General features: G+C 56.5%; 904 protein-coding genes, 19 tRNA genes, 3 rRNA genes, 1 other RNA gene, 8 pseudogenes and 1 riboswitch (2 of these 936 only partly in view). Of the genes and pseudogenes, 455 read left to right on the top strand and 480 right to left on the bottom strand.

The features are described from left to right. Nucleotides 1-1,454, bottom strand: the 5' portion of a protein-coding gene (gene argS, locus SIB83_RS08565) for an arginine--tRNA ligase (protein ID WP_413405040.1). It extends 319 nt beyond the left edge of the window; the window shows 1,454 of its 1,773 coding nt (coding positions 1-1,454); it begins with the start codon at nt 1,452-1,454; the stop codon falls past the left edge of the window. Between the two features lie 352 nt (nt 1,455-1,806). Between argS (SIB83_RS08565) and SIB83_RS08560 the strand changes: the two genes are divergently transcribed. Beyond that, complete coding sequence (locus SIB83_RS08560; RefSeq protein ID WP_413745569.1) at nt 1,807-2,457, top strand: hypothetical protein; 651 nt, start codon at nt 1,807-1,809, stop codon at nt 2,455-2,457. Between the two features lie 29 nt (nt 2,458-2,486). Here the strand turns inward: SIB83_RS08560 and SIB83_RS08555 are convergent, their stop codons facing one another. Further along, nucleotides 2,487-4,103, bottom strand: coding sequence for a hypothetical protein (locus SIB83_RS08555; protein ID WP_413745568.1), 1,617 nt, complete (start codon nt 4,101-4,103; stop codon nt 2,487-2,489). A gap of 180 nt (nt 4,104-4,283) precedes the next feature. On the opposite strand from SIB83_RS08555, the gene SIB83_RS08550 reads away from it, so the two are divergent. The 4 genes from SIB83_RS08550 (at nt 4,284) to SIB83_RS08535 (ending at nt 7,456) form a co-directional block, all read left to right on the top strand. Next, a complete protein-coding gene (locus SIB83_RS08550; RefSeq protein WP_413745567.1) occupies nt 4,284-5,168 on the top strand; it encodes an isocitrate lyase/PEP mutase family protein in 885 nt (294 codons plus the stop codon). Nucleotides 5,169-5,235: 67 nt separating this feature from the next. After that, on the top strand, nt 5,236-5,397 hold the full coding sequence (locus SIB83_RS08545; RefSeq protein ID WP_413745566.1) for a hypothetical protein: 162 nt from the start codon (nt 5,236-5,238) through the stop codon (nt 5,395-5,397). Further along, on the top strand, nt 5,384-5,935 hold the full coding sequence (locus SIB83_RS08540; RefSeq protein WP_413745565.1) for an integron integrase: 552 nt from the start codon (nt 5,384-5,386) through the stop codon (nt 5,933-5,935). The genes SIB83_RS08545 and SIB83_RS08540 overlap by 14 nt, the downstream gene beginning before the upstream one ends. A gap of 435 nt (nt 5,936-6,370) precedes the next feature. Beyond that, a complete protein-coding gene (locus SIB83_RS08535) occupies nt 6,371-7,456 on the top strand; it encodes a DUF3644 domain-containing protein (protein WP_413745564.1) in 1,086 nt (361 codons plus the stop codon). A 144-nt stretch (nt 7,457-7,600) separates the two neighbouring features. Here the strand turns inward: SIB83_RS08535 and SIB83_RS08530 are convergent, their stop codons facing one another. Further along, a complete protein-coding gene (locus tag SIB83_RS08530; protein WP_413745563.1) occupies nt 7,601-8,341 on the bottom strand; it encodes a lysozyme inhibitor LprI family protein in 741 nt (246 codons plus the stop codon). A gap of 248 nt (nt 8,342-8,589) precedes the next feature. On the opposite strand from SIB83_RS08530, the gene SIB83_RS08525 reads away from it, so the two are divergent. From SIB83_RS08525 to SIB83_RS08515, 3 genes are all read left to right on the top strand, one after another. Then, the gene (locus tag SIB83_RS08525) at nt 8,590-9,321 is read left to right on the top strand and encodes a hypothetical protein (RefSeq protein WP_413745562.1); all 732 of its coding nucleotides are present in this window, start codon (nt 8,590-8,592) and stop codon (nt 9,319-9,321) included. A gap of 266 nt (nt 9,322-9,587) precedes the next feature. Continuing rightward, complete coding sequence (locus tag SIB83_RS08520; protein WP_413745561.1) at nt 9,588-9,923, top strand: hypothetical protein; 336 nt, start codon at nt 9,588-9,590, stop codon at nt 9,921-9,923. 183 nt (nt 9,924-10,106) lie between these two features. After that, a complete protein-coding gene (locus SIB83_RS08515; RefSeq protein ID WP_413745560.1) occupies nt 10,107-10,835 on the top strand; it encodes a hypothetical protein in 729 nt (242 codons plus the stop codon). Nucleotides 10,836-11,445: 610 nt separating this feature from the next. On the opposite strand, the pseudogene argS (SIB83_RS08510) reads toward SIB83_RS08515, so the two are convergent. Next, nucleotides 11,446-11,871 (bottom strand): annotated as a pseudogene (gene argS, locus SIB83_RS08510) (arginine--tRNA ligase); the annotation flags it as partial. Between the two features lie 15 nt (nt 11,872-11,886). Between argS (SIB83_RS08510) and SIB83_RS08505 the strand changes: the two are divergent. Together SIB83_RS08505 and SIB83_RS08500 are read left to right on the top strand one after the other, a co-directional pair. Continuing rightward, entirely contained in the window at nt 11,887-12,477 is a 591-nt protein-coding gene (locus tag SIB83_RS08505) for a hypothetical protein (protein ID WP_413745559.1), read from the top strand. Beyond that, nucleotides 12,431-12,703, top strand: coding sequence for a hypothetical protein (locus tag SIB83_RS08500; RefSeq protein WP_413405017.1), 273 nt, complete (start codon nt 12,431-12,433; stop codon nt 12,701-12,703). Before SIB83_RS08505 ends, SIB83_RS08500 begins: the two co-directional genes overlap by 47 nt. Here SIB83_RS08500 and SIB83_RS08495 read toward each other — a convergent pair whose 3' ends face one another. From SIB83_RS08495 to SIB83_RS08485, 3 genes are all read right to left on the bottom strand, one after another. Then, nucleotides 12,704-13,888 carry an iron-containing alcohol dehydrogenase gene (locus SIB83_RS08495; protein WP_413745558.1) on the bottom strand — a complete coding sequence of 395 codons (1,185 nt, stop codon included), beginning with the start codon at nt 13,886-13,888 and terminating at the stop codon, nt 12,704-12,706. A gap of 12 nt (nt 13,889-13,900) precedes the next feature. After that, nucleotides 13,901-14,191: an antibiotic biosynthesis monooxygenase gene (locus tag SIB83_RS08490; protein ID WP_413405013.1), complete on the bottom strand. Its 291-nt coding sequence runs from the start codon at nt 14,189-14,191 to the stop codon at nt 13,901-13,903. Between the two features lie 303 nt (nt 14,192-14,494). Beyond that, entirely contained in the window at nt 14,495-14,635 is a 141-nt protein-coding gene (locus SIB83_RS08485; protein ID WP_413745557.1) for a hypothetical protein, read from the bottom strand. A 6-nt stretch (nt 14,636-14,641) separates the two neighbouring features. On the opposite strand from SIB83_RS08485, the gene SIB83_RS08480 reads away from it, so the two are divergent. Beyond that, nucleotides 14,642-14,782: a hypothetical protein gene (locus SIB83_RS08480; RefSeq protein ID WP_413405009.1), complete on the top strand. Its 141-nt coding sequence runs from the start codon at nt 14,642-14,644 to the stop codon at nt 14,780-14,782. 97 nt (nt 14,783-14,879) lie between these two features. On the opposite strand, the gene SIB83_RS08475 is transcribed toward SIB83_RS08480, so the two are convergent. Together SIB83_RS08475 and SIB83_RS08470 are read right to left on the bottom strand one after the other, a co-directional pair. Further along, complete coding sequence (locus SIB83_RS08475; protein WP_413745556.1) at nt 14,880-15,053, bottom strand: hypothetical protein; 174 nt, start codon at nt 15,051-15,053, stop codon at nt 14,880-14,882. A 9-nt stretch (nt 15,054-15,062) separates the two neighbouring features. After that, nucleotides 15,063-15,245, bottom strand: coding sequence for a hypothetical protein (locus SIB83_RS08470; protein WP_413405006.1), 183 nt, complete (start codon nt 15,243-15,245; stop codon nt 15,063-15,065). 154 nt (nt 15,246-15,399) lie between these two features. Between SIB83_RS08470 and SIB83_RS08465 the strand changes: the two genes are divergently transcribed. The 5 genes from SIB83_RS08465 (at nt 15,400) to SIB83_RS08445 (ending at nt 20,199) form a co-directional block, all read left to right on the top strand. Further along, entirely contained in the window at nt 15,400-15,522 is a 123-nt protein-coding gene (locus SIB83_RS08465) for a hypothetical protein (protein WP_413745555.1), read from the top strand. 361 nt (nt 15,523-15,883) lie between these two features. Then, entirely contained in the window at nt 15,884-17,635 is a 1,752-nt protein-coding gene (locus tag SIB83_RS08460; RefSeq protein WP_413745554.1) for a hypothetical protein, read from the top strand. 115 nt (nt 17,636-17,750) lie between these two features. Continuing rightward, nucleotides 17,751-18,290: a DUF4334 domain-containing protein gene (locus SIB83_RS08455; RefSeq protein WP_413745553.1), complete on the top strand. Its 540-nt coding sequence runs from the start codon at nt 17,751-17,753 to the stop codon at nt 18,288-18,290. A 219-nt stretch (nt 18,291-18,509) separates the two neighbouring features. After that, the gene (locus SIB83_RS08450; RefSeq protein WP_413745552.1) at nt 18,510-19,646 is read left to right on the top strand and encodes an FAD-dependent oxidoreductase; all 1,137 of its coding nucleotides are present in this window, start codon (nt 18,510-18,512) and stop codon (nt 19,644-19,646) included. A 421-nt stretch (nt 19,647-20,067) separates the two neighbouring features. Further along, a complete protein-coding gene (locus SIB83_RS08445; RefSeq protein ID WP_413405000.1) occupies nt 20,068-20,199 on the top strand; it encodes a hypothetical protein in 132 nt (43 codons plus the stop codon). A gap of 72 nt (nt 20,200-20,271) precedes the next feature. Here the strand turns inward: SIB83_RS08445 and nadC are convergent, their stop codons facing one another. Beyond that, entirely contained in the window at nt 20,272-21,138 is an 867-nt protein-coding gene (gene nadC / locus SIB83_RS08440; RefSeq protein WP_413745551.1) for a carboxylating nicotinate-nucleotide diphosphorylase, read from the bottom strand. Between the two features lie 87 nt (nt 21,139-21,225). Further along, nucleotides 21,226-22,587 (bottom strand): tRNA uridine-5-carboxymethylaminomethyl(34) synthesis GTPase MnmE, encoded by a 1,362-nt coding sequence (gene mnmE / locus SIB83_RS08435; RefSeq protein ID WP_413745550.1) that lies wholly within the window; start codon nt 22,585-22,587, stop codon nt 21,226-21,228. 76 nt (nt 22,588-22,663) lie between these two features. Between mnmE and SIB83_RS08430 the strand changes: the two genes are divergently transcribed. Then, nucleotides 22,664-23,119 (top strand): DUF2062 domain-containing protein, encoded by a 456-nt coding sequence (locus tag SIB83_RS08430; protein WP_413404996.1) that lies wholly within the window; start codon nt 22,664-22,666, stop codon nt 23,117-23,119. Nucleotides 23,120-23,137: 18 nt separating this feature from the next. Here SIB83_RS08430 and SIB83_RS08425 read toward each other — a convergent pair whose 3' ends face one another. Beyond that, nucleotides 23,138-25,471 (bottom strand): RelA/SpoT family protein, encoded by a 2,334-nt coding sequence (locus SIB83_RS08425; protein WP_413745549.1) that lies wholly within the window; start codon nt 25,469-25,471, stop codon nt 23,138-23,140. A 57-nt stretch (nt 25,472-25,528) separates the two neighbouring features. On the opposite strand from SIB83_RS08425, the gene SIB83_RS08420 reads away from it, so the two are divergent. The 3 genes from SIB83_RS08420 (at nt 25,529) to SIB83_RS08410 (ending at nt 30,474) form a co-directional block, all read left to right on the top strand. Beyond that, nucleotides 25,529-27,133, top strand: coding sequence for an ABC transporter ATP-binding protein (locus SIB83_RS08420; protein WP_413747337.1), 1,605 nt, complete (start codon nt 25,529-25,531; stop codon nt 27,131-27,133). A gap of 389 nt (nt 27,134-27,522) precedes the next feature. Then, nucleotides 27,523-29,220, top strand: coding sequence for a cellulose binding domain-containing protein (locus tag SIB83_RS08415; RefSeq protein WP_413745548.1), 1,698 nt, complete (start codon nt 27,523-27,525; stop codon nt 29,218-29,220). 267 nt (nt 29,221-29,487) lie between these two features. Beyond that, complete coding sequence (locus tag SIB83_RS08410) at nt 29,488-30,474, top strand: transporter substrate-binding domain-containing protein (protein WP_413745547.1); 987 nt, start codon at nt 29,488-29,490, stop codon at nt 30,472-30,474. A 169-nt stretch (nt 30,475-30,643) separates the two neighbouring features. Here SIB83_RS08410 and SIB83_RS08405 read toward each other — a convergent pair whose 3' ends face one another. The 3 genes from SIB83_RS08405 to SIB83_RS08395 are packed head-to-tail and all read right to left on the bottom strand — an operon-like array spanning nt 30,644 to nt 32,879. After that, nucleotides 30,644-31,636 carry an RluA family pseudouridine synthase gene (locus tag SIB83_RS08405; RefSeq protein WP_413745546.1) on the bottom strand — a complete coding sequence of 331 codons (993 nt, stop codon included), beginning with the start codon at nt 31,634-31,636 and terminating at the stop codon, nt 30,644-30,646. After that, the gene (gene ylqF / locus SIB83_RS08400; protein WP_413745545.1) at nt 31,633-32,499 is read right to left on the bottom strand and encodes a ribosome biogenesis GTPase YlqF; all 867 of its coding nucleotides are present in this window, start codon (nt 32,497-32,499) and stop codon (nt 31,633-31,635) included. Before ylqF ends, SIB83_RS08405 begins: the two co-directional genes overlap by 4 nt. Further along, on the bottom strand, nt 32,496-32,879 hold the full coding sequence (locus tag SIB83_RS08395) for a universal stress protein (protein WP_413406241.1): 384 nt from the start codon (nt 32,877-32,879) through the stop codon (nt 32,496-32,498). The genes ylqF and SIB83_RS08395 overlap by 4 nt, the downstream gene beginning before the upstream one ends. 101 nt (nt 32,880-32,980) lie before the next feature. Between SIB83_RS08395 and SIB83_RS08390 the strand changes: the two genes are divergently transcribed. Further along, entirely contained in the window at nt 32,981-34,186 is a 1,206-nt protein-coding gene (locus tag SIB83_RS08390) for a phosphoglycerate kinase (protein WP_413745544.1), read from the top strand. A 31-nt stretch (nt 34,187-34,217) separates the two neighbouring features. Here SIB83_RS08390 and SIB83_RS08385 read toward each other — a convergent pair whose 3' ends face one another. Further along, a complete protein-coding gene (locus SIB83_RS08385; protein ID WP_413745543.1) occupies nt 34,218-34,649 on the bottom strand; it encodes a hypothetical protein in 432 nt (143 codons plus the stop codon). A 51-nt stretch (nt 34,650-34,700) separates the two neighbouring features. Between SIB83_RS08385 and SIB83_RS08380 the strand changes: the two genes are divergently transcribed. After that, nucleotides 34,701-35,618: an NAD(P)-dependent oxidoreductase gene (locus SIB83_RS08380; RefSeq protein ID WP_413745542.1), complete on the top strand. Its 918-nt coding sequence runs from the start codon at nt 34,701-34,703 to the stop codon at nt 35,616-35,618. Here the strand turns inward: SIB83_RS08380 and SIB83_RS08375 are convergent. Then, complete coding sequence (locus SIB83_RS08375) at nt 35,608-36,357, bottom strand: hypothetical protein (protein WP_413404976.1); 750 nt, start codon at nt 36,355-36,357, stop codon at nt 35,608-35,610. The genes SIB83_RS08380 and SIB83_RS08375 overlap by 11 nt on opposite strands. Nucleotides 36,358-36,411: 54 nt before the next feature. Here SIB83_RS08375 and SIB83_RS08370 point away from each other — a divergent pair, with 54 nt between their 5' ends. Then, nucleotides 36,412-37,488 (top strand): UDP-N-acetylglucosamine--N-acetylmuramyl-(pentapeptide) pyrophosphoryl-undecaprenol N-acetylglucosamine transferase, encoded by a 1,077-nt coding sequence (locus SIB83_RS08370; protein WP_413745541.1) that lies wholly within the window; start codon nt 36,412-36,414, stop codon nt 37,486-37,488. A 9-nt stretch (nt 37,489-37,497) separates the two neighbouring features. Here SIB83_RS08370 and SIB83_RS08365 read toward each other — a convergent pair whose 3' ends face one another. After that, entirely contained in the window at nt 37,498-38,592 is a 1,095-nt protein-coding gene (locus tag SIB83_RS08365) for a pyridoxal phosphate-dependent aminotransferase (protein ID WP_413745540.1), read from the bottom strand. A gap of 95 nt (nt 38,593-38,687) precedes the next feature. Here SIB83_RS08365 and SIB83_RS08360 point away from each other — a divergent pair, with 95 nt between their 5' ends. Next, on the top strand, nt 38,688-39,524 hold the full coding sequence (locus SIB83_RS08360) for a pentapeptide repeat-containing protein (RefSeq protein WP_413745539.1): 837 nt from the start codon (nt 38,688-38,690) through the stop codon (nt 39,522-39,524). Nucleotides 39,525-39,536: 12 nt separating this feature from the next. On the opposite strand, the pseudogene SIB83_RS08355 reads toward SIB83_RS08360, so the two are convergent. From SIB83_RS08355 to SIB83_RS08330, 6 genes and pseudogenes are all read right to left on the bottom strand, one after another. After that, nucleotides 39,537-41,873, bottom strand: a pseudogene (locus SIB83_RS08355) (type II secretion system protein GspD). Nucleotides 41,874-41,975: 102 nt separating this feature from the next. Beyond that, nucleotides 41,976-42,737 carry a hypothetical protein gene (locus SIB83_RS08350; RefSeq protein ID WP_413404968.1) on the bottom strand — a complete coding sequence of 254 codons (762 nt, stop codon included), beginning with the start codon at nt 42,735-42,737 and terminating at the stop codon, nt 41,976-41,978. Beyond that, nucleotides 42,734-43,438: a PilN domain-containing protein gene (locus tag SIB83_RS08345; RefSeq protein ID WP_413745538.1), complete on the bottom strand. Its 705-nt coding sequence runs from the start codon at nt 43,436-43,438 to the stop codon at nt 42,734-42,736. The genes SIB83_RS08350 and SIB83_RS08345 overlap by 4 nt, the downstream gene beginning before the upstream one ends. Next, nucleotides 43,431-44,318: a hypothetical protein gene (locus SIB83_RS08340; protein ID WP_413745537.1), complete on the bottom strand. Its 888-nt coding sequence runs from the start codon at nt 44,316-44,318 to the stop codon at nt 43,431-43,433. Before SIB83_RS08340 ends, SIB83_RS08345 begins: the two co-directional genes overlap by 8 nt. A gap of 50 nt (nt 44,319-44,368) precedes the next feature. Beyond that, nucleotides 44,369-45,547, bottom strand: a complete 1,179-nt coding sequence (locus SIB83_RS08335; protein WP_413404962.1) for a quinone-dependent dihydroorotate dehydrogenase — start codon at nt 45,545-45,547, stop codon at nt 44,369-44,371. Between the two features lie 14 nt (nt 45,548-45,561). Next, complete coding sequence (locus SIB83_RS08330) at nt 45,562-46,329, bottom strand: ribonuclease H family protein (RefSeq protein WP_413745536.1); 768 nt, start codon at nt 46,327-46,329, stop codon at nt 45,562-45,564. A gap of 60 nt (nt 46,330-46,389) precedes the next feature. Between SIB83_RS08330 and SIB83_RS08325 the strand changes: the two genes are divergently transcribed. Then, on the top strand, nt 46,390-47,094 hold the full coding sequence (locus tag SIB83_RS08325; RefSeq protein ID WP_413747336.1) for a DUF3747 domain-containing protein: 705 nt from the start codon (nt 46,390-46,392) through the stop codon (nt 47,092-47,094). 301 nt (nt 47,095-47,395) lie between these two features. On the opposite strand, the gene rplL is transcribed toward SIB83_RS08325, so the two are convergent. The 8 genes from rplL to gloA all read right to left on the bottom strand — a co-directional run bounded on the left by rplL (nt 47,396) and on the right by gloA (nt 54,223). After that, nucleotides 47,396-47,788 (bottom strand): 50S ribosomal protein L7/L12, encoded by a 393-nt coding sequence (gene rplL / locus SIB83_RS08320; RefSeq protein ID WP_413404958.1) that lies wholly within the window; start codon nt 47,786-47,788, stop codon nt 47,396-47,398. A 47-nt stretch (nt 47,789-47,835) separates the two neighbouring features. After that, on the bottom strand, nt 47,836-48,363 hold the full coding sequence (rplJ, locus tag SIB83_RS08315; RefSeq protein WP_413404956.1) for a 50S ribosomal protein L10: 528 nt from the start codon (nt 48,361-48,363) through the stop codon (nt 47,836-47,838). A 283-nt stretch (nt 48,364-48,646) separates the two neighbouring features. Continuing rightward, on the bottom strand, nt 48,647-49,354 hold the full coding sequence (rplA, locus tag SIB83_RS08310) for a 50S ribosomal protein L1 (protein WP_413745535.1): 708 nt from the start codon (nt 49,352-49,354) through the stop codon (nt 48,647-48,649). A gap of 77 nt (nt 49,355-49,431) precedes the next feature. Beyond that, on the bottom strand, nt 49,432-49,857 hold the full coding sequence (gene rplK / locus SIB83_RS08305; RefSeq protein WP_067096075.1) for a 50S ribosomal protein L11: 426 nt from the start codon (nt 49,855-49,857) through the stop codon (nt 49,432-49,434). A gap of 110 nt (nt 49,858-49,967) precedes the next feature. Further along, the gene (gene nusG, locus SIB83_RS08300; RefSeq protein WP_413404954.1) at nt 49,968-50,636 is read right to left on the bottom strand and encodes a transcription termination/antitermination protein NusG; all 669 of its coding nucleotides are present in this window, start codon (nt 50,634-50,636) and stop codon (nt 49,968-49,970) included. A gap of 61 nt (nt 50,637-50,697) precedes the next feature. Continuing rightward, nucleotides 50,698-50,946, bottom strand: a complete 249-nt coding sequence (gene secE, locus SIB83_RS08295; RefSeq protein WP_413406235.1) for a preprotein translocase subunit SecE — start codon at nt 50,944-50,946, stop codon at nt 50,698-50,700. A gap of 97 nt (nt 50,947-51,043) precedes the next feature. Further along, nucleotides 51,044-53,806 carry an ATP-dependent Clp protease ATP-binding subunit gene (locus SIB83_RS08290; RefSeq protein WP_413745534.1) on the bottom strand — a complete coding sequence of 921 codons (2,763 nt, stop codon included), beginning with the start codon at nt 53,804-53,806 and terminating at the stop codon, nt 51,044-51,046. A 15-nt stretch (nt 53,807-53,821) separates the two neighbouring features. Further along, complete coding sequence (gene gloA / locus SIB83_RS08285; RefSeq protein WP_413745533.1) at nt 53,822-54,223, bottom strand: lactoylglutathione lyase; 402 nt, start codon at nt 54,221-54,223, stop codon at nt 53,822-53,824. 145 nt (nt 54,224-54,368) lie between these two features. Here gloA and eno point away from each other — a divergent pair, with 145 nt between their 5' ends. Continuing rightward, complete coding sequence (gene eno, locus SIB83_RS08280) at nt 54,369-55,661, top strand: phosphopyruvate hydratase (protein WP_413745532.1); 1,293 nt, start codon at nt 54,369-54,371, stop codon at nt 55,659-55,661. Between the two features lie 257 nt (nt 55,662-55,918). On the opposite strand, the gene SIB83_RS08275 is transcribed toward eno, so the two are convergent. The 4 genes from SIB83_RS08275 to argJ form a co-directional block, all read right to left on the bottom strand. Next, nucleotides 55,919-57,601 carry an ABC1 kinase family protein gene (locus SIB83_RS08275; RefSeq protein WP_413404948.1) on the bottom strand — a complete coding sequence of 561 codons (1,683 nt, stop codon included), beginning with the start codon at nt 57,599-57,601 and terminating at the stop codon, nt 55,919-55,921. After that, complete coding sequence (locus tag SIB83_RS08270) at nt 57,598-57,909, bottom strand: hypothetical protein (RefSeq protein WP_413404946.1); 312 nt, start codon at nt 57,907-57,909, stop codon at nt 57,598-57,600. The genes SIB83_RS08275 and SIB83_RS08270 overlap by 4 nt, the downstream gene beginning before the upstream one ends. 57 nt (nt 57,910-57,966) lie before the next feature. Then, complete coding sequence (locus SIB83_RS08265) at nt 57,967-58,617, bottom strand: hypothetical protein (protein WP_413745531.1); 651 nt, start codon at nt 58,615-58,617, stop codon at nt 57,967-57,969. Between the two features lie 84 nt (nt 58,618-58,701). Beyond that, nucleotides 58,702-59,952: a bifunctional glutamate N-acetyltransferase/amino-acid acetyltransferase ArgJ gene (argJ, locus tag SIB83_RS08260; RefSeq protein WP_413745530.1), complete on the bottom strand. Its 1,251-nt coding sequence runs from the start codon at nt 59,950-59,952 to the stop codon at nt 58,702-58,704. Nucleotides 59,953-59,991: 39 nt separating this feature from the next. Between argJ and coaE the strand changes: the two genes are divergently transcribed. Beyond that, nucleotides 59,992-60,597, top strand: coding sequence for a dephospho-CoA kinase (gene coaE / locus SIB83_RS08255; protein WP_413745529.1), 606 nt, complete (start codon nt 59,992-59,994; stop codon nt 60,595-60,597). Nucleotides 60,598-60,645: 48 nt separating this feature from the next. Here coaE and gatB read toward each other — a convergent pair whose 3' ends face one another. Then, entirely contained in the window at nt 60,646-62,118 is a 1,473-nt protein-coding gene (gatB, locus tag SIB83_RS08250; protein WP_413747335.1) for an Asp-tRNA(Asn)/Glu-tRNA(Gln) amidotransferase subunit GatB, read from the bottom strand. Between the two features lie 67 nt (nt 62,119-62,185). Between gatB and SIB83_RS08245 the strand changes: the two genes are divergently transcribed. Together SIB83_RS08245 and SIB83_RS08240 are read left to right on the top strand one after the other, a co-directional pair. Next, nucleotides 62,186-63,916, top strand: coding sequence for an ABC transporter substrate-binding protein (locus SIB83_RS08245; RefSeq protein ID WP_413745528.1), 1,731 nt, complete (start codon nt 62,186-62,188; stop codon nt 63,914-63,916). A gap of 68 nt (nt 63,917-63,984) precedes the next feature. Then, entirely contained in the window at nt 63,985-65,049 is a 1,065-nt protein-coding gene (locus tag SIB83_RS08240) for an FAD-dependent oxidoreductase (RefSeq protein ID WP_413745527.1), read from the top strand. A 175-nt stretch (nt 65,050-65,224) separates the two neighbouring features. Here the strand turns inward: SIB83_RS08240 and ndk are convergent, their stop codons facing one another. Beyond that, on the bottom strand, nt 65,225-65,683 hold the full coding sequence (gene ndk / locus SIB83_RS08235; RefSeq protein WP_413404933.1) for a nucleoside-diphosphate kinase: 459 nt from the start codon (nt 65,681-65,683) through the stop codon (nt 65,225-65,227). A gap of 132 nt (nt 65,684-65,815) precedes the next feature. Between ndk and speA the strand changes: the two genes are divergently transcribed. The 3 genes from speA to SIB83_RS08220 all read left to right on the top strand — a co-directional run bounded on the left by speA (nt 65,816) and on the right by SIB83_RS08220 (nt 69,173). Beyond that, on the top strand, nt 65,816-67,795 hold the full coding sequence (gene speA, locus SIB83_RS08230) for a biosynthetic arginine decarboxylase (RefSeq protein ID WP_413745526.1): 1,980 nt from the start codon (nt 65,816-65,818) through the stop codon (nt 67,793-67,795). An 83-nt stretch (nt 67,796-67,878) separates the two neighbouring features. After that, nucleotides 67,879-68,541 carry a Coq4 family protein gene (locus SIB83_RS08225; protein ID WP_413745525.1) on the top strand — a complete coding sequence of 221 codons (663 nt, stop codon included), beginning with the start codon at nt 67,879-67,881 and terminating at the stop codon, nt 68,539-68,541. Nucleotides 68,542-68,606: 65 nt separating this feature from the next. Then, nucleotides 68,607-69,173 (top strand): cyclic nucleotide-binding domain-containing protein, encoded by a 567-nt coding sequence (locus SIB83_RS08220; RefSeq protein WP_413745524.1) that lies wholly within the window; start codon nt 68,607-68,609, stop codon nt 69,171-69,173. 5 nt (nt 69,174-69,178) lie between these two features. Here SIB83_RS08220 and alaS read toward each other — a convergent pair whose 3' ends face one another. Continuing rightward, nucleotides 69,179-71,857, bottom strand: a complete 2,679-nt coding sequence (gene alaS, locus SIB83_RS08215) for an alanine--tRNA ligase (protein ID WP_413745523.1) — start codon at nt 71,855-71,857, stop codon at nt 69,179-69,181. Nucleotides 71,858-71,892: 35 nt separating this feature from the next. On the opposite strand from alaS, the gene SIB83_RS08210 reads away from it, so the two are divergent. The 11 genes from SIB83_RS08210 to SIB83_RS08160 all read left to right on the top strand — a co-directional run bounded on the left by SIB83_RS08210 (nt 71,893) and on the right by SIB83_RS08160 (nt 84,952). After that, nucleotides 71,893-72,306 carry a hypothetical protein gene (locus SIB83_RS08210; RefSeq protein ID WP_413404925.1) on the top strand — a complete coding sequence of 138 codons (414 nt, stop codon included), beginning with the start codon at nt 71,893-71,895 and terminating at the stop codon, nt 72,304-72,306. After that, nucleotides 72,303-75,503, top strand: a complete 3,201-nt coding sequence (locus tag SIB83_RS08205; protein WP_413404923.1) for a DEAD/DEAH box helicase — start codon at nt 72,303-72,305, stop codon at nt 75,501-75,503. The genes SIB83_RS08210 and SIB83_RS08205 overlap by 4 nt, the downstream gene beginning before the upstream one ends. Nucleotides 75,504-75,507: 4 nt before the next feature. Next, complete coding sequence (locus SIB83_RS08200) at nt 75,508-76,416, top strand: SWIM zinc finger family protein (protein WP_413404921.1); 909 nt, start codon at nt 75,508-75,510, stop codon at nt 76,414-76,416. Next, on the top strand, nt 76,409-76,867 hold the full coding sequence (locus SIB83_RS08195) for an MEKHLA domain-containing protein (protein WP_413404919.1): 459 nt from the start codon (nt 76,409-76,411) through the stop codon (nt 76,865-76,867). The genes SIB83_RS08200 and SIB83_RS08195 overlap by 8 nt, the downstream gene beginning before the upstream one ends. 175 nt (nt 76,868-77,042) lie before the next feature. Then, on the top strand, nt 77,043-77,456 hold the full coding sequence (locus SIB83_RS08190) for an Hsp20/alpha crystallin family protein (protein WP_413404917.1): 414 nt from the start codon (nt 77,043-77,045) through the stop codon (nt 77,454-77,456). Nucleotides 77,457-77,611: 155 nt separating this feature from the next. After that, the gene (locus SIB83_RS08185; protein WP_413406231.1) at nt 77,612-78,736 is read left to right on the top strand and encodes a TRAP transporter substrate-binding protein; all 1,125 of its coding nucleotides are present in this window, start codon (nt 77,612-77,614) and stop codon (nt 78,734-78,736) included. Then, nucleotides 78,733-79,305, top strand: a complete 573-nt coding sequence (locus tag SIB83_RS08180; RefSeq protein WP_413404916.1) for a TRAP transporter small permease subunit — start codon at nt 78,733-78,735, stop codon at nt 79,303-79,305. The genes SIB83_RS08185 and SIB83_RS08180 overlap by 4 nt, the downstream gene beginning before the upstream one ends. Further along, entirely contained in the window at nt 79,302-80,693 is a 1,392-nt protein-coding gene (locus SIB83_RS08175) for a TRAP transporter large permease (RefSeq protein WP_413745522.1), read from the top strand. The genes SIB83_RS08180 and SIB83_RS08175 overlap by 4 nt, the downstream gene beginning before the upstream one ends. 37 nt (nt 80,694-80,730) lie before the next feature. Further along, complete coding sequence (locus SIB83_RS08170) at nt 80,731-82,503, top strand: diflavin flavoprotein (RefSeq protein ID WP_413745521.1); 1,773 nt, start codon at nt 80,731-80,733, stop codon at nt 82,501-82,503. After that, nucleotides 82,503-84,332, top strand: a complete 1,830-nt coding sequence (locus tag SIB83_RS08165; protein ID WP_413745520.1) for a flavin reductase — start codon at nt 82,503-82,505, stop codon at nt 84,330-84,332. Before SIB83_RS08170 ends, SIB83_RS08165 begins: the two co-directional genes overlap by 1 nt. A 92-nt stretch (nt 84,333-84,424) precedes the next feature. Then, nucleotides 84,425-84,952 carry an NAD(P)H-dependent oxidoreductase gene (locus SIB83_RS08160; protein WP_413745519.1) on the top strand — a complete coding sequence of 176 codons (528 nt, stop codon included), beginning with the start codon at nt 84,425-84,427 and terminating at the stop codon, nt 84,950-84,952. Nucleotides 84,953-85,319: 367 nt separating this feature from the next. Here the strand turns inward: SIB83_RS08160 and SIB83_RS08155 are convergent, their stop codons facing one another. From SIB83_RS08155 to SIB83_RS08140, 4 genes are all read right to left on the bottom strand, one after another. Continuing rightward, nucleotides 85,320-85,580, bottom strand: a complete 261-nt coding sequence (locus SIB83_RS08155; protein ID WP_413745518.1) for a hypothetical protein — start codon at nt 85,578-85,580, stop codon at nt 85,320-85,322. Nucleotides 85,581-85,688: 108 nt separating this feature from the next. Next, nucleotides 85,689-88,619 carry an aminomethyl-transferring glycine dehydrogenase gene (gene gcvP, locus SIB83_RS08150; RefSeq protein ID WP_413745517.1) on the bottom strand — a complete coding sequence of 977 codons (2,931 nt, stop codon included), beginning with the start codon at nt 88,617-88,619 and terminating at the stop codon, nt 85,689-85,691. 59 nt (nt 88,620-88,678) lie between these two features. After that, on the bottom strand, nt 88,679-89,068 hold the full coding sequence (gene gcvH, locus SIB83_RS08145) for a glycine cleavage system protein GcvH (protein WP_413404903.1): 390 nt from the start codon (nt 89,066-89,068) through the stop codon (nt 88,679-88,681). Between the two features lie 19 nt (nt 89,069-89,087). After that, entirely contained in the window at nt 89,088-90,365 is a 1,278-nt protein-coding gene (locus tag SIB83_RS08140) for an aminotransferase class I/II-fold pyridoxal phosphate-dependent enzyme (RefSeq protein ID WP_413406227.1), read from the bottom strand. Between the two features lie 225 nt (nt 90,366-90,590). Here SIB83_RS08140 and SIB83_RS08135 point away from each other — a divergent pair, with 225 nt between their 5' ends. Continuing rightward, nucleotides 90,591-91,439 carry an acyl-CoA desaturase gene (locus tag SIB83_RS08135; RefSeq protein WP_413747334.1) on the top strand — a complete coding sequence of 283 codons (849 nt, stop codon included), beginning with the start codon at nt 90,591-90,593 and terminating at the stop codon, nt 91,437-91,439. Here SIB83_RS08135 and SIB83_RS08130 read toward each other — a convergent pair. Further along, complete coding sequence (locus tag SIB83_RS08130; RefSeq protein WP_413745516.1) at nt 91,427-92,152, bottom strand: hypothetical protein; 726 nt, start codon at nt 92,150-92,152, stop codon at nt 91,427-91,429. The two genes, SIB83_RS08135 and SIB83_RS08130, sit on opposite strands and share 13 nt — an antisense overlap. Before the next feature lie 56 nt (nt 92,153-92,208). Here SIB83_RS08130 and SIB83_RS08125 point away from each other — a divergent pair, with 56 nt between their 5' ends. The 7 genes from SIB83_RS08125 (at nt 92,209) to SIB83_RS08095 (ending at nt 99,087) form a co-directional block, all read left to right on the top strand. Further along, complete coding sequence (locus SIB83_RS08125; RefSeq protein ID WP_413745515.1) at nt 92,209-93,141, top strand: acyl-CoA desaturase; 933 nt, start codon at nt 92,209-92,211, stop codon at nt 93,139-93,141. Between the two features lie 42 nt (nt 93,142-93,183). Next, the gene (gene rplI / locus SIB83_RS08120; protein WP_413404898.1) at nt 93,184-93,642 is read left to right on the top strand and encodes a 50S ribosomal protein L9; all 459 of its coding nucleotides are present in this window, start codon (nt 93,184-93,186) and stop codon (nt 93,640-93,642) included. 75 nt (nt 93,643-93,717) lie between these two features. Continuing rightward, a complete protein-coding gene (gene dnaB, locus SIB83_RS08115) occupies nt 93,718-95,136 on the top strand; it encodes a replicative DNA helicase (RefSeq protein ID WP_413745514.1) in 1,419 nt (472 codons plus the stop codon). Between the two features lie 91 nt (nt 95,137-95,227). Continuing rightward, entirely contained in the window at nt 95,228-97,204 is a 1,977-nt protein-coding gene (gene mnmG, locus SIB83_RS08110) for a tRNA uridine-5-carboxymethylaminomethyl(34) synthesis enzyme MnmG (RefSeq protein WP_413745513.1), read from the top strand. Nucleotides 97,205-97,228: 24 nt separating this feature from the next. Beyond that, complete coding sequence (locus SIB83_RS08105; RefSeq protein WP_413745512.1) at nt 97,229-97,960, top strand: hypothetical protein; 732 nt, start codon at nt 97,229-97,231, stop codon at nt 97,958-97,960. A 5-nt stretch (nt 97,961-97,965) separates the two neighbouring features. Then, on the top strand, nt 97,966-98,568 hold the full coding sequence (locus tag SIB83_RS08100) for a chorismate lyase (protein WP_413404890.1): 603 nt from the start codon (nt 97,966-97,968) through the stop codon (nt 98,566-98,568). 87 nt (nt 98,569-98,655) lie between these two features. Beyond that, a complete protein-coding gene (locus tag SIB83_RS08095; protein ID WP_413404889.1) occupies nt 98,656-99,087 on the top strand; it encodes a hypothetical protein in 432 nt (143 codons plus the stop codon). A gap of 10 nt (nt 99,088-99,097) precedes the next feature. Here SIB83_RS08095 and SIB83_RS08090 read toward each other — a convergent pair whose 3' ends face one another. The 3 genes from SIB83_RS08090 to SIB83_RS08080 form a co-directional block, all read right to left on the bottom strand. Further along, a complete protein-coding gene (locus SIB83_RS08090) occupies nt 99,098-99,619 on the bottom strand; it encodes a DUF1269 domain-containing protein (protein WP_413745511.1) in 522 nt (173 codons plus the stop codon). Between the two features lie 44 nt (nt 99,620-99,663). Then, the gene (locus SIB83_RS08085) at nt 99,664-100,215 is read right to left on the bottom strand and encodes an RNA helicase (protein ID WP_413745510.1); all 552 of its coding nucleotides are present in this window, start codon (nt 100,213-100,215) and stop codon (nt 99,664-99,666) included. A 110-nt stretch (nt 100,216-100,325) separates the two neighbouring features. Then, complete coding sequence (locus SIB83_RS08080; protein WP_413404884.1) at nt 100,326-100,874, bottom strand: SprT family zinc-dependent metalloprotease; 549 nt, start codon at nt 100,872-100,874, stop codon at nt 100,326-100,328. A 92-nt stretch (nt 100,875-100,966) separates the two neighbouring features. Here SIB83_RS08080 and SIB83_RS08075 point away from each other — a divergent pair, with 92 nt between their 5' ends. From SIB83_RS08075 to SIB83_RS08060, 4 genes are all read left to right on the top strand, one after another. Beyond that, nucleotides 100,967-101,386, top strand: coding sequence for a hypothetical protein (locus tag SIB83_RS08075; RefSeq protein WP_413404882.1), 420 nt, complete (start codon nt 100,967-100,969; stop codon nt 101,384-101,386). Between the two features lie 12 nt (nt 101,387-101,398). Beyond that, nucleotides 101,399-103,498, top strand: a complete 2,100-nt coding sequence (ligA, locus tag SIB83_RS08070; protein ID WP_413745509.1) for an NAD-dependent DNA ligase LigA — start codon at nt 101,399-101,401, stop codon at nt 103,496-103,498. A gap of 84 nt (nt 103,499-103,582) precedes the next feature. After that, nucleotides 103,583-104,710 carry a TIGR00341 family protein gene (locus tag SIB83_RS08065; protein ID WP_413745508.1) on the top strand — a complete coding sequence of 376 codons (1,128 nt, stop codon included), beginning with the start codon at nt 103,583-103,585 and terminating at the stop codon, nt 104,708-104,710. Nucleotides 104,711-104,717: 7 nt separating this feature from the next. After that, on the top strand, nt 104,718-104,906 hold the full coding sequence (locus SIB83_RS08060; protein ID WP_413745507.1) for a hypothetical protein: 189 nt from the start codon (nt 104,718-104,720) through the stop codon (nt 104,904-104,906). Here SIB83_RS08060 and SIB83_RS08055 read toward each other — a convergent pair. Further along, complete coding sequence (locus SIB83_RS08055; RefSeq protein ID WP_413745506.1) at nt 104,888-105,529, bottom strand: TVP38/TMEM64 family protein; 642 nt, start codon at nt 105,527-105,529, stop codon at nt 104,888-104,890. The two genes, SIB83_RS08060 and SIB83_RS08055, sit on opposite strands and share 19 nt — an antisense overlap. A 222-nt stretch (nt 105,530-105,751) precedes the next feature. Between SIB83_RS08055 and SIB83_RS08050 the strand changes: the two genes are divergently transcribed. From SIB83_RS08050 to SIB83_RS08030, 5 genes are all read left to right on the top strand, one after another. Next, nucleotides 105,752-107,017 (top strand): extracellular solute-binding protein, encoded by a 1,266-nt coding sequence (locus SIB83_RS08050; RefSeq protein ID WP_413745505.1) that lies wholly within the window; start codon nt 105,752-105,754, stop codon nt 107,015-107,017. Beyond that, nucleotides 107,017-108,402 (top strand): mechanosensitive ion channel family protein, encoded by a 1,386-nt coding sequence (locus SIB83_RS08045; protein WP_413745504.1) that lies wholly within the window; start codon nt 107,017-107,019, stop codon nt 108,400-108,402. Before SIB83_RS08050 ends, SIB83_RS08045 begins: the two co-directional genes overlap by 1 nt. Before the next feature lie 46 nt (nt 108,403-108,448). Next, nucleotides 108,449-109,501 (top strand): mechanosensitive ion channel family protein, encoded by a 1,053-nt coding sequence (locus SIB83_RS08040; protein ID WP_413745503.1) that lies wholly within the window; start codon nt 108,449-108,451, stop codon nt 109,499-109,501. 196 nt (nt 109,502-109,697) lie between these two features. Further along, on the top strand, nt 109,698-110,939 hold the full coding sequence (locus SIB83_RS08035) for an extracellular solute-binding protein (RefSeq protein ID WP_413745502.1): 1,242 nt from the start codon (nt 109,698-109,700) through the stop codon (nt 110,937-110,939). A 5-nt stretch (nt 110,940-110,944) separates the two neighbouring features. Continuing rightward, complete coding sequence (locus tag SIB83_RS08030) at nt 110,945-112,297, top strand: mechanosensitive ion channel family protein (protein ID WP_413745501.1); 1,353 nt, start codon at nt 110,945-110,947, stop codon at nt 112,295-112,297. On the opposite strand, the gene SIB83_RS08025 is transcribed toward SIB83_RS08030, so the two are convergent. The 3 genes from SIB83_RS08025 to SIB83_RS08015 are packed head-to-tail and all read right to left on the bottom strand — an operon-like array spanning nt 112,190 to nt 114,751. After that, nucleotides 112,190-112,978 carry an ABC transporter permease gene (locus tag SIB83_RS08025; RefSeq protein WP_413745500.1) on the bottom strand — a complete coding sequence of 263 codons (789 nt, stop codon included), beginning with the start codon at nt 112,976-112,978 and terminating at the stop codon, nt 112,190-112,192. The two genes, SIB83_RS08030 and SIB83_RS08025, sit on opposite strands and share 108 nt — an antisense overlap. A gap of 1 nt (nt 112,979) precedes the next feature. After that, nucleotides 112,980-113,777 carry an ABC transporter permease gene (locus tag SIB83_RS08020; protein ID WP_413745499.1) on the bottom strand — a complete coding sequence of 266 codons (798 nt, stop codon included), beginning with the start codon at nt 113,775-113,777 and terminating at the stop codon, nt 112,980-112,982. Further along, on the bottom strand, nt 113,777-114,751 hold the full coding sequence (locus SIB83_RS08015; RefSeq protein ID WP_413747333.1) for an ATP-binding cassette domain-containing protein: 975 nt from the start codon (nt 114,749-114,751) through the stop codon (nt 113,777-113,779). The genes SIB83_RS08020 and SIB83_RS08015 overlap by 1 nt, the downstream gene beginning before the upstream one ends. Nucleotides 114,752-115,015: 264 nt before the next feature. On the opposite strand from SIB83_RS08015, the gene SIB83_RS08010 reads away from it, so the two are divergent. Next, the gene (locus tag SIB83_RS08010) at nt 115,016-115,942 is read left to right on the top strand and encodes a phosphate/phosphite/phosphonate ABC transporter substrate-binding protein (protein ID WP_413404861.1); all 927 of its coding nucleotides are present in this window, start codon (nt 115,016-115,018) and stop codon (nt 115,940-115,942) included. Continuing rightward, nucleotides 115,939-118,317 (top strand): putative bifunctional diguanylate cyclase/phosphodiesterase, encoded by a 2,379-nt coding sequence (locus SIB83_RS08005; RefSeq protein ID WP_413745498.1) that lies wholly within the window; start codon nt 115,939-115,941, stop codon nt 118,315-118,317. The genes SIB83_RS08010 and SIB83_RS08005 overlap by 4 nt, the downstream gene beginning before the upstream one ends. Nucleotides 118,318-118,461: 144 nt before the next feature. Here SIB83_RS08005 and SIB83_RS08000 read toward each other — a convergent pair whose 3' ends face one another. The 8 genes and pseudogenes from SIB83_RS08000 to SIB83_RS07965 form a co-directional block, all read right to left on the bottom strand. Continuing rightward, nucleotides 118,462-118,602, bottom strand: a complete 141-nt coding sequence (locus tag SIB83_RS08000; RefSeq protein WP_413745497.1) for a hypothetical protein — start codon at nt 118,600-118,602, stop codon at nt 118,462-118,464. 678 nt (nt 118,603-119,280) lie between these two features. Next, the gene (locus SIB83_RS07995) at nt 119,281-120,162 is read right to left on the bottom strand and encodes a DUF4434 domain-containing protein (RefSeq protein WP_413745496.1); all 882 of its coding nucleotides are present in this window, start codon (nt 120,160-120,162) and stop codon (nt 119,281-119,283) included. Beyond that, on the bottom strand, nt 120,159-122,705 hold the full coding sequence (locus tag SIB83_RS07990; protein ID WP_413745495.1) for an NfrA family protein: 2,547 nt from the start codon (nt 122,703-122,705) through the stop codon (nt 120,159-120,161). Before SIB83_RS07990 ends, SIB83_RS07995 begins: the two co-directional genes overlap by 4 nt. Beyond that, on the bottom strand, nt 122,705-124,879 hold the full coding sequence (locus SIB83_RS07985; RefSeq protein WP_413745494.1) for a glycosyl transferase family protein: 2,175 nt from the start codon (nt 124,877-124,879) through the stop codon (nt 122,705-122,707). The genes SIB83_RS07990 and SIB83_RS07985 overlap by 1 nt, the downstream gene beginning before the upstream one ends. Nucleotides 124,880-125,586: 707 nt before the next feature. Next, complete coding sequence (locus SIB83_RS07980; RefSeq protein ID WP_413747332.1) at nt 125,587-125,667, bottom strand: hypothetical protein; 81 nt, start codon at nt 125,665-125,667, stop codon at nt 125,587-125,589. Continuing rightward, a complete protein-coding gene (locus SIB83_RS07975) occupies nt 125,661-125,939 on the bottom strand; it encodes a hypothetical protein (RefSeq protein ID WP_413745493.1) in 279 nt (92 codons plus the stop codon). Before SIB83_RS07975 ends, SIB83_RS07980 begins: the two co-directional genes overlap by 7 nt. An 836-nt stretch (nt 125,940-126,775) precedes the next feature. Continuing rightward, nucleotides 126,776-126,991: pseudogene (locus SIB83_RS07970) on the bottom strand (ATP-binding cassette domain-containing protein); the annotation flags it as partial. A gap of 64 nt (nt 126,992-127,055) precedes the next feature. After that, nucleotides 127,056-129,800 carry a valine--tRNA ligase gene (locus SIB83_RS07965; RefSeq protein WP_413745492.1) on the bottom strand — a complete coding sequence of 915 codons (2,745 nt, stop codon included), beginning with the start codon at nt 129,798-129,800 and terminating at the stop codon, nt 127,056-127,058. A 171-nt stretch (nt 129,801-129,971) separates the two neighbouring features. Between SIB83_RS07965 and SIB83_RS07960 the strand changes: the two genes are divergently transcribed. Then, entirely contained in the window at nt 129,972-131,207 is a 1,236-nt protein-coding gene (locus SIB83_RS07960) for an extracellular solute-binding protein (RefSeq protein ID WP_413747331.1), read from the top strand. Further along, nucleotides 131,204-132,475, top strand: coding sequence for a mechanosensitive ion channel family protein (locus SIB83_RS07955; protein ID WP_413404848.1), 1,272 nt, complete (start codon nt 131,204-131,206; stop codon nt 132,473-132,475). The genes SIB83_RS07960 and SIB83_RS07955 overlap by 4 nt, the downstream gene beginning before the upstream one ends. Here the strand turns inward: SIB83_RS07955 and SIB83_RS07950 are convergent. After that, entirely contained in the window at nt 132,429-133,052 is a 624-nt protein-coding gene (locus tag SIB83_RS07950) for a 2OG-Fe(II) oxygenase (RefSeq protein WP_413747330.1), read from the bottom strand. The genes SIB83_RS07955 and SIB83_RS07950 overlap by 47 nt on opposite strands. A 17-nt stretch (nt 133,053-133,069) precedes the next feature. Beyond that, nucleotides 133,070-133,519 (bottom strand): protein phosphatase, encoded by a 450-nt coding sequence (locus tag SIB83_RS07945; RefSeq protein ID WP_413404846.1) that lies wholly within the window; start codon nt 133,517-133,519, stop codon nt 133,070-133,072. Nucleotides 133,520-133,587: 68 nt separating this feature from the next. On the opposite strand from SIB83_RS07945, the gene SIB83_RS07940 reads away from it, so the two are divergent. Genes SIB83_RS07940 through SIB83_RS07925 form a run of 4 tightly spaced genes read left to right on the top strand, consistent with a single transcriptional unit; the run spans nt 133,588 to nt 135,545 of the window. Then, the gene (locus SIB83_RS07940; protein WP_413404844.1) at nt 133,588-133,845 is read left to right on the top strand and encodes a hypothetical protein; all 258 of its coding nucleotides are present in this window, start codon (nt 133,588-133,590) and stop codon (nt 133,843-133,845) included. A 38-nt stretch (nt 133,846-133,883) separates the two neighbouring features. Continuing rightward, nucleotides 133,884-134,804 carry an oxidoreductase gene (locus SIB83_RS07935; RefSeq protein WP_413745491.1) on the top strand — a complete coding sequence of 307 codons (921 nt, stop codon included), beginning with the start codon at nt 133,884-133,886 and terminating at the stop codon, nt 134,802-134,804. Nucleotides 134,805-134,818: 14 nt separating this feature from the next. After that, nucleotides 134,819-135,214, top strand: a complete 396-nt coding sequence (locus tag SIB83_RS07930; RefSeq protein ID WP_413404840.1) for a Fur family transcriptional regulator — start codon at nt 134,819-134,821, stop codon at nt 135,212-135,214. 58 nt (nt 135,215-135,272) lie between these two features. Further along, nucleotides 135,273-135,545, top strand: a complete 273-nt coding sequence (locus tag SIB83_RS07925) for a DUF1651 domain-containing protein (RefSeq protein WP_413745490.1) — start codon at nt 135,273-135,275, stop codon at nt 135,543-135,545. 72 nt (nt 135,546-135,617) lie between these two features. Here the strand turns inward: SIB83_RS07925 and SIB83_RS07920 are convergent, their stop codons facing one another. After that, nucleotides 135,618-135,815 carry a hypothetical protein gene (locus tag SIB83_RS07920; protein ID WP_413404836.1) on the bottom strand — a complete coding sequence of 66 codons (198 nt, stop codon included), beginning with the start codon at nt 135,813-135,815 and terminating at the stop codon, nt 135,618-135,620. 137 nt (nt 135,816-135,952) lie between these two features. Between SIB83_RS07920 and SIB83_RS07915 the strand changes: the two genes are divergently transcribed. From SIB83_RS07915 to SIB83_RS07905, 3 genes are all read left to right on the top strand, one after another. Next, nucleotides 135,953-136,117 (top strand): hypothetical protein, encoded by a 165-nt coding sequence (locus SIB83_RS07915; RefSeq protein WP_413404834.1) that lies wholly within the window; start codon nt 135,953-135,955, stop codon nt 136,115-136,117. Nucleotides 136,118-136,284: 167 nt separating this feature from the next. Further along, entirely contained in the window at nt 136,285-136,470 is a 186-nt protein-coding gene (locus tag SIB83_RS07910; RefSeq protein ID WP_413404832.1) for a chlorophyll a/b-binding protein, read from the top strand. Nucleotides 136,471-136,741: 271 nt separating this feature from the next. After that, complete coding sequence (locus SIB83_RS07905; RefSeq protein WP_413404830.1) at nt 136,742-137,008, top strand: hypothetical protein; 267 nt, start codon at nt 136,742-136,744, stop codon at nt 137,006-137,008. A gap of 363 nt (nt 137,009-137,371) precedes the next feature. Here the strand turns inward: SIB83_RS07905 and SIB83_RS07900 are convergent, their stop codons facing one another. The 4 genes from SIB83_RS07900 to SIB83_RS07885 all read right to left on the bottom strand — a co-directional run bounded on the left by SIB83_RS07900 (nt 137,372) and on the right by SIB83_RS07885 (nt 140,917). Beyond that, nucleotides 137,372-138,598 (bottom strand): glycosyltransferase, encoded by a 1,227-nt coding sequence (locus SIB83_RS07900; RefSeq protein WP_413404447.1) that lies wholly within the window; start codon nt 138,596-138,598, stop codon nt 137,372-137,374. 287 nt (nt 138,599-138,885) lie between these two features. After that, entirely contained in the window at nt 138,886-139,503 is a 618-nt protein-coding gene (locus SIB83_RS07895) for a GIY-YIG nuclease family protein (protein WP_413745489.1), read from the bottom strand. 17 nt (nt 139,504-139,520) lie between these two features. Continuing rightward, on the bottom strand, nt 139,521-139,706 hold the full coding sequence (locus SIB83_RS07890; protein WP_413745488.1) for a hypothetical protein: 186 nt from the start codon (nt 139,704-139,706) through the stop codon (nt 139,521-139,523). Between the two features lie 1,025 nt (nt 139,707-140,731). Beyond that, nucleotides 140,732-140,917, bottom strand: a complete 186-nt coding sequence (locus tag SIB83_RS07885) for a hypothetical protein (RefSeq protein WP_413745487.1) — start codon at nt 140,915-140,917, stop codon at nt 140,732-140,734. A 180-nt stretch (nt 140,918-141,097) separates the two neighbouring features. Here SIB83_RS07885 and SIB83_RS07880 point away from each other — a divergent pair, with 180 nt between their 5' ends. Together SIB83_RS07880 and SIB83_RS07875 are read left to right on the top strand one after the other, a co-directional pair. Then, nucleotides 141,098-141,343, top strand: coding sequence for a hypothetical protein (locus SIB83_RS07880; RefSeq protein WP_413745486.1), 246 nt, complete (start codon nt 141,098-141,100; stop codon nt 141,341-141,343). Continuing rightward, nucleotides 141,343-141,672, top strand: a complete 330-nt coding sequence (locus tag SIB83_RS07875; RefSeq protein WP_413745485.1) for a hypothetical protein — start codon at nt 141,343-141,345, stop codon at nt 141,670-141,672. The genes SIB83_RS07880 and SIB83_RS07875 overlap by 1 nt, the downstream gene beginning before the upstream one ends. On the opposite strand, the gene SIB83_RS07870 is transcribed toward SIB83_RS07875, so the two are convergent. The 3 genes from SIB83_RS07870 to SIB83_RS07860 all read right to left on the bottom strand — a co-directional run bounded on the left by SIB83_RS07870 (nt 141,669) and on the right by SIB83_RS07860 (nt 144,180). Next, a complete protein-coding gene (locus SIB83_RS07870; protein WP_413745484.1) occupies nt 141,669-141,971 on the bottom strand; it encodes a hypothetical protein in 303 nt (100 codons plus the stop codon). The genes SIB83_RS07875 and SIB83_RS07870 overlap by 4 nt on opposite strands. 1,443 nt (nt 141,972-143,414) lie before the next feature. Then, nucleotides 143,415-143,552: a hypothetical protein gene (locus SIB83_RS07865; protein ID WP_413745483.1), complete on the bottom strand. Its 138-nt coding sequence runs from the start codon at nt 143,550-143,552 to the stop codon at nt 143,415-143,417. Between the two features lie 349 nt (nt 143,553-143,901). Further along, complete coding sequence (locus SIB83_RS07860) at nt 143,902-144,180, bottom strand: hypothetical protein (protein ID WP_413745482.1); 279 nt, start codon at nt 144,178-144,180, stop codon at nt 143,902-143,904. A gap of 47 nt (nt 144,181-144,227) precedes the next feature. On the opposite strand from SIB83_RS07860, the gene SIB83_RS07855 reads away from it, so the two are divergent. Further along, complete coding sequence (locus SIB83_RS07855) at nt 144,228-145,049, top strand: hypothetical protein (protein ID WP_413745481.1); 822 nt, start codon at nt 144,228-144,230, stop codon at nt 145,047-145,049. 242 nt (nt 145,050-145,291) lie between these two features. Here the strand turns inward: SIB83_RS07855 and SIB83_RS07850 are convergent, their stop codons facing one another. Next, the gene (locus SIB83_RS07850) at nt 145,292-145,558 is read right to left on the bottom strand and encodes a hypothetical protein (protein WP_413745480.1); all 267 of its coding nucleotides are present in this window, start codon (nt 145,556-145,558) and stop codon (nt 145,292-145,294) included. Nucleotides 145,559-145,874: 316 nt separating this feature from the next. On the opposite strand from SIB83_RS07850, the gene SIB83_RS07845 reads away from it, so the two are divergent. The 3 genes from SIB83_RS07845 (at nt 145,875) to SIB83_RS07835 (ending at nt 148,126) form a co-directional block, all read left to right on the top strand. After that, nucleotides 145,875-146,147, top strand: a complete 273-nt coding sequence (locus tag SIB83_RS07845) for a hypothetical protein (RefSeq protein WP_413745479.1) — start codon at nt 145,875-145,877, stop codon at nt 146,145-146,147. 257 nt (nt 146,148-146,404) lie between these two features. Beyond that, nucleotides 146,405-146,986, top strand: coding sequence for a ferritin (locus SIB83_RS07840; protein WP_413745478.1), 582 nt, complete (start codon nt 146,405-146,407; stop codon nt 146,984-146,986). A gap of 240 nt (nt 146,987-147,226) precedes the next feature. Continuing rightward, a complete protein-coding gene (locus SIB83_RS07835) occupies nt 147,227-148,126 on the top strand; it encodes a DUF3598 family protein (protein ID WP_413745477.1) in 900 nt (299 codons plus the stop codon). A 244-nt stretch (nt 148,127-148,370) separates the two neighbouring features. Here SIB83_RS07835 and SIB83_RS07830 read toward each other — a convergent pair whose 3' ends face one another. Further along, a complete protein-coding gene (locus tag SIB83_RS07830; RefSeq protein ID WP_413745476.1) occupies nt 148,371-148,493 on the bottom strand; it encodes a hypothetical protein in 123 nt (40 codons plus the stop codon). A 60-nt stretch (nt 148,494-148,553) separates the two neighbouring features. Continuing rightward, nucleotides 148,554-148,703, bottom strand: a complete 150-nt coding sequence (locus tag SIB83_RS07825; RefSeq protein ID WP_413745475.1) for a hypothetical protein — start codon at nt 148,701-148,703, stop codon at nt 148,554-148,556. A gap of 121 nt (nt 148,704-148,824) precedes the next feature. On the opposite strand from SIB83_RS07825, the gene SIB83_RS07820 reads away from it, so the two are divergent. From SIB83_RS07820 to SIB83_RS07810, 3 genes are read left to right on the top strand one after another with little or no spacing between them, the layout of a single operon-like run. After that, nucleotides 148,825-149,100: a hypothetical protein gene (locus SIB83_RS07820; protein WP_413745474.1), complete on the top strand. Its 276-nt coding sequence runs from the start codon at nt 148,825-148,827 to the stop codon at nt 149,098-149,100. Nucleotides 149,101-149,119: 19 nt separating this feature from the next. After that, nucleotides 149,120-149,680, top strand: a complete 561-nt coding sequence (locus tag SIB83_RS07815) for a J domain-containing protein (RefSeq protein ID WP_413745473.1) — start codon at nt 149,120-149,122, stop codon at nt 149,678-149,680. Between the two features lie 14 nt (nt 149,681-149,694). Beyond that, the gene (locus SIB83_RS07810; RefSeq protein WP_413745472.1) at nt 149,695-150,735 is read left to right on the top strand and encodes a hypothetical protein; all 1,041 of its coding nucleotides are present in this window, start codon (nt 149,695-149,697) and stop codon (nt 150,733-150,735) included. A gap of 44 nt (nt 150,736-150,779) precedes the next feature. Here the strand turns inward: SIB83_RS07810 and SIB83_RS07805 are convergent, their stop codons facing one another. The 8 genes from SIB83_RS07805 to SIB83_RS07770 form a co-directional block, all read right to left on the bottom strand. Next, nucleotides 150,780-155,174 (bottom strand): phage/plasmid primase, P4 family, encoded by a 4,395-nt coding sequence (locus tag SIB83_RS07805; protein WP_413745471.1) that lies wholly within the window; start codon nt 155,172-155,174, stop codon nt 150,780-150,782. A 96-nt stretch (nt 155,175-155,270) separates the two neighbouring features. After that, nucleotides 155,271-155,435, bottom strand: a complete 165-nt coding sequence (locus SIB83_RS07800) for a hypothetical protein (RefSeq protein ID WP_413745470.1) — start codon at nt 155,433-155,435, stop codon at nt 155,271-155,273. A gap of 249 nt (nt 155,436-155,684) precedes the next feature. Continuing rightward, a complete protein-coding gene (locus SIB83_RS07795; protein ID WP_413745469.1) occupies nt 155,685-156,026 on the bottom strand; it encodes a hypothetical protein in 342 nt (113 codons plus the stop codon). Next, nucleotides 156,023-156,178, bottom strand: a complete 156-nt coding sequence (locus tag SIB83_RS07790; RefSeq protein ID WP_413745468.1) for a hypothetical protein — start codon at nt 156,176-156,178, stop codon at nt 156,023-156,025. The genes SIB83_RS07795 and SIB83_RS07790 overlap by 4 nt, the downstream gene beginning before the upstream one ends. 3 nt (nt 156,179-156,181) lie before the next feature. Continuing rightward, nucleotides 156,182-156,553 carry a hypothetical protein gene (locus SIB83_RS07785; RefSeq protein WP_413745467.1) on the bottom strand — a complete coding sequence of 124 codons (372 nt, stop codon included), beginning with the start codon at nt 156,551-156,553 and terminating at the stop codon, nt 156,182-156,184. Continuing rightward, entirely contained in the window at nt 156,550-156,822 is a 273-nt protein-coding gene (locus SIB83_RS07780; protein WP_413745466.1) for a hypothetical protein, read from the bottom strand. The genes SIB83_RS07785 and SIB83_RS07780 overlap by 4 nt, the downstream gene beginning before the upstream one ends. A gap of 861 nt (nt 156,823-157,683) precedes the next feature. Continuing rightward, nucleotides 157,684-158,967, bottom strand: a complete 1,284-nt coding sequence (locus tag SIB83_RS07775; RefSeq protein ID WP_413745465.1) for a hypothetical protein — start codon at nt 158,965-158,967, stop codon at nt 157,684-157,686. A 156-nt stretch (nt 158,968-159,123) separates the two neighbouring features. Beyond that, nucleotides 159,124-159,195 (bottom strand) — tRNA-Val (locus SIB83_RS07770). A 55-nt stretch (nt 159,196-159,250) separates the two neighbouring features. On the opposite strand from SIB83_RS07770, the gene SIB83_RS07765 reads away from it, so the two are divergent. Then, entirely contained in the window at nt 159,251-159,763 is a 513-nt protein-coding gene (locus tag SIB83_RS07765) for a metal-binding protein (protein ID WP_413745464.1), read from the top strand. Between the two features lie 29 nt (nt 159,764-159,792). Continuing rightward, complete coding sequence (gene mazG, locus SIB83_RS07760; RefSeq protein WP_413745463.1) at nt 159,793-160,638, top strand: nucleoside triphosphate pyrophosphohydrolase; 846 nt, start codon at nt 159,793-159,795, stop codon at nt 160,636-160,638. Between the two features lie 2 nt (nt 160,639-160,640). Here mazG and SIB83_RS07755 read toward each other — a convergent pair whose 3' ends face one another. Beyond that, nucleotides 160,641-160,817: a hypothetical protein gene (locus tag SIB83_RS07755; protein WP_413404817.1), complete on the bottom strand. Its 177-nt coding sequence runs from the start codon at nt 160,815-160,817 to the stop codon at nt 160,641-160,643. 60 nt (nt 160,818-160,877) lie between these two features. Continuing rightward, on the bottom strand, nt 160,878-161,312 hold the full coding sequence (gene arfB, locus SIB83_RS07750) for an alternative ribosome rescue aminoacyl-tRNA hydrolase ArfB (RefSeq protein WP_413747329.1): 435 nt from the start codon (nt 161,310-161,312) through the stop codon (nt 160,878-160,880). A 110-nt stretch (nt 161,313-161,422) separates the two neighbouring features. Between arfB and speE the strand changes: the two genes are divergently transcribed. Together speE and speB are read left to right on the top strand one after the other, a co-directional pair. After that, nucleotides 161,423-162,286: a polyamine aminopropyltransferase gene (speE, locus tag SIB83_RS07745; RefSeq protein WP_413404815.1), complete on the top strand. Its 864-nt coding sequence runs from the start codon at nt 161,423-161,425 to the stop codon at nt 162,284-162,286. Continuing rightward, on the top strand, nt 162,283-163,149 hold the full coding sequence (gene speB / locus SIB83_RS07740; protein ID WP_413404813.1) for an agmatinase: 867 nt from the start codon (nt 162,283-162,285) through the stop codon (nt 163,147-163,149). Before speE ends, speB begins: the two co-directional genes overlap by 4 nt. Here speB and SIB83_RS07735 read toward each other — a convergent pair. Both SIB83_RS07735 and SIB83_RS07730 read right to left on the bottom strand, forming a co-directional pair. Further along, nucleotides 163,143-163,523 (bottom strand): cyclic nucleotide-binding domain-containing protein, encoded by a 381-nt coding sequence (locus SIB83_RS07735; RefSeq protein ID WP_413404811.1) that lies wholly within the window; start codon nt 163,521-163,523, stop codon nt 163,143-163,145. The genes speB and SIB83_RS07735 overlap by 7 nt on opposite strands. A 108-nt stretch (nt 163,524-163,631) precedes the next feature. Then, nucleotides 163,632-163,805 (bottom strand): hypothetical protein, encoded by a 174-nt coding sequence (locus tag SIB83_RS07730; RefSeq protein ID WP_413404809.1) that lies wholly within the window; start codon nt 163,803-163,805, stop codon nt 163,632-163,634. A gap of 234 nt (nt 163,806-164,039) precedes the next feature. Between SIB83_RS07730 and gcvT the strand changes: the two genes are divergently transcribed. The 7 genes from gcvT (at nt 164,040) to SIB83_RS07695 (ending at nt 171,758) form a co-directional block, all read left to right on the top strand. Beyond that, nucleotides 164,040-165,143, top strand: coding sequence for a glycine cleavage system aminomethyltransferase GcvT (gcvT, locus tag SIB83_RS07725; protein WP_413745462.1), 1,104 nt, complete (start codon nt 164,040-164,042; stop codon nt 165,141-165,143). 49 nt (nt 165,144-165,192) lie between these two features. Further along, nucleotides 165,193-167,028 (top strand): aspartate--tRNA ligase, encoded by a 1,836-nt coding sequence (gene aspS / locus SIB83_RS07720; protein ID WP_413404805.1) that lies wholly within the window; start codon nt 165,193-165,195, stop codon nt 167,026-167,028. 82 nt (nt 167,029-167,110) lie between these two features. Next, a complete protein-coding gene (locus tag SIB83_RS07715; RefSeq protein ID WP_413745461.1) occupies nt 167,111-168,241 on the top strand; it encodes an RNA polymerase sigma factor, RpoD/SigA family in 1,131 nt (376 codons plus the stop codon). Between the two features lie 29 nt (nt 168,242-168,270). Next, nucleotides 168,271-168,753 carry a Dps family protein gene (locus tag SIB83_RS07710; RefSeq protein ID WP_413404801.1) on the top strand — a complete coding sequence of 161 codons (483 nt, stop codon included), beginning with the start codon at nt 168,271-168,273 and terminating at the stop codon, nt 168,751-168,753. A gap of 60 nt (nt 168,754-168,813) precedes the next feature. Next, nucleotides 168,814-170,493, top strand: a complete 1,680-nt coding sequence (locus SIB83_RS07705; RefSeq protein WP_413745460.1) for a CTP synthase — start codon at nt 168,814-168,816, stop codon at nt 170,491-170,493. A 2-nt stretch (nt 170,494-170,495) separates the two neighbouring features. Further along, nucleotides 170,496-171,113: a 7-carboxy-7-deazaguanine synthase QueE gene (locus tag SIB83_RS07700; RefSeq protein ID WP_413747328.1), complete on the top strand. Its 618-nt coding sequence runs from the start codon at nt 170,496-170,498 to the stop codon at nt 171,111-171,113. A 33-nt stretch (nt 171,114-171,146) separates the two neighbouring features. Continuing rightward, nucleotides 171,147-171,758, top strand: a complete 612-nt coding sequence (locus tag SIB83_RS07695; protein WP_413745459.1) for a M23 family metallopeptidase — start codon at nt 171,147-171,149, stop codon at nt 171,756-171,758. A gap of 7 nt (nt 171,759-171,765) precedes the next feature. On the opposite strand, the gene SIB83_RS07690 is transcribed toward SIB83_RS07695, so the two are convergent. Continuing rightward, nucleotides 171,766-172,314: an ecotin family protein gene (locus tag SIB83_RS07690; protein ID WP_413745458.1), complete on the bottom strand. Its 549-nt coding sequence runs from the start codon at nt 172,312-172,314 to the stop codon at nt 171,766-171,768. A gap of 27 nt (nt 172,315-172,341) precedes the next feature. On the opposite strand from SIB83_RS07690, the gene queC reads away from it, so the two are divergent. From queC to SIB83_RS07675, 3 genes are read left to right on the top strand one after another with little or no spacing between them, the layout of a single operon-like run. Further along, nucleotides 172,342-173,022, top strand: coding sequence for a 7-cyano-7-deazaguanine synthase QueC (gene queC / locus SIB83_RS07685; RefSeq protein WP_413406211.1), 681 nt, complete (start codon nt 172,342-172,344; stop codon nt 173,020-173,022). Continuing rightward, on the top strand, nt 173,019-174,326 hold the full coding sequence (locus SIB83_RS07680) for an anthranilate synthase component I family protein (protein WP_413404793.1): 1,308 nt from the start codon (nt 173,019-173,021) through the stop codon (nt 174,324-174,326). The genes queC and SIB83_RS07680 overlap by 4 nt, the downstream gene beginning before the upstream one ends. Further along, nucleotides 174,323-175,159: an aminotransferase class IV gene (locus SIB83_RS07675; protein WP_413745457.1), complete on the top strand. Its 837-nt coding sequence runs from the start codon at nt 174,323-174,325 to the stop codon at nt 175,157-175,159. Before SIB83_RS07680 ends, SIB83_RS07675 begins: the two co-directional genes overlap by 4 nt. A 14-nt stretch (nt 175,160-175,173) precedes the next feature. Here SIB83_RS07675 and SIB83_RS07670 read toward each other — a convergent pair whose 3' ends face one another. Continuing rightward, on the bottom strand, nt 175,174-175,995 hold the full coding sequence (locus SIB83_RS07670) for an HAD-IIB family hydrolase (protein ID WP_413745456.1): 822 nt from the start codon (nt 175,993-175,995) through the stop codon (nt 175,174-175,176). Then, nucleotides 175,992-177,722: an alpha-amylase family glycosyl hydrolase gene (locus SIB83_RS07665; RefSeq protein ID WP_413745455.1), complete on the bottom strand. Its 1,731-nt coding sequence runs from the start codon at nt 177,720-177,722 to the stop codon at nt 175,992-175,994. Before SIB83_RS07665 ends, SIB83_RS07670 begins: the two co-directional genes overlap by 4 nt. 69 nt (nt 177,723-177,791) lie before the next feature. Here SIB83_RS07665 and SIB83_RS07660 point away from each other — a divergent pair, with 69 nt between their 5' ends. The 4 genes from SIB83_RS07660 (at nt 177,792) to SIB83_RS07645 (ending at nt 182,156) form a co-directional block, all read left to right on the top strand. Next, entirely contained in the window at nt 177,792-179,087 is a 1,296-nt protein-coding gene (locus SIB83_RS07660; RefSeq protein WP_413745454.1) for a glycosyl transferase, read from the top strand. A 242-nt stretch (nt 179,088-179,329) separates the two neighbouring features. Continuing rightward, nucleotides 179,330-179,539, top strand: a complete 210-nt coding sequence (locus SIB83_RS07655; RefSeq protein ID WP_413745453.1) for a DUF1830 domain-containing protein — start codon at nt 179,330-179,332, stop codon at nt 179,537-179,539. 727 nt (nt 179,540-180,266) lie between these two features. Next, nucleotides 180,267-180,839, top strand: a complete 573-nt coding sequence (locus tag SIB83_RS07650; protein WP_413745452.1) for a hypothetical protein — start codon at nt 180,267-180,269, stop codon at nt 180,837-180,839. A 243-nt stretch (nt 180,840-181,082) separates the two neighbouring features. Next, a complete protein-coding gene (locus SIB83_RS07645; protein ID WP_413745451.1) occupies nt 181,083-182,156 on the top strand; it encodes a formamidase in 1,074 nt (357 codons plus the stop codon). 197 nt (nt 182,157-182,353) lie between these two features. On the opposite strand, the gene urtE is transcribed toward SIB83_RS07645, so the two are convergent. The 8 genes from urtE to ureE form a co-directional block, all read right to left on the bottom strand. Beyond that, on the bottom strand, nt 182,354-183,085 hold the full coding sequence (gene urtE, locus SIB83_RS07640) for an urea ABC transporter ATP-binding subunit UrtE (RefSeq protein ID WP_413745450.1): 732 nt from the start codon (nt 183,083-183,085) through the stop codon (nt 182,354-182,356). 59 nt (nt 183,086-183,144) lie between these two features. Then, on the bottom strand, nt 183,145-183,894 hold the full coding sequence (urtD, locus tag SIB83_RS07635) for an urea ABC transporter ATP-binding protein UrtD (protein ID WP_413745449.1): 750 nt from the start codon (nt 183,892-183,894) through the stop codon (nt 183,145-183,147). Nucleotides 183,895-183,932: 38 nt separating this feature from the next. Beyond that, a complete protein-coding gene (gene urtC / locus SIB83_RS07630) occupies nt 183,933-185,069 on the bottom strand; it encodes an urea ABC transporter permease subunit UrtC (protein WP_413404775.1) in 1,137 nt (378 codons plus the stop codon). A gap of 23 nt (nt 185,070-185,092) precedes the next feature. Then, on the bottom strand, nt 185,093-186,250 hold the full coding sequence (gene urtB / locus SIB83_RS07625; RefSeq protein ID WP_413745448.1) for an urea ABC transporter permease subunit UrtB: 1,158 nt from the start codon (nt 186,248-186,250) through the stop codon (nt 185,093-185,095). Nucleotides 186,251-186,322: 72 nt separating this feature from the next. Next, nucleotides 186,323-187,627 (bottom strand): urea ABC transporter substrate-binding protein, encoded by a 1,305-nt coding sequence (urtA, locus tag SIB83_RS07620; protein ID WP_413404771.1) that lies wholly within the window; start codon nt 187,625-187,627, stop codon nt 186,323-186,325. A gap of 137 nt (nt 187,628-187,764) precedes the next feature. Then, complete coding sequence (gene ureG, locus SIB83_RS07615; protein WP_413745447.1) at nt 187,765-188,367, bottom strand: urease accessory protein UreG; 603 nt, start codon at nt 188,365-188,367, stop codon at nt 187,765-187,767. After that, nucleotides 188,367-189,038, bottom strand: a complete 672-nt coding sequence (locus tag SIB83_RS07610) for an urease accessory protein UreF (RefSeq protein WP_413745446.1) — start codon at nt 189,036-189,038, stop codon at nt 188,367-188,369. Before SIB83_RS07610 ends, ureG begins: the two co-directional genes overlap by 1 nt. After that, on the bottom strand, nt 189,035-189,529 hold the full coding sequence (gene ureE / locus SIB83_RS07605; protein WP_413745445.1) for an urease accessory protein UreE: 495 nt from the start codon (nt 189,527-189,529) through the stop codon (nt 189,035-189,037). Before ureE ends, SIB83_RS07610 begins: the two co-directional genes overlap by 4 nt. Before the next feature lie 93 nt (nt 189,530-189,622). Between ureE and SIB83_RS07600 the strand changes: the two genes are divergently transcribed. From SIB83_RS07600 to SIB83_RS07575, 6 genes are all read left to right on the top strand, one after another. Next, nucleotides 189,623-190,549 (top strand): urease accessory protein UreD, encoded by a 927-nt coding sequence (locus SIB83_RS07600; RefSeq protein ID WP_413747327.1) that lies wholly within the window; start codon nt 189,623-189,625, stop codon nt 190,547-190,549. A 36-nt stretch (nt 190,550-190,585) separates the two neighbouring features. Beyond that, nucleotides 190,586-190,888: an urease subunit gamma gene (locus tag SIB83_RS07595; RefSeq protein WP_413404763.1), complete on the top strand. Its 303-nt coding sequence runs from the start codon at nt 190,586-190,588 to the stop codon at nt 190,886-190,888. A 10-nt stretch (nt 190,889-190,898) separates the two neighbouring features. Beyond that, nucleotides 190,899-191,219, top strand: coding sequence for an urease subunit beta (locus tag SIB83_RS07590; RefSeq protein ID WP_413745444.1), 321 nt, complete (start codon nt 190,899-190,901; stop codon nt 191,217-191,219). Between the two features lie 3 nt (nt 191,220-191,222). Next, nucleotides 191,223-192,932: an urease subunit alpha gene (gene ureC / locus SIB83_RS07585; RefSeq protein WP_413745443.1), complete on the top strand. Its 1,710-nt coding sequence runs from the start codon at nt 191,223-191,225 to the stop codon at nt 192,930-192,932. Further along, nucleotides 192,929-193,684 carry a type 1 glutamine amidotransferase gene (locus SIB83_RS07580; RefSeq protein WP_413745442.1) on the top strand — a complete coding sequence of 252 codons (756 nt, stop codon included), beginning with the start codon at nt 192,929-192,931 and terminating at the stop codon, nt 193,682-193,684. Before ureC ends, SIB83_RS07580 begins: the two co-directional genes overlap by 4 nt. A gap of 168 nt (nt 193,685-193,852) precedes the next feature. Beyond that, nucleotides 193,853-194,020, top strand: coding sequence for a DUF4278 domain-containing protein (locus SIB83_RS07575; protein WP_413745441.1), 168 nt, complete (start codon nt 193,853-193,855; stop codon nt 194,018-194,020). A 52-nt stretch (nt 194,021-194,072) separates the two neighbouring features. Here SIB83_RS07575 and SIB83_RS07570 read toward each other — a convergent pair whose 3' ends face one another. From SIB83_RS07570 to SIB83_RS07560, 3 genes are all read right to left on the bottom strand, one after another. Continuing rightward, complete coding sequence (locus SIB83_RS07570; protein ID WP_413747326.1) at nt 194,073-194,561, bottom strand: redox protein; 489 nt, start codon at nt 194,559-194,561, stop codon at nt 194,073-194,075. 82 nt (nt 194,562-194,643) lie between these two features. Beyond that, nucleotides 194,644-195,024, bottom strand: a complete 381-nt coding sequence (locus tag SIB83_RS07565) for a hypothetical protein (RefSeq protein WP_413745440.1) — start codon at nt 195,022-195,024, stop codon at nt 194,644-194,646. Nucleotides 195,025-195,118: 94 nt separating this feature from the next. Continuing rightward, complete coding sequence (locus SIB83_RS07560) at nt 195,119-196,816, bottom strand: glycosyltransferase family 4 protein (protein WP_413745439.1); 1,698 nt, start codon at nt 196,814-196,816, stop codon at nt 195,119-195,121. Nucleotides 196,817-197,011: 195 nt separating this feature from the next. Between SIB83_RS07560 and SIB83_RS07555 the strand changes: the two genes are divergently transcribed. Next, on the top strand, nt 197,012-197,941 hold the full coding sequence (locus tag SIB83_RS07555) for a DUF5672 family protein (protein ID WP_413745438.1): 930 nt from the start codon (nt 197,012-197,014) through the stop codon (nt 197,939-197,941). A gap of 317 nt (nt 197,942-198,258) precedes the next feature. Here SIB83_RS07555 and SIB83_RS07550 read toward each other — a convergent pair. The 3 genes and pseudogenes from SIB83_RS07550 to SIB83_RS07540 form a co-directional block, all read right to left on the bottom strand. Next, nucleotides 198,259-198,348, bottom strand: a pseudogene (locus tag SIB83_RS07550) (redox protein); the annotation flags it as partial. A gap of 82 nt (nt 198,349-198,430) precedes the next feature. Next, complete coding sequence (locus SIB83_RS07545; protein ID WP_413404739.1) at nt 198,431-199,474, bottom strand: GTP 3',8-cyclase MoaA; 1,044 nt, start codon at nt 199,472-199,474, stop codon at nt 198,431-198,433. Continuing rightward, a complete protein-coding gene (locus SIB83_RS07540; RefSeq protein ID WP_413745437.1) occupies nt 199,471-200,055 on the bottom strand; it encodes a molybdenum cofactor guanylyltransferase in 585 nt (194 codons plus the stop codon). Before SIB83_RS07540 ends, SIB83_RS07545 begins: the two co-directional genes overlap by 4 nt. Before the next feature lie 256 nt (nt 200,056-200,311). On the opposite strand from SIB83_RS07540, the gene SIB83_RS07535 reads away from it, so the two are divergent. Together SIB83_RS07535 and SIB83_RS07530 are read left to right on the top strand one after the other, a co-directional pair. Further along, nucleotides 200,312-201,880: a NarK family nitrate/nitrite MFS transporter gene (locus tag SIB83_RS07535; protein WP_413404735.1), complete on the top strand. Its 1,569-nt coding sequence runs from the start codon at nt 200,312-200,314 to the stop codon at nt 201,878-201,880. Between the two features lie 79 nt (nt 201,881-201,959). Beyond that, on the top strand, nt 201,960-204,188 hold the full coding sequence (locus SIB83_RS07530; protein ID WP_413745436.1) for a molybdopterin oxidoreductase family protein: 2,229 nt from the start codon (nt 201,960-201,962) through the stop codon (nt 204,186-204,188). Here SIB83_RS07530 and SIB83_RS07525 read toward each other — a convergent pair. After that, entirely contained in the window at nt 204,169-204,636 is a 468-nt protein-coding gene (locus SIB83_RS07525) for a nitrate reductase associated protein (protein ID WP_413404731.1), read from the bottom strand. The two genes, SIB83_RS07530 and SIB83_RS07525, sit on opposite strands and share 20 nt — an antisense overlap. Before the next feature lie 295 nt (nt 204,637-204,931). Here SIB83_RS07525 and SIB83_RS07520 point away from each other — a divergent pair, with 295 nt between their 5' ends. Genes SIB83_RS07520 through SIB83_RS07510 form a run of 3 tightly spaced genes read left to right on the top strand, consistent with a single transcriptional unit; the run spans nt 204,932 to nt 206,913 of the window. Then, nucleotides 204,932-205,147 carry a hypothetical protein gene (locus SIB83_RS07520; RefSeq protein WP_413745435.1) on the top strand — a complete coding sequence of 72 codons (216 nt, stop codon included), beginning with the start codon at nt 204,932-204,934 and terminating at the stop codon, nt 205,145-205,147. Between the two features lie 37 nt (nt 205,148-205,184). Next, entirely contained in the window at nt 205,185-205,661 is a 477-nt protein-coding gene (gene moaC / locus SIB83_RS07515; RefSeq protein WP_413404725.1) for a cyclic pyranopterin monophosphate synthase MoaC, read from the top strand. After that, nucleotides 205,630-206,913 carry a molybdopterin molybdotransferase MoeA gene (locus tag SIB83_RS07510; protein WP_413745434.1) on the top strand — a complete coding sequence of 428 codons (1,284 nt, stop codon included), beginning with the start codon at nt 205,630-205,632 and terminating at the stop codon, nt 206,911-206,913. Before moaC ends, SIB83_RS07510 begins: the two co-directional genes overlap by 32 nt. Nucleotides 206,914-206,926: 13 nt before the next feature. On the opposite strand, the gene SIB83_RS07505 is transcribed toward SIB83_RS07510, so the two are convergent. Both SIB83_RS07505 and SIB83_RS07500 read right to left on the bottom strand, forming a co-directional pair. Beyond that, the gene (locus tag SIB83_RS07505; protein WP_413745422.1) at nt 206,927-207,283 is read right to left on the bottom strand and encodes a molybdopterin synthase catalytic subunit; all 357 of its coding nucleotides are present in this window, start codon (nt 207,281-207,283) and stop codon (nt 206,927-206,929) included. Between the two features lie 92 nt (nt 207,284-207,375). Continuing rightward, nucleotides 207,376-207,639 (bottom strand): MoaD/ThiS family protein, encoded by a 264-nt coding sequence (locus SIB83_RS07500; RefSeq protein ID WP_413745433.1) that lies wholly within the window; start codon nt 207,637-207,639, stop codon nt 207,376-207,378. A 61-nt stretch (nt 207,640-207,700) separates the two neighbouring features. Here SIB83_RS07500 and moaB point away from each other — a divergent pair, with 61 nt between their 5' ends. After that, on the top strand, nt 207,701-208,216 hold the full coding sequence (gene moaB, locus SIB83_RS07495; protein WP_413404719.1) for a molybdenum cofactor biosynthesis protein B: 516 nt from the start codon (nt 207,701-207,703) through the stop codon (nt 208,214-208,216). Between the two features lie 3 nt (nt 208,217-208,219). Here moaB and cobA read toward each other — a convergent pair whose 3' ends face one another. Both cobA and SIB83_RS07485 read right to left on the bottom strand, forming a co-directional pair. Beyond that, on the bottom strand, nt 208,220-209,008 hold the full coding sequence (gene cobA, locus SIB83_RS07490) for a uroporphyrinogen-III C-methyltransferase (RefSeq protein WP_413404717.1): 789 nt from the start codon (nt 209,006-209,008) through the stop codon (nt 208,220-208,222). After that, entirely contained in the window at nt 209,005-209,664 is a 660-nt protein-coding gene (locus SIB83_RS07485) for a DNA mismatch repair protein MutS (protein ID WP_413745432.1), read from the bottom strand. The genes cobA and SIB83_RS07485 overlap by 4 nt, the downstream gene beginning before the upstream one ends. A gap of 27 nt (nt 209,665-209,691) precedes the next feature. Here SIB83_RS07485 and SIB83_RS07480 point away from each other — a divergent pair, with 27 nt between their 5' ends. From SIB83_RS07480 to SIB83_RS07465, 4 genes are all read left to right on the top strand, one after another. Continuing rightward, nucleotides 209,692-209,940 carry a hypothetical protein gene (locus tag SIB83_RS07480; protein ID WP_413404713.1) on the top strand — a complete coding sequence of 83 codons (249 nt, stop codon included), beginning with the start codon at nt 209,692-209,694 and terminating at the stop codon, nt 209,938-209,940. 250 nt (nt 209,941-210,190) lie between these two features. Continuing rightward, entirely contained in the window at nt 210,191-211,738 is a 1,548-nt protein-coding gene (locus tag SIB83_RS07475; protein ID WP_413745431.1) for a ferredoxin--nitrite reductase, read from the top strand. Between the two features lie 310 nt (nt 211,739-212,048). Next, complete coding sequence (locus tag SIB83_RS07470; RefSeq protein ID WP_413747325.1) at nt 212,049-212,939, top strand: formate/nitrite transporter family protein; 891 nt, start codon at nt 212,049-212,051, stop codon at nt 212,937-212,939. A 9-nt stretch (nt 212,940-212,948) separates the two neighbouring features. Further along, nucleotides 212,949-213,680, top strand: a complete 732-nt coding sequence (locus tag SIB83_RS07465) for a HEAT repeat domain-containing protein (protein WP_413747243.1) — start codon at nt 212,949-212,951, stop codon at nt 213,678-213,680. A 73-nt stretch (nt 213,681-213,753) separates the two neighbouring features. Here SIB83_RS07465 and cynS read toward each other — a convergent pair whose 3' ends face one another. Next, nucleotides 213,754-214,206 (bottom strand): cyanase, encoded by a 453-nt coding sequence (gene cynS, locus SIB83_RS07460; RefSeq protein WP_413406199.1) that lies wholly within the window; start codon nt 214,204-214,206, stop codon nt 213,754-213,756. A 416-nt stretch (nt 214,207-214,622) separates the two neighbouring features. Between cynS and SIB83_RS07455 the strand changes: the two genes are divergently transcribed. Next, nucleotides 214,623-215,693, top strand: a complete 1,071-nt coding sequence (locus tag SIB83_RS07455; protein ID WP_413747242.1) for an anthranilate phosphoribosyltransferase family protein — start codon at nt 214,623-214,625, stop codon at nt 215,691-215,693. On the opposite strand, the gene SIB83_RS07450 is transcribed toward SIB83_RS07455, so the two are convergent. Further along, nucleotides 215,654-216,121, bottom strand: coding sequence for an N-acetyltransferase family protein (locus SIB83_RS07450; RefSeq protein WP_413747241.1), 468 nt, complete (start codon nt 216,119-216,121; stop codon nt 215,654-215,656). The genes SIB83_RS07455 and SIB83_RS07450 overlap by 40 nt on opposite strands. Between SIB83_RS07450 and SIB83_RS07445 the strand changes: the two genes are divergently transcribed. The 4 genes from SIB83_RS07445 to SIB83_RS07430 all read left to right on the top strand — a co-directional run bounded on the left by SIB83_RS07445 (nt 216,120) and on the right by SIB83_RS07430 (nt 221,478). Further along, entirely contained in the window at nt 216,120-217,418 is a 1,299-nt protein-coding gene (locus SIB83_RS07445) for an MFS transporter (protein WP_413747240.1), read from the top strand. The genes SIB83_RS07450 and SIB83_RS07445 overlap by 2 nt on opposite strands. A gap of 77 nt (nt 217,419-217,495) precedes the next feature. After that, nucleotides 217,496-219,631, top strand: coding sequence for a polyphosphate kinase 1 (ppk1, locus tag SIB83_RS07440; RefSeq protein ID WP_413404699.1), 2,136 nt, complete (start codon nt 217,496-217,498; stop codon nt 219,629-219,631). 178 nt (nt 219,632-219,809) lie between these two features. Beyond that, nucleotides 219,810-220,829 carry an RpoD/SigA family RNA polymerase sigma factor gene (locus tag SIB83_RS07435; RefSeq protein WP_413404697.1) on the top strand — a complete coding sequence of 340 codons (1,020 nt, stop codon included), beginning with the start codon at nt 219,810-219,812 and terminating at the stop codon, nt 220,827-220,829. Nucleotides 220,830-220,833: 4 nt separating this feature from the next. Further along, nucleotides 220,834-221,478 (top strand): diacylglycerol/polyprenol kinase family protein, encoded by a 645-nt coding sequence (locus SIB83_RS07430; RefSeq protein ID WP_413747239.1) that lies wholly within the window; start codon nt 220,834-220,836, stop codon nt 221,476-221,478. Nucleotides 221,479-221,501: 23 nt separating this feature from the next. Here the strand turns inward: SIB83_RS07430 and SIB83_RS07425 are convergent, their stop codons facing one another. Further along, complete coding sequence (locus SIB83_RS07425) at nt 221,502-222,581, bottom strand: 3-deoxy-7-phosphoheptulonate synthase (RefSeq protein WP_413404693.1); 1,080 nt, start codon at nt 222,579-222,581, stop codon at nt 221,502-221,504. Between the two features lie 114 nt (nt 222,582-222,695). Between SIB83_RS07425 and acnB the strand changes: the two genes are divergently transcribed. From acnB to SIB83_RS07405, 4 genes are read left to right on the top strand one after another with little or no spacing between them, the layout of a single operon-like run. After that, nucleotides 222,696-225,278, top strand: coding sequence for a bifunctional aconitate hydratase 2/2-methylisocitrate dehydratase (acnB, locus tag SIB83_RS07420; protein ID WP_413404691.1), 2,583 nt, complete (start codon nt 222,696-222,698; stop codon nt 225,276-225,278). Between the two features lie 18 nt (nt 225,279-225,296). Further along, nucleotides 225,297-226,790 (top strand): ClC family H(+)/Cl(-) exchange transporter, encoded by a 1,494-nt coding sequence (locus tag SIB83_RS07415; RefSeq protein ID WP_413404689.1) that lies wholly within the window; start codon nt 225,297-225,299, stop codon nt 226,788-226,790. 16 nt (nt 226,791-226,806) lie between these two features. Further along, nucleotides 226,807-226,959: a hypothetical protein gene (locus tag SIB83_RS07410; RefSeq protein ID WP_413747238.1), complete on the top strand. Its 153-nt coding sequence runs from the start codon at nt 226,807-226,809 to the stop codon at nt 226,957-226,959. 59 nt (nt 226,960-227,018) lie between these two features. Continuing rightward, nucleotides 227,019-228,608 carry a B12-binding domain-containing radical SAM protein gene (locus SIB83_RS07405; RefSeq protein WP_413747324.1) on the top strand — a complete coding sequence of 530 codons (1,590 nt, stop codon included), beginning with the start codon at nt 227,019-227,021 and terminating at the stop codon, nt 228,606-228,608. Here SIB83_RS07405 and SIB83_RS07400 read toward each other — a convergent pair. The 3 genes from SIB83_RS07400 to SIB83_RS07390 are packed head-to-tail and all read right to left on the bottom strand — an operon-like array spanning nt 228,556 to nt 231,002. Further along, nucleotides 228,556-229,836, bottom strand: a complete 1,281-nt coding sequence (locus tag SIB83_RS07400) for an O-antigen ligase family protein (protein WP_413406195.1) — start codon at nt 229,834-229,836, stop codon at nt 228,556-228,558. The two genes, SIB83_RS07405 and SIB83_RS07400, sit on opposite strands and share 53 nt — an antisense overlap. Beyond that, on the bottom strand, nt 229,836-230,690 hold the full coding sequence (purU, locus tag SIB83_RS07395) for a formyltetrahydrofolate deformylase (protein WP_413747237.1): 855 nt from the start codon (nt 230,688-230,690) through the stop codon (nt 229,836-229,838). Before purU ends, SIB83_RS07400 begins: the two co-directional genes overlap by 1 nt. 51 nt (nt 230,691-230,741) lie before the next feature. Beyond that, a complete protein-coding gene (locus SIB83_RS07390) occupies nt 230,742-231,002 on the bottom strand; it encodes a sulfiredoxin (protein WP_413404683.1) in 261 nt (86 codons plus the stop codon). A gap of 77 nt (nt 231,003-231,079) precedes the next feature. On the opposite strand from SIB83_RS07390, the gene psbQ reads away from it, so the two are divergent. From psbQ to pstS, 3 genes are all read left to right on the top strand, one after another. Beyond that, nucleotides 231,080-231,538, top strand: a complete 459-nt coding sequence (gene psbQ / locus SIB83_RS07385; RefSeq protein ID WP_413404681.1) for a photosystem II protein PsbQ — start codon at nt 231,080-231,082, stop codon at nt 231,536-231,538. Continuing rightward, nucleotides 231,535-232,641 (top strand): NAD(P)/FAD-dependent oxidoreductase, encoded by a 1,107-nt coding sequence (locus tag SIB83_RS07380; protein WP_413747323.1) that lies wholly within the window; start codon nt 231,535-231,537, stop codon nt 232,639-232,641. The genes psbQ and SIB83_RS07380 overlap by 4 nt, the downstream gene beginning before the upstream one ends. A 73-nt stretch (nt 232,642-232,714) precedes the next feature. Then, nucleotides 232,715-233,716 (top strand): phosphate ABC transporter substrate-binding protein PstS, encoded by a 1,002-nt coding sequence (gene pstS, locus SIB83_RS07375; protein WP_413747236.1) that lies wholly within the window; start codon nt 232,715-232,717, stop codon nt 233,714-233,716. 154 nt (nt 233,717-233,870) lie between these two features. On the opposite strand, the gene dnaK is transcribed toward pstS, so the two are convergent. Continuing rightward, the gene (dnaK, locus tag SIB83_RS07370) at nt 233,871-235,787 is read right to left on the bottom strand and encodes a molecular chaperone DnaK (protein ID WP_114990650.1); all 1,917 of its coding nucleotides are present in this window, start codon (nt 235,785-235,787) and stop codon (nt 233,871-233,873) included. Nucleotides 235,788-235,922: 135 nt separating this feature from the next. On the opposite strand from dnaK, the gene SIB83_RS07365 reads away from it, so the two are divergent. The 4 genes from SIB83_RS07365 (at nt 235,923) to SIB83_RS07350 (ending at nt 238,222) form a co-directional block, all read left to right on the top strand. Further along, on the top strand, nt 235,923-236,837 hold the full coding sequence (locus SIB83_RS07365; protein ID WP_413747322.1) for a shikimate dehydrogenase: 915 nt from the start codon (nt 235,923-235,925) through the stop codon (nt 236,835-236,837). Between the two features lie 43 nt (nt 236,838-236,880). Beyond that, nucleotides 236,881-237,345, top strand: a complete 465-nt coding sequence (locus SIB83_RS07360) for a Tic20 family protein (RefSeq protein ID WP_413404675.1) — start codon at nt 236,881-236,883, stop codon at nt 237,343-237,345. Nucleotides 237,346-237,424: 79 nt separating this feature from the next. Further along, the gene (gene rpsF, locus SIB83_RS07355; RefSeq protein ID WP_413404673.1) at nt 237,425-237,793 is read left to right on the top strand and encodes a 30S ribosomal protein S6; all 369 of its coding nucleotides are present in this window, start codon (nt 237,425-237,427) and stop codon (nt 237,791-237,793) included. Nucleotides 237,794-237,838: 45 nt separating this feature from the next. Next, nucleotides 237,839-238,222 (top strand): hypothetical protein, encoded by a 384-nt coding sequence (locus tag SIB83_RS07350; RefSeq protein WP_413747235.1) that lies wholly within the window; start codon nt 237,839-237,841, stop codon nt 238,220-238,222. Between the two features lie 23 nt (nt 238,223-238,245). Here SIB83_RS07350 and SIB83_RS07345 read toward each other — a convergent pair whose 3' ends face one another. Further along, nucleotides 238,246-239,451 (bottom strand): argininosuccinate synthase, encoded by a 1,206-nt coding sequence (locus SIB83_RS07345; protein ID WP_413404670.1) that lies wholly within the window; start codon nt 239,449-239,451, stop codon nt 238,246-238,248. A 27-nt stretch (nt 239,452-239,478) separates the two neighbouring features. Then, nucleotides 239,479-239,676, bottom strand: coding sequence for a hypothetical protein (locus SIB83_RS07340; protein ID WP_413747234.1), 198 nt, complete (start codon nt 239,674-239,676; stop codon nt 239,479-239,481). Between the two features lie 70 nt (nt 239,677-239,746). Here SIB83_RS07340 and SIB83_RS07335 point away from each other — a divergent pair, with 70 nt between their 5' ends. The 3 genes from SIB83_RS07335 (at nt 239,747) to SIB83_RS07325 (ending at nt 241,383) form a co-directional block, all read left to right on the top strand. Next, complete coding sequence (locus SIB83_RS07335; RefSeq protein ID WP_413404666.1) at nt 239,747-239,995, top strand: DUF3134 domain-containing protein; 249 nt, start codon at nt 239,747-239,749, stop codon at nt 239,993-239,995. A gap of 84 nt (nt 239,996-240,079) precedes the next feature. Beyond that, nucleotides 240,080-241,123, top strand: coding sequence for a phospho-N-acetylmuramoyl-pentapeptide-transferase (mraY, locus tag SIB83_RS07330; RefSeq protein WP_413747321.1), 1,044 nt, complete (start codon nt 240,080-240,082; stop codon nt 241,121-241,123). 11 nt (nt 241,124-241,134) lie between these two features. Beyond that, complete coding sequence (locus SIB83_RS07325; RefSeq protein WP_413404664.1) at nt 241,135-241,383, top strand: hypothetical protein; 249 nt, start codon at nt 241,135-241,137, stop codon at nt 241,381-241,383. Between the two features lie 12 nt (nt 241,384-241,395). Here SIB83_RS07325 and SIB83_RS07320 read toward each other — a convergent pair whose 3' ends face one another. Continuing rightward, nucleotides 241,396-241,620, bottom strand: coding sequence for a cytochrome B6 (locus SIB83_RS07320; protein ID WP_413404662.1), 225 nt, complete (start codon nt 241,618-241,620; stop codon nt 241,396-241,398). On the opposite strand from SIB83_RS07320, the gene purT reads away from it, so the two are divergent. Then, the gene (gene purT / locus SIB83_RS07315) at nt 241,619-242,788 is read left to right on the top strand and encodes a formate-dependent phosphoribosylglycinamide formyltransferase (RefSeq protein WP_413747233.1); all 1,170 of its coding nucleotides are present in this window, start codon (nt 241,619-241,621) and stop codon (nt 242,786-242,788) included. The two genes, SIB83_RS07320 and purT, sit on opposite strands and share 2 nt — an antisense overlap. Here purT and SIB83_RS07310 read toward each other — a convergent pair. The 5 genes from SIB83_RS07310 to recN all read right to left on the bottom strand — a co-directional run bounded on the left by SIB83_RS07310 (nt 242,785) and on the right by recN (nt 253,024). Further along, entirely contained in the window at nt 242,785-244,941 is a 2,157-nt protein-coding gene (locus tag SIB83_RS07310) for an HAD family hydrolase (protein WP_413747232.1), read from the bottom strand. The two genes, purT and SIB83_RS07310, sit on opposite strands and share 4 nt — an antisense overlap. Before the next feature lie 238 nt (nt 244,942-245,179). Beyond that, a complete protein-coding gene (locus SIB83_RS07305; protein WP_413404656.1) occupies nt 245,180-246,682 on the bottom strand; it encodes an alpha/beta fold hydrolase in 1,503 nt (500 codons plus the stop codon). After that, nucleotides 246,679-249,657 carry an excinuclease ABC subunit UvrA gene (gene uvrA, locus SIB83_RS07300; RefSeq protein ID WP_413404654.1) on the bottom strand — a complete coding sequence of 993 codons (2,979 nt, stop codon included), beginning with the start codon at nt 249,655-249,657 and terminating at the stop codon, nt 246,679-246,681. Before uvrA ends, SIB83_RS07305 begins: the two co-directional genes overlap by 4 nt. Before the next feature lie 478 nt (nt 249,658-250,135). Continuing rightward, a complete protein-coding gene (locus SIB83_RS07295; protein WP_413747231.1) occupies nt 250,136-250,963 on the bottom strand; it encodes a hypothetical protein in 828 nt (275 codons plus the stop codon). Nucleotides 250,964-251,335: 372 nt separating this feature from the next. Beyond that, nucleotides 251,336-253,024 carry a DNA repair protein RecN gene (gene recN / locus SIB83_RS07290; RefSeq protein WP_413747230.1) on the bottom strand — a complete coding sequence of 563 codons (1,689 nt, stop codon included), beginning with the start codon at nt 253,022-253,024 and terminating at the stop codon, nt 251,336-251,338. Nucleotides 253,025-253,085: 61 nt separating this feature from the next. On the opposite strand from recN, the gene SIB83_RS07285 reads away from it, so the two are divergent. The 7 genes from SIB83_RS07285 to purF all read left to right on the top strand — a co-directional run bounded on the left by SIB83_RS07285 (nt 253,086) and on the right by purF (nt 263,125). After that, nucleotides 253,086-254,966, top strand: a complete 1,881-nt coding sequence (locus SIB83_RS07285) for an ABC1 kinase family protein (RefSeq protein ID WP_413406188.1) — start codon at nt 253,086-253,088, stop codon at nt 254,964-254,966. Between the two features lie 23 nt (nt 254,967-254,989). Continuing rightward, nucleotides 254,990-255,574, top strand: coding sequence for an alpha/beta hydrolase (locus SIB83_RS07280; protein ID WP_413747229.1), 585 nt, complete (start codon nt 254,990-254,992; stop codon nt 255,572-255,574). 101 nt (nt 255,575-255,675) lie between these two features. Then, a complete protein-coding gene (gene thrC / locus SIB83_RS07275; RefSeq protein WP_413406186.1) occupies nt 255,676-256,734 on the top strand; it encodes a threonine synthase in 1,059 nt (352 codons plus the stop codon). Nucleotides 256,735-257,194: 460 nt separating this feature from the next. Beyond that, nucleotides 257,195-258,361, top strand: a complete 1,167-nt coding sequence (dnaN, locus tag SIB83_RS07270; protein ID WP_413747320.1) for a DNA polymerase III subunit beta — start codon at nt 257,195-257,197, stop codon at nt 258,359-258,361. A gap of 2 nt (nt 258,362-258,363) precedes the next feature. Next, the gene (locus SIB83_RS07265; RefSeq protein ID WP_413747228.1) at nt 258,364-259,134 is read left to right on the top strand and encodes an RNA methyltransferase; all 771 of its coding nucleotides are present in this window, start codon (nt 258,364-258,366) and stop codon (nt 259,132-259,134) included. Nucleotides 259,135-259,185: 51 nt separating this feature from the next. Next, the gene (gene purL / locus SIB83_RS07260; protein WP_413747319.1) at nt 259,186-261,528 is read left to right on the top strand and encodes a phosphoribosylformylglycinamidine synthase subunit PurL; all 2,343 of its coding nucleotides are present in this window, start codon (nt 259,186-259,188) and stop codon (nt 261,526-261,528) included. A gap of 139 nt (nt 261,529-261,667) precedes the next feature. Then, nucleotides 261,668-263,125: an amidophosphoribosyltransferase gene (purF, locus tag SIB83_RS07255; RefSeq protein ID WP_413404642.1), complete on the top strand. Its 1,458-nt coding sequence runs from the start codon at nt 261,668-261,670 to the stop codon at nt 263,123-263,125. Nucleotides 263,126-263,155: 30 nt separating this feature from the next. Here purF and SIB83_RS07250 read toward each other — a convergent pair whose 3' ends face one another. The 3 genes from SIB83_RS07250 to queG form a co-directional block, all read right to left on the bottom strand. Continuing rightward, entirely contained in the window at nt 263,156-265,672 is a 2,517-nt protein-coding gene (locus SIB83_RS07250) for a DNA gyrase/topoisomerase IV subunit A (RefSeq protein ID WP_413747227.1), read from the bottom strand. Between the two features lie 55 nt (nt 265,673-265,727). Continuing rightward, complete coding sequence (locus SIB83_RS07245; protein ID WP_413747226.1) at nt 265,728-266,573, bottom strand: tetratricopeptide repeat protein; 846 nt, start codon at nt 266,571-266,573, stop codon at nt 265,728-265,730. A 68-nt stretch (nt 266,574-266,641) separates the two neighbouring features. Further along, entirely contained in the window at nt 266,642-267,604 is a 963-nt protein-coding gene (gene queG / locus SIB83_RS07240) for a tRNA epoxyqueuosine(34) reductase QueG (RefSeq protein WP_413404636.1), read from the bottom strand. Nucleotides 267,605-267,645: 41 nt separating this feature from the next. Here queG and SIB83_RS07235 point away from each other — a divergent pair, with 41 nt between their 5' ends. The 7 genes from SIB83_RS07235 to SIB83_RS07205 all read left to right on the top strand — a co-directional run bounded on the left by SIB83_RS07235 (nt 267,646) and on the right by SIB83_RS07205 (nt 275,044). Further along, nucleotides 267,646-268,305 (top strand): HpsJ family protein, encoded by a 660-nt coding sequence (locus tag SIB83_RS07235; protein ID WP_413747225.1) that lies wholly within the window; start codon nt 267,646-267,648, stop codon nt 268,303-268,305. A 49-nt stretch (nt 268,306-268,354) separates the two neighbouring features. Then, entirely contained in the window at nt 268,355-269,092 is a 738-nt protein-coding gene (locus SIB83_RS07230) for a DUF502 domain-containing protein (protein ID WP_413404632.1), read from the top strand. 28 nt (nt 269,093-269,120) lie between these two features. Then, nucleotides 269,121-269,747, top strand: a complete 627-nt coding sequence (gene nusB / locus SIB83_RS07225; RefSeq protein WP_413404630.1) for a transcription antitermination factor NusB — start codon at nt 269,121-269,123, stop codon at nt 269,745-269,747. A 17-nt stretch (nt 269,748-269,764) separates the two neighbouring features. Continuing rightward, nucleotides 269,765-271,411: a signal recognition particle-docking protein FtsY gene (gene ftsY / locus SIB83_RS07220; RefSeq protein ID WP_413747224.1), complete on the top strand. Its 1,647-nt coding sequence runs from the start codon at nt 269,765-269,767 to the stop codon at nt 271,409-271,411. A gap of 80 nt (nt 271,412-271,491) precedes the next feature. Continuing rightward, entirely contained in the window at nt 271,492-272,901 is a 1,410-nt protein-coding gene (locus tag SIB83_RS07215) for a PP2C family protein-serine/threonine phosphatase (RefSeq protein ID WP_413404626.1), read from the top strand. A gap of 32 nt (nt 272,902-272,933) precedes the next feature. Further along, complete coding sequence (gene argH, locus SIB83_RS07210; RefSeq protein ID WP_413747223.1) at nt 272,934-274,346, top strand: argininosuccinate lyase; 1,413 nt, start codon at nt 272,934-272,936, stop codon at nt 274,344-274,346. A gap of 119 nt (nt 274,347-274,465) precedes the next feature. Next, nucleotides 274,466-275,044: an RNA recognition motif domain-containing protein gene (locus SIB83_RS07205; RefSeq protein ID WP_413747222.1), complete on the top strand. Its 579-nt coding sequence runs from the start codon at nt 274,466-274,468 to the stop codon at nt 275,042-275,044. Between the two features lie 24 nt (nt 275,045-275,068). Here the strand turns inward: SIB83_RS07205 and dusA are convergent, their stop codons facing one another. Next, nucleotides 275,069-276,073, bottom strand: coding sequence for a tRNA dihydrouridine(20/20a) synthase DusA (gene dusA, locus SIB83_RS07200; protein WP_413747221.1), 1,005 nt, complete (start codon nt 276,071-276,073; stop codon nt 275,069-275,071). Nucleotides 276,074-276,142: 69 nt separating this feature from the next. Between dusA and msrB the strand changes: the two genes are divergently transcribed. Continuing rightward, a complete protein-coding gene (msrB, locus tag SIB83_RS07195; protein WP_413404618.1) occupies nt 276,143-276,652 on the top strand; it encodes a peptide-methionine (R)-S-oxide reductase MsrB in 510 nt (169 codons plus the stop codon). Beyond that, entirely contained in the window at nt 276,582-277,871 is a 1,290-nt protein-coding gene (locus SIB83_RS07190) for an NAD(P)/FAD-dependent oxidoreductase (protein ID WP_413747220.1), read from the top strand. The genes msrB and SIB83_RS07190 overlap by 71 nt, the downstream gene beginning before the upstream one ends. Before the next feature lie 13 nt (nt 277,872-277,884). On the opposite strand, the gene SIB83_RS07185 is transcribed toward SIB83_RS07190, so the two are convergent. Genes SIB83_RS07185 through SIB83_RS07175 form a run of 3 tightly spaced genes read right to left on the bottom strand, consistent with a single transcriptional unit; the run spans nt 277,885 to nt 282,127 of the window. Further along, nucleotides 277,885-279,309: a type II secretion system F family protein gene (locus SIB83_RS07185; protein ID WP_413747219.1), complete on the bottom strand. Its 1,425-nt coding sequence runs from the start codon at nt 279,307-279,309 to the stop codon at nt 277,885-277,887. 3 nt (nt 279,310-279,312) lie between these two features. After that, nucleotides 279,313-280,389 (bottom strand): type IV pilus twitching motility protein PilT, encoded by a 1,077-nt coding sequence (locus SIB83_RS07180; protein WP_413747218.1) that lies wholly within the window; start codon nt 280,387-280,389, stop codon nt 279,313-279,315. A 10-nt stretch (nt 280,390-280,399) separates the two neighbouring features. Then, entirely contained in the window at nt 280,400-282,127 is a 1,728-nt protein-coding gene (locus SIB83_RS07175; protein WP_413747217.1) for a GspE/PulE family protein, read from the bottom strand. A 95-nt stretch (nt 282,128-282,222) separates the two neighbouring features. Here SIB83_RS07175 and grpE point away from each other — a divergent pair, with 95 nt between their 5' ends. The 4 genes from grpE to rsgA are packed head-to-tail and all read left to right on the top strand — an operon-like array spanning nt 282,223 to nt 285,279. Continuing rightward, nucleotides 282,223-282,960, top strand: a complete 738-nt coding sequence (gene grpE / locus SIB83_RS07170) for a nucleotide exchange factor GrpE (RefSeq protein WP_413747318.1) — start codon at nt 282,223-282,225, stop codon at nt 282,958-282,960. Nucleotides 282,961-283,002: 42 nt separating this feature from the next. After that, a complete protein-coding gene (gene dnaJ / locus SIB83_RS07165) occupies nt 283,003-284,133 on the top strand; it encodes a molecular chaperone DnaJ (RefSeq protein WP_413747216.1) in 1,131 nt (376 codons plus the stop codon). A 2-nt stretch (nt 284,134-284,135) separates the two neighbouring features. Further along, on the top strand, nt 284,136-284,378 hold the full coding sequence (locus tag SIB83_RS07160) for a sulfurtransferase TusA family protein (protein ID WP_413404605.1): 243 nt from the start codon (nt 284,136-284,138) through the stop codon (nt 284,376-284,378). Nucleotides 284,379-284,397: 19 nt separating this feature from the next. Continuing rightward, nucleotides 284,398-285,279 (top strand): ribosome small subunit-dependent GTPase A, encoded by an 882-nt coding sequence (gene rsgA, locus SIB83_RS07155; RefSeq protein ID WP_413404603.1) that lies wholly within the window; start codon nt 284,398-284,400, stop codon nt 285,277-285,279. Here rsgA and SIB83_RS07150 read toward each other — a convergent pair. The 3 genes from SIB83_RS07150 to murC are packed head-to-tail and all read right to left on the bottom strand — an operon-like array spanning nt 285,254 to nt 287,979. After that, nucleotides 285,254-285,595: a YbaB/EbfC family nucleoid-associated protein gene (locus SIB83_RS07150; protein ID WP_413404601.1), complete on the bottom strand. Its 342-nt coding sequence runs from the start codon at nt 285,593-285,595 to the stop codon at nt 285,254-285,256. The genes rsgA and SIB83_RS07150 overlap by 26 nt on opposite strands. A 24-nt stretch (nt 285,596-285,619) precedes the next feature. After that, nucleotides 285,620-286,552, bottom strand: a complete 933-nt coding sequence (gene murB / locus SIB83_RS07145) for a UDP-N-acetylmuramate dehydrogenase (protein WP_413747215.1) — start codon at nt 286,550-286,552, stop codon at nt 285,620-285,622. Continuing rightward, nucleotides 286,528-287,979 (bottom strand): UDP-N-acetylmuramate--L-alanine ligase, encoded by a 1,452-nt coding sequence (gene murC, locus SIB83_RS07140; protein ID WP_413747214.1) that lies wholly within the window; start codon nt 287,977-287,979, stop codon nt 286,528-286,530. Before murC ends, murB begins: the two co-directional genes overlap by 25 nt. A 169-nt stretch (nt 287,980-288,148) precedes the next feature. On the opposite strand from murC, the gene gap reads away from it, so the two are divergent. Further along, the gene (gene gap, locus SIB83_RS07135; RefSeq protein WP_413404595.1) at nt 288,149-289,174 is read left to right on the top strand and encodes a type I glyceraldehyde-3-phosphate dehydrogenase; all 1,026 of its coding nucleotides are present in this window, start codon (nt 288,149-288,151) and stop codon (nt 289,172-289,174) included. A gap of 51 nt (nt 289,175-289,225) precedes the next feature. Here gap and thiL read toward each other — a convergent pair whose 3' ends face one another. Together thiL and SIB83_RS07125 are read right to left on the bottom strand one after the other, a co-directional pair. Continuing rightward, nucleotides 289,226-290,227, bottom strand: a complete 1,002-nt coding sequence (thiL, locus tag SIB83_RS07130; RefSeq protein WP_413747213.1) for a thiamine-phosphate kinase — start codon at nt 290,225-290,227, stop codon at nt 289,226-289,228. Nucleotides 290,228-290,232: 5 nt separating this feature from the next. Further along, a complete protein-coding gene (locus tag SIB83_RS07125; RefSeq protein ID WP_413747212.1) occupies nt 290,233-291,351 on the bottom strand; it encodes a peptidylprolyl isomerase in 1,119 nt (372 codons plus the stop codon). 32 nt (nt 291,352-291,383) lie between these two features. On the opposite strand from SIB83_RS07125, the gene efp reads away from it, so the two are divergent. Continuing rightward, nucleotides 291,384-291,947: an elongation factor P gene (gene efp / locus SIB83_RS07120; RefSeq protein ID WP_413404589.1), complete on the top strand. Its 564-nt coding sequence runs from the start codon at nt 291,384-291,386 to the stop codon at nt 291,945-291,947. Between the two features lie 3 nt (nt 291,948-291,950). Continuing rightward, nucleotides 291,951-292,436: an acetyl-CoA carboxylase biotin carboxyl carrier protein gene (accB, locus tag SIB83_RS07115; RefSeq protein ID WP_413404587.1), complete on the top strand. Its 486-nt coding sequence runs from the start codon at nt 291,951-291,953 to the stop codon at nt 292,434-292,436. Here accB and pdxA read toward each other — a convergent pair. After that, nucleotides 292,423-293,457, bottom strand: a complete 1,035-nt coding sequence (gene pdxA, locus SIB83_RS07110; protein WP_413747211.1) for a 4-hydroxythreonine-4-phosphate dehydrogenase PdxA — start codon at nt 293,455-293,457, stop codon at nt 292,423-292,425. The two genes, accB and pdxA, sit on opposite strands and share 14 nt — an antisense overlap. Between pdxA and SIB83_RS07105 the strand changes: the two genes are divergently transcribed. Further along, nucleotides 293,456-293,647 carry a 4-hydroxythreonine-4-phosphate dehydrogenase gene (locus SIB83_RS07105; RefSeq protein ID WP_413404583.1) on the top strand — a complete coding sequence of 64 codons (192 nt, stop codon included), beginning with the start codon at nt 293,456-293,458 and terminating at the stop codon, nt 293,645-293,647. The genes pdxA and SIB83_RS07105 overlap by 2 nt on opposite strands. Here SIB83_RS07105 and SIB83_RS07100 read toward each other — a convergent pair. After that, on the bottom strand, nt 293,613-294,539 hold the full coding sequence (locus SIB83_RS07100; protein WP_413404581.1) for an SDR family oxidoreductase: 927 nt from the start codon (nt 294,537-294,539) through the stop codon (nt 293,613-293,615). The genes SIB83_RS07105 and SIB83_RS07100 overlap by 35 nt on opposite strands. A 30-nt stretch (nt 294,540-294,569) precedes the next feature. Here SIB83_RS07100 and SIB83_RS07095 point away from each other — a divergent pair, with 30 nt between their 5' ends. Next, nucleotides 294,570-294,806: a serine protease inhibitor gene (locus SIB83_RS07095; protein ID WP_413747210.1), complete on the top strand. Its 237-nt coding sequence runs from the start codon at nt 294,570-294,572 to the stop codon at nt 294,804-294,806. A gap of 22 nt (nt 294,807-294,828) precedes the next feature. On the opposite strand, the gene SIB83_RS07090 is transcribed toward SIB83_RS07095, so the two are convergent. Then, nucleotides 294,829-295,260 (bottom strand): HNH endonuclease, encoded by a 432-nt coding sequence (locus tag SIB83_RS07090; RefSeq protein ID WP_413404577.1) that lies wholly within the window; start codon nt 295,258-295,260, stop codon nt 294,829-294,831. 250 nt (nt 295,261-295,510) lie between these two features. On the opposite strand from SIB83_RS07090, the gene SIB83_RS07085 reads away from it, so the two are divergent. Then, a complete protein-coding gene (locus SIB83_RS07085) occupies nt 295,511-297,019 on the top strand; it encodes an SNF2-related protein (protein ID WP_413404575.1) in 1,509 nt (502 codons plus the stop codon). Here the strand turns inward: SIB83_RS07085 and SIB83_RS07080 are convergent. The 3 genes from SIB83_RS07080 to SIB83_RS07070 form a co-directional block, all read right to left on the bottom strand. After that, entirely contained in the window at nt 296,974-297,327 is a 354-nt protein-coding gene (locus tag SIB83_RS07080; RefSeq protein WP_413404573.1) for a hypothetical protein, read from the bottom strand. The genes SIB83_RS07085 and SIB83_RS07080 overlap by 46 nt on opposite strands. Nucleotides 297,328-297,404: 77 nt before the next feature. Then, entirely contained in the window at nt 297,405-297,821 is a 417-nt protein-coding gene (locus SIB83_RS07075; RefSeq protein WP_413404571.1) for a DUF6554 family protein, read from the bottom strand. A gap of 63 nt (nt 297,822-297,884) precedes the next feature. Further along, the gene (locus SIB83_RS07070) at nt 297,885-298,400 is read right to left on the bottom strand and encodes an AbrB family transcriptional regulator (protein WP_413747209.1); all 516 of its coding nucleotides are present in this window, start codon (nt 298,398-298,400) and stop codon (nt 297,885-297,887) included. 117 nt (nt 298,401-298,517) lie between these two features. On the opposite strand from SIB83_RS07070, the gene SIB83_RS07065 reads away from it, so the two are divergent. Together SIB83_RS07065 and SIB83_RS07060 are read left to right on the top strand one after the other, a co-directional pair. Then, nucleotides 298,518-298,835, top strand: coding sequence for a chemotaxis protein (locus SIB83_RS07065; RefSeq protein ID WP_413404567.1), 318 nt, complete (start codon nt 298,518-298,520; stop codon nt 298,833-298,835). A gap of 20 nt (nt 298,836-298,855) precedes the next feature. Further along, nucleotides 298,856-299,119 (top strand): hypothetical protein, encoded by a 264-nt coding sequence (locus SIB83_RS07060; RefSeq protein WP_413747208.1) that lies wholly within the window; start codon nt 298,856-298,858, stop codon nt 299,117-299,119. Nucleotides 299,120-299,531: 412 nt separating this feature from the next. Here SIB83_RS07060 and SIB83_RS07055 read toward each other — a convergent pair. Together SIB83_RS07055 and SIB83_RS07050 are read right to left on the bottom strand one after the other, a co-directional pair. Beyond that, nucleotides 299,532-299,603: transfer RNA gene (locus SIB83_RS07055), tRNA-Gly, on the bottom strand. 52 nt (nt 299,604-299,655) lie between these two features. Continuing rightward, a complete protein-coding gene (locus tag SIB83_RS07050) occupies nt 299,656-300,807 on the bottom strand; it encodes a pyridoxal-phosphate-dependent aminotransferase family protein (RefSeq protein WP_413747317.1) in 1,152 nt (383 codons plus the stop codon). A gap of 53 nt (nt 300,808-300,860) precedes the next feature. Between SIB83_RS07050 and cbiD the strand changes: the two genes are divergently transcribed. The 6 genes from cbiD to mrdA all read left to right on the top strand — a co-directional run bounded on the left by cbiD (nt 300,861) and on the right by mrdA (nt 307,714). Next, nucleotides 300,861-302,033: a cobalt-precorrin-5B (C(1))-methyltransferase CbiD gene (gene cbiD, locus SIB83_RS07045; protein ID WP_413747316.1), complete on the top strand. Its 1,173-nt coding sequence runs from the start codon at nt 300,861-300,863 to the stop codon at nt 302,031-302,033. 51 nt (nt 302,034-302,084) lie between these two features. Further along, the gene (gene guaA, locus SIB83_RS07040) at nt 302,085-303,671 is read left to right on the top strand and encodes a glutamine-hydrolyzing GMP synthase (protein ID WP_413747207.1); all 1,587 of its coding nucleotides are present in this window, start codon (nt 302,085-302,087) and stop codon (nt 303,669-303,671) included. A gap of 310 nt (nt 303,672-303,981) precedes the next feature. Then, nucleotides 303,982-304,728, top strand: a complete 747-nt coding sequence (locus SIB83_RS07035) for a histidine phosphatase family protein (protein WP_413404559.1) — start codon at nt 303,982-303,984, stop codon at nt 304,726-304,728. A 164-nt stretch (nt 304,729-304,892) separates the two neighbouring features. After that, nucleotides 304,893-305,504 carry a hypothetical protein gene (locus SIB83_RS07030; protein WP_413406178.1) on the top strand — a complete coding sequence of 204 codons (612 nt, stop codon included), beginning with the start codon at nt 304,893-304,895 and terminating at the stop codon, nt 305,502-305,504. A gap of 18 nt (nt 305,505-305,522) precedes the next feature. Continuing rightward, the gene (locus SIB83_RS07025) at nt 305,523-305,903 is read left to right on the top strand and encodes a hypothetical protein (protein ID WP_413404557.1); all 381 of its coding nucleotides are present in this window, start codon (nt 305,523-305,525) and stop codon (nt 305,901-305,903) included. A gap of 5 nt (nt 305,904-305,908) precedes the next feature. Then, nucleotides 305,909-307,714: a penicillin-binding protein 2 gene (gene mrdA / locus SIB83_RS07020; protein WP_413747206.1), complete on the top strand. Its 1,806-nt coding sequence runs from the start codon at nt 305,909-305,911 to the stop codon at nt 307,712-307,714. A gap of 1 nt (nt 307,715) precedes the next feature. On the opposite strand, the gene SIB83_RS07015 is transcribed toward mrdA, so the two are convergent. The 4 genes from SIB83_RS07015 to SIB83_RS07000 all read right to left on the bottom strand — a co-directional run bounded on the left by SIB83_RS07015 (nt 307,716) and on the right by SIB83_RS07000 (nt 311,198). After that, nucleotides 307,716-308,864 (bottom strand): glycosyltransferase family 4 protein, encoded by a 1,149-nt coding sequence (locus SIB83_RS07015; protein WP_413747205.1) that lies wholly within the window; start codon nt 308,862-308,864, stop codon nt 307,716-307,718. Nucleotides 308,865-308,878: 14 nt separating this feature from the next. Continuing rightward, nucleotides 308,879-310,075, bottom strand: a complete 1,197-nt coding sequence (locus SIB83_RS07010; RefSeq protein ID WP_413406176.1) for an NAD-dependent epimerase/dehydratase family protein — start codon at nt 310,073-310,075, stop codon at nt 308,879-308,881. Between the two features lie 58 nt (nt 310,076-310,133). Further along, complete coding sequence (gene psb34, locus SIB83_RS07005) at nt 310,134-310,301, bottom strand: photosystem II assembly protein Psb34 (RefSeq protein ID WP_114990452.1); 168 nt, start codon at nt 310,299-310,301, stop codon at nt 310,134-310,136. Nucleotides 310,302-310,388: 87 nt separating this feature from the next. Beyond that, the gene (locus SIB83_RS07000; RefSeq protein ID WP_413747204.1) at nt 310,389-311,198 is read right to left on the bottom strand and encodes a thiazole synthase; all 810 of its coding nucleotides are present in this window, start codon (nt 311,196-311,198) and stop codon (nt 310,389-310,391) included. Between SIB83_RS07000 and SIB83_RS06995 the strand changes: the two genes are divergently transcribed. After that, nucleotides 311,176-311,811 (top strand): hypothetical protein, encoded by a 636-nt coding sequence (locus tag SIB83_RS06995; RefSeq protein ID WP_413747203.1) that lies wholly within the window; start codon nt 311,176-311,178, stop codon nt 311,809-311,811. The genes SIB83_RS07000 and SIB83_RS06995 overlap by 23 nt on opposite strands. Here the strand turns inward: SIB83_RS06995 and SIB83_RS06990 are convergent. From SIB83_RS06990 to rpmI, 3 genes are all read right to left on the bottom strand, one after another. After that, entirely contained in the window at nt 311,779-312,372 is a 594-nt protein-coding gene (locus SIB83_RS06990; protein WP_413747202.1) for a tetratricopeptide repeat protein, read from the bottom strand. The genes SIB83_RS06995 and SIB83_RS06990 overlap by 33 nt on opposite strands. Before the next feature lie 34 nt (nt 312,373-312,406). Continuing rightward, nucleotides 312,407-312,754, bottom strand: coding sequence for a 50S ribosomal protein L20 (gene rplT, locus SIB83_RS06985; protein WP_413404545.1), 348 nt, complete (start codon nt 312,752-312,754; stop codon nt 312,407-312,409). Between the two features lie 68 nt (nt 312,755-312,822). Then, entirely contained in the window at nt 312,823-313,020 is a 198-nt protein-coding gene (gene rpmI, locus SIB83_RS06980) for a 50S ribosomal protein L35 (protein ID WP_066908876.1), read from the bottom strand. 106 nt (nt 313,021-313,126) lie between these two features. On the opposite strand from rpmI, the gene SIB83_RS06975 reads away from it, so the two are divergent. Further along, nucleotides 313,127-314,719: a SpoIID/LytB domain-containing protein gene (locus tag SIB83_RS06975; protein ID WP_413747201.1), complete on the top strand. Its 1,593-nt coding sequence runs from the start codon at nt 313,127-313,129 to the stop codon at nt 314,717-314,719. A 31-nt stretch (nt 314,720-314,750) separates the two neighbouring features. After that, nucleotides 314,751-316,100 carry a glycosyltransferase gene (locus SIB83_RS06970; RefSeq protein ID WP_413747200.1) on the top strand — a complete coding sequence of 450 codons (1,350 nt, stop codon included), beginning with the start codon at nt 314,751-314,753 and terminating at the stop codon, nt 316,098-316,100. Here the strand turns inward: SIB83_RS06970 and SIB83_RS06965 are convergent. The 5 genes from SIB83_RS06965 to tig all read right to left on the bottom strand — a co-directional run bounded on the left by SIB83_RS06965 (nt 316,097) and on the right by tig (nt 322,484). Continuing rightward, complete coding sequence (locus tag SIB83_RS06965; RefSeq protein WP_413747199.1) at nt 316,097-318,049, bottom strand: DNA polymerase III subunit gamma/tau; 1,953 nt, start codon at nt 318,047-318,049, stop codon at nt 316,097-316,099. The two genes, SIB83_RS06970 and SIB83_RS06965, sit on opposite strands and share 4 nt — an antisense overlap. 23 nt (nt 318,050-318,072) lie before the next feature. After that, a complete protein-coding gene (locus tag SIB83_RS06960; RefSeq protein WP_413404539.1) occupies nt 318,073-318,777 on the bottom strand; it encodes a lecithin retinol acyltransferase family protein in 705 nt (234 codons plus the stop codon). 86 nt (nt 318,778-318,863) lie between these two features. Next, nucleotides 318,864-320,219: an ATP-dependent protease ATP-binding subunit ClpX gene (clpX, locus tag SIB83_RS06955; RefSeq protein ID WP_413747198.1), complete on the bottom strand. Its 1,356-nt coding sequence runs from the start codon at nt 320,217-320,219 to the stop codon at nt 318,864-318,866. A gap of 88 nt (nt 320,220-320,307) precedes the next feature. Next, nucleotides 320,308-320,997: an ATP-dependent Clp endopeptidase proteolytic subunit ClpP gene (gene clpP / locus SIB83_RS06950; RefSeq protein WP_413747197.1), complete on the bottom strand. Its 690-nt coding sequence runs from the start codon at nt 320,995-320,997 to the stop codon at nt 320,308-320,310. 41 nt (nt 320,998-321,038) lie between these two features. Next, nucleotides 321,039-322,484 carry a trigger factor gene (gene tig / locus SIB83_RS06945; protein WP_413747315.1) on the bottom strand — a complete coding sequence of 482 codons (1,446 nt, stop codon included), beginning with the start codon at nt 322,482-322,484 and terminating at the stop codon, nt 321,039-321,041. Between the two features lie 165 nt (nt 322,485-322,649). Here tig and SIB83_RS06940 point away from each other — a divergent pair, with 165 nt between their 5' ends. From SIB83_RS06940 to SIB83_RS06930, 3 genes are all read left to right on the top strand, one after another. Next, nucleotides 322,650-323,681 carry an aspartate-semialdehyde dehydrogenase gene (locus SIB83_RS06940; RefSeq protein WP_413747196.1) on the top strand — a complete coding sequence of 344 codons (1,032 nt, stop codon included), beginning with the start codon at nt 322,650-322,652 and terminating at the stop codon, nt 323,679-323,681. A 5-nt stretch (nt 323,682-323,686) separates the two neighbouring features. Then, a complete protein-coding gene (gene dapA, locus SIB83_RS06935; protein ID WP_413747195.1) occupies nt 323,687-324,595 on the top strand; it encodes a 4-hydroxy-tetrahydrodipicolinate synthase in 909 nt (302 codons plus the stop codon). 67 nt (nt 324,596-324,662) lie between these two features. Then, complete coding sequence (locus SIB83_RS06930; protein ID WP_413747194.1) at nt 324,663-326,711, top strand: ribonuclease J; 2,049 nt, start codon at nt 324,663-324,665, stop codon at nt 326,709-326,711. Here SIB83_RS06930 and SIB83_RS06925 read toward each other — a convergent pair. Continuing rightward, nucleotides 326,697-327,620, bottom strand: coding sequence for a hypothetical protein (locus SIB83_RS06925; RefSeq protein WP_413747193.1), 924 nt, complete (start codon nt 327,618-327,620; stop codon nt 326,697-326,699). The two genes, SIB83_RS06930 and SIB83_RS06925, sit on opposite strands and share 15 nt — an antisense overlap. Before the next feature lie 6 nt (nt 327,621-327,626). Further along, entirely contained in the window at nt 327,627-328,646 is a 1,020-nt protein-coding gene (gene tilS, locus SIB83_RS06920; RefSeq protein WP_413747192.1) for a tRNA lysidine(34) synthetase TilS, read from the bottom strand. Nucleotides 328,647-328,719: 73 nt separating this feature from the next. On the opposite strand from tilS, the gene SIB83_RS06915 reads away from it, so the two are divergent. Further along, nucleotides 328,720-329,493, top strand: coding sequence for a DUF561 domain-containing protein (locus tag SIB83_RS06915; RefSeq protein ID WP_413747191.1), 774 nt, complete (start codon nt 328,720-328,722; stop codon nt 329,491-329,493). Nucleotides 329,494-329,566: 73 nt separating this feature from the next. Next, nucleotides 329,567-331,603: an excinuclease ABC subunit UvrB gene (gene uvrB, locus SIB83_RS06910; RefSeq protein ID WP_413747190.1), complete on the top strand. Its 2,037-nt coding sequence runs from the start codon at nt 329,567-329,569 to the stop codon at nt 331,601-331,603. 15 nt (nt 331,604-331,618) lie between these two features. Here uvrB and SIB83_RS06905 read toward each other — a convergent pair whose 3' ends face one another. Together SIB83_RS06905 and holA are read right to left on the bottom strand one after the other, a co-directional pair. After that, a complete protein-coding gene (locus tag SIB83_RS06905; RefSeq protein ID WP_413747189.1) occupies nt 331,619-333,421 on the bottom strand; it encodes an aspartate kinase in 1,803 nt (600 codons plus the stop codon). A 30-nt stretch (nt 333,422-333,451) separates the two neighbouring features. Continuing rightward, nucleotides 333,452-334,441 (bottom strand): DNA polymerase III subunit delta, encoded by a 990-nt coding sequence (gene holA / locus SIB83_RS06900; RefSeq protein WP_413747188.1) that lies wholly within the window; start codon nt 334,439-334,441, stop codon nt 333,452-333,454. Nucleotides 334,442-334,510: 69 nt separating this feature from the next. Here holA and SIB83_RS06895 point away from each other — a divergent pair, with 69 nt between their 5' ends. Continuing rightward, nucleotides 334,511-335,146 carry a precorrin-8X methylmutase gene (locus tag SIB83_RS06895; protein ID WP_413404518.1) on the top strand — a complete coding sequence of 212 codons (636 nt, stop codon included), beginning with the start codon at nt 334,511-334,513 and terminating at the stop codon, nt 335,144-335,146. Here the strand turns inward: SIB83_RS06895 and mutS are convergent. Then, nucleotides 335,131-337,869 (bottom strand): DNA mismatch repair protein MutS, encoded by a 2,739-nt coding sequence (mutS, locus tag SIB83_RS06890; protein ID WP_413747187.1) that lies wholly within the window; start codon nt 337,867-337,869, stop codon nt 335,131-335,133. The two genes, SIB83_RS06895 and mutS, sit on opposite strands and share 16 nt — an antisense overlap. A 135-nt stretch (nt 337,870-338,004) precedes the next feature. Between mutS and psbZ the strand changes: the two genes are divergently transcribed. The 3 genes from psbZ (at nt 338,005) to SIB83_RS06875 (ending at nt 338,899) form a co-directional block, all read left to right on the top strand. After that, nucleotides 338,005-338,193, top strand: a complete 189-nt coding sequence (gene psbZ, locus SIB83_RS06885; protein ID WP_115071274.1) for a photosystem II reaction center protein PsbZ — start codon at nt 338,005-338,007, stop codon at nt 338,191-338,193. 78 nt (nt 338,194-338,271) lie between these two features. Then, the gene (ribH, locus tag SIB83_RS06880) at nt 338,272-338,754 is read left to right on the top strand and encodes a 6,7-dimethyl-8-ribityllumazine synthase (RefSeq protein ID WP_413404514.1); all 483 of its coding nucleotides are present in this window, start codon (nt 338,272-338,274) and stop codon (nt 338,752-338,754) included. A gap of 73 nt (nt 338,755-338,827) precedes the next feature. Then, nucleotides 338,828-338,899: transfer RNA gene (locus SIB83_RS06875), tRNA-Gly, on the top strand. A gap of 8 nt (nt 338,900-338,907) precedes the next feature. On the opposite strand, the gene SIB83_RS06870 is transcribed toward SIB83_RS06875, so the two are convergent. Beyond that, nucleotides 338,908-339,363: a GNAT family N-acetyltransferase gene (locus SIB83_RS06870; protein WP_413747314.1), complete on the bottom strand. Its 456-nt coding sequence runs from the start codon at nt 339,361-339,363 to the stop codon at nt 338,908-338,910. Nucleotides 339,364-339,511: 148 nt separating this feature from the next. Between SIB83_RS06870 and rfbA the strand changes: the two genes are divergently transcribed. The 10 genes from rfbA to SIB83_RS06820 all read left to right on the top strand — a co-directional run bounded on the left by rfbA (nt 339,512) and on the right by SIB83_RS06820 (nt 351,312). Continuing rightward, a complete protein-coding gene (rfbA, locus tag SIB83_RS06865; protein ID WP_413404510.1) occupies nt 339,512-340,453 on the top strand; it encodes a glucose-1-phosphate thymidylyltransferase RfbA in 942 nt (313 codons plus the stop codon). Continuing rightward, entirely contained in the window at nt 340,443-341,060 is a 618-nt protein-coding gene (gene rfbC, locus SIB83_RS06860; RefSeq protein ID WP_413404508.1) for a dTDP-4-dehydrorhamnose 3,5-epimerase, read from the top strand. The genes rfbA and rfbC overlap by 11 nt, the downstream gene beginning before the upstream one ends. Then, nucleotides 341,057-341,944 (top strand): dTDP-4-dehydrorhamnose reductase, encoded by an 888-nt coding sequence (gene rfbD / locus SIB83_RS06855; protein ID WP_413747186.1) that lies wholly within the window; start codon nt 341,057-341,059, stop codon nt 341,942-341,944. The genes rfbC and rfbD overlap by 4 nt, the downstream gene beginning before the upstream one ends. Nucleotides 341,945-341,951: 7 nt before the next feature. Continuing rightward, nucleotides 341,952-343,286: a sugar transferase gene (locus tag SIB83_RS06850; protein ID WP_413747185.1), complete on the top strand. Its 1,335-nt coding sequence runs from the start codon at nt 341,952-341,954 to the stop codon at nt 343,284-343,286. Between the two features lie 403 nt (nt 343,287-343,689). Next, nucleotides 343,690-344,769, top strand: coding sequence for a dTDP-glucose 4,6-dehydratase (gene rfbB, locus SIB83_RS06845; protein WP_413747184.1), 1,080 nt, complete (start codon nt 343,690-343,692; stop codon nt 344,767-344,769). A gap of 155 nt (nt 344,770-344,924) precedes the next feature. Beyond that, nucleotides 344,925-347,471: a glycosyltransferase gene (locus SIB83_RS06840; protein ID WP_413747183.1), complete on the top strand. Its 2,547-nt coding sequence runs from the start codon at nt 344,925-344,927 to the stop codon at nt 347,469-347,471. After that, a complete protein-coding gene (locus SIB83_RS06835; RefSeq protein ID WP_413747182.1) occupies nt 347,464-348,588 on the top strand; it encodes a glycosyltransferase in 1,125 nt (374 codons plus the stop codon). Before SIB83_RS06840 ends, SIB83_RS06835 begins: the two co-directional genes overlap by 8 nt. A 10-nt stretch (nt 348,589-348,598) precedes the next feature. After that, the gene (locus tag SIB83_RS06830; protein WP_413747181.1) at nt 348,599-349,378 is read left to right on the top strand and encodes an ABC transporter ATP-binding protein; all 780 of its coding nucleotides are present in this window, start codon (nt 348,599-348,601) and stop codon (nt 349,376-349,378) included. Between the two features lie 47 nt (nt 349,379-349,425). Continuing rightward, the gene (locus tag SIB83_RS06825; protein ID WP_413747180.1) at nt 349,426-350,202 is read left to right on the top strand and encodes an ABC transporter permease; all 777 of its coding nucleotides are present in this window, start codon (nt 349,426-349,428) and stop codon (nt 350,200-350,202) included. Nucleotides 350,203-350,211: 9 nt separating this feature from the next. Beyond that, a complete protein-coding gene (locus tag SIB83_RS06820; protein ID WP_413747179.1) occupies nt 350,212-351,312 on the top strand; it encodes a glycosyltransferase in 1,101 nt (366 codons plus the stop codon). On the opposite strand, the gene SIB83_RS06815 is transcribed toward SIB83_RS06820, so the two are convergent. The 3 genes from SIB83_RS06815 to SIB83_RS06805 form a co-directional block, all read right to left on the bottom strand. Further along, nucleotides 351,302-352,243 carry a glycosyltransferase gene (locus SIB83_RS06815; RefSeq protein WP_413747178.1) on the bottom strand — a complete coding sequence of 314 codons (942 nt, stop codon included), beginning with the start codon at nt 352,241-352,243 and terminating at the stop codon, nt 351,302-351,304. The two genes, SIB83_RS06820 and SIB83_RS06815, sit on opposite strands and share 11 nt — an antisense overlap. A gap of 569 nt (nt 352,244-352,812) precedes the next feature. Further along, on the bottom strand, nt 352,813-353,766 hold the full coding sequence (locus SIB83_RS06810; RefSeq protein ID WP_413747177.1) for a hypothetical protein: 954 nt from the start codon (nt 353,764-353,766) through the stop codon (nt 352,813-352,815). A gap of 73 nt (nt 353,767-353,839) precedes the next feature. After that, nucleotides 353,840-354,337: a hypothetical protein gene (locus tag SIB83_RS06805; RefSeq protein ID WP_413747176.1), complete on the bottom strand. Its 498-nt coding sequence runs from the start codon at nt 354,335-354,337 to the stop codon at nt 353,840-353,842. 37 nt (nt 354,338-354,374) lie between these two features. On the opposite strand from SIB83_RS06805, the gene SIB83_RS06800 reads away from it, so the two are divergent. Both SIB83_RS06800 and SIB83_RS06795 read left to right on the top strand, forming a co-directional pair. After that, complete coding sequence (locus SIB83_RS06800; RefSeq protein ID WP_413747175.1) at nt 354,375-355,307, top strand: hypothetical protein; 933 nt, start codon at nt 354,375-354,377, stop codon at nt 355,305-355,307. 2 nt (nt 355,308-355,309) lie between these two features. Continuing rightward, entirely contained in the window at nt 355,310-356,077 is a 768-nt protein-coding gene (locus SIB83_RS06795; RefSeq protein WP_413747174.1) for a sulfotransferase family protein, read from the top strand. A gap of 88 nt (nt 356,078-356,165) precedes the next feature. Here SIB83_RS06795 and SIB83_RS06790 read toward each other — a convergent pair whose 3' ends face one another. The 5 genes from SIB83_RS06790 to SIB83_RS06770 all read right to left on the bottom strand — a co-directional run bounded on the left by SIB83_RS06790 (nt 356,166) and on the right by SIB83_RS06770 (nt 363,796). Further along, nucleotides 356,166-357,413, bottom strand: coding sequence for a glycosyltransferase family 4 protein (locus SIB83_RS06790; RefSeq protein WP_413747173.1), 1,248 nt, complete (start codon nt 357,411-357,413; stop codon nt 356,166-356,168). A 66-nt stretch (nt 357,414-357,479) separates the two neighbouring features. Next, nucleotides 357,480-358,733 carry a calcium-binding protein gene (locus SIB83_RS06785; RefSeq protein WP_413747172.1) on the bottom strand — a complete coding sequence of 418 codons (1,254 nt, stop codon included), beginning with the start codon at nt 358,731-358,733 and terminating at the stop codon, nt 357,480-357,482. A gap of 161 nt (nt 358,734-358,894) precedes the next feature. Continuing rightward, on the bottom strand, nt 358,895-360,046 hold the full coding sequence (locus SIB83_RS06780) for an HlyD family secretion protein (protein ID WP_413747171.1): 1,152 nt from the start codon (nt 360,044-360,046) through the stop codon (nt 358,895-358,897). Then, complete coding sequence (locus tag SIB83_RS06775; protein WP_413747170.1) at nt 360,046-363,000, bottom strand: ABC transporter transmembrane domain-containing protein; 2,955 nt, start codon at nt 362,998-363,000, stop codon at nt 360,046-360,048. The genes SIB83_RS06780 and SIB83_RS06775 overlap by 1 nt, the downstream gene beginning before the upstream one ends. Nucleotides 363,001-363,073: 73 nt before the next feature. Continuing rightward, the gene (locus tag SIB83_RS06770) at nt 363,074-363,796 is read right to left on the bottom strand and encodes a peptidylprolyl isomerase (protein WP_413747169.1); all 723 of its coding nucleotides are present in this window, start codon (nt 363,794-363,796) and stop codon (nt 363,074-363,076) included. Nucleotides 363,797-363,885: 89 nt separating this feature from the next. On the opposite strand from SIB83_RS06770, the gene secA reads away from it, so the two are divergent. Then, a complete protein-coding gene (secA, locus tag SIB83_RS06765) occupies nt 363,886-366,744 on the top strand; it encodes a preprotein translocase subunit SecA (RefSeq protein WP_413747168.1) in 2,859 nt (952 codons plus the stop codon). A 37-nt stretch (nt 366,745-366,781) separates the two neighbouring features. Here secA and cysE read toward each other — a convergent pair whose 3' ends face one another. The 4 genes from cysE to miaA form a co-directional block, all read right to left on the bottom strand. Continuing rightward, complete coding sequence (gene cysE, locus SIB83_RS06760; protein ID WP_413747313.1) at nt 366,782-367,570, bottom strand: serine O-acetyltransferase; 789 nt, start codon at nt 367,568-367,570, stop codon at nt 366,782-366,784. Between the two features lie 10 nt (nt 367,571-367,580). Beyond that, on the bottom strand, nt 367,581-368,570 hold the full coding sequence (locus tag SIB83_RS06755; protein WP_413747167.1) for a GntR family transcriptional regulator: 990 nt from the start codon (nt 368,568-368,570) through the stop codon (nt 367,581-367,583). A gap of 334 nt (nt 368,571-368,904) precedes the next feature. Next, on the bottom strand, nt 368,905-369,567 hold the full coding sequence (gene infC / locus SIB83_RS06750) for a translation initiation factor IF-3 (protein ID WP_413747166.1): 663 nt from the start codon (nt 369,565-369,567) through the stop codon (nt 368,905-368,907). A 54-nt stretch (nt 369,568-369,621) separates the two neighbouring features. Further along, nucleotides 369,622-370,554: a tRNA (adenosine(37)-N6)-dimethylallyltransferase MiaA gene (miaA, locus tag SIB83_RS06745; protein ID WP_413747165.1), complete on the bottom strand. Its 933-nt coding sequence runs from the start codon at nt 370,552-370,554 to the stop codon at nt 369,622-369,624. A 118-nt stretch (nt 370,555-370,672) separates the two neighbouring features. On the opposite strand from miaA, the gene gyrB reads away from it, so the two are divergent. From gyrB to SIB83_RS06725, 4 genes are read left to right on the top strand one after another with little or no spacing between them, the layout of a single operon-like run. Next, entirely contained in the window at nt 370,673-372,640 is a 1,968-nt protein-coding gene (gene gyrB / locus SIB83_RS06740; protein ID WP_413747164.1) for a DNA topoisomerase (ATP-hydrolyzing) subunit B, read from the top strand. Next, complete coding sequence (locus SIB83_RS06735) at nt 372,641-372,979, top strand: SH3 domain-containing protein (protein WP_413404463.1); 339 nt, start codon at nt 372,641-372,643, stop codon at nt 372,977-372,979. Between the two features lie 22 nt (nt 372,980-373,001). Continuing rightward, nucleotides 373,002-373,373, top strand: a complete 372-nt coding sequence (locus tag SIB83_RS06730) for a fluoride efflux transporter FluC (protein WP_413747312.1) — start codon at nt 373,002-373,004, stop codon at nt 373,371-373,373. Continuing rightward, nucleotides 373,366-373,770, top strand: coding sequence for a fluoride efflux transporter FluC (locus SIB83_RS06725; protein ID WP_413747163.1), 405 nt, complete (start codon nt 373,366-373,368; stop codon nt 373,768-373,770). The genes SIB83_RS06730 and SIB83_RS06725 overlap by 8 nt, the downstream gene beginning before the upstream one ends. On the opposite strand, the gene SIB83_RS06720 is transcribed toward SIB83_RS06725, so the two are convergent. Next, nucleotides 373,745-374,224, bottom strand: coding sequence for a glutathione peroxidase (locus SIB83_RS06720; RefSeq protein ID WP_413404459.1), 480 nt, complete (start codon nt 374,222-374,224; stop codon nt 373,745-373,747). The two genes, SIB83_RS06725 and SIB83_RS06720, sit on opposite strands and share 26 nt — an antisense overlap. A 74-nt stretch (nt 374,225-374,298) precedes the next feature. Here SIB83_RS06720 and mgtE point away from each other — a divergent pair, with 74 nt between their 5' ends. Then, entirely contained in the window at nt 374,299-375,768 is a 1,470-nt protein-coding gene (gene mgtE, locus SIB83_RS06715) for a magnesium transporter (protein ID WP_413747162.1), read from the top strand. A gap of 52 nt (nt 375,769-375,820) precedes the next feature. After that, nucleotides 375,821-376,879, top strand: a complete 1,059-nt coding sequence (locus tag SIB83_RS06710) for an RpoD/SigA family RNA polymerase sigma factor (RefSeq protein ID WP_413747161.1) — start codon at nt 375,821-375,823, stop codon at nt 376,877-376,879. A gap of 66 nt (nt 376,880-376,945) precedes the next feature. Here SIB83_RS06710 and SIB83_RS06705 read toward each other — a convergent pair whose 3' ends face one another. From SIB83_RS06705 to SIB83_RS06695, 3 genes are read right to left on the bottom strand one after another with little or no spacing between them, the layout of a single operon-like run. Continuing rightward, entirely contained in the window at nt 376,946-377,899 is a 954-nt protein-coding gene (locus SIB83_RS06705) for an alpha/beta fold hydrolase (protein WP_413747311.1), read from the bottom strand. Beyond that, on the bottom strand, nt 377,886-381,176 hold the full coding sequence (locus tag SIB83_RS06700) for an efflux RND transporter permease subunit (protein WP_413747160.1): 3,291 nt from the start codon (nt 381,174-381,176) through the stop codon (nt 377,886-377,888). Before SIB83_RS06700 ends, SIB83_RS06705 begins: the two co-directional genes overlap by 14 nt. A gap of 6 nt (nt 381,177-381,182) precedes the next feature. Then, nucleotides 381,183-382,244, bottom strand: coding sequence for an efflux RND transporter periplasmic adaptor subunit (locus tag SIB83_RS06695; protein WP_413404451.1), 1,062 nt, complete (start codon nt 382,242-382,244; stop codon nt 381,183-381,185). Between the two features lie 544 nt (nt 382,245-382,788). Here SIB83_RS06695 and SIB83_RS06690 point away from each other — a divergent pair. The 4 genes from SIB83_RS06690 (at nt 382,789) to SIB83_RS06675 (ending at nt 386,946) form a co-directional block, all read left to right on the top strand. Beyond that, the gene (locus tag SIB83_RS06690; protein ID WP_413404449.1) at nt 382,789-382,998 is read left to right on the top strand and encodes a DUF2811 domain-containing protein; all 210 of its coding nucleotides are present in this window, start codon (nt 382,789-382,791) and stop codon (nt 382,996-382,998) included. Nucleotides 382,999-383,405: 407 nt separating this feature from the next. Beyond that, the gene (locus SIB83_RS06685; protein ID WP_413404447.1) at nt 383,406-384,632 is read left to right on the top strand and encodes a glycosyltransferase; all 1,227 of its coding nucleotides are present in this window, start codon (nt 383,406-383,408) and stop codon (nt 384,630-384,632) included. 131 nt (nt 384,633-384,763) lie between these two features. After that, entirely contained in the window at nt 384,764-385,837 is a 1,074-nt protein-coding gene (mutT, locus tag SIB83_RS06680) for an 8-oxo-dGTP diphosphatase MutT (protein WP_413747310.1), read from the top strand. Nucleotides 385,838-385,911: 74 nt separating this feature from the next. Next, entirely contained in the window at nt 385,912-386,946 is a 1,035-nt protein-coding gene (locus SIB83_RS06675; protein ID WP_413747159.1) for a carbohydrate kinase family protein, read from the top strand. Nucleotides 386,947-387,000: 54 nt separating this feature from the next. On the opposite strand, the gene tsaE is transcribed toward SIB83_RS06675, so the two are convergent. Beyond that, on the bottom strand, nt 387,001-387,531 hold the full coding sequence (tsaE, locus tag SIB83_RS06670) for a tRNA (adenosine(37)-N6)-threonylcarbamoyltransferase complex ATPase subunit type 1 TsaE (protein WP_413747309.1): 531 nt from the start codon (nt 387,529-387,531) through the stop codon (nt 387,001-387,003). On the opposite strand from tsaE, the gene ahcY reads away from it, so the two are divergent. The 4 genes from ahcY to SIB83_RS06650 all read left to right on the top strand — a co-directional run bounded on the left by ahcY (nt 387,530) and on the right by SIB83_RS06650 (nt 391,770). Then, nucleotides 387,530-388,960 (top strand): adenosylhomocysteinase, encoded by a 1,431-nt coding sequence (gene ahcY / locus SIB83_RS06665; RefSeq protein WP_413747158.1) that lies wholly within the window; start codon nt 387,530-387,532, stop codon nt 388,958-388,960. The two genes, tsaE and ahcY, sit on opposite strands and share 2 nt — an antisense overlap. 393 nt (nt 388,961-389,353) lie before the next feature. Continuing rightward, nucleotides 389,354-389,947, top strand: a complete 594-nt coding sequence (locus SIB83_RS06660; protein ID WP_413747157.1) for a glucosyltransferase domain-containing protein — start codon at nt 389,354-389,356, stop codon at nt 389,945-389,947. Continuing rightward, on the top strand, nt 389,934-390,944 hold the full coding sequence (locus tag SIB83_RS06655) for a hypothetical protein (RefSeq protein ID WP_413747156.1): 1,011 nt from the start codon (nt 389,934-389,936) through the stop codon (nt 390,942-390,944). Before SIB83_RS06660 ends, SIB83_RS06655 begins: the two co-directional genes overlap by 14 nt. Before the next feature lie 166 nt (nt 390,945-391,110). Beyond that, a complete protein-coding gene (locus SIB83_RS06650; protein ID WP_413747155.1) occupies nt 391,111-391,770 on the top strand; it encodes a DedA family protein in 660 nt (219 codons plus the stop codon). A 27-nt stretch (nt 391,771-391,797) separates the two neighbouring features. Here the strand turns inward: SIB83_RS06650 and SIB83_RS06645 are convergent, their stop codons facing one another. Further along, nucleotides 391,798-392,178 (bottom strand): single-stranded DNA-binding protein, encoded by a 381-nt coding sequence (locus SIB83_RS06645; RefSeq protein ID WP_413404433.1) that lies wholly within the window; start codon nt 392,176-392,178, stop codon nt 391,798-391,800. Between the two features lie 152 nt (nt 392,179-392,330). Here SIB83_RS06645 and SIB83_RS06640 point away from each other — a divergent pair, with 152 nt between their 5' ends. The 7 genes from SIB83_RS06640 to SIB83_RS06610 all read left to right on the top strand — a co-directional run bounded on the left by SIB83_RS06640 (nt 392,331) and on the right by SIB83_RS06610 (nt 398,758). Further along, nucleotides 392,331-393,383 (top strand): rod shape-determining protein, encoded by a 1,053-nt coding sequence (locus tag SIB83_RS06640; RefSeq protein ID WP_413747308.1) that lies wholly within the window; start codon nt 392,331-392,333, stop codon nt 393,381-393,383. Between the two features lie 5 nt (nt 393,384-393,388). Then, a complete protein-coding gene (gene mreC, locus SIB83_RS06635; RefSeq protein WP_413747154.1) occupies nt 393,389-394,132 on the top strand; it encodes a rod shape-determining protein MreC in 744 nt (247 codons plus the stop codon). Between the two features lie 3 nt (nt 394,133-394,135). Then, entirely contained in the window at nt 394,136-394,639 is a 504-nt protein-coding gene (locus tag SIB83_RS06630) for a rod shape-determining protein MreD (protein ID WP_413747153.1), read from the top strand. Further along, nucleotides 394,636-395,943, top strand: a complete 1,308-nt coding sequence (locus SIB83_RS06625; protein WP_413747152.1) for an extracellular solute-binding protein — start codon at nt 394,636-394,638, stop codon at nt 395,941-395,943. The genes SIB83_RS06630 and SIB83_RS06625 overlap by 4 nt, the downstream gene beginning before the upstream one ends. A 122-nt stretch (nt 395,944-396,065) precedes the next feature. Beyond that, on the top strand, nt 396,066-396,875 hold the full coding sequence (gene rpaB / locus SIB83_RS06620; protein WP_413404426.1) for a response regulator transcription factor RpaB: 810 nt from the start codon (nt 396,066-396,068) through the stop codon (nt 396,873-396,875). A gap of 82 nt (nt 396,876-396,957) precedes the next feature. Then, nucleotides 396,958-398,427 carry a lysine--tRNA ligase gene (gene lysS, locus SIB83_RS06615; RefSeq protein WP_413747151.1) on the top strand — a complete coding sequence of 490 codons (1,470 nt, stop codon included), beginning with the start codon at nt 396,958-396,960 and terminating at the stop codon, nt 398,425-398,427. Nucleotides 398,428-398,494: 67 nt separating this feature from the next. Next, nucleotides 398,495-398,758 carry a hypothetical protein gene (locus SIB83_RS06610; protein WP_147011917.1) on the top strand — a complete coding sequence of 88 codons (264 nt, stop codon included), beginning with the start codon at nt 398,495-398,497 and terminating at the stop codon, nt 398,756-398,758. A 12-nt stretch (nt 398,759-398,770) separates the two neighbouring features. Here SIB83_RS06610 and SIB83_RS06605 read toward each other — a convergent pair whose 3' ends face one another. Genes SIB83_RS06605 through egtB form a run of 3 tightly spaced genes read right to left on the bottom strand, consistent with a single transcriptional unit; the run spans nt 398,771 to nt 401,470 of the window. After that, nucleotides 398,771-399,256 carry a hercynine metabolism protein gene (locus tag SIB83_RS06605; protein ID WP_413747307.1) on the bottom strand — a complete coding sequence of 162 codons (486 nt, stop codon included), beginning with the start codon at nt 399,254-399,256 and terminating at the stop codon, nt 398,771-398,773. A gap of 25 nt (nt 399,257-399,281) precedes the next feature. Next, nucleotides 399,282-400,253: an L-histidine N(alpha)-methyltransferase gene (gene egtD / locus SIB83_RS06600; protein ID WP_413747150.1), complete on the bottom strand. Its 972-nt coding sequence runs from the start codon at nt 400,251-400,253 to the stop codon at nt 399,282-399,284. Next, nucleotides 400,250-401,470, bottom strand: a complete 1,221-nt coding sequence (egtB, locus tag SIB83_RS06595) for an ergothioneine biosynthesis protein EgtB (protein WP_413404418.1) — start codon at nt 401,468-401,470, stop codon at nt 400,250-400,252. Before egtB ends, egtD begins: the two co-directional genes overlap by 4 nt. A 94-nt stretch (nt 401,471-401,564) precedes the next feature. Between egtB and SIB83_RS06590 the strand changes: the two genes are divergently transcribed. After that, nucleotides 401,565-403,640 carry a protein kinase domain-containing protein gene (locus tag SIB83_RS06590; protein WP_413747149.1) on the top strand — a complete coding sequence of 692 codons (2,076 nt, stop codon included), beginning with the start codon at nt 401,565-401,567 and terminating at the stop codon, nt 403,638-403,640. A 27-nt stretch (nt 403,641-403,667) separates the two neighbouring features. Here SIB83_RS06590 and smpB read toward each other — a convergent pair whose 3' ends face one another. Continuing rightward, nucleotides 403,668-404,162, bottom strand: coding sequence for an SsrA-binding protein (gene smpB / locus SIB83_RS06585; RefSeq protein WP_413406155.1), 495 nt, complete (start codon nt 404,160-404,162; stop codon nt 403,668-403,670). 64 nt (nt 404,163-404,226) lie between these two features. On the opposite strand from smpB, the gene ruvB reads away from it, so the two are divergent. The 6 genes from ruvB to thiC all read left to right on the top strand — a co-directional run bounded on the left by ruvB (nt 404,227) and on the right by thiC (nt 409,898). Next, nucleotides 404,227-405,291, top strand: a complete 1,065-nt coding sequence (gene ruvB / locus SIB83_RS06580; protein WP_413747148.1) for a Holliday junction branch migration DNA helicase RuvB — start codon at nt 404,227-404,229, stop codon at nt 405,289-405,291. Between the two features lie 211 nt (nt 405,292-405,502). Then, nucleotides 405,503-406,285 carry a tetratricopeptide repeat protein gene (locus tag SIB83_RS06575; RefSeq protein WP_413747306.1) on the top strand — a complete coding sequence of 261 codons (783 nt, stop codon included), beginning with the start codon at nt 405,503-405,505 and terminating at the stop codon, nt 406,283-406,285. Beyond that, nucleotides 406,282-407,454 (top strand): amidohydrolase, encoded by a 1,173-nt coding sequence (locus SIB83_RS06570; protein ID WP_413404412.1) that lies wholly within the window; start codon nt 406,282-406,284, stop codon nt 407,452-407,454. Before SIB83_RS06575 ends, SIB83_RS06570 begins: the two co-directional genes overlap by 4 nt. Next, the gene (locus SIB83_RS06565) at nt 407,451-407,681 is read left to right on the top strand and encodes a DUF3188 domain-containing protein (RefSeq protein WP_413747147.1); all 231 of its coding nucleotides are present in this window, start codon (nt 407,451-407,453) and stop codon (nt 407,679-407,681) included. Before SIB83_RS06570 ends, SIB83_RS06565 begins: the two co-directional genes overlap by 4 nt. Before the next feature lie 4 nt (nt 407,682-407,685). After that, nucleotides 407,686-408,312, top strand: a complete 627-nt coding sequence (locus tag SIB83_RS06560) for a HEAT repeat domain-containing protein (RefSeq protein ID WP_413747146.1) — start codon at nt 407,686-407,688, stop codon at nt 408,310-408,312. Between the two features lie 31 nt (nt 408,313-408,343). Next, nucleotides 408,344-408,452: riboswitch (TPP riboswitch) on the top strand. A gap of 45 nt (nt 408,453-408,497) precedes the next feature. After that, the gene (gene thiC / locus SIB83_RS06555; RefSeq protein WP_413404406.1) at nt 408,498-409,898 is read left to right on the top strand and encodes a phosphomethylpyrimidine synthase ThiC; all 1,401 of its coding nucleotides are present in this window, start codon (nt 408,498-408,500) and stop codon (nt 409,896-409,898) included. A 66-nt stretch (nt 409,899-409,964) separates the two neighbouring features. Here thiC and SIB83_RS06550 read toward each other — a convergent pair whose 3' ends face one another. From SIB83_RS06550 to acpP, 4 genes are all read right to left on the bottom strand, one after another. After that, nucleotides 409,965-410,903: a UDP-glucuronic acid decarboxylase family protein gene (locus SIB83_RS06550; RefSeq protein ID WP_413747145.1), complete on the bottom strand. Its 939-nt coding sequence runs from the start codon at nt 410,901-410,903 to the stop codon at nt 409,965-409,967. An 80-nt stretch (nt 410,904-410,983) separates the two neighbouring features. After that, entirely contained in the window at nt 410,984-412,993 is a 2,010-nt protein-coding gene (gene tkt, locus SIB83_RS06545; RefSeq protein WP_413747144.1) for a transketolase, read from the bottom strand. A gap of 86 nt (nt 412,994-413,079) precedes the next feature. Then, complete coding sequence (gene fabF, locus SIB83_RS06540) at nt 413,080-414,327, bottom strand: beta-ketoacyl-ACP synthase II (protein WP_413747143.1); 1,248 nt, start codon at nt 414,325-414,327, stop codon at nt 413,080-413,082. A gap of 11 nt (nt 414,328-414,338) precedes the next feature. After that, nucleotides 414,339-414,581 (bottom strand): acyl carrier protein, encoded by a 243-nt coding sequence (acpP, locus tag SIB83_RS06535; RefSeq protein ID WP_066910276.1) that lies wholly within the window; start codon nt 414,579-414,581, stop codon nt 414,339-414,341. Between the two features lie 169 nt (nt 414,582-414,750). Between acpP and psaC the strand changes: the two genes are divergently transcribed. After that, complete coding sequence (gene psaC, locus SIB83_RS06530) at nt 414,751-414,996, top strand: photosystem I iron-sulfur center protein PsaC (RefSeq protein WP_006850103.1); 246 nt, start codon at nt 414,751-414,753, stop codon at nt 414,994-414,996. Between the two features lie 77 nt (nt 414,997-415,073). Further along, nucleotides 415,074-416,978 (top strand): glutamine--fructose-6-phosphate transaminase (isomerizing), encoded by a 1,905-nt coding sequence (gene glmS / locus SIB83_RS06525; RefSeq protein ID WP_413747142.1) that lies wholly within the window; start codon nt 415,074-415,076, stop codon nt 416,976-416,978. On the opposite strand, the gene SIB83_RS06520 is transcribed toward glmS, so the two are convergent. Next, on the bottom strand, nt 416,965-418,437 hold the full coding sequence (locus SIB83_RS06520; protein WP_413747141.1) for a mannose-1-phosphate guanylyltransferase/mannose-6-phosphate isomerase: 1,473 nt from the start codon (nt 418,435-418,437) through the stop codon (nt 416,965-416,967). The two genes, glmS and SIB83_RS06520, sit on opposite strands and share 14 nt — an antisense overlap. A gap of 63 nt (nt 418,438-418,500) precedes the next feature. After that, on the bottom strand, nt 418,501-419,079 hold the full coding sequence (rimM, locus tag SIB83_RS06515; protein ID WP_413747140.1) for a ribosome maturation factor RimM: 579 nt from the start codon (nt 419,077-419,079) through the stop codon (nt 418,501-418,503). A 35-nt stretch (nt 419,080-419,114) separates the two neighbouring features. Here rimM and SIB83_RS06510 point away from each other — a divergent pair, with 35 nt between their 5' ends. Further along, complete coding sequence (locus SIB83_RS06510; protein WP_066910270.1) at nt 419,115-419,297, top strand: NAD(P)H dehydrogenase subunit NdhS; 183 nt, start codon at nt 419,115-419,117, stop codon at nt 419,295-419,297. A gap of 5 nt (nt 419,298-419,302) precedes the next feature. Beyond that, entirely contained in the window at nt 419,303-420,130 is an 828-nt protein-coding gene (locus SIB83_RS06505; RefSeq protein ID WP_413747139.1) for an ion transporter, read from the top strand. On the opposite strand, the gene rnc is transcribed toward SIB83_RS06505, so the two are convergent. The 4 genes from rnc to rnpB form a co-directional block, all read right to left on the bottom strand. Beyond that, complete coding sequence (rnc, locus tag SIB83_RS06500) at nt 420,112-420,813, bottom strand: ribonuclease III (protein ID WP_413747138.1); 702 nt, start codon at nt 420,811-420,813, stop codon at nt 420,112-420,114. The genes SIB83_RS06505 and rnc overlap by 19 nt on opposite strands. Before the next feature lie 154 nt (nt 420,814-420,967). Continuing rightward, entirely contained in the window at nt 420,968-421,348 is a 381-nt protein-coding gene (locus SIB83_RS06495) for a hypothetical protein (RefSeq protein WP_413747137.1), read from the bottom strand. 48 nt (nt 421,349-421,396) lie between these two features. After that, nucleotides 421,397-421,621 carry a hypothetical protein gene (locus SIB83_RS06490; RefSeq protein WP_413747136.1) on the bottom strand — a complete coding sequence of 75 codons (225 nt, stop codon included), beginning with the start codon at nt 421,619-421,621 and terminating at the stop codon, nt 421,397-421,399. 436 nt (nt 421,622-422,057) lie between these two features. Then, nucleotides 422,058-422,442: RNase P RNA component class A (rnpB, locus tag SIB83_RS06485), an RNA gene on the bottom strand. Between the two features lie 22 nt (nt 422,443-422,464). Between rnpB and SIB83_RS06480 the strand changes: the two genes are divergently transcribed. Then, a tRNA-Arg gene (locus SIB83_RS06480) sits at nt 422,465-422,538 on the top strand. Nucleotides 422,539-422,542: 4 nt separating this feature from the next. Here SIB83_RS06480 and SIB83_RS06475 read toward each other — a convergent pair. Further along, nucleotides 422,543-422,779: a hypothetical protein gene (locus tag SIB83_RS06475; RefSeq protein WP_413747135.1), complete on the bottom strand. Its 237-nt coding sequence runs from the start codon at nt 422,777-422,779 to the stop codon at nt 422,543-422,545. Nucleotides 422,780-422,939: 160 nt separating this feature from the next. Between SIB83_RS06475 and SIB83_RS06470 the strand changes: the two genes are divergently transcribed. Together SIB83_RS06470 and SIB83_RS06465 are read left to right on the top strand one after the other, a co-directional pair. Beyond that, nucleotides 422,940-423,290 (top strand): hypothetical protein, encoded by a 351-nt coding sequence (locus tag SIB83_RS06470; protein WP_413747134.1) that lies wholly within the window; start codon nt 422,940-422,942, stop codon nt 423,288-423,290. A 37-nt stretch (nt 423,291-423,327) separates the two neighbouring features. Then, on the top strand, nt 423,328-423,783 hold the full coding sequence (locus SIB83_RS06465) for a hypothetical protein (RefSeq protein ID WP_413747133.1): 456 nt from the start codon (nt 423,328-423,330) through the stop codon (nt 423,781-423,783). Here the strand turns inward: SIB83_RS06465 and SIB83_RS06460 are convergent. From SIB83_RS06460 to SIB83_RS06450, 3 genes are read right to left on the bottom strand one after another with little or no spacing between them, the layout of a single operon-like run. Next, complete coding sequence (locus SIB83_RS06460; RefSeq protein ID WP_413747132.1) at nt 423,753-424,844, bottom strand: acetate/propionate family kinase; 1,092 nt, start codon at nt 424,842-424,844, stop codon at nt 423,753-423,755. The two genes, SIB83_RS06465 and SIB83_RS06460, sit on opposite strands and share 31 nt — an antisense overlap. Nucleotides 424,845-424,854: 10 nt before the next feature. Next, nucleotides 424,855-427,377, bottom strand: coding sequence for a glycogen/starch/alpha-glucan phosphorylase (locus SIB83_RS06455; RefSeq protein WP_413747131.1), 2,523 nt, complete (start codon nt 427,375-427,377; stop codon nt 424,855-424,857). Between the two features lie 56 nt (nt 427,378-427,433). Then, the gene (locus SIB83_RS06450) at nt 427,434-429,881 is read right to left on the bottom strand and encodes a phosphoketolase (RefSeq protein ID WP_413747130.1); all 2,448 of its coding nucleotides are present in this window, start codon (nt 429,879-429,881) and stop codon (nt 427,434-427,436) included. A gap of 186 nt (nt 429,882-430,067) precedes the next feature. Between SIB83_RS06450 and SIB83_RS06445 the strand changes: the two genes are divergently transcribed. Further along, on the top strand, nt 430,068-431,462 hold the full coding sequence (locus SIB83_RS06445; RefSeq protein ID WP_413747129.1) for a cation:proton antiporter: 1,395 nt from the start codon (nt 430,068-430,070) through the stop codon (nt 431,460-431,462). An 18-nt stretch (nt 431,463-431,480) separates the two neighbouring features. Here the strand turns inward: SIB83_RS06445 and SIB83_RS06440 are convergent, their stop codons facing one another. After that, a complete protein-coding gene (locus SIB83_RS06440) occupies nt 431,481-431,798 on the bottom strand; it encodes a hypothetical protein (RefSeq protein ID WP_413747128.1) in 318 nt (105 codons plus the stop codon). 73 nt (nt 431,799-431,871) lie between these two features. Here SIB83_RS06440 and SIB83_RS06435 point away from each other — a divergent pair, with 73 nt between their 5' ends. From SIB83_RS06435 to SIB83_RS06425, 3 genes are all read left to right on the top strand, one after another. Next, nucleotides 431,872-432,795 carry an alpha/beta fold hydrolase gene (locus tag SIB83_RS06435; protein WP_413747305.1) on the top strand — a complete coding sequence of 308 codons (924 nt, stop codon included), beginning with the start codon at nt 431,872-431,874 and terminating at the stop codon, nt 432,793-432,795. Between the two features lie 36 nt (nt 432,796-432,831). After that, nucleotides 432,832-433,689 (top strand): galactose mutarotase, encoded by an 858-nt coding sequence (locus SIB83_RS06430; protein WP_413747127.1) that lies wholly within the window; start codon nt 432,832-432,834, stop codon nt 433,687-433,689. A gap of 104 nt (nt 433,690-433,793) precedes the next feature. Next, a complete protein-coding gene (locus tag SIB83_RS06425) occupies nt 433,794-435,233 on the top strand; it encodes a four-carbon acid sugar kinase family protein (RefSeq protein ID WP_413747304.1) in 1,440 nt (479 codons plus the stop codon). A 44-nt stretch (nt 435,234-435,277) separates the two neighbouring features. On the opposite strand, the gene dld is transcribed toward SIB83_RS06425, so the two are convergent. Both dld and SIB83_RS06415 read right to left on the bottom strand, forming a co-directional pair. Continuing rightward, nucleotides 435,278-436,984, bottom strand: a complete 1,707-nt coding sequence (gene dld / locus SIB83_RS06420; RefSeq protein ID WP_413747126.1) for a D-lactate dehydrogenase — start codon at nt 436,982-436,984, stop codon at nt 435,278-435,280. Between the two features lie 342 nt (nt 436,985-437,326). Next, nucleotides 437,327-438,751 carry an NADP-dependent isocitrate dehydrogenase gene (locus SIB83_RS06415; protein WP_413747125.1) on the bottom strand — a complete coding sequence of 475 codons (1,425 nt, stop codon included), beginning with the start codon at nt 438,749-438,751 and terminating at the stop codon, nt 437,327-437,329. A gap of 88 nt (nt 438,752-438,839) precedes the next feature. Here SIB83_RS06415 and SIB83_RS06410 point away from each other — a divergent pair. Further along, a pseudogene (locus tag SIB83_RS06410) lies at nt 438,840-439,778 on the top strand (glycosyltransferase family 2 protein). Here the strand turns inward: SIB83_RS06410 and SIB83_RS06405 are convergent. Next, nucleotides 439,766-441,040: a ChbG/HpnK family deacetylase gene (locus tag SIB83_RS06405; protein WP_413747124.1), complete on the bottom strand. Its 1,275-nt coding sequence runs from the start codon at nt 441,038-441,040 to the stop codon at nt 439,766-439,768. The pseudogene SIB83_RS06410 and the gene SIB83_RS06405 sit on opposite strands and share 13 nt — an antisense overlap. Before the next feature lie 71 nt (nt 441,041-441,111). Between SIB83_RS06405 and SIB83_RS06400 the strand changes: the two genes are divergently transcribed. From SIB83_RS06400 to SIB83_RS06385, 4 genes are all read left to right on the top strand, one after another. Next, complete coding sequence (locus tag SIB83_RS06400) at nt 441,112-441,567, top strand: hypothetical protein (RefSeq protein ID WP_413747303.1); 456 nt, start codon at nt 441,112-441,114, stop codon at nt 441,565-441,567. Between the two features lie 73 nt (nt 441,568-441,640). Next, the gene (locus tag SIB83_RS06395) at nt 441,641-442,354 is read left to right on the top strand and encodes a heme oxygenase (biliverdin-producing) (protein ID WP_413404304.1); all 714 of its coding nucleotides are present in this window, start codon (nt 441,641-441,643) and stop codon (nt 442,352-442,354) included. Beyond that, on the top strand, nt 442,354-443,460 hold the full coding sequence (locus SIB83_RS06390; protein ID WP_413747123.1) for a glycosyltransferase family 1 protein: 1,107 nt from the start codon (nt 442,354-442,356) through the stop codon (nt 443,458-443,460). Before SIB83_RS06395 ends, SIB83_RS06390 begins: the two co-directional genes overlap by 1 nt. Nucleotides 443,461-443,534: 74 nt before the next feature. Beyond that, nucleotides 443,535-445,358, top strand: a complete 1,824-nt coding sequence (locus SIB83_RS06385; RefSeq protein ID WP_413747122.1) for an ABC transporter ATP-binding protein — start codon at nt 443,535-443,537, stop codon at nt 445,356-445,358. Between the two features lie 44 nt (nt 445,359-445,402). On the opposite strand, the gene SIB83_RS06380 is transcribed toward SIB83_RS06385, so the two are convergent. Further along, nucleotides 445,403-445,585: a hypothetical protein gene (locus tag SIB83_RS06380; protein WP_413747121.1), complete on the bottom strand. Its 183-nt coding sequence runs from the start codon at nt 445,583-445,585 to the stop codon at nt 445,403-445,405. Nucleotides 445,586-445,791: 206 nt separating this feature from the next. On the opposite strand from SIB83_RS06380, the gene SIB83_RS06375 reads away from it, so the two are divergent. From SIB83_RS06375 to SIB83_RS06355, 5 genes are read left to right on the top strand one after another with little or no spacing between them, the layout of a single operon-like run. Beyond that, nucleotides 445,792-447,576 (top strand): glycosyltransferase, encoded by a 1,785-nt coding sequence (locus tag SIB83_RS06375; protein ID WP_413747120.1) that lies wholly within the window; start codon nt 445,792-445,794, stop codon nt 447,574-447,576. Then, the gene (locus tag SIB83_RS06370; RefSeq protein WP_413747119.1) at nt 447,576-448,724 is read left to right on the top strand and encodes a glycosyltransferase; all 1,149 of its coding nucleotides are present in this window, start codon (nt 447,576-447,578) and stop codon (nt 448,722-448,724) included. The genes SIB83_RS06375 and SIB83_RS06370 overlap by 1 nt, the downstream gene beginning before the upstream one ends. Further along, nucleotides 448,717-450,000: a glycosyltransferase gene (locus tag SIB83_RS06365; RefSeq protein ID WP_413747118.1), complete on the top strand. Its 1,284-nt coding sequence runs from the start codon at nt 448,717-448,719 to the stop codon at nt 449,998-450,000. Before SIB83_RS06370 ends, SIB83_RS06365 begins: the two co-directional genes overlap by 8 nt. Then, the gene (locus tag SIB83_RS06360; RefSeq protein ID WP_413747117.1) at nt 449,997-451,169 is read left to right on the top strand and encodes a glycosyltransferase; all 1,173 of its coding nucleotides are present in this window, start codon (nt 449,997-449,999) and stop codon (nt 451,167-451,169) included. The genes SIB83_RS06365 and SIB83_RS06360 overlap by 4 nt, the downstream gene beginning before the upstream one ends. Further along, entirely contained in the window at nt 451,166-452,047 is an 882-nt protein-coding gene (locus SIB83_RS06355) for a sulfotransferase (RefSeq protein WP_413747116.1), read from the top strand. The genes SIB83_RS06360 and SIB83_RS06355 overlap by 4 nt, the downstream gene beginning before the upstream one ends. Before the next feature lie 28 nt (nt 452,048-452,075). Here SIB83_RS06355 and SIB83_RS06350 read toward each other — a convergent pair whose 3' ends face one another. Together SIB83_RS06350 and kdsA are read right to left on the bottom strand one after the other, a co-directional pair. After that, the gene (locus SIB83_RS06350) at nt 452,076-453,884 is read right to left on the bottom strand and encodes a hypothetical protein (RefSeq protein WP_413747115.1); all 1,809 of its coding nucleotides are present in this window, start codon (nt 453,882-453,884) and stop codon (nt 452,076-452,078) included. A 4-nt stretch (nt 453,885-453,888) separates the two neighbouring features. After that, nucleotides 453,889-454,740 (bottom strand): 3-deoxy-8-phosphooctulonate synthase, encoded by an 852-nt coding sequence (kdsA, locus tag SIB83_RS06345; RefSeq protein WP_413747114.1) that lies wholly within the window; start codon nt 454,738-454,740, stop codon nt 453,889-453,891. A gap of 76 nt (nt 454,741-454,816) precedes the next feature. On the opposite strand from kdsA, the gene SIB83_RS06340 reads away from it, so the two are divergent. The 3 genes from SIB83_RS06340 to SIB83_RS06330 are packed head-to-tail and all read left to right on the top strand — an operon-like array spanning nt 454,817 to nt 457,835. Then, nucleotides 454,817-455,533, top strand: coding sequence for a hypothetical protein (locus SIB83_RS06340; RefSeq protein ID WP_413404283.1), 717 nt, complete (start codon nt 454,817-454,819; stop codon nt 455,531-455,533). Between the two features lie 7 nt (nt 455,534-455,540). Further along, complete coding sequence (kdsB, locus tag SIB83_RS06335; RefSeq protein ID WP_413404281.1) at nt 455,541-456,368, top strand: 3-deoxy-manno-octulosonate cytidylyltransferase; 828 nt, start codon at nt 455,541-455,543, stop codon at nt 456,366-456,368. 6 nt (nt 456,369-456,374) lie between these two features. Continuing rightward, a complete protein-coding gene (locus SIB83_RS06330; RefSeq protein WP_413747113.1) occupies nt 456,375-457,835 on the top strand; it encodes a hypothetical protein in 1,461 nt (486 codons plus the stop codon). A 24-nt stretch (nt 457,836-457,859) separates the two neighbouring features. Here the strand turns inward: SIB83_RS06330 and SIB83_RS06325 are convergent, their stop codons facing one another. After that, nucleotides 457,860-458,741 carry a glycosyltransferase family 2 protein gene (locus SIB83_RS06325; protein ID WP_413747112.1) on the bottom strand — a complete coding sequence of 294 codons (882 nt, stop codon included), beginning with the start codon at nt 458,739-458,741 and terminating at the stop codon, nt 457,860-457,862. 191 nt (nt 458,742-458,932) lie between these two features. On the opposite strand from SIB83_RS06325, the gene SIB83_RS06320 reads away from it, so the two are divergent. Continuing rightward, nucleotides 458,933-460,180: a CCA tRNA nucleotidyltransferase gene (locus tag SIB83_RS06320; RefSeq protein WP_413747111.1), complete on the top strand. Its 1,248-nt coding sequence runs from the start codon at nt 458,933-458,935 to the stop codon at nt 460,178-460,180. A gap of 13 nt (nt 460,181-460,193) precedes the next feature. Here the strand turns inward: SIB83_RS06320 and SIB83_RS06315 are convergent, their stop codons facing one another. Both SIB83_RS06315 and SIB83_RS06310 read right to left on the bottom strand, forming a co-directional pair. Further along, nucleotides 460,194-460,757: a KdsC family phosphatase gene (locus SIB83_RS06315; protein WP_413747110.1), complete on the bottom strand. Its 564-nt coding sequence runs from the start codon at nt 460,755-460,757 to the stop codon at nt 460,194-460,196. A gap of 32 nt (nt 460,758-460,789) precedes the next feature. Beyond that, a complete protein-coding gene (locus SIB83_RS06310) occupies nt 460,790-461,812 on the bottom strand; it encodes a KpsF/GutQ family sugar-phosphate isomerase (RefSeq protein WP_413747109.1) in 1,023 nt (340 codons plus the stop codon). Between the two features lie 57 nt (nt 461,813-461,869). Here SIB83_RS06310 and SIB83_RS06305 point away from each other — a divergent pair, with 57 nt between their 5' ends. From SIB83_RS06305 to SIB83_RS06295, 3 genes are all read left to right on the top strand, one after another. Further along, a complete protein-coding gene (locus tag SIB83_RS06305) occupies nt 461,870-463,093 on the top strand; it encodes an O-antigen ligase family protein (RefSeq protein ID WP_413747108.1) in 1,224 nt (407 codons plus the stop codon). Beyond that, nucleotides 463,090-465,477: a UvrD-helicase domain-containing protein gene (locus SIB83_RS06300; RefSeq protein ID WP_413747107.1), complete on the top strand. Its 2,388-nt coding sequence runs from the start codon at nt 463,090-463,092 to the stop codon at nt 465,475-465,477. The genes SIB83_RS06305 and SIB83_RS06300 overlap by 4 nt, the downstream gene beginning before the upstream one ends. A gap of 304 nt (nt 465,478-465,781) precedes the next feature. Then, nucleotides 465,782-466,621: a sulfotransferase gene (locus tag SIB83_RS06295; RefSeq protein WP_413747106.1), complete on the top strand. Its 840-nt coding sequence runs from the start codon at nt 465,782-465,784 to the stop codon at nt 466,619-466,621. A 107-nt stretch (nt 466,622-466,728) separates the two neighbouring features. Here SIB83_RS06295 and selD read toward each other — a convergent pair whose 3' ends face one another. Together selD and galE (SIB83_RS06285) are read right to left on the bottom strand one after the other, a co-directional pair. Continuing rightward, nucleotides 466,729-468,867, bottom strand: a complete 2,139-nt coding sequence (selD, locus tag SIB83_RS06290) for a selenide, water dikinase SelD (RefSeq protein WP_413747105.1) — start codon at nt 468,865-468,867, stop codon at nt 466,729-466,731. Beyond that, nucleotides 468,867-469,934, bottom strand: coding sequence for a UDP-glucose 4-epimerase GalE (gene galE / locus SIB83_RS06285; protein WP_413747104.1), 1,068 nt, complete (start codon nt 469,932-469,934; stop codon nt 468,867-468,869). Before galE (SIB83_RS06285) ends, selD begins: the two co-directional genes overlap by 1 nt. Nucleotides 469,935-470,009: 75 nt before the next feature. Here galE (SIB83_RS06285) and hisS point away from each other — a divergent pair, with 75 nt between their 5' ends. Beyond that, complete coding sequence (gene hisS / locus SIB83_RS06280) at nt 470,010-471,341, top strand: histidine--tRNA ligase (protein ID WP_413747302.1); 1,332 nt, start codon at nt 470,010-470,012, stop codon at nt 471,339-471,341. Between the two features lie 115 nt (nt 471,342-471,456). On the opposite strand, the gene SIB83_RS06275 is transcribed toward hisS, so the two are convergent. The 5 genes from SIB83_RS06275 to SIB83_RS06255 are packed head-to-tail and all read right to left on the bottom strand — an operon-like array spanning nt 471,457 to nt 477,885. Further along, nucleotides 471,457-472,338: a glycosyltransferase family 2 protein gene (locus tag SIB83_RS06275; RefSeq protein WP_413747103.1), complete on the bottom strand. Its 882-nt coding sequence runs from the start codon at nt 472,336-472,338 to the stop codon at nt 471,457-471,459. Next, nucleotides 472,317-473,147, bottom strand: coding sequence for a glycosyltransferase family 2 protein (locus SIB83_RS06270; RefSeq protein WP_413747102.1), 831 nt, complete (start codon nt 473,145-473,147; stop codon nt 472,317-472,319). Before SIB83_RS06270 ends, SIB83_RS06275 begins: the two co-directional genes overlap by 22 nt. Next, a complete protein-coding gene (locus SIB83_RS06265; protein WP_413747101.1) occupies nt 473,125-474,246 on the bottom strand; it encodes an HlyD family secretion protein in 1,122 nt (373 codons plus the stop codon). The genes SIB83_RS06270 and SIB83_RS06265 overlap by 23 nt, the downstream gene beginning before the upstream one ends. 34 nt (nt 474,247-474,280) lie before the next feature. Then, the gene (locus SIB83_RS06260; RefSeq protein ID WP_413747100.1) at nt 474,281-477,259 is read right to left on the bottom strand and encodes a peptidase domain-containing ABC transporter; all 2,979 of its coding nucleotides are present in this window, start codon (nt 477,257-477,259) and stop codon (nt 474,281-474,283) included. Next, entirely contained in the window at nt 477,256-477,885 is a 630-nt protein-coding gene (locus SIB83_RS06255) for a peptidylprolyl isomerase (protein WP_413747099.1), read from the bottom strand. The genes SIB83_RS06260 and SIB83_RS06255 overlap by 4 nt, the downstream gene beginning before the upstream one ends. Here SIB83_RS06255 and SIB83_RS06250 point away from each other — a divergent pair. Then, nucleotides 477,884-478,606, top strand: a complete 723-nt coding sequence (locus SIB83_RS06250) for a hypothetical protein (protein WP_413747098.1) — start codon at nt 477,884-477,886, stop codon at nt 478,604-478,606. The two genes, SIB83_RS06255 and SIB83_RS06250, sit on opposite strands and share 2 nt — an antisense overlap. Here the strand turns inward: SIB83_RS06250 and SIB83_RS06245 are convergent. Further along, complete coding sequence (locus tag SIB83_RS06245; protein ID WP_413747097.1) at nt 478,512-479,681, bottom strand: glycosyltransferase family 4 protein; 1,170 nt, start codon at nt 479,679-479,681, stop codon at nt 478,512-478,514. The genes SIB83_RS06250 and SIB83_RS06245 overlap by 95 nt on opposite strands. A gap of 32 nt (nt 479,682-479,713) precedes the next feature. Here SIB83_RS06245 and SIB83_RS06240 point away from each other — a divergent pair, with 32 nt between their 5' ends. Both SIB83_RS06240 and SIB83_RS06235 read left to right on the top strand, forming a co-directional pair. Continuing rightward, on the top strand, nt 479,714-480,460 hold the full coding sequence (locus SIB83_RS06240) for a hypothetical protein (RefSeq protein ID WP_413747096.1): 747 nt from the start codon (nt 479,714-479,716) through the stop codon (nt 480,458-480,460). Beyond that, the gene (locus SIB83_RS06235) at nt 480,460-481,518 is read left to right on the top strand and encodes a hypothetical protein (protein ID WP_413747095.1); all 1,059 of its coding nucleotides are present in this window, start codon (nt 480,460-480,462) and stop codon (nt 481,516-481,518) included. The genes SIB83_RS06240 and SIB83_RS06235 overlap by 1 nt, the downstream gene beginning before the upstream one ends. On the opposite strand, the gene SIB83_RS06230 is transcribed toward SIB83_RS06235, so the two are convergent. The 6 genes from SIB83_RS06230 to SIB83_RS06205 all read right to left on the bottom strand — a co-directional run bounded on the left by SIB83_RS06230 (nt 481,499) and on the right by SIB83_RS06205 (nt 488,503). Further along, complete coding sequence (locus tag SIB83_RS06230) at nt 481,499-482,422, bottom strand: hypothetical protein (RefSeq protein ID WP_413747094.1); 924 nt, start codon at nt 482,420-482,422, stop codon at nt 481,499-481,501. The genes SIB83_RS06235 and SIB83_RS06230 overlap by 20 nt on opposite strands. A 53-nt stretch (nt 482,423-482,475) precedes the next feature. Then, nucleotides 482,476-483,312: a calcium-binding protein gene (locus SIB83_RS06225; protein WP_413747093.1), complete on the bottom strand. Its 837-nt coding sequence runs from the start codon at nt 483,310-483,312 to the stop codon at nt 482,476-482,478. A 142-nt stretch (nt 483,313-483,454) separates the two neighbouring features. Further along, entirely contained in the window at nt 483,455-484,900 is a 1,446-nt protein-coding gene (locus tag SIB83_RS06220) for a sulfotransferase domain-containing protein (protein ID WP_413747092.1), read from the bottom strand. Next, nucleotides 484,900-486,027: a tetratricopeptide repeat protein gene (locus tag SIB83_RS06215; protein WP_413747091.1), complete on the bottom strand. Its 1,128-nt coding sequence runs from the start codon at nt 486,025-486,027 to the stop codon at nt 484,900-484,902. Before SIB83_RS06215 ends, SIB83_RS06220 begins: the two co-directional genes overlap by 1 nt. Then, nucleotides 486,024-487,499 carry a glycosyltransferase family 61 protein gene (locus SIB83_RS06210; protein WP_413747090.1) on the bottom strand — a complete coding sequence of 492 codons (1,476 nt, stop codon included), beginning with the start codon at nt 487,497-487,499 and terminating at the stop codon, nt 486,024-486,026. Before SIB83_RS06210 ends, SIB83_RS06215 begins: the two co-directional genes overlap by 4 nt. Next, nucleotides 487,496-488,503, bottom strand: a complete 1,008-nt coding sequence (locus SIB83_RS06205; protein WP_413747089.1) for a glycosyltransferase family 2 protein — start codon at nt 488,501-488,503, stop codon at nt 487,496-487,498. The genes SIB83_RS06210 and SIB83_RS06205 overlap by 4 nt, the downstream gene beginning before the upstream one ends. 60 nt (nt 488,504-488,563) lie before the next feature. Between SIB83_RS06205 and SIB83_RS06200 the strand changes: the two genes are divergently transcribed. Next, nucleotides 488,564-489,586 (top strand): hypothetical protein, encoded by a 1,023-nt coding sequence (locus tag SIB83_RS06200; protein WP_413747088.1) that lies wholly within the window; start codon nt 488,564-488,566, stop codon nt 489,584-489,586. A 162-nt stretch (nt 489,587-489,748) separates the two neighbouring features. On the opposite strand, the gene SIB83_RS06195 is transcribed toward SIB83_RS06200, so the two are convergent. The 4 genes from SIB83_RS06195 to SIB83_RS06180 are packed head-to-tail and all read right to left on the bottom strand — an operon-like array spanning nt 489,749 to nt 495,441. Beyond that, complete coding sequence (locus tag SIB83_RS06195; protein ID WP_413747087.1) at nt 489,749-491,098, bottom strand: glycosyltransferase; 1,350 nt, start codon at nt 491,096-491,098, stop codon at nt 489,749-489,751. A gap of 28 nt (nt 491,099-491,126) precedes the next feature. Next, nucleotides 491,127-492,482 (bottom strand): hypothetical protein, encoded by a 1,356-nt coding sequence (locus tag SIB83_RS06190; protein WP_413747086.1) that lies wholly within the window; start codon nt 492,480-492,482, stop codon nt 491,127-491,129. Beyond that, nucleotides 492,479-492,976 (bottom strand): dual specificity protein phosphatase family protein, encoded by a 498-nt coding sequence (locus SIB83_RS06185; RefSeq protein ID WP_413747085.1) that lies wholly within the window; start codon nt 492,974-492,976, stop codon nt 492,479-492,481. Before SIB83_RS06185 ends, SIB83_RS06190 begins: the two co-directional genes overlap by 4 nt. Next, complete coding sequence (locus SIB83_RS06180; protein ID WP_413747084.1) at nt 492,976-495,441, bottom strand: GumC family protein; 2,466 nt, start codon at nt 495,439-495,441, stop codon at nt 492,976-492,978. Before SIB83_RS06180 ends, SIB83_RS06185 begins: the two co-directional genes overlap by 1 nt. Before the next feature lie 283 nt (nt 495,442-495,724). Between SIB83_RS06180 and SIB83_RS06175 the strand changes: the two genes are divergently transcribed. Beyond that, on the top strand, nt 495,725-496,657 hold the full coding sequence (locus SIB83_RS06175; protein WP_413747083.1) for a polysaccharide biosynthesis/export family protein: 933 nt from the start codon (nt 495,725-495,727) through the stop codon (nt 496,655-496,657). Between the two features lie 691 nt (nt 496,658-497,348). After that, a complete protein-coding gene (locus SIB83_RS06170; RefSeq protein ID WP_413747082.1) occupies nt 497,349-497,492 on the top strand; it encodes a nucleotidyltransferase domain-containing protein in 144 nt (47 codons plus the stop codon). A 490-nt stretch (nt 497,493-497,982) separates the two neighbouring features. Here SIB83_RS06170 and SIB83_RS06165 read toward each other — a convergent pair whose 3' ends face one another. Next, nucleotides 497,983-498,150: a nucleotidyltransferase substrate binding protein gene (locus SIB83_RS06165; RefSeq protein ID WP_413747081.1), complete on the bottom strand. Its 168-nt coding sequence runs from the start codon at nt 498,148-498,150 to the stop codon at nt 497,983-497,985. A 582-nt stretch (nt 498,151-498,732) separates the two neighbouring features. On the opposite strand from SIB83_RS06165, the gene gmd reads away from it, so the two are divergent. Both gmd and SIB83_RS06155 read left to right on the top strand, forming a co-directional pair. Beyond that, nucleotides 498,733-499,890, top strand: a complete 1,158-nt coding sequence (gmd, locus tag SIB83_RS06160) for a GDP-mannose 4,6-dehydratase (RefSeq protein ID WP_413747080.1) — start codon at nt 498,733-498,735, stop codon at nt 499,888-499,890. Then, nucleotides 499,887-500,903, top strand: coding sequence for a GDP-L-fucose synthase family protein (locus SIB83_RS06155; RefSeq protein ID WP_413747079.1), 1,017 nt, complete (start codon nt 499,887-499,889; stop codon nt 500,901-500,903). Before gmd ends, SIB83_RS06155 begins: the two co-directional genes overlap by 4 nt. A gap of 2 nt (nt 500,904-500,905) precedes the next feature. Here SIB83_RS06155 and SIB83_RS06150 read toward each other — a convergent pair. Continuing rightward, a pseudogene (locus tag SIB83_RS06150) lies at nt 500,906-501,424 on the bottom strand (dTDP-glucose 4,6-dehydratase); the annotation flags it as partial. A 257-nt stretch (nt 501,425-501,681) separates the two neighbouring features. On the opposite strand from SIB83_RS06150, the gene SIB83_RS06145 reads away from it, so the two are divergent. The 23 genes from SIB83_RS06145 (at nt 501,682) to SIB83_RS06035 (ending at nt 529,365) form a co-directional block, all read left to right on the top strand. Then, nucleotides 501,682-502,398 (top strand): sulfotransferase family 2 domain-containing protein, encoded by a 717-nt coding sequence (locus tag SIB83_RS06145; RefSeq protein ID WP_413747078.1) that lies wholly within the window; start codon nt 501,682-501,684, stop codon nt 502,396-502,398. An 84-nt stretch (nt 502,399-502,482) separates the two neighbouring features. Further along, on the top strand, nt 502,483-503,106 hold the full coding sequence (locus SIB83_RS06140; protein WP_413747077.1) for a sulfotransferase: 624 nt from the start codon (nt 502,483-502,485) through the stop codon (nt 503,104-503,106). A 62-nt stretch (nt 503,107-503,168) separates the two neighbouring features. Then, a complete protein-coding gene (locus SIB83_RS06135; protein WP_413747076.1) occupies nt 503,169-503,882 on the top strand; it encodes a sulfotransferase family 2 domain-containing protein in 714 nt (237 codons plus the stop codon). Between the two features lie 3 nt (nt 503,883-503,885). Then, a complete protein-coding gene (locus SIB83_RS06130; RefSeq protein ID WP_413747075.1) occupies nt 503,886-505,685 on the top strand; it encodes an ABC transporter ATP-binding protein in 1,800 nt (599 codons plus the stop codon). Nucleotides 505,686-506,121: 436 nt separating this feature from the next. Further along, nucleotides 506,122-507,393 (top strand): glycosyltransferase family 4 protein, encoded by a 1,272-nt coding sequence (locus tag SIB83_RS06125; RefSeq protein ID WP_413747074.1) that lies wholly within the window; start codon nt 506,122-506,124, stop codon nt 507,391-507,393. 132 nt (nt 507,394-507,525) lie between these two features. Then, entirely contained in the window at nt 507,526-509,073 is a 1,548-nt protein-coding gene (locus SIB83_RS06120) for a hypothetical protein (protein WP_413747073.1), read from the top strand. 58 nt (nt 509,074-509,131) lie between these two features. Beyond that, the gene (locus SIB83_RS06115) at nt 509,132-510,598 is read left to right on the top strand and encodes a hypothetical protein (RefSeq protein WP_413747072.1); all 1,467 of its coding nucleotides are present in this window, start codon (nt 509,132-509,134) and stop codon (nt 510,596-510,598) included. 40 nt (nt 510,599-510,638) lie between these two features. Beyond that, on the top strand, nt 510,639-511,400 hold the full coding sequence (locus SIB83_RS06110) for a sulfotransferase family 2 domain-containing protein (protein WP_413747071.1): 762 nt from the start codon (nt 510,639-510,641) through the stop codon (nt 511,398-511,400). Nucleotides 511,401-511,415: 15 nt separating this feature from the next. Beyond that, nucleotides 511,416-512,471 carry a glycosyltransferase gene (locus tag SIB83_RS06105; RefSeq protein WP_413747070.1) on the top strand — a complete coding sequence of 352 codons (1,056 nt, stop codon included), beginning with the start codon at nt 511,416-511,418 and terminating at the stop codon, nt 512,469-512,471. Nucleotides 512,472-512,603: 132 nt separating this feature from the next. Then, entirely contained in the window at nt 512,604-513,296 is a 693-nt protein-coding gene (locus SIB83_RS06100; protein ID WP_413747069.1) for a sulfotransferase family 2 domain-containing protein, read from the top strand. Between the two features lie 273 nt (nt 513,297-513,569). Further along, a complete protein-coding gene (locus tag SIB83_RS06095) occupies nt 513,570-514,742 on the top strand; it encodes a glycosyltransferase (protein WP_413747068.1) in 1,173 nt (390 codons plus the stop codon). After that, on the top strand, nt 514,742-516,535 hold the full coding sequence (locus SIB83_RS06090; protein ID WP_413747067.1) for an asparagine synthase-related protein: 1,794 nt from the start codon (nt 514,742-514,744) through the stop codon (nt 516,533-516,535). Before SIB83_RS06095 ends, SIB83_RS06090 begins: the two co-directional genes overlap by 1 nt. Before the next feature lie 256 nt (nt 516,536-516,791). Beyond that, nucleotides 516,792-517,679: a hypothetical protein gene (locus SIB83_RS06085; protein ID WP_413747066.1), complete on the top strand. Its 888-nt coding sequence runs from the start codon at nt 516,792-516,794 to the stop codon at nt 517,677-517,679. Between the two features lie 220 nt (nt 517,680-517,899). Beyond that, complete coding sequence (locus SIB83_RS06080; protein WP_413747065.1) at nt 517,900-518,655, top strand: hypothetical protein; 756 nt, start codon at nt 517,900-517,902, stop codon at nt 518,653-518,655. 257 nt (nt 518,656-518,912) lie between these two features. Beyond that, entirely contained in the window at nt 518,913-520,088 is a 1,176-nt protein-coding gene (locus SIB83_RS06075) for a glycosyltransferase (RefSeq protein WP_413747064.1), read from the top strand. Beyond that, entirely contained in the window at nt 520,085-520,648 is a 564-nt protein-coding gene (locus SIB83_RS06070) for a putative colanic acid biosynthesis acetyltransferase (protein ID WP_413747063.1), read from the top strand. Before SIB83_RS06075 ends, SIB83_RS06070 begins: the two co-directional genes overlap by 4 nt. 499 nt (nt 520,649-521,147) lie before the next feature. After that, on the top strand, nt 521,148-522,101 hold the full coding sequence (locus SIB83_RS06065; RefSeq protein ID WP_413747062.1) for a UDP-glucuronic acid decarboxylase family protein: 954 nt from the start codon (nt 521,148-521,150) through the stop codon (nt 522,099-522,101). 226 nt (nt 522,102-522,327) lie between these two features. Next, complete coding sequence (gene galE, locus SIB83_RS06060) at nt 522,328-523,374, top strand: UDP-glucose 4-epimerase GalE (protein ID WP_413747061.1); 1,047 nt, start codon at nt 522,328-522,330, stop codon at nt 523,372-523,374. 23 nt (nt 523,375-523,397) lie between these two features. Further along, nucleotides 523,398-524,204, top strand: coding sequence for a glycosyltransferase family 2 protein (locus tag SIB83_RS06055; protein WP_413747060.1), 807 nt, complete (start codon nt 523,398-523,400; stop codon nt 524,202-524,204). Nucleotides 524,205-525,432: 1,228 nt separating this feature from the next. Then, nucleotides 525,433-525,624 (top strand): sugar transferase, encoded by a 192-nt coding sequence (locus tag SIB83_RS06050; protein ID WP_413747059.1) that lies wholly within the window; start codon nt 525,433-525,435, stop codon nt 525,622-525,624. A 350-nt stretch (nt 525,625-525,974) separates the two neighbouring features. After that, nucleotides 525,975-527,210 (top strand): WcaI family glycosyltransferase, encoded by a 1,236-nt coding sequence (locus tag SIB83_RS06045; protein ID WP_413747058.1) that lies wholly within the window; start codon nt 525,975-525,977, stop codon nt 527,208-527,210. 111 nt (nt 527,211-527,321) lie between these two features. After that, nucleotides 527,322-528,653 (top strand): undecaprenyl-phosphate glucose phosphotransferase, encoded by a 1,332-nt coding sequence (locus tag SIB83_RS06040; protein ID WP_413747057.1) that lies wholly within the window; start codon nt 527,322-527,324, stop codon nt 528,651-528,653. Further along, nucleotides 528,643-529,365 (top strand): YdcF family protein, encoded by a 723-nt coding sequence (locus tag SIB83_RS06035; RefSeq protein ID WP_413747056.1) that lies wholly within the window; start codon nt 528,643-528,645, stop codon nt 529,363-529,365. Before SIB83_RS06040 ends, SIB83_RS06035 begins: the two co-directional genes overlap by 11 nt. On the opposite strand, the gene SIB83_RS06030 is transcribed toward SIB83_RS06035, so the two are convergent. The 4 genes from SIB83_RS06030 to SIB83_RS06015 form a co-directional block, all read right to left on the bottom strand. After that, complete coding sequence (locus SIB83_RS06030) at nt 529,366-529,896, bottom strand: NUDIX hydrolase (RefSeq protein ID WP_413747055.1); 531 nt, start codon at nt 529,894-529,896, stop codon at nt 529,366-529,368. Nucleotides 529,897-530,020: 124 nt separating this feature from the next. Beyond that, nucleotides 530,021-530,242 (bottom strand): hypothetical protein, encoded by a 222-nt coding sequence (locus tag SIB83_RS06025; protein ID WP_413747054.1) that lies wholly within the window; start codon nt 530,240-530,242, stop codon nt 530,021-530,023. 24 nt (nt 530,243-530,266) lie between these two features. Then, nucleotides 530,267-530,749, bottom strand: a complete 483-nt coding sequence (locus SIB83_RS06020; RefSeq protein WP_413747301.1) for a nucleotidyltransferase substrate binding protein — start codon at nt 530,747-530,749, stop codon at nt 530,267-530,269. A 57-nt stretch (nt 530,750-530,806) separates the two neighbouring features. After that, nucleotides 530,807-530,956, bottom strand: a complete 150-nt coding sequence (locus tag SIB83_RS06015) for a hypothetical protein (protein ID WP_413404193.1) — start codon at nt 530,954-530,956, stop codon at nt 530,807-530,809. Between the two features lie 52 nt (nt 530,957-531,008). Here SIB83_RS06015 and SIB83_RS06010 point away from each other — a divergent pair, with 52 nt between their 5' ends. The 6 genes and pseudogenes from SIB83_RS06010 (at nt 531,009) to SIB83_RS05985 (ending at nt 536,314) form a co-directional block, all read left to right on the top strand. Beyond that, nucleotides 531,009-532,793, top strand: a complete 1,785-nt coding sequence (locus SIB83_RS06010; RefSeq protein ID WP_413747053.1) for an SLC13 family permease — start codon at nt 531,009-531,011, stop codon at nt 532,791-532,793. Between the two features lie 43 nt (nt 532,794-532,836). Continuing rightward, nucleotides 532,837-533,279, top strand: a pseudogene (locus SIB83_RS06005) (His/Gly/Thr/Pro-type tRNA ligase C-terminal domain-containing protein); the annotation flags it as partial. Between the two features lie 65 nt (nt 533,280-533,344). Next, complete coding sequence (locus tag SIB83_RS06000; protein WP_413747052.1) at nt 533,345-534,787, top strand: nucleotide sugar dehydrogenase; 1,443 nt, start codon at nt 533,345-533,347, stop codon at nt 534,785-534,787. Beyond that, a complete protein-coding gene (locus SIB83_RS05995; RefSeq protein WP_413747051.1) occupies nt 534,784-535,806 on the top strand; it encodes an NAD-dependent epimerase in 1,023 nt (340 codons plus the stop codon). The genes SIB83_RS06000 and SIB83_RS05995 overlap by 4 nt, the downstream gene beginning before the upstream one ends. A gap of 30 nt (nt 535,807-535,836) precedes the next feature. After that, a complete protein-coding gene (locus tag SIB83_RS05990; RefSeq protein WP_413404184.1) occupies nt 535,837-535,992 on the top strand; it encodes a hypothetical protein in 156 nt (51 codons plus the stop codon). Between the two features lie 73 nt (nt 535,993-536,065). After that, nucleotides 536,066-536,314, top strand: coding sequence for a hypothetical protein (locus SIB83_RS05985; RefSeq protein WP_413747050.1), 249 nt, complete (start codon nt 536,066-536,068; stop codon nt 536,312-536,314). A 34-nt stretch (nt 536,315-536,348) separates the two neighbouring features. Here the strand turns inward: SIB83_RS05985 and SIB83_RS05980 are convergent, their stop codons facing one another. Next, on the bottom strand, nt 536,349-536,510 hold the full coding sequence (locus SIB83_RS05980; RefSeq protein ID WP_413404179.1) for a hypothetical protein: 162 nt from the start codon (nt 536,508-536,510) through the stop codon (nt 536,349-536,351). Between the two features lie 18 nt (nt 536,511-536,528). Between SIB83_RS05980 and SIB83_RS05975 the strand changes: the two genes are divergently transcribed. Further along, a complete protein-coding gene (locus tag SIB83_RS05975; protein ID WP_413439640.1) occupies nt 536,529-536,774 on the top strand; it encodes a hypothetical protein in 246 nt (81 codons plus the stop codon). Nucleotides 536,775-537,003: 229 nt separating this feature from the next. Here SIB83_RS05975 and SIB83_RS05970 read toward each other — a convergent pair whose 3' ends face one another. The 6 genes from SIB83_RS05970 to SIB83_RS05945 form a co-directional block, all read right to left on the bottom strand. Beyond that, the gene (locus tag SIB83_RS05970; protein ID WP_413404175.1) at nt 537,004-537,204 is read right to left on the bottom strand and encodes a photosystem II reaction center protein J; all 201 of its coding nucleotides are present in this window, start codon (nt 537,202-537,204) and stop codon (nt 537,004-537,006) included. 11 nt (nt 537,205-537,215) lie between these two features. After that, nucleotides 537,216-537,335 (bottom strand): photosystem II reaction center protein L, encoded by a 120-nt coding sequence (locus SIB83_RS05965; RefSeq protein ID WP_066904825.1) that lies wholly within the window; start codon nt 537,333-537,335, stop codon nt 537,216-537,218. A 23-nt stretch (nt 537,336-537,358) separates the two neighbouring features. Continuing rightward, nucleotides 537,359-537,496: a cytochrome b559 subunit beta gene (gene psbF, locus SIB83_RS05960; protein WP_074160697.1), complete on the bottom strand. Its 138-nt coding sequence runs from the start codon at nt 537,494-537,496 to the stop codon at nt 537,359-537,361. A 9-nt stretch (nt 537,497-537,505) separates the two neighbouring features. Next, nucleotides 537,506-537,754 carry a cytochrome b559 subunit alpha gene (psbE, locus tag SIB83_RS05955; protein WP_413404174.1) on the bottom strand — a complete coding sequence of 83 codons (249 nt, stop codon included), beginning with the start codon at nt 537,752-537,754 and terminating at the stop codon, nt 537,506-537,508. A gap of 109 nt (nt 537,755-537,863) precedes the next feature. Further along, nucleotides 537,864-538,874 carry a photosynthesis system II assembly factor Ycf48 gene (locus SIB83_RS05950; RefSeq protein WP_413404172.1) on the bottom strand — a complete coding sequence of 337 codons (1,011 nt, stop codon included), beginning with the start codon at nt 538,872-538,874 and terminating at the stop codon, nt 537,864-537,866. Nucleotides 538,875-538,932: 58 nt separating this feature from the next. Next, a complete protein-coding gene (locus tag SIB83_RS05945) occupies nt 538,933-539,403 on the bottom strand; it encodes a rubredoxin (RefSeq protein ID WP_413404170.1) in 471 nt (156 codons plus the stop codon). 99 nt (nt 539,404-539,502) lie between these two features. Between SIB83_RS05945 and SIB83_RS05940 the strand changes: the two genes are divergently transcribed. From SIB83_RS05940 to SIB83_RS05930, 3 genes are read left to right on the top strand one after another with little or no spacing between them, the layout of a single operon-like run. Next, entirely contained in the window at nt 539,503-539,865 is a 363-nt protein-coding gene (locus tag SIB83_RS05940) for an NAD(P)H-quinone oxidoreductase subunit 3 (protein WP_413404168.1), read from the top strand. 4 nt (nt 539,866-539,869) lie between these two features. Next, nucleotides 539,870-540,643 carry an NADH-quinone oxidoreductase subunit NuoB gene (gene nuoB / locus SIB83_RS05935; RefSeq protein WP_413404166.1) on the top strand — a complete coding sequence of 258 codons (774 nt, stop codon included), beginning with the start codon at nt 539,870-539,872 and terminating at the stop codon, nt 540,641-540,643. Next, nucleotides 540,640-541,188 (top strand): NAD(P)H-quinone oxidoreductase subunit J, encoded by a 549-nt coding sequence (locus SIB83_RS05930; RefSeq protein ID WP_413747049.1) that lies wholly within the window; start codon nt 540,640-540,642, stop codon nt 541,186-541,188. Before nuoB ends, SIB83_RS05930 begins: the two co-directional genes overlap by 4 nt. A gap of 1 nt (nt 541,189) precedes the next feature. Here the strand turns inward: SIB83_RS05930 and SIB83_RS05925 are convergent, their stop codons facing one another. Then, on the bottom strand, nt 541,190-542,524 hold the full coding sequence (locus SIB83_RS05925; protein ID WP_413406134.1) for a gluconeogenesis factor YvcK family protein: 1,335 nt from the start codon (nt 542,522-542,524) through the stop codon (nt 541,190-541,192). 263 nt (nt 542,525-542,787) lie between these two features. Between SIB83_RS05925 and SIB83_RS05920 the strand changes: the two genes are divergently transcribed. Further along, nucleotides 542,788-543,531, top strand: a complete 744-nt coding sequence (locus SIB83_RS05920; RefSeq protein ID WP_413747300.1) for an ABC transporter ATP-binding protein — start codon at nt 542,788-542,790, stop codon at nt 543,529-543,531. Between the two features lie 3 nt (nt 543,532-543,534). Further along, nucleotides 543,535-544,464 carry an MlaD family protein gene (locus SIB83_RS05915; RefSeq protein WP_413747048.1) on the top strand — a complete coding sequence of 310 codons (930 nt, stop codon included), beginning with the start codon at nt 543,535-543,537 and terminating at the stop codon, nt 544,462-544,464. Between the two features lie 10 nt (nt 544,465-544,474). Here the strand turns inward: SIB83_RS05915 and SIB83_RS05910 are convergent, their stop codons facing one another. Next, nucleotides 544,475-546,640 (bottom strand): magnesium chelatase subunit D family protein, encoded by a 2,166-nt coding sequence (locus SIB83_RS05910; RefSeq protein ID WP_413747047.1) that lies wholly within the window; start codon nt 546,638-546,640, stop codon nt 544,475-544,477. A 21-nt stretch (nt 546,641-546,661) separates the two neighbouring features. On the opposite strand from SIB83_RS05910, the gene folK reads away from it, so the two are divergent. From folK to SIB83_RS05895, 3 genes are all read left to right on the top strand, one after another. Next, a complete protein-coding gene (gene folK, locus SIB83_RS05905; protein WP_413747046.1) occupies nt 546,662-547,171 on the top strand; it encodes a 2-amino-4-hydroxy-6-hydroxymethyldihydropteridine diphosphokinase in 510 nt (169 codons plus the stop codon). A gap of 98 nt (nt 547,172-547,269) precedes the next feature. Next, nucleotides 547,270-547,830, top strand: a complete 561-nt coding sequence (locus tag SIB83_RS05900) for an NUDIX hydrolase (protein ID WP_413747045.1) — start codon at nt 547,270-547,272, stop codon at nt 547,828-547,830. A 14-nt stretch (nt 547,831-547,844) separates the two neighbouring features. After that, entirely contained in the window at nt 547,845-549,323 is a 1,479-nt protein-coding gene (locus SIB83_RS05895; RefSeq protein WP_413747044.1) for an FAD-binding domain-containing protein, read from the top strand. A 2-nt stretch (nt 549,324-549,325) separates the two neighbouring features. Here the strand turns inward: SIB83_RS05895 and SIB83_RS05890 are convergent, their stop codons facing one another. Both SIB83_RS05890 and SIB83_RS05885 read right to left on the bottom strand, forming a co-directional pair. Then, nucleotides 549,326-550,537: a DegT/DnrJ/EryC1/StrS family aminotransferase gene (locus SIB83_RS05890; protein WP_413747043.1), complete on the bottom strand. Its 1,212-nt coding sequence runs from the start codon at nt 550,535-550,537 to the stop codon at nt 549,326-549,328. Nucleotides 550,538-550,547: 10 nt separating this feature from the next. Then, nucleotides 550,548-551,165: a thioredoxin family protein gene (locus SIB83_RS05885; protein ID WP_413747042.1), complete on the bottom strand. Its 618-nt coding sequence runs from the start codon at nt 551,163-551,165 to the stop codon at nt 550,548-550,550. Here SIB83_RS05885 and SIB83_RS05880 point away from each other — a divergent pair. Continuing rightward, entirely contained in the window at nt 551,164-551,796 is a 633-nt protein-coding gene (locus tag SIB83_RS05880) for a hypothetical protein (protein ID WP_413404146.1), read from the top strand. The two genes, SIB83_RS05885 and SIB83_RS05880, sit on opposite strands and share 2 nt — an antisense overlap. Here SIB83_RS05880 and SIB83_RS05875 read toward each other — a convergent pair. Together SIB83_RS05875 and SIB83_RS05870 are read right to left on the bottom strand one after the other, a co-directional pair. After that, complete coding sequence (locus SIB83_RS05875; RefSeq protein ID WP_413747041.1) at nt 551,754-552,182, bottom strand: hypothetical protein; 429 nt, start codon at nt 552,180-552,182, stop codon at nt 551,754-551,756. The genes SIB83_RS05880 and SIB83_RS05875 overlap by 43 nt on opposite strands. A gap of 3 nt (nt 552,183-552,185) precedes the next feature. Then, entirely contained in the window at nt 552,186-553,127 is a 942-nt protein-coding gene (locus tag SIB83_RS05870) for an FAD-binding domain-containing protein (protein WP_413747040.1), read from the bottom strand. Between the two features lie 118 nt (nt 553,128-553,245). Between SIB83_RS05870 and fabI the strand changes: the two genes are divergently transcribed. From fabI to SIB83_RS05845, 5 genes are all read left to right on the top strand, one after another. Beyond that, the gene (gene fabI, locus SIB83_RS05865) at nt 553,246-554,028 is read left to right on the top strand and encodes an enoyl-ACP reductase FabI (protein ID WP_413747039.1); all 783 of its coding nucleotides are present in this window, start codon (nt 553,246-553,248) and stop codon (nt 554,026-554,028) included. An 81-nt stretch (nt 554,029-554,109) separates the two neighbouring features. Beyond that, nucleotides 554,110-554,715: an imidazoleglycerol-phosphate dehydratase HisB gene (gene hisB, locus SIB83_RS05860; protein ID WP_413747038.1), complete on the top strand. Its 606-nt coding sequence runs from the start codon at nt 554,110-554,112 to the stop codon at nt 554,713-554,715. A gap of 68 nt (nt 554,716-554,783) precedes the next feature. Then, nucleotides 554,784-556,271: a carotenoid oxygenase family protein gene (locus SIB83_RS05855; RefSeq protein ID WP_413747037.1), complete on the top strand. Its 1,488-nt coding sequence runs from the start codon at nt 554,784-554,786 to the stop codon at nt 556,269-556,271. A gap of 138 nt (nt 556,272-556,409) precedes the next feature. Beyond that, nucleotides 556,410-557,093, top strand: a complete 684-nt coding sequence (locus tag SIB83_RS05850; protein ID WP_413747036.1) for an SIMPL domain-containing protein — start codon at nt 556,410-556,412, stop codon at nt 557,091-557,093. Between the two features lie 40 nt (nt 557,094-557,133). After that, nucleotides 557,134-558,387 carry an MFS transporter gene (locus SIB83_RS05845; protein WP_413747035.1) on the top strand — a complete coding sequence of 418 codons (1,254 nt, stop codon included), beginning with the start codon at nt 557,134-557,136 and terminating at the stop codon, nt 558,385-558,387. On the opposite strand, the gene SIB83_RS05840 is transcribed toward SIB83_RS05845, so the two are convergent. The 6 genes from SIB83_RS05840 to SIB83_RS05815 form a co-directional block, all read right to left on the bottom strand. Then, nucleotides 558,296-559,804: a BCCT family transporter gene (locus SIB83_RS05840; RefSeq protein WP_413747299.1), complete on the bottom strand. Its 1,509-nt coding sequence runs from the start codon at nt 559,802-559,804 to the stop codon at nt 558,296-558,298. The genes SIB83_RS05845 and SIB83_RS05840 overlap by 92 nt on opposite strands. A 95-nt stretch (nt 559,805-559,899) precedes the next feature. Then, entirely contained in the window at nt 559,900-561,087 is a 1,188-nt protein-coding gene (locus SIB83_RS05835; RefSeq protein ID WP_413747034.1) for an FAD-dependent oxidoreductase, read from the bottom strand. Then, nucleotides 561,084-562,139 carry a Glu/Leu/Phe/Val dehydrogenase dimerization domain-containing protein gene (locus tag SIB83_RS05830; protein WP_413747033.1) on the bottom strand — a complete coding sequence of 352 codons (1,056 nt, stop codon included), beginning with the start codon at nt 562,137-562,139 and terminating at the stop codon, nt 561,084-561,086. Before SIB83_RS05830 ends, SIB83_RS05835 begins: the two co-directional genes overlap by 4 nt. Beyond that, complete coding sequence (locus SIB83_RS05825) at nt 562,139-563,176, bottom strand: SAM-dependent methyltransferase (RefSeq protein ID WP_413747032.1); 1,038 nt, start codon at nt 563,174-563,176, stop codon at nt 562,139-562,141. The genes SIB83_RS05830 and SIB83_RS05825 overlap by 1 nt, the downstream gene beginning before the upstream one ends. A gap of 77 nt (nt 563,177-563,253) precedes the next feature. Continuing rightward, a complete protein-coding gene (gene rdgB, locus SIB83_RS05820; RefSeq protein WP_413747031.1) occupies nt 563,254-563,841 on the bottom strand; it encodes an RdgB/HAM1 family non-canonical purine NTP pyrophosphatase in 588 nt (195 codons plus the stop codon). Between the two features lie 2 nt (nt 563,842-563,843). Beyond that, the gene (locus tag SIB83_RS05815; RefSeq protein WP_413747030.1) at nt 563,844-565,307 is read right to left on the bottom strand and encodes a phosphoglucomutase/phosphomannomutase family protein; all 1,464 of its coding nucleotides are present in this window, start codon (nt 565,305-565,307) and stop codon (nt 563,844-563,846) included. A 53-nt stretch (nt 565,308-565,360) separates the two neighbouring features. On the opposite strand from SIB83_RS05815, the gene SIB83_RS05810 reads away from it, so the two are divergent. Further along, on the top strand, nt 565,361-566,926 hold the full coding sequence (locus tag SIB83_RS05810) for a TM0106 family RecB-like putative nuclease (RefSeq protein WP_413747029.1): 1,566 nt from the start codon (nt 565,361-565,363) through the stop codon (nt 566,924-566,926). Here SIB83_RS05810 and SIB83_RS05805 read toward each other — a convergent pair. Further along, the gene (locus SIB83_RS05805; protein WP_413747028.1) at nt 566,827-567,681 is read right to left on the bottom strand and encodes a YgfZ/GcvT domain-containing protein; all 855 of its coding nucleotides are present in this window, start codon (nt 567,679-567,681) and stop codon (nt 566,827-566,829) included. The two genes, SIB83_RS05810 and SIB83_RS05805, sit on opposite strands and share 100 nt — an antisense overlap. Further along, entirely contained in the window at nt 567,681-568,262 is a 582-nt protein-coding gene (gene pyrE, locus SIB83_RS05800) for an orotate phosphoribosyltransferase (RefSeq protein WP_413404117.1), read from the bottom strand. Before pyrE ends, SIB83_RS05805 begins: the two co-directional genes overlap by 1 nt. Between pyrE and SIB83_RS05795 the strand changes: the two genes are divergently transcribed. The 4 genes from SIB83_RS05795 (at nt 568,251) to SIB83_RS05780 (ending at nt 571,317) form a co-directional block, all read left to right on the top strand. Next, the gene (locus SIB83_RS05795; protein WP_413747027.1) at nt 568,251-568,844 is read left to right on the top strand and encodes an occludin/ELL family protein; all 594 of its coding nucleotides are present in this window, start codon (nt 568,251-568,253) and stop codon (nt 568,842-568,844) included. The genes pyrE and SIB83_RS05795 overlap by 12 nt on opposite strands. A gap of 13 nt (nt 568,845-568,857) precedes the next feature. Next, a tRNA-Ile gene (locus SIB83_RS05790) sits at nt 568,858-568,930 on the top strand. Nucleotides 568,931-568,943: 13 nt separating this feature from the next. Then, complete coding sequence (locus SIB83_RS05785) at nt 568,944-570,257, top strand: hemolysin family protein (protein ID WP_413747026.1); 1,314 nt, start codon at nt 568,944-568,946, stop codon at nt 570,255-570,257. 55 nt (nt 570,258-570,312) lie between these two features. Beyond that, on the top strand, nt 570,313-571,317 hold the full coding sequence (locus SIB83_RS05780; protein WP_413404111.1) for a Gfo/Idh/MocA family oxidoreductase: 1,005 nt from the start codon (nt 570,313-570,315) through the stop codon (nt 571,315-571,317). Between the two features lie 6 nt (nt 571,318-571,323). On the opposite strand, the gene SIB83_RS05775 is transcribed toward SIB83_RS05780, so the two are convergent. Further along, nucleotides 571,324-574,512 carry a glycoside hydrolase family 15 protein gene (locus SIB83_RS05775; RefSeq protein ID WP_413747025.1) on the bottom strand — a complete coding sequence of 1,063 codons (3,189 nt, stop codon included), beginning with the start codon at nt 574,510-574,512 and terminating at the stop codon, nt 571,324-571,326. 49 nt (nt 574,513-574,561) lie between these two features. On the opposite strand from SIB83_RS05775, the gene SIB83_RS05770 reads away from it, so the two are divergent. Beyond that, complete coding sequence (locus SIB83_RS05770) at nt 574,562-575,308, top strand: WecB/TagA/CpsF family glycosyltransferase (RefSeq protein WP_413747024.1); 747 nt, start codon at nt 574,562-574,564, stop codon at nt 575,306-575,308. A 5-nt stretch (nt 575,309-575,313) separates the two neighbouring features. Here SIB83_RS05770 and SIB83_RS05765 read toward each other — a convergent pair whose 3' ends face one another. Both SIB83_RS05765 and tgt read right to left on the bottom strand, forming a co-directional pair. Next, nucleotides 575,314-575,457 carry a photosystem II reaction center protein K gene (locus SIB83_RS05765; protein ID WP_066904771.1) on the bottom strand — a complete coding sequence of 48 codons (144 nt, stop codon included), beginning with the start codon at nt 575,455-575,457 and terminating at the stop codon, nt 575,314-575,316. A gap of 29 nt (nt 575,458-575,486) precedes the next feature. Continuing rightward, a complete protein-coding gene (gene tgt, locus SIB83_RS05760; protein WP_413404107.1) occupies nt 575,487-576,605 on the bottom strand; it encodes a tRNA guanosine(34) transglycosylase Tgt in 1,119 nt (372 codons plus the stop codon). Between the two features lie 34 nt (nt 576,606-576,639). Here tgt and SIB83_RS05755 point away from each other — a divergent pair, with 34 nt between their 5' ends. Further along, complete coding sequence (locus tag SIB83_RS05755; RefSeq protein ID WP_413747023.1) at nt 576,640-577,455, top strand: adenosylcobinamide-GDP ribazoletransferase; 816 nt, start codon at nt 576,640-576,642, stop codon at nt 577,453-577,455. On the opposite strand, the gene SIB83_RS05750 is transcribed toward SIB83_RS05755, so the two are convergent. Next, entirely contained in the window at nt 577,403-578,548 is a 1,146-nt protein-coding gene (locus tag SIB83_RS05750; RefSeq protein WP_413747022.1) for a sensor histidine kinase, read from the bottom strand. The genes SIB83_RS05755 and SIB83_RS05750 overlap by 53 nt on opposite strands. A gap of 391 nt (nt 578,549-578,939) precedes the next feature. Here SIB83_RS05750 and SIB83_RS05745 point away from each other — a divergent pair, with 391 nt between their 5' ends. Then, entirely contained in the window at nt 578,940-579,308 is a 369-nt protein-coding gene (locus tag SIB83_RS05745) for a DUF3155 domain-containing protein (protein ID WP_413404101.1), read from the top strand. 27 nt (nt 579,309-579,335) lie between these two features. On the opposite strand, the gene SIB83_RS05740 is transcribed toward SIB83_RS05745, so the two are convergent. After that, entirely contained in the window at nt 579,336-579,941 is a 606-nt protein-coding gene (locus tag SIB83_RS05740) for an alpha/beta hydrolase (protein ID WP_413747021.1), read from the bottom strand. Nucleotides 579,942-580,000: 59 nt separating this feature from the next. Between SIB83_RS05740 and purH the strand changes: the two genes are divergently transcribed. Both purH and SIB83_RS05730 read left to right on the top strand, forming a co-directional pair. Next, nucleotides 580,001-581,587, top strand: coding sequence for a bifunctional phosphoribosylaminoimidazolecarboxamide formyltransferase/IMP cyclohydrolase (gene purH / locus SIB83_RS05735; protein WP_413747020.1), 1,587 nt, complete (start codon nt 580,001-580,003; stop codon nt 581,585-581,587). 81 nt (nt 581,588-581,668) lie between these two features. Continuing rightward, nucleotides 581,669-582,127: a DUF4079 domain-containing protein gene (locus SIB83_RS05730; protein WP_413747019.1), complete on the top strand. Its 459-nt coding sequence runs from the start codon at nt 581,669-581,671 to the stop codon at nt 582,125-582,127. A 1,134-nt stretch (nt 582,128-583,261) separates the two neighbouring features. On the opposite strand, the gene fldA is transcribed toward SIB83_RS05730, so the two are convergent. From fldA to sfsA, 9 genes are all read right to left on the bottom strand, one after another. Further along, nucleotides 583,262-583,825 (bottom strand): flavodoxin FldA, encoded by a 564-nt coding sequence (fldA, locus tag SIB83_RS05725; RefSeq protein ID WP_413404094.1) that lies wholly within the window; start codon nt 583,823-583,825, stop codon nt 583,262-583,264. Between the two features lie 60 nt (nt 583,826-583,885). Beyond that, nucleotides 583,886-584,302 (bottom strand): hypothetical protein, encoded by a 417-nt coding sequence (locus SIB83_RS05720; protein ID WP_413747018.1) that lies wholly within the window; start codon nt 584,300-584,302, stop codon nt 583,886-583,888. Between the two features lie 135 nt (nt 584,303-584,437). Further along, a complete protein-coding gene (locus SIB83_RS05715) occupies nt 584,438-584,761 on the bottom strand; it encodes a hypothetical protein (protein WP_413747017.1) in 324 nt (107 codons plus the stop codon). A 262-nt stretch (nt 584,762-585,023) separates the two neighbouring features. Continuing rightward, a complete protein-coding gene (locus tag SIB83_RS05710) occupies nt 585,024-585,485 on the bottom strand; it encodes a hypothetical protein (protein WP_413747016.1) in 462 nt (153 codons plus the stop codon). Beyond that, complete coding sequence (locus SIB83_RS05705; RefSeq protein WP_413747015.1) at nt 585,446-585,769, bottom strand: hypothetical protein; 324 nt, start codon at nt 585,767-585,769, stop codon at nt 585,446-585,448. Before SIB83_RS05705 ends, SIB83_RS05710 begins: the two co-directional genes overlap by 40 nt. A 73-nt stretch (nt 585,770-585,842) precedes the next feature. Further along, nucleotides 585,843-586,514 (bottom strand): DUF1997 domain-containing protein, encoded by a 672-nt coding sequence (locus SIB83_RS05700; RefSeq protein ID WP_413747014.1) that lies wholly within the window; start codon nt 586,512-586,514, stop codon nt 585,843-585,845. 18 nt (nt 586,515-586,532) lie between these two features. Beyond that, nucleotides 586,533-587,732 (bottom strand): 4-hydroxy-3-methylbut-2-enyl diphosphate reductase, encoded by a 1,200-nt coding sequence (locus tag SIB83_RS05695; protein ID WP_413404084.1) that lies wholly within the window; start codon nt 587,730-587,732, stop codon nt 586,533-586,535. A 129-nt stretch (nt 587,733-587,861) separates the two neighbouring features. Further along, nucleotides 587,862-589,334 (bottom strand): ammonium transporter, encoded by a 1,473-nt coding sequence (locus tag SIB83_RS05690; RefSeq protein ID WP_413747013.1) that lies wholly within the window; start codon nt 589,332-589,334, stop codon nt 587,862-587,864. Nucleotides 589,335-589,429: 95 nt separating this feature from the next. Further along, nucleotides 589,430-590,194 carry a DNA/RNA nuclease SfsA gene (gene sfsA, locus SIB83_RS05685; RefSeq protein WP_413404081.1) on the bottom strand — a complete coding sequence of 255 codons (765 nt, stop codon included), beginning with the start codon at nt 590,192-590,194 and terminating at the stop codon, nt 589,430-589,432. Between the two features lie 81 nt (nt 590,195-590,275). On the opposite strand from sfsA, the gene murJ reads away from it, so the two are divergent. Continuing rightward, the gene (gene murJ / locus SIB83_RS05680; RefSeq protein WP_413747298.1) at nt 590,276-591,883 is read left to right on the top strand and encodes a murein biosynthesis integral membrane protein MurJ; all 1,608 of its coding nucleotides are present in this window, start codon (nt 590,276-590,278) and stop codon (nt 591,881-591,883) included. Here the strand turns inward: murJ and SIB83_RS05675 are convergent. The 3 genes from SIB83_RS05675 to SIB83_RS05665 are packed head-to-tail and all read right to left on the bottom strand — an operon-like array spanning nt 591,870 to nt 592,734. Further along, entirely contained in the window at nt 591,870-592,133 is a 264-nt protein-coding gene (locus SIB83_RS05675; RefSeq protein ID WP_413747297.1) for a cytochrome-c oxidase, read from the bottom strand. The two genes, murJ and SIB83_RS05675, sit on opposite strands and share 14 nt — an antisense overlap. Nucleotides 592,134-592,158: 25 nt before the next feature. Then, nucleotides 592,159-592,449 (bottom strand): DUF3181 family protein, encoded by a 291-nt coding sequence (locus SIB83_RS05670; RefSeq protein ID WP_413747012.1) that lies wholly within the window; start codon nt 592,447-592,449, stop codon nt 592,159-592,161. A 30-nt stretch (nt 592,450-592,479) separates the two neighbouring features. Beyond that, the gene (locus SIB83_RS05665; RefSeq protein WP_413404078.1) at nt 592,480-592,734 is read right to left on the bottom strand and encodes a hypothetical protein; all 255 of its coding nucleotides are present in this window, start codon (nt 592,732-592,734) and stop codon (nt 592,480-592,482) included. A 92-nt stretch (nt 592,735-592,826) separates the two neighbouring features. Here SIB83_RS05665 and SIB83_RS05660 point away from each other — a divergent pair. From SIB83_RS05660 to SIB83_RS05630, 7 genes are all read left to right on the top strand, one after another. Continuing rightward, nucleotides 592,827-592,900: transfer RNA gene (locus SIB83_RS05660), tRNA-Arg, on the top strand. A gap of 89 nt (nt 592,901-592,989) precedes the next feature. Then, complete coding sequence (glyA, locus tag SIB83_RS05655; RefSeq protein ID WP_413747011.1) at nt 592,990-594,279, top strand: serine hydroxymethyltransferase; 1,290 nt, start codon at nt 592,990-592,992, stop codon at nt 594,277-594,279. Between the two features lie 90 nt (nt 594,280-594,369). Continuing rightward, nucleotides 594,370-595,530, top strand: coding sequence for an MraY family glycosyltransferase (locus SIB83_RS05650; protein ID WP_413747010.1), 1,161 nt, complete (start codon nt 594,370-594,372; stop codon nt 595,528-595,530). Continuing rightward, nucleotides 595,523-596,794 carry a competence/damage-inducible protein A gene (locus SIB83_RS05645; RefSeq protein WP_413747009.1) on the top strand — a complete coding sequence of 424 codons (1,272 nt, stop codon included), beginning with the start codon at nt 595,523-595,525 and terminating at the stop codon, nt 596,792-596,794. The genes SIB83_RS05650 and SIB83_RS05645 overlap by 8 nt, the downstream gene beginning before the upstream one ends. A gap of 43 nt (nt 596,795-596,837) precedes the next feature. Next, entirely contained in the window at nt 596,838-598,241 is a 1,404-nt protein-coding gene (gene leuC, locus SIB83_RS05640; RefSeq protein WP_413747008.1) for a 3-isopropylmalate dehydratase large subunit, read from the top strand. Nucleotides 598,242-598,298: 57 nt separating this feature from the next. Continuing rightward, complete coding sequence (locus SIB83_RS05635; protein ID WP_413404069.1) at nt 598,299-598,916, top strand: 3-isopropylmalate dehydratase small subunit; 618 nt, start codon at nt 598,299-598,301, stop codon at nt 598,914-598,916. Between the two features lie 80 nt (nt 598,917-598,996). Beyond that, entirely contained in the window at nt 598,997-599,467 is a 471-nt protein-coding gene (locus tag SIB83_RS05630) for a pentapeptide repeat-containing protein (RefSeq protein ID WP_413404068.1), read from the top strand. Nucleotides 599,468-599,479: 12 nt separating this feature from the next. Here the strand turns inward: SIB83_RS05630 and SIB83_RS05625 are convergent, their stop codons facing one another. Both SIB83_RS05625 and SIB83_RS05620 read right to left on the bottom strand, forming a co-directional pair. Continuing rightward, entirely contained in the window at nt 599,480-602,761 is a 3,282-nt protein-coding gene (locus SIB83_RS05625) for a DUF3769 domain-containing protein (protein ID WP_413747007.1), read from the bottom strand. A gap of 112 nt (nt 602,762-602,873) precedes the next feature. Further along, on the bottom strand, nt 602,874-602,993 hold the full coding sequence (locus SIB83_RS05620; RefSeq protein WP_006172424.1) for a photosystem II reaction center protein I: 120 nt from the start codon (nt 602,991-602,993) through the stop codon (nt 602,874-602,876). Between the two features lie 61 nt (nt 602,994-603,054). On the opposite strand from SIB83_RS05620, the gene SIB83_RS05615 reads away from it, so the two are divergent. Further along, nucleotides 603,055-606,033: an alpha-mannosidase gene (locus tag SIB83_RS05615; RefSeq protein WP_413747006.1), complete on the top strand. Its 2,979-nt coding sequence runs from the start codon at nt 603,055-603,057 to the stop codon at nt 606,031-606,033. Here the strand turns inward: SIB83_RS05615 and psbN are convergent. Further along, nucleotides 606,021-606,161 carry a photosystem II protein N gene (gene psbN, locus SIB83_RS05610; protein WP_413404062.1) on the bottom strand — a complete coding sequence of 47 codons (141 nt, stop codon included), beginning with the start codon at nt 606,159-606,161 and terminating at the stop codon, nt 606,021-606,023. The two genes, SIB83_RS05615 and psbN, sit on opposite strands and share 13 nt — an antisense overlap. Nucleotides 606,162-606,247: 86 nt before the next feature. Here psbN and psbH point away from each other — a divergent pair, with 86 nt between their 5' ends. From psbH to SIB83_RS05590, 4 genes are all read left to right on the top strand, one after another. Next, entirely contained in the window at nt 606,248-606,403 is a 156-nt protein-coding gene (gene psbH, locus SIB83_RS05605; RefSeq protein WP_413747005.1) for a photosystem II reaction center phosphoprotein PsbH, read from the top strand. A gap of 66 nt (nt 606,404-606,469) precedes the next feature. Then, nucleotides 606,470-606,709: a TatA/E family twin arginine-targeting protein translocase gene (locus SIB83_RS05600; RefSeq protein WP_413747004.1), complete on the top strand. Its 240-nt coding sequence runs from the start codon at nt 606,470-606,472 to the stop codon at nt 606,707-606,709. 6 nt (nt 606,710-606,715) lie between these two features. After that, nucleotides 606,716-607,345 carry an aminoacyl-tRNA hydrolase gene (gene pth / locus SIB83_RS05595; RefSeq protein ID WP_413747296.1) on the top strand — a complete coding sequence of 210 codons (630 nt, stop codon included), beginning with the start codon at nt 606,716-606,718 and terminating at the stop codon, nt 607,343-607,345. Continuing rightward, nucleotides 607,345-607,602, top strand: coding sequence for a DUF3146 family protein (locus SIB83_RS05590; RefSeq protein ID WP_413404059.1), 258 nt, complete (start codon nt 607,345-607,347; stop codon nt 607,600-607,602). Before pth ends, SIB83_RS05590 begins: the two co-directional genes overlap by 1 nt. On the opposite strand, the gene SIB83_RS05585 is transcribed toward SIB83_RS05590, so the two are convergent. The 4 genes from SIB83_RS05585 to rph all read right to left on the bottom strand — a co-directional run bounded on the left by SIB83_RS05585 (nt 607,580) and on the right by rph (nt 610,819). Beyond that, nucleotides 607,580-608,017, bottom strand: coding sequence for a resolvase (locus SIB83_RS05585; protein WP_413404057.1), 438 nt, complete (start codon nt 608,015-608,017; stop codon nt 607,580-607,582). The two genes, SIB83_RS05590 and SIB83_RS05585, sit on opposite strands and share 23 nt — an antisense overlap. Continuing rightward, nucleotides 608,014-609,225 carry a DUF3084 domain-containing protein gene (locus tag SIB83_RS05580; RefSeq protein WP_413747003.1) on the bottom strand — a complete coding sequence of 404 codons (1,212 nt, stop codon included), beginning with the start codon at nt 609,223-609,225 and terminating at the stop codon, nt 608,014-608,016. Before SIB83_RS05580 ends, SIB83_RS05585 begins: the two co-directional genes overlap by 4 nt. A 58-nt stretch (nt 609,226-609,283) precedes the next feature. Next, on the bottom strand, nt 609,284-610,018 hold the full coding sequence (gene ntcA, locus SIB83_RS05575) for a global nitrogen regulator NtcA (RefSeq protein WP_413406118.1): 735 nt from the start codon (nt 610,016-610,018) through the stop codon (nt 609,284-609,286). 75 nt (nt 610,019-610,093) lie between these two features. Next, complete coding sequence (rph, locus tag SIB83_RS05570) at nt 610,094-610,819, bottom strand: ribonuclease PH (protein ID WP_413747002.1); 726 nt, start codon at nt 610,817-610,819, stop codon at nt 610,094-610,096. Nucleotides 610,820-610,963: 144 nt separating this feature from the next. Here rph and SIB83_RS05565 point away from each other — a divergent pair, with 144 nt between their 5' ends. After that, on the top strand, nt 610,964-611,572 hold the full coding sequence (locus SIB83_RS05565; protein WP_413404052.1) for a cob(I)yrinic acid a,c-diamide adenosyltransferase: 609 nt from the start codon (nt 610,964-610,966) through the stop codon (nt 611,570-611,572). Next, complete coding sequence (gene dcd, locus SIB83_RS05560) at nt 611,572-612,165, top strand: dCTP deaminase (protein WP_413747001.1); 594 nt, start codon at nt 611,572-611,574, stop codon at nt 612,163-612,165. The genes SIB83_RS05565 and dcd overlap by 1 nt, the downstream gene beginning before the upstream one ends. 29 nt (nt 612,166-612,194) lie before the next feature. Here the strand turns inward: dcd and thyX are convergent, their stop codons facing one another. After that, nucleotides 612,195-612,920 (bottom strand): FAD-dependent thymidylate synthase, encoded by a 726-nt coding sequence (thyX, locus tag SIB83_RS05555; protein WP_413404048.1) that lies wholly within the window; start codon nt 612,918-612,920, stop codon nt 612,195-612,197. 67 nt (nt 612,921-612,987) lie between these two features. Continuing rightward, the gene (locus SIB83_RS05550; protein ID WP_413747000.1) at nt 612,988-613,533 is read right to left on the bottom strand and encodes a thioredoxin domain-containing protein; all 546 of its coding nucleotides are present in this window, start codon (nt 613,531-613,533) and stop codon (nt 612,988-612,990) included. Between the two features lie 121 nt (nt 613,534-613,654). On the opposite strand from SIB83_RS05550, the gene SIB83_RS05545 reads away from it, so the two are divergent. Then, nucleotides 613,655-614,152, top strand: a complete 498-nt coding sequence (locus SIB83_RS05545) for a hypothetical protein (protein WP_413746999.1) — start codon at nt 613,655-613,657, stop codon at nt 614,150-614,152. On the opposite strand, the gene SIB83_RS05540 is transcribed toward SIB83_RS05545, so the two are convergent. Then, entirely contained in the window at nt 614,126-616,195 is a 2,070-nt protein-coding gene (locus SIB83_RS05540) for a transglycosylase SLT domain-containing protein (RefSeq protein WP_413746998.1), read from the bottom strand. The genes SIB83_RS05545 and SIB83_RS05540 overlap by 27 nt on opposite strands. Before the next feature lie 25 nt (nt 616,196-616,220). Between SIB83_RS05540 and SIB83_RS05535 the strand changes: the two genes are divergently transcribed. Continuing rightward, a complete protein-coding gene (locus SIB83_RS05535; protein WP_413404044.1) occupies nt 616,221-616,424 on the top strand; it encodes a hypothetical protein in 204 nt (67 codons plus the stop codon). Between the two features lie 86 nt (nt 616,425-616,510). Continuing rightward, nucleotides 616,511-617,899, top strand: a complete 1,389-nt coding sequence (gene glmM, locus SIB83_RS05530) for a phosphoglucosamine mutase (protein ID WP_413746997.1) — start codon at nt 616,511-616,513, stop codon at nt 617,897-617,899. On the opposite strand, the gene SIB83_RS05525 is transcribed toward glmM, so the two are convergent. The 4 genes from SIB83_RS05525 to SIB83_RS05510 are packed head-to-tail and all read right to left on the bottom strand — an operon-like array spanning nt 617,886 to nt 622,169. Then, nucleotides 617,886-618,911: a BadF/BadG/BcrA/BcrD ATPase family protein gene (locus tag SIB83_RS05525; RefSeq protein WP_413404040.1), complete on the bottom strand. Its 1,026-nt coding sequence runs from the start codon at nt 618,909-618,911 to the stop codon at nt 617,886-617,888. The two genes, glmM and SIB83_RS05525, sit on opposite strands and share 14 nt — an antisense overlap. After that, the gene (locus tag SIB83_RS05520) at nt 618,866-620,158 is read right to left on the bottom strand and encodes an IctB family putative bicarbonate transporter (protein ID WP_413746996.1); all 1,293 of its coding nucleotides are present in this window, start codon (nt 620,156-620,158) and stop codon (nt 618,866-618,868) included. The genes SIB83_RS05525 and SIB83_RS05520 overlap by 46 nt, the downstream gene beginning before the upstream one ends. Then, nucleotides 620,158-620,865 carry a tRNA (guanosine(46)-N7)-methyltransferase TrmB gene (trmB, locus tag SIB83_RS05515; RefSeq protein ID WP_413404037.1) on the bottom strand — a complete coding sequence of 236 codons (708 nt, stop codon included), beginning with the start codon at nt 620,863-620,865 and terminating at the stop codon, nt 620,158-620,160. The genes SIB83_RS05520 and trmB overlap by 1 nt, the downstream gene beginning before the upstream one ends. Continuing rightward, the gene (locus SIB83_RS05510) at nt 620,865-622,169 is read right to left on the bottom strand and encodes an FIST N-terminal domain-containing protein (RefSeq protein WP_413404035.1); all 1,305 of its coding nucleotides are present in this window, start codon (nt 622,167-622,169) and stop codon (nt 620,865-620,867) included. The genes trmB and SIB83_RS05510 overlap by 1 nt, the downstream gene beginning before the upstream one ends. Nucleotides 622,170-622,239: 70 nt before the next feature. On the opposite strand from SIB83_RS05510, the gene SIB83_RS05505 reads away from it, so the two are divergent. Together SIB83_RS05505 and SIB83_RS05500 are read left to right on the top strand one after the other, a co-directional pair. Continuing rightward, nucleotides 622,240-622,851, top strand: a complete 612-nt coding sequence (locus SIB83_RS05505) for a DUF3177 family protein (RefSeq protein ID WP_413746995.1) — start codon at nt 622,240-622,242, stop codon at nt 622,849-622,851. A gap of 2 nt (nt 622,852-622,853) precedes the next feature. After that, complete coding sequence (locus SIB83_RS05500; RefSeq protein WP_413746994.1) at nt 622,854-623,144, top strand: hypothetical protein; 291 nt, start codon at nt 622,854-622,856, stop codon at nt 623,142-623,144. Here SIB83_RS05500 and ileS read toward each other — a convergent pair. Then, nucleotides 623,132-626,056, bottom strand: coding sequence for an isoleucine--tRNA ligase (ileS, locus tag SIB83_RS05495; protein WP_413746993.1), 2,925 nt, complete (start codon nt 626,054-626,056; stop codon nt 623,132-623,134). The genes SIB83_RS05500 and ileS overlap by 13 nt on opposite strands. A 22-nt stretch (nt 626,057-626,078) precedes the next feature. Next, nucleotides 626,079-626,615 carry a Ycf66 family protein gene (locus SIB83_RS05490; RefSeq protein WP_413746992.1) on the bottom strand — a complete coding sequence of 179 codons (537 nt, stop codon included), beginning with the start codon at nt 626,613-626,615 and terminating at the stop codon, nt 626,079-626,081. 54 nt (nt 626,616-626,669) lie between these two features. On the opposite strand from SIB83_RS05490, the gene SIB83_RS05485 reads away from it, so the two are divergent. Beyond that, a tRNA-Leu gene (locus SIB83_RS05485) sits at nt 626,670-626,751 on the top strand. Between the two features lie 54 nt (nt 626,752-626,805). Continuing rightward, complete coding sequence (gene crtR, locus SIB83_RS05480) at nt 626,806-627,831, top strand: beta-carotene hydroxylase (RefSeq protein WP_413746991.1); 1,026 nt, start codon at nt 626,806-626,808, stop codon at nt 627,829-627,831. Here crtR and gatC read toward each other — a convergent pair whose 3' ends face one another. From gatC to SIB83_RS05460, 4 genes are read right to left on the bottom strand one after another with little or no spacing between them, the layout of a single operon-like run. Beyond that, on the bottom strand, nt 627,832-628,125 hold the full coding sequence (gene gatC, locus SIB83_RS05475) for an Asp-tRNA(Asn)/Glu-tRNA(Gln) amidotransferase subunit GatC (RefSeq protein ID WP_413404024.1): 294 nt from the start codon (nt 628,123-628,125) through the stop codon (nt 627,832-627,834). It abuts the gene before it with no gap. Next, the gene (locus tag SIB83_RS05470; protein WP_413404022.1) at nt 628,122-628,910 is read right to left on the bottom strand and encodes a creatininase family protein; all 789 of its coding nucleotides are present in this window, start codon (nt 628,908-628,910) and stop codon (nt 628,122-628,124) included. Before SIB83_RS05470 ends, gatC begins: the two co-directional genes overlap by 4 nt. Nucleotides 628,911-628,954: 44 nt before the next feature. Continuing rightward, complete coding sequence (locus SIB83_RS05465; protein ID WP_186539427.1) at nt 628,955-629,098, bottom strand: hypothetical protein; 144 nt, start codon at nt 629,096-629,098, stop codon at nt 628,955-628,957. 4 nt (nt 629,099-629,102) lie between these two features. Continuing rightward, nucleotides 629,103-629,879, bottom strand: a complete 777-nt coding sequence (locus SIB83_RS05460) for a queuosine precursor transporter (protein WP_413746990.1) — start codon at nt 629,877-629,879, stop codon at nt 629,103-629,105. 262 nt (nt 629,880-630,141) lie between these two features. On the opposite strand from SIB83_RS05460, the gene SIB83_RS05455 reads away from it, so the two are divergent. Next, nucleotides 630,142-630,705, top strand: a complete 564-nt coding sequence (locus tag SIB83_RS05455; protein WP_413745407.1) for a DNA-3-methyladenine glycosylase — start codon at nt 630,142-630,144, stop codon at nt 630,703-630,705. 42 nt (nt 630,706-630,747) lie between these two features. Then, nucleotides 630,748-631,788 (top strand): aspartate carbamoyltransferase catalytic subunit, encoded by a 1,041-nt coding sequence (locus SIB83_RS05450; RefSeq protein WP_413746989.1) that lies wholly within the window; start codon nt 630,748-630,750, stop codon nt 631,786-631,788. Here the strand turns inward: SIB83_RS05450 and SIB83_RS05445 are convergent. The 6 genes from SIB83_RS05445 to SIB83_RS05420 form a co-directional block, all read right to left on the bottom strand. Next, the gene (locus SIB83_RS05445) at nt 631,737-633,242 is read right to left on the bottom strand and encodes an NAD(P)/FAD-dependent oxidoreductase (RefSeq protein WP_413746988.1); all 1,506 of its coding nucleotides are present in this window, start codon (nt 633,240-633,242) and stop codon (nt 631,737-631,739) included. The genes SIB83_RS05450 and SIB83_RS05445 overlap by 52 nt on opposite strands. A gap of 78 nt (nt 633,243-633,320) precedes the next feature. Next, nucleotides 633,321-633,662 (bottom strand): DUF565 domain-containing protein, encoded by a 342-nt coding sequence (locus SIB83_RS05440; protein ID WP_413746987.1) that lies wholly within the window; start codon nt 633,660-633,662, stop codon nt 633,321-633,323. A gap of 225 nt (nt 633,663-633,887) precedes the next feature. Beyond that, nucleotides 633,888-634,088, bottom strand: coding sequence for a hypothetical protein (locus SIB83_RS05435; protein WP_006042295.1), 201 nt, complete (start codon nt 634,086-634,088; stop codon nt 633,888-633,890). A 66-nt stretch (nt 634,089-634,154) separates the two neighbouring features. Further along, the gene (locus tag SIB83_RS05430; protein WP_413746986.1) at nt 634,155-634,307 is read right to left on the bottom strand and encodes a hypothetical protein; all 153 of its coding nucleotides are present in this window, start codon (nt 634,305-634,307) and stop codon (nt 634,155-634,157) included. A 3-nt stretch (nt 634,308-634,310) separates the two neighbouring features. Next, the gene (locus SIB83_RS05425) at nt 634,311-634,421 is read right to left on the bottom strand and encodes a hypothetical protein (RefSeq protein ID WP_413745421.1); all 111 of its coding nucleotides are present in this window, start codon (nt 634,419-634,421) and stop codon (nt 634,311-634,313) included. 72 nt (nt 634,422-634,493) lie between these two features. After that, a tRNA-Ala gene (locus SIB83_RS05420) sits at nt 634,494-634,566 on the bottom strand. 71 nt (nt 634,567-634,637) lie between these two features. On the opposite strand from SIB83_RS05420, the gene SIB83_RS05415 reads away from it, so the two are divergent. Both SIB83_RS05415 and coaBC read left to right on the top strand, forming a co-directional pair. After that, nucleotides 634,638-634,841 carry a DUF2555 domain-containing protein gene (locus SIB83_RS05415; RefSeq protein WP_186492778.1) on the top strand — a complete coding sequence of 68 codons (204 nt, stop codon included), beginning with the start codon at nt 634,638-634,640 and terminating at the stop codon, nt 634,839-634,841. A gap of 4 nt (nt 634,842-634,845) precedes the next feature. After that, complete coding sequence (gene coaBC / locus SIB83_RS05410) at nt 634,846-636,135, top strand: bifunctional phosphopantothenoylcysteine decarboxylase/phosphopantothenate--cysteine ligase CoaBC (RefSeq protein WP_413746985.1); 1,290 nt, start codon at nt 634,846-634,848, stop codon at nt 636,133-636,135. Between the two features lie 75 nt (nt 636,136-636,210). On the opposite strand, the gene SIB83_RS05405 is transcribed toward coaBC, so the two are convergent. Further along, nucleotides 636,211-636,510, bottom strand: a complete 300-nt coding sequence (locus tag SIB83_RS05405; protein ID WP_413404010.1) for a hypothetical protein — start codon at nt 636,508-636,510, stop codon at nt 636,211-636,213. Nucleotides 636,511-636,541: 31 nt separating this feature from the next. On the opposite strand from SIB83_RS05405, the gene psbO reads away from it, so the two are divergent. From psbO to SIB83_RS05380, 5 genes are all read left to right on the top strand, one after another. Further along, nucleotides 636,542-637,363: a photosystem II manganese-stabilizing polypeptide gene (gene psbO / locus SIB83_RS05400; RefSeq protein WP_413406110.1), complete on the top strand. Its 822-nt coding sequence runs from the start codon at nt 636,542-636,544 to the stop codon at nt 637,361-637,363. Nucleotides 637,364-637,483: 120 nt separating this feature from the next. Continuing rightward, a complete protein-coding gene (sat, locus tag SIB83_RS05395) occupies nt 637,484-638,650 on the top strand; it encodes a sulfate adenylyltransferase (protein WP_413746984.1) in 1,167 nt (388 codons plus the stop codon). 46 nt (nt 638,651-638,696) lie between these two features. After that, the gene (gene ftsH3 / locus SIB83_RS05390; protein WP_413404006.1) at nt 638,697-640,550 is read left to right on the top strand and encodes an ATP-dependent metallopeptidase FtsH/Yme1/Tma family protein; all 1,854 of its coding nucleotides are present in this window, start codon (nt 638,697-638,699) and stop codon (nt 640,548-640,550) included. A 13-nt stretch (nt 640,551-640,563) separates the two neighbouring features. Then, entirely contained in the window at nt 640,564-641,178 is a 615-nt protein-coding gene (locus SIB83_RS05385) for a bifunctional 4-hydroxy-2-oxoglutarate aldolase/2-dehydro-3-deoxy-phosphogluconate aldolase (protein WP_413746983.1), read from the top strand. 52 nt (nt 641,179-641,230) lie between these two features. Further along, nucleotides 641,231-641,857, top strand: a complete 627-nt coding sequence (locus tag SIB83_RS05380) for a hypothetical protein (RefSeq protein WP_413746982.1) — start codon at nt 641,231-641,233, stop codon at nt 641,855-641,857. A gap of 16 nt (nt 641,858-641,873) precedes the next feature. On the opposite strand, the gene aroC is transcribed toward SIB83_RS05380, so the two are convergent. Genes aroC through SIB83_RS05360 form a run of 4 tightly spaced genes read right to left on the bottom strand, consistent with a single transcriptional unit; the run spans nt 641,874 to nt 645,203 of the window. Then, nucleotides 641,874-642,962, bottom strand: a complete 1,089-nt coding sequence (aroC, locus tag SIB83_RS05375; protein WP_413404000.1) for a chorismate synthase — start codon at nt 642,960-642,962, stop codon at nt 641,874-641,876. Nucleotides 642,963-642,996: 34 nt separating this feature from the next. Further along, nucleotides 642,997-643,500, bottom strand: a complete 504-nt coding sequence (locus SIB83_RS05370) for a cupin domain-containing protein (protein ID WP_413746981.1) — start codon at nt 643,498-643,500, stop codon at nt 642,997-642,999. Beyond that, nucleotides 643,500-644,357: an SAM-dependent methyltransferase gene (locus SIB83_RS05365; RefSeq protein ID WP_413403996.1), complete on the bottom strand. Its 858-nt coding sequence runs from the start codon at nt 644,355-644,357 to the stop codon at nt 643,500-643,502. The genes SIB83_RS05370 and SIB83_RS05365 overlap by 1 nt, the downstream gene beginning before the upstream one ends. A gap of 3 nt (nt 644,358-644,360) precedes the next feature. Beyond that, on the bottom strand, nt 644,361-645,203 hold the full coding sequence (locus SIB83_RS05360; protein ID WP_413403994.1) for a class I SAM-dependent methyltransferase: 843 nt from the start codon (nt 645,201-645,203) through the stop codon (nt 644,361-644,363). Nucleotides 645,204-645,444: 241 nt separating this feature from the next. On the opposite strand from SIB83_RS05360, the gene SIB83_RS05355 reads away from it, so the two are divergent. From SIB83_RS05355 to SIB83_RS05345, 3 genes are read left to right on the top strand one after another with little or no spacing between them, the layout of a single operon-like run. Further along, the gene (locus SIB83_RS05355) at nt 645,445-646,602 is read left to right on the top strand and encodes a quaternary amine ABC transporter ATP-binding protein (RefSeq protein WP_413746980.1); all 1,158 of its coding nucleotides are present in this window, start codon (nt 645,445-645,447) and stop codon (nt 646,600-646,602) included. Next, nucleotides 646,596-647,492 (top strand): ABC transporter permease, encoded by an 897-nt coding sequence (locus SIB83_RS05350; RefSeq protein ID WP_413746979.1) that lies wholly within the window; start codon nt 646,596-646,598, stop codon nt 647,490-647,492. Before SIB83_RS05355 ends, SIB83_RS05350 begins: the two co-directional genes overlap by 7 nt. Further along, entirely contained in the window at nt 647,489-648,469 is a 981-nt protein-coding gene (locus SIB83_RS05345; RefSeq protein ID WP_413746978.1) for a glycine betaine ABC transporter substrate-binding protein, read from the top strand. Before SIB83_RS05350 ends, SIB83_RS05345 begins: the two co-directional genes overlap by 4 nt. Nucleotides 648,470-648,660: 191 nt before the next feature. Here SIB83_RS05345 and SIB83_RS05340 read toward each other — a convergent pair whose 3' ends face one another. The 3 genes from SIB83_RS05340 to psbA all read right to left on the bottom strand — a co-directional run bounded on the left by SIB83_RS05340 (nt 648,661) and on the right by psbA (nt 651,297). Continuing rightward, on the bottom strand, nt 648,661-649,116 hold the full coding sequence (locus SIB83_RS05340; RefSeq protein ID WP_413746977.1) for a YHS domain-containing protein: 456 nt from the start codon (nt 649,114-649,116) through the stop codon (nt 648,661-648,663). Beyond that, nucleotides 649,116-650,039 carry a permease gene (locus tag SIB83_RS05335; protein WP_413746976.1) on the bottom strand — a complete coding sequence of 308 codons (924 nt, stop codon included), beginning with the start codon at nt 650,037-650,039 and terminating at the stop codon, nt 649,116-649,118. Before SIB83_RS05335 ends, SIB83_RS05340 begins: the two co-directional genes overlap by 1 nt. A 178-nt stretch (nt 650,040-650,217) precedes the next feature. Then, nucleotides 650,218-651,297, bottom strand: a complete 1,080-nt coding sequence (psbA, locus tag SIB83_RS05330) for a photosystem II q(b) protein (RefSeq protein WP_007100687.1) — start codon at nt 651,295-651,297, stop codon at nt 650,218-650,220. Between the two features lie 174 nt (nt 651,298-651,471). Between psbA and SIB83_RS05325 the strand changes: the two genes are divergently transcribed. Next, nucleotides 651,472-653,088, top strand: a complete 1,617-nt coding sequence (locus SIB83_RS05325; RefSeq protein ID WP_413746975.1) for a photosystem II high light acclimation radical SAM protein — start codon at nt 651,472-651,474, stop codon at nt 653,086-653,088. Here the strand turns inward: SIB83_RS05325 and SIB83_RS05320 are convergent. From SIB83_RS05320 to SIB83_RS05310, 3 genes are all read right to left on the bottom strand, one after another. Beyond that, entirely contained in the window at nt 653,052-653,807 is a 756-nt protein-coding gene (locus SIB83_RS05320) for a type II CAAX prenyl endopeptidase Rce1 family protein (RefSeq protein ID WP_413746974.1), read from the bottom strand. The genes SIB83_RS05325 and SIB83_RS05320 overlap by 37 nt on opposite strands. Before the next feature lie 104 nt (nt 653,808-653,911). After that, on the bottom strand, nt 653,912-654,232 hold the full coding sequence (clpS, locus tag SIB83_RS05315) for an ATP-dependent Clp protease adapter ClpS (RefSeq protein ID WP_413403978.1): 321 nt from the start codon (nt 654,230-654,232) through the stop codon (nt 653,912-653,914). Nucleotides 654,233-654,282: 50 nt separating this feature from the next. After that, entirely contained in the window at nt 654,283-655,509 is a 1,227-nt protein-coding gene (locus SIB83_RS05310; protein ID WP_413747295.1) for an LL-diaminopimelate aminotransferase, read from the bottom strand. 146 nt (nt 655,510-655,655) lie between these two features. On the opposite strand from SIB83_RS05310, the gene SIB83_RS05305 reads away from it, so the two are divergent. The 3 genes from SIB83_RS05305 (at nt 655,656) to SIB83_RS05295 (ending at nt 660,993) form a co-directional block, all read left to right on the top strand. Continuing rightward, entirely contained in the window at nt 655,656-658,235 is a 2,580-nt protein-coding gene (locus SIB83_RS05305; RefSeq protein ID WP_413747294.1) for a TIGR03960 family B12-binding radical SAM protein, read from the top strand. A 263-nt stretch (nt 658,236-658,498) separates the two neighbouring features. Further along, entirely contained in the window at nt 658,499-660,424 is a 1,926-nt protein-coding gene (locus SIB83_RS05300; protein ID WP_413746973.1) for an Rne/Rng family ribonuclease, read from the top strand. Further along, complete coding sequence (locus tag SIB83_RS05295; protein WP_413403976.1) at nt 660,421-660,993, top strand: ribonuclease HII; 573 nt, start codon at nt 660,421-660,423, stop codon at nt 660,991-660,993. Before SIB83_RS05300 ends, SIB83_RS05295 begins: the two co-directional genes overlap by 4 nt. Here SIB83_RS05295 and SIB83_RS05290 read toward each other — a convergent pair. Next, nucleotides 660,934-661,536 (bottom strand): DUF1997 domain-containing protein, encoded by a 603-nt coding sequence (locus tag SIB83_RS05290; RefSeq protein WP_413746972.1) that lies wholly within the window; start codon nt 661,534-661,536, stop codon nt 660,934-660,936. The genes SIB83_RS05295 and SIB83_RS05290 overlap by 60 nt on opposite strands. 50 nt (nt 661,537-661,586) lie before the next feature. Here SIB83_RS05290 and pheA point away from each other — a divergent pair, with 50 nt between their 5' ends. Then, entirely contained in the window at nt 661,587-662,426 is an 840-nt protein-coding gene (pheA, locus tag SIB83_RS05285) for a prephenate dehydratase (RefSeq protein ID WP_413403972.1), read from the top strand. Here the strand turns inward: pheA and SIB83_RS05280 are convergent. The 9 genes from SIB83_RS05280 to SIB83_RS05240 all read right to left on the bottom strand — a co-directional run bounded on the left by SIB83_RS05280 (nt 662,402) and on the right by SIB83_RS05240 (nt 671,007). Continuing rightward, nucleotides 662,402-663,367 carry a methyltransferase domain-containing protein gene (locus SIB83_RS05280; RefSeq protein ID WP_413746971.1) on the bottom strand — a complete coding sequence of 322 codons (966 nt, stop codon included), beginning with the start codon at nt 663,365-663,367 and terminating at the stop codon, nt 662,402-662,404. The two genes, pheA and SIB83_RS05280, sit on opposite strands and share 25 nt — an antisense overlap. Further along, nucleotides 663,367-664,029, bottom strand: a complete 663-nt coding sequence (locus SIB83_RS05275) for an LON peptidase substrate-binding domain-containing protein (protein ID WP_413403969.1) — start codon at nt 664,027-664,029, stop codon at nt 663,367-663,369. Before SIB83_RS05275 ends, SIB83_RS05280 begins: the two co-directional genes overlap by 1 nt. Nucleotides 664,030-664,086: 57 nt before the next feature. Beyond that, nucleotides 664,087-664,407, bottom strand: a complete 321-nt coding sequence (gene rpsJ / locus SIB83_RS05270) for a 30S ribosomal protein S10 (RefSeq protein WP_413403967.1) — start codon at nt 664,405-664,407, stop codon at nt 664,087-664,089. 148 nt (nt 664,408-664,555) lie between these two features. Further along, nucleotides 664,556-665,755, bottom strand: coding sequence for an elongation factor Tu (gene tuf / locus SIB83_RS05265; protein WP_413403966.1), 1,200 nt, complete (start codon nt 665,753-665,755; stop codon nt 664,556-664,558). Between the two features lie 41 nt (nt 665,756-665,796). After that, complete coding sequence (gene fusA / locus SIB83_RS05260) at nt 665,797-667,872, bottom strand: elongation factor G (RefSeq protein WP_413403964.1); 2,076 nt, start codon at nt 667,870-667,872, stop codon at nt 665,797-665,799. Nucleotides 667,873-667,958: 86 nt separating this feature from the next. After that, entirely contained in the window at nt 667,959-668,429 is a 471-nt protein-coding gene (rpsG, locus tag SIB83_RS05255; protein WP_066904590.1) for a 30S ribosomal protein S7, read from the bottom strand. Between the two features lie 76 nt (nt 668,430-668,505). After that, the gene (gene rpsL, locus SIB83_RS05250; RefSeq protein ID WP_066904579.1) at nt 668,506-668,880 is read right to left on the bottom strand and encodes a 30S ribosomal protein S12; all 375 of its coding nucleotides are present in this window, start codon (nt 668,878-668,880) and stop codon (nt 668,506-668,508) included. Nucleotides 668,881-668,955: 75 nt separating this feature from the next. Continuing rightward, on the bottom strand, nt 668,956-669,282 hold the full coding sequence (locus tag SIB83_RS05245; protein ID WP_413403962.1) for an AIR synthase: 327 nt from the start codon (nt 669,280-669,282) through the stop codon (nt 668,956-668,958). Between the two features lie 39 nt (nt 669,283-669,321). Continuing rightward, a complete protein-coding gene (locus tag SIB83_RS05240; RefSeq protein ID WP_413439649.1) occupies nt 669,322-671,007 on the bottom strand; it encodes a phosphodiester glycosidase family protein in 1,686 nt (561 codons plus the stop codon). Nucleotides 671,008-671,111: 104 nt separating this feature from the next. On the opposite strand from SIB83_RS05240, the gene gltB reads away from it, so the two are divergent. Together gltB and SIB83_RS05230 are read left to right on the top strand one after the other, a co-directional pair. After that, the gene (gene gltB / locus SIB83_RS05235; RefSeq protein ID WP_413746970.1) at nt 671,112-675,710 is read left to right on the top strand and encodes a glutamate synthase large subunit; all 4,599 of its coding nucleotides are present in this window, start codon (nt 671,112-671,114) and stop codon (nt 675,708-675,710) included. Nucleotides 675,711-675,725: 15 nt separating this feature from the next. Next, entirely contained in the window at nt 675,726-676,031 is a 306-nt protein-coding gene (locus tag SIB83_RS05230; RefSeq protein WP_413403957.1) for a YciI family protein, read from the top strand. Nucleotides 676,032-676,034: 3 nt separating this feature from the next. Here the strand turns inward: SIB83_RS05230 and lipA are convergent, their stop codons facing one another. Continuing rightward, complete coding sequence (gene lipA, locus SIB83_RS05225; RefSeq protein ID WP_413746969.1) at nt 676,035-676,913, bottom strand: lipoyl synthase; 879 nt, start codon at nt 676,911-676,913, stop codon at nt 676,035-676,037. Nucleotides 676,914-676,931: 18 nt separating this feature from the next. Between lipA and SIB83_RS05220 the strand changes: the two genes are divergently transcribed. Beyond that, a tRNA-Pro gene (locus SIB83_RS05220) sits at nt 676,932-677,005 on the top strand. A gap of 16 nt (nt 677,006-677,021) precedes the next feature. Here the strand turns inward: SIB83_RS05220 and cobJ are convergent. Both cobJ and SIB83_RS05210 read right to left on the bottom strand, forming a co-directional pair. Then, entirely contained in the window at nt 677,022-678,911 is a 1,890-nt protein-coding gene (gene cobJ, locus SIB83_RS05215; protein ID WP_413746968.1) for a precorrin-3B C(17)-methyltransferase, read from the bottom strand. Beyond that, on the bottom strand, nt 678,895-680,286 hold the full coding sequence (locus tag SIB83_RS05210) for a hypothetical protein (protein ID WP_413746967.1): 1,392 nt from the start codon (nt 680,284-680,286) through the stop codon (nt 678,895-678,897). The genes cobJ and SIB83_RS05210 overlap by 17 nt, the downstream gene beginning before the upstream one ends. A 110-nt stretch (nt 680,287-680,396) precedes the next feature. Between SIB83_RS05210 and SIB83_RS05205 the strand changes: the two genes are divergently transcribed. The 3 genes from SIB83_RS05205 (at nt 680,397) to psaB (ending at nt 685,213) form a co-directional block, all read left to right on the top strand. Then, a complete protein-coding gene (locus tag SIB83_RS05205; RefSeq protein WP_413746966.1) occupies nt 680,397-680,615 on the top strand; it encodes a hypothetical protein in 219 nt (72 codons plus the stop codon). Nucleotides 680,616-680,676: 61 nt separating this feature from the next. Continuing rightward, on the top strand, nt 680,677-682,983 hold the full coding sequence (gene psaA, locus SIB83_RS05200) for a photosystem I core protein PsaA (protein WP_413403948.1): 2,307 nt from the start codon (nt 680,677-680,679) through the stop codon (nt 682,981-682,983). 22 nt (nt 682,984-683,005) lie between these two features. Then, nucleotides 683,006-685,213: a photosystem I P700 chlorophyll a apoprotein A2 gene (psaB, locus tag SIB83_RS05195; protein WP_413403946.1), complete on the top strand. Its 2,208-nt coding sequence runs from the start codon at nt 683,006-683,008 to the stop codon at nt 685,211-685,213. Nucleotides 685,214-685,344: 131 nt separating this feature from the next. Here the strand turns inward: psaB and SIB83_RS05190 are convergent, their stop codons facing one another. Beyond that, nucleotides 685,345-686,271: a cupin gene (locus tag SIB83_RS05190; RefSeq protein WP_413403944.1), complete on the bottom strand. Its 927-nt coding sequence runs from the start codon at nt 686,269-686,271 to the stop codon at nt 685,345-685,347. A gap of 154 nt (nt 686,272-686,425) precedes the next feature. On the opposite strand from SIB83_RS05190, the gene SIB83_RS05185 reads away from it, so the two are divergent. Continuing rightward, nucleotides 686,426-686,761, top strand: a complete 336-nt coding sequence (locus SIB83_RS05185; protein WP_413403942.1) for a hypothetical protein — start codon at nt 686,426-686,428, stop codon at nt 686,759-686,761. Between the two features lie 3 nt (nt 686,762-686,764). Here SIB83_RS05185 and SIB83_RS05180 read toward each other — a convergent pair whose 3' ends face one another. The 3 genes from SIB83_RS05180 to SIB83_RS05170 form a co-directional block, all read right to left on the bottom strand. Then, nucleotides 686,765-689,902 carry an efflux RND transporter permease subunit gene (locus SIB83_RS05180; protein ID WP_413746965.1) on the bottom strand — a complete coding sequence of 1,046 codons (3,138 nt, stop codon included), beginning with the start codon at nt 689,900-689,902 and terminating at the stop codon, nt 686,765-686,767. Nucleotides 689,903-690,031: 129 nt separating this feature from the next. Continuing rightward, nucleotides 690,032-690,523, bottom strand: coding sequence for a photosystem I reaction center subunit XI (locus tag SIB83_RS05175; protein ID WP_413403938.1), 492 nt, complete (start codon nt 690,521-690,523; stop codon nt 690,032-690,034). Nucleotides 690,524-690,578: 55 nt separating this feature from the next. Then, on the bottom strand, nt 690,579-690,698 hold the full coding sequence (locus SIB83_RS05170; RefSeq protein WP_413403936.1) for a photosystem I reaction center subunit VIII: 120 nt from the start codon (nt 690,696-690,698) through the stop codon (nt 690,579-690,581). Nucleotides 690,699-690,812: 114 nt separating this feature from the next. On the opposite strand from SIB83_RS05170, the gene SIB83_RS05165 reads away from it, so the two are divergent. Continuing rightward, on the top strand, nt 690,813-691,307 hold the full coding sequence (locus tag SIB83_RS05165; RefSeq protein WP_413746964.1) for a HEAT repeat domain-containing protein: 495 nt from the start codon (nt 690,813-690,815) through the stop codon (nt 691,305-691,307). Here the strand turns inward: SIB83_RS05165 and SIB83_RS05160 are convergent. The 4 genes from SIB83_RS05160 to SIB83_RS05145 form a co-directional block, all read right to left on the bottom strand. Continuing rightward, a complete protein-coding gene (locus SIB83_RS05160; protein WP_413746963.1) occupies nt 691,265-692,227 on the bottom strand; it encodes a glycosyltransferase family 2 protein in 963 nt (320 codons plus the stop codon). The two genes, SIB83_RS05165 and SIB83_RS05160, sit on opposite strands and share 43 nt — an antisense overlap. 352 nt (nt 692,228-692,579) lie before the next feature. Next, nucleotides 692,580-692,885, bottom strand: coding sequence for a hypothetical protein (locus tag SIB83_RS05155; RefSeq protein WP_413746962.1), 306 nt, complete (start codon nt 692,883-692,885; stop codon nt 692,580-692,582). Nucleotides 692,886-692,900: 15 nt separating this feature from the next. Beyond that, nucleotides 692,901-693,164, bottom strand: a complete 264-nt coding sequence (locus SIB83_RS05150) for a hypothetical protein (RefSeq protein WP_413746961.1) — start codon at nt 693,162-693,164, stop codon at nt 692,901-692,903. Between the two features lie 586 nt (nt 693,165-693,750). After that, nucleotides 693,751-693,990 (bottom strand): hypothetical protein, encoded by a 240-nt coding sequence (locus tag SIB83_RS05145; RefSeq protein ID WP_413746960.1) that lies wholly within the window; start codon nt 693,988-693,990, stop codon nt 693,751-693,753. Nucleotides 693,991-694,450: 460 nt separating this feature from the next. Between SIB83_RS05145 and SIB83_RS05140 the strand changes: the two genes are divergently transcribed. After that, nucleotides 694,451-695,242: a hypothetical protein gene (locus SIB83_RS05140; protein WP_413746959.1), complete on the top strand. Its 792-nt coding sequence runs from the start codon at nt 694,451-694,453 to the stop codon at nt 695,240-695,242. Between the two features lie 50 nt (nt 695,243-695,292). Here the strand turns inward: SIB83_RS05140 and SIB83_RS05135 are convergent, their stop codons facing one another. Both SIB83_RS05135 and SIB83_RS05130 read right to left on the bottom strand, forming a co-directional pair. After that, a complete protein-coding gene (locus tag SIB83_RS05135) occupies nt 695,293-695,463 on the bottom strand; it encodes a DUF3104 domain-containing protein (protein ID WP_413746958.1) in 171 nt (56 codons plus the stop codon). Nucleotides 695,464-696,272: 809 nt separating this feature from the next. Next, entirely contained in the window at nt 696,273-696,512 is a 240-nt protein-coding gene (locus tag SIB83_RS05130) for a hypothetical protein (RefSeq protein ID WP_413746957.1), read from the bottom strand. 175 nt (nt 696,513-696,687) lie between these two features. On the opposite strand from SIB83_RS05130, the gene SIB83_RS05125 reads away from it, so the two are divergent. Beyond that, complete coding sequence (locus tag SIB83_RS05125) at nt 696,688-696,906, top strand: hypothetical protein (RefSeq protein WP_413747413.1); 219 nt, start codon at nt 696,688-696,690, stop codon at nt 696,904-696,906. Between the two features lie 21 nt (nt 696,907-696,927). Further along, on the top strand, nt 696,928-697,311 hold the full coding sequence (locus SIB83_RS05120) for a hypothetical protein (protein ID WP_413746956.1): 384 nt from the start codon (nt 696,928-696,930) through the stop codon (nt 697,309-697,311). A 630-nt stretch (nt 697,312-697,941) separates the two neighbouring features. On the opposite strand, the gene SIB83_RS05115 is transcribed toward SIB83_RS05120, so the two are convergent. Next, nucleotides 697,942-698,682, bottom strand: coding sequence for an NlpC/P60 family protein (locus SIB83_RS05115; RefSeq protein WP_413746955.1), 741 nt, complete (start codon nt 698,680-698,682; stop codon nt 697,942-697,944). 17 nt (nt 698,683-698,699) lie between these two features. Here SIB83_RS05115 and SIB83_RS05110 point away from each other — a divergent pair, with 17 nt between their 5' ends. Further along, nucleotides 698,700-699,596 (top strand): serine hydrolase, encoded by an 897-nt coding sequence (locus tag SIB83_RS05110; protein WP_413746954.1) that lies wholly within the window; start codon nt 698,700-698,702, stop codon nt 699,594-699,596. A 146-nt stretch (nt 699,597-699,742) separates the two neighbouring features. On the opposite strand, the gene SIB83_RS05105 is transcribed toward SIB83_RS05110, so the two are convergent. The 3 genes from SIB83_RS05105 to alr form a co-directional block, all read right to left on the bottom strand. Further along, nucleotides 699,743-700,654: a sulfotransferase gene (locus SIB83_RS05105; RefSeq protein ID WP_413746953.1), complete on the bottom strand. Its 912-nt coding sequence runs from the start codon at nt 700,652-700,654 to the stop codon at nt 699,743-699,745. 898 nt (nt 700,655-701,552) lie between these two features. Beyond that, a tRNA-Ser gene (locus SIB83_RS05100) sits at nt 701,553-701,641 on the bottom strand. A 33-nt stretch (nt 701,642-701,674) separates the two neighbouring features. Then, nucleotides 701,675-702,856 (bottom strand): alanine racemase, encoded by a 1,182-nt coding sequence (gene alr, locus SIB83_RS05095; RefSeq protein WP_413746952.1) that lies wholly within the window; start codon nt 702,854-702,856, stop codon nt 701,675-701,677. 73 nt (nt 702,857-702,929) lie between these two features. Here alr and SIB83_RS05090 point away from each other — a divergent pair, with 73 nt between their 5' ends. Continuing rightward, complete coding sequence (locus tag SIB83_RS05090) at nt 702,930-703,427, top strand: HNH endonuclease (protein ID WP_413403919.1); 498 nt, start codon at nt 702,930-702,932, stop codon at nt 703,425-703,427. An 11-nt stretch (nt 703,428-703,438) separates the two neighbouring features. Here SIB83_RS05090 and prfA read toward each other — a convergent pair whose 3' ends face one another. The 30 genes from prfA to rplC all read right to left on the bottom strand — a co-directional run bounded on the left by prfA (nt 703,439) and on the right by rplC (nt 720,081). Further along, nucleotides 703,439-704,536 (bottom strand): peptide chain release factor 1, encoded by a 1,098-nt coding sequence (prfA, locus tag SIB83_RS05085; RefSeq protein WP_413746951.1) that lies wholly within the window; start codon nt 704,534-704,536, stop codon nt 703,439-703,441. 147 nt (nt 704,537-704,683) lie between these two features. Next, nucleotides 704,684-704,941 (bottom strand): 50S ribosomal protein L31, encoded by a 258-nt coding sequence (gene rpmE, locus SIB83_RS05080; protein ID WP_413746950.1) that lies wholly within the window; start codon nt 704,939-704,941, stop codon nt 704,684-704,686. A gap of 8 nt (nt 704,942-704,949) precedes the next feature. Beyond that, the gene (gene rpsI, locus SIB83_RS05075; protein ID WP_413403913.1) at nt 704,950-705,354 is read right to left on the bottom strand and encodes a 30S ribosomal protein S9; all 405 of its coding nucleotides are present in this window, start codon (nt 705,352-705,354) and stop codon (nt 704,950-704,952) included. After that, complete coding sequence (gene rplM / locus SIB83_RS05070) at nt 705,351-705,803, bottom strand: large ribosomal subunit protein uL13 (RefSeq protein WP_413403911.1); 453 nt, start codon at nt 705,801-705,803, stop codon at nt 705,351-705,353. Before rplM ends, rpsI begins: the two co-directional genes overlap by 4 nt. Before the next feature lie 157 nt (nt 705,804-705,960). Further along, nucleotides 705,961-706,848, bottom strand: coding sequence for a tRNA pseudouridine(38-40) synthase TruA (gene truA, locus SIB83_RS05065; RefSeq protein WP_413747293.1), 888 nt, complete (start codon nt 706,846-706,848; stop codon nt 705,961-705,963). Between the two features lie 23 nt (nt 706,849-706,871). Further along, complete coding sequence (gene rplQ / locus SIB83_RS05060) at nt 706,872-707,222, bottom strand: 50S ribosomal protein L17 (protein WP_413746949.1); 351 nt, start codon at nt 707,220-707,222, stop codon at nt 706,872-706,874. A gap of 36 nt (nt 707,223-707,258) precedes the next feature. Then, nucleotides 707,259-708,197 (bottom strand): DNA-directed RNA polymerase subunit alpha, encoded by a 939-nt coding sequence (locus SIB83_RS05055; protein ID WP_413403907.1) that lies wholly within the window; start codon nt 708,195-708,197, stop codon nt 707,259-707,261. Between the two features lie 45 nt (nt 708,198-708,242). Next, the gene (gene rpsK, locus SIB83_RS05050; protein WP_413403906.1) at nt 708,243-708,635 is read right to left on the bottom strand and encodes a 30S ribosomal protein S11; all 393 of its coding nucleotides are present in this window, start codon (nt 708,633-708,635) and stop codon (nt 708,243-708,245) included. Nucleotides 708,636-708,691: 56 nt separating this feature from the next. Next, nucleotides 708,692-709,057: a 30S ribosomal protein S13 gene (rpsM, locus tag SIB83_RS05045; RefSeq protein ID WP_413406101.1), complete on the bottom strand. Its 366-nt coding sequence runs from the start codon at nt 709,055-709,057 to the stop codon at nt 708,692-708,694. 101 nt (nt 709,058-709,158) lie between these two features. Further along, complete coding sequence (gene rpmJ / locus SIB83_RS05040) at nt 709,159-709,275, bottom strand: 50S ribosomal protein L36 (RefSeq protein ID WP_066904998.1); 117 nt, start codon at nt 709,273-709,275, stop codon at nt 709,159-709,161. Nucleotides 709,276-709,322: 47 nt separating this feature from the next. Next, a complete protein-coding gene (locus SIB83_RS05035) occupies nt 709,323-709,874 on the bottom strand; it encodes an adenylate kinase (RefSeq protein WP_413403904.1) in 552 nt (183 codons plus the stop codon). Nucleotides 709,875-709,969: 95 nt separating this feature from the next. Then, nucleotides 709,970-711,289, bottom strand: coding sequence for a preprotein translocase subunit SecY (gene secY, locus SIB83_RS05030; RefSeq protein WP_413403902.1), 1,320 nt, complete (start codon nt 711,287-711,289; stop codon nt 709,970-709,972). 105 nt (nt 711,290-711,394) lie between these two features. Continuing rightward, a complete protein-coding gene (rplO, locus tag SIB83_RS05025; protein ID WP_413403900.1) occupies nt 711,395-711,847 on the bottom strand; it encodes a 50S ribosomal protein L15 in 453 nt (150 codons plus the stop codon). Nucleotides 711,848-711,853: 6 nt separating this feature from the next. After that, the gene (gene rpsE / locus SIB83_RS05020) at nt 711,854-712,498 is read right to left on the bottom strand and encodes a 30S ribosomal protein S5 (protein ID WP_413403898.1); all 645 of its coding nucleotides are present in this window, start codon (nt 712,496-712,498) and stop codon (nt 711,854-711,856) included. A 13-nt stretch (nt 712,499-712,511) separates the two neighbouring features. Then, nucleotides 712,512-712,880: a 50S ribosomal protein L18 gene (gene rplR / locus SIB83_RS05015; protein WP_413746948.1), complete on the bottom strand. Its 369-nt coding sequence runs from the start codon at nt 712,878-712,880 to the stop codon at nt 712,512-712,514. A 33-nt stretch (nt 712,881-712,913) separates the two neighbouring features. Continuing rightward, nucleotides 712,914-713,453, bottom strand: coding sequence for a 50S ribosomal protein L6 (gene rplF, locus SIB83_RS05010; RefSeq protein WP_413746947.1), 540 nt, complete (start codon nt 713,451-713,453; stop codon nt 712,914-712,916). Between the two features lie 14 nt (nt 713,454-713,467). Next, nucleotides 713,468-713,869 (bottom strand): 30S ribosomal protein S8, encoded by a 402-nt coding sequence (rpsH, locus tag SIB83_RS05005; protein WP_413403892.1) that lies wholly within the window; start codon nt 713,867-713,869, stop codon nt 713,468-713,470. 19 nt (nt 713,870-713,888) lie between these two features. Continuing rightward, on the bottom strand, nt 713,889-714,428 hold the full coding sequence (gene rplE / locus SIB83_RS05000; protein ID WP_066904473.1) for a 50S ribosomal protein L5: 540 nt from the start codon (nt 714,426-714,428) through the stop codon (nt 713,889-713,891). Between the two features lie 49 nt (nt 714,429-714,477). Further along, on the bottom strand, nt 714,478-714,834 hold the full coding sequence (gene rplX, locus SIB83_RS04995) for a 50S ribosomal protein L24 (protein WP_413403890.1): 357 nt from the start codon (nt 714,832-714,834) through the stop codon (nt 714,478-714,480). A 1-nt stretch (nt 714,835) separates the two neighbouring features. Continuing rightward, the gene (gene rplN, locus SIB83_RS04990; RefSeq protein ID WP_186491755.1) at nt 714,836-715,201 is read right to left on the bottom strand and encodes a 50S ribosomal protein L14; all 366 of its coding nucleotides are present in this window, start codon (nt 715,199-715,201) and stop codon (nt 714,836-714,838) included. Continuing rightward, a complete protein-coding gene (gene rpsQ, locus SIB83_RS04985) occupies nt 715,198-715,464 on the bottom strand; it encodes a 30S ribosomal protein S17 (RefSeq protein ID WP_413403888.1) in 267 nt (88 codons plus the stop codon). The genes rplN and rpsQ overlap by 4 nt, the downstream gene beginning before the upstream one ends. 17 nt (nt 715,465-715,481) lie before the next feature. Next, entirely contained in the window at nt 715,482-715,691 is a 210-nt protein-coding gene (gene rpmC, locus SIB83_RS04980) for a 50S ribosomal protein L29 (RefSeq protein WP_413403886.1), read from the bottom strand. Nucleotides 715,692-715,693: 2 nt separating this feature from the next. Then, nucleotides 715,694-716,167 carry a 50S ribosomal protein L16 gene (gene rplP / locus SIB83_RS04975; protein WP_413746946.1) on the bottom strand — a complete coding sequence of 158 codons (474 nt, stop codon included), beginning with the start codon at nt 716,165-716,167 and terminating at the stop codon, nt 715,694-715,696. 16 nt (nt 716,168-716,183) lie between these two features. Beyond that, complete coding sequence (rpsC, locus tag SIB83_RS04970) at nt 716,184-716,915, bottom strand: 30S ribosomal protein S3 (protein WP_066904453.1); 732 nt, start codon at nt 716,913-716,915, stop codon at nt 716,184-716,186. A gap of 19 nt (nt 716,916-716,934) precedes the next feature. After that, nucleotides 716,935-717,300 carry a 50S ribosomal protein L22 gene (rplV, locus tag SIB83_RS04965; RefSeq protein ID WP_066904449.1) on the bottom strand — a complete coding sequence of 122 codons (366 nt, stop codon included), beginning with the start codon at nt 717,298-717,300 and terminating at the stop codon, nt 716,935-716,937. A gap of 4 nt (nt 717,301-717,304) precedes the next feature. Continuing rightward, entirely contained in the window at nt 717,305-717,580 is a 276-nt protein-coding gene (gene rpsS, locus SIB83_RS04960; RefSeq protein ID WP_413403882.1) for a 30S ribosomal protein S19, read from the bottom strand. Nucleotides 717,581-717,615: 35 nt separating this feature from the next. Then, entirely contained in the window at nt 717,616-718,479 is an 864-nt protein-coding gene (gene rplB / locus SIB83_RS04955) for a 50S ribosomal protein L2 (protein ID WP_413746945.1), read from the bottom strand. Nucleotides 718,480-718,494: 15 nt separating this feature from the next. Further along, nucleotides 718,495-718,797, bottom strand: coding sequence for a 50S ribosomal protein L23 (locus SIB83_RS04950; RefSeq protein ID WP_413403880.1), 303 nt, complete (start codon nt 718,795-718,797; stop codon nt 718,495-718,497). Then, nucleotides 718,790-719,425 carry a 50S ribosomal protein L4 gene (gene rplD / locus SIB83_RS04945; protein WP_413403879.1) on the bottom strand — a complete coding sequence of 212 codons (636 nt, stop codon included), beginning with the start codon at nt 719,423-719,425 and terminating at the stop codon, nt 718,790-718,792. Before rplD ends, SIB83_RS04950 begins: the two co-directional genes overlap by 8 nt. Then, nucleotides 719,425-720,081, bottom strand: coding sequence for a 50S ribosomal protein L3 (rplC, locus tag SIB83_RS04940; protein ID WP_413403877.1), 657 nt, complete (start codon nt 720,079-720,081; stop codon nt 719,425-719,427). The genes rplD and rplC overlap by 1 nt, the downstream gene beginning before the upstream one ends. A gap of 396 nt (nt 720,082-720,477) precedes the next feature. Here rplC and SIB83_RS04935 point away from each other — a divergent pair, with 396 nt between their 5' ends. The 6 genes from SIB83_RS04935 to recA all read left to right on the top strand — a co-directional run bounded on the left by SIB83_RS04935 (nt 720,478) and on the right by recA (nt 725,944). Further along, entirely contained in the window at nt 720,478-720,939 is a 462-nt protein-coding gene (locus tag SIB83_RS04935; protein ID WP_413403875.1) for an NAD(P)H-quinone oxidoreductase subunit N, read from the top strand. 74 nt (nt 720,940-721,013) lie between these two features. Further along, nucleotides 721,014-721,985 carry an LdpA C-terminal domain-containing domain gene (locus SIB83_RS04930; protein ID WP_413746944.1) on the top strand — a complete coding sequence of 324 codons (972 nt, stop codon included), beginning with the start codon at nt 721,014-721,016 and terminating at the stop codon, nt 721,983-721,985. Between the two features lie 70 nt (nt 721,986-722,055). Beyond that, nucleotides 722,056-723,690 carry an AAA family ATPase gene (locus tag SIB83_RS04925; RefSeq protein ID WP_413746943.1) on the top strand — a complete coding sequence of 545 codons (1,635 nt, stop codon included), beginning with the start codon at nt 722,056-722,058 and terminating at the stop codon, nt 723,688-723,690. 106 nt (nt 723,691-723,796) lie between these two features. Further along, a tRNA-Gln gene (locus SIB83_RS04920) sits at nt 723,797-723,868 on the top strand. Nucleotides 723,869-723,884: 16 nt separating this feature from the next. Continuing rightward, a complete protein-coding gene (locus SIB83_RS04915) occupies nt 723,885-724,649 on the top strand; it encodes an HAD family hydrolase (protein ID WP_413746942.1) in 765 nt (254 codons plus the stop codon). Nucleotides 724,650-724,801: 152 nt separating this feature from the next. Continuing rightward, nucleotides 724,802-725,944: a recombinase RecA gene (gene recA / locus SIB83_RS04910; protein ID WP_413403870.1), complete on the top strand. Its 1,143-nt coding sequence runs from the start codon at nt 724,802-724,804 to the stop codon at nt 725,942-725,944. Here the strand turns inward: recA and SIB83_RS04905 are convergent, their stop codons facing one another. The 3 genes from SIB83_RS04905 to SIB83_RS04895 form a co-directional block, all read right to left on the bottom strand. After that, nucleotides 725,945-726,289: a DUF1815 family protein gene (locus SIB83_RS04905; RefSeq protein ID WP_413406099.1), complete on the bottom strand. Its 345-nt coding sequence runs from the start codon at nt 726,287-726,289 to the stop codon at nt 725,945-725,947. Nucleotides 726,290-726,365: 76 nt separating this feature from the next. Beyond that, complete coding sequence (locus tag SIB83_RS04900) at nt 726,366-726,605, bottom strand: DUF2839 domain-containing protein (protein ID WP_066904418.1); 240 nt, start codon at nt 726,603-726,605, stop codon at nt 726,366-726,368. 41 nt (nt 726,606-726,646) lie between these two features. Continuing rightward, nucleotides 726,647-728,089: a helicase gene (locus SIB83_RS04895; RefSeq protein WP_413403869.1), complete on the bottom strand. Its 1,443-nt coding sequence runs from the start codon at nt 728,087-728,089 to the stop codon at nt 726,647-726,649. A 100-nt stretch (nt 728,090-728,189) separates the two neighbouring features. On the opposite strand from SIB83_RS04895, the gene SIB83_RS04890 reads away from it, so the two are divergent. Beyond that, nucleotides 728,190-729,095 carry a prephenate/arogenate dehydrogenase gene (locus SIB83_RS04890; protein WP_413403868.1) on the top strand — a complete coding sequence of 302 codons (906 nt, stop codon included), beginning with the start codon at nt 728,190-728,192 and terminating at the stop codon, nt 729,093-729,095. Here SIB83_RS04890 and crtD read toward each other — a convergent pair. Further along, nucleotides 729,079-730,593, bottom strand: coding sequence for a C-3',4' desaturase CrtD (crtD, locus tag SIB83_RS04885; RefSeq protein ID WP_413747292.1), 1,515 nt, complete (start codon nt 730,591-730,593; stop codon nt 729,079-729,081). The genes SIB83_RS04890 and crtD overlap by 17 nt on opposite strands. 35 nt (nt 730,594-730,628) lie before the next feature. On the opposite strand from crtD, the gene SIB83_RS04880 reads away from it, so the two are divergent. Further along, a complete protein-coding gene (locus SIB83_RS04880; protein WP_413746941.1) occupies nt 730,629-731,510 on the top strand; it encodes a fructosamine kinase family protein in 882 nt (293 codons plus the stop codon). Between the two features lie 34 nt (nt 731,511-731,544). Here the strand turns inward: SIB83_RS04880 and SIB83_RS04875 are convergent, their stop codons facing one another. Then, nucleotides 731,545-731,901, bottom strand: coding sequence for a CAAD domain-containing protein (locus SIB83_RS04875; RefSeq protein ID WP_413746940.1), 357 nt, complete (start codon nt 731,899-731,901; stop codon nt 731,545-731,547). Nucleotides 731,902-731,954: 53 nt separating this feature from the next. Between SIB83_RS04875 and SIB83_RS04870 the strand changes: the two genes are divergently transcribed. Further along, on the top strand, nt 731,955-732,521 hold the full coding sequence (locus tag SIB83_RS04870; RefSeq protein WP_413746939.1) for a M67 family metallopeptidase: 567 nt from the start codon (nt 731,955-731,957) through the stop codon (nt 732,519-732,521). Then, on the top strand, nt 732,518-733,681 hold the full coding sequence (moeB, locus tag SIB83_RS04865) for a molybdopterin-synthase adenylyltransferase MoeB (RefSeq protein ID WP_413746938.1): 1,164 nt from the start codon (nt 732,518-732,520) through the stop codon (nt 733,679-733,681). The genes SIB83_RS04870 and moeB overlap by 4 nt, the downstream gene beginning before the upstream one ends. A 15-nt stretch (nt 733,682-733,696) precedes the next feature. Here moeB and SIB83_RS04860 read toward each other — a convergent pair whose 3' ends face one another. After that, nucleotides 733,697-734,893: a cob(I)yrinic acid a,c-diamide adenosyltransferase gene (locus SIB83_RS04860; RefSeq protein ID WP_413403863.1), complete on the bottom strand. Its 1,197-nt coding sequence runs from the start codon at nt 734,891-734,893 to the stop codon at nt 733,697-733,699. Nucleotides 734,894-734,953: 60 nt separating this feature from the next. Here SIB83_RS04860 and larE point away from each other — a divergent pair, with 60 nt between their 5' ends. Next, the gene (gene larE / locus SIB83_RS04855; RefSeq protein ID WP_413403862.1) at nt 734,954-735,802 is read left to right on the top strand and encodes an ATP-dependent sacrificial sulfur transferase LarE; all 849 of its coding nucleotides are present in this window, start codon (nt 734,954-734,956) and stop codon (nt 735,800-735,802) included. Between the two features lie 8 nt (nt 735,803-735,810). Here the strand turns inward: larE and speD are convergent, their stop codons facing one another. Both speD and recF read right to left on the bottom strand, forming a co-directional pair. Beyond that, nucleotides 735,811-736,293, bottom strand: a complete 483-nt coding sequence (gene speD / locus SIB83_RS04850) for an adenosylmethionine decarboxylase (RefSeq protein WP_413403861.1) — start codon at nt 736,291-736,293, stop codon at nt 735,811-735,813. A 29-nt stretch (nt 736,294-736,322) separates the two neighbouring features. Next, on the bottom strand, nt 736,323-737,420 hold the full coding sequence (gene recF, locus SIB83_RS04845; RefSeq protein ID WP_413406097.1) for a DNA replication/repair protein RecF: 1,098 nt from the start codon (nt 737,418-737,420) through the stop codon (nt 736,323-736,325). A gap of 83 nt (nt 737,421-737,503) precedes the next feature. Between recF and SIB83_RS04840 the strand changes: the two genes are divergently transcribed. Then, nucleotides 737,504-737,577: transfer RNA gene (locus SIB83_RS04840), tRNA-Arg, on the top strand. A gap of 20 nt (nt 737,578-737,597) precedes the next feature. Here the strand turns inward: SIB83_RS04840 and SIB83_RS04835 are convergent. From SIB83_RS04835 to SIB83_RS04800, 8 genes are all read right to left on the bottom strand, one after another. Then, nucleotides 737,598-738,059, bottom strand: coding sequence for an N-acetyltransferase (locus SIB83_RS04835; RefSeq protein ID WP_413403860.1), 462 nt, complete (start codon nt 738,057-738,059; stop codon nt 737,598-737,600). Further along, nucleotides 738,060-741,071 (bottom strand): phosphoenolpyruvate carboxylase, encoded by a 3,012-nt coding sequence (gene ppc / locus SIB83_RS04830; RefSeq protein WP_413746937.1) that lies wholly within the window; start codon nt 741,069-741,071, stop codon nt 738,060-738,062. It abuts the gene before it with no gap. After that, a complete protein-coding gene (gene gshA, locus SIB83_RS04825; RefSeq protein WP_413746936.1) occupies nt 741,068-742,216 on the bottom strand; it encodes a glutamate--cysteine ligase in 1,149 nt (382 codons plus the stop codon). Before gshA ends, ppc begins: the two co-directional genes overlap by 4 nt. Continuing rightward, a complete protein-coding gene (locus SIB83_RS04820; protein ID WP_413403857.1) occupies nt 742,213-743,745 on the bottom strand; it encodes an anthranilate synthase component I family protein in 1,533 nt (510 codons plus the stop codon). The genes gshA and SIB83_RS04820 overlap by 4 nt, the downstream gene beginning before the upstream one ends. A gap of 74 nt (nt 743,746-743,819) precedes the next feature. Then, nucleotides 743,820-744,251, bottom strand: a complete 432-nt coding sequence (locus SIB83_RS04815; RefSeq protein ID WP_413403856.1) for a photosystem I reaction center subunit II PsaD — start codon at nt 744,249-744,251, stop codon at nt 743,820-743,822. A 93-nt stretch (nt 744,252-744,344) separates the two neighbouring features. Beyond that, nucleotides 744,345-745,715 carry a sensor histidine kinase gene (locus tag SIB83_RS04810; RefSeq protein WP_413406095.1) on the bottom strand — a complete coding sequence of 457 codons (1,371 nt, stop codon included), beginning with the start codon at nt 745,713-745,715 and terminating at the stop codon, nt 744,345-744,347. A 38-nt stretch (nt 745,716-745,753) separates the two neighbouring features. Further along, nucleotides 745,754-747,028 (bottom strand): rod shape-determining protein RodA, encoded by a 1,275-nt coding sequence (rodA, locus tag SIB83_RS04805; protein WP_413403855.1) that lies wholly within the window; start codon nt 747,026-747,028, stop codon nt 745,754-745,756. Nucleotides 747,029-747,030: 2 nt separating this feature from the next. Then, entirely contained in the window at nt 747,031-748,107 is a 1,077-nt protein-coding gene (locus tag SIB83_RS04800) for an Mrp/NBP35 family ATP-binding protein (protein ID WP_413403854.1), read from the bottom strand. A gap of 115 nt (nt 748,108-748,222) precedes the next feature. On the opposite strand from SIB83_RS04800, the gene hemF reads away from it, so the two are divergent. Beyond that, nucleotides 748,223-749,323, top strand: coding sequence for an oxygen-dependent coproporphyrinogen oxidase (hemF, locus tag SIB83_RS04795; protein WP_413403853.1), 1,101 nt, complete (start codon nt 748,223-748,225; stop codon nt 749,321-749,323). Here the strand turns inward: hemF and SIB83_RS04790 are convergent. Genes SIB83_RS04790 through SIB83_RS04780 form a run of 3 tightly spaced genes read right to left on the bottom strand, consistent with a single transcriptional unit; the run spans nt 749,250 to nt 751,084 of the window. Then, a complete protein-coding gene (locus tag SIB83_RS04790) occupies nt 749,250-750,071 on the bottom strand; it encodes an N-acetylmuramoyl-L-alanine amidase (protein WP_413746935.1) in 822 nt (273 codons plus the stop codon). The genes hemF and SIB83_RS04790 overlap by 74 nt on opposite strands. Before the next feature lie 28 nt (nt 750,072-750,099). Further along, a complete protein-coding gene (locus SIB83_RS04785) occupies nt 750,100-750,654 on the bottom strand; it encodes a cofactor assembly of complex C subunit B (RefSeq protein ID WP_413403851.1) in 555 nt (184 codons plus the stop codon). A 31-nt stretch (nt 750,655-750,685) separates the two neighbouring features. Next, entirely contained in the window at nt 750,686-751,084 is a 399-nt protein-coding gene (locus SIB83_RS04780; protein ID WP_413403850.1) for a Pex protein, read from the bottom strand. Nucleotides 751,085-751,210: 126 nt separating this feature from the next. Between SIB83_RS04780 and SIB83_RS04775 the strand changes: the two genes are divergently transcribed. Continuing rightward, nucleotides 751,211-751,855 (top strand): ribonuclease D, encoded by a 645-nt coding sequence (locus SIB83_RS04775; protein ID WP_413403849.1) that lies wholly within the window; start codon nt 751,211-751,213, stop codon nt 751,853-751,855. 2 nt (nt 751,856-751,857) lie between these two features. Here SIB83_RS04775 and SIB83_RS04770 read toward each other — a convergent pair whose 3' ends face one another. Together SIB83_RS04770 and SIB83_RS04765 are read right to left on the bottom strand one after the other, a co-directional pair. Further along, on the bottom strand, nt 751,858-752,121 hold the full coding sequence (locus tag SIB83_RS04770) for a hypothetical protein (RefSeq protein WP_413403848.1): 264 nt from the start codon (nt 752,119-752,121) through the stop codon (nt 751,858-751,860). Between the two features lie 43 nt (nt 752,122-752,164). Then, entirely contained in the window at nt 752,165-753,388 is a 1,224-nt protein-coding gene (locus SIB83_RS04765; protein ID WP_413747291.1) for a lipid-A-disaccharide synthase-related protein, read from the bottom strand. On the opposite strand from SIB83_RS04765, the gene SIB83_RS04760 reads away from it, so the two are divergent. Together SIB83_RS04760 and SIB83_RS04755 are read left to right on the top strand one after the other, a co-directional pair. Then, nucleotides 753,323-753,463, top strand: a complete 141-nt coding sequence (locus tag SIB83_RS04760; protein ID WP_413403847.1) for a hypothetical protein — start codon at nt 753,323-753,325, stop codon at nt 753,461-753,463. The genes SIB83_RS04765 and SIB83_RS04760 overlap by 66 nt on opposite strands. After that, nucleotides 753,443-753,513, top strand: a tRNA-Cys gene (locus SIB83_RS04755). Before SIB83_RS04760 ends, SIB83_RS04755 begins: the two co-directional genes overlap by 21 nt. A 26-nt stretch (nt 753,514-753,539) precedes the next feature. On the opposite strand, the gene SIB83_RS04750 is transcribed toward SIB83_RS04755, so the two are convergent. Continuing rightward, nucleotides 753,540-754,052, bottom strand: coding sequence for a hypothetical protein (locus SIB83_RS04750; protein WP_413403846.1), 513 nt, complete (start codon nt 754,050-754,052; stop codon nt 753,540-753,542). A 4-nt stretch (nt 754,053-754,056) separates the two neighbouring features. Continuing rightward, a complete protein-coding gene (locus SIB83_RS04745; RefSeq protein ID WP_413403845.1) occupies nt 754,057-754,224 on the bottom strand; it encodes a hypothetical protein in 168 nt (55 codons plus the stop codon). Between the two features lie 49 nt (nt 754,225-754,273). On the opposite strand from SIB83_RS04745, the gene SIB83_RS04740 reads away from it, so the two are divergent. Further along, nucleotides 754,274-755,233: an aldo/keto reductase gene (locus tag SIB83_RS04740; protein ID WP_413403844.1), complete on the top strand. Its 960-nt coding sequence runs from the start codon at nt 754,274-754,276 to the stop codon at nt 755,231-755,233. Here the strand turns inward: SIB83_RS04740 and SIB83_RS04735 are convergent. Together SIB83_RS04735 and purM are read right to left on the bottom strand one after the other, a co-directional pair. Beyond that, the gene (locus tag SIB83_RS04735; protein ID WP_413403843.1) at nt 755,221-755,838 is read right to left on the bottom strand and encodes a histidine phosphotransferase; all 618 of its coding nucleotides are present in this window, start codon (nt 755,836-755,838) and stop codon (nt 755,221-755,223) included. The two genes, SIB83_RS04740 and SIB83_RS04735, sit on opposite strands and share 13 nt — an antisense overlap. Nucleotides 755,839-755,971: 133 nt before the next feature. Further along, complete coding sequence (gene purM / locus SIB83_RS04730; RefSeq protein ID WP_413746934.1) at nt 755,972-757,009, bottom strand: phosphoribosylformylglycinamidine cyclo-ligase; 1,038 nt, start codon at nt 757,007-757,009, stop codon at nt 755,972-755,974. A 347-nt stretch (nt 757,010-757,356) separates the two neighbouring features. Between purM and SIB83_RS04725 the strand changes: the two genes are divergently transcribed. Together SIB83_RS04725 and SIB83_RS04720 are read left to right on the top strand one after the other, a co-directional pair. Next, on the top strand, nt 757,357-757,914 hold the full coding sequence (locus tag SIB83_RS04725; RefSeq protein ID WP_413403841.1) for a septal ring lytic transglycosylase RlpA family protein: 558 nt from the start codon (nt 757,357-757,359) through the stop codon (nt 757,912-757,914). 62 nt (nt 757,915-757,976) lie between these two features. After that, nucleotides 757,977-759,467, top strand: a complete 1,491-nt coding sequence (locus tag SIB83_RS04720) for a bifunctional pantoate--beta-alanine ligase/(d)CMP kinase (protein ID WP_413406092.1) — start codon at nt 757,977-757,979, stop codon at nt 759,465-759,467. A gap of 8 nt (nt 759,468-759,475) precedes the next feature. Here SIB83_RS04720 and SIB83_RS04715 read toward each other — a convergent pair whose 3' ends face one another. From SIB83_RS04715 to SIB83_RS04675, 9 genes are all read right to left on the bottom strand, one after another. Then, a complete protein-coding gene (locus tag SIB83_RS04715; RefSeq protein WP_413746933.1) occupies nt 759,476-759,970 on the bottom strand; it encodes a low molecular weight protein-tyrosine-phosphatase in 495 nt (164 codons plus the stop codon). Nucleotides 759,971-760,054: 84 nt separating this feature from the next. Beyond that, the gene (locus tag SIB83_RS04710; RefSeq protein WP_413403839.1) at nt 760,055-761,431 is read right to left on the bottom strand and encodes a HEAT repeat domain-containing protein; all 1,377 of its coding nucleotides are present in this window, start codon (nt 761,429-761,431) and stop codon (nt 760,055-760,057) included. A 95-nt stretch (nt 761,432-761,526) separates the two neighbouring features. Further along, nucleotides 761,527-762,117, bottom strand: coding sequence for a chromophore lyase CpcT/CpeT (locus SIB83_RS04705; RefSeq protein WP_413403838.1), 591 nt, complete (start codon nt 762,115-762,117; stop codon nt 761,527-761,529). 68 nt (nt 762,118-762,185) lie between these two features. After that, complete coding sequence (cpcA, locus tag SIB83_RS04700; RefSeq protein WP_066904334.1) at nt 762,186-762,674, bottom strand: phycocyanin subunit alpha; 489 nt, start codon at nt 762,672-762,674, stop codon at nt 762,186-762,188. Between the two features lie 39 nt (nt 762,675-762,713). Then, nucleotides 762,714-763,232, bottom strand: a complete 519-nt coding sequence (locus SIB83_RS04695) for a phycocyanin subunit beta (protein ID WP_413403837.1) — start codon at nt 763,230-763,232, stop codon at nt 762,714-762,716. Nucleotides 763,233-763,414: 182 nt separating this feature from the next. Next, the gene (locus SIB83_RS04690; RefSeq protein ID WP_413403836.1) at nt 763,415-764,188 is read right to left on the bottom strand and encodes a phycoerythrobilin:ferredoxin oxidoreductase; all 774 of its coding nucleotides are present in this window, start codon (nt 764,186-764,188) and stop codon (nt 763,415-763,417) included. Next, on the bottom strand, nt 764,185-764,892 hold the full coding sequence (locus SIB83_RS04685) for a 15,16-dihydrobiliverdin:ferredoxin oxidoreductase (protein ID WP_413403835.1): 708 nt from the start codon (nt 764,890-764,892) through the stop codon (nt 764,185-764,187). The genes SIB83_RS04690 and SIB83_RS04685 overlap by 4 nt, the downstream gene beginning before the upstream one ends. A gap of 2 nt (nt 764,893-764,894) precedes the next feature. Further along, a complete protein-coding gene (locus SIB83_RS04680; protein WP_413747290.1) occupies nt 764,895-765,479 on the bottom strand; it encodes a phycobiliprotein lyase in 585 nt (194 codons plus the stop codon). Between the two features lie 29 nt (nt 765,480-765,508). Next, entirely contained in the window at nt 765,509-765,742 is a 234-nt protein-coding gene (locus SIB83_RS04675; RefSeq protein ID WP_413403834.1) for a hypothetical protein, read from the bottom strand. A 371-nt stretch (nt 765,743-766,113) separates the two neighbouring features. Here SIB83_RS04675 and cpeB point away from each other — a divergent pair, with 371 nt between their 5' ends. Both cpeB and cpeA read left to right on the top strand, forming a co-directional pair. Further along, nucleotides 766,114-766,668, top strand: a complete 555-nt coding sequence (cpeB, locus tag SIB83_RS04670) for a class 1 C-phycoerythrin subunit beta (RefSeq protein ID WP_067095448.1) — start codon at nt 766,114-766,116, stop codon at nt 766,666-766,668. Between the two features lie 51 nt (nt 766,669-766,719). Next, on the top strand, nt 766,720-767,214 hold the full coding sequence (cpeA, locus tag SIB83_RS04665) for a class 1 C-phycoerythrin subunit alpha (RefSeq protein WP_066904317.1): 495 nt from the start codon (nt 766,720-766,722) through the stop codon (nt 767,212-767,214). Nucleotides 767,215-767,268: 54 nt separating this feature from the next. Here cpeA and SIB83_RS04660 read toward each other — a convergent pair whose 3' ends face one another. Then, complete coding sequence (locus tag SIB83_RS04660) at nt 767,269-768,156, bottom strand: HEAT repeat domain-containing protein (protein WP_413403833.1); 888 nt, start codon at nt 768,154-768,156, stop codon at nt 767,269-767,271. A gap of 42 nt (nt 768,157-768,198) precedes the next feature. On the opposite strand from SIB83_RS04660, the gene SIB83_RS04655 reads away from it, so the two are divergent. Continuing rightward, a complete protein-coding gene (locus SIB83_RS04655) occupies nt 768,199-768,624 on the top strand; it encodes a DUF2656 family protein (RefSeq protein WP_413403832.1) in 426 nt (141 codons plus the stop codon). 20 nt (nt 768,625-768,644) lie between these two features. On the opposite strand, the gene SIB83_RS04650 is transcribed toward SIB83_RS04655, so the two are convergent. Then, entirely contained in the window at nt 768,645-768,938 is a 294-nt protein-coding gene (locus tag SIB83_RS04650; RefSeq protein WP_413403831.1) for a hypothetical protein, read from the bottom strand. Between the two features lie 183 nt (nt 768,939-769,121). On the opposite strand from SIB83_RS04650, the gene SIB83_RS04645 reads away from it, so the two are divergent. Both SIB83_RS04645 and SIB83_RS04640 read left to right on the top strand, forming a co-directional pair. Further along, a complete protein-coding gene (locus tag SIB83_RS04645) occupies nt 769,122-770,438 on the top strand; it encodes a HEAT repeat domain-containing protein (RefSeq protein ID WP_413746932.1) in 1,317 nt (438 codons plus the stop codon). 85 nt (nt 770,439-770,523) lie between these two features. After that, complete coding sequence (locus SIB83_RS04640) at nt 770,524-771,153, top strand: HEAT repeat domain-containing protein (RefSeq protein ID WP_413746931.1); 630 nt, start codon at nt 770,524-770,526, stop codon at nt 771,151-771,153. Between the two features lie 7 nt (nt 771,154-771,160). Here SIB83_RS04640 and SIB83_RS04635 read toward each other — a convergent pair whose 3' ends face one another. The 4 genes from SIB83_RS04635 to SIB83_RS04620 all read right to left on the bottom strand — a co-directional run bounded on the left by SIB83_RS04635 (nt 771,161) and on the right by SIB83_RS04620 (nt 774,446). Continuing rightward, a complete protein-coding gene (locus SIB83_RS04635; RefSeq protein WP_413403828.1) occupies nt 771,161-772,054 on the bottom strand; it encodes a HEAT repeat domain-containing protein in 894 nt (297 codons plus the stop codon). A gap of 120 nt (nt 772,055-772,174) precedes the next feature. Further along, nucleotides 772,175-773,056: a phycobilisome rod-core linker polypeptide gene (locus SIB83_RS04630; protein ID WP_413403827.1), complete on the bottom strand. Its 882-nt coding sequence runs from the start codon at nt 773,054-773,056 to the stop codon at nt 772,175-772,177. A gap of 312 nt (nt 773,057-773,368) precedes the next feature. Next, the gene (gene mpeA / locus SIB83_RS04625) at nt 773,369-773,866 is read right to left on the bottom strand and encodes a class 2 C-phycoerythrin subunit alpha (RefSeq protein WP_066904288.1); all 498 of its coding nucleotides are present in this window, start codon (nt 773,864-773,866) and stop codon (nt 773,369-773,371) included. A gap of 43 nt (nt 773,867-773,909) precedes the next feature. Next, nucleotides 773,910-774,446 carry a bleomycin hydrolase gene (locus tag SIB83_RS04620; RefSeq protein ID WP_413403826.1) on the bottom strand — a complete coding sequence of 179 codons (537 nt, stop codon included), beginning with the start codon at nt 774,444-774,446 and terminating at the stop codon, nt 773,910-773,912. Nucleotides 774,447-775,761: 1,315 nt separating this feature from the next. On the opposite strand from SIB83_RS04620, the gene SIB83_RS04615 reads away from it, so the two are divergent. The 3 genes from SIB83_RS04615 to SIB83_RS04605 are packed head-to-tail and all read left to right on the top strand — an operon-like array spanning nt 775,762 to nt 776,636. Next, nucleotides 775,762-776,082: a Nif11-like leader peptide family natural product precursor gene (locus tag SIB83_RS04615; protein ID WP_413403825.1), complete on the top strand. Its 321-nt coding sequence runs from the start codon at nt 775,762-775,764 to the stop codon at nt 776,080-776,082. Continuing rightward, entirely contained in the window at nt 776,082-776,378 is a 297-nt protein-coding gene (locus tag SIB83_RS04610) for a Nif11-like leader peptide family natural product precursor (RefSeq protein ID WP_413746930.1), read from the top strand. The genes SIB83_RS04615 and SIB83_RS04610 overlap by 1 nt, the downstream gene beginning before the upstream one ends. A gap of 36 nt (nt 776,379-776,414) precedes the next feature. Beyond that, nucleotides 776,415-776,636 (top strand): Nif11-like leader peptide family natural product precursor, encoded by a 222-nt coding sequence (locus SIB83_RS04605; RefSeq protein WP_413403823.1) that lies wholly within the window; start codon nt 776,415-776,417, stop codon nt 776,634-776,636. A 2-nt stretch (nt 776,637-776,638) separates the two neighbouring features. On the opposite strand, the gene SIB83_RS04600 is transcribed toward SIB83_RS04605, so the two are convergent. From SIB83_RS04600 to SIB83_RS04550, 11 genes are all read right to left on the bottom strand, one after another. Next, nucleotides 776,639-776,944, bottom strand: coding sequence for a CpeR family transcriptional regulator (locus SIB83_RS04600; protein WP_413403822.1), 306 nt, complete (start codon nt 776,942-776,944; stop codon nt 776,639-776,641). Next, entirely contained in the window at nt 776,945-777,559 is a 615-nt protein-coding gene (locus tag SIB83_RS04595) for a chromophore lyase CpcT/CpeT (RefSeq protein ID WP_413746929.1), read from the bottom strand. 20 nt (nt 777,560-777,579) lie between these two features. Then, nucleotides 777,580-778,119, bottom strand: coding sequence for a phycobiliprotein lyase (locus SIB83_RS04590; RefSeq protein WP_413747289.1), 540 nt, complete (start codon nt 778,117-778,119; stop codon nt 777,580-777,582). Nucleotides 778,120-778,418: 299 nt separating this feature from the next. Continuing rightward, nucleotides 778,419-779,153, bottom strand: a complete 735-nt coding sequence (locus SIB83_RS04585) for a phycobilisome rod-core linker polypeptide (protein ID WP_413746928.1) — start codon at nt 779,151-779,153, stop codon at nt 778,419-778,421. Between the two features lie 82 nt (nt 779,154-779,235). Further along, nucleotides 779,236-780,882 carry a phycobilisome rod-core linker polypeptide gene (locus SIB83_RS04580; protein WP_413746927.1) on the bottom strand — a complete coding sequence of 549 codons (1,647 nt, stop codon included), beginning with the start codon at nt 780,880-780,882 and terminating at the stop codon, nt 779,236-779,238. 55 nt (nt 780,883-780,937) lie between these two features. Beyond that, the gene (locus tag SIB83_RS04575) at nt 780,938-781,822 is read right to left on the bottom strand and encodes a phycobilisome linker polypeptide (RefSeq protein ID WP_413746926.1); all 885 of its coding nucleotides are present in this window, start codon (nt 781,820-781,822) and stop codon (nt 780,938-780,940) included. Between the two features lie 142 nt (nt 781,823-781,964). Next, complete coding sequence (locus SIB83_RS04570; protein ID WP_413747288.1) at nt 781,965-782,666, bottom strand: pentapeptide repeat-containing protein; 702 nt, start codon at nt 782,664-782,666, stop codon at nt 781,965-781,967. A gap of 292 nt (nt 782,667-782,958) precedes the next feature. Continuing rightward, nucleotides 782,959-783,861 carry a phycobilisome rod-core linker polypeptide gene (locus SIB83_RS04565; protein ID WP_413746925.1) on the bottom strand — a complete coding sequence of 301 codons (903 nt, stop codon included), beginning with the start codon at nt 783,859-783,861 and terminating at the stop codon, nt 782,959-782,961. Nucleotides 783,862-784,171: 310 nt separating this feature from the next. Beyond that, nucleotides 784,172-784,894 (bottom strand): phycobilisome rod-core linker polypeptide, encoded by a 723-nt coding sequence (locus SIB83_RS04560; protein WP_413746924.1) that lies wholly within the window; start codon nt 784,892-784,894, stop codon nt 784,172-784,174. A 26-nt stretch (nt 784,895-784,920) separates the two neighbouring features. Continuing rightward, a complete protein-coding gene (locus tag SIB83_RS04555; RefSeq protein ID WP_413403815.1) occupies nt 784,921-785,547 on the bottom strand; it encodes a phycobilisome polypeptide in 627 nt (208 codons plus the stop codon). After that, the gene (locus SIB83_RS04550) at nt 785,544-785,990 is read right to left on the bottom strand and encodes a hypothetical protein (protein ID WP_413746923.1); all 447 of its coding nucleotides are present in this window, start codon (nt 785,988-785,990) and stop codon (nt 785,544-785,546) included. The genes SIB83_RS04555 and SIB83_RS04550 overlap by 4 nt, the downstream gene beginning before the upstream one ends. Before the next feature lie 171 nt (nt 785,991-786,161). Here SIB83_RS04550 and SIB83_RS04545 point away from each other — a divergent pair, with 171 nt between their 5' ends. Continuing rightward, nucleotides 786,162-786,620, top strand: coding sequence for a hypothetical protein (locus SIB83_RS04545; RefSeq protein ID WP_413746922.1), 459 nt, complete (start codon nt 786,162-786,164; stop codon nt 786,618-786,620). 28 nt (nt 786,621-786,648) lie between these two features. Here SIB83_RS04545 and SIB83_RS04540 read toward each other — a convergent pair whose 3' ends face one another. Both SIB83_RS04540 and SIB83_RS04535 read right to left on the bottom strand, forming a co-directional pair. Further along, nucleotides 786,649-787,017, bottom strand: coding sequence for a hypothetical protein (locus tag SIB83_RS04540; protein ID WP_413746921.1), 369 nt, complete (start codon nt 787,015-787,017; stop codon nt 786,649-786,651). A gap of 560 nt (nt 787,018-787,577) precedes the next feature. Next, nucleotides 787,578-787,650: transfer RNA gene (locus SIB83_RS04535), tRNA-Phe, on the bottom strand. A gap of 194 nt (nt 787,651-787,844) precedes the next feature. Between SIB83_RS04535 and SIB83_RS04530 the strand changes: the two genes are divergently transcribed. Further along, entirely contained in the window at nt 787,845-789,452 is a 1,608-nt protein-coding gene (locus SIB83_RS04530) for a recombinase family protein (protein ID WP_413746920.1), read from the top strand. Here SIB83_RS04530 and SIB83_RS04525 read toward each other — a convergent pair. The 4 genes from SIB83_RS04525 to SIB83_RS04510 form a co-directional block, all read right to left on the bottom strand. Next, nucleotides 789,439-789,618: a hypothetical protein gene (locus SIB83_RS04525; protein WP_413746919.1), complete on the bottom strand. Its 180-nt coding sequence runs from the start codon at nt 789,616-789,618 to the stop codon at nt 789,439-789,441. The genes SIB83_RS04530 and SIB83_RS04525 overlap by 14 nt on opposite strands. 1 nt (nt 789,619) lies before the next feature. Further along, nucleotides 789,620-789,985: a hypothetical protein gene (locus SIB83_RS04520; protein ID WP_413746918.1), complete on the bottom strand. Its 366-nt coding sequence runs from the start codon at nt 789,983-789,985 to the stop codon at nt 789,620-789,622. Further along, nucleotides 789,985-791,415, bottom strand: a complete 1,431-nt coding sequence (locus SIB83_RS04515; protein WP_413746917.1) for a hypothetical protein — start codon at nt 791,413-791,415, stop codon at nt 789,985-789,987. The genes SIB83_RS04520 and SIB83_RS04515 overlap by 1 nt, the downstream gene beginning before the upstream one ends. A 182-nt stretch (nt 791,416-791,597) precedes the next feature. Then, nucleotides 791,598-792,191, bottom strand: coding sequence for a hypothetical protein (locus SIB83_RS04510; protein ID WP_413746916.1), 594 nt, complete (start codon nt 792,189-792,191; stop codon nt 791,598-791,600). An 87-nt stretch (nt 792,192-792,278) separates the two neighbouring features. On the opposite strand from SIB83_RS04510, the gene SIB83_RS04505 reads away from it, so the two are divergent. After that, the gene (locus SIB83_RS04505; protein WP_413746915.1) at nt 792,279-792,626 is read left to right on the top strand and encodes a hypothetical protein; all 348 of its coding nucleotides are present in this window, start codon (nt 792,279-792,281) and stop codon (nt 792,624-792,626) included. Between the two features lie 157 nt (nt 792,627-792,783). Here the strand turns inward: SIB83_RS04505 and SIB83_RS04500 are convergent, their stop codons facing one another. Further along, nucleotides 792,784-793,758 (bottom strand): hypothetical protein, encoded by a 975-nt coding sequence (locus SIB83_RS04500; protein WP_413746914.1) that lies wholly within the window; start codon nt 793,756-793,758, stop codon nt 792,784-792,786. Nucleotides 793,759-793,856: 98 nt separating this feature from the next. Beyond that, complete coding sequence (locus SIB83_RS04495) at nt 793,857-794,354, bottom strand: hypothetical protein (RefSeq protein ID WP_413746913.1); 498 nt, start codon at nt 794,352-794,354, stop codon at nt 793,857-793,859. A 150-nt stretch (nt 794,355-794,504) separates the two neighbouring features. Between SIB83_RS04495 and SIB83_RS04490 the strand changes: the two genes are divergently transcribed. Both SIB83_RS04490 and SIB83_RS04485 read left to right on the top strand, forming a co-directional pair. Further along, nucleotides 794,505-794,771 (top strand): hypothetical protein, encoded by a 267-nt coding sequence (locus SIB83_RS04490; RefSeq protein ID WP_413746912.1) that lies wholly within the window; start codon nt 794,505-794,507, stop codon nt 794,769-794,771. Nucleotides 794,772-794,972: 201 nt separating this feature from the next. Then, nucleotides 794,973-795,620, top strand: a complete 648-nt coding sequence (locus SIB83_RS04485; protein WP_413746911.1) for a hypothetical protein — start codon at nt 794,973-794,975, stop codon at nt 795,618-795,620. A gap of 384 nt (nt 795,621-796,004) precedes the next feature. Here the strand turns inward: SIB83_RS04485 and SIB83_RS04480 are convergent, their stop codons facing one another. The 3 genes from SIB83_RS04480 to SIB83_RS04470 all read right to left on the bottom strand — a co-directional run bounded on the left by SIB83_RS04480 (nt 796,005) and on the right by SIB83_RS04470 (nt 798,259). Continuing rightward, nucleotides 796,005-796,823, bottom strand: a complete 819-nt coding sequence (locus SIB83_RS04480) for a hypothetical protein (RefSeq protein ID WP_413746910.1) — start codon at nt 796,821-796,823, stop codon at nt 796,005-796,007. A gap of 206 nt (nt 796,824-797,029) precedes the next feature. Further along, nucleotides 797,030-797,602 (bottom strand): recombinase family protein, encoded by a 573-nt coding sequence (locus SIB83_RS04475; protein ID WP_413746909.1) that lies wholly within the window; start codon nt 797,600-797,602, stop codon nt 797,030-797,032. Between the two features lie 183 nt (nt 797,603-797,785). Beyond that, on the bottom strand, nt 797,786-798,259 hold the full coding sequence (locus SIB83_RS04470) for a hypothetical protein (RefSeq protein ID WP_413746908.1): 474 nt from the start codon (nt 798,257-798,259) through the stop codon (nt 797,786-797,788). A 282-nt stretch (nt 798,260-798,541) separates the two neighbouring features. Here SIB83_RS04470 and SIB83_RS04465 point away from each other — a divergent pair, with 282 nt between their 5' ends. Then, the gene (locus SIB83_RS04465) at nt 798,542-800,248 is read left to right on the top strand and encodes an ATP-dependent nuclease (RefSeq protein WP_413746907.1); all 1,707 of its coding nucleotides are present in this window, start codon (nt 798,542-798,544) and stop codon (nt 800,246-800,248) included. A gap of 211 nt (nt 800,249-800,459) precedes the next feature. On the opposite strand, the gene SIB83_RS04460 is transcribed toward SIB83_RS04465, so the two are convergent. From SIB83_RS04460 to psbB, 11 genes are all read right to left on the bottom strand, one after another. Further along, a complete protein-coding gene (locus tag SIB83_RS04460; protein WP_413746906.1) occupies nt 800,460-802,685 on the bottom strand; it encodes a DUF3987 domain-containing protein in 2,226 nt (741 codons plus the stop codon). Between the two features lie 696 nt (nt 802,686-803,381). Next, a complete protein-coding gene (locus SIB83_RS04455) occupies nt 803,382-804,479 on the bottom strand; it encodes a hypothetical protein (RefSeq protein ID WP_413746905.1) in 1,098 nt (365 codons plus the stop codon). Nucleotides 804,480-804,608: 129 nt separating this feature from the next. Then, nucleotides 804,609-805,253, bottom strand: a complete 645-nt coding sequence (locus tag SIB83_RS04450; RefSeq protein WP_413746904.1) for a ComF family protein — start codon at nt 805,251-805,253, stop codon at nt 804,609-804,611. Nucleotides 805,254-805,274: 21 nt separating this feature from the next. Further along, on the bottom strand, nt 805,275-805,562 hold the full coding sequence (locus SIB83_RS04445) for a DUF2470 domain-containing protein (protein WP_413746903.1): 288 nt from the start codon (nt 805,560-805,562) through the stop codon (nt 805,275-805,277). 148 nt (nt 805,563-805,710) lie between these two features. Continuing rightward, complete coding sequence (locus SIB83_RS04440) at nt 805,711-807,000, bottom strand: FGGY-family carbohydrate kinase (protein WP_413746902.1); 1,290 nt, start codon at nt 806,998-807,000, stop codon at nt 805,711-805,713. A gap of 4 nt (nt 807,001-807,004) precedes the next feature. Beyond that, nucleotides 807,005-808,231: a methionine adenosyltransferase gene (gene metK, locus SIB83_RS04435; protein WP_413406085.1), complete on the bottom strand. Its 1,227-nt coding sequence runs from the start codon at nt 808,229-808,231 to the stop codon at nt 807,005-807,007. Nucleotides 808,232-808,271: 40 nt separating this feature from the next. Continuing rightward, a complete protein-coding gene (locus SIB83_RS04430; RefSeq protein WP_413746901.1) occupies nt 808,272-809,069 on the bottom strand; it encodes an HAD family hydrolase in 798 nt (265 codons plus the stop codon). Nucleotides 809,070-809,082: 13 nt separating this feature from the next. After that, nucleotides 809,083-810,189 (bottom strand): 30S ribosomal protein S1, encoded by a 1,107-nt coding sequence (locus SIB83_RS04425; protein WP_413746900.1) that lies wholly within the window; start codon nt 810,187-810,189, stop codon nt 809,083-809,085. Nucleotides 810,190-810,290: 101 nt separating this feature from the next. Continuing rightward, nucleotides 810,291-810,767, bottom strand: coding sequence for a transcriptional regulator NrdR (gene nrdR / locus SIB83_RS04420; RefSeq protein WP_413746899.1), 477 nt, complete (start codon nt 810,765-810,767; stop codon nt 810,291-810,293). A 116-nt stretch (nt 810,768-810,883) separates the two neighbouring features. After that, nucleotides 810,884-810,979 carry a photosystem II reaction center protein T gene (locus SIB83_RS04415; protein WP_006042122.1) on the bottom strand — a complete coding sequence of 32 codons (96 nt, stop codon included), beginning with the start codon at nt 810,977-810,979 and terminating at the stop codon, nt 810,884-810,886. Between the two features lie 20 nt (nt 810,980-810,999). Continuing rightward, nucleotides 811,000-812,559: a photosystem II chlorophyll-binding protein CP47 gene (gene psbB, locus SIB83_RS04410; protein WP_413403806.1), complete on the bottom strand. Its 1,560-nt coding sequence runs from the start codon at nt 812,557-812,559 to the stop codon at nt 811,000-811,002. Between psbB and SIB83_RS04405 the strand changes: the two genes are divergently transcribed. Together SIB83_RS04405 and psbM are read left to right on the top strand one after the other, a co-directional pair. Continuing rightward, the gene (locus SIB83_RS04405) at nt 812,558-813,316 is read left to right on the top strand and encodes a 2Fe-2S iron-sulfur cluster-binding protein (RefSeq protein ID WP_413746898.1); all 759 of its coding nucleotides are present in this window, start codon (nt 812,558-812,560) and stop codon (nt 813,314-813,316) included. The genes psbB and SIB83_RS04405 overlap by 2 nt on opposite strands. A 58-nt stretch (nt 813,317-813,374) precedes the next feature. Beyond that, a complete protein-coding gene (psbM, locus tag SIB83_RS04400; RefSeq protein ID WP_006042119.1) occupies nt 813,375-813,479 on the top strand; it encodes a photosystem II reaction center protein PsbM in 105 nt (34 codons plus the stop codon). Between the two features lie 32 nt (nt 813,480-813,511). On the opposite strand, the gene SIB83_RS04395 is transcribed toward psbM, so the two are convergent. Beyond that, the gene (locus SIB83_RS04395) at nt 813,512-814,360 is read right to left on the bottom strand and encodes a universal stress protein (protein ID WP_413746897.1); all 849 of its coding nucleotides are present in this window, start codon (nt 814,358-814,360) and stop codon (nt 813,512-813,514) included. Nucleotides 814,361-814,414: 54 nt separating this feature from the next. On the opposite strand from SIB83_RS04395, the gene SIB83_RS04390 reads away from it, so the two are divergent. The 5 genes from SIB83_RS04390 to SIB83_RS04370 all read left to right on the top strand — a co-directional run bounded on the left by SIB83_RS04390 (nt 814,415) and on the right by SIB83_RS04370 (nt 817,707). Beyond that, nucleotides 814,415-814,864 carry an acyl-CoA thioesterase gene (locus SIB83_RS04390; RefSeq protein WP_413406083.1) on the top strand — a complete coding sequence of 150 codons (450 nt, stop codon included), beginning with the start codon at nt 814,415-814,417 and terminating at the stop codon, nt 814,862-814,864. A gap of 88 nt (nt 814,865-814,952) precedes the next feature. After that, entirely contained in the window at nt 814,953-815,999 is a 1,047-nt protein-coding gene (locus SIB83_RS04385; protein WP_413746896.1) for a DNA-processing protein DprA, read from the top strand. Between the two features lie 9 nt (nt 816,000-816,008). Further along, nucleotides 816,009-816,932 (top strand): peptide chain release factor N(5)-glutamine methyltransferase, encoded by a 924-nt coding sequence (prmC, locus tag SIB83_RS04380; RefSeq protein ID WP_413746895.1) that lies wholly within the window; start codon nt 816,009-816,011, stop codon nt 816,930-816,932. Next, on the top strand, nt 816,929-817,546 hold the full coding sequence (locus tag SIB83_RS04375) for an L-threonylcarbamoyladenylate synthase (RefSeq protein ID WP_413403801.1): 618 nt from the start codon (nt 816,929-816,931) through the stop codon (nt 817,544-817,546). The genes prmC and SIB83_RS04375 overlap by 4 nt, the downstream gene beginning before the upstream one ends. Beyond that, nucleotides 817,534-817,707 carry a hypothetical protein gene (locus SIB83_RS04370; RefSeq protein ID WP_413403800.1) on the top strand — a complete coding sequence of 58 codons (174 nt, stop codon included), beginning with the start codon at nt 817,534-817,536 and terminating at the stop codon, nt 817,705-817,707. Before SIB83_RS04375 ends, SIB83_RS04370 begins: the two co-directional genes overlap by 13 nt. A 29-nt stretch (nt 817,708-817,736) precedes the next feature. Here the strand turns inward: SIB83_RS04370 and SIB83_RS04365 are convergent. The 7 genes from SIB83_RS04365 to ctpZ form a co-directional block, all read right to left on the bottom strand. Beyond that, a tRNA-Thr gene (locus tag SIB83_RS04365) sits at nt 817,737-817,808 on the bottom strand. Beyond that, on the bottom strand, nt 817,799-818,041 hold the full coding sequence (locus SIB83_RS04360) for a response regulator transcription factor (RefSeq protein ID WP_413746894.1): 243 nt from the start codon (nt 818,039-818,041) through the stop codon (nt 817,799-817,801). The genes SIB83_RS04365 and SIB83_RS04360 overlap by 10 nt, the downstream gene beginning before the upstream one ends. Before the next feature lie 50 nt (nt 818,042-818,091). Beyond that, nucleotides 818,092-818,370, bottom strand: coding sequence for a cell division topological specificity factor MinE (gene minE / locus SIB83_RS04355; RefSeq protein ID WP_413403798.1), 279 nt, complete (start codon nt 818,368-818,370; stop codon nt 818,092-818,094). Nucleotides 818,371-818,375: 5 nt separating this feature from the next. Next, entirely contained in the window at nt 818,376-819,191 is an 816-nt protein-coding gene (gene minD / locus SIB83_RS04350) for a septum site-determining protein MinD (RefSeq protein WP_413403797.1), read from the bottom strand. A 62-nt stretch (nt 819,192-819,253) separates the two neighbouring features. After that, nucleotides 819,254-819,934, bottom strand: coding sequence for a septum site-determining protein MinC (gene minC / locus SIB83_RS04345; protein ID WP_413403796.1), 681 nt, complete (start codon nt 819,932-819,934; stop codon nt 819,254-819,256). A gap of 26 nt (nt 819,935-819,960) precedes the next feature. Then, nucleotides 819,961-821,208, bottom strand: a complete 1,248-nt coding sequence (locus SIB83_RS04340; RefSeq protein ID WP_413746893.1) for an HD domain-containing protein — start codon at nt 821,206-821,208, stop codon at nt 819,961-819,963. After that, nucleotides 821,209-822,510: a carboxyl-terminal processing protease CtpZ gene (gene ctpZ / locus SIB83_RS04335; protein ID WP_413403794.1), complete on the bottom strand. Its 1,302-nt coding sequence runs from the start codon at nt 822,508-822,510 to the stop codon at nt 821,209-821,211. It abuts the gene before it with no gap. Nucleotides 822,511-822,576: 66 nt separating this feature from the next. Here ctpZ and petB point away from each other — a divergent pair, with 66 nt between their 5' ends. Continuing rightward, on the top strand, nt 822,577-823,233 hold the full coding sequence (gene petB, locus SIB83_RS04330) for a cytochrome b6 (RefSeq protein ID WP_006042106.1): 657 nt from the start codon (nt 822,577-822,579) through the stop codon (nt 823,231-823,233). Nucleotides 823,234-823,308: 75 nt separating this feature from the next. Then, a complete protein-coding gene (gene petD / locus SIB83_RS04325; RefSeq protein ID WP_186491904.1) occupies nt 823,309-823,791 on the top strand; it encodes a cytochrome b6-f complex subunit IV in 483 nt (160 codons plus the stop codon). 63 nt (nt 823,792-823,854) lie between these two features. On the opposite strand, the gene SIB83_RS04320 is transcribed toward petD, so the two are convergent. Further along, complete coding sequence (locus tag SIB83_RS04320) at nt 823,855-825,363, bottom strand: glycoside hydrolase 100 family protein (protein ID WP_413403793.1); 1,509 nt, start codon at nt 825,361-825,363, stop codon at nt 823,855-823,857. 664 nt (nt 825,364-826,027) lie between these two features. On the opposite strand from SIB83_RS04320, the gene SIB83_RS04315 reads away from it, so the two are divergent. The 5 genes from SIB83_RS04315 (at nt 826,028) to rrf (ending at nt 831,342) form a co-directional block, all read left to right on the top strand. After that, nucleotides 826,028-827,512: ribosomal RNA gene (locus SIB83_RS04315) — 16S ribosomal RNA — on the top strand. Nucleotides 827,513-827,695: 183 nt separating this feature from the next. Further along, nucleotides 827,696-827,769, top strand: a tRNA-Ile gene (locus tag SIB83_RS04310). Nucleotides 827,770-827,778: 9 nt separating this feature from the next. Then, nucleotides 827,779-827,851 (top strand) — tRNA-Ala (locus SIB83_RS04305). A 392-nt stretch (nt 827,852-828,243) separates the two neighbouring features. Next, nucleotides 828,244-831,109, top strand: a 23S ribosomal RNA gene (locus SIB83_RS04300). Nucleotides 831,110-831,225: 116 nt separating this feature from the next. Beyond that, nucleotides 831,226-831,342: ribosomal RNA gene (gene rrf / locus SIB83_RS04295) — 5S ribosomal RNA — on the top strand. The 16S, 23S and 5S rRNA genes sit together here with 2 tRNA genes alongside, the layout of an rRNA operon. A gap of 97 nt (nt 831,343-831,439) precedes the next feature. Here the strand turns inward: rrf and mtnC are convergent. The 4 genes from mtnC to SIB83_RS04275 are packed head-to-tail and all read right to left on the bottom strand — an operon-like array spanning nt 831,440 to nt 833,925. Beyond that, nucleotides 831,440-832,183, bottom strand: coding sequence for an acireductone synthase (gene mtnC, locus SIB83_RS04290; protein ID WP_413747287.1), 744 nt, complete (start codon nt 832,181-832,183; stop codon nt 831,440-831,442). A gap of 11 nt (nt 832,184-832,194) precedes the next feature. Further along, nucleotides 832,195-832,806, bottom strand: a complete 612-nt coding sequence (gene mtnB, locus SIB83_RS04285; RefSeq protein ID WP_413746892.1) for a methylthioribulose 1-phosphate dehydratase — start codon at nt 832,804-832,806, stop codon at nt 832,195-832,197. A 52-nt stretch (nt 832,807-832,858) separates the two neighbouring features. Next, nucleotides 832,859-833,710 carry a DNA-formamidopyrimidine glycosylase gene (locus SIB83_RS04280; protein WP_413403791.1) on the bottom strand — a complete coding sequence of 284 codons (852 nt, stop codon included), beginning with the start codon at nt 833,708-833,710 and terminating at the stop codon, nt 832,859-832,861. 5 nt (nt 833,711-833,715) lie between these two features. Continuing rightward, nucleotides 833,716-833,925 (bottom strand): photosystem I reaction center subunit IV, encoded by a 210-nt coding sequence (locus tag SIB83_RS04275; protein WP_413403790.1) that lies wholly within the window; start codon nt 833,923-833,925, stop codon nt 833,716-833,718. Nucleotides 833,926-834,081: 156 nt separating this feature from the next. On the opposite strand from SIB83_RS04275, the gene SIB83_RS04270 reads away from it, so the two are divergent. Both SIB83_RS04270 and SIB83_RS04265 read left to right on the top strand, forming a co-directional pair. Next, the gene (locus tag SIB83_RS04270; RefSeq protein ID WP_413746891.1) at nt 834,082-835,104 is read left to right on the top strand and encodes a hypothetical protein; all 1,023 of its coding nucleotides are present in this window, start codon (nt 834,082-834,084) and stop codon (nt 835,102-835,104) included. Between the two features lie 42 nt (nt 835,105-835,146). Next, on the top strand, nt 835,147-836,634 hold the full coding sequence (locus SIB83_RS04265; RefSeq protein ID WP_413746890.1) for a RecQ family ATP-dependent DNA helicase: 1,488 nt from the start codon (nt 835,147-835,149) through the stop codon (nt 836,632-836,634). A gap of 6 nt (nt 836,635-836,640) precedes the next feature. Here the strand turns inward: SIB83_RS04265 and SIB83_RS04260 are convergent, their stop codons facing one another. Together SIB83_RS04260 and SIB83_RS04255 are read right to left on the bottom strand one after the other, a co-directional pair. After that, the gene (locus SIB83_RS04260; RefSeq protein ID WP_413746889.1) at nt 836,641-837,756 is read right to left on the bottom strand and encodes a LysM peptidoglycan-binding domain-containing protein; all 1,116 of its coding nucleotides are present in this window, start codon (nt 837,754-837,756) and stop codon (nt 836,641-836,643) included. 78 nt (nt 837,757-837,834) lie between these two features. Then, nucleotides 837,835-839,235: an aldehyde dehydrogenase family protein gene (locus SIB83_RS04255; RefSeq protein WP_413747286.1), complete on the bottom strand. Its 1,401-nt coding sequence runs from the start codon at nt 839,233-839,235 to the stop codon at nt 837,835-837,837. A 119-nt stretch (nt 839,236-839,354) separates the two neighbouring features. On the opposite strand from SIB83_RS04255, the gene SIB83_RS04250 reads away from it, so the two are divergent. Continuing rightward, nucleotides 839,355-841,028, top strand: a complete 1,674-nt coding sequence (locus SIB83_RS04250; RefSeq protein WP_413746888.1) for an alpha-amylase family protein — start codon at nt 839,355-839,357, stop codon at nt 841,026-841,028. A gap of 38 nt (nt 841,029-841,066) precedes the next feature. Here the strand turns inward: SIB83_RS04250 and SIB83_RS04245 are convergent, their stop codons facing one another. The 4 genes from SIB83_RS04245 to SIB83_RS04230 form a co-directional block, all read right to left on the bottom strand. Continuing rightward, nucleotides 841,067-842,635, bottom strand: a complete 1,569-nt coding sequence (locus SIB83_RS04245; protein ID WP_413746887.1) for an FAD-dependent oxidoreductase — start codon at nt 842,633-842,635, stop codon at nt 841,067-841,069. After that, complete coding sequence (gene glpK, locus SIB83_RS04240) at nt 842,628-844,133, bottom strand: glycerol kinase GlpK (protein ID WP_413746886.1); 1,506 nt, start codon at nt 844,131-844,133, stop codon at nt 842,628-842,630. Before glpK ends, SIB83_RS04245 begins: the two co-directional genes overlap by 8 nt. A 152-nt stretch (nt 844,134-844,285) precedes the next feature. Continuing rightward, nucleotides 844,286-844,357, bottom strand: a tRNA-Thr gene (locus SIB83_RS04235). Between the two features lie 10 nt (nt 844,358-844,367). Beyond that, a tRNA-Tyr gene (locus SIB83_RS04230) sits at nt 844,368-844,449 on the bottom strand. A 104-nt stretch (nt 844,450-844,553) separates the two neighbouring features. Between SIB83_RS04230 and aroQ the strand changes: the two genes are divergently transcribed. The 3 genes from aroQ to SIB83_RS04215 all read left to right on the top strand — a co-directional run bounded on the left by aroQ (nt 844,554) and on the right by SIB83_RS04215 (nt 846,034). Beyond that, nucleotides 844,554-844,997 (top strand): type II 3-dehydroquinate dehydratase, encoded by a 444-nt coding sequence (gene aroQ, locus SIB83_RS04225; RefSeq protein WP_413746885.1) that lies wholly within the window; start codon nt 844,554-844,556, stop codon nt 844,995-844,997. Then, entirely contained in the window at nt 844,994-845,620 is a 627-nt protein-coding gene (locus SIB83_RS04220; protein ID WP_413746884.1) for a tRNA-(ms[2]io[6]A)-hydroxylase, read from the top strand. The genes aroQ and SIB83_RS04220 overlap by 4 nt, the downstream gene beginning before the upstream one ends. Nucleotides 845,621-845,791: 171 nt before the next feature. Continuing rightward, nucleotides 845,792-846,034 (top strand): hypothetical protein, encoded by a 243-nt coding sequence (locus SIB83_RS04215; RefSeq protein ID WP_413403782.1) that lies wholly within the window; start codon nt 845,792-845,794, stop codon nt 846,032-846,034. Here the strand turns inward: SIB83_RS04215 and SIB83_RS04210 are convergent. Then, nucleotides 845,999-846,583 carry a 1,2-dihydroxy-3-keto-5-methylthiopentene dioxygenase gene (locus SIB83_RS04210; protein ID WP_413746883.1) on the bottom strand — a complete coding sequence of 195 codons (585 nt, stop codon included), beginning with the start codon at nt 846,581-846,583 and terminating at the stop codon, nt 845,999-846,001. The genes SIB83_RS04215 and SIB83_RS04210 overlap by 36 nt on opposite strands. A 61-nt stretch (nt 846,584-846,644) precedes the next feature. Between SIB83_RS04210 and cobI the strand changes: the two genes are divergently transcribed. After that, on the top strand, nt 846,645-847,436 hold the full coding sequence (gene cobI / locus SIB83_RS04205; RefSeq protein WP_413746882.1) for a precorrin-2 C(20)-methyltransferase: 792 nt from the start codon (nt 846,645-846,647) through the stop codon (nt 847,434-847,436). After that, entirely contained in the window at nt 847,433-848,059 is a 627-nt protein-coding gene (locus SIB83_RS04200) for a DUF4079 domain-containing protein (protein ID WP_413746881.1), read from the top strand. Before cobI ends, SIB83_RS04200 begins: the two co-directional genes overlap by 4 nt. Here the strand turns inward: SIB83_RS04200 and SIB83_RS04195 are convergent. From SIB83_RS04195 to SIB83_RS04185, 3 genes are read right to left on the bottom strand one after another with little or no spacing between them, the layout of a single operon-like run. Next, on the bottom strand, nt 847,952-850,054 hold the full coding sequence (locus SIB83_RS04195) for a glycosyltransferase family 2 protein (RefSeq protein ID WP_413746880.1): 2,103 nt from the start codon (nt 850,052-850,054) through the stop codon (nt 847,952-847,954). The genes SIB83_RS04200 and SIB83_RS04195 overlap by 108 nt on opposite strands. Beyond that, entirely contained in the window at nt 850,051-851,079 is a 1,029-nt protein-coding gene (gene dusB / locus SIB83_RS04190; RefSeq protein WP_413747285.1) for a tRNA dihydrouridine synthase DusB, read from the bottom strand. Before dusB ends, SIB83_RS04195 begins: the two co-directional genes overlap by 4 nt. A 28-nt stretch (nt 851,080-851,107) precedes the next feature. Beyond that, nucleotides 851,108-851,689, bottom strand: coding sequence for a hypothetical protein (locus SIB83_RS04185; protein WP_413746879.1), 582 nt, complete (start codon nt 851,687-851,689; stop codon nt 851,108-851,110). Nucleotides 851,690-851,742: 53 nt separating this feature from the next. Between SIB83_RS04185 and SIB83_RS04180 the strand changes: the two genes are divergently transcribed. Next, nucleotides 851,743-852,207 carry a DUF1823 family protein gene (locus tag SIB83_RS04180; RefSeq protein ID WP_413403776.1) on the top strand — a complete coding sequence of 155 codons (465 nt, stop codon included), beginning with the start codon at nt 851,743-851,745 and terminating at the stop codon, nt 852,205-852,207. 3 nt (nt 852,208-852,210) lie between these two features. Here SIB83_RS04180 and SIB83_RS04175 read toward each other — a convergent pair whose 3' ends face one another. Continuing rightward, nucleotides 852,211-852,594 (bottom strand): L,D-transpeptidase, encoded by a 384-nt coding sequence (locus tag SIB83_RS04175; RefSeq protein ID WP_413746878.1) that lies wholly within the window; start codon nt 852,592-852,594, stop codon nt 852,211-852,213. A gap of 195 nt (nt 852,595-852,789) precedes the next feature. Between SIB83_RS04175 and der the strand changes: the two genes are divergently transcribed. The 6 genes from der (at nt 852,790) to proC (ending at nt 857,554) form a co-directional block, all read left to right on the top strand. After that, nucleotides 852,790-854,157, top strand: a complete 1,368-nt coding sequence (gene der, locus SIB83_RS04170) for a ribosome biogenesis GTPase Der (RefSeq protein ID WP_413747284.1) — start codon at nt 852,790-852,792, stop codon at nt 854,155-854,157. 5 nt (nt 854,158-854,162) lie between these two features. Continuing rightward, nucleotides 854,163-855,080 (top strand): energy-coupling factor transporter transmembrane component T family protein, encoded by a 918-nt coding sequence (locus tag SIB83_RS04165; protein WP_413403774.1) that lies wholly within the window; start codon nt 854,163-854,165, stop codon nt 855,078-855,080. A gap of 17 nt (nt 855,081-855,097) precedes the next feature. Further along, complete coding sequence (locus tag SIB83_RS04160) at nt 855,098-855,364, top strand: PipX family protein (protein WP_067093917.1); 267 nt, start codon at nt 855,098-855,100, stop codon at nt 855,362-855,364. Nucleotides 855,365-855,387: 23 nt separating this feature from the next. After that, a complete protein-coding gene (locus SIB83_RS04155; RefSeq protein ID WP_413746877.1) occupies nt 855,388-856,041 on the top strand; it encodes a YggS family pyridoxal phosphate-dependent enzyme in 654 nt (217 codons plus the stop codon). A gap of 106 nt (nt 856,042-856,147) precedes the next feature. Continuing rightward, nucleotides 856,148-856,723: a cell division protein SepF gene (locus tag SIB83_RS04150; protein ID WP_413746876.1), complete on the top strand. Its 576-nt coding sequence runs from the start codon at nt 856,148-856,150 to the stop codon at nt 856,721-856,723. Nucleotides 856,724-856,771: 48 nt separating this feature from the next. Further along, nucleotides 856,772-857,554: a pyrroline-5-carboxylate reductase gene (proC, locus tag SIB83_RS04145; RefSeq protein ID WP_413747283.1), complete on the top strand. Its 783-nt coding sequence runs from the start codon at nt 856,772-856,774 to the stop codon at nt 857,552-857,554. Nucleotides 857,555-857,581: 27 nt separating this feature from the next. On the opposite strand, the gene SIB83_RS04140 is transcribed toward proC, so the two are convergent. Genes SIB83_RS04140 through hpf form a run of 5 tightly spaced genes read right to left on the bottom strand, consistent with a single transcriptional unit; the run spans nt 857,582 to nt 862,294 of the window. After that, nucleotides 857,582-858,766: a glycosyltransferase family 4 protein gene (locus SIB83_RS04140; RefSeq protein WP_413747282.1), complete on the bottom strand. Its 1,185-nt coding sequence runs from the start codon at nt 858,764-858,766 to the stop codon at nt 857,582-857,584. A gap of 28 nt (nt 858,767-858,794) precedes the next feature. After that, the gene (locus SIB83_RS04135) at nt 858,795-860,174 is read right to left on the bottom strand and encodes an MFS transporter (RefSeq protein ID WP_413747281.1); all 1,380 of its coding nucleotides are present in this window, start codon (nt 860,172-860,174) and stop codon (nt 858,795-858,797) included. A 29-nt stretch (nt 860,175-860,203) separates the two neighbouring features. Beyond that, nucleotides 860,204-860,992, bottom strand: coding sequence for a DNA repair protein RecO (gene recO, locus SIB83_RS04130; RefSeq protein ID WP_413746875.1), 789 nt, complete (start codon nt 860,990-860,992; stop codon nt 860,204-860,206). Next, a complete protein-coding gene (locus SIB83_RS04125) occupies nt 860,989-861,669 on the bottom strand; it encodes a 2-deoxyribose-5-phosphate aldolase (RefSeq protein ID WP_413746874.1) in 681 nt (226 codons plus the stop codon). The genes recO and SIB83_RS04125 overlap by 4 nt, the downstream gene beginning before the upstream one ends. Nucleotides 861,670-861,706: 37 nt before the next feature. After that, nucleotides 861,707-862,294 carry an HPF/RaiA family ribosome-associated protein gene (gene hpf / locus SIB83_RS04120; RefSeq protein WP_413403768.1) on the bottom strand — a complete coding sequence of 196 codons (588 nt, stop codon included), beginning with the start codon at nt 862,292-862,294 and terminating at the stop codon, nt 861,707-861,709. A gap of 11 nt (nt 862,295-862,305) precedes the next feature. On the opposite strand from hpf, the gene lipB reads away from it, so the two are divergent. From lipB to queA, 6 genes and pseudogenes are all read left to right on the top strand, one after another. Then, on the top strand, nt 862,306-863,055 hold the full coding sequence (lipB, locus tag SIB83_RS04115; protein ID WP_413746873.1) for a lipoyl(octanoyl) transferase LipB: 750 nt from the start codon (nt 862,306-862,308) through the stop codon (nt 863,053-863,055). Nucleotides 863,056-863,088: 33 nt separating this feature from the next. Next, on the top strand, nt 863,089-865,032 hold the full coding sequence (locus tag SIB83_RS04110) for an AMP-binding protein (RefSeq protein ID WP_413746872.1): 1,944 nt from the start codon (nt 863,089-863,091) through the stop codon (nt 865,030-865,032). A 72-nt stretch (nt 865,033-865,104) separates the two neighbouring features. Further along, on the top strand, nt 865,105-865,548 hold the full coding sequence (locus tag SIB83_RS04105) for a YlqD family protein (RefSeq protein ID WP_413746871.1): 444 nt from the start codon (nt 865,105-865,107) through the stop codon (nt 865,546-865,548). Between the two features lie 64 nt (nt 865,549-865,612). Continuing rightward, nucleotides 865,613-866,968 carry a dihydrolipoamide acetyltransferase family protein gene (locus tag SIB83_RS04100; RefSeq protein WP_413403764.1) on the top strand — a complete coding sequence of 452 codons (1,356 nt, stop codon included), beginning with the start codon at nt 865,613-865,615 and terminating at the stop codon, nt 866,966-866,968. 74 nt (nt 866,969-867,042) lie between these two features. Continuing rightward, nucleotides 867,043-868,938, top strand: a pseudogene (locus SIB83_RS04095) (APC family permease). Nucleotides 868,939-868,953: 15 nt separating this feature from the next. Next, complete coding sequence (gene queA / locus SIB83_RS04090) at nt 868,954-870,063, top strand: tRNA preQ1(34) S-adenosylmethionine ribosyltransferase-isomerase QueA (protein WP_413403762.1); 1,110 nt, start codon at nt 868,954-868,956, stop codon at nt 870,061-870,063. Nucleotides 870,064-870,133: 70 nt separating this feature from the next. Here queA and cysK read toward each other — a convergent pair whose 3' ends face one another. From cysK to SIB83_RS04075, 3 genes are all read right to left on the bottom strand, one after another. Further along, the gene (gene cysK, locus SIB83_RS04085) at nt 870,134-871,120 is read right to left on the bottom strand and encodes a cysteine synthase A (protein ID WP_413746870.1); all 987 of its coding nucleotides are present in this window, start codon (nt 871,118-871,120) and stop codon (nt 870,134-870,136) included. Nucleotides 871,121-871,281: 161 nt separating this feature from the next. Then, entirely contained in the window at nt 871,282-872,769 is a 1,488-nt protein-coding gene (locus SIB83_RS04080; RefSeq protein WP_413746869.1) for a PLP-dependent transferase, read from the bottom strand. Further along, nucleotides 872,766-873,947 (bottom strand): trans-sulfuration enzyme family protein, encoded by a 1,182-nt coding sequence (locus SIB83_RS04075; protein ID WP_413746868.1) that lies wholly within the window; start codon nt 873,945-873,947, stop codon nt 872,766-872,768. The genes SIB83_RS04080 and SIB83_RS04075 overlap by 4 nt, the downstream gene beginning before the upstream one ends. A gap of 59 nt (nt 873,948-874,006) precedes the next feature. On the opposite strand from SIB83_RS04075, the gene SIB83_RS04070 reads away from it, so the two are divergent. Next, nucleotides 874,007-874,264, top strand: a complete 258-nt coding sequence (locus SIB83_RS04070) for a hypothetical protein (RefSeq protein ID WP_413746867.1) — start codon at nt 874,007-874,009, stop codon at nt 874,262-874,264. Between the two features lie 302 nt (nt 874,265-874,566). Here SIB83_RS04070 and SIB83_RS04065 read toward each other — a convergent pair whose 3' ends face one another. Beyond that, on the bottom strand, nt 874,567-874,767 hold the full coding sequence (locus tag SIB83_RS04065) for a hypothetical protein (RefSeq protein ID WP_413746866.1): 201 nt from the start codon (nt 874,765-874,767) through the stop codon (nt 874,567-874,569). 39 nt (nt 874,768-874,806) lie between these two features. Next, nucleotides 874,807-875,022 (bottom strand): hypothetical protein, encoded by a 216-nt coding sequence (locus tag SIB83_RS04060; RefSeq protein WP_413403756.1) that lies wholly within the window; start codon nt 875,020-875,022, stop codon nt 874,807-874,809. Between the two features lie 379 nt (nt 875,023-875,401). Between SIB83_RS04060 and SIB83_RS04055 the strand changes: the two genes are divergently transcribed. Both SIB83_RS04055 and SIB83_RS04050 read left to right on the top strand, forming a co-directional pair. Beyond that, nucleotides 875,402-876,358, top strand: a complete 957-nt coding sequence (locus tag SIB83_RS04055) for an SMP-30/gluconolactonase/LRE family protein (RefSeq protein ID WP_413403755.1) — start codon at nt 875,402-875,404, stop codon at nt 876,356-876,358. A gap of 25 nt (nt 876,359-876,383) precedes the next feature. After that, entirely contained in the window at nt 876,384-877,112 is a 729-nt protein-coding gene (locus tag SIB83_RS04050; RefSeq protein ID WP_413746865.1) for an alpha/beta fold hydrolase, read from the top strand. A gap of 308 nt (nt 877,113-877,420) precedes the next feature. Here SIB83_RS04050 and SIB83_RS04045 read toward each other — a convergent pair whose 3' ends face one another. Continuing rightward, nucleotides 877,421-878,002: a ferritin gene (locus tag SIB83_RS04045; protein WP_413746864.1), complete on the bottom strand. Its 582-nt coding sequence runs from the start codon at nt 878,000-878,002 to the stop codon at nt 877,421-877,423. A 30-nt stretch (nt 878,003-878,032) separates the two neighbouring features. Further along, on the bottom strand, nt 878,033-878,377 hold the full coding sequence (locus tag SIB83_RS04040) for a hypothetical protein (RefSeq protein WP_413747412.1): 345 nt from the start codon (nt 878,375-878,377) through the stop codon (nt 878,033-878,035). Between SIB83_RS04040 and SIB83_RS04035 the strand changes: the two genes are divergently transcribed. Further along, nucleotides 878,334-878,471, top strand: coding sequence for a hypothetical protein (locus SIB83_RS04035; RefSeq protein WP_413747280.1), 138 nt, complete (start codon nt 878,334-878,336; stop codon nt 878,469-878,471). The genes SIB83_RS04040 and SIB83_RS04035 overlap by 44 nt on opposite strands. A 745-nt stretch (nt 878,472-879,216) precedes the next feature. Here the strand turns inward: SIB83_RS04035 and SIB83_RS04030 are convergent. Further along, nucleotides 879,217-880,134, bottom strand: a complete 918-nt coding sequence (locus SIB83_RS04030) for a DMT family transporter (protein WP_413403752.1) — start codon at nt 880,132-880,134, stop codon at nt 879,217-879,219. A 521-nt stretch (nt 880,135-880,655) separates the two neighbouring features. Here SIB83_RS04030 and SIB83_RS04025 point away from each other — a divergent pair. From SIB83_RS04025 to SIB83_RS04015, 3 genes are all read left to right on the top strand, one after another. Further along, nucleotides 880,656-880,859 (top strand): hypothetical protein, encoded by a 204-nt coding sequence (locus SIB83_RS04025; protein ID WP_413403751.1) that lies wholly within the window; start codon nt 880,656-880,658, stop codon nt 880,857-880,859. A 1,515-nt stretch (nt 880,860-882,374) separates the two neighbouring features. Next, complete coding sequence (locus SIB83_RS04020) at nt 882,375-882,611, top strand: hypothetical protein (protein WP_413403750.1); 237 nt, start codon at nt 882,375-882,377, stop codon at nt 882,609-882,611. Between the two features lie 260 nt (nt 882,612-882,871). Beyond that, complete coding sequence (locus tag SIB83_RS04015) at nt 882,872-883,318, top strand: superoxide dismutase [Ni] (RefSeq protein WP_413746083.1); 447 nt, start codon at nt 882,872-882,874, stop codon at nt 883,316-883,318. A 2,281-nt stretch (nt 883,319-885,599) separates the two neighbouring features. On the opposite strand, the gene SIB83_RS04010 is transcribed toward SIB83_RS04015, so the two are convergent. Both SIB83_RS04010 and SIB83_RS04005 read right to left on the bottom strand, forming a co-directional pair. Further along, the gene (locus tag SIB83_RS04010; protein ID WP_413403540.1) at nt 885,600-886,181 is read right to left on the bottom strand and encodes a ferritin; all 582 of its coding nucleotides are present in this window, start codon (nt 886,179-886,181) and stop codon (nt 885,600-885,602) included. A 255-nt stretch (nt 886,182-886,436) separates the two neighbouring features. Further along, on the bottom strand, nt 886,437-886,925 hold the full coding sequence (locus tag SIB83_RS04005) for a hypothetical protein (protein WP_413746863.1): 489 nt from the start codon (nt 886,923-886,925) through the stop codon (nt 886,437-886,439). A 116-nt stretch (nt 886,926-887,041) separates the two neighbouring features. Here SIB83_RS04005 and SIB83_RS04000 point away from each other — a divergent pair, with 116 nt between their 5' ends. Then, nucleotides 887,042-887,179, top strand: a complete 138-nt coding sequence (locus SIB83_RS04000) for a metallothionein (protein ID WP_413746862.1) — start codon at nt 887,042-887,044, stop codon at nt 887,177-887,179. Between the two features lie 841 nt (nt 887,180-888,020). Here the strand turns inward: SIB83_RS04000 and SIB83_RS03995 are convergent. Continuing rightward, the gene (locus SIB83_RS03995; protein ID WP_413746861.1) at nt 888,021-888,254 is read right to left on the bottom strand and encodes a chlorophyll a/b-binding protein; all 234 of its coding nucleotides are present in this window, start codon (nt 888,252-888,254) and stop codon (nt 888,021-888,023) included. 389 nt (nt 888,255-888,643) lie between these two features. Between SIB83_RS03995 and SIB83_RS03990 the strand changes: the two genes are divergently transcribed. From SIB83_RS03990 to SIB83_RS03945, 10 genes are all read left to right on the top strand, one after another. After that, the gene (locus SIB83_RS03990) at nt 888,644-889,060 is read left to right on the top strand and encodes a hypothetical protein (protein WP_413746860.1); all 417 of its coding nucleotides are present in this window, start codon (nt 888,644-888,646) and stop codon (nt 889,058-889,060) included. Nucleotides 889,061-889,502: 442 nt separating this feature from the next. Further along, nucleotides 889,503-889,646, top strand: coding sequence for a hypothetical protein (locus tag SIB83_RS03985; protein WP_413403745.1), 144 nt, complete (start codon nt 889,503-889,505; stop codon nt 889,644-889,646). Between the two features lie 11 nt (nt 889,647-889,657). Further along, the gene (locus tag SIB83_RS03980; RefSeq protein ID WP_413746859.1) at nt 889,658-889,978 is read left to right on the top strand and encodes a hypothetical protein; all 321 of its coding nucleotides are present in this window, start codon (nt 889,658-889,660) and stop codon (nt 889,976-889,978) included. 68 nt (nt 889,979-890,046) lie between these two features. Beyond that, nucleotides 890,047-890,259: a hypothetical protein gene (locus tag SIB83_RS03975; RefSeq protein ID WP_413746858.1), complete on the top strand. Its 213-nt coding sequence runs from the start codon at nt 890,047-890,049 to the stop codon at nt 890,257-890,259. A gap of 55 nt (nt 890,260-890,314) precedes the next feature. Next, entirely contained in the window at nt 890,315-890,665 is a 351-nt protein-coding gene (locus SIB83_RS03970) for a hypothetical protein (RefSeq protein WP_413746857.1), read from the top strand. Between the two features lie 185 nt (nt 890,666-890,850). After that, nucleotides 890,851-891,033 carry a hypothetical protein gene (locus SIB83_RS03965; RefSeq protein ID WP_413746856.1) on the top strand — a complete coding sequence of 61 codons (183 nt, stop codon included), beginning with the start codon at nt 890,851-890,853 and terminating at the stop codon, nt 891,031-891,033. 190 nt (nt 891,034-891,223) lie between these two features. Continuing rightward, the gene (locus tag SIB83_RS03960) at nt 891,224-891,706 is read left to right on the top strand and encodes a TerB family tellurite resistance protein (protein ID WP_413746855.1); all 483 of its coding nucleotides are present in this window, start codon (nt 891,224-891,226) and stop codon (nt 891,704-891,706) included. Between the two features lie 141 nt (nt 891,707-891,847). Continuing rightward, nucleotides 891,848-892,339: a hypothetical protein gene (locus tag SIB83_RS03955; protein WP_413746854.1), complete on the top strand. Its 492-nt coding sequence runs from the start codon at nt 891,848-891,850 to the stop codon at nt 892,337-892,339. 465 nt (nt 892,340-892,804) lie between these two features. Continuing rightward, nucleotides 892,805-893,107 carry a hypothetical protein gene (locus SIB83_RS03950; protein ID WP_413439660.1) on the top strand — a complete coding sequence of 101 codons (303 nt, stop codon included), beginning with the start codon at nt 892,805-892,807 and terminating at the stop codon, nt 893,105-893,107. A gap of 729 nt (nt 893,108-893,836) precedes the next feature. After that, entirely contained in the window at nt 893,837-893,977 is a 141-nt protein-coding gene (locus SIB83_RS03945) for a hypothetical protein (RefSeq protein ID WP_413746853.1), read from the top strand. Nucleotides 893,978-894,508: 531 nt separating this feature from the next. On the opposite strand, the gene SIB83_RS03940 is transcribed toward SIB83_RS03945, so the two are convergent. The 3 genes from SIB83_RS03940 to rpsD all read right to left on the bottom strand — a co-directional run bounded on the left by SIB83_RS03940 (nt 894,509) and on the right by rpsD (nt 898,162). Next, entirely contained in the window at nt 894,509-895,720 is a 1,212-nt protein-coding gene (locus SIB83_RS03940; RefSeq protein WP_413746852.1) for an agmatine deiminase family protein, read from the bottom strand. A 902-nt stretch (nt 895,721-896,622) separates the two neighbouring features. After that, entirely contained in the window at nt 896,623-897,105 is a 483-nt protein-coding gene (locus tag SIB83_RS03935; RefSeq protein ID WP_413746851.1) for an N-acetyltransferase family protein, read from the bottom strand. Between the two features lie 448 nt (nt 897,106-897,553). Beyond that, nucleotides 897,554-898,162: a 30S ribosomal protein S4 gene (rpsD, locus tag SIB83_RS03930; protein WP_413403735.1), complete on the bottom strand. Its 609-nt coding sequence runs from the start codon at nt 898,160-898,162 to the stop codon at nt 897,554-897,556. Nucleotides 898,163-898,235: 73 nt separating this feature from the next. Between rpsD and yidD the strand changes: the two genes are divergently transcribed. From yidD to SIB83_RS03915, 3 genes are read left to right on the top strand one after another with little or no spacing between them, the layout of a single operon-like run. After that, nucleotides 898,236-898,514 (top strand): membrane protein insertion efficiency factor YidD, encoded by a 279-nt coding sequence (gene yidD, locus SIB83_RS03925; RefSeq protein WP_413746850.1) that lies wholly within the window; start codon nt 898,236-898,238, stop codon nt 898,512-898,514. A 4-nt stretch (nt 898,515-898,518) separates the two neighbouring features. Continuing rightward, the gene (locus tag SIB83_RS03920; RefSeq protein WP_413406556.1) at nt 898,519-898,803 is read left to right on the top strand and encodes a glutaredoxin family protein; all 285 of its coding nucleotides are present in this window, start codon (nt 898,519-898,521) and stop codon (nt 898,801-898,803) included. A gap of 27 nt (nt 898,804-898,830) precedes the next feature. Further along, entirely contained in the window at nt 898,831-900,330 is a 1,500-nt protein-coding gene (locus tag SIB83_RS03915) for a UDP-N-acetylmuramoyl-L-alanyl-D-glutamate--2,6-diaminopimelate ligase (protein WP_413403733.1), read from the top strand. Here the strand turns inward: SIB83_RS03915 and SIB83_RS03910 are convergent. Further along, nucleotides 900,327-901,529, bottom strand: a complete 1,203-nt coding sequence (locus tag SIB83_RS03910; protein WP_413746849.1) for an aminotransferase class V-fold PLP-dependent enzyme — start codon at nt 901,527-901,529, stop codon at nt 900,327-900,329. The genes SIB83_RS03915 and SIB83_RS03910 overlap by 4 nt on opposite strands. Nucleotides 901,530-901,730: 201 nt before the next feature. Between SIB83_RS03910 and SIB83_RS03905 the strand changes: the two genes are divergently transcribed. Then, complete coding sequence (locus SIB83_RS03905) at nt 901,731-902,450, top strand: DUF4079 domain-containing protein (protein ID WP_413747279.1); 720 nt, start codon at nt 901,731-901,733, stop codon at nt 902,448-902,450. On the opposite strand, the gene SIB83_RS03900 is transcribed toward SIB83_RS03905, so the two are convergent. Both SIB83_RS03900 and SIB83_RS03895 read right to left on the bottom strand, forming a co-directional pair. After that, entirely contained in the window at nt 902,447-903,697 is a 1,251-nt protein-coding gene (locus tag SIB83_RS03900) for an urea ABC transporter substrate-binding protein (protein WP_413746848.1), read from the bottom strand. The genes SIB83_RS03905 and SIB83_RS03900 overlap by 4 nt on opposite strands. Continuing rightward, nucleotides 903,694-904,780 carry the 3' portion of a hypothetical protein gene (locus SIB83_RS03895; protein WP_413403729.1) on the bottom strand. 53 nt of this gene lie beyond the right edge of the window, so the window shows 1,087 of its 1,140 coding nt (coding positions 54-1,140); its start codon lies beyond the right edge, outside the window; the stop codon is at nt 903,694-903,696. The genes SIB83_RS03900 and SIB83_RS03895 overlap by 4 nt, the downstream gene beginning before the upstream one ends.

The raw sequence follows: 904,780 nt of genomic DNA, 5'->3' as shown, positions 1-904,780 counted from the left end.
CCCGCAATGCGCACCACCGCATACAGCAGATAGGGCGCGGTGTTGCCCTGCAACGCCAGCATGCGATCGAAGGAGAACTGGTAGTTGGTGATCCGGTTCTGGCTGAGATCGGCGTATTTCACCGCCGCCAGGCCAACGGTTCCGGCCACATGGTTGATGAAATCTTCCGGTTCACTGCGCCCTTCGTCCTTGAGGCGTGAGCGCAGGTCGACCTCAGCGCGCTCCACCGCCTCATCCAGCAGATCACGCAGACGCACGGTGTCGCCGGCACGGGTCTTGAGCTTCTTGCCGTCTTCCCCTTGCACCAATCCGAAGGGGACATGCTCCAGGCGAGCATCCCCTGGAATCCAGCCGGCCCGCTGCGCCACCTGGAACACCCCCGCAAAGTGACTGGCCTGACCGGAATCAGTCACATAGATCACCCGGCGGGCCGCATCACCCTCGGGAGCTTCAGCAAAGCGGTAGCGAATCGCCGCCAGGTCGGTGGTGGCGTAATTGAAGCCGCCATCACTTTTCTGAACGATCACCGGCAGCGGTTTGCCGTCCTTGCCGCTGACCCCCTTCAGAAAGACGCACTCCGCGCCCTCATCGGTGACCAGCAGCTCGGCCTGCTTCAGCCCATCGATCACCGCAGGCAGAAAGGGGTTGTAAAACGATTCGCCCCGTTCGCTCAGGCGGATGTCGAGCCGGTCGTAGATCTTCTGGAACTCTCGCCGCGACTGGTCACACAGAAGGCCCCAGGCCTTCAGCGACAGAGGATCGCCGCTCTGCAGCTTCACCACCTCCTCGCGGGATGTGGCCTGAAAAACCTCATCATCATCAAAGCGCTTTTTGGCCTCCCGGTAGAAGGCAACAAGATCACCGAGATCGATGGCATCGGCGGTGTCGAGCGCCTCGGGTGCGACCTGCTTGAGATGGGTGATCAGCATCCCGAACTGGGTGCCCCAGTCGCCCACATGGTTCAGCCGCAACACCGGATGGCCGCGGAACTCCAGCACCCGCGCCAGAGAGTCGCCGATGATCGTGGAGCGCAGATGGCCCACGTGCATCTCCTTGGCGATGTTGGGACTGGAGAAATCCACAATGACCGGCGCCGCGTTCTCCACGGCCGGCACCCCGAGCCGTTCATCTCCCAGCCGGGAGGCCACCTCGGCTGCCAAGCGCTCCGGACGGATCGTGAGGTTGATGAAGCCTGGGCCCGCGATCTGAGGCTCTAGGCACAGGGCTTTGAACTCGGCATCAGCCTGCAACTGCTCCACGATCGCCGCAGCGATCTGACGCGGCGCCTGCTTCAGGGGCTTCGCCAGGGGGAGGGCTCCATTGGCCTGGAAATCACCAAATTCCGGCTTGCTCGCTGCTGCCAGCTGGGGCTCCAGCAGAGCATCCACCTCCGGAAAGGCACGCTGCATCGCACCACGCAACTGGGTGTCTAGGGCCTGGGCGATGCGCAGCATGGAAAGCAGCGGTCAATGAAGTCAGCTCCTGATCATCCCCCGGCGCGGGGGTCCCCCTCGGGCTTCGATCATTCAGCGGCCACTGAACACGAGCTCGAACCTGCCCAGGCATCTGAACCCTCCGAAACAACGCAAGCGCAGCTAATGGCCTAGGCATTTATCAGTGGCAACGCACCAGTGACGACGCACCAGTGACGACGCACCAATATCAACTCAGCAGTGCCAACGCATGCATTGATGTTCCCGAAACTCAATCTCAGCCTCAGTGATTGATCCACAGAGAATCAAATAAGGAGATGCCAGCAACAAACTGTCCGACTAATGTGCAGTCTTGCACAAGGGAAGACGATTATTGAACCGCAAGATCTTCTACAACTGCATTCGAGATGATTTATTCAACGGGGTACTGAGGCAGCAGAACGTAAATGGCATGGAGGCCATCCTGAACTTCTGGGACTCTCCACCCAACCCGCCAACAGGCGCCTTCAAAACCAACTGGGACATCCGCTCCATTGGCTGGCTGGCTTACATGCTCGCGACCACGAAGCATGAGACGGCCTCCACGATGCAACCGATTGATGAATACGGAGATACCGCCTATTTCACGCGAATGTATGAAAATCGCTCTGACCTTGGCAACAACGAGCCTGGTGATGGAGCCAGATTTCATGGGCGGGGATTTGTCCAGCTCACAGGCCGAACCAACTACACGAAAATGACCGGGGTAGTGCGATCAATCTTCCCCGATGCACCCGATTTCACGGAACACCCAGATGCCGTCAAAGATGATCGCTATGCGGCAGTGATCATGTTTGACGGCATGTTCTGTGGAATTTTTACAGGATGGGCACTCAAAAACTTCATCGGAGATCCACACAAAGGGCAAATCGTGGATTACTTTCACGCCCGCAAAATCATCAACGGCCTGGACAAAGCTGATCTGATTGAACGTTATGCCAAAAAATTCTCCTCCGCACTTGATAAGGCTGGTGCGACGGCATAAATCGTTTCAAGAATGCCGAACTGCCCCTCTCAACCAGGTCCGCTTGGACGACTGGGAACCGCGATCCAGCTGATCTGGTGCTGACGCAACTTTGCTTCTGTTGCGCTCAACTCCTTTTCTTCATTGCCATCACCATAAAGAGCCAGTTCATAGAGAAGATTCATGCAGAACTTGCCTTGAAAATATCCGCCGTGGCAATCAATCTTGCTGATCTTTAAAGGGCTGGCAAGCATCAAGAGCAACGTGGCGGCGTAATTGAAAAATCTCTGCGCGGCATTGCGAGCCGTAAACGCACTCAGATAACGCCCACCATCGTCGTAGTCGGTGCAGTCGATCACATTGAGCGGGTAGCCAATCCATGGCTTGCAGCAAAAGGTTTTGTCATCGCAAAGGGTTTCCGTACGCAGCGCACCATGGAGCTCGAGATGACTCAGATCTGACACACACTTGCCGTAACCCTGGGCTCGCGTGCGCCCTTTGATGCTCAGGTTGCCGAGCCGATAGCCACCGATGCGCGTCCCCGAGGGAAACACGAAGTAATTGGCCAGAGTTGAGGCGAGCCGAAGCACCATATCGGCATCATTGACGAACAAAAAAGTCTGCTGGAAACGACGCAGGCAACTGCGCAGATAATTGGAACGCCCTGTGGTGATCGTCCAGACCGGGATGTCGGCAGCAACGAGGATTAAACGATCAAGGGTGAACAGATCACCGATCTGCGCCAACTGTTCTCGCTGTCGTTCGTTCGCTTGCTCATCGAAGGACGCTGGGCAGCTTGGACCACCAAATGGACCCGACTGGGCATTAGTCGACCAGAGGTGAGTATCCGCTTCGGGATCGAAGACATTGGTGAGCACACGGATGAGCATGGTTGTCACGAACGTGCCCATGCTGTGACCCAGGAAACTGAGGCTGATCCGCGGCTGCTTACCGCTCTGGAGATCAGCCAGATAGCTGCGATCGGGGATGACCTCCTTGACCAGGTGGTGGAGAGCTCTGACCATCTCAACGGCATCGAACACACCAAAGGTGCTGGCGCGTTCACGGTCGCGGAAGTACGTGACCATGCGCAGCAGCATCAGTGTGATTCCAATCCCCAGACACAATTGACCGATGGCAGCGAGCCAACCGCCGGCAAAGAAAGCGAGCAAGCTGCCGAGCGCGAAGAGCAACCACAGGCCCATCGGCATGGCACGGAACCAGCACAAAGGTCCTCCGGCACCAATCCGCTCGGACGGCCAGGCGTAGTGCACAAACAACACATAATCATCAGGTGGTGATTCCGTAAGCCGGCAGGCGTCGTCTCTGAACTTGCGTTCCGCCTGCTTGTATTCCTCCCTCACACTCTGCAAGGGAACGTTGTAGCCGTGGATGCGAACCACCACCCGCACACGCTGAGACTTGCCATTGCTCTGCTGCCGTTGGAAGAACTCGGAGAGATGGGTGCGCAGCTTCGCGAAGTTCTGGGCGTTGTTGTCAAAATCCGCACGAAAATCAGATTGCGTGAGAGCCAAGCGAAAGGGCCTCTCGGCCTCCAGGGGTGCGGTGCTGCAAACCAGCATGTGGCTGAAGCAGGGGTTCTGCTCTGAGGGGAAGGGCTGGTATTTGAGAAGGGCGAGTTCAGGATGCCGCGTGGTGGTTGTCATGGTGAATGGCTCTGCACGCTGATCCCCCCTGAGGTAGCCATCTCCCACGAATCAGCCGCGGAATCGAACCGCTGCCTTCCAATTCAGCAGCAGCGTTGTTGGCATCAAGGATCGCTCAAACGATTGCTCAGGCACCGATCGTTGAAGATGGTGAACCAGGACCACTGTTGATCACACACCGTGCCCCAAAGCGCAGAACCAGCAGAGCAACTCCGCAGCTTGCTGGAGCAGGACACCTGCCATCTGATGCCCTGCTGCTTTGATGCTTTATCAGCCCGGCTGGTGGAACAAGCCGGCTGCGCACTCAGCTTCATGAGTGGGTTTTCTGTGGCAGCAGCCCGAGCTGGTTTGCCTGACACGGGCTTGCTCACGGTGACGGAAATGCTCGATCAGGGCCGCTCGATCTGCGATGCCGTGTCGATCCCCGTGATCGCTGATGGTGACACCGGCCACGGCAATGCCGCCAATGTGCAGCGCACGATGCACCAGTTCGCGAAAGCGGGCTTTGCCGGAATCATGCTGGAAGATCAGGTGGCCCCCAAACGCTGCGGCCACACCGGCGTAAAAGACGTTGTCGATCGTGATTCGGCGATCGCCAGGATTCAGGCAGCTATTGATGCCCGCAACCAGGGCGCCGATCTGGTGATCGTGGCGCGTACCGATGCGCGATCGGCGTTTGCAGCAAGCCACGGTGATCAGGCCGCCCTGGAGGAAGCGCTGTGGCGCCTGAAGGCCTTTGCTGATATGGGCGCTGATGTGTTGTTTCTGGAGGCACCGCGCAGCGAGCAGGAAATGCTGAGATTCTGCGAGGAGGTGCCGGGCAGGCGCATGGCGAACATGCTGGAAGGAGGCATCACACCGTTGTTGTCGACCGAACGCCTGGGGGCAATGGGCTTTGCTTTGGCGGCCTACCCACTCACCCTGCTCTCAACGGCCGCCTTCGCGATGCGGCAGGCACTGGTTGATCTCCAAGCAGGCAAAACTCCCGAGCAGATGCTCAGCTTTGAGGAGATGAAAACACTCGTGGGGTTTGACTGCTACATGGAGAGAGCTGATCCAACCTGAATCGGCTCCCAACACAACACGGTGGACGAAGGAGAAACGGAAGGGTTGGGCTCTGTTTAGGCAACCATTGCTGCTGGATTCCGTCGTCCGAGCTCAAACGCGTCATCGACTGCCTGTGGTGTTGAGCACGGCTGAAGTGCGCGCCGTGCGGGAGCAACTGCAAGGGCCCTCAGCTCTGGTGGTGGGGGTTCCTATACGGCAGTGGGTTGCGCCTGATGGAAGCTCTTAGGCTGCGAGTGAAAGACCTTGATACCCAACGGCGGGAACTCAGCGTTCGCGATGGCAAAGGGGGGAAAGACCGCCTGACACTGTTGCCAAAAAGCCAGATTCCGGACCTTGAGCGTCATCTCACGGATGTACGTCAACTGCACCAGCGTGATCTTGAGGCCGGCTGGGGGCGGGTGCTGATGCCCTACGCCCTGGGTCGCAAATACCCCAACGCTGAACGCGAATGGGGCTGGCAGTGGGTGTTCCCGCAACAGAAGCGTTGGACTGACAAAAGCAGCGGCGAGCAGGGGAGGCATCACCTTGATCCCAGCGTGGTGCAGAAAGCGGTGAAACGCGCTATGGCTTCAGCTGGCATTACCAAGGCAGCCAGCTGCCATACCTTCCGTCATTCATTTGCAACACACCTGCTGGAACAGGGACAGGACATCCGCACGATTCAGGAACTGCTCGGCCACAAGGATGTGAGCACCACCATGATCTACACCCACGTTCTGAATTCAGGGCCCCTCGGTGTACGCAGCCCAGCCGACCTTGACTAGCAGCATTCAAACAAGCTGCGTGGATTTTTTGATCATCACTGCACCCAATTCGATAAACGCCAATTGGAGGATGCGGCGCATCACCAAATACATTTCCACTCTTAATTATTTCCTGAAAGCAAAAGTTTTAAAACATCGACACAAACATGCCAGCAGAGCCCACTGAATTCGCTTCACATATCACTCCATCAAACAGCATAGAAACCAAATGCAAAGCAATGAGCTACAGCGAAATCAGCACAGTCGAATTGAAATGATTAACGGACCCATGAACGATCGCTACAATCAGAGGAGTGTTTTTGCAGAAACTATGCAATCAAAGCGTTCTGAGCAGCGCAAGACCGATAGAGCTTCGTGGTTCACGGAAAGCGAGGCCTGCTCAGAGGTGGTTATCGGAACCGCCCAATAAATAGTTACATGCACTAGAAAGTAAAATTGAAGTTACGCAAAGGAAAGACTAAATCCATTCTTGACGCTTCTATAGATTCGGCACTTTTAGCAGTCGAAATATACAACAAGCCGAGAACAACCTTTCGCAGTGAAGGCTTCATCACCATGATGATTATGGCGTGGACAAGGCTATTTCATGCATATTTCAATTCTACAATAGGCGATCGTTACTATTACAAAAAGAAGAACGGCCGCTACAATACAGTTGATGGAGAAAAGAAAGCTTGGGAGCTTGTAACGTGTATCAAGAAATACGGCGAGTTACCGCCTGCTGTTGAGTCAAACCTTAATTTCTTTATCAAGCTTAGAAACAAAATTGAGCATCGCCACATTGAAAAAAGAGAGGTCGATACTCTTATTTTTGGAGAATGCCAATCCTTACTATTTAACTATGAAAGCCAGCTAATAGATTTCTTTGGGAGCGCATATTCAATCAATGAGGCGTTAGTCTATAGCCTTCAGTTCTCCCAAATACGGTCTCAGCAACAAGTGCAGGCAAATCGCTCTGCATTATCAAAGGATCTGTCTGAAATCGTGGCATTCATTGAAAAATATAGAAATACTCTAGACGACGATACATATAATTCTCAAGAGTACAGCATCAAGCTAATACAAATTCCCAAAATTTCTAATACTAATAGAGCTGATGCCGCTGTCGAATTTGTAAAGTGGGATTCGCTCAGTGACGAAGATAAAGACGCTTACGAAAAGCTTAATGTAATTATTAAAGATAAGACCGTAAAAATAGAGGCGGCAAACGTTGGCAGGCTAAAACCCTCAGAGGTCGTTAAAAAAGTGAATGAAGGGCTAAACGGTAAGTCTATTACTCAGAATCTGCATACAATCTTATACAAGCTATTCGAGATTAGACCTGCTAAAGGTTCAGATGAACCCTTTAATACTCAGGAAGAGTTTTGTCATTATGATGAACCTCATAACGACTATGTTTACCAAGATGCATGGGTAACGTTCCTTATCCATTTTATGCAAACTACAGAGCTAGAGCCTTCTGAATTAAGGAAAAAACAACTAAATGGAGAGAAACTGGATGTCGATCAGCACCGCATGTAACAAGCGCGTGCACCAAGGACTAAATTTCAGTTGCACCTTTTGGCATGGCTACACCACTTTATGCCAAAAGCCACAACAAAAATTTAGCCTGTGGCGCGGGCGTTAGAAGCACGAGAAGAAGCTCAGCTAAAGCGATTACGGCCATTAGGCCCCCCCACACGAGTGCTGGGTTGCTGGCATGATCCAAGACCTTTGATTTCGGAGATTTGTTGCTGAGTAGATCTTGCCGCGATCATCACCAGGCGGGCAATTTTGTGGAATAGATACCAGGCAAAAAATAACTTGATCACCAATTCGTGAGGCCGCCACATCGGGATTAAATTCATATGAAACTTGAAAGCCTTCATTGTCATATTGAATGGTTGTTCCTTCGTTTTCCGTATAGTTCTTAGGTGGAACGATCATCTGTCGGTCATGAAGCCTTGTACCGATGGCTTTGATCTTGGTTCGAGAGCAAGTCCCAACTCTCTCAGGTACGCCACTCACGATGGGTGTATTCCCATTTTTGATAAGAGAAAGCCTGAACGCACCAATCCATGGCGGATTCGAAACGTGTGTTCCAAACTCACTCAGTCCGTCAATGACCTGAGCCTGAGTGTCAAGAATGCAGAGCTTATTACTCCCGCAAGCATGGCGAGCATGCAAGGACGATAAAAGAAAGTCTTGCGCGATGGATCGACTTTCACCCTTAACTTGGCTATAACCTCGAGAAGCTATTTGATCAAGTTCAGATAACTTCTGGTCATTGCATATTGTGAATTCATCTTGATAACGTGCACGATTACAATCAAAGCTTGGGCTAAAGCTGTTAGCGCTAGCTTCTGGTGCGCCAAAAAGTTCAAATAGGCTTAGCAAGACATTCATCCAAAGTGCGATTTGAATCATGGATTTTCAGAGAAGATAATTATCATCATCTATCAATAAGGCTTTACGGCACTGGTCAAGCAACGATTGATATCAGGCTTCTGGCCCTAGAGCCGATGGATTACAGGCTGAGTTTTGGGAGCCATCGGCCCTGTGAGCGAGATCAGAATCTCCGCTGATTCAGATCATCGAGTGATCATTTGAATCCGGCAATGGTGAGTGAGTCGGAGCATGAACTCCGCTGAATTCATTCATTTGCACTTTTGAAAATGACAGACCAACGCAAGCTGACTGCACAACGGGTACGCCAGGACGCGATCGATCTCGCTGCCCGTCGTGATCACCCGCACCATCAAGCCAACGGTGACGAACAGCGCTACGAATCCGCGAACTACCCGATGAGCTTCACCAAGGGGCTTGATCACAACACAACCACTGGCTTGGTTGAGCAATCAGGAGACTTCAAGGCATTCCGTTACGCCATTGACAACGGCTTGGCCGAGGACTTCACCCGGCACATAGCGGTTCCGCGCGCTGAGCCGCGCCGTAAGTGGGAGGCCCCGACTGCTGGCACGTTCTACGAACTGCAAGGTCCTGACCCTCAAGCCGTCACCATTCCGCCCGCTCCTGATCTTTGCAGTGAAGAACTGACCTTTGAGATGGCGGAGGTTTACGAACTGGCGCTATCAGGTGATCTGCCCTTCAACGCCTTCGATGCAGGCGGTGGCTCAGCAGCACTGGCTGATTCGGCCGATCGACTCAACAGTCTTGCCTATGCCCAGGGCGGCTTCAACAGCCGTCCGCGCACCACCAACAGCAGCAATCAACTCGACCCGCAAACGATCTTTCGAGGTTCCAGTCCGGGAGTTGTTCAAGGTCCTTACCTCTCGCAATTCATGCTCATCGGCAATGCCAGTGCGAGTGAGGGCATCACGCCAGATCAAGGCTTCATCAACTTCGGTGCCCAGAGGTTCGACCAGCGTGTGCTGGAGGTGAAGTAGCAAGACGACTACATGATCAAGTGGGATGACTGGCACCGGGTTCAGCAGGGCTATGAAGTCCGAGCCGAATGTTTCGATCCCTGCAAGTCCTCGAGGCCAGGCAGGCCTTCACCGGCCAGCGGCGTTTTATCCATACACCCCGTGATCTGGCGACTTACGCCCACTTCCTTCAAATTCATCAGCAACCTCTCAGCAACCTCTCAGCAATGCTTAAGCGATTTATCAGCTTTTTATTGTCATAAATTAAGTTTTATTCAATTTTAAGCATGTCAATCAAAAAAGATGACATTGTGAACTCTATACATAGCGATGGAAGTGACGACAATTACTACGCAAGTAGTACTGGATCAGGATGTGTATTCAGGTTTCAGCAAGATCTAAGTTATTTTAAACCTAGCGATACGGATTACAAAGTCCTTCCTGGAACTTTTTTACATCAAGATCTAATTGCGCCCAATCCTTGCTACAACCTTATAGATCTTACAGATCCATCTTTATCTGATGATGACAAAAAGCTATACAAAAAGGTTCAAGAACAAGGTGTTCCGGCTGTAGGAACGCTTGCGTATAAATCAGAAAAAGTAAAGTATTTATTTAGCTGAGACAAACACATTGACCTTCATGATCTAAGTAATACTTTTGTACTTTACTCCCACGATTCAAACTCTTGTGATTCGAGGGCGATTTATCTTGAGGATGGAAATGGATGGCAAGGTCCCTGCCTCTGGTACCAGGGAAACCCACCAACTATAGATTCCAACTTAATCGGGTCTGGCGCTTGGCCAATGGGGGACCCCCGCACAAACCCACCTTCTTCAATCCATAAGACGGGCAATGGAGGAGGAACTGGATTCCATACTAGATATAGTTATGATGAAGCAAATACTAATAATAACAATTGGAAATGCGCAGTTGAATACATTGATTATAACGGACAAAGTCAACAATATGTAGACGCAAATGAACTTGTCAAGTATAAAGAATACAATCCAAAATGGAATAATAGGTACAATCTTGATGACTGGTGGGTATTTTTGCAAGCCTGGCATGAAGCAGCAAAAGCGCACCAAGACTTACAATATTGGCCTGATCAAAAGAAATTAGACTCTTTTGGTTGGGTTGACAATATTGCCGCAATGATAAGTCTCCAAAATGGCTTCTATTGGAATAGAGACAAGCTTGGATTTAAACGTGAAGACCAAACAGCTTATGAGTGGTGGGGCTGGAATGAAATTCCTTTTCAAAAAGAACGTGCCACAGACGCAGACTCCTGGGATTGCTTAGCTGTTGTATTGCCTTTAAATATTGAGCATTGGGACTATCCATATACCAATTTAAAGGATGAGCAGAGGCAGTATATCAAAAAGCAAGTACAGGCTCATCAGCATGCAGGCTTTAAATATGGAAATGGTCAGACCCCTTCTATTGCCATCTTTAAGCAGGAATGGATTGCAGATAAGTATCACTGCATCAACCTAATCTGTGAAGATGTCATCTCATATCACGATCTTTAAAAAATAAAATATCGAATTGCGGAAATCTGCTTAGCGCTAGAGGTTAGATCGTCTATGCGTTAATACCCTGGCACGCTTACACATTCTTATTGTGTAAGCTATTTTTTTTATTTGCCCTAAAAATTTTTCTCTTATCGACTAAAGCCACATATGATTGATTTTAGTAATCAATCAAGGATGCTCATCCAGTCAAATGATGAATGCCCTGAGCCAGCAAAATATTACAGTTAAATCATATACTTTAGATAATCAATTCATTGCAATCAAAGAAGCAGCGAAATGACATATTGCCAGCGTAAAAACCATTGAGCAAGAAAGTACCCAGGGCAACTAATAAGGCGATCGTTCGAACGCAAACTACACGCATTTCGTGGGCGCCTCACAGCTCAGGCCTTAGGCGAACTGACAACAGAACATCCTAAAGTACACGCTGGAAGCTTGTCGCTACCACTCGCTTTTATGTAATCAACGCTTCTTTTCTGGCATTGTTTTTTATTAAATGACCAGAGCCCAAGACTGAAACTTCGTTGCTGACCGGAACGATCGATCAGGCGCTGATCGTTGAATATGGTGAGCCAGAAGCACGATTGATCGCACACCGTGCCCCACAGCGCAGATGGCCCACGTGCATCTCCTTGGCGATGTTGGGACTGGAGAAGTCGACCACCACCGGAGCTGCATCATTCACCGATGGAACGCCCAACCGCGCATCACCCAGCCGGGAGGCCACCTCGGCTGCCAAGCGCTCCGGACGGATCGTGAGGTTGATGAAGCCTGGGCCCGCGATCTGAGGCTCTAGGCACAGGGCTTTGAACTCGGCATCAGCCTGCAACTGCTCCACGATCGCCGCAGCGATCTGACGCGGCGCCTGCTTCAGGGGCTTCGCCAGGGGGAGGGCTCCATTGGCCTGGAAATCACCAAATTCCGGCTTGCTCGCTGCTGCCAGCTGGGGCTCCAGCAGAGCATCCACCTCCGGAAAGGCACGCTGCATCGCACCACGCAACTGGGTGTCTAGGGCCTGGGCGATGCGCAGCATGGAAAGCAGCGGTCAATGAAGTCAGCTCCTGATCATCCCCCGGCGCGGGGGTCCCCCTCGGGCTGGATCAGGCCAACTGCAGACCCAAGGGAGCACCGTGCCGACACTCAAGAATGCCCACTACCCTCCGACCTCATCCAAGGGAGGGAGGGAGGAGAGGTAGGAGCGAATGGAGACCGCAAGATATTCAACGACTGCCTTCGAGACGATTTGTTCAACGGCGTGCTCAGGCAGCAACATGTGAATGGAATGGAAGCCATCCTGGACTTCTGGGACGCACCACCCAAGCCACCACAAGGAGAATTTCAAGCCAACTGGGACATCCGCTCCATTGGCTGGCTGGATTACATGCTCGCCACCACAAAGCATGAAACGGCCTCAACCCTGCAACCCATTGATGAATACGGAGATGCCGCTTATTTCACACAGATGAATGAGAACAGATCGGACGTCAATAACACAGCACCCGGGGATGGAGCCAGTTTTCACGGGCGGAGATTTGTGCAGCTCACAGGCAGGGCGAACTACACCGCCGTGACAGGTGTTGGGCAATCCATCGTTGCTGACGCTCTCATATCCGGAACAACCCGATGCGGTAAACAATGATCGCCATGCGGCTGTGATCCTGTGGGATGGCGTGGTTTGCGGTGTGTTCACAGGATCGGAGCGGAAGAACTTCATCGGCAATCCACTTCTCAGGCAGATCGTGGACGACGTTCACGCCCACACAATCATCGATGGCATGGATCAAGCCGGTCTGATTGAAGGTTGCGGCGAACCATTCGCCACCGCACTCAACAAGGCAGGGGTGACCACTGGATTCAAGCCTTGATCACAGCCTTGTTTGCAGCAAGGCTTTGATCTCTGAGGGCGAGAGTGCGATGGGATTGTTGCGGTTGCTGGCGGCCTCAACGATGCGATCCAGATCTGCCGCGGTGATGCCGTAGTCGCTCAAACGAGGCAGCTGGAGTTCCTCCACCCAACGGAGCAAGCAGTCCGTGAAATGGTCCACTGCCGCAGCGTTCTCACTGAGGTTGCTGCCCCCCGGCATCAGACGACCAACACGGGCCATCCGTTCGATGGCAGGGTGATGGGGATCGCGCTGTTTCAGGGCACTCCAGTTCTGCTGTTGCACTGCAGCCATCAACGTTCCGCAGATCACGCCATGGGGCATCGGAAACCAACCTCCGATCGGCCCGGCCAGCCCGTGAACAAGTCCCAGCCCGGCATTGGCCAATCCGATGCCTGAGCAGAGCGCGCCATAGGCCATGTTCAGACGCACCTGAGGATCGGCTGATCCCTCTCCGCAGGCTGATCTCAGATTCGGCACCAGATGCTGGAGACCACTCCAGACGATCGCATCACTCAACGGTGATGCCGTCGGGGAGAGAAACGGCTCCAGCAGCTGCGTGAAGGCATCCATGCCGCACGCTGCTGTGATATCAGCAGCGGCACCGGTGAGCAGGGAACCATCCAGAATCACGGCACTGGGAACGAAGTTCTCGTGACGCAACGACTTCTTGTATCCCTCCGGGCCCACATGACTCAGCACTGCGTTTTTCGACACTTCTCCACCCGTTCCTGAAGTGGTGGGAATTGCCAGAAAAGGCAGGGTGATTCCGCTGTGGGCCAGACCACGGCCCACACCCTCGAGATGATCGAGCACGGAGTTCCCATGGGGAATCATCGCGGCAATCGCCTTGCCGCAATCGATCACACTGCCGCCACCGATGCCGATCACAGCGTCCAGGCCCTGACCAAACCACTGCCGGGTGGTGCGATCCACCAGCTCTGCGCTGGGTTCACCAGCACAGATCAGATGGGAATGTCTGGCTCCAGCAGCATCAATCAAACGCTCCACCACGCACAGCTGGCCCATCGCCTGCAACGAAGCTCGGCCGGTCACCAGCAGGACCGATTCAGCGTTGCTTGAGCGCAGCCAGGGGGTGATCTGCTGGAGAGTTCCCATGCCGCAGTGAATCGGCGGGACCCGGGCAAAAGGGAACGACATCGTCATGAACCCATCGCGTCATGGTGCAACCGATTGGTAGGGAACACCCTTCCGTGGTTCGGCCATCCAATCAGCGACGGTTTCCCTCCACTGGAGGTAGTGGGACGTGTTCTTATGGGCTGCAGCGGCGGCCTCGGACTCATACGCCTCGTAGAGAAGAAACAGAGTCGGGTCGTCCTTGCTCTGCAGGATGTCAAAGCGTTGATTGCCCGGTTCCTGGATGGATTCCTTGTGATTCAAGATGGAGGCCTGACGAAACGCCTCGATCTGATCAGGTTTCACGTGGACGTGAACACAGGTGACGTGCATCGATCAGCCAAGCAAGGCAGTCTTCAATCCAACCATCCGGCGAGCCAAGGTCCAGAGGCAGTCCCCTTAACCGGAGCATGACGGAGGACTGGGAATCGCGATCCAGCTGATCTGATGGTGCCGCAACTTGCCTTCGGTTTCGATGTGCGGCTTTCCTGAATGACCATCTCCATCAAGAGCCACTCATGAAGGGGATTCATGCAATATCTACCTTGAAAATAACCACCATGGCCATCGATCCTGCTGAGTTGGAATACACCAACGAGCATCGCCACGCTCGTGGCGGTGTAATTGAAAAAACCTCTACGCGACATTGCGCGCCGTGAACGCACTGAGATAACGCAACCCATCGTCGTCATCGGTGCAGTCGATCACATTGAGCGGGTAGCCGATCCAGCGCTGACAACGGAATGTTCTGTGATCACAAAGGCTTTGCGTCCGCAACGCCCCATGCAGCTCAAGGTCACTCAGGTCACCCACACGCTTGCCATAACCATTCTGTGTCGTGCGGCCCTTGCTGCTCAGATTGCCAAGCCGATCGCCGCCAATGCGCGACCGCTAGGGAAACACGAGGTGGTTGGTCAGGGCTGAGGCCAATCGCAACACCATGTCGGCATCATTGACGAAAAGGCTATCGGCAATGATCTCCATCACCAGTAGGTGAAGCGCTCTCACTATCTCCACGGCATCAAACACACCTAACGATCAGGCGCGACCACGATCGCGAATTAGGTGACCGCGCGAGCAGGGTGAGCGTGATGCCAATCCCCAGACACAACTGACCGATGGTTGCCAGCCAACCAACGACAAAGAAACCGAGACAACTGCCGAGAGCGAACAGCTGCCACAGCTCCATCGGCATGGCACGAATTCAACGCAAGGGACCTCCGGCACCGATCCGTTCGGACTGCCAGGCGTAGTGCACGAACAGCACATAATTATCCGGTGGTGAGTCCGTGAGCTGGCAGGCGTTATTTCTGAACTTGCGCACCGCCTGGTGGTATTCCCGCTTCACACTGCTCAGGGGAACGTTGTAACCGTGGATGCGAACCACCAGCCGCACACACAGACTCCTGGCGCTGTTCTGCTGCCGTTGGAAGAACTCGGAACGATGGGTTTGAGCTCCGCAAAATGCTGAGCGGTGTGGTCGAAATCAGCCTTAGTGAGATCCAGCCGACAGGTCCGCTCCGCCTCAAGGGGTGTCGCGCTTGCACACCAACAGGAGGCAGAAGCAATGGGTCCGCTCTGAGGGGAAAGGCTTGTATTCGAGAAGCGCCAACGCCCCAGGCTGCTATGTGGTGGGTGACATGGTGAGTGGCTCCACACACTGATCACCCCTTTTGTAGCCATCACCTATGCGTCAATACAACAAGCGAATGATTTGCTCCAACGACCGGCAGGGCCAAAAGAAAGATAACAATACTCAAGGCAAAAAGCAAAGAAACACCGAGAGAATCATCGCGGAAGACAAAAACTGAATATCAATTTTCAAAGCTTAACGTCGCGGTACTAACAAAAAAAATCTAAATACAACACAAAAATACCGACCAATGAAGTGATCGGCAGACATAGTTCAAGAGGTCTCTATTCTTTACGCAATCAATGTCAAATTTTACACCTGATTTTCAAGTCACAGTGTCGGGCCTTAAGCCCAATACGAATGCAGCATCAGCCACAGGAGATTCGGGTTACATGAATTATAAGGGTTGGGCAAAAACCCAATGGACAAACGGCAATGGCCAAGAATTTTATTATGCAGAGGCACACAGTTTTATCAACCCCGCATCAAACAGTCTGGCGAAAAGACAAATTACGGTAACCCATAATGGGGGAGTAAAACCCATCCAAATGTGGCTCTCCTGCGGAAATCAGTCAGTAATGATGACCGAGACACCTCAAGGAGGCGTTTGGACTTGGACACTCGATCAGAAATGCAGCCAAAGCCAAGGGGGGGGACAAATATCCAAATACCTGGAATACCTCCAAAATTACAATAGCGAATATCAAGGTGTAGTACAGATGACATTGCAACCTTATGACCACCAATCTAAATCTAACGGTAATTGCGACCAAGGCTTTCGATCAGTGCTTCTCTGCTTTGGCCCGCAAGACTATGGCCACAGCTCTACAAACATAATCAAAGCCTCCGAACTAAAGCCTGCAAACTATCAGCTTGGTGATCAAAACTTTTGGGTTGGAGGATTGGCACAGTATTTCATTGAAAGCAATAAAGACTACCAAGGTAATTACGTCTTAATAATAGATCAGGAGATTGACGAAATGGGGGCCCTTAGTTGCGCAGTAGCCTATTCAAAGGGAAATGACACTTACCGGGGAGCGATAGACTTAGCAGGCAAGTGGACCGTCACTGGCACACATCGAATAAATGGGTATAAAGCATATGAAAAGTATAATAAGGATTGGAGCAATGAAGCTCAGAGATTCGTTTGCACTGGCCTTCTTGATATATCTACTTGCAGCCAACAAAATCCCTGCATCGATGTCTGTGGCGTAACATTCGCCTACCCGGGCCACAGAAATGAATCTTCCATTAAGTTAAACTGCCTAAGCAGAGTTGATTGGTACGGCGATACCACTAAAGAACGCTATAAGACAATTAAAGACAATTTATTGAATGGCAGGTACAAAACACCTAATGAAAACTTCCAGCCAATCCACGTTTTTGACACCAAGATGATCGGTGGCTGGGTTGATGCATCAGATGGTATTGAGACTTTCGCGCCAAATAGTTATTTTGATAGAAACTTTATGCATATTAACGACGACAGCATCAAAATATTCACAAATCATATTAGATTCAATAATACAACCCTTTGGCAAGGAAACGCGGGGGCCGCGATAGCTCCAGCAGCATACGGATATGTCAATGGACCCATTACCGATTCGCAGGTCAATGGAGTATTCGTACATCGTGTTACACATAAATTTGATAATAATCGTGCACAGGACGATGACATGGGTGGACTAATTTCCAATAGAGTTTGCTTCAACGACGACTACTTCCACGAAAAAAACGACATATACATGGGAAGCCTTACAATAAATAACCTATATGTTCCCAGCCTTGAAAACATTCACAAGAGTGATGTCAATTCCATTTCTCGAGTAATTGTATTATCGGCGATCAATCCAGGCTCAGATACGACGAAAGGAAATCCAACAGATCGACTCCACTTTTACAAAAGACCTACAAGTAAAAACGTATTGAAAAACGCTTACATCCAGGGCATCAAGCTTGAAAATGTAAATGTAAATCTCCCTTATTCATATGACCACGACAAGGGCTATTCCCAGGGAATGTATTGCGTCGGAGACTATGTATACGGACCATTAAACAAAGACTTTTCGGGAAATATTCCGTACGCAGATAAGGACGGAAACAACTTTACAGTGCATTTGTATATAGACAAAGTTCTCTATTAAACCAACGCGAAGTAGCACTGATAGGGATGGCTTGGCCTCTCAGAACCTCTCGTCGCGAGAGGACAAGCCAACCTTGAATGAGTCAATTCAGCATCAGCAATAAAGACACCTTGAGATGAACATTCGCGAACGGTTAAAAACAGGCCAGGCCAAAACGAATGAGGCTTTGGAGCTGTTCGATTCACTTGAGCCCGTCGATGTTGATTTTATGATTGGCACCTGGAAGGGCGAAGGCTTCCATACCAACCACCCCATGGATGGTCTTCTCGAGACCTATCACTGGTATGGGAAACAGTTTGAAAGCCTTGAAGATGTTCATCCATTGATCTTTTCAACACTTCGCGGTGGCTTCGCCCGTGTCAACCCCGGCTTGCTGGGACCGGCATTAACTGTGCCCATGCCAAGGTCAGCAATGGTGGGTCGTCTCTTCCAGACACTGTTGCCCTGCCTCGCAACATCCCGCTCCTCAGCGCGATTGCGCATGACAACGTATCGAGGCCTATCAAGCGCAACCATGATTTACGACCAGCTACCGATTCACGACGTGTTTCGTCAAATCAATCAGGATGCCGTTTTAGGCGTGATGGATAGGAAAGGAATGAATTTACCGTTCTTCTTCGTCCTTCGGCGCGAAACAGAATCCAAAAATGTCTAGAAGGCTTTCAGATTGATTGAGCTGCTCTAGTGCTTGTGAGTGTTTCGTCTTCATGACGGTTAGATTCATAACAAACAACGGGCCAAGTCGAATCTGCGCTTCAAACCCAAAGCCAACAGCTGTTGCCTCGAGGAAAGTTAATTCACGCAAATCTTAATTCAACATTATATTTCTTCTCAAACCAGCATCATGACCCAGTCATCAGGCAACTCTGCTCCCTTGGACATCGCGATTATCGGTGCAGGGCCTGGCGGACTCAGTGCTGCACACGCCTTGGCAAACCGTGGGTTTTCTGTCGGTATTTTTGACCGAGCCCAGATTCTGCAACCGATTGGCGCGGCTCTTGGACTTGCCGAACAGGGATACGAGGCACTCAACAACATCAGTTTGAGTTTGTCCAAGCAGGTTCGTTCCAAAGCCGTCAATCCCAGACAACAACTGCTCATGCGACCAAGTGGAGAAGTCTTGTTCGCAGATGAATCGCCGATGGCAGGCACGAGCTTCACCTGGCTGGGATGGTTCAACTTGCAATCCTGTCTTTACGACGCTCTTCCCAGCTCCGTTCAATGCAACCTGAACCACAGCCTCACTGCATTCATGACTGATCGGCCGGATACACCGATTTGCCTCAAGTTTCGGGATCAGGCTGACCAATGGGCTCGGATTCTGGTGGGAGCCGATGGCTATCGCTCCATCGTCAGAGACAAAACAGTTGGAGATGGCCCACCTCTTTACACAGGCACGATGACCTGGCGAGGCATCGTGCACCGAGAACATCTAGGTCCCCTTGCAGAACCTTTCACTGATGGCGCTGGTTTTCAGCTGGTTGTGGGAGACCAAAAGAATTTCTGGATGATGGATGCTGGGGCCGATCAGATCGCCTGGGGTGGCACAGCGCCGCAAGACAGCTCAGAGACAAGTGAATCTGCTTTCAAGACTGCACTCCTTGTTTTCAAGGATTGGCCTGCCATTGTGCAAACGATGATTCAGACAACTGATCCCTTGAGCATCATTGAGACGGGTGTCTTCGATCGGAAACCGGTGTCTCAATGGGGAGATGGTCAACGCGTCACCCTCTTGGGTGATGCCGCCCATCCGATTCGGCCATCCCTGGGTCTTGGAACCACTCTCGCTCTCCAAGATGCAGTGACGCTTGCCGAAATGCTTGACGGCGTACAACTGACAGACCTTGCATCGGTTTCAGCTGCACTCACGCGATATGAACAGAAGAGGATTGAGATCACGACACCCCTGCAACAAAAAGCCTCTGAACAGGGCTTGGCGTCCCACGCTGATGATCAAGCGGATCGACTCAAAATGGGGTTTGAGGCCGCATTAGCGAGCCGAAGAAAATAATTGTCTCCTCTTGCATTGCCATTCCAGTGATCTAGGGCTGAACCACCGATTCAACTCACATGTCATGTTCCGAGCGCAGGCCCCATCAATCATTCGGATTGACCACAACATTCTCAACCAGGATGGTGCCAAACTGCTGTGCAGGACACTCAGACCATCACAACGTCAGTCCGCCAGACTGCCCTTGACCAAGGGATCATGAGGGCGTTTCTTCGGGATCAAAGACGATTCATGCAAGCGTTCAGGATTGCGATCCAAACGTCCGCTGTCTGGCTCTCTGCTGACGAACCGAACACTTGAAAGCGCACAACAACGTGTCAGCGACGAACACATTCATGGCGCGTTCCGAATCTGAACCAACTGCCTGGGAACAGGGAGAAAAGCCATTGGATCAGTCGTCCTGGAGCGATGCCTTGATCTGGTGGGATTGCTCCTCCCATGGGACATGAACCGGGCACTGGAACTGGCCCTGCTCAAAACCTTCTGCCTGCCGTCGATCTCAGGCTTGCTACACAAGACCAGTGAGTTCGAGCAACGCCCTTGCAGTCTGTAGAAACTGATAGAGCTCAAGCAACGCGCCACTCGATGGCAAAGCATCAGCACCGAAGCGCCCCCCGCACAGGCCTCAGCTGAAGCGCATGCTCAGATCAAGCCAGGCACTGCGCGTAACAGGAGCACTGGTGGAGATCAGATCGATGCCGGTAGCCGCATAGGCCCGCAACTGTGAGGGCTGCAGGCCAGACGCTTCCAGCACCACCGATCCAGCTCCCGGTCGCGCCTGCGCCAGCTGCCGCAACCGTGGCACCAGCTGCGTGAGCTGCTCGGGGGTGAACTCATCCAGGAGCACACCATCGGCTCCGGCCGTGACCGCATCCACTGCTTCCTGATCGGTTTCGGCCTCCACGATCAGCCTGGCCGGCCATGGCGCTGAAGCCCGCACAGCAGTGATCGCCGCTTCAATGCCACCCGCCCAGGCCAGGTGGTTCTCCTTGAGCATGGCGGCGTCATCCAGGCCCAGACGGTGATTGACGCCCCCACCCATGCGCACGGCGTACTTTTCCAGTTCGCGCAGGCCCGGTGTGGTCTTGCGCGTGTCGGCCAGTCGTACACCGCTTCCCTGCAGCTCTCTCACCAGAGCCGCTGTGGCCGTCGCGATGCCGGAAAGTCGCATCGCCAGATTCAGCGCCGTCCGTTCAGCCCCCACCAGTGCAGTGGCCTGACCGTCGAGTCGGAGCAGTGTGTCGCCGGACTGCACCGCAGCACCTTCAGGCACAAGACACTCTGCCTCCAGCTCGGGATCCAGCAGGCGAAACAACCGCAGAGCAAGGCTGCCACCGCAGAACACACCCTGCTGCTTGGCGATCCAGCTCGCCTGAGCCCGCCGTCCGCCAAGGGCCGACGCGGTGAGATCGCCGCGGCCAAGATCCTCTGCCAGCCAGTCCTGAAGTTGCGCCTGAAGCCTGGGGGTCAGTGGAGGCCGCTCAATATTCATCACTCCGTAACCGCCCGCTCATAGGCCTGGGTCCATCATGCGGGCAAACGGATCAAACGCTGGCTTCGGTTTTCAGCTCAGAACCCTTCACTTCCCAATGCAGAACCGCGAAAAAATGCGATCCAGCACCGATTCAGTGAGCTCCTCCCCCGTGATCTCGCCAAGGCTGTGAATGGCCTCCCGCAGGTCAATCGTCCAGAAATCCCAGGGCAGCCCATCAGCAGCGACCTGCTCACTGCGATCAAGAGCCGCGGCCGCCACCCTGGCCAGGTCAGCCTGACGTTGGTTGAGCGACAGCAGCAGGGAGCCGTCTGTCACTGCACCGCATCGCTCAAGAAGAGCCTCCACCAACTGCTCTTCCCCCGCCCCTGTGACGGCAGACAGATGCACATCGGCCGGAGCCACAGCATCACTGAGATCAGCCTTGTTTCCCACCAGCAGATAGGGAACATCAGCGGGGATCCGCTCACGCAGAGCCTGATCCTCTGCGGTCCAGCCCTCTGAAAGATCAAAGAGAAGCACGACCAGATCGGCACTGGCCAGGGCGTCATGACTGCGAGCGATGCCCAGCTGTTCAACCGCATCATCGGTGCTGCGGATGCCGGCGGTGTCGAGCAGTGTGATCGGAACGCCCTCCAGCACGATCTCGCTTTCAAGCAGGTCTCTGGTTGTTCCTGGACGATCCGTCACGATGGCCCGCTCCCTGCGACTCAGCCGATTCAGCAGTGAGCTTTTGCCGACGTTGGGCCTGCCGACGAGCGCCACCCGCAGGCCCTGACGCAGAACGGCTCCACGCTCCCCATCGGCGACCAGTTGCAGCAGCTCATCACGCACCGACTGCAGAGCTCTGAGCAGAGCCTGGCCATCAAGAGCCGGCAGGTCATCCTCGAAATCCACCCTGGCCTCAAGCTCACTGAGCTGATCCAGCAGGCATTCGCGCAATGCCTTGATCCGACGCTGGATCCCGCCATCCACCCCTGCCATCGCCAGCTGCGCAGCACGCTGACTGCGAGCGGACACCAGATCACCGATCGCCTCAGCCCGGGTGAGGTCGAGTCTCCCGTTCAGGACGGCTCTCTGACTGAATTCACCGGGCAATGCCCGGCGAATCCCTGGCTGTTCGAGCACACGCGCCATCACTCGCTGCACGGCCATCACGCCGCCATGGCAATGGATTTCCGTCACATCTTCAGCGGTGTAACTGCGCGGCGCCTGCATCAACAGCACCAGCACCTCATCGAGACGCTCCAGGCCATCGGCTGCCATCACATGGCCGTAAAGCACACGATGGCTCTCCCATACCTGCTCACCCGGGAAAGAGGTGATCGCACGCACAGCTCTCTGGGAATCAGGGCCCGACAGTCGGATCACCGCAATGCCGCCCTGCCCGGGTGCCACCGCCGTGGCCACTGCCGCAATTGTTCGCCTCTCCCGGTTGATCTCCTGCATCGCAGTGCTGCAACAGTCCCGACCCCAGTCCCTACGATCACATCCTCAGAGGTTTGCAGGATCCACCGACACTCCCATGGGCCGGATGCTGAGGAAGGCAAATCGACGCCTGCAGAGAAGCCTGCAATGGATCTGGCAACAGGAAGGCACTCCACGACAGCGCGCCCGTGGGCTTGCAGCCGGCATCTTCTGCGGCTGCTTTCCAATCTTCGGTTTGCAGACACTGGTGGGGATCGCGCTGGCCAGTGTGGTTCGCGGCAACCACCTGCTGGCGGCCGCCGGCACCTGGATCAGCAATCCCTTCACCTATCTGCCGCTTTACTGGTTCAACTATCGGATCGGGGCTCTGCTGCTCGGTCCAGGCCGCGAGTGGACAGGCTTCGATGCTCTTCAGCAGGAGGGCTTCAGTCAGCTGGGCTGGAGTGTGCTGAGCCGCTTGCTGCTGGGCTCCAGCATCACTGGTGCTGTTTGCGCAGCACTTGGCTGGTGGCTGAGCCTGAACTGGCTTTTGCAGCAGGAACGCAAACGCTGAAGGCACTGGCGATCGAACTCAGGCGCCGCTGCTGCGGGCGATATCGATCACATCCGCCATGGAACGGATCTGGTGCATCGTGCGCTGCAACTGCTCGGCACTGGCCAGCTCCAGGCGCAGATCGATACGCGCAGGCTTGCCGTGGCTGGTCTTCACGCGGGCATCACTGACGTTGATTCGTCCATCGGAGAGCCGCATCAGGATGTCTTTGAGAATGCCGACGCGATCGATCACTTCGATGCGCAGCTGCGCCGGGAAGCGCTGCTCCCGAGTCGTCAGGGCTGGATTCCAGCGAACGGGCAGTCGCCGTTCACTTGGAATCGCCTCCACATTGGAGCAGTCCTGACGATGCACGGTGATGCCATGGTTGCCGAGTGCAACGGTGCCGAGAATCAGCTCACCGGGCAGGGGACTGCAACACCCACCAAGGCGGTAGTCGAGCCCCTCCACACCAAGAATTGGATCCTGCTGATCAGCACTGATGCGCGGAGTGCCTGTTTCCGCCTGCTGCACCAGCTGGCGGGCAACGTCTTCGTTGCTGAGTGGTGGCTCCTCGATGGTGGCCTGCAGACGAATCTCCTCTCTGAGGCGGTTGAGCACCTGATGGAGGGTGACGGCTCCGAAGCCGAGGGCAGCGAGCAGATCCTCAGTGCTGATCAGGTTGCAACGTTCCGCCACACGGGTCATCGCATCACTGCTCAGCAGCGCATCAAAGCCGCTGCGGCCCAGCTCACGTTCGAGCAAGTCCTTGCCGCGCTCGATCGTTTCATCCCGATGGCTGCGCTTGTACCACTGGCGGATGCGATTGCGGGCTGTTGGCGTCGCCACGAAGTTGAGCCAGTCCAGGCTGGGATGGGCCGTCTTGCTCGTGAGCACGGTCACGAAATCACCGTTCTGCAGGGGGGTCGACAGGGGCGAGAGCCGGTCGTTGATGCGCACGCCGTGGCAGTGATTGCCCACTTCCGAGTGGATGCGATAGGCAAAATCCACAGCCGTTGAACCCTTGCGCAGGCCCAGAACATCGCCTTTGGGCGTGAACACGAACACCTCTTCGTCGAAAAGGTCTTCCTTGATCGAAGCGAGATAGTCGTTGTGGTCGTCAGCGCCTCCCTCCTGCTGCCAGTCCACAAGCTGGCGCAACCAGTTGAAACGTTCGGTGTCTCCACCGGCCGCAGGCGAACCACCCTCCTTGTATTTCCAGTGCGCGGCAATTCCGAACTCGGCTACCCGGTGCATGTCGAGGGTGCGGATCTGCACTTCAATCGGCCGATGACGCCCGATCACCGCCGTGTGCAATGACTGATAGCCATTGGGCTTGGGCAGACCGATGTAATCCTTGAAGCGGCCGGGAATGGGACGAAAGGTGTCGTGGACAACCGCAAGGGCCCGGTAACAGGCCTCAACACTGGGGGTAAGGATCCTCAGAGCCGCCACGTCATAGATCTCGTGGAAGGCTTTCTGCTGACGCTGCATCTTGGTCCAGATGCCGAAGAGATGTTTCGGCCGGCCGCTCACCTCACAGTTCTGCAGCCCGACAGCCGAAAGTCGATCACTGAGCAGCTGAACGGTGACACCCAAGCGTTCCTCACGTTCGCTGCGCTTGGTTGCCACCTCCTGCTGAATCTCTCTGAAGGCATCCGGCTCGAGCAATTTGAACGACAGATCCTCCAGCTCCCACTTGAAACGGCCGATTCCGAGCCGGTTGGCCAGAGGCGCATAAATCTCGCGCGTTTCCCGGGCGATGCGCTGACGCTTTTCCTCCCGAAGCGCTCCCAGCGTGCGCATGTTGTGCAGCCGATCCGCAAGCTTCACCAGCACGACACGAATGTCGCTGGCCATCGCCAGAAACATCTTGCGCAGGTTTTCGGCCTGGGCCTCGGTGCGATTGGTGAAGTGAAGCCCCCCGAGTTTGGTGACCCCCTCCACCAGCTCCCTGACCTCCGGTCCGAAATGACTCTCCAGCTGCTCTGGAGTGACGTCCGTGTCCTCCACGACGTCATGGAGAAAACCTGCGGCAATCACACTGGCGCTGGCACCGATGTCCCTCAGGAGATCGGCCACCGCCACCGGATGGACGATGTAGGGGTCTCCGCTGGCACGAAACTGGCCCTCGTGCAGTTGAAATGCGAAATCAAATGCCGCCGCGAGCAAAGCCTCTGAATCGGTGGGGCAGCTGTGACCAATCCCCGGAGGCACGTGATCAATGCACTCACGCAACCAGGGAGGAAGATCAATGCCGTAATCGTCGGCTGAGCGGATCGGCCGGTCTCTCAGAGCCACCAGACCGCAGGCCGGCGCAGCGGATCCGTTCCGGATCTGCACTGCAACCGTCTCGGAGGTGGCGTTGAGCATCCAACCCGGCAGGTGAATCCATGGTATGTAGCCATGAGCACCTGCGCTCCTCTTGTGATGATAAACGCGCCGGGGACCGTCCTGAAGCTTGACCAGTTCAGGCTTCGTTACCCGGGAAGCCAGGCATGGACCCTTGATGGGCTTGACCTGCGGCTGCATGCCGGCGAACGCCTGGCCCTGGTGGGCCCCTCGGGCTGTGGGAAGAGCACGGTGGCCAGAGCCGCACTGCAACTATTGCCCCATGGCAGCAGTTGCGAAGGAGGTCTGTCCCTGAACGGTCAGGATCCCCGCAATCTCAGCCTGGCCGATCTGAGGTCATTGCGCGGCAGGTCGGTGGGACTGGTTTTTCAGGATCCGATGACACGCCTGAACCCCCTGATGACCGTGGGTGCTCATCTGCTGGACACACTGCGCGCCCACAGGCCGGACATGGGTGACGCAGAACGCCTCAAGCGAGCCGAGGAGCTGCTGGAGCAGGTGGGCATCGGTGCCAACCGCTTCCGCGCCTATCCGCATGAGTTCAGCGGCGGCATGCGCCAGCGCCTGGCCATTGCCCTGGCCATCGCCCTGAGCCCTCCGCTGGTGATCGCGGACGAGCCAACCACCAGCCTTGATGTGGCCGTTGCTGGCCAGGTGATGGCTGCTCTGAGAGAGCTGTGCGAGCAACTTGGCAGCGCGCTGTTGCTGATCACCCACGATCTGGCCATGGCCCATCGCTGGTGCGAGCGCATGGCGGTCTTGGATGGTGGCCGCGTCGTGGAGATCAACCGCAGCGACGTGGTGTTGACCTACCCCAGCTCCAGAGTTGGACAACGACTGCTTGCGGCGGCCCGGGCAAGGGAGGGAGGCAGGACCCCTGAAGCACCAAACGGCGACACGGTGCTGGCTGTGCAGGAACTGCGCTGTTGGCACAACCTGGGTGGTCCACCCTGGAATCCCACCTGGCTGAAAGCGGTGGATGGCATCAACTTCCAGTTGAAGGCAGGCGAAACCCTTGGTGTGGTGGGAGGTTCTGGTTGTGGCAAGAGCACCCTTTGCCGTGCACTGATGGGTCTCACCCCGATTCGAGGTGGCAGTGTGCAGTTGCTCGGTGAGGATCTGCTGAAGCTGCGTGGACATGCAGCGCGTCAGGCGAGGCGAACCATCCAGATGGTGTTCCAGGACCCCCTGGCTTGCCTCAATCCAGCCATGTCAGTGGTGGACGCCATCGCGGATCCTCTGCGCATCCATGATCTGGCCTCACCAGCGGCGGCTCGTGAGCAGGGTCGTCAGCTGCTTGAACGCGTTGGTCTTGGACCTGCGGAGCGCTACCAGAATCGTCTCCCCCGCCAGCTTTCAGGGGGCCAACAACAGCGGGTCGCCATCGCCCGAGCCTTGGCGTTGAAGCCAAAAGTGCTGATCTGTGATGAAAGCGTGAGCATGCTCGATGCAGAAATCCAGGCAGAGGTGTTGACACTGCTTCGGCAGCTGCAGCATGAGCTGGGGCTGGCCATGATTTTCATCACCCATGACCTTTCAGTGGCCAGCGGCTTCTGCCATGGCTTGATCGTGCTTCATCAAGGACATGTGGTGGAGGAAGGTCCGGGTGACCGATTGCTGCGTGAACCGCATGCCGACATCACGCGAACACTCGTTGAGGCCTGCCCACGCCTGCCCGACTGAAATCACTTGAGGGAGACAGCCATGAGAGCAAGACAGCCAGGAGATGAATTGTTGATTGCAAATTTTCAGCAGACAACAAAAAACCGCATTCCCTGAAGTCAAAGAATCAATAAAAGGACAAAATCCTGATCACTATCAAGCCGCATCAGATCGGCGAAGGCTGACTCAAGTCTGGTGAAAACAGAAAACCACTCAACAGGCTGATCATCAGACACTGAAGATCCTTCCTTTGAAGGATGGAACACATCACTTCGAGCAAGCCTGAATAGGAAAGCGACAAACAATCAAGACTCTGAAGAAAGTCAGATTCAGACACACTTCTGACCCGAACGAGTTCCATCTGAATCACATCCCGTCGCTGCACTTGGTCTGTACTTCTCATTCATGCCATGACGCCATCTGAGTCACTGCAGGTCTCAATCGGTGGGGACATCTGGTGGGGCGGCTTCACTGCCGAGCTGTCCCTCACCAATACAGGTGATCAAGCTCTGGAAGGCTGGTCACTCAGCTTCACCAGTCCCCATCAACTTGACCCCAATGCCTGGGGAGTCGCTCTCGAAAGCGAAGGTTTAGGGAACGGACTGACGCTTTACACCCTCACAGGAACGGATTGGGGCAGTCGCATCGCAGCCGGCGCCACCATCAAGGTCGGCTTCAACGGGACCCAGGGCATTGAGCTTGGACGCGATGGCGCTCTGACAGAGGAGATGTTGTTCTCAGAGTCAGGCCTTGCCGTCGGCGACACCTCCAAGACTGATTCCGGCTCCACGATGAGCATGGATGAGGCATCAACTGGTGACATTGCCACAAGTGAGCCTTCCATGGGCATTGGGTCCATGAACGAAACATCCATGGGCGAAACATCCATGAGCGAAACATCCATGGATGGGGCAGACATGAACGGTCATGCCGGCCATAACCACGCAACACATCAGCACACCACCGCGGCCGGGCCTTACACGGACATCAACAGCTGGGGAAGCTTCCACGGCTCCAACCACAATTCCGAGCACAACGAACTGGTCGGAGGCCGCACAGCCATCACCACTGAAGCTTTGGAGGCCTACAACGGCCTGCGAGCATTCGCCGGGCTTGAAGCTGTGGGGATTGAGACCGTCGGCGAATGGGCTTTTGCCAATGGCCTTACAAACAATGCTCAGGCCTGGGGCGATGACACCAAAGGGGTCGGCCTCTGGTATGCCATGCAGGGAGCCAAGGTGGGATGGATTGCCGATCAGACCTACAACCCGCAGATCCTTGCCGACATCCAGCGATCAGCGCGACTGGAATCCGAAGACAATGTGATGAAAATGGTCCGAGAGTTCGGCCATGAGGGGTTCGCCGACTTCCTCGAACAATCCGGACTGCAGGGAACCTTCATCAACACGTTGAAGATGGAACCTCATTACGGAGGCTGGATGCATGGCCGCACCCATGGATTTTTAGACATTGAAGGCGTTGCGATTGCCCATGACATCAATCACCTCACGGTTCTGGGCTGGGATCAGGACCAGCCCTTCATGAATGACACCTTTGACTGGCCGCAATGGCCGGCGCTGGATGTATCCGACTCGACGGTGATCAACTACTACCAGGGAATTGTGTCCCTGGGTGATCCACTGGCGAAGAATCTGGAAGCACTGCCCAGTCCTGCAGCCATCAATCCGGAACCACAACCTGTTGCTGTGCCTCAGCCGATTCCTGCTGATGCAAGACCTGAAGAAACTGACCCGGTAACAGGACAAACCTTCGATGTTGAGGTCAGTGGAGATCTTTGGTGGGGCGGATTCACAGCTTCCCTGACTCTGACGAATCAGGGCGAAGAGCAACTGGATGACTGGTCGCTGAGTTTCATCAGCAATCACAGGTTCTATGGCGAATCCTGGGGAGTCGACGTGGTCACGCAGCCGTTGGATGGGGAGCTCTATCGCTATGAACTGTCCGGCGCCGATTGGGGCTCATCGATTGGCGCTGGCCAGTCGCTGACGGTGGGATTCAATGCCCTCGCAGGAACGAACCTGGAACGAACCGGAGAGCTGAACGAAACCATGCTGGTGGCACCTGGAAGCTCAATCACTCAGATCTGAGCAGGACTGGCGACCGCATAAGGATTGAGATCTGAATCATCCTGGGCCATGCCGATGGATGATTCAGATCCCGGGTCAGCGCGTTACCGGCAGATGGCTCGTTGTCGTTTTGACTGGAAAGTCGCTGCAGGGTGACCTGTGAGAGCCAAACAGCTCGGGTTGATGCTGCTGCTGAGTATCAGCACACTCTGTGGCTGCGCTGCGGGCATCATCCTTCCCCAGCCATAGGCCAATGCCGAGATCACGGATGAGCAGGACCCTGTCGACGTGATCTGGTTTCCCAATCCTCCCTATGCCGTGAACCGCAAAGGAGTACCAGCAGGGTTTGAAATCGACCTGTGGCGCATGATCGCCGAAACACGCCAGATTCCCTATCGCATCCGCAAGGCGGAAAGCTTCGAAGCACTCTTGCAAGCCATCCGGAACAATCAGGCTGACCTGGCCATTTCCGGTGTGCTGATCAATGAAAACCGCAGCAAACAATTCCATTTCACTTTTCCAACAGCCAGCAGCGACCTGAAGATCTACAAACTGGACAGCCAGGAGCCGACGGCCATAAAAATGCTGCGCATTCTGTTGTCAAGACAGGTGCTGCTGATCTTCCTGGGACTAGGCCTGATCGCCTGCATCTTCGCCCTGCCGGTGTGGTTTGTGGAACGGAAAAGACCTGATCTTGCCGACAAGCGAAAACGACACCAACTGGTCTTCATCCTTCAGAAAACTCTGCTGCTGTCCACCGACCACACGCGACAATCACGAACCCGGCTGATCTCCATCGGCTCACTGTTCGCGAGAGTATTGCTCACAGCCTATTTCACGTCCTTCATTCTGAAAGTCGCCACCAGCCAGACGAACTTGAGCACCGATTACCAGATGGCGGATCTGAACTTCGAGCTCCTGAAGATCAACACCTTCGCGGCCACCCCGGGCTACATCCAGACGTCGATCCTGAAAAGCAACGGCGCAAAAACGGTGGATTGCGACGTTGCAGAAACCTGCATCGGCATGCTGCAGGCAGGGGAGGCCAGCGCCATTCTCGACGACATGCTGACAATGCGTTCAGCCCTGAACAGCATGCCTCCAAAACCGAAGGTGACTCCAGCTTCAGGGAAACTCATGACCCTATTCATGGCCTTGGCCATCTCAGACCAATTCAGCCGCGATCCCCGCTCCCGCGCAATCAATGACGGCATCGCAAGAAGCTATTACGACGGCAGCCATACCAAATTGAGTCGTATTTGGATAAATCCTTGAACCTATTTTCGGATCCATAAGAAAGTGTCAAGACCAGCAGCGCATCCAGCGAGACCAGACAAAAACAACCTAAAAAAATTTAATTTCAGGCATAAATAATCCACGAGCCGAATCAATTATTGTCATTATTTGAGCGGCATAGCTGTTGATCAACAAATGCAATTCGACGTCAGGAACGGCGCCGAAGCACCGTCAGCAATTTCTCCAAGACGGCCGGAATCGGAGCTTCAAACAGCATCCTTTCCCGTGTAACGGGATGGTCCAATCCAAGTTGGAAGGCATGAAGAGCCTGACCGGGAAGTTCAATCGGCAATTTGCGGCAGCGGCTGTACGTGGGATCACCCAGCACCGGATGATTCATGTGCGCGCAATGCACCCGGATCTGATGGGTGCGGCCGGTATCAAGCTTGAAGCGCAGCAACGAATAATCACCAAGGCGCTCCTCCAGGCTCCAGTGCGTGCAGGCATGGCGTCCGTTATCTCCGCTCACGACCGCATATCTCTTGCGATCGACCGGATGACGGCCGATCGCCCCCACAATCGTGCCGCTGTCTCCTGAAGGCACCCCATGCACCACCGCCAGATACTCGCGTGAAGCGACGCGTTTCTGGATCTGAAGCTGCAGTCGCACCAGAGCCTCCTGACTCTTGGCGATTACGATGCAGCCGGTGGTGTCCTTGTCCAGTCGGTGCACAATTCCAGGCCGCAGCTTGCCGCTGATACCTGGCAGATCAGGACAGTGATGCAGCAATCCGTTCACCAGCGTGCCGTCTTTGTTGCCTGGCGCCGGATGCACCGTGAGACCGGCCGGTTTGTTGATCACGATCAGATGCTCATCCTCAAAGAGAACATCCAGATCCATCGGCTCGGGCTTCAGGTACGGCAGCGGCTCCGGCGGTGGCATCCACAGCTGCACTTCATCGCCCTGACGCAGCGGCATCTTGGCCTTGCCGGTCTTGCCGTTCACCCGCACGTAGCCGGCATCGATGAACTTCTGAATCCGGGCGCGGCTCTGCTCGGTGCGCTGACTGACCAGCCAGCGGTCCAGCCGCATCGGCAGCGGCTTGGGGTAGCTGAGCGAGAGCAACTCCCCCTCTCCCTCGCCGAACCCATCGGTGAAGGTCTCCTCCGGCAGCGGTGGGCGGCTCCAGGCAGGGCTCATCCCGGCAGCTCCAGGGCGATGCTTCCCAGCGCCGACTTGCGGAAATCGTCGAGCAGACGCTGAGCCATGCGCGCCGTGTCTGCAGAAGTATGGCGCTGGGCCACCGCCTGCAGCCAGAGGGCCGGGTCTTCGGTCTCACCCGAGAGGGCAGTGCCGTAGCGCCCTTCCAACACAGCCAGCGCCACGCCGGAAGCCTGCTGCTGATGCAGACCCATCAGCAAGCGCAGGAACGCCTGGGCGACCAGTTCACCGTCGTAGGCGGCCTGACCGATGTCGTCACAGAGAGCCAGGTGCAACGCCGCCTGCTGGTCATCAAGCCTGGGAGGCAACACCCCAGGCGCATCCAAAAGGTCGATGTCCTGACCAAGGCGCACCCAGCGCAGGGTGCGGGTGACACCGGCCCGGCGGGCACTGGCGACCACCTTCTGCCTCACCAGCCGGTTGATCAGCGCCGATTTCCCCACATTGGGAAAGCCCAGGGTGAGCGCCCGCACAGGCCTGGGTCGCATGCCCCTGTTGCGCCGCCGCTCGTTGAGCTGATCGCCGGCACGAATTGCCGCCTGCTGCACCTGCTTCACACCTGTGCCGGCCTTGGCATCACACCAGACCGTGCGCTGGCCCTGGGCCTTGAACCACGCTTCCCAGGCGGATCGCGCTTCTGCTGTGATCATGTCGCGTCGATTGATCACCAGCAGGTGCTGCTTGCCTTTGATCCAGCGGCTGAGGTGGGGATGGCCGGTGGCAAGGGGGATGCGTGCATCACGCACCTCGATCACCAGATCCACCTTGTCGAGATTGCGACGGAGTTGCTGTTCCGCCTTGGCGATGTGGCCTGGATACCACTGAATCGGCGGGGAACTCACGGCACCACCAACACAGGGCAGGGAGCCAGCTGGATCACCCGTGCAGCTGTGCTGCCGCTTTCGGCCTCCAAATTCACACCCCTGGTTCCCATCACGATCACATCCACATTCAACTCATCCGCCACATCACAGATCACAAACGCAGGTTTGCCCTCGCGCTCGATCAGCTCGCAGGCCACACCCGACTGTTCAAAACGATCACGGGTCCGGCTCAGCAAGGTGGCAACCGCGTCATGGTCATGCATCTCCGGCCGCTCAGGCTGCACCACCGACAGCAGCAGCACACGGCTGCCGTGAGTGCGGGCGAGCTCCAGGGCCTTGCCGGCGGTCTCAAGAGCCTCACGGCTCTGATCGATCGGAAAGAGCACGGTCTCGAACATGCTCACGCCCTCCCATCTCTGCCCTTAAGCCAGTCCTAGCGCCGGGCCTGCAGAACTCGGGTTAATCTCTCACCGTCTTATTACCGCACCACACAACCCCCATGGCGAAGCGTTCCCTGGCCAGCCTCTCCGGCGCCGACCTCAGCGGAAAACGTGTTCTCGTGCGGGTCGATTTCAACGTCCCCCTGAACGATGCCGGTGCGATCACCGACGACACCCGCATCCGTGCGGCGCTGCCCACGGTCAAGGATCTGATCGATAAAGGCGCCAAGGTGATCCTGTCCGCCCACTTCGGACGGCCCAAGGGTCAGGTGAATGACGCCATGCGTCTCACCCCCGTTGCCGCCCGTCTGAGCGAACTGCTCGGCAAGCCTGTCTCCAAGACCGACAGCTGCATCGGACCTGACGCTGAAACCAAGGTCAACGCGATGGCGGATGGTGACGTGGTGCTGCTGGAGAACGTGCGCTTCTTTGCGGAAGAGGAGAAGAACGAAGCAGATTTCGCCGAAAAGCTGGCCGGGCTGGCTGAGGTGTACGTGAACGATGCCTTCGGTGCTGCCCACCGCGCTCACGCTTCCACCGAAGGCGTGACCAAGTTCCTGAAGCCCTCCGTGGCCGGCTTCCTGATGGAGAAGGAGCTGCAGTACCTGCAGGGTGCCGTCGACAATCCCAAGCGCCCTCTGGCTGCAATTGTGGGCGGCTCGAAGGTGAGCTCCAAGATCGGCGTGCTCGAAGCCCTGATCGACAAGTGCGACAAGGTGCTGATCGGAGGCGGCATGATCTTCACCTTTTACAAGGCACGCGGGTTGTCAGTGGGCAAGAGCCTTGTGGAGGAAGACAAGCTGGAGCTGGCCAAGGAGCTGGAGGCCAAGGCCAAGGCCAAGGGTGTGCAGCTGCTGCTGCCCACCGACGTGGTGCTGGCCGACAACTTCGCTCCCGACGCCAACAGCCAGATCGCTGACATCAATGCGATTCCCGATGGCTGGATGGGTCTGGACATCGGTCCTGACTCCATCAAGGTGTTCCAGGACGCACTGGCGGACTGCAAGACCGTGATCTGGAACGGCCCCATGGGCGTGTTCGAATTCGACAAATTCGCCGCCGGCACCAACGCCATCGCCACCACCCTGGCCGAACTGAGCGGCAAGGGCTGCTGCACGATCATCGGCGGCGGCGACTCGGTTGCGGCCGTGGAGAAAGCTGGTCTGGCCGAGAAGATGTCGCACATCTCCACAGGCGGTGGGGCCAGCCTGGAGCTGCTGGAAGGCAAGGTGCTGCCTGGCGTTTCCGCCCTCGACGCCGCCTGAAGACAACAAGACCCAATCCAAGGGAGGAGCTTCAACTCCTCCCTTGCCCTTGCCCTTGCCCTTGCCACCGAAAATCGCGTCGAGGCGTGAGTCCTAACCGGCGGCGTTCGGCATTCATGACCTCTCGCCCCTGCTTCATCAAGAGCCGGCGAGCCTGCCGCTGTTGCTTCATGCAGGCCTTACCGTCATCAGGGGTCTGAGCACGCTCAAGACAGCTCCTGCCGGACTTGAGCAACGCAAAACGCTTGTCATAGCTGCGTAGTGCATAGTCACGGCGAGCCTCGAACAAGCGCTGCTTCTGGCTGTCGGTGAGATTCGACTTAGGCATCCTTCGGCCCGGAGCCGCTTCAGCGAATCCGCCGCTTTGCTGCAAGGCAGCAGCTGTGAAGGCGACGCAGGGAATCAGCAGTACCCGTCGCCAGCGGTTGTTGAGCGCCATGAAGACCGTCAACAGTGAACGCACTCAGAGTGCTACCGCTGCCGGGCCAGGATCTGACTCAGATGGCCTCAAACCATGACCAGATGTGAGCTCACGCCAGAGAGCCAACTGGCCTTCATCGGCCTCGGAGCCCTGGGGTTACCGATGGCGCTGAACCTGCGGGCAGCGGGCTACCGACTTCGGGTTCACACCCGCAGCCGATCAGCGGAATCCGATCCTGGCCTGGCCGGCAGCTCACCCGCAGACAACCCAGCAGCGGCGGTGCGCGACTGCGATGCACTGCTGCTCTGCGTCAGCGACGATGCCGCCGTGGAAGCTGTTCTCTGGGGTGAGCAGGGCGCTGGACCCGCTCTGCAGCAGGGCAGCCTGGTGATCGACTGCTCCACCATCAGCCCGTCCACCGCCACGGCGATGGCTGAACGTCTCTCTGAACGAGACATCTCCTACATCGATGCTCCCGTGACCGGTGGCACGGAAGGAGCCAAGGCCGGAACTCTCACCGTGCTCTGCGGCGGAGGAACTGCGGCAGTGGAGACAGCACGACCAGTGCTGGAGGTGATCGGCGGCTCAATTCACCATTTTGGTGCTGTAGGCAGTGGCCAGAAAGTCAAAGCGATCAATCAGGTGCTGGTGGCCGGCAGCTATGCCGCGGTGGCAGAAGCCGTTGCCCTCGGACAGCACCTGCAACTGCCGATGGAGCAGGTTGTGGATGCACTGCGTCAGGGGGCTGCCGGTTCCTGGGCACTGGAGCACCGCTCAGAGGCCATGCTCAACGACGCCTATCCGCTTGGCTTCAAGCTGGCTCTGCATCACAAGGATCTGGGCATTGCACTCAACGCCGCTTCACGGACAGGCCTGAAGCTGCCGATCACTGAAGCCGTGTACGCCCAGGAGCAGTCATTGATGGAGGCCGGACTGGGGGATGCGGATGTCTCCGCTCTGCGGCGCAGTCTTCCTGCGAACCCCAACCCTGTTCAGCAGTTCAAGGATTGAGCTTGCTCTTGTCGTCGACCACCTGCACCCGCTTGCTGACCGTGATCACTCCATCGGGATGCACCAGCAGGGCCGCCCAGGTCTGAACACCGGGCTGAAAGGGAGCCTGCACCGACTTGAACAACCCGCCACCACCAAGCGGTTCCAGCGGGACATCCGGGCTCTCCTGAACCAGCACCTGCTGGGCCGTCACAGGGGTGAGGCCTCCAGCCAGCAAAGCTTTACCAAGGGGCTGATCCAACACCACATCCACGTCGTAACGGCTGCCGGTGAGCACCCTGTCGGGGATCATCAGCGAGATCGGCAAAGGCTTTCGAGCACTGGTGAGCACCGACTGATCACTGAGCACCTCCTGATCCGTGATCAACCCTCCTTCAACGGACAAGGCCACACGCTGCCTGGCTTTGAAGGAATAACTGAGACCATCCTGCTGACGGGTTCCGCTGACGGCCAGATTCACTGTGGAACGCCCATCAGCCAGGGGTTGTCCTGTCCTGACAGCCCAGCGGGTCTCGGGAAAACGCTTGCCGAAACGACGAAAGCGATCGATCAGGGTCGTGGCCTGATCCGGTGCCATCAAGGCCGACAGAGCCTGAACACGATCGTCTGCATTGAGAGCCTGTTGCAGCCTGGTGCTGAGAGCTGAGTCATCACCTCTGGCCGCCGGTACCGGCAGGGTGCTGATCACCGCCGCGCCCGAGAGCAAAGAGATCAAAGAGGCTCGCAGGAGCGGAACCATGAATCAGCCTCAACAGTCGAACTAAGTTAGGCCGCGCTTTCGTGGTCTGCTCCCATGCCCCGGCTTCTCATCGCCGCCAGCGGCACCGGCGGCCATCTGTTTCCAGCGCTGTCGGTGGCGGAAGCGCTTCCAACCGACTGGAGCGTGCGCTGGCTGGGTGTTCCAGATCGTCTGGAAACGACTTTGGTGCCTGAAAAGTACGGCCTGGTGACCGTTAAAGCAGGAGGTCTGCAGGGCCGAGGCCTGCGCAAGCTCATCCAGTTGATGCGGCTTCTGGGTGCCAGTCGCGACGTGCGCAGGCTGATCAGGAGAGAAAAGATCGATGCGGTGTTCACCACGGGGGGTTACATCGCCGCGCCGGCCATTCTTGGAGCCCGGTGGTGCGGTGTTCCAGTTGTGCTCCACGAATCCAACGCCATTCCCGGTCGGGTCACCAGGCTGCTGGGCCGCTTCTGCACTCGCGTGGCCGTGGGCCTGGATGCGGCTGCAGGTCGCATACCCGGCTGCACGGCGGTGGTCACCGGCACTCCTGTACGAGAAGCCTTTCTTCAGCCCCAGCCTCTGCCGCACTGGGCACCGAAGGGCGAAGGACCGCTACTGCTGGTGATGGGCGGCAGCCAGGGAGCTCTCGGTCTCAACCGCATGGTGCGCGTTCTGCTGCCGGAACTGCTGAGCAAGGGCTGCAGGGTGGTGCATCTGACCGGCAACAACGACCCGGATGTGAACAGCATCGAGCACACCGCCCTTGTGGAACGGCCCTTCAGCGACGACATCCCAGGCTTGCTGCAACACGCCGATCTGGCGGTCAGCAGGGCAGGAGCCGGCAGCCTGAGCGAACTCGCCGTAAGCGGCACTCCTTCAGTGCTGGTGCCTTTTCCGCAGGCCGCAGACCGTCACCAGGATGCCAATGCCGCCTGTGCCGCAGCTCTGGGTGCTGCTGTGATCGTGCACCAGCATGACCCTAACCATCCCACTCTCCGCGACACGCTCTGGCGACTGCTTGGTCCCAGGCTTGGCGGCAAGTCCTCTGCAGACAATCCACTGCCGGCGATGAAGCAGGCCATGCACCAGCTGGCAGTTCACGACGCTGACCAGCTGCTGGCCTCACTGCTGCAATCACTGGTGCGCTGATGCTTCGAATCAGCGCACCTCCTGCTTCAGGGCTCTGAGGATGCGTCGATTGCCGCGGCGATCCTGCAGACCGATGCGCAGCCAGGTCTCCCCCAGCCCTTTAAATGAGCGACAGTCGCGCAGAAGCACCCGACGGCGGGCCACACGCTCACGCAGATCCAGCAGTGAGCCATGACCCCGTAACAGCAGATAGTTGGCGCTTGACGGCATGGGAGTCAGTTCAGGCAATGAGAGCAGCTGCTGATGCAACCAGGTCCCCTCCTGATCGACCCAGGCCTGCACCCGCTGCAACCAACGGTTCATTGCGGTCTGATCACCGAACACCGATCGACCGGCAGCCAGCGCCAGGCCATTCACAGGCCAGGGATCACGCCATCGCTGCCAGCGCTTCAGACGCTCCGGTGAGGCCACGGCATAGCCCAGACGCAGTCCTGCGATCGCCAGCAGCTTGGTGAGACTGCGGATCACCACAAGATTGGGGCAGGTCGTCACCAGCGGCAGCAGCGACTGCGCTTCTCCACCCGGTACGAGTGGCAGGAAGGCTTCATCGCAAATCACCAGTGAGTAGTGATCCAGCAACGGCGCAAGGGAGGAGCGGCTCCAGAGCTGTCCGGTGGGATTGTGGGGATTGGTGATCCAGAGCACCTGAAAACATGGATCCAGCTCTCGCTGAAAGGGCCAGGGCTGCGGCCAGGTTGCGCTCCAGCTCAGGTTGAGAGGCAGGCTGCAGAAAGCACCATCCCAACAACCGAGAGCACGGCGATAGTCCGCAAAGCCCGGATCAGGCAGGCCACTGACACCACATACAGACGCATCCCGTGCCGCCCAGGTGAACAGTTCCGCCGCACCGTTGCCAGGCAGCACCGCCTCCGGCTGGAGACCATGCCAACGCGCAATCACCTGGCGCAGTTCTCGCTGGTCACGGTCGGGGTAGTCGCGCAAAGCACTCCCCGCGATCGCCTGCTTCAACGCACGCCGGAGCACCCGTGGGGGTCGAAAAGGCACCAGCGAAGCGCTGGCATCCAGGAGCTGCGACGGGCTGAGGCCTAGGCGTGAGGCCTCCTGGATGAGATTGCCTCCATGCGGTGGAAGGCCGCTGCTCAAGATCAACGCAGGCGACACACCACACCATCCTGCCCAGTCGCTCTCGACGACGGCAGCGGAGACCGATACAACCAGGCAGCGCAGAGCTGCGGCCCATGAACAACACCCAATGCGCCCTGGCCAGCATCGGCAAGCTCTCTCAGGTTGTGATGCTGAGCGCTGTGCTGGGTATGGCCAGCAGCCAAGCCAGGGCCAGTGATGCGCTGATTCAGGTGCTGCAGGAGCGAAGCTGCAGCGGCTGCCGACTGGCGGATGCCGATTTAGTTCACGCTGACCTGCGTGATGCTGACCTCAGCGACGCGAAGCTGATGCGGGCCAATCTGGGACAGGCTCAGCTGGATGGCGCTGACCTCAGCGGTGCCGATCTCAGCTTCACCAGCCTGCGCGGCGCCTCGCTGCGAGGGGCCAACCTCACGGGGACTCGGCTGTACGGAACAGATCTGCGCGATGCGGATCTGACCGGTGCGCAGCTGACTCCCAATGCCCTGGATGAAGCCCACTGGCAGGGGGCCAGTGGAATCAGTATTGGCATCCGTAGCCATGCAGCCCTGCATAACGCAGGCGTGGAGGCGTTCCAGGCCGGCCGCTGGTCAGCCGCTGAGCAGCTGTTCAGCAATGCGATCCGCAGTGATCCGGCCGAACCCCTCAGCTGGGTGGCCCGGGGCATCAGCCGCAGCGAACAGGCCAAAGACGACCTGGCCGCCTCCGATTTCCGCTACGCGGCGTCGTTATATCAAGCCCAAGGATCCGAAGACTGGGCGAACCAGCTGACAGCTACTGCCAAGTCGGTGAACAAGCGACGCTTCGAGAGCAACGCATCAAACGAAGGGAAAGGGATGGGCGGCCAACTCTTGCAGGGCGCCATGGCCGGACTGCGGATGCTGGCGCCGATTGCAGCCAAAGCCCTGGTTCCAATGGGGCTGGGTTTCTAGGCCGCCCCCCGCTCAGGAGCCGCTCATGATCTGCCGAGCAGCCGGGAGGCTGGGGCGGTAGCCATAGCCATAACTTCCTCCCTGAGTGTCATCGATGATGCGCGGCGTCACCAGAATGACGAGTTCATTTTTTGAACGATCGCCATTGGAGCTCCGAAAAAACTGTCCAATGAACGGGATGTCTCCAAGGATGGGCCATTTCGTGACCGCCTGAACATCATTATCAGAAATTACGCCTGTGAGAATAAGTGTCTGCCCGTCCCGGACCCGTATATTCCCAGTATCAAGTGTTCGACTATTAATAATATTGATATTCCCGCAATTAGCAACCGCCTGAGGGTTGCCAACTTCAGCCGAAATTTCAGGAGATAAAGAAAAAGTGACAAATCCATTGTCGTCAATTTTCTCCACCCTGGCACCAAACGTCAGACCAGCATTACTGAAGACAGGCTGGCAGAAATTATTGCCATTGACGTCCTGTTTCACCTCAAAAGAAGTCACAAGCTTCCTACCCACAGAAACCAGGGCTTCGTTAGAGCGCTCCCGCCCAACCTTGCCATCAGCAGAAATCTTCGAATCGTCGGAGCCTTGCGTGACTTCAGACCCTTCCTGGATAATCAACGTAGGACTCGCCAAAATTTTGGTTGACGTCGACTGAATTTGAGCCGCCAGGAAATCAAAAAACTGATTGACCGGATACTGAAATCGCGTAGGAGGCTCATAAGTGATCCGGCCTTCCTCACCAACTTCACTGACTCCAGGCTGCAAGGGATTATCGAATGTTCCAAAATCAGGGCGGTAAGGTCCCACCAGGGGAGCCCCATCAGGACCGACACGCGTGGTTGAACTAGGCAACGGATATGAAGAAGTCGGTCTGTCGATAAATCCAGCACCTCCCGACAAGGCTCCCGTGCCAGGAATCGGGGTTGTGCCTTCCTGAGCGTTATATCGCCCTGGCAAGCCACCTTGCTCACTGCCAGGCGGCTTATAGGCCCCAAAATTAGCCAGCAATTGGCCGTTTTCGCTAACAATGAACGCGTTGCCGGAGCGGAAGGCGAAGCTGTTGTTGATTTGAGAATCGTTTGTCAGTGTTATATCCAATATCTTGACGTTCAATGCAACCTGCCTCTGGCGCAAATCAATCTGTTTCAGATAGCCTTCAGCAATCGCAACCAACTGAGAGTCGCCGACCAACGTCACTGTCGAAAGGCGTGAATCAGTCGTGACAATGAGGCCCCTCAGAGGTCCAGTGGAGGCACCGAAACTTTCACTCTCCAAGAGTGTGGAATTGGTCTGTGATGTCTGATTGCTAAGCTGCGCTGTCCCCGAAGATGCAGGCTCACCCGTTGTGGTTGTGATCGTATTCGTCAGATTGAATGTGGCTCCGAGATTTCCCAGATACTCCGCGGCGGAGCGGGCACTCACCTGATTCAGCCGAATCACCTTCGACATCTGCGGTCCAAAGGTTTTGGTCGCAGCTGCCTTGCCCACTAGCAAAGTGCGGCCATCCAATTTGCCCTGCAACCCAGAGGCCATTAGCACTCCATTCAGAGCACGCGCATAACTTTCGTTCTGGAAAACCATCGAAACAGTGCCTCCCTGAGGACCCTCTTGAACGCCGGAGGCACCCATACCGCTAACGGCAGCGGGATCAGAAACGAACACAAAGCCATAGCCCCCTAATCGAGCCAGTGCCATCAGCGCATCCTTGGCAGGTGCATTGTTCAAGGTGAGGGTCACCGGCGGACCAGTGACATTCACAAAGCTTCGGTTCTGAAGCACCATCGTTCCCACGGCCATATCGCCGAGCGGTGGAGCCACAGCCCTTGGACGCAGGGATGGGGCATAGCGAGCCTGAGGAACCACTCCCGGCATATTCAGATCCAATCGTCCGGTCTGCAGGGTCGGGCCCGCCACAAGACCAGGAAACTGCAGGACCAAATTGCGGCCATCGGCACTCACCACAGGCTCCTGCAACCTCATTCCCGGTTGGGGAACCACCTCAAGTTGATAGGCATTACCCTACCCCTTGATGGTCACCCGCTTCAAACCCGAAGCAGGATCAGACAACTGATTGCGTCCACCGCTCAATTCGGGAGTGTCCTGCGTCTGCAACCTGCCTTCCCACACCTGGCCATTGAGGCGTTGCTGCAACACCGGTCGTGCACCAACCCCCTTGATCACCACCTCCACTACGCCATCACCTCGTCTCATGCCCAGGGAAATAGTCCCCTGAGCCAGTGCCGTCCTGGAACCTGATCGAACAGCTACATCAAGCAGGCCAACCTCAGCTGCTGCAACACCAGCGACAAGCAAAAGCGCTGTGAGTCGGGAAGGGGTGAACGGCATACCCGGGCCTGGACCCCATCAACACGGGCGGATGGTATCGATCAGATTCTTCATGGGCCAGCCCTTGAGCAACTGCTGAAGACAGCTGTTGAGAACTGCTGCTTACGAAGGAGGTTGAGCCCCATCCCTCATTCCAGCAGTGCCTTCATCGCGACCGGATGCGTTGTCAACTTTCGGCGCCTGATCAAAGAAGGTCAGCCTCAGCTTCAAACGTGTTCGGGGCGGCCCGATGTTCACCGGCTGATCCTCAGCCTCGTCAGGAGCTTCAACAGCGGTGAGCTCAAGATCACTGGGCTGCACCTGAAGCTCAAGCAGCTCCATCCGCCTCAGGAACTGCAATAGCCCCTGATAAGGCCCAACCACCTGCAGTAATACCGAGCTTTTCTCGTATCCCAGAGTCTTGAGCGGATCACCGCTTGCTGAAGGCCTCTCATCACCCTTGGTCTGCTGATCCTGGTTGCTGCCGGAGTCCGAGGCCTCCGGTGCACTGTCTGTGTCAGGTTCATACGAACTAATCACCACTCCGCTGGCGGAAGAGATGCGACTCAGCTGCGCCAGAAACGTCTGAATCTGTCCACGGCCAGCCACAAGGTCCACCAGCAGAGCCTGCTGCTGCATCACCTCAGCCAGAGCTTGTTCGCTCTTGACGAACTGGGCCTCCAGAAGAGGGATCGTGTCGCGCTTGCCTTCCAGCTCCACCAGACGCTGGCGCTGCCGGTCAATCCGTTCCAAGACCGGCAATCCAAATGCGACGAACACACCCGCTGCAAGCGCCAGACCCAGCAGCCCAGGGGCAGCCACCAACAGGCGCTCTCTGGTGATTTGCTGCCGCCAGGCCGGACGATCAGGGCTGAGATTGGTCAAGGAGCAACCCCCTGTTGCGCCAGCAGGCGATAACGCTTGACAAGGCCTGACGCACCGAGCTGCTGCAACTGCTGAATGGAGGGTCTGGCCATAGGATCGAGCGACCAGTCGAGGCTGAAGTTCACCGAAGGAGTCTCGCCGTCATCACCCTCATCACGGCTGAGCTTCAGCACCTTGACACCATTGCGGCGGGAGATCGACAACCTCTCCAATGCAAGTGCAAAAGCGTTAACCCTCTCCAACGGTCCTGGCGTGCCGCCAAGACCGACCTTCCCGGAAATTGTGATCTGGTCGTTCTGAACGGCCAAGTCCTGGAGCTGCATGCCTGCTGGAACGACCCGACTCAACTGCTCAAGCAGGGGCGAGCCGGCCTGACCATTCACCAACTGCTCAGTGATCAAGAGATTGTCCTGACGCACCTTGGCCAGCCGTTGCTTGGCAGTGCGCAAACGCCCTTCAATCGATCGGACCCGCTGCTCGAATGGCAACAGTGTCTGCAACTGCTGCTGCTGCATCTCGATCCCACCCATCACAACGATCGAGCCAACCGACAAAAGCAACGCCGCCCCAGCGATCAAAGACCCGCGCAACAACAGCGGACCTGCGGGTTTGCATGGGCCTGAATCATCCGGCAACCCAAGCTCGCTCCGGCGCTCTCGCAGCAGATCCGGCAGCCCCTGCCCATCCAGTCGATCAGGCATCGCCAGTCCCCCGAGGTGCGATCAGAGCCAGATCGAGCAACGACATTTCGGCGTCGGAGCGCAGAGGCCCGAGCCGAGGATCATGCTCTGCAGCCCAGCCACCCTGCCACTGGCTTGAAGCGGTGACCCACCATCCCAAAGAATCCGCAGGGTCCCAGGCTTCAACCAGCCCCAGCACCTCTTCCCTGAGTGCCGGGTACTCCAAGGCCTGCAGGCTGAGATCAACCTCAGGGAAACCGTTGCGCAGCAATAACAAACGCCATCGCCCCTGCTGCTCCACCAACCAGACCAGTCGCTGATCCGCTCCAGCGTGGCCGTCGAACAAGCCACGCCAAGCCGCTGACAACAGCCATTCAGCACGGCGCAATGGCAGATCGGCCTCTTGCAATGTGTCGACCCAGGCCTGCAGAAGCTGCCGTTCGGTTCCCACCACCAGAGCCGAATCGCTTTGCGGCAGGGTGAGGATATCCAGGTAACAGTCCTGCAAACTCAATGACCAGACGAGTTCAGGCTGCAGCACCCGCAGGTCATCGCCACAGCTCAGCGCAGTCGCTGCGGCTCCCTCAAGCAAACGCCACTCGCAGCTGGAAAGCGGCAGCAACAGCTCAATGTCCACCTGGGGAAGGCTGAATCCTTTCTCAAGCAGCAGGTCAGCGATCGTCTCTCCAAGCACCTGGTGATTGAGGGGCTGGCCGGAGCGACACAGATCCGGCGGCAAATCGATGGTGGCCATCTCCAAACGATCCTGCGTCCGCCAGGCCAGATGGAGTGCCTGATCCTCCGGCGCAAGCAACACCCGGCGTGGATCCAGCAGAGCCTGAACCTGCACCAGACAGGTATCCAGGACGGGGAAACGGTCACGCAGTTCAGCCAGCCCCACGATGCAACTCCAGACCAGTGGGTACTGCGACTCTCAAAGAAGGGTATCGACTAGTGCCAGGGGGCGCCGCTACCAACCGCTTCACTGATGTGACGGATCCCATGACGATCCAGCTGGTTCATCAGCCCTTCCAGCACACGGGGCACCAGATCAGGCCCCTCAAAAATCCAACCGGTGTAGAGCTGAACCAGAGATGCTCCAGCGGCGATTCGCTCCCAGGCGGCCTCTGGCGTACTGATGCCACCAACCCCCACGAGCGGCAGAGCAGGGCCGGCGGTGGCGCGCAAGCGCCGGAGCACCTCCAAAGCCCGTTTTCTCAACGGATCACCGCTGAGGCCGCCCGCCTCCTCAGCAAGGCTGCGGCCGGTCTGACTCAGCACCCTCTGCCCGAGCCCAAGGCGATCGAGGCTGGTGTTGACAGCGATGACACCGGCAAGCCCCTCCTGATAGGCCAGGCGGGCGATGCCATCGATGGCGTCATCTTCAAGATCAGGTGCGATCTTCACCAGCAGGGGCGGGCAGCCCGGCAGCCTGCGCAAGCGTTCCACCAGTCGACGCAGCTGAGTGGCATCCTGCAGATCGCGCAGACCAGGCGTGTTCGGCGAACTGACATTGATCACCGCATAGTCGGCCAGTGGCGCCAGCAGTTCCAACGAGGAGGCATAGTCATCGGAGGCCAGCTCCAATGGCGTCACCTTCGATTTACCAAGATTGATCCCCAGCACGGCTGGCCGCTGACCGCGAGGCGGCAGGGCCTGTCTCTCGAGAGTGCGGCGCAGCTCCTCAGCACCTTTGTTGTTGAAACCCATGCGGTTGAGCGCCGCACGTTCCTGGGCCAGGCGAAACAGCCGCGGCCGTGGGTTGCCGGGCTGGCCATGCCAGGTGACGGTGCCGACTTCGGCAAACCCGAAACCAAAACGATCCCAGACCCCGGCGGCAACTCCGTTTTTGTCGAAACCGGCTGCAAGGCCAAGGGGATTGCTGAAACGACATCCAAACAACACCTGCTCCAGGCGCAGATCCCGGCGCGTCAGCTCAGCGGCCACACCATTCAGCACACCGGACAGACCCGGCCACTGCCGGCGAAGACTGAGCTGTCCAAGCGCCTGCAGGGCCGTACGGCTGAGCTGTTCAGCATCCACTCCTTCATCCTTGGCGAGCACTGGTCCAAGCCAGCGCCGATAGAAACCTGCGGTGGACATCACCCCGGACGATGACGGCTGGGTCATCTGGGTTCCTCGATCTATCTCGATCCTGCCTCGGCGCGGCGCAGCCTCCAGCAGTCGCCTTCCGCCGGTTCAACCATCCAGTCGCGCCAGCACCATGCCTGTTGACGCTCAGCCAGACGGGTCAGTGGTTGCTCCACCAGCTGAGCCAGTTCGACCAACGACAGGGCATATCCACCAGCAGCAAGACGATCAGCCAGCTCCAGCCGGGTGAGCAGCTGCTGCAACGATTCCGGGGCGACATCGTCTGCCTGCTCCAGAGAACCATCTGCGAAGTTCCCGGCCTTTGAAGGAGCAGATTGAGAGGCTCGACCCAGCTGTGGCGAGGTCCCCTTCGAGAAAGCCACGGCGATTTGATCCACCCGATCGTTATCTGGGTCTCCGCTGTGTCCTTTCACATAGGTGAGCGGCACATCGGACAAGCGCGCAGCGTCGAGGGCCTGCCAGAGGTCCTGATTGAGCACTGGTTTACCCGCAGCGGTTTTCCAACCCTTGCGTTTCCATCCCGCCATCCAGGACCCCAGACCATCGATCAGGTATTTGCTGTCGGTCCGCAGGGTGAGATCGGGATGACGAGGCAGCTCGGCCAGCCTTTCAAGCATCGCAAGCGCCGCCTGAAGCTCCATGCGGTTGTTGGTGGTGGCGGGGTCAGCGCCTCCGAACTCCTCCACACTGCCGTCCTCAAAACGGATCAGGGCTCCCCAGCCCCCTGGACCGGGATTACCGCTGCAGGCTCCATCGGTGGCAGCCGCCACAACCCGGCCTCTCTGATCAGACTCAGCCATTGGTCACCCCACGCCTTCTTCGGTACAACACGGTTCTTGAATACCCAGGAGGGCTGGGCCATGGGCCGAACCTACTTCCGCAAAGCTGCGCTGAGTGCTGCTGCAGTAGGGCTGGCGGCCATCGCCGGAAGCATGCCTGGATGGACCCGGGCACTCTTTGACAGCAGTCCTCTGCAGGAAGAACGTTTCGCGATCCTGGCCCAGGCCGTGGGCCGGGATCGCTGGAAGCTTCTGCTGCTGGAACAGATCAAAGCCAGACCACTCTGCTGGGAGGAACGTCAGGACGGCCTGATGAACCCTTCACTGAACAGCTTCGATTTCACGGGAATCTGCAGCCGCTACCTCGACAGCAACGGATACTCGCTGCGCACCTCCGGAAAGGATGCCGACAAGCGCTATCGCCTGGGCCTGAAACAGAGCAGAAACGGGCTGGCCTTGCAGGCGATGGACTCAGTCCAGGGCGACAGCACCACGGTGGCTCGCGCGAACAATGTGCGCAGGGACAAGAACGCCTTTGTGAAATTGACGCTTGAGCCGGGTTGGTCGCTCGAACGCCGCAGCTACAAAGGACGCACCTTGAGCCATGTGTATTTCGCTAACACAACGCCGATCAATACTCTGATGAAGGCCAGCAAAGCCAAGCCTTTCAAGAAGAATCTGATCTTCACCGCAAGCCTGCCTAAGCCTCCTTCAGCCCCGCGCAGAGGTCGCCTGAATCGGCAACGCGGTCCGATCCGCCTCACGGTGATTCCCTTCAGGCCCTAAGCGGTACCTGATTGAAGGACAGTTGACAGAGCGCCCTAATCGATCGGCAAGGCAGGCAGCATTTTTTTATTTTTGGTCTGTGTGAGGAGTGCAAAGCGCCTCTTCCGGGTCGAAACAAGGACAGACTCCGGTAACGCGTTCCACTTCACTGCTCTGCCTTCGGCAGAGCTTTTTTTTGACCACTCGGCTCAGCCTGTCCGGCATCGAGCGGACAAGAAAAAACCGACCCGTGGGTCGGCGGTCGGCAATCAATCAGAGATGGGGAAAGGATCGGCAACCACTGGCAGCCGATCCAACTGGATCACTTGAGAGTGACCTTGCCACCCACCTCTTCGATGGCCTTCTTGAGGGCCTCGGCGTCATCCTTGGAGACACCTTCTTTGATGGTTTTCGGCGCAGCCTCGACCATGGCCTTGGCATCGCCCAGGCCAAGGCCTGTGGCTTCGCGCACAGCCTTGAGGACCTTGATCTTGGCGGAAGCATCGAAGCTTTCCAGCACAACATCAAACTCGGTCTTTTCTTCAGCGGCCTCGCCACCACCGCCAGCGGCAGCGCCGGGGGCAGCCATCACCACACCCGCGGATGCGGCAGCGGAGACACCGAAGGCTTCTTCAATCTGCTTGACAAGCTCGGAAGCTTCAAGCAGTGAAAGAGTCTTCAGCGATTCGAGGATTTCGTCGGTTTTTGCAGACATGGTTGGGATTCAGCAACAGATCAAAAAAACAGTCGGGTCGAAGACGTTCAGCTTTCGCCTGAATCGGCGTGCTGCTTGAGCGCCCGAGCAAGACCGGAGGGAACCTCGTTGATGCCCACAGCCACCTTGGTGGCAACGGCATTGATCGAACCAGCGATCTGAGCCATGAGCACTTCCTTGGTGGGAAGGTCACCGATGGCCTTGATCTCGTCCTGAGACAGAAGCTTGCCTTCGAAGAGGCCGCCCTTGGTTTCGGACTTCTTGGTGTCCTTCTGAAAAGCCTGAAGGGCCTTGACTGCACCGCCGACGTCGCCCTTGACCAGGACGAAAGCGTTGGTGCCGCTCAGAAGGGAATCGAGGTTGGACCAGGCACTATCACCATCAATGGCACGACGCATCAAGGTGTTTTTGGTCACCTTGCAAACGCCGTTGCTGGCCTGAAGACGAGTCCTCAGATCAGACATTTCCTTGATGGAGAGACCCTGATAATCCAGGACCAGTGCCATTTCGGCCTCACCGAGGAGCTGCTTGAGCTCTTCGACGATCTGTTGCTTGCTCTCCAGAGTGCGGCCCATAGGATTTGGATCGGATCGGGGGAACAAGCTGGACACACGGCCGTTCAGTTCTCACGAATGAGACGAGGCCGCGTGTCGATCCAATCCCATGGGAGGGAAAAAAATCGTCGCGTCTGCCTCGGCAGGGCTTATGCGTCAGGAACGGTTGATGACAACCGCTAGAAGCAACCTGCTGTCTTTGGCCGGGCGCGTGCCCGTTGTCTGGCTTTCGCCAGCATTCGAACTTACAACAAAGCCCCCACCGCAGTGGAGGCTGGTTGGCATCTGCCTGTGATGAACTGATTCAGCCCTCTTTGTTCATGTCCTGAAGAGCTGAGATATCCACTTCCACTGAAGGCCCCATGGTGGAGGTCACATACAGACTCTTCCAGTAACGACCTTTTGCACCACTGGGCTTGTTGCGGTCGATGGTCTCCTGAAGCATCTTGAGGTTGTCGAGAAGGTTGGCAGCGTCAAAGCTGGCCTTGCCGAAACGCACGTGCACAATTCCGGTGCGGTCAGCACGGAATTCGAGCTTGCCGGCCTTGAACTCCTTGATGGCAGCGGCCAGATCAGTGGTGACAGTGCCGGCTTTGGGGTTGGGCATCAGACCGCGGGGACCAAGCACACGACCCAGCTTGGCCACTTTGGGCATCATGTCGGGTGTGGCGATCAGCAGGTCGAAATCCATCTCCCCTTTGCTGATGGTGTTGACCAGGTCTTCATCCCCGGCAAGTTCAGCGCCTGCCGCTTTGGCCGCGGCAACTTTTTCGCCACTGGTGACCACGGCAATGCGCACGGTCTGTCCGGTGCCGTGAGGCAGTGCAACTGTGGTGCGGAGCTGCTGGTCGGTGTACTTGGGATCAATTCCGAGACGAACATGCGCCTCCATGGTCTCGTCGAACTTGGCGTTGGCGTTGTCCTTGACCAGCTGGATGGCTTCAAGCGGCTCATAAGCGCGCTCTTCAACCTTGGTGACGAGGCTGGCCAGGCGTTTTGAAAGTTTTGGCATGGCTTGGATGGGGTTCAGGCGACCGCGAGGTCTCCCCCTCAAAAAATGGAAAGTGAACAATGACCGGCGCAAAAGCGTCAGTCGCTGATGGCGACACCCATGTTGCGGGCAGTGCCTTCGATGATGCGCATGGCCGACTCAACGCTGGTGCAGTTGAGGTCGGGCAGCTTGGTCTTGGCGATCTCCTCAAGCTGGGATCGCTTGATGGAGCCAACGCTTCCCTTTGCGGATTCTCCGGAACCTTTGGCGATTCCTGCAGCCTTGGTGATGAGCACGGACGCTGGAGGCGTCTTGGTGATGAAGGTGAAACTACGGTCTTCGAAGACCGAGATCTCCACAGGGATCACGAACCCGGCTTTGTCCTGGGTGCGGGCGTTGTACTCCTTGCAAAACGCCATGATGTTGACCCCGTGCTGACCGAGGGCAGGACCCACGGGCGGTGCAGGGTTGGCTTTGCCGGCCTGAAGGGCCAGCTTGATCACAGCTACGACTTTCTTGGCCATCGGCGGACGGAGTTGAACATCTGCGGATCACCTGGCCCTCGGGGCAGGTGCGGCGGGGTGGGGAACCACCCCTGAGGCCGCCCTCCGCAGGGAGACGGCCGCCGTCGATATCAGTTCTGCTTACTCACCTGGGAAAACTCGAGCTCGACCGGTGTCTCACGGCCGAAGATGGAGAGGAGAGCCTTGAGCTTGCTGCGCTCACCTGACACCTCGATGACCTCACCCTGGAAATCCTTGAACGGACCAGCAGTGACGAGAATCTGATCACCCTCGCTGAGATCGACCTTCACAACAGTCTTCTTCTCAGCAGCCCGCTTGAAGATGCGGTCCACTTCCTGGCGGCTCAACGGACGTGGCTTGATGTGACCCCGGGCTTTGCCCGTGGCACGACGATCCTCCGCACCGACAAAGTTGATGACATTGGGAGTGCTGCGCACCGCCATCATCGTGTCTTCATCCAGAACCATGCGCACCAGCACATAACCAGGAAAAACCTTCTCCTCAGTGGACTGGCGACTGCCGTCCTTCTTGATTTTCACTGCAGGAGTCTCGGGAATTTCAATCTCGAGAATGCGATTGCTCACACCCAGAGTCACAGCTCGTTGCTCCAGCGTGGCCTTCACCTTTTTCTCGCAACTGGAGGCCACCTGCACCGCATACCAGCGGGCGACGCCCGTGCGGATTGCGGGGGTTTCGAGAGTGCCCTCTTCTCCGTCATTCGGCGCCGGGAGGTCAAGCACCTCTGTGGACTCCGACTGGTTTGGATCGAGATCAGACACGAGGCAGGGCAGGAGTGAAGGATGAAGTAGGAAATTGCACCGGATCAGACCGGGAAAAGGATCAGCGGAACACCTGAGACGCAGCCCAGCCGTAGAAGCGACTTAAGGCGGCAATGGCCGCAGCCGAAAGACTCACCATCAGGATCACCGCGATGGATTCGCTGAACAGCTGTTGCCTGCTCGGCCAGACCACGAGCTTCAACTCTTCGAAGGTGGCCTGCAAAAACCCACCCTTTTTCTCAGGCTGTTCAGGGCCTGATGACGTTGGCGTCGTCGCTGCGGTTGTGTCCTCTGATGTGGGGCTGGTCACGGATGACGGATCAAAAAAGTCGTCTGGGCCGGTGCTGACGCCGGCTCTGAGGGCACGTGACAGCAATTGAATATCCTACCGGACGCCTTCCTAGGCTTCATTCAGGTTCGAAGCGGAAGGATTCTGCTGGTGCCTCTCCAGCAAGTACACGCACTGCCTGAGCCCCGTTGAAACGGTCCTCCAGCAGTTCTGTTGCAAGAGGATTCTCCAGTCGACGACGCAGCACCCTGCGCAACGGTCTCGCCCCGTACTCCGGCTCATGGCCAAGGCTCACGATCGCTTCAATCACAGCCTCCTCAACGCGCAGCTCCAGCCCCTGTTCTTTCAGAAGCGAAGCCAGATCAGCCAGCTGCAGGCGCACGATCTTGCTCAGATCATCCCGTCCGAGCGGCTTAAAGCGGATCACCTCATCGATGCGATTGAGAAATTCAGGCCGGAAATGCCTGCCCAGAGCCTCATCCACAGCCCCATCCAGGACAGATGAATCAATCGATGCACCCGCTTCCCTGTCATTTCGGGCTGAATCCAGAATGGCGCGGCTGGCCAGATTGCTGGTCATCACGACCACGGTATGTCGGAAATCGACCGTGCGCCCCTGTGAATCGCTGAGACGCCCGTCATCCAGGACCTGCAACAGCACATTGAACACATCAGGGTGAGCCTTCTCCACCTCATCCAGGAGCAGCAGGGCGTAAGGACGTCGACGCACCGCTTCGGTCAGCTGACCCCCCTCCTCGTAACCGACATAACCAGGGGGAGCACCAAGCAAGCGCGCCACAGCGTTGCGCTCCATGAACTCACTCATATCAAGACGCACCATCGACTCCTCCTCATCGAACAGCTGTCCAGCGAGAGCCTTGGCCAGTTCAGTCTTGCCGACGCCTGTCGGTCCGAGAAACAGGAATGAACCCACGGGGCGCCGGGGATCCTTCATTCCTGCTCGGGCCCTGCGGATCGCCGCCGCCACGGCCTCCACGGCATCGGGCTGGCCGATCACCCGCTCAGCAAGGCGCTGGTCAAGCTCCAGCAGCTTCTGGCGCTCGCCCGCCAGCAGGCGCTGGATGGGAATGCCTGTCCAGCGCGCCACCACATCGGCAATGTCCTCGGCTTCCACCTGCTCTCGCAGCATTGCCGTGCCGTCTCGCTGCGCCTTGTTGAGCGCCTCCTCCAGGTCACTGCGGCGCTGCTGCAGGCGATGCAGCTGGTCGTACTGAAGCCGTGCAGCTTCTTCCAGATCACCCTGTCGCTCAGCTTCAGCGACGGCATGACGGAGATCCTCATCTTCCTGCAGCAGCTGGCGCAGTTCCTGCAGCTGTTCTCGCTCCGCCTGCCAGCGCTCACGCAGTTGAGTGAGCTGGGACGAGGCCTCCAATCGCTGGCGCTGGAGCTGCACTCGCTCCGATTCAGGAGCCTGCTCCGCCGCGAGCACCGCCAGTTCCACCCGACGCAGATCCATCTCGGCGTCCTCCACCACCTGGGGCTTGGAGGTCACATCCATCTTGAGTTGTGCCGCCGCTTCATCGATCAGATCGATGGCCTTGTCAGGCAGGCAACGATCACTGATGTAGCGATCAGCAAGGCGTGCTGCAGCTGTGACCGCGGTGTCAGTGATCGTCACGCCGTGATGCAGCTCGTAGCGCTCCTTCACCCCACGCAGAATCTCGACGCTGTGGTCGATTGAAGGCTCCGAGATCTGCACCTGCTGAAAGCGGCGGTTCAAAGCTGGATCCTTCTCCACTGTGCGTCGGTAATCCTCTGGCGTGGTGGCGGCAATACAACGGAGATCCCCTCTCGCCAAAGCAGGCTTGAGCAGGCTGCCGGCGTCAGCGCTGGACCGATCGCTGTTCACCACGGTGTGCAGTTCGTCGATGAAGAGCACCACGCCTGCCTCTGGATCACTCACCTCCTGCAGCACCTCTCGCAGGCGCTCCTCGAACTGCCCGCGGAACTTGGCACCAGCGATCAATGCACCCACATCCAGGGCCACAAGCCTCAATCCCTGAAGTGATTCCGGAACTTCACCGGCAACGATGCGCTGGGCCAACAGCTCGGCGATGGCCGTCTTGCCCACGCCCGGTGCTCCGATCAGAACAGGATTATTCTTGCCTCGACGCGAGAGCACCTTGATCAAACTGCGGATCTCACCATCGCGGCCGACCACGGGATCCAGCAGCCCTTGAGACGCAGCCGCAGTGAGGTCACGGGCATAACGGTCCAGGGCCGTTGGCTCTGGATCACTTGCAGGATCAAATTCCGGGTCATCAACAGGCTCCGACGGCCTCAGCCCAGCCTGAACAGGCTCGGGCAATGGCTGAACGGATGGCCCGGAAGACGTCGGTGCTGAACGATTAACGGGTGCAGGAGGACTGGGCGGAGAAGGCGCAGCAGATGGGTTCGGCCTCCGCAGCGCGGCCTCCAGGCGATCGGCCGGCAACCCAAATCTGGACAGCAAATCAGCACCGATGCGTGGGTCACGACCGATGGCGATCAGCAAGTGCGAAACGTCGATCAGCCTTGACCCCCAGAGGCCGCGCACCCTGTCGGCCGCCTCGAGCAAGGTTTCAAGGTCTTCACCGACAAACAGCTCATCACCTCGAGCCATGGGCTGCTCCTCCAGGAAGCCCTCGAGCTGATCAAGCAACTGTCCTTGAGGAAGGGGCAATGCGGCCACATCCGCCTCAAAGCGCGGATCACTGAACAAAGCCTGAAGCAGATGCTCCACGTCCAGATCGCCGTGACGCCAACGACGGGCTGAATCCTGGGCGGACAGCAACAACTCCCAGGCATCGTCGCTGAAACGGTCCGGCTCCACCGTGAGGCTGGCAGGAGGTTGAGGCGTCACACCGAAATCAGATGTCATCGCAGGCGAATCCCCTCAAGCGGCCGTGGAGCGGGAAGCAAGCTCAATCAACTCGACCTTGTAGCCATCGGGATCCTCCAGGAAAGCGATCACCGTGCTGCCGTGCTTCATCGGACCCGGTGCACGCACGAGTCTGCCTCCTCGCTCAGCAATCCCTTCACAGGCGGCATGGATGTCCTGCACCCCAAGAGCGATGTGGCCATATCCATCACCCAGGTCGTAATGCTCGGTGTCCCAGTTGTGAGTGAGCTCCAGCACGGTGTGATCCTTTTCATCGCCATAACCCAGAAAGGCCAGCGTGAAACGACCGGAGGCGTAGTCCTTGCGACGAAGCAGCTTCATACCGAGAACGTCGGTATAAAAAGCGAGTGATCTCTCCAGATCACCAACCCGAAGCATGGTGTGCAACATGCGCATGATCGGGTTCAATCGCTGCCACCAGCATGGTGCATCCCCAAGATCAGCGGTAGAGCAGTTGCAGGCGTCGTGGCCTGTTGGCGGAGATGGGGAATCAGCGTTGCAGGGGGACCCATAGGATCGCCAGGTCTTTGATCCGCATCACGTGTTCGATTCCCTCGACCTCGTCATCGACACCATCGTGGCCCGTGAGGTGCTCGACTCCCGCGGAAACCCAACGGTGGAAGCCGAGGTCTTGCTGGAGGGTGGAGCCAGTGGTCGAGCCATCGTGCCCAGCGGAGCCAGCACCGGAGCCCACGAAGCCCACGAGTTGCGCGACGGCGGCGATCGCTACATGGGCAAGGGTGTCATCCAGGCTGTGAATCACATCGAGGAGCGCATTGCCCCAGCCCTCTGTGGACTCTCTGCCCTCGACCAGGCCGCCGTGGACGCAGCGATGCTGGAACTCGATGGCAGCGACAACAAGTCGAGCCTGGGAGCCAACGCAATTCTGGCGGTGAGCATGGCCAGTGCCCGCGCGGCCGCGAATGGCCTTGGAATCCCGCTCTATCGCTATCTGGGGGGACCGATGGCCACGCTGTTGCCGGTACCGCTGATGAACGTGATCAACGGTGGCGCGCATGCAGCCAACAGCCTGGATTTCCAGGAATTCATGCTGGTTCCCCACGGCGCCCCCAGCTTCCGCGAGGCGCTGCGCATGGGCACTGAAGTGTTCCACACACTGAAGTCCCTGCTCAAGGACAGAGGCCTGAGCACATCTGTAGGCGATGAAGGAGGCTTCGCGCCGGATCTGGGCAATGTCGAGGCCGGCGAAATTCTGGTCCAAGCGATTGAGAAGGCCGGCTACAGGCCCGGTGATCAGATCTCCCTCGCCCTTGATGTTGCCAGTACCGAATTCTTCGACAATGGTCGCTACGCCTTCGATGGGGGCAGCTACGACAGCGCTCAGATGGTCGGCCAGCTTGAGCAGCTGGTGGAGAAGTTCCCGATCGTTTCGATCGAGGACGGCCTTGCCGAGGACGACTGGGAAGGCTGGAAACTGCTCACAGAACGCCTCGGAGCCAAGGTGCAACTGGTGGGGGACGACCTGTTCGTGACCAACACCAAGCGCCTGCAACAGGGGATCGACAGCGGCACAGCCAACTCGATTCTGATCAAGGTGAATCAGATCGGTTCTCTCACCGAAACGCTTCAGGCCATCGATCTGGCTGGACGGTCGGGCTACACCAGCGTGATCAGCCACCGCAGCGGCGAAACCGAAGACACCACCATCGCCGATCTCTCAGTCGCAACCCGCGCCGGTCAGATCAAAACTGGTTCTATGAGCCGCAGCGAACGCGTTGCCAAATACAACCAATTGCTGCGCATCGAGGACGAGCTCGGCAGCCAGGCTGTTTACGCCGGCGCCGTAGGCCAGGGACCGCGAGGAAAAGCCTGATTCAATAGTCAGAACTCAGCAAAGTAGCCATTCACAGCGAAATTTCCGAAGTGAGTGGCATTTGATTGTTTCAAGCGAATGTTCAGACCAGCAGCAAACAATGCAAAATAAATATTTCTCGAAGAAGGCAAACACTGTTTGTTCGAGACTGAATTGCTGACAACAAATATCCGGGAATGTCAAAGAATCTGCTGCATCAAAGCAAGTTGTTTCATTGTTCTCTTCCAAAACGCTGAAAGAACTTGAAAACGAAATAATCAGCTTTTCGATGAAGACAAGGATTCCATACGTGCGTCCTTGCGAAGTTTCACCTGAAGCTTCAGCCAACCCATCCCAACCGGCACTGCAGCTCCAAGGGGGAGGAGAGCCCAAAGGGGTCGGGCACTGGAGCCCAGGATCGCAGCCGCCAGAGCCAGCCCCCCAAGCAGCACCGACTGTCCGATGGAATGCTGTGCCGTGACCATGCGTCGGAACTGACGATCCGATTCGCCCGTTCGGATCTGCAGCTGCAGATCTCCTTGTTCGAGGCGCTCAAGGCTCTCATCCAGGCGGCGCGGAATCCCCACAGCCCGAGAACTCAGCGCCCCCACCTGACGGCCGAGTTCGTTGAACAGATCATTGGAGCCGGATCCACTGGAAGTCATGAGGGGCAGCAGATAGGGCTTGGCGATCCCCACCAGGCTAAAGCCGGGATCAAGACTGCGACCGACACCCTCAAAGGTCGACAATGCACGCATCACGAAGATCAGCTCAACCGGCAGCCTGAACGGCTGGCCGTAGACAAGGTCGTAGAGATCGCCGGACAATTTGTCGATCACCGAGGCACTGAACGGTGGAGTGAGTGCGTCGCGCAGCATCAGACGAACCAGACGCCGTACCGGACCCAGATCCACGTCTGAAGCAATCACTCCAGCCACCTGCATTTCCTCCACCAGGGCGGCGGCATCCCGGGATGCCGCCGCCCGAACCATCGAACCCAACCGGCGGCGCAGACGTTCCGAAAGCTGCCCCATCATTCCAAAGTCGTAGTAGATGAGTGCCCCGTCGCTTGCGACCGCAAGATTGCCGGGGTGTGGGTCTGCATGAAAGAAGCCGTACCGAACCAGTTGCTGCAGATAGCTGGCCGCACCAATCTCCGCGACATCCGCAGGATCAATACCCGCAGCAATCAGCTCCGGCCGATTGTTGATCTTGATACCAGGCAGGTAATCGAGACAGAGCACCTGACGGGTGCTCAGCTCCCAGATCACACCGGGAACCATGATGCGGGGATCGTCAAGAAACTGCTGACGGAAGCGGGCGGCATGCTGGGCCTCAAGGCGAAAGTCGAGTTCACGCAACAGCACACGTCGACATTCCTGGGCGATCGCCACCCAGTCGCGGCCACGACCCCACTGGGGATGGCGCTGCAGTACAGAAGCCACCTGCTGCATCACCTCCAGATCAAGCCGGAACACCGACTCCAGACCTGGACGTTGAATTTTCAGAACCACCTGGCGACCGCTGCGCAAGCTGGCGCGATGCACCTGAGCCAGAGAGGCTGCGGCCAGAGGGGTCTCATCAAGATCAATGATCTCGGCACAACGTGCACCAAGCTCCGACTCGAGAAGCGCTTGGGCCTGATCGAATGGAAAAGCAGGAACCTTGTCCTGCAGATCGGCCAGTTCAGCCACCCACCCCGCCGGCAGAACGTCGGGACGAGCCGACAGCAGTTGGCCAAGTTTGATGAATGCCGAACCAAGGTGGAGCAATTCCCTTGTCAGCCAGCGTGCTCGCCGTTGCTGACGGGTCTGACGACGCTCCTCGGTGAAACCGCCGGGATAGCTCCAGCTGCAGCTGTCCCACCACAGGAAAAACAGCAGCGCCAGAACACTCCGCCAGATGCGCAATGCGCGCAACCCCCTGCGCCAGGGAAGAAGAGGCGAACCCCAACGGCTCAAGACCGTTCCTCCAGACGCGTGCTCAGATCGGCCACCTGCGCACGCAGTCGATCGATGCGCCGCTGCAATGGTTCATGCTCTGGGCCAGGACGATCAGCAGCGGATGATGCTTCGGGCTGATTCTCCCGCTGCAATCGCTCGGCTTCCGCCTTCACCTCCTCCTGAAACAGATCCCATTCCTGGCGTATGCGCTCGGGGGCATCCTGAACAGCAACAGCCATTCCTGCAGCTGCATCGGCCACGCCTTCACCCACCCGGGCCATCAGGCGATTCATTGCCGCTCGGAACAGGGCATCCGGAGGAGTCATGGCCTGATGAGAGATGCTGAAACTGTGGCAGATGCACCGACGGGGATGCGACCGCAATCAGGGAGCCGGTGGTGCGTCCGGCGGTGCCTGGAAAATCAGAGATTCATCGATGGCTGGTTGTGGTTGAGGAGCCACAGGTTCAGGCATGGCAACAGCCGCAGGGGCTTCCGTGAAAGCCTCCGGTTCAGGCAGCGCGGTCTCTGGCAGTGAATCCGAGCCTGGAGTCAGAACAGCCGCAGGCTGTGCAGGCTCCGGCGCCACTTCACCAACAAAATCTCGAGTTGATGCGGGAAACGGTGCAGCAGAGAACGCCGGCTCGTTGGTGGGCGTCCATGGCTGCGGAGCAGCCGCCCTCTGAGATTGTTCCCTTCGCTCCGCCTCCTTGGCCATGGCCTCAGCCTGCTCCTTGGCCATGGCCTCAGCCTGCTCCTTGGCCTTGCGTTGCTGAGCGTCAATGACCTCTTTGGCTGCAACGTCACCCATCAGAGGCTGATCAGCTCCATACCGACGTCTCAATCCATCAAGAGATTCTCCAGGAAAGCTGCTCTGACGGAACGAGGCCTTCTGAGGTTTTTCGCTCGCCTGCTGCATCAGAACGACTCGCTGGGTGATGCCGTACCCGAGCGCGAAACAGGCACCGGCCACCAGAGGACCAATCCAGAAACGAGGTCGCCTGAGCCGCTGCTGATCAGTGCTGGTTGCTGTCATCGCTGTGGCCGAGATGGACAACACCGAAAATTCGGTGCAGCCCATCTTCGCGCCTCATCGATGCGGTTGCACCGCTCCGATGCATCAGGTCGTGTAATCGGCGTTGATGCGCACGTATTGATCAGAAAGGTCGCAACCCCAGGCACGACCTTCTTCAGGGCCAGAACCAATGCGGAGTCTGATCAGCACGGTGTCATTGTCCAGATAACGGCCCTCGGATCGCTGCTGGAGATAGATCGACGCTGCAGGTCGATCAAAGTCCAGTGGCTGACCGCTCTCCATCAAGTGATGATCACCGATCCAGAGCGAAACCTCCTCTGGATCAAACTCCACTCCTGACCGCCCGGCCGCTGCCACAATCCGGCCCCAGTTGGGGTCACGTCCATGGACGGCCGTTTTCACCAGCGACGATCCACACACCGTGCGTGCCATCCGCAGAGCGTCTGCTTCTGATGCGGCTCCCTCCACCCGCACTTCAATCAGGCAGGTCGCACCCTCTCCATCACGAGCGATCGAGCGAGCCAGGTGTTGAGCAACAAGAGTCACCCCCTGCTCGAGCTGCTCATACTGATCCGAGAGGAGAGGATCCCCGGCGGCAAAGGCCAGAAAGGTGTCGTTGGTGCTGGTGTCGCCATCCACGGTGATGGCATTGAACGATCGCTGAACAGCGCGTTGAACGATGACTTGCCAGGCCTCTGAGGGCACTCCGGCATCACAGGTGAGAAAGCCGAGCATGGTGGCCATATCGGGGTGAATCATTCCCGAGCCTTTGGCCATCCCGCCAATACGCACAGTGCGGCCATCAATCTCCGACTCAACTGCGATCTGCTTGGGCACAAGATCTGTTGTGAGGATGGCGGCCGCAGCAGCAGCCCCTCCATCTTCGGCCAGAGCCTCGACCAGCGGATCCAGTCCAGCGAGCAAGACTTTCATGGGGATGGGCACGCCGATCACGCCAGTGGAACAGATCAGCATCTGATCAGACGTCAAACCAAGGTGATCGGCCAGGGCCTGGGTGGCGCGCTGGCTGTCGATCAGGCCACTGTCACCAGTACAGGCATTGGCCTGGCCGGAATTGATCAACACGCCTCTGCACTGTCCATTGCTGGCTTGGAGACGTTGGGCGCAGAGATCAACGCAAGCCGCACGCACCACCGAAGTCGTGAAAGTGCCGGCACAGACTGCCGCCTCAGGCGCCAGCACCAAAGCGAGATCCGGTTTACCGGAATCCTTCAGACCGGCCGCAATCCCTGCGGCCTGAAAGCCGACTGGAGCGGTCACTCCTCCAGCGACTGGAGTCCAAACAGAGGAAAGCCAGCTGGCTGCGGAAACCACGGATCAACGCGAGAGACTGAATGCATCCTGCTCCGCGCCATGCCACGCCAACGCCGGATCGGCCTCACCGGTGGTATCGCCTCCGGGAAGAGCAGCGTTGGCCGTTGGCTGACGGATCAAGGAATTCCGCTGTTGGACGCAGACCTTTTTGCACATCAAGCCCTCGCAAGCGGTCAGGCAGCCAGCCATGCAGTGGTGCAGCGTTACGGGGATGCGGTCGTCAGAGCTGGGTCTGACCCGGAGTCTGCCGAACTCGACCGTACGGCTCTGGGAGCCATCGTTTTCTCTGATTCCCTTCAGAGGAAATGGTTGGAGGAGCTTGTTCACCCTCTGGTGCACCAGCAATTGGAAACCGAACTGAAACGTCTGAAATCAGAACCAACCGTGGCGCTGATGATTCCTCTGCTGTTCGAAGCCGGTCTCAACTCTCTCTGCACGGAAGTGTGGGTGGTGCACTGCTCACCTGAACAACAACTTGAAAGGCTGATGGATCGCAATGGTCTCAATGCTGCCGAGGCTCAGCAGCGGATCCAGTCTCAGTGGCCGCTGGCAAAGAAACTCGGACTAGCTGATCGGGTGCTCGATAACAGCGGAGAGCCCAAAGCCTGGGAAACCCAGGCGGCTCAGCTTCTGGCAGCAGGCTGAAAGCGACCTGAACCGACCACCCCACGGGCCCTCAGCAGTCATTGGTCATCAGCCTTTGAGTTTCTGACTGAGAATCTGATTGGCGAGCTTGGGATCGGCCTTGCCGCCGGTCTTTTTCATCAGCTGCCCAACGAAGAATCCCTGCAGCTTGGTCTTGCCGCCTCGGAAAGCCTCCACCTCATCTGGATGAGCAGCCAGCAACTCCTCAACGATGGCGGTGATGGCAGCGGGATCACTGATCATTCCCAGCCCTCGCTGATCGACGATCGACTTCGGTGAACCACCCTTTTCGAGCAGTTCAGGGAGTATTTCCTTGGCAATCTTGCCGCTGATCTTGCCGCCATCAATTAACTGAACCATTTCCGACAGCTGCTCAGGGCGAAACGGCAACTGCGCGTAACTCAACCGATTGCTGTTCACGTAAGCAGCGATATCTCCAGTGATCCAGTTGGCCGCCAGCTTGGCGTCAGCTCCGGCGTCCACCACGGCCTCGAAGTAATCGGCCATCGGACGTTCGTCGGTGAGCACACGCGCGTCGTACTGCGACAGGCCGAGCTGTTCGGCGTAGCGATGACGCTTGGCCGCAGGCAGCTCGGGCAGTTCTGAACGCCAGCTTTCCCTTTGATCCTCGCTCACCTCGATCGGACCCAGATCAGGATCAGGGAAATAGCGGTAATCACTGGCACCCTCCTTGCTGCGCATGCTTTTAGTGAGCTGCTTGCCCTCATCCCACAAGCGGGTTTCCTGGACGATGGACTCACCGCTTTCGTAGGCCTTGATCTGGCGCTGGATCTCGTACTCGCAGGCTTTCTGGATGGCCGAGAACGAATTCATGTTCTTGATCTCCACCTTCGTGCCGAAGGGGGCATCCGGACCGCGACGGACTGAGATGTTCACGTCGCAGCGCAGCGATCCCTCCTGCATGTTTCCGTCACTGACTCCGAGATATCGCATGATCCGACGAATCTCAGAGGCATACTCAGCCGCCTCACGGCCGGTGCGCAGATCAGGCTTGCTGACGATTTCAGCGAGAGCAACACCTGCACGGTTGTAATCCACCAGGGAATGTGTGGAACCAGCGAGGCGATCACTGCCTGCATGCACCAGTTTCCCCGCGTCTTCTTCCATATGAAGACGTTCGATTCCAATCTTTTTCAGATAGGTGTCCTTGCCCTTTTCAGCAACTTCAACCTCGATCCAGCCCTCTTCCGCAATCGGTTCGTCGTACTGGGAGATCTGGTAGTTCTTCGGTAGATCGGGATAGAAATACTGTTTGCGGTCGAACTTGCTGTGCTCAGCAATATTGAGATTCAGAGCCATCGCAGCCTTCACCGCATACTCGAGCACCTTCTGATTCAGCACCGGCAGGGTGCCTGGCAGCCCGCAAACCACCGGATCAATGTGCGTGTTGGGGTCGTCTCCAAAGCTGGTGGAAGCAGCCGTGAAGATCTTGCTCTCAGTGCCCAGCTGCACATGGGTCTCCAGGCCGATCACAGCTTCCCAAGCGCCTTCTCCAGCCATTTTGTTCTCCTTGCCTGCGCTGATCCTATGGAAGCGAATCACAATGCAGATGCACTGACCCTCAGCCGTGGATAGCCATCGCTGGCATCGAAGGCTTGGGGCCTTCCTGGCAGTTCTTTTGGTGACTCTGCTGGCGATCAGTATCCCTTCTGTCTCGACGCATGTGCAGCAGAAGCCCCTGCGCGTGCAGTTGCGCTGGCTGCCACAAGCCCAGTTCGCAGGGTTCTATGTGGCCAAAGACCACGAGTTTTTCCGTCGAGAAGGCCTCAGTGTCACCCTGGAACAGGGAGGCCCATCGGTGAATGGATTGCAGCGTCTTCGTGATGGTGAAGTCGACGTCACCATCGCCTGGACATCGGATGCCCTGGACATGCGCCGTGAGGCGGCGGACCTCGTGAATGTGGCGCAGCTTCTGCAACGACCTGGAACGATGTTGGTCTGCAGCGCAGCATCAGGTGTCAGTAAGGCTGGCGACCTGAAAGGGAAACGTGTTGGCACCTGGTTCCTCGGGGATGAATTCGATGTCGGGTACTGGCTGCAACGGTATGGACTCGGGCTGGATTCAGTTCAGCTGATTGAACAAAAACCCGCAGCTCGGGACTTGCTGGATGGCGAGGTCGATTGCGCCACTGCCATGAGTTACAACGAATTTCAGACGATCCTCCAGGAAGGAGCCCTTCAGTCCGATCTGTTCACGGTGCGTTTCGCCCGGGAGAACACGGGATTTCTCGAAGATGGGTTGTACGTGCGAGCGACGGACCTCCAGGATCCGGCCAAACGCGATCGTCTGACGAGATTTCTAAAGGGTCTTGCTGCCGGATGGCAGTACACGGCGCGACATCCCGATGAAGCGGTGGCGATCACCGAGCGCTTCATGAACAGCAGCGACACAGTGCACCAGAAAGCCATGCTGGAGGAGATCCTGCAGCTGATGAACCTGAACAAGGGCTACGGCTTGCTGGATCCCGCCAGCTTCCGTCGCACTGTGGAGATCGTGGGTCGCGGTAGTGGCGATCCTGCGGGAATCTCGAGAGCTGCACGCGGTGCATGGAGTCTGAAAGTCTGGCGTGCTGCCGAATTGGACGGACCCCAGCGCGGCCCCCTCGGCCCTGCTGGACGTGAGGCCTTCGCAACCCTGGTCACATCCTCCTGGTTCTATGGGCTCGATCTCATCGGAACGACAGCTTTTGCTCTCTCCGGCTTCATCCGGGCCCTACAGCGTCGCTACGACCTCTGGGGTTGCTTCATTCTCACTCTGCTGCCTGCCGTGGGTGGAGGCATCCTCCGCGATCTGCTTGTGGGTGGAATGCGATCACCACCTTTCGTCTTTCACGACGGCACCTACCTGTTGGTGGTGCTGATTGTGGTTGCTACAGGGTCTATTTTGGCGAGCCTGCTGTGCGAGGGAGCCGCCGACAGCGCCAACTTCCTGAGGGTTCTGGGACTGTGCGACAGCATCGGTCTGGCCACATTCACCATCATTGGTGCACAGGTTGCACTGGAAGCAGACTTGAACTGGTGGTGGATGGTCATCTGTGCCGCACTCACCTGTGCTGGCGGAGGAATGGTGCTTGATGTGGTGACCGGTCGAGAACCGCGCACCTTTCAGGGTGAACCCTATGAGGAAATTGCCGTGCTGGGAGCCCTTGTGCTCATCGGCGGCTTGATGATCGCTGATCGGTTCGAAACCCTGCAATGGCCGGTACTCGCCGCCATGGTTCTGAGCTGGATGACGGTCTTCATCGGTCGGCAGCTGGTGATCCACCACAATCTGCGCTCCTGGCGACCGGGCCTATGACGCGGTGGCTCCGGGGCGAGGCAAGATCAAATTCGCCCGGACGAATTCTGATCCTGGGAGGTGGCTTGATGGGTCTCGCCATCGCCCATCAACTGGCTCGTCGTGATCAGCGCGTGACCGTGCTGAGCAGGCGCCGCAGCGAGGCTGCAGGCTTCGTTGCAGCAGGGATGCTGGCCCCCCATGCCGAAGGCCTCGAAAACGCTCTGCTTCACCTCGGCCAACTCAGCCTGAGCCGCATTGCCAGCTGGGTGGCCCAGATCGAAGCTGACAGCGGTCTTCCCTGTGGGCTTCGTTCCTCCGGGATCGTGGTGCCGTTCCACAGCGCCGATGAACGGGACGCCTACGCGACTGCGGCTTTCGGAGATCGACTGGATCGCGAACAGCTTCTCCAGGAGGTGCCAGGTCTGGACTCACAATGGAAAGCCGGTCTGCTGTTCGTCCAGGACGGGCAGATTGACAACAGACGTCAGCTAATGCGAGCGCTGGAGAGCGCCTGCGTTGATCGCGGTGCCCAGTTTCAGGAAGGCGTGGAAGTTCTTGAGCTGTTCACCGCCGATGGACGTCTCAGCGGCGTACGCACGAGGAATTCGGAGGGGAGTGAAGCAACGCTTGGCTGTGAGCGGGCCGTGCTCTGCAGCGGTGCCTGGAGCGGACAACTTCTGCCCCAGCTGCCGGTGTTCCCCGTGAAAGGTCAGATGCTGTCGCTGCAGAGTCCGCGCGGCGCCCTCAGGCGCGTGATCTTTGGCCCAGGGATTTATCTGGTGCCACGCGAGGATGGACTGGTGGTGGTGGGCGCGACCAGCGAGCGCAATGCCGGCTTCAGCGAAGGTCTGACACCTCAAGGACAAACCACCCTCAAACAAGGCATTGCCACCCTGCTGCCTGAGGCAGAGAGCTGGCCTCCCATGGAGCGCTGGTGGGGATTCCGTCCCTGCACACCTGATGAGGGACCACTGCTGGGCAAAAGTCCGATTCCCGGACTTCTGCTGGCCTGCGGCCACCACCGCAATGGCGTTCTCATGGCTGGTGCCACATCAGAACTGATTGCCGATCTCGCCTGCGGCACTGAGCCGAAACAGGATCTTGCAGCACTGCTCTCGAGCTTTCGCTGGGATCGCTTTCAATCCCGCTGACGAGTCGCAATCGAGAACAGTTTTCCGCGAAGAGTAAGCCCGCAGATATGCACATCGGCCAACGCCTGATCAACAACTGCTTCAAGGGCCTGAAGCTGCAACAACGACTTGGCATTCAAAAAGACCCCGAGACATCGCCCCGAGGGTCTGCAGTTTGCGATCGGTCACCAGAGAATCAGTCTTCGACCCGCCAGGCCTGATCAGATGGACTCCAGTCGTTGAGTTCGGATGGCTGAAACCAGAGGCCGATCTCGAATGCAGCGGTCTCCGCAGCGTCTGAACCATGGATCACGTTGCGGCCGATGTTGACAGCCAGATCACCACGGATGGTGCCGGGTTCAGCCTCGAGTGGTTTGGTGGCACCGATCAACTTGCGGGCACTGGCGATTACCCCATCGCCTTCCCACACCATGGCCACCACCGGTCCCGAAGTGATGAAGTCCACAAGACCGGAGAAGAATGGCCGCTCCTTGTGGACGCCGTAGTGCTGCTCAGCCAGTTCACGACTGGCGATGAGCTGCTTGAGGCCCACAAGCTTGAAACCTTTGCGCTCGAAGCGGCCGAGAATCTCGCCCACGAGACCACGCTGAACCCCATCCGGCTTGATGGCGATGAACGTGCGTTCGGCGGACATAAAGGCATACATAAAGAGAACGGCATCTTCTGTGCTCCCCCACCCTCTTGGCAAGCAATCGAGAACGGTTTGTTTCTGCCCCTGTGATCCAGGCTCCTTAGATTCCCCAGAAAGGAAAACTTTTTCTCACTCATGGTGCTCGCAAACGCCAACGAACCCGAAGGTGAGGAAACCAACGGTCAATCAACGCCAGTTCCCTCATGGAACATTCAAGACAGCTCTGAGCTGTATGGGCTTGAGCGCTGGGGAGATCCCTACTTCTCCATCAACCTTCGAGGTCATGTGAGCGTGCAGCCCCGCGGCGAACGAGGGGGAAGTCTTGATCTTGTTGAGCTCGTGAAAGGCCTGCAGGGTCGCAATCTCAACCTGCCGCTGCTGATCCGGTTCGATGACATTCTCGAAGACCGACTTGAGAGCCTCCATGCGGCCTTCGAGCGAGCCATCACCCAATACGACTACAACGGTCGTTATCAGGGCGTTTTCCCTGTGAAATGCAATCAGCAATGCCACGTCGTGGAGGAGCTGGTGAGCTGCGGCAAGCGTTGGCACTTCGGCCTGGAAGCCGGCAGCAAAGCCGAACTGTTGATCGCTCTCTCACTGATCGATGATCCGGAAGCCTTGCTGATCTGTAATGGTTACAAGGACCAGCGCTACATCGAAACAGCAATTCTGGCGAGACGACTGGGACGGCGGCCAGTGGTCGTGATCGAACAAGCCGATGAAGTGCAAAGAATCATCGATGCCAGCCAGGAACTCGGCGCCGCACCCCTGATCGGCATCCGCGCCAGACTCTCCAGCAGGAGCACAGGCCGCTGGGGAAATTCTGTCGGAGAGAAAGCGAAATTCGGACTGCCTGTCCCGGAGATTCTCGCGACTGTTGAAGCGCTACGCGGGGCAGGTTTGCTACAGGAACTGCGCCTTCTCCACTTCCACGTCGGCAGCCAAATCAACGACATTGGTGTGGTGAAAGATGCGCTGCAGGAGGCCTCGCGCATTTATGTCGAGCTGCACAAACTTGGAGCCCCAATGGGTTTTCTGGATGTTGGAGGAGGACTCGGTATTGATTACGACGGAAGCCGGACCGCAACAGCCGCGTCCACGAATTATTCACTGCAGAATTACGCCAATGATGTCGTCGCAACTGTCAAGGAAGGTTGTGAGCCTCATGGCGTAGCAGTTCCGACTCTGGTCAGCGAGAGCGGCAGAGCGATCGCCAGCCATTTCTCAGTCCTGGTTTTCAACGTGCTTGGCACAGGCGGGCTTCCACAGACAACGACTTCGCCAAGTGACGACGAGGCGTTGATTGTTCGCAACCTTCATGAAACCCTCGAAGGCATCAATGCCCTCGCTGATGACGGGAGCGCGGACGTTTCACGACTTCAGGAAGCCTGGAATGACGCCCTCAAATTCAAGGACGATGCATTGGCAGCCTTCCGACTGGGCTATCTGAGCCTGAAAGAACGAAGCCAGGCAGAGCAACTCACTTGGGCCTGTGCTCGTTCTTTGGTGCAGAGGCTTCCTGAGAACTCCGTTCTCCCGGAGGAATTACAAACCCTGCCTGCGGTTCTGGCACTCACTTACTACGCCAACCTGTCAATCTTTCGCTCTGCGCCCGACACTTGGGCCATACAACAGCTCTTCCCCTTAATGCCAATACACAGGCTGGGAGAAAAACCAACCGAGCTCGGACATTTCGCAGATCTCACATGCGATTCTGATGGTCGTCTCAACCGCTTCATTGCCGATGGGCGCAGCAAGCAACTTCTTGAGCTGCATTCCCTGCGTTCAGAAGAGCCGTATCTGATCGGGATGTTTCTTGGAGGGGCCTATCAAGAGGTGATGGGCAACCTGCACAACTTGTTCGGCACCACCGATGCAGTACATATTCGTTTGGCACCCGGAGGGGAATACCAAGTGGATCACGTCGTGCGTGGCGACACCAACGCCGAGGTGCTGATGGCGATGGAACACAACCCGGAATCCCTGTTGGAACGACTACGCATCGCTAGCGAACGCTCCATCCGAGGCAATCAGCTCAAAATCGCTGAAGCGCGCCGGCTGATGGATCATCTGGAGATCAGCCTGCGTCAGAGCACGTATCTGCAGAACTGAGCGCCACAACAAGTGATTCAGCTACTACAAGGCTGTCTAACTACCTGAAGTCGGCTGAAGATATCAACATCGGCACTCCTTCCATGCAAATCAAACTCGGAGAACGATTACAGAGCCTGAAGCTGCTGACCAGCCTGGCAGCCTTCCTCAAAAATCCGGACTCTCTGAACAGCGTTCTCGCCATCGGCGCCAGCGTGAAAGACAGTCCAATCGCCGAACAGATGATCCGTCATCTGCTGAGCAATCCCCAGTTCGCACAATTGGTGAACGATGGCTGGCGTCCGCAGCCGATCGATTTATCCGCACTGCAAACCCTTCCAGAGGGCACCCTTGGGCGCCATTATGCCGATCAGCTAATCAGCCAGGGCATCACTCCAGACACGCTGATTGACTCTTCCCCCGTCAAAGATGAGCGCGATTACATCACACATCGACTCAAGGAGACCCATGACATCACACATGTTCTGACCGGATTTGGAATTGATGGCATCAGCGAACTGGGCCTGCAGGGGTTCAATCTCGCGCAGAACCGGTCCCCACTTGCGGTGATGCTGATCTTTGGAGGCATGCTGACGGCACTGCAGAACGATGAGCCACTCGCTCCGATGCTGCGCGCACTGGCAAAGGGCTTCCAGATGGGCCTGGATGCCGAACTTGTGATCGCACGCAAATTGGAAGAGGGCTGGGATCGCCCCCTGCACGAGTGGCGAAGCGAACTGAAGCTGCCTGACGAGATACCTGGTTGAACCTTCACAGCATGCGGGCACTGCAGAACGATTGGATGTATCAATAGAAGAGAAGTCGCGATGCCATGTGGGGAGATGAGCCGCAGCTTCAAGCCTTCAGGGAACGACTGAAACTCCTGCTGGTCGCGCACCAGCAGGAGCTGAATCCAAAGAAAGTGATCGCTGCCGAAGGAGACGTGCTTTTTCACCAGGGCGACTCCGTCGAGACATTGATGTTGCTGACCGAGGGGCGAGTCGCGGTAGATATCCACCAGGGCAACGAGCTCCACACCCTGGCCGAAGTGGAATCTGTCGAATTACTCGGTGAGGTTGGTTTTTTCGCCAATGGCAAGCACTACGCCGACTTTCGCGTTGTGAAAGGGCATGCAGAACTGCTGGCCATTCAAGGAGAGGCACTGCTCCAGGCCATGTTGTTTGACACCGATCTCGTCGTGGAGATGCTGTCGCTCGTTAGTGAGCGTTGCCGGCGCGGCAATCAGGTCATCGCCATGCTGCTGAGCGGAATCAATGCAGTACACGACGATTGCCCGGAGCGAATCGAACAATCCATGACTGAACTTGGCGGGGTTCACTTCTGCATTGCCAAAGCCAGCAGGCAATTGCAGAAGATGCATCAACTGCGCCAAAGCTGAGCCGATCAGACCAGAGAGTCGCTGAGTTCCACCCGTGCCGTTTCCAGCGCTCCATCCAGAGCTGCTCCATCCCGACCTCCGGCCTGAGCCAGATTCGGGCGGCCACCGCCGCCGCCGCCGCAGTGTTTGGCGATCCGGCCGATGAACTTGCCAGCCTGCTGCCCTTTGGCGATGACCGCCTTGCCGAAACAGGCCACGAGAATGACCTTGCCCTGATCGGCGGGGTCAGGCAGACCACCAATCACCACCGCACCGGCCTCGCCAAGCTGATCACCCAGATTCTGAGCAGCACCCTGAAGACCGCTGCCATCCACACCGTCAAGGCGCTCAACCAGCAGCTGAAACTCACCGACAGTAACCGCTTTGGAGGCAAGTGCCGCTGATTTGGCAACCGCCAATTCCGCCTGAACAGCCTGCAGTGCCTTACTCGTTGTCTTTAGCTCTTCCTGAAGAGCGCTCACCCTCTCCACGATTTCACCGGGCTGGGCTTTGAAGCGGTCTCCCAGCTGTCTCACCACGGAATCGCGTTCATTCAGGTACGCAAGCACAGCAGGGCCTGCCACAGCTTCAATACGGCGGATGCCAGCCGCCACGCCACTTTCACTGACGATCTTGAACAAACCGATCTCGGCAGTGTTGGCAACGTGGGTGCCACCGCAGAGTTCCATCGACACACCGGGCACATCGACAACACGCACCACATCGGCGTATTTCTCACCGAACATGGCTACAGCGCCAGCGGCCTTGGCCTTGTCGATCGCCATCTCCTGCACCTGGAGCTCGTAGGCGTCAGCAATCCAGCTGTTGATCAATGTCTCAATACGCTCCAGCTCCTCGCCGCTCACAGCCCGCGGGCAATGGAAGTCGAACCGCAAGCGATCGAAATTCACCAGAGATCCGGCCTGACCAATGCCTGGATCCACCACCTGCTTCAGGGCTGATTGCAACAGATGCGTGGCGGTGTGATTCGCCTGGGCACGGCGGCGGCAGCTGCGGTCCACACGACCCTGCACAACATCGCCGACTGCCAGCGTTCCACGCTCCACACGACCGCTGTGCACGAACACACTGCGGTTTCGGCTTACGGATTCCACACTGACAATGAGGCCGTCTCCGTCATGGCCTTCACCGGCCAGAGTGCCGCGATCACCCACCTGACCGCCTCCCTCGCCATAGAAGGGAGTGGTATCCAGCACCACCTGCACGGAATCACCGGCAACGGCTTGTTGTGCGGGGTCTCCATTCACCACAAGTGCCTGCACACTGCTGCTCTGTTCCAGCTGCTCGTAACCACGAAAATCGGTTCCATCAATCCCTGAGGCCACCTGGTCAATGGCGTCCTGCAATGTGAGGTCAATGCTCACGGCAGCAGCTTTGGCGCGCTGGCGTTGACGCTCCATCGCGACTTCAAATCCAGCCAGATCAACGGCCAGGCCATGCTCTTCAGCAATTTCCTGCGTGAGCTCGAGCGGAAATCCGTAGGTGTCATACAGCTCGAAAGCCTGAGCACCGCTGATCTGCTTCGGCTGGGCCTCCAGCACATCCGCCAACAGTTTCTCCCCTCGTTCCAGGGTCTCCAGGAACCGGGATTCCTCGCGTTGGAGTTCCCCCAGGATGACGTCCTTGCGCTCAACCAACTGAGGATGCACCGCCTGCATCAGCGCGATAGCAGCCTCGCCCATGGTGTTGAGAAACGGCTTGTCGATGCCCAGGAGACGTCCATGCCGCACCACGCGGCGCAGCAGCCGGCGCAGGATGTAGCCGCGACCCAGATTACTGGCGGTGACGCCATCGCTGATCAACTGCGTGACGGCGCGACTGTGGTCGCCGATCACCTTGAGCGAGGTTTTGCCCTTGTCGTCGAGCTGGTGGTAGTCGACACCAGCCAGATCAGCTGCCGCTGCAATCAAGGGAAAAATCAGATCGGTTTCGTAGTTATTGGGAACCTTCTGCAGGATCTGAGCCATGCGCTCAAGGCCCATGCCGGTATCGATGTTGCGGTTCGCCAGTGGTGTGAGTGTGCCCTCCGCATCGCGATTCGACTGCATGAACACCAGGTTGTAGAACTCGATGAAGCGGTCGTCGTCTTCCAGATCGATCCCCTCATCACCCAGTTCAGGTTTGAAGTCGTAATAAATCTCCGAGCAGGGACCACAGGGCCCTGTTGGACCTGAGGCCCAGAAGTTGTCGGCTTCATCCATGCGGATGATGCGCTTCGGATTGACGCCGACAACATCACGCCAGATCTGCTCAGCTTCATCGTCTTCCCGGAAGACGCTCACCACCAGATTCTTGGGATCCAAGCCGTAGACGACCGTGCTCAGCTCCCAGGCCCACTCAATTGCCTGCTGCTTGAAGTAATCACCGAAGGAGAAGTTGCCCAGCATCTCGAAGAAGGTGTGGTGCCGGGCCGTTCGACCCACGTTCTCGATGTCGTTGGTGCGAATGCACTTCTGGCTGCTGGTCGCACAGGGGGCAGGCCGTTGCTGCTGACCGAGAAAGATCGGCTTGAACGGCAACATTCCAGCGATCGTGAGCAGAACCGTGGGGTCCTCAGGCACGAGTGAGGCACTGGGCATCCGCCTGTGACCACGCTGCTCGTAGAAAGCGAGGAACGCTTCCCGGATCTCCGCACCGGTGCGGGGACCAGCTGCCTCGTTTCGCGACGATTGTGCAACAGCCATGGTGGGTTCGGGCTTGAACAGCAGGTCCTCCAGCCATGATCGCCTTTGAGCTGCCACCGACGTTGGCCGACAGCACCGACGAGCAGAGTCGCGCAGTGTTGAGACTGCGCTCCCTGAGCTGGGCCCTGGTTGCCGGATTGGCGGCGGGGATGCTCAGCCTGCCCTTCGGGATTGATCAGGCGGTGCGATCCACAGGATGCGGCCTGTTTTACGGACTACTGGCGTTCCACCTTGAGCGTGTGGATCCGGAGGACTCCCATCTGCGGGCTGGACTGGTGGGAGCCGTCTGCGGAATACGGACTTTGGGAATGTGCCTGCCATCCCCTTGGGCAGATGCTGATTCCCTGGCATCATTGGTGAAGGATCTCGTTATGGGGTGGTTGCCGTTGATCGGCAGCTCACTTCTGCTTCACGGAACCCAACGCATGTTGTCTGCGTCGCGGCCATGAGCCTGCTGCACGCCACCTGGCTTCCGGCCATTCGTACACCCAGCAGCTCCGGTCGAGCTGCACTGCTCGTATGGGCTGACACCTGGCGTGTGGCCGAACCGATGGGACCGGGGGCCACTCCAGCAATTCATCCCTTCACCCTCAGCACCGAGGAGCTTCGGGCCTTGCTGACGGAGCGTGACCTGCTGCCGGACGGAATCATTGACGCAACGGCCTGCCTCACGCTGCCCAGTCGCAGTGTCAAACCGAAACGCAAACGCTCGGCAACAGCAGAGACACCCCCCGAAGACGATCCACCCTGGTGCGGTCTGCCGCTGCAGGCCGGTGAGCCGATTCCAAAGACCACCGAATGGTGGCCCTGGCAGGTGCAGGGCCTGGCCATCGAACCGATGGCAGCCACCGAATGGCTGGCCAAGCTGCCGCTTTCAGGTCGTCATCCGGATCTGGCTGATGAGCTGCGCTGGTGGAGCCATATGCAGCGCTGGGCCCTGAGCCTGGTGGCACGAGGCCGCTGGTTGCCCCAGGTGGAGTTGAGCAAGGGCGAGGGTTACCCCCACCGAGCCCGCTGGGTGCCGCTGCTCAATCGGGAGGAAGACCGCCGCAGGCTGGAGGATCTGGCGGCGGGACTCCCCCTGGTTGCCACCTGTGCCCTGCCCTGGCGCGAACCGACCGGCAGACGCAGCAACCGCATGACCCGACTGCGACCGGAGGCGATGCGAGCCGCCAATCCCGTGGCCTGCTGTCGACCCCGCAGTGGCCGGCTGCGCGTGGCCACCCTGCTGGAAGACCTGCTGGATGCGCAGCTGCGCAAAGGCTTCAGCCCTGATCAGGAAGGCCTGGACCCACTCCTCACCGCCTGGGAAGAGGCTCTCAGCTCTGAAAGCGGCGTGATCAACCTCAAGGATGAGGATGCCGAGCGCCTAGCCACCGCCAGCCACCACTGGAGAGAGGGCGTGGCCGGCAATGTTGCTCCGGCACGGGCCTGCCTCGAGCTGGCCACACCGTCTGAGGGTGAGGAACTCTGGCCCCTGCGCTTCTTCCTGCAGGCGGAATCGGACCCAACACTGAAGCTGCCGGCCAGTGCCGCATGGGCTGCAGGCCCCAAAGGTCTTCAGCTGGGAGAGATTCCCGTGGAGCATCCCAGCGAAGTGCTGCTGGAAGGAATGGGCAGAGCCTTGACGGTGTTCGCACCGATCGAGAGGGGCCTCGAGAGCGCCACACCGGAAGCCATGCAGCTCACCCCAGCTGAAGCCTTCGTGCTGGTGCGCACGGCCGCACGCCAGCTTCGCGATGTGGGTGTGGGCGTCGATTTGCCGCCGAGCCTTTCCGGCGGACTGGCCAGCCGCCTGGGACTGGCGATCAAAGCGGAACTGCCCGAGCGGTCCAGGGGCTTCACCCTGGGCGAGAGCCTCGACTGGAGCTGGGAACTGATGATCGGCGGCGTCACGCTCACCCTGCGCGAACTGGAACGCCTGAGTGGAAAACGCAGCCCACTGGTGCGTCACAAGGGTGCCTGGATCGAACTGCGACCCAATGACCTCAAGAACGCTGAACGCTTCTGCGGCGCCAATCCTGAGCTCAGCCTGGACGATGCCCTGCGACTGACAGCCACCGAGGGCGACACGCTGATGCGTCTGCCCGTGCACGCCTTCGATGCAGGCCCCCGGCTGCAAGGGGTCCTTGAGCAGTACCACCAGCAGAAATCACCGGATCCACTGCCCGCACCTGAAGGATTCTGTGGACAACTGCGGCCGTATCAGGAGCGTGGGCTGGGCTGGCTCGCCTTCCTGCACCGTTTCGACCAGGGCGCCTGCCTGGCCGATGACATGGGCCTGGGCAAAACGATCCAGCTTCTGGCCTTCCTGCAACACCTCAAGGTGGAACAGGAACTGAAGAAGCCCGTGCTGCTGGTGGCCCCCACATCGGTGCTGACCAACTGGAAACGGGAAGCCGCAGCCTTCACACCTGAGCTCAACGTGCATGAGCACTACGGCCCCAAACGGCCCACAACTCTGGCTGCTCTCAAAAAAGCTCTCAAGGATGTCGACCTGGTTCTCACCAGTTACGGACTGGTGCAGCGGGACATCGAGCTGCTGGAAAGCTTCGACTGGCAGGGAACGGTGATCGATGAGGCTCAGGCCATCAAGAACCCTTCGGCCAAACAGAGCCAGGCCACGCGCGATCTGGCCCGCACCCGCAAGGGCACGCGCTTTCGCATCGCACTCACCGGCACGCCGGTGGAGAACAGGGTGAGTGAGTTGTGGGCCCTGATGGATTTCCTCAACCCCAGAGTTCTGGGTGAGGAGGAATTTTTCCGCCAGCGCTATCGAATGCCGATCGAGCGCTACGGCGACATGTCGTCACTGCGTGATCTCAAGTCGCGGGTTGGACCCTTCATCCTCAGGCGCTTGAAGACCGATAAGGCGATCATCTCTGATCTGCCGGAGAAGGTGGAGCTGAGCGAATGGGTCGGGCTGAGCAAGGAACAGAAATCGCTCTACGCCAAAACCGTCGAAGACACCCTCGATGCCATTGCCCGTGCTCCGAGGGGCAAACGTCACGGACAGGTGCTGGGACTGCTGACCCGCCTCAAACAGATCTGCAACCATCCCGCCCTTGCACTGAAGGAACAGGATGCGAGCGAAGACTTTCTCCAGCGTTCCGTGAAGCTGCAACGGCTCGAGGAGATTCTCGAAGAAGTGATCGAAGCCGGCGACCGGGCCCTGCTCTTCACCCAGTTCGCGGAATGGGGCACGTTGCTGAGGGAATATCTGCAACGCCGCTGGCGCAGCGAAGTGCCCTTCCTGAGCGGCAGCACCAGCAAGACGGAGCGACAGGCGATGGTTGATCGCTTCCAGGAAGACCCACGCGGACCACAACTGTTCCTGCTCTCACTGAAGGCCGGCGGTGTGGGACTCAATCTCACCCGTGCCAGCCACGTGTTCCACATCGACCGCTGGTGGAACCCGGCGGTGGAGAACCAGGCCACAGACAGGGCTTATCGCATCGGGCAGACCAACCGGGTGATGGTGCACAAGTTCATCACCAGCGGTTCGGTGGAAGAAAAGATCGATCGGATGATCCGCGAGAAGTCCAGACTGGCGGAAGACATTGTGGGCTCAGGCGAGGAATGGCTCGGAGGTCTCGAAATGGGACAGCTGAAGGAGCTGGTGAGCCTGGAAGACAACCCGTCCTGACGCGATGACCATCACCCCCAACAGCAGCGGCATCAACACCTCCCTCAGTGATGAGGGACTTGGGCAACAACCCTGGTGGGTTGAGCAGTGGATGGAGCTGATCAACTCCTACCGCTTCAAGAAACGCCTCGAACGGGCCTGGACCTATGCCCGAGAAGGACATGTGACATCGATTCGGTTCGAAGGTCGACGGGTGCATGCCCGTGTTCAGGGAACCGATGAAGACCCTTACAAGGTCAAGCTCTGGCTGGATGTGCTCAGCGATGAAGACTGGGGTTTCGTGCTGGAAGCCCTCACACAGAAGGCCCGCTGGTCGGCGCAGCTGCTGGCCGGAATCATGCCGGCAGACATCGAACGGGCCTTTGCTGCCAGTGGTCGCCGGCTCTTCCCCTTCAAGCTGCAGGAAGTGCGCAGTGAATGCAGCTGTCCGGACAAGGCCAATCCCTGCAAGCACATCAGCGCGGTGTACTTCCTGATGGGAGAGCGCTTCAGTGAAGATCCTTTCGTGCTGTTTCAGCTGAGGGGGCGCACGCGAACAAAGCTCCTGGAAAATCTCGCGGAGCATCGGCTCAAGGCCCTGCAGGCGAGGGCCGAGCTGGCAAAAACCGAAAACACATCAACAGAAGCAGCAGATGATGGAGGATCGAGTCCTGACGACACCATCACGCAGCCGCATCCAGCTGTGCTGGACCCCACGCTCTGGTGGCGTTACGAGGCCAGCCTCGACGCTGATCTGGTGGTGATCACCCCCGCGATGGAAGGCGATACGGGGCTTGATGCCGCAGGCGATCTTCCTCTGGCTGAAGAGCCACGCTTTCCCGAATCCAGACCTCGCTTTCTGCAACACCTGCGTGATCAGGGTCAGGCTCTGGCTCAGCGGGCCATGCTGGAAGCCATGGCGGCCGGTGGCTGAATCAGCACCCTGGCAGACGCCGGAATCCCAGTGCCTGATCTCCAGGCTGATGCTGTCTCACCAACGGGCCTTCAAGAGACCACTGCTGGATTGTGGAAACCCAGCCAAGGATCTGTTCAGCAGCACAATGGCCGTTCTCGCGCATGACAACAGCCATGACCCGCTGCTGATCTTTGCCAATGCCACCGCTCTGCGTCTGTGGGAGCGGTCATGGCACGAGATGATCGGCATGCCCTCCCGCTACACGGCGGAGGAAGGAGCACGTAAGCAGCGCGCTTCCGCCCTGAAACGCGCGCAGAACCAGGACGCGTTCGAGGGCTACAGCGGTGTACGGGTGTCACGAACCGGTCAGCGATTCATGATCAACAACGCAAGAATCTGGACCCTCTGGGACGACAAGGGCCAGAACTGCGGGCAAGCGGCAGCGTTCTCCAGCTGGTGCTGGCTCTGAATCACATGTGCTGATGTTCGGTTGTTGCGAAAGTCCTGTCGTGACAACCGAAACCGGTGGTCCAGACCGAACAGAACCGGTCGGTTGTCCCCCTCCTCAGAGTCAATCAACCTGTACATATTGGCGTTGTGGGTGATGCCAACACCCCATCAACATCACTCTTCAGGAGTTATCCATGATCACCCTTCGTCAATCACCTTTTGATCTTTTCGAGCGTCTCGACCAGCAGCTTTCACAGGTTGAGCGTGTACCAGCTGCCGAAATTCACGAAACCGACGATCATTACTCGATTCGCCTGGAACTCCCCGGCGTGGCTCACGACAGCATCGATGTGAAAGCCAGCGACCGCAGTCTCAGCGTCAGCGCTGAACGTCGGAATCCTCAGGCCGTTGCTGATGCTGAGGCCGGAGCATCGGCTGACAACACCCTGCTCAGCGAGTTTCGCTATGGCAATTGGAGCCGCAGCTTTCGCTTCGCCCATTCCCTCGACCGCGATGCGCTGCGGGCCACCTACCGCGACGGCATCCTGACGATCGAGGCTCCCAAGACCGACAACCGCACCACCGTGTCGGTGAAGGTGGACAGCTGATCACAGCGCATTGAGGCCCAGCCCTCAGGGAACGGTCCAGCCCTCTGCGAGCGCAGGGGGCTTTGTTTGATTGCGAAACCGGGGCCAAGCCTGGAGCGATCGATAATCTTGCCCAGACAGCGTCGTCTCTAGGGCGACCAACCCAGGAGCACGTGATGCAACGTCGGCAGCTGCTCCGGACCAGTGGGCAAGCGCTCGCCGCTGCAGCCGGAACCGGAGCACTGAGCGCCTGCACGATTCGTCGTGCTGAAAACGGTCGCAGCAGCGGTCTTCCCCAGGTGCGCTGGAGGATGGCAACAAGCTGGCCGGTCTCGCTTGACACCATTTACGGAGGTGCCGAAACCATCTGCGAACAGGTGAAGGCGATGAGTGGCGGAGGATTCACAATCGAACCGTTTGCCGCCGGTGAGATCGTTCCCGGGCTTGAGGTGCTGGATGCCGTGCAAGCCGGCTCCGTGGAATGCGGCCACACAGCCAGCTACTACTACGTGGGCAAGAACCCCGCGTTCGCCTTCGGCACTGCCGTGCCATTCGGGCTCACGGCACAGCAACAGAATGCCTGGCTCTATCAGGGAGGCGGCAATGAGGCGATGGACGCCTTATTCGCTGATTTCGGCGCCAAAAGCTTCCCTGCCGGCAATACGGGAGGTCAACTGGGCGGCTGGTTCAAGCGGCCTGTCGACAATCTGGCGTCACTCAAAGGTCTGAAAATGCGCATCCCAGGGCTGGGAGGCAAGGTGATGGCCAGCCTGGGTGTGAACGTTCAGGTCTTGCCGGGCGGCGAGATCTATCTGGCACTGGAACGGGGAGCCATTGACGCCGCGGAGTTCACCGGCCCCTATGACGACGAGAAACTCGGCCTCCCCAAAGCAGCGAAGTACTACTACTACCCAGGCTGGTGGGAACCCGGGCCAAGCCTTACAGCGCTGGTCAACCGCGGTGCCTGGGACAAACTGCCGGCCGAATATCAGGCCATGTTCAGCACGGCCTGCTACCAGGCCAATCTGGGCATGCTCAGCAAGTACGAACAACGCAACAGCGAGGCGCTGCTGAGACTCAGACGGCAGGGAATCAAACTTGAGGCCTACAGCAACGACATCCTCGAGGCCGCCGAGGAAGCCACGGGCGTGTTGTTTGCGGATCTGGCAGCTGACGATGCCGGCTTCCGAGACCTTCTGGAACGCTGGCGTCTGTTCCAGAGGGAAACGCTGAACTGGAACCGCATCAACGAGCTGCCGCTGACGACGTTCAACACAGCCTCCTTGGGAGGAGAACAATGAGCGAGCCTCTCTCCGGTGTCATACGCCTGTTCGATCGGCTCAACGCCGCGGCCGCCTGGCTGGCGCGCTGGTCCGTGCTGCTGATGCTGGCTATCGGAATCTGGAACGTTGTTGGCCGCTATCTGGGCTCCGCAATCGGAATCAATCTCAGCTCCAACGGTCTGATTGAGGCCCAGTGGTACCTCTTCGATCTGATCTTTCTGCTCGGCCTCGGCTGGACCCTGCAGAAACAGGGCCATGTGCGTGTGGATGTGCTGCAGAGCCGCTGGTCACCACGCCGTCGCAACCGTCAGGAACTGAACAGCATCCTGCTGCTGCTGCTGCCCTTCGCCTTCGGGGTGATGGCGATCTCCATCGCACCGGCGCTGCGCTCCTGGAGCATCGCCGAAATGTCTCCAGATCCAGGCGGATTGCCGCGCACCTGGGTGAAATCACTCATCCCCCTGGGCTTTCTGCTGTTGGGGCTGCAGGGGATTGCCGAAGCACTGCGACTGCGGCTGGCGCTCAGCAACCCTGAAACCAGCCAAGCTGCCGATGAGCAGCGCCAGGAGGGGGGCACCACGCTGTGATCGAAATTGAAGCCCTGGGCTGGGTGATCAGCTTCGACCCCTCCGCGGTGCTGGCTCCCGGAATGTTTCTGGCGCTGATCGTTGCGCTGCTGAGCGGATTTCCCGTTGCGTTCTGTCTTGGCGGGATCGGGGTGATCTTCGCCCTCTTAGGGATGCTGAGCGGTGAAATCGACCCACAGTTCGTCACCGCTCTTCCTCAGCGAATCCTGGGGATCATGGCCAACTTCACCCTGTTGGCCATCCCCGCTTTTGTCTTCATGGGTTCGATGCTGGAGAGCTCCGGCATCGCCGAACGGCTGCTGGAAACCATGGGCCGGCTGCTGGGGCGCCTGCGCGGCGGCCTGGCCCTGGCCGTTGTTCTTGTCGGTTCGCTTCTGGCGGCGACAACCGGAGTGGTGGCAGCAACAGTCACCACCATGGGGCTGATCTCACTGCCGGCCATGCTGCGGGCGGGATACGACAAAAGCCTTGCCACTGGGGTGATTGTGGCGTCTGGCACGCTCGGGCAGATCATCCCCCCGAGCATTGTTCTGGTGGTGCTGGGTGATCAGCTCGGAATCTCAGTCGGTGATCTCTTTATCGGCGCACTGCTGCCGGGCCTGCTGATGTCGGCCGTGTTCGCCATCTACGTGCTGGTGATCAGTGCTCTCAAACCGGAACTGGCCCCCGAACTCAAGCCTGAGCTCACCGACTCAGGACGTCCTCTGCAATTGGTGCGTTCGGTGTTGCCGCCGATCGCTTTGATCGTGGCGGTGCTCGGGAGCATCTTCTTCGGCATTGCAACACCTACGGAAGCGGGCGTGATCAGAGCGGTTGGCGCCATGGTTCTCGCAGCCTTCAACGGCGGTTTCAGCCGTCAACAACTCTCGAATGTCTGCGAGAGCACCATGCGCACCACCGCCATGGTGATGGCCATCCTGATCGGATCCACAGCGTTCAGCCTGGTGTTCCGAGGTGTGGGCGGAGATCAGCTGATTTCCGATCTGTTGCTCAACCTCCCCGGAGGACGTGTGGGTTTCCTGGTGTTCAGCATGCTGATCATCTTCCTGCTGGGCTTCTTCATTGATTTCTTCGAAATCGCCTTCATCGCAGTCCCGCTGCTGCTGCCAGCTGCCCGCCAGTTGCTTGGGCCCGAAGCACTGGTGTGGTTCGGCGTGATGATCGGCGCCAATCTGCAGACCTCCTTCCTCACACCACCCTTCGGCTTCGCGCTGTTCTATCTGCGCGGCGTGGCTCCCGGTGAAGTGAGCACTCGCGATATTTATCGCGGTGCCCTGCCGTTTGTCGGACTGCAGGTTGCGGTCCTGGCCCTGATCATTGCCGTACCGGGAATGGTGGACTGGTTACCCCGCCTGGCTGCAGCCCTCAGCCCGGGTCCGATGACCTGAAGATCTTCGTAAAGTTGGTTACAACGCGCGATTAGCCATGGTCACGGCAAGCCTGAACAGCACGAACTCCGCTGCTGTGACCCCACGCCTCTCACTCCAGTGCGAGCCGATCGCAGCAGACAGCACCACCATCCGCTCCCTGGACTGGGAACGCAGCCGTTTTGACATTGAATTCGGCCTGCGCAACGGCACCACCTACAACGCATTTCTGGTGCGGGGCGAACGTACCGCCCTGATTGACACCAGCCACGCCAAGTTCCGCGACACCTGGGTGCCGCTGCTTCAGGAGCAGATCGATCCCAAAGCGATCGACCATCTGATCGTGAGTCACACCGAGCCGGACCACTCAGGACTGATCGGCGATCTGATCGATCTCAATCCCGAGATCGAGATCGTGGGTTCAAAGGTGGCGATCCAGTTCCTCAAAGACCAGGTGCATCGACCCTTCAAGTCGAGGGCTGTGAAAACCGGCGACGAACTTGATCTGGGCACGAGCGCCGACAGCGGCGTGCAGCACCGCTTTGAATTCATCAGCGCACCGAACCTGCACTGGCCTGACACAATCTTTTCCTTTGATCACGGCAGCGGCATCCTCTACACCTGTGATGCCTTCGGACTGCACTACTGCTCCGACGAGTTATTCGACACGGACCCCGGTGCGATCGCACCGGACTTCCGCTTCTACTACGACTGCCTGATGGGCCCCAATGCCAGGAGTGTGCTGCAGGCTCTGAAGCGCATGGATGCGCTGCCGGAGATCAACACCGTCGCCGTGGGACACGGCCCCCTGCTGCGCCAACACCTCAGCCACTGGTTGAACGACTACAGAGAATGGAGCAGCCAACGCAGCAAGGGCGACAGCTACGCCGCCGTCTGCTATCTCAGCCAGTACGGCTTCTCGGACCGACTCAGCCAGGCCATCGCCCACGGCATCGGCAAAGCCGATGCGCAGGTTCAGTTGGTGGATCTGCGGGCCACCGACCCGCAGGAACTGACCGCACTGGTCGGCGAAGCCAAGGCAGTGGTGGTTCCCACCTGGCCCACGGAACCGGATGGTGAACTCCAGGCCTCAATCGGCACCCTGCTGGCGGCACTGCAGCCCAAGCAACTGGTGGGGGTCTACGACGCGTTCGGTGGCAACGACGAGCCGATCGATGCCGTGGCCGAGCAGCTGCGCAATCAGGGGCTGAAACCGGCCTTTGAACCGCTGCGGATCCGCCAGCTGCCCCAGGGCGGCGACTACCAACGCTGCGAGGAATCAGGAACTGACCTCGGCCAGATTCTGACCAGGAAGAAATCCATCGAGGCGCTGCGCAGCATCGACGCCAACCTCGACAAGGCGCTGGGTCGTCTCACCGGTGGTTTGTACATCGTGACGGCCAGCCAGGGCGAAGGTGATGCCCGTCGCAGTGGTGCCATGGTGGCCAGCTGGGTGGCCCAGGCGAGTTTCCGCCCGCCCGGCCTGAGTGTTGCCGTGGCGAAGGATCGGGCGATTGAAGCACTGATGCAGGTCGGCGACAGCTTCGTGATCAACGTGCTGAGGCAGGACCGCTACAAGCCCTTGATGCAGCATTTCCTCAAGCGGTTTCCCCCCGGCGCCGATCGATTCGAAGGGGTGAACGTGCTGCATGGAGCCGCTGAGGGCGGCCCGGTGCTCACGGATGCACTGGCCTACCTGAGTTGCCGGGTGGAACAGCGCATGGAAGGGCCGGATCACTGGATCATCTACGCGCTGGTGGAACAGGGCAACGTGGCAGACATCGATGGGCGAACAGCGGTTCACCATCGAAAGACAGGCAACCACTACTGATGGTGACCACCGTCGCAGCGAGCTCCTCATCGGCTGACCGGCAGGTGATCAGCCTGGCGATCGACCGGGGCCTGGTCTGCCTGCGGGGACTCAGCCCACAGCGGCTGCGGTTCGAGCTGGAATATGCACTGGAGCGCGGCAGCACGGCCAACAGTTTTCTGTTCGAAGCCGGGCTTGATGCAACCGGAGTTCAGCAACCCTCTGTACTGGTGCATCCCCCTGGGATGGCCTACAGCAGCGTTTTCCTGCCTGCTCTGCAGGACGCTCTACCGGCTACTGATGAGCCCCTGCTGATTGTGATTGGGCACGTGAATCCCAACCGTGTGGCGTTGCTGCAGGAACTGGCCGGAACGTATCCAGGCCTTGAGCTGATCGCGTCCAATCCTGGCGCCAAGCTGCTGCAAGAGCTCTGGAACCGACGCAAGCCCTCTCCCTCAGGTGTTGAAGATGAGGCACAAGCACTGCCAGATTTTCCCCCGTTGAGAGTGATCCGCCGGGAGCAGACACTCGAATTGAGCCACGGGCGCAGCCTGCTGCTGATACCCGCACCAACTCCCCGTTGGCCAGGCGGACTGATGGCTTTCGAAGAGCGCTTCGGGCTGTTGATGAGCGACAAGTTCTTCAGCGCCCACCTCTGCACCAACACCTGGGCGGAAGCCAACCGAAGCAGCACCGAAGAAGAGCGTCGCCATTTCTACGACTGCCTGATGGCACCGATGGCCCGCAAGGTGGACCTGCTGGTTGAGCGTCTGGAGGAACTGAGCATCCGCACGATTGCTCCGGCCCATGGTCCCGCCATCGATGCCAGTTGGCGCAGTCTGCTGAATGACTACCGTCGCTGGGGGGAAAGTCACCAGCAATCCAGCCTGAATGTGGTTCTGCTGTTTGCCAGTGCTTACGGCAACACCTCAGCGATTGCCGATGCCCTGGCCCGGGGCGTCAGTCGTACCGACATTCGGGTCACCAGCCTCAACTGCGAGTTCACTCCATCGGAGGAGCTGGTTGCCGCCATCCAGTCTGCGGATGGGATCCTGATCGGCTCACCCACCCTCGGTGGTCACGCACCCACCCCGGTGGTCTCCGCGCTGGGAACCCTGCTGGCGGAGGGTGATCGCAGCAAACCGGTGGGCGTGTTCGGCAGTTTTGGCTGGAGCGGTGAAGCCGTGGACCTGCTGGAAACGAAACTGCGTGACGGTGGCTTCAGTTTCGGCTTCGACCCGATCCGGGTCAAATTCAGCCCTGATCGCTCGAAGGTGAAGGAGCTGGAGGAAATCGGGACCCGTTTCGCGCGCAAACTTCTCCAGGCGGAAAAACGGGCACAGCGGCGCAACGCCGGAAGCATGAGTGAAAGTCGCAGCGATCCAGCTGTGTTGGCCCTCGGACGTGTGGTTGGCTCCCTTTGCATCCTCACCACACGCAAGGGCGAACTTAGCGGAGCCATGGTGGCGAGCTGGGTCAGCCAGGCCAGTTTCACGCCCCCTGGACTCACGGTTGCTGTCGCCAAGGACCGCGCAGTCGAAGCTCTTCTACACAAGGGGGATCGCTTCGCGCTGAATGTGCTGGCCGAAGGTCGCGAGAGCGGACCGATGAAACAGTTTCTGCAGCCCTTCAAACCAGGAGCCGACCGATTCAGTGGACTGGAACTGGAGACGAGTCCGAATGAACAACCGCTTCTCCCCGAAGCGCTCGCCTGGCTGGAAGGTCGTGTCAGTCAGCGGATGGAGTGCGGAGACCACTGGCTGATCTATGCCCAACTGGACCACGGCGGAGTGTTGGATCAGGAAGCCTCGACGGCCGTCCATCACAGGCGCAGCGGCGCTAATTATTGAAGAGTCGTCGCGCCCGATCTGGGGCCGACAACTGATTCAGGTAGCGGCGTGAAAACGTCGTTTCCATGCAACGTCTGCAGTCAGAGCTGATCATGAGCACGACGAACGGTTCCGATGTGCTGGTGATTGCAGCCAGCAACGGCGAGAACCTCAAACTGGCCCAACGCTTCGTGGAGCAGGTGCAGAAACAAGGCAACAGCGCTGATCTGCTCGACCTCACAACACTCGAACTTCCCCTGTTCACACCGCGCGAGCAGGACCACGGCATGCCGGTTGAGGTGCCTGCATTACACAAACAACTGATGACGGCACAGCGATGGGTCATCTGCGCCCCTGAATACAACGGTTCAATCCCCCCGGTCCTGACGAACGCCATCGCCTGGCTGTCCGTTCAGGGAGATGACTTCCGGGCCCTTTTCAACGGACGGCCGATCGCCATGGCCAGCTTCTCAGGCGGCGGCGGCATGGAGCTGCTGGTGTCGCTGCGCATCCAGCTCACCCATCTGGGCGCCCAGGTCGTGGGGCGTCAGCTGCTGAGCAACTACTCCAAAGCAGCGAAAGACGAAAGCATTGCCGACCTCATCCAGCGCCTGATGCAGATGTCACCACTGCAGCTGTGACTGCGTTTATCGGCCAATGAATCAGAAACAACCGATGAATCAAGGTTGGTCGCTGAAATTAAAAAGCAATCTATTCAAAAGAGAATCGGAATTTCATACGCGCACCACATCCAACCCACTGAAATAGCCAAGTCATTAACAATTTCCATTCCACGAATGGGCATGACCCTGGATCCTCAGTACGCGATTCGCTAGCGCGGATTTGTTCTGTTGGAACAACAAAACAGCGGTTGGCTGGTCAGACCGGAACGAAGCCCCATGACGCTTTTGCCATTTCGCACTCACGCCTGCTCGCTGGCGGATGTGAAAGCAGCGTTGGACCGGCGACTGAAACAGAAGTCAAGCCTGATCTCAGTCGCCTGAAACCTCAGGCCGCCTGAGGCGGGGGCGTGGGCGATCCCTGGGACTGGATGGGGATCACCAGAGTGGCCCAGCGCTCGGGACGGTCGGGACGCTGACGCCTTGCCTGACGAATTCCAAAAGGAACTCTCAGCACATTGGTCCCTTCGATCGGCAATGTATGACCCCGACCGAGTGCAGCCTGCAGGCAGTCAGTAATGTCGGGAAGCTGCAGTGAGTCTGGAGTCTGTCCCGTCGATTCAAGTTGTTGTTTGGTGTCGCGACTCATTGATTCCCCATTTGCGACGGTGAATGCTGTGCAGTGTGATCAAAGTTCTCATTGCACAACTAAAAATCGAAGATTAATTTCCGATTTCGGTAAAATTTAACCCATTATCTAACTCGCTGCTGCAGCCATCTCTTCAACGCTGGGGCAGGTGCAGATCAGATTGCGATCGCCGTAGGCATTATCAATCCGTGCCACAGCTGGCCAGAACTTGTTGTTGCGCTGATCCGACAACGGAAACGCAGCCTGTTCTCGGGTGTAAGGGCGATCCCAGTGATCAGCAGTCACTGCGCTCAACGTGTGGGGAGCGCGGCGCAGAGGATTGTTCTCACGGTCGCTGTCGCCATTTTCAATCGCTGATACTTCTGCGCGGATCGCGATCATCGCGTCACAGAAACGATCCAGCTCTTCCAGGCTCTCGCTTTCGGTGGGCTCCACCATCACAGTGCCCGCCACCGGCCAGCTGACCGTCGGAGCGTGGAAGCCGTAATCCATCAGACGCTTGGCCAGGTCATCAACCTCCAAGCCGGCGCTGCGCTTCAGGTCCCGCAGATCAAGAATGCATTCATGGGCCACGAGTCCTCCCTCTCCCCGAAACAGCACCGGGTAGTGAGAATCCAGCCGATGCGCCAGATAATTGGCTGACAGCAGAGCCACGGCGGTGGCCTGCCGCAGGCCAGCAGGGCCCATCAAACGCAGATACATCCAGCTGATCGGCAGGATGCCTGCACTGCCCAGGGGAGCAGCAGACACCGCTGAAATGGACCGGTCACCGCCGCAGGACGTCAAGGGATGACCGGGGAGAAATGGCAGCAGATGCTCGCCCACACCGATGGGGCCAACCCCTGGGCCACCGCCGCCATGGGGAATACAGAACGTCTTGTGAAGGTTGAGATGGCAGACATCCGCCCCGAAGGCCCCTGGTCTGCAGACACCGACCTGAGCGTTGAGATTGGCGCCATCGAGATACACCTGTCCTCCATGGTCATGAACGAGGCTGCAGATCTCACGGATTCGGGTCTCAAACACCCCGTGGGTGGAGGGATAGGTGACCATCAGCCCCGCCAGGACATCGGCATGCTCAGAAAGCTTGTCGCGCAGGTCATCGACATCGACATTGCCCTGGTCATCGCAGGCCACAGGCACGACACGCATGCCAGCCATCACCGCACTGGCAGGGTTGGTGCCATGGGCACTTGTGGGAATCAGGCACACATCGCGATGGCCCTCGCCCCGGGCCTGATGCCAGGCGCGAATCACCAGCAGACCCGCGAATTCCCCCTGGGAGCCGGCATTCGGCTGCAATGAAACCCCGGCAAAACCGGTGAGCTCAGCCAACCAGCTCTCAAGGTCCCGCGCCATGCGCTGATTGCCCTTCAGCTGATCGGAGGGGGCGAAGGGATGAATACTCCCAAACTCCCTCCAGCTCACCGGTGCCAGCTCCGCTGCCGCATTGAGCTTCATGGTGCAGCTGCCCAGAGGAATCATCCCATGCACCAGCGAAAGGTCTTTGCTGACCAGACGCTGGATGTAGCGAAGCAGCTCGGTCTCACTGCGATAGCGGTGAAACACCGGCTGCTGCAGCCAGGGGGTTGAGCGCAACGGCAAGCCCGCCAGAGACTCATCGTGATGCGCAGTCTCAGATCGTTCAGAAAGATTGCTCCCAGTGGCTTCTGCCACCAGTGAAAGCAGCTGTGACACCTCCCGGTTGTCGCTGAGCTCATCGAGGCTGACACCGAATCCTTCCGCCTGTTCGATCGGCGCGCCATCGGGAAGAACCCGGAGATTGAAACCGGCTCGGGCTGCCAGCTGATGCACCTGAGGCGCCTGTGCGCAGAGCACATCAACGCTGTCGAAGCGACATCCCTGCGGTAGGGAGAGACCGAGTGAACGCAGTCCCTGTTCAAGCTGACAGCGGAGATGCAGCACGCGTCGAGCGATCAGCTCCAGGCCTTCCGGCCCGTGGTGGACGGCATAAAACGAGGCCATCACCGCCAGCAGCACCTGGGCTGTGCAGATGTTGCTGGTGGCTTTGTCTCGGCGGATGTGCTGCTCGCGGGTCTGCAATGCCAGACGCAGGGCGACATTGCCTTCAGCATCTTTTGACTGCCCGACGATCCGTCCGGGCACCTGCCGGCGATAGGCATCGCGCGTGGCGAAGAAGGCTGCATGGGGACCACCACCACCCATTGGAACACCGAAACGCTGGGCACTGCCCACGGCAATGTCGGCACCGAGAGCACCAACAGGTTCGAGCAGCACCTGCGCCAATGGATCGATGGCCACAGTGACCAATGCGACATGCTCATGGGCCCTGGAGATACAGGAACGAGGGTCCCAGAGCCGACCGCAACGTCCAGGCAGTTGCAGCAGCACACCGAACACATCGTCACCCCAGGCGAACTGATCCGGCTCAGCCACCTCGAGCTGAATTCCGATCGGCTGAGCCCTGGTGCGCAGAACCGCGAGGGTCTGTGGCAACACGGCGGCATCCACCAGAAAACGGCGGGCTTCTGCTCGCTTGCAGACCCCGAAGCTCATCGACATTGCCTCCGCTGCCGCTGTGGCCTCATCCAGAAGCGAGGCATTGGCGATCGGCAGACCGGTCAGCTCAGTGATCAAAGTCTGAAAATTGAGCAGTGCCTCCAGGCGACCCTGAGCTATTTCGGCCTGATAAGGGGTGTAGGCCGTGTACCAGGACGGGTTTTCCAGCACCTGCCGCTGGATTAACGCCGGCGTGACGGTGCCGTGGTAGCCGAGGCCGATCAATGACCGGTTAACGCGGTTGAGACCGGCCAGCTGACGCAGCTCAGAGAGAGCTTGGGCCTCTCCAACGCCCCCCGGGAGCTGTGCCTGGGGCGGACTTGCGTCAAGGATGTCCTGCGGCACGACGGCCTGCAGAAAGCTCTCAAGATCACTGAAGCCAAGCTGATCGAGCATCAGCTGGTTGGCTGCGGATCCAGGTCCGATATGACGCTGAGCAAACGGTGGCAGACACGGAACTTCAGTTGTTCTCACCACACGCTTGTCCAGCAGGGTCATGGTGCAGCGGAGTGGAGGTCGCTGACTTTAGGCAACTTGACCTGGTGGACGATGTGATATTAGGTCGCGGCAACCTTGGCGGCATAGGTCGCGGCGTCCATCAACTGCTCCAACTGGGTCAGATCGCTCGGACGGATCACGAGCAACCAGCCCTCTCCATGGGGATCCTTCTGCAGTTCTTCGGGATTGGCCAGCAAAGCTTCATTGCGCTGCAGAACCTTGCCACTGAGGGGGGCATACATCTCCTCAACAGCCTTGACCGACTCAACGGTCCCGAAGCTGGATCCACGGCCGAGATCAGCACCCACCTCTGGGAGATCCACAAACACAATGTCGCCGAGTTGATCCACGGCATAGGCACTCAGACCGACACGGATCGAATCAGCGTCCTGCCAGGCGTACTCATGGCTGTCCGCATAGCGGTAGGAGGCAGGGAAGTCGAAGGCCATCAGGCCGCATCAGCGTCTCTCAATCAGTGTGCGCCAGATTCAGGTGTCCTGCCGCAGCCAGGGCTTCCAGCGCCTTGATCAACGCCAGCTCGACATGGGCGTGATGGGTCCCGCCCTGAACGTACAGATTGAAGGGCTCGCGCAAGGGCGCATCAGCGGAGAACTCACTGGTGCTGCCGTCAACGAAGGTGCCTCCGGCCATCACCAGGTCACTGGCATAACCCGGCATCGCTGCCGGAACAGGGTCCAGATAAGAGCCGACGGGGGAAGAGGCCTGGAAGGCACGGCAGACCAGCTTGACTGCCTCAGGCTCTCCCAGCTGCACGGCCTGGATCAGGTCGCTGCGGGATGCGCCGGCCACTGGCTGCACCGGAAATCCGAGATCGGCGAATACACCGGCCACCAGATCAGCACCGATCAAGGCTTCAGCCACCATCTGCGGAGCCAGAAACAATCCCTGCAGCAACAGGCGGTGCAGATCAAAACCAGTTCCACCTTCGCTGCCGATCCCCGGTGCCGTGAGACGACAGCAGGCCTGTTCCACCAGATCGGCGCGACCAGCGACGTAGCCACCGGCAGGCGCAATCGTTCCACCCAGATTTTTGATCAAGGAACCAGCGACCAGATCCGCTCCCACCTCGGGGGGCTCCCTGGCCTCAACCAGTTCCCCGTAGCAGTTGTCGATGAAGCAGACGCAGTCGGGCTGTCGTTCATGAATGCGGGCGCAGAGGCGTCCGATGGTCTGCACGCTGAGCGATGGACGCCAGCTGTAGCCGCAGCTGCGCTGAATCAGAATCAGTCGACACGATTGGGCCAGAGCCAGCTCAAGGGCCTGATCGTCCACAGCTCCGGCTTCGGTGAGCTGCAGCTCGTCGTAGTCGATGCCGAAGTCCTTGAGGGATCCCTGGCCCTCTCCACGCAGGCCAATCACCTCTTCGAGCGTGTCGTAGGGGCGTCCGGTGATGGAAAGCATGCGATCGCCTGGCCGGAGCACCCCGAACAGAGCGGCAGCAATGGCGTGGGTGCCGCTGACGAACTGGAGTCGCACAGCCGCCGCCTCAGCGCCGAGAACGCGTGCGAACACCCGGTCAATCACCTCTCGGCCCTGATCGCCGTGTCCGTAACCACTCACGGAAGCGAAATGCTGAGTGCCAACCCGCTCCGCCTCAAACGCAGCGAGAACCTTCTGAAGCCGATCGGCCACAGCAGCGGTCCGCCCACGAGCAAGGGACTGCTGACGCTGTCGAACAGCTTCAACCTTTTGACGGGCAAATGCTCTGGCCTCACTGAGATTCATGGCCGGTGAACCAGTGCTGTCGCGATAGCGATCTGAAGACCCAGCCATGAGAAAACCGCGGAAAGCCTCCTGTTTTCTTTTACATTCACGTTTCCAACCAACTGTTTTTGTCCCGGCTGTAGCCGTTTCGACCGCAACAGAACTGGTTCAAGGAGAAACTTCTTGGTCACCACCACACCGGCAGTCACACGCTCCAACCGCGAATTGCGCACGCGCGCAGCGGTGATGGCGCCCCGCCAGCGACTGCCCCGCAAGCAACGCAAGTTGAAGGGTGGAACCACATCCTTCATGGTGGCGATGCATGTGCTGGCCACCATTGCCCTGCTGCCGAGGTTCTGGAGCTTTCAGGGAATTGTCGCCTTCGCAGTTCTTTACTGGGCCACGGTGCTTGGCGTGACACTCGGCCTGCACCGGCTTGTGGCTCACCGCAGTTTCGAGGTGCCCCGCTGGCTCGAGCGATTGCTGGTGATCATGGGCACCCTGGCCGCCCAGAGCGGACCCATCGACTGGGTCGCCCTGCACCGTCACCATCACAAATTCTCTGATCAACCCAACGATCATCACGACGCTGGCCGAGGCCTGTGGTGGAGCCACAGCGAATGGATGCTGCATGAGATCCCCGCCCTTGAACACAAGGAACGATTCGGCGGCGACCTGCTCAAAGACCCCTTTTATGTCTGGCTGGATCGCTGGTTCCTGGTGCTGCAGATCCCCATCGGTTTGGCGCTCTATTGGTACGGGAATGCAGCCCAGATCCATGGAGGCGGGGTTGGTCTGGTGTTATGGGCGATCCCCCTGCGTCTGGTGGCCGTCTATCACGTCACCTGGCTGGTGAATTCGGCAACACACGCCTTCGGTTACCGCAATTTCGACTGTCCGGATCTGTCAAGGAACTGCTGGTGGGTGGCCGTTCTGTCCTTCGGTGAGGGTTGGCACAACAATCACCATGCCCACCCAGGCAGCGCCCGCCATGGATTGCGCTGGTTCGAGTTTGATATCACCTGGATGCACATCCGCCTGCTTCAGAAGCTCGGATTGACCCGTCGGGTCAGACAGGCCCGTTACCCCGGCTGAGCAGCTGATCGCAGTTCGGCCAGAAACGCTTCGGCGCTCTGGCCCTTGCTGCCTTCTAGAGCCATGTGTGTGGCATGAAGATCGAGAAATTCACCGTCGAGTTCCTCAGCGCTGTACTCCCTTAAACCGGCCATGACCTCGGCGAAGCGGTCACGGCGCTGATTCTTGGTGACCGGATAAGCCTCCATCACCTGATCACGACACTGACGCCAGGCCTGTCCTCTACAGAGACTGTCAGCGATTGCCGCACTCAGTGCAGCGGCTTCAGCGGAATCAATCCGCCAGTCAAAGCCCGGTGGCAAAGGGCCAAGACCCACGAAGATTTCCAGCAACTCACCGGCTCCCAGCGGCTCTCCATGGGCGGCGAGCAATGGAACGGCACTGTCGTTCAACACCCGCAGCAGATCGGGATGCACTTCAGTCAACTGATCTCGGATCGGTTCAAGGCCCTGATGCAGCACTGCATTCGCCTGGCCGAGTGCGAGAAAAACCTCCGGCCCCGGAGACGAGAGCTTGCCGTTGCGGAGATTGGAGATCTGGGAGTTGTGCACACGACCGAGGTCCAGAGCATCGGCTAGGGCGGGCAACACCTTGTGGGACCAGCCGTTGCGCTCATGCCACACATGAATGAGGTGAGCCATCGCCTGGCGCCCTTCCTCGAGACGCTGGCGGTAACCCTTGTTCACATGATCAGAACCACTTGCCTTATCCATTGGTTGATACGTATCCGTATCGCGTGTAGTGTGCAGAGATCAACCGGGATCAAGTCATGGCACCAAGCGCGATTAGAACGCCTTCGCCACCCAGTCGAAAACCAGTTTCGCATCGTGGTCCCAGGCTGGCAATCAAGCCCTACCGGCGCCCCAAGAGCAAGACGCGCATCGCTCGCAAGAGCGAAAAAAGCTGGGTGACGATCGGATTCATGATCGTGATCCATGTCCTGGGACTGCTGGCACTCGCTCCTGCCTTCTGGAGCTGGGAAGCCGTCACCAGCCTGCTGGTGCTGTACTGGGTCACCGCCTGCCTGGGTGTGACCATCGGCTATCACCGATTGCTCTCACATCGCTCGTTCCGAGTGCCGCTCTGGCTTGAGCATTTCTTTGCCACCTGCGGCGCCCTGAGCTGCCAGCATGGCCCGATCGACTGGGTGGGGCTGCACCGGCATCATCACAAGTATTCCGATACGGATGCGGATCACCACAACAGCAACAAGGGCTTCTGGTGGAGCCACATGGGCTGGATGTTCAATGCGATTCCAGCGATGCAGGAGGTGCCCCGCATGGCCGGCGATCTGAGCAAGGACCCCTACTACCGCTGGCTGAACAACTGGTTCCTGGTTCTGCAGCTTCCGCTGGCCGGCCTGCTGTTCTGGATCGGCACCGCCACCGGTGCCGGCGGCTGGGCCCTGGTGCTCTGGGGGATTCCTCTGCGCCTGGTGCTCGTCTACCACGTCACCTGGCTGGTGAATTCCGCCACCCACTGCTGGGGCACCGTGGCCTTTGAAAGCGGCGACGATTCGCGCAACAACAAATGGGTGGCCGCCGTCACCTTCGGCGAGGGCTGGCACAACAATCACCACGCCTTCCCGCATTCGGCGCGTCATGGCCTGCAGCCCGGACAAATCGATCTCACCTGGGAGCACATCCGTCTGATGCGTGCTCTGGGCCTGGCCACCAAAGTGCGACTGCCCATGAAGTCGTAAAGTTATCGATCGCTAATCCGTCGTCGTCAGGATCCTTCTCCCATGGCCAAGCGCGTACAAGTCGTTCTGAATGAGGACGTCCTCAGCCTCGGCCGGGACGGAGATCTGGTGGAAGTTGCCCCTGGCTATGCCCGCAACTTCCTGCTGCCCTTCGGCAAAGCTGTGCCTGTGACCCCTGCCGTGATGAAGCAGGTGGAGCATCGTCGCGCCAAGGAAGCCGAGCGCCAGGCCGCTCTCAAGGAGGAAGCCGTCGCCTTCCGCACCGCACTCGACACCATCGGTCGCTTCACGGTGAAGAAGCAAACGGGAGAGGACGACGTGCTGTTCGGCACCGTCACCAATGGTGATGTGGCCGAGGTGATCGAAGAGGCCACCAAGAAAGAAGTGGATCGCCGTGACATCACCGTGCCCGACATCCATCGGACAGGAAACTACAAGGTTCAGGTCAAGCTGCACAGTGAAGTGATCGCTGAAATCAACCTGGAAGTGGTCAGCTACTGAATACGGATCAAAAATGACTCTGATGTCACCGACAAGGTGCGTCAGAGTGAGTCTTCCTTCTGAGCTGCTGCCGCCATGGTGAGCGTTCCCGTGTCAGATCCGGGTGGTGAGGCCACCGGAGGGCAACGCCGCGGGTTCGGCAAAGGCCGCCAGCGTGAGGAACCCAGCTTCGAAGCCCTGCCCGATTCGGTCCCACCCCAGAACCTGGAGGCCGAGGAAGCCGTGTTGGGCGGCATCCTGCTCGATCCGGACGCCATCGGTCGCGTGGCCGACGTGCTGCAGCCGGAAGCTTTTTATCTCAATGCCCATCGGGAGATCTTCCGCACAGCGGTGATGCTCCACAGCCAGGGCAAACCAACCGATCTCACAGCGATGACCGCCTGGCTTGCCGACACCGGCTCGCTCGAGAAAGTGGGTGGCAGCAACAGACTTGTGGAGCTCGTGGAGCGCGTGGCCTCCACCGCCTCGATCGAGCAGGTGGCTCGCCTGGTGATGGATAAATACCTGCGCCGCCAGCTGATCCGCTCGGGCAACGAAGTCATCCAGCTGGGCTTCGATCAGGGCCTGCCGATGGATCAGGTGCTCGACAAGGCCGAGCAGACCATCTTCGCCATCAGCCAGGAAAAGCCCTCGCAGGGTCTGACTCCCACGGCGGAGATTCTCACCAGCACCTTCAATGAGATCGAGAGCCGTTCACTGGGCACATCCGTGGCCGGCATCCCGGTGAACTTCTACGACCTGGATGCCATGACCCAGGGGCTGCAACGCAGTGATCTGATCATCGTGGCCGGACGCCCGGCCATGGGCAAAACCTCAATCGTGCTCAACCTGGCCAAGAACGTGGCTCAGTTGCATGACCTGCCGGTGTGCGTGTTCTCCCTGGAAATGAGCAAGGAGCAGCTCACCTACAGGCTGCTCTCGATGGAGGTGGGCATCGAAGCAGGTCGGCTGAGGACAGGCCGCCTCCAGCAGGAGGAATGGCCGCTGCTTGGCCAGGGCATCAACACCCTTGGCCAGCTGCCGATCTACATCGATGACAAACCCAACTCCGGCGTTCTGGAGATGCGTTCCCTCTGCAGGCGACTGATGGCTGAACAGGGCAAGGAACTGGGGCTGATCGTGATCGACTACCTGCAGTTGATGGAAGGTTCCAGTCCCGACAACCGCGTGCAGGAAATTTCACGGATCACAAGAGCTCTCAAGGGCATGGCAAGGGAACTGAACGTGCCGGTGATCGCCCTCTCGCAGCTCAGCCGTGGCGTGGAATCGCGCACCAACAAACGTCCGATGCTCAGCGACCTGCGGGAATCGGGATCGATTGAACAGGACGCCGATCTGGTGCTGATGATCTACCGCGATGAGTACTACAACCCGGAAACTCCCGACCGTGGCATCACCGAAGTGATCGTGACCAAACACCGCAACGGACCAGTGGGCACCGTCAAGCTGCTGTTCGAGCCCCAGTTCACTCGCTTCCGCAACCTGGCGGCCTGATCAGGCAAAACGGGAACTGGGGCTCATCGGAAAACATTCTTTGAATGATCGCCGGCAAGCAAACAACACTGCGGCATCGGAGAATGGAGCAATGACCGCCGGCACACCCCCAACCGAAGTCTTCGACCTGATCGTCGTGGGAGGGGGCCATGCAGGCTGCGAAGCCGCCATGACTGCTGCTCGCCTGGGGCTGAACACGGCGTTGTTCACCCTCAACCTCGACCGCATCGCCTGGCAGCCCTGTAACCCAGCCGTGGGTGGACCCGCCAAAAGCCAGCTTGTGCATGAAGTGGATGCTCTCGGCGGAGTGATTGGGCGCCTCGCCGATGCCACAGCCATTCAGAAGCGAATCCTCAACGCCAGCCGCGGCCCTGCCGTCTGGGCCCTGCGTGCCCAGACCGATAAACGGCAGTACTCGCGCCAGATGCTGCAACTGCTGCAGCACACCCCCAACCTGGCTCTGCGCGAAGCCATGGTCACCGGCTTGGAGATTGAAGGTGATCCGAGCGGCGGCGGCGAATCCTGGGATCCAAGCCATGGAGCAGCGGCCCGGATCACCGGCGTACGCACCTATTTCGGCAGCATTTATGGCGCCAAAGCCGTGGTGCTCACCGCCGGAACCTTTCTCGGGGGACGGATCTGGGTCGGGCATCAGTCGATGGCCGCTGGCCGTGCCGGAGAGCAGGCTGCCGAGGGGCTCACCGAGGCACTCCAACAGCTTGGGTTCCACACCGACCGGCTTAAAACCGGCACCCCGGCGCGTGTCGACCGACGCAGCATCGCCCTCGATCAGCTGGAGGAGCAGCCCAGCGACGCCGCAGACCGCTTCTTTTCTTTTGACCCTGGGTCCTGGAGCAGCGGCGAGCAGATGAGCTGTCACATCACACGCACCACAGCTGCAACCCATCAGCTGATCCAGGACAACCTGCACCTCACCGCGATCTACGGCGGTGTGATCGACAGCAAGGGACCCCGCTACTGCCCCTCAATCGAAGACAAGATCGTTCGCTTTGCCGACAAGGACAGCCATCAGATCTTTCTGGAACCCGAAGGTCGTGACACTCCGGAGATCTACGTGCAGGGGTTCTCCACCGGGCTCCCCGAGCCCATCCAGCTTCAGTTGCTGCGCAGCCTCCCAGGACTCGAACACTGCGTGATGCTGAGACCGGCTTATTCAGTCGATTACGACTACCTGCCAGCCACTCAACTGCTGCCATCGCTGGAAACCAAACGCGTGGAGGGGCTTTTCAGCGCAGGCCAGCTCAACGGCACCACCGGCTATGAAGAGGCCGCTGCTCAGGGCCTGGTCGCCGGACTCAATGCCGCTCGGCGCGTCCGCAGTCAGGAAGCAGTGCACTTCTCCCGAGAGAGCAGCTACATCGGCACAATGATTGATGATCTGGTGAGTAAGGACCTGCGTGAGCCCTACAGGGTCCTGACCAGCCGCAGTGAATACCGTCTCGTGCTTCGCGGTGACAACGCCGACCGACGCCTGACACCACTGGGGCGGGAACTCGGCCTGATCGATGAGCGCCGGTGGCAGCTGTTTGAGCAGAAGCTTGATGGCATCGAAAACGAAAAACAGCGGCTGCGCAGCCAACGGCTCAAGGCGAGTGACCCGGTGGCACCAGCGGTGGAAGCGGAGACCGGCGCACCGATCAAAGGATCCATCACCCTGGCTGATCTGCTGCGCCGGCCAGGCATGCACGCTGCAGATCTTGTGCGTCACGGCCTGGCCGATGCGGATCTGCCACTGCCGGTGCGGGAAGGAGCTGAGATCGACATCAAATACAGCGGCTATCTGCAGAGACAGCAGCAGCAGATCGACCAGGTGAGACGCCAGGGCAAACGCAAAATGCCCGCTGGTATCGACTACGCCACGATCAGCACCTTGTCGCGTGAAGCACGCGAAAAACTGACCGACGTGCGGCCGCTCACACTGGGACAGGCCAGCCAGATCCCCGGCGTCAGCCAGGCTGATCTGACCGCTCTGCTGGTCTGGCTGGAGCTGCAACAACGCCGCGACCAGAAGCGCACCCCGCTCGCCTCAAGCGTGAACGCTCGATAGCGTTGACGCAATCACTGGTCTGCATTGCCTCCTCGCATCCCCACGTCCAGTGCCTACTGGAGCCTCCGCGCCGAACAGATTCTCGACCGTGTGTTCAACGACGATGACAACATCCTGAAAACCGTTCAGGTGCAGGTCAATCCACAGACAAGACAACAAGAAGCCAACAAACAATTTCAACCAGGCCTGTCCTGGCCGCAGGTCAGCCTTGCCGCCAGTGGCCTGATTGCTGTTCTGGGCAGCAGCGGACTGCTGCTCCACTGGAGGCTCACCCAGCAGGCGCTGCAGAGAGAAGCAAACCTTGCGTTGATCGACCGACTGCGCAGAAACCCACCAGCTGCCGGCAAGAACGAACAAGGCCGGCCCGATCGGCAAACTCCAACGAAGACAGCCGCGCAGCCACTGACCGCAGAGACCGCAACAGCAGATGAACTGAAGATCACCGCACTTCCGAACGCTTCGGCGACACAACTTGAACCGATCACGGTTCCACTGCCTTCAGAGGAGGTCACCGGCACCACCTCCAAGACCGATCAAGCATCAGCACCAACACCGCAACCTCTGTTGGTCGGTGTGGTTCACGCCGGTAACAGTGAGGGCTCGGCCATCTTTCAACTCGGCGAACTCTCCCTCTCCACTGTTCCCGGCGAATCGATCGGTAACAGTGGCTGGACTCTGCAAAGCGTCAGCTCCAACGGTGCAGTGATTGAGCGCAACGGAATGACACAACTCCTCAGTGTCGGAGGGGCCTTCTGACCACGATGAGCGCCCTGATCCCCTCCCCGTCCGTGCTGTGGGAAGCCCCCACTTCTTCAGTTCTGGCGGGAGAGGAACCTGGCTGGCTGCCTGGTCCATGGCGATTGATGCTGCTGGGAGACGGGAGCCCCACCAGACACCTGCGTTTACTGACAGGCCACAGCGTGCAGGTGAACCTGATCGCGATGGACGCGGACACCAACCTCAGCGATGCAAGCGGTGGACCACGGCCAGCCGAGGTTCAGGAACTGGCACCCCCCCTGCTGCGCCGCCAGGTCTGGTTGAACTGCGGTGACATCACGTTGGCCTGGGCCGAAAGCTGGTGGAACCAGGATGAAGCTGAGCGCAATCTCAGCAACCGTGAACAGCCGATCTGGCTCAGTCTCACGCAGGGGCGTTCGGAACTCTTCCGTGAAGTGGATGGACTGGCACTGGTGACGGATCCCTGGCTGGAAAAAGGGTTCAGCGAACGAGGACCTTTCTGGAGCCGTCACTATCGCTTTTTCAGGCAGGGCAGGGAACTCACCGTGATCCGTGAGGTGTTCAGCCCCGCTCTCGAACGCTGGCTGGGTGAAGCACCGAGACGGCCGCTTCATGCAACGTCATGAAGAAAATCAGCGTTTGATGCGGATTTTCACTTGACAACTTGCCGGCTCCTGTGCTGGAGCAATCATGGCCACATCGGCAATGGCTCCATGGAGACCTCCACCTGGATAACCCTCAACGATCTCGGCCGCAGTTTCGGCATTTCCTCGATCCACTGCGCTCGAGCCCTCGAACATCAGGGATGGCGGGACAGGCAGGGACACCCCACTGACGCTGCGGTTGAAGCGGGAGCAGTTGATCAACACATGCCGAAGAAGCACGGACGCTCAGCGCTGTGGAACGCCGATGTCTGTGCGGATCTGCTGAAGAAAAAGGGGTACCGGCCAGTGACCCGCTCCGAGCACATCGGCCAGTGGACAGACCTTCTCGAAGCAATGACTGCAGGATCACCATCAATCACCACTACGGCAGATCAGATGGCCGAAGAGCTTCCCACCGATCTGGTGGAAGACGTGAACCGCCAGCTGAGCCAGCGCGGCTGTCGTTATCAGGTGTGCCGGCCGCTCAGCAACCGGCACTGAAACCGCAAGATCAGGCCATCCGCAGGGCTTCTGCTTTCTTGCGAGCCTGCTCCAGCTGTTCCTTGAGCGTCTCCTCATCCGTATGGCTGAGGCTGGTGTGTATCAAGCGGGCATTGGGCAGATGACGACGCAAGCGCTCAATCACACGATCAGGCGTTGAATCCTTGACGAGAAGAGCCAGTGCTGCACTTCCCTGAGGCAGGGTTTCGGTCAGCTCCTTGAGGAACTTGTCGTTGATGCCAATGTCGCTGAGGGCTCCCGAAGCCGCACCGGCACTGGCACCCGCTGCCACGCCAAGCAGCGGGTTGGCGAAGATCAGTCCGATCAGCAGTCCCCAGAAGCTTCCGCCCATGGCACCTGCGGCTGTCATGTTGATGGCCTGGCGAAGGTGCACGTGACCGTCACTGCCGTGTTCGAGAACCACAGCGTCCTCGAGGGTGATCAGATGCTCTTCCTGGATCGCCACCAGCTCAAGACGAACCTGCTCAGCTTCCTCAACCTTGGGGAAACCAATCACCACAAGATTGCTCATGTTGTTGATGCAACGACGCTAATCATAGGTAGAAATGCTGTCGCTCAATCCCGACGGCGACTGGAACGCGGCAAAGGTCGACGGGACGACGCCCGAGAGGTTGACGAAGAGCCGGAATCCGCCTCGACATCACGACTGGCGGAACGCTTCCAGCGCTCCACCCGGAAACTATCGTCTTCCGGCCAGACATCGTCTTCTTCTGGCGACTGCGCAGATGGTTTCGAGACCACCGGCGGTGGCAACACCGGCTGTCGGCGGGAGAGCGCCTGAAGTGGACGTTTGCGTCGTGCGGGAACGGATTGCTCAACTGATGACGAGACGCCTTCAGGCGCCGAACGAGCCGAACTCAAACCCTGAGGCTGCTCAGCCACCTCACGCCAGTCATCCTCTTCGTCCAGCAACCAGTCGATTCGGTCACCGACCCAACGACCCATCGCATCCAGCCGGGAAGAGCCGTCCTGACGGTCCGTGTTGCGACGGCCCGGCCTGGCTCCGGAGACACCATCAACAAGCTGACGTCCGGTATCCAGCCATCGGTCAAGCCGCCGATCCAGGGCATCAGGACTGCGCTGCGCACGTTGTCGACGTGAATCCATAACCAGACGTTACCGACGTCTGTGCTGTAACCAGCGTTCCCGTTGCAGACCAATCAGAACGATCGAAACGCCACCGGCTTCCAGCACCCAGAGAAAAACCTCCATCCCGCTCAGCTGACCTCCGCTGCTGGTTCGTAGCGAAGCAGACAACTGGCATTCCAGCGACCCCCATGATGCCGATCGCAGCACAATCGACAGGCCGCTTGACGCATCCTGCGGCGATAAGGGGTCTGGTGTCCGCACCGGGGACAGATCGCAATCCAGCGCGGGGAACTCTGCGGCACGGGAAAGCGATGGCGAACACTGACCTCAAAACGCGACTGCGCAGCATTGATCAGATGCATGCGATGCCGAAAGCAGGGTCCGTGCCCCTCCTCTCGCTTCAGCACAAGGTCCACCCAGGCATGGATCATCTCGTGACAGAGCGTGCTTTCAGTGGCCTCTCTGGGCAGGGGATCCAGCAACGGTCTTGACAGAACAATTTCACGCCCGAACGGTGGAGCCACTGCAGGCCCTCGTCTGTAAAGACCAGCCGTGCGCCGCAAGCGACCATCACTCCATCGCAATGCCATCAGAGGCTGATGTCCTTGGCAGAGGGCTCCCTCGAAATGCTCCCTATTCAGGCGATGAAACAGAGGGAGCAGAGGCTCAAGCGGCATGAACGGCGAAGGTCTCAAGCAATGATGTCGGCCCAGTCTGCCTCCATCCAGCGGTTCGTCAGTCAGACTCTGCACTCACTTGGAAACAGCTGATGGATCTGGGTCTGGTGCGGGAGATCGGAAGCAAGGCCCTGCTGGCCGGCGGAGGAGCCCTGCTTCTCTATTGGACGGTCACCGCGGTCAAGCTGGTGCTGAGCGCCCGCGGCATCAACCCGCTGATCAAGCAATTTTTCACCCAGGTGGCAGCGGGGCGCGTTGACGCGGCTTATCTGCTCACCACCAAGTCGTACCGGCAGCACGTCAACCGCCAGCAGTTCATTCGTTTCCTGGCTGGGTTGAAGCTCAACCGCTACAGAAACCTCAAATCAGGCCGACCTCGCCTGCAGGAGGGGAACATGATTCTCACCGTGAAGCTGATCGCTGAAAGCAAGGAGGAAATGCCTCTCGACTTCACCTTCACCAAGGTGGAGGACAGCTGGAAAATCGAGCGGATCGCCACTGTCCAGAGCTGAGTCGTTCCGACCGTGACTGCGCCGGCCTCGAAAACCGCATCGAATCAGGACAGCGAACGCGCCGCAGAACTGAGGCAGCTGCTCACCCGAGCGGCCCATGCCTATTACGTGCTGGATGCCCCGGAGCTTGAGGATTCGGTCTACGACAGGCTCTACCGCGAACTGCTTGATCTGGAGACTGCTCATCCTGAGCTGGTGATGGCAGACAGCCCGACTCAGCGGGTGGGAGGAACGCCCTCCGAAGGATTCACCAGCGTGGCTCACCGCATCCCGCTGTTCAGTCTCGACAATGCCTTCAGCCCTGAAGAGCTGCGCAGCTGGTACGCCCGCCTGCTGAAGGTGCTCGACAAAGAACCACGTGCTGAAGCTCCCCTGCCGGCGCTGCCCATGGTTGGGGAACTCAAGATCGATGGCAATGCCCTCGCCCTCAGTTACGAGAACGGGCTGCTGACCAGGGGCACCACCCGCGGGGACGGCGAAAAGGGTGAGGAGATCACTGCGAATGTGCGCACCATCGCTTCGATTCCTCTGCGACTGCACCTCGATCACCCACCGGCATGGGTTGAAGTGCGTGGCGAGGCCCTGATTCCTGATCGCACCTTTGCTGCCATCAATGCCGACCGGGCAGCGCGGGATGAACCGCTGTTCGCAAACCCCCGCAACGCCTGTGCAGGCACCCTGCGTCAGCTCGATCCGAAAGTGGTGGCATCACGTCGACTGGATTTCTTCGCGTACACAGTGCACCTGCCCGATGACTGGGTCGGTCTGCGACCAACCAGCCAGTGGGAAAGCCTCAGCTGGCTCCGCAACGCAGGTTTCCGGGTGAATCCCAACGCAGCACTGCTGCCGGATCTCGCGGCGGTGGAGACCTTCTTCAACGTCTGGGACAGCCGGCGTCACGACCTTGATTACGCCACTGACGGGGTGGTGGTGAAACTCGACGACCTGCGTCTTCAGGAGAGTGCGGGCTTCACGCAGAAAGCGCCGCGGTGGGCCATTGCACTGAAATACCCGGCCGAGGAAGCGCCGAGCCGGCTACTGCGCCTGACCTGTCAGGTGGGCCGCACCGGGGTGATTACTCCCGTGGCGGAATTCGAACCCGTTGCCCTGGCCGGCACGAATGTCAGTCGCGCCACCCTGCACAACGCCGACCGACTGGCGGAACTGGATCTCCACAGCGGCGACACCATCGTTGTGCGCAAGGCCGGCGAGATCATCCCTGAGGTGCTGCGAGTGCTTCCCGAGCTCAGACCTGAAGGAGCTTTACCGCTTGATCTGCCCTATCAGTGCCCCAGTTGCAACTCCGACCTGGTCAGGGAAAACGGTGAAGCCGCAACCCGCTGCGTGAACATCAGCTGCCCGGCGATCCTGCAAGGCGCTCTGCGCCACTGGGTCGGCAAAGGTGCCCTCGATGTGGAGGGATTGGGCGGGAAGTTGATCGAGCAACTGGTGGAGCGAGGTCTGGTGCGCTCAGTCTCCGATCTGTACCGCCTGGATGTGGCACTGCTCAGCAGCCTGGAACGGATGGGTGAGAAAAGCGCCGAAAACCTCGTGACTGCCATCGACGCATCCCGCTCCAAGCCATGGGCTCGCCAGCTTTACGCACTCGGCGTCCACCACGTGGGCGAAGTCAACGCCAAAGCCCTGGCAGCCGCATTTCCAGATGTCAGCACGCTCGCCCAGACAGCCGTTGATCACCCTGAGGTGATCACTGAGCTGCATGGCATTGGTCAGGAGATCACCCAGAGCCTGCAGCAATGGTTCAGCACCAGAGCCAATCAGGCGCTGGTTCAGCAGCTGAGGGAGGTCGGGCTCTCACTGGCCGCCACAGAGCAGGAGCGCAAGGACCTTGCAAGCCGCAGCGATGAGGACGGGACGCTGTCCGGTCAGACCGTGGTCATCACCGGCACACTTCCATCGATGAGCCGAGCTCAGGCGAAGGAGCTGATTGAAGCGGCAGGAGGCAAGGTCAGTGGCTCCGTCAGCAAAAAGACGTCCTTCGTACTCGCGGGCGAAGAGGCTGGCAGCAAGCTGGAAAAGGCCAACAAGCTGGGCATCAGGGTGATCGATGAAGCCGGACTGATCGCTTTGCTCGAACCGATCGAAAGCTGAAAACGTTTGTCGGTGATCAAAACATCCCCTCGATGATTGCGATGGCGGAGACTGAAGCAGTCATCATGCCCAGCATCTAGGCCTGTGGACTCGTCAACTCCCCTTCACAGCGTTCTGGACAATCTGTCCGGCGAATGGCAGATCAACCTCGAGAACCGCATTCCACGCAAGGAGCTCTACCAGGCCCGAATTGAATCCTCCAAGCCGTCACTCGGCTTCTTCGTGCTGCTGCTGTGCGCGGCGGTGATCGCCACGCTTGGACTGATCTCCAACAGCACAGCAGTGGTGATCGGAGCCATGATCGTGGCGCCACTGATGGATCCGATCCTCAGCCTCGCTTTCGCCCTCTCGATCAGCAACAACAAGCTGGCGAAGCGCTCATTGATGACTGTGGTGATCGGTGTGATCGCCGTGATCGCCACCGCAGCTTTGTTGTCGTTACTGCTGGATGTGAGTGAGGTGAATCGGGAGATGACCTCCCGAACGGCGCCCAACCTGATTGACCTGGGCGTTGCCGTGGCGGCCGCCGTGGCTGGTTCCTTCAGCATGACCCGCGAAAGGCTGTCCAATTCACTGGCCGGAGTCGCCATCGCCGTGGCACTGGTTCCACCACTGTGCGTCTGCGGCATCGGCCTGAGCATGGGCAATGAGGTGGTGGCGGTGTTTGGTCGCGGCACTGTGGCCGGCCTCACCAATCAGATCTCCGAAGGTTCCTTCCTGCTGTTCGTGGTCAACCTGATCGGAATCACGGTGGCGAGCTTGTTCATCTTCCTTGTGCAGCGCTACGGCAGCGTTGTTCAGTGCTGGCGCAATCTGCTTGTGTGGCTGGCTCTGCTTGGTTTGTTGTGCATCCCTCTCTCTTCCGCCCTGCACGACTTCAGCGTCAGGCAGGAAATTGTCAGCAGATTCGACACCTTCAAGGCCGGTCAGGTCAATCAACTGAAAATCACCAGCAAGAACCCCTATCTGTGGCAAAGGGTGCGGCTGCTGTTCAGCAATGTGCGGGTGATCAACAACAAGGCCAGCGTGGACCTGGTTCTGAGCGCACCGAAGGGCGTTCTGAACGAAGGCCTGGCCAATGAACTCTCCGAAACCATCGTGCGCAGCTCCAAGGAAGAGTTCAACCTTGATGACACCAAGGTCACGATCAGCGTGATTCCCAATCAGATCAATAAATTCAGCGACAGCTCAGCGCTGCCATCGACTCAATGATCAAGTCATGACCAATGCGGAGAGAGATCGTCCCCCCATCTTCAGGTGGATCAAAACGGAGTGCGGTCGGGCCAAATACACCGAGCTCAGCAGCCGCAGAGGCTTCACAGCCAAAGCCAGGCTTTATTGGTTTGTCGGGATCGCCGCTCTGCGTGACTGGCAACTGCCTGATCCGGATCAGATCTCAGGATCCTGAGCATCAGCACCTGCGTCCTGAAGGGCTTTGCGAGCGGAACGTCCCACCAGCCACACAACTCCAACCGTGGCCAGCACGCCCACAACCCGAAGAACCCAGGCTTGCGCTGAAGTCTCTCCGGCCAGCACTTCGCCGAACCTTGCGGCACTGCCGGCCAGATCTCCTAGAGCACAGAACAGGATCGTGCCAGGAATGATCCCGATCAAGCCAAGGTTGTAATCCAGCAGACTCACCTCACTGAGTCCGTAAGCCAGGTTCAGCAAAGAAAATGGGAACGCTGGTGACAAACGCGTGAGTAATACCAAACGGAACCCCTCCCGGCTGACGGCCTTCTCGATCGCCAGCAGCTTCGGGAAACGGCCCAGTCGCTGTTGCGCCCAGCCCCTGAGCCAGTGCCTACCCAGCAGAAACGCAGCCTCGGCACCCAGGCTCGCCCCGGCAAACACAAGCAGGCTTCCCAACCAGGGGCCATACAAGGCTCCGGCCAGCATCGAAGCCCAGATCCCTGGCAGCAGCAGAGTCACCCAGATGGCATAAAGAGGAATAAACAACAGGGCTCCCGTGGTTGACTCCAGCCATGCCAGAAGAGCCTCGGTGTCGATCAGCTGAGCGATTGCTTCCATCCTTCAACCATCGGTGCCATCACCGTTCCATGGGACGCAGCGACAACGCAACCACACCGAAGTGGCTCAAACAACACCTGACACCAGCTCAATGAACAAACCCACGCAAGGCCTTAGCGTGGTTGTGTTGAGCAGCACACCTATCCACGATCGATGAGACTTGGCGGGCTCAAGCAATGCCCCTCCACTTAATCAATCACCGAACACTGAGATGAACGGCTGATGACCCCTCCTCTCTCGGGACAACCTGTGTGTCGGCAGCTGCTGTTCATAGGACTTTTCTGCGCAACTGGGCTGCTGAGCTCCTGCGGCGGCGGAGGACGAACCCCGATACGACTACTTCGGGTCGCAAGCGTTCTGCCGACCAACGAAAGTGTGACTCCTGTTAACAGTGGCAGGAGCCGTGAGCGTCTTCGCAGCTTTCAAAACAACTTACGGGATGTGGTTCCAGGACTGCGCATTCAACCCTCTCTTTATTCGGAAGCTGCCGTCGAATCTGAACTGGAACGACAGACCATCAGCGGACTTGGACCGGATCTGGTCACGGGCGATGCCCGTGTAATCCAGGAACTATCCCAAGCGAAGCTGCTCGATCCGGTACCCGTCACGCCAGAGCAACGCAACGCCATCGCACCAGGCTTGCTGCAGCGAGTCATCAACTCCCGTGGCGAGGTCACAGGTCTTCCGGTCTCCCAGTCCATCCAACTCGCCTGTTTCGACAAACGCAAACTCAAGGAGCCGCCATCATCGCTGGCACTCATGTCGAAACAAAGCAGTGCTGGTCAGGTGTTTGGCATCACCCAGAATTTTGAAGACCTCTACTGGAGCATGAGCGGATTCAAGGCCGGCAGTGCATTGGTGAGCTCCCTGCGCGGCAAGCAACCCACTGAACAACAAACCCAGCGATTGGTCAGCTGGCTGAGCTGGCTCCGAGACGCCAGCTATCAGCAGAACGTGATGTTCCTTAGGGATCAAGCCACACTTCGCAAGCAGCTGATCAGTGGCCAACTCCACTGGATCAGCTGCTGGACCTCGCAGTTGCCAGAACTGAGGGAAGCCATGAAAGGCAATCTTGGAATTACCTCTTTGCCCGCTGGACCCGCAGCCTCGGCCTCACCCATCAGCAAACTTCAGGTGTGGGGTCTGGGCCGCAATTCCAGTCCGCGCCAGCGTCAAACCGCTGAAGAGCTAATGCAATTCATCGTTCAACCATGGGCCCAGAAGACCTGGGCTCTGCGTTATCGAACCAATTACCCAGTGAATCCTGCAGCTGCAACGATCATCAACCGCCAAATTCCTGGAATCGAAAACCTCTACTTATTCAAAGCCAAAGAGGAAATCCAAATTGGCGACGAAATTGTCGCTGCCATAGATGCAAATCCAAAACTCGCCAAAACCATCCAGAACATCCTCAATGAAGTGATCTTCCAGGCGATAACTCCTGCCAGGGCCTCTGAAAAAATTCAAGCGATCATGAGCCCATCCTGATGACTTCCTCAGCCTTCTCCGATCTCCTGATCACAGTGGCTCCAGGAGAAATTCTGGTCGAAATGGTCAGCTGGGTTGCGTTTGTACAGCGCTGGCCAGTCCTCATCCAACTGCTCCTGGTGCTCGTTGTTCTCCTGATCGCGCGCACACGCAGCATCCTGCTGAACCGCAATCAACGTTTCCAGCGCATGCTCAACCGAGCAGGGCTGCATCAGCGCTTTCCCGATTCCATCCGCGTGCTGGTTGGCCCCGGCGTTGTTCTGCTGATGGCCGGAGTCTTCGCATTACTGCGGGTTCCTTTTGGATTACTGCGTTATTTCGGACTGCTCTGGCTGGGATGGAATCTGTTCACTCCCTTGAAAATGTTGGTGGAGAAAACCAATCCCCGCTTCCCCATCGCAGAGGTGGAGACCAGCCTTTTCAAACCGATTTACGTGTTTTCGGCAACTTTGTCGATGCTGAGCCTTCTGGGCAGCCGGGAAAACCTCTCAAGAATTGGCGTGGCCAACCTCTTTGGAGTGGAAATAACACTCGGCAAGGTTTACACCGCCATCGTTGCGATCTACCTGATCGTGACGATCGCCTCCAGACCTGCAGCACTGATGGCCTGGCTGAGCGGTGCGATTTTCGGTGTCCAGAAACGCAATCAGCGCGGCCTTGAGCTGCTGTTCCGGTACAGCGTGATCGGCATCGGCATTATCGGCGTTGCTTACTACATCGGCATCAACGGCAATGCATTCGTAGCCATCGCCGGTGGTCTGTCTGTGGGTATTGGCTTCGGAACGAAGGAAATCATCTCCAACTTCATCAGCAGCATCTGGCTGTTATTTGAAGGATCAGTGCGGCCGGGAGAGATCCTGATGATCAACGGTGACCCCTGCACGGTTCGGAAATTAAGTCTTCGTGCCACTTACCTTAGGCGGGGTCGTGATGGCGCCGAGCTGCTGATACCCAATCAGAGCTTCTTCACCCAGGAGGCAACTTCTTACACAGCCAATGAAACCTCAAGACGCGACAGCGTGATCGTTGGCGTTGCCTATCAGCATGATCCTGACAAAATCATCGACATTCTGCTTGAGCTCGCAGCTGATCATCCCAAGGTGAAAAAATACCCACCTTCTGCGGCATTCGTCACCGAATTTGCCGAGTCATCGATCAACTACAAGATGTTGTTCTGGGTGGCAGACCCTCTCGATGCTTTCAATGTGGCAAGTGATCTTCGTCGCGCGATCTGGAAGCGCTTCGAGAAAGACAACATCACCATTCCCTTCCCTCAGCGCCAGATCTACCCGATGGAGTGGCCGCCCAACACACAGAAAAGCCTCAGGCCCCAGCTGCAAGCTGAGCAGGTGATTGATCAAGATGCTGCCGAGAGCATGAGCTAGGTTCTCTTCTGCGACGCACGAGTCTCATGCCTGAGCCTCAGCTCCCATGAGCTATCACCTTCAATTCCTTCAAACCAATACAGGGTTGCTGGTGGGCACACTGGCGCTTATTGGCGCATGGCTACTGCTTCAGTTCCTGGGACGCCATGGCCGCAACATGGGCAGTCGCCTTGCCGCGACAGTGCGGAGGCCCGTGCTGTTTGGGCTGGGAATTTCATTCTATGCCAGCTGGATCATCCATCAGCTGAACGAGAGGCTTGAGCTGGGATTTCTGGCTCAGCCTGAGGTGAATAAGATCTCCAAAACTCTGGTAATCGCCAGCATCACCTGGGCTGTATTGAACATCGGCCAGACCGTACTGAAGTCTGCATCGATGAGGCGATGGATCCAGATCGAGGATCAACAGGATGAATCCATGCTGATCAATGTGATGAGCAGGCTGTTCACCATTGCCGTGCTGATGATTGCCACTGCAACACTAATGGTGACCTTCGGTGTTCCATCGGGAGCCATCGCCACCATGCTCGGCGGCGCAGGCATCGGTATCTCATTCGCAACCCAACAGATCAGCCAGAACTTTCTCTCGGGCTTCATGCTGTTCTTCAATCGCCCATTCAGAGAAGGTGATTGGATCAACGCCGACAGCCTCGAAGGAACTGTTGAATCCATCGGCTGGTATTACACCCGAATTCGCACCTTCGACCGCAGGCCGCTTTATATCCCGAATTCCGTATTCGCGACGAACCCGATTGAAAACCCAGGAGAGATGTATAACCGCAGAATTCGTGCCAATATCAGCCTGCGCTATGAAGATTTAGGCAAAATTGACGGCATCACTAAAGAAGTTCGCACGCATCTTCAGCAGCATCCAGACATCGACCAAAGCCAGACTATCCTGGTCAACTTCAACGAATGGGATTCATCATCGATCAACATGATGGTTTACTGCTTCACAAAAACAACTGTATGGAAAGACTGGCTTGATATTCAACAATCCATTTTTCTTGAAATCGCAGGAATTGTTCAACGCAGTGGCGCTGATTTTGCCTTTGACTGCATGACGCTTTATCAGTCACCAGACAAAGATGCAAAAGCCTGAATCCGGCGACTAACCGGCTGAAGGAGCAAAAGATTTAAGAATCCAGACTGGAAATGCATAAAGAAACCTCTGCCGCATTGGGCAAAACCTATCAAGCTGAGCAGATCATTCCTTGCCAAAGCACAACTCTCATAAAAGACTTGGATGAAATGCAGAAAGAACAGGGCTAAAATAATGGAGTTTGATGGACCAATCCATGCCTTCGGCTCGCCGGCTAAAGATACTTGGCAGGGCTGCCGCAGGTTTACTGACGATCTCACTTTTTGGCTGCAGCAGCATAAAAGCACCAAAAACACTATTCATTACGTACGGAGCACCCAAAAATTCATTTAAAAAATCTCAGACTCGTGTGGAGGGTCTCCTCGACAAATACGCCATAGCATTTGAACGCTCAAATCCTGAAACGCGTATTGTTTATATCACCTATCCATCAAGTGAGATTTTTGACCAAATTTCAAAAGACAGTGATCTGAACCTTGGACCAGACATAATAGTCGTGGGTAATTTCGACCCTTTTGAATACATGAGTCGCAATCTCACAGTGACGCTTCCAGACACAAAGTATTTTCAAGCCATTTATGGCACTCGATATGAATGGGCCAAAAATGCAGATGGAGAATATATTTTTGCTCCATGGATAAGAGATCCTCAGGTGGCCTGTTATAACAACACAAGAATAAAAAAACCACCTAGCACCATTCAAGAGCTCGAAGAACTCAGCGCCAGCGGTTACAAAATCGGACTGTCATCCGACCCATTTGAATTAATATGGACGGCTGGAGCCAATAATGCATTTGAAGAGCTCAACGCTGTTGGCAAGCAAATGAAAACTGATCAATCCTATCCAGCTATTAAAAAATGGCTGGAATGGTTGCGCAAAGCTGCTTTGTATCAAAATATCCTTTTCTTTGAGAACATAGAATCACTACGGGAACATCTGCAAAGCAACAAATTGGATTGGATCTCGTGCCGTGGCAGTCAACTTGAGGAACTTAAAAATAAAATGGGAAAGACTCTCAGCGTCGCCCCATTACCGAACGGACCTGAATCAAAAGCGGCTCCTATTGTACCAACTTATGGATTCGCATTAGGCAAGAATTCTAGTCAATCACAAAGAGAATTAGCCTTAAAATATATCAAAACACTCGTTAATACTATAGCCCAAAGAAAATTAGAGTTCGATGACGAAGAAGGATTTGTAGCTGTTAATCAAAATGTGTCAATCCCACCCGAAAGCTCTAAGACAATAAATGCTTTAATTACCGCTGGTAAGCAAACCGATTCTTACGATAAAGAGTGGGCCGGAGTAATTAGCTTATTAGTTCAACCAACGCGGAACCGATACGAACAATTGAGTACCACATTCATAGAATTCACGAGTGGCTATCTCAGCCTCAATGAAGTCTTCAAAACAATAACCAATGCAAAGAACAACTGATCACCATGAGAGCTTTACAACTTGAGATTGCAGGCTGGCTTGGATACCTAGACCGATGGGCTGTGAGCTGGCAATTCACTTTTATTCTTTGCATTGTAATTGCAACTGTTTGCATACGTAGCAATACTCATTTCTCTAACAGCAAACAATCATTTGCCATTCTTTTCGGTCCAGTAGCCCTTCTAGGACCAGGACTGTTGCTTGGGCTTATAAACATTCCATCTAGAATCATCTTTCAAGTTGGCCTTTTCTGGGCGCTTATAAGCTTCGTTAACTGGCTTGAATCAAGACTAAAAATCCATAACCCCAAAAATCAAGCAGCGTCCTGGCTTGGCTTAATTGTAAGACCAGCAATATTGATGGGGGCCATTATTTATTTTGTTGATCGACTCAGCAGCCTTTCAACTGTTGGCTTAATCACCATTGGGAGTTTCTTGAATACAGATTTAGTCATTGAAGGTGTTTTCCTTTTTGCCGTCGGTCTATACCTGATCTTAGTCACCAGCCGAGTACTCGCTGCACTAGCAGTATATTTGATGCAATTTATTCTTAAGACGAGTGATCGGAACCGTAAAATACTTGAGCCGCTTTTTCAATATCTAATTGTTGCAGTTGGATTCATATCGCTCGCATTGTCTGCGGGCGTACGAGGCAATACTTTCCTGGTCATCTCCGGTTCCATCGGCGTGGGCTTGGGGCTTGGCCTCAAAGATACAATTGCCAACCTCTTCACAGGAATCTGGCTGCTTCTCGAAGGCCTTATCAAGCCGGGCGAAATTCTCATGGTTGAAAAAGAACCTTGTCGAGTTAAAAGTATGGGCCTTAGAGCAACCGTTTTAAGAAGAAATCGTGATGAAGCTGAGCTGTTGATTCCCAATCAAATCTTGTTCGCAACTCAGGCAGAATCATTCACGGCAGGAGAGAATTACAGAAGAGAGTCAGTTGTGGTTGGTGCTGCTTATCACCACGACCCCCAGCAAGTCATTGCATTACTGGAACAGGTTGCGCAGTCTCACAAACGCGTCTTGACCAAGCCGGCTGCTAAGGCGTTTGCAATTGATTTTGCCGACTCATCCATCACCTACAAGTTGAAATTCTCTGTACGTAACCCCCTCGAAGCCTTAGACGTAGGCAGCGAACTTCGTCAGCGGATCTGGAGCGCTTTTGAGGAAAACGACATCACCATTCCCTTCCCTCAGCGCCAGGTGTATCCAATGCAGTGGCCACCCAAGGATGAGAACGATTTCCAGTTAACTGGAAGCCGAGGTGTAATGCCGCAGCGCGAACAACCAGAAGCCACGGGCCGCCGCGAAAAATCCAGCGGCCAGGATGAGTCCCAACGCCAACAACGGCAGTGATGCTCTGCCCAACAACACTTCAGCAGGCACTGTGGTAAGAAACGCAACGGGAATCACCAAGGTGAACAGCAACCGCAAGGAGGCGGGATAGGCCTCAAGCGGGTAGCGCCCCGATGCCAGCACTGCCCTCAACACTTCCGTGGCATTCCAGGTCTTCACAAACCAGATGCTGGTGGCAGCAATCAGAAACCACAACGAATAAAGGATCAGCGCTGCAACCATCAGCATCAGCACCACCGTCAAAAGCACCGCCGGGGTCAATACGACACCGGATTGATGCCCTCCCCAGGCGGCCAGACCAAGGCCCAGAACAACTTCAGACAGACCTGCTGGAGCAAACGTGCGCAGTGACACCCAGAACTGACTGTCGATCGGCTTGAGCAGCACGAAATCAAGCGTGCCTTCACGCACATAGGTGACGATCGCACCCAGGTTGGGCCGTAGCCAGGCAGTCGTCATGCCATCAAACACCGTGTAGAAACCCTGCACGATCAGAGCCTGGTTCCAGGTCCATCCCCCCAGCTCCCGACCAGGGCCGAAGAACAGAGACAACAACAAGAGGCTGCCGCCCAGGCTGAGAGCCACCGCCAGCAGCTCCACCACCACATTCAGCTGATACTCCAGCTGGGTGGCCAGAGCGGTGCCCCAGAAACGGCGCAAGGTTCGCCAGTAGCTCCCCATCTCAGGCCCCCATGGCGCTGTAGCGCCGCACACCGGCTCGCCAGAGCACGAGCACCAACGGCAGCAGCAACGCCACCCAGGCCAGCTGTGCGGCGAAACCTGCTGCCAGATTCACGGGATCACCGGACAGGACCCGGGCCGGAAAATCAATCAGATAGGGGAAGGGAGTCCAGCGCACCCACTCCTGCACAGCGGGCGGAAAGGCCGTCAACGGAGCCAGCAATCCAGAGAGGAACAGGAAAGGCAGAAACAGCAACCGCTCCAGCGCGGTGGCCTTCTCGCTCCAGAAACACAATGAAGCAATCAGGCTCTGCAGCAGAAAGGTGATGGCAAAGGCCATCCAGGTGGCGAGCCAGGCCAGCAGAAAGCCACCCAGGGATGGAATCCAGAAGGCCTGCGGCTGAATCAGAAAGAAAATCCCAGCGATCCCTGCCGCAAAAGGCAGCCGCGTGAGCTGCTCACCCAGATGCGAGGCCACGTAGCGCCAGAGGGGATGCAACGGTTGCAGCAGATAGGGCGACAGCCTGCCCAGTAGGGCATCTTCCTCGAAGGCGTAGACCATCCAGACCACCGAAAACTGGCGCACCAGAAAGGCGCTGAGGAAGTAGCGATCGAGAGCCACCCCGTCCAGACCTAACTGCGAGCGGGCATCACTGCCGCTCCAGAGGCTGAGCATGATGAACGGAAGCACTCCCGACAAGGCCCAGAGCGCGATCTCAGCGCGGTACTCGAGCATGTGCGCGTACTGACTGCCCAGCAGAGCGCGCACGATTCGACGATTGAGCCCGAAGATGCGCATCAGAGGCTTCCCTGGCGAAACAACTCGCCGATCAGCTGATCGATGGGTGGATCATTCACCTCCAGATCACGCACCTCAAAACGCTCGAGGATCTGTGCCAGCACCCTGGTGAGTGAGGCCGGATCCACCCGCAGGTTGACCTCACAGTTCTCAAGGCTGTCGAGATGACCCAGCCCGGCGAAGGCTTCGGCAGGAGCTGGCTGTTCCAGTTCGAGGCGCACGTGGCGCTCCGGCGCCAGACGACTGGCGAGGCGATCAAGGGGGCCGTCGTGGAACAACTGCCCCTGATGAATCAGCAGCACCCTGGGGCAGAGGGCTGTGATATCAGCCATGTAGTGACTGGTCAGCAAAACAGTGGCACCGGTGCGGCGGTTGTACTCGGCCAGAAACTGACGCACCCGCAACTGGGCATTGACATCCAGCCCCAGGGTCGGTTCATCCAGGAACAGCACCTCCGGCTCGTGCAGCAAGGCAGCCAGCAGCTCAGCCTTCATGCGCTGACCCAGCGACAATTTGCGCACCGGACGGGTGAGTTCTTCACCCAGTTCAAGCAGATCCGACAGCTCTGCGATTCGCCTGCTGGCAACGCGGTCCGGTATGCCGTAAACCGCTGCATTGACGCGCAGCGAATCCATGGGCGGAAGGTCCCAGATGAGCTGCTGCTTCTGCCCCATCACCAGGGTGATGCGCCGCAGGAAATCAGGATGGCGACGCTGTGGTTGATGACCAGCCACCAGCACCTGACCGGAACTGGGATAGATGAGACCACACAGCATTTTGAGCGTGGTGGTCTTGCCGGCTCCATTGGCACCGAGAAAGCCCACCATCTCACCGGGAGCAATCGCGAAGGAGACATCCCGTACCGCGGACACCTCACGCTGCTTACGGCGCAGAAAGTGCCGCATGGTGCCAGCAAGGCCAGGCTGTTTATCAGCAACGCGGTAGGTCTTGCTGAGCCTTTCAACCGTGATCAACTTAGGCGCCAGCACAAAAGTCCAAGACTCATATCAGAATAAGAAATCTAACCAAGGCAACATCCAAGCGAAATCTGAAACAAACGACTACCCAATAGTGCTCATTGACATCCCCACGGAATTGCTGTGCCTGAAAAGCAAATCAAGGAAGCGGATGTTTGCAAAAACCCATGGCACTGGCAGGCTTGAAAAAAATTACAAGTCATGCATTAGACTAAGACCTAAAAAAAAATACTAAAACATTGAACCAATCAATCGTCTGATATGTTGAACACAGGAGAAAATTCACTCAAAAAGGTGATGAAAGAGAAAATCATTCTTTCCTTGATTACTTTAACAGTTGGCTGCGGCCAGCAGATTACGACACAACAAGAAACTAAAATCAACCCTAAGAAGAATCAAAGCACTGCCATAGCAAACTGCGCAGGGAGCAAGTCAGCAGAAGCAAAACAACGCACGGTATCAATCGTGCCTCAATTCTCTGCTTCGAGAATCCATAGCGATTACTGGCCTCTCCTTACAGAAATCGGGAAGCGAGCAAATATCTGCTTCAAACTCGATCAACAACAATCAATACCGTTGTTTGAAAAAGCTTTAAAAGAAGGATCAATAGACTATGCCTTCATGAATCCATATCATCAAGTAATGGTCAACAACATCTATCAGCCTATTATAAGAGATAAGAAACGCTTGCTGACGGGAATAATTGTCACGAACAAGCAAAGCGACATCTCCTCGCTAGAGCAACTTAACGGAAAAACATTATTACTTCCAGCGCCGAACGCGTTTGCGGCGTCACTACTTACTCGCGCGTATCTTGACAAAAAAAATATTTATTTTAAGCCAAAATACGTTAAAACGCATCAAAATGTTTATCGTGGAGTAGCAAGGGACTCGGAATTAATGGGTGGAGGCGTAAACAATACCTTCAATCGTGAGAACAACGAACTACGCTCAAATCTTGATATTTTATTCGAAACACAAGGATACCCAGCGCATCCCTTTTCAGCACGCAAAAAACTTCCGCTTAAAGAAATTGAAAATGTTCAAACCATATGGCTTGACATAGCAAAGGAGCCTGAAATGAGCAGTCTTTTCGACCAAGTTCAGATTAAAATCCCAATTAAAGCAAGCTATTCCAAGGATTATGCGCAACTCAAAGATCTTGGGTTAGAAAAATTTGTGCAATGATTGAAAATCCAAAAAACAAAGTTAACTTTAAAAGGGTTCTTCGAATAGTTCGTCATAGCAGCATTCCACTTGCGGTTGTTGCTTCCTGTGGCCTCATCACTTTATTCGGCGCAGACCGGTGGATCCTTCGCAACCTAGAAGAACAAAGAGACCTTAATTTTAGACAAGTAGTGAGCAGAATTTCACTGCAATTAAGTGAAAATGTCCTACTTTCAAGCTACAACAATATTGACACTCTTCTCTTGAGAATTCTTGACGAAGACCTTCACATAACTTGCCTGGCAGTTGCAGGCAATAATGGCAAATTTCTATCAATAGCGAGCCGAGAAAAGCCAGGCTCTAAAGCCTCAATCAAGTATGGTTTGCCACCAGAAAACTGCAGAGACAATTCGGACAACAGATCAATACAAACTGTTTCTAATGGCAATTTTTACGCGAGCAGTAAAATCAAAAACAACAATTTAATCTTAGGAAGCATTTCAGGACATGCTGTTAATGATGAGAATGATCTAGCACTAATTCGATCCATTGAACTTATCCTTTTTGGGGCCTTTGGAGTTGCTTTTCTACCAGCCTTTGGAGTTCTCAGTTGGTCCAGCAACCGCCAGCTTGAACTAGAACAAGAAAAGACAGGACGTGTTTCTGCATTAATCGGTCAGCTGAAAGAAGCACAGGGTCGTACACGCGCAGCGTTCGAAGGAACCAATGACGGCTGGCTTGAATGGAATGTACAAACAGATGAATGCATTCCGTCACAAAAATTTCGACAGCTGGTAGGTTTTCACGCGAACCCTAAAAAAACGAAAAAACGAACCTTTAAGCTTGAGAAAGTTTGGAAACGCTGGGTCATCAAAGAGGACCAAGAGAAATTAAAATTATTTCTAGATAATTTCAAGCAAGTAAATTACAATACTAAATCAATTAAAGTTTCGGGAATTGAGTTGCGCATTATTCCGATTGACTCCAAAAAAATACTCACTCTAAAAATTGAAGCTGTAGTCACAGAATCAATTGATAATCAGAGTTCAGTAGTAGCAATTGTCGCCAACAACGTCACACATGACAAAGAACAACAAGAACGAATTAATCATCTAGCCTTTTATGACACGCTGACTGGACTACGCAATAGGTTCTCCTTTTCAGAAGAGCTCAAAAATGCTGAGAATGGTTTAAACAGAAATGAGTACAGACTTGCTATTTTTGCGATTGATGTAGACAATTTTAAATTTCTAAATGATTCTCACGGACACGCTTCAGGAGATCAATTCTTAATTCAAGCTGCCAATCGAATTCAATCCTGTACTCGCCAAAACGACTTTGTTGCACGCCTTGGAGGAGATGAGTTTGTAATCATTTACAGACTCCCATTTAGAAGCAACAGCGAAACCGAGGCTTTGGCAAAAAAAATAGCAGGAAAACTTCTAATCGAATTATCCAAGGGATACAATCTAAAGAATTGCACCACTCATAACACCTGCAGCATTGGAATTTGCATTGACAGCATCGACTTAAAATCAACGGCAACACTTTTAGACAAGGCAGATATAGCACTCTACAAAGCCAAAGAAATAGGTCGTAATTGCTTTTTTATTTATCAAAAGGGAATGGCATCCGAAGTAATCTCTAAAGCAACCACTGCAGAAGACCTGAAAAGATCAATTAAAGCAGGCGAAAGCTCTGTCTACCTGCAGCCAATTGTCAGGCTAGAGAACTCTCAAAAATTTAAAAGTAATATTCAAAAAATCGTTGGATACGAGGCACTTTTTCGATGCAAAAACCTAAATAAAAGCGTGCAATACTTGATATCTTGTGCAGAAGAAGCAGGAATGATCAACTTGATCACAGAATCAATACTAGATGGCATAGAGGCGGAATTCAAAAAACACAGTTACAACAAAAATACCTATATATCAATCAACATAAGTCCTGTTCAATTCTTAGAATTTGACTTCCCCAAAAAACTTTTGCATCAACTTCGTGAAAGACAAATTGATGCACAAAGAATCTATATTGAAATCACAGAAACAGCCGTCCTGGATAATACAGCAGGTGCTTTAGAACGCATGAATTTACTGCAGATGGAAGGAATTCATTTTTCTCTTGATGATTTTGGAACTGGATATGCATCCATTGAGTTACTGAGGAAACTGCCGTTCACATCAATCAAAATTGACCGATCTTACATCCAAAATGTTCATCAAGACTCAGGAATCAAGCTGGTTAAATCCATCATAAGCATGGCCAAAGCTTTCAACATGACACTCATCGGCGAAGGCGTGGAAACTATTGAACAAAAAAATACTCTTAACGCTCTTGGATGTGAATATGCACAGGGTTTTCTATTTGATCAAAATGGCAATAACCGCAAAACCTGATAATCACAAGTTTTTAGATCGACAGTTCATCAATACTGGTTCATATTCAAATGAATCGTAGATTTTCGCCTAACCAGAACTGCTTGTGCCTGGTTCACAACCAAGTTGGACTTGCATTCGGCTACCACCTCGAGCGGCCCCTTATCAGAAAAGTTGGTCAGAATGAACCTTAATCTCCTTCTCGGACTGGAACATGGCCTTCTCCAAACGTGCCTTCAAGGCATCGAAGACCACCAAACCATCAATTGGAGGTAGCACCCAAAGCTCACTGCTGGCGTTGGCCAAGGATATAGTCACCGATGCTGCATTCGCCTAAGACGATGTCATCAATTGAACCATTTTAGCTTTGGTGAGCACCATGATCTCGGCCTTCCCCTGCTTCAGCACCTGCACCAAATTGCCACGGTTACTCAAAACACGAACAAGAGCGATCTGGGACGGTTACAGGCCAGCGACCGTCCGCGGATTACGCACCAAATGGATTCCAGCGATCAACTCCGCCGACATGATTCAAGAATGCCATCGAGGGCTGCTTGATCACGAACAGGCCAAACCTAGTGTGCCTGAAACGTCGTCCCAAGCTCAACTGCGAGGCTCCGCCAAGCTCAGCCAAAACTCCTCAGCAAAATGCGAGATAAGCGTTTTTACCTTAGGTTCATCTGGCTGATCACCTTGGCCAGCACAAATCGTTCAGTTTATTGATCAGAGAGTGCTTCAACGGTTGCATTCTCGCCTGGATTCAGCCTGTGCTTGCTGAGCTTCAAATACCAATCGACAACATCTTCCAAGGGAGCACACAGAGCCCCAAATAGAGATCGAATTAACAATGACGAAGCCCTGAGCAACTTAAACACTACTTAAAAAGATGAACCCAAGACAAATGGAGACAAAAAGATTGGTGAGAAACATGTGCCTTTAATGGTCGCCCAAAAACCAAGCAACAAGATGGTTTAACCTAAACAACTAATCAGACTGAAGCTTCAAGATTGACTGAGCCCAGGGCAAGTAGCGAAGTGAAAAAGTAGAAGCTGGATGACAAGAATCGTATTCCGTTGGTGGAGCATACTTAGCCCCAAAAGAACCATCCTCATCTGAGGTTTTAACAAATGCCTCGCCAACTACACCTACCGCGCAAGGAAGAGCTTTATAATAAGTCTGAAGAATTGGAGGCGAAAGATCTTTAACTCCAGTACCATACTGCCACCAAACATTTAAACCTGACTTTTCAAGACTAGAAAGCCAAGTCGCATTGGCCTGAGGCGAAAGATATCCAAGATTATAAGCACTAATATGCAATGGGCGGTTTAGATTTTCAGCCATCAAAATTAATTGATTGCGAACAAATTGCCGACGGTTAGAATTAGTAAAAGGAATGTCAGATAGTTCTGAGGGGAAATACCAGCCTTTAACAGGAATATCACGAGCAGAGAGTAGGGGCAATAACCGCTCTTGCTGGACCAGCGACTGCCGCTGAAGACTATTCCAATATTCTTCGAATCGACTTTCCCAACCAGCCTGCAGAAGAGTTTGAGAAAAATTTGGATCTGCATGCAATCCAATGATCAATTGCAATCCCTCTTGACTAGCAATTTCAAGACTATTTAATAACCAGTTCTCCGGATCAATTAGCTGATCGCCAAAGGCTGTCCACTGAACAACAATTTGCCTAAAATCTTTACTATAAGCTTTACGCCATAACTGAGCCCATTCGCCTGGATCAACATTACGGTCACGATTGAGAGGCTGGTAAAAAAGCGTACTTGACTTCGATATAGAAGGTAAAAAAAGAACAATGAGAATCGCCAGAAAAAGCCGAACGTGAAATTGGAACGAGTAAGTTTTCATAGGTTAATCTGAAAGCTCAATCTCACGCCAGGAGTCTGCTGATATAGGTCACCAGACAATGGTTGCTGATACTCCAATCGAGTCGTTAGTTTGTGACGATACGCACGAAATTCGTCTTCGTTTAGCCAGATCTGCCATCGCACGCCAATTCCTATACGAACGTCATACTCATAGTCTTGATGAGCCATCTGGGAGAAAAAGTATGGACTTAATGTTTGAGCAACGACCCCGGGTAGTTTCCAAGTTCTGCCTTGGGAATAACGATACAAGCCAATTAGCTGAGATTGCTCAACAAAATAAGCTGAATCAAAATAGAAAAATCTCTCGTTCCATACATCACGATCTGCCTTCCATTCGGCACTCCAATCACCCTGATCTAAAACAGAACCATTAATACGGAGCAAAGCATCATCAGAACTCGTATCAGCCAAACGCGACTGAAAATATTCGGCAAATAAGTTAATGTTCAAATCGTAGAATGGTTTATATCTAAAACCAAAACCACCAGATGTCTGGAAATCTGGCTGAGACAAATCAGAAGATGAGATGAATCTTGTGTAGCTAAAGATATCTTGATCAGACAAACGACGCTCGTAAATCAAAGAACCGACAATGCCTTGCTGATACTCAAGGAGAACATCGTCAATAAACAAATTATTAATGCTTTGAGCAGAGCCATAAGGGGACACAGTAAAATCGATGTGTAAATTATCAATTCTAGAAAGAAATTCATAATTTCTTTTGAGCTCATACAGACGTTGATGTTGCGAAGGCAATGTCAAAGCTTCGGTGGAACTCAATGCGTCCTGCTCAAGCCAAATAGCACGTTTATAGTGTTTCAATGATGATTGATAATCACGACGTTCTTTAAAGAGCTTCGCAATCTCAGCCTCGATCTCAGGGTTTTCATCGCTAATTTGGCTTGCGCTCAATAAGACGGGGAGTGCCTGATCTTGAATTTTCCGGCGAGTGTCTTGACTCAAAGTAAATCCATAATCACTAAGATAACGAAAATTATTTGGATCTAATTTATTGGCTTTCTCAAGCCATTCCAGCGCTTTATCAGAATTACCAATATCTCTAGCAATTAACGCTCCTTGATAAAAGTCTGAGGCATTTTGGCTTTCACCAAGAACAATTTCATAGCGCTCATATGCAGAAAATAACTCACCACGCTTGGCAGCAATTAAAGCTCCCAATCGCCAATGGTCGATACTTTTTTCGGTAAGATTTTGCCAATGTTTATTTGCACTCTCCAGTTGATTAAGTTGCAAAGAAACTTGTGACATTCCTGCCTGTATTGAAGATTGGTTCTTCTCAGTAGAAGGTAAGCCTTCCCAAAGTTCATAAGCACGCTCTGGTTCACCACTAGCGGCAAGAGCAAATGCCAACAGGCTGCGAGAGTCCTCGCGTCCTAATAAAAACGCTTGATCCAAGTAAACAGAAGCTTCACCTGGTGTTTGCTGAATTGCACACTGGCCATACGCTAACCATTCTCCTGCAGATGCCGATTCAGAAGAAAGTATGGTCATCTCAGGCAAAATGGCACAATCGCCGGAAAAAGCAAGTTGTTCAAACAATACGCCACGTTCATAGACAGGAAGGCGGATAGATAGGCGTTTCAGAAAGGAAGCTTTTGGTGCACCAAGTTGAGCATAAAGATTAATTAGACGATTAGCTAAACCTTCAGGAATTAAACTCTCAGGCGAATAATCCTCAACGAGACGTCTTTCTAAGAGGTCCAATGCTTGTCGAAGCTTACCTGAGGCAACTAGATTGAAGCTCAGCTCATCAAGTGTAGGTGGAAGGGGAAGCGCAGACAAAGTATTCATTGTCAACTCTCTTCTCTTAGTAGAATTTAAACGTTGTTGATTTAAAGTTGCTCTCGCGAAATTCAAACGTTGTTGAAGTAATGGTGACAATTCTGAGTCGTTTTGTGCTAAAGGCGATAGTTCTTTGACAATAGCTACCCAATCATCAGCTAATTCAGCAAGACCACTACGATAAACAACATCGCCTCCACGTTTACGAAGCCAATTCCATGCTTTTTTCGCACCGTACAATCGCTTTAATTGCTCAGATCGCCCCTTTATCAAAGACTCGCGATGCAGACCCTGCGCATGTTGTTGAAGCCATTGCTCAACCCTGCTTTCAGGTACAGGAGTTGATTGATTCAACCAAATCAATTGAATCTGTCGATAAAGAGGCTCTTCGATGGACATTTGTAAGGCATCGAGAGCATGTCCATACTGACGTTGCGCAAGAAGTGCCTCAGCGAGTATTAATCTGGCTTGATGGGAATTAGTGTCAATTTGGTTGAGAACAAATCGAGCTTCACGTTCTGCATCAGAATATCGACCCTCGGATAAGGCTCTAGATGCTCTTGCCAAAGAAGGGTAACTACTGAACTCTTTCCAATCACGAATCAAGTTAGTGAAAACATTTGCTTGAGCAGTTTTATTTGAATCAGTGCAAATAAAAAGAAAAAACACCAAAACAAGCGAATTCCGCCAAATCTTAGACTTGCTAATTGCCTTACCCATCAAGAAACTCCTCCAATAATTGAAAAGCCTAATAAACGCTGACGTTTTTGCTCTTCAAGCAAGCCCTGGAGACTTTCTACACTCAGAAGGTCTAATTCAACTAAATGATCACCCAATTTTTGATATAAAGGATCGAAACTTATCAACGCTTGACTAAGAACAGACTGACTAATCAAGCCCATTTCCACAGCTAAATCACCAAGAAGCATCAGGTGACTACAAAAATTATCAAATACAACAATATCATGTTCAAATAATGACTTTAAACGGGGTAGATTTGAATTCAACAAATTTGATTCATCAGATCTATATGAATTAATAAGGCCAATTTGTACACGGCCAAGTGGCGCAATGACCTGTCGAGTAGGCAATTTGAGTTTACGACTAATTGCGCCTAGAGCGACTTTGCTCATAGCACTCTCACGTGCGAAAACCAAAACACCGGAGTCAACACACAGAGGTAAAATTGAATATTTAAAAGCCAATCCTTCACCCAAGAGCTTGAGTAAGGAAAAATCTCTTTGAAAAGGATTAAGATTGTAGAACTCCAAGTTTTGCTGCTCGGCAAGAGCAACGCCGAGTTGCACTGTCGTCAACATGTCAAAATCAAGTAGGGTTCTACCAATTCGGCGGCGTCCACTACTTTCAAGACACTTCTGTAATTGTGGAGGTGTAATGACCCCCTGTTCTAATAATATTTGACCCAACGGTCGACGTCTTTTGGAAGATGCAATACTTGGAAAAACATGAGTTGTTTTATCCCAGGCAACTTTACGAATACTGCCGATTGCCAGAATTAAACGAATAGCCTGAAAATTAGCAAGAAAATTTATCAAGTTTGCCCAAAACATTCTGGGGATCGCCATCAAGCCAGAGCAGAAACCATAGAAAACCGTAGTAAAATAAAATCTCTGAATTATTCGGTTGCATAGGAGAAACCCAGTCAAAAGAAGAAGGGTGGATAAGATTTGACTATTTCCCAACACAGAAGGAAAATCCCAATCTCCAAAGTTGTAATAACTAATTATCCAAACAATCGAAAGCTGTAATGTAATTATTATCGCTAAAAGGCCTATCATATTACTAATTCCACCCCTTCTATCACGCCAAAGAAAATAATTTATGAGCCAATCATCAGACCAAGGCAAAGATAAAGATCCTTGAAAAACGATGCCTGTTATCCAACGAGCTTTTTGACGGACAGAAGTTGATATTGTGTGTGGAAAATTTTCACGAACGCATATGACTTGACTCGCTCGCCTCTGAACACCAAATCGACGCTCCCTCAAAGGCGCAAGAGACGGGTCTCGCGGACTGTAGCGAACAAATATTTCGCGCATACCAGCCTGACGCAACCGAATTCCAATGTCATAATCCTCAGTCAGGCTTTGTGTTGAAAAAGCTATTCCATCACCTTCATCAAGAAGCAAAGTCAAAGCTCTTCGGCTAAAGCAAGTTCCAACTCCAGCACTTGGAACCAAGCCAGCAAGTGCTTCACGGATCACAACCTCTTTTCCATGCCATTCAGCAAATTCATCAGCATAATGATTGGCTGTAAAACTCCACCAATTACGACGAAGGTATGGATAAACAGGTATTTGCACTAAATCATTTCGTTCGGTCATAAGATTAAACAAACGAAGCTCTAATGGTGAAATCACATCTTCTGCGTCATGCAAAATAAAGCCAGAAAATTTGACTGCAGCAGCCTTTTCAAAGGCTAAAACAGCTGCAAGAATATTATTGAGACAGTCAGCTTTGTTGGTCGGCCCCGGCAATGCACAAATTACCTGGTGAACATTTTCGAAATGACTACAGGCTTCCTTTACATCTGACTGTGTCTCTGGATCGTTGGGATATGTTCCGATAAAAAATTGATAATTTTCATAGTCGAGCTCAGTGGCAGCGGTATTAACCATTTGAGCTATGACACCAACTTCTTTCCATGCAGGAACCATAATCGCCAGAGGCTTTTCTTTTTTAGAAAAGAGAAGTTGTTCGTCAGCGTAGTGATGTCGAGTATAAATAAAACACCTTCGCCAAACCCATCGAATCCAATAAATAAGGTCTATAATCAGATCTTCTATGCCCAAGAAAAGCAATGTGAAAGCTATCAAAAACGTAAATATACGCAAGCCATAAAGATAAATTATAAAAAAATCGATACCCGCCATTTAATCAAAAGCCATAATAGAAAAACAGTCCAAAATAATTTATTTAATAATTACAACAAACATGGCTTTTGAAGGTCTCACATCAAAGGCAGCTGATGCTTCTAGCTCGCGTAATGACAACATTTTGAAAATAACGCTTAAAAGTTGGATATTATACCGGCCGACTAAACGTTCCGCGAGTCTTTTGGTAGACATGAATTCAAAATGTAGCTTTTTTTACACATACAAAGCGAGTCGATAAACACAGCATCCATCAGCTCATTAGCCGCTAATGCCAGCCTAATACAAATTACTGTATACACATCTACTTAAATATCAGCCTATAATGAGAAAAAGATGTATTACAACCCCAATCAAAATAGAATGCACTGCTTTTAAACAACGAGAATCGATACAAACAAAAAATGAGAATAATGCAACATATTAGGGCTACCATGATAGAATTATTGGAAAAATCACGGATTTTGTGATTAATGTCAAGATAATGTGATGATTATGCCAAGAAATCAGATAAAAAATCAATACTTAATTCTTGATAAGTAATTTTTCTAAGACATCAGATGCAATCGGTTCTGCAAAAAATAACCCTGGAAGTAGTCGCACCCAAGTTGGTTTAGAAGCCTAAATTATTGTTCATTCTCAACACCTTCCGCGATCACATTGATTCCTAACTCCGAAGATGGATTAATAGTAGCTTTAACTATTGCTCAATTAGGCACTGAGTCAGGCAACCCCACTAAAAAAGATCGATCAATTTTGATGGTCGAAACAGGAAAAAATCTCAACATAGAGAGTGACGAAAAGCCTGCTCCAAAATCATCAAGACATAATATACACCTATCGATTTTAGATGCTCAAATAAATCTATAGCCGCAGCAAAATCTTTCAAAAAGGAGGTTTCATTTAGCTCAATCAGGAAGTATCGACTGGAAAAATTATAAGCTTTGCACCAATTTGTAATTTGTTCTGCATGAGAGAATTGAGTATTTTTAGAAAAATCTGCCTGTGACGGTGAGAAATTAAAAAAAAGCTCGGCAATTGATAGGAATCCGTACGCCACTCAAGCAATTGAGCAAGAGCAGTTTCAAAGCTCCAAGAATAGATATCGTTTATCTTATTACTAGTTTCAGCGAGTGGTATGAAAATCTCGGGTGGAACATACTTTCCATCCTTCTTTCTCTGTCATCGCACAAAAACCTTACATCATTTCATGCAATGAATTATAAATCGACTGATATACAAGAGAAAATTCTTGTTTTTGAATTGCAAAATCTAAATCAGCGACTAAGTCAATTTCACGTCAAATTTAGATATTTTAGTAAGTAATGGTCGCGAAAAGTTGTGTGAGCCAGCAAAAACACGATCATTGATTGCATGGCTCTTGTTTGAAAGCAGTAAAAGCTCTTCTTGATAAAAAATATCGTACAAAAGTTCAGATTGACTCTTCCACGAAAAAACAGTCGAAGCATTTATTCCTGTCGCAGAAAATTTAGCGCTAATTCGAGTTTTTAATTTTTCTAATATATCAGGACAAGCAGGACTTAGTCCAACAAACAATTCATCACTAGCCTTGTATACTTTGTCAGTTTTCCTTGCAGCTGAAAACAGTACATAAACAGCTACTCCAATAAGTCTTCCCCCTTTTCTTGGCCCAATCGATTACTAAGCAATTTAAGATTATTCAAATCAATTACTGCTACGCAATATTCTGAACAACTCGTGAATGAGCTGGTGCCCCCCGCTCCTAATAACAACTTATTCCACATATTGAAATTTTAAATTATGTGGTTCATTGTAGGAAATTCACGCAAACATTAAACATCTATATGAACAAAATAAACTTAATTGTCTATCGACGTATTTGAAATATGATTTTTATCGTTAGTTTTTACAACCAATAAGACGACACAAGCACGAAAGCGTGGTCGTCTTTCCGGAGCCGTTGGCTCCGAGAAAACCCACCATCTCTACGGGAGCAATCGCGAAGGAGACATCCCGTACCGCGGACACCTCACGCTGCTTACGGCGCAGAAAGTGGCGCAGGGTGCCGGCCAGGCCTGGCTGCTTATCAGCGACGCGGTACGTCTTGCTCAGCCTTTCGACCGTGATCAGTGGAGAGTCCAGCGGTCAACAGCAGAGCTCTTGAAAGGCTAGGGATCTGAACAGCGCAGACGACTCAGCTGAGATCCCCCAGACGCCTGCGTGCCAGATCAGCCTGTGCCTCAGCCTCGGCCAGGTTGGCTCTGCACTCCGCCACCACTGCTGCCGGTGCCTTGTCAGCGAAATTGGGATTGGCCAACCGACCGGCCAGCCCCTTGATCTCCTTCTCGGCCTTGGCGATGTCTTTCTCGAGCCTTGATCTGAGCGCATCGAGATCCACCAGGCCTTCGATCGGAAGCAGCACCTGAAGCTCACCGCTGACGCCGGCCAGCGCCTTGGCCACCGGTTGTGCATCCGCCTCAGACGGCGTCATCACCTGAACCGTTTCGGCTTTGGTGAGTGCCGTGATGTCGCCCATCCCCTGCTGCAGCACATCCACAAGATCGCCGCGGCCACTCACAAAACGGACCGGAACGGTCTGGGATGGTTTCAGACCGGCCACCGCACGCAGATTGCGCACCACACGAATCGCAGCGATCAACTCGGCAAACGAAGCCTCGAGATCGTCATCAAGGGCTGCCTCATCAACGGCCGGCCAGGTCTGCAGGGCCAAGAACGTTGTCTCAGGCTCAGCGGTGATGCTGTGCCAGAGCTCCTCGGTGAGATGGGGCATCAGCGGATTCAACATCAGATGCATCTGACTGATCACCTTGGCCAGCACCTGCTTGGCCACCCGCTGATCAGCAAGGACCTCCGCTGAGGGATTTTCACCGGGATTCAGCCGGCGCTTGCTCAGTTCCAGATACCAGTCACAGACGTCGTTCCAGGCGAACTCATACAACCCTTTGGCCGCTTCACCCAAGGCATAGCTGCCGTAACGCGCGGCGGTTTCCCGGTTCACCCGGGCCAGACGCGAGAAGATCCAGCGATCCGCCAGCTGCAACGACGCTGGATCGGGATCGCCCAGTTGGGCAGGAGTCTCGCCATCGAGATTCATCAGCGCGAAACGGGTGGCGTTCCAGAGCTTGTTGGCGAAGTTGCGCGAAGCTTCAACAGTTGCGGAGGTGTCCTTCTTGCGGTCGTAATCCAGGCGGATGTCCTGACCCGCCCCAGCCACTTCCCGCACCAGAGCGAAACGCAGGGCGTCGGTGCCGTAACGGTCGATCAGCAGCAGCGGATCGATGCCGTTGCCGGCGCTCTTGCTCATCTTGCGGTTTTGCTCATCCCGCACCAGGCCGTGGATATAGACGTCCTTGAACGGCATCTCGCCGGTGAAGGCGCCGGCCATCATCGTCATCCGGGCCACCCAGAAAAAGATGATGTCGAAGCCCGTCACCAGGGTGCTGGTGGGGTACCAGCGCTGCAGATCCGCACTGTTGGCATCGGGCCAGTCCAGAGTGGAGAACGGCCAGAGACCGCTTGAGAACCAGGTGTCGAGCACGTCTTCGTCCTGCTCGATCTCCGCCGCCGCGCCGTAGTGAGCCTTGGCCTTTTCCAGGGCTTCGGCTTCGTTGCGTGCCACCACATAAGGCGTGGTGTCGGTGTACTTGCCGCCGGTTTCACTGATCACGAACCAGGCGGGGATCCGATGGCCCCACCACAACTGGCGGCTGATGCACCAGTCGCGGATGTCCGTGAGCCAGTCGCGATACACCTTTTCCCAGCGCTCGGGAATGAAGCGTGGATCCTGCTTCTCCAGCGCTTCACGACAACGAGCTGCCAACGGCTCGGTCTTCACGAACCACTGGGTGGAGAGCAGAGGTTCCACGGGCACCTTGCCGCGATCCGAATAGGGAACGCTGTGGCGATAGTCCTCCACCTTCACCAGCAGACCGAGGTCTTCAAGACCCGCCACCACCTTTTTGCGCGCCTCGAAGCGATCCAGCCCCTCAAACTCACCGGCCTGCTTGTTCATCGTGCCGTTCTTGCGCATCACCGTGATCTGGGGCAGACCGTGACGCTGGCCGATGGCGAAATCATTGGGATCGTGGGCCGGCGTCACCTTGACGCAGCCGGTGCCGAAGTCTTTCTCCACGTGGTCATCGGCCACGATCGGAATCTCCCGCCCCACAAAGGGCAGCGTCAGGGTCTGGCCCACCAGGTGGGCATAGCGCTCGTCGGTGGGATTCACCGCCACGGCCGTGTCGCCCAGCATCGTTTCGGGCCGGGTTGTTGCCACTTCCAGATGGCCCTCTCCACTACTGAGCGGATAACGGAAATGCCAGAGGTGACCATCCACCTCCTTCATCTCCACCTCCAGATCACTCACCGCCGAACCGGAGGCAGGGCACCAGTTCACCAGGTATTCGCCCCGGTAGATCAGCCCCTGTTCGTGCAGGCGCACGAAGGCTTCCTTTACTGCTTCACTGAGGCCTTCATCCAGGGTGAAGCGCTGACGACGCCAATCCACCGAGTAGCCGAGTCTGCGCAGCTGATCAACGATGCGCCCGCCGCTTTCGGCCTTCCACTGCCAGGCCCGCTCCAGAAACGCCTCACGGCCGAGATCGTGGCGGGTCTTGCCCTCCTGCTTGAGTTGCTTCTCCAGGATGGTCTGCACCGCGATCGAGGCGTGGTCGGTGCCAGGAAGGCAGAGAACGTTTTTTCCCGCCAGGCGCTGGTAACGCACGATCGTGTCGATCAGGGCCGTGTTGAAGGCGTGACCCATGTGCAGGCTGCCGGTCACATTCGGAGGGGGGATCACTACCGAAAACGGTTCTCCAGGCGCCTTGGGGTCGGGATGAAAAGCACCCTGATCCTCCCAGGCCTGCTGCCAGCGGGCCTCGGTGCCCACCGGGTCATAGGTCTTGGGGAGCTCCGGCACGGGACGCGCTCAACGACAGCGATCCATGCTCGCAAAACAGCTGCCCGAACAACACTGAGTCTGCGACATCAACCATTCGGTCCAAGGGGAATCCTGATGGCAGTTGAAAAATCATGGCAAGACAGGCACGAATTTGAAGATCAGAATGGACCCAACATTTCTCTCTTGATCGTGCTTGCTCGGCTGGCAGCCAGCGTTTTGCTCCCCGTCCTGCTGCTGAGCGTCAGCGGGTGCAGTCGCCTCGGCAATGAGCTGCCGGTGATGCTCTATTTGGCGATGGTGATCGACCAGGACAGCACGATCGACACCGCAACCCATAGCGACTTCCGCCAGCGGATTGAGTTCATCATCAGCGATTTCCGCAAGATCAAACCCAATGTGGAAGTGCAGGTCGCGCTTTACAACCGCGCCAATCTCAACCAGGAACTCCAGCGCCGCAATGAGTCTGATCTTGGGCCCGATCTGGTAGTCACGGACGCACCTCAGGCTAATCAGTTACTCAGCGAAGGACTCACAGCTGAGCTTCCTGTCAAGTCATTTAATCGTTATCAAACTGATCGAGCCCTGTGGGAAAGGGTGAAGCTTAAAGATGGGCGCATCACGGCCCAGCCGATGGTCATCTACCCGCAGATCGCATGCTTCAACCGCGAAATCGTTCAGAACCCTCCCAACACATTGCAGGAACTCCTCCAACAGGGCGCATCCGGAACACGGGTGGGGTTGGCTGCGAATTTTTCTGAACTGCTTTGGAGCGCAGGCAGCCTAGGAGCCATTCAAAGTCTTTCCAACGCCAACAATGGCCGGAAACCGACGACAGAAAACACCGAAGCGATCGTTGGATGGCTTGCCTGGTTGCAACAGGCCAGTGCCCAGCAGAACATCACCTTTTTCCAGGACCAGGGGCAACTTGAAAACCTGCTCAAAGATGGGGAACTCGACTGGGTGAGCTGCAACTCCAACAGCCTGATGAGACTCAGAAAAAAGATGGGTGACAACCTCGGGGTTTCGCCGCTTCCCGGAGGTCCTGCTGGAACTGCAAGCCCCATGAATGCCGTGAGAGTGTTGGCACTCGGAGCGAATTCAAGTCCGAGGCAGCGGGCGATGGCCGTGAGCCTGGCCCAGTTCATTACCAACCCGATGGTCCAAAGGAATCTTTCGCTGCGCTCCCTCGCATTCCTGCCTGTCAATCCCGCCGTTGCCGTGCCGGTGCGCAGTTCACGCACGCTGGCAACCCTTGTGCAGTCCAGAGCGGATTCGATGCTGCATGACTCAGCTCTGGCCGGGCTGGCTCATCAGCGCAACATCGATCGCGATGGGTCGCAAGTTCTGGTTCAACTGGTATTTGGAGCATCAAACCCGCGTTCCAGCCAGGAATCCCTGGTCAAAGCCCTCGAGGGGGGAGCATGAGCCTGCTGCTCTGGGAAATCCTCGGCTGGCTGGGTTATCTGCAGCGAAGCGCTGTGGTCGCCCAAGTGCTGCTGATACTCGGATTGAGCGTGGGGTGGCCTCTGATCAGCTCACAACAGTTGATTCGCGGCCTCCACCCAGCGCTGCGATTACTGGTGGCGCCCGTCGCCATGTTGTTGATTGCCTGGCTGATCGAACTGGCAGGCGGAAAGACTGGACTTGTTAGCTATTCAGGCCTCTGCTGGCTGGGCTGGAATCTGATCAACCTCCTGAACCGGCTGCTGCTGCTGTTCATACCTGCCCCCGTCATTCATGAACTTGAAAGTCGTCTGCTCAGACCGTTGTTTCTGGTTCTGGTGGGCCTGAACCTGATCAGCAAGTTTGATAACCCCGCTGATCTCGGTGTGATCAAGCTGGGCAACCTCTTCGGCGAAACCCTCACAGTCAACAATCTGTTCATAGCCATGATGGTGAGCTATCTGCTGCTGGTGGGCACCAAACTTCCAGCAGCAGGAGTGGCCTGGTTCCTGCAGAAATTGCTGAGATGCAGTGACAGCAGCCGCAAGGCTTTAGAGCTGATCATCCGTTATGTAGTAATTGGCATCGGCATCACGGCCGTGGGATTCCACATCGGCTTGAACTCCACGGCTCTGGTGGCCATCGCGGGTGGACTGTCCGTAGGCCTCGGCTTCGGAATCAAGGAGGTGTTCTCCAACTTCATCAGCGGGATCTGGCTGCTGTTTGAAGGGTCAGTGCGTCCGGGGGAGATCCTGATGGTGGATGGAGATCCTTGTGAAGTACGCAAGCTGGGCCTGCGCGCCACCCTGCTCTGGCGAGATCGTGACAACGCGGAACTTCTGATTCCCAACCAGATGTTTTTCACCGCGCAGGCCACCAGTTACACAGCCACAGACAGAATGCGACGCAGTGAGGTCCGGGTTGGCGCTGCTTATCGCCATGATCCCCAGGTCGTATTGAAGCTGCTTGAGCAGACTGCACTGAGCGTTCCAAGAGTGCTGAAGAATCCGGCGCCAAAGGCGCTTCAGGTGCAATACGGAGACTCTGCAATCGAGTACGCGGTGCGCTATTGGATCTCTGACCCAATGAGCAACATCGGCATTGTGAGCGAGGTGAATCAGGCGATCTGGACAGCATTCAAACGCGAAGGAATCGAAATTCCTTTCCCCCAACAGGTCAACACCGTGCGTGAGATCCCGCCGCTCAGGAGCGCAGGCGTCGGAGATAACCCTCCTGTGTCCCTGCATTGATCCAGCCGGTGGCGATGGTTTTGCTGTGGTGCTGCGTCACCCTCCCGCGGTGAATGTGACTGGGACCAGCGGGAAAAATCACCAGTTTTCCCCGCACCGCCTCCTCGTGATGCTGTTGCCAGTGAAACTCGGTGCCGGCCTCAGCCACCGTGTCGCAGTAAAGGATCCAGGCCAGGACGCGATGAACAGGTTCCGTAGCCTCATCGCCTATGGTCCAGTCGCAGTGCCACCGGCGAAACCCCTCACCGGGCGCGTAGCGCTGCAGATTGAAGATCGGTAACACGAAGAGCGCCTGGTCCGGGCACACCTCGCGGAACAGAGGGCGTTCCTGCAGGTAGCGATCCAAACCCGCGGTCACGCCACGGACAATCACCTCCGAGAGGGCACAGGACTCAGGATCCTCCCGATCGATGGCCACCAGACTGATATCAGTGCTTACTTTCGCTGGTTGCCGATCTTCGGCAGGACCAAAGGCGATGCCAGGCCGGTGAAGGTCGGTGCGACGATCAAAGAACGCCATCACACCATCAGCGACGGCTTCATAGCCGGCATTGGCGAAGCGACCGATCAGGCTCATGTCGTTCTTCTCAGGCATCAGCCCTCCCAGGGAATCGCCACCACAGCCTCCAGCTGTTGCCAGCGACTCCTGTCGGCGACAACCCGACCATTCAGTCCCACCCGGTCCAGGGCTGCCGAGACCCGATCCCGGTTGAGCACGGCGGGGTCCTGAGGAGCCTGCGACAACAGCAGGACCTGCTGTTCTGCCGGATCCGCCAGAACCTGAAGTTCCAGATCCGCCAGTTCCCGTTCAAAGAATGTTCGCCGCAGCCGTGAGGTGAATCGTTCCCCCAGGGCAGCCGCGAAATGCTCAAGGCTGTCCCGGTCTCCGGACAGGCCGCAATTAAGCGAAAGCCAGATCATCAGCTTCGCCCAGCTGTCAACAGTCCAGAGCGGCTGAAAACTCTCACGGTTCTGACGAATCAGCTCTTGCAGCGCGAAGTCCACAAGCGTGCCCTGGAGCTGTTCTGGATCCGGACGACTCATGCTGACCCTCACTTGAAGACATCCTCTCTCCCGGAGGTCAGACTGGTGTTGCGCGTCTACGCCTGACCATGACCCTGGATCTCAATGATCCCGAACTCGAATTCTCGGATCTGGTTTATGCCTATCAGAGCTGGGTGATGGCCATCATCAACGACGAAAAGCTTGAGTCCGAGGACGTCCTCCTCACTGACGAGATCGCTGAAGACGCTCTCAATGCCATGCGCTTCCTGCCCGGAGAAGTGACAAGCGCCATTGAAACGTCGTTGGCACGCGTTTATGACGTAGATGCCGACGAACTCGCTGGCCTGCTCTTCCCCGAAGACTGAGCGAACCCGCGAAACTGATCGAGAGCTGCAATCGCCGCATGGGCTGGACCATCGACGACATCCCTGACCTGCATGGACGGATCGCTCTCGTGACAGGAGCCAACAGCGGCCTGGGTTTCGAGACCACGCGTGCCTTGCTCCGGTCGGGAGCAACTGTGCTGATGGCATGTCGCAGCCGTCGCAAGGGAGAGGCGGCCCGCTCGGAACTGCTCAAGGTGGGGGCTTCAGGCGTCGATCTGCTCGAGCTGGATCTGGCTGACCTCGACAATGTCGAGAGCTGCTGCAAAGACATTCAGTCGCGCTACGAGCGATTGGATCTGCTGATCAACAACGCGGGGCTGATGGCGCCTCCACGGCTGCTGAGCCAACAGGGACACGAAATGCAGTTCGCGGTGAATCATCTCGGCCACTTCGCATTGACCCAGGCCCTGCTGCCTCTGATGGAGGGCCGGGAACAGGCTCGGATTGTCACCGTCACCTCAGGAGCGCAATATTTTGGCGCGATCGCCTGGGATGATCTCAGTGGTGAGAAGCGCTACGACCGCTGGAAGGCCTACAGCCAGAGCAAGTTGGCCAATGTGATGTTTGCGCTTGAGTTGAATCATCGCCTCGAGCGGTCAGGAAGCACCGTGCGATCGCTGGCGGCCCATCCAGGCCTGGCGCGAACCAATCTTCAACCACTCTCGGTGGCGTCCAGTGGCGCCTGGCAGGAAGCCCTTGCCTACCGATTGATGGATCCCATGTTCCAGAGCGCAGCCCAGGGAGCACTGCCACAGCTGCTGGCGGCGACCTCCCCATCTGCCAAAGGCGGGGAGCACTACGGCCCCAGTAAATTCGGAGGTATGCGTGGTGCTCCCAAACGACAGCCCGTGGCTCGCGCGGCTCGCAGCCAGGAACAGAGGTCCCGTCTTTGGGCGATCAGTTCAGAACTGATCCAAGCCAGGCGCGCAGCAGTCTGAGGTCAGATTTCACCATGGAGCAGCAGGGAATCACAGGGACGCAACGGCAGCAACTGCTGCTGGATGAGCTGAAGAAAAGCGAGTCTGAAATGACCGGCCAGCAGCTGCATCGCTGCCTTGAGGGGCAACCTGGGGCCATGGGGCTTGCGACGGTGTATCGCAATCTGCGCAAACTGCATCAACGTGGCAAGGTGCGCTGCAGACATCTGCCGTCAGGTGAAGCTCTTTATGCACCGGTGGATCGTGATCAGCACCATCTCACCTGTGTGAGTTGCGGCACCACGCAGACCTTGCAGCATTGCCCCATTGATGAATTGAAAGTGACGGCTCCGGAAACAGACAACTTCAAGCTGATCTTCCACACGCTGGAATTTTTCGGACTCTGCAACATCTGCCGCACCAAGCGCTGAAATTCAAGGTCACTCAACCTGCAACGTCTTCATCAGGCGGTGACTCAGACTGCCGATCATGCCAAACCGCAATCGGATCACCAAAGAGCCTCCGGTCAAATCAGGAGGGGGAGGGTGGTTGGTCAACGGTGCACAACACTTGCTGGTGCAGTTCAAACCCGACACGCCATCAGCTCAGGAGCAGTGGGTCTCAGTGAGAACCTACGGGTGGAGACCACCACATCCCCCCGAGCCTCAGTCACGGCGTCGAATGCTCAGGGACAGCGCTGTCGAAGCTTGGGAAATGATGCTCAGGTCAGGCTGGCGGCGCTGCTCACCGCCGGTGCACTGAAGATTCGAAACGATGACTCTCCACAGAAACCGTGACTCTCCAGTGACTTTCCACAGCCGAAGGTCTTAGGGCCTAGCGAGGCGTTGGCCCAGGGGAAGACTCAACGCGAAGAAGCTCAGTATGCATTGGCTGTATGGATGTGGCGGCTTGGGAATCAGTCAGAAGCCAGACCACCACAGCCAGCACGCTGACCCCCACAAGAGCCCCAAAAGCTCGAAGCAGATGGTGTGTGATGTCGTCGGGATGCCGCCGGGAAGAGTTCGCTGCCATCAAGACTCCACGCATGATTCAGTTCTGGCCAACCCAGATCTCCTGGGAACGCAAAGACGCAATTGTTTCCTGAATTGCTGAAGGATTTGCAGGCCTGTCTGAACCAGGGCTAGAGCGAATGGAATCCATCCCGTCCTATGACAAGCAGCACTGAACATTCCGAATCCCTGCTTGAGGATGTCGTCGCAGAGGAAATTGGCCTGCAGATTGATCACATCGCTGAGTCACTGCAACGCGAAGGCTGGCCAATGCCGCTGGTGAAACGTTTCATGCACCGAGCGGTCGAAAACTTGCCCGGATAGATATCGCGGCTGTTCCTCGCACCTGAAAGCGCCTCAGCGATCGGTGAACTTGCCCGCAAGGAACCTGTCTGCAAAGGTCCTGAAACCGAACCTCGATGGTCGGCCGTCCCATCTTCCTGGTGCCATCGAGTGGGCATAGACCGTTCTGGTCCCACTCGGAGACACCCATGACAACTGCAACCCTCCTGGCTGATGAGCGTTACTGGCAGGATCTTGCCGCCGCACAGATGCGCCGTGAACGCCTGGCCAAAGCCGAACGCCTGAACGGACGTCTGGCCATGCTGGGCTTCGTTGCTCTGCTCGGCACAGAAGCCTTGCTGCACCAGGGACTGCTGATGGCGCTGGGTCTTTGATCCGATCGATCAGATGGCTGGCCAGATGCTTGCGAATGCCGACTTGCGATGGCTGGCCGAGACCCCATTCCCAGGGTTGAGTCATGAATGGTCATCACTCGCCAGCTGGACAGCAGTGAAATCTTCAGTTGAATACCGATGACACGGATCCTCACCACGCGCCCCCTTGAGAAAGGGGCGTTTTTTGTTGGACCCGATCAGGCCTTGCTTGAGATGGGCAGCATGCTGAGTGCACCCACCAGTAAGGTCGGCTTCCTCAATAGAAATGGTCATGCTGCAGAGCCTGTTTTCAGTCGTTCTTGCAGCTGTCATGTGGGTGCAGGTTCCTCAGTGGGAGGCCGATTGGTCGCAATGCTCTGTGGAAGTTCCAGACGTTGACTGCCACTGGTATGTCACCGCTCCAGACAACACCTTCGGCGAAGGATTCAGTTGGGGAAACGCTCCATGGTTCAGCCCTGAAGGGCTGCTTGATGTTGCCGGGCTTAAAAACACCATGAACACGATTCAGCAGCCAGAACATGGCTTGGCTCCTGCCTAGGCCTCTCAAGATGAAAGCTGTCTTAGCGCTTCAGAACCGCGTTATTGGGTGGTAGCTCGGGATGGGCGATACAGGGATCGAACCTGTGACAATCTCCTTGTTAGGCAACACATCGCTTTAGTCAGTCAATGCGTTCTCAGTGATTTGCAGGGGGTGCGTGCGCAGATTTGTGCGCAAATGTGACCCATGACCACCTCTTTGCTTGCGCACAGACCAGGAATCGATCAGCAGGTCCCTCTGGAGGAGATGAAGCGCGCCGGCCATGGAACTGCCACCATCTCAGAAGCTGGCGACAGAGGACAGCTGACTGAAACTTCCCATCGTTCAGCTCCAGATCGAACGTGGCATCCTGCCTTGGAACAATCACCTCTGCAGGACAGCCTCGATCGCATCCGCCGCACCCAAAGCCCCTCCTGCGTCTGCAGCCTCCCGTGCAAGTGCGTTAGCGGCAGCTCGAAAGTCAGGTTCGTCCAAAACACGTCTAACGGCAGCACGGATCGCCGCCGGTGCGGGGTGAGCTGTCCCTAGATCAATCGATGCACCTGTCCGCTGCAGACGTGCACAAACCTCCGGTTTGTCTTCACTCTCACCTGCGGTGACCATCGGGATCCCATGAGACAGCACGGCTTGAACTCCCTGAAACCCTCCGTTGGTCACCACCAGCGACGTTTTTGGCAGCAAAGCGCCATAGGGGACGTAGCTGGCCACCCTGGCGTTCGCAGGTAATGGGCTTAGCGCCTCGAGCCCCTCATCGATCCGACCGGTGCAAGCCACCACCAGAACAGGCTCATCAGCAAGTGCTTCGAGAGTGGGGCGCAGCAGTTGGGCGGAGTCATTACTAATGGTGCCTTGCGTGACATGCACAACCGTGGCGTGGTCCAGATCACCCCACCACGCTGGAGGCGTAAACGCTTCATCATTGTTTTCGAGCAAGGGGCCTGTAAAGACCACCTGCGGAGGGCAATCAGGCCGTGGATACTCGAAACTCCTCACCGTGCCGCTCAGCACCAGATGCGGTGAGACAACATCAAACAACCAAGGACGACAAGGCGACAACGCCAGCGACTGCCGTGCTTGATCGGCATGACGCCGAAGAGACCGGAACAAGACGGAGCGCGTCAGCCCCCGTAGTAGTTGATTCCGGATCCTGCCCCGCCAAGAATCATCGGGTTGAAGCGCCAGACCAAAGGGTGCCAACGCCCTACTGGGCAAAGTGAGAACAGTGCAACACAACTGAGCCCAGGGCCGACCAGTACGTTCCGCCCACCAGGAACCGGCCATCAGAAAGCTGTCGCAGACCAACAGATCAGCTGGGGTCTGTTCGTGGAGCCGGAGCAAATCCCTACAAAACCCCTCAGAGGGTCCGATAAAAAACGTGGCGAGATCGAAGCGCAACTTGGCCAAGCCACGCAGGCGATCGCGCTCAGCCTGCAGGTGATCAGGCACCAGATCTGGGCGGGAGTAGTCAAACCCGTCCTCAAAGGCACAGAACGACGCGCCGCTTCCCTCAACACGCTCCCGAAAGGCTGCACCCGCCAGCCAGCGCACCCGATGACCGCGGCGAACCAGCTCGCGAGAAATCGCGAGCATGGGCTTGACGTGACCGAAGACGGGAACAGACAACAACAGAATTTCAGCCACATCCAACCCAAATCACCGCTGTGGATTCTGGCTAAGAGGTCGTGCCACGGATTTCTGAACAGGGCTGCAACCACACCATCGATGGCCAAAGAGAGAGCACAACTCATAAAAAGTTGGCCTTGAATGAGATGCTGCAGGGAGGTGATGCACCTCTCAGACTTTGGATTCACTGGCCATTCAGGTAAATCGCTAAGGATTTCCTGTTTCCGTAAGTCAACTTGCGACGGTCATTGAGGTCAATTACTGAGGCTGTCCAGTAGGGCTTTGACCCATTCCTGGCAGCGCGAAAGCTCCATGTTTTGACGTTTTCCCTCAGGCGATCTCAGCCAGTCGTACCACCTGCCGATTCCTTGGAAGTAGCTCCGTAACTGCTTGTGTTCTTTCAGCTGCTCTTGCATTGCTTCCAAAGCCCTTCGGCGTTCACCGGAATCTCTATTCAGCCATTCATCGATGCTGTCTTGAATCCTCGGCGGCTTGAAAGTTGGCGTCGGCAGAGCTTCGGCTTCGGGCTCACCCAGCTGGACACCTTCAGGGGTGTGTGGCTCGATAGTCAGCTCTGCAACTTCCGCGCTCCATTTGCTGCATGACTGGAGAACAGAGTCGAGCTGCTGTTTGTCCAGACGGAAATACTCCGACTGCGGAAGTTGCTGAGACTTGAAACGGCGATGGAGCAGCTGCTCTTTGTCGTATGCGCTCATCACCGGAACGCGAGCAAGGATCGTTGGGTTGTCGAGTTCCCGCATCCGTTCAATCGGTCGATCTGTTTCGCCGATCTTCACTAGGTCGGGCGCATTGTCATGGCAGACGACATAGAGCCATCCCAAACGTGGTTTCTGTTTTCCAGGCCGCTTCATTCAGGCAATCCCTCCCATCACAACCTCACACGGATTGATCCAGAACACATCACCCATCCGAGTGAAACCGCCATCGTGTCGTCATGCCGAATAAGGACAGGCCGCTTGTTGATCGCCATGCACCGAAGAACGGTGTCGGCTGGCTGGTAAACACCCAGGAAGGCAAGGTCTGCAGCTTCACCAATGCCAATCCGACTTCTCATGCCCAGTGGGTCATCGTCGAGACCAGGCCACTACGGGGTAGTACTCAGCTAGTAGCCAGGAGAGCGCACATATCTCGCTATGAAAGCTTGCAAAATTTAGACGTTGATTGCAATCACTGCTAAGAAATGGGTGACACATGAGAAGCAATCTATGAGACTATTCACCAAACTTGTATTCGCAGCTGTTCTGTTGGTGGTCACTGGATGTTCATCCAAGCTTGATAAACAGCTGCTTACATGTGCAGACTTTGAGTCCTCCCAGATCACGAAAGATACAGCCATGAAGCGCCTGGGGTTGACTTCAGCGCATACGAATTTTATGAGCGAAATAGAAATTTTAGATGAATACTGTGATGTATTGGACTAATTTTCTTGTCAAATTTTTTCATGAAAGTGTTTTGCTTAATGGTTTATTTTTTGCCTGAGTAAATTGATAGATATTGCGCTACAACGCCATCAAAGCCTGGGAAACGATGCAGAAGTCAGGCGGGTGGAAACGCTGTCAGCCGAGGTGGTGAGAGTTATTAGTTGGCGTATTGCACTACAAACTCACCACCACTGAGATCTACTTTCAATGGGCCGCTTAATAGGCCGCCGCAAACATCGTTCTCATCTCCACCTCTCTTGACTCTGCCGCCGCTCTGAATCTCTCAGCTGTTGCTCCTGGCGGTGCAAGCGCTGTCTCGTCTTTTTCGTCTTTTGCTGTTGAAAATACCTATTTTGTTCCATTTGCCTCATTCTGTTCTGTTGGTAAATGTCCAATGCCATTGCTGGCGTGATGCTTGCCGCCACAACAGCAGAACCGATAACAACACGCCTGAGAATTTTCATTTGATGCGGACTTGGCTAACAAATATTACGAATAGGTGAGTGTATCGGCGGACACATTTGCGCTGAAGACTGAATAGCAGCAGAACCGACTGCAGACCCGTTTTTCAATGCATGATTGCGAACCCAAGCACCGTCGCGGAAAGGATGGTGAAGGCGCATCACCCAAACGAGTGAATGTCCCATCTGCGGGCCGTTCACCAGACCGAGACGGTCTCGCTGCTTCCGACTGTCCAGGGTGTGAGGCCCTTGCTGATCGCGTTCGCCATGTAGGCCGTGGATTCGGCCATGTGGCTGTTGTCGTCATCCATCGGCTCGGCCTTGCCGGGTTTGAAAGTCAGTTTCCGCAGTGAGCGGATCACCCGTTTGCAGGTCGGGTCCACCTGGAGTCGGCGCTGGCCATCGGCCGACAGGACCCATATCCCAACTTCGATGACATCAATCGCCCCTGTCAGAATTGATGAATGGGAAAGAAATGCACAAAGGCTGAGAAGACAGCGCGCGTTGAAGAGCTGGCCAATCTGATCGTCAAAGGTTTATCCCAACGACAGCTCATGCATCATGTGACGAATTCATGGGGGCTGTCTTCAGAACAAGCTTCTCGATACGTCCGCGAAGCAAGGGATGTCGTGAAGGCTGACCTGAGCGACATCGATCGCGTAGATATGCTCGCCAGCAAGGTGCAGATGCTGGAGCAGATCGCTACTGATGCAGTTGCAGCAGGCCGGGAGAGCAATGCGATTGGTGCAATTCGGTTGCTGAATGAACTTGTCGGCTTCGGGGCAGGCCAGAAGCCTGGATCACCTTGATGAATCGATCACAGGTACTGCAGAACATCGAGCAGCTATGGGGAAAGGGAGAGCTGGAAGAAGCAACTCATTGCTACGCACTGATCGTCGTCGACCAGATCAGCGATGCTGCCTCCGAAGAGCTACTGAGCTGCCACACACCAAGCGAACTGGCGAACTGGATACGGAGTGATGCACTCGCTTGGCAAGCCAAGCTGAGCGAGGAGGCATTCGCAGAGCAGTTTGAGATTGGGCACGGCAATGCCTATGGATGCATCGAACAGATGCTGAGCTGTGTCGACTACGCGTTTGTGTTCGACCTATTGGATTCAACGCGGGATACGGACTAGTCACCAACCCTTGGTGGCCTAGAGCATTCCAAAGCTTTCGCTGCCACTGACTCCAGAACCTTCAGCGCCTCAAGGTTCTCTAGACGTATCTGCGCTTGGGTCAGCATGGCTCTGCCGTGAGGTGCGCAGGCATCAATCAGGGCAGCGCCCTCTGAGGCTTCTGCGTTCACTCGTTCAATACAAAGGTCGATCTGGGCGCTGACCCCTGTCGCTTGGGCATCAGTAGTCGAGCTAGGACCTGCCAACTCTGAAAGCAGCTTCAACAGTGCCTGGCGAGTGTCTTCTGAGGATGGCTGCACGGCCAAGGATTGAAGGACCAGAAGTTTGGCAAGACCTCGTGCGAAGCGAAGGCTGCTACATCACCCGTTTGGGTGATGCACAAAGCAAAGGACACGGACATAGTCAGGCTAAAGAATCAAACATTGCAAGCTTTATAAATAAATGCAGCACGTCAAACTAAAACAATTTCAGCTGAAGAACCACATTTCACTAAATGAAATACGTGCCCCGCGAAGCCACGGCTGGATCTCCTCCAAGCGCGAGAAACATTTGTTTCATGTGTCAACGACCACTTCTCTATAGACTTACAGAATTGGACAGATATTTAAACATGGCTGCGTCTCTTGTTTCCGCTGCATCTAGCTTTATGCAGCTCAAAGATCATCTCAACTATCCAGAATCTGGCGTACTAAAAAAAGTAATTTGGAAAAGTGAAGCATGCGAGTTCAATCTGGTCTGCTTGGCTAGAAGCACTGAGGTTCCCAAACACTCCTCTACAAGCAATGTCACAGTGCAGATTATCGAAGGCACTGGAACTTTTACCCTGAGAGAGGAGTCAATTGACCTAATGCCTGGTGTACTTATTTTTGTTGAAGCTAATTCGCCTCACTCATTATGCGCAACAACTGAGTTAGCTTTCATTCTAACAAAGTCCAGTTAAATTTAATTTTAGACCATTTCTGAACCACTTTCATTAGCGTTAATTGTCCTTACTGTTGGACCCTTGATCAGACTTCCCGAGCTTGATCAAGGCGAGCATCCGCGATTCAGTGGCCTGTCGCCGAGCCACTGGAGGTGATTTCGAAGGTAGCCGTCGACCCTAAACAGAAGATCAGACCTTATTGGTTCGAGCCTTGCCTGAAGAGGGTCTGACCAGTCGGAAGATCCAGTAACAGACGTGTCTGACCCAGGATGCCGACAACCGCATTCTGATGACCAAGAGCATCGAAGAGGCCCTGCCTGATGAAGGGGCAGGATGATTTCGCTCAGAGAATCACTGGCAAAAAAACCGATGACCTTGCTCCCGTAGAACCGTAAAAAGGTTCTGAAACCGAACCTCAGTCTCTTCTCCAAAGCGTCATCGAGAGGGGATAGGCCGAAAAGGTCCCAACTGGAGCCACACATGAGGACTGAAACCCTGCCAATGCACACGGTGAATCTGGCCCAGAAAAAGGGGCATAAGTTCACGGAGGAAACCATGATGAAAATGCCGGCTGACAGAAACCAGCGTCTGCATGCAGGCCCCGCCCACATATGTTTCGACTCAGAGCAGGCTCGATTGACTTGCTTTGGGAATAAAACCGGAGCCGGCCGCAAAAGACTGACCTAAGAAACTGGACCAAACCGGGGCGAGATCCTGCCTCGGAGAATTCAGCTCATCCCAGAGCTGTTGCATCACAAAGCCCCGCTCAAGAGAGCGGGGCTTTGAGGCATGAGGGTCAGGTCACCAGCGGCAACCACAACTACCGGCAATCACAACCGAGACCATCGGCGCATGACACACAGCAGAAGGCCTTGCCGTCGCGCATCACGGCTTTTGCAGGCTCGACTCTGCACTGACAGCCGGTGTTGCATTGGCACTGGATGAGATCTGTCGTCATGGTGAATACCGGGTTGGAACACTTCTGTTCTATGCCTCGCGAAAGCTTCCAAACAGGGGGACGACCGACCCTCGAGGTACGGTTTAGCGTGCGCTTATGCGTAGCCGAAAGGCGCCTCAGAGGAGGTCTTTCTTGAGGGGTTCCTCTGACGAAAGAGAAACGGTGGCAAACGCGACGAGCGCAGCAATCAGGTCGGCAGCAACACCAAAGAACTTCCGCCGAGAGCCCAACCTCTCAATGCGACACCTTTTGAACCACAGGTGATCGCGTGACGACTAGCCCGGATCCCTGATCACTCCCGGGCAAGTCGTCGTGCTTATTGCGGCACGACGCAGGGCTGCCCAGTTGATCAATGGCGGCCACGGTTCAGTCGAATGGGACAACGCCCAGCTGTGCCTGCTCTGGGAGCAAGACAGAACACAGCCGTATGGTTGTACTGCAATGCCGCCAGCAGCTGTGCAGGGTCCGTTGCGTCACAAAGCAACAGCTGATCGGCGAGTTCGGTCAGAGCTGTGTGCCGGTCGGTCACGGTGGTGGTCAACGTCAGAGGGAGAACTGGTCTGCGCGATTGCCGTTGACGTGCCACGGCCTCGCCGAGGTGTCCGCAACCAACGATTGTCAGCCCCATGGCTCCGTTGAGGGAAGAGATATACCTAAAGAGTCTGGGGACCTGCGATGGTGATCGACATGGTGGATCAATGGGCGCTGAATCGGCTCAACTTTCAGGGGTGCTGGCAGGGGCGTGGTACCTGGTTCGGGCGTGATTCCGAGGATCGGCTTGATCTCGAGTCACCTGTCAGGGTGATGGATCCAACGACCTACGACATCTCTTTCAGTGATCCCGAAACCGGTGTCTGGGATGGATCCGGATTGTTCTTCGCCCCGGGCGGCCACGCCAGGTATGACATCAGCCGCAGCAGTTACAACACCGGCGGCGGATGCTGGCAATTCCAGGGGGCTGGAGGTCAGTCCAGTCTTGTGCCGGATTCTGATCGCCGTCGCTTCGGCCACGAGATCAATCTGTTTCACGACCGGTCCCGATCCATGCTGGTGCTGATCTGGGAACCTGTGGGGACACGTTGGCGTCTGCAGCTGGTGGGCGCCGTTGGTTTCCGTTGCCGCAAGACTTCAGCACCCGAGCCGAAACGTCCTGTATCGATGCCTCCGAAGGCGATGCTCACATCCGTGGAAGGTTGGACAAGTGAGGCGGAAACGTTTCGGCCACAGCCTGGTTGCATCGGTCAGGTGTGTGCAGCGCAGCCGTCGGTTTTTGTGCCAGAGCAGTTCATGCGGCATGAACAAACTGCCGTCATGCCGGCTGGGCTCATTTTTTCAGTGCCTGAGTATCTGCCGGATGGTCCCTATCAGCTGGAGGTCGGCTGTCTGCATACTGCCGGGTTGTTTCAGCAGCTCAGCATTGTGTTTGATGCCAATGGACATCTCACAAGCTGGGAACGCCGACGGTTCCTGGCTGATACCCAAGAAGTCGACCCCTAAAAGCAGCCGCCTATTAAAACAGTCGACGTTTGGAAGTAATCATTTTTTCCTCTCAGAGCAACAAGGGCTCCGGTTCTAACCACCGGACTTCTGTCTGGTCTCCAATGCCTTATTGGCGTTGTGTGAATCGGTAGGAACTGCCAAGGATCAATTGACCACTGCTATCAGGATTGGCCAAGGACAAGGAAGTTCGTCAATCACCAAACATCCGGGCAACGAGAATGATTTGAAGACCATCAGGCTCACCTCGGGTCGACGGGCACCAACCGGCCCCACTGTGCATCAGCAGGCATCTCTGGGCCTGCCTTCATGTCTGCCGGCTCTTTGAAGGTGACCCGCCAATCCGCGACACGACAGGGCACGTAATCAGCTTTTTCGATTCGGATCCCACCGAGCACTGATGGTGCGCCGTACCAGCCAGCACGCCAGTGAGCACCTTCATCGAGACCACCTTTGAACCACACCCAGCAACGCGCATTGGCATGAGTGGTGGACTGCTGAGCAGGCATTGGGTGTCACCCCATGGGCACGGACCCTAGATGCGTTTCAGCTGTCGGGCCTCAATGATTTGAAGTCCATCGGGATCACTTCGGACGGAAGTTAATCGCTGAGATTGGTCCTGACATCAGGCCCGAAATCCTACTTACTTAAGTACGCAGAATCAAGTGATACCAAGCGATCTCAGCGATTCGCTGCTCTGTTTTCCGTGTCAACCAAACCCCGTGCGACATGGAGGCCGGGGGCTGGTTCTCCTCTTGAACCCGTCCTATTCACCCCGGTTTTGCCGGGCTGCTTTTCATGTCCAAAATTTGCGGACCCGACTGGATGCCACAAGACATCGAGAGCGCTTTGTGTTCAGACCTTGGCTCTGCCATTCGCGAAAACTTTGAGTTTGCGGAAGTCACCAGACCACTCGATGAGCTTCATCCGTGGGAGGCGTGGCGATTCGTCATCGACCTGACCAAAGAGTTCGGTCGCGTCATCGACCCATGCTGTTGCTGCGCCAGCACCACGATGCAGGGGGCCTTTGAAGTGATGGAGGCCAATGACCGATGGACTGAAGCCGTTAAGGCTTCGGTTCGCCTCTATCCCAGCTGAGCCTGATCTTGCTGCTCAACCCCTCATCCGCTCATGAGGGGCTGAGCACTGCTGGGGTTCATTCAATAACTCATGCACAATCGAAAGTGATTCTCAGCAGCAGATTTGCACTCCTGATTGTGATTCTCAAAAACATATCTGCAGTTCTTGAATGTGATTCTCAAAAGCATATTTTGATCCGCTAATGTTCGGTTTTTACGCATATCTTTTGCTGTTTTGTGATGTAGAACTGGTTCATCCCTCCCAGAGGAAGAGACATGACAGCTTCACAAATCCAAGCCCCCATCGAAGTCCCCACCGGTCCCGCAGGCCGTGCCATGGCCGAGCCCATGTCGGCCGAAATGCTCGACCTGATGGAAGCCCATCTCAACCTTGAGCGTCAGTCAGCTGCTGATTACTTCGCTGCTGCCGTCTGGTTTGCTGAGCGTGAGCTGACCGGCTTTGCCGAACACCTGCGTGATGAGGCCAAGCAAGAGGAGCAGCATGCTGCCAAGTTTGCTGACTATCTGATCAGCAGAGGTCAGCGGCCTGTGCTCGACACCATCGAGCCACCCCGTCAGCAGTGGACTGGCGTGGAGCAGGTGATTGCCAACGTCTTCCGCATGGAAGCCGATGTCACCGCTTCAGTTCTGCAGCTTTATAAAACTGCTGAAGAGGGCATTGATCGCCGTACAACCGTCTTCCTTGATCCCATCGTTGACGGCCAGCGTCTCTCTGAGCACGAGGCCGCTTACCTGCTGGGTCGCGTCAAGTTCGCTGCAGGCAACCCTGCTGCGGTGATGATCATCGACGCTGAACTGAGAGAAGGCGAGGCCGAGCCCGCCAAGCTTGAAGGCTGATCCACCCTCCGTTCATTCAGCTCAAAGCCCAACCTGCCAATCGAACCCAACAGCCCCGCACAGTGCGGGGTTTTTTTATTGCCCTGGAGTTATGGCATCACCAGACTCCAGATGAGCTGATCACACTCGAGCCAGCGCCCTGATGGCATTCGCCATCAACTCCGATTCCGTGTCAAGAACCTTGCTGGCTCCCCTGAAGCAGGAGGTTTAGATGCATATTTGAAGTGGTGCGAGGACGACATGGTGCGTTGGCCAATGGTTCTGGGGCCATGTGCTCTCTTGCTTGGCGTCACCATGGTCGAGCCAGGCTGGAACCAGGAAAAGAGGCCAGTGCTGGAACAAGTTGTCCCTGCCGAAACACGTTCTGACCGAAATTGGCAAGCTTTCTGGCGGCATCATCTGGGGGACTGGAGAGGTCGCTGGACCCGCTACACCCCCTCCGGGGAGGTCAAGGAGACCTTCGCCAGCTCACGCCTTTTTACGGCAAATGCAACCCAAACAGAAGTTGTTCAGACAAACCACTACCGCTATGCAGACGGGCGTTCCATCCGAAAAGAGTGGAAAGCCAACATTGAAGAGCACAATCAAGCGGACGGATTTGCCCATCCTGCAAGCGAAACCATGCGTGGTTTTGCTTTAGATAACGGCTCAGCAGCTTGGTTGATACCCACCCTTCAAGCCAACCAGTTCGCACCATTTGAACTCATTCTCAAGCGCGGCGAGATTCGCCACAGCGTCGGAGTTCTTTATGGAAAAGACGGTGAGTTGATGCGCACCGCAAGCATCCGCGAGGAGCGTGGAAGCCAGCAGGGGAAAAGCTGGAGCGACACCGTGATACAGGTGGAACCCTGGAATCCCGTTGGTCGTTGGAAAGGAGAGAAGCGTCAGATCCAACCCGATTTATCCCGCGTTGTCCAGCAGCACTCCGTTTGGCAGTGGGGAGACAAGAACCATTCCAACCACTTCTTTCCAGATGGAATCATCTTGCGCTGTCCTGAACGACTCGTTCCAGGTCGGTCCTTCTCTATTCGCGTGATCTGGCTGCTGGATGAAGATGAACTCCAGACGATCACAGCTAACTACGACAGCAAGGCTCAATTAATTGCCGTGACGCACCAAGCGCTTACGCCAGAAGGTTGATCACGGTAATTGTTGAACACAAACCTGACTTTTCAACAACGCCTGATGGATTGATTTCGAGGCGCAGGCGGAGACCACTACCGCCAAAGGCCAGAGCAGAAGCGAAAAACGAATTTCTGGAAAAAGGCCGATAGACTCAGTTGCGCGCTTACGAATCACTGCACGCGCAGGCGGAAAACATCACCACTTAGACGGGCAACAGCTCCCAGGCTTCAATGTTGATTACATCTAGTGAGCAGCTTGTTCACATCGATGTCCGCACAGCAAAACGTCCGCCCACTGAAAATCCTTCTTGATCGTTCATCAGCCAGCCGACACCGTTCTTCGGTGGATGGCGGTCTACAAGTGGTCTGTCCTTGTTTGGCATGACGCCAGGTTGGCGAAAAAGGCAACCCGACATGACTGTGAATGACCACTTGAAACCGAATTAAAACGGCTTGCCGCATTCGATCCGATCCACAGCCCCGTAACCACCCTGAATCGGTTGCTTGGCCCGGTCATGAGCACGTTTCAAGTCATCAGGGTCAGTCGTTGACCACCACTCAGTAAACCTGCCGCAACGCCTGTCATCAGGCATGGCATCAAGGTCTTCTGCTGATGGCGTGGCCTGATGCTTCTCACATAGATAAACCCAACTTTCGGGTAAATCCCATCAATCACAATCCCCCAAATGGGGGATGAACGAATAACCGACTTATATGAAGATGTCCAGACCACTAACTTGGCCTTCACTGGAACTACTTGAGTTTTTGTTTGCAGCTTTTATTGTCGCAACGCTCCCTCAAGAAGAAACAGTAAAAGCAGAAGAAGACACTGCGGCAGCGATTGTCACACCAGCGATACCATTGCAATACATCGAGGAATCGTCGCATCATCGAGAGACCCAAGAGACCATTCAGGAAAGCCACTTAATTGATGAGTCTCCCTACGTCAAAAGAGCGGGCATGTGGATCAAAGAAGCGTTTACATTTTGATCTGTGATTGATTTAAAAAATGACAAAAAGAGCCAAAAAACTTACTAGCCAACAAGTTGAAGAACTAATTCAAGAACTTTTAAAACATGAGCGCAATGTCAACAAAGAGATTCTGCTCGCTTTTGCAGAAAGAATCAATGGAGGCCCTTTCAAAGCAGCCAAGATTCCCAAGCAAAAGCCTCTTTCAATGGCGGCTATGAAAAAAGCTGTACTCGAAAAGTTTGATTGTAAGACTGTCACTGAACTGCGAAAAAACAAAACTTTTGCAATGGCATTTGCAAACCAAAAGGCACCTCTTAAAAGTAGTAAAGACTGGAGGAAGCAATACAGAATTTGGGTTGCTGTTCCAGAAGACGAAAGGAATCAAACTGGGTCTACATGCATCAATGGGATCGATGTACTTGAAAACTTCAGGCCTTGGCATGTATTTGAACTAAATGCACAAACGGCAAAACCCGAAGACATAAAAGAATCATTCCGTCGGTTAGCAAAGAATCATCACCCCGATATGGGCGGTGATGCACGTGTATTTGAGCGCTTGCAAAAAATGCGTGATTCGCTCTTGGCGCTCATGAATTAAGGAGGATTGAAGAAATGCGAGACTTATTGACAGACAAAGAGACAGCCAAAATTCTTGGGGTCAAAATCAATCAGCTTTATGACACTGTTGACTATTTTGATAGATATGACGATGATCCATGGGAGCTAATCGAAGGAGAACATTTTGAATTCGTTCAGAGTTCGGGTGATTATCAAGAAAGACGATTTACCGAAGAGGGTGTAGAAGCGATTGCAAAATATCTTGAAGGCGAGACCGAGGGAATCCTTTCGCAGGTACTTGAGCTATTGACTCATCGAAAAAGAAAAAGGAAAAGAATGCTTGTTTCAAGGCGAATTACTCAAGAACTTCTTGAAACAAATGGCATAGTCAAAGTCTCTGGCGACCTAGTCTTTTTAAATCGAAGGACATCAATTAAAATACTTCAAACGAATGGCAGGGGAATTAATAATTCCATCAGAAGGCTGGCTGCTTCTGACTCATTGGATGGCCAGGAAAATTTAGAAATAGAAAAACATTTCACACTCGACGACTCGGGTCTGAAAGGCTGGAGCCAAGAGGGCTTGGCACGAATTGCAATTGATATGAAAGATAATTCATCTATTGGCAAAGCAAGAAAAGCCTGGATGGCAGCTGTAGGAGAGGTTGTTGAGGATTGCTTTAAAAAAGAACTTAAGCGAATTTCTAGTGCAGATTTAAGAATCAACAATGCAATCAAGCGAGCCAAAAGGGCAGCAAGAGACACATGTCAAGTCACAGGTTCAAAAAAAGCTAGAGGTCGTCAATTAACACTTGACGGCCATCATCTTTTTAATAAATCATGCAGGCCAGATTTGGCTGATCTGCATGAAAATATTCTTGTTATAGAAAGCGGTATTCATAATGACTTTCATTGCTGGCAAAGCAAAAGAAGCAATCGATGCGAGCCAAAGGATTTTCTGAAATATTTGGAAAGCGCACGTTTTGATTTGATCGATCCTAGCAATAGCGCAGCGGCAGCTAGGCATTACTCGTTAACGGAAAAGCTCATAAAATTACAGAGAAATTATGAAGGAAATAGGCTAAGATATGGCTAGGATTGGATTGTTTTCTTGACGACGTTAGGTTTTTAAATTGAATGTCACTTTCGTTGAGTAAGCACTACTGGTGTCCCTTCATAACAATCAGCCCAATTCCGTCCTGGACGTGACAGATCCCCAGTCACCCTGATTGATAAAGAAGCACCAGGAGGAGCCCACTCAAAGGTCATGGCCCTCAGGATCTCCTTGCCAGCCGTGATCCATCGATTCCTGGGAACCGAGAACACCAACTCGTCATGCACCAGGAAGCGCAACTGAGGCACAAGCCAAAGCGGCAGCCTGAGTACTGCTTCCATCATCAAGTCCCTGGCAGTGCCCTGACCCATGAGCGCTGGAGCCTGCGTGTAGGCCCGCTGTGGATTGGCCTTCATCAGCCGACCGAAACCGTTGTCGAGCTTGTGGCCATGTTCGGCTCGATCACGAACACGATCCCTCCAGCGGCAAAGGGTGGGGAACGATCGACGCATCCCGCGATCGAACTGAACTGCTTTGGCCTCCTCAATGCCGTGGCGAATCATCCCCTTCACCGACATGCCGTAGTTCCAGCCGTGGCCAATGGCCTTTGCATCCGATCGAGTCAGACCAACAGCAGCAGCGACCTCACTGTGAGCATCACGGCCAGGAGCAAACAGCTCCAGGTAGGCCGGATCCTGAGCATGGGCAGCGATCGCCCTCATATCGATTTGGCTGAGGTCAGCAGCGATCAGCACGTGATCGTCGGCATCGGGCAGAAAGATCGCTCGCTCGACGACTTTCCCGCCGCGTTTGCCGAACACCGTGATCCCAGGCTGGGTGATTGAGAAGCGGCCAGAGGTCTGCAGCGGCGCAATGGTCGGGTGGATCATTCCATCGCTTTGCAGGTGATCCAAAGCGGTGCCATAGACCGATCGCGCACCGGTGAGGCCCAGGATCGTCTCCAGGAATGCAGCCTGCCGATCGTTGCCATCCTGTTTGGCCTGCTCCAGCAATGGCCCCAGGTTGTCCTTGCTGGTGGATGGCTTTCCAGTCTTGGTTGTAGTGGGCAGCTCGAGCCCTAAGGCCTTGGCCGCGGCAGTGATCGCTTCCGATGCACCGGTGCAATTCAGTGGGTTTTTGGCTGGTCGGCCGGTGGCCGTCGTAGTCGGCAGCCCAAACTTCTCAACCAGGATTTGCCAGCATGCAGCTTTGGCCTGCTCGATCTGATCGAACCGCTTGCGAGTGAGCTCAACATCCAGCCTGGTGCCGGCCAGGGTGATGCCAGCGGCCAGGCGGCCCATCACACGCATCTCCCGGCGGCTGTAGTCATCCAGCTCACCGGTGGGCACCAGTGCATCGAACACGCCGCGGCCAGCAGCAATGTCTCCCCGCAGATAGGCGTTGTAATCCGGATCGGCCTGGGGGATCAGCCCATAACCCAAGGCCTGGAGCTCTGATGGCTTGCCTTTGTAGCCAGCATCCTTGGCTGCCGATCGGGCCAATTTGCCTAAGTCATCGGTCTTGCCTTCGATGCCGGCACGCGTGGCGCAATTGTCGAGGCTGTAATAGCGCCTGAGCTGTCCACCGCTCATTCCTCCATCGGCAGGGGGATCAAGGACCAGAGCCAGCACCATGGTGTCCATCAATCGGCCGGACTCCGAGAGCTCCAGCAGGGGCAGATCGTGATGGCGGGCCAAGCTCAGAAAATCAAACCCGAAGCCGTTATGCGCCACCAGTGGGCCGGTGTGATCGAGCAGCTGGGAGGGGTCGGTGTTGTTGCCGTGATCGGTGCCGACCAGGCGAATAAATGGACCGCTGCCATTGGGTGTGGCCCAGAGCTCAGATGCCGATCGAGTCTCCAGATCGACAACCAGTGGATCAGCCGAACCAGGCCTGATCAGGTCATCGGAGGGCAAAACGCTGTCGGGGGTTTCGGTGGTTTCTACCCATTGCGGGCTTTTTGGAACTTTTTTCTGTTTCTTCTCAGAAGGGGAGAAATAAGGGTGAACCACCGACTTCGCCGAACCGGGGGCCTTCGAATCCTCCAGAACGGCCTCCCCATCAGCGGTTTGGGTGTCGGTGGTTTTGGTCGGCGTTTTTGGCTCCGAAACCGCCGATTCCGTTACCGATATGCCGCGGCCGTTAGCAGCGTTTAATTCGTTAACAGCCGTCTGACCCCCGGTCGGAGGTTTTGAAGGCTCCGTGTCGGTGTTTTCTCCGCCTCCCGGCAACAGGTTCCAGGTCTCCGATCCGCCCTTCGGTGTGAACAGCTCCACGCCGGACAGCCGCACCCGTTCGTTGAACTTGTGTTTGCCGAGAGGGATCGCCTTGTCGCCCAGGTTGTCTGCCACCCAAAGGCGGTAGTCCTGAAACAAGGCAGATTTCAAGATGCATTGGCGGCTTCGATCGCCAGGCCTGGTGGACTCGGCCAAGAACATCCGCACCCGGTCTGTCTTCTCCGCAAACGCCCGCTGACGGTCCTTGTCCAACGGCAGGAACCGCCCGCGTTGGCGTCTTTTGTGCAATGCCTGCACCAGCAGACGCAACACCCCTGGGAGCTCGTTCTCCAGGATGTGTTTCTCGATGGATGGGTCTTCGGCCCCGGCGAAGCTGTACGGGAATTCGAAATGGGCCACGCGTGTCAGCAACGCATTGCTCTGTTCACTGGCAGCGGGCACTGAGTTGGCGCTGAACACCAACATCGCCTGATTCCGCATGGTGAAGCGGTGGTTGTTCTTCCGCTGCGCCTCGAACTCATCGCCACCGGTCAGCACCTTGATCAGAGAAAGGTCCTGCAGATCGTTGCTGGAGAGATCGGCGAAGGTATTCAGAACCTTGCCGAACAGGCTCGAGCTGGCGAACAGGTCCTTGCCTGAAGACAGGTCGTGAAGGGAGACGTTGCTGCGCAGGGCAGGTCCAACCAAAGCGCACAAGATCCGGATCCAGGTGGATTTCCCACTGCGGGTGGGACCGGTCAGAAACACCATCAACCCTGGCCATTGGCTCAGGTCGAGCATCTGGCTGCACACATCCAGCAGGGACTCCAGCTGGCCAGGGGCCACCGCTTCGATCCATTCCAGAAAGACAGGACACTCGGCTTTGGGGTCCCAGTTCCAGGGCCACTGCACCAACGACAAGTGCTCATGGGTGTGTTCCCTCAGTTCCAGGATCTGCGCATCCAGCAGGCCGTTTTGGAAGTTGATCACCGGCTCCTGTTGTTGGAAGGGGATCGATCTTTTTTCGGTCTTCAGCCAAGCCAAGGCCATCTTGGTGACGCTGGCTTCGAATTCGGGCTTGTAGTCGTTCTGGAGGGTGTCGGTGATCAGCCGGGTCCACCAAAGGCTGAGCCCGTTCCAATAAACGCCCTGGTGATAGACGGCGACTGATTGATCGCCGCTCATGGCCAGATGGTGTTCGCTGCGCAGGTAAGCCAGGCAGCTGGCCGGCATGAAGTTGGACCCATCGAAGAACCCTGTTTTCCGACTGGGTTTTTTCGGAGCCGGCTTGATTGCCTTGTGCTCAATCGCCGTGTCCAGTAGATGGCGCAACGCCCTGATGCGTCGTTCTGAACCCTGTTGTCTTCCCAGCAGGTCGTCCAATCCATCTTTGGCTCCACCCACACCGGGGTTGATGACGAACCGGACGGAACGCGCCAGCAATTCACGGGTCAGATAGCGCTCGAGCCGGCGGGCGGCCTCCCACACCATCCAGTTGGTTGTGATGTCGGCGTCAAAGGCGACGAACACATCTCGCCCCTCCACCGGCATGGACCTGAGATCCACCGACGGTTGAAAGTCCTGGGACCACCCCCAGCAGCCGGCGATGCCGAAAGGAACAGCAAAGGGCGCCAATGGCGGGATGGTGCTGGCCGCGGCCTGGAATTGCTTGGTCCCCTCCACCAGAAGGGCGGGGGTGTTCGGATCCTTCCAGCGGTCTTCAAAAGCCGCATCGACACCGACAATCCCTCCGGCATCAACCTCGAAGAGATACCGATGAGGACGGCCTGTGCGATCAGGGATGGGGTTGTCGAGTCGGATCTGAGCAACCTTCCGGCCGCCGACGGTAAGCCACTCGGTAGCCATGCAGGGGACAGCTTTTTCTCCCCATCGCTCCAAGGCATCCGGCAAGTCCTCGACCCGTTCGACACTGCGCCAGAGGGTCATGCGCTCAGTAGTGATGGCGCTGGCCTCGAGGATCTCGCGATGGCGATCAGCCAGTGGGAGCTTTTGGGTTGCCTCCTTTGGAGTGACTGGTTCGGGTGGATCTGGATCGGGCACCTCTTCCAGGTGTGGGCCATCGGTGGGCCAGGTGCGCGCCAGCCGCGATCGTGTCGAACCGATGGCGTTCAGGGTTCCGCCGGTGCGGTCAGCAACTGCCTGTTTCCAGCCCTTTGGCCAGCCCTTCACATCGGCGCCGAGAGCCTGGAAGTATTCCCGCAGCACGGGAGTAATGCGGACCTTATGTGTGGGCGTAACTGCCATGATTGCCTTGGTTGATCTAGTGCGGTCGGCCGCTGGTTGTCATTGGGTGGCGACCTGAATTTCTGGGCGGTTGAGGGGTCTTCCGCCTGGGTTCACTTACTTGCAGCCGAGCGGCTGCAGCGGATTGATTCCGCGTCTTTCGAGGTATTCAGCCAACGCGTGGCGGTAAACCTTGCTCACCTCACATCCCTGCTCGCGGGCATATTCAGTGGCCTGGTCCCACATCGAAGGAGGCAAGCGGAAATAAGCATCGAACCTCATCTGGCCGCGGCCTTTCAACGTGCTGTGTTTTCGAATGTGGGTGTCGTATTCGTTCGGCGTCACAGTGGATTTGACCGTCGGACACCTGGACTATGCCGAGCTTTTCTGTAGTCCCAAGGGGTCACATTTTCACTACCGTGACGCTTGAGTTCGATTGAGTTGATATGGGATAACAACCCATAATCACTCTTAATAAAAAACCCCGGATTGACCGGGGCAAGGTGATCACTTCAGCTGATCAGTCGCTCCTCAAAACGGTGCTGATCCGTCCTTTCCGTCATCGTCGCCGTCGCCGTCCTTTTTCAAGGGTGCCTCGACATACAGAATATGAGTCGGATCACTGTCCTTCTCTTTGTAGTTGTTTGGCCAGATTGTGTATCTGGGGTTTTTGCTTCCGGACAGATATCTGACACCATCTTTTGTCTCATTGGCCCAGAGGCCGCTGATCTTCACGCGTGGAGTCTTTTCAGTCATTGGAATAAAGAAATGAATGTTTTTTGTAATTAGTCGCCCATCGGCAACCATCACGGCGGCAGCGCGACACCCGTCCAAGCGGCTCATCGCCACGGTGATCACATCGGAGGTTTTCATGAGTTCACCTCCGAATCGCGATGCGTCCGAGTGGCCAACTTGACCAGCTCATCTAGTTCGCTCGTGGTGGTGTATTGCAGCCCGTCCACGATGAAGTCGGACAGGGGAATGTTGCTGTTGCGTTCTGCCTCCAGCAGCAACCTGCAGACCATTCGCTAAGCCAGCGTTTCCCGTGCCAGGTCATCAATCTCCTGACACTCCTCTGTGGTGAGGGTGTTCTGGAGCTCACCCATTTCAAGGTGACTGCTGCCGTACACCGACCACGCGAAGGAATCGTGGACAGGGTGCAATCCCTGGCCAGCCATTTGGTCAACAACTGCAGCAGCTGCCAACTGAACGTGAGTCGGGTGCCATTGATAGGGGCGGTCGAGATCATGACCTGCCTCCGCATAGAAGATGTCGGAAGCGCGGTTCATCACCGTGGCGGCATGTTCCATCCGTTTCCGCCAAGCCTCATTTGCGTCGGGGTTGCTGGAGTTGATCCCCCAGGCCATGCGCCCATATGGAGCTTCGTTTGTGGTGGTCATGAGTCAGCCCCCGCAGTGAGTGCAGCAGCGGCAAGTTGACTCAGCCCCGGATAAGTGGCCGCGGCGATCGTCCGTGTGTTCAGGTCGCCTTCCAGCAAGACGGCCAGCTCGTTGATTTCCTTGGCCATGTGGACGACGGCACTGTGAAACTCGATTGGCCCCTTTGCCTCCTTGCAGGCTTGAGCCAGTGGTTGCTTGTGCAGCGGTGTGGTCATTCGATGGCCTCCTGCCAATGCAGCGGCCTCGGTTGTCAATTGGGTGGTCTTCATTTCTCTCCTGGGTTCTGTGTTTTGATTTTCTTGAGCAAGGAATCAAGTTCCTTTTGCTCCTCGGATTGCGATGGCACGGGCATGCGAGCCAGCTCGGCAAACCGTTGCTGACATGCACCGATATCCCATGTGATCGGTGAGTTTCGGAAGGGTCCTCGGAAGAAATGAACCCCGGGCGTCAGACACCCTGAATCGATCAATCGCATGAGTTGCGATTTCAATCGACCAAGCGCCTGCGCCGCAGCTGGGGTCTTAAGAACCCCATCTCTGATTGGCATTTGCGGATTAGATAAGCGGCTAAGCCGCTGCAGATGTGAAGGCTTCAAGCAGGCGCCGAGTCACCTTGCGGAATTGAATCCACTCAGGTTGAGCATCGGGGCCCCAAGAGTTTGCGAGTTTTTCTTTGTAAGGGCTCAGCACTTCCCGGATGGGTGAAGTGCTGAATCTGATGGTTCCATTCGGATGAATGGTTCGCGCGCGCTTAAAAGCACGAACAAGCTTCTCCGCTGGGATTGTTCCTTTTGGGGTGAAAATCCTAAGAGATTCCCCTGTTCGGGGATGCTTAACGCGGACTACTGAAGAGGTTCGAACAGGCTTACTCACTTGAGCCAACGCAACGACAACGTGGTCAGGTGCCTGCTCACTGCATCCTCTCGAATGCTCGCAATCATCCACTTCGGATGTGACGGGAGCTAATCCGTCGGCGTGCTTCTTTGAATATAACGCGCAACGCTACGAATGGTGTAGCAAATGACATCAACCACCCAGATGCAGTGTCAGCGAGATCAAAAAATCACATGCGCTGATTGATAACAGCTGAAAAAACCTCGCTTCCGTTTTCCTGGGAATATCAGCTCACGTTTACACCATCGCCTCAAGTTTTCTTCGAGCCACCACAGCCTGGGCTTGCTCAAGTGCGGTGTCGAGAATCTCCTGATCGATCTGGCTGCCGTAGTGACGGCTGTGGGTCAGCAGGCTGTGGCCCATCAGGCCAGCGGTCTTCCTGGGGCTGAAGCCGTAATCCTCATGAGCTCTAGCGGCATAGGCATGCCGCATGGAATACGGCACCAGATCATTGCCTGCGTTCCCGGTGGGAGGGAGCTCAGCGGTCTCCGCTTTCAACTGCTGCCAGACACTGTTGCGGGCCAGGTACTGAGACAGGGCATGGCCAGCGGCCAGCATCTCCCCCTCCTCATTGACCCGGAAGCAGGCAGACGGCAGACATGCATTCCCCTGCTCCTCGAGCATCGCCAGCAGGTTGGCCGAGTGCCCCTCAAGACCAGCTGGATCCAGGCCAACAATGTCGCGGGGATCAGTGCCCTCCTCCTTCCTGGCCGTCCGCTTCCGATAGCTGCAATGCAGGAACCCACCCTTCGGTGAGAGGTAGGCGAGTTCCACTCCGCGGAGGCCGAAGCAGGCCACAAAGCCAACGGCATTCCGCCACTGCGGATTGTCGACACCCTCCAGCAGCCGAACGATCTGGTCGTCCTTGGCAAATGTTGTGAGTGTGGTGCCCTTCGGCTTGCTGCCGACAAACGGCTTGAGGTTCGAAGGTGGCTCCCAGCGGGGATCGGCCGCACATTCATTGACCGCATGCCGGAGCAGCTGCGCGGCGTACTGGATTCGGTGCTTGCGGCCATCAGAGCCAGGCTCACCACCGACACCCACCAGGCGCTGGAGCAGCGTCTTGCTGTTCACCGGCTTGGGCTTGGTGGCCAGGGCCGTCAGCAGATGATTCATCTCTGGCTGATACATCCGCCGCCAGGTGGTGGGCTTGATGCCTCCTGACTCGACCTTGGCCTTGCGGAAGTCTTCGACGATCGCCGTCCAGTCGGTGTCGCCTGCGATGGTGGTGCTGACGGTGGACTTGGCCAGCAGCTGGTGAGCTTCCTTCAGGCCTCGGCCTTGGCTCATCAGAGCCTTGAGTTTCTCGGCAGTGGTTAGCAGCGCAGCCTGGCTGGTTCCCGCCCAGGGGAGCTCGAGCACCACACTGCTGCGCTGGCCATCGTCGAAACGAACGGTCAGCTGGATCCGGCCGCGGATGTCTCGCACCATCCACCCCTCACCGGCCAGGCCCGTGAGCGCCTGCCGCATGCCCTTCACCCATGCCGGGGCTTTCGCTGGCTTCCGAGGCGTCGCAGCCATGAGCATCTCCCTTAATCCGTCTCGCCATTGTGCGCACAGGCGTGCGCACAGGTCAATCGAAACGCTGCATCAAGCCAGTTCAAGCGTCACGGACGCTTGATGACATGAACTCCCAAAAGCCAGTTCAGAACTGCTTTTTTGAGTGGTGGTCCGGGATGGGCGATACGGGGATCGAACCTGTGACAATCTCCTTGTAAGGGAGGTGCTCTACCGCTGAGCTAATCGCCCGAGATGCTGATTCTGCCTGATCGAGGCAGGCTGGAGCAGCTCATCACGAATTGCCGTGGCCTCAGGCCGAGACCATGACCGGGCCACACTCGCCTGCAGCCTTCCCATGGGTCTGCTGACGTCGTTATGGCTGGGTTGGTTCAATGCTGCCCTGACAACCCTGGCATTCGTAGTTGGGGGGCTCTGGCTGTCCCCTGATCTTGATGTGCGCTCGAACGCTCTCAGGCGCTGGGGGGCGCTGCGCTGGATCTGGTGGCCCTATCGACGACTGCTACCGCATCGCTCCCTCTTCTCCCACGGCCCCTTGATCGGCATGGCATTGCGGTTGGTGTGGCTGTCGGCCCTGACGCTGCTGATCTGGAAAGCCGCTGCATCGCTGCTTGCACCTGCCTTCCCAACCCCTTCACAGGCATGGCCAGACCTGGTCTCGGCACTGAGGCATCATCCCCGGACCTTGATCGGCATCCTGGTTGGTCTGGAGGGCAGCGTATGGCTGCATCTGATCCTGGATGGGGATCCACTGCCAGCAGAGTGCCGGAAACCATGGCGCAGAAACCGACGCCGGTGAGAGGGTGGCCACAACCGTATGCGGTTTCCATGGCCCCAGGCTCAGAAGCGTCGCAACAGGGCCCACTTGGCCGGCTGGAGGACCTGGTGGCGCAGTTGCGCGATCCTGCAGAAGGCTGCCCCTGGGACCTTGAACAGACCCACCAGTCGCTAATTCCCTATGTGCTTGAGGAAGCTCATGAAGTGGCCGACGCCATCCGTCATGGCGATGACAGGCACTTGAAGGAGGAGCTCGGTGACCTGCTGCTGCAGGTGGTACTGCATGCACGAATCGCCCAGGAAGACAACCGCTTCGATCTCAATTCCGTGGCATCCGGCATCAGCGAGAAACTGATCCGGCGCCATCCCCATGTCTTCGCTGACGTCGAAGCCCGCGACAGCGCAGCTGTTCGCATCACCTGGGAGGCCATCAAGGCGCAGGAACGAGCAGAGGACGCAGATGCCATAGCCTCGGCATCCCCCCTCAGTGATCAACTCGCCTGCAAAGTACGTGGACAGGCGGCGCTCGCCGGTGCGATGACCATCTCGAAAAAAGCTGCCCAGGCCGGCTTCGAATGGGAGGACATGGCCGGGGTCTGGGCCAAGGTGAAGGAGGAACTCGAAGAGCTCGAGGAAGCCATCGCATCAGGCGACCGAGCCCATGCACAGGAAGAGCTTGGAGATGTCTTATTCACCCTGGTGAATGTGGCCCGCTGGTGTGACATCAGCCCGGAGGAAGGGCTCGCAGGCACCAATCAACGCTTCCTGAACCGTTTTTCTCGGGTCGAAGCGGCACTGGGTGGTGATCTCAGGGGCCAGAGCATCGATGCGCTTGAGAGGCAGTGGCAGCAGGCCAAGCAGGCCATCCGATCAACTGAATCCAGATCGGAGGGCTGAATTCAGTCGTGAGCGGCGATCGTTCCTTCGGTTGTGCCCCAGAGATGACGCTTGACCTGGTCAGCCTCGCGAATCAACGCTCTGGCCTGCTCACGCGTAGTGCAGCTCCGTGCCCCTTCCTCAAGGCGCAACAGAGTGACAAGTTCGGCTGAAGGATGGCGGGCTTTTCCCTGATTCATCAGTCCCCCTCCAAGTTGTCTTAATTGCACCTTAACCAGGACATTGCCCTGGGCAAACACCTAGTCATCCAGTGAAGGCCTGCCTTGTCGGCGGCGCTTGAGTTCACTGCGCCTGCCTTTGGCCTCAAGCCTCCGTTTGACGGCAGCACGGCCCGGACGTGTGGGTCTTCGCCTGGGCGGAGGAGGCTTGAGACCCTCTCTCAGCAAATCCGCCAGTCGAGCCAGCGCCCTCTGACGGTTTTGCCACTGGGAACGCTCCTCAGCCGCAACAATCCGCAGACAGTTCCCCTCGATGCGCGACGCCAACTGGTTACGCAAGCGAGCCTTGCGGAAAGGACCAAGGACCCTGGAATTCTCCAAGTCGAATCTCAACTCCACCCTGGAATCAGTGGTATTCACACCCTGCCCCCCCGGACCAGAGGACCTGGAGAAACGCCACTGCAGCTCCGCGGCTGGAATCACCAGACGGTCATTGATCGGCAGATCCTGAATCACGCTCCGCTTCCGAAGAGGACTGGGAGTGGTGCCAGCAGTCTGCGTCAGGCCCAGGCAAACCATGGGTCAACGCTGTTCTTAGCTGGAAGGAAGAATCTTTCTCAACCTTCATGACCAAGGCATCCCCGGCCACCGGCGGCTGGATCGATGAACACCATGAAGGGGTTCGTTATGGACTCGCCGGACAGGTGCTGCTGGATGAGCAAAGCAGCTTCCAACGCATCACCGTGATTGACAGCGAGCGCTACGGCAGAGGACTGCTGCTGGATGGGTGCTGGATGACCGCAGAACACCAGGAACGGCACTACCACGAAGCATTGGTGCATCCCGCTCTTTGCAGTGCCGCGACCATTGAACGCATTCTGGTGATTGGCGGGGGCGACGGCGGCACTGCCCGCGAATGCCTGCGCCATCCAGGCGTCCGTCATCTCGACATGGTGGAGATCGATGGCCGGGTGGTGGAGCTCAGCCAGCAGCATCTGGCCACGATTGGTGGAAGCTGCTGGCAGGACCCTCGCTTTCACCTCACGGTGGGTGATGGCATCGCCTGGACAGCGAACTGCACCGACGCCAGCTACGACGTCGTGATCGTGGACGGTTCCGATCCGGCAGGGCCGGCCGAAGGTCTGTTCAACCGCAGCTTCTTTGAGCACTGCCGCCGCATTCTCAAGCCGGGCGGCGTCTTTGCCACCCAGAGCGAGTCGCCCGAAGCGTTTCGTCAGGTCCACATCGACACCGTTCGGGTGCTGCGGGCTGTGTTCGGTCATGCCGATCCCCTTTACGGCTGGGTGCCGATGTACCCCAGCGGCTGGTGGAGCTGGACTTTCGCTGCGATGGACGAACCCCGTTACCGCAACGTCCTCCCGGAGCGGGCAGCCAGCATCGCCGCAGGCTGCGAGATCTGGAGCCCTCGATGGCAGTCCGGTGCCTTTGCAGCGATGCCTGCCTTCATGGAACGAGAGTTGTCGGCATGACCCTTCCCGACCATTCACTGTTTGATCGTGAGGGGGCGATCTATATGGGCGCCAGCCGGGATCCGAACGGCTGCAAAGTGGGTCTGTTCGGCGTGCCCTACGACGGCACGACATCCTTCAGACCTGGAACGCGGTTCGGACCGTCAGCGGTGCGGGAAGTGAGCACAGGCCTTGAGACCTACTGTCCCCAGCTCGACCAAGACCTTGAGGCCATGGCCTACGTCGACCTCGGAGCGGTCGAGATCCCATTCGGAGCCCCCGAACCAGTGATGGAGGCTGTACATCACGCCACGACCCAGGTCCTTGACCTTCAGCTCAAGCCGCTGATGCTGGGCGGCGAACATTCCATCAGCTCCGGAGCTGTCGCCGCTGTGGCCGAACGACATCCGGATCTGGCTCTCGTGCAGCTGGATGCCCATGCCGATCTCCGGGATGAATGGCTGGGATCGCGGCACAGCCACGCCTGCGCCATGCGGCGCTGCCTGGAGGTGCTTCCGAGTCGGGAGCTGCTGCAGATCGCCATTCGCAGCGGGACCAAGGAAGAGTTTTTGGAATTGCGCAGCAGCGAAAGACTGGTCCCCTTCGATCAGATGGTCTCCCGTCTACAGGGTCTGCGCGGCGAACCTCTTTATCTAACCGTTGACCTGGACTGGTTTGACCCAGCGGTGATGCCCGGCACAGGAACCCCGGAACCAGGCGGCTTTCTCTGGCAACACTTCGCTGAACTGGTGAACGAATTACGCCATCACCACCTGGTCGGAGCGGATGTTGTTGAACTCGCTCCTCAACTGGATCCGAGTGGCATCAGCAGCGTTCTGGCAGCCAAGGTGACCCGCAGCCTGCTGTTGCTGATGGCTCAATAAAAGTGTGCGGCGTCCAGACGCTGCTCCCGCAGTCGTCTGTGCTGACCACTGAGCAGGCTGAGCACGAGTGTGGGGTGCCCGTGAATCAGCTCCAGAAAACTGTTGCGATCGAGCCGGAGCACGTGAACTGGCGTGATCGCACGCGCTGTTCGGCTGTGATGGGCGTCATCCGCCGCAAGGTCTTCATAGAAGAAGACCTCTCCATCGCCGTAGCGGAGGCGGTCACGACCACCGGTCGTGAGCTCCACCAGTCCTCGCTCAATTGCGTAAAGAGCTGTCGCCGATTCACCCCGCTCAAACAGGATGCTGCCCGTAGGCAGCAGCAACTGATCAACATTGCGATGCTCAGCAATCAGCTGAACAGCGGTCGGCATTGATATTGATGTAGAGACCGACAACGGGAACGCAAACAACCGTAAGTCTCTTCATTCTTGCGACCGATTCAGAGGTTGTTGTAACTGAAACGACACACCCTGAATGGGTCACAGCACCTGGGCTGGTTCTTCAGATTGCCCTAAACCATCAACGGAAGATCCGAGGTCCAGCTGCCGGTCGCCTCCGACGAGAGGCTGCTCAGACGACACCAGGCCAGGGAGAACAGGAGCGCGCGCTGTCCAGTGATGGCACCAGATCACCCTTGCGAGCTCAACGTGCACCGTCAGATTCCGCAGCCTGCACCAGCCCCCACCCCCGCCGCCCTGAGCAGGAATGCAGTGTTGACAAGACTGGCTGGAGGACTTGGACAGTTGGCGTTCTGAACTATGGAGTTCAAGCTAAGGACGCTTTCCATTGCGGTCGATGCCGGAGCTGCAATCTGCGGCTTTGCTTCCACTTCCAACGCAAACCGGAACTGCATCCATAGGATCCGCTGTAACCGCCTGGTCTCCGTCATGGATCTGCAACGCACGCCGCTCCATGACCTTTGCCACGAGGCCAAGGGCCGCATGGTTCCCTTTGCCGGCTGGGAGATGGCAGTGCAGTTCTCGGGGCTGATCGCCGAACACAAAGCCGTGCGCGAAGCCGCGGGGATGTTCGACATCTCCCACATGGGCGTCCTTCGGATCGAAGGCAGCAATCCCAAGGATGCTCTGCAGACCCTGGTCCCAACAGACCTGCACCGGATCGGCCCAGGACAGGCCTGTTACACGGTGCTGCTCAACAACAACGGCGGCATCCGTGACGACCTGATTGTTTACGACCAGGGGGAGACTGCTTCCGGCGACGGCACTCTGCTGGTGGTGATCAATGCCGCCTGCGCCGACAGCGATACGGCCTGGCTGAAACAGCAGCTGGAACCGCGAGGTCTGCGTGTTGAGGACGAAAAGAAGGATGGCGTGCTGCTGGCTCTGCAGGGTCCGAAGGCCATTGCCATTCTCGAGAAGCTGAGCGGAGAACCTCTGCATGAGCTACCTCGCTTTGGCCATCGCCAATTGCGACTTCAAGGGCTGGGCGAAGAGGTGTTCTGCGCCCGGACCGGCTACACGGGAGAAGACGGTGCTGAACTCCTTCTGAACCAGACAGATGGACGCAAACTCTGGTCACGACTGCTGGAACTGGATGTGATGCCATGCGGCCTAGGAGCACGCGACACCCTGCGTCTGGAGGCCGCCATGCACCTTTACGGCCAGGACATGACCGCCAGCACCAACCCATTCGAAACAGGCCTGGGTTGGCTGGTCCACCTCGAGATGCCGCAGGACTTCATTGGACGCAAGGCTCTGGAGCAGGTCGCTGCCGACGGGCCCTCACAGCGGTTGGTGGGATTGAAGCTGAAGGGCCGAGCCATTGCCAGGCATGACTATCCAGTGCTGCACAACGGTGAAAAGGTGGGGGTGGTCACCAGTGGCAGCTGGTCACCCACCCTGGAGGAGGCCATCGCCCTTGCCGTTGTGCCCAAGGAACTGGCCAAGATCGGCAGCGAACTTGGTGTGGAGATCCGCGGGCAGGTGCAACCGGCCACGGTGGTGAAGCGGCCCTTCTACAGGCGTGGATAAAGGGGCACGGGCTATGGGAAACTCGCCTGTCACCAGCTGAATTGATCCCATGCGCAGCAACGGTTGCGGCGACCTGCGCAAGCAGCACATTGATAAGCAGGTGCAGCTGTGCGGCTGGGTGGATCGACGCCGGGACCATGGCGGTGTGATTTTCATTGACCTGCGCGATCGCAGCGGCACAGTGCAGATCACCGTGGACCCCGATCTCGGTGCAGAGGCATTTGCTGTGGCCGAACATCTGCGCAGCGAAACCGTGCTGCAGGTTGAGGGGAAAGTGCGAGGTCGCCCAGCTGAATCCCTCAACGAGAAGCTGGCAACCGGCGCTGTGGAAGTGCTGGCCAGCAGCATCACCGTGCTTAACAGCGTGAAGGGGAACCTTCCCTTCCCCGTTTCCGTGCACGACGAGGAGAACACCCGCGAAGAGCTCCGACTGCGCCATCGCTATCTGGATCTGCGCCGCAAGCGCATGAACGACAACCTGCGGCTGCGGGCTCAGACCATCCAGGCCGCCCGTCGCTTCCTGGAGGACGAAGGCTTCATCGAGGTGGAAACCCCGGTGCTGACCCGCTCCACCCCGGAAGGAGCCCGCGATTATGTATTGCCCAGCCGGGTCTGCGGCGGCGACTGGTTCGCCCTGCCCCAGTCCCCCCAGCTGTTCAAGCAACTGCTGATGGTGGGGGGTATTGAGCGCTACTACCAGGTGGCCCGCTGTTTCCGCGACGAAGACCTGCGCGCCGACCGCCAACCGGAGTTCACCCAGCTGGACATCGAAATGAGCTTCATGGATCAGGAGCAGATCCTGGAGCTGAATGAATCGCTGATCTGCGCCATCTGGAAGGCGGTGAAAGGAATCGAGCTGCCCCGCCCCTTCCCGCGCATGACCTGGCATGACGCCATGGAGCGCTACGGCACCGACCGACCCGACACCCGTTACGGCATGGAGCTGGTGACCGTTTCGGACATCGTCAAGGAGATGGGGTTCAAGGTGTTCAGCGGTGCGGTGAAGTCCGGCGGCGCGGTGAAGGTGATTGCGGTGCCGGGCGGCAACGACGCTCTCTCCAATGTGCGGATCAAGCCCGGTGGCGATGTGTTCGGCGAGGCCCAGGCCGCTGGAGCGGGAGGTCTGGCCTTCATCCGCGTGCGCGAAGGGGGAGAGATCGACACGATCGGTGCGATCAAGGACAACCTCAGCGATGAGCAGAAGCAGGAGCTGCTCAGTCGCACCGGAGCCCAGCCAGGCACGCTGCTGCTGTTCGGTGCCGGTGACACCGCCACAGTCAACAAAGCCCTCGACCGGGTGCGTCAGTATCTGGCCAGGGAGCTGGACATGGTCCAAGCCGACCGAGACAACGACCAATGGAACTTCCTCTGGGTCGTGGACTTTCCGATGTTCGAGTTCAACAGCGATGAGAATCGTTTTGAGGCTCTGCATCACCCCTTCTGCGCTCCAAACGCAGAAGATCTGGGCAACGACCCATCGGAATGGGCCAAAACACTGCCGCAAGCCCGCGCTCAGGCTTATGACCTCGTGCTCAACGGACTTGAACTCGGTGGGGGCTCGCTGCGCATCCATGACTCGGCACTGCAGCGACAGGTGCTCCAGACCGTGGGTCTGCCCCTGGAGGAAGCCCAGGAACAGTTCGGCTTCCTGATGGACGCCCTTGATGTGGGGGCTCCTCCACACGGAGGCCTGGCCTTCGGCGTCGACCGGATGGTGATGTTGCTGGCCGGCGAGGAATCGATCCGTGACACAATCGCCTTCCCCAAGACCCAGCAGGCGCGTTGTCTGATGACCAACGCTCCAGGCGCTGTCGCCGGCAAGCAGCTTGAAGAGCTGCATGTGGCCAGCACCTGGGTGGAAGAGAGCGACGCGGCCGCGAACTAGAACCCGAACAGAAACCGGCGTTTCGGAGCACCGGACTCTCAGATGATCAACCCTGGAGAAACAGTGAGCCATCCAGGGTTTCTTGGCCAAACACGCCCGATCGACGGGGCAAGCCCCGATCCGCTGGAGCGGTGGCAACGACCTGCTGCGCCTGTATCTGCAGGACATCGGTCGAGTCGACCTGCTCACCAGCGAGGAAGAAGTCACCCTCTCTCGTCAGGTCCAGGCGCGGGAGAAACTGCTGGTTCAGGAGCGGGACCTCAGCACACGCCATGCAGCAATCCGGATCCTGCTGGATCTGGAGGAGCTGCAGCTGCGCGAAGCCAATCAGGTGAGCCACTGGCCCACGCGTCAGGAATGGGCACGCGCGGCAGAGTTGCCCCTCGAGGAACTCAATCGTCAGCTGAATGAGGGGTACAGCCTCTGGGCCGAGGAAGTGGGTCTGGAAGCCAAGGAATTGCAGCGACGACTTCGGGAGGGACGCAGGGCCAGGGACAGGATGATCCAGGCCAACCTGCGCCTGGTGGTAGCGGTGGCCAAGAAGTATCAGCAGCGAGGCATGGAGCTGCTGGATCTCGTCCAGGAGGGCACGCTTGGCCTTGAACGGGCCGTGGAAAAATTTGACCCCACCAGAGGCTTCCGCTTCAGCACCTACGCCTACTGGTGGATCTGTCAGGGGATCACCAGGGCCATCGCCACTCAGAGCCGAACGATTCGTCTGCCGGTGCATGTCACCGAAAAACTGAATCGCATCAAACGCGCCCAGCAGGAGATCGCCACCGAAAAGGGACGCCTCGCATCGGTGAGTGACCTGGCCAGGGAACTGGGACTGAGTGAAGAAACAGTGCGCATGACGCTGATGCGGGTTCCTCGCTCGGTCTCACTGGAGACCAGGGTCGGCAAGGACCAGGACACCCAGCTGGGAGACCTGCTGGAAGACGGAAGTGCCACACCTGAACAGACCCTCACCCGTGATTCCCTCCACGACGACCTGGAACATCTGCTGGATGAACTCACGCCGCGCGAAGCGGAAGTGATCCGCAGCCGTTTCGGACTTGAGGATGATCACCCTCGCACTCTTGCGGAAATCGGAGAAGCGATGGCGCTGTCGCGAGAGAGAGTTCGTCAGATCGAGACGCGAGCTCTGCTCAAGCTGCGTCAACCGCAGCGGCGATCCAAGGTGAAGGATTACATCCTGGGCCTGGATTCCTGATTCGAACGACCGTTACCCCACCCTCTTCCATGGCCAGCGCGCCCCAGATCGACATCGGTATCCCTCAGGAACAGCGCGAGGAAATCGCAGCTGGGCTGAGTCGATTACTTGCCGATACCTATGTGCTTTACGGAAAAACCCACGGGTTTCACTGGAATGTGACCGGTCCGATGTTCAACACACTGCATCTGATGTTCATGAACCAGTACACCGAGCTGTGGAACTCGCTGGACGAGATTGCTGAAAGAATCAGAGCTCTCGGTGTGGTTGCCCCCTATGGCGGCGCGACTCTGGCCGGACTGGCTTCCATCAAGGAAGTCACTCAGCAACCTGCAGCCCTCGACATGGTGAGGGAGCTGGTTGCAGGCCATGAAGCCGTGGCCAGAACTGCCCGCAGCATCTTTCCTCTGGCGGAGACAGCGAGCGATGAACCCACCGCTGATCTGCTGACCCAGCGCCTGCAGATTCACGAAAAGACGGCCTGGATGCTCAGGAGCCTGCTGGAGGGCTGAAGACCTCCGGTCCTTGTCCTCTTGGTGCGATGGGTACATTGAAGAATCGACCAGGGGTTCATGGCCAAGTTCGTCTTCGTTACCGGTGGTGTCGTCTCCAGCATCGGCAAAGGCATCGTGGCCGCAAGCCTGGGACGTCTGCTCAAATCGCGTGGCTACAGCGTTTCGATTCTGAAGCTGGATCCTTACCTCAACGTGGACCCAGGCACGATGAGCCCCTTTCAACATGGCGAGGTCTTCGTCACCGAGGACGGGGCTGAGACCGACCTCGACCTGGGTCATTACGAGCGCTTCACCGACACGGCGATGTCACGCCTCAACAGCGTGACCACCGGCTCGATTTACCAGTCGGTGATCAATAAGGAGCGCCGCGGTGATTACAACGGTGGCACGGTGCAGGTGATTCCGCACATCACCGGTGAGATCCGCGAACGGATCCATCGCGTGGCCGCCAACAGTGGCGCCGATGTGGTGATCACAGAAATCGGCGGCACCGTGGGTGACATCGAATCTTTGCCATTTCTCGAAGCGATCCGTGAATTCCGCGGGGATGTGGGTCGCCATGACCTGGCCTATATCCACGTGACCCTGCTGCCCTTCATCGGCACCTCCGGAGAGCTGAAAACCAAACCCACTCAACATTCAGTGAAGGAGCTGCGGTCGATCGGCATCCAACCCGATGTGCTGGTCTGCCGAAGCGACCGGGACATCAATCCCGAACTCAAACGCAAGATCGGCGGTTTCTGTGGGGTCCCTGAACGGGCCGTCATTCCTTCCCTCGATGCCGACAGCATTTATGCCGTGCCGTTGACCCTTGAGGACGAGGGTCTCTGCCGCGAAGTGCTCGATGTGCTGCAACTCGAGGACCATGAGAGCGACATGGCCGGCTGGGCACAGCTCGTGCATCAGATGCGCAACCCAGGGCCGACCGTCAAGGTGGCACTGGTGGGCAAATACGTGCAGCTCAACGACGCTTACCTCTCTGTGGTGGAAGCCCTGCGTCACGCTTGTCTGGCACAGAATGCCTCACTGGATTTGCACTGGGTCTGCGCTGAGCAGATCGAAGACGAAGGCGCCGAAAGCCTGCTGAAAGGAATGGACGCCGTTGTGGTGCCGGGTGGCTTCGGCAACCGCGGTGTTGACGGCAAAGTGGCCGCCATCCGCTGGGCAAGGGAACAGCGGGTGCCCTTCCTGGGTCTGTGTCTCGGCATGCAAACGGCAGTGATCGAGTGGGCCCGCAATCAGGCCGGTCTCACCGACGCATCCAGTGCCGAACTCGACCCGGAAACCCAGCATGCAGTGATTCACCTTCTTCCAGAGCAGCAGGACGTCATCGATCTCGGCGGCACCATGCGCCTTGGCGTTTATCCCTGCCGAATCGCGGAAGGCTCGATGGCAGCACGCCTCTACGGCGATCAGGTGGTCTACGAACGGCACCGGCACCGCTATGAGTTCAACAACGCCTACCGAAGCCTCTTCCTCGAGTCGGGTTATCGCATCAGCGGCAGCTCACCGGATGGCCGGCTGGTGGAGCTGATCGAGCTGCCGGGTCATCCCTTCTTCACAGCCTGCCAGTACCACCCGGAGTTCCTGTCGCGACCCGGCAGGCCTCATCCACTGTTCCGCGGTTTGATCGAGGCAGCCCAGCAGCGCCTGCCCTCCAGTCCAAGCGAGGCTCTGCGGCAACAAGGTTCAACCATCGGCAGCCGTGATTTCCCTGAAGCCAGCCGCAAACCTTGAGCATTGCCAAGTCCATCGACGGCCTGCCATTGGTGGAAACCTTCCACTCCTTGCAAGGGGAAGGTCTGCATGCGGGTCGCAGTGCTTTTTTCATCCGCCTCGGTGGCTGCAAGGTGGGCTGCAGCTGGTGTGACACCAAGCATTCCTGGTCTGAACACGTGCACCCGCAACGAAGAGTCGAAGAGCTTGCACAGGATGTATTAAAGGCCGCCAGAGCTGGAGCGGCGTTCGTGGTGATCACTGGCGGAGAACCTCTTCACCACCCGCTCGAACCGCTGACAAGCGCCATCCGCAGCAGTTGCTCACTACCCATCCACCTTGAAACAAGCGGGGTCGATCCCCTCAGTGGCAGCCCCGACTGGATCACACTCTCGCCGAAACGACACAAACCACCCAGGCAGGATCTGCTAGCCAGTTGCCATGAGCTGAAAGTGGTGGTGCATGAAGCTGACGATCTGCTGTTCGCCGATGTGGTGGCCGCCCAGGCTCCTCAGGCTCACTGGCTCGTGCAACCGGGGTGGGACAGCCAGGAAGGCCAGGAGCTGGCGGTGGCCAAAGCACAGAGAGACGGACGCTGGCGGCTGAGCCTGCAGAACCACAAGTGGCTCGGCGTGCGCTGAATCGATACAACAGCGGAATCAGATCCGCTTGCCATGCAGCGCAACAATCTGCTGCCGATCACAGCGCAAGGGACGCTGATCGCGATGGCCTTGGTCGGTCTGGGTCCAAACATCTGTGCTGAGCCCGTCCGACCCGAACGGGTGCCTCAACGCACCGGTGTCTCAAATCTCGCCTTGCTGAGCCATGCCCGCCCACAACGACTACCAAAGTCGCACCGTCCTTTTCGCAAAGGCGAAACGCTTCGTCTGGTGTATCCGCTGCCGCAACCTGCGCAGGAAATGAAGCCCTATGGCTGGCGCTACTCCAACGATCACCAACGCTGGCGCATGCACGTGGGCCATGACCTGATCGCTCCTGCGGCAACCCCGGTTCAGGCCATGCTTTCTGGACGGGTACAACTGGTGCAGTCGATCAGCGGCTATGGGCTCACGGTGTTGCTGGATCATGGCCGGGGCTGGCAGACCGTGTACGCCCACCTTCAGAGCTCTGACGTTCACCTAGGTCAGCTGGTGCGAGCCGGAGACCGCATCGGTCGCGTCGGTCGCAGCGGCTCGGCCAGCACCGACCATCTGCACGTGGAGCTCAGACGGCTGGAGGGGCGCCAGGCCTTCGCTCTGAACCTTGGTCCGCTCCTGCCCCACTGAGCCCGATCTAGAGCCGGACGGCTTCCTGCTGGCGTGTCTCGGCTTTCCAGACCCGCCAACGCAATTCAATGTTCTCGGGCAGATCCACAACAATCGGCCAGGAGGCGTTGTACGGAACCAGATAGGGCTGTTTACCCATCGACAGGAAAGACGTTCGGGTGGGCTGATCATCGGGGCAGGCCATCTTGGTGCTGATCACAGCGACGGGACCTTTCACTTCGAACAGTGCCTTCCCGGATGCCTTGGGCAGCATGCGCATGGTCATCCCAGAACCTGAAAGCCGCTGAGTGTTGCAATCGAGTGTGACCGTCTGGCCCACGATCAGCTGAATCCGCCAGTCGAGCGGTTGCGAAGAGATAAGGGGGTCTGCACTCTTGGGCAGCAGACCCGAGGGCTGAATCACCCAACGCTTCAGGCCGGGGGCAGGCTGCGGATAACCGGTCAGATTCAGGCGAGGAATTGCAACACCGGGCAGCGAAGCCACAGCGCAGAGCGAGAGAAGAGCTCCAAAGCTGGCGATCGGCTTCAACAACAACTGATGCGGAGGCTTCGTCATCACCCCAAGGGCAACAGAATGCTCAGCATGACCGATTTCACGGCGATTGCCCTCCTATCAGGCGGACTGGATTCCGCCACAGCTGCAGCTCTGGCGGTGGAAGCGGGCGGGCGAGTGATCGGGCTCTCCTTCGATTACGGCCAGCGCCATCGACGTGAACTGCAGGCAGCCACCTCCATCGCCGCAGCTCTCAACCTGGCCGAGCACCACACCATCAGCGTGAACCTGGCCAGTTGGGGGGGGTCGTCGCTAACGGATCAGCAACAGGCATTACCGACCCATGGGGTGCAGGAGGGAGTCATCCCCAACACCTATGTGCCTGGAAGGAACACGGTATTCATCAGTATCGGCCTCAGCCTGGCTGAGGCCCGCAACGCAGACCGGGTCGTTCTTGGGGTCAATGCCGTGGACTACTCGGGGTATCCCGATTGCCGGCCCGACTATCTGGAGGCTTTCCAGACCCTTGCGAACCTCAGCAGCAAAGTGGGACGGGAAGGACATGGCCCCCTGCTCTGGGCGCCCCTGGTGGAATGGAGCAAGCAGCGGATCGTGGAGGAAGCCCTGCGCCTGGGGGTACCGATTGAGTCCACCTGGAGCTGCTACAGCGGAGGGAACAGACCCTGCAGCGTCTGCGACAGCTGTCGCATCCGTGATGCGGCTCTGCGCGATGCCGGTCGCCCCGATCTATGCAGTAGCGAAGACCAATGACCCTGCTGCGCAGGCGTCTTCCCTGGCTCGAGCCGGCATTGGTCGCTGAAAACCTGGCTCAACTTCACGGTGAGAGCGGACTGATCTGGCTCGATGGAGATGGCAGCGAACTTGGGCGGCACATCACCCTGGCCGTTGACCCTCTGGAGCAGTACTGCTGCCGAGGGCTGCCGGGAGAGCCGGGAGCCACCAACCCCTTCACCACTCTTCGGCAACTCAGGGACGGCCACTGGACTGGATGGCTCAGCTACGATGCAGCCGCCTGGACGGAACCCGGCAACCCCTGGCGTGGCGATGTGATGGCGACCCTCTGGATCGCACGCCATGATCCGGTGCTGCGATTTGATCTTCAAGCCGGAGAGATCCATCTGGAGGGCGTCGACCCAATTCGCCATGCCGCAATGGCATGCACTCTCGAGAGCCTTGACACCTCCCGGAACCCGTCAAGAACTCCGCAGAAGCTTGGATGCAGCTGGCATCGGCACAACGATCGCGCCTCCTACAAAGCAGGCGTCAACAGAATCCGTGAGCTGATCGCCAGCGGCGATCTGTTCCAGGCCAACCTCACCAGCTGCGCAAGCAGCACCCTCAGCAGCAATGTCGGCAATCTTGAGCTGTACGGACGGTTACGCGATCAATGCCCTGCCCCCTTCAGCGGTCTTCTGATTGGCAGTGGTGCTGCAGCAGGTGAAGCGGTTCTCTCCACCTCCCCCGAGCGCTTTCTGCAGGTGGAGGCCAGCGGAGCAGTCCAGACAAGACCGATCAAAGGAACCCGCCCACGCCATGCTGATCCCTGCATCGACGACGATCTGGCAGCGGACTTGGTCTGCAGCACCAAGGATCGCGCCGAAAACGTGATGATCGTGGATCTGCTGCGCAATGACCTGGGTCGAGTCTGCCGACCTGGATCGGTGCAAGTGCCAGACCTGGTGCGGCTCGAGAGCTATGCCCGGGTGCACCATCTCACCTCCGTTATCACCGGTCAGCTGCGTTCGGATGCCACCTGGGTGGATCTGCTGGAAGCCAGCTGGCCAGGCGGTTCAATCACTGGAGCACCCAAGCTGAGAGCCTGCCAACGGCTGCATGAGCTGGAAGCTCAGGGCCGTGGCCCCTATTGCGGCTCGCTGATCCACCTCGACTGGAACGGCCGCTTCGACAGCAACATCCTGATCCGCACCCTGCTGCGAAAAGATGCACAGCTAAGGCTCCATGCCGGTTGCGGGATTGTGGCTGACTCCGATCCAGAGGCGGAAGCAGACGAGCTCGACTGGAAGCTGCTGCCCTTGCTGGAGGCACTGACATGACACCGACAACTCTTGGCTGGCATCACGGCGAGTGGGGCAGTGCCGACACCCTCGGCATGCCTCTCAGCGATCGCGGTCTGCAGCTTGCGGATGGAGTGTTTGAGACGGTCCTGATCCAGGACGGAACGTCACAGCTGCTGAGTGAACATCTGCAGCGGTGGCAGCACAGCGCAACACTGCTCGGGATGGCAGCACCTCCAGCTCGCCCCTGGCTGGAGCAACTGGTTGATGAAGCCATCACCCGAGCAAGCCTGAACACTGTCGGTACAACAGGAGCAATGCGTCTCAACTGGAGCAGGGGCAGCATTGCCGGCCGTGGAATCGGCTTACCATCAGCTGAACCGGATCCAACCCAGCACCGCTTCTGGCTCACCCTTCAACCCCATCAGCCCGATTTTGAACCCGCGCAGGCCTGGATCAGTGTTCAGGAACAACGCAACACCAACAGTGTTCTCAGCCACTGCAAGACCTTCGCCTACGGCCAGGCGATTCAGGCCAGACGAGAAGCCAAGGCACAGGGGTCAGAACTGGCTCTGCTGCGCAACACCAACGGTGATCTCTGCTGCGGCGACAGCGCCAACCTGCTGGTGAAACGACAGGACTCCTGGATCACACCACCGCTGAGCAGCGGTTGCGTGCCAGGCGTGATGCGAGCCAAAGCACTGCAACAGGGAGTTGTCACAGAAACGCACATTGGTCCGTCGCTGCGAGCCGACGACCAGGCGCTGCTGATCAACAGCCTGGGCTGCAGATCCCTCAAGCAGGTCGACGGAATGGAGCTGCATCCCTCTGCCGAAGCGAAGCAGCTGTGGCAGCGGCTGCTTCTTGGCTGAGACTGAACAGACTTTCAGGCGAGAAGCGTGTTGTTGTCCTGCAGCCCTGGAATCCACTTCAACACTGCTGCTGACCAACCCTCACCATGGGGTGCTGAAGCCAGTTGATAACGACCCTCCGCCACACCGGCCAGCAGCCTGGGGTGCGGTCCGGCTGCTCCTGGAACCACCACCGCACAGTCGCTGACATCCAGCAACGGCAGGTCATTGGGCGAATCCCCCAGAGCCAGCACCTTCACGTCCGGAACTCCCTGACGTTGTTTGAGGGTCTTCAGTGCCTGGCCCTTGCTCACACCGGCACCCAGCAGATGACCGAGACGATTGCCCTGCACCACGCCCAGCTGGCGCATCTCAGCCAGCACCTGAAGACGATGCCGAGATTCAGAGAGCTTCGGTGGGACGAAGGGAACGCTGCACTGACGGCGCTGTGCCATCTGCAGAGCCTCACCGCTGAGGCCTAAGAGCCGATCAGCATCCATCTCACTGAGATCATCGAGGGCCTGGAGCGGCTCCCCGAGCTCACGCTCAAGATCAGCAAGCTGCGGTCTGAGCTGTCTCCAGGATGGGCCAAGATCTTGGCGCCATAACTCGCCGGTTGCAGATTCTCCATAGATGGCTCCACCGTTTTCGACGATGAACGGATCGTGCAGATCGGCCGACTCACGGAAGCTGAGCACCTCCTCTACCGTCTTGCTCGTACAGGGGATCACAGGAATGCCGTGACGCTGCAGGCAGCGGATCGCGTCCATCGCAACTGACCAGTCGTAGTGATGATCCATCAGCGTGCCGTCGAGATCAGTCACAACCCACCAGTTGAAATGTGGAGTCATCGTCATGGCTGCACCAGCCAGAGCACGGCGTACGGCTCCAGTGCATGTCGCTTTAGCGGCGCAAACTGCTGATCAGTGAGACGATCAACCCAGACCCGATCATCTCGGCCGCCCAGAACGGTGGGATCAAACGTCAGACGTGATGCCGTGAAGTTGTGCACAGCCACCAAACTGTGACCCTGATGGGAGCAACGCAGAACGACACGATCAACGCGATCCGGGCTGAGCACGTCCAAGACGCTGTCCGGATGCAGTGCAGGCAGCTCGGCCCGCAGCGTGAGTGCCTGGCGCAGAGCCGTCAACACAGCGGTCGTGTCGCTATCGGGATCATCAAGGCGTCGCTCCAACGCAGCTGCGTTGAATTGAGGACGATTGAGGTCCCTGCGATGACCACTTTGACGAAAGCGGGCCAGATCGTTCGGACTGGCAAGCAAAGCCGGTAGATAAAAGGCAGGAATGCCTGGCAGCACCAGCTTCAGCATTTCGGTGAGCAGAAACCGCTCGCGCTGAAGATGAGCTGGATCGAGACCTCCATCAGCCATGGCGCTCCACCAGCTGATGTTGATCTCATAAGGAACGTCATCCCCACCAGCGAGACGACGGTGACTCACCAAGCCACCTCGCTGCTCACAGCCAATCAAAAAATTCAATAAACGCCGCTGGGGCATCAGACCCTCCAGTGGCCTCAACCCCACCCCGTCATGACAGGCCGTGAAGTTGAGCAATGCGGTGGAGTTTGGCAGCTGGGGCCAGCGCGTAAGCCAACGGTTCAGCAGATCTGCAGACCCACTCATGGTGGCCTCCATCAACAGGGGAGGAAGCGGGAAGTTGTAGGCGAGATGGGCTTCATGCCCACTGCGCAGATAGGAAAGGTTCTCCTGCTCCGGAACATTGGTCTCCGTCACCACCACGCCACCACCAGCGCAGGCGTACGTGAGCAGATGTCGCATCACCTCAACCAGTCGATGGACTTGAGGGCGATGAATGCACGAGGTGTTGGGCTCCTTCCAGACGAAACCAACGGCATCGAGTCGAATCCAACGCACACCATGGGCGAGCTTCTGCTTCAACAAACGCGTGAAGCCAAGCAGAACTTCAGGACAACGCCAATCCAGATCAACCTGATCCGGTCCGAATGTGGTCCACACCTGACGCTGACCCACGGAGCTCTGCAGTTGGGTGAACAGCGCTGAACTGCGCGGACGGACCACATCGTCCCAGCAGGGATCAGGGGCAGCTTCCAGCACACACAAACGACCAGGCTCCTCATCTCTCAGAAACTGACGCACCCATGGATGAGACGCAGAAACATGGTTGAGCACCAGATCGGCCATCAATCGACGCCCCTCGGCCAACGCAGCGAGATCACTCCAGTCGCCATGCCGCGACTCCAACTGCTCATGACTTGAAACGGCAAACCCGCCGTCGCTGGTGGACTCAAGAAACGGCAGCACATGAATCACAGTTGCAAACACCTGCAGATGGCGGTTGACAAAGCTACGCAGGGCCTGCAATCCAGGTTTTGCATCATCAACGACAGAATCCGCGTAGGTGATCAACACCACATCGTCTCGATACCAGCAGTGATTCGCATCTGCCGAATCGGCATGCTCTGAAGCCGGTCCGAGAATTTGCAGCAATTGCGACGACAACGCTTGGAGATCGCCGGAAGAATTGTGCGGGTAGAGATCACTTAGCAGGGTTCGCAGCGTTGGATCGCGCGGAGGCTGCATCAGGTTCCACCAGAACGTTGTTCAGGTATGGAACAGGTTTCTCTCCTCTGTTGTCGCATCGAACACCGCATGGATTTTCAGCAAAGCCTGATCACCACGGTTCATGATTACAGCCTTGGCAATCTCGACGCCATCGACTTCAACAAAGAGCTTCAGCAAAGACCGACCGCCTTGCTGATTCCTTGTCTGATGGAGGAATTCAATCGGCCAGCACTAGCCCTGATCCGCGACACGCTGTCCAAGCTCACAGGACTTTCCAGCCTGGTGATCGCCCTTTCCGCCAAGAGCATCGAAGACGTCAACACAGCCAAAGCCTTCTTTGCCGATATGCCGTTCCCGGTGCAGGTGCACTGGACAAACAGCCCTGCAGTGATGGAAGTGCTCTCCTCCATGGGCAGCTTGGGCCTGGATTTAACAGGCCCTCCCGGCAAAGGCTGGGCTGTATGGCAAGGGTTGGGAGTTGCGTGTCAGCAAGCTGAAGTCATCGGATTATTTGATGCAGACATCCGCACCTTTGGCTCTGGCTATCCGGAACGGATGCTGCGTCCATTACTCAACCCGTCTCACGGAATGGCCTACGTGAAGGCGTTCTATAGCCGTCTTTCATTAGAAACCCAGGCTCTACAAGGGCGGGCCACACGACTATTTGTAGGCCCGTTACTGGCAAGCCTGGAGCAAATTTTTGGGACACTGCCTTACCTGCGCTACCTCCAAACCTTTCGTTATCCACTGGCCGGTGAGTTCGCTTTCACACGCGATCTGGCGATGAATTTGCGAATCCCATCAGACTGGGGCCTCGAAATGGGGCTGCTCTCCGAGGTCTATCGACACGTTGCACCCAGCAGGATCACACAAGTGGATCTTGGGTTGTTTGATCACAAACACAAAAGCCTGGGAAACAAGCCCGACGAAGGGCTGCAACGCATGGCCAGCGAAATCTTTTGCACTGTCCTGCGCAGCCTGATGGAGCACGAAGGCTGCGTGATGTCGATGGATCAACTACCGACACTGGAGGTGCTTTACAGACGTGTGGGCGAAGACCGCGTCCGTCAATTCGGACTTGATTCTGCCATCAACCGTCTTCCCTACGACCGCCATGGCGAAGAGTTGGCATTGCACCGCTTTGCTGACCTGCTGCGCCCAAGCTTGAACGGACTACTTGCATCACCCATTGCGCATCAGCTGCCAAGTTGGTCTCGACTAAATAGCTGCAATCCTTCCTTTGCATCTGACCTTGCCCAAGCAGGACACGTTGAACCACCACTACAGCTATACGAGTCTGCACTGAAGCAACCTCGTCGTCCAAATCATTATCCAACACATCAGACAGTGACGCAGGAAGCCTCAACTACAGCAGTCGCCTGAGCTCACAAAAGTTAAAGCCACCAAAACAAAGACAAGAGGAGTTATTTGTATTGCCACGAACAAAAGATCAGTCACAACAACTACCAAATCAGATCATTCGGTATCAAGCCAAAAAATCAAAACCAGCTTTGTATGAATTCGGTGACGAATTAGACATTTATGCCGGCGCATCCTGAGGAAATTAGAAGCATCAGCTCAGAATTCAGATGATGGAATGCGTTTACCGGAATGACACGAACAAAATGGTGGTGGTGAAGTGCGTCGGCAAACATCATTTTTATCTTGAAAAGGTGGTAATGCCAAAAGAACTTTTCTGGTTTGAAGCACCGAGGGAGGCACGGCTGGAACTCTGGAAAATGTCACCGCAAGGCCAAATGCTGGACATTCGCGCAAACGTCTCTGACTACTCGATCGAAAATGATCCGATTACTGAATCAGCCTACGCAAGCTAGGCAAGACACAAACACTCCCAAATTCAATCTTTATTTCGAGCATCAACACCAAAAATCTCACCTTGCAACAGTCAAACAATTGAAGTTAAGATTGAGTTCAATTTAAAGAGCTCAAACGACAAGCCTGCTCCCACACTAAACAGGCGCTTCAAGGCAAAAACAGTTGAATTGACAGAGAATAATATGTAAACAGAACTCAAACAACAACGATTAATCGATAAGACAAGAACTAATACCGAGTCAGGAGTGCTTGGCAACTAAGTTATTCAAAGCAATCCTCATTTTAAAGTTCAAACCAGCCTCATTTAACGTAATGGATACCCCGATAGACAAGCAGCTTTCTAGAACACGGCACCAAAGGAAGTCCTATCAATTCAGCAGTACGCTTAGATCGGATGAAACCCTCAGGAACACATAGGTCTCGATTAACGATGGCTTCCTCTCTGCGAGCAAGGTAAGTGGCTCTGCGGTAGGTGAGAGATTGACAGGGCTTACTCGCAATGCCAACGCGTGGCTCATAGCGATGACCACGGAAAGTAAGAATTGCCATTTTGGAATTCCGTATCATCCCAGGCCCCCGTTCCATGGCCTGATTGAATGCGCCTCAACCGATTCAAGGAAAAGGTGAACGACTTTGTAGCTGAAACTACAAAGTCAAAATGGATAGAAGAGCAATATAAAATCAGCTTCTTGGGGCAAATTGATACAATTTGTAGCATTGACAATTTTGGATAGCCTCAAAACCCGCCGGATCAATAAAAACAAAAGCAATCAGCTCATTAAGAGCGTGGTGATTTTGACAACATGCGGCATCGCTCACGGTTGCAGTTCAACCCAAGTGGGTGACGCACAAAGCTCTGTCAAAGAAGTACCCGTCAGCGAGGCAAAAGTTGGAGATGTACTTGTGAAAACAAATGAAGTTCAAGTGATATTAACTGCACCATTTAAACCTGGACAGCCCAATGGACTCTATGACGGTGGCGTAAAGAATCAATCAACCACAGGCGACATTTCGCATTATGAGGTCAATGCCATCTGCAGCATGCCCGACCTTCAGGGCTGGCCAGAATACGACAACATATACGGAAAAATAATCAGCGATCCCAGCGAGGCTGGAAAAGAGGGTGGGAATACGCAATGGCAGTTGTTATTAATGTTTGACGGAGAGCAACTATCGAAGGGTGAAGAATCAGCACCGTCATGGGCTAAAAGATTAGCCCAAAACCTATGCCGCAAAGGTGCTTTTGACGACAGCAATATCGAAGTACAGACAACGCCTAACAAAACAAAAGAAAAGTAGTAAGGAGCGATACAAAATGCACCCTATCCAGCAATAACAGCAAACAAAAGCTTGACACCGTATCTCAAGACACAGAAGACCTAGATGAAGTCGATTAATAACTAACTGGTTAATATTGCTTGGGCCAATAAAAAAATTGATACCTTCGAGAAAACGAAATTGGGCAAATCGAGAAATGGTGAAATCGACTACTCAGCCAATCTTCTGTAGCTGAAACAATATTAAAGGCTACTATTTTTTTCAATGGCTAGTACCGGAAGCGTCAGCGCATGGGATGAAGCATTGCTTACTGCAATGGTTCAATATCCAGTTCCTGTAATTACAGGACCGGAAGATATCCAAATACAAGTCGATAAAATTTGCACCTGCCTAGCCAACACCAAGGCTGGCTATCCAGATCTTGACCTGATTGTTTTTCCGGAATACTCAACACAGGGTCTGAACACCAAGATCTGGACATATGACGAAATGCTGTTGAGGATCGATTCTCCGGAAATCGATAGGTTCCGTCAGGCCTGCAAAGAAAACGATGTCTGGGGCGTCTTTTCCTTGATGGAACAAAACGATGATCCAAGTCTGCCACCATTCAACACAGCAATCATCATCAACTCAGATGGAGAAATTGCTCTCCACTACAGAAAGCTGCAACCCTGGGTACCCATTGAACCTTGGTCACCAGGCAACTATGGAATGCCTGTCTGCGACGGTCCTAAGGGATCAAAACTGGCAGTTTGCATTTGCCATGACGGAATGTTCCCTGAGCTGGCGAGAGAGGCCGCCTACAAAGGCGCCAATGTTTATATCAGAATCTCAGGCTATTCAACACAGGTAAATGATCAGTGGATTCTGACAAACCAAACCAATGCCTGGCAGAATCTGATGTACACAATTTCTGTAAATCTCGCTGGATATGACAATGTATTTTACTACTTTGGAGAAGGAACTGTCTGCAATTACGATGGCAACGTAATTCAACAAGGACAAAGAAATCCTTGGGAGATCGTGACAGCTGAATTGTTCCCTCGCCTTGTTGACAAGGCAAGAGAAAATTGGGCCCTTGAAAACAACATCTTCAACCTAGGCTGCAGAGCTTATGTAGGCAAGCCTGGCGGTGAAAAAGAAAATTATTTGACCTGGGTGAAGGACTTGGCAAATGGCGAGTACAAACTGCCCTGGGACGACAACATTAAGGTAAGAGATGGTTGGAAGTATTATCCAAATGGAGTTCAGCTAGGCCCTCTGCCAGCTAAAGGCAATGGACACAGTTCACAAGCCCCTTCAATAACCGAAGAGACACCTGTAATGGCACAAACATAACGGCAACAAGCAATTAAATTGGAAAGCCTCAGGTTAAACCTGAGGCTTTTTTGTATCAGGATTGAGAGAATGGAATCAAAGAAAGGTGCGAGTTGAAAACACCAGACCTATCAAAAAATGATCATGCCTTCTCAGAAAAATAAACGCTGGTAGCAGATGAGTCGTCTGATTTTTATCATCAGTTAATAGATCCGAAATCAAACAGTTAGAAATTCATCAATCACTGCATCAGACAATGATCCTGTTGGGCCACTGGAAACAATGCCTCCCCGCTGCATCGCATAATAAAAACTTGATTTTTTTACAAAGTGAAGATGTTGCTCAACAAGCAGCACACTAATACCAGTCTCGCGAACAATTCTCTCGACAGCATTTTCAATATCAAGGATAATTGATGGCTGAATACCCTCTGTAGGCTCATCTAACAGTAGTAACTTGGGCTTGCCGAGCAAAGCACGCGCAATTGCAAGTTGCTGCTGTTGTCCACCACTGAGATCTCCTCCGCGCCTGTTCAGAAATTGTTCGAGAATTGGAAATAGCTCAAAAACAATTGGGTCAATATGCCGATTTTTCGCTAAACCTCCGGGAAGCGACTCCATTCCTAAAAGTAGATTTTCTTTGACAGTAATACGAGGAATAATATCGCGACCTTGAGAGACATAACCAATACCATGCCTGGCACGTTGATAAGGCGGTTGCGACATAAGAGATGTGCCACTGTAGTCAATACTTCCACTGGACTGATTTAGCAGTCCGATAATTGTCTTCAAAAAAGTAGTTTTCCCAACACCATTTCGCCCAATCAGGCAGACCATTTCTCCAACTGGGATATGAAGATCCACATTTCTCAGAATATGACTTTCACCATAATAAACATTTAAATCCGAGACATTCAGAATAGACTGTGGTGACGCAGTAGTGGAATTCATGGGAATCAAAAAGAATGGTTGAGCAAATCTATATAACTAAAGTTGCCAGCTAAGTAATATTAGTGGTCATCAGCCTGGCCAAGATAAACCTCGATAACTCTAGGATCCTGCTTTACATCTTCAATCATTCCTTGGGTCAATAATTGACCTTGATGTAGCACAGTAACTGGTGCCCCGAGGTCTCGAATAAACTCCATATCATGCTCAATAACTACAACCGTATGGTCTCCCGCCAGTGATTTGATGAGTTCCGCTGTTCTGGATGTTTCTTCATCAGTAAGACCAGCGACAGGTTCGTCCAAGAGAATCACATCCGGAGATTGTGCTACAAGCATCGAAATAGCAAGCCATTGCTTTTGACCATGGGAAAGAGATCCAGCCTCAGCTTTTGCATAAGGTGCAAGACCCACATAATCCATAATGCGATGAACTTCATCCTTCACTGTTGAAGTCAAGGTTTCGAACATTAACTTGAAAGGAGATTTGTTTGGAGAAGCAGCAAACTCAAGGTTTCGGATCACAGAAAGGTTCTCAAAAACACGAGGCGTTTGAAACTTGCGTCCAACACCAAGTCGAGAAATTTTCTGCTCAGACAAACCGAGAATACTCTGACCACGCAAAGAAACGGAGCCCTTTGTTGGCTTGACCTTACCGGTGATAACATCCAAAAAAGTTGTTTTTCCTGCACCATTGGGACCAATAATCGACCGGAGTTCTCCAGGATGTAATGCAAGAGAAAGATCGGTTAGAGCAAAAAAGCCATCAAAATCAACACTTACGTCATTCAACTCAAGGATTGGCGTTGGCATAGTAAAAAGGGAAAAGAGAAAACAATGAATGAATACGTTTATTTCTGGGTAATAGTTTTAGGCTCTAAGTTAATCTGCTCGTCAACATCGATACGGGGGTAAGTTTTGGACCTTTTTGTGATTCCAAAAGCAGCCAACATGGAAGACAAGCCACCCTTGGTAATCCACCCATAGATGCCATCAGGCATCAACACAACAACAAAGATGAAAAGGCCACCCTGAACAAAAAGCCAAGCCTCAGGCAAAGCCTCACTCACAAGACTACGCAGATAGTTAACCAGAACAGCACCAATAACTGGGCCTATTAGTGTTCCTCGCCCGCCCACAGCAACCCAAATCACCATTTCAATTGACATGGAAATAGCCATATACTGGGGTGAAACAATGCCAGATTGAACGGTGTATAAGGCACCTGATATTCCAGCTAATCCGCCAGCCACAAGAAAAACAATTACTTTAAATGGAACAGGATTGAATCCTGAAAATCTCACGCGTGCTTCATCATCACGAATACCGATCAGTGCATCCCCAAAACGTCCCGTTGTAAGAAACCTGCACAAAAGAAAGGCAAAAGGAAGCAGGATTAAAGTAATGCGGTAAAACAACAATTGCGCGTCATCAGAGCCTACGATCATGCCGAAAATTTCTGTTGTAGAGGTTTTAAGACCATTAGTTCCATTAACGAGCTTCTGTTGCCCATTGAAAAAATGGTAAAAAACCATCAATGTGGCTTGGGTAATAATTGAAAAATAAACACCTTTAATTCTGTTTCTAAAGATGAGATAGCCCACCAAACCAGCGATAACCGCTGGCACGACCCATATCGCGATTAAAGTAATTGGGAAAGACCAGAATGGCTCCCAGAAAAAAGGGAGATTATCAACACCATAGTTCTCAAAAAACTTTGGAAGTCCATTGGCGCCAGTTGTAAAGTCATTATTAGTTACAAGCAATAAGTGCATCGCGATGGCATAGCCACCAAGTGCAAAAAAGATACCTTGTCCGAGGCTTAAGAGACCAGTATATCCCCAAATAAGGTCGATACCAAGAGCTACAATTGCAAGTGAAAAATAACGACCGAAAAGATTCAGTCGAAACTGAGACAGAATGGCTGGCAGTACAAAGAAAGCAAATGCAAGAAGAATCCAGGGGATTAGCTGACGGAAGAGTTTCATGAGTAAGGGGTGAAAAAAATAAATTAGACCTCAACAGAGCGTCCCTTTTGAGGGAACATCCCTGTTGGCTTGAACTGCAAAAAGGCAATAATAAATATAAAAATCAAAACGTAAGACATACTTGTTGTGGCAAAGAATTCAACAACTGCTGCTGCAGCTGCTGGCATATCTGGGAAAGCAATTAATAGGGAGCCGGATCCAATTATGGATTGAATAATACCCAGCATTAATGAAGCAATCACTGTTCCAACAAGATTTCCCACTCCTCCCAAAACAATAACCATAAAACAAGACACAATATATGCTGCACCGAGATTTGGACCAACAGATCCAAGCAAAGTGATGGCTGAACCGGCAACGCCAGCCAAGCCAGATCCAATTCCAAATGTAATACTGTCGACACTATCTGTTGGAATACCGAGGCAATTACTCATCTGGCGATTCTGAGTAACAGCTCGAATTCGAAGACCCCAAACACTTTTGGTTAGGAACCAAGCAACAAAAGCTAGCAACAAAGCAGCTAAGACAATGATGAAAATACGAATGCCAGGAAGCTCAATTCCAGCAATTGATCCCCAACTTCCTTGTAACCACTTCGGTGCAGTGACATCAATATTTCTAGGCCCAAACCAAGGCTTTGCTAAAGCCTTTGACTCAGACATGAGTGAAATCGCAATAAAGCCAACAATGGCAGATATCACCCATGAAACACCAGATAGATAGGGATAAAACGATGCTTTACGGAGGCTAAAAGGTGTGTATTTTTTGGCCGCAAAGCCGAGAACCAGCGCAAGTACAATACCTATCGCCATACTGGTGGAGACACTTCGAATAAATTGGATTAAAACAAGACTGACGCCCCATGTAGCTAACAATGTTTCCAGAGGACGTCCGTATAGCTGTCGAATCAAAGTCCTCTCTAGAAGAACTCCAACTAATGCCGTAATGATAAAAGCAAAAAATAAGGCAACGATGTAATAGAGCTGAAAAATGCCATCCCCAAGAGGCTTGAATAAATTCTGAACGACAAAGGTGACGTACGCGCCAACCATCATCAGTTCACCATGCGCGAGGTTAATGACACCCATCAATCCAAACACAATTGCCAAACCAGTAGCAGCTAGCAACAGAACAGCTCCAATACTGATGCCATCCAAAAGCTGTGAAAAAATTAGTTCCATGAGTGCATATATAAAAAAAGATGGGCCTCAAATAATTGTTGCCCATCTAAGAAATCATTTCAGACGTAATAGTTACATCTTGAACTTGCCAGCGTCAGCACGATCAAGAGTCCAGTCACACTTGTAACCCTTTGTCTCCGGAACATATTGATTCCAGGTAATTGGAGCGACTGGTGTCTTGCTATCCCAAAGAATCTTGAATTGACCATCGTCTTGAGCTTCACCAATTCGGACTGTTTGGGAAATGTGGTGATTTGGATACATCTCAATCGGTCCTTGGGGAGCATCAAGTTTGATGCCAATCAATGCAGTCCTGACAGCGTCAAGATCCTCATAAGTTCCTGCTTTTTCAACTGCAGCCTTCCATAGATAAACCATGTTATAGGCAGACTCCATGGGATCATTAGTGACTCGATCGTCACCATATTCCGCCAGGAAAGCTTCGTTGAAATTGTTAGCAGCCTCAGTCCCAAGGGACATAAAATAGTTCCAGGCGGCATAAGTTCCACCAACATACTCAGGTCCAATCTGGCGTATTTCTTCCTCAGCAATAGAGAAAGACATGATTGGATATTTGTCAGGCGTGATTCCCGCGGCCTTGAATTGCTTAAACAAGGCAACGTTAGAATCTCCATTTAGAGTATTAATGATGATTCCCCCGTCCGGAAACTCCTTTTTGATCTTGGCAATAATAGGAGCAACCTCAGTATTACCAAGGGGTATGTAATCCTCACCAACAGTTTCGCCACCGAGACTCTTGACCTGTTCTTTAATAATGGTGTTAGCTGTTCTTGGATAAACGTAATCAGAACCTACCAAGTAGACCTTCTTGCCATATTTGTCGCCAAAAGTCTCAAAAAGCCAGTCAACTGCTGGTTCGGCTTGTTGATTTGGTACTGCTCCGGTATAGAAAATATTTTTGGAGCATTCCTGACCTTCGTATTGGATTGGATAGAAGAGGAAATGATCTTTTGCTTCATAGACAGGAAGCATGGCTTTACGACTTGCGGAAGTCCATCCACCAAAGACAACAGCTACACCGTCAGCATCAATCAGTTTCTGAGACTTCTCGGCAAATGTTGGCCAATCAGAAGCACCATCTTCAGAGGTACTCACAATTCGGTAACTTTTGCCATCGATTTTCACACCTCCAGCTTCATTAATCTCTTTGATGGCCATCTCCTCAGTTTCTTTCAATGTGGTTTCAGAGATGGCCATAGTCCCACTCAAGGAGTGGAGAATACCTACTTTGATGTCTCCATCAAAATTACCAGCTGTATTACTTCCGCCTCCACCGCCACCGCAAGCTGTGACTGATACACCCACAGCAGAGGCAGCAAGGCCGGCGAAGATGCGCTTTGAAAGCGAGAAATTCATTGCACGTTTACTAAATGATTAGCGCCGACCATGTCAGCTTTCTAACCATGAACGCTTGCCTAAATAGTATTTGTGACTGCTGCTACATTTTCTTTTCCACAGACTGAGTAAAAATTAGCAAGGTAGCTGTTGTAACATCAAATTGGTATTTGTCGCAACAAAAACTGTTCGATTGTGTTTAGGCCGTCACCCGAACGCAGATTGGTAAAACACCATGGACGACCATTACGCATCGTAATTGTGTCGCGTGCCATCACTTCAAGGCTCGCACCCACGTGAGGAGCAAGATCAGTCTTGTTAATCACCAAAAAATCCGATCTTGTGATTCCCGGACCTCCTTTGCGAGGGATCTTATCGCCAGCTGCAACATCAATCACATAAATGCAGAGGTCAACCAGCTCAGGACTGAAACTGGCGGCAAGATTGTCACCACCACTTTCAACAAAAACCAAATCCAAGCCGCTGAACTGGTTCTCCAGTTCATTCACAGCCGCCCGATTGATCGAACAATCTTCACGGATGGCCGTGTGAGGGCAACCACCGGTCTCCACACCGCGTATACGCTCTGGTGCCAAAGCACCTACCCGAGTCAAAAACTGAGCATCCTCCTGGGTAAAAATGTCGTTGGTGACCACAGCCAACTCAAGTTGCTCTCGCAATCGCAAGCAGAGAGCTTCAACCAATGCCGTCTTACCAGAGCCAACAGGACCAGCGATACCAACGCGTAACTTGCTAGTCATCAACTTCGAAATAAGCGGGAATAAAGCTCTCGATGCGCAAGTTGTGCCATAGAAGCGCCCACACCACTGGACCACAACTCCGACTCAGTCATGCCTGACAAACATTCAGCCGCAGTAATAATCCTGGGTTTCATACGCTGTTGAAGAACTTGAGCGCGAGTTGGGCCCAAAGGCACTAGGCGTACTGCTGCACTGAGTTGATTGGCAACCCAAGCGTAGAGGTACCCCACAACCATGTCTCTCTCTGGAACCTGCAATGACGTTGAGGCCCAAGCCCAGGCCGCTGGCCAACTCAGTGATATCTGCTCTGGCAAGGGATGATTCATTTCGACAAGAAGCTGAAGCAGCGCACCCCCCATCTGACACTGCTGTTCCCGCACCTCGGCAGCTTCACGGTTTGCCAGCAGCCAGCTATCAAGCTCGATCAACCGACACCTTGCCATAGAGTCTTTGTTGACCTTCCAACGCCTCAAATCAGCAACTAGTTGTGGAAGTGCTGCCGCCTCAAAACGCAAATTTCCCTGCTGGAGTTCAGCAATCAACCACTGCTCGATTCCCTCCTCGTCAGTCAGCTCACAGCTCTGAATCAAAGCCTCCAAACCCTCTGAGTAACTAAACGCCCCAACTGGCAAAGCAGGACTGACCAGTTGGAGTAAATCAAGCGATGTCATACCGAAGGGCTTCCATGACCATGCGCATGACCAGCCTCATAGGCACCGCACTCAGGGAGAAAAGGCTTTTCACAGGAAGTCACCGTAAGCCCACGGCTCCTCAACATTGAGGCCAGAACAGCATCTTCAGGCAGAAAAAACTCCCGTTCATGCAGCTCAAGCGCCACATGTCGATTTCCCAAGTGATAAGCGGCCTGCATCAGCTGGAGCGGGGTGTCAGCACGAACAGACAACAGAGGTTCAAATGCCGCCATCACATCAATTTGAAAGGTGAACTCCCGATCGAAAAGATGATCACCAGGCTGCAAAGCTCCATCACGAGGTAGATGAAGCAACACCGCATGTCCACAACGCGTACGGCGAAGAACACGGAACACCTTGCGTTCCGCCGCTGTTAGGGGCAATTGCATCCGATTCACAGGTCTCACACCACAACAACCTTCAACGCTGTTGCGGTGCTCCAGAAGGATCACATGTTCAACCACCACCATGCCCAAACTGATCCAGAGCCTGCCCAAGACCGAAGCCTTCTTTTCGTGTGTTTTGCTACAGAGTGATCGGTGGCCGCCATCGACTTTGGTGTGATGCAACGCCTCGATCCTTGGCAAGGTCACTGCAGACTGCAGTTTTTGCAGCAAGGTGATCGCACCATCCACCAAGGCGGCTGTAGTGCTCCCTTCAAATTGCTGCGTGCCGAAAACGGTGATAACGGACGCCGTGAGATTCCGCTTCTGCACACTGCTGGCGGACTGGTGGGCGGAGACAGACTCAACATCGAACTTGATCTCGGAACCAACTGCCGCAGCCTGATCACCAGCGTTGCGGCCCAAAAGGTCTATGGCTCCATCGGCCGCAGCCGTCTTAGTCCGAAAGGCTCCTGGGTAGAGCAACACGTGAACTGCCAACTCAGCAGCAACAGCGATTTGGAATGGCTGCCACAGGAACTCGTGGTCTATGCCGACGCGCTCTATGAACAAGAACTCACAGTGCGCTTACCAGAAAACGCCTCATTCCTTGGGGCCGAAATTGTTCGTCTTGGCCGAACGGCAGCTGGCGAAACACTGCAACAAGGCCGCTGGCGTTCTGCTTTGAGCATCCAACGGCTAAGCGAAAACAGGTCAGCTCCAAAGCGCTGGGAACTGGTGGACAGAATCGAGCTGGCAGATGCCAGCCTTGACGCTCTGCATGGCCTGCACCACCAACCAGTCTTCGGATCTTTGGTTTGGGCCGCACCAATGCCGATGCAAGGCGACACCATCAAGGCGTTAGTCGATGGCGCGCATGATGATCGCAAGGGACTCGAAGGAAAGATGCGCTGTGGTGCACTCCAACAGGGATTCGTCGCCCGCTATGTGGGTCCATCAAGCAGAGACGCCCGTTACTGGTTCAGCCGCATTTGGAGACACACCCGTCTTTTGAGAAACCTAAAAGCACCAAGAATTCCAAGAGTCTGGCCTCTACAGGAACAGCCGTTGCAGGGATCACTGTTCACTACGAACCTTGCGTCCTGACCAACAGCGACACACTGAATTGGACCAAAGCTTCCAATGCAACTCAGTCCCCAGGAAAAAGACAAACTCCTGATCGTGACCGCAGCACTGCTGGCCGAGCGACGCCTCAAGCGTGGCCTCCATCTCAATCATCCTGAAGCGGTGGCCTGGCTCAGTTTTCTGATCCTCGAAGGGGCACGCGATGGACAAACCGTGGCCGAGCTCATGCAAGCAGGCACCACATGGTTGCGACGCGATCAGGTCATGGAAGGGGTCGCCGAATTAGTGCAGGAAGTGCAAATCGAAGCTGTGTTCCCCGATGGCACCAAGCTCGTCACGCTTCACGACCCGATCCGCTGAAAACTGACCTATGACACCTTTGATTCCTGGCGAACTGCTCTCAGAACCAGGCGAAATCGAACTCAACGCAGGCCGCCCCACCACGACCATCAGCGTGGCTAACGGTGGCGATCGGCCTGTTCAGGTGGGATCTCATTTCCACTTTGCAGAAGCCAATGCAGCCCTCCAGTTCGACCGAGACATTGCCCGTGGCCAGCGACTCGACATCCCTGCCGGAACGGCAATCCGTTTTGAGCCGGGAGACAGTCGCGACGTCAACCTGATTCCGTTGGCCGGTGCCCGTCGGGTGATTGGTTTCAACGGTCTCATCAATGGCCCCCTTGACGCCTGATCCATGCCCTACCGCATTTCCCGACAGGCCTACGCCGAAACCTACGGCCCCACAACCGGAGACCGCCTGCGTCTTGCAGACACGGATCTGATCCTGGAGGTGGAAAAGGATTACACCGTCTATGGCGATGAGGTGAAGTTCGGCGGCGGCAAGGTCATCCGAGACGGGATGGGTCAATCACAAACATCGCGGGCCAAAGGAGCCGTTGACACGGTGATCACCAACGCCGTGATCCTCGACTGGTGGGGAATCATCAAGGCCGATGTGGGTCTCAGAGACGGCCGCATTGTTGGTATCGGCAAAGCCGGTAATCCCGACACACAGGAGGGAGTAACAATCGTGGTGGGTCCCGGCACCGAAGCGATTGCAGGCGAGGGCCACATCCTCACAGCAGGCGGGATCGACACCCATATCCATTTCATCTGCCCCCAGCAGATTGAGACGGCATTAGCCAGCGGCGTTACCACCCTGATGGGTGGAGGTACGGGTCCGGCAACCGGCACCAACGCCACCACATGCACCCCAGGGGCGTTCCACATCGGCAGGATGCTTCAGGCCGCCGAAGGGCTTCCCGTGAACTTGGGATTCTTCGGCAAGGGCAATGCCAGCACTCCCGAAGCACTGGAAGAGCAGGTGCGCGCGGGAGCCTGCGGTCTCAAGCTGCATGAAGACTGGGGCACCACACCGGCCTCGATCGATGCCTGCCTTTCAGTGGCCGACCGGATGGATGTGCAGGTCTGCATCCACACCGACACGCTGAACGAGGCCGGTTTCGTTGAAGACACGATTGCCGCCATCAAGGGCCGAACGATTCATACCTTCCATACCGAGGGCGCAGGTGGCGGTCACGCCCCTGACATCATCAAAATCTGCGGGGAAACCAATGTGCTGCCCAGTAGCACCAACCCCACCCGGCCGTACACCACCAACACGCTCGAGGAACACCTCGACATGCTGATGGTCTGCCACCATCTGGACCCGAGGATTCCCGAAGACGTGGCCTTTGCCGAGTCACGGATCCGACGCGAAACCATTGCGGCAGAGGACATTCTTCACGACCTTGGTGCCTTCTCCATCATTGCCAGTGATTCCCAGGCCATGGGTCGTGTCGGCGAGGTGATCACCCGAACCTTCCAGACAGCTCACAAGATGAAGGTGCAGCGCGGCCCGCTGCCAGAAGACACCGACCGCAACGACAACCATCGACTGAAGCGATACATCGCCAAGGTGACCATCAATCCTGCACTCGCCCATGGCATCAGCAGCGAAGTGGGATCCATTGAAACCGGCAAGCATGCTGATCTGGTGCTTTGGAAGCCAGGCTTCTTCGGCATCCGACCTGAGCTGGTGATCAAGGGCGGTTCGATTGTCTGGGCTCAGATGGGTGATGCCAACGCTTCAATTCCCACCCCGGGGCCAGTGCACGGCCGCCCGATGTTCGGCGCTTTTGGTAAGGCGCTTGCACCCAGCTGCCTCACCTTCATGAGCGCTGCTGCGATGGATGCCGATCTACAACGACAGTTAGGGCTTGAACGAACCTGTATGGCGGTGACGGACACCCGCGAAGTCAACAAAAGCTCCCTGAAGCTCAACTCCGCCCTGCCGAAGATGAGCGTCGACCCTCAGACCTACGAGGTGTTCGCTGATGACAAGCTGCTCAGCTGTGAGCCAGCCGACGTGCTGCCACTCTCCCAGCGCTACCTCCTGCTGTGAATCACTCCCTGCTGGTGATTCAACACGTTGATCACGAGGGTCCTGATCTGATCGGTGAACTCGCGATGCAACGGGAAATGAGCATCCAGACGATCCGTCCAGATCTCGGAGAGCAACTACCCGACCCGGCCAGCACTCCAGACACCATTGCTGTGGTGCTTGGAGGACCGATGGGGGTGAACCAGCGCAACGAGCCGCGGATGGATTGGCTTCAGCATGAACTGGAGTGGCTGTCGAGCTGGCATCAACAGAAAAAACCAGTGTTGGGAATCTGCCTGGGGGCCCAGCTGCTGGCCGTGGCGGCAGGAGGATCGGTGGAGCCGCTCAGCGTGGGAGAACCATCTGCACCACTGAAGGAACTGGGCATTGGAGCCATCCACTGGCAGGTCAACCACAGCGAAGAACCGCTACTCGATGGCCTTGATCCCACTGCACTGGTCCTGCACTGGCATGGCGACCGCATCCGACTCCCCAATGACGCAACGTTGCTTGGCTCGTCACTGCACTGCCCAGAGCAGGTGTTCAAAATCGACCGACATGCCGTCGGCCTTCAGTGCCACCTCGAGATTTCAGAACCAAACCTGGAGCGATGGATTCAAGCCGACGCCGCTTACATCGTTAGCGCAATGGGAAGGAACGGAGCCGACAAGCTACGCCACGATTGGAAGCGACTCGGCGGCAATCTGCAAAAGAGTGGAACCCAGTTGTTCACGAATGTGTTCAAACAGCTACAAAACATCAACAGTCACTAAGTCAAAAACTTTTCGAAACTGGCATGAGCTTGAACACCAAAACAACAATCGACTCGATCACAATCGATATGTAGTCGTTACGACACAACGTTCACTTCATCCTCGGGTGAAGCGCAGTACGACTCAGGCCATGGAACGGGGACCTGAGCTTGCTTCGGAGAACTGATCATGAGCACACTTCTCTATCGCAGCCACAGCTACGACCAGCACAAAGAGTGTGCAAAAAAAACAGCTGTCAAACTCACGTATCGCCGGCAGGTCTATCAAACACGTCGGGCAGAAGCCCAACGGGCAACAGTTGAGTTGAAATACCGGGGTATTGCTTACATCCTCTGAATTGGCGCTGATACCAGTCGTACTCGCTGAAAATGACTTGTAAAAATCTGACTTAAGCCGCTTGAGGCAGTGGGCTGACCCCATACAGCTGGGTTTGGGGAGCCGATGTCGTTGCCGCCATCAGCGATGGAATCCTCGCACTGTTGTAGACGCGAAATTCCTGCGCAAGGGATACTCCAGGCTTTCGAACAGCCTGGTTCAACACCACAGAGCCATCCGTATCAGAGATGGATCGGTGAAACGTCCGCGGAGGAATACGCAGGATGTCGCCACCACTTTCAAGCCGAACAATGTGAAACGGCTGCTTCCAGACCAGATTCACGAGATAAAACGTTCGTCCTCCACTGGCGGCCAGAAGATTATCTTCCTGATTGGGGTGCATATAAAACTGCCAGGCGCATGTCTCCGGGTCATCCGTCGGACTCACGGCAGGACCGGAGTGAATCACCAGGTCACGGGCATTCGACGTCTCGACCGTGACGTCGAAAAAACGCACGGAAGGGGTGTCGCGAAACCGCTCATAAGACAACAGTTCAAACATCACCGATGGGCTCATTCATGGCCCGAATACTGAACTGCTCTTACCAAGACTTCTCGGCTCAAACAGTGGCGTCGATCACGGTTCATCCACCTAAGTAAGCCATTTCCGCGCGAGGTGCCGCCCCTGAAGCAGCTCGGCCTTCTTCGCTGTAATGATCCTGCCTCCGCTGATTGAGAGTACAGATCGCTCGCTCCAGGTCATGATCACTGGTCATGGCCGGTTTCAGATCCGTTCCTTGCCCTGCAAACAGACACGTGAAGGCTTGTCCGTTAGCAGTAATGCGCAGCCTGTTGCAGCCTGCGCAGAACGGCTCACTGATGGAGGCGACCACACCAATGGCAGCGACGCCATCGCGGTAACGCCAGCGCAGGGCAGTACCACCAGGTGATCGACAGAGTGACAACAACGGCCATTGGCGACTGATGCGATCAACCATCACAGCTGCAGGCAGGACCTGCTCCATGGCTCAGCAGCGTGGTCAAATCCACCCAAACGAGCGGTCTCAAGACCAACCAGCACCTTCAGTATCAGATTGATGAATGACATTCACAATTACACTATGAGACAATTGACAAAAGCCCATACTTACAAAGCCAACTGAGCGTAAGCAAGACGTGTTCCCCTCGAGACGGTAAAAACAAATCTTTTATTTCACGGACAGAACAACATTGCTTGCTTTGTAGATGTGACCTCAAAAGATCTAACTCTTTCTTGTTTAAACGAAAATTGCTGTAAGCACTGTTTAGCTTCACGCTCTGAAGCTGTTGCCAATTGAAATCCCACTGGTCTGGCTTTACGCCACATTGAACAAAATCATCATCACCAAGGCTTGCCGTGGCGAATCTCAGGAAGTCTACAAACGGATTCCCGCGGGAAGGATGAATTCTGACAGACGTGGGCTCTGCGTCATCATGTTCAGCCTGATAATGCTGACGACATGATTCAAGCTCGGAGAATAATTCTTTGTACTGACTGACAACCACAGGCCAGGAAAAAGTAGACTTGACCCTGGCACGGCCAGCTTCACCCATCCTTTTGCGCAATGATGGTGAATCAATTAGAGAAAGAAGCGCTTGAGAAGCAGAACGCACATCCACAGATATGTGTTGAGCCAAAGAGCCAACATAATTTTGATATGTGGTTAGTTCTAGGGCATGACTGTTAGCCAGCACAATGCCAAGATCCTGCAACTCTGGAAACAAAGTGGGAATAAGAAAGCCATCGATTTCATCACGAATTGTCAGCCGGTAGCCGTCCCAATCGCTAGCAACAACAGGCAACCCGGAAGCCATGGCCTCGAGGGGAGTCAAGCCGAAAGTCTCTTGAATATTGTCAACGAGAGACAAAAAGATGTCTGCGATATTCCAGGCAGCAGAAACCACCTCTGGCTTATTACCATCGAGAAACGAAACTTTTACGCTGGGTGATAATTTTTGAGCAGCTTCTAAATAAAGCTTGTAATCATCTTCACCTCGAGGAAACCAGCCTACCATTAAAAAATGCACAGACTTCGATGTCTGCGATGCTGCTTGTTCAACAGCAAGAAACATACTCTGAGGAAACGCCTTTTCAAAAAAGGAAAGTCTTCCTACCCATAACACAACAATATCATCAGAATCGATCTGTAATTTTGATCTGAGTCTTGATGCAAACTCTACCGACACATCGGGAGATGCTTCAGGGAGATCAACAGCCAAGGGAATCAATGGCAATTGAGGACGTTGAATACATTGACCTCCAAAACGTTCAAAAACATATTCTTCATACATGTCAAAAAGATTCCGAACATTGTCCTGAACTGCAGGTGATGTGCAGATCAAAGCATCCCACGGCTGAACAGGCGCAAACAGCGTCTCACCGATACGCTCACGTATCCGAGCTGGCGCAACCGTGTGAATCAATCCGGTAAGACTAAATTTAGAATCTGAGCATTGAGATCTTCTCCACCAGGCAAGCTCGCTGAGATAGGGTTGACCTCGGAGCAGGGTCCCCGACGATTTCACCGATTCAATCTCACTGGTAGGTACTGAACAAATATCAGTAGCCTGGAGATCAAGAGCATACAAATCCTTGCGAAGTTCATTTGAAGAAACTTTGGCCTGATTAAGAATATCAACTCTGGCAAAATCTCCCCAACGAACCAATGCTCGATATAGTGCCGCGTTGGCGACATCCTTCCCAAAAGGATTATTGACATCAACCAATCTCCCTGGAGGGTGAAAAATTGCTAAATGATTTAAAGACAAAAGACCCATTGGCAACCTTAATGTAATTATGAGTGATCAATGCAAGATCGTCCACAATTTGCAGTTTGCAATATTTTTATATCAACGAAATAGGTCAGCACCTTGGCCCTGAGATCAATTTAATCTGAGAATTAGCATGAAAGAAGGATTGATATGACATAAGCTAAACTGAAGTAAAATTCAGCATCAGCTGAAAAATTCACCATGCCCTCACGCTTAAGAAGTCTGGAACGATATCGCGTGAATGCTTTCAACGCGCACTGCCAAATCATTCAGATGCAGTTTCTCGAACCATGGGTTCAATCGATACGGAATAAATCAGCCGAGGATATAAATGTGCTTTCAGAATCCTGGTCAAAAGAAAATATTGGCGCAATCATCATTGATGAACGGGCGACACCTCAGTTAAGAGCCGCAGTTCTCAATACTTTGTTAATGGGAATACGACGATGGAAAGTCTCTCTTTACACGACTCCCAAGGCATTGGATGGCATGAAGACCTTATTCAAGGATCTGGGAAACTTAGTTGAAATCAACTGCCTGGAGCAAACAGGTTCTGAGTTTGGCTGGAACGGATACAACCAACTTTTGAAAAGTGCTGACTTCTGGCAACGCCTGGGATACTCAAAAGCTCTTATATTTCAAACTGATACCCTTCTGATTAAACCTATCGATATTGATTACTTCAAATATGATTACGTAGGTTCTCCCTGGGCGAAGAACCGCTACGACTCCCATTCATTTCCAAGATACTCAGAAACACTCAATCGCATCGAAGCTACCACAGAATCTCGCATTTATTGCAGCTCCGTGCCTGATGGCTTGATCAACGGAAATGGCGGACTAAGTATTAGGAGTCCAGAGCTTATGGCTGATATATGTATCAACCATTCCAAAGAATCTCCGCAAGATGAAGCAGAGGACATCTTTTTTGCAAAACACATCAGCTCAAGTGGTCGTGCTATAGCACCTCCAGAAATTGTAGAAAATTTTTGTTGCGAGACGGAGTACCGGAACACATACGGCGCTCACGCAGCATGGCGATACATCGATGCAAGGGACTGTGCTGCTCTTTATGAGGAGCACTGCAAACATGTTATGGCAATGGTCGAAGCATCCACACCCAAGACATAAAGTCAAAAGGCAAATTAACAGCTTCAAAGTTAAGGCAAACTAGCTGAATATATCGATACAACCTCCAACTCAATGATCAAATGGAGTCGACAGCAAGTTATGCTAGTTTGTTTCGACTAATACAGCAAATAGAGTACTTCTTAAACAACAAAAAATGATTTCAAAACTGGGCAATATAGCGACCTAAGCGGGGAAAGAAAGCCAGTCGTGCTGAGCAATATAATAATTTTCACTCAGCACGGCTCTCCTCTGGGAAAGAGCAACTATTGGACTAAAATAAATAAACTATATTTGAAAAAATAGTGGCAATTTTAATAGTCATGATCATTCGACGCTTCGACCGTAACGTCGAAAAAACGCACGGAAGGGGTGTCGCGAAATCGCTCATAAGACAACAGTTTAAACATCACCGATGAGCCAATTCATGGCCCGAATACTGAACTGCTTTTACCAAGACTTTTCCGCTCAAACAGTGGCGCCGATCACAGTTCATCCACCTAAGTAAGCCATTTCCGCGCGAGGTGCCGCCCCTGAAGCAGCTCGGCCTTCTTCGCTGTAGTGATCCTGCCTCCGCTGCCAGAGAGTACAGATCGCTCGCTCCAGGTCATGATCACTGGTCATGGCCGGTTTCAGATCCGTTCCTTGCCCTGCAAACAGACACGTGAAGGCTTGTCCGTCAGCGGTGATGCGCAGCCTGTTGCAGTCTCCGCAGAACGGCTCACTGATAGAGGCGATCACACCAATGGCAGCGACGCCATCGCGGTAACGCCAGCGCAAGGCAGTACCACCAGGTGATCGACCGAGTGACAACAACGGCCATTGGCGACTGATGCGATCAACCATCACAGCTGCAGGCAGCACCTGCTCCATGGCCCAGCCGTTGCGATTACCCACATCCATGTATTCAATCAAACGCAGCTCCAGCAATTGCTGACGCGCCAACCTCGCTAATGGAATCAACTGATCGTCGTTCACGCCGCGCTGGATCACCGCATTGAGCTTCAAAGCCCCGACAGCGGGGTCAAATCCGGCCGAACGAGCTGCTTCAAGACCCCCCAGCACCTGCTGAATCAGACGATTTCCAGCGGATTCGCCACCGCGCAAACCAGCCATGCGCGCGACCACCGCACCCTCGACCGCATCAAGACTGATGGTGATCCGTTCGAGGCCTGCAGAGCGAAGAGCACGGGCCCGCTCCTGCGTCAGCAAGACTCCGTTGCTGGTGAGAGCCACCTGCCTCAGACCCTGCAGAGGATCTCCGGGAGTGGCACGTCCCAAAGCCACCTGCTCAAGCAGCGGAAGCAACCGATCGCTCAGTAACGGTTCGCCTCCAGTGAGCCGCAGGGTGTGGACCCCCAACCGGGAAGCAGCCCGAATCAGGCGCACTTGTTGCTCGAGGCTGAGCAGGCCTGGGGGATCCACAGCGTCGGGGCAGCAATAAGGACAAGCCAGATTGCAGCGTGCCGTGAGCGACATCCGCAGAACCCCGAGCGCTCGAGCCCGCTGGTCGGTGGGGGCAGATCCGGCAATCATCCAGTTAACGCTGCCAGATCAATGGGCCGATTGACATTGACCAACTGATCAGAAGGAAGGTTCACCGTTTCATGGGGTATGCGTGCAAGCCAGCCGCGCCAACGGGCCTTCCCCTCCGTTAGCTCATCATCAAGCGCCTGGCGATAGAGCGCACCGCATGGATAGATGCCAAAGAGGTGTTGGAGCCTGGAGCCGTCATCGGCAACAAGCGCCGTGGATGGCTGCGGCCTCCAGCAACGGATGAGCTGCTGCAATGCCTCAGAACGCAAGCCCGGCATATCCACAGGCAACGTGAGCAGCGCTTCATCATCACGATCGTGCAGCACACAGCTCAAGGCCCAGAGGGGACCTGCCGGGTGCCAGGGCTCAGCTTGAACAGTCACACCTTCGCAGGAACTGAGCAGCGCATGATGACGGCCATGACCCGTCAGCACGCAAACCTCAAGACCCACTGAGCGCAACAGTTGGACCTGAGCCTCAAGCCAACTCGATCCGTCCGGATGGGTGAGCAGAGCCTTGTCTGCACCCATGCGTCGACTGGCACCACCGGCAAGAACAACGCCCAGAAGACGACGAGACATAGAGCCAAAGATCTTGTGCCTTGGTAACACCTCAGACCAACGACATTGCAGTTACAACAACTACCAAAAAGATCCGAATCAAAAAAACACATAATTGACACAGGCCTGTCATGGCTGAAATTTTGTAACCGATGCAACGATTCATGGAACCGGCAAATGGTGCAATTATCCGGCGGTCTGCATGAGCGCCGCATTTTGAAATCCTGAGTGCCTTCTTTTCGACACCGGGGTTTGAATCTCCACACCAACAAACCCCATGCTTGGCGAACTCTGGTCATTCCAGGGGAGATACCGAACACTTCATCTCACCTGGTTTGCATTCTTTTTAACTTTTGTCGTTTGGTTCAATTTGGCGCCACTGGCCACAACAGTGAAGGCGGATCTCGGACTGACGGTTGGTCAGATCCGCACGGTTGCAATCTGCAATGTTGCGCTCACCATCCCAGCTCGTGTGCTGATTGGCATGTTGCTGGATAAATTCGGCCCTCGACTCACCTATTCCACCCTGCTGGTGTTCTCGGTGATTCCCTGCCTGTTGTTTGCCTCCGCACAGGATTTCAATCAACTGGTGGTGGCTCGTCTGCTGCTTTCCATCGTGGGCGCCGGCTTCGTGATCGGGATTCGCATGGTGGCCGAATGGTTCCCACCCAAAGAGATCGGCCTGGCAGAGGGCATCTATGGCGGCTGGGGCAACTTCGGCTCCGCTTTTTCGGCGCTGAGCCTGGTTGCAGTGGCTGGCTATCTCTCCTTCTCCGGTGGATTCGATCTGCCAACTGGCGCCACCCTGAACTGGAGAGGAGCGATTGCATTAACGGGAATCATCTCGGCCGTGTATGGCGTGATTTACTTCTTCAACGTCACCGACACCCCTCCCGGAAAGGACTATCAACGCCCTGAAAAGACTGCAGGTCTTGAAGTCACGTCGATGAGAGATTTCTGGGGATTGCTGGGCATGAATGTTCCCTTCGCAGCAATCCTCTGTGTTCTCTGCTGGAGACTCCAGAAAGTTGGATTCCTGAACGCTGGAACTTATCCACTGGCCCTGCTGGCTGTACTCGTCTGGTTCATCTTCCAGACCTGGGGAATCATCCGCACCAACCGTGATCTGATCATGGGAATCAAGGTATATCCCAAGGAAGATCGTTATGAGTTCCGCCAGGTGGCCATCCTCGAACTCACCTACATCGTGAACTTCGGTTCCGAACTGGCTGTGGTTTCGATGCTGCCAACGTTCTTTGAAACCACATTCGACCTGCCGAAAGCAACAGCAGGAATCCTGGCCTCCTGTTTCGCCTTCGTGAACCTGATCGCTCGTCCAGCCGGTGGTCTGATCTCCGACAAACTCGGCAGTAGAAAAAACACCATGGGCTTTCTCACAGCCGGCCTCGGCATCGGCTATCTGGTGATGAGCTTGATCAAACCGGGCACATTCAGCGGTTCCACAGGCATCTTCATTGCTGTTGTGATCACCATGCTTGCTTCCTTCTTCGTTCAATCAGGGGAAGGCGCAACATTCGCCCTCGTGCCGCTGGTGAAGCGACGCGTCACCGGTCAGGTGGCAGGTCTGGTTGGGGCCTACGGCAACGTTGGCGCCGTGACGTACCTCACCATTTTCAGCCTGCTGCCGCTCTGGATGGGTGGAGGGAAGGATCCTTCCCCTGAGGTGATCGCAGCCTCCAACAGTGCGTTTTTCCAGATTCTGGGAATCGCAGGCCTGATCGTGGCTTTCTTCTGCTTCTTCTTCCTCAAGGAACCCAAGGGATCCTTCGATGAGTTGCATGAAGGCGAAAGTCCCGCGTCATCAGCTCCTGCCCTGGCTCGCTGAGCCATCAGCACACTCGACTGAGATCACTGATCCCTTGTGCTGAAAGCACCGGGGATCTTGCATTCCATCAGATTCTTTGATGACCAGTCCCTGCAAGAGCATTCAGAGTCAGTGCCCTTACTGCGGCGTGGGCTGCGGTCTGGAACTGATGCCACCGGGAGAAGCGGGAAAATCTGTGAAACGGGATGCCGAGGGCAACCCGATGTGGACTGCGCGTGGCAACAAACAGCATCCTTCCAACCTGGGACAGGTCTGCATCAAAGGGGCCACGGTGGGAGAAACCTTGGCCAAGGGAAGGCTCACTCAGCCCCTCTACCGACCGACTTTCAATGATGATTTCCAGCCGATCAGCTGGGAAAGTGCCTTTGACCTGCTGACAGGGCGGATTCGCAGCACCCTCAGCGGCAAAGGTGCAGATGCCATTGCCATGTATGGCTCGGGCCAGTTCCACACCGAGGACTACTACATGGCTCAGAAGCTTTTGAAAGGAGCTCTGGGCACCAACAACTTTGATGCCAATTCCCGCCTTTGCATGAGTTCAGCGGTGGCCGGCTATACCCGCAGCCTTGGCTCGGACGGTCCTCCCTGTTGCTACGAGGATCTGGATCACTGTTCCGTGGCATTCCTGATCGGAACAAACACGGCCGAATGCCACCCCGTGCTGTTCCAGCGCCTGCTCAAACGCAAAAAACGTGATCCCAAGGGCCTCACCATCGTTGTCGTGGACCCTCGTTGCACAGACACAGCCAAGATTGCAGACCATCATCTAGCCATCGCTCCGGGCACTGATCTCGCCCTGCTCCACGGTCTGGCTCGACTCGTGATTGAAGACAACGGCTTCGACAGCGATTTCATCGATGCCGCGACCGAAGGGTTCTCTGACTACGCCAAGACCATCAATACCTGGACAGCGGAAGAAACCGCCAGGCTCTGCGGGATCACAGAACAGGAACTGCGTGACGTTGGCAGGCTCTGGAGCCGCAGAGCAGGCATCCTCAGCCTCTGGTCCATGGGCGTGAACCAACGCAGGGAGGGCACAGCTGTGGTGAGTGGGCTGATCAATCTGCATCTGCTCACCGGTGAAATCGGTAAGCCCGGTGCAGGGCCGTTTTCACTGACAGGCCAGCCCAATGCCATGGGCGGCCGTGAAGCCGGAGGACTGGCCCACCTGCTGCCGGGCTACAGGCTGGTCACCAACCCGGACCATCGCTCCGAAGTGGAGCAGGCCTGGGGATTGGCCTCAGGATCCATCGCTGCAGAACCAGGACTGAGTGCCTGGCAACAGGTGGAAGCCATGGAGCGGGGTGAACTGGATCTCTGGTGGGTCGCTGCCACAAACCCCCTGGTCAGCATGCCTGATCTGGAGCGAGTCAAGGCAGCCATGGAACGCTGCCCGCTCGTGGTGGTGAGCGAGGCCTATGCCGACACGGAAACATCTCACTACGCCCACCTGCTGCTGCCTGCATCGCAGTGGAGCGAAAAGTCTGGAGCCATGACCAATTCGGAGCGCCGCGTGACGCTCTGCCCGGCGTTCAGACCACAGCATGGCGACAGCCGACCCGATTGGGAGGTCTTCGCAGAGCTCGGACGCCGACTGGGATTCGTCGATCAGTTCACTTACGCCTCAGCAGCAGAGGTCTACAGCGAATTTGCCGCTCTGTCCGCAAGCCGGATCTGTGATGTTTCAGGGCTTAGCCACCAGCTGCTGAACGAGCATGGTCCCCAGCAATGGCCTTTCCCCCTCGGCCATGAGCCGACGCAAGCAGCCAAGCGTCTGTACGTCGGCAAGCGATTCCCGACAGCCAACGGGCGTGCCCGGTTCCAGTCGGATGCTCCGCTGGGCCTGGCGGAACCACCCTGTGAGATTTATCCACTGGTGCTCACCGTTGGTCGCTATCTCGGTCAGTGGCACACGATGACACGCACTGGAAAAGTAAAACGCCTGAACAGCATGCACCCGGAACCCCGCCTGGAGATTCATCCCAGTGATGCGGAACAATTCGCCATCGAAGACGGGGGCCTGGCAGCGATCACCTCCAGGCGAGGCACTCTCACAGCACGCGTCAGCGTGACCGATCGAATCCGCAAAGGCTCAGTCTTTCTGCCGATGCACTGGGGATTCACGCACTCCGAAGCCTGCGAGGCCAACACCCTGATGCATGATCAGGCCTGCCCGATCTCCAAACAACCTGAGCTCAAGGCAACAGCAGTGGTGGTTGCCCCTGCCGTCTCGGTGATGCAACCGGTCGAACAACAGAGCGGCCGACTGGAGAGGCTGCGCAGGATGCTCACCCCAGCACTTCGCTGAACGCGGCATCAAGATTGTGATGATCATGGCCAGGACGCGCCAGCTTGCAGAGGGCGAAGCGATCCAGCTCCCGCAGCTTCATCCAGGTCTGAGACGTCAGAACGATGCCACGAAGTCGAGCCGCATCCAGAAGCTGAGCCGGAAGCTGAGCCGGTTGCTGCCATGGCTCCTCCACTGCAGGTGGCAGATCTTTGACCATGCCATCAGCCATCGCAGCGGTGCAGGCGCGCAGATGTTCACGCATCTGCGCCAAGTGCTCGGGGGAATCGCCCCAGTCGACCAGGCCCTGGCGCTGCTCATGACTCATCGCCAACCAGTGACTGAGCTTGAGCTTGATGCCTGCCAAATCAAGTTTGCGGCGAACACATAAAGGAATACATCGCCAGGAGCCGATGAAGTCCTGTTCAAATGCAAAACAGTGCCGCGACTGATCCAGTTGCGGATGCATTGGTAGTAACAACAACAGTTTGCATATCTCTAGCTGGAAACAGTGGCAACAACGACCAACGACGCAGCGCGAAGCAGAGATGCTCAACACAACGTTGATCACTTCAATGCGTTTCGCCCTCTGTCTGGGAATGATTTTTGGCTCGGCCCATGGCTGGTTGGCCTCCGAGGGACTTGCTTCCGGCCTCCTGCTGATTCACTCCCAGCAAGATGGGTCGTCACTGCAAAGTTTCAGTGAGCTCAGTAGCGATTCCTACAGTTTTTATCCATAGTGAAAGGAGATTGTCCATTTCCGAATGGTTCGCTCCTACTCGACAACCAGCGCAAGCCGCAGCCCGATCACCGTTGCAGCAGGTTTCATCGGCGCATTCATTGTGGCCTCTCTGGCCGTACAGATGGTCCGGAGCCAACGAGCCGCAGTCGCTCCCGTCGAGACATCACCGTCTTCAACCCAGGTCGAGCCCGTGATCACCTCCCAGGCTGCAATGTGGTCGGTGCTGGGTGAGCGCTGATCAACACTGACGAACTCAGTCAGCACCCGATTCATCGATGTCTGAACAGCTTTCGCACCTCACCAATCAGGGTGAGGTGCACATGGTTGAAGTCGGTGATCGTGCCATCACCAAACGCGAGGCGACCGCGATGGGTTCGCTGGTGATGCGCAGATCCACATTGGATCTGGTGCTGAACGGCGGAACATCCAAAGGAGACTTGATGGCCGTGGCACGCGTTGCTGCCATTCAAGCCGCCAAGCGCACATCCGAGCTCATTCCTCTTTGCCACCCTTTGCCCCTGAGCGGCATCGACGTAGAGATTGAACCGGACTCTTCGTTGCCTGGTCTGACGGTGCAGGTCAGCTGTCGCACGACCGGTCAGACCGGCGTTGAGATGGAGGCGATGACCAGCGTCTCCATCGGGCTGGTGACTCTCTACGACATGTTGAAGTCGGTTGAGCCTGGCATGACGATCAACCGAATTCAGCTGCTGCACAAAGATGGGGGTCGCCATGGCAGCTGGAGCTGCTGACCCCTATGGCCGCGAGGGCCTGCAGCTTGCGGAGGCTCGAACGCGTGTGCTGAACGCGATCCAAGGGGGAACGACACAACGTGCTGAAGCGTCCATCGAGACGGTTTCACTGGCAGACGCTCTGGAACGCGTGAACGCAGCGGCCGTGCTGGCCAGGGCCGATGTTCCCGGCTTCAGGGCATCGATCATGGACGGCTATGCCCTGGGCCAAAGTCAGCAACCAGCCGTTGATGACACCTGGACATTGGTGGGGCGATCCGCGCCGGCCGCCCCTTACCCCACTGTGCTTGCCCATGGTGAAGCCATTCGAATTCTCACCGGTGCACCCTTGCCTGAAGGGGCTGACTGGGTTCTTCCTCAGGAACTGGTTCAGAGGGTGAACGACAGTCTTTGCTTGACACACGAGGCCTCGGCCAACCCATGGATCCGGCCGGCCAACGAGGAATGCAGTCAAGGATCCACCTTGCTGAAGCCGGGACAGCGCCTCGGACTTGCAGATCTTGCCCAAGCTGCCAGCTGTGGCGTCCGGCAACTGAATGTTTATCGCCAACCACGCATCGGGCTGCTGATCAGCGGCGATGAACTGGTCTCTCCGGGTGAACAACGACCTGAGGGAGCCATCTGGGAAAGCAACAGCACCCTGCTGAAAGGGCTGCTGAAACGTCTGGGCTATCAAGCATGGGATTGCCGTGTGGTGGCGGATCAACCGCAGATCCTGCGCAAAACGATCGTTGAGTTGAGCTCCAGTTGTGATGTATTAGTGAGTACCGGAGGTGTCTCCGCCGGTGACAGCGACTGGATCCGACCGTTGATGACGGAGCTTGGCGAGGTGGACTTCTGGAAACTGTTCCTCAAACCGGGTCGGCCTTTCGCCTTTGGCTGCGTGGGCAATAACGTTCCGTTCTTTGGGCTGCCAGGCAATCCCGTTGCAGCAGCCGTCACGGCATTGCAGCTGCTCTGGCCAGCGCTGCAGCTGCTGGAGGGCCAGCAGGAACCGGAGCTGTTACCGCGACTGCGGGTAAGCCTTGAGACGCCTTACCGGCGCAGGCCGGGACGGCCGGAACTGGCTCGAGCTTCATTGGTCTGTTCTGCTGACGGAGAACTGCGTGCCCGGGTCGATGGATCCCAGGCCTCCTCACGTATCGGCTCTCTCCAGAATGTTGATCTGCTGTTGGAGATCCCTGCGGAGTCAGGCGAACTGGGACGCGGAGATCAACTCTGGGCGCAACTGCTGCGTCGGCGATTGCTCTGAAACACCGTTTGGGTCACAGCGGTGTGTTCTCCGACAGCCAGGTCCCAACGCCATGACTCCATTCCCGCTTCCAAAAGGGAGCGTCATGCTTGAGAGCCTCAAGCAAGGCGGTACAGCAGCGTTGTGCAGGTCCACGCCGATCAGCGCTGATCGCCACCAAAACGATCAACTCGCCAGGCAGCAACCGGCCAACACGGTGCAGCACAAGCGCGGAACGGCAACCATGGTGCTGCAACAGCTGGTGAGCTGAGCCCTCAATCAAACGTTCGCACAATCCCGGATAGTGACTGAGCTCCAGGGCCTCCAGCGGCTGTCCATCCATGGCGACATCACGCACGCGGCCCATGAAGATCGCGGTGGCGGCATCCATCCGGCACCGCAACCAGGCGTCGAACTGCAAGACGCCCGAGATGGGTTGGTCATGAATGACAATCTGGACCTCGTCAGGCTTCTGCAGCACGGTCAACCTCCTGTGAATGGCGGCAGGAAAGCCAGTTCATCTCCCGCTTGCACTGGGTGGTCGGCGCTGACGATGTGCTGGTTGATGGCAACAAGCACCACCTGGGGTAAGTCACCCAGTTCAAGCTGATCCCAGATCTCTCTGGCTGTCTGCACAGCCTGCGCATTCAGTGCAATACAACGATCAGACCAACCCGCCTGGTCCCGCAGTGAGGCAAACAACAACACCTTCACCGAAGGTGGCGCATCGGATTGCCCCTGATTCATCCCTGCCATACGAAACCTTCACGGTTCTAGCGTTTGTCGATCACACCTCCATCAACGCTGCGTGCTGTCCATTGCCCTGCTGACGATTTCAGACAGTCGGACCCTGGAGAACGACCCGAGCGGAGATCTGCTTCAGCAACGACTGATCGATGCCGGTCATCACTTGCAGACTCGTGCAATCTGTCCCGACGATCGCTATCGGATTCGAGCGATCGTCAGCCAATGGATCGTCGATTCAGACGTTGACGTGGTGATCACCACAGGCGGCACAGGCCTGACTGGGCGCGACGGCAGCCCTGAAGCGATCGGCCCCTTGCTGGACAAGACCATCGATGGGTTCGGCGAACTGTTCCGGATGCTCTCGTTCCAGACCATCGGCACAAGCAGCCTGCAGAGTCGCTGCCTCGCCGGAGTGGCCAACGGCACGTTCATCTTCGTTCTGCCTGGATCACAGGATGCCGTCACCACAGCCTGGGAGAAACTGATCTCAGCCCAGCTGAACAGCGAAACCCGCCCCTGCAATCTGGCGCAGCTCAAATCAAGGCTTAAGGAATCCGCAGATCAGCCACCAAGCTGACCATCAGAACGGGATCGGCATGGTGACATCGGCCGGCCGCGGGGCACAGGATTTCACCTGCTCATTCACCACATCTCCAACCACAATCACGGAGGGCGAGGCAAAGCCTTCACTGCGGGTGCGCGCAGCAACGTCTGAAAGAGTCGCCTTGAGACAACGTTGCCCGGCCACAGTCCCCTGCTGAATCACAGCCACAGGGGTCTCAGCACTGAGACCACCTGCCTCCAGCTCAGCGGCGATCTTCGGAAGGTTGTGCAGACCCATGTAGATGACCAGACCATCACTGGCTGTAGCCAGTGAGCGCCAATTCACACTGGGGCGTCGCTTGTCGATCTCCTCATGACCGGTCACAAAGGTGACGGATGAGCCGGCACGACGATGGGTCACAGGAATCCCTGCGTACGCGGGTGCAGCGATTCCAGCGGTCACCCCAGGCACAACCTGAACGGAAACACCATGTTTCACCAGATGCGCAGCTTCCTCGCCACCGCGTCCGAACAGAAAGGGATCTCCGCCCTTGAGGCGCACAATGCAGCGGTGGCGAGCTGCAAGCTTCACCAGCACCGCATTCGTACTGGGCTGCGGAACTGAGTGATGCCCACGCCGCTTGCCCACGAAATGGCGCTCACAGTGCTCGGGCACCAGATCAAGAACCTCGCGAGGAACAAGAGAGTCGTAAACCAGTGCATCACAGCATCCCAGCAGGCGATGGGCCCTCACAGTGAGTAAATCCGGATCTCCAGGGCCTGCACCGACGAGATAGACGGTCCCGATGGGTTCAGCAGTCGTCACGGCAGAGCGGCAAGCAAGTCGATCAGGCCCTGACGAATCAGAGCCAGATCAAGCAGCGGTGGAAGACCTCCAGCCTCGCTCAGTGCCTCCGTCATGCGATTGGGGGCAAGCGCAAGCATCAGTGGGTCAGCCTCGGGATGGCTTTTCTGATAGTCAGACCAATCGTCGAAGGACAGCAGCGGCAGCCCCATGCGCTCAGACAACTCGAGCAGGAAACTGTCAGCTTCTTCGGAACTCAATGGGTGATGAACCAGCACTGAGCTCTGGGAAGCAAAGGGCTGAAGCGCTTCAGCCACGAGAGCCCACCAACATTGCCAAGACCCAAGGAAAGGAAGCAAATCGACATCCGCACCTTCTCGCTGCATGCGCTGTCTGATCTCAAGCACATCCGCACGCGCATGCGATCCCGGCCATAACAACAAAGGCACCAACCAACTGGCCTGTTCTGGACTCACAGGTGGAGTATCGGCAGTCAGCACTTCCAGCTGCACAGGAGCCTGACGACGCTGCTGGAGGGACTTCTGCAGCTCAATCAATGATTCGGGAACGACGCCGCCTGAGCGTCCATGCACAACCAACCTGATCGCTCGCTGACAACGAAGATCATCGTTCCGTAGCAATGGCCACGGATCAAAGGTCGAACTGACTGTTGTCATCGATGGATCGTCATTGCTCCTGCTGCCATGTCTCGCCGTCGATCCATTGATCGCACTGTCTCTGAAGGTCGGTTCCGACGAGACTCCACCGATCAAAGCTATCGCTCGGAAAGGGCTCACCGTCATTGGCATACCGATGACAGACGCAGCAGCAGCAGCAGAGACGCCCGGTTCCAAAGTGAGCTCGACCGGGATTTCGCCGCCATGAAACGCGTCTGGCAGATGCTTCGCTACGGGGCGATCCGAATGATTGGCGAAGTTGGACGTCAATACTGAGTCCGCGAAAGGCAGCCTTCTAGGGCTCCGCCGGGCGGATGAGATGTAGCCACAGTCACCAATTCGTCCATCCCATTTGAAATAAACAGTCAGCTGGGGAAATTGTTCAATCCACTACCGACAGACCCCTGACAAGCCTCTTAACTGCTGTAAAAGCGCTCACCTTCTTTTTGAAGCGCAGGTCATCTTGACCCTTTGATTGATCTACAGCAATTCATGATCAATCATTTGCCCCTCGCTGAACAAGATCATGACGATTAGCTCTCCTTCCAGGCCTTATCTGGATGGCAAGAAGCTTAATAAGATTGAACAGAACAAGTCGGCCAAAGATGGCCTGCTGGTTGGTAGTGAAATTGAGAAGTTTGCTGAAATGGGCTGGGAGCAGGTTGATGAAACCGATCTTCAACTGCGCTTGAAATGGTATGGAATGTTTTGGCGTCCAAAAACGCCAGGCAAATTCATGCTGCGCCTGCGGGTTCCCAACGGTGTACTCTCTGCCCAACAGTTACGCGTCATCGGCTCCATTGTTGAACGCTATGGCGAAAACGGCAGCTGTGACATCACCACCAGGCAGAACTTGCAACTGAGAGGAGTGCTTCTTGGCGACCTGCCGGAAATCCTCAAGCGGCTTGAAGAAGCTGATCTGAGTACGATCCAGTCGGGTTTTGATAATCCCCGCAATGTCACCGGAAACCCAATTGCTGGAATTGATCCACAGGAAATCCTCGATACCAGACCTTACACAGATGAACTAGAAAACTTTTTAACCAATCACCGCAAAGGCAATCCTGAATACTCCAATCTCCCCAGAAAGTGGAATACGGCAGTTGCCGGTGCAAAAGACAATTTCCTTCTTCACAACGACATTGCCTTCCATCCGGTCGAAAAAGATGGCGTAATGGGTTTCGGTGTGTGGATTGGTGGCATTCTTTCATCACAGATGAATGCCTACGCCATCCCCCTGAATGCCTGGGTCAAGCCAGATGAAATTTGCCGGCTGACCGATACGGTAATTCGGCTCTGGAGAGATAACGGAGAGCGCAACAAGCGCCCGAAAGGACGATTCAGAATGTATCTCGATGAAGTTGGCCACGACAACTTCCGCAAACAGGTTGAAGAACAGTTCGGACCGTTAACACCCGATCCCGGGTCTGTCTTTGACACCACACCCCGATCGCACTACGGCATTCACCCGCAGAAACAGGAAGGGTTGGTCTTTGCTGGGCTCCACGTTCCTGTTGGTCGCCTGACAGCGCAGGATCTTCATGATCTGGCAACGGCGAGCATCACCTACGGAAGTGGAGAAGTGCGGCTCACTGAAGATCAGAACGTGATCATTGTTGGACTACCGCAAGCACAGGTCGAAGCGTTTGAAAACGATCCCCTGCTCGAACGATTTCCGCTCAAGCCTGGTGCGATTTCGGCTGGCACCGTGTCATGCACAGGAAGCACCTATTGCGGATTCGCACTGACCAACACCAAAGATCAAGCCTTGGCCGCTGCCAAAGAGCTCGATCAGGAGCTTGATCTGCCAGAAGAACTGAAAATTCACTGGACAGGTTGCCCCAACAGCTGCGGGCAGGCCTACATGGGTGCAATCGGCCTGACAGGCGCCAAAGCCAAGAACAGTGAGGGCAAAACAGATGATGGCTACACGATGACCCTTGGTGGATCACAGGGACCCAATCCAACGGTGGGTGAATTGCATCAGAAGGCCATTCCGGCCGAAAACATTAAAGAGGTTCTGCGCGACGTGCTGATTGAACGGTTCGGTGCCAAACCACGAACCAAAGGTTGAAACAGGTGCAGAGATCAGTCGTTTTGCCGTGTTGGTGCTGACTTTTTGAGGCCATCACAGCCAAACCAATCATTCAACAAATTTACATCGTTATTTGTATGTCTAGCAACAGCGATTTTTTCTCAAGACTGGTCAACTGGTTTTCGAAAGCTGGTCAAGACAAACAACCGATTTCACGGGCTGAGCATCAGCAGGATGCGTTTTCCAGATTCATGAACAAGATCAGCGGCTAACTGTTGATCTCAGGACTCGATCAACTGCTTCATTTCTTCTTAACCGCATTGAACTCATGAGTGTGACTGCTTCACAGATGGACTACGTCCTACCCAATGAACTTGTCGACGGCATGATCGGCGCCGGCGGCAAAAAATCCACCGTCAGCGTCAAAAACCTCTTGCTCAGGGGATTTTATTCGGGAGCGATCCTTGGCCTGGCCGTGATCCTTGCACTCACAGTAGGGCTCAAAAGTGGACAACCATGGTTGGGCTCGCTGCTCTTCCCATTCGGTTTCGCCAGCATTGTCTTGTTTGGCATGGAGTTGGTCACAGGTAACTTTGCTCTTCTGCCAATGGCCACCTGGGCAGGGAAAAGCACCTGGAGTGCAACCTTTCGAAACTGGGGTTGGGTGTGGCTCGGCAACTGGATCGGAACTGCAGTTGTGGCAGTTCTGATGGCAATCAGCCTGACCAGCGGAGGAACTGTCGATCCTGCATCAGCTGCTGAAGGTGGAGGAATGTGGCAACAGGTGGCAGCAAAAATCATCGCGTTGAATAAAACCAACGTTGTTGTCAAATATGAGAATCTTCAGTCAATGGGATTCTTCCTGGCCATTATTCGAGGTTTGATCGCAAACTGGCTGGTGTGCCTCGGTGTGACCATGGCCCTGGTCAGTAAAAGTGTGCCTGGAAAGATTCTGGCTTGCTGGCTACCCATTACAGCGTTCCAATCAATGGGGATGGAGCACATTGTGGTCAACCAGTTTCTGCACACCGCCGGGCCAATCCTCGGATCTGGAGTTCCCTTCTGGAAATGCATTTTCTGGAACTTCCTGCCCGTCACCATTGGCAACATCATTGGCGGCATGGTGTTCATCGGCATGCTCTTTTACAGCACCTACCGCACCAACATCGAAAACGTGCTGCCAAGTGAACATGATGACAAACTGGAACGTGAACTGGCCGCTGAGCTTGGCGCCCGTTGATTGACATCTGTGTCTTTACCCGAGAATGAAGCCGTTCTCTGGGAACGGCTTTCAAAATCACGACGTGCTCCATTGGAGCCCGAGTGGCTGGGGGAGGTTTACTCTCCCAGCTTTTCAGTTGAGCTTCGCCGTGCACTCTGCGAAAAACTTGGAATGCTGGCTGAACAAGGCTGGCCAATCATTGAACGATTGATTAAGCAGCATGGAGCATTCCCTGATCTTGTTCTGGCCGCCGGACTGTGCCACCAGCAAGGAGCGAGGGACTGGCTGCTTGATCAACTGAAAAACAGCTCCGAATTCGCTGAAGTCAACCTCTGCATCCTTGAGGCATTGTCTTGCTGGGGTGCAGATGTTCCAGAACATGTGGTGAAGGAGTGTTTGCATCACCCCGGACAACATCATCGCTTGGCGGGCTTGCAGTTAGTTGGCTTCCGCGCCCACAGCCTGAGCGACGAGGAATTACTCGTGTTGTGTAATGAACCCCTCAACGATTTCAGGGATCCAGTGGTGATCGCCGCGATTCGGGTGTTGCAACGCAGGGATGGGGCAGCGATCAGTGAACGCCTATCGAATCTGTGCAAAACCGGATCCGACCATGTCGCTGCCGCTGCGTTCCGGGCCCTGGGCTGCATCGCAACTCCGATCAGTCAACGTTGCCTGAAAGAGCTCAGTCAAACCCTCAGTAGTGAATCACGCAAACAATTGGCCTGCCAACAGCTGCAACAGCAATTTCGAAGCTGAACAAACAAAAGCCCGACTGATGTCGGGCTTGAAAGGTTGATGACACTTCTTCGATAAAAACCAGAAAGTGGAATCACCACTTTTTGTATGGAAGGAACTTTCCGCACATCGTAATCTGTACACGTTCACCCTTCGGATCTTCAATTTTGTCCACATCCAGGGTGAAATCGATAGCACTCATAATTCCATCTCCAAACTTTTCCTGAATCACATCCTTCAGCGGCATGCCATACACCTGCATGATCTCGTAAAAGCGATAGATCAGGGGATCGGTTGGGATCACGGGCTCCAGACTGCCTTTGGTCGGAAACTCCTGAATCGCAGCTGTGATTGCAGGGTCCAACGACAACAGGGACGCCAGCTTCTCCGCCTCATCAGCAGAGGCTGTGGCCTGTCCATAGAACAGAGAAGCAATCCAGACCTCATCGAGCCCAAGAGCTGCCTCAAGATCCGCGAAACTCATCCCTTTCGCTTTTTTGGCAGCCATCAACGAAGCGGTCAATGTGCTCGGCGATGGGGCCGCCAGTGATGGCGTGGACACAGACGAAACAGTCATAAAAAATACTGAAATCCAGACGACACTGTCGCGTCTTGCACCAGGAAACAGCTACAAAGACAACCAAAACAGAAACCCATTTTGGATGCATTAACTACATCTCGATGGATCCAGAACTGCTGTATTGGATCCACTGAACGTGTGATTGATGAACACTTTTTTTCGCACACTCGCCACACTGCTGAATCGCCAAAACCACAACTCAGACGTCAAAACAAGTATGGTGCTAGAGCGGCTCTATTACGCCGATGGTCGCCATAACCCCAGCCACCCTAAACATGGACGCTTCGAAGGGCTTTCGATGCTCGCGTGAAGCGATCGGTAGCAATCGCTACCCCTAAAAGTGACCTCTCTGCAGAACACTGCATGAAGCGTTGGTATGGCCCTTGACAAGCACTGTCTGCAACGGCCGCGAACGCTTCAAACAGCATCTCCGCAAAATCGGGAGCGGCGAACACACCAGCAAAGGCTTGAGCCGAGAGGAAGCCGCAGATGCTTTGGCACTCATGCTCAGGGAGGAGGCCACGCCAGCACAGATTGGTGCTTTCCTGATTGCTCATCGCATTCGCCGGCCGGAGCCCCAGGAGCTCACCGGCATGCTCGACACCTATCGATCGTTGGGGCCCGTTGTTCACAGTCCTCCGGCTCAGAGAAGACCGCTCTGCTTCGGCATGCCATTTGACGGTCGGACCAGAACGGCGCCCATTTACCCACTCACCAGCCTGGCACTGGTGGCTTGCGGTCAACCGGTCGTCCTGCAGGGGGGTGACCGCATGCCGATCAAATACGGCATCACAGCCCTCGATCTGTTCCGCCTTCTGGATCTGAATCTGGGTGGACTGCCCCTGAGCGCTGTTCAGGAAGGGTTCAACACACATGGCTTCGCACTCATCCATCAACCGGATCATTTCGCCATCGCCGAAACGCTGATTGATTACCGCGAGCAGCTGGGTAAACGGCCTCCTGTGGCCAGCCTCGAGCTTCTGTGGACAGCCCACCAGGGAGATCACCTTCTTGTGAGTGGGTTTGTGCACCCACCAACCGAGAGCCGGGCCTGGGAAGCACTCAGGCTCGCCGGCGAAACCGACCTGCTCACTGTGAAAGGCCTGGAAGGAGGAACAGATCTTCCCATCGGTCGGGCCTGCATCACAGCCCGAGTCCGCGATGGACGGGCTGAACGTCTGATCCTTCACCCCCGCGATCATGGATGCCACAACGCAGACCTGGAATGGTCGTCGGAAAGCACCTGGAAGAGACAAGCCATCGAAGCGCTCAGAAACCGTGGTCCCCTGAGCGAAGCCCTGCGCTGGAACGCAGGTGCCTATCTCTGGAACGCTGGCCTGAGCGACAATCTCGATTCGGGCATTGCGATGGCCACCACCGCGCTCGAGCAAGGTCGAGCACTGGATCAGCTTGATCAGCTGCGCAGCTTGCCCAGTGCTTTGTGCATCCGGTAGCGCTCAAAGGGCACTCCAGCAATCGTGATCGTTTCCGGAGCAACGAGGCTCCAGCCATAGCGCTCAAACAACGGACGACTGAACTGACTGGCTTCGGTGCGCAGAGATCTGACGCCGTCAACGATCGCATCAGCTTCAAGTCTCTCGAGGAGCGCTTTGCCATGGCCCTGACGTGCAGCACGGCCCCGGCAATAGAGAAGGGCAAGTCGATCCATCGGATAACGCATCGCAAAAGCGGCATCCTCACCACTGATCCAGCCCGAGCCCTGCTTCAGGGTTTGATCCAGCACACCCGGCAACCAGGCGAGTGCTGCCCACGACTTCACCTGCTGATCCGAATACAGCTGTGGGGCCTGACTCTCGATGGCATCGGCATAGATCTCCCTGAGAAGGATCTCGTCCGCTGGAAGGATCAAACGCAGGGCCATGGCCGATGCCTATGGGAATGTGAGTCTCACCTGCCCAGCGGCTGCCTTGCAGCGACCACGCATTCCAACCCTGCTCAGCGCCTTTCTGACGCTGCTCAATGACCGACTCAGCGAAAGCATTTTTCTGCCATTACTGCCTTTTCTGCTCGAAGACTTCAGCAGCGATGGCAGCACGGTGGGACTTCTCTCAGGCACCTACGCAATCTCACAGTTCGCCGTTGCTCCCTTGATCGGCGCCCTCAGTGACCGCTTCGGGCGTAAACCGGTCATCAGTCTCTGCGTGTTTGGCTCGGTCATCGGCATGGGCCTGTTCGCCACCACCCTGACCCTGCCCTGGCAGGAATTCTTACCAGGGGCCGCTGCTGCAGGCCTGCCTCTCGCGATGTTGTTTCTGGCGCGAATCATTGATGGAGCCAGCGGGGGCACAGCCGCCACAGCCACGGCTGTCTTGGCAGACATCACCACACCGGAAAACCGTGCCAAAGCCTTCGGCCTCATTGGCGTGGCTTTCGGTCTCGGGTTTGTCCTGGGTCCTGGTCTTGGTGGAGTGCTTGGAGATATCAACCGCATCCTTCCCGCCTGGGCTGCAACAGCCTTTGCAGTCACGAACTTGATCGTTGTGCTGGGACTCCTTCCCGAAACCCATCCGATGCAGGCCCGCAAACAACTGCCCCGCAGACGCGAGCTCAACCCAATCACCCTGCTTGCACGTGTCTTTGCCAAGCCAGAGGTGCGTCGCCTCTCGATCGCTTTCTTTGGCTTCTTTATGGCCTTCAACGGTTTCACAACGGTTCTGGTGCTGTATCTGCGCAAGAGTTTCAACTGGACTGAGGGCATGGCAGGAGCCGCATTCGCCCTGGTCGGAGTCATCGCAATGGTGGTTCAGGGAGGATTGATAGGCCCACTGGTGAAACGCTTCGGAGAGCTCCGCCTGACCCTTGTCGGTCTTGGACTTCTGACGTCCGGATGCCTGTTGGTGCCCTTAGCAACTCCTAACAACTCAGTTCCAGTGGTTTACACCGCAGTGTCGTTGCTCGCACTGGGCACCGGACTTGTGAGCCCCTGCTTGCGAGCCCTGGTCTCACGTCGACTCGGCAGCGATGGCCAGGGATCAGCCCTGGGCGGTCTACAAGGTCTGCAAAGCCTTGGAACATTTCTGGGCGCCTCCGCCGCTGGCTTCAGTTACGACCGCGTTGGGGTCACCAGTCCCTTCTGGTTCGGCAGTGTGATGTTGCTCGGAGTTGCCTTGCTTGTTGCTGGCAGTCTTCGTGGTGGACCTCAGGCAAAGCTGATCTGAAAATCCGGAGCGTCCTGCAGTTGCAAGGTGATTGCTACCTTGCGGCCAACAGCTTTCGCACCCACCTCTCTTCTGTGATGGCAGAGCGTTCCCTGGATCCTGATCACTACATCAACCGGGAACTCAGTTGGATCGCCTTCAACGAACGCGTGCTGATTCAGGCCCTGGATGAGCGCACCCCTCTTTTGGAGCAGGCGAAATTCAGCGCCATTTTCAGCAACAACCTCGATGAATTTTTCATGGTGAGGGTGGCCTCCCTCAAGGCTCAGGTGGAAGCGGGCATTGAGAAGCGCAGCGAGGATGGCCGCACGCCGCTGGAACAGCTACAGGCCATACGAAACCACCTCACACCTCTTCTGGAACGCCAGCAGGAGCATTACCGCAGTCAACTCAGGCGTGAACTGCTTCACCATGGCGCCCATCTACTCGACTACAAACAGCTCAACGAACGCCAACGACTCTGGGTAGACAACTACTTCCAAACAGCAATCTTTCCAGTGCTGACACCTCTGGCAGTGGATCCCGCTCACCCCTTCCCTTTCGTGAGCAACCTCAGCCTGAATGTCGCAGCTCTTATTGATGACCCGGACACCGGACAGCGTCTGCTCGCCCGGGTGAAGGTACCTCAGACAATCCTGCCCCGATTCGTCGCCATCCCGGTCGATCTCGCAGACGAGGAATCAGAGACTGTGCACACGGCCGTTCCTCTCGAGCAGGTGGTGGCCTTCAACCTCGGCCTTCTCTTCCCAGGCATGAGCATCGAGGGGCACTATTTCTTCCGCGTCACCAGGGATGCGGATCTGGAACTGCGCGACCTCGAAGCTGATGATCTGATGATCGCCATTGAGCAAGGGCTGCGCAAGCGACGCATGGGTGGCGAAGTGGTGCGACTCGAGGTTGCTGATGGAATGCCGCAGGACGTCATCGAGATGCTGATGGATGGCATGTCCGTTGAGGAAGCGGATCTCTACAGAGTTGATGGACCTCTGGGCCTCGACGATCTGTTCGGGCTGATGGGAATTCCATTGCCCCGACTCAAGAACGAGTCCCACTCAGGTCAGACACCTCCGGTTCTGCGTCGGGCCCAGCGCAACATGCTCGAAGACGGCTCCATCAAAGAAGAGGAATTCGAAAGCATTTTCTCGGTGGTCCGACGCCGCGATGTGCTTCTGCATCACCCCTATGACCTCTTCTCAACGTCTGTGGAGGAATTCATCAACCAGGCCGCCGATGACCCGCTGGTGATGGGGATCAAGATGACTCTTTATCGCACCTCCAAGGATTCACCAATCATCGCCGCGTTGATCCGTGCAGCGGAAAACGGCAAGCAGGTGATGGCGCTGGTGGAACTCAAGGCACGCTTCGATGAAGACAACAACATCCAGTGGGCCAAACACCTTGAGAGCTCAGGAGTGCATGTCGTCTATGGGGTTCTGGGCCTGAAAACCCACACCAAGATCGTGCTGGTGGTGCGCAAGGAAAAGGAACGTCTGCGCAGTTATGTCCATATCGGCACTGGTAACTACAACTCGAAGACATCACGTCTCTACACCGATCTTGGCCTGCTTTCGGCACGACCGGAACTCGGCCAGGATCTCGTTGAATTGTTCAATTACCTCACAGGATTCTCCAAACAGCAGGAATTCCGAAAGCTGCTGGTGGCGCCCGTTTCACTTCGTAAAGGCATGGAACACCTGATTCGCCGTGAGATCGAGCATGCGCAGAACGGACGTGGCGGCCATATCCGGGCCAAGATGAACTCACTGGTGGATCCAGGCATCATCACGCTGCTGTACGAAGCCTCACAGGCAGGCGTGCAAATCGAACTGGTCGTCCGGGGCATGTGCTGTCTGTACCCGGGGCGTGAAGGCGTGAGCGACAACATCAGCGTGGTGAGCATCATCGGACGCTTTCTCGAACACTCACGCCTGTTCTGGTTCGCCAATCACGACAAACCCGAGGTTTACATCGGCAGCGCTGATTGGATGCCCAGAAATCTGGACAGGCGCGTGGAAGCTGTGACACCAGTTGAAGAACCTGCACTTCGGGAGCAACTGGAACGGTTGATGCAGATCTATCTCGATGACAACCGTGGATTATTCGATATGCAATCCGATGGATCCTTCATTCAGCGCCATCCAGAAGGAGAGGAACGTAATTCTCAGCTGAACCTGATTCAAACCTGGAGAAAAGGACTGTCAACGAAAAACTGAACCGCTTGGACCCGTGTTCATCGATACAGTCAAATTGTGCTTTTTGTCTTTATTTCACATTCGATCCACGAGACTTAACACTGCATCATTGATTCGTAAAAACTTTCGATTTAGATAGCTCACTCTTTGGCTCAGGTGCTAAATTTTTCTCAAATCTAATTTTCAGGAGGCCAGGGTGATGGGGATCCCTCTGGAATCTGAAGAAGTAACTCAAAAAGTTGCTTCATCAGAGCCTGTCTTGCCGACCACAGGTCGTCGTGACAGCAGTGCACGTTCACGCTCAACTTCAAGTCGCTCAACACGTCAAAACAGTCGCCTGACGACCGATTCAATCGGTTACTACCTGAGCAGCATCGGACGTGTTCCATTGCTTACTGCGGCCGAAGAAATCGAGCTCGCACACCACGTGCAAGCCATGAAGGAGTTGCTTGAGACTGCTGAAGAGGAACGCACTCCCAGGCAACGCCACCGCATCCGCATGGGCAAACGGGCCCGGGATCGCATGATGGCAGCCAATCTTCGCCTGGTTGTGAGTGTTGCCAAGAAATATCAGAACCAGGGCCTTGAATTGCTCGATCTCGTGCAGGAAGGAGCCATCGGCCTGGAGCGGGCCGTTGACAAGTTCGATCCGGCGATGGGCTACAAGTTTTCGACTTATGCCTACTGGTGGATTCGCCAGGGGATGACTCGCGCGATTGACAACAGCGCGCGGACCATTCGCCTGCCGATTCACATCAGCGAAAAGCTCTCCAAGATGCGCCGCATCACGCGTGAACTGTCCCACCGCTTCGGTCGTCAGCCGAATCGACTGGAACTGGCCAGTGCGATGGGCATCGAACCACGCGATCTCGAAGACCTGATCGCCCAGAGCGCTCCATGCGCATCTCTGGATGCCCACGCCCGTGGTGAAGAAGATCGCAGCACGCTCGGTGAACTGATCCCAGACCCCAATGGCGCTGAGCCAATGGAGGGAATGGATCGCAGCATTCAGAAGGAGCACCTGAGCGGATGGCTCTCTCAGCTGAATGAACGTGAGCAAAAAATTCTCAAATTGCGCTTCGGACTTGATGGGGCCGAGCCACTGACACTGGCTGAAATCGGTCGTCAGATCAATGTGTCGAGGGAGCGGGTGAGGCAGCTGGAAGCCAAGGCCATTCTGAAATTACGTGTCATGACCAACCATCAGCAGGCGGCCTGAGTTTTTGCTCTCATCTCTGTTGATCATCGGCACCTGGATGCTGCTGGTGATCTCAGCAGCTTTGATCTGTCGAAAACGTTGGCCTGAGCAACAGGAACTCAGTCGCAAGATCGTCCACATCGGCACCGGTCCGATTGTGGTTCTGGCCTGGTGGCTTGCAATCCCAGCATTTGTTGCTGTGCCGGTGGCCATCGCCGTGACAGTGATCACGGCGGTCAATCACCGCTTGCAACTTCTGCCAGCTGTTGAGGATGTGGATCGCAACAGCTACGGAACCGTGGCGTATGGACTCGCCATCAGCCTGTTGCTGCTCCTGTTCTGGCCTGAGCAGGCTATTGCGGTCTGCGCCGGGGTGCTGGTGATGGCCTTCGCCGATGGGTTGGCGGGGCTTGTTGGCCGTGGTATGGCATCGCCCAGCTGGACCATTTGGCAACAGCGGAAATCAGTAGCGGGCACCATCACCATGGCCTTGGTCACCGCATTGGTGTTGCTTTTGCTGGTGCTGCTCAGTCAGAGTCCCTTGCATCCGCTGCGTCTGATCGCGGTCTGTGCTCTGGCCGTCGGCCTGGAGCAATTCGGCCGCTGGGGAATCGACAACCTCACTGTGCCGATTGCCGTTGGGTTGTGCTGGGCGTGGATGACCGTCTAACAAACCACGGCCGACCTCAAGGCTCAAGCCACGGGAATCTCAGATGCAGGAGTGCCAGCCAATTTCACGGATTCGGCCAGTTCAGCCAGCAACTCAGCCGTTGCTTCAATACTGATGCAGGCATCTGTGACGCTCTGTCCATAAGTGAGTGAAGAGCGATCAGCACTGATCTTCTGATTGCCTTCGACCAAGTGGCTTTCCAACATCACACCCATCACATGGGTTGATCCCTTCTGCACTTGCGCGGCCACCGCCCTGAGCACCTCGCCCTGACGGCGATAGTCCTTATTGGAATTGGCATGACTGCAATCGACCATCAGTCGGTCCGGAAGGCCCGCTCTAGCCAGTTCAGCGGATGCTTCCTGAATCGCCTCCAAGTGGTAGTTGCTGCCGCTGTTGCCGCCCCTCAACACCAGATGGCCATAGGGATTGCCAGTTGTGCTCACGATGGAGGCATGCCCCTCACAGTTGATCCCCAGAAAATGATGGGGGCTGGAGGCTGACTGCATCGCATTGATGGCGATAGTGGCACTGCCGTCGGTCCCGTTCTTGTAGCCGACAGGCATGGACAGGCCCGAGGCCATCTCGCGGTGGGTCTGACTTTCGGTGGTGCGGGCACCGATGGCTGTCCAGCTGATCAGGTCGGCGATGTATTGCGGAACCACTGGATCGAGGAGTTCCGTTGCCGTGGGCATGCCCTCCCTGGCGAGATCAAGGAGCAATGAACGCGCCAGACGCAATCCGGTGTTGATGTCGTACGAACCATCGAGGTGGGGATCATTGATCAAACCTTTCCAGCCCACGGTCGTTCGAGGCTTCTCGAAGTAAACCCGCATCACCACCTCCAGTTCCCTCGCGTGTCGGGATCTCAAAGGAGCGAGTTGACGGGCGTAATCAAGGGCTGCATCCACATCGTGAACCGAACAGGGCCCGACGATCACCAGCAAGCGATGGTCCTTGCCCCGAAGAATGGACTGGATGCGGTTTCTGGCGGTGGCCACGGTGTCAGTGGCCCTGGCATCGGTGGGCAGATCCCTGTGCAGCAAGGCCGGGGGAACCAGTGGCCGGGTGTCCACCACATGCAGATCGTGAGTGGTGGTCATGCCTCGTGCCATGAATGATCTCAGGTTACGCAAGCTTCTTCATGGCGCATGACGCCGGCAGGGAACGGTGACGCAGGAGAATGAAGTGCGTTTGACGTTCCTGCGCCGATTCCGATGCTGAGCACCTACCGCGAGAACGCCGCAGAACGCCTGGCCCAGGGGATCCCAGCGCTGCCACTCGATGCCGGCCAGACCAAAGCGCTCACGGAACTGCTGCAGGACCCGCCTGCCGGAGAAGAAGAGGAACTGCTGTATCTGCTGAGTGAACGCATCCCACCTGGGGTGGATGAAGCGGCCTATGTCAAGGCAACCTGGCTGAGTGCGGTTGCTCAGGGCGAGGCAAGCAGCCCACTGGTCTCCCCCCTGGAAGCGATCCGCCTGCTGGGAACGATGGTGGGTGGATACAACGTGGCTGCCCTGATTGAGCTGCTCAAACACAGCGATGAAGAACTTGCCGCCTGTGCCGCGGAGGGCCTGAGCCGCACCCTGCTCGTTTATGACGCCTTCAACGAACTGATGGAGCTGGCTGGAGACAACCGCTTTGCCAAACAGGTCGTGGACAGCTGGGCCGCAGCGGAGTGGTTCACAACCAAACCTGAGCTGGCTGAATCCATCACCGTGACCGTTTTCAAGGTTGAAGGTGAAACCAACACAGATGATCTGTCTCCGGCAACTCATGCCACGACCCGTCCGGACATTCCCATGCATGCCCTGGCGATGCTGGAAACCCGAGACCCCGATGGTCTTCAGACCATCACAACGCTGAAACAAGGTGAGCATCCCGTTGTCTATGTGGGAGATGTTGTCGGCACAGGAAGCTCCCGCAAAAGCGCGATCAACTCGGTGCTCTGGCACACGGGGGAAGACATTCCGCATGTACCCAACAAACGGGCCGGAGGAGTGATCCTGGGGGGAAAGATCGCCCCAATCTTTTTCAACACCGCGGAAGACTCTGGCGCGCTGCCCATCGAATGTGATGTCACCGGGTTGAACACCGGGGATGTGATCACCATCCGGCCTTACGAAGGCACAATTGAACGGGATGGCGACGTGGTGAGTCGTTTCGAACTCAAACCCTCAACAATCAGTGATGAGGTGCGCGCCGGTGGTCGCATCCCTCTGATGATCGGTCGGGCTCTCACCGACAAGGTGCGCGCCAAGCTTGGTTTGCCGCCCTCCGAACTGTTCATCCGCCCCAGTGCTCCGGAAGACACCGGCAAGGGATTCACCTTGGCTCAGAAAATGGTGGGCAAGGCCTGCGGCCTCAGGGGGGTGAGACCCGGCACCAGTTGCGAACCACTGATGACCACAGTCGGATCTCAGGACACGACCGGGCCGATGACCCGCGATGAAATGAAGGAGTTGGCCTGCCTGGGCTTCTCCTCCGATCTGGTGATGCAGAGCTTCTGCCACACCGCTGCCTATCCCAAACCTGTGGATCTTCAGACCCAGAAGGACCTGCCCGATTTCTTTGCCCAGCGCGGCGGCGTCGCGCTGCGACCCGGCGATGGCATCATCCATAGCTGGCTGAACCGGATGCTGCTGCCCGACACTGTTGGCACCGGCGGTGACAGTCACACCCGCTTTCCGCTAGGCATCTCCTTCCCGGCCGGGTCAGGCCTGGTGGCCTTCGCCGCGGCCATCGGTGCCATGCCCCTGGACATGCCCGAGTCGGTCCTGGTCCGATTCAGCGGATCTCTGCAACCGGGCGTGACCCTGCGCGATGTGGTGAACGCCATCCCCTGGGTTGCCATTCAGCGAGGCCTGCTGACCGTTGAGAAAGCCAACAAGAAGAATCTGTTCAATGGCCGGATCATGGAGATCGAGGGTCTTCCTGATCTGAAGCTCGAACAGGCCTTTGAACTCACCGACGCCAGCGCCGAGCGTTCCTGCGCCGGCTGCACGATCAAGCTCTCCGAGGCAACGGTGGGTGAATACCTGCGCAGCAACGTGGCCCTGCTCAAGAACATGATCGCCCGCGGATACAGCGATGCCCGGACCCTGGCCCGCCGCATCAAGGAGATGGAGGTCTGGCTGTCCAACCCCCAGCTGCTCAGCGCTGATGCCGATGCCGAGTACGCCGAGGTGCTGGAGATCAACCTTGACGAACTCACGGAACCCGTATTGGCCTGCCCGAACGATCCCGACAATGTGAAACTGCTCAGCGAGGTCGCTGGGGCTCCGGTGCAGGAAGTGTTCATCGGCTCCTGCATGACCAACATCGGCCATTACCGGGCCGCGGCCAAGGTGCTTGAGGGAGCCGGTGAGAACAAAGCCCGCCTCTGGGTCTGCCCTCCCACCCGCATGGACGAAGAGACCCTCAAGGCGGAGGGCTATTACGCCACCTTCGAAGCGGCAGGCTCTCGCATGGAGATGCCGGGCTGCTCCCTTTGCATGGGCAACCAGGCCAGAGTGGAAGACGACACCACCGTGTTCTCCACCAGCACCCGAAACTTCAACAATCGCCTGGGCAAAGGCGCCCAGGTGTACCTCGGCAGCGCCGAACTGGCAGCAGTCTGTGCACAGCTGGGTCGGATCCCCACAGCTGACGAATACCGCAGCATCGCCTCAGAAAAAATCGATCCCCTCTCCGACGAGCTCTACAGGTATCTGAATTTCGACCAGATCAGCGGCTTCGAGGATCAGGGCAGGGTGGTCAGTGCAGATGAGGAGGCCCAGGTGCTCGCCGGGGCGTGATCCCACGCCGGCAATGCAATGGTTGTTCTGAGTGAACTGAAACAACGCCGCCACCAGCTTGGCTCCAGCCGCAGCATCAGACGACTGCTGGAACGGCGCTGGTGGGTTGTGGTACTGGCCCTGATGCTCACCGGCCTGGGCGCTGCCCTAACCGGTGTGCTGTTCAAGGCGGGCATCAAAGTCTTGAGTGGCTGGCGACTGGAACTGCTGGCGGATCTACCGGCCTGGGCTGTTCTGCCTGGACTGGGAGCCCTGGGCGGCCTGATCTCAGGTCTGATGGTGGCCTATCTGGCCCCAGCCGCTGGCGGCTCAGGAATCACACACATCATGGGGTTTCTGAAACACCGGGCGGTGCCTATGGGGCTTCAGGTGGGCCTGGTGAAGCTGGTGGCTGGGATCGTGGCCATCGGCAGCGGCTTCCCTCTGGGTCCGGAAGGACCCGCAGTTCAGATGGGAGGCTCGGTGGCATGGCAGATGGCGCGCTGGCTGAAAGCACCTGTGGCCTTTCGCCGCATGATTGTGGCCGCTGGCGGCGGAGCCGGAATCGCAGCAGTGTTCAGTGCTCCCATTGGAGGCTTCGTCTACGCCGTCGAAGAATTGCTGCACTCCGCCAGACCGGTGGTGTTGCTGCTGGTGATTGTCACCACCTTCTGGGCCGATGCCTGGGCAGACGTTCTGGGTCTGGCAGGCCTCAATTCCAGTGGAGGAGGCCTCGATGCCACGCAGGGATTCCAGCTGGAACGGGAATACACACCACTGGTGAACTTCCTGCCGATCGATCTTGGCTATCTGATCGGGCTCGGCGTCGTGGTTGGAGTGCTGGCGGAGCTCTACTGCCGCTACGTGCTCGCCATGCAACGCAAGGGCAATGCCTGGTTCGGCGATCACCTGGTACTGCGCATGGTGATCAGTGGTGGTGTGCTGGGCGGCGTCTATGCCTTTCTGCCTGAGGATTTTCACAACCTTGAAGGGCTGCAGCACCTGATCGCTGATGGCAAGGCCGATATCCCAATGGCGCTTGGCACCTTCATCGTGCTTTTCTTCAGCACCGGTCTGGCTGCTGCGTCGGGAGCTCCAGGCGGGCTCTTCTATCCGATGCTCACCCTTGGAGGTGCCATCGGCCTGGCCTGCGGAATCTGGGTGGAAGCGCTCACCGGACACGTGCCCAGCACCTATGTCTTCGCCGGCATGGGTGCCTTCGTGGCCAGCTGTTCCCGCACACCGATCACAGCCATGTTCCTGGCCTTTGCACTCACCAAGGATCTGTTGATCCTCAAGCCGATCCTGGTGGCCTGCCTGGCCAGCTTCCTCGTGGCACGCCTGTTTGATGACCGCTCGATTTATGAGCGCCAGCTGGGCATGGAGCTTTTGGAGGAGGATCACCTGGAAGCCCGCAGAGAACGACGGGGTGGCATTCACCACGCCTGGGAGGGATCGATTCGGCGCAGAAAGTTCGATCCTCCTAAACCACCACCACCTCCCAAGGACAAAACCAAAAAACCTGATTCCTAGCAGCTCCCTTCATTCCATGGCCACGACGGTCAACCGATGTCTGCGAATTGTCCACTGCCTGAGGGTGGGCAGTTCTTCACTGGGCGGAGCGACACCATTGATGGCATCGGCTGGAGCCTCTGAATCCTTGATCCTTCAGGATGAACATCTGAAGCTAAGGCTCTCCTGAACCAGGAAACGCTGCTGTTTGATCCGGCTGTGCCGGAAACCGGAGCCCTGCGTGCGGTGATGGCCTTTCCCAGCACCTACACGGTGGGGATCACCAGCCTTGGCTATCAGATCGTTTGGGCCACCCTGGCCATGCGGTCTGACCTGGATGTGCGGCGCCTGTTCACCGATCAGAGCGATCCACCGCATCGGCAGTGCGATCTGTTCGGACTCTCCCTCAGCTGGGAACTGGACGGACCGGTGCTGCTGGATCTGCTGGAGCAGCAACGGATTCCGATCTGGAGCGAGCAGCGCTCGGATCAGGATCCGATCGTGTTTGGTGGCGGTCCTGTATTGACTGCAAACCCCGAACCTCTGGCTCCCTTTTTCGATGTGATCCTGCTGGGCGACGGCGAAGAACTGCTGCCCAGCTTCATCGACACTCTCCAGGAAGTCCGAACTGAATCACGATCCGTACGACTGCGGCGGTTGGCTCAGGTTCCTGGGATTTACGTGCCATCGCTGTACGCACCCAGCTACGGCAATGACGGTTGTCTGCAAAGCATCGACCCGATCGAAGCAGATCTGCCAGCAACGATCAGCAAGCAAACCTGGCGTGGCAACAGCCTCAGCCATTCAACGGTGATCACACCCGAATCGGCCTGGCCTGATATCCACATGGTGGAGGTGGTGCGCAGCTGCCCGGAACTGTGCCGTTTCTGCCTGGCCAGTTATCTCACGCTTCCCTTCCGCACTCCGTCTCTGGACGACGGTCTGATCCCTGCTGTCGAGAAAGGTCTGGTGGCAACGCGCAGGTTGGGACTCCTGGGTGCCTCAGTCACTCAGCATCCACAGTTCGCAGACCTGCTCAGCTGGCTTGGTCACGACCGCTTTGAGGACGTTCGCGTCAGTGTGAGTTCGGTGCGGGCAGCCACCGTGACGACTGAGCTTGCAAGCGGATTGGCCAGACGGGGCAGCAAATCACTCACGATCGCCATCGAAAGCGGCAGCGAACGCATGCGCAAGGTGGTGAACAAAAAGCTGAGCAACGAGGAGATCAGTGCCGCTGCGCGCCATTCCAAAGAAGGTGGGCTGCATGCCCTCAAGCTCTACGGGATGGTGGGGCTTCCCAGTGAGCAGGAAGCGGATGTGGAATCAACTGCGGATCTGCTGCTCCAACTCAAGAAGACCACCCCTGGCCTGCGTTTCACACTGGGCGTGAGCACCTTTGTTCCCAAAGCTCAGACACCCTTCCAATGGCAGGGCGTGAGGCCTGAAGCCGACAAACGCCTCAAACGCCTGGCCAAACGCCTGAAACCGAAGGGAATTGATCTGAGACCGGAAAGTTATGGCTGGAGTGTGATCCAGGCTCTGCTCTCTCGCAGTGACCGCCGTCTGGCTCCGGTCATCGCCGCAGTCCGAGGATCACAGGAAAGCCTCGGAGGCTGGAAGAAGGCCTACCGCAGCAGCAGAGCTGGCGAACTGCCGGGGGCCAGAAGCGGTGGGGTGGATCTGCCTTTACCCCCGCCATGGGAGCAGGTGGTGCACGACAACTGGGATGAAGCCGTCGTGCTCCCCTGGGACCATCTCAACGGCCCCCTGGGACGAAAAACATTGCTCAAGCACCAGAGCCTTTCTCTGGCTGGAGCCGCGCCGACAGTTCAGGACTAAAGGACGCTCTCACACCCGCCAGCAGAATCCAGCCGGCAATGTTCAGACGGCTGTCAAAAAAGGGCAGATCAGTGCCATGCAGAATGATCAGCACCAACAGTGCCGTCCACCAGGCCCGGTCGAACAGACCGGACAGTCCCCGGCGCAGGCTCACCACCAAGAGGGCCAAGACAAAACCCACCAAGAGCACTGCCACAGGTAGACCATGACCAATCGCCAGCTCCAGCGGCAGATTGTGAGCATGGCCATGCCACTGACCGGTGCGCAGTGGATAGATCACTGAAAACGCCGCGGCTCCCCAACCAAGCCATGGCCTTTCACCAATCAATTGCAACGCAACGTTCCATTGACTGAGGCGCGTGGAAGCGAGGACCCTTTCTCCCCCGTACTGACTGTCGTTGAGTCGAGCCCAGAGACTTTCAGGCACCAGAGTCCGGGCAGGATCCTGGAGCATGGGCGACACCCCGGGAAGCACGGACAGCAGCACCGGCAGAAGCGCGAGTACCAACAGAGGAATCAACCAGGGCCAGCTGGGCGGACCCAGAACGAGTGGGACCACCAGCACCAGTGAACCCCAACCATTGCGGGATTCCGTGAGCACCAGCGCAACCACCAGCAGCACAGCCAGGACCACCACCACGACACGGCGCCAGCGATTCAACCCCTGCTGCACAAGAGCCGCCAGGGTCAGTGGCCAAACCATGGACAACCAGGCGGAGGCGATGTTGGCGTAATCAAACAGACCGGAAAGACGCCCATCAGGGCGGCCACCGGCTGCCATGAACCACACGATCAATCCACCCAGCAGCTGCCAGGGTCCCTGCCATCCCCACCAGATCTGACCCAGACCGGTCACCACCACAGGCACACTGCCTGCCACCAACCAAAGGGCGGAGCGGCGCCGGGCCTCGCCACTCATCACGTAGGGCTGAAAACCCCAGAAGCCCCAGAAAAAAGGCAGCCAGTTGGCCAGACCCACCCAGGCGAGTCCCTGGTCATAGGCCCCAAAGCAACCCAGAATCATCAGGCCAGAAGCCAGCAGCAGCGGGGCATTCCAGGGGTCACGCCAACAAGAGCGTTCACGCCCGGCGCAACCGAACAACAGTGCTGGGAACAGCAGCAGACTGCCCAGCAGAGCTGACGACGGCAGCAGAAACAGGCCGAGCTGAAAGCAGCGCCAACCACGCGCAGACGCAAGGGAGGGTCGACCCTGATCCAGCCAGACCATCACGCGAACACTGCCGTACGGCCTCGATAGACAATCACCTGTCGGCACAGATGAAGGCGCAGCGCCCTGGCCAGAGCGAGTCGCTCTGTGTCACGACCCTTTCGGATCAGGTCTTGTACCTCATCACGATGGCTCACATGGGCGATCGTCTGCTCGATGATCGGGCCGTCATCCAGTTCTTCAGTGACGTAATGGGACGTCGCGCCGATCAGTTTCACACCCCGTTCCCAGGCACGGTGATATGGCTGTGCGCCCTTGAAGGCGGGCAGAAATGAGTGATGGATATTGATCACGTTGGGAAATTGCCGGAGGAAGGTCCCGCTGAGTACCTGCATGTACTTGGCGAGCACTGCAAGCTCCACCCGATGTTCGATCAGCAGCTCAAGAATGGTTTGCTCAGCTTCAGCCTTGGTCTCGCGGGTCACGGGCACATGAATAAAAGGAACCCCGAACTCCTTGCAGCTGCTTTCCAGATCAGGGTGATTGGCAATCACGATGGGAACCTGCATCGGCAGTTCCCCGCTGCGGGCACGCCAGAGCAAATCAAGCAGGCAATGACTCTGTTTACTCACCAGAATCGCCACACGGGGATGATCGTCGGAGAAGTGCAGCTGAGCCTCACCCCCTAGCCGTTGTGCCAGAGAATCCGCTGCTGATGGAATCGCCTGACGCGGCAGACCGAAGCCCTGCAGATCCCACTCAATCCTGCTGAGAAACAGACCGGCACCGGAATCGGTGTGGTGATCGGCATGACGGATATTCCCGCCGTTCGCAGCCACCCAGCCGGCGAGTTCACTCACGAGTGCCGGACGATCCGGACAGATCAGCTGAAGGATGACCGAAGCGGAAGACAAGGATGTCAGAGAGATGACAACGTTGATTCTGCGCCGGGGCGTGCCGTCGTCTCAGCGAAGATGCAGATTCAAATCCCTGGATGTGGCCTGTCGGATCCGAGCACGGATGGTTGGTAGTCCAAGACGTTCATGGGCTGCAACCCTGTGACAGCCGTTGAACCCCCAGAGCTGACCATCCACCTCCAGCAGATCAATCGGTTCACGCAATCCCTCCTGGCGAATGGAGGCCATCAGGGCTTGCACCTTGTCTTCGTCGAGGAATCGCTGCAGAGGTCTGCGGACGGAAGCCAGCGGCACCTTGTCCACCCTCATGAGCGCACACTTGTAACGACAAAAGACCAGTTGAATTTAGGTGGCGGTTAAAGTCGCCACCACTCTTGTGAACTCCGATGCTGAGCGCCCTGCGCCGCGTGGCTGCCTTCTGCCTCTGCCTCGCCCTCTGTTTCGGCCTCGCAGCTTGTGATGGCAGCGCCAATGCCAAGCCTGCCACCATCAGCCCAGAGGATATGGCAGTGATCCGCCGCCAGGTGGAAGGGTTCACGGCTGCCAGGGAACGGCTGCCTGAACTGGCCAAGCTCGTCGACGAACGCGACTGGACCTTCACTCGCAACCTGATCCACGGCCCCATGCAGGAAGTGGGCAGAGAAATGCTGTACATCAATCAACGGCTGCTTCCTCAGGACCGAGCAGAAGCCAACAAATTGGCAACGTCCCTGAAGGACGCCATGGCTGATCTCGATGAAGCCGCTCGTCTGCAGGACGGCGCCAAACTTCAGAAGTCCTACGACGATCTTGAAGCTGACTTCGCCAGTTACGCCGCCGTCATTCCCGAGCAGGCCCTGAGCTGATCGCATCCATCGCCGTCATTGGTGCCGGGGTCACCGGCACTGGCACCGCCTGGCAACTTGCCAAGCGAGGGCACAGTGTTTTGCTGGCGGACCCATCACTGGCGAAGCCGATTCCAGAAAGGCCAGCAGACCGTGATCTGAATGGCAGCACCGCATCATTAGGCGTGCTGATGGGCCACGCCTTCCGACGTTCGAGCGGCAGGGCCAGGAGGCTGCGCCAACGCAGCATGGCGCTGTGGCCAGCATGGATTGAACAACTGAATCATCCAGAGTCACCTCTGCAGCTGGAAACACCGCTGATCCAGCTCGCTGGCAGTGCCGAAGAAGCCCAGCGGATGCAACAGCTTGTGGATGCCAGACCCGTTTCAGGTCTGCAGTTCATCGCCAGCAACATGCTTGATAAGGCTGATCCGGTTTGGCCCCAGGCGGGTCACGGGGCAATGCTCTCCGAACGTGATGGGCGTGTCGATCCTCTGCAGCTGTTGAAGGCCCTGAAGCGGAGCCTGATTGAACACAACGTGGAGCGACGAGCAACAGATGTCGTGGAACTGCAACGCCCTGACAGCAAACCTCGGTGCAAGTGGCGCCTCATCACCGCAGAAGGACGGAACGAAGAGGTGGATCTGGTGGTGATCTGTTGTGCTTTGGGCAGCGCCAAATTGCTGCAGAACCTTGGGCATCAACGTCCCATGGATGCCGTGCTCGGACAGGTGCTTGAGCTGCAGCTCAACAAGTCAGCCAAACAATGGACAGGGTGGCCAGCAGTGCTCACCTGCGGCGGCATCAATCTGATTCCGCAGGGACAAGATCGCCTGTGGATCGGAGCCACGCTGGAACCTGGCACGAAAGCGGATCCCGCAGCCATCGAGACCATGAAACGGTTAAATGACCTAGCCCCGGCATGGCTGGAAGACTCCCAACTGCTCGGCCAATGGCATGGCTTGCGTGCACGGCCACGAGACAGACCTGCCCCTCTACTGGAAGAGCTCGAACCTGGACTGCTGCTGGCGTCAGGGCACTACCGCAACGGCGTCTTGCTGGCACCCGCAACCGCTGAATGGGTTGGACAACACGTTGATAAAGAAACGATAACCAGCCCTTAAATCCTGTCTCCTCGCATTGCAATAAGTTCAATTCGAGTGTTCTTCACTCTCCATCGATTGTTTAGAAGAGTTCATGCAACGCTCTTTTCTCACGAGAACGCTGACTGTCATCTCGGGTGTGGCCGCAGGACTCAGCCTGGCTGCTTGCTCCACAAGTGGTGGTAGTGATGAAACAGATCAGGGCCAGCTCTCCGCAGCAGGCGCTTCCTTCCCTGCAGCCATTTACCAGCGATGGTTTCAGGGATTGTCGCCCCAAGGTGTGAATGTCAACTATCAGTCCGTGGGGTCGGGTGCTGGTGTGCGTCAATTCACGGCGGAAACCGTCGATTTCGGCGCATCCGACAAGCCGATGAAACCTGAAGCCATTGCCAAGGTGAGTCGCGGTGTGGTGCAAATCCCCATGACGGCGGGTGCGATCGCCGTGGCTTACAACAACCCCGGCTGCGAACTGTCACTCACCCAGAAACAACTGGCAGGCATTTTTCTGGGGCAGATCACGAACTACAGCGAACTCGGATGTGCCGACAAGGCGATCAATGTAGTTCACCGTTCCGATGGCTCCGGCACCACCTACAACTTCACGAAACATCTGGAAGCCATTAGCCCTGAATGGAAAAAGGATGTTGGGGCAGACAAGTCGGTCAAATGGCCAACCGGTGTGGGCGCCAAAGGCAATGAAGGTGTCTCCGCCCAGCTGAACCAAATCGCTGGAGGCATCGGTTATGTGGAATTGGCCTATGTGAAGGGTGATCTCCAGGCCGCTGCAGTGCAGAACGCTTCGGGTGAACAGGTGAAGCCCACCAATGCCACGGCCAGCGAAGCTTTGGGTTCCATTGACCTCGGCCCCGACCTGATCGGAAGCAACTCCAATCCCAAAGGGGGCTATCCGATCGTCACCTTTACCTGGGTGCTGGCCTACAAAACTGGCAACGACGACAAAACGGCACTATTGAAGAAGACCTTCAACTACATGCTTTCCGAGGAAGCACAGTCGCAGGCTCCAGAGCTGGGCTACGTTTCGCTACCACCTGAAGTTGTGAGCCAAGCCAAAGCCGCAGCCGATTCCATCAACTGAGCGTTCGCAACCTCTGGATCAACTGCGTCTGGACCAACTTGCAAATCAAAAGGGAGCGAATGCTCCCTTTTTTGCGCAACAAAAAACCCCGTCTGATCACAGACGGGGAAGAAAATACGAGGATGTCAGACCACGTGTGATTGGCCTTAAAGAATCACTTGGATTCCGTGAATTCAGCGTCGATCACATCATCGCCGGACTCACCAGATCCAGAACCCCCTCCGGGAGTCGCGCCTGAGTCGCCACCAGGAGCAGCACCGGCTTCAGCACCAGCCTGCTGATACACAGAGGCTCCCACGGTGTAAAGCTCCTGCTGCAGTTCCTCAAGCAGGGGCTTCATCGCGTCGTAATCCTCCTTCTCAGTGGCTTCCTTGAGCTTGGTGCGCTTCTCCTCCACCTTGGTCTTGGCGTCTGCATCGACCTTGTCGCCAAGCTCCTCCATCTGCTTTTCAGCTTGATAAACGAGGGTTTCAGCCTGGTTCTTGAGATCGATGCGCTCGCGCTTCTCCTTGTCAGCACTGGCGTTGGCTTCAGCATCCTTGACCATGGTTTCCACCTCGGAGTCGCTGAGGGTGGAGGCTCCGGTGATGGAGATGGATTGCTCCTTGCCGCTGCCCTTGTCCTTGGCGGTGACGCTGAGAATGCCGTTGGCATCAATGTCGAAGGTCACTTCGATCTGAGGCACACCGCGGGGAGCAGCGGGAATGCCATCCAGACGGAAGGTTCCAAGGCTCTTGTTGTCGGACGCCATCTCGCGCTCACCCTGGAGCACGTGAATCTCAACGTTGGTCTGACCGTCGACAGCAGTGGAGTAGGTCTCAGACTTCTTGGTGGGCACCGTGGTGTTACGGGTGATCATCTTGGTCATCACACCGCCGAGGGTCTCCACACCCAGAGAAAGAGGGGTGACGTCCAGCAACAGGATGTCCTTCACTTCACCGGCGAGCACACCGCCTTGGATGGCAGCGCCCACGGCCACCACCTCATCAGGGTTCACGGTCTGGTTGGGATCCTTGCCGGTCACCCGCTTGACCAGCTCGAGCACAGCCGGAATCCGGGTGGACCCGCCCACCATCACGATCTCGTCCAGCTCACCGGAGGAGAGCTTGGCGTCCTTGAGTGACTGCTCTACAGGAACGCGACAGCGATCGATCAACTTGGAGGCCAGCTCTTCGAACTTGCCGCGAGTGAGGGTGAGGTCGAGATGCTTGGGCCCTTCAGGAGTGGCGGTGATGAAGGGCAGATTGATCTCACTCTGAGTGGCACTGGAGAGTTCAATCTTGGCTTTTTCAGCAGCTTCGGTGAGGCGCTGAAGCGCCTGCTTGTCCTGACGCAGATCGATGCCTTCGTTCGACTTGAAGGTGTCGGCAAGGTGATCAACAATCACCTTGTCGAAGTCATCACCGCCGAGGTGGGTGTCACCGGAAGTCGACAACACTTCAAAGACACCATCCCCAACCTCAAGAACCGACACGTCAAAGGTTCCACCACCGAGGTCGAACACCAGAATCCGCTCATTGCTCTTTTTATCGAGCCCGTAAGCCAGAGCCGCTGCGGTGGGCTCGTTGATGATGCGCAGCACTTCAAGGCCGGCAATCTTGCCCGCGTCCTTGGTGGCCTGACGCTGGGAATCGTTGAAGTAGGCGGGAACGGTGATCACGGCCTGGGTCACCGATTCGCCGAGGTATTTGCCGGCATCCTCTGCCAGCTTGCGCAGCACCTGAGCGGACACTTCCTCAGGAGCGAACTGCTTCTCGAGAACCGGGCACTTCACCTTCACATTGGAGCCGGCCTTCTCAACCGAGTAACTGACTTCCTTCGACTCTTCATTCACTTCATCAACCCGACGGCCGATGAAACGCTTCACGGAATAGAAGGTGTTGTCGGGATTCATGACCGCCTGGCGCTTGGCGATCTGACCCACCAGTTGATCCTGGTTCTTGGTGTAAGCCACCACCGACGGCGTGGTGCGGAAGCCCTCGGCATTGGCGATCACGGTGGGCTTGCCGCCCTCCATCACCGACACACAACTGTTGGTGGTTCCGAGATCGATGCCGACAACCTTGCCCATCCGTGCCTCCTTGCTCCGCGTAATGACTGATTAGATCTTTCGCATCTTCGGCAGAGGCAATGCCTCCAGGCGAGGTGTGGTTCCCGAACAGACCGATGACGCAGCAGGCTGGTGGAGAGGATTGCGCTTCTCCGAATGATCAGCGGAACCACAGGACTGATCGGCTTGCTGGGACAACCCGTGAGCCACTCCCTGTCACCGGTGATGCACAACGCCGCTCTGAAAGCCATGGCGCTCGATTGGCGCTACATGGCATTTCCTTGTGATGCTGACGATCTGAAGACGGTGCTCAATGGATTGCAAGCCTTGGGGTGCCGCGGCCTGAACGTGACCATTCCGCACAAGCAGCAGGTGGTGGGTCTCTGCAGAGAGCTGAGCCCCCTCGCTGAACGGCTGGGTGCCGTGAACACGCTCACACCCCTCAAAGAAGGCGGCTGGCATGGGCATAACACTGATATGGAAGGTTTTCTGGCACCACTGCAGAAACCAGCAGGGCAGTGGCAGGGTGCCGAAGCAGTCGTGCTGGGCTGCGGTGGCAGCGCCCGAGCTGTGGTGGCGGGGCTGCAGCAACTACCCCTCACCGCAATCCATGTCTCCGGCAGACGCCCTGATGCGCTGGCTGACTTTCTGAGCGACCTGCGTGCAGGCCAGGGCAGCGACAGCGCACCGCTGATCGCCATGAGCTTCGATCCGGAACCGCTCAGCAGGGTCTTGCAGCGATCGAAACTTGTGGTGAACACCACTCCTGTGGGAATGCAGGGCCATGGAGATGACAACGCCATGCCGCTCGGCCGAGATCTCTGGGCAGGTGTTGATGCATCCGTGACCCTCTACGACCTGATCTACACACCCCGACCAACGCCTTGGCTTGCATTGGGTCAACAGCGTGGCTGCCGCACCATCGATGGCCTGGAGATGCTGGTTCAGCAGGGAGCTGCGGCCCTGCGTCGATGGTCGGGGCGAGCGGATGTGCCGGTTGATCAGATGCGGGAAGGCGCTCTTCGCAGCCTGGGGGCGCATCGGGATCAGCACTCACGATCACTGAACTGAATCGAGTCACACGCTCTACGCTCGGGCCAATGTCGAGGCTGCGATGGCCATTCCCGTATGGCAACGGTTCCTGGGTCTGCTGGTGTACGTGCTGCCATGGAGCGATGCGATTCCCTTCGGCAGCCATCTGATGGGTCAGTTCCCCTGGATGCAGTGGCTCACGCTGCCTGCATTACCTCTGGTGCTGCTCGAACGGGGCATCCCTTTCGGAAATCTGCTGGTGTTCTTCCTGCTGTTCCTGGCTGTGGTGCGCAATCCCAACGTGCCTTACTTCCTTCGCTTCAACACGCTCCAGGCCCTGCTGGTGGACATCATCGTGGTGCTGCTCGGCTACGCATTCGCCATCCTGCTGCAACCTCTCAGCAGCGGTCTGATGCTGCGAACTTTTTCGAGCACGGTGGTGGTGGCGGTGCTGGCCGTGGTGATCTTCGCTTCGATCGAATGCATCCGCGGCAGAGAACCTGATCTGCCCGGATTGAGCCAGGCAGTCCGCATGCAGCTCTACTGAGACTGTCAACCCCAAGGGGATAGGCTGTTGGATCCGTCGCTCACGCTGTGAGCCTTCAGTCCCTGTCGGATCTGTCTCCATGACCCAGCAGCCTTACTACGAGACCATGTACATCCTTCGTCCGGACATTCCGGAAGAAGAGGTCGAGTCTCATCTCACCAAATACCGAGACATCCTGGTTGAAACCGGTGCTGATGTCCTGGACAACCAGATGCGCGGCAAGCGTCGTCTGGCCTATCCGATCGCAAAGCACAAGGAAGGCATTTATGTCCAGCTGAGTCACAACGGTGATGGGCAGCAGGTTGCTGTGCTTGAGAAAGCGATGCGCCTTAGCGAGGATGTCATTCGCTACCTCACCGTCAAGCAGGACGGCCCTTTGCCGGCTCCCCGCGTGGCTCCAGGCACTGAACCCGCAGCGCAGCCTGAAACAGCCGAAGCGACCGCCTGAGGCATAGGCATTGTTGAACTGCTGACCGGGCGATACCGTTCGGTCATGCAGTCTCAAAAGGCCGAGCATCAGGCACCGTTGCCTCTCTGGAACCCATCACCTGAGGTGATGGAAGCTGATCGAGAACACGAACAGCAAACCGATGCTCTGCGAGCGCGCATCGCTGAACTTGAGCAGATGATCGAGGGCTATGAGACCTTGCTGAGTGAGCTTCCAGAGCTGTTCGAGCGCAAATTTCAGCAACGCCTCGAACCACTGATGGAGCGTTACCGGCTGCTGGCCAGAGCACAGCAAATGCTGGGTGAACCTGCTCTGCCCCTGATTGAAGAGCCTTCACAACCGCTGAGCGACATCCCCATTCCGTTCCTGGAAGGTTGGCGCAACAGAAAAAACAGCCATGAACGGCAATCCGAACGGAACGCCGCCTGAGTTGATCCTCGGCTTCAGAGTGCTCAGCGACGTCGAGCTGCAGACCAGAGCCGGATCGGCAACCCCCAGATGTAGATAAAACCCTCTGCTGCGCGGTGATCGAATTGATCTTCGCTGCCATAGGAGGCCATCTCAGGAACGTAGAGGCTGCTGTCGCTGGATCTGCGTCCCGTAACGATGGCATTGCCCTTGTGCAGCCGAAGGCGGACCGTGCCATTCACGTGGGTCTGAGTGCGATCCATGAATCCATCCAGAGCTTCCTTGAGCGGTCCGAACCAGAGGCCCTGATACACCAGATCCGCCCACTGCATCTCCAGTTGTCGCTTGGTGCGAAGCACATCAGCAGCCAGTGTGAGGCTCTCGAGTTCCTGATGGCCCTGGATCAGCAGGAGCAAACCAGGAGTTTCATAGATCTCTCGGCTCTTGATGCCGACCACCCGGTTTTCGATCATGTCGAGCCTGCCGATGCCGTGCATTCCGGCCAGACGGTTGGCTTCACGGATCAGCTCAACCGGAGGCAGCCGAACGCCGTCAATGCTCACAGGGTTACCTGCCTCAAAGCCGATTTCAATCTCCTGAGGCTGAGAAGGCGCCGCATCCACGGACACGCTCATCGCAAACACCTCCTCCGGAGGCGCCACCATCGGATCCTCAAGCGGACCCGCCTCCACGCTGCGGCCCAACAGGTTGAGGTCGATTGAATAAGGAGATTTCTTGCTCACTGGAGCGGGGATCCCACAACGCTCGCCATAGGCGATGGTCTGCTCACGACTCATCCCCCATTCACGGGCAGGAGTGAGCACCTTCAGATCAGGAGCCAGAGCAGCAATCGCCACATCAAAGCGCACCTGATCGTTTCCCTTGCCGGTGCACCCATGAGCCACGGCATCGGCGCCAACCTCCCGCGCCACCTCCACCAAACGTCTGGCGATCAGCGGACGCGCCAGTGCTGTGGACAGCGGATACCGGCCCTCGTACAAAGCATTGGCTCGGATCGCTGGAAAAGCGAACTCCTCGATGAAGGGTTGAATCAGGTCACCAACCAGGGACTGACTGGCACCGGCGTCCAGGGCCTTGAGGCGAATCGGCTCCAGCTCATCGCCCTGACCGAGGTCTGCAGCGAAGGTGATCACCTCGTCGACACCCCACTCCTGCTTGAGATAGGGAATGCAGACACTGGTGTCCACACCTCCGGAATACGCGAGCACAACCTTCTTGGCGCGTCCCATCAAGCGGACTCCTGTTCTGTAACGGAACTATTCCGATTCTCCACTCCCGCGGGACGACCACAGCAACCATCCGGCCATCAGCCCTGAGGGCACAAACAGCAGAGCCAGAACAGGGAGGACACTGGGCTGCAGAGGTTGTGGGTGCTGCTGTCCCCAGAAGCGCAGCAGAGCACTGATCAGCAGTGAGATCCCCCAGACGGCAGCGAAGATCGACGCTTTCCTCAAAAGCTGGAGATGCGCAGTCTTCTATGATGGAGGATTGGCTCTGAAGATCTTGTCCTCAGATCTCACGGACTTGAGCGCCCTTGACAACGTCAATCCGGCCCTGACCCGCTACGGACGCAAAGAGCCTGCCCCGGTGCTGCCTCTTCGCGAAGAGCCTGATCTGCTGAGCTGGCTTGAAACCAGCGGCCGCCTGGTGGAGGACGAAGAGTCCAGTTCACCCGAAGTGAGCACGGTGGAAGAGGAGGAGCTCTCCGCTCTGATGGGAGAAAAAGAGGACTACAAGGCTGACGAAGAGAACGAAGAAAACTGGGAAGACTGATCTAAGGTCCCTGCGATTCGTCTTCGGGACTTGAGCGCTTCTGCGGACCGATCCAACCGTCACGACGGCCGTGCTCCAGCTGCTGTGTTGATCACGGTGGTGGTGATTGCGGCCTACACGTCAGACCGCTGGATTCCCAACAGCCTGATGAGCCTGCCACTGCTCGCAGCCACTCTTGTCTCTGCGGTTGTGACTTGGTGGGGAACACCACAACTGCGGGCTTTGAAAATGGGCCAGGTGATCCGGACCGAGGGGCCTCAGGCACATCAACGCAAATCCGGAACACCAACGATGGGTGGCCTTCTTGTGGTCCCGGTTGGAGTGATTGTGGGATGCCTGATCAGCTGGGAAGGACGCAGCGCGGATCAGTTGCTGGCTGTTGGTCTGGTCACACTGGCCTACATGGTGATTGGTGGCATCGATGATTGGAGCAGCCTGACCAAACGCACCAATACCGGCCTGAAACCCAGAGGAAAAATCCTGTTGCAAAGTGCAGCAGCCATGGTGTTTCTGGGCTGGTCGGCCTGGCAGGGATGGATCCCTGACGCGGTAAGTCTGCCCCTGGGGATGGTGATTCCTTTGGGCTGGCTGATCTGGCCACTGGGTCTGTTTGTCTTCCTCGCGGAAAGCAACGCCACCAATCTCACCGACGGGCTGGACGGCCTCGCCTCAGGCTGCGGGGCCCTCGTGTTCACAGGTCTGGGATTGCAGTTGATGTTGCGCGGCAACGAGGGTGACCCTGCACTGGCAGCGTTCTGCATGGCAATGGCCGGTTGCTGGCTCGGCTTTCTGATTCACAACCGCAACCCGGCACGGGTGTTTATGGGAGATACTGGGTCGCTGGCCATGGGGGCTTCACTGAGTGCCGTGGCGTTGCTGTCCAACAGCCTCTGGCCGCTGCTGGTGATGGGGGGCGTCTTTCTGGCTGAATCGCTGTCGGTGATCATCCAGGTGTGGGTGTTCAAAGCGACCAAAGGAGAGGATGGTGTGGGGCGCCGGGTGTTGCGAATGGCCCCGCTCCACCACCATTTCGAACTGGGTGGATCGCCAGAGCAGATCGTGGTGCCGATGTTCTGGCTTGCGACAGCTGGACTGGTCATTCTGGGTATTGTGCTTCGCCCCACCTGAGCCAGCCGACAATGAGTTACTTCACGTGGAAAGAGGCAGGTCTGACCGCCGACTGCGCCAGCCTTGAGTCGATGGCCTCCCGTTTCGAGGAAGCCGCCAGCCTGATGCGCCGCATGGCCGACAAGGGGTTCGTGCTGGAACAGCGCAATGGCGCGCAACACATCACCCACAAGGATGCTGAGATCTTCCAGTCGTGGGGGTTTGTGAACGAGGAACCAGCGGAGCGCCAACTAACCCTGATGCACGACCTCGAACCCTGAGGCTGATGGATCTCAGATTCTTGTGCGAAAGGCTCCAACCAACCAGACGATGACAAAGGCCAGCAGCGATGCACCCAGGTAGATCAGAGCCCATTTCTGCACTGTGGCGATCTCCCAGCCGAAGATCAGCCCATCAGCGGCATCTCCCGCCGTCGAGAATCCGACGGGAGTGAAGCTCAGTGATGGAAGCATCAGGCGTGGAGCGAGGATCAGTCCATGCTGCCCTGAAAAGGTCATGACGACGTTTCCCGCCACCGTGATGCTGCTGGGCAGTGGTGAACTGGGTAAAGAGGTGGCCATTGCAGCCCAGCGCCTGGGCTGCAGGGTGATCGCCTGCGATCGCTATGCGGGGGCACCGGCCATGCAGGTGGCAGATCAGGCGGAAGTGCTGCCGATGACCGAGCCTGAGGCACTGCTGGAGGTGGTGCGGCGCCACAGTCCCAGCGTGGTGATTCCAGAGATTGAAGCTCTAGCGGTGAATGCACTGGCCGAACTGGAGGAAGAGGGCATCACCGTGATCCCCACGGCCCGCGCCACTGCCGTCACGATGAACCGTGATCGAATCCGCAACCTGGCAGCAGCGGAGCTTGGGCTGCGCACCGCTCGCTTCGCCTATGCGGCCAGTGCCGAAGACCTGCACAACGCTGCAGCACCGTTGGGGTGGCCGGTGGTTGTGAAACCGGTGATGAGCTCGTCCGGGAAGGGGCAGAGCGTGGTGAACGACGCCGAAGGGCTTGATCAGGCCTGGGAGGCGGCCATGGTTAACGCGCGTGGCACCTCCAACCAGGTGATCGTGGAAGAGTTTCTGCGTTTTGATCAGGAGATCACACTGCTCACCATCCGCCAGCGAGACGGATCCACCCTGTTCTGTCCGCCGATCGGACATGAACAGGCCAATGGTGACTATCAATGCAGCTGGCAGCCCGCTCAACTGAGCGAAGAGCAGTTGCAACAGGCGCAGACGATGGCCCGCACGGTGACAGACAACCTGGGAGGGGCCGGTCTTTTCGGAGTGGAGTTCTTTCTCTGCGGGGGCGAGGTGATTTTTTCAGAGCTGTCCCCTCGTCCCCATGACACGGGTCTGGTCACTCTGATCAGCCAGAACCTGAGTGAGTTTGAACTGCATCTGAGGGCTGTGCTTGGTTTGCCGATCCCCACGATCCGTTGTGCCACAGCGGCTGCCAGCAGAGTGATCCTTGCGGACCGCCATGGCAGCCAGGTCAGCTTCAGCGGCCTGGAGTCAGCCCTGAGCGAATCAGACACCAAAGTGTTGTTGTTCGGAAAAGCGGAGGCCCGCCCAGGCCGGAGGATGGGTGTGGCTCTGGCTTGCGGAGACCACCGAGCTGATGCTCAGGCCAAGGCCGATCGCAGCGCTGGTGCTGTGACGCTTCAGATCGAGGGCTAATCCAGACGGGACTTTGCACTGAGGAAGCGGTAGTGCTGAAGACCTTCCAAGACGCCCATCAGACACGACCGATTGGCGAAATAAACCCGTTGTTGATGGCGACAGCCATCGAGACATGGGTCATGGTCGGCAGTCACCACAGCAGCGGGCAGACCTTGGACCAGCTCCACATCCCCCTGCTGACTGGCCACCACCAGAATGTGTTCCAGAGGCAATCCCCAGCGCAGTGAAAGGAAGCGAATCGCCTCGCTCAGAGAAGCCCGCATCGGAAGCACATCAAGGAACCAGTGACAGCGCAATTGGGGCCTTGCAGGCAGGCTGCTCTGACGCAAACGTTGGCGGATCAGAGGCAACACGGAAGGGCCCGGTTGCTCGAGCAGATAACTGATCTTGAACGGGCCCTGGTGCTCGGGTTTCTGCAGTTTGATGTGATCTCCAAGATCGGACAGGGTCCGCTCCACTAAGTCGCGTTGCCAATCAACGCTGATCTGAGCCTGCCAGAAGCGATCCGTCTGCTCCTCCTGGCCGTAGTGAATCTGAGTGCCCGCCTGGGTGATCCAGACCTGCGGATCAGGAAGATGAAGCTCTGCAAAACGCTGCCGGGCCGCACTGAGAGGCCGTCCAGTGGTGATGCCGAAGCCTCTACTGGCAGCTTGAGCGGACGGCGCCATCAGCTGTTGACGCAGAGTCTGCAGTGCCTTGTCCTCCGGCTGCTCAAGACTGCTGTCGAGATCCAGCAGCAGCAGACGGGAGCCGAATGGACTGAGGCCGGAGGGCGTGGCGAGCAGCTGTGAAGAAACCGTCCGCGTGCTCGAACGCTTGAGGCGCTCCTGCATCTGAGCCAGATAACCGCAGACATGGGCATCCCAGCTGTAGTAGCGACTGACAGCTTCCACGCCGTTATCACTCCAGCGACGCCAGCGCTCGCCATCAGCGCCAGCTCGCTCCAAGCCATCCTGGAGCGATTCCCGGTCGGTCACATCCACGAGCAGGCCATTGTCACAACGGCTGAGGATTTCCCGGGGGCCGCCATCATCCGTGGCGACCATTGGCAGGCCCGACGACGCAGCCTCCAGCAGCGTGAGGCCGAACGGTTCGGTGAGTGCGGGATTCACGAACAAACCGCGCTGGGCCGCGGCCCAGCGGTATACGGCCGGGACCTGATCGCGACGATGGTGCTTGGGATAGGCCACGGAGCCGTAGAGGTCGTAGCGGTCCACCTGATCAAAGATCTGCTGAAACACCTCCCGCTGCTGACGCTCCATCTGGCGGGAATCGTCGCGATTGCCGAGCACGAGAACCAGATTGTGGCGTTGACGAAGCACAGCGGATCGACCGAAAGCTTCAACGAGCGCAGGAATGTTTTTGCGCCGATCTGCACGACAGATGGCCAGCAGAGGTGGACGCTCAGGCTCCCTCAGAAAAGAGCTCAGCAGACCGGACACCTCGCTGAGCTCCTCCGCGTTGCGGTGTGGATGAAAACGTTGGCTGTCGACGCCTGGCGGCACAACCTGGGCGCGATCCGGATTGAAACATCCGTAACGGGCGTATTGCTCATCGCGCTCCTGCCGCGTGCTGGTGATCACTAGATCGGCATGGGCAAGAGCCAGTTCCTCTGCATCAATGCGCCGACTGATCGAATAATTCTGCTCGATCTGTTCATGGTCTCCTCCTGCCGCAAGCAGGCGTCGCAATTTCTCACGCCCCAGGGAGTGACCCGTGAAAGCGAGTGGAATTCCCAGACGGCGACTGACCAGAGCCCCCACATAGCCGGCATCTGCGTAATGGGCATGGATCCAGTCGGGCCTGTTGTGCTCCACCCGGTAATGACGAACCAGTTGATCAGCCAGCTCATCAAGATGGGGCCAGAGTTGCTCCTTGCGCAGATACCTGCGTGGCCCGAAGCTGAAACGGCGGATCGATGCAGCAGGTGCAATCGGTTCGTGCGCTCTTGAATAGTCGAGAGAAACCCGGCGGTCCTGAATCAGACGCGTGACAACCTCGACCTGGGCCACCTCGGCACGGTTGGCAAGGCTTCGTGCCAGCTCCAAAACGTAGAGGGTCTGGCCTCCGGTATCTGCATCACGGCCAAGCTCCAGATCCTGCGAACGGAACAAGCCATGGAGATGAAGTTGCAGCAGCTTCAGTCCCACTAGACCTCCAACACATTCAGGAACAGGTCCTGGTGTCCGATTAAGGATTAGGTGATGTGGAGATTCAAAAAGATAAAAACAATCTGACAAATGAATCTGCAGAGATTGAAAGCACGTGCAAATCCCCTGGCTTTAAAAGGATTTAAAAGAGACGAGCGCTACAAATTGAGATTGATTTTGATATAGATATGCAAACAAAAAAAATTGGATCAGAACATTTCCATAGCGTAAAGAATTTTCATAATTGACCGGTGACATCCATCAGCGGCACGCGTCGATTGCCCCATCCACCGGCACTGAAGCTGAGGGAATCGGTGATGCCCAGGTGATCATTGATCCAGGCAAGGATCAGAGGTCCCAGCACAGATGGTTCTTTGGCATCCACCGGAGCCCAGAGGTTGAAGTGATCACCACCTGATGCCAGAACAATGCGATGGCCATTGGCCAGAGGTTGACCGTTGCGCAACGGAACAACCGCTTCAGGATCCGAGGGGACAACCCAATCGCGGGTTCCACTCACAAGCAAAACCTTGGCATGCATTGAAGGACCACTGGATTCATCAAACAGCAGGCGCAGTGGAGGACTGACCACAACCGCGGTTCGAACTCTCATGTCACCCAGAGATCCCTGATCAGCACCTTTCAACCAGCTGCACTGAAGAACCCAGCTCAGGTTGCGGTCTGGATCACGAGGATTGCGGCAGCGTGAACTCAGCTTCCGGCTCGTGGTCTTCAGACCGCCCAGCTGCAGAGCTGCAGTGGCACCCCAGGAATGACCGACAACAGCCACTGAATCGGTTTGAACAGAAGAACCAGAGAGCAGGATGCCAGCTTCGACCGCATCGATCACGGCGGTGACATCCATGGGACGCAAACGAAGTTCGTCCGATGCCGGTGGGGGCTTTTTGCCCTTGAGCATTGAATTTTGCTGCTTTGCATTACTGCCTGGGTGGTCAGGCAGCAGCACGAAGTATCCATGGGCAGCAAGCAGATGGGCCCAGCCCTCGTAACTGGAGGGTTCATCCCAGAGCCCGTGGGAGATCACCACCAGTCGACCGTTAGGCCTTGCGGTGGGAGAAATAACAGTGACCTCCAGAGGCTGCGGACGATGCTGAATCGCAACGGAACGTTGTTGGCGCGTCCAACCTGATGCAGCGGCATCAACGATGGTTGATGCAACAGGCTTGGCTGCAGTGCCCCTCTGCACCAGCGCCTTTGCATCGTCTTGGTTGTCGCTGAGCCTTTTGGCATAGGCAGCGAGCACCTGGAGATTGATCGAGATCTCATCACCAGGGACATGACGCAGAAATCCCAGCAGATGGGGCTCATCATCCCGATAGGCCGCGATCAGAGCCTCCGACACCATGCGCCCGCTGGTGTCGACAGGGAGACCCTTGACCTGAATCAGTTCTGAGGCTGCCAGAAGCAGCTGCTCAAACAGAGGGTGCCCAAGGGACTGGAGAACGATGCTGCTGGTCTCTTCAGGAAGAGGAGCAGTCAACAGTGATTCGATCAGCTTCTGCACCGATCCTTCCCCTGCCCAATCCAGCTCCCGAAGATCCGGATTGGAATCGATCAACTCCCGTGCGTTGGTGGCCTGAGTCAAATCCAGGCTGATGCTCTCATCGAGCAAGGGCAAAGTGAAGGTGAGACGCTCAACTGCTGCCACTGGTTGAGCGACCAGCAGCGAAGCCGCAGCTGCAACAAGCCCATGAAAGCGGAAACACGGGTAGGACGTCATGCCGCCAGAGGAACCGTCTGAGGGGGATGCTGCTCCAGAACCCGGGCGAGATAGCGACCGGTGTGACTGGTTGGATGCTGGGCCACCTCTTCCGGCGTTCCGCAGGCCACCAACTGTCCGCCGCGATCACCACCTTCTGGACCAAGATCAATCAACCAGTCGGAACAACGAATCACATCAAGGTTGTGCTCGATACAGATGATGGAATTGCCCTTGTCGACAAGACGCTGCATCACATCCATCAGTTTGTGCACGTCATAGAAACTCAGGCCGGTGGTGGGCTCATCAATCAAATAAAGCGTCTTACCGGTGGCCCTGCGAGAAAGCTCCGTCGCCAGCTTCACCCGTTGCGCCTCACCCCCGGAAAGCGTGGGTGCAGGCTGACCCAGCTTCACGTAACCAAGACCCACATCCACGAGGGTCCGCAGTCGGTCAGCCGCCTGCGGAATGGCTGAAAACACCTCGGCGGCCTGCTCAACGGTCATCTCCAGAACGTCAGCAATGGTGTGGCCCCTGTAGGTGACCTGAAGGGTTTCACGATTGAATCGTGCGCCCTTGCATACATCGCACTGCACGTAGACATCCGGCAGGAAGTTCATTTCGATCACATTGACTCCCTGACCACGGCAAGCTTCACAGCGTCCGCCCTTGACGTTGAAACTGAACTGACCCACCTGATAGCCACGAGCCTTGGCTTCAACGGTGGCTGCAAACACCTGACGAATCGGATCAAACGCACCGGTATAGGTGGCGGGATTGGAGCGGGGGGTCCTGCCGATCGGTGACTGGTCAATCACGATCACCTTGTCGATCGACTTGAGACCACGCATCTCCCCGAGACCGTGGGGGAAGGGCACTTTGTGACCAAGTCCATGCTCGAGCGCAGGGTGAAGCAACTCATTCACAAGAGTGCTCTTGCCACTGCCGCTCACCCCGGTGATGGAAACCAGACGACCAAGCGGAAACTCAACGCTCAGGTCCTTGAGATTGTTGCGATTGCAATTGAGCAGCTTGAGGCTGCGAGTCCCCGCCGAACGGCGTTCAGCAGGGGTGGGAATGCTTCGCTCACCACTGAGATAAGCACCGGTAACCGAGTCCGCTGCATTCAGGAGGTCGTCAAGAGATCCCTCCGCCACGATGTGGCCTCCGTGCACTCCGGCTCCAGGACCGATATCCACCACGTGATCGGCGGCGCGAATGGTGTCCTCATCGTGTTCCACAACCACCAGGGTGTTTCCAAGATCACGGAGGCGCTCGAGAGTGGCCAGCAGACGATCATTGTCCCGTTGGTGTAAACCGATGCTCGGTTCATCGAGCACGTAGAGCACTCCGGTAAGACCGGCTCCGATCTGAGTCGCCAGACGGATGCGCTGCGCTTCTCCACCTGAAAGAGTCATCGCCGGCCGATCAAGGCTCAGATAGTCCAAACCCACATCCAGCAGAAAACGCAAGCGCATGCGGATCTCCCGCAACACGAGGTCTCCGATCTGCATCTGACGGTTCGTCAGCAGTGGCGCACTGCTCTCGAATGCGCCGACACCCATCAACTGCTCAATCCGATCAAGGGTCTGGCCCACGCTCACGGCAGTCAGATCGGTGATCCGAAAACAGCCCATTCGCACAGCCAGTGCCTCGGGGCGAAGTCGTTTGCCGGCACAGCTGGAGCAGGGAACCAGCTCCAGAAATTTCTCAAGCTTTTGACGCTGGGCCTCGCCGCTGGCATCACGCAACTGCCGCTCAAGAATCGGCAGGATTCCTTCGAAAGGGCGCTGATATCCAGCACTGCCCTTGCGGTAGCGGCTATCGGCCTGAATCAGGATCGGTTCGCGACTGCCGTTGAGCAACACGTCCTGCTGCTCTTCAGTGAGTTCCTTCCAGGGAGTCTTGATTTCGAAGCCGAAGGCCTCCCCAACGGAATAGAGCAGGGAGAAGTAATAGGAATTGTCTTTCTCGGCCCAGGGAGCAACTGCGGCGTAAACGGGCAGTGAGGGATCCGGAACAACCCGCTCTGCAGTGAACTTGCGCAGGTGACCGATTCCATGGCACGCCTCACAGGCCCCGTAAGGACTGTTGAACGAAAACAATCTCGGAGACAGCTCCTCCATGATCGCCCCATGCTCGGGGCAGGCGAAATTCTCGGAAAACAAGCGCTCGCGGTCGACACCCTCTGGAAGTTGCTCATCCTTTTTGGGCACGACCTCAACAATGGCCAACCCATCTCCGCGTTTCAGAGCCGTACGCAGAGAATCGGTGAGTCTTTCCTGGATTCCCTCGCGAGCAACAAGCCTGTCGACAACGACCTCGATGTTGTGGCTCTGGTTCTTGTCGAGTTCAATGTTGTCCGCCAGTTCGCGCACTTCTCCGTCAATCCGCACACGGGCAAAACCCTCAGCGGCCAGACCGCTGATCAATTTGGTGTGGGTGCCCTTCTTGCCACGCACAACCGGAGCAAGCAGTTGATAGCGGGTTGATTCAGGCAGGGTGAGGATCTGATCAACCATTTCATCAATGGTCTGCGGGCGAATCGGACGATCACACCTCGGACAGTGCGGATCGCCCGCCCGCCCAAACAACAAGCGCAGATAATCCTGGATCTCCGTGACGGTTCCGACTGTGGAACGAGGGTTGTGACTGGTGGATTTCTGATCAATCGAGATCGCCGGGGAAAGCCCTTCAATGGCATCAACATCGGGCTTGTCGACCTGACCTAAGAACTGACGGGCGTAGGCGGAAAGACTTTCGACATAGCGACGTTGCCCTTCAGCGAAGATCGTGTCAAAAGCCAGAGAGCTTTTACCGCTGCCGCTCACACCGGTGAACACCACCATCTTGTTGCGGGGGATGGTGAGATCGACGTTCTTGAGGTTGTGCTGCCGAGCTCCTCGAACGCGGATCACGTTCTCGTCGGATTCAGCAGTCAGCTTCACTGGCTCCGCCAGAGACGGGGCCTTGGATTTGGGAGCTGCGCGCCCCATACGGCTGAATCTCAGGGATCGCAGATTCTACTGAGATCGGATGATGGTCATGACGCTTTCTGATCCGACGGGCTGGCTACGTAGACGCCCGCTTCACAAAAGTCCAGACCCGACAACACTCACTGTCGCTGCTGAGTGTCCCGCAGATGGGACACTCTTGACGGTGCTCAGATCGACAACACTTGGCTGACCTTGAAACGCTGATCCACAGCCATGACATCAAAACCACTCAAGGCGGCCCTATTGTTAACTGACTTCACAAAAACTCCCCCTAAAAATCGCCGTGTATATCAATTTGCGTATGCTTTTTAGCATTAAAACCTTCATGCAACCGCAGAAGGAATCACCAATTCTGCAGCGTTAAAAGCATTACAACCGAATTTGCAGAAGCAAAAACGGAAAACTTCACTGATCAGCAGATAGACATAATAACTTAAATTCATATAAATACTTTTCGTGATGCAACCTTTAATAGCAGTCAGAGACGTTTAAGTACAAGCCATGTTGAATAATAATCCAACATGCATGGGTGACCACTCTTCTCCAAAAAAGACAGAGCTTTGAGGATAAGCTTGACTTCCCTGAAGCTATATCGTCGAAACGAAGGCGTTGATCCAATACTTGAAAAATGCCTTAAATAATCGGATGGCTGCTTAATCACAACTGAATCATTATCCTGGCCACAGGAAACAACCTGATAACAGGTCGACAACCTTGCAATTGCATTAGCCCCAATCAATTCTTCGGAATCAAACAATTTCAAAGATTTATCTTTTAAACCAACCAACATATGCGACCTTCTCAACCATTCAAAACTTCTTGAATCTGGAAAGCTAATCACCAAAAGATCACCTTTGTTTAATAAATTGATCCAGATTTTGATCAAAACATCAAGTGGATTTTTACTCCACTGAAGAAGATAACTGCTGATTACAACTCTTCTGCCAAGTGACTGCCCATGCTTCTGGTAAAAACCTGTCCATTTGGAGTCAAATGCATCCGTCAATACACATTTTGGTTCAACATTAAAGATTTCTCGAATGCTTTTTGATGCGACATCAAGCATCAAGGTTTCTTGATCGACCAATACACACTCAGCCGGGAATACAATATTTTTATCTCTAAATTTATTGAGTAATTGCTTTACCGCGAGGGCTGTACCGCAGCCAATATCGATGATTGAACTGATTGATTTTAAGTCATCCGTCTCCATGATTTGTCCAACCAAACGACTTGCAGCTCGTCCCTGGGGCAAGGCGTGGCTCTCATAGTCTTTTGCCGCCTTAGCAAATGTTGGTTGATACATTTACCAAACAACAGTTATTGAAATCATAAGACAACAGCACAGTCCAGCATTATCAATGCTGGATTAAAATAATGCCATGTGTTCATCGATTTTTTATCAGCTATCTGAAAATATGACAATAAAACTCCAGATCAAATCAGCTTAAAAAGACTTTCGAGATTAATTTCTTTCAACAAATCATTTCCTAGTGCGAGGGAGGTTGGGATCAACCTCCTAAGACTGGCGCCAAGCATCTGGAACTTGAATCACACCTGCTGACATCAAGTCATGAGTTGCATCGACTCTGTCACAAACGGGATCATGATCTGGGGAACGGTTGAACCTGCAGGGCTGGATCTGAAAAGTTGTCACTGCCGATCGGATAGCTGGTGCTCATGCTGCTTTCTGATCCAGAAGGCTGGCTGCATAAGCCTCAGCTTCATGCAGGTCTCCGCCTGCCAGTTCGGCCAGCTCACGCTGTCGCTGCTGGGTGTCCCGCAGCTGGGACACTCGTGAATAAGTCACTCCAGCGACAACGTCTTTACTGACGCGGAAATGCTGATCTGCAGCTGCGGCGACAAGGGGCTGATGGGTGACACAGAACACCTGGCGATGTTTTGACAACAGCCGAAGCAGATCAGCCATGGCACCACTGACACGACCGCTCACTCCTGTGTCGATTTCATCGAAGAGCAAGGTGCTGGATCCATCAACCTCGGCAAGGCAGGTCTTCAGGGCCAGCAGAAAACGCGACATCTCACCTCCGGAAGCCACTTCAGCGAGCGGTGCCATGGGCTGTCCTGGATTGGCCGAAAACAGGAAACAGATCGCATCCGCACCGGTCTCGCCAGGCTCGGATGGTTCAACAGCGACCTCAAAACGCACATTGGCCAATCCCATGGGCCTGAGATGATCCATCAACCGTTTTTGCAGCTTCGCCGCAACAATCAGTCGCATTGAATGCAGAGAAGCATTGCTGCGATCACGAATCACACAAGCCGCCTGCTCCTTGCTGCGCAACTGCTCAATCAGTGCATCAACACCACCTGACTGCTGACGGTCACGCAGCTCATCGCGTCGCTTGATCAGATCACTCAGATTCTGACCATGCCTGCGTTCCAGGCGCTTGAGCTCGGCCAGACGATCCTGAAGAAGAGAGAGACGATGGGGGTCACTATCCAGTGAGGCTCCGTAACTCTCCAGTTCCCGGGTCAGATCCTGAGCAGCGGTTTCAAGATCCAGGCATCGATCCTTGATGGAATTCAGCGATGGATCAAGGCCCTGCATCTGCTGCAACTCATGGCTGCAGGCATGCAAATGCTCGATGGCTGAAGGTGCCTGATCAGCCCCATCCATCAGACGCCCGATCAGAAGACCGAGGCCCTGCTGCAGGCGCACACCGTGAACAAGACGATCCTGCTCCCGCTCGAGCAGCTCAATCTCCGCAGGGTCATCAAGCTCGGCCCGGTCGAGTTCCACCAGCAACAGATCAAGCTCCTCCCGCTGCTCCTGAAGACGCAGCTGATCGGTTTCAGCGCGCTCAAGCTCATTTCGACAGCGGACCCAGTCACTCCAGTGGCTGCGAACCTGGTCAAGCTGAACCTCAAGAGAAACACCCCCAAGACGATCAAGCCAGCGTTTCTGCAGACCGGGACGCGCCAGCTGCTGGGTCTGACCCTGCACGGTGAGATCGATCAGCAGTGGACGCAGCAGCTGCAGCTGCTGACGATTGACCATCACACCATTCAACCTCGAGCGACTGCTGAAACGTTCGTCCTGGCGCCGCCATTCCCGGCTCACCACCAGCTCCTCATCTCCATCAGGGATCTCCTGCTCAAACAACCAGCGTCTGGCAGCTGCGCCAGGTCGAAAACTGGCCTCGATTACAGCCCGCTCACATCCGGAACGCACAAGGCGCAGACCGGCGCCCGCCTGCAGGCCTCCAAGCACGGCATCAAGAGCATCAAGAAGGATCGACTTACCTGCTCCCGTCTCACCTGTCAGCACGGAGAAGCCTTGATCAAAAGCAAGATCGAGGCTGTCGATTAAGGCGATGTTCTCGAGTCGCAGACCGGATAACACGGCAGACCCCGGTGTTGGTGCTGACCGTAGCGGCGGCTCAGCTCGATTAGAAGGGGTGCACATGGCATTGCGGCCGGTGGCCCCACAAGAACTCGGCGATTTCATCGAAGCGGCCGGTCTACTGACCTATGACCCGGCTGCCATCACCCGCATCTACGCGGGGCATCCGCAGAGATTGCTGAGGCGTCTCTGGCAGACCCTGGTGCCGATTGGAATGCTCTTGATCGGAATCGGCTTTGACTGGATCTTCCAACTGCTCAAGGATCCGAAACGGGCACGAAGCCGAGCCAAGGAATGCGCCGAGCTGCTTGTGGAACTCGGCCCGGCCTTCATCAAGGCAGGTCAGGCTCTGTCAACGCGACCAGACATCGTTCCTCCGGTGCTCCTTGAGGAACTGGCCCAGCTGCAGGACCAGCTTCCAGGATTCGACAGCGCTCTGGCCATGGCTTGCATCGAAGAAGATCTGGGCGCTCCCGTCGACAGCATTTATGCAGAACTGGAACGCGAACCCATTTCCGCTGCCTCTCTCGGCCAGGTGCATCGAGGAACCTTGCACGACGGCCAACGTGTTGCCGTGAAAGTGCAGAGGCCCGGACTGCGTGAACAGATCACGCTTGACCTCTACATCGTGCGCAACATCGCTGCCTGGCTCAACAGCAACATCGGCCTGATCCGCAGCGATCTGGTTGCACTGATCGATGAACTGGGCAGTCGGGTGTTCGAAGAGATGGACTATCTCAATGAAGCGTCAAATGCGGAGAAATTCAGCGAGCTTCATCAACAAAATCCCCGCATCGCCGTTCCACACATTTATCGAGAAGCGACCAGCCGAAGAGTGCTGACGATGGAATGGATCGACGGCGTCAAACTCACCAATCTTGAAGCGGTGAGAGATCTGGGGATTGATCCAGACGACATGGTCTCTGTGGGCGTGAACTGCAGCCTGCAGCAACTGCTTGAACACGGCTTTTTTCATGCCGATCCACACCCAGGCAATCTGCTGGCCCTTGCTGATGGGCGGCTTTGCTATCTGGATTTCGGAATGATGAGCGAGGTTTCCCGTGAATCACGGACCGGTCTGATCCAGGCCGTTGTTCACCTGGTGAACCGCAATTTCGGCAAATTGTCAAAAGATTTCGTCAGCCTCGGATTCCTTGCGGAAGACGTGAACCTGGAGCCGATTGTTCCGGCTTTTGAAACCGTATTCAGTCAGGCACTGGAAGCGGGTGTCAGCCGCATGGACTTCAAAGCGGTCACCGATGACCTGTCCGGGGTCATGTACAAATTCCCGTTCAGAGTTCCGCCTTACTACGCACTGATCATCCGATCGCTGGTGACCCTTGAGGGAATTGCTCTGAGTGTGGATTCTGACTTCAAGATTCTCGGAGCCGCCTATCCCTACTTCGCTCGCCGACTGATGGAGGATCCGGATCCACAGCTCAGGCAAAGCCTGAAGGAGATGTTGTTCGACGGCGATATCTTCAGCTGGACCCGTCTGGAAAATCTCGTAGCCAGTGCAGCCAGTCAGGACCAGCTGGATCTGGAAGCCTTGCTGGATCAGGTTCTTGATTTCCTGGTGTCAACCCATGGGGGCATGTTGCGCCATCAGATTGTTGAAACTGCAGCCGACCGCATCGACTCACTCGGATGGATGACCCTGCAACGCATTGGCAGGCGCCTCCCCCGTCAGTTGCAACCAACCCGCCTCATGACGTCAGGAGCCGAACTGGATCAGGACTTCTACATGGACCTTGAACCGATCCGCCAACTCATCCAGGTTCTCCAGCAGCTGCCTGGATTCAGCCCGGATCTGCTGTTCAGCCGCTTGCCGAGATTGATGCGTGAACCAGACGCCCGACGCATGGGAGTTGAACTCGCACAGGGTCTGGCCGAACGAGGAGTTGTCCGACTGGTCAAAGCGGCGGCAGGAGTCTCCCCCTAGATTCCGATCACTTCGTTCTGCTCATGTCTGCACGATCACGCCTTCGCAGGCACGCTCTGGCAACAGGCTCAGCGATGGCTCTGAGCCTGCTGGGTGGTCTCCTGCCCGTTCACGCCGCCAAGGACGTTGCTCTTGTCAGTGGAGCTTTCATCCGTTCAATCAGTGTTGCGGACCTGGCCTACCTGGCTGAAACAGGCGAAGCGCGTGGGTTGTTGGTCGACCTCCTGAAACTGAGCAGACAGGATCCTGAGGATGTGGCGAAACTGCTCAATCAGGAACTGAATCTGCCACTGGTGCTGACCAGCAGGCTGATGTCCACAAGAATCGGAGATGTGATTCTGACCAGAGTGGCTCGGATCATCTATCCATTGAAAGTGCCCGCCCCCTCGGTGAGTGTTCCTGCCATCCGCGCCGGTGTGATCAATGGACTTCAGATCGGTGAAGGCGGATTGACAGCAATCAAATTTCTAGAGGCCTATCCATCAGACGTGATGGAAGTGAATATTCCTGCACTGATGGCTGTGATCGAAAAAGCGGAATCGATCGCAGGCCTGGTTCAGTTCTTCTCAGATTCCCCTTTGGACGGTCTGAAGGACGGCAGCAACTGAATCAGGTTGCTGTGCCTGCCACATAGATTCCTGAGGAACATTGCCCTCCGCAGGTGTCACTGCTCAACAGCTTCCGTCGCCGCTTTTCCCCTGCTCCTGTCATGCAGGACTGGCCAGGGCTGATTGAGGCTTACAGAACCTGGTTACCCGTGAGCAACTCCACTCCGGTGGTGACCTTGAGGGAAGGAGCAACACCGCTGATACCAGTGCCTTCGATCGCTGAAAGGATCGGAAAGGGAGTGAAGGTTTATGTGAAATACGACGGGTTGAATCCGACTGGTTCGTTCAAGGACCGGGGTATGACCATGGCGATCAGCAAGGCCAAGGAAGCTGGATGTGAAGCCGTGATCTGTGCCAGTACCGGCAACACATCAGCGGCAGCCGCGGCCTATGCAAGACGTGCGGGGATGAGGGCCTTCGTGCTGATCCCCGATGGATATGTCGCCCAGGGAAAGCTGGCTCAGGCGCTGGTCTACGGAGCCGAGGTGCTCGCGATTCGGGGCAACTTCGACAAAGCTCTCGACATTGTGCGTGAGGTATCGGATCAGTACCCGGTCACCTTGGTGAATTCGGTGAACCCCTATCGCCTTCAGGGTCAGAAAACAGCCGCATTCGAACTGATCGACGCCTTAGGAGAAGCCCCTGACTGGTTGTGCATTCCCATGGGCAACGCCGGCAACATCACCGCCTACTGGATGGGCTTCCAGGAGTATCACCAGGCGGGCCGCAGCCGCACTCTGCCCAGAATGATGGGTTTCCAGGCCAGTGGATCAGCTCCGTTGGTCAACGAAACCACCGTGACCGATCCAGAAACGATCGCCACGGCCATCCGCATCGGCAATCCTGTGAACAGGGAAAAAGCCATTGCCGCAAGGGCAGCGAGCAACGGCGCATTCCTGGATGTGACAGATGAGGAAATCATTCAGGCCTACAAGCTGCTGGGAGGGCATGAAGGTGTGTTCTGTGAACCAGCCAGCGCTGCTTCAGTGGCGGGTCTGCTCAAACGCAAAGACGAAGTGCCTGCGGGAGCCACGGTGGTCTGTGTTCTCACAGGCAACGGACTGAAAGACCCTGATTGCGCCATTAACAACAACGACGCCGCCTTCCATACCGATCTGGAACCGGATCTCGGCACTGTGGCCAGGGTGATGGGTTTCTGAATCAACACCACAGCCGGACATCGTCATGAATGTCAAAAGGCCCCTTTTAAGGGGTTTTTTGATGTCGAAAGCCTGGATAAGAACAGCAACCAGATGATGAACTGCCTGCGGAAGCCTGCAGAAAACCCCGCCTCAAATCTGTGGAGACCCTGCTCCAAATGGCCCTGAACAGAACCCTCCGCCTTTCCCCAGGCTGTTGATTCTGTGAGAAACCGCTGTTTCTCCTCATCGGCGAAAAAAGATTCCCCAGGCCTGTGCGATCAGGAAACCATTGGCCTGAATGAGGCTTGGTGGTTTTCCACGATTTCCACAGGCCCTACTACGGCTGTTTTAGTTGTTTGATTTAAAAGACTCAACAGCCAGTAAGAAGCATGAACGGCATGTTCGTTTGGACCATTGCGCTTCGTGCGTGCCTGTGAAACCGTGGGTGACCTCAGGCCTTGCAGCGGACAACGTCGCCATGAAACTGGTTTGTTCCCAAACGGAACTCAACGCTGCGCTGCAATTGGTCAGCAGAGCGGTTGCACCAAGACCGACCCATCCGGTGCTAGCCAACGTGTTGCTGACCGCTGATGCCGGCACCGATCGACTCAGTCTCACAGGCTTTGACCTCAACCTGGGCATTCAGACGTCTTTGTCAGCCACCGTTGAAACCAGCGGTGCGGTGACCCTGCCGGCGCGGCTCTTCGGTGAGATCGTCTCGCGTCTTTCCAGTGATTCACCAATCACTCTTGTCACCGACGAAGCCGGGGAACAGGTTGAACTCACCAGCCTGAGCGGTAGCTATCAGATGCGAGGCATGCCTGCTGATGACTTTCCTGAGCTGCCTCTCGTTGAGAACGGCACAGCGCTCAAACTCGATCCGGCAGCCCTTGTCAAAGCACTGCGCAGCACCCTGTTCGCCAGCAGTTCCGACGAAGCCAAGCAGCTGCTCACCGGAGTGCATCTCCGTTTTGATCAGACCAGCCTCGAGGCGGCTTCCACGGATGGTCATCGTCTGGCCGTGCTCAGCATCAACGACGCACTCCAGGCCCCCCTAGCCCTCTCCGATCTTCAAGCTTCAGAGGAGGCTGGTCTCGCGGTCACCCTGCCGGCTCGCTCCCTTCGTGAGGTTGAACGCCTGATGGCGGGATGGAAAGGGACGGATGCCGTGAGTCTGTTCTGTGAGAGCGGTCAGGTGGTGGTCCTGGCTGCAGATCAGATGGTGACCAGTCGCACGCTTGAGGGTACATACCCCAATTACCGCCAGCTCATTCCTGATTCCTTCAACCGCATTCTTGATCTAGACCGTCGGGCTTTCGTCGCCTCACTTGAACGCATCGCCGTCTTAGCTGATCAGCACAACAATGTGGTGCGTATCGGCAGTGATCCTGAAAAGGGTCTGGTTCAGATCAGTGCTGATGCCCAGGATGTGGGCAGTGGTTCGGAGTCCCTGTCCGCAGAGATTGAAGGCGACCCCGTTCAGATCGCATTCAATGTGCGCTATGTGCTGGATGGTCTGAAAGCAATGGATTCAGAGCGTGTTCGGCTGCAGTGCAATGCCCCGACAACTCCGGCCATCCTTTCACCGTCAGACGATGCTTCAGGTCTCACCTATCTGGTGATGCCCGTTCAGATTCGTTCCTGATTTTGACGCTGCCTGACCCACTCCTGCTCAGCGATCTTCTGAGACATCGCGTCCGCTGTGACCAGGGACTTGATCACGGCATTGGAGTGATGGCCTGGATGCATCCTCCGGTGCATCGCCTCCTGGGCTGGGTCAGCCGTCCTTCCGCTTTGCGTGGCACCCGCGCCGTCTGGCGACTGAATCAGTGTCGTGGTCTTGAGGATCAACAGGTGTTTGTGAAGGGGACACCGTCGGAGATTGATCAGCTCACCCTTGAGAGGCTTCCCACCCTGCTTGATGCCGATTTGCTCGATTTCGCAGGAGAGCGGCTTGGCCAGATTGCAGACCTTGCGTTTGTCCCCTCCACCGGTGAGATCCTTCATTACCTGGTATCCCGCAGCGATCCTCGTCTGCCAGGAACCAGCCGCTGGAGACTGACACCTGATCGCATTGTTGATCAGCAGCCAGGACTGGTCTCCACCGGTCTTCGTGATCTGGATGACCTGCCCGAGGCTCGTGCCAGTGTTCGTCAGGATTTCGTTCGCAGGTCCCGTCACTGGCGAGAGCAGTTGCAACAGTTCGGCGATCGTGCCGGAGAAAGGCTTGAAGGTTGGTTGGAGGAACCTCCCTGGGATGAACACCTCTCTCGAAGTGATTTGAATGAGCCAGATGGTTCTCCTCAGGCCATGGATTCAGATCCACTGGAGGATTGGACTGACGACGACTGGATTGATCGCGAGCCGGTCATGCAGAACCGCAGGTCTGTGGAACGGGATGGTGATCCCTGGATCTGATTGGTCACGGACTGGCCGTCGGCAACACTGGGAGTAGATGACCTGTTGACTGTGGTCCAGTCTTCTTCTGCGGCTGAGACATTTGATGTCGATGCCGCCCTCCGCCAGGAAGGGCTCACCCAGCAGGATTACGTCGAGATTCAGCGGAGGCTGGGCCGTGACCCCAACCGGGCTGAACTCGGCATGTTCGGAGTGATGTGGTCCGAGCACTGTTGTTATCGCAATTCCAGACCGTTGCTCAGTGGCTTTCCGACTGAGGGGCCTCGCATCCTGGTGGGTCCCGGAGAAAACGCCGGTGTGGTGGATCTTGGAGCTGGCCATCGCCTTGCCTTCAAGATTGAGAGCCACAACCATCCTTCGGCGGTGGAACCCTTTCAGGGAGCAGCCACAGGTGTTGGTGGAATCCTTCGCGACATCTTCACCATGGGTGCTCGTCCGATCGCTCTGCTGAATGCTTTGCGCTTCGGCCCTCTGGAGGATTCCGCCAACGTTGGACTGATGCAGGGCGTGGTGGCTGGCATTGCCCATTACGGCAATTGCGTGGGTGTTCCCACCGTGGGTGGTGAAGTGGCTTTTGATCCCTCCTACAGCGGAAATCCCTTGGTCAATGCGATGGCCCTCGGTCTGATGGAGACCGACGACATTGTGAAATCAGGAGCCTCCGGGGTTGGCAACCCCGTGATTTACGTAGGCAGCACCACGGGGCGTGATGGCATGGGAGGAGCCAGTTTTGCCAGCGCTGAGCTGAGTTCCGCTTCGCTGGATGATCGTCCAGCTGTTCAGGTGGGAGATCCTTTTCTGGAAAAGGGATTGATTGAAGCCTGTCTGGAAGCATTCCAGAGCGGTGATGTGGTGGCCGCTCAGGACATGGGCGCTGCCGGTCTCACCTGCAGCTGTTCGGAGATGGCAGCCAAAGGCGATCTTGGAATTGAGCTTGATCTCGACAAGGTTCCTGCTCGAGAGCAGGGGATGACGGCTTACGAATACCTGTTGTCTGAATCGCAGGAGCGCATGCTGTTTGTGGTGCGTGCCGGTCGTGAAGAGCCTTTGATGGAGCGTTTCCGGCGCTGGGGTTTGCAAGCTGCAGTGGTGGGTCGTGTTTTGGCGGAGCCTGTGGTTCGGGTGCTTCAGGCAGGCGCTGTGGCCGCTGAGGTTCCCTCAAGGGCATTGGCGGAAGATACGCCTATCAATCACCATGAGCTGCTCAGTGAGCCTCCTGCTGAGATTCAGGAGCTGTGGCGCTGGTCGGAAGCGGACCTTCCCCTGCAAGAGCATGGCCATGACTGGGGCCAGAGTCTGCTGCGCTTGTTGGATGATCCCACGATTGCGAGCAAACTTTGGGTGCATCGTCAGTACGACCAGCAGGTGCTGGCCAACACTGTGGTGTCTTCGGGATCCGCAGACGCAGCTGTGGTCAGACTCCGGCCGCAGCAGGGTGAAGGGTCACTGGGCCGCTCAATCAAGGGAGTGGCTGCCACGGTGGATTGTCCCAATCGTTGGGTTGCACTGGATCCTGAGCGGGGAGCTCAGGCAGCTGTTGCCGAAGCGGCACGCAATCTGAGTTGTGTTGGCGCTGAACCTCTCGCAGTCACCGACAATCTCAATTTTCCTTCGCCTGAAACCCCGAAGGGCTATTGGCAGCTTGCGAAGGCATGCCGAGGTATTTCGGATGCCTGCAGAGCACTCAACACCCCGGTGACCGGTGGCAATGTCTCGCTCTACAACGAGATCAAAAACGATGACGGCACTCTGCAGCCGATCCACCCCACTCCTGTGATCGGCATGGTGGGTGGTGTCGATGACATCACCACCGTGATCGGTCTGGGATGGCGACAGGCCCATGATTCCATCTATCTGATTGGTGTCGGCCCTGAAGACGCCAAGGCTCCCTCTCTGGGTTTGGCAGGCAGTGCCTATCAACAGCTGATGACAGGGTCTCTGGCTGGTCGACCACCTCTGCCGGATCTTCTGATGGAGGCCAAGGTTGGCTGCCTTGTGCGTGAGGCGATTACTCGAGGTCTGCTTGGCTCAGCTCATGACTGCAGCGATGGCGGTCTATGCGTGACTTTGGCGGAATCTTCGATTGCTTCGGGGTTGGGAATTGAGATCGATCTCAATGTTCAGGGTGTGCGTTTGGATCGAGTTCTCTTTGCGGAAGGTGGGAGTCGGATCGTGGTGTCGGTGAAGGCGGATTGCATTGGGCAATGGGAGGCTCTGCTGGTTGAGAAGGATGCATTGCCAATCACTCGGATTGGTGTTGTGAGCGACCACCCTTATTTGCAAGTACGTGCTGATCAGGATCTTTGTCTGAATCTGGAGATTGATCAGTGTCGTGATGTCTTTAACAGTTCACTACCGCGGCGAATGGATCGAATCCAGGAGGTTTCTGAATGACCATGAGCTGCTTTGCTAAAGTTAAAGGACTTTTTTTAGTCCCCTTGTTTGTCTTCTTTGATAAACAAAACAGGAATTCCTTTATGAATTCTCAGGGCGTATTCAATTTGTTTGATAATCTCATTGGCGGAGTGTAGTCATGTGTGGAATTATCGGTGTTTTTTCTGTTGATTCTGTTAATCAGCAGATTTATGACAACCTCCTTCTGCTTCAGCATCGTGGTCAGGACTCTGCAGGAATCGTCACGATGGATAAGTACACATTCCATGTTCACAAACAACGTGGGAGGGTGCGTGAAGCATTCCGAACGCGTGATATGCGCAAACTGCTCGGGAATGTTGGTATAGGTCATGTTCGCTATGCCACGAGAGGTGCAGCGGCAGCTGAAGATGAGGTTCAACCTTTTTATGTCAATGCTCCCTATGGGATCACTTTTGTTCACAATGGCAATCTGACCAATACAAGTCAGTTGGAACAGGATCTTTTCAAGATTGATCGACGCCATACCAACTCTTCCAGTGATACAGAGATGTTGGTGAATGTTCTCGCAACAGAGATCCAGTCTCACCTCACTGGCCCAGATCTTTCTCCCGATCAATTGTTTGACGCAGTGTCATCGCTGCATCGCAGAGTCAAGGGTTCCTATGCAGCAATCGCTCTGATCTCAGGTCGCGGCCTTCTGGCTTTCCGTGATCCCTTTGGTATCAGACCGTTGATTCTTGGCCGCAGAACTTCAAAAAAGGGACGAGATGAATGGATCGTGGCGAGTGAATCGCTCGTTATTGAAAACAGTGGTTATGAAATTGTTCGTGATGTTGAACCTGGAGAAGCAATCTTTATCGATTTTGATTTTAATCTCCATCAACGTCAGTGTGCGCAGTCTTACCAGCTTGTTCCCTGTGCTTTTGAATACGTTTATCTTGCACGGCCCGATTCCGTCATGAATGGGATTTCTGTTTACGAAACAAGGTTGCGGATGGGTGATCTGCTTGCACAAACAATTTCTGAATCATTACCAGCCGGTGATATTGATGTTGTGATGCCAATACCGGATTCGGCTAGGCCTTCTGCGATGCAAGTGGCAAAGCAACTTGGCATTGAATATCGGGAGGGATTTTATAAGAACCGTTATGTCGGACGTACGTTCATCATGCCTGGTCAGGCGGAAAGAAAGAAATCTGTGCGCCAGAAACTCAACGCGTTAGGTACTGAATTTTCTGGAAAAAATGTTTTGATTGTCGATGATTCCATTGTCCGTGGTACGACTTCTAGGGAGATTGTTCAGATGGCACGTGATGCTGGAGCGAATCAGGTCACGTTCACATCAGCTGCGCCCCCTGTGCGTTTTCCCAATGTCTATGGAATCAACATGCCTACGAGGGGCGAGCTTCTAGCTCATGGTCGATCGACCGATCAAATCGCAGATGTGCTGGCTGCGGATCATGTTGTTTATCAGAGCGTTGATAATCTAAAAAAAAGTATTGTTCAGGGAACCGATATTCAAGACCTTGAAATGTCCTGTTTTGATGGTCGCTATGTGACTGGAGATATTGATGAAAACTACTTCGAGTGGTTGGAGGGAAATTGCACTTCTTGAACAGAATTTTGAATTGATTGATGAATCAACTCAGCTCAGGAGTGGAACGAGCTGAACCAGTGTTTCTTCTGCTTTGAATTTCAGCTGCGTGGGTTGATTACTTTCCATGCTGATTGTTGAGTTTTTGATGCGGGCATGGCGCCCTTTGTTGGTGACAACACCCACCAGACCTGCGCTTTCACAGACTGAGACCAGGCGATCAGTTTTTTTGTCATCGCTGTTCACTTTCACAGCGATTTCCCCTAGATCTCCACGTTTGCAACGACGCAGTTCATTCAAAGAGAGGCGAATCAAACCACCGTTGTTGGTTCCAATCAGGATCTCCCCAATGCTGTTTGCGTCGGAATTGTTGGCTTCGGAGGTGCTGTTGTTAGCGGGTTGGCTGACAGCTCCAACAAGGTTCTCTCCGGGCAGCATGCGCATGGTCATTGGTCCCTGGGCCAGTTTGCCCATCAACGGCAGGCACTGCTCTTCAATCGGCAAGCAGAGAATTCGACCGATGTCGCTGACCAGAGCCACGGTCCCCCCCTGTTCGCAAATCACTGCTGAAAGCAGTGAGACGCCCTCCTTCAGTTTGAGAATGGTGGCGGCGCGGCCCGATAGCTCCTGAATGTCGTCCAGTGGAAGTCGTTTGAAGCGTCCGTCTGTGGTCAGCAGACCAAGAGACATGCGGCTGTTGGTGTCTTTGTCATCAGCAGCGGGAAGTCGAAGCAGGTTGATCACTGTTTCGCCTTCCAAAGCGGTTGGCAGGAAACGCTCCAGCCCACCGGGTTGCTGACCTGCATACTCCCAGCGCAGCAGGGCGATGCGACCACTGGCGGTGAGTGCCAGCAGTCGTGGTGCGGGGTTGATCGGCAGGATCAGTCGTGCTGGCGACGGTTCATCGCCCAGACCAACTGGTTCATTGAGATGCAATCGGCCGAGCAGCTGGGGGCTCACCACCTTCACCTGCCCATCGGTCTGGATCAGGATCCGTGATTCAGGTGGCAGAGCATCGAGGGCCTGACGGCGTTGCAGTTCGGCATTGGGGCGCTGGCTTGCAGCTCGTTCAGCCAGCAGGTGATCACCTCCCTCCACCAGACGTGTGCGGCGGGGGCTAGCAAAACGTTTTTTCAGGTGGCGGAGTTCCTGAACCAGGGCATCCAGCAGCTGTTGTCGATCGTCCAGTAGCAATTTCAGTCTCTGCCGCTCAGCTCGCAGTTCATCGGCCTCCTGGCGAAGGCTCTCTTGCTCCAGCCCCGTGAGCCGACGCAAGGGCATGGCCAGAACAGCATCAGCCTGTCGCTCGCTCAGATCCAGCTGCACCATCAGGCTCGCCCGGGCCGTTGATGCATCGCGCGCCTCCTGAATCATGGCGATCACTTTCTGCAGGGATGCCAGCGCTGTGATCAGACCTTCCACCACCTCGAGCCGGTCTTCCGTTTTGCGCAGGGCATGGCTGGTCCGGCGTATCAGCGTCAGCTCCCGATATTCCAGGAAGGTCTGCAGCAGTTGCCGCAACGACAGTTGGCGAGGTTGACCATCCACAAGTGCCAGCAGGATGGCTCCGAAGTTGCTTTGCAGAGATGTGCGGCGCTGCAAGTCCTTCAGAACCACATCCGTCTCGGCGTCTCGCCTCAGTTCCACCACAATCCGCATGCCTTCGCGGTCGCTTTCATCGCGTATGTCGGCAATGCCACCGATCTTTCCGTCGTTGACCTGTTCAGCAAGCTTTTCGATCCAGCCAGCCTTGCTCAGCTGATAAGGCAGCTCAGTGACAATCACCGCATTGCGTTTGTGTTTGCCCTTTCCAGGTTGCACTTCCTCCACGTGGGCGACGCCCCGCATGGGAATGCTGCCGCGACCGCGGAGATAGGTGTCGCGGATTCCACTGCCCAGCAGCACTTCACCGCCTGTGGGGAAATCAGGCCCTGGAATCAGAGCCAGCAACTTCTCATCGCTCAGATCCGGTTTTCGCACCAGCGCCACCAGTCCATCCACCACTTCGCCCAGGTTGTGGGGGGGGATGCTCGTGGCCATGCCCACCGCGATTCCGGCACAGCCATTCAGAAGCAGAAACGGCAGCTGGGCCGGCAGCACAGTGGGTTCCTGCTGGGAACCATCGAAGTTGGCAGCGAAATCGACCGTGTCGTCGCCGATTTCATCCAGCAGCGCCTCGTGGGCAATGGGAGCCAGCCTCGTTTCGGTGTATCGCATTGCGGCTGGAGGATCGTCGTCCACGGAGCCGAAGTTGCCGTGGCCGTCCAGAAGGGGATGGCGACTTGAAAAAGTCTGGACCTGCCTGACAAGGGCGTCGTAGACAGCCTGATCACCGTGAGGGTGGTATTTGCCGAGAACGTCGCCGACAACGCGGGCGCATTTGCGGTAAGGGCGGTCCGGGGTCAGCCCTAGTTCATGCATCGCGTAAAGGATGCGTCGCTGAACGGGTTTGAGACCGTCGCGAACATCCGGCAGTGCTCGACCCACGATCACGCTCATCGCGTACTCGAGATAGGAGCGCTGCATCTCCTGATGCAGGGCGATCGGTTGAACGCGCTCCTCGGCCATCCGCTCCGGAATCAAGAAGGCAGAAGGCGCTTAGCCTACAGATCTTCCTTCTGAATCACTCAGCCGATTTGGGATCGGCGTTTGCTTCAGCACGTTCAACGGCACCTCTGAGGCTGGGCGTCGTCAGCAGAACTTCAGTTGCCTGGCGAAGTTTCGAGCCCCAGAGTTGATTCTCCTGATGCCCTGGAAGCACGTAATTGGGATCTTCAGCGAGCGCTTTGCGAGCCAGTTCAAGCGATTCAGCATCACCCGGAGACTGTTGATTGAGTGCAGCCGCCAAAGCCAGCATCGGTTCAGGATTGCGTTTGATCGACAGGACGGAACGCCAGCGTTTGATGGCTTCGGGTGTTTTGCCCATTTCGAACAGAACCAGTGCCTGATTGTTCAGCGCTTCCCAGAAGCTGGGTTTGATGGTTGTGGCCTGTTCGAATGCCTTCAGAGCTTGTCTCAGGTCAGACTGCATCACGCGGGCATTGCCGAGATCGAAGTAGGCACCGGCATTTTTGGGATCCAGTCGCAGACCTTCATCGAGAAGGGAGATGGCGTCGTCCGGTCGCTCGTCCCGCAGTGCGATGGATGCCTCAGCGAACCAGAGTCCGGCTTTCCCCGGTTTCAGTGCCTTGGCTTTGGCCAGTGAACCAGCGGCCGCTTTGAGCTGATTGCTGCGCAGTTGCGCTTCGGCCAGCACCGACCACAGTCGTTCGTCATTGGGTTGAAGGCTTACAGCCAGTGCAGCGAGACTTGCCGCTTCCTCCGGCTGTCCCAGACGCAGCAATTGTGCAGCGGTCCGGCCGATGCCGACGCCGGCACCTTCAAGTTCCTGAGCGCTGGGTGTGTAGACGTATGGGGTCAGAGCCCTGACCGGTGCGGCGCCGAAGGCAGCAAGGGCTCCCGTCAGCATTGATATCACCAGAGCCCGATGCCTGCCCCGTTGTCTACGAGCACGAACTCCCATCGCTGATCCAGCACTCAACCCACACTAGGGGGGTTGTCAGGTCTGGCAGCTGCCGCATTGCGCCTCCACATCCAGGGTTTGATCCTGCGCAGAGCTGATCCGCGCAGCCGTTCATCCCAGTCTTCATCGGTCCAGTTCTGGACATGCTCCGCTTTGAGATCCAGCAACCAGGGCCTTGGCTGCACATCCGGGTCGTCGCTGGAAGGAATGGAGCCGTGATTGAACGGACAGACGTCCTGGCAGATGTCACATCCAGCGACCCAGGGTCCCATGGCTTCGGCCATCGCTTCAGGCAGTTCAGGATTGCGGTTTTCAATCGTGTGAAAAGCGATGCAGCGCCTTGCATCCACCACGAAGGGTTCGGTGATCGCAGAGGTGGGACAGGCCTCAATGCAGGCTCGACACTGCCCGCATCGCGCTTTGGCTGGTTGATCGGCCTGAAGAGGTTCGGTCGTGATCAGGTGACCGATCACCATCCATGAACCCCTCCTGTTGTGAATCACGTTGCTGTGTTTGCCGATCCAGCCCAGCCCAGCCTCCTCAGCCCAGGCTTTGTCGAGCAGCGGTTCTGCGTCGACGCAGACCCGCCAGTTGCATTGCGGCCGCACCGTTTGCAGCCAGCGGCCAACCCTTCTCAAGCGTTGATTCACCACCCTGTGGTAGTCCCTCCCCCACGCATAGCGGGCCACTGCAAGACGACCCGGATGCCGGTCTGCGGAAACGTGGTAATTCAATCCCACCGCCAGGATGCTTTCAGCACCCTCCAGCAGGCGTGCCGCTGACAGTCGACGCGGTGCCGCCATCCAGTTCATGTCGGCCTGATGGCCTGCCTCCAGCCAGCGCTGCAGCGCGGCGGTCCGCATCTGCAATCTTTCACTGCCTGGCAGGGAGGCGATGCCGACGGGGTCAAAACCCTCGTTCCTGGCCTGTTGCTTGAGGGCCAGGCTCAGCTCTGCAACGTTGGCTGGAACATTCAAAAAGCTGACCTTAAAGTTGGGCACCCTTCTGGCATCGTGCCTTGTCATCTCCCTCCCAAGACTCTTCTTTGCGTGCAGCACCTTTGTTGCGCTGGTTGGGAATCACGTTGGTGCTCCTGCTCTCGATTCAGATTGGAGTGGTTCTCAGTGCCGCCGATTGGAGCGATGGGGTTTTTCAGCAGCTTCTGATTGAACGTCTTGTGAGCCAGGCTCCGATGGGTTTCGTCGGTTTGCTGCTCATGCTGATTGGGTCCCGCCTGGATCACCCGCAGCAGCACCGCACACCGATTCGCTGGGTCGTCTGTGTCATCTCAGCGATTCTCGCTGTGGCCATGATCGCTGTGATTCCTCTTGGAATCTCAGGAAATCAATCCTTGACGGGTGAGGCTGATCAGACCCTTGAGCAAAGGCGCAACCAACTGGAAATGGCCCGTCAGCAGTCGGCGAATCCTGAAAATGTGAAGGTTCTCGGTGAACAGTTGGCTCAGGCAGGTCAGCTTCCTGCTGATGCCACCGAGGAGGACAAGATTCAGGCTGCTCAGACGTTCATCGACAAGCAGTTGTCACAGATGACCGAGCAGATTCAGCAGGCCGAACGCCAACGCGATCTGACCATCAATCAGCGTTTCTTCGGAGGCACCGTCAGTGCGGTCGTGTTGGCGGTGGCGCTGGTATTGCTCGCTCTCAGCGCTGTCCTCTGACCGCTGGTTAAGTTGGTCTAATTCGTAGGCTCCAGGCCCCGGGCGTTCCTTGGTTCAGTCCAATCCAAGACCTGACCTGCCGCTTAGCGCCAGGCTTCAGAATGACCTCAAGAACGACCTGATTGCAGGTCTTCTTGTGGTCATTCCGCTCGCCACCACAATCTGGCTCTCCACGATCGTCAGCAGGTTTGTGCTGGCGTTCGTCACATCGATACCGAAACAGTTCAATCCATTCATCAATCTCAATCCTCTTCTTCAGGATCTGATCAACCTGGCCCTCGGTTTGACGGTTCCTCTGATGGGAATCCTGTTGATCGGTTTGATGGCAAGAAACATTGTCGGGCGCTGGTTGCTGGAATTCGGTGAGGGAACGCTGCAGCGCATTCCTCTTGCCGGTTCCGTTTACAAAACTCTCAAGCAGCTTCTTGAGACTTTTCTCCGCGACAATTCTCGACGATTCCGACGGGTTGTGCTGGTGGAATATCCGCGGGAAGGTCTTTACAGCGTCGGTTTCGTCACGGGGCAGGTGGGACCTTCACTTCAGTCCGACCTCGGTCAGGATCTGCTGAGCGTGTTCATTCCAACGGCACCCAATCCCACAACTGGTTGGTACACCCTGGTTCCCGAGGCGTCTGTCAGAGAGCTCGATATTTCTGTCGAAGATGCGTTCAGAACCATCATTTCCGCGGGGATTGTTAACCCTGACGAACGCGAAGCGCCAGTGAATCGCAGTTTTTCCAGTCTGATCGCCCAGCTCAGAGCTTCTGTGGCACCCTCATCGTCCTGAGTCGTTCGTTCGATACATCCCGCCGCTTATGCAGACCCGAACCCTCTCCCGTGAGCTTGCGCTGTTTGTGCTCGGTCAGTGCGCTGAACGGGAGCGTTCCTCAGCGGCGCAGGACAATCTCGAGACACTGCTTCAGAAAGCTCTCGACAGCCTGATGCAGCACTGGCGCGAGGTGCTTGATCATTGCGCCGGTGATCTGGACAAAGCTCAGCAGTCTCTGCTCGACAGCGAGTTGCAGGAGGGCAGTGCCTCCACTGATATGGCTTCTGTACGCACCCATCTGCGCGACACGCTCACAGGGGCGGAACAGGTGCTCAACGGCCTTTCGGCCAGTCTTGAGTTGCCTCGTCTTCTGGCGCTTGCTGATCAGGAACAGGTGCGTCAGGAAGCCATGCGTCGGATTCAGCTGGTCCTGAAGTCTCGTCAGGACATTGACGACGAACTCGACGGCGTCATGGAGGGTTGGAGGCTCAGTCGGCTGCCTCGCATTGATCGCGACATCCTGCGACTGGCAGTGGTTGATCTACGTTCGATGAACACGCCGGCTTCCGTCGCCTGCAGTGAAGCCGTGGAGCTGGCCAATCGCTACAGCGATGCACAGGGCCGTCGCATGATCAATGGGGTTCTGCGGCGTCTTCAGAACGCCACCGCCTAGGCGCTGCTTTTATCCGCATGGTTTACGACTGGTTCAATCGAAGTTCCGAGGCACCCCAACCCCCTGAGCAGCCATCGAAGTCTGAGCAGCCTCTCGATCCTGCAACCGCTCAGGACGGTTCCGAAGAAAGCGCATCGGTCCAGGAATCTGCGCAGTCCGAATCCGAGCCTTCTGCTGCTCAATCCCTGCAGGAGTCAACGGATCAGTCCTCCGATGCTTCTGCTGAGGATGACCCGCTTGAGTGGGCACGGCAGGCCTATGCCCGCCTGAAAGCCCAGAAGGAGCTTGGGAAGACCACGCAGTCAGTGGCGCTGGAAGCGTCCGTGACGGCTGAACCTTTGACTCCCGAACCGATTGCGTTGACTCCCGAGCCATCTGCGCCTGACTCTGTGGTCCCAGCATCAGAGCCAGACTCAGCACAGCCATCTGCAGAGCAACAGCCGTCTTTATCCCAGCAGCCGACTGCACCTGTTGATGTTCCTGGTAATGCTCCGGCACCAGGACTGTCTCTGCTTGAACAGGCAGCGGCCCAGCGGCAGCAACGACAGCAGCAGTTGGAACAGGCTCCGACCCCTGTCGCTGCTGAGCAGGTCAAGCCTGCGCCTGTTGAGCCCCAGCAGACCGCTGATCAGTCCGATGAGCCCAGTCTCGGCGAGTTCGACGAAACGTTCACCTGGTCAGCGGAGGTTCTTGCCGCCCAGGGTGTTCGGGCTGATCAGATCACCCTTGAAGAGATCGATTGGCTTGGCCGTCTCCGTCAGGGCCTTGAAAAGACCCGTCAGGGTTTTGTCACAGGTCTGCTGGAAAACCTCGGCGATGACCCGCTCACTCCGGAGGTGCTTGACGATCTCGAGTCGTTGCTTCTGCGAGCAGACGCTGGAGTGCAGGCCACAGATCAGGTGCTCGATGCTTTGAGAAGGCGCATGAATGAACAGGTGGTGGATCCCACTGAAGGCATCCGCTTCCTCAAGGAACAGCTTTGTGAGCTGCTCGACCAGCCTATGCGTGACAGCGGCGTGAAGTTGCTTGCTCCGCAGCGTGATCATCTCAACGTGTGGCTGATGGTCGGTGTGAACGGTGTTGGCAAGACCACCACCCTTGGCAAACTTGCCAACCTCGCCGTTCGTAGTGGTTATTCGGCGATGATCGCAGCAGCCGATACCTTCAGGGCTGCTGCGGTTCAGCAGGTGCAGGTCTGGGGAGACCGCAGTGATGTGCAGGTCATTGCCAACCCTTCCTCCAATGCTGACCCAGCGGCGGTGGTGTTTGATGCGATTGGAGCAGCCCGAGCCAAGGGCACGGATCTTGTGTTGGTCGACACGGCCGGTCGCCTTCAGACAAAACACAACCTGATGGAGGAACTGGAGAAGATTCGTCGCGTTGTGGATCGTCTGGCTCCTGAAGCTCATGTGGAATCCTTGCTCGTGCTTGATGCCAGCCAGGGACAGAACGGTCTCAAGCAGGCGATGGCCTTTGCCAAAACCGTTGGACTCACCGGTGTGGTGATCACCAAGCTCGACGGAACGGCACGAGGTGGAGTGGCTCTGGCTGTGGCTTCTGAGGCAGGTTTACCAATCCGTTTTATTGGTGCAGGCGAGGGAATCAGGGATCTGCGGCCCTTCAATAGTTTCGAGTTTGTGGAAGCACTGCTCGCGGGTCGCTGACGGTTGTCTGCTGTGCGGATCTGAAGCAGTCAGCTTTCTCCGTGCGGAGTTGCTACCTTGCGGAAACTGCCAGGGTTGCCATGAGCAGCAATCCATCCCGGCGCCTTCCGGCCTCTTCGCTTCGCTCGGGGCCTCAGTCACTGACCGCGACAACGTCGCTGCGTCAGTTGCTTGACAGTCTTTCCAAGGAACAGCGTGCCAATCAGGAGCTGCTGGTTTCGATCGGCTTCGCTCTGCGCAGTTTCACCAACCTCAAGCGGTTTCTTGAGCTTGTGCCAGTGGTGGCAGCTCGTCTGGTGGGGGTTGATGGTGCATTGCTCATCCCTTATCACCCTGACGGGCGTCTGTGGACTGACCAGTTGCAGATGCTCTCCGTCTTGCGATCGGAGACGTTGCTGCAGGCGGTGATCAACCATGAGCCTGGACGTTCCACCGGGTTCGGTTCCGATGATGCTCTGGTGCTCGGCCTTGATCGACTGGTGCAAAGTCATCTCGGATCTGCTGGTGTGTTCGCAACGTCACTGGTGGCCAGAGGTCGCCAGCGTGGACGTCTCTATGTGTTCAACACGTCTGGCTCGCTGGTCTGGAGTGATTCTCACCGTCGCAATGTGCAGCTCGTGGCGGATCTCACCGGTGTTGCGATCGAAAACGATCAGATGCTCCAGGAGGCCCGTCTGCATGAGCGAATGGATCGCCAGCTCAGCATCGGTGCCGAGATTCAGGCCCAGTTGTTGCCGGATCATTGTCCGGTGATTGAGGGTGTCGAACTCGCGGCCCGTTGCCGTCCTGCCTTTCAGGTGGGTGGCGATTACTACGACTTCATCCCCACGCGTCCGGAGTTGATCGGTCGACGGCGAGAGCGAGGTCGCTGGTCGCTGGTGATGGGCGATGTGATGGGTAAGGGCGTTCCAGCCGGCCTGCTGATGACGATGCTGCGCGGCATGTTGCGTGCGGAAGTGCTGAGCGGATTACCGCCGGACCGCATTCTTCATGATCTCAACCAGCTCGCGCTTGAGGATCTGTCCCAGTCCCATCGCTTTGTGACTCTCTTTTATTCGGACTTTGATCCGCGAACGCGACGGCTTCGCTTTGCCAATGCAGCTCACAATCCCCCTTTGATCTGGCGGGCACAGCAGCGCTGCATCAGTCGGCTGGATGCACCGGGTCTGTTGATCGGTCTGCAGCCTGAGGCTGAATACGGAAGTGGTTCCACGGTGCTCGAGCCCGGCGATGTGCTGCTGTATTACACCGATGGCGTGACCGAGGCTCCGGGCCTGACCGGAGATCGCTTTGATGAAGCGCGCCTGATCCGCAACCTCGAGACTGCCTGTCGTTCGGGCACGGGCTCGCAGGGAATTCTTGATCAGTTGTTCAGTCGTCTCGATCGTTTTGTGGGGGCGGACAGACAACTCGAGGATGATGCCTCGATGGTGGTTCTCAAGGTTCGGGAAGAGGTGATGTTGCCATCGGTTCCACGGTCTCCGGCCTGACAAGCTGAATGGGTCTGTGTTGAGGGTGGACGATGGCCGGTGGAGTGACGGGCGGAGGCTCCGCCACCTGGAGTGATCGGTTCGAACAGGGACTGCATCCGGCGATCGAACGGTTCAATGCCTCGATCGGCTTTGACATCACCCTTCTGCAGGAGGATCTTGATGGTTCAGTGGCCCATGCCCGCATGTTGGCCGACTGCGGCGTTATCGACCAGGCGGAAGCGGATCAGCTCTGCAGCGGTCTGGAACAGATCCGCGCGGAAGCGGCTGCCGGCAGCTTCAATCCCGGCATCGACGATGAGGATGTGCACTTTGCAGTAGAGCGTCGTTTGATTGCCCTGCGCGGGCCTGTGGGAAAAAAGTTGCATACAGGACGCAGCCGCAATGATCAGGTGGGCACGGATCTGCGTCTGTGGCTTCGCCGTCGCATCGATGAGCTGGACCCGCTGGTGCGGCTGTTTCAGACCGCTTTGCTGCGTCAGGCGCTTGATCACCGCAACACGCTGATTCCCGGTTACACCCACCTACAGAGGGCGCAGCCCGTGTGTCTGGCGCACCATCTGCTTGCTTATGTGGAGATGCTCGAGCGCGATCGTCAACGGTTTGAGGATGTGCGCAAGCGCGTCAACTGCTCGCCGTTGGGTGCCGCAGCCCTGGCTGGAACGCCTGTGCCGATCAATCGGCACAGCACCGCCGCAGCCTTGGACTTCGAAGGGATTTATGCCAACAGCCTGGATGCTGTCAGTGACCGTGATTTCGCTGTGGAGTTTTCAGCTGCCGCTTCGTTGTTGATGGTGCATCTCAGTCGTCTGGCCGAGGAGGTGATCTTCTGGGCTTCCGAGGAATGCGGATTTGTGCGTCTGAGTGATCGATGCGCCACCGGCAGCAGCCTCATGCCGCAGAAGAAAAATCCTGATGTTCCTGAACTGGTTCGCGGCAAGTGCGGCCGGGTGTTCGGACATCTGCAGGGATTGCTGACCATGATCAAGGGGCTGCCGCTGGCTTACAACAAGGATTTTCAGGAAGACAAGGAAGCTCTTTTTGATGTGGTGAACACCAGCTTCCAGTGCCTCGAGGCGATGACGATTCTGATCGAGGAGGGTCTGAGCTTTCGTCCTGATCGGCTGGAAGCCGCTGTCGGTTCTGATTTCTCCAATGCCACCGATGTGGCCGATTATCTGGTGGCTCGACAGGTTCCTTTCCGCGAGGCTTATCAGATTGTTGGATCGGTGGTGAAACAGTGCCTGAGCGATGGGCTTTTGCTGCGTGATCTGAGCCTTGAACGCTGGCGACAGTTTCATCCCTCCATTGACGCCGACCTGTTTGATGCTCTCGCACCTCGGCAGGTTGTTGCCGCTCGCCTCAGTGAGGGTGGCACTGGGTTTGCTCGGGTCGAAGAGCAGCTTGCACTCTGGAGCGATCGGCTTGGATTAGCGAATCACTGATCATTTCGCGAGACCGGGTCTAACCTGTGAATGCCAGAGGCTATTGATCCCTCAGTGGACCCTGAACCGATGGCTTGTCTGATCCGATTGGGTCCTTTCTCTTCAGGTCCAGCAGTCAAGTGAGCATTTTTGTCGGCAATCTGCCCTTCCGCGCTGAGCAGGAAGACGTGATCGAACTGTTTGCCGCTCATGGAGAGGTCACGAACTGTGCCCTTCCTCTTGAGCGTGACACCGGTCGCAAACGTGGTTTCGCTTTCGTGGAGATGGTCGATGAAGCGGCGGAGGCCGCGGCGATCGAAGCTCTGCAGGGCGCTGAGTTAATGGGGCGTCCCCTACGCATCAACAAGGCTGAGCCCCGGGGTAGTGCACCTCGTCGTGGCGGCGGTGGCTACGGCGGCGGTGGTGGCTACGGCGGCGGCGGTGGCTACGGCGGCGGCGGTGGCGATCGACGCTCCGGTGCCCGTGGTTGGGAAGATCGCAGTTATGGAGGCGGCTCGTCCGGTGGCGGTTACAGCGGTGGCGGAGCTGCTGGCGGTGGAGACCAGTCTGGATCTCCTTATGGTGGTGGTCTTGAAGACGGTCGCCGTAGTCGCCGTAGGGGTGGTGCTTCCCAGAATCATGGTGGAAGCAGCGGTTATGGCGGCAGCGGTGATGGTGGTGGAGATGATTACGGCGGTTACGGCGGCGCCGAAGGCTGAGCAACCGATCTGTTCAGTTCACCGTTAGAGCCCGGCATCTGTGAGCTGCCGGGTTGAATGTTCCAGCACTCTTAGGTCAGCACCTGAGCTCTGGGCTTGCTGACCGAGCTCGCGACGCCAGTGACGGGCACCCGGAACCCCTTCCACCAGCTGCACAAGGTGGCGGCAGAGATCCCACAGTCGGCCCCCCCGTTTCAGGTGGCGTTCGGCATGGGGCATCAGGCCTGTGATCACGTCCGAAGCTTTCACAGTCTTTGGTGCCTCGCCATAAATCAGTGCATCCACCGTTGCCCAGCGCAGAGGATGGGCATAGGCGGCTCTGCCAACCATCGCGCCGTCGCATTGATTCAGAGCAGAGAGGCATTGTTCCGGGGTGTCGAGTCCGCCGTTCAGCTCGATCTTGAGCTCAGGTCTTCGTTGTTTGAGCGCGATCACCCGCTCGTGCTGCAACGGAGGAATCGTGCGGTTCTGTTTTGGATCGAGGCCATCCAGCCAGGCTTTGCGCGCATGCACGCTGAAGCGGGAGGCGCCGGCCGCGGCCACCTGATCCACAAAAGCAGTGAGCAGGGTGTCGCTATCGAGATGATCAATACCAACACGGTGTTTCACCGTCACCGGCAGGGCAGTGGCGGACACCATCGCTTCCACGCAGCGGGCCACGCGTTCGGGTTCCGCCATCAGGCAGGCTCCGAAATTGCCGGCCTGAACCCGAGGGCTTGGGCAGCCCACATTGAGGTTGATCTCGTCATAACCCCAGTCCGCTGCCATGCGAGCAGCCTCGGCGAGCAATTGAGGCTGATCACCGCCGATTTGCAGGGCGATCGGATGCTCCTCCACATCGAAGTCGAGCAGGCGCTCCCGTCGCTTGGTGTAGTGAAGCGCCTGGGCCACCACCATTTCGCTGTACAGCAGTGCTTGACAGCTGATCTGGCGCATCAGCTGTCGATAATGCCGGTCTGTGCAGTCCAGCATCGGAGCGATGCTGAAGCGCCAGCAAGGTTCCCGATCGGTTCTGGTGAGGGAATCCATCCCTCCATGCTGCCTGGTTCCTGGTTCCGAGTTGTCTAGAACGGTTTCAGCAAAGATGTGACATCCGTGATGCCCTCCACCTTCGAAAAGTGGCTGCTGAGCAGACGTTCCATGCTGGTCGCCACGGTTTCGGGGCTGGTCGGTGTTTTTCGTGCTCCGAAGCAGGTTTCCGCCGCTTCCGATGCGTCGGATTCCAAGTGGGATCTTTCCGATCAGGAATGGAGGAAACGTTTGTCGCCTGATTCGTATCAGGTGCTTCGCAGGGAAGGCACCGAGCCCCCTTTCAGCAGTGAGCTCAACAGCGAGAAGAGATCCGGTACCTATTGCTGCGCTGGATGCGAACTTTCGCTGTTTTCGTCGCAGGCCAAGTTCGACAGTGGCACAGGTTGGCCAAGCTTCTGGCAGCCCTTGCCGGGTGCCATCGCCACGAAAGTAGATTTCAAGTTGATTGTTCCTCGCACGGAATACCACTGCAGCCGCTGTGGCGGCCACCAGGGTCATGTGTTCAATGACGGTCCCAGGCCCACCGGCAAGCGCTACTGCAACAACGGCGTCGCCCTGCGCTTCCAGCCCGCTTGATCTGATTGTGATCGGTGGTGGTCCTGCCGGTTACATGGCAGCGATCACCGCTGCAGAACAGGGTCTGCGTCGGGTTGCGGTTCTTGAGGCCACCCCGGAGCCGCTGCATAAGGTGCGCATCAGCGGTGGTGGTCGCTGCAATGTCACGCATGCCTGCTGGGATCCCGTTGAACTCTCCAGCCATTACCCGCGTGGTAGTCGACCGTTGCGGGGCCCATTCAGTCGTTTCGCTTGTGGTGATGCGATCGCCTGGTTCGATGACCATGGCCTCACGCTTGTTGAGGAACCAGACGGACGCATGTTTCCGCAGCAGAACCGTTCGGAGGCGGTGATTCAATGCTTGCAGAACGCCGCGACTGAGGTGGGCGTGCAGCTTCGGACCAAGGTGATGGTGCAACGGGTTGCGCTGCAGACGGATGGTGTTTTCTTGGTCGATGGGCGCGGGCTTGATCAGCCATTGAAGGCTTGCAAGGTGATGCTGGCCACCGGTGGTCATCCCAGTGGTCGAAAGCTCGCGGAGTCCCTCGGTCATCAAGTGGTGCCGCCGGTTCCTTCTCTGTTCAGCCTTTCGCTGCACACCAAAGCACTTGCCTCTTGCAGCGGCATTGCCCTTGATGACGTGAGCCTTGATCTGAAGCTCGGTGATCAGCGCTTCAGACAAACCGGTCGGGTGCTGATCACCCACCGAGGTCTCAGTGGTCCCGCAACGCTGCGACTCTCCGCTTTTGCTGCCCGGGCTCTTTATCAATGCCACTACAAGGGCGAACTGAAGGTTGACTGGAGTGGCGGTCTGGGCCGTAAGGGTGTGGAGCAGGGACTGCGGCAGTGGCGGTTGGAGAAAGCCAGACGCACCGTGGTTTCAGCCAAACCGTTTGAGCATCTGCCGCGACGCTTGTGGCAGGCCTTCTTGCATGAGGTTGCTGTCGAGGATGAGCGCCGCTGGGCGGATCTGCCGTTGAAGGCAGAGCGTCAGCTCGTCGACATTCTCTGCGCTCAGCGTCTGCTGATTCAGGGCCGGGGTCCATTTGGTGAGGAGTTCGTCACAGCTGGTGGCGTGGCCCTGGGGGAGGTGAATCTGGCCACGATGGAAAGCCGTCGCTGTTCAGGGCTGTATGTGGCGGGTGAACTGCTCGATGTGGATGGTGTCACCGGAGGGTTCAACTTCCAGGCCTGCTGGAGTGGAGGCTGGCTTGCCGGCCAGGCCATTGCCGCCACCTAGTCCCCGCATTGCGTCACTGAATCTGATCAAACACGGTGAACATCGGCAGATACATCGCCAGAAGGATCGAGCCAACAATGCCACCCACCACAACGATCATCGCTGGTTCCAACATTGAGGTGAGTGCCTTCACAGACGCAGAAACCTCATCTTCATAGAAGTCAGCCACTTTGCTGAGCATCTGGTCCATCTCCCCGGTTTCCTCACCGATCGAGAGCATGCTCAGGGCCATTTCGGGCAACACTTTCTGTCGTGTCAGCGCCGTGCTCAGCAGCACTCCTTCCTGAACCAGCGCTCTCGAGTCGAGGATCGCGTCGGAAATGATCGAATTGCCTGCCGTTTCACTGGAGATCTCCAGTGACATCAGGATCGGTACCCCTGCTCGGCTCAGCGAGCTGAAGATCCTGCAGAACTGAGCGGTTGCGGTCTTCATGATCAGTTCTCCGAACAGCGGCAGCTTCAGCATCAACCGGTCGACCACGCGTCTGCCGTTATGGGTCGCGTAGTAGCGGCTGAACAGCCACACAGCCACCAGGAGACCACCGGCAAACACCAGAGCTGCTGATGAGCGCAGCAGTTTGCTCAGGTCCACCATCAGCTGGGTGAACAGCGGCAGTTCAGCGCCGAGATCCTCGAAGATTCCAGCAAATGTGGGGATCAGGAAGATGGTCATTCCCAGAAACACCAGGATGGCGATCACCAGCACCGCCACTGGATAGCCCAGGGCACCTTTGATCTGGTTCTGCAGCCGGGCATTGTCTTCAAGCAGCTTGGCGAGCCTTTTCAGCGATTCATCCAACACCCCGCCAGCTTCACCGGCTTCCACCATGGCCACAGTGAGCTGGTCGAACACCTTGGGCCACTGACGCATCGCACTGCCCATCGCAGTGCCCTGGTTCACTTCCCTGCCCACTGCAGTGAGTGCTTTTTTGAACATCGGCAGCTTCTGCTGGCTGGTCATCAGATCGAGGCTGCGCACGATGGGGACCCCTGCATTCACAAGCGCCGCAAGTTTGCTGGCCCAAACGGCCTTCTGCTTCACTCCGGGAGGTTTTTGGAAAGCCTCTTCAAGCGATTGCAAGAGACCCCGGGCGTTGTTCTGATCGTTTTCCTCAGCCTGTTTAGCGACAGTTGTTGTTGACAGGCTGATGTCCTGAACACGCAACCCGCTGCGCCGCAATTGCCTGCGTGCGTCGTCTGCGGAGGTGGAATCGATGGTCACATGGCGTTCATTGCCACGCAGGGTCAGGCATCGAGCCTGAAATCGTCGTGTGCTGGTTTTCCCCTGCTGGGCAGTCTCATCACAGGGTTCAATTTGAATCGGTTTGCATCCACGGCGCCTGAGTTGTCGTTTCGCGATCTGGATGTCATCTGCTTTCAAGGTGATGCTGACTCTCTGTCCAGTGCGATTGAGATAGACCGCGCGATAGTCGCCCATGACTCAAGGAGAGCTGATCAGCCGATCCAGTTCGCCTTCTTTGGAGGCTTTGGATAGGGCTTCCGTTTTGGTGATTGTGTTGTTTTTCACCAGATTCGCCAGTGCTTTTTCCAGGGTCTGCATCCCCAGCTCGCCGCCGGTCTGAATCTGTGAATACAGCTGAGCGGTCTTGCCCTCGCGGATCAGGTTGGCAATGGCAGGGGTGTTGATCATGATTTCCTGAGCCATCACTCGGCCGAACTGACCTGGAGCGGGGTTGTTGCGTTGGCAAAGCGTCTGGGAAAACACCGCCAACAGGCTTCCGGAGAGTTGCACACGGATCTGGGTCTGCTGGCCGGGAGGAAACACATCCACCATGCGGTCCACCGTCTGGGCAGCGGAACTGGTGTGCAGAGTGCCGAAGACGAGGTGACCGGTCTCCGCGGCGGTGATGGCCAGCTGAATGGTTTCCAGGTCGCGCATCTCTCCGACCAGGATCACGTCGGGGTCTTCCCGCAGGGCTGCTCTGAGTGCATTTCCAAAGCTGCGAGTGTCCTCATTGAGCTGACGCTGGTGCACCAGGCTGCGATCGCTTTTGTAAACAAACTCGATCGGATCTTCGATGGTGAGAATGTGTTCGGCCCGGCTGTGGTTGATGTGATCCAGCAATGCGGCCAGGGTGGTTGTCTTGCCTGAGCCTGTGGGTCCAGTCACCAAAACGAGCCCCCGCGGTCGTTGACTGGTTTCCACCACCACCGGAGGCATATTCAGCATTTCGATGCTTGGGATTGTGCTTCCCAGTGCTCGCAGGCAGGCCGCATAGCTTCCTTTCTGGCGATACACATTCACCCGGAAGCGGGCAACGCCCTTGAGTCCGTAGGCGCAGTCAAGTTCCCATGTCTGTTCAAGCGTCTTGCGTTGGCTGTTGTTGAGCATCGAGAAGATCAGCCGGTTACAGCTCTCCTCCGGCAGAGCTGCATCACGCATCGGCCGCAGCTTGCCGCTGAAACGTCCGTAGGGGGGCTGGCCGCTGGCGATATGCAGGTCACTGCCTCCGTTTTTCACCAGTTCCTGCATCAGGTCCTCGATCATCAGCTCCATCGCTTCGTCCTCAGTGACGTGGTGTCAGGCAGTAGGGACATTCCAGCCAACCTTCCTGGAGTCCGCCACCACAGCCATGGCAGGTGAGGGTGCTGAGAGCGCGTGCGCGTCGTTCCGATTCCAGCCCCGCGTCTGTGAGAACCATCCTGCCCACTTCCTCCAGGGTCGTATGTCCCTCCCTCACCAGGTCAAGGCTGTAACCCAGCAAGGTTTTCATCCCTCCCTCCAGAGCGAGCTGTCTCACCATGTCTGTGGTGGCGCCCTTGGCCACGGCGGCCGCGAGAGCTTCATTCATGCGCAGCACTTCGTAGACCCCCACGCGTCCCTTGTAACCACTGCCCTGGCAATGGGGGCATGGGTTGGACTGGCCTTCATGGTGGTTGGCTCTGAAAAAGCTCACGTTCGCTTCATTGCTCGCCATCAGGCCGAAACGAGCCAGTTCTTGGGGATCAGGCCGGTAGGCGATCCTGCAAGTCGAGCAGACCCGTCGAAGCAGACGCTGGGACACGATCCCGATCAGTGAGGCGCTCACCATGAAAGGCTCCACACCCATCTCATCGAGACGGGCGATGGCGCTGGGAGCATCGTTGCAGTGAAGGGTGGTCAGCACCAGGTGACCGGTGAGTGCGGCTTCGATGGCTGTTTTCGCGGTTTCCAGATCGCGCGTTTCGCCCACCAGCAGCACGTCCGGGTCCTGGCGCATGAAGGCCCTCAGTGCCTGGCTGAAGTCAAATCCCTTCTCCCTGTTCACCTGACACTGGGTGATGCCTGGCAGCGTGTATTCGATGGGGTCCTCAACGGTGGAGATGTTGATTCCTGGTTCGTTGCGCTCCGCCAGCAGGGAATACAGCGTTGTCGACTTACCGGATCCAGTCGGTCCTGTGACCAGGATCATCCCGAAGGGCTTGGATCCCAAGGTGCGCACCAGATTCAGGGCGTCAGCATTGGAAATGAGTTTGTCGAGACCCAGCTGGGTGGCCGAGCTGTCCAGAAGCCGCAGAACGATTTTTTCCCCATAGCGGCTCGGCAGACTGTTGACCCTGAAATCCACTGTCCTGTTCTGGAAGCGGCGGCGGATGCGGCCGTCCTGGGGAAGCCGGCGTTCGGCGATGTCCAGTTCCGCCATGATCTTGAATCTGGAGGTCACCGCAGGCACCATCCGACTGGGCAGAGGTTCGATCTGGCTCTGCAGCACCCCGTCCTGACGAAAGCGCAGCTGGAGTCCGGCCTGCTGAGGCTCCACATGGATATCGCTGGCACCCAGTTCGAGGGCCTGCATCAGGATGCGATCCACCAGATCGATCACCGGTGAGCGTTCCGCATCGTTGAGCCCCGATTCAAGATCCGCGGGTTTCGAGGAGTCGGCATCCTTCTCGTCGGGATCAGCTTCCAGCACCCCATTGACGTTGAAATCCCTCAGATAGGAGGTAGCCGTCTCGGCAACGGTTTCGGCCTCTGCAGCGTTTGAAACTGAGGTTATGGGTTCCGGCAAGACCTCGATATGTCTTGGCGGTGTTTCCGTGATGGGTGGTTTGAGGGGGAGTGCTTCATCGCTCACCGGGAGGTTGTTGTCGAGCAGCTTCCTCAGGCTTTCGGCGAGCGCAGCGTGACGAGCAGGATCAAATCCCATCGTCGCCAGTTCCTCGAGCAGAACAGGTTGATCAGAGATGCCGAAATCGCCTGGAATGGCCCGCTGCAGCAGAAGTTCCAGTTCCAGATGCCGACGGTCGTCGCTCACGGCTTCAATTCACAGAAAGGTGCGGGCTTCCCCCGCTTGTGGGAGGACTGCCTCACCTATCAACATGTCTAGACGTGAATTCGCAACCGGTCAGCATGAGTGGCGATGCTTCCACCCCAGCGCAGGATCCGTCATCGGCTGGTTCCGACGGCCAGCAACCTGCCGTGACAACAAACGAAACTCTGGAAACGACACCAGTCGTTGAGGAGGCAGCGTCAGCCGCAGATGCTGTCGAATCGGAGTCAGGTACCCAGTCCGTCGACAACGAGACCCGTCTTGAGCAGCTCGAGAAGGAGCATTCCGCGCTCAGAGAAGAGCATGAAGTCTTGCGCGGTCAATACGTGCGTATCGCAGCGGACTTCGACAACTTTCGCAAGCGTCAGAGTCGCGATCAGGATGACCTCAAACTGCAGCTCATCTGCAGCACCCTCAGCGAAATCCTTCCGGTTGTGGACAACTTCGAGCGTGCCCGTCAGCAGCTCGATCCTCAGACTGAAGAAGCCCAGGCGCTTCACCGCAGCTATCAGGGGCTTTACAAGCAGCTGGTTGAGGTCCTCAAACAGCTGGGTGTGGCTCCGATGCGAGTGGTCGGCCAGGAGTTTGATCCAACCCTGCATGAGGCTGTGTTGCGTGAGCCCAGTGAGGAGCATCCTGAGGATGTGGTGATTGAGGAGCTTCAGCGCGGCTATCACCTCGACGGCCGTGTCCTGCGTCACGCCATGGTCAAGGTTTCGATGGGGCCAGGTCCGCAACAGGATGCCAGCGGAGAGACGTCTACCCCTGATGCCGAGGCAGCGTCTGATGGGGAGGCTTCAGGTGATGACAACGGTTGATCAGCCCCCTGCTTCTACTGTGATCTCCGGGATGTCAAGCTGATGGCCGATTATTACGAGCTGCTCGGTGTCAGCAGGGATGCGGATGCCGACACCCTCAAAAGGGCCTATCGGCGACTGGCTCGCCAGTATCACCCTGACATCAACAAGGAACCTGGCGCCGAGGATCGCTTCAAGGAGATAGGCCGCGCCTACGAGGTACTCAGCGATCCCCAGACCCGTGGTCGCTACGACCAATTCGGCGAGGCGGGGCTTGGTGGTGCCGCCGGAATGCCCGATATGGGCGACATGGGTGGTTTCGCCGATATTTTTGAAACCTTCTTCAGCGGGTTCGGTGGAGCCGCAGGCGGTGGCCGTCAACAACGTCGCCGTGGTCCTCAGCAGGGGGATGACCTGCGCTACGACCTCACGATCGATTTTGATCAGGGAGTGTTCGGACAGGAGCGTGAGATTCGTGTACCTCACCTGGAAACCTGCACCACCTGCTCCGGAAGCGGTGCCAAAAGCGGCAGTGGTCCCACCACCTGTTCCACCTGTGGAGGTGTTGGTCAGGTGCGCCGGGCAACCAGGACTCCTTTCGGCAGTTTCACCCAGGTGGCGGAATGTCCCACCTGCACCGGCAGTGGCCAGGTGATTGCTGATCCCTGCAATGCCTGTGGCGGTCAGGGAGTGAATCAGGTCCGCAAAAAGCTGCGCATCAACATCCCAGCCGGTGTTGACACCGGTACCCGCTTAAGAGTGGCTGGTGAGGGTAATGCCGGCTTACGCGGAGGTCCCTCAGGCGACTTGTATGTGTTCCTGACCGTTAAGGCCCACCCTTCTTTGCAGAGGGACGGTTTGACGGTTCATTCCGAAGTGAAGGTGAGCTACCTGCAGGCGATTCTCGGTGACACCATCGAAGTGGACACGGTGGACGGCCCTACAAGCCTTGAGATTCCTGCAGGAACTCAACCCAATGCCGTTCTCACTCTGGAGAACAAGGGCATTCCCAAGCTGGGAAATCCTGTGGCTCGGGGTAATCAACGCATCACGGTCAACGTGAAGCTTCCCACCCGGCTCAATCAAGAGGAGAGGGGACTGCTTGAGGAGCTCGCTGGACATCATTCCGCCAGGGGAGAACAGCACCATCACCACAAGAGTGGACTGTTTGCGCGTCTGTTCGGACAGCGCTGACCATGACGGAACGTCACCCCGATCACCAGCTCGATCTCTGTGGGACGCCCTGTCCGCTCAATTTCATTCGCTGTCGGCTCACTCTTGAGAGCATGACCACCGGACAGTGTCTGCAGGTGGATCTTGACCCAGGCGAGCCTGAAGAGATGGTGGTTCCTGGACTGCGTCGTGATGGTCATCAGGTCTTCGTGGAGCGTCTTTCTGATGTTCAGGTGCGTCTGAAGATCATCTGTGCCGGTGCTTAGCCATGAGCTGCATCCGGGCATGGTCGTTGCACTGCAGGCCAACTACCTCGATGTGGAACTTGAGGCTCCGCCCGTTGATGTTCCTCCCCGTCTTCTCTGCACACGTCGCACCCGACTGAACCATCGTGGAGCCGCGGTCCACGTCGGTGATCGCGTTGGAGTCGAAGCCATTGACCGTGATCACGCCAGGGCAGTGGTTGCGGAAGTGGATCCTCGCAGCAGTTTTCTGGTTCGACCTCCCGTGGCCAATGCCTCCTGCATCCTCGTCGCGGTTGCGGTTGAGCAACCTGCTTTTGATGCCGATCAGGTCAGCAGGTTCCTGCTTACTGCTGAGAAGACCGGATTGCAGGTTTTGCTTGTGTTGACCAAGTGCGATCTGCTGGATTCCGCCGCTTTGTCGCAGCTGCAGCAACGCCTGCACGGATGGGGCTATGACCCGATTCTTGTTTCGGCTCGCTCTGGAATGGGGTTCGACGAACTGCGAGCGCAGTTGGCGACCGTTCCGATCTCGGTGCTGTGCGGTCCCTCGGGGGTGGGCAAAAGTTCGCTGCTGAATGGCCTCCTGCCCGGATTGGCATTACGGGTGGGTGAAGTGTCGGGTCGCCTGCAGAGGGGGCGTCACACCACACGTCATGTGGAATTGCATGCGATTACCTCTGGCTCCAGGGTTGCTGACACTCCGGGATTCAACCGCCCGGAGCTACCGGATGATGTCTCCAATCTGGAAGTGCTGTTTCCGGAGCTCCGAGTGCAGCTCGACAGGCATCCCTGCCGTTTCCGTGATTGCTTGCACAGGGATGAGCCAGGTTGTGGTGTGACACGCGACTGGGAGCGCTATCCGATGTATCGCAAAGCGGTGGAGGAACTTCTCGAGATCAACCGCCCATTCCGGGCAGGTTGAGATCGAGCCCGCCCGTGAGCTCCTGCATCCGTTCCTTCATGGTGCCAGTGGAGTTTTCATAAGCGGACTGAAGGGCGGCAAGTGTGGCGGCTTCAGCTGCCTCCTGTCCTTCGCTCAGCAGGCTGGGATCCAATGTCACACGCAGCGGCTGCTGGTTGCCAGAGAGCCAGATGCGGGCGCGTCCGTCTTCACTGCTGCCTTCGATCTCCATGGCATCGAGCTCCTCCTGCAGCTTCTGGGCATCCTGTTGGATTTGCTGTGCCTTACGGAAGGCTTCGGTGAGCTGTCCAAAATTGGGAAGTCCGAACCCGGCCATGACATCGCTGAAGGAACCGAAAGGTTAGGCCGCCGTTTCAAATCCCAGTCGTTTCACTTCAGGTTGCAGCTCGATGCCGTGGGCATCGGCCACTTCCTTTTGCACCAGGCCGATCAGATTGCGGATGTCTGCAGCGCAGGCTCCTCCGGTGTTCACGATGAAATTGGCGTGAATTTCGGAGATCTGAGCTCCACCGACGCGACGGCCTTTCAGGCCAAGACCCTCAATCAGACGACCGGCCTTCGCCGGTTCCGGGTTGCGGAAGACGCTGCCGCAACTCGGTTGCTTGTAGGGCTGGGTACTGGTGCGATGGTTGAGGTTTCCGGTGGTGCGTTCCTGCAGTTCAGCCGGATCATGACCTGCTTCAAGTTGAAACTCTGCGGCCACCACCAGCACTGGTTTGGTCTGCAGAGCACTGTGGCGGTACGCGAAATCCAGGGATTCCCGCGCAAGCCTCCTGATCTGGAAATCATCGCCTTGCAGAGGAACGACATCCACGCTGAGCAACCGTTCAGCCGTGCAGCCACCCTGAGCACCCGCGTTCATGACAGCGGCTCCGCCAACGGTGCCAGGGATGCCCACGGCCCACTCCAGCCCCTGCAATCCCTTTCTCGCGGCACGTCTTGCCAGGGTGGGGATCGGTTCACCTGAACTTGCCCGCACCCTGCCTGTCCGGGAATTCAGGTCAAGTCCCTGCAACCGCCGCAAGCAGAGAGTCAATCCTGGAAGCCCTGCATCAGCAATCAGCAGATTGGAGCCTGCACCGATCACACGCACGGGTAAACCTTCATTTGCCGCCCAGTTCAACAAAGTGGGAATCTGCTGGGCTGCGTTCGGTTCGGCCAGCCATTGAGCCGGTCCGCCCACTCTCCAGGTTGTGTAGTGAGCGAGGGAAACCTGCGCCTGCAGGATTCCCTTTTCTTTCAGAACACTCAAGCAGTCAGTGTCGACTGACATGACGTCTGCTCCTGCAATGAGTTTGGTGACAGCCGCGACCAGAGGCTGTTCACATCACCGGCCCCCATCGCCAGCACGAGGTCATCAGCATGGCTGTGCGTCTTGACCAGATCCGTCAGCTCGTCCATGGTTTCTGCCACAAGAACGGTCTGGTCGAGATTGTGTTGCTGAATGCAGGATGCGAGGGATTCACTGCTGACACCGGCAATTGGAGTTTCACCGGCTGAGAACACGGGAGCCAGTACAACAATGTCCACGCCGGAGAGTGCCTTCGCGAATTCGTTCTGAAACTCCTGAGTCCTGCTGTATCGATGGGGTTGAAACACAGCCATCAGCCTCTTTGGGCTGCGTGGTAGGGGGCTTCGCCCACTGGTCACCATCAGAGCTGCCATGGCCAGAGTGGCTGCCACCTCACTGGGGTGATGGGCGTAGTCATCCACAACCAGCCGACCTTGCCAGTCGCCGCGATAGTCGAAGCGGCGACCTGGAGTTTTCAAGCTGTCGAGGTGGGTGATCAGACGTTCGAGAGGGATTCCTTCCAATCGGCAGGCTGCAAGAGCTCCCAGAGCATTGCTCAGGTTGTGAAGGCCTGGCAGCGGCAAGGTGATCCGGCCGACGCACTCACCTTGTTCGTAGAGATCCGCAACTGTGTGGTCACCCTCAAGCGCGATTGGCAAGGCTGCGTACTCGACGTTGTCACTGCGTTGCACTGACCACCAGGCATCGGCTTGAAAGTGTTCGCTCAGGATCGGGTCATCCTGGTTGGCTAGCAGTCGACCGCAACCTGAAGCGAAGCGCCGCATCGTGGTGATCAGATCATCCAGATCCCTGTAATGATCCGTGTGATCCAGTTCCAGATTGGTGATCACGCCCAGGGTTGCGTTGAATTTCACCAGGGAGCCGTCGGATTCATCGGCTTCTGCGACAAGCAGACGTCCTGCGCCCGCATGACCGTTGCTTGCGTAACAGGGAACGATGCCACCGATCACAGCGGTGGGATCTTCTCCTGCACTGTGGAGGAGCGAAGTGACCACTGTGCTCGTGGTGGTTTTGCCGTGGGTGCCCGCTACTGCGATGGAGGGCTGTTGATCAATCAGGGCAGCGAGCAGATCGGAGCGGTGCCAGACAGTCAGTTCCAACCGTCGAGCTGCGGCCAGTTCCGGATTGCTGTCCGGGATGGCACTGCTGATGACGACCAGGGGAGAAGCGAAACCAAGTTTCTCCAGCTGATCGAGATTGTCCGCCGTTTGCGAGCCGAAAGTCACCATCCCCAGCGACTGCAGGGATTCCATTGCTGGCGACATCCTGCGGTCTGAACCACTCACCTTGTGACCACGACTGAGCAGAATTCTTGCGAGGGCAGACATGCCGATTCCGCCTGCACCGATGAAGTGCACTGAGGAAGGGCTGTCAAGCGATCTGCTCAATGACCAATGCCATGGACGCGCACCTTAAATCAGCATTTCCTGTTGACCACTAATCGCCGCAAACTGTCGTTTTAAATCCTTCCAAGATTTGCTGAGTAAGCACGTTGAATGGAAATTGGCGATTTCTGTATGATCAGCGGCCATTCCCCGCGGATTAACCGCTTCTGATATGACCCTGCGCGTTGCGATCAATGGATTCGGCCGAATCGGTCGCAATGTGATGCGGGGATGGATCAGCCGTGGCGCTGACACCGATATCGAGATCGTGGGCGTGAATGCCACCTCGGACCCCAAAACCAGTGCTCACCTGCTCACCTATGACTCCATTCTGGGCAAGCTCGACCCCGGCGTGAAAATTGAAACCACTGACGACTCGATGATCGTCAATGGCAAGCAGGTGAAATTCTTCTCCGACCGCAATCCCCTCAACTGCCCCTGGAAGGATTGGGGTGTGGATCTGGTCCTCGAGTCGACCGGTGTCTTCAACACAGACGAGAAAGCCAGCATGCACATTCAGGCTGGCGCCAAGAAGGTGATTCTCACAGCTCCCGGTAAGGGTCCCAAGGTCGGCACCTTCGTGGTCGGTGTGAACGAGGATCAATACCGTCACGAGGATTTCGACATCCTCAGCAACGCCAGTTGCACCACCAACTGCCTTGCCCCTCTGGTGAAGGTCATTGATCAGTCGATCGGCATTAATCGTGGTCTGATGACCACGATTCACAGCTACACAGGCGACCAGCGGATTCTCGACAACAACCATCGCGATCTGCGTCGTGCCCGTGCCGCTGCTGTGAACATGGTTCCCACTTCCACCGGTGCAGCCCAGGCAGTGGCTCTTGTCTATCCAGCTGTGAAGGGAAAGTTCACCGGCATCGCGATGCGCGTTCCCACCCCGAACGTCTCAGCCGTCGATCTGGTGTTTGAGTCCAACCGTGCCTCTTCCGTCGATGAGATCAAGTCGATTCTCAAGGCAGCTGCTGATGGCCCCATGAACAAGATCATCAAGTACGGAGACCTGCCGCTGGTGTCCAGCGACTACGCAGGCACCAATCAGTCGACCATCTTTGATGCGGATCTGACCCTGGCCATGGGTGACAACTTCTTCAAGATCGTTGCCTGGTACGACAACGAGTGGGGCTACAGCCAGCGGGTTGTCGACCTTGCCGAGGTCGTCGCCAGGAACTGGAAATGATCAGGTTTTGATCTGATGTCTCAATCCCTCCCGCTGGGAGGGATTTTTTGTTCAGGCGTCATTCAGTGCAACGCCGAAGTGATCAAATCCCGCAGCGGTTACAGCGAGCCTGGTGTCACTCCAAACGATTTCATCGCTCTCGGCTGTGATGCAGCCGATCCGCCTGCTGCCCGGTTGATGTTCGAGCCAGTGCTCGGCCCAGTCGGAAGGCAGACTCAGCACCAGTTCAAAATCCTCACCACCGTTGAGGCACCATTGATCCCACAGATCGCCTGAAGGCCACCCTTCGGGCCGTGGAAGCCAGTCATGGGTCAGTTGCGCTCCGCATCGGCTGCTGTCGCAAAGAGCCTTCACCGCAGCCAGAAGGCCATCGCTGCTGTCCGTGCCGGCTGCTCTCCATGGCAGGTCCTCAGGTTTGTTCTCGAGCAGTGTTTTCAGGGCATCCAACCGCGGTCTCGGGCGCTGATGTTGGCTGATGGCCCGTTGTTGAAGCTTGTCCGCCAGCCCACTATTTTCATTCAGAGCCGGATCACCCTGCAGCAGTGCCAGACCTAAACGGCTCAGGCCATGGGCCCCGCTGGTGACGAGCCAGTCACCAGGGCAGGCATCAGCACGGTGCAGGCGCAGGGGTCCCAGTCGACCGAGTGCGGTGATTGAGATCAGTCTTTGTTTGCCTGCGGAGCAATCCCCTCCCAGCAGGATGCCGCCATAGCAGCTGAGAGCTTCACTGATACCGCGATACAGGTCCTCAACCCAGTGCCAAGAGGTGTATCCCGGTGCCACCAGAGCCACCGTGATTCCAACCACTTCCACAGCACCGCTGGCTGCGAGATCGGAAATATTGGTCGCTACGGCGCGCCAGCCCACGTCGGCTGGACTTGTTGTGCCATCACTGAAGTGAATGCCATCCACCAGGACATCAGTGTTCACCAGCAGCTGCCGGGGGTCGGCGGCAAGGCCGGAGGTGTCATCAGCCAGCTGGCCCGGTGGAGCAAAACAGGCAATCCGCCTGAGCAGCTCCGCTTCACCCAGTTCCGCCAGTGTGACCTTCAAGGAACTCAGGCGTGCTGCTGGAGTCGATTTGCACCATCAACCACTTTGATCCGCTTGATTTCATCGTTGACCCCCAGTTCCTCGAGCACATCAAAGCCGTCAACGACGTAACCGAAGGCTGCATTGCGACCATCCACCAGATTCAGCCCTGCTGGTGTCAGCTCCGCCTCATAGAGGAACAGGAAAAACTGGGATGAGCCATCGTCAAGCGCCTGATCGGAGTGTGCCCAACCCAGCGTTCCGAGTGTGGAGAAGGGAAGCACCGGAGTGGCTTTGAACAGACCAACGTCTTCGAAGGTCTGGTTGTAAAGGGTTTCGGGTTCATCGGGAACGCGGATTTCCAGTGGCACATGGCGTTCCTGCTTGGTTTTTGGATCCACGTAGCCGATGTCAGGTCCTTTGGGATCACCGCTCTGCAGGATGTAGAAATCTTCCGCACGGTTGAAGGGCAGGCCGTCGTAGAAGCCCTTCAGGCTGAGATCGATGAATGCACCAGCGGTCAGCGGTGCGTTGTAACCATCCACCACAGCGGTGAGATCACCTTCAGTGGTTTCGATCACCACGGTGGCTCGGCCCGCCAGTCGCGGCAGCTCGTCGAATTCCGCAGGGATGTCGGGTAACCGATCGTCAATCAGCAGTGCCTCCAGATCACCGATCTGGCTGAGGGTCTGGCGACGAGACTGGATGAAACCCGCTTTGTCCTTGCCTTCAATGCTTTCCTCGAGAACGTTCAGGTCATCGGCAACAGAATCAAGGATCTTTTCGGCCTTTGCCTGATCGTCGCTGGGCATCGCGGCGATGATTGCACTCCTCCTGTCGCTCAGGAGGGATTGCGTGCGCTTGAGACCTCGTCCGAGAGCACTCCAGCGTTTGGCACGCAAGTCATCACTGGTGCCTTCAAGCAGATGCTGCAAATCGCGAAGATCCTGCTGATTCATGGGCAAAGAATCACGCAGGATCGCTGCCGGATCCTGAACGGCGTTTCCCTGGGGGAGTCCCGCCCAGGCCGGAGGGGTCCAGGCCAGGCCAATCACGATCAGCAGGCTGATCAGCCATGCGCTCAAGCGTTGAAATTCCAACCGAATCGCCAAGGAGAACCCCAGGTGCTGAAAGGACTTTGGCACAGCCGTATGATCCCCTGAACCGTTCGGCGGGAATGATCTCCAGCAACGATTTTCGCACCGGCACCACGATTGAGCTCGACGGTGCCGTTTGGCGCGTGGTCGAGTTCCTGCATGTGAAGCCTGGCAAAGGCTCGGCTTTTGTTCGCACGAAACTCAAGTCAGTCCAGACCGGGAGCGTTGTTGACAAAACCTTCCGCGCCGGAGAAATGGTTCCTCAGGCCTTGCTGGAGAAAGCCACACTTCAGCACACCTACATGGAAGGTGAGGACTATGTCTTTATGGACATGTCGAGCTATGAGGAAACCCGTCTCACCGCTCAGCAGATCGGTGACAGCCGCAAGTACCTCAAGGAGGGGATGGAAGTGAGTGTGGTCTCCTGGAACGAGAAGCCCCTCGAAGTTGAATTGCCCAACTCCGTTGTGCTGGAGATCACCCAGACCGACCCTGGCGTGAAAGGTGATACTGCCACCGGTGGAACCAAGCCTGCGATCCTTGAAACCGGCGCTCAGGTGATGGTTCCTTTGTTCCTCTCGATCGGCGAGAAGATCAAGGTGGATACGCGCAACGATTCCTACCTGGGTCGGGAGAGCAGCTGAGTCATGCAACTCGATCACGATCAGCTGCACAAGCTCTTGGACGCCTTGGCTGAGAGCGACATTCAGGAGTTCCGCCTTGAAGGCGATGACTTCCGTCTGGAAGTTCGTCGCAACCTGCCGGTTACAGCCGTGGCTGCACCCCCGGTCACTGTCGCTCAGACTGTTTCACCTGCACCTGTTGTTGATGTCCCTGTCCAGGGGGACACAGCCCCAGCGGCTCCACCGCCCGCGGCGGGCTCCCGATCTGATCTGGTGGATGTCACGGCACCGATGGTCGGCACCTTCTACACGGCCCCTGCTCCAGGGGAAGCACCCTTCGTGGAGATCGGCAGTCGCATCAATGCCGGTCAGACGATCTGCATCCTTGAAGCGATGAAGCTCATGAACGAGCTGGAAGCCGAGGTTGCAGGCGAAGTGGTGGAAATCCTTGTCGACAACGGCACCCCTGTGGAATTCGGGCAGGTGCTGATGCGCGTCAAGCCTGGCTGAGTTCCCAGGCCGCCTGAATTGCCGCCAGCATGCTGGCTCCCCGTGCGACACCTTCTCCGGCAATGTCGAAGCCGGTGCCATGGTCGGGAGAGGTTCGCAGAAAAGACAGGCCCAGGGTTGTGTTGACCGCCTGATCGAAAGCCAGCAACTTCACCGGAATCAGGCCCTGATCGTGATACAGCGCCAGGATTCCGTCGGGTCCGATCCGACGGTCAATGTTTCGCCAGGCCTTGGCCGCACTCAGCCAGCAGGTGTCAGGGGGAATGGGGCCTTTCAGTTGCACGTCACGACGTTCTCTGGCCCAACGCTCCAGCAGAGGGTTCAGCCACTGCTGCTCTTCACCTCCCAGTTGTCCCTGCTCGCCGGAATGCGGATTGAGGCCGGCCACCAGCAATTGAGGCGTGGGATTGAAGCGCAGGCAGAATTCCGCCAGTTCATCGAGTTTTCGCCCAACCAGATCCGCGCTGAGAACCTCCGCGACCCGCCCTAGAGGAATGTGTGTGGTGGCAAGCAGAGTATTGAGTCTCCATCCGCTGAAAGGGGAGACAGCCGTGAACAGCATGGAAGCGGCTTTTTGCCCATCCAGTTCAGCCAGCCGTTCGGTCTGGCCTGGATAGCGATGTCCGGCGTCATGCCAGGCATGTTTAGCGATCGGTGCGGTCACCAGTGCCCGCCCTTGCTGTTGTTGCACCAACTCCACAGCCCGGGTCAGCCAGCGGAAACCGGCTTCTCCGCTTCTGGCTCCCGCCTCGCCGGGTTCAAGAGGACCTCCGGGCACCGGGAGATCCTCAATGTTCAGTGCATCAGGATCTGCGATGGGATCCTGTGAGTGCTGTCTGAGATTGGCGGCGGCTTTCTGCAGGCTGGCCCTGCAGCCGACCAGCAGAGGAGTCGGCATGTTCGCTGGTTGCCTGGGATCAGCGAGCGCTTTCAGCGTGACTTCCATGCCAATCCCGGCAGGATCTCCGAGTGCGATCACGAGGCGCTGATTAGCGTCATGGCATTCGATGGATGAGGTCATGCTGCGTTGGCTGGTGATCGGCCTTTTGCTCTATGGCCTGGGGACGGCGCTTCGGGAAGGCTGGCTTGAGGTTCAGTGGGGTCGCTTGCTGCATGATGCAGGTCTGACGTTCATCGATCCTGATCAGCCCTTGAAGCTGGATCAGATTCCTCAGCTCAGTCCGGAGCGCTCCGCGCCAGGCTCTCCATGAGTCTCTCCTCCTCCAGGCAGTGCTGGAGACCGCTGCGGAAGTTCGGATGAATCATGGAGTATCCAAGTGTTTTGCAGAGAAGGTCGTTGCTGACCCGGCGGTTTTCGGCCCAGAAGCTGCGGGCCATCGCGCTCATGTCTGTCTCAGCGTCCGCGTAATCGCGAATTTCCGGAAGGTTGCAGTTCAAAAGGTCTGCGGCGTGACGCTGCATCACATGGCTTGGAGCCGGCTCATGGTCACAGATATTGACGATGGCAGGGTGTTGGCCAGCGGCAGAGCAGTGCATCAGGTGCAGACAGCCAGCGGCGATGTCATCGACGTGCACCCGGCAGAACACCTGGCCCGGCTTGTGTATGGGCTTCAGGGTGCCGGCCCGCACAGCAGCAAGAGGTGAACGACCCGGTCCATAGATACCGGGCAACCTGAGAATCTGCACCGGCAGACCGCTGTGCAGCCACTCTTGCTCGCAGATCAGGCGTCTGCGGCTGCGATCCTGGCCGGGCTTTGGTGTATCCGATTCACTCACCCAGGCTCCATCTGTGTCGCCGTAGACACCAGTTGTGGAGAGATACCCAACCCAACGCAGGGGCAGCTGACAGAGCTGAGCTCCCAGTGTCCGCAGCACAGGGTCGTTCTGATCACGCCCAGGGGGGATGGTGCTGAGCAAATGGGTCACGCCATGCAGTTCTGCCTCGGTCGGTATCACGTTCCTGGTCGTGTCAAAGCGCAGGGATCTGCTGTTGGACTCTGGGTTTCTGCGAGTGGTGAGAACACTGATGTTCAGGGCTTCAGCCAAGGCAGCGACCCGACGTCCACTGAAGCCGGCTCCAAGGATGCACAGCCTGGATTCAGCGGGCAGCGATCGGCAACGGTTGACAAGTGATTCCGGCATGAGTACAAACGTATCAGTGAATATGCGGCCGTGACCAGTTCCTGTCTTCCCCTGGTGTCTTCTCAGTCGTCCATGCTGCCTCGCAGGTCCTTCAATCGCGGCATTGCACTGTCCGCTGGTGAGAGCACCGCTCTGCGTCGCCTGGCGGCAACCCTGTTCGCTTCGGTGTTGGTGAGCGGGGCTTTTGTGCTTGCACCAGAGCAGCCTGAGCAACAGGCCTCAATCTGTCAGCAGCATCATTCCGCAGAGGCCTGCAGAGTCTGGTGATCACGGTTCCAGTGGAGTGGCTTCAGGCGGCCTCAAGCCCCCAGCTCTGATGATCCTGGTTGTCGAGTGAGGAATCCGGCGTGTGCGATGCGCTGGTGGTTTGATTCAGCTCAGGTTGTGCCCATTGAAGGAGTCTCAGGGCAAGGCGCAGATCACCATCCATCCATGCTCGGATCGCCATGGCTCGGCGGGGATCGTAAAAACGTTGGCGTCGATACCAATCAAAAACATCGGAATCAGATTTGTGCCCGTTGCATGAAAGACAAGCTGGAACGCAGTTTTCAGTGGTGCTTAAACCGCCTTTGGCTCTAGGGAGAATGTGGTCAATCGATTCTGATCTTTTTCCGCAGTAAATACAGCTTTTACCGGTGTAAGTATGTAGTGATTGACGCCATCTTCGAACACGCAGTTTAGGGCAAAGATCTTCAAGGAAAACCGCGTCCCTGTTATGCATCCGAATGGCTCGGTTGAAAGAATTCTGGCGCTTTCGCAGAGTTCGTCAATGTGTTCTTTGCTGCATTTTCGGTACTTTTTCAAGTGTGATATTTGAGCTTTAAGTCCCTTGTGGTGCCCTGGAGAACTAATACAATTGCTTTCATTGAATTGTCCTACCGGCATTGTCAACGTCCTGCTGCAGCCTTGGGCTGACCCCATCAGGACTTGTGAGGGTCACTTACCCCTTTGATGCGGTAACGCATGCGCAGATGGGCCGGATCCGGCCTCGTGGACTCTGGAAAGGCTCGCAGCATGGCTGGGAATTCCCACTTGCCGCAGCTGAGTGCCTGCTCGACCGTCTGGGCTCACGTTTTCGGGTTGAAGAAGAACTGGTGCGTTGGCTGGACTGGCACCGTCATCCACTGCCACCGCTTCCTCGTCACCGGGAGTTGATGGCGTGTACCGACCTGAATCAGCCCTTGGCTGATGGTCGAATACCGCTTCCTCATCAACGTTCCGGTGCTCGTTGGTTGTTGTCACGTCGCGGAGCGTTGCTTGCTGATGAGATGGGTCTGGGGAAGACGCTTACCTCTCTCCTTGCCGCTCGCGCTCTGATGCGTGCTGTACCTCTGCAGCTCATGGTGATCGCTCCTGTGGGACTTCACCCGCACTGGCAGCGCGAAGTGGAGTCATTGGATCTTCAGTGCACATTGCACAGCTGGGCTCGTTTGCCTGATGACCTTCCGGAAGCGGGAACTCTTCTGTTGGTGGATGAAGCGCATTTCGCCCAGTCGCTTCATGCTCAGCGAACCCAGGCTCTGTTGCGTCTGGCACGCCATCCCCGGTTGCGGGCGGTCTGGATGCTTACGGGTACACCCATCCGCAATGGTCGACCGATTCAGTTTTTTCCCTTGCTTGCAGCGATGGATCATCCGCTTGCACGCGATCAGCGTTCCTTTGAGGAGATCTTCTGCCAGGGACATTGGAGTGAGCAGGGTGGTCGGCGCCGTTGGCGTGCAGATGGTGCAAGTCGTCTTGAGGAGTTGCGGCGTCTCACCCGACCGCTGGTTTTGCATCGGCGTAAGCAGCAGGTGCTGGGTCTGCCCGCCAAGCAGCGTCGCTGCCACACCGTTTCACTGGCTGAGGAGCAGGCGCTTGGATTCGATCATCGCCTCCGTCTCGTGGTGGAGGACTACCGCCGACGCGTGCAACTCGGTGAAGTGCGTTCCGATGCTGAATCTCTTGCCGTGCTGACGTCCCTGCGCATGATTGCGTCGGAATTCAAGCTTCCGTCTGTTCAGGCGCTGGTCGAGCAGTTGCGTGTTGATGGCGAGGCGATCGTGTTGTTCAGTTCCTTTGTGACGCCGTTACAGCTCCTGCAGCAGCAGCTGGGTGGTGAGCTGTTGACCGGTCGGCAAAAACCGGAACAGCGACAGACTGCTGTGGACCGCTTCCAATCTGGTGGAACCGATCTGCTTCTAGCCACCTATGGCTGTGGGGGGTTGGGATTCACGCTTCACAGAGCTCGTCATGTTGTGCTGCTTGAGAGGCCCTGGACCCCGGGAGATGTTGACCAGGCGGAGGACCGATGTCACCGAATCGGTATGGATGGCGGGCTCACCAGCCATTGGCTCCAGCTTGGTCTGGCCGATCAGCTCGTTGATGGCCTTGTGGCCAGCAAGGCGGAAAAAATCGAGTTGCTGTTGGGTCCACGTCGTATCAGCTTGGATCGTCAGCCGTTGCCTGCCATGGTCGCCCGTTGTTTGCAGGATTGCTGACGGACGGCCAGCTCATGCCTGAGCAGAGGATCTTTGGATGTCTTTTTGCCTGTGAGAAGGGAGGTGGCTTTGCTCACATCAGCGCAAGCCTCGTCATCACTGCCCATCAAGGTGTGGATTAGTGAGCGGTCGGTGAGCGGAACAGGATTGTCAGGGTGACTCACCACAACCGCATTGCAATGTTTCAAAGCCTTGTCCAGTCGCTGCAGATCGAGATCTTCAAGGCAGCTGGATGGTTTTACCTTTGGATCAGGCGAAGCAGCTTGGGGACTTTCAGCATTTCCGCAGGCTTGGATCAGCAGCAGCAAGCAACCGATCAAAACCAGTTTTGGACCCCATCTGGAACAGCAACGGGCTTGCGCAGGCCTCAGCGATGACAAAAGTTTCAGTAGCTGTATCGATCATCAGCATCCCAGTCCGTTGAAGCCTCTGCGTTGGTGCTGCTGTCGGTGGTCACACTCGCTTTAGTGGCGCTTGACGATCTCTTGGAGGCTTTCCCGCCAAAAAGATCCCCCAGATAGCGACCGCAATCTGGGTAGGTCTCCGGTTCCGCCACCACCGTTTCAGTGATCATCACTGCTGCATGCTCAGGGGATGTTTTGAACACCCCACTGCTCTGACGCTTGATCAGGGCGTAGGAGGCTTTGAAGCTCACCTCGTGATCATTGCCATTGGTGCGCATGTAGCAATAGATCTGAGCACCCTTTTTGGTGTTGGCGCTGGCCGCCTCAACAGGTGCAGCTGCGAGCAGCATCCCCGCCAGAGGCAGCAGGACGGCGAGGCGGGTGCGGAGACTGGCCATTGATGGTCAGAAAGGGTTATCCAAATAAACTTATCGGCTTGTTTTTGGCTGTCCAGAGGGGAATCAGGTATTGCCCAGTCCCAGAGGGGTGAGCAGTTTCACAACCAACGGGAGGACCAGAAGCACAGTGATCAGTCGTACAGCGTGCAGTGCCGCAACAGCTGCGCCAACGCCGTAGTCCTCTCCCACCAGGCTCATACCGCTGATTCCACCGGGCGCTGCTCCCAGCAGGGTGATCAGTGGATCGACGCCCAGCAGACGACTGGCCCAGAGACCGACCACCAGACCTGTCATCACCAGCGTGAGAGTGATGAGTACAGCAGGCTTCCAGAGATGTTGCAGCTGTTCAAGAGATGTTCGCGTCAGACCGGTGCCGATCACAGTCCCGATTCCGATTTGAAGAGCGGTGCGTGTGCCGGGTGGCCATTCGGCAATCTCCAGGCGCCCGCTCATGCTCACAACAGCAGCACCGATCAGTGCGCCCGCAAGCGGTGCGGCTGGAATTCCGGTTTTCAGTGCGAGCAGTCCCATGCCTGTTCCGACCAGGGCATACACCAGCAGGTTCATCAGCGAAGACATGGCACCCGCAGGCAGCAGATCACTCAGTTTGAAGCCAGAGCGGGATGGCCTCGATATCAAGCCCTTGAGACTTGGTCACCCATGTGTTGTCATCAGGCCAGCTTCGCCAGTCTTCGGATGACTCAGTCCGTGTCCTTCCGCATCACTCGTACGGCGGAGGATGTTGCCCAGATGCTCAATGCTCTGTCGCAGCGTCTGGTCAAGCTTGAGCAACGCATGGAGAGCCTGGAGCTGCAGGTGCGTCAGCAGCGCAGTGAGGCTGAATCCATGCCAGCTGAAGAACGGCAGCGACTGGATGAGGTGGACCAGCTGCTGCTCGATTGCCAGGAGTTGCTTAACAGCAGCGAACTGGCTTCGGATGTGGTTTCCGAATCAGCAGCCGTGTTGTCTCACTCTTCGGCAAATGAGTCTGATCATGAGGCCGCGGCCGCATGAGGCTGGCCAGAGGTGGCAAAATGAAAAGAAAGCCGGCTATGGCATTCACCACCTGCACCACTTCTGGTCCTCGCAAATCCGCAAACAGCCGTTGTTCCATTGCTACTGACTCATCTGATTCGTCTGATGCGAGCACCAGCGGTTTCTTTGAGGGTGGCCATCAGCTTGAAAAGCTTGAGTTTGCCTTGGCCGTGGCCATCACAAGAGGCGATCAATCGAAATCTGATCAGTTGCGTGCACAGATCGACGACCTGGGCGGCAACATTGAAGAGCCTGGTACCTGACTTTGTTAGTCAGCTGAATGGAATCCTCACCAGAGGCACGCCAGAGTTCGATTAATCAGTCCTGAGCCCTTCTATGGATTGATATTTTCCGTGATCGTTTGTTAAGATCAATTCAATGTTTTATTAACCGCTTTGACGGCGTTATTGAAATCTTCCGTACCACTGCAATCCGTGGAGCCTGATCGAGAGCAACTTCTCATTCGCGCCAGGCAATGGTTTGATCAAGCTCGTGTGCAGGCAGATGAAGGTAATACGACCGGTTCAGCCCAACTGATCCTGAAAGCTCTCAACCATGAACGCAGAGCTGGAAGCGTTGGCCCACAGGTTGTGCAATTGATCAAGCCCAGAGCATCGACATCCAGCTGGGGCAATCGCAGCTAAAAAATCATCGGAAAAAGTAATATTTAAGTCAAGCGGGTGACCGGATTTGAACCGGCGACGTTCAGCTTGGGAAGCTGACATTCTACCGCTGAATTACACCCGCGCCCTCAAATTCTATCTCATAGTAGAAATTACTCAACTGAGATTCTGGTTGCTCACCGGCCCAGGACTTCTGAAGCTGCGCTAAGTCCAGCACCCATTGATCCTTTGTGCAGACCGAGCGACTGCAGAACTGATTCGATCGCTGCAACCGCTGTCAGCACGTCTCTGTCACAGACGAATCCCAGGTGGCCTATGCGGAAGACTTTGCCCTTGAGATGATCCTGGCCGCCGGCGAGCAGGATGTCGTAGCGCTCTTTCACTGTTTTGCGCAGTTGTTCAGCATCAATTCCATTCGGTGCCACAGCCGTGATGGCCGGACTGCCGAATCCTTCTGCGGCAAACAGTGGCAGACCGATTGCCTTCATGGCTGCGTGGGATGCTGCGCGATGCCTGGAATGACGCGCAAAAATTGCCTCCAAGCCTTCCGTCTGCATCATCTCCAGCGCTGCCTCTAGAGCGAAATAGAGATTCACTGCCGGAGTGAAGGGATTGCTGTTCTTGGCAGCCGTTTTCCTGTAAGGGCCCAGATCCAGATAAAACTTCGGTAGATCGGAACATTCGTAGGCCTTCCAGGCTCGATTGCTCATGGCAACGAAGCTCAGGCCGGGGGGCATCATGTAGCCCTTCTGGGAGCCGGAGGCGACCACGTCCAGGTTCCAGTCATCCATCGGCACATTGGCGGCTCCAAGACTGGTGACGCAGTCAGCAATGGTGAGAGCCGTTCCGTGCGTTTTCACATGTCCACTGATGGTTTCAAGGTCATTGATCACTCCGGTGGAGGTTTCTGAGTGGGTGAGGATCACTGCCTTGATTGATTTGGCCGTATCGGCCTCCAGTGCGCTGCGAAATGCGTCCGGATTGAGCGGTTGCCCCCACTCGGCTTTGATGACCTCCACATCCAGCCCGTAGGCCCGCGCCACTTTTACCCAGCGTTCGCCGAACTTGCCGTTGTCACCACAGAGCACCTTGTCTCCACGGCTGAGTGTGTTGATGATGCCCGCCTCCATGGCGGCGGTGCCGCTACCTGTGATGACGAGCACATCGCTGCTGGTTTGATGCAACCAGCGCAGCTGTGCATTGGTGCGTTCCACCACGGCCTGGAATTCGCCGCTGCGATGGCCAATCGGGTGGCGGCCCATGGCCTTGAGCACTGTTTCGGGCACCGGGGTGGGTCCCGGGATCATCAGGGTGAGCTTGTCCTGCACGGGCTCGATGGGTGCCAATCGTTCATCCTAAAAAATGATCCGCTGGGTTTCCCATCTCCTCAACGTCTGCTGATTCAGGCCCCGGGTTGACCCTGCCTGTCTGGGTGGCTGCTGCGGCGCGCGCTGCGGCGCTTGTTCTCGGTGGTTCCTCAGCGCCCACCAGTGTCGATCTGAGAATTCCTGCTGAACAGGGGCTGCGTCGTGTGGAGCTGCATGCGGCGTCGCTGCTGGATGGCGGTCAGAAGGCACTGGCGATCAGCGTCTGCGATCCAGGTGATGGATTGGATCTCACCCGCGGCCTGGAGATCTGGGTGGTTGTGAGCCTTAGCTCCTCCAGGGAGGGATTGCACATCCACGCCGGTGAGGGCGTCGGTCGGCTGGAGCAGAACGGTGCACTGTGTATTTCAGGTTTCGCCCGAGAGTTGCTTGAGCTCAATCTCAGCGATCTGTTGCCGGTTGTGGGAGGCCTGGAGGTTGAGGTGGTGTTGCCCCGCGGACGGGAGTTGGCTTTGCGCACCAGCAATTCGGCGTTCGGAGTGGTTGAGGGTCTTGCGTTGATTGGCACGCAGGCGGAGGTGCAGACCAGTGCTTCCCCTGATCAGCTGCAGTTGGCTCGTCAGCGGTTGCGTGAGCTCACCGGTCAGAGAGGTTTCGCCGGTCGTTTGACGCTTGTGATTGGTGAAAATGGTTTGGATCTGGCGCAGCAGCTGGGACTGTCCGAGCAGCAGCCGCTAGTGAAGTCTGGAAACTGGATCGGGCCCTTGTTGGTGGCTGCTGCTCAATCCGGAGTGCGGCAGCTGCTGCTGCTCGGATATCACGGAAAACTGATCAAATTGGCGGGAGGGATCTTTCACACTCACCACCACCTCGCAGATGCACGCCTGGAGGTGTTGTCTGCTCTGGCCGTGCAGCAGGGTCTCAGTCTGGAATCCATTCGCGCCTTGCTTCAAACCGCCTCGATGGAACAGGCCTGGGGTTGGCTGCAAGCCCATGATCTGAAGCAGGCCATGGGGCTCTGGATGGCCATGGCTGAGGCGGTTGAAGGGCGGAGTGAGGCTTATCTGAAGCGCTATGGCTGCACTGGCATGCGTGTGGGGGCCGTTCTGTTCAATCGTGAGCGTCAGCTGCGTTGGGCGGGGCCTGAAGGTCTGTTGATGCTTCGGGATTGTGGCGTTCAACTCCATCCTGTGGCAGCTGATCCAGGTCAAGGCCCTTCTCTACGCTGATTGATTGGCGGCCGATTCCCGCGGCCTACCGTTCCACGGCTTTCGTGCGAGATGTCCCAGGTTCCGATTGAAGGTCAGCGTCTGCCGGCCATCGTCATTCTTGATTTCGGCTCCCAGTACTCCGAACTGATTGCTCGCCGGGTCCGAGAGACCGAGGTGTTTTCCGTGGTGCTGGGATACAGCACCTCTGTTGAGGAGCTGCGCAAACTGTCGCCTAAAGGGATCATTCTCAGCGGCGGCCCAAGTTCGGTGTACGCCGATGGCGCTCCTCTTTGCGATCCACAGATCTGGTCGATGGGGATTCCTGTCCTCGGTGTCTGTTATGGCATGCAGCTGATGGTTCAGCAGCTGGGCGGTCGTGTGGTGGCAGCAACCGGTAAAGCTGAGTACGGCAAAGCTCCGCTGGAGGTGGACGATCCCACGGACCTGCTCACCAATGTGGATAACGGCTCCACGATGTGGATGAGTCATGGGGATTCGGTGGAAGCTCTGCCGGAGGGCTTTGTGCGTCTTGCCCATACCGCCAACACCCCTGAGGCGGCCGTCGCTCACCATCAGCGTCAGTTGTACGGGGTGCAGTTCCATCCCGAGGTGGTGCATTCCACCTGCGGCATGGCGATGATCCGCAATTTCGTCTATCACATCTGCGGCTGTGAGCCTGACTGGACGACAGCGACGTTCATTGAGGAAGCTGTCACGCAGATTCGCGAGCAGGTGGGTGAGAAGAGGGTGTTGCTTGCTCTCTCAGGTGGCGTGGATTCCTCAACCCTGGCCTTTCTGCTCAAGAAGGCCATTGGTGATCAGCTCACCTGCATGTTCATTGATCAGGGCTTCATGCGCAAAGGCGAGCCTGAATTCCTGATGGACTTTTTTGACCGCAAGTTCAATATTCACGTTGAGTACATCAAGGCCCGGCAACGATTCCTGACCAAGCTCAAGGACGTCACGGATCCTGAGCAGAAGCGCAAGATCATCGGCACCGAATTCATCCGTGTGTTTGAAGAGGAGAGCCGTCGCCTCGGTCCTTTTGATTACCTGGCCCAGGGCACGCTTTATCCCGATGTGATCGAGAGTGCAGGAACCAACGTCGATCCCAAGACGGGTGAGCGGGTGGCTGTGAAGATCAAGAGCCACCACAACGTGGGTGGCTTGCCGAAAGATCTTCAGTTCAAGCTGGTGGAACCGCTGCGCAAGCTGTTCAAAGACGAAGTGCGCAAGGTCGGTCGCTCGCTCGGCCTTCCTGAGGAGATTGTGCGTCGTCACCCCTTCCCTGGTCCCGGTCTGGCCATTCGCATCCTTGGTGAAGTCACAGCGGAGAAGCTCGATTGCCTGCGTGATGCGGACCTGATTGTTCGTGAAGAGGTGAAGGAGGCTGGTCTTTATCACGACATCTGGCAGGCGTTCGCTGTTCTGTTGCCTGTGCGGTCGGTGGGGGTCATGGGTGACAAGCGCACCTATGCCTGGCCAATCGTTCTGCGCTGTGTCTCAAGTGAGGACGGCATGACCGCTGACTGGTCGCGTCTGCCCTATGACCTGATGGAGACGATTTCCAATCGGATTGTGAATGAAGTGAACGGTGTGAACCGTGTGGTTCTCGACATCACCAGTAAACCGCCTGGCACCATCGAGTGGGAATAGGGCAGCAGTTGTAGAGAACTGCTCTCTGATTGCATGAAACTTGCCAATCCCCAGCTCTGAACGATTGAATTACAGGGTTGCATTAGGATTGAAGACCTGAAGGATCAGCTTCGAATCATTTACTTTCGGATTCAACTGGTTTGATTTGATCTATGTGCTCATTTGTGGATCGAACGCCTCGTGAATGTATCAAATAGATATCGATTAATGGATTGTTGATACATGCTTGTCGAGCGGCAGTTATGCGTAACTTTTTTTACTTGCTGCGCAGGGGTCCTGTGGATACGTTCAAATTGAATTGCTTTTTGCAATGAATTATCTCAAAAACATTCGCCTGGTTTCGGCCTCTGCAGTTCTCGTCGCTGGGGGTCTTCTGGCAACAGCAATCTCCACAGATACACCTTCCGCAAAAGCAGCTGTTGAGGATTACGAAATTAATGCTTCAACGATCTCTGGAGATCAGCGAAACACCGATTTCATTAATCGCGTTGGTGCAAGCCAGTTGGCCAACGATCTTCGCAGGGGTGGATATGTGATCTACGTTCGTCACGCTCGTACCAACAAGGACTGGGGTGACCAGGTCAGTCCGAACCTGAATCTCGCTGATTGCAATACCCAGCGTCGCCTCAGCCCGGACGGTAAAAAAGAGGCTGTTGAGATTGGTCGAGGGATCAAGGCTGCGCGAATTCCCGTTGGCGATGTGATTTCAAGTGACTACTGCCGTGCTTACAACACCGCACAGCTTGCGTTCGGAACATACACCAAAAATTCAAACCTGAATTTCCTGCCCTGTGTTGACTGCACTCCTAAGGAGTACAAGGAATACGCAGAAAGAGTGTCTCCTCTCCTTTCCGCCAAGCCGGCATCCGGAACCAACACATTCCTGATTGGTCACGATGATCCTTTCCAGGGAGTGACGATGGGCGTGGTGCCTCCTGACGGGATTTATCCAGATCCGATGGGTGTCTCCTATGTGGTGAAGCCGATGGGAAATGGTCAATTTGAACTGGTGGCCAAACTTCTCCCCACTCAGTGGAGAGCGCTGTCCCAATTCTGATTCAGCTGCATCAATCGTGACCGGTTCAGCGTTGGTTCCTTTTTGTGAGCCAACGCTTTTTAGGCGGCTCAAAGTCGGGGTGATACTGAAGTGTCAATGGGTCCTTTCAGGGGGCTGGTGGGTCGTTGCCGGCACCGATAACCTTGGCCCCCGGCTTCAAGGATGTGACCGCTGCTCATCAGCAGGACCAACAACTGCAGCGACGTCTTCAGCAGGACAGCATCCAGCTTGCTGGCAAGACCATTTACATCAATCCTTTTCTTTACTGGCGCCGTTTCGACAGCAATACGGATCGCTGGCTGCGAGAGCCAGGACAGCTGAATGAGGATCAGATCCAGCACAATCGTGGTCGTTTCTATCCAGAGCTGGAGTGGTCACTTCTTGATCCCGTTGAACAGGAGATCAAGGATGGTGCTGTGGAGATGTTCCTGAAAAGCCTGGAACTGATCGGGACCTTTCATCCTGAGCTCACGTCGGGGCAGCTGCTTGAGGTCGAGCGCAAGATGTCGATCACCAAGAAGCGTTCCTTCGAACGCTGGGTGGAGAAGTCTTACCGAAGAAGGGCTCGACTCCAAAGTAGGGAGAAGCGTCGGTTTGCTCGCGACCGCTTCTGGCGTGGCTGGTCTGAGTGGATTGCCCTGGACACCACCCACCATGCTTTGGCACCGATCGTGGCGCTTGTCGTGTTGTCGGGTGTGATCGGCTGGTCAATGGGGGCATCTCGTTCAGCTTGTCCGGCACTTGTTCTGCCTTCGGAGCAGACTGGGATTCGTTGAATCTTCCGTTCTGCCTCCATGGCCGACAGCCAACCATTCGACTCGTTGCGCCTGGCGCTGATGCAGGAGGTTCTGCCGATGGGATTGGCGTTCGTCGATCGCGTCCGCAACGACGGTCCTGCCAAGGCCGTGGAGTCTGTCGCCAGGGGTGATGATCCTCTGGCTGAGCTGAGACGCCAGGGTGAAGCAGCGGCACGGGAGGTGCGCGAGCGCCTGGATCAGATCAGCCCTGGACTTGGGAATCCCGTGGTGTCAGTGCAGGTGGAGGTTGATGAGCCTGCGGACCCCCAGGATGTTTTGGATTCAGATCAGGATGACTCGCAGCAGCTGCAGGAGGTCCTGGCAAGAATTGATGGACGTCTGCAGCGACTGGATGCGCTGATGAACAAGGTGAGTTGACTGGGATGGCGGGTTCGGGTTTCTCGCATAGGGACGGTCAGCGGCAGAGCGGTTTGCGTCAGCAGCCACTGGTGCTTCTCGCTCTTGTGCTGCTGGTGAGTGCGGCGATGGCTTCCCGCCTGGTCTGGCTTCAGGTGCTCGAAGGGGCCCGTTACCGCGAACTGGCCGATGAGAATCGGATTCGTCTTGTCCCTCGCTCACCGACCCGTGGAAGGCTGCTGGACCGGAAAGGTCGGGTGCTGGCCTCCAGCAAGTTGACCTATTCCCTCTACGTTGAGCCTCGATTGGTGGACGATGCCAGTTGGCCCGACCTGCGCGACCGTCTGGCCCGCTTGCTCAGCCTCGATGCAGCCGTGCTGGATCAGCGTCGTGGCAGTGGACAGGCGCGGGATGGTTATCGCATCAATCTGGCCACTGATCTCAAGCCTGAACAGGTTTTGCGTTTTCGGGAGCAGTCGCAGGGATTGAAAGGGGCCCAGGTGGATGTTGACATCCTGCGCTTCTACCCCCACGGAACCCTGGCAGCCCATGCCCTGGGCTACACCCAGCCCATCACTGAGGAGGAATACAAGACCCTCGCTGAAAAGGGGTACAAAATTCGAGACCGCATCGGACGCATCGGTGTGGAGGCTGCCTATGAAAACCACCTGCGCGGTGCCTGGGGTGGGCAGATGCTGGAGGTGAATGCCATGGGTGAGGTGCAGCGCCATCTTGGGGATCGTCCTTCTGTTGCCGGCAAGGATCTCAAGCTCACTCTGGATCTGGATCTTCAGCAGGCTGCGGAGCAGGCCTTGGCTGACAAGCCCGGTGGTGCGATCGTCGCCATGGATCCCAGTAACGGCGCCATTCTTGCCCTGGCCAGCAAACCCACCTTTGATCCCAATTTCTTCTCCAAGCTGGTCACCACTCAGAAGGAATACGAGGCGCTGTTTTCCAATCCGAAAAAACCACTGCTGAGCCGGTCGATGAATGCTTACGACCCCGGCAGCACCTGGAAGGCCGTCACGGCCATGGCTGGTATGGAATCCGGCAAATACCCTCCTGAAACGCAACTCAACACGACCGCCTGCATCACTTACGGAGGTCACTGCTTCCCGGACCACAATGGCGCTGGTTTTGGTCGCATCGGCTATGCCGATGCTCTGCGTTTTTCCAGCAACACCTTTTTCTATCAAGTGGGAGTTGGCTCTGGATCCCTTGCGCTCAAGAAAGCGGCGAATGCACTTGGTTTTCAACAGAAGACCGGCATCGAGATCGGCTGGGAGGAAAGTGTGGGTCTGGTGGGTGATGAGGACTGGGCCGCAGCTGGCCGTGGCTGGGCCGACCCCGGCACGACCCCCTGGATTCCGGAAGATATGGCCAGTGCCTCGATCGGTCAGTCGGTGGTGCAGATCACACCCCTTCAACTGGCCAGGGCCTACTCAGTGTTCGCTAACGGTGGCTGGCTGGTCACACCTCATCTGGCTGACCAGGGGCTGGACTGGACTGACCCTGCCTGGCGCACAAAGGTTGAGATCAAGCCTTCCACGCTGAACAAGATCCGCGAGGGTTTGCGCAAAGTGGTCTCCGATGGCACCGGCGCCGGATTAAACGGTCCTGGGATCCCACCTGCAGGAGGTAAGACCGGTACTGCTGAAGACAGCACCGGCGGCCCGGACCACGCCTGGTTCGCCACCTATGCGCCCTATCCGGAGGGAAAGATCGTGATTGTTGCTTTTGCCCAGAACACCCCTGGAGGAGGGTCAGTGCATGCACTGCCTATGGCGAAAAAGGTGATGGAGGTCTGGAACCGCACCCGTGCCAAACAATGATTCAGGCGGCAGCGCTCAATTGCTCCTGTCGTAGAACGTTGCGGTAATAACCGCGCAGCTGTTCAGTCGCACCTGCCCAGCCCCAGCGTTCCGCCTCATCCCGGGCGGCTCTGCGCAGCGACTGGCGTTCGATGTCGTTTCCGAGCAGGCGACGCGTAGCTGTGATCAGGCTGGCGGCTCCTCCATCACTGCCGTCGGGTTCATACAGACAACCATTCACACCATCGGTGATGATGTCGGGAATCCCTCCACGGTTGGCTCCAACCACCGGGCAACCTGCTGCCATCGCTTCCAGCAGAACGAGTCCAAGAGTTTCCGTGCTGGATGGGAAGAGGAATGCATCACCGCTGGCGTAGGCGCTTGCCAGCTCTTCACCGGCCAGGTAGCCCACGAATGTGGTGGCCGTGTCTTCGAAATGCTTTTCCAGCTGCTGACGATGGGGGCCATCTCCGACCAGGGCCAGTCGCGCATCGGGAAGGGCTTCGAGCACAGGTTTGATGCGCTCGATCTGCTTTTCGGCTGAAAGCCGGCCCACATAGAGCAACAGAGCACCTCGGTCGTCTTGATCGCCCAACAGGCGCTGACGCATGGCATTGCTGCGCAGATCAGGACTGAACAGCTCGGTGTCCACTCCTCGCTGCCAGAGATCCGTGTGCTGAATGCCCTTGTCACTGAGTTCCTGAACCATGGCCGTGGAGGTGCATAAATTCAGAAGGGCCTGGTTGTGGGCGGCTTTCAGCAGTTCCCAAAGCAGTGGCTCGAGCATGCCCATGCCGTAGTGCTCGAGGTACTTGGGAAGATGGGTGTGATAACTGGCAACCAGCGGGATGGACTTGGTCTTGGCCAGCCAGATGCCCCCGAGGCCCAGCACTGCTGGATTGACAACATGGATGAGGTCAGGCTGGAAGGTGTCGATCGCTTCGGAGACAGCCGGTCGCGGTAAAGCCAGTTTCAGCTCCGGATAGAGCGGAAGAGGCATCGCGGGCACTCCGATCAGCCGGGCACCCATGTAGTCCTCCGGACAGCCCTCCGGGCAGAACACCATCACTTCATCACCGGCGTCCACAAGATGCTTCACCGTTTTGGTGAGGCGGGTGACGATGCCGTCGACCTTGGGAAGGAAGGTTTCTGTGAAGAAGGCGATTTTCAAGGGAGGGGCCTGATTCAGGAGGCGGAGCCGATGGCTTGTGCCTGGGTTTTGGTCCAGGCAGAGGTGCAAAGGATGCGGTTGCGATCACAGCGATCGGCGTAACGCGTGGCGATCTCCACCACCTCCTTCAACAGACCATCATCGAGGGTTGTGGGGTTGAGCCCGAGCTCGATGAAACAGCGGTTGTCCACGATCAGGTCGTTTTCAACGGCTTCATTGCGTGGGTTGGGCAGGTGGTTCACCTTGGCTCCGGTGAGGGCTGCCACTTTCTGGGCCAGTTCTCCCACTTGATGGCTCTCGGTCATCTGGTTGAAGATCTTGACCCTTTCACCTTGTGCTGGGGGATTCTCCAGGGCCAGCTGGACGCAGCGCACGGAGTCGCGAATATGGATGAATGCGCGGGTCTGGCCTCCTGTGCCGTGCACAGTGAGTGGATAGCCGATGGCCGCCTGCATGAGGAAGCGGTTGAGCACCGTTCCGTAGTCACCGTCGTAGTCAAAACGGTTGGTCAGGCGTGGGTCTCGATCCGTCGCCTCTGTATTCGTGCCCCAGACAATCCCCTGATGGAGGTCTGTGATCCGGACCTTGTCATTCTTGTTGTAGTAGAGGAACAGCAGCTGATCCAGCGTCTTGGTCATGTGGTAGACGCTGCCAGGGCTTGCTGGGTGAAGAATCTCTTCTTCGAAGCGGCTTCCATCGGGCTGAGGGACCTCCACCTTCAGGTAACCCTCAGGGATGGTGGCGCCTCTGTGTGACCCATACCCGTAGACGCCCATGGTGCCAAGGTGGACGACATGAATGTCCTTGCCGGACTCCACGATGGCGGCCAGCAGATTGTGGGTGCCGTTGACGTTGTTGTCGACGGTGTAGCGCTTGGTTGCGCTGCTTTTCATCGAATAGGGAGCTGCGCGCTGTTCAGCGAAGTGCACCACCGATTCAGGCTTTTCCTGGTTGAGCAGATCAACAAGTCGGTCGTATTCATGAGCAATGTCCATGTGCACAAAGCGCATGGGTTTGCCTCCGGTCTCCTCCCAGGCCTTCAGGCGATCACCGATGTTGGCAATCGGTGTGAGTGATTCAACCTCTAGGTCGATGTCAATCTTGCGGCGGCTCAGGTTGTCCACGATCACCACATCGTGGCCCTGATCCGCCAGATTCACGGCGCAGGGCCAGCCGCAGAAGCCGTCACCACCGAGAACGAGAACTTTCACCCCAAACTCCTGCTGAAGCGTGCGAGCCGCCAATGAGGTGCAAGCTACTACAGGGTTTTCAGCTGATCGCCACGGTCAGGGCCATCAGTGCCACCACCAGCACGGAACCGCTGATGATCAACACCCTTGAGGCACTGCTGCGGCTGGTTTCCTTGGCCATCACCTCCATGCGGGGCTCCTTGGCGAAGGCATTCAGACGTCCACCGTCTTCGGTTGTGACCTGCATGGGTCTTGTGTGACTGGTCGGACCTTATGGGTGCAATTGCTTAACGGCCTCTTTTATGTCGCTTGCTTCATGTCACTTCACCACTCTTTACTTGACCAGACCAAGGGTTGGAGAGCTGGCACTCGCTTGATCCCGTTTCGGCAGTCGGCCTGAAAGGTAAGCGGTGCGGCCGGCTTGAACGGCCTGACCCATGGCTTCAGCCATCGCTGCAGGGTCGCCTGCCAGGGCAATGGCACTGTTCACCAAAACTGCATCGGCACCCATTTCAAGGGCGGCGGCGGCCTCGCTGGGTACCCCGATCCCGGCATCCACCACCACAGGAACACCAGCGTTTTCAATGATCAGGCCGATGTTCGAAGCGTTGAGCAGCCCCTGCCCGGATCCGATCGGCGAGCCCAGTGGCATCACTGTTGCGCAGCCCACTTCTTCAAGCCGTTTGGCGAGCAGCGGATCGGCATTGATGTAAGGCAACACTGTGAACCCCTCCTGTACGAGTTGTTCCGCTGCTTCCAGGGTTCCGAACGGATCCGGCAGAAGGTGCCGGCTGTCGGGAATCACCTCAAGTTTCACAAAGGTGTTGTCTTCCTGTCCCGCCAGCTTGGCCAGCTCACGGCCGAGCCTGGCCACACGTACGGCTTCTTCGGCATTGGCACAGCCTGCTGTATTGGGCAGCATCCAGATGTTTTTCCAGTCAATGGCTTCCATCAGGCCGGCGTGCCCAGCTGCCGAAGTCTGAACGCGTCTGACGGCCACGGTCACCATGTCGCAATCGGAGCGAACAAGGCTTTGCTGCATCGCTTCCAGATTGGGATATTTGCCTGTGCCGGTGAACAGCCTGCTGTTGAACTGCCGACCACCGATCAGAAGTGGGTCGGTGCTGGTCGGGGTTGACGCCATTGAAAATGCTGGGGACTGGTGGGAAACCGGATCGGAAGTTGAACAGGCCACGATCGCGGGACCTACCGTGCGCACAACATCCGTTCTCTTCATATTCATCACTATGGACATGAACGTGCCGATCCAGATTCCGGCGACGTTCGAACCGTCACTACCTCTTGATGCCTCTGTCCTGGAGGAGCCACTACAGCTTGAAGGTTCGGTTCAGCGTTTTGACCCGATCGCAAGGGCTGCCAGTCTCGCAACGTCGATGCCCAGGGAGTGGTGCGGCAGTTACATGTCGTTCACAAGCGGAAACAGCGTCGATGTGAAACTCACCCTGGCAAGTGTTCAGCCCATCGGACAGATGGTTGACCTCAGAGGCAACATGCAGATCGGTGAGATCAGCACGCCCGTGCAGGGCAATCTCAATGCCTCATCTGATCAGGTTGATCTCTTGCCGCTTTCCGGTCAACTCACCAATGACCTTGAACCTGGTGGAAATTACCTCGCTCTGCAAGGAATGACTCTTGCGAGCTGGCAGGCCCCACGACTCACCAATCGCGGTGGCAGTCTCAGTCTGTCTCCAAGCTGCCCTGGATCAGAAGCCCCTGCCGTCAGAGCTCTCTGGTGAGCTGTTGTTTCTCGATTCGATGAATGAGCTGGACTTTCGTCTTTTTACTGCCTTTTCAAGACGTTTGAGTCGGTTTTTGGCTGTTTTGTTCGATGGCTCAAGTTCAAGCACTTTTCGGTAAAGGTCCGCGGCCTCCTCTCTGTTGAGCAGTCGCTCCTGAGCGAACGCGAGATTGTTTAGAGCCACCGGATAGTCAGGCTTCGCTTGAAGAGCGAACTTGTAATGACGTACAGCTCCTGAAAAATCCTTCTGAGCAGCGAGAGAAAATCCCAGAGCGTTCTGGATCAATGCCCTTGCTTCAGATGGCTCCTTGTCGAGGCGTTTGACAGCCTGACGCAATGTTGCTGTCGCCTTGGGATAAAGACGTTTGCGCAGCTGAACACTGGCCAGCTCATACAGATCACCAGCGTCCTTGGACGATGCAGCCCCGGATTGCTCGAGACGGCTCAGCTCTAGTTCATCACGACGAACGCGCAGCAGCTGCCTGCCTGCGATAAACGCGGCAATAGCGAGCAAGCCGATCAGCCCTAGCAGGTAGGTCTGCGGAAGGAAGGAATTCATGAGGGCTGAATGAGATCCCGAGCAGGGACGCTATTCAACCCTGAGTTGCATTCACCACACTGGCGAAGCTGGAGGGGTCTGCCACAGCCATTTGTGCCAGCATTTTGCGATTGAGACGCACGTCGGCTTTTTTGAGACCACCGATCAAGCGGCTGTAACTCACCCCGTTCATGCGTGCCGCTGCATTGATTCTTGCAATCCACAGACGGCGGAAATCGCGCTTGCGCCTGCGCCGGTCGCGATAGGCATTGCAGAGGGCCTTCATCACCCGCTGGTTGGCGGTGCGGAAGAGGGTTCCGTTGCTGCCTTGAAAGCCTTTAGCCAGGCGGAGAATCTTGTTACGACGCTTGCGGGCGACATTGCCTCTTTTGACGCGTGCCATGGGTCTGGAAAAATTGAAGTAAGAAAAATGTGATCGAATCCGTCACTGCTCAATGAGCATGACGCGGATCATGCGTAAGGCATCATCAGAGCCACACGCTCTTCATCGGTGCGGTCAACAACGGCTTTGGTTTTCAGATGACGCTTCAATTTCGGACTTTTGTGGTCCAGCAAGTGATTGTGGAAGGCGCGACGTCGCAGAAATTTGCCAGTGCCTGTTGCTTTGAACCGCTTGGCGGCTGCTTTGCGGGTCTTGAGCTTGGGCATTTCTCTGGCAGCGCGTGGCACAAACGACAAACATAGAACCTCAACCTCCCTTCAGCCAAACGATTTCTTCAAGTTCATGTTCAGTTCAGCTGTCCGGTTCGTGGCAATGCCCCTTTCCTGTTCAGGTGCAGTGCTGAGGGCAGTTCCCTGGATCTGTCTTCCTGCCTGGGTTGCGTCTGGCTGTCAGGCCCAGGTGATCCATCCGCCTGCGCCTCAGTCCGGCGCGTTGGCTGTGCCGACACATCGCGGGGTTCCACTGCCGCCTTCAGCGAAGAATTCCGTTCTCTGGGTGTCTCTTGACGATCATCTCGGCGCAGGAACGCTTGAGGGTCGGTCGGCTCCTCTGGTGACCCTGGTCAGCGCAGGGACTGCCCCTTTGCAGCTCAAGGACCAGGACGGAAACGTTCTGCTGTCATCTGACAGGTTGCGTTTCAGCTGGCGCAGGGTTCCACTGCAGGAGTCACTCGATGTGGCCCGGCGTGTTGCTGGACCGTTCGCGAGTTTCGAGTCTGCCGATCGGATTGCTGAGCGCTGGCGAGATCAGGGGGTCAAGGCTCAGGTGGCTCATCCAGGCGATTGGGAAGTCTGGGCTTCTGCTGATGCGCCGGATCTGGCTGAGGTCCCCCTGCGCGATGTCAGTGAACGCATCAGCACTGTTGTGATGCCGGTGCTCGAAGGGCCCACTGGAGGCCGCACCCTCAAGGGTTCTCTGCGGGTGGATGCTCCCGATGGCATGCGCTGGAAAGGTGGTGTGCTGCGCGGTCCTTTCCGTCTTCAGCCTGATGCCTACGGCAGCTGGACGCTGCTGGAGAAGCTTCCGCTGGAGCGTTATCTCGAGGGGGTTGTGCCCCATGAGATCGGAGCGGGATCCCCAGCGGCGGCTCTGCAGGCTCAGGCTGTGCTGGCTCGCACCTGGGCTTTGGCCAACAGCCATCGTTTTGCGCTGGATGGATATCACCTCTGCAGTGACACCCAATGCCAGGTGTACAGCGATCCACGGCTGGCAAGCCCAGCAGTTCGAGAGGCCATTCGTGCCACTTCCGGTGAAGTGTTGTTGTGGAATGGACTGCCGATTCATGCGGTCTATCACGCCAGCAATGGCGGGGTGAGTGCGCACGCTGAGGAAGCCTGGGCGATGGAGCCGCTTCCCTATGTGCAGGTGCAGGCGGATGGTGTGTCCGCTTGGGGTCAGTCGATTTCCCTGCCTCTGCGCGGTACCCAGGATGTGCAGTCTCTGCTGAATGGCGGGAGTGGTGCCTATGGAGCGAGCCATCCCCGTTTTCGCTGGAGCCGTGTCTACACCGCAGGCCAGCTGGCTCAGGCACTTGTCGCCGCCGGCCAGGGAGATGCCGCCCCGACATCAATGCATGTGCAGAAACGGGGGCCCAGCGGACGGGTCCTTGCTCTTGAGATCGACCGCGATCGTGGAGCAGCTCCTGTGGTGTTGAAGCTGGACGCCATCCGGCGCACCCTGAGCCGCTTGCCCAGCACGTTGTTTGTTGTTGAAGCTGAAGGCATGGGTGTCTGGCGTTTCCAAGGCGGGGGGTTCGGCCATGGAGTGGGGCTGTCCCAGGCAGGTGCGATCGATCTGGCCGATCGAGGCTGGAGTGCTCAGCGGATCCTTCAGCACTATTACCCGGGAACTCAGCTGGGACGATTCTCAGTGCCTGCCGGGTCCGCTGCTGCTGAGGCCCCTTAAAGTCCCATTGTTTCGTCGTGGTGGGAGGGCTGTGGCCGCAGGGATTGGAGATCACCGACGCGGCAAGACGGTCTTCTTCCTTGCCGCCTGTGGCTGGGCTGGTGCGATGCCCCATTGGCTGGATCCATCCCGGAGCCTGATCCCTGCCTTCACTCTGGCGATGCTGCTCGGGGGGTATGCCCTGCGCACCCTGATGAGAGGTCCTGATCAGCAGACCACGCAGAACAACGGCAGCGAATCGAATGATTCCCCGTCCATGTCAGTGGAGGTGTTCCCCACAGTGGATGTGGTGGTTGCTGCACGTGACGAGGAAGCGGTTGTCACACGCCTGGTGGAGCGACTCAGTGCGTTGCGCTACCCGGATGGTCGTCTGACCTTGTGTGTCGTGGACGATGGCAGCGAAGACCGCACTTCCGACTGTCTCGTCGAGCTTCAGACCCGTTTTCCGTCCTTACTTGTGATCAGCCGGCCTCGCAATGCCGGCGGAGGAAAGTCAGGTGCTCTGAACGCCGCTCTGGCTCAGACCCAAGGGGAATGGTTGCTGATTCTTGATGCGGATGCGCAGCTGAATTCCGATCAGCTGGAACGGCTGATGCCCTTTGCCACCAGTGGTGATTGGTCAGCTGTGCAGATGCGTAAAGCGGTGACGAATGCCAGCAGCAATTGGCTGACCCGTGCTCAGGCCATGGAGATGGCCTTTGATGCCCAGCTTCAGGACGGACGGCTTGCAGGTGGTGGTGTGGCGGAATTGCGCGGTAACGGTGAGCTGTTGCGTCGGGATCTGCTGGAGGCCTGCGGTGGTTTCAACGAGGACACCGTGACCGACGATCTGGATCTGAGTTTTCGCTTGATGCTGCAGGGAGCTCGGATTGGCATCCTCTGGGATCCACCCGTACAGGAAGAGGCCGTTGAGTCGCTTCAGGCACTCTGGAAGCAGCGTCAGCGTTGGGCAGAAGGAGGCTTGCAACGCTTTCTTGACTATTGGCCGGGATTGATTTCTGCGCGTCTGACCCCAGCGCAGCGCAGGGACATGGCCTGTTTCTTTCTGCTTCAGTACGCCCTTCCCGTGGTCTCGTGGGCGGATTTGCTGACGAGTGTGATCAGCCGCACAATGCCGGCTTACTGGCCGCTCTCGATCGTGGCTTTCAGCATGTCCGGGGTTGCTTACTGGCGAGGCTGCCGACGCCCAAGTGAAGGGCCTGATCTGCCTTCGCCCGGTCTGTTCAATCTTCTGCTTGGCATTGCTTATCTCAGTCACTGGTTCCTCGTGATTCCCTGGGTCACCCTGCGCATGGCGTTTCTTCCCAAGCGACTGGTCTGGGCGAAAACCACACACAGCGGACAGGACGAGACCCTTCGGGCTTCAGAGCCTGGGATCTAGTTGTTGAGGTCCACGTCCAGAACCTGACCGTTGAAGAAGTCAGCGAAGCGCTTGACCTTTTCATCCATGGCTGAAGGTTCGGGGCGCACCGGGGTGGCCGTTGTTGGTTGAGCCGATGCGGCTCCAGTGCCAGGCTGGATGGATGTTGCCTGGCTGGCGGCAATTGGGGGAGCTGCAGCAGCCGGCGGTTGATGGGCAGAGGTTGGGGTCGATTGGCTTGCAGGAGATGCTGCTTTGTCAGCTACCTCAGTAGGCGACTGGCCGGGTGGAGGCAGTTGAAGGCCGCTGCTGGGAGCTGGTGCAGGCGGTGATGCCGTTTTTGGTGCAGGTGTGCGGGGCATGGCGGCCATGGGTGCTGCGCCTCCATGGTTTTCGAGTACCAGCTGACGATTACCTCCCATGGCCGTTGCAATCGCTTTTTCCAGCAAGGTTGCGCGGCTCTGCACCATTCCCATCCAGTTCCCGGAGACCTGCACGACGGCGCGGTGGCTGTCAATCCGGACCAGCCGGGCCTGCTGAGACAGCAGCATGCGCGTGGAGGGAAGTTCCAGACTGGCCAGGATTTGTTGCCAGAGCTCTCCAAGGTCTTCGCTTGGGGAAGGAGTGCTTGCAGCTGCAACTGCTGGGGGCTCGGATGCTGCGGCTTCCTGTGAAGGAGGCGAGTGGGTGTTGGACGTATCGGGAAGGCTCACCGCTGGCTGGGCTGTTGAGGCATCGGTCACTGAGGAAACGCCTGTTGCAGCGCTGGCTGCCGAAGCGACCGCTGGTGCCTGTGCAGGGGCCGGTGTTGGAACAGCTGCTGAACTCGCTTGAACTGGTGCCGGTGATGAGGTTGCTGCGCTTGTTGCGGCAGCTGGTTCAGCCAGCAGACCGAGCAGCAGCACCTCCAGCCAGAGGCGCGGCTGAACGCTCTGGCGCAGCTGTTGTTCAGCACCTCGGAGCTGTGACTGCCATTGCAGCAATCGGGCACGGCCAATGGATTTGGCTAGGCCAGGTAGTTGATCGCGGAACTGGGGAGACACCCCGGTCAGCTCAGGGCGGTCCGGTGCGGCAGCCATGAGCACGAGATCTCGCAGAATCCCTGCCAGGCCCTGCAGTACCGAGCCCGCATCACGGCCGCGATCCAGCAGCTTTCTGCTCGCTTCCAGCAGCATCACCGGTTCGTTGGTGCTCATGGCCTTCACCAGTTCCAGCAGCTCCTGTTCAGGAACTGCTCCCAGCAAATCCCATACCGCTCCGGCTTCGATGGGTCCTGGCAGCAGGCTGAGCTGATCCAGCAGGCTCTCTGCATCGCGCAAGCCGCCCTGGGCTCTCTGGGCCACCACATGCAGAGCTTCCGGTTGGATGGGGATCGATTCCTCTTTTGCGATCCAGTGCAGGTGTTGCTCCAGCGCATCGAGAGGGATGCGCCTGAAGTCGAATCGCTGGCAGCGGCTGAGGATGGTGGGCAGAACTCTCTGCGGGTCGGTTGTGGCCAGCACGAACACCACCTGTGGAGGTGGTTCCTCAAGGGTCTTGAGCAGTGCATTGAATGCAGCGGTGGAGAGCATGTGACATTCGTCGACCACATAAACCTTCCAGCGCGCCTGCACCGGAGCGAACCTCGAGCGCTCGATCAGGTCGCGGATGTTGTCAACGCCGGTGTTGGAGGCGGCATCGATTTCAATCACATCGAGCGCTGTGCCTGCGGCGATTGAGCTGCAGACTTCGCAGTTGCCGCAGGGCTCGGGCGTCGGTCCGTTGTTGCTGAGGCAGTTGAGTGAACGGGCCAGGATTCGGGCGCTGGAGGTTTTACCTGTTCCGCGAGGGCCGCTGAAGAGATAGGCCGGTGCTATGCGTCCGCTGCGCAGGGCATGGCCGAGGGTCGCCGCGATCGCCTCCTGTCCCACCAGCTGATCAAGCCGTTGGGGCCGGTACTTGTGATGCAGTGGCTGGTACGGCTGGCTCATGCACTGCCGGCAAGACGTTGAGGCTACCGAGGTTCTGGTTCTGAAACTGTGTCTTCTTCCCGAGAGGTCTCATCCAGCAGTGCATGGAGCTTGTCTTCCATGTCTTCGACGGCTGCAAGTTCATCGGCGATGCTTCTGCCAGTGAGCAACAACTGCCGGCTGCGTCGGTCGACGCGCTCATCGGCCCCCTGTCCAGGCATTCCCTGCATCCAGGTCTCCGCCTGTTCCAGGGTGCTGTCCAGTTTCTGCATCAAACGGATTCGCAGTTTCTGCAGTTGTTCCAGAGCTCGCAGGGCGCGTTCACGTGACTGTTCATCGATTACTCCCTTGCGCAGCAACAGACCCAGCCCTGTGAGCAGGGCCGCCGGCATCAGCTGGCCGAATGCCAATGCACCGAGGCTGCCTGTATGAAGCCAGTCCTCCACTTGTCCGCTCCTGTGCCGCCCTGTTTTGCACCAGTTGGCGAAGTGCTCGCAATTGTTGAACAGCAGGTTGTAGTTCTGTTCGCCAATCCTGCTCATGGCTCTTCTCAGGGTCACCCCTGCCGGTGATGCCTGTTCATGGCTCACCATGCTCACTTCCTGCCCTCGGCAGAACTCTTCAAGGGGGCTGCGCAGGATTTCCCGACCCTCTAGGTAGTGGGCGACCGTGCCATCACCAAGATCGATGCCGTGGTGAAGAAACAGACCGTGCTGACGGGGAACCCTCAGATGGTCGGCGGTGGCCATGGCCGTGATGACGGGCTCATTTGAGTCTGTCGTGGAGTTCCCTCTCAGTCAGTGGGGGTCTTCCGAACCGCAGTGGTTGGCTCCGATCAGGCTGACTCCTGCTGGCGATCCTTGCCGGGAAGAGGCAGCACTTTGCCGCCTGTGTGTTCCTCCACCATGGCGCGGGTGATTGTGAAGCCCGGCACGTTTTTGCGCGAGGGGAGCTCGTACATGAGATCGAGCATCAGCTCTTCAACAATGCCGCGCAAGGCTCTGGCACCGGTCTTGCGTCGATGAGCCTCCTGAGCGATGGCTTCGATGGCGCCTGCCTCGAAGTCAAGTTTCACGTTGTCCATGCTCAACAGTGTTCGGAACTGCTTGACCAGTGCATCCCTCGGTTCGGTGAGGATGGATTCCAGGGCATGTTCGTCGAGTGGATCAAGGACGGCACTCACCGGCATGCGGCCGATGAACTCGGGAATCAGTCCGTACTTCACAAGATCATCAGGCTCGAGATGACGCAGCACCTGTGAAGCCTGAAGATCGCGTGTGGCCTTGCCGCGACCGCGGCCGTCGCTGGGCACGAAGCCAATGGCGTTGCGGCCCATGCGTTTCTGCACCACATCGTCCAATCCCACGAACGCACCACCACAGATGAACAGGATCTGGCTGGTGTCGATCTGGATGCAGTCCTGATACGGATGCTTGCGGCCGCCCTGCGGTGGCACATTGGCGACGGTGCCTTCCAGCATCTTGAGCAGTGCCTGCTGAACCCCTTCTCCTGAGACATCCCTGGTGATCGATGGGTTTTCGCTCTTGCGGGCGATCTTGTCGATTTCGTCGATGTAGATGATCCCCCGTTGGGCCAGATCCACATCCATGTCGGCTTTCTGCAGCAGTCTCAGCAGGATGTTCTCCACGTCTTCACCTACATAGCCCGCTTCCGTGAGGGTGGTGGCGTCGGCGACGGCGAAGGGCACATCCAGCATCTCCGCCAGGGTCTGGGCAAGCAGCGTCTTGCCACAGCCAGTTGGGCCGATCAGAAGAATGTTTGATTTGTGCAACCTGGTGGCGGTCTGTTCCGTCTCACCTTTGCCATCGCCCTGCCAGGCCAGGCGCTTGTAGTGGTTGTACACAGCCACCGACATGACTTTCTTGGCGGCGTCCTGTCCCACGACCTGCTGGTCAAGGAAACCCTTGATCTCCTGTGGTTTGGGAATGGAGGCGAGGGTCGGGGCAGGTTTTGTGGTCTTGCGGGTCTGGTTTGAGCCGCTCTTTCGCGTCGGCTCACTTCCCTGCCTGTCACCGCCTTGCGCGTCAATCAGCTCCTCATCGAGGATCTCGTTGCAGAGATCGATGCATTCATCGCAGATGTAGACACCGGGGCCTGCAATCAGCTTGCGAACTTGCTCCTGGGACTTTCCGCAGAAGGAGCACTTCAGATGGGCGTCGAACTTGGCCATCGGGCGCTTCGCAGGTCAGTCGGAACACGGGTCTGGATTGGAAGGATCTCAACCCAGATACTGAGGATCGCGACAGAACGGGCTGATGTCAGCCCTCCGTAACGATTTCTCCGTCTCCGAAACTGTCCACCACACGATCGATCAGGCCGTAATCGACGGCTTCTGCTGGAGACATGAAATTGTCACGGTCCGTGTCCTCGGTAATCTTCTCCAAGGGCTGGCTGGTGTGATCGGCCATCAGGCCGTTAAGGGTCTGCTTGAGGAACAGGATTTCCTTGGCCTGAATTTCAATGTCCACAGCCTGTCCCTGGGCACCACCGAGGGGTTGGTGAATCATGATCCGTGCATTGGGAAGTGCCAGCCGCTTGCCTTTGGCACCTCCTGACAGCAGGAAGGCTCCCATCGAGGCTGCCAGGCCGTAGCAGATGGTGACAATGTCTGGTGCCACTTGCTGCATGGTGTCGTAGATCGCCAGACCGGCAGTGACCGAACCACCCGGAGAGTTGATGTAGATCTGAATGTCCTTCTCAGGATCTTCCGCTTCCAGAAACAGCAGCTGAGCAACAAGGGCGTCCGCCACCTGATCGTCGACACCGGTGCCGAGAAAGATGATCCGCTCGCGCAGCAGCCTGGAGTAGATGTCAAAGGCTCGATCTCCTCGACCTGACTGTTCAACCACAGTCGGTAGCACCCCAGGAGCTGCCTGAGGATGCTGCGAGACAGGCTGAATGCCCCGCCAGCGGTTCTGAATCGGATGGTGACTGCGATCGTCGATCACTCGGCGGCTGGCGGGCTTTGCATGCAATCTATGGCTGGAGATCAGGCTTCGGCGCCATCACTGTCTTTCTTGGCGATTTTCGCCTTGGTTGTTTTTTTCTTTTCAGCGGGTTTGGCGCTCTTGGCCGCGGCCTTCTTTGTTGCTTCTTTTTCTGCTTTCGCAGAGTCTTCTGGAGCCTTGTCAGTGACGGTGCTGTTCTCTTCCAGCCAACCCAGCAGCTTCTCCTGGAGCAGATCGTCAAGCACGGCCTGACGCAGACGCTCGGGGTCGATGTCGCGCTCGCCGGAGAGCTGTTGCTTCACGTCCTCGAGCTTGGTGTCGATGTCACTGTCTTCGACAGTGAGCTTTTCACTCTCTGCCAGGGCCGTTAAGGCAAGGCTTCGGCGCAGGCGCTCCTCAGCTTCTGGCCGTGAAGAGTCCATCAGGTTGCGGACCAGTTCGGGAGTGAACAGAGATTTCACATCCATTCCCTGCTGGGCGAACTGTCCAGCGGTCTGTTCCACCAGATTGCGAACCTCTTGCTGGATCAGGCTCTCAGGAAGCTCAACCTCCAGCTGCTCCACCAAAGCTGCCAGCAGGGCGTCGTGCCGGTTGCTGCGTGATCGACGCTCGGCATCTTCCTTCAGACGCTTTTCAAGGTCGCTGCGCAGATCGGCCAGGGATTCCTGTTCGCTGGCCTGCTTGGCGAACTCATCGTTCAGCTCAGGCAGCTCGCGGGTCTTGAGGTCCTTCAGTTCGATCTCGAAGCTGGCCTTGCGACCGCGCGCATCTTCCTTGGGGTAGTCATCGGGGAATGTGCAGTCCACAGTTTTGCTGTCTCCGATCGCCATTCCCACCACGCCTTCAATGAAGCCGGGGATCATGCGGCCATGCTCGAGATCCACATCCATGGAATCGGAGCTGCCGCCCTCAATTTCACTGCCGTCATCGCTGTAGGTGCCCTTGAAGCCAACCACAGCGATGTCTCCCTTCTCCGCTTTGCGTCCTTCCACGGGAATCACGGTGGCCAGCTGGCGACGTGAATCTTCGAGCATTTCATCCAAGCGGGCCGGGTCGTAGCTGACGCTCTCTGCTTCAGCCTTCAAACCCTTTGTGCTCTTCAGCTTCGGTGTCGGAGCCACATCGGTTTCCAACGTCACCGTGAGGCCTTTTCCGGGCTTGAAGCTTTCCAGCAGTTCATCGAAACCGCCGCTTAGTTCGGGCTGGCCAAGGGCTTCTATCGTTTCCTGCTCGAGCGCATCGCGCCAGACGCTGTCAACCAGTGTTTCCAGCGCTGTGGCGCGGATCCGCAGAGCGCCTAGCTGTTGCACCAAGACAGTGCGGGGGACCTTGCCCTTGCGGAATCCCGGAAGATTGACGGTGCGGCTCAGTCGCTTGATTGCTTCCTCGTAACTGGCCTCACAGCGTTCCGCAGGAACAACGACCTCCACAGCCATTCGGCTGCCGGGACGGGAGGACGTGGAAACCTTCAGGCTGGCGGCACTCATCGGCTGGGTCACGGGTACAAGCAGCCCAACACATTAATTAAGTGCCTGACCATCACCCCCGCGTAAGCTGATATGTAGGAAAAGCCACACCCAGGCTTCAAGTGTTCAGGGTTTTTGCAGCCGTTGGTTGCACCACCTGCCCGTCTATCTCTGTTTCCCGTCCGTTTGACCCCAGTTCACCCTTTACCGAATCGACCTTTGACTGTGGCCGTTCTCGGTGCCAGTGGTGCGGTTGGGCAGGAATTGCTTCAGCTGCTTCAGGAGCGCAATTTTCCTGTTAGTGAGCTGCGTCTGCTGGCCTCTGCCCGTTCCGCCGGGCAGATCTGTCAATGGAACGGACAGGCGATCGCGGTTCAGGAAGTCAGCGAGTCTTCGTTTCAGGATGTCGATCTGGTTCTCGCATCCGCTGGCGGTTCGGTGTCGCGCCAATGGCGTGAAGCGGTTGTGTCCGCTGGTGCCGTGATGGTGGATAACTCCAGTGCCTTCCGCATGGACGACGACGTGCCCCTTGTGGTTCCTGAGGTGAATCCGCAGGCTGCTGCTGAGCACAATGGTGTGATCGCCAATCCCAACTGCACCACCATCCTGCTCACGCTGGCTCTGGCCCCTCTTGCTGCGAAGCGTTCGATGCACAGGGTGGTTGTGAGCACCTATCAGTCAGCGAGTGGTGCCGGAGCCAGGGCCATGGAGGAACTGAAGGACCTCTCCCGTGTGGTTCTCGATGGCGGCACACCCAACAGTGAGGTTCTTCCCCACTCATTGGCTTTCAACCTTTTTCTGCACAACTCACCGTTGCAGTCCAACAGTTACTGCGAAGAGGAAATGAAGATGGTTCATGAAACCCGCAAGATCATGGGTTTGCCCGGGCTTCGCTTTACGGCAACGTGTGTGAGGGTCCCGGTTCTGCGTGCCCATTCAGAAGCGGTCAATGTGGAATTCGCAGAGCCTTTCCCGGTGAAGGAAGCACGGGAGCTGCTCGCGGCTGCTCCGGGGGTGGAACTGCTCGAAGACCCTGCCAGCAATCGCTTTCCCATGCCGACGGATGTGACCGGCCGTGATCCAGTTGTTGTGGGGAGGATTCGACAGGACATCAGTGAAGAGAACGCACTTGAGTTTTGGCTTTGTGGAGATCAGATCCGCAAAGGTGCGGCGCTCAATGCCATCCAGATCGCTGAACTGCTGTTGCCCGCTGCCTGAACTCCATGAGCACCGCTGCAGAACTTTCCCCCACTCCCTTCGGTCGTTTAGTGACGGCCATGGTGACCCCCTTTGATTCAGAGGGCGGTGTGGATCTGGCGCTCGCCGGTCGTCTGGCGCGTCATCTGGTGGATGAGGGGTCGGAAGCCCTCGTGGTGTGCGGCACCACCGGAGAATCCCCCACGCTCAGCTGGAGCGAGCAACTGAAGATGTTCGAGGCGGTGCGGCAGGCTGTGGGCTCTGGTGTGAGTGTGCTGGCGGGAACCGGCAGTAACTGCACGCGCGAGGCTGTTGAGGCCACCAGGGAAGCTGCGGCAGCTGGCGCCGATGGAGCTCTTGTGGTGGTGCCTTACTACAACAAGCCACCTCAGGACGGGATTGAAGCCCATTTCCGGGCCATTGCTGAGGCTGCGTCTGACCTGCCTCTGATGCTTTACAACATTCCCGGCAGGACCGGTTGCAACATGCAGCCGTCCTCAGTTGCCAGGCTGATGAATTGCGCCAATGTGGTGAGCTTCAAGGCAGCCAGTGGAACCACCGAAGAAGTCTCCCAGTTACGACAGGCCTGCGGTCATCGTCTCGCGATCTACAGCGGCGATGACGCCCTCACGCTGCCGATGCTTTCGGTGGGCGCCGTGGGAGTTGTCAGTGTCGCCAGCCATCTGGTGGGCCGCCGACTGCGCAAGATGATCGAGGCTTACCTGGCTGGTCAGAACGCAGTTGCTCTCTCGCACCATGAGCAGTTACTCCCCCTGTTCAAGGCTCTGTTTGCCACCACCAATCCGATACCTGTCAAAGCCGCTCTCGAGTTGGGAGGCTGGCCTGTGGGTGCTCCCCGACTTCCCCTCGTTCCGCTGGAGCCTGCCATGCGCGTTGCCCTGTCCGAAGCCCTTGATGCCCTGCGTCAGACCTGACGCCAAGGCTGCCGACAGCGCTGATATGCGCCTCCCTGATTGATTTTTTCCATACGCAAGCGATCCCATGACCGTCACAACTTCCAAGACCAAGCAACCCACCCTGAGAGTGATTCCTCTCGGAGGACTGCACGAAATCGGCAAGAACACCTGCGTTTTTGAGTATGGCGATGATCTGATGCTGGTTGATGCCGGCCTCGCCTTTCCAAGCGACGGCATGCATGGGGTGAACGTGGTTTTGCCTGATACCAGCTTTCTGCGCGAGAACCAGAAGCGCATCCGCGGCATGATCGTCACCCATGGTCATGAAGACCACATTGGTGGGATCGCCCACCATCTCAAGCACTTCAACATTCCAGTGATCTACGGGCCGCGCCTGGCTCTTTCGATGCTCACCGGAAAGATGGATGAGGCTGGCGTCGCCGATCGAACCACCCTTCAGACCGTCGGACCTCGCGATGTGGTGAAGCTGGGTCAGCACTTTTCAGTGGAATTCATCCGTAACACCCACTCGATGGCCGACAGCTTTTCGCTGGCCATCTCCACACCGGTCGGAACAATCATCTTCACGGGTGACTTCAAGTTCGATCACACCCCTGTTGATGGTGAGCACTTTGATCTGGCTCGTCTGGCTCACCATGGCGACAAGGGAGTGCTCTGCCTGTTCAGCGATTCCACCAATGCAGAGGTGCCGGGTTTCTGTCCTCCCGAGCGGTCTGTGTTCTCCAATCTTGACCGTCATATCGCCGAGGCCGAAGGCCGCGTGATTGTCACCACTTTCGCCAGTTCAATCCATCGTGTGTCGATGATTCTTGAGCTTGCTCTCAAGAACGGCCGCAAGGTTGGTTTGCTGGGTCGTTCCATGCTCAACGTGATCGCCAAGGCTCGCGAGCTGGGCTACATGCGAGCCCCTGACGAGCTGTTTGTGCCGATCAAGCAGATCAACAACGTCTCCGACCGCGAAACCCTGCTGCTGATGACCGGCAGTCAGGGCGAGCCTCTTGCTGCACTGAGCCGCATCTCCCGTGGCGAACACCCTCAGGTGCGAGTCAAGACCTCAGACACGATAATTTTTTCTGCGAGTCCGATCCCAGGCAACACCATTTCAGTGGTGAACACGATCGACCGTCTGATGATGCTGGGGGCCAAGGTGGTCTACGGCAAAGGCGAGGGCATTCACGTCTCAGGCCATGGCTTCCAGGAGGACCAGAAGTTGATGCTCGCTCTCACCCGACCGAAATTTTTCGTGCCTGTGCATGGTGAGCACCGCATGCTGGTGCGTCATGCCAGGACCGGTCATGCCATGGGTGTTCCCGAGAACAACACCCTGATCATCGATAACGGCGATGTTGTTGAGCTCACCGCAGACTCCATTACCAAGTCGGATCCGGTGAAGGCCGGGATCGAGCTGCTTGATCAGTCGCGCAACGGCATCGTTGATGCCCGCGTGCTTAAAGAGCGCCAGCAACTGGCGGAAGACGGCATCGTCACAATCCTGGCCGCCATCAGCACTGACGGAGCCATGGTGGCTCCTCCTCGTGTGAATCTTCGCGGTGTCGTCACGACGGCTGATGCTCGCAAGATGTCGCTGTGGACGGAACGCGAAATCAAATGGGTGCTCGAGAACCGGTGGAAGCAACTCACCCGCAACACCGGTGGCAAGGCCCCGGATGTCGACTGGATGGGTGTGCAGCGAGAGGTGGAGGTCGGCCTCAGCCGCCGAATGCGCCGTGAACTTCAGGTGGAGCCTTTGATTCTCTGTCTGGTGCAGCCTGCACCTGGTGGAACACCTGTATACAAAGGTCGTGCGGACGCCGAGCCAGATGATCGTCCGGCGCCCCGTGGACGTGGTGGACGCCACGGAGGCGGTCATGGTGGTGGTCGACACGGTGGAGGCCGAGATCGCAACCGAGAAGCCACCCCCGCGCGGGTGATCACGACAGCCCGTTCTGCGGCTGTGGAGGCCAAGTCGGCCCCAGCCAAGGAACCTGTGGCAGCAGCTTCGAAAGCCCCTGCGCCTGCCAAAGTTCCTGCACCAGCAGCTTCAGCTCCAGCAGTCGACCAGGAGAACATGCCTGCTGGCCGTACCCGTCGCCGTCGCTCAGCTGCGGCGTAAGGCTGCCAGCAGCCACGCCCACCTGGCTTTTGCCGCATTGCTGCCCGCATCACGTTTGGATGGAGTCGCTGGTTGATCGGGCAGCTTGACGCGCAGCCTGCCCGTCTCCAGGCGTTGCTTCAGTGCCTGCTTGATCAGCGGATCTTCCACACAATCAGTCTGCGAGTGCTCGATCTGATTTTTTTCTGGTGATGGGGTTTGAGCTTCTGTTTGAGCTCCTGAGCTGGCAAGCATCGGACCAGACTGCTTGGAGATGCCCATTTCCATCTCTTGTTTGTGTCGCGAGTTGTGCTCGATGGCTTCAGTTTTGATGGCTGTTGATGCACTGGCTTTTAATGCATCGGCTGTCGTTGCGATGGCTTTTGTTGAGGTGGCTGTTGTTGAGATGGCTGTTTCTGTTTGCCCGTGAGACGAATCAGCCAGCCATGGAGTTGCTGTTGAGACTTCTGCGGTCTCTGACTGATCCGGTTGGCTCGAGTCGCAAGATTGTTTCAGGAAGGGATCACGAATCAGCTCTGGGGAACCCGCGACCGGGGAAGATTCAGTGTCTGGATTTGTTGGAGCTGCAATCCCTGGTTCAGCCTGGATCTCAGCTGGCTGGTTTTCTCGGGATCGTTCAAGACCCTGCTCGGCTAGATCTCGCAGTGTGTCCTGCGGGTTGCTGGCCAGGACCAGTTCGTAATAGCCGCGCGCCTGATCTGTTTCGTTGAGGCCATACAGATGGATATGGCCTGCCAGCAGAGCAACGAATGCCCGCCAGGCCAGCGTCGCTTGCCGCTCATTGCCTGACTCTGGAAGAGGTTCGAGCTGATCGAGCAGATCCAGAACGGTGCTGCGCGCTGTCTGGAAGTCCCCAGCTGCATAGGCCTGTTCAGCGGCGAGATAGTTGCTCTGAAAGTCGCCGTCCAAATGGGTTCAGTTCCTGTCTTCCAGTTGTACCCAGTCCCGGCACCAGTGAAGTCGCTTCAGACCGGCCAGGTGACGCTCGCCGGGTGGCTGGCATGGACCAATGGCAGTGCTCAGTTCTTCAAGTTGCTTCGCCGATAGTGCTGGCATGCCCTGGGCCTGCAGCCATCCATGCAGGAGCAGTCGTCTTGCCGAACCGTCGAGCTCTTGCAATGACGGTCGCTTCAACGCACCGTCCTCTCTTTTCAGGTTTTTCAGAGTCAGGGCCACCAGCGCGCTCTGGGTGTCCTGCAGCTGGGACATTCGTTCGCTCAGTTCAGCCATCCGTCTGCTGCAGCCGGGGTGCAGGGCCTCCAGCACCGGCAGGACCTCCTGACGGATGCGGTTGCGATCAAAGCGTGGATTGTTGTTGCTTGGGTCCTGCCAGATTGGCAGTTGTAGTTCTTGGCAGATTGCGGCCGTGTCGTCATGGCTGAAATGCAGCAGTGGTCTTACGAGCTGGATCTCGTCTGTTTCCGAGGCATTCAGGGTCCTCTGCCAACGCAGGCTGCCAAGCCCGGCCAGGTTTGTTCCCCTGCTGAGTTGCAACAGCAGCGATTCGGCTCGATCGCTGGCGGTGTGTCCGGTCACGACTGTCCGACAACGATTGCCAGTTCTGTTGAGGTTGAGCTGATCACAGGCCTGACGGAGCTGGGCATAGCGCCATTCACGGGCTTTGGCCTCGCTGCCGGTGATGCTGAATGTGCCGGTGCTGATCTGCAGTGGCAGCTGTTGCGTCCTGCACCAGTTGGCCAGTTCAATGGCAGTGCTCTTGGACGCTGGATTCCAGCCGTGGTCTCCATGCCAGAGCTGCAGGGTCCAGTGATGTTGTCGGCGAAGGTCCCGCAGCAGCCCCAGCAGAGCCATGGAGTCCTTGCCCCCGGAAACCGCCAGCAGAAGTGTTGCCCCCTTGGGCAGCAACTGGGGATTGCCTAGAAGTCGGCGGTGGAGCCGGTCGTGCCAGTTCAGCCAAGGCTCGCCGACTGTCATCGCTTTTGCTGAATCTCGCTTTGATCCTGACTGTTCGCGCGGTGGGACAATGATCGGATCTGATATCAGCTTGATGTCCCGCCTTTCTCTGCTGCCCGCTGCTCTTCGCCGCAGCCTGGAACAGCGTTCCGCGCTGAAGGTGATTGCCGGTCTGATGAATTTCGATGCGGACTCCGTCGCACGCGTGTCGCGGGCAGCCGGCCTTGGCGGGGCCGATGTGATCGATGTGGCCTGTGATGCGGAGCTGGTCAGGCTGGCGGTTGAGGCATCCGGAGGGGTACCGGTCTGCGTGTCCTCTGTGGAACCCGAGCAGTTTCCGGCCGCCGTGGCTGCAGGTGCGGCCATGGTGGAGATCGGAAATTTCGACAGCTTTTATCCCCAGGGACGCATCTTCGGAGCGGAAGAGGTGTTGGAGCTCACGCGTCGTACTCGCGGATTGTTGCCTGAGGTGGTTCTGAGCGTCACCGTGCCCCATGTGTTGCCGATGGATCAGCAGGAACAGCTGGCGGTTGATCTGGTGGCAGCCGGTGCCGATCTGATTCAGACCGAGGGTGGCACCAGTGCCAAACCCTTCAGCCCCGGCAGCCTCGGCCTGATTGAAAAGGCTGCGCCCACGCTGGCCGCGGCTCACAGCATCAGTGCTGCTCTGCAGAGTGCCGGCGAGACAGCACCGGTGCTGTGTGCATCTGGCCTTTCCGCTGTCACGTTGCCGATGGCGATTGCAGCCGGCGCAGCGGGTGTGGGCGTTGGTTCCGCAGTGAATCGCCTCGATGATGAGCTGGCCATGGTGGCTGTGGTGCGCGGCCTGCGTGAAGCCTTGGGCCGAGAGGTCACCAGCCGGGTCTGATTGCCGCGCACACGCGCGCATCAATGGGCCTCGTAACGTGAACGGCCCATTCAGGGTTCACAGCGCAAGGACCATGCCTGCCTACGACCTCACGGCGCCTTATACCCCCAAGGGTGATCAGCCGACCGCGATCACCCAGCTGGTCGATGGGGTGAATGGAGGTCGTCGCTATCAGACCCTTCTGGGTGCGACCGGTACGGGCAAGACGTTCACGATGGCCAATGTCATTGCGCAGACGGGTCGTCCCGCACTGGTTCTGGCTCACAACAAGACTCTGGCGGCGCAGCTCTGCAACGAGCTGAGGGAATTCTTTCCCAACAATGCCGTGGAGTACTTCATCTCCTATTACGACTATTACCAGCCGGAAGCGTATGTGCCGGTCAGTGATACCTACATCGCCAAAACAGCATCGATCAATGAAGAGATCGATATGCTGCGGCACTCGGCCACACGATCGTTATTTGAACGCCGCGATGTGATTGTCGTGGCCTCGATCAGTTGCATCTACGGCCTGGGAATTCCGAGTGAATATCTGAAGGCTTCCGTGCAGTTCCGGGTGGGTGAGTCTCTGGATCTGCGCGGCTCACTGCGTGAACTGGTGAACAACCAGTACAGCCGCAACGACATGGACATCACCCGCGGTCGCTTTCGAGTGAAGGGCGATGTGCTGGAAATCGGGCCCGCCTATGAAGACCGTCTGGTGCGGGTGGAGATGTTTGGCGATGAAGTGGAGGCAATCCGTTACGTCGATCCCACCACCGGTGAGATCCTGCAGAGTCTTGACACCATCAACATCTACCCGGCCAAGCACTTTGTGACGCCGAAGGATCGTTTGGATTCGGCGGTGAAGGACATCCGCGCCGAACTCAAGGACCGGCTTGAGTTCCTGCAAACCGAAGGCAAGCTGCTGGAAGCTCAGCGACTGGAGCAACGCACTACCTATGACCTGGAGATGCTGCAGCAGGTGGGCTACTGCAATGGCGTGGAGAACTACGCCCGTCATCTGGCTGGGCGTGAACCCGGTTCCGCTCCGGAATGCCTGATTGATTATTTTCCTGATGACTGGCTGTTGATCGTGGACGAAAGCCATGTCACCTGTTCACAGCTTCAGGCGATGTACAACGGCGATCAGGCCCGCAAGAAGGTGCTGATTGATCACGGCTTCCGCCTGCCCAGTGCAGCGGACAACCGGCCTCTCAAGGGTGAAGAGTTCTGGACGAAAGCCCGTCAGACCGTGTTTGTCAGTGCCACACCCGGTGACTGGGAAGTGAACGTGAGTGATGGTCAGGTGGCCGAGCAGGTGATCCGCCCCACCGGAGTGCTCGATCCGATTGTTGAAGTGAGGCCCACCACAGGTCAGGTGGATGATTTGCTCGGAGAAATCCGAACGCGGGCCGAGAAGCAGCAGCGGGTGCTGGTGACCACGCTGACCAAGCGCATGGCGGAAGATCTCACGGATTATCTGGCCGAGAACAAGGTGCGGGTCCGCTATCTGCACTCTGAGATTCATTCGATCGAGCGCATCGAAATCATTCAGGACCTGCGCCTGGGTGAGTACGACGTGCTCGTGGGTGTCAACCTGCTGCGCGAAGGTCTTGATCTGCCTGAAGTGAGTCTTGTGGCGATCCTGGATGCCGACAAGGAAGGATTCCTGCGAGCGCAGCGTTCACTGATTCAGACGATCGGCCGGGCAGCACGGCATGTGGAGGGGGTTGCACTGCTCTATGCCGACAACATGACGGATTCGATGGCCAAGGCGATCGAGGAGACTGAACGGCGGCGCAAGATCCAGCAGGGGTACAACGAAAAGCATGGAATTGTGCCGACGGCTGCGGGTAAAAAAGCCAGCAATTCAATCCTTTCGTTCCTGGAGCTCTCTCGCAAACTCAAGACCGATGGCCCCGATGCCGACCTGGTGCAGGTGGCAGGTAAGGCAGTGCAGGCTCTCGAAAATGATTCAGACGGCATGGCCCTTGATGCCTTGCCTGAGCTGATCGATCAGCTTGAAGTCAAGATGAAGGATGCGGCCAAGAAACTAGATTTTGAGGAGGCTGCAAACCTCCGCGACCGGATCAAGAAACTGCGTCAGAAACTGGTTGGTCAGAGCTGAATTCCTGAAGTTTGACTAAGCCACCAGAGGTGATTCGGTTCCCTCAGCGGAATGGCGGGTGCTGCCGCCAAGCTTGAAACCGGCATGTACGGCCTGAAGCGCGGCGACTCCATCGGCTTCAGCCACCACACAACTGGTGCGGATTTCACTGGTGGCGATCATTTCAATATTCACCCCTGCTGCCGCCAGAGAACGGAACATGCGCCCTGCGGTGCCTGCCGTGGCTGGCATGCCTGCACCAACGGCACTCACCCTGGCAATGGCTGGTCCATCCTCGAGCTGTGCTCCAGGCCACTGGGCCAGCAGAGCGCTCAGGGCGCGATCAGCGGCACTGCGGTCGTCGCGTTTGAGCGTGAAACTGATATCGCGGCTGCCATCGGCATGCTGGCGTTCCGACTGGACGATGGCATCGAGGCTGATGCCAGCGTCCGCCAGTGCATTGCAGAGGGCTCCGGCGGTGCCGGGCTTGTCGGGCACATGCCGCACGCTGACCTGGGCCTGGTCACGGTCGAGGGCCACACCACGCACTTCAGGCTCACCTTCGCCGCTCGCGCTGGGATTCAGGCTGATCTGACCAGCCTCTAGTTCAAAGGTCTCCTGGGTGGCCTGAACGGCTTTTCCACCGACATCCGCGTTGATCAGGCAGCTGACCTTCACCTCACTGGTGGCGATCACCCGCAGGTTGATGCCGACCCTTGACAGGGTCTGGAAAAGCCCGGCAGCGATGCCGGGTCGCCCCATGATTCCGGCGCCACTGATGCTCAGCTTGCTCATTCCGGACTGGGCGACCAGCTCCCCGCCCAGCTTTTCGATCAGTGATTCACAGATGCTGCGCGCTTTGTCCAGCTCGGTTTCGGCCACGGTGAAGGTGATGTCATTGCTGTTGCCTTCGTGGGTGGCCTGAATGATCAGGTCAACATTCACACCGCCCTCAGACAGGCTTTCGAACAGCTGGGCCGCAACACCAGGCTTGTCGGATACGTGGGAGAGCGCCAGCACCGCCTGGTGTTCCACCAGTTCTGCGCCGTCCACCGGTCGTCCCAGTTCAAGACCTTCGCGGCCAATGGGTCTTGGGTTGCGGCTGGTGAGCGTTGTGCCGGGTTCATCGCTCCAGCTGGAACGGACCACCATCGTGACCCCGTAGTTGCGAGCAATCTCCACAGCGCGTGGGTGCAGGACGGCGGCGCCGAGGCTGGCCAGCTCGAGCATTTCGTCGCAGCTCACCCGCGGCATCAACTGGGCGTCCTCCACCTTGCGTGGATCGGTGGTGAGTACACCAGGCACGTCGGTGTAGATCTCACAGGCCTCAGCACCAAGGGCTGCTGCCAGGGCCACGGCTGAGGTGTCGGAGCCTCCTCGCCCAAGAGTGGTGATCTCGGCGGTGCCGCCACTGCTCTGGCTGGTTCCCTGAAAACCTGCCACCACCACCACACGGCCTTCGTCCAGTCGGCTGCGCAGGCGATCGGTGCGCACGTCGAGGATACGGGCCTTGCCATGGGCGGATTCGGTCACGATCCCCACCTGGGGCCCGGTCATGGAGATGGCCGGCACGCCCAGCTCATGCAACGCCATGGAGAGCAGCGCAATCGAGACCTGTTCACCGGTGGCCAGCAGCATGTCCATCTCCCTTTGGGGTGGATTGCTGCTGATGGCATTGGCCTTCGCGGTCAGTTCATCGGTGGTGTGACCCATCGCCGAGACCACGATCACCAGATCGTGTCCATCCTCCTTGCAGTTGGCGATGCGCCTTGCCACGGCCTGGATGCGCTCCACGCTGCCGACGGAGGTTCCGCCGAACTTCTGCACCAGCAGGGCCATCCATGCCGCCTCATGTCGCAGGCGATTGTCTCACTGTGATGCCCCCAGCAGCCCATCACGGAAGGCATCTCCGGCCGGGGTGCCCCGTTTGAGGGCAGCTTCCACATCCAGCAGGCGTCCCAGCAGGTTGAGGCAGCGCTGGGGAGAGCGCCCCTGCAGCTGTTTGCGCATCACGTAGATGCGTTTGGGGTTGCCGATCCCCGCCGCTTTGGCGATCACCCCCACGTCTCGCTCTCCCTGCTGTTCCAGCAACATCACCCAGAGCCAGCCACGGATCTGACCGGTGAGCGTGGCCACAATGCGCAGGGCCGGTTCGCCGGCATCGTTGAGAGCATCCAGCAAGGCGATCGCCTGGCCGGGATCGCCTGCCAGCAACGCGTCTCCCACCTGCAGAGCGTTGGTGCTGAGGCCTGCGATCAGGCTGTCAACGGAGTTGGCACTGATGCGTGTCTCTCCGCTGCTTTCAGCATGAAGCGCCAGCTTCTGCAGTTCCATGGCCAGCCTGGCGCTGTCGTTGCCGATGGCATCGATCAAGGCATCCACCGCAGCGGGCTCCAGCTTCAGCTTCAGCTCCTCAGCGGTGCGCTCCACCAGCTGGCGCTGGCCGGCCCCGTCCCAGACGGCCGGAAGCCTGAAGTTGCGCTCGCTGGCCTCTCCAGCCTTGATGCGTTTCATCAAGGCCTTGGTGGTGCGCAGCCGACCATCGGGTTTGGAGGGATGGCAGAGCAGCAGCTGGGTGCTGTCAGGGATGCCATCCAGGGAGGCTTCGAAGCGCTCGGCCAGCTCGCTGGGGCAGGCGTTGCAGAAGGGAGATCGCTGCAGCAACACCACCCTGGAGCCAGCGCCGAAGGGTGGTGTGCGTGATTCTTCCAGAGCCTGCCTGGCCTGTCCCGCCTCGCTGCCATCCAGACGGCTCACGTTCACGCTCGCCCAGCTCGGATCCACCGTTTTCTCGATCAAGGCCTGAACAGCCCGTTCCAGTGCGGCGGAATCATCCCCCCAGAACAACTGGATCGGCATTGAGGTGAGTCGTCGGACAATATCGAAGTCTGCCCTGACTGGCAGCCCACGTCAGAGCAATGTGCAGCAATGACCGACCACCCGATTTTCACGGAAAGCATCTGTCGAATTAGGGCCTTGCTGGGCCAGACGGGACTGGATCCTCTACGGCAGCAGGTGTTGGAACGCCTGGTGCACAGCAGCGGAGATCCAGGCCTGCAGTCGCTGCTGCTTTTCAGCGAGGGGGCTTGCGAGCAGGGACTTGCAGCGTTGCAGGGCGGGGCAGTGATCCTCACCGATACGGCCATGGCCGCGGCTGCTGTGATGCCGATGGCTGAGCGCACACTCGGCACATCTGTTCGCTGCCTGCTCGACTGGGCTCCTGCGGTTTCACCGCAAGATTCCACTCGATCCGCCGCGGCGATGCAGAGGGCCTGGCCGGAGCTCACTCAGATGGCCAGCGCGAAGGCGCAGCCGATGCCGGTGCTGCTGGTGGGCAGTGCTCCCACCGCACTGGATCAATTGCTCGATCAACTGGAGGCTGGGGCCCCTGCACCTTCGCTGGTGATCGGCATGCCGGTTGGGTTTGTGGGTGTTCCGGAAAGCAAACGCCGTCTGGCGACAACGTCTCTGGCTCAGATCCGCTTAGAGGGAACCCGCGGTGGTGCAGGCTTGGTGGCGGCAGCAGCGAATGCTCTGCTCCGAGCATCTCAGGCCGCCAGCTGATCCAGCACCTGCCGGGCCCGTTGCACAACGCGGGTGGGAACACCGGCCAGGCGCGCGGCTTCGATGCCGTAACTGCGGCTGGCACCACCGATCTGCACCTGATGCAGGAACACCAGGTCCTCACCGGTTTCCTCCACCATCACCTGGAAGTTGGCCACGTTGGGCCGCTGCTCCGCCAGGTTGTTCAGCTCGTGATAGTGGGTGGCGAACACCGTGCGCGCTTTGAGATCGCCCGCCAGGTGTTCGCTCACGGCCCAGGCGATCGAGAGGCCGTCGAAGGTGGCGGTACCCCTGCCGATTTCATCAAGGAGCACGAGGGAGCGGTCGCTGGCGTGGTGAAGGATGTTGGCGGTTTCGGCCATTTCCACCATGAAGGTGGACTGGCCTGCGGCCAGATCATCCACGGCGCCCACCCGCGTGAAGATGCGATCGGCCAGGCCGATCTGGGCAGAGGCTGCCGGAACCCAGCTGCCGATCTGGGCCAACAGCTGGATCAGACCGATCTGGCGCAGATAGCAGCTTTTGCCGCTGGCATTGGGCCCCGTCAGCACGATCAGGTCGGTGTCGTGCCCGAGAGCAAGATCGTTCGGTGTGAATGGAACCTCCACCAGAAGCTGTTCCACCACCGGGTGACGGCCGGCAGTGATTGCGAGTTCACGACCCTCAGTGAGCTCAGGAGCGCACCAGCCACTGGTGGCGGCTGTCACAGCCAGGGCGGTGAGTGCGTCCAGGGCAGCGGTGGCCCGGGCCGCCTCGCGAATCGGAGCAGCCATGCCTCCCACCCGCTCGCGCAGCTTGCAGAACAACTCGTATTCGCGCTGGAAGGCCCGAGCCCGCAGCTGGAAGATGCGGCCTTCGCGCTCCTTCAGTTCAGGGGTGATGAAGCGTTCTTCATTGGCGAGGGTCTGGCGGCGGATCCAGTGGTCGGGCACGGTGGCAGCCTTCGCTTTGCTCACCGCCAGGAAATACCCAAAGGTGCGGTGGTACTGCAAACGCAGGTTGCTGATGCCGCTGAGCTCTTTCTCAAGACGTTCCTGTTCGGCCAGCCAGGCGTCCTGATCATCGAGCTGATTGCGCAGGCCATCGAGCAGCGGGTCAACCCCGTCATGCATCAGGCCGCCTTCGCTCAGGGAGAGGGGCGGAGCGTCGACCAGGGCATGGCGAACGGCGGCGGCCAGCTCAGCAAGCGCAGGATCCGGCTGCAGCAGCGCCTCCAGAACCTGGGGCCACTGCTCCAAGGTTCCCTCCAGCCGACTGGCCAGCCGGGGCAGGCGTTCCAGCCCATCGGCGATGGCCACCAGGTCGCGGGCGCTGGCATGACAGGCCCCTGCCCGACCCGCCAGCCGCTCCAGATCGCCCATGGGTCTGAGCAGTCGCCGAAGGGCTTGGCGCTGAGTCCTCTGGCTCACCAGCAGGCTGACCACGCTTTGCCGCTCCAGGATGACGCTGAGGTCCATCAACGGCGCTTCCAGCCAACGACGCAGGCATCTCCCACCCATGGCGGTGAGGGTCTGGTCGATGGCCCAGAGCAGTGACCCCTGAAGCTGTCCGTCGCGTTGGGTGGCCGTCAGTTCCAGATTGCGGCGGGTCTGGGCATCGAGCACCAACGCATCACCTGCCTGCAGGATCTTCGGAACATCAAGCGGCACCCGCGTGCTCTCTTCGAGAGGCTGAGTGTCATTGACGTATTGCAGCAGTCCGCCAAAGGCTCGTAGGGCTAGGGGCAGTTCCTGCAGGCCGAGCCCATCCAGTCCGGCCAGCCGGTAGTGCGTCTTCAGGGCCTGTTCAGCCTGGGGCCTGCTGAAGGGCGTGAGCGCCATCGGGCTGAGCATCAGCCTTTCCGGGCACCAGGCAGGTCTCTGGACGTTGTCGTTGTCCGTGGCCGCCCAGAGCAGTTCAGAGGCCTCGAGCTGAGCCAGGTGCTGATGCAGAGCGTCGCTGCCGCTGCGTTCCAGCACCTCAACGTCTCCGGTGCTCACATCAGCGCTGGCCAGCCCCCAGCGCAAGGGGCGCTTGTCGCTGGCAGGTTCCACCACCACTGCCGCCAGCCAGTTGTTGCGGCGTGCAGCAAGCATGCCTTCCTCCAGCACCGTTCCCGGCGTCAGCACCCTGGTGATTCCCCTCTTGAGCAGAGCGCCCTTTGCAGGCGTGGCCTCCAGCTGGTCACACAGCGCCACGGAATAACCGCGACGAATCAGCTCAGCGCAGTAGCGCTCGGCGGCGTGATGGGGAATTCCCGCCATCGGCACACGTCCGATCGCCTTGCCACCCTCCTTGCCTGTGAGGGTCAGTTCCAGCACCCGCGAGAGTTCGACCGCGTCCTCGAAAAAACACTCGAAGAAATCACCGAGCCGATACAGCAGTACGCGCTCGGGATGCTCCTCCTTGAGCTCCACATAATGGCGCAACATCGGCGTCAGCAGGGTCTGATTCACCTGGCTGTGGTGGCTCCAGGGCAAGGCGTCGCTGTCATCACTCTCCGCGCTGGACAGCTCGTCGACTCGGGTGGAGCTCTGCTCTGAATCACGACCCCCTTTGCGTTGCCTGGGGCGTGCGCAGGCATCAGCACTGAGGTTGGCATCGGTGAGCTCAGCCAGGGCATCTGCGGCTAAAGCGTCAGACGCTCTGGCTGAGGTGGCTTTGGGCTGATCAGTCGGCTCCGGGGCTCCGAACAGATTCCCCTGCAGTGACTGCTCCTCGGGCTGGGGGCAGGAGCGGGGCATGGGACATCTGAAAGTGGCTGGATCGTACCGATGGCGTTCACCACAAGCTGTGAAGCTTGATGCGGAGACGACGAAGACGACTCTCTTCCACATGTGAGAATCTCCGATGAACGACCTGGCGTCGACCGATTCACCATGCAGATCCTCAACACCCTCACCGTTCTGGCATTGGTGGTGATGTCCTTTGCGTTGATCGTGGCCGTGCCTGTTCTCTACGCCTCGAATGAGGACAGCGGCCGCTCCAACAGACTCATCCTGCTGGGTGGCATCGCCTGGGTGGCACTGGTGCTGGTCAACTGGGGCGTGAGCTTCTTCGTGGTCTGAAATCCAGGCCAGCGAGCATCTTTTTTCTCCGTTGCGCCCCGGTCGGGTGTGAACATGGAATGAACCGATCAAGGCGTCATGGCCACCTTTGAAGGACGGTTCACTGATGTGCAGGGCCTGCGCATCGCCGTTGTTATTGCTCGATTCAACGATCTGGTGACCGCCAAATTGTTGAGCGGTTGCCTCGATTGTCTGGGACGTCACGGGATTGATACCAGCGCAGACAGCGCTCAGCTCGATACGGCCTGGGTGCCGGGGTCGTTTGAATTGCCATTGGTGGCTCAGCAGCTGGCTCGCAGCGGTCGATACCAGGTGGTGATCACCCTCGGGGCTGTCATCCGTGGGGACACACCGCATTTCGATGTGGTGGTGGCTGAAGCCAGCAAGGGGATTGCGACTGTGTCCCGTGATACCGGTGTACCGGTGATTTTCGGTGTGCTCACAACCGACACGATGCAACAAGCGCTTGAGCGGGCAGGCATCAAGAGCAATCTGGGCTGGAGCTATGCCTTGCAGGCTCTGGAAATGGGGTCCCTGGTCAAAGCATTGCCAGCGGCCTGAGTGGTGCATTGACCAACGGCCCCTTTGTGATGCATGCTTCTCGAGTCGTCAGGTGAATTACACCGGCCGGCCTGCGGATGTAGCTCAGTGGTAGAGCATCTCCTTGCCAAGGAGAGGGTCGAGAGTTCGAATCTCTTCATCCGCTTGATTGACTCACTGTTTGCGGATTAGCAGATGTTGGTTGCCAACAGCTCTGAATCCCATTTGTTCGTAAAAACCCGTGCTGTTGGTGGTCATCAGATAGACCCGTTCCACCTCACGCACCCTTGCAGAAGCCAGCAAGGCTTCTACAACACGCCTTCCGAGCCCGCGGCCCTGCAGGTCGCCGGCCACCACCACATCCCAGAGCACTGCCCTGTAGATCCCATCGCTGCTGGCACGGCCGAAGCCCACCATGCGTTTGCCGCGCCAGAGGCTTACAACCACCTGGCTGCCTTTCAGCATCTTGCCCAGTTGTTGCCGGCTGCGGTCCTGCGCCCAGAAGGCGTGTTTGTTGAGCAGGCGCCGAAGTTTGAGCAGACCACGCGTCGGGCGTAGGTTCGGCCCCAGCCCCATCAGGCGCAGTCCTGGAGCTCCTGGTGCATGTTCAACCAGATGGATGCGGGCCATGCTTCTGGCATTCAGCGCTTCATCATCTGTTCTCGAGGGTCTTCTGTTGGGAATCTCTGCCTCACCTGCAACAGCATGTCCCGCGGTGATGAAGTCAGCCCTTGCATGCTGAAATGACACTGAAACGGGTCATCTCGGCAATCCATCGATGAGGCGAAAGGGCATCATCCTTGCCGGCGGCAGCGGCACCAGGCTTGCTCCGCTGACCATGGCTGTCAGCAAGCAGCTGATGCCTGTCTATGACAAGCCGATGATCCACTATCCGCTGAGCACCTTGATGCTGGCGGGCATCCGTGAAGTGCTGATCATCACCACTCCCCATGATCAGGGTGCTTTTCAGCGCTTGCTGGGTGATGGCAGTGCCTGGGGGATGACCATCGCTTATGCCGTGCAGCCTGCACCGGAGGGATTGGCTCAGGCGTTTCTGATCGGTGCTGATTTCCTCGACGGCTCTGCCGCTGCACTTGTTCTTGGCGACAACCTCTTCCATGGTCATGAACTGATCTCCCAGCTGCATGCGGCGATGGCTCGTGATGAGGGCGGCACCGTTTTCGCTTATCCGGTGCGCGATCCCGAGCGCTACGGAGTGGTCGAGTTCGATCACTTCGGAAAAGCTCTGAGTATCGAAGAGAAGCCGGCTCATCCCCGCAGCCGTTATGCAGTTACAGGCCTCTACTTCTATGACCACACGGTGGTCGAGCGAGCCAGAAAGGTAGAGCCTTCGTCGCGCGGGGAGCTGGAGATCACCAGCCTTAATCAGGCTTACCTCGCGGAGCAGCAGCTCACGGTGGAGCTGATGGGTCGCGGGATGGCATGGCTCGACACCGGCACGTTTGATTCGCTTCAGGAGGCGGGGACCTACATCAGGACCCTTGAGCAACGTCAGGGATTGAAAGTGGGGTGTCCGGAAGAGGTGGCCTGGCGCAGGGGATGGATCGACGGCTCAGAGCTTGAGCAACTGGCGCAGCCCTTGCTCAAAAGCGGTTACGGACACTATCTGTTGCGATTGCTGGACGAACCCGGAGGTGAGCATGCTCTCCTCCAGCGCAATCTCAGGAGTCCTCGTCAGGATGCTGTGGATGCCCGCTGAAACACTTTCTGCTGTGTCCGGTGAGCCCATTGATGGGCCGTTGCTGATCACTCCCCAGGTGTTCGCTGACAATCGCGGTTTCTTTTTTGAAAGCTGGAATGAGCGTCGCTTTCGCGACGACCTGATCTCCGCTGGTGCACCCCAGACGGAATCAGAGGCTCTGCGGTTCCGGCAGGACAACCATTCCCGCTCGACTCGAGGTGTTCTGCGAGGACTCCACTTTCAATTGCCTCCGGAGCCACAGGCAAAGCTGGTTCGCTGCAGCGCGGGTGAGATTTTTGATGTGGCGGTCGACCTGCGTCGCAGCTCTGCGACATACGGCCGGTGGGTTGGAGTCGTTCTCTCTGCAGACAACCATCTGCAGCTTTGGGTGCCGGTGGGTTTTGCCCATGGTTTTTTAACCCTGAGTGATGTCGCAGAAGTCCAGTACAAAGCCAGTGGTTTCTGGAATCGCGATTGTGAGCGTTCCCTGCGTTGGAATGATCTGCAGCTGAAGATCCAATGGCCTTTGCATCTGGCGGGGGTCACTGAACCATTCCTGGCTGAAAAGGATGCGCAGGCTCCCGCGCTCAAGGGCCTGGAGTCAGCTGGGGAGGTGTTTGTTTGAGAGTTCTGCTGACCGGCGCCAATGGCCAGCTTGGACAGGCCTTGCGTGGCTCAACACCACAAGGGATTGAACTGATTGCAACGTCCCGGCAGGACTTGGATCTGGCGGATCCCCAGGCTTGCCGCACGATCGTTGATCTGCATCGCCCCGACTGGGTGCTGAATGCTGGTGCATATACAGCGGTGGACCAGGCGGAGTCGGAGTTTGATCTGGCGAGCGCCGTCAATGCAGAGGCACCTCGTGCTTTGGCAGAGGCCATGAACAGCATGGGAGGTCGCCTGCTCCAGGTGAGTACCGATTTCGTGTTCAACGGACAGCAAGGTCATCCCTATCAGCCTGACCAGCCACGAGATCCGTTAGGGGCTTATGGCCGCAGCAAGTCCGCTGGGGAGCAGGTTGTGGAGGAGATTTTGGGATGTGGTGTTGAGAGCAGGGCCACGATTCTTCGCACCGGTTGGGTGTACGGCCCAGTGGGCCGGAATTTTTTACTCACCATGCTGCGTTTGCATCGCCTCAAGGCGGAAGCCGGAGAGCCATTGCGTGTAGTGGCTGATCAGGTTGGTTGCCCCACCGCCACGTTTGGACTGGCCGCCGCTTGCTGGGCCGTGATTCAGCATGAGGTGATGGGCGTGCTGCATTGGAGTGATGCCGGTGTTGCCAGCTGGTATGACTTCGCAGTGGCCATCGGCGAGTTGGCGGTCTCTCATGGTGTTTTATCTCAAGCGGCGCAGGTGCTTCCGATCACCACCACCGACTACCCCACCCCGGCAAAGCGTCCCGCCTATTCGCTGTTGGCTTGCGGTAACACCCGTGAGCAACTGCATTTGGCGCCCAGGCACTGGCGCTGTGCACTTGAGGAGGTGATCCAGCGTGTGGGCGAATAATCCGCGCATGCTGATTCTTCGGGCAGTGCTGCTCGATGGCCTGGGTCAGCTGCTGATCCTTGGGCTGATGCTCTGGCTGCCTTCCTTGTTCGATTGGACCATCGGCGGCAGCAGTCTCGTCGGACAGGGTGGCTGGCTGATTTTCTCGATGCTGCTTTATCCATTGCTGGGTTGGCTGTTTGGCAGCTACACGGTCTTGAGCTGGCGGCGGGTTTCGTTGCCGGTGCTGTTGCAGCGACTTCTGATCACGGCTGCTGTGAGTGTGATGGTGGTGGCAATCGCCCGTTGGCTGATCAATCCCAGCGATGCGGTCTGGCTGGTGTACAGACGGGTGCAGTTGTTGTGGATGACGGCCCTCACAGGTTGGGTGTTGATGGTGCGTCTGGCCCTGCGCCGAGGTCTGCTGTTTCCCGATGCACCGCGTTTGTTGTTGCTTGCGAACCGGGATGAAATCCAAACCGTTCTCAAGGTCTGGCGGCGCATCCCCCATCGTCAACCTCTGATGCCCGTCAATGCGAGGGGATTGCAACGTCGTCTGGATCAACCGGAGCAGCCACTGCTGGTGGCCATCAGTTCCTCGGTTCGTAGCGATTCAGCAGCCAATCCTGTGCTGAACAGGCTTGAAATCTGCGACCCAAGAGTGGTGCGAAGCATGTCTTTGCTGAAATTTTTTGAACTGCAGCAGGAGCGTTTGCCGCCTTTGTTGATGGGCGAAAGCACCCTGACATTTGATGATCTGCCCTGGGCGGCAACGTTCAGTGTTCAGGGTCAGCTCAAGCGCATGGCAGATCTGCTCGTGTCGGCAACGTTGTTGCTGTTGACATTTCCGTTCATCCTTACTGCGGCTCTGTTGATCTGGATTGAGGATCGAGGTCCGGTGTTTTATGTCCAGCAGCGCAGCGGCTGGCTTGGACGACCGTTTCGGGTTCTCAAGCTCCGCACAATGACGGTGCAGCCTGTTGATGCACCTGCGCAATGGACCCAGCCCGGTGATCAGCGCATCACAGTTGTGGGAGGTTGGCTGCGCAGGCTGCGCCTCGATGAACTGCCCCAACTGCTGAATGTGCTGAATGGGGACATGAGCCTGATCGGACCACGACCGGAACGTCCGGAGTTGGAGCATGACCTGGAGCTCTGCATCCCCCATTACCGCAAGCGCCATTGGATGCGACCGGGATTGAGCGGCTGGGCTCAGGTCTGTGCTCCCTATGCCAGCAGCATCGATGATTCCGATCTCAAGCTTTCCTATGACCTGTATTACCTGCGGCACTTCAGCACCTGGCTTGATCTTGTGATTCTGTTCCGCACAATCAAAACGGTTCTTAAGGCAGGAGGTCGCTGAGTTCTGGGTGAGACTTCAGTTGCCCTATCAATGAGCAATATCTGGGTGCATGGTTTTGAGGTTCCTGCCGTGATGGGCCCAATCGTAAGAAGGTTGTTGTCATCCAAGGCCTTGATTCATTCGATGGTCTTCAGTTTTTTGGCGTCAGTATTGATTGCCCCAGTGTCGAAGAGGGACCCGTTTATAGGTTCAGGCATTGGACTTTTGGCCACTGAAATTCTCGAGGATTGAGATCAAGGTGGAAACTTTCGCATCAGATAATTGGCTGAAATCACCAGTGGTGAAACTTCCAGGCTGGTCCCTCCCCCAGTCAGCTCGTGAGTGATCGCTTTGTAGGCAGCAGACCTCTCCGTACTGCATTTAAGAGCTGGGTAATGATGAGTTGGTTTTTGCGTGCGGTTCGGTGAGTTGTCTGCCTGACTCGATTCAACGGGTGCTGGTGACAGGAGGTGCTGGGTTCATCGGCGGGGCTGTAGTGCGTCGCCTTCTGCGCTGTAGCGCAGTGGAGGTCTTCAATCTCGACAAGCTTGGTTACGCCAGTGATCTCTCCAGCATCCAGGCCGAGGTGGAGCAACTTGGCGGAATGGCAGCAGGGCGACATCATGTTTTGCAGGTTGATCTGGTTGATCAACAGGCAACAGCTGAAGCTGTTCGCAGGGCAGATCCTGATCTGGTGCTGCATCTTGCTGCCGAGAGTCATGTGGATCGCTCCATCAATGCTCCGGGAGCGTTTCTGGATAGCAATATCATCGGCACTTTTTCGTTGCTTCAGGCATGCCGCGGCCATTGGGATGCCTTGTCTGCTGTTCGTCGCGAGGTCTTTCGCTTCCAGCACATCAGCACTGATGAGGTGTTCGGATCACTCGGAGCATCCGGGTATTTCTCGGAGGCCACTCCCTACGATCCACGCAGCCCCTACTCGGCCAGCAAAGCCGCGAGTGATCACCTTGTGAAGGCGTGGCATCACACCTTCGGTCTGCCCGTGGTGACGACGAATTGCAGTAATAACTATGGTCCGTGGCAATTTCCTGAAAAGTTGATCCCCGTGGTCATCCTCAGTGCATTGGCATTGAAGCCAATTCCGCTGTACGGGGACGGGCTGAACGTCAGGGACTGGTTGCATGTCGAAGATCATGTTGATGCCCTGTTGCTGGTGGCTGGTCAAGGCAAAACCGGAGCCAGTTACTGCGTGGGCGGCGGCGGTGAAGGTGGGGGTTGTGATGAACGAACCAACCGTGAAGTGGTCGAATCAATCTGTGCAATTCTTGATCAGATCAGGCCTCAGGCAGAGCCTTACTCTCACCTGATTTCCAGGGTTAATGATCGCCCCGGCCATGACCGGCGTTATGCGATTGATTCATCGCTGATCAGAAAAGAGCTTGGATGGAGCCCATCGCTTGGCTTCGAGAATGGTTTAAGGCAAACGGTGCACTGGTATCTCGATCATCCCGATTGGTGTCAGCAAATGTTGGGTCGATCATGATTAAAAATCTGAATTCGAAGAGTTTTCTCTAGGGCTTTTCGTGTTGATGAGTGATCAGATCGCCTGTAGAATAGTTTTCTTTGGGATTGCAAACATCGATGTCGTCTATGTTGAAAACTGGCTGCCATTTGTCTTTTTTGAAATTTAATTGACCAATGAGTATTTCGCCTCTTGTTCTTGTTGTCGGCATGCATCGCAGCGGCACTTCAATGCTGGGTGGAATTCTTCAGAAATTGGGTGTCGGGCTCCCGGGTGAGCTGGTCTCAGCCGATGAACACAACCCAGCCGGTTATTACGAGTGGGATCGTGTGGTTTCGATTCAGGAACGGCTCCTGATTGATCTCGATCGCTGGTGGCCTTCTTTGCAGGGTTGCCAGCCTCTGCCCGAGGGGTGGCTGCAACACCCGGCCACAGTTCGAGCGTCGTTGTCTTTGCGTGAGCTTCTTTCCCGGCAGATCAACCATCAGTCGTCCCCTTGGTGCATCAAGGATCCACGCACCAGTCGGCTCCTGCCGCTCTGGATTGGCCTGGCGTCTGAGTTGCAACTTCCGCTGCGTCTGATCCTGGCGGTCCGCGATCCGGTTGAGGTCATGCGTTCACTGGTGAAGCGGGATGGGCCGATCACCGGGATGGATCACAACCGGGCGCAGCAACTTTGGTGGCGACACAACGTTGAGGTGCTCCACATCGCCAGAGCCTACGGGCTGCTGATATCGGTGATTGATTACGGGCGCTGGTTCGATCAACCAGCTCAGCAGCTGACGGCATTGCTTGAAGCCTTGCCGGAGTGTCAGCCGTCGGATCAGATGGTTTCAGCTGCTCTTGCCGGCATTCGCCCTGAGCTCAGACGCAGTCTCACCGGATCAGCTGCGGTTGAATCCCAGCAAGCGGTGTTGCCCTCGGTGCGGCGTCTGCATGCTCGCTTGCTGAAGCAAGGGCCTGCTCGATCCGGGCGTCGACCCTGGAACCGTCTGCCTCCTGTCGATCCACCTCGCGCTCTTTTGGTAGAGGAATCCCCGCTGCCATCCGCGGCTCAGCTTCGATCTGACCCGGGTTCCTGGGGCCAATGGCTTGAGATGTGGCGCCATTACCCGGCACCCCGCTGGGTGGGGCCGCTGGCTTTTGGTGCCCAGCCGCGCATCAGTTGTTGCGGGATGGCATGGGATCAGTTGCTTCCTCATCTGCTCTGGCAGCACGTGCCGGTGCAGGGTCTGCCGCAACGCCGCCTGAACTGGTCGGAATCAGGTGATCATCAGCTTTGCTTCGTGTCGCAATCCGCAGCCGCTCCTGATGGGCCGGAGCATTTGGCACTCAATCTTGAGTTGCCGGAGCCTGATCGCGTCTGGCACTGGCTCAATCTGCTGGCTGCGCAACAGATCATTTGGGATCCAGACCCTGCGAGGGTCTGTCTGTTGAGAGCGCTTGGGCTGAAAGCCTGGTGGCTCGACCCCGAGGAGCCACTCAATGGCTGGCTGGATCAGGCGGATGCCAACGATCCAGCAATCTGGTCGGCCCAGTTCGGGCTTCCTCCGGTTCAATCCGGTTGCCTTCTGCTGCTCGGACATGCCGGGGAATTGTTTGATCAGGCGATGGCTGCCGAGGCTGCCGGTTGTCCGTTAACGGCGGCAGGGGATCTGCCTCCGTTGGCCTACCTGCCGGGTTGGTCCGATCTTGTGGTGACGAGCCCTCAGGCTGGTCTGGCCAGGGCTGGTTGGCTTCAGCATGCAGCACGCCAGGCTGAACGTTTGATCTGGCCTGATCAGAAGGTTCCTTCGGAATGGACCTTGCTGGAGATTGATCAGCATCCACCCCTGGCTGCCGCGCCGCCGAGTTCACCGGCCGAGCTCAGGGCACTGCATCGAGGTGAGCCCCTGACGGTGGCAGCGGAGGAGCGAATCAGCCCAGCTACCGAGACCTTGTTCGATTCGGAATGCGTATCAGACCAAACTGAAGAATCGCCACCACTGCTATTGCGTGCGGCGGTGCTGGTGAGTCTGTTCAATTACGCAGACCGGATTGAAGCTGCGCTCGACAGCGTTGCCAGCCAGACGGAGAAAGCGTTGGAACTGGTTGTTGTTGATGATCACTCAGGCGATCAAGGCGCGATGATCGTGCGCGACTGGATGCAAAGACATGCCAGTCGCTTTGAGCGTTGTCTGTTGTTGAAGCATGTGACGAATGCCGGTCTTGCTGCGGCACGCAACACGGCATTTCAGGCATCGAAGGCTCCCTGGTGTTTTGTTCTGGACGCCGATAACGCACTGTTCCCTCAGGCGGTCCAGAGCTGCATGGAACTGGCTGATCAAAGCTCAGCATCAGTGGCCGTGGTGCATCCGCTTGTGGCCGTTGAGGCTGAAGCGGGCCGTGCTGATGAGCAGCGAAGTCTTGTCGGCCTGGCTTCCTGGCAGAACGTCCGATTTCGCGCTGGCAACTACATCGATGCGATGGCGCTCGTACGCCGCAGTGCCTGGGAGGCTGTGGGTGGTTACACCCACATCGAGGGCGGCTGGGAGGACTACGACTTCTGGTGCAAGTTGGTGGAATCCGGCTTTCATGGCATGCAGTGCCCCAGCATCCAGGCCGTTTATCGCAGCCATTCAGATTCGATGACGATGCATTCCACCAGCCGCCTGCAACGATCGCTCTCACGAACATTGCAGGATCGTCATCCCTGGCTTGAGCTGCCATTGGCCAGTGACTGAACGCATCGATCAGGTCCTCAGGGAATGGCCGCCTGGATACGGAGGGGTCGAACGGGTTGCCCATGAACTGGCCAGTGCATGGGGCGGAACAGTGCACAGTTTTGATGTGCAGTCGCGCTCCTGCGCTGAAGTCGACGCGCTGCCTGTGACTTACGAGCGAGTGCTGTTGCCCTGCACTCCGGCGCTGGCTCGTCTCAGGCTTCCGCTGCCTTCAAGGCGTTTATGGAAACTGTTGCGGTCCAAGACACCTCTTCATGGTCACCTGCCGTCGCCTGGTGTTCTGCTGTTGCTGCTTCTGGCTCGCCTATGCAGGCCCAGGCGTTGCGTCTCCGCGCACTGGCACTGTTTTCTCGAGCATGACGGCAGTTTCAACGGTGCCCTCTACAGCTTTTATCAATGGCTGGCCCTCAGAATGCTTCCCTCGATGTCGCAGGTGGTCACCACCTCTCCCTTGCTCGCTGAAGAGTTGATCCGAAGCGGTTGTGCGGCTGAACGGGTCAGGGTGCTGCCATGTTCTCTCAGCGCAGAGCAGGAAGCGGCCTGCCTTGATCTGCAAGCCGCGCCCTTGAATCGGGATCGGCCATTCACGCTGATTTTCATCGGCCGCCTGGACAGTTACAAACGGCTCGACTGGCTGCTGCAGGCCATGACGCAGATCCCTTCACCCTGGTGCCTGGAGGTGGTCGGGGATGGGCCGCGAAGACGTGATTTTCAGGAACTGGCCAACGCTCTGTTCGCTGACGGCCAATCCCGGCGTGTCCGTTTTCATGGCCGGGTTGATGAGTCGGCCAAACAGGATTTGCTGGCACGTTCTCAGCTTCTGGTGCTGCCTTCCGATCGCTGCAACGAGGCGTTCGGCATTGTGCAGCTCGAAGCGATGGCAGCGGGCCTCCCCGCGCTGGCTTTTCAGCGCCGGCGCTCAGGCATGGGCTGGGTTGGGGCCCTGCCTGACCTGGAGTGGGACCAGACACCTCAGGCATTGCCAGAAGTGCTGAAGCGTCTTGCCGCTGATGTGCAATGGAGACAGCAGCTTGGTGAGCAGGCCCGTGAGCGTTACCTGCAGCGGTTTGCACGCGCGATCTGGCTAAGGAGTTTGGATGCGATGAGGGCGCGGTAATCTGCCGCTGATGAAGACCCATGCACCGCAATCCATCACGGAAACATCGTCAGTGGTTCTCCGTCTGGAGAATGTCCGGCTTGATATTCCTGTCTTCACCAACGAGACGCGCAGCCTGAAATCGACCCTGATTCGTTCAGTGACAGGAGGAAATCTCAGGCGCCGTCGAGGTGGTGCTGTGGTCACCGCACTTCAGGATGTGAATTGCATCATTCGTGAAGGAGAAAGGGTTGCTTTGATCGGTCATAACGGGGCTGGAAAATCAACTTTTCTGCGGATGATCTCCGGGATTTACCGGCACACTTCGGGCTTGTTTGAGTCGAAGGTGCGCGTCTTCCCCATGATTCATAAAAGCTTTATCACCAGCCCTGAGCTCAGTGGCTTGCAGGCGGTAAAGGCCCACTACCTCATGGTGAATGGCAATCTGCGTGGTTTCACTGCCTTTTGTGATGATGTGGTGGAATTTTCCGGTTTGGGAGATTTTGTGCGCTTGCCGATCAAGACCTACAGCCAGGGAATGGAGGCGCGCTTGTTGTTCGCTTTGTTGACAGCCTGCAGCCACGATTGTCTGGCGATGGATGAGGGCTTTGGCGCGGGAGACAGCAGCTTTTATGAGCGTGCCCAGGAGCGACTGCATGGGTTTCTGGCGACGACGGGAACGTTGCTGCTCGCCTCTCACTCCGATGAATTGCTGAAGCGCTTCTGTACGCGCGGCCTGGTGTTCCAGGAAGGATCGATTGGCTTTGATGGTCCTCTGGATCAAGCGCTCAGTTTTTATCACCGCCCATGATGTCGTCCTCTGCGCCACCTCAGTTGTCGGGAGCTCGACCCGCCAGCGTGAAACGCACGTTGCATGAGGCCTGGGGGTTGAGGCGGGTCTGGTGGTTCACCGCCACAGCGCGTACCAAAGCACGCTTTGTGCGCACAGTGTTAGGCAGCTTCTGGCTTGGTCTCTCGAATTTGTTTTCGATTGCGGTGTTGGCTTCGGTGTACCGATATGTGTTCAAGGTGGAGAATTTCAGTGAGTATGTGGTGCTCTTAGGCCTCGGTCTTGTGATCTGGAACAGCATCAGTGCGGCCGTGACTGGTGCACCGAATTTATTTGAATACAACCAGTCGCATGTGCATAACACCAATCTAAATCCTATTTTTTACTCCTTGGAAGAATGGGCTTTTCAGATGCAGACGTTTGTGCAGTCGTTTCTGATGGTGGTGGTTGCCTTGAGTTATTTCCAGCAAACGTTACTTCTGCATTTGCTGGTGAGTGGTTGGCTGCCAATTTTAAACCTGTTTTTGTTCTTGTTCTGGTTTCCGCTGCTGGTCTGCTTGTTAGGTGCGCATTTTCGTGATCTCTATCAGTTGGTGCCGATTGTGATGCAATTGGTGTTTTTGCTTTCACCGATTCTGTACAAAAAAGAGAACCTTGGCCCCAGTGTTTGGATTGCGAATTTCAATCCTTTTTATCGGGTGTTGAGCCCGATTCGCCACACCTTGATGACGGGCGAATTGCAGTGGGGTGTCGGACTGATACTGCTACTGGTCAATGCGTTTGGTGTTTGGTATTCAGTAAGGCGCTTGAATCACGATCGAGCCAATCTGCCTTTCCTGATTTAGGTGCGGGGTGTGACCACGCTGATCAACCTGCTGTCATGGCTGCCTGGCCACTCTGGATTTGGCAGCTATGTGAAGCGTGTCGTTCCAGGACTCCCTGGCCTGCGTTTGCAGTTGGATGCCGGCGGCAAGGGTTCATTGGTGCCACCAGAGCAATGGAGCCCAGACCTGATCAGCTGGGCCCCATCTCGGCGGATGCGCTTGCTGCAGCGCTACAGCCTTGGTCAGCATGGTGTTGATCTATCCGGACTGTTGCAGCGCCATGGCTTCAGCCCAGGGGATCTGGCTGGCATTTATTCCCCCTTCTTTGATGCCTTGCTCTGCTGGCCTCAGGTCCCGCAACTGATCACTTGTCATGACCTCACACCGTTGCGTCAATCGAACAGTCGTAAGGCCTGGTTGCGTTATCGCTTCTGGCAACCGAGGCATGTGCGCTGCGCGAAGCGTTTGATTGCGATCAGTCGCACAGTGGCCGATCAGTTGGTTGAGTTTGGTGCGCCTGCCTCTGATGTGGTCGTGGTTCCCAATGGCGTTGCCGTGGAACGTCCAGCAGTGCCGGCGCCACGGAGCCAGGATTTACTTGTTTTGGCACGCCATGACGCCAATAAAAACCTGGCAGCCTTGATCAAGGCGTTTGCTGCTGTTCAGCAACAGCTGCCGCAATGGCGGGGAACACTGCGGATTGTGGGCCGCCAAACGCGCCTCACGCCAGGCCTGATGCAGCTGGTTGCTCAGTTGCCCAGACCCCATCAGCTGGAATGGCTGTCATCGCTCACTCGAGAGCAGCTGATTGAGCGGTTGCGTTCCAGTCTGGCCCTGGTGTCGGCCAGCACAGAGGAAGGATTTGATTACCCGGTGTTGGAAGCGAAGGCTGAGGGAATTCCCACCTTGATCAGCGATATTGACGTGCACCGTGAATTTCACCACTCCAGTTCACTGTTTTTCCCAATTGATGACACCGGTGAAACGCTGGCTGCCCATATCAAGGCATTGTGTTCAGAGAATTCCACTTGGTTGGACCTCTCAAACCGGGGCTATTCCTTGGCCCAGGCGATGAGCTTGGATCGCCAGCAGGCGGAGATTCGCAGTCATCTCCAGTCGATTACTGCGTAAGCAGAGAGCAAACGGAATCGCTGAAAGCTTGTTCGATCAAGTGCTGATAGTTCCGGTAGCGCAAGATGCGGTCTTGCCGCAGTTGATTCAACTCGAGTTGCTGTACTCGCTCAGTCTGACCACCCAGATGTTGCTGGTGTCGTTGGCAGCTGAGGCGCATGGCGCTTGCCCAGTCGCTTGTTTCCAGCGTGGAACACAGCAAGACATGCTGATCAAAATCATGCATGTTGTGAATTTCCCGGTGAGACCCCAGGGGACTTGCGATAGCGGTCATGCCCAGGCATGCCGCATCGAGCACTGGAATTCCGAATCCTTCAATCAGCGACGGGCTGACAAGTGCCAAGGCATTGAGGTAAAGCTGCCGTTTGGTTGCTTCATTCACGTAGCCAGTGAAGACAACATTGGGATTGTTAGCGGCGATCGCTTTCACCTCATTGCTGTATTCATCCTGTTGCGGTTTTCCGGTGATGCAGAACTGAAATCCCAGGTGTTCTATACCTGATTCCATGTAGGACTTCAGCGCAAACAGCAGATTTTTATGGGGAGCGACTGACGAGTTGAAGAGCAGATAGGAAAGGGGGCTGAAGCGATGGGTCAATTGTTGACCCAGGCAAGGCACTTGTAATTGATCAGTTCGGCTTTCCCAATCGAGAGCATCACCTGGAAAGTGAAGGGATGGTGGTTGGGTTAAAACAGTGCCGAGTGGCTCGAAGGATCTGGGTTTGATGTTGAGAATCGCGGCGTTGTAGTTTTGTTCCGCATCATTGGAGACGAACCAGCGCCTGGCTTTGCTTGCGGCGATCAAGCGCCGCGTGAAGCAAGGCAGATCATCGCGTGTGCGTTGGTATTGAAGCGGGATGAGGTCATGAACAGTTTGAAGAAACAGCGGGCAATGTTCGGGTGTGAGATTCAGTGGGCTGGTGCTGATCAAGCCATCAAAACCTGCAAGGTTGATTGTGAAAGGTTTCGCTGATCTGCGCTTTGCCAGCGACATGCTGAATTGAAAGCAGTTCTTTGCGCAGATCAAGCCCTCAATATCAGCAAGATAAGACAGTCGTTCGCTTCGCTGATAAGGGCTGTTAACTAGCGCACTTTTGGGGATGATTTTGAGCGACTTGGCGTCGATTGATCTGTCAGGGAACAAGAGTTGCATTCCTTGTTCTCCCCGCTGATGTTGCAGTAAAACAAATGAGCGAAGAAATGGAAGTTTCAGCAAAAACCTTTTGAACAGCCCCAGTGGCTTTACTGCTTTTTCAGTCGTGTTGAGTTTTTCAAGAACTTCTGCGCTGAAGATCGTTGTGCCAACCGTTGATGGGAGTTTGGCTTTTTTGATTTTTTTGATATCCGGCGAATACTCTGTCAGAAGCCATACCTCTGCTCCTGCTTTCTTCAGCGTTCGCAGTAGGTTTTTGGTGAATACGGCAATGCCGCGATGCTCGCTTTGCTCGAGTTCAAAGCCGCACACCACTAGACGCAAGCCTTTGAGGGGTGATGCGTTCATCACTGATGCCCTCCTGCAAGTTCAAGTTGTTGTTTGAGGCGCAGGCGTTCTTCCCGCAGATCAAGCAAGACTTTTTCCTGCTCTGCGCGCTCTTTGCGTTCAATGTTGAGCGTCTCTTGAATCTCGAGTTGGCCTGTTTGATCAGTGACAAGGTCGCGCAGATGCATCGATTCCCGCTGTTGTTGCATCAGCAGAATCTTGAGTTGTTTTTTGCTTGCCTGATCGATGAATGTTTTAACCCGGGCCCGTAAACGAATCTGATCTTCACTGTTGCCTGCCTGGTTTTCATCTTGGCTGCGTGTTGTTTCTGCTTCATGCACTGCACTGGCTTCTGCGCACAGCCACACTTGTTTCTTCAGTCGTTGCTGCACATCCATGCAGAGTTCAACATCCTCTCCGCAAACCCGATAGGCGGTGTTGAAGGGATGCTCTAGAAAATCCTGACGAGCAATCCACTGAAGTGCCCCAGTCACAGCTCCAACGGGCGCGCTGGGGATGTCTGAGAGTTTGCTGCTGCTCATAAGTCGATCGAGCAGGTGATAATTCGAGCAGCGCAAATCGAAATTAATGCCGGCATGGGAGATCAGATCATATTGATCGCGCAGGAGTGCTCCCACCAGGCCGATCTCTGGGTTGCTGTTGAGCAGGTTGAATCCGGCATCCACGCAGCCCGCATCCAAAATGAGATCGTCATTGGCAATCATCAACACATCGCCCCCGGCCTTGGCGGCCAGTCCATTCATGTTTCCGGAGAAGTGATAAGGAACCCGTTGGGCGATGTGCAGGTCGTAGCGGCTTGTGTTGTGTATCTGCGTTTCTTCGGCGTCAGTGCCGTTCCATGAACAGAGAATTTCCATCTCCATCGGATGGAGTTCACTGGCCTGATTCAAGCTGGCACAGAAACGGTTGAGCAGTTCCGGTGTACGCGACACCACCAGGATGGAAACCTGCATAAACGCTTTGCTCAGAGCACCAGCTTATGACTGCGGTTTGCTGTCTCTAGCTGCAGCAACAGATGGTGCGTATTCAATCCAATTCAGGTGAGTTGCCTCTTGTTGTTTCCTTGGTCTGAGATTCTTCGTGACCCCGATCGATTGGGGTGATTGATGGACTGGTCGCCAATCCGCGCTGGGGCTCCAGCTCGTTGAGCGCTTTGATGACTCGTCGAGGCTGCCACTGAGCTGTGAAGGCCTCTGCTTCATGCGTGGATACCCTCTCTCTTGGCAGACGTGACTTGTCCACGGGCCAACCGAGCGGCAACACTGCCACAAAATTGGCCTGCCAGTGCTGGATGACATGCACCATTTCATGGGCGAGCAGTCTGCAAACCCTGGGGTCGGTGTCTTGTTGCTCTGCTGCTTGAAGGGTCACGTAACCAGGTTTTCCTGGTAAAGCCGTATACGTACCTGAAGGTTCAGCGGATTCAGGTTGTTGTTTCCACCTGACATCCACGCCCAGCCGGTCAGCCTCAGCTAGCAGGGTGGTGATGCATTTGCCTGGTGGCAGAGCTGGCAAGACGTCCATTGGCCTCCTTTAAGGTTTTTGCAGCTGGGTGGAATGGGTGAGACTTTGTCGCGTCGCGGTTGCGGTTCCTCACTTTTACAAGGAAGGCACTGCAACAACGGGCTATGGCTCGACGCGTGCGGGCACCAGATTTGCACGCCAACTGGCATTGGCTCGCTGTCTGTCCGGGGTGTTGGCGCTCAATCGTCAGCCTCAGGATTTGATACTGAATCATGCTCAGCATGCAATTGAGGTTGCACCAGCTCTCGATGACAGCACCACGCGACTGAAAGGCGTGAAGATAGATCTCCATGTGTTTGTGAATGAAGAGTGTTACTTGCAGGACGTGGTGGAGCAATTCACTGGGCGTTTGACTGTGCATGCATTGGCATTTGACGACCCGCGCTCGTTACCTCTTGCTGCTGCGCAATGGCTTGTGCATCAAACCAAGCAAGTTGCTGATCTTTCTCTTTACTTGGAGGATGATCTTGTGATTCAAGATCCGCGATATGTGGATAAACAGATTTGGTTTACTCAACGCACTGAACATCAATTTGTTCTGATGCCCCATCGACAGGAATACTGCGTTGCAGAGGCACCAATTCGTTTATGTGTTGACGGGCCAACCAAGCCCACTGAGCAACAGCAGCCTGTCTGGAGTGATCAGGAGAAGGAAGTGGCGCGTGGCAGCTTTTGGGATGGCCGATCCGTGGGTTTTGCTGTGGCGAGCAATCCCCATTCCGGCAGTTTCTGTTTGAGCGCAGCTCAACGAAACATGCTTGTGGAGCGCCAGGCGCAGCCCACTGAATTCGTCGGGCCGCTTGAGACGGCGGCCACCGGCACCGTTTTGAAACACTTCCCTGTTCTCAAGCCGATCTGGCGAGACCGTGATTTTCTCTGCCTGGAGCATGGACACCCTTCTTTTCTCGCTCAGGTGGGGGCGTTGCCAATGCGTTCTACCAGCGCTGCGAGAGCAGAGGTGAAAGGGTGAATATGCCACTCCCTGCTGGTTGTTTGCCTCAGTTCCTGGGGCTGGGGGTGCAAAAGGGCGGAACCACCACGTTGCAGCGGTTGCTGGAGCAGCATCCTCAGGTGTGGTTGCCTCCAGATAAGGAGCTGCATTTTTTCAGCTTGCACTATGCGCGTGGTGAGCGCTGGTATGCGGATCGCTTCGCTGAGGCTGCACCAGATCAATGTTGCGGTGATATCACCCCTTATTACATTTTTCACCCCTATGCCCCGCAGCGGATTGCCGAATTACTGCCAGATGCGCGATTGATCGTGTTACTGCGTGATCCTGTGGAGCGTTGTCTATCCCAGTATTTTCATTCCTGCCGCTTGGGTCTCGAACACCTGGGCTTAGAAGAAGCGTTGGCTTCTGAGCAGGATCGCTTGTTGGCTGCTGGCCTCAAGCTGGCTGAACTTGGTGCAACCCATCGCAGCCACCAGGAACACAGTTACCTGGCCCGCAGTCGCTATGAGCAGCAGTTGGCTCGTTATGAGAGGCGGTTCTCGAAAAACCAACTGCTGCTGCTGAAGAGTGAGGATCTGTTTGAGAGGCAGGCTGTTGTTTGGCAGCGTGTTCTGAACTTTCTTGAGTTGGACCCACTTCCTTGTCCTGAGGGAACAACACCGGCCAATGCCGGGCGTGGTGAATCAGCTGATGTTCCCGAGACTTTGAGACTGCGCTTGCGTGAACTGCTTCAGTCGACCTATCGCGTGATGGAAAAGCGCTATGGAATCACCTGGTCAACTTCTTAGAAATCCGCCAACTGAGAGATTCAATTTCGGATCTTCCTGCTGAAGATTCACTTTGATAGTCATTGGATTTTGTTGATATCCGCGCTTACTAACGACGGCTGAGGTCTCCACAAGCCACCATTTTCATCAGTGCGAGCTGACGCGGCACACATTGTTGGAGGCTGTAGTTTTTGAGGATGGTTTGGCGAGCATTGCGGCCCAATGTTTCTGCTAGATCGCGATTGTTGAGCAGTTCAGCAACGCTTTCGGCCAGTCCTTGATGGTCAAAGAAATCAATCAGTAAGCCGTTATGGCCGTGTTTGATGACTTCCTGAACAGGTGCTGTGGCCGATCCCACAATGGCACATTGCGTACTCATTGCTTCCAAAAGACTCCAGCTCAGTACGAATGGATAGGTGAGATACACATGTGCCTTGCTTAATTGCAGGAGTTGCAGGAACTTTTTGTAAGTAAGAGCACCGGTAAAGTGAACCTGCTCTGGATCATATTGGCCATCAATTTCATTTAAAAACTGATTTTTCCATTCGCCATTAGGGCAAGCTGCGCCATAACTGACGCCTTCAGTTTTACCCACAACTACAATCTTTGCTTTTGGGCAAAGGCGTTGTAATTCAGGAATAGCGCGAATGAACGTGTGACAACCTCTATATGGCTCAAGCGTGCGGTTCACAAACGTGATGACTGGTGCATCCGCATTCAGCTCCGTTCCATCAGCAAGTTGCAATGCTTTTGCTGAAGGATTAGGACAGGCGAGCTTTGTATCGATACCATCATGTATCACACTGATGGATTGCTGCCAGTGCTGCGGAAATGTGCTGCATTGAAAGTGTGTCGGGGAGACATTCCAGTCGCTATGTTCTAGCGCTAGGAGGGTTGTGTTGTTTTTGAGGATAACTTTGGATGTGTTTTCGAGAGTCTTGGCTGGTTGTATTTCCGGGTCGAAATTGAGGTCGTACCCCTTAAGAGGGTAATAAAACTCCTGATAGAGAAGGATGGGGCATTGAGGCCAGATTGCTTTCAGGAACAGTGATTCACCCCATCCAGGATGTGCGCAGATGATGTCTGGTGTGAATCCCTTCTTTTTGAGTTTGTAGGCAGCTTGTGCGCACGCTTCTGCTCGGATGATTTTGCTTTCGGTTTCTAACACCAAAGGGTGAATGTCTGTCGTATTGCCTCGATTGATGGGATAACGAAAATATTGCAGATTTTTGCCTAGGTCAACTTCGCTCGGATATGTTCCCAGAGCGATCTGTTTGATGCCTTTGCTCTGCCGTAGCTGATTGATGATGTGTCTGTATTGACCAGGAAAGTTTTGGTGGATATAGAGAATGTTCACGTGAATAATGAAAAGGCAAAAAAAAACACCTCCTGTAGGAGGTGTTTGATTGATCAAAGTAAGTGATCAGATGAAGGTGCCTGCAGCAGTTACTCCAGTCACTGAGGCGACCTGAATAACGAGGTCAGATTGATCGTATTTACCAGCCGCTCCAGTGTTAACCACGATGTAGCTACCGGCCCAGTCAACTGCACCACCAATGGTGACTGATTTAGCTTCACCAACGTTGAAACCGCCCAAGTATTTTGAGAGATCTGCTGACAGACTCGCACCAAGGGTGTTTTTTGTAGGAGTAATCGCCTGATAACCAGTGACTTTGAAGGTTAGGTCGATCTTGTCGGTTCCACCTGCGAAATCAGTAATGGTGTCGTAGCCAGTACTCTTGTTAGACCCGACGTTGGAATCAGAGTTGCCGATGACGAATGTATCGACACCAGCTCCACCGGAGTAAACGTCAGCAGCTTTACCAGCAGTGATTTTGTCGTTTCCAGCACCTCCGGAGATTGTATCTTCACCATTTCTGGTAGTAATGATGTCTGCTCCAGAACCTCCGTCTACATCATCATTGCCCCTGCCAGTGTTGATAGTGTCATTACCATCTCCACCTTCGATCTCATTGTTGCCTGAGCCTTGGGCATCGATGAAATCTGAACCCAGGTCGCCAGATGCAAAAATGTTGGAGTCGGAGTTGAACCTAATAGTGTCATCTCCTTGTCCTCCATAAACCGCACTATCTGTGAAAGCAATAGGAATTATAGTTCCGGCGGAATCCTTTTGCTTAGTGCCATCAGCTTTATACCCAATCAGAATTGTGTCGACACCCTTATTTCCGTAAATAGTGGTTTCGACAGAAGGACCGTTAGTGAAAATTTGGTCGTTACCTTGACCACCGTAAATTTCAGAATCAACAGAATCTCTTATGTCGATGAAATCATTTCCTGTGTTGCCATTGAGTTCGGAGTTGTCGAAGAGACCAATCGCGAACCTGTCGTTACCACCTCGACCGACTACTTCTGACTCGAGAACGACTGTTGCAACAAACTTATCATTTCCATCATTGGCTAAAGTTTCGCCATCAAGAGAGATGTCTGAGAAGGAAATTGGATCCAAAATGCCCAGATCATCATCTCCGCCGCCCATGCGAATTTCGTAGTCCGTGGCGACAGCAGCGGGAACAAGGTCGATGTCTACAAAATCATCACCAGTGTTACCACCGATAAAGACGTTTTCAGTAAGTGTGAAAATTGCAGCTACGTCGGTCCCAGTGGTGCCGACAAGGGAAGTGATGCCGTCGGAGCCGACAACAGTGGAGAAGGCCAATGTTCTACTGAAATTGAAACATGATAATCAGAAGGTCGCTTTTGCGGCCGGTCAACAAAAATATCTGGAAGCTGTGACAGCAACTGAATTGGGCTTTTGCCAACTCCTATTGCTCTTTTCGACTTAGGTGATGTGCAGTTGTGTTGAACGCATCCAAATTCTTAGATCTGTCTCAAGGAATCAGCCTTGTCTTGGAAGCTACCCAGTAACAGTTGGAGATATGTCACTTTACGCAGTTTGATGTTGGCAGTGAGGCTCATCCCTACTTGTAGAGGAAGTTGCTGTCCGCTTTTGATTTTGAGTTGTTGGCTCGAAAGAGTGATCGTTGTGGGGTAGCGGTACTCGTCGCGTTGTTTCTGCTGGTCCGGAGGCAAAGCATCTGAACCGACTGATTTCACGGTGCCTTGTAACACGCCAAAGTCAGTTGAAGGGAATGAATCAATGCTGATGTCTGCAGGCATACCCACCCTCACAAAGCCGATATCCCTGCTGGGCACTTCCACATTGGCCTGGAGCTTGTCGAATGGGACGATTTTCATCACTGTTTCGGTGCTCTGCGCGGCATAGCCGGAAGACCGAGGCTGCAAGTCGAACACCACTCCATCCACAGGCGAGCGCAGGGCTTGGTATTTGAGGGTCACCTCTGCTTCGGTGCGTTGGGCCTGGAGTTGGGAGAGCTCTGACTTCAGCTGCTGGACCCCTTGCTGAAGAATCGCTGTCTGGCGCAATCGTTCCACTTTCACCTGCGACAACCTGCCGCGCACCTCTTCCACCTTGTTGCGTTGCTGTAAAAACTGCAGATCTGAGGATGCTCCCTGGTCTGCAAGAGTCTTAAAACGACTAAGAATTTCATTTTCAAGCTTTAGGTTGCTTTCCAGCATCCTGACTTCTTCATCATTCTGTTCCTGAAAACGTTTGAGTTCGGATAGCTTTAATTTGAGTTGCTCTTCTTTTAGAGAAATATTTTGAACATTGGATTTTAACTGTTGGCTGCTTGTTTCCGTGTCAAGTCTCATCAAGACCTGACCAGCTTTGACTTGGTCGCCATCTTTCACCAGGATTTTTTCGGCAATTCCTCCCACCGGCATCTGTATTTCTTTGACGGCTCCAAGGGGATCGAGTTTGCCAGTGGCCACCACAATTTCTTCAGTTTTCGCGATGCAGAGCCAAGCCACCCCAAAAGCGGTTGTTCCGATCAGCCCCCAGGTGATCGCTTGCATCCATTGCCTTGGTTGCTCAAGCACTGACTCGTCATGGTCTGTACTGTTAACAGCCTGCTCAAGAACGTTCTGCCCGCGTTGAAACCAACTCATCAGCTTGCCTCCTGTTGACGGTAAAGGGCGAAATAACGACCTTTGAGGTCCATTAACTCCTGATGGGTGCCACTCTCAACCAAGGCACCGTTGTGCATCATCAAGATTCGATCAGCGCGCCGAATCGAAGAGAGGCGATGGGTGATAAACAGCACTGTGCTGTTGTTAATCGATTCAAGTAAATTGTTGCAAACACGGCGCTCCGTGTCGTAATCAAGGGCGCTTGTGGCTTCATCCATCACCAGTAATTTCGGTTTGCTCAGGAGTGTTCGAGCAATGGCAATCCGTTGACGTTGTCCACCACTGAGATTGCTTCCACGTTCTCCAACATTGGTGCTGTAGCCACTGGACAGTTGCATGATGAACTCGTGAGCACCTGCCATGCGTGCTGCTTCAACGATGTCATCACTGTCGGCATCAGGTTGTGTAAGGGCAATATTTTCTGAGATTGTTCCGGAAAAAAGCAGTGGATCCTGGGGAACGATGCCGATCTGTCTTCTCAATGAATAAAGTTCAACTTTATCAATGTCGTACTCGTCAACCAATAATCTGCCGGAATTCGGTGCATAAAGCCTTGGAAGTAATTTCACCAATGTACTTTTTCCGCTTCCGCTTTGCCCCACAATTCCAACAAAGCTGTTGGCTTCAATCGACACACTGATGTTTTTGAGAACAGGAGGCGCTGATGGGCTGAAGCTGAAAGTGACATCATCAAAAGTCACTTTTCCATTAATTGGTGGCAAGGGTATTTTTGCCTGATCTGTTTCACTTGATTCCAGGGGTGTATTGATGATGTCGGCCAAACGTTCAAAGCTGACTTTGAGCTCTTGGATGTTTTGCCAGATGGTGGAAAGACGTAGCAGCGGTTGAGTGACGTAGCCACTGATGATCCTGAATGCAATCAGCTGACCCAGCGTCAGTTCACCTTTCAGCACCATTGAGGCGCCAACCCAGAGCACCAGAAGTTGAGACAACTTCTGCAGCACCTGGCTGGCCTGGGTGACGGCTGTTCCAGTGATCGTTTTTTCGTAGGTGCGGGCGATGTAGCGGCTGTAAAGCTCCTGCCATTTCCAGCGGCTCACCATTTCCACGTTTTGTGCTTTCACGGTCTGAACACCCGTGAGCACTTCGACTAGATGACTCTGGGTTTTGGCGTTTTCCTCAGCGGCCTGACGGAATTGACGGCGGAACAAAGGCGCCCCGAGCAGGGTGAGGCCCACCTGAATGGGCAGCACCGCCAATGCAACCAGGGTGAGAACCCAGCTGTAAAGAGCCATCACGACGATATAAATCACTGAAAACAGGGCATCGAGAATTGTTGTGAGTGCCTGGCCTGTAAGGAAATTGCGAATTTTCTCCAGCTCGGCGATGCGTGTTCCCAGTTCGCCCACAGGCCGCCTGTCGAAATAGCCCAAAGGCAGGCGAAGCAGGTGGTCGATCACCTCAGCGCCAAGGCGTTGATCAATCCGATTGGTGGTTTCGGCGAACAGGAATGTTTTCAAACTGCCCAGGACCCCTTCAAGCAGGGTCACAGCAACGAGAGCGACTCCGAGCACCTGAAGAGTGTCGAGACTGCGCTGATTGATCACCTTGTCGATGATGACCTGGATCAGAAGCGGATTGGCCAAGCCAAACAGCTGCACCACGAAGCTGGCCACAAATACCTGCGCCAGTACGCCGCGATAACGACGCAGCACCGGCAAAAACCAGGTGAAGCCAAAGGTTTGATCGGGAGTGCTGTGGGAGCGATCCACCAACAGAATCTCAAAACCCTCGGGGAAACGATCGGAGATTTGCTCTGGAGTCACCGTGATTTCACCGTCTCTTGGCGAGGCGAGCAGCAGACCATTGCTGCTGCTGCCAATCACCAGTACAAAGCCTCCATCCCATTGCATCAGCGACGGGGTTTTCAGGCGCGTGGATTCGCTGGCGGGTACGCGGGCCGCCACCACATGCAGGCCGAGCCCTGCTGCCAGTTGTCCGCAGATCTGCAGATTGGGTTTCTGGTCGCGCCGCACCACGTCGCGCAACACTTTCTCGATCGAATCCCTGCGGAAGGGAAGATTCATCACCGCCGCCATCATCTGGAAGCAGGCCATCGTTTCCTGCAAAGGGCCCTGACCGCGCACTAGGCGGAATTTGCCAGAACCCGGGTTGCCGCTCTGGTGCAGGCCGCTGGCGGCAGGCCGATCAGGAGCATTTTCCAGCGTCAGCAACTCTTGCTTGCTCTCCTCCAGGATTTCAGGATTCACCGCCGATGCTGTCCCCTCTCCAGCGATGGCTTCAGCCAGAACCTGCGGCACCGCAATCAGGCGCGGCTTGAAAGGGGACATCCCTGGGGGCAGTGGATCGCCAGGATTGATGGCAACACCATGTTTGGTGGGGTTGGTGTGATCAAGTGCATACACATTGAGGCCATCTGTCTCAGCCTGTTGGCGGGCTTGATCGGTGTGTTCGAGGAGTTTGGATTGCTCTGAAAGGGCCTTGAGCCAGCGCAACAGGGACCCGTCGCTTTGGGCCGATCGTTGTTGAATCGCCTGAATCAGTGCAGCCAGTTCTGCGGGCCAGAGCGATCGTTGGCACCAAGTCCGAAAGCTTTCTTCGTTGCGATAGAGATCTGCGATGCACTGGTCTGGAATGGCCAGTGCTGTTGATTCCGTGGACGCACTCACCTCTTCACAGGCCAAGCCGCGCAACAGCGATGCAAGGCCCACTGCGAAACCCGATCCCATTTTTGCCAGGGTGACCAGCTGACCCTTCTCTCGGCCGAGCAAGCGTGCCTGGCCATTGACAAGAAACACCACGTTGGCAGGCAACGTGGAGGCATCAGTGATGGTCTGGCCGATGCGGTAGCGCAGCAGTTTGGCGCTTTGATTTACCTTGTCCAGCCCATCCTGGCTTAAACCTCGAAAGGCCGGATGCTGTTGGAGCGCTGCGATGGGAGTCGTGGTCATAGGTGTTTGCAGCGGCAGAGACGCGCAGACTCCTCATCAAAGTGGGCAATCATTATTGATTGTTCCTTGCTCATCAGTCCTGGAGCCGGGGTAACTTGCTCATCCGGCTGTCAGTGGCTTCACGAACCCAGATGTCAAACAGCTCTTGCGACATCTTCTGAGCCATTTCAGGGCTGAAGCTGGCCGGGGTGTAGCTCTCAAGCCGGGTGACCAGCCACCATTCATCGATTCGGAAAGGCTCATTGAGAACCCCTGGCGAGCTGGTCCGCAGGCATTCAGCCAGTTGGGGATGTGCTTGTGTTAACGGCACAGGTCCTACGATTCCCTTGGTGGTGCGTTCAGGTCCCTGGGCATGGGCGGCTGCCAAGTCAGCGAAATTGGCTTCCCTGTTGGCGATCCGCAGATATAACTCTCTCGCCAAGGCGGCGTCTTTCACCCTGAGCAGGCTGTAGACAACCTGATCCAGTTGATTTTTTCGGGTGAGAAAGTGGGCTTCGGCTTTGGCCTGGAAGTCTGTCTCGCAGTGCTTCTGAATCCGATAAGGCCTGAGGATCTGATGCTCAAGATCCTCGGGGGTGATGCCCAGCTGGGCGCAATAGGCATCGATGGCCTCAGGGCTTTGCAAGCGATTGCGTTGGTTAAAGCTCTCGCGCGCCTGCTTTTGCTCGTCTTCACTCAGGTTTGCATCACCCACGGCTTCATCAATCACCTGCCGTTCCACCAGGGTGCGCAGCAGGTTGTGCCGCCTCAACAAGGCGATGCCTTCGGCGTTAAGTGCGTTGATGGAGAGGGTCATGGCGGCAGTGTATCGATCGGGTTTGGGCTTTTTCACGAACTCTCCCCTTGCTCTCAGTAATCTGAGCCGCAGAAGATTTGGCGATTTCCATGCTCAAGCTCCTGCTGGGTGACCCCAATGCCCGCAAGCTGAAGCGCTATCAGCCGATCGTCTCAGACATCAATTTGTTGGAAGAGGAGGTTGCCCCACTCAGCGACGACGAATTGCGCGCCAAGACCACAGCGTTTCAGCAGCGTCTCGCTGAGGCAGGCAGCCTTGAGAACCAGCGTCCGATTCTCGATGAGATCTTGCCGGAGGCCTTCGCTGTGGTACGCGAAGCCGCCAAGCGGGTACTGGGTATGCGTCATTTTGATGTGCAACTCATCGGTGGCATGGTCCTGCATGAGGGTCAGATCGGTGAGATGAAAACCGGCGAGGGCAAAACCCTTGTGGCGACATTGCCCAGTTACCTCAACGCGCTCACCGGTCGCGGTGTTCATGTGGTCACGGTGAACGACTATCTGGCGCGTCGTGATGCCGAGTGGATGGGCCAGGTGCACCGTTTCCTGGGCCTCTCTGTGGGTTTGATCCAGCAGGACATGGCTCCAGCTGAGCGGCGCATGAACTACGGCTGCGATATCACTTATGCCACCAATTCCGAGCTGGGTTTTGATTACCTTCGCGACAACATGGCGGCGGATATCAGTGAAGTGGTTCAACGCCAGTTTCAGTACTGCGTGATTGATGAGGTTGATTCAATTCTGATTGATGAGGCCCGCACGCCTTTGATCATTTCCGGTCAGGTCGAGCGTCCTCAGGAGAAATATCAGAAAGCTGCTGAGGTGGCAGCAGCCCTGCAGCGCGCTGCTGAGATGGGCAAAGACGGCATCGACCCTGAGGGTGATTACGAGGTGGATGAGAAGCAGCGCAGCTGCACCCTCACCGATGAAGGCTTTGCCAAGGCAGAAGAGATGATCGGCGTCAGCGATCTCTTTGATCCTCAGGATCCCTGGGCTCACTACATCACCAATGCGCTCAAGGCCAAAGACCTGTTCACCCGCGACGTGAACTACATCGTGCGTGAAGGCGAAGCGGTGATCGTTGATGAGTTCACGGGCCGCGTGATGCCTGGTCGCCGCTGGAGTGATGGTCAGCACCAGGCGATTGAAGCCAAGGAGCAACTGGCGGTTCAGCCGGAAACCCAGACCCTGGCCTCGATCACCTACCAGAATTTCTTTCTGCTCTATCCGCGCTTGGCTGGCATGACCGGCACGGCCAAGACCGAGGAAACCGAGTTCGAAAAGACCTACAAGCTCGAAACCACCATCGTGCCCACCAACCGCGTTCGTGCACGTCAGGATTGGGTTGACCAGGTTTACAAGACCGAAAAGGCCAAATGGCGTGCGGTGGCTCAGGAGACCGCCGAAGTGCATCAACAGGGCCGGCCCGTGTTGGTGGGTACAACGAGCGTGGAGAAGAGTGAGCTGCTCAGCTCCCTGCTGGCGGAACAGAACATCCCTCACAACCTTCTCAATGCCAAGCCGGAAAATGTGGAGCGTGAGGCGGAGATTGTGGCTCAGGCCGGTCGTTCCGGCGCCGTCACCATCGCCACCAACATGGCCGGTCGCGGCACCGACATCATCCTTGGTGGCAACAGCGACTACATGGCACGTCTGAAGTTGCGGGAAGTGCTGCTGCCCCGGCTCGTGCGGCCGGAAGACGGTCATCGTCCGCCGGTGCCGTTGCAACGCTCCACCGATGGCGGTGATGGCTTCGCTGACACAGCAGCTCCAGCTTCCGGGCCCCATGGCAGTGCCCCCAGCGAAGCGAAAGCGATCGGCAGCCTCTATCCCTGTCAGCTCACCGACGCCACCGATCAGGCTCTTGCCGAGCTCGCCAGAGAGTTGGTCAAGGTCTGGGGTGACCGTGCCCTGAGCGTGATCGAGCTGGAGGACAGGATTGCGACCGCTGCTGAAAAGGCCCCCACCGATGATCCACAGATCGCTGCGTTGCGGGCTGCGATCGCCATGGTGAAGGCTGAATACGACGAGGTGGTGAAGCAGGAAGAGGGCCGGGTCCGGGAGTCGGGAGGCCTGCATGTGATCGGCACCGAGCGCCATGAATCACGCCGTGTTGACAACCAGCTGCGCGGCCGGGCCGGCCGTCAGGGCGACCCGGGCTCAACCCGCTTTTTCCTCTCACTGGGCGACAACCTGTTGCGCATTTTCGGCGGTGAGCGGGTGGCAGGCCTGATGAATGCGTTTCGTGTTGAAGAGGATATGCCGATTGAATCCGGCATGCTCACCCGTTCCCTGGAGGGAGCTCAGAAGAAGGTCGAGACTTACTACTACGACATTCGCAAACAGGTGTTTGAGTATGACGAGGTCATGAACAATCAGCGCAAGGCGGTGTATTCGGAACGCAGGCGCGTGCTGGATGGCCGCGAGCTCAAGAAGCAGGTGGTTGGCTACGGCGAGCGCACCATGAATGAGATTGTTGAGGCCTATGTGAACCCGGATCTGCCACCGGAAGAATGGGACGTTGCCCAGCTGGTCAGCAAAGTTCAGGAGTTTGTTTATCTGCTTGAAGATCTCAAGCCAGACCAGCTTCAGGGTTTGTCGATGGAGGAGCTCAAGGCCTTCCTGCAGGAGCAGTTGCGTAATGCCTACGACCTCAAGGAAGGCCAGATTGAGCAGCAGCGTCCTGGATTGATGCGCGAGGCGGAGCGGTTCTTCATTCTTCAGCAGATCGATACGCTCTGGCGAGAGCATCTACAAGCGATGGATGCGTTGCGTGAATCCGTTGGCCTGCGCGGTTATGGACAGAAAGATCCCCTGATTGAATATAAAAATGAGGGCTACGACATGTTCCTGGACATGATGACCAATATGCGCCGGAATGTGATTTATTCCATGTTCATGTTCCAGCCGGCTCCGCCGCAATCGCAGCCACAGCCGCAGTCGGTTTGAGCAGAATCAGGGGATACAAATTTATTTTTCATCGGTTTCAGTCGCCGAGGAATTCAAGAATTTCTCGGTCCTTGAGATTCTGTGCCTCCCCACTGTGGATCTCTCCCAGTGAGCGACCGCTCGAGACGACCACGGTCTTGAGATTCTCCTGAAGACTTCTGACCTGGCCTTCCAGCTGATCAATCCGCTCCATCAGATTGCGGATCACGCTGGCTTCCGCATCAGGCAGAGCTGAATGGGCCAATGGGTTGATCCGTGCACCGCTTTGATGAATCACTCGTCCAGGGATACCCACAACGGTGCAGTCAGCTTCCACATTGCGCACCACTACTGAACCGGCGCCCACGCGAGTGTTGGCGCCCACTTCAATGGCTCCGAGCACTTTGGCGCCGGCTCCGATCACAACGTTGGTGCCCAGTGTTGGGTGGCGTTTGCCGAGGTCCTTGCCTGTGCCTCCCAGGGTGACCCCCTGATAAAGCAGACAACGGTCTCCCACCTTGGCGGTTTCACCGATGACCACGCCCATGCCGTGGTCGATGAACACCCCATGACCGATCGTGGCACCAGGGTGAATCTCCACACCGGTAAGACCGCGTCCCAGCTGGCTCAGCAGTCTTGCCGGCAGCTTCAGGGGCAGGCGTGAGCGCCAGAGCCGATGGCTCAGTCTGTGCAGGGTCAGTGCCTGGAAGCCTGGGTAGCAGAGCAGGATCTCCAATGCTCCGCGTGCTGCCGGGTCTCGTTCACGGATGATCGCCAGGTCGGCCCGGATGTGATTGAACATGCCTTGGAGCCGCAACCTCAACGCGTGAGAGCACCATTTTGACAGTTGGCTTTCATCAGCCGCTTTGCAGGCCGATTTCCTTGCGCAGCAGCTCAATGGTGTCACCGCTGAGATAGCTCTCGGCGCAATGCACCTGCGGCATGCGCATTAGTTGAGATCGATTCTGGCGAAGGCTCTGTTCCACCAGAGGCAGGCTCGGGCGGTCGCAGAGCACGTGACTGGAAGCCCGCAGCAGCGCCAGCAGCCGGCTGCCGACATCGGGAGTGGCCGTCATCAGCAGCAGCTCGTTGCCTCGCATGCTGTGCAGGATCACTTCCGCGGCGCGCAGGATGCCCGGGCTGATGCTGACGAGGCCCACACAGCTGCCCTGTCGAAGTTCCTTAAGCATGGCCAGCTCTTCTCGGAAATCATTGAGGTCCACGGCAACGGCTCTCACGCCGTGTTTCTTGGCCAGCTCCTCGATGGGCTGAAGGAAGTAGCGGCTGGTCACCACGGTGCCGTTGCTGGCACTCTCCAGCACGCTCTCTAGTTCCTCCATCGGCACCACTTCCACAGGAACGTCGAGATTCGGCTCAAGCTCCTCTGTGATCAGCATTGAGGCTCCGATGTCTTCTCTCGGTGTGCTGACCAGCACCCGGGCGCCGCAGCGCAGACGCCAGTCGATTTCGCGGGTCAGCAGATCCCTTGTCTGTTGGAGAGTGCAGCCCGCATTCAGGAGACCGTCCACGCACTTACGCACTTCTCGGTCGAGGTCAGTGACCCCGCGGTTGCGCATGCTGATCGGTGTTCGGATTTCGCGGGGCTTCTGCTGGTCGCGCACGTAAATGCCAGAGCCGGCCATGGCTTCCACGACGCCGTCTGTTTCAAGCTGGCGATACACCTTGCTGATCGTGTTGCGGTGCAGGCCGGTCTGCATCGCCAGTTGACGGGTGCTGGGAAGACGGTGGCCGGGCGGGTAATGCCGTGCTGCTATCGCAAAACAGATCTGGTTGTAAAGCTGGGTCGATGCCGGGATGTCGCTTTCCTGTTGGATGTGGAATCGCACGCCGGTGGGGTCAGATCAAGATGCGGCCACCTTAAGGACTCAGCGGTGCGGTGACAATTGCCTTGCTGGTCAGTGTCCCTATGCCAATTGCCGTAACTCACAGCGGCATCAGTCATTTCCATTGTTTCTACCGGATGTTTCTCAACTCCCAGGTGTGGCTTCAAGCACGCACTCGTTGACTAGAGAAGGGTGAATGTGGTTTCAGCCAGCGGAAAATCGGTCCTTGATTCAGATTCAGCTCAAAATGTTTGCTCGATTGTCTGATCAGCCGTGATGATTTGAACGCATTCGCTTTGCCCTGATCCCCAGCACTCCTGTCGCCAAAGGTCGAAGCTCAGCCGTTACCAGCGGGTTTGCCAACTTGTCTGGTGGCCGCGGCTCGTGGCGGTGCAGTGATGGTGCGAACCGCTTTGTTGGCTGCTTCCTCTTTTTCGTCTTGCTTGGCCAGAGGCGTTTTGCGCGGCGTGAGGAACATGATCATGTTGCGGCCTTCACGCTTGGGCGGCTGCTGAATCTCGGCTGGCTCTTCGAGATCCTTGGCCATGCGCCTGAGCAGTACCTCAGCCAGAGCGGTGTGCTGAATCTCTCGGCCTCGGAAGATCACGGTGCATTTCACCTTGTCACCGGCCTTGAGAAAACGCTGAGCCTGGCCGATCCGCACGTCATAATCGTGCTGATCAATTTTGTATCGCATCTTGACTTCCTTAACTTCTGTTTGATGCGATTTTTTCTTGGCTTCTTTGGCCTTTTTCTCTTGTTCGAATTTGTATTTGCCGTAATCCATGATCCGGCAAACCGGAGGATCAGCTTTTTCGCTGACCAGAACAAGATCCAATTCCCGTTCTTTGGCCACTGATAACGCTTCTTCCCGATCAATCACTCCAAGCTGGGTGCCGTCTGCATCGACCACGCGAAGCTGTGGGTAGCTGATGCGGTCGTTGATGTTGGGGAGCTCCCTGACAGGAGCACGGCGGTCAAAACGGGGACGTGGTGGCATTCAGTGATGAAGAGGCTGCCGGAGAACAGTCAGGGCCCGGCGGGGTTTCACGACTCACCCTAGACCGGCTTCGATCTGCTGACTGGCTTCGTTGAACGGATCGATATCACTCAACCAGTGGGGTTGGTGTTGACGTCTGAACCAGGTGCGCTGGCGCTTGGCGAATTGTTGCGTGCGTTTGGTGGTAGATGAGGTGGCGCTGGCTCGATCTAGCTGGCCTTCCAACACCTGCAGTGCCTCTCCATAGCCGATGGTTTGCAGCATGGGCAGGCCAGCCCCGTACTGCTGCTTCAGTCGCTTGGTCTCTTCAATGAGCCCTTGCTCATAGAGCAGTTGGGTGCGCTGGTTGATGCGCTGGCGCAGATTCGCTGGATTGAGGCCCAGTTCCAGAACGCGCCACGGAGGCGGGCTGGCACTGGTCTGAGAGCTCATCGGCCTGCCGGTGGCATAGAGAACCTCCAGAGCGCGTTGGGTACGCACTGCATCGGCTGCTGCGATTTTCCTGCCTGACTCTGGATCTGCATCCACCAGCAACTGATGACAGGCTTCCTGGCCGATCGTTGTGAGTTGCTCGCGCAATGCCGGCTGAGGTGCAACCGAGGGTGGCTGCAACCCAGCAGTCAGCGCCTTGAGATACAGGCCGCTGCCCCCCACCAGAAAAGCGGCACCGCGTTGTTCCAGGCAGCGGTTGATCGCTGCCAGCGCTTCTTCCTGAAATTCGCGCAGGGTGATCGGCTGATCAGGCGCGCGCAGATCGAGCAGATGATGCGGCACCCGCGCTCTCTGTTCCGGGGTGGGTTTCGCGGTGCCCACATCCATTCCCGTGTAGAGCTGCCGTGAGTCGATGTTGAGAATCTCCAGCTCAAAGCGCTCCGCAAGCTCGAGGGCCAGAGCCGTTTTGCCGCTGGCGGTGGGCCCGAGCAACACCACCACCAGTGGTGGGAGCTGTGCTGATACTGGCGCTGCCGATGGGCTGAGGTCAGACATGGAGCGGGATAGGGGGGTGCACCCCCTGAAAGAATGACGTCTCAGAGGCCTCTGCAAGCGCCTCTGGCAAGCCGGTGGTAGATTCAGCCTGACAGGAAGCCTGGCCGATCCAAATCGCATGAGCGAAGCCGCGAAAGTACAGGCGGCCTATGGCGCCGAACAGATCCAGGTTCTTGAGGGGCTTGAGCCCGTTCGCAAGCGCCCCGGCATGTACATCGGCTCCACGGGGCCGAGGGGACTGCATCATCTGGTTTACGAGGTTGTTGATAACTCGGTGGATGAGGCCCTGGCAGGCCATTGCACTGAAATCCAGGTTGTTCTCGCCCAAGACGGATCCGCTTGCATCTCCGATAACGGACGCGGCATTCCCACCGATGTCCACCCCCGCACCGGCAAGAGTGCTCTTGAAACTGTGCTCACCGTGCTCCACGCCGGCGGCAAGTTCGGTGCCGGTGGTTACAAGGTTTCAGGCGGTTTGCACGGTGTCGGCGTGTCTGTCGTCAACGCTCTGAGTGAATGGGTGGAAGTCACCGTTCGTCGACAGGCCAAGGTGCACCGTCAGCGCTTTGAGCGTGGTGCGCCCATAGGCAGCCTGCAGTCTGAAGACCAGCCAGCCGCTGAGAATGGCCTCACAGGCACCAGTGTGTGCTTCAAGCCCGATATTGAAATTTTCACTGTCGGTATCGATTTTGATTACGCCACGTTGTCAGCAAGATTGCGTGAACTCGCTTACCTCAATGGAGGAGTGCGGATTGTGTTCCGCGATGAGCGTGAAGCGGCTTTGGATGCCGAGGGAAATCCCCACGAAGAAGTCTATTTTTACGAAGGCGGCATCAAGGAGTATGTCGCTTATATGAATGCTGAAAAAGATGCATTGCATCCCGAAATCATTTACGTGAACGCTGAAAAAGATGGCGTTTCGATTGAAGCGGCATTGCAGTGGTGCGTTGATGCCTATTCCGACAGCATCCTTGGTTTCGCCAACAACATCCGCACAGTGGATGGCGGCACACATATTGAAGGTTTGAAAACCGTTCTTACACGCACACTCAATACCTTTGCGCGTAAGCGCGGCAAACGTAAAGAGGCTGACAGCAATCTCGCCGGAGAAAACATTCGCGAGGGGCTGACTGCGGTGTTGTCAGTCAAGGTGCCTGAGCCCGAATTCGAGGGTCAGACCAAAACGAAGCTGGGCAACACGGAAGTTCGCGGCATCGTCGATAATCTCGTTGGTGAGGCGTTGAGTCAGTACCTGGAATTCAATCCGGGTGTGATCGATATGATTCTCGAGAAGGCTATCCAAGCCTTCAATGCTGCAGAAGCAGCTCGCCGCGCGCGCGAGTTGGTACGGCGTAAGAGCGTGTTGGAAAGTTCAACATTGCCTGGCAAATTGGCGGATTGCAGTTCCCGCGACCCTGCTGAATCCGAGATCTACATTGTTGAGGGAGATTCTGCCGGTGGCTCCGCCAAGCAGGGTCGCGATCGTCGTTTTCAGGCCATTCTTCCCTTGAGGGGCAAGATCCTCAATATTGAGAAAACTGATGATGCCAAGATTTACAAAAACACTGAGATTCAGGCTCTGATCACTGCTTTAGGTCTTGGCATCAAGGGTGAAGATTTTGATGCCAAGAATCTGCGTTACCACCGAGTTGTGATCATGACCGATGCTGATGTGGACGGTGCACATATTCGTACCCTGATCCTGACCTTTTTCTATCGATATCAGAAAGAGTTGGTGGAGGGTGGCTACATCTACATTGCATGTCCGCCGCTCTACAAAGTTGAGCGCGGCAAAAAACATTCCTATTGCTACAACGAGCAGCAATTGCAATCAACATTGGATGGTTTCGGTGAAAAGGCCAACTACAACATCCAGCGATTCAAGGGTCTTGGTGAAATGATGCCCCAGCAACTCTGGGAAACCACCATGGATCCTTCCACCCGCACAATGAAGCGGGTTGAAGTTGAAGATGCACTGGAAGCTGATCGTATCTTCACGATTCTGATGGGCGACAAAGTGGCGCCACGTCGTGAGTTCATCGAAACCCACAGCGCTGAGCTCGACATGTCAGCACTTGATATCTGAATGAACCACTCCGCAACGGTGATGCTGCGCTGGGGCTGGTTGCTCGGTGTGTCGTTGTTCGGCCCTGTCGCTTTACCGGCTGGTGGAGCGGAGCGTCGCTTGCCCCAGATCCGTCGCCAGCAGGGCAACGGTCCCCTGCTCAGTGGCAGCAACTGCCTGCTCCACTCCAGTCCGCTGGTTGCAGCTCCCGCTTTGCGCCGACTTGAGATCGGCACACCGCTGCAGCTGTTGCGACGCTGGCGCAGTGAAGATGGCAGTGACTGGATCCAGGTTCAGGTTGCCTCCGGGTCTGGGCTGTCTGCCTCTGTCGATCAGCAGCGAGGTTGGATTCATCACTGAGTTCAGTCTCTATCAGGCGCTGATGGTCGGACTCGGTGCCATCCCAGGGGCCTGGCTGCGCCTCAGGGTGGTCAATCACTTTGAGCCGTTGCTCCCGCGCAAGCACTGGGGAACCTTTGCCGTGAATCTTGTCGCTGCATTCTCCCTGGGTCTGGTTCTGGGCCTGCAGCGTGCGGGCCGTTGCGGTAGTTCCGATGGAGCCTCGGTGTTGTTTTTGTTGGTTGGAACGGGCTTTTTTGGCAGCCTGAGCACCTTCTCCACCTTTGCAGTGGAGGTCCTCGTCACGTTGCGTGAACGCCGCTGGGGCGAAGCCGTCTTGCTTGCCGCTGGTTCTGTGATCGCTGGTCTTCTGGTTGCTGGCGCAGGGTACGGGCTGGGGATGAGCGATGCCTGAGCAGTCCCCTTCTTTGCGAAAGGAGCTTGAGGAGCTTTTGTGGGTTGGCCTTGGAGCCGTCCCAGGGGCGTTGTTGCGCTGGCAGTTCGGTGTGCTGTTGCAGGATCGAGACGTGCTGGTCAATGTGCTCGGATCACTGATCCTGGGCCTGCTGCTGGGCCTGCCCTACCGGCCCAGGGTTCAGCTGCTTATTGGTATCGGCTTCTGTGGGTCGTTGACCACATTCAGCAGCTGGATGGTGAGCAGCGTGGATCTGATTGCTTCCGGTCTGCCGCTAGCAGCTTTTGGCTTAATTGGCTTGACGCTGGGGCTGGGCCTTGGTGGCGCAGCCCTTGGGTTATGGATTGGCCGCAGCCTTTGCGCGCTGGCGATCAAGCGTTCAGAGCCGCCTCGATAGCGCTGTTGAGATCAGCGTCTTCAGGAGCCACCCCGCTCTTGTAACGATTGAGCACGGTGCCGTCCTTGCCGACCAGGAATTTCTCAAAATTCCAGGCCACATCTCCGGCAGGTTCCGTTTGATTGAGCGTGGTGTACGGCTCAGTGGTGCTGCCTGTGGCGTGCACCTTGTCAAACAGTTCGAAGCTGGCGCCGTAGGTGGTTGAACAGAAGCTCTTGATTTCATCGAGGCTTCCTGGCTCCTGGCCTCCGAAGTCGTTGCAGGGAAATCCCAGCACGCAAAGGCCCTGTGCGCCGTACTTATCCTGCAGGGCCTGAAGACCGGCGTATTGCTTGGTGTAGCCGCAGCGGCTTGCCACATTCACGATCAGCAAAACCTTGCCGGCGTAGGCCCCAAGTGATTTCTCGCTGCCGTCGGGGGTGCGCACGGAAACGCTGCTGATGCTGGTGGCCATGGCTTTCGATGTCGAATGGCGCAGACGATAACTGTCTTGCATCGGCATACACTTGGATGCGCTGGTGACGGGGCATGGATCAGGCACCGGACTCCAGTGAAAGCGTCGCTTTGAGCGACGTTCCTTCCCACCAGTTGGTCGTGGAAGTGGTTGCTCGTCAGCTCGAGTCGATGCTGAGCGTGGGCAATTACGACGGCGTCAAGCTGCTGCTTGCACCGGTGCAGCCAGTCGATGTGGCCGAGGCGATTGGCAGCCTGCCTCGCACCATGCAGGCGCTTGCGTTTCGTTTGCTCGGTAAGGACGAGGCGATCGAGGTATATGAATATCTGGAGCCGCCGATTCAGCAGAGCCTTTTGGAACGCCTGCGTTCCGGCGAGGTGCTGGAACTGGTCGAGGAGATGTCACCCGATGATCGGGTGCGTCTGTTTGATGAACTGCCGGCCAAGGTGGTGCGTCGTCTGTTGACGGAGCTCAGTCCGGTGGAGCGTCGTGTGACGGCTCAGCTGCTTGGGTACGCCAGTGAGACGGCCGGTCGTCTGATGACAACGGAATACATCGATTTAAAGGAGGTTCAAAGCGCTGCCGAGGCACTCACCATCGTGCGACGTCGTGCACGTGAAACGGAAACGATCTACAGCCTTTATGTCACCGATGGCCAGCGCCATCTCACTGGGATCTTGTCGTTGCGGGATCTCGTCACAGCCGATCCTGAGGACAGGATCGGCAATGTGATGACGAGGGATGTCGTGAGCGTCAACACCGATACCGATCAGGAAGAGGTGGCTCGGGCGATCCAGCGGTATGACTTTCTGGCTGTGCCGGTGGTGGATCGCGAGCGTCGTCTGGTGGGCATCGTCACCGTGGATGACGTGATTGACGTGATCGAGCAGGAGGCCACCCGCGATCTCTATGCCGCAGGTGCTGTGGAAGCCGGTGATGAAGACGATTACTTCCAGAGCAATCTGTTCACTGTTGCCCGGCGCCGGGTTGTGTGGCTGTCGGTGTTGGTTCTGGCCAGCTTTGTCACTTCGGAGGTCATTGCACTGAATGAAGAGGTGCTCAAGGAGGTGGTGCTTCTGGCTGCTTTCATTCCGCTGCTGGCCGGAACCGGCGGCAACGTTGGCGCCCAGAGTTCCACCGTGGTCATCCGTGGCTTGAGCACACAGAGCATCACCTCTCTTGGCCAGTTCAGAGCAGTGGCTCGTGAAGCGACAGCCGGGCTGTTGCTTGGTCTGTTGATGATGCTGCTGGTGGTTCCTTTTGCCTGGTGGCGAGGTCAGAGCCCTTTGGTGGGGTTGTCGGTCGGAACCAGCTTGTTGACGATCACAACCCTTGCGGCGACTGCCGGTGCGGCGTTTCCTCTGATGTTCAACCGTCTGGGCTGGGACCCGGCGCTGATGTCCACACCGTTCATCACCACCTGCACGGATGTGGTGGGCACCTTCATTTACCTGAAAACAGCGGAGTGGTTGTTGGTGAACATGCCCCAGCTGCTGGCAAGCACAGGTATTTCTACCCAATTACTCGCCGCTGTTCATTTCTGAGAGGACGTTTACGTTTCTTAGGAGTACTCTTTACACAACTCAATGAAGCGTCATGGCTCCTGCTATCGCCGCTGCGTCCGTAGCGACCCCTCTCCAGGCTGTTCCTCAAAAAGCCGTTGCCACCAAGGGTTCTGGCGGTAAGACGGTTGCTGTTCGTTCAGCAGGTGCCGATGTCGACCTGGTGCGTTCCTATCTGCGTGACATCGGTCGTGTACCGCTGCTGAGCCACCAGCAGGAGATCACGTTGGGGCGTCAGGTGCAGGAACTGATGGATCTGGAGGCGCAGGAAGCGGAGCTGAGTGATCAGCGTGGTGGCGAGATGGTGCCTGCGGCGGAACTGGCCAAGGCTGCAGGACTGAGTGCAGCGCAACTGAAGCGCAAGCTGCAGGCGGGTCGCCGCGCCAAGGAGCGGATGGTGGCGGCGAATCTGCGTCTGGTGGTGAGTGTTGCCAAGAAATACACCAAGCGGAATATGGAACTGCTGGATCTGATCCAGGAGGGAACGATCGGTCTGGTGCGTGGTGTGGAGAAGTTCGATCCGACGCGTGGTTACAAGTTCAGCACCTATGCGTACTGGTGGATCCGTCAGGGGATCACGCGTGCGATTGCGGAGAAGAGCCGGACGATTCGTTTGCCGATCCACATCACGGAGATGCTGAACAAACTGAAGAAAGGTCAGCGTGAACTGAGTCAGGAACTTGGCCGCACGCCATCGGTGACGGAACTGGCGGGATTTGTGGAGCTGCCTGAGGAGGAGGTGAAGGACCTGATGTGCCGTGCGCGTCAGCCAGTGAGCCTGGAGATGAAGGTGGGTGATGGTGATGACACGGAACTGCTGGATCTGCTGGCGGGAGATGGAGAACTGCCGAGTGAGCAGGTGGAGGGTGAGTGCCTGAAGGGAGATCTGCGTGATCTGCTGGGCCAGCTGCCGGAGCTGCAGGAGCGAGTGTTGCGGATGCGTTACGGGATGGACGGAGAGGATCCCATGAGCCTTACAGGCATTGGTCGGGTGATCGGCATCAGTCGCGATCGGGTTCGCAACCTTGAACGTGACGGTTTGGCTGGTTTGCGCCGTCTCAGTGATCAGGTTGAAGCGTATGTTGCTTGCTGAATTCTTTCAGCGGCAACTAAGTTTCAAGCTATAAAAAATGATGAGTACCCCTTTTATGATGCGAAATTAATATTTTCCAAGTATATTTTCTAGTTGTTTATTGACTTCCTCCGGATTTTCGTCGTGGGGGCAGTGGCCTGCTTCGGTCAGAATTGTCAACGACTGAATGCAATTGAATTGTTTTGCCCATTCCTGAGCTTCAGTCACAGGTTCCCAGGGATCTTTTTGGCCCCAGATCAGATCCACCGGCTGTTGAAGGTTGTTGAGCAGATTCGGTGCCAGATGGTCATCGAACAGATTGATGAACCCTCGAAACGCTTCTGCTGCTCCAGGTCGTTGCGTTGGCTTGTAGAGAAGCTCCACCAGCTCGTCATCGACATTCTTACCGCTGGGATAAGCCTGCCCTAAAACGCTTCTGATCACCCTTGGGCGTGCAGCATTGCGGAACAAGGCGGTGCTCAGCCAGCGTTGGCTGACCAGGGTCTTCAATAGCGGCCTGATCCAGGCCATCCAGGCTGGTTGGGTAGCCAGTTGTTTGTCATCCATCAGCCGTTGAGCGCAGTCGATCAGCACAACGCCTTTGCAGTGATCATCTAAAAGTTGCGCAGCGCGTAACGCCACCACACCGCCGATTGAGTTCCCCACCAGAAGCACCGGACCTTGCACGACGGCGTTGCAAAAGTCGGCAACCTGCTGGCCCCAGAGATCAAAGCTGTAAAGAAGGGCATGACTGCTCTTGGCGCGATCCCCAGCAGCTCGCTCCCCCGCCAGCAGGGCTCGCGGTTGGCTGCTGTCGCCAAAGCCGATCAGATCCAGGGCATACGTGTGTGTTTGTCGTCCCAGAACAGGCAGATTGTGTCGCCAGTGATTGCTGCTGGCTCCGAAGCCATGCACCAAGACCACAGCGGGAATCTTGCTGTTGTGCCTGACGTCTCCAGTGTCTGAATGGCACTGCCAGGCGACCTCGAGGGTGCTGCCATCGGCTTGCTTCCAGGTCCAGATTGATTCAGCTGGCACCAGTGATTAATTCATCGTTGTTCTCATTCTGTTGCTTTTTCCCGAACCAACGGGCCTCAAGACTTTTGATCACCACATAGAAGGGAGGAACCACACCAAGAGAAAGAACAGTGGCAACAACAAGGCCTCCGAAAATCACAGTTCCAAGCGATTGTTGGCTCTGAGCGCCGGCCCCATTGGCGACTACGAGAGGTAGGAAGCCAGCTAAGGCTGCAATGGCGGTCATCAGGATTGGCCTTAAGCGTGATTCTGCTGATGCAACCACTGCGTCTGTGGCAGTCATTCCTGCTTCAAGATGTTGTTCTGCGACTTCGACAATGAGAATTCCGTTCTTGGCGGCGAGACCAATCAGTGTGACCAAACCAACCTGTGCATAGATATTTAGGTCAATTGAGCGTATCGCCAGGAAAACCAGCGCCCCGAGCATGGCTAGGGGGACTGTCATCAAAATGATGACTGGTGTCACGTAGCTCTCGTACTGGGCGGAGAGCACCAGATAAACGATGAGAATGCCTAGCCCGAACACCAGCACACTGGCGCTGCCTGCGGAAAGCTGCAGGCGCGCCAAGCCAGTGAAGGCTGAGCCAATATTGTTGAAATTTTGTTGTTTGAAAAGACTTTGAATCGCATCCAGTGCTTGGCCAGAACTCTTGCCTGCAGCCTGGACACCTTGAATAAGCACTGATCGATAAAGGTTGTAGTGGCTGATGATTGATGGTGCGCTAGAGAGTTGTGCCTCTGCGAACTGAGACACCTGGATCAGATCTCCGTTCCGATTTTTAACGTAATAATCAAGGATATTTTCCAAACCTGCACGCTTTTGATCGCCGGCTTGCACATACACATTGCGTACTTCGCCATCTTCATAGGTCAGTCCCGTGAAGCTGCTCCCCGCCAAGGTGGAGATGGTCTTCATTGCGTCCTGATAATCAATATTGAGCGCTCCCATGATCTCGCGATCAATATTGAGTTCGAAGGCCGGAGCACTTGGTGTGAACTGAGTGAACAGCTTGGAGAACTTGCCACTTTCTCTGCCTGATTTAATCAGTTGCTGTGCTTGTTCGTCGAGTTCGCTAAATGTGTAATTGCCGGAGAGATCATTGAATTGAAAATAGAAACCTCCTTGCGGGGAGAAGCCTGGAACCGCAGCTGGTTGGCTCAGCTTGGCCATGCCGCTACTCAACTGGGAGAGCTTGGCATTCAGTCGATCAGCAATCGCGAACGAGCTGTTGGCCTCTCCTGATCGTTCGCTAAGGGGTTTTAGGCCAACCAAAATCACCCCTTGATCTGGGCTTGAGCCATTAAAGCCAAAGCCGCTAATAACATTCGCATTCAAGATCGTGTCCTCTTGCTTGAGGATCGTCGCGATTTCAGCAGCCATGTCCTGTGTTTGGTTCAGGGATGCACCGTTTTGCAATTCATAGATACCAGCAAGGTATCCCTGATCTTCATTAGGAATGAAGGCAGACGGCAGAGCTGTGAAGGCTAAGGCGGTTACCACGATCCCGCTGGCCAGACCTACCATCACCCACCGCCGTGCTCGGATCATCGTTTGAAGTAAACGCGAATACGTTGATTGGAGGCGTGTGAAACTGGTATTGAAAATGCGAAATATCATTGGAAGATTCGCCCCGGCTAGTCCCCCAACTACAACTCCTAATACATAAGTCCAGTTGCCAAAAGCAGCAGCACTGAAGCGTCCGAAAGCGAGACCAACAACCACACCTGCCACTGGCCAAGCCCAACCCTTTGGCGTGGGTGCTTCGCCACTCTTTAGAAGAAGACCTGATAGCATTGGTGAAAAAGTAAGCGCGTTAAAAGCTGAGATTGCAATCGAGAATGCGATTGTGAGCGCAAACTGTTGGTAAATGATTCCAATGCTGCCCGGATAAAAGGCCACAGGTACAAAGACCGCCATCAGTACTAATGCAGTGGCAACGAGGGCCCCAAACAACTCACCCATGCAGGCAAGAGCTGCTTGTCGTGGCTTCATCCCCGATTCAATGTTTTTGGATACCGCCTCGATAACCACGATGGCGTCGTCAACCACAAGACCTGTCGCCAGGACTAGACCCAGAAGAGTCAGTTGGTTGATAGAGAATCCGAACACCTTGATGAAGGCGAAAGTACCAATCAAGGAGATGGGAATCGCCAAGCTAGGCACCACTGTTGCTCTCCAGTTCTGAAGAAAGAGGAATAGGATCAGTAGTACTAAAACAATGGCAAGGCCGAGTGCATCAATGACGCCTTCAACGGAAGATTCAATAAATTGACCAATGTTGTAAATCTGAGAGACCGTCACTCCAGGTGGCACGATGGAGGCAAACGACTCCATTTGCTTGACCACTGCATCAGCAACGTCGAGAGCATTGCTGTCAGGAGTTTGGTAAACAGCAATAGTAATCGCATCATAATTATCGGTATTAACGGCTGATGTTGTGAAATTGTTGAAGCCGTAGCGAACTTCTCCAACATCTTTTAGTCGAAGAAGATTTCCGGTTTTTGTTCTGCTGATGATGAGATTGTTGAAATCTTTAATCGAGAGAAGGTTGCCATTGTTTTGGACCAATATTGGATATGTGTAGGCCTGATCGCCGGATGCTGGTGGTCCGCCTATGAGTCCGCCAATTGCAACGCTATTTTGAGATTTGACTGCATCAACCACTTCATTGGCGGTGAGTTGATTGGCAGCTAGTTTGTCGGGATCGACAAACAACCAAAAGGCTGGATTACTTCCACCTAAAATGTTGACGTTTGCAACTCCTGGAACCCGTCCTAATGGGTAATAAAGCTGTTCGTAAACAAGACCATTAAGGTAAGCAGCATCGTATTGGCCTTTCGATGATGAGATCTGATAAGCAAGCAGGATTGATGGTGTGGACTGCTTAACCGAGACACCTAGGTCTCTGACCTGGGATGGCAGCTGTGGCATTGCCAGAGACACGCGGTTTTGCACGTTCACCTGGTTGATATCGATATCTGTGTTTTCGTTGAAGAAGACTGAAATCAGGCTTTGCCCCTCCATGTTGCTTGTGGAGGTGATGTATGAAGCCCCTGGTACTCCATTGATCTGCTGTTCGAGAGGGTTGGTTACGGCTTGCTCTGTGACCAGTGAGTTTGCGCCGCCGTAGTTCGCCGTAACGGAGATTAACGGTGGGGCGATGTTGGGAAGGTTGGCAATCGGCAGATTGGGAATTGCAATTAATCCCATCAGCACGATCAAGATGCTGCAAACGGTGGTTAGAACAGGCCGTTTGATGAAGTTGTCGGAAAAAGCCATGGCGGATCAGTTGCTTTTGCTGTTGCTGGATCCTTGGCTTACTTTCACAGGCATGCCATTGCTTAGCAGTGCCGTGTTGCTGACGACAACTGTTTCTCCAAGCTTCAGTCCTGATTTGACCGGATAAAGGTTTTTCTGGAGGTTCCCTAGCTCAACTTGACGCTGAACCACGATGGGGGTGCTTGGTGGAAGCTTTTCAAGCATTGCTTTCTTGGCTTTCGGCACTGCCGATGAGGCTTTGATTTGCGGCAAAGCTTTGCTGAGTGGAACCGTGACGAAGACAAATGGCTGTTGGGCTTGCATGAACACCGCCTGCACGGGCACACCCAACGATTGTTTTTGACTGATAACGATCTGACTCTTCACAAATTGTCCAGTCTTGAGTTGGCCGGTCAGGTTTGGGAATGACGCTTTCACCATCAAGGTGTTGGGCCCTTGTTGATCGGGATTGTTTCCGAAATAAGGAGAGATAAATGTCACCGATCCTTGTCCGGTTACCGGTGGATTGGTCTGTGATGCAACATTCACAGTTTGTCCAATGCGCACATCGCTAGCTCGTGTGGCTGGGATCTGCATCAAGGTCCACAGAGTGGAGTTGTTGACGATGCCAGTGATCGGCTCCCCTGTCTTCACGTAATCACCGAGCTTTACGGTGTCTAAATCACCAATGACGCCGTCGATTGGCGAACGTACAAACTTGTAGCCGAGATCAGCTGCACTGGCGCGGGCGCTATCGCGAGAAGCAATCGCTTGTGTGGCGTAACGGTCTCGTTCTTTGGCGGAGACAGCTCCCTTTTCGAAAAGAAATTGATAACGCTCAGCATTGAGCTGATCTGTGCGCGCTTGGGCAGTGGCTGAATCGAGTGCTGCACTCTGCTGCACATTGTCGAGTACCAGAATCGGTTGACCAGCTTTGACTTGTTGTCCGTCTTTGGCCAGCACCTTGACAACGCGACCATCCGTTTCTGGTTTGAGTGAAACTGTTGTGGTCGACTCAAGCAGGCTGATGGCTTCGATCGTCGGCTTGAAGGTCGCTTCAGAGATCTTGGCCGTTTGAACGGTCAGCATTGACCCGGTTGATTTTGGCTTGCCGCAGCTCGTTAATAGCGCTGCGGCGGCAAGAGAGCACAACAGGGTTCGCCGCACAGAGTCCCACTCGGATAAGGCGGACGTTACCGGTTTTTTTCGAACAGCACTGCATCGCAAAGCCGGTGTGCATCGTTCTGTTGAACGGTCATTGGCGTGCAGAACTTGATGATTTTGTTGATCCGATTGGATTGATCAGTAGTCGTGAACAAAGGTCGTTTTCGGGTTGATCGGCCTGTTTTGCACAGTTTTTCCACAGTTCTGTGGGGGCAGATTCAAGCTGCGATCCCCCCTTTTGGTTGCAGCAGGGGAAAAGTCCTACAGCCCTTGACGAAACCCGTACAGATCGCTTCCGATTGAGAAACATTGCTTCTGCAAGTAGGCAAAAGCTGCGTCAAAACACGCTTTTCGCGATTAGTGGTTGTTGGTTCGCACACAATCCGCTGTTTTGACAGCTCGTCGGTTGGCGTGGCCTGATGGGAGGGTTGACAGTTGATGAGCTGAGTTGCACGAGACCCCGGATGCGATGGCCCCGCACGTCAGTGTGGAAAATCAGTTGGCGGAGGATCTTCATCGCGCCATGGGCACTTTTATCGAAGAGCATCCTCAGTGGGACCAATACAGGCTGGTGCAGGCAGCCATTGCGGGATTTCTGTTTCAGCAGGGTTGCAAGGACCCTTCAGTGGTGCGTCATTACCTCGGAGGTCTGTTCCGCCGGGAGTCCTGCACGCTTTGAAGGATCGATCCAGACCGCTGTTTGAGCGGCACGGAGATTCGCTGTTGCTTTCATCGCGTTCTGTAATTGCTTCGAGGTCTTTGCTGAGCTGGTGGCAGCAATACGGACGATGCGATCGAAACCAAAAGCCCTGGATGTTTAGGGCTGATGGCCGTTGGCCTGCGGCTGAAGAGGCGCTTAATCCTTATCCCATTTGGATCGCCGAGGTGATGCACCTCTCTGCAGCATCTCATTCAAGGCCAACTTTTTATGAGTTGTGCTCTCTCTTTGGCCATCGATGGTGTGGTTGCAGCCCTGTTCAGAAATCCGTGGCACGACCTCTTAGCCAGAATCCACAACGGTGATTTGGGTTGGATGTGGCTGAAATTCTGTTGTTGTCTGTTCCCGTCTTCGGTCACGTCAAGCCCATGCTCGCGATTTCTCGCGAGCTGGTTCGCCGCGGTCATCGGGTGCGCTGGCTGGCGGGTGCAGCCTTTCGGGAGCGTGTTGAGGGAAGCGGCGCGTCGTTCTGTGCCTTTGAGGACGGGTTTGACTACTCCCGCCCAGATCTGGTGCCTGATCACCTGCAGGCTGAGCGCGATCGCCTGCGTGGCTTGGCCAAGTTGCGCTTCGATCTCGCCACGTTTTTTATCGGACCCTCTGAGGGGTTTTGTAGGGATTTGCTCCGGCTCCACGAACAGACCCCAGCTGATCTGTTGGTCTGCGACAGCTTTCTGATGGCCGGTTCCTGGTGGGCGGAACGTACTGGTCGGCCCTGGGCTCAGTTGTGTTGCACTGTTCTCACTTTGCCCAGTAGGGCGTTGGCACCCTTTGGTCTGGCGCTTCAACCCGATGATTCTTGGCGGGGCAGGATCCGGAATCAACTACTACGGGGGCTGACGCGCTCCGTCTTGTTCCGGTCTCTTCGGCGTCATGCCGATCAAGCACGGCAGTCGCTGGCGTTGTCGCCTTGTCGTCCTTGGTTGTTTGATGTTGTCTCACCGCATCTGGTGCTGAGCGGCACGGTGAGGAGTTTCGAGTATCCACGGCCTGATTGCCCTCCGCAGGTGGTCTTTACAGGCCCCTTGCTCGAAAACAATGATGAAGCGTTTACGCCTCCAGCGTGGTGGGGTGATCTGGACCACGCCACGGTTGTGCATGTCACGCAAGGCACCATTAGTAATGACTCCGCCCAACTGCTGCGCCCCACTCTCGAAGCACTTGCTGATGAGCCTGTTCTGGTGGTGGCTTGCACCGGTCGGATCGATGAGGGGCTCGAGGCGCTAAGCCCATTACCTGCGAACGCCAGGGTGGCCAGCTACGTCCCCTATGGCGCTTTGCTGCCAAAAACGTCGCTGGTGGTGACCAACGGAGGGTTTCAGGGAGTTCAAGCCGTGCTGTCTCATGGGATCCCGATGGTCACCGCAGGTGAGAGTGAAGACAAACCGGAGGTTTGTGCACGTCTGCAGCGGACAGGTGCATCGATTGATCTAGGGACAGCTCACCCCGCACCGGCGGCGATCCGTGCTGCCGTTAGACGTGTTTTGGACGAACCTGACTTTCGAGCTGCCGCTAACGCACTTGCACGGGAGGCTGCAGACGCAGGAGGGGCTTTGGGTGCGGCGGATGCGATCGAGGCTGTCCTGCAGAGGTGATTGTTCCAAGGCAGGATGCCACGTTCGATCTGGAGCTGAACGATGGGAAGTTTCAGTCAGCTGTCCTCTGTCGCCAGCTTCTGAGATGGTGGCAGTTTCATGGCCGCAAGGATGCATCCCTGAAGCCCTGGATGTTCACCGCTGATGGTCGCTGGCCCAAGGCTGATGAGGATCTTGATCCTTACCCGGTCTGGGTGGCTGAGGTGATGCTGCAGCAAACCCAGTTGCAGGTGGTGCTCCCTTACTGGCGGCGTTGGATGGAGGTCTTCCCTAACCTTGAAGCGCTTGCCGAAGCGACCGAGCAGCAGGTGTTGTTGCTCTGGCAAGGACTCGGCTACTACTCAAGGGCACGCCGCCTGCATGCCTCCTCCCGATTGCTGCTCTCTGAACTGCAGCACAAAAAAACGGCTGTCAACGACCCCACGCAGTTTCGTCACTGGCCGCTTGCAGCGGAGACCTGGATGGCATTGCCGGGCATCGGTCGAAGCACAGCTGCTGGCATCCTTTCCTCAGCCTTCAACAGTCCGCTGGCCATCCTCGACGGCAATGTGCGTCGGGTGCTGGCAAGGGTTTATGCCCATCCAGAGCCACCCATGAGGGCGCAGTCTCAATTCTGGGCCTGGAGTGAGGAGTTGATTGATGAAGTGCCTGGCCTGAGCCGCGCACTCAATCAGGCACTGATGGATCTTGGCGCCACGGTCTGTACCCCTCGAAATCCTGCTTGTGAGGTTTGTCCCTGGGATCAACGCTGTGCTGCTTACGCTTCCGGTTCCGCCCAGCAGTACCCAGTGAAAGAAGCACCCCGCGAGACTCCCTTCCAGGTGATTGGTGTGGGTGTGGTTGTCAACGAGGCAGGTGAGGTGTTGATTGATCAGCGCCTCAACGAGGGACTGCTGGGGGGCTTGTGGGAATTTCCAGGTGGCAAGCAGGAGCCTGGAGAGTTGATTGCGGAGACCATCAGCCGCGAGCTGAGAGAGGAGCTGGCGATTGAAGTCAGTGTTGAGCAGGAGCTCATCAAGCTGGATCACGCTTACAGCCACAAAAAGCTGCGCTTTGAGGTTCATCTCTGTAGTTGGCTTTCGGGTGATCCCCAGCCTCTGGCCAGCCAGCAGGTGCGCTGGGTGAAACCGTCCGAACTCGCCGATTACCCCTTCCCGGCCGCGAATACCCGCATCATTGCCGCTTTGCTGGAGCACTTCCGCTGAATCTGTATCTCTGCTTGCGCTGCCTGACGTGCAAGTGATTTCTGGCCACGCTGCCGATAACCGCCGCAGGTCTGATGTCCGATTCCGCTCCGCAGGTGCTTTGTCTCGGTGAGGCCCTTGTCGATCGGCTTGGACCGCTGGGCCGAGATCCCGCCACTGCTGCTCCTCAGGACTGTGATGACCGTTTGGGCGGAGCCCCGGCCAACGTGGCCTGTGCATTGGCCCGACTTGGAACCCCGGTCGCTTTCATCGGGCGATTGGGTTCCGATGTCATCGGAAAAAATTTTCACGAGATGCTCAGCAATCGTGGTGTTGATCTGCGCGGTCTCCAGATTGATCCGCATCGGCCCAGTCGTGTGGTGCTTGTCCGTCGTGATTCCAGCGGCGAACGTGTTTTTCAAGGGTTTGCCGGTGACAGAGGTGAGGGATTTGCCGATCAGGCCCTGAACCAGACCGGTCTTGATCCGATCTGGTGCGCTCTCGCCGCGGAGGCACGCTGGTTGTTGGTCGGCACGATCCCCCTGGCTTCGGAGGCTTCCTCTTCAGCCTTGCTTTCAGCGGTCAATCAGGCTGAGCGCGACGGGTTGCGCATTGCCCTGGATGTGAACTGGCGACCGACGTTCTGGGATCCCGCTGCGGACCCGCTGGCAGGCCCTCCTGCGCAGGCTCTGGCTCTGATGCGTCCTTTGCTTGAAAAAGCCGGATTGATCAAAATGGCCAGGGAGGAAGCGCAGTGGTTGTTCAACAGCAGCGATCCCGCAGAGATCAGCGCTTCGCTCTCGCAGCAGCCCGATGTGCTGGTGACTGACGGTGGTCATCCGGTGCGATGGTTCGTGGCAAGCCACAGCGGGTCGATGGCGGTTCTGGCACCGCCTCAGATCGTCGATACCACAGGGGCTGGTGATGCTTTCACGGCTGGGTTGCTGCATCAGCTGGTGGCTCTCACCCCGTCAATCGGTCAGCCACTTGAGCTCAGCGCAGCCGTGGTGGAGCAGGTGGTCCGCTACGCGGCCGCCTGCGGAGCACTGGTCTGTGCCGGTGCAGGGGCGATCGATCCGCAACCCCTTCCGTGCAGGGTGGTGGAGTTTCTTGAGCAACTCGATTCCTGATCGTGCAGAGCGCTGATCTGAGAATGGTGTTCCCAGGTCTTAAAGACAGGTCGTTCAGTCCGCAATGGGGTGATCGTTCCTGCGAAGAGTGGCCAGCCGCCCGCCTTCAGTCCGGTGGGACAGCTGCATTCGCCAGGCTTCCGGCAGCCTCAGGCTCAGTCGTTCAGCCCATTCGACAACGAGAATGGCACCCATCCCCAGTGCTTCTTCCTCTTCCTGCAGGAACAGCTCATCGGCTGCCGCAGCCAGCTCCAGTCTGTAGAGGTCCAGGTGAACTAGTGGTGGCTTGCCCTGGGGGTAGTGCTGAGAGAGGGCAAAGGTGGGGCTTGTGATTGGCTCCTCAATCCCCGCAGCAGCAGCGAGACCCTGCACCAGAGAGGTTTTCCCCGCGCCGAGCGTGCCCTCGAGCAGCAGCAGTGATGGCCGATCAGGGTGTTGCCCGAGATACCTGCCCAGGGCTCGCGTGGCCTCCAGATCCTTCAGGATCCAGCTCCGATCGGTAGATTGTTTTATAAGCGAGCCCGAAGCCTCGGCGTCTCCGCAGATATTCAACTCCACATCCTTGTTAGGGAGCACACAAACCATGGTGGCAGCGCCCACGTCCTCGGCTGAGCTGAAGCTTGGCGTCGATTGCGTTATTGCTGATATCAATCAGGCTGATTTCGGTCGGAAGGAACTCGATATCGCCGAGACCGAGATGCCCGGTCTGATGGCATTGCGCAAGAAATACGGCAGCGAAAAGCCTCTGAAGGGTGCCCGTATCGCCGGTTCTCTGCACATGACGATCCAGACTGCGGTACTGATTGAAACCCTGGTCGAGCTCGGTGCCGATGTGCGCTGGGCCTCCTGCAACATTTTCTCGACTCAGGACCACGCTGCTGCAGCTATCGCTGCCAAGGGAATCCCAGTCTTCGCGGTCAAGGGTGAAACTCTTGAGGAGTACTGGGAGTACACGCACCGCATCCTCGAATGGGGTGATGGTGGCTCACCCAACATGATCCTCGACGACGGTGGCGATGCCACCGGCTTGGTGATGCTGGGAAGCAAGGCCGAGCAGGACATCACAGTTCTGGACAACCCTTCGAATGAGGAAGAGACCTATCTCTTCGCCTCCATCAAGAAGAAACTGGCTCAGGATTCCAGCTTCTACAGCCGCACCAAAGCACAGATTCAAGGTGTGACCGAAGAGACCACCACTGGTGTGGCACGTCTTTACAAGATGCAGAAGAGCGGTGAGCTGCCTTTCCCCGCCATCAATGTCAACGACTCAGTCACCAAGAGCAAGTTCGACAACCTCTACGGCTGTCGTGAGTCATTGGTCGACAGCATCAAGCGCGCCACCGACGTCATGGTGGCTGGTAAGCAGGCGCTGGTGATTGGCTACGGCGATGTGGGCAAGGGCTCCGCTCAGTCCCTGCGTGGGCTGGGCGCCACTGTCTGTATTGCAGAAGTGGATCCCATCTGTGCTTTGCAGGCAGCCATGGAGGGCTATCGCGTTGTCCGTCTTGAAGATGTTGTCGATGAGATGGACATCTTCGTGACTGCCACCGGTAACTATCAGGTGATCCGTAGTGAGCATCTGGTGAAGATGAAAGATGAGGCGATTGTCTGCAACATCGGTCATTTTGATAACGAAATCGATGTGGCATCACTCAAAGAGTATGAGTGGGAAAACATCAAGCCCCAGGTCGATCACATCACACTGCCCAGCGGCAACAAGATCATTCTGCTGGCGGAAGGTCGTTTGGTGAATCTGGGCTGCGCCACGGGGCACCCCAGTTTCGTGATGAGTAACTCCTTCACCAATCAGGTGCTTGCTCAGATTGAGATCTTCACCAAGGGCAGAGAATATGGAAATGAGGTGTACGTATTGCCGAAACACCTTGATGAGATGGTGGCTCGTCTGCACCTGGGGCGCATCGGTGCCCAGCTCACCGAACTGAGCAAGGATCAGGCTGACTACATCAATGTGCCTGTGGAAGGTCCCTACAAGCCCGATCACTACCGTTACTGATCAGTCTCGAGGCATCACTGCTGTGATCTTCAATCTCAGTCAGGGCGTTCATGCGTCCTGGCTTTTTTATGTTCATCACCCGGCCACTGGAGCAACAAGGTCGGGCTTCCCCAGGTTGATGCCTTGGTCGAGTCTCTGCACTGGCACGGCTCGTTCTTTGTGTGCGAGAGACAAAGTCAATTGAAAGCCTCATATCCAGTGCGATCTGAACAATCGGTTGATGTGATGCGTCGCACGAGTGAATTGTCACTGCAAACAATGGCAGAACAGCAGGACAAGATTTGCTTTTTCGGTTCATCTGATTGCTTTGCTTGCTTCAATACCTCCAACTGCTAATCCTTGATGCATGCCCGATGAGGCGCATGTTGAACCGACCAGAGCAAGGCTTCCACGATGACTGAATGGCTGATAAAGCTTCTTGATTTTCCGGGGCCATTGAGAGGTTTCTGTTGGAGGAACTGTCGCCTTCAATTTCTTTCAATCTTTGCTGCTGGCGTCATTGCTCTGTTGCCAGTCATGCTGTTTGTGCATCGTTATATTGATGATTATCGGCGTTCTTTCCGTGGTCATTTGGGTTGGGATCATGTTGGAAGACCGCTGGCTGATGTTATATTTTATTTGATTAATTTTGGGCGGCCTGGTACAGCGGTTGCGCCTCTTTATCTGTTGCTGTCTATCTTTTTGTATGCCTGTGTGGGGTTGCTGATTGCGAAAGCTTTCGGCCTGCGTTCTTCTGTTTGGTCAGCTTTGGCTGTGCTGCCCCTTTTTGCGCAGCCTTACGGATTGGAAAATCTCTCCTATGGCTTCGACTCCATCTTGATGTCACTGTCCGTTGCATTGGCCGTTGTTGCTGCGATTCTTCTTCAGGCTTCGCTTCGTGGTTCGGTTTTATTTGTTGCTGTTTTTATTGTTGTTTGCATTTTGTTTGTATCAGCCTGGGGCCTCAGGATTCATTCCTTCTGCTGGATTCTTGATGATCGGTGCTGAGCTGCGTCTGTTGAGCGCTCCCCTCGCTGTGATGAGTCTGCGCGCACGTTTTTTGCGATCTGCTGTTGCTTTTGGCGCGGCATTGCTTGCTTATCGCATCGTTGCTTTGTTGACGGTTGAGCAGTGGAATGGTTATGGGGAAAGGCTGAGTCAGGTGATGGATACTTCCAAAATTTTCTCTCTTGCATTTGCTGGAAGGTTGGTTGAAGTTTGGGCTCAGGTTGTTGGCGATTTTGGTCAGGGTCTTCCTTTGTTGGCTTTGCTTGGCCTTGTTGCTTCCTATGGGTTGATGGTACTGAAAAGGGCAGGTTTTCCCCGTGGCTTGGCTCTTCTTGGTTTTGCGGCTCTGGTTGCTTGTGCCTCTCCCGGTCCATTGCTGTTACTCAAGGACTCGATGCTTGATGTGCCTCGAATGTTGCTGTTCTTGGGGCCATTGCTGACGTTTGTATCTGTTCAATTGGTTGCGCTCGTCTATTCAGATTCACGTCAGCATGTGAGAGTTGGTTTTTCTTTGCTGAGCACCGTCTGCGCCAAAATTTCGCTAGTGGCTTTCGCGTGGCTTTTGCTGGTCTTCTCCTATGCCTATGGCCATTCTTTTCAGGCGCAGAATCTGTTTGAACAGCAAAGAATATCTCGTCTGATCTGGGGGGTTTCTGAACTTCAAAGTGTTTCTCCTGCAGATGAGTTTCGTCATGCACTGGTTGAAGGTGTGATGCCAGCCTCTCCACTGCTATCCAATACCGTCCGAAAATTCCCATTGATTGACCGACTCGTGCCCAGGCTTCTGCAAGACGGTTGGTCTCATGGTTTGCGCCAACTTGCTTTTTATGGTTTAAATCTCGATCGTGTCAAGGGTGCTGATTTTGATCGCTCCAATCTCCCGGATTGCGCTGCAGCGCAATCTCTTTGTCGGTCAGAATTTCGACTTTTTCGTCTGAACCGTGAAACCATCTTGATCAAGTTACTGCCAATTGCGAATCCGCCAGATCAAAAATAAATTGTTAGGCCCTCTGATTGGTTTTGTTGTTGCTTTTGGTTGGTTAAGTGTTGAATTGACAGGAGTCTTGAAAACCAGTCGTGTTGATTCGTGAGGACGATTAATCAGCTCAAATGCGTCGGACGGCCCACTTCATGGAAGACTTGCGTCGACTTCAGAGCGGTCCATGGGGCTCACCGAATTCGTCTCACAACTGCCTGACTGGATTGGTCAGGCGGTAGAAGCCAACCCCTGGGCGGGATATGGCGCAATCTTTGCAGCCATGTTTCTGGAGAATCTGTTTCCACCGATTCCTTCCGAGCTGATCATGCCTCTCGGAGGTTTTTACGTTCAGCAAGGCCAGTTGCAGCTGATCCCTGTGGTCATCGCGGGCTTGGTGGGAACTGTTCTTGGTGCATTGCCTTGGTATGGAATTGGCAGGCTGATCAATGAAGAAAGAATTGAGCAATGGCTCAGTCGCCATGGCCGCTGGATTGGCATCAGTCCTCAGGAGTTGTCACGCAGTCGACGCTGGTTCAGTCGCTATGGGACCGCTCTGGTGTTCTGGGGACGTTTGGTGCCCGGCATTCGCACCCTGATTTCTGTGCCTGCCGGAATTGAATTGATGCCGGTGACGCCGTTTCTGATCTGGACCACCGCCGGCAGTCTGATCTGGACCCTCTTGCTGACTGTTGCGGGCATGGTGCTCGGTGAGGGTTACAGCAATGTGGAGGCCTGGATTGATCCGGTCAGCAAAGTGATCAAGATTCTTCTGGTGGTTGCTGTGCTGGCCGGGGGGATCTGGTTAGGTCTCCGGATCTGGAGGCGTCGACAGTCCGCGGATTGATGGCGGACTGATCGGCTGACTCAGGATTCAGAAGGGCACTTCTTCATCGCTGGGACTCCCGCCTCCGAAGCTGCTGCTTGCCTCCTGGTTGTCTCTTTTCGAGCCAAGAAGTTCAAGCCGGTCAACGCGAACCACCGGCTTGCTGCGTTCTTCACCACTGTTCCGGTCATTCCATCGGTCCAGCTTGAAGCTGCCGATGATCCCCAGCAGGGATCCTTTTTTCACGTAGTCGGCAGCAACCTGGGCCTGTTTTCCCCAGATCTCAAGATTGAACCAGTCGGGTTCGTCGTCGCGACTTCTGCGGTTCACGGCGATGGTGAGGTTCGCCACCATGCTTCCCGATTCGAAATACCTGACTTCTGGATCCCGGCCGGCACGGCCAACCAGGGTCACGGAATTGACACCCATTGAATCTCTCCTGTTGTTGGGTCAATGATGCGCCACGGCTGTCAGAACTGACGGTTGCTGTGGCTGCCTTCTAGAAGTTCCACCCTCCATCGAATTCGTAACAGGAGAGCCCTGAAACTGCACCTATGATTCGCCGAAATGTGTACTCGCCAGTGCTGTTCCGCCGTTTCCAGCTGTCCCGTGACATCGGCATCGATCTGGGTACTGCCAACACCCTGATTTACGTCTCGGGCAAGGGGATCGTGCTGCAGGAGCCTTCCGTGGTGGCTCTGGATCTCGAACGCGGTGTGACCATGGCCGTTGGAGACGAGGCCAAGCTGATGCTTGGCCGCACGCCTGGAAATATCCGTGCTGTTCGCCCTCTGCGGGATGGTGTGATCGCCGATTTCGATGCGGCTGAACAGATGCTCACAACCTTCATCCAAAAAGGCAATGAAGGCCGCGGCATCGTGGCCCCTCGTCTTGTCGTGGGAATTCCCAGCGGGGTGACCGGTGTGGAGCGTCGTGCCGTGCGTGAAGCCGGTCTCGCCGGAGCACGCGAGGTTCATCTGATTGACGAGCCTGTCGCGGCTGCCATTGGTGCCGGACTGCCGGTCACCGAGCCTGTCGGCACAATGATTGTTGATATCGGAGGCGGCACCACGGAGGTGGCGGTGCTCAGCCTCGGTGGCACGGTGCTCAGCGAGTCCGTACGAGTCGCTGGAGATGAAATCAGCGACTCCATCGGCGTCTATCTCAAGAAAGTGCACAACCTTGTTGTGGGTGAGCGCACTGCCGAGGAAATCAAGATCCGCATCGGTTCCGCCTTCCACGATGAAGAGTTTGATCAGACGGTGATGGATGTTCGGGGCCTTCATCTGCTCTCCGGGCTGCCTCGAACGATTCAGTTGCAGGCAGGCGATCTGCGTGAAGCCATCTCTGAACCTCTGAACGTGATTGTTGAGGCTGTGAAGCGCACCCTCGAGCGCACTCCTCCGGAACTTGCCGCCGACATTGTTGATCGAGGCATCATGCTGGCAGGAGGTGGCGCTTTGGTTCGCGGTATCAGTGATCTGATCAGCCATGAGACGGGGATTTTCACCCACATCGCAGAGGAGCCACTGTTGTGTGTGGTCAAAGGTTGTGGGCAGGTTCTTGATGATTACAAGCGCCTTCAGAGGGTGCTTGACACACCTGAATTCGTTCGCTCAGCTGCTGCTCTCTGATCACCATGGGCTCCACCCAGAGGCCCCAGGGGGCAAGGCTGCGCTCCATGAAGCGTCTGTGGCCGTGGTTGCTCTTGCTGCTGGCTCTGGGAATGGTCCGATTCAGCAAAGGGGCTGGATTTGCTGATGCCTTCGCTTTATTGACTCGTCCTTTCTGGCCGGGCTCCGCTCAACGCGAGTGGATTGAGTCTGCTCAACAGCAGGAGCAGCTCTCCCGCCTGGAGCTTTTGGAGCAGGACAACGCACGACTGCGCGAGCTTTTGGCCCTGGATCAGCAGTCATCCGGTGACTGGCTTCAGGCTGCGGTCATCTCCCGTTCAACATCGGGCTGGTGGCAACAGTTGATGCTGGGCAAGGGATCTCTGGAAGGTGTGGCAAAGGACGATGCCGTGGTGGGCCCTGGAGGCCTGGTCGGCAGGGTTCAGAGCGTGACGCCCATCACCAGCACGGTTCGCCTGCTGACGGCTCCAGGCAGTCGCATCGGTGTCTGGTTGCCGCGCACTCAGCAGCATGGTCTGCTGGTGGGCCTTGGAACAGCCCGGCCTCAGTTGCAGTTTCTTGACAAGGACATCCAGGCCCGCCCGGGTGACCTGGTCAGCACCTCTCCTGCCAGCACGCTGTTGCCCCCCAACCTGCCGGTGGCAGTGGTGCAGTCGCTCAATGCCAGATCGGTTCCGGCACCTACTGCTCTGGTGCAGCTGATTGCGCCGCCTGATGCCATTGATTGGGTTCAGGTGAAGGTGCGCTAGAGAATGACGTGCCTGCATCGACAACCAATCTGTGTGGCATCCGCCCTTCTGGTGCCGGTCTTGCAGGTGGCACCACCCCCCTGGCTCAGTTTGGATGGTGTTCCGCCCAGCTGGGCAATCCTCTGGCTGCTTCCCTGGTCGCTGGTGGATGGCCCTTTTGCAGGTGCGATTGCAGGAGCTGCGATTGGGCTTGCTCTGGATGGTCTGAGCCTCGGTGACGTCAGTCAGGTTCCCGCCCTTGTCCTGATGGGTTGGTGGTGGGGGCGTCTGGGCCGTCGCGGTCCGCCGATTCAGCGCAGCCTCAACCTGGGCCTGCTGGCCTGGATTGGAACGCTGGTGCTCGGCTTGTCTTTATGGATTCAGTGGCTGGTGCTGGGATCTTCCGAAGGATTCCTCCAGACGTGGGCACTGCAGACCATTTTCGCCCAGTCTTTGATCACTGGACTGCTGGCGCCATTGGTTGGATCCTGGCAGCTGCTTCTGTGGCGACGGCGAGCTCCAGCATGATCTTCTCTCTGCGACGGCGCAGGTTCCTGACCGGCCTGGCTCTATCCGGTTTGTCGGTGTTCATCTGGGGGTGTCGTCCGGGATCAGTCCCTGACGGCACTCTCCAGCTCTGGACTCTGCAACTGGCCCCCAAGTTCAATCCGTACATGAATGGCGTGCTTGGGGCCTGGGACACGCTGCATCCAGAGGCTCCGGTTCGATGGACTGATCTCCCCTGGGGATCGGTGGAGCGCAAGCTGCTGGCGGCCGTGTTTGCCCGCACTGCCCCTGATGTGGTGAATCTCAATCCCCCCTTTGCGGCCAATCTGGCCAGCAAGGGTGGCCTCACCGATCTCACGCCGCTGTTGCCACCGGGTGCAGAGCAGATCTACCTGCCATCGGTCTGGAAGGCGGCCAGGGATCCTCAGGCGGGTCAGATCGCCATCCCCTGGTATCTGACGGTCCGCCTGAGCCTGGTGAACGGCGATCTTCTGCGTCAGGCTGGACTCTCTGGGGCTCCTCGTCGATGGGAGGAGGTGCCTGCCTATGCACGCAGCATCCGCGAGCGCACAGGTCGTTACGGTCTTTTTGTCACGGTTGTCCCCGATGATTCCGCGGAGCTGCTGGAGTCGCTGGTACAGATGGGTGTGACCCTTCTTGATGCTCGTCAGAGAGCTGCGTTCAACACGCCGGTTGGCAGAAAGGCCTTTGCATTCTGGACGGATCTGTATCGCGAAGGCTTGTTGCCCCGGGAAGTGGTGAGCCAGGGCCAGCGGCGGGCCATCGAGCTCTATCAGAGCGGTGAACTGGCATTGCTGGCCAGCGGTGCTGAGTTTCTGCGCAGCATTCAGACCAATGCTCCAGGCGTGGCGGCGGTCACCTCACCTGAGCCACCGCTCACCGGCCCCGACGGCACCGCCAACGTGGCCTTGATGACGCTGGCGGTGCCTCGGCAGAGTCAGCAGGCTCGCGACGCTGTTGAACTGGCCCTTTTCTTGACCAACGGGACCAATCAGGCTCGTTTTGCCCGCGAGGCAAGAGTTCTTCCCTCCTCTCTGGAGGCCCTGGCGGCTGTTCGTGCGGAGCTTGAGGCCGAGCAGCCATCCGATGCGGCCGAGGCTCAGATCCGTGACGCGCGTCTGCTGTCGGCTGAAACGTTGAACAGTGCACGGGTGCTTGTGCCTGCGACTCCTGGGGTCAAGCGATTGCAAAGCATTGTCTACACCCAGTTGCAGCGAGCCATGTTGGGCCAGATCAGCAGTGATCAGGCCGTGCTTGAAGCAGAGCAGCAATGGAACAGTTATGCAGCTGCCCGCTGGCCCTGACCCCCTGGGCTGGACACCGCTTCAATTCTTAAAAGAAGCCAAAACCTGTTCCCGGTTTGGATCCCGGAGCCCGTTCCGCACACGTCGAACGGTAGGGTTGCAATTCTTACTTGATGGAGTGTATGCCCGACGGCCCATCCCACCGACATGATGGCGATGGGACTCTCCAGGGAGCTCCAGAGTCTGCCAAAGCCACACTGCTTGTCGTTGATGACGAGCCGGCTGTGCGTCGGGTCCTGGTGATGCGTTTGCAACTCGCCGGTTATCGCGTTGTCTGCGCAGAGGATGGAGAGGAAGCTTTAGAGGTGTTCCATCGCGAATCTCCGGACCTCGTGGTTCTGGACGTGATGCTGCCGAAACTTGATGGTTTTGCGGTCTGTCGGCGTCTGCGGGCCGAATCCTGTGTACCGATCATTTTTCTGTCGGCACTGGAAGCCATTTCAGAGCGAGTTGCCGGCCTTGATCTCGGCGCGGATGATTATCTGCCGAAGCCCTTCAGCCCCAAAGAGCTTGAAGCCAGAATCGCCACAATCCTCCGTCGCGTGGGCAGGGGTTCGGCCACGGCTGAGCCTCGCGAGCTTCCCACCGGCCAAGGCGTGGTGCGTGTGGGTGATCTTGTTGTCGATACCAATCGCCGTCAGGTCACTCGCGGCAGTGAACGAATTTCACTCACCTACACCGAGTTCAGCCTGCTTGAACTCCTGTTCAGGGAGCCTGGCCGAGTCGTTCCCCGTGCTGAGATTCTTGAGCAGCTCTGGGGCTATCCGCCGCGTCGTGCCGCAGACCTTCGGGTTGTTGATGTGTACGTGGCCCGCCTGCGCGGCAAGCTTGAACCGGATCCTCGTAATCCAGAGCTGATTCTCACTGTGCGTGGCATTGGTTATTCCTCTCAGCGCATGGGTGACAACGCTCCTGCTGCAGTTGCAAGCTGAGTTGGCTCTGTAGAGCTCTGACTTTTCTCTGGCTTGCCGGCACCGTCGACCGGCAGGATGGCGCCCATCTGAACTCTTTCCTGTGTCTGAACTGCGAGAGACCCGTTTGGAGAAGGCGAATGCGCTCAGAGAGCAGGGTGTAGAGCCCTATGCCCTCCACTTCGATCCCACCGATCGGATGGCGCAGTTGCAGGATGCCCACGCTGACCTGCCCAAAGGCGAAGAGCGAGATCTCAGCGTGGCGGTCGCAGGTCGTGTGATGACGCGTCGGGTGATGGGCAAACTTGCCTTCTTCACCTTGTCTGATGAGACAGGCACGATTCAGCTGTTTCTGGAAAAATCAACCCTGGGTGAGTCGTTTGCACAGATCACGGCACTTGTCGATGCGGGCGATCTGATCGGGGTGCGCGGAATCCTGCGCCGGACTGATCGCGGTGAGCTGTCTGTGAAAGTGTCTGAGTGGACCATGCTCACCAAATCGCTGCAGCCGTTGCCTGACAAGTGGCATGGCCTTGCCGATGTGGAAAAGCGTTACCGACAGCGCTATCTCGATCTGATCGTGACGCCCCAGTCGCGGGAAACGTTTCGGCGCCGTGCGTTAACGGTGAGCGCGATTCGGCGCTGGTTGGATGATCGCGACTTCCTGGAAATCGAGACACCCGTTCTGCAGAGTCAGCCGGGTGGGGCTGATGCCAGACCCTTTGAAACGCATCACAACGCTCTGGACCTTCCGCTGACCTTGCGGATCGCCACGGAACTGCACCTCAAGAGGCTGGTTGTGGGGGGCTTCGAGCGGGTGTATGAGCTTGGTCGAATTTTCCGCAATGAGGGCATCAGCACCCGACACAATCCTGAATTCACTTCAGTTGAGGTGTATCAGGCCTATTCCGATTACCTCGGGATGATGGAGCTCACTGAGCAGATGATCAGTGCTGTCTGTCAGGAGGTCTGCGGTTGCCAGATCATCACTTACCAAGGCACTGAGATTGATCTGAGCCCTCCCTGGAAACGGGCCACCATGCATGAGTTGGTGCAGGACTCCACCGGCCTGGATTTCCAGGCTTTCAAAACCCGGGAGGAAGCCGCAGCGGCCATGGAGATGCAGGGTCTGCATGCTCCTGCGTTGGCAGATTCCGTGGGACGTCTTCTTAATGAGGCGTTTGAGCAGGCTGTGGAGTCCACTTTGATCCAGCCCACATTTGTGTTGGACTATCCCCTTGAGATTTCGCCTCTGGCACGTCCACACCGCAGCAAGCCTGGCTTGGTGGAACGGTTTGAGTTGTTCATCGTTGGCAGAGAGCATGCCAATGCCTTCAGTGAGCTCACTGATCCAGTGGATCAGCGACAGCGTCTGGAGACTCAGCAGGAGCGCAAAGCCGCCGGCGATCTTGAGGCTCAGGGTCTTGATGAGGATTTCGTCAATGCTCTGGAGGTGGGGATGCCTCCCACGGGTGGCCTCGGTATCGGCATCGATCGATTGGTCATGCTGCTCACTGACAGCCCCTCGATTCGCGATGTGATTGCCTTCCCGCTTCTGCGTCCAGAGGTCTGATTGTCAGGGACGGTTGCCTTGCGCCCTCAGGGTGGATAATGGAGCACAGTGGCAAGGTCCCTTTCCAATGAGTGGTGAGCGCGTAGGTTTCCGCTTCAAGCACGCCGATGCGGTGGTCAAGCGCAATCCCCAGGGGCGCTCCCGCCGCGGCTGGGTGATGGAGCCTGTTGAGCAGACCACCAGTCGAGGCACAAAGATGCCCGCCTATCGCATTCGCTGGCGTGACAGCGAGCGTCCTGAGATCGTGCTTCAGCACATGCTGATTGCCGATCCTGATCCCACTCCTCCGCCCGAGAATGTCAGCCTCGAGCCTCCAGCTCCCAAGTCCTGATTGCCTGGCCGATCAGCTGAGGCCCTGGCTACGCCTCAGCTCTTCAAGTTCCTGATGGGCTTCAAACAAGGCCCAGTCTTCATCCAGGCTGCGATCTCCTCCTTGTTGTGAGACCTTCTGATTGAGCAGGGAAATCTGTTGATCCAGGTCTCGGAAATTCCGACCCAGTTCATCCAGCTCGTTCCAGAGATCCCTTCCCTGATTCATCAGGTTGTTCACATGCTTTTCAGCCCGCAACGCCAGGTCATCGGCTCCGGCGTTGCGGGCTTTTTTTGTGCGTTCTCCCCAGGCCTGAACTTGTTCTGCTAGTGAAAGCAGCTGGCGTCGAAGGTCTTTGGCCTGGATCTGCATCTGGTCGCGTCGGCTGCTGAGATCGCGCTGTCTATCCTGCAGATGCTGTTCCCGCAGCATGCGGTCCTGGTCGGGATTGGAGCGCAAAAAGGCATCCAACCGCTCTTCCAGGTTGCGTTCAAGCTGATCGAGCCATGTCGGTGACATCAGTCCAGGCTTGATGCGTCTCAGCTCAGTCTGCAGCTTCCAGCCAGTGCAGGGAGAGGTCATCGGCAGGATCGTGCCAGCGACCGCACCAGCGCCAGCCTGCGTCTTTGGCCAGTTCACGGGCCATCTCCGCTGAGTACTTGACGCTGTATTCGGTCACAAGGGGCTGTCCTGCGCTGAAGGTCCATGGCTCACCAGCTACCGAGACCGTCTGGTGAACCTCGCTGATTAGGGCCATGCGGACGCGGCTCTCTGCTTCCTGCCAGACAGCCTCATAGAGGAACTTGTCTGGGTTGAAGTCAGCATCCAGATCCTTGTTCAGTCTTCGCAGTAGGTTCCGGGCGAAGGCAGCAGAGATGCCTGCCGCATCGTCGTAAGCGGCCTCCAGCCTGGAGCTTGCCTTTGGTTGATCAAGTCCCAGCAAAAGCGGTCCGCCACTGAGAAGTACGCGAAATCTGTGCAGCAGCGCAACGGCCTCGTCACGAGTGAAGTTGCCGAGGGAACTTCCAGGAAAGAACCCCACTTTTCTTTCACCTTGGATCAGTGGATGGTCTGGCAGGGCCTCAAGCTGACTGTGGTCGCAGCAGATCCCCAACATCGGCACCCGAGGATGTTGAGCCTGAAGTGTCGCTGTTGACCGGCGCAGATGCTCAGCGCTGATGTCGAGAGCCACATAGGCGTGAGGGTGCATCGCCTCCAGAAGCGGCCCCACCTTGCGTGCGCTGCCTGCGCCGAATTCAACGATCACTCCTGATCCGATGGCATTGACGATGTCTGCAGCTGATGACTCCAGCAGGGCGATTTCCGTTCGGGTAAGGCTGTATTCCGGTTGCTGGCAGATCTGATCGAACAGTTGTGACCCCTCGTTGTCGTACAGGAACCAGGCCGGCAGCTGGCGGGGTTCACGTTTCAGGCCGTCCTGCACGAGTCGTCGCATGTCCGCGCTGGGTGGATGCAGATCGATCAGCTGGGGACGCGCAGGCGTTTGGGTTGTCATTGGGCCAGGCGCAGACCCGCCGCCATCCAGCGGCTGGCCGGGGTGAAGAAGTTCCGGTAAGTGTCGCGGGAATGCCCTCTGGGTGTGAGCTGGCTGCTGCCCCGCAGCACGAACTGGGAAGTCATGAATTTGCCGTTGTATTCGCCGACAGCGCCGGCTGCAGGTTGGAATCCTGGGTAGGGGCGGTATGGGCTTGAGGTCCATTGCCAGAGCTGACCATGGCTCTGTTGCAGTGAATCGCCGTGTTCAGTGCTGGCCAGTTCCCATTCCGCTTCGCTGGGAAGGCGGGCGCTGGACCAGCGTGCGTAGGCATCCGCTTCGAACCAGCTGAGGTGACGCACGGGCAGGTGATCCTCCAGCGGGCAGCGGCCAGCCAGGGTGAACTCCCAGCGCCAGGGACCTTGGCCATCAGGATCACGTCGCCAGTAGCGGGGTGCTTCCCAGTTGCGCTCGCTGCGCTCCGTCCAGCCCTCGCTCATCCAGAGCTCAGGACGCTGATAACCGCCATCATCGATGAAGCATCGGTAAGCGGCATTGCTCACCAGCTGAGTGGCAATGCGGAAAGGTTCCAGCCAGGTTCGATGCCGCGGGCCTTCGTTATCGAAGTGGAAGGAATCACCGTTGTGGCCCACTTCCACCAGCCCTCCGCGGCAGTCGAGCCAGGGTCCGTTCTTCTGTGAGTCTGTTTTGATACAGGGTGTGACGGGCTGATCAGCGATCTGCCCACACCAGTCAGTGCGATAGGCCGGTTCCAGGGGCTGACGACTGAATCCATCCAGCAGGTCCATCAGCATTAGTTCCTGGTGCTGCTGCTCATGGTGAAGACCCAGCTCCACCAGCTTCAGCCATGGAGCTTCGCTGTGGCGCTCCAAAAGCTCCTCGAGTGCCTGGTTCACTCGCTTCCGCCAGGCTGAGACCTCCTCCATCGGTGGTCGGCTGAGCAGTCCTCGCTGGGGCCGTGGCTGACGTGGGCCAACAGCCTCGTAATAGGAGTTGAACAGATAGCTCCAGCGAGGGTCCGCAGGCACATAGTCGGGATGGTGGGGCTTCAGCACGAAGGTTTCGAAGAACCAGGTGGTGTGAGCCAGGTGCCATTTCGGTGGGCTGGCATCGGCCATTCCCTGCAGGTTGAGGTCTTCCGTGTTGAGTGGTTCAATCAGCGCCTCACTGGTACGCCGCACCTCCATCAATCGATTCAGGAGCGAGCCGGAGGCCATGGAGGGGAATCATGCTGGCGGAGACGTTAGTGGGATCCCTGTCGGGTGTCAGCGCAGCACTGCCCCTACCATCAGCCTAAACCGCAGCTCCTTTGTGATCGGCACGTTGCTGGCCGACCGGTATCGCCTGGACAGCTGTCTGTCTTCGGATCCGGACCATCCCCAGGGGATCCTCTGGCGTGCCGCTGATCAGCTGGCGTCTGACGCACCTGTTGCGCTGCGGCAACTCAACGATCAAAAGACCCAGGACCGTTTCCGCAGTCTGTGGTCATCGATGCAGTCACTGCTCCATCCGCAGATTCCACGCTTTGGAGGTCTGCTCGAGGAACAGGGCAGCCTCTGGCTCGTGCGGGAGTGGCAGGAGGGCTCCACTCTGAGCCAGATCCAGAACCAACGTCTGCAGCGTCAGTTGGTGTTCGGCTCCGGTGAGGTGCTCCTGCTGATGAGGCAGCTGCTGCCGCCGCTTGCAGTGCTGCATGGTCAGGAGTTGGTTCATGGCGACATCAACCCCCGCAACCTGCTCAGGCGTGATCAGGATTGTCTGCCCGTGTTGCTGGATTTCGGCTTGTTGCAGCGCAGTGGTCAGCAGCCTCTGACTGCTGCGTCGCCGGTCTTTGCTCCTCGCGCTCAGGTGCGACGCGCACCTGCTGCAGCCTGGATGGATCTGCATGGTCTTGGCGTGTCGGCTCTGACCCTGTTGAGCGGTCGACCTCCCGCGCAGCTGTTGAAGGGCGATGAAGAGGGCTGGCTGCTGCCCACCGATCTCGACCTCGATCCTTCCTACCGGGAGGTCTTGGAACGTTTGCTTTCTGAGCAGCCTGAGCACCGTTTTGAAAGCGCTGCTGAGGCCCTTCAGGCTTTGCAGGCTGTGTCGATGCCTGAAACAACAGGGCCACAGCCCCGTGCCGATCGCACCCTGGTTCTGGCCCCTGTGGTTGCAGATGACTCACTGCCCGCTGCGAATGGGTCTCCTGACCTGCCGAGAATCGCGGTTGATCAGCAGGAAAAACGGCGCCGGCCCTCCGCAGAGCAGCGTCAGCTTGCGGCAGAAGGCCGTTTATGGCCGGTGGTCGGTGCCCTGCTGGTTTCGGCTCTGGTTGGAACAGCCATCGGTTGGTTTCTGCTGACGCGCGGCAATCCCCCTGCGGGTGCCCCCTCCACTGAGCGTGACGTGATCGGTCGTTCTCCTTCCGCGAGCCTTCCTCCTGCGGAGGTCGATCAACGCCAGCAGCTGCTCAGTCGTCTGCGTGCCCTGCAAGTTGATCGCAGTTGGTTTCTGCAGTTGGTGGATGCAAGCCTGATGGCCCGTTTCCCGGAGCGTGGTGGCCGCCTGCCCAGCGATTCCCTCGAAGACGCGCCTTTGAGGAGCGTCTGGAATGAACTCGCAGAGGAGTGGTTAGCCAGGGTTGAGCAACTGCCGCCAGGGCAGCGCAGTCGCCTTGGACAGCTCAAGCCTGCTGATTGGCAGAAGCAGCGCCAGGCTCTTGTGTCGCAGGGCGTGAACAATAAGGTCGTGGAGCAGCTGGTCAGCGCTTCGGCACAGGCGTTGCTTCCGGGCGTTCCTGCAGGGGGCAAGCCGCCCGAGCCTTTCCGTCAGCTGTGGATCGCCGCAGCGTTGCGCAGTCTTGAGGATGTCCGCATTGAAAAGGTCAAAGCGCGTTCACCGGCGCCCACGGTTCTTTCCAGTCGCGTGCCAGCTGGTGGTGCACGCCTGATCTCGATTTCAGTCCCAGCGGGTCGCCGGCTGGTGTTGGGCATCAACGGCACACCACTGATGCAGATGACTGTCTACGGATCTGATGGTGAGGTGGCTGCCGAGCGAGGACCGCTGCGTGTTGTGACTCTGCCGGTGGAAGCTGGATCGCCGGTTCAGGTATTGGTGACCAATGACGGTGTGTCTTCAGGCTTGCTGACACTCTCCTGCCGTGCCGATGCACCGGCACCGACGCCGTTGCCGGAGGTTGACCTCAACCCGATTCCCGATCCGGCGACCGGGGTGCAGGGCCCCGTCGAGGAGCTTCCCGAACCTCCCGGTCCAAGGCCTGCAGGTGCGGAGGATCCCCCTGTTGAAGAGACCGATACAACCGATGGATCCAACCGAGAGTCCACTCTTGAATCCACCCTTGAATCAATTGCACCGTGGCGGCAGTTCAGTGATCAGAACCCCTGAGACCGCTGTGCTTAAGGCAGCAGTGATTCAGTAGCGCGCAATGGCAGCCCGTGTTTCTTTCCTGATCTGTTTGTCCTTTTCGGCCGCACGTTTGTCATGCAACTTGCGGCCTTTGCCGAGACCGATGGTGAGCTTGATCCAGGATCCCTGCAGGTGCATGTTGAGAGGGATCAGCGTCAGCCCCTTCTGATCAAGTTGCCCGCGCAGCTTGTCAATTTCGCGTCGGTGGGCCAGCAACCTGCGTACGCGCAGCGGATCGTGGTTGTAATAACCGCTGGCATGGGTATGGGGTGAGATGTGCACGTTGTGCAGCTGCATTTCCCCATTGCGGATCAGACAGAATCCGTCCCTGAGGTTGGCCTGGCCAGCCCGGATCGATTTCACTTCGGTACCCACCAGTTCAATGCCGGTTTCCAGAGTTTCGAGGATGTCGTACTGATGCCTGGCGAGCCTGTTGTCAGCCAGCAAGCGATTGGCCGCCGCCCTTGCTGCCGCGTTTTTCTTGCCTCCACCTTTGGCCATGGCCTGTCTGGCCTTTCGGCCGCTTGATGCTCCGACCCTATCCAGGTCTCGGTACTCTTCCCACATGGCCATTGTTTCCTCAAGCGCAGGATCCCCGCGTCCACGCAAGGAGCGTGAGCCCAATCGGGTTGTCGACGCGGCCCGGCAGCCAGGAGATGATCTCGATCCGGCAGTGCCTGCGTCACGTGACGACGGATTACGGCCCAGGTGTCTGCGGGACTACATCGGTCAACGCGAGCTCAAACAGGTGCTTGGCATTGCGGTGAAAGCCGCGCTGGGGAGGGGAGATGTACTCGATCATGTGCTGCTCTACGGCCCTCCCGGTCTGGGCAAGACAACCATGGCCATGGTGCTGGCTGAAGAGTTGGGGGTGAAGTGCCGTATCACCAGTGCCCCTGCTCTTGAGCGCCCCCGCGACATCGTTGGTCTGTTGGTGAACCTGCAGCCACGGGAGCTGCTGTTCATCGATGAAATTCATCGATTGAGTCGGGTGGCTGAGGAGCTGCTTTATCCGGCGATGGAGGATCACCGACTTGACCTCACGGTGGGCAAGGGAAGCACCGCACGTACCCGTTCGCTGGACCTTCCTCCCTTCACCCTGGTCGGCGCCACAACACGAGCCGGTGCGCTGAGTTCACCGCTGCGTGATCGTTTCGGTTTGATTCAGCGTCTGGAGTTCTATGGCCTGGACGACTTGCGGTCGATTGTGGAGCGCGCTGCAGGATTGCTTGCGCTTGATCTGACGGCTGATGCCTGCGCTGAGATTGCTCTCCGCTGCAGGGGGACGCCTCGCATTGCCAACCGGCTGCTGCGTCGGGTGCGAGATGTGGCCTGTGTCCGTGACTGTTCCGGGCCGATCGACAGACTGTTGGTCGATGAAGCTCTCACCCTTCATCGAGTGGATGGTCGTGGACTCGATGCCAGTGACCGAAGGCTGCTGGAGCTGCTGCTCCAATCCCACGGGGGTGGTCCTGCCGGACTGGACACTCTGGCCGCAGCGCTTGGAGAAGATCCAAGCACCTTGGAATCGGTTGTTGAGCCGTATCTGCTTCAGCTCGGGTTCCTGCAGCGCACTCCGCGTGGCCGGGTGGTGACTGCAGCAGGCCGCGACCATCTCGCTGCGGCCTGATGACAGATCTGAGGTTTATTCAGCTTTCTCACAGAGCCGGTTGTGCTCGATACGCTGAACAAATGCTCTGAGATTGAAAAAACAGTGACCCAGCTGTTTTGGTTGCAACCAGATGATCTACTCATCACCCCTCGCTCAGTGTGATGCGAATCGTGGTGTCGAGTTGTCATTCGGGTTCATGCAATGACCGGGGGTCAGGCGCATGAGATGGATGCTTCGTCTCGCCGGCTGGTTCTTACCGCTGCTGCTGATGGCGATTCCCGGCGCCGCATTCGCTGCCGAGGTTGATCAGTTGCCACAGCTGTTTGATCGTGCACTTGCGCTCAGTCGCGCGGGGGATCCGCAGCAAGCACTTCCTGTCTGGAATCAGGTTCTGGAGATTGCCCCTGACGATGCAGCGGCCTGGAGTAACCGCGGCAATGTGCGACTGATGCTTGGTGATCCGGAGGGTGCCATCTCCGATCAGACCCGTTCCATGGAGCTGGCACCAGACGATGCTGATCCCCATCTCAATCGCGGGACTGCTGAAGAGGCTCTGCAGCGCTGGTCCGAGGCCGCGGCAGACTACGACTGGATTCTGGAGCGGAATCCAGACGATGCATCGGCTCTCTACAACCTCGGCAATGTGCGTGGGTCTGAGGGTGAATGGCAGGAAGCCCAGCGTCTCTATCGCTTGGCGGCCGATGCCAGGCCTGGATTTGCGATGGCCAGAGCGAGTGATGCGCTGGCTCTGTACCAGCTCAATGATCTGAAGGAAGCCGAACGAAACCTGCGCAATCTGATCAGGCGCTACCCGATGTTCGCCGATGCACGGGCAGCCTTGAGTGCCTTGCTCTGGAGTAAGGGGTCGCGAGGTGAAGCGGAAAGCCATTGGGCTGCAGCTTCAGGTCTTGATCCCAGTTACAGCGATTCGGCCTGGCTTGCTGAGGTGCGTCGCTGGCCTCCCCGGCCGATTGCCGATCTTGAGCGGTTTCTCGCTCTTGAGATGTCATGAATCTCACAGCCACCTGGTCGGAGCGTTTGGAAGCGTTGTTGCCGGAGCTGATCGAGTTTCGCCGCCATCTGCACGCCCATCCTGAGCTCAGCGGTGAAGAACATCACACTGCTGCTCTGATCGCCGGAGACCTGCGAAAGGCCGGTTGGCGCGTTCGCGAAGGCGTGGGTCGCACGGGTCTAGTGGCTGATCTTGGCCCCGAACAGGGCCCGAAACTCGGCTTGCGAGTGGATATGGATGCACTTCCCATTGAAGAGCTAACGGACCTGCCCTATGCCTCCCTGCGGCAGGGCGTGATGCATGCCTGCGGACATGATCTGCACAGCACGGTCGGTCTGGGGGTCGCCAGATTGCTGGCGGCTGAGCCGCAATTACCCGTTGGGATGCGTTTGCTGTTCCAGCCTGCAGAAGAAATCGCGCAGGGTGCTCGCTGGATGCGTGAAGCGGGAGCCACTGAGGGGCTGGACGCCCTTCTGGGTTTGCACGTTTTTCCCAGCTTGCCAGTGGGCAGCGTGGGTTTGCGCAGCGGCAGCCTGACGGCCGCGGCTGGTGAGCTGGAGATCGAGATCAATGGTCAGGCTGGCCACGGTGCCAGGCCTCATCAGTCGGTTGATGCCATCTGGATCGCTTCGAGGGTGGTCACGGGGCTCCAGGAAGCCATCAGTCGCAGGCTTGATGCCCTTCACCCTGTGGTGGTGAGTTTCGGACGCATCGAAGGGGGCAAGGCGTTCAACGTGATTGCCGATCGGGTCACCCTGCTTGGAACGGTTCGTTGTCTGTCCAACGATGTGCATGAACAGTTGCCCACTTGGATCGAGCAAACGGTTCGGTCTCTTTGCGAGGGTTTCGGCGCCACGGCCACAGTCCGTTATCGCTGTATTGCGCCTCCCGTTGATAACGACACCAGGCTCACGGCTCTGCTCGAGCGATGTGCCATCGAACAGTTAGGCCCGGATCAGGTCCTGCGGTTGGAGCAGCCCTCTCTGGGGGCCGAGGATTTCGCCGAGTTGATCAGAGATGTGCCAGGAATGATGTTTCGCCTCGGTGTGGCGGGCCCTGAGGGATGTGCGCCGCTGCATAACGGCCACTTTCTCCCTGATGAACGCTGCCTTGGGGTCGGTATTCGGGTGCTGACGGCTGTCATGTTGGCCTGGGAACCGACACCATGAATCACCCGCCTCGCACGCGTCTGCATGTGTTGTTGTCCCTGGCGGCTCCCCTGCTGATCGGTCTGGGAGTTCTGGCCCTTGTCCAGCGTGAGGGCACGGAGCGTTGGCAGTCTGTTCCTGCCATCCTGGTGGGTTCCGGCCTGGTGATCCACGCAGTGGTTGGTCGCCGCCGCCGTCGCCACCAGCTGCTGGTGGCTTTACGAAGCAGCCGTTTTCAGGAGAATTGAATCGATGTCGTCCACACCGCAACAATCACAGGGGGGTGAGCCCGATCTGAACGCTCTCAGGGAGGCCATCGGTTCAGGTGATCCAGTCAGGGCGATGCCGGCGCTCACCCAGTTGCGATTCTGCAGCGATGAGGATGCTGTTCCTCTTCTGGTGCTGGGCAGTGAGCAGGAGGCCTTCCTGGTGCGCTCCTTGAGCTGCAGCGGTCTGGGATACAAGCGCACCGAGCAGGGTTGGATCGTGCTGGAGCGGCTGCTGCGCAGCGATGCTGATGCGAATGTGCGAGCCGAGGCGGCCAATGCCCTCGCCAGTTATGGCGTTGCGCGAGCCTGGCCCTTGCTGAAAGCCGCATTCGATGTCGACAGCGCCTGGCTAGTGCGTTGCAGCATTCTTTCGGCTTTGGCGGAACAATCAGAGATCGATTTCGGCTGGCTGCTGGAGCTGGCCAGTGCAGCGATCACGGATGGAGACGGCACGGTGCGCGTCAGCGGGGCGGAGATCCTGGGCCGGATTGTGCGTGAAAACGCTGATCATCCGATCGGTGAGCAGGCCAGAACTCTGTTGTTGCCCCTCCAGAAAGACGTTGACCACCGTGTTGTGGCAGCGGCGCTGAACGGATTGCAGCTGCGTTGACGGTGTGTTCCCAACGGCGTTGCTAGTAATGGAGCACCACTAGGGGTGCCCTGGATCGTTTGCGATCCCATTGGCTGAGATCACACCCTCCGAACCTGATCCGGGTCATTCCGGCGACAGGGAAGTGACCAATGTGATCTGCGGCCAGCTGGCCGGCTCCTGGCAGTTCCTTCGCTGAATGGATCATGCGTGCTTCCTGGGTTCAGTCCCGTCGCGGACAGCCGAACGTGTCCCAGATGCATTTCGCCCGTCAGGGCCTGGTGACCGAGGAGATGGTCTATGTGGCCAGGAGGGAGAACCTGCCCGAGACCCTGGTGATGGAGGAGGTGGCACGGGGGCGCATGGTGATCCCTGCCAACATCAATCATGAAAATCTGGAGCCGATGGCGATCGGGATCGCCAGCAAGTGCAAGGTGAATGCCAACATCGGCGCCTCACCCAACGCCTCTGATGCCGAGGAAGAGGTCAAGAAGCTGAATCTGGCGGTGAAATACGGTGCCGACACCGTCATGGATCTGTCCACCGGTGGCGTCAACCTGGATGAGGTTCGAACGTCAATCATCAAGGCGTCGCCCGTGCCGATCGGCACGGTTCCCGTCTATCAGGCGCTGGAAAGTGTGCATGGCTCGATTGAACGCCTCTCTGAGGACGACTTCCTGCACATCATCGAGAAGCACTGTCAGCAGGGGGTTGATTACCAGACCATCCACGCTGGGCTGCTGATTGAGCACCTGGTGAAGGTGAAAGGCCGTATCACCGGGATTGTCAGTCGCGGAGGGGGCATACTCGCCCAGTGGATGCTGTATCACCACCGCCAGAACCCGCTCTACACGCGTTTTGACGACATCTGCGAGATTTTCAAGCGTTACGACTGCACGTTCTCACTGGGTGATTCGCTGCGCCCGGGCTGTCAGCACGATGCTTCCGATGCGGCTCAGCTTGCCGAGCTCCACACCCTTGGTGAACTGACGCGTCGTGCCTGGGAGAAGGATATTCAGGTAATGGTTGAGGGTCCAGGCCACGTGCCGATGGATCAGATCGAGTTCAACGTGAAAAAACAGATGGAGGAGTGCAACGAGGCACCTTTCTATGTTCTGGGCCCTCTGGTGACGGACATCGCACCTGGTTATGACCACATCACTTCGGCGATCGGTGCGGCCATGGCCGGCTGGCATGGCACGGCGATGCTCTGTTATGTGACACCGAAAGAGCACCTGGGTCTCCCCAATGCCGACGATGTGCGTGAGGGTTTGATTGCCTACAAGATCGCGGCACATGCGGCCGATATCGCCAGGCATCGTCCAGGTGCCCGTGATCGGGATGATGAGCTCAGCCGGGCTCGTTACGCTTTCGACTGGAACAAGCAGTTTGAATTGTCATTGGACCCCGAGCGGGCCAAGCAATATCACGATGAAACCCTGCCTGCTGATATCTACAAGCAGGCTGAATTCTGCTCGATGTGTGGCCCCAAGCACTGTCCGATGCAGACCAAGATCACCGATGAGGATCTCGAAGGTTTGGAGAAGGTGCTGGAGGTGAAAGGTGGAGCTGAATTGTCCGGGGTGAAAATGGACAAGGCTGAGTAAGTCCGCTCTGAAGAGCATCACCCAGGATCATTGATTTTTTGGGTGATGATTTTCAGAGTTTTCTGGTTATCTGGTTCTGGTTTCGAGTGTTTCTCGAAACCAATTGATTGTCGGTTGAAGTCCTTCTTGGAGGGAGATTTTCGGCTCCCAGCCCAGTTCCCTCCTGGCAAGATCAATGACGGGTTGGCGCTGGAGAGGATCGTCCTGAGGTAGTGGCTTGCGGATCAGTTCAAGGTTGGGGTTGATCTGATCACGTACGAGCTCAGCCAGCTGGCGGATGGTGAATTCATTGGGGTTGCCGATATTGACGGGACCGGATGTATCCCCACTCATCAGTCGAAGCATGCCTTCGATCAGATCATCCACATAGCAAAACGATCTGGTTTGATTGCCCTCTCCATAGAGCGTCAGAGGTTTTCCCTGGAGGGCCTGAACGATGAAGTTACTCACCACACGTCCATCGTCTGGGAGCATGCGCGGTCCATAGGTATTGAAGATGCGCATCACCCGAATCTCCGTGCCGTGCATGCGCTGGTAGTCGAAACAAAGGGTTTCGGCAATGCGCTTGCCCTCGTCGTAACAACTGCGAATTCCGATCGTGTTGACGCAGCCTCGATAGCTTTCCGGTTGTGGGTGAATTTCTGGATCTCCGTAAACTTCGCTCGTGCTTGCCAGCAGGAAGCGAGCGCCAACCCGTCTTGCCAGGCCCAGCATGTTGTAGGTGCCAAGAAAACTTGTTTTGGCTGTTTTGATTGGGTTGAACTGGTAATGAATCGGTGAAGCGGGGCAGGCCAGATGCCAGATTCGATCAACTTCCAACTTGATCGGTTCAGTGACATCGTGGCGAATGAGTTCAAAATTAGGATGTCCAATCCATTCGCTGATATTCGACTTTCTTCCTGTGAAATAGTTGTCCAGGCAAATGACTTCTTCGTCCTTTTGCATCAGGCGATCAACCAAATGGGATCCGAGAAATCCAGCCCCGCCGGTGATGAGATTACGCATCTGATCCAGATCTCAATGGTGCTGATCAAAAAAAAGCGGAGGATTCAATCCTCCGCTTCGTGCATTCTGCAAAATTGTGCTCAGCCAAGCAACGCTCTGGATTTGGCCACCACGTTCTCCACGGTGAAGCCGAATTTCTCCATGCACGTGCCGCCAGGGGCTGAAGCCCCGAAGCGATTCATGGTGACGCTGTCTCCATCAAGTCCGATAAAGCGATGCCACCCGAAACTTTCTGCGGCTTCAACGATGATTCGCTTGCGAATAGCACTGGGCAGCACCTCTTCCTTGTAAGTGTCGCTCTGCTCGTCAAACAATTCAACACAGGGCATCGAGACAACGCGGACCTTTTTGCCGTCGGCGTTCAGCTGTTTGGAGGCCTGCACACAGAGGTCGAGTTCGGTGCCGGTACCGATCAGGATCAGATCGGGGGTTCCGTCGCAGTCTTCGAGGATGTAGCCACCCAGTGCCACTTTCTCAATCGAGGAGTTGGCTTGATTCACCATGCCTTGTCGGCTGAGGCAGAGCGCACTGGGGCGATGGCGATTCTCGATCGCCAGCTTGTAGGCACCGCTTGTCTCGTTGCCGTCGCCTGGTCGGAACACCAGCATTCCCGGCATGGCCCTGAGTGAAGGGATTGTTTCGATCGGCTGGTGTGTGGGTCCGTCTTCACCAACGCCAATGGAGTCGTGGGTGAGCACATAGATCACGCCCAGCTCGCTCAGTGCCGACAGGCGCATCGAGCCGCGCATGTAGTCGGCGAAGACCAGGAAGGTCCCGCCGTAGGGGATCAAGCCACTGTTGTGATAAGCGATACCGTTCAGCACTGCTGCCATGGCGTGCTCACGCACACCGAAGTGCAAATAGCGCTTTTCGGGGGTTTCAGGCTGGTAAGACCCTGTTTCACCCTTGATGTCTGTGTAATTGGAGTGGGTGAGGTCTGCTGAGCCACCAATCAGTTCAGGCAGATTGGGGCCAAGAGCACCCAGGCAGATCTGGGAATGCTTACGGGTGGCAAGCCCCTTGTCATCAGGGGTGTAGGTGGGAAGGTCCTTGTCCCAGCCATGGGGCAGTTCACCGCGCAGCATGCGCTCGAACATCGCTGATTCTGCCGGGTACTTGGAGCGATAGGTGGCGAGGGTTTGGTTCCACTCTGCTTCCAAACTGGCCCCGCGATCAATGGCCTGTCGGAACTGGTCGTAAGCGTCCTGGGGAACTTCGAAGGGGCCGTAGTTCCAGCCCAGCTGTTTGCGGGTCAGTTCCGTTTCCTCGTCTCCGAGGGGAGCTCCGTGCACGCCGGCGGTATCGCTCTTGTTGGGTGAGCCGAAGCCGATGGTGGTTGTGATCTTGATGATCGATGGCTTGTCGGTGACAGCTTTGGCGGCTTCGATCGCCTTGGCGATGCCATCCACATCGGTGTTGCCGTCAGCGACGTGCTGCACGTGCCAGCCGTAAGCTTCGTAACGCTTGAGCACGTCCTCGGTGAAGGACACGTTCGTGCGGCCATCGATGGTGATGTGATTGTCGTCGTAAAGAGCAATCAGTTTGCCCAGCTTCAGGTGGCCAGCCAATGACGCTGCTTCGGAAGACACCCCTTCCTGATTGCAGCCATCGCCCATGATCACGTACGTGAAGTGATCGACAACGGTCGCGTCGGGCTTGTTGAACTTCGCGGCGAGGTGAGACTCCGCAATCGCCAGACCCACAGCATTGGAAATACCAGCGCCCAGTGGGCCTGTGGTCACTTCGATGCCAGGAGTCTCGAAGGTTTCAGGGTGTCCCGGTGTTTTTGAGCCCCATTGGCGGAACTGTTTGATGTCATCGATCGACACCGAGTCGTAGCCGGTGAGATGCAGCAGTGCGTACTGCAACATGCAGCCATGGCCGGCTGACAGCACGAAGCGATCTCTGTTGAACCACTTGGGGTTCTTGGGGTTGTGATGCAGGAACTTGTCCCAGAGGGTGTACCCCATCGGCGCACAACCCATCGGCAGGCCAGGGTGGCCGCTCTTGGACTTGTTAATTGCATCCACGGCCAGCATGCGAATGCTGTTGATGCAGAGGGTGTCGAGAGAAGCGGGCGCGGCGACCATGGCGTGAGATTGGAGAAGCAATAAGAGGTTGGAGCAGTCTGAAACAGCATGGTCAGGGGCACCGGTGGTGAACCTGAACCAGGGGGTCAGTTCATGCGCTTGAAGGCAAGGCAGACGTTGTGGCCGCCGAAGCCGAACGAGTTGGACAACACCGTTCCCAGTGTGTGCTCACGGGCGGTGTTGGGCACTACATCGAGATCACAGTCGGGGTCGGGATTGCTGTAGTTGATGGTTGGAGGGACAACATTGTGCTGCAGTGCAAGCACACAAGCCACGGCTTCGATGCCCCCGGAGCCGCCCAGCAGATGGCCGGTCATCGACTTGGTTGAGCTCACCGGAATTGAGCTGGCGCGATGGCCAAGGGCACTCTTGATGGCGGCAGTTTCGTTGCTGTCGTTGGCAGGGGTGCTGGTGCCGTGAGCATTCACATAATCGATGCTTTCAGCGTTGAGGCCAGCATCATCCAGGGCAAGACGCATCGCGGCTGCACCGCCAACACCGCCGGGGGTTGGAGAGGTGATGTGGTGGGCGTCGCATGTGGTTCCATAACCAACAATTTCAGCCAGGATCGTTGCGCCGCGGGCTTCGGCATGACTCAGTGTTTCCAACACCAATAACCCTGAGCCCTCACCGATCACAAAACCGTCCCGCTCCTTGTCGAACGGGCGACTGGCCGTGGCTGGATCATCATTGCGAAAGGACAGTGCCTTGGCACTGGCAAAACCAGCCACTCCCAACGGCGTGATGGCGGACTCAGCACCGCCGCAAACCATCGCATCAGCTTTGCCAAGTTGCAGCAGACGGAATGCATCTCCGATCGCATTCGATCCCGCAGCACAGGCTGTGGCTACGGCCGAACTCGGCCCCTTTGCACCAAGGGCGATCGCTGCCAGGCCGGTGGCCATGTTGGGAATCATCATCGGCACCGTGAACGGACTCACCCGTCCGGGACCCTTCCCTTCAAGCACATGGGCCTGGGTTTCCATCGTGAGCAGGCCTCCGACTCCGGAGCCAACGCTCACTCCGATCCTGTCGGCGTTGGCCTCGGTGATCTTCAGACCTGCATCGTCAAGGGCCTGCTTGGCTGCGACAACACCGAACTTGCAATACCGATCCCAGCGCTTTGCGTCTTTGGGTTCAATGAATCCAGCCGGATCGAATTGCTTTACTTCAGCGGCGAATCGGCAGGCGTGCCGTGAGGCATCAAACAGTGAAATAGTTGCTACACCATTCCTGCCGGAGGTGAGGCCGGACCAGTACTCGGCGACGTTGTTGCCGATCGGCGTCACCGCGCCGAGGCCCGTGACCACAACGCGTTGGAGACCCTCCACCATGCTGCCGATCCTCAGGCTTGCTTGTCTTCGATGTATTTGACGGCGTCGCCGACTGTGGCGATGCCTTCAGCCGCTTCGTCTGGGATTTCGATGTCAAAGGCCTCTTCCAGTGCCATGACCAGCTCGACGGTGTCGAGGGAGTCAGCACCCAGATCATTCTGAAAATTGGATTCGGGCTTGACTTCGCCTGCATCGACGCTGAGCTGCTCTGCCACGATCGAGCGGACTTTTTCGAGGATCGCTTCCTGGGACATGGCCGTGAAGACGGGACGCCGCATCCTACGGGCTGGCCTCGTTCTTTCAAACTTCGTGACTCGACGCCGAACCTGGCGTTAACAACAGTGACGTCCCGTCACGAGCCAGCCCTCAGTCTCAACACTCCCCTTTAAGTTATTCCCAAGTCACCTACTGCGAGACGGGAGCATGTCCCACGCCGTCAAGATCTACGACACGTGCATCGGCTGCACACAGTGCGTCCGCGCTTGCCCTCTTGATGTGCTCGAAATGGTGCCCTGGGACGGCTGTAAGGCTGGTCAGATCGCCTCATCACCTCGCACAGAAGACTGTGTTGGTTGCAAGCGTTGTGAAACGGCCTGCCCCACCGACTTTCTCAGCATCAGGGTTTATCTGGGCGACGAGACCACCAGAAGCATGGGTCTTGCGTACTGATCGGCGCACCAACCACGGAATTTCCTTTACAGCCCTCTTACCCATAAGCTCTGCCCGGCATTGCCGGGCTTTTTTGTATGTGCGGAATCGTTGCGGTGATTGGTTCCAGAGAAGCAGCGCCACTGCTGCTGGAGGGTTTGCGGCAACTGGAATATCGCGGATATGACTCCGCTGGTATCGCCACCATCGAGACCTCGCCCTCAGACTCTGCCGCCAGGCTTCATTGCATTCGTGCCAAGGGCAAGCTCGTGAATCTCACCGAGAAGGTGGAGCAGGAATCTGCGCCTGGTTTCTGTGGAATCGGCCATACCCGCTGGGCAACCCATGGCAAGCCCGAGGAGCACAACGCTCACCCTCACTGTGATGGCCCTGGGCAGGTGGCCGTGGTGCAGAACGGCATCATCGAAAACCACAGGGCACTGCGTGAGCAACTCGCCGGTGCAGGAGTCAACTTCCGCTCAGATACCGATACCGAAGTAATTCCGCATCTGCTTTCAGCGGAATTGCAGCGGCTGCGCAGTGATGGTTTGCCTGCCGACGGCAGCACGCTTTTGCTGGCTGTGCAAACCGTGCTTCCGACACTGCAGGGTGCCTATGCCCTTGCGGTGTTGTGGGCTGATGTTCCAGGCGCTCTGGTGGTCGCTCGCAAAGCAGCGCCCCTGTTGATCGGTTTGGGTGAGGGAGAGTTCATCTGTGCAAGCGATACGCCTGCGCTGGCTGGCTTCACCCGCACAATCTTGCCCCTTGAAGATGGAGAGGTGGCGCTGCTCAGTCCCCTTGGCATTGAGCTCTACAACGCTGAGGGTGAGCGTCAGCAGCGCAGTCCCTCTTTGCTCAGCGGGGAGGACCAGGTGGCCGACAAGCGCCAGTTCCGCCACTTCATGCTCAAGGAGATTCATGAACAGCCAGACACAGCACGGTTGTGGGTGGAAAGGCATCTGCCGCTGAATCTGCAGGGCTCCAATCCTGTGGCCCTGCCTTTTGATCAAGACTTTTACGCCGGAATCGAGCGCATTCAGATTCTGGCCTGCGGCACCAGTCGACATGCCGCTCTCGTTGGGGCTTATCTGCTGGAGCAATTTGCGGGAATTCCCACCACTGTCTTTTATGCCAGTGAGTTTCGCTACTCACCACCTCCACTCGCTCCCAACACGCTCACCATCGGCGTCACCCAATCCGGTGAAACGGCAGACACCTTGGCAGCCCTGGCCATGGACGCTGAGCGGCGACAGGTGCAGGCGGATCCGGCTTATGCCGCTCGTCAGTTAGGCGTGACCAATCGGGTGGAGAGTTCACTGGCTCGCCAGGTCTCCTACATCCTTGATATTGGAGCCGGCATCGAGGTCGGTGTTGCAGCCACAAAGACATTCCTCGGTCAGTTGCTGTCGTTCTATGCCCTTGCACTGGCCTTTGCAGCACGGCGCGGCAGCCGCAGCGAGTCAGAGATTGCTTCGTTGGTCAGTGAGTTGCGTGGTTTGCCGCAGCAACTCAGTGCCCTTGTGGAGCAACATGATCAGCTTTCGGAGGCGTTGGCCCACCGTTTTGCAGAAACCCAGGATGTGATTTTCCTCGGGCGCGGCATCAACTACCCGATTGCTCTGGAAGGGGCTCTGAAACTCAAGGAAATCAGTTACATCCACGCAGAGGGTTACCCGGCCGGCGAAATGAAACATGGACCGATTGCGTTGCTCGATACGCATGTACCGGTCATCTCCATTGCTGTGCCAGGAGTCGTGTTCGAAAAAGTGCTCAGTAACGCACAGGAAGCCAAGGCCCGGGATGCCCAGCTGATCGGTGTGGCCCCCATCTGCGCCGATACGGAGTTGTTTGATGAACTCCTTCCGGTTCCTGACGCGAGCGAGTGGATCAGCCCCTTGCTCACGGTGGTGCCTATGCAACTGCTGAGCTATCACATTGCAGCTCACCGTGGTCTGGACGTGGATCAGCCCAGGAATCTGGCCAAGAGCGTCACTGTGGAGTGATTGCAGCCTGGGCTGCTGCTGCGACGTCGCTGCGGCCGTAGACGTCATCGAAGCGCACGATGTCATCTTCACCCAGATAGGCACCGCTCTGCACTTCGATCAGTTCCACAGGGATGCGACCCGGATTGGTAAGACGGTGTTTGCAGCCGAGCGGGATGTAGGTGCTCTGGTTCTCGCCGACCATCTCTGTCTGGCCATCACGTTCCACCAGTGCTGTTCCGCTCACCACGATCCAGTGTTCGGCGCGGTGATGATGCATCTGCAGCGAGAGGCTCGCGCCTGGTTTCACCGAGATGCGTTTGACCTGCCAGCGACTGTCTTCCACCACACCGGTGTAGGAGCCCCATGGGCGATAAATTTTGCGGTGAGCTTTGCCCTCAGGGCTGCCATCGGCTTCAAGTTGTTTCACAACCGTTTTGACGTTCTGAGCCTGACTGCGGTCGGCGATCAGAACGGCATCATCAGTTTCGACCACCACCAGATTTTCCACGCCCAGACCTACAACGAGGCGGTGTTCACTGCGCAGGTAGCAGTTCCGGCTGCCTTCGCTGATCACCCTTCCGCGCAGCACATTGCCATCGTCGTCGTGATCGGCGGTGTCCCACAGGGCATTCCAGCTGCCTACATCGCTCCAACCCGCTGAGAGAGGCAGTACTGACCCCAGTTTGGTTTGTTCCATCACGGCCACATCGATGGCCACATTGGGGCACTTGGCGAAGGCTTCGCGTTCGAGGCGCAGGAAATCGAGATCCGCCTCATCCTGTTCAAGTGCGGCTCGACAACAGCTCACCACTTCAGGTGCTAAACGCTCAAGCTCTGCGAGCATGGCGCTGGCTTTAAACAGAAACATGCCGCTGTTCCAGGTGAACCGTCCGCTGGCCAGGAACTGTTCGGCGGTGGCTAAGTCTGGCTTTTCCACGAAGCGAGCTATCGGCACCGGCTTCAGGGCTATGGTATTTAGCGATTCGGCGGCTTCGATGTAGCCGTAGCCGGTTTCAGGAGATGTCGGCACAATGCCGAAGGTCACCAGTCGCCCCGCCTCTGCTGCAATGCGACCCGCCTCAATCGCCGATTGAAAGTGCTCTGCATCGCGAATGACGTGGTCTGCAGCCAGAACAAGCAGCAGTGGATCTTCACCGCGGGCCGTGGCCTGCAGGGCGGCCACGGCGACAGCTGGTGCCGTGTTGCGCCCCATGGGTTCGAGCAGAATGGCCCCAGGCTCGACCCCGATCTGGCGCATCTGCTCGGCCACGATGAAACGGTGATCGTTGTTGCAGATCAGCAGAGGAGCGTTGAGCCCCTCAATGCCTTCCAGGCGTTGCTGGGTCTGTTGCAGCAGAGTTTCCTCGCCACTGCCGCCAAGTGGCCAATACTGCTTGGGGTAACTGGCTCTGGAGAGGGGCCAGAGACGGGTGCCGGTGCCACCGCAGAGGATCACCGGAGTTAAGGGGGTGGTCACGCGTTTAGTGGCGATTGGCTAACCATTCTTGCCTGTCCAGTCAAGACCTGTCATTGCCCTGCGTCACAGATCGAGCAATCCCGGCGGAGGTGTGAGCAGCAGCCAGCCTTTTTCGAGGTGGATTTCTGGAACAATCTCCTCCACAAAAGGAATCAGCAATTTGCGGCCGTCAGTTCGCGTGACCTCAAGCAGATCATTGCCACCGCTGATCAGATCGCTCACCAGGCCGATCATTTCGCCTGAGTTCTCGAGACGCGCCTCAAGGCCAACCAGGTCGAGCAAGTGAAATTCACCTTCCTGCAGCTCGGGTCGATCTGCTGAATTCACCAGAAGTTTCTGACCCACCAGAGCCTGGGCGGCTTCTCGACTGTCGACCCCCTCGAAGCGAACGATGAACAGACTTTTTCCCGGTAGTTGCCGCCCAGTGGTGAGGTTCACTTTTCTAGGTGATGTTCCCTGGGTCTGCAGCCAGCGGGGGCCTGGCTTTGTGAAGCGTTCCGGAAAATCACTTGCAGGGTTGACGCGCAGCTCGCCGCGTAACCCCTGTGCTCCCACCACCCTGCCGATCGGGAGCCACTGATCGTCAGGGAATGCGTGCTGGGACTCGGAGTCGATGGCCACGGATGACAGGGCATGAGGCATTTGTCGATAATGGCCCGACGACTGTTTTTGAGTGAATGGCCTCCGCCGCTCCGATCCTTCCCGGTGCAACGGTCACCGTGGTGGATCAGCGCTCCATCTACAACGGCTACACCGGTTTCGTGCAGCGCATCAGTGGCGACCGTGCTGCCGTGTTGTTTGAAGGCGGTAACTGGGACAAGCTCGTCACCCTGCGCCTGAAAGATCTCAGCGCCGATTGAGGCTGATGGAGTTGGCTCTGCGCCAGCGGCTCCGGAGAGTCGTTCTTGATTCAGATACTCGTCGAGGTCGGATCTACAACCTGGTGATCTTCGGGACGATTCTGCTGAGCGTGGCAGGTCTTCTGGTGGAACCGCATCCGATGCGAGTGGCAACGCCTGGGGAAATTCCTGCCTGGGTGGGCAGGCTTGAAGATTTCTGCTTGCTGGTGTTCATGGCGGACTACCTGCTGCATCTGTGGGTGTCCCCAAAGCCGCTGGTCTATGCACGCAGCTTTTACGGGCTGATTGATCTTTCGGCGGTTCTGTTTTTTTTCGTGCCGCAGATCCGCAGCGGCCTAGTGTTGTGGGTCTTCAAGTTTGCCCGTGTGCTGCGGGTATTCAAGTTGCTGCGCTTTCTGGATGAGGCGCAGATGTTGGGCCGTGCACTGCGCGCCAGTGCCCGTCGCATCGGAGTGTTTCTGTTTTTTGTGGTGATGGCGCAGGTGGTGCTGGGTTATCTGATGGTGTTGATCGAGAGCGGTCATCCCGACACCCAGTTTCAGACCGTTGGACAGGGGGTGTATTGGGCCATCGTGACCATGACCACGGTGGGCTATGGCGATTTTGTGCCTCAGACCGTCTTGGGTCGTCTGCTTGCGGCAGTGGTGATGTTGCTCGGCTTTGGGATCATCGCCATTCCCACAGGCATCGTCACGGTGGAATCGATTCAGCAGGCCCGTCAGGACAGGCGTGCTTGCAGTGACTGTGGTTCTCGTGACCATCGCCGCGAGGCCAGCCATTGCGACCAATGCGGGGCTGAGCTTGGTGTACCTACTCAATTTCCATCGAGCTGATCGAGAGCGGCCCGAGCGGCCTGCTGCTCGGCATCACGTCGTGAGCGCCCCCAACCTTCAGCCGTAAGTTTTGGCGGAAGACTCACCGTGCAGCGAAAGCGACGTGGGTCGCCATGGCGCTGGTTCATTTCTTCGCTGGTGTAAGTGGGCAGGCCAAGTCCCCGGCCTTGACTCCATTCCTGGAGGGCCGATTTGCAGTTGGCGCGGTGTGGGTCGGAAAGAACCGCCTCAGCACTGAGCTGCCAATGGGGAGTCAGCCATTGATGGACGGCGCTCAGGCCGTCGATTTTGTAAAGCGCGCCGATCAGGGCTTCGCTGAGTTCTGCGCGAATGGTGGCTGCTGCAGCGCTGTCGCCGCTTGCTTTGGAACCGATTCGCCACCAGCGAGCGATCCCAATGCTGGCTCCCAGTTCTGCCAGCCAGCGGTCGCTCACCAGTTGGGCTCTCAGGTTGGAGCGTTCGCCCACGGGCATCTGGGGGTAGGCGGAGGCGATGAATTCGCTCGCCGTCAGCCGCAGCACTGCATCACCCAGAAATTCCAGTTGCTCATGGTGCGGCTTGAGGCCGCTGGAGGTGTGGGTGAGAGCTTCTTGTAACAGCGCTGCATCAACCTGCTTCAACGTTTTGCGGGGCTGACTGAGAGCCTCCCAGAGCTGCTCCAGTGGGAGTGGTTGCTGGCTCATGGGGGTCAGTTCAGAACGGTGGATTTGCAGAAGGATTTCGTGGATCTCAATGTCTTGCGGATCAGTCTGAGCTGGGGTTTCACCGCTTGAATGTTGATCTGAGAGAAGCTGAGTTGATGAATGCTTGTTCCGCCGAATTCACAGCTGCTGTTGTTTAAAGATTTCCGGCGAAAGGGTGATTTCTTGACAACCGTAGAGCGTCTTCCAGTGCGCAAAGCAAGCTAACTAACAGAACTCCTCCTCCAAATATTTTTGTCCACTCTTCAAGATGTGATAGGGCATTGCCAGATGTTTCGCCGATTCCGTAGATTGATCTCATATCGCATACAACCATTACAAAAGCCAGGCCAAGAGCGTATCGAGCAAACGTTATAAACCTGGGAGAAAAATTGAAATACCTTCTGTTTGCCGTGACAAAGATAATTCCCGCAAGTCTATAAATACCGACGATGATGTCATCCAGCCTGTCGCTGAGTTTAGTTTCTTCCCACTGGAACAGAGAGTGAATTCCCTTATCAAGGTTCTCGTGAAACATGAATCTGTCATCCATTGCCAAAAAAGCGCAGCCTATGGCAATAGCAATCTATACAAGCCATTCCATTGTTTTCAAGTCACCTTTTTTTATGAAGAGTGCAATTGGAACAGCAAGACTGGTGACGGAGCAGAGTGATAGCTGCGCGATTGACAAGTCAGTGATTGTCGATTTTTCACCGTAAGAAGTTGCGGTCAGCAGTGTTGTTGCCAGAAAGGCTGTATAAGCAAGCAGGCCAATGAACTTAAGAAATTGAGTCTTGAGTGGAAAAGCCATTGTCAATGAGTGGATCTCGGAAGCTGTGTTGCTGACCGTGTTCTTAGTCGAAGGCTTTTTGGTGCATGAGGTTCATTTTGGCCCGTGCCGCTTGGTTGTTTCGTTGGGCTCTAATCAGTGAAGATGTTGATTAGCATTTCAATCAATTTTAGTTGTTGATTGCGCTTTATTGAACGAGTGAATACCAGCTGTCAGTAAGTTTTCAGCTTTGGAACCAATGCCCAACGACGTCGATGTTCTGTGGCGGGCGGTGAGGGAAGTCTTTTCATCGCCATTTGGCGTCCGTTGCCTATGGCTCAAATTTTTGAGCGTCTCGCTCTGAAAGGTCTCTAAAAATTAGGCAGGGATTCAGTTTTGATGTGGCTCAGTTGGACTGAGGGTTAATGAATGAGCTGGCCGTTAATTGTCTCAGCCCCGATTCTGCGCATTGGTTGTGGGGTGAAAGCAGGACGTAAGCCGGGTTCTGTTCTCCCTTCAACAGAAGGGGGGTGATCATCTATCTGGGACCGCCGTTACCGGCGGCCTCGAGCGGCTCACAAAGACGGAACGGGGAAGATGGCCAACCGTCGTTCCTTGGCCTTGCTCCCAGCCGGGGTTTACCGAGCCAGCACCTCTCGATGCTGCTGGTGCGCTCTTACCGCACCTTTGCACCCTTGCCTGTGCCGGCGAACCGGCCATCGGCGGTGTGTTTCTGTGGCACTCTCCTCACGGTCACCCGCACTGGGCGTTACCCAGCAAGCCTGGCCATCGGGGAGCCCGGACTTTCCTCAACCGGATCACAGCCAAAGGCTGTACCGATCGCGATCACCTCGCCTGCTTTCGAACCCCATAATGACCTTTGTAGGGGCTGTAGCTCAGCTGGATAGAGCGACGGTTTCCTAAACCGTAGGTCGTGGGTTCGAGTCCCGCCAGCCCCGTGATTCAGTCTTTCCCGGCTGTGATGCGGCCGGCCACAAACCCCACAGCTCCGCCAACCAGGGCGGCTTGCACTTGCCAGATCAGTTTCCTGTACCGCCAGGAGGCGTTGGTGAACCAGATGCCTAGAATCAGTGTGGCTCCGATGGCGACTGCCAGGCTTGCCTTGCTGACTCGGCCCAGGGATCGCTGTTTCTCGTCCACAGATCCCGGTGTGGTGTTGGTGTGGATTGGTTTGGTCATGGTGTACACCCTGACGGTCTTTCCGCTTGTCGTCGAGCGTTCCGGGAGCTGAGGCTCTATCCCTGTGGTCTTGAAGCTCTGAACCGGTATTGGCCACTACATTTAGTGGGGTGGTCAGACGCCACACCCTCGCTAGCGTTATTGCAGTGAAACCGGCTCCATGACCCAGCTTCACGATCTACGACTGCAGCTACTGGTTCAGCAGGAAAGCGAGCGCATCGCTGACTCTCAGCCCACTGAACTTGATTTATCTGTGGTTCAGGCGCGTTGTCTCTGCTGGTTGGCCCTGCTGGCTGAAGCACACGATGATCAGGCCAGTGATGCAGAACGACGCGGCGACACCGAGCAGGCCATGGGTTGGTTTGCCGATTCCATGCGTTTGCGTGATGTGATTCAGACGGTGACATCGATCGAGATTCCCCTTCCAGGTCTGGCCGACGCTGATGATCAGCAGGATGGTGGAGCGGACGGCGAAGGCGGGTTTTCATCTGAACCGCCGCTGGCTGCCTGATCGGATGCCATGATGGCTTTCGATCTAGGGGTTCAACGTGCCTGAAGAGCCCTGCCAATGCCCTGACTGCCAACGCTTCTATAGGGAGCACGACAGGTTGATTCGTGAGAATCCCACGCTCCGTCAGCAGCAGGAACTGAGCTGGGCAGCTCTTCAGGCTTTTCGCACACTTTCGGGTCGGGTCCTCGAGGATCTGCAGAAGCAGCTGGGTCCACGTTCGAGTGATGGACAGGTTCATGCCACCCCAGTGGGCAGTTCGGATGAGCCCACGGATGCCCTGCAGCAGGCAATGGCTGACATGGAAAACATCAACGCGCATCTGTTTTCGATCGAGGCGCTGATGGAGCGCATTTTCGATGTGCGTGTACCCGACGAGATCGAGCAGAAATTCCGTGAACTGGCTGGCGAACTTGCACCTGATCCCTTGAATGCAGACCGCTTGCGCTTAAACCATCTGTTGCATCAGACCCCGGATTTGCCTGATCGGAGTTGATTGTTCTCCTCTGCCGATTGGCGTCTGCAGAGCCTGGCCATCATTCCTTCCTCGTCTGCTGGCACCACAACAATCTTCAGTTGCGGCAACCACTCCAAATCATCCTGCAGTTCTGAGAGCAGAGCTTTGTCGTGCTCACCGATTCCACCAGTGAGAGCCAGCACGTCCACTCCTCTCAAGCTGGCAGCCATTGCCCCGATCAGCTGCAACAGCCGATGCCGGAACACTGCGAGGGCAAGTTGCGCTGTGGAATGTCCCTGGCTGGCTTTCTGGCGAATCTCCTGCATGTCATCGCTGAAGCCCGATAGCCCCTTGAGTCCGGCTTGTTTCTGAAGCAGGTCGCTGAGCTGCGCTAGATCCCATCCCTGACGCATCAGTTCAAGCATCAGGCCCGGATCGATGCTGCCGCTGCGGGTTGCCATCACCAGCCCTTCAAGTGGGGTGTAGCCCATCGTGGTGTCAATGCAGCGGCTGTTTTGAATGGCCGCCAGAGAGGCGCCGGCTCCCAGGTGAGCGCTGATCAGGCGCAGGTGCCCGTGGTGGTGTCCTTTGCTTTTCCACTGAGCAGCGACCACTTCAGCCACGTGTTGATGGTTGATGCCGTGGAACCCGAAACGGCGGAAGCCGCGTTGCCTCAGCTCCGCTGGCAGGGCATAGGTGCTTACCGCAGCAGTCAGTGTGCTGTGAAAAGCAGTGTCAAAACAGGCCCACTGAGGTTTGTCCGGTGCCCAGCACCTTGCCCATTCCAGCCCTTTCAACGCGGGTGGATTGTGCAGTGGTGCCAGCGGCACCAAGCTCTGCAGCGTGTCCTCAAGATCCGTCGTGATCAACGTGGGAGCGGTGAAGTGTTCACCACCGTGAACCATGCGATGAGCAATCAGCTCGATGCGCTCCCGCAGCGGTTCCAGCGTCGGTTCCAACCAGCTCTGCAGAACCTCTGACAGATTTTCATCAGCGGTGATCCTGTGATCGCCATGCCAGTTGAAGGCCCCGGTGGAATCCACCAGGGCGGCCTTGAGACTGGAGCTGCCCAGATTGATCACCAGGGCCAGATCCTTCACCCAGCAGACCTCAGCGAATGTCGCAGGTGATCTCCACAGGCATCGCTTCCACGTTCCAGATGTCTCTGCAGTAGTCGCGGATGGAGCGGTCCGAGGAGAAGAAACCGGTGCGAGCCACGTTGAGAACGCTCATTCGGTTCCAGTGCATGCGATCGGTCCAAGCCAGACTGACCGCATCCTGGGCCCGCAGATAGGCCGCGAAGTCGGCCATCACAAAGAAGGGATCGTTGCCGGTGAGATTGTCCAGCAGTGGTCTGAACAGTTCGCCGTCGCCGTTGCTGAAGTGGCCCATCTCAATCAGGCGGATGGCTTCCGCGAGCTCAGGAATCGCCCCGATCACCTCACGGGGGCGGTAGCCACTCTTTTTGAGCGCCGCGATCTCCTCCACCGTCTTGCCGAACAGGAAGAAGTTTTCTGCACCCACACGATCGCGGATCTCCACATTGGCGCCGTCGAGGGTGCCGATGGTGAGCGCCCCGTTCATGGCGAATTTCATGTTGCCGGTGCCGGAGGCCTCCTTGCCAGCGGTGGAGATCTGCTCTGAAAGATCTGAGGCTGGATACACCTGCTCTCCCAGCTTTACGTTGTAGTCCGGCAGGAACACCACTCGCAGACGACCGTCCATGTCGGGATCAGCGTTGATGGTGTCGGCGATGCCATTGATGAAACGGATGATCAGCTTGGCCATGTAGTAGCCGGGTGCTGCCTTGCCTCCGAAGATCACCGTGCGCGGTGCCAGACCATCGGCCTGGCCGTTCTTGATGCGCAGGTACTGGGTGATGATCTGCAGTGCATTCAGGTGCTGACGCTTGTATTCATGGATGCGCTTCACCTGTACATCGAAGAGGCTGGAGGGATCCACAAGCACGCCTGTGTTGCGGTGGATGTAGCCGGAGAGCTTGCGCTTCACCGACAGCTTGGTGTCGCCCCATTGCTCGAGGAATCCGCGGTCGTGCTGCCGTTCCTCCAGGCAGCGCAGCCGATCCATGTCGGTGATCCAGTCCTGCCCCACGTGCTCATCCAGCAGAGCAGAGAGCTCGGGGTTGGAGAGGGCCACCCAGCGACGGGGCGTGACGCCGTTGGTCACGTTCGTGAACTTGTCGGGCCAGAGCGCGGCAAATTCAGGCATCAGCTGGTTTTTGACCAGGTCTGAGTGCAGCGCAGCCACGCCGTTCACATGGTGCGCGCCGATGGTGGCCAGATGGGCCATGCGCACGGCTTTGCCACCGTCTTCATCAATGATCGAGAGTCTGCGCTGGATGGCGTCGTTGCCCGGGTAACGCAGGCGCACCTGCTGCAGGAAGCGTCGGTTGATCTCATAGATCAGCTCGAGGTGGCGCGGCAGCAGGCTGCTGAACAGGTCCAGATCCCACTTCTCCAGTGCTTCGGGCAGCAGGGTGTGGTTGGTGTAGGCCACCGAGCGAGTGGTGATGTCCCAGGCCCTGTCCCATTCGAGGTGGCGATCGTCGATCAGCAGCCGCATCAGTTCAGCGACGGCGATGGCGGGATGTGTGTCGTTCAGCTGAACGGTCCAGTGCAGGGGGAAGTCCTCCACTGGCAGTCCCCGGTTGTCGAGGCTGCGCAGCATGTCCTGCAGTGAGCAGGACACGAAGAAGTGCTGCTGTTTCAGACGCAGGCGACGCCCTTCATCAGTGCCGTCGTTGGGGTAAAGCACCTTGGAAAGGGTTTCGCTGCCCACCTTTTCTTCCACGGCGCCGTAGTAATCGCCGATGTTGAAGGCATAGAAATCGAAACTTTCGGTGGCATCGGCTCGCCACAGGCGCAGGCGATCGCAGGTGTTGACCCGGTAACCAAGCACCGGCACATCGTGAGGCACGCCGATCGCATGTTCGGAGGGGATCCAGCGGGATCGGTAGTTGCCCTTGTCGTCGATATAACTTTCCGTGCGTCCACCGAAGCCCACAAAGCAGGCTTCATCGGGCTGGGGCAGTTCCCAGGGCCAGCCTCCCTTCAACCACTTGTCGGTGACCTCCACCTGCCAGCCGTCGCGGATCAGTTGATCGAAGATTCCGAACTCGTAGCGAATGCCGTAGCCCGTGGCGGGAATTTCCAGGCTGGCCAGCGATTCCATGTAGCAGGCCGCCAGACGCCCCAGTCCGCCGTTGCCGAGGCCAGGTTCCTCCTCGACCTCAAGAATCGGCTGCAATGACTCGATACCGAAGCGCTTGAGCGCTTCTTCCGCTTCCTTCTGAATCCCCAGGTTGAGCAGATTGTTGGCGAGCTGCGGGCCGATCAGAAACTCAGCCGACAGATAGGCCACGGTTTTCTGAGGCCGGGCACGGATCGCTTCCTTGCTGGCGAGAAACCGTGTCATCAAGCGGTCGCGCACCGCGTAGCTCAACGCCATGTAGAGGTCATGGGGACTTGCGGAGGGCGCGAGTTTGCCGAGTGTGAAGAACAGGTGCTCGGTCATGCCGTCGAACACGGAATCGGCATCGAGACCGGCCCGTTCAGGATCAACGGAGCATCCCGGGGTCGGTAATCGCAGGTCGAGGGGCTCGGAGGTGCTCATCGCTTCTCGGGAGATGAATTGAGGTTGGCCGGGATTGCACCGGTCATGCAGGAACTTCAGGATTTCCGGTCAATCGAGCAGGCGCTGTGGCCGAGGCTCCAGCGCCACTCGTTGATTTCCGGCGCGTCAATGCCGTACTCATGCGAATAGGCAACGTGCCTGAAGATTTCATCGCGCATCTGCTCCTTCACATGGGCAGCGCGTGAACCCAGACACTTCACCCTGTCGATCACGTCGATCACCAGGTTGAAGCGATCGATCTGATTGCAGATCGCCAGTTCCAGCGGCGTGTTGATGTTCCCTTGCTCCTTGTATCCGCGCACGTGGAAGTTCACGTGGTTGGGACGGTTGTAGGTGAGACGGTGGATCAGCCAGGGATAGCCGTGAAAGTTGAAGATCACCGGCCTGTCCGGTGTGAACAGGCTTTCGAAATCCTTGTCGCTCAGACCGTGCGGATGATTCTTCGGATCCGCCATCGCGAACAGCTTCACAACGTTCACGTAGCGGATTTTCAGGAAGGGAATCTTCCTGCGCAGAATCTCTATAGCCGCCAGACATTCCTTGGTGGGGATGTCACCGGCCGAGGCCAGAACAACATCCGGTTCATCGGGTTCGGTGCCGCAGTTGTCGTTGCAGGCCCATTCCCAGATTCCGGCTCCTTTGGCCACATGACGGCGGGCCTGATCCAGCGTCAGATACTGCAGGTGCTTCTGTTTGTCTGAAACGATCAGATTGGCCACGCTTGTTTCAGTCAGTGCCTGTTCAGACACTGCAAGCAGACTGTTGGCATCGGCAGGTAGATAGACACGGGTGATCGTTCCCTTCTTATTTCCGGCAAGGTCGATGAAGCCTGGGTCCTGGTGCGTGAACCCGTTGTGGTCCTGGCGCCACACCGTTGAGGAGATCAGGCAGTTCCAGGCCCCGATGGGTGCTCTCCAGGCAATTTCCTCACAGTGCTCCAACCATTTGCAGTGCTGGTTGTACATCGAGGCCACCACATGGGCAAAAGCCTCATAGGTGTGGAAGAAGCCGTTTCTGCCTGTCAGCAGGTAGCCATCCATCATTCCCACCAGCGTGTGCTCGGAGAGCATTTCCACCACGGCACCGTCCTGGGAGAGCTCACTGCCGTTCAGGTCTTCGGGCAGGAAACCGGCCATCCAGGCTTTCTTGGTGGTCTCATAAACCGCCTGAAGCCGGTTCGATGCGGTTTCATCGGGGCCAAACAACCTGTACCGACCAGGGTTTTTGCCGATCAGATCGCGGATCAGCTCGCCAAGCGGAAAGGTGTTCTCCATTTCGCCGGTTCCCGGGATCTCAACCGGCACCTCGTAGTTGCTCAGATCCGGGAACAGCAGTTCCCTGCGCAGTTCGCCGCCATTGGTGTGTGGGTTTGACCCCATTCGCTTTTCCCCTCGGGGAGACAGGCAGCGGATCTCCTCGCGCACCGCGCCGCTGTCATCGAACAGCTCCCATGGCCGGTAACTCCTCATCCATGTCTCAAGAAGCTGAAGATGCTCCGCATTGGTCTTCACATCACTCACAGGCACCTGATGCGAGCGCCAGAAGTTCTCGATCTTCTTGCCCTCGAGCGACTCAGGCCCTGTCCATCCCTTTGGTGAGCGCAGCACGATCATCGGCCAACGGGGACGGAAGGCCTCACCGCTGGCTCGGGCCTGATCGCGGATGGCCTGAATCATCACCACGGCCTGCTCCATGGCCACAGCCATCTGCCGGTGCATGGCCATCGGTTCGGAGCCTTCCACGAAGATGGGCGTCCAGCCGTAGCCCCGGAGCAGGTTCTCCAGTTCCTCGTGATCGATGCGACTGAGGATGGTTGGATTGGCGATCTTGTAACCGTTCAGGTGCAGAACCGGCAGAACAGCGCCGTCCTTGATCGGGTTGAGGAATTTGTTGATGTGCCAGCTGGTGGCCAGTGGGCCGGTTTCAGCTTCGCCATCACCGACACAGGCAAGGGTGATCAGCTCCGGATTGTCGAAAACCGAGCCTGCAGCATGCGACAGCACATAGCCGAGCTCTCCTCCCTCGTGAATGGAGCCAGGCATCTCCGCTGTGCAATGGCTGCCGATGTGCCCTGGGAAGGAAAACATCTTGAAGAAGCGGCGAAGGCCTTCCTCATCGAACGACTTGTCGGGATAGCGCTCGCCGTAGCTCCCATCGATGTACACCGGTCCTCTGGCGCCGGGAGCGCCGTGTCCCGGCCCTGACATGTAGATCATGTCCAGGTCGTATTTGTTGATCAGGCGGTTGGCGTGGGTCCAGATGAATGCCTGCCCAGGGCTGGACCCCCAGTGCCCGAGGAGGCGGTTCTTGATGTGCTCAGGACGCAGCGGTTCGCGCAGCAGCGGGTTGTCCTGCAGGTAGATCATCCCCACAGCCAGGTAGTTGGCGGTGCGCCAGTAGGCATCGAGTTGGTTCAGCTCGTCATCGGTTGGCGCCTCGACGGCTTGGATGACGGACAAAGTTTCGGTCGGTGTCGCAGTCATCAGCGACTAGTGGCGGACGGATACGCGGAAGGTAGCCATCGTCTGACTGTCTGAATGCCATAAGGCATTCGAAGCTGCACTCTCAGGAGCAGCACGCTGCCTGATGCTGTCCGACGCAGGTCAGCTTGAGCAGTGCGGATCCACGTTTAGGGATAAGGTCCCCACCGAGAGGAATCAACCTTGCTGATGCTCGCTGCTGCGATGCCGCCACTGCTCACGACTCTGCTGGCAGAGATCTCGCCTCACGATCTGGAGATGGCGGAGACCCTGATCGGGGTGGCCCGTTTCGTGCTGATCTTTGTGGCAGCCCGCATTCTTGCGGAGGTGCTGGTGCGGCTGCAGTTGCCCACGATCCTCGGTGAGCTGCTGGCCGGCGTGTTGATCGGTGCCTCGGGGCTGCATCTTCTGGTGCCTCCGGAAACCCAGGTGGAGCTGAGTCAGGGTCTGGTCAGCCTGGTAAGTGGTCTGGTGAATGTGCCTCCCGAAGCGGTGCCCGCGATCTACAGCGAAAGCTTTCCCTCGCTGGAGTCGGTGGCTGAGCTTGGTCTGTATGCCCTGCTCTTCCTCACTGGCCTGGAGAGTGAGCTGGAGGAACTGATCGCTGTGGGCGGCCAGGCTTTCACCGTGGCTGTTGCCGGCGTGGTGCTGCCGTTTGCACTGGGCACCTGGGGCCTGATGGCACTTTTCCAGGTGGATGCGATTCCGGCAATCTTTGCCGGCGCTTCCATGACTGCCACCAGCATCGGCATCACCGCCAGCGTGTTCGGTGAGCTGGGCTATCTCAAGACACGGGAAGGTCAGATCGTTATTGGTGCTGCGGTGCTGGATGACATTCTCGGCATCGTGATTCTCGCCGTTGTGGTGGCCCTGGCCTCCGGAGGCTCCCTGGAGATCGGCCCGATCGTGAAGCTGGTGGCTGCCGCCGCCGTGTTCGTGGTGGCGGCCATCGGTCTCAGCCGCAGTGCCGCTCCCGCCTTTGACTGGTTGATCGACAAGCTGAAGGCTCCCGGTGAGGTGCTGGTGGGTTCGTTTGTGATCCTGGCGATCAGTTGCTTTGCCGCCACCGCTATCGGCCTGGAGGCTGCCCTGGGTGCTTTCGCTGCCGGTCTGATCCTCAGCAGCTCCAAGCACAACCGTGCCATTCAGGAAGCGGTGCTGCCGATCGTGACTTTGTTTGCCACGGTGTTTTTCGTGCTGGTCGGTGCCGGCATGGATCTGTCTGTGATCAATCCTTCTGATCCCTCCAGCAAAACGGCGCTGATCGTGGCCGGCTTCCTGCTGGTGGTGTCGATCATCGGCAAGATCGCTGCGGGCTGGTGCTTCGTGAGCAAGCAACCCACCCGACGCCTGGTGGTGGGCCTGGGGATGATGCCCCGTGGCGAAGTCGGCCTGATCTTCCTCGGCCTCGGCACCAGCGCCAAGTTGCTGTCACCTTCTCTGGAAGCGGCCATTCTGCTGATGGTGATCGGCACCACCTTCCTGGCTCCTGTGCTTCTTCGCCTGGTGATCGGTGATGACAAGCCGGACGATGACGACAAGGTGGACGACAAGGTGGCTGCCGATCCTGTCGGCCTGCTCTGAGCTGAAGGGTTGTCCCGTTCAGGAGCTGGAGTCTTTCCTCGCTAGCGACAGAAACAGGCTCCAGCCGATGGTGATCAGCGCCAGGCTTGAAGCCCAGCCCGGTCCCAGGGCCCAGCCAAGCAGCAGCTGGACGGCAACTCCAATGGCCATGGCCAGCAGAAGACTGCTGATCACCAGCGCGGCCTGTCGCCATGCTGCACTCAGGGGGCCGCTTTCAAGGCTGGCTTCAAGGCGGCTGAGAGGAGCGCTCAGAGGCAGATACAGGGCAATGGCCCAGAACAGTCCACCGCTGAGTGTGCTGCTCTGCAGAAGCAGGCCTGTGGTCTGATCGAGCATCGCGGTGTCATCGACCCGTTTGGGCGATGGCGAAAAAGGATGCTTAGCATCGCCCCCGCAAAAGGTGATCGTGGTGATCGAGGCGCAGAAGTCCTGGTGGCAGTTCCAAGGTCACACCGTGCACGGGCTCTGTGTCGCTCCTGAGCAGGATTCGGGTTGTCTCACGCGGCCTGCGCTGCTGCTTGTGCATGGTTTCGGCGCTTCCACCGATCACTGGCGCCACAACATTCCCGTGCTGGCCAGCACCCATGAGGTTCATGCCATCGATCTGCTGGGTTTCGGCCGCAGTGCCAAACCGGCTGATCTGGCCTACGGCGGAGCTCTCTGGCGTGATCAGCTGGTGGCTTATGTGCGCGAACGTATCGGCCGGCCCACGGTGATCGCTGGAAATTCACTGGGCGGCTTCGCTGCACTGGCCGCCGGGGCAGAGCTGGGCGAGAAAGCCGCCGGTGTGGTGTTGCTGAATGCGGCAGGTCCTTTCAGTGATGAGCAGTCGGCCAAGCCCAAAGGCTGGTGGCCAAGCGCGCGCCGCTCGATCAGTTCGGCGCTGCTGAAGAATGTCGTGCTGCAGCGACTGCTGTTTGAGAATCTGCGGCGGCCAGCCACGATTCGACGCACTCTCAATCAGGTGTACATCGATAAAACGAATGTCGACGATTGGCTGGTGGAGGCGATCAGGCGCCCGTCACTCGATGATGGTGCCTTCGGTGTGTTCCGGACGGTGTTTGATATCCCTCGCGGTCAGCCTCTGGATGAGTTGTTCGCCTGTCTGAAGTCTCCCTTGCTGCTGCTCTGGGGCATCCGCGACCCCTGGATCAATGCGGCAGGTCGTCGGGCCAGCTTCCAGCGCCATGCTCCCGAGGCCACCACGGAGGTGGTGCTTGAAGCCGGACATTGTCCTCATGATGAAGTGCCTGACCAGGTGAATGCGGCCTTGCTGGAGTGGTTGTCGACCCTTGCCGGCGACAACGGGCAGAATCTGCAGCCTTCTCGGTAGCTTCTGGCCAATCTTGGGTGTCCCGGTCCTGTGGCCATGAGCTTCCGCCAGCAGTCCGCTCCCTATCCCCACTGGGAGTTTGTGCATGCCTCCAGTGGTGACCGTCTGAGAGTGGTCCCTGAACGGGGCGGCCTTCTGACCGAATGGCTGTGCAACGGCCGTGAGATGCTGTATTTCGATCAGGAGCGCTTTGCCGACCCAGCCAAAAGCATTCGGGGTGGCATTCCTGTTCTGTTTCCGATCTGCGGCAACCTGCCCAATGATCGTCTGCCGCTTACCAGCGGCGATTTCACTCTCAAGCAGCATGGCTTTGCTCGTGACCTGCCCTGGCAGATCGCTTTGCTGAGTGATCAGAGCGGCGTGATGCTCACGCTGAGCGATTGCGCCGAGACCCGCAAGGCCTTCCCTTTCGCTTTCAGGATCCAGATGGAGGTCAGGCCGCTCAGTGCTGCGCTGGAGATCAGCATCAGCATCACCAACACCTCCGAGTCGGTGACTGAGCCCATGCCCTTCAGCTTCGGGCTGCACCCCTATTTCAAGGTGAGTGACCTCTCCAGCACCGCTGTGGAAGGTCTGCCTGAGCGATGCTTCAACCATCTCGAGATGGCTGAAGCCGACACCGCCATGCAGTTGGCTCGACTCACGCAGGGCATCGATTTCCTCACCCATGCTTCCGGGCCGGTGACGCTTGTCGATGAGCAGGACGGCACACGGGTGCAGCTCCAGCACCATGAGCCGATGGATCTCACAGTGGCCTGGACCGATCCCCCTCGAGCGATGGTCTGTCTTGAACCCTGGACAGGCCCCCGGCAGGCGTTGATCAGTGGTGATCGAAAACTGGTGCTCGGTGTTGGAGAGAGCAGCCTGTTGTCCTGCCGTTACAGCGTCAGCTGAAGCCTGCTTATGAACAGCCACCGGCTCTGGTCAGGCCCAGGCTCGATCGGCCCTTGCCAATCGAAGCTATGAGCGTGGGCCAACCTGCAACGACAGAAGCCGCCCTGAAGATTGTCGTGATCGACGACGATCCCACCGGGTCGCAGACAGTGCACAGCTGCCCTTTGCTGCTGCGCTGGGATGTTCAGACGCTTCGTCGGGGACTGCGGCATCCTTCCCCGCTTCTGTTTGTGCTGGCCAACACCCGTGCACTTGAGCCTGAGGCCGCGGCGGCACGCAACCGGCAGATCATTGCTGCCCTTGAACAAGCCCTTGCAGCGGAGGGGATCAGTGAACAACAGCTGTTGCTGGTCAGCAGGGGTGATTCCACCCTGCGTGGCCATGGGGTGCTGGAACCCGCTGTGCTGGCTGAGGAGCTTGCTGATCGCTTTGGTCCGGTGCATGCCACGCTGCATGTGCCTGCGTTTCTTCCCGGCGGACGCACCACGGTGAATGGGGTGCACCTGCTCCACGGTCAACCCGTCCACACGACCCCTTTCGCAAGCGACCGCAGCTTCGGTTTCAGTACCAGCTGTCTGGATGCCTGGCTGGAGGAGAAAAGTGATGGTGCCATTGCCGCTGCTTCTGTGCTGCGGCTGCAGGGGCAGCAGCTCGACTGCGCCGCCTCTCAAAGAAAGGGTGATCGGCGTTCTGATGGCTTGAACGGCTTCATGGCCCTGGTGAGCTGGCTTGAGGCGCTGGAGGGCAATTGTTCAGTGATCGTGGATGCCGAGAGGCAGGAGCAACTGGATGCACTCGGGGCTGCAGTGCAAGCGCTGCACGGCAGGCGCCGCTTTCTGTTTCGCTCCGCTGCGAGTCTGATCAACGCTCTGGTGGATGGGGGCAGCAAGCCACTTGGTCCTCAGCCCATCGAGGCCGATGAGCTGGTGAAGCTTCGACGCCGCGATTCCGATGGACATCGCCTTCCTGGGCTTGTCCTGGTGGGCTCTCACGTGCCGCTGGCCGATCAGCAGCTGAAGGTGTTGCTCAGCGAGTCCCATTGCTGCGGACTTGAGTTGCCGGTGCGCCGTATCGCGAGAGTGCTGGAAGGTGGCACTCCTGATTTGCTGTTGGCTGATCTGGAGAGGGAATGGGTGGCGTGGATGCAGGCTGTGCTCGACCGGAGCCAAACACCTGTGCTGTACACCAGTCGAGGCGAACTGCGTTTTGGGGACGGGAACGCCGCTGATCGTCGCCGGCTGGGTTTCGGTGTTGCCCTGGCACAGCTCACCGCCCGGTTGGTGGCAGCGGTGGCGCCCCGCATCGGTTACCTGATCAGCAAAGGGGGAATTACAACAGGCTCTGTGCTTGCTGATGGTCTTGGTCTTGGGACCGTTTTGCTGGAGGGTCAGCTGTTGCCTGGTCTTTCCATGGTGCGGCCGACACCCGGAGAAGGCCTTGATGGTGTGAATGCCCTGCCTGTGATCACCTTTCCAGGCAACCTTGGCGATGGCGACACGCTGGCCCAGGCCTGGAGATTGATGGAGCTGGCTGAGACGGGATGAAAAGCTTTTTAGGGCTTAACTATAAATTAAAATGGAGGCGTTCGTTACTGATAATTTTTCAGTTTTGATGTCTTCCCGATGCCGGGGTTGAAGCTGTTTGTGGGATCAATTTTTTTGTAGAAATTGGATAGGTCGGTTTCGGCTTTGTAGAGATGGCCGACATTGTGTTCGGCAGGATACTTGGCTCCAGCTTGATCAAGAAGAGCAAGGATTTTGTTTTTTAGTTCAACAGCATTCACCCCCTTTTTGACAACAAAATCCCAGTGAAAGACCATGCAGAGAAAGTGCGCCATCTGAAAGGATTCAGCCATTTGGGAAAGGATCTCTTCAGGAAGTAGTTTGTGCCATGTTTCGCAATTACGGGGTAAGGCAATATCAAGTGGAAGCAGTTCGCCGGAATTGTCTTGGTTGAGAATTTGGTATCGGGCCGGTGCATTCCCGGCAACATAGCGATGGAGTAAAGCGGCTTTCCCTTCAGATTCAGTGCATTCAAAGTAGGAGTGATCATCATCGCTTTGCCAGCTTTTCTCAAGCAACTCCTGAGTTTCTTTGATTGATTGATCACTCGTCAGAATGATCATGTGGTGTTCATATTGATCGCGAAAAGACCTCATTCTTGCCGGTAAATGGTCTGGCACCATCTGGGAGATGCAATGCAAGGTTCGGTCCGAGAAGTGATCCTGAAACAAGGACGTCGGCCATTGCGAGACAATTCGATCAACGTTCCGCTTGATGCCAAACAACTTAGGAATAAAGCCTGTTCCGAAATACTTGATGGCTAAGTAAGCGTCCTTGCAATAGAGGTCTGCGCCATCAAAGTAGCTGCGATGCAGGTATTCTCCCATGTCTGGAAGATACTCAAAACCTGTGAGAATCTGCTTGCGCAGCTCCGTGAGTTGCTCAGGTTTGTTCGTTCCCAGATAAAAGACTTTTTCTGTTTTCGGTTTTGGAAATGTGTCCAGTCTGACTGCAAATACTGCCAGTTTGCCTGCGCATCCACTGGCTTCTCGTAAGCGTCTTTTATCAGCGTTGAAGCGTGCTGGTATTGGAGAGCTGACATTTCGCACTCGTTTCTGATACTCATGGTCTGATGCCAGTCGCTCGCCGTTGGCGAGGTCTTCGGTGTTGAAATTGGTATTCTGCAGTGTTGTCAATATTTCTTCAGGACTGGTCCCAAGTTCGATTCCAAGATGATTCACCAATTCAAGTTTTCCGTCACGATTGAGTTGAGCGAAAAGTGAATATTCGGTATAAGCGGGGCCTCGATTCACAAGATTCCCGCCGGAGTTGTTGCAGATGCCTCCGACAACCGATGCGCCGATACACGATGAGCCAATCACGGAGTGGGGACCTCTCCCAAGTGGTGATAATTGCTCTTCAAGTTGATACAGGCTTGAGCCTGCAAAAGCCAAGACCTGATTGCCGCCTTGCAACAGAATGATTTTGTTGAGATTTAATGTATTGATCACAACAACATCTCTTTCGTAATCATCTCCGTCAGGAGTTGAGCCACCTGTCAGTCCTGTATTTGCAGCTTGAATAATGATGATTTTGTCGAGTTTGACGCACAATTCCAGGGTGTTCCACAGCTGCAGCATTGTTTTTGGCATGACCACTGCGCATGCAGCTCCATGTCCGACGCGGATTCCTGTTGTGTAAGGCTTTGTTTGTTCACTCTTAGTGAGAACCTGCTGTTGCCCCAGGATGGCAATCAAGCCGTTCTTCAGTTCCTGCAAGCGGTCCTGTCTCATCGTGGTCTGTCTTCGGCGACCTGCTGTATGCAGCCCCTCATAATCTATTGGATCAATCCATTCGACCGATTGGCTTGTGTCTCCAACGGTGGATTAAACTGTGTCGCAAGACTTGGTAATTTATTCTTTGTCCAATCGTTATTCTTTGATTGGTCTCAAAGCTCAGAATCCATTCTCAGCCGATGTTGATCGTCGCGACCAGTTGTACTGGCAGTTTCAGGTAACTTGTTGCGTTGAATGAATGACAGCTGACAGTGCAACTGTGTATGCGAATGCGGCCATGATGACGGCATCAAGCATGGGCCGCTGCCCGCCCTGAATGGCGTTGGTGAGCTGGATTGATCAGAATCTTTCAATCACTGCATCGGCAAAGCCGCTGCAGCTCACCGGTTCCACAGAGGGCTCCATGAGCCGTGCCAGGTCGTAGGTCACCTGTTGATCAGCAATGGCCGCACTCAGGCCTTTGGTGATCAGATCGGCCGCTTCCTGCCAGCCTAGAAATTCGAGCATCATCAACCCACTCAGGATCACTGATCCCGGATTGATGCGGTTGAGGCCAGCATGTTTTGGTGCCGTGCCATGGGTCGCTTCAAAGATTGCAGCGCTCTCGCCGATGTTGGCGCCCGGTGCCATTCCAAGACCACCCACCATCGCGGCGGCGGCATCGGAGATGTAATCACCGTTGAGATTCAGCGTGGCCAGGATCGAATACTCCTGCGGTCGGGTCTGAATCTGTTGAAAGATGCTGTCGGCAATGCGATCGTCCACCATCACCATCTGTTTCCACTGGCCGCCGCCGTGGCTGGCGCCGATGCTGTCGACCACAGCCTGAACTTCAGCATCAATGGACTGTTTCTTTTCAGGAGTGAGCGTGTCGTAGCCAGGCTCAATCATGCGGGCGTTGGCCTGCACGCTTAAACCGGGATCCTTGTCGAGATTGCCCAGAATCCAGCTCTCTCTCTCCGTGACGCACACATCGCGGAATTCAGTGGTGGCCAGCTCGTAACCCCAGTCGCGGAAGGCGCCTTCTGTGAATTTCATGATGTTTCCCTTGTGCACCAGCGTCACGTGACGCTTATCGCCCTCGAGGCGCAGGGCGTGTTGGATTGCCTTGCGGATGTGACGCTGACTGCCGTGCTTGCTCACCGGCTTAATACCGATGCCTGAACCCTCAGGGATCTGACGGTTGCCCAGCTTGCCGTTGGCAGGGATGACAACTTCGTTGAGATGTCTGCGTAGTTCCTGACCAATCGCATCGTTGGCTTCCCATTCCACACCCATATAAATGTCTTCGGTGTTCTCGCGGTACACAATCACATCGAGATCCTGCGGTCGCTTGTGCGGACTCGGTGTGCCCTTGTAATAACGGCAGGGGCGAACGCAGGAATACAGATCAAAAATCTGTCGCAGTGCCACATTCAGTGAGCGGATGCCTCCACCGACAGGTGTGGTGAGCGGTCCCTTGATGGCCACCCCGTAGCTGCGGATCGCTTCGAGCGTGTCATTGGGTAAGTACTGGTAGGTGCCGTAGAGGTCGCAGGCTTCATCACCGGCGTAGATCTTGAACCATTCGATTGCTCTGGCACCTGCATAGGCCTTGGCCACGGCCGCATCCAATACCTTCTGTGTGGCTGGCCAGATGTCCACGCCTGTTCCATCTCCGCGGATGAACGGAATGATCGGATTGTCTGCCACCACAGGTTGACCATTCTCGAAGCGAATCGGCGTTCCCTTGGTGGGGGCTTGGAGCTTCTCGAACTGAGCCATGGCTGGTTGCCGCAGAGCAGCATCACGTTGCCGCGAGCCTATGACTCAAAGGGCGTTTTCTAAAGTCATTCGATCCGACCTGCGTCCCATGCCGAAGTCCGAGGGAGTATGGGTTGTGGCGGCCTGTTTCAACGAACAGGATGTGATCACACGTTTTCTGGAGCGTGTGTTGGCGGTCCCTGGTGTCGACAAGCTCGTGCTCATTGACGATGGATCGTCCGACGCCACCGTTGAACGAATCCGCACCTGGATGAAGAGTCATGCCGGCTCGCCCGTGACTCTGCTGGAACTCACTCGCAACTTCGGCAAGGAGGCTGCAATGCTTGCCGGCCTCGACCATGTCAACGGTCGCTGTGCAGCAGCTGTGTTGATTGACTCGGATCTTCAGCACCCCCCGGAGCTCATCGAGGAGATGGTGCGCCAATGGCGGGCAGGGGCTGAAGTCGTCACGGCGGTGCGAGATGACCAGGATCAGGAATCGCGCCTGAAAGTGGCCAGTGCTCACTGGTTTTATCGGGTGTTCAACAAAGTGGTCGATTCAATTTAGCTCCAGGAGGGGGCTGGTGATTACCGCCTGCTTGATGCCGCTGTTCTTGATGCGGTGACCCAGTTGCGCGAGTCCAGTCGTTTTTCCAAAGGTCTGCTTCCCTGGACCGGCTACTCAAGTGTTGAACTTCCCTATCAGCGGGTCAGCCGGGTTGGAGGGCAGACCTCCTGGAGCCCCCTCAAGCTGTTTGGGTACGCCTTTGATGGAATTTTTTCTTTTTCTGTTCTGCCCCTGAAAATGTGGACAGGGATCGGCGTTCTGGTGTCCTCGATCAGTTTGTTTTATGTGTTGGTGATCGTCCTGCGCACAGCTCTGTTCGGTGTTGATGTTGAAGGTTATGCCTCTCTCATGGTGGCGGTTTTGTTCATCGGTGGAATTCAGTTGATCGGCATCGGTGTTCTCGGGGAATATGTCGGACGGATTTACGTGGAGGCAAAATCGCGTCCCCACTACTTCATCCGTCGGGTTCACAAGTCCTGAAGAGCGCGCCATTCACGTTGTCGCCAGCTTGAGGCGGCAAAGGGTTGGGAAACGGCAAAACCGGCGGTGACGAGATCAATGTCGAGCGGACCACCGGGGTGAGCCAGCAACAATGGCGGCGTGGAACCTGCTTGTGGTTCCCTGCTGCTCAGCTCTTTCCAGGCAGCGAGTATCGGAGCACCTGCCATCTGGCCGGTGAACAGCACCCCCGCGAAGCTCTGATTGCTGGCCAGCCCGCAGCGCCTGATGGCAGGCCTGGCTTTGCGACTGAGCACTTGGAGCACCATCCACTTCAACAGGCCTGACTGACGGATGGCTTCACTCCAATAGCGCAAAGGCAGACCGGTGGGCAGCGGCTCTTCCGTTCGTCGTACCCAGGTGATGCCGTTGTCGCCAGCTCTGGCCAGGACAGCCTTCATCACGATCGGCACCAAGTGAATGTGCTGATGGCCATCCAGATGAATGGGGGCGTCACCGCAGAAGCTGCGGAAACGCTTGATCTGAGCCTCCAGCTCCAGACCGAGCTGTTGTTCGATCCGGCGGCGTGTTGCATGGCGCCGTGGCAGCAGTGAAAGCAACAACCACTGACCGAACGATCGCTTCAGATGACCATGGGAATCCACGAGATCGGGCACCACTGATGGGTTGGCGCATGCAGGTCCTTCAGTCAGGCAGAGGTGCAGGCAGATCTGGAGCTGGGGGTGTTTTCGCTCAAGTTGTCGCCAGGCGTGGAAGCCATCGGCAGCGACCGGGCCATTCACCAGCAGGCTGCAGCTGTCCAGCCTCTTCTGGCTGGCGAGTTCGAGAATGGCCTGGTTGGTGGCAGGGCTCAGTCCGAGATCATCGGCATGGCGCAGTGGAGTGACGACGACATCCCTGCGATGCTTGCTGAAGCGTGCGGCCCGCGACCAGATCAGGGCATTCAGTGCGGTGGGAGTGAACACGAGAACGGCGACACGCACCGGCTCACCCAGGGCTTTTGGCAGGGCAAGGGGTAAGACGCCACTCACCGTGAGGTTGACCACGTACTGGATGACCAGCCAGCGTCGAGCGAAGCTCTGGCCACCTGTTTCCGGGCGGAAGGTGAACCTTGCGTGCCCTAGATAACCGGCCAGTGACGCGGCAAGAAAGGCCAGGGGATTCGCCAGCCAGAGGGGCATCAGCAGGCCAAGAGCCACCAGCACCAGGGCATGAACGGCTGCGGCAACCACTCCCACCAGTCCGTAGAGACTGATTCGGGAGCTGAGAGTGCTCGGAATCATGGACACAACCGTAACGGCCACTGGCGCTTCGGAGCAGCAGCCTTCAACCTGTGGACATCGACGATGAACCGGTGAACGCAGGAGAAGCGGTTGACAGCGTGCAGCTCGCCCAGGCTCTGGCTTCGGCCGTGACCCTGGTGAAAGATCGTTTCCCGGCCGTCACCGTCAATCTCAATCCCTGGCGTGATGACCCTCAGACGCGCCGCTGGCACGAGGATCAGACCCTTGATCTGGCCTTTCACTTCCCCGGTTGGAGTCCCCGACTGGAGTGCCGAAGCCTGCTGCTGCAACTGCATCTTCAGCGCAGGTCCGCTGATGGCGAATCTCTTCCCACACCGCATTTGCTGGGGGTTTTGATGCGTGGAATGACCTACGACGGTGAGCGCTGGCGTCTGGCGACGATGGGCGATTGGCACCCTGAGGGTTCTCATCTGCCGCAACCCGAGCAGGTTCAGCGACTGCACGCAATCTGTCGGGACTTGTTTGATTTGTTCGCCAATCCCGCAGCGACGGGCACAGCGGCGTAACCCTTCGCAACCCTTTGGGCTCTCGGGCAAAAATCGATTTTATGGTTGCCTACACCGATCAAGTGTCCATCCCATGTCCGTAGCTCTGGCTGCTCAGCTCCGTGAAGGCACCAAGAAAGCTCACACGATGGCCGAGAACACCGGTTTTGTGAGCTGTTTCCTCAAGGGAGTCGTCGATAAATCCAGCTATCGAAAGCTTGTTGCTGACCTCTACTTCGTTTACTCCGCCATGGAGGAAGAGGTGGATCAACTCAAGGATCATCCTGTGGTGGGACCGGTTGGTATGGAACAGCTCAACCGACGTGAATCGCTTGAGAAGGATCTCGTCTATTACTTCGGCGAGAACTGGAAGGATGAAATCCAGCCCTCTCCTTCCGCAGTCGCTTACGTCGAGCGGATTCATGAAGTGGCGAAGGACTCCCCTGAACTGCTTGTCGGTCATCACTACACCCGCTACATGGGTGACCTTTCGGGTGGTCAGATTCTCAAGAACATCGCGCAGAAAGCGATGAACATGGACGGAGATGACGGCCTGCGCTTCTACGTGTTTGACGAAATCGCCGATGAGAAGGCCTTCAAAACCACTTATCGCGCCACCATGGATGAGTTGCCGATCGATCAGGACACCGCTGATCGCATTGTTGAAGAGGCGAACAATGCTTTTCACATGAACATGCACATGTTCAAGGAGCTGGAGGGCAATCTGGTGGCAGCCATCGGCAAGGTCCTGTTCGGTTTCCTGACCCGTCGTCAGCGCAGCGGCAGCACTGAAACAGCAGCTGCTTGATGACATCGGCTGAGCCTTCGCCTGGGGGGTTCAACTCCATTCGGGTTCTGGTGCCTGGCACCGGAACCCGTTTTCGTTGTGGCGGTTTGAGCGTTGCTCTGCAGACAGCGCGGCTGCTCTCAACCCTTCTTCCCACAGAGGTGGTCACCTACCGCGAACGCAGTGATCACCATCCCTATCTGGAGGATCTGCTGAGGGATGAGCAGGCTCCGGGACATGCTCTCTGGATTGTGAGCTGGGGCTTTGATGTGCCTCGCTCTCTGGAGCGCCTGCGTGGACGCCCCTCCGTGTATCAGGCCCACAGCAGTGGTTATGGCTTTGATCTGCCACCGGGCGTGCCGGTGGTGGCGGTCAGCCGCAACACCCTCGGCTACTGGGGCGACCGCGCTCCTCGCAATCCTCTCTTCCTGGTGCCCAATGCACTGGAGTCTCAGTGGCTTGAACGGGGTGCTCGCCACTTGGCATCAAGCCAGGGAGGCTCCGAAGAGCGTCCGATCGATGTGTTGGTGCAAAGGCGTAAGAGCAGTCCCTACGTTCTCAAGCAGCTGGTGCCAGCGCTGAAAGCCCAGGGACTGACTGTGGAGGTGCAGAACGGCTGGGTGGAGGATCTGGTTGACCTGTTCAACCGCTCCAAGGTCTACCTCTACGACTCGGCGGAGTATTGGCGAGGCCGGGGAGTGAGTGAGGGCTTTGGGTTGCCACCGCTGGAATCCCTGGCCTGTGGCTGTGTGCTGTTCAGCAGCTTCAACCACGCCCTTGCCGACAGCCTGTCGCCTGGTGTCACGGCTCATCAGATCGGCCAGGGAACCCTGGAGAACGACCTGGCGCGTGTCTCTGCGGCGGTCGCGAGTCTGCATCAATGGCGTCCAGATCCTCTGATGATTGAGACTTTGCTGGAAGATAGCAGTGAAGCCCGCTGGTGTGAGCGCTGGGGGAAGGTGTTGTCACAGCTGGATGACCTGGGCGCTCACGGTGCTCTGGGTCTTGCGTCGCCACTGGTGTTGCGATCCCCATCCACTCGCCAGCTGCGTTGGGCACAACGCTGGGATCGCTTGCGCGGCAAGATGGTCAATCGGTTGTCCGTCTGGCCTTGGAGCCCAGGCTGATTCTCGGCTGCGAATTAAGGTTCAAATCTGTGGACTGTGCCTTGAGCGCTCAAGGTTGAAAGCTGAGGGCTTCGATGCCGTTTCAAAGCCAGACCTTGACCAATCTGCGCAAGCTGCTGGCTTATCTGCCTCGAAGGCGAAATCAGCAGCTGCTGATTGTCATGGTGGCCGCCTTCTTACAGGGGGTGATGGATGTTTTTCTGGTTGCCCTGCTTGCCCGCTTGGTTGGATTGCTTGCAGGTAACAATCTGCAGGACAAAATTCCTGGCATCAGGGTTTTTGGTGGTGCTCTGCTCGATCAGGCGGGCTGGATCGTAGGGCTGTTGATCCTCACCTTCTGGTTGGCATCAGCTGTTCGATTCGGCGTCTCGCTGATGCAGAGCCTTCTCAGTGCCGAGATCTGGAATGACCTCGTCAACAGTGTTTACCTCACGCTGATGCGTCAGGAGTATGAATATTTTGTTGGCAATCGCTCCAAAGGAATTGCCTTGCAATTCAATCGGATTTTCAACAATGTCTCCACTGGGGTGATTGCTCCTTTGATCACCAGCTCTGGGAATTTGGTGTCAATTTTGTCGTTGATTGTAGGAATCGTTCTTGTTTTAGGCGTCAAGGCATTCATCGTCTTTTCGCTGATGGTGTTTTCCTATGTGGTCGCTTCGAAATTGATTACTCCTTATCTTCGTTTGGCGACAAAACAAAAAATACGCTACCGCAAGCGAATTTCAATGATTCTGAACGAATCCATTGGATCGATGAGGGAAGTTCAGCTCTATGGAGCAGAGGCATTTTTTTCGTCGCGATTTGCAAGAGATGGAGGAATTGCCAAGCGTTACGACCGGATCAGTCGCCTTTTGCCGGATATTCCTCGATTGGTGATTGAACCAGCGGGGATCACGATTTTGTTTGCTGTCTTTGTCGGCCCCTCCTTGGTTACGGGCGACCTCGATTCCTTTCGGCAGACGTTGCCTGAAATTTCAGCAATTCTGATTGCCTTGCTCAGGATCTCAGGACCACTGCAATCTCTGTTTCGCAGTGTCAACAAACTCCGCGGTGGACTGCCACAGATGCAGGAAGCCCTGGATCTGCTGGAGTTGAGTCCAGATCGTCTGCTTATCAGTTCTGAGGGGGTTCCTTCTCCCAGTGGGCTGATGCCGCAGAGATTCATCCAGCTTAAAAACGTCAGTTTCTCTTTTCAGCAATCAGAAGTCGACATCATTCACAATGTAGATCTGACGATTCCCAGTGGTTCAAGAATTGCTTTTGTCGGTAAAACCGGAAGCGGAAAAACAACGCTGGCCCATCTGATCCTCGGCCTGTATCAACCCACTGAAGGCACTCTTTGTATTGATGGGATTCCTGTTACCGCACAGGAGCTGCCGGCGTGGCAGGCAAATTGTTCATTTGTTCCTCAGAACGTGAGGTTGACCAGTGGGAGTGTTCGCGACAATGTTGCGTTCGGTCAGCATTCTGATTCCATTGATGATGCCCGGGTCTGGACGTCTCTAGAGGCTGCTCAGTTTGACGATGCCGTAGCTGGAATGCCTTACGGGCTTTACACCATGGTTGGACATGATGGTGCCAAGCTTTCCGGGGGGCAGCGTCAGAGACTTGCCCTGGCGCGAGCCTTCTACCGCGAAGCCAAAGTGCTGGTGCTTGACGAGGCCACGAGTGCTCTCGACAACAAGACTGAGCACGATGTGATGCAGGCACTCGACATCGTCGGTCGTCGCTGCACCACAATTGTGATCGCCCACCGTCTCTCGACGGTCAAAAAGTGTGATCGAATCTACGAAATTCTTGATGGCCGGATTGTGGCAAGTGGCAGCTTTTCCGAGCTTTGTGAGAGGTCTGAAAGTTTTCGCGCGATGACATTGCTTGACATCACGAATGGCTGATGTCGTGCTGCTGTCCACAGCGGACTGGGATCATCCCCTCTGGACTAATAAGCAGCACCAGGCGTTATCACTAGCAGGTCTGGGCCATCGCGTTCTCTATGTCGATTCATTGGGTGTGCGTGCTCCCAGGCCGGATCGTTCTGATTCGCGTCGGATTTGGCGCCGTCTTCGTCGAGGACTGAGAGGGCCTCGACAGGTTTCTGCCAACCTTTGGGTGGTGTCGCCATTGGTCATTCCTGGCCAGACCCGAGGGTTCTGGGGATTGGTCAATCGCCGTAGTTTGGCTCTTTCACTTCTGATTTCTGATTGGTTATTGGATTTTCGACGACCATTGCTGTGGACGTTTAATCCTCAGACCCGGTGTTACTTGAAGCTGAAGAAATTTCATTCCACGATTTATCACTGTGTTGATCGCATCCAGGCACAGCCAGGAATGCCAGTGAATGCAATCGAAACGGCCGAGGTTGATTTGTGTGGTGCCGTCAATGCAATCTTCACCACCTCGCCGGAGTTGCAGCGTTCATTGTCTCCTCGCAATGCCGGCACTCACTATTTCGGCAACGTTGCCGATGCCGAGCATTTTGCACAAGCACTCAATCCGAGTCTTGCAACGCCTTCGGATTGTCCAAAGAGATTGTGTGATCGACCGTTGTTGATGTTCATCGGTGCAATCGATGCTTACAAGCTTCACTTACACCTCTTGGAAGTGTTGGCAAAGCGCCATCCTCGTTGGACCTTTTGTTTGATTGGTCCGGTTGGAGAGGCAGATCCCACAACTGATGTTTCTGCATTGGCACGGTTGAGCAATGTGCATTTGCTGGGTCCGAGGCCTTATCAAGACTTGCCTGCCTACCTCTCTCAAGCGGATGTGGCTTTGTTGCCGCTTCAGCTCAATGACTACACGCGCAACATGTACCCGATGAAATTCTTCGAGTACCTCGCGGCTGGTTGTTCCGTGGTGGCCACAGATATTCCATCCCTTCGTGATCAAGCCGATGTGGCCTTGTTATGCCCTCCTGAGATCGACGCTTTCGAATCGGCGATTGAGCGCGTGCTGTCTGGTGATTCCCCTCTGCAGTCCAGACGTCTGGAGCGAGCTTCTTGCCACACCTATCGCAGGCGCACTCAGGCGATGCTTGAGTTGCTTGGGCGGCACGGACTACTGCCTGATGAGCCACTCCCCCCTCAGGCGCCCCCTTACCACCAGTTGAGGGCGCAGTGTCGATGGTCGTGGTTGTGGGGGCAGTGGACGCTTTTCATCGTGCGCAGCTTCGAACGGGTTGGAGCGACAGGTTCGGCCGAGGGTTGGCTGCGACGGGTCTTGAGGGCGCATCCCAGCAATATCGTCCTACTCGGTGGTTTGACGCAGCGGCGTCTACAGGCGGGTGACTACGTCGAGGGGTGTCGCCTGATCGAACGGATCTGGCTCGAGGATGGAGAGGCGGAACTGTTGCATCAGCTGTTGTTTCGACGCGGTTCGCGGCCTGGCAGCAGGATCGATCAGCTGACATTGTTCGATGCGTTGGCTGCCAGTGCGGTTCTGCCGTTTCGCTACACCGGATACTGCCGAGTGGTGCGGACCTATCGGGCCATTGATGCGAAGGATGAGGTCGCCTTACGGCAAGGTGTTGAGGGTCTATCTGACCTTTTGTGCCAACTCCAGCAGGACCCTGACACCTATCGCTGTCTCAAGCCCAATCGCGAAAACAGGGCCAAGTTGCTCATTTCTGCGCAACTCACACGACTGCGGGCCCTCATGGCTCTGAATGACACCCGAGGCCTTGACAAAGCTTCGTTGGATTTGATCGACAGCACGCAGCGCTATGACCCCTTTGCGATCGATCGCAAGACGGCTTTGCGGATGACGCGCAACATACTGCGCAGTCTCACGGTGGCGGCAGTGATGGCTTGGCATGCCAAGGATGCAGAGCGCTATGACCGGGTGATCAGTGAGGTGTCTCGTTTGCGGGATGCTTGTTTTCACAAGCGATTTGAACCGATCATTCACAGCACGCAGGAAGATCACCGGGCTTTCGCTGATGCACTGCTGACCTTTCTCAGTGACGCGCGCTGGCCAAAGGATGCCCCGGAACAACGCCCGGGGCTTGAGCAGCTTGTCGATCCTGTGCTGCTGGTGTATTTCCCCGATTTGCGCCGTCAGCGTGCTGAAAAGGCTCGAAGCTTTCTGCAGTCGTTGGATCCAACAGCAGAGAGCTGATGCGTTCGGTGCGGATCGCCTTCAGCATCGATTCCCTCAAGTTGGGTGGGGCCGAGCGCGTGCTGTTGCGTTGGGCCAGCTGGTGTCAGCAGGCCGGTTGGGAGGTGGTCGTGATTACGCGCCAGTCTGCTCAGCGTGATGTTTATCCCTTGCCTCCAGGGGTCAGGCGCTGCCAGGAGTCCTCACTGCCATGGCCTTGGGAACGATTGGGCTGGTTTGCCTTTCCCCTGAGGGTCTGGAAATTGCGCCAGCTCCTGCATCAGCAACGTTGCTGTTTGGTGGTGGGTGTCACCACGCTTCCTGCGATCAAGTTGTTGCTGGCTTGTTTCCGTTTGCCGATCCGCTGCGTTGTCTCGGAGCGCAATTACCCGCCTGCCAAACCTCTGCTCCTTCCCTGGCGTTGTCTGCGGCGCATCACTTATCCCTGGGCTGATTTGCATCTGGTGCAAACACAGATCACCGGCAATTGGCTGCGTCGCCATTGCGGCGCGCGTCGTCAGCTGCTGTTACCCAATCCGGTGACCTGGCCTTTGATCGATCGTGAGCCTTTGGTGGACCCGAACGACTGGCTACCTGAGAATGTGCCCTTGCTCCTTGGGGCTGGAACCAAGGCACAACAGAAAGGTTTTGACCGTCTGATGCCGGTGTTTTCCGCTCTCGGTGCCAGACATGCCGATTTACATCTGGCCCTTGTGGGTCTGCCTCAGACCCCCTATCAGGGACTGGATCAGCAGGCTTGGTTGCGAGCCACCCTGGGAAACGACGCTGATCTGCAGCAGCGATTTTTGTTGCCAGGGATGGTGGGTTCCATGGCCTCCTGGTATGCACGGGCAGCGGTGTTTGTGCTGCCTTCCCGCTACGAAGGTTTTCCCAATGTGTTGCTTGAGGCGATGGCCGCAGGCTGTGCCTGCATTGCCAGCGACTGCCTGACCGGTCCTGCCGAGTTGATTGAGCACGACGTCAATGGTGTCCTGATGCCGGAGGATGCCTCCAGTGAAGACTGGGTGCTGGCGATTGAACAGCTTCTGCTTGAGCCTGAGCGCCGACGTCGCTTGGCCCATGAGGCGATGGAGGTGCGTCAGCGATTTGCACCTGAGCGCCTCCGCCATGATTTTCTTGAGGCACTGCGACCACTGAGCGATGGATGATCTCTGGGTCGTGCTGCCCCATCTCGGGGCTGGTGGCGCACAAAAAGTCGGTCTGCTTGCCGCTGAGCATTTTGCGTCTCAGGGTTTGCGCGTAAGGGTGCTGTCCCTCCGGCATGGCCACCCGATCAAGCATGCGCTTCCCGCCGAGGTAGACGTGTTCGACTTAGGTCCGGATGAGGCCGCGTTGCACCCTTGGCTCAGTGATGTCGCCAACCGTTCGTTGCTGGCCCGTTCACGTCGCTTCAGCTTGGCTCAATTGATCAAGTTGCAACGTCTGTTGCTGCGAATCGCCATCGCACTTTGTTGGCCGTTGATCGAGCGGCAGATGCATCCTGAGCGCAGCACCTGGGCGACGCGATTGTTGCAGCGTGGGATGCCCCGTCTGGCCGGCTTCCGCTATGCACGTCTTCGCAAGCTGATTGTGGAGCAGCGTCCCAGACGCATCCTGGCTCTGCTGACCAAAACCAACGTTCTCTGTTGTGCAGCTGCGTGGGATTTGCCTCTGCATGTGGTGGTGTCGGAACGCAACGACCCCCGGTTGCAGCGTATTGATCGTCTGTGGAGCCGGTTGCGCTGCGTTTATTACCGACGAGCCGATGTCGTCACGGCCAATACAGAAGGAGTGTTGCAGGCCATGCGGGAGATGGGGCATTGGCAGCGCCTGGATCTGTTGCCTAATCCACTTCCCGCTGGTCTGAGTCAGCACCGTGGGGTTGGGCTGTCTTCCCAGCGGCAGCATGAGGTGCTGGCTGTGGCACGCCTGGTGCCTCAGAAGGGGCTCGATGTCTTGATCGGTGCCTTCGCATTGCTTCCTGAACCGATCCGTTCGGGCTGGAGGCTGACCCTTGTGGGTGATGGGCCTGAACGTGCTGCTCTGGAGGGATTGGTGGACCGCTCTGGGCTGCGCTCCGCGGTCAGCTTCGAGGGGTTTCGTTCCGATCCAGGGTTGTTCATGCAGCGGGCATCGATCTTTGCTCTGCCATCCCGGTTCGAGGGCATGCCCAACGCTTTGCTGGAGGCGATGGCCACAGGTCTTCCTTCAGTGGTCAGTGACGCCTCGCCCGGTCCCCTGGAGATGGTGCGTGATGGCCATCAGGGTCTTGTGGTTCGCACCGATGATGTCGTCGCCTTTGCTGCCGCGTTGCAGCGTTTAATCCAGGATCCGGACTTGCGTCGGCGCTGCGGTGACTCAGCTCAGCAGACACTGCGGTCACTGGACTGGGAGGTGGTCGAGCCGCACTGGCGTTCGGTGCTGGCCCTGCCGGCACAGCCATGACCGGCTCAACCCATTGTCGCCAGGGGAAGCAGAAGCGTGTACTGGTGTTGGCACCATCCGCTCGGGCAGCCAGCGAGACCTTCATTCGCGCCAATCTGCGCGGTTTGCCGTTTGCGTTGATCGCCTATTTCGGTGATGAGCTGCCCCTCAATGCGCCCTGGCGGCTGGCCTATGGCAGTGCAATTCTGCTGAGCAAGCTGTTGACCCGATTGCATCGGTTGCGACTGGCTGGCTGGCCTGCGGCACTGGTGGCCAGCGCGTTGATCCGGCGCCATCAGCCCGATGTGGTGATGGTGGAGTTCGGCTTTGAGGCGGTGCGGGTGATGGAGGCCTGTGCCTGGAGCGGTGTGCCGTTGGTCGTGCATTTCCGCGGCTCCGATGCTTCAGCGCAGGGTCGATTGGGTTTGTTGCGCGGGCGCTACCGACGCCTGTTGGCGATAGCCGCTGGTGTGATTGTTAAATCCAGGCCGATGGCGGACACCTTGATGGCGCTCGGCGCCAGTGCTGATCGCTTGTTGATCAGCCCATCCGGTGCGAACCCTGAACTGTTTTATGGCAGTTCACCGGCGCAGGCTCCTGCGAAGTTGCTCGCGGTGGGGCGCTTTGTTGCCAAGAAAGGTCCGCTTCAGACGATCCGGGCTTTCTCACAGCTGTGCCGGACGCTCGAGTCTGCAGATCCAGAGCCATCCCTCTGGATGGTTGGGGAAGGACCTCTGCTCAAGCAGGCGCGCTCGCTGGTGCGCAATCTGGGACTGCAAAACCGCGTTCATTTTCTTGGGATGCGCTCACAGGAGCAGGTGGCTGATCTGATGCGCCAGGTGCGGGCTTTTGTTCAGCATTCGATGGTGGCGCCCGATGGAGACAGTGAAGGCAATCCTGTTGCGGTGATGGAGGCCCAGCTCAGTGGACTGCCTGTGGTAGCGACCCGCCACGCTGGGATTCCTGAAGTGGTCATCGACCGGCAGAGCGGTCTGCTTGTGGAAGAAGGTGATGAGACCGCGATGGCCCAGGCGATGGCCCAGGTGGTGCAAGATCCAGTTCTTGCAGCACGTCTGGGAGATTTCGGGCGACGGCGTGTTCAGGAGCACTTCACCATTGAGCACCACCTTCAGCAGGTTTCGCAGCTGTTGCATCAGGTCATGCAACACCGGTCGGAGCCGCTGCCATGACAGCCAATTCGCTGCCAAGGCGCAGGTTGCTGTTGATCCGCGGTCTTGGGCACAGCGGTACAACGATCCTGGATCTTTCCCTTGGAGCGCATCCTCAGCTGGTCGGCCTCGGGGAAGCTGCACGAATCCTTGAACGACCTGCGCCAGGGGATGAGCGACGTGGGCCTGCCCAGCTCCGCCGTGAACTGCGCTTCAAGCGCAGCTGCACCTGTGGTGCAGTGGCCGCGGCATGCCCGGTCTGGGGCCCGATGTTGGAGTGGCTGCCTGCCCATGACGGATGCTCACTTTCTGAAAAAACAATGCGACTGCTGGATGGCGTGAAGAAGCACCACCCCGAGGCCCACTGGGTGGTCGACTCCTTCCAGGACGACATGGTTCTTCCTTTTTTGAAGGAACCCGACCTGGAGATTCGCATTGTTCATCTCACTCGGGACCTTCGCAGCTGGGTGCATTCCCGCTCCCGTGATGGTCGGCGCCGCCGGCAATGGTTGCCTGGTTTGAAGCCGTTGCTGCGTTGGTGCCGCGTCAATGCGCGTCAGGCCTCGAGACTTGACTCCTCGGGGTGGCCTGTGTTCCGGCTGGGTTATGAGCAGCTTGCTCTCGATCCAGAAGCAAGCCTGAGGAGGCTGTGTCAGTGGCTGGACATTGACTTTGATGCGCGGATGCTGGCGCCAGCACAGCATTCCAACAGTCACATTCTCTCTGGAAACCGGATGCGCTTTGATGCGAGTCGTGGTCAGTCCATTCACTACGACGGAGCCTGGTTGCAGCAGCCATCCGGGCTCGCACAATTGGCGTTATCGCTGCCCTGGGTGGCACGAATGAATCGCAAATTGGTTTATTCGGAGAACAGCTACAACGGATCAAACAGCGATTAAAGACAGGCGTTATTTGCTGAAGTGGTTCTCAGAGATGGCGAAAAATTCTTGCGTATTCAAAATCTTTGTTTTCCTGGTAAAGCACTTCATAGTTTGAGAGGTTAATTCCAAATTGAGTTAATTTGTAGCCAGTGTCAATATCAATAAAATAGTCCCCTTTTGCGGGTGTGTAATTCATGCCTTTGTTGATGCCGTCTTTGATTGTGTATTGCTTGGTGTCGAGGTCGTAAAACACGAGTCGGTCATAAGGTAGCTGTCTCATCTGATCGGAGTGTTTGAACCAGCCTTTTGAATAAATGAGATTAACCGTTTCACCGCGCTCTCTTGCTTCGCTGGCAATCTTCTTTGCCTGGTTGTAAGTTTTTTGCCAAGATCTTTGCTTCCAGCTGATGAAGCTTGCTCGCTCTTGAAATGTGTTGGCTTGCCGATCTTCAATGGTAAGGAGTAGAAGCGTGGCTCCAATTGCAATGGTCTGGGCCTGGCGTTTGTTGAGGCGCTGGTTCAGTCTCGGAGCGGCAAGCGTCTCCCAGATCAGCAGAATGTCCAGAACTGCGACGAACTGAATTGGCAGTGTCATGTAGTTGCTGCCATCTAGCCCAACCAGTGCGTAGAGGGCGAATCCGTAGGCAAGAGCGGCAACGTTGAGAACATCCAGCGTTGTTGCGTCTGTGCGGTTGCGCTGGATGAGCCAAAGGCGTGTCGCGATGAAGCCAATGAAGAAGATCAGGCGAATATCCAGTGCAAACACCGAGAAGCCCAAGTGAGCGTCATAACGCTGAACTTCAGCAGCGAGGCTTGGGAGGGCGCTCAGGATCATGAAAGACGCCAAAAAGAATGGAGCCAGGCTGCAGAGCGCGATTTCTAAGGCATAGGCTTTAATCCATTCGGCGGGTTTTATTGAGTCCCAGCTTGGGTAGTTCTGCATCTTGCCAAGGCTGCCCAGAAGTATCGTGCTGGCTGCGGGGATGACAGCAAGCAGGATTGCGGTGTCCTTGAAAAATGGAATGAGCAGTGCAAACAGCAGAGCATAAAGGCCATTCTTCTCTCGTCCGGAAAATTGATAAATTGCATAGTGGTAGATGTATAAGGCCAAAGAAAATGTCAGTATTCTTTCGCTGTAAATAAATTGAAAATAGTTGAATGCTGTCGCGCTTGTAAATAAAAACAGCAAGCTTCCCATGAGGAACAGCGTGGAGCCGGTCTTTTTTTGATTGATGATTTGGACGATTCTGCAGCCCAGAATAATTGTTGTAATTAATTCAACTGCGCTGATTAGAGACCAGATTTTGGTGTAAGGCGTAAACCAGCTGAGAATATGTAGATCCTGATGGGAGAGAGGGTAGAAACGGAAGTCGTTTCTACCCATGGTTTCTCGGATGAAACTTTGTCTGAGGCTGAAGTTGTTCAGCAGCTGATCGGTGTAGATATCGTCATACCAGGTGAGAATCTCTTTGTAAAACCAGCTGCTTTCATTCACCATCACGACCGTATAGGCCGTGAAAACAATGGTGACGGCTGGATGCCTCTTGATGAAATCAAGGATTCCTGCCAGCCAGCCAGATTGATTTGAACCGCTGGCTTGCTCTTCTGGAGCGTTGTTGATGGCGCGAATCAGGATCCCAGTGAGCAGGATCAAAATGATGATCAGTCCTGCATGGGCGATGTCGTTGTACTGCCTTAGGAAAGAATCTCTGGCTTCTTTCTCGAGGATGCCGATGCCGCTCTGGCCGGATTGGATCCACAGTGCCAACACTGCACCAATGATCAATGTGATCCCAGAGGCACCAGAGAGCCAGATGCTCCAGCGTTGTGCGAACTGTGACCCCTTGCCTTGCATCGATTCAGTGAATGGTCAGGTTGGGCAGTGTTTTCACCAGATCATCGATCGCTTTCACTTGCTGCAGGAAAGGTTCCAACAGGTCCAGTGGCAGTGCGCTTGGGCCGTCACAACGGGCATGATCTGGATCTGGATGGGCTTCAAGGAAGAGGCCAGCCAACCCCACTGCCATTCCTGCTCTTGCCAGATCAGCAATCTGGCTGCGGCGCCCACCTGAGGCAACACCACCCGGATCACGGCACTGAAGTGCGTGGGTGACATCGAAGATCAGAGGCAGATCATCACAGCACTGCTTCATCACCCCGAAGCCGAGCATGTCCACGATGAGGTTGTCGTAACCGAAGTTGCTTCCTCGCTCACAGATCAGCAGCTGGTCGTTGCCACACTCTCTGAATTTTTCAACGAGATTTCCCATCTGTGATGGGCTTAGAAATTGTGGTTTTTTGATGTTGATCACTGATCCAGTGCGTGCCATCGCTTCCACCAGATCGGTCTGCCGGGCCAGAAAGGCAGGCAGCTGGATGATGTCGCAGACCGCGGCTGCAGGTTTGGCCTGCTCAGGACTGTGAACGTCGCTGATCACAGGAATTCCGTGTCTTTCCTTGACCTCGCTCAGAATCTCCAGCCCTTCCAGCAGCCCCGGGCCGCGGTAGGAATGAATCGATGATCGATTGGCTTTGTCATAGGAGGCCTTGAAGACCAACGGGATGTTGAGCTTCCGGCAGATCTGCTTGTAATGCCCCGCGACTTCAAGAGCAAAGTCTCTGGACTCCAGCACATTGACGCCGCCGATCAGCACAAAGGGGGCGTTGTTGGCGAAGCTGATCGATCCAAGGGTGACCTGCCGCGCGGTCATGTTGTCTGAGCTGCGGGCGAAAGCTTACGTCTCGTGCCTTTGTTGGCCGTAACCTGCGCCGCAGAGAGTGCAATCAGTGGTGACGGTGAGTCCGATCCCGATTTTCATCGGTTACGACCCGCGTGAGCGGGCTGCCACCAACGTGTTGATCGACAGTCTTTATCAGCACAGCTCGGTGCCTTTGGCGATCACACCGCTGGTCACACCACAGCTGGAAGCTCAAGGGCTGTTCTGGCGCGAACGCGATCCGAAGCAGAGCACCGCCTTCTCGTTCACGCGCTTCCTGGTGCCTTATTTGATGGGCTACGAGGGCTGGGCACTTTTCATGGACTGCGACATGCTCTGCAGAGGCGACATCAAGTCACTCTGGGAGTTGCGTGATGACCGCTTTGGTGCCATGTGCGTACAGCATGAGCACGTGCCCGGTGAGACGGTCAAGTTCCTCGGCGAAGTGCAAAGCGCCTATCCGAAGAAGAACTGGAGCTCACTGATGTTGCTGAACTGCAGTCGTTGCCTGCAACTCACGGTTGATTACGTCAACACGGCCACCGGGCTGGAGCTGCATCGCTTCCACTGGCTTGAGGGAGATCATGAGATCGGAGCTCTTGATTCCGGATGGAACCATCTCGTTGATGTGCAGGAGGCGCCCCCTGATGCCGTCGGTGATGGCGGACCGCGTCTGCTGCACTGGACTCTGGGAGGACCCTGGTTTCGCGAGCAGCGCACCATGGGTGGCGTTCTTGCTGCTGAGTGGTTCGGTGCGCGTGATGACGCCATGAAGTTCTGGGACTGATCCAGTGATGCGGCCTTCAACCATTCAGCGTTCAGTTGTGGCAGTGCCAGCTCGATTGGCTTCATCGCGCCTGCCCGACAAGGTTCTGGCTGACATCGGCGGACAGCCGATGATCCAGCGTGTGCTGGACCGTTGTGCGCAGGCGCAAGGTCCCTCCTCTGTGGTGCTGTGTACCGACAGTCAGCGATTGCATGATCTGGCGTCGGCCTGGGGCTTTCCCGTGTTGATGACGGCAGAGACCTGCAGTTCCGGCAGTGAGCGCATCGCCTCCGTGTCGGATCAACTGGTGGCTTTGGCCTGGGGGGAACAGGCTTCTGAATGGGATTCGGCTCAGCGTCAGCAACGGCTGTCGAGCACTGCAGTGATCAATGTGCAGGGAGATCAGCCGTTCCTCGATTCCGCTGTGGTGACGCAGATGGTGCAGGAGTTCGGCAAGCGTGATCCGGTGCCGGCTGTCGTGACACCTGTGTATCGACTCGCCGCGTCCACAATCCACAATCCGGCGGTGGTGAAGACGCTGCTGGCCCATGACGGTCGGGCCCTTTATTTTTCGCGCTCAGCTGTGCCCCATGTGCGCGATGTCGATCCGGCGGACTGGCATCAGCACGCGTCTTTCTGGGGCCATGTGGGCATGTATGGCTTTCGCGGAGATGTGCTCGCGGGCTGGGATCAGTTGCCTGCTTCACCGCTGGAGGATCTGGAACGGCTGGAGCAGTTGCGGTTGATTGAGGCGGGCCATACGGTTGCCACCTTTATTGTGGAAGGAACGTCTCTGTCGGTGGATACGCCCGAGCAGCTGGAACAGGCACGGCGACTTGCTGGCTGTTCCGTCTAGAGCGGCATGTCAGCAACCTTCATCCGACGTCTGACCACCATCACAGCAGCGGCTGTAGGGCTTTTGATTGTCTGGTTGTTGGTCCAGGATTTTGATGTGATCAGTCCTGATGGTCTTGGTGATGATGCAACTCAGAATGTTCGTTCAAGCATCAACTTTGCTCGATACGGGACTTACAGCAGCTTGCCGATTTCGCCGGACGTGGTGCCGGGTTTTCGGCGTGAGCCTGTCCCGAACGTTCTGCTGGCCTTGTACCTGAGGGTTGCGAATGTGCTCTCCCCTGGTCTCCTGGATCAGGCCAATCAGCCATTCAGCGATGCCTTCCTTCTCGTTGTCAAGCAGATCAACCTTGTCTGGGCTGCTGCACTGTTTTTTGGCTTGTGGCTGATAGCAGCGCTGGTTTTTTCACCCTTGCTGGCTGCGCATGGGTTGGCTGGACTTCAGATCTTGATCGTCAATCACTTTTTCGTATTGAAGACGATCGATGTCATGAACACCGAGTTGATTGCCGGCATGATTCTGGTCTGGCTCAGCGCCATGCTGCTGCTGGCTGCCCGTACGCGGTCGTGGCTCTGGTTGCTGGTGTCGGGAGTGGTGTTTGGACTGCTGGCTCTCACGAAGGCGACGGGAGCCTATGTGGCACTGGCCCTGCTTCCGCTCATTGCTCTGGCACTCTCTGGAATCAGTCGAAAGTTCTGGATATCGCTGCTTGCTGTGTCATTTGGATTCGCACTGGCTGTCATGCCTTGGTTGGTTCGGAATCAGATCCATTTTTCCAAGCCTGTGATTGCTGAGGGTGGAGGCGATGTGTTGATGATTCGATCGGTGTTCAATGAAATGACCGGCAGCCAGTTTGTCGACGCTTTTTATGTCTATGCCCCGATCGCTGTACGCCGTGATCTTCTGGGCCCTTGGATGAAGCTTTCCAGTGACGATTTTTCTTGTGAAGGCAGGCTTGCAGTGTTCAATCGAAAACTCGACTGTGATCGACTGGCCCTCGAGGAGGGCAGGTTCGCTGATGTTCTTTCTTTTTATCAACGCGGAAAGAGGGCCATACCGTGGTCGTTGTCTCTTGATGGTGATCAGAAAAAATCCATGGCTCTAAGACGTTTTCAAGAGCGGCCGTTGAATGCTCTGGTCACAAGTGTTCCTCTTGGTTGGAGGGGGATCTGGGGATTTCGAGCGAAAAAATGGCCGAGCATTGTGTTGAATATTGCGGCTTACGGGTCTCTGCTTCTGGCCCCTGCTCTGGCATTGCTTGAGCGAAGACTCTCCTGGCTCTTTGTCTCGATTGTGCCGCTCTCGTTCTTTGCTTTTTACAGCCTATTCAGTCATTTCCTGCCGCGATATTCAATGCCTTTGATCCCAGCTGCAATCGTTTGTTTAACCATGGTTGCGGTCGATCTCGGCGCAAGACTTTTCAGCCGACTTCCCTCCGCCGCAATGCCTCCTGTCAGGTTGATCTGAGAGCTCTGTTGTTTGAGAGCAGCGTTAACGGGATCGTTTATCGATCATGTCGGCCAGCAGCGCAAACATGAACACATTCAGGCTTGCGAATCCCAGAAGCACGGTCTTGTCGGTGAGGTTGTTGAGGATCGTCAAGTCGTAGAGGCTGCTGATGCTGAAGAGTGTTGCCAGGGCAACGATCAGCGGAGATAGGAGGCGCAGCGGCGCGAAATACATGCCGGTGCGCAGAATCAGCTGAGTGAAGCGCAGCGTGTCTTGGATTGGTTTGATGTGGCTTTTGCCGATTCGTCTGGCGTAGCTGATCGGTGTGAATTCAACGGCGTAGCGATTGCGCAGCAGGCAGATGGTGATGGTGGTCGTAAAGCTGAAACCATCGGGAAGCAGTTTGAGAAAATCGAGTGATCGATCGCGTCTGAAGATCCGCAGACCCGAATTCATATCAGGGACTTCTGTGCCGCAGAGAAACGACACCCAGGGCACCAGGATCATCTTGGGGATGGAGCGGATCTTGGAGTATTCAACTTTGGGTCCGATTCGAGCTCCAACCACCATGTCGAGGTCCTTGCTGCTGATCTGCTCAATCAGATCAGGAATGCGGTCATTCGGGTAGGTCCCGTCAGCGTCAGTGATGCAGATGTAATCGCTCTGGCTTCGTCGTATTCCAGTTTTCAGAGCAGCTCCGTATCCCTGGTTGCGCTTGTGATGGACCACCAGTAAATCGTCCGAGTGGTGTTCTTTGGTGAGAGCGTTGAGAACTTGTTCGCATCCATCTGTGGATCCATCGTTCACGGCAATGATCTCCACATTCTTCAGTTTTGAATCACGAATCACCGACAAAATCCATTCAATTGTGTCGCGAATGGCGTGTTTTTCGTTGTAGCAGGGAATAATTATTGATGTCTTCATTGCTTCTCTTTTCTCGATCACACCCTAATTGATGATCCTTTCATCTTTTCAAGATCTTTCTGCCTGCCCTCGTTGTCAGTGGCCAGTGTTGCTTGCGTTGGCAAACTCGATCGCTGCGGCCCCGGTTGTGCCGCATGCTGATTTTGCGTGATCATTCTGAGGTGCATTGCGGCGATTGAGGCCGGGGCGGCATGAAGGACGATCTCCGCATCTCCCTCCCTGGAGTTCCCGCGTCGTTCATCGCTGCATTGGTGAAGCAGGCAAAAAGTGCGGGCAGCAGTCGGCTGGCACTGGTGGGTGGTGCTGTTCGCGACGCCATGCTTCATCAGCTGCATCGTGATCCCTGGCGTGATCTCCCGGATCTCGATTTTCTACTGGAAGGCTCCTGTGCCGCTTTTGTTGAGTGTGTTCAGGAGCATTACGGCAGTGAGCGTGTCTTGGAGGTGCATCTTCATGAGCAGTTCGGCACTGCGGACCTGGTGCTTGATGGAGTGCTGCTCGATGTGGCCCGTGCCCGCACGGAGATCTACCCCGCACCTGGTGAGAACCCGTTGGTTCAGCCCGGCTGCTTGGAGCAGGATCTCGCTCGCCGTGACTTCACGGTGAATGCCATGGCTTTGCTGCTTGGGGCAGACGGATCCCATCAGCTGTGTGATCCCTACGGTGGTCAGGACCATCTGGCAAAGCGTCAACTGGTCTTCCTGCATGAGAACAGCGTGGCGGATGACCCCACACGCATTGTTCGCGGTGCCCGCTACTGCGCACGACTGGGTTTTGTTCTGGCGCCTGATGCTCTCGCGCAGATTCAGGCAACACTGATTGTCTGGCCCTGGTTGTGGCGGCCGGGAGATCCGCTGGATGCGGTCCCTCCGGCCCTGGGAACCCGGCTGCGCATGGAGCTGGAGCTCCTGCTGGATCGAGAGCCATGGCATGACGCGCTGCAGCTTCTGCAGCAATGGTCAGCCTTGCCTTTGCTGGATGAAGGGCTGCAAAGGGAACCTCGCCTCGCTCGGCGGCTGGGTCAGGGCGCACGTCTGGGATTACCAGCCCTGCTGGTTTTGGTGGCTGCAGCGATGGATCCGTTGCCATTGGCTGCGCGATTGCAGATTCCCAGACAGCAGCAGATCTGGCTTGAGGGGTTGATCGACCTGCGTCGGTGGCTGCTGCTCGAGCTCAAACAGCAGGACTGGAGTTGTTGGGGAGCTTTGGAATGGACGCAGCAACTGGAGGAGAAGCGCTGGTCTCCTGAGGTCGTGGCTCTCGCAGTGCTTGACAACGCCCCCTTCCGGCGACCGCTGTTGCGCTGGTGGGGGCGCTGGCGGTATGTGTCGTCACCGGTTTGTGCCAAAGAGCTCATGGCTCAGGGCATGCGCCCAGGCCCCGAGCTTGGCGACACGCTTCGAAGACTGCGGGAACAGCAACTCCAGCAGATGCGCTGAAGCTGGGAGGGGCTCAGTCGTTGCGGTCCCGCCAGCCCTTCTGCTCGAGTTCTCTCCAGTCCCCGCGGGCCTTCAGGATCCGCTCGGCCAGTTCGCGCACGGCGCCATGGCCACCTTGATGATTCAGTACGGCATCCGCTTGCCGGCGCAGTGGTCGACAGGCGTCAAGCGGTGCGAGCAGCAGTCCAACGCTGCTGCGCACAGCCAGATCATTGAGGTCATCGCCCAGGTAACAGGTGTGCTGTGCCGTGACTCCCAGTTGCTCCTGCAGGTCTGTCAGGGCAGGTGGTTTGTCTTTGATGCCCACCAGGCAGTGCTCGATACCCAGCTGGTGTGCCCGCACTTCAGTGGCACCGCCACGTCCACCGCTGAGAAAAGCAAGCTGGATCCCCGCCTGCTGCAACAGCCTCAGGCCGAGACCATCGCGAACATCGAAGCGCTTCTGCAGTCGGCCTTCCGGATCAAACCAGAGCCCCCCATCTGTCAGCACACCATCCACATCCAGTACCAGCAGCCGCAGTTCCGCAAGTGGTCTCTTCAACCGTTGCCAGTGCCATTCACGCAGTAGTCGTTGCATCCTGATGGGTCCTTTCCTGAAAGGTTCTTCGTTCAGGCCAGTCCGGCCTGGACCAGGTCATGCAGGCGCAGCAGACCACTCAGTTGCCCGCTGGCATCCACCACCGGCAGCACGGAGATCGGCTTGCGCCGGTTGTGCTCCATGCGTTGGATCGCTTCGACCGCCAGCAGATCCGCATCGATGGTGATCGGGTCAGGCGTCATCAACTCTTCAGCGGTCAGTGTCGGCCAGCGTTCGGAACCGTGATCGCGCAGTGCCCGGCGCAGGTCGCCGTCGGTGATCAGACCGATGAGGTGACCTGGAATGGCAGGGTTTTCCACCCAGCTGCTGCCAATGGCGCCCTGGGTGAGTGTGCTGATCACCTCCGGCAGGGGTGTGTGCGGCTGGATTGGTTTCAGGTTGGCTGACGGGATCATCAGATCAGCCACGGTCATCGTCAGCTGCTTGCCGAGTGAGCCGGCGGGGTGGTTCAGGGCGAAATCGGCAGGCGAGATGCCCCGCCGTTCCATCCAGACGGCTGCCAGCGCATCACCAATGGCCATGGCCACGGCGGTGCTGGCTGTGGGCGCCAGGTTGAGGGGGCACACTTCCCTGTCAACGGAGGCTTCGAGCACCACGTCGCTGCCGAGAGCGAGCGAGGAATCGGCGCGGCCAACCAGCGCGATACGCGCTGTACCGCGGCGTGTCAGGTGGGGAAGGATGGCCAACAGTTCGCTGGTTTCGCCGCTGTTGGAGAGAAGCAGGCACACGTCATCGGGGGCCACAACCCCGAGGTCTCCATGCAGAGCATCCAGCGGGTTCAGGAACAGGGCCATCAGCCCGATGGACGAGAAGGTGGCGGCAATCTTGCGTGCCACGATGCCGCTTTTGCCCACTCCTGTGATCACGAGCTTGGCTTTTCTATCTGCACAGCGTGCAAGCAGGCTGAGGGCTCCCTCCACCTGATCGCTGCGAAGTCTTTCCGCTGCCGTTGCAATGGCGGCCGCTTCCTCCTGCAGGCAGCGAGTGAGTGCAGACACGCTGGAGGAATCGCAACTAGTGGAATTCTCGTTCATGCCAAATGTTCATCCCGTCTGGTTCTGGCAGGCTGGGGAGCATTTCAAAGTTGTTTTTTGGCAGGGTTGCTCACCTACCTGAAGTCTCCCTGGCTGGATCTGCTGCTGCCGCTCTCGCTCTCGGGCCTGCTCTGGGAGCGCAGCGGTAATCCAGCTGGGATGGTCTGGATTCTGGCGGTCTGGCTTGGCCTCAAGTTTCTGCGATGGCTGCCCTCCCAACCGGTCTATGGGGTGTTGATCGGCGTGCTCGCCGTCATCCTCAGTGCGGTGCTTCATCCCGTCAGCGGATCCGCGCCCACAGATCTGCTGCTGGTGTTGCTGGCGTTCGCGGCCGGTCTTCAGCAAACCAGGGATCAATGGCGGATTGCGCTTTGGGTGGTGCTGGCAACGGTGATCGTCTCGTTGCCATTTGTGGAGTTCTCCCGCTTCAACGGCAACCTGGATGCGATTCCCTGGACGGCCCTCCGAGATGCCTTGCCCCAGGGAGCGGTTCGGATTCAGAAGATCACCATTAATCGTTCGGCCTACCTCTATGGCCTGTTCTCACTGGTGGGCTACGGGCTCTGGCGTACTGAGCAACGTCCCTGGAGATCCATTCTTGCCGCAGTCCTCGGCTGCCTGAGCTACGTGCTGGTCTGCGGCTCGGGATCCCGGGCGGCACTGTTTTTCCCGCTTGCAGCAGTCGTTGTCGTGGAGGTGTGCTGGCGTCATCGTCAGTGGGTGGCACGCAGAGCTCGGTTCCTGGCGGCTTCCCTGCTGCTGCTTTCTTTGCTGTTCAACCTGACGCTGTATTGGCCCTCCAGCCCTGTTGCTGCAGCTGATCCAAGCGATGTTGGACGCGCAGAGGTGGCTCGCTGTTTTGTGAGTCAGGCCCTGCGCTCATTCCCCGACCTGGTATCGGGCCAGGGGTATGACCGGGTCTCTGATCACTGCGCCAGCAGGGTGTTTCTTCCCGAAAAAACCACTGGAATTCCCCATGCCCACAACGTCTTCGTGCAGGCGTTGGCGGACCAGGGCCTGGTCACCTTTGTGCTGATGGCGATCGCTCTGGCTCTGATCTTTCAACGGCTGTTCATCGGGCTTTCCGGTGATGCCGCACCGCTCTGCCTGACAGGCCTGGCCTGCGCGCTGTTCATCCTGTCTGCCTCTCTGGTGGAGTCCACGCTGCTGAAAACGTCCCTGCAGCAGGTGGTCAGTGGTTACCTGCTGGCCATTGCCTGTGCGGTTCCACAGGTTTCCTCGGCGCCATCACAGGAGAACTCCCGTACCATCAGCCCATGAGTTTTCTCGCCGGCCTCAACGACGCCCAGCGCCGGGCGGTGGATCACCATGAAGGCCCGCTGCTGGTGGTCGCAGGAGCAGGCAGCGGTAAGACAAGGGCTCTCACCCATCGCATTGCTCACCTGATTGGTGAACACGGCGCTGATCCATCCCAGATCCTTGCCGTGACCTTCACCAACAAGGCGGCTCGCGAGATGAAGGAGCGTCTTGAGCTGTTGCTGGCTCAGCGTCTGGCGCAGAGTCAGTTCGGACAGCCCTGGAGCACGTTGCCTCCTGTGGAACAGCGGCAGCTGCGCTCACGCATCTATCGCGAGGTGACCAAGGAACTGTGGATCGGCACGTTCCACGCCCTGTTCGCGCGCATGCTGCGCTATGACATCGACAAATTCAAGGACAAAGAGGGACTGACCTGGACGAAGCAGTTCTCCATTTATGACGAGGCCGATGCCCAGAGTCTCGTCAAGGAGATCGTCACCCAGGAGCTGCAGCTCGATCCCAAGCGTTTTGAGCCCAAGAAGGTGCGCTGGGCGATCAGCAATGCCAAGAACCAGGGCTGGCTGCCGGATCAGATGGAGGCCAATTCCGAGGGTCAGCGGGGCAAGCTCGCAGCGGATGTGTACCGCCGCTACCGCAAGGCCTTGGCGGCCAACAACGCTCTCGACTTTGATGATCTGTTGCTGCTGCCGGTGCAGTTGCTGCAGCAGAACGAGCAGGTGCGCAGTTACTGGCATCGCCGCTTCGCTCACGTGCTGGTTGATGAATATCAGGACACCAACCGCACGCAGTACGACCTGATCAAGCTGCTGGTGACCGATGGCAAGGAGCCCCAGGTTTACGACAACTGGTCGGGGCGTTCCGTTTTCGTGGTGGGAGATGCCGACCAGAGCATCTACAGCTTTCGCGCTGCTGACTTCACGATTCTGATGGGCTTTCAGGACGACTTCGGTGATCAGGCGCCGGATGAAGCCACGCGCACGATGGTGAAGCTTGAGGAGAACTATCGCTCCACCGCAACGATTCTGGAGGCAGCTAACGCCCTCATCTCCAACAACAGTGAGCGTATCGACAAGGTGCTGCGCCCCACCCGCGGTGAAGGGGAGCTGATTTCGCTCACCCGCTGCGATGACGAAATCGCCGAGGCCGAAGCTGTGGTGCATCGGCTGCGCACGATGGAGGCCGCCAACCCCGAACTGAGCTGGGGGGATATGGCCTGTCTGTACCGCACCAACGCCCAGTCACGGGCGCTGGAGGAATCGCTCGTGCGTTGGCGTATCCCTTACGTGGTGGTCGGTGGTCTGCGCTTCTACGACCGTCGCGAGATCAAGGATGTGCTCGGCTATCTGCGTCTGATGATCAATCCGGCTGACACCGTCAGCCTGCTGCGTGTGATCAACGTGCCCAAGCGAGGCATCGGCAAGACCACCATCCAGCGGCTCACGGATGCGGCCAATCAGCTGGGAATTCCGCTCTGGGATGTGGTGAGTGACCCTGAAGCCGTTCGTTCTCTGGGGGGGCGATCCGCCAGGGGGCTGTTGCAGTTCTGTGAACTGATCAATGGTTTGCGTGAACGCCTTCACAACACCTCGCCCTCGGAGCTGATCCAGCAGGTGATGGAGCAGAGCGGCTACGTGAGCGAGCTGATCACCGAGGGCACCGATGAAGCGGAGGAACGCCGGCGCAATCTGCAGGAGCTGGTCAATGCGGGTCTGCAGTATCAGGAAGAGAATGATGAAGGCGATCTCGAGGGTTTCCTCGCTTCGGCTGCCCTGGCCAGCGACGCCGACAGCAAGGACACGGCCGCTGATCGAGTGACCTTGATGACACTGCACAGCAGCAAGGGTCTGGAATTCCCAGTGGTTTGCCTGGTGGGCATGGAGCAGGGGCTCTTCCCCAGCTATCGATCACTGGACGATCCGGCCTCTCTGGAAGAGGAGCGACGCCTTTGTTATGTCGGCATCACCAGGGCCAAAGAGCGGCTGTTTCTTTCCCATGCCAGTGAGCGCCGCCTCTGGGGTGGGATGCGTGAACCAGCTGTGCCCAGTGTGTTCCTCTCTGAGCTGCCCGAGGCTCTTGTACAGGGTGAGATCCCCCGTTCCGGTGGTGCAGCGATCCGAAGAGAGCAGCGGCTCGATCGGCTTACCCGTGTGGATCGCGGCACGCCCAGCGAAAAGAGTGCCCCGGCGAACGCCGTACGCCGCCGTCAGGCGGGCCCTGCTCCAGGCAAGAGCTGGAGTGTGGGCGACAGGGTTGTGCACAGCAGCTTCGGGGAAGGTGAAGTGACCCACACCTTCGGGAGCGGCGAGAAAGTGTCGATCGCTGTCAAATTTGCCGGCATGGGGCCCAAGATCCTTGATCCGCGCCTGGCACCGATCGAACCCGTCTGAGTGCTGGTCAGACCATCATCAGCCGTGGAGGGTTTTTTGATCAGCTCTTTTTTAATGTTGCTGCGCATGATCAGGTTCCGCTTGATCAGTGCCATCGCGACAACGTTGTCGATGGAATTGGAGTTGTTGTTTGTTCGTTGACTCTGAACTCAAAGAGTCATTATTTCGTTGTTGTTGAGTAGCTTTTGAATGCAATGGGTGGACTCTGAGGCGGTTATCAGTTCTGGTTGTTGGTGATGTGACCCCTCGCTTCACTGTGATTGTTGATGCTTGCGGTATGGTGTAACTATCGAATGTGATTCGTTTGAAGCCGACAGTTATTTATATAGCCAGTCGTCCGCACAGTGGTTCGACGCTTTTGGCATTATTGATGAATGCTCATAGTCAGGTGGTTAGTGTTGGTGAGCTGAAAAAGTTGCTTCAGCATCAAACGTGCACGTGTCATGGATTGAAGCCAGGCGATTGCCCGTTCTGGAGCAAGGTGGCCGCCTCTGTTCACGAATCAATTGGACTTGACTTGCATGAATTGGCCTTGAGAGATTGTAATGATGAGCGGAAATTCATTCGTGACAATCAGGCGCTGTATTCAGCGCTGGTATCGGTGAGTGGATGCTCGTTTATTGTGGATTCTTCTAAGAATTTGCTGCGCCTAAAGGGATTGCTAAGGGCAGTATCTTGTGGTGCTAATTTTGATTTGGTTCCTGTTTGGCTGCATCGCGGTCCTTTCGGAACGTTGAACAGTGCCCGCCGTAAAAGTAAGGATCTTTGTGATCCAATCTTCAACTACAACAAATATTTTTTTAACTTACGCCGATCCCTAATTGGTACTCGACATTCGCTTGTTTATTATGAGCGTCTGGCGCGGAATCCTCGCCAAGAAATGTCTCGGGTAATGCAGGATGTTGGACTCTGTTTCGAAGAGTCGCAGTTGAGTTGGCGAAGTTCAGTGATCAGAGATGTGGGCGGTAACAGAATGCGGCGCGAATCATCGGATGCGATTCATTTGGACCGGTCCTGGCGCCGCGAGTTGAGTCTGCGACTCAAAATCAGAATTTTCATTCAAACACTGCCCGTGCGCTTGAGAAGTTACAAGCTTTTTAAAGTCTTTCGGCCATGGTTGAAGCCCGCCAAGGTTGCTTCCTGATTTCAACTAAATTCGATCAGTTTCAATAACTTCTGAAGTGATATCGGTTCGAGTTGGTTTGGTCATCAAAGTGAATATTCAACTGTTGTTATCCGACGTCGGCTGTTTCAGCTCTTGCGCACGTTTCCGATTTCCGTCCAGGCGCTGTGGGATTGGCAGGTCAGTTTGTGGGCGATTCTGGTCGAAACGCTGATCAGCAGTGGTCCACAGGTCTGCGGATCGACCAGCAGCTCGAGCAGGGCGTGATGCTCTTTGCTGCCTGGGTCGATGTCATTCAGTTGAAGTTGCAATGAGCCCGCATCCAACAAGCTCCAGGCCCGTCGGTTGGATGGGGCCAGGCTGCTCACATAGCCCTTTTGCAGCAGGGAGAGAGCACCTGGCAGCGCAGGGATCTGGGGGCCATCGAGCACCAACTTCAGGCCAGGATCGCGCAGCATTTCGCCAAGGTGGCCCAGCAGCCCAAAGCCTGTGATGTCCGTTGCTGCATGGATGGCATCTGGATGTTCGCGTTGCAGATCCAGAAGTTCCTCCAGCACACAATGCTGGCTTGTGCCCATCTGTTTGAGAGCAGTGTCCAATGCAGAGACCGGGGCAGTACCGGTCATGGCCGCGGCAAACAGCACTCCTGTTCCCAGTGGTCGACTGAGCAGTAGCCGGTCTCCTTCCTGAAGTCCCGTTTTGGGCCAGAAGGCTGAATCAGGCTGTCCGCTGACGCTGAGCGTCACCTGCACAGCCCGGCTGAGCGGCGGCTGGGCGAGACCATCTCGGGCTTCCAGGGTGTGTCCACCGATCAGCTCGGCGCCCTGCTCATTCAGGGCGGAACGGATCCCAGCCAGTGTCTGCGCCAGCAGGGTCTGCTGGGTTGAGTCATTGGCCTCGGGCAAGGTGACAACGGCCTGGGCAGACAGAACACGGGCGCCGCAGGCCCAGAGGTCGGAGCAGGCATGCAGGGCAGTCAGTTGACCGTTCAGCCAGGGGTCACTGACAAGGGCTGGAAAACCATCCACGCTTTGCAGCACTGGAGCGAAGGCCCTGGTGGTTTTCAAAGGCAGGACGGCGGCATCCTCTGGGTCTGTTCCCAGCGCTGCGATGCCTGCCTGAGAGAGGGCACTTTCAAGTGTTCCGGCTGGCAATTTGGCGGCACAGCCCCGGCAGGCCATGGTTTCGTTTGGATCCATGGCCTGCTGGGGCTCGAACCTGGCCATGAAGCGCAAATCGATGGCTTGCTTCCAGCGCCAGATCAGCGGATGAGGGCCAACCAGGCGTGAGCCCCGCAGAGCCCAGGCTGTTGGTAGACCGTTGTGGAATCCTCCCAGCAGCTGCAGGGCCTGGCGTTGCGGGCGCCAGCTCTGCAGGGGTTGACCTGCGCAGGCGGCCTCCAGGTTGCGGGCCAGTGGTTTCGCTGCTCGCACAGCCCAGACACCGGAGGGTGCACGCGGATGTGCATCGATCACCGCGCAGTCGCCGGCCGCAAAGATTCCAGGGTTCTGGATGACCTGAAGGCTTGTTTCCGTGCGGATGCGGCCACTGTTTGAGCAGCAGGGCAGGTCACTCTCTGTAAGCCAGTGCGGAGCTCGACTACCGGTGCAGAGAAGTCCAGGAGTCGCTTGGAGCTCCTTGGAGCCACTCGGTGCGCCCGCTTCAACGATCTGGATGTCCGCCTTGCGCAGGACATGTCGCAACCCCTGTTTCAGGTGTTCGGGGCGGATCCGCAGCACAAGAGGCCGAGTGGGCCAGCGCTGCCTGAGGGCCAGGGCCGTTTCCACCGCGGCCAGACCGCTGCCGACGATCTGAAACGCTGAGGTGGCAAAGTCTCGGTCAACCATCAGCTGGTCCTGGCGGCTCAGAAAGGCGAGTGCCGGCTCCAGCGGTTTGATGGGCACCAGTTCGGAATTCGCCGCGGGGCTGCTTGAGGTTTCTGCACCCAGGTTGAGGCTGAGGTGCTCGTAGTTCAGTGCTGGCCGCTCAGCAAGTTGCAGCTCACGGTTCTGCAGGTCCAGGCCGGTGATGTCGGCCACAACGAGTGCCACGCAGGCTTGGTCGGCCAGTTTGCGCAGGTCAACGGCCACCTGGTCCCGTTGATAGATCCCCGCGATCAGGCCCGGCACCATGCCTGAGTAGAGGGCTGTGCTTGTGCGGTTCACCAGGGTGATCAGCTCGCTGGGGCGGTGGTCCGGCTGCATGGCCCAGCGGCGCAGGGTCAGCGCATGGCTGTGTCCACCACCGGCCAGCACAAGACCGCTCATCAGGGGGCGCCGTAGCCGGATGGATTGGCCGACTGCCAGGCCCAGCCGTCTCGGCAGATGTCGTCGAGGGAGCGTTGGGTTCGCCAGCCGAGCCGTTCAAGTGCCAGGGCGGGATCGGCAACGGTGGCAGCGGCATCTCCCTCGCGGCGAGCCACGATCTCGTAGGGCACCTCGCGGCCGCTGGCTCGTTCAAAGGCCCTGATCACCTCCAGCACCGAGGCTCCCTGGCCGCTGCCCAGATTGAGGGTGAGCAGCTGAGCCGGTTCAGCAAGCAGGCAGTCGAGAGCAGCACGATGGCCGTCCGCCAGATCCATCACATGGATGTAATCGCGGACACCGGTGCCGTCGCTGGTGGGCCAGTCGCCGCCGAAAACCTGCATTAATTCACGCCGCCCGATGGCCACCTGACACACAAAAGGGAACAGGTTGTTGGGGATGCCCATCGGGTCTTCCCCGATTGCGCCGCTGGGGTGAGCGCCCACAGGATTGAAGTAACGCAGACAAGCAATGCTCCATTGATTGGGAGAGCTGGCGGCAAGGTCTTGCAGCATCCTTTCAACCGCCGCTTTGGAGTGGCCGTAGGGGTTGATCGGCTGAACAGCTGCTGATTCGGGGATGGGCACGCTGTTCGGGTAGCCATACAGCGTGGCACTGCTGCTGAACACCAGGGTGCGGCAGTCGTGGTCGTTCATGGCCGCCAGCAGACATCGGCTGCCAGTCAGATTCACGTCCCAGTAGCGGAGAGGTTCGCGCACTGATTCGCCAACGGCCTTCAGCCCGGCGAAGTGAATCACGGCCTGGAGTGGTTGGCCGATCGTTTTGGCTTGACTGAAGATCTGGTCGAGGCAGGCCCTGTCACGGATGTCGCCCCTGATCAGTTGCAGTCGCCCTTCGCGGTCATCTGCAGAGGATGACAACCCAGCCAGTGTGGCCACCCTCTCAAGAGCAACCGGTGAACTGTTGCTCAGGTTGTCCAGCACAATCAGGTTGTGCCCCTCCTGCAGCAACACCAAACAGGTGTGACTGCCTATGAAGCCCGCGCCTCCGGTGATCAGGATCTGAGTCATTTCCAGAACCTATGTCAGAACCTCGAGTCTGACTGTCTTTGCAAGGGCAGAATGAATGGCCCTGGTGAGGATGGTGTGAGTCAGCTGCAGAGCCTGCGCGGCATGGTGGATCTGCTGCCTGTTCAGACACGTCGCTGGCAAGCGGTGGAGGCCGTGGCCAGGACTCATTTCCGTTGCGCTGGGATCGAGGAGATCCGTACACCTCTGTTGGAGGTCACGGATCTGTTTGCCCGCGGCATCGGTGAAGGCACTGATGTGGTGGGTAAGGAGATGTACAGCTTCCGGGATCGCGGAGATCGCTCTTGCACGTTGCGTCCAGAGGGGACAGCTTCAGTCGTGCGCTCAGTGGTGCAGCACGGATTGCTGAGCCAGGGCTCCCAGAAACTCTGGTACTGCGGACCGATGTTCCGGTATGAGCGGCCGCAGGCTGGCCGTCAGCGGCAGTTCCATCAGATTGGCGTTGAGTGGCTGGGAGTTGGCTCAGCTCGGAGTGACGCTGAAGTGATCGCCCTTGCCTGGGATTTGCTCCGTGATCTGGGAGTCTCTGGTCTTGAACTTCAGATCAACAGCCTTGGCACCATTGACGATCGTCAGCGTTATCGCGCCGAGCTTGTGGCCTGGCTCCAGGCCCGCGCTGATCGGTTGGATCCTGATTCTCAGCAGCGATTGACCACCAATCCTCTGCGCATTCTCGACAGCAAGAACCCTGCCACGCAGCAGCTGCTCGCGGAGGCTCCTACATTGCTGGACGCTCTCAGTGAAGAGAGCTCTCAACGATTCCAGGCAGTGCAGGCCTATCTGGCTCAAATGGAGATTCCGTTTCGGCTGAATACCCGTTTGGTGAGAGGGCTCGATTACTACGGCCACACCGCTTTTGAGATCACCAGTGATCAGCTCGGAGCTCAGGCCACGGTTTGTGGTGGTGGTCGCTACGACGGTTTGGTGCAACAGCTGGGTGGCCCTGCCACACCAGCGGTGGGTTGGGCACTGGGGATGGAACGGCTGTTGCTGGTGCTTGAAGCCGCGGCAGCAGCTGATCCAGAGGGGGCAGCTGCATGTCTTGCGGCTACCCGTGCTCCTGATGTTTATCTGGTGAACCGCGGCGAACAGGCCGAGGCTGTTGCTCTGGTGTTGGCACGGCAGTTGCGGGCTGCTGGTGTGTGCATTGAGCTTGACGGCTCAGGTTCTGCGTTTGGCAAGCAGTTCAAGCGTGCGGATCGCTGTGGTGCCAGATGGGCTGCGGTGATTGGCGATGAGGAGGCTGCTGAGGCCAGGTTTCTGTTGAAACCTCTTCATAACAAGGGTGAGGAGCGTTGTTTGGCGATGGCGGACTGGCAAATGGTGATCGACATCCTTGCGTGCGACGAAAGTGACATCACCACTGCCACACAATTTGATCAACAATGATCTTTGATTTGCGCATTGCATGCTTGTAATGCGCAAATCACTTTTGTTTTTTTGCTGCGTGTCTGTGTGATTAATTGGTGATTGATTCCTTGTCTGCAATGAGCAAAGTATGGGCTCATTGACCGCGCATATATTTTGCCCTGCTCAGGAAATTGATTCTCATGATGGGATTGATTGCGGCCCTGGGCCACCAGCACAGGCTTTTCTGCGCAGGTAGTCGATAGCGAACACAGAAGCATTTCCATTGCTGATGTTTTGCCTGCCAGCGTTGAAGGGCAAGGCCTGCATTGCCTCTCCAATTTGGGTGTTTGCCGCTGCTGTTGTGGCGATGGCGCCGATGTGCCAACAAAGGCCGAGAGCAGCTGAGGATCTTCCCTTTGTGCCGGGCGACCAGCGCAAGCCAATGGTCATGGAACACTGCATCACCTGGTATCGGCAGAGCCTGTTGCAGCAAAGCTCGATTCAGGATGATTGTGCAGCCGGTGACCGAGTTGTGTTGAGCAAGCTCAATCAACCCTGGTAGTTCGCCACCGTAGTGATGCCATTCCCACAGCGTGCGATTGAGTGGCCTGCCCTCGGAGTTGATCAGTTCAGCATCGGAATGGAGCAGCAAGGGTTGCTGTGATCCAAAGGGATGGCTTGCCTCCACCTGCTTGAGAATGTTCAGGCCCGTGGCCAGCCGTTCCGGGTGCCAGACATCATCCTGATCACAAAGGGCGATGTATGGGGCAGAGCTCTGCTGCAGCAGCCTGTTGAATGCTGCGGTGGGTCCAAGTCGTTCACTGGCAGGCGGCAAGCGCTTGATCCAGGCGGGGTGACGCTGCTGCCACTGCTCAAGAATGTTGCTGGTGGAGTCTGTGGAGCCGTCATCAAAAACGATGAGCTGATCTGGGCGAAGTTCCTGTCGCCACAGGCTTTGCAGCTGCTCTTCCAGGAAAAGATCTCCATTGAAGGTGGCGAGAACCACCTCCAGATTCACCACCATTGCAGTCCCCACTTGCGGAAATACAGCCAGGCGCTGTGAAGGTTCACCAGGGTGAGCCAGATGTTGCTGTAGCTCCCGCGCCCCCAGTGATGGGTCACTGTGCAGATCGGCAGATTCACTGTTGGACCATGGGCGGCCAGTCGGCGAGTGATGTCGGCGTCTTCGAAGTAGAGAAAAAAGCGTGGATCAAAACCTCCGACGGCTTGCACGGCCCAACCGCGCATCCACAGGCAACAACCGCTCAGATAGCTCGAGGCGAACACCTGGGAGTAAGGCTTGTCGCGCATCGTGTACCAGTTGTCGTAACGGCGCAGACGTCTGGGCTTGAGTCGGCGGGGGATGCAGCGACGGCTGACGAGGGCCAACAGGGTGGGATTGCGTTTGCAGAGAAACTGACGCTGACCATTGGGGAAACGCAGCTCTGGTGTGGCTGCTGTGATGTCATGATGCTCTTCCAGCCAAGTGGCGAACCTCTCAAAGCTTTCGGGATCCCAGGACAGGTCGGTGTTGAGCACCGCAACCAGAGGAGGCTCATTGCGTTGATCACACCATTGCTGCCAGAGCTGATTGAAGCTGCGCCCGTACCCAGGATTGGATCGCTGCATGATGCTCATGGCTGCTGCGGGCAGCAGATCTTCAGCGGCCTCGCCAGGGCAATGGTTGTTAATCACAACCGCGTAGGCAAAATCGCCGGGCAGTTGGTCAAGGCACGTCTTCAGCCGCTCGACATGTTGTTTTGGCGGGTGGTGGGCAATCACCACCAGTAGCGCCCGCAGATTGTTCAAGCCCCAGGACACGTCAGCGCATGCTGCGGACTGCATCGGTTGTTCTTGAAAGGCGACTGAAAAACAGTTGCAGAGGCGTCAGTTTTTGCAGTTTGATCTGAGCGTCCAAGGCCATGCCTGGCTGCAATTCGAAACTTTGGCCGTTTTTCTTCAATGACTGTCCGCTGAGGTCCAAATTGACTTGAAAGTGCGGATAGTCGTAGGGAGGCTCAGGAGGCAGTGAGTCCTGACTCACAAGGCTGACCTTGGCCGGCATGGTGCCGTAAACGCTTTTGTCGTAGCTGGTGAAAGCAATTTCAGCGGTTTGTCCCGATCGGATGAAGCCGATGTCTGAATCTCTGGCGAAGGTCTGAGCCTGCAGTTCATCATTGGGCACCAGCTTGAGCAGAGGTTCGTTGCCGTTGGCTACCTGGCCTGTCTGGGCCTTCAGGTCGATCACGGTGCCGGATACCGGTGCTCGCAGGGTGACCAAGTCAAGCTTGGAGCGGGCATCTACCAGATCGGCTCGCAGTTGCGACTGGGTTCGCTGCGATTCGAAATTGAGAACCTGTTCTTCTTCTCTGGCAACCGCCAGCTCGCGACGGGTTGCCTCCAGCTGGCGCTCTTTCCCGATCACCTGGAGCTGGGAGCTGCCTCCTTCTGCCGCCAAGCGCCGCAGTGGAGCCAACAACTGTTCGTCAAGATCGAGTTGGCGCTCCAGCCCACGGATGCGTTCGCGTATCCGGGCCATCGCTGATCGCTGGCGGCTGACCTCCGCCTCCAGTTGTCTCTGCAGTTCCGCCACTTCACTGCGTTGCACGCGCGGGTCAAGCACCACCAGGGCCTGGCCTGCCTCCACCCGCTGGCCGCTTTGAACGAGCACCTCGCGCACGACCCCCCGCTCTGGGGTGGTGAGATCCTGTGTGCTTCTGAGCGTGACCAACCTCCCAGGCACGGTGACCACCTGGTCGACCTTCACCAATGCCGCAAAACTGATCAGGCCAAGCACCAGCACCGACAGGCTGCCAGCCAACACCGCAGGAAGCACTGGTGATGGGCGTGTTTCCAGACGCAAGGCTTCGCGTGCTTCCGCATCAGGCCTTGTCTGCTGGCGACGGGCCAGGGCAGAGCTGGTGTTGGACTTTGAGCGAGCCATGGGTGCAGGGTTGAGGCGGAAAGATCGGAGAGGATCAGGCGGCGTGAGCCTGCTGTTGGTTGGCCAGGCTGGCAAATGAGCCTTGCATCGCCATCAACTCGCCCCAGGAGCCATCCTCCAGCAGAACACCGCTGTCGAGCATCAAAATGCGATCTGCGTTGCGCAGACAGGCCAGCCTGTGGGTCACGATGACCATGGTGAGATTGGCAAAGCGTTGTTGCAGCCGTTCGATCACCAGGCTTTCAGTTGTTGGATCCAGAGCCGAGGTCGCCTCATCAAGGATCACCAGCCGAGGGTTCTGCAACACCATGCGTGCGATGGCGATGCGTTGTTTCTGGCCTCCGGAGAGTCCGCCGCCTCGTTCACCAACCCGGGTGTTGTAGCCGTCTGGCAGTTTCATGATGAAGTCATGGGCGCAAGCCACCCGGGCTGCATCAATCACTGCTTCATAGGGAGCATCCGACATGTTCAGGCGCAGGTTATCGAGGACCGTGCCGTCGAAGAGGATGGATTCCTGCGGCACGAAACCCACCTGCCGGCGCAGGCTGCCGATCTGCACCTTGCTGATGTCGGTTCCGTCGATGTAAATCCTGCCTTCTTCCACCTGGTACAGACCATCAAGCAGCTGGACGAGAGTGCTTTTGCCACTGCCACTCGTACCCACCAGTCCAATCACCTGGCCTGGATCGAGTGACACGGAGAACTGGTCGAGCTGGCGTTTGCTGGTGAGTCCATAGGAAAAGGAGACATTTTCCAGATCAATGCGACCGGCGATTGCAGGCAGTGGAAGCATGTAGCTGGAAGCCAGCGAATCCTCCGGCTTCTGACCCAGTACGTCGGCCAGAGAATCCATGGAGGCACGGGCATCCTGGTATTGGTCCGAGACAGCTCCAACCTGAATCATCGAGTTGGCCAGCTGGCCTCCAAGGATCATGAAGACGAAGATCGAGCCCACAGTGGTTTCACCTTGAATGGCCAGCACAGCGCCGGTCATCATCAGCGCCAGGCGGATGAGCTGAGGAATGGCGCTGCGGAATTCCCGCGCCAGCACCTGCAATCGCTCAAGCTGAAAATCCTCGCTGGAGAAGCGGCGATAGCGCTGAAGCCATTGCCAGCGAGCCTGGGTCGCGAAGTTCTGAGTTTTCACAGTGCGGATGGCGCTGAGGCACTCCACAAGGAACCCCTGCGCCAACGACCAGGCTTTGTTCCTGCGTGTGATGCCTCGCTTGATCGGTTTGCGGCTGATCCAGGTGGACAGGGCCATCAGCGGGACCTGCGCCAGCACCACCAGAGCCAGGAGTGGCTGGATCGCCAACATCACCAGCCCGATAAGAGGGATGAACACCAGGTCGAGGGCGGTGTTGATCACAGTGCCCGTAAGGAAGCTGCGCACCCGACGCAGATCATTGAAGCGGCTGGACAGATCGCCGACGGTGCGGCGATCGAAAAATTTCATCGGCAGACGGAAGAGGTGTCCCACCACCTGGCTGCCAAGGCTGGTGTCGATGCGATCGGAGAGATCCACGATCAGGTTGTTCTGCAGCAGCGCCAGCACTGCCTTCACGACAACGATCAGGCCCATCACAAGGCCAATGGGCCAGAGCAGGCCAAGGTCGCGGGTGGTAATCACCACATCCACAATCTGAAGGATCGCCAACACAAACCCGATCTCCAGCAGTTTGTTGGTGAATCCAGCCAGAAACACCAGACCCATCTGGGAGCGGTAGGGGTGGATCATGCTCCAGAACCAGGAGAGGTCGAAACGGCTTGCCTGGGCGTCTGTCTCAGCAGATTCCGCCGGCCTGACCAGCATCAGCTGGAAACCATCAGGGCCGAGCTCCTGAAGTTCTGCAGTGCTCAGTGGAACCAGTCCGCGGCCTGGGTCAGCCACAACCAAACCGCGAGGACCGGCTTCTTCAATCAACAGGAAACGATCCTGTAGCTTGACCAGCGCAGGGGGCTGCAGCCTATGCAGTTGTTTGGCTGGAGCGTTGAGCGGTCGCACTTCCAGGCCGAGGCTTTCCAGGATCTGACCCAGATGCAGCAGGGTGATGCCTCCCAGTCGCTGCTCGCAGTCGATCAACACCTGTTCCACCGTGTCCCGGGGAAAGGGAAAGCGATAGCGATTCGCCAGCCTTTGCAGACAGATGATTGCGGTGCCCTGAGGCCCCTCGCCGCGCTCTCGCATCGGGGCTAATCGCCTTCTCCCGCTGCTGAGTCCCAGCTCCTCAGGCTCGATGGGGTCCGGCAGATCGTCGGCGTCGCTGGCCTGACGCCAGAGATCTTCGGAAGCACGCCCAGAGACTTCACCTCTGGATTGCGGACGAGTACGGCGAGCAGAAAGCGCTTCCTCAAGGGCGGAGCGCTGGATGCCGAGCAGACGCCCACCAAGGGGCAATGCGCTGCTGGCCGAATCTGATCTCCAGTGTTGGATCTCGCTACCGATGGGCGCATTACTGGGAAGCGGTGCGCTCGGCAGCCACAGATATTCAGGGTCGAGATCAGCTGTGTCGCCAAGCTGCTCGCCTGTTAACAGTTGGAGGGCGCCCGGGCGCCAGAGTTCTGCTAGCAGGCCCGGTAAATCCTCGTGGCGCTGGGGCTGGCGGGCAAGCCATGCCAGCAGCAGTTCGGCGAGTTCGCTGCGGTTGGGTTCAAGACAGCCCTGTTGAAGCGATGTTTCCTGGCGGAGCAGCTCCAAAAATGGCTTGGCGGGCAGCGCTGCCACCAGGGTGGGCTCCATGGCGATTGCCGCTTCACAGGCGCGGTTGCGCACCAACCCACACCAGCCCACCGCATCACCGCTGCCAAGCCGGGCCAGGGTGAAAGGCCCAGTGGCGTGATCATCAGCAATCAGACGTACGGCTCCTTCGGCAATGAACATCACCTGATGGGGCAGCCGATCGGCTTGCAACAGCGGCTGACCGGTTCGATAGCGCAGCCACTGCAACTTGGATCGCTGAGAGGCAAGAATTCCTTGAAGGGGGACGGGCAGCGTCGAAGCGTCTTGACTCATGGAAGGGTGAGGGTGCAGACCGATTCGGGCAGGGGATCGGATGCAAGCAGGGTGTTGATCGTGTTGGCCAGCCAGTCGCGATGCAGGCGCAGGGTCAGCTCGCGGCGGGTCGGGTCATCCCATCTGGCCGGCAGGCGGCTGTCCAGTCGCAGCACAATGCTGCGTCCGTTGGGAATGCGCAAGGGGGGTTGGATCACTCCCGGCTGGGCGCGAAGCACCATGCGATCCAGAGGTGCTTGCAGGTCTTCGAGGCAAAGGGGCCCGAGATGCCCGCCGCTGTCGCGGCTGTTGCCCAGCGACTGAGGTGCCAACTCCCCAAAGCTGGCGTCGCCATCCTGAAGCTTGAAATACCATTCCTGGGCCAGATGGGTGTCATCGCTCTGAAGCACGGACAGGCAAACGCGATCGAGGGCCGACCCCAGCTCCAGGAAGCGTTGCCGCGCCGCAACCTCAAATGTTGTTGCTTGCCATTGCTCGAGGCTTTGATCACCACTGACACAGGCTTCGATGCTGCGTCCGAGCCAGACGGTGAACAGATTCACCCGCTCGAGTGCTTCGCGCAGCTCGGCATTGGGCCAGATCAGGTCACACTGGCGAGATGGATCGTTGGAAGGGGTGAGGGTCATGCCAGAGCGCCCGACTGTGCAGCATCGGCTCAATGCCCTGTGGGCATCGCTCCAACAATCTGTTGATGATTGTGCATGGGAACAGGCCGAGGGTCTACTGCGACGCTTTCTTCAGCTCGCCCCTGCTTCACCCCTCGAGGTTTGGGACACCCTTGGCTATGTGCTGTTGATGCAGGGCGACTATCGAGGTTGCCAGTTGGTGTTGGAGCCGCGGCGATTTGATCCCACCAGGAGTTTCTGGCTCGAGCACAAGCTCGGTGATGCCCATCGTGGGCTCAATCAGCTGCAGGCTGCTGTCGAGTGCTATCGGCGCAGCCTCCGAGATGGTTCTGACAGCCCGATCACTTGCCGCAACTTGTTGCAGGCCTTGGATGCTCAGGAGCCGGGATCGGCGATCCAGGAGTTGAAGCGTTGGCAACAGAAAGGTGCTCCGTCCTCAGCTGCCTGGGATGGGGCACGGCAGGCGGCTGTGCTTGTGCCCGGCCTGACTTTTGCTCAGCAGCTTTTTGACGTGGGTGAAGCGGATGCTGTTTGCCGTCAGCGACTGTTGGAGGACGCTTGCTACGCCTTTGACCAGTCACGCGTTCAGTCTCTGCTGGCCGCGGCACAACTCAGTCCTGAAGGTTTCAGTGCTTGGGAGCGTGCGTTGCAGCAGCGCCTAGAGACGCTGGGTCTGGCGGCAGCCACCAGCGACCCAGCCTTTGACGCACCACAGCGCTGAGGCGTTCGCTGCTGAGTCGTTCCTGAGCGATGGCCTGACCGCGCAAGCCCAGTTGTGAGGCGTAGTGCGGATTCAGGGCGAGCTGGCGCATGGCTTTCGCCGCACTGTTGATGTCGGGTTCAGCCCAGGTCGCGCCTGCCATGTAGTCGCCGCGGCTGCGCTCAATCGTCTTCGGAGACCAGGGAATCAGTTCAGCGCTGCCGGGGGGCATGAAGTCGAGATTGCCGGAATAGCCGGTGGCGATCACGGGGATCCCCATGCCCATGGCATCCGCGAGGGTGAGCCCGAAGCCTTCAGAGCGGTGCAGGCTCACAAGTGCATCCGCCTGGTCGTAGAGGGCATCGAGCTTTGCTTGCGGGAGTAAAGCTTCGATCCAGCGGATGCGTTGGTCACCGTTGGCGAGGTTTTTCAGGGTACTGGCCTGTTCGGGGAACTGCTCGGCGCTGCTGGCTTTGACCAACAGTTGCACTGCCGGAGCTGAGTTGTCGTGGCGAGGGAATGCGCGTTGAAAGGCACGCACCACGGCTGCAGGATTTTTGCGTTCGGGAGTGCTCCAGAAATCGAAAAAGGTGAGAAAAGTGAAGGGACGTGCCTCGCTGGCCTGGCGAACAGCTCGCCTTTTTCGGTTGCGTGCCTGCAGATGCTTCCAGTCGGGGAGGTGGGGCAAGCTGATCACAGGCACTGGGCTGCGCTGGGCCAGAGCCTGGGCGGTGAAGCTGCTGGGGCACCAGATCTCGTGATATCCATTGAAAAAGCGCTCCCAGCCGGTAGGAAATTGCTCCAGTTCCCAGGCCCAGTAGCCGATACGCAGCGGAGCGGTGAGCGGGTGACGCTCCAGCAAGTCCGGATTGCTGGAGAGAATGTTGGGATTGGTGTGGATCAAGTCCACCTGAGCGAGAGCATTGTCCTTCCCCGATGGATCACCAGACAGTTCCTGCACAGCAGCATGGCTGGCCAGGGCCAGGTCCACATAGCTCAGCTGACAGCCCGCTGCCTCTAGGCAGCGCGCAGTGGCCCGGGCACCGCCAGCAAGCCCGAAGCCTGCGCGTAGATGGCCGTAAAAGCGGATATGCATACCAGATCCGCACAATCTGCAGGTGATAATGGATGAGTGAAGCCGATCGCTGTTTGGTCAGTACGAGTTCTGTGACTGGTTTCGCCGCCCCTTCCCTCTTACTGGCAGAAGAAACACGTCAAAAACTGCATCTGAAGCGCATCACAAACAGTACCGAAGGTCATGTTTTTGCCTCCGCCGTTGCTGAAGCGATTGGCCTGCCGCTTCAAGCTCTTCATCAGCATGTGGGGCCCTACCCCATGTTTCGACCTGGGCACGACAACAGCACCGACACCCACCAACGCTTCTATGGCCAACATGAGCAGCAGAAAAATCATTATCGGGATCTTTGCCGCCGAGTGATCCGCTGCATCGGCGAGCCTTGCTATGTGCAGCAGATTCCCACTTATCGCTTTGGGTTACCTAACAATCGCTGGGTCGGCAATTTTCATCGAGACTCAGATTTCGGGCACAGTCGCTACGAGCTCAATGCAATCTGCGCTTTAACACCGATGCTCGGCAGCGCCGCCCTGCATATTGAGACAACGGATGGCTCTCATGATTTTGAGCCAATGGAGCTGAAGCTGGGTGAACTGATTCTTTTTGACCACATTGATCGTTTGCATGGCTGCCCGATTAATCGCGAGGGAGTATCGGTGGCAAGTGTTGATTTTCGTTTTGTGCCGGCTCGGTTTGTTCAGGATGCGTTTTGTTCGCAAGCCACCAGCATTAACACTGGTATTGCTTTTCTTCCCGGCCATTATTTCAGTGATGAGCCGCTGGCTGATGAGCCGCTCTGATGGGAATTCAGCTTCGCTTGAAACAAGAACTGCGCCGTGGCGCGCAGCAATGTCATGCCTCTTGGCAACGTTGTCTTGCCCCTTTTCGTGTGCCCCGAGAGCGCGAAAAGCTGGCCGCAATTCATGCTCTGGCGCGAGTGCAGGAATCACTGTTGCCGGCAGGTTTTCAGCAAGCAGCTGAGAAACTTGTGCTGTTTTCTCATTACCACCCTCGAGGATGGCTGCAGCGCTGTATCCGCCGAGAGTTGGCCGATTTGCGCGCACGTGGCTGGCCAGTGCTTGTGCTGTCTGGAGATCTTGACCCAGGCGCTTTGGCCTGGTGTGACCGGAATGGAGTGGGTTGGTTGCGACGCCGTAATGAGGGGCGAGATTTCGGCGCATTTCAGGATGGATGGCTCTGGCTGCAACATCAGCACTATGGATCTGCTCTTGAGAGGCTGATTCTTCTCAATGACAGTGTCTATCCCGTGGTGGATTTAGAGGCCACGAGTTGGCCAAGTTTTGTGGATTATCAAGGCGATGAAGTGTTGGGTTTCAGTGATTGTTATCAGAATGGTTATCATCTGCAGAGTTATGGTTTGCATCTACCCAAGGTTGTGATTCGGCAACCTTGGTGGGATTCTTTCTGGCGATATTACCGAGGCTGGGGTGGCATGTCTGTGGCCATTCGCGAGGGAGAAATCGGCTTGTCCCAGCTGCTCCTGCATCAAGGTGTTGCTCTGCGCGCACTGCATCCTGCCAGTCGCCTCAGGGGGCAGATTGCAAGTCAGGAATTGTGTGAACAGTTGCAGCACTATTGCTCAGATGCTGCAGTGGTATGGATCCAACAACAGTTATTAAGCACTGGTTTGAGTTCCTTTAATTATCACTCAACCGCGCATTACTGGGCGATTCCTTTGTTGATGGATGGCTGTCCATTCATCAAACGATGGCTGCTGGAAAGCAACGAAAAGCAGATGCTCGATCCCCTTTTGGTGGCGGGTGGCAAGTCTGGACTGGTTGATCCTCAGGAGTTGCCGGATTATCTGCGACCGCCTGTCATAGGTTTCGCCAGCTGAGTACATGTTTAGCTCGTTCAGCTGCCAATGCTTCAGCAAGATGTGCACGCCGCCTTGCCTCCAGAGCCAGCAGTTCATGACTGAGTTCGGGGGTTGTTTCAAGCCACTGTTCAACAGCTTGAATCACAGATTTCGGCACATCATTAAGAGTTTGGCTTTCTCGGAGGCACGAGTGAAATTTTTGGCCTAATTCCAGCCAGTGTTTGGGTAAGCCCGACAAGCGATCGGGTACAGATTTCGCTGTCTTGCTAATTAATTCCTGTTCTGGCTGATGTTCAACGAATAAGCCTTTGTTGTCCCATTGTTTCAGGATCGGCTGCAATGTGCCTGGGGCATCTTTCAGCAGTGTTTCAAACGAGATGATGGGCCAATCACTGATTTGAGGGTTAATACTGCGGCATTTCACCATGTCGAGGTTGTAGCGCATCCAAAGTGCGAATCCTTTCAGAGGCGACATGTCGTCGCCGTTGCGCTCCAGCAAGGAAGCCACCACCGCATTCGGTTCGCGGATGATCGCGATGCCCCATTTGCAGTGACCAGGTTCGAGACAGGGGTAGAGCAGAGGCAGCGTTCGGCAAAGCCGAGGATCTTTCAGGGCCAGCAACTGTTTTGAACTTGTCTTCCGAATATCGCTTTCACTCTTTAAGCACCATTGATTCAACAGGCTTTGCAGTTCGCAGCCGATTCGTTTGATCAGTTCCGGAGACTTGGTGGATTGCAAGGGCCAACTGGCATCCCATAACCCATCTGCGTAGCTGAGTAGACGTTCATTCAGGGCCACCAGTTCAGCTGGTTCCTGAAATCCATCGGGATTGTCGTTTGCTGCGGGCAACAAGTTGCCAGGGAGATTTATCCCTCGAATCTGTAAGGATCGAACACAAAAAGAAGTTCCGCTGCGGTGCATACCGAGCACCCACAGCGGAACAAACGTTGTACCTGATGAATCAGTGAAAGAGATCAGACGAATTCCACGTCATCTTCGTCAATAGTCCCACCTAGGGAACGGAACTCAGTGGTTCCCGACTGGTCACCCGAAAGTGTGATGATGATCGTATCAGTGCCAAAACCATCGATGTCAATCAGACCTTCCAGATCAGCATCAATCTGGATCTTGTCGTCTCCATTGGCATCGAAGTCAGTCACAGTTTTGACTTGATCACCCTGCAGCTGGTCAACGGTGAAGTAAACAATATCATCACCTTGACCTAATGTTCCAAAGTCGTCACCGGAGCCCATGCGGACGATGTCATTGCCATCTCCGGCATTGAACTCGTCATCACCAGCGCCTAGGCGAATGAAGTCATTGCCCTGGCTGCCGCCAACTTGATCATCACCTGCACCTGTGCTGATATAGAAGTCATACTCATTGCTTGCATTGCTAGGAGCTGCTTCTGCGATCGTGTTGCCAGAGAAGGTTTCTGTGCTGGTATCGACCTGGGATCCGTCAGTAATTGCTCCGTCGAGGTTGGCAATTACAGAACCTTGATAATCCTCTTCAATCTGGAATGTGGAACCCGATCCAGCGAGAGGATTACCATTTGAATCTTCCGCGTTACCAATTTCAATTGTCGCGTCACCATCTCCCTCGATAATGATGTCAGCACCTTCGGTACCGGCAGAAATATTGATAACTCCTGAATCAGGAGCAACAACTACGACGGGATCGTTGACGTTGGCACTGGGGTCAGTAACAACGATCACTTCACCGCTGCTTGCCTCGGTGGTCGATCCGGCTTCAGGTTCAATTGCAGTGTCTACGGAAGTAGGCGGGATGGAAGGAATGAATGTAGACACTTGCTCAAAAATATTTGTATTGAGAGATTAAAGTCATCAAATCAGCTTTGTCACTCGTCCGGTTGTTCTGCTGGCACGCAGGCGGTGCTGAAACCGCATCATTCACGAGTGTTTTGGCCCCAAAAGTTCACTGCAGCGGCTATTAGGCTTGGTTGGTCAGAGCCAGGGTTTGCTGACATTGAGCCTGCAGGAATCGTTCGAGGCGCTGATGCAGATCTGTTGGCAGCGTTTCTGAAGCCTGCGGATTCACGTTCAATGGCCTCCAGTGTCGAAGCCAGGGGCGAGCATCCCCCTTCTTGCCAAGACATTTGAGCAGTGCAGACAGCTCAACCTCAGGATGGGCGAACAGACGGTCGCTGGAGAGCAGCAGTGGTGGATTGTCAGGCAGGGCCTGCCTCCAGCGTTTCCAGTGCATGTCGTAGCAGCTGTCCTGAAGTGCCCCAGTGCCAATGCGTGGGTGAGCAGTCAGCTGATCTGCATTGAGTGGCTCGAGCTGACCAAGCTCACGCTCCAGCCAGTGGGCGACGCTGCCATCAAGACCTTCCAGGCGTTGCAGGTGTTGCACCCAGCTCACAGCCCGGGATAAGGGGTCTCTCAGCAGTACCACCAGCCTGGCGCGAGGCATCAGCTCTGCAACACGCGCGGGGGTCTTCGGGTCACTGAAATAGTTGGGTGTGGCTTCGCCGCGCAGGATGTTCGCATCGTCTTGAAACCGGGGGAACTGGGCGCAGTACCACTCCCTGCCGAAGGCAAAACGCCCATCAAAGAAATGCAGTTCCTTGCGTGGGTGGCACCAAATGCCTGGAACGTGATCCAGCCAGCGAAGCACTGCGGTTGTGCCTCCCTTGGGCATACCCAGAATCAAAAAATCAGGTGGTGTGGGTGGAGCCTCTGGAGCTGCCAGCTTGTCCTGAAAGGTGTCAAGTTCCAGGCGTGCTCCGCGCCTTGACTCGGCAATCGAGCGCTCGAGATCACCCTGCTTGGAGAGGTAATGCGCAAGAAATTGGGCTGCGAGTGCCCTTTCAGGCTGAAGCTTGCAAAGTCCCTCATAAAAGCTCACCAGCTCCGGGAGGAGCTGTTCTGAACAGCGGGTGAATTGAAGTTCGTTGTGGATGACAAACGGTTCCGGGTCGCAGGTGAGCGTGGCGAGATACCAGATCGCTGCTTGATCGAATTTGCCGGAGGTGCGATACAGCTGAGCCAGCCGATAGGCAGCCTCCGGTTGGCCACCGGGCAGGGCGGAGGCTTTGCTCAGATGCTGTTCAGCGGCCTCTGTTTCACCGATTCGATGGGCGACTTTTCCGCGCAGAAGCCATTCAGTGGCCCCGGCTTCGCTCCAGTTCAGCTGGGTGAGCAACCTGTTGGCCAGTTCTGCGCGACGTTGCCTTAGCAGCCATGAGGCGATTGCGATCAAGCTGCCCTTGCGTTCCCCCAGCCCTACTCCCCTTTCAAGCAGCAGAGGTAGCCAGCGATTGATTCTCGCCCAGTGATTGACGGCAGCCTGTGCCTCAAGCAGCTGCACTAGATCGGCGTGGCTGAGCTGGCCTCGACGGGCAGCGTTACGACAGTCACTCCAGCGCGCCACCATTAGTTTTGCTCCTGCTCACGCCAGAAGGGAGGTTCGTCGATGGCCTCGAGCTTTTTATCAGCTCCCCCATGACGTTGCTCGTCCCAGATTGGCCAACTGCTGATCAGCACAGGTTGCGGTAATGGCGCGAGCAAGTCTTCAGCTTTTTGTTGAAGCCAAAGCGGATCAGGACTGCCAATCAACCAGAGCCGCAAGCTTGGATGACAACGTTCGCCGGGATCCAGTGAATTGAGATAGCCGCACCAGCTGCTCAGGAGGCTGGTGCTGTCAAACCCGATCAGAGCCAGACTTGTGCAACCGTCCCACCACTCAGGCTCAGGCTGATTCCCGCCTGTTGCGTTGTCTAATTCAGACAACGGCTGGCCATCCAGAAGGGCCAGGGAGCGCGTCGCTTCAAGGGCGGTGAGTGCCTTGTGTTGCAGGCGGGGGGCGTAGTTGTGGTCTGGATTGCGTTCAAGCACCTGGCTTGCGTAGTGAAAAGCAACGGCAGGCTGTTTCTTTCTCAGGGCCTGCTGGCCGAGCCGCATCAGGGGCCAGGCATAGCTCGGTTGCATGGCATGGCTGCGTTGCCACCACGGCTCTGCTTCATCAAAGCGATGTTGTTGTTCCAGCAGATCAGCAAGGGCCAGACAAACCTGGATCGTTGGAGTTTCACCTCTCTGCTTGATCCAGCCCAGCAGTGGATCAAGCAGTTCCAGAGCCTGCGAACTGCATTGGTTTTCCCGCCAGAGACGCAGCAGATCCAACAGATCAGCGCGTTCAACGCTGGGAGGGCTTTTCAGCAATTGCTGTTGCATCGCGCTGGCCCGCTCAAACTCACCCTGCCGCACCAGCAACGTGAGCTGAAGCCAGCTGGGCTGGGATTCAGCATCAATGGCGGTTGTTAACAGAGCCCTGGCTTGATCCAATTCGCCGAGATCACTCCAGATCGTGGCGAGTGCGTTGCGCAGCTTTTCCTCGTCGGGTGGAAGCAGGCTCCAGGTCTGCCAGGTGGCTGCGGCCTCAGCGTCACCGCAGGCACGGCGCCACCTGGCCACTCGTTCGAATGGCTCAGGCGCTGGTTCATGCTGTTCAGCCAGGTCATGAAGGGCCTGGACCAGATCGGAGGGGAGCCCTGATTCGCTCATGGCAACCACGATGCCAGGGCTTCAGCTGCTGGGCTCGCGCCCGGGCGCAGATCGATGGGGAAGGAGAGGGGCCCCTCATAGAGCAACTCCTGCAGCGGCAGGGGCGTGGCAGCGGCCTCCAGCCGGCGGTGGCGCAGTTGACGGTGCTTGATCAGATCGTTGAAGTAACCGGGTTGATAAGCAGGATTGACCAGCTCAAGGATTTCGGTGCCTGGGTGTGCGGCGATCAGGTTGGCCATGGCTGCCCCGTGCGGTGCGATCACCCTGTGGCTTGCAGCGATCTGATCCAGTTGCTCGGACACGCTGCCCTGCCCCAGCAGGCCAGCACCGCAGGTTTGTCGATGCTGTGTTTCCTCAAGAACAGCGCGGCGTGCAGCCCCTTCACGGCCCATCCACAAAGTGTTTTGGCCTGGTTGTTCCGGCGCTGCCCAGAATTGTTCCAGCCATTGCAGGTTGGCGGTGGAGGGCCTGCCGAAGTGGGCCGCAAAGCTGGGCACCAGCAACGTGGTGGCTTGCAGGTGATCACAGGCGGGTACGAGCTGGTCAGACGTGATGCCAAGGCGCCTGAGGCTCTCTGCCACGTAGGGGCTCTCGCCACCGTTATGCCAGAGGCGCAACGTCGGCCAACGTTGAATGGCGGCTTGCCAGATGCGACCAAGGCGAGGCAACAGCTCCAGCTGCCAGTGGAAATACATTTCACCCGACAGTTCGGCGACTGCCAGAACAGGTTCCTCCACCCGCAGCGGTGGCGGCAGCTGCTTGGCGGCAGCCTCCAGAAGGTGGCGGCTTGTCTGCTCAAACGCTTTTTGATGGGGGCAGTTCGGCCAGGGCCAGGGGTAATGGCGGCTGAGTGATGTTTGCAGGACGCCCCGCTGATCCCAGACCCCCACTCCGTGACTGTGGTGCCAGGGGTTGCGCTGGCGTTGCGCAAGGATTCGGCCTTCCCCAATCACGTGAATATTGAGTGCCGGATCGGTGGGTTTGGGCTGGGTCTGGCATTTTTCACAGGAGCAGGGCACCTGTGGCCAGAACTCCAGCTGCTCAGGGGGTGGAGCAAGCCAGTGGGCGCCTTCGCCGTAGCCGAGGCGTGCATGCAGGCCGGCCAGCTGATGATCAAGCTTTGGGTCTCTGCCGCAACTCCAGGCCCTTTCCAGCAACTGCACTGCTCGGCTTGGGACTTCCGCTATTGCCAGCGTCCCCCAGCCACGCAGCAATGCGCCCAGTTGGCTGACCTCCGCTTCTCCGGGGGTATGGCTCAGCAAATTGTTGATCAGGTTGATGGCTCGTCGGCGGATGGGAGCAATGGCATCTCTGCTGAGTGTTGCCTCTGCAGCACTCAGGTGACGTCGCACGGCGTCCTCATCGGCCGCCAGCAGCTGGCGCCAGTTCTTCAGGGCGGCTCCTGGCCGTCCGGCCTCCAGATCATTGATGGCCTGCGAATGGTCTGCGCCCGAGTTGACCTCACTGCTCATCGTGCCAGCAAAATCGGTTCGGCCTGTTGCCAGAACCTGCTGCTTAGCAGCTCGCTCCGGTCGAAGAGCTCACCGATGCGCGCACTGCTGCGGGCCATCACTTCAATCAGGTGCACCGGCCTGCGAACCAGGGGGTAAGGACAATCCTGCAGGGCCTGGCTCAGCAGCTTCAGTGCAAAGTCGACATCACCTGCTTGCCAGGCTTGCCAGACGGCCCAGGTGGTGGTGCTGTACCGCTGCTCTCTGACCCAGGCTTCATGGCGTGTGCCCAATGTCTTGAGATGTTTCTCCATCACTGCAAGCAATCCATTCAACTGTGGTTGCAACCTTGCGCTGGCATTGCTGCTGTGAATCCGGTAGCGCACCAGCTCCTGTTCGATCCAGGCACCACGATGCTTGGCGGCAGCCAGGCGCAGCAGCAGATCGACATCCTCTGAATGGCGGATCGATGCATCGAAGCCTCCAACGGCGAGGAAAGCGTCGCGCCGCACGGTCCAGGCGCTGGGCAGCACGGCTTTGTGTTCCATGAAGCGGCTCCAGGTGAAGCCAGCGCCCTCCTGCCAGGGGCGGACGGGATGCTGCAAACAGCCATTGGCATCGCATCGCCACCAGCCGCCGTGCACATGGCTGAGCTGCTGGTTGTTTTGAAGCATCTGCAACGGTCCAGCAAGGCGACCGGGCATGGGGCGGTCGTCGGCATCGATGAAGGCAATCACTTTGGCCCGGCTCTGCCTAACGCCTCGGTTGCGTGCTGCGGAGACCCCTTCCCCGCCTCCGTTCAGCAGTGTCCAGCGCTCAGAAGGCCATTGGGCGCAGAGCCTTTTGAGAACCGCTGCCGATGCATCCGTGCTGCCATCGTCGATCGCGATCAGCTCAAAGCCGGTTGACCATTCGCGCACCAGAGCTGCCAGCAGAACCGGCAACCAGCGGGCTGCATTGCGCATCGGCATCACCACGCTGATGGCTGGTCGAAGCGAAAGTTGCTGGCCAGGCTGTGCAGCCAAGGATTCGAAGAGCGGTGATTGGAGTGATGATGCTGTCACGTCTGAATACCGCTCTCGGCCATGGCTCGCGCCCGTAAAAGCTCCAGCTCGAGGAAATCGGGAAAACGCAAGCGCGACGGCCGTAATGCCAGCAAACAGAAACTGAAGCTCACAATCGAGTCTGTGCCCGAACTGCCGGCGGTTGATGATTCCGCTGTTCCCCTGGCTGATCGTTATTACGACCTGGCCGAGACCATGAATGCCCGCGGTGCCATCGAGATGGCAGTGCCCTTTTACCGCCAGGCGTTGGCACTGTTGCTGGAGGAGCGCAAGCAGCTGCGTCAGCTGCTGCCTGAAGCGGAGCAAACACGATCTGCACAGAACGCTCAGATCCCGGAAGCTGAGCTCAATGGGCTGCTCGCAGACGATTCTTCCTTGAAGGGCATTGATCTCGATCTTGAGTCTCGCATTGCTGAACTAGCCGAGGAACTCAATGTCAGCTCAGCTCAGCAGGTGCTGGCAGGTGTGGCCGAACTGCTCTCACTCAATGGTTCCAGAGAGCTCCCCGCTTCAGGTCACAGTCTGCGGGGCAAAGCCCATCTTTTGCTTGGAGAACAGGAGGATGCTTGGCGAGCCTTTGCGGCGGCCCGAGCAGCGGATCCGAAGTCACCGCAGCACGCTCTCAATCTGGCGGCATCCCTGCTGACCCAAAAAAAGCACCAGGAAGCGCTCGATCTGTTGAGACCTCTCCATCAGCTTGGCTTGGCCGCTTTACCTCGCGAACTGCGGGAACCCTTGCTGCGCAATCTGGCCACGGCAGAGATGCAGGTTGGACAATCGCTTGCGGCACTGCAGCTGCGTCGCCAGTGGCTTCAGTTGAATCCAGATGCCGTGACCCAGAAACGTTGGTTGCAGTGGGCACGTGTTGGGCTTGAGCAGGAGCGTGGTCATCCCTGCCGATTGGAGGGCTTGGCTCTGCTTCAGGATCTGCACCGGCTCAAGCCTGAAGAACGTTCGGTCAAAGAAGCACTGGCTGATGCCCTGGAGTCTGAGGGTGAGTACCGCCAGGCGGCTCTGCTCTACCGCGATTTGCTCAGGCCTTGAATAAAACTGAGAGATTAACGGTGATGATTTAATTATGTTCAAAAGTGAGTGAGGAATGCTTCCGTAGAGTTTTACTTGCGCCAGTTGAAACTTGTCTTGGTGGATGCTTTGGCGATCTTTTGATTACTGGGTTGGCTTGAAATTAACTCGACAACTGATACGTCAAGCTGAAATCAGGCGTCTATAAAGAGACTCTACTTTTCTGGCGCAATCCTGATTGCTCGGGATGGAATCAGAGGGCATCGGGATTCCTTGCCTGCGTTGGTACGTCCATTTATAGAGAGGTCCTTCCTCTAGACCTTGTCTCAGGAGCTTGCCCCAAAGGTTTGTTTTGGCCATGGGCAACGTGAAAACGCCTTCACGATTACTCAACCCGGCAAGACCCCCTGCGTCAGTGATAATGACTGGGAGGCCATAGGCGAGAGCCTCTCGAGCGACAAATCCATAAACTTCTTGCCAGACAGAAGGCATGGCTACGATGTCTAATTGTGAGAATATTGAAGCTAAATCTTCTTTGTCGTAGGGACCGTTAAGGACTAAAAAATTGGGATAGTGCTTGGCAAGCTCGCAAATTTTAATCTGACTTGATCGGTCTCCTTGATAGTTTTCTGGTATGGGCCCATGAACTTCAATCTTGAAATGATTTTGCAGTTCTGCCTTTAAGACCTCTTGGCAAAACTTTAGTTGACCTTTGTGCGGTGCAACGCTGCCCAGAATTCCGACTCGAATTTGATTGGCAGGAGTAGTTGAGGTTGATTGAAGCTTATCTTCATTGGCAACTTGCCCGCGAGAAAATGAAAGGTTCAACCCATTCTCAATGACTCCGATTGAATGGGTGATGCCATGTTGGCGCAGAACATATGCAGCTTCTTTGGAGGGGGTAATGATTGAATTAGCGTATTTCAGCATCTGATTACTGTATCGAGCCCAGGCTGATTTAAGGCTGATTCTATGGCGAGGATTGATTTTGTTGGCTTGCAGAGGGATGTAATACTCTGCAGATTCTAGGCTTTTAAGTGTGCGATCTGAGGCCCTAAGTGAATTTTGCTCCCATTTTTTATGGTCGTTAGGTTTGATAATGGAATGCTCAGAGTCGAATAATGAACATTGTGGATCGATGCACCAGTAGTCGTGCAGCGTCACAACAGTCGGCACCAATTCACTGCAGGCGCGGATGGATCGCATGCCGAAAAAGAGATTATGGTGAAAATCAACAATGTTGAGCTTGTTGTGATTGATCCATTTTTTTAGAATGATCTCAGCCTGGGGAACGCGCTGAGAGTCAAAAAGACAACGTGTATCAGAGTAATTGTAATTTGTTTGTTCAATGTGAAGCTTGCCTTCCCACCTGCCTTTTTGGTGGTATTGATTCTCTACGGTTTTATCATCGATGCAATGAATGAAAACCTGATGTCCGTAATCGCTTAATAGTTTTGCCAGACCTGAAACATGCGTTTCGATTCCACCACGATGCTCTTTTCCCCATGCAAAGCAAACAATTCCGATTCTCATTGACTAGAGGGGCCTATGTTTAATGGCTTTAAAATTGGACCTGAAATGATACTTGCAGGCTCAGCCGCGCTCTGCTTGTCAGAACAACATCTGGTAAGGGCACTCGTTCGGGAAAATTGCTGATTGGTTTGACTTTACAACCCGGGTATTCGCAATTTCTAACGATGCTTTCAATCATTGGAGTGATCACAAAACCAACCTCTTTGAACGGTCTCCAGCTCAAGCCTGCATTTAAGTTACGCCCCGACCATTCGCTGAGAAGGTGCAAGCCATCAACAATTTCGATCGAAACAGCTCCAATCGGATTGATTTGCCCATAGTCGCTTCCAGTTCGTAAAGCGCGTTTGAAACTTTCGTTGCTGCATGGAGTCTCAGGTGAAAACCCATATGTTGCACAGCCTGCATTTTTAAGGGCTAAAGTCTGATCCTTGAACGTCTGCTCGATGGGCTTGAATTCACCATTGCCGACTCCTAGGGTTAAGTAAGCATTGCGGAACCACTTGCTCTCATTGGTTGACTTTTTCAACCGGAATCGTTGGCTGCCTACGAAATAAAAGTTTCTGGTCATATCAGAGAAGGTGAAGTCTTCACTGTCCCACGTGATCCAGTTTTCGACTCCGGTTCTGAACGATGTGTCGGGGCCGATGGCTTTGGAATAATGCAGACCAGTTTGAATACCCTGAAGAATGTTTGTTTTATCGACCAATGGACCGTCTCCTCGCCCAAGGCTTGCTGAGATGGTTTCCGCACTGGTTGTGATGAGAATTCCACCCCATGATTGTGTATCTCCAAATCCCACATTGAAGTAGGTGCTGCCATTGGCTTGATTTTTAATTGACTCCTGCCAGTTCGAAAAGGTCGTGAACGGCTCGCAAGGACCTTTACCTAAGGTGCAATCAGTTCCTGTGATGACACCATCAAAAATGAAGCGTTTAGGGCCATAGCCGTTGGGGATGAGATAACTGATTTGTGGGTGCCAGCGATCATTGCGAAGCAACGCCCTGGAGCTTGCATAGGTCGGTGACTCTTCATCAAGCGTTCGTAAGGCCGTTTGAATTGCTTGAGTGGAGTCTTCAATGGTGATGGGTTGCTCTTCCTCGAACACGATGACATCATCGTCTTCGACTGGCTCCCACACTAATGTTGGATCAGTCTCTTCAACTGAGAGAACACTGGATTCTGATGTGAATAGCGGTGAATCGAAATTTGTCTCAGGAATAACTCGTTCCCAGACCAGCTTGTCGGATTGTTGGGTTGTTATGGAAGAGGAATCTGTCGGTACTGGAGGTGGAGGCGGTACTAATTCCCACTGCAAATCCTGGCTGTTTGCTGAGCCAGCAAACAGCAATATTACCCCTGGCATTATTGAATGCTTTATGTTCATGCAGCTAGTTGGTCTTCACTGCGATATTGAGCGAACTGTAGTTCGCGTAGAACAGACAGCTGTTGAGGAAGTGGATTGGTGCCAGGGTGGATCTGCATTAAATATTCCAATGCGTCTGTGGGAGACAAGCTTTTGTGTTCCACAAGCCATGCCATGCAGACCAATGGTGATCGCTCCATGGCAGCAACGCAATGCGCAAACACTGGGCCTTCAGGCTGAAGGCTTTTCAAAAGTTTTAGCGCCGAGTGGAGTTCATTGAGTTCGAGGCTTCTGTTGATGCGATGGTCGGGCAATACAAGTCGGCGGCAAATAAAACGTTGTTGAAGAGATAGCGGTGGTTCAGCTTCATTTGTGTCGCAAAGACTGAGCACTGCCCGGACTCCTGCATCCTGTAAATGATCAAGATGATGTTCCGCTCTGGGAGCGGGTCCGATAGCTAGTTCATTCACTAACACCCAGTTGAGGCGAAAGCGGGAGTAATTGGGCCTTGGCATTAGTTATCAAGCCAGTGCATCAGTTGAATTCGACGCTGACGTAGCTTCGATTTCAGGTTGGTGTTGGATGTTCTCTTGTCTTGACGAGCGGCGCCAGCTGTCTGAGTTTCATCGTCATTGGCATAGTAAGCGTAAGCAGCTGTGGTGTCGTAAGCCGCATAGCCATAACCGCCATAGCCATAACCGCCATAGCCATAACCGTATTGGTCGTATTGGCCAAATCCGTAGGCCTGAGCCCCCTTTTCTTCACGCTTGATGCAGTTGGTGACCACGCCCAATAGTGGCGCTCCGCTGCTGAGGATGCGGGCAACCGCCTCTTTGGGCAAGCTGCGATCGACGCGGTCCAGACTCACCATAAGCACCAGTCCATCGCAGTGTTCAGCGACCAGTGCTGCGTCGGCCAGACCCAACACTGGTGCTGTATCGAACAGAATCAGGTCGAATTCGCCACTGTTTTCGAGATCTTCAACGAGTTGGTGCAAGCGATTGGAGCTCAGCAGTCGGGCTGGATCTGGTGGCCTGCGACCTGCGGTAATGACTGACCAGTTTTCGTATCCCTCTACAGGCTGAAGCACACTGCGCCAGCTGTTGGAATCATCAGTCAAAACATTGGTGAGGCCGCGTAAATTATTGAGGCCAAGGCGTGTGTGCAGCTTTGGTTTGCGTAGGTCAGCATCAATGAGCAAAACTTTTTGCCCCATTTCAGAAAGTGTTTTAGCCAGCAACACATTGACGAGCGATTTCCCTTCAGCAGGGAGAGAGCTCGTGATGGCAATGGAGCGCAATGGTTGATCGCTGTTCAGAAACCGAATCGAAGTAAACAAATTACGAAAAGCTTCCTGATAAAAGAAACGTTGATATTTGGCCTTTTGTTTGGTGTTTTGATCTTCCTCTGATGGATTGTTGATGTCGAGCTCTTGAAGCAGGAAACGTTTGTCTTCCCTAACTCCTTTGAAAAGATCAACGTGAGGGATGTGGCCTAAGAGTGGCAAACCCAGATCCATTTTCACTTCCCCCGCATGGTGGAAGACATGGTCCATTCGATCTCGCAGTAATCCAGCAGCAGCTCCTGCCACCAATCCAAGAACAGCTCCAAGGGCAAGATTTCGGGGAATGGAGGGTTTGATCGGATTTGGATTAATCTCCGGTGGATCTATCACACGCCATGGCACGCTGCGTTGGGCAATTTCGAGTTGAAAGTTTTCCCTCGCCGTCACAAGGCCGGTGAGGTTTTGTTGGGCAATCTTCAAACGCGTTTGTAGTGCTTCGTATTGCTTGATCAGCGCTGGTTGCTTGAGAAATTGGTTGTTGAGTGAAGTCTCCTGAGCTTTGGCTGTTTCCAGTCGACCGGCATTCAGGTTGAGAGCCGCATCAACAGCTTCCAGTTGGTTTTTACGCAAAAGAGGTTGCAGCTGGTTGAGACGTGCTTCAAGACCTCGAACCATTGAGGAATCGGGGTTGTATTTTGCTCTCGCTTCGGCGAGTTCTGTTTCGACTTTGAGCAGTTGTTGAAGTAGACTTTGGTCGACATCGCTGATGGTCAGGCCCTGAACGTCACCTCCGGCTGTTGTGCCGTTGCCAAGGCCTCCTATGGCTTCCTGAAATCCGCGGGCTGTAAGGGTTCCATTGGCAATTTCTTGGCGCACTCTTAAAAGCCGATTACGGCCTGCTTCAAGGTCCAAAACCTGCGCTGCGATTGCCGCCTCGCGTTGCTTTAGAGCTCCTCCTTCGGTTGTAGGTTCTAGAAGAGAATGTCGCTGGCGGAAGTCGGAAACCTCTGATTGGATTTCCTCTGTTTTGGCCTCAAGAGCCGGAGCCTGCTTGTTCAGGAAATTAAGACCATCCGAGAGACGTTGTTGACGCTGTTGTAAGGCAGCCTGTAAATAGGTGGAGCTGAGATCATCAAGAAGTTGCTTGTCTTCAACCGGATCTCTGCCAGTCACGCTGACGTTAAGTATTCCTTCAGCTTCTTTACGCTTTTCACCACCGGTTGTGATTGTGATTCGCTTTGCTAAAGCATTCGCATTTAAGTCATAACGTTGTGCAATCGGGCTCAGCAACAATGGACTTTGCAACAATTCAATCAGCGTGGGGATGTCATTACTGGTGGTGTTGCGAGCCAGTTCTTCGAACATCCCACCGTCCAAGGCTGCTGCAGCTGCTCTATTACCTGATTCATTGTTGAGCGGATCAGTGATCAGCAGAGCAAAAGAGCCTTGGTATACAGGTCGAAAAATTCTTTGATAGGCGGTGTTCAATCCAGATAGGGCAAGCACTCCTGCGGCGGTAACGCCAACAAGGTTTTTGCGTCTCCTCAAAGCGCGCCAAAGTTCGCGCAGGTCGATCTCATCGTTGTTATCGGCAGCCTGTACGACCGTCCTGCCGAGGTCTTGAACGTTGACGGTTTGAGCTTGGTGTCTGTTGAAATCCGGTGTTTGGACGGGGTTAACGATCAAATTGGACATGATCCCGGCCTTTATGGATAGCCATTAAAGCGCCGCAAGAGACAAATCAAAGCCGACGTGGGACACTTATTTCCCTTAACAGCTGCAGTCAAAAAATCCCATGCAAAGGCTGCGTTACCTGGCCCTCACCACATTGTTGGCCTGTCAGTCACTGTCCTTGTCGATGGCCGGGGCCCAGGAGGTACTGCTCGAGAGCAGGCAAATAGCCCAAGCAACTGCTCCGCTCCCTCAAGAGAACTTGGAGTTAGACACTGACGCGTACATCATCGGGCCTGGTGACGTCTTGGAACTCAAACTCTTTGACGTTCCAGATTTGTCGGGTCAGCTGGAGGTGCTGAATGATGGATCGGTGCCCTTGCCACTGATTGGCAGTGTTCGTGTCACCGGCTTGACTTTGCAGCAGGCCACTTTTTGGGTCCAGCAGTTGATGGGTCAACAACTGCTGAGACCAGATCTGCAGCTCAGGGTTGTCAAGCCAAGGCCGATACGTGTGGCTTTGGTTGGAGAGGTGGAAAGGCCTGGTATTTATTCACTCACGTTGAGTGAGACCGTAAGCACTGAGGGCGGACCTTCCACAAGCATCAGTGGTCTGCCGACGGTGGTGGATGCGATCCAGAAAGCTGGCGGGATTACACAGGTTGCGAATTTGCGTGATGTGGTGCTTCAGCGACGCTTGCCAGGGGAGGAGGGGCAATACAAGCAGGCCAAGCTGAATCTTCTAGATCTCATTCTTCAAGGTAACCAAACTCAGAATCCCTATCTCTTCGATGGAGATACGATTCGTCTTGGCAAGGCAGATGAAACCCCTGAAGAAGCTGTTGAGCTTGCCTCGGTGAATTTGTCGCCTCAGGAAATCAAGGTGAACGTAATTGGGGAAGTTGAGAAACCTGGTACCTTACTTCTTGAGGCCAATACTCCATTAGTTCAAGCAGTGCTTGCCGCAGGTGGGCCAGTTGCATGGAGGGCAAACAAGGGAAATGTTCAATTAGTTCGTATTAACCGGAATGGATCGGCAACTTTGGAGAGATTTGCCATTGATCTAAGCCAAGGTGCATCGAACGAAAAGAATCCCCCTCTTCGAGATGGAGATACCGTGCGTGTGAATCGCAGTGGATTGGCCCAGGCCAGTGATGCGATCAATGCTGTGAGTCAACCTGTCAGTGGTTTGGTGACGATCTGGACTTTGCTGAGACTTGTTAATGATACGACAGATTAATGCGTTGCGAAGGAATAACTAACTGTTGCTCATTATTTTTGGCACTCATGCTACTGCTTGATATTAACTTTTCCAGTGCCAATTGATCATTTTTTCGCGTTTTGATTTCACTCTCAAGAGTTTCGTGCAGATTTAGTTTAATTTTCTATCAATCCAGTTTGTTCGCGGGGCTCCCTCGTCGGCTAACTTTAAAAGCATCAAGAATCTTTTCCTGCCATTTTGCGGGCTGAGGAAGTTGGTTCTGGACGAGTCCTGCTTTCCGGGCGTGTACAGATTCAGGTCTTATCGCATGAGGTGGCTTCAAGTGAAATCAAGTGCTCCGCTATAGTAAGTATCTTCATCAAGCTGAATTAAGCTCTGTTGACTTGGAACACGCTTCGAGATCAGTTGCGTAATAAAGGCAACGAAAGCTTGCTAGAATATTGTTAAACATTTAGAGAAGCCTTCCGCCTTGAATCAATTCAAGTAGGTGAGTCTTGGGTGCTGATGTTTTAAAGCCACAATCTCACCAGTTACACCTACAACCACGCGATTGCAGCCTATGATTGGAGGTATTGCGTCAGCTGCATTCAAAACTTGCGCACCTCCTGTAGTTCGGCTTGAAACTAGTACCACGCTGATGGACGCAACAAGCCCTTAGAAGGGCCAAACTGCATTAATCACAGGAATCCCCGGGTCTCAACAACAACACTTGTTGGATGTATTGATTCAACAACCTGATTTGGAAGCCATCTGGTTGTTCGGTTCGAGGGCGATGGGCCGTGAACACACTGGATCGGATATCGATTTGTGCGTCGATGCTGCTCGTCGACGAAATAACGAACTAGTCATCTAGACATTCGACCGCTGGATTGGCCTTGTTCAAGCGAAGGCAAGGCTGTCCTCTTAATTCACTCCTGTCGCCTCCGTTGATCTGCTTGCTATTAAGACCCAGTGCTTGGCCAGTACGTTTTGCTGATGGATGTCACGACGGTTCCCCATAGCACCAAATTGTTATCCCTAAGCGAGTGCTTGAGAATTTTGATCTCATGCCAGGTCAGGTGTTAAATATGATCACCCTGCTAGGATTAAATCCGTGTCCAGTCTATCTATTTCTGCGTTGCGCGGTTTTCTCGAGGGTGAAAACACATTCGATCGAGATGGATGCGTCTGTGACCTCAGACCTTCAGGTTGTGGATTCTTTGGGTTGGATTGGGCTGTTGACCAATCGCCATTTAATTGTTTTCCGTGCCAGGGGCTAAAAGCTCTCTCACAAGGGCTTCGCGGCCAGCATCTCTGGAACCACTGATGCCACTGACGCCTTGATCCACTAAGAAGTCTTTTTGTCAAAGCCAGCTGAGCTCATGGGTGAACTCAAACGCCTGAATTAATCCTTGTTGCTCAAGCTCACTGAGTGGACGGCTGGCAGCAAGAGAGAGCGCTCGTTCGAGCGTGGCTAAGGCCCGTTCGTAATTTTCTAGGCGCTGCAGCCAGCTCACATCGGCGTCTGCCATGGAAGCCAATGCGGCTGCACCACATTACGAAGCAACTGAGTGGTCACAAAGGCCTTATTCAAAAGACCGGTCTTTTTGTCTTGCAATAGCTGCGAGTCACTGGCGAGGGTTAGGGCTTGATGGCGCAAGGAGTTCTGAGGTGGCTTTGCCCTTCCTTCAGTAACGGCTCCGGAAGCAGGGTGCTGCTGTGGCCCATGCTTCACCTCCTTGCATAGATCAACGGGGAGTGGTCGCTCGGCCATTCGGGTGCTTTCGCCTAAGGGTCGTGAACTCAGACCTTGAATTGCTGGGAGAGGGAGTAGTTCAGCTGGTGGGAAATAGCGATACGTAAACGTGCCTTTCCCGTTACGTAGGCGTGCCTATGCTGGTGGTCCCCCTCCCCCCCTTTTTTTTTTTTGACTGCATAGACGGCTGCGGGGATGATTCGACGAATGCATGCCCAGCCAAAAATGTTCAGACTTTGCAGCAACGCTTTGGCAGGGTAGATTTCACAACGTCACGTTTCGAGAGGGTTGAGCTCTGCTCCCGTCCGCTGTGACCGCAGGCAGAAATGTTGTGCCTGCACGACGTTCTGAAGACTCAATGCCCTCCTCTATTACCCTCACAAAAACCGCCCTGATCACCGGAATCACCGGCCAAGACGGCAGCTACCTAGCAGAGCTTCTGCTTGAGAAGGGCTATGAAGTTCATGGGATCAAAAGACGAGCAAGTAGCTTCAATACGACCAGAATTGACCATCTTTATCAGGATCCCCATGTGGATGATCCGCGGCTGGTGCTGCACTACGGGGATTTAACGGATAGCAGCAATTTGATCCGTATTATTCAGCAGGTGCAGCCGGATGAGATTTATAACCTTGGCGCCCAAAGCCATGTGGCAGTGAGCTTTGAAGCCCCCGAGTACACCGCTAATTCCGATGCTCTAGGCACCCTGCGCCTCCTCGAGGCGGTACGGATGCTAGGGCTTACGGAGACAACGCGTATTTATCAGGCGAGCACGAGTGAGCTGTATGGCTTGGTGCAGGAGATGCCGCAGAAGGAGAGCACGCCCTTCTACCCAAGAAGCCCCTATGGGGTAGCCAAGTTGTATGCGTACTGGATCACGGTGAATTACCGCGAGGCCTACGGGATGTATGCCTGCAATGGGGTGCTTTTTAACCACGAGAGTCCGAGGCGTGGTGAAACGTTTGTGACGCGCAAGATCACGCGGGGATTGGCGCGGATTGATGCGGGTTTAGAGGATTGCCTGTATATGGGCAATCTCGATTCACTGCGGGATTGGGGCCATGCCCGGGATTATGTGGAGATGCAGTGGCGGATGCTGCAGCAGGAGGGACCACCGGAGGATTTTGTGATCGCCACGGGGCGGCAGGAAAGCGTGCGCCGCTTTATTGAATTAACGGCATTGGAGTTGGGCTGGGGGGCCATCGAGTGGGAAGGCGACGGCTTGGAGGAAACCGGTAAACGCAGCAGCGGCGAAGTAGTGGTGCGGATTGATCCGCGCTATTTCCGACCTGCAGAAGTGGAGACGTTGCTGGGTGATCCCGCGAAAGCGAAGGAGAAGCTGGGCTGGACGCCAACGACAACGCTGGAGGAGTTAGTGGCGGAGATGGTGGCAACGGACAAAGAGGAGGCCAAGAAGGAGGCGTATTTGAAATTGAAAGGATTCAATGTGGTGGGCTCGATGGAGAATCCACCCACCAACCCTGATGCTGTAAAGGCCGCTGGAGTTAAGGCGTGAGCAGCTTGATTAAAGCGGGTGACCGCTTTTTTGTGGCCGGCGCGCGGGGCATGGCAGGTAGCGCGATTTGTAGGGCGTTGCAGGAGAAGGGCTATGGCGATGAAGCGAAAGGCGGAGCCTTGCTGATTCCAAATCGGCAGGAGCTTGATCTCTTAGATGGCGAAGCCGTGAAGGCTTGGTACGAACAGCAGAAGCCTGATGTGGTGGTGCTGGCGGCCGCCAAGGTGGGCGGAATTTATGCGAATGACACCTACCCAGCTGATTTTCTGCTGGAAAACCTCAAGATCCAAACGAATGTGATTGAAGGGGCTTGGAAGGCGGGGGTGAGGCGATTGCTATTTCTGGGTAGTAGTTGTATTTACCCGAAGTTTGCCGAGCAACCGATCACAGAAGAAGCGTTATTAACGGGAAGTTTAGAACCTACCAATGAGTGGTATGCGATCGCCAAGATCACGGGGATCAAGCTGTGCGAATCGCTGAGAAAGCAGTATGGCTTTGATGCGATCAGTTTGATGCCAACGAATTTGTATGGCCCGGGAGATAACTATCACCCGGAGAATAGCCATGTGCTGCCGGCTCTGATCCGCCGCTTCCATGAAGCCAAGCAAGCAGGATTAGAGAGTGTGATTTGTTGGGGAACGGGATCACCGATGCGTGAGTTTTTGTATGTGGATGATCTGGGCAAGGCCTGCGTGTTTGCGCTGGAGAACTGGAGCGCTCTTGATCAAGAGGCACCCAGAGATGATCAAGGGAATCCGCTGGCGTTTTTGAATGTGGGAACGGGAGTGGATCTCACAATTAAGGAATTAGCGGAACAGATTGCTGCGGTGGTGGGGTTTGAAGGAACGATTGAGTGGGATACCAGTAAGCCAGATGGCACCCCAAAGAAACAGCTGGAGGTGAGCCGGATGAAGGGGTTGGGATGGAACGCTCAGATTCCATTAGCGGAAGGATTGCCAGCGGCTTATGGCGATCTTCTGAAGGCTCAGTCGGCTCAGACTCTGCGCCAGTGAAGTCACCCTGGCTTTGATCTCACCTGCTCGCACCAGTCCTGGTGCTCCAGGTACCAACGGACTGTGTCCTCCAACCCTTCCTCGAAGCGGTAGCGGGGCTGCCATCCCAGTTCAGTTTCGATTCGGCTGGGATCAATGGCATAACGGCGGTCGTGACCAGGGCGATCGCGAATGAGTTTGATCAGTTGCTGGTGGGGCTTCCTGGAGGGCTGAAGTTCGTCTAGAAGCTGGCAAATCGTCTCCACGACTTCGGTGTTGGTGCGCTCCCCATATCCACCAACGCAGTAATTACGACCTGATCGTCCTCTGCATGCGGCCATAAGCAAGGCGTCCACGTGATCTTCCACATGCAGCCAATCGCGAATGTTCATGCCATCTCCGTAGAGGGGGATTGGCTCTCCTGCTGCAGCCTTGAGGACCACCACTGGAATCAGTTTTTCGGGAAACTGCCAACGGCCATAGTTGTTGCTGCAATTGGTGAGCACAACGGGTAGCCCATAGGTGTGGTGCCAGGCCTTAATAAACAATGCTTGTAAGGCGACCTTGACAAATTCTTTAAGATTGAAAATTATGGCATTAAACTTTTAAGAAAAGCACGTCAAATCACTTTATTATGATTCAATTTCAAGTAATTATTGCATTAGCCGAGCTGGCAAGAGTTTAAATATATATACTATATTATCAAGCCAAGAGCAAACTATTGCTATCATGATTTATGATTCAGGCTATCAAATTCATTGGTTAAAGTTTTAGCGAAGTTGTATGCGGTCTTTTACTTATGCCTAGGGACATTCTGAGGAACTTTGTTTTTATACACATTCCTAAAAATGCTGGTAAATTCGCTGAAGATCGATACGGACTTTCTGATAATCCCTTAAAACAGAAAAATATTAATCATAGGGATAATTTAAGGTCTAGAATAGCAGGCTTTGCTGTAAAAACATTTAATAGTCGTACGGCCAAGAAACATGCTAAAGGAATGTTTGAAATGTCTTTAGTCGGTCAGCATTTAACGCTAATAGAAATGGAAGCATTCGGCATACTTAATTATAAGACAGCTGAAGATACAATCTTTACTATTATTAGAAATCCGTTTACTAGAATAGTAAGTTTATTTTACCACCATACTCTACAAGAAAATCAAAATCAAAAGAATTTCGATAAGTTCTGCGAAGAATTTCCAATTGATATAAACCCTAATATGTCACATAGGCTTTTAGCTCATAAGCGAAACCAATGTGACTTTGTAAAAAGCTTCAATGCAGAGATAGAAAATAAAGTTATCATAATAAGATTCGAAAACCTTATTAGCGACTTGAATAAATTCGAAATTGAAAACAATTTGGCACCTAAAGTTGATGTAACGAGTCAAAATAGTGACATCAATAAAAGAGGAAAGAGACCAAAATATTCACAGTTAGAGAATAAATTTAACAGACATTTGATAATAAAAAATTACGAAAAGGACTTTGTCCGATTCAATTATGATTATTAGATGTATTTAGCTCTTCGCGTCTCTTCAATGGTTTTACATTGAAAACTTTCTACCCTTTTATTATTTAATTATAAAAATTCTCCTATGGCTAATCAAGAACATCAATTTTCTAAGGTTTTTTGCTTGGGTCTCTCTAAAACGGGGACGACGTCTATGGGTAAGTATTTTTCGAAATTAGGATATAGAGTGTGTAATCAAAACGTTAACAAAGAACATGACATAGATAAAATTTACAAATTTTGCGATCAAAAAGTAGATGAATACGATATGTTTCAAGACTTGCCTTGGCCAGTTACTTTTACTCGATATATGGAAAAGTTTCCAGACGCTAAATACATTCTTACTTACAGATCTTTAGATCGCTGGCTGAACTCGATGTCAATTTACGCTGACAAATCTATTCCGCTCCACCAAGCAATATATGGAAACAGTATCTACAAAGGTAATGAGATTGAATTTAGAGACTTTTATGTGACACATATTTGTAATATAGTGAAAGCTTTTAAGGATAATCCCGGAAGACTATTAATGATAAACATTGAAAATGACAACTGGTATATCACTAAAGCTTTGCAAGGGTTTCTTGGCATATCAGTTGAGGATAAAAACATGTACCCTGTCAGCAATAAGGGTAACAAAAATGCATTGAAATGGTATATCAATAGACATAAATGGAAAAAACTTGCTAACTCGGCTCGTTTTCAGTAAATCTTTCAATTGTCAAGCTGTATTTAAAGTTAAAAAATCTCACACTTTGCCCTTCTTGCCCCGTGCAGTACCTTTCAAGAAAAAACAAAATTAAAGACAGGCTTAAAGATATCTATTATAGTCATAAGTTAAGAAGAATTTCTAATGAATATATTTTCATTCATGTTCCTAAATGTGGAGGAACATCTCTTAGGAAAAATTTAAATATAAATTTAAATACCTATATTTATGACTGGCATGAAATAAAGTTGAAACATCTTAATCCTAATCAGAAAGCAATAGTCTGCATAAGGAATCCAATAAAGAGATTCGAATCTGCATTTTACTCTAAAATTCATATGAAAAAGAATCTGAACGAAAAAGAAAAAGGTTTTTATGAAAAATTTCGCGATATAAATGTATTTATAGATGCATTGATGAACGACAATAAAAATGTTGTCAATTATTTAAAATATTTAAACGCAATTCCTATTATTACAAGATATTCTTCATTGCAGTATTGGTTTGGTTCACTTAGCCACCTTGAAAAAAATAAGCATAAAATAAAATATGTAATTAAGCTTGAAAATTTAAATAACGATTTGTCTCAAATATTTCAATCTGAACAATTAAAGCCACAGCCCTTGATTAACAAATTAAATGCTAAGCCTAAGGATAAATTTGTTCCTATTGATCAAAAATACATATCCTTTTTAAATCATTATCTAGACGAAGAATTTGTCCTTGCAAATGCTATCCTTTCCTATCACAACAAAAAATCGTATATAAAGCATTAAATTATGAGCTATTTAATTGATTTAGGAAAAAAAATTCCATATGAAAAAAGAAAAAAATTAATCTTTTTGTCTGTTTTTAGTTTAATTTCTGCTGCACTCCAAGTTCTCAACGTTGCACTTTTAGTCCCTTTCCTTGAGTCAATATCAAATCCTTTAAAGTTTATTCAGAAATATCCCTACCTTGAAACTATAGGTTTCAATGTCCAAAATATAATACTGTTTTCCTGCCTATTGTTTATGCTTCTATGTATAGTTTCTGGATTTGCAAGAGTAAAAATAAATGATTATTCGAATTACATTTCAGTAGATATTGCTTGCAATCTGTCAGATAAGGTTACAGAATCTGTTGAAGCACAGTCATACTCTTGGCACGTAAAAAACGATAGTAGTTCTATTTTATCAACATTAACCAATAATTTAGATCAGACTTCCGGCCTTATTACAACGCTTGCAGTATTTATTCCAAATATATTATTAATAGTGGTTTTGTTCAGCTCATTAATAGCCTTAGAGCCAAAGGTTATTGGTTTCGTGATGATCATGATGTCTTTATTCTATTATATTTCATTTAAACTCAATGCCGAAAAAGTTATACGTATTGGGCGAGAGCGCATTACATACAATAAAAATATGATTGCCTGGATTCAGGCTATGCTCAAATCCATCAAAACCATAAAAATCGAAAATAATAGTCAATTCTTCCTTGATAAAATAAGTAGTTCGAATAGAATATTTAGGGAATCTAAAGCTAAGAATAAAATAATTCAAGAAACACCAAAATTTCTTGTTGAACCATTCTTTATTTGCACAGTACTTTTAATAATAATTATCTATGACTTTCAAGGTTTGAGTTTACAGAAATTAGCTGAGCCTTTGGCTCTCTTAGCTTTTGGTTTTACAAAGCTAATTCAACCAATTCAAAAAATATATCAAACGTCAAACTCTATAAAAAATTCTAAGCCAGCAGTAAAATCTGTCATTTCGATGATAAATCTAATGAAAGAATCAAAAGAATCGATATACACACCAATTCCAAATGATAAGTCTTTGCATATTGATACCGATAAACTTCTAGATAAATCCGATCCCCCTCTTCTGACAATAAACAATCTTAGTTATAAATACAATTGCGATGATAGATATATTCTTAATGATATAAATTTTCATATTAATAAGGGCGACACAATAGCTTTAGTTGGAGAGACCGGAAGTGGAAAGAGTACTCTGCTTGATCTTTTGATGGGACTATTGACACCAACTGAGGGTGAAATATTATTTAGTGGAAATAATATTCAATCTACCTTAAGTAATTGGAAAAACAAATTTGCATATGTACCACAAGAATTAACTTTTACTCATGATTCTATAGCCAACAATATAGCCTTTTATAGGTCTGAAAAAGTGGATATCAGTAAAGTTTCAAGTTTAATTAAAACTGTTAATCTTAGTGGATACATTGATTCCCTTGAAAATAAGTTAGACAGTTATATTGAGGAAAATGGGTTGAATTTAAGCGGCGGGCAGCGTCAACGGCTTTGCATAGCAAGAGCGTTGTATAAAAGAACAAATATAATTTTTCTAGATGAGGCTACTAGTGCTCTTGATAATAATACAGAATCACTCGTAATGAATAATCTCCACGAGATGGGTGCTACAATAATTCTCATTGCACACAGATTGTCAACAACAAAAAATTGCTCAAAAATCCTATATTTAGAAAATGGCCACATTGCAAGTTCTGGAACCTATGATGAACTCATGACATCTTCAAGGCAATTTCGAAAATTGGTGCATCAAGCCTAAGGTTGTCAAAAATTCATCATCTATATTTTGTTGAATACTAATTGTTAGCGCTAGAATCTATAAGTTAAACGTTAATTAGGGCCTCCTGAGATAGTCATATCTACTGCGCGGTAGTGGTTTTGAGCAGTTATCGGAATTGAACTGTTTAGAAACAGGCTTATCTGCTCTTAAAATCTGCCCAGAGTTTTCCACATGTATCGATAGGAGCATCTTGATCAGCTCTGTTTAAAGACCTTTTTTCTCTCATTCGGTGGGCAACTCTCGGGTGACAATCGTTGGATCAAGCTCGCCGAATTGATTCCATTATATGAGCTGGAAGACGACTATGCAGCTTAATTTTGCAAGTGCTTTAAGGTTATATGCTATATGCATTTTGCTTTGTCATTTAAACCGCAAAAGTCTTTTTCATTCGGAGGTATAACAATTGATTAAATAATTGAAACTTAATATTGAGTTTTGGGCAAGGTTTTTGATAAATCTAAAAACAGAAATTAAAGGATATCGTCTAAAAATTAATTATAAATTTGAATTTTCATTTTTTCTTAAGCGTATGCATGTTACTCAAATTTCTATCGGCCGCTTTCATCATTTTCATCTGGCGCGACAGCTAGAAAAAAGGAACCTATTGGAAGCTATTTATACAGGATATCCTCGATTTAAAATTAAGGATGAACCGGGAATCCCTAAGCAGAAAATATATACATTCCCATGGCTTCATGCTCCATATATGGCTCGAGGGCGCCTACGGCTTGATCGCTCAATTTGGCTAGATCGCGAATGGGCTTGGTGGGCTCATGAATCATTAGATCACTACGTTGCTAGTAGGTTGAAAGATAATCCTTGCTTAATTGCTCTTTCAGGGAGTGGACTTTATTCAGGTTATAAAGCACAGCGATTAGGAGGATTTCATATCTGTGATCGCGGCTCTTCTCATATTCGTCATCAAGAAGAGTTACTTTCTGAAGAATATCGACGTTATGGTTCTCGTTGGAGAGGAATTGATCCTAGAGTAATTGAGAAAGAAGAAGCAGAGTATGAACAAGCCGATTTAATTTCTATTCCTAGTGCATTTTGCTACAATAGCTTCTTGAAAAAGGGTATATCGTCAAATAAGCTTATTAAAATTCCTTATGGAGCCAGATTAGAACGATTTTATCCTGACACTACAATCAATCCTAATAGAGATCAATTTACTATTTTCTTCGTGGGGCAAGCAAGTCCAAGAAAGGGTTTCATTGATTTACTTGCTGCATTTGACAAATTTAGTCACCCTAATAAACAGTTGATTCTTGCAGGATCTATGAGTAATGAAGCAACGTCATTACTAGAACGTAGAGATTGTTCGAATATAAAAATACTTGGCCTTGTTCCTAATGATAAACTTAGATTTTATTATAATAATGCTACGGTATTTGTCCTTCCAAGTATCGAGGAGGGGCTCGCTATGGTTATTGGAGAAGCGATGGCATCTGGCTGCCCTGTGATTGCCACCACTAACACTGGCGCTTCTGAGATGATCACTAATGGAATTGATGGATTTATTGTTCCAATCCGCTCACCACAAAGTATCGCAGACCATTTTGAATTACTTGCAGATCAACCGGAAATTCGAAATCGGATCAGTCATGCTGCTCTATTGCGTGTAAAAAGGATTGGGGGATGGGATTATTATGGTGAGCAATGGTCAAATGTTTTGACATCTTTATAATATTTTACTTCGCTTTTTTAGGCTCTTTTATTTCACAAAATCTTTATGAGGCTACATAATCTAAAAGTCAATAGTCTTTCTGTTAGTCGTATTAACAAAACTCGAATATTTTTGTTTGTACTGATTTTAATAGTGCTGTTTGGACAATTCTTAATTGAGCAATCTTTCAGCGAGAGAAGTGCCGCGCTAATCGCAGCAATTGGCTCATTCATTGTAATTTACGACGCCTTTCAAGTAGGACGGTTCTATAAATATCCACTTTCTTCTGTAGTATTGTTGGGCTTTTCTATCGTTTTGTTATTAGGCCCCTTATTGTTTACCATTCTCGAGGGCAAAAGTATTGCTTTCAATCTTCTACTTCCGAACATCACTTTTTTAAATTCGGTGTTGGTAGGTGTAGCTGCTGTTTGTGCACATTTTTTTTATCGAAGAATAAAGCAATGTCAACAATTAAGATCCTCGCTGCACAATTTCCTGTTACGACTTAATATATTTTCTCCACTCTCTTATTCTGAGCTGATAATAATGAGTTTTGTGGGCCTAATTGCCGCTGCTGCTCAGTCTTGGTTCTACGGAAATGTGATAGTTATTAAGTTTATACAAGGTTTCAGATTTTTTTCAGTTATACCTGTCGTTTATTATTTTCAACAGACTATTCAATTTAATCAATTTAAAGCTAGTAATAATAAAAAATTTGCTACGTCTTTCATTGTTGTATATCTAATACTGCTTGGAATAATTTCATTAGGCAAAAATTCACGGAGTGACTTTTTCGTTCCTATAGCTTCTTACGGTATCGTAATAGGTTTGCTATGGCTCTACGGTAAAATACAAGTACGTATCCTTTCAGTAATATCAGTATTGCTGTCAGTAGTCATAGCTATACCTATTTTTACAGACTTTGCTACCGCAATGGTCATGGTTCGTGATCAAAGGAGGAATGAAGCTAGTCCGACCGAGCTTATCCAACTCACTATTAGCGAAATGAATAATCGTGATGAAATAAGCAAATATAGGCTGTTACGATTAAATTCAGGCAATATATCCTCAACTGGCTGGAGTGAAGAATATTTATCTAATCCAATGTTAAATAGATTTGCTAATGCTAAATTTGTAGATAATTCTCTTTACGACGCTTCATTTCTTGACGAAAATGAAAAGGAGCAATTAACCAATTTTCAGATTTCACGTCTAATAGCCTATTTACCTAATCCAATTATAAATTTATTCTCCGCCGACAATAATTTTAAAGCTAAAGTGCTATCTCAAGGTTTTGGTGACACTCTCCACTACCTTGCTACTGGTAATCCAAGCGTCTTAGGAGGCTTTCGTGTTACTCACTTTATTGGCATGGGAAAGGGTTCGATAGGATATTTATACCTATTGTTGGCATTTTTCTCATTTATTATAATTTTTATATTTGTAGATTCTCATTCAATCTGTAACCACCTTTATCATTCAAGCCTAATAGCGCCTACATTTTCGATTGTAGCCATTACTCAGTTCTATGATTGGTTCACAATCGCAAAAACAACTTCTTTAACAGCTTTAGTTGCATTTCCTCTTCGCAGTTTTTTTGAACCTATTTTACTCGTTGCTCTAGTGCGTTGGCTTTTAAAAACACCCTTTTTGATAAAATCATTGAGTCTGGATCAACAAACTACCAAGAGAGATTCATAATACAAAAAATATTTTCAGCGTTTAGTTTACTCCTTGCAACTAAAATGAATCCTAGAGCGTGAAACACCCTTTGTTTTTTCTTTTCTCATTTGTTGTTTTAATTTCATCTTATTGGACTGAGAGTATTTTGCTTTATGCTGTATCTACAGCAATAATTTTTGGCGTATGTGTACAAAGACTGATTGGCTTCCATAAAAACATATATACAATTAAATATTTTTCATTAATTGCTTATACTACATTTTCATGGACTCTTATCGGTCAAATTCTATCCTTCTTTGCTTTTTGTCAAATAAATGGTTTTAATCAACTCTTAAACTATCAATTAGGCGGGAAGGTTGTTGAGTGGACTTTTTTGTCATTATCAATGGCTTATGTATGCGCTTTTTGTGGTTTTTTTTCACTTTTTTCGCTATTGCCTTTCGTCGATAAATGTGAAAAAGAGATTACCTCTTTTATGCTTAGATCTATATCATTCAACTCTCGAAGACTACAAAAGCAATTTGCTCGGATCAGCTATTTATGCGGGGCTTTTTTGTTTTTCCTCATATCTACTGGACTCCTTGGCTTTAAAGGGACACAAGTTGATGCTGCGTATTCTTCCGGTAGTCAAGCCTTATGGTATCCTCTCGTTCGACTTTCCCTTGCAATACTAGCTGTACTGCCTGTTTTTATATTTAAACTGATTGAAAAAAAATGGTTTAAACATTTATTTCTTATAATCTCTTTCCTGATAGGCATCTATGTATCATTTACCATAGGCCGAAGAGCCTTTATCTATCAGTTAATTTTATGTTTTTATTCATATATTTGGGTCTGTCTTGCTGTTGACAATAAATTGCCTTCCATCAAACCAAGAGTTTTATTAATGTCAGGACTTGGCATTTATTTTATACCTAAACTGCTCACGTTTTTTCAGTACATAAGAACTCTCAAGCTCACGGATTTGAGCTTATCTAATCTTTATTCACTCTATTTACAGTTTAATCAGAATAAAGAGCTTTTAGCGCAAATCGAGAATTCTCAAGCTCTAAATTATGTTACCCGACCTCTTTTGCATTCAGTGCTAGCACGTCTGACAAAAATTGATAATTTAAATTTTACTGGTTTTGTTGATCTACATCATTCATTTCAATATTCGTTACCTACCTTTTTAGTAGGATCAAAATCTGCTTTATATGGATCAAAAGCACAGTTGGTTAATGCTATAGGAATCGATGCTGACTGGATCTCTTCTCCACCTACAATGTCATACTTATCCTTTGGTATTTTAGGACTTCTGGTTTATCCCCTTCTCTATGTAGGAATCTACTATTTATATTCTACTTCAGTATTAAGCATTCTAAAAGCAAAGTTCTCCTCACTAATATTAATTATCTTTTTTACTTTTTGGCTTGATAATGTTGTCCAGGGTATGCCTGAAGGAACAACAATAAGTTATCTTCGAGCATTTTTTATTCAAGCTTTGATCATAGTGTCTATATTCATCTTCTCTATCTTTGCTAAGATTTTAAGCCGTTCTTAGTTTTTTATTTAAAAATTACACTGTTTACCTGCAGCTACGAATGATTTATTCTGAATCTAAGAAGTTTCTTTTCTGTCATGTACCCAAAACTGGAGGAACATCAATAACCTCGTTGTTTTCAGATTATACTTCGCCTTTTCAGCAATCAAATTTTTCAAAAATATGCAGACGAATTCCTTTCGCAGAAAAAACTTATAAGTTCTACGATTTTCTCAACCGGCCCCATACTACTTGTTATAAAGCCAAAACACTATTTGGTAAAAAATTCTATTCTCTATTTTGTTTCGCAATAGTACGCGAACCAGTTGAGTGGTTATACTCATGTTTTAGGCATTACAAGAGGCACTGTTATATAATTAAGGGCTTGAAAAATATTTATAAGCCTACTACTTTTGATGAATTTCTTGAAACAATTATCTGTTTAGAGCCGCAATTAAGACCAAGACAGTCTCTGATGTTGGTAGACTCTAACGGCAAACTCCTTGCTGATTCTGTTGGTATTTTCTCTGAGCTTGACCAGTATTATTCCTATATAAGAGATTATCTAAATCTTTCTTCAAACAGCTTGCCTCATCAAAATAAGAATAATATACTTCATGATAATAATCTACCCTTTGAATCTTGTAGTTATAAAGATTTTGTTATGAAGCACTGGTCTTCTGACTATTCTCTATACGAATTAGCACAAACTACTCGTTTTTCTTCTGGTTTAAAGAATATGAGAATATATCCGACAGCACTAAGTATCAATCTCAACAAATATGATCCATGGTCCTTGTTTGCTAAGCCAAAAATAAACTGATTTCTCTACACAGCTATGAATCTATTAGAGTATAAAAAGCAAATTGTTTATATTGGAGCCGATAATTCTGGCTCTACCTCTCGTCATCGTGCTGATGCTCTTCGACGAATTGGATGCCCTGTTACTGTTTTCGATCCTTACCTAGTAGTGAAATCAAACAGAAAACTAATAAATGTTTTTAACTATCATTCCTCTTTCGTTTTTGTGCAAAAACTTTTGCTACAAAAACTCAAAAGATTTTTTTCAACCTTATCTTTTGTTCCAGATGTAATATGGGTTAATAGTGGTGAATTGTTAGGTATTACTATTCTCAAATGGCTCAAGCGTAATTTTAATTCTAAAGTTATTCTCTATCAAAACGATGATCCAACTGGTAACCGAGACGGAAATCGTTTTCTAACACTTAGAAAATCAATTCCTTATTATGATTTATGCGTATGCGTTCGTTACGAGACAGAGCTTGATTTTCTTTGCTTGGGTGCTAAAAAAACCTATCGTGTTATGATGTCTTATGATGAATGTGAACACAAAATAGATAAGCTTGATGAATCTATTATTGTGCCTCGTGTTGGTTTCTTAGGTACACTAATCAAGAAAGAGTCACGAGATATCTTTATCTTAGATCTATTGAAGTTATTTGTTCCTATTGATATTATTGGACCTAATTGGACAAAAAGCAAGCATTGGTTAAGGCTAAAAAAAAATGTATTAAAGAGTTATATCAGTGGTTCTGAGTATTCGCTCTGTTTGCAGAAATATGCCTTGTCTCTTGGTTTGTTGTCTCATGGTAATCGAGATCTTATTACAACACGCACCTTTGAAATTCCTGCTGCTCATGGTTTATTGTGTGCCGAGAAAACATCCGAACATCAACTTTTATATGAGCATTTATTCGAAGCCGTTTTTTGGTCCTCATCCGTAGAGTGTGCTTCTTTATGCAAAAGTTTAATTCAAGATATGAACCTAAATAAATTTATAAGAATCAATGGTTTTGCTCATTTAATTGCTTTGGGGCAGGGTAATGAAGATGTCTGTTTACGCATTTTAAGAGTTCTGTTTGATCCATGTTAATGCAGCTTTATTTTTAATTTTTGCCAATTTTGTTATGAACTAATTGTTCGATTTGTCTCCATTATCCACTTCGCCGCTTGTTTCTAATTTTGCTTTAATGCTTATTGTCTATCAATTGGCCATTTTTAATTTGTGTTTTCTGCTATGATTTCTCATTACCACAAAACAATTTTCATACATATTCCGAAAAATGGTGGTCAAAGTATTGAAAATGTTTTTCTTTCGGATTTAGGTCTTTCAAGAGAAGAAAGATTGCCACTTCTTATGTGTCCGAATAATATATCCTCCATTGGCCCTCCGAGGTTGGCACATTTAATTGGCTCTGATTATTTTAAATATCATTACATATCTAGGGATTTGTTTGATAGTTATTTTTCTTTTTCTGTGGTTCGTAACCCCTGGCATAGAGTTTTCTCTTTTTACAAGTTTCTTACTAAGCAACTAATCCCTTTTAATGAATTCGTAAACCGTAATTTTTATTCGAAGTATTTTTGTGATTCTGCTCTCTCATGGTTCGTAAGGCCGCAAGCTGACTATCTCTTTGACGATTCAAACACATTGCTTGTTAATAATATTTATCGCTTAGAATCCCTTTCTAAATCCTTTGACGAAATTCGTACTCAATCTCATCTTCCAAATAGCGCAGTGCTACCGTTTTCCAATAAAAGCTCTCCGAGCAGGCTTGTTCCCTTTTTGAAGCGTTTACGAATAGTCAATTCAAGTTTTGGCATGCAAGTAAAGGATGTTTACGATGATAAGGCTTTTAAACTGGTTTCTGATCTTTATGCGGTTGACTGTGAAAAGTTTAGCTATACATCGCTTTAGCATCAATTTTCACACTTTAAATCATTTTATTGTAGTGTCTGAAATTTTACTTGCTTTTTAGCTTTACTATTTTCTAATTCATTGCTTTTAAGAATTTTATTTGTTGGTTGACTTATTCCTATGAAATTTTCTTTCCTTTTACTTTAGCAGTAACTGCCTTTGCCGAAATTTATGTAAGCTAAACCATGCTTAGGTTGCTTGTTGTTGTTCATATTGTTCTTTTCTCACCAGCTTCTGTTGCCTCATTTTAGCATTTTCTTTTATTGAATATCTATGTACATTCTTTTGCTACGCCATTATCCCCTTGTAGAAGGCAATAGTATGCGTCGCTATGCTGATCAAATATCTATTGGCCTTCAAAAAAGAGGTCATACAGTTGAAGTAATTACAGCACCGGTTATTTTTGGATCTCTTTTTCAATCAAATAAATCTTTTACTAAGTGGCTAGGTTATTTAGATTGTTTTTTAATATTTCCTCCGCTGTTGTTGCTTAAAGTCTTGTCCCTTCCACGAAATATCCTATGCGTTTTGACTGACCAGGCATTGGCTCCGTGGCTCCCATGGCTAGCAAATCGACCTCATGTAATTCATTGTCATGATTTTTTGGCATTAGACGCATCTTTGGGTCTTCAGCATTTTCATAAACTTGGAAGGAGTGGAAAGTTATACCAGTTCTATATTTTGCAAGGTTTTAGGCGTGGTAACTTTTTCCTTTCTGTTTCTAAGGCTACCAAGTGTAGGCTCGAGACTTACCTTTTAAAGCCTTTTACTCTCTCTGAGGTACTCTATAATCCGTTAAACGACAACTTCTCAGTTTTATCAGAATCTGACTCTTATAAGCTCATTCAAGCTACTTTGCCTCAAATACTTAAAAGTAATTATTTGTTTCATATTGGCCGTAATTGGTATAAAAACAGACGTGGAGTTTTAGAAATATGGGCACATTTGCATCTCCAGGGTTTGCAATATCATCTTGTAATGATTGGATCGCTTGAACCCGCGTTGCAGTCATGGATAAATTTGCATCCTCAACTAAAACTTTGGCTCCATGTTTTAGACACTGTTGACGACAAGACATTAGTTGCACTTTATAATCGTGCTTCTCTTTTATTATTTCCCTCTCATGCTGAAGGCTTTGGATGGCCTATTTTGGAGGCTCTTGCATGTGGATGTCCTGTTGTTACCACCGGCTTACCACCTATGACGGAGGTTGGCGGCTCTGCTGCAACAACTATACCTCCAGCACCTACTTTTAATTCTCAAAGAGATGAATGGGCTTCAAATTCAGCTAAAATAGTTTCAAATGTTTTGACTCGTACTGATTCAGAAAAGAGTCATATACAGCGACTTGGTTTTGATCAATGTTCTCTATTCGTTCGTGATAAATGGTTGGACCAACTTGAGAATTATTATTTTCAAGCGCACAATTCACAATCTAATAACTGATGTCAAGTTTTATAGGTTGTTACCACTTTGATTCTTCAGGAAATGAGGAATTCAACTCCTTTAGGTCTAGGAATAAAAGCTCTGTATATCGTGATTGGTTAAGCAGTGATAATCGTTGTTGGCTTGCGATTACTCAAATAGAGAATACAACCATACCTATAGACTCTCTTGAATTTACATCTAGCAGTTGTGGACGTTTTCATATCTGTTTTATTGGGGATATTCACAATCATCTAGAAATTCGTAGGGGACTTCGCTTTGAGAATTGGCTTGGTTTGGATCCAGCTGAAACTATTGCTGAAGGATTAGCCCAGCGTGGACCTGCCTTATTACTTGAAATGCGAGGATCCTTTTCATTTGCGGCTTACGACAAGGATAAGCAGCAGCTGCTTCTTTCGAGAGATAGATTTGGCATTAAGCCACTTTACTTTTTTTGGAAAAAAAATATTTTATTATTTTCTACAGATCGCCAAAAGCTATCTCTCGGCAAAACTTTAGCTCGTCAATCCATATGCAATATTTTATCGTTTGGTCATGACTTTGCTCCTGTAGATTTTCCAAAATCATTTTCTTCTTCGATATCAGCTTTGCCAAGCGGCATGGTGGTTCGTTTCAATCACAGTCGTCCTCACGATTCTGTTCGATACTGGCCTCCTCAGCCTCGTCCTGATTGGTCTCCCTTACCTATTTATAGAAAAAACTGGGCTCATACTTTTCTTCGTCAAAAAATTGAGGAGGTGGTAGATCAAAATCTCTGTATGAATTCACCAGTTGCATGCCTGTTATCAAATGATATCTACAGCTATATTTTAACAACTGTAGCTAGTTGTCTTAAAAAAGGAAGTGTATCTAGCTTTAGTATTTACCTTCAAGATGAGTCTTACAACCAAGGTCAACAATATTCTTCCTTAGCTAGTTATTGTGGAAGTTCTCATCATAATTTGTCGATCAGCACTGATGAGGCTTTGAGTTGGGTAGAGCCCGCCCTCACATCTATGGATGTGCCAAACGTGCATTTCTTTCATAAGTACTTTCTTAGTCGTTCACTGGCTGATCAAAGCGTTGAAATTGCTCTTTCTGGCCTAGGAGCTGATTCCCTCTTTGGCTTGAGTCCCCAACACCGTAATGTATCAATACTGATGGCTATGCAGTGGATTCCAGAGCCTTTACGAAGGGCGTTAATTCATATAGCTTCACCCCTGCTAGCAAAAATTATTTCCACTTCTCCCAAATGGGATTGTGAATATCTTGGTCTGGCTATGAGACGCCTAACTCACGATGAGAATTTTCATCCTGTTGATTTTCCTTTAACAAACTGGCCACTTTCACCTCCCAATTGCATTACTCAAAAATGGGGCCAAATTTCATGGTTTGACCTTTTTGGATATTCATTGCCAACATTTTTAATTGATTCAATTTCAACGCCTTTCTGCAATCGGTTGGAATGGCGTTTTCCTTTTTTCGATCATCAACTCGCTGAAATTACTTTGCGAATGCCTCAGCGATTTCACGGTAATGGCAATAAGCTTCTACGAAATGCATTTAAAGACCTTTTTCTACCTTCTTCTCTTTTAAACTCAACTAATCATATTAGCTTGCCTATGTCAATATGGACTCGTGGTCCATTACGCCAGCTTTGTAGTACTCGTCTAGAAATTCTGAAGACAACAGGTATAGTCGATAGTTCTTTTATTGAACAAATTTGGCGAGCATTTGAGCTTCGACAGATATCTTGGAGATGTATATGGAGTCTGGTCATACTTGGAGAGCTTGCCAGGAGAGAATTTAATTGACAATGTAAATTTGACGGGTATTTTTGTCCCTAAACTTTTTATTTGGTAAGGTTTTTGGATATTAAAATGTAATGTGTATTTTCCTCTCAACTATTCAGTTATTTGCCTTGTTATCCATGATCTGATAATTCTGTACCTTTATTATCGCTTTCATTAAGCATTAGTCTTCTTGCCTATTCTGTATACCTACTGATTATTGTGTAGTATCTTCTATTTCTTTAGCGGTTACACCACTTTTTTCTGCATCTTAGTCATTATGTTGTTTCTTCCAAGCCGTAAATTTCTTTTTGTTAAAAGTAATAAAACTGCCTCGACAAGCATTGAATTAGCCCTAAGTAGATTATTCATTTCTGAACCTGATCTCTTTTTCACCCCTTTAGACTTTCACGACGAATGTCTTCGCTTGCAATATTTACATTCATCTTATAATTTCAATAGACTTCCATCTATTCCCCTGCTTCATAGTAAGAGTCTTACTTCATCTTTGCGACTATTAAAGTTTCGACTTAGTTTGTTACTTAAAAAATCTGTCATGTCAGAAAATAATTTTTCATTTTTAGCTCGTGCACACCAAATCTATTGTAAAAAACACTACTTCGTTACCGGTTACCATCCACATATTAGCTATGCGAAAGCCCTTTTGTTAAATTCAGATTTTTATCACTATCATTCCATATCTTTTACCAGGCATCCTTTTAAGCGCTTTTATTCTTTCCTCTTATACCGTGCAAAACGTTTACATATCAACGCTACCAAGAATTGGTCAACTTCAGACTGGGTTGACTTTGCAAATTCTGTTTTTTCCGATTTTGCAAAAAGGCCAATTCGTAGTTATCTTTATGATCTACGTAGTTCTTCTTGTGTGTCCACTGTTTATTCATTTGAGAATATGAAAGAATCGCTTTTTGATTTATCTTTGAAGTTTGGCTTTGAAACCAATAAAATTTTTGAATTACTTCCACTGTCAAAGTCAAGTTCTGGATTTAGTAATCTAAATTTTGTTCCTATAAATAATGTATTGACTCCTGAAATTAAAGCCAAAATTCTAAAATGCGAGGAATGGTCGTTTGAACATTTTGATTATAAGGAATCTGTCGATGATTTCGGTACTTCTCGTATATGTTGGCAATCATCCCATAGTTAGAATCAAAAAATCTGTGCTTTGTGAATTTCTTTTAATCATGTTGCCTTATTGTTCTCTCTTATGAGTTGCTTTCCCTTTTCTTTGGTATTGTTATTGCTTTAGGAGCTTTTAATGCTGAACTGCTTATGTTTTCTTTTTTAAGTAATTTATTCTTATTTGCTAATTTTTGTTCTCCTTATTTTTCGATAGCCTAGGCTACGAAATACCCTTTTGAACTATTATGAACTTTGCTCAACTTGCCGCAAATATATATCTTCCCTGGAAATATAAATTTAGGTCTATTGTTAGATCATTTTCCCGGGAGTATCCTCGTCAGTATTTTAAGTTTAACAAAGCAAAAAGAGTTATCTTCGATGATAAAAACCATCAAAATCGCCTAGTTAATCGAACTACCCTGTTAACTGTCGAGGGTTTCCCAAGGTCAGGTAATAGTTATATGTGCAAACTTATCAAGGAGGGTAATACGTCTATTCGCTATAAAATAGCAAATCATATGCACCATCCAATGAATATAATTATCTCAATAGAAAATGACATCAATTCTGTTTGTATGATTAGAAAGCCTAAAGATGCAATTATTGCGAATGTAGCTCATTTTCTTTCTGTCAATAAGAACCATTTGTCATCTGGAAAGTTGCTTAAACAAAAGCCTGTGCCTTCTTTTTCGGATGTGTTAGAACATTATCTCTGGTTTTATAACTCGCTTTTCAATTATCGCAGTAAAATATTGTTTGTCCCTCTTACCGATTTGATCGAGAATGAAGAGAATGTTTTGAAGCGGATTAATTCTTTCCATAACCTTGATCTAAGCTATGTAAAGGTTGACATGGAAAAAGCTAAATCACATATGCTTCCTAATCATGATCGAAACAAAATCAAATACGAACTTGAAGAGCATTTCAGCACTTCTTCATTGCCTAATCTTGAGGAGGCTAATTTAATATATGATCAGCTTTCGAAGCCATTATCTCTTTGACTTGCTTCTGTTAGGTATCTGAATATTGAACCCTTTCTTTCAGGCGCCTTGCACTTCAGTAAGTGCAATTTTTTGGATTAGTCTCCTCCGTAAGACAAAATTGTCCTCACTATCAAAGTGGCATTGACTTATTCCTGTCAAACCATCACAGCTATTTGAATGAGGTCAATTTAATTTTGAATGAGAGTTGTACCTATTTTTCGCGCTATGGTGCAAACAACTCTGCCCTCAGAGGTGGATCTTTTTAGATATCTATTATGACATTAAAAATCTTACGAATCATATCCTCTCTAAATCCCGAGGGTGGAGGGCCATCTGAAGGAATACGTCAGATCACCCCACACTTGTCGCGACTAGGCGTCGCCAGCACAGTCGCAAGTCTTGATCCACCCTCGTCTGCGTGTCTCAGAGACCAATCTTTTAAAGCAGTTGGGCTGGGCCCAGTTTTTAGTGGATATGGGTATTGTCGGAATCTCCCAGATCGAATTCTTTCTCTCGCTAGTGAGCACGATGTAGTAATAGTACATGGTCTTTGGCAATATCATGCCTTTGCCACTTGGCGCGCTTTGCGATGTAGTGGTATTCCCTATTTCGTGTACACACACGGGATGCTCGATCCATGGTTCAAGATCACTTACCCTCTCAAGCATCTAAAGAAATGGGCCTATTGGCCCTGGGCGGATTACCGTGTTTTGCGTGACGCTTCCGCTGTGTTGTTCACCACTGAGCAGGAGCGTTTGCGGGCCCGGCAGTCGTTCTGGTTATACCAAGCGAACGAGCAAGTGGTTAGTTACGGCACCTCGGCACCCCCTGCTGATTCCGAGAGTCAGCGACAGGCCTTTTTCGAGCGCTTTCAACATTTGCGGGACCAACGCATCCTCCTGTTCCTCAGCCGAATCCATCCCAAAAAGGGTTTGGATTTGTTGATTGATGCTTTTGCTTCGGTTGCAGGCAGCGATCCCCGACTGCATCTGATGATCGCTGGCCCCGATCAAGTGGGTTGGCAGGCCACCTTGCAGCAGCGGGCTTCGGAGCTGGGAATTGCGGAGCGCATTACCTGGCCAGGCATGCTTAGCGGCGAACTCAAATGGGGAGCCTTTCGCTGTGCTGAGCTGTTTTGCCTCCCTTCTCATCAGGAGAATTTCGGTATTGTCGTAGCGGAAGCATTAGCCTGTGGTTTACCTGTTGCGATCGCTAAGCCGGTTAATGTTTCTACCGATGTCGCTAATGCTGGTGCAGGCATCGTTTTTGACGATGAAACTTTGGCTACGGAAAGGGCTCTTAAGCAGTGGTTGGCTATGACTCCTTCGGATAAATCCGAAATGGCTAAGTGTGGTCAGCAATTTTTTTATGACCGTTTTGATTTTGAATCTGTGGCGAAAAATCTTCTCCCTGTCTTGGAAGCAGCCGTTCAACCTCGTTTAATTCGATGATCCTTTCTAAAGGCATTCCTTACGATGGGCCCAGCTTCAATCGTCGCCACCGTTTAGCGAGATTAATTTGGCAGCTTGTTTGGTTACTCCTTTTTCGTCCAACACCGCCTCCAGCTCATGTTTGGAGATGTTGGCTGCTGCGTCGCTTTGGCGCTAAGATTCATCCCAGTTGTCACGTATATAGCAGTGCAAAAATTTGGGCACCATGGAATTTAGTTATGGCTGAGAATTCATGCCTTGGTCCAGACGTTAATTGTTATTCAATGGCATTAATTCAGTTAGGAAAAAGAGCTATTATTTCTCAGGGTGTTTATCTTTGTTCAGGCTCACATGATTACACTCAAGAGTCTTTTCAACTCTTTGCTGAGCCCATTTTGATTGATTCGGATGTATGGATTTGTGCTCAATCATTTGTAGCTCCTGGTGTCCGTATCGGTGAAGGAGCCGTGATAGGTGCAAGGTCTGTCGTCACTAGGTCCCAGCCACCATGGTTCGTTTGTGCGGGAAATCCGGCTAAGTGTTTGAAACCGCGAGATCATCCAAGATCAAAATCTTGTTAGTTTATTTAGAAGTATTGTTTTTTAGTCATGCTGTTTAGGCGACTTGAACGATTGTCTGAGTTTCAAATTCTGACATTCAACATAGCATGTTTTTATCTTTCAATGCTGTGCTAAAATATATAAATGAATTAGTGTTTGGCTTTGACTCTTGATGGCTCTAATTATCTACATTAGAATTGTATTTCACTTTTTTTGTTCTTTTGTGCCGCAAAAAATAGCTTCATTTGCGTTTCTGCCCGCGTTAGGCTTTTGCAAATCTATGCAGCTTGATCTTCATTTCAATGATAGTATGTTTGACAGATTTGGTCCTTCTTTGTAAGTATTAGCGTAGATCGCTGATTTTGTTATGGATTTGCGCATCCAGGCCTTGAAAAACAGTTGTTACTCTCAAGGTTGATTTGATATGAAGCTTTTGTTGTGCAGTCTTTTAGTGTGATGTTGATTAGGTGACTATATTCCCTTTCCCGTTATTCTTTACTCTTCAACTTCTGGACAGCTCATGCCCGCTTCTCTTACACGCAATTTGGTTACTGGTGGTGCTGGTTTTCTGGGGTCCCATCTTTGCGATCGCCTGATGAAAGCCGGAGAAGAGGTGATCTGTCTGGACAATTACTTCACAGGGCGAAAGCAGAATATTGCTCATTGGATTGGCAACCCCCGCTTTGAGCTGATCCGCCATGACGTGACCGAGCCGATCAAGCTGGAGGTCGATCGGATCTGGCATCTAGCTTGCCCGGCCTCCCCTGTGCATTACCAGTTCAATCCGGTGAAAACGGCGAAGACCAGTTTTATTGGTACATACAACATGCTCGGATTGGCTCGGCGGGTGGGGGCTCGGTTGCTGTTGGCCAGCACCAGTGAGGTGTATGGCGATCCAGAGGTGCATCCCCAGCCCGAGAGTTATCGGGGTTGCGTGAATACGATTGGTATTCGCAGCTGCTACGACGAAGGCAAGCGCATCGCTGAAACACTTTGTTTTGACTACCAGCGCATGCATGACCTGGAGATCCGGGTCATGCGGATTTTCAACACCTACGGCCCGCGCATGTTGCCTGATGATGGCCGTGTGGTGAGCAACTTCATCGTGCAGGCGCTTAAGGGTGAGCCGCTCACTGTTTATGGCGATGGCAGCCAGACCAGGAGTTTTTGCTTTGTGGATGATCTGATCGAGGGGATGATGCGTTTGATGAATGGATCACATACCGGCCCGATCAACATCGGCAACCCAACCGAGTTCACGATCCTGCAGCTAGCTGAGCTGGTGCGAGAAAAGATCAATCCAGCGTTGGAGTTGATTTGTAAACCGTTGCCTCAAGATGATCCAATGCAACGCCAACCGGTTATTGATCTTGCGCAAAGAGAATTGGGCTGGTCACCTCGGGTGGAGTTGGAGCAAGGACTCGAGCCCACGGTTGCTTATTTCAAAGAATTGCTTAATGCTTGTCAGTTCTAATTGTTGTGGATGTATCTGTTTAGACATTTTGCCTTTTGCGATATGATGCAAGGATTGCAGCTCATCATTACATCACTCTGATATAGTATGATTTTTGAATATGATTGTTAGCTTGTATGCGCTATGTATTAGATGACGTTATCTTGGGAATTGTCGATTCTTTTTGTTTCCCAGAAATATTTTGTTTAGAATCTCCTTATTTGCGTAAATTTATTCATTTTATCATATGACTTGCGATTTTAAGAATGTCCTCGTTACTGGAGGTGCTGGTTATATTGGCAGTCACACAGTAAGAGCATTGCAGTCTCAGGGATTCAATCCAATAGTGTTGGATAATTTTGTTTATGGTCATGAGTATATCGTTAGAGATGTACTTAAAGTTCCCTTTGTCACAGGTCAGCTCGGAGATCGTGAACTATTAGAGAATGTGCTTTCTGGTCGCCATCCGTGCTGTAACAACCAAAAATGTATAGCTGTAATTCACTTTGCAGCATACGCTTATGTTGGTGAAAGTGTTATTAGCCCTCAAAAATATTACCGCAATAATGTGGGTGACTCTCTGGTTTTATTAGAAGTAATTCATTCATTGTCGCAGATCGATAAATCCAACCCTATTCCCATAATTTTTTCTAGCACATGTGCAACATATGGTATTCCTCCCGACAATTCCAAGATTTCTGAAAATTTTCCACAAAATCCAATCAACCCTTATGGAAGAAGCAAATTAATGATAGAAAATATGATTAAAGATTTTGGTAACGCATATAATATGCCAAGTGTTATATTTAGATATTTCAATGCGGCTGGAGCTCATCCGAAATGTGATTTAGGCGAGGATCATACCCCCGAAACTCATCTTATTCCACTTGTCTTGCAAACTTCTTTAGGCAGGCGTCCAGAAATTCATATTTATGGTGATGATTATGAAACGCCAGATGGTACATGTATCAGAGACTATATTCATGTTTGCGATTTGGCTGATGCACATGTTTTGGGGTTAAAAAAAGTATTGCATCAAAAAGAACAATTTGTTTTTAATTTAGGCAATGGTAATGGCACTAGCGTTCAGGAAGTAATTAAAGCTTGCGAGCTAATTACAGGTTTAGATATTCCTTCTAGGGTTTTTCCAAGAAGGGTTGGAGATCCCCCAGTTTTAGTATCGTCTTCCGAAAATGCATGTAAGCAACTTGGTTGGACCCCACGTTATCCAAGTATTGAAGTCATGATTAAACATGCTTTTAAATGGCATCAAAACCATGAAAGCATAGTATAATTTCAATATAATTTGTCTTTGTCATGATTTCTGTAGTTATACTGACTTTAAATGAACAGCAAGATCTTCCGGGCTGTCTTGATTCATTGCAATGGGCTGATGATATACATATTGTTGATTCTGGGAGTATTGATCTTACTCTTGACATTGCTAAAAGAAGACATGCAAAAATTTATTATAATAAATTTACTGGCTTTGGTGATCAGAGAAATTGGTCCTTGGAAAATTGCACTTTAAAATATGATTGGATTTTGTTTTTAGATGCAGATGAAAGATCTACACCGGCATTCGAAGAGTCTTTGGCTTCAAATATCCATTTTGCAAGTTCAGAAGCGACAGGTTTTTACTTGTGCTCTAAGACAATTTTAAATAATACTTGGCTTAGGTATTCAGATAATTTTCCAAAATGGCAATTCCGTCTTGTTAAAAAATATAGAGGCTCTTTCGTAAACTCTGGGCATGGGCAAAAAGAATGTGGAGATGTTAAGCATATTGAATATATTGATGAGCCTTACATTCACCTTGCTTTTTCTAAGGGCTGGAAGTATTGGCATGAAAAACACAAGCAATATGCAATTAATGATGCCAAGCAAGTTTTAGATAGTGCTATCTCTCCAATGGCTATTCTGTCATCTGCTGGCTCCCAAAGAAACCTTGCTATTAAGTCCTTCGTAAGGAGATTTCCGCTATGGCCTTATATACGCTTTGTGGCAACCTATATTTTTCAGAAAGGTTTTTTGGATGGAAAGAACGGCTTTCTTTATTGCAAAAAAATATTATGGTACGAAAAAAGAATTAAGCATGAGATGAATAAGCGTTTGTTGTCATGATTTTAGATTGATTCGTCTCAAGCTCCATGTAGTCTAAATTCAATATTTTCAAAAGCGACTTAATCGCGAAGCCTGTCACGCAAGTATGTTGGTTAATTGGAGTATTCGTTTTCGCTGGATACTGTTGATTCATGGATTCATGGCAGTGTGCAATTAGTTGACATTTAGAGGGATATGATTTTCTCAATATAACCAATCGTTTTTTTGTTTCAACCTGCCCCTAGAGGTTAATAGATTTAAGTGGGTGGCTTTTATTAAACAGTTTTGGCCCCTGACATCGTTAGCTCCTGACGGGAGGAATACAATGTAGACCTCATGGTTGGTTCTACCTCCCAGAGAGCTTTTTGGTCTTACATGGCAGTACCTCCACATGAATCGGGCCACGGAAATTTCAACCTCTAAGCCATCGAAGTGTGCACGTAGATATACTTCTAACTGGCTTTGCCGAAAAGCCGTTGACTATGTATATGACCCTGCACCACAACCTCTAAACATTGATGTTGTCATATCGTCGCTTTCTGCCTGAGCAGCTGATCTTGATTTTCCCTGTAGCTTTGCCACGAAAGCAGAGGTGGTGAACTGGAATCTTTGATCTGAGTTGAAGATTTCAGGTTTACGGCCACTCTTATGTGTCATCTCCAGTGCAACGAAACAGAACTCCATATCATGAATGTTCGAAAGCTTGCAGCTGTGAACATGTCGTAAATAGATCGGTGATCGCTACAAGACTGTGAATTCCTTTCCTCAGCGGTATGTATGTGATGCAGGTCACCTAGACTTAATTTACTCCCTTGATCTTCTTCAGGTTCACCAGATAGGGGAATCGCTCCGAGGAGTTGCCCTAATTATGGTGCGTGCCTTCTGGTGGATTGCCCGTAAACTCCCCTCTTCGGTCTCATCTCGCATTATGTTCCTAAGTCAGTTGATTTGTAATAAGCCTTGTATTGATTTATGGGGTAGTGAGCGAAGTTTGTTCAATCGCTAGCTCGAGCATATTTTTGCTTTGTTGGCCATTAGCGTTGGTTTAGTGTTGATTTTTCCATTTCTTCTTCTAATTGCTATCTACTTAGGTTAGCAGTCCTCTACATTTTTTATTGGCAAGATTGCTATGGGCTGGATGGCATGCCGTGCAAGTGTTTCAAGCCCGGGGCATGCGTGCGTTTGATTTCGCTGATCAGGCTGTGGTGAAGCAAGCAACCGCGGATGATCCGCGTATCGCTCCAGTTAAATGTTTTTGCGGTGTTGGAGTTTGGATGAACTATCTCAAAATCTCAATGTGCTCGCAGGTGATACAAGTCTCGTTAGCCCCAGGCCCCATGTCGTTCAACAGAATGAGCTTTATAGAAAGCTGATTCCTGGCATGACGCAACGCCATGCCTTTAAGACCGGAATCACAGTTTTGGCCCAGGTGAGTGATTAGCGAAGCTGTCATAAAAAAATTCAAAATCGTCGCTGATTCGTTTCAGGTCCTCTTCGATTGTCATCAACCATGTCCTGCTTACGTGGCGCCTAATTGCCAGCTCCATCGCGACCCTTTTGATCTCATGCTTGCAGCCGAATCCATTGTCGTTCGCATCGAGCAGGTATATGGCGTAATCTCTCTGTCCTCCAAAGGCGATTCCTCGTCCTCATAGCCGCCAGCTGTACTGATCCTCCGCTTGTCCTTTTTCTGTTGAAATTCGTACAACAACCGCACTTGGTTGTCTTGTTTTCAATCCTCATGGGATTTCCCCGCTTGAGTGTCGTTTTTGTTGGCTTCTGTCTGTTGCTTTGAACATCCTTCTTTACGGCCTCAATTACGCGCCGGAACCGGTTGGCATCGGCAAATACAGCGGTGAACTCGCCCGTTGGTTAGCGGCCCGTGGCCATAGCGTGCGTGTGATCACAGCGCCGCCTTATTTCCCCGCCTGGCAGATCGCAGCAGGTCATTACAACCGCTTTAGCCTGGAGCAGCGTGAAGGGGTTCGGGTGCGACGCTGTCCTCTCTGGGTGCCACGCCAGCCCAGCGGGCTCAAGCGCTTGCTGCATCTCGCCAGCTTCGCACTTTCCAGCCTTGGGCCCCTGCTGTTGCAACGTCGCAGGCGGCCTGATGTGGTGATCACCGTGGCGCCAGCTTTCTTCTGTGCCCCCGCTGCTCTTTGGCTTGGGCGCCTCTGCGGCAGTCGTACGATCACTTTGCTTCACATCCAGGATTTCGAGCTCGATGCTGCCTTTGAGCTTGGCCTGCTTAAGGGCCGGCTGCTCCGTTCCTTGGCAGAAACCTGGGAGCGCCGCACACTACGCAGCTTTGATCGTGTGAGCAGCATCAGCACCGCCATGGTGCAAAAACTGGGCACCAAAGGTGTGGCTCCTTCCCGATGTTTGCTGTTGCCCAACTGGGTCGACCTCGACGCGATCTGTCCGCAGCTGGGATCTGCTCGCCAGCAGAACTCCTACCGGCGTGAGTTCGGCATCACCCCTGATCAGATCGTGCTCCTCTATTCGGGCTCGATGAACAAGAAGCAGGGCCTGGAGATGCTCGCTGAGGTGATCCAACGCCTCAGCGCTCAACCCAACCTGGTGTGGCTCCTTGCCGGTGAAGGCCCTACCAAGGAAGAGCTCATCCATGCCACCGCCGGTCTGCCCCAGGTCCGCCACCTGCCCCTGCAGCCAGCAGAACGGATGGACGATTGGCTTAATGCTGCTGATATCCATCTGCTTCCTCAGAAAGCCGGCGCCGCTGATCTGGTGCTCCCCTCCAAACTTCTGGGTATTCTCGCCAGCGGTCGCCCTCTTGTGGCCAGTTCACCGGAGGGCAGTGAATTGTCCTTGCTGGCCGGCAACGCCGGGCGCTGTGTGCCACCCGGCGATGCCGCAGCCTTTGCGGATGCCTTGCATGAGTTGATCGAAAGCGCCGAGCTGCGGGCTCAATGCGGCGTGTTAGCTCGTCAACTCGCCTCTAGCCATTTTGGCAAAGATGCCGTTCTGCAGCGTTTTGAACAGCAGCTTTTCGCTTTGCACGGTTGAATAGTTTTGCTCCATCAAAGCTCCAATTCCTTGAAGCCCTCACCCTGGGGAGGTTTGTTACGCCTTCATGGCCAGGACATTGCCCGCCTGCAGCGTCTGCTCGATCCTCTCGTGCTCACGCTGCTGTTCTTATTGTTTGACTTAGGGGGTAAGGGGGGTGGAAGTGATGCCTGGTTGCCTTTCTGGGTTCTGGTGCCTCTGACGGTGCTCCTGATTCTTTCCCGTGCCGGGCTTTATACCAGCTATCGCCACCGCAGTCTGCGAGTGCTGATCCGTCGGATTACCACCTCCTGGTTGCTTGTGCTGAGTCTTCTGCTAACAGCAGCTTTCCTCAGCAAGAGTTCGGCATCGTTTTCGCGTCTCAGTAGCAGCCTCTGGGCCTTCAGTGGTTATTTATGGTTAATGTCCAACCACGTGCTGCTGCGTAAGTGGTTGCGATGGCATCGAAGTCAGGGAGGCAACAGCCGCACAATTGTCTATTGGGGTCTCCCTGATGCGGCTGAGGCTTTTGCTGAGCAGATCGCCAGCAACACATGGATGGGGTATCAGGTTATTGCTTGGTTTTCGCCAGTACCAATTCGCCCGGATCAACACTCGCAGAATCTGCCCAGCTGTTCTGGTGGCTTGCGAGAGCTACGTGATTGGTTGAAAATTCGCGATGTTGACCGCCTGGTGTTTAGTCACGTCACCCGTGATGGCCTGGGGATAGATCAGATGATTCAATTATTTGGAGATTGTTCCATCCCGATTGTTTATGCACCGCACTGGGCGCATCCCACGATGCGCTTCACGGTCGACAGCATCGGCACACAGCCCTGCATTGATCTCTGGGGAAGTGAGCGAAGTCTGCTTGACCGCCAACTGAAGCGCAGTTTTGATCTTTTTCTCACTGGCATCGGCGTGGTCTTGATTGCTCCGTTGCTCCTGGTGATTGCGATTGCTGTGAAGCTTTCCAGTCCAGGCCCTGTCTTTTACATGCAGGATCGTTATGGCCTTGATGGAAAGCGGTTCAAATGTTTCAAATTTCGCAGCATGCGTGTGCTCGACACTGCCGATCAGCAAGTGGTGAAGCAGGCCACGGCTGATGATCCGCGCATCACGCCTGTTGGATCGTTTCTTAGAAAATGGAGTTTAGATGAACTCCCTCAAATTTTTAATGTCTTAAAAGGAGATATGAGCCTTGTCGGGCCCAGGCCCCATGCTGTGCAACACAACGAGCTATACCGCAAAGTGATTCCTGGCTACATGCAGCGTCATGCCTACAAGCCTGGGATTACCGGTTTGGCTCAAGTGAGTGGCTGGCGGGGCGAAACGCGTAACCTTTCTGACATGGAAAATCGCATTTATGCCGATTTGGCCTATCAACGTGACTGGAGCCTCAAGCTCGATATCAAGATCTTGATCAAAACCTTCCTGCGTCTTCGCTCAGGAAATGCCTATTGAATGGATCGATTGCAAACCAATTTCCTTGGTTTGGTTCAGTTGGCGCGAGCCTTTGCTCTATGTGCTCTTCACTCCTTGGTTGCTTTCATTATTCGCTGGCCTGTTAATTACAGCGTTAACTGTTGTGCTGTCGATTCGATTGTCTTGGTTGAATCGCTCGTTGATTGTGATCAGTGCGGTTCTGTCGGTGAATATTATTTATTCTCCACTGGCCACCCAATGGCTCAGCGTCTGGCTTTCATCCCAGCTGCCACAGACGTTTGAGCGTGCTGAGGATGCACCTCGGCCTGTTGCAGTGTTATTGGGTCGTGGAGCGAAAATTGGTAGGGCAACTTCCAGGAAGGCTGCCCAACTTTTGAACGATCACAAGGTGGAGGCCGTTTATGTGTCTGGTGATCGCCTTTCGACGGCTCAGCGGGTTGTGAAACTTGGTGCACCAGCGGAGCGTGTAGCTGGTGATTCCTGCGCCCGAACCACCTGGCAAAACGCCACGCGCACTAATGCTTGGCTCCAAAGAAACCATCCAGAGGCACCGGTGCTATTGATTACCGACCCCTGGCAACTTCCCCGTGCTGCCCATGCCTTTGCCGGTCAGGGGCTTAAAGTTATGCCCATGGCTATTTCTCCACAGCTCAATAGCCGCACCCGCAATCGCCTGGCGTTGCGTGAAACCGCTGGCACGCTCCTTTATCGTTTGCAGGGACGGATGTGATCACAACTCAAGAGTTTTGGGCTTAACTTCATAGTCCTCCAGATATTGGCGCAAGTGGTTTGGAAGATGTTGATCCAGCGCTTGTTCCCTGCTCATCCAAGTTGTGGCAATGATTTCTAGCTGATCAATTTCTATCGGTGGTCGACTTGCTGCATGAATTGAATTGATTAGGTGTTGATCCCACAGCAAGGCAAAGATCGTCACTGTGTTGAGCCCACCCGGTTGTCTTTCTGAGATGGTCCATGGATCCTGCAACCAGTTGCTTTCGATCGCAAGTCCCAGTTCTTCATGAAGTTCACGTACAGCTGCATCACGTGCACTTTCACCAGCTTGAATACCTCCGCCCGGTAAGCCGTAGCCTCTTCGGTAGCTGGTTTGCACCATTAGCAATTGGTTGCTCAGCCAGATCGCAACGAGACTTCCATGGGTATGGGGTTTGCGGATCAGCCGGTAGAGCTCATAGGTCCATGAGGCTATCTGCAGTAGGTGCAATCGGCGGGCTATATATTTCAGTCGATGCTTGGTGAACATTGGCTTCTTGCAGTGCCAGATATGGTGATTTTCAACGGAAGGCTCATGATCAAAAGTGACTCTGTCAGCAAGATTGCTTCAGTTTCATCTTATTGTCTTCAAGCTGTTCACCCTGCTTCAGCATTCAGCCCTTTTGATCCAACGCTTTGAGAATGGTCATTACTTCTTGTGCCGTTGTCAGGGCTTGATCAGTTTCATCTGGGTCGAACAATTCAAAGGGCAGGGTGACATCCATCGGGTAGCTGGATTGGATCGCCATGCGGCTGAGGCTCCTCAGCGGCAGTGCTTCTAATTTCTGAGTTTCCAGACCTGTCTGTTGTAGCCGTTCCACCAGGTCGTTAAGCACGTGCGTCTAGGGCGGCTCCAGCCCCTATTCCAGCAATGCACTTTTTAAGCTTTTCCCAGCTACATATGAAACATAAAACAAGCTTGGGCAAAAAACCGTTGTTTTTCGGAAACTGAGCATGCTCAAGGTCGTTCTGGGCTTGGCGCAGCTATGCATCGGCCCGACTTTCATGGAATCTCCGCCAGCCGCGGGATGGGGATTGGCAGCATTGCGCCAGATCGCCGAATCGCTCTCAGGCAACTGAGCCCAGTCCTCACTGTCGAGACCAATCATGTCGTCTGCAAGAGCGGGGTTGTAGGTGTGGCTTTTGAGGTTGCGGATGCAGATCATTGTCATCCAGTTGCGTTCTTTGCCGGCAGGCAATAGGTCTTTCGCTACTACTTCCCGAACGGCATCTCGGGAGTCGCTGATGCCTCTGACACCTTGATCAACCAGGAAGTCTTTCAACAGAAGCCAGCTGAGTTTGTTGGTGAATTCAAAGGCTTGAATCAAGCCCTGCTGCTTCAGCTCGCTGAGTGGGTGGCTGCTTGTAAGAGTAAGCGCTAATTTGAGGGTAGCCAGTGCTCATTCGTCATTCTCAAGACGCTGCAACCAGCGCACATCAGCGTCTGCCATGGAAGCCAATGCATTCACTGCACATAGAGAGGCAACGATGGGGTCGGACAGGCCTGACAACGAGCCTTGTCTGTGCATGAGCTGCTTGCTTTGATCCATTGGATACGCTCTCATCTCGTATGCAGAATTTCGTTCTCCTTGCCCCGTCGAGATGTTCGACGCTGATGTCGGTGAGGACGTCTTGAGCGCTCTGATCACCTTGTTGTTACTGGTGCTGGCAATCGCATGTTTCGTTGGCGGTTGGCTTGCACCGGAACTGGTTGCCTTGTTGGCTGCAGGCTTGCTGATGGCCACAGGCGTGCTCACGCCAACGGAAGCCCTCGCTGGTTTCGGCAGTCCTGCCTTGATCACCTTGGTGGGTTTGTTTGTGCTCTCCAATGGCTTGCTCCACAGCGGAGCCTTGGATCGGTTGCGGGAATTGCTGGCCTCCCCCCGGATCCGTAATCCCAGCCAGTTGATGCTGGTGTTGGGATTTGTGGTGGCTCCGATCTCCGGGTTCATTCCCAACACTCCGATTGTGGCGATCTTGCTGCCGGTGGTGCAGGGTTGGTGTCAACGCCGTGGGATCAGCCCCTCGCGAGTGTTGATGCCCTTGTCCTTTGCCACTCTGATTGGCGGCACGATCACCCTGATTGGCACGTCCACAAGCTTGCTCGCCAGTGATCTGGTGACGCGCCTGGGCTATGGCTCCTATGGGCTGTTTTCATTCACTGCGATCGGTATTCCGGTATGGCTGATCGGTGCCTGCTATCTGGTGATTGCTGGTCGCTTCTTGCCCGATCGCGGTGATCAAAGGGATGACAATCTTCAGGCCTTGAGCCGAGATGGGTACCTCACCGAGGTGGTGATCCCAACCCTTTCGCCGCTGTGCGGCGTCACCCTGTATGCAAGCAGGCTGCAACGTCGATTTGATGTGGATGTGCTCGATGTGCATCGCGATGGGCAACGACTTCAGCCTCCTCTGGCGCAGTTGCGTTTGCAAGCGTCTGATCGCTTGCTGTTGCGCTGCAGCCGTCAGGAGCTGTTGCGCTTGCAGCAAGACCGGATGGTGGATTTAGCCGGCACCCTTCTCGCAGAAGAGCTCCCCCACATCCGCCACACCGAAGTGTTGGTGCCTTCCGGTTCCTTTTTGGCAGGTGCCACGCTGTGTGAGCTGCGCTTTCGCCAACGTTTTAATGCCACGGTGTTGGCGGTGAACAGGGCCAACAGCACCCTGCGTGATCGCCTGGGACGGGTGGTGCTGAGAGAGGGAGACATGCTGCTGCTGCAAGCTCCGCTTGATGCTTTGCGAGGACTGCAGCAAGCCAGTGATCTGGTGGTGCTGGATCAGCTCGACGACGATCTGCCCTCCACGCACCGCAAGGGTTTGGCGATCAGCGTGATGTTGGCCGTGCTGCTGCTCGCCGGCTTCAAGGTGATGCCCCTCGTCGCCGCTGTGCTCGTGGGTGTGGCGGTGTTGGTGATCGGCAACTGCCTCGATGCCGGAACGGCTCTGCGTTCGATTCGCTGGGATTTGTATCTGCTGCTGGGTGGTTTGTACAGCTTCAGTGTGGCCCTGCAGAAAACGGGTCTTGCTGATCAGGCGGCCTCCAGCCTGCTCACGTTGCTCCAACACAGCTCCGCTTTTGGAGCCTTGCTGGTGATCTATGCGATCACCCTGGTGGCCACTGAACTGCTCAGCAATGCGGCTGCCGTAGCCCTGGTTTTACCGATCGCTGCTGCTGTGGCCACCGGCTTGGAGCAGCAGCCGATGTTGTTTGCCACCGCTGTGGTGTTTGCTGCCAGTCAAAGTTTTCTCTCGCCGATTGGCTATCAAACCAACTTGATGGTCTATGCCCCTGGCCGCTATCATTTCTTGGATTTTTTCCGTTTTGGTTGGCCCCTCTCGCTGGCCTACACCCTGATGGTCCCAATACTGTTGCTTAATTTGTCATAAACTTCGTCAACTCCGGCGGTGGGGTGAGCAGCGCTCGCAGTGATGCGGAGGCGGTCGCTACCAATGCTTGGTGCAACAGCCTGGCATGCCACCAACTGCTGCAGAGATTTGTGCACTGGGGATGGAGAGGCTGGTGCTGGAGGGAGCGGCTAACCCTTATGGAGCAGCGGCCCGGCTGACGGCTATGCCTGTTCCGCATCTGTATCTGTTCAACCGCGTCGAGCAAGCGGAAAATCTGGCTTTGGTCTCAGCCAGGCAGTTGCGGCCTGCTGGTCTGTTCGTTGAATTGGATGGTTCCGGTACTGCCTTTTGCGAGCAGTTCAAGCGAGCCGATCGCAGTGGCTCTGCCTGGGCTGCGGTGATGGGGATGAGGAAGCTGAAGCCGGTCAGTTGCGTCTTAAGCCGTTGTTGGCCGAGGGCGAGGAGAGTTGTTTGGTGCTGAATGATCCGGATGCAGTAGTGGCCATCCTCCAGACCAATATTTAGATGCGGTTCGCTCATTGTGATCAGCGATAACCTTCCTGCATTTGATGGCTAAGCTCCAAACCTTAATGTCTGATGCTTCTATTCATTCGATCTGCTGCATTGGTGCCGGTTATGTGGGTGGACCGACTATGGCGGTGATTGCTGATCGCTGTCCTGAAGTTCAGGTCACCGTTGTTGATATCAATCAGACCCGTATTGATGCCTGGAATCACAGCGATCTGGGCAAGTTGCCGGTGTACGAACCAGGCCTAGATGCCGTAGTGGGGCGTGCGCGAGGTCGCAACCTGCATTTCTCAACGGCTGTGGATGATGCGATCGCCGCTGCAGACATGGTGTTCATCTCGGTGAACACACCCACCAAAACCAAAGGGCTTGGTGCCGGGCAGGCCAGCGATTTGCGCTGGGTGGAAGCCTGTGCCAGGCAGGTGGCCAAATCGGCAACGGGCCACACGATTGTGGTGGAGAAGAGCACCCTGCCGGTGCGCACCGCGGAAGCGGTGAAGGCCATTCTCTCTGCTGCGGAGCAATCTGCTGATGGAGCTCAACGTAGTTTTGCGGTGCTGTCCAACCCTGAGTTTTTGGCGGAAGGCACCGCGATCCCTGACCTTGAATCACCCGACAGGGTTCTCATCGGCGGGGAACATCCTGAGGCCATCGAGGCCTTGGCATCGGTGTATGGCCATTGGGTGCCGCAGGAGCGAATCCTGCGCACCAACCTCTGGAGCAGTGAGCTCTCCAAGCTCACGGCCAACGCCTTTTTGGCCCAAAGGATCAGCTCGATCAATTCCGTTGCGGCCCTCTGTGAAGCCACGGGCGCTGATGTGCGTGAGGTGGCCCGGGCGATTGGCACTGATAGCCGCATTGGTTCAAAATTTTTGAAGGCTGGTCCGGGCTTTGGTGGCAGTTGCTTTCAGAAAGACATCCTCAATCTTGTGTATCTCTGTAGGCATTTTGGGCTTCCTGAGGTGGCCAACTACTGGGAATCGGTGGTGCAACTGAACAGTTGGCAGCAGCACCGCATTGCTCGCACGGTGGTGCAGAAGCTGTTTGGTACCGTCACAGGCAAACGCCTGGCCATTTTTGGTTTCTCCTTCAAGGCAGACACCAACGACACCCGTGAAGCCCCGGCCATCCGCATTGCCAAAGACCTTCTGGAAGAGGGTGCTCAGCTCGCCATCCATGATCCCAAGGTGGATCCCGATCAAATCGCTCGCGATCTGAACTTGCCCGCCAGCACCGCACCGGATTCCGAGTCCGGCCCTACGCGAGCTGCACTCAGCGGTGAGGGCACCTGGTGGCCCACTGGCGACATCGCCTCGGCGTTGAAGGGAGCTGATGCCGTGCTCATCCTCACGGAGTGGAGTCAATACCAAGAGCTCGATTGGACAGCATTGGCTTCATTGATGCGTCAGCCCGCCTGGGTGTTTGATGCCCGATCGGTGGTCACACCGGCTGAGGTGCAGGCCGCTGGTTTGAATCTCTGGCGTGTGGGTGAAGGCCAGCCATGACCCGCCCGGTTTTGGTGACAGGTGCTGCCGGTTTTATCGGCGCAGCCCTCAGCCTGCGGTTGCTGGAACGCGGCGAACGGGTCGTTGGTATCGATAACCTGAACAACTACTACGACCCCAAGCTCAAACGCGCCCGCTTTGCACGAATTGAGCAGGCAGCTACTGCGGATGCCTGGCGGTTTGAAGAGCTAGCGCTGGAGGATTGTGAAGCGTTGATGGCTCTGTTTGCTGCAGAGCAACCACGGGTGGTGGTCAACCTGGCAGCGCAAGCGGGCGTTCGCTACTCGTTGGAGAACCCAGCGGCCTACATCCAGAGCAATCTGGTGGGTTTTGGCCACATCCTTGAAGGCTGTCGTCATCACGATGTGGACAACCTGGTTTACGCCTCAAGCAGTTCTGTTTATGGCGGTAATCGCAACCTGCCGTTCCATGAGCGTCAGCCGGTGAATCATCCGGTGAGTCTGTACGCCGCCAGCAAGAAAGCCAACGAGCTGATGGCCCACACCTACAGCCATCTCTATGGCCTCTCGGCAACCGGTCTGCGCTTTTTTACGGTTTATGGCCCCTGGGGCCGGCCGGATATGGCACCGATGCTTTTTGCTAAGGCGATTCTGGCTGGTGAGCCGATCAAGGTGTTCAACCACGGCAAGATGCAGCGTGATTTCACCTACATCAACGACATCGTCGAAGGCGTACTGCGCTGCTGCGACAAACCAGCAACCGCCAATCCCGAATTCGATCCGCTTCAGCCCGATCCGGCAACGGCTGCTGTGCCGCATCGCCTGTTCAACATTGGTAATAGCCAACCCATAGAACTGCTGCGCTTCATTGAGGTGTTAGAGCAGGCGCTGGGCAAAGAAGCGATCAAGGATTTTCAGCCGATGCAGCCTGGTGATGTGGTGGCGACTGCTGCGGATACCCAGGCTCTTGAGGAGTGGGTGGGTTTTCGCCCCAGAACCCCCATCGAAGACGGTGTCGAGCGCTTTGCAAGTTGGTACTGCGATTTTTACGGCGTCTGAGTGGCATGACCACTGGGCTGAAGGTTTTCTATGGCCTATTGGCTGAGCAAAATCCTGCCTCTTTTTGTGTTGCCTCTTGACCTGAGTCTGGTCATGCTGTCTGTGGGCTTGATCGGTCGCTGGCGCTGGCAAGTGATCAAGGCTGTTGTATTGCTCTGGATTTGTTCGCTGGGGTTGGTGAGCTAGGCACTCTGGCGCTGGTTGGAGAACCCTTGGCAACCCTCGCTACCCCAACAGTCCAGGCAGTCCAGCGGTTTTGATGCCGCTACTCCAAGAACTGCTGGCCCATCCGGCCCATGTGTTTTGGCCTGATTCGCTCTCCTGGAATGAGGCTGATCTGTTTTTGTCAGATGAGCTCCTGCATCATGGTCAAATCACGGACACCTATCTGCTTGCTCTGGCGGTTCATCACGAAGGAGTGCTGATCAGCTTTGATCAACGACTGAGACCTCGATCGGTTCGCGGAGGGACGGCGGTTTTACAGCTCATCCAACCAGAGTCCTCTTGAAGTAATCGGTGCTCTTGTCCAGGAAGTTGTGGATTCAGCAGCGGTCGTAATAGCGCTTACCATCCTCCCGTTTCTGGCGGTGTCGCCCGGCTTCTCTGCGCGAATACTCGCTTGCTGTGGGGTTGGCCACGACAGGGTCAACATGCGCAACCTGTCCCCATAAGTCTCTTGGAGCCCAGCGCACGGTGTGATTCACTTGGTCGTGCTTGATCACATGGCACCAGTGCAAGCTCCCGCATTTGGGGCAATACAACTCCTCCAACCACTCATTGCTGAGCACCAGAACCGGATAGGCGTTGATTATCAGCTGGGCGCGTTTAGCTGGAATGCCTCGCTCTTGCAATTGACCTGGCTGCAAGAGATGCAGGTAATACTTCCTGCCATTGCCTTCGATGAGTTGCTCAGGGTGCGCGGGACAAAAGAGTTGCCGCTTCCTGGGGCGGCGATTGCGTTTGGTTGAACTTGACACCTTTGAGTCGGCTTGCTTCTGGACAAAAAGAACCATCAGAGACTCACTAGCTCACCAATCGTATGCCGGCGACGATGCAGAAATTGCATCATGAATTGCATTTCTTCTGCGATCAAAGCTGATACGGTCGATCAATTATGAAACGCTTGTATAGGCTGGAAAAACCCCACAAAAAAACCGGGTATGTACCCGGAATTTTTAAATGAAACGACGAAACTATTTAGGCCGAGCCAACACCGGTGTAGGAACCATAAAAGAACAATCCGACAACAAAGATTGCAGCCATACCGCCTGCAGTGGCGACAAGCCAAAGAGGCAATGTTCCTTCTGTCCAGCGTGAGCGCCACTTGACCGCAGGAGTGCCGTCAGGAAGTCGATCAGGTATACGGCCGTCAGGGAGACCGGATTTCTTACCGCTCATGGTTTGAATCCTCAGTTAAAGAAATAGCTGGAAAACAGAATGCCTGTGACGAACACAAACAGAAGACCCAGATAAAGACTGGTTCGGTTGAGTTCAACCGGCAGGGTATTGGGGTTTTTGTTGCGCTCCATGATGTCTCAGAACTGGTGGGGAATCAGCGGCGAATGAATTGCATGGCGGCCAAAGCGCCGATAAAAAACACCGCGGGGACTCCCAGGGTGTGCAACGCGAGCCAGCGCACGGTGAAGATCGGATAAACGCGTGGCTTGGAAGAGGTGGGTGTTTGAGTCATGAAAAATTCTTATTTCAGCCGTGAGTCGAGGCTCGACTTACCCTCGAAGCGCTGATCAACAACGGGAGCTTTACTCTCGCTGGCTTGGTAATACGAGTCAGGGCGAGGAGTTCCGAAGGCGTCATAGGCAAGGCCTGTAGACACAAACAAAAACCCGGCCAGGAAGATCGAAGGCAGGGTGATTGCGTGAATCACCCAGTAGCGGATGCTGGTGATGATCTCGAAAAACGGGCGTTCGCCCGTTGAGCCGCCGGCCATGACTTCGGGTGTAAGAGCTTAAATATCCTAATGGCATGAGTCCGGTTACTGCGCCTCAACCCAGCTAGTTGGTTACAGAGCGTTGTTCGCTACGAGTTCTCAATAGCTGTCAAGTCAGCGCTGACCAGCGCAGCATCAGACCCCGCTCACCCAACAGAAACGCGTGCTGTTGGCGATCAGTGTCGTCGAAAACAAAGCGAGTGAAATTAGTTGGAGCCTGAATGCTTTCAGGATCACGTTCCCAGCTGTTGCCCTCATCGCGGCTAACCAGCAGGGTTCCGTTGCCGCCGCTGGCCCAGATCGCTCCGTCGTCAGACCAAGCCATGTCCAGATAGCCATAGCCGTTGGTGATGGGGATGATCGGTTTGCTCCAGCTTTCGTTGTCGGCAGCATCCTCGTTGAAGCGAATCTGAGCTCCTCGAGCCACCATCCACAGTTTTCCATTGGGCTGGTAGCCAATGCTCTGCAGCCTTTGACTGCTCACACGCTGGTGAACCTGCCAGACCGGCTGTCCTGGATCCCAGGTGGCGTAGAAGTTGCCCAGGCTGCTCACGCTGACGTAGGCACCATCAGGACTGCGGCGCAGGTCACGGGTTGCACCTGCTGCATCACTCACTTCGGCGTCCCAGCTGCCACCACCATCACTGGTTCGGTAAACAGCTCCCACATTGGTGGCCAGCTCCGCATTGTTCGGCCCGAGGGCAGTGATCAGGTAGGGCTCGCCTGGCAACTTGGTGTCCAAGAACAACCGCGTCCAGTTCTGGCCCCCGTCAGTGGTGTGCATCAGCAGGCCAGGCTGTCCGGCGATCCAGCCGTCATCAGCATCAAAAGCAATGCTGATCAGGCGGAAGTTCTCTTCCTCCGGCAGATCCAGGCTGCGCTCGTTCCAGCTTGCGCCACCATCGTTGGTCTCCAGAATCAGGCGGTTACTGCCCACCAGGAAGCCATGGTCAGCACTGGTAAATGCGATATCCAGCGGATTGGCCTGGGTGTTGAGATTGATCACCTGCCAGGGGCTGGTGGTCGCGGTCGGAACTTTGGTGGTCACGCAACCAGCGAGCCCGAAGCCGATGCAGACCACGAGTGCCAGCTGTGCAAGGGATTTAATCAGAGAATTCATGCCGGATCGAGATAAAGGCAGGCTTGGAGAAATGCGCAAGATTTCAGTGCGTCAAGACTTAGCGCAGTGAATACAGCGAAAGGAAAAATGCGAATCCCAAAGCCAGGCTGCCAAAGATCAGCACATTCTTCTGGCCAGGAGTCAATCGATTGACGCCCAGACCGAAATCGAGATTCTCTTCGAAACCGCTGGCTTTCGATCGTGGTCCGATATCTCGGAACGCGCCAACTCTGCTGCGGCAGACCGGACAGCGAAATGTGAATGCGTCTAGCTGTTGAAAAGCAGTTCCCGATTCGATCCGCAACTTCTTGACACCTTCTTCGGGGTCATAGACGAATCCGCAGCTCCTGCACTCGAAACGGTGTGTGAGTGGATCGCTCGCCTGCTCAGCCAGAGTTTTTTCCGGGGCGCGGACCTTCGCCTCAACCGCTTCATCTGGGGAAGCCCCCGATTCAGACCCCTGTTGCAGATCTGAATCAGCGGTGATTTGACCCGCAGGATCCTGCGGCGCTTGTTGTTCGTCGCTCACCGCTGACAGACATGGGAGACCACTCTATCGACGTCAACTGAAGAAGCGTCAGGCAGAGGTTGCAAATGCCAGACTGAGCCGCAGATTGGATCCGCACAGATGTTTGTGCTCCAGGGTTATGACGCCTTCCTCGGCTTCTTGCTGATAGCGGGAGCTGTGCCTGTGCTGGCCTTGGTGACCAACAAGCTGGTGGCACCGCGCAGCCAGGTTGGTGAGCGAGAGCTCACCTATGAATCCGGCATGGAGCCGATCGGCGGAGCCTGGATTCAGTTCAACATCCGCTATTACATGTTCGCGCTCGTCTTCGTGATCTTTGATGTGGAGACGGTTTTCCTCTATCCCTGGGCCGTTGCATTCCACCGACTAGGTATTTTGGCTTTCATAGAAGCGCTGGTCTTCATTGCCATCCTCGTGGTGGCTTTGGCCTATGCCTGGCGCAAGGGCGCCCTGGAGTGGAGCTGATCCCATGACCTCATCGATCGAACGAGCTGCAACAACAGACGAAGCCCCCTCGATTCAGGCCGTCCGAGATCTGAGGGAATCCAGCTGTGGTCCAGTGGCAGGCGCTGCCGATGGCGTGCCAACGGTCACCCAGGACCTCAGTGAAAACATCATCCTCACCAGTCTTGATGATCTGCACAATTGGGCTCGCTTGAGCAGTCTCTGGCCACTTCTTTATGGAACGGCCTGTTGCTTCATTGAATTCGCTGCCTTGCTGGGTTCCCGTTTTGATTTCGATCGTTTCGGTCTTGTGCCACGCAGCTCACCTCGCCAGGCAGACCTTCTGCTCGTTGCCGGCACGGTCACGATGAAGATGGCCCCCGCATTGGTGCGTCTGTATGAGCAGATGCCCGAACCCAAATATGTGATTGCGATGGGCGCCTGCACCATCACCGGCGGCATGTTCAGTTCGGACTCAACCACGGCTGTTCGCGGGGTCGACAAGCTGATTCCCGTTGACCTGTATCTCCCGGGCTGCCCGCCGAGGCCTGAAGCGATTTTTGATGCGGTGATCAAGCTCCGCAAAAAAGTGGCCAACGAGTCTGTGGCCGATCGTCGTTTGCTGATGCAAACCCATCGTTACTGCACGGTCGAGCATGCGATGACCCCCGTTGAACCCATCGTCACCGGCGCCTATCTGCGCGCTGAAACGCAGGTTGCCGCTCTCCAGCCAGGCGCCGGACTGCCGATGCCGGCACTGGAGACAGCTGAGCCCGTCACGATCCCTGAGGAATCATGAGCGCCACCCCTGAGAAGCAAACCAAAGCTGACGTTCCAGTAACTACAGGCCCCGAGCCCGGGCCGGTCAGTCAATGGCTGAGTGAGCAGGGCTTTGAGCATGCAGTGCTGGATCCCGACCATGTTGGAGTTGAACAGATCGGCGTTGAGGCACTGTTTCTGCCTGTGATTGCGGCAGCTCTGAAAAGCCATGGCTTTGATCATTTGCAGTGCCAGGGCGGCTACGACGAGGGCCCCGGGCAGCAGCTGGTCAGCTTCTATCACTTCATTGCATTAGGGGAAGTTGCCGACGGGCTCGTGGATCAGCTGCGCGAAGTGCGTCTGAAAGTGTTTCTGTCCAGAGAGGGAGAACCAACTATTCCCAGTCTCTATGGCCTGTTTCGAGGAGCTGACTGGCAGGAGCGAGAAACATTCGACATGTTCGGGATCAGTTTCGAAGGCCATCCCCATCCCAAACGTTTGCTGATGCCCGAAGACTGGACCGGCTGGCCGTTGCGCAAGGACTATGTGCAGCCAGATTTCTACGAAATGCAGGACGCTTACTGAGTCAGCTCGCCATTAAGGGTTTGTCGGTCTTGTGCTTCCTGTAAAAGCGCATCACTCCCAGAGCCAGGCTTCGGGGATCGTGCCTCATAGTTGCTGTGGGCCGCGTCCCCTGAAGGGGAGCTTCCATCACGTCGTATCCCTCGCTCTCCAGCTCGCGACGATTGCAGATCACCGGCTCGGCACCGCGTGAGCGGTAGTGGTTGATCAGTGGTGATTCGTGGATTGGCTCCTGTGCCAGCACGGCATCAAACAACCGATTGTTGATTCCCAGAGAGGCCAGCTGCGCTTCGATGGCCCTCAGATGTCCGCTCACATCCAACCCATCGGTTTCACCAGGCTGCGTCATCAGATTGCAGATGTAGAGCCTTGGTGCGCGGCTGCGCTGGATCGCACTCACCAGTTCAGGCACCAGCAGGTTCGGAAGCAGCGAGGTGTAGAGGCTGCCAGGTCCAAGCAGGATCAGATCGGCTTGGGCAATGGCTTCAAGAGCCCTCGGCAGCGCGGGGGGGCGTTCCGGCAGACAGCCCAGGCGAACAATCGGGCTCGGGGCCTTTCCGATCGCCGATTCCCCTTCAATGCGCCGGCCGTCTTCCAGTTCCGCCCACAGCCGCACATCCACATTGGTTGCCGGCACCACCTGTCCCTGAACCGCCAGCACGCGGCTGGAGGCCGTGATCGCGGTTTCCAGGCTGCCGGTGATGGCGGTGAGCGCCGACAGGAACAGATTGCCGAAGCTGTGACCTTCCAGTCCGCCTCCGGCTGAGAACCGGTATTGGAAAAGACGTGTCAGCAGGGGTTCTTCGGTGGAGAGTGCGGCCAGACAGTTGCGGATGTCGCCCGGAGGCTGCACCCCCAGTTCCCTGCGCAGCACTCCGCTGCTGCCGCCGTCATCTGCCACGGTGACGATGGCCGTGATGTGGCTGCTGTAGCGCTTGAGGCCGCTTAACAACGTGGACAGTCCGGTTCCACCTCCGATGGCCACGATGTTTGGCCCACGATTCAGCCGACTTTTGGCGCGAAGCGCATCCACCAGCACGGTGTCTTTTTCAGGTGCCAGCGCCTGCTGGATGGATCCGAAGCTGCGGCTCTGCCCCCAGAGCAGCAGGCCCACTCCCACAAGCAGCACCAATGGTCCGGTGATTCCCCTCGGCAACACCCGGGTGATCCAGCTCAGGGATTCCTGGATGGCCCAGAGCATCCAGTAGATCGGCTGCAGGTCGGCCCAGACGGCAGCGCCGAGCAGGGCCAGCATCAGTCCGATCCCGGAGGTGAGCAACCAGCGCTTCACCACCAGACCTGGCTGAAGCCAACTCACCGCTCGGCGTGAGCGCAACATCAGATCACGCTGCCGTGCAGCTTGTATGGCTCGGATGCGTTGACGGCGTCCGCGGTGAGTGGGGCTGCTCAAGTGGTATCCGGGGCCAGGGTTGTCGTTTCCCTTGCGATGAGGGAACTGTACGGAAGTTGTTCCTGATGGCCATCCCTTCAGTGCAAACGAGGCAAGATGGGCGCGCAACGCACAACAGCTCTGTGCAGACCCGGCTGGACCCGACATCTCCAGCAACCCAGGTTCCTGTGGTGGAGATGCGTGACCTCACGATGCAGTGGGGGGCCAAGCCTGTGCTCGACAACGTGTCACTCTCCATGCAACCGGGAGAGCGCATTGCCGTGGTTGGGCCTTCAGGCGCGGGCAAATCCACGGTCCTGCGCCTGCTGGCAGGGCTGCAGCTGCCCACAGACGGTGAGCTGCGCCTGTTTGGGGAACTGCAGGACTACCTTCGCCTCGATCAGCGTCGTCCGCCCGACGTGCGTCTGGTGTTTCAGAATCCTGCCTTGCTGGCCTCCCTCACGGTTGAGGAAAACGTTGGCTTTCTGTTGATGCGTCTTGGGCGCTTGAAGCCTGCCCAGATCAAAGAGCGCGTTCAGCAGTGTCTTGAGGCAGTCGGGCTCAATGATGTGGCCGATAAATACCCAGGCCAGCTCAGCGGCGGCATGCAGAAACGTGTGAGTTTCGCCAGGGCACTGATTGATGATCCCGATCGTGAAGAAGGGGCGATGCCCCTGTTGCTCTACGACGAGCCGACGGCGGGGCTGGATCCGGTGGCCTCAACCCGGATTGAGGATCTGATCGTGAAGACCACCACCGTGGCCCGTGGCTGTTCCGTTGTGGTGAGCCATGTGCACAGCACCATCGAGCGTTCGGCGGAACGGATCGTGATGCTCTACGGGGGGCGTTTCCAATGGGACGGAACGGTGGATGAGTATCGAGCGACCGATAACCCCTACGTCGTTCAGTTCAGGACAGGTAACCTTCGCGGACCAATGCAGCCCTCTGACCAATGAGCCATGCGCCGTAGTGTCCGTGAAGCCCTTGTTGGGTTTTCGATCGTCGGAGCGATCGCAGGATTTGCAGGCACCATGCTTTGGCTCCGAGGGGTGCGTCTCGGTTCGGAGACCTGGACGGTGACTGCGGATTTCGCCAATGCCGGAGGACTGGCGGCCCGTTCACCGGTCACGTTCCGGGGAATCATGGTTGGCACGGTGCAATCCATTGAAGTCACACCAATGGCGGTGAAGGCAACCCTGGAGATCAGTGCCGATGATCTGAAACTTCCCTTGCCTGTGACGGCCTCTGTTTCGTCCTCCTCCCTGCTGGGGGGTGATTCACAGGTCGAACTGGTCACAACCGGTGCGCCGCTGCCCAAGGATGCACCAAAGCCGAATTCAGGCCGTTGCCCAAAGAGCGGCATCCTTTGCAACGGAGCCACGTTGCCAGGCGAGTCGGCTGCCAGTCTCACCACCGTGACGGCTTCCCTCGAGCAGCTGCTTGATGAAGCCAAGAAGTCGAATCTGATCCCCACGTTGGTGGAGTCCACCAAGCAGTTCGGGATCACCAGTCAGGACGCCTCCAAGTTTCTCGACACAGCCGATGTGGCTGCGGAGAACGTCGACACGCTGGTCAGCCAGCTGCGTGCCGAGGTGGCCAGAGCCAAACCCACGATCCAAAATCTGAACAGGGCCACTGCTGAAGCGGCTCAGGCTGCGGCACACATCAACAACCTGGCTGGGGCCATCGACAACCCTGAAACGGTCAGTGATCTCAAGCAGACGGTGACCAATGCCCGTGAACTCACAGCTCGCATCGATCAGGTGGGGGGCGACATCGAACAGCTCACCGATGATCCCCGTTTCATGCAAGGGTTGCGCAGCGTAATGATCGGGCTCGGCACCTTGTTCGAGGAGGTTTATCCCGCTCAGACCAACTCTTCACAGTGAAGTTGAGGTGTCAGGTCACTGCATTGATCGCCTCCATGGCGATCGATGCGATCGCCTGATCACTGGCCTTGGGCAGCTGCACGTATTTGCCCCCGGCAGCTTCGGCCAGATCTTTGCCCATGCCACTGCCGATGAATTTGCGTTCGGTGTCGATCACCAGCAGCTTGATGCCCAGCATCCGGTAGCGCGCCGCGACATCCAGCACTTCCTGTTTGAGGTCGGGCTTTTCTTCGCCTTCCAGCTCAGGCTGGCCGAGGGATGTACTCAGTGGCACGTTGCCACGACCATCGGTGATCGCCACCACCACCACCTGGCCCAGGTCGCCTGTGGCCAGTGCATTGGCGCCAACGCGGGCTGCCTGGGTCAATCCGTGGGCCAGCGGTGATCCGCCGCCGCAGGGCATCGATTCCAGGCGCCGGCGCGCTGCGGTGATTGAGCGTGTGGGAGGCAGCAGCACCTCGGCCTGATCGCCGCGGAAGGGGATCAGCGCCACCTCGTCGCGGTTTTCGTAGGCCTCGGTGAGCAGCCTGATCACGGCACCTTTGGCGCTTTGCATGCGGTTCAGGGCCATGGAGCCGCTGGCATCCACCAGGAAGATCACCAGGGCTCCGGCCTGGCGCTGCAACAGCTTGGCGCGCAGATCGGCTTCTTCAACGATCACGCTGCGTCCAGGCTGGCGTTCTCGCCTTGCTTTCTGATAGGGCGCCGCCGCACGCAGCGTGGCGTCCACGGCGATGCGGCGCACAGGCCCCCTGGGCAGCATCGGTTTGACATAACGGCCGCGGCTGTCGCTGAGCACCACCGAACGACTGCCGCTGCTGCCGCTCTTGCTCTTTGCAGCGTTGAACAGCAGCAGGTCGGGATCAATGGATACCGCCTCGGGATCCAGCATGAACTCTTCGGGGACCGAGGGCGGTGCCTCGTCCTTGTCAAGCTCTTCATCCCCATTGTCGTTGTTCTCGTCTTCACCGCTGTCGCTGGAGTCCTCCTCGGGAGGCTCGTTCTGATCCTGATCAGACCCTTCAGGCGGCGGTGGCTGATTCTCCGGGTTCTGCTCGCCCGCGTCCGGTGGCGGCGGGTTCTGGTCCTGAGGGGGTTCCGGCGGTGGCGGTGGCTCCATCTGCTGATCCGGCGGCGGCAGTTGCGACGCGCGCGGTGCGATCACCAGGGCCACAGCCACCTGCAGGTCGTCCGCTTCGACCTGTTCACGGCCGCTGAGGGCTGCATGGGCCCTGGCAACACGCACGGCATAGAGCTCGGATCGGTGCCCCTCCACGCCTCCGCGGATCGCTTCGGTCACCAGGTATTCGATCTGCTCATGGCTGATGCGCACGTCCGGTAACCACTGCCGGGCCAGCAGCAGCTGGGTCGCCAGAGCATCGGTTTCCTCCTTCCAGCGCTCGGAAAAGCTGCGGCTGCACTGGCCGTGGCTCAGCACCGCATTGGTGATTTCCACGCGTTCTTCCGTGCTCACCAGCTGATTGGCTGAGAGGGCGATCGCAAAGCGGTCGAGCAGGTGGTCGCGCACATTGCCCTCTTCGGGGTTGTAGGTGGCGATCAGCAGCGGTCTGCAGGGGTGGCTGAGGCTGAGGCCTTCCCGTTCCACCTGGTTTTGGCCAGAGCCCACCGCTGCCAGCAGCAGATTGATGATGCCGTCATCGAGCAGGTTGAGCTCATCGACGTAGAGCACCCCGCGATGTGCTTCGGCGAGCAACCCCGGCTGGAACACGGGGCTGCCGCTGGCCAGTGATGCGGCCACGTCCACGGCACCCACCAGTCGGTCCTCAGTGATGCCGAGGGGCACCTGCACGAAAGGAGCGGGAATCACCTTGGAGGGTGGTTCGCCGCTCAGCTGCTCGCGCCAGCTCCCATCCCATTCCTCTGGTCTGGTCGGATCGAGGTTGAGTCCGGGACCTGCAGGCACATCGGTGCTCTCCTGATCCAGCACCTCGATTGGTGGCAGCAGGGCGTGCAGGCCCCGGGCCAGAACCGATTTGCCGGTGCCTCTGCCTCCGGCGATGATCACCCCGCCGAGGCTGGGGTCCACCGCTGCCAGCATCAGCGAAAGTTTCAGCGTTCCATGGCCTGTGATGGCTGCCAGTGGGAAGGCGCGACTCGCCTGTTCCTGAGCAGCTGTGCTGGCCAGTCCGCTGCCGACCCCTCCACCTGAAACCATGAATGTTTGCCGGCCCTGCGCGTGAGCGCCAGTCTCGCTGATCAGGCTCATCCTCTCGCCATCGCTCTTGGGGCGAATCTGCCCAGCAGTACAGGTGTGCCCCGCCAGACCTTGATCGCGGTGCGTCCTCTGCTGGAGCAACTTGTAACGACCTGGGCCGGGACTGGGGCGGGAGAGATCCGCTGCTCCTGGTCGCCACTGCTGGAGACGATTCCGGTGGGCGGGCCTCCAAGGCAGCCCCTGTACTGCAATGCCGTGGTGGTGTTCAACGCTCTGCAGCGTCCTGCTTCCGAGACTGCGGCCTTGGAGTTGCTCACGAAGCTGCATCAGCTTGAGCGATGTTTCGGGCGTGATCGGCGTCAGGAGCTGCCATGGGGTCCGCGCAGCCTTGATTTGGATCTCCTCTTCTGGGGTGAATGGCGTCTGGACCATCCGCGCCTGGTGTTGCCTCACCCTCGCCTGCACCTGCGCGCGTTTGTTCTTGAACCCCTGCTGGCAGCCATGCAGCGTTCAGAGAACTGGCTTGCCTGATCCCATTGCTGTGCCGGGCTCAGGCAAGCCAGCGGTCTCGGGCACCCGTCGATCCTGCAGCTCAACCGCCATGCTGGTGCCCGCTGTCCTGACAAGCCATGGCCCCGCTGCCGGCTCCGGAGCCCTACGAGCTGCTGGAGACCATCGAAGCCCTGGATGCGCGCAAGGTCCGTTTCGAGCGCAACCGCATCCGGTTGCCCATGGGAGTGGAGGGCAGCTTCGGGATCATTCGTCATCCCGGGGCATCACTGGCGGTCCCGATCACCGACGGAGGCCAGGTGGTGGTGCTGCGGCAGTATCGCTTCGCCGTTCAGGCCAGGTTGCTGGAGTTTCCGGCCGGCACGCTTGAGGAGGGGGAAGATCCTCTGGAGTCGATGAAGCGGGAACTTGGTGAGGAGGCCGGCTACAGCGCTGCACGCTGGGATGCTCTCGGTCCGATGCTGCCCTGCCCGGGTTACTCCGATGAGGTGATCCACTGTTTCCTGGCCAGGGAGCTCACAGCGCTTGAGAACCCCCCTGCCGGTGACGACGATGAAGATCTGGAGGTTCTGCACATGAGTGTTGCCGAACTCGATGCTCGTCTCGGTTCCGGTGAGGAGTGGCTCGATGGCAAGAGTGTCACCGCCTGGTATCGGGCCAAGCAGTTGCTCGGTTTCTGAATTCATAACGACACATGAGTACCCCACGCACGCTGTTCTGGCACCGCCGCGATCTGCGCCTGTCGGACAACTCCGGTCTTCAGGCTGCCGCGGCACTGGGTCCTGCTGTGACCGGTGTTTATGTGTTCGATCCGGCTCTGATCACACCTCCGCCCCAGCTGCCGCCGATGGCGCCCGCTCGGTTGTGGTTCCTGGTGGAGAGCCTGGTCGAACTGCAGCAGCGCTGGCGTCAGGCCGGGAGTCGCCTTCTGCTGCTGGCCGGTGATCCGGTGCTGCTGTTACCCCGGCTTGCGGCTCTTCTTGATGCACCCACCGTGGTGTGGAGTCGTGATGTGGAGCCCTATGCCCGTGAGCGTGATCGTCAGGTGGCCAAGGCTCTGCAGAACGATGGTCGCAAGCTGCTGGTCGACTGGGACCAGCTGCTGGTGGCGCCGGAGTCACTCAGAACCGGAGGAGGGGACCCATATCGGGTGTATGGACCTTTCCTGCGCAACTGGCGTGGTCAGGTGGAACGGCTTGCCCCCCGCATCACGGAAGCTCCGGAGGGTCTGCAGGATCTGACCGGGTCTCAGCTCCAGCAGATCAGTTCTGCTGAAGGCGATCTTGGTCGGCTCTGTTCACAGGGACAGTCCGAGCTTGAGCGTTTGCGTAGCAGCCATGGATTCGCCGGCACGGAGTTGTGCCCCTGCCGCCCCGGAGAAACCGCTGCTGCGGATCAATTGGCGAGGTTCGCTGACGGTCCCCTGCTGGGCTATGAGCCTGATCGCAATTTCCCTGGGCAGCAGGGGACCTCATCGCTGAGTGCGGCTCTCAGTGTCGGCACGGTCAGTCCGAGGCAGGCCTGGTGTTCTGCCCAGAGCGCCAAGCAGATCGTGCGCAGTGATGAACAGCAGCATGCGATCACGGTGTGGGAGCAGGAGCTGGGCTGGCGTGAGTTTTACCAGCAGGCCTTGTTCCATTTCCCGGAACTGGCGGATGGCCCTTACCGCGAGCAATGGCGACGCTTCCCCTGGGAGAACAACGAAGCGTGGTTTGAGTCCTGGAGAGAGGGCAAGACGGGAATGCCGATCATCGATGCGGCGATGCGTCAGCTCAATCAGAGCGCTTGGATGCACAACCGCTGCCGCATGATTGTGGCGTCTTTCCTGGTCAAAGACCTCATCTGCGACTGGCGTTGGGGTGAGCGGGCCTTCATGGAGCTGGAGGTGGATGGTGATCTCGCAGCCAACAATGGTGGCTGGCAATGGAGTGCCAGCAGCGGCATGGATCCCAAGCCACTGAGAATCTTCAATCCCTCAACGCAGGCATCAAAGTTCGACGCCGACGCCGACTACATCCGTCACTGGTTGCCGGAGCTGCGCCATGTGAACACCAAGGACCTGCTCAGCGGTGACATCGGTGCTCTTGAGCGACGAGGTTATCCAGAACCTCTGATCGATCACAAGAAGCAGCAGGCCCATTTCAAGGCGCTGTACGCCCGGATCCGATCCTGAGCTCAGGCCGCCACGCTGCAGGTCTGCGAATCCAGCGGTGCTTCCTGGCAGAGCAGTGAGCTCAGAACGGAGATCACCTGTTCCTGCTGCTCGCTGGAGAGCTCCGGGAAGATCGGCAGACTCAGCACTTCGCTGCAGAGCTGCTCGGTGATCGGCAGACGGGTGTCTCGATGCTGATCCGCGTAAGCCGGCTGGCAATGAATGGGTATGGGATAATAGATGATTGTGCTGACCCCGCGTTCCTGCAGGCTCTGTTTCAGCCAGTCACGGCAATGACTGCTGGGCAGCCCGAACTCGCCGGGATGATCACCGGCACTGGAGGAGATTGGAGCCGGGCAGACCGTGACACGCACAACAAACTGATTCCAGCCATGGTCATGACCCGACGATGCGTCGGGAAGCAGCAGGCCTGGCACATCCCTTAAAGCTTCGCGATAACGCCGGGCGATCTCCCGGCGGCGCTCGACCCATTGGTTGAGCCGCGGCAGTTTCACATTCAGTACTGCGGCCTGGATCGCATCGAGCCTGCTGTTGTATCCCAGATCCGTGTGCAGGTAGCGGCGGGGCATGCCATGCACGGCCAGCTCGCGCATGCGTTGAGCAAGAGAATCGTCGTGGCAGGTCACGGCGCCTGCATCACCAGCCGCTCCGAGATTTTTGGTGGGAAAAAAGCTGAAGCAGCCCGTATCGCCCCAGCTGCCGACGGGTTTGCCGTTCCAGCTGGCGCCTGTGGCCTGAGCGCAGTCTTCGATCACGCGAAGGTTGTGTTCTGCGGCGATCGCCATTAACCGCGTCATGTCAACGGGCCGCCCGAACAGATGCACTGGGATCAGGGCTTTTGTTGCAGGCGTAATCGCTGACGCGATCTGATTGAGATCGATCAGGTAAGTGAGTGGATCCACATCCACAAACACAGGCGTCGCTCCCACGGCACTGATCGCTTCGGCCGTGGCAAAGAAGCTGAAGGAGGCTGTGATCACTTCATCACCAACCCCTATGCCCAGGGCTCTCAACGCCAGGATCAGGGCATCCGTGCCGCTGTTGCAGCCCACAGAATGCGCCGTGCCGACCTTTGCAGCGAAGGCTGTTTCAAACGTTTTGATTTCGGTGCCACCGATGTACTGCCCGCTGCGCAGCACACGCAGCGCGGCTTCATCAAGTTCAGGCCCCAGGTCGGCGAGCTGCTGACTGAGACTGAAGGGAGGCACCTGCATGGGTGGCACCTTAAGCCGGTGCCCCGAACCACGGTGGCTCTTGTCCGGGATGCCACTTGATGTTGCAGCCGACAGATGGTCTCTGTTCTCCGCTGACAGGCTGCCCGTTCAGGACCGCATCCAGTGCCATGCGCAGATCGCGACCATCCAGTGGCTGATCGTTCCCTGGGCGGCTGCCGTCGAGCTGACCGCGATAACGCAGGCTCTGGAGGCCCGCTTCATTGGGGCTGAACAGGTAGAACTCAGGTGTGCAGGCACCTTTCAGAGCTTTGGCCAGGCTTTGCTGTTCATCGAGGAGATAGGGAAAACGCCATTGCCGCTGCTCTGCCTGATGGCGCAGCCCTTCCGGGCCATCCTGCGGATGGGTGATGAGGCTGTTGCTGGAGATGGCCAGCAGAGTCACTTCTGGGCTGTAGTGCTCAGCAAGCCTGCTCAGCTCGGGCTCCACATGCTTCACAAATGGGCAGTGTGCACAGATCAGCATCAGCAGCAGCGGTTGTGGAGGCAGCTCGCTGTCGCTGAGTGTTGCTGCGGCAACGCCATTCCTCAAGCCTCCGCTCACCACGGGCAACCGGAACGCGGGCAGCGCTTCGCCAAGGGGCAGCATGGTCGAGGGAGTGACAGCCATGGCGAACGAGCAACAGATGGTGCATCGCTCTTCATCCTGGTTCAGACTCGGTTCCTGGCGCAGAGAATGTGTGCTCAGGCTTGCCAAGGCAGCTCGGATCTCCTGCATCACTGTTGTTCTGGCTCTTGCGTCCTGCTTGGGTGCCCAGCAGCGCGCCAGTTGGAAGGTGTTCCCACTTCAGCGGCGGACGCCCCATGACGGCCTTGCGGTTGTGAGTCAGCCCGATGGCTTCGGTCTTCACCTCTTTCTCGAAACCAATTCCGACGACCCAGCGGTCTGCACACCACGCTGGTTTCCCGACGCTGCCCGTCTTTTCAACGGCAACGGCACAGCACCTTTCAGTGCAGGGCTTGCACCACGTGAGGAATTCTTCGCTGCCGTGCGCAGGGGCGATGTGCGACGGGCGCTGCAAAAGGAGTTGAAGGCTCTCTGCCAGCAGCGTGCTCCTGAGGCCCGCTGGCAGTGGACTCCCCCTCCCACCGAAGCATCAGAGCTGACGCCTGTCCGGCTACCGGCCTATGAGGAGCGGGATCTGCTGATCGACCCCAAAGAGGAAAAGCAACGTGAGAAGAACCTCCTCGGAGACGATCAGAAGCCTTCCCAGACCACGGGTTCAGCGTCTCGCCAGTAGCGACTGAAGCGCCCGAGCCGAGGGGGGCGCGGCATGTCAACAAACTGTTCGGGTGCAAGCAAGTCCAGCTGGCAGTGCTGTTCGATGGACTCAGCGATGCGTTCCAGGCGTGGATCGACGGGCAGGCTGCTCACCACTCCATCGGCTTGATGACGCTCAACGAAGGCGATCACTTCCCTGGCGACATCACCCTTGCGCAGGGTGACGGGCAGATCCAGGGCGCTTTCGTAGAGGAATCCGAGACGTTTACGACTGATGCAGGCTTCCCGGATCCACCGGGTGTCAAAGACAAAGATGGCCGGACGATCCGGCTGTTCAAGCAGCGCCGGATTGCGGGAACCGAGAGCTTCCTCATGCACCCAGATGATTGGTCGTTGCAGAGTCATGGTTCAGCGCTTCGGTCGGGCCATGGCCGCTTGACCGCTTCGCTTCGGATTCTGTCGTCCTCCTGAGCGTTGCTGGGGGTTGCGGTGGCGTCTCGCCGGAACATCGCGAATGGCGCCCTGGTTGGCAAACAACTGATCTTCGAGCTGCTCATAACTGCCCTCGAATGGACAGCAGTCGTTGCTGCTGCAGGTCCTGCAGAACTGTCCGTCGCTGAACCGCTCCAGATTGCCTTTGTTGAAGAAATAGGGCTTGTGGCTGAAACTGCTGGCCACCCACTGCCAACTCAGATGGTTGCTGGAGGGGTCTCCATCGAGAAGATGCTCCAGAAACCAGTCTGCTCCTGCTTTCCAGTGCACCTTCCGCCAATGCACCACGTAAGCCGCCATCCACATGCGGGCGTGGTTGTGCAGCCAGCCACGGGTCGTGAGCTCACTTTGAAATCCGTCCATGCAGGCCAGGCCTGTTCTCCCTGAGCGGATGTCCTCCGGGAGTTCACGTGCATAGGAGGAGGGATCGTGCCCTGTCTTGAGCTCTTCCCTGCTGTCGTGAATGCCGTCTCCGAGGTCTCGCCACATCCTCTGCCAGAAATCGCGCCAGCCCAGCTCATTGATCAGCTTGCTTCCCTCGTCCCTGCTGCGAATGCGCTGGAACACGGCATCACGCACTTCGGCGAGGCTCAAGACCCCGTGACGGATGTATGGCGACAATCCGGTGACTGCGCCTTTGAGGTGATTGCGGCTTTTGGTGTAACGACGAGGATCGATAAGGCTCAGTGTTTTCTCCGCAGCGTCCCGGCCTCCGCGCAGTGGGCTGAGCCTCCCGCCGGCTTCAGGGAACTGTTCTGCCAGCAGACGGTCGAGTTCTGATCGGTCTGAGAGATCTCTCGGCAGATCGCCAGGCTTCTCAGGCCAGGATATTGAGATGGAGCTGGGACGCGGAGGCACCGGATGATCGGCTTTGGTAAGCCATCCTGTCGATCCATCGGCTCAAACGCGACCTCCCAAAGGTCTTCGGGGCGGGGATGGTGGAGAATCCCCCAACAGTTCAGCAAACACCGGTCCGATGCTTCTCGATCTCACGGGTAAGAAGATTCTCGTCACCGGCATCGCCAACAATCGATCGATTGCCTGGGGCATCGCCCAGCAGCTCAGAGCCGCTGGAGCAGAGCTCGGCATCACCTATCTCCCTGATGAAAAAGGGCGCTTCGAAACCAAGGTCCGTGAGCTCACCGCTCCGCTGGAGCCCTCTTTGTTTCTGCCCCTGAATGTTCAGGATCCCGTTCAGATGGAAACGGTCTTCGCCGAGATCAAGCAGAAGTGGGGAGTGCTCGATGGGTTGGTGCATTGTCTAGCTTTTGCAGGCAAGGAAGAGCTGATCGGTGATTACAGCGCTACCAGCTCGGAGGGTTTTGCCCGTGCTCTGGAGATCAGCGCCTATTCGCTGGCACCTCTCTGCAGACACGCCAAGCCCTTGTTCAGTGAGAAAGCCGGGGTGGTCACGTTGACTTACCTGGGCGCTGAACGAGCCATCCCCAATTACAACGTGATGGGTGTGGCCAAGGCCGCTCTGGAGGCGTCCGTTCGTTACCTCTCCGCAGAGCTTGGACCAGACAAGCAGGTTCGTGTGAATGCCATCAGTGCAGGGCCGATCCGCACACTGGCCAGCTCGGCGATCGGTGGCATCCTCGACATGATCCACAACGTGGAGGAGAAAGCGCCGCTGCGTCGCACCGTCACCCAGACGGAAGTGGGTAACACCGCTGCATTCCTGCTCAGTGACCTGTCCAGTGGAATTTCCGGCCAAACTATCTACGTGGATGCCGGTTACTGCATCAACGGCATGTGACTCTGCGCTGAAGGCCCTTGGTCAGCGCCGCCTGTTTCGGCATGATCGGAACAGCGAGCCGCCGCCTCCGGAGCAAAAAGCATGCGTACGGGTGAGATCCATCGAGTCACCGGTGAAACCGATGTGAAGGTGTACCTGGATCTGGACGGAAGTGGCAAGTGTCAGGCCAGCACCGGCGTGCCCTTTCTGGATCACATGCTTCATCAGATCAGCAGCCATGGCCTGATCGACCTGGAGATCGATGCGGTGGGTGATACCCACATCGATGACCACCACTCCAATGAGGATGTTGGTATCGCCGTCGGGCAGGCCCTGGCACAGGCCTTAGGTGATCGCAGGGGGATTGTGCGTTTCGGTCACTTCGTCGCACCTCTGGATGAAGCGCTGGTTCAGGTTGTGCTGGATTGTTCCGGCCGGCCTCATCTCTCATACAGCCTCAGCATTCCGAACGAGAAGATCGGTCGTTACGACACCGAGCTGGTCAAGGAATTCTTCGTGGCGGTGGTCAACAACAGCGGACTCACCCTCCACATCCGTCAGCTGGACGGCACCAATTCCCATCACATCGTTGAAGCCTGTTTCAAGGCCTTCGCCAGAGCGTTGCGTATGGCGACGGAGATCGACCCGCGGCGGGCCGGTGCGGTTCCCAGCAGCAAGGGTGTGCTGGAGCAGGCAGGGGCGAACTGAGCTCCTGCCGCACGTCACACGCTTCACAGTCCGTTACGAGAAGATGGAGATCGCCGCAGTTGTTCTCCGTGACCGTCGCTCCCGCCACTGAACGCTTCAACCGGTCGGAATGGGCCAGCGCATTCCGCAATGTGGAGCAGGAGCTCACTGATGTTGCGCTTGAGCCGGCGAGGGGAACTGTGCCGCGCGAACTGTTGGGAACCCTTTATCGCAACGGCCCCGGGCTGCTGGAGCGTGACGGCCAGCGCGTTCATCATCCCTTTGATGGTGACGGCATGATCACGGCGATCGAGTTCAATGCCGAGGGAGTTTCGCTCACCAACCGTTTTGTGCGTACCGCTGGCTGGCAAGCGGAGGAGGCAGCGGGCAAGGTGCTGTATCGCGGTGTGTTCGGAAGCCAGAAACCAGGAGGTCCGCTGGCCAATGCCTTTGATCTGAGGTTGAAAAACATTGCCAACACCGGTGTTGTGCAGCTTGGTGACCAGCTGCTGGCGCTCTGGGAAGCGGCTGAACCCCATGCGCTCGATCCTCGAACCCTTGAGACCCATGGCATCAGTCTTTTGGGTGGTGTTTTGAAGAAAGGTGAGGCCTTCAGTGCTCACCCCCGCTTCGATCCCGGTCATCACGATCGGCCGCGCATGGTCACCTTCGGAGTCAACACCGGCCCGCGCAGCACGATCCGCTTGATGGAATTCGCCACTGTTGATGATCCCGCCGCTGGGATCAAGGCGGGAGATCTTCTGAGCGATCGGCGTGACAGCTTCAACGGCTTCGCCTTCCTGCACGATTTCGCCATCACACCCAACTGGGCGGTGTTCCTTCAGAACGCGATCGACTTCAACCCTCTGCCTTTTGTGCTCGGAAGGAAAGGGGCGGCCCAGTGCCTGCAGTCCAAGCAGGATGGTCAGGCCAAATTCTGGCTGATCCCACGCGACAGTGGTGCCCATGCAGGTGAGCCCCCGCGGATTGTTGACGCCCCCGAGGGCTTTGTGTTTCACCACCTCAACGCCTGGGAGCAGGAGGGTGATGTGGTAGTTGAGAGCATCTACTACAGCGATTTCCCCTCGATCGGCCCTGATGTTGATTTCGCTGCCGTCGATTTCGATCTGATTCCAGAGGGATTGCTCGAGCAGTGCCGCATCAACCTGGAGAGCGCCAACGTGCAGACCACGCGGCTTAGTGAGCGCTGCTGTGAATTCGCGATGGTGAACCCCGACAAGGAAGGTCTGCCCTGTCGTTTCGCCTGGATGGCGGCTGCAGCGCGTGAGCAGGGCAATGATCCGCTTCAGGTGGTCAAGAAGCTCGACCTGGTCAGTGGTGAACGTCGGATCTGGAGCGCCGTGCCCCATGGTTTTGTGAGTGAGCCCCTGATGGTTCCCAGGCCCGGCGCAAGCGCGGAAGATGATGGCTGGGTGCTGGAACTGGTGTGGAACGGTGATCGGGAAGGGTCCGATCTTGTGATCCTTGACGCGGCTGATCTTCGCGAGCTGGCGGTGTTCGAGCTGCCCTTGGCCATTCCCCATGGCCTGCACGGCTGCTGGGTTGATGCCCGCTGAACCAGTCGGATTTGGTGGTGTCTGAAGTGGTGCTGGTCATGGTTCTGAAAGGCTCTGAGGCGGCGCCTGACTTAGACAGCGATTCAAGGTCTGTCTGCTCTCAGGTTTGTGATCATTGCTGCACTGAAACCACCAGGCATGTCGTTGTTCGCAGCATTGGTGCTGTTGCAGTCGGCTGCTTTGTTCCCTCGCGCGGTTAAAGCTGAGATTCAGGGCCCTGTGTGTCGAGGCACTCTTCTGCAGCTGAATCTGCGCGAGAGCGCTGAAAGTCGCACGGATCGTTTCCGTTTCAACCTGAGGCTCGAGGCGGAAGCGGCGACAACCTCAGCTGCCTTGGAACAACTCAGCAGCCGTCAGGGCAGGCTGCGCGAAGCGTTGGAACCCCTGGTCATCGGACGACTTGTGAGTCCTGCTCCAACGACCCATGCCATGGCCAAGTCTTCGCAACCCAAGGGCTATCGAGCTTCAACAACCATTGCCGGCATCGTTGGCCGCAGCAACTACGACATCCTGATCGAGCGTGCAGGCCGTGTTCCTGGTGTGCGTCTGCAGGGGATGACCTCCCTGCCGTCACCAGAGGGGCAGGACCGTCTGCAGGACCGAATGCTTGAACGAGCCCTTGAGCGAGGTCGCAGGCAGGCCGAGCGGACTGCGGCCGCCCTGGGATTGACCCGCACGGCCTTGCTGCGCATCGACCAGCGCAGCCATTCCCATCGACGGCAGGCTCCGATGGCGGCCAGCACGGCAGCGCGGTTCAGGCCGGAGGAAGCGCCGCTGCCAACGGCCAGCCTTAGTCTTTCGCTGGATTACTGCCTCAACTGAGGCAGTCCCCCACACTGACTTCAGCGGCTGGCTGAGAGTCATGCAGGGGAGACGCAGCGATCGACTGCTCTGGGTCACGAGCCTTCTGTTCGTGATCTGGCTGGTGTGGGTGGAGACCAGTTTTCAGTACTTTGAACGTGATCTGGGATCGGATCTGCGTCTGCATCCGGCTGGGGTGGCGTTGGTGGCTGGCAGTTTTCTGTTGCCATACGGCCTGGTCCAGATCCCTGTCGGGCGCATGATTGACAGGGGCAGGGTTGAGATCTGGCTGCTGCTGGCTGCCCTGGCAGCGGCATGCTGCAGTTTGGTGTTCGCCAGCAGTGACAGCCTGCAGGGCCTGCTGTTGTCTCGCATCGGCACCGGAATGGCCTGTGCAGTGGCATTTCCCGCATCCGCGTTGCTGGCACGCCGCAGCCTCCCAGCCGATCGCTTCGCCCTGGCCATGGGATTCACTGATGGTCTGCTGGGAATCGGTGCCGCGCTGGCGGCTGCGGTGCCCCTGCTTCTGGGGCGCTCCGGCTGGCGTGATCTGGTGTTGCTTCAGGGTCTGTCACTGGCTCTGATGGTGGCGTTGCCCATGCTTCTGCTCGGGGCTGGCCGACGTGAGCAGGCCGTGCTCGCAGCTGTAGAGCACGACGTTCGTGTCCAGCGCTGGACCAGGGCTGGTGTGAACCGCCTGATTCAGTGCTGCCTGCTTTACGCGTGGGGGCTTGGATTTGTATTCGGGATGGCCCAGTACGGCCTGCTCTCCAGCCTGAGGGGCTGGTCCAGTCCATTGATGGAAGGTCTCACCCTGACCATGTCGATCGGACTGGTGGTGGGGATGATTGGCAGCGGAGTACTCGGCGGCCGCCCTCAGCACCGTGGTGGTCTGCTGCTGGCGGGAGCCGTCATCACGCTGTTGTCGTTGTTGTTGTTGATCACGCCATCTCTGCCGCGCGGGGTTCTCATGCTTCCGGCATTCAGCTTTGGTGCCGGCATCGGCACGTCCGTGCTGGCCTTCCCGATCGCCGAGGCGGCGGCCCCTTCTGGGCAGACGGCGATGACGGTGTCGATCGTCAACACCTCCGGCACGGTGATGGGCGGATTAATGACAATCGTCTCCGGGTTGATCCTGCAGGCCTCTCCCCGGGGAGATCTGTCACTGGTGTTGCTGATCTATGGCGCGCTGGCGTTGTTTGGCGTCGCGATGGCTGGCTGGATCAGTTGCAATCCTGAGCCGGTTGCCGCAGGCGCCACTCCTTCCAGGCCAGCCGCGGTGCAGTCCAGAGACTCAGCAGCACCAGAGGAGTGACCGGTACGGCGGTGATCACAATGAAGGCCTGCAGAGCGTTGATGGAGGTGTTGTCGCCCAGGCTGGTGCCGATGCGCAGTAACACCAGGGTGAGACTGCCGATCATCAGCGCCCAGAACAGGCGAAGCAGGGTGGGGGGTGTGCGCTGGGCACTCACCACCATGGCTGCGGCGTAACTCATTGAGTCGGCACTGGTGGCCATGAACAGCACCACCAACACCAGGCCAACCGGAATCAACAGCCACGAAAGGGGGAGTTGGCCAAGAATCGCCAGCAGCGCTGCCGATTCCCCGCTGGCTGTCAGCGGACCGCTAATCGAGCCAGGGTTGGCCAGTTCCAGCTGCATGCCGGAACCGCCAAGCAACGTGAACCAGATGTTGGTCACGATCGGGCAGAGGATGGCCACCGCCAGCACCAGTTCGCGCAGCGTGCGGCCGCGGCTCACCCCTGCCGTGAACAGACCCATCAGGGGTGCATAGCCGAGGAACCAGCCCCAATAGAACACGGTCCAGCCGTTCACCCAGTTGCCTGGGCTGCTGTTGGGTGCAAGGGCCATCCGCGGCAGGTTGGTGATGTAGAGCCCGAATGCACTGATGAAGTGTTGAATCAGCCAGAGGCCTGGACCCAGCAGCAGCAACGCGGCGGCAAGCCCGAGGGTCAACCAGACGTTGAGCTCAGAGAGCCACTTGATGCCCCGCTGGATTCCACTCACGGTGGAGGTGGCGAACACCGCAGTGAGCAGCACCACCACCAGGGACTGAAGCCCGGCGCTGTCTGAGAAACCAGGCAGCATTCCAGCCGCATTGCTGAGTTGAAGTGAGAGGAAGCCAAGAGGACCAACCGTTCCTGCGATCGCCGCCACAACCGACAAACCATCCGCAAGGTCTCCCAGTGGACCCTCAACCCAGCGGCTGGGAAGAATTCCCACCAGCAAGGTGCGTGGCCTGAGTGGTTCACCTCGTTGCTCCTGGATCGAGAGGGTGATCGTCACCGTTGTTGCTACCAGTGCCCAGGCCAGGAATCCCCAGTGCAGGAAGCTCACGGCCAGGGAGGGATCGACCGCTGTGGCGGTTGATCCCTCCACCCCGGCGAAGTAGGGCGCTGGACTGCGGAAGTGGAACAGGGGTTCAGCGGCAGACCAGAACACCCCACCGCCGGCCAGCAGCGTGCAGATCAGCACGGCGCACCAGTCGAAAAATTTCAGGCTCGGCTTGGCATCAGCTCCTCCCAGTCGCAGTTTCCCGATCGGACTCACCGCCAGCACCACGGCAATCACGAACAGCAGCAGCACCATCCACTGCCAGAGTCCGCCCAGAGCATTGCTGACGATTGCTTTGCCGGAGCTGGTGAATTGTTTCGCCAGATTGAGATCGATGGCAGCGACCACAAGAAAAACCAGCAGCGGTCCAGCGCCGATCAACAACGGTCTTCGTTGCCACCACTGGCCGGTTTCAGGCGCGCCGTCCTGGGGTGTTGATGGTTCTGGCAAGGAAATGTTCGGGGAGAGGGTCTTCAGGCGCTGACGGCTTCGCGTTGGTGACTCCAGCAGGAAAGATCCACGGCAGGGTCTTCACCGCTGGCGAGTCGAGCCAGTGAGTCGCCGATCAGGGGAGCGAATTTGAAGGCCTGGCCTGAGCCGCCTGCAAACAGGCTCAATTTGGGGCTCAGACGGTCCAGCACGAAATTGACGTCGCCGGCCATCGAGTAGGGGCTGATCACCGTTTCCACTCGTTCCTGAACCCCCTCGACTTTGTTGAACAGGAACGTGTCGAGCAGTTCGACCAATCGTGTCGGTGGTTCCGTCACCATGGCATTGGGTTCAGCGACGCGCAGTTCCTTGGGAGCCCAGTCGATTCCAGCCTTGATACGCGGCCGGCCGTCGTCGGTGTGGCTCAGCACCGGGAAGCCGTAATAGAGGCCGCCGTCATCGCCACGTTCCCGCTGGAAGCAGAACCATTGCGGATAACGATCCGCCAACTCGGGGTCCACGGTGTAGTGAGCCCAGAGCATCGGCCATACCTCGAGTTTCGGGGCAAGGCCCAATGGAGCCAGCAGCAGCTGGCTCCAGATGCCGCAGGCCACGACAAGCTGATCAGCGTCGATGTGATGTCCGCTGTCAAGCGTGACGCCGCCACCGTCGGCATCCAGGTTCGCCACCTGGCAGTGCTCGACCAGTTGATGGCCGGCGTTTCGGGCCGTTCGGATCCAGTGGGCAACGACCTTGTCACTGCGCACCGCACCGGCGGTGGGCTCGAACAGCCCGGTGAAATCACTCTGCGGTTTCAGAGGAAAACGGCTTGAGATCTGATCGGCATCCAGTGCCTCATAGGGGATGCCCTGGTCGTCCATGACCTTGCGTGCCCCTGGGATCGACCCCTCGATCGTTTCCTCATCCCAGCTTTCGCCGTAAAACAGCAACCCATGGGTTTCGCGCAGCTGCTCTCCTGCGTGAATCTCCTCCTCACGCCAGAGCCTGTTGGCCTCCTGAGCCAGCCGACAGAGCACGGGATCGGAATACATCTCCCGGAACATCCGGGTTTCTCCGAAACTGCTGGCCCTGGCATGCGCCAGGGTTTTGGCCTCGAGCAGGATCACATCGGTGATGCCACGTCTGGCCAGGGATGCTGCACAGCTGAGACCGGCCATGCCGCCCCCCACAATCACCACCGCGGCTCTGGAGGGAAGAGAGGTCGAGTTCATGCCACATCTCCAAAGCTGAGGCCGATCGGATCGGTCTCCCGTTCGGCGGTCACCTCCACAAGAGCCGCTCCCACTGAGAGGCCCTGATCGCGCTGATTGAGGAAGTCAGTCGCGCGCTGGCGCACCTCGCTGCGCACAAAGGCATAGACATCCTCAGCTCCTGCACCCTTCCAGGCATCGGGTGAAAAACGCTCGATCGAGTCAGCGATGACGGCCCCGGCATTGACCAATGGATCCGGCAGCACACGGGTTCCGCCACGACGAAGGTCGTCGGCCAGCTGTGAATTCTGGAACGGAGCATTGGCTGCTGGGACCACTGATTTGACCCTCAGTGCTGAAGCGATTTCAGCGGTGATCAGACCGGAGATCGAGCAGGGCAGCAGCAGATCGAGCTTCAGCTCCCACCAGGGACAGTCCTGGGGCAAGGGAGTGGCACCAGGGAAACCTGCACGTTCGGGACTGAGATCCACAGTGAACACCGTCCACCCGTGCTGAACCAGGGCTCGGGCCACGGTGCCGCCGACGGCGCCACATCCATGCACCAGCGCACGGCCGGGTTTCGCCTCAGCAAGGGTTGACTCCAGCACGGCTTCGACAGCGCCGAGGGTTCCATGAGCTGTTGCAGCACTGGCATCCACAGGACTGCCGACGGCTGCCAGCACGTGTGGAGTGAGCTTTGTGAGGCGCTCCATGTCCTCAAGGCTCGTATTGAGATCGCAGCCTGTGATCATGGCTCCGTCAAGCGACTCAAGAAGCTCGGCAGTGATGCTGATCAGTTCATCCTTCACTGCTTCCGGTTCAGCGGCGCGCGCCACGATCTTGCCGCCGGCGAAACCGGTTCCGTAAAGGTCATGCTTGTGCGTCATCAACCCTGCGAGTCGCTGTCCGTCAGCAATGCAGGCCTCATCATTCGGGTAGTTGAGCAGACGCAGGCCGCCATTGGCCGGTCGGCGTGAATCCGTGTTCTCGGCCACCACAAAAACCGACAGGTGATCGGAGATATGTTCAGCGAGCACCGAGACATCCGGGCTGGGTCGTGTTGTCGTAGTCATCAGGCCACTTTCTCCATCATTTGGTGGTGCTCCACGTAATCCAGGCTCCACTCGGAGGGGGCTTCGGCGATGCGCTTTTCCAGGCGGTTGTACACCTCATCCGCAGCCGCATCCCCAGCAGCGCTGGCGAAGCTGTGACGGCTCCAGCTGCGGATCGTGGCCATGAGTCCGGATGCGAAGGCCGCTGTGTCACCGTTCTCCTCCCAGCGGCGTCGGTAGGGGCACTTGACGTACACCGTGCGCTCATTCACAAGGCGCAGTCCATTGCGGTATGGCGCAGAACTCTGATCCTTCAGCGGCGCCATGAACTCATCGGGAGATTTGTAGAAGTTCAGCACCGTTCCCTTGCGGTACTGCTCATCGGAAATCACACCTTCGTCGGCCAGGCCCTTCCAGATCTGGTGCAGCTGATCGTGCACATTGCGTGTTTCGCCGCCGTTGTGACCGAGATAACGCCCTTCGTTGTCACGGGACAGATTCACAGTCAGCAGCCTGCCACCCACTTTCAGTTCCTTGCTGCGAAGTTCAAGGATGTAGGTCCAGTCCTTGAGAGCCTGAGCCGTGAAGCGTTGCAGAGCCTCGGCATCGCCGGATGCCAGCACATGCGTGTGGGTGTTCAGGGGACCGGGCGACTCGCTGAGCCAGTGCATGGCTGTGGCTGAAAAGCCGAAGCTCACCGTGTTGGGGCCAACGGACGGCTCATAGAAGCTGCGCGCGCTCACAAGCACTGTGGGCCTGGGAGCACGGGGAATCTGCAGTGCCAGATTCTCTGCCAGGGCAACGTTGTCGTTGCTGGGGAGATCGTTGCCGATCAGGGTCAGGTGGGCCTGTGGCTGGTTGGCATGCAGGCGATCCAGCACCTTGTGCCACAGACCGACAGCGGTGCCGCCATCGGCTGCTCCGTAATCGATCAGGACATGGCTGTCAGCGGCAGCCAGTTGGTCAACACAAGTCAAGGCCCAGTCCGAGGCGGCTTCGATGCAAAGCAGAGCGCCTTCAGTCTGTGCGCTGTAACCGGTGGTCATGGCGATGGCCATCGACCTCGTCAGCGACAGATCACACCGTACAGGACCTGTTTGTCAGCACCTCGTCACAATCAGTGCATTCGCGGGTCTCACTGCTGAGACAGCAGTTGTTGCAGGCGTGGCTCCAGCAATGTGAAAGCGCGACCGCGATGACCGTGGGATTTTTTCTCCTGAAGAGACATTTCGGCAAAGGTTTTCAGCGTGCCTTCCACTTCAAAAATCGGGTCATACCCGAAGCCCTGATCTCCCCGTGGTGATCGGGTGATCCATCCCTTGCACTGGCCCTCCACCTCGAGCAGCACGGTGCCGTCCGGTGCCGCCACACAAAGCGCAGCGCAGAAACGGGCCCTGCGATCGTCCTCGAACTCGAGTGCCTTCAACAGTCGGGCAATGCGTTCCGGATCGCTCGGGGCGTAGCGGGCGGAGTGAACACCTGGAGCTCCGTCCAGAGCATCCACGCTCAGGCCGGAGTCGTCGGCGAGTGCCCACTCTCCAGTATCTGCCGCAACGGCAAGCGCTTTGATTCGGGCGTTGGCGCTGAACGTGCTGCCGGTTTCCTCAACCTCCAGTCCATCGGGCTGGGCTTTCACCGTGAGCGCAAGTTCATTCAGAAGCCCTTCGAACTCCCGCACCTTGCCAGGGTTGCTGCTGGCAATCACCAGTGTCTGGTTGGTCATGCTCAGGCGCTCTCGGCAAAGCCGCGGGCCCAGGCGAGCACGGCCGCTACACGATCTTTGTCGGGTGCTTCGCAGTACAACCGCAGCAAGGGTTCGGTTCCGGAAAAGCGCAACATCAACCAGTGACTGGGGCCAAGCCTCAGCTTCACACCGTCTGTCGTGATCACCTCATAAACGGTCTGTCCTGCCACTTCCTCCGGAGGCTGGGTTGCCAGAAGATGCTCCAGGCGCCGGCGTGACTCCATATCGGCAAGGCGCAGATCAAGCCGGTCGTAATGACTCGTGCCTCCGCATCGCCCACGCAGAGCATCCATGCGTGCACCCAGCGGCATGCCGCCCTGAACGAGTGCCTCTAGCACGAGCATGGCTGCGAACAATGCGTCGCGTTCAGGCAGGTGCATCCCGAAGCCGACGCCTCCAGACTCCTCACCGCCGATCAGCACTTCACCCGTCAGCATCTCGGCTGCGATGTATTTGAAGCCAACGGGAAGTTCCAGCACCTCACGTCCCAGGTCTTCGGCCACGAGGCGCATCAGGTCGGAACCACTGACGGTCTTGACCACGCTTCCAGGCAGCTGCCTTGCTCCGGCCAGGTGATCGATCAGCAGAGGCATCAGTTGCTGAGTGCTGCAAAAACAACCGTGTTCATCCACCGCTGCAATCCGGTCGCCGTCACCGTCGAAGACAAGGCCAACGGCCGGCTGCCCATTGCGACTCGAGGCCTGAACCGCGGCAATCAGATCGTGCAGGTGTGAGGCGAGCGGTTCCGGGGAACACCCTCCGAACAGAGGATCACGCTGGCTGCGGATCTCGGACACGAGGTCCGCAGCATCGGAGCCAAGCAGATCAGAGACACAGCCTGCCGCTGAGCCATGCATCGGGTCCACGATCACCCGCAGACCCATCGCCCTCAGCCCGGAGGTGATGGCACTCAGATTCAGCTTGGTTCGCAGACCTTCAAGATGTTCGCTGCGTGCATCGAAGCGTTGCAGCTCACCCGTCATCGGCACGCTCACGCCGCCCGCGGCCAGTCGCTGCTCCACCGCAGCTGTAAAAGTCCCGTCCACCGACCCGCCGAACGGCCCCTTGATCTTCAGACCCAGCCACTCCGGAGGGTTGTGACTGGCGGTGATCACGAGGGCTCCAAGCGCCTGGCGCTGCACCACTGTCCAGCTGCATGCCGGCGTGGGAACGGGTGTGCTTGTGAGCAGTGGTTCCAAACCGACTCCGCGGACTGAGGAGGCGATCGCTTCAGCCAGCTCCGGTGCCAGAAACCGGCGGTCGTAGCCGATCACCACTGTTGTGCTGTTGAGCTGTTCAGGTGCCTGATGGGCAAGTTCCTGTGCTGCTGCCGCGGCCACCGGCAGCAGTCGCTCCACAGTGATGTCCACCCCAAGGATCCCCCTCCATCCATCGGTGCCAAAACGGATCGGAGCTGCGCTCAGAGGGAGGGGGGCCGACGCCATGGCATGCCTGTAGTCCTTCTGGATTTAGCAGTCTGCCGCCTTAACCTCGGGATATGGGTGACACCCCTTCCGCTGACAAGCCGCTCACAGACCGACTGCTGCGCAGCTGGACGCGCTGTCGCCGCAGGGCATGGCTTGATCGCCATGGTGATCAGGGCAAGAGGATCTACACCGCCCATCGCACTCTGCAGCTGGACGATCAGCAGCGCAGTTTCGTCGCGCTGCTGCCGCACAAACCTGGACACGGGCTCGCCGCCTGTGAGCGTGGGGAAGCCGGAGTGGTGGGATTGAGGCTGCGCGGACGAACTGAAGAAGGTCAAAGCATTGAGGCGCATCCCGCCCTGCTGCAGCGTCAGCCCGGTCGCAGTCGCTGGGGCGATTACCTCTACCGACCTGTGCTGGCCAGACAGGGACGACGACTCACGAGGGAGCACCGACTGCAGCTGGCGTTGTCAGCTCGTCTGCTCGCAGGAGTGCAGCAGGCACCGGTGACCGATGGTCTGGCTCTGTCCGGAGCTGGCCGCTACCTCGAGAAGGACAAGGTGTCTCTGGGGGAGAACCTGCAGCGCCAGCTGGATGAGGCATTGCGCAGGCTGGCGATTGATCTTGAAAGAACTGATCCGCCTCCGCTCGCGTCTGACCGGCGTAAATGTTCGCTTTGCAGCTGGCGTGGTGTCTGCAACGCCGAGGCCCGTCGTGTTGGGCATCTCAGTGAGGTCAGTGGCATCGGTGCCAAGCGCCGGGAGATGCTGCTCGAGCTGGGAATCGATGGCCTGAATGCACTTGCGGATGCTGATCCGGAACGTCTGGCAGAGCAGCTGCAGCAATTTGGAGATCAGCATGGTGCGGTGGCGGCTCCACTTGTGGCCCAGGCCCGGGCTCAGCGCAATGGGCAGGCGGAGGCTCTGACCGACTCCGCTGCACTGCCGGAATTGATCAATGCCCCGGGAGTTCTGCTTTACGACATTGAATCAGATCCTGATGCCCGTGATGACTTTCTGCACGGGTTTGTCTGTTTGCCTCGGGACTCCGACGGCCGCTGGGATCCCCAGCGGGCCACCTATCACCCTCTGCTGATGTTGCAGGAACAGGGAGAAGCCCGTTGCTGGAAGCGAATCAAGCGATTTCTGAAGCGTTATGAGGGCTGGCCCGTTCTGCATTACGGCGAAACAGAGTCACTGGCCCTCCGCAAGATGGCAAAACGTCAGGGCGTCAGTGATGTGGAGCGGCATGCTCTGCGCTGTCGTCTGGTGGATGTGCATGCCCGGGTGCGCAGTCACTGGCGACTTCCTCTCAACAGTTACGGGTTGAAGACCGTGGCCGATTGGCTTGGATTCGGCTGGAGTCAGGCTGGTGTGGATGGTGCGCGGGCTCTGCTCTGGTGGAGGCAGTGGCGTGGCACCGGCCCGCGGGACCGTGGGCATGATCAGGCTTTGCGCTGGATCTTTGCCTACAACCGTGATGACGGCCTGGCTACCTGGACCGTGGCTGCATGGATGCTGGCGGAAGACAACCGCTCTCAGGCGCGCGTGGGTGGGTCGCAGAAGGCACTGGGGCGCCAGATGGAGACCTCCACTCCGCTGTTCCCCGCCTGCAATGTTTCAGCGTCGAGTGCCTGACGTCTGACCAGTGCGAGTCCGAAACTCTTCCCCGTTGCGTTGTCTGTGGACACGCTGGTGATGATCCCTGCGCGTGAGTCGTCGAGACTCAGTTGATCACCACTTTTCAGGCCGTTGCCCTCGTTGGAAGTGTTTTCCCAGCAGCGCAGCTGCTGTTTCAAGCCACCACGGGAGGCCAGCTTGGCCACGGTTTCCTGGCCGAGGTAACAGCCCTTGTTCAGTTCGACCCAATTCGCCAGACCCAGTTCGAAGGGATTGGTGTCACCCGTGAGTTCCTGCTCTCTAAGGGGCCAGCCGTGGCTGTTGCGCCAACGGTCCAGCTCTGAGGCATTGCAGGGCGAGAGGCCTGCCCAGGATCCGGAGGGCTCGCTGTCTTCATTCAGCCAGATCACCTGGTTCGGGTCGGGTGCCTTGCCAGCCTGAAGACGTTGCATCCGGCGCTGCCGGCGTTGTTCTGCGAGCCGAACCTGATCAGCAGGAAAAATCACCCGATCAAACCCGCTTGCAACCTGTTCGATCGTTCCGTTGAGCACGAGCACATCTGCGCCGGCTGAATCCAGGCGAATTTCAAGCAGAGCCTGCACGCGGCCTGTGGCATTGAGCCAACAGCTCTGGATCAGCTCGCCGTTGGCGCACCCATTCACCCTGGCGCTTGTCTGTCCATGTAGGAAGCTGCTGGCTCCACTGCCCTCAAGACGGATGAGAGGAAACTGCCAATCCCAGAGCAGCTCTGTCGATTTGTGACTGTCTGTCATCACTGATCCAGCTCCCTGGCCCGGGCCGCCACCTCGTTCAGTCGAAACAGGCTGACCAATTCCAGGCCTGCTTCATCCATGGCTTCGCGGCCACCTTGCTCTCGATCCACAATCGTGATCACGCGTTGAACGGTGTAACCGGCTTTTTTGAGCTGGTTGACTGCCTGGATGGAGGATCCACCGGTCGAAACGACGTCCTCCAGCACCGTCACCAGTGCACCGGCCTCAGGCAGCGGGCCCTCCAGCCAGGCACCGGTGCCATGGCCTTTGGCCTGTTTGCGCACAATCAGCGCATTCAGATCACGCCCCTGCTGTGCTGCCGCCATGGCCACCCCACTGACCAGCGGATCTGCTCCAAGCGTGAGCCCGCCGACGGCCGAAGCCTCCTTTTCCACCATGGCCAGCATGGCTGGGCCCAGCAGCGCCAGACCACTGCCACTGAGGGCCACCGGTTTGCAGTTCACGTAGTGCTCGCTGGTGAGACCCGACGCCAGGGTGAACTGCCCGGTCCTGTAGGCCTCCCTGGCCAGTCGGTCCAGCAGGACCTGACGATCCCTGGAGGAGTCTGAATGAACAGGCATGGGGGCTGGTGCTTCACGGATCTTCTGCCTAGTTTGCGCGCAGTGGTGCCTTTTCCCTTGGACGGGTTTCGATTCAGAACCCTGCTGCTGGCTCTTTCATTGAGTTCGTTTCAGGCCGCTGCAGTGGCTCGACCCGTGGTCTGCTCCACAACGTTGGAGGCTCCGGCAGTACTGCTCTCCGACACTGTCAAGTCAGCAGAACCGGTTGAGGTGACCCGTTGCAGTCCGGTGCAGACCACCGAAGCCTTGATGGAAGAGCGTTTTTACAGCTGGACTGCTCCCTACGCCAGCGGTGTGGTTCTCCTGCATCAGGTCACGGATCTGCTGGGGATAGCCGTTGCTGGTCCGCAGGGAAATCGCTTCATGGGATTCGGTTTTCCTGATCAGACGATCATCTGGGACGGAACAGCTGTTGAGAACACCTACTCAATGCTGCTTGAGGATCAAAGTGATCCGATTCCATGGCGCACGGTTGACATCCCAAACGGCTTCAGTGGCAGCCTTGCCGAGGATGTTACGTCTACTGGTCCTGTCGAACCTCAGCACGTAGAAGTCTTTTCGCCGGTGCGTGCTCTGTGGTAAATCCACGGTGCCAGGGGGTCTAGCAATCTGGTGAATGCAGCGAACTCATAATTCGCCTAAGGCGGGTTCGATCCCCGCGACCCCCATTGTTCTGTTCCAATGCGCACCCTGCTGCTGATCGCACTGCTGGTTCTTCCGGCTCTGTTTTCAGCTGCTGAGGTGGCGCTTCTGCGGCTGAGACCCAGTCAGGTTCAGGCACTCAGTGAGGAGGGCCGTCCGGGTGCGCAGTCGGTGCAGCGACTGCAGCGGCATCTGCGCATGGCGTTGCTGATGACACAGTTCGGAGCCTCTCTGTCGCTCGTGGCACTGGGCTGGATTGGTCGTGGCTTTGGTCAGCGTTGGTGGCCTCTGGAGATGCCTGCAGGTCGCTGGTGGGATCTCGCCTGGTTCCTGCTGCTGGTTGTGATGGCCACCCTGATTGCCGGGCTGCTGCCACGTGCCTGGGTGCTCAGCCGTCCCGAGTTCGCTGCCCTGCAGCTTGGTCCTGTGCTTGAGGGGGCGATCCGGGTGCTGAGTCCCCTTCTCTCGGGCCTCGACAGCCTGGCTTCGTTGTTGCTGCGGTTGGCAGGGGTGACCCAGCGCTGGTATGCGCCGGTTCCCGCTCTCACGGCCGGCGAGCTGGAGACCTTGATCGAGAGTGGCGCTGTGACCGGTCTGAGACCCGACGAACGCAACATTCTCGAGGGTGTGTTCGCTCTGCGCGACACCCAGGTGCGTGAGGTGATGGTGCCGCGATCCGGAATGGTCACCCTTCCTGTGGAAGTCCGGTTCGCTGAGTTGATGGAAGCTGTTCACCGTACCCGCCATGCCCGTTTTCCCGTCATTGGTCAGTCGCTGGATGATGTGCGGGGAGTGCTTGATCTGCGCCGTCTCGCCGAGCCCATCGCGCGGGGAGAGCTGCGCGAGGACTCCTGGCTTGAGCCTTACCTGATGCCGGCGCAGACAGTGCTGGAGACCAGTAATCTCGCCGACCTGCTGGCCATCATTCGCTCAGGGAACCCCCTGTTGTTGGTGGTCGATGAACATGGTGGAACGGAGGGTCTCGTCACCGCAGCAGACCTCACTGGAGAGATCGTTGGCGACGAGCCTGGCGATGAAACGGATGAGCCGGATCTGGTGCCCATGGAGGATCAGCCGGGAACATGGCTCGTAGCCGGTAATCTGGAGATTGTCGAGCTGAATCGTCAGCTGCAGCTGGATCTGCCGGAAGCCAGCGACCATCACACCCTGGCCGGATTTCTGCTGGAACGGCTCCAGCACATCCCTTCGCCCGGGGAGGCATTGCGCCACCTCAACATCCAGTTCGAGATCGTCGCCATGGCCGGTCCACGCATTGTGCGGGTGCTTCTGGTTCAGATCGAAAAGCCTGATTCGCCGATCGATCCCGAAAATCCGGAACAGGGATCGGTGTAATTCGCTCACCATCGCACTGATCACCGATAATCAGCCGGTTCGTGCAGTCCCACTGATGACCGACGCCATGGTTCCGGTGAAGGTCGGCGTGATCGGGATCGGCAACATGGGCTGGCATCACGCGCGCGTGCTCAGTCTTCTCAAGGATGCTGATCTGGTCGGCGTTGCGGACCCGGATGCTCAGCGCGGGGCACTGGCCACGGAGCAGTTCGGCTGTCGCTGGTTTTCCGATTACCGCGCCATGCTCAACGAGGTCGAGGCGGTCTGCATCGCAGTGCCGACTTTGCTTCATCACTCCGTCGGGCTGGCTTGTCTTGAGGCTGGTTCACACGTTCTGATCGAGAAGCCGATCGCCGCAAGCCAGGAGGAGGCCGCGGCCCTGATTGATGTCGCCAACCGAGCGGGCCGGTTGCTTCAGGTTGGTCATATCGAGCGTTTCAACCCTGCGTTCCGCGAGCTCACCAAGGTGGTGGCCAATGAAGAGGTGGTGGTCCTTGAAGCCCGTCGTCACAGTCCACACGCCGATCGGGCCAACGATGTGTCAGTGGTGCTTGATCTGATGATTCACGATCTGGATCTGGTGCTCGAGCTGGCCAGTTCCTCAGTGGTGCAACTTGCGGCGGCGGGCGGTCGCAGCGCGGCGGGTCCGATCGATTACGTCAACGCCACACTCGGTTTTGAAAACGGTGTGGTGGCCAGTCTCACGGCCAGCAAGATGAGTCACCGCAAAATCCGGACGCTCAGTGCGCATTGCCGGGCCAGCCTTGTTGAAACCGACTTTCTCAATCACAACCTGCACATTCATCGCCGGGCCCACGAGTGGTACTCCGCGGATCATGGAGAGCTGCTATACCGCAACGATGGCTTCATTGAGGAGGTGAGCACCACCTCGATCGAGCCCCTCTATGCCGAGCTCGAACATTTCTTGCAGTGCGTGAGAGGTCGCGAGACACCTGCCGTGGATGGTCAGCAGGCGTCGAGAGCCCTGCGGCTCGCTGATCTGATCGAGCAGGCCGTTGACCAGCCTGGAGTTGGAGTCCCGATCGAGTCGCCCATCTGAGCCGGATCAGTGCAGCCCTTCTTGCTCCGCGAGCTCCCGCAGGGCCTCAATCTGCCATTTTCGGCATTCAGCTGGGGACGCCCGGTAGTACTGAGCCCATGCCGCAGCTTTGTGCTGGGAGTAGTCAGCTGTGTTCTGTTCCGGATGGCGATTTTTCCATCCGACTCTCACGGCGTGGCCTATCACCACATCGAGGGCGATGTCATCGTCGAACCGTATGTGGGGATTGGCCGTTGCAAAGGCCATCAGTGACAGCAGGCTTTCAGTGCAGAGCTGCCGGTATTCCGGAGCCCCAATGCGGCTGAGCAGATGCTCCACCTGAATGGCGAAATTGCGTTCCCCAGGAGTTTTCTCCAGAAGCAGAGCGCTGGTCAGTCGGTTTCTGCGCTCCAGCTTGTCGCCGATCACCAGCCCACGGCAGTGGTGGAGCAGCGACCAGACACCGGCATAGAACTCCCTGGGCACCTGCTGCAGGGAGCCAAGCCGGATCCGGTGCTGCAGCCAGTCGCTGCCGCTGGGGCTTTGATCCAGGGGTTCGGGGATGTTCCACTGCACCTTGCCGCTCAGGTGCAACAGTTCACGACGCTGCAGGGCGGCTCTGGCATGGTCGACGTCGGCCAGCACCCTGCGCAGGCGCAGGGTGATGCGGTGAGGAGGCTCGTCGCAGAGGGCTTCGAAGGCTTCGTCCTGGCTGCACTGTTGTTCAGCGGCCAGTTCTGAGGTCAGCAACAGCAGCAGCTGGCCGAGCTGGAAGGTCAGAGAGCCTCTGATCATGCTCGGTTCACGCCTGGCGATTCCGTCCAAAGCCAGCAACAACTCCTGCTGGAGCATCCGTTCGCGTCCGTCATTGCCGCACGTGCGGTCGATCAGGGTGGCGATCGACTGGCTTGAGACAGGACTGGTCAGTCGTGAGTCGCTGCTGTAATTACGTCCGATCACCACCTGCTTCTGGCGGCTCAGCAGGTCTGTCAGAGCATCCTCAAGCTGAGGATGGATCAGACCCATCGCACCGGCACAGCGCCTGGCCACGTTCCAGTCCTCCTGGCTGAGGCCGCGGCGGTAGATCTCCTCCAGCAGTGTGGACAGCTCAACAGGAGTGCCTTTGGGTCCGCTGAGGATGGCCTGCTGACCCAGTCGTTGCGTCAACAGTTCCAGCACTTCCGCCTGTTCCCGCAGTGAATGACTGCTCCACAGCCTCTGGCGCAGCTCTTCCAATGGAATGTCATCCAGTTCCTGCTCCTGGGCTGCGGTGAGGTCGCTCAGATCGGTGGAGGCCTGCAGCAGTTCAGCTGCCTGTTGTCCGTCGTCTGGCTGTTTGGTGTTTTTGCTTTCGTCCGGGAGCATTAACCACTGGGCTTTGCTGGCCAGGGCTCCCAGATCAGCAAAATCCACCCCAACGCCCTCAATGCTGCCGCTCTGCAGGCGTTGGGTGAGGTCCAGCAGAAGCGTTTCATTTCTTTCCAGCAGAGCGGCCTGCACGGGAATCAGCAGCAGGGGTGCTCCCTGGCCCTGCCAATGGCGTTGCAGCAGGTGCAGCTCGTTGACGATGCTTTCGACCAGCTGCCTTGGGTCATGGCTGAGAAAGAACGTGCCCTCCTCCAGCACTGCAGGCAGAAATGCCAGGTTCTGTCCGCCCTGGCTATAGAGGCGAGCGGTGACTGCTGTCTCCGGGCGTAGTGGTGGATGGCCGCTGAGACCGAGGGCGATGTCGGCACCAACGTTCGTCAGCCGTTCTCGCAGCTCTTCTGACGCCAGCACCGGCAGGTCCTCGGATGCGGGATCGCTTACAGGCAACCCCAGGTTCCTCAGCTGTCGCGCCACAGCGTCATTCTCCGGGACCAGCGACACCAGCACCGTGTCGCTTCCCAGCCTGGCGGGCAGTCGCCGGCCGCAGGGGTCAAGATCCTCGGCTGTGATCAGTCCATCCAGGAGCATCTCTCCAATCCAGGCCAGGCTCTGGGTCCAGAGCAACGGCACGTTGTCGTTGGCGACGCGCCGCTGACTCCCGGGCGCACGCCGTTCCAGTTCCAGCTGTTCAGCGGGCACGAGGTAAAGCTCCGGGAACAGTCGTTCTCCATCGCATTCCACCTGCAGTGCCTGCAGACGTTCACGCCACAGTTTGGCCTCGTCCCAGCGCTGCTCGAAACAGGCGGTGACCAGTTCGTAGGCGAGGAACAGCGGCCACTCCGATTCGATGCCTTCAAAGGTGGCCAGCTCTTCTCGCTCGTAGTGCAGCCGGGTGATGTCTTCCACCACCGTCTGATGCCCATCCCTGCGAAAGCGCTTGTAGCCATATGGACCTCCCAGTTCGCGTCGGATCCGCCTCGTGGTGCGCTCCACCAGCGCCCGATCCTCCACCGCCCAGGCTGGATAGCCGATCACCGAGAGGCAGGCGCTGTCAACCTCCTTGCTCGCTGACTCACGCGGCAGCAGCCCTGTCAGGGCTCGCCTCAGACGCACCACCGCACCGTGTGGGATCAGCACCTGCATGCTTCCGTTTCCGTGGGAAGCGAACAGGTCGATCCCGTCCAGTGCTTCCAGCGCGGCCTTGGCCATTCCGATCGAACTGGCGTTGCGTTCCGGCAGTCCGTGATTGCCCTTGTCACCCCGTTCCCAGATGCCGTAATCGGCAACCCGGTAGGCCCTGGCCACGTAATACACCAGGTTCTGGATGAAAGATGCTTCGTGGCGGTTATGGACAACGGCCAGGCCGCTGCAGCTCAGTTGGGCGAGCTGCAACAGAAACAGTGATGTGGCATCCAGCTGCAGATGCCCCCATCCATCATCCGGAACCACCGGTGCTCCGCTGGCACTGTCGTACTTCGCATGCAGGGCATCCAGTGGATCGAGGCTGCTTTTGAACCGCTCCACTTTTTCCGCCTGACGCATCATGGCGTTCAGCAATCCGCGCATCAGGTCGACGACGCGTTGTTCGAGCTCCCAGCAGCGTTGACAGGCTCCTTGCTGGCGTCGGTGTGCGATGGCCAGACCCCAGACGCACTGGATTGAATAGATGCAGTCGCGGACCCAGGCATCACCGTAATTGCCATGCACGGTGTGGGCCGTGCTGGCAGGCAGCAGACCACTGACTGGGTTCTGTCGTTGCAGCACCACCCGCTCGATGGAGTGGTCAAGCTGAATCAGTCGCTGCGCCCGGAGTTGATCCTCTTCACGGGTCGGATGCGACAGAACCATGGTGTCTTACGCGACCGGATCTAGATTCTCTCGCGCAGCGGACACGCGGATGGAAGCACTGACAACGGGTCCGCGCGATCAACGTCGTTGCCACGTTCTCGGTGTACCCGTTGATGCCTGCAGGGATGTGACGGCCGCGGCGATCGGCCTGCATGCCGAGGCTGGAGGTCAGATCGTCACCCTGAATGCAGAAATGACGATGCTGGCCCGCCGCAACGCTGATCTGGGTGCTGTGATCCGAGCCGCCGATCTGGTGGTCCCGGATGGAGCGGGAGTGGTCTGGGCCCTCGCTCGCCAGGGCATCATGGTGCAACGCAGTCCAGGAATCGAGCTGGCCTGGTCTTTGCTCAAATACGCGGAAGCCCATGGCTGGCGCGTGGCACTGGTCGGGGCGTCTCCGGAAGTGATGGAAAGATTGTCTGATCGCCTTGCTCAGCAGAGTCCAGCTCTGCAGCTGGTGTTCGTGGAACACGGATATCAGGATGCCGGTGTCTGGCCGGAGCTTGAAGCGAGGTTGCGGCGACTCAGCCCGGATCTGGTGCTTGTTGCTCTTGGAGTGCCCCTCCAGGAGATCTGGATCCAGAGAATGCGTGATCGGCTCCCTGGTCTCTGGATGGGAGTCGGTGGCAGCTTTGATGTCTGGTCAGGTCTGAAACAACGTGCACCCGGCTGGGCAAGTCGATTGCAGATTGAGTGGCTTTACCGGCTGCTGCAGGATCCAAAACGCTGGAAGCGTTATCTCGCTCTGCCTCAGTTCGCCTGGTCCGTACTGCGCCACGGCGAACGACAGCGCTAGACGCTTCAGCGGAAACCCACGGAGGCCTGCCAGACGAAGGCCAGCAACAGGAAAAACAGAGGAATGATGGGGAGGATGTCGATCAGTGGACCGAAAGCCTGGTAAGCCTCTGGAAGTTGGGCCAGCAGATCGAGGGAGAAAGCAGCCATCCCGGCGGAACACGGTCAATGGGCGGACGCTACCACGTGTGGTGAGCTGGGGAGTGCTCTTCCCAGGGAGCGAAATCCTCTGAAAAACAGCTGTCTCTGATCGCCTTGCCCATGGCGGTGGTGAAGCGGATCAGGTGGGTGAGGTTGTGCAGGCTGAGCAGTGTCAGGCCCAGCAGCTCATCACTGCGAATCAGATGGTGCAGATAGGAGCGGCTGTGCCGTCGGCAGGCCTGGCATGGACAGGTCGGATCCAGCGGCGAGTGGTCGTGGCGGAAACGGGCATTGCGCAGATTCCAGCGCTCACCACCCACAAGGGCCGTGCCGTGTCTGCCCAGCCGTGTCGGCAGCACGCAGTCGAACAGATCGATGCCGTTGGCGACAGCAATACTCATTTCCCTCAAAGTGCCGATCCCCATCAGATAACGGGGCCGATCGTCCGGCAGCAGTGGGGTGACCTGGCGCACGATCCGGTGCATGTCTTCAACGGGCTCGCCAACGCTCACTCCTCCGATGGCGACTCCCGGCAGATCAAAGCCTGCGACCGCCCTGGCACTGGCATCACGCAGATGCGGGAAGCAGCCTCCCTGCACAATGCCGAACAGGGCCTGATCGGGCTTCTGATGAGCACTCACACAGCGCTCGAGCCAGGCGTGGGTCCGACGACTGGCTTCCTCCACATCGTTCTCGGTTGCGGGATAAGGGGGGCATTGATCGAAGGCCATGGCCACGTCCGCCCCCAGTGCCATCTGGATCTGCATGGATCGCTCCGGGGTGAGCAGGATGCGGCTTCCATTGCGTGGATTGCGGAAATCCACACCCTGGTCATCGATGCGATTGAGATCTCCCAGGCTGAAGACCTGAAATCCGCCGGAATCGGTGAGCATTGGTCCGTTCCAGCCCATGAACCGATGCAGTCCGCCTGCAGCCTCAACGATGGTTTCGCCGGGTTGCAGATGCAGGTGATAGGTGTTGGACAGCACCATCTGGGCGCCGGTGGTTGCCAACTGGTCCGTGCTGATCCCCTTCACGGTGGCCAGAGTGCCAACCGGCATGAATCGCGGGGTGTCCACGACCCCATGCGGGGTGGAGAATCTGCCGCAGCGCGCAGTCGTGTGCGAGCAGCGAGCGCTGATCCTGAAGTCGAACACGCGCACCTCCCCCCGACCTCTGACCCTACGGTGAGTGGATTCCCTGATCTGCGCTGCTCTGCGGTCTGACTCTCCTCCCTGGTTGCGTGATCTCGCCGGTGCCTGGGTGTTTTATTCGGTGCTGCCTGGCTGGCCATGGCCAGCACCGCGCTTCGAGCGCATTGCCCGTTTCGCTCCCTGGATCGGAGCCGTGATCGGAGGTCTGATGGCAGTCCTGTGGCTGCTGCTCAGTGCTCTGAACTGGCCATCCGAGGCGATCGCAGCTGCGGCCCTGGCCCTTGGACTCTGGCTCACAGGTGGACTCCATCTGGACGGACTGATGGATACGGCTGATGGCCTAGCTGCCGGGAGCAGTCGCTGTCTGGAGGCGATGGATGACAGCCGAGTCGGGGCCAGTGGTGTTCAAGCGGCGTTCGTTGTGCTGCTGCTCCAGTTTTCAGCGCTAGTCCAGCTGGATGGGTTCGCTCCAGCAGCCCTGGTGATGGCCTCGATCTTCGCGAGAGTCTCGCCGCTTTGGGCCATGGGCCGCTTCTGTTACTTACGGAAACAGGACACCGGAACGGCGGCGTTCCACCGCAGCAACTGGTGTGGTTGGAGTGAAGGCCATCCGAGCTTCTTGTTACTGCTTTTGACAGGGCTGCTGGTGTGGGGGCTGCAGCATCAGCTGCTGATGGCCTGGGCCGCTGTTGCCTTGCTTGGCAGTGCGGCGGCACTGCTACCGGCTGAGTGGCTGGGCCGGCGTCTTGGAGGGCATACCGGCGACAGCTACGGCGCAACCTTGATGATCTGCGAAACACTCACCCTGCTTGGTTTGGCGTTGATTGTTCCCTCTCTGTTGCCGGTAACCTGAGCAGAAACGCATTCCCCTGCGCAGGCAGATCCACGTTCAGTGTTTTGGGTTCGGTGTGGAGGTTGAGAGAGCCGCCTCGGCTTTCCGCCAGGCGGCGGGCCAGGGAAAGCCCCAGTCCAGAGCCCGGTCGGTCAATGCTGCTGCTTCCACGTTCTCCCTGCTGGAAAATGCGCCCGTGCTCCTCGGCGGGAATGCTCGGGCCTGCATCCCAGACGCAGATGGCATGGTTCAGAAGCTGGAGGCCCAGTGCGCATCCAGGCGGGCTGTAGCGGAAGGCGTTTTCCAGCAGGTTGGCAACGATTTCAGCCATCACGGCGTCGGCTGCCGGGCGGGCGGCCTGGGTCCAGGCCGCCCACTGGTCTGGGCCATGCCATGGCCTGTTTTGCAGGGTTGCCGTGGCAGAAGCCCTCTGGATCAGAGGATTGAGCAGATCCGCGATGGTTAGGTCAGGAGCATCCACGGGAACGGGTGGCAGCAGCAGAGGTGTGGATGCATCAGCCTCCAACCTGAGCTCGCCCCTGCCGATCCGGTCCAGTGACTGGAGATAGCGATCGAGTTGATCCTGTTCCTGAATCAGGCTTTCCACCAACGAGCGCTGCTGATCGTCCGGGCCAATCCGACGCAGCAGCAGCTGGGCATAGGTGCGCAGAGCGGTCAGCGGATTGCGCAGCTGATGCACCACCAGGTTGAGCTGCTGGCGTTGCTCATCCAGCTGGTGATGAAGCTTTCGCTGATTCTGTTCAAGACCGAGAATGCAGGCCAGCGTTTCCGCGCAGATCTGCAGGCGAGGGTCATGGTCTGCGGGTCTGCCTGGAAGGGGTCGTTGCTCGGCACGAAGCACGCCCAGAAGCAGGCTTTCGTGTCTCAGGGGGTACCAGCGACGCTCCTGAGCAACGCTGCGCAGGCTGGGGTCTTCAGTGATGGCCGGTGGCAGCGCTGAGTCGAGTGGCCACTGGGCCACAAGCGTCAGGGTGGGGGTGGATCCCTGGTCGCGATCGGTGACGTACAGGGCAAGACGTGCCATGGCCGTATCGTCCGCCAGAGATTGCAGCTGCTGCTGCGCCAGCTCCAGAAAACGGTCGGACGGTTGCATCAGCCGGACTGCATCACGGAATACAGACGGTCTCGCGATAGAGCATCTGAACTGCTTGCCAAATTGGGAAAAAGTCTTAAGATCGGAGATGCGACAGTTAGCACGGCCTTTGGGAGGCCGGGCTCCTTCGTTGCTCCGATTGAGGTTGCACAATCCGTGCCACCAAGGTTACAGCAGAGGTTGATCCATCCCTGTTGACGTCGACATCTCGTCGTTGTGAGCAATGGAGTGTGTCTTAATTGCGAGCCGGCCTTTCCGGATTTCCGCAGTCCGAACGTTGATGTCCTGAACGATCCGCTTGCGGATCCATCTGGGTATCGCGCAACCAACGGCTCAGTCCACCAGTTCCCTCCAGTCCACCTCTCAGCTCCCGTCTGCGGGAGGCAACCCTATGTCTAAGAAGCGCAAGCGGATTAGCCGCCGCCGTCTTGCCGGTCAGCGTGTGCTGGCCCATGTCCCGACATTTCATCTGGAAACCGGAGAACACAAACCGGTCACCGCGGCTCGCCGCTTTATTGCTGAAGGCTGTCTCAATCCCCCAGCACTGCTGAATGTGCGGCGTAACGAGCACACCACCGACCGCTTTTTCTGGGGCGAAAAGGGCCTGTTCAGTGCTCAGTACGCCGAGGAGAATCACTTTCTCTTCCCATCGCTGCGCACCATCGTCGACAGCGTCGGCGAAGAGGTGATCTTTGAAGGCCTGGAGCTTTCCTCCGACGACTGGGAGGAGATGGAAGAGTACGAATACGCCTTCGTCTGATAGCAGTGCAGTGAAGTCCTGGCTGGTTTACCCCAGCCAGGACCTGATGGCTTCCCCCATTGCTGTCTGAGCTTCAGCCGGAATGGTGTGTCCACCGGCGAAGGTTTTGAGCTCGCAGTGGTTTGAATCTCCAGACAACAGTTCACGCAGCTTCTCCGCTGCGGCAGCGGGAACAACGTCGTCATCGAGGCCGTGCAGCAGCAGCACCGGGGGTCGTGTATGTGGAGGTTGCCAGCCCGGATGGGGGTAGCCGCTGCAACTGATCACTCCTGCCAGTGGCATGTCGCAACCCACGTGCAGGGCCATGGCACCTCCCTGGGAGAAACCGATCAGAACAGTTCTTGAGAGAGGAATGGTCTCCAGATCAAGTGCCTCAATGCGCCCGCGCAGCTGTTGCGTGGCCGATGGCACGGCCTGCCAGTTCGCTGGGAACAGGCCATACCACTGGCGCCCCTGGCCTCCAGGGTGAGGTTCGGGGGCCTGCAGTCCAATGCATTCCGCGGGGAGGCTGGAGAGTGCTGCCAGTCCATCGCCGAGGGGTAGGAGATCCTCGGCATCGGCCCCCCAGCCATGCAGAAGCACCAGACGAATCCGTCCCGGTTCCAGACCGGCATGAATCACTGAATCAGGCATCAGCTTGTAGACCTGCTGCTGCGTAGGTTGGCCGAAGGTCTTCTTCCTGTCCTGCTGCCATGGCTCCCATTGCGCTGCTGAGCGTGTCCGACAAGCGCGGACTGGTGCCTCTCGCTGAGGCCTTGCATCACCGCTACGGCTATCAATTGCTCTCGAGCGGTGGGACAGCCAAGGCCCTCAGGGAAGCGGGTCTGCCTGTCACCCCAGTGGCAGATCACACCGGAGCGCCGGAGATTCTTGGCGGGCGTGTCAAGACGCTGCATCCTCATATTCACGGCGGCATCCTGGCGCGGCGTGGCGATGCCAGCCATGAAGCCGATCTGGTCGCCCATGACATCGCACCGATCGATGTTGTGGTCGTCAATCTCTATCCATTTCGGGAAACGGTGGCTGACCCCGAGGTGAGCTGGGAGACCGCAATCGAGAACATCGATATCGGTGGTCCGACCATGGTGCGATCAGCTGCCAAGAACCACGCGCACGTTGCTGTTCTGACCGCCCCGGATCAGTACAACCGCTTTTTGGCTGAGCTGGATGCTTCAGGGGGGGCACCCAAGGATGCCGTGCGGCGTCAGCTTGCCGTGGAAGCTTTCGCTCATACGGCTGCTTACGACGCTGCGATCACCCGATGGATGCAGGCCAGGCCGGAGCTGAGTGGCGCAGATGATCCAACTGCAGCCGATCTCCCCTGGCTTGAGGCCTTGCCTTTGCGTCAGCGCTTGCGATATGGAGAAAACCCCCATCAACACGCCAGCTGGTACAGCGCTGCCAAAGCAGGCTGGGGCGGAGCAATCCAGCTGCAAGGCAAAGAGCTCAGCACCAACAATCTGCTGGATCTGGAGGCCGCTCTGGCAACGGTCCGGGAATTCGGATACGGCGCCAGTGGCAGCCACCCCGCCAGTCGTGCTGCGGCTGTTGTGGTGAAACACACCAACCCCTGCGGGGTGGCGATCGGGGATGGCACTGCAGCCGCACTGAACCGGGCTCTGGATGCGGATCGTGTCAGCGCCTTCGGAGGCATCGTGGCTTTGAACGGCTGTGTTGATGCAACGGCTGCCCGTGAACTCACGAGCCTTTTCCTGGAATGTGTCGTTGCGCCTGCGTTTGCACCAGAAGCACGGGAGATCCTCGCTGCCAAAGCCAATTTGCGCTTGCTTGAACTCGCTCCTGCAGCGATTGACGGCGCTGGCCGCGACCACGTGCGCAGCATTCTTGGTGGAGTTCTCGTGCAGGATCTTGATGATCAGCCAGTGAGTCCGGATGACTGGACTGTGGCAACCGAGCGAATTCCCACAGACAGTGAGCGCGAAGATCTCTGTTTTGCCTGGCAGTTGGTTCGTCATGTTCGCTCCAATGCGATCGTCGTTGCCAGGGATGGCCAGAGCCTCGGGGTTGGAGCCGGCCAGATGAACAGGGTGGGTTCAGCTCAGATTGCTCTCGAGGCGGCTGGTGATCACAGCAGAGGAGCTGTGCTCGCCAGTGACGGGTTTTTTCCTTTCGACGACACCGTCCGCCTGGCTGCAGAACACGGAATTACTGCTGTCATTCACCCCGGCGGCAGCAAGCGTGATGGGGATTCAATCCAGGCCTGCAACGAACTTGGCTTGTCCATGCTTCTGACCGGTCGTCGTCACTTTCTGCACTGAGCATCTCAGCAGACAGGAGGTCAAAAGCGTCCACGCCCTGATGGCTGCAGTTTTAATCTTCAGCCAGTCATGTGATTTTTGATGCCGGAGTCACTCTCTTTTGGTCTCAACTTCGTTCATCCGCTGATGATGTGGGCGTTGCTGGCTGCGGGCGGTTACGCCATGTACCTCGGAATCAAGGCCAAAAAGGTGCGCACGGGGACATCGGAGCAGCGCAAGGCTCTGATCAAAGGAAAATACGCTCAGAGGCACTATCTCTGGGGCAGCGCCCTGATGGCTGTGATGGTTTTTGGGACGCTTGGTGGACTGGCAGTGACCTATCTGAACAATGGCAAGTTGTTTTTAGGTCCACATCTATTGGTCGGCCTTGTCATGACTGGAATGATTGCAGCAGCTTCAGCTCTTTCACCCTTGATGCAACGTGGCAACCTTGTGGCGCGTAAGGCTCACGTAGGACTGAACATGGGAATGCTCACACTGTTTCTCTGGCAGGCCGTCAGCGGTATGCAAATCATGAACCGAATCTGGCTCAATCATTGAGGTCAGCGAAAACCGTTGCTGTCATTAGCGATAAAAATCTTCCTTCGTCAGAGGAGTTTTTCTGTCGTTATTTTTAACGTAAAAGAATACTGTCGTCGCCACAGCCAGAAGAGGAACTGCTGTTAGCAACAAAATTGCAATTGCCGTATAGTCTTGATACATAGAGCCATAAGGTTATGCTTTGATTATACATTAACCAAAGAATGTATAGTTTGCAAATCAGGCAAGTTACTAATGATGCGCGAGCTGGCTGATTCCGGCTTTTGGGTCGTCAAGAGAAACTTTGTTCTTGATCAATACTTGGGGCTTCTTGGAGGACTCAGCGTTGTTTTGCCTGATTTCGACCTTCTCGGTACATCGCGAGATCATGTTTGGCAGACCAGTAAGCACTGAGTTGTTCGCAGGTTTTGTATTGCATCCAGTTAGCCTCCGCTGCAACGACTCGCGCGTGTAGAGCTCTTTCGGTTTTGGTCTCAAACCGAATGGTTCCCTGATCCAAGGGAGCGTTAATGAAATAATCCCAATTCGGTTCAACCATTGATTGCTTGAAACTAATTAATATTGGCGAGTGCTTCTTAGTAAGCTCATTCATTGTTTATAGGCAGAAGAGTAATCTGTTGCTTGGACTTCTGCAAATTGACGTAGCAAAAGCCCTTTTGATTGCTGGCTGCGTGTAGTTCTAGTTGCTTTATTAAATGTAACTTTTACTCCAGCTCATAAGGCCGAATTGAGTGGTGCCCTTACGGGTGGATCCGGCAGGTGTTCGTTGGCAGGTTGCGATCGGATGCATCCCGTTTTTTATCCAGGCTGTCATAGAATTCTGTTCAATTGAATGATGTCCAGATGTTGAAGCCCTTTTTGATATCTCTGTTGTATTTAATCAGTTGTGCTTTGGCTTTGTTTCAGGCATCGCGCGAGTCAACTCCGCAACCGATCGGACTCCTGATCGTCGCCATGGTGATGACTCCTGTTTTAGTCAGCATTATTGCTGGACTTCCGGTGAATTGTATGTCTTTTCAGAGCAAACAAATTGATTGACGTTCGCAGGTTTTGAGAGAGTTTGGTTATAAACGTCTTTGATTTGTTTCAACCAAATTTAGGATAGTGAGCCATTTTTTGATGAATCTGTAAATGTTACTGTGCTGTTTCTTCTAGTATCGTCTTGCACCATGCTTCCAGTCGATCCTGTGTTTTTTCAGATTCGTTATCTTCATCAATCGGAAGTCCGCAAAACATGCCATTGATCATGCTTTTTGAATCATCGAAAATATAATCTTCGCCTGAGACGTGTCCAATTGATTTGCCACCCGCTTTTTGAAAAGCTGTATAGAGCTCTTCCATCGCATCACAGAAAAATTTACTGAACGCGGCTGAATCTCCAAGGCCAACAATGGCTACTGGTTTTCCTGAGCAATTAAGTGTTGGAATCTGTTCGATGTGCTCATCCCAGACTGTTCCTGACCTCTTAACGTCAGATCCTGTATTCCAGGTGGGTGTGCAGCAGATCAATGCTTCACAAGTTTCAATATCCTTGATGTCCTGAAAATCACTGAGTTCTTTAAGCTCAGAATCTGGCAAAAGCTGGTCGAGCCTCTCAGCGATATCTTCAGTGTGACCGGTCGCTGATGCAAAGACAATTGTAAATTTCATAGAGAAACCTATCAGTTCTATTTTTTCTCGCCCTGAGGCTCCGATCAAATAGTATTTAACAATCTATTGTCGCTTAGTATACGGTGTAAATCTTGTTCGGTGTGCCATTTAATCAGCCTCAAGCCCGTTGAATAATTCCTGATGTACAGCGAAAGTATGGTAGAGCGATGTCGCGTTTTCAGGTTGCAACTTTATTCCATCACATGTGTAAGCGATGGAACAAACTAAATTTCCTTGCCAAGCGATGTTGTCATCACTTTCATTTTCTGACCAGGCCATCATTGCTTTGAACTGCTCAGGTAAGTGAGAGCCAATCTTTTCGCAAGCCTTACATAACCGATACAAGGCAGGTGGCTTGGATGGCATTGACAATGCCTTTTTCAGGCTGAGTTCATTGAACACACCGATATATCGTATGTATTCAATGATTTCGCTTTCAATGTCGGTGAGGTCAGCTCGGTTGATGGCTTGATCGATCTCGTCGGGTTTGAGAGTTGGCCTTGTGTTGGATTTTGCGGTGTTCATGGATCGATCTGCATGAGTGCATTGCGTCTGACCAAGAGCTTTATGGGCCGTAAAGAACCGACTCAGATTTTTTCTGATGTCTCTGCAAAGTTGATCGTTGAAGTGATGTTTTGCTTGATGAAGCTTTAATTGGCATTAGCTGCTGATTTTCAGCCAAAAGCTTGGCTTCAGCTTTGCTTGGCAATTAATATCTTCGATCATTTTTTGTGCACTTGTGTGGACAACAACGCTGATGTCTTGGGTTGTATCGTGAATCTTCCAGAGGCCGATTCGAATTTCTGACCTTGCACAGGTCACCTGCCATGCGTCAGGTGTAGGCGCTCCAATCTGCTTGACAGTGATTTTTGTCCAATAAGAGTCGCGGCGATCTCCAGGCGTTAATGTATAAGCAATAGACCCGTCTTCTTTTTTTACTTTTTCAAAATTCAGCTCCAGAAGCTGCTGATCCCATTCAGCCATGATTATTAACCATTGCTCACTAATCTTAGTCGCCAATGCGTTGATTCATGCATCTTATTTGTCTGTCGCGAGGTCCAATGATCACACCTAATTCTTGGGCGATTGTGTTGCTTTTAAGGGCAAAACAATTTTGTCGAAGTTCGACTTTTGCTCGATCGGGATTTGTTTTGTAATTTTTTTTATTCTAGCAATAGGCTCTAAAAATAATTTTTTCTGACAATTGGTCCCTTGGTGGGCTCGCCAAGAATGACTTGGAATCAATTTATTCGTCAGCAGCGGGAGCCGGCTTTTTGTCAGCGGCCGGAGCGGCTTTCTTATCAGCAGGGGGAGCCGGCTTTTTGTCAGCGGCCGGAGCGGCTTTCTTATCAGCAGGGGGAGCCGGCTTTTTGTCAGCGGCCGGAGCGGCTTTCTTATCAGCAGGGGGAGCCGGCTTTTTGTCAGCGGCCGGAGCGGCTTTCTTATCAGCAGCGGGAGCTGGCTTTTTGTCAGCGGCCGGAGCGGCTTTCTTATCAGCAGCGGGAGCTGGCTTTTTGCCTGCGGCCGGAGCGGGTTTCTTCTCTGCAGCGGGAGCCGGCTTTTTGCCTGCGGCAGCAGCGGGTTTCTTCTCTGCAGCTGCCGGTTTTTTGGGTTTCAGCTTGGAGGTGTCAAGATTCTTCTCGCCGAAGGCTTTGTATCCGAGAAAGATCAGGCCGCCCAGCACTGGAATGGAAGTGATGCCGCCCACTGCGATCTCGAACCCTGACAATGCCATGGCGGAATAGGCAATAAAAAGAAAACATAACACACCACCATTTTCATGATTTGCAACAAATCTGATGGGATGAGTTGGTTGATTTCATGATTGATCTTGAGTGTTGTTGTGTGGCTCTTTTCTTGCTCAAGTACTTGCTGCTGTGATGAATCTCTCGCCTGATGATATGGACGGGTAGGTTGTTTTTTATGAACGATGGAATTGACTTGATGTGTTGATTCGGAATGTTTCTTGTTCAGTTTTGAGGCAAGTGGCAAGTCCGATCTGGAGGGGTTGAATCTCCAGCGCAAGCTGTGATTATTGACATTGCTTCTGATCTTCGGGCAACTGTCAGAACGCTGCTCTTCGCCGAGGAGGGCAGCTCAGTTCATGGGTTGCATGGAAATCTTCCTGAACTTTCCACGTCAGTCTGCGTGAAATCTGTCGCACGATCTGGCGGAGAAGGTGGTCGCCACTGGACTGAACCAAGCCATCGGGAAGCATGGTGATCACCCGTGGAAGTGCGATCCAGATCGTTAGATCAAGAGTCCAGCTGACCCAGGTCAGCTCATGCTCCTTGGTGTTTTCAGGGAGGTCAACAAGATTCAGATTGGCCTGGAAATCAACGTCATACAACTTGGCTAGAGCAGGATCATGGTCTGGAAGAGCGACCGTCTCGATGGCGTAGCTCCTCTCCTGGCGTGGCAGCAGTCGGAGGCCGATGGTTGGTTCCACTTCGAATCCGAAATTTCCAAATCGTCCGAGTGTCAGTGCATAGGCCTGGGGATCGAGAGCTTCGACATCCATGGGTGCCGCACATCTGCAAAACCACCCCTGGTGTTGGTCCAAATACGTTGAAATCGTGGAAGGATCCGCCCTCATTTCCATGCGGTCACTGAAGTGACTGCGGTAGCAACGCACATGTGGATCAACGTCCTCTTGATGGCGCAGGGCTTTGTCGGATGGTCTCGACAAGAGCAGAACTGACGAGCCCCGATCAGGGGAGGTGCTGTTATCTATCAATTTAAAACTTCGTGGCGATCAATCTGCGTCGCTGATGGCGATCATGCGCTGGATCACGTGTTCCACCACCCGATCTGGAGTAGAAGCTCCGGACGTGATGCCAACCGTGATCGGTCCACTCGGTAAAAAGTCTGTGTCACGCGTTAATCCTTCTCCGAGGGGTTTGTGCTCGATGCTGTTGTCCTCACTGATCCGCTCCGGCGTATCGATGTGGAATGAGCGGATGCCTCGACTGATGGCAATTTCCTGAAGGTGGGTGGTGTTGGAGGAGTTGTATCCACCGATCACGACCATGAGATCAAGGGGTTCGTCGACCAGGGAGAACATCGCGTCCTGTCTCTCCTGGGTGGCATCGCAGATGGTGTTGAAGGCCAGAAAGTGTTCGTTCAGCTGCAATGGTCCGAACTTGCTGAGCATCGTGCGTTCGAACAGTCGGCCGATTTCCTCCGTTTCGCTTTTGAGCATGGTGGTCTGATTGGCGACACCAACCCTCTCCAGGTCACGATCCGGGTCAAAGCCGGGTGAACAGGCATTGGCAAAACGAGCCATGAAGCTGTCCCGATCTCCTTTCCCAAGGATGTAATCAGCGACGAACTGTGCCTCTTCAAGATCAAGCAGCACAAGATAAGTTCCGGCAAAGGAACTGGTGGCGAGAGTTTCCTCGTGTTTCACCTTCCCATGAATAATCGAGGTGAAAACATGCTTCTTATGCTTTTCCACGGTGTTCCAAACTTTGGAAACCCAGGGACATGTGGTGTCAACGATGTGGCAGCCACGCTCGTTGAGCAATTGCATTTCCTGCACGGTGGCTCCGAAGGCAGGAAGAATCACCACATCGCCGTACTCCACACCTGAAAAGTCCTTCACCCCCTGATCCACAGGGATGAAATGGACATTCATCTTGCGAAGATGATCATTCACAGAAGGGTTGTGGATGATCTCATTGGTGATCCACAGCCGCTCGCTTGGATAGTGCTTGCGCGTCTCGTAAGCCATGGCAACGGCGCGTTCCACTCCCCAGCAGAAACCGAAGGCCTCAGCCAGTCGAACGTTCAGGCGTCCGTGGCTGAGCTGGTAGCCATTTTCACGGATTGATCCGATCAGACCGCTCTGGTAAGCCTGTTCCAGGCTTCCAGCAACTTCTTCAGCGCGCCCGAAGCCACGGCGGTTGTAGCGGTCGGAATTGTGAAGGGAGCGCTTGAAGGCGTGGGTATCCATGGCCGCTGCGGCAGTGAGATGACTCTATGGGCTGTGGGAGGAAGCTGTCTCTTGCCGATGTCCGTACAGGCCAAACCAACAAAAAACCCCGGTCGGCAGAGACCGGGGTTCAGCGTTCTTAATGGAACTTCAGTTACCGGCAGAGGCGAAATCGGGATATGCCTCCATGCCGTGCTCACCGATGTCGAGGCCATTGATCTCCTCTTCTTCAGTGACGCGAATGCCGCCGAACAGGGCACCGATCACGCTCCAGGCGATCCAGCAGGTCACCAGAGCCCAGATGGCATAGGCGGCACAGCCCAGGGCCTGGATGCCCAGCTGCTCAATGCCACCGCCAACGAACAGGCCAAGCGGAGAACCATCGCCCTGGATGTCAAAACCCCAGAGGCCAACAACCAATGTTCCCCAGACACCGCAGACGCCATGAACCGAAAATGCACCCACAGGATCGTCGATTCCCGCTGAGTCGAGTGCTGCAACCGAGAAGACGACAATCACTCCACCAATCAGTCCAGCAACCCAGGATCCCACCAGGGTCAGATTGCCGCAGCCTGCGGTGATGCTGACAAGTCCGGCAAGGATGCCGTTGATGATCATCGTCAGATCAGGTTTGCCTGAAGTCGCTGTCGAGATCACCGTCGCGCCAATGGCTCCGCCCGCGGCAGCAAGGGTTGTTGTCACGGCGACGTAGGGAACCCATTGATCCATGGCCAACTGTGAGCCGGGATTGAATCCATACCAGCCGATCCAGAGGATCAGAGCTCCGAGGGTGGCGATCGCCATGTTGTGGCCAGGAACAGCCTGAGTGCGGCCGTTCACGTACTTGCCGATTCTGGGTCCAAGCAGCATGGCCCCAACCAGGCCTGCCCAGGCACCGACCGAGTGAACAATTGAGGATCCGGCGAAATCGATGAATTCTTTGTCACCAACGTTGTTGAGCCAGCCACCGTTCCATTCCCAGCTTCCAGCAATGGGGTAGATGAAAGCCGTCAGAACCAGGGCGAAAACAACGAACTCACCAAATTTGACGCGCTCTGCAACCAGTCCGGAAACGATCGTTGCCGCGGTTCCTGCAAAGGCTGCCTGGAAAAGGAAATCAACGGTGGGTACCAGTCCTCCTTCGCTGATGGTTTCAGCAGTGACTGCAGGATCAAAAAACAGACCTTTGAAGTAAAGCCAGCCATCAATCACCGAATCGCCATACATGAGCGAATAACCGATGAACCAGTAGGCCGTCACCGCAAGTGCGAACACAAACAGATTTTTGGCCAGGATATTGACCGCATTCTTTTGCCGACACATCCCTGCTTCGACCATGGCGAAGCCGGCATTCATGAAAATCACGAGGATGGTCGCGACCAGAAGCCAGAGGTTGTTGGCCAGGAACGCTGCATTCAGTTCAGGTAGTTCCTGGGCATGGGCGGAGAGATTGAAGACACCAAGGCCGAAGAGTGCCAGAGGCGCACAGGCCAACCACAGCATCGCGCGGTTGGATTTGAAGCCCCGAATGCTCTGAAGGAGAAGCATTGGACCTTCGATCAGGCTTGCCTCTTGGAGGCGCGCTTTGCGCCGCCGCGATGGCGGATGCAGAGCAGTTGTCATGGAAAGAAAGCGAAACTGCAGTTCGGACAGCCTTGATAAGGACCGTCAAACCTGGACAAATTGCTCAATGGTGAACACTTTCTGAGTCGCCGTTGCTACCGAATCGCTGATTGGCTGGACTGGACAGGCCTCTGGCCTTCCCACAGGATCCGGTCGATCTCGAAGCTGAAGGCACAGGGGACGACTTCGACGCCAGCCTGCAAGGCCTGGCGAAACAGCTCCCCGTAGCGCGGATCAGCGCTGTCTCCTGGGGCGAAGGTCGACAGGTCGGGGCGGCTCAGGCATGGCACCAGGACTCCACGGGCATCAGGCAGCACATGCATCAGTTCCTGCAGATGTTTCTGTCCCCGCTCGGTCACTGTGTCGGGGAATAATGCGAGCGGTCCGTCGCACCAAGTGGTGTTTTTCACCTCGAGATAAATCGGGCGCTGGTCAGGGGCCTTCTCCTCGGGCGTCAGCAGCAGATCGATCCGGCTGCGTCGTTTTTCGCCGTAGGGCACCTCGCCTCGGATCCCAGCGACCGGTCCAAGGCTGTCGACAAGGCACCCGGCTTCGATGGCGGCTCGGATCAGCCTGTTCGGAAGGGATGTGTTGATTCCAACCCAGCAGAAGCCGCCACGGGAGCTCGGAACTTCAGCCTGTTCCCAGGTCCATGCCAGCTTGCGTTTCGGGGAGGGCGAGTAGCGCATCCTCACCCGACCTCCAGGGTGGAGCACTCCTGTCATCGGCCCTGTGTTGGCACAGTGCGCTGTCACCACTGAGCCGTCCTTGAGTTCCACATCGGCAAGAAAGCGCTTGTAGCGCTTGATCAGCACTCCTTCCGTCAGGGGAGTGAACTCAAGCAGAGGGGTGCCGGTCATGGAGGCGGGCTGGCTGGCGCCATGGTGCCTGGCGATGGACCGAGGATCTCGGCCATTGACGGCATGATTCAGCAGGCATCGATGGGGAGATCTCTCAAGCGCATCGCTCTGGTGGTCACCTATGGCACCTTGCTCAGCAAAGCCGGCGGTCTGATCCGTCAGCTTGTGATCGCTGCGGCGTTTGGAGTTGGTGCGGCCTATGACGCCTACAACTACGCCTACATCCTTCCCGGTTTTCTGCTGATTCTGCTGGGAGGGATCAACGGGCCCTTTCACAGCGCCATGGTCAGTGTGCTCAGCCGCCGGCCTCGTGATGAAGGCGCCCACATCCTGGCCACCCTCAACACCACCGTGAGCGCCTTGCTGCTTGTGGTCACAGCGGTTTTGGTGTGGACCGCCGACCCCTTGATCACACTCGTGGGCCCTGGACTGACGCCGGAGCTCCACCGCATTGCGGTTGCGCAGCTGCAGGTGATGGCTCCCATGGCACTGCTGGCCGGGTTGATCGGGCTTGGCTTCGGATCGCTGAATGCCGCTGATGAGTTCTGGATTCCTGCAATTTCGCCTCTGATGTCGAGCGTGGCTCTCGTGCTTGGGGTCGGTTTGCTCTGGTGGCAGCTCGGAGCTGCAATTGCCCTGCCCGTCAACGCTCTCTGGGGGGGAGTTGTCTTGGCGCTCTCGACACTTGTGGGGGCTCTGCTGCAGTGGTTGCTGCAGCTGCCTGCCCTGGCTCGTCAGGGAATGGCTCGCCTGCGTCTTTCCTGGGACTGGAGACATCCCGGCGTCCGCGAGGTCTGGCGCGTGATGGGACCCGCAACTCTGTCGTCGGGAATGCTGCAGATCAATGTGTTCACCGACATGTTTTTTGCATCAGGCATCCTCGGTGCCGCGGCTGGTCTGAGCTACTCAAATCTGTTGGTTCAGACGCCCCTGGGTCTGATCTCCAATGCTCTGCTGGTGCCTTTGCTGCCGACGTTCTCTCGTCTGACGGCTCCCGAGGATCGGCTGCCGCTGATCGCCAGGATCAGACAGGGCCTGATGCTGTCCACCGCGTCAATGCTGCCGTTGGGCGCCATGTTCCTTGCGCTGTCGACCCCCATCGTTGCCCTTGTCTATGAACGCGGCGCTTTTGATGAACAGGCCGTGCAGCTTGTGACTGGCCTTTTGATGGCCTATGGGGTCGGCATGCCCGCCTACCTCGGCCGGGATGTTCTTGTGCGTGTTTTTTATGCCCTTGGCGATGGAACCACTCCCTTCAGGCTCTCCATGGCAGGGATCGGCCTCAATGTGATCTTTGACTGGGCACTGGTGGGCGGTCCTTCTCCCTGGGGACCTCAGCTCCCGATCAATCTCGGGGCGCCCGGGCTGGTGCTGGCGACAGTTCTGATCAACCTGCTGACCTGCTTTGCTCTGCTGTTTGCTCTGCAGCAGCGACTGGGTGAATTGCCTCTGCGTGACTGGGGCATCGATTCGCTCAAGCTCACCCTTGCTGCAGCTGCTGCAGGGCTTGTGGCCTGGTCACTCAGTGTTGGTGTCGCCTGGCCTGCAGATTTCACCGGACGAGCTTTCCAGGTGGCCCTCCCCGGTGCATTGGGAATTCTGGTTTTCGCGCTCTGCGCTCAGGCGATGTCCGTTCCTGAAGTCAGCGAGCTCACCGCCGGCATCACACGACGATTCAGACGTCGTTGAGCCGAACCTCACGCTCTTCCCGCACCTGAATCGGCAGCTCGAGATTCTGGCGTCCGACCAGCTGAGGACCTTGCACGGACAGGATCCTTGCCTCGATCCCAAATTCCCGGAAAGCCGTGTCGATCTCCTGGATCAGAGCCTTTTCCACCTGTGCTTCGGGATCGACCACCTTGCCGATCAGCCGCTCGCCCAGGCGACCGAGGCGCTGACGAACCACCTCTCGGGCATTGGTGACCTCAATGATCAGCACGCGCACTCCCTGAAGGTCAGCAACCTTATCGGCAGTGGTCCTCGAGAATCTGCTCCAGTTCGGAAAGTTGAGAGGATGGCAACAAGCGGGAAAGCGGTAGCCGGCTGCTGCCTGCACCGATCGGGACCTTAACTGCTTCCAGTGCCCGTCGTGCGCAGACGGCTGGTCCCTGGTCGAGCAGAGCACTGCATTCAATGGCCAGCGTCTCGGCCAGCCCTGCATCGCCGAGGTAAAGATGCCATCCGGACACCTGGAGATAGAGCCGGTCACTCAGTGCTGCCGTGAGGTCTTTCAGATCTGCCGCATCCAGAGTCATGGTGAGAGGAAGTCTGGAACCATCGTGGCTTCAGGATTCACGGCTGTCTGCGTCCTCAATGGGCCGTTGTTTCAGAACCACGGTGAAGTGAACCAAGAGTGCGGCAATCCAGATTTCGGTGAAGAGACCCAGGTGATTCCAGGGATGCCGCATCGACTGGACAAACCACAGGCCGCTGCTGACTGCGACGAAAGCCCCCGCATGCAGTGTGAAATTCACAATCCGGCTGTAATGCCGGTACCTGGGATCCGTGTTGTCACCGTTGCCGTACCAGCGGATGGGCATTGGGAAGTGTCGTTGCAGTGCAACGATTCTGGCGCGCGGATGTGCCCCAGTTGACGAACGGCACCTTCGTGGGGTCAGATGGTGTGACGCAAGCGCTTGTAGCTCAGCGGATTAGAGCATCTGACTACGGATCAGAGGGTCGGGAGTTCGAATCTCTCCAGGCGCGTTTGGGAAACTGCCTCAGGGCAGTTTTTTTTTGCTTTCCTCACAGCCAGCCTCCTTGCTTACGATTCATGCACAGAACATTTGCGACGCATGGCGGATTTCGCTTCGGCCCCGATCAATGCCGCTCTGGCATCATCAGATCCGGCCATTGCCGCTCTGATTGACCAGGAGCAGAAGCGCCAGGAGACCCACCTTGAGCTGATTGCCTCAGAGAACTTTGCTTCACGGGCGGTAATGGACGCTCAGGGCTCCGTGCTGACCAACAAGTACGCCGAAGGGCTACCCAGCAAGCGCTATTACGGCGGTTGCGAGCACGTCGATGCGATCGAAGAGCTGGCGATCGAGCGCGCCAAGCAGTTGTTCGGTGCAGCCTGGGCCAACGTGCAGCCCCACAGCGGAGCTCAGGCCAACTTCGCCGTGTTTCTGGCGTTGCTGCAACCCGGCGACACGATCATGGGTCTTGACCTGTCCCATGGAGGTCACCTCACCCATGGTTCACCGGTCAACGTCAGCGGCAAGTGGTTCAACGTCGTTCAGTACGGCGTTGACAAGGCCACGCAACGTCTGGATATGGAGGCGATTCGCACCCTGGCCCTAGAGCACAAGCCGAAACTGATTGTCTGTGGGTACTCCGCCTATCCCCGCATCATCGATTTCGCAGCGTTCCGCGCGATCGCCGATGAGGTTGGTGCCTATCTGCTCGCGGATATGGCTCACATTGCCGGTCTTGTGGCTGCGGGTGTGCATCCCAGCCCTGTCCCACATTGTGATGTTGTCACGACAACCACCCACAAAACCTTGCGCGGCCCCCGGGGCGGCCTGATTCTCTGCCGTGATGCTGAGTTCGCCAAAAAATTTGACAAGGCTGTGTTCCCCGGAAGTCAGGGTGGTCCACTTGAGCATGTGATCGCTGCCAAGGCAGTGGCTTTTGGAGAGGCCCTGCAATCCTCCTTCAAGTCCTACAGCCAGCAGGTGGTGGCCAATGCTTCCGCTCTGGCGGAGCGGCTGATGGAGCGGGGCATCGATGTGGTGAGCGGTGGCACCGAGAATCATGTGGTTCTTCTTGATCTCAGGGGAATCGGCATGACCGGAAAAGTCGCGGATCTCCTGGTGAGCGATGTGCACATCACCGCCAACAAGAACACCGTTCCGTTCGATCCGGAATCGCCTTTCGTCACCAGTGGCCTGCGTCTGGGTACGGCAGCGCTCACCACTCGTGGTTTCGATGCGATGGCCTTCCGCGAAGTCGCGGATGTGATCGCTGACCGCTTGCTGAATCCTGAGGATGACGCCATTCAGGCACGTTGCCTTGAGAGGGTTGCCAGCCTTTGCCGTCGTTTTCCTCTGTACGCAAGCGCTCCTGAGCCGGCGCTTGCCTGACTGGTCCACGGTCCACTGGATCCCCTACAGAGGTCTGCCTAGGATTAAGGGGTTACGACTTTCAATGGGTCGCCACCTCCGGAGTTTTGCTTGACTCTCGCGAGCACTCCCCTCGCTGTTGCTGTAGGGATCTTCGTCACTTCGACGTTGATCACCACAGTGATTGTGCCGGTGGTGAGGCGTCTCGGACTCAGACACGGTTTCACCGACACTCCCGAAGCCCGTAAGCAGCACAACGTCCCAATGGTCCGCCTCGGCGGCATTGCCATGGTGCTGGGATTTTGTCTTGCGCTTGGTCTCACCTGGCTTCTTGGCGGGTTCGGGATGTTGACTCCGGCCCGGGATCAGCTGATCTGGACAACCCTTGCTGGATCGCTTTGCTTTTTTGTGATCGGTCTGGCTGATGACCTTTTCTCACTGTCCCCCTGGCCGAGACTGGCTGGTCAGGTGGCTGTGGCGGTGGTGGTCTGGTCTCAGGGGGTTCAGATCGGTGCGATTGACCTCCCCTGGCTGTCCAGCAGCGCTGATGCATTGATCCTTCCTGATGTCATCAGCCTGCTGGCCACAGTGGTCTGGCTTGTCGGCATCACCAATGCCATCAACTGGCTGGATGGACTTGATGGGCTGGCAGCTGGTGTTGCCGGTATCGCGGCGATCGGTCTCGTGTCGGTCAGCTTTTCCCTGCATCAGGTGGCGGCAGCCTTCCTGGCCGCCTCCCTGGCGGGCTGCTGTTTGGGATTTCTGAGACACAACTTCAATCCCGCCCGCATTTTCATGGGCGACGGCGGCTCCTATTTTCTTGGCTTCAGCCTCGCTGCGATCAGCATTGTTGGGCCCGCAAAGGGCATCACCACGGTGAGCCTGCTCTTGCCACTGCTGATCCTCTCTCTGCCTCTTGCCGACATGTCGGCGGTCATCATGGGCCGCCTGCGCTCAGGGCGCTCTCCTTTTTATCCCGATCGCCGCCATCTTCATCACCGTCTGCTGCGTGCAGGGTTCAGTCACAGAAGAACTGTTCTTCTGATCTACGTGTTCACCCAGTGGTTGGCATCCATCGCCATGGTTGTCGCCAATGTTGAAATGAGATTTCTCTGGCTGGCGTTGGCCACGGCGATTCTTGTTGGAACCGTCATGGCGATGCAGCGCCACCGGCAGAGTGAAATTGTCTTCGAAACGTCAGATTCAGACAAGGACGTTCAAGACACTCGAGATGAGCGCGCTCAGTCGTGCTGTCCTGAGTCCCGTGGCTGAGCTGTCCCCACCCTCAGGGGTGGAGGTTCTCTGTATCGGCACTGAGCTGTTGCTCGGCAATATCGTCAACGGCAATGCCCGCTGGCTGTCAGAGCAACTGGCGGCTCTTGGATTGCCCCACTTCCGCCAGACCGTGGTGGGAGATAACCGGGAGCGTTTGATTGCCGAGGTGCAGGCGATCTCACGCCGTTCTCGGGTGCTGATCACCACCGGTGGCCTCGGGCCGACACCGGATGATCTCACCACGGAGGCGATAGCAGCTGCTTTCTCCACACCACTGGTGGAGCGCCCTGAGGTCTGGGACGACATCACGGCCAAAGCACGCAGTCGTGGTCGTGAGCCCGGCGCCGAGACACGACGTCAGGCATTACTGCCGCTCGGTGCAGAGGTGCTTCCCAACAGGACCGGAACTGCTCCGGGAATGATCTGGTCTCCGAAAGAGCAATTCACTGTGCTTACATTTCCAGGTGTCCCCAGCGAGATGCGAAGCATGTGGCAGGAGACCGCGGTCCCCTGGTTCCATAAGTCCGGTCTCTCGAAAGGTGTGTTCAGCAGTCGATTGCTGCGTTTCTGGGGAATCGGTGAATCCACCCTGGCGGAACAGCTTCACGATCTGCTGGATCAGGCCAATCCCACGGTGGCTCCCTACGCGGGGCACGGTGAGGTCAAGCTGCGCGTGACGGCGCATGCCACGGAGGAAGCGGATGCTCTGCGATTGCTGGATGACACCGAAGCTGTACTGCGCCAGCGCACCGGCAAGCTCTGCTTTGGTTGTGATGATCAGTCTTTGGCTTGTGTGGTCCTTGAACAGCTGCGCCAACGGCAACAAACTCTTTCGGTTGCGGAATCCTGCACCGGCGGTGGGCTTGGTGCCGAACTCACGGCCATACCGGGATCTTCTGATGTTCTGCTGGGGGGTGTGATCGCCTATTCCAATGCCATCAAGGAAACTCTCCTCGGCATTGCTCCAGCGTCACTGGAACAGTTCGGAGCCGTCAGTGATCCTGTGGCTCAGGCCATGGCCGAGGGTGTACGACGCCTCACAGGCAGTGATTGGTCGATGGCGATCACCGGTATTGCCGGCCCGGGGGGCGGCACAGAGGAGAAGCCAGTTGGGCTGGTGCATATCGCCGTCGCAGGCCCGGATGATTGTTCAAGTCAGCCTGTTCGCCTGGGTGCAACGCGCGGACGGGACTGGATCCGGATGGTGAGTGCGGGAGAGGCTCTCAATCGATTGCGGTTGCGTCTGATGGAGGCTGGCTGATGGATATCGGCCATTAGGGTTGGCTGTTGACGGCTGACATCGCATGAGCAGCGGAACCCTTTACGACAAGGTCTGGGATCTGCATTGCGTCGCGGATCTCCCCGGAGGTGCCACACAGCTTTTCATCGGTCTGCATCTGATTCACGAAGTCACCAGTCCTCAGGCTTTTGCTGCTCTGCACGACAAGGGTCTTTCGGTTCGCTGTCCTGAACGAACCGTCGCCACGGTTGATCACATCGTTCCCACCATCAGTCAGGCACGTCCGTTTTCTGATCCGCTGGCTGAGGAGATGCTCAGCACCCTCGAGCGCAATTGCGCCCGGCATGGCATCACCCTCAATGGATTGGGCAGTGGCCGTCAGGGAATCGTGCATGTGATCGCACCCGAACTGGGATTGACCCAGCCGGGGATGACGGTTGCCTGCGGGGATTCCCATACCTCCACCCATGGAGCATTCGGGGCCATCGCCTTCGGCATCGGCACGAGCCAGGTGCGAGATGTTCTTGCCAGCCAGAGCCTGGCCATGAGCAAGCTGAAAGTACGCCGCATCTGGGTGGAGAACCGACTCACTGATGGCGTCTTCGCCAAGGATCTGATCCTGCATGTGATTCGCACGCTCGGAGTGAAGGCCGGTGTTGGCTATGCCTATGAATTCGCAGGGCCTGCGATTGAGGTTCTTTCCATGGAAGAGCGGATGACCCTCTGCAACATGGCGATTGAGGGAGGTGCACGCTGCGGATACGTGAATCCTGACCAGATCACCTTTGATTATCTGAAGGGTCGCGCCGAGGCGCCAGATTCGGAGACCTGGGATCGTGCAGTCGCCTGGTGGCGTTCACTCGCATCGAATGATGAAGCGATTTTCGATGACGAGATTCGCTTCGATGCTGCGTCCATTGCGCCCACGGTGACCTGGGGGATCACACCTGGACAGGGCATCGGGGTCGATGAACGCGTACCGATTTCCGAGCAGCTTGATCCCGCGGACCGCCCGATCGCAGAAGAGGCCTATCGCTACATGGATCTGGCTCCCGGTCAGCCCATTGAAGGTGTGCCCATTGATGTCTGTTTCATCGGCAGTTGCACCAATGGTCGTCTCAGTGATCTTCAGGCCGCGGCTGCTGTGGCTCGCGGTCGGCACGTTGCTGAAGGCATCAAGGCTTTTGTGGTGCCCGGCTCGGAACAGGTGGCTCGTGCCGCGATCAAGGAAGGGCTCGATCAGGTCTTTCGTGAGGCAGGCTTTGAATGGCGGGAGCCTGGTTGTTCGATGTGTCTGGCCATGAACCCTGACCGTCTCGAAGGCAGTCAGATCAGTGCCAGTTCAAGCAACCGCAATTTCAAGGGTCGTCAGGGTTCTGCCAGTGGTCGGACCCTGTTGATGAGTCCGGCGATGGTTGCGGCAGCTGCCATCGCCGGACGAGTCAGCGATGTGCGTCAGCTGAGCTGAGATCACTTCAATCGATGCCGTCCCGACACTGCCCATGTTCATCGCGCTCTTTGTTCCGTGACGTCTGAAACCATTGCTTTCCCTCAGGGGCCGATCAGCCATGTGACCGGGCGTGGACTTGTGCTGCGGGGTGATGACATCGATACCGACCGGATCATTCCTGCCCGTTTTCTCAAATGTGTGAGCTTTGAAGCCCTGGGGGAACAGGCCTTTGCCGATGACCGCAAGGAACTGGCAGGTGAACATCCCTTTGACAAGGCGGAGCATCAGGGAGCGTCGATCATGGTCGTCAATGACAACTTCGGCTGTGGTTCAAGCCGTGAACATGCGCCGCAGGCACTGATGCGCTGGGGAATCCGTGCTGTTCTGGGTGTGAGTTATGCCGAAATCTTTCAAGGCAACTGCCTCGCTTTGGGAATTCCCTGCGCCACGGCCTCGCCAGAGCAGATCCGTATGCTTCAGGACGCTGTGGAGGCGGATGCCACCGCTGAATGGACGCTCGATCTCCAGGCCCTCACCTTCAGTGATGGATCAACGTCGCAGACCATTTCCCTGGCATCAGGGTCTCTGGACATGCTGCGCACCGGCCAGTGGGATGCCACAGGTCAGCTCGTGGCGAGGGATGCTGAACTGACCCGCACGATGGCGGCACTCCCCTATCTGCACGGTTTCTGAGCTGTTAAGGGCAAAGTGACCAGTGGCCCGCGGCAGACAGCGACCAGATTGTCTAAGACTGAGACAGAGGCACTGCTGCCATGAAACAGTTCCGCCCCGTTCCGCTTGCCGCTGTCCTCCTTGTCAGCGCATTCGTTTCTGTTGCTGCGAAGGCTGAACCTGTTCAGTCATTGCTGGTGCAGCCTCACGGTTCTGCCAGGGAGCGATTGCTGATCAGCGGTGCCTGCTTCGGCTGTGATCTGCGATCCGCTCGTTTGCAGGGTGCTCATCTGATCGGCGCTGATCTGCGTGATGCCGATCTGCGAAACGCCGATTTGCGTGAAGCCAACCTTGAAGGGGCAGACCTCAGTGGTGCCCGACTCGACGGCGCTGATCTGCAGGGAGCCGAACTCAGTAATGCCGATCTCTCCGGAACTGATCTGCGTCGTGCTGATCTCCGAGGGGCGGTGGTGATCAATGCCTACGCGCCGGATGTCCGAACGGATGGCATGCGTTTTGCAGGTGCAGATCTCACCGGCAGCCATCTCATCTATGGGGGGGGGCCGAACTGAGGAGGATTCTGATCAGAACGGTCGCCTTTCAAGTTCGTTGGGCAGATTTCGTGGGGTGTAGGGGATGAATGGTTGTCCCGTCCCGGTGAAGTTGAAGTCATTCAGGCGGAACCGGAAGCCGCCGATTCCCTCATAGGGGTTGAAATAGAAGCCAAGGTCGTAGCTGCGGCGTTGCCAGCGCAGTTCGATGTTGGAGTTGATCACATTGCCGTAGAACTCGGAGCCAGGATCCACATTCAAGCCGATGCCAGCATTGAGAAGAAGTGGTCCTGCGAGCTGCTGGGTGAGACCGATCCCAAGAGTCGCGAGGTCCACAGACTGGTCGAATTCAAAGGGGCTTGCACCCTGTTTGAGGGTGCCTCCCCCTGAAATCGACAGCTGGGTGTAGTCAAGGAAAGGCCTGCTGAACGTGCCGAGTGTGAGTGTTGGCCCGCCGGTGAGGCTGACAGTGCTCTGGCTTTTGCCGTTTCCAAAAGCGGCCAGGGATGTGTTGATGTTGGTGCGCAGAGTCAGGCCCGGCACGATGGCTACCGGCGAGTAGCGGTAAGCCGCTTCCGGAGTGAGGGCTGCGGGCTTTCCGCGCCAGAGGGAATAACTGCTGTTCAGTGACCCGTAGAAATTGGCGCGAAGGGTGTCGATCAACTTGGTGCTTGTGAAACTTTCCGCCTGGTAATTTCCGACGCCGAAACGCCAGATGTAATTGTTGAAGAGCTTGCCCCATTGCCAGTCGCCCTTCTGCTCGGCGAAGGCCCCGTAGGCGCTGTAGACATCGGTCTCACCGAGTGAGCCATTCCAGGTCCGGTAGCGATAGGCGGCAAATAACCGGGTCTCCACCTCCCCGACCAGAGGCAGCTTGATGAAGCGATACATATTGCCCCAGAACCGGCTGCCGTTGCTGAAATTGCTGGGATTCAAGGTGCTGATGTCGGCTTCCACCGTTGCGTTCCAGCCCAGCACATCACCACTGAGTTCAGCCTCGAATCCGAACAGGTCCCCGATGGCATTGCTCTGTGTGGTCTTGGAGTCGTCGACAGAGTCCCCTGGCGCCACATAGCTTTTGTTGCTGCCGTCAATGGCTCGCTGAACCAGGAACTGGGGTTGCAGATCGAGGCTGATGTTGTCTGCCAGTTCGATCGACTTGAGCTCGCGACCAACGAAGAAACCACTGCGATCGTCGTTGTCGATGCCCAGCACCCAGCGGTTCACCACCTCTTCCTGTTTCTGAATTCTCTGTGTCCTGGAGACGGGGATGGGCAGCCTCTCCTCAACGATCAGGCGATTGCGTTGGCTCTTGATCAGGATGTCCCCGTTGTCCTGTTCCGTGGCCACCACATCATCCGCATCAATGCGAGTCTGAGCCGGTGTGTAGGGGTCATTGGTGAAGCTCATCCGGCTGGCAGTCCAGCCTTCGGGGGTGAACCTGACCTCGGCCGCCTGAATTCGCCAGCGACTGATCTCACCGGTGATCAACTGTGTCTTGCCGAGCGTGTTGAGCTGCGAAGGCTTCACTCCGCCGTAGCGATTGGCCGAAAGCACCTCGCTGTTGCGCACCTTGTCACTCACACCTCTGCTCTGTTCGATCACCAGCCTCTGCTGGAGCTGGATACTGCTGATCCGTTGATCGATCGCTGCGATGGCCTTGCGGCGAAGTCTTTCCTGTTCTGACAGCGAAACCTTCGTGCCATCGGCTCGTGTCGACGACTCCATGGGATCGTCAACAGCAGCGGAGTTCGCCACCGTTTCCTTGAGTGGGTTGCCAAGCGCGATGTCTTCGAGTTGTTCGCTGAGGCTTTGCGATTGGATTCGTGCCGCCCGCTCGGCGTCTGGGCAACCCAGCGGTGGTGGTGCTTCAGGACTGACTTGTTCAGGTTGATCCTGCCCCCATCGGTAGCGCAGGCCAACCAGGTAGGCGTTGCTGCCTTCTTTCACTCCGCTATAGGTGCCAAATGCTCCGGAACGGTGGTGGATGCGACCCACCATCGACAGATCCGGGGATACTGCTGCTTCAAGCTCGAAAGCAAGGTAGTTGAGCAGATTCGCGTAATTCTCGCGATAGGTGCGCTCATAGTTGCTGACAGCCGAGTTGTAGCTGATCCCTTCAACAAAGCCGAGGCTGAGCCATGGCTGCACCCAAAGGCGGGCACCGATGCCGAGGATGCCTTCTCCGAAGGTCTGGGCTGGAGTATTCGCATTGGGAACGCTCTGATTGAAGGGGCCCCCCTGCTGTTCATAGGCCTGGTGAGCAAACAGGTCAGCCTCCAGCTCCAGCTGCACAGGCCCGGCTCGCCAGATGCGCTTCTGCATGCTGACGCCGAGCAGGTACTCGGGACGCATTCGTCCGTTGAACAGGAAGGTGTCGCCAAAGTTGGAATCAATCATCTGTCCGCCCCAGGCGGTGACAGCCCAGGGATGCGGATGCCAGTCGGGAATGGCTGGGATCGCCGGCGGGCAAGCCATATCTTCGTCGGCTTTGCTGTCTGCCTGACTGGTATCTGCAGCCAGCCATTCATCGGTCGGCAGCGGCTGGTCCCTGCTCCAGAGGCCCGCATCATCCCCCTGGGAGCTGATGCGATTGGCCGTGAATGCTCCCAGCTCAACGTCGATGGCAGTGGGGAATCCGAGGCCGGAACTTTCGACCACAGGCAGCAGCCTTTCTGGGCTTGGATCCTCTGAATCGGCCGGGTCTGATGGCGGAGCGCTGTCAGATCCGGCTGCTTGATTGTTGGTCAGTGGGTTGAAATCAATGGCCGCGCTGTCGAGATCGAGAACGCCGTAGACGTCCTCCATAGAGCCGCTGCCCTGGATCAAGCTGAACCTCAGGCTGCCCGCCTGGAAATACTGTGCGCCCTTGCGATAACGAACACTGCCGCGAGCGAACAGGCTGTTGAAGTTGGAGTCGAGCTCCAGGCGATCCGCCTGCAGCACTCCTCCGTTGATCACAGCTCTGACATTGCCTTCTGCGACGTACAACCGACGCTTTGCGTCGTAGGCCTGGCGGTCAGCCCTCAGGCGCAGTTCAGGTGGAGGCTGAACGACTGGACCAGGCTTTGAAGGTTCAGCCGGCTCTGCATCAGGCGGCGTGGGTGCCTCGGCTGTCGTTCTTTCTGCAGTTGATGCCTTGAAATCTGATGGTTCGAGATCGCGGTTCTCTTCAGCGGATGATTCAACGGGTGTTGGAGGAATGACTCCGAAATCGATCAGAGTTTCATTGCCTTCCGATCGTGCTGGAGAGCCAAGGACTGCAGCTAAAGCCAGAAGTCCCGTGATCGTGATGGGAGAACGGGAAGCCGGCAAATCCGCTCAGGAGTGGCCGGTGATCCTCACACGAGCATCCACCGCATCAGTCCGGGAATGACCAGTGCTCGTCGTGACCCCTGAACGAGATTCGTTCAGATCACGCCTGCGCTCAATCCTCCAGGTCTTTGCGACTGGGGGTGCGGCTGGGGTCACTCGCCAGGAAGCCAAAGACGAAGATCCCGATAAAGAAGAAGACGACCGAGTAAACGGAAATCTTGAGGGCGAGCATGGAGACCGACCGGCGTCTGGAATAGCGCCATCATCTTATGGGTCAAGGTTGTGAGTTCACGATGCTGCCCCCGCTCCAGCCCCGGCGATTGGCTTGGATTGAAACGTTTCGAAGTCGCAGCCGCCTCGATCTGCTGCCTTTTTGGCATCGATGTGGTGATTTCCACAGGCATTCAGTCCTTGAAGAGCCCTGGGGAGCGCTCCACCGACCTGACTGGGCGAAGCGTGGGCTGTTGATCTGGCCCAGAGGGGGCGTCTGGTTGCGAATCGAGCAGACCATCACCTGGCCAAGGCATTGGCAGTGTTGCGAGGAGAGTCTTGAACGGCTTGTTCTCAGCTGGTGGGCCGACCAGGTGCGTCTCTGGGTGGACGGGACCCTCGTGCATGAGGGGGACCTGTTCGACACCCGTTGCCGCTGGAAGTTGCCGTTGCACTGGAGACAAGGGAAAGAGCTGAAGGTGATTCTTGAGCTGCGCAGTCCCTGTCACGACGATGGGGCTCTGATCACCAGCGATCTGGTCCGGGAGCCTGCGGTGCCAGCTGTGGATCCCCAGGGGTGTCTCCTTCCCCAGGCCCTCGAACTCACAGGCCTAAAGCCAGAGTCTCTGCCGGAGCCATGGCTTGACTGCGATCCGCTTTCCCCTCAGGCGACCGCTCTGGTTCACCAGCACCTCAAGGGGAGGGATTGTGCCGCTGGAGGACTGCACTGGGTGGGTCATGCTCATCTGGATCTGGCCTGGTTGTGGCCTGTGGCTGACACATGGCAGGCTGCGGAACGCACCTTCGATTCAGCTTTGCGCCTGATGGAGCTCTTCCCGGAGCTGCATTTCGCCCACTCCACCCCTGCCCTCTATGAGTGGATTGAGCGCCACCGCCCCGCGCTGTTCGCCCGTATTCAGCAGGCCAGTCGACTCGGGCGCTGGGAGCCCATCAATGGCCCCTGGGTGGAAACCGACTGTGTGCTTGTCAGCACGGCTTCGCTGTGGCGGCAATTCGCACTGGGTCAGGAGACCAGCCAGAGGCAGTTTCCAGAGTGGCGACATGACCTGGCCTGGCTGCCGGATAGTTTCGGATTTGCGTGCGGGCTTCCAGCCGTCGCACAGGCCACGGGAGTTCGCTGGTTCTGCACGCACAAACTGGCCTGGAATGCCACCAACGTCTTCCCTCACCGTCTGTTCCGCTGGCGAGGACGCGGCTGCGAGGAGGTGCTGGCGTTGATGTTGCCTGCGATCGGTACGGACTCCGATCCTCTGTCCATGCAGCTGGAACAGCAGCGCTTCCTTGCCGATACAGGGGTCGATCAAGCCTTGTGGTTGCCGGGGGTTGGTGATCACGGCGGCGGTCCGACCAGGGAAATGCTGGAAGAAATGCAGCTCTGGCAAAACCATCCACAGACTGCTCCACGCAGATCAGGGACAGTCCGTGAGTATCTGAAGCAGCTGGAGCCGCTCAGACCCTCCTTACCCGTCTGGAGGGATGAGCTCTATCTGGAACTGCATCGAGGCTGTGCGACTTCACGCCCGGATCAGAAACGACACAACCGCGTTCTGGAGAGGTTGCTGCGGGAACAGGATCTGCTGGAGGCCCTGGGAGCTGAACCCTCACAGCATGGAGGCTGGCGGGTGCTTCTGTTTCAGCAGTTTCACGACATTCTCCCTGGAACATCGATTCCTGAAGTGTTTGATCAGGCGGAGTCACAGTGGCGAGCCGCCCGCAGGCGGGCGGCAGCGGTGCGCACGACTGGTCTCCAGCAGTTGCTCAGCCGTGGGTCAAGCAATGACCCACGGCCTGAAGAGGGGAGGCAGCACTGGGCATGGTGTGGTCTTCAGCCCCTGCAGCGCTGGTCTCCCCTGGTGCGTCTGCCCCGCGGACGGTGGTCTTGTGAAGGCCAGGCCCTTCCGTCGCAGGCGGCACCGGGCGGCGATCTCTGGGTGCAGCTGCCCGAGGCCCAGGGAGTCATGGCATTGCCTCTGAAGTGCTGTTCTGATGAGGCAGCGTCTGCGACGGCTGAGTCTGCAGTGCGGAATCCGGTGCGGGTGAAGGTCATCGCCGAGCGGCGCTGGCGTCTCTGCAACGGTCTTCTGGCTATCGAGCTGGACCACAGAGGACTGGCTCGACTGCAGGATCAGCAAGGCGTGGATCAGCTCTCGTCGCCACTGCAGCTTTGTCGCTACCGCGATCGAGGTGAGTTCTGGGATGCGTGGGACGTTGCGGGGGATTACCAGCAGCATCAACTGCCGATTGATGCCGACTGGCAACCGGAGCTTGTGGAGCAGGGCCCGCTCGTGGCAAGGGTCGTGCTGCGTTGCTTGATCGGGAGCAGCGCGATGCGCATGCACGTGATCCTGCGAGCCGACAGTCCAGCTGTTGAACTGCAACTGACCATCGACTGGTGTCAGACCCATGAACTGCTTCGCATGGTCTGCCCTCTCGCAAGGCCAGCGGTGCGCTGGGCCGCGGACACCAGCGGCGGTGTGATCGAGCGACCTGCTGTGGCTTCGACGCCCGGTGAAAAGGCCCGTTGGGAGGTGCCAGTGATCTCCTGGCTTGCCAGTGAAAATGCAGCTCCAGGTGGAGGTCTGGGGGTACTGCTTGATGGCCCTCAGGGCGTTGATGCCGGGGCACAGCATCTCGGAATCTCCTTGCTTCGCGGGCCTACCTGGCCTGATCCATCGGCAGATCAGCGTCGACATCGTCACCGCCTCGCTCTGATGCCTGTCTTGAAAGGTTGGTACCTGGATGGTCTTGCCCAGGCGGCAATTCATTTCCGGGAACCTGGTTGGCTTGGACCCGTTGATCTACAGGCTCGCTGGCGCGGATTTCCTGCTCTTCCAGGATCACTGGTGCCGGTTTCGATTCGAGAGGACACGGCCGACCCTGACGTCATAGGTGCGGTTCTGATCCAGCTGCTGAACCCCGGAGGCGCAAGAGTCAGCTGGACACCAGCGGATGAGGGCTGGAGAATCCGGGATGGTCGGCAATCCATCGTGATTCCTCCAGGAGCGCTGCAGGAGATTCGATTGATTCCTCAGTCGTCGTGATCGTCAAACGGATCATCCAACCGCTTCGACGGTGGTCCAAACGATATGTACACACCAAAACCGGTGAGTCCAAGCAGAGCGGTCAACATCGCGATCGACACCGACAGCGCCGGGGAGGAGCTTTCCATCACATCTCTCGACAGGATCGACCCTCTTCAGGGTCGGGACCACTACAGTATCGGGGCTGAACTTCACCCGAGACCTCAGGGCCGCTATGGCACAACGCACTCGTTTGGGCGATCTGCTCCGTCCTCTCAACTCCGAGTACGGCAAGGTTGTTCCCGGCTGGGGGACCACTCCTGTCATGGGCATCTTCATGGTGCTGTTTCTGGTTTTTCTGCTGGTGATTCTTCAGCTCTACAACCAGTAGCTGATCCTCGAGGGAATCAACGTGAACTGGAATGGTGGCGCCTGATCCCGTCCGCTGGTCACCTCCATGAACATCTTCGGCATCGGACTCCCTGAGATGGCCGTCATCGGAGCTGTTGCGCTCCTGGTGTTCGGTCCCAAACGTCTGCCTGAATTCGGGCGGACACTTGGAAAGACTCTCAAGGGTTTTCAGACTGCTTCCAAGGAATTCGAGCGAGAGATCAGCAAAGCGATGGCGGATCCTGAGGAACTTCCACCTACCTCTCCCCCGGATTCCGCGACAACGACCAAGGCTTCTGAGGACTGATCGGTGATCAATCGAGGAGGCCTCCGTCTGGTGGTCGGTCTGGGTAATCCCGGTGAAAAATATGCTTCAACCCGGCACAACGTCGGGTTCATGGCTTTGGAGCTGCTCACAACTCGAGAAGGTGGTCGTTTCAAGCCGATGTCCAAGCTTCAGGGAGATCTGGCTGATGTCGGGTACGGCAGCGATCGACTCAGACTGTTGATGCCACAGACCTATATGAATGACAGTGGTCGTTCAATTCGAGCAGCATTGGACTGGTTTGATCTGGAGATCGACCAGCTGATCGTGCTCGTTGACGACATGGATCTGCCTCTAGGACGGCTGCGCCTTCGAGCCAGTGGTGGTGCAGGAGGACATAACGGTCTGAAGAGCACCATCCAGCATCTGGGCACTCAGGATTTCGCCCGACTTCGAATTGGCATTGGTGCGCCAGGTCGCAATCCTGAGGAACGCCGTGCCCGTACGGTGTCTCATGTGCTTGGACAGTTCAACCGTTCTGAGGAACCTCTGCTTCAGAACGTGCTGCGCGAAGTGTTGTCGGGTCTCGATCACATTCAGCGACAAGGACTGGATCGGGCTGGAAATGCCATCAATGCGGTGAATCTGTCTCCTGCTGTTGATGGCGAACAGGCCTGATGGCACCTCTGCCTGTCACCACGGCGCATCTGCGGGTGCATCATCACAGCTTCCGAGACAAGTGTCTTCAGGGAGAGGTGCAGGCTGGCGGATTCATCTGGACATTTCATTGGTTGTTTGAACGGGGTGAGCTGAGCGTTGAGCCCTCTCTGGGCAGAGCATTGATTCAGGACGCACTGCTTCGCTTCCTTGTGAAATCCGATTACAGGCTGGAGGCCGGCGGCGACTACAGCTTCACTGTTCGTGCCCGTTTCTGAACGGGGCTGGTCCAGGCCAATCGATGATCCGGCCGAGATCGGATTCAAGAATCACCAGGGCCGCAACGGCATCCAGTTGGACGGGCGGTAACAGCAACCCTCTCGGTAACAATCGTCGCCATCCCTTCGGAGGCCAAAGTTGCCAGTAGCGCTTGCGTGCTTGAAGTGTGGTGCCACGCTCATCCACCAGCTTGATGGCTAGATCTGCAGGAAGCTGGTTCCTGAGGCTTTCGCTGGCAGTGCCGTTCCCCAGCACCAGGAGTTCTATGGGTGCCAGCTTGCTCCAGATCTCAAGGATGTCGTGTACTCCCTCAGTGGCAACAACTTTCCCCTCGATCACGCAGTTGCTGTCACTGTCGACCAGGACCAGGCCACATTTGCTGCGCCCGGGGTCAACCGACACGATCCTGCTCACTGGATGTCGTCCTGGAACGTTGATGCCGGGCGCAGCGGTTTGCTCGGACGCAGCTCGATGGCGATGGGATCGGCTGTTTCACTGCGACGCAAGGCCACAGCCTCGAGTTCAACACGGCCTCCGCGCCGCTCGGTCAGCTGCTGAGCAAGTCTGTTGACGGCGTTGGCGTCAAACTGAAGCCCCTGGCTGAGAGATCCCCGTCGGCGTACTTCCGCCAGCGTGGAAGCCAGCAGCAGGTTGACCCGGTTTCGCACCTCTTCCGGTTTGGTCTCCTGGCTGGCAAGAGCTGTCTTGGCAAGGGTTTCCCCTGCGACGGTGATGGCCACATTGGGCCGCACATCCGGAAAGGCGTAAACCACGCTCTCTCCTCGCAGCACATTCGCCGCTGAGCGCAGCAGCACCACCCAGGTGCCAGGTTTGCGGATGGCTTTTTCCAACCGTTCAATGTCCTGGCGCGGCACGAGGATGATCTGGCGATCCGGCGATTGTCCAGGCAGAACCTTCTGAAAGGCCTGAAGATTGGCTTCCCTCAGCACCTGGTCAATCACCTGCCGGGCTTGATCTGGACGATCCAGCTTGAGTGTGACAGTGGCAAGTGGCTGACCACTGCTGATGGCCACATCTCCCCGACGCAGCGCCAGCAGGTTCTCCTCAAGCAACTGAAGCTCCGCTTCACCGGAGCTGATCCGTTCGCGTACAGCGTTCAGTTCATCATCGGTTCGCTGGATTTCAGCATCGCGGTTGCGGACGTCCTGGCTGAGTCTCCGCCGTTCCGCCTCCAGTCGCCGAGTCTGTTCCTGCAGGGGTTGAAGTGTGCTGCGCAGCTTGCTGGCCCGTGCCTGGGCATCAGCCAGAATTTTTCTGGCTTTGATTTCATCGGCACGAGCTTCTTCGAGTTGCTCACGGGCCTTTCGCTGAGCTTTGCGGCTTCCCTTCAGATCAGAGCGGCTGCTGCGCAGACGAGCTTCGAGATCATTGAGTTCAAACAGACCAACGCGCAGCTGGCGGCTCACCAGAAGCATCAGCCCGAGCGAAAGGGCACTGATCAGGCTCCCCGTGAGCACAGTGATCACCACAGCGGTTTGACGTGGGCGAAGACCGAACAGGCTCAGTCGCGCTTTGCCGACCCTTGAGCCGAGTCGATCGCCAAGGGTGGAGAGCACCCCGCCGAGGATCAGCAGGGACAGCAGCAGAAGCCAGCCGGTCACGGTCGGTCAAACATGCGGCGGGCCGCCGGAATGCTGCCCATTTTCACCTGTCGAGGGGTTAACTGAAACGCTTGGCCAGTGCAATCGGATCAAGAACGGTGATCTTCTTGCGGTCAATTTCGACTAGGCCTGAATTGCGTAGATCCCCGAGCAGGCGTGTGATGGTCACGCGTGTGGATCCGATCGCTTCAGCGATGGCCTGATGAGACAGGCGCAGGTCAATGGTGATGCCCTGGGATCCAGGCATGCCGAAGTCCCTGCAGAGAACAAGCAGAAAACTCACCAGACGGGAGGACATGTCCCGGTGTGTGAGGGTCTCAATCATGGTTTCTGTCTGAAGAATTCTGCTGGAGAGACCCTGGAGCAATAGCAATCCCACGCTGGTGTCCGCTTCGATCGCCTGGCGCACGGAGCTGGCTGGTGCCGTCACCATTTCCACCCTGGTGAAGGCCACGGAGTGATAAAAGCGATCGGATCGATGTCCGGTGAGCAGTGAGAGAACACCGAACAGGCTGTTTTCTCTCAACAGGGCAACGGTGATCTCCTCACCCGACTCGTACACCCTCGATAGACGCACAGCGCCTCGTCGGATCAGATACACGCGCTCGGCAGGGTCACCGGGGAAAAAGATCGTTTTGTTCCGTTCCACCATTTCGGTGCTGGCACCCTCCAGATCACGGATCACTTCCAGCAGGGTGCGGCTGGCGGGGTTGGGGGCATTGATCAGGCTTGTCTCTGCGGATCGCCCAGGCTGGGGAGCGGTCCGACTGAAGCCGCGCATCACTTCGGCCATGACCAACGCATCAATGCGGGGAAGTTAAGGAGCGATGCGCGGTCACCCTGTAGCAACGAACACGGTTCTCCCGGCTCAGTCGCCATGCAGTGCATTCAGTTGTGCAGCCATGAGTTGCTGGAGCCCTGGTTCGGCTAGGTCCAGCAGGCTGTTGAGCTGCCTGCGACTGAATGGTGCGCCCTCGGCAGTCCCCTGCAGCTCCAGCAGATCACCGGCGTTGTTCATCACCACATTGAGATCCACATCGGCCCGACTGTCTTCGCTGTAGTCCAGATCAAGCAGAGGATTCCCCTCGACCAGGCCTACAGAGACTGCCGCCACCTGGTTGACGACCGGATTGGTGCTGATGCGGCCCTGCGCCAGCAGCCTTTCACAGGCCTTCTTCAGGGCGAGCCATGCACCGGTGATGGCCGCTGTTCTGGTCCCTGCATCTGCCTGAATCACATCGCAGTCGATCAGCAGAGTGTTCTCTCCCAATGCCTTCATGTCGATCGCGGCGCGAAGACTGCGACCGATCAGACGCTGGATCTCCTGGGTGCGTCCTGACAGTTTCATCAGTTCTCTGCGTTGACGATCTGGGGTGGATCCGGGCAGCAGGCGATATTCGGCGCTCAGCCACCCCAGTCCCTGATCCCTTCTCCAGCGTGGGACGCCGACTTCCTGGCAGACGCTGCAGAGCACGGTGGTGCGTCCAGTGCGCACGATCACTGAGCTCAGAGCGAAACCCATGGGATCCCAGTCAATCGAGAAAGCTCTGAGATCGGATGGCTGGCGACCATCGTTGCGCTGGGTGTCGCTCATGGGGAGACGGCTCGGAATCCTGAGCCTGCCAGTTGGAGTGGAGACACCATGGATGGTGTCAAAGGGATTGTGATTTGCGCTTTCGCCGCTAGATTCAAGTTCCGCTGGGTTGTTTTGATTCCAGCCACGACGGAAGCGACCCAGATGACCGCAAGCCTGAGCCCCAGCCATCGATCCCGTGGGCAGAGCGGTGCTGATCATCGGGATCTGAATCGTGCCGGCCTGCACCCACTGCCCTCACTCCAGCCTCAGCATCCGCTGCATCTGGTGGCCCCGGAAGGGCAGTTGCAGGTTCACACCGCCCCCTATCGAGGCAGTTTCGGCACAGTGCTCAGTCAGGCCATGCGTTCCGCAGGGCTTGGCAGTCGTGTCGCTGTGATGCAGTTCCTGAAAGGCGGCGTCGCCCAGGGCCCTGATGCCGCGATCACGCTCTGTGATCGCATGGTGTGGACAAGACCCGCCGTGATGGGATGTCTGTCGGATCCAGTCGGCTCATCTGACGCTGCGGCAGTGGATGCCGTGCAGGCGATCTGGCGGCTCTGCAGCCGCCACCTGGCCTGCGGAGATCTCGATCAGTTGGTGCTCGATGAACTCGGATTGGCCATTGCGCTCGGTTATCTCGTTGAGAAAGAGGTGCGCGACAGCCTGGAAGCACGCCCTGGTTCCATGGATGTGATCATCACAGGACCGTCAATCCCTGAATCTCTCATGGGTCTTGCGGATCAAGTGACCGAACTGCGAAGGGGGTTCTGATGCTCAAGAACGACCGATGGATCACTGAACAGGCTGCCTCGGGCATGCTCGAACCCTTTCAGAAAGGCTTGATCCGACATCTGGATCCTGAGCAGAAACTTTCACCTGTTCTCAGCTTCGGCTGCTCCTCGTACGGGTACGACCTGCGTTTGTCAGCTAAGGAATTCCTGATTTTCAAGCATGTTCCTGGAACAGTGATGAATCCCAAGCGGTTCAATCCTGCCAACCTTGAGCCCACTGAGCTTCACCATGACGAAGATGGTGACTATTTCATCCTTCCCGCCCATTCCTATGGCCTCGGTGTGGCTCTGGAAAAGATGAAGGTTCCGCCGAATATCACCGTGATCTGTCTCGGCAAGAGCACCTATGCACGGCTGGGAATCATTGTGAACACCACTCCAGCTGAAGCCAGCTGGGAAGGGCATCTCACACTCGAATTCAGCAACAGTTCAGGAGCTGACTGCCGCATTTATGCCAATGAAGGGATCTGTCAGCTGCTGTTTTTTGAGGGTGATCCGTGTGACACCACCTACAGCGATCGGCAGGGCAAATATCAACATCAACCTGAGAAAGTGACGCTCGCCAAGATTTGAATCGCCAGGAATGGTCAGTTCCGCCCCGATCAGGGCGCCAGACGAGCCTTGTGCAGTCTGTTTTTTTCGTACCAGTCAGCGAACTCAGGCGCCCAGCTCTGCAGATGGGGCCACATCAGATCACAGAGCTCTCTGATTTCCTGTTGTGCATCGAGTTTGGAGCGCAGGTCAAGGAAGTGAAGGAAAGCGCGCAGACTGAAACTGACAACAAAATGCTGTCGGTAGTCAAAGGGCAGAATTCCTCTGGCATGTTCTTCTGAGAAGCCTTCCCGTAACAGATCGCGGTAGCGTTCCGCCGCCTGTTGGCAGAGTTTCAGATCGATGCATCGTTGTTCATCGGCGTAGGTGTATTTCTTGCCCAGTCGGTCTCGGTACTCCCCCACCGGACGCAGATAGAACACTTCCTCGAGATCCAGTTCTCCGTCCGCAGCCCGGCAGATGCGTTCACCGGTGTAGCGCATCGATTGAACATCAAAACTCACCCCGACCCTGTGCGTCCGAGCCTGCTGCATCACCGAATGAGGGAACCAGCCCACGTTCAGCACGATCTGGGCATGTTCCAGCGGGCCGTAATGGCCTTTCATTCCACCAAGCAACCGCTTGATGCAAATCTCCCCGGCCCTTGTTTCGTTCGGCCACTGGTCGCGTTCCATCACCACGAAACCTTCGCTGTAGTCCTGGTGCATGCCGGCGTACACGCTCTGCTGAGGATTGGGTGTAGCGGCGATCAGTTCGACCCGGAAGCGGGAATCCATGAGGTTTTGAGGTTTCGGGTACGGGATATGGGTTGATCATCGCCTTTTCGGTCGGCCATGACTGGAATTACGCGTGACTTCGTGGGCCGGTGGAATCCTTCGTGGCCGTCTCAGGGAGAGGACTGGTACTGCCAAAGCCAGCCAAAGCTGGAAGTGGGCTGCCGTCCATCAAGGCAGTTGCAATGGAATCCAGCTCGGTTTCACTGCGGCCGCCGAGTGATCGACCACGCATGGTGCCGTCCGCAGAGAACAGGTTCAGCTGAGGAATGCCTGTCACGTCGTAACGATCAGTCAGGTCCAGCCAGCGCGGGTTGTCGATGTTGACCAGAACCACATCCAGATCGGCACTGTGGCGTTGTTCAACCTCAAGCATCGCTGGAGCCATTTCGCGGCAGACCTCACACCAGTCGGCATAGAACTCGAGAATCGTGGGTCGACCATTGCTGAGAGCCACTTCCGGCGGCAGGGAACGCCTGGCGAGCTGATCGAGCGGCGATTCGATCGAACCACCGTTGCGGACCAGAAAAAGGCCCACGGCCAAGACCAGGGCTGCAGCTAGCAGCATGCTTTTCTGCCATGTGGTGAGGCCGGAGTTTGAAGCGCTGTCGGTCATCGCGGACTGACATCAGTGACACCACTCTGACAGGACAAACCGCTTGCTGTTGCTAGCGTCTGACCGCAGAACCTCGCGTCGTTGATCGACGTTTGTCCGCCGCGAATCTGCTTTCAAGCTGATGCCCGTTTTGCGTTTTCTCCTGCTGCCGCTTCGGGCTCCGCTGCTGATTCTGCTGTTTGTGGTGTCGCTGTTCCTCGGCCATCACTGGGCCATCCAGGAGGCCTGGCTGGCTGAGGCCCATGCGATTTCGGTGAGCACCTTCTGGGCACTCGAGATCATCCAGGCCGTGGTGGTGGTTGTGATCTGCACGATGCCGGACCTGCTGCTTCGTCAGCTTTCAATGCTGATGGCATCCAGTCGAGTTCTCAGTCTGGTGGTCACGCTCACGTTGCTCATCACCGTGGGTCTCTACGTCCTCAGCCTCAGCCTGCTGTCGGATGTGCTGATCCTGGGGTCCGCCACACTGCTGGCACGCCTCGATCTGAGTCGTATCAAGGTGGTTCCCCCTCCGCAGCTGATGGCCTTCTGGCTGGCTGTGATTGTGATCGCCGGGATCTGGATCGGGCAGGATCTGCCCAATCCCCCCAGTTCACTCGGTGCAGCGATCGGTGCCTGAGCTGTTGTTCAGGTAGGCCCAGACATTGCCGAGAACTTTCTTGGTGTAGATGCGGGTTTCCGGGTACGGAATGCGCTCGACCCACAGTTCAGGATCGTGGTTCAGTTCAGCACTCAGCCACGATCCCGCCGCCCCCGGCCCGGCGTTGTAGCTGGCCACTGTCAGCCAGGGGTTGCCCTGCCAACGCTCCAGAAGACCGGTCAGATAGCGCGCACCCAAAACGGCGTTGCGTCCTGGATCTTTCAGGTCATCGGTACTGAGTTCTTCTCCTGCCACTTCTGCGGCCGTGGTCGGCATCAGTTGCAACAGCCCCACGGCACCAACGGGAGAAGCCACGCCTGGAGAGAACCGAGATTCCTGGCGGGCAACAGCCAGCAGCAGTTCGAGCCGCACCTTTTCCTGTTCCGACGCTTCCAGGAACTGAGACTGCAGCGGTCGAGGGTGAAGGCTGTCCTGGAGAAGATGAAGAGTTTTGCAGTCCGGTGACACGATGCGCAGATTGGCTTTCCATAGCCGGTCGAGACCGGTCCAGTGGTCATTCACGCCCAGCCGCAGCCGTCCTTCCAGCAGGAGCTCCTGAGGTGATGGATCGGCATTGTCCCCAGTGCTGCGCCAGGTCTCCCAGGCTTCCTGATTCATCTCGAGTCGCCAGAGATCGTCCACCAGGGAACTGCCGCTGGCGAGAGGGCTCCAGGTCCGCTCAGCGTTCACACGAACAGACTTGGTCGCATCGCTGAGATTGTCTCCTGAGAGCACCGGCAAGTCGCCAGCCCCAAGCCTGGCCTGAGCTCTCCAGGTGTAGTAACCCGGTGGTTGCTCCTTGGTCAGTTTCTGCCAGATCTGTCTCGCCTTGTTGTTGTCTCCGAGTTTGTCTTCACTCATCCCCAGCCAGAACTGCTGGCGCGCACGCAGGGGTGAGGGCAGCTGTTCGGCTGGGATCGCAGTCAGCCATGACCTGGCCAGTTCCCACTGGCCTGAGAGGAGCGCCGTACGAGCCAGATCCCATTGCAGTTGCCAGCTGGCCGGATGGTCCGGCCAGCGATTCAGCACGGAGAGGCCTCCCTTTCCTCCTCCCAGGCGGACCCTGGCGGCGGCCACATCGGCTGATCGTTTCTGAAGCGAGTCAGGTAAGGCGTCGATGAGGGCCTGTTTCGGACGCAGGGGTTCGCTCAGCAGCGCTGCGGACTCCAGTGCTTCCTGGCTGTCTGGATGATCCTTGGCCAGCTCAAGCAACATCGTTTCACCACGCTGCTGCTGACCCTTGTCTCCCCGCAGGAGTGCGCGCCCGATTGTCAGAGCCTGCGGCGCTGCCAGAGGTGTGCCCTGAAGACAGAGTTCAGCGGATCGACCGTCACCGAGCTCAGCCAGGGCCGCTGCCAGTTGCAGGCGCTGCTGCTGCTCGAGTGCTTCGCCGCTGATGGCACCACAGGCCTTGCGAAGCAGCCGCTCCGCTCCAGGCCAGTTGGCTCCCCAGCGAGCCAAATGCAGGGCACTGGACTGGATCATTGCCTGATCGGCGTCGTCAGGCAGTTCGGCGGCGGCCGCCAGAGCTGCGGGGTGGGCCGGTTGAAGTCTGAGCAGTTCCTCCCTCAGTTGCGGCTGGCGATCCGCAAGGTGATAACGGGCATCGGCACTGACCGCTGCGGTGGGAAAACGTCGGAGCAGATCGAGCCAGTGCTGTTGTTCCTCCCGCTCAAGCCCCAGTGACCTTGCGGTCAGGGCTTGTTGCTTGAGGGCGACGGCGGCCAGTGGAGCTGGCCCCCAGCCCTGGCCGCCCAGCAGACGTCTGCGCCTCTGGGGGGACTCGCTGCTGCGGACTGCCAGCATCAGGGCCGCTTCGCGTCGCTGCTCAGGGTTTGAGGACCAGCGGTAGTGAGACCAAAGTTGCCTGTCGCTCAGCAGTGGCGTGATCGGAGTGTGCTGACTGCGCAACATGGCGCGGCCGCTCAGGATCACCAGAACAGTCAGAAGTGTGGTTCCACCGAGAAGAAGCGGTCCGCGGGTCACTCGAGCGTTCAAGCCATGGCTGGAAACTGCTGGCATTCTGTGCCCAGCGGGATCGAACTGGATGGTTGCTCAGCGTCGGCAACCGCGGCCTGGCCAGCGCCAACGCCTGCGCCTGGCTGTGGCCTCAGGGCTCGCTGTTGTGGTCTGGAGTCTGCGCTGGCTCTGGCCATTGCAGTGGCTGCCTGGCTGGGTGGTGCTGCTGGTGGGTTTGTGGGCCCTGCTGGAACTGGCAGCTCTGCTGCTTGTCCCCCGGCGATGGAACTGACCGGCATCGTGCGGCTGTGGCCCTGTCACTGGCTCAGTGATTGGTTGTCTCAAGACTCTTAAGGTTCAGTCCACATATGAGACCTCATGGCCTCGATCGCTGCCCACCCGCTCGGTTCACTTCAGTCCCCGGAGGCCAGTTTCGGGACAGACGGTCTGCGTGGTCGTGTCGGTACGGCGATCACACCTGCTCTGGCCTTGCAGGTTGGTTTCTGGTGTGGACGCGTTCTGCCGCCGGATGGTCCGTTGTTGATCGGGATGGATTCCCGCTGCAGCGGTTCGATGGTTGTGGCAGCTCTGACTGCAGGACTCACGGCTGCAGGTCGTGAGGTCTGGACTCTTGGCCTCTGCCCAACTCCGGCGGTGCCGGGTCTGATCCGTCGCTTGCAGGCGTCGGGCGGGCTGATGGTTTCGGCAAGCCACAACCCGCCCGAAGACAATGGCATCAAGGTGTTCGGGCCGGACGGCAGCAAGCTGGGCTCCGAATTGCAACGCCGCATCGAATCCGGTTTACGTGGAGAGGTTGATGCTGCCGGGGGGATGAGCTCCTGTGGTGCTGCAAGCCACCGCTCTGAATTGCTAGAGCACTATCGCGAGAGCCTGCTGAGCAGCGTTCAGCATCAACGTCTGGACGGCGTGCCGATCGTGCTCGATCTCTGCTGGGGCTCAGCAACTGCCTGTGGCGCAGAGGTTTTCCGCTCACTGGGGGCCGATCTCACCGTGCTCCACGGCGTCGCCGACGGTGAACGCATCAATGTGGGCTGTGGTTCCACCCATCTGGGACCGCTGCGTGAGGCGGTGATCGAACGCGGTGCGGCCATGGGCTTCGCCTTCGATGGCGATGCCGATCGGATGCTTGCCGTTGATGGACGTGGTCGGGTTGTTGATGGTGATCATGTTCTGTATCTCTGGGGATCGGTGCTTCAGGACAGCGGCGCTCTGCCTGATCAGCGCCTGGTGGCCACGGTGATGTCAAATCTCGGATTCGAGCGGGCCTGGCAGTCCAGAGGGGGACAGCTGGAGCGGACTCCTGTGGGTGACCAGCATGTTCACGCGGCCATGGTGAGCAGTGGTGCAGCCCTCGGCGGTGAACAGTCGGGCCATATCCTTTCCTCCGCCCATGGACTCGTCGGTGATGGAGTTCTCACGGCGCTTCAGCTCGCCACCCTTTGTCATGGCCAGCAGATGACACTCGCCGACTGGCTGGATCGCAGCTTCCAGGCCTACCCCCAGAAGCTGGTGAACGTGCGGGTGCCAGACCTTGCGCGTCGCAAGGGTTGGGCCGAGTGTGCTCCTCTGCGGGATCTCGTCGACGAGGCAGAACGTTCGATGGCCAACGACGGCAGGGTGCTGGTTCGCGCAAGCGGTACCGAGCCTCTGTTGCGGGTGATGGTGGAAGCGGCCGAATCAGATGTGGTGGAACTCTGGACCGGCCGTTTGGCCGAGGCGGCCGATCGCCATCTCAATGTGGCCTGAGCGAGGAACGATCCAGGGCGCAGGCCAGTGCACCATCACAGGCATCCCCCGATGCTGATTGCCAGTTGCTTCCCGGCATCAGTTCAAACACCGTCTTGTCGACGAGTTTCCGGAACTCCGACAGGTGCTCCAGTGCTCCCCCTCGCGCTCCAAGTGACGGTTGATTCAGGTCCAGTGCGTTGGCGGTGGCTGCTGCGGCCTGAGCGAGCGCGGAGGCAGATCTCTGCAGAATTGCCAGAGCGGCTGCATCTCCCTGAGCCGCTGCGTCGTCAACCAGGGGCGCCAGCTTCGCCTGATCGGCGACCCCATGGCCCGGGCTGACCACGCGAGCTTTGAGATCGGCGGCGCTGCTGCAGTTCAGAGCATCCCAGAGCCGCTGGCGCAGGGCGCCATCAGGAGCACGGCCATCGGCCATCATCACGCTCAGTTGCAGCGCCTGGTGGCCGATATCGAAGGCAGACCCTGCGCCGTCCAGTCTCCAGCCCCAGCCCCCGCAACGGTGCTCGCTGCCATGCGCGTCCCGGCCAACCACGATCATTCCGGTGCCGCTGATCAGCACGATGCCCGCCCGATCGGGGAATGCGCCACGCAATGCGGTGCGTTCGTCACCGGTTGCCAGACAGCGCGATTGGGGCAGCTGCAGTTCTGAAGCGAGCATCGCTCCGCCCCTGGCCTGAAGCGGCGTGCCGGCCTCGATACCGCTGGCGCCAATGGCAGCGGCAGTGATCGGTTCCGCCTCGCTGGGATCACGACCCAATCGCCGTGACCAGTCGAGTCGTGCTCTGTTGAAACTGATGCGGATGGCGGAACGAAATCGCTCTTCGCCGTCAGCGGCATCCAAATGGCTGACTCCAGGCCCTGAACCGTTGCCGACCGTACGCAGCTGGCCGTCCTCCCAGGCACTTAACCTGCAGCGGCAGAGGGTCTGTCCTGCATCAAACCCGGCGAGTATGGAGATTGGTGTGCTCAAGGGTTCCGATGCATCTGGCTCAGAGTGGCCAGGCAGAACCATCCGCTGATCTGCACTTCAGGGCGGAAGAAGATGGTGTCGGCTGCACCCTGGGTCAGCAGTCCGGCGATGGCCGCCAGGCAGCCCAGGCAGGGGAGGGCAAGTTCTGATTCTGCAGTCAGTGCTCGCCAGCCATTGCGAAGACTGGCGACCCCGAGGCCGAGGCAGGCGAGCAGGCCAGGGATGCCTGTCTCCACCAACAGTTCAAGCGGTACTGAATAGGCGCTGAGGGCATTGAATTTCGGTTGCTGATAAAGCGGGTAAACGCTGTTGAAGGCGGCATTCCCAGGGCCGATGCCGAGCCAAGGGCGGTCCTGGATCATGTCGATCGCTGCCAGCCAGACGTTGATCCGGAAATTGTTGGAACTGTCGCCTCGACCTGCCAGCAGGCTGGCGACTCTGGTGCGGATCGGTTCAACCTGTGTGGCGGCAAAGGCGAGCACCACGCCAGTGACGACCAGCAAAGCCAGGGGCAGAATCCGACGCCAGAACGCCGGCCAGTGGCGGATGTACCGAAGCAGCAGCAGCAGCAGCATCACTCCGACTGAGGCCACCATTCCCAGCCAGCCTCCGCGGCTGTAGCTGAACAGTGTTGAAGCGCAGCCCAGAACCAGTGCTGTGGCTGCATAAAGCCTGGACCCCAGGCCACGCCATCGAATCATCGCCACCATGGCGATGGGCAGGATCGGCACCAGGTAACCCGCCAGAAGATTGGGATTGCCCAATGGTCCGTAGATGCGGATGGTGCCCTCCGCCACCGAGTTGGGATCGGCCCAGCGAGCCAGCTCTTCAGTGGGGGCATAGAGCTGGCGCAAGGCCAGCACGCTGCTCAGCAGAGATCCGCCCAGCAATGCCGCCACAAGACGGTCCCAACAATGGGGACTGACGCTCAGTAGCTGGCGCATCAGGGCATAGACCCCGAGGTAACTGATCAGTTTGAGCAGTCCTTTGGCGGCGGCGCTCGGTACCGGTGAAAGACCTGTTGCCAGTAAGGCCACAGCCAGAAACAGCAGCAGCCAGCCACTGATTGCGCCGATGCGAGCGGGAGTTCTGGTGAGTGACCAGAGCACCCAGAGGGCTCCACAGGCCAGCACGATCAGGCCCAGGCCGGCGCGCGTGAGCACCGGAAGTCCAGCCATCAACAGGATCAGAACGATCCCTGCCAGCTCGCTCAGGCGCTTCTGCTGTGCTGCTGATCCTGGAAGAAGGCCTTGCCAGCGCAGCAACCAAGGGGCCGAAGCCTCAGCCATCAGTGTTCGAGAGGAACATCAGCCGGATTATCGACCCGTCGCCAGGCGATCTCCAGTTCTTCCAGCTCCGGCAGTGGCTGTTCGTTGCGCCGGTACAGCACCCGGTAAGCGGGAAGACCCTGCTCCTCCACATAGCGCTCGCGTTCCGTTGGCACCGGCAGGGGGTTGTCGGCTCTCCAGGGACGGGTATCTTCGGCGGGTCGGTCGAAGCAACCGCTCAGTTCGACCAGTGTGACCATCGGTTCCACGACCTCCAGCACATCGCTTTGCAGAAACAACTCGCGGCTGGAACTGAGAGCCCCAGCGATGGCCAGTAGAAGCGAGGGCTGCATCACCCGGCGTTTGCGGTGCCGCCGCTTGAACCAGGGATCCGGAAACTGAATGCTCACCAGCTGCAGCTGATCCGTTTTCAGCTCTGCAAGCCAACCCTCCAGGCTGATGTTCGCATTGCAGAAGAGGTAGTGAAGATTGTGACGCTCAAGTCTGTCGCGGTCACGCTGGGCTGCCAGTGCGAGCGGACGCCTGATCTCCACACCCAGATGATTCCAGTCTGGTTTCAGTGCTGACAGCTCCAGCAGACAGACGCCCCTGGCGCAGCCGATATCCAAATGGATGGGACGATCGGCATCGTCAAAGAGCTCTTCAGGTCCGGGCAGTTGCAGAGGCAGCTGAAAAAAGCGGCTGAGGGGATTGACGTGCTGCCGCATCAGGACCGCGTTGCACCTTCGGGAGGGTCGCAGCGCAGAAGACCCCAGCAGGCGGTGTAGCCATGGAGATGCGTGGCGCCCCCGAGTGGTCCGATCTCGCCGTTGCAGAAGCTGCCGGCAACCGGAAGTTGCGAAAAGACATCGCGAGCGATGCTCACATCGCCATCGGGGCTGCCGAACAGGCCCTTGCCCCGACCCAGACAGGCGAACAGCAATCCAATCAAGGGTGCCTGGTCCCCGCGCTGATCTCTGGTGGTCTGCAGCAGCTGACGGGCTTCCAGTCGAGAGGCCTGCGCTTCACGCAACTGGAACTGCACGTTTTGTCCGGCACGAACGCGATCGGCAACGGCAACTGCGCCGTTGCGTGGATCCACCCCGATCAGATTGCGCACCAGAAAAGCTCTTGCGGGTCGATCGCCCGAGGTGCCGCCATGACTGAGCCCGGCGAGCATGGCGTCGGCAATCAATTCTTCACGTTCAACGCCGAGGAACAGTGAGTGCTGCACCAGCTCCCTGTCTTCGGCGCTGAGATCGGCGAGGACACGTTGCAGGCATGCCACAGGGCTGGCGCGTCGGTCGCCGTCACTCAGTTCGAGCAGAACGTTGCGTTGAGCCTGTTCGATGGCGAACACCGGTCCGATCGGTCGACACCCCTGGGCCACAACTGGATCCAGGCTCCAGGTACCACCAATGCTGAGTCCCACCGCTCCTCCGACAACCTGATCTCCGCAAAGCAGGGACCCATGATCGGCGTTGTGAGGCAAGGCGATACCTCCGACTTTGGCGATGCCGGGGTAGGCGTAATCCAGTCCGCTCACCAGATCGTTGATGGCGTTACAGCCTGGATCGAGCAGCAACAGCATTGAACGGCTGCTGGAGGGACTCACTCCCACCCAGTCCTGCCAGTTCTTGGCAGCACCATCGAGATCGGGCAGCTGGCTGCTGTCAAGACTGAAGCTGTTCAGTTCAGCTCCTGGAAGGTTGAGGAGACTGATGCTGAGAGCTGGCGTGCGTTCCACTTCATGGGCTTCGCCTGAGGTCGTGGTGCCAACGACGCCACCGCCAAGACAACCCAGCCAGTGTCGGGCGTTGAGGCGTTTTTGCAGCAGCGGCAGCAGGCGGGTCAGATCGCTCGCGAAGTGACTCGAGATGAACACGAGTGCAAGATCCGCTTGGTTTGATCCCAGAGCACTGCTGACTTCCCGTGCCGCATCTTCAAGAGAAGGCTTGCTGGAAAGTGCATGTCGGCATCGAGCCTGCAGCCCGCGGCTCCGGAACCAGTCGACAGGATTGAACCGAACCATGGTCTGGACCTTACCAATCCTGTCGACCTGCTGGATGACCGTGATAATGGCCCTCTGATGTCCCTGGCCGGTGTCCGATTTCACAACACGCACCCTGGTGTGGCTGACCTATCGCCTGGGGGCGACGATTGCTCTCGGTATTCCTCTTGTGCTTCTGATCTGGTCGGGGTTTCGACGCGATCCCGCCCTGGTGAGATTGCTGGGGATCTACTGGAAAGTGGCAAGCCTGCTGGCCATCAGCGTGCTTCTGCTCACTGATCAACGGCCGATCGGCTATCTGACGGCATTTCTCGCGCCACTTCTGATGGCTGCGTCTCTCTGGTTCTGGGTTGATCTCAATGAGGAGCTGGCCGACAGTCCTCCTGGTCGTGCGCTGCCGTTCACGGTGCGGGTGTGGCGATGGTCTCTCACACTCTTCGCCCTGTTCGCCGCCGTGATGTCAGGCTCGGCACTGGGCTGCACCCGTCAGCTCGACACAGACGCCTGTCGGGTTTGGCTGGAGGCGCCCCAGGGACTGCATCGTGTCGCCGAGAGCGTTTTTGATTTTGTGTTCGGTGGTGAGTGGACGATGGCCGTGGCTGCCTTCATCGGTTATGTGGCGCTCGTGGCCTACGGCGTTGGTCTGCTGCAGTGGGCTCTGGTGCGTCTTCCCAAGCAGGGAAGAGTCGCTGGGGACTTCTGAGCATGGAGAGCGTTGCCCTGGTTCAGGAGCTGGAGGAGCGCACGCGCTTGAGGCCTGATCGGGTGGTCAGGCTGCATGGATCCGTGGGGGATGAGCCGTTTGAACTTTTGATCTTTCGCGGCTTCAGCAGCAGCACGACTCACCCAACAGCCTTTGATCCAGATGCCTCTGTGCTTCCAGAGGGCACCTGTCTGGAATGGGGGGAACTGCTTCAGGGACCCCTCAACCCCGCAGGTGAAACACGTCTTGCCGGCCCCCTGAATCCGCAAGATTTGCTGGCTCAGATCAGCTGATGATCCCGACGATTCAGAACACCGCAGCAGCGCCCGCACAATGTCGGATGCTGGCTGTGCTGACCGACATCGCCCTCGTAATGCCAGCAGCGTTCACATTTGATCCCACGTGCTCTGCTCACCTCGATGATCGCTGAGTCGTTTGTCTGGTTCGCCAGAAGTTCAGCCCAGGGCTCGCCTCCTAATTGCAGTTGTGACACCAGGAGCCAGTCGCGCAGACCATCCGTTTCAGTGTCGCCGCTCTCATTCAGCCAGTTCAGTGCTGACTCAAGCTCCTGGTTGCGAGTTTCGATTCTGACTGCTGCCTCCAGCGATGCCCCGAGTTCCTGCCGGCTGCGGCAGTCCTCCAGGACTCTGTTCACCGCGGCACGAAGTTCGCGCAACCGCTGAATCGGTTCACTGAGGCTGGGATCGCGCCAGTCAGGTGGAACTGTTGGCCAGCCACGATGGAAAATCGAGATCTCCTCCACCTCGTAGGGCAGGTTCTGCCAGATGTCCTCGGCCATATGGCACAGCACAGGAGCGATCAGCCCGGCCAGCCGTTCGATGATCAGAGACATCACGGTCTGGCAGCTACGTCGCCGTCGGTCAGATGGTGCGCTCACGTAAAGCCTGTCCTTGGCGATGTCGAGATAGAAGTTCGACAGGTCGGTCACGCAGAAGTTCTGCAGCAACTGAAAGAAGCGGAAGAATTCATAGTTTTCGAAGGCCTCCGAGATCTCATCCATCACTTCAGCGGTGCGCTGCAGCATCCAGCGATCCAGCAACGGCAGTTCCGCCACGGGAACGGTGTCGGCGGCCGGGTTGAAGTCGTGGAGGTTGCCCAGCAGGTAGCGGCTGGTGTTGCGCACCTTGCGGTAAACATCGGCCAGCTGTCGCAGGATCCCTGCACCGATCGGCACATCAGCGGAGTAGTCAACAGAGCTCACCCACAGACGCAGCACATCAGCGCCGTAGGCAGGTTCCTGTTTCTGATTCTTGCCGCCTTCGATAATCACCATCGGGTCGACAACGTTGCCGAGCGATTTACTCATTTTGCGGCCCTTCTCATCCAGGGCGAAACCGTGGGTGAGCACTCGCTGGTAGGGCGCATGACCATTGACCGCCACCGAGGTGAGCAGTGAGCTCTGGAACCAGCCGCGATGTTGATCGGAGCCCTCCAGGTACAGATCCGCCGGGTAGTGAAGGGTTTCTTTCTGGTTGGACACCGCTGCCCAGCTGGAGCCGGAGTCGAACCACACGTCCATGGTGTCGGTGCCCTTGCGCCATTGCTCAGCCTGACCGGCATAGCTGGGTGGCAGCAGATCAGCTTCGTCTTTTTCCCACCACACATCGGCACCGTGTTCGCCGATGAGCGCTTCGATGTGAGCCACTGTGTCGGCGTTGAGCAGCACTTCGCCTCCACTGCGGTTGTAGAAAACGGGGATCGGCACACCCCATGTGCGCTGACGTGAGATACACCAGTCGCCACGTTCCTTGACCATCGCTTCGATGCGATTCCGCCCTGAAGCGGGTGTCCACTCGACCTGATCAATGGCATCGAGAGCCTGCTGCCGGAAGCCGTCGACGGAGGCGAACCATTGTTCAGTGGCACGGAAGATCGTGGGCTTTTTCGTGCGCCAGTCGTAGGGGTAGCGGTGTCCATAGTCCTCCTGCTTGAGCAGTGCTCCCGCCGTCTCAAGCGCGTCGATGATTGCGGGGTTGGCATCCTTCAGCACGTTGAGGCCGGCGAAGGCTCCCGCTTCTTCGGTGAGGGTGCCTGCTTCGTCGACAGGACAGAGAACAGGCAGCCCGTTTTTCTGGCCGGTGTGGAAGTCATCGACACCATGGCCAGGAGCGGTATGCACCAGACCAGTGCCTGATTCCGTGGTGATGTAGTCGCCGCCTATCACCAAGGGACTCGTGCGGTCCAGCAGAGGATGGCGATACGTCAGGCCAGCGAGCAGTGCCCCTTTGATCGTTGCCTTGCGCGCGAGTGGCAACTCGAGGGTTGCAGCAAGGGAGTCGATCAGGTCTGCGGCAACAACTAGCAGTCGCCCCTGGCCATCGTCTGCCAGGGCATAGTCCAGCCGCTCGTTGACCGAAACCGCCAGGTTGGCCGGGAGCGTCCATGGGGTTGTGGTCCAGATCGCCACCTGAAGTGCCTGCCCGAGCGCATCGGCCTCACTGGGCAAGGTGATGCCCGCCGTTGTCAGGGTGTCGCGCAGCGGCTCCGGCAGTTCAACTGCCGGAAAGGCGACGTAAACGCTGGGGCTGGTATGCCCGTCGGGGTATTCGAGTTCAGCCTCCGCCAGTGCTGTGCGTGAGCTGGGACTCCAGTGCACCGGTTTCAGGCCCCTGTAGATGTGGCCTTTCAGAACCATGTCGCCGAAGACCCTGATCTGGGCGGCTTCATAGTCCTTCTGAAGGGTGAGGTAGGGCTCTTGCCAGTCGGCCCAGATCCCCCAGCGTTGAAATCCTTTCATCTGGCTGTCCACCTGCTTGCGGGCGTAGGCGGCAGCCTTCTTGCGCAGTTTGATCGGAGTGAGGCTCTGGCGCTGCTCCTGATCCATCGACTGCAGCACCTTCAGTTCGATCGGCAGGCCATGGCAGTCCCAGCCTGGGATGTAGCGAACCTTGCGCCCTCGAAGAATCTGATATTTGTTGATCACATCCTTGAGAACCTTGTTCAAGGCGTGGCCCATGTGCAGGGGGCCATTGGCGTAGGGAGGCCCGTCGTGCAGCGTGAAGACCGGCCCTGGGTTGTTGAGGCCGAGCTTCAGGTCGATGCCCTGCCCGGCCCAGAAGGACTGCAGCTCCGGTTCCCGCTTCACCGCATTGGCGCGCATGCCGAAGCTGGTCTGCAGCAGGTTGAGCGTGTCCTTGTAGGAGGGACGTCCTTCGGCGTTAGCGTCGCGCGTCTCCTTGCTCACGGTTGGGCAGCTGCAGACGGAATTATCCGTCCTCGCTGGCCGACTTGGGTGGGTTTGACTCTTTCGGCTGTTCCAGGGCGTTTGAAACAGTGTTCTCCGGCACCCCTTGCTGATCGGAGTCCTCTGGCCGAACCCAGCGTTTGCCACTGCGGCTGCTGCCCTCTTCACGGTTGGCAGCCGGAGCGAGCGGTTTCAGGCTGCCAAAAGCAGCTTGGAGATTGCCCAGCAGGGCGGTGACAGACGTCCCGAGTTGTTGCACGCTTGTCGCCCAACGTTCCTTTGAGCGCAGGCGCTGTTGCTCCTCCTGGCTGAGACGCTGCCAGCGTGCTTGGGCCACTTCCGTGCCGAGTCGGCTGATCAGCAAAGCGCTGCAGATGACGGCGAGCATCGGTGCACCGCGCAGACGGTCACTGCTGGTTACCAGAACCAGGCCAAGCAGAAGCACGATGCCTCCCCAGATCCCATCTTTGGGCCTGCTCAGTTCAGTGGCGACCAATGGCAGAAGCACCACTGCCAGACCCAACAGCAGACAAAGGTCTCCAGCGATTGTGGCCAGCATCAAGGTGCCCGCATGTCTGAGTGCATTCTGGTTCTCTGCCTAAAGTTGCAACCTGCCCATCTGGCGGAATTGGTAGACGCGCTGGTTTTAGGTACCAGTGGCTTCGGTCGTGGGGGTTCAAGTCCCCCGGTGGGCATCCGTTTTCCTAATTTGGTTTCACTTACTGCAATCAGCCAATCACTCCTCGCTGATGACCCAGGCCCTCGTACAACCTGCAACGCAAGGCTCTGAGACTCGCTTGCGCTCTGTGCCGAGGGAATTCCTGGCACCACCGGCAGCGTTGAACCTCACAGTGGTGTTGTTTATTGGTGGTTACGTGCTGGCTGCACTGACCGTCTGGGGCTGGTTTGCAGCGGGATGGCCCTTGCCTGTCCTGTTGACCACAGGTTTTCTGGCTCTGCATCTGGAAGGCACGGTCATTCATGACGCCTGTCACAAATCGGCGCATCCCGTTCCCTGGATCAATCAGGCCATGGGGCATGGTTCAGCTCTGTTGCTCGGGTTCAGCTTTCCTGTTTTCACAAGGGTTCATCTTGAGCATCACGCCCATGTGAATGATCCCCACAACGATCCAGATCACATCGTGAGCACCTTCGGGCCGCTTTGGTTGATCGCTCCCAGATTTTTTTATCACGAGTGGTTTTTCTTTCAGCGCCGGTTGTGGAAACGCTGGGAATTGGTGCAGTGGGGTCTTGAACGCAGTGTGTTTCTGGTGATTGTGCTTGCTGCGGCCAAGTTTCAATTTCTCCCTTTCATCTTCAACTGTTGGTTCGCTCCAGCCCTGATGGTGGGTGTGACCTTGGGACTCTTTTTTGATTACCTCCCTCACCGACCTTTCACCTCGCGCAATCGCTGGAAGAATTCCAGGATCTATCCAGGCCGGCTGATGAATTGGTTGATCATGGGTCAGAACTACCATCTAATTCATCATCTCTGGCCATCAATTCCCTGGTTTGATTACAAACCCGCTTACGAGGCAACAAAGTCTTTGCTCGACTCAAAGGGTTCACCTCAGCGCCTGGGAATCTTTGAAACACGGCGCGACGGATATAACTTTCTCTACGACATTCTTGTTGGAGTGCGCAGCCACAAACGGCGCAGGGGCAAGATGCGTCGTGTGGCCAGATTCATGCCTTTGAGACGTTTACAGCGTCCCTGGCTTGGATTTGTGAACCAGATTGCAATTAAAACCGAGCAGAGACGTTCTTCTCGCTGATCACTCCGCCAGAATTTTTGGAACGCGGAAAAAATCTCCCTCTCTTAGGGGTGCTTGCTCAAGAAGTTCCTCACGCACCTGAGTTGGTTCGACCTTGTCTTCTCTGGTGGCGTTGACCACTTCCACGGCTCGGGTTGTTGGAGGGATGCCTTCGGTGTTCACACCCTGGAGCTGATCCACATAATCAAGAATTCGCTCAAGCTGACCTGTGTAGGTCGCGATTTTCTCTTCGGCCAGATCGAGGCGGGCCAGATGGGCCACCTTGCGTACGTCGTCGGCTGTGATCTTGCTCATGCAGCAGCGAGAAACTGTTCAAGATCCTCGCGCAACGCCATCGCTGCTGTGTTCAACAGCTCCTGGCCATGTTCGGGTCTGGCCAGAAAGGGGTCTGATCCCATGCGTCCGTCCGGGTAACGGCGGCGAAAGTCCGCTGGCCCATGAATCGAACCGCAGGGGGCTGCCTCCGGGAGCGATCTCTGCTTGCTGATCAGGCTGTCATGGAGGTGAAGGGTGACGGCAATCTCACTGGGAGTGGCGTGTTGTCCTTCGCGGTTGCCATAAAGCTCTCGGGCACGCCGCATCACCGGACCGGCCATGAACCAGTTCGCCAGCCTGCAGCGTAAACGCGGAGCAACCTCCAGGCCGCGGCTTGCGGCGCTGCCGTAGGCCTGGGCGAAGGCGGCCTTGGTTGTGGCGATATTACCGCCGTGCCCGTTGACCACAAGGATCCGTTCGAAGCCATGGGTGGCGAGTGAGATCACAAGGTCATGCATCACCGCCAGCAATGTTGCGGGCTGCAGGCTGATGGTGCCGGCAAACCCCAGATGATGTTCGGCCATGCCGAAGGCCTGCACGGGCGCGACGAGAACCCCGCTCAGGCGGCCCAGCTCGAGCGCGACTGCTTCGGCGGTGAGTGCATCGGTGCCGATGGCTCCTGTGGGGCCATGTTGCTCAGTGGACCCCAGGGGAACAATGATTCCCTTGCAGTTCTGCAGATACTGATCAACATCAGGCCAGCTCTGCAGAGCGAGGCGAATGGCATCTTTGCTGGCGGCAGGGCCGGGGAGGATGGAAGGCATGCCGAGCGTGGCGTTGGCGTGATGAGCGATCGTGAGAGCTGGCTTCAGTGAGCTGTGCCGTTGCCGTCGTATTGATCGGTGTTGTAGTAACCGCCCTGCGTTCCGAAGAACAGGGTGGCGGTCACAAACAAACCGCTGCTGAACAAAAGGACGGTGCCCAGGTTGAAGCCGGAAAGTGCAGCATCCATCGCGTCAGATCAGTTTCTCCAAGCCTGGCAGCGGATTGGTGCTTGTCATCACTTGCATGCAGGGATCGTCATCGCCTCCGATCTCACTGCCGCTGCAGGGAATCTCAAGCCACTGCCTCAGTCGACCTGTGATCCAGATGAACGGCAGGGTGTCCGCCAGTGCAGCGGCTGACTTGAACAGATAACCGCTGGCGATGAAGGAGATCAGTTGCGGCGCCACCGGCTCACCGGGCCGCACGGGCAGAACGCCTGAGGCGAAATGGCTGATCAGCACAACAGCGCTCGTGTCCACCAGCTGGCTCACCAGCGTGGAGCCGTTGTTGCGCAGCCACAGGGCCTTGCCGTTGCTCACTCTTTTCCAGAAATGGAACATGCGCACATCCACGAACTGAGCCGTCAGATAGGCAGCCATGGAGGCGATCACTGATCCGAAGGCCAGTCGTTGGATTTCGAAAAAGGTGGCATCAGGCGCTCCCTCCACTCCGGGCAGCACTCCTCCAAGCCAGAGGATCAGCACGACCCAGCCGTTCAGCAGCAGGCCAACCCAAACCACCTGCGCGGCACGCTTCTCTCCCCAGAGCTCACTGATCAGATCCGTGCAGAGAAAGGTGATCGGGTAAGGCAGGGCACCTACAGCCACCACCACTGGCCAGGAGCCGATGTGCCCCAGTTCGAGGAAACGGGTCAGGCCAAGAATGTTCAGCATGCCCAGCGTCCCCAGAAACAGCCCGGCGAGCACCAGAAAGCAGAACTCTCGCCGTTGCTGAAGCGCTGGATTCATCCCTGACAGTGACCAGTGCTTTCAGGCTGCCAGGTTCCGTGCACGCTTGTTGTTGCCCGGACGCTTCGGAACGGAGCCGTCAAGTTGCCTGTCGCTGAGAGATTCTGAGTTAAAGAGACCTGCATGAGCCCCTGAGTTTCCATCACGACGCTGCAGCTAGGGCTCTGACGCTCTCGCACAAGCAACACTCATCGTCACTCAACCCATCACTTCAGATTTCCCCGCTCTTACTGAACCCTTTTTCTGCCGTCCTGCGGAGGCGGTGGGACCTGAGTTGGTTGGCTGCCGCCTGGTGAAACGAGAGGGCGATGGACGTCTGCTCTGGGGCGTGATTGTGGAAACCGAGGCGTATTCGCAGGATGAACCTGCCTGCCACGGCTACCGGCGCCGCTCACCTCAAAACGAAACCCTGTTTGGAGAACCTGCTCGGTTTTATGTGTATGTGAGCTATGGCATCCACCACTGCGTCAATGTGGTGACCGACCGTGCTGACTGGGCGAACGGCGTGTTGTTGCGTGCTGTGGCATTGCCTGATGAGCCTGAACGGATCGCGGCAGGGCCAGGTCTGCTGGCCCGCCGGTTTGGGATCGATCGCCGTTGTGATGGTCTCTCGGTCTGCGGTGATGGTGACCTCTGGCTGGCCTCACGTCCGGTCGAGCTGAGCCATCCTGTCCTGGTCACCACCACCCGGATCGGGATCAATCAGGGCCAGGAGCTTCCCCTGCGCTGGTACCTACAGAACAGTCGCGGCGTAAGTAAACGGGCCCGAGGTGATCGTTCCCCGAAGCTCGCAGAAGCTTTCTGCGTCGGTTCGCTGTGCAGCTGAACACTGCGGATCTACGATCCAGCCAGGTGAGCTGACGTTCAGTTGAGCACCTGGATACACCGACACATCCTTGATCTCGCGGCCTTTTCCAGGGAAGACTTCGCGACTGTTCTTGAGTTGGCCCATCGGTTCCGGTCGATGCCGGCCACAGGAGCCCGCCGTCTGCCGGCATTGCAGGGCCGCTTGGTGGCCACCCTGTTTTTCGAGCCCAGCACACGTACGCGCAGCAGTTTTGAGCTGGCTGCCAAGCGTCTCTCGGCAGACGTCTCCAGTTTTTCGCCCTCCAGCAGTTCGCTCAGCAAGGGGGAGTCGCTGTTGGATACAGCCCGCACTTACGTGGCCATGGGAGCCGACATGCTGGTGGTGCGTCACCGCTGTACCGGTGTGCCGAGGCAGCTGGCGGAAGCACTGGAGCACACCGGTGATCGCACGGTGATCCTCAACGCCGGTGATGGCCTGCACAGCCATCCCAGCCAGGGACTGCTCGATCTCTACACCCTGGCCCATCACTTCGATTCCGCTCATCCTCGGCCGGAGGCTTTGCAGGGCCGGCGTATCGTGATCGTGGGTGACATCCTGCACTCACGTGTGGCCCGCTCCAATCTCTGGGCCCTGACGGCCTGCGGCGCAGATGTTGTGCTGTGTGGTCCGCCCACGCTGGTTCCGGATGCTTTCGCCGACTTTCTGGCAGAGCCCCCTCCCGGCCAGACCATGGATCCTGTGGCTCAGCGCGGTTCTCTGATCATCAGCCGTGATCTTGATGCTGCGCTCAAGGGAGCAGATGCTGTCATGACCCTTCGTCTTCAGAAGGAACGCATGCGTCAGCACCTGCTCAGCGCGCTGGACCGCTACCACCGTGATTACGGGCTCAGCCATGAGCGCCTGTCTCGGTGTGGAGCCTCGATTCCCGTGCTGCACCCCGGTCCGGTGAACCGGGGGATTGAAATGAGTGGAGAACTGCTCGACGACCTGAGTGCCAACCTGGTGGAGAGTCAGGTGAGCAATGGCATCCCGATCAGGATGGCCCTGCTTTATTTGATGGCAGCGGCTGAATCCTCTGTGGACTCACCTGCCCTGGGTTGAGGTGCAAGACCGGAAACCTGGTTGGAGTAGTAGTCCATCGCTGCCCGCAGAGCGGCCCCAGGCGCTGAAATGGATGGGCCTAATCCGGGAGCCATAGGAAATGCTGCATCTGGTGAATCCAGGCCCATGTGCTGACTTGGCATGCCCGTCAGCAACATCGAGGCTCTGGCCTGTGACACCACCGCAAAGATCCACTTCAGCAGCAGCGAGAAGCGGTTCTCCTCATTGGGCATGAAGGCGAGGTGGGCAGCAGCCCAGAGCAGCCAGCCAGGGCCCCCCTTGAACTTGAATCCACGCAGGTCCGCGACGGCGTCGACGCGATCCAGCACCGCCATGCTGCCGAAATCGAACCAGCTGAAATTCGGACGCGACCCGCCTGAGACGATTGCGGCGATGTCCTTGCCCACGAACCCCCCGGCCTGAGTGGCAGGTCCCGCCATGCCAGGCAGCTGGTTGCCATCGCGGGTGTGCTTGTAGCAGCAGAGGTCACCAACCACCCGGATCTCGGGGTGCCCCTTCATCGAGAAGTCAGGCTCCACAACAACCCGACCGGCTCGGTCCGTTTCGCAGCCGACGGCATTGGCGAGTTTGCGCCCCAGATGAGAGGGCCGCACCCCGGCAGTCCAGATCACAGTCGCGGCTTGCAGTAAGCGTTCACCATCTGGGGTGCCAACAATTACTTCGCCAGGTTGCATGCTCTGCACACGCCCCTTGAACAGGAACTCCACTCCAAGAGCCGACAGGGATTTCTGAGCTGCCTCCGACAGTTCTTCAGGCATCGCTCTGAGCACGCGGTCGCCGGGGTCGACCAGAATGATCTTCGTGTCTTCCAGATTCAGCTGGCGGAATTCCTTGCGCATGGCATTGCGCATCAGTTCTGAGGCGGCTCCGGCCATTTCGCAGCCTGAGGGACCGCCTCCAACAATCACCACGGTCTGCAGGAAGCGACGTGCCTCAGGGTCAGGGGTCTGCTCAGCCTGCTCCATGGCCATCAGCAGACGTCGCCGAATCTCCTCGGCGTGCTCCAGGATTTTCATCGGTGGCGCAAAGGTCCGCCACTCTTCATGGCCGAAGAAGGTGCTGCCGGATCCTGTGGCCAGCACAAGATGGTCATATCCGTAAGCCTTGCCGCTGAAAATGATCTGCTTGTCTGCCGGCTTGATCTCCGTCACTTCCCCAAGCAGCACCTGCACATTGCTCTGGCGTCCAACCAGCTGTCTCAGTGGAGTCGCCACATCACCACTGGAAACAAGACCTGTTGCAACCTGATAGAGCAGTGGCTGGAACAGATTGAAGTTGCGCTTGTCGATCAGGGTGATGCGCACATCCGCCCTGGCCAGCGCCTTGCAGGCACGAACACCCGCGAATCCGCCTCCCACAATCACGACATGGGGAGCGTCACGCAGCCGCTCTTCGGGTGGATCCAGCTCGAGGAAGTAATGCTCTCCAGCCATGGATACAAGGTTGACGCTCTGGAATCAGCGTATGAATGCTGAAAGGTTTTGTCCGCGGTTTGAACAACGCGATGCTGGTCAGAGCAATTTGAATCCCTCGAGCAACAACCCATAAAGCAGCCCAATCCGAGCCATGTCGAGCAACTGTCGGCCCAGGTGACGTCCTCGATCATTGGCCCAGTGCCTTCTCATCCGAACCATCACTTCGATCAGCCCCACGCTGAGCATCGCCGCCACGGGATCCATCAGGTTGAGAGCACCGGAAACAGCCGCAACGCCGTTTCCGATCATGAAACTCCCTGTAAGAGCGATCAGCAGAAGTGATGCACGTCTCCATGGATTGGTTGCCCACAGGTCCAGCCTGTTTGCGGCTTCACCGAACGTTCTCTGCAGACGGGTCGTTTGTAGACGCGCTGTCACCGTTACAAACTCTCCAAAGAGAGGCAGGGAAACCAACCGATGATCCCCATCACCCGGCCCGAAACCTGCCAGACAATGTATACACCATTTGTGGGGTGATTGCCTCTATCAACCGCTACATGTTGAGGCTTTTGATGCAAAAAGCCTGAAAGTGTTCGATTCAGGATTGCTTACATCCGTAAGAAAGCCTGAACAGTGCCGCTTGGCAAGTGCAAGGTTTCAGAATCAGTCTGATTCCGCCTTTGCTTTGCGAGAGCTTTTGCCTTCGAGAAGTTCAAGTAGAGCTTCCATTTGTGCCATCACGCCGCGCACTTCACCGGCTTCCGGAAGCAGACCGTCTTCCATGACGCCTTGATGCATTTCCCGCAGTTCCTGGCGGATGTAGCGCAGATGGCTCACCACCTGTTCCCGTTTCGACTGAGACATCAACCATGGCTTTCTCAGCCTCTCTTTTACCTCATGGCCTGAATGAAACGCTTCGAACTGCGTTAATCAGCGGCGGGAAAGGCCACTGGCCAGAAGAATCAGGCCGTAGGTCAAAAGAGCTGAAGGTCTCACGAGCACTGACAGGCAGGCCGTGATGCTGAGCGCGATGAGCAGCGAAAGCCTGCTTGCGCGCCGATAGCCAAGCGAGAACCTCATCATGGTTCAGCGCTTTGCAAACTTCGCCCTGGCCTCGGCGTAAAACGTTGAGTCGATGCAGTCAAGCTGGCACTCCTCAGCCATTGATTCGATTCTTCGGCGAACTGCCGGTCGCACAAAAAAGGGAACTTCCTTGAGCGACTTCTCAGCTTCAGCACTCCAGTTCAACCTTGTTCTTGTCAATCCTGATGGAGAATAGGGGATTCGAACCCCTGACCTCTGCGGTGCGATCGCAGCGCTCTACCAGCTGAGCTAATTCCCCGGACTGGGCAACTTAGCTCCTGTTTTCCAAAGCATTCGAAGGCAAAATAAACATCAGCGCTTCGTGCCTGCATGCTGATTACTCCGGAGCGATTGGCTTCTTTTGATGAGGCATCGGTGGCAATGCTGGCGCGCCGTCTGGAGTACGACGACTACCCAACCCCATTTGAAGGCCTCAGTGACTGGCACTTGTTACGAGCTCTCGCCATTCATCGACCCGAACTCACTGCTCCATACGCTCATCTGATCGATCAGGAACCCTTCGACGAGGACTGAGCCGATGCAGGGGCTGCTGAAGGGACAACGTGTGCTTGTGGCTGCTTCGGGAAGCATTGCGGCTGTCAAGACTCCGCTGCTGGTCAGTGCTCTCGTGCAGGCTGGAGCTCAGGTTCGCTGTGTCATCACCGCAAGTGCTGCCCGTTTGGTGAGTCCGGTCGCGCTGGCGACGCTCAGTCGTCACCCCTGCTTCCAGGACAAGGACCAGTGGGACCCCGGGCGACCGCGACCGCTGCATATCGAGCTTGCTGAATGGGCGGATCTCCTTGTTGTGGCTCCTCTGAGTGCAACATCACTCTCCCGGTGGGTTCAGGGTGATGGCGACGGACTGCTGGCCAGTCTGCTGCTGGCTTGTGAGTGCCCGATTGTGGCGGCTCCAGCCATGAACACAGCAATGTGGAGACATTCAGCGGTGCAGCGCAACTGGCGGCATCTGTTGGACGATCCCCGCGTGCTGCCTCTTGCTCCTGAGGGCGGTCTGCTCGCCTGTGATCGTCTCGGCACCGGACGCATGGCAGATCCCGTGAGGATTGAGCTGGCTGCGGCCAGTGCCCTCTTGCAAGCCGATGCCGAGGGCCTGCTCAAGTCCGACTGGCGTGGACGACATGTGCTGGTCAGTGCTGGACCGACCTTGGAATCTTTGGACAGCGTCAGGGTCTTTTCCAATCGCAGCAGCGGCCGCATGGGTGTATTGCTTGCTCAGGCCGCTCATCTGAGAGGTGCCACCGTTGACCTGGTGCATGGCCCGCTGCAGGTTTCTCCGTCCTGGCTGGAAGGCCTGGACTGCCATGCAGTGGTTGGGAGTGCCGCCATGGACGATCTGCTTCGACAACTGCAGCCGAAGGCAGATGCAGTGTTGATGTGCGCTGCTGTTGCTGATTTGCGTCGGACAAGTGCTGTTGATGTTGAGAAGTTGCCGAAAGACAAGCTGGTTGAGTCGATTGAGGGTGGCTGGGAACTCGTGCCGGACCTGCTCCAGGGCCTTGTCAGGAGGCGGCCTGCGGGGCAGACGGTGCTGGGTTTCGCTGCCCTGACAGGAACCGATGAGCAACTGCTTGAACATGGTCGCCGCAAGCTTCAGAGCAAGGGATGCGATCTGTTGATGGTCAATCCTGTCGACCGTCCAGGACAGGGTCTCGACAGCGATCAGAACTCAGGCTGGCTGCTGGGCCCCGGGCATCGCCATCAAATCTGTCCACTCGAAAGCAAGCTCGTGTTGTCTCACCGGTTGCTCGATCGATTGCTTGAGCTCCAACAGTCTTCTGAACACGCCTCCGGTCAGAAAGACGCTTGATTCTGGATTCAAAACAGGGCAGCCATCACGGCGATCAAGCAGCCATATCGGCCGGATCCAGTTCCGGCCGATCGATCAACGTGCTCGGTTACAGGCCCAGGGATGCTGGCCAGTTGGCCTTTGTTTCGTTGCTTCCAGGTGTGCGAACAGCCGTAGATGTTGTCCGGGCTCGCTCCTGGACATCAACGTCCTGTGAATGTCTTGGTGGCTGGCTGTCAGGTCGCACAACAGCCTCTGCAGCAGCGGTGACAGCTTGCTCGGAGTGGTTTCGATGCCGTCTCGATGCCTGGAGAACGCTTCACGTTGTTGAGACGTGCGAAACGCTGCCCGGAACGGTCGTTTGACACCTGTAGGATCCGCCTGTCCGGTGGACATCGTCAACAGCCGGCGTTTCGGCTTTTCCTCCATGCGCATCCGTCCTCTGCTGGCCCTTGTGCTGGCTTTCTGTCTGACCTTCGTCACTGCCTGCAGCGGGGGTGCTGAGGCTGTTGACCGTTCCAACATCACGTACGACGACATCCGTAACACCGGCAAGGCGAACGATTGCCCAACGCTTCCCGAATCCGCCCGTGGCTCCATCCCGCTCACTCCTGGCAATGATTACCAGCTGAGAGCTATCTGCATGCATCCCAGTCAGGTCTTCATCAAAGGTGAGCCTGCCAACAAGCGTCAGGAAGCTCAGTTTGTTGAGGGCAAGATCCTCACCCGCTACACCTCAAGCCTTGATCAGGTGTATGGAGATCTCGCTGTTGATGAAAACGGTCTCACGTTCAAAGAGGAGGGCGGCATCGACTTCCAGCCCATCACCGTTCTGGTTCCAGGTGGAGAGGAATTCCCATTCACGTTCTCCAGCAAAAACCTCCAGGCCGAAGCTGAAGGTGCCGCCATCACCACCAGCACTGATTTCGAGGGTGAATACCGGACTCCCAGCTACCGCACAAGCAATTTCATTGACCCCAAAGGTCGTGCTCTGACCACCGGTGTGGACTACCCACAGGGTCTGATCGGTCTCGGCGGTGACTATCAGAAGCTCGATAAGGAAAACAAAAAGCGCTACATCGACGGTCAGGGTGTGATGAGTCTTTCCATTACACGTGTCGACCCCGAGACCGGTGAATTTGCGGGAGTGTTCTCTGCAATCCAGCCTTCCGACTCTGATATGGGAGGCCGAGAAGTTGTCGACGTCAAGATCACCGGGGAGCTTTACGGGCAGCTCGAGGAATCCTGATTCACTCGAACGATTCATTAATTGAAAGGGGCTGAGGCCCCTTTTTTTGTGCGTGATCGTGGCTGAATCCACGGCCTGCTGTCTGGGATAATCGCGTTCTCCAACGCTCCACGGCTTTTCATGTCTGCCAGCACTTCGTCATCTCAGGCCGGCCTCATCGCCCCCTACGGCGGCACTCTCGTGGACCTGATGGCTCCTGAAGCTGAGAAGGCTGCCCTGAAGGCCTCTGCCACCACCCGTATCGAATGCTCCGATCGCAATGCCTGTGACGTGGAGCTGCTTGTGGTGGGAGGCTTTTCCCCGGAGAGGGGCTTCATGCACCAGGCCGATTACGACGCGGTGGTGGCAGGGCACCGAACCACCTCTGGATATCTGTTCGGCCTGCCGATTGTGATGGACACCGATCGTGAGGACATCACTGTCGGAGAAAAGGTTCTTCTCACCTACAAGGGCCAGGAGCTTGCGGTGCTCACCGTGGAGGACAAATGGGAACCTGACAAGGTCACCGAAGCCAAGGGGTGCTACGGCACCACGTCGCTGGAACATCCGGCGGTGCGCATGATCGCCACTGAGCGCCGTCGCTTCTATCTGGGGGGCTTGATTCAGGGCCTGGAACTGCCCTCCCGCGTGTTCCCCTGCAAGACTCCAGCTGAGGTCCGGGCTGGCCTGCCCGAAGGCGAAGACGTCGTGGCCTTCCAGTGCCGCAATCCCATTCACAGAGCCCACTACGAGCTGTTCACAAGAGCACTGCATGCCAGCAATGTCAGTGAAAACGCTGTGGTGCTGGTCCACCCCACCTGTGGTCCAACGCAGCAGGATGACATTCCCGGCGCAGTGCGATTCCAGACCTACGAGCGACTGGCCGCCGAAGTCGATAATTCCAGGATCCGCTGGGCCTACCTCCCCTATGCCATGCACATGGCTGGTCCGCGGGAGGCGTTGCAGCACATGATCATTCGCCGTAACTACGGATGCACCCACTTCATCATCGGTCGCGATATGGCCGGCTGTAAGTCATCCCTGAGCGGTGATGACTTCTATGGCCCCTATGACGCTCAGAACTTTGCCAAGGAGTGCGCGCCCGAGCTCACAATGGAGACGGTGCCGTCTCTCAACCTCGTTTTCACCGAAGAGGAGGGTTACGTCACAGCGGAACATGCCGAGGCCAGAGGGCTGCACGTGAAGAAACTCAGCGGGACTCAGTTCCGCAAGATGCTGCGCAGCGGTGAAGAGATCCCTGAGTGGTTCGCCTTCAAGAGCGTTGTTGATGTGCTCCGGTCCGCCTGAGCTCTCAGCTTCCTATTAACATTCCTTCATCAGAGGCGAAAGACCCTTGAACAAACGTTGGCGGAACATCGGCCTTGGTGCCCTCCTAGTGCTAGCAATCGTCGTGATTGCACCAGCTTTCTTCGGTGGTGCCGGCGGTCCTCAGCCGGAGGCACGCTCCCTCCGCTACAGCGATTTTGTTGAACGGGTTCAGGAAGACCAGGTCAGCAGAGTGCTTCTTTCCCCCGATCGAGGCACCGCCCAGGTCGTCGAGACCGATGGAAGACGCGCCGAAGTGAACCTTGCTCCCGACAAGGATCTTCTGAAGCTGCTGACTGATCACAACGTTGATATCGCTGTCCAGCCTTCGCGTCAGCCAGGTGCCTGGCAGCAGGCTGCGTCGAGTCTGATCTTCCCCTTGTTGCTGCTGGGAGGGTTGTTCTTCCTCTTCCGACGTGCTCAGTCCGGTGGTGGTGGCGGCAATCCCGCCATGAATTTCGGGAAGAGCAAGGCCCGTGTGCAAATGGAGCCTTCCACGCAAATCACCTTCGGCGATGTTGCAGGGATTGAAGGCGCCAAGCTCGAACTCACCGAGGTGGTCGACTTCCTCAAAAACCCTGACCGATTCACCGCTGTTGGGGCGAAGATTCCGAAGGGTGTGCTGTTAGTTGGGCCTCCCGGTACCGGCAAAACTCTGCTGGCAAAGGCTGTGGCTGGAGAAGCTAACGTCCCTTTCTTTTCGATCTCCGGCTCGGAGTTCGTCGAGATGTTTGTCGGAGTCGGCGCAAGCAGGGTCCGTGATCTGTTCGAGCAGGCCAAGAAAAACGCGCCCTGCATCGTCTTCATCGACGAGATTGATGCGGTCGGTCGTCAGCGCGGAGCCGGCATGGGCGGTGGAAATGATGAGCGCGAGCAGACACTCAATCAGCTGCTCACTGAGATGGATGGTTTTGAGGGAAACACCGGCATCATCATTGTTGCTGCCACCAACCGTCCGGATGTCCTCGATTCAGCGCTGATGCGTCCTGGTCGTTTTGATCGCCAGGTCACGGTGGACCGTCCCGACTATGCAGGTCGACTGCAGATTCTCGGGGTGCATGCCCGTGGAAAGACACTGTCCAAAGATGTCGATCTCGACAAGGTCGCGCGACGTACCCCCGGTTACACGGGTGCAGACCTCTCCAACCTGTTGAACGAGGCGGCCATTCTCGCGGCCCGTCGTGATCTGAGCGAAGTCAGCAACGATGAAATCAGCGATGCCATTGAGCGTGTCATGGCCGGTCCTGAGAAGAAGGACAGCGTGATGAGTGATCGACGCAAGCGTCTTGTTGCCTATCACGAAGCCGGACATGCGCTTGTCGGTGCACTGATGCCCGATTACGACCCTGTTCAGAAGATTTCAATCATTCCGCGTGGAAACGCCGGAGGACTGACCTTCTTCACACCCAGTGAAGAGCGTATGGAGTCAGGCCTCTATTCCCGCACTTACCTCCAGAATCAGATGGCCGTTGCGCTAGGGGGGCGTGTCGCCGAAGAGATCGTCTACGGAGAAGATGAAGTCACCACCGGTGCTTCCAACGACCTTCAGCAGGTCGCTTCAACTGCGAGACAGATGATCACCCGGTTCGGTATGAGTGACAAGCTTGGGCCAGTTGCTCTTGGCCGATCCCAGGGGGGCATGTTCCTTGGGCGTGACATCGCTGCTGAACGTGATTTCTCGGAAGACACCGCTGCCACCATCGACGAGGAAGTCTCCGATCTTGTGGCTCTGGCTTACAGACGTGCCACGAAGGTTCTTGTCGATAACCGTCCTGTGCTCGACGAACTCGCCGAAATGCTTGTGGATCAGGAAACAGTGGATGCTGAAGAATTCCAGGAGCTGCTGATCCGCAGCGATGTCCGTATTGCCGAATACGTCTGATTGTGAGGAGGGCTTGATCCGCTCACTGCGGATCCAGCCCTTGCTTGTTGTTCTGCGCCCAGACCTCGATGATCTGGATTCAGACTTTGCGATCACCCGTCTCTTTTGTCAGCTGGATCAGCTTGTCGAGGCGGGTGTTCAGCATGTAGAAATCGCCTGGATTGAACATCCTCGCTGGTGCGATCTTGTGATGGCAGCGAGGTCACGCCACCCACGTCTGTCTTTAGGAGCTGCATCGATCACGCAGCAGTCGGCTCTCCAGCAGGTGGCGGAGCTTGGTTTCAGCTATGCCATGTCGCCGCTGTTGCATGCGGAGTTACAGCAGAGAGCCGATCAGCTCGGCTTCTTGCTGGTGCCGGGTGTGATGACGCCCTCTGAAATTCGACAGGCCTGCGATCTGGGTTGCCGTTTGGTGAAGTTGTTTCCAGCAAGCGTGCTGGGTCGGCAGTTTTATCGCCAGATCGCTGCGCCGATGGGCAATCTCCCCTTCATGATTGCAGCTGGAGGTTTACGCGCCTGTGACCTCTGCCACTGGCTGGCAGCGGGATATGACGCCATTGCTCTCGGTCGCACTGTGTTCGAAAAGGATGGTTTTGATCCCTCCCTTGCCGCCTGGATCGACGCATGAGTGGTAGTGATGAGACCCATCTGCTACAGATAAGAGAGATGTTATGGGCACGATGTCTCAGCTATCCATCAAGTTGAGCGACAAAGCTGATGCTTTGATCGCTCAGTTGCAGAAAGAAATTTTCAATAGACGTCGCAAGAAGGTGACAGCAGCAGGCGTTGTTGAGACCCTCGTTGAGAGCGGTGCTCGCTCGCAGTCCGACAAGCGTTTCTCAACATCCTGGGTCAATCTGATTCAGGACATCGAAAAGGCCGCCAAGTTGGCCAATGCCCATGGCAGCAAACCGTCTTCGCTCAGCGATGAAGAATGGGTGATGGTGTTGAGCCATCGCAACCGTCAGTCCACAGGCAAGCCTGTTCGCCAGTCCGCGGCCCGAAAGCCTGCAGCGAAAAAGCGTGCTGCAGTGAAGGCTTCAGCAGCCAAGTCTCCTGCAGCAAAAGCTTCGGTCGCCAAGGCTTCCGCGAAGAAAACTGCGTCTCGAAAGCCGGCTTCCTCCCGGGTTGCCAAAAAGACAACGACAACATCGGCATCGGTGAGTACCGCAAGCAAGCCGCGCGCGGCCCGTCGTGCCCGCAAAGCCACCAAGTCATCGGCATCTGGGTCCGTTGCCGGACGTATGGCCAAGGCTGCAGCTCAGCTGGGCGGCGGCAGCGGCATCACATCTCCGGCTCGCAGCTGAACCAAAACGTGCAGCCTCACCAGAGGCTGCACTGACCCTGCTGCCTGAGCAGGTGATCAGCCAGTACCAGATTCACCATTGCCTCCACCATCGGCACGGCCCTGGGTAGTACGCATGGGTCATGCCTGCCCTTTGCGGCGAGGGTGGTGGCCTGTCCTCGATCGTTGATTGTCTGCTGCTCTTTGCGGATCGTTGCAGTTGGCTTGAATGCCACCCGGATCACAATTGGCTCGCCGTTGCTGATGCCTCCCTGAATGCCGCCGGAATTGTTGGTGGCTGTGCGCAGGCGCCCCTCATCACTCGGCAGAAAAGCATCGTTGTGCTCGCTCCCTTTCAGTCGTGTGCCGGCGAAACCTGAGCCGATTTCAAACCCTTTGGTGGCGGGAAGCGACATCACCGCCTTGGCCAGATCCGCTTCCAGCTTGTCGAAAACGGGCATCCCCAGACCAACAGGAGGCTTGCGCACAACGCATTCGATCAGACCTCCACAGGAGTCGCCGTCGCGGCCGATTTCCTCAATCCGTTTAATCATCCGATCGGCCATCGCAGCATCGGGACAGCGCACAATGTTGGCTTCCACCCCTTCTCGGTTCACTGCGTTGAGATCCACCGTGGCTTCGAGATCGTGGATGCGTCGCACCCAGGCCACCACCTCGGTGCCGTGGGTCTTGTTCAGTAACTGGCGGGCAACGGCACCAGCCGCCACACGGCCGATCGTTTCGCGGGCCGACGCCCTGCCTCCACCACTGCGGGCCTGAATCCCGTATTTCGCCTGATAGGTGGCATCGGCGTGGGAGGGGCGAAAAGCAACCTCCATCTCCTGGTAATCCTGGGGTCGCTGATCCTTGTTGCGAACCACCATGGCGATTGGTGTTCCCAGGGTCAGGCCATCCATCACTCCGCTCAGGATCTCCACCTGATCGGCTTCTTTGCGTGGTGTGGTGATTCTGCTCTGCCCTGGCTTGCGACGGTCCAGCTCGGCCTGGAGCGCAGCCAGGTCGAGCTCAAGACGTGGCGGGCAACCCTCCAGGACCACGCCGACTCCTCCGCCATGGGACTCTCCGAAGGTGCTGATGCGGAACAGGGTGCCGAAACTGCTGCCCAATGGAATGCCTTGTCTCGTTCGAGCGTAAGAGAGCTCAGATCAGCTCGCTCAGGGCTCCTGAGGGTTGTTCAGAAGTCGGCCTGTCTCTCAGCATCTCAAAGTCGGCGAAGTCGAAGCCTGGCCCCACACAGCAGCTCACCAGCGAGTACTGCCCTTCTGAACGTGCCGCCATCCAGTGGCCTGCAGGCACGACGTGAACAGGATGATGCATCGAAAGCACATGCTGAACGGCCTGACCTCCCCCCGGTTCAAGCGTCCACAGACTCAGTGGTGTTCCCTGCAGATGGGTCCAGACCTCATCGGCCTGATGAACCGCATGCCAGCGACTTCTGGACCCTGCGTCCAGCAGGTAGAGGATGCTCGTGATGGCTGCCCGTTGCTGGCCATCGGCACGGGTGATCAGCGCTCCGCTCCGATACAGCTCGCGGAACCAGCCGCCCTCTGGGTGCGGCTCGAGGTTCCAGTCCTGGATCAGTTGATCCACAACCTCCATCGGGGAGTGGCTCGATGATGGGGACGTCTCTGAGATTGACTCCATCACTTCAGTGGTTTGCTGAAGCGCATTAAACCCCAGCTGAGTTTTCCTGCCTTGCCACCATCAACCCAATGGCCAAGCCCCGCGTCCATCCGCTCCAGATAATCGGGTGTGATGCTGCTTTCCAGATCCTTGCGCCGCCGCCGCAATTCCAGTCGGACCCTGCTGTAGTGCTCAATCAGCATCGGTGTGTGGTCATGCCATGCCGTACGCGTCAGACCTGCTTCACTGCCCCAGTGCTGATACCGCTCGGGCGATCCGAGATCCGCCAGGTGAATGCGATCGAGAATCGCCGTGAGCGAATCAGCATTGACCCCATCGGCTGCCATGGGGTCGGTCATCACCATCACACCGCCAGGTTTCAGCAAACGTGCTGCTTCCCGCATCACGGTCCGGCGGTCACCGGAGTGGAGAATCGCGTCCTGACTCCAGATCACATCGGCACAGCCATCGGGCAGCGGCACCGCCTCGAAGGATGCATCGTGAACCCTGATTCGCTCAGAGAGACCAGCCTCTTGATTGAGAGCCCGATGTCGATTGTTCTCAACTGCTGAGATGTTGATGGCATCCACCCGTATCTCAGCTCTTCCGCAGAGTCGCCTGGCTGCTCCCCCGTAGCCTGATCCGAAGTCCACAACCCTCAACGGTGCAGATGCATCAGAGGAGTGAGGCTCCCCCATCAGTGCGATCAGCGCGTCGACAGTGCGACGGCTTGCGATTGCGATCGGCTCCTCGGCGCTCTCGTACAGGCCGATGTGAATGTCCTCGCCGCCCCAGATGCCTTCGTAAAAGCGATCGGCGTCATCACTGTCGTAGTAGTTCGCGGCAGTGCTGGCAGCGTCGGAGTAGGTGCTTGTCATCGCTCAGATCGCCGTCAGATCGGTGTCGAACAGATACTCCTTTTCAGCGACATGAACGTAGAAGTCGGGATCATCATGCCCACGTTGATAGTCGCCATAGCTGGTGATTCTCTGGAAGCCCACCTCCCGCATCAGACGCCGCACGTAGCCGTGGCGCAGCGGGAACATGTTCAGGTGATACGTGCTTCCATCACTGAAGGCGTAGCGGAAACGGGCCAGACCGTCGTCGACGTGTTCGGGACCAACCTCCACATCCTTGCCGCAGTAGACATTGCTCTTGCCGCTGGTGGAGGTCCCCTCCAGCAGACGGTCATAGTTGCGGTGATCGAGAATCAGGATTCCGTTGTGCTTCAACACGGCGTAATACTCCGCCAGCGCCTTGCGACGGTCGCGTTCGCGGAACAGATGGGTGAATGAGTTGCCCAGACAGATCACAGCGTCGTACTCGCCGTGGATGTCACGATTCAGGAAACGCCAGTCCGCGTGAACCGTGCGCATCAGCAGGTCCCGTTCCCGCGCGTTCTTGAAAGCACGGGCCAGCATGTTGGGGCTGCCATCCACACTCACCACGTCGAAGCCCTCGCGCAGAAGACGGATCGAATGGAAGCCTGTGCCTGTGGCCACATCCAGCACCGATCGGGCACCGTGCTCATGCAGTAACCGCACAAAGAAGTTCCCCTCGGCTTCTTCTCTGGCATCCCAGTCAATGAGTCGATCCCATCGGTCTGCAAATTGCTCGATGTACTCCTGTTGATAGTGGTCGGTTTCCCGGACGCGCTCTGGTCGCTGCCCGAAGCGTTGCTCATCCCCGGATTCAGCTGACGCTTGGCTTCTGAGTGTGGTCATGCCAGTCGGTTCCTCTACTGAGCGGGTCTACTGCGTTGGGCAGTGCGAAGGACAGCAGCGGCGCTGTCTGACAGCTCGTCACCGACCCTCTGAGCTGATTCGAAGTGGTGAACAGTGCTCAGTCCGCAACCTAATCACGCCGTTTACTGCTGTCAGCTAGGCGTAGCAGCATTCATCCCGCTCAGCGTTGGTGCACGAGCGGTGAACAGCAGCCCAAGCCACTGCTATAAGCAGCTCAGGCTTGGGCGGAGGCTCTGAAGTGCACTCAGAGATCTCCATTGAGTCGGTCTGGAAGCTGTTCGGCGGATCTTCGCCGGAATGGATTGAGGAGCTCCGATCAGGTGGGGATGCTGATCAGCTGCATGCAAGTCGTGGAGTGCGTGCAGCTGTCCAGGATGTCTCCATGGAGATTCACTCCGGTGAGATCTTTGTTGTGATGGGGCTTTCCGGCTCTGGTAAGTCCACCCTCCTGCGGATGATCAATGGACTGATCCCCCCCTGTGAGGGTGATGTCATTGTTCAGGGCCGGTCGCTCAATGCGATGTCGGTGCGGCAGTTGGCAGAGCTGAGGCGTCATCAGATGGCGATGGTCTTTCAGTCGTTTGCCCTTTTCCCCCATCGCAACGTGCTCGAGAATGCGGCCTTTGGACTCGAGGTCGCAGGGTTGTCCCGCAAGGCACGTCATGACCGTGCCATGCAGGCCCTTGAGCGTGTCGGGCTCATCAGCGAAGCAAGAAAACGGCCACGTGAGCTGTCCGGTGGCATGCAACAGCGGGTAGGCCTGGCCAGGGCTCTGGCTCTCGACCCGCCGATCCTGCTGATGGATGAGGCCTTTTCCGCTCTGGATCCTCTAATTCGAAAGGATATGCAGAATCTTTTGCTGGAGCTGCAGGCGGAGCACCGACGCACCGTGGTGTTCATTTCCCATGATCTCGATGAGGCGATCAGGATCGGTGACCGCATCGCCCTGATGCATTCAGGACGGCTTCTTCAATGCGATACGGCTCAGAGGTTGCTCCACAATCCCGCCGATGATGCGGTCAAGCGCTTTTTCCGTGATGTTGATCTGGCTTCGGTCCTGACCGTGGACTCCATTGCCCAGCTTCCCCAGCAGCAACTGGTGTGTGAATTGGGTGAGCCCCTCCCTGAGCGCGGGGACACCACGATCTATGTGACTGATCATCAGCAGCGTCTGCGCGGACTGCTCCAGGCAGATCTCGGCTGGGTCGACGTGAGTGCCGTCAGAAGCTTGTCCATGGGTACATCCGTCAAGGATGCCATTGATGTTGTGGCAACCAGTTCCGATCCCGTTCCGGTGCTGGATGATCAACGACGGTTGCTGGGAGTGATCGGTCCGCGCCAGCTTCTGTTGTCGATGGAGGGAGGGGCTCAATGTTGATCCTCGCTGCAGCGCATCAAGCCGGTTGGCTCGGTCAGGGGATCGATCTGGCCGTTGCGTGGCTGCTGGCCAACGCCCAGGCACTGTTTGACGTATTCAAGGTGTCGGTGCTGGCCCTGGTCTCCATGACCGAAGGGCTGCTGGAGTGGCCGCCGGCCTGGCTGTTTGCCCTGATCACGGCGGCACTGGGTTTCTGGCGAGTCAACGGCGGGTTCGCGTTGTTCGTTCTGCTCGGATTCAATCTTGTGCTTTCCATGGCGCTGTGGAGCGAGATGATTGCCACCCTCTCGCTTGTGCTGACAGCATCCGGCCTGGCGCTGTTGATCGGTCTGCCGCTCGGCATCCTTTCGGCGCGTTCACGACTGGTCTGGCGTTTGGTGCGCCCTTGCCTTGATCTGATGCAGACGATGCCGGCCTTCGTCTATCTGATCCCGGCAGTGATGTTGTTCAGCACGGGTTCGGTTCCTTCAATCCTGGCAACGCTGATCTTCGCCATGCCGCCGGTGGTCCGGTTAACGCATCTGGGAATCGTTCAGGTTCCGGATGATCTCATCGAAGCCGGACGCTCCTTCGGTTGCAGCGATCGACAGTTGCTCTGGAAGGTGCAGATGCCCAATGCCATTCCCACCGTGATGACCGGTGTGAATCAGACGATCATGTTGTCTCTGTCAATGGTCGTGATCGCTTCGATGATCGGTGGTGGAGGTCTCGGTGATGTGGTGTTGCGCGGGATTCAGCAGCTTGATGTGGGAATGGGCTTTGAGGGCGGCATCGCCGTGGTGATCCTGGCTGTGATCCTCGACCGTCTCAGTCAGAGCTTTGCGGGGCATCGTGGATCGTCACTTCAGACGCGTCTGCGTGGCTGGATGGCCCTGTGGAGATCGGCATGAGCGGTCGAGAGCTTCAACGACGGGCATTTCTGCTTGGAGGCCTTGGAATTGCTGGGATGTCCTTCGCCAGCCTGGTCAAGCTCAGTGGGTCATCCTCCCCCGTGAGTTCTTCAGCCAAGCCGGGAGCGGCAGGCATGCAGACCTCACGCGGTTCGCTACCCAGCTCCGCATCCGCGAGACCCACACTGCGTCTGGGCTGGTCACCCTGGGCTGATGCCGAGGTGGTGAGCCTCATGGCTCAGAGGGTGATCCAGCAGGCCTACGACGTAAGTGTTGAGCGTGTTCTCGCCGACATCGGCATTCAGTACGCCTCAATTGCACGCGGTGATCTGGATCTGATGCTGATGGCCTGGTTGCCGTTGACCCACCGTGACTATTACCGGCGGGTGCGTGATCGGGTCGTCGACTTCGGCTCGATGTATTCAGGCCGTCTGGGGTGGGTGGTCCCCGATTACGTGCCTGCCTCGGAGCTCTCTGCGATTCCTGATTTACGCGATCCTTCCCTGGCGGCACGGTTCGACAACCGCGTGCAGGGGATTGATCCCGGTTCGGGTCTGAATCAGGCTTCGGCTGAAGCACTCAAGAGTTACGGCCTCAGTGATTTGGAGCTGGTGTCATCGAGCAGTGCTGCGATGACAGCCGTACTCGATCAGGCGATTCGTCAGCAGCGTTGGGTGATCGTCACCAGCTGGACTCCGCACTGGATGTTCGCCCGTTACAGGCTGAGATTCCTTCAGGACCCACAGCGTGTGTTCGGCGGTATCGAGTGGATTCATGCACTCGGTCGTCCCCAGCTGGATCTGGAGATGCAGGATGTTGCGGGCTTTCTCACCCGTTTTCATCTTCCCGATCAGGAGATGTCGGATCTGCTGCTGCAGGCCAATGATCAGACCGCTGAGGCTGCAGTGGATGACTACATCGCCTTGCATCCAGCACGGGTCCGTTACTGGGGCACTGGCGAGATTGCATCAGCCTGATCAGGCCCTGGAATCAAAAGTTTCGGCGCATCGGGTGCTGCAGAACCATGCATGCATCTGACCTTTCTGTCGATGTGTCGTGGAGGGTTTGATGTGGACCGTCATTCCGCAAATCGGATCTGTTGATTCCTTCACGTACCTCGCAGGCTCTTCATCGAAATGCTTTGCACAGCGTGTGCTGCAGAACAGAATCATTTCCTCGGCATGTTCACGCCGGCTGCCGGGTTTTCAGGATTGACGTCCATTCCGCAGATGGGATCTCTGTCTGGATTTGAAACCTCACTGCAATTCTCCTGGCTGATCTCAGAGTGGCCCGTGTGCTGCTCGCCTTGCTGGTCGAAGTGCTCAGCACAATGATCCGAGCAGAACCAGAACTGCTCGCCATTGCGTTGTCGCGTGGCCGGAGCGTTGGCTTTTTCCACCTGCATTCCGCAGATCGGATCAAGTGCATATCCAGCTCCGCCTCCGAAGCGCTCCTTGTTGTGCGCCAGCCACCACGCCATCAACAGAACGCTCAGGGCGACGAGATTGAGCCATGTGGTGCTGTTCCAGCCGATTGAGAGGGTCTGACCAGCATTGATCCGCGTCTCAGGAATCAGTCCTGAGACGCGGAACAGCCCCTCAACGACCAGACCGCTGAATGACATCAACAGCCAAAGACCGAGCAGATGCGCAAAGCCAGCCGTGGTCCGTAGTACTTCCTGCAGATCAACAGCAGCGGCAGTGTGATCAGATCCGCAAAGATGAACGCAATCATGCCGCCGAAAGACACGCCACCCGTCCATAAAGCTGCAGCCATGGCAACGTTGCCGACCGAGCAGACGAAGCTGATGATGGCGATCAAGGGGGCAATCAAGGCGTTCTGGATCGATGTCCAGATCCCCTGGTTCTGCATGAACACAATCCGCCAGAGAGTGTCCGGCACCAGGGCGCTCAGCATGCCGGCGACGACAAAGCCGATCAGCAGCTCTTTGCGCAGCATGGTCAGATCGGCCAGTGCATAACTGGCGGCGTTGGCCCAGGTCGCTGGTGAGCGCAGCCTGCTTCCAAGACGCTCCGGTTTGGACGACCCAGCGTCCGCGCCATTGGCGAGGGCGCTCTCCCGAAGCCTCTCCTGGACAGGTCGAGTGAGGCGAACCGGGAACAGAAGGGTTCCCCACCACGCCAGCAGAATGATCATCAGTGGCCCCCCGATGAACTCTGCTGCGGCAAATTGCCAGCCCAGCAGCACAATCAGCACGAGTCCGAGTTCCAGCACCAGATTGGTGGAAGCCATCATGAACACCTGGGCCGTGATGAAGTCGGCACCTCTGGCGAACAGGTTTTTGCTCATGGCCGAGGCGGCGTAGGAGCAGGACGACGACACCATTCCCAGCCCGGAGGCGCGCAGAATCGCACCCGGCTTGTGTGACCCCATCACGCGTTCCATGGCGTTGCGGCTCGCACAGGCCTGCACCAAGCCCGAGAGGCAAAAACCGAGCACCAGAGGCCACAGCGTTGCCCAGAACATGAGCCATCCGTTCCAGAGCGATTGGCCGATCAGCTGCGGGGCCATCTGGTTGATATCCATGACTGGCTCGATGGGTCTGATCTCTTGATAGGCACGTTTCTGTGTCCGCCCCACGTCCCCTCGTGGATCCACCTAAGGATTCATCGTGTCCGTGGTCGAATAAGAAACCATTAAAAAGCCCCCTCGTGAGAGGGGGCTTTCCGATTCAGCTAAAGCTGAATCTCTGGAGACTTCAGCCTCAGCCGATGGCGGGAGCTTGCAGAGCCACAGGAGTGGACTCAGCAGCAGCCAGGTCGAGGGGGAAGTTGTGAGCGTTGCGCTCGTGCATGACTTCCATGCCGAGGTTGGCGCGGTTCAGCACATCAGCCCAGGTGTTCAGGACACGGCCCTGACCATCAAGGATGGACTGGTTGAAGTTGAAACCGTTCAGGTTGAAGGCCATGGTTGACACGCCCAGGGCGGTGAACCAGATGCCGACAACGGGCCAGGCAGCCAGGAAGAAGTGCAGGCTGCGGCTGTTGTTGAACGATGCGTATTGGAAGATCAGGCGACCGAAGTAACCGTGGGCAGCCACGATGTTGTAGGTCTCTTCCTCTTGACCGAACTTGTAGCCGTAGTTCTGGGACTCGCTCTCGGTGGTCTCGCGGACCAGGGAGGAGGTCACCAGTGAACCGTGCATGGCGGAGAACAGTGAACCACCGAAGACGCCAGCCACACCAAGCATGTGGAAGGGGTGCATCAGAATGTTGTGCTCGGCCTGGAACACCAACATGAAGTTGAAGGTGCCGGAGATGCCCAGGGGCATGCCGTCAGAGAAGGAACCCTGACCGAAGGGGTACACCAGGAACACGGCGGAGGCAGCAGCCACAGGTGCGCTGTAAGCAACGCAGATCCAGGGGCGCATGCCGAGGCGGTAGGAGAGTTCCCACTCGCGACCCATGTAGCAGAAGATGCCGATCAGGAAGTGGAAGACAACCAGCTGGTAAGGACCGCCGTTGTACAGCCACTCGTCGAGAGAGGCAGCTTCCCAGATGGGATAGAAGTGAAGGCCGATGGCGTTCGAGGAGGGCACAACAGCACCGGAGATGATGTTGTTGCCGTAGATCAGTGAACCGGCGACGGGCTCACGGATGCCGTCGATGTCGACGGGGGGTGCTGCGATGAACGCAACGATGAAGCAGGTGGTGGCAGCCAGCAGGGTGGGGATCATCAGCACACCGAACCAGCCCACATACAGGCGGTTGTTGGTGGAGGTGACCCACTCGCAGAAGGACTGCCAGCCATTGGCGCCGGAGCGCTGCTGAATGGTGGTGGTCATGAGAACGGGAAAGAATGTCTCCGAGGAGACGGTTACGGAAGGGCAGGAAGCCCTGCCGAGAACGATTGTAAAGCAACATTGCGCAAGATGTCGCCTGCTTTATGAAGCCGACATGAAGAACCATTGAGACCTCGCTCAGGCGTTCTCAGAGGCGTGGTTGTTAGCGTCCAGCCCATGCAAGGCCTTCTGCATCCGCCTGAGCTCCTGCCTCAGCCAAAGCTTTCCGGCGAAAGGGTGCTGCTGGTTCGGTTGCCTTGCAATCCGATTTTTCCGATTGGCCCCATCTACCTGGCCGATCATCTGCACAAATGCTTCCCCGGGGTACCGCAGCGAATCCTTGATCTGGCTGCGCTTCCGGTTCTGGACGTGCACAGGGTTCTGCGGATCACGATTGATCAGTTCCGCCCCACTCTGCTGGTGTTCTCCTGGCGTGACATTCAGATTTATGCCCCTGTTGATGGTCGGGGCGGCAACCCTCTGCAGAATTCATTTGAAGTCTTCTATGCACGCAATCCGCTGAAGCGATTGCACGGTGCCCTCGGTGGACTTCGCCTGATGACCAGTCATTACGGAGAACTGTCCCGTAATCAGGCGCTGGTACGCAGAGGGCTCCGTCGAGCCAGGCGCCATCGCCCTGAAGCCAGAGCCGTGCTTGGTGGAGGCGCAGTCAGTGTTTTCTACGAACAGCTCGGCCGTTCTCTTCCCAAAGGAACAATCGTTTCCGTGGGAGAGGGCGAGCCTCTTCTGGAAAAACTGCTGCTCGGTCATTCACTGGACGGAGAGCGTTGCTTCGTGGTCGGAGAACCCCCTCGGCCGGGGTTGATCCATGAGCAACCGGAGAGTCGACCGAAAACGGCATGCGACTACGACTACATCGCTTCGATCTGGCCTCAGCTCGATTGGTACCTCGAGGGCGGGGACTTCTATGTCGGAGTCCAGACGAAGCGTGGTTGTCCCCATAACTGTTGTTACTGCGTCTACACGGCTGTGGAGGGTAAGCAGGTGCGTCTGAACCCTGTTGAAGCAGTGGTTTCGGAGATGCGCCAGCTCTATGACAGGGGTGTTCGAGGTTTCTGGTTCACCGACGCTCAATTCATTCCAGCCAAGCGCTACATCGAGGATGCCAAGGAGCTGCTGCGGGCCATCAAGGCTGAGGGTCTCACCGACATCCGCTGGGCTGCCTACATCCGGGCTGACAATCTTGACCCCGAGCTGGCTCAGCTGATGGTGGAGACCGGAATGAGCTATTTCGAAATCGGCATCACCTCAGGCTCCCAGGAGCTCGTGCGCAAAATGCGCATGGGCTACAACCTGCGCACCGTGCTGGACAGCTGCAGGATGTTGGCGGACGCCGGCTTTCGTGACCACGTTTCGGTGAATTATTCGTTCAACGTGATCGACGAGCGTCCGGAGACGATTCGTCAGACGGTTGCTTATCACCGTGAGCTGGAGCGCATCTTCGGTGCAGACCTTGTTGAGCCCGCGATCTTCTTCATCGGTTTGCAGCCTCATACCCATCTGGAGCAATACGGGTTTGACCAGGGCCTGATCAAACCCGGTTACAACCCAATGAGCATGATGCCCTGGACGGCGCGCAAGTTGCTCTGGAACCCGGAACCCATGGGAAGCACGTTCGGCAGGATCTGTCTGGAGGCCTTTGATCTTGATCCTTCCGATTTCGGCCGGACCGTGATGTCACTGCTCGAGAGAGATTACGGAGTGGCACCCCTGCAGGAGGCACTCCGCGCACCGCTTCAGGGGCGAGCCGCGCTGGCCAAGGCCGTGAGCTGACGCCAGAGCAGAATGCTCAGGGCGATGATTCCCACCAGCCCACCCAGGGGATTGGCATGGGCTGCACCGGGACCGACCAGCCATTGCGGAGCACTGGGTGACATCTGCAGCAACCCGGATCGAAGCGCAAACCAACCGCCGACCAGCCCGCCATGCAAGCCGACGCAGCCCCAGAGCGAGCCACCATCCAGTCGCCTCTGCACGGCGAGGATCAGACCAAGCAGCAATAAACCCGTCAGCAGACCGAGCATCGGCAGGACGCCCTGATCAAAACGGGTGTGCGCGAGGCTGAAGATCACTGCCTGACCGATCACCGCTTCGCGCGGGCCCATGAGTGCGTTGAGCTCTCCCCAAAGCCAGCCTCTGAAAACCAGTTCTTCGGCGAGCCCGAGCCCGAAACAGAGCAACAAGGCATTGAGCGCATCCGCTGCAGTGAGTTCCCCGAGCCAGCGTCCCCAGGATCCCAGCAGTAAGGGCAGACAGATCAGGGCCAGCAGGCCTGCGGAACGCAGCAGACCCTCGATCAGGCAGGCAGTGGGTGATGCCTCGCCACGACGGCTGCGAATCCCCAGAGTCAGCCACGGATGGCGACTGCGCCAGCGTTCACGCACCCAGCTGGGCATCACCAGAAGGAACAGTATGAAGGTGATGACGGTGCCGATCAGCGACAGCCGGGAAGCTGAGGCACCAGGCATCACATAGGCGATGGGTTGTGCCATCAACCATCCCAGCCCGTACAGCGCTGGTATCAGGGCTATCGCCGCTACCCAGCGAGGTTGAAAGCCGAGCAGCCCACCCCAGGCCTCGGCAATGGGTTTAACGATTACTCCTCCGGCTCAATGGTGCTGGTGAGCCCTTTGCCCTTGAGCGTTTCGCAGTAAAACTCGGCCGGTTCCAGGTCGCAGACGATCACAAGCCCCACGCCTGTGTTGTGTGCCTCGAGCATCACGGCCATGCAGTCCTGTTCACTGAGCTGGGGTACCACCTGGCGAAGGGTGGTGACCACATACTCCATGGAATTGACCGGGTCGTTGTGAAGCAGCACTTTGTACCGGGGCGAGCGCTTGCGGACCTGTTCCGGAGCCTTGTCCAGAACGGCTGCTCCTCCTGGGCTACGGCTGGGGGTTTCCACCGCCATGACCATGCTTCTCGGATGTAGGGAATTTAAAGGGACTTCGCACACAGCGGATGATTTCAGAGGGCTTTGATCCGCGCCATCGCGGTGTCAACGTTGCTGCGACTGTTGAATGCCGAGATCCGGAAGTAACCCTCTCCGGCAGCGCCGAAGCCGCTTCCCGGAGTCCCCACCACGTTCGCCTTGTTGAGCAGGTGGTCGAAGAAGCCCCAGGAATCCATGCCCTCGGGAGTCTTGATCCACACATAGGGAGCGTGCTCCCCTCCATAAACAGTGAGGCCCGCTGTGCTCAGTTCGCGGCGGATGATCGCGGCGTTCTCCATATAGAAGGCCACCAGGTCCTTCACTTCTTTCTGGCCGGCATCGGAGTAGACGGCTTCTGCCCCACGCTGGATGATGTAGCTCACACCATTGAACTTGGTGCTCTGGCGCCGGTTCCACAGGCCCCAGAGTTCAACGGATTCTCCATTTGCAGTTTTGCCCCGGAGTCCCTTGGGAACAACGGTGAGCGCGCAGCGGGTGCCTGTGAAGCCGGCGTTCTTGGAGAATGAACGGAATTCGATGGCGCAGTCACGCGCTCCCTCGATCTCAAAGATCGAGTGGGGAAGGCTGGGATCCTGGATGAAGGCCTCATAGGCGGCATCGAACAGGATGAGAGAGCCGTTGGCGCGGGCATAGTCCACCCAATGTTTCAGCTGATCCTTCGTGGCCACGGCACCTGTCGGGTTGTTGGGGAAGCACAGGTAGATGAGATCCACAGGTTCGCTGGGGATCTCAGCCGCGAAACTGTTGTCGGCACTGATGGGCAGGTAGGTCAGACCCGCATAGCGACCTTCATCTCCGGCTTCACCGGTGCGACCGGCCATCACATTGCTGTCCACATACACCGGGTAAACAGGGTCTGTGACGGCGATCTTGTTCCCAGCTCCAAGGATATCCAGGATGTTGCTGCTGTCGCACTTGGATCCGTCTGAAACGAAGATCTCCTCGGCGCTGATGTCACATCCGCGAGCCTGGAAGTCGTGCCTGGCGATGGCATCCCGCAGCCAGCCGTAACCCTGTTCGGGGCCGTAGCCATGAAAACCTTCAGCGGTGCCCATCTCATCGATGGCTGTTTTCATCGCTTCGCGACAGGCCTCGGGGAGCGGTTCCGTGACGTCGCCAATGCCAAGGCGAATCAAAGCTGCGTCTGGGTTGGCGGCAGCGAATGTCTTCACACGGCGTCCGATCTCCGGGAACAGATATCCCGCTTTGAGTTTGAGGTAATTGCCGTTGACCTGAACCACAGAAAGACTGATTTCTGCGGGCATCCTGCTACATAACATGAAGAAAGTCGGGTCGTAAGACCGTGACCGTCGCGTTGAATACACCCACCGCTCCTGTTGCGTTTGACGAGCTGGTGGACGCCGGCATCAACAGGCCCGCTCGCTACATGGGCCATGAGCTCGGTGTGGAGCCGAAAGACTGGAATGGTGCCCGGGTTCGCTGGGCCCTCACCTATCCCGAGCTTTACGAGGTGGGTTCCAGCAATCTGGGGCACATCATTCTCTATTCGATCCTCAACGCACTGCCTGGACAGGCGTGTGATCGGGCCTATCTCCCTGCCGCCGATCTGGCTGACCGACTCAAGCAGCAAAAGCAGGCGCTGTTCGGAGTGGAGAGCCGCTGGCCCCTCAACGCCTTCGACATTCTTGGTTTCAGCCTGAGTTACGAGCTGGGAGCCACCAACATTCTGGAAATGTTGGATCTCTGCAGGGTTCCGATCCGTGCCGAAGACCGCGGAGACCTTCCGCTCAGTGACCCGCAGGCTCCGCCACTGATTTTTGCCGGAGGACCAACGGCCACCAGCAATCCAGAGCCCTATGCCGCCTTCTTCGACTTCATTGCCCTAGGCGATGGTGAGGAGCTGTTGCCGGAGATCGGCCTGGTGCTCGCCGAGGGCAAGCAGGCAGGCCTGACGCGCTCGGCTCTGTTACTGGATCTGGCATTGGTGCCAGGGGTTTATGTGCCATCTCTGTATGCCACTGGCCAGGACGGAGTGAGCCTTGAACCGCAGATGCCAGGACTGCCTGAACGGGTGCTGAGGCGGGTCGCCACGCCGATGCCCCATTACGCGATGGGTCTGGTCCCACACGTGGAAACGGTCCATGACCGTCTGACCGTGGAAATCCGCAGGGGCTGCACACGTGGCTGCCGTTTCTGCCAGCCGGGCATGCTCACGCGTCCGGCGCGAGATGTGGAGCCCGAGGCCGTGATCGAAGCGGTTGAAACAGGTATGCGAAAGACGGGCTACAGCGATTTCTCACTGCTGTCGCTCAGCTGCAGTGACTATCTCGCGCTTCCTGCCGTGGGCGTGGAGCTGCGCAATCGTCTGGCTGATCGCAACGTCACGCTTCAACTGCCCAGCCAGAGGGTGGATCGTTTCGATCAGAACATCGCCCACATTCTTGGAGGGGCACGCAAGGCCGGGCTCACTTTTGCTCCGGAAGCCGGTACTCAGCGTCTGCGTGACATCGTCAACAAGGGGCTGACAGACGATGACCTCCTGCAGGGCATCCGCACTGCGATGCAGAACGGGTATCGCAAGGTCAAGCTCTATTTCATGATCGGTCTTCCGGGAGAGACCGATGCCGATGTGCTCGGCATCGCCGAAACCTGCCGGATGCTTCAGGAATGTTGCCGAGATCTGGGCCGACTCAGCCTCAACACCACCATCAGCAACTTCACACCGAAGCCCCACACCCCCTTCCAGTGGCACAGCGTGTCCACAACCGAGTTCCTGCGGCGTCAGCAGCTTCTGCGTGATGCAGGTCGACGCCTTCGAGGTGTGCGCTTCAACTTCACGGATGTGCGTCTATCGGCGATGGAGGATTTTGTGGGTCGAGGAGACCGGCGGCTGGCGTCTGTGATTGAAGCGGCCTGGCGCTCTGGCGCTGGTATGGATGCCTGGTTCGAGGCCCTGGATCGCACCTACAACGCATGGACCACGGCCATTGCCCAGGCCGGGCTTGAGGGGAGTTACCGGCAGATGGAGCTTGGTGGCTGGAGTGCGGTGTCGGCGCTCGATCGTGATGATCTTGAAGCTTTTTGCCGGCAACCCCTGCCCTGGGATCACATCGACAGCGGCATCGACAAGGACTGGCTTGCAAAGGATCTGCAACACGCCCTTGCCTCAAGCGTGGTTCCCGACTGTTCTTTTGAGGCCTGCAGCAGCTGCGGTGTCTGCGGCCCTGATCTGGGCCACAACGTTGTGGTGGCGCCACCGGACGTTCCTGTGGCCAGACCTCAGCAGGCGCCTCCGAGTCTCCGTGCCTGTCGCCTGCGCTTTCGTTTCAGCAAGACCGGTGCAATGGCGCTGCTCAGCCATCTGGATCTTGTGCGTCTTCTCGAGCGGGCACTGCGCAGAACCGAGCTGCCCGTGAGCTTCACAGGAGGATTTCATCCCCTGCCTCGACTTCAGCTGGCGCTCGCTCTCCCCCTGGGAGTGGAAGGGCATGGAGAGTGGATGGACCTGGAGTTTGTGGAGACAGTGGACGCGTTGATGGTGAAGGAACGGTGGCAGCAGACCTTGCCTCCTGGATTGCACCTGATCACGGCTCAAGAGGTGGCCGTTTCCTCTCCCAGCCTTGCTCAGCAAGTGCGAACCAGCCGCTGGCATTTTGTTCTCAGTGGCTCTGAGCTGCTGTCGCAGAGTGAATCCGTCGACTGGTCGCAGGCCATCGCGGCTCTGCTTGCGCAGAACGAACTGATCTGGGAAGACACCGATAAAAAGGGTCGTCCGCGGCGCCGGGATGTCCGTGACTTGCTCCTGGATCTTCGTCTGCAGAAGAAGCCTGAGCCCTGTCCGGGGGACATCGTTTCCGGGGCGGAGCTTGAGCTGCTCGCTGCTGTTGATCCTCAGGGTTGCAGTCTCAAGCCTGCCCAGTTGCAGTTCTGGCTTTCGCATCATCTGGGGTTCGACTTGTCGCTCTCGCGTGTTCGACGGCAGGAGCTGACTCTGGTGCAGTGCTAAATTCACTTCAGGACTTCAATCCAGAGGCTTCAGTCACGGATTCGTCCCGGTCTTCTTGTCCCAATCACGATTTGGAACGGGAGGCCCAGGCCTCTCGTTCCTGCCGGCGCCTCCTCGCTGTTGTGGATCGGCCGTAGGAGTGCTCCACTCCGCTCCATCCGACCCCAGGGTCATCTCAAAGCAATTCCAATTCACCCCCGATCCCCGAGCCCGGCGGCTCGCAGATCGGTCTCTGCCCTGACGGGCGACGTCAGTTCCTGTTTATGCCCCAGCAAATCGTCATCGCCGAGCAGCTGCGCATCGCGGCGGTTCTGACCGATGACCGTGTTGATGAGCTGATCGTGGCGCAAGGCCGCTACCAGATCGGCGACGTTTACCTCGGAACGGTCGAAAACGTACTTCCGGGAATTGACGCCGCCTTTGTGAACATCGGTGAGAGTGAGAAAAACGGTTTCATCCATGTGAGCGACCTGGGTCCGCTGCGCCTCAAAAAAGGTGCCGCCGGGATCACTGAGCTGCTCGAACCGCGCCAGAAGGTGCTCGTTCAGGTGATGAAAGAGCCCACCGGAACAAAGGGCCCTCGCCTCACCGGCAATCTGGCTCTGCCAGGCCGTTACCTGGTGTTGCAGCCCAGCGGCCAGGGTGTGAACATCTCCCGACGCATCAGTGCCGAAGGTGAGCGCAATCGCCTCCGAGCCCTTGGGGTGCTGGTGAAACCGCCTGGTGCCGGTCTGCTTGTCCGCACGGAAGCAGAGGGAGTTGGTGAAGACCAGCTCATTGACGATCTCGAGTCTTTGATGCGTCAGTGGGAGGCGATTCAGAAAGCAGCTGAAACCGCTTCACCGCCGGTTCTGCTTAACCGGGATGAGGATTTCATCAATCGGATACTCAGAGACCACACCGGCCCTGATCTTGCCCGTGTTGTGCTCGATGATGCCGCCGCCGTTGATCGAGTGACCAGCTTCCTGGGCCAGGAAGGGGGAAACGTTTCGGTGGAAGCACACAACGAATCCGACGAGCTGCTGGAGCACTTCAAAGTGAATGCGGCCATCCGTGATGCTCTGAAACCGCGGGTCGATCTTCCCTCCGGCGGCTACGTGATCATCGAGCCCACCGAGGCCCTCACAGTGATCGATGTGAACTCAGGCTCGTTCACGCGTTCCGCCAACGCGCGAGAGACGGTTCTCTGGACCAACTGCGAAGCCGCTGTTGAGATTGGACGGCAGTTGAAGCTCCGCAACATCGGGGGGGTGATCGTCGTCGACTTCATCGACATGGATTCCCGTCGTGATCAGCTGCAGCTGCTGGAGCATTTCATGATGGCGATGCGCGATGACACGGCTCGCCCTCAGATCGCCCAGCTCACCGAGCTCGGCTTGGTTGAGATGACGCGCAAGCGTCAGGGCCAGAATATTTATGAGTTGTTCGGTCGAGTTTCACCTGGTTACGAGGCAGTTCTGCCTGGTAAGGATCTGCCTCAGCCTCAAGCTGCCGCTACGGGCCTGGTGAGATCGGCCACAGCGGCGCGTGCGGAAGTCGTGGCACCTGCTGACTCAGGAGGCGGCCGCCGCCGACGGGGTGGCCGCGGACGGGTCAATGGATCCACCGAGAACAAGGTGGTGGATCCGAGTCTGGAGGCGACTGTTGCCGGTGAATCCACATCGGATGCCACCGAGCCCGCAGGCGCCAACCGCCGTCAGGATCCTGAACTGGTCGCTGTGCCGATGGATGATGACCAGGAAAGGGTCTTTGGTTGGCTGGGACTGAATCCTGTGCTTCTTCTGGATCCACTTCCTGAGAGTGACAATCTGCTCGTAAGGGTGGTGCGGCCTGGCGAAGATGCCGAATCTGTTCTGGAAGACGCACGCCAGCAGCTCGCCGCCAGTTCAGGTCGCCGCCGTCGCCGCGGCTCGCGTGGTGGTCGAGGTGGCGCTCGCAATGGATCTACCTCTCCAGCGCCTTCACCCGTGCATGCAGCAGAACCCACTGAAGATTCACCGCTGCTGGTGGAGATCACCCCACTGGAGGCGAATCCCGTCAACGATGTACAGATATCATCACAAACAGTTTCCCGATCTGCGTCACAGCCGCCTGAGCCTGCAGAAGCCGTAGTTGCCGAGCCAGAGAAGCCCGCTGAAGAGGCCCGCCCCGGTCGTCGTCGTCGTCGTTCTTCCGCGACCGCCGAGTGATTGCCGGAGTCGATGAGGTTGGCCGTGGATGCTGGTTCGGGCCTGTCTTCGCCGCCGCGGTCTGCCTCACTGATGCCGCTGCGAATGAACTCTCCGATCTCGGCCTGACCGACAGCAAAGCCCTTTCTCCCAAGCGCAGAGCTGCGCTGGTTCCCGAAATTGAGGCTCGAGCCACCAGCTGGGCTCTCGGCCAAGCGGCTGCGAGGGATGTGGATGCGAAGGGGATCAGGGTGGCGACGGAATACGCCATGCTCCGTGCGCTTCAAAAACTCCCGCAGGTTCCAGAGTTGGTGCTTGTGGATGGGGTCCTTCCCCTGCGCCCGTGGACAGGCCCTCAGCGCACGATCGTGCGTGGTGACAGCAGCGAAGCCTCAATCGCTGCTGCCAGCGTGCTGGCAAAGCAAGCGCGCGATGCCTTGATCCGCCGCCTGGCAGAACGTTTCCCTGGCTATGCACTTGAACGCCATGCCGGATACGGCACCGCTCAACATCGGGCGGCACTGCTGGCATCAGGTGCCACTTCGATGCATCGCCACTCCTTCCTCACCAAGGTGTTTGCCGGTGTCTGAGGGCTGTTCTGAACCTGTCGTCTCTTCAGCTGAGGCCTGCAGTGACCAGTCTTCAAAATCTCGCACCAGCTGCCTCCCGACCCGACCTTTGATCGTCATCAGGATGCCGTTCAGGATCGACTCGCCGGTGCTTTCCAGCACCCGTCTGGGAATCAGTTTCAGCAACGGTGGCTGACTGACATTCACCCCCAGTTTGGCTTCTCCCTGCAAGCCTTGATCGGTCACTTCCAGGAGCGCTTCCAGGCTCAGCTGGAAGTCATCCACAAGCCCAAGTCCCTCCAGTGTGGCGTCGGTGGCCTGAATGGAGATCGTTCCATCGCCAGGCTCGATCTTCAGTGAAACAACAGGACAGACCTGGAGCTGAAACACCTGCAGCGTTGTGACGGTGTATCGGTAACGTCCCGGACCGATTCTGTCGAGCTGATGTGCATCCAGAAGAGCTTTGATGACCCGGTCTTCCTGTTGCAGGTAGCTGCGCAGGTGCCCGGTCTGGTTGGCGACCGGCAGATCGAGATGCTGACTGGCGCGGAAGGCAAGGGTCATGCCCCTTGTGCTGACGCGGCATGATCCTATCGATGCAAGTGCTTGGATCCATGCCGATTCGGATGGCGTTTCTTGGGCCGAAGGGCACCTATGGCGAACGAGCCGCCAAAGAGATGATCCGACTGGAACAGCTCATTGATGCTGAGTTGGTGGCATGCACCGGGCTGCGTTCAGTGGTCGACCATGTGGCTGAAGGCCGCTGCGAGGCTGCCGTGGTGCCTGTTGAGAACTCGGTGGAGGGTGGTGTCACGGCCAGTCTCGATGCGCTCTGGTCGCATCCCGATCTGTGCATTCGACGTGCTTTGGTGCTCCCGATCCGCCACGCCCTGCTCAGCAGTGGTTCGATGGAGAGCGTGACTGAAGTGCTGTCTCACCCTCAGGCACTGGCGCAATGCAGTGTCTGGTTGGCGACCCATCTGCCGCAGGCGCTCCAGTTGCCCACCACATCCACTGCGGAAGCTGCTCGGATGGTGAAAGGAAGCCGTTTCAGAGCTGCGATTGCGGATCGGTCCGTTGGCGAACTGCAGGGTCTCGCGGAACTGGCATTCCCTGTGAATGATGTCGTGGGTAACAGGACGCGTTTCCTGCTGCTCCAACGCGGAGAGCGGCTGAGGGATGGTCAGCTCGCCAGCCTGGCGTTCTCTCTGCATCGCAATGCCCCTGGAGCGCTGATTGAAGCGCTCCAGGCGATTTCGGGCCTGGGGCTGAACATGAGCAGGATCGAGTCGAGGCCGTCGAAACGGGAGCTTGGCGAGTACGTCTTCTTCGTGGATGTGGAGTTGCCGGCGTCCGGAGCTGATGTCGTGCTGACGAAACTTCAGACGCTTCTCAGCCCTCTTTGTGAACATCTGGCCGATTTCGGCGCTTATCCCAGTTCGGCATTCAATTGATCAGAAGCAAGTCGGAACACGCCGAACTGCATCATTCCCCGGGCGAATGCCCAGCGCATCAACAGCATTGTGGGTGTTTCCCGCAGGCCCTGAAGCAGGGCTGGCGGACCGAGTCGGAGTACCGCTCCTGGTCTGCGAAATCCTTCAAGGATCGATTCATTCCATGACGGCAGTGTCTCTGTGGTCCAGTCCCCTGTGTCGATCAACCCCCTGCTCTGACTGCTGCATTCGAGGTTGTGCCGGAATCCTGGAATGCTCGCGAACTCTGGATGAGCCCACTGGGTTAGCAGCTGGTGCATCACCCAGCGTTCGCGTGCATCCAGAGCTCCGTCGCGAGGATCGCGACGGTTCCAGTCGGCAACCGCCAGATATCCACCCGGTTTCAGAATCCGTAGAAGCTCATCGGCGAACCGTTGCTTATCGGGCATGTGTGGGCCTGCTTCCACACTCCAGACCCCGTCAAATTCAGCATCAGCAAGCTTCAGATTCAGCGCGTCCATCACCTCAAAACGGCAGGACAGGCCTTCGGGCGTTAGTTCCGTGGCTCTCTGGATCTGTGCGGGACTGATGCTGATACCCAGAACATCAAAGCCGTAGTCTCTGGCCAGAATCCTGGCGCTGCCGCCGATTCCGCAGCCCACATCGACCACTCTCGAGCCCGGAGGCAGGCGATCCAAACCGCTCCAGTGCACCAGCTCATGCACGAAATCAGCTTTGGCGCGACGGAAATCCCGTCGTATCGGAGGGTCCCCGTAGTGTCCGAGGTGGACGTGTTCACCCCAGAGGGTCTCCAGCAGCCGATCGTCGGTCCAGGCGTCATAGGCGGAGGCGACGCTTTCACTGGAGTGATAAGTCCTGCTGCGTCGGGTCCAGAGCGCATACGCCCCAGCAGCGGCTACAAGGCCGATCACGGCCGGAGCCAGAAAAGTCGAGAGAGACATCAACCGTTGCCGGAGTCTGCGGAGGAGAGGGTGTCGCGCAGCACCGTGCGTGCTGCCAGCTGCCGACGCGTTTCATCGAGCATCTCGAACTCCTGTTCGAGCCTGGAGCGGGTATTGGTGAGCTCCAGCAGCTCCTGCTGCTGATCGGCCACTGGGCCCCCTAGGTGAGCTCCGATCCAGAACGAAAGCTCGCGAGGAAGATCCGGCAGATCGTCGGGCAGTGCGGTGGGTGCATCAGTGAGCTTGCCTGTCAGCTCCACGACATCTCTGAGTGCTTTGGTGACTGATTCACTGAGGGAGTGGAGCTGATCGAGATCGCTTTCAGGCTCATCTTCAATCCAGCTCACCATGGCGCTGCGAAAAGGTGTTTCACGGGTCACATTCAGCACTCTGAAGCGCTGCTGTCCGAGCGTCACGATGTTGCTGCGCCCGTCATCACCTGTCTGATGTTGGATGACCTCGGCACAACAGCCAATGGATGCCATGCTTTGGCTGCGGGGGTCCCAACGCACAACGCCGAAGCGACGATCGCTTTCGAGCACGCTCTGCAACATCATCCGGTAACGCGACTCGAAAATGTGCAGAGGTAGTACGTCGCTCGGGAACAGAACAACATCCGGCAGAGGAAAGAGGGGAAGTTCCCTGACGGACAGGTCAGCCACGCATTGAAACTCTGAGAAATGGAATCCTAGGCAGCTGACCGAATGACTGTGCTGGGCTCAGAGTTTGACCTCGATATCCACGCCACTGGGAAGATCGAGCTTCATCAGGGCGTCAATCGTTTTGGCCGAAGGACCATAGATATCGATGATGCGGCGATGAGTACGGGTTTCGAAGTGTTCCCGTGAATCCTTGTCCACGTGGGGGGAGCGGAGCACGCAGTAGATCTTGCGCTTGGTCGGAAGAGGAATGGGACCGATGGCGGTGGCTGCTGTGTTATCTGCGGTTTCAATGATCTTGTCGCAGGACAGATCCAGCATGCGGCGGTCAAACGCTTTCAAGCGGATGCGGATCTTCTGCTGGGCAATTGCAGTGGACATGAAGCGCGAAGAAATCTCCTGAGGAGATCACGAGAGGTGGATTGTCGAGGTGCTGGTTGAACGTGTCCTGGAAACGTTCAAATCATTCTGGAATGGTAAGGGATGGCCTGACATCGGTCAGACCATCCTTCTGATCATCCCCGGTGGATCACTCGATGATCTTGGAGACCACGCCGGCACCAATGGTGCGACCACCTTCACGGATGGCAAAGCGCATCCCCATTTCCATGGCGACTGGGCAGATCAATTCGCCAGTCATCTGGATGTTGTCTCCGGGCATCACCATTTCCACGTTGCTGCCGTCTTCCGCAGTGAAGGCGGTGATCTGACCGGTCACGTCCGTGGTTCGGATATAGAACTGCGGGCGGTAGCCGGCGAAGAACGGCGTGTGGCGACCACCTTCTTCTTTTTTGAGAACATAAACCTGACCTTCGAACTTGGTGTGAGGAGTGATCGAGCCAGGCTTCACGAGCACCATTCCCCGCTCGATGTCTTCCTTCTGAATGCCACGAAGCAGCAGACCCACGTTGTCGCCAGCCATCCCCTCATCGAGCAGCTTGCGGAACATTTCCACCCCGGTGACGGTGGTTTTCCGAGGCTCTCTGATGCCGACGATTTCGACTTCTTCGCCAACCTTGACGACGCCGCGCTCGATGCGGCCTGTTGCCACGGTGCCACGTCCGGTGATGGAGAAGACATCCTCAACAGCCATCAAGAAGGGCTTGTCGACTTCGCGCTCCGGCTCGGGGATGTTGGCATCGACAGCTGCCATCAGCTCCTCGATTTTGGCTTCCCACTCAGCTTCACCTTCGATGGCTTTCAGTCCGGAGACCTGGACCACAGGAATGTCGTCGCCTGGGAAGTCGTAGCTGGAGAGCAATTCGCGGATTTCCATCTCCACCAGTTCGATGATCTCTTCGTCATCGACCATGTCGCACTTGTTCAGAGCAACCACCAGCGCGGGCACGCCCACCTGCTTGGCCAGCAAGATGTGTTCCTTGGTCTGGGCCATGGGGCCGTCGGTGGCGGCACAAACGAGAATGGCACCGTCCATCTGAGCGGCTCCGGTGATCATGTTTTTCACATAATCAGCGTGGCCAGGGCAATCAACGTGGGCGTAGTGACGGGAATCAGTCTCGTATTCGACGTGTGCGGTGTTGATGGTGATGCCGCGCTCACGCTCCTCTGGAGCTCCGTCGATATCGGCGTAATCCTGAACCTGCGCCTGTCCCTTTTTGGCGAGCACATTGGTGATCGCGGCAGTGAGGGTTGTTTTGCCGTGGTCAACGTGGCCGATGGTGCCGATGTTGACGTGGGGCTTGTTCCTTTCGAACTTCTCGCGTGCCATTTTGTTAAAGAATCGGGGGTGAAATTAAAAGGGGGTAGAGATCAGGAATTGCCCTGATTCTTGGAGATGATGGCCTCGGCCACGTTGCGAGGAACATCCTCATAGTGGCTGAATTCCATCGAGAAAATACCCCGACCCTGGGTCATGGATCGGAGCTCGGTGGCGTAGCCGAACATCTCGGCCAGGGGCACCTTGGCCGAGACTTTTGACGTGCCATCGTCAATTGCCTGACCTTCGACCTGCCCCCTGCGGGAGGACAGGTCGCCGATGATCGAGCCGAGGAAATCCTCGGGGACCTCGACCTCGACCTTCATCATCGGCTCAAGCAGCACTGGATTGCACTTCTTGACCGCATCCTTGAAGGCCATTGAGCCGGCAATTTTGAAGGCCATTTCCGACGAGTCCACATCGTGATACGAACCGTCGACCATGGTGACTTTCACGTCGATCATCGGGAACCCGGCAATCACGCCGGACTCACAGGTCTCCTTCATGCCCATTTCGGAGGGCTTGATGAATTCCTTGGGAACGACACCGCCAACGATTTTGTTGACGAATTCAAAACCGGATTCGGGTTCACCCGGCTCCATTTCGATCACAACGTGGCCGTACTGACCCTTACCACCGGTCTGACGAGAGAACTTGCCTTCGCCTCGCGATGCCGCACGGATGGTTTCGCGGTAGGAGACCTGAGGCGCACCGATATTGGCTTCAACTTTGAATTCGCGCAGCATCCGGTCGACCAGGATCTCCAAATGCAGCTCTCCCATGCCCGCGATCACGGTCTGGCCAGTCTCTGAATCAGTCCTGACTCTGAAGGTGGGGTCTTCCTCTGCCAACGCAACCAGCGCTTTGGAAAGCTTCTCCATATCACCCTTCGTCTTGGGTTCGACCGCAACGGAAATCACCGGTTCCGGAACGAACAGGGTCTCCAGAACAATCGGATCTTCAACGGAACAGAGGGTGTCCCCTGTGGTTGTGTTCTTCAGGCCGAGCACAGCACCCAGATCACCGGCACGCAGTGCATCGACTTCTTCGCGGTCGTCTGCCTTCAGCACCACGAGTCTGGAAATGCGCTCTTTGCTGTCCTTCGTTGAGTTGAGGACGTAGCTTCCCTTCTCGAGAACGCCGGAGTACATCCGCACAAAAGTGAGCTTGCCATAGGGGTCAGCCATCACCTTGAAGGCCAGAGCACTGAAGGGAGCTTTGTCGTCGGAGGGACGAACAGCCTCCTTGCCGTCGGGCAAGACTCCCTGGATTGGAGGAACATCCACAGGTGCGGGAAGATAGTCGACGACAGCGTCGAGAACGAGTTGCACACCCTTGTTCTTGAAGGCGGAACCGCAGAGCACAGGCACAAGGCCATGCTTCAGAACACCTTCGCGGATGCCGTTTTTGAGTTCATCCAGTGATAGTTCACCGGTTTCCAGGAACTTTTCGATCAGAGTTTCATCGTTCTCTGCAACGGTTTCCATCAGGACATTGCGCCACTCATCCACCTGATCCTTCATGTCAGCCGGTACGTCGGTGACTTCGATGTTCTGGCCGAGATCGTCTTTGTAGATGTGAGCCTGATTGGCCACAAGGTCGATAATTCCGCTCAGTTCTCCTTCAGCTCCGATCGGCAGCTGAATCGGAACGGCATTCGCTTTGAGGCGGTCCTTGATCTGGCCATGGACCTTGAGGAAGTCGGCGCCCGTGCGGTCCATCTTGTTGACGAACACCATCCGCGGCACTGAATAGCGGTCAGCCTGACGCCAGACGGTTTCTGATTGAGGCTGGACACCGCCGACGGCGCAGAACACAGCGATCACTCCATCCAGCACACGCATTGAGCGCTCCACCTCGATGGTGAAGTCAACGTGACCAGGTGTATCAATGATGTTGATCCTGTGGTCTTTCCAACTGGTGGAAATTGCCGCAGCCGTGATAGTGATGCCCCGCTCGCGCTCCTGGGCCATCCAATCGGTTACAGCTGCACCGTCGTGCACTTCACCGATTTTGTGAACCACGCCTGAATAGAACAGAATCCGTTCTGTCGTGGTGGTTTTGCCCGCATCAATGTGGGCAGCGATACCGATATTTCTGACGCGTTCCAGGGGAAAGGCGCGAGCCACAGGAAACTCCGGGGTGGGGCGTAAAAAGGCGGGTGAGATCCTACAGGTCCGCCCTGAGCAAACGAGGCTTCAGAGCGGGGAGGGGATCAGTAGCGGTAGTGGGCGAAAGCCTTGTTGGCTTCCGCCATCTTGTGGGTTTCTTCGCGCTTGCGAACAGCGCTGCCGGCTTCATTGGCCGCATCCATCAGCTCGCCGGCAAGCTTCTGAGCCATGCTGCGACCGTTACGAGCGCGGGAGAAGCTCACAAGCCAGCGAAGGGCCATGGCCGTACCCCGCTCCTGGCGCACTTCCATAGGAACCTGATAGGTGGCACCCCCGACGCGTCGGGCACGTACCTCAACGAGAGGGGTCGCATTTTTCACGGCCGTCTCAAACAGTTCGATCGGATCCCCACCGGTGCGGTCGCCGATCAGGCTGAAGGCATCGGACAAGATTCTCTGTGCCGTCGACTTCTTTCCATGCTTCATCAACCTGGCCACGAGCATGGTGGCGAGTCGATTGTTGAACTGCGGATCTGGGAGGACCGGGCGCTTGACGGCGGCGTTACGGCGTGACATGGACTGTCAAAAGGGAAAGGAACGGAGAAGGGTGAAGGCGATGGAGGTCACGATCCTGAAGATGGATCGTTGGCCATCATTCCTTCGGAGACTTGGCGCCGTACTTGGAACGGGACTGGCGGCGGTCCTTGACACCTGCAGTGTCAAGAGTTCCGCGAATGATGTGATAACGCACTCCTGGGAGGTCCTTGACGCGACCGCCCCGGATCAGCACAACCGAGTGCTCCTGCAGGTTGTGGCCGATGCCGCCGATGTAGGCGGTGACTTCGAATCCGGAGGTGAGGCGTACGCGGGCCACTTTGCGCAAAGCCGAATTGGGCTTCTTGGGTGTGGACGTGTAAACACGGGTGCAAACACCACGTCGTTCTGGGCAGGCTTTCAGAGCGGGCGATTTGGTTTTCGCCTTAGAGCTCTGGCGCTCGGTCCGGATCAGTTGCTGAATGGTTGGCATCGACGGTCGCGTAGCGGCCGGAGATCCGACCTGTTCGACAATTCATCACAATACCGGTTCGACCTGCCAGTCCCGTCAAAGGCGGCTGAAGGCACTGCCGCAGGCGCAGCAACGCACTGCATCGTTGCTCAGGATCAGAAAGCCTCCACCACTGATGTCACTTCGGTAGTCGAGTGTCAGCCCCTCCAGCAACTGGTGCTGGGTATCGGGAACATGCAGGGTCACTCCCTCTGCTCTTGCAGCGGGGGTTCCATTCAGTCGGCCTGGCTGCAGGCGAATGACGTTGCTCTCACAGTGCCCTTCGGTTAGATCAAGATGCATCATTCCCGGAGTGCCTGCAACAGCGGCCTGCCGCCCCAGTTCGGCAGCTGCATTAGCAGTAATTTGCAAAGTGGCGCCCATGGAACGATGTTCAGGGGAATCCAGTGTGCCAGCCGTCGCTCAGCGCCGAACCAGCCCGAGACCGTTCTGAACCCTGGGCGTCACGCCGCGTCCGGTCATCACGGTTCGATTGGCGGCAAGCAGTGTTGTCGAGCTTCCACCATCGAGATTGAGGGCATCGAGCATTCCCATCTGCCGGAGTGCCAAAGTCGTTTCCAGCAGCGTTGGATCACTGCCTGAGCTGCCCTCGAGTGTCATCAGCCACACGTGACTGCGGTCCTGGGAGACGACCGTTCGTGGTGCGGAAAGGGACAGGAAGCCCGCACTGAAACCTTCCTGACGCCCCTTCAGCACTACCTGCCCGTCTTTCAGCAGGAGTGGGCCACCTGCCAGCACCTGCGGTTGCTCTCCGACTGGACTGGATGGCCTCAGGCTGATGCTGATCCGATCACCGGGCTGTGCGGGAAGCGGTGCTCCAGCCCGGGAAACAATCAGCGAAGCGCCGGGTTTCAGAGAAACTCCGCGATTCAATTCGGCGCGATCGTGCTTGTCGATCGTGAGGCCATCCTTCACCGTGATGGCCTTCTCCTCGCCGCTTAGGGCCCTGTAGGCCGGCCCCCATGCTCTTGTGTAGCGACTCAACCCGCGCTGCACATAGCCGCTGTTGAGAAATCCCAGCCCCCAGCGACGTCCTCCGTTGACCTGCATGGACTGGTCGAGGCGCAGACGATTGAACAGAGGCCTGCTCCCTGCTGTCCAGCCGATCGCCCCCCTGTTGAGAATCGGTCCTGAAAGCCAGGTCCCATCGACACGCAGGGCACCCAGGGGCAGCTGGCGTACCCGATTGAAGAATCCCCCATTAACGGCCAACAGTGCCTGTTCAGGCTGCGCCAGCTGACTGAGAAATCGAATCCCGGTCTGAGCACCTTGAGAGGCGAGTGGTCGCAGTGCAAGCGATTCGCTGTTGAAGGGCACACCTGCCCTGTAAATCCTCAACGGTTTCACCCCCACACGAATCGTGCGGGTCTCCAGCAAAAGTCCGTTGCGGCTTGCCGCCTGGATCTCGGGATTGAGTAGAGCCGACTGCAATGCGTTGCCCGAGGCAGCACTGGCGATGCGAGAGCTGCTCAATCCATCGATCACAATCCGCCAGGGAGTTGCAAGGGTGAGCGTCGGACGATCGGCACTCCCTTTGAGCCGCACACCCTGCCTTTCTCGTTTGGTCTTCAGGCCGATTGCGCGCAATTTGGTGTCCTGGGCGGCCGTGATTGAAACCCCGAGCAACAAGTCGTCGTTCTGCCGTTGCACCAGCGCGGGTCCGCTGAGATCGAGGACCAACCGCCCAGCAGTGCTGCCTCGGCCCTGACGCAGCTTCTGAACACGGGGTGCTTTCAGTGAGATCGACAGAACACCCTGTCGATGGCTGGTAACCACATTCAGTTGACTAAACCAAGGGACTGCGTCAATCGCCACTTCATCGTCGAGAGAACGCTTGGCAAGCTTTTGCAGAGGGACGCGTCGACCGAACCATTCCAGTGCTTCCCCTCCTTCACCGCTAACCCGCTGGAAGCCGAGGCGACCGATCAGCACATCCAGAGGAATCCAGAGCTGGACAGGCGAGCGATGGTCGTTTCCGACCCACTGCCAAGTCCCCTTGGATGCAAGACCTCCAACCTTCATTTTGCTGCCGGTCATCCGGTCGGCTGCGCGCACTTCGGCAACCGGGACTGGAGGGGGAGACAACATCAACATCAGCAGACGCTAGCCGGGGTGGCCGATCCTTAGGATCGAATTTGCCCCGTGATGGATGTTGCATCCAGAACGGGTTCAGCCCGACTCTTATCCAGGTCATGAATCACCTCACCGGCTCCTCCTGGCCTTACAGCGACAGCGCTGCGCCCCAGGCGGTGGCCGGTGAGAAGGACGCCTGTGGAGTGGGATTTCTTGCGCAGTTGCAGGGCCATCCCAGTCATTGGGTGCTGAAGCAGGCTCTGCGTGGCCTCGGTTGCATGGAACACCGCGGTGGCTGTGGGGGAGACTCCGACTCCGGAGACGGAGCAGGTGTTTTATGTGAAATTCCATGGACCTATCTCCGGGCGATTTGGCCGGAAGCCGCTGATGCCAAAGGGTTGGGCATGATGTTTCTGCCCACGGATGCTGAACGTCGCCAGCAGGCTCGCAAGTTTTTTGAAGCAGAGGCCGTTGCACTTGGTCTGCAGTTCGGCGGTTGGCGAGAGGTGCCTGTCGATGCAGCAGTGCTTGGACCACTTGCCCGTGAAACGGCCCCAGTCGTTGAACAGTGGTTGGTCAAGGGGGATGCTGAGGGTGATGCCTTCGAGGCACTTCTCCTGCGTCTGCGGCGCCGTGTTGGCGCAAGGGCCAGGGAAGCGTGGGGGTTTGAGGGCTCACTCGATTTCTATGTGGCGTCACTCAGCAGCCGAACCGTCGTCTACAAGGGCATGGTGCGATCGGAGGTGCTCGCTCGGTACTACGCCGATCTGCGGGATCCCCGCTTTGAAGTGAGCTTTGCGGTGTATCACCGGCGCTTCAGCACAAACACCCTTCCCCGCTGGCCCCTGGCCCAGCCGATGCGGTTGCTGGGGCATAACGGTGAAATCAACACCCTGCTGGGCAATCTCAACTGGGCGAAGGCCTCTGAAGCCAGCCTTGCTGGTGTCTGGGGAGAAGCCGCGGATGACCTCAACCCCGTGGTGAATCCCGCTTTCAGCGATTCAGCCAACCTCGACGCCACCCTTGAGCTGATGGTGCGCAGCGGTCGCTCCGTCACCGACAGCCTGATCACCCTGGTCCCTGAAGCATTCCGCAATCAGCCGGACCTCGACAGCCGACCTGATGTGACGGCCATGTATGAATTCAATGCCGGCATCCAGGAGCCCTGGGACGGTCCGGCTCTGCTGGTCTTCGCTGACGGCAAGCGTGTTGGAGCAACCCTGGATCGCAACGGCCTGCGTCCAGCTCGCTGGTGCTCCACAGAGGATGGCTTCGTGATCATGGGATCCGAGACCGGTGTGGTCGATCTCAGCGGCAAGACCGTGGTCCAGAAAGGTCGGCTCGGTCCAGGTCAGATGCTGGCGGTCGATCTCCAGACCGGTCAGCTCCTTGACAACTGGTTGGTCAAGGAAGACGCCGCTGGACGTTTCCCCTACGGCGACTGGCTGGAACAACACCGCCGCGATGTGCGTCCGCAACCCTGGACCCAGTCTCAGCAGGTCGGTGAACTCGACCTGCTGAGACTGCAGACCGCCATGGGCTTCACCGCTGAGGACTTTGACCTGATCATCGGCGACATGGCCTCGCTTGGGAAGGAGCCCACCTTCTGCATGGGGGATGACATCCCACTGGCGGTGCTCTCGGACAAGCCCCACCTGCTTTACGACTATTTCAAGCAGCGTTTCGCTCAGGTCACGAATCCACCGATCGATCCTCTGCGGGAACAACTGGTGATGAGTCTGGAGATGCATCTCGGTGAGCGGCGTCCGGCCTTGAAACCTCAGGCGGAAGCTGCTTCGGTGATTCATCTCGATACCCCCGTTCTCAATGAGGCCGAGCTGGAAGCAATCAGCCAGCAAGGTCTTCCGGTTCAGTTCCTGTCAACCCAGGTGGCGGTTGAATCCTGCACCGGAGGATTTCAGGCTGTTCTTGATGCCCTGTGCCAGGCAGCTGAGCAAGCCGTAGAAGATGGGGTTCAGGTTCTGGTGCTCTCCGACCGCGTCGATGCCAACGCTGAGCCCACACCACTGACGGCCACCACAGTGGCGATGCCGGCACTCCTCGCTGTTGGCTCCGTCCACCACCATCTGCTGCGCCGCAAGTTGAGACTGCGCTGTTCTCTTGTGGTGGACACCGCTCAGTGCTGGAGCACCCATCACATGGCCTGCCTGATCGGCTACGGCGCCAGTGCCGTCTGTCCGTGGTTGACCTGGGAGACCACACGCCACTGGCTCCACCACCCCAAAACCAGAAAACGAATTGAGCAGGGAAAGCTTCCTGATCTCAGTGCTGATCAGGTTCAGGCCAATGTGCGTGTCTCACTGGAAAACGGCCTCAGAAAAATTTTGTCCAAGATCGGCATTTCGCTTCTGGCCAGTTATCACGGGGCGCAGATTTTCGAGGCGATCGGGCTGGGTGCCGATGTAATCGAGACCGCTTTCAGCGGCACCACCAGTCGGGTTGCCGGCATGACCCTCGCGGAACTGGCGAACGAAACACTCTCGATGCATGCCAAGGCCTTCCCTGAGCTGAACCGAAGCAAGCTTGAGTTCATGGGTTTCGTTCAGTACCGCAACGGTGCGGAGTATCACCGCAATAACCCTGAACTTTCCAAGGCCTTGCACAAGGCCCTGGCCCAGGGTCCTGGCTATGACCATTTCTCCACGTACAAGACCCTGCTGGAGAACCGTCCGGTGATGGCGCTGCGTGACCTGCTGGAGTTCAAGGTCGCGTCCACACCGTTGCCTCTGGATCAGGTGGAGAGCGTGGAAAGCATCTGCACCCGTTTCTGTACCGGCGGTATGAGCCTCGGAGCTCTTTCTCGTGAAGCGCACGAGGTGCTGGCGGTGGCCATGAACCGGATCGGCGGTAAGAGCAACAGCGGCGAAGGTGGTGAAGATCCTGCTCGCTTCCAGGTGCTGAGCGATGTGGATGACGACGGCCGGTCCGTCGCTTTCCCCAGCATCGGCGGGCTTCAGAACGGGGATACCGCCTGCTCGGCGATCAAGCAGATCGCCTCAGGACGCTTCGGTGTGACGGCTGAATATCTCAGGAGCGGGAAACAGCTGGAAATCAAGGTGGCTCAGGGTGCCAAGCCTGGAGAAGGCGGCCAGCTCCCCGGTCCGAAAGTGGACAAGTACATCGCCTGGCTTCGCAACAGCAAGCCTGGTGTGGCTTTGATTTCCCCGCCACCTCATCACGACATCTATTCGATCGAAGATCTGGCACAGCTGATCCACGACCTGCATCAAGTGCATCCTGCGGCGCCGGTCAGCGTCAAACTGGTGGCCGAGATCGGTATCGGCACCATCGCTGCCGGTGTGGCCAAGGCCAACGCGGACGTGATCCAGATCTCCGGCCATGACGGAGGCACAGGTGCTTCCCCGCTGAGTTCGATCAAGCATGCGGGTGGGCCGTGGGAACTGGGCCTTACAGAGGTGCATCGCGCTCTGCTCGAGAATGGTCTTCGCAACAGAGTTCTGCTCAGAGCCGATGGCGGCCTCAAGACCGGCTGGGATGTGGTGATCGCTGCTCTGCTCGGTGCTGAGGAATATGGCTTCGGTTCAATCGCCATGATCGCTGAAGGCTGCGTGATGGCGCGTGTCTGTCACCTCAACAGCTGTCCGGTTGGTGTGGCGACGCAGAAAGAGAACCTGCGTCAGCGCTTCACCGGAGTGCCTGAACATGTCGTGAATTTTTTCTGGTACGTCGCTGAAGAGGTGCGTCAGCTGATGAGTCTGCTTGGTGTGGCACGACTGGAGGATCTCATTGGTCGCAGCGACCTCCTCAAGCCCAGAGGCGTTGCGCTGGCCAAAACCAAGTGTGTGGATCTTTCCAGTCTGCTGGCACCGATCAGTGGCTCTGAAGATCGTTCATGGCTGACTCACAGTTCCCAGGCCCACGGCAATGGGCCGATTCTTGAAGACCAACTTCTGGCCGACCCCGAGCTGATGGCGGCCATTGAGAGTCAGCGATCCGTTCGCCGCACCGTTGAGATCATCAACACCGACCGGAGCGTCTGCGCTCGTCTGGCCGGTGAGATTGCCCAGCGCTACGGCAATCGTGGCTTCTCAGGTCAGCTCGATCTCACCTTCCGTGGCGCTGCTGGTCAAAGCTTCGGGGCCTTTCTGGTTCAGGGCATGAATGTGCGTCTGGAGGGGGAAGCCAACGACTACGTCGGCAAGGGCATGAACAGCGGTCGCATTTCGCTTGTGCCATTGGATTCCACCGCGAACCCCGGTGAGCAGGTGATTCTCGGAAACACCTGTCTTTACGGAGCCACTGGTGGTGAGCTGTTCGCCCATGGTCGCGCCGGTGAGCGTTTCGGTGTGCGCAACAGCGGGGCCCGCACGGTGGTTGAAGGTGCCGGCGACCACTGCTGTGAATACATGACTGGAGGGGTTGTGGTGGTGCTTGGCAGCACTGGCCGCAATGTGGGCGCTGGCATGACCGGCGGCGTCACGTTCCTCCTGGATGACTGCGACCGTGTCACGCCACGCGTGAACCCGGAGATCGTGGAGGTGTGCCCCATCACCACATTTGAGCAGGAGTCCACGCTTAGGGGTCTGCTTGAGCTGCACGTCGCGGCCACCGGAAGTGAGAAAGCCTCGGCTCTTCTATCTGACTGGTCTGCGGCTAGAAGCCGTTTCAAGGTTCTGGTTCCTCCCAGTGAACGAGCTGCCATGGGGCTTGCCGATAAACAGGCAGTTGCCGCCTGATCGATCTTCCGCACCGTGCCCTGGTTCATCAAGACCGAAACCTTCACGCGGGAAACGGCCGCCCTGACCATTGAGCAGAAGCGGCCTCACCTCGAAGCTCATCGCCAATGGGTGATGTCCCAGTGCAACCGCGGACGTCGTATCCACAGCGGTTATCTGGTGGATGATGAGCATCGGCCGGGGGGCGGCGGGCTGTTGCTCTTCGAAGCCAGCAGCTTCGAAGAGGCTCACCGCTGGGTACAGGCCGATCCGATGCTTCAGGCCGGCCTGGTCACCTGGCAGTTGCAGCAATGGATCCAGATCGGTGGGGATGAGCTCTGATCGTCAGCGTGGGTGGCTGATCATCAGGCGCTGCACTTCGCCGGCGTGATAGCTGCTGCGCGTCAGTGGACTGCTCACCACCTGCAGGCAACCCAGCTCTTCTTCGCCAATGCGCCGATAACTTTCGAACTGTTCAGGAGTCACAAAGCGGTTCACCGGTAAGTGCCTCGGTCCGGGGGAGAGGTACTGGCCGATGGTCACAATGTCGACGCGGTGGGCTCGCAAGTCGCGCAACACTCCGATCACCTCTGCATCGTTTTCTCCGAGACCCACCATCAGTCCTGATTTGCTGTAGGACCTGGGCCATCCATCCCGCACCCGTCTCAGCAGCTCCAGAGAGCGTTCGTAATTGCCCTGAGGTCTGGCTCGTCTGTAAAGGCGTGGAACGGTTTCGATGTTGTGGTTCAGCACGTGAGGTGCGGCGTCCATCACCGTTTCCAGTGCGTCCCAGTTGCCGCAAAGGTCGGGGATCAGCAGTTCGATTGTGGTGAATGGAGAGCGTTGTTTCACCTGCTCGATGCAGGCAACAAACTGGCTTGCTCCTCCATCGCTCAGATCGTCTCGGTTCACCGAGGTGATCACAACATGCTTCAGTTTCAGCCGCGACACCGCTTCACCAAGACGCTCCGGTTCGGTGGGGTCCAGCGCTCGAACGCTCTTGTCGAAGTCGATGTCGCAATAAGGGCAGGCGCGCGTGCAGCCGGGCCCCATGATCAGAAACGTGGCGGTTCCCCCGGCGAAGCATTCACCGATATTGGGGCAACTTGCTTCCTGGCAGACCGTGTTGAGCTTGAGGTCAAGAAGCAGGTCTGCGACAGCTCCGATGCGTTCCCGCTGTGGGGCTTTGACGCGCAACCAGTCAGGTTTCAGAACTGAGGTCATCTTCTACAGTCGGGCCATCGGGATGTGGCGCAGCTTGGTAGCGCACTTCGTTCGGGACGAAGGGGCCGCAGGTTCGAATCCTGTCATCCCGACTGCACCTGTTCGTCATCAGTTCAGAGCGGCACCTGGATAACCCCTGGGGGTGACCATGCGGCCGTCCTGAACGCGGCTGCTGCTGTTTCCAATAACCAACACCGTAAGCATGTCCACGTCATCAGGCCGCAGGTTGCCGAGACTTTGAACACTGACCTGCTCGTCGTTGCGTCCGAGCTGGCGAGCCATCACCACAGGAGTGGTCTCCGGACGTGCGCGAAGCAGAATCTCCTGGGCCCTTGTCAGCTGCCAGTCGCGTTCCCTGGAGCGAGGGTTGTAAATCGCAACCACAAAGTCGCCGGAGGCCGCTGCCTCGATGCGTCGTTCGATCACGTCCCAGGGTGTGAGCCGGTCGCTGAGAGAGATCGTGCAGAAGTCGTGCATCAGTGGTGCCCCTGCCCTGGCTGCAGCCAGCTGCAGTGCGGAGAGGCCAGGGTGCACCTGGAAGCGAGGGCGCTCTGTTTCAGGCAGGTCCATCCAGAGCTCCAGCGCCAGCCCAGCCATGCCGTAGATACCGCAGTCTCCTGAGGAGATCAGCGCCACACGGGCGCCCTGACGGGCCAGATCCAGTGCCTGCATGCAGCGATCCCGTTCACGGGTGAGTTGTCCGTCCAATCGGGCCTGATCGCAGCGACGCAGCGGTTCAAGCAGATCCAGGTAAAGGCCGTATCCCACCCAGAGAACGCAATGGCTGAGCGCCGTGCGGGCGTCGGCAGTGAGCAATTGCAGTGAGCCTGGCCCGCTTCCCACCAGATGCAGCTCTCCTCTGCTGGGTGCCAAGGGATGGGCAGCCTCTGCGATCGCCACCGTCACTGCACCCTGCTCGCTGCCTTCGGCATGGAAGATCCGTTTGGTTCGCAACAGCTGTGCTCCGTCTCCTGATGCCAGAAGAGCGGAGGCTTCCGCAACGGATGCTGTGCCCATCTCCGCCTTCACCACCTCAGAGGGCGTGGGCACGGCAACATCGGCGAGGGCAGGGGCGCTGAACAGTCGCAGTGGCCAGCTTCGATGCTCACAGAACTGCCGCAGGGCCGGCTCGTCACTCTTGGCCTCAATGCTGCTGATGCCTGCCACGGCCTCCCTGGCCAGTCCTGCGGACTGAAGAGAACGATCCACTGCTCGTTGAATCAGCGCAAGGCTGCTCAAGCGTTCGCAACCGATGCCGATCCAGAGCGTGGCTGGGTGCCAGCGACAGGGAGCCCCGTCGCAGCGTGGACCGATGTCAAGGGCAAGCCCGTGCTCGGAGTCAGCGGTAACGCCGAGATTCTGACCAGCGGCACTGCTCCGCCAGAGGTCCGTTCCTGTTTGCTGAACAACATTGAGGCGTTGTCCAGAGGCCTGGGAGAACATGAGCTCTTGCCATGCTTCCGGCGTGCCGCCACGCACCCATCCCCAGGCTTCTCCGAAGCCGTCGAGAGCCAGTCGCTCCTGGCTTGCTGCATCCCCGGTCAGCAACACCTGCCCGCCCAGTGCTGCAGCCAGTGCATGGGCCAGCTCTTCCGCTCCTGCCGCATGACCACCAATCAGGGGCACGATGTTCCGACCGTGTGCATCCATCACCACCACGGCAGGATCGCTTTGCTTGTCGCTTAACAATGGTGCGATCAGTCGTGTGACGGCACCCATGGCTCCGATCACGATCGTGGGTCCACCACTCAGCCACTGTTCAGTCAGAAGCTGCGAAGCCGGTGCGACCAACAAGTTGCTGGGAAGGGTTTGCAGTGCTGCGGCCGCCCTGGGTGTCATCCCTATTCGATCAGCCTGGCCTGCCTGGCGCAGCTGCTGAAGCAGGGGCCAGGCACTCACCGACAGGCCCAGTGCGAGTGAGGCTCCCACCGGTTGGATGGAGATGGTGTTGACAGCATCCAGGGCTAGCGGCCTCAGTGAATCAGCGCTGGGTGCCATCCTCGTTCACCAGCTCCCTGGCTGATCCTCCCAGGCTGCTGGTGATCCGCAGTTTCTCTGCCTCACCTGTCGGTTCCGCCGTCCTGATACTTCGTTCGGGAACAGCCTTGTCGGCTTTGCCGGCCTCCATCGATTCATCCTTGTCGGCAGCTGACTGATCAGACAGCACCTTCAGCTCATCGTCGGCTGTGATGGCCGGAGGCGAGGAGTCGTTCTGCTCTGGGCGTGGATCCATGGATTGTTTCTCCATGGTTGATTCTTCAGTGGTCGGTGCTTCCGGTGAATGGATCGGTGCTGAGGGATCGTCTTGGAGGGACTTCCCAGTTGCGGAGTCAGTTTCGGTTTCAGAGTCAGGATTGAGCTCACTCTGCGGCGGTGGTGCGACTCTCTCTGGTGGCTCTTCTCTTTCAGGAACGGCGACGCCGAGCAGACGTGCCATCTGCTCATCGCTCAGCTTTGACTGCATCCAGATCGGGCGGACGCCTGAACGTGTTGTAGTGGCTCGTAACTGATTGTTGAAGACAGGAGTGATGGGATCGCCAAGACCATCCAGCAGTTCCATCTGCACACTGCCGTTTCCTGTGCCTGAAGCTTTCAGCCACAAGGCCTCCTGGCGGTCGACAAGAAAGCTGTCGCCATTCACGCTGATTCTCAGCCTCCAGCGGCCATCCCCCTCCCGCAGGTTCTGCAGCGGGGCATTCCAGATCAGCCAGTCGATCAGCAAAGGCTCACTGCTGCTGAGATCTGAGGGACTGACCACGACAATCCAGGGAGCATCCTGATCCGGCTGCGTTCCTCGGAGCCGCTGCAGAACATCCAGTCGCCACTGGAGGCTGGCCCCCTGAGATTTCACGGCTTCACCCCAGGGCATGGCGGCGTAGGCCGTAAATCGATGACTCCCCGGGCGGAGACCGGGAAGCGTGATCTGCAGTCGATCGTCGTCGGCGTGCGCGAAACGCAGTGGTGGATCGTCGTCGATCTGCAGGGCCACATGGGCTCCAAGGCCCAGTTGTGGATCCTCGGCCAGCGGCCAATCCTGGATCCGCAACGTGAGTTGCACCTCACCGGTTTTCAGCAGAGTTCCATCCGAGGGGCTGATCAGTTCAAGTCGGGGGGTATGGCTGCTGAGAGCTGCTTGCAGTTGCTGAACAGAGCCAGGAGGACTGACTTCCTGAAGTCGCCCAGAAGGTGAAGAGACACTGATGATCTCCGCAGAGCGATCTCCATCGCCTGAACCGTCTGCTCCCCAGGGCCAGGCCTGCGCGGCTGCGGCGGGGACCACCATGACCCACAGGGCAAGCAGAGCCTGAAGCCAGTGATGAAGGTGGTACGTCCGGCCTGATGCCGCCATTGGGCAAAGCTTGAGTCGACCCATTCTGGGCACCGATGGAAGAGGCGCACTATTGGGAATGATTTGCATTAAATAGATCGATATGTGTCGTCTGTTTGTGTTGCTCAACGTGCCTAATCGGGGTCTCCTCGCTGATGCTCGAGCTCGAGCAGATTCCAGGTCTGGACAGGCCCGCTGCCGGATTGAACCTTTGTAACTCCCTGTCGTGTGATGCCTGCTTCCCCTCCTATGCTGCCGCCAGCGGTCCCCTCTTTGGGGCCCTAGCTCCAGTGAGAGTCAGGGTTCATTACTCTGAATACCACTGGCGCCCGGTTGTGGTGAAGCTTGCTGATCCGCATCCGGGGCCCCGGTGATCCCACGGATTGCCGAAGGGGTGTCCCACCACCTCGATCCCGTCCCTCGAGGAACGACTCGATGACCATCAGCCCACCAGAGCGTGGGAGCACCGCGAAGACTCAAGTCGAGAAGGTCGACAATCCAGCGACCTTCGAATTGTTCGGAAAGCCCGGACATTTCGACCGAGCCCTCGCGAAAGGTCCCAAAACCACCACCTGGGTTTGGAACCTCCACGCCAACGCTCACGATTTCGACAGCCACACGAGTGACCTTGAGGAGGTCTCTCGGAAGATCTTCAGTGCTCACTTCGGCCATTTGGCCGTGATCTTCATCTGGCTGAGTGGTGCCTTTTTCCATGGCGCCCACTTCTCCAATTTCTCCGGCTGGCTTGCCGACCCCACCCATGTGAAGCCAAGCGCTCAGGTGGTCTGGTCGGTTTTCGGCCAGGAAATCCTCAACGGCGACATGGGTGCCGGTTTCCAGGGCATCCAGATCACCTCCGGTCTTTTCCATGTCTGGAGAGCCTGGGGCATCACCAATGAGACACAGTTGATGTCTCTCGCCATCGGCGCTCTGGTGATGGCCGGCCTGATGCTGAATGCAGGCGTTTTCCACTATCACAAGGCAGCTCCAAAGCTTGAGTGGTTCCAGAACGTTGAGTCGATGCTCAACCACCACCTGGCTGGTCTGCTGGGCCTGGGCTCACTGTCCTGGACCGGTCACCTGCTGCATGTGTCCCTGCCCACCACGAAGTTGATGGATGCCATCGACGCCGGCCAGCCGCTGGTGTTGAACGGCAAGACCATTGCTTCTGTGGCAGACATTCCTCTTCCCCACGAATTCTTCAATCAGGATCTGCTGGCTCAGCTCTATCCAGGATTCAGTGCCGGCATCGGTGCTTTTTTCAATGGCAATTGGGCTGCATACAGCGATTTCCTCACCTTCAAGGGTGGGATTAATCCTGTGACCGGAAGCATGTGGATGACCGATATCGCTCATCATCATCTGGCCATCGCGGTGCTGTTCATCGTGGCCGGACACATGTACCGGACCAACTGGGGAATCGGCCATTCCATCAAGGAAATCCTCGAGGGTCAGAAAGGCGATCCCCTGCTTTTCCCGGCAACGAAGGGCCATGACGGCCTGTTCGAGTTCATGATCAACAGCTGGCACGCTCAGCTTGCTCTGAACCTTGCAATGCTCGGCTCCTTGAGCATCATCGTTGCCCAGCACATGTATGCGATGCCTCCCTATCCGTACATGTCGATTGATTATCCGACCCAGATCGGTCTGTTCACCCATCACATGTGGATCGGTGGCTTCCTGATCGTCGGTGCTTCAGCGCACGCAGCCATCGCGATGATTCGCGATTACGACCCCGCCAAGCACGTGGACAATGTGCTGGACCGGGTGCTCAAGGCCCGTGACGCTCTGATCAGCCACCTCAACTGGGTGTGCATCTGGCTTGGCTTCCACAGCTTCGGTCTGTACATCCACAACGACACGATGCGTGCTCTGGGGCGTCCCCAGGACATGTTCAGCGACTCCGCGATTCAGCTCAAGCCCGTATTCGCTCAGTGGATTCAGGGTCTTCACGCTGCAGCTGCCGGCAGCACCGCACCCAACGCCCTTGCCGGCGTCAGTGAAGTGTTCAACGGTTCGGTTGTGGCTGTAGGTGGCAAGGTCGCCGCTGCTCCGATCCCTCTGGGCACAGCGGACTTCATGGTTCATCACATTCATGCCTTCACGATTCACGTGACGGTGCTGATCCTGCTCAAGGGTGTTCTTTACGCCCGTAATTCCCGTCTGATTCCAGACAAAGCGAACCTCGGTTTCCGCTTCTCCTGCGATGGCCCCGGTCGAGGAGGCACCTGCCAGGTGTCTGCCTGGGACCATGTCTTCCTGGGTCTGTTCTGGATGTACAACTCCCTGTCGATCGTCATTTTCCACTTCTCCTGGAAAATGCAGAGCGACGTGTGGGGTGCGGTGAGGCCCGATGGCTCAGTCCAATACCTCACCAACGGCAACTTCGCCAACAGCGCCATCACCATCAACGGTTGGTTGCGTGATTTCCTGTGGGCTCAGGCCGTCCAGGTCATCAACAGCTACGGCTCCAACACAGCCGGCTACGGAATCATGTTCCTTGGTGGTCACTTCATCTGGGCATTCAGCCTGATGTTCCTCTTCAGTGGCCGCGGTTACTGGCAGGAGCTGATTGAGTCCATCGTCTGGGCTCACAACAAGCTGAAGGTGGCCCCAGGCATTCAGCCTCGTGCGCTGTCCATCATCCAGGGCCGTGCTGTCGGTGTTGCTCACTATCTTTTGGGCGGCATCACTGTCACGTGGTCCTTCTTCCACGCCCACATCCTTGTGGTGGGCGGCTGACCTTTCCTGAACTTTCCCTCTAATGGCAACGAAATTTCCTTCGTTCAGCCAGGGTCTGGCACAGGACCCGACAACCCGCCGCATCTGGTACGGGATCGCCACGGCTCACGACTTCGAGAGCCATGACGGAATGACGGAGGAGAGGCTTTACCAAAAGCTCTTCTCCACTCATTTCGGGCATCTCGCCATCATTGGCCTCTGGGTTTCGGGAAACCTGTTCCATATCGCCTGGCAGGGCAACTTCGAACAGTGGGTCGCCGACCCTCTGCACGTTAAGCCCATCGCTCACGCAATCTGGGATCCCCATTTCGGTCAGGGCGCCATCACCGCCTTCACCCAAGCGGGAGCCACATCGCCTGTGAACATCGCCTACTCAGGCCTGTATCACTGGTTCTACACAATCGGCATGACGACGAATGCCGAGCTGTATCAGGGTTCCATCTTCATGATGATCCTGTCGGCCTGGGCACTCTTCGCCGGTTGGCTGCACCTTCAGCCCAAGTTCCGCCCGTCACTCGCGTGGTTCAAGAATGCTGAGTCACGTCTGAATCATCATCTGGCTGTCCTCTTCGGTTTCAGCTCCATCGCCTGGACCGGACACCTGGTGCACGTGGCGATTCCTGAATCAAGGGGTCAGCACGTTGGTTGGGACAACTTCCTGAGTGTGATGCCTCACCCCGCCGGTCTTGGACCCTTCTTCACCGGCAACTGGGGTGTTTATGCACAGAATCCCGATACTGCGGGTCAAATCTTCGGTACTGCCGAAGGCTCCGGTACTGCGATTCTCACCTTCCTTGGCGGTTTCCATCCCCAGACCGAAGCCCTCTGGCTCACCGACATCGCTCACCACCACCTGGCGATCGGTTGCTTGTTTGTGATCGCTGGTCACATGTACAGGACCAACTTTGGTATCGGTCATTCCATCAAGGAAATTCTCGAAGCTCACAATCCTCCAAAGGGCACCCCAGGCGATCTCGGCGCCGGTCACAAGGGTCTTTACGACACCTTGAACAACAGCCTGCACATGCAGCTCGGCCTGGCCCTTGCCTCTCTCGGTGTGGTCACCTCTCTGGTGGCTCAGCACATGTACGCGATGCCGTCGTATGCCTTCATTGCCAAGGCCTACACGACACAGGCTGCTCTGTACACACACCACCAGTACATCGCCATCTTCCTGATGTGCGGTGCCTTTGCTCACGGAGCGATCTTCTTCATCCGTGATTACGACCCCGAAGCCAACAAGGACAATGTTCTGGCTCGGATGCTGGAGCACAAGGAGGCGATCATCAGCCACCTCAGCTGGATCACCCTCTTCCTTGGCTTCCATACGCTTGGTCTTTACGTTCACAACGATGTCGTTGTGGCGTTCGGAACCCCCGAGAAGCAGATTCTGGTTGAGCCCGTTTTTGCCCAGTTCGTTCAAGCTGCTTCTGGTAAGGCGATCTACGGTTTCGACGTGCTGCTTTCCAATTCCGCTGGTGCTGCCGCCAATGCCAACGCCGCCTACATGGGCGGCTGGATGGATGCCATCAACGGCAGCACAGACGTGTTCCTTCCGATCGGACCTGGTGACTTCATGGTTCACCATGCCATCGCTCTGGGTCTGCACACGACCACTCTGATCCTGGTCAAAGGCGCTCTGGATGCCCGTGGTTCCAAGCTGATGCCTGACAAGAAGGACTTCGGTTATTCCTTCCCCTGCGACGGTCCCGGCCGTGGCGGCACCTGTGATATCTCCGCCTGGGACGCCTTCTATCTGGCCGTCTTCTGGGCTCTGAACACAATCGGTTGGGTCACCTTCTACTGGCATTGGAAGCATCTGGCCATCTGGCAGGGCAATGTGGCTCAGTTCAATGAGTCCAGCACCTATCTGATGGGCTGGTTCCGCGATTACCTGTGGCTGAACTCCTCCCAGCTGATCAACGGTTACAACCCCTTCGGCAGCAATAACCTTGCCGTCTGGGCCTGGATGTTCCTGTTCGGCCACCTCGTCTGGGCGACTGGATTCATGTTCCTGATCTCCTGGCGCGGCTACTGGCAGGAGCTGATCGAGACCATCGTCTGGGCCCATCAGCGCACACCGCTCGCCAACCTTGTTGGCTGGCGCGACAAGCCAGTGGCTCTGTCCATCGTTCAGGCTCGTGTTGTGGGCCTCGCCCACTTCACGATCGGCTACATCCTCACGTATGCGGCCTTCCTGATCGCATCGACATCCGGCAAGTTCGGCTGATCAATCCTGATTGCCCTTACAGCAAGGGAAATCCTCAATTCACCCCTGTCCAGCTGACCTGGCGGGGGTTTTTTGTTAGCTGAACCTGAACGGTGCAGAACTATTCAGCTGTTCATGAGCTCAGCTGTTCATCAGCCGCTGAACAGAATGTCGAGCGTCCTCAGATAGGTATGCAGTCCTGCGTCCTGAATCGGCAGCACATAGGCATCTGCATCTGACTCGTTGTGGTGGGAATGCCAGTAGCCCGGTGGAGTCACAAAAGCGGCACCAGCTGCCCAATCCTCCCTGTGCGGGTCACGGATTTTTCCCTGATCATCAAGCTCAGTGCCAATCAGGGTGTAACAACCGGGCTTGCAGTCCACGGCGAAATCCAGGGCGATCGACTGGTGTCGGTGAGGTTTCTGTTCCTGCTCTGCTGGAAGAATGCCGAGCATGGCCCAAAGGGTGTGGCTGGCTGTTCTTGTTTGTGGAAACGCTGAATTGCCCAGCAGCACGCTGACCCGGTTGGCACGGGCGCCGCTGGGGCTGGCCGCGATCTCAGCCAGTCGCTCCTGGCTGTCGTGATGGCTGTAAAACGTTGGCTTGAAACGGGCTTCATTCGGAGACACACCCAGAAAACGCAGCAGTGGTGCGTCGTGCACCCAGTAGAGAGCCGCTTTGCCTGAGCAGCTGTGGATGGCGTCTCCCCCGGCGGGAAGAACGAGCATGTCGCCCTTGCTCCACCGGAAGTGTTCGCCACAGGCTTCAGTGTCTCCCTGGCCATCGGCCACGAAGAACAACTGGCTTGTTGCCACAGCTGCGGTGCGCAGCCCTTCGCCATCCAGTCGGATGAAGTTGGCGCACAACGATGGACCGGTGGCAGGTCCACTGCACTGCAGTTCTTCGCTCAGATCCAGAGGCATCACAGCACTGCCTTTCTGGGAAAAGAAAGCCGGGGAAAAGGAGCGATAGGGAACAGCACTCGTCAGTCCGCTGCGAATCGGATTGGCCGCTTCGCCGTAGGAGAAATAACGAGCTTGAGCCGATGACGCCCGGCGATTCGTTGCGCTTTTCAGCATGCCGTGACGTCTCAGCCCTTCATGGAGCACACACCCTACAAATCCGTGCCTCGCGTCTTCATATGCAAAGCGTCATTGCTTCAATCGATTTCAGTCACGTTTTGATCCCGCTCTCCGCGTCTACTGGAGCTTCACCGTCTTGATTGAGTTCTGAATGTCGTTTCCCTCCCTGCCCCCAAGACTGGAGCTCGTTGTGCTGCTGGTTGGCGTTGCGACCGGTTACAACCTCACCCTGCAGATTCTTCCAAGAGAGCGAATTGACCTGGCTCAGCTCGAGGCGGATGAGCGGATTGCTGAGCGAACAACACCTGGGTCGACGTTCGCTCCGAAGACCTTGGCTTCGAAGACCTTGGCTCAGAAGCCATTGGTTCCGCAAACTTTCATGCCCATCGCGAGCTCAGAATCGGTCGCTGGATCGTCGTCGTCAGCCACGTGCCTGGTTCCTCCCGGGGGTGGCCCGGCGCTGAACGAACGCTTTGAGCCCTGTTGAACGTCAGCCGTCCAGCTCCGGTTTTGCAGGGGTGACTTTTCGCCAGCGCTTGAACAGCAGATAGGTGGCAGGCACGATGAACAGTGAGAGCAGCGTGGACACCAGCAGCCCGCTGAACACAACGGTGCCGATGCTGATGCGACCGGCGGAGCCTGTTCCGCGGGCAAGCAGCAGTGGCAGAAATCCTGCCAGCGATGTCACCGCTGTCAACAGAATTGGTCTCATCCTGTTGATCGCCGCTTCCTCGATCGCCTCCATCAATTCGATCCCCTGCTGCAGCCGCTGATTGGCGAATTCAACGATCAGGATCCCGTTCTTGGCGGCCAGGCTCACCAGCACCAGCAAACCCATCTGGGCATATACGTCGAGTGTGAGGCTGCGCAGCTTCAGGCCGATCAAAGCTCCCAGCAGTGCCATCGGCACTGTGAGCAGAATGATCAGCGGATCCACGAAGCTTTCATAGAGGCCCGCCAGCAACAGATACACCACCGTGACTCCGAGGGCGAACAGTACCCAGGACACGGACTCAGCTCTCGTTTCTTCTCTGGCAAGCCCGGTGAAAGCCAGCGCCAGGTTGTCTCCGCCGGTCTTGTCACTGATGGTTTTGAGGAGATCGATGGCCTGGCCACTGCTGATCCCGTCTGCAGTGATGGCAGTGATGCTGATCGATCGGTTCTGGTTGTAGTGGGTGATTCGATTCGCCCCTGAATCACGTTTGAGTTGTGCAACGTTCGCCAACGAGACAAGGTCGCCGCTGCGGTTGCGCACCATCAGGCTCTTGAGATCCCCAGGCTTGCTGCGGCTCGTTCCCTCCAGCTGGATGTAGATGCTGCGGATTTCCCCTCCTGAGAAGGTGTCATCGATGAAACGGCCTCCGATGGCGGTTCCGATGTCCCTCAGAGTGGGACCAACCGGTAGGTCCAGTGCTGCCATCTGGCTGCGGTCAAGTTCAAGCCTCCACCGCGGTGAGCTTGCATCGAAGCGGGTGCTCACCCGCTGGAACTGTCCGGAGTTCTGGGCAGCCAGGATGAACTGCTGAGCCTGATTCTCGAAATCCTGCAGGCTGAGCTGGCCACCACTGCGATCCAGCAGTTCCATCTGCAGGCCCGATTCACTGCTGAACCCCCGCACTGTGGGGGGCGTGGTCACAATCACCTGAGCATCGGTGATGCGTCGTCTCAGCTCGCTGTTCAGACGTTGTTTCACGACTTGGCTGCTGTTCTGCCGCCCAGGGCGTTCTTTCAGGGGTGAGAGGCGCAGATAGAAAGACCCGGTGTCCTCGCCGCTCTGTCCGAATGAGTTTCCGGCATAGAAATTGCCGCTCCGGACCAGGGGTTCCTCGGCAACCACCTCGCGGATGCGTTCCATCACGGCTTCGGTGCGTTCCAGGCTTGCTCCCTCCGGCAGCGTGAAATAACCACGCACCTGGCCCTGATCTTCGTCGGGGATGAAGGAGGTGGGGATCGTCGCCAGACCAATGCCTGTGAGCATCAGGCCTGCCAGCACCAGCGCAATGACGGTTCTGCCCCGTGCCAGCCAGACCGCCAGCAGCCTTGCGTAAAGACGTTGCAACCGGGCCATGCCCTCACGCAGTCTGCGACTGATCGATCTGAGCGGTGCTGGCAATCGTCCGTCACCCTTCCCAAGCACGCGGGCGCAGGCCATCGGTGTGAAGGTGAGGGCATTGAAGGTGGAGAACAAGATGGCGCCGCTGATGGCCAGGGCAATCGGTTGATAGAGGCGGCCAATGGAGCCAGGGATCAGCAGAACAGGCAGAAAGACAGCAGCCAGAACCAGAGATGTGGCCAAGACTGCGCTCGCAAGTTCTGCCATGGCATCTTCCGCAGCCCCCTGTGGCTCCTGGCCCTGCTCGATCCGGCCTGCGATGTCTTCGCTGACCACAATGGCGTCATCGACCACGATGCCAGTGGCCAGCACGAGGCCGAACAGGATCAGACTGTTGAGATTCGACCCGTTGAGGCGGATCACCACCAGACTGCCGATCAGTGCCACAGGCACTGCCAGGCCTGGGATCAAGGCAAGGCGCCAGCGTCCCAGAAACAGCAGCAGCACCACCAGCACCAGCAGCACCGCATCCCGGAGGGTGTCTCTGGTGCGATCGAGATTGGCCCGGACGGTTTCGGCTACATCGAAGATCATCTGCACGGCCAACCCGGGGGGAAAGCTGCTTTCCAGGCTTTTCAGCCTGTCCTGCACCGCACGGCTGACATCCAGAGCATTCGATCCATCCCGCTGGAAGATGCCTACAGCCACTGAGCTTTCGCCCTGAAGATTGAGAGCACTGCTGCCGTAGCTGCGTTGGCCAAGTTCAACGCGACCCACATCCTTCAGCCGAATCAGGCCTCCGTTGTCAGTGCGTTTGACCACCATGGCCTCAAAGTCGGCCTGGCTGCGCAGACGTCCTTCGGCATCAACCGGCAGGCTGAAAAGCTGTCCTGCCGGAGCAGGAGCCTCCCCAAGGTTTCCCACCGCGGCAAGAACGTTCTGCTCTGCCAGAGCGTTTGTGATGTCGTTCGTAGAGAGACTGAACTGCTCCAGGCGACTGGGATCCAGCCAGAGCCGGTAAGCGAGCTCACTGCTGCCGAACACACGAATGTCACCAACGCCAGGAGTGGTTCGCAGGCCTTCGCTGAGACGCTGCTCGAGCCAGCCACCGATGAAGATCGGTTCATACAGCCCGGGGGGGGCGCTGAAGCCGAGGATCAGCAGCAGATCATTGGTGGAGCGGTTCACATTCAGCCCCTGCCTGGTCACGGTCTGAGGCAGTCGTCGGCTGGCCAGGTTGACCTCGTTCTGAACCTTGATCGCGTTCAGTTCTGGATCGCCTGACTCAAAGCGCAGGCTGAGACTTGCACCGCCCTGACTGCTGCTGGAGGTCATGCTCTCGAGGCCGTCCAGGCCACTGAGCTGGTTTTCCAGCACTGCCGTGACGCTTTGCTCCACCACTTCCGGTCCAGCGGCAGGAAAACTGGCTCTCACACCCACGCGTGTGGGTGCCAGCTGAGGCAGGTCCTCAAGCCCGAGGCCCACCAGTGAGACCACACCCGCAAGCAGCACCAGCAAGCTGCAAACAATGGTGAAGACGGGCCGTCTCAGAAATGGCTGGGAGATGGACCGCAAGTCGGAGTCCGCTCAGCAAGGCCTCAGATCCTGGCAGTGGAAAGCCCCGAATGAGCCTTCGATGACTCGATTCGGGGCATGCCAAACAGTGATCTGCATCGTGCTGATGGAAGACTCAGCAGAGTGGATTCAGCCGGCGGGCGCGACACCACCAGCGATCTTGGCCAGATAAAGCAATGGGGTTGCGCTGACCAGGAACCAAGCAAACGCCGCTCCACCACAACCACCCAGCCAGAAACCACTGGCGAATTCAGACCACCCCTCCTTGGTGAAAAGGTCTGACGGTGGATTGTCGATTGTGGCGTCAGGGGGCTGCACCTTGGGTCCATTGCCTGCAGTGCCGTAAATCGACAGACAGACGGTCAGGATTGAAACCAGGCCGATGGAAGCGAGCAATCCTGCTGTGGATGCGTAATCGCTGTTTCGGAGAGGCCCACAGACGGCGAAAGGCCCATAGAGCAAATATCCGTGGGTCATGCCGATCTCGAGTCCACGTCTGTTCGGGGAGAGGGATGGTCGATAGATCGGCAGCGCGTTGAGAAAGGCTTTGACGAAGTAGCTGCTGTTAACCGGAGTGGCCAGATTGCCAACCGTTGGATCGGCGACGGGGGAAACAGACATGGATAAGAAAGCGGTGGGTGGGCAGTTCGCTTGATCGCTGGGGGCTTTTCAGCGATCAGTCGGGAGTGGCTTCGATCAGGTTGAACATCAAAACCATCACGACGGCTGGACCCAACACTCCGGCCAGTGGAATGAAAAGCGAAGGCATCCAGGCAGCGACAAAATCTCCAGTCATGGCAGCGACCCAAATGTCTGCAGTTACTGTAAGGACTGCCTTTCTGGTGGTCTTCGACCGATCGGGTCGGTGAAATAAAAGTTCAATCCATCCGGCCTAGGCCGCTTTGAACCCATGAATCAGCTGCTTGCAGGTGGTGCCGCCCTTGTTCTGGTGGCAGTGCTGTGGGGGCTCGGAAGGAAACCTGGGAAAACTTTGTTGCGCAGCACGGATGCGACCTCCGTCGCAGCCATCAACAGAGCTCAACTGGGTCTGGTGAAGGCTTCGCTGCCTCAAACTGATCCTGGGGCTCAGGCAGAAGTTGCTGATGGGACCTTCCAAACGGACCTGTTCCAGCCTCCGGTCAGTACCGCCGAGAGACTGTCTCTTGAGCGCCGGCTGCGCGCGGCGATGGATCAAGGCAACCCAGAACAGAGGCTTGAGGCCGTCACGCTGGCCGGTCAGTGGGGCCATGCCTCCGTTCTTCCACTGCTGAGACGTGGTCTGCGTGATGCCAACAGTCTGGTTGTTGAGGCTGCTGCTACTGCAATCGAGCGGCACCGTGGCGCGACCCGACCGACTCCTGCTCAGGTGGCCCGGCCCCCTCGGAACGTCGCCCGAATGCGATAGATCGGCCGACCCTGGCTTTCGTGGTAAGTCCTTATCAGCAGTTCTCCCAGCAGCCCGAAACAGAACAGCTGTATTCCGGCCAGTCCAAGAACAACCGCCATGGTGAGCAGTGGCCTGTTCCCGATGTCTTCGCCCATTAACTTGATCACCAGCAGATAGGCGCTGGCCACAAGGCTTGTCGCGATGGCCACAAGGCCTCCAAACCCGAAGACGTACATCGGTCGGGTGAGAAAGCGTTTCATGAACCACACGGTCAGCAGGTCCATCAGGACTCGAAAGGTCCGATCGATTCCGTATTTGCTGGTTCCGTACTGCCGGGCACGGTGATTCACCTTCACTTCGGTGATGCGTGCTCCTTCGATGAAGGCCAGTGCCGGCAGAAAGCGATGCAGTTCGCCGTACAAGCGCATGTCGGACAGCACATCGCGGTCATAGGCTTTCAGCGAGCAGCCGTAGTCATGCAGGCGGACTCCCGTCACACTTCCGATCAGGCGATTGGCAAGCCTGGAAGGGAGTTTTCTCTGGAGTTCGGCATCCTGGCGATCAAAACGCCATCCGCTCACCAGGTCATAGCCTTCACGCAGCTTCTTCAACAGCAGGGGGATATCGGCAGGATCGTTCTGCAAGTCACCATCGAGGCTGACGATCACCTGCCCTTCGGCGACATCGAAACCCGCTGCCATAGCCGCGGTCTGACCGTAGTTCTTGCGCAGCAAAACACCCGCCAGCTCCGGTACCTGGCTGCTGATACTTTCCAGCACTGAAGCGGTGTCATCCGTTGACCCGTCATTGACGAGCACCAGTTCGAAGCGCTCCCCGGTGGGCCGCAGTGCGTTGAGCAGCTGCTCCACCAGCTCAGGCAGGCTTTCCTCCTCGTTGTAGAGCGGCACCACAACCGAAAGGTCCAGCGCAGCCTTCATCGGGATTCGATCGATGTCAATGCAACTTAATCGGCACCTCTCATCTCACCGCTCTAGAACTGAGGTGGACAGGCATGCAGCTTGTCGAAGGGATTCATCAGGGCAATGTGCTGCCGTCGTGGCATCGCGTCACCGGCTTGAATCGACTGCCAAAACTGACTTTTATTGCCTTTGTCAAAAACTTATACGCTGGCCAATATGCAAAGACGCTGATTCGTTCCCACGAACTTCATCCGAAGCTCCTAAGTCTGCGTACTCCGAGTGATCCGCAGCCAGTAGTCATTTACCCGATAGGTGCCAGAGGGTGTGCCTAAGCGCTTGAGACGGGGAGTCTTTCCACGAACGAGGTTCGTCAGGTTGTTGGAGATGGTCTTTTTGCTGATGCCCCACCCCATCTACGCTTCCACCCTTTTTCGGATCTCATCGACATGCACGTTTCGATCCCTTCGTCGAGGGCATCAACCATCACCTTTGTGATTTGACCGCCCATGTCACTGATGACTTCAGTGCCCGTGCAGGTCTTAAGGCGACCGTGCTCATCCTTCTCATAAAAGAAGGTGCGCTCATCACATTTCCGTGACTTGGTGGCTGTGAACTGGCGCTTAGTGGTCAGGTCTCTGCCATCTGGAGCTTTCAGCTTTTCAAGGCCAATGACCATGGATGGATACTCCCTCTAGGCCGCGGCTCCACCGGCTCGGTGTGCCTTGGTGCCGTCATGCGCCAGGTGCACAACCGTGACAAACGGGCAGATCGCTTCCTTCAGGAAGGTGAGAAATGCAGCGGCGTGTTCGTTGTCCGCGTAGGAGAAACCACCCTTGGCCCTGATCGTTTTCACCGAACCGATGAACACGCAAGCGCCAGGGTTGTCCTGCGCCCACTCGAACAGCTCGATCCTTCCGCGCAGCAGCACCCCAGGCATCCATCGTTCCGGGGCCATGAGCCCAGAGCTGCCTAAGATCCCCCTGGAACAGTTCATCGGTGTCGGGATCGATGCCCATCTCCAGAAGCTCATCCTTGAGAGGTTCGGCTCCTGAGTCACTGGCACAGAAAAGGACTTTTACCGGCTTGGCTTTGTCCTTTCTTTGACGTTCCAGGAGCCCAACTCCGCGCATCAATGAAATTGCACCCTCAAGGGCAAGCCGAGTTTTTCCAGCCCCGCGCATTCTCTAAATTAAAGTGATGTCATTTGCGGGAAAGAATCCAGGCAGAAGCCAATCCAGTCCCTTCACTCGGGTGAAGCTGACGGATTGCTTACTTCTGGGAACTGGCTTTTTCTTTTTGGGATCGAAGCCGATTGCCTTCTCTTTTATAAGATTGAATAGTGCTAAATCAATCTTCTCGGAATTCATCGTAAGTCATTCCTCATCTCAGCCCGAAACTCCATTTCTTTATCCAAATCCCTCTCGCGAATAGAGTCATAAAGCTCATCGCGAATGACTCTGAAGAGACGTTTTTCGAGTGTTTCCTTAGCTGCCAATTCCTATTAAGCGGCTTTGATCTCGGCCCAGACTTTTTTATTGAATTCATGCCCCCTTGGCTTGAAAGCCTTCTTTGAAGTGATTAGGATTGATTGATCCGACAAGCAGAGGATCACCGCAAACTTGCTTGATCTTATGAACCAGAGTTGCGTATCCCTGGTACCAGGGCTGAATTCCTTTCGCAGACACCCGATCCCATTCGCTGCGACCCTGTGCGTCATCAAATGCTAAGCCCCATCCCTTGGCACCACTGATTGAAATTCTTGAAAACAAGTTCTGAGTCACCACACCGCTGAGAGGTGTGATTGGCAATCATCAGAACCTGAAGCCAGATTTCAACGCTCGCCCAGTTGAGTTGGTTGCTGGCTGGAGTGATGTTTTTAGGAATTGTTGAGCTCGCGCTGCATCGGATCTGGGGCGATTACTCCAATGGGCTTCTTGGGACCCAACGGTTTCCTTGAACATTTGAACAAGTACGTAGATTATGTTAGTTAAGTGATAGTGAATATATCAAGGCGAAATAATTGACAAGTAATTAGTTTGTCCATGTCAAATATACAACGTAATCATAGCTTGTCAGTCATGTAAGTAATATGAATTTGAACACTAATACGCAGCTGTTAAATTAAGTGTTAGTTTTTTATCAGTATCCTCTTTCGTTTTTCCAGTTTTACCGATTTCCATTGACGCTTTAAATAAACCGATAATATCTAGTATTGAAGCATCACTTGCCAATATTAAGCCATTGGCTGGATCTACCACTGGCGTAATTGGTGGTGATGTTGTTGTTATTGCCGATCCGAACGCAAACAACGATCCTGTTACGATTGTTGTTCCTGAAACAGGGGAAATTAATATTGCATCTGGTACTCCAGGTGCAGACTACATTATTGAAGGCATCGGAGATGCAATAATCAGAGTTGGTAATGCAATAGACGCAGACGGAAATGTTTTACTAGCAGCTGGTTCAACCTACCAGGTCGATAACGATTATGAGGGCACCGTCATTGTCAACCTGGATGGCGCCATTTGTGATTCAGTCGATATAAACATCATTACAACAACCGGACTAATTGCGAATGCCCTTCCCCAGTCATTGTCTGAATTAGAACGAGATTTTCAATTTTATTTTGATTTCTACGTCAACACAGGTGCTGGAGAAGATCAAATTCAAGGGAGCAGCTGCAAAGACTTCATTCGCGCTGGTGCAGGTAATGATATCGTCAACGCCGGTCAAGGTAATGACCTAGTTCGCACCGGCGCTGGTGTGGTCACTCTTGGACAAGGTGATGATATAATTTATTACACTATTGATCAGCTCCAAGGCAATTTAAATGAAACTGATATTTGTATAGACTTTGGTTCGAATGGGGACGACAAGATTCAGATTGATGCTGATCTTGAGGGCCTTATCGAAATCGAAGGTTTTGGCACCAATAAAATCATCATCACCCTTTCCGGTGCTCAAAGTGGAACCACTGAATTCGTCTCCCGAGGTGACACTATCGATGATGACGATGTGCAATTCGTCTTCTGATTCAACTGATCCTATGTATCACAATTCAATTCACTAAAAACACGAAATCATCAACCCTCGCCAAGTGCTGGGTTCCATTGTCCTGATTTCTCCGGAAAGGTTTGGGTCACCAGATCAGCGTTGACCCAGCGGACCGCGCCTGAATCCACATCAGCGATCTGGAGCAAGTTGTGGATCTTCGGATCACCGTCAGCGCCACCGCAGTTGATCACCTGCCCCATCTACCAATCTTTTTCGTGTTGCTCTCCAGTCAGATAACCGTGTTTCACGATCACTGTCATTCCTGTAGCAACATCCAGAAAACCGGCCTTTCTGACTCGGGTGAGCTGTAAACCCCGTGGTCAACCGACATACTTGCAAACCCAGGACACCAGTACTACACACGACCAGGAAGATAAGCTCAGCCAAAGGGTTCGTTGAGGAGCCATAGAACCATCGCAAATACTGATGCGGTCGTCGCTGAATGCAGTTCACGCAAGCAATCTTCCCGGTGAGTGCAGCGCTATAGGCCGCCCCGGAAACAAAGCAAAACAGCACTGTGTAGAGAAGGAGTAGCCACTGATTCACTAATACACTGAGTAATGAACCAGAGCTTTAGCAACTCCGGCCAATATTCGTTGAGCGGCAGCCCGATCCATCGGGGCGCCCGAGCACCGGTGAACCGAATGGCTTCCAGGCATCCCCTGGCACTGCCCTATGGGCAGGCTATTTCACAACGAATAGGTCGATTCTGCTTGCATTACTCGGTTTGCTCCAGGGCTGCGCGGGTCATCTCCAGCTCTATCAGCAGTGACCAGACTGCGAAACCTATCGAGCAGCTAAAATAGTACGAATAAAACACATACTAATTAAATATATATTTAGAAAAATGCAGGAGATTTCCGGGCAATTCAGGCTAAATACGAAATATATCAAACAAAAATATGCTGACGCAGTCTAAAAAATCAAAATTTATTCGAGAACATACAGGATGCCAAGCGCAGCGTTATCTAAGTAGAAAAAAGAACAATTGACGACAATATTGCATAAATCAGGAATAGTTGCTTTTGACAAGCCTCTCTATGACATAGTGAAAATTCAACATATCGCTGTCTACATTGTCCACCAAAGTATGCAAGGAGCTTTTAATTGCTAACAGTTTTTCAATTTTATTATTTACTCTTTCCGTTCTCTTTAGGCGCTCGGCATTTTCATTCCTTAAGGCAAAAATCCTCCTTTCTATTAACTGTAATGAAGTCAATAAGTTGTCATCCTGTTTGATGGTGTCCATTTGATGCACGTAACCCAAGATTAAACTTCGCAAGGTACTAGATGAGAAAAAGCGGAGAACGTATAAAATTTTTTTTTGCGTATGTAGCATTAATCACCTGGAAGCCCAAGCCTGGGTTCGGTCAGGCGAGCAATGCGCTCAGCGATACTTCACCAAATCAAAGCAACGTACCGAAATGAAACTTTACAACTCTGAAGTTCCTTGTCAGCTTCCTGCTGACCTGCCCTCTGCAGTCGAGCTTGAGCAGCTTCCCGATGGTGCCGTTCGATTTGCTGCCATCAAACGTTGCCTGAGCCGTGGTCTGGTGGGAACGCAACCCTCAGCTCATTTCAGCCTTGACCTCAACACACCCACAGCGGGGGGCGGTTCCATCACTTCGAGTGCTCCAGTTTGAGTCAGTCCTTCAATTAATGGTGTGTATTTCAGCTCTGATGCGGGGGCTGATTACATAACGGGTAGTGAACATAATGATTTCATCCGAGGCGGTGCCAATGATGATTTCATTGATTCAGGAGATGGCGATGATTTGATCCGTTCAGGCGCTGGCGGTGACATTATTACCACCGGTGAGGGTTCTGATCTTCTCTACTACGCAGCTGATCAGTTAGACAACTCGGCAGATACGGCATTGGATTTCTCGTTATCAGATCGCGTTGTGATTGGTGAGAATATCTCTGTCATGCTTATACACAATGTCGCCACTTTCTCTACAACAATCGATGGTGTGGAGCCTCAATCCACTCTTGCCTTTGCTGGATCCTCTATTATCTCTCAGGATATTTTTATCACCCTAACATAGTTTTTATTTCGTAGCTATTTCTTGGTTATTTAAAAGCCTAAGGCATTCAACTCATGGCAAAAGTGAGTTGAATGTTTTTCGCGAAAAGGAGCTTTAAAATCTTTTTGACCGATTTTTAGGTCTCTTGAATACCAACTTATATTTGTTTGCATTGATTGTGTTATTTTAATGCACGATATAGCCTAATTGCTGTAGTTTAAAAGTTTATGCATCTAGATTTTTCTAGATTCAACCATGGACGCCATTGGTTTGTCCTGGCCTTCAGTCATGCCTTGAGAGGATTTTTAGTTTACTCCGCCAGCTTTCAATTTCTGGACCCAGCGTAATCAGCGGTTAATCACTAACTGCTGATGCTGATGATGAATACTTCCATTGGTTCTTACCTTAATCCCCCCCCCCCCCCCCCTTTTTTTTTTTTTAGTACTGGGCTTTTAAGACTTTTTCAACTGGTGCTATTTCGCTTGATCGCGCATCCGGTTTGACCTGAAAAGTCAACAAACGCAGATAAATACGCAGGCGCTTCTCAGGAAGTTCCTCTGAATTTATCTTGAATTTTGTGCGTAAAGCTCAGAATTTTGTCTGTGACTGATTTCTGTTCCACCTGAAGCGTTGAGGGAAATTGAATCAGCGTCAGGGCAATGTGCTGCCGTCGTGGCATCGCGTCACCCGGCCGGCACCCCGCAGTTCACCTCTGTAGTGGCAGGCCACAGGATGGAGATCCTCAGGGCTCAGGCTGTCGATGCCGATGCCGTTGCGGCCGTGCTCTCTCCCTGAACTGTGCATGTAGCGACCGTCCTCGAGGTGAATGCCGACGTGGGTGCAGCGCTCAGGGGTGCCGAAGAAGATCAGATCTCCAGCCTGCAACTCGCTGATCTCATCCGGCGCCACAGCCAGCGGTTCACAGAATTGTTCCTGCTGATAGGCATCTCTGGGTAGCCAGATGCCAGCGCTGGCAAATGCAGTTTGCACAAGACCCGAGCAGTCGAGATCGGGTCCGATGGTGCCTCCCCAGAGGTAGGTGTTGTCGACCTGGTAGGCGGCTTCCAGCCAGTTCAGCACTGCATTCAGTCTGTTGGTGATCTCCGGGTGTGAGAGCAGACGTGGCAACCAATCCTCACAGGCAACTGCCTGACCGTCCAGCTCATGCATGGACAGCCAGCAGGGGTAACCGTCTTCGAGAAACACAACACGCAATCGCCCATGGTCCTCCTGGCGTAATTCCGACGTGACTTTGAATCCTCGGCCCGCTGCGGCCTGGGTGGCGAGTCCGCTCTCTGTTGGTGTGGCGTAGCCGTTTTGGCCATGGAGCAGTTTCCAGCAACTTCCTGGGCTGATCAGGTCCGGAGTGATCGGGGTGCCTAGGGTCGGCATTGCCAATAGCCAGTGCCATGGCGTTCTACCGTCCCGAGCCGGCGATGCAGCAGCACCTCGTTGCTCTGATCGACAGGCTGGCGGCCGATGGCCGTCCCGGTCTGCACGATCAGCTGGCGGTGACCTGGGTGCGTTACGTCGGCGCGTCTCCCGCCAACGGCAGCGGCAGCGGTGCTGCCTGGGCTGACCAGAAGCTGATCTATCCGGCCAGTGTGGTCAAACTCCTGTACGCAGTGGCGGCAGAGCACTGGTTGCAGCGCGATCTGATTCCAGACAGCGAGGAGCTTCGACGTGCGCTCCTCGACATGCTGGCGGACTCCAGTAACGACGCCACTGGCCTGATCGTGGATCTGCTCACCGGCACCACCAGTGGTCCGCCGCTGCGCTCACCTGCATGGGACCAGTGGCAGCAACAGCGGCGCCTGGTCAATGACTGGTTCCAGAGTTTCGGCTGGCCTGAGTTGGAGCGCATCAACTGCTGCCAGAAAACGTGGGGTGATGGCCCCTACGGCAGGGAGCGCATGTTTTATGGGGAGAACAACTGCAATCGCAACGCACTCTGTACCGCAGCGGTCGCCAGGATTCTCGAAGCGGTCATGACCGATGGAGTGCTCTCACCTCCGGCCTGTCAGAGACTTCGAGCCCGATTGGCTCGCTCGCTCAGCTCGTCAGACAGGGTTGCTGATCCCGAGAATCAGGTAGATGGCTTTCTCGGCGAGGGTTTGCCGGACGGCAGTCAGCTCTGGAGCAAGGCCGGCTGGATGAGTCAGGCCCGTCACGACGCAGCCTGGTGGTGCCTCGACGGGCAGGCAGCTTCTCTGCTGGTGGTGTTCAGCGAAGGGCCGGAGCGGGCCGGCGATCAACAACTTCTTCCGTTGATCGCAAGGCAACTTTCTGAGTATGCAGCCAATTGACGATCTGCGGTTCAGTTCAACGCCGAGGAAGACATTCATTGCCCCACTGATCTGGAGATGCCGTTAACCATTGTTGGTCAATCAAAATTAATTCGTTTTCCTGATTCAAAGCCTCGAATTGTTATTTGATGTGTGCTTGCCAAGCCTTAGGGGGTTTGATTTTGATAATGGGCCAAGTACGGAAAATTCTGCATTCGGGTCAAAATATTTTCAATATCTTCGACTGTCCAATCAATTGTGCTTGAGCTTCTGCTCGGCGTTTTGAAAAGAAATTTTGAAATGCTTTCCAGGTGTTTTTTGTCAGTTGAGAGGTTTAGTGCTTCACAGATTCTCAGTAATTCCTCGTCTGGGTTGGCAATCAGCAGCTCATGGTGGCAGTGCATGAAGCCTGCATCAGGAGATCTGGCTTCCAGTGCGGAAATAGACTCGCAATGCATGAAATACCAGCGAATGCGATCTGCGATGGGCGCTTGACTTCTTTGGTGCATGGTTGCGATTGTGTCGAATGGATTGCGGATTGAGGCGATTAAAAATATTTTGGCGTTGAGAGTGTCGCTTAGTCTGGGAATCAACTCATAATCGCCGTGGAGTAGTAATGTGGCTGGATTCCAGATCTTGTCGCCATAAACATGGACTCTTCTTTTTGTCGCGGGTGCGTCGCCTATTTGATAGTGGTAGTTTTCTGATGGTCGGCTGTTTTGGTGGTTTACGCAGGCGTTTTCGATGACTTCCTGGAGGATGGACTCTTTGTTCAGTCCTTTCCAAAAATTATTTGAAGCCAACGTTTCATTGGCGACTATTGCGTTTGGATGTGCGTCGATGGCTGAGCCAAGGATTGTTGAGCCGCTTCGTGCATTGCCAATGATCAGGCAAAAAGTTTGGAAATCATTGAATCTCTTCAGGTCTTGTTTATTGAATTTATTTGTTTCTGGCTGGGATTTTTTCCTGGGCTTTATGGACTGGAGAGCGAAGCTATTCGTCGAAGGAGTGTTTGCCTTATTGAGGCTGCTTGCAAGTTTTTTGACCCATCTTTTTAGTGCACTTGTAAAGGCATTCATCCTTTATATTTGTGGTTGGTTTCCTTGGCAGGCTATCAGAGCTTGCCTCAAGCGCTTGAGACTTTTGTGTTGTAATACTCCCCGAGTTTCGATCAAGATATTCAGTCATTTGGTGGTTTCTCGGCCTTCGCCATTGTTGTTGCAGGTTGCCCTGATCTCAGTCGGTCGAGGGTTTTGTTTGTGTTAGAGAATTTCTGGGTTCGGCCTGTACTGCGGCTGTCTCGTGTGTCTTGATGATATGAAAGTGAAGGGTCTATCTTTCTGTTTTATTGATTCAGTCTCTGAGTCAGGTGATTGCAGGTATTCACTGAGTCATCGGGAGTTCCGATGGCTTGATTTAATGCTTCAGGGTGCCGTCTTGCAGAATTGTTGTTTAGTTTGAAAAGCATTGCTGATATCTTCAAAGGTTTGTGCTTTTGCTTTCAGTCAGGTCTGTGGCCACGGATGGATTCCAGGCAAAAGTGTGGAGATTGTTGCCAAAACCACTAAGAGATTGATGTCTGAGATCAGGTTCTCAAGCAGTATTTGCCAGGAAAAGGTTCTGAAAGGTATGGGGAGTTACTAGGCGCCATCTCTGAATTCCAAAAGGTCGATGCAAGATTGTGATAACAGTTCCAGTTCCACCTGGTCCAGGTAATTACGAACTGATGCCTGCTCCAGTGGCGAATGAAGCAGGTGAAAATATGGAGAGGTATGCCGGTAAATAATTCTTGAACTGAAAGCCTGGTTTTGAAATGTGTTGTGTTTGGTTGGTGTTCAAGTCTTGATTGTTTAAATAATTACGTCATCAATTTCATGGGTGATCCACTCGAGATGCTGGCTTGAGCACCAATCCAGTCTTTGTTTGGTTTCCAAGAGGATTGATCTGGCCCTGAAGCCTCGTGAATCACTCTGACAACGGAGAGGGAGGGATTCGAACCCTCGACAGAAGTTGCCTCCTGTAACTCCTTAGCAGGGAGCCGCTTTCAACCACTCAGCCACCTCTCCAGCGGCATGCACAGCTTACAAGAGGGCGCTCGTTCAGACCACCAGCCGTGGCAGGCGGTGCTTGAAACTGCACAAGACTTCCCAGGGAATGGAATCCGACAGTTCCGCCAAGTCCTGCGGCCGAATCACCTGTTGCTCATCCTGACCCAGCAGCGTGACGACATCACCGATCTCAAGTTCAGGATGGTCTGTGACATCGAGCATCAGTTGATCCATGGTGATGGCACCCACCTGGGGCAATGTCTTGCCTTTGTGCAGGGCATGGATGCGTCCGGACAGGCAGCGGCTGACTCCATCGGCGTAGCCAATGCCGATCACGGCCATCCGGCTGGCACGGCTGGTCACAAAGCGGTGCCCGTAGCTCACCCCCACACCTGCGGCGACCTCCCGGATCAGGCTGACCCGAGCCTTCACCGTCATGGCAGGCTGCAGATCAAGTCTCTTTTCAAATTGAGCGCTTGGTGCGTGCCCGTAGAGAGCCAGTCCCACCCTCACAAGATCGTGATGCAGGGACCGATCACGCAGGGTCCCAGCTGAATTGGCCAGATGTCGCTGAAGCCCCCGACCACGGTGTGATCGTGTCACGGCCTCAAAGCGTTCCTGCTGCAGGCGCGTGATCTGTTCCGCATGTCCCTCAAGCTCGCCATCGGCGAGCGCAAGATGGCTGTAAACCCCCTTCAGGTTCAGCTGGTCAAGCTGGAGAATCGCCTCAGTCAGGCGTTCCCCATCCTGCCAATCACACCCGAGTCTGGTCATGCCGGTGTCGAGCTTGAGCTGCACCGTGAACTGACGGCCGCTGCCACTAGCAAGGTTCTGGCAGAGCAGTGCTTCACGCATGCTGCATAGTGTCGGCATCAGCTGCCAGTGCAGGCAGGCCCTGAGTTCTTCCGGCTGGGTGAGATTGCCCAGCACGAGCAACGGCAGCTCCAGTCCGGCACGACGCAGTTCAATTCCCTCCTGCAGGGTGGCGACACCCAGGCTGGTCGCTCCTCCGCAGATGGCAGCCCGCGCCACTGTCTCGGCCCCATGCCCGTAACCGTCAGCCTTGACGACTGCCATCAGTGCGCAGTCCGAGCCAAGCAGACCTTTCAGCGCTCTTGTGTTGTGTTCTACGGCTGAGGCGGACACCTCCATCCATGCCCGCTGACGCGGGTCAGCTCCCGCAGCCGTTTCAGGGCTGGAGGGGCTGGTGCGATCGGCCGACAGATCAGGCATGGGGACTGCGTAGTGAAGGTCACAAAGATGCCCTTGTGACCCCGATAGCATGCCGTGTATTCAGTGAGCTGGCATGGGCCAGGTTCTCGTTCTCAATGCGTCCTACGAGCCGTTGAACATCACCACCTGGCGTCGAGCCGTCGTGATGATGATCAAGGGAAAAGCCGAGAGCCTGGAACATGATTCCAATCGCCTTGTCCGTAGTGACATGCATCTGCCGACGGTGATCCGGTTGCGTCAGTTCGTGCGAGTGCCCTTTCGCCAGATGCCACTGACGCGTCGCAATGTGTTTCAGAGAGACAATCACACGTGTCAGTACTGCGGCAGTCGTGAACTTCTCTCCATCGACCATGTGATCCCCCGAAGCCGTGGTGGAACAGATGCCTGGGACAACGTGACCACGGCCTGCACCAGTTGCAATGTCCGCAAGGCAAGTCGTACTCCCTCCGAGGCAGGCATGCCTCTGAAAAGGGTTCCGCGTCGTCCTCTCAGCAGTCTGAGTTTTGAGGCGGTTCGTCAGATTGACTCCGGTCGCCACAGTGAGTGGGCCAAGTATGTGATCGGCATCTGACCCCTTTCAGGTCAATCGTCGGCCAGTTGGCTGAGCTGTTCCAGCTTGCTGCGTTGCTCCTCTGCCACACAGGCCCCAATCACATCCTCCATCTGACCCTGAAGCACGGATTCGAGACTGAAATTCCGCCCCAGTCGGTGGTCGGTGACTCTGTTGTCCTTGGCGTTGTAGGTGCGGATCTTCTCGCTGCGATCGCCTGTGCCCACCTGAAGGCGCCGGGCTGAAGTCTCTTTTTCATTCGCCTCGGCAAGCTGACGCTCGTAGAGCTTGGCCCGCAGAATCTCCATTGCCCGTTCACGGTTCTGCAGCTGGGAGCGTTGCTGCGTGCAGAACACGCGGATGCCGCTCGGTTTGTGAAGCAGGTCAACGGCTGTCTCCACTTTGTTCACGTTCTGCCCTCCGGCACCCCCTGAGCGAGCGGTACTGATCTCAAGATCTCCAGGTTCGATCTGAACCTCCACGGGATCAGCCTCAGGCATCACAGCCACCGTCGCCGTCGATGTGTGAACACGACCCTGGGATTCTGTAGCAGGGACACGCTGCACCCGATGCACGCCGGCTTCAAATTTCAGTTCGCTGAAAACAGCATCACCTTTCACCGAAAGAATCAGTTCCTTGTAACCGCCAAGGTCGGCTTCACTGGCGCTCACGGGCTGCACTGTCCAGCCGCGCCGGCTGCTGAACCGCTCGTACATGCGGGCCAGATCTCCGGCCCAGAGCGAGGCCTCATCTCCGCCGGCACCGGCTCTGATTTCCAGCATCACGCTGCGTTGATCGCGTGGATCCTGGGGTAGCAAGGCGAGCGTCAGCCGTTGAATCAGCTCGTCATGACGTTGTTCAAGAGATTGCAGTTCCAGCTGAGTCAGCTCCTCCATCTCTGCATCGCCGCGGCTTTCACGCAGCAGTGTCCGCGCCTGCTCCCGTTCATGGAGAACGTTCTGCAGGCTGGTGTAGTCGACGACCAGTGGTTCAAGGCGCGAGCGCTCCTTGGCCACGGACTGCAATCGGTCCGGATCCGAAGCCACATCAGGGTCAGCGAGCTGGCGTTCCAGATTGTGGAAACTGCTGGTCGCGGCCTCAAGACGGCTGATCAGAGTTGAGGAGTCCATTGCGTCAGAAGCAAGGTCGGGGAAGGACCTGACGGTGTTGTCCTTTCAGAAAAAAACCCCGAAGGCAGAGCGCTGTCTGCATTCGGGGATGTCAATTGTGGCGATCGATCGCTTTGGCGTCGATTGCTGTGCGCATCAGATTTCAGCCTAGGCCTCGTCCTTGGCAGGGCCTTCCTTGTCGTCGTTGACACTGGCGGTGCTGCCCATACCGTATTTGCGCATGAAGCGATCCACACGTCCTTCGGTGTCAAGAATCTTCTGGGTGCCGGTGAAGAACGGATGGTTCCCGCTCCAGACGTCCACATGGATTTCGGGCTGGGTGGAGCCAGTGGTCATGACCACTTCTCCGTTGCAGATCACCTTGGCGTCCGGGTACCAGGTGGGATGAATGTCGGGCTTGGGCATAACGGAGATCAGCGCTTGGAGAACTGGGGAGCTTTGCGGGCTTTCTTGAGGCCGTACTTGCGACGTTCCTTCGCTCTGGGATCCCGGCTGAGGTGGCCTTCGGTTTTCAGAGGCTTGCGATTGTCGGAGGAGAGTTCGCAAAGAGCCCTAGCGGCGCCCTGCTTGATGGCATCGGCCTGTCCCGTCAAGCCACCACCTCTGACGTTGACGAGTACGTCGTATTCAGCAGTCAGGCCAAGGGTCTGCAAAGGGGCCTTGACAGCGGCGATGTAAGCGGGGTTGTAGTTGAGATAGTTATCTCCAGGACGGCCATTGATTGTGATTGTGCCGTTGCCGGGGATCAGGCGAACGCGGGCCACTGAGGTCTTACGACGACCGGTGCCCCAATAGACGACAGAGTTGGAGGTGCTCATTTGGCAGAAGCGGCGGGATCGAGCTGCAGAGGCTGGGGCTGCTGGGCTGAATGCGGATGCTCAGCACCCTTGTAGACCTTCAGTTTGCGGTACATCTGGCGACCCAAAGCGTTATGGGGAAGCATGCCCTTGATGGCTTTTTCCACGATTCGCTCAGGGAGACGCTCCTGGAGATGAGCAAAGGTCTCCACCTTCATCCCACCAGGACGTCCTGAATGTCTTCGATACAGCTTCTGTTGTGGCTTGCTGCCACTCACTTTCACCTTGTCGGCATTGACGACAACGACGAAATCGCCTGTGTCGAGATGCGGGGTGTAAGTGGCTTTGTTTTTGCCGCGGAGCACGGAAGCCACCTCGGTCGCCAGGCGGCCAAGGGTTTGATTCTCAGCGTCCACCAGGTACCACTGGCGGTCGATTGAATCGATGGAGGGGACGGAGGTCTTGTTCATCGCGCCGGCATGCCGGTTCGGTTATGCCCCGTCGCGAGCGACGAAGCTGGGCAGGGAGCGTGAGCGACGCCGTGACGTGCTTTACAACGCTCAAAAAACGACTCTACCTGTCGGAGGTCTACTTCTCTGATCGAGTCAGTTGAGTGAAGACGACCGTTCAGGCACAAAATGGCCATTCCGGAGGATCCGGGGGCGGATCCTCCGTAGCCAGAAAAAACGTCGGTTGACAATCGTACCAGCCGCCCTTGCTGAAGATCGTTTCGGAATAACCGGCGCGCAGCAGGCACAGGCCCTGTGCCGGTGCCCCATCCTTCACTTCACTGCGGCGACGTTCTTTCCAGCGGCGTTCAAAGTGCTCCGGGGTCAGTCGATGCTCTCCAACCGCCACGAGCTGGCCAGTGAGCAGACGCACCATTCCATAGAGAAATCCGCTGGCCTGAATCTCGAAGTGAATCAGGTCTCCTCGCCGCTGCAGTGACACATCCTGGATCGTTGTGCGCGAATGGGACCGTCGGCTTCCCGCGCGTTGGAATGCTGCAAAGTCGTGACTTCCCAGCAGGCCATGAAGCGCCTGTTCCATGGCCTGTTCATCCAGTCGACTCTGGTAGCGGTGCCAGCTCCAGGGCGCGAGAAACAGGTTCGGCCTTCGTCCGTTGTACAGGGTGTAGCGATAACGCCGGTAGCTGGCGGAGTAGCAGGCATGCCATCCAAGCGGACGCTCCACGGCTTCTCGCACCCGTATCGAGGAGGGCAAACGCCCATTGAGAGCAGGTGCCCAGCGTCTGGCTGGAATGGGGCCGCGGCAATCGAAATGAACCACCTGGCCAGAGGCATGCACGCCTGCATCAGTTCGCCCTGCAGCCACCGTCTGTATCGGCCGATGTGGATCGAGCGCTGAAATGGCTTCGTCCAGAACCGATTGCACACTGATGCCATGCGGCTGACGTTGCCATCCACAAAATGGAGAACCCTCGTACTGCAGACTGAGAGCGATCCGTCTGAGACGGATGCCGGCAGTGTCAGCCGAAGGTTTTGGATTTGTGATTTCCGTGATGCTGACGCCGGACTTCAGACCAGTTCGATGATGGCCATCTCTGCATTGTCCCCGCGGCGGCGAACGGTGCGGGTGATGCGGGTGTAGCCCCCTTTTCGATCGCTGTAACGATCGGGAGCTTTTTCGAACAGGGTATGCACGAGCTGCTTGTCGTAGACGTATCCCAGCACCCTGCGCCGGGAGGCAAGGCTGCCCTCCTTGGCCAAAGTGATCATCCGTTCGGTTTCGTCACGCAGGGCTTTGGCACGGGCTTTGGTGGTGGTCACACGACCTTCGCGGATCAGCTGTGTTGTGAGACCGCGAAGCATGGCTTTGCGTTGGTCGGCGGGACGTCCCAGCTTTGGGACTCGGCATTGGTGACGCATGGTTCTGAGGGGGCTGCGGTAATGGGCGGTTAAGGGTCAGACGCTGGTGCGGCTCTGGGGGATCTGGATGCCGATCTTTTCAAGCGCTTCAATCACCTCATCAGCCGACTTGGAACCGAAGTTCTTGATCTCCAGCAGGTCTTCGTAACTGAAGCCCATGAGATCGGAAACGGAATTGACCTGAGCACGTTTCAGGCAGTTATAGGCACGAACAGACAGATTCAATTCCTCAAGAGGAATCTGCGCTTCGGCTGTGGGCTCAGGCTCCACCTGAACCTCTTCCACCATGGTGACAGTGGCGAGCGGTTGGAAGAGTTCGATCAGCTGATTGGCCGACTGAGCAATGGCATCGTCAGGTGTGATCGACCCGTCGGTGACCACCTCCATGCGCAGCCGCTCTCGAGCGGAACCCCCCTCAGCCACTGCAGTCTCATCAATGGTGAAATTCACCCGGTGCACAGGCATGAACACGGAATCGATCTGGAGGAGATCGATTGCACTGGTGTCCTCGTTGTGACGGTCCACGGGGCGGTAGCCCACGCCGCGTTCCACATGAACCTCGAGCTCGAGGCTGTAGCCGTCGCTCACCGTGGCGATCACGCGTTCACCATCCACCACCTGGACCTGGGATGAAAACTGCAGATCGCGTGCTTTCACCGTTGCTGGCCCGGCTATCACCAGACGGCCGATCTCCAGCTCGTTGGTGCGGCTATTGACAGTGATCTGTTTGCAGTTCAGCAGAATGTCGAGTACGTCCTCCCGAACTCCGGGGATGGTCGCGTATTCGTGATTGACACCGGCAATGCGGACAGCTGTAACAGCGGTGCCTTCGAGGTTGCCCATGAGCACACGACGCAGGGAATTGCCCAGGGTTGTGGCCTGGCCCCGCTCAAGGGGGCCGATGAGAAACACACCGGTTTGGGAGCGATCGTCGGCGATCTGATGCTCGATACGGTCGATCTGGTATTGCAACACGGTCTGAGGCGGGGGAGAGAGGGACCTGAACGGGGACGCGTTGGTTCAGACGCGCCGACGCTTTGCACGGCGACAGCCGTTGTGCGGCAGGGGAGTGACGTCGCGGATCAAGGTGATTTCCAGGCCGGCGACCTGTAACGCCCGAATCGCGGTTTCACGGCCTGAGCCGGGACCTCGCACAAGCACCTCTATCTGGCGCATGCCCTGCTCAAGAGCTCTGCGGGCGGCCGCTTCGGCAGCTGTCTGCGCTGCAAAAGGAGTGCCTTTGCGAGCACCCTTGAAGCCACTGGCACCTGCTGAGCACCAGGAGATGACTTCTCCAGTGGTGTCTGTGATCGAGACGATCGTGTTGTTGAAGGTGCTCTGGATATGGGCAACTCCGTTGGGGACGTTGCGCTTGGCCTTCTTGGGGCCGGTTTTCTTGACTGTTTTGGCCATGGGCCTGGAGATGGAGAGGGCTTAAGGAACTGAAGGATCCGGTTGGCCGAAGAGGCTTACTTCTTCTTGCCGGCAACGGTCTTGCGAGCTCCGCGACGGGTTCGCGCATTGGTGCGGGTTCGTTGCCCGCGCACCGGCAGGCTCATGCGATGGCGACGACCACGAACGCAGCCGATGTCCTGGAGGCGCTTGAGGGCCATCCCCTCCTGCCTGCGCAAGTCGCCCTCGATCGTGTACGTCTCTGTGGCACCGCGCAGTTTCTGCACATCGCCGTCCTCAAGATCCTTGACTCTGGTGTCAGGGTTGACACCTGTCTTCGAGAGGATGGTTCGAGCCCGAGTAGGGCCAATTCCATAGATGTAGGTGAGGGCGACTTCGATCCGCTTGTCGCGGGGAATGTCGACACCAGCAATCCGTGCCACTGAGCAATTAATCGAGGTGTACAACGACTTCCTTTGCCTGGGAAGTCTTCAATTCAGGGTGGCAGGAGCCCAACTCTGCCTTGAGGCTGCAGACCGAGGCCTCAGCCCTGGCGTTGCTTGTTGCGAGGACGCTTCTTGTTGATCACGTAGATGCGACCTCTGCGCTTGACGATTTGATCGTCAGGGCTGATTTTTTTAACTGAGGAACGCACCTTCATGGGGCGAAGCTCTCCATTGTTGCAAACAGCTACCGTATCACAGCGGGTCAAGCAACAACGCTTTCGATTCGTTCAGCAATGGCTTCAACACTGCCGTTGGCCTGCACTCTGACCAGCAGCTTCTGATTGCTGTAGTGCTCAATCAAAGGAGCTGTCTGCTGCTTATAAACCTCAAGACGGTTGCGAATCACCTCCTCGTTGTCGTCTGCACGACCGCGGCCGAGCAGTCTCTCGATCAGAACCGAATCATCCAGCTCAAGCAACACGACGCTTTCGATCGCCTGATCCAGTTCCTGGAGGAGCGGTGCCAGAGCCTCAGCCTGAGCCACGTTGCGCGGAAAGCCATCCATCAGCCAGCCTTGCCCGTTGAGAGCAGACAGCTGTGCTTTGACGATGGCCAGCACCAGGTTGTCCGTCACCAGTTCGCCCCGGTTCATCACGGCCTCCGCTTCCTTGCCGAGGTCGCTGCCTGCGGCCACTTCAGCTCTGAGCAGATCCCCGGTGGACAGGTGCCGAAGTCCGTGCTTTTGACAAAGGCGAGCTGCTTGTGTGCCCTTCCCGGCACCGGGCGGGCCCACGAACAGAAGACGTTGTTTCATGGCGATTCTGGGTGATTCGAATGGACGGAATCAACAGTTGTGGAGGATCCACAGCGGTTGTGTTGTTTCGGGGCAAATCCCCGAACCTTGCCTTGTTACTGGCGCACCATTCCCTCGTAGCGCTGTGAGATCACGTAGGTCTGGACCTGCTTGGCAGTGTCAATGGCAACACCCACCAGGATCAGCAGCGAGGTGGCGCCAAGTCCCTGGAATGTCTGCACGTTGGTTGCGCGTTCCACGGCGGAGGGAATGATGGCGACTGCTCCGAGGAAGAGTCCGCCAAGCAGTGTGAGTCTGTTTTTCACACCTTCCAGGTAGTTGGCCGTTGCTGTTCCAGGCCTGACTCCTGGGATTGCCACGCCTCCACGTTTGAGATTGCTGGCGACATCCACCGGGTTGAAGGTCAGAGACGCGTAGAAATAAGAGAAACCGAGAATCAAGGAGAAGAACACCAGGGCATAAGGCCATGGATTTGAGCTGCCTGGATTCAGGGCGGTGGCTGCTCGGATCAGAAAAGGGTTCTGGCTGAAGTTGGCAATTGTGATCGGCAGAAAAATCAGGGCCGAGGCGAAAATGATCGGCATCACGCCACCGGCGTTGAGTTTCAGGGGCAGGTAGCTCTGGCGATTGGGCAGGACGGCTCCTCCTCCCACCTGACGCTTCGCGCTCACGATCGGAAGCCGTCGCTGTCCCTCCTGAACAAAGATGATTCCCACGATCGTGACCAGGAACACCAGAACCAGGATCACGATTCCAAACACATCATTGCGATCGCCCGTCTGGGCTTTCTCAATGGTGGAGCCGAGAGCCTGAGGAAGGGTGGCCACAATGTTCAGGAAGATCACAAGTGAAGCTCCCTGGCCGATGCCTCGTTCCGTGATCACTTCGCTGAGCCACATCACGATCATCGATCCGGTGACCAGTGCCAGTGCCGTCTGCACCACGAAGACACCTACGGGTAGCCCCTCCACTGCATAGGGGCGCAGAATCATGGCGAAGACCACGCTTTGAATCAGCCCCCAGCCCAGGGCGACGTAACGCGTGATCTGTGCAAGTTTGCGACGGCCCGCTTCTCCCTCATTTTTCTGTAGATCCTCCAGTTGTGGAAGAGATGCTGTGAGCAGTTGAAGGATGATCGAGGCATTGATGAACGGCAGGATCCCCAGGGCGAAGATGCCAAGGGTGGAGATGCCCCCACCGGTGAAGATGTCGAGGAAACCAATCAACTGTCCACCCTGTTGGATGAACTGTTCGAAGGCGACACGGTCAATGCCGGGCATCGGGATGTAGATGCCGAGGCGCACCAACATCAACAGCCCCAGAGTTGTCAGGACCCGGCCTCTCAGCTCAGGGTTCTGAACCAGCTGGGTGATGACTTCACTGGCGCTGGGATTACGTCCCCGACTGACGAGCATGGAACAGAGATTGGATGATTGAGCTTGATGCAGCAAAGCCGTCCGCGGATGACGATCCGGCGGACGGCTCAGACGTTAGATCCGTGGAGGTCGATCCGATGGATCTCAGTCCAGCAGTTCGCAGGTGCCACCGGCTGCTTCGATTTTGGTTCGCGCTGAGGCCGTGAAAGCAGAAGCCTGAACCGTGAGCTTGGCCTTGAGTTCCCCGTTACCGAGGATTTTCAGAGGGTGCTTGGGGCTGGTGACAACACCATCCTTGACCAGAGAGTCGAGGTTGACTGTGCTGCCGGCCTTGAGATCATTGAGCGCTGAAACATTCACGACGGTGAAATGTTTGGGATTCACCAATGTGAAGTGCTTCAGTTTGGGCACTCGCCTGTAAAGGGGCATCTGACCACCTTCAAAACCAGGGCGGGTCGGCCGGCCGGAACGGGATTTCTGGCCACGCATGCCGAAGCCACAGCTCGCACCCTGACCAGCGGCGATACCGCGGCCCTTGCGCAGTTTGCGGCGGCGGGCGCCCTTATTGGGCTTAAGGGAATCAAGTCGGAGAGTCATAGGGAATCAGGAATAGATCTGCTCGAGGGAGATCCCCCGTTCCTTTGCGGTCTCCTTGTGTGTGCGGAGACTTTCGAGCGCCACCATGGCGGCGCGGGCGTTGTTGAGAGGAGTCTTGCTGCCCAGTCGTTTGGCCAGCACGTTTTTAATGCCGGCTAGCTCGAGAACTGTACGAATCGAACCGCCTGCGATGACTCCGGTACCCGGAGCTGCGGGGCGAATCAACACGCTGGCCGCTCCATCCCGACCGTTGGACAAGGTTGGAATGGAGTTGTGACGTGTCAGAGGCACTTTGACGAGATGCTTCTTGCCGTCGGCAACACCCTTGCGCACGGCACCGATCACGTCGCCGGCCTTGCCGACACCGACGCCGACCTGACCGCGCTCATTTCCGACGACAACAATGGCCCTGAAGCTCATTTTCTTGCCGCCTTTGACGGTCTTGGACACGCGGCGGATCTGGACAACCCGCTCCTGCCATTCGGAGTCACGCTCTTGATTGCGTCGATCACCACGGCGTCCGCCTCTGCGGTCACCGCGATCGCGACCTCCTCCGCGGCGCTGTTCCTGCTGCTGGCCTTCAGCTGCCGCAGGAACATCGGCCGCCGAGGGCACGTCGTTGGGAGTGGTCTGAGGGTTGGAATCGGTCATGTTGAGAGCAGGATCAGAACTGAAGGCCCGCTTCCCGGGCGGCGTCGGCAAGGGCTTTAACCCGGCCGTGATACAGGTTGCCGCCGCGATCGAAGACCACCTGTTGGATGCCTTTGGCAAGGGCGCGCTTGGCCACCAGTTCGCCGACGGCTACCGAAGCATTGCAGTTGTTGCCGTTGGTTTTGAGGCTAGTGCGCAGGTCCTTGTCAATGGTCGACGCAGAGCAGAGCGTGCTCTGGGCGTCATCGTCAATGACCTGGGCGTAGATGTGGCTGTTGGAGCGGAACACGGCCAGGCGGGGTTTGCCGGCTGTGCCGCTGAGGTGACGACGCAGGCGTCGATGACGCTTCTGGGTCTGTTGTTTACGGGAAAGGGTCGACATGGTGGGTAGAGAGGAAAAGCGTCTAGCAGTGGATTACTTTTTGCCCGACTTGCCTGCCTTGCGGAGGATCCATTCGCCCTCGTACCGGATCCCTTTGCCCTTGTAAGGCTCGGGCGGACGGATGGCGCGGATTTTGGCGGCTTCATTACCAACCAATTCCTTGTCGATTCCGGAAACAATCACCTTGGTGTTGTTCTCGACTTTGAAGGTGATGCCTGCCGGGGCTGCGACCTCGACCGGATGGCTGTAGCCGGCACTGACCACGAGCGTGGTGCCTTTCACCTGAGCCCTGGAGCCAACACCGATGATTTCCAGGCTTTTACTGAAACCGCTCTCGACACCCACGATCATGTTGTTGACCAGAGCACGGCAGAGTCCGTGGCGCTCACGGGAGGTGCGCTTGCTGTTGGTGGGAGACAACACGATGGTGTTCTCCACCTGATCGATGCTCACGCCTTCAGGCAATGTGCGTTTGAGTTCTCCCTTCGGTCCCTTCACGGTGACAGCAAGACCGTTGAGGCTGACGGTCACCTTCTCAGGGATGGGAATAGGGGATTTACCGATACGTGACATGGTTATGCTCCAGATCAAAGGACGTAGCAGAGCACTTCACCGCCGACGCCCTGCTTTCGGGCATCGCGGTCGCTCATCACACCTTTTGAGGTGGAGATGATGGCCACTCCCAGTCCGCCGAGGACCTTGGGGAGGCTGCGAGTGTTCTTGTAGATGCGCAGACCGGGTTTACTCACACGCTGCATGGAGCGGATCGTGGGTTGGCGGTTTTTGCCGCTGTACTTGAGTTCGAGCACCAGGTTGGTGTGAACTCCCTCGCCTTCCTCGCTGATCTCGGCGATAAAGCCTTCCTGCTGCAGCACCTTGGCGATACTGCGAGACATGCGGGAAGCAGGTACTTTTGTGCTCTGGTGACGTTTCTCACTCGCATTGCGAATGCGGGTGAGCATGTCGGAAATAGGGTCGTGATTGGCCATAGTGGTTTCCGAGGAGGGCTCAGTTGCTGCGGAATGGCATTCCCATCTCGCGGAGGAGGGACCGGCCCTCTTCATCCGAACGGGCAGTGGTCACGATGGTGATGTCCATGCCCCTGATGGCGTCGATCTTGTCGAAGGAGATTTCAGGAAAAATGATCTGCTCCCTGACCCCCAGGGTGTAATTGCCACGTCCGTCAAAGCTTTTCGGGCTGACGCCACGGAAGTCACGGATGCGGGGCAGTGCCAGGTTGATCAGTCGCTCTAGAAAGGCGTACATGCGATCACCGCGCAATGTCACGGCACAGCCGATCGGCATGCCTTCGCGGATCTTGAAGCTCGCGATGGCTTTCTTGGCTCGGGTCACCACCACTTTCTGGCCGGTGATCTGTGCAAGTTCGTTGACCGAGGCCTCGAGGGCCTTGGCATTCGCTGCAGCTTCGCCAAGTCCGCGGTTCACGGTGACCTTGACCACCTTCGGGACTTCATGGACGTTGGAGAGACTGAGATCTTTCAGCAATTTGGGCTGAATGGTCTCCCTGTAGCGCTGTTTCAGTGACATGGCTGGGGAATGGGACTTCTGGGCTTGGTCAGAAGGCGGATCGGGGTGATCAGTCGATCACCTCGCCGGTTTTCTTGAGGCGGCGCTTTTTGCTGCCGTCCTTCTCGGTGATCAGCTCGACTCGGCTGGTCACCTTCTTGTCTTTGGAAAAGATCATCACGTTGGAGGCATGCAGTGAAGCCTCTTCAGTGACGATCCGACCGCTTTCACCCTCTTGAGTGGGTTTGACGTGGCGGGTGCGCATGTTCACGCCCTCCACAATCACGCGATTTTCATTGGGCAAAGTGCGCAGGACCTCTCCGGTCTTGCCCTTGTCCTTACCGGTGATCACCTGAACGGTGTCGCCTTTGCGGAGACGCATCTTGATGCGTTGTGATGCGCCTGATTTCGGAGTTGCAGTTGCCATCTCAGATCACCTCCGGAGCGAGGGAGACGATTTTGGTGAAATTCCGGTCGCGCAGTTCGCGAGCCACTGGTCCAAAGACACGAGTGCCCTTGGGATTTTTGTCATCGTTGATGATGACTGCGGCGTTGTCGTCAAATCGGATGGAGTTGCCGGTGTCACGACGCAGAGTCGCTTTTGTGCGGACCACAACGGCCTTCACCACATCGGACTTTTTCACGCCCATGTTGGGCATGGCGTCCTTAACGGCCGCAACGATCACGTCGCCCACGTGGGCGTAACGACGATTGCTTCCCAGGACACGGATGCACTGGATGCGTTTGGCTCCGCTGTTGTCAGCAACAGTGAGGAAGGATTCCTGCTGAATCATTTGTTGGCCTCCTCAGCCTTGGGGCTGTGGCTGATCACCTCTGAGACGGCCCAGCGCTTGTGACGACTGAGCGGCCTGGTTTCGGTGATGCGGACACGGTCACCGACGCGAACGCTGTTGTTCTCGTCGTGAGCTTTGTAACGGGTGGTGCGGCTGACCGTCTTCTTGTAGATGGGATGGGGAAAGCGGTTTTCCACCGCAACCACCACCGTTTTGTCCATCTTGTCGCTGACGACGGTACCGACCCTTTCCTTGAGTGCCATGGGTATGAAGTGGAGGATCAGGAGGCGGTGGAGCTTTGTCGCTCCTTTTGCACCGTCAGCAGCTGAGCCAGTTTTGTGCGGCTCTGCTTGAAGCGGTGGGTGTTGGCCAGTTGCCTGGTGGCTTGCTGGAAGCGCAGATCGAACAGTTCGCGACGGAGACCGACGATTTGCTCTTTGATGTCTGAGTCAGAGAGTTGACGCAGTTCTGAAACGTTGGAACGGGCCATGGTCAGGACTCCACGGTGGCGGCAGCAGTGCCCGGAGCTTGCGCACCAGATGTCTGCTCCTGTTCATCGAGAGTGATGAACTTGGTCTTCACAGGCAGCTTGTACTGCGCGAGGCGCATGGCTTCCTTGGCGATTTCGGGGGTGATTTCATCGCCACCCATCTCGAACAGGATCCTGCCCGGCTTGATCACTGCAACCCAGAATTCAGGGTTGCCCTTACCTGAACCCATTCGGGTTTCGGCAGCGCGCATGGTGACCGGCTTGTCAGGGAAAATCCTGATCCAGATTTTTCCGCCACGCTTGACGTAGCGGGTCATGGCACGACGGCTGGCCTCGATCTGGCGCGAGGTGATCCAGCCGCATTCCTGTGCCTGCAGTGCGAACTGGCCGAAGGCGATGGTGTTGCCACGGGTGGCGACACCGCGCATGCGGCCGCGTTGCTGCTTACGGAATTTGACGCGTTTTGGACTCAGCATGGTTCAGGCCTCCTGTTCAACCCTCGTTGGAGCGGTCTTCGAACTGTTGGGGCCTGCGACCGGCCCGACGCCGCGGGGTTGCCCCCACAGGCAGCTGTTGCTGGGCTTCATCACCCAGCACTTCGCCTTTGAACACCCAGACCTTGATGCCGAGCACCCCGTAGGTGGTGCTGGCGACCTTGGTGGCGTAGTCGATGTCAGCGCGAAGGGTGTGCAGCGGCACACGGCCTTCACGCGTCCACTCGGTGCGGGCGATTTCAGCACCGTTGAGGCGACCTGAAACCTGAATTTTCAGGCCCAGAACGCCGGCTCGCTGAGCGCGCTGAACCGCCATGCGGATGGTGCGACGGAACGCCACACGCTTTTCAAGTTGCTGAGCGATGTACTCGGCGAGCAGAAAAGCATCGGCGTCGACGCGCTCGACTTCAACCACATTGATCCGAACCTGGCGGTTCAGATCGCCGACGGTTTTCTGGATGCCGGAGCGCAGCTCTTCAATGCCGCTGCCCTGGCGTCCAACCAAAACGCCGGGGCGTGCGGTTTTGAGCTCGACCTCAAGCTGATCGGCCTTGCGGGCAATCAGCACGTCGCTGATACCGGCGGAGCCGTATTTCTTGTGGATGAACTTGCGGATCCGGTCGTCCTCCTGGAGGAGGCTCGGATAACTCTTGCTGGGGGCGTACCAGCGTGACCGGTGCTCCTGGGTGATCCCCAGGCGTAAGCCGGTTGGATGGATTTTGTGTCCCATCAGTCGGGGTGCTCGGGGGTCAGGAGTCGGTCTGGGCTGCCACAGCAATGCTGATGTGGCAGGTCTGCTTTTTGATCGCGAAGGCGCGACCTTGGGCGCGGGGTCGGTAGCGCTTCATGGAGGGGCCCATGTCAGCGCTGGCCTGGGAAATCACCAGGGTTGATGGGTCAAGCCCGAGGTTGTGCTCGGCATTGGCCACTGCTGAACGCAGAACCTTGGTGATGGGACCCGTGGAGCGATACGGCATGAACTCGAGCATGATCAGCGCGTCGCGATAGCTGCGACCGCGGATCTGATCGAGAACCCGCCGGACCTTGGACACGGAACCGCGGATGAAGCGACCGTGTGCCTGGGCGGTGGTTGCCGTTGGGGATGACGTTGTCATGGACTCAGCGGCCTCCTTTTTTGTCTTTGATGTGGCCTTTGAAGGTGCGGGTGGGGGCGAATTCGCCAAGCTTGTGACCCACCATCTGTTCGGTCACGAAGACCGGCACGTGAGTGCGGCCGTTGTGCACCGCGATTGTGTGGCCGATCATCATCGGCAGAATCGTGGAGGCCCTTGACCACGTTTTGATCACCGACTTGTCATCGGCGGCATTTTGCCTTTCAACCTTGCGTAGCAGGCTGTCGGCAATGAAGGGGCCTTTTTTAAGTGAACGTCCCATGGCGGATTAAGCGAACGACGGAATGGTGAGCAGCATCATGAGTCGCGTCCGCCACGGCTCCGCTTGGACGTCTTACGACGCTTGCGGAGGACGAACTTGTTACTCGGCTTGTTGCGCTTGCGGGTCTTGAGGCCCAGAGCGGGTTTGCCCCATGGGGTGACAGGACCAGAACGGCCGATCGGCGCTCTGCCTTCACCACCACCATGAGGGTGGTCGCAGGGGTTCATCACACTGCCTCGCACCTGAGGCCGGCGTCCGAGCCAGCGGCGGCGACCTGCCTTGCCAAGGCTTGTGTTGCGGATCTCCGAGTTGCCGACTTCGCCGATGGTGGCGTAGCACTCACGGCGCACCAGTCGAACTTCCGTGGATGGCAGCTTCAGGGCGACGTAATCACCCTCCTTGGCCATCACCTGAGCGCTGGCTCCGGCAGTTCGGACCATTTGTCCTCCGCGACCTGCGTAAAGCTCGACGCAGTGAACGCTGGAACCGAGGGGAATATCGGAGAGCGGCATGGCGTTGCCGATCTCGATGGGAGATTCAGGTCCCGACACCACGGTTTGACCGATGGAGACACCGGCAGGGGCCAGGATGTAGCGCTTCTCACCATCGGTGTAGTAGAGCAGGGCCAGCCGCGCATTGCGATGCGGGTCGTAGTGAATGGCGGCCACCTTGGCTGGCACACCGTGTTTGTTGCGACGAAAATCGACGATGCGGTACTGCCTCTTGTGGCCACCGCCACGATGACGACAGGTGATTACACCGCGGTTGTTGCGTCCTTTGCGGCGGTGCTTGGACACCACAAGCGAACGCTCCGGCTTGCGGCCGGTGACTTCACTGAAGTCGGTGACGACCCGGGTGCGTGTACCGGGTGTGTAGGGGCGGAAGGTACGGATTGCCATGACGTTTCAGACCCCTCAGGACTCAGGGAAGAGTTGGATGGAGTTGCCCTCAGCAAGGCGCACCACAGCCTTCTTCACCTGAGAGCGTTTGCCGGCAAATTTGCCGACCCGACGACTCCGGCGGGGAGGATTCATGGTGCTCACGCCGGTGACCTTGACATCGAACAGCTGCTCAACAGCGGCTTTGATGTCGGGCTTGGCAGCTCTGGGATCCACCTCGAAGGTGTACTGGTTCAGTTCCAGTGCTCGGGTGGCTTTTTCAGTGATCAGGGGCCTGCGGATCACGTCCGCGAGGCGTCCTGTGAAGCGCTCAGTCATCTCCGTAGACCTCCTGAATGGTTGCGAGTGCCTCTTCGCCCAGCACCAGTGAATTGGCGTGGAGCAAATCGAAGACGTTGAGCTGGTCAGCCGTGATCAGCTTCACTTTCTCAAGATTGCGAACCGACCGCCGCACAACTTCGCTTGGGGCTGTGAGAACGATCAGAACCTTCGCGTCGGCAGCGACTCCGAGGCGCCCAAGAGCGTCGACGACCTCGCGGGTTTTTGGGGCTTTGAGGTCTGCTCCGAAGTCCTTCACCACAATCACGTCGTCGATGCGCGCCATCAGCGCGGTGCGCAGGGCCAAACGACGTTCCTTGCGATTCATCGCAAGGTTGTAGGTGCGGGGTTTGGGACCAAACACAATGCCGCCGCCTGGACGCAGGGGAGTGCGGATCGATCCCTGTCGGGCACGACCGGTCCCTTTCTGCTTGTAGGGCTTGCGTCCGCCACCACGCACCTCAGCACGGGTGAGGGTGCTGGCAGTTCCCTGACGGCTGTGGGCCTGCTGGCGCAGCACCGCACGGTGCATCAGATCAACTGCGGTGGTTTCTTTCGCCACCTTCAGGTCGATGGAAGCCTTGCCGGTTTCCTTGCCTTGCCAGTCACGTACAACACAATTGGCCATCACTTACCTCCTTGGGCGGGCTTGGCACCCACACGATTGGCGGGCCGGATGTTCAGCAGCGATCCAGGTTTTCCAGGAACAGATCCCTTGATCACGAGCAGGTTTCGGTCACTGTCCACCTTGAGGATGGTGAGCGCCCGCGTGGTGATTTTCTTGCCGCCGTAGCGACCAGCCATCCGTTTGCCTGGGTAGATCCGGCCGGGTGTGGTGCCCGCACCGGTTGAACCGGGCTCGCGGTGGTTCTTCGAGCCATGGGTCATCGGCCCTCGGCTGAAGCCGTGGCGCTTCTGATAACCAGCAAACCCACGGCCCATCGTGTCGCCGCTGACGTCGACTTTCTGGCCAGTCTCGAAATCACCCACGGTGATTGCGCCACCCAGCTCGAGACCCTTCAGGTCGTCGACGCGATATTCGCGCAAGTGTCGGAGTGTCCCTTCGCCGGATTTGGCGAGGTGACCCTTGGCGGGCTTGTTGATCAGCTTTTCGCGTGTTTCACCAAAGCCGATCTGCACGGCTTGATAGCCGTCAGTTTCAGTGGTCTTGAGTTGGGTGATCCGGCAAGGCCCCGCCTCGATCAGAGTGACCGGGACGGCTTTGCCTTGCTCGTCGAAGAACTGGGACATTCCCAGTTTCTTCCCAAGGATGCCGATGGACATGGGAGGTAGTAACGCCAGCGTGGACAACCCCAGCTGTTGCAACCTGACGCTGCTTGAGCTGTGGCCTGGAGGGCGCTGATTGAGATGACGCAGTCATGGCCGAACGCTTCAACGGAATTCGTTTGGGCAATTCGGATTGGGGCTAGCGAACGAATCAGCTGGCTGGGACTTAATCAACCGGAGAGGTCGGTAGTTTCCCGGCAACACAGCGATTGAAATCGTTGTGTTGCGCTGGCCTGAAGATCCGGCGCACACGCCGGACCTGCTCTCGGAACTGGAGGCCCGGCTAGCGGACGGGCACAGATCGGCAGAGCAAACTACGAACTTACATCACCGCCCTCCGGCTTCCATTCATCCCTGATCAGCTGCCAGACTCGTTTCAACTGGACCGATTCCATGCCGCTGCTGCTTTCAGGTCGGGGTTTCCGCCGTGAACTGGAATCCGCCGGTGTCATGGCTGTTCATGCTCCCCTCGAGGGCGGCGCTGAGACGCGCCTGCTGAGGCGACTGCGCGCCGCCGGATACCGCACTCAGATCACCTCCGCGCGTGGTCTCGGAGATCCTGAGGTCTTTCTGTTGCAGAAGCATGGTGTGCGTCCCCCCCACCTGGGTCACCAAAGTGTCGGACGTGGTGCGGCTGTGGGAGAGGTGCAGGAAGTGATGCCGCAACTTGGAGAGATTCTCCTTGGCAACAAGCCGGTCGTTCTGTGGCTGATCGAGGGGCAGGTGCTGTCTCGATCGGAACTGCTGTCCCTCTGCGACCTTTGCCGGCGTGAGCCGCGTTTGAAGGTTGTTGTGGAAATGGGTGGTGCGCGCAGCCTGCGCTGGCAGCCGATGACCCGGCTGCTGGGAGCCTGACCACCTGTCTTCTGCCGGTCACCGGTTCACATGCCGCCGGTGATGAAGCCCTCGCAGAGGGGCGTTGGGTCAAATTGATCTGTGGAGCCAGCAATCAGGATCTGGCTGCGATTGCAGATCTCTGTGCTCTCTATGCCGTTGCCGGGGTTCAGTGTGTTGACGTTGCAGCCGATGCCGCTGTTGTCAATGCTGCTCGAACGGGTCTCAGCTGGGCCAGGGAACGCACCGGTCAATCCCCCTGGTTGATGGTCAGCGTCAGCGACGGACGCGATGCCCATTTTCGTAAAGCCATCTTTGACCCTTCCCGCTGCCCGCCTGATTGTGCAAGACCCTGTGAAAAGGTCTGCCCTGCTGATGCCATTCATGCCGGTCCCGGCGTCGACCCCAACCGCTGCTACGGCTGTGGGCGTTGTTTACCGGCCTGCCCCCTTGGCCTGATTGAAACCGCCGATCATCGAGTGGGTCTCGACAACCTCGCCCTTCTGCTGGCCGAGCTACAACCCGATGCGATTGAGGTTCATACCGCCCCTGGGCGTCAGCAGGACTTTGATCGCACGCTCGACGAAGTTGCAGCTGCCTCGATTCCTTTGAAAAGGGTGGCTGTGAGTTGCGGTCTTGAAGGGCATGGCCTGCGCTCCCAGGACCTGGTCAAGGAACTCTGGGGGCGCCATGAGTGCTTGAGAAGACGTGGCTTTCGTCCTCTTTGGCAGCTTGATGGACGCCCGATGAGCGGTGATGTCGGCGCTGGCACGGCGCGTTCGGCTCTGCGGCTCTGGCAGCAGGTTCGGACCAGCGCACCTCCCGGGCCGTTGCAGCTGGCTGGAGGAACCAACAGCGCGACCATTGGCCTGCTCAACGGTCTTGGGCTGCTGCGCTCCAGTGGTCCGGCAGGTGTGGCTTTCGGTGGGATGGCCCGTTCGATCGTGCAACCTCTGCTGCAGGAGGCCGAATGCCGCCGGACCACATTGCGTGACTGGCCTTTTGGCTGGGAGCAGGCCCTTGCACTGGCTCGGGATCTGGTGATTCCCTGGCTTGCACGCCCCTGACTGTTCCCGATAAGGGACTCAGTCCTGCTAGAAGGCGTTGAGGTCCTGACGAGCACTGGGAGCCTGGGCCATGAGTACAGAGCGCATCACCGATGATTTGCAGCGGCTGCTCGCGCTGTTGCCAACGCCCGTTCAGAACGCTCTCGCCCCCGCTGAACGACGCAGTCAGCTGCTTGAAGTCGTTCTAGACCTCGGTCGGATTCCGGAAGCGCGTTACCCAGGTCGCTCGGTCGAACTCGGCGGCCACTGCCTGGAACGCCAGGACCTCGAGGAGATGGTCAACAGGATCGGCCAATTCGGTGCTGATAACCGAGCGGGCATTGAGCGCACCCTGCATCGCATCAGCGCAATCCGTAACCGGAGCGGTGCTGTTGTCGGCCTCACCTGTCGCGTTGGACGTGCCGTTTTCGGGACTGTCGCCATTGTTCGTGATCTGCTCGACAGCGGAGAGTCATTGCTGCTGATGGGACGCCCCGGTGTGGGCAAAACCACTGCTCTGCGGGAAATTGCCCGTGTTCTGGCCGAGGACCTGCACAAGCGGGTCGTCGTGATCGACACCAGCAATGAAATCGCCGGTGATGGTGATATTCCACATCCAGCGATCGGTCGTGCCAGGCGCATGCAGGTGGCCAGGCCTGAGCTTCAGCATCAGGTGATGATCGAGGCGGTGGAAAACCACATGCCTGAAGTCATCGTGATCGACGAGATCGGTACTGAGCTGGAAGCTCAGGCGGCACGCACAATTGCAGAGAGGGGCGTGATGCTTGTGGCCACCGCCCATGGCAATGCCCTCGCCAACCTGATCAAGAATCCAACGTTGTGCGATCTGGTTGGGGGGATCGAGTCGGTCACACTTGGCGACGATGAGGCTCGCCGCCGCCGAACCCAGAAAACGGTTCTCGAGCGTGCTGCCGAACCGACCTTCCCGCTCGCTGTGGAGATGCACAGCCGCCATCGCTGGGCTGTTCACGATGACGTCGGGCGCACGGTGGATCTGCTGCTTCGCGGACAAAGCCCCAGACCTCAGGAGCGCGAGTTGCTGGCGGACGGTGGAGTCAGGCTTGTGGATCCAGAACCATCAACGCCGCAGCCCCCTCAGCGGCGGCCCGCCCTGGCCGTCGTGCCTTTGCCTGATCCCAGACGTTCTGCCAGAAGGAGCAATGCTCCCGAAAAGTCGACCCCTGTTGAGACTGCGCGTGAGCAGAAGCTGCAGGTGCTCTGTTGTGGACTCAGTCGGCAGCGGCTGGAAGAGGCTGTCCGCTGTCACGGCTGGCCTGTCAAAGCTGTTGATGATCTGGCGTGTGCTGATGTGCTTCTGAGCGTGCGTCAGTGGTTGGGGCGTCAGCCTGAGCTTCGCCGGCAGGCACGGGAGGCCGGGGTTCCGATCCTCGTGATCAAGTCGGATTCTCTGGCCCAGGTCGAGCGAGCTCTTGAGCGCCTGCTCAACCGTCAGCCCCTGTCCGGCAGGGATCAGGAGCCTGAGCGAGCCTCTGGTCATCCCGATCCAGGCGATGCGCTGGCTGCTCTTGAGGAGTGCAGGCTGGCGGTGGAGCAGATTGTGATGCCGGAGGGGCGTCCGGTTGAGCTTTTACCGCGTAACGAGAACGTTCTTCAGATGCAGGCGGATCTCGTGGCGCGTTACAGCCTTCAAAGCGACGTCTATGGATCCAGTGATCAACGCCGGCTCAGAGTTTTTCCCCCATGACCCACGCCATGCCGGCGTGAATGGATTGACGAAGGTCACTCCATTGTGAGTAACTATTTGAACTTCCAGAGTTGACCTCCGCATGGAGCTTCAACAATGGAGTCAATGGGCCGTCGCCAAGTGGTAAGGCAGCGGGTTTTGGTCTCGCCATTCCTAGGTTCGAATCCTAGCGGCCCAGTTTTTTCTCATCCCTGTTGCTGTCACCCAGTCTCCTGGTCTTTGATTTCGACGGGGTGATTGTGGATGGGATGAATGAGTACTGGTGGAGTGCTCGTCGTGCCTGTCTGCGGTTGTCTTCCGCTGCCGATCTTCCCGAGTCCACACCTCCACAGTTCCGGCAGCTCAGGCCCTGGATTCATCACGGTTGGGAGATGGTGCTGATCGCGGCATTGATCGCAGAGCAACGCGGACCACTTGAACAGCTCGGGGTCCAGGTGTTTGTTCACGACTATGCGGCGCACTGTGCCACTGCGCTTGCGCGCTTCGGCTGGACTCCTGCTCTGCTGCAGCAGACCCTGGAGGCTGTGAGGGCTGAGGCCGTGCTTGTCGATCGGGACGGCTGGCTCGCTCTGCATCAGCCCTATCCGGGTGTGCCCGAGCGTTTAAATGCCTTGGTGCAAGAGAGCATGGCCTGGGCGGTGCTCACCACCAAGGCACGGGATTTCACTGCCGAGCTGCTCGCCTCGATGGGGCTCAGGCCTGCTCGGCTTGATGGCCATGAGTCTGGATCCAAGCCTGAGGTGTTGCGCCGTCTGGCCTGTGACTGGACCCTGGACGGTTTTGTTGAGGACCGTCGCCCCACTCTTGAAGCCGTTCGGGCGACCCCGGGCCTCGAAACCCTCCCTTGCTGGCTGGTCAGCTGGGGATATCTGAAGCCGACCGACCTGGTGGAACTTCCCGAGGGCATTCGTCTGCTCAGGCCTGAGCAGTTCGCTGCCCCCTTGGCGGAGTGGCCCTGATTCGATAACGTACATCTGTACTACGTGAGACGGATGGCCTGAGTCGGGGCACTGGATGATCTGTCCGGTCCCTGATCACACCGAGGCGTCGGTTCAGCCGCCGTCCCGATCAGCTGCCTGCGGCGTTCTTCTGCTCTTTAACTGTTTCAGCCATGCCAGCCGATGTGAAAGCCTCCCAGTCTTCCGGTGGAGATGTCCGCCCCGGTGAGCGCGACAAAGCGCTCAACCTCGTGCTCGGTCAGATCGAGCGCAACTTCGGGAAGGGTTCGATCATGCGCCTCGGAGACGCTTCCAGGATGAGGGTGGAAACCATTTCCACTGGAGCCCTCACTCTGGATCTCGCTCTTGGAGGTGGGTATCCCAAGGGACGTGTCGTTGAGGTCTACGGACCCGAAAGTTCCGGTAAGACCACGTTGACTCTGCATGCCATTGCTGAGGTTCAGCGCAACGGAGGTGTCGCCGCCTTCGTGGATGCCGAGCATGCTCTCGACCCGGTTTATGCCGCATCGTTGGGGGTGGATGTGGAAAACCTGCTGGTCTCCCAGCCGGATACGGGCGAAATGGCGCTGGAAATTGTTGATCAGCTGGTTCGTTCCGCGGCTGTCGACATCGTGGTGGTTGACTCCGTCGCCGCTCTGACGCCCCGTGCCGAGATCGAGGGTGAGATGGGTGATCTGGCTGTGGGTAGTCAGGCCCGTCTGATGAGCCAGGCAATGCGCAAGATCACCGGCAACATCGGCAAGTCCGGTTGCACGGTGATTTTCCTCAACCAGCTGCGTCTCAAGATCGGCGTCACTTACGGCAACCCGGAAACCACCACCGGTGGTAATGCCCTCAAGTTTTATGCCTCGGTGCGTCTTGATATCCGCCGTATTCAGACGCTCAAGCGCGGTACTGAGGAATATGGAATCCGCGCGAAGGTGAAGGTGGCCAAGAACAAGGTGGCTCCACCCTTCCGCATCGCGGAATTCGACATTCTCTTTGGCCGTGGCATCAGTACGCTGGGTTGTTTGCTCGATCTGGCCGAGGAGACGGGTGTCGTGACTCGCAAGGGCGCCTGGTACAGCTATGAGGGCGACAACATCGGTCAGGGGCGTGACAACACCATCGGTTGGCTGGAGCAGAACCAGGAAGCCAAGGATTCGATTGAAGTCTTGGTGCGTCAGAAGCTGACGGAAGGTTCGGAAGTCACCTCCAACTCCATGCGTCCTCTTGCTGCCGCCGCGCGTTCCGCTGCTGCCAAGCCTCTTGCCAAAGCCTCTGAGGCGGCTGTGTCGTCGAAGGATGCAGCCTGATCAGCCCTGCTGGAGCGCAGAGGAGCTGCATTCACTGCGGCTCCTCTGCAGATGTCCTGTGATGCGCTGAAGCTCCTGGATCGCTTCAGCACCTTCGAATTTCACCAGTTCGCGGCCATTGCGGGATTCAACCCAGCTGATGCCGAAATCAGAGACCAGAAAGCGCACCATGTGATGCTCGCCCAGTTCGGCCATGAATGAAGCCCCGCTTCCGTCCTGGCCGTCATCGCAGACGTAGCAGGTGGCGGTGATGCCCTGTTTCCTGAGATTTCCGGCCAAAGCCTGCAGGCTCATGACCAGATCCTGGACGACCGAGCGGTACTGCTCGGAGAGTCGTAGAAACACGCAGAACACCATTCAGGTTCATATGAGCCTAAAGGTTTTCTTTCGAATTCAGGGTCGCTGATGAGCGTTTGCAGTTTTATGGGCTGTCGGCAAGTGTCCAGAAGCCTGCTGCAGGGCCGATGAAACGCACCACCACCCAGAACAGCACCAGGGCGGCGATGCCGATCCAGGCGCCTCGTGTGGTGATGGATACGAATTGCGTGGCCTGGGCTCGGGTCAGCGGCAACCAGGCGATAAATCGTTCTGCATCCTTGGGGTCGGGCTTGCGCTGACGTGGTGGCAGTCCCTGACTGGCACGGCGTCGTGCTTCTCCCATCACTGGCCTCACAAGCTCTCGATCAGCCTAGAAGTGCCCCCTCAGTCCGGTCGAAGTCTCTGCAATGAATCCCAGGGTTCAAGCGCGCGCAGCACCTGCTCTCCCCAGCTGCGTCCGCGGACCCGTCCATCAAGGATGGCCAGGCGACCGCCGCTGCGTCTCAGCGGAGCGATGGCAGGGATTAAAACCGCCAGGGCTTCGGGGAGCAGAAGCGTGCGGAACCAATCACGGCCCTGCCGCTTCATCGACTCCACGCGGGCTGCGGTGAGGGGATCTTCCAGACTGGAGATCGGCAGCATGGCTGCAATCAGCTGTTCCGGTTCCGGAAGCAGATGCTGATGGTTCAACCACCAGTTCCAGCTGCAGCAGATCACTCCGTTGGATTCCGGTGCGGTGCTTTCAAGAGTGACCCTGCTGCCGAACTCCGCCGCAAGCTCGCTGCAGAGCCGCTGTCGCATGCAGGGAGCGTCCACCAGTACACCGGTCAACCCCGACCGGCCCAGGATCAGGCGTCGACTCTGCTCCAGCAGATGGGCGGCGAAAATTTCCGTGTTCGGGAGCGGCTGACGCCTGGGCAGATAGATCGGCAGCGGTTCACCACGCGCTGCATCGCGTAGATCAATACGCAGCTCATCGCTGTCGCTGCACGGCTCTTCAACATGACCGCGACAGCCTCCATCGCCATGGATCAGCGTCCAGGGATGCTCTGAGAAGAGTGATTCCAGCGTGATCAGTGGTTCAAGCGGTTGCAGCTGCCAGCTCCACTGCAGGGTGTTTGAGTCCACGCGAGCCCAGCTGGCCCATGACGCTCGGTCCATGGACATAAGCTGGGACCAGGGTTCTGGAGTTGGTCCCAGCAGCTGCAGCAGATCGCGAACCAGGGTCAGCGCGCTCTCGGGCATGGTGAGATCGCGGCTCGTTCCTGCGCCAAGGGCTACCAGCTGACGACTCAGGCGTTCATGCAGCTCAAGCAACGCCTCGCCAGCGGAGGGAAACGCTGCTCGCAGCTGCTCCCAGTGACAGGAGTCGATCTTAACGGTCATGGCCCGTCGGAGGCGGTCAGGCAACCATTCCGCCTCGGGAACAACAAGATGGTCTTCAGGACGGAGCTGTCCTTGGCGATGGACATCCAGAAGCTGGTGGGGTGTCAACAGCCAGATCTGGTCTCCGGGGGGGGGAGCAAATCCTGTCCAGCAGCCCAGCTTCAATCCGCTTTCGAGCAGACGCGGTCGTTCAAGCTGCAGCAGCCGCTGCTGTTGCGTTGGATCGAGAACCAGCACAGTGTGTCGGCTGCGCAGACTGAGCGGAACGAGCAGGGCCAGCCACCAGCGGTCGCTGCTGCCTGCGGATAACTGGATTCTGGTTCGATCCTGGCGTCGCAGACTCCGTCCCACCAGACGGCTCAGGGTCAGTTGGTGCTCCCAGTGGCCAGCTTCTCCCCTGAGCAGGTGCTTGAGCTGCTGATGGGCCTGGACTTCCAGCATTCGGGAAGCCTAAGAACCTCCGGGTCGATCATCGGTTCAGGCTGAGCTGTTCCGATCCCTGTATGGGTCAAGCAACATGGGCTGGGTGGGAACAGCAGTCATGGATCAGGAGCGGATCGCAGATCCGGCTGGCTTCAACAGGGTCGGTGTTGTGGGTCTTGGCCTGATCGGGGGTTCCATCGGTCTCGATCTGCGTGCTCTCGGGGTCTGTGTTCAGGGCCTCGTGCATCGGGCCAGCACAGCGGAGCGTGCTGTGCAGCGTGGGCTTGTCGATGCTGTCAGCAGCGATCCCGCTTGCCTCGAGGGCTGTGATCTTGTCGTTCTGGCGTTGCCGCTTGAGGCCCTGCTTCAGCCCAAAGAGGCACTGATCCAAGCCCTCCCATCTGAGGCTGTGATCACGGATGTGGGGTCGGTGAAGGGAGCCGTTCTGGAGGTCTGGAGAGATCGTCATCCCCGCTTTGTGGCGTCACATCCCATGGCGGGCACTGCTGAGTCTGGTGTGGAGTCAGGTTGCAGCGGCTTATTCAAGGGACGCCCCTGGGTGGGTACTCCTGAAGTGCAGACAGATCCGGAAGCCCTGAAACAGGTCAGAGCCTTGGCTGGCTTGCTCGGTGCGCACTGGGTCAGTGCGGATCCACTCATTCATGACCAGGCCGTTGCCCTGATCTCGCATCTGCCGGTGATGGTGAGCGCAGCGCTGCTGCGTGTGCTTGGAGAGGAGCGAGATCCACGTGTTCGTGATCTGGCGCGTCAGCTGGCCTCAAGCGGTTTCGCTGATACAACCAGGGTTGGAGGAGGTAATCCAGCACTGGGTACGGCGATGGCTTCTCACAACACCTCCGCATTGCTGAAGTCCCTTGCCGCCTATCGATGGAGCCTCGAGCAGCTCGAAGAGGCGATCATCAATGGCCACTGGTCTCAGCTGGAGAAGGAGCTCGACAAGACCCGTGAACTGCGTCCCGGTTTCCTGGAGCCCCCCTCGGATCCAGCTAGGCCTTCAGCGTGAGCTTCAGACCTCGTTCGGCCATCAATTGCCTGCAGGCCATCAGTGCCGACAGGCTGACTCCAGCAGTGCCTTCTCCGGGGTGAATGGAATCGCCACATAGCCACAGGTTGGAGATGGGGGTGCGGCTGGCGAGTCCGAAGGGCCCGAACCGACCTGGGCTCTGGCCAAGGCCACCCACCACGCCATCCGGCCGACCGGTCCAGTGGGCGAACCCCCTCGGTGTCGCCAGTTCCTGATGCAGCCAGGCGTGATCGGGCAGTTTCAGGGCGGCGTTCACTCCAGCACGAATCGAGTCGCCAAGTTCTTTTTTGCGCTTCTGGTAAGCCGTTTCATCCAGATCGTGCCAACCCTCCGGTGAGGTGAACACACTGGCGATCACGGTGGCCTGACCCTCCGGGGCTCGACCATCACCGTCATGGCTCATCGACAGGAACAGTGAGCCCGGTGTCTCTCCATCCCGTTGGAGATGTCCGGGGCAGTTGTCCGGCAGATGATGACGTTCAACAGCTCCGTAAAACACAATCGCTCCGCTCGGAGCTTTGAGTGTGTTGAGGTGCTTGCGATACCCCTCGGGCATCTGTCGTGGGTCGGGAATCAGTCCCGGCAAGCATTGCGGCGGCAGGCTGCAAATGATCTCGCGGGCCTGCAAGCGCTGCTCGGTTTTCGCCGGGCCTTCAACCATCACCGACCATCCAGGTTGCCCGTCGTTTCGTTCCAATCGCAGGGCGCGATGGCGCAGAAGCACACGCCCGCCATCGCGTTCCAGGGCCGTCGCCAGCTGATCGCTGAGGCTCTGCATCGATCCGTGCAGATGCCAAAGCCCCAGTGGCGCCTGGCACATCTGCAACACCGTGGCGCCATAGAGGGCAGCGGTGCGGTCGCTCGGTTGCTGTGAGTACAGCCGCAGCTGCAGGTCAAGAAAGCGCCGGAGTCGTGGGTCTCCGCCGCATCCGCTGAGGGTCAGCAGATCGGCAACCGTCAGCAGACTCAGCGGGGCACAGGCCAGATTCCCGGGGGTCAGGGCGGCGAGGGTGCGTCCGAGATCCCAGCCAGTGCGAATCGGGAGCACTGGGTCAGCCGTAGCGAACTGCCAGTTCTGATGGTGAATCCAGCTGCACAGCTGCCAGAAGCGTTCGCTGCCGGGGAAGTGCCGGCTGCGCTCCTTGCGCCAGCGCTGGGGATCGTGCCAGAGGTGCACCGGAGGTGACCCGTCATTGAGATCCACCACACAGCCGGGGTCCAGTCGCCCGGCTTCGGGAGGTCTGATGTTCAGGTGCTGAAACAGTCGTGCATGACTGCCCCCAGCTTCCAGCCCTGCAACCTGAGTCGCCCCCACATCAAAGGTGTAGGCCCCCCGTCGGAACGTTCCAGCACAACCACCGAGCTGATGGTGCGCCTCCAGCAGGGTGACGTTCAAATCCTCGTGGGCCAGCAGGGCTGCAGCGGTGAGACCGGCAATCCCGCCACCGATCACGATCACGTCCTGGACTGGTTCCATCACGGCATGCTGGCAGCAGAGGTGAATCAGCGTGGATGCGAGATCAGCTGGAACGGGCTCTGGCCGCGAACGCTGGGTTGCTTGAGGGGCGACAGGTGGTTGGTCTGCGCAGTGTGGGCGGCGGCAGTGTCGGATCCACGTGGAAGCTGAACCTGAGCGATGGCGAGGAACTTTTCGTCAAGGTGGCCCGTTCGGAGAATTTGTTGGCTGAACAGTCCGGCCTGCAGGCTCTGCGTCAGTGGGCTGATCCGGGCTTGCTCGAAGTGCCCAAGGTGCATGGTTGTCTCCCGCTCTCGGGTCAATCAGCACTGCTGATGGCCTGGTGGGATGCCAGCGGCGGGGAACAGTTCCGGCTTGGCCGCGGCCTGGCAAAGCTGCATCGTGCGTCAGCAGCGGCCGGGCCTGGTTGTTTCGGCTGGGATCAGGATGGCTTCATCGGTCTTGGGCCCCAGCCCTCCGGATGGTGTGACAGCTGGGGCGATGCGTTCACTCAACTCAGGCTTCACCCCCAGCTGTGTCTGGCCAGAGAGTGGGGGCTGGCTGCGCAGGACTGGGAGCCACTGCTTCCACTGATCGCCGCATGGCTGAATCGTCATGCTCCTGAGCCCTGTCTGGTGCACGGTGATCTCTGGGCCGGTAATGCCGCGGTCCTGGCTGATGGTCGTGGCCTCTTGATTGATCCGGCCAGTTGGTGGGCTGATCGCGAGGTCGATCTGGCCATGACCCAACTGTTCGGTGGCTTTTCCCGTCGTTTTATGGAGGGCTACAGCGCTGAATGGCCCCTGCCGGCTGGCGCAGAACACAGGGTGGAAGTCCTGAATCTTTATCACCTCTTGAATCACGCCAATCTGTTTGGCGGTGGATACCAACAGCAAAGCCGCAGGATCCTCAAGGATCTGCGGCTCGCTTTGCTCTGAAGAGATCTGGGAAGGGGGCTGATGCCGATCTGCTTCAGCCCAGATATTCCTTGCGAAGCGTCTGGATTCTGGCCACCAGGGCATTGCGCTTGTCGCTGGTGGTGAGGTTCTTCCAGCTCCATTGCCCGACGACCACAACACCGAGCAGCTCCAGCAGGCCGGGTACCACCGGCAGCAGATTGATCGTGTCGAGAATTCCCTTGATCATGATCTGGGCAACGATCACAGCAGCGAAGATGCCCACCACCTTGCCGATGCGTCCTGCCTGACTCCAGTCGACCTTGTCGAGAGTTTCATTCACCTTGCCGAGGACGTCTTTGTACCGCTCGGCGAAGGCAACGTTGTCGCCAGTGGCGCTTTCAGTCGACTGCGTAGTGGTTTCGTCGCTCATGACGCCTAAGCTGGCTGCTAATACCCCGCGACGATATCGGCAAGATCACTGGAATGCCATGCCGGCTCCGTATCGATCTCGATTGTCTGATGATTCTCAGAGCTTCGCTCGGGGCCGTGTCACCGCAGGAGGGCTGCGCATTGCTGCTGGGGGAATCGGCAGCTGAGCCCACCGTGCGCTTTGTGTGGCCCTGCTGCAATGTCTGGAACCCTGGATTCGGTGGATTCAGCGATGTCATCAAAAGCGATGGTGATCAGGCGCCGGCTTCCCCTTCTCGCCGATCACGCTTTGCACTTGATCCTCGTGAGCAGATCGCTGCTCAGAAATGGTCTCGTCAGCGAGGCTGGCGAATTCTCGGCAGTGCTCACACCCATCCCAGGGGAAAGCCGGTTCCCAGTGCCGTTGACAGGCAATGGGCTGCCGGCGAGGGGGTCATGCTCATCGATGCCGGTGCCGCCGGGGTTCGTGCCTGGTGGTTGCGCGGGGGCGGGCAGGGCATGCCCGACAGGACTGCGGAAGCTCTGTCGCTGGTGATCGATCACCAGGCAGCCGATCATCAGGCAATGGTGGGAGACACTGTGAACTCGTGTCCTGATGGCACATTGATCCCTCTGCAATGACGGAACACTGTCCGGATTCCGTTCTGAGTTCCCAGGAGCGAGGACGTTATGCCCGTCATCTGATGCTTCCGGAATTCGGTGTGATCGGCCAGCAGCGGTTGAAAACGGCATCGGTACTGTGTGTTGGGGCAGGCGGGCTCGGCTCGCCCCTGCTGATGTACCTGGCGGCAGCCGGTGTCGGTCACGTCGGAATCGTTGATGATGATCGCGTGGAGCTCTCCAACCTCCAGCGGCAGGTGATTCACTCTGAAAGTGGTCTTGGTCAGCTGAAGACAGATTCCGCTGCTCAGAGGATTTCGGGCATCAATTCCGATTGCCGGGTTGAACGGTATGCCTGTCGGCTCACCACCGACAATGCTTTTGGGCTGATCGAGGGCTACGACCTCGTGGTGGATGGATCCGATAATTTCCCCACCCGCTATCTGATCAACGACGTCTGCTGCCTGCTTGACAAGCCGTGGGTGTACGGATCTGTTCAGCGCTTCGAGGGGCAGGTCAGTGTGTTCAACCAAGGCCCCCAGTCACCGGACTACCGCGATCTGGTGCCAGAGCCACCGCCACCCGGCCTTGTTCCCTCCTGTGCCGATGGTGGTGTGGTTGGAGTGATGCCGGGATTGATCGGGCTGCTTCAGGCCACCGAAACGATCAAGGTGCTGACTGGGATCGGCACATCTCTGGATGGGAGGCTGCTGCTTGTGGATAGCCTCAGCATGCGTTTCCGGGAGCTTCGTCTGCAACGCCGGCCCAACCGACCTGCCGTCACGACCCTGATCGACTATGAGGCGTTCTGTAGCGTCGACGCTTCCGGCCGTCACGAGGGAGTTTCAAGCGTGGGAAGCATTTCCGTGAAGCAGCTCAGTGCACTGCTGGACCGGGGCGATGAGCTGCTGCTGATTGATGTGCGTAATCCCTCGGAAGCCGATGTGGGGGTGATTCCTCGATCGCAACTGATCCCGCTTGCAACAATCGAGAACGGAGAGGGGATCGACGAGATTCGCCGCCTTGCCGGACAACGACCCATTTATGTGCACTGCAAGCTGGGTGGACGTTCTGCGCGTGCGGTCGAGCTTTTGGCCGAGCATGGAATCGAGGCCACCAATGTGTCGGGAGGCATCGACGCCTGGTCGCAGCAGATTGATCCAGACGTTCCCCGCTACTGAGGACGTATCAGAGCGTCAGTAGTCGACCCCACGTTTGAGGTCGACTCCCTGCTCCGCATAGTGTTTATGACAGACCATCTCTGAGTGGATATTCGCCAGATCGAAGTAGGCCGGCGGGTGTTTGCAGCGACCTGTGATGATCACTTCGGTTTCGGAGGGCTTACGCACCAGGGCCTGCACGATGGGTTCGACCGGTAGAAGTTCCAGATCAACAGTGGGATTCAGTTCGTCCAGGATCACGGTTTTGTAGAGGCCGCTCGCAATCGCCGCTCGGGCAATTTCCCAGGCGCGTTCGGCCTCCACATAGTCGATCGGTTCCTGTTGGCCACGCCAGACGATTGCGTCCCGTCCGGAACGCAGGTGGTCCACCAGGTGCGGATAGCTCTCACGCAGCGCTGCGATCGCAGCATCTTCGGTGTATCCATTGCCTCCCTTGAGCCATTGCAGGATCAGCACGCGGTGGCTCTTGTCCTGACTGATGCCTCTGCCGATGGCCTGGAGCCCCTTGCCCAGAGCGCTGGTGGATTTCCCTTTACCTTCACCGGTGTAGATCTCAATCCCACCCGGTGACGGGAACGGAAGCAGCGAATCGTCCTTGGGCTCGATCCGTCTGTGGGCACGCATCTCGGAGTGCAGATCGGCGATCTGAATCAAAGGCTGCGGGGCTGCACGCCCGGTCACGATGATTTCCATGCCATCCGGTCGAGCCGAGAGAGTCTTGACCACATCGTTGATGTCGAGCAGCCCGAGATCCAGCACGGGGTTCAGTTCGTCCAGAACGACAACCGAATAAAGAGCGCTGGCAATCGCACCTCGGGCAATGTCCCAGCCTCTCTGGGCTTCCTGCTGGTCGAATTTGGTTGCCTCGTCAGCGTTGAAATAGTCAGCGCGTCCTGTCCGGACCTGATCGATGAGGTGGGGAAAACCCTGCTGCAGGGCTTCAATCGCCGCATCCTCGTCGTAAGCCCGGCCAGGTCCTTTGAGGAACCGCAGCAGCAGAACCCTGGTTCGCCGCTGCTCGCAGATGCCAAGACCGATCGTGCGCAACACCACTCCCAGTGCAGCCTGGCTCTTGCCTTTGCCTTCTCCGTCGTAGACATGCAGCTGGCCAAGGCTGCGCTCACGACTGTCGGCAGCTGTGACGATGCCGATGCCTGGATTGCTGCGGCGACGTGCTCCGCTGGAGCTATCGGATGACTGGACTGCGTCCATCGTCAGTACTTGGATGGCGCTTCTTACGATCGGAGCATACTGAGATTCCCGCCTTCAGCAGTGGCTCCCGAGACTTTTCGCCTGCTGGAACCGCTCTCCATCGAAGACGAGCAGCGGCTGAAGCAGTTGCGCGAACGGATCCTGAACTTCAAGCGTGTGTTCGTTGCCTATTCCGGTGGTGTGGACAGCACCCTCGTTGCCGCCATTGCTCAGGAACAGCTTGGCGACTGCGCGTGTGCCGTCACCGGTGTGTCGCCATCTCTGGCCTCTCATCTTTTGGCTGAAGCTCGCCAACAGGCTCACTGGCTGGGAATCAGGCATCGTGAAGTGAAAACCAAAGAGCTTGAAGACCCCGCCTACAGCAGCAACCCCACGGATCGTTGCTATGCCTGCAAGCGCGAGTTGCACAGTCATCTCGCCCCAATAGCCGAGGCGGCTGAAGGGGCGAGGGTGCTCGATGGTGTCAATCTTGATGACCTCGGCGATCATCGACCAGGCCTTGAGGCGGCCGGTGAAGCTGGTGTGATTTCGCCGCTGGCTGATCTTCAGATCGACAAGACCTGTGTGCGACGACTGTCCAGGGCACTGGGTTTCCCCTGGTGGGACAAGCCAGCTCAGCCTTGTCTGGCCTCGCGGTTTCCTTACGGGGAAGCGATCAGCCATCACCGCCTCAGGCAGGTAGGTCATGCTGAAGCCTGGTTGATCGAACGGGGTTTCTCTCGTGTGAGGGTTCGATCCCAGGGCCTCTCTGCTCGAATTGAAGTTCCTCAGGAGCGGCTTTCGGAACTGCTTGCGCCTGAGCTCAGAGAACCACTCGTTCAGTTCATGCTTGAACTCGGCTTCACCAGTGTGAGCCTGGATTTGGAAGGATTGGTGAGTGGAAAGCTCAACCGGGGCCTACCCGGTTGAGGGTCGATTCAACCGGCCTGAACGCTGGGTGTTCGTTCCGCTTCAGCCACGGCCGAGGGTGTTTCACGCAGAAAGCTGCGCATGGACTGGCGATCTGCGCCCAGCTCTTGCCTGAGGTGCTCACAGGCTGATTCGGGCATGGTGTGATCGCCGCAGGTGAACACATCCACTGCGGCGTATCCGTTTTCAGGCCAGGTGTGAATGGAGATATGGGACTCGGCCAGCAGAGCTAGTCCAGTAACACCCTGAGGTTCGAATCGGTGTGTGATGAGGTTGAGAAGAGTGGCACCAGCACGTTTCGCTGCCATCGTGATGGTGGTTCTCAGGAAGGCTTCGTCGTTGAGCTTGCGCTGATCGCAGCCGTAGAGCTCAAGGATGCAATGTTTCCCCACCATGTCAGTAGCACTCATCTGACTGGGACTGGGGGCTGTAACAGTCAAAGCGTCGTCCCATCCCGGGTTGGGATGCAGGCAGGACAGGGTCTGCTCCATCAGGGCATCGAGGAAAAGAGCCTCAGACCTTAGCTTTTTCTCATTCCGTTTCTCAAGTGATCGGCGTTGAGAATCTGTGAGCGCTGCCGCCATTGGCCTTCGAAGGCGTCCAGGTGCGTTGCGCTCACCAGGCATTGATGGGAATCACCCACAGCTTCCAGAAGGGTGAGCTGGCGGCGTGGATCCAGTTCCGCCAGCACGTCGTCCAGCAGCAGCAAAGGGGGATGACCACAGAGTTCACCGACCAATTCCAGTTCGGCGAGCTTCAGTGCCAGTACAACGGTGCGCTGCTGCCCGGCAGAGCCGAAGCGACGGGCTGCGGTGCCATTGAGCATCAGATTGATTTCGTCGCGATGGGGTCCCACCCTGCAGCTGCCCAGCCTTTCCTCCTCAGGCCGCTGCCGCTGAAGTTGCTCTTCGATGGACAACCTCCAGGCTTCCTCAGCCTCTTCCCCCTCCAGCACGCTCCCAGGTGAATACAGCAGTTCCAGCTGTTCATGGCCCTGGCTGAGACGTTGCTGCCAGGCTGCAGCGAGTGGCTCGAGTCGCGCCAATGCACGGCGTCGGCGTCGGTGAATGCGTGTGCACACCAGTGCCATCTGGGTGTCGAAGCTGTCCAGCAGGACGTTCCGTTCCAGCGATGTGCCGAGGCCACCTCGTCTCCAGAATTGACTGCGTTGCCGCAGCAGACGGTTGTAGCGACCGAGCAGGTCGCCATAGACGGGTTCGAGTTGCAACACGACACGATCGAGCCACTGACGCCTCAGCGCCGGCTCTCCACGCACCAGATGCAGATCCAGTGCACTGAACCCGACACAGCGCAGCGGGCCGATCAGATCCATTTGCCGCGTCAGCAGCTTGCCGTTGCGTCGTGCCTGTCGTCCTCCCCGTCGCCGCAGTTCGAGCTCGACCACATCGTCATCCAGGCAGGTGGCCTTGAGCAGAGCGCGGGAGGCGTCCCAGTGGATCAGATCCATATCCTGGCTGGATCGATGCGACCGCAGACTGCCCAGCAGCTCCACTGATTCGAGCAGGTTGGATTTGCCAACGCCGTTGCTGCCGATCACAAGCAGACGAGGCGCATCGATCTCCAGCTGCAGATTGCAGTGGTTGCGGAACTCCTGCAGTTCGAGCCGGAGAAGCCGAATCGGTTCTGGTGCGGTGTGTGGCTAAGGTAACCGGAGCGTGGTTGTTCTCCCAGCCGCCGCGTGGGCATGTAGCTCAGTTGGATAGAGCATCAGATTCCGGTTCTGAGGGTCGGGGGTTCGAGTCCCTCCATGCTCGTGTACAGAAAGAGTGACCAGCTACCGGAGACGCAGCCCCATTGCTCTGATCCCACCTGGATCAAGAATGAATCCGCGCGATTTGAGTGCATCCAGCGCCTGATCGGGTGCTGCAATTGAAATGCTGCATCCAGGCAGATCTCTGCGCAGGCAGGCAAGGGAACGGTGAACCAGCACCGCCAGCAATCTGGATTGATCAGGTCCTGAAGCGGCAGCGAGGTTCCAGAGATTGGCATTGAGCGCCTGATCGCTGGTGGCTCTCACAAAGCCCACAAGCCGCTGCTCTTCACTGTCGAGGATGCTCAGATGCCAGATGCTGCGTTGCAGTGCAAGTGGCCAACGTTCCACCGGGTGTGGTTGATCGCCGCAGTCCTGAAGCAGGGCATTGATGCTGTGCCCGTCAGGAACGAACTCCATGCTGACGCTGTAGCGCTCCGGGAGCCTTGGAGCGGCGGCCTGTTGACGGAAGGGAAGCAGTGCCACTCAACCGGTGTTGCGCATGCCGGCAGCGATGCCGTTGATGGTCAGCAGAGCTCCACGGAGAAGCTCGCTGCGGCTGTAGGTCCGACCGTCGCCGTCACTCGGAAACTCGCTCATCGGTGGCTGACGGTTCTGATCACGCAGTCGTTTGAGCAAGGCGACCTGTAGGAATCCCAGTGGCACGATGGTGCGGTTGCGCAGGTTCACGGACAGCTGCAGCGCAGGATCTGCATCCAGGAGCCTTTCCTGTCTGGTGATGTCCAGCACCAGGCGTCGGGTGAGTGTGTATTCATCCGCGATTGTGTTGTAGATCCGTTCAAATGCGTCGCGATGATCAGCGCTGCCAAGACTGCTCACGTAGTGACGGGCCAGATCAAGATCCACCTTGGAGAGTGTCATCTCCACCTTTGAGATCAGCATCCGGAAGAACGGCCAGCGCTGATGGAGCGTGCGCAGCAAGGTCATTTGCTCTGGATCAGAGAGCAGCTCTTCACTGAGAGCTGTTCCCACACCGAACCAGCTCGGCAACAGGAAACGGCTCTGGGTCCAGCCGAACACCCAGGGGATCGCCCGCAGGCCGGACAGGTCCCTGGCACCGGATTTGCGCCGGGCCGGACGACTCGAAATCTGCAGCTTGCTGATTTCCTCAATGGGAGTGACCTGCTCGAAGAAGGCAACAAGATCCGGATTGTCGTGAACCAGGGCTCTGTAGTGACGCCGAGAGCATTTCGCCAGCCTGGCCATCAGGTCGTTCCAGCTCGGTGTGGCATCCAGCTGATTGGTGACCAGGCTGTTCTGCACCACGGCCGTGGTGACCGTTTCGAGGTTGTAGAGGGCCAGCTCGGGCAGGCTGTACTTGGAGGCCAGCACTTCGCCCTGTTCGGTGATCTTGATCCTTCCCTGAAGGGTGCCGCTGGGCTGGGCGAGGATTGCCTGGTAGGCAGGGCCACCGCCTCTGCCAACTGACCCTCCACGGCCGTGGAACAAACGCAGCGCCACGCCATGACGTGCCGCCAGATCCTGAAGGGCAATCTGTGCTTTGTGGATTTCCCAGTTGCTGGACAGAAATCCAGAGTCCTTGTTGCTGTCGGAATATCCAAGCATCAGCTCCTGAAGAGGCAGCCCCTGGCTGCCCACGCGTGGCAACAGGTTTCTGTAGAGCGATGTCTGGAACAGTTCCTCCATCACTTCGGGTGCGCGTTGCAGATCCTCCACCGTTTCGAACAGGGGCACCACGAGCAGATCCGCATGACCGGAGGAGGGGTCCACAAGGCCGGCTTCCTTGGCCAGCAGCAGCACTTCCAGCAGGTCGGAAACGCTGTGACTCATGGAGATCACATAGGTGCGACAGATCCGGCTGCCGAACTCGTCCTGAAGGCGATGGAGCATCCGGAACACATCCACCGTTTCCGCTGTGGTGGCTGACCAATCCACCGCAGGAGGAATCAGGGGGCGACGCGTCTGCAGCTCCTGCAGCAACCAGCTCACGCGCTCCTGCTCATTCAGGTCTCCGTAGGCCTGTTCTGGATTGAGATATCGGCTGAGTTCATCCAGTGCGTCACTGTGCCGCGTGCTCTCCTGACGGATGTCGAGCCCCGCAAGCGAGAAACCGTAGATGTGAACCTGCGTGAGCAGTGTGTCGAGGGGTTCGCAGGTGAGATCGGTGCTCACCAGGCTGGTTCGAATCAGTTCGAGATCACTGCGGAATTCGGCAACCGAGCCATAGTGCAGAGCTTCGCTTGGTTGGCTCTCTGGAGCGAAGGGTTGCGGACTTTCGGCAGGGGCACGCCAGCCTGCATTAGCAAGTTGATCGTTTCTCAGCTTCGTGAGGCGCAGCCGCTCGAGCATGAAGCTCATCTTCAAGCGGTAGGGCTCGAGGCGATAGCGGGTGGCTCGCTCCTCGTAGACCTCCGGGAAGCGGAACCGATCCATTTCCAGTGATTCCAGCAGGGAAGCACTCACCTGACTCCATTGCATCGAAATGCTGAGCTGGTCGCGCAGGCTTTGGACGGCGCTGATGTATCGGTCCAGCATCAATTCGCGCTGGTAACAGGCTGTGCGCCAGGTGATGTCGGTTGTGACTGAGGGGTTGCCGTCGCGATCGGAGCCGACCCAGGAGCCGAAGGTGCAGAAAGAGGAAGGAGGCAGCTGAACATCTGGGTAGCTGCAGGCGAGAGCGGTTGTGAGCCGTCGCCGCAGCTGCGGCATCGCGTCGAACAGCACCTGCTGGAAATAGTGCAGGGCGTAATCCACCTCATCGAGCACTGATGGCTTGAACTGGTGCAGTTCATCCGTACGCCACCAGAGCCTGATTTCCTCTTCCAATTGAAGACGGATGCCGTCGGCTTCGCGTGGACTGGTCTCGAATGCGGTCTCCAGCTGTTGCAGGAGGCTGGCAACACGTCGCTGCTTATGCCTCACCGTGTGACGCACGATTTCCGTGGGATGGGCTGTGAAGACCAGTCGGATGTCGAGCTCCTGAAGCAGAGTCTCCAGTTGTGCTGGAGGAACGTTCAGGCGACGAAGGCGTTCAAACAGTTCACTGAACGTGGCTGGTTCTGTCTGGGTTGCCAGAGGTGGAGTGAAGGGATCGACCTGCTCGGCCAGTTCCTGAGAGCGAACAATGCTTTCGAGGTAGCTGTCCTCCTCGATGCGCTGCTCGAGAATATTCACCAGCTGGAAATACAGGGAGAAGGCCCTGGCGGCTGCGATGGCCTCTGAGAGGTCCATATCTCGGATCAGCGACACCACGGAATCCGAACTGACGGCACTGGGCTCGGGAAGGGCGGGATCACTGAGTTGCTTCATGCGCAGCAGGCGTTCTGCCTGTTCAGCAGGACATTCGCTGCGCAGCACGGTCTGCCAAAGATCCTCCACCAGAGCCAGGCGCTGCTGGAGCAGATGGCCATTGCCGGATGTCTCCTGTACCCCAGCCCTGGGCTGATCGCTCGCAGGAATGATTGCAGGGGAGGAGGACATCGAGAGTGGGTCTGGATCTGAAGTCGTCATGATCATCCCAAAGTGCGCTCGGTGGGCGTGCAAACCCCACGCATTTCCTCCTCCTGCATTGCCGTGATGCTTTCGCGCAGCACCGCTTCGATGCTTTTCCCGGAGTGGATTCCCTGCAGCCATCGCATGGCCTGATTCCCTTCTCGTAAGACGGCGGCCAGTGGCTCGAGTTGCTGCTTCAATCCAAGTTCCTGAGCCAGAGGCGTCACGCTGTCGATCAGCTGCTCCAGCCAGTCTCGGCAGGAGCGTTCGCGTCCGTCGCGCCAGTTGTGCAATGTGGCCTCAAGACTGGAACGGGCCGCGGCGCGATCGTTGCTCATGCTGAGCTCCTGCAGTTGTTGCAGATTGAGTGCACTGCTTTGCAGGGGGTCGTGCTGCATGGGCTCTCGCAGCACCTGCTGCACGCGCAGTTCCAGAAGAACAGTCACTGCAATCAGCACCTCGGGGTCAGTGATCAGATCGCAGATGCGCAGCTCGAGACGATTCAGTTGGTGCGGACGGTCAGGTCCGTTGGGTCGCACGGAGGTCCACAGATGACGGACGTTGTGCATTGAACCGTCCTGAATCTGTTGATTGGTCCAGGAGATGAAGTGCTGATGGTCAAGGAAGAGAGGAACGCGGGCCGGGGTGAGCGGGAACTGGAGCCAGCGCTGGGAATGCGCTCCGGTGATGCGGCCGTTGAGAAAGGGTGAACTGGCACTCAGAGAGAGCAACAGAGCCGCTTCGCATCGCACCAGACGCAGCGCAGCGAAGAGTTCGGCTGGATTGTTGATCCCCAGATTGATATGGATGCTTGCTGTCACCACGGCCGTGCCGTAGGTGGATTCAATCAGTGAGTGGTAAGGGTTCTTCGGGTCTGAACGTTCAAAACGTTCGGTGTCGCCGAAGCTGAGGGTGCTGCCTGGCAGCAGGGTGAGATTTTGTTCCATCAGCCAGCGACGCAACTTGCGGCGAGGTGAAAGCAGTGCTTCGGGAATTGCGTCGTAATCCGCCAGCGGATCGGTCACGTATTCGAGATTGCGGTGATCCGGTTCCGTGACGAATCCCGGTAGTTCCTGCTGTGCGCGGGCTGCAATACCGACATTGCGTCCATCGGGCCGCCCTGTGAACAGTTCGACTTCAAAGCCTTTGAGCAACCTGTTCCGGGTCATGCCCCGAAGTCCTCGAGACAGGCGAGCGCTGTGAGCATGCCGCGTGCCTTGTTCAGTGTTTCCTGGAACTCTGCCTCTGGCTGGGAATCGGCCACGATTCCGGCTCCTGCTTGCACCTGCAGGGTCCATCCGCCGCCGGACCTCGGTTTCACAACCATGGTGCGAATGGTGATGGCGGTATTGAGTGCTCCGGCCAGGTCCACCGATCCGTAGACCCCCGAATAGGGACCGCGGGCGTCTGGTTCAAGGTCGTGAATGAGCTGCATCGCCCTGATCTTCGGTGCTCCGCTGACAGTCCCTGCCGGGAAAGAAGCCATCAACAGATCCCAGATGTCCTTGCCAGGGGCAAGACGGCCTTCCACTTCGCTCACGATGTGCATGACATGGGAATACCGCTCGATCACCATCAGTTCGCGCACGGTGACCGAACCGGGCGTACATACCCGGCCGAGATCATTGCGGCCCAGATCAACAAGCATCACATGCTCGGCTCGTTCCTTGGGATCAGCGAGCAGGTCGGCTTCGAAGTTCCGGTCTTCCACAGGATTACTGCCTCGAGGCCTTGTACCGGCAATCGGTCGCAGCACTGTGCGGATCCCGCCTTGATCCGGTTCCGCTTTCACCATCACCTCGGGACTGGAGCCGATCAGCTGCCAGTCACCGAAGTCGAAAAACGCCATGTACGGGGAGGGATTGATCATCCGCAGGCTGCGATACAGATCCAGCGGTGGATGATTGACATCAGCGCTCAGTCGCTGACTCACCACCAGCTGGAAGGCATCACCCGCAGCAATGTGGTGACGCGCTTGATCCACCGCCTGGTGGAAATCCTCGCGGGTGCGATTGCTTCTGGTCTCCGGGGTCGCGCCTCTGTCTGGTCTCCAGTTGAGAGGCCGCACGGACGGCAGTGGGGCAGCCATGCGTTCGCGCAATGAGTTGATTCGCTCCATCGCCCCTTCCCAGGCCTCCTCAGGAGTTGAGGCTGCATTGCGCTGCCCGCTCAGGTCCCCGTAGGCAACAGCGGTGATCAGGCGTTTCACCTGATCGAAGATCAGGATGCTGTCCATCAGCATCCACAATCCGTCGGGAGGACCATCGGCGATCGCTGGATGGACGGGCACGCTGGGCTCGATCCAGCGGATCAATTCATAGCCCCACATTCCGTAGAGCTGGCCCAGTGGAGGAAGTCCAGGAAGGGTTGCCGGTCTGTAGGGCTCAAGACAGCTCCTCAGGCAATCGAATGGGTTGCCGCTGAAGGTTTCGCGGTGATTGTCTCGCCAGGTTCGCTCGAGCCCATCACGCGCTGCTGACAACGTCCAGACAGGGTCACAGGCCACCACGCTCCAGCGCCCGAGAGTTTCTCCGCCTTCAACAGATTCAAGCAAAACTCCCGGTGGTCGCTGGTCACCGACTTTCAACCAGGTGGTCAGTGGTGTCTCCAGATCCGCAGGCCAGCTGCAGGCCACAGGAATCATGGTTGCGCCTGCTTGAGCGGCTTCCAGGAAGGCTTTGCGGTCGGGACTGAGCATGAAAGAGTCGAAACCGACCGCCGACCATCATGACGCTCGACGGAACGACGAGATGGATCCAGGGGAAGAGTGGATCAGGTGTCGAACGTTTCGCGTCCGGTGAATTTGATCTTTGCAGGGTTGGTGTTCTGCCCGATGCGGCGTGGGTTATGACCAACCATCTCCCTGCCCTCGTTGACTTTCTCGGAAAAGACACCGTCCTTGGGATGCAGGAATTCAGTGTCTCCACCGGGGTAGATCCTGTAGATCTTGTAGTCCTCGATGCGTGGCTTGAACTTGGTACGCAACTGGGTGCCCAGTGCCAGGCACTGTTCCTTGCGAGCGAAATACATGATGTTTTCGCCGGTGTTCATCACGGCAGCACCTCCGGTGGGCAGCTCGAAGACCTGATCGGTTTTGCTGCTCCAGGTGATGGCGTATTTCTCTTCTGTTAAAGCGGAATTGAGCAGACCGCCGGTGCTTCCGATGTACTGGGGAAGCTGCCCTGTCAAAGGAGTTGATGTCATGGCTGTCCTGAGGAAATCCGCATGCCGATCTGTTTGGAAAGTAGCAAATGATTCGGCTTTGATTGGCTCATCTGATCCGGACCTTCACACCCGTCAACAATGATCGGCGATTGGAAAGAACACCGTCAGCCCGCGGTCCCGGCGCTGGGTGAGGCGCCCGCCAAGGCGCTCAAGCAGTCGGCGGGTTGCTGTCTGGCTCAGCTGCAGCCCACCAGTGCTGGTGTTCCAGCTGAGCACTGGCCCAAGGCGTTCCTGAGACAGATCGTCAGCGTTGGCCGCTGTGGTTGAGAGCTGATCAGGCGTTCTTGTGAGAATCTGCAGCTTCAGGCGGGCGCCTGCGGGTTGAAGGGTCAATTCAAGGCTGCTTCCTGCCGGGAGGCTGCGGCTGCAGCGGTCAATCAGTCCGCCAAGCATCGGCTCCAGTCGACCTGGATCGCTCAGGACAGGCGGAAGCTCACTGTCCAGACTCAGCTCGAGATGCAATCCACGGCGTTGCAGCTGCTGTTCCCATCCAGGTGCCAGCAGATTCAGCATCGCCCCAAGATCGGTGCGAGCCAGCGCGGATGAACTCTGGGGCTGCCGCTGCAGTTCGGCCGCCTGGAAAATCAGCCCGAACCGATCGATCTGCTCGCTGCATTCCGTGTCGATCTGCTCCAGACGACCAAGTACCTGCTGGGGGAGGTCACGGCGCCGAAGCAGGGAGCGGATCAAGGTGCGGATGGTTGCCAGGGGTGTGCGCACTTCATGCGTGATGGCCTCCAGGAGCGACAGTTCCGCATCCTCATCCCCATGATCATCTGCAGACTGCGGTGGATGTGTCGGGGCATTGGGTCCCTGCGTCGTCTGCAGCATGACCGTGGGCGCCATGTCTGCAAGTCGCTCCGCCAGGCAGGGCCAGAATTGTTTGGCCAGATCGCTGCTGCTCTGCAAAGGACCGAGTTGTCGAACCGCCTGTTGCAGCCCGTCGGCCTGCTCAGGCGCATCCAGGCGCAGACGCTGTTCAACCAGCGTCAGGGCCTGACCAAGGATGTCGGGTTCACTGCGCATCAGCAGCTGCCGCTGCCCCTCTTCGCCGTGGAGGGCCAGTGCCACCTGGAGCCGGCTTGTAATCACGATCAGCAGTGGATCGTGGCTGTCGGACTCTCTCAAGGGGAGGCGCTGGAAGTGCTCGTTCGGCCTGGCCGATGGGGCAGAGCACTGTCTTGCTTTGAGGCGATCCGGAGGGAGAAGGGTTGATCGCTCGGCGGCACTCAGCACATCCAGGACCTCAGGCGCCCAGACCCAGCCCTGAAAACGCTGGAGCAGATCGGGGGCATAGAGGGCCGGCAGTGGTGCCGCCAGCCAGATGCCTGCTGCGGTGTTGTCCTGGATCTCCAGCAGATCCTGAAGCACTTCCAGGCCACCCCACCACAGCCGTCTTGCATTGGTGTCGCTGGCTTGGCCAGGAGGGACGCCTGTCGCCATGCAGGCCTGAATCGACTGCAACAGCGGTGTGGAGTCTTTCAACGGATCAGGGCTCGTCTTGCTCGCCTCGCCACGGACAGGCACAGGCCAAGAGCGATGAAATTCACCACCATGGCGCTGCGTCCGTAGCTCATGAAGGGCAGTGGAATCCCGGTCACCGGTCCAAGTCCGATGGTCATGAAGATATTCACCACAACCTGGAACATCAGCATCGTGGCGACGCCGATCACCACCAACGATTCGAAGTCGGTGCGGGCTTTCCCTGCCACCTGAAGCAAGCGCCCCATCAACAATGCGAAACCGACCACCACCAGGATTGTGCCTACAAATCCCAGCTCCTCACCCAGAGCACTGAAGATGAAATCGGTGTGCTGCTCAGGGATAAAACGCAGTTTGGTGAGTTGTCCCTGCAGCAGGCCAGTTCCGAACAGTCCTCCTGAACCAATTCCAACAGTGCTCTGCAGAAGGTGATAACCACCACCCAAGGGGTCCTTGGTGGGGTCCAAAAACAGCACGAGTCGGTCTCGCTGATAATCCTGCAGACCATTGGCCCACAGCCAGGGAGTCACCAGTGCAGCTGCGCTCTGCACTGCCAGGACCAAGGCCAGCGCGACTTTTTTCCATGGCAAAGATCGGTAGGCGATGCCCAGGGTGAGTGGGATCCATGCTGCGAGTCCCCATGGGAACAGCCCAGCGAGGAGGGCCGTGATCAGGGGGGAAAGCAGCAGAACCAGCCATTCGAAAGGCATGCCAGACCAGTAGAGCATCGTTAACAGCAGCGCCCCGAACACCAGAGATGTGCCTAAGTCGGGCTGAATGAACACCAGCAGCCAGGGGAGTGAAATCACCCCGAGTGGCCTGAGCAGATCCACGGGGCGTTCAACAGGGTGTCGATCCAACACCGCCGCCAGCAGAAGGATTGCAGCCAGCTTTGCGAATTCGGAGGGTTGCACGTGCACGCCTCCGATGCTGATCCAGCGTTGTGCGCCAAGGGCTGTGGTGCCGATCATTCGGACAGCGACAAGGCTGATCACGGTGAGTCCGTAAATGGGGATCAGCAGAGGGCGGAGTCGCAGCAGCGATAGCCTTGCCAGTAACAGCGCGATTCCCACGCCGACACCTGCAGTGATCCAGTGGTGATACCAGTCGGCGTAATCAGCCTGGCGCTGAGTGCTGGCAATCAGGAGTCCGGCCACGCCCACCATGGCCAGCGGCACTCCCCATAAAATCCAGTCCCGCTCACGTCCTCGACCCCGCCGTTTGCCTGTCCTTCTGAACAGGGATTGTCCGTTGAGGCCGACTCCGGACACCATGATCAGGCTTTGTCGTTCACCATGGGCGAAAGACGATCTGCAAGCACCAGGAATGTCTTGGCGCTCACCGAGTCGGGCTTGGACAAGGTGATCGGTCTGCCCTGATCACCGCCTTCCTGGACAGGCATCTCCATCGGAATCTGGGCGAGCAGGGGGACATCGAAGGCATCAGCCAGGGTTTGGCCACCACCTGTGCCGAAGAGGGCATATCTCCGATCGGGCTGGTCTGGCGGAATGAATGCGCTCATGTTCTCGACCACACCCAGCACCGGGATGTTCATCTGGCGGAACATCGCCAATCCGCGTCGCGCATCCTGGAGAGCCACCTGCTGAGGAGTGGTCACGATCACCACGCCCGCCATGGGAACGGCCTGGGCTAATGACAATTGGGCATCGCCAGTGCCCGGTGGCAGGTCAACGACCAGAACATCGCGCTCTCCCCACTGCACCTGATAGAGAAACTGGCGAATAATGCCGTTGAGCATGGGCCCTCGCCAGATCACGGGCTGGTTCTCCTCAATCAGAAGACCCATCGACACCATCGCGATTCCGCAGCTCTCGATCGGCTGCATGCACTGGTTGTCTCCGCTGCCGCTCACTTCAGGTGTGCGGTCAGCAACGCCCAGCATGGTCGGGGCGTTGGGTCCATAAATATCGGCATCCAGAAGCCCCACCTTCAGACCGCGCACGGCCAGAGAGCAGGCCAGATTCACCGCCACGGTGCTCTTGCCGACGCCACCCTTGCCGCTGCTGACCGCAATCACGTGGCGGACCCCTGGAATCGACTGTCGTTCGGCGACCTGTCCATGGCCTGCCTGGCCGATGCCTCCCTGGGAGGGCGGTTGACCCAGTTCGATCTGGACATCATCGATGCCCTCCAGTTGCAGAAGCCGCTGTCTCGCTCCACTGACGATCTGGTCGCGCTGATTTTGAGCGAATCCCGGCAGGTTCAGCCGGATCACCGCCCGTGGAGGTGCCACCCGCACCTGATCAAGCCAGCCCAGATCCAGCAGGGAACGGTCACTGCCCGCATCGCGGAGGTCGCTGAGCGCTTGAGTGGCCTGTTCCGCAGTGGTCATGCAACCCATTCATTGGCTGGATCCTAGGGGCGCTTTTCCATGACAGTCCTTCACACGCTCTTGTCGGAAACGGTGCTGGGCTGAAATGGTCAGCAGTTCACCGACACCGTCGATCATGGTCCGTTCCCTGCTTAAGCGTCTGAAGGGCCGGATGCTCGGATCAGCGCCCTCGTCGTCTTCGGCCCTCTCCGGCGAGCGTCCTCCCGCCGACTCCCGTGAGCGTGCCCGTGCGCTGGTGATGGGTCTTCAGGATCAGATCTGCTCAGGTCTGGAGCAGATCGATGGTGTGGGCAAGTTTCTGGAAGAGAGCTGGGATCGGCCGGAAGGAGGTGGTGGTCGTTCCCGAGTGATGCGAGAAGGCCGCATCTTCGAGCAGGGAGGTGTGAATTTCTCTGAGGTGCATGGCATGGAACTGCCACCTTCAATCCTCAAACAGCGGCCCGAGGCCAAAGGGCATCCGTGGTTTGCCACAGGAACCTCCATGGTTCTGCATCCCAGAAATCCATTTGTTCCCACGGTGCATCTCAATTACCGCTATTTCGAGGCCGGACCGGTCTGGTGGTTCGGAGGAGGAGCTGATCTCACGCCGTATTACCCCTTCCTTGAGGATGCCCGACATTTCCACCGCACTCATCAGCAGGCCTGCGATTCGGTCGATGAGCGTCTTTACAAGGTGTTCAAGCCCTGGTGTGACGAGTACTTCTTCCTGAAGCATCGCCAGGAGACGAGGGGCATCGGCGGCATCTTCTATGACTACCAGGATGGGTCGGGGCGTCTGTACCGCGGTCAGGATCCTGAAGGCCCAGCCGCTCGAAAAGCGGCCGAGATCGGTTCAGTGAATCTCTCGTGGGAGCAGCTGCATGATCTGGCGAGGGCTAACGGAACGGCATTCCTTCCCGCCTACACCCCAATCATTGACAAGCGCAATGGCCTCGCCTACGGCGATCGTGAGCGTCAGTTCCAGCTGTATCGCCGGGGCAGATACGTGGAATTCAATCTGGTCTGGGACCGCGGAACCATTTTCGGATTACAGACCAATGGCCGCACTGAATCGATCCTGATGTCTCTGCCTCCTCTGGCGCGTTGGGAATACGGCTATCAGGCCGAGGAGGGTTCTCGCGAAGCCCTTCTCACTGACCTTTTCACCCGTCCACAGCACTGGTTCGACGATCCTTCGCTTGAGGAACGCTGTCGTCCCCATCAGGCGGTGAACTGAGCCTCCGGGTTGCTGGGCCAGGCGCCTTGCCGACCCCCTGCTCGATGGCTTCAACGATCCGAAGGGCCAGCCCAGCGACCACCGCATCACGACTCTGCGGATCCCGCAGCGCCCGCTCCAGCTGTCCCTCGAGTTTGCCGATCTCCAGAATGCTGATGCCCCGTCTTGGCCCTCCCAGACCTCCGCGGAAGTTCAGGGGGTAGCGCCCGAAATTGAGAGCCAGGCTCTCGTCAATTCTCGTCGCAGGACTGCGCAGACTGGGAATCAGGCCTGAGCCGACGCCGTGGTGGCCGTAGGCGTCGAAATGAATCTCCAGGGCGTAGCCCCCCGCATCGTGGTGACGTCGCCCCACCGACCAGTTGGTGCGCGGGTCTTCCTCATCGGCAATCGTGAGTTGATCAGGCTCATAGGCGCGGATCTGCAGTCCGCGCTGCTGTCCTGTCCGCACCACCGCGTCGCGGATGCGTTGATTCCAGAACAGCTCATCACGCATACGTGGATCCATGGGCTTGGCCCCTCCAAGGTCAACGGCTGCACCGGAGGTCCCCGCTCCCTTGATGCCCTGGGAGTCGGCATGGCCCGCGAGAACAAGAATCTCCACTGACTCCGAGGGTGTCGCTCGGCCCGTCCAGGCGGCTGGCAGGCCAACCCTGACCCCCGTGAGGGGGTCTTCCTCCCGGAGATGGGGAGCTCTGACGGCGGTTGTCATCACGGCCGACAGGATCAGTCCGGCGCTCATCAATGCCATTGGCAGGAGCCCTCGCCGTTGAAACACTTCAGATCGGTGATGTCAGCAACGCGCCATCGCTGGCCAGTTCCAGCGGATCGGCGAGGGCAAGCTCCAGGGCGATGAGCTCATCGCGATGAGCGCGCAAACGCAGTGTGCTGCCATTGCCAGCCTCGGGCTCGATCAGGCGGATCTGGATCTCCTCCACACGTCTTGCTCGGCTGGCGTAGATCCATCCGGCGAGGGGGCCGAGAGCCGAGAGCAGCAGAGGCCACCAGCCCAGAGATGGGTTCATCTGTCGCACGACCAGTCCAAGGCTGCCAGCGCCGATAGTGCCCAGCACTGAAAGCAGGATCGCAAGAGGAAGGCTGCTGTCCACCCGGCCTCTGTATTCCAGCAGGCATCGCTCGGCATCGCCCCCCTGCTGACTCCACCCCCGCTGCTTTAGCCAGGCGTCGAGTCCGTTCAGCACTTCCACCGGAGGCCGCGGTGATCGAACCTCCACAACAGTGGTTCGATCCTTGCTGGCGGCACGCAGGAAGAAGACCAGGCCGATTCCCAGCAGAGCTGTGAGCAGCAGAGTGGACGTCTGGGGAGATGGCATCCGCTAGCTGCTGCCCGAACAGAGCTCTGTTCTACGTGGTCAATGGCGAGGTGGTCAGTGGATCGTGTTCATGGAGCCAGCGGCTCCAGGGTTCCATCAGGCGTTCAGCCTGACCTCTTGCGTCCTGATGCAGGTGCAGCATGCGGCGGGGGCGACCCCTGCTGGGACAACGCTTGGTGTAGGAATCAAGCATCTCCTGCTGTTCGAGAAAATCGACTGCCTGATGCAGCACCGTTTCGGAGAGGCGCAGCTTGGGATGGTCGCTCTGCAGTCGCTGAAGCAGTCCTGAGGGGTAACTGTCGTTCTGCAGCAGGCAGTCAAGAACCCAGCAGACCGCCAGCTCGAGATCCAGGAAGAGCGGCGGGGGCTGTCGGAAATAGTGTTCGATGTCCGCCAGACACGAGCGCGTTGGTTTGCGTTGGGTGAGCATGAAAACTAGCTGTCTCGATTTTGTCTAACTCGGTCTCGTTCTGATTTTCAAGCGCTCAGTTAAAACTCGCTCCATCGCTTGCTGAGGCCAGAGTGGTGGTTGGTTGAAGTCCCTTGCTTTCCTTACATGGCTGAGATTCCCAAAGAGCCCTGCGCATTCGCAGTCTTTGACGGAGACCTGGATCAGGACTGGTATGACCGCTTCGTGCAGGCGAAGGCTCTCGCGGTTGATACCGAAGCCATGGGGTTGATTCACGGTCGTGACCGACTCTGTCTTGTGCAGATCTGCGATGACGGGGACCAGGTTGCCTGCATTCGCGTTGGCCTCGGGCAGACGGAGGCTCCGCGACTGAAGGCGCTGATGGAGGCTCCAGCCATTGAAAAGGTGTTCCATTTCGCCCGGTTTGACGTGGCGGCGTTAGCCACGGGTCTGTCGATCCGGGTGAATCCTGTGTTCTGCACCAAGGTGGGGAGTCGCCTGGCTCGCACTTACACCCCGAGACATGGCCTCAAGGATCTGGTCATGGAACTGGTCGGAGTTGAGCTGGATAAACAGGCGCAGAGCAGTGATTGGGGCAGGGTTGATGAGTTGAGCGACGCGCAGCTGGCCTATGCCGCCAACGATGCCCGCTATCTGCTTCCTGCGCGCCGGCAGCTGGAGGTCATGTTGCGTCGAGAGGGGCGCTGGGAGCTGGCGCAGCGTTGCTTCGCGTGCGTTCCAGTGATGTCTGATCTAGATCGTTATCGCTTCGTCAACACCTTCGAGCACTGAGCTCAGTCTTCGAGCATGAAATGTTGATCCAGTGGCTCGGCCTCCAGCAGCGTGTCCAAGTTGCTGCCCGCTGAGCACTTGCTCTGTTCTGCCTTCGCAGCGTCAAGCAGGCTTGTTGCCACTGCTTTACGGGTTTCAACATCCCGTGCGCCGTCCCTGGCTGCCTGTTGGTCGATCCGTCGGCGGGCTGAGGCCTGGCTGATGCTGAGCAGGCTCGCCAGTTCCGCACAAAGCCTCAGATAGTCGCGGTCCTGAATGGCGGCCATGGCGATGGGAAGGAGATCCTTCGTTCCGAGATGAACCCCAGTATCAGCTGTCGGGTGCGAGCTGGCCGATCACCTCCCGCGCAATGGCTTCGCTGCCGCCGGCCGGTCCCATCCTCTGACGACCCGTGCGTCCCATCTCCTGGCGCAGCAGAGGGTCGTTGAGAAGCTGGGCAAGACGGCGTCCCAGCTCCTGTTCTGATCGACAGGTGCGGACGGCCCCACCCAAAAGCCGGCTCTGCCTTTCGGCAAACCCACGGGTGAACTGTGGACCGCGACCTGGCAAGGACAGCGCAGGAATTCCCAGTCCCACCATCTGTTCTGTGGCGGTGCCGGCGGTGGCAACCCCCGCTTCCGCCCAGCTCACCCATTGCTGGAACCGTCCGGGACCAAGCAGCAGAAGCAACGGCCCGCGTACCCAGCATTCAGATGCTTGGAGGGTGCTGCTCGGAGGCGGGCAGCTGCGAAATCCAAGGCCTTGCAGCAGTTTTCTCAGCTCATCCTGCAGGGGCGTCGAGCCGAGGGCTGCCAGAACGGCCAGAGGCACGGGACTGGGCATCTGTATCAGCCCGCTGATCAGACGATGGAAGTTGTTCAACGCTTCCGGCATCCGGCTGCCGCACAGCAGCAAAATCCTTCGGCATCGCTCCAGGCTTGCGGGGGGAGCTGACGGAACAAGTCCATCCATCATTGGGTTTCCGGGACTGGTCGCGTTGACGCCGTGGCGGCGAAGCCCCCTTGCTGTAAGACGGTCGCGCATGGCCACCAGTCGGCAGCCTCCCTGTTTCATCAGATGCCATTCCCAGGGGTCCCACTCGCTGCCTTTCAGTGCGTGGTAGCGATCACTCAGAGATTGTCCTGGCCCGCTGCTCCAGGTGTAGTCGCTCTTGGGAGTGCCGATGAACCCGAATGGCCGATGGGTGCTCCAGGCCATCAGCAAAGGAAGCAGATCTCCCACGGCCAGGATTGCGGCAGTGGACTTGCGCTCCTTTCGCAGGCAGAACCATTGCTTCCAGGTGAGCAACGGTAAACCTGCCATGAAATCCGAAAGGAGAGCACCCAGGCTCTGATTGCTGAACCCCCCGCTGGGAAGTCGTGCTCCCGGGCCAATCCTTTGAACCCAGCCTTTCTCAATTGCTGCCTGGAAACAGCTGCCCTGGCCAACCAGAGGAAGCACTTTCACGGTCCAGGCAGGTTGCAGTCGATGGATCGCTTCGATGATTCTGAGTGCGATCAGATCCTCGCCGTGTCCGTTGCTGATGACCAGCAGAGCAGGGGCGGTCTCGCTGATACGATCCGCCAGTGGAGCAGTTCTGCTCCGGTCGGCGGCATGGCCAAGTGGTAAGGCAGAGGATTGCAAATCCTTTATCCCCAGTTCGAATCTGGGTGCCGCCTTCGCTTTCATCGAAGTGTCTGAATGCTCAGAGTTGTGCTTCGGCACTGACCTCACCTCCATCTGGCGCCTTTGCAAGGCAGAGAATGCGACCTGCCTTGACGACGCAGCTTCCATCTCCTACTGCCCAGGCTTTCGGCACACTTCCCGCGAGCCCATCGGCGTCATAGTTCGCTTCAGACACACTGTTGATCCTGCCTCGCCAGTTGGCTGCGTTCAGCTGGCAATTGCCTCGGCTGCAGTTCAGAACTGGCGTTGTTGACAACTCGGACAACACGAATGTGAGCCTTTGGCTGGATCCAGGCCGATCTCCAGCCCCGACAAAGCGAATGCTGAGGATTGAGGGTGTCCGGCCATCGATTTGGACCGAACCGCAGCGCCGCTTCTCGCCAGTCGTTGGGATGAAGCGACAGTTGCTGCTGTTGGTCTGGTATCGACCAGCAAAGGATTCGAGCTGTGCTTGAACAACGAACGGTCCGCTCACGCCAAGAGCCAGGGCGGACGTGAGAACCGCCTGTTGGTGGATTGGCAGAACGCGCATCACTTCAGTAGTCGCTGTCTGCCACACACATGCCGATGCAGCTGAGGCCGTTGCCCGCTGTGCGACCACAGTGATTGCAGAGCACACGATCTTCAGCCACGGTTGCCGCTGAATCCTGAGCGGAGTTCTCCTCCCGCCGATTGCGAGCTGTTTCGGCAGCAGAGGATGACATCACCGGAATCGTACTGAAGCGATCATGGCGTGCAGCGATCCACAGCGTTGTGACAGGAATCGGATTCGGCACTTGGGCCTGGGGAAACCAACTGCTCTGGGGCTATCGCCCTGAACGAGACGATTCAGATCTGGAGGCCACGTTTGCGGCGGCTGTCTCAGCCGGTCTTGTGCTTGTGGATACGGCGGATTCCTATGGCACAGGGCGATTCAACGGCCGGAGTGAAGAGTTGCTTGGTCAGTGCCTGGAGGGTCTTCCACTCTCTTCCCGTCGCAAACTCATTGTCGCCACCAAGCTGGCTCCGTTCCCCTGGCGCCTCGGGCGTCGTGGCCTGGTGAAAGCATTTCAGGCCAGTCGTGGGCGTCTGCGGGGGCAGCTTGACCGGGTTCAGCTGCACTGGAGCACGGCCCGTTACGCCCCATGGCAGGAGCGACCGCTGCTGGATGGACTTGCAGATCTGGTGGATCAGGGTGAAGTGCGTGAGCTTGGCGTCTCCAATGTCGGCCCTCAGCGTCTGAAGCTTTTGCATGAGCATCTGGCGCGTCGGGGTGTACGGCTGGCCAGTGTTCAGGTGCAGCTGTCACTGCTCGCGCCAGAACCGATCAAGCCTGGAGGCGTCCTCGATGTGTGCCGCGACCTTGGGGTGGAGGTGTTGGCCTACAGCCCCCTTGCTCTGGGAGTTCTGGCGCGCCACCCTGCCTGGAAACCCAGTGGTGCAACTCCTTTGCGATCGGGTCTGTATCGGCGCCTGTTGCCTGGTTCTCTGCCACTGCGTCAGGCGATGGCTGACATGGCGCAGGCAAGGGGGGTCAATCAGGTGCAGGTGGCGCTGAACTGGTGCCGGGCCCATGGAACCTGCCCGATTCCTGGGTTCCGCAGACCGGCTCAGGTGATCGATGCCAAACAGGCTCTGAACTGGTCCCTTACTGAGCGGGAGCGCAGTCTGCTCGATCAATACAGTTTCGATACTGCGGCTCGAATGCCCGACAACCCTTTTCAGAGCGCTTGATCGCTGGGCTCCGGATCCGGGCTGACGACCACAGGCAGGGATGATGCTGGGGGTTGCAGGGAGACCACCTTGAGTGGTGGCTTGATGGTGGGCGAAGGTTCTTCAGCCGATTGCTCGCAGGCAGAGAGGGCTTCCTGAAGCAGGGAATCGAACGTTGCGCCGGGAAGACGATGTCGAGCGATTTCCAGGAATGTTCGAGGCAGGGATTCCCCAGCAGCGCGGCGAACGGCGGGATTGTCCCGTCGTTGTTGTTGTTCCTCTTCGATTGCTCTCAGAAAACGATGGGTGACATCGCGCTTCGTGCACGCTTTGATCAACGTGTCACGGTCACCTTCAGCCTGTTCCAGCTCACTGATGCGACGCTCAAGGCTGACGAGCACCTCCGCAGCTTCCTTGCTGATGTTGGCCAGTTGTCCATCAGACAGAAAAGGCATGTCGGCAACAAAAACCTTGCCGTGGTCCTTGAGAGCAAGAAAAGTCGGTCTTGGTCCTCCCTGGCGGTGACCTCCTGCTTTGTCATACCCCGATCCGACCGGGCGTCTTGGGGGAGTAGGCCCTGCCGATGAACGACGTCGGGTTGTGCGTTGAGGTCTATCAAATGGCATGGATTAATAAGGCGTATGTCACGACGCATTAATCGATACGAAATCGATCTGTCTTTTCGGAGACTAACGGGGCTGAAAGGCCTCAGTGCGCTTTCACGCTGAGCTGTTGGAGATTGTTGGATGCAGGCCTGTTTCAGGCCGGAAGGCCAAGCACGGGGGAACTTTCCTTGCCCGTGGAGGTCATGACCTCGCCGATGTCCCATGCCTTGAAACCCCTGCTCGCAAAGTGATTGCTTGCAGCCTCGACGGCGGTCCCAGGGAGCACCAGGCAGTAGCCAATTCCAAGATTGAAGGTGTGCCAGAGATCGCGTTCCCTGATCTCTCCATGAGACTGAAGCCAGTTGAACAGTTCCGGGCGTGGCCAGCTTTTGGGCTCCACCCTGGCGATCAATCCGTCCGGCAGGCAGCGAGGAAGGTTTTCGGGAATGCCTCCGCCTGTGATGTGGGCCATGGCGTGAACCGGCGTGCCTGAGGCGATCAGTCCCCTTACAGCTGCTCCGTAAAGGTGGGTCGGCTTCAAGAGCGCCTGAATCAGAGGTTGGCCCTGGGCGCCGAAGCGGGTTTCAGTCGAAACGCTGTTGGACTCCAAGATTTTGCGAACAAGGCTGAAACCGTTGCTGTGAACACCGCTGCTGCTGATCCCAAGGATGCGGTCGCCTGCTCGCACCTGGCTGCCGTCAACGACCGAATCTTCCTCAACCACGGCGACACAGAATCCTGCCAGGTCGTATCGGCCTGGGGGATAGAAGCCGGGCATTTCGGCCGTTTCGCCGCCGAGCAGTGCGCAACCGCTCTGGCGGCAGCCATCGGCGATTCCCTCGACCACCGAGGCCATGGCATCAGGAGTTAAGGCACCTGTTGCCATGTAATCGAGAAAAAAGAGGGGTTCAGCACCGCTGGTGATGACGTCGTTGACGCACATGGCGACAAGGTCGATCCCAACATCGTGATGTCCGTGATGTTCCTGGGCGAGCTCAAGCTTTGTGCCAACGCCGTCGGTTCCTGACACAAGCAGTGGGCGTTTGAGCCCCTGCGGAAGCCGGATCATTCCTCCAAAACCGCCCAGTCCGCCGACAACCTCAGGGCGGTGAGTCGCTTCGACACCGGACCTGATCCTCTGCACAAACGCTCGACCAGCTTCCACGTCCACACCGGAGGCTCTGTAGTCCATCAACAGCTGCAGTTCTGTTCTGATCCTCTCCCTTCACGAGCGTGGCATCACACCATGACCTTGTGCCGCTGCGGCTTCCGGTCCTCTGGTGATCAGTATGGTTTGTCGTTCGAATTGCCTGGGCTGATCAATGGCCTCTCGGCTCGCTGAGCCAGCAGCCCAGTTCCCGCACACTCTCCGGGCAGTTCGTCAATGTCTTGGTGCTTATCCGCGTCAGCCTTCGCCTGTCTGCGGGAGTGTCGAAGCATTCATACGTTCAAGAATTGATGTCATCTGGTCGTGGATCTGTAAGCCCTTTGATGTCCGCAAACGTCGGACTTCCCCGAGCTGCAGTCAGACCCTTGCTTATGTCTCGTTATCTCCCCGCCATTGCGGCATTTGCCGGCTTTTCCTTGACGGGTATGGCTCTCTATCCAGTGCTTGCACGGGATCTCGATGGCTTTGATGTCACTGATCCGCTTGACCTCGTGTTGCCACCAGAACCAGTGGCTGTCACGAAAGCCTCCGCACCCTTCTTCGAAGCGCGGGTCGTTCCTGCCAAGGCCATCGTCGAGCCTGAGTCTGAAGTTATCCCGCCTCCGGAGCCTGCCAAACCCGTTGCTCCGCTCGTCATCTCCACACATTCGGGCGAAGCCAGCTGGTACGGCCCCGGTCTCTACGGCAACCGCACGGCCAATGGAGAGGTGTTCCGCCGAGGAACAATGACCGCTGCTCACCGAACCTTGCCATTCGGTACCCGTGTGCGTGTGACCAACCTCTGGAATGGACGTAAGGCGGTGGTGCGGATCAATGACCGCGGCCCCTTCGCTGGCGACAGGGTGATCGATCTGGCGCATGGTGCTGCAAGCGAACTGGGCTTGACCAGCAGTGGCATCGCTCAGGTTCGTCTTGAGGTGCTTCGCTGAGTCTTCGCGTTCTCCGAACTGGCTCCGAGCTCAGCAGCTGGCGGGCCTCTCGCGCCGGTCCGATTGATTTCGTTCCCACCATGGGAGGCCTGCATGAAGGTCATGCCCGACTCATCCACCTTGCGGCTGCAGGTTGCCCTCAGCCGGGATCAGTCCTGGTGAGTATTTACATCAACCCTCTGCAATTCGGCGAGGGGGAAGACTTTGACCGTTATCCCCGCTCCTTCGAGGAAGACTGTCTTCTGGCACAGCAGGCCGGCGCGACAGCGATCTGGTGCCCGGATGAGCGCCAGATTTATCCCGATGGTGCCGCTACGGGCTGGAATCTCAAAGTCCCATCAGCCTTGCAGTCGGGCTTGTGTGGTCCCTCAAGACCAGGCCATTTCGATGGGGTTGCCACTGTGGTCAGTCGGTTGCTGGCACTTGTTCAGCCAAGGCAGCTCTGGCTGGGCGAGAAGGATTGGCAGCAACTCACGATTCTGCGTCGGATGGTGATCGACCTGGGTTTGTCAGTTCGTGTGAGGGGGTGTGCCACCGTTCGTGAGCCTGATGGTGTTGCCGCAAGCTCGCGCAATCGTTATCTGGCTCCCTCGGAGCGACAGCGTGCGGCCGCATTCGGAGCCGGGCTCCGTTCCGCAGCGACAGAGCTTCAGGCCAGGCTTCTAAGCCAGCAGGATGTCCTGGAAAGGCTCAGACAGCGGCTCGAAAGCACATGCCTTGAGGTGGAGTATGTAGAGGTCGTGGATCCATCCACCCTGCAAGCTGCGGAGGACACTCAGGCTCTGCGCCTGCTGGCCGCGGCTGTGCACTGCGGTTCCACCCGCCTGATTGATCACATTTTCGTCATGACCCGTTCCCCCATCGTTGCCATCGACGGCCCTGCCGGTGCTGGAAAGAGCACTGTGACCAGGGCCTTTGCTGAACGCATGGGTCTGCTTTACCTCGATACCGGAGCCATGTATCGGGCTGTGACCTTGTGGGTTCAGGAGCACGGTGCGGATCCTGCCAATGTTGAAGCCGTGGAGAGGCTGCTTGAAGGTTTGGAGGTGGATCTCTCGCCGTTGCGCAATGGAGTGCAGACCGTATCCGTCAACGGCAGGGATGTCACCGATGCAATTCGCGATCCCAATGTGACCGGCTCGGTGTCGTTGGTGGCTGCCCATGCCTGCGTGCGGGAACTGCTGACCCGGCAGCAGCAGCGTCTCGGCGAAAAAGGAGGACTGGTCGCTGAGGGCCGGGATATCGGAACAGCTGTGTTCCCTGATGCTGAGCTCAAGGTGTTCCTGACAGCGACTCCTCAGGAACGGGCCCGTCGCCGCGCCAAGGATCTGGAGACACGCGGCCATTCCGTGCCTGCACTCAGTGAACTCGAAGCCCAGATTGTTGAGCGAGACCGCCTTGACAGCACCAGAACGATTGCGCCGTTGGTGCAGGCAGAAGATGCCACGGAACTGATCACCGACGGGATGGGAATCGATGCAGTGATTGACGCACTCGAAGACCTTTTCCGCGGCCGGGTCGCTGAAGAGGTTTGGCCGACTCCTGAACGCTGAGCGCTATTTCAGAGTTGGCCGTTTGTGGCTTGATCGTGTTCGCTCAGTTCATCGAGCAACGCCCCACAGGCTTCTTCCAGAAGATCCAGCACATGATCGAAGCCGGCTTCTCCGCCGTAATACGGATCAGGAACTTCGGTTTCGCTGGAGCGCTGGCTGTAGCTGAGCATTGGCCTGATCTCAGCCGTGGCCCGAACCCCGGCCTCACGGGCCAGGCCCTTGACAGCCCCGAAATTCTCGTTGTCCATGGTCAGCACCAGGTCGAACTCTTCCAGATCCTTGAGTTCGATCTGCCTCGCCCGGCTTGGTAGGTGGATGCCACGCCGCTTGGCCGCAGCCTGCATTCGCCGGTCCGCGGGATTCCCCACGTGCCAGCTTCCGGTACCCGCGGAGTCCACCACAAAATGGTCTTGCAAACCTCGCTGGTTCAACAGATGCAGAAACACCCCTTCCGCCGCGGGTGATCGGCAGATGTTGCCAAGACAGACAAACAGTATTCTCACGGTGTTTACAGGTTGTTTTTCAAGCCTTGTTACGGCTCTTGTGGATTGCGCAGCAAATCATTTCAGGTTGAAGGTCTGCAGGAATTAAGAAACATCTGTATTGCATATCGTGGACAAGGCAATGTCAATGCGTGCCGAAACGACTTGATCAACTTCTTTCGTTTTTGACTCAACCAGAAGAGATTGAGCCTTGCTGTTGCCGATGCCCTCAAGTGCTATGCAAGCGCTGTAGCGCAATCCCCAGTCGTCAGGATATTGCAATGTCCAGCCAAGCTTCTTCATTGCGATGGAGAATGCCCTGGACTCGAATTGATGACTCCAGTTGATATCTCCAAGCGCGCATGCGGCAACTCGTCGGATATTGCCCTGGCAATGGTTGCCAATTTCGGCTCCGATTGCATCAACGAATGCTGGAACAAAAGCGGCATTTTTCAGTTCAGACATGGCTTTGATGACTCCCATTTTGATATCTTGATCCAATTCATTAAAGTATAAATTAAGCAAATTTTCGTCGGCGTATTTGGCGTTTTTAACCAGTTGCCGGATGCCTTCTTCCCGCTCTGGAAGTGATGGTGATTTCAGTTTCTCGAAGGGGTTGGATAGCTTTTTGATGTTTGGATTGATTTGACTGTTTGGCTCGGGGTGGTTCGCAGGACTTTGATTGACGAGAAGGTTGCCAGAAAAGTTTTCTCTGGTCAATGAGTCGAGAGTTGCGAATAAAGAGTCTCTTAACCCTTCGTTCTGTGCCTCGTTTTCAATCTCATGAAGGGTTGGCTTCTGGATCGACTTGGTCAGGATTGCCTTGATGACATACATTTTGACATTGTTGGGTATATTTGCTGATAGGACGGGTTTGGTTGCAGAGATTGTTCCGAGGCGGGCAAGATCGAAAGCAGCTGATTGCCTGACAAAGCGATTCTCGTGATCGAGGAGTCGAACGACTCGGTCAAGATAGATTTTTTCGCCGGTGCAGCCATAGAAGAATGCTGCTGCTGAACTCGCAACTCTCTCGGAGTTTGATTGAAGGTAGGGCCTGATTTTTTCGGAAACCTGCCAGACTTGATGGGAAGCCAGTGCTTCGATGAGAGCTTCTATTGGCTTGTTGTGAATATCTTTTTCTAGGTAGCTGATAAGAGAGCTCGTGCATTGATCATTATTGATCTCTGTCAATGCCCTTAATGTTGCTTCATGGAGTTGAACATCGTTGGTATTCAGTGTTTCAAGAAGTGAGTGAACGCAGCTTGCATCTCTGATCATCCCCAGTGAACGTGCTGCTTGCCTTCTTAGTGGGTATCCGCCTGTAGAAGTCACTTCTCTCTCGTCCCTCAAGCACTCGACAAGCTTTGGGATTGCTTCGACAGCTCTGTGTTTGCCCAGCCACCAAGCGCTGTGGTATCGAACTCCAGCATCTTCATGGTCAAGGGCTTCAAGTGCTGATTGTGTTGAGTTGATAGGGATCAAGTTTGTATTCCGCTTCTAGCACGTTCTATCCATTTTAAAAGGCGGAGTCGCTGCTCTGTTTTTCTGAGCAGCATCTATCGGTAATGTTTGGGATTTTATTTGGACGGTTGAAACCATCTTGCTTCCCAAGATGCAGACTTTTTGAACCGAAATTCACCTGCAATGGAGCCCCAGCATCGCTCATTGGTGACTGGATCCTGGCCACGGTCAAGCGTTGATAGTGTGTCTCCAACCAGATGAAATGAGCTGACAAGAATGGTTTCTTTTCCATCTCGTTTGACAATGCACTGAGAACCAGGCTCTATTTCTCCGTGATATCCATCTTCTCTTTCAGTGACTTGGTAGTGACAATTGTCTAATGATATGAGATCTGACTCTTTGATTTGTTTTCTTAAGTTGATGTCTGTTGTTGCTTTCGAGAATCGATCGGGTTCCTTTAAGAGGTGGTTCCAGAGTTTGATAACCCCATCTTCGATTTCTTCCGCTCTTATCATCCGCAGTCTGTATGGATTTTTGGGGTCGACAGCATAAGTTTGTTCCAGTAGAATCGATCCAGGCTGAAGATGCTCTAGCGGTCGATATTTCAGGAAAATATGTGCAAATAGTGGTGGGTTGTCCAGAGCTTGCTGATGATTGCTGTACTCTCCGCACAGAAGATCTAGGAACCGTTGCAGAGATGGTTTCATCTGTTAGCTGTTGGAAATAAAAAAGCCCCCTTTCGGGGGCTTGTTATAAGTCTGAACAACTTTGTTGTTCAGATCAGAGCGTTGATGGCGTAGTCGAGATAGCTGTTGGCTTCAGTCGCAGCATCGCCAGAAAGTCCGTGGTTGGCTTTGATGTGCTTCAGAGCTTCAACATACCAAGTGGGTGAGAGCTCAAAAGTACGATTGATTTCGGCAAGACCAGCAATCAGGTAGTCGTCCATAGGACCTGTGCCACCAGCAACGAGGCAGTAGGTGACCATGCGCAGGTAATAGCCGATGTCTCTGGAACACTTGGCTTTGCCTTCCGTTGTTGAGGCATAGTTCGACCCTTCCATCTGCGTGGTGAAGGGGAACTTGGTGTAAACAGCCTGAGCAGCACTGTTGACCAGCGCGTCACCCTTGGCAGTCAGAGCCTTGGCTGCTTCCAGGCTCGCTTTGGCGCGGGTAAAACGGCCGGATGCAGCCTGCACTTCGGCGTTCGTGAGGAAGCGGCCCTGTGAATCTGCAGCGGCTACGGCTTCGGTGAGGGGAGTTTTCATGTTGAAGAAGGGTTTAAGCGAAAGAAGGGACTATCGATATCAAGCGACAGAAGCTGCTGCGCGATCGAAATAGGTTCCGATTTCGCTGTTGAGAGATGCGCAGTCGCCTGAGGTGATTCCTTCTTTGTCGTTGACGATGGCCAGAGCAGCTTCCTTCATGAGATTCACGCCGGCTGCAACTGATGCGCCTGGGGTGCCGAGTGCGAGGTAGGTTTCACGCAGGCCGTTGAGGCAGCGATCTTCCATCACTGAAGCGTCGCCGGTAAACACCGAGTAGGTGACGTAACGGAGGATGATCTCCATGTCGCGAAGGCAGGCAGCCATGCGACGGGAGGTGTAGGCGTTTCCGCCGGGGGCAATCAGTGCAGGCTGTTGAGCAAACAGAGCTCGTGCAGCATTGGCAACGATTGTGGAGGCGTTGCTGGAAATGCGGTTCACGGCGTCCAGACGCTTGTTGCTGTCAGAAACGACGGCGGCGAGAGCATCAATCTCGCTGGTGTTGATGAACTGTCCCCGGGCGTCGGCCTGGGCGACAACCTTGGTGAAGGCGTCGAACATTTGGAACTCCTCTTGGCAGCGTCTAAATGGGTGTCACAGACACCGTAGGGACATCGTAAAAAGTCCCGTCGGGGTCGAAATAGATTCTCGCTAAGTGGTCGAAGCGCACCCGATTGCTGTTCATAATGCTTAATCCCTTGTCAAAGCAAGGCTTTGACAAGGGCAGAGCAGCAAGCCAGAAATCAGAGGTCAAACAGCACATCGTGGATGTAGGCCTCGGTCCATTCACTGCCATGGAATCGGGTCAGCATCCCGCGGGCAGGGTCTTTCTCTGCTCTGTAATCGGTGTAACGCCGTTGTCCGGCCAGCAGATGCGTCATGCGTTGATCGGACACAGGCATCGCTGCAGCGGCGAGTTCCAGATAAAGATTGAGGTAGTCATTAAAGGCTGGTCGCACCACACATTCGATGAGCTGATCGCCTTCTTCTCCCAAGGGCAGTCGTGTCCAGAGAAATCCAGGCGAGAAGAAGGGCTGGGCTTCGTCTGGAATGGGGCCGCCGTCCGGTAACTGCGAACGCCATCGCTCAAAGATCGGCATCAGACGATCCCAAACTGCTTGAGTGTGTTGGCTGTCTTGCTTATCAGCCGGTTGAAGATCGAGTGCGAGTAGGTGGCCCGATGGCAGGGTGACAAGGTCTCCGCCGAAGAACGGCAGGTCATATCGCGGCAGCGGATTGATCACAAAGTTCAGAACCGATGCGGAAGAGCCAGCACTGACACAAGCGGCTCTCACCTGTCGGAATTTCTCGCTTCTGCAGGCCCAGGTGGCCGTGGTCACGTTGATAGGTTTCGCTTTCGATCCTGTCTGATCCTGTTTGAACAGAAATGTCTCCTTCACTGGATAAGGTTCAATTCCCACTGGTTGCAGAGAGTTGACAGCGTCTTCGAGGAATGGCTGCCAGCTCCAGCCTTCAATGACAACAGGATCGAGGCTGGTGCATCGGGTTGAACTCATTGTTTTGCAGATGCTGGGAATAGAAATTCGCTCAGGAACCGGTCCGACCATTCTTTGCCGAAGTGACTGGTGAAGAGTCCATGGGCAGGGTCTCGTTCGGCGCTGTAAACGTCGTAGTTGTCTTGCAGCCGTTTCACTTCATCTGACTGAATCAGCGTGTCGGTATTGAGTGCGGTGTCGTGAAGCTCCCAGTAGGCCTTCAGAAATGCACTGAATGCCGGCGGTAGAGAGGTTTCTGCTTGATCTGCACCCCCACGGCAAAACAACAACCAGGATGAAAAATACTGATTTGGATCAAACGAGCGCATCGTTTCTTCGCCGTTCAGATCAGGAAATTCCTGATTCAGTTGCTTGAGCCCGGAAAAATATCGATCGAGATAATTGGAATCCTGAACCAGAGGTTGGAAATCGAGAACGGCTACGAGTTTTTGCCGCGCACCAAACCAGAGGAGGTCGACTCCCATCAGAGGATGGTCAAGGCTGTAATCGGGGTAGGCGACGGAATTAAGGACCTGAAGCTTGTCACCGGCATCAAGTCTGGTGACACGCCAGCGACGGAAATTCGGCACTTCCCAAAGCCAGCTGCGGATCACGCTGGTGCCTTTCTTGGAGCGACATTCCTCCAGTCCAGCTGGCACATCAATGGACTTGCCACCGCGTTGCTCGATGCCGTGGTGAAGTTCCTTGAGAAATGGGTCAAACACGTTCAGCTCTCCTGGGTTGGAGGAATGTTGTCAGCTCTCGATCTTGTAGCTGACGAAAGTGCGGCAATGTCAGCATCACTTGGGCAGCGAAATTCTGTGCAGTACGTGGTCATTGCGACCCCGTTGAGAAACTGCACCGAACTCACGCGCATCCTGATCTGGTCATTCACAAACCAGCACCTTTCAATACCTGTATTGGTGTCGTATCGGGTTTTGATGGTCAAGACTCCATCATCAGCGAAGGAATAGGTGCTGACAACGGCTTTTTTTTCAACATAACCCACATCTCTCAGTAGGAAACCTTGACGAGGATCTTCAGGATTCGGAGCATCAACAACAACTGCTGCGTAATCGTTATTGCGAGAATCTTCCATTAGATTGCTTTCCCACCAAAATCTTGCTCCGCCATTGGTGTCGCTGATCTTCACTTTCAACGCTGCGCAAACTTTTTCAACAACAGGATCATTGGTGTCGAACGGTTCGATGATCAGATTCGAATCCGCGGCTTCGTCGTCTTGACAATCCAAGTGATGAACCACACGACGGTTCAGCCAAGTGCCACGACTTGCTTCAAAAAAACTAGACATCGTCATTGGGATTATTCCCTCTGGTCTAGTCATTGGCCTTTCTGAGCATTTCTTTGAGCCTTAAGTTGATCCAACACCTCATCGATTCGTGTGAGCTCAGGGTGTTCACTCAGCGTGGCTTCAATTTTCTTTTGGGATAAGCGAAGTTTTTTGCCTAGTCCTAGAACGTCGTTATAAAGTCGTTCTCGATAGGTGGAAAGTTCATCAATAGATTCCTGCAATTCTTCAATGCTTGGTGCTTGCTGAGGAGGTTGATCCGCCATGCTGAGCAAATGAACAGAAAAGCGTCTGTGAGCCTACCCACCAACTGAAGCCTCAGCGCTGCCCTGTTGCGTTTGGTGATCTAGAGGTCTTGCAGGCAGATGTACCTTCAATACGTGCCTTTTGCACTAATCGTTGCCAGGGTGGTGGGGTTTCGAAGCCTGTTGAGGACCATGTTGAGCTCACAAGGTGACGAACTCTTGCGTGATCAGCTGATCCCTAACCACTGCTTGGTTGACCCGGCTTAGTTTGTTAAAGCGCTTCCAACCCCTTGGGTTTTTCAACCATCGTCTCAAGACACCTTCAAAGGTCTTGTCTCAGTGGTTGCTCTCGGCATTAGAAGCCTCTCCCCCACAAAACTGTCTGGCCCCAAATGCTCGACGCATTCTCCCGTTCGGTCGTCAGCGCTGACGCCAAAACCGCACCTGTAGGTGGTAGCGACCTCGCTGTCCTTCGCAGCTATGTCAGCCAAGGCAACAAGCGCCTGGACGCTGTCAACGCCATCACCTCCAACGCCTCCTGCATCGTCTCTGATGCCGTGACCGGCATGATCTGCGAGAACACCGGCCTGATTCAGGCTGGTGGTAACTGCTATCCCAATCGCCGCATGGCTGCATGCCTGCGCGATGGCGAGATCGTGCTCCGCTACATCAGCTATGCGCTGCTTGCAGGTGACGCTTCAGTGCTGGATGACCGTTGCCTGAATGGTCTGAAAGAGACCTACATCGCTCTGGGAGTACCGACCCAGTCGGCTGCTCGTGCCGTGGCCATCATGAAGGCTTCAGCAACGGCTCTCATCGGCGAAACCAACTCTCCTGCTTCCGGCGGCAAGCGTTTCCGCAAGATGGAGACCACCCAAGGCGACTGCTCAGCTCTAGTAGCTGAAGCCGGTTCCTATTTCGATCGCGTGATCGGCGCCGTCTCCTGAACGGCTTCTCGCTTTCTTTTCAGACACTCTCCCTCTTAAAGGAACCCATCAATGAAGTCCGTCGTTACCACAGTTGTGACTGCTGCAGACGCAGCAGGTCGCTTCCCTTCCCAGAACGATCTTGAAGCCGTTCAGGGCAATATCCAACGTGCCGCCGCTCGCCTTGAAGCAGCTGAAAAGCTGGCTGCCGGTCTGGATGCCGTGACCCGTGAAGCCGGTGATGCGTGCTTTAACAAGTACGCCTATCTGAAGCAGCCCGGCGAGGCCGGTGACAGTCAGGTCAAGGTCGACAAGTGCTATCGCGACCTGGGCCACTATCTCCGTCTGATCAACTACTGCCTCGTCGTTGGCGGCACCGGTCCTCTGGATGAGTGGGGAATTGCAGGAGCTCGGGAGGTATACCGCTCACTCAGCCTGCCTACCGGCCCCTACGTTGAAGCGCTCACCTACACCCGCGATCGTGCTTGTGCACCTCGTGACATGAGCCCCCAGGCTCTCAACGAGTTCAAGTCCTACCTGGATTATGTGATCAACGCTCTTTCCTGAGTTCGATTCACCGTAAAAAGCAAAGTTGGGGGGGTGTTCAAGCATCCCCTTTTTTTATGAGTGGTTTTCTAGGGATTTTTGGAGTCGATTGATCGCAAGCTGTAAAACGTTGCAGACTATTGGATCAGATTCGTCCTCGAGTTGTTTTTGAAGTTTAGGAATGCTTGAACTGCAACCAAGCTTCATGAGTGATAATGCAGTGCTTTTTCTGACCAAACTATCCTGATCTGAAAGAGCTTCTGAAAGTAAATCCAATGACCATTCTGAATCTTCAAGAGTTCCAAGAAGAATCACTGCTTCAGATCGTATTTCAGCGCATGGGTCCTGAAAAGATTGATGGATCAAAGTGCGATCTTCTTCGCAGCTTGGGGATTGAATCTGGCTTGCAAGAGCTGAAATCGCAGCTTTTCGTACTCTAGGATTTTCTGAAGACAATGCATCTTTGAGTATCTCTGGGTCCCTATCACCAATGATAGTTAGTGCCCAATTAGCAAGACCAATTTGCATCTCTGTGCTGTCCACATTCTCAACGATGCTCAGAATTGCACCAATCGATTCTTTCCCCATCGAAGCCATAGCTCCCATGGTTGAGCCTTGTACGACTGAATCTGTATCGTTCAGAAAAGTTGTCAGCAGATCAGGAAGGCTTTTCCGGTCTGAAATCAGGATCAGCGTTTTAGCAGCTGCTCTTCTTACTGTGACTTGATCACTGCAACGCATCGCTTGACATAAAGCAGGGACAGCTGCTGTTCCAATCGATCCCAAACCTTCGGAAATTTGGCGTCGAAGAAGTCCTCGGGGATCCCCTAACCCAGCTACCATTGTTGATATTGAATCTGGATCAGATTCGATCGGCAATCCAGCTCTCAGTTTTTCTTTGAGATGATTGGCAAGATCAAGAGCTTCTTCTTGACTCAACTGTGTTTCAGTGAAGTCATTCATTGAGCTCTTACATCGCACTTAACTTTGACCATAGCTCAAACCATGACCGTTTTTATTGTTTCGCATAATCTCCAGGTCACATCAGATAGCGTACCTGCCATCTCTGCTCAGGTATTAGCTGAGGGATTGCTGAATCAATCAAATGCTTTCAATAAAGCTGAAGTCTTGAACCACCCGCATTGGCTTATTCGTTTGGAATCTTCGTTGTCACCTGCAGAAATGGCCGAAGAGCTTGTTCAGGCATGGAAAAAGTTTCGAATCTCTTCCTCTCACAGTTCTGGCCATCATTGGCTTGCTCTCGGGGGCCGAAAAGATTCTCCTGGAACATCCGGTTCACCACTTCAAGAAGGGTCTTGGGGTGTTGATGTTGTTGAATGTCCGGATCCTGAACAATTTTTATTAGGCATCAACTGGGAAGGCCTTAAAAGCGGTCGCCCCAGAGATGCAATCTTTGAAATTAGATCATGAAATAACGAAGGTCAGATTTTTTATTTGCGTCGTTGGCGTCGATTCTTCTGAGTTGACTTTTTCTCTGATTTTGTTCTTTCTGACTTGCTCTCTGTTTTTAACTGTGTGGTTTTAGGATTAGATGATTTTGGTGCTTTCTCAGCTTTCAGGTCGTTATTGCCAGTAGTTGTTTGAACTTGGCCTTCACCTTTTACGTAATCTGTATTCAGCGCAGTGACGCTAAATCCGGATCGATGCATCACTTGCATCCCCTGGCACAGAGCATTGAATGGAATATTGAAATTGACTGACATCGACGGCCTTGAGCGATTCATGGTCGTTGTTTGCACTATGAATCGTTTCCCAGAAAAAGGTCCCACAATGTTTAAGTAACTCGTGGAAGTCTATGCTGTTTCTGCTTTTGACGACATTGAGTTAGTTTTTTTTGATCTGTTTGAGTTTAGTAAAGACGTCTTACCGGCTTTTGAGCTACAATTTATACACTATTTGTTCTCTTGATGACGGGTCGTTTTGACAATATTCATCCCGAGCTTACATGTGAACATGCGCGCCAGATTCTTCTTCGGCCTCTCGATGAGCTGGAGTCGCAAAGTGACTATTATATGGCCGCGTGTCACTTAATTAATTGCCCAGGCTCTCAAACAGAGCAAGCTCTAGTGGATTTGTTGGACAATCCTCTCAAGGAGCAGGCTGTCAATATTGCGAAAAGAAAGGCTGTAGAAATTCTCGCGAGGCTAGGTGCTGACTCGTCGATATCCAAGATAGGCCAATGCCTATGGTCTGATGATCGTTATTTAGTTGAAAATTCTGTCTACGCGCTTAAACTGTTGAGGTGCAATCAGCCTGAGCTGATTGCAAAAATGATTAGTCTTTTGAATGAAAATATTTGTAATCAACGTGTATTGATTCAGTGCTTGGCGAGCTTGTCTGTGCAAGAAAGTCTGAGTACTATTCAGTTGTTTAGGAATAACGAATCTCCAGGCGTCAGAGGTGCAGCAATTTCTGCTGAAGCTCAGCTTTCAGGTTTTAAAAACCAGCTTTCTGTTATTGCTGATCATCTAGTGTTGTCAAATCAGATGGATAGACAATGCGCAATCCAGGATTTGATTGATGCTCAAGCTGTTGATTATCTTCCTTCGATTATTGGCTCGCCTGTCTCTCCAGCTTTTCGAATCCGTGCTTGCAGGCTTCTTCTCGGTTCACTGGACCAATTCACATTAGTGGGATCAACTCATCTTGTAGATGCTGTTCTTGTCGATGACCCTGAAGACATTAATATTGTTCATGAGTATGACGCCACACCTGACCCTCATTTTTTAGTTCGTGATCTCTTCAATACCGATTTCAGCCGATGTTATCTTGCCATGAAGACATTGAGCTGTGTTTCTTCGGACGTGCTCTGGCCTGTAATGTTTAAAGAGTGGGAAGAGGAGGCCCATAACGATTATGGAGCGCATTATTTTTTTATGCGATTAATTGGTTCGCGGGTCGATTGGTCCAGCCAGGCCAAGCATTTCATTGAGGACATTCTGAAAGCGTCAGCAATCAATATGCGACCTCAGTTTCAGAAAAGTCGATCTGCGGCTATCTACTCCATCGCTCAACTCAATCCAGATCTCTTCCTTGAGCTGATACCACACTTTTTGGATGAGCAATATTCGCCTCCCTGGGATTGTCGTTATGTGATTATTCTGGCATTGGAATCAATCTCTAAACATACCAATAGGGTTCAAAACCAAGATTTATTGAAATCTCTTGCTGATGATGATGATTGTTTTGTCCAGGCCAAGCTAGCGTCGACTCAGTTGACATGATCAAGTATGCTTTTCAGCATTAATGGTATAACTTAAATATTCATCGGCGGTAGTGTATAATTGACAAAATTACAAGTGTATTTATATGGACGCCTCCGGCTACTCCATTGATTCTTTGTTTGCTGATTTACTCCACCCAAATCCCAATATTCGCTTCGCCGCATGTTCACGTTTGGCAGAGCAATTCCCCGAAGAGGCAATGCCGCGACTGTTCAAGTTGATGCACGACCCTGATCCAGGTGTATATCGCACTGCGGTTAAAGCGTTAGGGATGATTGGTCATAAGAGTGTCCCTGAGCTGATTCAACTGTTTGAATCATCCGATAACGGAACGATCAGAGCATGTTGTATCAAGGCAATCGTTCAGGTATCAGTGAGTTTTCCTGATGAAGCCTTTTCTGCTGAAACGATAACGATGTTGGAAGAAGCTCTGGATGATGTCAGTCCTGTCGTCGCTCAGTCCGCTCTGATGACTCTTGGCCACCTATCCAAACAAGCTTCAGAAGAATCTCGGGTTATTCCTTTGTTGATCAAAGCCTGCGACAACTGCAATATTGCGCATGTACAAGGTGCGACTATGTCGCTGGCCGAATTAGATTCTCCACTGGTTAATGAATGCCTGCAAAAGTTGGCTCAAGATGATTCAAAGGACAAATTAATTCGCGAAGTCGCTCAGGCAAGTCTTGAAAGACGTCAGAGCCTGGGTTTTGATTGATAAAGTCTTAACTTTTGCTTAGTACGTTAACGGCTACATTCATCACAGACCTGACCTGTTCCTCGTTTTCGGTTTTTATTGCATCTTTAATGCAATCAATAGCATCAGTTGCTTCCATTTTCATCAGAGCAAGTGCTGTATTTTTTCTGACTTGCTTAGATTGATCTTTGAGCATCCTGCACAATTGTTTGGAGACGTCTTCAGGCTCCAACGTTTTGCCTGCCATTGTGGCCGCCTCCGCCCGGACTTCGCTGGCGTCATCTGATAGTGCTTTGATCAATGCTTTTTTTGCGGAATTATTTGTTTGCGCCTGAATCTGCTCGGCTAGAACTGTGATCGCCGCTATTCGGATTTCAATATTGCTTGATTGTGTTGCTTGTTCAAATGCATCTGGTGCTTTTGAGCCAATAAAGCTGAGTGCAAGATTGACGAGCCCTACCTGAAAGGCTGTACAGCTTGGCTCTACCAGAATTTGTAGTAAATCATCGATTGCAGGCGCTCCAATCGTTGCCATGGCACCTGCCGATGATCCTTGAACAACTGGATCAGAATCTGTTCTGAATGCTTCAACCAGATTGGGTAATGCTTTTAGGCTACCAATAAGATTGAGTGTTTTTGCAGATGCGCGCCGAATGATGACATTCGGATTGTTTTGTAATGCATCGCATAAATATGGAACAGCTGCTTCACCCACATTTCCAAGGCTTTGTGCGAATGTCAGTCGTAAAGCACCGCGCTGATCACCCAGTCCAGCAATCATTTGCCTGATTGAAGTTTGATCAGAGCTTGGTGTCTCTTGATCATTCAGTTTTTGCTTCAGTACTTCAGCTAACTCAAAAGCTTCCTGTTCAGTAAGACTGTCAGGTTTGTTTATTTGCTGATTTGTTGTCGACTCATTCATGATCTTCATTCACTTGTATGTAATCTAATTGATTAACTCGAAGCTTGGTGTTGGGTATTGGCAAAAAAAAACCCATCAAAAGATGGGTTTTGAAACCTATGGATCAAACTTGCGTTTGGCTCAGAAGTGAACTCCGAAAGGTCTGAATGCCACGTAGTCGGTCATCTTCGGAGGTTGATGTCCGCTGTATTGCTGTTGTGGAAGCTTGACAGGGGTCTTCTGAACCGCGGAGTAGCTGAAGGGCTGGGGCTTGGATTCTTCTCTTGATGCAATCGCCAGGGGGTTGATCGTACGGCTGTTGCGGCCCTGGGCATTGTCGCTGACGGCAACCTTCATGCCACCCAATTCACGCATCAGATTGAAGGAACGGTTGAACATCCCTGCGTAGGAATCGTGAGCTCTTTCATAGGGCACAATGTCCGAACCAAAAACCTCGGTGTATTCAGCGGAGTCAGTCAGCTTGTCGATCAGCGCGTCAAAACCATCTTCAGCTTGCAGTTTGATATGGTTCTGCACCTCTGCCTGGTTCAGGGGAGCCCTTCCAAGCAAATGCTTGAAATTCAGCTCGATTCCGCGCTGTGCGCCCACGCTGTGAAAAAAGTTTGCCTTGTAGAAATCTGACTTTGCTAGGCCATTGACGAAATCTCTTACCGTGATTTCGCCATTCATCAATCTCACTTCCAGTGATGTCTCTCTCTGACTCTCTCTGGGATGAAGGTTTCCAAAAACCTGACGATAAGCAGCAGCAATAACGCGTTCTAGCGCTGCATTGTTGTCAGGGTTGTACTGATCAAAAACTGCTCCAAAGGGACATTCCGAGTGAAGTCGAGGACCGATTCCAATTCCCATTGCCGCACAGTGTTGCCTCTTATACTCGGCGCGTGCCCCCGCGAATGTGCGGTGAATCGTGTTCTTTCCTGCTTTGCTGGATGTGGAATAAGCAGCAGGACCGGTTCTGGTTGCTGATGTGATTGATTTCAGACTGGTTTCTGGGCCGAGCATGATGTGAATTGGGATAGGTTTGACTATTTGTCCCGAATTACCCCTGACAGTTGCTTTAAATGCTGAAGCTCAAGAGCAATCGGTTTCAAACTTTGAGGTGAACAAGAGATCGATTAACGGATTCTTGTCGCTGTCGAGATTGGTGCAATTCTTTTTTTCACGATCAGTGAAGTGACCGATTGGATGACCGTTGTTCAGCAATGGCTAAGTTTGAGCGTGAAGCTCACGTTTGAACTCAGGGTAAAAAAAAGGGTGGGCAGAAATGCCCACCCCAATCACATTGCTGAATTATTCAACAGTCGAGCTGACTGATCAACCCAGGGAGTTGATCACGTAGTCCAGCAGGTTGTTGTAGGCGGTCAGAGCCTGGGGGCTCATGTCACGGGGTGAACAACCGTCGTTGCGCATCTGGGAGAAACCAGCAACGTAGGTGCCAGCGTCGATGCTGAGGGCCTTGTAGACCTCTTTCTGACCATTGATGGCCAGCTCGTCCAGAGGGCCGGTTCCGCCGGTGACCAGGCAGTAGTTGATCAGACGCAGGTAGTGAACGAAGTCACGCTTGCACTTCTCTTTGCCTTCGGTGGCACATGCGCGGGGCTGACGGCCGGTAGCACCGTTGGGGTACTGGGCATACACAGCGTCAACAGCGCGCTGAGCAATGGCGTCGTAACCGGAAGCAAGCTTTTCAGCAGCTTCAAGACGTGCAGCTGCACGCTGGATGGAACCCTGAACGGACTCCATGTCGGAAGCAGAGGGGAAGCGGGAAGCGCTATCGGCTGCACCGACAACAGTGGTGATGACGGACTTCATGATGAAGGATGTGTGTTGTTTTGAACGGTCAAGCAGATAGGGTTCAGCTGATGGCGCTGATCACCATGTCGAAGTAGCTGCCTGCTTCAGCAGACAGGCTTGCGCAATCACCCTGGGTGACAGGCATTTTCTTGGCCTGGCTGTTGGTGTTGGTGATCAGAGCGCTGGCAGCAGCCTTCATGATCGCCACGGCGCGGGAAGCGGAGCCGGTGGGGACGCCCAGAGCGGCGTAGGTTTCACGCAGACCATTCAGGCAGCGGTCCTGCAGCACAGAAGCATCGCCGGCCAGAAGGGCGTAGCTCACATAACGGAGAACGATTTCACCGTCGCGCAGGCATGCAGCCATCTTGCGGTTGGTGTACACGCCACCGTTGGGAGCGGTCAGACCGGTGTTTTCGCAGCAGATACCTGCAACGGCATCAGAAACGATGCAAGCGGCGTTAGAAGTAATTGCATTGACAGCGTCGAGACGCTTGTTGCCATCGGAGATGAATGACTTGAGGGAGGCCAGCTCGCCTCCGCCGATGAAAGCGCCGCTGGAATCGGCCGAGACGGCCTTCCGGGAGAATGCGTCGAGCATGGGTGCTTCGGAAAGTTTTAGAGGGGGATGCAAATCCGCATCACGAATGACGTTAACCCTGCTTTCTGTTCCCCCACCAAAAGCAGATTGTCAGGACACACAAGTTTGCAAACTCAATTCCAAGGAAAAACCAAAAATTGCAACCTCCTCTTGACCGTGCCCCAGGAAGTCAAGTGCTGCAGTGGATGTGCATGTTTATGACGTCTGTTTAAGGCGCCGTTCACATTGCCTTTTCAATGCTATGAGCTTTTTCTTGACTCTTTATGAAGGTCCCTATCCGATTCGTTGCACGGTTGCGACTGCTCATGCATCTGTTGTCTTTGGCCTGGGTGATCGGGGTGGCTTAACAGTCGTGATCTTGTAGGCCAACTTGGCGTCGATGCGGCAGTAGCACGCTGAACTTTTCGTCAGTCAGTCATAGGCTGCAAAGTGATTTTTTCTTATATTGGACGATTCAGTCTTTTGCTTTTCAGCAGGGACTTGAGGGCTTTGTTGATACCGTTGGTGATCTATTGCTTTTTTTGTATCAAAGCATTGAATTTTTCGAAGGTTGGCCACCTGTTCATTGATGTGCTGATCAGGAGTGATGCAGATCTGATTTGAGCTCGACGGGAAGATTTTCAGATCTGCTGAGTCCAGTGCATTTCGTCAATCCCTGCAGGTGCTTGAACAAGATATGAACATTTTTTGTCAACAAATGCATTTCTGGTCAATTTCATGATCTGCCAGCTTCTTCACGACGGCATTCTCTTGCGGCGGCAGGCAATGATTTTCTTTCGATCAGTGATTGACCGACGGATTTCCTGGTTTGGGTTCAGAGGGAGCTGCTTCAATCCTTAATCCAGTTGGTTGATCGAGTCAGTGAAGGCTGTTGATGGTCGTTTGTCTTGAGCTTCCAAATAGACCGCAAAGGACAAGACCCATTGCAGCACGTTGTTTCAATTTGATTGCTGTCTGAAGTCTCAGCATCGATCGATGATTTTTGAGGTGTCACGAATGACCCTCTCGGGTCAATGAACTTGTTCGTTTCTGTCAGAGGCCAGAATTTCATTTTATTCTTCGACCGTTCCATTGGAAAAAACAATCTTTGCTGGTCTTTCTATTCCTCTCCAAAACTTTTTGAGTATAAAAGTATCTCTAAGGTTTGCGATCAGTCTGGCCGAGGTGTCCGATATCCCACATTAACAAGATTGTCTTGGGCTTTCAGTTTGTCTTCAGATCTTGATTTTCAATGTAAACAGATTTGGCTCCCTGCAGTGACTCCATTAAAATTTTCGTCCTATCTGGTAACATGTACCTATCCTCTATCAATCGAATGCCAGTCTCTGTTGAAGCGGAAAAAGCTTTGCCGCGTTTTGTCGAGAGATTAAGAGACGATCAGGATTTTCAGAATCAGTTGAATCAGGTGATTGATATTGAAAACCTTCGCAAAGTTGTTCAATCTGTTGATTCAACCTTAACAGGTGCTGCTTTGATACCACTCGATCAAGCTACGCGTCCTCCCAAGATTCTTGTGGATTCTGGGGTGATCAACCAAAATCTTCCCTGGAGACTTCTTCGTTGCACTGGCGGACCACTGGTTTTGCAATTAATCTGCACTAATGCCAATTTCGCGATTTGGATCGAGAGTTGCTGATGAAATCTGACGAACTCAATCGTTTTGTAGATGAAGTTATTCGTTCTCATCAGCTTGCGACCGGACTAAAACCTCTTGTCTCTCATCAAGAAATTGTTACTTATGCTCAAAGCCAGGGCTTTAATTTTAATCAAAATGAATGGAGAGCATATTATGAATGTGATTTTGCACAATTGTCTGACTCCATACAGCAAAAAGTGTTAAGTGCTCAAGCGAGTCATTGGTCTTGGGCATTTCGCCAGATTTCAGCTTGGAGAGCTATGCTGATGGAAGGTGCGGATATGAATCATTCCTGATTCTCGCCCTTTGTTCACGATATTATTGACTCAATTATGTCTGATGTTGAACAGGATCAGATTCTCGAGCAATTTATAGCTCTAGCCAAGTCAGATCAAAGCCTTCAGGACCAGATTAAATCTGCTTTGAATCAGGATCAAGTCATTGCAATTGCTGCAGAACGTGGATTTGTGATCGACCCGTTAGCAATTTTGAGAAAATGGAGTAAGCACACTGACTTCTCAAAACCAACCTGGATGGGTTGGTTTACGGAGTGATCTCAAGTATTTATTTCTGAATAACGTGTTTGTTTGGCGCCACGTTTAGCCCAGTAAGTCACTAAATTTTCTCCTCCTGGCCTTGGAACACTCGCGATTGCGCGCAGAATTTTAAAGGAACGATTTGGTCCCATAGGCCAGTTACCTACAGCTTTAATTTGCCTTACTTTTCCTCCGATTTCAACAATACACTGTTCAAATTTTTCGAGCTGAGTTTGATCAACAGTTTCAAACACAAAGTCGGTGCCTTCGCAGATCAGGTGTTGTGATCTTATCCATCCTTTAAGCTGCTTTATGCTGCTTTGCATTCACTCTTTGACTTCATTGATCCATTCTGGTGTAATCATCTCAGAAAGATCTGCGATACGTTTGAATTTAAGTGGGCCATGTTCTGAGCCCCACCGAACTTCGTTTGTTTCAGGGTCGAAGCCTCTATCACGGCTTATCCAGTTTTGCTCGTCAACTTCAACTTCACTGACAAGATACGTTAGTTTTCCGTCCCTTGGTACCAAGCATTCTTTTCCAGGTTCGACATTGCCGACGTAATGTCCAGCTGTTTTTTCTTTGAAATGCATTGCACAACCGCATCTTTTTTGTAGGCTGCTGGTATCTAAAGACTTTAGTAATTCTGGTTGTCTACCAGATCCTGCTAAACGTTCTTTATTGCTGAAGCCGAAGTTTTCTACGATAAATAAATTGTCTTTGTAAGACAAGCGATGAATTCCTTGTCTGTAGGGATCCCATGGAGAATAGTCGTAATATTGCTCAGAATAAAAGCCAGGTCCTTGAAAAACATTCCAAGCTAGTGGCCGGAATACGATATTGATACGTGCAAAGTCTTTGGGACGTTCTTGTGACTGAGCAAAATTGTCAAAGACTCCAGACAGCGTTTTTGCAAATCTGATTTTGTCTTGTAGTCTCATAAATAAACTAAAATCTTTAATTACTTAACGGAAATTTTTTTGACTTCAGATGCAAACGATGCTTGCAGTATGCCGGATCCTGCTGAGGTCTTCAGGACTGAGGAGCGGCAGCGGACATGGTCGGAAATGAACCAAATCCTTTCTTCCGCAATGGATTGATCATAGTGAGTTTCGAGAATGAACGTGCCATCATCGAGAAAGCGGTATTCTGATTCTGCTGCTATTGATTCGGCATAGCCAATGCTTCTTAATAGTTTTCCGGATTGCCCATCTTTAGGGATTGGCAAGATGATGCATGATCCACTGGAAACCTCGTTTGGATCATCAGGCTCCCAGTCACTCTCTGCACTCCATTCCATTGAAAAGGGAGAAATATAGTGACTGTCGTTTGGCAGAGACGAAGACTGTATAAGTTCTCTCAGTTGATTTGTATCATCAATGAATTCTTTGATTGATATTTCACTGAGTACGTCTTCGAATTGTTGAAATGCAAGAGAATGTCCGCTTCTCATTGAGCGCCAGTCTCCAATGCTTTGAGCAACGAACTGCTCAATATCCATCATTAATCCCTGCTTTGATTATTTAGCCCTTCGGTGTTTTTAGGTAAGTTGGCTTGCATCATGTTAACCATGGAATCCACCATCATGGACATGGCCATGGGGACCGAGGCAACAGATTTATTGAAAGCGTCTGTTTGATTCGGGTCAGACCTGGTCGTGTCTCTTAAAATTGGCATGTCAGGGAGCGTCGATGGAAAAAAGAGGCATCTGTATAGCTGATGAGATTGAATTGGCGTAATTGAACGCCAATCCAATTATCTCTGATTCAATCAGCAATCAGAGGTCAATCCCATGAAGGTTTAAGCCTTCGAAATAGAGATGATCCGGCCACCTTGAGCTTGGATGCTCCTCAGGGTTGCAGACATTGAGGTTTGGCTGACTACCGACTTCTGCATCACACGGCGATTGGCGCTGACCTGGCGACGCGTTGTCCAAAAAATTGAGATTCCATTGGCGTTACCAACACTTTTGCGATCGACGATCGCAGGTGAGTTTCCAGTTGAGAGGCTGCTCAGGAGTTTTGATCCATTGCTTGCGGCGTCATAGCCTGCGAAGCCCGCTTCAACCGCAATTCCTCGTGTGTAATTAATTGTTCGCCCACCAGTGATTGATTCGCTTGAACGATTGTGGGGAACTCTATCAATACCAAAGGCAGCGAGATACTCCTCGCTGTACGTATAACTAGCTATCTCAGCTTCATATCCTTCAGTGTTCATTCGGGTGACATGCTCCATCAGCTCTTGCTGATCATGAGGAGGTCTTCCCAGTAAATGTTTGAAATTGAGCTCTACAAACTGATAGGGACTCTTGTCTGCAAGAAATAATTTCTTATAAGTATCTGACTGTGCAAGGGCTGTCACGAACCCCTGAACCGTTAAATCGCCATTCATAAACAAGGCTTCAAGAGACTTGTTAACGTCGAGCTCCATAAGGTGACGGTTGCCGAAAACCTGTTTGTAAATGCTTTGAATCACTTCGTCAGCATGTCCCAGATCAGCATTTGCCTGGGTCGCCAGTGTGGTGGTTTCCGTCATGTCTCAGGTGATTAGGTGATGGATCATTTTTAGGCCTTTTGCTAATCAAAAGGCCTATTCAATAAACATTGATGTAAATTTCTTACATTACTTCGGTGATGGATACAATTTTCCCACCCCTTGCGTGGATGTACTTCATCTGGCTGGACATGTCCTTCCCTGATACCAGATAGGTGTTGCCTGCTGTGCGTTGTCTGGTGCGCGCAGCTTGAGCTGCCACAACAATTCTGAAGCGCTTTTTGGTTGGATCGGGTGAGCCAGATTGGGTTCCAGTTCTGTTGATTCTCGTTGTGGTGGAGCTCCAACCACCTGGAACCATTCCCGTTGCGACTGAAGTGACCAATGAAGAACTGGTCAGAACTGTGTCGCTTGCAGCGAACCCTTCGGCCAGCTTGAGGTGACGGTTGAAAGCCACCTGTGAGCGGCCGTTTTCAGAGAGAATTCGAGCGAATGGAACGGTATCTTCTCCGAAAGTGCTTTGGTATTCCTCGCAGTCAACGTAGCTGCAAATCTCAGCCTCATAACCACCTTCAGCAAGAATCCGTGTGTGCTCACTGATTTCTGCCTGGGTTTTAGGTGCACGTCCGAGGAAATGCTTGAAGTTCAGTTCGATGAAACGATAGGGGGCATTCGTTTCGAAGAAACGCTTCTTGTATTCGGCGGAAAGGCCAATGGCACGCACAAATTCGCGGGTGCTCAGATAGCCGTCAATGAATTTGCTTTCTGCCGAAACGGATCTTTCGAATTCCATGAGATGAGGGTTGCCCATCACCTGTTTGTAAGAGGCTCGAATCAGAGCATTCAGCTGATCTGCACTATCGCCAGGACAGCGTTGGAACGTTTCCTGCTCTCTTTGCCCAAGACCAAAGAACACGTAGGAGTCACCGCGCATTGGAGCGCTGTCGCTGCCGCTGGTGATTCCTGGCGCTTTGCTGGGGATTTGTCCTCTTGAGAAGGCAGAAGAAGGGCGAACACCAATTGTTTCTGAAGGACTGCTGATTCGGGGAGCAATGCCCGAGCCCATGCTGCTTGTCAGTGCGCTGCTGCTTCCTCGAGCGCTGTCACTTCCGGCAAAGCTCTTTTGCAGTGCCGCCAGCATTGGGAATGCTGATGTGGCCAGATCTGCTGGTGAACTCCAGGCCCGGGCGTAAGGGACAATGTCGCTACCGAAAACCTCGAGATATTCAGCGGAATCGATGATGCTGTCGATCAGAGCATCGTGGCCACTACCGGCCTGCAAGCTGATTTTCTGTGAAATCTCAGCCTGAGAATGGGGTGCTCGTCCCAGAAGATGCTTGAAGTTCAGCTCGATCCCGCGCTGCGGAGCAACAGCAGAGAAGAAGCGGGACTTGTAGAAGCTCGACTTCGCCAGCCCTCGGATGAAGTTTCTGACATCGAGATCACCGTTGCGAAGCTGAGCTTCCAGTTCATTGCAACGCTCGTAATCCATCACGTGTGCATTGCCGAACACCTGTCGGTAACTGGCAGCAATCACATCATCCAGCGATGCTTGATCGTCGGGGCTGTAGCACTCCGCTGTCACGCGGTGTGGACAATCCTCATGGCTGCGAGGGCCCACCCCGATCGCCATTTGATCGCAGGACTGCTTTAGGAACTCTCCGATCGTGAGTGCAGGCTTCTGAGTGTTCTGCCCTTTTCTCTGGAAACTGACTGGCTTATTCCATTTGGTTTCAGCGCCGAATCCGTTCGAAGTTTGATTGGTTGCCATGGTTCAGATCGATGAATGGGTGTTTGGTTGGGGTCGAATGTCTGTTCTGATTCGATCAGGTCACCGGAGTGATGCTTGCGATCTTTCCGCCTTCTCGATGAATCCTTTTGAACTGTTCGGAAAGCTTGTCGAATGGAACGTAAAAGACACGATTACTGCGGGTGTATCGAGAGATGCGCCGAAGATTGTTGGCGCTGTAACCAGTGACCTCCACCCGATAGGTCACCCCCTCCTCGCCTGCACCAGCGCCAAGTCGTGTCGGTGCATCCTGCAAATTGGTCGAAGGGCGGAAACTCCATCCTGTCGCCTGTGTCGATGAGGGAGGAACCACCGGAAGTGGCAGGTTTTGGTAAGCCGCACCGCCAAGCTTGCTGCGGTTGCCTGCCAGATCACCCTTCAGGCTGCTGCTGCTGTTTCCACGTAACAGCTGGAAGCTCCAGGTGAATTCCTGAAGAGTCGTGCAACATTCGGTTTTCCAACCGCGTTGATAGGGGACGGTCCACTCGCCGAATGCATTCTGGTAATCGTCTGAATCCAGAAAACTGTCGATATCTGCTTCGTATCCCTTGCTGTCGAGGCGCTCAGCATGGGTGCGCATTTCCTCGAAGTCTTCAGGAGCCCTTCCAAGAAAGTGGCGGAAAGCGAGTTCGATGTAGCGGTAACGGGCGCAGGTATCGAAAAAGCGAGTGCGATAGAGCTCGCTCTTGGCGATGCGTCGCACCAGCTCTCGCACGCTGATCTCCCCGAGCTTGAACTGGGACTCAGCAATGATTTGGCGCTCGCTTTCCATGACGTAGGCGTTGCCCAGCACTTGCTGGTACACCTTGCGGATGACCTGCTCCTTCTTGGCATCGTCGTCGCCAGGGAGCAGTTCGAGGGGTGCTTCACTCTCGTCCGAGAAGCGCTCGACCCCCAAAAGCGAGGCAGGACCGAAGGGCATGAAGGTTCTCGCGATATTCGCGGACCCATCGTCAGTCAGATCAACCGCGCGCGAGCGCGTTCTTTATAAAGCTCAATCAAATGTGTCTAAATATTGCGTGACGTGACAATTCAGTGCTCCTGGAAGGGGTCTGAAGCAGGCATCAGTTTTGGTTTGCCGAATCATTTTCAGCTATCAGCGATTCCAGGCTTGTCCGTGTTGAGCTGCGTGTTAGCGGGTTCCATTGATCAAGTTCAAGGGCTTCACGGTTCAGCAGTGACTCCAGTTGCTGGTCGAGCCCCCGGCAAAGACTGAAATCAGCTCCCCGGATGGATTCAACGCAGTCGAGAGCTGCATCCTCCAGGTCTGCGCCTCGGAAATCGGCCATATCCAGCTGACTGGTTCCAAAGCGCGTGCCTCTGCACATCGCGCCTCGCAGGTTTGCATGGCGAAGATCTGCACCAGCCATGGCCGTGCCATCGAGAATGGCTCCGCTGAGATCGGTCCCACTGAGATAGGCGCCCATCAAGACGGCTTTGCGCAGGTCAACCCCCCTTAGATCTGCGTTGTTCAGAAATGCACCATTCAGCTTTGCTCCTGGACCAACGGCTCCACTGTTCTGATGATCAAAATCCTCGGGGAACTTGGTGTTCGAGTCGTATATCGCAAGACGCAGATCTGCGCCTTCAAGGTTGCATTCGCTCAAATCAGTGCCACGCAGGTTGCAACGGCAGAGCAAAGCTCCGCTTAGATCACGTTGCCCCAAATCATGACCGCTCCAATCGGAGCCTCGAGCGTCCACTGCTGAACCCTGTGCTCCCTCCGGCGACTGAGTTTCGGGCGCTGTCCAGTTGTGAAGGTCGATGAATGGTGATGTCAGCGTACGGGCCTCCTCGTTTGTATTGTCAGGAGATTACCTCTCCCAGCAATGAATACTATTCGTGAATGAAGCAAAAGCGTGATTGTTTTTTAGGTTTAGCTGATCCTTGTTCTCCTTTTAATGCCGGCGCAGTTCGACAGCAATCATGAATAGGTGCTGATTCAAGATCTTCTTTGGCTTTTTGAAATCACTAAAAAGCACCGGCCTGACCAGGCCCGGTGCTTTGCTTTCCCACTCATTGTTGGATGTGGTGATAATGGAGCGGAAGGCTCCTTATTTATGCCCAGGTTTTTGCATTTTTAGACTGATACATTCGTTGGAATGCACCGCTGTATGGGTCTTTGACTGCCTTGGAGTAAACGAATCCACTCACGTCGTATCCGGAGCCTGATTCGGAAATCTTCCGAGCGTTGCCGAATTCCATCACCAGCTGGCTGCGCGCTTCGATCGTTGTATCCGACGCGGCGTTGGCTGGAGTCACTCTGGCGAGATTGGTGAATGTGGAGCAATAAGCTCCTGCTGCCGAAGTCCAGGCTCGGGGATAGGGAACAGTATCTGTTCCAAACACTTCAAGATATTCTCCAGAATGAGTGATCTTGTAGATCAACGCATCAAATCCTCTCTCTGCGATCAGTGCGATGGCCGCACTCACTTCAGATTGGTTGATGGGAGGTCTTCCAAGCAGATGCTTGTAGTTCAACTCAATGCCACGAATCGGTGAAACACGATGAAAATACTTTTCTTTGTAGAGATCTGACTTGGCGAGGCCAGCCACGAAATCTCTCACGCTGATGTCGCCGTTGCTGAGTTGCGATTCCAGTTCAGTGCAGCGTTGGCTGCCCATGGGGCCGAGGTTTCCGAAAACCTGCTTGTAGCTCGCTGCGATAGCTGTCTCCAAAGCCTCGCTTCCATTGGATGCGTATTGGTCATTAACACTGCTGAAAGGGCATTCGCTGTGGACCCTTGGCCCAATACCGATGCCCATGGCGGAGCAGAGATTTTCCTTGTATTGCTCTGTGGTTGACGCTGCCTGGCCCTTTCGTGCGATCAAGTTGCCTTTTTCACTTTCCTGTCGGTAGAGATTGGTCGCCGTGTTTTGAAATGTTTTCGTGGAATTACCTGTGGCGTAGGAGACGCGGTTCAGGCTCGTGAAATCACGTGTCGGCTTGATGGCGACCATTGCTGATCTCAAAGGGATATTTATGCACTGACAATAATTGCGTTTTCAGATGAGCCCCCTTAAGCCACGTGGCTTGCAACAAAATGTTTTCTCAAATTTCGTTGATTTTCTCGATCGCCATGGATCAAGGCTTAATGCTTCTTGATGAATGGTTTTGTGGGCGATTGGTCGTTATCAAATGACGCTGTTTCTCGTGTTGAATGGCTCTTTCAAGCAAAAACTTCAGTGTGTCTCACGAGTCAATCGGGACAACGACTTTTTCAGTTGTTGGTTGTGAACGGCAAGAATGTCTAGATCAAGCAAGTTTCACTCAGCGAGTGCCATACATTTCTCCGGCCACAATCAGAAGGACTCTGATCAGTTCAAAGGCGCCAATTGCAGCCAGCCCAAGCCATGCCTTCTTGGCCCACTCAGGCGTTTGGATATAAGCAGGTGCCAGAGTTTCCATTTCAATTCTGGCCTGTAGTTTCTGATCCCATTGCCGATCTCTCCAGTCGCTGCCGTAGCGAGGAAATTGCTGATAGATCGGCATCACACCTGTTGATGCTCCTGGAATGACTCTTGAACGCTGGTTTGGAACATCGTCATAGCCAAATGAATCAAGATATTCGCTGCTGTCGAGCACAGCATCAACAAAGCTGTTGAAGCCTTTCTCTGCAATCAGGATCGACCAGCTGATTCGTTCACTTTGACCATGTACTTCCCGTCCAAGGACGCGTCCGACAACCTGGTCAACGAGTCTGTAATTTGTACTGCAGGCCACGTAGCCTTCCTGGAAACGTCTTGACAGCAACAACCCGCGGATGAAGTCCCGTGTTGTGATGCTTCCATCACGGAACTGGGATTCAAGGTTCACGTCACGATCACATTTCATGGCGTGAAAGAAGATCTGCCGATAAGCCTGCTCGATCTGGAAATCTCGATCTTCGCGGCTAGGGAATGTGGCGCGATTCAGTTCTGACTTCAGGCCACCCTGATCGCCGACACGATTGTTCTGGCTTGTGAGCGGGTAGTCGAGCAGCCGAAGCGCCATCCGTAGAAATGCTCAGTCAACGATGCTCATTTTATGTCTGCTTCACTGAGGTGCTGTCGCGACCCGTCGTGTCTCTTCATCTCCTTGCGAATCATGTTGCAGAGATGGGACAAGGTGTCGCCCAATGCTTGAGCATCCGCATCAGCGCCAAGCCTGCTGTAACTCGCTACCGAATGAAGGCGCAGGCGATCGAGAGCCACCAGCAATGCAGCGACAGGCACATCGAGTTGTGCATAAAGCTCAGCCAGGTTCCTCATGCCATCCCTGTCGGTGATGTCGGTCTTGCGTAAGGCCGTTCCGTAAATGCTGACCCGCAGAAAATGAAAGCAGTCGCGCCAGCAGGCATCGGCCCGATCCTGCGGAAATAATTTCCCGCCTGGTTGGACCAGCTGCGGTTGCTCGCTCAGAAGATCCGCCCGCGCCTGGTCAACAAGATCGGGCACCTGCTGTTGCAATGCAGTCAGAGGCGCGGCTTCAAGGCCTGACCAACGACAACAGAACTGAATCTCCTCGTCGTGGAGCAGGCGCTGATTCTGATCGGCCTCATGGATCAGATCACGCAGTTCTTCTGGAAGGCTGGGATCCTCGCTGAGACCACACACCTTCGATTTCCTGGCGAGCTCTTTGATTCGTTCAGCTGAAGAGGAGCTCACGGATGAACAGTGTTGTTTCTCAACGTGACCGGAAGAATCGGGCATGCGGTCAACCAGCCGTGACGTTCGAGATAGAAAGCCCATGCGATCTCAAGTCCGACCCCCGGGCAGTGATGAGGGATGGCATCCGCGATTGGGCCACACACCCCGAGATTTTTCAGCAGTGATCCAACATCGGATGCTGATCTGACTGCCGTGCTGCGGATGGCGGCGCCAACCACCCAGGTGAGTTTGGTCGCTTCTAGGGGGCAGGCGTCGCTTTCGCAGGCAAGCAGAACATTCCCTGGTTCTGCCATGGCGGCAAAGGTGTCCTGCCAGAGCTGCAGGTCATCGGGTTTCAGATTGAGTCGAAGGATCTGATCCCCGATCGAGTGGAGCTGCTCTTTCTCGTCTCCGACCCCCTCGATCAATGACATGAGGTTGGCCTGCTGTGATCCATTCATCGCTCAAGTCCGGCCCTGGGAACTGTATCGGTACTGTTCGGAATCCCTGGTGTCGATCGGCATGGATGTCACCGGAAGCTGGATTGAGCGATGTGGGTTTGCAGTGGCAGCAAGCACTCCTGGACAACCCTTACATGATCGATACGATCAGGCCGCCAATGTTTATGACTCATGGCAGCAGCTGAATCCAAGTCGGTGATGCTCCAGCAGCTCAGTCGTCAGCTGCATGCTGTCAGTGAGATTGCCGAGTCACTCACCCTGCGATTGCTTGCACTGGAGGAGCGTTTCGAGCAGCTGCATCTGGATGCTTGGTCTGATGGAACAGACTCTGGACAGGATGAAGCCAGTCAGCAGCTGCTTGATGACAGTGGTGATCGCCTCAGGCATCTTCGCTTGTTGCTCGACGAAGATGCTCCTGAACAGGGGAGCGGACTCGTGACTGCAGCCGCCGCCGAGATGAATCTTGCCTGCGTTGATGGACAAGCCTCTGACCGTGAGGATCTCGATGAGCCTGACCTTGTGCCTTCACTGAACGAAACGGTCTATGTGGATGACCCACAGATCGATCCTGCTGATGAAGACGACAATGATCAGGACAGAGATGATCAGTTCAATCTGTTAAGTGCCTGATGCTTTCGTTCAATGACATTCAGGTCGTTCATAGCTCAAGCAGGCGCACTCTGAACCGAGCGACCTGACGAGCCTGTTCAGGCTCGGACTGCACAAAAGGGTGATCCTGCAAACACCGGATCACGGTTTCGATTTTTTCATCAACTGATTTTTCTTCAAGCTCGCCGCGCTTGAGACATTCTTTCCAGGCTGGATCGAACACCATGGCGAATCCGTCGGCGTTATTGAAGTGACGATCGTCGTGAATCGGTACTGGAATCAAGGAGCGATGCTGCAATAGGCCATAACCAATGGTTGCCCTGGAAGTGGTGAGACTGTTACACCCAAACGTTCCAACTGCTTTAGCAATGGTCAAGACATTGCCAATCGGCAAACTCATCTCCTGTTGCTCCCACACCGCGATCTGACTGATGGACTGCTTTGGCGGCAGGTCCTTCGTTGACCTGGGGTTTGGCGTAGGCATTCGAATTCTATGTCTCGCTCTCTTCACCAGAACCGAATCGCCAGCGCCGTTACCCCCCACACACACATACACACATGTTGGTGTGTGTGTTCTTTCAACAGAAATTCAGCAGTCCATCGGGCAAGCAAGGCTTTCATTACTGGCCTGTAAGAGTTGATTGCCGATGGGAGGATCAACGACGAAGCGTTTCGATCCTGCAATGGTGCCCAAAATGTGCCTTTCACAACTTTGTGTATCTCGTTGATACACAAAACTGTGGTTTCTCATTCAGGAGGGTCTGCTGGAAGCTGGATGACGCAAGCAGGGGGGAACGGGATGGTCAGGGAAGCCATCCCGTTTTTTTGTGTTCAGCCGGTGCGTTCGAGCCCTTGTGAGTTCGTTTGATATACCTCCGCCACTGGGATGCATGGCTTCTGAAGATGTCGGCCAGTAAAAAGCACCGAGCAGCTCCATTTTCAGGAACCATTCGGTGCTCTCTTAACGCTTAAGAAAGGTGCCAGGACCCAGATTTGAACTGGGGACACGGCGATTTTCAGTCGCCTGCTCTACCAACTGAGCTATCCCGGCGCGTTGTCCACGCGACATTCAAATCTTAAATCACGGGGTGGAACCCCCCCCCTTGATGTTCTGGCGAGACAGAGCACGCCCTGGACGGCGATTCCTGCAGAAAGAAGTGCTTGTTGTGCCGCCAAGACGGTGGCGCCAGTCTTGGGCACATACCGTTGTACCCAGCAGAATGGCGGGAAGCAACCCTCCCAGTCATGTCTGGCAGTCCTGAGACCACCCAAGCTCAGTCACCTTCAAAGGGTGAGCTGGCCAGGGTTATCGGGTACGGACGCCTGAGCACAGCTGATCAAACCAAGGGCCTCACTAAGTCGCAGCAGGTCGAGCGTCTGAAACAGGCCGGCGCTGATGAGGTGCTGTTTGATGTCATGACAGGAACCAGCACAGCCCGCCCTCAATATCGAAAATTGCTCCGGCTGATCGAGAGTCGCAGCATTGATCGTGTGGTCGCTACTCGCTGGGATCGGATTTCACGTAACTCCACCGAAACCTGTCGGATGGTGGATGTCTTCGATGCTGATGGTGCTCCTGAGCTGCTGCTGTTGGATGATGACCACGACCTCAGCACCATTGGCGGTCGGGCACAGCTGAGGATGCTGGGCGTTTTTGCCCAGATGGAGGCAGAGCGAATCAGAGAGCGATCCGCTCACGGCAAGGCCCATCGCAAAGCTCAGGGCTGGATTGATGTTGCGCCGTTCGGACTGCGTGTGGTGTCTGGAAAGATCGAGATCGACAGCGAACCGTTTCTGACCGAACTGCAAGCCAGGGCTGACTGGCTTGAGTCCATCGGGCAGGCGCCGGAGTCGGATCGGACTGCACCGGCACTTTCAAAATCTGAGCTTTTGCTTGAGGCCTTTGCTCAGGCGGAAATTAAAGGCTCGATGTATTCAGCCTGGACATGCCTGGGCAATAAATACGGCCTTTGGTTCGAGCGCACCGGCATGCACCGGCTGCTGCTCAATCCAGCATTTCGTGGTGCTCGCGTAGGGAAGCGCCATAAAAACCAGGCGATCTGGGCAGATGTTGTTGAGGGTGCGGGCGGTGCAGCTCTGATCGATCCAGAACGGCATCTGAAATTCGAGGCCTTCATCCGCGGGCAGATGGCCCGGCGCACAACACCCGACGAACGCCAGAAACACCTGCTTGCAGGTCGGGCCTACTGCGATCACTGCGGAAAGAAATTGACCCGTGGAGTGATTACCCGATCACCTCATGGGCGGTATTACTGCCGAAATAAAGAGTGCAGTTATCTAAGGCCTGGCGAACGTCGCAATTCCGTCATGGAGCCTGTGCTGCTGCATGCGCTGTTTTGCTACATCGCCGACAACGCAGAAAAAATCGCCGAAGCGTCAGAACGGCAAGCGAGCCGAGCCGATGAACGTGCAGCCAGCTCACCGGAAGTTCAGCGACTCCAGGCGAAACGCCAGAGATATTTGGTGCTGCTGGCTGAGGGCGATCCGGTGAAAACGGTGATCGATGAACTCGACCGGAACATTGCTGATGTTCTGCAGGCTGGGCCAGGTGATTCTGGAAGTCATCTTCAACGCATGCGGGAGAGAGCTATTCAGGATCACTACATCGCAGAAAGCCTTGCCGATCCTGATGGTGGGTCTGTCGTTGCTCCTGCTGATGAGAAGGTGCTGGCCAGCTCCATTCATCGGACTTACAGAGATCTCGCTCACCTGGTCAAAACTGATGGAGAAGATGCAGTCAGCGAGCGCATCTGGGATGAGTTGCGGGAGTTGGTGCGGGAGGTTTGGCTCAAAAATCGAGAGCTTGAAAGGGTGGTCCTCAATCTCGATTGATTCGATTCACCAATTCCCAGCAGAGCCTGTGGGCCTCATCCTTCTCAGCGGCTGAATGATATTTTGCCTGCAGCGCCTGCTGTTCACGCAGCCCTGTCCAGCGGCCACGTTGCAGCACCTCTGGTTCGACTTCGGCCCGTGCTGGTTTGCGCGGTCGCCTAGCCATCTCAGACCTTGTGCAGCAGCTCCACATCGACCTGAAAGCCGATGCGAGCTGGTGGCATTTGAACGGGTCCACTGCGCGGCAACTTCACGACAACCGTTCCGAGCCGTCGGCCGTTTGGCAGTTCCTTGAATTCCGTCAGTTCACCGGATCGACCATCAAAGCGATGGCCTCTGGAGCGGAGCATCACCCGATCACCAATGGCCAGGCCCAGGGCATCGGCTGCCTTGCGGTTGGCTTGATGGCGCTGCCTGCGCTGTTGATCAGCGGCCTTGCTCGTGGCAATGGATCGCTGCATCTCCGGATCGTTGGCGATCAACCAATCCCGGAGCTTCTGCGCCCTGAGGGTGCGCTGCAATTCGCTCAGCATCAGTAATTCCTCAGGCCTGGTTTGATCGAGCCGATGCCTGCACCAAACACCTGCACCGCCAGGTATCGGGTGGCATCAGCGGCATGGTCCGGCCCCTCCAGATCGGTCAGGTCATTGCGATGCACCGGGAGGATCGGCACTGTCTGCCACCAGTAATTGCAGCGCTCGCTGACGAACAGCCCCGGCTGCCCCTGGCCGGCATGGCGGAACAACTTGCTGAGCACCTGCCAGCCATCAGCCCGCCGGCCCTTGCTCGAGGCAGTCCAGGCCAAACCAGCGGCAGACAGTTCTGCGGCGATCGAACCGTGACGGGATCCTGTGCGGGCTCCTGCTGCAGCATCAATAATCCGCCGGCACAGAGGGATCTGCTCAGCCCCCATATGCCAGGCCTCGCACATCCGCCGGATCTTCTCTGTGATCGTGTGGGTGTCATCGACACCGGTGGCACGCTCCACATCGATCTGACCAGACAGCCCCTGGCGTGCGGTGTGGACTTCATCGAGCAACAGCAGTGATCCGGCCTCGAGCTTCAGGCAGTAATCCATGACGATCTCGCCGTTGAGCTGAATCGCCAGCCCGCACCACGTTGGTGATGCACCACCTCCCCAGTCCATGGCCAGCCAGGCCTGAGCAGCATTGACCTGCTCCCTGAGCTGACCGGCCCACGCATACCGCGACGGTGCTGCCCAGTGACCATCCGGCACACGGATTCGGGCTGCATCGAGATTCGCGAAAAAGCCTCCTGAGATCGCATCCCAGCGGCCATGAATTTCGGCCTGCTCGATCGAGCGGTTGCCATTGGCGCGAGCCTTCAGCAGCTCGATGTAGTCATCTCGCTGCTCAACATTCAGCGCCAGGTTGTCGAACAGGTTGGAGCGCGAGACGATCCAAGGCCGGCCGCCCATCTCCTGACAGCTGAACACCGTTGGAAACCCTGCGGGAGCCTCCGAGAGAACCCTTGCCCAGAGCGCTGAATGGCGGTTCCCAGGGTTGGCGGTGACGTAGGCCACTGGGGTGATCGATGGATCAGCGCAGCGAAGGCCGGTCATGGTGCGACGCACCAATTCCGGCGGAATCAGACCGGCGTCATCCAGCCCCAGAACGGTGTAATCCAGGCCCTGAGTCTTTGCAGCCGAGGCCTCATCGCCCAGGTGGCCGAGTCTGAGTTCACCGCCAGTGGGGAAATGCCAGCAGCGTTCAGCTCGCTTGTACGTGGCGGCGCTTCCATAGATGGCACCGATCAGGTCGCGGATCAGCTCACTGATCTTCAGCAGGCCAGCCAGATCAGATCTGAGCAGCAACCCTCTGAACGCCGCACCGTGGCCGCCCTGCTCCACTGGCGCCGATGCTCTGATCAGCAACAACGCCAAGAGCCAGCTTTTGCCGGAATAACGACCGCCGGCGAGCAGCACGCTCGAGGTGACCGGCAATTTGAGAATTTCTGATTGCCACGGAAGCGGCGCTGGAAGTTGGATCGATGTTGATTTCTTTGCCATAGCCAATTCTGGCGGGCTGAAATTCATCCAAATTGAGAGGGTTGGGGAAGGCTTCTGCTCTTTGGGCGCCGCCCGGTGAAACCCTCCCCTCTATATGGTCCTTTGGCTGGCAAGGTTTAAACACGCGGGCCAACAGGAATGCCTGCCTGTCTGAGAAATTCGCGTTTGCGCAATTCTTTGTTTTCAGCACTGCCGCGAACCATCGGATGGCCATGGGCTGCGATTGATTCACGGATCCGCTGCCGTTCTTTTTCGTTGGCATCACGCTTGGCGGCAATGCCTTCCTCAATCAAGCGCTGTTGGTCTTCCTGCCACTGCCGGACTGCCAGCCTGATGGTGGTGGCCCGTGATGGTGCCAGGGCCACAAGATCATCAATGGGGCCTGCTTCCAACAGCTGACGGCCCAATGCCACGCTGGGTTCTGCTTCTGCATTGCTGAGCAGATCCAGCAGCACTTCAGGGAACTGCATATCGTCGTCATTGATGCCGAGTGCATCAGCGACCTTGGGCAATTCCTTCAGCAGCTGTTGACGCATCCCGGCTGATTCCTCCAAATAGCGAATCAGCTTTGCTTTTGAAGTTGGCAGTTTCTGCTGTCCTTTGCTGATCATCCAGCGGCGTGCCTGAAGCCATGCCGGCACATCAGCAGCGTGAGATTTTTCTTCCCGGACAGCTGCCTGCTCCTGCAGTGCCTCGATCTGCCGGGTCATTTCGTTGATCTCTTCAATCTGTTCTCGTCTGGATGAAGTCAAAGCGGACTGATTAAGGTTGCTTCAATTCTGACGATTGAAAAAAAATTGCCCTCCTCAGGACCGCCTCGATCTTTTGCATTCAGCCTGCAAAGCAGAGACGACTGGGAACAACAGGCCAGAGCACTCAGCCCTGAGGTGTCAGCTGAAGCGCAGCAGGCATTGAATGCAGGTTTGTTGGTTGCGGTTGTGCAACTCAGCCACCAGGGCCCGGCCACACTCGATGCACCGGCTGAGGCCTTGCGGATCCACTGTGATCGGCATGAGGTGAGCGACGCAGGAGAGCTGACACTGTTCAGCGGCAGTGGGTTGGCATTGGCTGTGTTTGCCCGGAGTCAGTGGCGATCAGTGGTGTTTGAACGTCCGGCAGAACTGCTCTGCAGGTCCGCTCTTTAGAGCTTTTGGATCAGCCTTCCCAAGTGTCTGACTTGCGCAAGTTATCTTCAGCCCAGAGGGGTTGCAGATTTGTGTAGTGAAAGCTAATAGCTTCACTTACAAGGCTAAACAGGGTGATTTTCAGGACCAATTCCTGCTCTGGTGTAGCTGCATTGGTTCAAATCGAAGACTCATCAGGCAGGCGCTTAATAGACCTCTGCAAGTGCCGACCTTGCCATCGAATCCATTGCCCTTCTGACATGTTTTCTGAAGCCCACTTTGGTCTCAAATTTGTGTAGTTCCAGCAGCGAGGGTCCTCTGGGTCTTCAAATAAGGCAATTTCCTGAATGTGGTCAATATGCCAACCATCTTCGCCTTGATTTTCCCATGTCATGCCAGATTCAAACTGAGATTCTAAGTGATCGCACAATTCCTGGGGTGTACAACCAATCAGCTTTAAAACAGATGTAGTCTTCTTTTTTCCTCCCCGTTTACAAGCATCGCGCAAGCGATCTCTAAGCCTCTTGATAGTGCGGTATCTAGGATTATTAGCCATCTGATCATCGCGCCATGCCGCAAAACTAATTCGCGTTGATTCTTTATAAATATCTCCACCTTTTTTGCCAACTTTTCCTGCTCGCCATAATGCGTGGTATGCCCGTAGATGTGCTCTTTTAGTCTTGGCGCGAGATTTTTCTCTTTCAATGACATCAGGCCTTTGCGAATAGATCAGCGATGACTGCTGTCTCTTTCTTGGGTTTCGACTGGGCCAACTATCAGGTGATAATGATGACACGCATAAATTACAAGGACCGCCTTTACTGCGCTTCCCTTTCTTGTTAACGTAACGCCAGGTGATATGACCATACTTGCAAGGTTTTCCTGTGAAATATTTATCTAATCCAAGATCGAAAGCTTCCTGAGGAGTTCGTGGTAATTTTTCCATTTCTTCTGGGGTCACGATTCTTTCCAAGCGAGTCCATAAATAATAATGAGATATTTTTGAATAGCTCACATCCTCCATTCGGGTGGTCTTGCACGCACCTGTCTCTCCCATTGGGGAAGACCCCATCAAAGCAATAAAAAACACCGCACATGGCGCGGCGTGATTGGTGTGAGTTGTTTTGTCGGGAGATAAATAGCGTCCACTCAACGCCCCCTACTTTTCCCTTCAAGGGTTTTGTATTGCTTTCAGCCACCTCGCAATGGCTTCAGGCTTCCCGACAAATAACGAATTATCAATCAAATAATTTAGTGCGCTTTTATATAAATACTAGAGCCATTTTGCCCGCATGCCAGATTTACCAAGCCATTGTTAGCTTGCTGAATCAAATCACTAAAGGTCCAGCATTTTTCTTGGGCTTTGTTGCTTGACTGGAGATCAAGTTTACGACCATTCGTAGTATACGAATCGCCTGCATCATTGCCATCGACAACAAAGTATAAAGTCCCAGCCTCAAATCCACACATATAAGTGTTGGCGATTTCAGCTCCATACGAGTTAGTACCCGTTGTATTTAACTGAACAAGAGTGTCGTACTTCCCGAGACTAGCAAATGTTTTATTGACATTTTTTTGTGTAACAGCTGAGGCTCGAACTCTAAATGTGTATGGATTTTTCATTTTTTCTCTCACCTCCTCAGTGCATAAGCTTATGTACTGCTTATCCGTATTCGCTACGGCAGGATTAGCTGTAAACAGCAAAGCGCTGATCAGTGAAGTCGTTCCTATAGCTACATAGTTTTTCATCTCTGGATGTGGATAGTGAAGGTCATCCCTCCGATTTATTCACCATCGCTGAACTAAACAGAATTCACATCACCCAAACGGGTGATCACTACAAGATCAGGCCCGGCTGCTGAAACGCACCTAGGGTCCGTGCCCATGGGGTGACACCCAATGCCTGCTCAGCAGTCCACTACCCAGGCCAATGCACGTTGCTGGGTGTGGTTCAAAGGTGGCCTCAATGAAGGCGCTCACTGGCGAGCTGGCTGGTACGGCGCCCCGTCAGTGCTCGGTGGGATCAGGATCGAAAAAGCTGATTACGTGCCCTGTCGTGTTGCTGATTGGCGCGTCACCTTCCACGAACCGGCAGACATGAAGATCGGCCCTGAGATGCCTGCTGATGCCAAGTGGCACAGGTTGGTGCCAACTGATCCGAGGTGAGCGCGCTCAGTTCGGGCTACCCCTAAGTGCAGAGAAACCCCCCTGAACCTGGGACCTGAAGAGCAAATCCACCCTCAGCAATCCTTGAAGCGCCCCTTCTATATCTAATATTAAATCTTTAAAAATTTTTTTATATGCAACCTATTCCGAAACTAGCTTCCAAAAAGTAGGACAATTGCAATGCTTTATTATTCCGTCTACATGGTTCCAACAATGGAATCGTTTTACAAAGCTTACCATTCTTATAAGGGTAAGGAACAAGAAAGCATTAAAAAATTAATTAATAATCATGTTATGTGGGGAGCCATGGACCCCGACGACTATAAATGGCATGATAATGATGATCCCAAGGTTCAGCCCAATAACAAGCCGCCTTTTCATATCACTGTGGCGCACTTTAGAAAGCTTGAAGAGCTTGATGATGCTCCAGCTTTTTATGATGAAGTCAGAACATGTGCTCATGGGCATCATGATAGAAGGAAAAAACGCAATCATCCCTTGCAACTTAAAAAGTCATGCTGGAGCAAAGAGATTTGTGATAGTAAGTTTCTCGAAATTCGTCTGAAAAATCAAAATGATGACGGCCAATGCAGGTTCATAGCAGATAATATTTTAGGGAAGAATTTGAAATTAAGGCATTACCTTCATGTCGTCGCACATGATACTAATAAACTTCATGTATCTTTCTATTATTCACATTGCAATGAAAGCAATACCAATGCAGCTATTAGTTTTTTAAGTAATATCTATTGGTGCCTGGCGGTGGTTGAATACGACAACAAAGGCAACAAAGACGACAACAAATATCTTTACATAGTTGATCAACAAAAACATGAAATATACGTATAGCGTTGGCATTTGCATCAAGTATTTCAAACTGTTGGGCTAGGTTTATCTCGACATTGGTTTGGTTGTCGGCGCGATACTTTCCGAGAACTGTCAGACAAAAGATCGGCTGAGAGATGCCTATTGAAGCCAAGTGGAGCGCGTTGGTGCCCGTCGATCCGAGGTGACCCTGATGGACTTCAAATCATTGAGGAACGGCTGATGAATTTTCTGAAAACCATGGGGCAATTCCTGCTCATCGTCGGTTTGTGGTGCGGCAGCGTCCTGGGTGTCCTGTACTTGATCGAACGGGATCGCATGCGGGAGACAGGCTTGCTGGGAAGCCCTGAGGAATGTCAGGGAGCATCTGCACGACGAGTAATGCCACGGGTCAGGAGATGACAGTGATCACCAGCGCAGGGTGTTGTCATCCCAGTGATCGTCGTGCCATTTCCGCAGCTGCTTGCTGTCGCTCTGCAGTCGTTCAGCCAGCATCACGATCCGAGGCTTCAGCTCGTCGCGACGGGTACGAGGCAGCGCCGTCAGCATCTCCTGCAGCAGTTCATCCCAGCGGCTGCGCACCGTGCTCTGCATGGTCTCCCAACCCTCAAGCCTGAGGTAGCAGCTGCGTTCGTCGGCTTCAAAGTCACGCTGATTGAGATCCCCAGACCGGCGTTTCTTGCGCAGTGTCTGCAGCTGCTCCTCGATCTTGTCGATTTCCTTCTGGGCTTCGGATTCGAGCCACTGAAAACGGCCCAGCTCGACGATGGGATCCTTTGACAGATCACGCCAGACAGCGGTGGCAGAGGCCTCTAACTCAGCAATATTCTTTCGAGCACGCCTGAAATCTGTCTGTCGCGACAGTGAACGAAACCGCAGCCGGACAGGCTGATCAGCCTTTGATGGGATCTCCACCCACCAGGCCGCATCCTGCTTGGCACCTTCCGGACGACCGGTGAACGCCGGCAGACAATCCAGCTCTCTCAAATAGAAACCCACATAACGCTCAGTCAGCAGAGGAGCCGACAGCTCACCGAGTGCAATCAGGGTCAGCGTCCGCATCCCCTCCAGGTGCTCACCCAGCTCCACATCAACAGTCGTCCAACCGGTGTCGGTCTGCCGGTGGGTGCGCCACTGCCAGCGCTGATATTCCTTGCCGCGAGCCTTCTTTGTGACTCGCCGGAGACTGCCTGGCTGACGGTGTCTGGTGGCCGTGGATCGGGGCATGAACCCAGTCTAGCCAGTGTTGTACCCCACGGAATTAGGCTATTCAGCTCAGATACCTTCTGAGAGGCCCCTGGCTGCCCCTTCAGCAGGCCTCAAAACCAGGGGGTATCCCACTAAGCCCCAGCAAACCCTGTCCCCACAGGCGATTTCTAGGTCTTCCGTTGGCAGGATCTCGCTCAGAGATGAGCCTGATTCTCTGAACCAGATCAGGCCGCCAGGATCCTCTGCACAGCAGCCAGGCTCAGGCCCACTTTCCTGCCGATCACTCGCAGGCTGGTTCCCTCAGCTCGAAGGCCAGCAACCATCTCGGCCTGTTCTGGCGTGTAGCTCTTCCTGCGGCCGCCGAGGTTGCCCCCAGTGGCCTTGCGGTGTGCAACTGATTCCCGGCTGCGTTGAATGCCCAGCTCTCGCTCGAATTCAGCAACGGCTCCCAGCACCTGGAACATCAGCCGGCCTGCGGGGGTGCTTGTGTCTATGGCCTGATCCAGGACGTGCAGGGCAACGCCACGCTGCTCCAGGTCGCCGGCCATCACCAACAGCTCTTTCAGTGATCTGGCCCAGCGGTCGAGTTTGCAGATCACCAGGGTGTCGCCCTCCTGCAGGTCAGCCATGACGGCCTCCAGAACAGGTCGCTCCTGCTTGCCGGAGCTGATCGTCTCGGTGCGGATCAGGTCGCAGCCGGCAGCCTTCAGGGCGTCTCTCTGCTGCTCCTCGGTTTGGGTGACGGTGCTCACCCGGCCATAGCCGATGCGGCGGCCTGTGGTCATGTTGTTGGTCATCAGTCCGTTGCTGCGGATTGGTCACGGGTCAGGAGTTGCACCTCGCTGGCCCACCACCACATTAGCGTAACTCCCCCTGTTTCGGTACAAATGGAATCGATACGGGGTTGCGATACAGCAAGATCGTCGAATCCAGGTAGCCGTCAAACCTGACCCGTCACTGGCCAGTTTCGATACAGCTCCTCAGCTGGCCTCAACGGTGATCGGTTCGGCCGCTGACGGCTCCAGCTGCTGTTGGCCGCCACTGCCGGTTAACTGCTGAAAGGCCTGCAGGTTGAACGTCACCTCAGACGACTGCTGAACCACCTCCGGCAGGCCCTGGAGCACCCTCGCGATCCGACTGGCGCTCAATGACTTCAATGCCAGCAATCGCGGCAGCTCATGCCTCAGGCCCAGCTCTCTTGCTTCATTCAGAAACTCAGACGTTTGTCGATGTGCCTCCATGCACAATTCAAACCCGGCTGCAGATCTCTCCTCAATTGACATGTTCGTGATCGGATGTTTGGCCGCCATTTTTTTGATCACTTTGGAGATGCGGCTGACGGATAAATTCACCTTGTCGGCGATCTCTTGCTGAGAGAAACCAGCGAGAAACATCCGCCAGATCAGTGAACATTTTTCAGCGGTTTCGCGTTGCTTTGCTAGCGATGCTGGCATCGAGAAATGGACCTTTCTTGTCCCATTCTCGGTAGGGCGAACAGTGGCGACAGAGGGGGGAGAGTCGTGACCAGGGTTTGGCCTGCATTTGGCCAGGGTTTGGCCAGGTTTTGTCCATACCCAAATTCTCTCTAATCCATTGATACAACTAAGTTTTCAGAGGTTGATCTGATTTTTTGGTGATTGCCTGGCCCCCCTTGGTGAATTTGCAGTTTTTGGGGTGGCGGATAGGGGTAGTTAGGCGCAGGTATAAAATTCAAACATCGCATTTATAGGTGGTAAATGTATATATCGAAAATCAATCTCGAAAATTTCAAGTCATTCGAGAATATAGAAGTTGACTGCAATGAGAATTTCAATGTCGTAGTCGGTGAAAACAATATAGGTAAGAGTACAATCTTTGAGGCATTAATCTTATGGAAGTACGCTTACGACACACTAATCCAAGCAAGAAATAGCAAGAGATTTTACAAAGCAAGTTCCAATTACTACATACCATTTTCAGAATTAAGCCAGATACGGCTTGTGAATGATGACGATATTTTTTATGATTCCAGTTTGGGGAGCACGTCGATAACTTTAACAGTCACTGATGCCACAGAGAATTTTTCTCTTAAGATCAAGTTTGAAAAGCCAGGCATCAAAAACTCTTACTTGAGAATCTTCAATAATGATGGCTTTGAGGAGTTTGAACGATTTTCAACACATATTGAAAGCAAAGAGTGCACTCTCAAAAACGCTATATTTATCTACCAAACAAGGCCCATATCCACAATTTTCAAAAATGAGCCTTTCTATAATAATGCACAGATAGAGAAAAAGATTAGCATTGGCAAATCTCATGATGTATTAAGAAATAAAATTTTAAAAACTGAAAACACGCAAGCAAGAAAGGTAGCTGAGAGGTTTGAAAAACTAGAAGGCAGAATTAATAGAGTTTTAAAATCAGATTATCAAATAAGGTTTAAAAACAATAATCGAATCGATGACGAATACGTTAGAATAACTACTCAATGCTCTTCACATAAAGAGCTTGAAATATCAATGATGGGTAGTGGTTTTCTCCAGGTTGTAGAAATATTTTCAACAATTGAATATATTGAAAGAAGCAAAGGAGGGATTTGTCTAATCCTAATTGATGAGCCAGATTCGCATATCCATTCAGATTTACAATCCCACCTGATTGATGAGCTTAAATCGCATGATGAAAGTCAAGTGTATGTTATTAGCCACAATGATCGCTTGATAAATAAGGTAGAAGAAGGTGAGCTTTTTTATCTCAACAAAACCGTAAAGGGGCAAGGATCTTTATCGGCATTGAGCATTGATAATTTCTCATCAGTCAAAGAGGGATTGGCTAGCGTTCTTAGTGAAATAGAAAAATCAGAGAACAAACCAATAATATTAACTGAAGGAAAAACTGACCAGAAAATCCTTCAAATAGCTTGGAATAAACTCTACTCAGACACAGAACTACCGTACTCTATTGTATCATCAGGAATCCATTTCGATGAGGAGAGCCGAACAGGCAGTGCTGATACAGTAAGAAGGTCTCTTGAATATCTTGCTAATATTGTTGATCGCAAAGTGGCCGGGATATTCGACAATGATAGAGAAGGTAATGAGCGCTTCAAGCTACTTAGTAAAGATATTTTTGAAAATTATTCTTTACAAAATCAAGTAAGAAAACACCTTACTAAAGACATATATGGCATAACTCTTCCTGTTCCAGAGTTCCGTTCCAATTTCATTAATGAGGGCAAGCTGACACAGAGATATTTTGTTATAGAGCACTATTTTACTGACGAAATTCTTGAAGCTTACAATTTGAAAGATGATCCCATATTGCTAGGCACAGATGTTTTCCTTGTAAAAGGAAGCAAAAACGATTTTGCTGAAAACTGCAATAGCCTTGACCCTTCAGAGTTTGAGAATTTCAGGCCTCTATTCGAACAATTAGATGAGTTACTTTTGAGCGAGAGCGCCTAACAAGTCAATCCAGCCGACCGCCTTTGGCGGCGGCTGATTGAGGCGTTGGGAGGGGTGTATGGCCAAAAAATGGGCTTTCTCGTCAAAAGTCCTGCGCTGCAATTGATGTCAGCGAAAAAAGACTGGACAAATGCAGGACAAAGCCGGGACAAAACCGGGACAAAAAAGTGTCAGACAACAGGGACGCGCCAACCGCCAGGCTCCCTGCGAATCAGCTTTTCCTCATCGAGGATCTTGAGTGATTGCTTGATTTCTTACTAGGTATTTCTCGCAATTTGTATTTTCTGCCAATCTGCCGCTCGGTTTGAACTTGACCCTCGGCATCTTTTAAAACCTGAAAAACCAGCAATGTGATTCCCTTTAGAGAGCCACCAGCACTTGCTAATGAAAGGGCATAAAAACGCCGAAGTTGTTGTGCATAGAAATCGCAGATGGTGATTGCCCCGAGCATTGTTTCAGCGCTAATGAGTTCGTCAGGTGGAACTCTTCTGGCAGCCGCTTGGATGCAGTGAAGGACCAGGGCGATGCGACCACAGCGGCCTTCCTGTTTAGCGGCATAGGCCCGAAGCGCAGGCTCAATGGCTTGATCCAGGCGCTGGTTTTCGCAGTTTTCGTGGAACTCGTCAAACAACACCATGGCTTCATCGGTGAGCCCATAGATGCGTGGCTTCCATGTTTGAAGGCAGAGGTAAGCGTTCTGAAGCTCTGCCATGAGGCCATCAGGTTTGCGGCCAGTGCGTGACATGGTGCGACGTTTCAACGGGATTTCGCAGAGGTTGAATCGAGCAAACAGACCTGATTCATCAGTCAGATCACCCATGCAGTCGAGAAGCACTGACGGCTGAATCGTTGAAAGCAGAGAAAAGGATGATCCTTTGAGGTTGTAATTCAGAGACTTGTCAGAGAACGTGGCTCGCTGTGGTTTTCCGTCGTAGACACTGAGCAGACGTGAAAGCTCATCACCTCGGCCACTGCGCTGATCATTGAATAGTTTCCTCAGAGTGCCTGAGAACTCATCGGTATTTATCAAACACCCGTGATCAGGCTGTGCAGCTTGTACGCGAGAAAGCCCCGGCAGCGTGAAAGTACTGGTGAAGAATTTGCGCTCAGCATCATCGGGAAGATCTCTGTCGAACCCATACAAAGGCTGCACACATAGATCGCTTGTTTCGGTCTTGTTGCTGCCAGTTTCAGCAACTGAAAGATTCCAAAGGATCGGCGGTTGAAACCAGTTCATCTCTTCGCTGATCATCACCTGAGTGCCAAATTGGAGCTGTGATGCAGCAACAGGCAAAAGGCCGTTGATCAGGACAGCTGTCGGCACGTTCAAGCGGTCGGCACGATCGCTGAGTGCTCGGCCTAATTCACCGCCAATCAAGGCGGCAGGATCCAGGGTGGAGTCGGTTGCTTGTTTTGCTTCAGTGACTGCCTGAGCGATCTCAGTTGCAGCGGCTGATTGATGCTCTTCAGGTTGAGCGGTCTCTTCTAAAACCGGGGGATCAACAACCTCTGGCTCAGGTTGTGCAGCAAACAGTTCAATTTGCTTTTTCCGAGCGTTCTGCTGGATCAGCTCAATGGCATGAGGTATGGAGCAACCAAGCCCACCCTTTTGAGGCATCTGGCAGAGGTCATCAATGCTGCCTTTTTCAGGCATCTGCGGATGTAATTCAGCAGCAGGGACCACCACGATTGGCAGGCCAGCCTGAGCTGCCGCATGTTCTGCTTCTTTGGCGAAGCGTTTCCCCTGGTCGTCGTTGTCAGCGAGATAAACAACACCGGCAGCACCGTTTTGCCGGAGAGTTTCATAACGGCGGCAGCGCTGATCAACCGTTCTGGCGTGCCCCGGCTGTGAGGTTGCTATGACGCCACCTGCGCGGGCGATGTTGGCGCACTTCTCACCCTCCAGTTCCAACACCCAATGGCCGTCCAGATCCTGCAGGTCTTGCTCATGCCACAGCGGCCAGAACTCAGGGCCAGCTCCAGAGGTGAGGTTTGGAGCTGAACCATTCAGGTGGTGAGGAATGAAGGCCTTATCTGGTCTGCCGTCTTTATTGGTTTTGGGTTGGCGCTGTGTTCTCTGAGTGTCGGAATAGATGAACCAAGCGAAATCAAGCGACGTGCTGTTTTCAGCTCGTTTGATTCCATCGAGAAAGGCAGCCTCAGAGAGAGGAGCGAACTCAATCAATGCTTCCGGCATCCGCGCTGGCTCTGGAACCGGATCCTCAGTCGGTGGTCTTCTGACAGGTCTCGGCGGCTGCTTTTGGCAGTTGCGCTGATCTTGCTTTTCACGATCCAGAACGAATGTCGAAACCGGCCCGTGGCTTCCTTCTGCAGTGCTCATCAATGCCCACTTCTGACCATCAGCCCCAGCAATCACCTGACCGCGTTTGAGGTTGTCTGGCGGTGAATGACTGCTGCCGTGATGACAGAACACCATGTCTCCAGAAAACTCACAGTCGCGATCTTTTGCGCGGCCGCAAATTGGGCACGGATTTTTCCTTGATGACTTGGTGTCTGGTGTTGCGCGGCGGTCGAGGGTCATCATCAGAGCCACCACATGAGGAAGGCTTCATGACGCTGCTGTTCGGATTTGACCAACAGCTGATCAACTCGCCTTGAACTGTTCAGATCCCAAACCGGGAATCTCTCATCAACCAAGCTGCCGGCGTCATGAAGTAGTTGATGCCATTTCGGGGCTGGAATCTTTCGCTTCATGGTTTTCGGGATGACTGAAAGATCGTTTCTTTCGACACGCCCTCAGCAGTGGTTGAGGAGTCTTCCCGTGCCCTAAACTGACCATGTCACGGATCAGTTTTGGATTCAGGAGGCTTCGTCGAAAGACGGGGCCTTTTTTTCAGCCTTTCGTTGCAATGGCTGACTCCAGTTTAGGAACCCATCCAAATTGCCTTTTTCCACAATGCGGCAGAAGCCTTACAGGCACTAGCGGTGAGTGGCTAGATGTTGAGTTTGATACTGGTCGAAAAGCCTTTTTTATCGTGATCGACCTTCGATGCTGGCAGGACGCTGCCGCGCTAATCCTGAAGAGATTTCTGGACTCGAAGGCTGTGCTGCGTGCATTTAGGCGTGCAGGTTTGCCTTATCCAATCAGTGAAACTAGGGCGACCACGCTTAGCTAATCCTGGTCGCAAAGTTTCTGTTTGATCCCTTCCGGTGCTGGGGTTGGCTGAAAAATTAGCCTCGCTTTGTTGCGTCGATTGCTCCCGCAATCGTTCAGGTATCCGGGCCTGAATCTGATCAGTTGCTTGTTGTCTGAAGAGTGTCGATTGATCTCGCGAATTAAATCGGTGTGGTCTCGATCACGTAGCTGATCGCGAAGTTCTTCGATCACATCGCGTTGGATTTTCGTCGGGAAGCTGCTGATCGCTTTCCAGATGTGTCTCCAGTGGCCAGTGACCCACTTCTGGGCTGCGTGTTTCGCCTCCAGAAACTCATGGGCTTTGGCTTCCATCTGCCGGATCCGGTGTCGATGTTCGTCTGTCGGTTGCGGCTGTGAAGGCTGTGATCGAGGGAAATCTGGCGCATTTGCTCTTGCCTCGTCATGGCACCTCCGAAGTGCAGCGGTCTGAGCGTCAGACAACCCACTTCCTTCCGTTCCCGGCTGTTTGGCTGCTGGGGCTGTTGTGGCGCCCTGGCGCTCTTCGGCCCGGCTTGCCGGGGCCTCTGGTGAATACGTGGATGAAGAAGCGTTGGATGTCATAGAAGATGCAGGGGTTTTCCTTGCATCCCTTGAGGGGGTTTTCCCTGCTTCGATGGTTGGTTTTTGGTTGAACTGAGGATCGTTCTCCACATCCAAGCCAAGCCCTTTCAGGCGGGTGATGAGCTGCTTTGTGTCATGCCCGTGCTCTGCCAGGACCGGCAGCGGTACGCCAAACAAAAACAGTGCAGCAGGCCCAAAAGTGAAGGTACTGGTTCGGTTGCATAGGGCTCCCCCCTGGCTGGATTTGAACCGATGCGCTCGTGGAATTCCGAGGGGTTCAATTGAGATCCAGAGGTCTTGCGCGAGCTTCCTCAAGGTGTTGCCGACGTTGCCGGGGTCAGTCAGCCCTGCTTTATCGGCCAGTTGCTCGCGGGTGTTGTAGACGCGATGTGTGCCGCTGTCGTCTTGAAAGCCCTGATCAGGCCATGACAGGTAATTAGCCAACAGCTGAAAGATCCTTCGATTGCCGCAGCCGGTGATAAGTGGCAGGACATGGGCCTTGAAGCTGGCCATGAGTTCTTCCCCGTCAGGAAGTAGGGGCTGCCCGTGAATGAGCACTGATTGATGGCTGCCTTTGAGCAGCGGTCCGGAGTTGACCAGATCCCGGAACCCCGTTAAAAAGACGTCGCTAGTGCTGTCTCTTTAACGGAGTTCGGCTGACGCCCAGGAGACCGTTGGTAGCGGTTTTCTGGGTTTCTCTGTGTCAGCTGGAGAGAACTGGCTGCCCGTGGTGACGATGTCATCCACCAGCCAGACCTCCTCGTTCGGAGGCGTTGCTCCGGGATGCATCGGCTCCTGCGTCGATGAAGGCCGCAGCCCGAAGCTGTTGCACTGATTGCTGACTCTCTGCCTGCGATTGAGTCGGTGCTGGCCAACCGTGGGCCGGCACCTCTGCAGAAGTTGCATTGATTGACGCTCCAGGCAGCGACACATCAGTTCCGGCAGCGGATTGGCTCTGTTTCTCGATTTCCACCCGGGGATCGGCACCAGCAGGATTTGTCGTGGCAGGTCAAGTTGGAGGACCGTGCAGAGTGCCCGCAGCGCATTGAAGTTCTGATCGCGCCGCAGCGACAGGATCAAACCGCGCATGTCGCCCACGTACCAGGAGGCTGCGCGCCAGGGCAGTGGGCTCGTTCCCTTGAGTGCGGCCTCCGCGAGACCGAACCGACGTCGGCAGGCCTCACACAGATCAGGCTGGTCCTTTTCCCGCTGGGTCCGCCGCTTGCAGATCGCACAGCTCGGTTCGAGCAGCAGCTCCTTCAGACAATTCCGGATGGATGTCAGCAAAAGGCACTTCTGCAGCTGAATTCAGGGTTCCCCTTGTTCAGCCCCGGCAGGCATGGTCCGCAGCATGCCCACGAGCGTTCGATGTGCGTCCTCGCTGTCGGTAAGGGTGTGATCAAACGGAATGCTGACGGTCTCGCCATTCACCTCAAGGGTCATGGCTTCCGCGGTGACTCCCGTCATCGTGGCTGCCGTTGCTGATGTCAGCCCTCCGTAATGGTGGGCGTAGCGAAGCACCGCATCACTGTGGTCGTCATTCATGTGACGACAGATGCGATCGCTGATGGCTGGAGTGAGGGGATCTGCGGCCATGGGAAAGATGCAGGAATGAGGGGAGCGAAATCAGCTAAAGCGCTGCCAGAGCAGCAGGGCCAGTCGAAAACCGCTGTACCCCACGTATCCGGCCAACACGACGAACAGCCCGATGGCGAGCGCGTCACGGAGTCTGTTTGCCAAAGGCTCATGGAAGCTCAGTCGATTCTCTCCCGGAATGGCTGATTTGATCATGCTGATGTTGCAGAGCGGTGAGTGCGAGTCGTGCCACCCCCGCAGCGGGTGGGCTGTAACAACTTCGGATCGGTATGCCGAGCAATCGTTGCCGCAAGCGCCGCCATTGGGGGTTGCCTGCGCCCCCACCAAGGGTGACCAGGCGTTTCGGAGCAGGGGCTCCAAGTTCAGTGAGCCTCGTCCAGCCATGGCGTTCGATGTGGCTGAGGCCCTCCAGAAGCCCATGCAGATAGAGAGCATCGCTGACTGGCCGAGGCGTCAGGATCGGTTCAAGATCAGGGTCATCCACGGGAAAGCGCTCACCTTTGCCGCTCAAGGGCAGCAGTTTCAGCCCACTCTCCTGGTCGGGATCGATCTGCCGGCTCAGTTCCTCGAGGTCTATGCCCGGGAAGCACTCGCGCAATACAGCACCGCCACTGTTGGAGGCCCCGCCTGCAAGCCAGCGGCCACCCACACGGTGGCTGGAGGTCCCTGCACCAGTTCGCAAAGGGATGTTGGTGAAGCGTTTGAGCACGAGCGTGCTTCCCAGCACGGTGATGCCCTCATCGTCGGCGGCATCGGCGGTGAGCACTGCCGCATTGGCATCTGTTGTTCCTGCGATCACCAGCAGATCTTCAGGTAACCCCAGCTGTTTTGATCGGGCCCCGTCCATGATTCCGAGCCTTGAACCGCTCGCTCGGATCTCCGGCAAGGCCTCTCTCCAGGCCGCTGGCTCAAAGGCATTGGGCCATCGCTGATCGGTGAGTGACCAGCCCAGACGAAGGTTGTTGCCTTCTTCTCCAAATCTCCAGTCATCCATCAGCCAGCCAGCGATCCAGTCCGCCTGGTGACGAAGAATCAGCGGCTGTGGGTGCTGGTGCAGCAGCCTCAGTGCTCGGGCCAAGCTGCCACTGGCACTCGATGCCGGCTGGCCTGGCTCCACCAGCTCCCTCACCTGCTTGAGCTGTTCCGGGCAGGCCACGTTGTAGGGCAAAGCCTTCCCAAGGGGAGTGCCCTCTGGATCGCAGGCCAGCAGTGTCCCTGAGGTTCCATCGACAGCCACACCCCTGAGCTTGCAGCGAAACGGCTTCGGTATGCCTTTGATCAGTTGGATGCAGCTTTTCAGCCAGTCATCCGGATCAGCCAGGCCTCGCTCGTAGCTGGTGGAATCCGTGTAGACAAGTTCCCTTTGTTCATTGAGAACCGCGATACGCACTCCACTGGTGCCCAGATCGATTCCGAGCGCCAGTGAATCGTGCATCAATGGATCAGGCGTTGCGCAGTTCAGCCGCCTTGGCGTCGACGTTTTCCCAGGGAGCCTTCAGATCGTTGCGGCCGAAGTGTCCATAGGCAGCTGTGTCCTGATAGAAGCGTCCGCCGCGTTGCTGAGGCAGATTGCGCAGTCCGAAGTTTTCGATGATGGCTCCTGGGCGCAGGTCGAAATGCTCCCGAACCAGGTTGGTCAGAGCATCGTTGGCCAACTGGCTTGTTCCGAAGGATTCGACCAGGATCGACACCGGCTTGGCAACCCCGATGGCATAGCTCAACTGCACTTCGGCTCTTTCAGCCAGGCCTGCTGCCACGAGGCATTTCGCAACGTAACGGGCTGCATAGGCTGCTGAGCGGTCGACTTTGGTGGGGTCTTTGCCTGAGAAGGCGCCTCCGCCATGACGGGCATAACCGCCGTAGGTATCCACGATGATTTTGCGACCGGTCAGTCCGGCATCACCCTGCGGTCCACCCACCACAAATTTTCCTGTTGGGTTCACGAGATATTTGGTCGCTTCCCGGCTTGGTTTGAGTGCCAGGTCGGCTGTTGCCGGTTCCACCACATGGGTCCAGAGGTCCTCCGTGATGCGCTCGCGGATGCCCTGCTCGTCACTGATGCCCCCCACTTCCGCGGTGTGCTGGGTGGAGATCAGGATCGTGTCGATCGCAACGGGCTTGTTGTTGTCGTAAACCACGCTCACCTGTGTTTTCCCATCAGGCAGGAGGTAGTCGAGTGTCCCGTTGTGACGCACTTCCGCCAGCCGTCTTGCCAGGCGATGAGCCAGGCTGATGGGCAGAGGCATCAGCTCAGGTGTCTCGTTGCACGCGTAGCCGAACATGATTCCCTGATCACCGGCGCCAACCAGATCCAGGGGATCTCCGGCGTGGTCATCGGCTTCATTCACACCTTGAGCGATGTCCGGCGACTGCTGGTCGAGGGCGACCAGGACGGCACAGCTGTTGGCATCAAAGCCACCGGCGCGGGCGCCGCTGTAGCCGATTTCCTTGATCACATTGCGAACAAGGTGGATGAAGTCCACCTGCGCTTTGGAGGTAACTTCGCCTGTGATCATGCAAAGGCCTGTGTTCACCACTGTTTCGCAGGCCACACGGCTGGACGGGTCCTGCGCCAGAAGAGCGTCAAGCACGGCATCACTGACCTGATCGCAGATCTTGTCCGGATGCCCCTCCGTGACTGATTCGGAGGTGAAGACGTATCGACTCATAACCATCGGTGATTGGTCGGGACTTTACGAGGTCGTCTTCTTAAGCCCTTGTCATTGCCTCTGTGATCGCGGTCAGTTCGCTCCAGTGATTGATCAAATGTTCATGGGCGGTGAGCTTCGGCAAGCGATGCCATCCCGCCACATAGCCAAGGGTCAGACCGATCCCTGCCTGTCGTGCCATCAACAGATCTGTGTCGGCATCTCCGATCAATGCACAATCCTCCGCTTTCAGCTCCAGCTGTGAGCAGAGTCCGTGGACAGCATCCGGATCGGGTTTGGCAGGGAGATGATCAGCACTCCAGAGTCCGCTGACGCAGTCGTTGAGTTGGTGCTGATCGAGAAAGTTCTGAATGCCCTCTGTTGTGTCATTACTGATGACGGCGCAGATGATTCCAGCTCCGGACAGCTCTTTCAGAAGACGTGCTGCATCGGGTAACAATCCAATCGGGTATCCGCCTGGATACAGCGTTTCTCTGTCGCTATCCACCTGATCGAACACCTCCTGAGCCAGAACCAGTGATTGGGGCCAGCTCAGATTCATCTGGCAGAACACCGTCGCAGTGCTCAGCAGGTTGTGATGTCTTGATGCCACAGCCAGTGTTCCGTCGGGAATGACCCCGTCAAGAGAACGGCCGTAGGTTCTCTCCAGCAGGTCATGCAGTTCCCGAAGCCTGAGGGCTGAGGCGCCTCTCGATCTGAACCGTCGCTCTGCCTCCTCAATTCTGGCGTCAGCCAGTTCGATCAAACGTGGTTCGCTGTAGGAAAGGGTGCCGTCCTTGTCGAACAGCACCCCCTGAACTGGACCGAGCAGACGGTCTTTGAGTTTGAGATGAGCCATCGGCTCGTGTTCCTCAGATCATCATTGAACCCAGGGGCTCTTCGCCTTCCTCGGCCTGCTCCAGCAACATCTGCTTGTAGCGAGCTGCCATTTCCTCGGCCTTGTCGAACACCTTCTGAGGATCCGTGAGCATGTCGCCAGGTTCCGGTTCCAGTGCCTTGGTGGAGAGAGAGATCCGGCCTCTCTCGGCGTCGAGATCAATGATCATCACCTTCATCTGATCATTCACATTCAGCACCGAGTGAGGCGTTTCGATGTGTTCGTGACTGATTTCCGAGATGTGGAGCAGACCGCTGACACCGCCGATGTCGATGAAGGCTCCATAGGGCTTGATGCCGCGCACGGTGCCAACAACAACCTCACCCACTTCGAGGCGATTCATCTTGCGTTCCACAAGAGCACGCCTGTGGCTCAGCACCAGACGATTGCGTTCCTCGTCAACCTCCAGGAATTTGAGGGGGAGGAAGTCAGCTACAAGCTCCTCTTTGGGTTTGCGTGTACTGATGTGGGAGCCAGGAATGAATCCGCGCAGGCCCTCCACCCTGACCAGTGCACCGCCTCTGTTGGTGGCAAACACCTCGGAATAAATGGTGGCGTCTTCTTTCTGCAGCTGACGGACACGTTCCCAGGCTCTCTGATATTCGATGCGCCGGATAGAGAGTGAGAGCTGTCCGTCTTCGTTCTCCTCGCTCATGATGAAGAACTCCCGGATCTCACCGGGTTGAAGCACGTCGCTCAGTCCCTCGACGCGATTGATCGAAACCTCCTGAAGAGGCATGAATGCCGCGGTCTTTGCACCGATATCGATCATGGCGCCCTTCGATTCCAGGGCGAATACTGTGCCGTTGACAATGTCGCCGGGCTTGAAGTTGTAGTCGTACTTACTCAGTAAGGCTGCGAATTCATCCAGCGTGAATCCGGCGTTGTCCATGTCCCTGCTGGCTGCCCGACTGCTGGGGTCGTCAGCAGTGGGAATGTCTTCGGGAATGCCGAGATCTTCATCGGTACCGAAATCGGCTTGATCAGATGATCCTTCAGCCACTGCTTCGGTTGAGGATGTGACCGCTTCTGCGGTGTCTATTGCCGATTCCTGTGAAGGATCTGTGGGCGTGACAGTCATGGAACGTTGGCGGTCTGCCTCTGGGACAGAGCGATGGGATCTGAAACAGGCCCGCCGACCCGAATCAGGCAATTGCTGAGTCTACAGATCAGCGATCAAGCTCAGATCACTGCTGTCAGTTCCGCCTTGGTCGCATTGATGCCTTCCAGGGTGGCCACAAAATCGCTCACCCCGCTGAACTGGCGATACACCGATGCAAAACGGATATAAGCAACTTCGCTGAGCAGTTTCAGTTTTTCGAGCACCAGCTCACCGATGTCGCTGCTGGAGACTTCACGTCCACTGCGTTGTTGAAGACTGAGTTCAAGCTCTTCAACCATTGTCTCAAGACGTTCTGGCGGAATACCAGTTTTCTCGCAGGCTCTGCTCAAGCCGTGAAGCAATTTGCTCCGACTGAAAGTTTCACGATTTCCGTTTCGCTTGATCACTGTGATTGGAACGGTTTCAACACGTTCGTAGGTGGTGAAACGAAATTCGCAATTGAGGCACTCTCGGCGACGACGCACGCTCCTGCCACCATCGGCGGCTCTTGATTCGAGCACCCGGCTGTCTGTGTTCTGGCAGGAGGGGCACTGCACGCCCTTTTAATTACGTAGATGTATGAATTGTAAGGCTCGCGTCCACCCATGACATCAGTGGGGCGAATTCACGTTTTAGACATAAAAAAAGCCCCACTGAAAGCGGGGCTGGATGATCACTTGCCGATCTTCGGAGGATCGCGGAATGCAATTGCGAAGAAGAGAGTTGCGATCGCAAGGGTGAGGATGAGGATGTAAGCGAAGCTTTCCATCGGTTATCTCCTAGGACTGGTCAACTGAGCGGTGTGCCTGCAGGGGGCACGTAACCCTCTGGTAGTCGGCGGGTGGAGCGGTCTCCAAGTTTCTGGAAGAGACCGAATTCAACCTGTTCTCCGAGATCGGGATCGATACCGGCGAACACATCGCGGTACAGCGTTCGGGCTCCGTGCCAGATGTGGCCGAAGAAGAATAGCAACGCGAAGGTGGCGTGACCGAACGTGAACCAGCCTCTGGGCGAACTGCGGAACACACCGTCGGAGTTGTAGGTCTCGCGATCGAATTCGAAAGCCTCTCCCAGCTGTGCTTTTCGGGCCAGACGCTTCACATCTGCAGGGTCAGTGAAGGTTTGACCGTCGAGCGCTCCGCCGAAAACAGTGGCTGTAACACCTTGCTGTTCAAAGGAGTACTTCGCTTCAGCACGACGGAAGGGAATGTCAGCTCTCACAACGCCGTCGGAATCTTCAAGAATCACAGGGAAGTTCTCGAAGAAGTTGGGAAGGCGACGAACCTGAAGATCACGTCCATCCTTGTCTGTGAAAGAAATGTGTCCCAACCAACCTGTCGGCAGGCCGTCACCATTCACCATGGGGCCGACGCGGAACAGACCACCTTTGGCAGGGCTGTTACCGACATAGTCGTAGAAGGCCAGCTTTTCGGGAATCGAGGCATAGGCCTCAGACTCGGTTTGCCCCTGATCCATTGCCGTTTGTACGCGGCGATTGATCTCGGTTTTGAAGTAGCTCTGGTCCCATTGATATCGGGTTGGACCGAACAGCTCGATTGGTGTTGCAGCAGCTCCGTACCACATCGTTCCGGCAACAATGAAAGCTGCGAAAAACACAGCGGCAATTGCGCTGGCCAGAACCGTTTCGATGTTTCCCATCCTCAGAGCCTTGTAAAGGCGTTCCGGCGGGCGGGTGGTGATGTGGAAAATACCGGCAATGATCCCGACGATTCCAGCCGCAATGTGGTGGGCGACGATTCCGCCGGGATTGAACGGGTTGAAGCCCTCCGGTCCCCAGGACGGTTGTACCGGCTCGAGGTGTCCGGTGATTCCGTAAGGATCAGAAATCCACATTCCTGGTCCGAAGACACCTGTGAGATGGAAAGCTCCGAACCCGAAGCAGCCGAGGCCGGCCAGGAGAAGGTGGATGCCGAAAATCTTGGGAAGGTCGAGAGCCGGCTCACCGGTGCGGGGGTCCTGCCAGATTTCAAGATCCCAGAATGTCCAGTGCCAGATGGCGGCCAGCATGAGCAAGCCACTGAACACGATGTGAGCAGCCGCGACACCTTCGAAGCTCCAGAAGCCAGGGTCAACCCCCGTCGCTCCTGTAATGCTCCAACCTCCCCAGCTGTCCGTCACGCCCAGTCGGGCCATGAAGGGCATCACGAACATGCCCTGACGCCACATCGGGTTCAGGACAGGGTCGGAGGGGTCGAAGATGGCAAGTTCATAAAGAGCCATCGAGCCGGCCCAGCCGGCGACGAGGGCAGTGTGCATGAGGTGCACGGCCAGAAGACGGCCTGGGTCGTTAATAACGACGGTGTGCACCCGATACCAGGGCAATCCCATGGGTCAGGTTCGGGGGAACGGAGCTGCCAATGCAGCCAGACCCGGCGATCGTAGGCCGTTCACTTCGATGGACGCGTCAGCCTGTCGTGAGCCGAAACGTGAATTGATGCTCACCTGGGTGATCGAAATTCTCGTTACCGCCGGTTTCCTGGGTTTGCTTCTCTTTGAGGATATCTGTGGCCAAGGGGTTACAAAACGCAACCTGAGGCTCGTAATGTCGGTGTTCCGGCGTGTCGCAGCGCCTTTCTCAGAGCGAGGTTCAATGCCTGTCATCCGTTTTGTGCGTGAGGGTCGGGATGTTGAGTGCTTTCCGGGCGAAAACCTTCGCGCTGTGGCCGTGAGGGAGGGAATTCAGCTCTATGGCTTAAGAGGCCAGCTCGGCAACTGTGGAGGCTGCGGTCAGTGCAGCACCTGCTTCGTCAGGGTTGAAGGTGAGGAGACCGCCGCCGCCATGAGTCCCAGAACAGCAGTGGAGGAAGCCAAGCTCAGGCGCAGGCCGGAGGGATGGCGTCTTGCTTGCCAATCACTGGTTGAGCAGTCGGTGGTGGTGGTGACGAAGCCGCAGAGTTCGATGCCAGATCAGGACAAACGTGTGGCCGCTGCCTTGGCAGCGCCTCTGCCCACGGGGCCGGTGGAATGGCCTGGGGCAGCCGCAGTGGAGGAGATTGATGATGCTGAGGCAGCCAGCGGCGCAACCACGCAGGCGCTGGAGGTGTCAGGTACAGGTGCGCCTGCAACGCCCGGTGAAGAGCGCTGATCGGTTCACGTCAAAGCTTTCCGGACGGTGATACGTTCCAGCAGGTTCTTGCACATCCATGGAAACCAACGATCTCGGCTTCGTGGCCAGCCTGCTGTTTGTTCTGGTGCCGACCGTCTTCCTAATCATCCTGTTCATTCAGACGAATAGCCGTGAAGGGTGATTTCCCTTTGCGGCTGTGGTGATCTTGAGTTGTCACCTCTGCTCGGGTTCTCTGACCAGCAGTACAGGGGCAGGCGCATGAACGCGGATGTAATCGCTCACTGATCCACCAAGCAGTTTGTCGAGATCAACCAGTCCCCTCGCTACCAAGGGACGACGATCCTGAGAGGCCAGCACGACCAGATCGGCGTTGACCTGCTCTGCCGCCAGGCACACTCCCTTGCCGATATCTGCATCGGTCACGTGCAGGGGTTTGAGTTCAACACCCAGTTTTCGAGCACGCTGTACGGCTCGCTCCAGGTAGCTGTCGCCTTTGCTGGTGGCTCCTCTGGATGGAGTCGGGTCCTGTCGCGCCACGTGAACGCCGGTCAGCTGTCCTCCAGGGATTTCGCTGACCATCTCGCAGGCCAGCTTGAGTGCGTCGTCGCCTACACCAGTGCCATCGATCGTGACCAGAACCCTGTTGATATGACGGATGTAAAGATCGTCTCTGACCAGCAACATCGGCCGCGTCGAAAGTTGGAAGACGTACTGGCTGGCGCTGTTGGACAGGATTGAGCGAAGCCTGCCAAGGCCTCGGGATCCCATCACGATCAGATCAACATTCAGCTCATCCGCCACATTGAGAACGGTCTGCTTGGCATCTCCCTGGCGGATGATCGAGTTCACGTCCTGCGGATTGAGACCCAGTTTTTCGACGGCCCCGGCGAGAAGACTGCCTGCGCTTTCCCAGTGCTGTTGCGTTGCTGCCATGGTCTGTTCAGGGACCACATGCAGCAGGTTGATCCTGGCTGCCTGGAAGGCCGGCAGATCGCGCAGCATGTTGATCATTTCACCGACATGGCCTTTGCCTGAATCGGCGATCAGAAGGTTCTTGAACACGGCGAGGTTTCAGCCTATGCAGCAGCCTATGGCCGATTGGAGTTCCCAGTTCAGATGCTGAATGAGAGCGTTACCAGGTCCCCCTGGCGTCTGGTCAAGCGAGTGCTTCCACAGCACACCGACCACGGAGGTGTGATGTGGCACGGCGCCTATGTGGGATGGCTTGAGGAGGCCCGTGTGGAGGCACTGTCGGCCACCGGATACCCGTACGAACAAGTGGCTTCAAGTGGCCTGGAAATGCCCGTTGTTCAGCTCCAGATCCGGTATCGCGAGGCACTGATGCTCGGGGATGAAGTGGAGCTGATCAGTGTTTCCGGTGGTTCCCGGGGTGTTCGCTGGCCCTGGTCAACCCGCTTCATGAAGGCCGGCATCTGTGTGGCTGAAGCCTCTGTGGAGCTTGCTCTGGTGAGGGTGCATCCGGTTCGGAGAGTTCTGCGTCATCCCCCTGAAGCGGTGGCGGAAGCATTGAGAGCCCTGGTCGAGGGACCAGGACATCCGCATTGATAGTATTTTTGTACTAGCGCAATGGATTGTGTCGGAGCGGGCCTGGCAATGGTTGTGGTTGCAGTGCCCAGGAATCGGTCCGGCGCGGATGCGACAGCTCTGTGCTGCTGCTGAGGCCTCTCAGGGTTTTCAGGAGCTTTGGGAATGGTCTCTCTCAAAGCTGCGCCAGGAATTCGGATGGCCGGCATCGGTGCTGTCTGCGCTTGAGCGCTATCGAGCAAGCCGCGGTCTGCAGCCTTGCCTCGACGTGCCCGTCGATGTGCTTTTGCCCTGTGACACTGAGTGGCCAGCTGGTTTTGACAGGCTGGAGCGTCCGCCTCTGTCGATTCAATGGCGTGGAAGTCGAAGCCTTCTGTCCTTGCTCTCATCGCAGCAAGCGGTCGCCGTGGTGGGTACAAGAAGGCCTTCCAACCACGGTCTTCGGATGGCAGACCATCTGAGTCGAATCCTCGCCGAGGCCCACTGGCCTGTGGTCAGTGGGCTTGCCGAGGGCATTGATGCAGCAGCTCATCGGGCCTGTCTTCAGGCTGGCGGCACTCCGGTTGCGGTTCTTGGAACACCCTTACATCGCGTTTATCCGCCTGAACATCGGAGTCTGCAGCAGGAGGTCGCGCAGGCCGGGCTGCTCATGACTGAGCTGCGCGATACAGAGAGGGTCACGCGATCCAGTTTCGCTCTGCGCAACCGCCTGCTTGTCGCTGTTACCAAAGCTGTTGTGGTGGTCGAATGTCCAGAGAACAGCGGGGCGCTGCGCTCGGCAGCGATGGCGCGCTCCCTAGGCATCCCCGTCTGGGTTGTTCCGGGTGATGCTCTGCGTGCTTCGGCTCACGGCAGCAATGCGCTGCTTGAGTCGGGAGCATTGCCGCTGACCAACGCTCAGGCTCTGATCGATCAACTTGGGGCAGGCCCGTGTATGTCCTTCGTGAGGGAAAGCACCACCACCATTTTGAAGTCCCAGAATTCTCCGCCTTGCCTGCAAAGGCGACTGATGAATCTGGTGGATAACGATTCCACATTCGATGAGATGGTGCAGGCACTGGAATCAACGCCTGAGTTTGTCGCTACAGAGCTTCTCAAACTTGAGCTGGCTGGCCTGGTGACTCCGCAGCCAGGCCTTCGTTGGCGTTCGCTCTAGGTTGATTCCATGGAGACAGCCTTGTGTTCAGGACAGGAATTGCTGGCCTGGCGTCGCCGACAGTTGCTTCGTGGTGGGCAGGCTGCTGATCTCGATTGGCTCCTGGCGATGGAAGGCAACCTGAGCTGGGCTGAACTTCAGCGGCTGCGAATCATGCCTGAGTCAACCGCTGCTCTGGACAGCACCCTCCTGGACCTGGAGAGTCTTTGGTCTCGGCATCTTCGCAATCACATTCCGCTTCAGCATCTCGTCGGACGCTGTCCGTGGCGTGACTTTGATCTTCAGATCAGCCCTGCCGCATTGATTCCTCGTCAGGAGACAGAGCTCCTGATTGATTTCGCCCTTGATTGCCTTCAAGACCATGACGAAGGAGGTTGTATCTCCACGGGGCTCTGGGCAGATCTTGGAACAGGCAGCGGAGCGCTGGCCGTCGCTCTGGCCCGTGCTCTTCCTGAATGGCATGGACATGCCGTGGATGCCAGCACGGCTGCTCTTGCATTGGCGCGGATCAACCTCAACAACCTGACGAAATCTGGGATCTGGCAGCTGCATCAAGGGTCTTGGTGGGATCCTCTCGCTCCCTGGTGGGGTCAGTTCGATCTGGTTGTTGCCAATCCTCCTTACATCCCCTCCCAGATCGTTGAAGCTCTCGACCCCCTTGTTAGAGACCATGAACCAAGGCTGGCACTTTGTGGCGGTGAGGATGGCCTGGAGAGCTGCAGAACGATCGTGGAGCGGGCTCCTCTGGCACTATCCCCGGGTGGGTGGCTGCTGCTTGAGCATCATCACGACCAGAGCGATCAGGTGCTGGGCCTGATGGGATCGGTCGGACTCGTGTCCTGTCAGCCCCGCAGTGATCTCAGAGGCGTCAAGCGTTTTGCCATCGGCAGACGCTCTCATGATGCAGAGGCAGTTCCTCGGTCTCTCCCATGACCCAGGACAAGCCCTCACTGATGTCAGCCAAGGCGTTGGCACAGCATCTCAGGGATGGTGGAGCAGCTCTGCTGCCCACGGATACCTTGCCGGCGCTTGCCGCTGCGCCTGCGCATGCGGCCCAGGTCTGGACCCTCAAGCAGCGGCCGCAGGACAAACCTCTGATCCTCATGGCGGCTGAGGCTGATCAATTGCTGGCTCTCACCCAAGAAGACGCCAGGAGTGATGCCCAACCACTGGCCCATCGCTTCTGGCCAGGCGCGCTCACTCTGGTGCTTCCTGTGGAAGGGCGCCTGACTCAGCACCTCAATCCTGGCCAAGGAACCCTGGGGATGCGCATTCCAGCATGTGATCTCACCCGTGACCTGTTGGTGCAGAGCGGTCCATTGGCCACAACGAGTGCCAATCTCTCGGGTGCGCCGCCATCTCAGAGCGCAGCGGAAGCCGCTGTCGCTTTCCCGGATCTGCCGCTGCTTGCACCTCTGCCCTGGCCTGATCCATCCGGTCTGGCGAGCACCGTGATTGCCTGGAGGTCACCCGGGTGCTGGCAACTCCTGCGCCAGGGCGCTGTGATGGTTGATGTGATTGAAAGGTCTCCCCCATGCTCTGGCTGATCGCGCTTGTGCTGGTGCTCCAGGCCCTCTTTCACTGGACGCTGGAACCGGCGATTCGATGGTTCACGCCCTTGTTTGAGCTGAGGCTGCTGCCATTGCTGCTTGGCTTGCTGGGCATCTGGTTGCTGGCTGGGCGCACTGACTCAGACAGAGCGCACTGAAACAGACGGATCTGATTTGAGTTCCTAGAAGCCGGCTGACGGATTTGAACCGACGACCTTCGCTTTACAAAAGCGCTGCTCTACCACTGAGCTAAGCCGGCAATATCGGAACTCTACCGGCGCACATCCGACCGTTCTCTCTGATCTGTTCAAACCACCAGAGGCATAGTTGCAGCCTGGAACGACAGCCTGTCTTTCCCAGAGACCTGCTGATATGACTTTCAACGGTGCGGACACTCAAAACAAGCGTTTCAGCAATGGCGCGATTGCTCATGCCCTGGAGCAGAAGATCGAGCACTGCAATCTCTGCTGGTGTGAGCTGAAAGTTCGTCATGGGTCGGGAGAAGTCCTGCTAATTGGGATTCCCCTTCATCCCACCAGGCGTCACTCCTGGGTGCTGGACGCCATCGAGCGTCGGATCGGCAGGTTGGCCACCAGTGCCGTCACACGATCTTCTGTCTCCAGGCTCACATCGCCTTCTTCGAGGTCAATGTCCACATATTTGGCAACGACTTCAAAGATTTCGCGTCGCATCTGATCAAGTGTTTCAGGGCTCAGGTCGCTGCGATCGTGAGCCAGCACCAGCTGCAGCCGTTCCCTTGCGGTGGTCGCACTGGCGGGTTGACGGCGCAGGATTTTGTCGAGCAAGTCTTGCAGAGTCATGGCATTCAGAAAATCTTGGTTTGCATCAGTCGGCGAACTGTGGCGCGAATCCCGCGTCGTCCGTCTTTCGCAGGGTCCATCAGAGGGATGTCCTCTCCCTGAAGACGACGGGCAATGTTGCCGTAAGCCCTGGCGGCAGGAGAGGCTGTGCCATTGAGAGTGAGCGGTTCGCCTCGGTTGGTGCTGACAATCACCTGCTCATCTTCGAGAACAAGACCCAGCAGAGGCAGAGCCAGGATGTCGGTGACGTCGTCAACCGCCAGCATCTCCTGGTTGACCATCATTTTGGGCCTGACCCTGTTCAGCACGAGCTGAACGGGTGAAACCCCATGGGTATTCAGCAATCCGATCACACGATCGGCATCTCTGACCGCCGATACCTCTGGAGTTGTAATCACAATCGCTTCCTTTGCAGCAGCGACTGCATTCTTGAAGCCGTCTTCGATTCCTGCGGGGCAATCGATCAGAACGTAGTCGAAACGTTCCGACAGCATTCCTGCAATGGTCTGCATATCTTCAGGTTTCAACCACTCGAGCATGCGTGGATTTCCCGCAGGCAGCAGTGCCAGATTCGGCTCCTGCTTGTGCTTCACCAGGGCCTGGTCCAAGCGGCAGGTTTCCGCGAGCACTTCCTGAGCAGTGAAGACGATGCGATTCTCGAGTCCAAGCAGCAGATCGAGATTTCTGAGGCCGAAGTCCGCATCCAGAACGACGGTGCGCGCCCCCTGCCCAGCCAGTGCGATGCCGAGATTGGCAGTGAGGGTGGTCTTGCCGACGCCGCCCTTTCCCGAGCAGATCAGGATCGTTCGCGAATTGGTCACGGGGTCCCGTTTTGATCGCGCCACCTTAATGGCATTGATTCGTCCCGTCCGCTCGTAAACGATCAGATCTGCTGAGGTAAGAAGGGGGGGCTGGCAGGCTCAATCGAGATGCCGCTGTCGAGAATCAAGGCCTGCTCCGCGAGACCGGGCTGGGGGCGTTCCTCTGGACCGCGCGCAACGAGTTCGGCGATCCTCAGCTGTAGTGGTCTCAGCTGCAGTGCCACGATCTTGGCGTTGCTGTTGCCCTTGCTGCCTGCGTGGGCCCGGCCTCGTAGGCGTCCCCAGACATAGATATCACCCTCGGCGGATGCAGATCCGCCTGGATTCACATCACCCACAATCAGCAGGTGTCCTCGGGTTTCAATGTGGTCACCCGACCGCAAGGTTCCCCGATGAACCGTGAGGTCAAGTGTGGTTTTGGCTGCATTCGGCTGATCATTGCCAGCTGCCCTGACTGGGATCTCCTGGCAGGCCTCCCGAACAGGCAAGCCCAGGGCAGCAGCACTGATCAACGTGTCGCGGCAGCCTGTGATCACCAGCTGAACACCGTGGCCAGCCTGATCCAAGGCATGCAGCAGCTCGTCCAGATCACGGCAGCTCAGACTCCAGTCTCCGATGTCCAGATCGAGGTCTCCCGGAGGTAGAGAGGGCAGCTTGCCCGGAAGCCACTGCTGCCAGGACACGGACCGGAATTCCGGCAGCCTGAGGCAGAAAGGAACCTGAAGTGCTGGTTCAGCGGTCATGGCCGAAGAGTAGGGAGATCACGGGCCTAGCGAATGCCGGCCATCGCCATCTGCAGTTCGGTGGAGATGTCTCCCGGGTGAATCAACCAGGCTGATTCTGCGGGGATTGCGAGGCTTTTGACCAGTGGCGAGCACTGTTCAAGCGCCTGAAGGCTCTGACCGTCCCAAAGCCGCAATCCCCCTCGATAGGGGTGATATCCCCTGATCTGATGGTGCCGAAGTCCACAACACATATCAGGGTCGAGACCAGCTGCAGCCGCGTGAGTCTGCGCTTTGGCCAGCAGTTCCAGCTGCGCTGATGCATTCATCCGGCTGACATCGAGAGCTTTGAACAGTCGGCGGTTCAGAAATCGATCGCAGAGATCTGCAAGCGGCTCAGGTGCTTCCTCTTTCCATCGCTGCAGGTGATAGCCGGTGCGCAGGTCGTCGTTGGAGAGATAGATGTGGAGGTCGAGCTCCTGGGGATGCCATAGCCACGTCTTCATGATTCGGTCAGCCCAGATTCGGCTGGGGCCCAGCAGTCTTGCTTGGCGGATCAACTGATCCAGCAACCAATTGCAAACCACATTGAGGCGGTGGTTGTAGACACTGCGGTACATCAGGCTCCTCACCACCAGGTAGTGCTCCACTGCCATGAGGCCCTTCGGATGAATGGCCAATTCACCATCGGGAGCCAGTGTGATCGCGCCGAGGATGCGATCAAGATCCAGCTGTCCGTACCGGGCTCCTGTGCTGTAGCTGTCGCGCAACAGGTAATCCAGACGATCGCAGTCAAGCTGACTGCTCACGAGAGCCTTGATGACCCCACGTTGTGCTCGTCCGTGCTCCAGAAGATCGGCCACCGAGGCAGCCGTTCCTGATGAAAATCGTTCAAGAGGGGCCTGGATGTCAGGGTGTTCCCTGATCACTCGTGCTGACCATTGCTCGTGGTTTGTGCCGAACATCTCCTCGCCTGAATGGCTGAGGGGGGCATGGCCGAGGTCGTGGAGCAGAGCGGCGGCGTAAAGAACGCCCTTCTGGGTTTCAAGAGAGGGATCGAGCTCAGTCAGGCGGCCCATTGCCCGGCGCGCGATGGCAAACACCCCCAGGGAGTGGGTGAACCGACTGGATTCGGCGCCATGAAATGTGAGGAATGCCGGTCCGAGCTGGCGGATACGTCGGAGTCTTTGAAAAGGAGCCGAATCGACAAGTGCGAGCACCATGGCTTCGGCTGGTTCTCCTGCGTCCAGGCTGATGCCGTGATGAAGGGGGTCGTGATAGGTGCGTGAGCTCATTCAGCTCACCGGCTCCGCTTCGTCGACGTCCGTGATCGGCAGCTGATCCGCACCGGCCTGACTGGCTTCCTGGTCAATCATCGACTGGAGCGCCAGTTCGGCGTCCGTCAGCCAGCGATCGCCTTCACCTCCGGGATTCAGTGGTTCAGGTCCATCCAGGATCCTGTCCGGAGTGATGCCTTCGCCCTGAATGTCCCTTCCGCTGGGGGTGACATAACCCGCCACGGTCACGGCGAGTCCGCTGCCGTCACTGAGGTTGGTCAGTGTCTGGATCAGTCCTTTGCCGAAGGTGTTGCTGCCCAGCAGCTGAGATCGTTCATCGTCCTGAAGCGCGCCCGCAAGAATTTCACTGGCGCTGGCCGTCCCTCCATTGACCAGCGTCACCATTGGGCCCTTGTAGAGCACTTCGGGACCTGCCTGAATCGGATCGGCGATGCCGCTCCGGTTTCTGGTCTCCACAATCGGTTGCTGATCGAGGAATGCATCGGCAACCGCGAGTCCGGCACTGACCAGCCCCCCCGAGTTGTTGCGTAGATCCAGCACCAGCCCCTCAACGCTTTTGTCGGATAACTCGTCGATGGCAGCCCGAACCTGTTCAGGCACGCCCTCGCTGAACTGGGTGATCCTGATGTAACCGAGGGTATGGGTGTCACTGCGCAGCCGCCTTGTCCGCACCGGTCTCAGGTCGATGTTGCGGCGCTCCAGAGTGATCTCCTGCTTTTCCTCCTGCGGTGGCAGCAGAGTCAGCACCACCTGGCTGCCCACATCCCCGCGGAGACGGGCTGCAGTCGTTTCGAGGCCGAGGGTCTCAACAGCTTCACCGTTCACAGCCAGCACTTCAGTTCCGCTCACGACACCGGCTTCAGCTGCGGGGGAACCTTCCAGTGGAGCGATCACAACGATTGCATTGCTGTCCTGACGGTGGCCCAGCTGCAGGCCAACACCGCTGAGGTTTCCCTCATTGCTGGCCTTCATCACCTCATAGTCCGCAGGCCTCAGAAGCCGGGTGTAGGGGTCATTGAGAGGCAGCAGCATCGCCTCAATGGCGCTGTAGGCCTCTTCACTGCTTTCAATCGTGTTCTCCAGCGCTTTCTGGCGAAGTCGCTTCCATCGGATCCGATCGAACTGTTCAGGGTCCAGATAACCCTGATTCACAAGACGCCAGCTTTCCACCACCAGTTGCTGCGCATCGTTCAGTGCCAGGGCCTGCGGGCTGGCGATCAGAACAATGAGAATGGCGCTCGCCAAACCAAAAGCCAGACGTCGCAGACGATCTGACCATCCGTTAACAGTCGGCAACATTGGCTTCATCCCTGCCCGCAACTGGAACGACATCGGTAGACTCTCGCAATCCAAGCCCACCTCTGCATGGCGAACTCCTCACCTGTCTACGACTGGTTCCAGGAACGTCTTGAAATTCAGGACATTGCTGATGACATCAGCAGCAAGTACGTGCCTCCACACGTCAACATTTTTTACTGCCTCGGTGGAATCACACTTGTGTGTTTCCTGATTCAGTTCGCGACCGGCTTCGCGATGACCTTCTACTACAAGCCGACGGTCGCTGAGGCTTACAGCTCCGTTCAATACCTGATGACTGATGTGAGTTTCGGATGGCTGATCCGTTCGGTGCATCGCTGGAGTGCCTCGATGATGGTGCTGATGCTGATCCTTCACGTGTTCCGCGTCTATCTCACCGGTGGTTTCAAGCGTCCACGTGAACTTACCTGGGTCACCGGCGTCACCATGGCTGTGATCACGGTCTCCTTTGGGGTCACGGGCTATTCACTCCCCTGGGATCAAGTCGGCTACTGGGCTGTGAAGATCGTCTCAGGCGTCCCTGCTGCCATTCCAGTGGTTGGAGATTTCATGGTTGAGCTGCTTCGTGGTGGTGAAAGTGTTGGTCAATCGACACTGACCCGCTTCTACAGCCTTCACACATTTGTGATGCCATGGCTGCTCGCGGTATTCATGCTGATGCATTTTCTGATGATCCGGAAGCAAGGCATTTCCGGTCCCTTGTGATCCGTTTCAGTCTTTGAGCGCTACGCCGTTCAGCTCCCCTGGTCTGCTTAAGGTTCATTCACCACCTCCTGATCCATGCACATTCTCAAGAAGCCGGATCTGTCGGATCCCAAGATGCGCGCCAAGCTCGCCAAGGGCATGGGCCACAACTATTACGGCGAACCAGCCTGGCCAAACGACCTTCTCTACATTTTTCCGGTCGTGATTCTGGGCACGATTGCCTGCATCGTTGGACTTGCTGTGCTTGATCCAGCCATGCTTGGTGACAAGGCTGACCCGTTTGCAACTCCGTTGGAAATTCTTCCTGAGTGGTATCTGTACCCCGTTTTTCAGATTCTCAGGGTTGTTCCTAACAAGCTTCTCGGAATCGCCCTCCAGACCCTCGTGCCCCTCGGTCTGATGTTGGTTCCGTTCATCGAGAGCTTCAACAAGTTCCAGAATCCTTTCCGCCGCCCAGTCGCGATGGCGGTGTTCCTGTTCGGGACAGCCACCACCATTTACCTCGGCATCGGCGCGGCAATGCCCATCGACAAGTCTCTGACTTTGGGACTCTTCTGAGCTTCACTTTCAAAGAACTTCTGATGTAAGAAGCCATCAGCCCGGCCGTTCAGCCGGGCTTTTTTAGTGCTGATCCCAGTCGTTAAGACTGTCCTCAGCCAGATCATCCTCGGGGTCAGGCACAGCCCCATCATCAAGATCCAGCAGCAGCACATCATCAGGGTTGACGCGCAGAAAGTGGTGGAGCAGGAGAAAGCCAACAATGGTCCAGGTCTGGAAGGTCCTGGACTGCTGCCCCACCCATGTCCCGGTAGGACCATCGAAATATTCAGCCCACTGTTGTCTCGGCAACTGGTTGAGATGACTCCAGTAGCACTCCTCCAGCAGTGCTTTCATCTGCCCCATCAGCAGGACGTCGGCATGGGGGTGACGACGCTCATGCAGCAGGATTGAACCACCGAAGAACCACAACAGGCTCGGCCAGTGACCGCCGTTGTGATAACTCCAGGGCCAGTTCTTTGGATCCGAACCGGTTTTGTTCTGCCATTCCAGGCTTTCCATCGGCGGGTGACAGATGCGCATGGGCATCTCCGCCATCAGGTGGTCGCGGTTGTGGAGAGTCAGACGGAAGAGCGCACGTTGTTGCGGGGCAGTCAGCAGCCCGAACAGGCAACCCAGTGAATTGCCAAGGCTGTAGAAGCGGAAGTCGGGTCGTCCTGTCCGCATGTTGCCGATCAAATACCCGCCACGGTTCTCGAGCCAGTCCTGCAGCCAGTCAGGGATGACCTGTGGCTGAACATTGAATTCGTTCTGGTGCTGGTTGTCTCCGTATTGTTCGGTTGGCCTGCGCCTGAGCACCTGCATGGTTTTGCTAGTGACCCAGTAGTGCTTGAGGAGAAACTGGCGAAGGTCGTGAACCCACTGTCGGGTCAGTACCAGTCGTTGATCCAGCAGCCTGCTGTTCTGATGTTTGCGTCCCAGCTCCATGAGCTGTGTGCAGCAGCGCAGTGATCCGTACAGCAGCACCTCCACTTCCAGTGGTGCGCCCCAGACGTCCATCGGGCGATCAATCATGAATGCGCAGTCCGGTACGAACAGCACAGGCGTTCCTTCAAAGGTTGGATGCAGGACAAGATCCAGGAGAAGCTGAACACCGCGTTGAACCGCCTGACTGGAGGCGAATTCCTCGTCTCCACTCGATTTCACATACATCCAGCACAGAACCGGCCACCAGAGGCTGGCGTCGACTGAGGTGATCCGGCCGATGGAACGCTGGCCATAGTCAGCAATCAAATGGCCTTCTTCCTCCACGAAACTGGTGGGAAAGACTCCTCGTGTCTGGTACGTGGTGCTCTGCAGGTCAAGACAAATGGTCAGGAATTGACGCACGATGTCGAACCGCTTCTGCGTCAGCAGGTAGAGCATCACGGGAACGTTGTCTCTCAGGAAGATCTCGCCGTAATTGAGAGCTTCGTCGTGGCGAGGATGTTCCAGGGCGGCGACGCTGCCAGCCAGGTGACCACGCAGAGGAATCAGTGTTCGCTCGAAGTGTTCTCGCGCCTTCTGGACCACTTGGTCTTCCTTCGAGCTCGGTCGAACACGCTGGTTCTGTTGGCTGAAGCGTCCTGCCATGGTCCGTTGCGTATAGCCAAAACGTAGTGCTGGCTTTCGATTTCGGCAGTGGAAGCAACTCTTGAGATGAGACCAGTTGCGTATTGGGGCATTAGTGAGCTATGTTTTTGGACTGCGCGGCAGGCGGAAGCCTGGAGCGCAGCTTCTGAACATGAAGAGCGCGAGCTTGTAATGTTTGGGGGTGCTTACGAGGCCGGGAGGGAGAGATCCCACGGTGTTGTAAGTTTCACAAGCGGTCGCGAGGCCGCACCGCCAACCGCTCCTGAGAGGGAACGCGTCGGCAGAACCTGGACAATCGAAAAGTTTAGGAACTGACGCTTTCATCGCGTCGAGTTTTGATTACTGAGCTGCAAAGTTGAGTAATTGAGCTTGATGATAATGCGATGTAAGTGTGAGGTCCCGTCAACAATTTTAGTTGCAAAGAAGCAACGTGCTTACAGAGTTGAAAGTTTTCACGAGCTTTTGAATTTGTCGGTGTGCATGTTGTGGAGCAACAACCGGATCTGAGATCCTGGAAAGTCACGAAGGAGAGATTCTTAGTGCACTCTTATGAACCCTTCTGTCAGAGGAAGGTGGTTTTTACTGCAACCAGTGCGCCAGTGCTGAGTGAGCGGGAAAAGCAAATCAGGTTGAGGAAATGAAAATTTTCGAGAGGACTTGATCTACAACGGAGAGTTTGATCCTGGCTCAGGATGAACGCTGGCGGCGTGCTTAACACATGCAAGTCGAACGAACCTTCGGGTTAGTGGCGGACGGGTGAGTAACGCGTGGGAATCTGCCCTCAGGAGGGGGATAACGGCTGGAAACGGCCGCTAATACCCCATATGCCGAGAGGTGAAACGAATTTCGCCTGAGGATGAGCCCGCGTCTGATTAGCTAGTTGGTGAGGTAAGAGCTCACCAAGGCATCGATCAGTAGCTGGTCTGAGAGGATGATCAGCCACACTGGGACTGAGACACGGCCCAGACTCCTACGGGAGGCAGCAGTGGGGAATTTTCCGCAATGGGCGAAAGCCTGACGGAGCAACGCCGCGTGAGGGATGAAGGCCTCTGGGCTGTAAACCTCTTTTCTCAAGGAAGAAGATCTGACGGTACTTGAGGAATAAGCCACGGCTAATTCCGTGCCAGCAGCCGCGGTAATACGGGAGTGGCAAGCGTTATCCGGAATTATTGGGCGTAAAGCGTCCGCAGGCGGCCTTTCAAGTCTGCTGTTAAAACGTGGAGCTTAACTCCATCATGGCAGTGGAAACTGTTGGGCTTGAGTGTGGTAGGGGCAGAGGGAATTCCCGGTGTAGCGGTGAAATGCGTAGATATCGGGAAGAACACCAGTGGCGAAGGCGCTCTGCTGGGCCATAACTGACGCTCATGGACGAAAGCCAGGGGAGCGAAAGGGATTAGATACCCCTGTAGTCCTGGCCGTAAACGATGAACACTAGGTGTCGGGGGAATCGACCCCCTCGGTGTCGTAGCCAACGCGTTAAGTGTTCCGCCTGGGGAGTACGCACGCAAGTGTGAAACTCAAAGGAATTGACGGGGGCCCGCACAAGCGGTGGAGTATGTGGTTTAATTCGATGCAACGCGAAGAACCTTACCAGGGTTTGACATCCTGCGAATCTCTTGGAAACGAGAGAGTGCCCTCGGGAACGCAGTGACAGGTGGTGCATGGCTGTCGTCAGCTCGTGTCGTGAGATGTTGGGTTAAGTCCCGCAACGAGCGCAACCCACGTCTTTAGTTGCCAGCATTTAGTTGGGCACTCTAGAGAGACCGCCGGTGATAAACCGGAGGAAGGTGTGGATGACGTCAAGTCATCATGCCCCTTACATCCTGGGCTACACACGTACTACAATGCTACGGACAAAGAGCAGCAAGTTCGCGAGGACAAGCAAATCTCATAAACCGTGGCTCAGTTCAGATCGTAGGCTGCAACTCGCCTACGTGAAGGAGGAATCGCTAGTAATCGCAGGTCAGCATACTGCGGTGAATACGTTCCCGGGCCTTGTACACACCGCCCGTCACACCATGGAAGTTGGCCACGCCCGAAGCCGTTACTCCAACCCTTGTGGAGGAGGACGTCGAAGGTGGGGCTGATGACTGGGGTGAAGTCGTAACAAGGTAGCCGTACCGGAAGGTGCGGCTGGATCACCTCCTAACAGGGAGACAAACATTGATTTTGATGTCTGAGTACTTAATTCTTAGGCCGAAATCCTGTCACCTTAGGTCGATCGGTACCTCAATTTTGAAATCAAGAATGCATAGCGATATGAATTGCTTGATGGAGATTTTCAGTTCCTAAACTTTGTCTAGGTCACATCCCACAAGGGTTGAGTCTTCCTGGGCCATTAGCTCAGGTGGTTAGAGCGCACCCCTGATAAGGGTGAGGTCCCTGGTTCAAGTCCAGGATGGCCCATTCGGTGTTGGGGGTTTAGCTCAGTTGGTAGAGCGCCTGCTTTGCAAGCAGGATGTCAGGAGTTCGAGTCTCCTAACCTCCACTGATCGAACTCAATCTCCATCGTCTGAAAGATGGAAGGTGAACTCGAGGAGATGTGATTTAGATGTGTCCGCTGGCATGACCCCAGCTTCCTGTCATTCCGAAATGACGTGAATTATCACGATGTTTTGGTTGATAAGATGCTGGGCTCGAACTGATTGATCAGTTTGATGTCTAGCAGAACCTTGACAACTGCATAGGAAAAAGTCTGTAAGAATAAAGCATCTCTCATGGATGCATCATTCTTTTTTAGGATGATGTCAATTCTTGAGCAAGAGCCGAGACTCCATGACGTTCTTCTGATTGTGTCGAGCAATCAGGAGTTTGATGAATGATTCAGTCATGAATTATTCAGAATCTGTTTCAACAACAGCAAGCGTTTTGGAGATGAATGGTCAAGCTACAAAGAGCTCACGGCGGATACCTTGGCACACAGAGGCGATGAAGGACGTGGTTACCTGCGATAAGTCTCGGGGAGCTGGAAACACGCTTTGATCCGGGAATTTCCGAATGGGGCAACCCTTAGAACGGCCAGCTGAATCCATAGGCTGGCACGAGCCAACCCAGCGAACTGAAACATCTTAGTAGCTGGAGGAAAGGAAAGTAAAAACGACTCCCTGAGTAGCGGCGAGCGAACGGGGAAGAGCCTAAACCGATGGTTTCGACCATCGGGGTTGTGGGACAGCAATGTGGAAAAGGGATGTTAGTGGAAGTGTTTGAAAGACACGCCAAAGAGGGTGAAAGCCCCGTACACGAAAACTGAACTGACCTAGCTGTATCCCGAGTAGCACGGAGCACGTGAAATTCCGTGTGAATCCGCGAGGACCACCTCGTAAGGCTAAGTACTACTGTGTGACCGATAGCGAAACAGTACCGCGAGGGAAAGGTGAAAAGAACCCCGGGAGGGGAGTGAAATAGAACATGAAACCGTGAGCTTACAAGCAATGGGAGCCCGACTTATCGGGTGACCGTGTGCCTGTTGAAGAATGAGCCGGCGACTTATAGGCACTGGCGGGTTAAACCGGAAATGGTGGAGCCACAGCGAAAGCGAGTCTGAATAGGGCGTTTGTCAGTGTTTATAGACCCGAACCCGGGTGATCTAACCATGGCCAGGATGAAGCTTGGGTGATACCAAGTGGAGGTCCCAACCAACTGACGTTGAAAAGTCACTGGATGAGCTGTGGTTAGCGGTGAAATGCCAATCGAACCCGGAGCTAGCTGGTTCTCCCCGAAATACGTTGAGGCGTAGCGTCTCGTGCTCCAGCAGGGGGGTAAAGCCACCATTTCGGTGCGGGCTGCGAGAGCGGTACCAAATCGAGATGAACTCTGAATACCCTGTGTGTAGCGAGGCAGTCAGACTGTGGGGGATAAGCTCCATGGTCGAGAGGGAAACAGCCCAGACCGCCAGCTAAGGTCCCCAAATCAACGCTAAGTGATAAAGGAGGTGGGATTGCCCAGACAACCAGGAGGTTTGCCTAGAAGCAGCCATCCTCAAAGGAGTGCGTAATAGCTCACTGGTCGAGCGATCCTGCGCCGAAAATGAATGGGGCTAAGCGTTGTACCGAAGCTGCGGATTTATGGTAGGGGAGCGTTCTATGTGGGGCGAAGCGTTAGCGTGAGCGGGCGTGGACTGCATAGAAGTGAGAATGTCGGCTTGAGTAGCGAAAACATGGGTGAGAATCCCATGCACCGAAACCCTAAGGGTTCCTCCGGCAGGCTCGTCCGCGGAGGGTTAGTCTGGTCCTAAGGTCAGGCCGAAAGGCGTAGTCGATGGATAACAGGTCAACATTCCTGTACCGGTTATGTTTTGGGAAGAGGGACGGAGAAGGCTAGCCGAGCCAGACGTTGGTTACTGGTTCAAGCGTTCGAGGCTATGAGGAGCGGCGAAAACGCTCCGAGCTGAGGCGTGAGTACGAGCTGCTACGGCAGCGAAGTCGGTGATGTCATGCTTCCAAGAAAAGCTCTATACCCGTTAAGGCATAACTGCCAGTACCCGAAACCGACACAGGTGGGGTGGTAGAGAATACCGAGGTGCGCGAGGTAACTCTCTCTAAGGAACTCGGCAAATTAGCCCCGTAACTTCGGGAGAAGGGGTGCCACCGCAAGGTGGTCGCAGTGAAAAGGCCCTGGCGACTGTTTACCAAAAACACAGGTCTCCGCTAAGTCGCAAGACGATGTATGGGGGCTGACGCCTGCCCAGTGCCGGAAGGTTAAGGAAGCCGGTCAGCGTAAGCGAAGCTGGCGACTGAAGCCCCGGTGAACGGCGGCCGTAACTATAACGGTCCTAAGGTAGCGAAATTCCTTGTCGGGTAAGTTCCGACCCGCACGAAAGGCGTAACGATCAGGGCGCTGTCTCGGAGAGAGGCTCGGCGAAATAGAATTGTCTGTGAAGATGCGGACTACATACACCCGGACAGAAAGACCCTATGAAGCTTTACTGTAGCTTGGTATTGTGCCCGGGCTCTGAATGCGCAGGATAGGTGGGAGACGTTGATCTAGTGCTTGTGGGTACTAGGGAGTCAATGGTGAGATACCACTCTTTCAGAGCTAGGGTTCTAACGTTCACCCGTTATCCGGGGAGCGGACAGTATCAGGTGGGCAGTTTGACTGGGGCGGTCGCCTCCTAAAAGGTAACGGAGGCGCACAAAGGTTTCCTCAGGCTGGTTGGAAATCAGCTGACGAGTGCAAAAGCAGAAGGAAGCTTGACTGTGAGACCTACAAGTCGAACAGGGACGAAAGTCGGTTTTAGTGATCCGACGGTTCTGAGTGGAAGGGCCGTCGCTCAACGGATAAAAGTTACTCTAGGGATAACAGGCTGATCTCCCCCAAGAGTTCACATCGACGGGGAGGTTTGGCACCTCGATGTCGGCTCATCGCAACCTGGGGCTGAAGTCGGTCCCAAGGGTTGGGCTGTTCGCCCATTAAAGCGGTACGCGAGCTGGGTTCAGAACGTCGTGAGACAGTTCGGTCCATATCCGGTGTATGCGTAGGAATATTGAGAGGATTTCTCCCTAGTACGAGAGGACCGGGAGGAACGCACCTCTGGTGTACCAGTTATCGTGCCAACGGTAAACGCTGGGTAGCCATGTGCGGAGTGGATAACCGCTGAAAGCATCTAAGTGGGAAGCCCACCTCAAGATGAGTATTCCCATGGGGTAACCCAGTAAGGTCACGGGAAGAACACCCGTTGATAGGCTCTACGTGGAAGTCCAGTAATGGATGCAGCGGAGGAGTACTAATAGACCGAGGGCTTGACCATGATTTGGTTCTTGCCTGAGGCGACGTTTTATTCAAAACAGACGCATCATTGATGATGAAAATCATTGGTGATGTCCTATGCAGTTCTCAGGGTTCAACCTTGGGAATGTTTTCTATCCTGGTGTCCATAGCGTTGTGGAACCACTCCGATCCATCTCGAACTCGGTTGTGAAACGCAGCAGCGGCGACGATATTTGGGGGGTAGCCCCCTGAGAAAATAGCTCGATGCCAGGTAAAACATTCCAATCACATCAGTGATACGAAGAAAGCCACCCCGGAGAGGGTGGCTTTTTTTGTACCCTGACGCGCTAATACTGATCCAAAGTTGAGTTCAGCTTTTTTGATTTTCCGATGCGTTGATGCTGTCGAGGTCAACATCAGACAGTCGCTGGATCAGGATGTGATTTCCTGCATTTTGGTGTGGATTTCCTTCGCGCAGGCAGAACGCAGTGCTCATGCCTGATTGCCTTGCTGCATCGCATTCACCTGGATGATCGCTGACAAACAGAACCTGATCAACAGGTAATCCGAGTTTTTCAGCAATGGTCTCATAACTTTGCTGAACAAGTTTCGGTCCTGTGCGTGTATCAAACCAATAGGAAAAAAGATCTGTGAGATCTCCCTCGCTGGTATGGCGGTAGAGAAGTTTCTGGGCCTGAATACTGCCGGATGAGTACACCGCGAGGATGAGTCCGTTGTGTTTCCAGAGATCCAGCTGAGGATGTACATCCTCGAATAAGGATGATTTCAGTTCTCCTGATGCATAGCCTTGCTTCCAGATGATTCCCTGTAATTCCTTAAGGGCTGGTGACTTTTTGTCTGATTGAATCAGATGCTGAAGATAGTCTCCAACTTCACTTGTTGATGGGGGAGTGTGTGTCGTCTGCTCCAGCATGATCTGGCTGGTGGGATCGGGGTCACTGATCCATTCGGAGATGCTTTCAATCACCAAGCTGTCAATCTCCGCATCGATTGATCGCTGCTTGAGCGCCTCACTGAGATTCTTCTGGGCAAATGGAAACAGTGTGTGGCTGACAAAGTCGATCGGACAGGTCGTTCCTTCGATGTCCAGCACGATGGCCTGAATCACTTTTGACGCCTCAGTAATGATTGTCTCCAGGTGAGTTCCAAGAGGAATTCAAGGATCTCGGTATGGCGACGCGCTTCTTTCAGGTCGTTGCCCCATGCGTAGAGACCATGGCCTGAGACCAACAATCCATGGGGGGCTTCGGGTAACCGCAGGGCTGCCGATTCACTCAAGGCCTGGAGATCCTGGTTGTTGGCAATCACGGGAACTCTCACACTCACTTCGTGGGTTGTGACTCCTTTGAGGCCCTTCAACATCTCCCAGCCCTCCAGAGTCACGCTGCCTCGATCCAGTTCCGTTCTCGACAGCAAAGTCCCTGACAGGGAGTGGGTGTGGAGAACGGCCCCTGCGTGGCAACAGTGAATGATGCGCAGATGCAGCAGGGTTTCTGCACTTGGCTTGCCCACTCCCCGGGTGACATCGCCGCTGCCGTTGACTTCGATCAGGTCTTCAGGCCGAACTGAGCCCTTGTCGACACCACTGGGGGCCATCAGCAGTCGCAGAGGCTGATGTGCGACCACAACACTGAAATTGCCTCCGGTGCCATCGCACCAACCGCGGCGGTGAAGCACTTTCATCGTGGCTGAGAGCTCTTCAGCAGCCTGAATCAACGGTTTCGCGCCTCCTCTGTTCCCTGCTTCTCCTTCCTATCGCATCCGAAATTCAGGATTGGCAGACGGGGCACCAATGGGTGCTGCGACCTGCAAGCTTGATCCGCTCAATGGCAGTGCCGCAGTGCAGACACGGTTGACCGGTACGCCGATAGACCGCAGCCTGTCCTCCGTAATTGCCATTGACACCCTCAAGGTCGCGGAAATCACTGAACGTTGTGCCGCCGACGCCGATGCTGATTTCCAACACGTGCACCAGGCTGTCGCGGACCCGCTCAAGTTGTTTGTGGTTGAGCCTGCCTGCGGGCGTTTGGGGAGCAATCCCTGCCGCAAAAAGGCTCTCATCGGCATAGATATTGCCTGCCCCTGCCACAAGAGACTGGTCGAGCAAGGCTGCCTTGATCGACCGTGTTGATCCTTTCAGCTTCTCTCTCAGGTAAGCGGCGTTGAAGTCTTCGCTGAAGGGTTCCGGTCCTAGACGCTTCAGTCCGGTGATGACGGAGTCTGTGGCGACTCCCTGCGGGACCCACCACATCTCTCCGAAGCTGCGGACGTCAACGAAGCGCAGCTCCTGCTCACTGGCATTCCAGAAGCGGGCCCGTGTGTGTTGACAAGGCTCTGTGGGTTCGTCATGCCACTGGAACTGGCCGGTCATGCGCAGGTGGACCCCCCAGGAACCACTTGGCTTTCCGCTGCTTGGATCCAACAGCTGGGCGATCAGGTATTTTCCGCGTCGTTTCCATCTGCCGACGTTCTGACCTGACACGCCCTGGCAAAAGGCTGCTGAACCTCCAGGACTGGCAACCGCCCTCTCACGGAGGATTGCAGCCTCGTGTATCACAAACGATTGAAGACGGTTCTCGAGCCCTCGGCGAACCGTCTCAACTTCCGGAAGTTCCGGCAAGAGACTCAGGCCGGCTCGAGTTCGTCAAGTGCGAAGTTGTTGGTGTTGATGCCACCGTCCGAACCCTGGATGCCGTTGTAGTTGACCTGTTCGAACCTGACCACAACGGGGTAACGAATGCCTGAGGTGTCGATCGAGGCGACTTTGCCCACATCGTTGAACCAGAAAGACTCAGGGCGCTTGATCCGCACCATGTCTCCGCGGGAAATCGCCATCGCTTCTGAGGAACTGAAAGCCCCTAGACCCTATCTCGGGGTTCTGCCAAGCAGTGCTTTCGCGTCACACAATGTCGCCCTGATCAGCCGTTCACCGCCCCTTCGCCATGCCAGCATCCAGCCTCTGGAATGTTGCCTGCCTTGTTGCCAACGAACATGGAAACTCCAGTTCTAGAACTGGATCTGCCAGATCCTGAGCAGGACGACATCAGCACGATGGAGTTTCTGGCTCGCCTGGAACAGGCCTGGGCTGTTTGCGACAAGTTCGATCTTCAGACCGAGATCTGGCGTGGAAAGATCCTGAAGGCCGTTCGCGATCGCGAAAAGAGAGGAGGAGAGGGACGTGGCGCCGGGTTCCTGCAGTGGCTGAGGGAGCGCGAAATCAGCAAGACCCGTGCTTACGGATTGATCCAGCTTGCGGAGTCGGCACAGGACATGCTGGGTGAAGGCGTGCTCGAGGAGGCCAGCGTCAATCAGTTCTCCAAGCGTGCCTTCATGGAAACCGCTCAGGCGGCACCGGAGGTGCAGATGATGATTTCCGAGGCCGCCAATGAAGGGCAGGAGATCACGCGCAAGCAGGTGCGGCGCCTCTCTGACGAGTTCATGGCCTCCACCAGTCCGCTGCTGCCTGAGGAGATCCGTCAGCGCACCCAGGAGAATCTGTTGCCGCCGAAAGTTGTTGCGCCGCTTGTGCGTGAGCTTGCCAAGCTGCCTGAGCCTCAGCAGGACGATCTGCGCAAGGTGCTGCGGGAGGAGCCTGAGCTCGACCGGATCAAGGATGTGACCCACACCGCCCGCTGGATCACCAAAGCCACGGAATCCAGCGTCGCTGTTCGTGCCTTTCAGCAGGGCGAGCTGGATCTGGAGAAGGCGATGCAGGAAGCGCAGCGGTTGGATGCACTCGGATTGCTGGCTGATGCAGTCGGTCAGGCCCAGTCTCTTGAATCGGCGGTGCTCAAACTGCACACGTCCTGGCGACGACTGGGAGGGTTGCAGGAACGGCTCTGGGTGGAAAGCGGCAGCAGCACCCCGTATCTGCGGGATGTGCTCTCGGCACTGCAGAGCCTCAGCGGTGCAACGCTTCGGGTCTCCTTAGGCGAGCTGGCCGGGGGCAAGCGGGTGAGATTGCAGTTGGTTGAGGAATCACCGGATCAGCTGGATCCTCCTCCGATGCCCTAGATCTAGGGCTCGGTAGGCTGTGCACACCATCTGTGGAGTGCCTTGGACCTGCTGCTGGATGCGCTCAAGCGCCATTACGGCTGGTCCGACTTCCGGCCAGGGCAGCGGCCCGTCGTGGAATGCCTGTTGCAGGGGCAGGACTGCCTTGCGGTTCTGCCAACGGGTGGAGGTAAGTCGCTCTGTTATCAGTTGCCTGCTCTGGTGAGGTCAGGGCTTGTGGTGGTGATTTCTCCACTGGTGGCCCTGATGGAGGATCAGGTCCTGCAGTTGAGACGTCGTGGTATCACGGCAGCCTGTCTTCACGGAGGAATCGAGCTGGCTCAGCGCCGGAAGACGCTCTCTCAGCTCGGCGAAGGATCCTTGCGGCTGCTGTATCTCGCGCCCGAGCGTCTCCAGGGTGAAGCCACCCGATCCGTTCTGCAGGAGCATGCAGCCACGGGACAACTGGTGGCGCTCGCGGTTGATGAGGCCCACTGCATCAGCGCCTGGGGCCACGACTTCCGTCCTGACTATCGCCGGCTGGGTGAGTTGCGAGCACTTTGCCCAGGGGTTCCTCTGGTGGCCCTCAGTGCCACGGCAGCTCCCCGTGTCAGGGCGGATATCCTGCGCCTTCTGCATCTCAGGCGGCCGCTGATTCAGGTGGGATCGGCCCGACGTGACAACCTGCACTACTGCATGCGCCGACGTGTCGGGGATCCTCTGCGGGACGTGGTTGATGCCTTGCAGAAAGCCCGCGGCGCCTGTCTGATTTACGCCCGTACGCGTGTTTCTGTGGAGCGTTGGACCGAGAGGCTCCGGGCCAACGGGATTCAGGCCATCGCTTATCACGCCGGTCTTGAGCCTGACGTTCGTCATCGGGCTCTGGAGCATTTCCTGGGAGCGCAGCATCCTGTGCTGGTGGCCACTGTGGCTTTCGGCATGGGTGTCGACCGAGCTGATGTCGGTCTGGTTCTGCATCTGGACCTGCCCAGTACTCCGGAGGGTTATCTGCAGGAGTCAGGACGTGCGGGGCGTGATGGCAAGCCTGCCCAGTGTCTGGTGTTGTTCTCACCGAGAGATCGAACCAGCCTTGGATGGGCGATGCAGAGCGCTCTGCGCCGCTCATCCGCCAGCGATGCTGTCGAGGAATCACGTCGGATTGAACTGGCACAGCAGCAGTTGCGCCGTATGGAGGCTGTGGCTGAAGGAGAAACCTGCAGAGAACAAGCTCTGTTGCTGTCTGTCGGTGAGCTGGTGCCTCCCTGTGGTCGCTGTGATCGCTGTCTGTCCAGTGGCTCGAGGCAGGACTGGTCAGATGAAGCCAAGGCTGTTCTGGAGTTGCTGGCGGAGGTTCACGGCACGGATGCCCGCAGATTGAGTGAAAGGCTCAACGCCGAGGAGGGTCGTTCGGCGCACTGGGGATGGCTGACGCGGCGGCTGGTCCAGGAGGCGTTGATCCACGAAACCGATGACGGCAGCCAGCGCCTGTACCTGAAGGAGAGCGGCCGGCGCTTTCTGCGTCGACCCTGGCCACTGCATTACGCCGCTTGATCGGATTCAGGCTTCTGCAGTTGCCGCCTTGCAGCGATCCTTGATGAGATCCTTCTCGAATTCAGACTGGGGCGCGATCCAGTTTTTCCACATCCCGTTCGCGCCGGTGGCATTGATCTTCCCAGCGGAGCAGTTCACTGCCACGTAGAGCGACTGTCCATCGTTGTTCAGTGTCGGGGCCACCTCGCTACCACCCATCGACTGCCAGTTGCCCCAGTCGACCTGAAGGGGGCCATAGGAGCGCCAGGAAGCAGGTTTCGGCTGGGCACTTGTCTCGGTTGTTGTCTGACTGGCCTTGGCTGTCGTCACGGCTTTGACAACCTTGTCTTTTTCAGCCGCGGGCTTTTCAGCTGCGGAATTCACGGTTGCCGGTTTTGCTGACTTCGGTTTCGATTCCGCTGTTTTGGCCGTTGAAGGCTCGACGCTCTTTGGTTGTGACTTGACCTGAGCAGGCTTCCGTTCTTCAGGCTTGTTTTCGATCAAAGAGGGTTTCTGTTCCGCAGGTGTTGTCGAAGTGGCTGTTGAAGTGGTGCCGGTGCTCTCACTGGAGCGCAGCATCAGTTGGGTTCCGATGTTGACCTTGTCGGGATTCGTTATGGCATTGATGTTGATCAGTGAGGCCATGGGGATGTTGTACGCCATGGCGATCTGGGAAAGGGTCTGGCCTCGTGCCACGGTGTGGGAGATGGCACCCGGCTTGGCCTGAATCGGTACAGGCTTGGCTGTTGCTTTCGGCTTGGCCTGAGCGAGCACCGCGTTGCTTGGCAGCTTCAGGGTCTGACCGATCTCGACGTGATCAGCGCTCGACAGACCGTTCAGTGCCATCAACTGATGTTCACTCACCCGGTATTCCGCTGCAATGCCGCTGAGGGTGTCGCCTGACTGCACTCTGTGGCGACCTTTGCCGGCGGAAACATTCCCAGGCAGCCTCAGGCTCTGGCCCGCCTCCACATGGTCGGAGTTGCTGATGCCGTTGAGCCGCATCAGGCTGTTGAGAGACACGTCGTAGCGAGTCGCAATATCCGAAAGGGTCTCACCTGACTTGACCGTCACGTTGGCGGTTTGACCGGCGAGTGGTGTCAGGGCCATCGCGGCCAGGACGGTCAGGAGAGTGCGGCGCATACATGTCCGTTGGCTGGGCGAAACATAAGGTGCCTGTCGGCGAGCGCCAGTCCTCTCCCACCTTTGTTGTTGTGTTGGTCAGCTCAACAGACGACGGAATGTTTCCGGCTTCAGAGTGTAGGGCGGGTAGCGCTGAGGCAGATCAAGCCAGAACGGACGCCGAAGCACCGATCGTTCATGGGAAAAGGTTCTGAAACCGGCTTCGCCATGGTGGGCTCCCATTCCGCTGGCGCCCACACCTCCAAAGGGCAGGTCCGGCACGCCGAACTGCATCACCACGTCGTTGAAACACACGCCACCGGAGCTGGTGGTGCGCAGCAGATGATCCTGGTCGCTGTCGCTGCCGCCGAACAGGTAAAGAGCCAGAGGTTTGTCCTGCTTCTGAATCCGTTGAACAGCCTCATTCAGGTTTGCGATCTCCAGGACAGGTAGCAGCGGTCCGAACAGCTCATCGGCCATCAGCGGGTCTTCATCGTTCTGCACGTCGATCAGGGTTGGAGCAATCCGGCGCCTGACGGGATCGAACTCACCTCCAAGCAGCACGCGGCCATCGCTTTCGGCCTGCTTCAGCAGCGCCTCCAGCCGGCCGTAATGACGGTCATGGATCAGGCTTGCGAGCGATTCGGACTCCAGTGGATCGCTGCCATAGAGCTTCAGCCGTTCCTCGGCGATGGCCTGCAGCAGAGACTCGCGCACATCTGGCTGAACCAAAAGATGATCCGGTGCGATACAGGCCTGACCGGCATTGAATCCTTTCCCCCAGACAAGCCTGCGGGCCGTGACGGAGAGGTCTGCACCCGGCAGCACGATTGCGGGATTCTTGCCGCCGAGCTCCAGTGTCACGGGGGTGAGGTTGGCTGCGGCACCCTCAAGCACCTTGGCTCCAATCGTTCCACCACCGGTGAAGAAGATGTGGTCGAAGCGCTGCCGAACCAGTTGGGCGGCGACGGCACCATCGCCGTTGACCACCTGCACCACATCGTCTGCAAAGTGCTCGGGCACCAGCTGCGCGATCAGCTCTGCTGTTGCAGGGGCATGTTCGGAGGGTTTGATCACAGCGGTGTTGCCGGCCGCCAGGGCGCTCACCAGGGGCCACAACGTGAGACCGAAAGGCAGATTCCAAGGGCCGATCAGCAGCACACATCCGAGGGGCTCCCTGATCACTTCTGCACGACCAGGCCGCTGCATGAGCGGTACACGGATCCGGCGCGGTCGCATCCAGGCACGAAGGCGTCGTTCAGCCAGCTTGAGCTCCTGCAGCAGGGTCACCACCTCGGCCATGCCTTCCAGCCCGGGCTTGGCAAGGTCATGGCGCAGGGCTTCGAGGATCTCAGGCTCGTGCTGGGTCACCAGCTCACGCAGCCTCTGAAGCTGTTCCCGTCGCCATGCCTCAGGTCTGGTGATGCCCTTGAGCACGGGCTGGCGCAGGCGATCCAGGTCGGTGTCGGTGAATGTGGTTGCAGCGTTGGCCAGGACCATGACGGGGATGAGCGTGCTGTCAGTGCTGGGCATACTCGCAGCTTCTTCTGCGGAACGGTCGGCGCGGGGATGACGGTGACCGCGATCGCCTCTACACCGTGATCAGAGGCAACGGCCTGATGAGTCAGCAGCAGCCGTGGTGGAACGGCGCCGTCATCTACCAGCTGATCGTGCGCAGTTACCGCGACGGTAATGGTGACGGGATTGGAGATCTGCAGGGTCTTGCTAGCAGGCTTCCCTATCTGCGCTGGCTGGGCGTGGAAGCGATCTGGCTGACACCGATCTACCCCTCACCGCTGGATGACGGTGGGTATGACATCACCGACTTCAAGGCGATTCATCCGGATCTTGGCGATCTCGCGGCGTTTCATCGTTTTCTCACGGCAGCCCACGCCCAGGGACTCAAAGTGGTGATGGATCTGGTGATGAACCACACCAGCACACTGCACCCCTGGTTCCAGCGCGCCCGCTGGGCACCTCAGGGAAGTCCTGAACGTGAGATCTACGTCTGGAGCGATGACCCCCATCGCTATGCCGATGCCCCGGTGCTCTTCCGCCATTTCGAGTCGTCGAACTGGGAATGGGATGAGGTGGCAGGTCAGTACTTCCTCCACCGTTTTCTGCGTCACCAGCCTGACCTCAACTACGCCAATCCCTTCGTTCAGGAGGCGATGCTCGATGTGGTGGATTTCTGGATTGATCGTGGGGTCGACGGATTCCGCCTCGATGCCGTGCCGTTCCTCTGTGAAGAGGAGGGGTCGCGCTGTGAAGGCCTCCCTGAAACCCACGCTTTTCTCAAACGACTGCGACAGCGGGTGGATTCCCATGGTCGGGATGTGCTGCTGCTGGGGGAAGCGATTCAGCCTGTTGATGAAATCGCTCCCTACCTGCTGAAAGATGAACTCCATGGCGCCTATAACTTTGTCCTGACCGCCCATCTCTTTGCAGCGATCGCCAGCGGCAGGGTTGACAATCTGCGCAGATCTCTGCAGAAAGCTCAGCAGGTCGTCAGTGGCTGTCGCTGGGCGCTCCCCCTGCGCAACCACGATGAGCTGTGGCTGGGTGATGGTCACCTGATTCCGGAGGAGGTGATCCAGACCATCCGTGCCGGTCTTCATCAGGGCCAGGGCCATTGGCTCAACTGGGGCATCAATCGCCGCCTTGCGCCGCTGCTCAACGGCGACCCAGGTTCCAACCGCGTTCTTCACGCTCTGCTTTACAGCCTTCCAGGAATGCCCTGTCTGTATTACGGCGATGAGCTGGGCATGGGCGACTGGCCGGGATTACGGGACCGGGACCCCAACCGCACTCCCATGGCCTGGACGCCTGCGCGCAACGGCGGCTTCTCAACTGCACCTGACCCTCTTCTGGTGTTGCCGCCGATCACTGCTCCTGGTTACGACTACCGCGTGGTGAATGTGGAGGTTCAGAAGCAGCTTCCCGGATCGCTGCTGAACTGGCACCGGCGCATGCTCACCTGCCGGCGACTGTTGCCCGCACTGCGCCATGGTGATTTCGAGTTGCTGAAGTGTCCCCATCCCGGCGTGATCAGCTATGTGCGCTGTGATGGCGGCATGACGGTCCTGGTGGCCGCCAACCTCTCGGCGGCAGGGGCCTCTCTGCATCTCGACCTCAGTCGTTGGAGCGGTGAGCGCACCCGTGAGGTCTTCTGGGGATGTGAATATCCGCCTGCTTCCGAGGACTGGTTCGTCTATCTGCCAGCGCATGGATTCAGTTGGTGGCTGATCGGTGAAGTGGAGGATGTGACCTCTGATTCAGTGGGTTCTGAATAGTGAATTCCGAATTGAGAGTTCTGATCGGTACACCTTGATCAGAGTTTCAGTTCCAGAGGGGTGCTGTCACCTTGGCCGCACTGCTCGAGGATTTCAGTCACCACTGGGGCCAGCCGTTGCGCTTCATCGCGGTCGACCATGGCCAGCCGCGTTCGCCTGGCCAGCACGTCGGTGACGCTTTTCGCCTTTTCCTTCTGGACGGCGTGCCGCAGCTCTCCTCTGCAGACCGGCATCACCGTGCTGAGAGGTTCCCGCTCTTCCTCTGACCAGCTGTTGACCAGGGCTGCCGCATTGAGTCCATGTCCGTTCTCCAGGTGTTCAATCTGTTCCGATTGCCGAGGGGATTTCGGCAACAGCTCCTGGAGCGTTGACCGTTGTGCAATCAGCAGGCGTGGGGTTTGCAGGGGATCAGCGTCGGAACCGATCAGAGGTAGTTCCTTGGCCGGTGGCAGTGACTGTCCAAGTTGCTCAGCAACCGCCGTGAGGGTGTCGACAGCCATTGGGCGGCAGGTGGTCCACTTTCCTCCCATCACACTCACCAGTCCGCTCGGCAGCGTCTCAACCTCATGCTCACGGACGACACGGCTGCTGTTCACATCGGCATCGGCAGGCTTGAGCAGGGGTCTCCCTCCAGCCCAGCAGCTGCCGATGTCAATGCTGTTGAGATCCGGGAACCACCGCTTCACGTAGTCCAGGAGGTAGCTCTGTTCCTGTTCGGATGGAACAGCTGCCTGCGTTTGGCTGCATGGCGTGTCGGTGGTTCCCACCAATGTGCGCCCGAAGAAAGGCAGCATGAACAGCACTCGTCCGTCATCGGTTGAGGGCAGCAGCAGGCCGATGTGTTGCGGACAGAGACGCTGCTTCAAAACCAGATGCACTCCGCGGCTGGTCAGCATGCGCTCCTGACATCCCGGTTCGGCCATTCGCCTCAGTGCATCGGAGTGAATGCCGGTGGCGTTGACCACCACACGGGCTTGCCAACGCTCTCTCCGGCCATCAGCACTTTCGCTGATGGCTCCGCACACTTTTCCGTGGCTGTCTTTTTCCAGTTCCACAACAGTTGTCCGTGTACGCACAACCGCCCCGTGTTGCTCGGCGCTGAGAGCCATCAGCAGGTTCAGCCTGGCATCGTCAAACTGCCCATCGCTGTAGGCAACCCCTCCGCTGACATCGCTGCGGAGATCGGGTAGCGCTTCATGCAGCAGCGATCGAGACAGCAGCCGGCTGCTGCCGATTCCGGAACGACCGGAGAGGGCGTCGTACATGCCCAGACCGAATCGGTAATAAAGCTGGCCGATCAGCCCTTCCGTGGGCAAAGCCAGTTCAAGGCGATGCGCAAGAAACGGGGCCTGTTTCAGCCAGTGACCGCGCTCCAGCAATGCTTCTCGAACCAGGCGAAGCTGAGCGGTGTCGGCGGTCTTGAACGCCAGTTCGAGGTAACGAACACCCCCATGCAGCAGCTTGGTGCTGCGAGAACTTGTTCCCCCACTCAGATCATGGCCCTCGAGCAGGGCCACCTTGAGTCCCCGGCTGATGGCCTCATAGGCCACGCAGGCTCCACTGGCCCCGCCGCCGATCACAAGCAGGTCGAAGCAGGTGTCATTCATGCCAGCGAAGGCTCCTTGAGATGGCATCGCTCCACTGCTTAAGCCACTCATGGCGTTGTTTGGAATCGAGCGAGGGTTCAAAAACGTCTGCCTGATTCCCGCGGAGTGATCTCAGATCCTCCAGGTCGTTGATCAGTCCGGCCTGAACTCCTGCCATCAGTGCGACTCCACGGGCGGTGCTCTGCAGGTAGGCCGGACGTCGCACCCTCAGCCCGGTGCTGTCGGCCTGGGCCTGCAGCAGTGGATCCGAAGCTGCTGCACCACCATCCACCGCCAGCTCCCCGAGCCCCTGGCCGATGGACTGTTCCGCCAGCTGCACGAGGCCGGCCACCGAAAGTGCGATGCCCTCAAGCGCCGCACGGGCGATCTGACCGCGACCGCTGTCGCGGGTCAGGCCGATCAGCAGGCCTCGAGCGGCAGGATCCCAGTGGGGTGTCCCCCAGCCGGTGAAGGCGGGTACAAGCATGACCCCACCTGCATCCGGGACGCTGAGTGCCAGCTGATTGACCTCCTCAGCGGTCTCGATGATTCCCAGTCCGTCCCGCAGCCACTGCACCACCGTGCCGGCGTTGAAGAGGCTGCCCTCCAGGCAGTAGGTGGGCTCTCCTCGGTCGTCTGTCCAGCCGAGGGTGCTCAGCAACCCAGCATCACTGCGTTGAATGTTGCTGCCTGTGTTCACCACAAGAAATGCACCAGTGCCATAGGTGCATTTGGCTTCCCCTTGCGCCAGACACAGCTGACCAAGAGTGGCGGCTTGCTGGTCACCCAGCAGAGCATGGATTGGCACGCCTGCGAACGGGAGTCCAGAAGCGATCGCTCCGAAGTCGCCACGGCAGGGCACCAGCTCCGGCAGTGCACTCAGGGGCAGGCCTGACTGTTCACAGAATGCTTCGACCCATTCTCGTTTTTTGAGGTCCATCAGCAGGGTGCGACTCGCATTGCTCATGTCGGAGCAGTGCCTTGTGCGGCCGCTGAGATGCCAAAGCAACCAGCTGTCCACCGTGCCGAAGCAGAGATCATCACTGGCGGCAGCGCTGGAGGCGCTCGCCTCATGCTGCATCAGCCAGCTGATCTTGCTGGCACTGAAGTAGGGGTCCAGGAGCAGTCCGGTCCGGGTGCGCCATTCGTGCTCCAGGCCTTCCTCTTTCCACCGCTGACAGATGTCCGTTGTGCGGCCGTCCTGCCAGACAAGGGCAGGTCCGCAGGGCTGCCCGTCGCTGCGTCGCCACAGAACCGTTGTCTCCCTTTGATTGGAAACACCGCAGGCGACAACGGCGCCTCTCTGCTCCGGGCTGATGGATTGGGACAGGCGCTCCATCGCCAGACGCTGGCTTTCCCAGATCTCGCTGGGGCTCTGTTCCACCCATCCGTCAGCTGGATAGCTGATGGCCAGGGGAGCACTGGCGCTTGCAACGGGGTTGCCACGCGTGTCGAACAGGGCGGCGCGTGAGCTGCTGGTGCCCTGATCCAGTGCAAGAAGGAGGGGCGTTGCTGCCATGGACTGGTCGTTTTTAGAGTGCTAGCCGCACTTTTCGGCTGTCGCCACGCGTTATCGCGCGTTGACGCCACCGAAAGCAGTTGAGGCTCCAGAGCAGCAATCCTTTCTTGATTGCCTCCGGACTCAACACCCGGTGCCTGGGTGTTGAGTGAAGCCCTTGTCGAGACTTGAACTCGAGACCTCTCCCTTACCAAGGGAGTGCTCTACCGCTGAGCTACAAGGGCTTGTGGTGGATGGGCCGGGTTGGATTTGAACCAACGTAGGCAGAGCCAGCGGATTTACAGTCCGCCCCCATTAACCACTCGGGCACCGACCCGAACCACTGGAAGAACTTACCAGTCGGCCAGGCGATCTTTCAGCGGTCTGTGTCTCTCGTTGGTTCTCGATACGATTGGAATCGAAAGGAATACTCCTTAGGCCATGCGCCTGCTGCTCCTGAACGGTCCCAACCTCAACCTGCTGGGGCAACGAGAACCAGGTCTTTATGGACATCAGACTCTCGAGCAGATTGAGGGAGAGCTGAGTCAGCGCGCAGCTGCAGCAGGCGTGCAACTGGACTGTTTTCAAAGCAATTTCGAAGGAGCTCTGGTGGAGCGTGTCCACCAGGCCATTGGCGAGGTCGATGGGATTCTCCTGAATGCAGGCGCCTACACCCACACTTCGATTGCCTTGCGTGATGCTCTGCTGGGTGTGGCCATTCCTTACGTCGAGCTGCATCTCAGCAACACGCATGCCCGTGAGCCCTTTCGCCATAACTCCTTTCTGGCTGATCGTGCGGTTGGTGTGGTGAGTGGCTTCGGTCCCTTCAGTTATGACCTGGCCTTCGATGGCCTGCTGAACCACCTGCGCAGAGCTGCAGCATGACCATCACCTCTTCGGTGCCCAGCATCCGCTGGCTTGCAGCACCCACCAGCCGTGACTGGGTTGAGCAGGCCATCGCCAGACCGATGGAGGTGCTGATCGACCATGCCCATTGCGAACGCAAAGCGGCTGGGGCCGCGGTGCAGCTGATGTTCAGATATTTGTGTGAGCCGGGTCTGGGCGAGGCTCTCAGTCCGCTGGCGCGGGAGGAGCTTGAGCACTTTGAGCGGGTGCTGAGGCTTCTGAAGGATCGGGGCCGCTACCTGGAGCCTTTGCCCTCGCCTGGTTATGGAGCATGGCTGGCCAAGCAGGTGCGTCGGAGAGAGCCCGAGCGCATGCTCGATTCGTTTCTGGTGGCGGGATTGATCGAGGCTCGGAGCCACGAGCGGATGGCATTGCTGGCCGAGCACAGTCCGGATCCAGATCTGCGCCTGCTCTATGGAGACCTGTTGAAGAGTGAAGCTCGACACTTCGGTCTTTATTGGGTGTTGTGTGCCGACCGTTATCCAAGGGACCTGATTGTGCCTCGACTTCATGAGCTGGCCGCGGCTGAAGTGGATGCGCTTCGTGGCGAGCTGCCTACTCCTGAGGCCGTGCGCATGCATTCAGTGGGAGTTGATGCCTGACCAGGGGTCTACTGATCCCCTGACAACATCTAGTGACGGCATGGTTCGTCGATTGATGCAGCCTGCATTGAGCCTCAGATGCGGGACCTTTGTAATCAGAGTCCAAAAGAAGTCTGAAGAGACTCGCCATGGAGCCTGGGTCAGTTCTAAGATTGACCCAGTCACTTTGCGATGTCGATGTTTGACCCTGTGACCGCCGTTGCCGATTCGCTGCAGGCTTTGAGGAACGGCACCACCGATGAGCAGTGGGATGGCCTCAAGTCCGACCCGCTCGTGCGTGATCTGATCGGCCGTTGCGCTGACCTAGAAGCTGCCTTGCTGCTGAGCGAAGAGTCGCTGGTCAAGGAGTTGCCGACCAGCAGGACCTCATCATTGAAATCACCGGTTGAGGCTCGTTTGCTGCTCGCAGCCTGATTCCCACGACGTGTTGAGGCTGGGATAGCGGTCGGCGATCGAATCGCCTGTGAATTCGGCGACCCAGCCGCTGGGATTGTTGAAAAATCTCAGTGTGCAGAACCATGGGTTGACGCCCATGTCAAACCAATGGCGAGTCCCGGCTGGAACACTGATCCAGTCATTGGTTTCGCAGAGCACCTGCAACACTTCATCGCCGATGTGCAGGCAGAACAGACCGCAGCCCTCAACGAAGAAGCGCACCTCATCCTCGGCGTGAACATGTTCCTTGAGAAACTTCTGCCGCAGGGCCACTCGGTCAGGATGATCGGGCAGCACCCTGATGGCATCGACACTTGGGAAATTGCCGCGTTCCTTTGTCCACTCGATTTCGCGTCTGTAAGCCGCCAGGATCTCTGCGGCTGAGGCGTTGAAATCCAGCTGATGCTGCGCAGGCCAGCGTTCGAAGCCGATGCCTCGCTGCTTCAGCAGATCCTGAATCCTTCCGCCGTCCCGTGTTTGCATCTGGACGTCGTTGGTGGCAACTGAATAAAGAGTGAGTTCACTCATGGTGCTGGAGTCTGGACAGAACCAGTGAATGAGGCTGCTTCCAGCCTGTTCATCATGCTGGATGGCTGGTTGGCCTGGTTTGCCATTGTCCATCTCGTCCGAGTGTTCTCCGAATCAGCTCACGCTGGTCGGTGTGGGCCCGGGAAATCCCGAGCTGCTCACGGTGGCTGCTGTTCGAGCCCTTGAAGCCGCTGATGTTGTTGCCCATCCCATTGCCCATGAAGGAGCAGAGGGCATGGCCCTAACGATCGCCTCCCGCTGGCTTCGGTCTGATCAGCGTTGCCTGCCTCTGTTGTTCCCGATGGTTGCTGAGGCTCAGCCACGAATCACAGCCTGGAGACAGGCTGCTGATGCGCTGGTCGAAGAGGTCAGAGCCGGCCACCGGGTGGTGCTGCTCTGTGAAGGGGATGTGTCGCTGTTTGCTACGGGGAGCTACGTGCAGCTGGCTTTGCGTCGTCATCACCCAGATGTGCCATTCGCCTTGATTCCAGGCGTTCCATCTGTTTGTGCGGCGGCGGCAGCCGCAGTCGAAGGGGCTCACGACAGTCCTCTGGCCTTTCAGCAGGAGGGGCTGCTGATTCGCCCCTGTCCGGAGACTGGCGCCGAGTTCGTCGCTTTGCTTGACACTGCACGCCAAACATCCACCGTGCTCGCTTTGCTCAAAGTGGGGCAGCGCTGGTCCTGGGTTCGTGGCGCGCTGGAGCAGGCAAAGCTGCTTGATCAAGCGCTCTTCGCTCAGCGGGTCGGTTGGCCCGATCAGTGGGTGACACCGGCTCGGGCGGTGCCAGATGATGTGAAGCCCTACTTCTCACTGTTGCTGATCCGTCAGTTCTGGCCAGAGGTGTTGCCTTGACTGCCGCTCTGCAACCGCTGACACCGCTGCAATGGCTGGCGCTCGTGCATCCGGTGCTGATCATCCTGTTTGTCTATCCCGTGATCGGCGCAACGATCCGGCTGGGAATTCTGGCCAGGGAGCGCCGTCTGGAGATCAATCCCATCGCTCCAACCGTTCCTGTTGAACATGTGGATCACGGTCGCTGGGCGACGGCTGGCCTGCTCGTGGCTGTGCTGTTTGCCTTGAGTCACGACCTGGCTGCCGCCGGCGCCGGCGCCGGCAGCTGGTTGGTGGCCCTTGTTCAGGCATCCGGGGTTGTTGTGTCGTTCCTGGCCCTGCTGCGCACCCGTCGACTGGCCCTGCGGCTGCTGTTGTCCTGGAGCTGTTGGTTGTTTCTGCTGCTGATCACGATTCAGCCTCTGCTGGTGAGAGATCGCGCGCTGGCGGCTCCTGCGGTCTGGCAGTCGCACACCTGGGGCGGACTGTTGCTGCTCGCATTCCTGCTGCTCACCATGGCCTGTCAGCGGGAGATCTCAGGGCGTCTGTGGATGCGCCGGATTCATGTGGCTCTGAACGTTTTTGTGGCATTGCTCCTGGCAACGCAGGCCATCACCGGGACCCGTGATCTCTGGCTTGGTTGAGGCTCGGTGCAGTGGGGTTTGTGGCAACAGGCAGCGATGGAACGGTTGGCGTGACGGCAGGGTGAACAGACGGCTGATCAAGACGATCAATGCTTGCCATTCCGGTGATGCCTGACGTTCAGGCCAGCATCCAGGCCTGCAGAACAGCCAGAGGATGAGCTGCTGTCGATTTCGGTCGCTGAGTTCCTGCCAGCGCAGCGCAACTCGGTTGCCCTGCTTGCGTTCCTCCACAACAGGCAGAGCGGGCACCTCGTTGGTCCAGTGAAGTCGTTCGAGGTTCACCTCCGCCGGTAAGGGAATGGCGGTGTCAAGTTCCACGCCGGTTTCGCTGAGGGCCGTGATTCGACAGGGTCGCCGCAGTCCATCGCTGTCCTCCAGCTCGGCTGGCAAACAAGCGGCCTGCCATGGGGCCGGGTCGTGTGCGGGTGGATCCCAGCAGGCGCGCAGTGCAATCCAGAGGCTGAGCAGGTTGATCACGGCCCAGGTCAGACCAAGGGGCCTGGAGTCGAGGATCTCGCTGTCCAGTGATGGTGTCGTCATCAGTCCGTACAGGTTGATCAGGTTCAGCAGCAGCAGCGCCAGCAGAGGTGTCACCAGAGCAAAGCTGAAGCTGCCTCGGTCCCGTTTCTGGTGTTTCGGTGTCACGCGAAAGCCGCCAATGTGTCCCAGCAGATTGGTGAAAATGGTCAGCGTCAGCGGCACCGTGAGCACCCAGCCGGTGAGTTCGCTCAGCAGGGCGGTGCGGGAGCCTCTGTTGATCCAGCCGATGCTGAGCAGAAGAGTTGCCCAGAGCGGCAACAGCATGCGCAGGGCTTCATCGGTGTTGATCAGGATGGGAACGGTGCCGAGCAGGCCGTAGCTGAGCGGCATCAACATCAGCACCAGTCGTGGCATGTTGTTGAACCAGTGCACAACGCCCTCGAGGTAAGCCATCCGCTCGCCGATTCGCAGGTCACCCCGGCCCAGCGGTCCGTCATGGAGTCGCAGGCTTTGCAGCGTTCCGTTCGCCCAGCGCTGCCGTTGTCTTACGAAGTCGGCCATCGTTTCAGCGGCCAGACCTGCACTGAGCTTCTGTTGGAGATAGAGCAGTTTCCAGCCTCGGCGGCGGAGCCTCAGACCGGTGACGAAATCCTCTGAGATCGCCTGTTCCCTGAAACCTCCAACTGAATCGATGGCGCTGCGGCGAGCCAGAAAGGCAGTGCCGGCGCACACCACGGCCCCCCAGCCATCCCGGACAGGTTCGATCCATCGGTAAAAGCTTTCTTCATCGGGCAGCAGCCAGCGTTCCATGACCAGATTGCGCATCACGGGATCGGCGTTGATGAAGGTCTGCGGGGTCTGAAGCAGTCCCACCTTGGGGTCCTGGAAAAAACCGATGCAGCACTCGAGAAAATCTCTCTGTGGAATGAAGTCAGCGTCGAACACCGCCAGCAGCTCGCCGTTGCAATGGCGCAGGCCGGCATTGAGATTGCCGGCTTTGGCACTGTTGCGCTCAGGGCGGTGGCGATAACGACAGCCGAGCCTGAGCGCCAGCTGCTTCACTTCCGGACGGCCGCTGTCATCCAGCACCCAGACGCGACGGTTTTGATAGTCCAGATGGCAGCAGGCGATCAGGCTGCGTTCCAACACTTCGAGGGGTTCTCCGTAGGTGGGCACAAGGACGTCGACCGGCGGTCGCCAGTCGCTGTTCCGCCATTCCTCTCTCAGTTGTTGCACCCTGGTTCGACGGTCGGGAAAGCGACGCCAGGAGAGCCATAACGGCAACAGGCCTGACAGCAGCAGCCAGGCTTCCGCGCACAGCAACAACAGGCTCAACCCCGTGCTCAGCTGAGTGTTCAGGTTGAGGCTGCTGGTGATCCGCCAGTGCAGGTAGCGGGCTGTCAGCAGGCTGATCAGCACGATCAGACTGCGCCGCTTCCAGACCGGGCTTTGCTGCTCTGGCTGCCGGTTCAACCAGAGCGGCCACACCAGCACAAGCAGTGGCAGCCAATTCAAGCCAGCTGCTCCTGCTGCTGTTGAAGCAGTGACAGAGCCTGATCAGGAGTGGGTGCACGCATCAGTTTCTGGCGGAACTGAGATGCACCGGTGAATCCCGTGCAGGTCCAGCTCATGTGTTTGCGAGCGATCAGCAGGCCGTGATCTCCACGCGACTCAACCAGTGCCTGCAATTGTTCTGAGGCCAGCATCAGGCGTTCCCTCGGCCCTGGAGTGAGGGGAATGGCGCGACCGCTCAGTGCCGCATCGATCTGTCCAACCAGCCAGGGGGCCCCCATGGTCCCTCGCCCCACCATCACTCCATCTGCCCCGGTTTTCTCAAGGCAGCGCAAGGCTGCTTCAGGGCTGTTGACATCGCCGTTGGCGATCACGGGAATGCCCAGTGAACGCTTGACAGCCGCAATGGCTTCCCAGTCAGCTGCTCCGCTGAAGCGTTGTTCTCTTGTGCGGCCGTGCAAGGTCAGAAGAGTGGCACCTGCATCCTGCAGCTGTCTGCTCCAGGAGACAGCCGCGTGATGGCATCCTTCAACCTGCGGTTGATTGCACCATCCCAGGCGTGTCTTCACCGTGACAGGCACGCCCACGGCTGAAGCCACGGTTTCAACGATCCTGCAGGCCAGACCGGGATCGCGGATCAAGCCGCTGCCCCCGCCTTTGCGGGCGATTTTTCGCACCGGACATCCCATGTTGATGTCGATCAGGAAGGCACCGGCGTCCTCGGCGCGACGAGCCGCATCAGCCATTGCTGCCGGTCTGTGATCGAACAGCTGGACGCCGATCGGTCCGGTTTCCTCGCTCAGCTCCTCGACTTTTCCCCTGCCGTGGCCCAGCTCAAGACTGGTGGCATTCACCATTTCCGTGAACAGCAGAGCGTCCGGCGCCCAGCGCCTCACCAGAGCACGGAAAATTCTGTCGCTGACTCCTGCCAGTGGAGACTGCATCACGGTGCATCGCAGGATGCGTTCGACGCTGCTTCCACTCAGCCGCAGAGCCCTGGCCATCGGGACTTGATTCAGTTCACGCATCCTCGCCATCCGCAGGTCTCAATCCGTTTCAGGCCGCTGACTCATCCAGCCCAAGTCGGGTGCGGGTGAGGCGGACCTGGGTTTCGATGGCATTGCGGAGCCAGGCCTGGTTGGACCAGTCTTCATGCCTGGCCAGACGCTCCACGTCCTGCATCAGATCCAGCGGCAGCTGAAGGTTCACGGTCTGAATGCTGTGGGGACTGGCCAGTCCCCCCTGGTGGGGAGCATCGAGATGGAGCACCTGCACTTTCAACACCTGAAGGCGTGTGCCGGCACGAGGTTTCATGTGCCGCACCTGTCGCACCGTCAAACGCACAGGACAGCCAGCCCGCATGCGTTGCAGGCCTCTGTTGCCCAGAGGAGCGTCGCGACGATCGACGAACACAGGGGTGCTGATACCTGTCTTGCCGCTGTAGCTGAAGCACACCCCGCCCTGTGCATCCCATGGAGGGGAAGTCACTTCCTCGGTCTCCACATTTTTGAGCAGTCGCCGGCGATCACGTCTGACCGTTGCCATGACCTCGTTTGGAAGTCGAAAAACCAGCCGCTGCAGGCGTGCGTCGCCGAGAAGCGACGTCTTCGGTTCCAGAGATGTTTCGAAGACGTACATGCTCAGAAGGTAACGGAGGCACCCCCTGAGGCTGTGGATGACAACATGCGCCCATGTCTTCCAACTCCTGGATCCTGAGCCGGACTCTGCTGATGGCGATCCTCGAGGACCGCCTTAGCGATCAATTCGTGGCTTCGCTGGTCTGGGAGCGACTCGGCTATCTCTGCCCTGAGGGTGGTGAGGGGCCATGGCTTGCGGGCCCTGAAACGCCCACCGACTGGGGGAAGGACTTCCCGGAAGCCCCGCCGGTGATTGCTTCGCGGCAGGCTTCGGTGAGGCTGACTCGGTCGATTCCCAGGGAATCCAAACAGCTGCTGAAGCAGCAGCTCAATTTCGGCGGATATCGAATCGATGAGCTTTATCCGAGGCGCACCCGCCGAGCCACCGCGGTGAACTGGTTGCTGGCCTGGCTTGTGTCTGCTGGCGAACCGTTGCAGGAGGACGGTGCTCTGCCAGCTCTGCTCGATGCTCCGGCGGATCCGGTTCAGGGCCATCCCGGTGATCCGCCGCTTGGATGAGCTTCACACCTGAATCACCACCTTGGTGCCCTTGAGCGTGTTTTCAAACAGCCAGCGGGCCTGATGCGTGGGCATGCGAACACAGCCATGGCTGCGAGGCACACCGAAGGCCTGGCCTGCATCTTCCTGCCATGGAGCTCCGTGCATGCAGATCATCTCGTTGGCGGTGATGCACATCGCGTAGGGCACGCCCGGCGCGACATAGCCCCGTCCGCGCATGGTCACTGAGCGGTATTTGGTCAGCACCTTGGCTTCCCCTGTGGGGGTTGGCGTGGACGCCTTACCGGTGCTCACGGGGATGACCCGCACAATCTCTTGATTCTTGTCGTAGACGGTGAGTTGTTGATCCGAAAGGTCCACCACCAGGGTGGCGATCAGTTCGAGCATGATGATGTGACAGCGAGTTCACTGACCCATGGCTAGCCGTCTCGCCTGAGTCTCACTGGTCTCGCTCGGAAAGAATTCCCATTCCTTTCGGCGAAATGAAAAGTCGAGCGACGCCCGCTTCTGTTGCTCGTCCCACTCCTCATCCCAACGACAGGCGCCTCTGTACTGTCAAGGCTGTTCCTGCTGTGGACCTTCTTGGCGCGTCCCGTCGTCGCGATCATCGGGCGTCCCAACGTCGGCAAGTCCACGCTGGTCAATCGTCTCTGCCGCAGCAGGGAGGCGATTGTCCATGACCAACCGGGTGTCACCCGTGATCGCACCTACCAGGATGGTTACTGGGGGGACCGTGAATTCAAGGTGGTTGACACCGGTGGACTGGTGTTCGACGACGACAGTGAATTTCTTCCTGAAATCCGTGAGCAGGCTTCGCTTGCGCTTGAGGAGGCCAGTGTCGCTGTGGTGATCGTTGACGGTCAGCAGGGCCTCACGGCATCGGATGAGGCCATCGCGGAGTTTCTGCGTGGTCAGCGGTGCCCAACGTTGCTTGCGGTGAACAAGTGCGAGTCGCCCGATCAGGGTCTGGCCATGGCTGCGGAGTTCTGGAGCCTTGGGCTTGGAGAGCCTTACCCCATTTCCGCCATTCATGGGGCAGGGACTGCGGAGGTCCTGGATCGCGTTCTCACCTTCCTGCCTCCGAAGGATCAGGAGGGCGATCAGGAAGAGCCAATTCAGATGGCCATCATCGGTCGTCCGAATGTCGGTAAATCAAGCCTTCTGAATGCCATCTGCGGCGAGCAGAGGGCCATTGTGAGTCCGATTCGAGGAACAACACGCGACACGATTGACACCAGCATCGTGCGTGAAAACCGCCCCTGGCGCCTGGTCGACACCGCTGGGATCCGTCGGCGCCGCAGCGTCAATTACGGTCCTGAATTCTTCGGCATCAACCGCAGTTTCAAGGCGATTGAACGCAGTGATGTCTGCGTGCTGGTCATCGACGCGCTGGATGGTGTCACCGAGCAGGATCAGCGCCTCGCTGGTCGCATCGAAGAGGACGGTCGGGCCTGTGTGGTCGTTGTCAATAAATGGGATGCCGTGGAGAAGGACAGCCACACCATGTCTGCCATGGAAAAAGAACTGCGTTCCAAGCTGTATTTCCTCGACTGGGCTCCGATGCTGTTCACCTCAGCTCTCACCGGCCAGCGTGTCGACAGTATTTTCGCCCTCGCTGTCCTCGCCGTGGAGCAGCACCGTCGTCGTGTCAGCACCTCTGTAGTCAACGAAGTGCTGAAGGAAGCTCTCAGCTGGCGCAGCCCGCCGACAACCCGGGGCGGTCGTCAGGGCAGGCTTTATTACGGCACTCAGGTCGCGACCAGACCACCGAGTTTCACTCTTTTCGTGAATGAACCCAAGCTTTTCGGAGATACCTACCGCCGATACGTTGAACGTCAGATTCGTGAAGGGCTCGGATTCGACGGCACTCCCTTGAAGCTGTTCTGGCGTGGAAAGCAGCAGCGGGACGCTGAAAAGGATCTGGCCAGGCAGCAGAACCACCAGGGCTGAGCGGCATGGATTGGCTGAGGCAGATACCGATCGGGCAGTACGTGGATGGTGCCGGAGGCTGGTTGCGTCAGCTGGATCCACGCCTGAAGCTGTTGTGGGTGCTGGTGTTTCTGCTCACCCCTGTGCTGGCAGGTCCGCTCTGGCGAGTTGCACTTGTGCTGGCCCTGCTCTTGATCACCCTGGTGAGTGGTTTGCCGGCGCGACTGTGGTGGCGTTCCTTGTTGCTGGTCAGCGTTCTTGGTTGTGCGGTCGGATTGCTGGCCATGCTGCTGCCGACCGGCGATCCTGGAGCCAGCCTGAACCTGAGGCCACCGGCGGAGATTCCAGGCCTCGCGCTCACGTCACCTTCCTGGGAGCTGGTTCGCCTGGGGCCCCTTCAGCTGGGATCCCTGAAGCTGGGGCCGCTTGTGGTCGATCGTCGCTCGGCTGAACTTGGGTTGAACAGCGCCACCTTGATCGTGACCGTTGTCCACAGCGTGAATCTGATGCTGCTGTCCACCCCCAGTGAGGAGCTGATGTGGTCACTCAGCTGGTGGCTGGCTCCCCTGGCTCGTCTTGGAGTGCCGATTGATCGGCTCAGTTTTCAGCTGCTGCTGGCACTTCGCTTTCTGCCGTTGGTCCAGGAGGAGCTCCAGAACCTGTTGCGCTCGCTTGCCAGTCGTGCCGTCAACCTGCGCCGACTCGGTTTCAAAGCCTCCTTCGGTCTGGTGCTTTCTGTTGGAGAGCGCCTCCTGGCCAACATTCTTTTGCGTGCCGAACAGGGCGCGGAAGCGCTGCTCGCTCGAGGCGGAACCTGGTTGCCCGCTGATGCATTTCGTCCGGAGCAGACCTCGAAGGGTGTTGCCCGCAGCATTCTCAACGGGGTTGCCGCTGTGGGGCTTGTCACTGTTCTGGTTCTGCGCGGAAGGTACGGTGCTCTCTGATCACCGTTTTCAGGTCTGTGAGCGCTGAGGGTTATCTCAATCACCCCACCTTTGGGATGCTCTACAGAGTGGCCCCTGCCGGGGAAGGTCGAGATGTGTACGCCACGTTGTACGCCCAGCGCATGTTTTTTCTTGTCACCCTTCAACCAAGAGGTGCTCAGTTCGAGGTGATTCCCTATCTCGATGCTCGTCATCACGCCGAGTTGAACCTCGCCAGGCGCCGCCGGGATGCATCGGAGGATTACGGCAGCTGGAAGCAGTTGTTCGATCAGACCTTCATCTGACCCATGCAAGACGGACAGCTCGAGTGACGGAGATTCAGAGCCGCTGGCAGCAACTGCAGCAGCGTCTCCCGCCGGGAGTCAATCTGCTTGCTGTGAGCAAGATGCAGCCGGCTTCAGCCATTCGAGAGCTTGCAGTCTGTGGTCAGCTCGACTTCGGTGAGAGCCGTGTTCAGGAGGCCTTGCCCAAGCAGGAGGCTCTCTCGGACCTCACTGATTTGCGCTGGCATTTCATTGGTCGCCTGCAGGCCAACAAGGTGCGTGCCGTGGTCAGAGCCTTCAGCTGGATTCATTCCATCGATTCGATGGCCCTGGCTGAGCGTTCATCCCGAATCGCCGTGGAGGAGGGCTGTTACCCATCGGTGCTGTTCCAGGTGAAGCTGAGGTCTGATCCCTCGAAGGGGGGATGGGACCCGGAATCACTGAAAGAGGCCTGGCCGGTGCTGCGCCAGTTGCCCGGCCTGAATGTTGCCGGACTGATGACCATGGCTCCGTTGGGGCTGGACATCCCTGAGCGGCAGGACCTGTTCAGGGCTTGCCGCAATCTGGCGGATGAGCTGGATCTGACGCAGTGTTCGATGGGAATGAGCGGTGACTGGCCGCAGGCCGCGGCAGCAGGGGCGACCTGGGTTCGTGTGGGGTCCGCACTGTTTGGTGAGCGTCCGTCTGTGACGCCCTGAACACAACCACACAATCAAAGTAATCAGATGGACATCAATTCATCTGGACACGCTTGCTCACAACTCCGTCGAGCGCTATTCAGGGTCAAGGTTTTGCGGTTTTCCAGTGTCGTTGATTTCTCGTCTTCGTGCGGTCGTTGCTGGCGATGAATATCTAGACGGCGATTATGACGAGCTCGACTACGACACGGGCGAGCAAGAAGACAACATGCAGAGCATGTCATCTGTGAACAGCAGCGCTCTCGCTCCTCTGGATGCATCCAATCCCTTTGAGATGGATCAGAATTTCACCGGCTCGAATGTGATCGGGATGCCTGGAATCAGTTCCGGTGCAGCAGAAGTTTCCCTGATGGAGCCGCGCAGCTTTGATGAAATGCCCAGGGCGATTCAGGCTTTGCGTGAACGCAAAACTGTCATTTTGAACCTCACGATGATGGAGCCTGATCAGGCACAGAGAGCTGTTGATTTTGTTGCCGGTGGAACCTTCGCCATCGATGGTCATCAGGAGCGTGTTGGCGAGAGCATCTTCCTGTTTGCACCGAGTTGCGTGACCGTGACCAACGCCAGTCAGGAAGAAAGCCCCACTCCCACCGTTGTCACCAAGGATGTTGAGCAGGCCTCTGTCGAGAGCAGCGTCGCCCCTGCACCTGCCTGGGCGGTTTCCGATGCTGCGGCTCTTTGAGTCCTCGCTTCGGTGACCGGTTCTGTTGGTGTGATCGGTTTGGGCCGCATGGCCCAGGCCTTGATCTTTCCTCTGATTGAGAAAGGCAAGCTTCAGTCAGCCGATGTGATCGGCGTTGTCGGCAGTGATGCTTCTGTTGCTCGGTTGACTCCTGCTTTGCCGGATGGTCTGACCCTTGTCACGGCGTCGGATCCCAGAGCGATGGATGCCTGGAAGGCATCGGTTCAGTTGTTGGCCGTCAAACCGCAGCAGCTTGATGCTCTGGCTGAAAGCGTTGGGCCACCTCAATCCGGACAGTCTTCTCTGCTGATCTCTGTGCTGGCGGGGGTCACCCTTGAGCGTCTCCAAAAACAATTCCCTGGTCGGGTCTGTGTTCGTGCTGTTCCCAACACGCCCTGCCTGGTGGGGGAAGGATTGTGTGGTCTGACATGGGGAGAAGGGGTTACTGCGCAGCAGCGTCACTGGGTGAAGGAAGCCTTTGAGCCTGTGAGCGAGGTACTTGAGCTGCCGGAGTCGAAGTTGGATGCGTTTCTGGCACTAACCTCTTCAGGCCCTGCCTATGTGGCTCTTGTGGCTGAAGCCATGGCTGATGGCGCAGTGGCTGCTGGTTTGCCGCGTGATCTGGCCCATCATCTGGCTCATCGGACATTGGCCGGCACTGCTGAATTGCTTGATCAGCAGCAGCTCCATCCAGCTCAGCTCAAAGACATGGTTGCCTCACCTGGAGGCACGACCATGGCGGCTCTTCGCAAGTTGGAACAAGCCGGTGTTCGAACTGCTTTGATCGAGGCGGTGGTCGCGGCCACGGAGCATGGAAGGCTTTTGCGCTGAACTGAGCTAGCGCTCCATGACATGAGTTCAGGCTGCCAGGGGTGCTCTGCGGATCAGCTCCCCGTAGAGCCTTTCGAGTGAATCGATGTTGCGGCTCATCGTGTAGCGCTGCAGAACTCTTTGGCGGGCCTGTCGACCAAGTTCGCCCGTCAGCACGGGTTGATCGCGCAGCACTGGTAGCAGGGTGCGCAACTGACTGGTCACTCCAAGGGTGCTCATCACGATTCCTGCTCCACTGGTCAGCACTTCTCCGTCAGCTCCAGCATCCGTTGCCACACAGGCACAGCCACTGGCCATGGCTTCAAGCAGTGCCAGTGAAAGACCCTCCACGAGAGAGGGAAGAATGAACACTTCGGCGCACTGGAGCAAGGCAATGCGCGTGGCTAGATCCGATTCATAGCCCCACCAGAACACGTCTTCGTCGTAACTGTTCTGAAGAGTGCTGCGCAGAGGCCCTTCGCCGACTATCACCAGGCGACAGCCATCCATGTTCACCAGGCGCCAGGCCTGCAGAAGAGCCTCCACGTTTTTTTCCGTGGCGATGCGCCCCAGGTAAAGGAAGACTCTCTCCGGTCCCAGACGGGACCGCACCTGATGCACTGCAGTGCCTTTTGCCGGTGCGATGCCCGATTCCTTCTGCGGGGCTGTGGGATACCACTGGTTGGTGTCCACTCCATTGGGGATCACCGCCAGACGATCTTCACGCACGCCCAGGCGCGCCAGGAATTCAGCCTGTAGATCAGAGAACACGATGACCCGGTCGTACTTGGAAAGGGCCGGCGCATACAGCTGGTAGGTGAGCTGCTGGGTGCCTGCAGTCAGATTGCGCAGGCTTGCATCGAAGGGGGGGTGGAAGGTCGCCACAAGGGGAACCCCAAGCTGCTGACAGAGCTCCGGCAGTCGGAAATCCAGTGGCGACAGCGTGAGGCTTGCATGCACCAGATCGGGTTGAAGGCGTTCCAGCGATTCCCTCAACTCGCGCTGGGCACCTGGTGAAGGAATTGTGTAGACCTGCGATTTCACCAGGTAGGGAAGACTCACATCCGGATCATTGGCGAGTAGCGATGTGCCGCTGCCGGGAGCCTTCGGATTGTCGAAGTGAATGAAACTGGTCTGATGACCCCTTGCCCTCAGGGCCTCCGTTGTGCTGAGCCCATAGGTGACATTGCCGCAGAACGGAGTTTTTTTGCCTAGCCAGGCAATATGCGTCACCGCCACCGTTCACGAGCCATGGTTGACGCTAGCAGCGCTGCCAGGGCCGTTCGAGCAGGGCGGCAACGAGAGCGAACAGAGCGAGCAACCACAACACGGGACTGAGCCCGATGCTGCTGACCAGAGTGCCTGCCAGCACAAGCGGCAGGCTGAGCGCGATGTTGATCAGGTTGTTCTGAAGGCCGAACACTCTTCCCCGCTGGGATTCAGGAGTTTCCTCCTGGATGGTTGTCTGGGCCGGAATGGCGACCAGTGCCGCTCCGACCCCGAGGATCCCGCAGAGAGCCAGGGTGCTGTTGAGTGAGCCCTTGAACTGGCTGAGTAAAACCAGTGAGAAGGTGATCAGCCCCAGCCCTGCTGCAGTGAGTCGACGGCGGCTGAAGTGATGGCCAAGCTGGGCCATCATCACGGCGCCAAGGGCCATGCCCAGTCCGCTCATGGCAAGCAGCATTCCGAAACCGGAAGGCCCAAGGGTGCGAATCAGGCCTGCCAGCTGCAGGGCCAGCACGTAGAGCGCCGCGAGCAGGCTGTAGAGCAACACCAGATGCACCATGGCGTTACGCACTGTGGGGATGCGCTTCAGCACCTGAAGCCCTTCACCGATTTCGTGCCAGACCGATCGACCATTGTTCTGGATCTGCTGTTCCCGGTGACGGACTGCAAGCAGGCTCAGGGCTGCCAGGCCGTAACAAAACGGCAGCAGGATGAATTCACCACCGCGCACGCCCACCGCGCTGAAGAGGTGATTCAGACCTCTGAGGATCGGCTCTCCCAGTGCGAAGCCAACGATCGTGGCTCCCATGCTGGTGGTTTGGTAAAGCGAATTTGCCGCAAGCAGGTGTTCGCCAGGCACCAGCAGCGTGATGGCCGCCTGTTCGGCGGGTGCGAAAAACTGCGTCAGGATCGATTCGACAAACGTCATGCCGATCAGCCCCCAGTAGCCCCAGGGCAGTCCAAGGATCAGGGGACCTGGGATCAGGAACAGGGGGGTCAGCATCACCATCAGCGCCCGCAGACCGTTCGAGGCCACCATCACGCGCCGTTTCGGCCAACGGTCAACCCACACACCCGCCACACTGCCGAGGACCATCGCCGGCAGTGTGTTCGCCACGAAGATCCCCGTTGCCAGGAGGGTGATCACCTGTGTGCGGGTGCTGATATCGAGGCCGTAGTCGGACGCCACCTCCGCAAGCACACCGTTCTGCTGAGATGTGAGCAGCAGGTGCTGATCGATCAGGAAGACCATCAGCACGATGTAGAACTTGTCCGCCAGCTGAGAGAAAATCTGGCCGATCCAGAGTTTGCGGAAGTCGCTCAGGCGCAGCACTGCCTGGAGCCCTCTGCCTCCCTCCGGATTGTTGCCGGTGGGTAAGACCGGTTCTGGACTGTTCAGGTGGGATCCGCTCAATGTTCCAGCAATGACGGGATCATGATCGCTCACTGCGATGGCATGCAGTTGCCGACCATCTCCAGCGATCGCACGGGGCGGGGTAGATGGGCTCGGCACCAGCATTCCAGGACGGCCAGTAGCTTCAGCCAAACCGCACGCGGCCCCATCAGTTCGCCATCGCGTTTTCGGGGCAGTTCCGCCCTGGGCAACCGTTGCAAAAGAGCCAGCTCCGATGGATTGAACTGAAGCGTGGCGCCCGGTAAAGAGCCGATTGCCAGCCCTTCTTCAGGCAGCAGACTGCATCGCCATTCCCACTGCCCGATCGGAGGTGCCAGCTCTGCTCCTGTGCGACAGCAGATCTGCAGTGGAATTCCGTAGCCACCCAGCGCCAGCAGATGGACTCCCGCCTGCACAAGCATGGCCAGGCAGAGATCGGCGTCCGGCTGGGTGGCTCGACTGAGGGTCTCGAGACTCTTGAGATGGATCAGCACCGTGTCCAGCATTCCGGGAACAGGATCGCTGTCGCTCACAAGCGCGATCGCCAGTTCCGCCAGGGCCTGAGCCGCTGCCAGCGTTTCCAGCTGTCTGCCGACACCGCCGTAGTTGTGCACGACCTGCAGCTGACGCACTCTCTTCAGGCCGCGACGACCCACCACCTGCAGATCCAGCAGGGTGAGTGGCACTGCAGCGGCGAGGCTGCTGCGTGGTTTTCGAGCTCCCGGCACCGCCAGTCGTACCACCCCCGCTTCATCACTGAGCAGCGTCAGCAGCCGGTCATGCTCCCCGAGGGGCCCCACCTTGAGGGCCAGTCCCGTCATGCGCCTGTCCCCACTCATCGAGGTTGGCGCAGGGCTTTCATCAACGCCGGACCGTGACCGGTGCCCAGCGCGGTGGCGCCTGCACCCACGAGATCAACTGCGTGTTCAAGCTCCCGGATCCCACCGGCGGCCTTGATGCCGCAACGCCCTCGGGTGAGATGGCGCAGCTCCCTGATCTGATCGGCCGAGACTGCGGCACCAAAACCGTTGCCGGCCTGAAGTGATGCAGCGCCGGCATCCACGGCGGCCTCCGCAGCCAGAGCAAGCTGCGCTGCAGTCAGCTGATTGATGTCCAGCACCACGTTCATGGGCAGATCGAGCGCGGCGATCGCCGCTAGCTCCTCGGCGAAGCTGTTGGCACGTCCGTTCACAAGTGCCGACCAGTCCGGCGTGACTTCGAGAACGTCAGCTCCACGGGCAGCAGCCCATTCGGCCTGGGCCTGTTTCAGCTCAGTGGGCAGTGCTCCGAAGGGAAAAGCCACGGTGGCGATCAGTTTCACCGGTCCGTGGCCGCCAAGGCGCCTGCGCACGGCTTCGAGGTGAATGAGGCTGACGCAGACGCCGCCGAACCCCAGCTGCTTGGCGGCGTCGCAGAGCGTGAGCAGTTCCTCCTCCTGCAGGAGTGGATTGAGCAGGGCCTGGTGGATCAGAGGGGGGATGTCCGGCAGCTCCTGCCGGCGCGGTGACTTGGTCATCGCTGAGCAAACGACGGATCAACCCGCCATGAAAGGTTCAGTTGCGTGCCTGGATCACGCCATAGCCACCGTGGTTGCGCCGATAGATCACCTGCAGCTCACCGCTTTCACTGTCGCGGAACAGATAGAAGTCGTGGTCGATGAGATCCAGCTGGGTCCGGGCGTCATCCAGCGTCATCGGCGGCATGGCGAAGTACTTGCGCCGTACTCCGGGGCTGGGCAGCTGAGCCTCCTTCCCCTCGATCAGTGAACCGTCGATGGGGCTGTCGTCCAGTACCGCTTCAGTGGTTGGGGTCTCCGTGGCTCGGTGACCATGGCTGTGGTGGTGGTCACTGTGCCGTTCCTTGAAACGACGCAGCTGCCGAGCCAGCTTGCTTGCCACCAGATCGATGCTGGCGTAGAGATTTTCGCTGCGTTCCTGGGCGCGAATCACCGTGCCGCTGGCGAAGACCGTGACCTCTGCCGTCTGCTGCGGCACGCGGGGGTTGCGAGCCACAGACAGATGCACATCCGCTTCCTGAACAAGATCGTCGAAGTGATGGATCGCCCGATCAAGCTTCGTTTCGGTGTAATCCCGCAATGCGGGAGTCACATCCAGATTGCGACCATGGATCAAGAGCTTCATGCATCCCTCCGGTGCCTGCGCCTAAAGGAAAGCTAGTGACGCCGTTGGATTCCGGAGCAGGGTCTTCGGCATTTCTTTTTCAGCCGGATCAACTAGTGCCGTTTCAGCAGGCCTGGGATCTGCAGCGCCGCTGGCAGGAGCGTTTGCTCCTTGATTCAGCAACCGGAGCCGATGCGGAAGCGGTCTGGCTGCTGCAGCACCCACGCTGTTTCACCCTCGGCCGCGGCGCCAGTGAAGACCACCTGTTGTTCGATCCGGAGCATCCGCCGGCCCCACTTCACCGCATCGATCGTGGCGGGGAAGTGACGCACCATGCACCCGGTCAGCTGGTGGCTTATCCGGTGCTGGACCTGCGCCGTCGTCGTACGGATCTGCACTGGTATCTGCGTCAGCTTGAGCAGGTTGTGATTGACGTGTTGCAGGCTCTTGGCCTGCAAGGGGAACGCATTGAAGGACTCACCGGGGTCTGGCTCGATCAGCGGAAGGTGGCGGCGATCGGTGTTGGTTGCCGACGCTGGATCACCCAGCACGGGCTGGCGTTGAATGTGACCTGCGACCTGGAAGGGTTCAGGTCAGTTGTGCCCTGTGGTCTCAAGGGACGATCGGTGGGGCGTCTGCGCGACTGGATTCCTGATCTGGAGATCGAGATCGTGCAATCCCTGCTGCGTGATGCCCTGGCTGCGCGCTTCGATCTCGTCTGGCAGGACAGCGGTCGGGAGATGGCGAGTGCTGAAACAGCCGGATTGCCGATGCAGCGCTGAGGTGATAGGCCTGGGCGACTGCACAGCTTTCCCGTGACTGCCGCCGCCCAATCCACCTGGCATGCAACCTCCCGCGAGCAGGCGGCTCTGGCCCGCCAGGCCCATGTTCAAAGCCTCGGCCGTGTGGATCAGATCTGGCCCTGGCTCCAATCCCATCACGGTGATGTGCTGGCGGTTGATGCTCCCCATGCCGCCCATCCGGAACGCCTCAGCTATCAACAGCTGGCGCAGCGGATCGATCAAGCTGCTGCCGCATTCCGCAGTCTGCGAATCGGCAACGGCGATGTTGTGGGCCTGTTCGCAGAGAACAGTCCGCGCTGGTTGGTGGCCGATCAGGGTCTGATGCGTGCAGGCGCCATTGATGCGGTGCGCGGGGCCGCCGCACCAGTTGAAGAGCTGCGTTACATCCTTGAAGACTCGGCGGCCGTCGCGCTGGTGGTGCAGACCGTTGATCTGCTGCAGCGTCTTCAGCTTCCGACGGAGCTGCAGGAGCGTCTGCGCTTTGTGCTTGTGCTTGAAGGGCCTGCTCCTGGCGGAGCGCTTGATTTCGAGTCTTTTCTCGCCCTTGCCGATGGCCAGGACGCGCCTGATCCAGTCAGAGGTCGGGACCGCGCTTCTGCTTCAGCAACCACGGCCACGATCCTCTACACCAGCGGAACGACAGGCCGGCCCAAGGGGGTGCCGCTCACGCACGCCAACCTCCTGCATCAGATGCGCAGCCTCGCCTGTGTCACCCGTCCGGAACCTGGATCACCGGTGTTGAGCGTTCTGCCGATCTGGCATTCCTATGAACGCAGCGCTGAGTACTACTTCTTTTCCTGTGCCTGTTCGCAGAATTACACCACGATCAAGCAGCTCAAGAAGGATCTGCCACGGGTCAAACCGGTGATCATGGCCACGGTTCCCAGGTTGTGGGAAGCGGTGCAGGCCGGCTTTGAAGATGCCGTCAAGACTTTTCCTGCATCCCGTCAGCGTCTGTTGAGGGCAGCTCTAGCCAACAGCACGGCCTATACCCTCGCCAGGCGCCGCAGCCGTGATCTGATGATCCAACCGCTGCGCAGGCGCGACCGGCTCAAGGCTGCGGCAGAGGCAACCAGTCGCTGGCCAGCCCATGCACTGGCTTCCCAACTGATCTGGCCCAAACTGCGGCAGCAGCTCAGTGGTGGAGAACTGCGCTACCCCATCAACGGAGGCGGGGCCATTGCTCCGCATGTTGACTCCTTCTTTGAAGCGGTTGGCATCGAACTGCTGGTCGGCTACGGCCTCACCGAAACCAGTCCGGTGGTGAGTTGCCGGAGGCCATGGCGCAACATCCGCGGCAGTTCCGGTCTGCCTCTTCCGGAAACAGAGTTCCGCATCGTTGATGCCGAAACCAGGGCGCCGCTTGGGTTCCGTGAACGGGGGGTGGTCCTGGTGCGTGGTCCTCAGGTGATGGGTGGCTACCTCGGCAAGCCTGAGGCCACCTCCAAGGTTCTGGATGCCGATGGTTGGTTCGATACGGGGGATCTGGGCATGCTTCTCCCCGATGGATCCGTTGTTCTGACCGGCCGGGCCAAGGACACGATCGTGCTCAGCAGCGGAGAGAACATCGAGCCGGGGCCACTGGAGGAGGCGCTGGTCTCCAGCCCTCTGATCGAGCAGGTGATGCTGGTCGGGCAGGACGAACGCCAACTGGGGGCCCTGGTGGTGCCGCGGGCTGACGCCATCAAGGCCTGGGCCATTGCCCAGGGCTGCCATCCAGGTGATGATCTGGGCGGTCATCCCGGTGATCAGCGCTTGCTCAAGCTGCTGCGCGGGGAGCTGAACCGGTTGCTGGCCGATCGTGTCGGATCCAGGGCTGATGAGCGTCTTGCCGGTGTGGCGCTCGTGGAACCATTTTCGATCGAGAACGGTCTCCTCACCCAGACGCTCAAGCAACGCCGAGATCGGATCACTGAACGGGATCGTTCATCGATTGAGAGCTTGTATGGCCGCTGAAAGCCCACGCGCCAGCATCGGGTTGACCATCCGGCGCGGGGCTGAGACGCTTGGCGCTGATTCCCCGCCCCAATGTCCGACGGCACCACTCTGTCGATCAAGCGATCCATCACCATCCGTGCCGTGGTCACCCCGGCATGGAAGGAAGAGGCCGAGCGAGAGCTGAGCGCCGGCATCGCCACCACCGACCAGCAACTGGCTCAGTTGGAGCAGGAGGGTCAGCAGGTTGTGGACGATGTCCGTCGTCAGAGTGCCAACCCTCTTGATCCCCGTGTGCAGGAGCAGGTGGCGCAGGTGCAGCAGCAGGTTGCTGCCAAGCGGGCCGAGCTTGAAGAACAGAAGCGCAACATGCTCCAGCAACAGGCCCAGGTTCGCGAGCTTCAAATGGAACAGATCGTGGATCAGGGTCAGCTTGAGAGCTTCTGCGACATTCAGGTCGGCGACAACCTGGTGAGCAAGATGCAGGTTGCTGTGGTGGTGCGCGACGGTGTGATCGAGTCGATTCAGCAGGGCTGAGCGCTGATGGGGGCCGGCATGCCGGCCCGTAAGATTTTTCTAGTCAGCCCCTCTGGAGACGGTTTTGGCAACCCACGACATCTTCATGCCTGCCCTCAGCTCCACGATGACGGAGGGGAAGATCGTTGAGTGGCTCAAAAACCCCGGCGACAAGGTTGGCCGAGGCGAGTCCGTGCTTGTGGTCGAATCTGACAAGGCCGACATGGATGTCGAATCCTTCAACGAGGGTTACCTGGCCACTGTTTTGATGCCCGCCGGCAGCACAGCTCCTGTGGGCGAGACCATCGGCCTGATCGTCGAGACCGAGGCTGAGCTCGCCGAGGCTCAGGCCAAGTCACCGGGTGGAGGTGGATCGGCCCAGGCCGCTCCTGCAGCTCCAACCAGCGCGCCGACAGCACCGCCCACTCCTGCACCGCCCGCGCCCGCCTCTGCCCCGTCTCCAGCTCCCATTGCCGCTGCACCAGCTGCTGCATCAGCTCCAGCTCCGGCCGTCGCAGCCCCCAGCAACGGTCGGCTGATTGTGAGCCCCAGGGCCAAGAAACTGGCCTCTCAGATGGGGGTCGACCTTGCTGGGATCCGCGGCAGTGGTCCCAATGGTCGAATTCAGGCCGAGGACGTGGAGCGCGCCGCCGGTCGTCCCGTCAGTGTGCCCCTGGTCGGGGAAGGCACCACCGCTGCAGTGAGCGCTGGAACAGCTAATGCCGTCCAGGCTCCCAGCTCCCCTGCCGGAAACAGCTTTGGCCGTCCTGGCGACACCGTGCCTTTCAACACGCTCCAGGGCGCGGTGAACCGCAACATGGAAGCCAGCCTCGCTGTTCCCTGTTTCCGGGTGGGTTACACGATCACCACCGACCAACTCGATGCGTTCTACAAGCAGGTGAAGCCCAAGGGCGTCACGATGACGGCTCTTCTGGCCAAAGCCGTTGCGGTCACACTGGCCCGGCATCCGCAGGTGAATGCTGCAACCACTGCTGCGGGCATGAGCTATCCCGCCGAGGTGAATGTGGCTGTTGCCGTGGCGATGGAAGACGGTGGCTTGATCACTCCAGTGCTGCGTCATGCCGATCGAACCGATCTGTATGAGCTGTCCCGTCAGTGGGGGGATCTGGTGAAGCGCTCGCGCAGCAAACAGCTGCAGCCTGAGGAATACAGCACAGGAACCTTCACACTCTCCAATCTGGGCATGTTCGGGGTGGATCGCTTCGATGCCATCCTTCCTCCCGGCACTGGTGCAATTCTCGCGGTGGCCGCTTCAAGACCTGCCGTTGTGGCTGGAAAGGATGGGTCCATCTCGGTGAAGCGGCAGATGCAGGTCAATCTCACGGCGGATCACCGTGTGATCTACGGCGCCGACGGGGCTGCCTTCCTCAAGGATCTGGCGGAATTGATTGAAAACCGTCCTGAAAGTCTAGCGATCTGAACCAGGTCAGCGGACGACACTCATCTGCCGAGCACAGCGAACCTTGCCACTCTTGAAGCGGTGATGGTCGCTCTGTGTCTGTTCCGTCCTTTTCACGCCTGCTTGGCCGTCCACTGCCACGTTCCAGTGCCAAGGATGAGCGACTTCCCAATCTTCAGGCGCTGCCCATCCTCTCCTCGGATGCTCTGTCATCCGTGGCCTATGCCACCGAAGCTGCGCTTGGCGTTCTGATCCTGGGAGGCAGTGCCGCTCTGAGGCTCTCCCTGCCGATCACCGTGGCGATCATCGCTTTGATCACGATCGTGGTGCTGTCGTACAGGCAGGCGATCTCGGCCTATCCCAATGGCGGCGGTTCCTATGTGGTGGCCCGTGACAATCTCGGACGCAATGTGGGATTGGTGGCAGCCGCTGCTCTGCTGATCGACTACACCCTCACGGCTGCCGTCAGCCTGATGGCGGGAACCCAGGCGCTGTCGTCGCTGGATCCATCCCTGCTGGCCTACGAGGTTCCGATCGCCCTGATGTTGCTCGTGTTTGTGGGCTGGGCCAACCTGCGCGGAGTCAGGGAGGCGGGTCGGGTGTTCTCGATTCCCACCTATTCCTTCGTGGTGATGATTCTTCTGCTCACGGTTGCTGGGCTCAAGGACCTCACCTTTCATCACGGCTGGAGTCCCGAAGCCCCTCCGCTCACGGCTGCGCTGCAGCCAATCGGCCTGTTCCTGATTCTCCGGGCGTTCAGCTCCGGCTGCTCAGCGATGACCGGTATTGAAGCCATCGCCAATGGTGTTTAGGTTTTCCAGGAGCCTGCTCCCGCCAATGCCCGCAAGACCCTGCTGGTGATGGCTGTTCTGCTGTCGACCATGTTCCTTGCGGTCAGCACCATGGGCTTCATCTATGGAGTCGCACCTAATCCCGATATCACCGTGTTGGCTCAGATCGGCCAGCGCGTGTTCGGCAACGGCAGTGTTCTGTACTGGATCCTGCAGATCTCAACGCTGCTGATTCTGGTACTGGCAGCGAACACGGCTTTCTCAGGATTCCCTCGTCTGGCGGCGATGCTGGCGGAAGACCACTGCCTGCCTGTGCAGATGAAGCTGCTGGGTGATCGGCTCGTTTACCAGAATGGGATCGGTGTTCTCGTGGCGATCACGGCGCTGATCATCGTGATCTGCCGGGGTGACACCACAGTGGCGGTGAATCTCTATGCCCTTGGCGTTTTCACCGCCTTCACGCTGTCGCAGTTGGGCCTGGTCTGTCGCTGGTGGAAGCTTCGCGGAGAGAGCTGGCAGGGGCGGATGGCCATGAATGCGCTCGGATCGATCACCACTTTCGTTGTGCTGGTGGTGATTGTGGTGAGCAAATTTGATGAGGGGGCCTGGACCGTGGTGATTGCCATCCCCCTGCTGGTCTGGGGACTGGCTTTGATTCGCCGGCGCTACCGGGAGATCTTCGCTGCTCTCGCCCTGGACCCTGATGGGTCGTCACTGAAGCTGGTTCCCCGTGATCCACCCACCGGTCACCATGCGATTGTCTGGGTGGCGAGTGTGACGCAGCCGTCTTTTGAGGCGTTGCGCTACGCCTGTTCGTTCGCCGATTCGGTCACGGCGGTGATGGTGGTGCAGAAGGGAGAGGACGCCGGCAAGCTCAGCCAGATGTGGGATCGCTATGCGGGCACAGACACCGGTGCTCTCGAGCTGGTGCTGCTCGACAGCCCATACAGCTCGCTGCTGGATCCTTTCTGTGACTTCGTGATGGAGCAGGAGCAACAGCATCCCGAGCGCACCACCACGGTGGTCATGCCTGTGGCCATTCCCAGGGACCGACTGGATGTGGCTCTGCTCAACCAGCGCTCAAGCAGTCTGTTTGAGGCGCTTTCCACCGACCAGAGCAGGGTGTTCTCGATTGTGCGCTATTTCGTTCCTCGCTTCGCCAGCGAGGACGGCAGGTTGCCCTCAGGCAGCATGGATTGATCACGCTCAAGCGTTGTGGTGGATCCAAGGGATCTTCAACTCAGCTCCTACGACTACCGCCTGCCCGAGGAGCGCATCGCCCAGGCACCCATGGAGCCTCGCCATGCAGCCCGACTGCTGATGGCACCTGCCCTGAGCAGGCCTGCGCAGGATCTGATGCATCGTCAGGTGTGGGACTGGCAGGAGGAACTCCGTTCCGGCGACCTGCTGGTGGTCAACGACACGCGTGTGCTGCGGGCGCGTCTGAGGGTGAGGCGTTCCGGTGGCGGTCTGGCGGAGCTTCTGGTGCTGGAGCCTCGCGGCGAAGGCCGCTGGCTCTGTCTGGCCAGACCCGGCAAGAAATTGAAGCCCGGTGATCAGATCTGGCTCGAAGCCCTTGAACAGGAGCCCATTCCTCTGAAGGTGGTCGCCGCGGATGGTGCCAGTGGCGGCCGCATCATTCAGTTCCCAGTGGATTACATCGATGCTGCAGCGATCGAAACGCTCCTGTCGCGCTACGGCGAGGTGCCGTTACCGCCCTACATCACACGCCATGACCAGTCGGATCAAGAGCGTTATCAGACCCGCTATGCCTCCCGGCCAGGCGCTGTTGCTGCTCCAACGGCGGGCCTTCACCTCAGTGATGAGCTGTTGAAGGCGATCCGCGGCCGTGGCGTTCAGCTGGCCACGGTGACCCTGCACGTTGGCTTGGGCACATTCCGGCCGGTAGAGACCGAAGATCTCACCGATCTGAGTCTGCACAGCGAATGGGTGGAGGTGACTCCTGAGCTGGTGAGTGCTGTAGTCGCGTGCCGCCGGCGAGGAGGGCGTGTGATTGCTGTGGGTACCACGAGCGTGCGGGCACTGGAGGGTGCTGCCGCTGCTGCAGGCGGCAGCCTGCAACCTCTGAAGGGTCCCGTTGATCTGGTGATCCAGCCCGGTTTTCGTTTTCGAGTGGTGCAGGGTCTGCTGACCAACTTTCACCTGCCCAAGAGCTCGTTGCTTCTGCTGGTCAGCGCTCTGATCGGACGCAGCAGATTGCTTGAGCTCTACGAGATCGCCATCCGGGAGGACTATCGCTTCTATTCCTACGGTGATGCCATGTGGATCGCTCCGGATGCAGTGCTTCCAGACGTGACGCCCTGAGCTGGCTCAACAGCCAGGCATGAAAAAAGCCCCGGTGATCCGGGGCTGACTGGCTTGCCACCGTTTTGCTTCAGGCGGTGACGGGTTGCTCAATGATCCCTGTCGGAACGTCGGCGAACATCACCGAAGAGAGGTAGCGCTCCGCCAGATCGGGGAGAACGACCACAATGGTCTTGCCTGCGTAGGCATCCTGCTTGGCCAGACGAATGGCGGCGGCAGCTGCGGCTCCGCAGGAGATGCCCACCAGCAGGCCCTCTTCCTTGGCCAGACGCAGAGCCATTTCGACCGACTCGTCGTTGGTGACCTGCTCCACCTTGTCGACCACCGAGAGGTCGAGGTTCTTGGGAATGAAGCCGGCGCCGATCCCTTGGATCTTGTGTGGACCTGGCTTCACCTCCTCACCGTTCATGGTCTGGGTGATCACCGGGCTGTGGCTGGGCTCCACGGCAATGGATTCAATCGCCTTGCCTTTGCCGTTCTTGATGTAACGGGAGACGCCGGTGATGGTGCCGCCGGTGCCCACGCCGGCCACGAGAACGTCAATGGCTCCGTCGCAGTCGTTCCAGATCTCAGGACCAGTGGTCTTTTCGTGAATCTCGGGGTTGGCGGGATTCTCGAACTGACCAGGCATGAAATATTTGCCGGGGTCGGTTGCGGCGATCTCCTTGGCTTTGGCGATGGCGCCTGGCATGCCCTTGGCGGCTTCGGTGAGGACGATCTCAGCTCCGAGAACAGCCATCACGCGACGACGTTCGATCGACATCGACTCGGGCATGGTGAGGATGAGCTTGTAACCGCGAGCCGCTGCGGTGAAGGCGAGAGCAACGCCGGTGTTGCCTGATGTGGGCTCAACGATCACCTTGCCTTCGGTGAGTTCACCACGCTTCTCCGCATCCCAGATCATGTTGGCGCCGATGCGGCACTTCACGCTGTAAGCGGGATTACGGCCCTCGATCTTGGCGAGAACGGTGGCTTTGCAATCCTTGGTGACATGGTTCAGACGCACCAGGGGGGTATTACCGATGGCCTGGCTGTTATCGGCGTAAACGCGGGACATGAGGAAGTAGAGAAATGGCCAGTTTTGCAGTTTAGTGAGACTCTCTCTCAGGTGTCTTGCTCTTAAGAGCTTGTTCAAACACTGTCAATCAAGCAGCGTGCAACGCATCAGATAACAAGTCGGCTGAGGCCACCTGGGCCGTCAGCCAACCGTCGATTTGCTCATGCGCTCTCCAGAGCCTGCAGGAACCGCTCCCAGAGATCCTGTGGTTCTTCCAGCCCCACGGAAACGCGCAGCAGATGGGATGGCACGTCGCAGCGTTTCGCCCAGGCCAGCTCCTCGTAATGAGCGAGCAGCACGTAGGGGCAGACCAGCGTGAAGCTTGTGCCGAGACTCGGACCCTTGCAGACCGCCAGTGCGTCGTAGACCTGCCGCGCTGCCTGCGTGCCTCCTTTGAGTTCAAAGGACAGCAGACAACCATGGCCTGCACCGGGACGTTGCAGAGCCTTGAAGTGTCTGCATTCACCGGGATGAAACACCGTCTTCACGGCGGGGTGATCGCGAAGGCGTTCAGCCATCGAAAGCGTGTTGCGATTGAGCTGATGCACCCGTTCGATCACGTCTGCACTGCCCTGGTCGAGGGCGATGAGATCGTTGTCAGCGAGACCCGCCAGTGGTCTCAGGGAATGAGCTGCTGCAGCGAGCTGATCTCTCCAGGGCGAGTGGTGACTCAGCACCAGACTTCCTGCAAGAACATCCCCACGGCCGGCGAAGCTTTTGGTGAGCGAGCTGAACACCAGGTCGGCGTGGGGCAACGCGTTGATGTTGACCCCGGAGCCGATGGTGTCGTCGGCAATCACAGGGATGCCCTGCCGGTGGGCAAGCTCGGCGATTGTTGGCAGATCAATGCAACGCAGCAGGGGGTTGCCGGGCAGCTCCACCACCACTGCTGAAGGTTGCATGCGCTCCAGGGCGGCGCTCACGCTGGCCGCACTGTCTTCCAGCAGCAGTTCGGCTCCGTTGAAGACCACCTGGGGCAGCTTGAGCACATCCACATAGGGAAAACCGATCTGCAGCACAGGCCTGTCGGGCCGAATGCTTGAAATCAGTTGAAGTGCTCGGTGCAGAGCCGACATGCCTGATGGGTGCAGGCTGATCGCATCTCCTTCGCAGCTATAGATCCGCGTCAGCCGCCGAAGCACTTTGCTGCGAGCGTTCTCCACTGCGGAAGCGCTGGCGTTCTGCTCTTGACCGAGGGCGATGGCAGCCTGCCTGGAGGACGCTCCAAGGCCCGTGTGTTGCCAGAAGGCTTTCGCGGCAGGAGTGCTGGCCGCATCGGCAATCAGGCAGGTGACTCCATGAATCCCGGTGAGCTCTGTTTCTCCTGCAGGCCTCGTTTTCCTGCAGTGAGCGAGAGCGGCTTCAGCCGTTGCGCGGTTCGGATACGGCCAGCTGCTCGCTCCCTTGGAGGTGGCAATGTCGGACGCAGTCAGTGCGCGTTCGGCCAACTCCGCCACCAGCGGATGCTGACCGAATCGGGGATAGACCGCACGCAGAGCCGCGCGGCAGGCTGGATCCTGTTCCTCGTAGGCAATGACATCGTTCCATCGAGGCAATGCCACCGAAACGGCATGGGTGGCATCGGGAAGAGGGTGGCCGAGATCGCTGCCTTGCCAGCAGGGATCTCGGAGCAGGTCGCGCGTACTCATCGGAGCAAGCAAAGTGCCTGGTCGAGATCTGCTACCAGATCCGAGGCGTCTTCACAGCCCACGGAAAGACGGATCAGGCCATCGCTGATACCCAGCTTCTGTTTGACCTCTGTCGATACCGATGCGTGCGTCATCGTGGCGGGATGGCAGATCAGGCTCTCCACGCCGCCGAGGCTTTCGGCCATGGTGAACCAGTGCAGGGCCTTGCACACGGCATAGGCCTGCTCGCGGCCGGCCTCCACTCCAATGGTGACGATGGCGCCGCCTGCGCTCATCTGCTGCATCGCAGTCACGTGTTGGGGGTGATCGCGGCGATGGGGGTATCGCACCCAGTTCACCTGGGCATGGTCGGCGAGATGATCCGCCAGGGCGGCCGCATTGGCCATTTGTTGTCTGAGACGCAGAGGCAGGGTCTTGATGCCGCGGGTGATCAGCCAGCAGTCGAACGGTGAAGGCTGCAGGCCAAGGGCTTTCTGGGCGAACACCATCTTCCGTTGCCAGGTCGGATCGTCGGTGCAGACCGCGCCGCCGAGGGCGTCGGAGTGCCCGTTGATGTATTTGGTTGTGCTCGTGAGTGAGAGGGTGGCTCCAAGCTGCAGCGGGCGTTGAACAAGGGCGGTGGCGAAGGTGTTGTCCACCACAACGGGAACATCGATGGCCTTGGCGGCCGCGCAGACCTGCCTCAGATCGATCACCTTGAGCAGTGGGTTGGTGGGGCTTTCCAGCCAGACCATGGCGGGCTTTCGAGCCGCAATGCTTGAGACAGCCTCGGGTGAAGTGAAATCCACCCACTCGGTGCGGATCCCGAATTTGGCGAAAACCTGTTCAAACAAGCGCACGGTGCAGCCGTAGAGGTTTTCCTCGCAGAGCACCAGATCTCCCTGGCTGAGACTTGAGGCAATTGCTGTGATCGCGCTCACTCCCGAGCCGAACACGGTGGCATGTTCACAGTGCTCCACCGAAGCGAGCACGCCTTCCAGGATGCGGAAGTTGGGATTGCCTGAACGGGTGTAATCGAAACCACCGGGGTTTCCGTGTGCAAATGTCGATGTGGAGTAGATCGGCGGCATCACGGTGCCCGTTTCCTCCGCAAAGCTCTCCCCGTGATGAATCGCCCGGGTGGCATCGGCTGGTGTTGGAGCTTGGCGCTGCAAGTGATGGCCGCGATCAGGTCTCAACGCTAGGAAACAGGCTGCCTGTCGCCGTTAGCGTCGGGCCCGACCTGTGATCCGGAGCCTTGGCTGAAACTTCAGTGCCACAAAGCCACAAGGATGAGTGGCGTGATCACCTGCTCAGCGAAATTGTCACGTTTCTGGGTGAGAACAAACAACAGATTCATGCTCGCTATCTGGAACAGCGTGAGGGGCAGCTGCCAAGTGATCTCATCGAGCAGGAAGGACTGATGGATTTTGAGCTGGCCATCACATTTCTGGAAGACAAGCCCAAAGGTTTTGGTCTTGGACTCGGCTTTTTCAAGGCCAATCTGATCCGCTGAGACACCCGCCAGGCAGCCATAACAACAATGGTTGCAAAGAAATAAATTCAATGTCGTCATCCAATCTGAGTGAGGCACTGTTACATCAATATCAGCATGATGTTCGATAGTTTCGTTGTTCCTGCTGGTGAAGGCATCGGCTGAATAAATGGTTAACAGTCTGGTATAAAGATGTTAAATGAAGCTGTTTGATAAATGCAAACTGATCATGGCAGTCAATTATGGATTGCTGGATGTGTTCTGTTGGATCGGGTCTGCTTTCACAGTGCTGGCGGAAGCTGGATTACCCAAGGACGAATTGCTTATTTGATGACGTAATTCATGGGATTGTCGAATGTTTCTGCTCCGCACGGGCTTGAATCACGACCACCTGGGAGCATTGTGTCGGGAATCATTTCGTCTGAGTAAAGCTGACAGAGCTCTTCCGGGTCACGACTGTCGACCCACTGCTGGAACCCAGAATCCTGGGTAAGCAGCTGAGCGACCATCAGGACTTCGTACATGTCGATGGGATCAGTTGCATCACACCTAGCCAGGAATCGCTATTCGACTCCAGCGAACGACTCAATCTGCTTTGAATCCTCGCAACGGATCAGCTCAATGGAGTGGGGATGGTCGCGGATGAACGGAACAGCCTCAGTGGCCAGACGTTTGGCTTCAAATGCATCACCTGCGTAGTAGCAGCTTTCGATCCTTTTCCAGTTGGATTTTCGATATCTGACCGTGTAGCGCTTCTGGAGGTTCATGGTTCCAGTCATGGAATTAACTGAAGCATCAGCATGGGCTGAGCCTTGATGACCAAATGTCTTTAATGACTTCAGGATCATTCACGCACCCAAGAACGCAAAGCTTGTGATTTTTGTATCAACAACCACTGGAAAGAGGAAGGGCATGGCTTTTTGATGCCAGACATGGCCAGGGGCTGTGATCAAAGGGTCTGGTTGAATCAGGACAATGCGTAATGATTTGGATTCTGCAATAACTCCTTGGCTCCGAGACTAGGGGGTGTTTTTTTGAGCCCAATGATTTTTGATGAGTCACCAAAGGGCCAATAATCTCCGCCGCGGCTTCTGCATTGACTGAGAGCCTTAATGTCGAGCAGGCTGCCTTGAGAGCTCTGGAGAATCACTCGCGTGCATGACATGCTTCGAAAGTTTTGTCAGAATTGGCCTGCGGCTTCAGTGGGTAGACATTGTGAAAGAACATGTAAAAGTTTATTCAGCAGAATGCATTCTTGAGGTCGGGGCTCGTCTTGCGGAAGGTCCCCACTGGTGGGATGAACGTGGACTTTTGATCTGGGTTGATATCGAGGATTCTCGTATTGGCTTGTTTGACCCTCAGACCAAAAATAATCATTTCATAGATACGGTTTTTCATGTGGGTTGTGTCGTGCCAACGAGCAAAGGCAATTTATTGGCTGCAACATCAGATGGATTCAAGATGATTGATCCTGACAGCGGACAAATTACTTCGTTGAATAATCCTATGGAGAATCGTTCCAGCTATCGATTTAATGATGGAAAGTGTGATCCCTGGGGAAGGTTATGGGCGGGAAGTCTTCGTTATGATTTTTTGCCTAATGCAGGATCTCTTTGGAGGTTAGATGGATCTTTCGATTCCACTCCAATGATTGAAGGAGTCACCATTTCCAATGGACTTGCTTGGTCACCAGATCGAAAATATTTTTATTATATCGATACACCAACTCTGCAGGTTAAGCGGTTCTTGATTGCGGAAAATGGTGATTTAATGGGTGACGGAGATATTTGCATTCAAATCCCCTCCGAGTGGAACTCTTCGCCAGATGGGATGTCGATTGATCGTAACGGCATGCTCTGGATTGCCCTTTGGGGAGGAAGTGCTGTGACCTGCTGGAATCCCAGAAACGGCAGTCATCTGGCAACAGTTGAACTACCGTGTTCGTTGGTCACTTCCTGTTGTTTTGGAGGACCTGCGTTTGACAGGTTGTTCATTACGACTGCTGCCTACGATCTTGGCCCGGAAGACCTGGCCTCCATGCCCCATGCCGGCGATATCTTTATGGCAGAAGTTGGTGTCAACGGCGTGCCTGCTGCTCACTTCATGGAGCGATAAATCATTTCATGGAATGTGAATTTTAATGGCTTCAGGCGACTCAAAGCCGTTGGCAGTTCTGTTGCCTGGATTCGGTTGTGATATCGACTCGATGCTGGACTTAGCTCATGTTCTAGACAGTAGTGAAAGTATTATTCATACAACATGTGAAGTGTTCACCTCGGAGACTTCATTAAACAAAATGTCAGCAAAAGTTGTTCAGCGCTATCCCGACTCAGCCCTTCTCTTGATTGGCTTTTCAATGGGTGGCTGGGTTGCTCAGGAAGTGGCCAATAGGTTGGGAATTCAGGTCAAAGGCTTAGTGCTGATTTCGTCATGGACCGAAGCGCCTTCGGAGTACCTTGCAATCGTGCAAGACCTCCATGACCAGATTAGAGCCGGGAAAACGTTGGACACATTTAAGCCACTCGTGGCAGAGGGATTTGTAAAAGCAGAGTCGAGGGATGCCATGGCGAATCGCTGGGCATCAATGGTCAACAGAATCGGTCCTGAAGTCTTCCTCAGACAAACCAAAGCCATATTGGATCATCCCAATGTCAATCATTGCATTTCTGGCATCAAATCTCCTGTACTTGCGATAGCAGGCGCTGAAGATACGCTGCTCAATCCAGATGATCAATTCAAATGCCTCAGAGGATACAAGTCTGTCCAAACGACAGTCCTTGATTCATGTGGGTATAATTTAATCTGGGAAAGACCTAAGACTGTTGGCGACACCATTGAGCAATGGCTTCATTCGAACTTCGAACATTGATCTGTAAAGTAACTCACTTGTCCTGAGTTCTGGATAATTTTCCCCTTGTTTTTTCCTGTCACTTTGATGATTGTTCTGCTTCATGATCTGAGAGGGCTGTGAGGGGCCTTTGCAAAGAGTCTCAATGCCCGCGTCTGCGCGTTTCATTTCGACCTACATACAGGAAGCTGAGTATTGATCTGCACGCAGATTTTGTGTCAATGAAACCCTGAAGAGATGGATATTGATCGTTGGGTAAGCCCCAGCAAAAACCCCGCGCTGGGCGGGGCTGTTGAGGTCGATTGGGAGGTGGGACTTGCGCTGATTGATCAGCCCTCGAGCTTGGCGGGCTCGGCCTCGCCTTCTCTCAGTTCAGCGTCGATGATCATCACAGCAGCAGGGTTGCCTGCAGCGAACCTGACGCGGCCCAGCAGATAGGCGGCTTCGTGTTCGGAGATGCGCTGGCCGTCAACGACGGGGTCCAGGAAGACGGTGGTGCGGCGATCAATGTCTTTTTCCGCAGTGTTGTAGAGCTGCAGCACCGAGGCGGTGACATCAGCTTCCATGCGGAAGACGTTGGCGATCACCTGCTCCACATCGGTCCACTGCTGACGCGGTGGTTCAACGGTGTCGAGCACAGGGCGTTGACCTCTGCTGATCAGATAGTCGGCGAATTTGGCGGCATGCTGCTCCTCTTGCTTGGCCTCATCACGCAGGTGCTCGGCAAAGCCGGTCAGCTCGCGTTCAGCGAACCAGATGGCAGCAGCGAAATAGTCAGCAGCTGACTGACGCTCAAGGTTGAGATGGGCTTCCATCAGATCGAGCATTTCGGCTGACATGGGTTCAGCCATGGCACGGCCTGCGGGACCGGTGGGGACAGTGATGGGGGCTTGGATTTGTGAAGCTGTCATTGCTCTTCCTCTGAGAGGGATGAACCAGTTCTACATCACAAAAGAGCAAAAGTTAGGCGTAAAAACCGAACACGAAGCAATCAAAATATGCTCTTGAGAATCACATTCAAGAATGCCAAATATGTTTTTGAGAATCACAATCAGCAGCGTAAATCTGCTGCTGAGAATCAGTTTCGATAAGTCAACGCTAAGTGTTCGGTAAGCCGCCAAAGAAACGATGCCCTGAATGCAATAGACCTGACGAGTTGTTACCAAGAGTTGTGTGATGACTGCAGTTTTACTTTTGTGCGACTGCTCGCTTTGCAAGCGCAGCGTTGAAGAATCGAGGTCAATTAGGATTGGTGGGCAGCATTTCTGCTCTGAGTCTTGTGCCAAGGGGCATCCCAACCTGGAGCCATGTGATGGCGAGCGGAACGGCTGTAACTGCGGAATTGGAGAGTTGGAGCTGCTTTTGGCGGCTACCGATTAGTTCAGTAACCGCTTGATGGGATCGGAATCACCATCGATCAACCCCTCAAGTAGGGGGTGGCTGCGAGATGAAATCCGGCCTCTGAAACGAATCTAGGTTTCGTGCTAAGAGGCAAGGCCTGTAGCTTTACGAAGGTTTTAAAATAAGATCTTTTTGATATATTGATTAGTTTTCATATAACGCTATCAGGAAAAGTGACAATAAAAATATTCATGACCCATACAGATGCGACCTACAAAAATACGAGCCTATTTACACGTCGCATGTAGGGCAGTCTCAGAGACATATTTATGGCAATCAGCAAGGAAAAAGACAGCAGTGACGGACTTTGGATAGTCTTGGCTACGAGGGCGATTTCATACGCGTGATAGACAAGCGGAAAAAAGGTACGAAGCTTAGAATTGCCCTTTGAAAAGTTGTTCTTCTTGTCGTTGAGTTAACATGAAAGAGAATTTGTTCGTCTTGTTGCCTTCTTGATAGCGCCGAAATAAGTACTTGCACACTCAAGTTTTCGTAATGTGCTGGCTATGTCATAAAACATTCAAGACTTTAATGATGATGCAAAAGTTGGTCGATTGGAACTGATCATCAATAAAAAACCCCGCACTGGGCAGGGCGTGATTGATCTGAGTTGTTTTGTCGGGAGATGGATCAGTACTGACAAACTGCCCTGCTTTCCCCTTCAAGGGTTTCGTATTGCTTTCAGTCACCTTCCAGTGAGAGTAATTGCGCACAAAAATTAGTTTCACCTTTGGTTTAATTGACGAGAGCTAAGTTGATTTATTGTTAAACCCAATAAAATTAGAATTGCTCCGCTGAATGCTTTGATGCCAATGGGTTCTCCTAGCATCAAATTGGCACCCAGAAGGGCGACCACAATTGTCAAAGAGCTCCATAAACTTATTTGCGCTACTCCAAGAAATTTATAACTCAGCATCAAAGTCCACTGACTGCCAAGACTAATAGTAATTCCATAAAGTCCAATAACGCTTAGCACCCACCATGTCTGAAGAGCGATGAAATGTTGAGGTCCGTAAAACAGCAACGCTAAAACTGCGAAAACCAAAGCAGATGAAGTGCTGCCAAGACCAACAGTAAGACCAACTCCCATACCTCTAAAATTGCAAACACTGTTTAAAATTCCACCTATCGCAAATGAAAGAATTGCAGTTGCTGCCCAGATAAAACCCATCATTTTTTGTCCTGACGTGAGTGTAGTCACTACACCACTTCCACTTTGATTGCCCACGAAAACACCCAGACAAATTAGAATTAAGGAAAAAGTAAACTGTCTTGGAAGTTTTTCATGAAGGAATACTCTCGCGGCAAGTGTTGACAGTGGAATTGTGAGGCTAAAAAGCAGAGTTTGAGCAACAACGCTTAGATGCTCAAGTGCAAGAAAGAAACCGACGGGCCCTAGGAAATACCCCAAAAACCCCTGCCAAAAAAGAAGTTTTCTGTCTCGTAGTGATAATTGCCGAATCTGCGTTTTTACATTCACACGATCAATCGTCAACATAAACAGACCAGTGATCAAGCTCGAAAAAAAGAAGACATTACAAAAACTGATTTGTTCGCCACCTGTCTGTTGAAGTATTTTCAGCACATTTCCTTCCGAACCGCGGAGTAGGATGAAAAGTGCAAAAATTAACGCAGAGATCATATTATTAATTCAAAGTCGCAATGGCAGATCCTTGGCTGAATGTAGCGAAGAGTTGCTGTTTGAAAGATCATGCCCCTGGAACGTCTGCTGAATTACGTCATTACATGGGGTAAAAGCTCATGACTCCCCATCGCAGGGTTCTCACAGGTGTTTGTGCGTAACGACTCAGAAGTCAAGCGGGTGGAAGCGTTGAAAACCACAAGCTCTGGTATAGCCGAGCAAATTACTGGCATCTCTTAAGGGTCTATGAGAAAAAAGGGCAGTGGATCCAGGTTTGGCTATGTAATGGAGAGTTGAATTCACCCCTATGAATCAGAGCCAAGATGCGAAGCGTCACGAGAGTGATCAGCAACATCGCACTAAAGCTGGTTCGCTTAACGTCGAAGTAGAGCGAGATCGCAGCGTGAATCACTTGTCAACAAATACTATTAACGATGAAGCACTCAAGAAAATTGATAACGAAACAAGTGAACTCATGAAAGACCAGGGGCCAGCCTCATTTCGAAAGGAGAGCAACTGATATGAGTAACGAACATCATCAAACAGGCAGACGTCCAAACAAAGCTGATCTTGAACGTCTTGATCCTGTACATCGAGAGAAAGAGCCACTGAAGCAAGGCAGTGCAGAGGAACGACACAGCCATCCCAACGAAAAACATCGAGAGCACTCTCATAGTGGAGAGAAGTTTGTGGAGGAAGTGAAGCGTCTTGATGCTTCAGAGTGAAGAATTTATTTAATGAAAAAAGTGACCATTTATTAGTAATCTTCATCACGAGCGATGCAGGTGTAGCCCAGACCACTACAGGGATAACTCCATAGAGACATTGCAGACTACACAGAAGTCAGGCTGGTGGAAGCTTTTCCAGCAAAAATGGTGAGTTTCGCTCGGATGGTGGATGTGACCCGGATCAATCCCGGTGATGCTGTGCTTGGGGGAATTGTTTTATGAAATTCTTCAAGGCACTTGTTGCAATTTTTGGTGTACTTCTTGATGCAATTAAGAGCACATACCTGAGGTGAGAGTCTGAGATAGGGCCAGAAATTATCAAGTGGGAACTCATCGTCTGCTGCGTTTATGGACTGATCAGCTTGGGGAATTGGATGTATAGAAGCGTTTACTAATGGGTGTTTATTGCCGTTTCTCTCAGAATCGTTTTCCATGTCCTAGCTCGCAAGAACAAAAGCAAGTTCAAGTGGAGCCGTTTCACGCCAATCGAGCAGAGGTGAACCAGGTGGACTCCAGATCATTGAGGCTCGGCCAATGAAATTTCTAAGAACCAAGGCGGGGTTTCTGCTGATCGTCGGGTTCTAGTGCGGCAGCGTCCCTGGTGCCTCATAACATGCTCGAACAGCAGCGCCTCGCCTTCTACAGCCGCCGCAATCGTCCTGAAAGCTTTAAGAGAGGCAAACTCATGATTCGAACCACACTCCGGCCATCACATCCGCTGCTGCTTTGCTGGTTGTCTCGGAGCCCATTGATCCACCTTTAGCTTCAGCCGAAAGCACTAAGGCTTGGTCACCTTGGCTTGGAAAGACTCTGACAAAAGAATGATCCAAGGGTCTTGTGGATTCTCCCAATTCTAAAAGAAAGTTTATGATTACAACTTCAATTACTATAAGTTTTGCTTCCCTTACGCAGAAGACGGAAAGACTTACCCCCGCGACTATCTAAAGGATTTAATCCATTTTAACTGCAAAGGGCAGGACACTCTCCACGTGTTTGGTTTAGACTGACCTTAAGGCAGATGGCTGGTGATCAGCACAGAGTTGGAAGGCTTGGGCCTCATCGGTGACGCAATCCCGGGGATAGAAATCCCAGAAGGCTGGTCAATGTGGCCGACTTTTTTGATGCCTGCGTCCACTGCATCTCCAGCATTTGAGTGCGGGTGTAAAAACAGTAGTGAATGTCGTCACAGATCGCACTGGTTCTTCGTCGTACGCCTCCTGAATCTCCTCCAGTGCTGACTAATCTGGGCACAACGCCAGTTCAAAATGCTCAGCTGTGCCCGTCTGCATTCAGGTTGTGCGTGATTCCACGAGCAGAGTCTTATCACGCTGTTGTCACAAGACTTCTTACTGCCGGTCGGTAGCTTCAGCATTAACTGGTAGTGGTTGGTAAATTTGCTCCCGTAGAAGCCGTCTGATAAGGACCTGAAACCGAACCTCCAAGTACGGCTCTCCCAGCTTCCAAGTTGGATTAGGCGGGAATAGACCAAAGGAGTTCCACTCGGTGGTACTAATGACAGCAACAACCCTCAATCCCGATCTCACTGCAGAGCAAAGCCGTCGTGTCCGCCTTGCAAAAATTGATTTGGATGAAGCCATCTATGAGGCGGCTGAACAGCATCCTGATATCTGGCCACGTGGACTGATCACCAAAATTGCGAGTGATCTTGGGGTCACCCCGGCGACGGTGCGCCGAGAACGGACCATCCTTTTACCAGGTGTTAAAAGCTCACATGCCCTTGGCTGGTGACCCACGTCAGATGGATCAACATCCTCCGAGGGCTGACGTGTCAAGTAAAGCGAGCTGCTCTTGAGTGGGTTGGCACGGATGAGTCAACCCGCACCCGTATTGATCAGTTCACCCGTATTATTAGTTCATACTTCCCATTTGGAATATTCCATCAGCTCAGCCTGAGCGAACTGCTCTCAAACGGAATTCGCGGCCGTCGTCACGCTTCATCAGAGAAGCGATAAATTGCTAAGCGGATTCATTCAGAGGAAAATGCCTTCATGAAACTTCTATTCACAGGATTCAGTCTTGCAGCGGCGCTGGTTAGCACAGGCGTTGCTCACAGTCATTGCCAACTGCCGTGCGGTATTTACGATGACCATGCACGCGTTCACTCGATGCTTGAAGACGCTGATACCATTCAAAAGACTGTAATTCTTATTAAAGAGAACTCAGGAAAGAATGATGCTCAATCCAATAATCAACTAGTAAGATCAATTGCCAACAAGGAATCTCACGCTCAGTCAATCATAGAAACAATTAGCGACTACTTTTTGACTCAGCGTGTCAAGCCCAGTCAAAGTGATTACACGGAGCGGCTCAAAAAGCATCATGCCGTGATCGTCGCCTCGATGAAAGCAAAACAAAATTCAGATCTCCAGCATGTTGACGATTTAAAATTGGCGATCGTTGAGCTTGAGCAATACTACCCAAGGCAATCAGATTAGCCCGGTTAGCAAGGGCGGCTACTATTTTGTCGCCCTTTGAAGTGTTGCCATCCTAAGAAAACAATGTTTGCGGTTATTAATCTAATTCTTTGAGTTTCTTTTTTGGTGAGAATACTAATTATTATCCAAAATTTTAGTTCTTGGCAGATTTTACTGTACAAGAGTTGATTTCCAGGTATTTGGGGATCGAGCCTGCCTCGAAGTCAAGCAGAAGAAAATTAGGATATCTTTTCTTGTTCATGTTTTATGCATTTATAAGCATCATTTACAGTGAATGCTTGATGTGGGTCAAATAAGCCACTTATTGCCTTATGGTAGGGTATTTCTTGAACTCAAAAGATAACTTTCTGGCCTCTAAGGTTTAGATGGCGTGATGGTGGGTTATCCTGATGTGAAAAGATTTACCATCTCTATGTAGTGATTTAGTGACGATATTGATCAGTGTTGCTGGGAAGGGTCAAGCTAGTGTTTTTAGGAAAACAACAGTGGCGATGCATTTTTCAACAGCGAATTTTCATCTATATGGAAGATCAACAGGTGATCAGCGTGTGGGCCCGTACGGATGTCGGCACAAATGAACAAACCACCGGCTTCCAAAATCTCGTCAGAACTGAAGCTTCGATTTGGGAATTCGTCGACACTTTCATTTGTTTCAGGATTGATCAGAGGCTTGTATGCAGTGCCTTCTCCACATGGCAACAGCGGGAGACCATCCAGTTGCTATAGCAGGTTGGATTGATTAGCAATAGCCATGAGGCTTGATGGTTGTCAGAAGAAAGAGAAGGAGGTGAATGGGAGGAAAATCGTAATTTGGGTGGCGACACTCTGGTTTAAATGCAGCTGGGCGCTTCAGCTTCAAGTATCAGTTCCAATTCTACCAGGTGCGAGAGTTCCAGCATGTACGGCAGATCAGCCCAATCGTTGAACTAAATCTGCGGGTGCAATCTCAATCGATGGGGATTAGAATTCTCGCTCAGGATGATCAATTAGGAGTTTGTATTGAATGCGTCTGCAGTTTTTGCTGGCGGGCGTGAACTGCGCATGATTAGAAAGATCTGAAGCGGTTCTGCTTCTTCGGCTTACGGATGAGTGCCTCATTCAGAAGGCTGAAAACGGCGGCAGTCATAGTCTCCGTAGTTTGGATCCATGCATTCATGAATGAATTCACAGCTAAAGACGTGCATCTTACGATTGAGGGTGTCCTTACCATCTGGCTTTTTCCTGATCGGAGTTGAGGCCACTGATAGAGCGATTGTTAACGGGCTTATTGAACGTACTCATAGAAAAAAGACCCAAAGGTAGTGGTTTTCAAGGGTTAAATCGATGATGTGTTTGTGAACGACTCAGTGCGTTGCATGATTGTCGATAGATAAGAGATCTTAATGAAAGACAAGGTGATTGAAGTCTCCCATTTACGGCCGTCTTATGTGTCAGCCCTTGGGACAAGTAAGCGTCATCAGGCCATGCACAATAAGCACCGCCATTTCTGAACACGTCAAATGTCGCGCCTAGTCATTGCTTGCTGCCATGGGCCGCAGAGAAAAAACCGGCTCACTTTTTTAATTCCTAGGTGATAGCCAGTAAAGCTACCTATTCTCCGTACCGATATGTAGCTCATGTGGCAGCTGAGCAATCCACCGTCCAAACCAAATCACGCTGCTGGTTGTAGTTGAGCGGTGGCTTAAACTAGCAACTTCGCCTGATCCCCAACGTTTGCGGAGCTATGTCAGTTCTGGACGGGATCCAAGTATTAATAGTCCTAGTACATGCCGTGCCTCATAACTGATTGGGGCGTGGTGGTGTTTGAAGAACCCGCGGAGATAAGCAAGACACTAGATTACTGTTGATGTTGATCAGAGCATGCAGTGCCAAATAAATCCTTCTAACTCGGCTTGATCCGAGTGAACGATAACTCAAACCAGAGCCAAATCAGTTTTAGATCGATGCATGGATGCATTGAAATCAACGCTTCTAATCAGGTCCTTCTCTGCTTGAACGGAGAGTGCGGCATGTACCCACTGCCCCGAGATTCCCTGGTAACTGAAGACGTCATGTCCTTTTGGACTGGTCAGTAGATAAACCCGAGATCCATCGCGGAGAAGGTATTCGTTCATGAGATGCGAGATACCGTCGATTTATCTCTCACTAACCAATGCAACGCAAGCAATCGTGAGCTGACCCTGATCGAAGCAGGCGGTCAGACAGCAAAAACCCCGCACTGGGCGGGGCTGTTTGATGGAGTTGGCAGGTTGAGCTTTGAGCTGAATGAACAGAGGGTGGATCAGCCTTCAAGCTTGGCGGGCTCGGCCTCGCCTTCTCTCAGTTCAGCGTCGATGATCATCACGGCAGCAGGGTTGCCTGCAGCGAACCTGACGCGACCCAGCAGATAGGCGGCTTCGTGTTCGGAGATGCGCTGGCCGTCAACGACGGGATCGAGGAACACGGTGGTGCGCTTGTCGTCATCCTGTTCAGCGGTGCCGTAGAGCTGCAGCACCGAGGCGGTGACATCAGCTTCCATGCGGAAGACGTTGGCGATCACCTGCTCCACATCGGTCCACTGCTGACGCGGTGGCTCGATGGTGTCGAGCACAGGGCGTTGACCTCTGCTGATCAGATAGTCGGCGAATTTGGCGGCATGCTGCTCCTCTTGCTTGGCCTCATCACGCAGGTGCTCGGCAAAGCCGGTCAGCTCGCGTTCAGCGAACCAGATGGCAGCAGCGAAATAGTCAGCAGCTGACTGACGCTCAAGGTTGAGATGGGCTTCCATCAGATCGAGCAGTTCAGCGGACATGGGCTCGGCCATGGCGCGGCCTGCAGGACCGGTGGGGACAGTGATGGGGGCTTGGATTTGTGAAGCTGTCATGTCTCTTCCTCTGGGAGGGATGAATCAGTTCTAGATCACAAGAGAGCGAAAGATAGGCGTAAAAACCGAACATTGGCGGATCAAAATACGCTCTTGGGAGTCACATTCAAAAGCTGCAAATATGTTTTTGAGAATCACACTCAGCAGTGCAAATCTGCTGCTGAGAATCAGTTTCGACTGTGCGTGAGTTATTGAATGAAGCTCTGCAGCTCTACCAGCTCGAAGCTGATCCATTCATTGTGGATTTGATTGCCTTCACTCACATTCAGTGCCGCAGCAAGCCTCGGAAGTCTTGTTCCGGCTGAGCTTGGCCCGGCAACGTCCTGAGCAGCACCTGGCATCCGCACGTTTTGGAGTGAACGTGCAGCCGCAACAGCAGCACTGCCTCGGCGGATGGTCTGGCTTGAGAGCCCGCCGGCGGCGGGCATCAGCGGCGCGTCGTTTCAGGCGATTATCGAGCTGCTTTTGGCGCCCGTCGGCCAGAAGCTCCAGCAGCGATTGCGTTTCTGCAGGGCTGGCGGTGTTGCTTGAGTGCCAGAGCTGATTGTCAGCGACAAACCATGGTGTCCAGCGCCAGCGGCGAGCCCCCAAGGGTGCCCACCACAGTCGCCCCGATGTGGTGAGCTTCCACCAGCCTTCTGTGTTCTGCCACGGTGTTCTGGTCAGTTCCCGGTGGTGTGTTGCGACGGGGCGCGGGCAGTCCTCGCGGCCTGCTTTAAAGGGTTCTAAGCGCGGGGGCTTCATGGCTTTTACCGGCTACGCATAAGTGCACGCTAAACCGTACCTCTCTGGTCGGTCCTCCCCCTGTTGAGACCTGTTCATCAGGCATAGAAAGGAACTGTCCCAATCCGGTAGTCACCATGACGACAGATCTCATCAAGTGCCAGTGCAAGACCGCTTGTCAGTGCAGAGTCGAGCCTGCAAAAGCTGTGATGCGCAACGGCAAAGCCTTCTGCTGCGAACCCTGCGCCGATGGTCTCGGCTGTGGTTGCCGGTAATTGTTTTTGCCGCTGGAAACCTGACCCTCACACCACAAAGCCCTGCTCTTCTGAGTGGGGCTTTGTTTCGCCTCGGTAGCTTTGGTCTTCTGCTTGGCTGGCTCTGCAGCTGTAGCAAGCAAAGCCGATAACGGTTCTCAGGACTTAGCCGCGTTAAGTGATAACCATTCTCATTGATTGCTCCAATTATGTAACTCTCAGGCAAGCTTCAGCTTGAGTGCAGGTGTCAGATGTTAGGACTTTGGCAGTCGCAATAAAGCCCATGTGCTGCAACAATCCGAATGCTGATCATCACAAAGAACAGCCAGGTGACAGCAAAGCGCCTGCCAAGTGAATGACCTGTTTGGGTCACATCTGGTCATCTTTTTAAGCTTCAACACAATGGATTTCCATTGTTGAATTTTCTCAAGCGAAACGGACAGCGCCTCTTTCATCAGGGGCGTTTTTTTTGGGCTCAGGCAGTCACATCTGTAGCAGTCAGTCAGGGTCTCCATTCGCATTGCAACGGCGACTGAAAAGCTTGGAGTTTTAGATATGACGGCTAGCCCGGTACTCATCAGGGAACCGGGCTGGTCGTCATACGATCACCCGCCTTAAAAGGTGTCGCATTGAGATGTTGGGCTTTCATCTGATGTTTTTTGGTGTTGCTGCCGACCTGATTGCCGCACTCGTGGCGTTTGAACTGTTTGAATTTGCTCAGAGGAAACCCTCAAGGGAGGTCACTTCTGCGGTTGATCAGCAGGCGGTCGGCTAATTCGAGCTTGCCGATTTCTTTGATCAGCTGCGCGTAGTCAATCTCTGGTCTTGCCCGAAGCTTTGTGGAAGTCATGGAGATCTCCGATTAAAGGCCAATGGTGTGAAGCAAGCCCTCGCCGCTGATCAGCTCCGTTGCGATCGCTGCAATGAAGCCGAGCATGGCCAGTCGACCGTTGAGCTTCTCAGCGCGCTCATGGAATCCCCAGCCGGCATCAGGTTCGGCGATTTCCATCGGTGGTTCCATGGCGTAGACGTTGTCATGCCCTTCCAGATCGTGTGTGACCAGACCTGTGGGTGCTTGAAGTGTGGTTGCTGTCATGGGTGTCTCCGAGTGGGACCTGCTTGGTCTATGCCCGCTGGATCACGCATGGAAGTGGGCCAACCGTCCCTGGAAGTTCGGTTTCAGGACCTTTTCTGACGGGTTCCACGGGAGCAGATTCACCTGCTTTTGCAGCACTCAGTCCAAGCTCAGTCAGTGCTGAGAGTCGTTTCCAGCTCATTGGGCGTGCTGGTTTGGAATCTCGTTTCGCAAACTTCAGACTTTCCCTGTTTGGGCTTTGATCAACCAGCCAGCACTGCTCTTCGGTGTATGGCGATGAACGAGTGACCCTTGTTCAGTTTCAGAACACTGTGGTTGCTTGATCACAGCCGCTGCTGACGTTGTTCTGCGATCAGGTGGAGCAGCTGGTTCAACCCGGTGGAGCAGTCATGGCTAAACCGGAGAAAAGCCATTGGAGCGATATGGAGTGGCACCAAACTGCTGACTGCGTAGAGGAGAGGTTTCAAACCATTCAGCAAATGCACAGACTGAATGGAATTTCAGAACTCATGGCGTTGGCTGATTACTGCACGAAATACAATTTGAAGACTGAGTTGATCAGCAAAGAGGAGCATGATGCTCTGATTGACCCAGGAAATGAACATGGAGCCTGGGTTCTTCGTCGAGACGGTGGGATCAGACTGAAAACCACATCGCAGTCAGGAGAGGTGGTCTTCAGTCTTCGTATCGAAGACAACATTTGGGATGGTTATGCAGAGCATGTGGCTGATTGGCATCGATTCGCTGAGAATTCAAAAGCACTCTTTCAAATTCCATCCAAGACCGAAACGAACTGGTTTGTCTGATCAAGCTTGCTACTCGGGAAAATTTTTATCGGTTTTGCGGATGAGGCGTTTACATCACCCCTTTACCCATCGTTACATCGATAACAGTCAGCACTACTCAGCCCTGGCTCTCAACAATTTCCACTGTCTCTGACAGAGAACGACATTCCTTGAGGAGCTCACTCAAAGGTCATGGCCAACCGAGGGGTTGCTTCGCAAGTGGGCCGAAACTGTTGTCGAGCTTGAAGCCGTGTTGGGCTTGATGTCTCGTATGACTTTGATTCGAGGCAAAAGAATGTCCGGTTCATCCAGTCTTGTGAGGATCTGTCTGGTCGTGGCAGATCCGAGACGCTGAAAGAGCACACCTGGTCGGGTGTCCTTCAGGATTCGCTCGAACTCTGCTCAGCTCAAGAACGTGCAAAACCTCGCAGAATGAACCAGGTTCCATGAATTTGACTACCAAGTGCTTGAACAACTGATCAATAATGGTTGCCTGGACAGCATTCAGCCTGAAAAACGCATTATTAATGGTTTGGCACTGGACATGGTGGTCACTGATTACCGACAAGAGCTGCATGAAACGAAAAAACAATGGACTAAACCATGAGCCTGCATAACTTGCCAACCACGCTGACTCCGGCTGAGCATCATGCCTTGACGAATGCTGTCACCTACTTGCTGAAAGAACGCAAGCGGCAGCAAAGTGAGGCATTCTCAAAAGGAGAAAGACTGCACACTGCCGATCAGAATCTGTTGGATGACTGTTTGACGGCCTCCCTTTGGTTGGCTGCTCAAGATGAAAAGTTCTATCAGGAGTGGGAAGCTTTACCGGCTGGTAGTCATTTGAAGGAGGTCTACAGCGAGCAGGTCTGGAACTGGAGTGATCGTGATATGCGAACTGCTCACTCTGATCCACTGCCGGAAAGTCTGAACTTATAAGCCCTTCGATCACAGCTTCACAGCGCCATAAAGCACAGACAGAATGCCAGGGTGTCGACCTTTTTTGAATGTTGAAGATGAACTTAATTGAGCACACTGTTTTTGGGAGGTTTGATGATAAATATTTTTGTATTGGCGAATTTGTCAAAGGGTTTTTCCATCGCTGTCTGTGGCCAGACCTCTTGAGTGGTCAGTTGAGCGGTTGCTTGAAAGTGATGGCTCAAGTTGACTTGCCATCAGGGTTGATTGCTTTCAAAGCACAAAAGTATGAATCCGATTGATTGATCAACCATTGTCTTGTAACGGTTAAGACCATGGAAATCAAATCTTGCAACCGTGAAATTTGCTATTGATGGATATGGCCAACCACGACCTGTGACAATGATGGTTTCGACAGTCTCTACGACAGAGTCTTTTCAGTTTTTCATCTCTGATTACAGCATTGAGCATCAAGGAAGGGCTGTTTTGGATGTCACCCTTGAGTACATCTACAAGCCTGATCTGGGTAACCCTGAGCTCTATTTCGATTTTCAGCAAGTTGTTGGCTACATTGATAAATTTTTTGTGACGTATCCAAATGAAACCGATTATTGGGAGATTCTCAACAAGAATCTCCCATCAGCTCGCCACCGACACATTGATCAAAGTTTTGGATTCGCTGATTTGTCACTGAGTGCCATCACTTGAGCCCATATTCACGACCGCATCGCAGACAAGAGCCAACCGTTGGTCGTGCCTTAGAGCAGGGCAATGAACAATCGATCTGTGGAGTCGCTTCAGATGGCCGACCTGATGACTGATGCAAGCATGACTTGCTAGAACTGATTCCACTGCTGATTGATTAGGGCATGAGCAACCACTGGGTAAACCGCATGACCGTTCCTGTTGTTCGCGTCAAAGAGTTTGCAGAGCTGTCTGCCTGCTACCAGGAAGCGTTGAAGGATCGTGGTGCTTTGGATTGCACATACAAGCTTTGGTCTGAAATGACTGCGGCAGAGAAGGCCAAAGTCGCCAAAAGATTGCCAAGCACCGCCAACAACTGGTACGTGAATTGATTGAGAGAGCTCAGTGAGAAGAGCTTCGCTGGTCTACCTCTCTTTCTGATGAGAACAACTCACCCGGTGAAAGCGACGTTTTGTTCATGGTGCGCTTTCAGATCCTGAACTGCGACAGGTTTTTTGAGTGTCTTGAACTTTGTCTGATCTTGACCAGACTGAGGACAGTTCATACAGGCATCGTGCAGAGATGACCCTTGAGGCCGACCACTCCACACTTTTGCTGATTGCTCAGGTGATCGCGCTGAGTGACGGGGCGATCTCTGAGGAAGAGGAAAGAATGATTCAGGGTTTGCCCGAACGTCTCGGCTTAAAAGCTGTGCCCCGCTTAACCCAGGAAAGCTTGCCCTCACTGTCGAACCTGGGAAAGCAGCTCAGCAGCCATGGTGATCGTTGTCTTGCGGCGAGGATTGCAGGATTAGTTGCAGGAGTCTCGCGGAATCCTGATGATCAGCAAGACATCAACGCAGATGAGCGCTCGGCCTATCGGGAACTGATCAACTCCCTGCAGCTTGAGAACAATGAGCTTGAGGAGATTGAATTCAGTGTCCGCCAGGAATTAACTGAAGGAAAGTCTCTCCTTCAAATCATCGGTGATGCGCTGTTTGGTAAAGGTTCATGGCCTGATCAGGACATTCTGCTCAAAACCCCCGAGATCCCTGGCCTGGGTTAGTTCTGTGACCACAACTGATCGACCGTTGGTGATGAGCCAGTGGTCGTCGCTGGTAATGCTTTATTGCTCTTATTCGAACAGTTTGGGGTAGCGGATTGACGCAGACATCAGTTGCACTGAATTCACTGCTTCTCGTTGATCTTGTTATCAAACATCCACTTCATCATCCCCTTGCTGTCGTTTTTAAAGGAGACAATCCCAAAGCTCACCAGGAAGACCAGCGAAACAGTGATCAGAACCGCTGCGCTCAGCTCGCTGATCTCCAGATTGCCAAATGACAGTGTTGTCAAGATTGAACTTTTCATTCAAGGCTTTCGCGCCTTCCTTCCCTGGGGACTGGGCCAAGAATCAAAAGCATCTTTTCGTCGGGAAAGATCTGATCGCCAAACAGTAAAAACAAAATCCAACCCGGCATCTTTTTCGACCATATTTTTCAACTTTAGCTTTGGGTTTCGAGTTGGAGTTTCTCTGTTATGGCCGCTTATTAACACTCAATATCGCTGTATCCGATTTAACCTGGGCATAGTTGCTTTTGCCATTTGTTTTCATAGGCGAGCGCGCCAGCATTGCTTGGATCGGGCTGTTGATCGTGACGAACTAGCTGGATGCAACCAAACAAAAGGGGCCGGATGAATCCGGCCCCTGCCACCTGCGTCTTCTGATGCTGGCAATGAAGAGGCTCTGCGAAGCTCGCGCTTAACGTCTTGAGATCAATGGAGCCTCATCTGTCAGGACTGAACTTCTGTGTCCTGACGTTGCTCAGTGGTTTCGGCGTCTGCCGAATTCGTGCTGCGTTGACAGCCGCCTGAGCCTGCGAAAGCGGGAGCTGTGATCAGAAGCGTTGCGCAAAGAAGCGTGCAGAAGCGAAACATTGTTGTGAATCAAGTCTCTGAATGCTGGCGAACGATCTCCTCTGACCGCGAGCATCAACCTTGAGACAAAAAAAGAGGCCGGATGACTCCAGCCTCAGTGCCCGATTGCATTGATTGTGTCTGTTCAAAGTTCAGCCGCAAGCTTTTGTTCACACAGTCGTTAGGCGATGACTGATCCCAAAGCTCGTCTGTTACTTACTGGCTTGAAAATCCCTGTTGATGCATAGTGCATTCATCACAGGGTGCGACCGTGTTTTGTATTCAACGTCTTTCAGACAAAGGCTGGGTTTGCATTGCCGAAAACCTCAACCTGCTTGAAGCCAGAGCGAAAGCAACGCTGTGGTCTCAGGAGCAGGTCGCTGCTTTTCGAGTGGTCAGTCGTGATCAATCCGACATGCAGTTCCTTTGCCGGGATGGAAAAATCCTGGTGGATCTTTCCGAACCAGCGGATCTGGCTGCTGCTCTTGAGGGGCAGCCATCCGTCCTGATGGAAGACATTTCCTGGAAAATTCTGGCGGAAGCCAATTGAATCCTCTCATCATCGATTCCTTGGCTCTAAACATAAAAAACTCTCTCCGGTAGATCTGTACGTGGCGTGCATAACAATCGTGCTGTACGGGTACGAGGCAGGCTTTAGTCAACGTATGAGTCGCTACAGCTTTCAATGCTGGGCAAAACTTTTCAACCAGTTTTATAGCTTGAGTGAGGATTAAGTAAACCGCTCATTTTGGTAGAACCCAGCAAAGCACAGGCTGATATCTTCAGACATGTGCTTGAGTTCATCTGCAGTCCTGTAGTGCTGGCTTTCTTCTGAGGTTCGACTAGTGCTTGTGACTGAATTTGAGGTGAATTTTGTAGCTCATCCTTTCCTGTGGAAAGGCTGGCTGGCTCACTCGTTGTTGCCTTGCTCGACCCAACACTTTTGAATCTCTAAAGCAAGCGAAGCCTCAAGCTAGAGATGCCCTGGGGACATCAGCTTTAGATGTGTGGTTTTCTGGAACACTTAGGGCAATTCAAGTGGAGCGGCGTTGGCATGCTCCACAAAGAATGCTCAGCAAAGGACCCACCCAGATCTTTTGTGGGATTATTGGAGCATGAACTTGAGATTAGTGGGATTATGCTCCTTTCCAAGGTTGGGTATGAATCACTATGTGCTCCTCAAATTTCTTGGCTTCACTTACAACTACCGTTTGCTGATGCGCCATCTGTCAAACCTCATTCATCAGCAAAATATTGAATTGTTTGATTGGAGTCCTGATTGGCCACAGAGGACGCTTTAACACTGATGGCTGTTGTTCCCCTTTTTTATCAGCGCAGAATTTTTGCCGTCGGTTTCATCATCAGAATAGCGACCAGTATGAATATTCTTGGCGATGAGTTGCAACACAAAAACACATGAATGGGGCTAACGACAAAAATTAAGTCGTACATGTTCGTTTATCTGCATCAGCGCATTATTGATCTCGAAGTGGGCTTTAGGGGCTAATTTTCGTGTCCAGGACACTATGTTTTGTTGGGAAAGAGTTTATGCCATTGGCATTCTTGACTCCTAAATTAATTATGCTGTTTCAAGTCTCAGGACTGATTCTTTATTAACCTTTATAGACTCGTGTCGTCTTTATAACGTGCCGGGAATCCGTATACCATTTGAAGCCTTTATCAACCTTTAAAATCTTGGCCTTGTAGACAGTCGGTGGATTTTTGCCCAAGTGATAAATATCAGCCATGACACTCTTCTTCTCAGAGCGCAAAATCCGCTCATCTTAGGCTCTTTCAAAGGATGTGACTTCTGATGGCGTTACTATTGATGTCCGGCATCAATAGTAAATAATAATTGCTTCCCTTCGCCATGATAACTAAGCTTTGACTAGTCTAAAATTGCTCTAAAATGTATCGGGAATCAATGTTTTTTTGTGATCAGCAATGTTGCTCATAGTGGTTCTTGCTGTGTCATGCAATGGATACCACCTCCACCAAAATTAATGGATATACATCCAATTTGAACAATTTCTCGACCGGGAAATTCAGTTTTAAATGTGTCAAGTACTTTTTGATCCTTATCTCTGGTGGAAGTTGGTAAGCCTGGTTGCCAATATCGTGGCAAGAGGACTACGCCATTAGTTACTAAAAAATTAAGGTAACTTGATACGGCAATTACTTTGATTTCGTCAGTCATTGGGAATGGACAGCCAAATTCGTATTTAACATCTAGAGCGTCATATCCACCGTCTCCTCTTGTCATGTTGGCATAGAGATGATCGGTGTGTGGGATTCTGACTATCCGAAATGGATTACCATCCTGATCCTTTGCTGCATTGAGAATTTGAAAATTACGTTCTAGACGCCGCCGATTTTCTCGAGCTATGGGATCCTTGGAAGCCTCTTCTTCAGATACTTCGGCCAACAACACAGTACTTGGAGACGAAAATCTTGCTACCTCATCAACATGTCCGCCTGCTGTCGTATTCGGAGTCCAGATATCATGGTTACCATCAGGACCCTCTAATGGACCAGTCCAGGTTGAATCGTCTTCAGCAATTCCTTCTTCAAGCCAAATAATATTACTTACTTGAAATAGACGATCAAATTCAACTTCCATTTCTTCAATTGACCACGTTGGATTCCGCTGGCACTCGACGGACTTCACTGCAATCATGGAGCCTTTGCCATTGAATTCTCTTCCGCCTCCTTCGCCGATTAGCTTGGATGAAATTGTGTCAATCTGAAGTTCGGTGGCAATTAGCTCATTGGCATGTTTGGCCAACATTGAATGTGGAGAATCAGCTGATTCATAGCCATAACAATCGAAGTCCATTAATACCATTTTCTTTTTTTTATTATTATCAACTACAAAAATTGGGCCTGGATCACGCACCCAGATATCATCATGGGGTACATCATGAAACGTCACTTGGTTCATGTTTATCGATGCGCCCATCAACAAACGCTCAACATTGATTCTGCTTGCTGCGTCGTTAACCTGAATTTTTACTCTCACATGAGGTGTCAGAGTCCGAATTATTTCGATGTACATCGGTACAGCCGACAATCCACGCTTATACTCAAAAACTGGCCAAGCAATCCAAATTGCAGCATGTTGCTCAAATTCTGCGGGAAAACGAAACTCTCTATTATTTTCCATAGAACTTAAGTCTTAAGGCAAGACTAGTGACATTCATAGTCTTACACCATCCCTATTCATAATGCAATGGCGTGACACCTGATTTGCTAAATCTAAAATGTATAACAAGTATCTATCTGGTTAAGTGGCTATTTCTAGTGATTGACGTCAGCATCGTTGCCAGAAAACTTTGTATTCTGAGTGTCTAAACGCTTCACTTCTTCCAGAATCGTTGTTCGACTTAGAAAGTGTTCTTGATTATTTTCATTGGGTTGGCTGTGTCGTTTTTCTGCACTGGCTTGCTTCAGCAGATTTATCATAATGTGTCGGATCCTGTCGCTTAAGATCAGTTTTGTTGCGGTATCTGCTGCTCCGAATTGTTCATTATAAATTTCACTAGGTCTCCTTGATGAATACGACTGTGCTCTGGTTTTTGATAAGTTTACTTGTCTGATTGTTAATCCGCTTGATTGTTTTATAGCTTGCCATTGTGGCTGACCGCTAATTCATATTGCGGTTCTTTTTCAATTCAATGGCAATCGAACTGACTACAGAAATCTCTTTCTATCCATCCTCATGACGTTTTGTATTCCGTCTCTTATTTATCTGGTTGAATTCAACGCTTCAGTACCTAGCCAACGCTGAATTCGACGATCACTATCGCTCAGGTCCTTGGGCTTGTGCCGCTTCAACCTGCTGTTCTTCTAATACTCTTACCAGCTTAATAATGTCGATGGTGTTATGTCTGAGCCTTCAATTATTGAAAGGTATATTGGTACCCTACGGCGATTTTGCCTCCACTGCAACCTTCTTCAGTTCATATGCAGTAGATGTAAGTTCAGAGCAAGCTGATTTCCCCATTATAGTTATCAGTTTGCTCAGGCAAGATGTTATGTTGTGCTCAAGAGACAAGCGTGCTCTAGCTAGAGCTCGATATCTAGATTGATGGAATATTGCTTGAAACCAAGTTTTTCCCAATAATTTATCGCCGTTAGATTTCCAGAAAAAGATTCTATTTTCAGCCGTGTAGCTCTTCTTTCTTTACTGAATTCGACAAAACGCTTTGTTAAATCCTGACCGACGCCAAGCCCTCGAAAATTTTTGGATACGTGTAAGCTCTCCAATTCAGCAATATGCCTGAAATTCCAGTCAAGAGGCGTTCTTTTAACTGCTCCATACGCATAGCCGACAATTTGCCTCTCTATCTCTGCGACCGCTAGCAAACGATTTTCATCGGAAATGTACTCAACAAGAAAAGCCTTTGCTTCAAGAGAAGTCGCCCATGATGGATTGAATCTTGAGTCTAAATCAAGATGAAATTCAAGTTGTTTGAAGTATAAGAAAGCAATCGTCTCTAAATCGGAATCATGTGCAGAACGAACTTCGACAGCAGATTGATTGTTCATGTTTTGAATTCAGCAATGTGATGATTTATGCGACAGTTTCGGGCAAAGCCCTTTAGCAAACTCCTGTCCCCTGAATCATGAACTTCCTTAAGCCACTTCTCTTCACATTGCTTTTACAGCATTCTGAAAAGAAATTCAATTATGCTGCTGGCAAAGTTCATAGCACCATTGTTCGTTTCCGGATTACGCATTCTCCGTTAACAATGAAGTATAAATTCCATGCTATTTTTCCGATTACGAGGAGATGTTGATTGATGCTCAGTCAATCTCAACTCCTGCTCTATCCGCCCTCTCCTCAGGCGGCGTCGGCTACCGGTGAGTGCTTTTACTTTCATCGAAATATCTGGCAGAAACATCCTGCAAGGCATGAAATAACGGCAGCAAAAGTTTGAGCATTGCTTCAGTGAGGGTCTGATACTGGACCAGACCCCCTCTTGAGTGAAGGAACTTAAACTTTTCGCGAGTAATACTCCACCACCAGCAGTTCATTGATCTCCAGAGCGACCCATTCGCGTTCGCACTTGTTGATCACCTTGGCGCTGAGTTTGGCCTTGTCGAGCTCAAGGTGGGGTGGCACATTGGCGAGGCCTGGGAATTCCAGGTTGCCTTCGGCCAGCTTTTTGCTGCCCTTGCGTTCACGCACGGCAATTACATCACCGGCCTTGCACTGGTAACTGGCGATGTCAGTGACGCGACCGTTCACGGTGATATGGCCATGATTCACCAGCTGGCGAGCGCCAGGCACTGTGGGGCCGAAACCGAGACGGAAGCAGACGTTGTCGAGACGGTTCTCGAGAAGTTTGAGCAGGTTGGTTCCTGTGGAACCGTCCTGAGCGCGCGCTTTTTTCACATAGCGCACGAGTTGGCGTTCGGAGACGCCGTAGTTGAAGCGAAGCTTCTGCTTCTCTTCGAGACGGATCGCGTATTCAGAGCGCTTGCGACGGGCTTGGCCGTGCTGACCGGGTGGATAGGACCGCTTTGCGGCCTTCCGGGTGAGACCAGGGAGGTCTCCCAAGCGCCGCGTGATCCTCAGACGAGGGCCGCGGTAACGAGACATAGGTGAAGAAGGTGTTGGACCGTTCACGCCGGAGAAACGCCATGCTGGACTTGAGTCAGCTTTGCGTTTTCGCATGCGCGAACCACCGATCTTATCCGGCGGCTTCTCCAGCTCCCTTGGAGAGAAGTTCAGCAAGGCCGTCGCCCAGCTGATGATTGCGGTGATTGGTTTCTATCGCCGCTGGATTTCGCCCCTGTTCGGCCCCCGTTGCCGCTTCATCCCCAGTTGCAGTGCCTACGGACTGGAAGCCATCCAGCGGCATGGCCCCTGGCGTGGCGGCTGGCTCACTCTGCGCCGGATCGGTCGATGTCATCCCTTCACTCCCTGCGGCTGTGACCCCGTCCCCGATTGAGACCATGCAGTTGATCCTGTTCAGCCGGCAGGGCTGTTGCCTCTGTGAAGGATTGGAACAACGCCTTCGGGAGCTTGACCTCAATGGCCTCAGGCCAACGCTGAGTTTGGATGTGATCGATATCGATGCTGCAGGAATTGATCCGGAGCTGCGCACCCGTTACGACCTCGAAGTTCCTGTTCTGACGCTGCAGGGCAAGCCATTGCCAAGGGTGTCGCCACGCCTCAGCGGTGAGGGACTGTTCAATTGGTTGCAACGGCACTGCACCACGATCGCCGGATCGGACTAGAACGGCCTCATCTTTAGGGGGCTTGTGATGACGCAGACGCTCCACTCGCTGCTGAAAGCTGTGCTGCTTCCAGTGCCTGCTGGCCTGTCCAATCCAGGGGTCACTTCGATTACCTGTGATTCCCGAAGTGTTGGTCAGGGCTGTCTCTTCATCGGGCTTCCGGGTGAGCGGGTGGACGGTGGCTGTTTCTGGCAGGAGGCTCTGAAGGCAGGAGCCGCGGCAGCGCTGATCGGTGAGCAAGCCGCGGCGTCGCATCCCCCCTCCAAGCAGGATCCGGTTCTGGTGATCCCAGAGCCGGTGTCTCACTGGGCCGGAGAGCTGGCTGCAGCCTTCTGGCAACACCCTTCCTTGCGCATGCAGTTGATCGGTGTGACCGGCACCAACGGCAAAACCACCACAACGCATCTGATCGAACATCTCAGCCTGGAGTGCGGCCGTCCTGCAGCTCTGTTCGGAACTCTGGTCAATCGCTGGCCGGGACACAGCGTGACGTCCACGCATACCACTGCGGTTGCGGATCGTCTGCAGGCCCAGCTGGCAGAAGCGTTGACCAGGGGAACACAGGTGGCGGCCATGGAGGTCAGCTCCCATGCTCTGGATCAACAGAGGGTGGCCGGTTGTCGCTTCTCCTCTGCTGTGTTCACCAATCTCACGCAGGATCATCTCGACTACCACCCCTCGATGGAGGCCTATTTCGAAGCGAAAGCGCGTCTGTTTGCCGATCCCTTCCTGGTGGGTGAGGGGCCCCGGGCAGTGGTGAACGTTGACGACCCCTGGGGGCGACGCCTGGCTGATCGCCTTGGCGATCGCTGCTGGCGCTGCAGCCTCGACGAGGTGGCCGATCTCAGCATGCGCGACCTCGAAATGACATCCAGCGGTGTGCAGGGCACGCTGCTCACACCCCGCGGAGAGGAACGTTTCCATTCACCGCTGGTGGGCCGCTTCAATCTGATGAATGTGATGCAGGCCGTGGGCTCCATGCTCCAGCAGGATCTGCCGCTGTCCCTGTTGCTGCAAGCCCTTCCTCACTTCCGTGGTGTGCCTGGACGGATGGAGCGGGTGCTGCCCTCCTCCTCTCCCTCAGATCAGCTCCCAGCTGTAGTGGTCGATTACGCCCACACCCCCGACGGTCTGCGCAGTGCTCTTCAGGCCAGTCGTCCATTTGTGGATGGGCAGCTGGTGTGCGTGTTTGGCTGTGGCGGAGACCGCGATCGGGGCAAGCGTCCTCAGATGGCTTCCATTGCCGCAGAGCTGGCTGATCGCGTTGTGGTCACATCCGACAATCCACGCACGGAGGATCCTCAGCGCATTCTCGATGACGTGGTGGCGGGTCTGTCTTCAGGCATCGACTACCAGGTGGAAGTTGACCGATCGATCGCGATCGCTCAGGCGATCGCTGCGGCCCGTCCCGGAGACCTTGTTCTGATTGCGGGTAAAGGTCATGAGGACTATCAGATTGTTGGCACCGAAAAGCTGCATTTCGATGACCGGGAAGAAGCTGAGAAAGCGCTGCGCTCCTGGAACTAGCTATCCATCGCTGACAGGCTTCGAATCTGATCGCTGAGCTGCGCCAGCTCGTTCTGACTTGTGCAGACATGGGTGCAGGCACGCAGGCAGATGGGATCTGCCAGATCTCGGATCCAGATCTGTTGCGCACCGAGTGCTTTCACCACCTCAGATGGTGTGACACCTGCTGTCTCAGGGTGTATCTGAAAACTCACGAGACCAGCCGGCGGCGGGCCGTCAAGCAGTGGTGAGACCCCAGGGATCAACTGAAGCTTGTGCCAGAGCTGTTCACTCAGCCTGCGGATGTGCACGAGTCGATCGTGATCGGAGCCCTCCTGTTCCAGCAGGTCAAGCGAGCAGCGCAGCCCAGCCATCAACGGCACGCAGCTGGTGGCCACCTCGAAGCGACGGCTGTCGTGATGGAAGGGGTCTGGATCATCAGCCACAGCCCGAGTCTCGTCCTGAAGGCTGCGCCAGCCGATCACGGTGGGATGCGTCTCCGAGAGCATGCGCTCCGAGAGCGCCACCCCACCCAGCCCCTCCGGCCCACAGCACCACTTGTGTCCCGTGAAGGCATAGATATCAGCTGCTTGTGCCGCCTCCGCAACGGGGATCTGGCCGACGCTCTGTGCTGCATCAACAAGGAGATAAGGCTTTGCAGGGTGCTGTTGCAGTTGTGACGCCACAGCTGCGATCGGCATCTGTTGACCGGTGTTCCACAGCAGATGGGACAACACCACCAGGCGGGTTCGGCTGGTGAGCTTTTGCTCAAGTGCAGCAAGCACTTCGCGATCGGTGCGGGCCTGCTCATCACCTCCGCACCTGAGTTGCTTCACCGGCAGCACGTGAACCTGAAGCTGTAGGCGGCGAGCCAGTTCATGGCATGCGGCCACAACGCCAGGGTGTTCACTGTCGCTGATCATGATGTGGTCGCCGCTGTTCAGCGGAAGGCCCCAGAGCGGCAGCACACAACCCGTGGTCACGTTCTCACTGAGGGCGAGTCGATGTGCTGGCACATTGCACAACCGGGCCAGACGCCCGCGAGTGCTGTTCACCTCAGCACTGATGTAAGGCCAGATGTCGGTGGTGAAGGGGCCGAGTTCCTGGATGCGTTTCCAGCTCGTGGTGATGGCATCCAGCGAGGGCGTTGGCAGGGGACCCTGCCCGCCGTAGTTGAAGTAGGTCTTGTTGGCGAGTGCGGGGCAGCGTTCTCTCAGCATTGGGGATGGGGACCTGACCCCATGATCGCTGTTCAGCTCAGGCATTGCAGTCTTTTCAGGCTGCTTCAGACGTGGTTGATCCGAGAGCTGCATCAGGCGAGCCCCACCGTGTCCTTCGCGAATTTCAAGACTTGGCGCAACTTTGAGGTGTTCACTCAGACCATGGCTACGTTGCGTTTGTCGGTTGGGTTGGTATCACCGATGGCCCTGGTGGACTGGCTCTGGATTGTTCATCCGGTGTTGGCGGTGGTGTTGATCTACCCCCTCACCGGGATCGTGATACGACTGTCGGTGCAGACACGATCCCGGCGGCTGAAGACCGCGAAACCGCCTCCGACCGTTGGGCGTGATCACAGCGATCTCGGACGCTGGCTTGCTGCGGGTGTGGTGGTCCTGGTGATTATTGCGCTGATCGTGGCCATCGCTACGCATGCGCCTCTGGATCAGTTTCAAGGCGGTTGGCGTCGTGCTTTCACACTTCTGCTGGTGCTGATCGGAACCCTGCTCAGTCTTGGGGCGCTGTGGATTGCCAAGGCCCCCGGCCTGCGGCTGGCCTTCGTTGTGATCACCTGGGCTGGTGTTCTCGGCCTGGGAGCTCAGCCGGAAGTCTGGAGAGTGTCCGATGACCCGTTCTCTTCGGGGTTCTGGCAGTCCCATTACTGGTCGGGTGTCGCCGTTGTGGGCCTGATGCTGTTTTCTCTCGGTGCACGGCCGGAGATTCTGCGCAACCTGCGCCTGCGCCGTCTGCATGTCACGGCCAATGTGCTCGCGGCCCTGTTGTTCGTGGTCCAGGGCATCACGGGGACCCGTGACCTGCTGGAGATTCCACTGAGCTGGCAGAAGTCGACGATCTATGCCTGCAATTTCGAGGCCCGCAGCTGTCCGCCGCCAGCACCTCTCCCACCCGCGTCCGAGCCTTAAGGGGACGGGTTACTGCGTTGATCACAAGCCTGACCCACTGAATCCGGATGATCCGGATTCCAGGGCTGGGGTTCAATCACTCCGAAATCCTTCACCACCTTGAAGTTGCCGGTGTCGTCGGCCTGGCCCAGCAGGGAGCGCTTGTTCAGATGTTGACTTGCGGTGATGGTCAGCAAGCCCTGCGGAGCCTCGTAGCTGGTTCCGATCAGCTGCTGACGTACGTCTTTGGGATCGGTGCTGCCGGCACGTTCGGCGGCGCGAGCCCAGAGATGCACAAGGCTGTAGGCCGCTTCAGCGGGGTCGTTGATCACCCGGTGAAATCCATAGCGACGACGAAAGCGCTGCGCGAATGTTGTGGAGGCGTCACCAGCCAGCGATTGGAAATAGCTCCAGCTGGCATAGGTTCCCGAGGTTTTGTTGGTGCCGATCGCCAGAGCCTCTTCCTCCGAGACGGACAGGCTCAGGAGTGATACCCCGTTATCGACCGCTTGCGGGCCAATGAGGCCTTTGCGAAAGAGCTGCTCAAAGAAGGCGAGGTTGCTGTCGCCGTTGAGCGTGTTGATCACAACGACAGGCCCACCTGCACTGGCTTGTCGAATGCTCTCGACCAGTGGGTTCACCTCAGCACTGCCGAGCGGGAGATAAAGCTCAGCGAGCACGGTTCCACCTTCCCGCTGAACCTGGGCGCGCATGATGCGATTGGCGGTGCGGGGATAGACGTAGTCCGAGCCGATCAGCAGGACGCGTTTGCTGCGATTGGCCAGCATCCAGCTCAGGGCGGGCTCTGATTGCTGATTGGGAACCGAGCCGCCGTACACCACAAAAGGTGAGCACTCCTGACCTTCGTACTGCACCGGGTAAAACAGCAGCGCATTGCGTGCCTCCAGAACGGGCAGCATCGCTTTGCGACTGGCCGAGGTCCAGCCTCCGAAGATGGCCACCACCTGCTGTTCATCCAGTAACTGTTCGGCCTGGCGGGCAAAGGTGTCCGGATCGGACATGCCGTCTTCCTCGACCGGCTGGATCAGCACGCGTTGGCCATTGATCGTCAGCCCGCCGCTGGCGTTGATGTCCTCGATCGCCAGTCGTTCGGCTTCGGCAACCGTGTTTTCCGACAAGGCCATGGTTCCGCTGCGGGAATGGAGCAGGCCCACGCGCACCACGTTGTTGTCGGTCTTGGATCCGCCTTGAGTGCAACCGCTGATCAGCAGAGTGATCAGCAGTGGGAACAGCTTCTTCCGCTTCATCGACTTCCCCAGCTGACCAGGGCGGTCAGCACCAGCGCAGCGGCTGAGATGATCTGAAAACGCATGTCCGCTCGATTGATCCGGCGCATGGTGTTGAGCTTCTGGTCGTCGGGCGCGGCGGCATAGGTGTTGTATCCCCATGTGAACAGCGCGAACAGGGCCATGGCGATCAGATAGCTGGCGGTGAACAAATCATCGAGAAAGGTGGTGTAGGGAAGTTTCGGAAGCGAGGAGTGATACGACTGCTGCAGAAAGATGAGTGTGAGCAATGCCGTGGATGGGATGGCGAGCCGCACATCGGACAGTGTTCCCTCCACGGAAGGAGCCATCAACACAATCGAGTTGATGATCATCAGCGGAATGACCCAGTTCACGATTCCAGGCCAGAGATTCGACTGGTAGACCACTTCGAGTCGTACCTGGCTCATGTGCGGTCGATACCAGGTGCCTCGACGGTTATTGGTGCGTCGCAGATAGGGCGTGAAGTTGGCGCTTTCGAGCTGATAACCGCTCAGTGAGCCAAGCTCGCCAACCAGGTTGTCGTTGTGAGGTTCGGGCAGCAGGCGCAGCTTTTCGTATTTCTGAGACGTCCAGAGTGGTTTGAGTTCAACAATGATCGGCAGTCGCAGGATGTCGAACGGATCACGGCGGAAGTCGACCTCGTCGTCGTAGAAGCGGCTTGAGAAGTGATAAAGCTGCTGGCGTCTGCCGCCGGAGAGCTCTCGTGGCGCCTCCGTGGATGGTTCGAAGGTTGAGTCCCACGTTTCGATGCGGTTGGCCAGTGCGATCAGTTCGCCGGGATCGTTGCCATGTTTCTGCAGCAGCGCTTCCACCTCCGGGAGCCATTCCAGCCAGATCTCTCCGTCCGCTGTGAATGTGCGTGAGTTCAGATTCAGCTCATAGATCTTTTCAAGATGGATGCCGGCATAGATGAACGGGTGCTTGCGCACCAGCTCTTCCGAGAGCCTGACCTCCTCGAGGCCGGAGGGGCCCTCCATCAGTTCATTGACGGAGCTGCGGTCGAGTAGCTCTGATGAGTCCTGGCCGATGAAACCGCGTCCGCTGAGCAGCAGTGCGATGCTG

The sequence above is a fragment of the Synechococcus sp. MIT S9507 genome, assembly GCF_047304715.1.
Lineage (GTDB): Bacteria > Cyanobacteriota > Cyanobacteriia > PCC-6307 > Cyanobiaceae > Synechococcus_C.
Note: the sequence above shows the minus strand (reverse complement) of the source record. Positions and strands in the feature narration are given on the sequence as shown.

Excerpts from the sequence above, each read along its gene's own strand:
- SIB83_RS04065 (WP_413746866.1), bottom strand. The coding sequence starts at position 874,767 with ATGTACGAAGTCCTGATGGTCGCTCAGCTGCTTACCCAGGATTCTGGG.
- SIB83_RS07610 (WP_413745446.1), bottom strand. The coding sequence starts at position 189,038 with ATGACATCGCTTGATTTACTCCAACTGGTCAGTCCTGCTTTGCCAGTT.
- SIB83_RS06145 (WP_413747078.1), top strand. The coding sequence starts at position 501,682 with ATGCCTAGGGACATTCTGAGGAACTTTGTTTTTATACACATTCCTAAA.
- ahcY (WP_413747158.1), top strand. The coding sequence starts at position 387,530 with ATGGTGGCAGCGCCCACGTCCTCGGCTGAGCTGAAGCTTGGCGTCGAT.
- SIB83_RS04465 (WP_413746907.1), top strand. The coding sequence starts at position 798,542 with ATGTATATATCGAAAATCAATCTCGAAAATTTCAAGTCATTCGAGAAT.
- SIB83_RS05845 (WP_413747035.1), top strand. The coding sequence starts at position 557,134 with ATGCAGGGGAGACGCAGCGATCGACTGCTCTGGGTCACGAGCCTTCTG.
- gcvP (WP_413745517.1), bottom strand. The coding sequence starts at position 88,619 with ATGACCCTGCTGGACAAGCGTGTGGTGAGAACAACTGAAGTTCCGTGT.
- infC (WP_413747166.1), bottom strand. The coding sequence starts at position 369,567 with ATGCCACCACGTCCCCGTTTTGACCGCCGTGCTCCTGTCAGGGAGCTC.
- SIB83_RS06445 (WP_413747129.1), top strand. The coding sequence starts at position 430,068 with ATGCTCGCTGCTGCGATGCCGCCACTGCTCACGACTCTGCTGGCAGAG.
- SIB83_RS04215 (WP_413403782.1), top strand. The coding sequence starts at position 845,792 with ATGTCGATGTTTGACCCTGTGACCGCCGTTGCCGATTCGCTGCAGGCT.
- SIB83_RS05815 (WP_413747030.1), bottom strand. The coding sequence starts at position 565,307 with ATGGCGTCGGCCCCCCTCCCTCTGAGCGCAGCTCCGATCCGTTTTGGC.
- rfbA (WP_413404510.1), top strand. The coding sequence starts at position 339,512 with ATGAGGCGAAAGGGCATCATCCTTGCCGGCGGCAGCGGCACCAGGCTT.
- tsaE (WP_413747309.1), bottom strand. The coding sequence starts at position 387,531 with ATGGTTTGTGTGCTCCCTAACAAGGATGTGGAGTTGAATATCTGCGGA.
- SIB83_RS07800 (WP_413745470.1), bottom strand. The coding sequence starts at position 155,435 with ATGAGGTTCGATGCTTATTTCCGCTTGCCTCCTTCGATGTGGGACCAG.
- metK (WP_413406085.1), bottom strand. The coding sequence starts at position 808,231 with ATGAGTCGATACGTCTTCACCTCCGAATCAGTCACGGAGGGGCATCCG.
- SIB83_RS07695 (WP_413745459.1), top strand. The coding sequence starts at position 171,147 with ATGCAGCGCAACAATCTGCTGCCGATCACAGCGCAAGGGACGCTGATC.
- argH (WP_413747223.1), top strand. The coding sequence starts at position 272,934 with ATGGCCGGTGGAGTGACGGGCGGAGGCTCCGCCACCTGGAGTGATCGG.
- SIB83_RS08170 (WP_413745521.1), top strand. The coding sequence starts at position 80,731 with ATGGTCACGGCAAGCCTGAACAGCACGAACTCCGCTGCTGTGACCCCA.
- SIB83_RS04655 (WP_413403832.1), top strand. The coding sequence starts at position 768,199 with ATGACCGTTTTTATTGTTTCGCATAATCTCCAGGTCACATCAGATAGC.
- SIB83_RS05975 (WP_413439640.1), top strand. The coding sequence starts at position 536,529 with ATGGCACCAGTGCAAGCTCCCGCATTTGGGGCAATACAACTCCTCCAA.
- SIB83_RS05090 (WP_413403919.1), top strand. The coding sequence starts at position 702,930 with ATGGGCCAGGTTCTCGTTCTCAATGCGTCCTACGAGCCGTTGAACATC.
- SIB83_RS06095 (WP_413747068.1), top strand. The coding sequence starts at position 513,570 with ATGTACATTCTTTTGCTACGCCATTATCCCCTTGTAGAAGGCAATAGT.
- rplA (WP_413745535.1), bottom strand. The coding sequence starts at position 49,354 with ATGCCAAAACTTTCAAAACGCCTGGCCAGCCTCGTCACCAAGGTTGAA.
- SIB83_RS07565 (WP_413745440.1), bottom strand. The coding sequence starts at position 195,024 with ATGGAGCAGGTCCTGCCTGCAGCTGTGATGGTTGATCGCATCAGTCGC.
- SIB83_RS06015 (WP_413404193.1), bottom strand. The coding sequence starts at position 530,956 with ATGGATCAAAGCAAGCAGCTCATGCACAGACAAGGCTCGTTGTCAGGC.
- hpf (WP_413403768.1), bottom strand. The coding sequence starts at position 862,294 with ATGAAGCTCTTGATCCATGGTCGCAATCTGGATGTGACTCCCGCATTG.
- SIB83_RS06270 (WP_413747102.1), bottom strand. The coding sequence starts at position 473,147 with ATGCAGTCCGCAGCATGCGCTGACGTGTCCTGGGGCTTGAACAATCTG.
- gyrB (WP_413747164.1), top strand. The coding sequence starts at position 370,673 with ATGAGCGAAGCCGCGAAAGTACAGGCGGCCTATGGCGCCGAACAGATC.
- dapA (WP_413747195.1), top strand. The coding sequence starts at position 323,687 with ATGAGCACCGCTGCAGAACTTTCCCCCACTCCCTTCGGTCGTTTAGTG.
- SIB83_RS06315 (WP_413747110.1), bottom strand. The coding sequence starts at position 460,757 with ATGCAACGACTACTGCGTGAATGGCACTGGCAACGGTTGAAGAGACCA.
- SIB83_RS07675 (WP_413745457.1), top strand. The coding sequence starts at position 174,323 with ATGACACCGACAACTCTTGGCTGGCATCACGGCGAGTGGGGCAGTGCC.
- SIB83_RS06775 (WP_413747170.1), bottom strand. The coding sequence starts at position 363,000 with ATGACCACGACTCCCATCGCAGCGCTCCAACAGCATCCGGCCTTTCGA.
- SIB83_RS05750 (WP_413747022.1), bottom strand. The coding sequence starts at position 578,548 with ATGCAACCGTCCGACCGTTTTCTGGAGCTGGCGCAGCAGCAGCTGCAA.
- SIB83_RS07990 (WP_413745495.1), bottom strand. The coding sequence starts at position 122,705 with ATGGGTAAGGCAATTAGCAAGTCTAAGATTTGGCGGAATTCGCTTGTT.
- psbE (WP_413404174.1), bottom strand. The coding sequence starts at position 537,754 with ATGGCCGGCGGCTCAACGGGCGAACGCCCGTTTTTCGAGATCATCACC.
- pstS (WP_413747236.1), top strand. The coding sequence starts at position 232,715 with ATGCAACGCTCTTTTCTCACGAGAACGCTGACTGTCATCTCGGGTGTG.
- secA (WP_413747168.1), top strand. The coding sequence starts at position 363,886 with ATGCTCAAGCTCCTGCTGGGTGACCCCAATGCCCGCAAGCTGAAGCGC.
- SIB83_RS05405 (WP_413404010.1), bottom strand. The coding sequence starts at position 636,510 with ATGTCCACCGGACAGGCGGATCCTACAGGTGTCAAACGACCGTTCCGG.
- egtD (WP_413747150.1), bottom strand. The coding sequence starts at position 400,253 with ATGACAACCCAAACGCCTGCGCGTCCCCAGCTGATCGATCTGCATCCA.
- SIB83_RS06050 (WP_413747059.1), top strand. The coding sequence starts at position 525,433 with ATGTTTTTGCGGTGTTGGAGTTTGGATGAACTATCTCAAAATCTCAAT.
- SIB83_RS05770 (WP_413747024.1), top strand. The coding sequence starts at position 574,562 with ATGGAAGCACTGACAACGGGTCCGCGCGATCAACGTCGTTGCCACGTT.
- SIB83_RS04890 (WP_413403868.1), top strand. The coding sequence starts at position 728,190 with ATGGATCAGGAGCGGATCGCAGATCCGGCTGGCTTCAACAGGGTCGGT.
- SIB83_RS06415 (WP_413747125.1), bottom strand. The coding sequence starts at position 438,751 with ATGGCTCAGTTCGAGAAGCTCCAAGCCCCCACCAAGGGAACGCCGATT.
- SIB83_RS08085 (WP_413745510.1), bottom strand. The coding sequence starts at position 100,215 with ATGGATTCACGTCGACAACGTGCGCAGCGCAGTCCTGATGCCCTGGAT.
- SIB83_RS07435 (WP_413404697.1), top strand. The coding sequence starts at position 219,810 with ATGGGGATCCCTCTGGAATCTGAAGAAGTAACTCAAAAAGTTGCTTCA.
- mreC (WP_413747154.1), top strand. The coding sequence starts at position 393,389 with ATGGGCTCCACCCAGAGGCCCCAGGGGGCAAGGCTGCGCTCCATGAAG.
- SIB83_RS06380 (WP_413747121.1), bottom strand. The coding sequence starts at position 445,585 with ATGGCGACACCACCCAAAGGTTGGCAGAAACCTGTCGAGGCCCTCTCA.
- speE (WP_413404815.1), top strand. The coding sequence starts at position 161,423 with ATGACCAAGGCATCCCCGGCCACCGGCGGCTGGATCGATGAACACCAT.
- SIB83_RS05525 (WP_413404040.1), bottom strand. The coding sequence starts at position 618,911 with ATGGTTCTGCCTGGCCACTCTGAGCCAGATGCATCGGAACCCTTGAGC.
- SIB83_RS05510 (WP_413404035.1), bottom strand. The coding sequence starts at position 622,169 with ATGGTTCGGTTCAATCCTGTCGACTGGTTCCGGAGCCGCGGGCTGCAG.
- SIB83_RS07215 (WP_413404626.1), top strand. The coding sequence starts at position 271,492 with ATGAGCAGCAATCCATCCCGGCGCCTTCCGGCCTCTTCGCTTCGCTCG.
- SIB83_RS06180 (WP_413747084.1), bottom strand. The coding sequence starts at position 495,441 with ATGTCCAATTTGATCGTTAACCCCGTCCAAACACCGGATTTCAACAGA.
- alr (WP_413746952.1), bottom strand. The coding sequence starts at position 702,856 with ATGCCTGATCTGTCGGCCGATCGCACCAGCCCCTCCAGCCCTGAAACG.
- SIB83_RS05715 (WP_413747017.1), bottom strand. The coding sequence starts at position 584,761 with ATGGCTGAATGGGATCAGCAGCTTCTGGAGCTGAATTTTGAAAAAGTA.
- nusB (WP_413404630.1), top strand. The coding sequence starts at position 269,121 with ATGCAGACCCGAACCCTCTCCCGTGAGCTTGCGCTGTTTGTGCTCGGT.
- rsgA (WP_413404603.1), top strand. The coding sequence starts at position 284,398 with ATGGTCGTTGCACTGCAGGCCAACTACCTCGATGTGGAACTTGAGGCT.
- SIB83_RS06475 (WP_413747135.1), bottom strand. The coding sequence starts at position 422,779 with ATGACCAAACCAATCCACACCAACACCACACCGGGATCTGTGGACGAG.
- SIB83_RS05850 (WP_413747036.1), top strand. The coding sequence starts at position 556,410 with ATGTCGTTGTTCGCAGCATTGGTGCTGTTGCAGTCGGCTGCTTTGTTC.
- SIB83_RS08270 (WP_413404946.1), bottom strand. The coding sequence starts at position 57,909 with ATGACTCCTCCGGATGCCCTGTTCCGAGCGGCAATGAATCGCCTGATG.
- SIB83_RS03990 (WP_413746860.1), top strand. The coding sequence starts at position 888,644 with ATGGCTAAACCGGAGAAAAGCCATTGGAGCGATATGGAGTGGCACCAA.
- SIB83_RS06990 (WP_413747202.1), bottom strand. The coding sequence starts at position 312,372 with ATGAATTCCTTCCTTCCGCAGACCTACCTGCTAGGGCTGATCGGCTTG.
- recA (WP_413403870.1), top strand. The coding sequence starts at position 724,802 with ATGCCAGCCGATGTGAAAGCCTCCCAGTCTTCCGGTGGAGATGTCCGC.
- SIB83_RS03995 (WP_413746861.1), bottom strand. The coding sequence starts at position 888,254 with ATGACAGCAACCACACTTCAAGCACCCACAGGTCTGGTCACACACGAT.
- SIB83_RS05205 (WP_413746966.1), top strand. The coding sequence starts at position 680,397 with ATGCTCGAGCTCGAGCAGATTCCAGGTCTGGACAGGCCCGCTGCCGGA.
- SIB83_RS07995 (WP_413745496.1), bottom strand. The coding sequence starts at position 120,162 with ATGAAAACTTACTCGTTCCAATTTCACGTTCGGCTTTTTCTGGCGATT.
- gmd (WP_413747080.1), top strand. The coding sequence starts at position 498,733 with ATGCCCTCCTCTATTACCCTCACAAAAACCGCCCTGATCACCGGAATC.
- ureE (WP_413745445.1), bottom strand. The coding sequence starts at position 189,529 with ATGGTGGTGGTTGAACATGTGATCCTTCTGGAGCACCGCAACAGCGTT.
- mgtE (WP_413747162.1), top strand. The coding sequence starts at position 374,299 with ATGGATCAGGCACCGGACTCCAGTGAAAGCGTCGCTTTGAGCGACGTT.
- SIB83_RS04455 (WP_413746905.1), bottom strand. The coding sequence starts at position 804,479 with ATGGCCAGCTTCAAGGCCCATGTCCTGCCACTTATCACCGGCTGCGGC.
- SIB83_RS04870 (WP_413746939.1), top strand. The coding sequence starts at position 731,955 with ATGCCATGCCGGCTCCGTATCGATCTCGATTGTCTGATGATTCTCAGA.
- SIB83_RS04490 (WP_413746912.1), top strand. The coding sequence starts at position 794,505 with ATGCCTGCTCAGCAGTCCACTACCCAGGCCAATGCACGTTGCTGGGTG.
- psbA (WP_007100687.1), bottom strand. The coding sequence starts at position 651,297 with ATGACCACCACCATTCAGCAGCGCTCCGGCGCCAATGGCTGGCAGTCC.
- hisB (WP_413747038.1), top strand. The coding sequence starts at position 554,110 with ATGCGTACGGGTGAGATCCATCGAGTCACCGGTGAAACCGATGTGAAG.
- SIB83_RS04445 (WP_413746903.1), bottom strand. The coding sequence starts at position 805,562 with ATGGCCGCAGATCCCCTCACTCCAGCCATCAGCGATCGCATCTGTCGT.
- SIB83_RS07940 (WP_413404844.1), top strand. The coding sequence starts at position 133,588 with ATGACCCTGGATCTCAATGATCCCGAACTCGAATTCTCGGATCTGGTT.
- SIB83_RS07655 (WP_413745453.1), top strand. The coding sequence starts at position 179,330 with ATGGTGGTGGTGAAGTGCGTCGGCAAACATCATTTTTATCTTGAAAAG.
- SIB83_RS07895 (WP_413745489.1), bottom strand. The coding sequence starts at position 139,503 with ATGAAGCGGCCTGGAAAACAGAAACCACGTTTGGGATGGCTCTATGTC.
- rplP (WP_413746946.1), bottom strand. The coding sequence starts at position 716,167 with ATGCTGAGTCCAAAACGCGTCAAATTCCGTAAGCAGCAACGCGGCCGC.
- SIB83_RS04575 (WP_413746926.1), bottom strand. The coding sequence starts at position 781,822 with ATGCCCTTCGGTCCTGCCTCGCTTTTGGGGGTCGAGCGCTTCTCGGAC.
- SIB83_RS04600 (WP_413403822.1), bottom strand. The coding sequence starts at position 776,944 with ATGCAAAGCAGCATAAAGCAGCTTAAAGGATGGATAAGATCACAACAC.
- SIB83_RS05795 (WP_413747027.1), top strand. The coding sequence starts at position 568,251 with ATGAACAGGCATGGGGGCTGGTGCTTCACGGATCTTCTGCCTAGTTTG.
- SIB83_RS06700 (WP_413747160.1), bottom strand. The coding sequence starts at position 381,176 with ATGGCTTTTTCCGACAACTTCATCAAACGGCCTGTTCTAACCACCGTT.
- SIB83_RS06565 (WP_413747147.1), top strand. The coding sequence starts at position 407,451 with ATGAATCACCCGCCTCGCACGCGTCTGCATGTGTTGTTGTCCCTGGCG.
- secY (WP_413403902.1), bottom strand. The coding sequence starts at position 711,289 with ATGCTCGTCAGTCGGGGACGTAATCCCAGCGCCAGTGAAGTCATCACC.
- SIB83_RS04165 (WP_413403774.1), top strand. The coding sequence starts at position 854,163 with ATGGATTGGCTGAGGCAGATACCGATCGGGCAGTACGTGGATGGTGCC.
- SIB83_RS04750 (WP_413403846.1), bottom strand. The coding sequence starts at position 754,052 with ATGCGCGTTCTGCCAATCCACCAACAGGCGGTTCTCACGTCCGCCCTG.
- cpeB (WP_067095448.1), top strand. The coding sequence starts at position 766,114 with ATGCTCGACGCATTCTCCCGTTCGGTCGTCAGCGCTGACGCCAAAACC.
- SIB83_RS07820 (WP_413745474.1), top strand. The coding sequence starts at position 148,825 with ATGAAGATGTCCAGACCACTAACTTGGCCTTCACTGGAACTACTTGAG.
- SIB83_RS06915 (WP_413747191.1), top strand. The coding sequence starts at position 328,720 with ATGTCCCGCCTTTCTCTGCTGCCCGCTGCTCTTCGCCGCAGCCTGGAA.
- SIB83_RS08130 (WP_413745516.1), bottom strand. The coding sequence starts at position 92,152 with ATGGATAAGGCAAGTGGTTCTGATCATGTGAACAAGGGTTACCGCCAG.
- SIB83_RS04660 (WP_413403833.1), bottom strand. The coding sequence starts at position 768,156 with ATGAATGACTTCACTGAAACACAGTTGAGTCAAGAAGAAGCTCTTGAT.
- SIB83_RS08080 (WP_413404884.1), bottom strand. The coding sequence starts at position 100,874 with ATGCCGCTTGAGCCTCTGCTCCCTCTGTTTCATCGCCTGAATAGGGAG.
- SIB83_RS08095 (WP_413404889.1), top strand. The coding sequence starts at position 98,656 with ATGGAGACCTCCACCTGGATAACCCTCAACGATCTCGGCCGCAGTTTC.
- ppk1 (WP_413404699.1), top strand. The coding sequence starts at position 217,496 with ATGGCAGAGCGTTCCCTGGATCCTGATCACTACATCAACCGGGAACTC.
- SIB83_RS07690 (WP_413745458.1), bottom strand. The coding sequence starts at position 172,314 with ATGACGAAGCCTCCGCATCAGTTGTTGTTGAAGCCGATCGCCAGCTTT.
- SIB83_RS06450 (WP_413747130.1), bottom strand. The coding sequence starts at position 429,881 with ATGACTGCGACACCGACCGAAACTTTGTCCGTCATCCAAGCCGTCGAG.
- SIB83_RS05965 (WP_066904825.1), bottom strand. The coding sequence starts at position 537,335 with ATGGAGCGCAACAAAAACCCCAATACCCTGCCGGTTGAACTCAACCGA.
- SIB83_RS03900 (WP_413746848.1), bottom strand. The coding sequence starts at position 903,697 with ATGAAGCGGAAGAAGCTGTTCCCACTGCTGATCACTCTGCTGATCAGC.
- SIB83_RS04260 (WP_413746889.1), bottom strand. The coding sequence starts at position 837,756 with ATGCGCCGCACTCTCCTGACCGTCCTGGCCGCGATGGCCCTGACACCA.
- mpeA (WP_066904288.1), bottom strand. The coding sequence starts at position 773,866 with ATGAAGTCCGTCATCACCACTGTTGTCGGTGCAGCCGATAGCGCTTCC.
- urtB (WP_413745448.1), bottom strand. The coding sequence starts at position 186,250 with ATGGAACTAATTTTTTCACAGCTTTTGGATGGCATCAGTATTGGAGCT.
- SIB83_RS04015 (WP_413746083.1), top strand. The coding sequence starts at position 882,872 with ATGAAACTTCTATTCACAGGATTCAGTCTTGCAGCGGCGCTGGTTAGC.
- dnaB (WP_413745514.1), top strand. The coding sequence starts at position 93,718 with ATGGTGAGCGTTCCCGTGTCAGATCCGGGTGGTGAGGCCACCGGAGGG.
- SIB83_RS07475 (WP_413745431.1), top strand. The coding sequence starts at position 210,191 with ATGACGATTAGCTCTCCTTCCAGGCCTTATCTGGATGGCAAGAAGCTT.
- SIB83_RS05895 (WP_413747044.1), top strand. The coding sequence starts at position 547,845 with ATGAGTACCCCACGCACGCTGTTCTGGCACCGCCGCGATCTGCGCCTG.
- SIB83_RS05165 (WP_413746964.1), top strand. The coding sequence starts at position 690,813 with ATGAATCAGCTGCTTGCAGGTGGTGCCGCCCTTGTTCTGGTGGCAGTG.
- SIB83_RS08390 (WP_413745544.1), top strand. The coding sequence starts at position 32,981 with ATGGCGAAGCGTTCCCTGGCCAGCCTCTCCGGCGCCGACCTCAGCGGA.
- SIB83_RS08455 (WP_413745553.1), top strand. The coding sequence starts at position 17,751 with ATGAACATTCGCGAACGGTTAAAAACAGGCCAGGCCAAAACGAATGAG.
- gatB (WP_413747335.1), bottom strand. The coding sequence starts at position 62,118 with ATGGCTGGAGAAGGCGCTTGGGAAGCTGTGATCGGCCTGGAGACCCAT.
- SIB83_RS08225 (WP_413745525.1), top strand. The coding sequence starts at position 67,879 with ATGCAAATCAAACTCGGAGAACGATTACAGAGCCTGAAGCTGCTGACC.
- SIB83_RS06645 (WP_413404433.1), bottom strand. The coding sequence starts at position 392,178 with ATGGGTGTCAATTCCGTGACCCTGGTTGGCCGTGCCGGCCGGGATCCA.
- purT (WP_413747233.1), top strand. The coding sequence starts at position 241,619 with ATGACGACGTTTCCCGCCACCGTGATGCTGCTGGGCAGTGGTGAACTG.
- dnaK (WP_114990650.1), bottom strand. The coding sequence starts at position 235,787 with ATGGGCAAGGTTGTCGGCATCGATCTCGGAACCACCAACAGTTGTGTG.
- psbH (WP_413747005.1), top strand. The coding sequence starts at position 606,248 with ATGGCACAACGCACTCGTTTGGGCGATCTGCTCCGTCCTCTCAACTCC.
- SIB83_RS04275 (WP_413403790.1), bottom strand. The coding sequence starts at position 833,925 with ATGGCGATTTCCCGCGGAGACATGGTGCGGATCAAGCGCCCTGAGTCT.
- galE (WP_413747061.1), top strand. The coding sequence starts at position 522,328 with ATGACTTGCGATTTTAAGAATGTCCTCGTTACTGGAGGTGCTGGTTAT.
- SIB83_RS04385 (WP_413746896.1), top strand. The coding sequence starts at position 814,953 with ATGCGACAGCTCTGTGCTGCTGCTGAGGCCTCTCAGGGTTTTCAGGAG.
- miaA (WP_413747165.1), bottom strand. The coding sequence starts at position 370,554 with ATGTCTGACCTCAGCCCATCGGCAGCGCCAGTATCAGCACAGCTCCCA.
- SIB83_RS05995 (WP_413747051.1), top strand. The coding sequence starts at position 534,784 with ATGACCCGCCCGGTTTTGGTGACAGGTGCTGCCGGTTTTATCGGCGCA.
- SIB83_RS07555 (WP_413745438.1), top strand. The coding sequence starts at position 197,012 with ATGCCCTCACGCTTAAGAAGTCTGGAACGATATCGCGTGAATGCTTTC.
- SIB83_RS07025 (WP_413404557.1), top strand. The coding sequence starts at position 305,523 with ATGGCCGACAGCCAACCATTCGACTCGTTGCGCCTGGCGCTGATGCAG.
- SIB83_RS07405 (WP_413747324.1), top strand. The coding sequence starts at position 227,019 with ATGGCCTTTCCCAGCACCTACACGGTGGGGATCACCAGCCTTGGCTAT.
- SIB83_RS04565 (WP_413746925.1), bottom strand. The coding sequence starts at position 783,861 with ATGGTCGCCATCAAGCCGACACGTGATTTCACGAGCCTGAACCGCGTC.
- SIB83_RS06490 (WP_413747136.1), bottom strand. The coding sequence starts at position 421,621 with ATGGCTTTTCCACTCAAGACTCAATTTCTTAAGTTCATTGGCCTGCTT.
- SIB83_RS08240 (WP_413745527.1), top strand. The coding sequence starts at position 63,985 with ATGGGTCTCGCCATCGCCCATCAACTGGCTCGTCGTGATCAGCGCGTG.
- SIB83_RS08405 (WP_413745546.1), bottom strand. The coding sequence starts at position 31,636 with ATGAGCCCTGCCTGGAGCCGCCCACCGCTGCCGGAGGAGACCTTCACC.
- SIB83_RS04590 (WP_413747289.1), bottom strand. The coding sequence starts at position 778,119 with ATGGATATTGAGCAGTTCGTTGCTCAAAGCATTGGAGACTGGCGCTCA.
- nuoB (WP_413404166.1), top strand. The coding sequence starts at position 539,870 with ATGACCTCATCGATCGAACGAGCTGCAACAACAGACGAAGCCCCCTCG.
- SIB83_RS05500 (WP_413746994.1), top strand. The coding sequence starts at position 622,854 with ATGGAGAGCGTTGCCCTGGTTCAGGAGCTGGAGGAGCGCACGCGCTTG.
- SIB83_RS06185 (WP_413747085.1), bottom strand. The coding sequence starts at position 492,976 with ATGCCAAGGCCCAATTACTCCCGCTTTCGCCTCAACTGGGTGTTAGTG.
- SIB83_RS06110 (WP_413747071.1), top strand. The coding sequence starts at position 510,639 with ATGATTTATTCTGAATCTAAGAAGTTTCTTTTCTGTCATGTACCCAAA.
- gltB (WP_413746970.1), top strand. The coding sequence starts at position 671,112 with ATGAATCACCTCACCGGCTCCTCCTGGCCTTACAGCGACAGCGCTGCG.
- SIB83_RS04460 (WP_413746906.1), bottom strand. The coding sequence starts at position 802,685 with ATGGTGTTCTGTCATCACGGCAGCAGTCATTCACCGCCAGACAACCTC.
- SIB83_RS08395 (WP_413406241.1), bottom strand. The coding sequence starts at position 32,879 with ATGTTCGAGACCGTGCTCTTTCCGATCGATCAGAGCCGTGAGGCTCTT.
- SIB83_RS08505 (WP_413745559.1), top strand. The coding sequence starts at position 11,887 with ATGAAGTCAGCTCCTGATCATCCCCCGGCGCGGGGGTCCCCCTCGGGC.
- SIB83_RS07530 (WP_413745436.1), top strand. The coding sequence starts at position 201,960 with ATGACCAGTCCCTGCAAGAGCATTCAGAGTCAGTGCCCTTACTGCGGC.
- SIB83_RS05415 (WP_186492778.1), top strand. The coding sequence starts at position 634,638 with ATGCTGATTACTCCGGAGCGATTGGCTTCTTTTGATGAGGCATCGGTG.
- SIB83_RS08125 (WP_413745515.1), top strand. The coding sequence starts at position 92,209 with ATGGCACCAAGCGCGATTAGAACGCCTTCGCCACCCAGTCGAAAACCA.
- rodA (WP_413403855.1), bottom strand. The coding sequence starts at position 747,028 with ATGGTGTCCGGAGTCGGCCTCAACGGACAATCCCTGTTCAGAAGGACA.
- speA (WP_413745526.1), top strand. The coding sequence starts at position 65,816 with ATGGTGCTCGCAAACGCCAACGAACCCGAAGGTGAGGAAACCAACGGT.
- SIB83_RS05365 (WP_413403996.1), bottom strand. The coding sequence starts at position 644,357 with ATGACAAGCACCTACTCCGACGCTGCCAGCACTGCCGCGAACTACTAC.
- SIB83_RS04370 (WP_413403800.1), top strand. The coding sequence starts at position 817,534 with ATGCTCTGGCTGATCGCGCTTGTGCTGGTGCTCCAGGCCCTCTTTCAC.
- SIB83_RS04900 (WP_066904418.1), bottom strand. The coding sequence starts at position 726,605 with ATGGGAGAAGCACGACGCCGTGCCAGTCAGGGACTGCCACCACGTCAG.
- SIB83_RS06070 (WP_413747063.1), top strand. The coding sequence starts at position 520,085 with ATGATCCTTTCTAAAGGCATTCCTTACGATGGGCCCAGCTTCAATCGT.
- SIB83_RS06200 (WP_413747088.1), top strand. The coding sequence starts at position 488,564 with ATGGCTCGCGCCCGTAAAAGCTCCAGCTCGAGGAAATCGGGAAAACGC.
- SIB83_RS08530 (WP_413745563.1), bottom strand. The coding sequence starts at position 8,341 with ATGATTCAAATCGCACTTTGGATGAATGTCTTGCTAAGCCTATTTGAA.
- SIB83_RS06850 (WP_413747185.1), top strand. The coding sequence starts at position 341,952 with ATGCTGATTCTTCGGGCAGTGCTGCTCGATGGCCTGGGTCAGCTGCTG.
- SIB83_RS05135 (WP_413746958.1), bottom strand. The coding sequence starts at position 695,463 with ATGGGGCAGGTGATCAACTGCGGTGGCGCTGACGGTGATCCGAAGATC.
- SIB83_RS07150 (WP_413404601.1), bottom strand. The coding sequence starts at position 285,595 with ATGGCCGGGTTCGGACTTCCCAATTTTGGACAGCTCACCGAAGCCTTC.
- efp (WP_413404589.1), top strand. The coding sequence starts at position 291,384 with ATGATCTCCAGCAACGATTTTCGCACCGGCACCACGATTGAGCTCGAC.
- SIB83_RS06710 (WP_413747161.1), top strand. The coding sequence starts at position 375,821 with ATGGCTCCTGCTATCGCCGCTGCGTCCGTAGCGACCCCTCTCCAGGCT.
- SIB83_RS04770 (WP_413403848.1), bottom strand. The coding sequence starts at position 752,121 with ATGGCCGCCATTCAGGACCGCGACTATCTGAGGCTTTGTGCGGAACTG.
- rplM (WP_413403911.1), bottom strand. The coding sequence starts at position 705,803 with ATGAACAAGACCTCCGTCCCCTCCATCGATTCAATCGACCGCCAGTGG.
- SIB83_RS04475 (WP_413746909.1), bottom strand. The coding sequence starts at position 797,602 with ATGACCAACAACATGACCACAGGCCGCCGCATCGGCTATGGCCGGGTG.
- rpsC (WP_066904453.1), bottom strand. The coding sequence starts at position 716,915 with ATGGGACACAAAATCCATCCAACCGGCTTACGCCTGGGGATCACCCAG.
- SIB83_RS06085 (WP_413747066.1), top strand. The coding sequence starts at position 516,792 with ATGTTGTTTCTTCCAAGCCGTAAATTTCTTTTTGTTAAAAGTAATAAA.
- holA (WP_413747188.1), bottom strand. The coding sequence starts at position 334,441 with ATGCCGATCCAGTTGTTCTGGGGGGATGATTCCGCCGCACTGGAACGG.
- SIB83_RS05105 (WP_413746953.1), bottom strand. The coding sequence starts at position 700,654 with ATGAATGCCTTTACAAGTGCACTAAAAAGATGGGTCAAAAAACTTGCA.
- SIB83_RS07835 (WP_413745477.1), top strand. The coding sequence starts at position 147,227 with ATGGTGCGTTGGCCAATGGTTCTGGGGCCATGTGCTCTCTTGCTTGGC.
- SIB83_RS07285 (WP_413406188.1), top strand. The coding sequence starts at position 253,086 with ATGGCATTGCGGCCGGTGGCCCCACAAGAACTCGGCGATTTCATCGAA.
- thyX (WP_413404048.1), bottom strand. The coding sequence starts at position 612,920 with ATGGATTCCCGCTTCCGGGTCGAACTGATCGCCGCTACACCCAATCCT.
- SIB83_RS07365 (WP_413747322.1), top strand. The coding sequence starts at position 235,923 with ATGATCAGCGGAACCACAGGACTGATCGGCTTGCTGGGACAACCCGTG.
- SIB83_RS08345 (WP_413745538.1), bottom strand. The coding sequence starts at position 43,438 with ATGCCTGATCGACTGGATGGGCAGGGGCTGCCGGATCTGCTGCGAGAG.
- SIB83_RS07470 (WP_413747325.1), top strand. The coding sequence starts at position 212,049 with ATGGACTACGTCCTACCCAATGAACTTGTCGACGGCATGATCGGCGCC.
- rplO (WP_413403900.1), bottom strand. The coding sequence starts at position 711,847 with ATGACTCTCCGACTTGATTCCCTTAAGCCCAATAAGGGCGCCCGCCGC.
- SIB83_RS06080 (WP_413747065.1), top strand. The coding sequence starts at position 517,900 with ATGAACTTTGCTCAACTTGCCGCAAATATATATCTTCCCTGGAAATAT.
- SIB83_RS08040 (WP_413745503.1), top strand. The coding sequence starts at position 108,449 with ATGAGCTATCACCTTCAATTCCTTCAAACCAATACAGGGTTGCTGGTG.
- SIB83_RS04545 (WP_413746922.1), top strand. The coding sequence starts at position 786,162 with ATGGCAGCAGCTGAATCCAAGTCGGTGATGCTCCAGCAGCTCAGTCGT.
- egtB (WP_413404418.1), bottom strand. The coding sequence starts at position 401,470 with ATGGCCTCCGGCTCGCTCCTGAATCGATTGATGGAGGTGCGGCGTACC.
- SIB83_RS06365 (WP_413747118.1), top strand. The coding sequence starts at position 448,717 with ATGGATGATCTCTGGGTCGTGCTGCCCCATCTCGGGGCTGGTGGCGCA.
- SIB83_RS08380 (WP_413745542.1), top strand. The coding sequence starts at position 34,701 with ATGACCAGATGTGAGCTCACGCCAGAGAGCCAACTGGCCTTCATCGGC.
- SIB83_RS06830 (WP_413747181.1), top strand. The coding sequence starts at position 348,599 with ATGAAGACCCATGCACCGCAATCCATCACGGAAACATCGTCAGTGGTT.
- SIB83_RS04270 (WP_413746891.1), top strand. The coding sequence starts at position 834,082 with ATGGAAACTCCAGTTCTAGAACTGGATCTGCCAGATCCTGAGCAGGAC.
- SIB83_RS06035 (WP_413747056.1), top strand. The coding sequence starts at position 528,643 with ATGCCTATTGAATGGATCGATTGCAAACCAATTTCCTTGGTTTGGTTC.
- fabI (WP_413747039.1), top strand. The coding sequence starts at position 553,246 with ATGCTTCTCGATCTCACGGGTAAGAAGATTCTCGTCACCGGCATCGCC.
- sat (WP_413746984.1), top strand. The coding sequence starts at position 637,484 with ATGTCTGCCAGCACTTCGTCATCTCAGGCCGGCCTCATCGCCCCCTAC.
- SIB83_RS04375 (WP_413403801.1), top strand. The coding sequence starts at position 816,929 with ATGACCCAGGACAAGCCCTCACTGATGTCAGCCAAGGCGTTGGCACAG.
- SIB83_RS03975 (WP_413746858.1), top strand. The coding sequence starts at position 890,047 with ATGTTGAAGATGAACTTAATTGAGCACACTGTTTTTGGGAGGTTTGAT.
- rplQ (WP_413746949.1), bottom strand. The coding sequence starts at position 707,222 with ATGCGTCACCAATGCCGAGTCCCAAAGCTGGGACGTCCCGCCGACCAA.
- mrdA (WP_413747206.1), top strand. The coding sequence starts at position 305,909 with ATGGCGGGTTCGGGTTTCTCGCATAGGGACGGTCAGCGGCAGAGCGGT.
- psbO (WP_413406110.1), top strand. The coding sequence starts at position 636,542 with ATGCGCATCCGTCCTCTGCTGGCCCTTGTGCTGGCTTTCTGTCTGACC.
- SIB83_RS05875 (WP_413747041.1), bottom strand. The coding sequence starts at position 552,182 with ATGACTCTGCAACGACCAATCATCTGGGTGCATGAGGAAGCTCTCGGT.
- SIB83_RS03920 (WP_413406556.1), top strand. The coding sequence starts at position 898,519 with ATGCAGTTGATCCTGTTCAGCCGGCAGGGCTGTTGCCTCTGTGAAGGA.
- SIB83_RS04725 (WP_413403841.1), top strand. The coding sequence starts at position 757,357 with ATGTCTCGTTATCTCCCCGCCATTGCGGCATTTGCCGGCTTTTCCTTG.
- SIB83_RS06605 (WP_413747307.1), bottom strand. The coding sequence starts at position 399,256 with ATGTCACCGACATGGCTCGATCAGCTTGAACGCAACCTGGAAGAGCGG.
- purH (WP_413747020.1), top strand. The coding sequence starts at position 580,001 with ATGGCTCCCATTGCGCTGCTGAGCGTGTCCGACAAGCGCGGACTGGTG.
- SIB83_RS05740 (WP_413747021.1), bottom strand. The coding sequence starts at position 579,941 with ATGCCTGATTCAGTGATTCATGCCGGTCTGGAACCGGGACGGATTCGT.
- SIB83_RS06105 (WP_413747070.1), top strand. The coding sequence starts at position 511,416 with ATGAATCTATTAGAGTATAAAAAGCAAATTGTTTATATTGGAGCCGAT.
- SIB83_RS07400 (WP_413406195.1), bottom strand. The coding sequence starts at position 229,836 with ATGGTCTGGCTGGATCAGGGTCGACCCTCCCTTGCGTCTGCGCGTGGT.
- galE (WP_413747104.1), bottom strand. The coding sequence starts at position 469,934 with ATGACTCAGATCCTGATCACCGGAGGCGCGGGCTTCATAGGCAGTCAC.
- SIB83_RS07245 (WP_413747226.1), bottom strand. The coding sequence starts at position 266,573 with ATGCTGACGGGAGCCCTTGCTGCCTTCGGCGCCGCACCGGTCAGGGCT.
- yidD (WP_413746850.1), top strand. The coding sequence starts at position 898,236 with ATGCGCGAACCACCGATCTTATCCGGCGGCTTCTCCAGCTCCCTTGGA.
- SIB83_RS06010 (WP_413747053.1), top strand. The coding sequence starts at position 531,009 with ATGTTCGACGCTGATGTCGGTGAGGACGTCTTGAGCGCTCTGATCACC.
- mutS (WP_413747187.1), bottom strand. The coding sequence starts at position 337,869 with ATGCCCCGCTCCTGCCCCCAGCCCGAGGAGCAGTCACTGCAGGGGAAT.
- SIB83_RS05890 (WP_413747043.1), bottom strand. The coding sequence starts at position 550,537 with ATGCAGGTGCCTCCCTTCAGTCTCAGTCAGCAGCTCGCCGACCTGGGG.
- SIB83_RS05210 (WP_413746967.1), bottom strand. The coding sequence starts at position 680,286 with ATGGGTCGACTCAAGCTTTGCCCAATGGCGGCATCAGGCCGGACGTAC.
- SIB83_RS04250 (WP_413746888.1), top strand. The coding sequence starts at position 839,355 with ATGAGTCAGCAGCAGCCGTGGTGGAACGGCGCCGTCATCTACCAGCTG.
- SIB83_RS07910 (WP_413404832.1), top strand. The coding sequence starts at position 136,285 with ATGACAACTGCAACCCTCCTGGCTGATGAGCGTTACTGGCAGGATCTT.
- SIB83_RS06030 (WP_413747055.1), bottom strand. The coding sequence starts at position 529,896 with ATGTTCACCAAGCATCGACTGAAATATATAGCCCGCCGATTGCACCTA.
- mnmG (WP_413745513.1), top strand. The coding sequence starts at position 95,228 with ATGACCGCCGGCACACCCCCAACCGAAGTCTTCGACCTGATCGTCGTG.
- SIB83_RS07795 (WP_413745469.1), bottom strand. The coding sequence starts at position 156,026 with ATGAAAACCTCCGATGTGATCACCGTGGCGATGAGCCGCTTGGACGGG.
- SIB83_RS04020 (WP_413403750.1), top strand. The coding sequence starts at position 882,375 with ATGACAGCAACAACCCTCAATCCCGATCTCACTGCAGAGCAAAGCCGT.
- SIB83_RS05290 (WP_413746972.1), bottom strand. The coding sequence starts at position 661,536 with ATGACCCTTGCCTTCCGCGCCAGTCAGCATCTCGATCTGCCGGTCGCC.
- SIB83_RS07980 (WP_413747332.1), bottom strand. The coding sequence starts at position 125,667 with ATGTTGAGATTTTTTCCTGTTTCGACCATCAAAATTGATCGATCTTTT.
- SIB83_RS08020 (WP_413745499.1), bottom strand. The coding sequence starts at position 113,777 with ATGCGCATCTTCGGGCTCAATCGTCGAATCGTGCGCGCTCTGCTGGGC.
- SIB83_RS08100 (WP_413404890.1), top strand. The coding sequence starts at position 97,966 with ATGAGCGCCCTGATCCCCTCCCCGTCCGTGCTGTGGGAAGCCCCCACT.
- SIB83_RS06795 (WP_413747174.1), top strand. The coding sequence starts at position 355,310 with ATGCCACTCCCTGCTGGTTGTTTGCCTCAGTTCCTGGGGCTGGGGGTG.
- SIB83_RS08180 (WP_413404916.1), top strand. The coding sequence starts at position 78,733 with ATGAGCGAGCCTCTCTCCGGTGTCATACGCCTGTTCGATCGGCTCAAC.
- SIB83_RS07850 (WP_413745480.1), bottom strand. The coding sequence starts at position 145,558 with ATGCCTGCTCAGCAGTCCACCACTCATGCCAATGCGCGTTGCTGGGTG.
- rpaB (WP_413404426.1), top strand. The coding sequence starts at position 396,066 with ATGCCCGACGGCCCATCCCACCGACATGATGGCGATGGGACTCTCCAG.
- coaE (WP_413745529.1), top strand. The coding sequence starts at position 59,992 with ATGCCACGCCAACGCCGGATCGGCCTCACCGGTGGTATCGCCTCCGGG.
- SIB83_RS04550 (WP_413746923.1), bottom strand. The coding sequence starts at position 785,990 with ATGAATGGATCACAGCAGGCCAACCTCATGTCATTGATCGAGGGGGTC.
- SIB83_RS06165 (WP_413747081.1), bottom strand. The coding sequence starts at position 498,150 with ATGGCAGACGCCGATGTGAGCTGGCTGCAGCGCCTAGAAAATTACGAA.
- mutT (WP_413747310.1), top strand. The coding sequence starts at position 384,764 with ATGTTCACCGCTGATGGTCGCTGGCCCAAGGCTGATGAGGATCTTGAT.
- SIB83_RS07450 (WP_413747241.1), bottom strand. The coding sequence starts at position 216,121 with ATGGCCCTGCGTTTGATCCTTCCAGCGGACGAGATCCTTCTCAGGGAG.
- rpsI (WP_413403913.1), bottom strand. The coding sequence starts at position 705,354 with ATGAGCACCTCCAACTCTGTCGTCTATTGGGGCACCGGTCGTCGTAAG.
- gshA (WP_413746936.1), bottom strand. The coding sequence starts at position 742,216 with ATGACCCGGAACAGGTTGCTCAAAGGCTTTGAAGTCGAACTGTTCACA.
- SIB83_RS08035 (WP_413745502.1), top strand. The coding sequence starts at position 109,698 with ATGCCTTCGGCTCGCCGGCTAAAGATACTTGGCAGGGCTGCCGCAGGT.
- SIB83_RS07860 (WP_413745482.1), bottom strand. The coding sequence starts at position 144,180 with ATGGGGCTGACAATCGTTGGTTGCGGACACCTCGGCGAGGCCGTGGCA.
- thiC (WP_413404406.1), top strand. The coding sequence starts at position 408,498 with ATGCGTGCTTCCTGGGTTCAGTCCCGTCGCGGACAGCCGAACGTGTCC.
- glmS (WP_413747142.1), top strand. The coding sequence starts at position 415,074 with ATGTGCGGAATCGTTGCGGTGATTGGTTCCAGAGAAGCAGCGCCACTG.
- SIB83_RS04485 (WP_413746911.1), top strand. The coding sequence starts at position 794,973 with ATGGTTCCAACAATGGAATCGTTTTACAAAGCTTACCATTCTTATAAG.
- SIB83_RS03940 (WP_413746852.1), bottom strand. The coding sequence starts at position 895,720 with ATGGAAAATAATAGAGAGTTTCGTTTTCCCGCAGAATTTGAGCAACAT.
- SIB83_RS05990 (WP_413404184.1), top strand. The coding sequence starts at position 535,837 with ATGGCCTATTGGCTGAGCAAAATCCTGCCTCTTTTTGTGTTGCCTCTT.
- SIB83_RS07825 (WP_413745475.1), bottom strand. The coding sequence starts at position 148,703 with ATGCCTGATGACAGGCGTTGCGGCAGGTTTACTGAGTGGTGGTCAACG.
- ftsY (WP_413747224.1), top strand. The coding sequence starts at position 269,765 with ATGGTTTACGACTGGTTCAATCGAAGTTCCGAGGCACCCCAACCCCCT.
- moeB (WP_413746938.1), top strand. The coding sequence starts at position 732,518 with ATGACGGAACACTGTCCGGATTCCGTTCTGAGTTCCCAGGAGCGAGGA.
- uvrB (WP_413747190.1), top strand. The coding sequence starts at position 329,567 with ATGCCTGCCTACGACCTCACGGCGCCTTATACCCCCAAGGGTGATCAG.
- SIB83_RS05430 (WP_413746986.1), bottom strand. The coding sequence starts at position 634,307 with ATGATGAGGTTCTCGCTTGGCTATCGGCGCGCAAGCAGGCTTTCGCTG.
- crtR (WP_413746991.1), top strand. The coding sequence starts at position 626,806 with ATGACCCAGGCCCTCGTACAACCTGCAACGCAAGGCTCTGAGACTCGC.
- SIB83_RS05380 (WP_413746982.1), top strand. The coding sequence starts at position 641,231 with ATGTCTCAGCTATCCATCAAGTTGAGCGACAAAGCTGATGCTTTGATC.
- SIB83_RS07320 (WP_413404662.1), bottom strand. The coding sequence starts at position 241,620 with ATGACCTTTTCAGGGCAGCATGGACTGATCCTCGCTCCACGCCTGATG.
- SIB83_RS05810 (WP_413747029.1), top strand. The coding sequence starts at position 565,361 with ATGGGTGACACCCCTTCCGCTGACAAGCCGCTCACAGACCGACTGCTG.
- SIB83_RS04425 (WP_413746900.1), bottom strand. The coding sequence starts at position 810,189 with ATGACTGTCACGCCCACAGATCCTTCACAGGAATCGGCAATAGACACC.
- SIB83_RS06895 (WP_413404518.1), top strand. The coding sequence starts at position 334,511 with ATGACCGACCACCCGATTTTCACGGAAAGCATCTGTCGAATTAGGGCC.
- SIB83_RS06805 (WP_413747176.1), bottom strand. The coding sequence starts at position 354,337 with ATGGACGTCTTGCCAGCTCTGCCACCAGGCAAATGCATCACCACCCTG.
- SIB83_RS04105 (WP_413746871.1), top strand. The coding sequence starts at position 865,105 with ATGTCCGACGGCACCACTCTGTCGATCAAGCGATCCATCACCATCCGT.
- SIB83_RS05785 (WP_413747026.1), top strand. The coding sequence starts at position 568,944 with ATGCGCACCCTGCTGCTGATCGCACTGCTGGTTCTTCCGGCTCTGTTT.
- SIB83_RS06390 (WP_413747123.1), top strand. The coding sequence starts at position 442,354 with ATGACATCGGCTGAGCCTTCGCCTGGGGGGTTCAACTCCATTCGGGTT.
- SIB83_RS07670 (WP_413745456.1), bottom strand. The coding sequence starts at position 175,995 with ATGACGATGACTCCACATTTCAACTGGTGGGTTGTGACTGATCTCGAC.
- SIB83_RS07410 (WP_413747238.1), top strand. The coding sequence starts at position 226,807 with ATGGCCACGACGGTCAACCGATGTCTGCGAATTGTCCACTGCCTGAGG.
- SIB83_RS05240 (WP_413439649.1), bottom strand. The coding sequence starts at position 671,007 with ATGTTGTCTCCCCCTCCAGTCCCGGTTGCCGAAGTGCGCGCAGCCGAC.
- SIB83_RS08415 (WP_413745548.1), top strand. The coding sequence starts at position 27,523 with ATGACGCCATCTGAGTCACTGCAGGTCTCAATCGGTGGGGACATCTGG.
- rplR (WP_413746948.1), bottom strand. The coding sequence starts at position 712,880 with ATGTCGACCCTTTCCCGTAAACAACAGACCCAGAAGCGTCATCGACGC.
- rpsD (WP_413403735.1), bottom strand. The coding sequence starts at position 898,162 with ATGTCTCGTTACCGCGGCCCTCGTCTGAGGATCACGCGGCGCTTGGGA.
- SIB83_RS07085 (WP_413404575.1), top strand. The coding sequence starts at position 295,511 with ATGGGCCGGATCCGGCCTCGTGGACTCTGGAAAGGCTCGCAGCATGGC.
- SIB83_RS06370 (WP_413747119.1), top strand. The coding sequence starts at position 447,576 with ATGCGTTCGGTGCGGATCGCCTTCAGCATCGATTCCCTCAAGTTGGGT.
- SIB83_RS04680 (WP_413747290.1), bottom strand. The coding sequence starts at position 765,479 with ATGTCTAGTTTTTTTGAAGCAAGTCGTGGCACTTGGCTGAACCGTCGT.
- SIB83_RS08045 (WP_413745504.1), top strand. The coding sequence starts at position 107,017 with ATGACTTCCTCAGCCTTCTCCGATCTCCTGATCACAGTGGCTCCAGGA.
- SIB83_RS06265 (WP_413747101.1), bottom strand. The coding sequence starts at position 474,246 with ATGGCTCGCTCAAAGTCCAACACCAGCTCTGCCCTGGCCCGTCGCCAG.
- SIB83_RS06650 (WP_413747155.1), top strand. The coding sequence starts at position 391,111 with ATGGGGCTCACCGAATTCGTCTCACAACTGCCTGACTGGATTGGTCAG.
- SIB83_RS07790 (WP_413745468.1), bottom strand. The coding sequence starts at position 156,178 with ATGGTCTGCAGGTTGCTGCTGGAGGCAGAACGCAACAGCAACATTCCC.
- SIB83_RS05930 (WP_413747049.1), top strand. The coding sequence starts at position 540,640 with ATGAGCGCCACCCCTGAGAAGCAAACCAAAGCTGACGTTCCAGTAACT.
- SIB83_RS06625 (WP_413747152.1), top strand. The coding sequence starts at position 394,636 with ATGATCTTCTCTCTGCGACGGCGCAGGTTCCTGACCGGCCTGGCTCTA.
- cpeA (WP_066904317.1), top strand. The coding sequence starts at position 766,720 with ATGAAGTCCGTCGTTACCACAGTTGTGACTGCTGCAGACGCAGCAGGT.
- SIB83_RS05345 (WP_413746978.1), top strand. The coding sequence starts at position 647,489 with ATGAGCGGTCGAGAGCTTCAACGACGGGCATTTCTGCTTGGAGGCCTT.
- SIB83_RS06720 (WP_413404459.1), bottom strand. The coding sequence starts at position 374,224 with ATGGCCACCAGCATCAGCAGCGTTTCCGTGCGCACCCCCGACGGCAGC.
- SIB83_RS08290 (WP_413745534.1), bottom strand. The coding sequence starts at position 53,806 with ATGACATCTGATTTCGGTGTGACGCCTCAACCTCCTGCCAGCCTCACG.
- uvrA (WP_413404654.1), bottom strand. The coding sequence starts at position 249,657 with ATGGGGCGCGCAGCTCCCAAATCCAAGGCCCCGTCTCTGGCGGAGCCA.
- psaB (WP_413403946.1), top strand. The coding sequence starts at position 683,006 with ATGGCAACGAAATTTCCTTCGTTCAGCCAGGGTCTGGCACAGGACCCG.
- SIB83_RS08265 (WP_413745531.1), bottom strand. The coding sequence starts at position 58,617 with ATGACAGCAACCAGCACTGATCAGCAGCGGCTCAGGCGACCTCGTTTC.
- SIB83_RS07935 (WP_413745491.1), top strand. The coding sequence starts at position 133,884 with ATGGGCTGGACCATCGACGACATCCCTGACCTGCATGGACGGATCGCT.
- rplT (WP_413404545.1), bottom strand. The coding sequence starts at position 312,754 with ATGGCACGCGTCAAAAGAGGCAATGTCGCCCGCAAGCGTCGTAACAAG.
- speB (WP_413404813.1), top strand. The coding sequence starts at position 162,283 with ATGACCCTTCCCGACCATTCACTGTTTGATCGTGAGGGGGCGATCTAT.
- SIB83_RS06455 (WP_413747131.1), bottom strand. The coding sequence starts at position 427,377 with ATGAGCACCTCCGAGCCCCTCGACCTGCGATTACCGACCCCGGGATGC.
- SIB83_RS04180 (WP_413403776.1), top strand. The coding sequence starts at position 851,743 with ATGTCTTCCAACTCCTGGATCCTGAGCCGGACTCTGCTGATGGCGATC.
- SIB83_RS04220 (WP_413746884.1), top strand. The coding sequence starts at position 844,994 with ATGACCATCACCTCTTCGGTGCCCAGCATCCGCTGGCTTGCAGCACCC.
- aspS (WP_413404805.1), top strand. The coding sequence starts at position 165,193 with ATGCGCAGCAACGGTTGCGGCGACCTGCGCAAGCAGCACATTGATAAG.
- SIB83_RS05985 (WP_413747050.1), top strand. The coding sequence starts at position 536,066 with ATGCCGCTACTCCAAGAACTGCTGGCCCATCCGGCCCATGTGTTTTGG.
- SIB83_RS04935 (WP_413403875.1), top strand. The coding sequence starts at position 720,478 with ATGCCGCTGCTGCTTTCAGGTCGGGGTTTCCGCCGTGAACTGGAATCC.
- SIB83_RS06470 (WP_413747134.1), top strand. The coding sequence starts at position 422,940 with ATGACCCAGCTTCACGATCTACGACTGCAGCTACTGGTTCAGCAGGAA.
- SIB83_RS07680 (WP_413404793.1), top strand. The coding sequence starts at position 173,019 with ATGACCCTGCTGCGCAGGCGTCTTCCCTGGCTCGAGCCGGCATTGGTC.
- guaA (WP_413747207.1), top strand. The coding sequence starts at position 302,085 with ATGTCCCAGGTTCCGATTGAAGGTCAGCGTCTGCCGGCCATCGTCATT.
- SIB83_RS07540 (WP_413745437.1), bottom strand. The coding sequence starts at position 200,055 with ATGTCTCGTCGTCTTCTGGGCGTTGTTCTTGCCGGTGGTGCCAGTCGA.
- SIB83_RS06190 (WP_413747086.1), bottom strand. The coding sequence starts at position 492,482 with ATGAACATAAAGCATTCAATAATGCCAGGGGTAATATTGCTGTTTGCT.
- SIB83_RS06065 (WP_413747062.1), top strand. The coding sequence starts at position 521,148 with ATGCCCGCTTCTCTTACACGCAATTTGGTTACTGGTGGTGCTGGTTTT.
- tuf (WP_413403966.1), bottom strand. The coding sequence starts at position 665,755 with ATGGCACGCGAGAAGTTCGAAAGGAACAAGCCCCACGTCAACATCGGC.
- SIB83_RS04790 (WP_413746935.1), bottom strand. The coding sequence starts at position 750,071 with ATGGCATTGATGAGCGCCGGACTGATCCTGTCGGCCGTGATGACAACC.
- psbF (WP_074160697.1), bottom strand. The coding sequence starts at position 537,496 with ATGACTCAAACACCCACCTCTTCCAAGCCACGCGTTTATCCGATCTTC.
- SIB83_RS06905 (WP_413747189.1), bottom strand. The coding sequence starts at position 333,421 with ATGGCCCTGCTGGTGCAGAAGTTCGGCGGAACCTCCGTCGGCAGCGTG.
- SIB83_RS08135 (WP_413747334.1), top strand. The coding sequence starts at position 90,591 with ATGGCGCCCCGCCAGCGACTGCCCCGCAAGCAACGCAAGTTGAAGGGT.
- SIB83_RS05350 (WP_413746979.1), top strand. The coding sequence starts at position 646,596 with ATGTTGATCCTCGCTGCAGCGCATCAAGCCGGTTGGCTCGGTCAGGGG.
- SIB83_RS08010 (WP_413404861.1), top strand. The coding sequence starts at position 115,016 with ATGTTGAACACAGGAGAAAATTCACTCAAAAAGGTGATGAAAGAGAAA.
- SIB83_RS08490 (WP_413405013.1), bottom strand. The coding sequence starts at position 14,191 with ATGCACGTCACCTGTGTTCACGTCCACGTGAAACCTGATCAGATCGAG.
- SIB83_RS05825 (WP_413747032.1), bottom strand. The coding sequence starts at position 563,176 with ATGGCCATCGCCATGACCACCGGTTACAGCGCACAGACTGAAGGCGCT.
- SIB83_RS06310 (WP_413747109.1), bottom strand. The coding sequence starts at position 461,812 with ATGAACGAGAATTCCACTAGTTGCGATTCCTCCAGCGTGTCTGCACTC.
- SIB83_RS05155 (WP_413746962.1), bottom strand. The coding sequence starts at position 692,885 with ATGGTCATTGGCCTTGAAAAGCTGAAAGCTCCAGATGGCAGAGACCTG.
- SIB83_RS04185 (WP_413746879.1), bottom strand. The coding sequence starts at position 851,689 with ATGTACGTCTTCGAAACATCTCTGGAACCGAAGACGTCGCTTCTCGGC.
- SIB83_RS03905 (WP_413747279.1), top strand. The coding sequence starts at position 901,731 with ATGGCCCTGGTGGACTGGCTCTGGATTGTTCATCCGGTGTTGGCGGTG.
- SIB83_RS06055 (WP_413747060.1), top strand. The coding sequence starts at position 523,398 with ATGATTTCTGTAGTTATACTGACTTTAAATGAACAGCAAGATCTTCCG.
- SIB83_RS04810 (WP_413406095.1), bottom strand. The coding sequence starts at position 745,715 with ATGGCGACAGGCGTCCCTCCTGGCCAAGCCAGCGACACCAATGCAAGA.
- SIB83_RS08220 (WP_413745524.1), top strand. The coding sequence starts at position 68,607 with ATGTGGGGAGATGAGCCGCAGCTTCAAGCCTTCAGGGAACGACTGAAA.
- SIB83_RS06690 (WP_413404449.1), top strand. The coding sequence starts at position 382,789 with ATGGCCCCGCACGTCAGTGTGGAAAATCAGTTGGCGGAGGATCTTCAT.
- SIB83_RS05280 (WP_413746971.1), bottom strand. The coding sequence starts at position 663,367 with ATGTCTCTCTCGACTTTTCTGGCTCCGGCCGTGATCGGCCTTGTAGCC.
- SIB83_RS05970 (WP_413404175.1), bottom strand. The coding sequence starts at position 537,204 with ATGAGCGGTAAGAAATCCGGTCTCCCTGACGGCCGTATACCTGATCGA.
- SIB83_RS04635 (WP_413403828.1), bottom strand. The coding sequence starts at position 772,054 with ATGAATGAGTCGACAACAAATCAGCAAATAAACAAACCTGACAGTCTT.
- SIB83_RS04690 (WP_413403836.1), bottom strand. The coding sequence starts at position 764,188 with ATGAGTTCAACCCGATGCACCAGCCTCGATCCTGTTGTCATTGAAGGC.
- SIB83_RS08055 (WP_413745506.1), bottom strand. The coding sequence starts at position 105,529 with ATGGAAGCAATCGCTCAGCTGATCGACACCGAGGCTCTTCTGGCATGG.
- SIB83_RS06220 (WP_413747092.1), bottom strand. The coding sequence starts at position 484,900 with ATGGTGGCGCGCTGGAGTGACTGTCGTAACGCTGCCCGTCGAGGCCAG.
- SIB83_RS07325 (WP_413404664.1), top strand. The coding sequence starts at position 241,135 with ATGAGTTACTTCACGTGGAAAGAGGCAGGTCTGACCGCCGACTGCGCC.
- SIB83_RS04925 (WP_413746943.1), top strand. The coding sequence starts at position 722,056 with ATGAGTACAGAGCGCATCACCGATGATTTGCAGCGGCTGCTCGCGCTG.
- SIB83_RS07875 (WP_413745485.1), top strand. The coding sequence starts at position 141,343 with ATGAATCGATCACAGGTACTGCAGAACATCGAGCAGCTATGGGGAAAG.
- SIB83_RS04245 (WP_413746887.1), bottom strand. The coding sequence starts at position 842,635 with ATGAATGACACCTGCTTCGACCTGCTTGTGATCGGCGGCGGGGCCAGT.
- rpsK (WP_413403906.1), bottom strand. The coding sequence starts at position 708,635 with ATGGCCAAAACAGTCAAGAAAACCGGCCCCAAGAAGGCCAAGCGCAAC.
- SIB83_RS04430 (WP_413746901.1), bottom strand. The coding sequence starts at position 809,069 with ATGGCTCATCTCAAACTCAAAGACCGTCTGCTCGGTCCAGTTCAGGGG.
- SIB83_RS05460 (WP_413746990.1), bottom strand. The coding sequence starts at position 629,879 with ATGAATCCAGCGCTTCAGCAACGGCGAGAGTTCTGCTTTCTGGTGCTC.
- SIB83_RS07090 (WP_413404577.1), bottom strand. The coding sequence starts at position 295,260 with ATGCATAACAGGGACGCGGTTTTCCTTGAAGATCTTTGCCCTAAACTG.
- purF (WP_413404642.1), top strand. The coding sequence starts at position 261,668 with ATGTGTGGAATTATCGGTGTTTTTTCTGTTGATTCTGTTAATCAGCAG.
- SIB83_RS06810 (WP_413747177.1), bottom strand. The coding sequence starts at position 353,766 with ATGCAGGTTTCCATCCTGGTGGTGTCGCGTACACCGGAACTGCTCAAC.
- SIB83_RS07920 (WP_413404836.1), bottom strand. The coding sequence starts at position 135,815 with ATGGCAGCGAACTCTTCCCGGCGGCATCCCGACGACATCACACACCAT.
- SIB83_RS07780 (WP_413745466.1), bottom strand. The coding sequence starts at position 156,822 with ATGAAGACCACCCAATTGACAACCGAGGCCGCTGCATTGGCAGGAGGC.
- SIB83_RS05550 (WP_413747000.1), bottom strand. The coding sequence starts at position 613,533 with ATGACCGACAGCGCTTCAAACTCCGGCCTCACCACATGGCAGAAAAGC.
- SIB83_RS08155 (WP_413745518.1), bottom strand. The coding sequence starts at position 85,580 with ATGAGTCGCGACACCAAACAACAACTTGAATCGACGGGACAGACTCCA.
- SIB83_RS05320 (WP_413746974.1), bottom strand. The coding sequence starts at position 653,807 with ATGGCACAACCCATCGCCTATGTGATGCCTGGTGCCTCAGCTTCCCGG.
- dnaN (WP_413747320.1), top strand. The coding sequence starts at position 257,195 with ATGAAACTGGTTTGTTCCCAAACGGAACTCAACGCTGCGCTGCAATTG.
- prfA (WP_413746951.1), bottom strand. The coding sequence starts at position 704,536 with ATGGACTCCTCAACTCTGATCAGCCGTCTTGAGGCCGCGACCAGCAGT.
- rplN (WP_186491755.1), bottom strand. The coding sequence starts at position 715,201 with ATGATTCAGCAGGAATCCTTCCTCACTGTTGCTGACAACAGCGGAGCC.
- SIB83_RS07305 (WP_413404656.1), bottom strand. The coding sequence starts at position 246,682 with ATGACGTCCTACCCGTGTTTCCGCTTTCATGGGCTTGTTGCAGCTGCG.
- SIB83_RS04340 (WP_413746893.1), bottom strand. The coding sequence starts at position 821,208 with ATGAGCTCACGCACCTATCACGACCCCCTTCATCACGGCATCAGCCTG.
- SIB83_RS08205 (WP_413404923.1), top strand. The coding sequence starts at position 72,303 with ATGAGCCTGCTGCACGCCACCTGGCTTCCGGCCATTCGTACACCCAGC.
- acnB (WP_413404691.1), top strand. The coding sequence starts at position 222,696 with ATGCTGAGCACCTACCGCGAGAACGCCGCAGAACGCCTGGCCCAGGGG.
- SIB83_RS06630 (WP_413747153.1), top strand. The coding sequence starts at position 394,136 with ATGACGTGCCTGCATCGACAACCAATCTGTGTGGCATCCGCCCTTCTG.
- SIB83_RS08330 (WP_413745536.1), bottom strand. The coding sequence starts at position 46,329 with ATGGCTGAGTCTGATCAGAGAGGCCGGGTTGTGGCGGCTGCCACCGAT.
- gatC (WP_413404024.1), bottom strand. The coding sequence starts at position 628,125 with ATGAGCAAGATCACAGCCGACGACGTACGCAAGGTGGCCCATCTGGCC.
- cobI (WP_413746882.1), top strand. The coding sequence starts at position 846,645 with ATGGCTGGTTGGCCTGGTTTGCCATTGTCCATCTCGTCCGAGTGTTCT.
- SIB83_RS05765 (WP_066904771.1), bottom strand. The coding sequence starts at position 575,457 with ATGGCTGCTTTCTCCCTCGATCTGCTGGCCCAACTTCCAGAGGCTTAC.
- SIB83_RS03965 (WP_413746856.1), top strand. The coding sequence starts at position 890,851 with ATGACCGTTCCTGTTGTTCGCGTCAAAGAGTTTGCAGAGCTGTCTGCC.
- glyA (WP_413747011.1), top strand. The coding sequence starts at position 592,990 with ATGGCGGATTTCGCTTCGGCCCCGATCAATGCCGCTCTGGCATCATCA.
- SIB83_RS05885 (WP_413747042.1), bottom strand. The coding sequence starts at position 551,165 with ATGGCTGTCACTCCCTCGACCATGCTGCCCCTTGGCGAAGCGCTGCCC.
- SIB83_RS05160 (WP_413746963.1), bottom strand. The coding sequence starts at position 692,227 with ATGAAGGCTGCGCTGGACCTTTCGGTTGTGGTGCCGCTCTACAACGAG.
- urtD (WP_413745449.1), bottom strand. The coding sequence starts at position 183,894 with ATGCCAACGCCAATCCTTGAGTTGAATGACGTAAGTGTTGATTTTGAT.
- SIB83_RS06575 (WP_413747306.1), top strand. The coding sequence starts at position 405,503 with ATGCTTCGTCTCGCCGGCTGGTTCTTACCGCTGCTGCTGATGGCGATT.
- SIB83_RS07905 (WP_413404830.1), top strand. The coding sequence starts at position 136,742 with ATGCTGCAGAGCCTGTTTTCAGTCGTTCTTGCAGCTGTCATGTGGGTG.
- SIB83_RS04785 (WP_413403851.1), bottom strand. The coding sequence starts at position 750,654 with ATGCCATCTCCCCAGACGTCCACTCTGCTGCTCACAGCTCTGCTGGGA.
- SIB83_RS07075 (WP_413404571.1), bottom strand. The coding sequence starts at position 297,821 with ATGGCCAGTCTCCGCACCCGCCTCGCCGTCCTGCTGCCTCTGGCGGGG.
- SIB83_RS03910 (WP_413746849.1), bottom strand. The coding sequence starts at position 901,529 with ATGCTGAGAGAACGCTGCCCCGCACTCGCCAACAAGACCTACTTCAAC.
- SIB83_RS05340 (WP_413746977.1), bottom strand. The coding sequence starts at position 649,116 with ATGTCATTCAGCGGTCTGGTCGTTGAGGGGCTGTTCCGCGTCTCAGGA.
- rplC (WP_413403877.1), bottom strand. The coding sequence starts at position 720,081 with ATGTCCATCGGCATCCTTGGGAAGAAACTGGGAATGTCCCAGTTCTTC.
- SIB83_RS08075 (WP_413404882.1), top strand. The coding sequence starts at position 100,967 with ATGGATCTGGGTCTGGTGCGGGAGATCGGAAGCAAGGCCCTGCTGGCC.
- SIB83_RS06260 (WP_413747100.1), bottom strand. The coding sequence starts at position 477,259 with ATGAGTCAAGACGCTTCGACGCTGCCCGTCCCCCTTCAAGGAATTCTT.
- SIB83_RS07065 (WP_413404567.1), top strand. The coding sequence starts at position 298,518 with ATGACTCAGTCCGTGTCCTTCCGCATCACTCGTACGGCGGAGGATGTT.
- cobJ (WP_413746968.1), bottom strand. The coding sequence starts at position 678,911 with ATGGCACCCAGCGCTGATTCACTGAGGCCGCTAGCCCTGGATGCTGTC.
- SIB83_RS04045 (WP_413746864.1), bottom strand. The coding sequence starts at position 878,002 with ATGACAGCTTCACAAATCCAAGCCCCCATCACTGTCCCCACCGGTCCC.
- accB (WP_413404587.1), top strand. The coding sequence starts at position 291,951 with ATGCAACTCGATCACGATCAGCTGCACAAGCTCTTGGACGCCTTGGCT.
- SIB83_RS07570 (WP_413747326.1), bottom strand. The coding sequence starts at position 194,561 with ATGTTTGAACTGTTGTCTTATGAGCGGTTTCGCGACACCCCTTCCGTG.
- SIB83_RS04480 (WP_413746910.1), bottom strand. The coding sequence starts at position 796,823 with ATGCCCCGATCCACGGCCACCAGACACCGTCAGCCAGGCAGTCTCCGG.
- SIB83_RS08370 (WP_413745541.1), top strand. The coding sequence starts at position 36,412 with ATGCCCCGGCTTCTCATCGCCGCCAGCGGCACCGGCGGCCATCTGTTT.
- gcvT (WP_413745462.1), top strand. The coding sequence starts at position 164,040 with ATGGATCTGCAACGCACGCCGCTCCATGACCTTTGCCACGAGGCCAAG.
- SIB83_RS06430 (WP_413747127.1), top strand. The coding sequence starts at position 432,832 with ATGAGCTTCCGCCAGCAGTCCGCTCCCTATCCCCACTGGGAGTTTGTG.
- SIB83_RS06695 (WP_413404451.1), bottom strand. The coding sequence starts at position 382,244 with ATGCTGACCGTTCAAACGGCCAAGATCTCTGAAGCGACCTTCAAGCCG.
- SIB83_RS06320 (WP_413747111.1), top strand. The coding sequence starts at position 458,933 with ATGAAGGACGATCTCCGCATCTCCCTCCCTGGAGTTCCCGCGTCGTTC.
- SIB83_RS05745 (WP_413404101.1), top strand. The coding sequence starts at position 578,940 with ATGTCTAAGAAGCGCAAGCGGATTAGCCGCCGCCGTCTTGCCGGTCAG.
- SIB83_RS06235 (WP_413747095.1), top strand. The coding sequence starts at position 480,460 with ATGGGAATTCAGCTTCGCTTGAAACAAGAACTGCGCCGTGGCGCGCAG.
- SIB83_RS07705 (WP_413745460.1), top strand. The coding sequence starts at position 168,814 with ATGGCCAAGTTCGTCTTCGTTACCGGTGGTGTCGTCTCCAGCATCGGC.
- rnc (WP_413747138.1), bottom strand. The coding sequence starts at position 420,813 with ATGAGCCAGCAACCACTCCCACTGGAGCAGCTCTGGGAGGCTCTCAGT.
- SIB83_RS04745 (WP_413403845.1), bottom strand. The coding sequence starts at position 754,224 with ATGTCATCCTCTGCTGCCGAAACAGCTCGCAATCGGCGGGAGGAGAAC.
- SIB83_RS08050 (WP_413745505.1), top strand. The coding sequence starts at position 105,752 with ATGACCCCTCCTCTCTCGGGACAACCTGTGTGTCGGCAGCTGCTGTTC.
- ureC (WP_413745443.1), top strand. The coding sequence starts at position 191,223 with ATGCCCTACCGCATTTCCCGACAGGCCTACGCCGAAACCTACGGCCCC.
- SIB83_RS04695 (WP_413403837.1), bottom strand. The coding sequence starts at position 763,232 with ATGTTCGACGCCTTCACCAAGGTTGTCGCCCAGGCCGACGCCCGGGGA.
- SIB83_RS05150 (WP_413746961.1), bottom strand. The coding sequence starts at position 693,164 with ATGGCCCCGGAACGATGGATGCCTGGGGTGCTGCTGCGCGGAAGGATC.
- SIB83_RS05245 (WP_413403962.1), bottom strand. The coding sequence starts at position 669,282 with ATGGGCGCCACTTTGCAAATTACTGCTAATGCAGCTGCCGAACTGGGG.
- rimM (WP_413747140.1), bottom strand. The coding sequence starts at position 419,079 with ATGCCTCATGCCCTGTCATCCGTGGCCATCGACTCCGAGTCCCAGCAC.
- SIB83_RS06735 (WP_413404463.1), top strand. The coding sequence starts at position 372,641 with ATGAACCACTCCGCAACGGTGATGCTGCGCTGGGGCTGGTTGCTCGGT.
- SIB83_RS07810 (WP_413745472.1), top strand. The coding sequence starts at position 149,695 with ATGCGAGACTTATTGACAGACAAAGAGACAGCCAAAATTCTTGGGGTC.
- SIB83_RS07000 (WP_413747204.1), bottom strand. The coding sequence starts at position 311,198 with ATGGCGTCAACCCCGACCAGCACCGACCCACTTCTGATCGGTGGTCGG.
- SIB83_RS05600 (WP_413747004.1), top strand. The coding sequence starts at position 606,470 with ATGAACATCTTCGGCATCGGACTCCCTGAGATGGCCGTCATCGGAGCT.
- rplB (WP_413746945.1), bottom strand. The coding sequence starts at position 718,479 with ATGGCAATCCGTACCTTCCGCCCCTACACACCCGGTACACGCACCCGG.
- glpK (WP_413746886.1), bottom strand. The coding sequence starts at position 844,133 with ATGGCAGCAACGCCCCTCCTTCTTGCACTGGATCAGGGCACCAGCAGC.
- SIB83_RS08515 (WP_413745560.1), top strand. The coding sequence starts at position 10,107 with ATGGGGGACCCCCGCACAAACCCACCTTCTTCAATCCATAAGACGGGC.
- SIB83_RS05910 (WP_413747047.1), bottom strand. The coding sequence starts at position 546,640 with ATGGTTTCAGGTGGAGGGGTCGGCAGCGGACTGGCCAGCACAGCTGCT.
- coaBC (WP_413746985.1), top strand. The coding sequence starts at position 634,846 with ATGCAGGGGCTGCTGAAGGGACAACGTGTGCTTGTGGCTGCTTCGGGA.
- SIB83_RS06675 (WP_413747159.1), top strand. The coding sequence starts at position 385,912 with ATGTCCGATTCCGCTCCGCAGGTGCTTTGTCTCGGTGAGGCCCTTGTC.
- SIB83_RS06130 (WP_413747075.1), top strand. The coding sequence starts at position 503,886 with ATGAGCTATTTAATTGATTTAGGAAAAAAAATTCCATATGAAAAAAGA.
- SIB83_RS08185 (WP_413406231.1), top strand. The coding sequence starts at position 77,612 with ATGCAACGTCGGCAGCTGCTCCGGACCAGTGGGCAAGCGCTCGCCGCT.
- SIB83_RS06240 (WP_413747096.1), top strand. The coding sequence starts at position 479,714 with ATGAGTGAAGCCGATCGCTGTTTGGTCAGTACGAGTTCTGTGACTGGT.
- SIB83_RS05470 (WP_413404022.1), bottom strand. The coding sequence starts at position 628,910 with ATGCCTTCCATCCTCCCCGGCCCTGCCGCCAGCAAAGATGCCATTCGC.
- rplL (WP_413404958.1), bottom strand. The coding sequence starts at position 47,788 with ATGTCTGCAAAAACCGACGAAATCCTCGAATCGCTGAAGACTCTTTCA.
- SIB83_RS04495 (WP_413746913.1), bottom strand. The coding sequence starts at position 794,354 with ATGAAAAACTATGTAGCTATAGGAACGACTTCACTGATCAGCGCTTTG.
- SIB83_RS05435 (WP_006042295.1), bottom strand. The coding sequence starts at position 634,088 with ATGTCTCAGTCGAAACGGGAACAGGTGGTGAGCCATCTGCGCTACATC.
- SIB83_RS05780 (WP_413404111.1), top strand. The coding sequence starts at position 570,313 with ATGACCGACGCCATGGTTCCGGTGAAGGTCGGCGTGATCGGGATCGGC.
- SIB83_RS07425 (WP_413404693.1), bottom strand. The coding sequence starts at position 222,581 with ATGACCACCACTCACGATCTGCATGTGGTGGACACCCGGCCACTGGTT.
- SIB83_RS06560 (WP_413747146.1), top strand. The coding sequence starts at position 407,686 with ATGTCGTCCACACCGCAACAATCACAGGGGGGTGAGCCCGATCTGAAC.
- SIB83_RS04415 (WP_006042122.1), bottom strand. The coding sequence starts at position 810,979 with ATGGAAAGCTTCGCTTACATCCTCATCCTCACCCTTGCGATCGCAACT.
- queC (WP_413406211.1), top strand. The coding sequence starts at position 172,342 with ATGACCGATTTCACGGCGATTGCCCTCCTATCAGGCGGACTGGATTCC.
- SIB83_RS06965 (WP_413747199.1), bottom strand. The coding sequence starts at position 318,049 with ATGAGCCAGCCGTACCAGCCACTGCATCACAAGTACCGGCCCCAACGG.
- SIB83_RS05670 (WP_413747012.1), bottom strand. The coding sequence starts at position 592,449 with ATGACTCTGGATGCGGCAGATCTGAAAGACCTCACGGCAGCACTGAGT.
- SIB83_RS06960 (WP_413404539.1), bottom strand. The coding sequence starts at position 318,777 with ATGGCCACCGCCGACCATCTGAGGGTTCCCCGTCAGCACGGTCTGTTT.
- dnaJ (WP_413747216.1), top strand. The coding sequence starts at position 283,003 with ATGGCCGATTATTACGAGCTGCTCGGTGTCAGCAGGGATGCGGATGCC.
- leuC (WP_413747008.1), top strand. The coding sequence starts at position 596,838 with ATGAGCAGCGGAACCCTTTACGACAAGGTCTGGGATCTGCATTGCGTC.
- rpsS (WP_413403882.1), bottom strand. The coding sequence starts at position 717,580 with ATGGGACGTTCACTTAAAAAAGGCCCCTTCATTGCCGACAGCCTGCTA.
- SIB83_RS08140 (WP_413406227.1), bottom strand. The coding sequence starts at position 90,365 with ATGAATCTCAGTGAGGCCAGAGCATTTGCCCGTCAAAAGGTTGAAGCT.
- SIB83_RS05940 (WP_413404168.1), top strand. The coding sequence starts at position 539,503 with ATGTTTGTGCTCCAGGGTTATGACGCCTTCCTCGGCTTCTTGCTGATA.
- SIB83_RS08495 (WP_413745558.1), bottom strand. The coding sequence starts at position 13,888 with ATGACGATGTCGTTCCCTTTTGCCCGGGTCCCGCCGATTCACTGCGGC.
- SIB83_RS04405 (WP_413746898.1), top strand. The coding sequence starts at position 812,558 with ATGGGTCAGGTTCGGGGGAACGGAGCTGCCAATGCAGCCAGACCCGGC.
- SIB83_RS04650 (WP_413403831.1), bottom strand. The coding sequence starts at position 768,938 with ATGAATCGCTCAAGGCCGTCGATGTCAGTCAATTTCAATATTCCATTC.
- rplJ (WP_413404956.1), bottom strand. The coding sequence starts at position 48,363 with ATGGGCCGCACTCTGGAGAGCAAGCAACAGATCGTCGAAGAGCTCAAG.
- petD (WP_186491904.1), top strand. The coding sequence starts at position 823,309 with ATGCACATTCTCAAGAAGCCGGATCTGTCGGATCCCAAGATGCGCGCC.
- psbM (WP_006042119.1), top strand. The coding sequence starts at position 813,375 with ATGGAAACCAACGATCTCGGCTTCGTGGCCAGCCTGCTGTTTGTTCTG.
- SIB83_RS05335 (WP_413746976.1), bottom strand. The coding sequence starts at position 650,039 with ATGGATATCAACCAGATGGCCCCGCAGCTGATCGGCCAATCGCTCTGG.
- SIB83_RS05465 (WP_186539427.1), bottom strand. The coding sequence starts at position 629,098 with ATGGATGCTGCACTTTCCGGCTTCAACCTGGGCACCGTCCTTTTGTTC.
- SIB83_RS04320 (WP_413403793.1), bottom strand. The coding sequence starts at position 825,363 with ATGGCAGGACGCTTCAGCCAACAGAACCAGCGTGTTCGACCGAGCTCG.
- rpsL (WP_066904579.1), bottom strand. The coding sequence starts at position 668,880 with ATGCCAACCATTCAGCAACTGATCCGGACCGAGCGCCAGAGCTCTAAG.
- rplF (WP_413746947.1), bottom strand. The coding sequence starts at position 713,453 with ATGTCACGTATCGGTAAATCCCCTATTCCCATCCCTGAGAAGGTGACC.
- SIB83_RS04760 (WP_413403847.1), top strand. The coding sequence starts at position 753,323 with ATGGATCGCTTCGATGATTCTGAGTGCGATCAGATCCTCGCCGTGTCC.
- SIB83_RS05370 (WP_413746981.1), bottom strand. The coding sequence starts at position 643,500 with ATGGAGTCAATCTCAGAGACGTCCCCATCATCGAGCCACTCCCCGATG.
- nadC (WP_413745551.1), bottom strand. The coding sequence starts at position 21,138 with ATGAATATTGAGCGGCCTCCACTGACCCCCAGGCTTCAGGCGCAACTT.
- SIB83_RS04255 (WP_413747286.1), bottom strand. The coding sequence starts at position 839,235 with ATGGTCCTGGCCAACGCTGCAACCACATTCACCGACACCGACCTGGAT.
- SIB83_RS06375 (WP_413747120.1), top strand. The coding sequence starts at position 445,792 with ATGCCAGTGAATGCAATCGAAACGGCCGAGGTTGATTTGTGTGGTGCC.
- ureG (WP_413745447.1), bottom strand. The coding sequence starts at position 188,367 with ATGACTAGCAAGTTACGCGTTGGTATCGCTGGTCCTGTTGGCTCTGGT.
- SIB83_RS05445 (WP_413746988.1), bottom strand. The coding sequence starts at position 633,242 with ATGGCTGGAGAGCATTACTTCCTCGAGCTGGATCCACCCGAAGAGCGG.
- gcvH (WP_413404903.1), bottom strand. The coding sequence starts at position 89,068 with ATGGCCTTCGACTTCCCTGCCTCCTACCGCTATGCGGACAGCCATGAG.
- SIB83_RS07855 (WP_413745481.1), top strand. The coding sequence starts at position 144,228 with ATGGTGATCGACATGGTGGATCAATGGGCGCTGAATCGGCTCAACTTT.
- SIB83_RS05300 (WP_413746973.1), top strand. The coding sequence starts at position 658,499 with ATGCCCCAGCAAATCGTCATCGCCGAGCAGCTGCGCATCGCGGCGGTT.
- hemF (WP_413403853.1), top strand. The coding sequence starts at position 748,223 with ATGGTCCGTTCCCTGCTTAAGCGTCTGAAGGGCCGGATGCTCGGATCA.
- SIB83_RS07295 (WP_413747231.1), bottom strand. The coding sequence starts at position 250,963 with ATGTATCAACCAACATTTGCTAAGGCGGCAAAAGACTATGAGAGCCAC.
- fabF (WP_413747143.1), bottom strand. The coding sequence starts at position 414,327 with ATGGTGGAGGGTCTCCAACGCGTTGTGGTCACGGGCCTCGGCGCGGTG.
- SIB83_RS05190 (WP_413403944.1), bottom strand. The coding sequence starts at position 686,271 with ATGCTGAAAAGCGCAACGAATCGCCGGGCGTCATCGGCTCAAGCTCGT.
- SIB83_RS04860 (WP_413403863.1), bottom strand. The coding sequence starts at position 734,893 with ATGGACGCAGTCCAGTCATCCGATAGCTCCAGCGGAGCACGTCGCCGC.
- SIB83_RS04675 (WP_413403834.1), bottom strand. The coding sequence starts at position 765,742 with ATGGCGGATCAACCTCCTCAGCAAGCACCAAGCATTGAAGAATTGCAG.
- murB (WP_413747215.1), bottom strand. The coding sequence starts at position 286,552 with ATGTCAGTCGACACTGACTGCTTGAGTGTTCTGAAAGAAAAGGGAATC.
- SIB83_RS05115 (WP_413746955.1), bottom strand. The coding sequence starts at position 698,682 with ATGCCGACCCTAGGCACCCCGATCACTCCGGACCTGATCAGCCCAGGA.
- SIB83_RS06495 (WP_413747137.1), bottom strand. The coding sequence starts at position 421,348 with ATGTTTCACGAGAACCTTGATAAGGGAATTCACTCTCTGTTCCAGTGG.
- SIB83_RS06075 (WP_413747064.1), top strand. The coding sequence starts at position 518,913 with ATGACATTAAAAATCTTACGAATCATATCCTCTCTAAATCCCGAGGGT.
- SIB83_RS08425 (WP_413745549.1), bottom strand. The coding sequence starts at position 25,471 with ATGCTCAACGCCACCTCCGAGACGGTTGCAGTGCAGATCCGGAACGGA.
- rpmI (WP_066908876.1), bottom strand. The coding sequence starts at position 313,020 with ATGCCCAAGCTCAAGACCCGCAAAGCAGCCGCCAAGCGGTTCAAAGCA.
- SIB83_RS07160 (WP_413404605.1), top strand. The coding sequence starts at position 284,136 with ATGACGGAACGTCACCCCGATCACCAGCTCGATCTCTGTGGGACGCCC.
- SIB83_RS08375 (WP_413404976.1), bottom strand. The coding sequence starts at position 36,357 with ATGGTTCCGCTCCTGCGAGCCTCTTTGATCTCTTTGCTCTCGGGCGCG.
- minC (WP_413403796.1), bottom strand. The coding sequence starts at position 819,934 with ATGACCGCTGAACCAGCACTTCAGGTTCCTTTCTGCCTCAGGCTGCCG.
- aroQ (WP_413746885.1), top strand. The coding sequence starts at position 844,554 with ATGCGCCTGCTGCTCCTGAACGGTCCCAACCTCAACCTGCTGGGGCAA.
- SIB83_RS05900 (WP_413747045.1), top strand. The coding sequence starts at position 547,270 with ATGGCCCCGCTGCCGGCTCCGGAGCCCTACGAGCTGCTGGAGACCATC.
- ntcA (WP_413406118.1), bottom strand. The coding sequence starts at position 610,018 with ATGGCCGAAGTGATGCGCGGCTTCAGTCGGACCGCTCCCCAGCCTGGG.
- rpmE (WP_413746950.1), bottom strand. The coding sequence starts at position 704,941 with ATGCCCAAGCCCGACATTCATCCCACCTGGTACCCGGACGCCAAGGTG.
- SIB83_RS04585 (WP_413746928.1), bottom strand. The coding sequence starts at position 779,153 with ATGACGGAAACCACCACACTGGCGACCCAGGCAAATGCTGATCTGGGA.
- SIB83_RS06350 (WP_413747115.1), bottom strand. The coding sequence starts at position 453,884 with ATGCAAGGCAAGGGGTCACAGTTCGCACAACGCTGGAGCATCTGGCTC.
- SIB83_RS07560 (WP_413745439.1), bottom strand. The coding sequence starts at position 196,816 with ATGGGTCTTTTGTCTTTAAATCATTTAGCAATTTTTCACCCTCCAGGG.
- ppc (WP_413746937.1), bottom strand. The coding sequence starts at position 741,071 with ATGATCATGACGACTTCAGATCCAGACCCACTCTCGATGTCCTCCTCC.
- SIB83_RS06405 (WP_413747124.1), bottom strand. The coding sequence starts at position 441,040 with ATGATTCCGAGCACTCTCAGCTCCCGAATCAGTCTCTACGGACTGGTG.
- SIB83_RS05920 (WP_413747300.1), top strand. The coding sequence starts at position 542,788 with ATGCAGTGGGGGGCCAAGCCTGTGCTCGACAACGTGTCACTCTCCATG.
- SIB83_RS07815 (WP_413745473.1), top strand. The coding sequence starts at position 149,120 with ATGACAAAAAGAGCCAAAAAACTTACTAGCCAACAAGTTGAAGAACTA.
- SIB83_RS08200 (WP_413404921.1), top strand. The coding sequence starts at position 75,508 with ATGACCATCACCCCCAACAGCAGCGGCATCAACACCTCCCTCAGTGAT.
- SIB83_RS05175 (WP_413403938.1), bottom strand. The coding sequence starts at position 690,523 with ATGTCTGTTTCCCCCGTCGCCGATCCAACGGTTGGCAATCTGGCCACT.
- SIB83_RS08190 (WP_413404917.1), top strand. The coding sequence starts at position 77,043 with ATGATCACCCTTCGTCAATCACCTTTTGATCTTTTCGAGCGTCTCGAC.
- SIB83_RS05925 (WP_413406134.1), bottom strand. The coding sequence starts at position 542,524 with ATGTTGCGCTCACGCCGAGCGGTGAGTTGGCTTCAGCCAGGTCTGGTG.
- clpX (WP_413747198.1), bottom strand. The coding sequence starts at position 320,219 with ATGGCCAAGTTCGACGCCCATCTGAAGTGCTCCTTCTGCGGAAAGTCC.
- SIB83_RS08335 (WP_413404962.1), bottom strand. The coding sequence starts at position 45,547 with ATGACCCAGCCGTCATCGTCCGGGGTGATGTCCACCGCAGGTTTCTAT.
- SIB83_RS04950 (WP_413403880.1), bottom strand. The coding sequence starts at position 718,797 with ATGACTGAGCGCTTCACAGGACGCCTCGCGGACGTGATCCGCAGGCCC.
- SIB83_RS06610 (WP_147011917.1), top strand. The coding sequence starts at position 398,495 with ATGAGTGGTGAGCGCGTAGGTTTCCGCTTCAAGCACGCCGATGCGGTG.
- SIB83_RS05630 (WP_413404068.1), top strand. The coding sequence starts at position 598,997 with ATGAAACAGTTCCGCCCCGTTCCGCTTGCCGCTGTCCTCCTTGTCAGC.
- SIB83_RS06685 (WP_413404447.1), top strand. The coding sequence starts at position 383,406 with ATGCTCGCGATTTCTCGCGAGCTGGTTCGCCGCGGTCATCGGGTGCGC.
- rplD (WP_413403879.1), bottom strand. The coding sequence starts at position 719,425 with ATGGCCAATTGTGTTGTACGTGACTGGCAAGGCAAGGAAACCGGCAAG.
- SIB83_RS04510 (WP_413746916.1), bottom strand. The coding sequence starts at position 792,191 with ATGACCCGGCAGATCGAGGCACTGCAGGAGCAGGCAGCTGTCCGGGAA.
- SIB83_RS05545 (WP_413746999.1), top strand. The coding sequence starts at position 613,655 with ATGCCCGTTTTGCGTTTTCTCCTGCTGCCGCTTCGGGCTCCGCTGCTG.
- glmM (WP_413746997.1), top strand. The coding sequence starts at position 616,511 with ATGGCCTCGATCGCTGCCCACCCGCTCGGTTCACTTCAGTCCCCGGAG.
- SIB83_RS05130 (WP_413746957.1), bottom strand. The coding sequence starts at position 696,512 with ATGGACACCATCAAACAGGATGACAACTTATTGACTTCATTACAGTTA.
- SIB83_RS05110 (WP_413746954.1), top strand. The coding sequence starts at position 698,700 with ATGGCGTTCTACCGTCCCGAGCCGGCGATGCAGCAGCACCTCGTTGCT.
- thrC (WP_413406186.1), top strand. The coding sequence starts at position 255,676 with ATGCAGGACTGGCCAGGGCTGATTGAGGCTTACAGAACCTGGTTACCC.
- SIB83_RS07925 (WP_413745490.1), top strand. The coding sequence starts at position 135,273 with ATGCCAAACCGCAATCGGATCACCAAAGAGCCTCCGGTCAAATCAGGA.
- SIB83_RS05775 (WP_413747025.1), bottom strand. The coding sequence starts at position 574,512 with ATGGTTCTGTCGCATCCGACCCGTGAAGAGGATCAACTCCGGGCGCAG.
- SIB83_RS05695 (WP_413404084.1), bottom strand. The coding sequence starts at position 587,732 with ATGGATACCCACGCCTTCAAGCGCTCCCTTCACAATTCCGACCGCTAC.
- SIB83_RS04630 (WP_413403827.1), bottom strand. The coding sequence starts at position 773,056 with ATGCTCGGCCCAGAAACCAGTCTGAAATCAATCACATCAGCAACCAGA.
- murJ (WP_413747298.1), top strand. The coding sequence starts at position 590,276 with ATGGGGAGATCTCTCAAGCGCATCGCTCTGGTGGTCACCTATGGCACC.
- SIB83_RS07545 (WP_413404739.1), bottom strand. The coding sequence starts at position 199,474 with ATGATTGCCGGATCTGCCCCCACCGACCAGCGGGCTCGAGCGCTCGGG.
- SIB83_RS05520 (WP_413746996.1), bottom strand. The coding sequence starts at position 620,158 with ATGGCTGAGGCTTCGGCCCCTTGGTTGCTGCGCTGGCAAGGCCTTCTT.
- SIB83_RS06245 (WP_413747097.1), bottom strand. The coding sequence starts at position 479,681 with ATGCATATCCGCTTTTACGGCCATCTACGCGCAGGCTTCGGGCTTGCT.
- SIB83_RS04610 (WP_413746930.1), top strand. The coding sequence starts at position 776,082 with ATGAAATCTGACGAACTCAATCGTTTTGTAGATGAAGTTATTCGTTCT.
- cpcA (WP_066904334.1), bottom strand. The coding sequence starts at position 762,674 with ATGAAAACTCCCCTCACCGAAGCCGTAGCCGCTGCAGATTCACAGGGC.
- SIB83_RS03935 (WP_413746851.1), bottom strand. The coding sequence starts at position 897,105 with ATGAACAATCAATCTGCTGTCGAAGTTCGTTCTGCACATGATTCCGAT.
- rph (WP_413747002.1), bottom strand. The coding sequence starts at position 610,819 with ATGAGCGACACCCAGCGCAACGATGGTCGCCAGCCATCCGATCTCAGA.
- psaA (WP_413403948.1), top strand. The coding sequence starts at position 680,677 with ATGACCATCAGCCCACCAGAGCGTGGGAGCACCGCGAAGACTCAAGTC.
- SIB83_RS07755 (WP_413404817.1), bottom strand. The coding sequence starts at position 160,817 with ATGAATCAGGGAAAAGCCCGCCATCCTTCAGCCGAACTTGTCACTCTG.
- mnmE (WP_413745550.1), bottom strand. The coding sequence starts at position 22,587 with ATGCAGGAGATCAACCGGGAGAGGCGAACAATTGCGGCAGTGGCCACG.
- psb34 (WP_114990452.1), bottom strand. The coding sequence starts at position 310,301 with ATGCAGGTCACAACCGAAGACGGTGGACGTCTGAATGCCTTCGCCAAG.
- SIB83_RS04530 (WP_413746920.1), top strand. The coding sequence starts at position 787,845 with ATGTCTGGCAGTCCTGAGACCACCCAAGCTCAGTCACCTTCAAAGGGT.
- smpB (WP_413406155.1), bottom strand. The coding sequence starts at position 404,162 with ATGGCCAAAGGTGGAGGCAAGAAAAACGCGGCAGCAAGGGCGGCGGCC.
- SIB83_RS07350 (WP_413747235.1), top strand. The coding sequence starts at position 237,839 with ATGCAGTCTCAAAAGGCCGAGCATCAGGCACCGTTGCCTCTCTGGAAC.
- tkt (WP_413747144.1), bottom strand. The coding sequence starts at position 412,993 with ATGGTCGCCGCGCCCGCTTCTCTCGACACCCTCTGCATCAACAGCATT.
- SIB83_RS05185 (WP_413403942.1), top strand. The coding sequence starts at position 686,426 with ATGTCGTTTCCCTCCCTGCCCCCAAGACTGGAGCTCGTTGTGCTGCTG.
- SIB83_RS05360 (WP_413403994.1), bottom strand. The coding sequence starts at position 645,203 with ATGACCACACTCAGAAGCCAAGCGTCAGCTGAATCCGGGGATGAGCAA.
- SIB83_RS04525 (WP_413746919.1), bottom strand. The coding sequence starts at position 789,618 with ATGGCTAGGCGACCGCGCAAACCAGCACGGGCCGAAGTCGAACCAGAG.
- urtE (WP_413745450.1), bottom strand. The coding sequence starts at position 183,085 with ATGAATTCCACTACTGCGTCACCACAGTCTATTCTGAATGTCTCGGAT.
- rpsH (WP_413403892.1), bottom strand. The coding sequence starts at position 713,869 with ATGGCCAATCACGACCCTATTTCCGACATGCTCACCCGCATTCGCAAT.
- rplI (WP_413404898.1), top strand. The coding sequence starts at position 93,184 with ATGGCCAAGCGCGTACAAGTCGTTCTGAATGAGGACGTCCTCAGCCTC.
- rpmC (WP_413403886.1), bottom strand. The coding sequence starts at position 715,691 with ATGGCCCGTTCCAACGTTTCAGAACTGCGTCAACTCTCTGACTCAGAC.
- SIB83_RS07830 (WP_413745476.1), bottom strand. The coding sequence starts at position 148,493 with ATGCCAAACAAGGACAGACCACTTGTAGACCGCCATCCACCGAAGAAC.
- SIB83_RS06090 (WP_413747067.1), top strand. The coding sequence starts at position 514,742 with ATGTCAAGTTTTATAGGTTGTTACCACTTTGATTCTTCAGGAAATGAG.
- SIB83_RS04820 (WP_413403857.1), bottom strand. The coding sequence starts at position 743,745 with ATGCTCAGTCCCGACCGCAAAGCCTTCCTGGAAGCCGCTCAAGCAGGC.
- SIB83_RS08325 (WP_413747336.1), top strand. The coding sequence starts at position 46,390 with ATGGGCCGAACCTACTTCCGCAAAGCTGCGCTGAGTGCTGCTGCAGTA.
- psbZ (WP_115071274.1), top strand. The coding sequence starts at position 338,005 with ATGCAGATCCTCAACACCCTCACCGTTCTGGCATTGGTGGTGATGTCC.
- SIB83_RS04520 (WP_413746918.1), bottom strand. The coding sequence starts at position 789,985 with ATGCTGAGCGAATTGCAGCGCACCCTCAGGGCGCAGAAGCTCCGGGAT.
- SIB83_RS07520 (WP_413745435.1), top strand. The coding sequence starts at position 204,932 with ATGGTTCGCTCCTACTCGACAACCAGCGCAAGCCGCAGCCCGATCACC.
- SIB83_RS06355 (WP_413747116.1), top strand. The coding sequence starts at position 451,166 with ATGACAGCCAATTCGCTGCCAAGGCGCAGGTTGCTGTTGATCCGCGGT.
- SIB83_RS07865 (WP_413745483.1), bottom strand. The coding sequence starts at position 143,552 with ATGACGACAGATCTCATCCAGTGCCAATGCAACACCGGCTGTCAGTGC.
- gap (WP_413404595.1), top strand. The coding sequence starts at position 288,149 with ATGACCCTGCGCGTTGCGATCAATGGATTCGGCCGAATCGGTCGCAAT.
- SIB83_RS07805 (WP_413745471.1), bottom strand. The coding sequence starts at position 155,174 with ATGGCAGTTACGCCCACACATAAGGTCCGCATTACTCCCGTGCTGCGG.
- SIB83_RS07345 (WP_413404670.1), bottom strand. The coding sequence starts at position 239,451 with ATGGGACGCGCCAAGAAGGTTGTGCTCGCGTATTCCGGAGGTGTGGAC.
- pyrE (WP_413404117.1), bottom strand. The coding sequence starts at position 568,262 with ATGCCTGTTCATTCAGACTCCTCCAGGGATCGTCAGGTCCTGCTGGAC.
- SIB83_RS07775 (WP_413745465.1), bottom strand. The coding sequence starts at position 158,967 with ATGGCTGCGACGCCTCGGAAGCCAGCGAAAGCCCCGGCATGGGTGAAG.
- SIB83_RS04010 (WP_413403540.1), bottom strand. The coding sequence starts at position 886,181 with ATGACAGCTTCACAAATCCAAGCCCCCATCACTGTCCCCACCGGTCCT.
- SIB83_RS05170 (WP_413403936.1), bottom strand. The coding sequence starts at position 690,698 with ATGACTGGAGATTTTGTCGCTGCCTGGATGCCTTCGCTTTTCATTCCA.
- SIB83_RS04175 (WP_413746878.1), bottom strand. The coding sequence starts at position 852,594 with ATGCTCGAACTGATCGCCACCCTGGTGGTGGACCTTTCGGATCAACAA.
- crtD (WP_413747292.1), bottom strand. The coding sequence starts at position 730,593 with ATGGAACCAGTCCAGGACGTGATCGTGATCGGTGGCGGGATTGCCGGT.
- SIB83_RS08090 (WP_413745511.1), bottom strand. The coding sequence starts at position 99,619 with ATGAGCAATCTTGTGGTGATTGGTTTCCCCAAGGTTGAGGAAGCTGAG.
- SIB83_RS05950 (WP_413404172.1), bottom strand. The coding sequence starts at position 538,874 with ATGAATTCTCTGATTAAATCCCTTGCACAGCTGGCACTCGTGGTCTGC.
- SIB83_RS08520 (WP_413745561.1), top strand. The coding sequence starts at position 9,588 with ATGTCAATCAAAAAAGATGACATTGTGAACTCTATACATAGCGATGGA.
- rdgB (WP_413747031.1), bottom strand. The coding sequence starts at position 563,841 with ATGACCAACCAGACACTGGTGATTGCCAGCAGCAACCCTGGCAAGGTG.
- dusB (WP_413747285.1), bottom strand. The coding sequence starts at position 851,079 with ATGCGTGAACTGAATCAAGTCCCGATGGCCAGGGCTCTGCGGCTGAGT.
- SIB83_RS07100 (WP_413404581.1), bottom strand. The coding sequence starts at position 294,539 with ATGCCGGAATCACTTGTCAACCGTTGCCGATCGCTGCCCGCTGAATCC.
- purM (WP_413746934.1), bottom strand. The coding sequence starts at position 757,009 with ATGGACTACAGAGCCTCCGGTGTGGACGTGGAAGCTGGTCGAGCGTTT.
- SIB83_RS06840 (WP_413747183.1), top strand. The coding sequence starts at position 344,925 with ATGAGTATTTCGCCTCTTGTTCTTGTTGTCGGCATGCATCGCAGCGGC.
- tilS (WP_413747192.1), bottom strand. The coding sequence starts at position 328,646 with ATGACAGTCGGCGAGCCTTGGCTGAACTGGCACGACCGGCTCCACCGC.
- SIB83_RS06570 (WP_413404412.1), top strand. The coding sequence starts at position 406,282 with ATGAATCTCACAGCCACCTGGTCGGAGCGTTTGGAAGCGTTGTTGCCG.
- SIB83_RS07735 (WP_413404811.1), bottom strand. The coding sequence starts at position 163,523 with ATGCCGACCGCTGTTCAGCTGATTGCTGAGCATCGCAATGTTGATCAG.
- SIB83_RS05830 (WP_413747033.1), bottom strand. The coding sequence starts at position 562,139 with ATGACTACGACAACACGACCCAGCCCGGATGTCTCGGTGCTCGCTGAA.
- SIB83_RS06360 (WP_413747117.1), top strand. The coding sequence starts at position 449,997 with ATGACCGGCTCAACCCATTGTCGCCAGGGGAAGCAGAAGCGTGTACTG.
- SIB83_RS06440 (WP_413747128.1), bottom strand. The coding sequence starts at position 431,798 with ATGCTCGATCAGACCACAGGCCTGCTTCTGCAGAGCAGCACACTCAGC.
- psbN (WP_413404062.1), bottom strand. The coding sequence starts at position 606,161 with ATGGAAAGCTCCTCCCCGGCGCTGTCGGTGTCGATCGCGATGTTGACC.
- SIB83_RS06215 (WP_413747091.1), bottom strand. The coding sequence starts at position 486,027 with ATGAGCGAATCAGGGCTCCCCTCCGATCTGGTCCAGGCCCTTCATGAC.
- SIB83_RS07595 (WP_413404763.1), top strand. The coding sequence starts at position 190,586 with ATGCAACTCAGTCCCCAGGAAAAAGACAAACTCCTGATCGTGACCGCA.
- trmB (WP_413404037.1), bottom strand. The coding sequence starts at position 620,865 with ATGCGGCAGCACGTCAATCCCCTCAGCCGCTTTTTTCAGCTGCCTCTG.
- SIB83_RS07785 (WP_413745467.1), bottom strand. The coding sequence starts at position 156,553 with ATGACCACCACAAACGAAGCTCCATATGGGCGCATGGCCTGGGGGATC.
- SIB83_RS08060 (WP_413745507.1), top strand. The coding sequence starts at position 104,718 with ATGACCAATGCGGAGAGAGATCGTCCCCCCATCTTCAGGTGGATCAAA.
- SIB83_RS03915 (WP_413403733.1), top strand. The coding sequence starts at position 898,831 with ATGACGCAGACGCTCCACTCGCTGCTGAAAGCTGTGCTGCTTCCAGTG.
- selD (WP_413747105.1), bottom strand. The coding sequence starts at position 468,867 with ATGAGCGGTCTTGTGCTGGCCGGTGGTGGACACAGCCATGCGCTGACC.
- rplE (WP_066904473.1), bottom strand. The coding sequence starts at position 714,428 with ATGTCACTGAAACAGCGCTACAGGGAGACCATTCAGCCCAAATTGCTG.
- SIB83_RS06510 (WP_066910270.1), top strand. The coding sequence starts at position 419,115 with ATGGCCTCCGCCGCTCCGATCCTTCCCGGTGCAACGGTCACCGTGGTG.
- SIB83_RS05665 (WP_413404078.1), bottom strand. The coding sequence starts at position 592,734 with ATGCCCATCCGCTGGTACGGCAACGGTGACAACACGGATCCCAGGTAC.
- SIB83_RS08525 (WP_413745562.1), top strand. The coding sequence starts at position 8,590 with ATGACAGACCAACGCAAGCTGACTGCACAACGGGTACGCCAGGACGCG.
- SIB83_RS05490 (WP_413746992.1), bottom strand. The coding sequence starts at position 626,615 with ATGCTGGCCACAATCGCTGGAGACCTTTGTCTGCTGTTGGGTCTGGCA.
- SIB83_RS07035 (WP_413404559.1), top strand. The coding sequence starts at position 303,982 with ATGAATTATCTCAAAAACATTCGCCTGGTTTCGGCCTCTGCAGTTCTC.
- SIB83_RS07190 (WP_413747220.1), top strand. The coding sequence starts at position 276,582 with ATGACGGTCCCAGGCCCACCGGCAAGCGCTACTGCAACAACGGCGTCG.
- SIB83_RS07915 (WP_413404834.1), top strand. The coding sequence starts at position 135,953 with ATGACAAGCAGCACTGAACATTCCGAATCCCTGCTTGAGGATGTCGTC.
- SIB83_RS07890 (WP_413745488.1), bottom strand. The coding sequence starts at position 139,706 with ATGAGAAGTCGGATTGGCATTGGTGAAGCTGCAGACCTTGCCTTCCTG.
- SIB83_RS07590 (WP_413745444.1), top strand. The coding sequence starts at position 190,899 with ATGACACCTTTGATTCCTGGCGAACTGCTCTCAGAACCAGGCGAAATC.
- SIB83_RS05125 (WP_413747413.1), top strand. The coding sequence starts at position 696,688 with ATGAAACTTTACAACTCTGAAGTTCCTTGTCAGCTTCCTGCTGACCTG.
- rpsQ (WP_413403888.1), bottom strand. The coding sequence starts at position 715,464 with ATGGCACTCAAGGAAAGGGTCGGTACCGTCGTCAGCGACAAGATGGAC.
- pdxA (WP_413747211.1), bottom strand. The coding sequence starts at position 293,457 with ATGACCTCATCCATCGAATGCCATGACGCTAATCAGCGCCTCGTGATC.
- SIB83_RS07955 (WP_413404848.1), top strand. The coding sequence starts at position 131,204 with ATGAGCCTGCTGCTCTGGGAAATCCTCGGCTGGCTGGGTTATCTGCAG.
- SIB83_RS06930 (WP_413747194.1), top strand. The coding sequence starts at position 324,663 with ATGACCGTCACAACTTCCAAGACCAAGCAACCCACCCTGAGAGTGATT.
- SIB83_RS07930 (WP_413404840.1), top strand. The coding sequence starts at position 134,819 with ATGGAGCAGCAGGGAATCACAGGGACGCAACGGCAGCAACTGCTGCTG.
- SIB83_RS07535 (WP_413404735.1), top strand. The coding sequence starts at position 200,312 with ATGCTTGGCGAACTCTGGTCATTCCAGGGGAGATACCGAACACTTCAT.
- SIB83_RS06210 (WP_413747090.1), bottom strand. The coding sequence starts at position 487,499 with ATGAGCAGTGAGGTCAACTCGGGCGCAGACCATTCGCAGGCCATCAAT.
- rpsJ (WP_413403967.1), bottom strand. The coding sequence starts at position 664,407 with ATGTCCACTGCAATTGCCCAGCAGAAGATCCGCATCCGCTTGAAAGCG.
- SIB83_RS05540 (WP_413746998.1), bottom strand. The coding sequence starts at position 616,195 with ATGCCAGCAGTTTCCAGCCATGGCTTGAACGCTCGAGTGACCCGCGGA.
- cysK (WP_413746870.1), bottom strand. The coding sequence starts at position 871,120 with ATGTCCCGCGTTTACGCCGATAACAGCCAGGCCATCGGTAATACCCCC.
- ruvB (WP_413747148.1), top strand. The coding sequence starts at position 404,227 with ATGGCCATTGTTTCCTCAAGCGCAGGATCCCCGCGTCCACGCAAGGAG.
- SIB83_RS04620 (WP_413403826.1), bottom strand. The coding sequence starts at position 774,446 with ATGCTCGACGCATTCTCCCGGAAGGCCGTCTCGGCCGATTCCAGCGGC.
- SIB83_RS07480 (WP_413404713.1), top strand. The coding sequence starts at position 209,692 with ATGTCTCGCCGTCGATCCATTGATCGCACTGTCTCTGAAGGTCGGTTC.
- SIB83_RS07845 (WP_413745479.1), top strand. The coding sequence starts at position 145,875 with ATGCCACAAGACATCGAGAGCGCTTTGTGTTCAGACCTTGGCTCTGCC.
- pheA (WP_413403972.1), top strand. The coding sequence starts at position 661,587 with ATGCCGATTCGGATGGCGTTTCTTGGGCCGAAGGGCACCTATGGCGAA.
- psbB (WP_413403806.1), bottom strand. The coding sequence starts at position 812,559 with ATGGGATTGCCCTGGTATCGGGTGCACACCGTCGTTATTAACGACCCA.
- SIB83_RS05325 (WP_413746975.1), top strand. The coding sequence starts at position 651,472 with ATGCAAGGCCTTCTGCATCCGCCTGAGCTCCTGCCTCAGCCAAAGCTT.
- gloA (WP_413745533.1), bottom strand. The coding sequence starts at position 54,223 with ATGCGCATGTTGCACACCATGCTTCGGGTTGGTGATCTGGAGAGATCA.
- SIB83_RS04560 (WP_413746924.1), bottom strand. The coding sequence starts at position 784,894 with ATGGCGCTTCGGCTGCTCGACTACCCGCTCACAAGCCAGAACAATCGT.
- SIB83_RS07665 (WP_413745455.1), bottom strand. The coding sequence starts at position 177,722 with ATGCAGCCTCCGCGCGATCCAACGCTGCGAACCCTGCTAAGTGATCTC.
- SIB83_RS05835 (WP_413747034.1), bottom strand. The coding sequence starts at position 561,087 with ATGAACTCGACCTCTCTTCCCTCCAGAGCCGCGGTGGTGATTGTGGGG.
- SIB83_RS05305 (WP_413747294.1), top strand. The coding sequence starts at position 655,656 with ATGGGCCATGAGCTCGGTGTGGAGCCGAAAGACTGGAATGGTGCCCGG.
- SIB83_RS06770 (WP_413747169.1), bottom strand. The coding sequence starts at position 363,796 with ATGACCCTCTCCATCAACGCACTTAACGCCGAAGGCATCGCCTTGTTG.
- SIB83_RS07105 (WP_413404583.1), top strand. The coding sequence starts at position 293,456 with ATGCTGCGTTGGCTGGTGATCGGCCTTTTGCTCTATGGCCTGGGGACG.
- SIB83_RS06725 (WP_413747163.1), top strand. The coding sequence starts at position 373,366 with ATGCCTGAGCAGTCCCCTTCTTTGCGAAAGGAGCTTGAGGAGCTTTTG.
- SIB83_RS07500 (WP_413745433.1), bottom strand. The coding sequence starts at position 207,639 with ATGAATCAGGGGCAATCCGATGCGCCACCTTCGGTGAAGGTGTTGTTG.
- SIB83_RS06780 (WP_413747171.1), bottom strand. The coding sequence starts at position 360,046 with ATGAGTTGGTTTCAACGCGGGCAGAACGTTCTTGAGCAGGCTGTTAAC.
- SIB83_RS04605 (WP_413403823.1), top strand. The coding sequence starts at position 776,415 with ATGTCTGATGTTGAACAGGATCAGATTCTCGAGCAATTTATAGCTCTA.
- SIB83_RS06330 (WP_413747113.1), top strand. The coding sequence starts at position 456,375 with ATGTCAGCAACCTTCATCCGACGTCTGACCACCATCACAGCAGCGGCT.
- ribH (WP_413404514.1), top strand. The coding sequence starts at position 338,272 with ATGGCCACCTTTGAAGGACGGTTCACTGATGTGCAGGGCCTGCGCATC.
- rplK (WP_067096075.1), bottom strand. The coding sequence starts at position 49,857 with ATGGCCAAGAAAGTCGTAGCTGTGATCAAGCTGGCCCTTCAGGCCGGC.
- SIB83_RS06250 (WP_413747098.1), top strand. The coding sequence starts at position 477,884 with ATGCCAGAGCGCCCGACTGTGCAGCATCGGCTCAATGCCCTGTGGGCA.
- petB (WP_006042106.1), top strand. The coding sequence starts at position 822,577 with ATGGCGAACTCCTCACCTGTCTACGACTGGTTCCAGGAACGTCTTGAA.
- SIB83_RS07950 (WP_413747330.1), bottom strand. The coding sequence starts at position 133,052 with ATGAGCCTGATCGGTCGCTTCGCCAATGCCGGCTATGAAGCCGTCGCT.
- SIB83_RS04875 (WP_413746940.1), bottom strand. The coding sequence starts at position 731,901 with ATGAGCGACGAAACCACTACGCAGTCGACTGAAAGCGCCACTGGCGAC.
- SIB83_RS06550 (WP_413747145.1), bottom strand. The coding sequence starts at position 410,903 with ATGCGTAATCTCATCACCGGCGGGGCTGGATTTCTCGGATCCCATTTG.
- SIB83_RS05620 (WP_006172424.1), bottom strand. The coding sequence starts at position 602,993 with ATGCTCGCCCTCAAGATTTCCGTTTACTCGGTCGTCTTCTTCTTTATC.
- SIB83_RS07600 (WP_413747327.1), top strand. The coding sequence starts at position 189,623 with ATGCAACGCCTCGATCCTTGGCAAGGTCACTGCAGACTGCAGTTTTTG.
- SIB83_RS07445 (WP_413747240.1), top strand. The coding sequence starts at position 216,120 with ATGGCCGATGCCTATGGGAATGTGAGTCTCACCTGCCCAGCGGCTGCC.
- SIB83_RS04125 (WP_413746874.1), bottom strand. The coding sequence starts at position 861,669 with ATGACCAAGTCACCGCGCCGGCAGGAGCTGCCGGACATCCCCCCTCTG.
- mazG (WP_413745463.1), top strand. The coding sequence starts at position 159,793 with ATGGCCCCAGGCTCAGAAGCGTCGCAACAGGGCCCACTTGGCCGGCTG.
- SIB83_RS07280 (WP_413747229.1), top strand. The coding sequence starts at position 254,990 with ATGTCTGCACGATCACGCCTTCGCAGGCACGCTCTGGCAACAGGCTCA.
- SIB83_RS06505 (WP_413747139.1), top strand. The coding sequence starts at position 419,303 with ATGGAGTTGGCTCTGCGCCAGCGGCTCCGGAGAGTCGTTCTTGATTCA.
- clpS (WP_413403978.1), bottom strand. The coding sequence starts at position 654,232 with ATGGTCATGGCGGTGGAAACCCCCAGCCGTAGCCCAGGAGGAGCAGCC.
- SIB83_RS04000 (WP_413746862.1), top strand. The coding sequence starts at position 887,042 with ATGACGACAGATCTCATCAAGTGCCAGTGCAAGACCGCTTGTCAGTGC.
- SIB83_RS08430 (WP_413404996.1), top strand. The coding sequence starts at position 22,664 with ATGGGCCGGATGCTGAGGAAGGCAAATCGACGCCTGCAGAGAAGCCTG.
- SIB83_RS06655 (WP_413747156.1), top strand. The coding sequence starts at position 389,934 with ATGATCGGTGCTGAGCTGCGTCTGTTGAGCGCTCCCCTCGCTGTGATG.
- rpsE (WP_413403898.1), bottom strand. The coding sequence starts at position 712,498 with ATGACCGATTCCAACCCTCAGACCACTCCCAACGACGTGCCCTCGGCG.
- SIB83_RS04025 (WP_413403751.1), top strand. The coding sequence starts at position 880,656 with ATGAGTAACGAACATCATCAAACAGGCAGACGTCCAAACAAAGCTGAT.
- rpsG (WP_066904590.1), bottom strand. The coding sequence starts at position 668,429 with ATGTCACGCCGTAACGCCGCCGTCAAGCGCCCGGTCCTCCCAGATCCG.
- SIB83_RS04055 (WP_413403755.1), top strand. The coding sequence starts at position 875,402 with ATGACATGCTTCGAAAGTTTTGTCAGAATTGGCCTGCGGCTTCAGTGG.
- SIB83_RS07710 (WP_413404801.1), top strand. The coding sequence starts at position 168,271 with ATGGCCAGCGCGCCCCAGATCGACATCGGTATCCCTCAGGAACAGCGC.
- SIB83_RS05615 (WP_413747006.1), top strand. The coding sequence starts at position 603,055 with ATGCTGCCCCCGCTCCAGCCCCGGCGATTGGCTTGGATTGAAACGTTT.
- SIB83_RS06195 (WP_413747087.1), bottom strand. The coding sequence starts at position 491,098 with ATGAGAATCGGAATTGTTTGCTTTGCATGGGGAAAAGAGCATCGTGGT.
- SIB83_RS06730 (WP_413747312.1), top strand. The coding sequence starts at position 373,002 with ATGGTCGGACTCGGTGCCATCCCAGGGGCCTGGCTGCGCCTCAGGGTG.
- alaS (WP_413745523.1), bottom strand. The coding sequence starts at position 71,857 with ATGGCTGTTGCACAATCGTCGCGAAACGAGGCAGCTGGTCCCCGCACC.
- SIB83_RS07660 (WP_413745454.1), top strand. The coding sequence starts at position 177,792 with ATGGATTTTCAGCAAAGCCTGATCACCACGGTTCATGATTACAGCCTT.
- rpsF (WP_413404673.1), top strand. The coding sequence starts at position 237,425 with ATGACCCAGCAGCCTTACTACGAGACCATGTACATCCTTCGTCCGGAC.
- SIB83_RS04895 (WP_413403869.1), bottom strand. The coding sequence starts at position 728,089 with ATGCTGGAAGTCCAGGCCCATCAGCAGCTCAAGCACCTGCTCAGGGGA.
- tig (WP_413747315.1), bottom strand. The coding sequence starts at position 322,484 with ATGAGTGCCGCCAGCCTGAAGGTTTCCACGTCCTCCCGTCCCGGCAGC.
- psbQ (WP_413404681.1), top strand. The coding sequence starts at position 231,080 with ATGCTGAGCGCCCTGCGCCGCGTGGCTGCCTTCTGCCTCTGCCTCGCC.
- SIB83_RS05730 (WP_413747019.1), top strand. The coding sequence starts at position 581,669 with ATGCCGGAGTCACTCTCTTTTGGTCTCAACTTCGTTCATCCGCTGATG.
- SIB83_RS05880 (WP_413404146.1), top strand. The coding sequence starts at position 551,164 with ATGGCGAACGAGCAACAGATGGTGCATCGCTCTTCATCCTGGTTCAGA.
- SIB83_RS06660 (WP_413747157.1), top strand. The coding sequence starts at position 389,354 with ATGACTGAATGGCTGATAAAGCTTCTTGATTTTCCGGGGCCATTGAGA.
- SIB83_RS04800 (WP_413403854.1), bottom strand. The coding sequence starts at position 748,107 with ATGACCACTGCGGAACAGGCCACTCAAGCGCTCAGCGACCTCCGCGAT.
- msrB (WP_413404618.1), top strand. The coding sequence starts at position 276,143 with ATGCCCTCCACCTTCGAAAAGTGGCTGCTGAGCAGACGTTCCATGCTG.
- SIB83_RS06870 (WP_413747314.1), bottom strand. The coding sequence starts at position 339,363 with ATGGCCCGCATCCATCTGGTTGAACATGCACCAGGAGCTCCAGGACTG.
- SIB83_RS08030 (WP_413745501.1), top strand. The coding sequence starts at position 110,945 with ATGAGAGCTTTACAACTTGAGATTGCAGGCTGGCTTGGATACCTAGAC.
- SIB83_RS05690 (WP_413747013.1), bottom strand. The coding sequence starts at position 589,334 with ATGACAACTGCTCTGCATCCGCCATCGCGGCGGCGCAAAGCGCGCCTC.
- SIB83_RS05535 (WP_413404044.1), top strand. The coding sequence starts at position 616,221 with ATGGTTGCTCAGCGTCGGCAACCGCGGCCTGGCCAGCGCCAACGCCTG.
- sfsA (WP_413404081.1), bottom strand. The coding sequence starts at position 590,194 with ATGACCGGCACCCCTCTGCTTGAGTTCACTCCCCTGACGGAAGGAGTG.
- SIB83_RS06975 (WP_413747201.1), top strand. The coding sequence starts at position 313,127 with ATGCCCCTTTCCTGTTCAGGTGCAGTGCTGAGGGCAGTTCCCTGGATC.
- SIB83_RS07485 (WP_413745432.1), bottom strand. The coding sequence starts at position 209,664 with ATGACAACAGTCAGTTCGACCTTTGATCCGTGGCCATTGCTACGGAAC.
- SIB83_RS08160 (WP_413745519.1), top strand. The coding sequence starts at position 84,425 with ATGAGCACGACGAACGGTTCCGATGTGCTGGTGATTGCAGCCAGCAAC.
- SIB83_RS04645 (WP_413746932.1), top strand. The coding sequence starts at position 769,122 with ATGACGGGTCGTTTTGACAATATTCATCCCGAGCTTACATGTGAACAT.
- SIB83_RS06395 (WP_413404304.1), top strand. The coding sequence starts at position 441,641 with ATGTCCGTAGCTCTGGCTGCTCAGCTCCGTGAAGGCACCAAGAAAGCT.
- SIB83_RS04735 (WP_413403843.1), bottom strand. The coding sequence starts at position 755,838 with ATGCCATTTGATAGACCTCAACGCACAACCCGACGTCGTTCATCGGCA.
- psaC (WP_006850103.1), top strand. The coding sequence starts at position 414,751 with ATGTCCCACGCCGTCAAGATCTACGACACGTGCATCGGCTGCACACAG.
- SIB83_RS04775 (WP_413403849.1), top strand. The coding sequence starts at position 751,211 with ATGGCTGAGATTCCCAAAGAGCCCTGCGCATTCGCAGTCTTTGACGGA.
- SIB83_RS05915 (WP_413747048.1), top strand. The coding sequence starts at position 543,535 with ATGCGCCGTAGTGTCCGTGAAGCCCTTGTTGGGTTTTCGATCGTCGGA.
- SIB83_RS04580 (WP_413746927.1), bottom strand. The coding sequence starts at position 780,882 with ATGGCAACCAATCAAACTTCGAACGGATTCGGCGCTGAAACCAAATGG.
- SIB83_RS06300 (WP_413747107.1), top strand. The coding sequence starts at position 463,090 with ATGAGTTTTCTCGCCGGCCTCAACGACGCCCAGCGCCGGGCGGTGGAT.
- kdsB (WP_413404281.1), top strand. The coding sequence starts at position 455,541 with ATGCGGCCTTCAACCATTCAGCGTTCAGTTGTGGCAGTGCCAGCTCGA.
- SIB83_RS04210 (WP_413746883.1), bottom strand. The coding sequence starts at position 846,583 with ATGAGTGAACTCACTCTTTATTCAGTTGCCACCAACGACGTCCAGATG.
- dld (WP_413747126.1), bottom strand. The coding sequence starts at position 436,984 with ATGAGACAGGACCGCTTGCAGGAACTGAAGAACGGCTTGATTGCCATC.
- SIB83_RS08005 (WP_413745498.1), top strand. The coding sequence starts at position 115,939 with ATGATTGAAAATCCAAAAAACAAAGTTAACTTTAAAAGGGTTCTTCGA.
- SIB83_RS07505 (WP_413745422.1), bottom strand. The coding sequence starts at position 207,283 with ATGGATGCCGCCACCGCGATCTTCATGGGCCGCGTGCGTGATGTCGCC.
- SIB83_RS07415 (WP_413404689.1), top strand. The coding sequence starts at position 225,297 with ATGGTTGTTCTGAGTGAACTGAAACAACGCCGCCACCAGCTTGGCTCC.
- dcd (WP_413747001.1), top strand. The coding sequence starts at position 611,572 with ATGCTCAAGAACGACCGATGGATCACTGAACAGGCTGCCTCGGGCATG.
- proC (WP_413747283.1), top strand. The coding sequence starts at position 856,772 with ATGGCCCAGGCCTTGATCTTTCCTCTGATTGAGAAAGGCAAGCTTCAG.
- SIB83_RS06255 (WP_413747099.1), bottom strand. The coding sequence starts at position 477,885 with ATGACCCTCACCCCTTCCAACGATCCATCTCGCCAGTGTGACCTGATC.
- kdsA (WP_413747114.1), bottom strand. The coding sequence starts at position 454,740 with ATGACCGCGCGGCAGGTCACCCTTGGATCGATCAGCTTCGCCAACAAC.
- SIB83_RS07945 (WP_413404846.1), bottom strand. The coding sequence starts at position 133,519 with ATGAGTCGTCCGGATCCAGAACAGCTCCAGGGCACGCTTGTGGACTTC.
- SIB83_RS04060 (WP_413403756.1), bottom strand. The coding sequence starts at position 875,022 with ATGACTGGAACCATGAACCTCCAGAAGCGCTACACGGTCAGATATCGA.
- urtA (WP_413404771.1), bottom strand. The coding sequence starts at position 187,627 with ATGAATTTCTCGCTTTCAAAGCGCATCTTCGCCGGCCTTGCTGCCTCT.
- lipA (WP_413746969.1), bottom strand. The coding sequence starts at position 676,913 with ATGACCTCAGTTCTGAAACCTGACTGGTTGCGCGTCAAAGCCCCACAG.
- SIB83_RS04080 (WP_413746869.1), bottom strand. The coding sequence starts at position 872,769 with ATGAGTACGCGCGACCTGCTCCGAGATCCCTGCTGGCAAGGCAGCGAT.
- SIB83_RS07070 (WP_413747209.1), bottom strand. The coding sequence starts at position 298,400 with ATGTCTTCGCTGATGAACCTGCTGGTGTATGCCCTGGTCGGAACAGGC.
- SIB83_RS05565 (WP_413404052.1), top strand. The coding sequence starts at position 610,964 with ATGACCGCAAGCCTGAGCCCCAGCCATCGATCCCGTGGGCAGAGCGGT.
- ctpZ (WP_413403794.1), bottom strand. The coding sequence starts at position 822,510 with ATGTTGCCGACTGTTAACGGATGGTCAGATCGTCTGCGACGTCTGGCT.
- SIB83_RS07180 (WP_413747218.1), bottom strand. The coding sequence starts at position 280,389 with ATGGAGCTGATGATCGAGGACCTGATGCAGGAACTGGTGAAAAACGGA.
- SIB83_RS08025 (WP_413745500.1), bottom strand. The coding sequence starts at position 112,978 with ATGGGGAGCTACTGGCGAACCTTGCGCCGTTTCTGGGGCACCGCTCTG.
- prmC (WP_413746895.1), top strand. The coding sequence starts at position 816,009 with ATGGAGACAGCCTTGTGTTCAGGACAGGAATTGCTGGCCTGGCGTCGC.
- SIB83_RS06385 (WP_413747122.1), top strand. The coding sequence starts at position 443,535 with ATGCCGTTTCAAAGCCAGACCTTGACCAATCTGCGCAAGCTGCTGGCT.
- SIB83_RS07645 (WP_413745451.1), top strand. The coding sequence starts at position 181,083 with ATGGCTAGTACCGGAAGCGTCAGCGCATGGGATGAAGCATTGCTTACT.
- SIB83_RS07985 (WP_413745494.1), bottom strand. The coding sequence starts at position 124,879 with ATGGCGGGTATCGATTTTTTTATAATTTATCTTTATGGCTTGCGTATA.
- SIB83_RS04030 (WP_413403752.1), bottom strand. The coding sequence starts at position 880,134 with ATGATCTCTGCGTTAATTTTTGCACTTTTCATCCTACTCCGCGGTTCG.
- dusA (WP_413747221.1), bottom strand. The coding sequence starts at position 276,073 with ATGGATTCCCTCACCAGAACCGATCGGGAACCTTGCTGGCGCTTCAGC.
- SIB83_RS07390 (WP_413404683.1), bottom strand. The coding sequence starts at position 231,002 with ATGAGGGTGGACAAGGTGCCGCTGGCTTCCGTCCGCAGACCTCTGCAG.
- SIB83_RS06230 (WP_413747094.1), bottom strand. The coding sequence starts at position 482,422 with ATGCACCGCAGCGGAACTTCTTTTTGTGTTCGATCCTTACAGATTCGA.
- SIB83_RS03960 (WP_413746855.1), top strand. The coding sequence starts at position 891,224 with ATGACCCTTGAGGCCGACCACTCCACACTTTTGCTGATTGCTCAGGTG.
- rpmJ (WP_066904998.1), bottom strand. The coding sequence starts at position 709,275 with ATGAAGGTGCGTTCCTCAGTTAAAAAAATCAGCCCTGACGATCAAATC.
- SIB83_RS04360 (WP_413746894.1), bottom strand. The coding sequence starts at position 818,041 with ATGACGAACTTTCAGCTCACACCAGCAGAGATTGCAGTGCTCGATCTT.
- SIB83_RS05590 (WP_413404059.1), top strand. The coding sequence starts at position 607,345 with ATGGCACCTCTGCCTGTCACCACGGCGCATCTGCGGGTGCATCATCAC.
- SIB83_RS04470 (WP_413746908.1), bottom strand. The coding sequence starts at position 798,259 with ATGCCAGCATCGCTAGCAAAGCAACGCGAAACCGCTGAAAAATGTTCA.
- SIB83_RS08480 (WP_413405009.1), top strand. The coding sequence starts at position 14,642 with ATGCAGCTCAAGGTCACTCAGGTCACCCACACGCTTGCCATAACCATT.
- SIB83_RS04615 (WP_413403825.1), top strand. The coding sequence starts at position 775,762 with ATGCCAGTCTCTGTTGAAGCGGAAAAAGCTTTGCCGCGTTTTGTCGAG.
- SIB83_RS04815 (WP_413403856.1), bottom strand. The coding sequence starts at position 744,251 with ATGACATCAACTCCTTTGACAGGGCAGCTTCCCCAGTACATCGGAAGC.
- SIB83_RS04595 (WP_413746929.1), bottom strand. The coding sequence starts at position 777,559 with ATGAGACTACAAGACAAAATCAGATTTGCAAAAACGCTGTCTGGAGTC.
- SIB83_RS08360 (WP_413745539.1), top strand. The coding sequence starts at position 38,688 with ATGAACAACACCCAATGCGCCCTGGCCAGCATCGGCAAGCTCTCTCAG.
- SIB83_RS08165 (WP_413745520.1), top strand. The coding sequence starts at position 82,503 with ATGGTGACCACCGTCGCAGCGAGCTCCTCATCGGCTGACCGGCAGGTG.
- SIB83_RS08460 (WP_413745554.1), top strand. The coding sequence starts at position 15,884 with ATGAATTATAAGGGTTGGGCAAAAACCCAATGGACAAACGGCAATGGC.
- SIB83_RS05720 (WP_413747018.1), bottom strand. The coding sequence starts at position 584,302 with ATGAACACCGCAAAATCCAACACAAGGCCAACTCTCAAACCCGACGAG.
- rplX (WP_413403890.1), bottom strand. The coding sequence starts at position 714,834 with ATGGCAACTGCAACTCCGAAATCAGGCGCATCACAACGCATCAAGATG.
- SIB83_RS07185 (WP_413747219.1), bottom strand. The coding sequence starts at position 279,309 with ATGGGCGACTATCGCGCGGTCTATCTCAATCGCACTGGACAGAGAGTC.
- acpP (WP_066910276.1), bottom strand. The coding sequence starts at position 414,581 with ATGTCCCAGGAAGCGATCCTCGAAAAAGTCCGCTCGATCGTGGCAGAG.
- SIB83_RS04050 (WP_413746865.1), top strand. The coding sequence starts at position 876,384 with ATGGCTTCAGGCGACTCAAAGCCGTTGGCAGTTCTGTTGCCTGGATTC.
- SIB83_RS07900 (WP_413404447.1), bottom strand. The coding sequence starts at position 138,598 with ATGCTCGCGATTTCTCGCGAGCTGGTTCGCCGCGGTCATCGGGTGCGC.
- rplV (WP_066904449.1), bottom strand. The coding sequence starts at position 717,300 with ATGACAACGTCATCCCCAACGGCAACCACCGCCCAGGCACACGGTCGC.
- rfbC (WP_413404508.1), top strand. The coding sequence starts at position 340,443 with ATGCCCGCTGAAACACTTTCTGCTGTGTCCGGTGAGCCCATTGATGGG.
- SIB83_RS06000 (WP_413747052.1), top strand. The coding sequence starts at position 533,345 with ATGTCTGATGCTTCTATTCATTCGATCTGCTGCATTGGTGCCGGTTAT.
- SIB83_RS04780 (WP_413403850.1), bottom strand. The coding sequence starts at position 751,084 with ATGCTCACCCAACGCAAACCAACGCGCTCGTGTCTGGCGGACATCGAA.
- moaC (WP_413404725.1), top strand. The coding sequence starts at position 205,185 with ATGTCTGAACAGCTTTCGCACCTCACCAATCAGGGTGAGGTGCACATG.
- SIB83_RS07510 (WP_413745434.1), top strand. The coding sequence starts at position 205,630 with ATGGGGGTCGCCATGGCAGCTGGAGCTGCTGACCCCTATGGCCGCGAG.
- SIB83_RS07250 (WP_413747227.1), bottom strand. The coding sequence starts at position 265,672 with ATGGCCGAGGAGCGCGTTCAACCGATCGCCCTGCATCAGGAGATGCAG.
- minE (WP_413403798.1), bottom strand. The coding sequence starts at position 818,370 with ATGACTCTGCAAGACTTGCTCGACAAAATCCTGCGCCGTCAACCCGCC.
- SIB83_RS08555 (WP_413745568.1), bottom strand. The coding sequence starts at position 4,103 with ATGACAACCACCACGCGGCATCCTGAACTCGCCCTTCTCAAATACCAG.
- SIB83_RS05805 (WP_413747028.1), bottom strand. The coding sequence starts at position 567,681 with ATGACAGACAGTCACAAATCGACAGAGCTGCTCTGGGATTGGCAGTTT.
- speD (WP_413403861.1), bottom strand. The coding sequence starts at position 736,293 with ATGGAGCAGACCCTGTCCTGCCTGCATCCCAACCCGGGATGGGACGAC.
- SIB83_RS08420 (WP_413747337.1), top strand. The coding sequence starts at position 25,529 with ATGATAAACGCGCCGGGGACCGTCCTGAAGCTTGACCAGTTCAGGCTT.
- SIB83_RS06325 (WP_413747112.1), bottom strand. The coding sequence starts at position 458,741 with ATGAAGACATCAATAATTATTCCCTGCTACAACGAAAAACACGCCATT.
- SIB83_RS08540 (WP_413745565.1), top strand. The coding sequence starts at position 5,384 with ATGGAAGCTCTTAGGCTGCGAGTGAAAGACCTTGATACCCAACGGCGG.
- recO (WP_413746875.1), bottom strand. The coding sequence starts at position 860,992 with ATGAGTGGGGACAGGCGCATGACGGGACTGGCCCTCAAGGTGGGGCCC.
- SIB83_RS06140 (WP_413747077.1), top strand. The coding sequence starts at position 502,483 with ATGGCTAATCAAGAACATCAATTTTCTAAGGTTTTTTGCTTGGGTCTC.
- SIB83_RS07575 (WP_413745441.1), top strand. The coding sequence starts at position 193,853 with ATGAGCACACTTCTCTATCGCAGCCACAGCTACGACCAGCACAAAGAG.
- SIB83_RS07060 (WP_413747208.1), top strand. The coding sequence starts at position 298,856 with ATGAAAAGAAAGCCGGCTATGGCATTCACCACCTGCACCACTTCTGGT.
- urtC (WP_413404775.1), bottom strand. The coding sequence starts at position 185,069 with ATGAAACTCTTCCGTCAGCTAATCCCCTGGATTCTTCTTGCATTTGCT.
- SIB83_RS04005 (WP_413746863.1), bottom strand. The coding sequence starts at position 886,925 with ATGAAGCCCCCGCGCTTAGAACCCTTTAAAGCAGGCCGCGAGGACTGC.
- SIB83_RS05035 (WP_413403904.1), bottom strand. The coding sequence starts at position 709,874 with ATGAAACAACGTCTTCTGTTCGTGGGCCCGCCCGGTGCCGGGAAGGGC.
- SIB83_RS04705 (WP_413403838.1), bottom strand. The coding sequence starts at position 762,117 with ATGAAACCATCTCTGCAACGGTTCCTAGATCTTCTGTGCGGAGAGTAC.
- grpE (WP_413747318.1), top strand. The coding sequence starts at position 282,223 with ATGAGTGGCGATGCTTCCACCCCAGCGCAGGATCCGTCATCGGCTGGT.
- SIB83_RS04880 (WP_413746941.1), top strand. The coding sequence starts at position 730,629 with ATGCGAGATCAGCTGGAACGGGCTCTGGCCGCGAACGCTGGGTTGCTT.
- SIB83_RS07525 (WP_413404731.1), bottom strand. The coding sequence starts at position 204,636 with ATGCATCCGCAACTGGATCAGTCGCGGCACTGTTTTGCATTTGAACAG.
- SIB83_RS07360 (WP_413404675.1), top strand. The coding sequence starts at position 236,881 with ATGGCCATTCCCGTATGGCAACGGTTCCTGGGTCTGCTGGTGTACGTG.
- SIB83_RS07840 (WP_413745478.1), top strand. The coding sequence starts at position 146,405 with ATGACAGCTTCACAAATCCAAGCCCCCATCGAAGTCCCCACCGGTCCC.
- ndk (WP_413404933.1), bottom strand. The coding sequence starts at position 65,683 with ATGTCCGCCGAACGCACGTTCATCGCCATCAAGCCGGATGGGGTTCAG.
- SIB83_RS04390 (WP_413406083.1), top strand. The coding sequence starts at position 814,415 with ATGCTGAATGAGAGCGTTACCAGGTCCCCCTGGCGTCTGGTCAAGCGA.
- SIB83_RS08210 (WP_413404925.1), top strand. The coding sequence starts at position 71,893 with ATGATCGCCTTTGAGCTGCCACCGACGTTGGCCGACAGCACCGACGAG.
- SIB83_RS04640 (WP_413746931.1), top strand. The coding sequence starts at position 770,524 with ATGGACGCCTCCGGCTACTCCATTGATTCTTTGTTTGCTGATTTACTC.
- SIB83_RS08475 (WP_413745556.1), bottom strand. The coding sequence starts at position 15,053 with ATGCCGATGGAGCTGTGGCAGCTGTTCGCTCTCGGCAGTTGTCTCGGT.